At 40.6% G+C, this 791931-nt stretch carries 662 protein-coding genes, 7 tRNA genes, 1 other RNA gene, 2 pseudogenes and 3 riboswitches (1 of these 675 running past the window's edge); of the genes and pseudogenes, 301 read left to right on the forward strand and 371 right to left on the reverse strand.

Annotation, left to right across the window (positions count from 1 at the left end; genetic code table 11):
• On the forward strand, positions 1-296 hold the 3' portion of the coding sequence (locus L0657_RS10475; protein WP_235150566.1) for a Fur family transcriptional regulator. It extends 121 nt beyond the left edge of the window; the window shows 296 of its 417 coding nt (coding positions 122-417); the start codon falls outside the window, past its left edge; it ends in the stop codon at positions 294-296.
• A 63-nt stretch (positions 297-359) separates the two neighbouring features.
• Here the strand turns inward: L0657_RS10475 and L0657_RS10480 are convergent, their stop codons facing one another.
• Positions 360-908: a hypothetical protein gene (locus L0657_RS10480; protein WP_235150567.1), complete on the reverse strand. Its 549-nt coding sequence runs from the start codon at positions 906-908 to the stop codon at positions 360-362.
• A 46-nt stretch (positions 909-954) separates the two neighbouring features.
• Entirely contained in the window at positions 955-3276 is a 2322-nt protein-coding gene (locus L0657_RS10485) for a TonB-dependent receptor (RefSeq protein WP_235150568.1), read from the reverse strand.
• Between the two features lie 273 nt (positions 3277-3549).
• Here L0657_RS10485 and L0657_RS10490 point away from each other — a divergent pair, with 273 nt between their 5' ends.
• Entirely contained in the window at positions 3550-4275 is a 726-nt protein-coding gene (locus L0657_RS10490) for a hypothetical protein (protein WP_235150569.1), read from the forward strand.
• 12 nt (positions 4276-4287) lie between these two features.
• Here the strand turns inward: L0657_RS10490 and L0657_RS10495 are convergent, their stop codons facing one another.
• From L0657_RS10495 to L0657_RS10515, 5 genes are all read right to left on the reverse strand, one after another.
• Positions 4288-5346, reverse strand: coding sequence for a 6-bladed beta-propeller (locus L0657_RS10495; protein WP_235150570.1), 1059 nt, complete (start codon positions 5344-5346; stop codon positions 4288-4290).
• 134 nt (positions 5347-5480) lie between these two features.
• Positions 5481-6443, reverse strand: a complete 963-nt coding sequence (locus L0657_RS10500) for a 1-phosphofructokinase family hexose kinase (RefSeq protein ID WP_235150571.1) — start codon at positions 6441-6443, stop codon at positions 5481-5483.
• A 147-nt stretch (positions 6444-6590) separates the two neighbouring features.
• The gene (locus L0657_RS10505; RefSeq protein ID WP_235150572.1) at positions 6591-7358 is read right to left on the reverse strand and encodes an SDR family NAD(P)-dependent oxidoreductase; all 768 of its coding nucleotides are present in this window, start codon (positions 7356-7358) and stop codon (positions 6591-6593) included.
• A 114-nt stretch (positions 7359-7472) separates the two neighbouring features.
• Positions 7473-8717, reverse strand: coding sequence for an ATP-dependent Clp protease ATP-binding subunit ClpX (clpX, locus tag L0657_RS10510; RefSeq protein ID WP_235150573.1), 1245 nt, complete (start codon positions 8715-8717; stop codon positions 7473-7475).
• A 374-nt stretch (positions 8718-9091) separates the two neighbouring features.
• A complete protein-coding gene (locus L0657_RS10515) occupies positions 9092-9766 on the reverse strand; it encodes a ClpP family protease (protein ID WP_235150574.1) in 675 nt (224 codons plus the stop codon).
• A gap of 299 nt (positions 9767-10065) precedes the next feature.
• Here L0657_RS10515 and L0657_RS10520 point away from each other — a divergent pair, with 299 nt between their 5' ends.
• Complete coding sequence (locus L0657_RS10520; protein WP_235150575.1) at positions 10066-10443, forward strand: helix-turn-helix domain-containing protein; 378 nt, start codon at positions 10066-10068, stop codon at positions 10441-10443.
• Positions 10444-10811: 368 nt separating this feature from the next.
• On the opposite strand, the gene L0657_RS10525 is transcribed toward L0657_RS10520, so the two are convergent.
• The 3 genes from L0657_RS10525 to L0657_RS10535 form a co-directional block, all read right to left on the reverse strand.
• Entirely contained in the window at positions 10812-11078 is a 267-nt protein-coding gene (locus tag L0657_RS10525) for a hypothetical protein (protein WP_235150576.1), read from the reverse strand.
• Positions 11079-11447: 369 nt separating this feature from the next.
• Positions 11448-12791 (reverse strand): trigger factor, encoded by a 1344-nt coding sequence (tig, locus tag L0657_RS10530; RefSeq protein WP_235150577.1) that lies wholly within the window; start codon positions 12789-12791, stop codon positions 11448-11450.
• 158 nt (positions 12792-12949) lie between these two features.
• Positions 12950-13031: transfer RNA gene (locus tag L0657_RS10535), tRNA-Leu, on the reverse strand.
• A 170-nt stretch (positions 13032-13201) separates the two neighbouring features.
• On the opposite strand from L0657_RS10535, the gene L0657_RS10540 reads away from it, so the two are divergent.
• The 3 genes from L0657_RS10540 (at position 13202) to L0657_RS10550 (ending at position 17548) form a co-directional block, all read left to right on the forward strand.
• Positions 13202-15487 (forward strand): bifunctional (p)ppGpp synthetase/guanosine-3',5'-bis(diphosphate) 3'-pyrophosphohydrolase, encoded by a 2286-nt coding sequence (locus L0657_RS10540; protein ID WP_235150578.1) that lies wholly within the window; start codon positions 13202-13204, stop codon positions 15485-15487.
• 172 nt (positions 15488-15659) lie between these two features.
• Entirely contained in the window at positions 15660-16166 is a 507-nt protein-coding gene (locus tag L0657_RS10545; RefSeq protein WP_235150579.1) for a Fur family transcriptional regulator, read from the forward strand.
• 86 nt (positions 16167-16252) lie between these two features.
• On the forward strand, positions 16253-17548 hold the full coding sequence (locus L0657_RS10550; protein WP_235150580.1) for an adenylosuccinate synthase: 1296 nt from the start codon (positions 16253-16255) through the stop codon (positions 17546-17548).
• 78 nt (positions 17549-17626) lie between these two features.
• On the opposite strand, the gene L0657_RS10555 is transcribed toward L0657_RS10550, so the two are convergent.
• The 3 genes from L0657_RS10555 to L0657_RS10565 form a co-directional block, all read right to left on the reverse strand.
• A complete protein-coding gene (locus L0657_RS10555; protein WP_235150581.1) occupies positions 17627-20578 on the reverse strand; it encodes a DEAD/DEAH box helicase in 2952 nt (983 codons plus the stop codon).
• Positions 20579-20727: 149 nt separating this feature from the next.
• Positions 20728-20813: transfer RNA gene (locus L0657_RS10560), tRNA-Leu, on the reverse strand.
• 72 nt (positions 20814-20885) lie between these two features.
• Positions 20886-20958, reverse strand: a tRNA-Gly gene (locus tag L0657_RS10565).
• A 499-nt stretch (positions 20959-21457) separates the two neighbouring features.
• Between L0657_RS10565 and L0657_RS10570 the strand changes: the two genes are divergently transcribed.
• A complete protein-coding gene (locus tag L0657_RS10570; RefSeq protein WP_235150582.1) occupies positions 21458-22522 on the forward strand; it encodes a TerC/Alx family metal homeostasis membrane protein in 1065 nt (354 codons plus the stop codon).
• A gap of 24 nt (positions 22523-22546) precedes the next feature.
• The gene (locus tag L0657_RS10575; protein ID WP_235150583.1) at positions 22547-26530 is read left to right on the forward strand and encodes an AAA domain-containing protein; all 3984 of its coding nucleotides are present in this window, start codon (positions 22547-22549) and stop codon (positions 26528-26530) included.
• Here L0657_RS10575 and L0657_RS10580 read toward each other — a convergent pair.
• Positions 26527-27237: a DUF1080 domain-containing protein gene (locus L0657_RS10580; RefSeq protein ID WP_235150584.1), complete on the reverse strand. Its 711-nt coding sequence runs from the start codon at positions 27235-27237 to the stop codon at positions 26527-26529. The genes L0657_RS10575 and L0657_RS10580 overlap by 4 nt on opposite strands.
• Positions 27238-27364: 127 nt before the next feature.
• Between L0657_RS10580 and L0657_RS10585 the strand changes: the two genes are divergently transcribed.
• Positions 27365-27754 carry an HIT family protein gene (locus tag L0657_RS10585; RefSeq protein ID WP_235150585.1) on the forward strand — a complete coding sequence of 130 codons (390 nt, stop codon included), beginning with the start codon at positions 27365-27367 and terminating at the stop codon, positions 27752-27754.
• Between the two features lie 32 nt (positions 27755-27786).
• On the opposite strand, the gene L0657_RS10590 is transcribed toward L0657_RS10585, so the two are convergent.
• From L0657_RS10590 to aspS, 17 genes are all read right to left on the reverse strand, one after another.
• Positions 27787-29292 carry a capsule assembly Wzi family protein gene (locus L0657_RS10590; RefSeq protein WP_235150586.1) on the reverse strand — a complete coding sequence of 502 codons (1506 nt, stop codon included), beginning with the start codon at positions 29290-29292 and terminating at the stop codon, positions 27787-27789.
• Between the two features lie 119 nt (positions 29293-29411).
• A complete protein-coding gene (locus L0657_RS10595) occupies positions 29412-30854 on the reverse strand; it encodes a capsule assembly Wzi family protein (protein ID WP_235150587.1) in 1443 nt (480 codons plus the stop codon).
• A gap of 293 nt (positions 30855-31147) precedes the next feature.
• Positions 31148-32149: a sugar transferase gene (locus tag L0657_RS10600; protein ID WP_235150588.1), complete on the reverse strand. Its 1002-nt coding sequence runs from the start codon at positions 32147-32149 to the stop codon at positions 31148-31150.
• A gap of 227 nt (positions 32150-32376) precedes the next feature.
• Positions 32377-33087, reverse strand: coding sequence for a class I SAM-dependent methyltransferase (locus L0657_RS10605; protein ID WP_235150589.1), 711 nt, complete (start codon positions 33085-33087; stop codon positions 32377-32379).
• A 123-nt stretch (positions 33088-33210) separates the two neighbouring features.
• Entirely contained in the window at positions 33211-33888 is a 678-nt protein-coding gene (locus L0657_RS10610; protein ID WP_235150590.1) for a TylF/MycF/NovP-related O-methyltransferase, read from the reverse strand.
• A gap of 44 nt (positions 33889-33932) precedes the next feature.
• Positions 33933-34493 carry an SIS domain-containing protein gene (locus L0657_RS10615; RefSeq protein WP_235150591.1) on the reverse strand — a complete coding sequence of 187 codons (561 nt, stop codon included), beginning with the start codon at positions 34491-34493 and terminating at the stop codon, positions 33933-33935.
• A gap of 25 nt (positions 34494-34518) precedes the next feature.
• Entirely contained in the window at positions 34519-35502 is a 984-nt protein-coding gene (locus L0657_RS10620; RefSeq protein WP_235150592.1) for a hypothetical protein, read from the reverse strand.
• Positions 35499-36800: an HAD-IIIA family hydrolase gene (locus L0657_RS10625; RefSeq protein ID WP_255717810.1), complete on the reverse strand. Its 1302-nt coding sequence runs from the start codon at positions 36798-36800 to the stop codon at positions 35499-35501. Before L0657_RS10625 ends, L0657_RS10620 begins: the two co-directional genes overlap by 4 nt.
• Entirely contained in the window at positions 36797-37759 is a 963-nt protein-coding gene (locus tag L0657_RS10630; protein ID WP_235150594.1) for an NAD-dependent epimerase/dehydratase family protein, read from the reverse strand. The genes L0657_RS10625 and L0657_RS10630 overlap by 4 nt, the downstream gene beginning before the upstream one ends.
• 76 nt (positions 37760-37835) lie before the next feature.
• Positions 37836-38627 (reverse strand): glycosyltransferase, encoded by a 792-nt coding sequence (locus tag L0657_RS10635; protein ID WP_235150595.1) that lies wholly within the window; start codon positions 38625-38627, stop codon positions 37836-37838.
• Between the two features lie 153 nt (positions 38628-38780).
• Positions 38781-39731, reverse strand: a complete 951-nt coding sequence (locus L0657_RS10640; RefSeq protein WP_235150596.1) for a glycosyltransferase — start codon at positions 39729-39731, stop codon at positions 38781-38783.
• A 310-nt stretch (positions 39732-40041) separates the two neighbouring features.
• A complete protein-coding gene (locus L0657_RS10645) occupies positions 40042-41718 on the reverse strand; it encodes a hypothetical protein (RefSeq protein ID WP_235150597.1) in 1677 nt (558 codons plus the stop codon).
• A 1324-nt stretch (positions 41719-43042) separates the two neighbouring features.
• Positions 43043-43825 (reverse strand): DUF268 domain-containing protein, encoded by a 783-nt coding sequence (locus L0657_RS10650; RefSeq protein ID WP_235150598.1) that lies wholly within the window; start codon positions 43823-43825, stop codon positions 43043-43045.
• A complete protein-coding gene (locus L0657_RS10655; protein ID WP_235150599.1) occupies positions 43822-45114 on the reverse strand; it encodes a hypothetical protein in 1293 nt (430 codons plus the stop codon). Before L0657_RS10655 ends, L0657_RS10650 begins: the two co-directional genes overlap by 4 nt.
• Positions 45115-45118: 4 nt before the next feature.
• Positions 45119-46144, reverse strand: coding sequence for a hypothetical protein (locus L0657_RS10660; RefSeq protein ID WP_235150600.1), 1026 nt, complete (start codon positions 46142-46144; stop codon positions 45119-45121).
• Between the two features lie 52 nt (positions 46145-46196).
• Positions 46197-48374 (reverse strand): SLBB domain-containing protein, encoded by a 2178-nt coding sequence (locus L0657_RS10665; protein ID WP_235150601.1) that lies wholly within the window; start codon positions 48372-48374, stop codon positions 46197-46199.
• Between the two features lie 293 nt (positions 48375-48667).
• On the reverse strand, positions 48668-50440 hold the full coding sequence (gene aspS, locus L0657_RS10670) for an aspartate--tRNA ligase (protein WP_235150602.1): 1773 nt from the start codon (positions 50438-50440) through the stop codon (positions 48668-48670).
• 92 nt (positions 50441-50532) lie between these two features.
• Here aspS and L0657_RS10675 point away from each other — a divergent pair, with 92 nt between their 5' ends.
• Both L0657_RS10675 and L0657_RS10680 read left to right on the forward strand, forming a co-directional pair.
• Entirely contained in the window at positions 50533-51453 is a 921-nt protein-coding gene (locus tag L0657_RS10675; RefSeq protein WP_235150603.1) for a PE-PGRS family protein, read from the forward strand.
• Between the two features lie 11 nt (positions 51454-51464).
• Positions 51465-53354: a CocE/NonD family hydrolase gene (locus L0657_RS10680; protein ID WP_235150604.1), complete on the forward strand. Its 1890-nt coding sequence runs from the start codon at positions 51465-51467 to the stop codon at positions 53352-53354.
• Positions 53355-53388: 34 nt separating this feature from the next.
• Here L0657_RS10680 and L0657_RS10685 read toward each other — a convergent pair whose 3' ends face one another.
• Entirely contained in the window at positions 53389-55761 is a 2373-nt protein-coding gene (locus L0657_RS10685) for an ATP-binding protein (RefSeq protein WP_235150605.1), read from the reverse strand.
• A 242-nt stretch (positions 55762-56003) separates the two neighbouring features.
• On the opposite strand from L0657_RS10685, the gene L0657_RS10690 reads away from it, so the two are divergent.
• The 4 genes from L0657_RS10690 to L0657_RS10705 all read left to right on the forward strand — a co-directional run bounded on the left by L0657_RS10690 (position 56004) and on the right by L0657_RS10705 (position 63757).
• On the forward strand, positions 56004-58115 hold the full coding sequence (locus L0657_RS10690) for a prolyl oligopeptidase family protein (RefSeq protein ID WP_235150606.1): 2112 nt from the start codon (positions 56004-56006) through the stop codon (positions 58113-58115).
• A 239-nt stretch (positions 58116-58354) separates the two neighbouring features.
• On the forward strand, positions 58355-59980 hold the full coding sequence (locus L0657_RS10695) for a T9SS type A sorting domain-containing protein (RefSeq protein ID WP_235150607.1): 1626 nt from the start codon (positions 58355-58357) through the stop codon (positions 59978-59980).
• Between the two features lie 235 nt (positions 59981-60215).
• Positions 60216-62339 carry a bifunctional aldolase/short-chain dehydrogenase gene (locus L0657_RS10700; protein WP_235150608.1) on the forward strand — a complete coding sequence of 708 codons (2124 nt, stop codon included), beginning with the start codon at positions 60216-60218 and terminating at the stop codon, positions 62337-62339.
• 134 nt (positions 62340-62473) lie between these two features.
• Positions 62474-63757, forward strand: coding sequence for a TIM barrel protein (locus L0657_RS10705; protein WP_235150609.1), 1284 nt, complete (start codon positions 62474-62476; stop codon positions 63755-63757).
• A 40-nt stretch (positions 63758-63797) separates the two neighbouring features.
• Here the strand turns inward: L0657_RS10705 and L0657_RS10710 are convergent, their stop codons facing one another.
• Positions 63798-64820, reverse strand: a complete 1023-nt coding sequence (locus L0657_RS10710; protein WP_235150610.1) for a GntR family transcriptional regulator — start codon at positions 64818-64820, stop codon at positions 63798-63800.
• 172 nt (positions 64821-64992) lie between these two features.
• The gene (locus tag L0657_RS10715) at positions 64993-66279 is read right to left on the reverse strand and encodes a DUF6600 domain-containing protein (protein WP_235150611.1); all 1287 of its coding nucleotides are present in this window, start codon (positions 66277-66279) and stop codon (positions 64993-64995) included.
• A gap of 286 nt (positions 66280-66565) precedes the next feature.
• Here L0657_RS10715 and arfB point away from each other — a divergent pair, with 286 nt between their 5' ends.
• Complete coding sequence (gene arfB / locus L0657_RS10720; protein WP_310588279.1) at positions 66566-66988, forward strand: alternative ribosome rescue aminoacyl-tRNA hydrolase ArfB; 423 nt, start codon at positions 66566-66568, stop codon at positions 66986-66988.
• Positions 66989-67047: 59 nt separating this feature from the next.
• Positions 67048-68295 (forward strand): MFS transporter, encoded by a 1248-nt coding sequence (locus tag L0657_RS10725; RefSeq protein WP_235150614.1) that lies wholly within the window; start codon positions 67048-67050, stop codon positions 68293-68295.
• Position 68296: 1 nt separating this feature from the next.
• Here the strand turns inward: L0657_RS10725 and L0657_RS10730 are convergent, their stop codons facing one another.
• Positions 68297-71263, reverse strand: coding sequence for an FAD-binding and (Fe-S)-binding domain-containing protein (locus L0657_RS10730; protein ID WP_235150621.1), 2967 nt, complete (start codon positions 71261-71263; stop codon positions 68297-68299).
• A gap of 446 nt (positions 71264-71709) precedes the next feature.
• On the opposite strand from L0657_RS10730, the gene L0657_RS10735 reads away from it, so the two are divergent.
• The 5 genes from L0657_RS10735 to L0657_RS10755 all read left to right on the forward strand — a co-directional run bounded on the left by L0657_RS10735 (position 71710) and on the right by L0657_RS10755 (position 83625).
• Entirely contained in the window at positions 71710-74775 is a 3066-nt protein-coding gene (locus L0657_RS10735; protein ID WP_235150623.1) for a TonB-dependent receptor, read from the forward strand.
• Between the two features lie 18 nt (positions 74776-74793).
• Complete coding sequence (locus L0657_RS10740) at positions 74794-76284, forward strand: RagB/SusD family nutrient uptake outer membrane protein (protein ID WP_235150628.1); 1491 nt, start codon at positions 74794-74796, stop codon at positions 76282-76284.
• Between the two features lie 73 nt (positions 76285-76357).
• Entirely contained in the window at positions 76358-76939 is a 582-nt protein-coding gene (locus L0657_RS10745) for a hypothetical protein (RefSeq protein ID WP_235150630.1), read from the forward strand.
• A gap of 2 nt (positions 76940-76941) precedes the next feature.
• The gene (locus tag L0657_RS10750; RefSeq protein ID WP_235150632.1) at positions 76942-80280 is read left to right on the forward strand and encodes a VCBS repeat-containing protein; all 3339 of its coding nucleotides are present in this window, start codon (positions 76942-76944) and stop codon (positions 80278-80280) included.
• Between the two features lie 12 nt (positions 80281-80292).
• Positions 80293-83625: a VCBS repeat-containing protein gene (locus L0657_RS10755; protein ID WP_235150634.1), complete on the forward strand. Its 3333-nt coding sequence runs from the start codon at positions 80293-80295 to the stop codon at positions 83623-83625.
• A gap of 9 nt (positions 83626-83634) precedes the next feature.
• Here L0657_RS10755 and L0657_RS10760 read toward each other — a convergent pair whose 3' ends face one another.
• The 3 genes from L0657_RS10760 to L0657_RS10770 are packed head-to-tail and all read right to left on the reverse strand — an operon-like array spanning position 83635 to position 89996.
• Positions 83635-86025, reverse strand: a complete 2391-nt coding sequence (locus L0657_RS10760; protein ID WP_235150643.1) for a TonB-dependent receptor — start codon at positions 86023-86025, stop codon at positions 83635-83637.
• 10 nt (positions 86026-86035) lie between these two features.
• Positions 86036-87262, reverse strand: coding sequence for a DUF4249 domain-containing protein (locus L0657_RS10765; RefSeq protein WP_235150645.1), 1227 nt, complete (start codon positions 87260-87262; stop codon positions 86036-86038).
• Positions 87255-89996, reverse strand: coding sequence for a TIM-barrel domain-containing protein (locus tag L0657_RS10770; RefSeq protein ID WP_235150649.1), 2742 nt, complete (start codon positions 89994-89996; stop codon positions 87255-87257). The genes L0657_RS10765 and L0657_RS10770 overlap by 8 nt, the downstream gene beginning before the upstream one ends.
• 264 nt (positions 89997-90260) lie before the next feature.
• Between L0657_RS10770 and L0657_RS10775 the strand changes: the two genes are divergently transcribed.
• Positions 90261-90806, forward strand: a complete 546-nt coding sequence (locus L0657_RS10775) for a hypothetical protein (RefSeq protein ID WP_235150651.1) — start codon at positions 90261-90263, stop codon at positions 90804-90806.
• A gap of 43 nt (positions 90807-90849) precedes the next feature.
• Here the strand turns inward: L0657_RS10775 and L0657_RS10780 are convergent, their stop codons facing one another.
• A complete protein-coding gene (locus L0657_RS10780) occupies positions 90850-91938 on the reverse strand; it encodes a hypothetical protein (RefSeq protein ID WP_235150653.1) in 1089 nt (362 codons plus the stop codon).
• 152 nt (positions 91939-92090) lie between these two features.
• Here L0657_RS10780 and L0657_RS10785 point away from each other — a divergent pair, with 152 nt between their 5' ends.
• A complete protein-coding gene (locus tag L0657_RS10785; RefSeq protein ID WP_235150659.1) occupies positions 92091-92567 on the forward strand; it encodes a hypothetical protein in 477 nt (158 codons plus the stop codon).
• A gap of 59 nt (positions 92568-92626) precedes the next feature.
• Here the strand turns inward: L0657_RS10785 and L0657_RS10790 are convergent, their stop codons facing one another.
• Entirely contained in the window at positions 92627-93415 is a 789-nt protein-coding gene (locus L0657_RS10790; RefSeq protein WP_235150661.1) for an SDR family oxidoreductase, read from the reverse strand.
• Positions 93416-93747: 332 nt separating this feature from the next.
• Between L0657_RS10790 and purH the strand changes: the two genes are divergently transcribed.
• The 3 genes from purH to L0657_RS10805 all read left to right on the forward strand — a co-directional run bounded on the left by purH (position 93748) and on the right by L0657_RS10805 (position 98024).
• Positions 93748-95283, forward strand: coding sequence for a bifunctional phosphoribosylaminoimidazolecarboxamide formyltransferase/IMP cyclohydrolase (gene purH, locus L0657_RS10795; RefSeq protein WP_235150662.1), 1536 nt, complete (start codon positions 93748-93750; stop codon positions 95281-95283).
• A 76-nt stretch (positions 95284-95359) separates the two neighbouring features.
• Positions 95360-96235, forward strand: coding sequence for a hypothetical protein (locus L0657_RS10800; protein ID WP_235150663.1), 876 nt, complete (start codon positions 95360-95362; stop codon positions 96233-96235).
• Positions 96236-96404: 169 nt separating this feature from the next.
• Positions 96405-98024 (forward strand): sodium:solute symporter family transporter, encoded by a 1620-nt coding sequence (locus L0657_RS10805; RefSeq protein WP_235150664.1) that lies wholly within the window; start codon positions 96405-96407, stop codon positions 98022-98024.
• A 74-nt stretch (positions 98025-98098) separates the two neighbouring features.
• Here the strand turns inward: L0657_RS10805 and L0657_RS10810 are convergent, their stop codons facing one another.
• Together L0657_RS10810 and L0657_RS10815 are read right to left on the reverse strand one after the other, a co-directional pair.
• Positions 98099-98545, reverse strand: a complete 447-nt coding sequence (locus L0657_RS10810; protein ID WP_235150666.1) for a peptidylprolyl isomerase — start codon at positions 98543-98545, stop codon at positions 98099-98101.
• Positions 98546-98678: 133 nt separating this feature from the next.
• Positions 98679-99464 carry a lytic transglycosylase domain-containing protein gene (locus L0657_RS10815; protein ID WP_235150669.1) on the reverse strand — a complete coding sequence of 262 codons (786 nt, stop codon included), beginning with the start codon at positions 99462-99464 and terminating at the stop codon, positions 98679-98681.
• A gap of 468 nt (positions 99465-99932) precedes the next feature.
• On the opposite strand from L0657_RS10815, the gene glp reads away from it, so the two are divergent.
• The 5 genes from glp (at position 99933) to moaA (ending at position 103977) form a co-directional block, all read left to right on the forward strand.
• Complete coding sequence (gene glp / locus L0657_RS10820; protein WP_235150676.1) at positions 99933-101123, forward strand: gephyrin-like molybdotransferase Glp; 1191 nt, start codon at positions 99933-99935, stop codon at positions 101121-101123.
• 15 nt (positions 101124-101138) lie between these two features.
• Positions 101139-101378, forward strand: a complete 240-nt coding sequence (locus L0657_RS10825) for a MoaD/ThiS family protein (protein WP_235150678.1) — start codon at positions 101139-101141, stop codon at positions 101376-101378.
• Between the two features lie 176 nt (positions 101379-101554).
• Complete coding sequence (locus L0657_RS10830) at positions 101555-102004, forward strand: molybdenum cofactor biosynthesis protein MoaE (protein ID WP_235150680.1); 450 nt, start codon at positions 101555-101557, stop codon at positions 102002-102004.
• Between the two features lie 57 nt (positions 102005-102061).
• A complete protein-coding gene (moaCB, locus tag L0657_RS10835) occupies positions 102062-102970 on the forward strand; it encodes a bifunctional molybdenum cofactor biosynthesis protein MoaC/MoaB (protein ID WP_235151390.1) in 909 nt (302 codons plus the stop codon).
• Between the two features lie 14 nt (positions 102971-102984).
• A complete protein-coding gene (gene moaA / locus L0657_RS10840; RefSeq protein WP_235150689.1) occupies positions 102985-103977 on the forward strand; it encodes a GTP 3',8-cyclase MoaA in 993 nt (330 codons plus the stop codon).
• A 315-nt stretch (positions 103978-104292) separates the two neighbouring features.
• Here moaA and L0657_RS10845 read toward each other — a convergent pair whose 3' ends face one another.
• Positions 104293-104514: a hypothetical protein gene (locus tag L0657_RS10845; protein WP_235150691.1), complete on the reverse strand. Its 222-nt coding sequence runs from the start codon at positions 104512-104514 to the stop codon at positions 104293-104295.
• A gap of 207 nt (positions 104515-104721) precedes the next feature.
• On the opposite strand from L0657_RS10845, the gene L0657_RS10850 reads away from it, so the two are divergent.
• Positions 104722-105129 (forward strand): hypothetical protein, encoded by a 408-nt coding sequence (locus L0657_RS10850; RefSeq protein WP_235150693.1) that lies wholly within the window; start codon positions 104722-104724, stop codon positions 105127-105129.
• A gap of 46 nt (positions 105130-105175) precedes the next feature.
• Here L0657_RS10850 and L0657_RS10855 read toward each other — a convergent pair whose 3' ends face one another.
• Entirely contained in the window at positions 105176-106096 is a 921-nt protein-coding gene (locus tag L0657_RS10855) for an alpha/beta hydrolase (RefSeq protein ID WP_235150695.1), read from the reverse strand.
• A gap of 354 nt (positions 106097-106450) precedes the next feature.
• On the opposite strand from L0657_RS10855, the gene L0657_RS10860 reads away from it, so the two are divergent.
• Positions 106451-106741, forward strand: coding sequence for a putative quinol monooxygenase (locus L0657_RS10860; protein ID WP_255717813.1), 291 nt, complete (start codon positions 106451-106453; stop codon positions 106739-106741).
• A gap of 17 nt (positions 106742-106758) precedes the next feature.
• On the opposite strand, the gene L0657_RS10865 is transcribed toward L0657_RS10860, so the two are convergent.
• Entirely contained in the window at positions 106759-107349 is a 591-nt protein-coding gene (locus tag L0657_RS10865) for a hypothetical protein (protein WP_235151392.1), read from the reverse strand.
• Positions 107350-107482: 133 nt separating this feature from the next.
• Here L0657_RS10865 and L0657_RS10870 point away from each other — a divergent pair, with 133 nt between their 5' ends.
• The 3 genes from L0657_RS10870 (at position 107483) to L0657_RS10880 (ending at position 114551) form a co-directional block, all read left to right on the forward strand.
• Positions 107483-110563, forward strand: a complete 3081-nt coding sequence (locus tag L0657_RS10870) for a PVC-type heme-binding CxxCH protein (protein WP_235150700.1) — start codon at positions 107483-107485, stop codon at positions 110561-110563.
• Between the two features lie 188 nt (positions 110564-110751).
• Entirely contained in the window at positions 110752-113451 is a 2700-nt protein-coding gene (locus L0657_RS10875) for a PVC-type heme-binding CxxCH protein (RefSeq protein WP_235150702.1), read from the forward strand.
• Between the two features lie 173 nt (positions 113452-113624).
• The gene (locus L0657_RS10880) at positions 113625-114551 is read left to right on the forward strand and encodes a hydroxypyruvate isomerase family protein (RefSeq protein ID WP_235150709.1); all 927 of its coding nucleotides are present in this window, start codon (positions 113625-113627) and stop codon (positions 114549-114551) included.
• Between the two features lie 156 nt (positions 114552-114707).
• On the opposite strand, the gene L0657_RS10885 is transcribed toward L0657_RS10880, so the two are convergent.
• Complete coding sequence (locus tag L0657_RS10885) at positions 114708-115019, reverse strand: isoamylase early set domain-containing protein (RefSeq protein WP_235150711.1); 312 nt, start codon at positions 115017-115019, stop codon at positions 114708-114710.
• Between the two features lie 445 nt (positions 115020-115464).
• Here L0657_RS10885 and L0657_RS10890 point away from each other — a divergent pair, with 445 nt between their 5' ends.
• The gene (locus L0657_RS10890; RefSeq protein WP_235150712.1) at positions 115465-116337 is read left to right on the forward strand and encodes an alpha/beta fold hydrolase; all 873 of its coding nucleotides are present in this window, start codon (positions 115465-115467) and stop codon (positions 116335-116337) included.
• Positions 116338-116454: 117 nt separating this feature from the next.
• Here the strand turns inward: L0657_RS10890 and L0657_RS10895 are convergent, their stop codons facing one another.
• Positions 116455-117426, reverse strand: coding sequence for an aldo/keto reductase (locus L0657_RS10895; RefSeq protein WP_235150718.1), 972 nt, complete (start codon positions 117424-117426; stop codon positions 116455-116457).
• A 155-nt stretch (positions 117427-117581) separates the two neighbouring features.
• Here L0657_RS10895 and L0657_RS10900 point away from each other — a divergent pair, with 155 nt between their 5' ends.
• The 5 genes from L0657_RS10900 (at position 117582) to L0657_RS10920 (ending at position 123379) form a co-directional block, all read left to right on the forward strand.
• Positions 117582-118328, forward strand: a complete 747-nt coding sequence (locus tag L0657_RS10900; RefSeq protein WP_235150720.1) for a M23 family metallopeptidase — start codon at positions 117582-117584, stop codon at positions 118326-118328.
• Between the two features lie 108 nt (positions 118329-118436).
• A complete protein-coding gene (locus tag L0657_RS10905) occupies positions 118437-119723 on the forward strand; it encodes an aminotransferase class V-fold PLP-dependent enzyme (RefSeq protein ID WP_235150727.1) in 1287 nt (428 codons plus the stop codon).
• Positions 119724-119941: 218 nt separating this feature from the next.
• Complete coding sequence (locus L0657_RS10910; RefSeq protein ID WP_235150735.1) at positions 119942-120553, forward strand: hypothetical protein; 612 nt, start codon at positions 119942-119944, stop codon at positions 120551-120553.
• 48 nt (positions 120554-120601) lie between these two features.
• Positions 120602-121774 carry a glutathionylspermidine synthase family protein gene (locus L0657_RS10915; RefSeq protein ID WP_235150748.1) on the forward strand — a complete coding sequence of 391 codons (1173 nt, stop codon included), beginning with the start codon at positions 120602-120604 and terminating at the stop codon, positions 121772-121774.
• A 21-nt stretch (positions 121775-121795) separates the two neighbouring features.
• Entirely contained in the window at positions 121796-123379 is a 1584-nt protein-coding gene (locus L0657_RS10920; protein WP_235150750.1) for a glycoside hydrolase, read from the forward strand.
• Between the two features lie 2 nt (positions 123380-123381).
• On the opposite strand, the gene L0657_RS10925 is transcribed toward L0657_RS10920, so the two are convergent.
• Positions 123382-123561 carry a hypothetical protein gene (locus tag L0657_RS10925; RefSeq protein ID WP_235150752.1) on the reverse strand — a complete coding sequence of 60 codons (180 nt, stop codon included), beginning with the start codon at positions 123559-123561 and terminating at the stop codon, positions 123382-123384.
• A gap of 147 nt (positions 123562-123708) precedes the next feature.
• Between L0657_RS10925 and L0657_RS10930 the strand changes: the two genes are divergently transcribed.
• The 4 genes from L0657_RS10930 (at position 123709) to L0657_RS10945 (ending at position 130380) form a co-directional block, all read left to right on the forward strand.
• Entirely contained in the window at positions 123709-124029 is a 321-nt protein-coding gene (locus L0657_RS10930; protein WP_235150754.1) for a DUF6660 family protein, read from the forward strand.
• A 97-nt stretch (positions 124030-124126) separates the two neighbouring features.
• Positions 124127-128464: a CusA/CzcA family heavy metal efflux RND transporter gene (locus L0657_RS10935; RefSeq protein WP_235150756.1), complete on the forward strand. Its 4338-nt coding sequence runs from the start codon at positions 124127-124129 to the stop codon at positions 128462-128464.
• 9 nt (positions 128465-128473) lie between these two features.
• Complete coding sequence (locus L0657_RS10940) at positions 128474-129727, forward strand: efflux RND transporter periplasmic adaptor subunit (protein WP_235150759.1); 1254 nt, start codon at positions 128474-128476, stop codon at positions 129725-129727.
• 35 nt (positions 129728-129762) lie between these two features.
• Positions 129763-130380: a hypothetical protein gene (locus L0657_RS10945; RefSeq protein ID WP_235150760.1), complete on the forward strand. Its 618-nt coding sequence runs from the start codon at positions 129763-129765 to the stop codon at positions 130378-130380.
• Positions 130381-130482: 102 nt separating this feature from the next.
• Here L0657_RS10945 and L0657_RS10950 read toward each other — a convergent pair whose 3' ends face one another.
• From L0657_RS10950 to L0657_RS10965, 4 genes are all read right to left on the reverse strand, one after another.
• Positions 130483-131106, reverse strand: coding sequence for a response regulator transcription factor (locus L0657_RS10950; protein ID WP_235150764.1), 624 nt, complete (start codon positions 131104-131106; stop codon positions 130483-130485).
• 447 nt (positions 131107-131553) lie between these two features.
• The gene (locus tag L0657_RS10955) at positions 131554-132189 is read right to left on the reverse strand and encodes a response regulator transcription factor (RefSeq protein WP_235150767.1); all 636 of its coding nucleotides are present in this window, start codon (positions 132187-132189) and stop codon (positions 131554-131556) included.
• A gap of 179 nt (positions 132190-132368) precedes the next feature.
• Complete coding sequence (locus tag L0657_RS10960; protein ID WP_235150768.1) at positions 132369-133289, reverse strand: sugar phosphate isomerase/epimerase; 921 nt, start codon at positions 133287-133289, stop codon at positions 132369-132371.
• 7 nt (positions 133290-133296) lie between these two features.
• Positions 133297-134568 carry a Gfo/Idh/MocA family protein gene (locus L0657_RS10965; protein WP_409015053.1) on the reverse strand — a complete coding sequence of 424 codons (1272 nt, stop codon included), beginning with the start codon at positions 134566-134568 and terminating at the stop codon, positions 133297-133299.
• Positions 134569-134847: 279 nt separating this feature from the next.
• Here L0657_RS10965 and L0657_RS10970 point away from each other — a divergent pair, with 279 nt between their 5' ends.
• Positions 134848-136479: a Na+/H+ antiporter gene (locus L0657_RS10970; RefSeq protein WP_235150773.1), complete on the forward strand. Its 1632-nt coding sequence runs from the start codon at positions 134848-134850 to the stop codon at positions 136477-136479.
• A 101-nt stretch (positions 136480-136580) separates the two neighbouring features.
• Here the strand turns inward: L0657_RS10970 and L0657_RS10975 are convergent, their stop codons facing one another.
• Positions 136581-138107, reverse strand: a complete 1527-nt coding sequence (locus L0657_RS10975) for a S8 family serine peptidase (RefSeq protein ID WP_235150775.1) — start codon at positions 138105-138107, stop codon at positions 136581-136583.
• Positions 138108-138275: 168 nt separating this feature from the next.
• On the opposite strand from L0657_RS10975, the gene L0657_RS10980 reads away from it, so the two are divergent.
• The 13 genes from L0657_RS10980 (at position 138276) to L0657_RS11040 (ending at position 153370) form a co-directional block, all read left to right on the forward strand.
• Positions 138276-139565 carry an aminopeptidase P family protein gene (locus tag L0657_RS10980; protein WP_235150776.1) on the forward strand — a complete coding sequence of 430 codons (1290 nt, stop codon included), beginning with the start codon at positions 138276-138278 and terminating at the stop codon, positions 139563-139565.
• A gap of 85 nt (positions 139566-139650) precedes the next feature.
• Positions 139651-140280: an MgtC/SapB family protein gene (locus L0657_RS10985; RefSeq protein ID WP_235150778.1), complete on the forward strand. Its 630-nt coding sequence runs from the start codon at positions 139651-139653 to the stop codon at positions 140278-140280.
• Positions 140281-140474: 194 nt separating this feature from the next.
• On the forward strand, positions 140475-141359 hold the full coding sequence (locus tag L0657_RS10990; RefSeq protein WP_235150780.1) for an EboA domain-containing protein: 885 nt from the start codon (positions 140475-140477) through the stop codon (positions 141357-141359).
• On the forward strand, positions 141337-142368 hold the full coding sequence (locus L0657_RS10995; protein WP_235150783.1) for a TatD family hydrolase: 1032 nt from the start codon (positions 141337-141339) through the stop codon (positions 142366-142368). Before L0657_RS10990 ends, L0657_RS10995 begins: the two co-directional genes overlap by 23 nt.
• 2 nt (positions 142369-142370) lie before the next feature.
• Positions 142371-143240, forward strand: a complete 870-nt coding sequence (eboC, locus tag L0657_RS11000) for a UbiA-like protein EboC (RefSeq protein WP_235150785.1) — start codon at positions 142371-142373, stop codon at positions 143238-143240.
• Positions 143241-143312: 72 nt separating this feature from the next.
• A complete protein-coding gene (locus L0657_RS11005) occupies positions 143313-144488 on the forward strand; it encodes a 3-dehydroquinate synthase (RefSeq protein WP_235150786.1) in 1176 nt (391 codons plus the stop codon).
• A 56-nt stretch (positions 144489-144544) separates the two neighbouring features.
• Positions 144545-145750, forward strand: a complete 1206-nt coding sequence (gene eboE / locus L0657_RS11010; RefSeq protein WP_235150789.1) for a metabolite traffic protein EboE — start codon at positions 144545-144547, stop codon at positions 145748-145750.
• A gap of 329 nt (positions 145751-146079) precedes the next feature.
• Positions 146080-147441 carry an alkaline phosphatase family protein gene (locus tag L0657_RS11015; protein WP_235150791.1) on the forward strand — a complete coding sequence of 454 codons (1362 nt, stop codon included), beginning with the start codon at positions 146080-146082 and terminating at the stop codon, positions 147439-147441.
• Positions 147442-147717: 276 nt separating this feature from the next.
• The gene (locus L0657_RS11020) at positions 147718-148905 is read left to right on the forward strand and encodes a sorbosone dehydrogenase family protein (RefSeq protein ID WP_235150793.1); all 1188 of its coding nucleotides are present in this window, start codon (positions 147718-147720) and stop codon (positions 148903-148905) included.
• 96 nt (positions 148906-149001) lie between these two features.
• On the forward strand, positions 149002-150009 hold the full coding sequence (locus tag L0657_RS11025; RefSeq protein WP_235150794.1) for an NAD(P)H-dependent glycerol-3-phosphate dehydrogenase: 1008 nt from the start codon (positions 149002-149004) through the stop codon (positions 150007-150009).
• Between the two features lie 63 nt (positions 150010-150072).
• Positions 150073-151170 carry an exo-alpha-sialidase gene (locus L0657_RS11030; protein ID WP_235150795.1) on the forward strand — a complete coding sequence of 366 codons (1098 nt, stop codon included), beginning with the start codon at positions 150073-150075 and terminating at the stop codon, positions 151168-151170.
• Positions 151171-151264: 94 nt separating this feature from the next.
• The gene (locus L0657_RS11035; RefSeq protein ID WP_235150797.1) at positions 151265-152011 is read left to right on the forward strand and encodes a hypothetical protein; all 747 of its coding nucleotides are present in this window, start codon (positions 151265-151267) and stop codon (positions 152009-152011) included.
• Between the two features lie 267 nt (positions 152012-152278).
• Complete coding sequence (locus tag L0657_RS11040; protein WP_409015037.1) at positions 152279-153370, forward strand: GntR family transcriptional regulator; 1092 nt, start codon at positions 152279-152281, stop codon at positions 153368-153370.
• 20 nt (positions 153371-153390) lie between these two features.
• Here the strand turns inward: L0657_RS11040 and L0657_RS11045 are convergent, their stop codons facing one another.
• From L0657_RS11045 to L0657_RS11060, 4 genes are all read right to left on the reverse strand, one after another.
• Positions 153391-154527 carry a glycoside hydrolase family 88 protein gene (locus tag L0657_RS11045; protein ID WP_235150799.1) on the reverse strand — a complete coding sequence of 379 codons (1137 nt, stop codon included), beginning with the start codon at positions 154525-154527 and terminating at the stop codon, positions 153391-153393.
• Positions 154528-154559: 32 nt separating this feature from the next.
• Positions 154560-155339: a rhamnogalacturonan acetylesterase gene (locus tag L0657_RS11050; RefSeq protein WP_235150801.1), complete on the reverse strand. Its 780-nt coding sequence runs from the start codon at positions 155337-155339 to the stop codon at positions 154560-154562.
• A 149-nt stretch (positions 155340-155488) separates the two neighbouring features.
• Entirely contained in the window at positions 155489-157276 is a 1788-nt protein-coding gene (locus L0657_RS11055; protein WP_235150804.1) for a DUF1420 family protein, read from the reverse strand.
• A 10-nt stretch (positions 157277-157286) separates the two neighbouring features.
• Positions 157287-158429, reverse strand: coding sequence for a DEAD/DEAH box helicase (locus L0657_RS11060; RefSeq protein ID WP_235150807.1), 1143 nt, complete (start codon positions 158427-158429; stop codon positions 157287-157289).
• Positions 158430-158629: 200 nt separating this feature from the next.
• Here L0657_RS11060 and L0657_RS11065 point away from each other — a divergent pair, with 200 nt between their 5' ends.
• Both L0657_RS11065 and L0657_RS11070 read left to right on the forward strand, forming a co-directional pair.
• Positions 158630-160225, forward strand: coding sequence for a serine hydrolase (locus L0657_RS11065; RefSeq protein ID WP_235150809.1), 1596 nt, complete (start codon positions 158630-158632; stop codon positions 160223-160225).
• A gap of 98 nt (positions 160226-160323) precedes the next feature.
• Positions 160324-161592: a sorbosone dehydrogenase family protein gene (locus L0657_RS11070; protein ID WP_235150812.1), complete on the forward strand. Its 1269-nt coding sequence runs from the start codon at positions 160324-160326 to the stop codon at positions 161590-161592.
• Positions 161593-161662: 70 nt separating this feature from the next.
• On the opposite strand, the gene L0657_RS11075 is transcribed toward L0657_RS11070, so the two are convergent.
• From L0657_RS11075 to L0657_RS11090, 4 genes are all read right to left on the reverse strand, one after another.
• On the reverse strand, positions 161663-162475 hold the full coding sequence (locus L0657_RS11075; protein ID WP_235150816.1) for an HAD family hydrolase: 813 nt from the start codon (positions 162473-162475) through the stop codon (positions 161663-161665).
• Between the two features lie 159 nt (positions 162476-162634).
• Positions 162635-162829 carry a DUF2283 domain-containing protein gene (locus L0657_RS11080; protein WP_235150820.1) on the reverse strand — a complete coding sequence of 65 codons (195 nt, stop codon included), beginning with the start codon at positions 162827-162829 and terminating at the stop codon, positions 162635-162637.
• A complete protein-coding gene (locus tag L0657_RS11085; RefSeq protein WP_235150823.1) occupies positions 162826-163080 on the reverse strand; it encodes a DUF4258 domain-containing protein in 255 nt (84 codons plus the stop codon). The genes L0657_RS11080 and L0657_RS11085 overlap by 4 nt, the downstream gene beginning before the upstream one ends.
• A 144-nt stretch (positions 163081-163224) precedes the next feature.
• On the reverse strand, positions 163225-164196 hold the full coding sequence (locus L0657_RS11090; RefSeq protein WP_235150826.1) for a phytanoyl-CoA dioxygenase family protein: 972 nt from the start codon (positions 164194-164196) through the stop codon (positions 163225-163227).
• A gap of 227 nt (positions 164197-164423) precedes the next feature.
• Between L0657_RS11090 and L0657_RS11095 the strand changes: the two genes are divergently transcribed.
• The 3 genes from L0657_RS11095 (at position 164424) to L0657_RS11105 (ending at position 168142) form a co-directional block, all read left to right on the forward strand.
• Positions 164424-165269 carry an AraC family transcriptional regulator gene (locus tag L0657_RS11095; RefSeq protein WP_235150828.1) on the forward strand — a complete coding sequence of 282 codons (846 nt, stop codon included), beginning with the start codon at positions 164424-164426 and terminating at the stop codon, positions 165267-165269.
• A 200-nt stretch (positions 165270-165469) separates the two neighbouring features.
• Positions 165470-166462 carry a bestrophin family protein gene (locus tag L0657_RS11100; RefSeq protein WP_235150830.1) on the forward strand — a complete coding sequence of 331 codons (993 nt, stop codon included), beginning with the start codon at positions 165470-165472 and terminating at the stop codon, positions 166460-166462.
• A gap of 129 nt (positions 166463-166591) precedes the next feature.
• A complete protein-coding gene (locus L0657_RS11105; protein ID WP_235150832.1) occupies positions 166592-168142 on the forward strand; it encodes a M20/M25/M40 family metallo-hydrolase in 1551 nt (516 codons plus the stop codon).
• 141 nt (positions 168143-168283) lie between these two features.
• Here L0657_RS11105 and L0657_RS11110 read toward each other — a convergent pair whose 3' ends face one another.
• Positions 168284-169675 (reverse strand): glycoside hydrolase family 105 protein, encoded by a 1392-nt coding sequence (locus tag L0657_RS11110; protein ID WP_235150834.1) that lies wholly within the window; start codon positions 169673-169675, stop codon positions 168284-168286.
• 179 nt (positions 169676-169854) lie between these two features.
• Here L0657_RS11110 and L0657_RS11115 point away from each other — a divergent pair, with 179 nt between their 5' ends.
• From L0657_RS11115 to L0657_RS11125, 3 genes are all read left to right on the forward strand, one after another.
• Positions 169855-171246, forward strand: coding sequence for a M17 family metallopeptidase (locus tag L0657_RS11115; protein WP_235150836.1), 1392 nt, complete (start codon positions 169855-169857; stop codon positions 171244-171246).
• Between the two features lie 209 nt (positions 171247-171455).
• Positions 171456-172670, forward strand: a complete 1215-nt coding sequence (locus tag L0657_RS11120; RefSeq protein WP_235150838.1) for an acetyl-CoA carboxylase biotin carboxylase subunit family protein — start codon at positions 171456-171458, stop codon at positions 172668-172670.
• A 197-nt stretch (positions 172671-172867) separates the two neighbouring features.
• Entirely contained in the window at positions 172868-173425 is a 558-nt protein-coding gene (locus tag L0657_RS11125) for a hypothetical protein (RefSeq protein ID WP_235150840.1), read from the forward strand.
• 66 nt (positions 173426-173491) lie between these two features.
• On the opposite strand, the gene L0657_RS11130 is transcribed toward L0657_RS11125, so the two are convergent.
• The 9 genes from L0657_RS11130 to kduD all read right to left on the reverse strand — a co-directional run bounded on the left by L0657_RS11130 (position 173492) and on the right by kduD (position 184119).
• Positions 173492-173929, reverse strand: a complete 438-nt coding sequence (locus L0657_RS11130) for a nuclear transport factor 2 family protein (RefSeq protein WP_235150841.1) — start codon at positions 173927-173929, stop codon at positions 173492-173494.
• Between the two features lie 56 nt (positions 173930-173985).
• A complete protein-coding gene (locus tag L0657_RS11135; RefSeq protein WP_235150843.1) occupies positions 173986-175290 on the reverse strand; it encodes an MFS transporter in 1305 nt (434 codons plus the stop codon).
• Positions 175291-175323: 33 nt separating this feature from the next.
• Positions 175324-176853, reverse strand: coding sequence for a tagaturonate reductase (locus L0657_RS11140; protein WP_235150845.1), 1530 nt, complete (start codon positions 176851-176853; stop codon positions 175324-175326).
• A gap of 33 nt (positions 176854-176886) precedes the next feature.
• Positions 176887-178827, reverse strand: coding sequence for a glycoside hydrolase family 88 protein (locus tag L0657_RS11145; protein ID WP_409015038.1), 1941 nt, complete (start codon positions 178825-178827; stop codon positions 176887-176889).
• Between the two features lie 38 nt (positions 178828-178865).
• Positions 178866-179291, reverse strand: a complete 426-nt coding sequence (locus L0657_RS11150; RefSeq protein ID WP_235150847.1) for a cupin domain-containing protein — start codon at positions 179289-179291, stop codon at positions 178866-178868.
• Between the two features lie 45 nt (positions 179292-179336).
• On the reverse strand, positions 179337-179678 hold the full coding sequence (locus L0657_RS11155) for a cupin domain-containing protein (RefSeq protein ID WP_235150850.1): 342 nt from the start codon (positions 179676-179678) through the stop codon (positions 179337-179339).
• A 30-nt stretch (positions 179679-179708) separates the two neighbouring features.
• Entirely contained in the window at positions 179709-182042 is a 2334-nt protein-coding gene (locus tag L0657_RS11160; RefSeq protein ID WP_235150853.1) for a glycosyl hydrolase family 28 protein, read from the reverse strand.
• Between the two features lie 355 nt (positions 182043-182397).
• On the reverse strand, positions 182398-183228 hold the full coding sequence (gene kduI, locus L0657_RS11165) for a 5-dehydro-4-deoxy-D-glucuronate isomerase (protein ID WP_235150855.1): 831 nt from the start codon (positions 183226-183228) through the stop codon (positions 182398-182400).
• A gap of 120 nt (positions 183229-183348) precedes the next feature.
• Positions 183349-184119 carry a 2-dehydro-3-deoxy-D-gluconate 5-dehydrogenase KduD gene (gene kduD, locus L0657_RS11170; RefSeq protein ID WP_235150857.1) on the reverse strand — a complete coding sequence of 257 codons (771 nt, stop codon included), beginning with the start codon at positions 184117-184119 and terminating at the stop codon, positions 183349-183351.
• Positions 184120-184396: 277 nt separating this feature from the next.
• On the opposite strand from kduD, the gene L0657_RS11175 reads away from it, so the two are divergent.
• The 4 genes from L0657_RS11175 to L0657_RS11190 all read left to right on the forward strand — a co-directional run bounded on the left by L0657_RS11175 (position 184397) and on the right by L0657_RS11190 (position 188510).
• Positions 184397-185434, forward strand: coding sequence for a LacI family DNA-binding transcriptional regulator (locus L0657_RS11175; RefSeq protein WP_235150860.1), 1038 nt, complete (start codon positions 184397-184399; stop codon positions 185432-185434).
• A 19-nt stretch (positions 185435-185453) separates the two neighbouring features.
• Positions 185454-185975 carry an NUDIX hydrolase gene (locus tag L0657_RS11180; protein WP_235150862.1) on the forward strand — a complete coding sequence of 174 codons (522 nt, stop codon included), beginning with the start codon at positions 185454-185456 and terminating at the stop codon, positions 185973-185975.
• Positions 185976-186612: 637 nt separating this feature from the next.
• Positions 186613-187230 (forward strand): peroxiredoxin, encoded by a 618-nt coding sequence (locus L0657_RS11185; RefSeq protein ID WP_235150864.1) that lies wholly within the window; start codon positions 186613-186615, stop codon positions 187228-187230.
• 116 nt (positions 187231-187346) lie between these two features.
• Positions 187347-188510 (forward strand): methionine aminotransferase, encoded by a 1164-nt coding sequence (locus L0657_RS11190; protein WP_235150867.1) that lies wholly within the window; start codon positions 187347-187349, stop codon positions 188508-188510.
• Positions 188511-188613: 103 nt separating this feature from the next.
• Here the strand turns inward: L0657_RS11190 and L0657_RS11195 are convergent, their stop codons facing one another.
• A complete protein-coding gene (locus L0657_RS11195) occupies positions 188614-189849 on the reverse strand; it encodes an FtsX-like permease family protein (RefSeq protein WP_235150869.1) in 1236 nt (411 codons plus the stop codon).
• A gap of 219 nt (positions 189850-190068) precedes the next feature.
• Here L0657_RS11195 and nadE point away from each other — a divergent pair, with 219 nt between their 5' ends.
• A complete protein-coding gene (gene nadE / locus L0657_RS11200; RefSeq protein WP_235150872.1) occupies positions 190069-192102 on the forward strand; it encodes an NAD(+) synthase in 2034 nt (677 codons plus the stop codon).
• Positions 192103-192217: 115 nt separating this feature from the next.
• Here the strand turns inward: nadE and L0657_RS11205 are convergent, their stop codons facing one another.
• The 3 genes from L0657_RS11205 to L0657_RS11215 are packed head-to-tail and all read right to left on the reverse strand — an operon-like array spanning position 192218 to position 195777.
• On the reverse strand, positions 192218-194011 hold the full coding sequence (locus tag L0657_RS11205; RefSeq protein WP_235150874.1) for an STN and carboxypeptidase regulatory-like domain-containing protein: 1794 nt from the start codon (positions 194009-194011) through the stop codon (positions 192218-192220).
• A 42-nt stretch (positions 194012-194053) separates the two neighbouring features.
• Positions 194054-195097: a FecR family protein gene (locus L0657_RS11210; RefSeq protein ID WP_235150878.1), complete on the reverse strand. Its 1044-nt coding sequence runs from the start codon at positions 195095-195097 to the stop codon at positions 194054-194056.
• A gap of 2 nt (positions 195098-195099) precedes the next feature.
• Positions 195100-195777, reverse strand: coding sequence for an RNA polymerase sigma-70 factor (locus L0657_RS11215; protein WP_409015040.1), 678 nt, complete (start codon positions 195775-195777; stop codon positions 195100-195102).
• Between the two features lie 145 nt (positions 195778-195922).
• Here L0657_RS11215 and L0657_RS11220 point away from each other — a divergent pair, with 145 nt between their 5' ends.
• Positions 195923-196639: a head GIN domain-containing protein gene (locus L0657_RS11220; protein ID WP_235150880.1), complete on the forward strand. Its 717-nt coding sequence runs from the start codon at positions 195923-195925 to the stop codon at positions 196637-196639.
• On the opposite strand, the gene L0657_RS11225 is transcribed toward L0657_RS11220, so the two are convergent.
• The 11 genes from L0657_RS11225 to fumC all read right to left on the reverse strand — a co-directional run bounded on the left by L0657_RS11225 (position 196640) and on the right by fumC (position 209568).
• On the reverse strand, positions 196640-197341 hold the full coding sequence (locus L0657_RS11225; protein ID WP_235150883.1) for a M15 family metallopeptidase: 702 nt from the start codon (positions 197339-197341) through the stop codon (positions 196640-196642).
• 57 nt (positions 197342-197398) lie between these two features.
• Positions 197399-198430, reverse strand: a complete 1032-nt coding sequence (locus L0657_RS11230) for a LiaF transmembrane domain-containing protein (RefSeq protein WP_235150888.1) — start codon at positions 198428-198430, stop codon at positions 197399-197401.
• 5 nt (positions 198431-198435) lie between these two features.
• Positions 198436-198621 (reverse strand): LiaI-LiaF-like domain-containing protein, encoded by a 186-nt coding sequence (locus L0657_RS11235; protein WP_235150890.1) that lies wholly within the window; start codon positions 198619-198621, stop codon positions 198436-198438.
• Positions 198622-198632: 11 nt separating this feature from the next.
• The gene (locus tag L0657_RS11240; RefSeq protein ID WP_235150892.1) at positions 198633-199250 is read right to left on the reverse strand and encodes a PspC domain-containing protein; all 618 of its coding nucleotides are present in this window, start codon (positions 199248-199250) and stop codon (positions 198633-198635) included.
• A gap of 206 nt (positions 199251-199456) precedes the next feature.
• Entirely contained in the window at positions 199457-200080 is a 624-nt protein-coding gene (locus L0657_RS11245) for a hypothetical protein (RefSeq protein WP_235150894.1), read from the reverse strand.
• 333 nt (positions 200081-200413) lie between these two features.
• Positions 200414-201577 (reverse strand): aldose epimerase family protein, encoded by a 1164-nt coding sequence (locus L0657_RS11250; protein ID WP_235150896.1) that lies wholly within the window; start codon positions 201575-201577, stop codon positions 200414-200416.
• Positions 201578-201603: 26 nt separating this feature from the next.
• Positions 201604-202797 carry a galactokinase gene (locus L0657_RS11255; protein ID WP_235150898.1) on the reverse strand — a complete coding sequence of 398 codons (1194 nt, stop codon included), beginning with the start codon at positions 202795-202797 and terminating at the stop codon, positions 201604-201606.
• Positions 202798-202851: 54 nt separating this feature from the next.
• A complete protein-coding gene (locus tag L0657_RS11260) occupies positions 202852-203793 on the reverse strand; it encodes a D-2-hydroxyacid dehydrogenase (RefSeq protein ID WP_235150900.1) in 942 nt (313 codons plus the stop codon).
• A gap of 153 nt (positions 203794-203946) precedes the next feature.
• Positions 203947-204462: a hypothetical protein gene (locus L0657_RS11265; protein ID WP_235150902.1), complete on the reverse strand. Its 516-nt coding sequence runs from the start codon at positions 204460-204462 to the stop codon at positions 203947-203949.
• Between the two features lie 1239 nt (positions 204463-205701).
• Positions 205702-208077, reverse strand: a complete 2376-nt coding sequence (locus L0657_RS11270) for a glycosyl hydrolase family 95 catalytic domain-containing protein (protein WP_235150903.1) — start codon at positions 208075-208077, stop codon at positions 205702-205704.
• Positions 208078-208167: 90 nt separating this feature from the next.
• A complete protein-coding gene (fumC, locus tag L0657_RS11275) occupies positions 208168-209568 on the reverse strand; it encodes a class II fumarate hydratase (RefSeq protein ID WP_235150904.1) in 1401 nt (466 codons plus the stop codon).
• Positions 209569-209792: 224 nt separating this feature from the next.
• Here fumC and L0657_RS11280 point away from each other — a divergent pair, with 224 nt between their 5' ends.
• From L0657_RS11280 to L0657_RS11315, 8 genes are all read left to right on the forward strand, one after another.
• A complete protein-coding gene (locus L0657_RS11280; protein ID WP_235150905.1) occupies positions 209793-210029 on the forward strand; it encodes a hypothetical protein in 237 nt (78 codons plus the stop codon).
• Positions 210026-210439: a PIN domain-containing protein gene (locus tag L0657_RS11285; RefSeq protein ID WP_235150906.1), complete on the forward strand. Its 414-nt coding sequence runs from the start codon at positions 210026-210028 to the stop codon at positions 210437-210439. Before L0657_RS11280 ends, L0657_RS11285 begins: the two co-directional genes overlap by 4 nt.
• 196 nt (positions 210440-210635) lie before the next feature.
• Positions 210636-210844, forward strand: a riboswitch (cobalamin riboswitch).
• 357 nt (positions 210845-211201) lie between these two features.
• A complete protein-coding gene (metE, locus tag L0657_RS11290) occupies positions 211202-213523 on the forward strand; it encodes a 5-methyltetrahydropteroyltriglutamate--homocysteine S-methyltransferase (protein WP_235150907.1) in 2322 nt (773 codons plus the stop codon).
• 72 nt (positions 213524-213595) lie between these two features.
• Positions 213596-213994, forward strand: coding sequence for an acyl-CoA thioesterase (locus L0657_RS11295; protein ID WP_235150908.1), 399 nt, complete (start codon positions 213596-213598; stop codon positions 213992-213994).
• Between the two features lie 275 nt (positions 213995-214269).
• Positions 214270-216132, forward strand: coding sequence for a carbamoyltransferase (locus L0657_RS11300; protein WP_235150909.1), 1863 nt, complete (start codon positions 214270-214272; stop codon positions 216130-216132).
• A 42-nt stretch (positions 216133-216174) separates the two neighbouring features.
• Positions 216175-217296: an SGNH/GDSL hydrolase family protein gene (locus L0657_RS11305; protein WP_235150910.1), complete on the forward strand. Its 1122-nt coding sequence runs from the start codon at positions 216175-216177 to the stop codon at positions 217294-217296.
• Positions 217297-217324: 28 nt separating this feature from the next.
• Positions 217325-217474, forward strand: a complete 150-nt coding sequence (locus L0657_RS11310) for a DUF5989 family protein (RefSeq protein WP_015812275.1) — start codon at positions 217325-217327, stop codon at positions 217472-217474.
• Between the two features lie 112 nt (positions 217475-217586).
• Entirely contained in the window at positions 217587-217955 is a 369-nt protein-coding gene (locus tag L0657_RS11315; RefSeq protein ID WP_235150911.1) for a hypothetical protein, read from the forward strand.
• A 36-nt stretch (positions 217956-217991) separates the two neighbouring features.
• Here the strand turns inward: L0657_RS11315 and L0657_RS11320 are convergent, their stop codons facing one another.
• The 3 genes from L0657_RS11320 to L0657_RS11330 all read right to left on the reverse strand — a co-directional run bounded on the left by L0657_RS11320 (position 217992) and on the right by L0657_RS11330 (position 221239).
• Positions 217992-218876, reverse strand: coding sequence for a Ppx/GppA phosphatase family protein (locus L0657_RS11320; RefSeq protein ID WP_235150912.1), 885 nt, complete (start codon positions 218874-218876; stop codon positions 217992-217994).
• A gap of 94 nt (positions 218877-218970) precedes the next feature.
• The gene (locus L0657_RS11325) at positions 218971-220635 is read right to left on the reverse strand and encodes a hypothetical protein (protein ID WP_235150913.1); all 1665 of its coding nucleotides are present in this window, start codon (positions 220633-220635) and stop codon (positions 218971-218973) included.
• Positions 220625-221239, reverse strand: coding sequence for an RNA polymerase sigma factor (locus L0657_RS11330; RefSeq protein ID WP_235150914.1), 615 nt, complete (start codon positions 221237-221239; stop codon positions 220625-220627). Before L0657_RS11330 ends, L0657_RS11325 begins: the two co-directional genes overlap by 11 nt.
• Before the next feature lie 384 nt (positions 221240-221623).
• Here L0657_RS11330 and L0657_RS11335 point away from each other — a divergent pair, with 384 nt between their 5' ends.
• Positions 221624-222247 carry a hypothetical protein gene (locus L0657_RS11335; protein ID WP_235150915.1) on the forward strand — a complete coding sequence of 208 codons (624 nt, stop codon included), beginning with the start codon at positions 221624-221626 and terminating at the stop codon, positions 222245-222247.
• An 84-nt stretch (positions 222248-222331) separates the two neighbouring features.
• Here the strand turns inward: L0657_RS11335 and L0657_RS11340 are convergent, their stop codons facing one another.
• A complete protein-coding gene (locus tag L0657_RS11340; RefSeq protein WP_090333434.1) occupies positions 222332-222811 on the reverse strand; it encodes an Lrp/AsnC family transcriptional regulator in 480 nt (159 codons plus the stop codon).
• Positions 222812-223032: 221 nt separating this feature from the next.
• Here L0657_RS11340 and metH point away from each other — a divergent pair, with 221 nt between their 5' ends.
• The 4 genes from metH (at position 223033) to L0657_RS11360 (ending at position 230087) form a co-directional block, all read left to right on the forward strand.
• On the forward strand, positions 223033-226857 hold the full coding sequence (metH, locus tag L0657_RS11345; protein ID WP_235150916.1) for a methionine synthase: 3825 nt from the start codon (positions 223033-223035) through the stop codon (positions 226855-226857).
• Between the two features lie 226 nt (positions 226858-227083).
• Positions 227084-227620 carry a nuclear transport factor 2 family protein gene (locus tag L0657_RS11350; RefSeq protein WP_235150917.1) on the forward strand — a complete coding sequence of 179 codons (537 nt, stop codon included), beginning with the start codon at positions 227084-227086 and terminating at the stop codon, positions 227618-227620.
• A 177-nt stretch (positions 227621-227797) separates the two neighbouring features.
• Complete coding sequence (locus L0657_RS11355) at positions 227798-229036, forward strand: NupC/NupG family nucleoside CNT transporter (RefSeq protein WP_235150918.1); 1239 nt, start codon at positions 227798-227800, stop codon at positions 229034-229036.
• Positions 229037-229166: 130 nt separating this feature from the next.
• The gene (locus L0657_RS11360; RefSeq protein WP_235150919.1) at positions 229167-230087 is read left to right on the forward strand and encodes a YihY/virulence factor BrkB family protein; all 921 of its coding nucleotides are present in this window, start codon (positions 229167-229169) and stop codon (positions 230085-230087) included.
• 75 nt (positions 230088-230162) lie between these two features.
• Here the strand turns inward: L0657_RS11360 and sppA are convergent, their stop codons facing one another.
• Positions 230163-231929, reverse strand: a complete 1767-nt coding sequence (sppA, locus tag L0657_RS11365) for a signal peptide peptidase SppA (RefSeq protein WP_235150920.1) — start codon at positions 231927-231929, stop codon at positions 230163-230165.
• A gap of 208 nt (positions 231930-232137) precedes the next feature.
• Between sppA and L0657_RS11370 the strand changes: the two genes are divergently transcribed.
• Both L0657_RS11370 and L0657_RS11375 read left to right on the forward strand, forming a co-directional pair.
• On the forward strand, positions 232138-232644 hold the full coding sequence (locus tag L0657_RS11370) for a histidine phosphatase family protein (protein ID WP_235150921.1): 507 nt from the start codon (positions 232138-232140) through the stop codon (positions 232642-232644).
• 2 nt (positions 232645-232646) lie between these two features.
• Positions 232647-232853 (forward strand): hypothetical protein, encoded by a 207-nt coding sequence (locus L0657_RS11375; RefSeq protein WP_235150922.1) that lies wholly within the window; start codon positions 232647-232649, stop codon positions 232851-232853.
• Positions 232854-232864: 11 nt separating this feature from the next.
• On the opposite strand, the gene xerD is transcribed toward L0657_RS11375, so the two are convergent.
• On the reverse strand, positions 232865-233761 hold the full coding sequence (gene xerD, locus L0657_RS11380) for a site-specific tyrosine recombinase XerD (protein ID WP_235150923.1): 897 nt from the start codon (positions 233759-233761) through the stop codon (positions 232865-232867).
• A gap of 85 nt (positions 233762-233846) precedes the next feature.
• On the opposite strand from xerD, the gene aroQ reads away from it, so the two are divergent.
• Positions 233847-234263 (forward strand): type II 3-dehydroquinate dehydratase, encoded by a 417-nt coding sequence (aroQ, locus tag L0657_RS11385; protein WP_235150924.1) that lies wholly within the window; start codon positions 233847-233849, stop codon positions 234261-234263.
• A gap of 2 nt (positions 234264-234265) precedes the next feature.
• Here aroQ and L0657_RS11390 read toward each other — a convergent pair whose 3' ends face one another.
• Positions 234266-236755, reverse strand: a complete 2490-nt coding sequence (locus L0657_RS11390) for a M14 metallopeptidase family protein (protein ID WP_235150925.1) — start codon at positions 236753-236755, stop codon at positions 234266-234268.
• Positions 236756-237015: 260 nt separating this feature from the next.
• Here L0657_RS11390 and L0657_RS11395 point away from each other — a divergent pair.
• Together L0657_RS11395 and L0657_RS11400 are read left to right on the forward strand one after the other, a co-directional pair.
• Positions 237016-237087, forward strand: a tRNA-Glu gene (locus L0657_RS11395).
• Positions 237088-237446: 359 nt separating this feature from the next.
• Positions 237447-237833 (forward strand): hypothetical protein, encoded by a 387-nt coding sequence (locus L0657_RS11400; RefSeq protein WP_235150926.1) that lies wholly within the window; start codon positions 237447-237449, stop codon positions 237831-237833.
• A gap of 119 nt (positions 237834-237952) precedes the next feature.
• Here the strand turns inward: L0657_RS11400 and L0657_RS11405 are convergent, their stop codons facing one another.
• Positions 237953-239407, reverse strand: a complete 1455-nt coding sequence (locus tag L0657_RS11405) for a metallophosphoesterase (RefSeq protein WP_409015054.1) — start codon at positions 239405-239407, stop codon at positions 237953-237955.
• A gap of 128 nt (positions 239408-239535) precedes the next feature.
• Between L0657_RS11405 and L0657_RS11410 the strand changes: the two genes are divergently transcribed.
• Complete coding sequence (locus L0657_RS11410; RefSeq protein ID WP_235151396.1) at positions 239536-241734, forward strand: radical SAM protein; 2199 nt, start codon at positions 239536-239538, stop codon at positions 241732-241734.
• 65 nt (positions 241735-241799) lie between these two features.
• Here the strand turns inward: L0657_RS11410 and nagA are convergent, their stop codons facing one another.
• The 18 genes from nagA to L0657_RS11500 form a co-directional block, all read right to left on the reverse strand.
• A complete protein-coding gene (nagA, locus tag L0657_RS11415) occupies positions 241800-242906 on the reverse strand; it encodes an N-acetylglucosamine-6-phosphate deacetylase (protein ID WP_235150928.1) in 1107 nt (368 codons plus the stop codon).
• Between the two features lie 46 nt (positions 242907-242952).
• A complete protein-coding gene (locus tag L0657_RS11420) occupies positions 242953-243516 on the reverse strand; it encodes a pentapeptide repeat-containing protein (protein ID WP_235150929.1) in 564 nt (187 codons plus the stop codon).
• A gap of 21 nt (positions 243517-243537) precedes the next feature.
• Positions 243538-243834 carry a thioredoxin gene (trxA, locus tag L0657_RS11425; protein ID WP_235150930.1) on the reverse strand — a complete coding sequence of 99 codons (297 nt, stop codon included), beginning with the start codon at positions 243832-243834 and terminating at the stop codon, positions 243538-243540.
• Between the two features lie 100 nt (positions 243835-243934).
• The gene (locus L0657_RS11430) at positions 243935-244984 is read right to left on the reverse strand and encodes an acyltransferase (protein WP_235150931.1); all 1050 of its coding nucleotides are present in this window, start codon (positions 244982-244984) and stop codon (positions 243935-243937) included.
• Positions 244985-245055: 71 nt separating this feature from the next.
• A complete protein-coding gene (locus L0657_RS11435; protein ID WP_235150932.1) occupies positions 245056-246300 on the reverse strand; it encodes a hypothetical protein in 1245 nt (414 codons plus the stop codon).
• Positions 246301-246383: 83 nt separating this feature from the next.
• Positions 246384-247268 (reverse strand): glycosyltransferase family 2 protein, encoded by an 885-nt coding sequence (locus L0657_RS11440; RefSeq protein WP_235150933.1) that lies wholly within the window; start codon positions 247266-247268, stop codon positions 246384-246386.
• A 26-nt stretch (positions 247269-247294) separates the two neighbouring features.
• A complete protein-coding gene (locus L0657_RS11445; RefSeq protein ID WP_235150934.1) occupies positions 247295-248245 on the reverse strand; it encodes a hypothetical protein in 951 nt (316 codons plus the stop codon).
• A gap of 17 nt (positions 248246-248262) precedes the next feature.
• Entirely contained in the window at positions 248263-249018 is a 756-nt protein-coding gene (locus L0657_RS11450) for a DUF5672 family protein (protein ID WP_235150935.1), read from the reverse strand.
• The gene (locus tag L0657_RS11455) at positions 249018-250001 is read right to left on the reverse strand and encodes a glycosyl transferase (protein ID WP_235150936.1); all 984 of its coding nucleotides are present in this window, start codon (positions 249999-250001) and stop codon (positions 249018-249020) included. The genes L0657_RS11450 and L0657_RS11455 overlap by 1 nt, the downstream gene beginning before the upstream one ends.
• Positions 249998-251218 carry a glycosyltransferase family 4 protein gene (locus tag L0657_RS11460; RefSeq protein WP_235150937.1) on the reverse strand — a complete coding sequence of 407 codons (1221 nt, stop codon included), beginning with the start codon at positions 251216-251218 and terminating at the stop codon, positions 249998-250000. The genes L0657_RS11455 and L0657_RS11460 overlap by 4 nt, the downstream gene beginning before the upstream one ends.
• A gap of 52 nt (positions 251219-251270) precedes the next feature.
• Complete coding sequence (locus L0657_RS11465; RefSeq protein WP_235150938.1) at positions 251271-251930, reverse strand: acetyltransferase; 660 nt, start codon at positions 251928-251930, stop codon at positions 251271-251273.
• A 3-nt stretch (positions 251931-251933) separates the two neighbouring features.
• Positions 251934-252632 carry a WbqC family protein gene (locus L0657_RS11470; RefSeq protein ID WP_235150939.1) on the reverse strand — a complete coding sequence of 233 codons (699 nt, stop codon included), beginning with the start codon at positions 252630-252632 and terminating at the stop codon, positions 251934-251936.
• 49 nt (positions 252633-252681) lie between these two features.
• Positions 252682-254730, reverse strand: coding sequence for a glycosyltransferase family 39 protein (locus tag L0657_RS11475; protein ID WP_235150940.1), 2049 nt, complete (start codon positions 254728-254730; stop codon positions 252682-252684).
• A gap of 4 nt (positions 254731-254734) precedes the next feature.
• A complete protein-coding gene (locus tag L0657_RS11480; RefSeq protein ID WP_235150941.1) occupies positions 254735-255817 on the reverse strand; it encodes a DegT/DnrJ/EryC1/StrS aminotransferase family protein in 1083 nt (360 codons plus the stop codon).
• Positions 255810-257060: an ABC transporter ATP-binding protein gene (locus L0657_RS11485; RefSeq protein WP_235150942.1), complete on the reverse strand. Its 1251-nt coding sequence runs from the start codon at positions 257058-257060 to the stop codon at positions 255810-255812. The genes L0657_RS11480 and L0657_RS11485 overlap by 8 nt, the downstream gene beginning before the upstream one ends.
• 18 nt (positions 257061-257078) lie before the next feature.
• On the reverse strand, positions 257079-257906 hold the full coding sequence (locus tag L0657_RS11490) for an ABC transporter permease (protein ID WP_235150943.1): 828 nt from the start codon (positions 257904-257906) through the stop codon (positions 257079-257081).
• A 3-nt stretch (positions 257907-257909) separates the two neighbouring features.
• Positions 257910-258995 (reverse strand): hypothetical protein, encoded by a 1086-nt coding sequence (locus L0657_RS11495; protein ID WP_235150944.1) that lies wholly within the window; start codon positions 258993-258995, stop codon positions 257910-257912.
• Between the two features lie 13 nt (positions 258996-259008).
• Entirely contained in the window at positions 259009-261543 is a 2535-nt protein-coding gene (locus L0657_RS11500; RefSeq protein ID WP_235150945.1) for an SLBB domain-containing protein, read from the reverse strand.
• A gap of 270 nt (positions 261544-261813) precedes the next feature.
• On the opposite strand from L0657_RS11500, the gene L0657_RS11505 reads away from it, so the two are divergent.
• Both L0657_RS11505 and pheA read left to right on the forward strand, forming a co-directional pair.
• Complete coding sequence (locus tag L0657_RS11505; RefSeq protein WP_235150946.1) at positions 261814-263688, forward strand: DNA topoisomerase IV subunit B; 1875 nt, start codon at positions 261814-261816, stop codon at positions 263686-263688.
• Between the two features lie 56 nt (positions 263689-263744).
• Positions 263745-264821: a prephenate dehydratase gene (gene pheA, locus L0657_RS11510; RefSeq protein WP_235150947.1), complete on the forward strand. Its 1077-nt coding sequence runs from the start codon at positions 263745-263747 to the stop codon at positions 264819-264821.
• Between the two features lie 72 nt (positions 264822-264893).
• Here pheA and L0657_RS11515 read toward each other — a convergent pair whose 3' ends face one another.
• The 3 genes from L0657_RS11515 to L0657_RS11525 all read right to left on the reverse strand — a co-directional run bounded on the left by L0657_RS11515 (position 264894) and on the right by L0657_RS11525 (position 268426).
• On the reverse strand, positions 264894-267038 hold the full coding sequence (locus L0657_RS11515; protein ID WP_235150948.1) for a hypothetical protein: 2145 nt from the start codon (positions 267036-267038) through the stop codon (positions 264894-264896).
• A gap of 59 nt (positions 267039-267097) precedes the next feature.
• Entirely contained in the window at positions 267098-267760 is a 663-nt protein-coding gene (locus tag L0657_RS11520) for a hypothetical protein (RefSeq protein ID WP_235150949.1), read from the reverse strand.
• 66 nt (positions 267761-267826) lie between these two features.
• Positions 267827-268426 (reverse strand): DUF4136 domain-containing protein, encoded by a 600-nt coding sequence (locus L0657_RS11525; RefSeq protein ID WP_235150950.1) that lies wholly within the window; start codon positions 268424-268426, stop codon positions 267827-267829.
• Between the two features lie 317 nt (positions 268427-268743).
• Here L0657_RS11525 and L0657_RS11530 point away from each other — a divergent pair, with 317 nt between their 5' ends.
• The 4 genes from L0657_RS11530 to L0657_RS11545 all read left to right on the forward strand — a co-directional run bounded on the left by L0657_RS11530 (position 268744) and on the right by L0657_RS11545 (position 273368).
• The gene (locus tag L0657_RS11530; RefSeq protein WP_235150951.1) at positions 268744-269304 is read left to right on the forward strand and encodes a DinB family protein; all 561 of its coding nucleotides are present in this window, start codon (positions 268744-268746) and stop codon (positions 269302-269304) included.
• Between the two features lie 222 nt (positions 269305-269526).
• Positions 269527-270204: a response regulator transcription factor gene (locus L0657_RS11535; RefSeq protein WP_235150952.1), complete on the forward strand. Its 678-nt coding sequence runs from the start codon at positions 269527-269529 to the stop codon at positions 270202-270204.
• Positions 270201-271571 (forward strand): HAMP domain-containing sensor histidine kinase, encoded by a 1371-nt coding sequence (locus tag L0657_RS11540; protein ID WP_235150953.1) that lies wholly within the window; start codon positions 270201-270203, stop codon positions 271569-271571. Before L0657_RS11535 ends, L0657_RS11540 begins: the two co-directional genes overlap by 4 nt.
• Before the next feature lie 183 nt (positions 271572-271754).
• Positions 271755-273368: a SulP family inorganic anion transporter gene (locus L0657_RS11545; protein WP_235150954.1), complete on the forward strand. Its 1614-nt coding sequence runs from the start codon at positions 271755-271757 to the stop codon at positions 273366-273368.
• Between the two features lie 56 nt (positions 273369-273424).
• On the opposite strand, the gene L0657_RS11550 is transcribed toward L0657_RS11545, so the two are convergent.
• The 4 genes from L0657_RS11550 to L0657_RS11565 all read right to left on the reverse strand — a co-directional run bounded on the left by L0657_RS11550 (position 273425) and on the right by L0657_RS11565 (position 279583).
• Positions 273425-274513, reverse strand: coding sequence for a mechanosensitive ion channel family protein (locus L0657_RS11550; protein WP_235150955.1), 1089 nt, complete (start codon positions 274511-274513; stop codon positions 273425-273427).
• A 3-nt stretch (positions 274514-274516) separates the two neighbouring features.
• Positions 274517-275353, reverse strand: coding sequence for an N-acetylmuramoyl-L-alanine amidase-like domain-containing protein (locus tag L0657_RS11555; protein WP_235150956.1), 837 nt, complete (start codon positions 275351-275353; stop codon positions 274517-274519).
• A gap of 195 nt (positions 275354-275548) precedes the next feature.
• A complete protein-coding gene (locus L0657_RS11560; protein WP_235150957.1) occupies positions 275549-277537 on the reverse strand; it encodes a site-specific recombinase in 1989 nt (662 codons plus the stop codon).
• 309 nt (positions 277538-277846) lie between these two features.
• Positions 277847-279583: an alpha-amylase family protein gene (locus tag L0657_RS11565; RefSeq protein ID WP_235151397.1), complete on the reverse strand. Its 1737-nt coding sequence runs from the start codon at positions 279581-279583 to the stop codon at positions 277847-277849.
• A gap of 212 nt (positions 279584-279795) precedes the next feature.
• On the opposite strand from L0657_RS11565, the gene pgmB reads away from it, so the two are divergent.
• The 4 genes and pseudogenes from pgmB to L0657_RS11585 all read left to right on the forward strand — a co-directional run bounded on the left by pgmB (position 279796) and on the right by L0657_RS11585 (position 286028).
• On the forward strand, positions 279796-280452 hold the full coding sequence (gene pgmB / locus L0657_RS11570; RefSeq protein WP_235151398.1) for a beta-phosphoglucomutase: 657 nt from the start codon (positions 279796-279798) through the stop codon (positions 280450-280452).
• A 60-nt stretch (positions 280453-280512) separates the two neighbouring features.
• Complete coding sequence (locus L0657_RS11575) at positions 280513-282828, forward strand: glycoside hydrolase family 65 protein (protein WP_235150958.1); 2316 nt, start codon at positions 280513-280515, stop codon at positions 282826-282828.
• 78 nt (positions 282829-282906) lie between these two features.
• Positions 282907-283632 (forward strand): annotated as a pseudogene (locus tag L0657_RS11580) (DUF1080 domain-containing protein).
• 116 nt (positions 283633-283748) lie between these two features.
• The gene (locus L0657_RS11585; RefSeq protein ID WP_235150959.1) at positions 283749-286028 is read left to right on the forward strand and encodes a tetratricopeptide repeat protein; all 2280 of its coding nucleotides are present in this window, start codon (positions 283749-283751) and stop codon (positions 286026-286028) included.
• 111 nt (positions 286029-286139) lie between these two features.
• On the opposite strand, the gene L0657_RS11590 is transcribed toward L0657_RS11585, so the two are convergent.
• Positions 286140-286508, reverse strand: a complete 369-nt coding sequence (locus tag L0657_RS11590; RefSeq protein ID WP_235150960.1) for a response regulator — start codon at positions 286506-286508, stop codon at positions 286140-286142.
• A gap of 405 nt (positions 286509-286913) precedes the next feature.
• Between L0657_RS11590 and L0657_RS11595 the strand changes: the two genes are divergently transcribed.
• Together L0657_RS11595 and L0657_RS11600 are read left to right on the forward strand one after the other, a co-directional pair.
• Positions 286914-287201, forward strand: coding sequence for a YtxH domain-containing protein (locus L0657_RS11595; RefSeq protein WP_235150961.1), 288 nt, complete (start codon positions 286914-286916; stop codon positions 287199-287201).
• 57 nt (positions 287202-287258) lie between these two features.
• Entirely contained in the window at positions 287259-287585 is a 327-nt protein-coding gene (locus L0657_RS11600; protein WP_235150962.1) for a hypothetical protein, read from the forward strand.
• Between the two features lie 11 nt (positions 287586-287596).
• On the opposite strand, the gene L0657_RS11605 is transcribed toward L0657_RS11600, so the two are convergent.
• Both L0657_RS11605 and L0657_RS11610 read right to left on the reverse strand, forming a co-directional pair.
• Complete coding sequence (locus L0657_RS11605; protein WP_235150963.1) at positions 287597-287998, reverse strand: response regulator; 402 nt, start codon at positions 287996-287998, stop codon at positions 287597-287599.
• Positions 287999-288064: 66 nt separating this feature from the next.
• A complete protein-coding gene (locus tag L0657_RS11610) occupies positions 288065-289507 on the reverse strand; it encodes an ATP-binding protein (protein WP_235150964.1) in 1443 nt (480 codons plus the stop codon).
• A gap of 253 nt (positions 289508-289760) precedes the next feature.
• Here L0657_RS11610 and rpoN point away from each other — a divergent pair, with 253 nt between their 5' ends.
• The 4 genes from rpoN (at position 289761) to L0657_RS11630 (ending at position 295696) form a co-directional block, all read left to right on the forward strand.
• The gene (gene rpoN / locus L0657_RS11615; RefSeq protein WP_235150965.1) at positions 289761-291212 is read left to right on the forward strand and encodes an RNA polymerase factor sigma-54; all 1452 of its coding nucleotides are present in this window, start codon (positions 289761-289763) and stop codon (positions 291210-291212) included.
• A gap of 22 nt (positions 291213-291234) precedes the next feature.
• Positions 291235-292686: a sigma-54 dependent transcriptional regulator gene (locus L0657_RS11620; protein ID WP_235150966.1), complete on the forward strand. Its 1452-nt coding sequence runs from the start codon at positions 291235-291237 to the stop codon at positions 292684-292686.
• Between the two features lie 4 nt (positions 292687-292690).
• Positions 292691-294187 carry an ATP-binding protein gene (locus tag L0657_RS11625; RefSeq protein ID WP_235150967.1) on the forward strand — a complete coding sequence of 499 codons (1497 nt, stop codon included), beginning with the start codon at positions 292691-292693 and terminating at the stop codon, positions 294185-294187.
• Between the two features lie 72 nt (positions 294188-294259).
• On the forward strand, positions 294260-295696 hold the full coding sequence (locus L0657_RS11630; protein ID WP_235150968.1) for a hybrid sensor histidine kinase/response regulator: 1437 nt from the start codon (positions 294260-294262) through the stop codon (positions 295694-295696).
• Positions 295697-295771: 75 nt separating this feature from the next.
• Here the strand turns inward: L0657_RS11630 and L0657_RS11635 are convergent, their stop codons facing one another.
• From L0657_RS11635 to L0657_RS11670, 8 genes are all read right to left on the reverse strand, one after another.
• Positions 295772-296302 (reverse strand): hypothetical protein, encoded by a 531-nt coding sequence (locus L0657_RS11635; protein ID WP_235150969.1) that lies wholly within the window; start codon positions 296300-296302, stop codon positions 295772-295774.
• Between the two features lie 213 nt (positions 296303-296515).
• On the reverse strand, positions 296516-299617 hold the full coding sequence (locus L0657_RS11640; RefSeq protein WP_235150970.1) for an efflux RND transporter permease subunit: 3102 nt from the start codon (positions 299615-299617) through the stop codon (positions 296516-296518).
• 105 nt (positions 299618-299722) lie between these two features.
• Complete coding sequence (locus tag L0657_RS11645; protein WP_235151399.1) at positions 299723-300775, reverse strand: efflux RND transporter periplasmic adaptor subunit; 1053 nt, start codon at positions 300773-300775, stop codon at positions 299723-299725.
• A 122-nt stretch (positions 300776-300897) separates the two neighbouring features.
• Complete coding sequence (locus L0657_RS11650) at positions 300898-302145, reverse strand: TolC family protein (protein ID WP_235150971.1); 1248 nt, start codon at positions 302143-302145, stop codon at positions 300898-300900.
• An 81-nt stretch (positions 302146-302226) separates the two neighbouring features.
• Complete coding sequence (locus L0657_RS11655; RefSeq protein WP_235150972.1) at positions 302227-303594, reverse strand: cell wall metabolism sensor histidine kinase WalK; 1368 nt, start codon at positions 303592-303594, stop codon at positions 302227-302229.
• Positions 303595-303643: 49 nt separating this feature from the next.
• Positions 303644-304330, reverse strand: coding sequence for a response regulator transcription factor (locus L0657_RS11660; RefSeq protein ID WP_235150973.1), 687 nt, complete (start codon positions 304328-304330; stop codon positions 303644-303646).
• A 59-nt stretch (positions 304331-304389) separates the two neighbouring features.
• On the reverse strand, positions 304390-305550 hold the full coding sequence (locus tag L0657_RS11665) for a PLP-dependent aspartate aminotransferase family protein (protein WP_235150974.1): 1161 nt from the start codon (positions 305548-305550) through the stop codon (positions 304390-304392).
• Between the two features lie 4 nt (positions 305551-305554).
• The gene (locus L0657_RS11670; protein WP_235150975.1) at positions 305555-306568 is read right to left on the reverse strand and encodes an App1 family protein; all 1014 of its coding nucleotides are present in this window, start codon (positions 306566-306568) and stop codon (positions 305555-305557) included.
• Between the two features lie 46 nt (positions 306569-306614).
• Between L0657_RS11670 and L0657_RS11675 the strand changes: the two genes are divergently transcribed.
• From L0657_RS11675 to L0657_RS11685, 3 genes are all read left to right on the forward strand, one after another.
• On the forward strand, positions 306615-307490 hold the full coding sequence (locus L0657_RS11675; protein ID WP_235150976.1) for a diacylglycerol kinase family protein: 876 nt from the start codon (positions 306615-306617) through the stop codon (positions 307488-307490).
• A 132-nt stretch (positions 307491-307622) separates the two neighbouring features.
• Positions 307623-308777: a S9 family peptidase gene (locus L0657_RS11680; RefSeq protein ID WP_235150977.1), complete on the forward strand. Its 1155-nt coding sequence runs from the start codon at positions 307623-307625 to the stop codon at positions 308775-308777.
• 24 nt (positions 308778-308801) lie between these two features.
• Positions 308802-310133 (forward strand): GntP family permease, encoded by a 1332-nt coding sequence (locus tag L0657_RS11685; protein WP_235150978.1) that lies wholly within the window; start codon positions 308802-308804, stop codon positions 310131-310133.
• Between the two features lie 9 nt (positions 310134-310142).
• Here the strand turns inward: L0657_RS11685 and L0657_RS11690 are convergent, their stop codons facing one another.
• From L0657_RS11690 to sucC, 3 genes are read right to left on the reverse strand one after another with little or no spacing between them, the layout of a single operon-like run.
• Positions 310143-310463, reverse strand: a complete 321-nt coding sequence (locus L0657_RS11690; protein WP_235150979.1) for a nucleotidyltransferase domain-containing protein — start codon at positions 310461-310463, stop codon at positions 310143-310145.
• On the reverse strand, positions 310436-310921 hold the full coding sequence (locus L0657_RS11695; RefSeq protein ID WP_235150980.1) for a HEPN domain-containing protein: 486 nt from the start codon (positions 310919-310921) through the stop codon (positions 310436-310438). The genes L0657_RS11690 and L0657_RS11695 overlap by 28 nt, the downstream gene beginning before the upstream one ends.
• A 15-nt stretch (positions 310922-310936) precedes the next feature.
• A complete protein-coding gene (gene sucC / locus L0657_RS11700) occupies positions 310937-312160 on the reverse strand; it encodes an ADP-forming succinate--CoA ligase subunit beta (protein WP_235150981.1) in 1224 nt (407 codons plus the stop codon).
• Positions 312161-312248: 88 nt separating this feature from the next.
• Between sucC and L0657_RS11705 the strand changes: the two genes are divergently transcribed.
• A complete protein-coding gene (locus L0657_RS11705; RefSeq protein ID WP_235150982.1) occupies positions 312249-312911 on the forward strand; it encodes an ABC transporter ATP-binding protein in 663 nt (220 codons plus the stop codon).
• 329 nt (positions 312912-313240) lie between these two features.
• On the opposite strand, the gene groL is transcribed toward L0657_RS11705, so the two are convergent.
• Together groL and groES are read right to left on the reverse strand one after the other, a co-directional pair.
• Positions 313241-314872 carry a chaperonin GroEL gene (gene groL, locus L0657_RS11710; protein WP_235150983.1) on the reverse strand — a complete coding sequence of 544 codons (1632 nt, stop codon included), beginning with the start codon at positions 314870-314872 and terminating at the stop codon, positions 313241-313243.
• Positions 314873-314926: 54 nt separating this feature from the next.
• Positions 314927-315223 carry a co-chaperone GroES gene (groES, locus tag L0657_RS11715; RefSeq protein ID WP_137338835.1) on the reverse strand — a complete coding sequence of 99 codons (297 nt, stop codon included), beginning with the start codon at positions 315221-315223 and terminating at the stop codon, positions 314927-314929.
• Positions 315224-315454: 231 nt separating this feature from the next.
• Between groES and L0657_RS11720 the strand changes: the two genes are divergently transcribed.
• Positions 315455-316162 carry a hypothetical protein gene (locus L0657_RS11720; protein WP_235150984.1) on the forward strand — a complete coding sequence of 236 codons (708 nt, stop codon included), beginning with the start codon at positions 315455-315457 and terminating at the stop codon, positions 316160-316162.
• A 141-nt stretch (positions 316163-316303) separates the two neighbouring features.
• On the opposite strand, the gene secG is transcribed toward L0657_RS11720, so the two are convergent.
• From secG to L0657_RS11750, 6 genes are all read right to left on the reverse strand, one after another.
• The gene (gene secG, locus L0657_RS11725) at positions 316304-316699 is read right to left on the reverse strand and encodes a preprotein translocase subunit SecG (protein WP_235150985.1); all 396 of its coding nucleotides are present in this window, start codon (positions 316697-316699) and stop codon (positions 316304-316306) included.
• Between the two features lie 53 nt (positions 316700-316752).
• Positions 316753-317430, reverse strand: coding sequence for a hypothetical protein (locus L0657_RS11730; RefSeq protein WP_235150986.1), 678 nt, complete (start codon positions 317428-317430; stop codon positions 316753-316755).
• Between the two features lie 57 nt (positions 317431-317487).
• Complete coding sequence (locus L0657_RS11735; RefSeq protein ID WP_235150987.1) at positions 317488-318075, reverse strand: LptE family protein; 588 nt, start codon at positions 318073-318075, stop codon at positions 317488-317490.
• Positions 318065-319360 carry a sigma-54-dependent Fis family transcriptional regulator gene (locus tag L0657_RS11740; RefSeq protein WP_235150988.1) on the reverse strand — a complete coding sequence of 432 codons (1296 nt, stop codon included), beginning with the start codon at positions 319358-319360 and terminating at the stop codon, positions 318065-318067. The genes L0657_RS11735 and L0657_RS11740 overlap by 11 nt, the downstream gene beginning before the upstream one ends.
• A gap of 66 nt (positions 319361-319426) precedes the next feature.
• Positions 319427-320884, reverse strand: a complete 1458-nt coding sequence (gene miaB, locus L0657_RS11745; protein ID WP_235150989.1) for a tRNA (N6-isopentenyl adenosine(37)-C2)-methylthiotransferase MiaB — start codon at positions 320882-320884, stop codon at positions 319427-319429.
• Positions 320885-321114: 230 nt separating this feature from the next.
• Positions 321115-323580, reverse strand: coding sequence for a BamA/TamA family outer membrane protein (locus tag L0657_RS11750; RefSeq protein WP_235150990.1), 2466 nt, complete (start codon positions 323578-323580; stop codon positions 321115-321117).
• Between L0657_RS11750 and L0657_RS11755 the strand changes: the two genes are divergently transcribed.
• Complete coding sequence (locus tag L0657_RS11755; protein ID WP_235150991.1) at positions 323580-324335, forward strand: RNA methyltransferase; 756 nt, start codon at positions 323580-323582, stop codon at positions 324333-324335. The two genes, L0657_RS11750 and L0657_RS11755, sit on opposite strands and share 1 nt — an antisense overlap.
• Before the next feature lie 171 nt (positions 324336-324506).
• Complete coding sequence (locus tag L0657_RS11760; protein WP_235150992.1) at positions 324507-325424, forward strand: hypothetical protein; 918 nt, start codon at positions 324507-324509, stop codon at positions 325422-325424.
• A gap of 136 nt (positions 325425-325560) precedes the next feature.
• On the opposite strand, the gene L0657_RS11765 is transcribed toward L0657_RS11760, so the two are convergent.
• A complete protein-coding gene (locus L0657_RS11765; protein ID WP_235150993.1) occupies positions 325561-326355 on the reverse strand; it encodes a queuosine precursor transporter in 795 nt (264 codons plus the stop codon).
• Positions 326356-326515: 160 nt separating this feature from the next.
• Positions 326516-327760: a pyridoxal phosphate-dependent aminotransferase gene (locus L0657_RS11770; RefSeq protein ID WP_235150994.1), complete on the reverse strand. Its 1245-nt coding sequence runs from the start codon at positions 327758-327760 to the stop codon at positions 326516-326518.
• A 257-nt stretch (positions 327761-328017) separates the two neighbouring features.
• Here L0657_RS11770 and L0657_RS11775 point away from each other — a divergent pair, with 257 nt between their 5' ends.
• Positions 328018-328422: a putative quinol monooxygenase gene (locus L0657_RS11775; protein ID WP_235150995.1), complete on the forward strand. Its 405-nt coding sequence runs from the start codon at positions 328018-328020 to the stop codon at positions 328420-328422.
• 159 nt (positions 328423-328581) lie between these two features.
• Here L0657_RS11775 and L0657_RS11780 read toward each other — a convergent pair whose 3' ends face one another.
• Together L0657_RS11780 and L0657_RS11785 are read right to left on the reverse strand one after the other, a co-directional pair.
• Positions 328582-330021, reverse strand: coding sequence for a SusD/RagB family nutrient-binding outer membrane lipoprotein (locus L0657_RS11780; protein WP_235150996.1), 1440 nt, complete (start codon positions 330019-330021; stop codon positions 328582-328584).
• Positions 330022-330032: 11 nt separating this feature from the next.
• Positions 330033-333299, reverse strand: coding sequence for a SusC/RagA family TonB-linked outer membrane protein (locus L0657_RS11785; protein WP_235150997.1), 3267 nt, complete (start codon positions 333297-333299; stop codon positions 330033-330035).
• 552 nt (positions 333300-333851) lie between these two features.
• Here L0657_RS11785 and L0657_RS11790 point away from each other — a divergent pair.
• The 6 genes from L0657_RS11790 to L0657_RS11815 all read left to right on the forward strand — a co-directional run bounded on the left by L0657_RS11790 (position 333852) and on the right by L0657_RS11815 (position 341680).
• Positions 333852-337052 carry a SusC/RagA family TonB-linked outer membrane protein gene (locus tag L0657_RS11790; RefSeq protein WP_235150998.1) on the forward strand — a complete coding sequence of 1067 codons (3201 nt, stop codon included), beginning with the start codon at positions 333852-333854 and terminating at the stop codon, positions 337050-337052.
• Between the two features lie 12 nt (positions 337053-337064).
• The gene (locus tag L0657_RS11795; RefSeq protein ID WP_235150999.1) at positions 337065-338552 is read left to right on the forward strand and encodes a SusD/RagB family nutrient-binding outer membrane lipoprotein; all 1488 of its coding nucleotides are present in this window, start codon (positions 337065-337067) and stop codon (positions 338550-338552) included.
• A 22-nt stretch (positions 338553-338574) separates the two neighbouring features.
• Entirely contained in the window at positions 338575-339210 is a 636-nt protein-coding gene (locus L0657_RS11800; RefSeq protein ID WP_235151000.1) for an immunoglobulin-like domain-containing protein, read from the forward strand.
• 23 nt (positions 339211-339233) lie between these two features.
• Positions 339234-339716: a lipid-binding protein gene (locus L0657_RS11805; protein ID WP_235151001.1), complete on the forward strand. Its 483-nt coding sequence runs from the start codon at positions 339234-339236 to the stop codon at positions 339714-339716.
• Positions 339717-339896: 180 nt separating this feature from the next.
• Positions 339897-341195: an amidohydrolase gene (locus tag L0657_RS11810; protein ID WP_235151002.1), complete on the forward strand. Its 1299-nt coding sequence runs from the start codon at positions 339897-339899 to the stop codon at positions 341193-341195.
• A 131-nt stretch (positions 341196-341326) separates the two neighbouring features.
• Complete coding sequence (locus L0657_RS11815; protein ID WP_235151003.1) at positions 341327-341680, forward strand: four helix bundle protein; 354 nt, start codon at positions 341327-341329, stop codon at positions 341678-341680.
• Positions 341681-341794: 114 nt separating this feature from the next.
• On the opposite strand, the gene L0657_RS11820 is transcribed toward L0657_RS11815, so the two are convergent.
• From L0657_RS11820 to L0657_RS11830, 3 genes are read right to left on the reverse strand one after another with little or no spacing between them, the layout of a single operon-like run.
• The gene (locus L0657_RS11820; RefSeq protein WP_235151004.1) at positions 341795-342595 is read right to left on the reverse strand and encodes an SDR family oxidoreductase; all 801 of its coding nucleotides are present in this window, start codon (positions 342593-342595) and stop codon (positions 341795-341797) included.
• Positions 342596-342611: 16 nt separating this feature from the next.
• A complete protein-coding gene (locus tag L0657_RS11825; protein ID WP_235151005.1) occupies positions 342612-343547 on the reverse strand; it encodes an LD-carboxypeptidase in 936 nt (311 codons plus the stop codon).
• Positions 343548-343600: 53 nt separating this feature from the next.
• Positions 343601-343921 carry a DUF721 domain-containing protein gene (locus L0657_RS11830; RefSeq protein WP_235151400.1) on the reverse strand — a complete coding sequence of 107 codons (321 nt, stop codon included), beginning with the start codon at positions 343919-343921 and terminating at the stop codon, positions 343601-343603.
• 201 nt (positions 343922-344122) lie between these two features.
• Positions 344123-344232: riboswitch (SAM riboswitch) on the forward strand.
• Positions 344233-344421: 189 nt separating this feature from the next.
• Here L0657_RS11830 and L0657_RS11835 point away from each other — a divergent pair.
• The 6 genes from L0657_RS11835 (at position 344422) to L0657_RS11860 (ending at position 350251) form a co-directional block, all read left to right on the forward strand.
• On the forward strand, positions 344422-345726 hold the full coding sequence (locus L0657_RS11835) for an O-acetylhomoserine aminocarboxypropyltransferase/cysteine synthase family protein (protein WP_235151006.1): 1305 nt from the start codon (positions 344422-344424) through the stop codon (positions 345724-345726).
• 84 nt (positions 345727-345810) lie between these two features.
• Entirely contained in the window at positions 345811-346863 is a 1053-nt protein-coding gene (gene metX, locus L0657_RS11840) for a homoserine O-acetyltransferase (RefSeq protein ID WP_235151007.1), read from the forward strand.
• A 133-nt stretch (positions 346864-346996) separates the two neighbouring features.
• A complete protein-coding gene (locus tag L0657_RS11845; RefSeq protein WP_235151008.1) occupies positions 346997-347740 on the forward strand; it encodes a M48 family metalloprotease in 744 nt (247 codons plus the stop codon).
• Between the two features lie 47 nt (positions 347741-347787).
• Positions 347788-348696 carry an AraC family transcriptional regulator gene (locus L0657_RS11850; RefSeq protein WP_235151009.1) on the forward strand — a complete coding sequence of 303 codons (909 nt, stop codon included), beginning with the start codon at positions 347788-347790 and terminating at the stop codon, positions 348694-348696.
• A gap of 85 nt (positions 348697-348781) precedes the next feature.
• Positions 348782-349546 carry an SDR family NAD(P)-dependent oxidoreductase gene (locus tag L0657_RS11855; RefSeq protein ID WP_235151010.1) on the forward strand — a complete coding sequence of 255 codons (765 nt, stop codon included), beginning with the start codon at positions 348782-348784 and terminating at the stop codon, positions 349544-349546.
• 228 nt (positions 349547-349774) lie between these two features.
• Complete coding sequence (locus L0657_RS11860) at positions 349775-350251, forward strand: DUF1440 domain-containing protein (protein ID WP_235151011.1); 477 nt, start codon at positions 349775-349777, stop codon at positions 350249-350251.
• Here L0657_RS11860 and L0657_RS11865 read toward each other — a convergent pair whose 3' ends face one another.
• From L0657_RS11865 to L0657_RS11885, 5 genes are all read right to left on the reverse strand, one after another.
• Positions 350252-351022, reverse strand: a complete 771-nt coding sequence (locus L0657_RS11865; protein ID WP_235151012.1) for a glycerophosphodiester phosphodiesterase family protein — start codon at positions 351020-351022, stop codon at positions 350252-350254. It lies immediately after the preceding gene.
• Between the two features lie 398 nt (positions 351023-351420).
• The gene (locus L0657_RS11870) at positions 351421-353751 is read right to left on the reverse strand and encodes an FdhF/YdeP family oxidoreductase (protein WP_235151013.1); all 2331 of its coding nucleotides are present in this window, start codon (positions 353749-353751) and stop codon (positions 351421-351423) included.
• Positions 353752-353753: 2 nt separating this feature from the next.
• Complete coding sequence (locus L0657_RS11875) at positions 353754-354122, reverse strand: DUF7009 family protein (protein ID WP_235151014.1); 369 nt, start codon at positions 354120-354122, stop codon at positions 353754-353756.
• Positions 354123-354129: 7 nt separating this feature from the next.
• Positions 354130-354960 (reverse strand): formate dehydrogenase accessory sulfurtransferase FdhD, encoded by an 831-nt coding sequence (fdhD, locus tag L0657_RS11880; RefSeq protein ID WP_235151015.1) that lies wholly within the window; start codon positions 354958-354960, stop codon positions 354130-354132.
• Positions 354961-354973: 13 nt separating this feature from the next.
• Positions 354974-355576: a molybdenum cofactor guanylyltransferase gene (locus L0657_RS11885; protein WP_235151016.1), complete on the reverse strand. Its 603-nt coding sequence runs from the start codon at positions 355574-355576 to the stop codon at positions 354974-354976.
• 230 nt (positions 355577-355806) lie between these two features.
• Here L0657_RS11885 and L0657_RS11890 point away from each other — a divergent pair, with 230 nt between their 5' ends.
• The 4 genes from L0657_RS11890 to mnmA all read left to right on the forward strand — a co-directional run bounded on the left by L0657_RS11890 (position 355807) and on the right by mnmA (position 359970).
• Positions 355807-356208 (forward strand): heme-binding protein, encoded by a 402-nt coding sequence (locus tag L0657_RS11890; RefSeq protein ID WP_235151017.1) that lies wholly within the window; start codon positions 355807-355809, stop codon positions 356206-356208.
• A gap of 31 nt (positions 356209-356239) precedes the next feature.
• Positions 356240-357430 carry a formaldehyde dehydrogenase, glutathione-independent gene (fdhA, locus tag L0657_RS11895; protein ID WP_235151018.1) on the forward strand — a complete coding sequence of 397 codons (1191 nt, stop codon included), beginning with the start codon at positions 356240-356242 and terminating at the stop codon, positions 357428-357430.
• Between the two features lie 100 nt (positions 357431-357530).
• Positions 357531-358574: a hypothetical protein gene (locus L0657_RS11900; protein WP_235151019.1), complete on the forward strand. Its 1044-nt coding sequence runs from the start codon at positions 357531-357533 to the stop codon at positions 358572-358574.
• Between the two features lie 277 nt (positions 358575-358851).
• On the forward strand, positions 358852-359970 hold the full coding sequence (mnmA, locus tag L0657_RS11905; protein ID WP_235151020.1) for a tRNA 2-thiouridine(34) synthase MnmA: 1119 nt from the start codon (positions 358852-358854) through the stop codon (positions 359968-359970).
• A 108-nt stretch (positions 359971-360078) separates the two neighbouring features.
• Here the strand turns inward: mnmA and rlmB are convergent, their stop codons facing one another.
• The 4 genes from rlmB to L0657_RS11925 all read right to left on the reverse strand — a co-directional run bounded on the left by rlmB (position 360079) and on the right by L0657_RS11925 (position 364527).
• The gene (gene rlmB, locus L0657_RS11910) at positions 360079-360861 is read right to left on the reverse strand and encodes a 23S rRNA (guanosine(2251)-2'-O)-methyltransferase RlmB (protein WP_235151021.1); all 783 of its coding nucleotides are present in this window, start codon (positions 360859-360861) and stop codon (positions 360079-360081) included.
• The gene (locus L0657_RS11915) at positions 360837-362048 is read right to left on the reverse strand and encodes a GWxTD domain-containing protein (RefSeq protein ID WP_235151022.1); all 1212 of its coding nucleotides are present in this window, start codon (positions 362046-362048) and stop codon (positions 360837-360839) included. Before L0657_RS11915 ends, rlmB begins: the two co-directional genes overlap by 25 nt.
• Before the next feature lie 150 nt (positions 362049-362198).
• Positions 362199-363089, reverse strand: coding sequence for an SDR family oxidoreductase (locus tag L0657_RS11920; RefSeq protein ID WP_235151023.1), 891 nt, complete (start codon positions 363087-363089; stop codon positions 362199-362201).
• Between the two features lie 517 nt (positions 363090-363606).
• Positions 363607-364527, reverse strand: a complete 921-nt coding sequence (locus L0657_RS11925) for an aspartate carbamoyltransferase catalytic subunit (RefSeq protein ID WP_235151024.1) — start codon at positions 364525-364527, stop codon at positions 363607-363609.
• A gap of 533 nt (positions 364528-365060) precedes the next feature.
• Here L0657_RS11925 and L0657_RS11930 point away from each other — a divergent pair.
• Positions 365061-366785 carry a T9SS type A sorting domain-containing protein gene (locus L0657_RS11930; protein ID WP_235151025.1) on the forward strand — a complete coding sequence of 575 codons (1725 nt, stop codon included), beginning with the start codon at positions 365061-365063 and terminating at the stop codon, positions 366783-366785.
• Positions 366786-366933: 148 nt separating this feature from the next.
• Positions 366934-367380, forward strand: a complete 447-nt coding sequence (locus L0657_RS11935) for a transcription elongation factor (RefSeq protein ID WP_235151026.1) — start codon at positions 366934-366936, stop codon at positions 367378-367380.
• Positions 367381-367467: 87 nt separating this feature from the next.
• On the opposite strand, the gene L0657_RS11940 is transcribed toward L0657_RS11935, so the two are convergent.
• On the reverse strand, positions 367468-368184 hold the full coding sequence (locus tag L0657_RS11940; RefSeq protein ID WP_235151027.1) for a YebC/PmpR family DNA-binding transcriptional regulator: 717 nt from the start codon (positions 368182-368184) through the stop codon (positions 367468-367470).
• Positions 368185-368433: 249 nt separating this feature from the next.
• Here L0657_RS11940 and L0657_RS11945 point away from each other — a divergent pair, with 249 nt between their 5' ends.
• Both L0657_RS11945 and L0657_RS11950 read left to right on the forward strand, forming a co-directional pair.
• Complete coding sequence (locus L0657_RS11945) at positions 368434-368904, forward strand: GNAT family N-acetyltransferase (protein WP_235151028.1); 471 nt, start codon at positions 368434-368436, stop codon at positions 368902-368904.
• A gap of 408 nt (positions 368905-369312) precedes the next feature.
• Complete coding sequence (locus L0657_RS11950; protein ID WP_235151029.1) at positions 369313-370269, forward strand: methylenetetrahydrofolate reductase; 957 nt, start codon at positions 369313-369315, stop codon at positions 370267-370269.
• Here the strand turns inward: L0657_RS11950 and L0657_RS11955 are convergent, their stop codons facing one another.
• On the reverse strand, positions 370270-370590 hold the full coding sequence (locus tag L0657_RS11955) for a heavy metal-binding domain-containing protein (protein ID WP_235151030.1): 321 nt from the start codon (positions 370588-370590) through the stop codon (positions 370270-370272). It lies immediately after the preceding gene.
• Between the two features lie 162 nt (positions 370591-370752).
• On the opposite strand from L0657_RS11955, the gene L0657_RS11960 reads away from it, so the two are divergent.
• Both L0657_RS11960 and L0657_RS11965 read left to right on the forward strand, forming a co-directional pair.
• Positions 370753-371328 carry a nitroreductase gene (locus L0657_RS11960; RefSeq protein WP_235151031.1) on the forward strand — a complete coding sequence of 192 codons (576 nt, stop codon included), beginning with the start codon at positions 370753-370755 and terminating at the stop codon, positions 371326-371328.
• Positions 371329-371452: 124 nt separating this feature from the next.
• The gene (locus tag L0657_RS11965; protein WP_235151032.1) at positions 371453-372418 is read left to right on the forward strand and encodes an ABC transporter ATP-binding protein; all 966 of its coding nucleotides are present in this window, start codon (positions 371453-371455) and stop codon (positions 372416-372418) included.
• An 11-nt stretch (positions 372419-372429) separates the two neighbouring features.
• On the opposite strand, the gene L0657_RS11970 is transcribed toward L0657_RS11965, so the two are convergent.
• From L0657_RS11970 to L0657_RS11995, 6 genes are all read right to left on the reverse strand, one after another.
• Positions 372430-374943: a DUF5686 and carboxypeptidase-like regulatory domain-containing protein gene (locus tag L0657_RS11970; protein ID WP_235151033.1), complete on the reverse strand. Its 2514-nt coding sequence runs from the start codon at positions 374941-374943 to the stop codon at positions 372430-372432.
• Positions 374944-374972: 29 nt separating this feature from the next.
• Positions 374973-375587 carry a vancomycin high temperature exclusion protein gene (locus L0657_RS11975; RefSeq protein ID WP_409015055.1) on the reverse strand — a complete coding sequence of 205 codons (615 nt, stop codon included), beginning with the start codon at positions 375585-375587 and terminating at the stop codon, positions 374973-374975.
• Positions 375588-375782: 195 nt separating this feature from the next.
• Positions 375783-378548 (reverse strand): DNA gyrase/topoisomerase IV subunit A, encoded by a 2766-nt coding sequence (locus L0657_RS11980; RefSeq protein WP_235151035.1) that lies wholly within the window; start codon positions 378546-378548, stop codon positions 375783-375785.
• A gap of 176 nt (positions 378549-378724) precedes the next feature.
• Complete coding sequence (locus L0657_RS11985) at positions 378725-379369, reverse strand: CoA pyrophosphatase (protein ID WP_235151036.1); 645 nt, start codon at positions 379367-379369, stop codon at positions 378725-378727.
• Between the two features lie 195 nt (positions 379370-379564).
• On the reverse strand, positions 379565-381142 hold the full coding sequence (locus tag L0657_RS11990; protein ID WP_235151037.1) for an NAD(P)/FAD-dependent oxidoreductase: 1578 nt from the start codon (positions 381140-381142) through the stop codon (positions 379565-379567).
• Between the two features lie 71 nt (positions 381143-381213).
• Positions 381214-382611, reverse strand: a complete 1398-nt coding sequence (locus L0657_RS11995; RefSeq protein WP_235151038.1) for a hypothetical protein — start codon at positions 382609-382611, stop codon at positions 381214-381216.
• A 205-nt stretch (positions 382612-382816) separates the two neighbouring features.
• Between L0657_RS11995 and L0657_RS12000 the strand changes: the two genes are divergently transcribed.
• On the forward strand, positions 382817-384634 hold the full coding sequence (locus L0657_RS12000; protein ID WP_235151039.1) for a glycoside hydrolase family 9 protein: 1818 nt from the start codon (positions 382817-382819) through the stop codon (positions 384632-384634).
• An 18-nt stretch (positions 384635-384652) separates the two neighbouring features.
• Here L0657_RS12000 and L0657_RS12005 read toward each other — a convergent pair whose 3' ends face one another.
• Complete coding sequence (locus tag L0657_RS12005; RefSeq protein WP_235151040.1) at positions 384653-384994, reverse strand: hypothetical protein; 342 nt, start codon at positions 384992-384994, stop codon at positions 384653-384655.
• A gap of 259 nt (positions 384995-385253) precedes the next feature.
• Here L0657_RS12005 and L0657_RS12010 point away from each other — a divergent pair, with 259 nt between their 5' ends.
• Positions 385254-386417 carry an acyl-CoA dehydrogenase family protein gene (locus L0657_RS12010; RefSeq protein ID WP_235151041.1) on the forward strand — a complete coding sequence of 388 codons (1164 nt, stop codon included), beginning with the start codon at positions 385254-385256 and terminating at the stop codon, positions 386415-386417.
• A gap of 1 nt (position 386418) precedes the next feature.
• Here the strand turns inward: L0657_RS12010 and L0657_RS12015 are convergent, their stop codons facing one another.
• The 3 genes from L0657_RS12015 to L0657_RS12025 all read right to left on the reverse strand — a co-directional run bounded on the left by L0657_RS12015 (position 386419) and on the right by L0657_RS12025 (position 389874).
• Positions 386419-387315 carry a sterol desaturase family protein gene (locus L0657_RS12015; RefSeq protein WP_235151042.1) on the reverse strand — a complete coding sequence of 299 codons (897 nt, stop codon included), beginning with the start codon at positions 387313-387315 and terminating at the stop codon, positions 386419-386421.
• A 167-nt stretch (positions 387316-387482) separates the two neighbouring features.
• Complete coding sequence (locus L0657_RS12020; protein WP_235151043.1) at positions 387483-388973, reverse strand: helix-turn-helix domain-containing protein; 1491 nt, start codon at positions 388971-388973, stop codon at positions 387483-387485.
• Between the two features lie 238 nt (positions 388974-389211).
• The gene (locus tag L0657_RS12025) at positions 389212-389874 is read right to left on the reverse strand and encodes a porin family protein (protein ID WP_235151044.1); all 663 of its coding nucleotides are present in this window, start codon (positions 389872-389874) and stop codon (positions 389212-389214) included.
• A gap of 411 nt (positions 389875-390285) precedes the next feature.
• Between L0657_RS12025 and leuS the strand changes: the two genes are divergently transcribed.
• Positions 390286-393111 (forward strand): leucine--tRNA ligase, encoded by a 2826-nt coding sequence (leuS, locus tag L0657_RS12030; protein ID WP_235151045.1) that lies wholly within the window; start codon positions 390286-390288, stop codon positions 393109-393111.
• Between the two features lie 49 nt (positions 393112-393160).
• Here the strand turns inward: leuS and L0657_RS12035 are convergent, their stop codons facing one another.
• Both L0657_RS12035 and L0657_RS12040 read right to left on the reverse strand, forming a co-directional pair.
• Positions 393161-393541 (reverse strand): hypothetical protein, encoded by a 381-nt coding sequence (locus L0657_RS12035; protein ID WP_235151046.1) that lies wholly within the window; start codon positions 393539-393541, stop codon positions 393161-393163.
• 357 nt (positions 393542-393898) lie between these two features.
• The gene (locus tag L0657_RS12040; RefSeq protein WP_235151047.1) at positions 393899-394132 is read right to left on the reverse strand and encodes a helix-turn-helix domain-containing protein; all 234 of its coding nucleotides are present in this window, start codon (positions 394130-394132) and stop codon (positions 393899-393901) included.
• Positions 394133-394417: 285 nt separating this feature from the next.
• Between L0657_RS12040 and L0657_RS12045 the strand changes: the two genes are divergently transcribed.
• The 12 genes from L0657_RS12045 (at position 394418) to L0657_RS12090 (ending at position 406958) form a co-directional block, all read left to right on the forward strand.
• Positions 394418-395221: a glycoside hydrolase family 25 protein gene (locus L0657_RS12045; protein WP_235151048.1), complete on the forward strand. Its 804-nt coding sequence runs from the start codon at positions 394418-394420 to the stop codon at positions 395219-395221.
• Positions 395222-395371: 150 nt separating this feature from the next.
• Positions 395372-395599 (forward strand): helix-turn-helix domain-containing protein, encoded by a 228-nt coding sequence (locus L0657_RS12050; protein ID WP_235151049.1) that lies wholly within the window; start codon positions 395372-395374, stop codon positions 395597-395599.
• Between the two features lie 141 nt (positions 395600-395740).
• Positions 395741-396301: a CPBP family intramembrane glutamic endopeptidase gene (locus L0657_RS12055; protein ID WP_235151050.1), complete on the forward strand. Its 561-nt coding sequence runs from the start codon at positions 395741-395743 to the stop codon at positions 396299-396301.
• Positions 396302-396977: 676 nt separating this feature from the next.
• The gene (locus L0657_RS12060; protein WP_235151051.1) at positions 396978-397163 is read left to right on the forward strand and encodes a hypothetical protein; all 186 of its coding nucleotides are present in this window, start codon (positions 396978-396980) and stop codon (positions 397161-397163) included.
• Between the two features lie 33 nt (positions 397164-397196).
• On the forward strand, positions 397197-397394 hold the full coding sequence (locus L0657_RS12065) for a hypothetical protein (protein WP_235151052.1): 198 nt from the start codon (positions 397197-397199) through the stop codon (positions 397392-397394).
• 446 nt (positions 397395-397840) lie between these two features.
• Positions 397841-398479 (forward strand): type II CAAX prenyl endopeptidase Rce1 family protein, encoded by a 639-nt coding sequence (locus L0657_RS28160; protein WP_409015056.1) that lies wholly within the window; start codon positions 397841-397843, stop codon positions 398477-398479.
• A gap of 290 nt (positions 398480-398769) precedes the next feature.
• Entirely contained in the window at positions 398770-399240 is a 471-nt protein-coding gene (locus L0657_RS28165; protein ID WP_409015057.1) for a type II CAAX prenyl endopeptidase Rce1 family protein, read from the forward strand.
• Positions 399241-399267: 27 nt separating this feature from the next.
• Positions 399268-401346, forward strand: a complete 2079-nt coding sequence (locus L0657_RS12070) for a peptidase domain-containing ABC transporter (RefSeq protein WP_409015042.1) — start codon at positions 399268-399270, stop codon at positions 401344-401346.
• 150 nt (positions 401347-401496) lie between these two features.
• Complete coding sequence (locus L0657_RS12075; protein ID WP_235151053.1) at positions 401497-402660, forward strand: HlyD family secretion protein; 1164 nt, start codon at positions 401497-401499, stop codon at positions 402658-402660.
• 144 nt (positions 402661-402804) lie between these two features.
• Complete coding sequence (locus tag L0657_RS12080) at positions 402805-403566, forward strand: CPBP family intramembrane glutamic endopeptidase (protein ID WP_235151054.1); 762 nt, start codon at positions 402805-402807, stop codon at positions 403564-403566.
• A gap of 423 nt (positions 403567-403989) precedes the next feature.
• Positions 403990-405867: a carboxypeptidase-like regulatory domain-containing protein gene (locus L0657_RS12085; protein WP_235151055.1), complete on the forward strand. Its 1878-nt coding sequence runs from the start codon at positions 403990-403992 to the stop codon at positions 405865-405867.
• A 299-nt stretch (positions 405868-406166) separates the two neighbouring features.
• Positions 406167-406958 carry a class I SAM-dependent methyltransferase gene (locus L0657_RS12090; RefSeq protein WP_235151056.1) on the forward strand — a complete coding sequence of 264 codons (792 nt, stop codon included), beginning with the start codon at positions 406167-406169 and terminating at the stop codon, positions 406956-406958.
• A gap of 89 nt (positions 406959-407047) precedes the next feature.
• Here L0657_RS12090 and L0657_RS12095 read toward each other — a convergent pair whose 3' ends face one another.
• From L0657_RS12095 to L0657_RS12140, 10 genes are all read right to left on the reverse strand, one after another.
• Positions 407048-408106: an agmatine/peptidylarginine deiminase gene (locus L0657_RS12095; RefSeq protein WP_235151057.1), complete on the reverse strand. Its 1059-nt coding sequence runs from the start codon at positions 408104-408106 to the stop codon at positions 407048-407050.
• A 201-nt stretch (positions 408107-408307) separates the two neighbouring features.
• Positions 408308-408907, reverse strand: a complete 600-nt coding sequence (locus tag L0657_RS12100; RefSeq protein WP_235151058.1) for a Hint domain-containing protein — start codon at positions 408905-408907, stop codon at positions 408308-408310.
• 10 nt (positions 408908-408917) lie between these two features.
• Positions 408918-410012 (reverse strand): hypothetical protein, encoded by a 1095-nt coding sequence (locus tag L0657_RS12105; protein WP_090333835.1) that lies wholly within the window; start codon positions 410010-410012, stop codon positions 408918-408920.
• Between the two features lie 141 nt (positions 410013-410153).
• Positions 410154-411341, reverse strand: coding sequence for a histidinol-phosphate transaminase (locus L0657_RS12110; protein WP_235151059.1), 1188 nt, complete (start codon positions 411339-411341; stop codon positions 410154-410156).
• Positions 411342-411454: 113 nt separating this feature from the next.
• Entirely contained in the window at positions 411455-411937 is a 483-nt protein-coding gene (locus L0657_RS12115; protein ID WP_235151060.1) for a hypothetical protein, read from the reverse strand.
• 43 nt (positions 411938-411980) lie between these two features.
• Positions 411981-413453 carry a SusD/RagB family nutrient-binding outer membrane lipoprotein gene (locus L0657_RS12120; RefSeq protein WP_235151061.1) on the reverse strand — a complete coding sequence of 491 codons (1473 nt, stop codon included), beginning with the start codon at positions 413451-413453 and terminating at the stop codon, positions 411981-411983.
• 39 nt (positions 413454-413492) lie between these two features.
• Complete coding sequence (locus L0657_RS12125) at positions 413493-416651, reverse strand: SusC/RagA family TonB-linked outer membrane protein (RefSeq protein WP_235151062.1); 3159 nt, start codon at positions 416649-416651, stop codon at positions 413493-413495.
• Between the two features lie 798 nt (positions 416652-417449).
• On the reverse strand, positions 417450-418349 hold the full coding sequence (locus L0657_RS12130) for a carbon-nitrogen hydrolase (protein WP_235151063.1): 900 nt from the start codon (positions 418347-418349) through the stop codon (positions 417450-417452).
• 41 nt (positions 418350-418390) lie between these two features.
• On the reverse strand, positions 418391-419377 hold the full coding sequence (locus L0657_RS12135) for a glycosyltransferase family 9 protein (RefSeq protein ID WP_235151064.1): 987 nt from the start codon (positions 419375-419377) through the stop codon (positions 418391-418393).
• Positions 419378-419862: 485 nt separating this feature from the next.
• Positions 419863-420771, reverse strand: a complete 909-nt coding sequence (locus tag L0657_RS12140) for a lysophospholipid acyltransferase family protein (RefSeq protein WP_235151065.1) — start codon at positions 420769-420771, stop codon at positions 419863-419865.
• Positions 420772-420871: 100 nt separating this feature from the next.
• On the opposite strand from L0657_RS12140, the gene L0657_RS12145 reads away from it, so the two are divergent.
• Positions 420872-421165: a hypothetical protein gene (locus L0657_RS12145; protein ID WP_235151066.1), complete on the forward strand. Its 294-nt coding sequence runs from the start codon at positions 420872-420874 to the stop codon at positions 421163-421165.
• Positions 421166-421187: 22 nt separating this feature from the next.
• Here L0657_RS12145 and cobA read toward each other — a convergent pair whose 3' ends face one another.
• From cobA to L0657_RS12215, 14 genes are all read right to left on the reverse strand, one after another.
• Complete coding sequence (cobA, locus tag L0657_RS12150; RefSeq protein ID WP_235151067.1) at positions 421188-421943, reverse strand: uroporphyrinogen-III C-methyltransferase; 756 nt, start codon at positions 421941-421943, stop codon at positions 421188-421190.
• Positions 421944-422137: 194 nt separating this feature from the next.
• Positions 422138-424360, reverse strand: a complete 2223-nt coding sequence (locus L0657_RS12155; protein ID WP_235151068.1) for a HEPN domain-containing protein — start codon at positions 424358-424360, stop codon at positions 422138-422140.
• 78 nt (positions 424361-424438) lie between these two features.
• Positions 424439-425683, reverse strand: coding sequence for a sulfate adenylyltransferase subunit 1 (locus L0657_RS12160; protein WP_234644710.1), 1245 nt, complete (start codon positions 425681-425683; stop codon positions 424439-424441).
• Positions 425684-425764: 81 nt separating this feature from the next.
• Positions 425765-426721, reverse strand: coding sequence for a sulfate adenylyltransferase subunit CysD (gene cysD, locus L0657_RS12165; protein WP_159467113.1), 957 nt, complete (start codon positions 426719-426721; stop codon positions 425765-425767).
• A gap of 60 nt (positions 426722-426781) precedes the next feature.
• Positions 426782-427522 (reverse strand): phosphoadenylyl-sulfate reductase, encoded by a 741-nt coding sequence (locus L0657_RS12170; protein ID WP_255717850.1) that lies wholly within the window; start codon positions 427520-427522, stop codon positions 426782-426784.
• 96 nt (positions 427523-427618) lie between these two features.
• The gene (locus L0657_RS12175; protein ID WP_235151070.1) at positions 427619-428065 is read right to left on the reverse strand and encodes a type II toxin-antitoxin system VapC family toxin; all 447 of its coding nucleotides are present in this window, start codon (positions 428063-428065) and stop codon (positions 427619-427621) included.
• Positions 428062-428409 carry a UPF0175 family protein gene (locus L0657_RS12180; protein ID WP_235151071.1) on the reverse strand — a complete coding sequence of 116 codons (348 nt, stop codon included), beginning with the start codon at positions 428407-428409 and terminating at the stop codon, positions 428062-428064. Before L0657_RS12180 ends, L0657_RS12175 begins: the two co-directional genes overlap by 4 nt.
• Positions 428410-428436: 27 nt before the next feature.
• On the reverse strand, positions 428437-429624 hold the full coding sequence (locus L0657_RS12185) for a PLP-dependent aspartate aminotransferase family protein (RefSeq protein WP_235151072.1): 1188 nt from the start codon (positions 429622-429624) through the stop codon (positions 428437-428439).
• A 126-nt stretch (positions 429625-429750) separates the two neighbouring features.
• Positions 429751-430815, reverse strand: a complete 1065-nt coding sequence (locus tag L0657_RS12190) for a sulfite exporter TauE/SafE family protein (RefSeq protein ID WP_409015058.1) — start codon at positions 430813-430815, stop codon at positions 429751-429753.
• Between the two features lie 422 nt (positions 430816-431237).
• Positions 431238-432212 (reverse strand): sugar phosphate isomerase/epimerase, encoded by a 975-nt coding sequence (locus tag L0657_RS12195; RefSeq protein WP_235151074.1) that lies wholly within the window; start codon positions 432210-432212, stop codon positions 431238-431240.
• A gap of 105 nt (positions 432213-432317) precedes the next feature.
• Positions 432318-433982: a RagB/SusD family nutrient uptake outer membrane protein gene (locus L0657_RS12200; protein ID WP_235151075.1), complete on the reverse strand. Its 1665-nt coding sequence runs from the start codon at positions 433980-433982 to the stop codon at positions 432318-432320.
• Positions 433983-434021: 39 nt separating this feature from the next.
• The gene (locus tag L0657_RS12205; RefSeq protein WP_235151076.1) at positions 434022-437582 is read right to left on the reverse strand and encodes a TonB-dependent receptor; all 3561 of its coding nucleotides are present in this window, start codon (positions 437580-437582) and stop codon (positions 434022-434024) included.
• 220 nt (positions 437583-437802) lie between these two features.
• Positions 437803-438909 (reverse strand): FecR family protein, encoded by a 1107-nt coding sequence (locus tag L0657_RS12210; protein WP_235151077.1) that lies wholly within the window; start codon positions 438907-438909, stop codon positions 437803-437805.
• Between the two features lie 95 nt (positions 438910-439004).
• On the reverse strand, positions 439005-439610 hold the full coding sequence (locus L0657_RS12215) for an RNA polymerase sigma factor (protein WP_235151078.1): 606 nt from the start codon (positions 439608-439610) through the stop codon (positions 439005-439007).
• A 574-nt stretch (positions 439611-440184) separates the two neighbouring features.
• Between L0657_RS12215 and L0657_RS12220 the strand changes: the two genes are divergently transcribed.
• Together L0657_RS12220 and L0657_RS12225 are read left to right on the forward strand one after the other, a co-directional pair.
• A complete protein-coding gene (locus L0657_RS12220; protein ID WP_235151079.1) occupies positions 440185-443226 on the forward strand; it encodes a TonB-dependent receptor in 3042 nt (1013 codons plus the stop codon).
• A 57-nt stretch (positions 443227-443283) separates the two neighbouring features.
• The gene (locus L0657_RS12225) at positions 443284-444966 is read left to right on the forward strand and encodes a RagB/SusD family nutrient uptake outer membrane protein (RefSeq protein WP_235151080.1); all 1683 of its coding nucleotides are present in this window, start codon (positions 443284-443286) and stop codon (positions 444964-444966) included.
• Between the two features lie 64 nt (positions 444967-445030).
• Here the strand turns inward: L0657_RS12225 and L0657_RS12230 are convergent, their stop codons facing one another.
• The 6 genes from L0657_RS12230 to L0657_RS12255 all read right to left on the reverse strand — a co-directional run bounded on the left by L0657_RS12230 (position 445031) and on the right by L0657_RS12255 (position 450913).
• On the reverse strand, positions 445031-446494 hold the full coding sequence (locus L0657_RS12230) for an alpha-L-fucosidase (protein WP_235151081.1): 1464 nt from the start codon (positions 446492-446494) through the stop codon (positions 445031-445033).
• A gap of 42 nt (positions 446495-446536) precedes the next feature.
• Complete coding sequence (locus L0657_RS12235) at positions 446537-446710, reverse strand: hypothetical protein (protein WP_235151082.1); 174 nt, start codon at positions 446708-446710, stop codon at positions 446537-446539.
• The gene (locus L0657_RS12240; RefSeq protein ID WP_235151083.1) at positions 446707-447195 is read right to left on the reverse strand and encodes a hypothetical protein; all 489 of its coding nucleotides are present in this window, start codon (positions 447193-447195) and stop codon (positions 446707-446709) included. The genes L0657_RS12235 and L0657_RS12240 overlap by 4 nt, the downstream gene beginning before the upstream one ends.
• Before the next feature lie 142 nt (positions 447196-447337).
• The gene (locus L0657_RS12245; RefSeq protein WP_235151084.1) at positions 447338-448759 is read right to left on the reverse strand and encodes an alpha-L-fucosidase; all 1422 of its coding nucleotides are present in this window, start codon (positions 448757-448759) and stop codon (positions 447338-447340) included.
• A gap of 98 nt (positions 448760-448857) precedes the next feature.
• The gene (locus L0657_RS12250) at positions 448858-449889 is read right to left on the reverse strand and encodes an isoaspartyl peptidase/L-asparaginase family protein (protein WP_235151085.1); all 1032 of its coding nucleotides are present in this window, start codon (positions 449887-449889) and stop codon (positions 448858-448860) included.
• Positions 449890-450070: 181 nt separating this feature from the next.
• A complete protein-coding gene (locus L0657_RS12255) occupies positions 450071-450913 on the reverse strand; it encodes a sterol desaturase family protein (protein WP_235151086.1) in 843 nt (280 codons plus the stop codon).
• A 116-nt stretch (positions 450914-451029) separates the two neighbouring features.
• Between L0657_RS12255 and L0657_RS12260 the strand changes: the two genes are divergently transcribed.
• Positions 451030-451665, forward strand: a complete 636-nt coding sequence (locus tag L0657_RS12260) for an ATP-binding cassette domain-containing protein (protein WP_235151087.1) — start codon at positions 451030-451032, stop codon at positions 451663-451665.
• Positions 451665-452738: a hypothetical protein gene (locus L0657_RS12265; RefSeq protein ID WP_235151088.1), complete on the forward strand. Its 1074-nt coding sequence runs from the start codon at positions 451665-451667 to the stop codon at positions 452736-452738. The genes L0657_RS12260 and L0657_RS12265 overlap by 1 nt, the downstream gene beginning before the upstream one ends.
• 52 nt (positions 452739-452790) lie before the next feature.
• Here L0657_RS12265 and L0657_RS12270 read toward each other — a convergent pair whose 3' ends face one another.
• From L0657_RS12270 to L0657_RS12280, 3 genes are all read right to left on the reverse strand, one after another.
• The gene (locus L0657_RS12270) at positions 452791-453504 is read right to left on the reverse strand and encodes an SDR family oxidoreductase (RefSeq protein WP_235151089.1); all 714 of its coding nucleotides are present in this window, start codon (positions 453502-453504) and stop codon (positions 452791-452793) included.
• Positions 453505-453600: 96 nt separating this feature from the next.
• Positions 453601-453933, reverse strand: a complete 333-nt coding sequence (locus L0657_RS12275; RefSeq protein ID WP_310588281.1) for a putative toxin-antitoxin system toxin component, PIN family — start codon at positions 453931-453933, stop codon at positions 453601-453603.
• A 74-nt stretch (positions 453934-454007) separates the two neighbouring features.
• The gene (locus L0657_RS12280; protein WP_235151091.1) at positions 454008-454220 is read right to left on the reverse strand and encodes a hypothetical protein; all 213 of its coding nucleotides are present in this window, start codon (positions 454218-454220) and stop codon (positions 454008-454010) included.
• A 166-nt stretch (positions 454221-454386) separates the two neighbouring features.
• On the opposite strand from L0657_RS12280, the gene L0657_RS12285 reads away from it, so the two are divergent.
• The 11 genes from L0657_RS12285 to trmD all read left to right on the forward strand — a co-directional run bounded on the left by L0657_RS12285 (position 454387) and on the right by trmD (position 466699).
• Positions 454387-455691, forward strand: coding sequence for an esterase-like activity of phytase family protein (locus L0657_RS12285; RefSeq protein WP_235151092.1), 1305 nt, complete (start codon positions 454387-454389; stop codon positions 455689-455691).
• Positions 455692-455957: 266 nt separating this feature from the next.
• Complete coding sequence (fabG, locus tag L0657_RS12290; protein WP_235151093.1) at positions 455958-456704, forward strand: 3-oxoacyl-[acyl-carrier-protein] reductase; 747 nt, start codon at positions 455958-455960, stop codon at positions 456702-456704.
• Between the two features lie 193 nt (positions 456705-456897).
• Entirely contained in the window at positions 456898-458982 is a 2085-nt protein-coding gene (locus tag L0657_RS12295) for a VWA domain-containing protein (protein WP_235151094.1), read from the forward strand.
• Between the two features lie 157 nt (positions 458983-459139).
• Positions 459140-460066 carry a DUF2279 domain-containing protein gene (locus tag L0657_RS12300; RefSeq protein WP_235151095.1) on the forward strand — a complete coding sequence of 309 codons (927 nt, stop codon included), beginning with the start codon at positions 459140-459142 and terminating at the stop codon, positions 460064-460066.
• Positions 460067-460166: 100 nt separating this feature from the next.
• A complete protein-coding gene (locus tag L0657_RS12305; RefSeq protein WP_235151096.1) occupies positions 460167-461153 on the forward strand; it encodes a DUF2027 domain-containing protein in 987 nt (328 codons plus the stop codon).
• A gap of 94 nt (positions 461154-461247) precedes the next feature.
• On the forward strand, positions 461248-462594 hold the full coding sequence (locus L0657_RS12310; protein ID WP_235151097.1) for a DUF4403 family protein: 1347 nt from the start codon (positions 461248-461250) through the stop codon (positions 462592-462594).
• 99 nt (positions 462595-462693) lie between these two features.
• An RNA gene (gene rnpB, locus L0657_RS12315) (RNase P RNA component class A) lies at positions 462694-463090 on the forward strand.
• Between the two features lie 55 nt (positions 463091-463145).
• Positions 463146-464669 carry an OmpA family protein gene (locus tag L0657_RS12320; RefSeq protein ID WP_235151098.1) on the forward strand — a complete coding sequence of 508 codons (1524 nt, stop codon included), beginning with the start codon at positions 463146-463148 and terminating at the stop codon, positions 464667-464669.
• 140 nt (positions 464670-464809) lie between these two features.
• Positions 464810-465379, forward strand: coding sequence for a 30S ribosomal protein S16 (locus L0657_RS12325; protein ID WP_235151099.1), 570 nt, complete (start codon positions 464810-464812; stop codon positions 465377-465379).
• A 92-nt stretch (positions 465380-465471) separates the two neighbouring features.
• Complete coding sequence (gene rimM / locus L0657_RS12330) at positions 465472-466035, forward strand: ribosome maturation factor RimM (protein ID WP_235151100.1); 564 nt, start codon at positions 465472-465474, stop codon at positions 466033-466035.
• Entirely contained in the window at positions 466025-466699 is a 675-nt protein-coding gene (gene trmD, locus L0657_RS12335; protein WP_235151401.1) for a tRNA (guanosine(37)-N1)-methyltransferase TrmD, read from the forward strand. Before rimM ends, trmD begins: the two co-directional genes overlap by 11 nt.
• Before the next feature lie 40 nt (positions 466700-466739).
• Here the strand turns inward: trmD and L0657_RS12340 are convergent, their stop codons facing one another.
• Both L0657_RS12340 and L0657_RS12345 read right to left on the reverse strand, forming a co-directional pair.
• The gene (locus tag L0657_RS12340; protein ID WP_235151101.1) at positions 466740-467183 is read right to left on the reverse strand and encodes a GNAT family N-acetyltransferase; all 444 of its coding nucleotides are present in this window, start codon (positions 467181-467183) and stop codon (positions 466740-466742) included.
• A 53-nt stretch (positions 467184-467236) separates the two neighbouring features.
• Complete coding sequence (locus L0657_RS12345) at positions 467237-468271, reverse strand: RluA family pseudouridine synthase (protein WP_235151102.1); 1035 nt, start codon at positions 468269-468271, stop codon at positions 467237-467239.
• A 101-nt stretch (positions 468272-468372) separates the two neighbouring features.
• Here L0657_RS12345 and L0657_RS12350 point away from each other — a divergent pair, with 101 nt between their 5' ends.
• Positions 468373-469293 (forward strand): 1-aminocyclopropane-1-carboxylate deaminase/D-cysteine desulfhydrase, encoded by a 921-nt coding sequence (locus L0657_RS12350; RefSeq protein WP_235151103.1) that lies wholly within the window; start codon positions 468373-468375, stop codon positions 469291-469293.
• On the opposite strand, the gene L0657_RS12355 is transcribed toward L0657_RS12350, so the two are convergent.
• The 5 genes from L0657_RS12355 to rfaD all read right to left on the reverse strand — a co-directional run bounded on the left by L0657_RS12355 (position 469274) and on the right by rfaD (position 474894).
• Positions 469274-469663 (reverse strand): type II toxin-antitoxin system VapC family toxin, encoded by a 390-nt coding sequence (locus L0657_RS12355; RefSeq protein WP_235151104.1) that lies wholly within the window; start codon positions 469661-469663, stop codon positions 469274-469276. The two genes, L0657_RS12350 and L0657_RS12355, sit on opposite strands and share 20 nt — an antisense overlap.
• Entirely contained in the window at positions 469642-469857 is a 216-nt protein-coding gene (locus L0657_RS12360) for a hypothetical protein (RefSeq protein WP_235151105.1), read from the reverse strand. The genes L0657_RS12355 and L0657_RS12360 overlap by 22 nt, the downstream gene beginning before the upstream one ends.
• A 107-nt stretch (positions 469858-469964) precedes the next feature.
• Complete coding sequence (locus L0657_RS12365; protein WP_235151106.1) at positions 469965-472211, reverse strand: cation:proton antiporter; 2247 nt, start codon at positions 472209-472211, stop codon at positions 469965-469967.
• Between the two features lie 108 nt (positions 472212-472319).
• Positions 472320-473771 carry a Fe-S cluster assembly protein SufB gene (sufB, locus tag L0657_RS12370; RefSeq protein ID WP_235151107.1) on the reverse strand — a complete coding sequence of 484 codons (1452 nt, stop codon included), beginning with the start codon at positions 473769-473771 and terminating at the stop codon, positions 472320-472322.
• Between the two features lie 157 nt (positions 473772-473928).
• Positions 473929-474894, reverse strand: a complete 966-nt coding sequence (gene rfaD, locus L0657_RS12375) for an ADP-glyceromanno-heptose 6-epimerase (RefSeq protein WP_235151108.1) — start codon at positions 474892-474894, stop codon at positions 473929-473931.
• 190 nt (positions 474895-475084) lie between these two features.
• On the opposite strand from rfaD, the gene L0657_RS12380 reads away from it, so the two are divergent.
• From L0657_RS12380 to L0657_RS12390, 3 genes are all read left to right on the forward strand, one after another.
• Positions 475085-475504 carry a 6-carboxytetrahydropterin synthase gene (locus tag L0657_RS12380; RefSeq protein WP_235151109.1) on the forward strand — a complete coding sequence of 140 codons (420 nt, stop codon included), beginning with the start codon at positions 475085-475087 and terminating at the stop codon, positions 475502-475504.
• A gap of 80 nt (positions 475505-475584) precedes the next feature.
• Positions 475585-476703 carry a lipid-A-disaccharide synthase gene (gene lpxB, locus L0657_RS12385; RefSeq protein WP_235151110.1) on the forward strand — a complete coding sequence of 373 codons (1119 nt, stop codon included), beginning with the start codon at positions 475585-475587 and terminating at the stop codon, positions 476701-476703.
• Positions 476704-476868: 165 nt separating this feature from the next.
• Positions 476869-477501 (forward strand): response regulator, encoded by a 633-nt coding sequence (locus L0657_RS12390; RefSeq protein ID WP_235151111.1) that lies wholly within the window; start codon positions 476869-476871, stop codon positions 477499-477501.
• Here L0657_RS12390 and L0657_RS12395 read toward each other — a convergent pair whose 3' ends face one another.
• The 10 genes from L0657_RS12395 to L0657_RS12440 form a co-directional block, all read right to left on the reverse strand.
• A complete protein-coding gene (locus tag L0657_RS12395; RefSeq protein WP_235151112.1) occupies positions 477502-478566 on the reverse strand; it encodes a response regulator in 1065 nt (354 codons plus the stop codon).
• Positions 478567-478580: 14 nt separating this feature from the next.
• Positions 478581-479801, reverse strand: coding sequence for a PAS domain-containing sensor histidine kinase (locus tag L0657_RS12400; protein ID WP_235151113.1), 1221 nt, complete (start codon positions 479799-479801; stop codon positions 478581-478583).
• A 145-nt stretch (positions 479802-479946) separates the two neighbouring features.
• A complete protein-coding gene (hemN, locus tag L0657_RS12405; protein ID WP_235151114.1) occupies positions 479947-481311 on the reverse strand; it encodes an oxygen-independent coproporphyrinogen III oxidase in 1365 nt (454 codons plus the stop codon).
• A gap of 131 nt (positions 481312-481442) precedes the next feature.
• On the reverse strand, positions 481443-482150 hold the full coding sequence (locus L0657_RS12410) for a sulfite exporter TauE/SafE family protein (RefSeq protein ID WP_235151115.1): 708 nt from the start codon (positions 482148-482150) through the stop codon (positions 481443-481445).
• Positions 482150-482599 carry a FixH family protein gene (locus L0657_RS12415; RefSeq protein WP_235151116.1) on the reverse strand — a complete coding sequence of 150 codons (450 nt, stop codon included), beginning with the start codon at positions 482597-482599 and terminating at the stop codon, positions 482150-482152. The genes L0657_RS12410 and L0657_RS12415 overlap by 1 nt, the downstream gene beginning before the upstream one ends.
• 89 nt (positions 482600-482688) lie before the next feature.
• Positions 482689-484089 carry a cytochrome c oxidase accessory protein CcoG gene (gene ccoG / locus L0657_RS12420; protein ID WP_235151117.1) on the reverse strand — a complete coding sequence of 467 codons (1401 nt, stop codon included), beginning with the start codon at positions 484087-484089 and terminating at the stop codon, positions 482689-482691.
• A 134-nt stretch (positions 484090-484223) separates the two neighbouring features.
• Entirely contained in the window at positions 484224-485267 is a 1044-nt protein-coding gene (locus tag L0657_RS12425; RefSeq protein ID WP_235151118.1) for a c-type cytochrome, read from the reverse strand.
• 72 nt (positions 485268-485339) lie between these two features.
• Positions 485340-487490 (reverse strand): cytochrome-c oxidase, cbb3-type subunit I, encoded by a 2151-nt coding sequence (ccoN, locus tag L0657_RS12430; RefSeq protein ID WP_235151119.1) that lies wholly within the window; start codon positions 487488-487490, stop codon positions 485340-485342.
• Between the two features lie 74 nt (positions 487491-487564).
• Positions 487565-487717 (reverse strand): cbb3-type cytochrome oxidase assembly protein CcoS, encoded by a 153-nt coding sequence (ccoS, locus tag L0657_RS12435; RefSeq protein ID WP_235151120.1) that lies wholly within the window; start codon positions 487715-487717, stop codon positions 487565-487567.
• Between the two features lie 90 nt (positions 487718-487807).
• On the reverse strand, positions 487808-490261 hold the full coding sequence (locus tag L0657_RS12440; protein ID WP_235151121.1) for a heavy metal translocating P-type ATPase metal-binding domain-containing protein: 2454 nt from the start codon (positions 490259-490261) through the stop codon (positions 487808-487810).
• Positions 490262-490506: 245 nt separating this feature from the next.
• On the opposite strand from L0657_RS12440, the gene L0657_RS12445 reads away from it, so the two are divergent.
• On the forward strand, positions 490507-491997 hold the full coding sequence (locus L0657_RS12445) for a YfcC family protein (protein WP_235151122.1): 1491 nt from the start codon (positions 490507-490509) through the stop codon (positions 491995-491997).
• A gap of 4 nt (positions 491998-492001) precedes the next feature.
• Here L0657_RS12445 and L0657_RS12450 read toward each other — a convergent pair whose 3' ends face one another.
• From L0657_RS12450 to L0657_RS12460, 3 genes are all read right to left on the reverse strand, one after another.
• The gene (locus L0657_RS12450) at positions 492002-492634 is read right to left on the reverse strand and encodes a class I SAM-dependent methyltransferase (protein ID WP_235151123.1); all 633 of its coding nucleotides are present in this window, start codon (positions 492632-492634) and stop codon (positions 492002-492004) included.
• Positions 492635-492639: 5 nt separating this feature from the next.
• Positions 492640-493542 carry a UbiA family prenyltransferase gene (locus L0657_RS12455; protein WP_235151124.1) on the reverse strand — a complete coding sequence of 301 codons (903 nt, stop codon included), beginning with the start codon at positions 493540-493542 and terminating at the stop codon, positions 492640-492642.
• A 138-nt stretch (positions 493543-493680) separates the two neighbouring features.
• Complete coding sequence (locus L0657_RS12460; protein ID WP_235151125.1) at positions 493681-494931, reverse strand: asparagine synthetase B; 1251 nt, start codon at positions 494929-494931, stop codon at positions 493681-493683.
• 272 nt (positions 494932-495203) lie between these two features.
• Between L0657_RS12460 and L0657_RS12465 the strand changes: the two genes are divergently transcribed.
• Entirely contained in the window at positions 495204-496688 is a 1485-nt protein-coding gene (locus L0657_RS12465; protein WP_235151126.1) for a PLP-dependent aminotransferase family protein, read from the forward strand.
• A 15-nt stretch (positions 496689-496703) separates the two neighbouring features.
• Here the strand turns inward: L0657_RS12465 and L0657_RS12470 are convergent, their stop codons facing one another.
• Positions 496704-496862, reverse strand: a complete 159-nt coding sequence (locus L0657_RS12470) for a hypothetical protein (RefSeq protein ID WP_235151127.1) — start codon at positions 496860-496862, stop codon at positions 496704-496706.
• 359 nt (positions 496863-497221) lie between these two features.
• Between L0657_RS12470 and L0657_RS12475 the strand changes: the two genes are divergently transcribed.
• From L0657_RS12475 to L0657_RS12490, 5 genes are all read left to right on the forward strand, one after another.
• Positions 497222-497725, forward strand: coding sequence for a hypothetical protein (locus tag L0657_RS12475; RefSeq protein ID WP_235151128.1), 504 nt, complete (start codon positions 497222-497224; stop codon positions 497723-497725).
• Between the two features lie 347 nt (positions 497726-498072).
• Complete coding sequence (locus tag L0657_RS12480; protein WP_235151129.1) at positions 498073-500328, forward strand: histidine kinase dimerization/phosphoacceptor domain -containing protein; 2256 nt, start codon at positions 498073-498075, stop codon at positions 500326-500328.
• Between the two features lie 50 nt (positions 500329-500378).
• Positions 500379-500504, forward strand: a complete 126-nt coding sequence (locus L0657_RS27890) for a hypothetical protein (RefSeq protein ID WP_255717826.1) — start codon at positions 500379-500381, stop codon at positions 500502-500504.
• A gap of 215 nt (positions 500505-500719) precedes the next feature.
• Positions 500720-501157 carry a hypothetical protein gene (locus L0657_RS12485; RefSeq protein ID WP_235151130.1) on the forward strand — a complete coding sequence of 146 codons (438 nt, stop codon included), beginning with the start codon at positions 500720-500722 and terminating at the stop codon, positions 501155-501157.
• Complete coding sequence (locus tag L0657_RS12490; RefSeq protein WP_235151131.1) at positions 501142-502632, forward strand: IMP dehydrogenase; 1491 nt, start codon at positions 501142-501144, stop codon at positions 502630-502632. Before L0657_RS12485 ends, L0657_RS12490 begins: the two co-directional genes overlap by 16 nt.
• 253 nt (positions 502633-502885) lie before the next feature.
• On the opposite strand, the gene L0657_RS12495 is transcribed toward L0657_RS12490, so the two are convergent.
• Both L0657_RS12495 and L0657_RS12500 read right to left on the reverse strand, forming a co-directional pair.
• Positions 502886-503260: a hypothetical protein gene (locus L0657_RS12495; protein WP_235151132.1), complete on the reverse strand. Its 375-nt coding sequence runs from the start codon at positions 503258-503260 to the stop codon at positions 502886-502888.
• Between the two features lie 476 nt (positions 503261-503736).
• The gene (locus tag L0657_RS12500; protein WP_143072068.1) at positions 503737-503958 is read right to left on the reverse strand and encodes a hypothetical protein; all 222 of its coding nucleotides are present in this window, start codon (positions 503956-503958) and stop codon (positions 503737-503739) included.
• 599 nt (positions 503959-504557) lie between these two features.
• On the opposite strand from L0657_RS12500, the gene L0657_RS12505 reads away from it, so the two are divergent.
• From L0657_RS12505 to L0657_RS12525, 5 genes are all read left to right on the forward strand, one after another.
• The gene (locus L0657_RS12505; RefSeq protein ID WP_235151133.1) at positions 504558-505052 is read left to right on the forward strand and encodes a hypothetical protein; all 495 of its coding nucleotides are present in this window, start codon (positions 504558-504560) and stop codon (positions 505050-505052) included.
• Positions 505053-505388: 336 nt separating this feature from the next.
• The gene (locus tag L0657_RS12510; protein ID WP_235151134.1) at positions 505389-505760 is read left to right on the forward strand and encodes a DUF983 domain-containing protein; all 372 of its coding nucleotides are present in this window, start codon (positions 505389-505391) and stop codon (positions 505758-505760) included.
• A gap of 397 nt (positions 505761-506157) precedes the next feature.
• Positions 506158-507267 carry a Fic family protein gene (locus L0657_RS12515; protein ID WP_235151135.1) on the forward strand — a complete coding sequence of 370 codons (1110 nt, stop codon included), beginning with the start codon at positions 506158-506160 and terminating at the stop codon, positions 507265-507267.
• 14 nt (positions 507268-507281) lie between these two features.
• Entirely contained in the window at positions 507282-507458 is a 177-nt protein-coding gene (locus tag L0657_RS12520; protein WP_235151136.1) for a hypothetical protein, read from the forward strand.
• Positions 507459-507523: 65 nt separating this feature from the next.
• Positions 507524-508465, forward strand: coding sequence for a hypothetical protein (locus L0657_RS12525; RefSeq protein ID WP_235151137.1), 942 nt, complete (start codon positions 507524-507526; stop codon positions 508463-508465).
• A 155-nt stretch (positions 508466-508620) separates the two neighbouring features.
• On the opposite strand, the gene L0657_RS12530 is transcribed toward L0657_RS12525, so the two are convergent.
• Together L0657_RS12530 and L0657_RS12535 are read right to left on the reverse strand one after the other, a co-directional pair.
• The gene (locus tag L0657_RS12530; protein ID WP_235151138.1) at positions 508621-509136 is read right to left on the reverse strand and encodes a YcxB family protein; all 516 of its coding nucleotides are present in this window, start codon (positions 509134-509136) and stop codon (positions 508621-508623) included.
• Between the two features lie 55 nt (positions 509137-509191).
• Complete coding sequence (locus L0657_RS12535; protein WP_235151139.1) at positions 509192-509467, reverse strand: hypothetical protein; 276 nt, start codon at positions 509465-509467, stop codon at positions 509192-509194.
• A gap of 171 nt (positions 509468-509638) precedes the next feature.
• On the opposite strand from L0657_RS12535, the gene L0657_RS12540 reads away from it, so the two are divergent.
• Complete coding sequence (locus L0657_RS12540) at positions 509639-509932, forward strand: YciI family protein (RefSeq protein ID WP_235151140.1); 294 nt, start codon at positions 509639-509641, stop codon at positions 509930-509932.
• An 81-nt stretch (positions 509933-510013) separates the two neighbouring features.
• On the opposite strand, the gene L0657_RS12545 is transcribed toward L0657_RS12540, so the two are convergent.
• From L0657_RS12545 to L0657_RS12570, 6 genes are all read right to left on the reverse strand, one after another.
• Complete coding sequence (locus tag L0657_RS12545; protein ID WP_235151141.1) at positions 510014-510538, reverse strand: DinB family protein; 525 nt, start codon at positions 510536-510538, stop codon at positions 510014-510016.
• 207 nt (positions 510539-510745) lie between these two features.
• Entirely contained in the window at positions 510746-511138 is a 393-nt protein-coding gene (locus L0657_RS12550) for a LytTR family DNA-binding domain-containing protein (protein ID WP_235151142.1), read from the reverse strand.
• Between the two features lie 136 nt (positions 511139-511274).
• On the reverse strand, positions 511275-512084 hold the full coding sequence (locus L0657_RS12555; RefSeq protein WP_235151143.1) for a hypothetical protein: 810 nt from the start codon (positions 512082-512084) through the stop codon (positions 511275-511277).
• Positions 512085-512169: 85 nt separating this feature from the next.
• Entirely contained in the window at positions 512170-512667 is a 498-nt protein-coding gene (locus L0657_RS12560; RefSeq protein ID WP_235151144.1) for a hypothetical protein, read from the reverse strand.
• Positions 512668-513162: 495 nt separating this feature from the next.
• Positions 513163-513885, reverse strand: a complete 723-nt coding sequence (locus L0657_RS12565) for a LytTR family DNA-binding domain-containing protein (RefSeq protein WP_235151145.1) — start codon at positions 513883-513885, stop codon at positions 513163-513165.
• On the reverse strand, positions 513882-514991 hold the full coding sequence (locus L0657_RS12570; protein ID WP_235151146.1) for a sensor histidine kinase: 1110 nt from the start codon (positions 514989-514991) through the stop codon (positions 513882-513884). Before L0657_RS12570 ends, L0657_RS12565 begins: the two co-directional genes overlap by 4 nt.
• Positions 514992-515015: 24 nt before the next feature.
• Between L0657_RS12570 and L0657_RS12575 the strand changes: the two genes are divergently transcribed.
• The 7 genes from L0657_RS12575 (at position 515016) to L0657_RS12605 (ending at position 518432) form a co-directional block, all read left to right on the forward strand.
• On the forward strand, positions 515016-515225 hold the full coding sequence (locus L0657_RS12575; protein ID WP_235151147.1) for a hypothetical protein: 210 nt from the start codon (positions 515016-515018) through the stop codon (positions 515223-515225).
• 166 nt (positions 515226-515391) lie between these two features.
• A complete protein-coding gene (locus tag L0657_RS12580; protein WP_235151148.1) occupies positions 515392-515922 on the forward strand; it encodes an SRPBCC family protein in 531 nt (176 codons plus the stop codon).
• A 48-nt stretch (positions 515923-515970) separates the two neighbouring features.
• On the forward strand, positions 515971-516375 hold the full coding sequence (locus L0657_RS12585) for a VOC family protein (protein ID WP_235151149.1): 405 nt from the start codon (positions 515971-515973) through the stop codon (positions 516373-516375).
• A gap of 55 nt (positions 516376-516430) precedes the next feature.
• Positions 516431-516808, forward strand: a complete 378-nt coding sequence (locus L0657_RS12590; RefSeq protein WP_235151150.1) for a hypothetical protein — start codon at positions 516431-516433, stop codon at positions 516806-516808.
• Positions 516809-516931: 123 nt separating this feature from the next.
• Entirely contained in the window at positions 516932-517507 is a 576-nt protein-coding gene (locus L0657_RS12595; RefSeq protein WP_235151151.1) for a 2'-5' RNA ligase family protein, read from the forward strand.
• A gap of 34 nt (positions 517508-517541) precedes the next feature.
• A complete protein-coding gene (locus L0657_RS12600) occupies positions 517542-517844 on the forward strand; it encodes a hypothetical protein (protein ID WP_235151152.1) in 303 nt (100 codons plus the stop codon).
• 138 nt (positions 517845-517982) lie between these two features.
• Positions 517983-518432, forward strand: coding sequence for an SRPBCC domain-containing protein (locus tag L0657_RS12605; RefSeq protein ID WP_235151153.1), 450 nt, complete (start codon positions 517983-517985; stop codon positions 518430-518432).
• 24 nt (positions 518433-518456) lie between these two features.
• Here the strand turns inward: L0657_RS12605 and L0657_RS12610 are convergent, their stop codons facing one another.
• Positions 518457-519398, reverse strand: coding sequence for a hypothetical protein (locus L0657_RS12610; protein WP_235151154.1), 942 nt, complete (start codon positions 519396-519398; stop codon positions 518457-518459).
• A 155-nt stretch (positions 519399-519553) separates the two neighbouring features.
• Between L0657_RS12610 and L0657_RS12615 the strand changes: the two genes are divergently transcribed.
• The gene (locus L0657_RS12615) at positions 519554-519781 is read left to right on the forward strand and encodes a hypothetical protein (protein ID WP_235151155.1); all 228 of its coding nucleotides are present in this window, start codon (positions 519554-519556) and stop codon (positions 519779-519781) included.
• Between the two features lie 234 nt (positions 519782-520015).
• On the opposite strand, the gene L0657_RS12620 is transcribed toward L0657_RS12615, so the two are convergent.
• On the reverse strand, positions 520016-521881 hold the full coding sequence (locus tag L0657_RS12620; RefSeq protein WP_409015045.1) for a gamma-glutamyltransferase family protein: 1866 nt from the start codon (positions 521879-521881) through the stop codon (positions 520016-520018).
• Between the two features lie 525 nt (positions 521882-522406).
• On the opposite strand from L0657_RS12620, the gene L0657_RS12625 reads away from it, so the two are divergent.
• From L0657_RS12625 to L0657_RS12650, 6 genes are all read left to right on the forward strand, one after another.
• Positions 522407-522616 carry a hypothetical protein gene (locus L0657_RS12625; protein WP_235151156.1) on the forward strand — a complete coding sequence of 70 codons (210 nt, stop codon included), beginning with the start codon at positions 522407-522409 and terminating at the stop codon, positions 522614-522616.
• 104 nt (positions 522617-522720) lie between these two features.
• Positions 522721-522909 carry a hypothetical protein gene (locus L0657_RS12630; protein WP_235151157.1) on the forward strand — a complete coding sequence of 63 codons (189 nt, stop codon included), beginning with the start codon at positions 522721-522723 and terminating at the stop codon, positions 522907-522909.
• Positions 522910-523791: 882 nt separating this feature from the next.
• Entirely contained in the window at positions 523792-524163 is a 372-nt protein-coding gene (locus L0657_RS12635) for a LytTR family DNA-binding domain-containing protein (RefSeq protein ID WP_235151158.1), read from the forward strand.
• Between the two features lie 272 nt (positions 524164-524435).
• On the forward strand, positions 524436-524999 hold the full coding sequence (locus L0657_RS12640; protein WP_235151159.1) for a Crp/Fnr family transcriptional regulator: 564 nt from the start codon (positions 524436-524438) through the stop codon (positions 524997-524999).
• 119 nt (positions 525000-525118) lie between these two features.
• A complete protein-coding gene (locus L0657_RS12645) occupies positions 525119-525508 on the forward strand; it encodes a RidA family protein (protein ID WP_235151160.1) in 390 nt (129 codons plus the stop codon).
• A 141-nt stretch (positions 525509-525649) separates the two neighbouring features.
• Complete coding sequence (locus L0657_RS12650) at positions 525650-525904, forward strand: hypothetical protein (protein WP_235151161.1); 255 nt, start codon at positions 525650-525652, stop codon at positions 525902-525904.
• An 88-nt stretch (positions 525905-525992) separates the two neighbouring features.
• Here L0657_RS12650 and L0657_RS12655 read toward each other — a convergent pair whose 3' ends face one another.
• From L0657_RS12655 to L0657_RS12665, 3 genes are all read right to left on the reverse strand, one after another.
• Positions 525993-527231: a hypothetical protein gene (locus L0657_RS12655; protein ID WP_235151162.1), complete on the reverse strand. Its 1239-nt coding sequence runs from the start codon at positions 527229-527231 to the stop codon at positions 525993-525995.
• 307 nt (positions 527232-527538) lie between these two features.
• The gene (locus tag L0657_RS12660; protein ID WP_235151163.1) at positions 527539-528561 is read right to left on the reverse strand and encodes an acyltransferase; all 1023 of its coding nucleotides are present in this window, start codon (positions 528559-528561) and stop codon (positions 527539-527541) included.
• Positions 528562-528596: 35 nt separating this feature from the next.
• On the reverse strand, positions 528597-529556 hold the full coding sequence (locus tag L0657_RS12665; protein ID WP_235151164.1) for a phytanoyl-CoA dioxygenase family protein: 960 nt from the start codon (positions 529554-529556) through the stop codon (positions 528597-528599).
• Positions 529557-529771: 215 nt separating this feature from the next.
• On the opposite strand from L0657_RS12665, the gene L0657_RS12670 reads away from it, so the two are divergent.
• From L0657_RS12670 to L0657_RS12690, 5 genes are all read left to right on the forward strand, one after another.
• Positions 529772-530077, forward strand: coding sequence for a response regulator transcription factor (locus L0657_RS12670; protein WP_235151165.1), 306 nt, complete (start codon positions 529772-529774; stop codon positions 530075-530077).
• A 168-nt stretch (positions 530078-530245) separates the two neighbouring features.
• Entirely contained in the window at positions 530246-530611 is a 366-nt protein-coding gene (locus L0657_RS12675) for a Rid family hydrolase (RefSeq protein ID WP_235151166.1), read from the forward strand.
• A 271-nt stretch (positions 530612-530882) separates the two neighbouring features.
• The gene (locus tag L0657_RS12680; protein ID WP_235151167.1) at positions 530883-531356 is read left to right on the forward strand and encodes a hypothetical protein; all 474 of its coding nucleotides are present in this window, start codon (positions 530883-530885) and stop codon (positions 531354-531356) included.
• Between the two features lie 59 nt (positions 531357-531415).
• On the forward strand, positions 531416-531973 hold the full coding sequence (locus L0657_RS12685) for a DUF6932 family protein (RefSeq protein WP_235151168.1): 558 nt from the start codon (positions 531416-531418) through the stop codon (positions 531971-531973).
• Positions 531970-532878: a hypothetical protein gene (locus L0657_RS12690; RefSeq protein ID WP_235151169.1), complete on the forward strand. Its 909-nt coding sequence runs from the start codon at positions 531970-531972 to the stop codon at positions 532876-532878. The genes L0657_RS12685 and L0657_RS12690 overlap by 4 nt, the downstream gene beginning before the upstream one ends.
• 79 nt (positions 532879-532957) lie before the next feature.
• On the opposite strand, the gene L0657_RS12695 is transcribed toward L0657_RS12690, so the two are convergent.
• Positions 532958-533041, reverse strand: a tRNA-Leu gene (locus L0657_RS12695).
• A gap of 82 nt (positions 533042-533123) precedes the next feature.
• Positions 533124-534368 (reverse strand): ABC transporter permease, encoded by a 1245-nt coding sequence (locus L0657_RS12700; protein ID WP_235151170.1) that lies wholly within the window; start codon positions 534366-534368, stop codon positions 533124-533126.
• 242 nt (positions 534369-534610) lie between these two features.
• Between L0657_RS12700 and L0657_RS12705 the strand changes: the two genes are divergently transcribed.
• The 9 genes and pseudogenes from L0657_RS12705 to L0657_RS12745 all read left to right on the forward strand — a co-directional run bounded on the left by L0657_RS12705 (position 534611) and on the right by L0657_RS12745 (position 545415).
• Positions 534611-535873, forward strand: coding sequence for an asparagine synthetase B (locus tag L0657_RS12705; protein WP_235151403.1), 1263 nt, complete (start codon positions 534611-534613; stop codon positions 535871-535873).
• Between the two features lie 177 nt (positions 535874-536050).
• Positions 536051-537298 carry an efflux RND transporter periplasmic adaptor subunit gene (locus tag L0657_RS12710; protein ID WP_235151171.1) on the forward strand — a complete coding sequence of 416 codons (1248 nt, stop codon included), beginning with the start codon at positions 536051-536053 and terminating at the stop codon, positions 537296-537298.
• Positions 537299-537300: 2 nt separating this feature from the next.
• A complete protein-coding gene (locus L0657_RS12715) occupies positions 537301-538749 on the forward strand; it encodes a TolC family protein (protein WP_235151172.1) in 1449 nt (482 codons plus the stop codon).
• Positions 538750-538791: 42 nt separating this feature from the next.
• Positions 538792-539454: an ABC transporter ATP-binding protein gene (locus tag L0657_RS12720; protein ID WP_235151173.1), complete on the forward strand. Its 663-nt coding sequence runs from the start codon at positions 538792-538794 to the stop codon at positions 539452-539454.
• A gap of 188 nt (positions 539455-539642) precedes the next feature.
• Complete coding sequence (locus L0657_RS12725) at positions 539643-540890, forward strand: ABC transporter permease (protein ID WP_235151174.1); 1248 nt, start codon at positions 539643-539645, stop codon at positions 540888-540890.
• Between the two features lie 103 nt (positions 540891-540993).
• Complete coding sequence (locus L0657_RS12730; RefSeq protein ID WP_235151175.1) at positions 540994-542163, forward strand: ABC transporter permease; 1170 nt, start codon at positions 540994-540996, stop codon at positions 542161-542163.
• Positions 542164-542330: 167 nt separating this feature from the next.
• Positions 542331-542650 (forward strand): annotated as a pseudogene (locus tag L0657_RS12735) (GxxExxY protein).
• Between the two features lie 83 nt (positions 542651-542733).
• Complete coding sequence (locus tag L0657_RS12740; RefSeq protein WP_235151176.1) at positions 542734-544101, forward strand: sigma-54 dependent transcriptional regulator; 1368 nt, start codon at positions 542734-542736, stop codon at positions 544099-544101.
• Positions 544102-544116: 15 nt separating this feature from the next.
• On the forward strand, positions 544117-545415 hold the full coding sequence (locus L0657_RS12745; protein WP_235151177.1) for a PAS domain-containing sensor histidine kinase: 1299 nt from the start codon (positions 544117-544119) through the stop codon (positions 545413-545415).
• Here the strand turns inward: L0657_RS12745 and L0657_RS12750 are convergent.
• From L0657_RS12750 to L0657_RS12780, 7 genes are all read right to left on the reverse strand, one after another.
• Entirely contained in the window at positions 545393-546811 is a 1419-nt protein-coding gene (locus L0657_RS12750) for a hypothetical protein (RefSeq protein WP_235151178.1), read from the reverse strand. The two genes, L0657_RS12745 and L0657_RS12750, sit on opposite strands and share 23 nt — an antisense overlap.
• 49 nt (positions 546812-546860) lie before the next feature.
• Positions 546861-547868 carry a phosphotriesterase gene (locus L0657_RS12755; protein WP_235151179.1) on the reverse strand — a complete coding sequence of 336 codons (1008 nt, stop codon included), beginning with the start codon at positions 547866-547868 and terminating at the stop codon, positions 546861-546863.
• Positions 547869-547942: 74 nt separating this feature from the next.
• Positions 547943-548527, reverse strand: coding sequence for a 1-acyl-sn-glycerol-3-phosphate acyltransferase (locus L0657_RS12760; RefSeq protein ID WP_235151180.1), 585 nt, complete (start codon positions 548525-548527; stop codon positions 547943-547945).
• Positions 548528-548563: 36 nt separating this feature from the next.
• Complete coding sequence (locus tag L0657_RS12765; RefSeq protein WP_235151181.1) at positions 548564-549760, reverse strand: site-2 protease family protein; 1197 nt, start codon at positions 549758-549760, stop codon at positions 548564-548566.
• A complete protein-coding gene (locus L0657_RS12770; protein ID WP_235151182.1) occupies positions 549750-550385 on the reverse strand; it encodes an HAD family phosphatase in 636 nt (211 codons plus the stop codon). The genes L0657_RS12765 and L0657_RS12770 overlap by 11 nt, the downstream gene beginning before the upstream one ends.
• Before the next feature lie 18 nt (positions 550386-550403).
• Positions 550404-551357 carry an acetyl-CoA carboxylase carboxyltransferase subunit alpha gene (locus L0657_RS12775; protein ID WP_235151183.1) on the reverse strand — a complete coding sequence of 318 codons (954 nt, stop codon included), beginning with the start codon at positions 551355-551357 and terminating at the stop codon, positions 550404-550406.
• A 26-nt stretch (positions 551358-551383) separates the two neighbouring features.
• Positions 551384-552808, reverse strand: a complete 1425-nt coding sequence (locus L0657_RS12780; protein WP_235151184.1) for an MBL fold metallo-hydrolase RNA specificity domain-containing protein — start codon at positions 552806-552808, stop codon at positions 551384-551386.
• Between the two features lie 284 nt (positions 552809-553092).
• Between L0657_RS12780 and dacB the strand changes: the two genes are divergently transcribed.
• Together dacB and L0657_RS12790 are read left to right on the forward strand one after the other, a co-directional pair.
• Positions 553093-554565, forward strand: a complete 1473-nt coding sequence (gene dacB / locus L0657_RS12785) for a D-alanyl-D-alanine carboxypeptidase/D-alanyl-D-alanine-endopeptidase (protein WP_235151185.1) — start codon at positions 553093-553095, stop codon at positions 554563-554565.
• A 15-nt stretch (positions 554566-554580) separates the two neighbouring features.
• A complete protein-coding gene (locus L0657_RS12790; RefSeq protein WP_235151186.1) occupies positions 554581-554991 on the forward strand; it encodes a GNAT family N-acetyltransferase in 411 nt (136 codons plus the stop codon).
• Between the two features lie 42 nt (positions 554992-555033).
• On the opposite strand, the gene hslV is transcribed toward L0657_RS12790, so the two are convergent.
• The 5 genes from hslV to L0657_RS12815 all read right to left on the reverse strand — a co-directional run bounded on the left by hslV (position 555034) and on the right by L0657_RS12815 (position 561082).
• Positions 555034-555576, reverse strand: a complete 543-nt coding sequence (hslV, locus tag L0657_RS12795; protein WP_137343122.1) for an ATP-dependent protease subunit HslV — start codon at positions 555574-555576, stop codon at positions 555034-555036.
• Between the two features lie 136 nt (positions 555577-555712).
• Positions 555713-556168 (reverse strand): hypothetical protein, encoded by a 456-nt coding sequence (locus L0657_RS12800; protein ID WP_235151187.1) that lies wholly within the window; start codon positions 556166-556168, stop codon positions 555713-555715.
• A 29-nt stretch (positions 556169-556197) separates the two neighbouring features.
• Positions 556198-557892: a pyruvate dehydrogenase complex dihydrolipoamide acetyltransferase gene (locus tag L0657_RS12805; protein ID WP_235151188.1), complete on the reverse strand. Its 1695-nt coding sequence runs from the start codon at positions 557890-557892 to the stop codon at positions 556198-556200.
• 117 nt (positions 557893-558009) lie between these two features.
• The gene (gene lepA / locus L0657_RS12810; RefSeq protein WP_235151189.1) at positions 558010-559797 is read right to left on the reverse strand and encodes a translation elongation factor 4; all 1788 of its coding nucleotides are present in this window, start codon (positions 559795-559797) and stop codon (positions 558010-558012) included.
• Between the two features lie 49 nt (positions 559798-559846).
• The gene (locus L0657_RS12815) at positions 559847-561082 is read right to left on the reverse strand and encodes a DUF819 domain-containing protein (protein ID WP_235151190.1); all 1236 of its coding nucleotides are present in this window, start codon (positions 561080-561082) and stop codon (positions 559847-559849) included.
• A gap of 231 nt (positions 561083-561313) precedes the next feature.
• Between L0657_RS12815 and L0657_RS12820 the strand changes: the two genes are divergently transcribed.
• The 3 genes from L0657_RS12820 (at position 561314) to L0657_RS12830 (ending at position 567728) form a co-directional block, all read left to right on the forward strand.
• Complete coding sequence (locus tag L0657_RS12820) at positions 561314-563809, forward strand: TonB-dependent receptor domain-containing protein (RefSeq protein WP_235151191.1); 2496 nt, start codon at positions 561314-561316, stop codon at positions 563807-563809.
• A gap of 201 nt (positions 563810-564010) precedes the next feature.
• Positions 564011-564460, forward strand: coding sequence for a response regulator (locus L0657_RS12825; protein ID WP_235151192.1), 450 nt, complete (start codon positions 564011-564013; stop codon positions 564458-564460).
• Positions 564461-564527: 67 nt separating this feature from the next.
• Positions 564528-567728: a PAS domain S-box protein gene (locus L0657_RS12830; RefSeq protein WP_235151193.1), complete on the forward strand. Its 3201-nt coding sequence runs from the start codon at positions 564528-564530 to the stop codon at positions 567726-567728.
• Positions 567729-567743: 15 nt separating this feature from the next.
• Here L0657_RS12830 and L0657_RS12835 read toward each other — a convergent pair whose 3' ends face one another.
• The 3 genes from L0657_RS12835 to L0657_RS12845 all read right to left on the reverse strand — a co-directional run bounded on the left by L0657_RS12835 (position 567744) and on the right by L0657_RS12845 (position 571096).
• Positions 567744-569888 carry an alpha-amylase family protein gene (locus L0657_RS12835; protein WP_235151194.1) on the reverse strand — a complete coding sequence of 715 codons (2145 nt, stop codon included), beginning with the start codon at positions 569886-569888 and terminating at the stop codon, positions 567744-567746.
• Between the two features lie 138 nt (positions 569889-570026).
• A complete protein-coding gene (locus L0657_RS12840) occupies positions 570027-570887 on the reverse strand; it encodes a DMT family transporter (RefSeq protein WP_235151195.1) in 861 nt (286 codons plus the stop codon).
• A gap of 8 nt (positions 570888-570895) precedes the next feature.
• Positions 570896-571096 carry a YwbE family protein gene (locus tag L0657_RS12845; protein WP_235151196.1) on the reverse strand — a complete coding sequence of 67 codons (201 nt, stop codon included), beginning with the start codon at positions 571094-571096 and terminating at the stop codon, positions 570896-570898.
• A gap of 423 nt (positions 571097-571519) precedes the next feature.
• Here L0657_RS12845 and L0657_RS12850 point away from each other — a divergent pair, with 423 nt between their 5' ends.
• Entirely contained in the window at positions 571520-572698 is a 1179-nt protein-coding gene (locus tag L0657_RS12850) for an MFS transporter (RefSeq protein ID WP_235151197.1), read from the forward strand.
• A gap of 3 nt (positions 572699-572701) precedes the next feature.
• On the opposite strand, the gene L0657_RS12855 is transcribed toward L0657_RS12850, so the two are convergent.
• Positions 572702-574939, reverse strand: a complete 2238-nt coding sequence (locus tag L0657_RS12855) for an FUSC family membrane protein (protein WP_235151198.1) — start codon at positions 574937-574939, stop codon at positions 572702-572704.
• A gap of 199 nt (positions 574940-575138) precedes the next feature.
• Here L0657_RS12855 and L0657_RS12860 point away from each other — a divergent pair, with 199 nt between their 5' ends.
• From L0657_RS12860 to L0657_RS12875, 4 genes are read left to right on the forward strand one after another with little or no spacing between them, the layout of a single operon-like run.
• On the forward strand, positions 575139-575720 hold the full coding sequence (locus L0657_RS12860) for an HPP family protein (RefSeq protein WP_235151199.1): 582 nt from the start codon (positions 575139-575141) through the stop codon (positions 575718-575720).
• 46 nt (positions 575721-575766) lie between these two features.
• Positions 575767-577038: a chloride channel protein gene (locus L0657_RS12865; RefSeq protein ID WP_235151200.1), complete on the forward strand. Its 1272-nt coding sequence runs from the start codon at positions 575767-575769 to the stop codon at positions 577036-577038.
• Positions 577039-577091: 53 nt separating this feature from the next.
• Complete coding sequence (locus L0657_RS12870) at positions 577092-577574, forward strand: GNAT family N-acetyltransferase (protein ID WP_235151201.1); 483 nt, start codon at positions 577092-577094, stop codon at positions 577572-577574.
• 13 nt (positions 577575-577587) lie between these two features.
• A complete protein-coding gene (locus L0657_RS12875; RefSeq protein WP_235151202.1) occupies positions 577588-578139 on the forward strand; it encodes a GNAT family N-acetyltransferase in 552 nt (183 codons plus the stop codon).
• A gap of 72 nt (positions 578140-578211) precedes the next feature.
• Here L0657_RS12875 and L0657_RS12880 read toward each other — a convergent pair whose 3' ends face one another.
• From L0657_RS12880 to L0657_RS12900, 5 genes are all read right to left on the reverse strand, one after another.
• Entirely contained in the window at positions 578212-578649 is a 438-nt protein-coding gene (locus L0657_RS12880; RefSeq protein WP_235151203.1) for an organic hydroperoxide resistance protein, read from the reverse strand.
• 26 nt (positions 578650-578675) lie between these two features.
• Entirely contained in the window at positions 578676-579122 is a 447-nt protein-coding gene (locus tag L0657_RS12885; RefSeq protein WP_235151204.1) for a MarR family winged helix-turn-helix transcriptional regulator, read from the reverse strand.
• A 131-nt stretch (positions 579123-579253) separates the two neighbouring features.
• Positions 579254-579778, reverse strand: coding sequence for a ferritin (locus L0657_RS12890; protein WP_235151205.1), 525 nt, complete (start codon positions 579776-579778; stop codon positions 579254-579256).
• A 113-nt stretch (positions 579779-579891) separates the two neighbouring features.
• Positions 579892-580251 (reverse strand): hypothetical protein, encoded by a 360-nt coding sequence (locus L0657_RS12895; protein WP_235151206.1) that lies wholly within the window; start codon positions 580249-580251, stop codon positions 579892-579894.
• Positions 580252-580428: 177 nt separating this feature from the next.
• The gene (locus tag L0657_RS12900; protein WP_235151207.1) at positions 580429-582102 is read right to left on the reverse strand and encodes a glutamine--tRNA ligase/YqeY domain fusion protein; all 1674 of its coding nucleotides are present in this window, start codon (positions 582100-582102) and stop codon (positions 580429-580431) included.
• A gap of 212 nt (positions 582103-582314) precedes the next feature.
• On the opposite strand from L0657_RS12900, the gene truA reads away from it, so the two are divergent.
• The gene (gene truA, locus L0657_RS12905; protein WP_235151208.1) at positions 582315-583055 is read left to right on the forward strand and encodes a tRNA pseudouridine(38-40) synthase TruA; all 741 of its coding nucleotides are present in this window, start codon (positions 582315-582317) and stop codon (positions 583053-583055) included.
• 88 nt (positions 583056-583143) lie between these two features.
• Here truA and L0657_RS12910 read toward each other — a convergent pair whose 3' ends face one another.
• The 5 genes from L0657_RS12910 to L0657_RS12930 all read right to left on the reverse strand — a co-directional run bounded on the left by L0657_RS12910 (position 583144) and on the right by L0657_RS12930 (position 590525).
• Positions 583144-583905 carry a DUF1835 domain-containing protein gene (locus L0657_RS12910; RefSeq protein ID WP_235151209.1) on the reverse strand — a complete coding sequence of 254 codons (762 nt, stop codon included), beginning with the start codon at positions 583903-583905 and terminating at the stop codon, positions 583144-583146.
• A 53-nt stretch (positions 583906-583958) separates the two neighbouring features.
• Positions 583959-585548, reverse strand: coding sequence for an aldehyde dehydrogenase (NADP(+)) (locus L0657_RS12915; protein ID WP_235151210.1), 1590 nt, complete (start codon positions 585546-585548; stop codon positions 583959-583961).
• A 200-nt stretch (positions 585549-585748) separates the two neighbouring features.
• On the reverse strand, positions 585749-586711 hold the full coding sequence (locus L0657_RS12920) for a MoxR family ATPase (RefSeq protein ID WP_235151211.1): 963 nt from the start codon (positions 586709-586711) through the stop codon (positions 585749-585751).
• A gap of 55 nt (positions 586712-586766) precedes the next feature.
• The gene (locus tag L0657_RS12925; protein ID WP_235151212.1) at positions 586767-588137 is read right to left on the reverse strand and encodes a peptidylprolyl isomerase; all 1371 of its coding nucleotides are present in this window, start codon (positions 588135-588137) and stop codon (positions 586767-586769) included.
• A 96-nt stretch (positions 588138-588233) separates the two neighbouring features.
• A complete protein-coding gene (locus tag L0657_RS12930) occupies positions 588234-590525 on the reverse strand; it encodes a peptidylprolyl isomerase (RefSeq protein WP_235151213.1) in 2292 nt (763 codons plus the stop codon).
• A 364-nt stretch (positions 590526-590889) separates the two neighbouring features.
• On the opposite strand from L0657_RS12930, the gene L0657_RS12935 reads away from it, so the two are divergent.
• Positions 590890-591369 carry a hypothetical protein gene (locus L0657_RS12935; RefSeq protein WP_235151214.1) on the forward strand — a complete coding sequence of 160 codons (480 nt, stop codon included), beginning with the start codon at positions 590890-590892 and terminating at the stop codon, positions 591367-591369.
• Position 591370: 1 nt separating this feature from the next.
• Here the strand turns inward: L0657_RS12935 and aqpZ are convergent, their stop codons facing one another.
• The 6 genes from aqpZ to L0657_RS12965 all read right to left on the reverse strand — a co-directional run bounded on the left by aqpZ (position 591371) and on the right by L0657_RS12965 (position 597694).
• Positions 591371-592075, reverse strand: a complete 705-nt coding sequence (aqpZ, locus tag L0657_RS12940; protein ID WP_310588283.1) for an aquaporin Z — start codon at positions 592073-592075, stop codon at positions 591371-591373.
• 149 nt (positions 592076-592224) lie between these two features.
• The gene (locus L0657_RS12945) at positions 592225-592614 is read right to left on the reverse strand and encodes a VOC family protein (RefSeq protein ID WP_235151216.1); all 390 of its coding nucleotides are present in this window, start codon (positions 592612-592614) and stop codon (positions 592225-592227) included.
• A 21-nt stretch (positions 592615-592635) separates the two neighbouring features.
• Positions 592636-593829 carry a DUF5009 domain-containing protein gene (locus L0657_RS12950; RefSeq protein ID WP_255717831.1) on the reverse strand — a complete coding sequence of 398 codons (1194 nt, stop codon included), beginning with the start codon at positions 593827-593829 and terminating at the stop codon, positions 592636-592638.
• 176 nt (positions 593830-594005) lie between these two features.
• Positions 594006-595724, reverse strand: a complete 1719-nt coding sequence (locus tag L0657_RS12955) for a GMC oxidoreductase (protein ID WP_235151217.1) — start codon at positions 595722-595724, stop codon at positions 594006-594008.
• Between the two features lie 96 nt (positions 595725-595820).
• Positions 595821-596423, reverse strand: coding sequence for a gluconate 2-dehydrogenase subunit 3 family protein (locus L0657_RS12960; RefSeq protein WP_235151218.1), 603 nt, complete (start codon positions 596421-596423; stop codon positions 595821-595823).
• Between the two features lie 242 nt (positions 596424-596665).
• Positions 596666-597694 carry an acyl transferase gene (locus L0657_RS12965; RefSeq protein ID WP_235151219.1) on the reverse strand — a complete coding sequence of 343 codons (1029 nt, stop codon included), beginning with the start codon at positions 597692-597694 and terminating at the stop codon, positions 596666-596668.
• 189 nt (positions 597695-597883) lie between these two features.
• Between L0657_RS12965 and L0657_RS12970 the strand changes: the two genes are divergently transcribed.
• On the forward strand, positions 597884-598393 hold the full coding sequence (locus L0657_RS12970) for a hypothetical protein (protein ID WP_235151220.1): 510 nt from the start codon (positions 597884-597886) through the stop codon (positions 598391-598393).
• A 163-nt stretch (positions 598394-598556) separates the two neighbouring features.
• Complete coding sequence (locus tag L0657_RS12975; RefSeq protein ID WP_235151221.1) at positions 598557-601154, forward strand: BamA/TamA family outer membrane protein; 2598 nt, start codon at positions 598557-598559, stop codon at positions 601152-601154.
• A gap of 121 nt (positions 601155-601275) precedes the next feature.
• Here L0657_RS12975 and L0657_RS12980 read toward each other — a convergent pair whose 3' ends face one another.
• Positions 601276-602568: a PAS domain-containing sensor histidine kinase gene (locus L0657_RS12980; protein ID WP_235151222.1), complete on the reverse strand. Its 1293-nt coding sequence runs from the start codon at positions 602566-602568 to the stop codon at positions 601276-601278.
• Positions 602569-602845: 277 nt separating this feature from the next.
• Here L0657_RS12980 and hemA point away from each other — a divergent pair, with 277 nt between their 5' ends.
• The gene (gene hemA / locus L0657_RS12985) at positions 602846-604105 is read left to right on the forward strand and encodes a glutamyl-tRNA reductase (protein WP_235151223.1); all 1260 of its coding nucleotides are present in this window, start codon (positions 602846-602848) and stop codon (positions 604103-604105) included.
• 145 nt (positions 604106-604250) lie between these two features.
• Here hemA and L0657_RS12990 read toward each other — a convergent pair whose 3' ends face one another.
• A complete protein-coding gene (locus L0657_RS12990; protein ID WP_235151224.1) occupies positions 604251-605060 on the reverse strand; it encodes a ferritin-like domain-containing protein in 810 nt (269 codons plus the stop codon).
• A gap of 27 nt (positions 605061-605087) precedes the next feature.
• On the reverse strand, positions 605088-605792 hold the full coding sequence (locus L0657_RS12995; protein ID WP_235151225.1) for a ferritin-like domain-containing protein: 705 nt from the start codon (positions 605790-605792) through the stop codon (positions 605088-605090).
• Between the two features lie 463 nt (positions 605793-606255).
• Here L0657_RS12995 and L0657_RS13000 point away from each other — a divergent pair, with 463 nt between their 5' ends.
• Positions 606256-607821, forward strand: coding sequence for a capsule assembly Wzi family protein (locus L0657_RS13000; protein WP_235151226.1), 1566 nt, complete (start codon positions 606256-606258; stop codon positions 607819-607821).
• Positions 607822-607893: 72 nt separating this feature from the next.
• On the opposite strand, the gene L0657_RS13005 is transcribed toward L0657_RS13000, so the two are convergent.
• Both L0657_RS13005 and L0657_RS13010 read right to left on the reverse strand, forming a co-directional pair.
• A complete protein-coding gene (locus tag L0657_RS13005; protein ID WP_235151227.1) occupies positions 607894-609222 on the reverse strand; it encodes a DEAD/DEAH box helicase in 1329 nt (442 codons plus the stop codon).
• Positions 609223-609344: 122 nt separating this feature from the next.
• A complete protein-coding gene (locus L0657_RS13010; protein ID WP_235151228.1) occupies positions 609345-609701 on the reverse strand; it encodes a DoxX family protein in 357 nt (118 codons plus the stop codon).
• Positions 609702-609921: 220 nt separating this feature from the next.
• Between L0657_RS13010 and fabF the strand changes: the two genes are divergently transcribed.
• Positions 609922-611184, forward strand: coding sequence for a beta-ketoacyl-ACP synthase II (gene fabF / locus L0657_RS13015; protein WP_235151229.1), 1263 nt, complete (start codon positions 609922-609924; stop codon positions 611182-611184).
• 69 nt (positions 611185-611253) lie between these two features.
• Complete coding sequence (locus L0657_RS13020; RefSeq protein WP_235151230.1) at positions 611254-611691, forward strand: DUF6526 family protein; 438 nt, start codon at positions 611254-611256, stop codon at positions 611689-611691.
• A gap of 73 nt (positions 611692-611764) precedes the next feature.
• Here L0657_RS13020 and L0657_RS13025 read toward each other — a convergent pair whose 3' ends face one another.
• The 6 genes from L0657_RS13025 to L0657_RS13050 all read right to left on the reverse strand — a co-directional run bounded on the left by L0657_RS13025 (position 611765) and on the right by L0657_RS13050 (position 617329).
• Entirely contained in the window at positions 611765-612406 is a 642-nt protein-coding gene (locus L0657_RS13025; protein ID WP_235151231.1) for a porin family protein, read from the reverse strand.
• A 182-nt stretch (positions 612407-612588) separates the two neighbouring features.
• The gene (locus L0657_RS13030; RefSeq protein WP_235151232.1) at positions 612589-613668 is read right to left on the reverse strand and encodes a hypothetical protein; all 1080 of its coding nucleotides are present in this window, start codon (positions 613666-613668) and stop codon (positions 612589-612591) included.
• Positions 613669-614014: 346 nt separating this feature from the next.
• Entirely contained in the window at positions 614015-614938 is a 924-nt protein-coding gene (locus L0657_RS13035; RefSeq protein ID WP_235151233.1) for a hypothetical protein, read from the reverse strand.
• A 10-nt stretch (positions 614939-614948) separates the two neighbouring features.
• On the reverse strand, positions 614949-615521 hold the full coding sequence (purN, locus tag L0657_RS13040) for a phosphoribosylglycinamide formyltransferase (protein ID WP_235151234.1): 573 nt from the start codon (positions 615519-615521) through the stop codon (positions 614949-614951).
• Between the two features lie 139 nt (positions 615522-615660).
• Positions 615661-616356 carry a hypothetical protein gene (locus L0657_RS13045; protein ID WP_235151235.1) on the reverse strand — a complete coding sequence of 232 codons (696 nt, stop codon included), beginning with the start codon at positions 616354-616356 and terminating at the stop codon, positions 615661-615663.
• A gap of 91 nt (positions 616357-616447) precedes the next feature.
• Positions 616448-617329 carry a geranylgeranylglycerol-phosphate geranylgeranyltransferase gene (locus L0657_RS13050; protein WP_235151236.1) on the reverse strand — a complete coding sequence of 294 codons (882 nt, stop codon included), beginning with the start codon at positions 617327-617329 and terminating at the stop codon, positions 616448-616450.
• A gap of 202 nt (positions 617330-617531) precedes the next feature.
• Here L0657_RS13050 and bshA point away from each other — a divergent pair, with 202 nt between their 5' ends.
• From bshA to L0657_RS13075, 5 genes are all read left to right on the forward strand, one after another.
• Complete coding sequence (gene bshA, locus L0657_RS13055) at positions 617532-618668, forward strand: N-acetyl-alpha-D-glucosaminyl L-malate synthase BshA (protein ID WP_235151237.1); 1137 nt, start codon at positions 617532-617534, stop codon at positions 618666-618668.
• 58 nt (positions 618669-618726) lie between these two features.
• Complete coding sequence (locus L0657_RS13060) at positions 618727-620061, forward strand: NAD(P)/FAD-dependent oxidoreductase (protein ID WP_235151238.1); 1335 nt, start codon at positions 618727-618729, stop codon at positions 620059-620061.
• 136 nt (positions 620062-620197) lie between these two features.
• Positions 620198-620437 (forward strand): DUF4834 family protein, encoded by a 240-nt coding sequence (locus L0657_RS13065; protein WP_235151239.1) that lies wholly within the window; start codon positions 620198-620200, stop codon positions 620435-620437.
• Positions 620438-620726: 289 nt separating this feature from the next.
• Positions 620727-620960, forward strand: a complete 234-nt coding sequence (locus tag L0657_RS13070) for a DUF4160 domain-containing protein (RefSeq protein ID WP_235151240.1) — start codon at positions 620727-620729, stop codon at positions 620958-620960.
• 3 nt (positions 620961-620963) lie between these two features.
• Positions 620964-621191, forward strand: a complete 228-nt coding sequence (locus L0657_RS13075) for a DUF2442 domain-containing protein (protein ID WP_235151241.1) — start codon at positions 620964-620966, stop codon at positions 621189-621191.
• 103 nt (positions 621192-621294) lie between these two features.
• Here L0657_RS13075 and carB read toward each other — a convergent pair whose 3' ends face one another.
• Positions 621295-624138: a carbamoyl-phosphate synthase large subunit gene (gene carB / locus L0657_RS13080; protein WP_235151242.1), complete on the reverse strand. Its 2844-nt coding sequence runs from the start codon at positions 624136-624138 to the stop codon at positions 621295-621297.
• Positions 624139-624386: 248 nt separating this feature from the next.
• On the opposite strand from carB, the gene L0657_RS13085 reads away from it, so the two are divergent.
• Positions 624387-625094, forward strand: coding sequence for a hypothetical protein (locus tag L0657_RS13085; RefSeq protein ID WP_235151243.1), 708 nt, complete (start codon positions 624387-624389; stop codon positions 625092-625094).
• A 14-nt stretch (positions 625095-625108) separates the two neighbouring features.
• Here L0657_RS13085 and L0657_RS13090 read toward each other — a convergent pair whose 3' ends face one another.
• The 4 genes from L0657_RS13090 to nuoB form a co-directional block, all read right to left on the reverse strand.
• Complete coding sequence (locus L0657_RS13090; RefSeq protein ID WP_235151244.1) at positions 625109-626956, reverse strand: hypothetical protein; 1848 nt, start codon at positions 626954-626956, stop codon at positions 625109-625111.
• 123 nt (positions 626957-627079) lie between these two features.
• Positions 627080-628765 (reverse strand): hypothetical protein, encoded by a 1686-nt coding sequence (locus L0657_RS13095; RefSeq protein ID WP_235151245.1) that lies wholly within the window; start codon positions 628763-628765, stop codon positions 627080-627082.
• 109 nt (positions 628766-628874) lie between these two features.
• A complete protein-coding gene (locus tag L0657_RS13100; RefSeq protein ID WP_235151246.1) occupies positions 628875-629378 on the reverse strand; it encodes an NADH-quinone oxidoreductase subunit C in 504 nt (167 codons plus the stop codon).
• Between the two features lie 39 nt (positions 629379-629417).
• A complete protein-coding gene (nuoB, locus tag L0657_RS13105) occupies positions 629418-629936 on the reverse strand; it encodes an NADH-quinone oxidoreductase subunit NuoB (protein ID WP_255717832.1) in 519 nt (172 codons plus the stop codon).
• Between the two features lie 140 nt (positions 629937-630076).
• Between nuoB and L0657_RS13110 the strand changes: the two genes are divergently transcribed.
• Positions 630077-630838, forward strand: a complete 762-nt coding sequence (locus L0657_RS13110) for a hypothetical protein (RefSeq protein WP_235151247.1) — start codon at positions 630077-630079, stop codon at positions 630836-630838.
• Positions 630839-630930: 92 nt separating this feature from the next.
• Here L0657_RS13110 and L0657_RS13115 read toward each other — a convergent pair whose 3' ends face one another.
• From L0657_RS13115 to thiS, 11 genes are all read right to left on the reverse strand, one after another.
• Complete coding sequence (locus L0657_RS13115) at positions 630931-631401, reverse strand: NADH-quinone oxidoreductase subunit A (protein WP_235151248.1); 471 nt, start codon at positions 631399-631401, stop codon at positions 630931-630933.
• A gap of 113 nt (positions 631402-631514) precedes the next feature.
• The gene (locus L0657_RS13120; protein WP_235151249.1) at positions 631515-632399 is read right to left on the reverse strand and encodes a sulfite exporter TauE/SafE family protein; all 885 of its coding nucleotides are present in this window, start codon (positions 632397-632399) and stop codon (positions 631515-631517) included.
• A gap of 142 nt (positions 632400-632541) precedes the next feature.
• Entirely contained in the window at positions 632542-633504 is a 963-nt protein-coding gene (locus L0657_RS13125) for a nitrilase family protein (protein WP_235151250.1), read from the reverse strand.
• An 84-nt stretch (positions 633505-633588) separates the two neighbouring features.
• Positions 633589-634395 carry a helix-turn-helix domain-containing protein gene (locus tag L0657_RS13130; RefSeq protein WP_235151251.1) on the reverse strand — a complete coding sequence of 269 codons (807 nt, stop codon included), beginning with the start codon at positions 634393-634395 and terminating at the stop codon, positions 633589-633591.
• A gap of 16 nt (positions 634396-634411) precedes the next feature.
• Positions 634412-635461, reverse strand: coding sequence for a HesA/MoeB/ThiF family protein (gene moeB / locus L0657_RS13135; protein WP_235151252.1), 1050 nt, complete (start codon positions 635459-635461; stop codon positions 634412-634414).
• A 117-nt stretch (positions 635462-635578) separates the two neighbouring features.
• Entirely contained in the window at positions 635579-636691 is a 1113-nt protein-coding gene (thiH, locus tag L0657_RS13140; protein WP_235151253.1) for a 2-iminoacetate synthase ThiH, read from the reverse strand.
• The gene (locus L0657_RS13145) at positions 636684-637448 is read right to left on the reverse strand and encodes a thiazole synthase (protein ID WP_235151254.1); all 765 of its coding nucleotides are present in this window, start codon (positions 637446-637448) and stop codon (positions 636684-636686) included. The genes thiH and L0657_RS13145 overlap by 8 nt, the downstream gene beginning before the upstream one ends.
• Positions 637442-638065: a thiamine phosphate synthase gene (locus L0657_RS13150; RefSeq protein WP_235151255.1), complete on the reverse strand. Its 624-nt coding sequence runs from the start codon at positions 638063-638065 to the stop codon at positions 637442-637444. Before L0657_RS13150 ends, L0657_RS13145 begins: the two co-directional genes overlap by 7 nt.
• Positions 638066-638332: 267 nt before the next feature.
• Positions 638333-638953: a thiamine phosphate synthase gene (locus tag L0657_RS13155; protein ID WP_235151256.1), complete on the reverse strand. Its 621-nt coding sequence runs from the start codon at positions 638951-638953 to the stop codon at positions 638333-638335.
• Complete coding sequence (gene thiC / locus L0657_RS13160) at positions 638953-640836, reverse strand: phosphomethylpyrimidine synthase ThiC (protein WP_235151257.1); 1884 nt, start codon at positions 640834-640836, stop codon at positions 638953-638955. The genes L0657_RS13155 and thiC overlap by 1 nt, the downstream gene beginning before the upstream one ends.
• 86 nt (positions 640837-640922) lie before the next feature.
• Positions 640923-641126, reverse strand: a complete 204-nt coding sequence (gene thiS, locus L0657_RS13165; RefSeq protein WP_235151258.1) for a sulfur carrier protein ThiS — start codon at positions 641124-641126, stop codon at positions 640923-640925.
• Between the two features lie 67 nt (positions 641127-641193).
• A riboswitch (TPP riboswitch) is annotated at positions 641194-641289 on the reverse strand.
• Positions 641290-641431: 142 nt separating this feature from the next.
• On the opposite strand from thiS, the gene L0657_RS13170 reads away from it, so the two are divergent.
• Positions 641432-641935: a GNAT family N-acetyltransferase gene (locus L0657_RS13170; RefSeq protein WP_235151259.1), complete on the forward strand. Its 504-nt coding sequence runs from the start codon at positions 641432-641434 to the stop codon at positions 641933-641935.
• A gap of 252 nt (positions 641936-642187) precedes the next feature.
• Here the strand turns inward: L0657_RS13170 and L0657_RS13175 are convergent, their stop codons facing one another.
• The 15 genes from L0657_RS13175 to L0657_RS13245 form a co-directional block, all read right to left on the reverse strand.
• A complete protein-coding gene (locus tag L0657_RS13175; protein WP_235151260.1) occupies positions 642188-643294 on the reverse strand; it encodes a bile acid:sodium symporter family protein in 1107 nt (368 codons plus the stop codon).
• A gap of 88 nt (positions 643295-643382) precedes the next feature.
• Positions 643383-644312, reverse strand: a complete 930-nt coding sequence (locus L0657_RS13180; protein ID WP_235151261.1) for an RraA family protein — start codon at positions 644310-644312, stop codon at positions 643383-643385.
• Between the two features lie 124 nt (positions 644313-644436).
• Entirely contained in the window at positions 644437-645714 is a 1278-nt protein-coding gene (locus tag L0657_RS13185; protein ID WP_235151262.1) for an amidohydrolase/deacetylase family metallohydrolase, read from the reverse strand.
• Positions 645715-646001: 287 nt separating this feature from the next.
• Positions 646002-647567: a SusD/RagB family nutrient-binding outer membrane lipoprotein gene (locus tag L0657_RS13190; protein ID WP_235151263.1), complete on the reverse strand. Its 1566-nt coding sequence runs from the start codon at positions 647565-647567 to the stop codon at positions 646002-646004.
• A gap of 22 nt (positions 647568-647589) precedes the next feature.
• Positions 647590-651027: a SusC/RagA family TonB-linked outer membrane protein gene (locus L0657_RS13195; RefSeq protein WP_235151264.1), complete on the reverse strand. Its 3438-nt coding sequence runs from the start codon at positions 651025-651027 to the stop codon at positions 647590-647592.
• 279 nt (positions 651028-651306) lie between these two features.
• Positions 651307-652434, reverse strand: a complete 1128-nt coding sequence (locus L0657_RS13200; protein ID WP_235151265.1) for a FecR family protein — start codon at positions 652432-652434, stop codon at positions 651307-651309.
• Positions 652435-652579: 145 nt separating this feature from the next.
• Positions 652580-653185: an RNA polymerase sigma factor gene (locus tag L0657_RS13205; RefSeq protein ID WP_235151266.1), complete on the reverse strand. Its 606-nt coding sequence runs from the start codon at positions 653183-653185 to the stop codon at positions 652580-652582.
• A gap of 223 nt (positions 653186-653408) precedes the next feature.
• Complete coding sequence (locus L0657_RS13210; RefSeq protein ID WP_235151267.1) at positions 653409-653867, reverse strand: RidA family protein; 459 nt, start codon at positions 653865-653867, stop codon at positions 653409-653411.
• 41 nt (positions 653868-653908) lie between these two features.
• A complete protein-coding gene (locus tag L0657_RS13215; RefSeq protein ID WP_235151268.1) occupies positions 653909-655381 on the reverse strand; it encodes a sorbosone dehydrogenase family protein in 1473 nt (490 codons plus the stop codon).
• Between the two features lie 15 nt (positions 655382-655396).
• Positions 655397-655837 carry a cytochrome c gene (locus L0657_RS13220; protein ID WP_235151269.1) on the reverse strand — a complete coding sequence of 147 codons (441 nt, stop codon included), beginning with the start codon at positions 655835-655837 and terminating at the stop codon, positions 655397-655399.
• Between the two features lie 181 nt (positions 655838-656018).
• A complete protein-coding gene (locus L0657_RS13225) occupies positions 656019-656570 on the reverse strand; it encodes a RidA family protein (protein WP_235151270.1) in 552 nt (183 codons plus the stop codon).
• A 39-nt stretch (positions 656571-656609) separates the two neighbouring features.
• The gene (locus L0657_RS13230) at positions 656610-657860 is read right to left on the reverse strand and encodes an amidohydrolase/deacetylase family metallohydrolase (RefSeq protein ID WP_235151271.1); all 1251 of its coding nucleotides are present in this window, start codon (positions 657858-657860) and stop codon (positions 656610-656612) included.
• Positions 657861-657904: 44 nt separating this feature from the next.
• Positions 657905-659125 carry an aminotransferase class V-fold PLP-dependent enzyme gene (locus L0657_RS13235; protein WP_235151272.1) on the reverse strand — a complete coding sequence of 407 codons (1221 nt, stop codon included), beginning with the start codon at positions 659123-659125 and terminating at the stop codon, positions 657905-657907.
• A 248-nt stretch (positions 659126-659373) separates the two neighbouring features.
• Positions 659374-660480: a lactonase family protein gene (locus L0657_RS13240; protein WP_235151273.1), complete on the reverse strand. Its 1107-nt coding sequence runs from the start codon at positions 660478-660480 to the stop codon at positions 659374-659376.
• Between the two features lie 17 nt (positions 660481-660497).
• Positions 660498-661232: a carbohydrate-binding family 9-like protein gene (locus L0657_RS13245; RefSeq protein ID WP_235151274.1), complete on the reverse strand. Its 735-nt coding sequence runs from the start codon at positions 661230-661232 to the stop codon at positions 660498-660500.
• Between the two features lie 290 nt (positions 661233-661522).
• Here L0657_RS13245 and L0657_RS13250 point away from each other — a divergent pair, with 290 nt between their 5' ends.
• From L0657_RS13250 to L0657_RS13265, 4 genes are all read left to right on the forward strand, one after another.
• Positions 661523-661741: a hypothetical protein gene (locus L0657_RS13250; protein ID WP_235151275.1), complete on the forward strand. Its 219-nt coding sequence runs from the start codon at positions 661523-661525 to the stop codon at positions 661739-661741.
• 171 nt (positions 661742-661912) lie between these two features.
• Entirely contained in the window at positions 661913-663448 is a 1536-nt protein-coding gene (locus L0657_RS13255) for an MFS transporter (RefSeq protein WP_235151276.1), read from the forward strand.
• A 53-nt stretch (positions 663449-663501) separates the two neighbouring features.
• Positions 663502-663753 carry a DUF6814 family protein gene (locus tag L0657_RS13260; RefSeq protein ID WP_235151277.1) on the forward strand — a complete coding sequence of 84 codons (252 nt, stop codon included), beginning with the start codon at positions 663502-663504 and terminating at the stop codon, positions 663751-663753.
• Between the two features lie 175 nt (positions 663754-663928).
• Positions 663929-665113: an acetyl-CoA C-acyltransferase gene (locus L0657_RS13265; RefSeq protein ID WP_235151278.1), complete on the forward strand. Its 1185-nt coding sequence runs from the start codon at positions 663929-663931 to the stop codon at positions 665111-665113.
• A 95-nt stretch (positions 665114-665208) separates the two neighbouring features.
• Here L0657_RS13265 and L0657_RS13270 read toward each other — a convergent pair whose 3' ends face one another.
• Positions 665209-665706, reverse strand: coding sequence for a GtrA family protein (locus tag L0657_RS13270; RefSeq protein WP_235151279.1), 498 nt, complete (start codon positions 665704-665706; stop codon positions 665209-665211).
• A 274-nt stretch (positions 665707-665980) separates the two neighbouring features.
• On the opposite strand from L0657_RS13270, the gene L0657_RS13275 reads away from it, so the two are divergent.
• Complete coding sequence (locus L0657_RS13275) at positions 665981-666490, forward strand: hypothetical protein (RefSeq protein WP_235151280.1); 510 nt, start codon at positions 665981-665983, stop codon at positions 666488-666490.
• Positions 666491-666501: 11 nt separating this feature from the next.
• Positions 666502-667053 carry a hypothetical protein gene (locus L0657_RS13280; protein WP_235151281.1) on the forward strand — a complete coding sequence of 184 codons (552 nt, stop codon included), beginning with the start codon at positions 666502-666504 and terminating at the stop codon, positions 667051-667053.
• Between the two features lie 42 nt (positions 667054-667095).
• Here the strand turns inward: L0657_RS13280 and L0657_RS13285 are convergent, their stop codons facing one another.
• From L0657_RS13285 to L0657_RS13295, 3 genes are all read right to left on the reverse strand, one after another.
• Positions 667096-668109, reverse strand: a complete 1014-nt coding sequence (locus tag L0657_RS13285) for an SMP-30/gluconolactonase/LRE family protein (RefSeq protein WP_235151282.1) — start codon at positions 668107-668109, stop codon at positions 667096-667098.
• Between the two features lie 76 nt (positions 668110-668185).
• Positions 668186-669706, reverse strand: a complete 1521-nt coding sequence (locus L0657_RS13290) for an alpha-amylase family glycosyl hydrolase (protein WP_235151283.1) — start codon at positions 669704-669706, stop codon at positions 668186-668188.
• Positions 669707-669711: 5 nt separating this feature from the next.
• The gene (locus L0657_RS13295; protein WP_235151284.1) at positions 669712-670290 is read right to left on the reverse strand and encodes a nucleoside triphosphate pyrophosphatase; all 579 of its coding nucleotides are present in this window, start codon (positions 670288-670290) and stop codon (positions 669712-669714) included.
• Positions 670291-670468: 178 nt separating this feature from the next.
• On the opposite strand from L0657_RS13295, the gene L0657_RS13300 reads away from it, so the two are divergent.
• The gene (locus tag L0657_RS13300) at positions 670469-670921 is read left to right on the forward strand and encodes a MarR family winged helix-turn-helix transcriptional regulator (protein WP_235151285.1); all 453 of its coding nucleotides are present in this window, start codon (positions 670469-670471) and stop codon (positions 670919-670921) included.
• A 48-nt stretch (positions 670922-670969) separates the two neighbouring features.
• Positions 670970-671587: a YceI family protein gene (locus tag L0657_RS13305; RefSeq protein WP_235151286.1), complete on the forward strand. Its 618-nt coding sequence runs from the start codon at positions 670970-670972 to the stop codon at positions 671585-671587.
• A gap of 96 nt (positions 671588-671683) precedes the next feature.
• On the opposite strand, the gene L0657_RS13310 is transcribed toward L0657_RS13305, so the two are convergent.
• On the reverse strand, positions 671684-672130 hold the full coding sequence (locus L0657_RS13310) for a type I restriction enzyme HsdR N-terminal domain-containing protein (RefSeq protein WP_235151287.1): 447 nt from the start codon (positions 672128-672130) through the stop codon (positions 671684-671686).
• A 50-nt stretch (positions 672131-672180) separates the two neighbouring features.
• Between L0657_RS13310 and L0657_RS13315 the strand changes: the two genes are divergently transcribed.
• A complete protein-coding gene (locus L0657_RS13315; protein WP_235151406.1) occupies positions 672181-672951 on the forward strand; it encodes an AMP nucleosidase in 771 nt (256 codons plus the stop codon).
• A gap of 10 nt (positions 672952-672961) precedes the next feature.
• Here L0657_RS13315 and L0657_RS13320 read toward each other — a convergent pair whose 3' ends face one another.
• Positions 672962-674353 carry a glycoside hydrolase family 140 protein gene (locus tag L0657_RS13320; protein WP_235151288.1) on the reverse strand — a complete coding sequence of 464 codons (1392 nt, stop codon included), beginning with the start codon at positions 674351-674353 and terminating at the stop codon, positions 672962-672964.
• Between the two features lie 182 nt (positions 674354-674535).
• Between L0657_RS13320 and L0657_RS13325 the strand changes: the two genes are divergently transcribed.
• Both L0657_RS13325 and L0657_RS13330 read left to right on the forward strand, forming a co-directional pair.
• The gene (locus L0657_RS13325) at positions 674536-674907 is read left to right on the forward strand and encodes a globin (RefSeq protein ID WP_235151289.1); all 372 of its coding nucleotides are present in this window, start codon (positions 674536-674538) and stop codon (positions 674905-674907) included.
• Between the two features lie 278 nt (positions 674908-675185).
• The gene (locus L0657_RS13330) at positions 675186-675347 is read left to right on the forward strand and encodes a hypothetical protein (RefSeq protein ID WP_235151290.1); all 162 of its coding nucleotides are present in this window, start codon (positions 675186-675188) and stop codon (positions 675345-675347) included.
• A gap of 52 nt (positions 675348-675399) precedes the next feature.
• Here L0657_RS13330 and L0657_RS13335 read toward each other — a convergent pair whose 3' ends face one another.
• Positions 675400-676188, reverse strand: a complete 789-nt coding sequence (locus L0657_RS13335) for a glycerophosphodiester phosphodiesterase family protein (protein WP_235151291.1) — start codon at positions 676186-676188, stop codon at positions 675400-675402.
• Positions 676189-676390: 202 nt separating this feature from the next.
• On the opposite strand from L0657_RS13335, the gene L0657_RS13340 reads away from it, so the two are divergent.
• Both L0657_RS13340 and L0657_RS13345 read left to right on the forward strand, forming a co-directional pair.
• Positions 676391-677806, forward strand: coding sequence for a CCA tRNA nucleotidyltransferase (locus L0657_RS13340; RefSeq protein WP_235151292.1), 1416 nt, complete (start codon positions 676391-676393; stop codon positions 677804-677806).
• Between the two features lie 98 nt (positions 677807-677904).
• A complete protein-coding gene (locus L0657_RS13345; RefSeq protein ID WP_235151293.1) occupies positions 677905-678105 on the forward strand; it encodes a hypothetical protein in 201 nt (66 codons plus the stop codon).
• Here L0657_RS13345 and L0657_RS13350 read toward each other — a convergent pair.
• Positions 678102-679403, reverse strand: coding sequence for a DUF2851 family protein (locus L0657_RS13350; RefSeq protein WP_235151294.1), 1302 nt, complete (start codon positions 679401-679403; stop codon positions 678102-678104). The two genes, L0657_RS13345 and L0657_RS13350, sit on opposite strands and share 4 nt — an antisense overlap.
• A gap of 134 nt (positions 679404-679537) precedes the next feature.
• Between L0657_RS13350 and mtgA the strand changes: the two genes are divergently transcribed.
• The gene (gene mtgA, locus L0657_RS13355) at positions 679538-680224 is read left to right on the forward strand and encodes a monofunctional biosynthetic peptidoglycan transglycosylase (RefSeq protein ID WP_235151295.1); all 687 of its coding nucleotides are present in this window, start codon (positions 679538-679540) and stop codon (positions 680222-680224) included.
• Positions 680225-680709: 485 nt separating this feature from the next.
• Here the strand turns inward: mtgA and L0657_RS13360 are convergent, their stop codons facing one another.
• Positions 680710-681702, reverse strand: coding sequence for a 2-hydroxyacid dehydrogenase (locus tag L0657_RS13360; protein ID WP_235151296.1), 993 nt, complete (start codon positions 681700-681702; stop codon positions 680710-680712).
• Between the two features lie 14 nt (positions 681703-681716).
• A complete protein-coding gene (locus L0657_RS13365; RefSeq protein ID WP_235151297.1) occupies positions 681717-682649 on the reverse strand; it encodes a hydrogen peroxide-inducible genes activator in 933 nt (310 codons plus the stop codon).
• A 182-nt stretch (positions 682650-682831) separates the two neighbouring features.
• Between L0657_RS13365 and L0657_RS13370 the strand changes: the two genes are divergently transcribed.
• From L0657_RS13370 to L0657_RS13400, 7 genes are all read left to right on the forward strand, one after another.
• Positions 682832-684328, forward strand: a complete 1497-nt coding sequence (locus L0657_RS13370; protein ID WP_235151298.1) for a catalase — start codon at positions 682832-682834, stop codon at positions 684326-684328.
• A 172-nt stretch (positions 684329-684500) separates the two neighbouring features.
• Entirely contained in the window at positions 684501-684800 is a 300-nt protein-coding gene (locus L0657_RS13375; RefSeq protein WP_235151299.1) for a hypothetical protein, read from the forward strand.
• Between the two features lie 176 nt (positions 684801-684976).
• Positions 684977-685543, forward strand: a complete 567-nt coding sequence (locus L0657_RS13380) for an RNA polymerase sigma-70 factor (protein WP_235151300.1) — start codon at positions 684977-684979, stop codon at positions 685541-685543.
• A gap of 11 nt (positions 685544-685554) precedes the next feature.
• Positions 685555-686535, forward strand: a complete 981-nt coding sequence (locus tag L0657_RS13385) for a FecR family protein (RefSeq protein WP_235151301.1) — start codon at positions 685555-685557, stop codon at positions 686533-686535.
• Between the two features lie 15 nt (positions 686536-686550).
• A complete protein-coding gene (locus L0657_RS13390; RefSeq protein ID WP_235151302.1) occupies positions 686551-688377 on the forward strand; it encodes an STN and carboxypeptidase regulatory-like domain-containing protein in 1827 nt (608 codons plus the stop codon).
• Positions 688378-688569: 192 nt separating this feature from the next.
• On the forward strand, positions 688570-689622 hold the full coding sequence (locus L0657_RS13395; RefSeq protein WP_235151303.1) for a hypothetical protein: 1053 nt from the start codon (positions 688570-688572) through the stop codon (positions 689620-689622).
• 260 nt (positions 689623-689882) lie between these two features.
• Complete coding sequence (locus L0657_RS13400; RefSeq protein ID WP_235151304.1) at positions 689883-690398, forward strand: CHRD domain-containing protein; 516 nt, start codon at positions 689883-689885, stop codon at positions 690396-690398.
• A 64-nt stretch (positions 690399-690462) separates the two neighbouring features.
• Here the strand turns inward: L0657_RS13400 and alaS are convergent, their stop codons facing one another.
• Entirely contained in the window at positions 690463-693111 is a 2649-nt protein-coding gene (gene alaS, locus L0657_RS13405; protein WP_235151305.1) for an alanine--tRNA ligase, read from the reverse strand.
• A gap of 632 nt (positions 693112-693743) precedes the next feature.
• Between alaS and L0657_RS13410 the strand changes: the two genes are divergently transcribed.
• From L0657_RS13410 to L0657_RS13440, 7 genes are all read left to right on the forward strand, one after another.
• Positions 693744-694130 carry a hypothetical protein gene (locus L0657_RS13410; protein ID WP_235151306.1) on the forward strand — a complete coding sequence of 129 codons (387 nt, stop codon included), beginning with the start codon at positions 693744-693746 and terminating at the stop codon, positions 694128-694130.
• Between the two features lie 671 nt (positions 694131-694801).
• Positions 694802-697948, forward strand: coding sequence for a TonB-dependent receptor (locus L0657_RS13415; protein ID WP_235151307.1), 3147 nt, complete (start codon positions 694802-694804; stop codon positions 697946-697948).
• Positions 697949-697994: 46 nt separating this feature from the next.
• Entirely contained in the window at positions 697995-699686 is a 1692-nt protein-coding gene (locus L0657_RS13420) for a RagB/SusD family nutrient uptake outer membrane protein (protein WP_235151308.1), read from the forward strand.
• Positions 699687-699990: 304 nt separating this feature from the next.
• Positions 699991-700908: a sugar phosphate isomerase/epimerase gene (locus L0657_RS13425; protein WP_235151309.1), complete on the forward strand. Its 918-nt coding sequence runs from the start codon at positions 699991-699993 to the stop codon at positions 700906-700908.
• A 161-nt stretch (positions 700909-701069) separates the two neighbouring features.
• Complete coding sequence (locus L0657_RS13430) at positions 701070-702446, forward strand: DUF1080 domain-containing protein (protein ID WP_235151310.1); 1377 nt, start codon at positions 701070-701072, stop codon at positions 702444-702446.
• A 30-nt stretch (positions 702447-702476) separates the two neighbouring features.
• Entirely contained in the window at positions 702477-703817 is a 1341-nt protein-coding gene (locus L0657_RS13435; RefSeq protein ID WP_235151311.1) for a Gfo/Idh/MocA family protein, read from the forward strand.
• A 101-nt stretch (positions 703818-703918) separates the two neighbouring features.
• Positions 703919-704956: a PmoA family protein gene (locus L0657_RS13440; RefSeq protein WP_409015059.1), complete on the forward strand. Its 1038-nt coding sequence runs from the start codon at positions 703919-703921 to the stop codon at positions 704954-704956.
• A gap of 87 nt (positions 704957-705043) precedes the next feature.
• On the opposite strand, the gene L0657_RS13445 is transcribed toward L0657_RS13440, so the two are convergent.
• From L0657_RS13445 to L0657_RS13460, 4 genes are all read right to left on the reverse strand, one after another.
• Complete coding sequence (locus L0657_RS13445) at positions 705044-706777, reverse strand: M14 family metallopeptidase (protein WP_235151312.1); 1734 nt, start codon at positions 706775-706777, stop codon at positions 705044-705046.
• 80 nt (positions 706778-706857) lie between these two features.
• A complete protein-coding gene (locus L0657_RS13450; protein ID WP_235151313.1) occupies positions 706858-707565 on the reverse strand; it encodes a hypothetical protein in 708 nt (235 codons plus the stop codon).
• Between the two features lie 164 nt (positions 707566-707729).
• The gene (locus tag L0657_RS13455) at positions 707730-708242 is read right to left on the reverse strand and encodes a DUF1648 domain-containing protein (protein ID WP_235151314.1); all 513 of its coding nucleotides are present in this window, start codon (positions 708240-708242) and stop codon (positions 707730-707732) included.
• A 22-nt stretch (positions 708243-708264) separates the two neighbouring features.
• Complete coding sequence (locus L0657_RS13460; protein WP_235151315.1) at positions 708265-709398, reverse strand: lipase family protein; 1134 nt, start codon at positions 709396-709398, stop codon at positions 708265-708267.
• A 219-nt stretch (positions 709399-709617) separates the two neighbouring features.
• Between L0657_RS13460 and L0657_RS13465 the strand changes: the two genes are divergently transcribed.
• A complete protein-coding gene (locus tag L0657_RS13465) occupies positions 709618-710874 on the forward strand; it encodes a sodium:proton antiporter (RefSeq protein WP_235151316.1) in 1257 nt (418 codons plus the stop codon).
• 22 nt (positions 710875-710896) lie between these two features.
• On the opposite strand, the gene L0657_RS13470 is transcribed toward L0657_RS13465, so the two are convergent.
• From L0657_RS13470 to L0657_RS13530, 13 genes are all read right to left on the reverse strand, one after another.
• Positions 710897-711910, reverse strand: coding sequence for a hypothetical protein (locus L0657_RS13470; protein ID WP_235151317.1), 1014 nt, complete (start codon positions 711908-711910; stop codon positions 710897-710899).
• A gap of 12 nt (positions 711911-711922) precedes the next feature.
• Positions 711923-714610 carry a hypothetical protein gene (locus L0657_RS13475; protein WP_235151318.1) on the reverse strand — a complete coding sequence of 896 codons (2688 nt, stop codon included), beginning with the start codon at positions 714608-714610 and terminating at the stop codon, positions 711923-711925.
• 98 nt (positions 714611-714708) lie between these two features.
• Complete coding sequence (locus L0657_RS13480) at positions 714709-715452, reverse strand: glycosyltransferase family 2 protein (protein WP_235151319.1); 744 nt, start codon at positions 715450-715452, stop codon at positions 714709-714711.
• Positions 715453-715528: 76 nt separating this feature from the next.
• Positions 715529-716632 (reverse strand): acyltransferase, encoded by a 1104-nt coding sequence (locus L0657_RS13485; RefSeq protein WP_235151320.1) that lies wholly within the window; start codon positions 716630-716632, stop codon positions 715529-715531.
• A 2-nt stretch (positions 716633-716634) separates the two neighbouring features.
• Positions 716635-718329 (reverse strand): hypothetical protein, encoded by a 1695-nt coding sequence (locus tag L0657_RS13490; RefSeq protein ID WP_235151321.1) that lies wholly within the window; start codon positions 718327-718329, stop codon positions 716635-716637.
• The gene (locus L0657_RS13495; RefSeq protein ID WP_235151322.1) at positions 718326-719246 is read right to left on the reverse strand and encodes a transketolase family protein; all 921 of its coding nucleotides are present in this window, start codon (positions 719244-719246) and stop codon (positions 718326-718328) included. Before L0657_RS13495 ends, L0657_RS13490 begins: the two co-directional genes overlap by 4 nt.
• Complete coding sequence (locus tag L0657_RS13500; RefSeq protein WP_235151323.1) at positions 719243-721237, reverse strand: NAD-dependent epimerase/dehydratase family protein; 1995 nt, start codon at positions 721235-721237, stop codon at positions 719243-719245. Before L0657_RS13500 ends, L0657_RS13495 begins: the two co-directional genes overlap by 4 nt.
• Complete coding sequence (locus L0657_RS13505) at positions 721230-722057, reverse strand: transketolase (protein ID WP_235151324.1); 828 nt, start codon at positions 722055-722057, stop codon at positions 721230-721232. The genes L0657_RS13500 and L0657_RS13505 overlap by 8 nt, the downstream gene beginning before the upstream one ends.
• A gap of 121 nt (positions 722058-722178) precedes the next feature.
• Positions 722179-724047: a glycosyltransferase family 39 protein gene (locus L0657_RS13510; protein ID WP_235151325.1), complete on the reverse strand. Its 1869-nt coding sequence runs from the start codon at positions 724045-724047 to the stop codon at positions 722179-722181.
• 59 nt (positions 724048-724106) lie between these two features.
• Positions 724107-726140 (reverse strand): OmpA family protein, encoded by a 2034-nt coding sequence (locus L0657_RS13515; RefSeq protein ID WP_409015051.1) that lies wholly within the window; start codon positions 726138-726140, stop codon positions 724107-724109.
• A gap of 172 nt (positions 726141-726312) precedes the next feature.
• Positions 726313-727584 carry a DUF4038 domain-containing protein gene (locus tag L0657_RS13520; protein WP_235151327.1) on the reverse strand — a complete coding sequence of 424 codons (1272 nt, stop codon included), beginning with the start codon at positions 727582-727584 and terminating at the stop codon, positions 726313-726315.
• Positions 727585-727667: 83 nt separating this feature from the next.
• Positions 727668-728315, reverse strand: a complete 648-nt coding sequence (gene rpe / locus L0657_RS13525; RefSeq protein ID WP_235151328.1) for a ribulose-phosphate 3-epimerase — start codon at positions 728313-728315, stop codon at positions 727668-727670.
• A 235-nt stretch (positions 728316-728550) separates the two neighbouring features.
• On the reverse strand, positions 728551-729075 hold the full coding sequence (locus tag L0657_RS13530) for a Uma2 family endonuclease (RefSeq protein ID WP_235151329.1): 525 nt from the start codon (positions 729073-729075) through the stop codon (positions 728551-728553).
• Between the two features lie 148 nt (positions 729076-729223).
• Between L0657_RS13530 and ligA the strand changes: the two genes are divergently transcribed.
• The 12 genes from ligA to L0657_RS13590 all read left to right on the forward strand — a co-directional run bounded on the left by ligA (position 729224) and on the right by L0657_RS13590 (position 742368).
• Positions 729224-731311: an NAD-dependent DNA ligase LigA gene (gene ligA / locus L0657_RS13535; protein WP_235151330.1), complete on the forward strand. Its 2088-nt coding sequence runs from the start codon at positions 729224-729226 to the stop codon at positions 731309-731311.
• A gap of 63 nt (positions 731312-731374) precedes the next feature.
• Positions 731375-732265: a 4-hydroxy-tetrahydrodipicolinate synthase gene (dapA, locus tag L0657_RS13540; protein ID WP_235151331.1), complete on the forward strand. Its 891-nt coding sequence runs from the start codon at positions 731375-731377 to the stop codon at positions 732263-732265.
• 924 nt (positions 732266-733189) lie between these two features.
• Complete coding sequence (locus tag L0657_RS13545) at positions 733190-734254, forward strand: aminotransferase class V-fold PLP-dependent enzyme (RefSeq protein ID WP_235151332.1); 1065 nt, start codon at positions 733190-733192, stop codon at positions 734252-734254.
• A 78-nt stretch (positions 734255-734332) separates the two neighbouring features.
• Positions 734333-735034 carry an NrtR DNA-binding winged helix domain-containing protein gene (locus L0657_RS13550; RefSeq protein ID WP_235151333.1) on the forward strand — a complete coding sequence of 234 codons (702 nt, stop codon included), beginning with the start codon at positions 734333-734335 and terminating at the stop codon, positions 735032-735034.
• Positions 735035-735125: 91 nt separating this feature from the next.
• Positions 735126-735695: a MarC family protein gene (locus tag L0657_RS13555; protein WP_235151334.1), complete on the forward strand. Its 570-nt coding sequence runs from the start codon at positions 735126-735128 to the stop codon at positions 735693-735695.
• Between the two features lie 40 nt (positions 735696-735735).
• The gene (locus L0657_RS13560) at positions 735736-736203 is read left to right on the forward strand and encodes a nucleoside triphosphate pyrophosphohydrolase family protein (protein WP_235151335.1); all 468 of its coding nucleotides are present in this window, start codon (positions 735736-735738) and stop codon (positions 736201-736203) included.
• A gap of 30 nt (positions 736204-736233) precedes the next feature.
• The gene (pepT, locus tag L0657_RS13565) at positions 736234-737466 is read left to right on the forward strand and encodes a peptidase T (RefSeq protein ID WP_235151336.1); all 1233 of its coding nucleotides are present in this window, start codon (positions 736234-736236) and stop codon (positions 737464-737466) included.
• Between the two features lie 10 nt (positions 737467-737476).
• Positions 737477-738115, forward strand: coding sequence for a viroplasmin family protein (locus tag L0657_RS13570; protein WP_235151337.1), 639 nt, complete (start codon positions 737477-737479; stop codon positions 738113-738115).
• A 6-nt stretch (positions 738116-738121) separates the two neighbouring features.
• Positions 738122-738844 carry a tRNA1(Val) (adenine(37)-N6)-methyltransferase gene (locus L0657_RS13575; RefSeq protein ID WP_235151338.1) on the forward strand — a complete coding sequence of 241 codons (723 nt, stop codon included), beginning with the start codon at positions 738122-738124 and terminating at the stop codon, positions 738842-738844.
• 63 nt (positions 738845-738907) lie between these two features.
• Complete coding sequence (locus tag L0657_RS13580) at positions 738908-739882, forward strand: glycosyltransferase family 2 protein (RefSeq protein ID WP_235151339.1); 975 nt, start codon at positions 738908-738910, stop codon at positions 739880-739882.
• A gap of 48 nt (positions 739883-739930) precedes the next feature.
• Entirely contained in the window at positions 739931-740542 is a 612-nt protein-coding gene (locus L0657_RS13585) for an inorganic pyrophosphatase (protein ID WP_235151340.1), read from the forward strand.
• A gap of 230 nt (positions 740543-740772) precedes the next feature.
• Positions 740773-742368: a peptide chain release factor 3 gene (locus L0657_RS13590; RefSeq protein WP_235151341.1), complete on the forward strand. Its 1596-nt coding sequence runs from the start codon at positions 740773-740775 to the stop codon at positions 742366-742368.
• A 641-nt stretch (positions 742369-743009) separates the two neighbouring features.
• Here the strand turns inward: L0657_RS13590 and L0657_RS13595 are convergent.
• The 3 genes from L0657_RS13595 to L0657_RS13605 form a co-directional block, all read right to left on the reverse strand.
• Positions 743010-743372: a DUF4890 domain-containing protein gene (locus L0657_RS13595; RefSeq protein ID WP_235151342.1), complete on the reverse strand. Its 363-nt coding sequence runs from the start codon at positions 743370-743372 to the stop codon at positions 743010-743012.
• A gap of 190 nt (positions 743373-743562) precedes the next feature.
• Positions 743563-743636 (reverse strand) — tRNA-Asp (locus tag L0657_RS13600).
• Positions 743637-743661: 25 nt separating this feature from the next.
• Positions 743662-743738 (reverse strand) — tRNA-Asp (locus tag L0657_RS13605).
• A 161-nt stretch (positions 743739-743899) separates the two neighbouring features.
• Between L0657_RS13605 and L0657_RS13610 the strand changes: the two genes are divergently transcribed.
• From L0657_RS13610 to radC, 4 genes are all read left to right on the forward strand, one after another.
• A complete protein-coding gene (locus L0657_RS13610; RefSeq protein WP_235151343.1) occupies positions 743900-745000 on the forward strand; it encodes a Nif3-like dinuclear metal center hexameric protein in 1101 nt (366 codons plus the stop codon).
• Between the two features lie 104 nt (positions 745001-745104).
• Positions 745105-745851: a zinc ribbon domain-containing protein gene (locus tag L0657_RS13615; RefSeq protein ID WP_235151344.1), complete on the forward strand. Its 747-nt coding sequence runs from the start codon at positions 745105-745107 to the stop codon at positions 745849-745851.
• A 247-nt stretch (positions 745852-746098) separates the two neighbouring features.
• Positions 746099-747598, forward strand: coding sequence for a hypothetical protein (locus L0657_RS13620; protein WP_235151345.1), 1500 nt, complete (start codon positions 746099-746101; stop codon positions 747596-747598).
• Positions 747599-747648: 50 nt separating this feature from the next.
• On the forward strand, positions 747649-748353 hold the full coding sequence (radC, locus tag L0657_RS13625) for a RadC family protein (protein ID WP_235151346.1): 705 nt from the start codon (positions 747649-747651) through the stop codon (positions 748351-748353).
• 1 nt (position 748354) lies between these two features.
• Here radC and L0657_RS13630 read toward each other — a convergent pair whose 3' ends face one another.
• The 4 genes from L0657_RS13630 to L0657_RS13645 form a co-directional block, all read right to left on the reverse strand.
• On the reverse strand, positions 748355-749158 hold the full coding sequence (locus L0657_RS13630) for a DUF3298 and DUF4163 domain-containing protein (protein WP_235151347.1): 804 nt from the start codon (positions 749156-749158) through the stop codon (positions 748355-748357).
• Positions 749159-749244: 86 nt separating this feature from the next.
• The gene (locus L0657_RS13635; RefSeq protein ID WP_235151348.1) at positions 749245-749979 is read right to left on the reverse strand and encodes a LytTR family DNA-binding domain-containing protein; all 735 of its coding nucleotides are present in this window, start codon (positions 749977-749979) and stop codon (positions 749245-749247) included.
• A gap of 82 nt (positions 749980-750061) precedes the next feature.
• Positions 750062-751114: a sensor histidine kinase gene (locus L0657_RS13640; protein WP_235151349.1), complete on the reverse strand. Its 1053-nt coding sequence runs from the start codon at positions 751112-751114 to the stop codon at positions 750062-750064.
• Positions 751115-751223: 109 nt separating this feature from the next.
• Positions 751224-751868: a histidine phosphatase family protein gene (locus L0657_RS13645; protein WP_235151350.1), complete on the reverse strand. Its 645-nt coding sequence runs from the start codon at positions 751866-751868 to the stop codon at positions 751224-751226.
• Positions 751869-751953: 85 nt separating this feature from the next.
• On the opposite strand from L0657_RS13645, the gene L0657_RS13650 reads away from it, so the two are divergent.
• From L0657_RS13650 to L0657_RS13675, 6 genes are all read left to right on the forward strand, one after another.
• Positions 751954-752379 (forward strand): hotdog fold thioesterase, encoded by a 426-nt coding sequence (locus tag L0657_RS13650; protein WP_235151351.1) that lies wholly within the window; start codon positions 751954-751956, stop codon positions 752377-752379.
• A 49-nt stretch (positions 752380-752428) separates the two neighbouring features.
• On the forward strand, positions 752429-753679 hold the full coding sequence (locus tag L0657_RS13655) for a chorismate-binding protein (RefSeq protein WP_235151352.1): 1251 nt from the start codon (positions 752429-752431) through the stop codon (positions 753677-753679).
• 252 nt (positions 753680-753931) lie between these two features.
• Entirely contained in the window at positions 753932-754948 is a 1017-nt protein-coding gene (locus L0657_RS13660; protein WP_235151353.1) for an efflux RND transporter periplasmic adaptor subunit, read from the forward strand.
• A gap of 37 nt (positions 754949-754985) precedes the next feature.
• On the forward strand, positions 754986-758078 hold the full coding sequence (locus L0657_RS13665) for an efflux RND transporter permease subunit (RefSeq protein WP_235151354.1): 3093 nt from the start codon (positions 754986-754988) through the stop codon (positions 758076-758078).
• 88 nt (positions 758079-758166) lie between these two features.
• A complete protein-coding gene (locus L0657_RS13670; protein ID WP_235151355.1) occupies positions 758167-759450 on the forward strand; it encodes a TolC family protein in 1284 nt (427 codons plus the stop codon).
• A gap of 155 nt (positions 759451-759605) precedes the next feature.
• Positions 759606-760448: a S1 RNA-binding domain-containing protein gene (locus tag L0657_RS13675; RefSeq protein ID WP_235151356.1), complete on the forward strand. Its 843-nt coding sequence runs from the start codon at positions 759606-759608 to the stop codon at positions 760446-760448.
• Between the two features lie 116 nt (positions 760449-760564).
• Here the strand turns inward: L0657_RS13675 and L0657_RS13680 are convergent, their stop codons facing one another.
• Complete coding sequence (locus L0657_RS13680; RefSeq protein WP_235151357.1) at positions 760565-761893, reverse strand: amidohydrolase family protein; 1329 nt, start codon at positions 761891-761893, stop codon at positions 760565-760567.
• Positions 761894-761941: 48 nt separating this feature from the next.
• Positions 761942-764971 (reverse strand): amidohydrolase family protein, encoded by a 3030-nt coding sequence (locus L0657_RS13685; protein ID WP_235151358.1) that lies wholly within the window; start codon positions 764969-764971, stop codon positions 761942-761944.
• Between the two features lie 96 nt (positions 764972-765067).
• Between L0657_RS13685 and L0657_RS13690 the strand changes: the two genes are divergently transcribed.
• Positions 765068-765355, forward strand: coding sequence for a hypothetical protein (locus L0657_RS13690; protein WP_235151359.1), 288 nt, complete (start codon positions 765068-765070; stop codon positions 765353-765355).
• Between the two features lie 1682 nt (positions 765356-767037).
• Here the strand turns inward: L0657_RS13690 and L0657_RS13695 are convergent.
• From L0657_RS13695 to L0657_RS13735, 9 genes are all read right to left on the reverse strand, one after another.
• Positions 767038-768099, reverse strand: coding sequence for a tyrosine-protein phosphatase (locus L0657_RS13695; protein WP_235151360.1), 1062 nt, complete (start codon positions 768097-768099; stop codon positions 767038-767040).
• A gap of 262 nt (positions 768100-768361) precedes the next feature.
• On the reverse strand, positions 768362-768985 hold the full coding sequence (locus tag L0657_RS13700; RefSeq protein ID WP_235151361.1) for a response regulator transcription factor: 624 nt from the start codon (positions 768983-768985) through the stop codon (positions 768362-768364).
• Between the two features lie 456 nt (positions 768986-769441).
• Positions 769442-770491, reverse strand: a complete 1050-nt coding sequence (locus L0657_RS13705; RefSeq protein ID WP_235151362.1) for a T9SS type A sorting domain-containing protein — start codon at positions 770489-770491, stop codon at positions 769442-769444.
• A 21-nt stretch (positions 770492-770512) separates the two neighbouring features.
• Entirely contained in the window at positions 770513-771754 is a 1242-nt protein-coding gene (locus tag L0657_RS13710) for a hypothetical protein (RefSeq protein ID WP_235151363.1), read from the reverse strand.
• A 127-nt stretch (positions 771755-771881) separates the two neighbouring features.
• Positions 771882-772595, reverse strand: a complete 714-nt coding sequence (locus L0657_RS13715) for a hypothetical protein (RefSeq protein ID WP_235151364.1) — start codon at positions 772593-772595, stop codon at positions 771882-771884.
• 161 nt (positions 772596-772756) lie between these two features.
• A complete protein-coding gene (locus L0657_RS13720) occupies positions 772757-773497 on the reverse strand; it encodes a hypothetical protein (protein ID WP_235151365.1) in 741 nt (246 codons plus the stop codon).
• Between the two features lie 130 nt (positions 773498-773627).
• Positions 773628-774425 (reverse strand): hypothetical protein, encoded by a 798-nt coding sequence (locus tag L0657_RS13725; protein WP_235151366.1) that lies wholly within the window; start codon positions 774423-774425, stop codon positions 773628-773630.
• Positions 774426-774448: 23 nt separating this feature from the next.
• A complete protein-coding gene (locus L0657_RS13730) occupies positions 774449-775309 on the reverse strand; it encodes a hypothetical protein (protein ID WP_235151367.1) in 861 nt (286 codons plus the stop codon).
• 63 nt (positions 775310-775372) lie between these two features.
• Positions 775373-775510, reverse strand: coding sequence for a hypothetical protein (locus L0657_RS13735; protein WP_235151368.1), 138 nt, complete (start codon positions 775508-775510; stop codon positions 775373-775375).
• 1024 nt (positions 775511-776534) lie between these two features.
• On the opposite strand from L0657_RS13735, the gene L0657_RS13740 reads away from it, so the two are divergent.
• The gene (locus L0657_RS13740) at positions 776535-779726 is read left to right on the forward strand and encodes a HAMP domain-containing sensor histidine kinase (protein ID WP_235151369.1); all 3192 of its coding nucleotides are present in this window, start codon (positions 776535-776537) and stop codon (positions 779724-779726) included.
• 184 nt (positions 779727-779910) lie between these two features.
• Here L0657_RS13740 and L0657_RS13745 read toward each other — a convergent pair whose 3' ends face one another.
• Positions 779911-780540, reverse strand: coding sequence for a response regulator transcription factor (locus L0657_RS13745; RefSeq protein ID WP_235151370.1), 630 nt, complete (start codon positions 780538-780540; stop codon positions 779911-779913).
• A gap of 358 nt (positions 780541-780898) precedes the next feature.
• Here L0657_RS13745 and L0657_RS13750 point away from each other — a divergent pair, with 358 nt between their 5' ends.
• The gene (locus L0657_RS13750; protein WP_235151371.1) at positions 780899-781462 is read left to right on the forward strand and encodes a TetR/AcrR family transcriptional regulator; all 564 of its coding nucleotides are present in this window, start codon (positions 780899-780901) and stop codon (positions 781460-781462) included.
• 127 nt (positions 781463-781589) lie between these two features.
• Here the strand turns inward: L0657_RS13750 and L0657_RS13755 are convergent, their stop codons facing one another.
• From L0657_RS13755 to L0657_RS13775, 5 genes are all read right to left on the reverse strand, one after another.
• A complete protein-coding gene (locus L0657_RS13755; RefSeq protein WP_235151372.1) occupies positions 781590-781907 on the reverse strand; it encodes a hypothetical protein in 318 nt (105 codons plus the stop codon).
• Between the two features lie 287 nt (positions 781908-782194).
• Entirely contained in the window at positions 782195-782368 is a 174-nt protein-coding gene (locus L0657_RS13760) for a hypothetical protein (protein ID WP_235151373.1), read from the reverse strand.
• Positions 782352-782609: a S8 family serine peptidase gene (locus L0657_RS13765; protein WP_235151374.1), complete on the reverse strand. Its 258-nt coding sequence runs from the start codon at positions 782607-782609 to the stop codon at positions 782352-782354. Before L0657_RS13765 ends, L0657_RS13760 begins: the two co-directional genes overlap by 17 nt.
• Positions 782610-782760: 151 nt before the next feature.
• Positions 782761-783234: a collagen-like protein gene (locus L0657_RS13770; protein WP_235151375.1), complete on the reverse strand. Its 474-nt coding sequence runs from the start codon at positions 783232-783234 to the stop codon at positions 782761-782763.
• Positions 783235-783332: 98 nt separating this feature from the next.
• Positions 783333-785456, reverse strand: a complete 2124-nt coding sequence (locus tag L0657_RS13775; protein WP_235151376.1) for a type IA DNA topoisomerase — start codon at positions 785454-785456, stop codon at positions 783333-783335.
• Positions 785457-785644: 188 nt separating this feature from the next.
• Between L0657_RS13775 and L0657_RS13780 the strand changes: the two genes are divergently transcribed.
• Both L0657_RS13780 and L0657_RS13785 read left to right on the forward strand, forming a co-directional pair.
• Positions 785645-785824 carry a hypothetical protein gene (locus L0657_RS13780; protein WP_235151377.1) on the forward strand — a complete coding sequence of 60 codons (180 nt, stop codon included), beginning with the start codon at positions 785645-785647 and terminating at the stop codon, positions 785822-785824.
• Positions 785825-786023: 199 nt separating this feature from the next.
• Complete coding sequence (locus tag L0657_RS13785; RefSeq protein WP_235151378.1) at positions 786024-786950, forward strand: metallophosphoesterase; 927 nt, start codon at positions 786024-786026, stop codon at positions 786948-786950.
• 167 nt (positions 786951-787117) lie between these two features.
• Here L0657_RS13785 and L0657_RS13790 read toward each other — a convergent pair whose 3' ends face one another.
• Together L0657_RS13790 and L0657_RS13795 are read right to left on the reverse strand one after the other, a co-directional pair.
• Positions 787118-788218, reverse strand: a complete 1101-nt coding sequence (locus L0657_RS13790; RefSeq protein ID WP_235151379.1) for an NADH:flavin oxidoreductase — start codon at positions 788216-788218, stop codon at positions 787118-787120.
• 24 nt (positions 788219-788242) lie between these two features.
• On the reverse strand, positions 788243-788536 hold the full coding sequence (locus tag L0657_RS13795) for a helix-turn-helix transcriptional regulator (RefSeq protein WP_235151380.1): 294 nt from the start codon (positions 788534-788536) through the stop codon (positions 788243-788245).
• 629 nt (positions 788537-789165) lie between these two features.
• Here L0657_RS13795 and L0657_RS13800 point away from each other — a divergent pair.
• Positions 789166-789408, forward strand: a complete 243-nt coding sequence (locus tag L0657_RS13800; protein WP_235151381.1) for a hypothetical protein — start codon at positions 789166-789168, stop codon at positions 789406-789408.
• Positions 789409-789591: 183 nt separating this feature from the next.
• Positions 789592-790224 carry a DUF1080 domain-containing protein gene (locus L0657_RS13805; RefSeq protein ID WP_235151382.1) on the forward strand — a complete coding sequence of 211 codons (633 nt, stop codon included), beginning with the start codon at positions 789592-789594 and terminating at the stop codon, positions 790222-790224.
• A 7-nt stretch (positions 790225-790231) separates the two neighbouring features.
• Here the strand turns inward: L0657_RS13805 and L0657_RS13810 are convergent, their stop codons facing one another.
• On the reverse strand, positions 790232-790699 hold the full coding sequence (locus L0657_RS13810) for a hypothetical protein (RefSeq protein WP_235151383.1): 468 nt from the start codon (positions 790697-790699) through the stop codon (positions 790232-790234).
• A gap of 198 nt (positions 790700-790897) precedes the next feature.
• Between L0657_RS13810 and L0657_RS13815 the strand changes: the two genes are divergently transcribed.
• Positions 790898-791800 (forward strand): glycerophosphodiester phosphodiesterase family protein, encoded by a 903-nt coding sequence (locus L0657_RS13815; protein WP_235151384.1) that lies wholly within the window; start codon positions 790898-790900, stop codon positions 791798-791800.
• The last annotated feature ends 131 nt before the right edge of the window (positions 791801-791931 follow it).

Genomic DNA, 791931 nt, shown 5'->3' on the forward strand with positions numbered 1-791931 from the left:
CGCTGGGCGAGAATTATGACCGTGTGACGATATACCGTACGCTAAAAACATTTTTGGAAAAAGGTATTATTCATAAAGTTTTAGATGACGAAGGGTTGAGATATGCGCTTTGTTCGCACCAGTGTTCGGAAGAAAAACATCATCACGATCACATCCATTTCAAATGTAATGCCTGTGGCAAAACAAATTGCCTTGAAAATCTTCGCATTCCAAATGTCGCTCTGCCGAGTGGATATGTGCCGGAGAGTTTCAATTTGCTGATTCAGGGAACTTGCCCGGAATGTCTTGCAAACTAGATTTAAATATTCATAAAAAAGCGGGTTCAGAAATTTCTGAACCCGCTTTTTTATACAACCCAATTATTTTACAACAAGGTTAAAATCAAGATTTACGTCATCACTTCCCGGCGTAGCAGTTCCGTTTTTTGCATTAGGCTGGTGACGAAGCTGAACTTTTAGTTTTCCTGTTCCCGCCGCTCCTGCTTTTGCCGTTCCGGTCAAACCAACGGGGAAATTATTGGCATCCTTATCTCCATAGGTATAAGTCAGCAACGAAGCTGGGGTAGGCGTGTAGATCAGTAAATGTTCGAAATCTTTTTCTTTGATTTCTTCGGTGATGTTTTCAACAGGTGTTTTACTCTCATCCAGAAATTCCGGCGTCAGCGTATAACTTGCGTTTGCTTTCAAGGAAATCGTATCAAATTTAGTCGGGGTATTTCCACCATCACCGTCCGGATCCTTGTATTCAAATTTGGTAACAGTTCCTGTACCCACTTCGGTAAAAGTCAGCGTAACTGAGGTGATCAGTTCATTTTCGTCATCAGCTTCAACTTCGTCGCCTGAGTCTTTGCATTGAGTAAATAATGTGGCCACGCCAATCAGCAACATCCAGGTTAATTTACGGCTCATAATCATATGGTATTTATTTATTTTGTAAAAAGAAAAGATTCTAAAATCAGGCACCAAATTTCCATTTGATACGCAGCGAAGCATTCCGGCCGATATCGTCCGAGTAATACCGGAAACGGTTCATGTAGTCTCGATAAATTGTATTGAAAAGGTTTGTCACAGAAATTCCGATTTCCAGCTGCTGTTTTTCAGAAAGATGGATTGTTCCGCCAGCTTGGATATTCCAAAGAGAATAGGCTGCTGGTGGTGGCAAAAAGTCACTGTTAGGCGGAACACGTTTTTGCCGTGCTACCCACAAATTTCCGGCCGAAACAAACAAATTATGCCATTTTCCAAATTCCGGAATGGTACATTTCATCTGATTGTCCCAACGGTTTGACGGAATCATAACCAGATAATTGTCATTACGCGTGTCGTAAGCTCTCAGATAACTCAGCTTACTTGTCAGTGTAAGATTCTTAATAAATTCCCAGTCGGCCGAAACATCAACTCCTTTAAAATTTGCATCGGTTTGTGTATATTTAAAATATGGAAAAGCACCTCTGACGGTCAGAATCGGATCTGGCTGAGGTTTTAAATAAATGAAATCCCTGATATAATTAAAGTACCCGCCAATTTCAATAGTTAGTTTTTCGCTCTGATATTTGACACTTGCAATGGTGTTAATCGCTTTTTCAGGACGCAAAGTAGAATCTCCGCGCTCGAATGCCGCAGCGCCATGGTGTACGCCATCGCTGAACAATTCACTGACATTCGGTGCGCGCCACGCACTTCCGGCGTTTAGCCGCGCAGAAAGTTTTTGGGAAAAGTTTCTTGTCGCACCGACCGTTCCTGATGCATTTGAAAATGTAAAATCATTTGAAACTTTCTGACGGCTTACAATCCGGTGCGTGCTCAGTGTCCGGTAATCATATCTGGCACCTGCTTCAAATTCCCAATTGTTTTTTACATATCGCTCAATCCAGAAAATGCCGATATTAAATTGATTAAAGTTTGGTATCAAAGGACGCCCTGACATCAAATTATACTGATATAAACTGCTCACACCAACCTGTCCTGTGATTTTTCCTGCAATCGGTTTGTGGTCCCAGATCACATCGTTTGTCAGCGTATTAAGTTTAAAGGTCAGTTCAGGACGGTTCAGGGAAGCTATGGAATCGTTACGGGGAACATGCAAATCGTATTCATTTCGATTATTGATCTGCTGGGCTATTGTCCACTGCAAACGGTTACCATCGTTGAAATGATAATGCGCCTCTGCTTTTATCAGGTCATGGGTCACATTCTGGTTGGGCCTTCCGATATTATAGGTAAATCCTGATTTAACAAATGGCTCTCCGTTTTTGATAACGTTAAGTAAATCGGTGACACTTCCGATATGAGATCCGGAGAAAATTCCGATTTTAGTATCGAAACGGCTGTAAAAAAGATCGATACCAAAACCTTTGTTGCGATATCCGGCACCTAACGAAAAGTTTTTCTCGCTGATCCCCGTGTTGTCGAGAAAATAATTAGGTGTACGAATATTTCCACCGCGTTTGATTGTTCCCTGGGCACGCCATCCAAAACCTGAAACGCCTTTGATGCCGCCTTGCAAAGTGGAAGAAGCAACACCCTGGCGGCCGTTTGTAAAACCGACCAGATTGACTTCGCCGCTAATCGCTTTGTCAAACGGCAGTTCTTCCGGTTCAACCAAAATGACGCCACCAATTGCATCGGAACCATAACGGACACCCGCGGCACCCTTGATAACCGACATGCGTGTGGCTACAAAAGGGTCAATTTCCGGCGCATGTTCAGAGCCCCATTGCTGGCCTTCCTGCCGAACGCCGTTGTTCATAATCAAAACCCGGTTGCTATGCAGGCCATGAATAACAGGTTTGGAAATGGACGACCCGGTTTGCATGGTGGTAACACCCGTTATACCTTTTAAACTTTCTCCAAGACTTTGTCCACGCGTTTTTTCCAGTGCACTCCCCGTTAAAATTTCCAAAGGCTGAGAACTTGGCGCATCTGTCCGGTGTGCAGTGATTTCGACATCTTTTAAATGAACTTCCTGTTCTTCAAGATCAAAATTTTCTTCATGCCCGGCAGTAAGATCGAGCGACTCTTTGTGGGCAATATATCCGACGATTCGCACTTCCAGTTTATAGTTTCCAGGACACAAATTTCGAATTTCATACCGACCTTTCTCATCGGTAAATACGCCATTTGTCGTTCCTGAAAGCAATACCGTCGCCCCAATTATTGGTTGTCCGCTATGCTGATCGCGAACGATACCTTTAACAAAGCAGGCACAATCTGGATTTTGCGCAAAGCCGGCGGAAAAAATGACCAGCATAAGTATCAATAAAAAATAATTTCTCATCCGGTATATGGAGAACAGAATTATCTAAATCCTATTATCTCCGTCTTATGTTCTATAAAAGGAGTGAAAGCGGTTTACAGGACAAATCTGTAATGTTACAATGTTGCAAAAATACAATACATGCAACTGTGTTGCAATATTATTTTAGGTTTTATTTTTAACAATATATTTAATCCGATTAATTTTGCTTGCTGATTATGAATGAGAAAGCGCGTTTTAGCGTATTATAAATTTAAAAAAGTGTCTGATCTTTTATTAATAAAATTACTTTTAATGCCTCCTCTCATTGCAGGTGTCACACTCAGCGTGAGGAAATGGGGAGAAGGTTTTGGAGGGTGGATAGGAGGGTTTCCCTGGGTTGCAGGGCCGATCTCGTTTTTTATTGCCATGGAAAACGGGCCGATTTTCGCTGCGTCTACGATTCCATCTGCTTTGATGGGGTCTATCGGTACCACATTTTTTGCTTTGATATATTCTGTCGTCGCACCAAGACTATCTTGGCTTCCGACTGTCCTGATTAGTTATGTTGCATTCTTCGTTGTGGCGCTGGCTTCTCTGGGTAGAACTCCATCACTGCCTTTCGCAATAGGGCTGAATGTACTGGTTCTTTCAGGCGTTTTATTTATTTTTCCAAAGCCAAAAGGAAAAGCAGAGTATAGAAAACATCCGGTATATGACATTCCGTTACGAATGTTTGTAGCCACATTGTTTGTCGTTTTATTAACGCAGCTCTCTGATAAACTTGGCCCAACCTGGAGTGGAATTCTTACGCCATTTCCTATTATGACTTCCACACTTGCTGTTTTTACACATTCGCAGCAAGGTCCGCAAGCAGCGGCGAGGATATTATACGGGCTACTGCTTGCAGGATATGGCTTCGTGATATTTCTATTAGGTGTCTGGTGGATTGTTCCAAAAATGCCTTTGGGATTGGCTTACGGTATACTGGCAATTGTGACAATGACAGTAAATGCGTTGATGATCAGGTTGATAAAATGAAGAATTTGAAATTTAAATCCTTTCCAGTTTTACAGGATAAGTCTTCTTAGCATTCCATTGGCATACGTAAATATTTTCATCCTGGTCAATACAAACATCGTGGCAATGCATAAAAATCGGTTTTTCCTGAACCATCATTTGTAATTTTCCACCAATATATTCAGGTTTAGTACCGCCCGGGTTGGAAACAACTTTGTCTGATTTATCTAAAATGGTAACAAATCCTGAATTTGGTGTCTGATTGTAGTAGCGCAGTCGCGACCAGCAAACGCCGGCGTACAGATTATCGCCTTTGACAACTGGCCGGCACACAAAAGCGCCCGGTAGAAAAATCGTGGATAAATATTTCCCGTCCAGCGTAAAACGCTTGAAAGAATTATGAGCACGAGAAGTTACCAGCAAGGTTGGATTAGCCTTGTCGCGATAATCTACTGTAATACCATGTGCAGTAGAAAATTGGCTGTCCAGATCTCCCGAGCCGCCAAATTTGTCTATATACTCACCTTTCGGGGTGTATCGTAAAATCCATTGCGAACCATATCCGTCAGCAACATAGATCGTGCCGTCAGGACCGATGGCTGTTTCCGTTGGTTTGAAAGGGTCGGCTTCTTTGTATGCCCCGACTTTTGAAGGGTGCTCAATCGTCATTAAAACATTTCCCTTTAAATCTGTTTTAAAAACTTTCCCGTTCGTATCGCAGATAAATAAATACTCGGCTCCGTTCGCATTCCATAATGTCAGTCCATGTCCGCCTGGAAATTGATGGCCCCAACTATCCAGTAATTTTCCTGAACGGTCGTAAATTAGAATATTATTTTTAACCTCATCGCCAATCATGATCAGGCGTCCCTTGCTGTCCTGAACCATTTCGTGGCAGTTATCAATCGGAAACTTCAATGAATCAAGATTTCCCCAACCTTGTTGAACCCGATATTTGTGTGAACCATGCCCAATTGTCTCTCCATCCACTTTGGGTTTGGCATGAAGTATATAAAAAGGTTTAAAGGTCAATGCAGCTGTCGTTGCGGCAGCAAACTTGGCAAATTGTCGGCGGGTGTGTTTCTGATCCATGGATTTAGGTTTTCATGGAAAAGGCAAGGGGACAAATTTTCTCCCTATTTTTTACAAAAAAGAGCATACCGATTTTTAGTCGATATGCTCTTCTGATAAGTATAATTTTAAATATTTGAGCGTATTAAATGTTGTTATGAATTTCCGGAATATCGTTTTCCATAACGATTTAGCCAATCCATCAATTTATTTACATCCTGCACTTTGAACAATTCGCTTCCCGCACTCATGGTGGCCGCGGATCCGCAGGCAACGCCCATACGAACGGCTTCCCGCAAGGATTTTCCCTGTGAAAGTGTCCACACAATTCCTGCAACCATACTGTCACCGGCACCAACTGCACTCTTTTTCTTCACCGGTGGAGCCGGAATGTGCTCCACCTGGTCTTCCGTTACAAGCATCGCGCCCATTGCGCCCATAGAAACCACGACGACTTCACATTGATTACGGATTATTAATGAACGGGCAGCATCATCTACATCATCCATTTCCAATTTGTCAACACCAACAAGTTGGCTCAGCTCAGTAATATTTGGTTTTAACAAATAAACACCTGCTTCCATCGCGGATTTAAGTGCTTCACCTGATGCATCCGCAATAAATCGTGCGCCTTGTTTATGTGCAATTTTTGCAATCTGACCATAAAAATCATCTGGGGCACCGGGAGGCAAGCTGCCGCTCGCAATGATGTAAGAAGGTTTTGGATCAAATTCTTCTATCGTTTCCAAAATCGAACGAACTTCTGTCGGCATTAATTCAGACCCTGGCACACCGAAACGATACTGAAATCCGGTACTTGTTTCCAATACGTGAAAGTTTTCACGTGTCCATTGTTTTGTCTCAATAACCAGAGTTTCCACCCCCTCACCCTTCACAAGCTTGTGCAAACGTTGGCCGGTTGGGCCGCCAATCGTAAAAATGGCAATAGGATTTCCGCCCAGTCTGTGGATAGCTTTTGCAACATTGATCCCGCCACCGCCTGCTTCAAAATTTGGGGTATCGCAGCGAAGTTTATTTTCCGGTACGATGCGGTCTACATTTGCACTTTTATCCAGAGCAGGGTTAATAGTGAGCGTTACGATGGGTCCGGTAGCCATATTTTTTGAAATAATTTAATATAAAATTGAAACCAGTTACGAAGGATCATGTCTACTTGACGAAAGTACGTGAATATAAATATAAAAGTGACCGACGCCGTTTTCATTTTACATTATCTCCGATAAAATTGAAAGGTCTAACCCGTTTTACTCGGTAAGATTCCATCCGCCATCAACTGTCAAAATTTGTCCGGTTGTAAATTTTGACATATCGGACATGAAATAGACGGCAGCTCCGTCAAGATCGGACGGTAAACCAAATCTTCCTCCGTTCAGCGTTTGTTTTGCACTGATAAATTCCTCAATCTGCTGATCTTTATTTTCCGGACTTTCGATGATAGAAGGTGCTAAAACATTGATACGGATATTATTTGGTGCATAAGTTGCAGCAATCGATTTCGAAAATCCAAGTACTGCCGATTTTGCCGTGGCATAAGCGTGCGCAGAAAAATGTCCCGGAAAAGGAGTGAAGTCAAGCGCAGAACTCATATTCAGGATTGTTCCACCTTTGCCCATACCAAGAAAAGCCTGGACAGCTGCCTGGTTGGACAACATCAGGGATGTTAAATTAAGATCCAGCGTATTGTTCCAGCCACTTAAAGTAAGTTGGTGCAAAGGCCCGTCTCCATATTTTTTACCACTTCCGCCGGCCACGTGGTATAATCCATCGAAACTTCCGAATTCACGGATACATAATTGAATCGCTTCCAAAGCAGTGTTAGGCTGGGTTGCATCTCCTTGTTTTGCCCGTGACTGGCTCCCTAATTGTAGTTCTGCTACGAGGCAGTTTTCAGGATTTCTACCTACTACGACTACATTTCCACCATGTTTTACAAAAGCTTTGGCAGCCGAAAATCCCAACCCTGTTGTTCCTCCTATAATGACGATATTCTTATTTGACAGCCAATTTTCCATAATAGTTTTTAATTTTTTATGCAAAATAGAACTATTGATATAGAATATAAAATAAAAACGCCCTGCATCTCGCATAAAGCGTTGCAGGGCGTCTATTTATTCTGACAGAAATGTTTAAGCTACGGAACGAAGCAAAGACATCGATGATTTACTGAATTTTTCCTGAGCGTAATCCAAGGTCATTGTAAATTCTTTGATCTCTTTTTGAGATGGAAGATCAAACATAGCATCAGTCATGATGGATTCGCAAATGGCACGAAGACCACGAGCACCAAGTTTACAAAGCATGGCCTGATCAACAATGAAGTCAAGTACCTCTTCGGTGAAATGAAGCGTGATACCTTCCATTGCAAAAAGCTTGCTGTATTGTTTTACCAAAGCATTTTTTGGTTCAGTCAAAATACGGCGAAGCGTTTCGCGATCAAGTGGATTCAAATGCGTCAGGACAGGAAGACGGCCAATCAATTCGGGAATTAATCCGAAAGATTTCAAATCCTGAGCTGTTACGTAACGCATTAAATTGCCTTTGTCAAAAATTTCTATGATACGGTTGTCACCGGAAAATCCGATCGGGCGGGTATTGATACGTTTCGCAATATGGCGTTCGATACCATCAAATGCTCCTCCACAAATGAAAAGTATATTTTCGGTATTGATCGTAATCATCTTTTGATCAGGATGTTTACGTCCTCCCTGCGGCGGTACGTTGACGGATGAACCTTCAAGCAATTTCAAAAGAGCCTGCTGAACACCTTCACCGCTCACGTCACGTGTGATAGACGGATTGTCAGATTTTCTGGCAATTTTATCCATTTCATCAATGTAAACGATTCCGCGTTCGGCTGCTTCAACGTTATAATCCGCTGCCTGCAAAAGGCGGGTCAAAATTGTTTCAACATCTTCTCCAACGTAACCCGCTTCTGTTACTACGGTTGCATCTGCAATACAAAAAGGAACCTGAAGAATACGTGCGATCGATTTGGCAAGATAGGTTTTACCCGTTCCTGTTTCTCCAACCATGATAATGTTTGATTTTTCGATCACAACATCATCATCCGTTACGGTTTGATTAAGGCGTTTGTAGTGATTATAAACAGCCACAGCTAATGAACGCTTGGCCTCATCCTGACCTATCACATATTGTTCAAGAAAACGTTTGATCTCCGTTGGAGGGATCGATTTAAGTTTTGGTAACTTCGTTTTCTTATCCTTCTTATCGTCTTTTGCATTTAGCTCTTCGGTAATAACCTGATATCCCTGTGCAATACAATGGTTGCAGATATGGGCATCAATACCAGAGAGTAAAAGTTCAACTTCATTTTTTTTGCGTCCGCAAAACGAACAACTTACTTGTGCCATTGGTGAATATATACAGTTATTAAATTTACAACTATTAATCAGATACTTATCAAAACAACTGTACCGTGAAAAATTAATGGATACTTGATTACAACAAAAATAAAAAGGTCATTGTTTCAAAAGATTGAGATTCTAATGAATACATAATTTCCGAAAGTATATCGCATATCTTTTATCCTCAAAAAAGTTTCTGATCCACAAAGTTGTGGTTGAATCAAAAATGATGTAACCCAATTTTCCATCAAGATATAAGAAAACTTCTGCCAAAGTTCCGGCTTTTTGAGCGTGATACCAAATTCCTAAGTTACCGGAAAATAGAAATCGCCCGAAAGAGTGATCTCCGGGCGATTTTTTTAACAATCAGGTCGAAAAACTTATTTATCGCGAGTCAAAACTTCGTCGATAAGTCCGTATTCTTTTGCTTCATAAGCACGCAACCACTTATCACGGTCCGAATCAATACCGATTTGTTCAGCAGTCTGGCCAGTATGGTTTGCAAGAATTTCGTAAAGCTCGTGACGTAGTTTCACGATTTCACGTGTTGTAATTTCGATATCAACCGAAGTTCCCTGAGCTCCGCCAGATGGCTGGTGAATCATCACACGTGCATGAGGAAGGGCAGAACGTTTACCTGCCGCACCACCTGCAAGTAATACTGCGCCCATAGAAGCCGCAAGACTCGTGCAAACCGTTGCAACATCAGGACGAACGTATTGCATGGTATCATAAATCCCTAAACCTGCGTAAACCGATCCACCCGGGCTATTGATATACATCAGGATATCTTTCTTAGGATCAGCAGATTCCAGGAATAAAAGCTGTGCAACAACTATATTGGCAATGTTATCATCAACACCGGTTCCCATAAAAATGATACGATCCGCCATTAATCTTGAAAAAACATCCACTTCACGAAAGTTCATCGGACGCTCTTCAATAACCGAACGGGTCATGTTTTCAACAGAGTGGTTCATGTAACCGTCAACTGTAAGGCCACTCATTCCTAAATGATGAACGGCATATTTTCTAAATTCATTTCCGTGATTCATGAATAAACTTTAATTTAAAAATAATATGTAATGGATAGAGTACATCTTTCAAAGAACAAAAAGCCGCACCGCTTAGTTTCGAAATACGAATATGCTGATTTGTTTCTTTGTTCTTCACAAAATTGATTATTTCATTGTATAATCCTTGTCTGTTTCGGTTATAATTTGTCGAAAATTGCGAGAAGCAATTCTTTGAATGCTTTTTAACTTGCATTTGTTATTACGGAAAAGCCAATAATACGAGTAAAATTTAGTCTTTCAGAAAATCAGTGTTAAAATTTATTCTGCAATTACAGACTATGAACGATACAATAAGCCCATCAGAAAGAATTCGGCAGCTGCGTCTGCAAAAGGATTTGTCACAGGAAAATATGGCCGATATGCTTGGACTTTCAACTACGGCCTATGGTGATATGGAGAGAGGCCGGACAGAGCTTTCCTTTTCCCGCCTTGAAAATATTGCAAAACTGCTTGATATTTCATTACCTGCTCTTTTAGGTTTTGAAACAAAAACGCTTTCGGAAACCGAATGGCTGCGTCAGGAAAATGAAAGATTAATGACTGCAAACGCAAAGCTGCAAAATGAACTGGATCAGTGGAAGCAGCGGTTTGGTTCGTTGGTAACTTTGGAAATTGGTAGACAGGTGCAGCAGCATCGTGAGCCGATTGGGTTTTGATGTTTAAGCTTTTAAGAATAAAGTATATTTTCGATATAATTGACAACCAGTTTATTTACAGAATAAATTTGTGTATTTATGAAGCTAACCAGAACTTAAAATGGAAAGGTATATAAAATTTGAGAAGCCGATGCCGGAAGCAATTAAGAAGGCATTAAAGGATAAATGACAATGGCGGGAGAAAGTCCAGTCGGGAGAAATTAAATTGAGTCCATCTCAAAAAGTTTCATATAACCCGTGTTATGTTAAGTGACTGAACACAGAACAAGGGGGTCTGAGGGGTTTAGGCGAAGTTCTTGGTTTTGTACAAACACAGCGCGCTTCTCTCAGTTTGTCCCGGAGAAGGAGCTGCATCTTGAAATTACAAGCTAATTTTTAAAATATTTTTTTGAAATAATCTTGAATACGAAGGCTATTTTGGTAAAAATGCCTGCTCCTATTAATATTAGTAGCCACCAATATGGAAGCACCCATAAAAAGTAGTGTTGAAGTGCACCATAAGGCATTTCGTACCAAACTTTTGAAGTATAATTGGTGGTGTAAGCATCATCTCCGAGGCCCCAGCAGAAAGTAATTAAAATCATTACGAGCAAACCAGAAACGTAATATCTAGCTGCTGTATAAATGTTTTCCATCTAATTGTTTATTTGTGGTCAGCAGCATTTATTGTTAATAACTCAACATTATGGTCTCAGTAAACCTCCGTTTCCTAAGACCGGTGCCGGCCGTGATTTGACTGCCTAAAATGAATCAAAAAGTGTATTATTTTGTCATTTCACAAATCAAAATATCGTTTTAATAATTGCCCTAAGTTAGTGAGACTAAATTGCCTTTCACATTTGTTCCGTATCCTCTGGGCGCCGAGTGCAGCGATCGTTCTTTTCCTTTTAAGCGCTAACTTTCCACGGCAGTTTTACCAACGCAAATGATAGTCATATACCAAACGAGGTCAACTTCCGAAAAAGTTGACCTCGTTTATTTTATCAAATTCAAATACTTAAAAATTAAGCAACTTCACCTTTTGCAAGTTTTTCGAATTCTGCGACATCGATTGTTTTTTCATCCGTAGCAACCTGGCTGCGAACGATATCGATGATTTTGTTATCAAAAACCTGATTAAATATTTGCGAATAGTTGTCGCGTTCTTTGTCTGCAAGGTAACCAGCCGCAACACGGTCAATGGTATCAGCCATGCTGTCGTCGTCTCCGTACATACCGAACTGACCGCGAACCATTTGTTTTGTAAATTCAAGAATTTCCGGGTATTCAACTTTAACACCCTGAGAATCTGCGATCTTATTTTTGATAAGGCTCAGTTTCAAAGATTTCTGGAAATCTTCAAATTGTTCTTCAATTTGCTCACGAGTGAATTTTCCTTCATTTGTGCGCTCCAACCAATCTTTAAGGAATTCCCCTGGAAGCTCGATTTGGATTGAGTCAAGCAATGCAGTTTCAAGATCACGACGAAGCAAAGCTTCTGTTTCGCGCTCGTAGTTTCCTTTAATTACTTCCGTAACTTTTTCATTGAAAGACTCTTCGCTGTCTGCAACACCTGGCCCAAGTACTTTATCAAAAAATTCCTGATTAACCTCAGCTGGTGCCGAACGCGTGATATCTTCAACGATCAAAGTATAATCACCTGAAAGTTCGCCGATATCTTCTTTTTTCTTTCCTGTCACATGCGCAATCGCAGCCTGGTCAGCGAATGTATTCTGGATATCAAATGTTACAACGTCATCTTTTTTCAAACCAATAAATTTAGCCTGACTTTCTTCTGCAACCTGTTTTGTGGGTATCGCAGTGCGGGTTGTAAATTCAGTAGATTCTTGTTTCAGTTCACCAAAAATCATGTCACCCAATTCACTTACCTCAGGGTGGATGCTGTCAGCAAATCTTTCACGAAGGCTGTCAACAGTTTTTGTCAACTCGTTTTCGTCCGTTTCAATCGTATAACGTTTTACAGCAGGAATTTCTGAAAGATTAACTTCGAAATCAGTTGCAACACCAAGATCGTAGCTAAATTCAAAATCACCTGGCTTGTCCCAGTTAGCCTCTTCTGCTTTTTCGCGGTTAGGAATTGGATCTCCAACAACCTGTAATTTATTTTCGCGGATATAAGTGCTTACTGCATTGCTCAAAAGACTATTTACTTCGTCCACTAATATGCTTTTTCCATACATGCGCTGAATTACATGGGATGGTACTTTGCCTGGACGAAAGCCTTTTAAATTCACACGTTTCGAGTAATCCTTGATAGACTTATCAACTTTTGGCTGATAGTCATCTTTGGTTAGCGTAACTTTAAGAGAGGCCATTGTTGGCGAATTCTTCTCTAATAAAACTTCCATGCTTATTGCTATTAGTAAATGTGCTTTTTTAGATAAAACGCAAACAAAAATGCCCTCAAAACAGTGTCCTGAGGGCATTTGACGGGTTTACTACGGAGCAGTTCATCTTCTTTTTTTCAGATAGGAAACATGACGCCCCGTCAATCCCTTGTTAGTTGTACGGGCGGAGGGAATCGAACCCCCACGCCTTGCGGCACTAGATCCTAAGTCTAGCACGTCTACCAGTTCCGCCACGCCCGCTCTTATTTTTTTTCAATCTTCAACCCTTGTCGTTGGTTGGGAGTGCAAAGGTAGCAAAGTTTGTTTTAAACATGCAAACTTTTTAAAAAATATTTTTTGAAAAGTTTTTTTGTTGAATAATCTCGCTAAAATTTGTTATTTTGGTGAAGCGTACTAATTACTATTAAGCATTGGAGCAACTCGTTGAAACCCTGAGCATAGATCTGGAGCAGGAGCGTAAGGATATCCTAAAAAAATATCGCAGGTTGTTACGAACAGCCAAGCCGTTTTTGAAGGACAATGATGCAAAATTAATCAAGAAAGCATTTTATACATCTGTTGAAGCGCATAAGGACATGCGCCGCAGATCTGGCGAACCTTATATTTATCATCCTCTGGCCGTAGCGCAGATTGTTGTGGAGGAAATTGGATTAGGTACCACAGGTATCGTTTCTGCTTTATTACATGATGTGGTTGAAGATACGGACATGCGTATCGAGGATATTGACCGGTTGTTTGGAAAGAAAGTCGCCAAAATTATTGACGGACTGACAAAAATTTCCGGAAGATTTGAATACGGAACTTCTCAGCAGGCTGAAAATTTCCGGAAAATGTTGCTTACGCTCTCTGACGACGTAAGGGTTATTTTAGTAAAACTGGCCGATCGTCTGCATAACATGCGTACGCTCGACAGTATGCCGCGTGACAAGCAGCTGAAAATTGCTTCGGAAACGATATTTATTTATGCGCCGCTTGCACACAGACTTGGACTTTACAGTATCAAATCTGAACTGGAAGAATTGTATTTAAAATATACAGAGCCGCAGGAATATCGTGCGATTTCCAGAAAACTTAGGGAAACCAAAAGCTCTCGTGATCGTTTCATTTCGAAATTTACTGAGCCAATCGCTCAGGATCTGGAACAGGCAGGTCTGAATTATATCATCAAAGGCCGTCCAAAATCGATTTATTCGATCTGGAATAAAATGCGCAAGCAAAATAAACCTTTTGAAGAAATATACGATCTGTTTGCAATTCGTATCGTTTTGGAATCTCCGCAGGAAGGTGATCGTGAAAAGGCACTTTGCTGGCAGGCATATTCGATCGTCACGGATCATTATAAGCCAAACCCCGACCGCCTGAAAGACTTTTTAAGTACGCCGCGTGCGAACGGATATCAATCCCTGCACTCGACCGTTATGAGCAAAAGCGGGCAGTGGGTGGAAGTGCAGATCCGGACTTCCCGCATGGATGAAATTGCGGAAAAGGGATATGCTGCGCATTGGAAGTATAAAGGAAATGATACCAAAGTTCGTGGCAACATTGAGCAATGGATAAGCCAGGTTCGTGAAACGCTGGAAACAGGTTCTGGGGATAAAACTGCGGCAATCGAATTTTTGGATGAATTCAGAACAAATCTTTTCAATGAGGAAGTTTTTGTTTTCACGCCAAAAGGCGAGTTGAAAGTATTGCAGAGCGGCGCAACAGCGCTGGATTTTGCTTTTGACATTCACTCCGAAGTCGGTGTGCATTGTATGGCTGCAAAAGTAGGGGGCGTTTTGGTTCCGATCAGTTATGTGCTGAGCAATGGTGACCAGATCGAGATTATTACTTCTAATAAACAAAAGCCAAACGAAGACTGGCTTAGGATTGTCAGGACGTCGAAGGCCCGAGCCAGGATCAAGGATTTTCTAAAAGAAGATAATCGGCACTATGAGACGGATGGCCGTCAAATGGTGGAGAAAAAACTGAAAGTTCTTGGTATAGAGCTTACGGCGGAGGTTGTAAACCAATTACGAGCATTCTTTGAATGTAAAACGGCGACTGACTTTTTCTATAAAATCGGAAAAGGATATGTTCATCTTGATGAATTAAAAAGATTCAAGCGGGACAAGGAGGCGAAGGAAAGGAAGGCAGTTATCACAGCGGTTATCCCGCCGGCAGAGGGTGCGGATGGCAAAGCTTATACCAAACTTCTTAAAAACCTGCATGGCGACCGCGTCGACAGCGATACGTTGTTGATCGGTGACGACATGGATAAGATTGATTACAAATTGGCACCTTGCTGCAATCCAATCGCAGGTGATGGCGTTTTTGGTTTTGTGACGATCAATGAAGGCATTAAAATTCACAGAACGACTTGTCCGAATGCTGCTGAATTGATGTCAAAACATGGTAACCGTATTATCAAAGCCAAGTGGGAATCCAATAAAGATGAAGCTTTTCTTGCCGGACTTTATCTTTCCGGAACGGATCGGGTTGGACTGATTAATGACGTTACAAGGATCATTTCCAACGAATTACATATCAATATGAGAGGACTTACAATTGATACAAAGGATGGTGTGTTCAACGGCGACATTCGCTTATATGTGCAGGATACGCGCCATCTGGATGTATTGATCAGTAAGCTGGAACAAGTAGAGGGTGTTTATCAGGTCCAGAGATTTGATACGAATCTGACGGGAAACCGGTAAATAAGGAACCATTACGTGTGTGACTTGTTAATTAATTGGTTTATAGTCTCACTGACCGATAAGACCTGGACAGTACGAGTCACAACATGAAGCTTCAAATGACTACCGCAGCATAATTACCACTGTGATTTAAGAAAAAAAGCACGTAATTTGCGCAAGATTTTCAAAAGATATGCCACAAGCCAGCAAACCAAATTTTGAAGCCGCCAAGAAAATTCTGACGGCTTACCTCGAAAATAAAGGACTTCGCAAAACCCCTGAAAGGTTTGCGATATTGGAAGAAATCTATACTCGTGAAGATCACTTCGATGTGGATGAACTCTACATCAGCATGAAAAACAAACGTTATCGTGTAAGTCGTGCAACGGTGTATAATACCTTAGACGTACTTGTAGACTGTGATTTGGTGACTAAACATCAGTTTGGAAAAAATCTTGCACAGTTTGAAAAATCGTACGGGAACAAGCAGCATGATCATTTAATTTGTACGGATTGTCATAAAGTAATGGAGTTTTGCGATCCCCGGATCCAGTCTATCCAGAACATGGTTGGCGAAATGCTTAACTTCAGTGTGATGCATCATTCCCTGATATTTTACGGCAATTGCACAAAAGAAAATTGCCAGAACCGGAATGAAATCTCTGAGGAAGTATCAGAAGGGCATGAAATAAGAGAGTAAGTTTAGATGAGGCGTAACAGACATTTAATGGTTTGTTACGCCTTGTCATTTTTAGCAAATATTAGTTTTTAATAACCATTTATTGGATGAAAGTTGACGTATTGCTTGGTCTCCAGTGGGGAGATGAAGGTAAGGGTAAAATCGTGGACGTATTAGCGCCACGCTATCAGGTTGTAGCAAGATTCCAGGGCGGTCCTAATGCAGGACATACTTTGGAATTTGATGGTATTAAGCATGTTTTGCACCAGATTCCATCCGGTATTTTTCGCAGCGAAATCCAGAACATTATCGGAAACGGGGTGGTTTTAGACGCGATCGTTTTTAAAAGAGAGATCGAAAATCTTGCCAAGTACAATCTTGATCTCGCTGGAAATTTATTTATCTCTAAAAAAGCATCGTTGATTTTGCCAACCCATGCTTTACTTGATGCTGCTTACGAACGCTCAAAAGGTGACTCGAAAATTGGTTCTACGCTTCGTGGAATCGGACCAGCTTATCAGGATAAAGTAGCTCGTCTGGGTCTGCGTGTTGGGGATGTTTTATCGCCGAATTTTGCTGATAAGTATAAGAAACTTGTTGATGCGCATAAGGTTATTCTTGACTTTTATTCTTTCGACTACACTTCAGTTCTTCCTCAGTCAGAAGAAAATTTCTTTGGTGCTGTTGAATTTATGAAGCAGTTCAAAATGGTTGATAGTGAATACGTTATCAACGATGCGATTGCAGAAGGTAAAACAGTTTTGGCAGAAGGTGCGCAAGGTTCTTTGCTTGATATCGACTTCGGTTCTTATCCTTTTGTCACAAGTTCTACAACAATGGCTGCCGGTGCTTGTACTGGTCTTGGTATTTCTCCAAGTGCTGTTGGTGAAGTATTTGGTATATTCAAAGCTTATTGCACACGTGTAGGAAGCGGGCCTTTCCCAACAGAATTACTTGAAGAAACGGGTGATAAAATGAGACAGGAAGGTCGCGAATTCGGAGCTACAACAGGACGTCCGCGTCGTTGCGGATGGTTGGATTTGCCAGCTTTGAAGTATGCGATCATGATCAATGGTGTTACGCAGCTGATTATGATGAAAGTTGACGTACTTACCGTTTTTGATAACATTCGCGTTTGTACACATTATCGTCTGCCGGACGGAACATTAACAGACGAGCTTCCTTATGACCTTTGTGATAATACTGCTGAACCGGTTTATAAAGATTTTGCAGGGTGGCAGCAGTCTCTTGATGGTATCCGCGATTTCGATGCAATTCCTGAGGAATTAATGGCTTATGTGAAATTTCTTGAAGCAGAACTTCACTTGCCAATTACTTTTATTTCAACAGGACCAGATCGCGAGGCTTTGATCACGCGTGAAACGACTGCGCTTTTGAACTAGGAAATATAATTAAGGCAATAATCAAAAAGGGTCTGGAACAATTTGTTTCAGACCCTTTTTAATAATTTCGTTATCAAGTTATTCAAGAAGCGACATCACATCTTCTCTTGATAATGATTTAATGAAGCCGTCCTCATTTGAGATCAGGTCATCGGCCAATTGTTTCTTTGTTCTTTGTAAGGCCACTATTTTCTCTTCAACCGTATTTTTTGTAATAAATTTATAAGTAAATACCGTCCGGTCCTGTCCAATTCTGTGTGCTCTGTCTACTGCCTGAGCCTCTATGGCGGGGTTCCACCATGGATCCAAAATGAATACATAATCTGCCGCGGTCAGGTTAAGGCCAAGTCCGCCTGCTTTTAGAGAAATTAGGAATATTTTGATATGCTCGTTATTCTGAAAATTTTCAACTTCCGTCTGGCGATCTTTGGTTGATCCATCCAGATAAGCGTAATTAATGTTGCCCTTATCAAGATATGCACGGAATAAATCCAGGTGTTTGATGTATTGACTAAAAATCAGAATCTTGTGGTTTTCACTGATGGCAGTTTCCATTTTATGCAGTACATCCTCAAACTTTCCGGATCCGTCGGCATATTCCGGATCTACCATTTTAGGATGATTTGCTAATTGGCGCAGTTTGGTCAAGCCTTGCAGGACAACGAACTGAGATTTATTGATCCCATCAGAATCTATACTTTGTAAAATCAGATTACGATAATATGCTTTTGCTTCTTCATAAGCCTTTTCCTGTTCTTCCGACATTTCACAATATTGAATACTCTCCACTTTCTCCGGGAGGTCCGTTGCAACCTGTGATTTATGCCTGCGTAAAATGAATGGTTTTATCAGATTATATAACCGTTTTGATTTCTCCTCATCATTTTTCTTTTCAATGGGAATTTGAAATTCGTCCCGGAAAAATGTCTGGCTGCCTAAAAGTCCGGGATTTACAAAAGACATTTGTGACCACAAATCAAGCGTGCTGTTTTCAATCGGCGTTCCGGTGAGGATAAGTCTGTGTGCTGAATTTAATTTTCTTACCGCTTTTGTAATAATTGACCCGGGATTTTTTATAGCCTGCGATTCGTCCAGGATCACATAATTGAACCTGAAAGACTGTATGAAATCAATATCCAGCCTGACAATTCCATATGAAGTCAGAATTAGATCAAAACCTTCAAATTGCTCCGTATTTTTCTCGCGGTAAGTTCCGGTATGGAACATCACTTTCAATTTCGGAGTAAAACGTTTTGCTTCCAATGCCCAGTTATAAAGCAGAGAAGTTGGCATAATCAGCAAGGAAGGTTCTTTGATGCCAGCTTCTTTCTGTGATTGTAACAGCGCCAGCGTCTGCACCGTTTTACCAAGCCCCATATCATCGGCCAGACAGCCGCCAAAACGGTATTGATTTAAAAATTGCAGCCAATCATAACCTGCCTTCTGATAAGGACGAAGTGTTCCCTTAAAATGTTTAGGAGCCTCTGTCGGGTCAATTTGGTTAAAATCCCTAAGTCTTTCCAGCTTTCGGCTGATAACTGCCGTTGCCAAACTTTCTTCTTTCAATTCCTGAACAAGTGCCAGATGATGCATACGCAGACGGATTTCGTTACTGTCGCGGTCATGTTCTGAAAAGGCGAAAAGTTCGGAATATTTAGTAAACCACCACTCTGGAATTACCGCGATTTCTCCATTTGGCAGTGTGAACTCTTTTTTCTGATTGAGAATATAATTTCGTAATTGAATAAAAGGGATTTCATACTCCCCAAACTGAACACGTGCATTGATATCAAACCAGTCACGTCCTTCTTCGATCGAAACGTCCAAAGAAGAATAACCCAGAAAATATCTTTTGGTATCTGCGTTATTTTGGCGCAGCGAAAATCCATGTTCCGCGAGCGTTTTTGCATAACTTTGCAGCCATCCAAACGCTTCAGACTTCGGAAGTAAAAGCTGCCCGGTTTTGATAGCCAATCCCCAATCTTTCAGCTGATTTAAATTATGACGTTCGGTCACACTATCCCGTTTCACCTTATAAAAAGTGTAATCCTCGCCACGTTTATCCATAAATACGCTGGAAGGCGTAGCGAAACTGTCGAAGGGGAAAGTATAATTTCCATATTGAAAAGCCAGTCCAAACGACACTTCACCGTCTTCATACTCCGTTGTAGGAATTTCTTCGCCATCAGCTTCCGCGAACAGAAGGGCAGGGGTAGACTTACTTTTTACGGCAACATCCGTGATCGTCAAAATTGGTTTTGGAGGCGTTGAAATATTTCGGATATCGAACCCTCGTGATACTACGTCGTAAGATGCAATCAGCGGAGCAACAAAGCGCTCGTAATAAGTTTCCTCAACTTTACGCGGTATTGCGATAAACTTTTTAGCTAAAAAAGGCTTAATTTTTTTTCCGTCAACGGTGCCTTCAAAATGATATAAATGGCCGTCTACAACGAGCCAGGCAGGTTCTTCGCACAGTATTATTGCATTTTTATACTGAAAATCCAGCTTCTGTCCCTTATGTCTGATCGCTGGAAAATAATGCGTATTATCTTCATTCCGCATAAAATGAAAGCGAATCGTAGCCTTTTCGGCTTCCCAGGCAATCGGCTTCCATAGAGGATTTCCGTCACTTCCCATGATGAAAAGATCTTTGCCTGCAAGTTTGGCAAGAATTCTGGCCTTACTGTTTTCGAGATACGCATTTATCGCTTCCTGAACGACTTTATCACCTTTCTGCGCGTCATATATTTTCAGGAAAAAATCAACGGGAGAAAGCCTTTTAGGATTGAATTTTTTTAAAATTGTGTCTTGCTGAATGTCGTCGATCAGACTTACCAGCTCAAAATCTGTTTTGTCAAGCCCTGAACTGAACTCTTCTATATTCTTGGAAGAAATATTTTGTATCTGGAAAGAAAAATCCCCCTGGGCATTTAGCTGTACTACAAAGGACTCAAAGATGTAGCCCAGATATTCATGATCCAGAACAGAATATACTATTTTAAAAGGTTCAGAGGTAGATACTTTCATAACTTTCAGTTCACAAAACGATGACGTAGCGTACGAAAGCTATCCAATCGTGAGATAGTCCGCTTCGTTGGAATTTGAAAAATATCAAATATAGGATAAAGAGGGGCAAAAAAAAAGACTTCCAAACTGGAAGTCTTTTCTAAGTGATGTACCGGGGACGGGAATCGAACCCGTACGAGCCTTACAGCTCACAGGATTTTAAGTCCTGCGTGTCTACCAGTTCCACCACCCTGGCATTAACCCACCTTCAAACAAGTTTGTCGGTTTTTATGAGAAAAAGCACCGTTTCCGGTGCTTGATATCTCTGAGCAGAAGACGAGGTTCGAACTCGCGACCTCAACCTTGGCAAGGTTGCGCTCTACCAGCTGAGCTACTTCTGCGTTTTCTGGTGTCGTTATTTGATTAACGTGGTGCAAAGGTAGTCATCTGGGGTATTCGACGCAAGCGTTGAGAGAAAATATTTTTGAAAAAAAAATGATGCTTTTATTAACAAATTGTAAATCATGATAGTTACCTCAGAAAATAAATTTAAAATATTTTTAGTCAACACATTCATGAAGTGTGTACACGGGTTAAAAATTGCTTTTATCGCATTATCTAGTACTATTTTGAAAAGTAAGTACGTCAAATCCTGAAAATCATTTTCAGCGAAAATGAAAATTTAGGGGATGGAGAAGCTTTGATATATATATATCCGTCTTTCAGGTAAATCAAATACTTAAATTATACTGCGAACCGTTTGTCCAAATTCAATCCTCCACTTTAATTTTTGATTACCTTTGTATAGTCTGGAAAATAATGACCAACGTTTCCTGCCCTGGTAATTCGGATTTACGTTCGTATTCCTGCTATATTGAGTTTAATTAAAAATCAATTTTCATGTTTTCTAGCGAAGTTCTGTTTTTTGGAGGTTTTCTTGTTGTGATAAGCATTATGCTCCTTTTGGATCTGGGAGTCTTCAATCGAAAAGATCACATTGTTAAATTTGGTGAAGCAGCTGCCTGGACGGTAGCCTGGATCGCATTAGCGCTTGTCTTTTATCTTATTATCAATACGCACGGAGATCTTGTGCACGGCGTGGAGAATTTTGAGCAGCTTGAAACAATAAGATCAAAATATGCACCGCACCTCACGCTGATTCCCGGAGACTTTGAAGGTAGTCTGGAAATATACCGGAAAAACATGTCTCTTGAATTTATCACGGGGTACTTGCTTGAATACGCACTTTCTGTTGATAATATATTTGTCATTATTTTAATTTTTGCTTCTTTCGGCGTAAGAGCCAAGTACTACAAAAAGGTGCTTTTCTGGGGGGTATTAGGTGCGATCCTGATGCGCTTTGTATTCATATTCGTTGGTTCAGCGCTTATCCAGCGGTTTGAGTGGATCATTTATCTGTTCGGTATTCTGCTTGTGTATCAAGGCGGGAAGATATTTTTTCAAGGTAATGAAGATGAGAAAATTGATCCTGCAAAACATCCGGTTGTAAAGTTTGCGTCCAAGTATCTGCCTGTTTTTCCTCGTTATGTATACGAGCATTTTTTTGTGAAGAAAAATGGAAAATGGCTTGTAACACCGCTTTTCGTGGTTGTCCTGATTGTTGAATTTACAGATTTAATTTTCGCAGTTGACTCGGTTCCGGCTGTATTTTCTGTGACAAAAGATCCTTACGTTGTATTCTTTTCAAACATTTTTGCCATCATGGGACTTCGTTCCATGTTCTTCTTCCTGAGTAACATTATGGGATTATTCCGCTTCCTGAAATATGGACTGGGTGTTCTGCTGGTATTTATTGGAGGAAAGATGCTTGCTCATAAGCCTCTTGAAGAAATGGGTTTTGAAACCGTTTATTCACTCTATATTATTTTGGGAATTCTTGCTGTGAGTATCCTTGCTTCTGTCATATTTCCTGAAAAGAAGAAAGAAATTGTATCCAATAGTTAAACGGAAAGGTTCGTTTAGGACGTTATGAATCGAATCCTTAAAGCTTATTTAAAACGTCTTACCAACCTTAGCACACGCAATAAGTCGTTACTGTTAACAACATTGCCTGCTGAACAGTTTTTGGATATTAACGAAACGGATTTTCTTCTGGGGAAATCTTCATTCGAATTAATTCAGAACATCATACAAAAAAAGACTCGAATTGCTCTGTGCGATATACTGGATCCGCGTTTTGAAAAAGTAAATGAAGTCAGTAAAAGGCTAAGGAAAATAGCCCGAACTGAACATTTTATTGAAGAAGAACGCGGTTCCAGAGATTTGTATGTGGGTTATCCTTTCATCCGTGGAAAACTTTCTGATGGAACTCCTATTCACGCGCCGCTTTTATTTTTTCCGGTAACACTTCGTATCGACCGCGAACAATGGTGTTTATTTGAAAGAAACGATATTGGTATTACGCTGAACAGAAGTTTTGCGCTGGCGTATGCACATTTTAATGAGGTAGTGATTTCAGATGAAATTCTCGAAAAGTCTTTTGAAGATTTCTCGAAGGATATGCTCGAATTTCGGACGCAGCTATATGAGTGGCTCAAAGAAACGCCACTTAAAATAAACTTCAATCAACAACTTTTCGAAGAGAAACTCCAACCTTTTGATATTCAAAAAAGCTCAGATTTACAGCTACTAGAAAAAAATGGAGAACTGAAACTCTTTCCTGAAGCAGTGTTAGGAATTTTTCCTCAGGCTGGGTCTTATCTTGTTCCAGACTACAATGCTCTTTTGGAAATGTCTGAAGATGACAATTTTCAAATGTTGCTTTTAGAAAAGGAGGCTGATGAAAATTGGGATCAACAAGAGGCAGAAATGATTGTGAAGGATTCTCAACCCCAAATAAAAGAGGAACAGATTCTCACGCCTTTTGCAATTGATGAATCCCAGGAAGCCATTATCCGGTCAGTGAAGACAGGTCAATCCGTAGTAGTTCAGGGACCTCCGGGAAGTGGAAAATCTCAGTTGATCTGCAATTTGATGGCTGATTTTGCCTCACAAGGGAAACGGGTTTTATTGGTTTGTCAAAAAAGAGCTGCCTTAGATGTGGTCTACCAGCGCTTGAAAACGGTTGGTATGGATCCTTTTGTTGGATTAATTCATGATTTTAAAAACGACAGGGCTGATTTATACAGACAATTTGCAACGCAGATTGAGCAGGTAGAGTCTTATCGACAACAGAATTATAGTCTGGATGCTGTTTTTTTAGAGCGACAATTTACCCAGGAAAGCAGGCAGATCGACAGAACGGTCAATGAGCTCGATAATTTCCGGGAGGCACTTTTTGATGAAAAGGAATCTGGTATTTCTGTGAAAGAATTGTATCTGACCAGCGATCCTAAATCAGAATATGTTGATTTGAAAGATATTTATCGACATTTCAGGCTTGATCAGTGGGATGATTTTAAGCGGCGCTTCAAAATATATTCCAGTTATAGTTTGCGCTTCGACCAAAAGCATGATTGGTATAAACGCAGGAGTTTCGCAAGGTTTGGTTTGGGAGATTTGCGGAGTATGGAACGCATGCTTTCTGATTGGCCGGAAGCATATCTCCATCAAAGCCGGGAATTTGAAAGTGTTACAGGCAGTCCCTTTTCTATTGATTATATACAAAACAGAAATGAGATTTTGGAAAGGCTGGCCGATATAGCGGAGCTTGTTCAAAATGACACGATCTATTTCCTTTTCAAAACGTATTTATTTTCCGATAAAAACAGTACAGAACGTCTCGCTTTTATCCGGCAAACTTCGGACGCGTTGGAAGGTTTTGCCGAAGATGGAATTGAAACGACACTAGGGCAACATGAATTATCCATTTTTCGGGGACAATTAAGGAAAGCGATTGACGCAAAACAGTCTTCGGTATCGTCTGTTTGGTGGAGTTTGTTTGGGAATGAAAAAGCTATTGTTAGTGAAATCGCTCAGAAAAATAATCTGACTATATCTCCACAGGATTTGGAGACGCTGGATCTGCGGGTTAGGAACCGTATGGAACTGGAAATCTGGTTGACGAATCCATTGCTCAATTTTGATAAAAAATACCTGGAATTTAATGCATCTTTCCAGACACAGCATACGAAGTTTTTTCAACAAGCTGAAAGCGCCGCAGACGCAGTACAAAGGGCCTCAAAAAAGCCCTGGACTGAGGTTATAAAATATCTTGCTTCTAAGTCATCGACTATTTTCGATTTTCAGCGACATATCGAAAAACTGTTGACCTGGTTAAAATCCTGGGATACGATTGAAGCGATGATGCTTCCGTATCTTCTGCCCGAACAAATTGAAAAATTGGTTGAAGAGCCCGATAAGTATAGCGTACAGCTTCTATCAACATTAAGCAGAGATTTCGATTCATTGGCAGAAACGGATAAAATTTGGGCGGAAATGAATGACCCGGAACAAATCGTGTCAAGAAAGGTTCTTTCCAAAGGCGACAAATTAAATTATAACAACGCTAATGATATTCTCAATCTTTTTGAAAATAGTATCACGCTTGAATGGATTGAACATATTGAAAATAAATATCCCGAATTACGCGCTGTTACTTCGTTAAAAATGCAGCAATGGGAAGAGCAGTTGCAGGGTAGCATTAGCCAAAAAGAAGATTTGAGCCGTGATATTACAACAATGAAGTTGCGGGAAACGACGTATAAAAATGTTGAGAAAAACCGACTAGGGAACCGGGTTACTTATCGGGAACTGAATCATCAGGTTACAAAAAAACGTAAGATCTGGCCGATCAGGAAATTGCTTGAAAACTATTCGGATGACGTGTTCTCTTTGATCCCTTGCTGGATGGCCTCACCCGAAGCGGTATCTGCAATCTTTCCGATGGAAGCCGGTTTGTTTGATTTGGTGATATTTGATGAAGCTTCGCAGTGTTATGCGGAGTACGGAATACCGGCGGCTTATCGTGGAAAACAAGTCGTTGTCGCCGGTGATAGCAAGCAATTGTCTCCAAGCGATCTGTATAAGGTGCGGTATGAGGAGCGAGGAGAAGAAGATGAGATTACTGTCGCGCTCGAAGTCGCATCTTTGCTCGATTTGGCTGCACAAAGTCTCGACCAATATCAGCTTTCAGGTCATTACCGAAGTCTTTCCCTGGACTTGATTGACTTCTCAAACCATCATTTTTATAAAGATTCTTTACGTTTACTTCCTGATTTTAATCTGATTAATAGTCAGGAACCCGGCATAAGTTATATAAAAACAGAAGGAGTCTGGAAACAAAACACGAATTTGATTGAAGCTGAAAAAGTAGTTGAGCTGATTTCAGAACTTGGAAAAAGTGGTAAGACGGTCGGTGTCGTGACGTTTAATTTTTACCAACAACAACTTATTCAGGAAACTTTGGAGGCTGCTAATATTACTGCAGCAGGTCTTTTCGTGAAAAATATTGAAAATGTTCAGGGCGATGAGCGGGATATTATCATTTTTTCAATGGGTTATGCTCCTGATGAAAAAGGAAAAGTTTCAGCAAATTTTGGGAGCCTGAATGCGGCAGGAGGGGAGAACAGGCTTAATGTTGCTGTTACGCGGGCAAGGGAGAAAATATATTTTGTCACCAGTTTGTGGCCGTCGCAATTACAAACTGAAAATGCCGCAAATCAGGGCCCAAAACTTTTGAAAGCATATCTTCAATATGCCCAGGAAGTTTCGGAAGGGAGTTATATACCAAAACCATTAAAAACAGATAGATTCAGATCAAACTGGTTGCTAAAAGATCGGTTGGCAACAATGAAGCCAGAGCTCCAAAAGGAATTGCCTTTTTCAGATCTTACCATAAAGAAAGAAGGGGTATATAAAGGCCTGATCCTGACGGACGATGATTTGTATCATCGAAGTAAATCGTCAAAAGAACCACACGCTTATCTACCCCTTCTTTTACGACTGAAAAACTGGCCTGCCAGACGAATTTACAGCCGGGAATATTGGGCCGGATCGATGAACCTGGATTAAAGTTCTTTGATCCGGATATTTTTGAATGAAACTTTATTTCCGTGATCCTGCAAAGCAATTTTACCTTTTTGAGAAACACCAAAACCGTCCCAGGTTTTAAATTTGCTGTTGGCTACCAATTTATCCCATTCAGGACCCATTGAAGAGAATTCAACAAGTTTTTTGCCGTTCAACCAGCTTTCTCCACGACCGTTCTTGATAACAATTTTCGCCTTGTTCCATTCGCCAGCTGGTTTTGTAACCGAGAAATCGCTTGGAGGAAGCATGTCATATAACGAAGCAGATTTGTGATTGCCATCTTTTCCAGCTTTCGCGTCAGGATGTTTCACATCATCCAAAATCTGGATTTCAGGACCGGTAGAATACGGGCAGCAATATTTTTTATCTTCAATTACGTGATAAATAATCCCGCTGTTACCACCTTCACTGATCTTCCATTCAAGTTCCAATTCAAAATCTCCGTATTCTTTATCGGTAACCAAGTCTTTACCTCCTTTGTCAGCCAGAACGATAGCACCATCTTCTACCTTCCACTGAGGTAAAACCGAAGATTCCTGCCAGCTGTGCCATCCGTTAAGTGTCTTACCATCAAATAATTTTACCCATTTTCCTGTTGTCTGAGCTTGTGATTCGTTTCCTGTAAAGGCTAATGAGAATAAGGCGATCAAGGCTGTTTTGCCAAATCCTTGCCATTTTGTCAAATTCATATTCAATATTTTTAAAAGTTTTGGAACACAATATTAAGTACTTTTGGACTTGGAACTACTTAAAATCTTATTAAAGTTTAACGCGTTCTAAACGTTACCTGTTTACACGAATGAAAACAATTAAATTATGGCTTCCATATTTTCGAAGATAGTAAGTGGTGAAATACCGTCTCACAAAGTTGCGGAAAATGACGAGTTTCTGGCATTCCTGGACGCTTTCCCTATCGCTAAGGGACATACGTTAGTCATTCCGAAAAAGGAAGTTGATTATATTTTTGATCTGGAAGATGATGTATACTCGCGACTTTTCTTGTTTGCAAAGAGTATCGTGCCAGCTCTGGAAAAGACTGTACCATGTTTAAGAATAGGCGTTAGTGTGATTGGTCTCGAGGTGCCTCACGTCCATATTCACCTTCTTCCATTAAATTCAATGAAAGATGCAGATTTTAGTAAGAAAATTAAGATAACGCAGGATGAGCTCGCTGAGCTTGCAAAAGAAATACGTCTAAATATCTGATATCGAGGTAGATATTGAGTTTTGATCACTCATTATCTGCTTAGAAGACCTTCCTTGCGTAATCCCAGCGTAAATCCATAAGTATCCTGATAAAGTTCTCCAAGATCTGCCGCAACAGAACCTTTCAAAATTGTACCACCGAAAAGGTTTATCTTTCCTTGCATGGTTATCAGGCCAGAAAATTGGGTTGGCTTGCTTGCAAAGGGAGCGTCGTAGGTGCCTTCATTGCTTGAATACGATAATTTTGTTGACCATATGACTTTTTGCAAAAGCGTGCCCTTTAACCCGATATGAAATACTGAAACACGATTATTGCTGGTGAAACTATCTGCATATTTAGGATATTTCCACTGAGTATCAGAGGTAGGTGTGATAAACGGAGTACCAATCGTGCGGTCGTAGTAAGACCAACCATCCCGAACTTGAGTATTATTAAAATAATTGTCTCTTCCTAATATTCCTCTTGGGGCGTCCAAATCACCGTAATTAAATTCTGAGCCGCCTTGGCTCTTTGTATATAGAAATTCTATATTAGCTTCGTAAATAGAGAAGTTAGAACCATAAAAATTTTTACTACGGAACCTTATGCCATTTAATCCATCGGCAACATTTTTGAGTGCAAAAAGTGATCCATCCTCATAAATGTTTTGACGATAAAAAAACCAGGAATTAGAGTATGTTTCGATTTCCATCGCCATATCTACTGTGCCTAAATGATTGCCTACGCGGTTATGGTTGTCGAAATAGTTTTCTCGTCCAACATTTGCGTCCCCTGATCTACCTATTACAAGGTTAACATAGTTACCAAATCCGGTTGGCATTTTTCCATCAATAGTCTCGTATGGCGAGTTACCGCCCCATTGAACTTGGTGATTAAATCCACCATATAATTTAAATTTAGAGGATGTTTTTCCTATACGAAGATAGAAAGCTTTCTGGTGCAATTTTAGCTTGCTCGTAATGGGACGACTATTTTCAAACATACCTTCTGAATAGAATGTATTGAACGATATCCAGCCTTTCGTGAGTGGGACGGAGACAAATCCTATTGTTCCAATTTGAACTTTAGGTATTGGAATTGCATTGCCCGACCATACATAGGATCCAGTTCCTAACGTTGAATCTGCCAGCCCTATCCATTGTTTCCTACGTCCTACAAATAGTTCCCAATTTTTAAATCGAAGAGAACCATGTACTTGTGGAAGAAGAAACTTTGCATCTTTGCCCATGTTACCTACTGCCTGAATTCCTCCGCCTATTCTCCATTTATTTTTTTTTTCGCCGCCATTTAATGACCAAAATTGTTCCAATTGAATATTTATACTGCCTGCGGGTCCAGTTTTTGGAACAATGCCAAACTGATTAGTTTGTATCCAAAATGGTGTTCGTGAAGTGGAGCTTGCCATACCAAATACTTCTACAAATGAATTCGTGGAGTCTTTGTATTCTATCAACGATTGAATATTGTTTTGTGAGTGACTTTTGGTAATCAAGGTAGCCGAAAATAAAAATGCGAGGCTTAGGGAAATTAACTTCATAGGGCTACCTTTTTGTTTTTTATATTAGTGGTGTACATTATATTCAATCAATAGTATAAAAGTATGAAGAAGTTTTTGCTAGACAATAGTTGGTCATAATTACTTGTTAAAGAGATCGCCTAATTTATGAACCCACTTCTTCGGACACCAATGGTGAAACTTGTCGAGTTTGGATACAACTTGCCGAGATCAGAATAAACCCCGGCTGTTATCGTCGTATAATTTAATTGTTTGATTCTTTTTTCGGCATTTATCCCTAGAGAAACTTGATTGATACTAATTGGAAATGGATTTACAAATGTGCCCTTATTAATAGAGTAGGTTCCGCGAAAAATTATCAACGTGTTGAGCCAGGAAGCACTAATTCCCGAGTGAATTGCAGTAATTCTGTTGTTGTTTGTAAATTCAGTGTTTGATCTTGGCAAATCTTTGTTTGTCAAACTTTTACTTGAACTTAATGGAGTACCTAACCCTCTGCTCTTATACGACAAGCCGTTGCTGTAAATAAGTGAATTGAAATAATTTCCTTTCTCAAAAATGGATAAGCCAAACGGTGGATTTAGGTTAGTTTGATTTTGTGTGCTTAAAAATTCAATTAAAAAAGAATTTATGATAAAGTTACCTCCAGATTTAAATCTATGATTTTTTCGTTGAACTTTTATGCCATTCAATCCATCAGAGAAGTTATTGACTCTAAATAGAGAACCGGTTTCATAAATATTCTGTCGATATATATAATATGTCCAGTTGTTACCTTTGTAGGTAGCAGCCAGGTCAATTGTGCAAAAATGAGAGCCTATTTTTTTAAAATCCAATGTTTTTCCTGAAACAACATGCCAATAAGCCTTTGAGCGAGTTAGCTCGTATACAGGCATTATCTCATCCTCTCCTCCCCAAACTACCTGGTGATTAATACCAGTGAAAATATTAACTTTATTTCTATAATTTCCAATTCTTAAATAAAGTGACTTTTGATGCAGATACGTGGAATTTACATTATTTGTACTCCCAAATACGATGCGACTATCACCGAGAATTCCATCTGAATAGGACGCTTTAATTGCTAATAAGTCGTTCGTAAACGCGAGTGGTAAAAATTCAGGGATCGAAATTTGTATTCTTGGCATTGGCCTTGCATTGCCTGATAATGCAAGTGAGCCTGACGAGAGTAAGGTATCGACCAGTCCAGAAGTATTCTTTTTTTGCCCAATCAGCAACTCAACGGGCCCGGATTTACTAGCTAAATAAATATCTGTCAAGAAGATGTCTGCCCGTTTTTCATAACTAGTGATCAATTCGACTCCTGCGGACCACTGAAAAACTCTCGGATTATTTGGATTATAAATTTTGTTAAGTCCTAACCTGCCATTAGCAAATGTTCCATTTAAAGGGATTGTTCCACCCTTGTTAGCGTGTAGCCATAATGGAGATTGACCCGTAGAGGCGGCGACTAATAGCGCAGCGTTATATGTTAAAGTTGAGTCCTGCGCGCAAGCTTTTATGGTTAAAAATACAAAAACAAAAAAAAATAAAATACGTGCTGTACGGTCTGATATTGACATTTAAAATTTAGGATACATAATAGTTTCGCCACCCATAACCTGACTGAATTATCAATAATGTTGTCTAGCTTAGTTAACATTGTTCAACGAGATAATTGGCTATAATGGTTAAACTTATGATGAAAACATCTATGTTCCAAATTCAATTTAATTTTCCGCTTATAAAAAACGCAGGCTTATCCTGTATGTTAAAAAAATAATGCTGTCAGCATAGGCAAAAACTACATGATTCACGGATTTAGAATTATATACAGCTTTCCATTTATAAATGGAAAGCTGTATACTCATGTTTTTTATATGCCTTTTCTGCCTAAAATAACCCACACCGTTAGCAGGATAATTTTGAGTTCAAGTTTAATGCTCCAGTTTTTAATGTAATACAAATCGTACATTAGCTTATGCCTTGCATCAAATACTCCGCTTCCATAAGGATACATCACCTGAGCATAACCAGTGATACCTGGTTTGACCTGGTGTCTCACATTGTAGTACGGAATGGTCTCATTAAAAGTTTCAGTAAAAACTGGTCTTTCGGGACGTGGTCCAATTAGAGAAAGATCTCTACGAAAGATATTATAGATTTGCGGCAACTCATCAATTCTGCTTGTGCGCATAAAAGCTCCATAAGAGAACACACGAGAATCCTTCTTTGTAGCAAAAGTTGCTCCATTAGACTCTGCATCCAGGCGCATGGATCTAAACTTGACGCAGTAAAACGCTTTGTTATTCATTCCCACTCTTTCCTGGCGAAAAAAAACAGGTCCCGGAGACTGCATTTTGATGCGTATGTAACTAAGAATCCAAAGAGGGAGGCTTATGAAGAACAAGAAAGCTGAGGTAGCTATATCAATCACTTTCTTAGGATATCGTACTCTTCTTTTAAAGGTTAATAAAGAATTGAGCGATGGATTACTTTCCGTGACATTATCCGGAATGTAAACTTTGTAAAGATAGTCTTCGCAAAAGTCGAAAACAGTAGTAATCTTGATTGACTTGTTTTTTCGGACAACCAATTCATAAATTATACGGTTCCGCTGATCGTGCTGGGGATTAGTGACAAGATGTATCTTCTCAAACTTGTCGAGGAGAGGACTGACAGTTTGATTTAACAAATAATCATCATCGTCCGAATAGGGGATCAGAATTACTTCTTTGTACAATTTTAGAAGAATCCTAAGGTCGTGTTTTTGGAGGAAATAATCATAACTAGTTATGATTAGAACCTCGTTCGTTGTTGCAGTCTTACTGCGTAACGTGTGGGTGTATGTGCGGTTAGTTATAAATGTTTTTTCCATATAAATGGAGATAGTTGTGTGTTAGTGATACAATTATAAAAAAATAACCTCTAATTATGAAATCATTGTTATAATTATTTATTGCAATGTAAATCCTATACCCATACAAAAGTGCCTTATTATTTACACCAAATAAAATTTACGATTATTTTGTATCAGATTTAATGAAATATAAGTAAGTTATTTAGATATAACACATCAGTTTTATTGGAATAACCTTACAATTGTTACAATTTTTCCGCCAGAACATGATATCCTATCGTGAATCTTTTTTCGCTATCATACCTGTCGAATATCGGGGCCAAAATGGCAGTTAATAGAATTATGGGTGTTAGAATAAGCCAAATAGGTAAATATAGGAATGAGAAAATATTTTTGAATGGATGATTCATTCGAATAAATCTGATACCTTCCTGGGCAAAAAAACGATTGAAAAGACCATTTTCCTCAACAGATATATTTGTAAAATTGTTTTTTACAAGAAAGTGCTTGTACCAGAAAGGGGTGTAGCCACCATAAAAGTGATATGGCTCTTGGTGTATTCCGGATTGTAAGGGTGCGGTTAGTATTAGTTTGCCACCAGGTTTAAGAATTCGCGCAAACTCAGCTACAACAGGTATTGGTTCAGGAATATGTTCAAAAACTTCGGTGCAGATGATAACGTCAAATGATGCGTCTGGAACAGGAATTTCTTTTATATCGCTTACATAATCAATCTGACCGTAATCCTTACCTAACAGCTGATCAGCTCTCAGCTGAACAAAATCATGTGTTTTGTATTCGCAATGTTTAAATAAGCTACGATATGGGCAAGAGCCAGCTCCAACATCTAAAACACGAGAATTGTCAGGGATTTGTTTTACGATCTTTACAATCCATTGATCACGTTCGTATTGATTAAACCTAAATAATTTTCTGAACCAGCTTTTTTGTAACATTATAAAGATGTTTAATAGTGTATAGTAGAAAAACTAGCAATTCAAGATGGAGAGTCTAATAAATCGCTGATAACTAAAATAGTTGATATTAGGTAGAATCTATTTTTATGTCCTGTGCAGCCACTATTTTGCTATAACCACACTTCCCCAGCCGTCTGCTGTGGGCGTGTAAGGTATATTGTTCTCATTGCAAAAATCGAGAACTGCTTTATTTGCACCTGAGTATTCTTGGTTGTTAAAATCATGGACGAAAATGTATCCACCTGAGCTTAATTTTGGGTAAAAATATTTTAATCCTTCATAAATTGGTTGGTACAAATCAGCATCTATACTTACAAACGCAAAGGATAAATCGTTACTCAAACCAGCGGTTGTATTTGGAAAGAATCCTTTATGAACTAAACACTTATCTGGGGAATACATTTTGCTTAAAACGAGCTCCACACTTGTATCAGAAAAGTTTTGATCACCCGTGGAAAATTTATTTTTTTTCTCGTTTTCTATATCTCTGACATCAAATCCTTCAAAGGTGTCAAACAAATGTAAAGGACGGTCTGGAAATATCCTATTCAAATATTTAGCAAATTCGCCTTTAAAAACGCCAAGTTCTGCAATCTGTCCTTTTACATTATTTTTTATTATTTCATGAGCCAATAAATCTAAAGTTGCAGTACGTGTATAGTCCATCCTTTCTGAAAGACTGATATATCTCTCTCTTCCCAAATTGTTGTTTGGCCTAGTAAGTGCTAGGTTAAAATTATTTAATACTTGTTGGACTAATTTTAGAAGGCCTCTTTTCATGGGGAAGTTTAGTTTATGTGTATACGTGATTTAATATGGTCTTATCAATCAATTGCTTCCAGTATCTTCATCATTAAATGGACCAGTATCATGTGAACATCTTCTGAAATTTGCATGTCATTTCGATTGGCATTAACACTGTAACTTGCCAGTCGTCTTAATTTTCCTCCATCAAAACCTGTGATACCAACAGTGGTATTACCCCGTTCATTTGCAAATTCAATAGCTTTGATTATGTTTTTGGAATTGCCGCTTCCTGATATTCCCACGACGACGTCACCTGTTTCGATGAAATTTTTTAACTGCTCTACAAACACGTCATCGTATGACAAGTCATTGGAGTAAGCCAGCATAATCGGTATATTATCTGTAAGGGCGATAATTTTATGCCTTTTCTCTTTCCCCAAAGAAGCCCCCTTATTTATATCACATGCAAAATGCGTAGCAGTTGATCCACTTCCACCGTTTCCGAAAATGAAGACCTTATTACCATTTTGTCTGGCATTTTCAAGAATAGAAGCGAACTTGACGATTTCCTGTTTGTCCAGATTATCAAGTGTGTCTTTTAGCTGTTCTATGTAGTCTTTTACTAGATTATCTGTCATTTCCTTTTAGTTATAGTATATGTATTTATCTTTGATCTGCAAAAACTATGGTACTTCCACTGAAATCGAATCGGAAAGGAAGTTCGCTAAGTTCAGCTAACGCTGTTCTAACGGCTGCCTGTTTTTCCTTTTGGACATAAAATAAGAGAAAGCCTCCTCCCCCTGCGCCTAATAATTTGCCCCCTTCCGCCCCAGCAGCTCTTGCAGTTTCGTAATAATAGTCAATTTGAGGATTGGAAATTTGAGAAGCCATTTCCTTCTTATACAGCCAACCTGTATGCAGTATTTCTCCAAAAGTATCTATATTATTTGTTTGCAAGTCTTTTTGAAGATCGAATGCCAGCTTAACCATCTTATGCAAATTATTATTTTTTTTCTCATCAGTAATAATATTCTGACGTTGCTCGGATAAAATCGCACTAGCACTCCTGGTATTACCCAAATAAAACATAAGGAGATTCCCTTCTAATTCCTTCTGCTTACTAACATTGATATGAATCTTGTTTACTACAACCTGTTCATCCTGTTTAAACTCTATAAAATTAAGGCCACCTATTGCGCAAGCATATTGATCTTGTTTTCCAATTGGTTCACCGAGTTGTCCGATTTCTACGTCGCAAGCGGCTTTTGCAATAGCCTCACGACTAATAAATTTACCTAGATAAGTATGCGACAAGTTAATCAGCCCCGAAGTAAATGCTGATGACGAACCTAATCCAGTCCCGGAAGGGATATCGGCACTAGAATTAAAATCAACTCCTGAGATGTTTAAGTTAGTGAAAACCTGACGAATTATTCTATGTTCGATTTCTTCGACCTTGTCTACGAGTTCATTATGAGAGTATTTTAAAAATATTTTTTGATCATTAAAGTATGGGTGCATTGAAAGATAGACGTATTTGTCTATTGTTACACTTAATACAGCACCACCGTACTTGCTGTAATATTCCTTCAAATCGCTACCGCCACCTGCGAAGCTAATTCGGAACGGAGTTCTGGATATAATCATTGAGCTGTTTTATTTTTTGTGAGAATCCAATCGACTGCCTGACCGAGGTTGGAGGCTACAAAATCAGGTATTACTCTGTAGCGGTTATCGTTTCCGCCATATCCCGTCTCAACTAATATTGACGTCAAACCGGCATTTAAAGCAGTTTTTATATCGGTTGTAGTATCACCAATAAAAAAGGATCTGGATAAATCAATATTATATTCTTTTTCAGCCTGCAAGATCATCCCAATTGCAGGCTTTCTGCATTCACAGGACACTTTAAGCTCAGCTATCTCGCCGTCAAAACCTTTGTCAGCGTGATGTGGGCAAAAATATACTTGATTTAAAAAAGCTTTTTCCCTACCCAACGTTGTTTCTAAGAGGTTATGAACTTCTTTTAATTTTTCAAAACTCAGAAAACCTTTTGCAATACCGGGTTGATTGGTAATAACAATCGCCAGATATTCTGACTGGTTGATAAGCCTAATCGCTTCTGCGACACCTGGTAACATTTTAAAATCTTCTATTCTTCTCAGGTTGTCGACCTCTTCATTAAGTACACCGTCACGATCCAAAAAAATAGCCGGTCTTTTGTTGCTGCGATTCCAATTTTCAACTTTGCCACTGGTATAATCTTTCTCAACTTTGTGCAAGCGATCGGGAGTTCCCAAGTCTTTTATATACTCAGGAGTACTGTATGCGCGCAAACGCCCTCCTTGCTTTAAAATTAAAGGAAATATATCTTTTCCAAAGTCTGACGCAATACTGCTATCTATAAATTTGAAAATCTCCGGACTCAGAATATATACAGCCGCGTTTACCAAATTTTCGTAGATCAACCCATCTGGATGTGGTTTTGAGATAAATCGTGTGATTATATCTCCCTTGCGCTCAACCAAATCACTGTCATATGGATGATCATTTGGATGAACAATCAGTGATCCTAATGACGGAGCCGCTGCGTCAAAATCCTGAAATCGTTTTATGTCAAAATCCATAACCACATCTCCATAAAGAACAAGGAATCGCTCTTTCAAAATAGCCTCTAACTGTTTAAGAGCTCCTGATGTCCCAAGTGGAATGTCTTCACGGCAATAACGGACTTGCATACCCCATTGAGAGCCATTGCCAAAATAGTTCTCAATTTTCTCAGATAGATATCCGGTCAGCATGATGACATCGTTTATCCCATATCTTTTTAAAAGGAGGAGCTGATGTTCCAGCAAGGGTTTTCCAGCGACGGATACCATTGGCTTTGGTAAATCATTCAAGCCAAGTCGCGTTCCTTTCCCTCCCGCGAGAATGACGGCAATCATAAGGTAATGATTTGAGGAGTAAGTAGTAGAATCTGTTGAACCGCCTTTCTGACAGCCTCAGTAGAGGAATGTTTTGCTTTCCATCCAAGATTATGGATCTTTGTAAGATCATATTCAAACTCAGGAACATCGCCAACCCATCCTCTACTGCCACCAGTATATCTAATCTCACGATCCAGGCCGGATTCCTCTAGCACTATTTGCGCCATTTCTTTGACTTTTGTTCTCGAATCGACTCCTATATTAAATATATTAATCGGATCAGATGTATTACTCCATACAAATAGAATAGCTTCAACCAAATCTCTTACATATACGTATGGTTTATTTTGTTCCCCATTTCCAAGTACTTCTAAAAAAATTGGATTATTGTAGGCCTTTCTTATAAAATCAAAAATAGCTCCGTGCGTCGCTCGCTCTCCTACAACGTTTGGGAAACGAACAATCCATGCCTGGATTTTGTAATTTGCAACATAAGAAGATATTACAGCCTCAGAAGCAAGCTTTGAAGCTCCGTAGTGGGATACAGGAAGTAAGGGCCCAAAATTTTCTGTGAGCTTACTTCCTGCCGGATCGCCGTAAATTGCCGATGTTGACGCAAATACAATCTTAAAGACTCCATGTACCCTCATCATTTCGAGGATTTTATAGGTCGTTAAAAATGTATTATTAACATCTACTGCTGGCTTAGTATGACTAATCGCAATATCAGAATTAGCGGCCAGGTGAAATACAATATCAAAATTGGAGTTAGTGAATACGTCTGAAACGAAAACTTCATCTAAAATATCACCTTCAAAAAACTTAAATCTTGCATTCCCAAATAAGTGCTCAATGTTGGCAAGTCTGCCTAATGATAAATTGTCTAATACTGAAATATGATTTCCAGTATCTTGTATTAATGCGTCGCATAAATGGCTACCTATGAATCCAGCTCCACCTGTAATGAGTATTTTCATTGATGTTATAGTTTGTGTATAAATTTGGTATTTCACTATTGATAGTGAAATAAATAATAAGCCTATGAAATGGCGCTTATGCCAGTTTTTTATAAATGTAGTTTTGTAAGGAAATGGGAGTTAAAACATATAGATAAATAGATAGGATACCAATGGCGCTTTCAAATAGATACCGAGAAGAAAAATATTTCTTTTTAAGTTTAAGATTCATTTTCCAGTTAAGCTGGTCTCTTTTTTCCCCAGTGGCCATTCTGTAATCCATTAGAACCTGTTGAAGGTTATGCAGTTTAACATTATTAGCACTTGCTCTTAGCCATAATTCGTAATCTTCTGCCCTTTTGAATTCGGGGTTGTATTGACCAATTTCATCTAAAATTTTTCTTCTTATCATCACTACACTATGGCAAAGAGGGTTTCGAAGATGCAAGTATTTACGTATACTGTCGTCTGTTTCAGGATATTGGCGTACCTTAATATGATTTCCTCTTTCGTCGATATAGTTTATATTACAACCTAGAATGCCAATAGAATGATTTTTCTCTAGAAAATCAACCTGGGATTTTATGCGATTTGGAAACTGGATGTCATCAGCATCTGCACGAGCAATATACTTGCCACGGGCAATGGAAAGTCCATTATTTAACGCTTGCGGTAAGCCACCTTGATGCTTTATTCTTAAAATTTTTACTCTTTCATCTGATCTGAATAAATTCAGAGTTTCAATACTTGACGCGTCATTGCTATCATCAACGATAATTATCTCAAGATTTGGATAATCCTGATTAATGATACTGTACATACTTTCTTGAATATGCTCAGGAGAGTCGTTAAATACAGGATATAGTACGCTTACAAGAGGGTATTCCATTAATTAGGTGTGTATAAAGTAAATTGCGCAATTAAAAGCCTACAAATATATCTTTTTAAGCAACAATATAGTGAGAATGCTGTCTTAAAATTATCTCCGGTATTCTTTAGATAAATATCAAAGAATGTCGGACATATTACAGCAATCACCGTATTATTGATTACCAGCCCTTTCAATTAGTACCTTGTATAGATCAAAGTATTGCTTTCGCATACTCTCCCAGCTATATTTCTTTGCATAATCCGAGCAATTCGACACCAATATTTCATAACGCGAATTGTCCATGGTATTGGTGAACGTTTTTATTTCGTTTACAGACTTAAATACGAAGCCCAAGTTCTCCGTCTTAATCACTTCTTCAAAAATTGGGATTTCCGATGCAATGACCGGAAGACCGTAAGCAATGCTGTCTTTGAGAGTGCCGGCTCCGCCAGTATAAGTTTTAACGTAAGGAAGCAGCATAAACTTGTGAGAACTAACTAGGTTGGTCAGTTCATCGTCACTGATAAATTTGTCAATAATATTTAAATTTGGATAGTTGAAATTCAGTATTCTGGTGTCATGAATTTTACCGGCTATTGTTATCGGCAAATTTTTGGTTTCCGGATCAGACAAAAATTCAAAAATCCCTTTATCTTCTCTTATTTGGCCATAAATAAGTAGTTTGTTACTAGTGTTACTTTTCTTAAAATCAACAATTGATACTTCCGGGCATGGGTAATGTATAATATGAATCGCGTTTTCAAATTCACTTCCAATAAGTGAAAGTAACTGATTTTTGTGATGTTGATAATGTGTAACAAAGCTAGCATTCATAGATGCAGCCTTGCAAAGGGTATATTTATAAATTAGTCTTTGAATATACGAAACTGCGTCCTTTGCTTTATTTGCATATCTCATTCTTTCAATAGAGTGCACCGTAATAATGAGAAGCGGGATTTGATTCTTTTTGAATAACAATAGATAAAGGAAAGAAAATGGTTCAAATTCCAGTAAATGAGCTACGGAGGGTTTTTGCTCAATCAGCTTATTATAAGTTATAAAAGAATCCCAAAAGCGCCCTTTTATAAAGTCTATAAAGGTTCTGACATCTTTGTCTTCCAATTCGGCTTCTACATATACAGAATTCGGATACTTGTGCTGCTTCTTTGCGCAGTATAGGTAAAAAAAATCTTTACAAAGCAGATTTTCAAAATATTGTCTATAATGCCCCTTCCAGGAAAGATATTGCTCAACAACGAAAAGTTTACTCTTTTGCATAATTTTGTAGTAAAAAACTTGCTATAAAATCAAAACAAAATCATTATTCTAATTTTTATTATGATGTACAAGTGATATAGCTGATTTTTTAATTTACTGTTTACATATACTAATGGAACCTAATTAACCCGAAACCCCAAAAAACAAGAATACCTTATTTGGCATCGTTCAGTCCGATTACTTTTCCGTTTAATTGATTAGCATTTAACTCAATTTTACCTTTTATGTTTTTAACGGCAATATTATTGTTTGATTTTATAATGTTTCCAACTAAAATAGCAAAATCTCCATTTTTTAAAACACCTGTATTGGCTTCAATAATATTGTTGCTAACAATGTTATTATTAGTAGAGATATCTATTCCTACGGTTGGGTTTAAGCGTATTTGATTATTACTGATAATATTTGACTCTGAACTTCCACTAATCATAATGCCTTTACTTGAAGGATTAACGATCTTTCCTAATATGGCCATGCCCCCGGTCGAAGACTGAGTAATGCTTTCACCTTCTTGAAACCTACCATTAGTAATTTGGATCAGTGCTTTATTCAAACCAATATCATAACCAAGTAAAAATCCAGTTGCCTTGCTTGTATTTCCCGAAATAATAAGCGTAGGGTTCGCTCTAAGTGTATTATTAGCTCGTGATAGGCTCGTTTTTACAGGTAATGATATTGAATCCGGAACGATACATATGTTTCCATAAATAATATTTGCACTGCTTCCACCTTTGGATCCATCTATGTTGATACCAACAAGCTCACCATCAAATTTTGCGGATGATTCGTATTGGACATAGGGCATGAGCATATTATTACTGATTTTGTGTTCGCCACCTCCTGTTCCTGTTATTCGAATTGCTGCAATTTTACTACCTTCCAAATGGCAGTTTGTAATGAAACTTTTATCGGAGCCATCCATATAGATGCCATATTTGGATCCATCAGTTGTCAATCTTTCTATGTAGGCATATCGACAATTAACAAGTTCAACTCCAGCGTTATTGTGGGCATCATTAACAGATCTTCCCCCGCTATAGCACCTTATAATGTCAATCCCAAAATTCTCTGAGATTCCCTCGCCGATTTTGAGATTAGATTGCGTCGCCCCGGTAAGCTTACAGTCAATTATTTTAAAATTTGCGATATGATTAGCATTGATGCAGTGAGCTGCTTTTGCGTTTCCATCAAAGTCCAGGTCTTTAATCAATATATTACTCTCTCTTCCTGCAAAGGTTTTCTCTCCCTGAGTGATTCTGAGAATGTCATTATTGTGCATTGATTTAACTTTGGTTAAACCAGATCCTGATCCTTCCAAGGTTAGCCGATATGCATAGACGGGAGCGGGTACGACTATTTTGGGTATTAATGTTATAGATGTTAGATAAGTTCCTTCAGAAAACGTCACCTTCATCCCTCGTTCCGTTGCGGCATTCAAGGCTCTTTGAATTGCCGGTCCATCATCTAGATTATCCTTAGCATTGGCCCCAAAAAATTCAGGTTTAATGGATACATATTCTCTTTCATACCTTCGTTTTCCAACAAGAATTACCATTGCGCTATCATCTTTGGAGCTCAGATTTTTTCTGTTATATCTAAAAATGCCTGACTTTTGTTCGTCGTTAATATAAACTACGTTCGATGTATCTGCCTTTCCCGATCTTAATTCGTTCATATTCATAACCGGGGTCAGGTTGCCAACTTCATAACTGTTGTTTCGGATAATTGAATTTAATTCTTGCTTGCTAGTCGTTACTTTACCACCGGATGATGTTTTCTGCCCGAAAACATGTATCTGGATTAATACAAGGGGAATCAAGAATTTATTCATAACCTCTTATTTTTTGATGAATGTATAAGGACTAAAGTTATCTCAACCGAGCAGCTTCAAAAAATATTATTAGAACCAGGACATAAACTGAGGAACAATGGAGTTGTCCATTTCAAAGTCCCTTTTTAAAAATATTAATGTAACTGTGAAGGTCAGGATAATTAATCCGATTGATAGAATAATGACCCGGTTTCTAACCTTTAAGGAGTGTATATAGAAAAGGGAAACAATCATAGGAGAATACGGAAAGATATATCTAAACGTAATGTTAGAATTTATGACCGTAGTTAATACTCCTATTAAAGTATAAATGAAAATAATCTGAGTTTCTTTATTTACGGCATTTAATGAAAGGATTTTTTTGTTTATAAACGTAAGCAAGAGAGCGAAATTGCAAGGAAACAGAGCGTAAGCCATCAATGTGTAGCCAACATCCAGGATAGGAAATGGAATTGAAAAAAAAGAATTTGGTCTGACAATTGGTGTGAACAAAATTAAGCATGTCTTAATTGCGAAAGCTGGAAATTGCAATATCGGATTTTGATTCATTGCCTTCAAGAATAGTGCAATCTCATAAAGGTTTGATGTTTGAAATGAATACAATTCTTCACCTTGAAATTCTGTAATAAACACATTAATCGGTGGAATCGAATTAATTGCAAAGTATCCTAGTAAAATAACTAAAAAGACATTCACTGGATTTTTGATTACATAAGTCAATGGGGTAATTAAGATAGTAAGTATCAAGGTTAATCCAAAAACAGGCCGAACAAATAAGGCGGATATAGCAACTAAAAAAGCTAGAAATTTGAGAGTTGATAGTCTTTGAAAGTATAAGTAAAAGCACAACAGTGAAAGAAATAACAAAAACGTTTCTTTGTTAGGACCAACTGCACCAATGAGCAGATAAGGATTGAAAACAATGATGAATCTTGCAATAGAAACGGACTGCTCAGAAATCACTGCAAAAACTTTGCAGAGATAAACACAGCAAAGCAACATTGTTGTGTTTATCAAAATGAATGTAAACGGACCGATCTTGTAAAACAAGCCGTTTAGCGATGTAAATGCGTCGGCAAAAGGGTCAATATTTCTTTCGTATAGCACTCTTAACTCATATGTGTAAGAATCGTATACAAAATGGTTGGCTATTGGCAAATATTGATACTTGGCACAGAATTGAAGTATCAGTGTAGTTACAAGGAAAAATAGCAGTATTAGATACCATTTATATTGTCCTGCCATTTTATTTCTGAAATTGAAAATAGACTATTGTTGTTGCTGATAATTCTTGTAGTCGCTTCCTAAGGGGTATTTCTTAAAACTACACCTTTCTTAAAATAAATATTCCACATCCGTATGTGCATCCAAAGTTGGTCTGAACTTGATCTGCTGTAAGAGCCTGATGTCTGAAAATGTTTTTATTATCGTCAATGTAGGTGAAGGATTCTACAACGAATTTATCTTTAAAAACATCCAATAGATATCTGACATCAAAAACCCGATGTGCGTTAAATTCGATTCGTTGTGTACCAATTGGGACGGAGAAATAGAATATACCTTTATCAGTCAACAAACCATGAATATTTTCGATAGCTTTTATATGTCCATCAAGATCAATGGGATCACCATATCTTCCTAGACCAAAATGTTCGATCGCATGTAAGGAAGATATTGAATCGTATTTGCCATATAAAGACTGATCCGGCTTTTTCATCATATCTGACTGCTGGAATTGAATATTTGGAACGATACTATTGATTGCCCTGATATCTACAACATCGATCTCTCTGAATGTAGCAATGTGTGCTACAAATCCATCTGTCCGAGAACCAATATCAAGATGCCTGACCGGATTGTATTTGTAAACCTGCTGAGCGACAAACAGATCCTGTTGAAAATAAATGCTTTTCATATCGCCTCCCTGCTCGTAGCGATCGCCTAAAAAAGGAGAAATACTTATTTTGCCAAACTTTGGATACTGGCTTATTGCCTTAGAAATTTTTATGTAGTCGCTTATAAAAGATGGAATTCCCTTCAATGAGTTAAAAAACTGAATTGGGTTGAATCCAAGTCCCAGAACAGTTCTTGATATTACTTTTATCATACAATATGTTTATTAAGATTTGTGTGCTTTAACCTTTTTAAATTTAACAATAAATATAAGAGTATTGATAATGAAGAAGTATACAAAAGGACTTCAACCGCTGTTTTATAATTTGAAATCGCAAATCCAACCGACAGACTAATTGCGATTGAAATGAAAATTAATTGACCTATTTTTTTGATTACTCTATTGATGCGCGTATTGTCACCCGGACCTACTTTTAAAAATGGTTGTATCATTACCTGAGTAATTGAAAAAAAAGTGTACGGAATTAGGAAAATTTTTAGAAATTCAAAAACGCTACGTGTGTCTTGCTGAGTAAACTTGCCTCTTTCATAAAGGATGCTGATGATATAGTTCCCAAAAAAGTATAATACCAAATTTGCTGAAAGAGCAATCAAAAATGTCAAAAAAATTGTTTTTGTAAAGGATGAAGAATCAGAAACAGATGATTTGTAAAGTATTATTGAAGCAATATTTGATACAATCATTAGCATAAATGAGGAAATGATTATAAAGGAATACTGGTAATAATTAATCTGAAAATCATTCTCAAAACTAATTAAAAGTCTGCCCGTGAAACCTATGAAAATTGCATGATTCACCGTAATAAGCCTGTAAAAATTTATGTCCTTTAACTTGATTAAATTGTCTTTTGTCTGGGGCTCAACTTTACTGAAATTTTGGTTTAGACTTTTTTTCAGAAGGTAGTTGGAAAACAGAATTCCAAGGACCGATGCAACCAAAATTGATTTAAGCCCAATTTGTCCAATAAGAAGGAAGATTATAATTAGCGTGATAACTGCATTTATAAATGACTGCGTAGAATAGTTTTGAAAATTTCCTATCGTTTTTTGAAGTGAAAACAGAATGCTATTGGATAGATTTATGGCCAAATAAGAAGCAAAAAGTAGTACCCACACTGCCAGATCCCAATCATAAATGTCAGACTTAAAATAAGACACGAAGAAAAGAAGTACACAGGATATTAAGAAAAGGTATTTAGAATATTGTAATGTTTGATTCCAGATTGGTTGAAAGTTAATTGAAGTATTTCGAAGATATAATCCAGCATATTTAGGAACCAGAATGCTCTCAATTACGGGAACTCCAATCACAAATGCCAGAAAGAAATCCACTATCGACCTTAATGTATTAAAAGTTGCAAATTCTATTGTGTTTCCTATCATGTAAGCAATGATAGACTCTCTTAATATGCCAAGTCCTTTAATGGCTATTGAGCTTATAAATAGCCAGGCGAAGTTAATTACTGATTTGTTTAACTTCATGCAATTATCTATTTCTTATGGATAATACAACTAGTGCAGTCAAGGAAAACAAGAAGGCGCTGGCAATTGCGTAAATTATTCTGGTAGGGCTGCTTTTCTTTACAGGAACTATTGGTGGTTCAAGGATTTGGATGATTGGCCTTCCTTCTTTTTCGGCAAGTGTTGCTTTCTCTAATTGATTTAGTAAATCATTACGAAGATTTTGAGCATGTACATAATTAGATTGCAATTTTTGCTCCTCAATTTTCGCTACATTATTAAATACATTTCTATTGTTATCCCTGTAACGTTGAAGAGAATATTCTGCGTTTTTGAGCTGGTTATTAGCTTCTTGTACTCTGGATTTGATAAATTCAGATTCATCATGCTTCTTTTTGGAACGGTAGCCAGAGACATAATTTGACAAATATTGTATTGCCTGGGATAGGGTTGCAGCGGCAATGACTGGATCTGTCATTTCTACACCAATGTAAATTATTCCAGTCTTCTTATCGAAATTAGTAGTTAGAGAACCTCTTAAATTTTGAATGAGCCTTACCTCATCCTTCGAAAAATTCAACACGGAAGTATCTGCTTTGTCGGCAAGGATTGCTGCTATTTTTGACTTTTCCTGATCTTTGTTTGTGCTTTCGAGGTAGCTTAACAATGTCGGAAATTTCTTGTTGTCAATTGTCTTTACAGGCTGTTTTAAAAGATGAATTATTGCAGGTGTACTCTGCAAAATATTTGGATATAAATCGGGCCGGATAGCATCACTCTCGGATGAATTAGCTAAATCAATACCAGCAAGATTTGCCAAGGAACTAAATCCTGAAAAACGACTTTCCTTGTATTCAGGAAGTAGTTCTGCTTTTGCTGTGAATTGCTTAGGTAGTAAATAGGTAAAAGCTCCGCCTAGTATGCCACCAATAAAACCCGCCAAAACAATCTTCTTAAGGTTCTTCTTAAATAAGGAAATCAGAAACATCACTGAACGTTCCAATATGTCTGCTTCTGGTGGTGTTTTATTTCCAGCTATCTCTTCGTTCATGATCGATTTTTATCTGAGGTAATTATTAGTTGTTTCCTAGGTAAGACTTATCTTATCTGAATAAACTGATCAATGCCAGTGAAACCGTAGTCACAAGTGAAATAATAGCGATTCTCTCAGATGGACTTATCTGACGTTCTTTTTGAGGATCTTTTAGCGGAATTGTGACAACAGATCCCGATTCAATTTTTGGATATGATCTGATAAATAGAAATTTTTTGGTTCTGAACGTACGTCCATTAGGATAGGATACGTAAACACGACTTTTCCAGGCATATTCTGCAAAACCACCCGCTTGAGATATATAGTCTCTGAACGTAAAACCTGGGTCAAAATTAACTAATGACGGGTTTTGCACTCCACCTTTAATACGCACAGTTTCAGATTTCGTTGGAATAAGCAGGGTGTCTCCTGTTTGTAATAATAAGTTTGATGGGAGCGATGGGGATTGAATTATTGCTTTAAGGTCGACAGCAACTAATTCTTTGTTCCGGTAAAATCTGGCTCCGCTCAGATACGCTTCCGCTTTCATTCCTCCTGCTTTGGGAATAAGGTCGGTTATTCTTTCAAAATTGTTTAAAATGGTATAAGTTCCAGGATACATAATTTCCCCTAAAATTGTCACAGACTTCTGAGACTCATATCTTGGCGACTTGCGTACATAGACTACGTCGAAAGGTGAAAGTGTGAATTTCTGATCTCCTGCATTTAGCTGTAGATTTTCACTGACTTCCAATGAAAAAATACGGACATTTTGAGACTGAGGAATATTTGCGGTGTCTCCTTTTATCCTTCTTGATACTTCAATTCTGTAAGGAATACCCCCTTCTGTATATCCACCAGCTTTAAAAATGGCATCCGCCACGGTAATCCCTTCATGGTAATCAATCGTCCCCGGGTTAATTACCGAGCCTAGAATTGTCAGACCATAGTTTTCTTTGAGTTCATCAATGGTTTTAATATAGATATGGTCTTCACGCTTCAGAACTATATCATCAATTTCACCATTCATCAATTTTCCGAGGTCAAAAGAAATAATCTCAGGCCGAAGCGTTTCTGTTTTTCTTTCGATAATTGCCCGACTTAAAAACGCGTCTTCTCTTAAGCCTTCAGATTTTTTTATCAGTTTTTTTACTGTATTAGTTTGTTCGTCAATCGGATATTCGCCATCTCTAAAAACGCCGCCTTCAATAACAACCCGATTTTCGATTCTATTAAGAATTTTTCCGACTTTATAAACATCACCGTTTTGAGGAATGAAATTTGCAATTTCCGCATCCTGAACGGAGCCAACCAAAAGCTCTTTGCCAGTATTTCTTCTAAATTGAATAGAAGCAGAATATGCAGTTGGAGTATATCCGCCGGCGTATCGAATCATATCTTTCAGTGTTTCACCATCTTTTACTTCGAACAATGCGGGATGTTTTACTTCGCCAAATAATTCAATTCTCTTCGAATAAGGCCTAACCAGGATGATATCCTGATCCTGCATAGTGATATTATCTTTCAGATTCGCATCAACTAAAAAGCCGTACAAATCTATTGTGCGTATTGTTTTATTATTTCGGATAATCTCTATACTTCTATATGAACCATTATTATTTGGTCCGCCAGACTGATTAAGCGCATTAAATGCAGTGGCAAGCGATGAAATTGTGTAAGATCCCGGACGTGTTACTTCTCCGGTTATCATCACCTGAATACTCCTTACATTTCCTAGCGTAATAGTTGAATATGTCCCTCCACCAGGCCGATTAAGGGTTGAATATGCGGATCTTAATCTGTTTATAATTCTTTCAGAAGCTTGTTCAATAGTCAAACCATTCACCTGTACAGGTGCGAGATTCAACATTTTAACCGTTCCTTCCGGACTTATCTTTAATCGAAAATTATCAACTGAATTTCCGTAAATATCTACAACCAGTTCGTCGTCCGGACCTAAAATATAATTTTTTGGGGTAGCAATTCGTAGGTTGGGTTCGAAACTAATAGACGGGATAGAAAAAAAAGAAGCACCAAAAATTTGTTTCACGCTATCGGCACTTGGAAGAACGGATATCGGCTTCGCTTTTACCAACATAGAATCAGCAACCTGCCTTCTACTTTCATCTGTGTTACTTCGGTCAGGGCTAGTCGGAGAGGAGGTCTGCGCTTGCTGTAACCGATTTCTCATTGTACTGATTTGATCCAGTGTATATCCTTTTTCAAGAGCAGCCTGTTCGATAGCCATATCAGTTAGTCCGCTGGACTTAGCTCTCTTGTAAAATTCTAAAGCTTGTTCGTTAGATATTGAATTAGGGTCAATATTTTGAGCAAATGTCTCAGAATGTAACAATGCAGAAAATAAAAAAAGAATTCCCGAGAAAAGGGATTTTCGAAGCAAGGAGAAGTACATGTAATGTGCGTAAATGTTTGTTTAAATTCTAAGAAACATCTTTATATACTTTTGATAGAATCAAAGAATTCACTCAAAAGTACATAAAGATATTATAATTGAAAGTCGTTTGATAGAATTTCGTATTTCTAAGATGTTTTCAATGGAATTACATTAATTGACAATTCTTTTAATTGCTTATCTTCAATACTAGACGGCGAATCAATCATTACGTCACGTCCTGAATTATTTTTTGGGAACGCAATAAAATCTCTGATCGAATCTACGCCTCCAAAGATTGAGCACAGACGGTCAAATCCGAAGGCGATACCTGCATGAGGAGGTGCTCCGAATTCAAAAGCATTCATAAGGAAGCCAAATTGTTCCTGCGCTTCTTCCGGACTGAAGCCAAGTATTTCAAACATTTGCTGCTGCAAATCGCGTTCGAAAATCCTGACAGAACCACCACCAACTTCTACACCGTTGATAACCATGTCATAAGCGTTTGCGCGTACCTGCCCAAGGTCCGTCGCTAAAAGCGCAATATCTTCCGGTTTTGGACTTGTGAATGGATGGTGCATCGCGAACCAGCGGTTTTCTTCTTCGCCGTATTCTAACAACGGGAAGTCGAGCACCCACAATGCTCGGAACACATTTGGATCACGGAAACCAAGGCGGAAACCCATTTCCAGACGAACTTCATTCAGCTGTTTGCGGGCTTTATCAGCCTGTCCGGAAATTACCAGAATTAAGTCACCAGGTTTTGCATCAAATGCCGACCCCCATTTTCTAAGATCTTCTTCTGAGTAAAACTTATCGACGGAAGATTTTACGCTTCCATCCTCATTATAACGCACATAGATCAATCCTTTCGCGCCAATTTGCGGACGTTTAACCCAGTCTGTCAATTCATCCATTTGTTTACGGGTGTATACGGCACAACCCGGCGCACAAACACCAACAACAAGCTCAGCATCATCAAACACACCGAAACCTTTACCAGAGGTAAGATCCTGATCCTTTCCTTTCAATTCAACAAACTTCATGTCAAAACGGATATCCGGCTTGTCGGAACCGTATAAACGCATGGCATCTGCATAAGTCATACGTGGAACTTCCGGCAAATCCAGCCCTTTAACTTTACTGAAAAGATTACGGATCAAGCCTTCAAAAGTATTCAAAATGTCTTCTTGTGTTACAAACGACATTTCGCAATCAATCTGCGTAAACTCAGGCTGACGATCGGCACGTAAATCTTCATCACGGAAACACTTTACGATCTGGTAATAACGGTCAAATCCAGCTACCATCAAAAGTTGTTTGAAAGTTTGCGGTGATTGCGGCAAAGCGTAAAATTCACCTGGGTTCATGCGACTTGGCACAACAAAATCACGTGCTCCTTCCGGTGTTGATTTGATTAACACGGGAGTTTCCACTTCGATAAAACTTAAATCATCAAGATAGGCACGTGTATGACGAGCAACCTGGTGACGAAGTTCAAGATTTTTACGAACTGTATTTCTACGCAGATCCAGATACCGGTATTTCATACGAATATCATCTCCTCCGTCCGTTTCGTCTTCAATTAAAAAAGGAGGAAGTTTTGCAGGATTAAGAATCGATAATTCTGAAACACGAATTTCGATTGAACCCGTCGCAATTTTATCATTTTTAGAAAGGCGTTCAATTACCTCGCCTTTTGTGGAGATCACAAATTCACGTCCCAGCGAACGTGCAGTTTCCAATACCTCCGGTGGTGTTTTACCTTCTTCAAAAAGAAGCTGTGTTAAACCATACCGGTCACGTAAATCCAGCCATACCATTCCTCCTTTGTCACGGATTCGCTGAACCCAACCACACAACACAACATCTTGATTTACATGCTCTAAGCTTAACTCACCACAGGTATGTGTACGTAACATATAATTATTTTAATACTGATATAAAGAAACTGCCTGATAATAAATGCCGCAAAACTACGTATTTTTACTAAATCTAACATGAAACGTTATTTATGAAATTATATAAATTCAGGTTCTTACCGCAAAAGTTTTTATTATTCGCAACGATGGCGGTCTTTTGGACTGCATGCGGTGATCCCGAAGTAAATCCGGAAACGGGTGATTCGATTGACTTTGAAACTGTTCCTGCACAATTTGCCATACAACCGGAAATCATCAATGAAGCATCCGGGCTAGCCAATAGTTTCTCAATGAATGGCTATTTATGGACTTTGCAGGATTCGGGGAAACCGAACTCTCTGTACCTTGTCAGCACTGACGGAAAAACGATTAAAGAATTTAATATACCGGGCTCGTCAAACCATGACTGGGAAGATCTTGCAAGTGGTCCAGGGCCTGCGGATGGGGTTAAGTATATGTACATTGGTGAAATCGGCAACAACAATCTTCCGATGACTTCAACCAATATTATTTACAGAATCCCGGAAATCGGTGGTATTAACGAATCGTTTAATCAAAGTGGTTTAGAAAAAATAACATATAATTACCCCGATGGCCCCCGTGATGCGGAAAGCCTTCTACTGGATCCTTTAACGAAGGATATTTTTATAATTTCAAAAGAAATGGATAATGCTGGATTGTATCGTCTGCCATATCCTCAATCAACTTCGGCAACCATTACAGCGGAAAAAGTGGGAATTATTCCTTCGGTAGTTTTTGCAACAGGAGGTAATATTTCAGTGAGTGGCGGCGAAATATTGATCAGGAATTATACCTCAGCTTTTTATTGGATAAGAAGCACTGGCGAAACAGTTGGTCAGACACTTTTGAGAGCGCCGCGGAAGCAAATGTTTCTCGCTCCAGAGCCGCAGGGAGAGTCAATTTGTTTTGATCTTGAGGCGAAAGGTTTTTATACGCTTGGAGAAATCGGTCAGGCGGCAAGTGTGAATCTTAATTATTACAAAAGAAAATAAGTTTAAATCTTATGTTGAAAAATCTATTGCTTTTTACTTTTTTATTGATGTCTCTGAACGTGTTGTCGCAGCAGACTTCAACCCAGGATACCTTCGTCAAGGATAATTATTCAAAAAAGGAATTCGATATTCCGATGCGGGACGGTGTGAAATTACACACCATTGTATACGCTCCGAAGGACGCTGCAACATCAAAAAAGTATCCGTTTCTGATGCAAAGAACATGTTACAGCGTCGCGCCTTATGGCGAGGAAAAGTATCCTGCTCGCCTGGGGCCAAGCACGTTACTTATGCAGGAAAAATATATTTTTGTTTATCAGGATGTCAGAGGAAGGTATAAAAGTGAGGGTGTCTGGACCAACATGACGCCGCATATCGATTCCAAGAAAAATAAAACAGAAGTTGACGAAGCCTCAGATACTTATGATACCATTGAATGGCTTTTAAAAAATATTCCGAATAACAACGGAAGGGTAGGACAGTGGGGGATTTCTTATCCTGGTTTCTACACAACCGCCAGTGCGCTCAGCAATCACCCAGCTTTAAAAGCATCTTCTCCGCAGGCACCGATCGCAGACTTTTTTCATGACGATTTTCATCATAACGGCGTTTTTACGCAAGGTTATTATCTCACTTTCCCGGTTTTCGGAATCAAGCCGGATGCGCCAACTGATGCTTCATGGTTCTCTAACGATTTCATTAAACCTGCTCCGGATGGTTACACGTTCAATATGAATGTTGGCCCGCTGAAAAACTTTGATAAACATTATTCGAAAAACTTTTTCTGGCAGGAAACTGTAAATCATCCCAACAAAGATGAATTCTGGCAAAAGAGAGATATTTTACCTCATTTAAAAGGCTTGAAACACGCATTCATGACGGTTGGTGGCTGGTTTGATGCAGAAGATTTGTATGGTCCGCTGAATACCTATAAGACAATTGAAAAAAATAATCCCGGGATTTATAATACGCTGGTTGTCGGTCCATTTGGCCACGGGAGGTGGAGCAGAGAAACCGGGCATACCTTTCACAACGATATTTATTTTGGGGACAGTATCGCAACTTTCTACCAAAATACAATCGAAGGAAAGTTTTTTGATCATTTCTTAAAAGGTCCTGGTGATGGGAAAACAGGATTGCCGGAAGCATATCTTTTTGATACAGGAAAAAAGGAATGGAAAACCTACGACAAGTGGCCGGTTGCCAATGCTGAAAAGAAGAAACTCTATTTTCTGGCAGATGGAAAATTGAGTTTTAATGCTCCTGCCACTGCAAAGTCATTCTCGGAATATGTCAGCGATCCAATGAAACCGGTTCCTTATACTGAGAATTACAAGCAAATGTCCGGATTTACGCCATTCGAATACATGTCGGAAGATCAGCGTTTCGCCTCAACGCGTCCCGATGTTTTGGTGTTTAAAACAGATGTGCTGACAGAAGATATGACCCTGGGCGGCGAAATAATGGCACAACTAAAAATCAGCACGAGCGGAACCGACGCTGACTTTTTTGTCAAATTGATTGATGTATATCCTGATGATGAAAAGAATAGCCCGTTCCAACCCAACCCGAATGTTGTGATGGCAGGGTATCAGCAGATGGTAAGAAGTGAAATTGTTCGCGCCCGTTTCCGTAACAGTATGGAAAAACCTGAGCCGCTTGTTGCCGATAAACTGACTGATATTTCATTCCGGTTACAGGATGTGCTGCATACTTTTAAGAAGGGTCACCGCATCATGGTTCAGGTTCAAAGTACTGTTTTTCCATTATTTGACAGGAATCCGCAGAAATATGTAGACAACATTTATAAAGCGGAGGAAAAAGATTTTATTAAAGCGACTCAAAAAGTCTTTCATCAGCAAGGCGCAGAAAGTGGACTTGTGGTAGAGATTCTGAAATAAAAAAACAGGGTGAAGTATATTTCTTCACCCTGTTTTATAACCTGACAGTCTGGTCAAGGATTTTATTTAATAATTGATCCGGATTGAAGGGTTTTGAAACTATATCAGTCATCCCGATACTAAACATATCCCGTTTCACATCCGGAGCCAGGCTTGCCGTTAAGGCAATAATGGGTACCGTTTCTCCACGTTCACGCAACTGCTTCGTTGCCTGATATCCATCCAGCACTGGCATGTGAAGATCCATCAGCACGATATGGTGACGGGTTACATCAAAATGATCTAAGGCTTCCTGCCCGTTGACAGCGACCTCTGATTCGGCTCCCCATCTTTTCAGGAAGTTCTGAACAACGACTACGTTCATACGATTGTCTTCAACAATCAAAACACAAATTCCTTTTAAAGGTTTTTCTTCGATGTTTTCAGGTAAGACATCTTTCTGTTTTGCGGTCTCCTCCAATATTGGAAAAGTTTGTATAAAGTAGAAATTTGATCCTTTACCCTCTTCGCTTTCAAGGTGCAGTGCAGAACCTTGAAGCTCTAACAATCTTTTGCTGATGGCAAGGCCCAGGCCGGTTCCACCAAAACCCCGGGTCGAAGAAGATTCAATTTGCGTGAATTGATCAAATATGATTTTTTGCTTTTCTTCGGCAATACCAATGCCGGTATCCTGAACAGATATTTTGAGCGTAATATCTTTTTCTGTGCTTGAAATTATTTCGACTTCTAATTTTACCCATCCTTTGCTAGTAAATTTTATAGCATTCTGGACGAGGTTACCAACTACTTGTGATATACGTTTAGCGTCAGCCGAAATCTTGGCAGGGAGTTTATCGTCAAGTCGTATGATAAGGTCAATCCCGCTATCCTCAGCCGACATTTTATATCCTGAAACTATGCTTTTTAAAATTTCCGAAAGGTCGACTGGCGCGTTGGTAATTTGAATTTTGCCTTCTTCTATCGTGTTAAGATCCAGGATGTCGTTGACAATCGCAAGCAAATTGTTCGCTGAAAAAAGAAGTACGTCAAGGTGCTGTTTTTGATCCGGCCTCGGCGTTTCTTTCATCATCAGGTGTGTCATCCCGACAACCGCGTTGAGAGGCGTTTTGATCTCATGGCTCATTGTGCTTAAAAATTCACTTTTCACTTTTAATCCCATTTCTGCATCCGTCTTAGCCTTTTTCAAGGTGTATGCGAATCGAAACGAAAGTATTAATGACTGACAGAAGAAAAATCCGAGATATCCCACAAATAGGAAAATCTTTTCGGGGTATGTAATGTCGTAGTAATCCAGAATCAGAGCAATAATAATGATAAATATGACTCCTGTACTCAATAGGGCATATTTTGCTCCGATGCGCTTATTCTTATACGCTCTTATGTAAATTGAGGTGGCGAAACTTATGTAAAAGATTAGTAGCCCAATAAATGGATTAATTAAATTGGAAAATAAAAGCGGAGGTGAAATCATCGTGATCACAACAAGGGCGAAACAGATGCCTGTCATCACGAAAATAATTTTATGAGGGGTGTCTTCCCAATAGAGATTCCGTGTGTAAAGCGCAAACATAGCCACGGCCATAAATAGCGAAATATATTCGCAGTGAATGGCCAGATGCCAGCCTAATGTCGGAAAAATGGAATGGATCGCGTAATCTCCTGTGCCGATAATACGGTAACTGTAAAAGAAACAGAAGAGCGCAAAATAAAGCGTTGCTTTATCATGCCGTCCTAAAAGATAAAGACCAAGAAAATATAGCCCGCCCATGACCATGCAACCCGTCAGCAGGAAATCGAAAGCATAGTCCAGATTATTTTCTGCTTGTAATTTACTGAAAGAACCAATCTCAATTGACTTGGTATTTCCGCCTTTTGAATGATGGAAATTTGCGATTTGTAAGGTTAAAAAAAGCGTATCAGTCGGCTGAAATGGTTTTACCTGCGTTGACCAATAAGGAACCGTGCTGGCCTTGTCTGTGCCGGGAACTCCGTTAGCAGCTATAATCTTTCCATTGACATAAAAAGTGTAAGCACTATACATGTCCCGGATATTGAACGCAAGCTGGTCTCTTTCTTTCGGCAGTAGAACTTTTAATTCATAAGTTGCAAATCCCTGGGACGGTAAAAATTTGCCTTTCCAAAGTGTGTTGCGCCACAGCTGAGGGAATTTTGTAATTTCATGATATGTTTCTGTCGTTCCGGGTTTTTTCAAAACTTTCCAATAAAGCTTCCACTCACCATCGATTGGAACTGTAAAATTTTCAAGGTCGGTATTTCGCAGATCGAGAATTCCTGCTTTTGCAATGGGCGCAGATATTGGATTGGACGCAAAACATGGTTTGACCACAAGAGCCATGTTCAGGAACAGCAGCAAAAACGTTAAATAGGATACAAAGTTCCGCGTCATTTTTTCATGAATAAAAGTTGACCGGTGATGTGTTTGTATCAGGTATAATAAAATTTAAGGATCCGTACACTGGTTTTAAATGACAAAATTGGTGCAGAAAGTAACTTTCATGCTATTAAAATAATAAAATTGTGTTTTTTTACTTTAACGTCATATAAATCTCTAAACAAAACGGATAAAATCTTATCGATTGGTAAAATAGAGGCTAATTCGCATGTTTTGATTATAATAAAACTTAGTATATGAATTATAAAATTTTAGGAATGACTGCACTTACTGCCACACTGATCGGCACGGATGGATCCGCTCAGAAAATAACTTACCCCAAAACAAATAAGGTTGAACATGTTGATGAGTATCATGGAACAAAGGTTTCTGATCCGTATCACTGGCTGGAAGATGACCGTTCAGCAGAAACCGCAGCCTGGGTAAAAGCACAAAATGAAGTGACGTTTGGATATCTGGATAAAATCTCATTTAAGGGAAAGATTTTTTCCGATCTGGAAAAGGCCTATAACTATCCTAAATATTCGGCACCTTCAAAAAAGGGAGACTATTTTTATTTTTACAAAAACGACGGTTTGCAAAACCAGGCTGTCTTGTATCGTCAAAAGGGTTTGAACGGAACTCCCGAAACGGTTCTCGATCCTAACAAACTGTCGGCTGACGGAACAACCCGGTTGACTGTTTTCGAACTTTCAAAAGATGGAAATCATGCAGTTTTAGGTTTTTCAAAAGGCGGATCTGATTGGCAGGAATATCGGGTGATGGATATGAAAACCCTGAAAATGTTATCGGACAAAGTGGAATGGGTAAAAGTTTCGGGTGCGGCGTGGCAAGGAGACGGTTTTTATTACAGCAGTTATCCAAAACCTGAGGGCAGTGCTTTGGCTGCAAAAAATGAGAATCATCAGGTATTTTTTCATAAAATCGGGACAGCACAGTCTGAGGATAAGTTGATATTCGAAGATCCTGCCAATGGTCAAAGGTTTCATACGGTCAGCACGACGGAGGACGAACAATTTGCCACACTTTATGTGAGCGACCGTGGAAAAGGGAAAGACGGAAATGGCTTATGGGTGATGAAAAAAGGCGAAACGAAATTTACGCCGATCAAGGAAGAAATTACCGATTTTAGCTATAACATCATTGAAAATGCCGAAGGCGGTTTTTTAGTGGAAACTAACGAGAACGCTCCAAACGGAAAAGTGATGTTTTACGAAAGCAAGTCGAAAAACTGGAAAATATTTCTGCCGGAAAAACCTGAACCGTTGCAAGGCGCAGGAACGGCTGGCGGGAAAGTATTTGCTTCTTATTCAAAAGATGTAACATCGAGGGTATATGTGTATGATTTGAAAGGGAAACTGGAAAACGAAGTACAATTGCCGGGACTTGGAACTGTTGGCGGTTTTGGCGGAGAGAAGGAAGATACCTTTGTGTTTTATACCTACACCTCATTCAACTACCCGCCGACCATTTTCAGGTATGACATTGCTTCCCACAAAAGCACTGTATTTCGTGAACCGGAAGTTTCTTTTAAACCAGAAGACTACGAAACAAAACAAGTTTTTTATCCAAGCAAAGACGGGACAAAGATTCCTGCATTCATCACCTATAAAAAGGGGCTGAAACTGGATGGCACGAATCCTACGATTTTGTACGGATATGGTGGATTTAATATCAGTCTGACGCCATCGTTTAGCCCAACACGTATTCCGTTTCTAAATCAGGGTGGTGTATATGTTCAGGCAAATTTACGTGGCGGAAGTGAGTATGGCGAAAAATGGCACGAGCAAGGAATGAAGTTAAAAAAGCAAAATGTTTTTGATGATTTTATTGCGGCGGCAGAATTTCTGATCAAGGAAAAGTATACATCGCCTGAACGTTTAGCCATACAGGGTGGGTCGAACGGCGGTTTGCTTGTGGGTGCTGTGATGAACCAGCGGCCAGCATTGTTTAAAGTTGCTTTTCCGGCTGTTGGCGTGATGGATATGCTTCGTTTTCATAAATTTACGATTGGCTGGAACTGGATTGCCGATTATGGAAGCAGCGACAATGCGGAAGAATTTAAAATGCTTTACGGTTATTCTCCATTACATAATATCAAATCGGGTGTCAATTATCCGGCAACAATGATCACCACGGCCGATCACGACGACCGGGTTGTTCCGGCGCATTCATTTAAGTATGCGGCTGAGCTGCAAGCAAAAGCGGGCCAGTCTTCTACAAATCCGCTTTTAATTCGTATTGACACAAATTCCGGACACGGAGCCAGCAATACCAAAAAGGCATTAGAAACCCAGGCGGATATTTATGCTTTTTTGTTTTATAATATGGGGTTGACCTGGAAGTAATGTGGTTTAAACATCAACATAAGTAACCGAAAATTAAATTATTGATTTGGTAATTTGATTTGCTGATATTTTGTTTGAAATTTGACTTACTAAATCGGCAGTGGCACATGTCGCTGTCGATTTTTCTTTTCGACGTCTCTGAACAACTTCTTTATAATTAAGTGACAAGAATGATTCTCTTTCATTCTGACAGATTTTCGTCGCCTTTTATTTTTTAGTTCACGCTTACATTTAGCACTATGAAACACTATTACCTAATTTTTGTCCTTTTGTTTTCTGTTACGAGTAGTTTTGCACAGACTTTGGAAGATGATCGGCTGGCATTAAAGGCTATTTATGAGAACATGAGTTTTCATTTCCCAGGTGAACCAAATGTTCATTACGTGCCATGGAACTTTCCGGGTAATCCAGGAGATAGTCCTTGTGGGTGGGCAGGGATATCATGCGAAAACGACAGAGTTACAGGTTTATCACTATCTGAAAAGCAATTGGATGGACAAATTCCGAAAGAAATAGGCAATTTAACTGCTTTGATCACACTAAGTTTAGGAGGTGGAAATGGTTTTGGAACAAATAACTATTCGGCTGTGACTGGTCAAATACCGCCGGAAATTGGGAAGTTAGTTAACCTTCGGCATCTGGATCTCTCCTCTCTGAACTTTTCAGGATCTATTCCAGCTAGTTTTGGTAATCTCGTCCAATTAAGATACCTAAGCATAGCCTATAAGGATTACCCCGGTCAGACCTCTCTTGGTAGCCTTTCAGGGAGTATTCCAACTTCATTTTCAAAATTGGTGAATCTTGAAACTTTAATTTTAAGCAGGCAAAATTTGAGTGGAGCCATACCAGTTTTTCTGGGTAATCTGACAAAATTAAAGCACCTAGACTTATCGGACAATTTTTTCAACGGACCTATACCGGCATCATTTGCAAACCTACAAAATCTGACAGCATTAAATTTAAGCTACACCGCTAATCCGGTTAGAACTATCAAGTACGGTGCTTTGGGGGATTTTATCCCGGACTTATCTGGAATTCCAATTTCTGCAAACGTTGATATTTCTGGCAACTCTTTCACATTTGAGGGAATGGTGTCTAATATTAGCAGGCTTGATCATTATACCAATCAAGCAAAGATTCAGCTATATCAGGGAAATGGTGCAATATATGCGTCGCACGGTGGTAGCGGGTCAAGTGTATCTTATTTTTATAGGGATAACCAGATAATACAAACAATTAATGGAACAGATATGCCAATGTTTTCATGGAAAGGGCCAGGTAAATATAGAATAGAGGCGACGGATGCTAGTGTTCCAGGTCTTACACTTGTTAGTGACGAAGTAGATTTTGAAACTTTCTTTCCTGTTAAACTAACTTTTTTTAGTGTCAAGAATAATTTATCTGAAAACCTCCTCACTTGGAAAACCACCTCAGAAACCAATAACAAAGGCTTCCAGATCGAACGAAGTGTTGATGCGAAAACATTTGAAAATATTGGATTTGTGGATGGGCTTGGGGATAATCTGGGAGATAAAACCTATACCTTTCTGGATGCAAAACCCTATTTCAAAACCTATTACCGGCTGAAACAACTGGACTGGAACGGGAAATCGGAATACTCCCGTATTATTACTGTGAAACAGGATAAAACAAAACTGAGCGTCTATCCGAATCCTGCAAAAAATGAGTTTTTTGTTTCCGGATTGGATAGGGAGGAGGCCGTTGAAATCAGGGATTATGAGGGAAGGGTTGTGCTGGAACAAAAGGTAAATCCTGCGCAACCAGTTCGGACGGGCAAACTATCGAACGGACTTTATTTGATTAAAGTAGGGGAAGAAACGAGAAAAGTAGTCATTCAAAATTAGAAGGTAATAATACATTTTCGCTGAACGGCCTGGGTAGATTTCTCTGCTCAGGCCGTTTTAATTAAAAAATAACTTATTTATCTTATATTTTTTTAGTATGCAGGATACCACAGGACGGTACGCAAATCGAAGTTTTTTAATCTTGTATCGTAATAAAAAGTCAAATCATCTGAATTGCCCACCTGTTACTTTTAAGTGATTTTAACCAATAAGGGATTATAAAAAACAAAATAATATGAGCATTTTAAAAGCAGAGCAGTACAAGTATGTGAGTTATCTTTGGGATGAAGAAAAAGCAGCTTCCCTGGGTGATGATCAGGTGGAATTACTTTTATATCGTTCCAATTTGCTTGGAGCAGACCTTCGTCTTACCAACTATGCCGGTGGAAACACCAGCTGCAAAACCATTGAAAAAGATCCTTTAACAGGAAATTCTGTTGAGGTGATGTGGATCAAAGGTTCTGGCGGAGATATCGGGACTTTGAAGAGAAGCGGCCTGGCCGGTCTTTATCAGAACCGTCTGCATGCTCTGAAAAATATATATCGCGGTCTTGAATTTGAAGACGAAATGGTTGAGCTCTTCAATCATTGTATTTATGATCTAAAATCGAAAGCGCCGTCAATCGACACGCCTTTGCACGGTTTGCTTCCTTTCAAACATATTGACCATTTACACCCTGATGCTTTAATTGCTATTGCGGCTTCGAAAGAAGGTGAGGCGATTACGCAGGAATTATTTAATGGCGAACTGGCGTGGGTACCTTGGCAGCGTCCAGGTTTTGACCTTGGGTTAAAACTGGAAAAAACACTTGCTGATAATCCTGGCATTCGCGGAATCGTTTTGGGTGGTCATGGTTTGTTTACCTGGGGTGACACTGCCTACGAATCTTATATCAATACACTTGACGTTATTGAAAAAGCTTCGGAATATCTTGAAGCTAATTACGGCAAAAAACGTCCTGTTTTTGGCGGTGCAAAACAGGAAAGTCTGGACGCAGCTCGTCGTCTTGAATTAGCAGGTCAATTGGCACCTTACCTTCGCGGCCTCGCCTCTGACCGTCAGACGATGGTTGGTCATTTCACGGATGATGTACGTGTTCTGGAATTTATCAACAGCAATGATCTTGACAAACTGGCTCCTTTGGGAACAAGTTGTCCTGACCACTTCCTTCGTACAAAAATCCGTCCATTGGTACTCGATCTGTCGCTGGAAACGTTAACTGGCGATACCCAGGCGATTCTGGATGTTATTCGTCCGCAGTTTGAGGCATACCGTGTGGATTATCAGGCCTATTACGATCGCTGCAAACATGATAACAGCCCGGCCGTTCGTGACCCAAATCCGGTAATTATTTTATATCCGGGCGTTGGGATGTTCGCTTTTGCAAAAGATAAACAAACTGCCCGCGTTGCCGCAGAATTTTATACCAATGCAATCAACGTAATGAAGGGCGCGGAGGCGGTTTCATCCTACGTTTCGTTACCTGAACAAGAAGCTTTTGATATCGAATACTGGTTGTTGGAAGAAGCTAAATTACAGCGTATGCCGAAGGAAAAATCACTTTCACGAAAAGTGGCTTTTGTTACCGGAGGATCTGGTGGAATTGGTAAAGCAATTGCGCAGAAATTTCTCGAAGAAGGTGCTTGTGTTGTGATTTCAGATATTGATGACAAAGCATTGGCTGAAACGAAAAATGAATTTGACGCCAAGTTTGGTAAAGATTTTTCAGCAACCGCAAATGCGAACGTACTGGAAATTGATCAGATCCAGCAAGGATTGCATACTACAAAACTAAAATTCGGTGGTGTTGATATCGTTGTGAACTGCGCCGGACTTTCCATTTCTAAACCGCTTGCCGAAACGACTATCAAGGATTGGGATATTTTACAGGACGTTTTGGTAAAAGGCCAGTTCCTCGTATCTCAGGAATCCGTTGCGATTATGCGTCAGCAAGGTTTAGGAGGGGATATTATTAACATTGCAAGTAAAAACGGCCTGGTTTCTGGTCCAAATAATGTTGCCTATGGAACTGCGAAGGCAGCTCAGCAGCATATGACCCGCCTTCTGGCTGCAGAGTTAGGCCCTGATAAAATTCGTGTGAATGTAGTGAATCCTGATGCAGTAATTTCCGGAAGTAAAATCTGGGAAAGCGGTTGGGCAGCTGGCCGTGCAAAAGCTTATGGAATCAAAATCGAAGAATTGCCGGCATATTACGCAAAACGTACGGTCTTGAATGCTGAAATTCACACAGAAGACATTGCAAACGGCGTTTTTGTATTCGTTGGTGGATTGTTAGGGAAAAGTACCGGAAATGTCCTGAACATTGATGGTGGAGTACCGGCAGCATTTGTTCGCTAGTACTAGAAATGAAAGCTGTGCCGAAAGTAAAATTGCTTTTGGCACAGCTCTTTTTTTTAAAATAATGGCGGTTCAAATTAATCTGATAATTTACTTGAATACGGCCGGATACTTCAATCTTTAATGCTAAAAAGATGAAAATAGAACAATATCGCATTGATCAGCATAATGAACGTTTGCTAGGAAAACACAACAATCAATTCATATTTGCGAAGGAACAACTAGGGGAACAAGGCATTGATGCCAACGCGATCGTAAAAACATTGCAGGCATTTCAGGTTGCTATTCCAAGCTGGGCGCTTGGAACGGGCGGCACGCGTTTCGGCCGTTTTTCAGGTGCCGGCGAGCCAGGATCTTTGGTTGAAAAAATTGAAGATGTTGGGATTCTCCATGCTCTGAATCGTTCAAGCGGCTCAATTTCGCTGCACATTCCATGGGATATACCAAGCGACGCCAACGCAATGATTGATCTGGCGACTTCATTGGATTTGAAGTTTGACGCGGTGAATTCCAATACTTTTCAGGATCAGAAAAACCAGGAATTATCTTACAAATATGGTTCTCTGTCGCACATGGATCCAAAAGTTAGGAAACAGGCGGTTGAGCATAATATTGAAGTTATCAGGTACGGAAAAGAATTAGGTTCAAAGGCATTGTCGATCTGGTTGTCGGATGGATCCTGTTTTCCCGGACAATCTAATTTTGTAAAATCTTTCCAAAATACGCTGGAATCTTTGCAGGAAATATATGCGGCTCTTCCGGAAGACTGGAAAGTTTTCGTGGAGTATAAAGCCTACGAGCCTAATTTCTATTCGACCGTTATCCAGGATTGGGGAAGTTCTTTGCTTTTCTGTCAGAAATTGGGACCGAAAGCTGATGTTTTGGTTGATTTAGGACACCATTTACCCAATGCAAACATCGAACAAATAGTTGCTACGTTGATGATGGAAGGCCGTTTGGCAGGTTTCCATTTTAATGATTCCAAATATGGTGACGATGATTTGACGGTTGGAAGTATTAGACCTTATATGTTGTTCCTGATATTTGTTGAGCTGGTTGAGGGGATGAAACGCGCTGGAAAAGGCAGTGACGGATTTGCCTGGATGATTGACGCAAGTCACAATGTGAAAGATCCTTTGGAAGATTTGATGCAATCGGTAGAAGCAATTTTGCTTTCTTATGCGCAGGCGCTTATCCTGGATAGCAAAAAGCTTGAAATCGCACGTCAGAATAATGATGTAGTTTTAGCGCAACAATTATTGCAGAATGCGTTCAGAACAGATGTTCGCCCATTAGTTAGAGAAGCTATGCTGCACAGCGGCGGTTCTCTGGATCCGATCGGCCTTTTTCGTGATCTTAAAATCAGAGAAAATCTGATCAGCGAACGTGGAACTGTGACTGTTGCTACTGGTCTTTAACAAAGAAAGCCATTCGGAGAAATCTGAATGGCTTTCTTTGTTATAATGATTTTCTTCTGATTAGCGTGAATGGGTTTTTGATGCTTTCCGTTTTATTCATCATCACAAGGCGGGCAGCTGATTTTCCCATTTGTTCGTGATCCGTTGAGATCGTCGTGATACCATCCAGTAAAATTTCTTTCAGCGGGGTCTCATTATAGGAAATTATACCGACATCCTTTCCAATGACAAGTTTCTGTTCGTTACATTTCTTGATAAGATTGACCAGATCCGTTTCTTCAATAATCACATAAGCGGCATCTTTTAAAACAGTGATATTTTCATCTGTTTCATACATAATTTCATGCTCGAACTGATGCTGGATACAAAAAAGCCGGAATCCTTTGATAATTTCTTTCGGATATGGGATGAGTGTCGGGAAAATCAGGATCAGTTTTTTATAAACCTGCAACAGATCTATGGCATCGTTCAGCGCATGTAAAATATCTTTTTCGAAATTCTGATACACTGCCGAGTGTTTTGACAGACCATTTTCCAGAATATCCTTATCGAGTAAGATCAATTTTTCAGGCGGAATCAGGTTTAAAATTTTGATAGCTTCTTCTTCATTTTCATAAAAATGCGGCATTATCACATAATAATCATATTCGCCGAGACTGTTCTTAATTAAATTGCTGAAAATATTGATGTTCGAGTGATGGATATGAAGATCAACGATCACATTGCGACCAACATTTTCCACAAAGGAATTATAAATCTGTTTTTTGTAATTACTGATTTTATTAAAAACCAGAAGAATCCTGGAAGTAGTTTCTATATCAACACGATTGATGAAATATCCTTTTCCGCGCACAGATATCAACACACCGTCCTTGATCAGATGTTTGTAAGCTTTCTCTACGGTATCACGGGATAATAAATATTCTTCGCTTAACTGGTTGATTGACGGTATTTTATCTCCTCTTTTCAGCTTTCCCTTACCAATGGCCAATAACAGCGATTTGATAATTTGCATGTATTTTGGCGCACTCTCCTTAAAATCAATGTCAAACTGGATTTCCATTAAAGCGTCATGGGTTAAAAGTGTGCTAAAATTACCACATTTCCTTAGAATTGGAATGTTTATATAAAGACGCAATAGACCGGAAATGCGCTTATTATAAAAGTACGATAAATGAAAAAGCTCCTCAAAAAACTTTAAGTTTCGTTGAGGAGCTTTCATTTATTCTATACTGTTATCTTGGCGAACGGCCACCTCTGTCGCCTGAACTTTCGTAAGTTCGTCCGCCTCCGTTCCCGCCTCGCGATGACTCACCGGAATTTCTTTCAGGAGAGTTGGAGCGAGCAGCAGGAGTGTTTGTCGATCTTTCACTATTTCCATAATCTCTGGAACGACCGGAATTATTAGACGGCTCGCTTTGACGAGAACGGCTCTGCTCTACATTTGGCGCAGTACGAGGCTGCTCATAAGTGCGATTCGAGCGATTGTCATTATTATTGTAGACAGGTTGTTCCTGACCTCTTGAACGGTTCATATCCCGGGGCGCCTGGCTTGGAGACGAATAACCTCTGTCCGGGGCGGAACGTTCTGACGGGCGGTCCGGGATTGACGATCGGGTACCACGGTCGTTTCTGATTTCCGGGCCTCTGTTCACACTACCATTATCATAGGTTCTGTTGTTTGAACGATAGTCATTATCTCTGTTTCTATTACCCGGATTATTTCCTGAAATTGTTCCTCTGCGATTGTTATTATCGTAACCGTATCTGCTGTTATTGCCTGGTTCATTGTAAGTTCTCCCACGGTCGTTTCCATAATTGCCATTTCTCCCGTTCGAGCGATCAACGATTACGGTACCACGGCGGTTACGGTCAATGTCACGAATAACAACCGTGCGTCCTGTCACCCGTTCAATTTCATTACGTCGTGGACCGTAAACATACGTACGGTTATCGTTCCGATAATAATTATTGATGATCGTAGTCTGGCCATAGATCTGGTTATACCGTCCTCTCGGCGCACAGTAATTATACCATCCGCGTGTTCCAATATATTGCTGCGGAACGAAAACCCACCAGAAAGAAGGAATGTTAACGGAAATATTTACGTTCACGCCAGGCCCCAGCGGCGCCCATCCATAATATCCGCCACCTGAACGCCAGTTTACCCAGGCAGGTCCCCATTCATAACCGGGAATCCAGAACCAGCCATTATAATCGTCGAAAGACCAGCGGCCGTAGTGGAAAGGCGCCCAACCCCAGTCGTAATCGGAAACCCATGTATTACCATATTCTGTCACTTCCCAATAACCGTTGGTTGAATAAGGCTGAAAACCTGCATCAACATAAGGAGTCCACACGGAGCCATATTGCGGCGAGTTAATCCAGCGGCCATAAGGAGACAGCTCGCTGTAAAATGTTTGAAACGAGATAGAAACTCCCGGCTGAGCTTTTACCTTTTCCTGAATCGAAATACCTCCAAGAAGTAATAATGATAAGGCAAGAATCCGAAATTTATGCATGTGATACATGGCCGTATGAATTAATAGTTTTCTAAATTAAAATCGATTGTTTGACACGAAAATTTGAAATGGGTTTAATGCTGCTTTTTTGTGCTAAAAGTGATAATACAAGTTGATTTGAATCGAAAAGCGTATTTTTAACTTTTAGTTTGATATGTATTTCTATGTAAATTATTGATAGATAGTTTGTTATAAAAGTCAGATCTAATTCTATCATCTGATTTTTTACATCCAGAAAGCGTAAAATGTTATCAAGTTCGTATATACCTTAACAGACATTAACAATATTCATAACCAGGTCATGATTAATCCTGAAAAATTACACCCCGAACTCGTTTTCCAGACAGCCAGAAGTGGTGGAAGCGGCGGGCAAAATGTTAACAAAGTTGAAACGAAAGTAGAGCTTCGCTTTGATATTGCAAATTCGAATTTATTATCGGAAGAAGAGAAGCAGATCCTGATCAATAAGTTAAGTGCAAAGCTGACGAACGAAAATGTGATGGTAATTTATCATCAAACTGAACGTTCGCAACTTGCAAATAAGGATAAGGTTGTAGACAAGTTTAATAAACTGATCCGGCAGGCTTTTTTCGTACCAAAAAAACGAAAACCCACACGGCCAACCTTAGCTTCAAAACTTGACAGATTGGCTGGAAAACAGAAAAAATCACAGGTAAAATCGATGCGGAGAAAACCCATTGATGATTAAGTATTTTGTCCTTACTTTTAGTGAATCGCTCCTGTTTTCCCGTTATGCTTTATTAAACTATGAATTCAATTTCTACATCAAATAATACCTCTGCGCTTCGTTCTGTACTTTCACTCCCGGTTATTGTAGCGTCGCTGGGTTATTTTGTGGATGTTTATGATTTGCTTTTATTTAATATCGTCCGGGTTCCGAGCCTGAAAGATCTCGGACTTTCCGAAGCAGAAATCTCACTGATTGGGGCTAAAATTTATAACTGGCAACAGGCGGGGTTGTTGATCGGAGGATTTTTCTGGGGGATTTGGGGTGATAAAATGGGGAGGCGTTCTGTGCTTTTTGGCTCTATTCTTACTTATTCTCTTGCCAATATTATTTGCGGTTTCACAAACGACGTCGAGTTATATTCGATTTTAAGATTTATTGCAGGACTTGGTCTGGCCGGTGAGCTTGGCGCAGGCATTACCTTAATCGCTGAAATTTTACCGAAAGAATATCGTGGTTATGGTGCGTCCGTAGTAGCGAGCGTCGGTCTTGCAGGAGCAATTGCTGCATTTTTCGCTGTGAAACTCACAGACTGGCGCGTTGCTTATTTTATCGGGGGCGGCATGGGTTTACTACTTTTAGCACTTCGCGTCAACGTATTGGAATCTTTTCTTTTTGAAAAAGGCATCAAAAATAGTATTTCAAAATCAGTACAATGGTGGACGATTTTCACAAAACGAGAGCGGCTGATCCGTTATTTGCGGTGTATGGGAATTGCCTTGCCAACTTATCTGGTGATTGGAATTTACGCAACCTTCGGAAATGAATTTGCAAAGGCAATTGGAATTCCCGGAGATATTCCTGCCGGAACCTGCGTTTTATATACTTACATTGGAATCGTTACTGGAGATTTTTTTAGCGGGTTTTTAAGCCAGTGGCTTCAATCGCGAAAAAAAGCTATTTTGATTATGCTAATGATGACTTTGGCTGGCGCGGTTATTCTTCTTTATGGAGGAATAAAATCAGCAGAAACACTTTATTTCTGTTATGCATGGCTCGGTTTTTCAATCGGGTACATTGCCATGTTCCTGACAACCACAGCTGAACAATTTGGTACGAATCTTCGTGCAACCGTAACTACGTCGGTTGCGAATAATGTTCGCGCGACGGTTCTGATCACATTGCCAATATTCCAGTTCCTTAAACCGAACTGGGGAGTTCTTCAGGCAGGTGCTGCGGTAGGTGCCGTTTGCTTTTTGCTGGCCTTACTTTCCTTGTGGAAAATGGAAGAAACCTATGGTAAGGAACTGGATTATGTTGAACAATAATTTATACCAAAGCTTCAAATAATATTTCCGCCGGATGCAGTGCTTTGCGACCTGTTCCATCGTGTATCTGGTGCCGGCAACTTGTGCCCGGCGCAGCAATAATCACGTCATCAGCCTGTTTACGAACCGTCGGGAAAAGTACCAACTCACCGATTTGCATCGAGATATCATAATGTTCTTTCTCGTAACCAAAAGAACCGGCCATACCGCAGCATCCCGAAGGAATTAATTGAACGGTATAATTTTCTGGTAACGATAACATTCTTTTGGTGGGCACCATGCTGGAAATTGCTTTTTGCTGGCAGTGTCCGTGAAGTTTGATCAGCCGTTTTTCTTTGCTGAACGAATTCTTTGAAATGTGTTTTAATTCAATTTCGCGTGAAATGAATTCATCAAACTGCAACGCATTCATTGCCAGTTTTTTCGCATCCTCTATCAAATCTTCACCAACCAGATCCGGATATTCATCACGAAAAGTCAGGATTGCGGACGGTTCCAAACCGATTAATGGTGTATCATAAGAAATAACGTCCTTCAAAAGTCTGATATTTTCTTCCGCTATTTTCTTCGCGTCTTTCAATAATCCTTTTGATAACTGCGGACGTCCCGATGGGCCGTGTTTTGGAATAATTACTTCATATCCTAATTTTTCCAGAACCTGAATTGCTTTTTTACCAATCTCAACGTCATTGTAATTGGTAAATTCATCACAGAAAAGATATACTTTTTTCTCAGAAGTGAAGCCCGATTTCTTGCGTTTTTTATACCAGGAAATTAAAGTCGTATCATGTAAAAGTGGCATCGTCCGTTCCGGATGAAAGCCTACTATATTATTTGCGATTTTACGAAGCGGCGCATTTTTGAAGACCAGATTATATGCCCAGGGAACATAACTGGCCAATCTATTTAGTTTTGAAAAATTCCCAACCAGCCATGAACGCACCGGAACACCGTGCTCGTCGTGATAGTGCTGCAAAAACTCCATTTTAAGTTTGGCCACATCCACATTGGAAGGACATTCGCCCTTGCAACCTTTGCAAGCAAGACATAAGTCGTAAACTTCCTTTATTTCTTTATTGTCAAAACGATTTTCTTTTGGTGAAGTGGTCAACATTTCCCGCAGGATATTGGCGCGGGCACGCGTTGTATCCTTTTCATTTCTTGTTGCCATGAAACTCGGACACATCGTACCGCCGCTCATTTCCGTTTTACGACAATCGCCTGACCCGTTACATTGTTCCGCATGCTGCAAAACGGTTTGATCCTGATACCGGAAATAAGTCTTAAAGTCTGGTGTCTTATGATCTGCTTCATAACGAAGGAAAGTATCCATCGGAGGCGTATCCACAATTTTTCCAGGATTTAAGATATTGTTAGGATCCCAGGTATTTTTCAGTTCTTTGAACAATTCATAATTATGCTGTCCGACCATTTGCGGAATAAATTCTCCGCGCAAACGCCCGTCACCATGTTCTCCGGAAAGCGATCCCTGAAATTTCTTTACAAGCGTGGCAATTTCCTCTGCAATGGTTCTGAATTGTTCGTGACCTTCTTTCGTTTTTAAATTAATGATCGGGCGAAGGTGCAGTTCTCCCGAACCGGCGTGTGCATAATGCACGGCAGACATCCCGTGTTTTTTCAGGATATCATTAAATTCAATAATATATTGTGGCTGATCGTAAACGTCGACCGCAGTATCTTCAATTACTGCAACCGCTTTTTCATCACCAGGAAGATTACTTAATAATCCCAGTCCGGCTTTCCTCAGCGTCCATATTTTCTTAGTATCATCGCCAAAAAGCAACGGATAATGGTAACCCATTCCCGCCTGGATAAAGTCAGCTTCCAATGCCTGGGCCAATGCCTCGACTTCTTCCTTTGTTTCTCTCGAAAGATCTACGACCAGAATAGCCGGATATTCGCCCGAAGCCGTATTTTGAACAAAAAACGCGTTGGCTTTTTGTTCTTTATTCGTAGCGGCGCATTCCAGAACGTAGTTATCGATTAATTCGACAGCTTGCGGTTTGTATTTCAACGCTAAGATTGTCGCTCGTAAAGCTTCGTCAATGGATGTGAAATGTGCGCACAATAATCCCTGCGTGGTCGGAGGAAGCGGAATAATATTCAGCTTGATTTCTGTCAAAAAGCAAAGCGTCCCTTCTGAGCCGGCGATCAGCTTACACATATTAAAAGGTACAACTTCCTGATTTTCTTCCGTTGGTGTGAAAGGCTCCGTCTCCAAAAGCATATCCAGCGCATAACCAGTGTTACGTCTTTCTACGCTACGCTTCGGAAATTCTTTTCTAATCTCATTCTGGTTTGCAGGGTTCGAAAGAATTTCGAAAGTTTTAGCATAAATTTTATCAGCGAGTGAATTGGCGGAAGCCGGCACCTTACTTTTAAATGTTTCCAACGTTTCCGTTCCAAAAGTCACATCGCTTCCATCAGCTAAAATCGCTTTCACTTCAAGTAAATGCTCTCTCGTACTTCCATAAACAACCGAGTTTGAACCGCAGGAATTATTTCCTACCATTCCGCCGATCATGGCACGGTTGGCCGTAGATGTCTCCGGACCAAAATATAGCCCATAAGGTTTCAACGCCATATTCAGTTCGTCACGAATGACGCCCGGCTCCACTCTGACATAACGTTCCTCCGGATTAATTTCGAGAATTTTTGTAAAATGTTTCGAAGTATCAACGATGATCCCGCTGCCAACCACCTGTCCCGCAAGTGAAGTTCCGGCTGTGCGTGGTACCAGAGAGATCTTTTTACTGTTCGCAAAAGCAAGCAGCGTTTTTATATCTTCTAATGTTTTGGGTATCGCAACCGCCAGCGGCATTTCACGGTAAGCCGATGCATCAGTAGCGTATAAAGTACGCATGGTATTGTCATCGTAAAAATCACCTGTAAGCTGACGAGCCAGTTGTTGTAAATCTGTATTCGAAACGGAGGACTGCGGTGTCATAAACAAAAAAAGTACAGAAAGGAAACTGCTCCAAAGTTACGCACAACCGATGATCAAATCATGAAATTTTTATAGAAAGGTTCAATGAGATACTCCAATTATACCTATGATTCAAAAATGTAACTTATAGTTTACTATTAATAATCTTAGAAAAAATAACATAATTTTTTGCTAAAAATTTGATGTCGTGATTTAGCTAAAAAGTGCCTCTATTTGAATTAAAGTGACAAATTGAACAATAAGCAATAATAATTGAATAATTCTTTGTCACTTGCAGTTGTGATATTTCAACTTAATATATTAATTTCGATAACTATTTGTCTAATATTCCAATTTGATCTTTAAATTATTCCTAAAAGGTCTGAAAGCCTTGTTTTGAGTTGTTTTTGATAAGTTGATTACGCAGACAAAAAGTACAAGGATGACAAAAATTAATTAACCAATCTATGATGAAATTCTCCAATTCTAATCGACTTATGTCTGGTCAATTTAAGGCAGCGAGATCCCCTTGGGGCGGCACGTCCCTCAACAGCCAAAGACTGGGGTCAGTTTTATTAACACTTGCGTTTGCAATAATTACTCTGACGGGCTATGCCCAAAATGCCGTTTCGGGAAAGGTTTTAGATTCGAAAGGATCCGGTCTTCCAGGAGTTGCGATTACTATTAAAGGTAGCACGACGGGTACTAACACGGATGTTGACGGTAATTTTCAAATCAGTGTTGCTCCTAACGCAACGCTTACATTTAGTTCCATAGGTTTTGAGTCACAAGATGTTCCTGTTGGTAATAAATCAACACTTAGTGTTACACTTTCCGAGGATGTAAGAGCTTTGGAAGAAGTTGTCGTTGTTGGTTACGGAACTGTAAAGAAAAAGGATGCAACTGGTGCGGTATCAGCTTTGGGATCAAAAGATTTCCAGAAAGGTATTGTAACTTCTCCGGAGCAATTGATGCAAGGAAGAGTTGCAGGTGTTCAGATTACACAATCCAGCGGTGAGCCGGGTGGTGGTATTAACGTTCGTATTCGTGGTACATCCTCTGTTCTTGGTGGAAATAACCCATTATTTGTAATTGATGGTGTTCCCCTAAGTGGTGATAATACTTCAAGTGGTGGTGACAACCAGGGTGTTGGTCGTCAGCCTGCTAAAAACCCGCTTAACTTTCTTAACCCTGACGATATTGCAAGTATCGATATCCTGAAAGATGCATCGGCAACGGCAATTTACGGTTCTCGTGGTGCTAACGGGGTTGTTTTGATTACTACAAAAAGAGGTAAAGGTAAAGGATCTTTGGATTATGGATATTCTCTTGGTGTTAGTAACATTACAAAGAGATATGATCTTCTGAACGCTCAGGAATATATAGCGGCAGGTGGACAAGATCAGGGATCTGAAACAGACTGGCAAAAAGAGTTGTTCAGAACGGCGATGACGCATCAGCACAACCTTTCTTATGGTGGTGGAGACAATACTGGAAACTACCGTTTTTCTCTTGGTTATTTGAGTCAGGACGGTATCGTTCAAACTTCGAATGTGAAGAGATACAGTGTAGGTTTCAGTGGTACAAAAAAGTTTATCAATAATAAGCTTACAATTGGGAGTAACCTGAATTTTGCAAACACGCTTGACACAGGTGTTCCAATCTCTGAAAATATTGGTTTTGAAGGAGATTTGTTAGGTAGTATTCTAAAAGCAAACCCGACAAGATCTGTATATAATGCAGGAGGAGGTTTCAATCAGGTTACAACAACTGAGCCAAACCCGATGGCATTTGTAAAATTGTCAAGAGATAAAAACAGTACACTTCGTGCTCTTGGAAATATCAACGCTGAAATGGAGCTGCTTGAAGGTTTGAAGTTCAAAACAGTGCTTGGTTTTGACAAATCAATGTCTTCAAGAAAGCAAGCTTATGGTAGTGACTTGTTAGTTACCGGAATTACAGAGATCGGACGGGTTTACATCAGAGATGTTGAAGCAAATAACCAGCTTTGGGAAAATTACTTTACTTATGACAAAGAATTCGGTAAGGTAACACTTAACGCTTTGCTGGGTTACTCTTACCAAAGTTTTGAAAACGGCAGCAAAAATGTTTCAGCGGCTAATTTCAGAACAACAAACCTGGACTTGATGATTAACAACCTAGGGATTGCCGGAACGGTTGAAATTAAAGATGGGACTGCTTTGAGCAGCGTTGGTTCTGTAGTTCAGAATTCAAGTTATGTAAAAGATGAGCTTCAGTCATATTTTGGTCGTGTGAATCTTGGCTTTGGTAATAAATATCTTTTTACAGGAACTTTGCGTGTAGATGGTTCGTCTAAATTCGGGGGAAACAACAAGTACGGATATTTCCCATCAGGAGCGTTCAAATGGAAACTTGTCGAAGAAAAATTTATTCCTAAAACAGTATTTACGGATCTTTCCTTGAGAGTAGGTTATGGTGTAACTGGTAATCAGGCAATTCCTCACAACGTATACGATAGAAGAGATCGTTATAGTGACTACGTAATTAATCAGAATGGTGATGGTATCACTGGTGGAGGTTTGAACGCAGTTGCCTTTAACAACCCTGATTTGAAATGGGAATCTACCGCTGCATTGAACCTTGGGATTGACTTTTCTATATTGAAGGGAAGACTTTCAGGTAGCATCGATGCATACAATAAAAGTACAAAAGATCTGTTATTCAAAGTTGTAGCTGCACAGCCAGCTCCTAACCCATTTGTGTATACCAATCTTGACACTGATATCCAAAACAGAGGAATTGAACTGGCGTTAAATGGTATCGTTGTGGAAGGAACTAAATTTTCATGGGAAGTTTTGGTAAATGCATCTTACAACAAAAACCTTGTTAAAAATCTTGTTGGAACGTATGATACAGGTGAAATCAATGGTCAGGGACTTTCAGGTGCGTTTGCACAACGTCTTGCCGAAGGACAGCCTTTGTTCGCTTATTTCCTTCGTGAGTTTGGTGGTTTTGACGACAACGGGAACTCGATCTATCCAAATGGCGATTTTCAGCAATTCCTTGGAGGAAAAAGCCCACTTCCAAAGGTTAACGCCGGTTTGACGAACAACTTGAAATATGGTAATTTTGATATGAGTATCTTCTTCAACGGTGTTTTTGGAAATTATTTGTATTCGAATACAGCGAATGCATTCTTTACACAAGGTTCTTTTGCTAACGGTCGTAATGTTACGAAAGACGTAATCGGAAATGGTGAGGGTGGACTTAATGCTCCGGACGTATCAACCCGCTTCCTGGAAAAAGGTAATTTCATTAGAATGCAGAACTTTTCTCTTGGATACCGTATTCCATTGAAGAGCAGCAAAGTGTTATCTAATGCCAGGATATTTGTATCAGGACAGAACTTATTTACAATAACCAAATACAGCGGACAAGATCCGGAAGTTAGTACTAACAAATCATTGAATGATATTCCATCGTTTGGAATAGATTACACGGCGTATCCACGTTCAAGAACCTGGACTATTGGCGCAAATTTCTCATTCTAATATTAATAACCTACGATAATGAAAACAAGTCATATCTATAAATTACTGGTTCTGAGTGCCAGTCTTGCAACCCTAACTTCCTGTACCGACCTAATCAATGAGGAAAAGGATTCCGTAGTAAATGAGGTGGTTGAGGGGGGATTTGCACCCGTTAATGTTCCGGAGGCTTTGGCTTCTGCTTACAAAGATTTATCAACTTATTCAGATCAGGCGGGTATCTATGCCTTGGGAGAGCATACCACCGCAGAAATGATTCCTCCAACACGCGGAGTTGACTGGGGTGACAATGGAGTTTGGCGTACGCTTGACGCTCATACCTGGGATGCTTCACACTCGTATATTCTAAGTGCCTGGAATGCTTTGAACCAAAGAGCATACAAGGCGACAGAAATTATTGCTTCAAATCCGACACCGGTACAAAAAGCAGAGGCTCAGTTTTTAAGAGCTTATAACATGTATTGGGTAATGGATTATTGGGGTGTTGTACCGGTTCGTGAAGTAACGCAGGGTGTCAATGACCTGCCACGGGTGTTGTCGCGCTCGGAAGCTTTCGATTATATCGTAAAAGATCTTGAAGAAGCTTTACCTAATTTGGTTAAATCCGGACCTTCTGCAACCAATGGTACTGCAACGAAAGCCGCTGCTAATTTTCTTTTGGCTAAGCTGTATCTGAACAAATCAATCTATAAAGGTACAACTCCTGGTGGTCCTTATACCTTTGATAAAGCTGATATGGATAAGGTCGTTACTTATGTCGATGCTATAACGGCTGATGGATATGCGCTTGAAAAAGACTATTTCTCAACATTCTCTTCGGCTGCGAAAACAGAGCCTATATTACTTGTAATGGAAGGAACTGCTCAAAACCGTTGGATGATGACATTGCATTATGGTCAGAATCCTTCGGGATGGAACGGCTTCTCAACCTTGGCTGACTTCTACGATACTTTCGAAACTCAGGACAAAAGAATTGGTTCACCTGCTAAAAAAGATGGGACTGAGTATTCGGGTATTGGTTTAGGATTTTTGATCGGTCTGCAGTATGATGATAAAGGTGCCCCTGTGATTGATGTTCGTAATCAAAAGCCACTATCCTTTACAAGAGATGTGCCTTTGGCAGGTGCATCACCAGAAAAAGGTATTCGTGTGATCAAGTATCACCCTGCTAATTCCGGGAAATACATACTGATGCGTTATGCCGAAGCTTACCTGATGAAGGCGGAAGCACAATTCAGAGGCGGAAGTGCTGCTGACGCCCTTACTCAGATTAATACATTAAGAACTACGCGTGGTGCAACTGCACTCGGCTCGTTGACCGAACAAAATTTGTTTGACGAAATTGGTAGAGAATTATACTGGGAGGGTGGCAAAAGAACTACGGAAGTTCGTTTCGGTAAATTTACAACCGGTGAAGGTACTTCTGTAACTGATGCTTACACGACGCTATATCCTATTCCTTCTGCTGCTTTGGTTTCAAATGCAAATCTTGTCCAGAATCCGGGATATTAAAAAAACATTTTTTCTTTTTGCAAAAATGCTCGATGATTTCGAGCATTTTTGTTTTTAACTGACTTGAACATTTATGAATTATTTGAAGCCGACTTTTTATCTATTTTTTTTCATAACCATATTTATTAGTTCCTGCACTTCATCCGACGACGACAAGATGTATGGGCAACTGGGAGAAAACCAGGCAAAAGCAATCTATAAGATTGACGGAAAAGAATTCTATCCCCCGGAAAGTATATTCAAAGGTGAGGTTAGCGTCTCAGACAAACTTCTCAGCATTACGTTAATTGACCAATTTGACGGAAGAAGTATTGTTAGTTATGGAGGAGATGACTGGTATCTGTCAATTCCCTCAAAAAAGGATGTATTCTCAAATGATCAGGTAAATGCCGGCGTTAAAATGGGAAAACTTACCGACAGAGAAAAAATGGTAGGTGAGGGAATGATATTATCGGAAGGAACAGTCACATTACAGGAATTTTCGAAGGATAAAATCGTTATAAAAATTCAGGGAAAGGTCGGTAAATATAGTGATTTTGAGCAGCCAACTGAATTTAAAAACTTTGATGGCACAGTGGTCTACAAAAAACCGGCTTTTAATCTTTTGAACATAACCGAAGAAGAATTATTTAGTGCTATAAAGTCGCCGAATTAACTATGAACAACATTTCCAAACTTGTAAATTTTGGAGCTTTTCTGATTGCAGTATTTTTAGTTTTCTCTTGCAAAAAAAGTCAAAATAAAGATCATTTATTTGAACTTGTAGACGCTTCAGAGTCCGGTGTCGATTTCGAAAACAAAGTTATAAATCAAGAAGATTTTAACATTTTCACCTATCGCAATTTCTACAATGGAGGCGGAGTCGCTGTGGGTGATATCAATAATGACGGATTGCCGGATATTTATTTCACTGCTAACATGGGTGACAATAAATTGTACTTAAACAATGGCAATTTCAAGTTTGAAGATATTACAGCAAAAGCCGGTGTCGCTGAATCGATGAAGTGGAGCACCGGCGTTGTTATGGTTGATATTAACAGTGACGGACTGCTGGATATTTATGTATGTAATGCAGGATACCAAAAAGGTGTGAGCCAAGAAAATGCTTTATACATAAACAACGGAGATTTGACTTTTACAGAATCTGCCGCAAAATATGGCTTAAATGAAGACGGATATACAACCCATGCCGCATTTTTTGACTACGACCTGGATGGAGATCTGGACGCTTTTATTCTGAATAATAGTTTTATTCCGGTAAATACGCTCAATTACGCCAACAACCGTGAATTAAGAGCCAAAGACTGGCCGGTAAAGGATTTTCTAAAAAAAGGCGGTGGCGATAAGTTGTTGAGAAATGATAATGGAAAGTTTGTCGATGTAAGCGAAGAAGCGGGAATTTATGGAAGTTTGATTGGTTTTGGTTTAGGAGTTACCGTTGGTGACCTAAACGGAGATCAATACCCGGATCTTTACATCTGCAATGATTTTTATGAAAAGGATTATCTCTACATCAATAACAAAAACGGCACTTTTTCTGAGGAACTGGAAAAACGCGTAGAGCATACCAGCCTCGCTTCGATGGGTGCCGATATGGGTGATATTAATAATGACGGTTATCCGGAATTATTTGTAACAGATATGCTTCCCCGTGATGAATATCGCCTGAAAACAACCACATCTTTTGAGAATCACTATCTCTTTAATCTGAAAAAGGAGAAGGGGTTTTATAATCAGTACATGCAGAATAGCCTGCAATTCAATAACCAGGACGGGACATTCAGTGAAATTTCAAACTATGCCGGCGTAGCTGCGAGCGACTGGAGTTGGGGGGCGCTGATGTTCGATGCAGATAATGATTCGAAAACTGATATTTACGTTTGCAACGGAATTTACCACGATATTCTGGATCAGGACTTTATCGATTTTTTCGCCAATGAAGTGGTGCAAAAAATGGTAATGTCAGGCGAAAAGGAAAGTATGCAGAAGATTATTGACAAAATGCCGTCTTCACCAATCTCAAACAATTTTTTCCATAACGAAGGAGATTATAAATTTCCCGAAAAAGGACAAGAATTTGGTCTTGATCAGAAGTCTTTTTCAAATGGTGCGGCTTATGCCGATCTGGATAACGACGGCGATCTGGATCTTATTGTGAACAATGTCAATCAGCCTTGTTTCGTTTACAAAAACAAATCAGAAGCTCAAAAACAGAAAAATCACTTTGTCAGACTTAAACTGACTGGCGATGGGAAAAATACTTTTGCCATAGGTGCCAAAGCAGAGGTATTTGCAGGTAAAGAAATTATCAGTAAGCAGTTAAATCCTGCACGCGGATTTCAATCCAGTACTGAATATCCTATAACGATTGGTCTTGGTCAAAATAAAAAAATAGATTCGATCAGAATTGTTTGGCCAGACAGAAGGGTTACTGTGAAACTAAATCCTGAACCGGATACTATCCATCATTTTTCAATTAAAGATGCTGGTAACAGAATTTTTGCTCCAACCGCCAGCAAAGTTGATCCATTGGTTTCGGCAGCTCCGGTTGTTTTTGATGCACATGTTGAAGACCGGTATGACGATTTTTTTAATGAGCGGAATATTCCGATGATGCTTTCTCAGGAGGGCCCGAAGGCTGCGATCGGGGATGTGAACGGAGATGGGAAAGAGGATATTTATATTTGCGGTGCAAAAGGGCAGGGTGGCCAGCTCTATTTACAATCGGGTACTACCTTCAAAAAGTCAGATCAAAAAGTTTTCCATGACCTTGCGGGTTTTGAAGATACAGCCGTATCAGTTTTTGATTGTGATCAGGATGGAGATCTGGATTTAATTGTAGGAAGCGGAGGAAATGAATCGGCACCGCGCACACAGGAATTGCCAACGAGATTATATCTGAATGACGGAAAAGGTAACTTCTCAATTAACACGAGAGCGCTTCCGCCGAATGGAATGAATACGGCCGTAATTGTGACCTATGATTATGACAATGACGCCGATCTCGACATATTCGTTGGAAGCAGAAGTGTGCCCCGTGAATATGGAATCACGCCGACGAGTTATTTATATCAGAATGACGGAAAGGGAATTTTTAAAGAAGTAGGGAAATCAATCGCGCCGGATCTTGCTAAAATAGGTATGGTGCGTGACGCCTTCTGGTCTGACGTGAATGGTGATAAAAAGAAGGAATTGATCGTTGTTGGAGACTGGATGGCACCTTCTATTTTTGAATTTAAAAATGGAAAATTTCAGAAATTAAGCTCTGGACTGGAACAATACAGTGGTTTCTGGGGAAGTCTCAAAGTTGCTGATATAGACAATGACGGCGATATGGATCTTGTAATGGGGAATATAGGAGAGAATTTTAGCCTGAAAGCATCTGAAAAAGCTCCGATTAAAATCTGGATCAATGACTTTAATAAAAACGGAAATATTGATAAGGTAATGACCAAAACGGTCAACGACCGAGATATGCCGGTTTTACTTAAACGTGATTTGACAACACAATTTCCGTTTCTGAAAAAGCAAAATATTAAACATTCCGAGTACGCCAATAACTCGATTCAGGAATTATTCCCAGCTGATCTTATGCGTTCGACTTACGAAAGATCTGTCAATTATTTAAAATCTGCAATCGCCGTAAATGATGGCAGAGGGCATTTTACACTTACTCCTTTACCGGATATTATGCAGTTTTCCTGTCTGAATGCGATTGAAAGTCAGGATATAAATAAAGACGGTAAGCTCGATTTGATCGTTGGAGGTAATTTCTCACATTTTATTCCACAATTAGGTGCACTGGATGCATGCCGTGGAAATATTCTGATCAATAAAGGTAACATGAAATTTGATGTATTGCTTAGTAAGCAAAGCGGTTATGCTATCGACGGCGAGCTGAAACAAATCACATCGATCACGATTGGGGGAAAACCTTACTTAATTAACCTTGTTAATAATTCAAAACCTGTTTTGTTTCGGGTTAATAATGGATAGTCTCTGAGTTTTATGAAAAAAGTGCTTTTTAAGCTTTGGGTAGTGGGTCTTGTGGCGAGTGTATTTTCCTGTTCTGAAAAGAAAGGCGATCAGGATTTTTCTTTTGAATTATTAACCTCTGAAAAAACAGGAATCGATTTTTCTAATACGCTAAAATCTACAAAAGACTTCAATATCTTCAACTATATGTACTTCTATAATGGTGGAGGTGTAGGTGCAGGAGATCTGAATAATGACGGATTAATTGATTTATGCTTCACTGCAAATCAGGAATCTAATAAAATTTTCCTGAACCGGTCAGGGATGAAATTTGATGACATCACGGAAAAGGCAAATTTCAAAGGCGGTAAGGGGTGGTCCAATGGTGTTTCCATTGTTGATGTGAACCAGGATGGTATGCTGGATATTTATATCAGCCAGGTTGGGGATTTTGAAGGTGTTAAAGGACATAATCTGCTGTTCATTTGTAAGGAAATAACGAAGGAAGGAATTCCGGTTTACGAAGAAAAGTCAAAAGAATATGGCTTGGATCTTGTCGTTTTCGGTACGCAGGCTGCGTTTTTTGATTACGATCTGGACGGCGATCTGGATATGTTTCAATTGAGCCATTCGGTTCATCAAAATGGAACATTTGGCCGTCGCGCACTTTTTGACGGGACTTATCATCCACTTGCAGGAGACAAACTTTTCAAAAATGAAAACGGGAAATTTGTAGAAGTTTCAAAACAGGCTGGTATAAACAGTTCGGTTTTAGGCTACGGGCTTGGACTAGGCATTGGTGACATCAACTTTGATGGTTATCCGGATATGTATGTCGGTAACGATTTTCATGAAAATGATTATCTCTATATCAATCAGAAAGACGGAAGTTTTAAAGATGAAATGGAAACTTCTATCATGCACACGAGCCAGTTTTCGATGGGCGTTGATATTGGGGATTTAAATGGCGATGCCTTACCCGAAATCGTGTCGCTCGACATGCTTCCCTCGAATTATGAGATATTAAAGAAGTCGGAAGGCGAGGATATGTACAGCATTTTTAAGTACAAAATCCGGCAGGGTTATAATTACCAATTTGCCCGTAATAATTTACAGTTCAATAATGGAAATGGCACTTTCAGCGAAATCGGGCTCTATTCCGGAATTCATGCTACGGACTGGTCATGGTCACCGCTGTTTACTGATTTTGATAATGACGGATTGAAGGATCTTTTTATTTCCAACGGAATCCCTAAGCGGATGAATGATACGGATTATATCAAATTTGTATCTGATAATGTGGTTCAGGAAGGTATCAAGAATAAAAAGATTGATGATAATGATCCAAGGTTGGCGGATAAACTGCCTGAAATAAAACTGCTTAACAAGTTTTTTTCCAATCAGGATAATCTGGCTTTCAAGGATATTGAAGGCTTGGTGAAAAATGATAAAGTCTCGTATTCCAACGGTGCAGTTTATGCAGATCTTGACAATGACGGCGATCTGGATATTATCACGAATAATATCAATGAAAAGGTATTTGTTTACGAAAATCTGACAGATAAAAAACCTGTTAAGAACAAGTTTACCAGGTTATATTTAAAAGGTGCACAGGGAAATTTGAATGCGATCGGAGCAAAATGCCTTGTATTTAAAAAGGATAAAGTGGAGAGTTATGAAAAATTTCCGGTTCGCGGCTTTCAGTCCAGCATGGAAGTTCCTCTTAACATTGGCTTGGGGAAAAATAACGATGTTGACTCAATGCTGGTGATTTGGCCGGATAACAAGTATCAGGTTTTGGGGAAAATGGCTCTTAAAGATTCCTTGCAACTAACTTTTCGTAAGGATCTTCCGGTATTTGATTATGAAAAATTTAAGGTTGCCAGAGCTAGTAAGGATTATAGTTACGAAGATATTGCTGCGAAATTGGGATTAGACGTTCGACATGAGGAAAATAATTTTATCGAATTTGACCGTAATTCTCTAATACCATTTGAAGTATCCGCGGATGGTCCGGCTTTGGCAATAGCGGACATAAATCATGATGGACTGGATGATATTTTTGTAGGATCGTCCAAGAAATTTAAGAACCATTTATTTATTCAGTCGGCAAGTGGCTTGTTCAAGGAATCGATGCAGCCAGCTTTGCTTCGTGACAGTACCTATGAGGAGGTGGATGCGCAATGGGTGGATATCAATAAGGATGGACATTTGGATCTGGTCGTGGCTACTGGTGGAAATGAGTATTCAAATAATTCGGAATATCAATTGCCGAGAGTTTATTTAAACGATGGCAAAGGAAATCTGACTGTCAAAACGGATGCTTTTACTAATGTTTTTGTGACTGCATCCTGCATCGTTCCCTTTGATTTTACAGGCGATGGCCTCCCGGATTTATTTATCGGCGGAAGAGCTGTGCCGCTGAATTATGGCGAGATTCCGAAATCTTACTTATTGAAAAATGATGGGGCAGGTAAGTTTTCTGACGTTACAGATCAGTATGCAAAAGAATTGTCTTCCATAGGATATGTGAAAAATGCAAAGATTTCAGATGTCGACAAGGATGGCGATCAGGATTTGTTGCTTGCTCTGGAATGGGATGGGATTTGCATGTTGGAAAATAAAGGCAAAACCTTCGCAAAAAAAATGATCACCGAGCGGAAAGGCTGGTGGAATTTTGTGATGCCGTATGACTTTGACGGTGACGGAGATATGGATATTCTTGCGGGCAATCTTGGATTAAACAGTCGTTTGAAAGCCACTAAGGAGCAGCCGGTTAGAATGTATATCAACGATTTTGATAACAATGGGAGGAAGGAGCCGATACTGACTTATTACCTGAATGCGCAGGAAGCACTGTTTCCGACAAAGCTGGAAATAGAAAAACAAATGCCCTTTATTCGTAAGAAGTATATTTATGCAACCCAATTTGCCAAAGCATCAATGGACGATGTTCTTGGGAAGGAAAAGTTGAAAGAGGCCAACGTTTTAGAAGCTAATTATTTTGAAAATACGATTTTCGTCAATGATGGTAAAGGAAACTTCTCTGCAAAACCGTTAGGATTCAAAGCACAATGGGCGCCTTATTATGACGCACAGATCATCGATGCCAACGGAGATAAATTACCTGACATACTGATCATGGGTAATTTTTACAATATCAATATCCAGATGGGACGGTATGACGCAGATTTTGGTACTGTGCTAATCAACAAAGGGAATTGTGATTTTACGGCAAAATCATTGAATGGATTACAAGTAAAAGGTCAAGTGCGAAAACTAGGGGAAATCAAGCTGAAAAGCGGGAACGCCATTGTTGCTGCAAGAAATGACGATAAACTGGTTGTGATAAGCAGAAAGAAATAAAAGCAGGGCTCAAAAAACAAAATTATAGGCAACAGTTACGATTGGCGTGGCGAAAATGTTGAGCTGATAACTTTTGGTAACTGTGTTTTCCGTTTTAAAGAAAACAGAATAAGCATTTTTTCTGGCGTATAAATTGTAAACAGAAAAAGTCCAGTGTCCCTGCCATCTTCTGTTTTTCATGCTTGGGTTATAGATATTCCATGCAAAATCGAGCCTGTGATAGTCAGGGATGCGCTTATTATTCCGCTTGTCGTAGAACGGATAAACGTTGTTCTGATAATTAATGAAGCCGATTGGTTCACTATATGGCCGGCCCGTGCTGTAAGCGAACGTAAATCCAAAGAAATTATGACGATCAACCGTAATATCCATGGAAGCATTAAAGGTATGGGGCTTGTCATAATTAGCTGAATACCAGTCTCCCCGGTTAACAAGTTCAATTAGTGCGGCACCTTTATCAGTCTTGTTTAATGATCTGGCATAAGTATAATTCGCCCAACCTTTCAGATTGCCTTTTTTCTTAGACAACATCAATTCCACCCCGTAAGATTTATTTATTCCCTGGATTAGTTGTGTTTCGGGATATTTTTGAAGCAGAAAATCCGCGCCAGGTTTGTAATCGATAATGTTATTTGCCAGACGATAATATCCTTCCATTGTCACTTCGTAAATATTTTCGTCAAAGGCTTTGTAAATGCCCGCTGTAAACAGGTTACTTACTTGCGGTTTGATATGCGTGTCGCTCGTTTTCCATCTCGAAGTAGGAATTGGAGTGGCTGTATTTGAAACCACCTGAAGATATTGACGCATCAAATTATAGCCGAATTTTAAAGAAATCTGATCGTTTAGTGCATAACTGATGCCCAGCCGGGGTTCGAATCCACCGTAAGATTTTGAAATTTCACCTTTTCTAAAAACCGTTGAATCCATAACCGCAAAATCGTCTCTCGGCTGTCCCGGAATATAATTTCTGATCGTTGAACTGCCAATTGACATGAAAAAAGAATACCGCAGCCCAAATGAGACCGCGAGTTTTGGCGAAATTTTTATTTCATCATCCAGATACCAGGCCAGTTCATTCGCTCTTTCTGTTGGTGTTGAAATATAATTGACACTGGTACTCAACCCCGGCTCCAAAGTTCCAGGTTTAATTTCATAATTTGTCGCCACCAAACCCGTTTCAATTTTATGATTTGTCAGTTGATAATTCAGGTTGGATTTAATTTGTTTCTGGGCAACAGAAGAGGGTAATTTTACAACGATCCCGGTTGCTTGTTCCTTTGTCCCAATTTCAGGAGCGTAACGAGCATATACCGCCGTTGTTTGTAAGTTTAGTTTTGGTGAAATAACATGAAGCCAGCGAAGCATCCCGTTCGTTGTAATATGCTTATAGTAAGTATCAGTTCCGACGACATTTGGCAGATTAGTCAGTAAATCAGTTTTGAAAAAATCATTGCTGTAATATCCCATGAACGTGAGTGTATTTTTATCATTGATTCTGTAAAAAGATTTCGTAGATAATTCGCCGAATTTAGCGCGAATATTGTTTAGTCTTTTGTCAAGTTTAGGTAATATAAAATCGTTAAAGGCGCCTCTTCCAGCTACGTAAATACCAAGTTTTCCTTTGATAATGGGGACATCCAGCAACAACCGGTTTGAAACCAGACTAACTCCTCCCGACATTTTAAACTTGTCCAGATTCGGGTTTTTTGTAGAAATGTCAAGAACAGATGCAACGCGCCCGCCAAACCGTGCCGGGACATTCCCCTTGTATAAATCCAGACTGTTAACTGTATTTGGCGGTATGACAGAAAATAATCCGAACATATGCGTTGGGTTGAAAATAGGGGTGTCATCCAGCAAAATTAATGTTTGATCCGTTGTTCCGCCCCGGATATTGACACCATTTGACGCTTCACCAACACTGGAAACGCCGGGCAACATTTGTAAACTTCTCAGAATATCCAACTCTCCAAATGCAGATGGAAGTTTTTCGAGGGTTTTGATGTTAATTTGAAGTGATCCCAAAATCGGTTGGCGAATTGTGTTATCGTATCCTTTGCTGGTAACAATTACTTCTTCAAGCTGGCTGGAAGTCGTCGTCATCAACACATCCATATGAAATTTTTGGACTCCATCTTTGATGAAAGTCCTGACGGTTTCGTAGCCTACATGACGGATCGTTATCACGTGTTCTCCCGTTGGCAGGTCAATGAGGAAATTGCCTTTTTCATCAACTTTGTCTGTCGACAGGTTTTTACGGTAGTCAACAACAATTGTAGCACCCGGCAATGGAGCAAGCGTAGCAGAGTCTTTGACTGTCCCTGTAATTTTCAGACCTTGTGCTTTACAAAAAAATGCAGCTGTCAGTAAAAAAAATATTAGATAAAATCTCTTCATATACCAATGGTTACTGAGTCCACTTCCAGTCTTTTGGCAGGAATGGCGTGCGTGATCTGCTGTTTTTACATATCGCCAAAGGAACATAAGGCCTTTCCGCTGACCTCTCTTCCAGAATAGGGTCGCGATTGTTAATCGTTTTAAACAATTGGTTCAGCACGGCCAGGTTCAAAATATTTTTTCGCCAGAGCATGGTTTTATATTCCGCAACCGATGAAGCCGTAAAAAATCCAATGATCAATTCATTTTTATCCTTAACATTTAAAACATTTCCTTGAATTGGCGCAGGTGGGGTGTCTGCAAGTGTTCCGGAGTTTACCGCCTGATCCTGAATGAGTTTTAGGAACCGGTAAGCATTTGGAGTCAGGGAGTTTTGCTGTAAGCTAACGAGACAAGGATTCGCCTGGAGTAGTGGTATTTGTGCAACCAATTTGTCTTTTTGACTTTGTCCGTTGGTGTAAATATCTGAAAAAATGGTAATCTCAGAGCTGTAAAAGATATCCCAGCACAGATCTGCGCAGGTGTAATCATAAATATTATTGTATTTCAAAGTTAGGTCTTTGAAGCAGTCACCGTCAATACCATTTTCAGATTGGAACAGATAATACTTTCCCTGATTGCAGGTTGCACAGGTTTTCTGAGTTTCCCATAAAGTCCATTGCCAGCGATAAAAATTTTGCTCACCAGCCGGGTCATCAAAATTTACGTAGATGTCGTTACTTGGTGTAAAGTCGCGGTAATACGCTGAATAATTTGGCAAACCTTTTGGATTAAAAACATCGTAGGCCGTTTTCACTGGCGCAACAGGAAGCATTTTTTCTGAGGATGATTCATAACTGTTTCCCGTTTCAGTTTCAAACTGCAACTGATAGGAATCTCCGACTTTTCCTTTCAAAGCGGCTGGAAGTTGATATACTCCGGGATCTGTTTCCGCAAGATTGAAGGTTTGTGTGCTGTTTACGATGATTTTTACTTTTGCTTTGGTCAGCGGAAAAGTGGATTCACCTATTGTCCAGATCGTTTGCGAGAATTCAGAACTTTCATTGACAGCATCAGGATTCGTTTTTGCAAGTTTGATATACTGCGGACCATCCATATCAGTTACTACGCCATCCACCACAATGTATTCCTTAGGAGTGTCAAACCTGACACTGAACGGTTCCACGCATCCGTGTAAAAAAGTGAATAACATCATCAGGAAAATCGAAAACTTTGCAGATACGAAAGACCTATTCAATGACGATTGTTTTAGTTTGAATTTTGCCTTTCTCATTACTTAGCTTGAAAATATATGCTCCTTTCAGTTTTTTGACATCCAGCATAAAATTAACGACAGTTCCATTTTGCTGTTTTCCCAGCTGCTTGCCGGCAACAATTGTCCCGGTATTATTGAAAACTTCAAGACTGTAATCGCCGGATTCCACAAACTTGATTTTCACCGATAAAGGGTCGCGCGAAAGACCTGGGTTGGGGTAAACAGTAAATATGTTTGCTGGTTTGGGTGGTTCAGTTGCAGTGATAATACCAAGTCCGTCCCGGGTTATGGTTATGATTAGCGGATCTTTACATTCCCAGTCATACCGAATTTTTAGTTCTTTATTTGCAAGATTATAATAGGCTGAGGCACTGGTAAATTCGTTGGCATATTGCACAACGGGATAGTCTTTTCCATTGATTTTTAGAGCAACAGGAGGAGAAGTCAAATTTTTAATTTCAAAAACCAGGTTTCTTTTTGCAATCGATTTTTCAAAGCTTTTCTTCCTGACCGTTGTTATTTGAATACTATCAGCCGAAACTCGGCCGGTGAAATCAACTAACTCATATTTTCCGTTTGTCAGCGAGTTAGGGTCAATGCCATCATCATGAAACATACTGAATGTTGAAGAAGGAGTGGAAATATCCTGAAAGAATTTTACCGTTAAACTGTCTGAAGTATAGAAATCAGTGGATCTTTTTTTGGAAGACGAAAGCGGAATAAAACTTCCGGCCTTGGCATAAACTGGAATGTGTTCGACGGTAAGTGTAGGAAAGATATTTTTATTGCCTTCATACATTTCATCCGTCCAGAAGTTGAACCATTTTCCTCCCGGCAATACAACTTTACGCGAAGGCATCCCATGTAGAAGTACCGGAGCAACGATCATGTTTTCGCCAAAAAAATACTGGTCATTGATATCACCAAGATTTTTCCTGTTTTCAAAATAGTCCATCGGCATACAGATCGGTCTGCCTGAGATACTGTTTTTCCAGGCAAGAGAATAAGTATACGGCAGCAGTTGATAACGTATGTTGAGATAATTTTTTACAATGCTGTAAAACGGCTCGCTCAGATTGAACGGTTCAGGATTTGGACGTTGGCCATGATTTCGGGTAATGGGTGAAAAAGTGCCAAACTGGAACCAACGTAAATCCAGTTCTTCGTCCTTGTCCGTTTTATCAGACATTGTTGCAAACCCGCCAATATCCGAATGCATATAAGCGAGTCCGGACATTCCAGCCTGCACAATAATAGGAATCTGTAATTTCAAACCAGCCCAATAACGTGCGACATCACCACTCCAAGGCAGCACGCCGTATCGTTGCGAACCCGTCCATCCCGAGCGGGTAAGGTTGAAAAGCCGTTTTTCGGGAAAATCTTTTTTGTAATGCTCAAATAGATTTCCGGACCAGAAAAGCGAATAAAGATTATGTACCTGACGTGCGTTGCCGAGAATATGATAAGCGTCAAAAGGGTGATAGTCCGGTTCTATTTTGTCAGTCCACCAGCCGCCAACTCCTTGAAGGCTAAGTTTCTTGTATTTTTCCCAAAGCCAGGTTTGTGTTTCTGGCTTGAAAATATCAAGTAATCCCACGGTTCCGTTCCATATATCCTGCGTATAAGTCTGGCCTGAGTCATATCGTTTGGCAAAAAGTGATAAAGTTTCAGCGCTCTGGTATTGGTCAGATTTCGTACTTATATAAGGGTCGGTTATCAGAATTGTTTTGACTCCTTTCGCTTTTAACCTCGTCATCATATCCTCCGGCGATGGCCAGGTTGGCGCATACCAATCCATAGTTCCCATTTTTGTTTCGTCGCCATACCAGTATAAATCCAACCCAACCGCATCCAGAGGAAATCCCTGATTTTGTAATTTACTTACCGCATTCGTGGCTTCACTCTGATTTTTGTAACCGAATTTTGACTGAATATATCCCAGGGCCCAGCGTGGAGGAAGTGGTTGTCGTCCGGTAAGCAACGTGTAGTTTTCCAAAATTTTATCATTACTATCACCATGGATGAGATAATATGCCCAACGGCCCGCACTGAGGATCTCGATATTAAGCCTGGTGGAATCGAGCGAGCCTACGTACATCCGCATCATTCCTGGCTGATCGCTATCCAAAAGAAGGCCGTACTTATGAGAGGAAATGATGAAAGGAACATTAAAACTTTGGGACAAACCCGTTGCCTGATCATAATACGCGTGTTCCCAGGTGTTGTAAAATTCAAATGCTTTTTTATTTAAATCAGGGCCAAATGGCCGTCCGCCCGCACCGTGAAAAACTTCAGAAGGATTAATGCGGAAGGAAAGAAAAACGGAATCTTGCGAATATCTAATGCCTTGATCGTCCTCAATTTTCACTTCATTACCGGATTTCAAGGCGATGGAGAGCGGAATTTTATTTATTTCCAGGGAACAGTTTTGAAATAAAAGCTGAATGGAATTGTTGGATTCGGAAATTTTATCGAAGCCTATATTTGACTTCAAGTTGACAGTGTAAGAACTGTCGAAAGCTAGACTTGTTTTGGAATTCAAAAATTGAACTTTGAATATTTCAGATGTAATCGCCTGAATTTTTAAGACTCCGCTGGTTCCTTGAACGATAAGACTTTCCCCTGATTTCTCATAACCAACAAAGTTGCCCGCACTTTGTCCATAGGAAGAATCATAAAAAAATATCAAAAAAAGAAACCAGTAAAATTTATTCATGCACAATTGAAATGGCGAAGATGTGTTCAATCGGATTTAAAAAAAACAAAATAAAATGTTTATTATCCAAATTTAATATAATAATTGGTATTTATTTGGATAAAAGTTTTACTTAAAAATTCCCATAAGTCACTGCCAGACGATAGTTTTATTCGATCTCAATTCGAAAAATTTTATTGAATAAAATATGTAACTCATATTGAACATTTCAAAGACTATTGCGGCAGATTTCTCGTTGATGCTAAAACCCTTCAATCAAAAAGCATGTACAAATTAGCGACTCTATTGTGCCTAATCTGTGTCAATGGATTTTGTCAAAACCGTTATACTTCTGTCCGGGCAGGGGTAGGTGTCGAAGCCTTTGGGATTGCTCCGCAAGGCCAGGTATATGCAGAAGCATTTTTCGGCAATCTGCCACGGTCTTTTTGGAATGTGCAGGCTGGATTGGGGATTATTGATGGTAGTGATTTTCTTACGTATTCGTTTTCCGGTGCCTTGACCTATTCTTATTTGCTCAATCCTTACCGACGTACCCAATGCAACCCAGTCCCTGGCCACAATAATTTTGAAGCATATCTGGAAGCAGGTGTTGCTTCATTTTTTTGTGATACAAAATTCAACGAAAGTATGTTTTATGTTCCGAAAACAGGAAGGGAGCCTTTGTTTACACCGCTTGGACTGGCGGGTTTAAGATTTCACTTTGTATCAGAAAAGTTTATATATATCTTAAAAGCGCGGTATACTCCGGCATTGATTGAGAGCCGATATGCTTCTGTGGCGGGTCTGGCGGTTGGTTTTGGCTGGCGTTAAGTTTATTTAAAGGAACCTTGTGACAACAGTCTTTTCGCAATTCCTAATCGCAATCTGCATATTTATATGTCTTTTGAGAGGTGAAAATTGCATTCTCGGAATCGGAAATAGAAGTGGATGTTTCGGGATATCCCTTTGAATTTAACTTATAAGTGAAACTTTCTTCATAAGTCAGTTTATTCTGAAAATTAGTAAGCTTCTTGCTGATCAAATTATTAACTCCTTCGTTCGTCAGTAGTAGTTGGAAAGGCTCGACAATGCCCTTAAAAGAAGTTATTGTTGTTAATTCGGGATTTGGATTATTATCATACGCATTTTCGTAAAGAGAAGTTAAGCTGTTGTTATAGAAATATTCAAGCCTCAAAAGATTTCCACGTGTATCATATTTGTATATAATTTTTGTATCAGCGAAATTTGTAGAGAGAATTTTACCCTGTTCGTCATACAGGGAGGTGGTTCCAATAACGCCGCTATTGTTTCGAACAACTTTTGACGTTAGCTTGCCTTTGATATAATTAGATGTTTCGGTTGATCCATCCGGAGTTTTCTGTGTCATTTGAGCAATATTTCCGTCTGTGTCCTTCGTGTAAGCAAAGCTTTTCTGACTATGGACCGTGTTAGTTTTCAAAGTGGTTTTTTCACTACTAAATTTGATATCAATCTGTTTAAGTTCTAAGCTTAAAAAACCGTCCTGGTATTGGTATTTGGTCGTTTCTATTACTTCGACGCTTCCTTCTTTATATGCTGGATAATTTTCATGAATAAAAACAGCCCTGTCGCTGCCTTTATTCAAATTTGTTGTGGTATGAATAAATTCAGTTAAATAACCCTGAGTATCGTACTTGTACAAGTATTGATGTGTTTCAAATATTGTAGAAATTTCGGTATTGTCAGATGTGTCTATTACTACATTCTTTCTACTTGTGGTATATTGTTCAGGTAAATCTTCATCGTTTCTAGATAAATTTGATTCATAATCTTCGGTCGTACTGGTCTGGTAGTATTTTTGAGTCCACTTGGATTTTACACCTATAAATTGACAACGTTTTTCCTGAAGTAATTCATGGTCTTTGCAAGAAGAAATAAGAAGTAGGCAAAGGAAAATCAGCGATTTAGATTCATTCCAGATCATTGGCAAGATTGTCGGATTTAAAGAAATTCAAAGTGGGCAGGAGTAGGTTCTTACTCTTGTAACTGTTAATAATTATTGACTTAGTAAATTTCTTTGCACTAATACTTCCAAGTTAGTAATTTTAAGGTTACAAATAGCTATGAAAATTTACCATGAAAAAACTCGTTTTTCTATCGCTGATCCTTATTTCAATTATATCTCAATCTTGCAAAAACCGGGATCCATTTCCCGATTATGCTTCAAAACTTGTTGGGGAGTTTGATATTTCATATTTGATTATTGATCTGGATAAAAAAGAAGCGATATCAGCTGATTTGGGTGATTCCCGGTTTGCCAGAATCAATCTGAAACGGAAGAGTAATCAGTACCTGACGGCAACAGTAACCATTGACGATTCCACAACAAAATTTACAGATACTTTTGACCTGGTTGTTTCTGAAAGTGCTGATCAAGCCGATGCCTATGGGAAACCTGGTTTTTTAACCAGTTATAATGTCGGGGCAGTTACTTCAAACGCTATTTCTTATAACAGTTGGAGTTTGTACGAGGATGGAAGTTTGATCGGTTTTATTCAGTATGGTGATGACAAGTCAATCAAAAGATTTGCGATAGGGACCGTTATCGATTAAGAGTACTGGTTAAAAGGGCAGGAGATTAAATTCCAAACCCTTTTAACCAATAATATCTTCTACATACTTTCTGTTTTTCCACCGTCCACAGGCAAATTGACTCCGCTAATACTTCCAGCAGCGGGGCTGCATAAAAAAGCAACCGCCGCAGCGACTTCTTCTGCTTCGCTAAATCTTCTTATCGGAATAGTGGCCTGCATTTGTTCAGAAATTTCCTGAACTGATTTTTCCTGAGCCTGACTGCGCATTTCAAGAACAGCATTCAGACGAGCGGTTTTGGTAAAACCTGGTAAAACATTATTGGAAGTAATCCCAAACGGCCCTAATTCAAGCGACATGGTTTTTGACCAGCTCGCCACTGCGCCGCGAATCGTATTTGAAACTCCAAGTCCGACGATCGGCTGTTTGACAGAAGTGCTGGTTATGTTAACAATTCTACCAAAACCTGCCTTTTTCATGCTGGGAACAACTGCCTGCGTAAGAATCTGATAGTTGACAAGATGCATTTGGAAAGTTTTAATGAACTGTTCGGTTTCTGCTTCGATAATTGGACCGCCGGATGGGCCACCTGTATTATTGACAAGGATATGCACTTCCGGACATAACCTCAAATAATTATTAATCGCCTCTTTCACATTTTCATTATCTGAAAAATCTGCGACAATATAACGATGCAATTGATTTAGCGAAGTATCCAGTGATTCGACTGCTTGTCTTAAAGATTCCTCATTTCTGGCCATAAGAGTAACATTTGCCCCCATAAGTGCCAGTTCAATTGCAGATGCAAGGCCTATACCTTGTGTGCTCCCACAAACGATCGCGGTTTTTTCTGTCAGGTCAAGATTCATTTTTAATGGTTGATTATTAATGGTTAAGGATTAATGATTAAGGGTGAATTATTAAGGATTAAAGATTTATGGTAATAACTGCATACATGGTGAATAATCAAATAATATCTTTGGTTTTGTCAACTGCAAATGCCTTTATTAGTTCACTACCTATTAATTTAGTCATCGCCCATTAATAATTAACCCTTAACAATTAACCCTTAATAATTAACACCTATCTTTGCGGTTTATTTTAATACAAGGGATGCCAGGAAAAAGATGATGCGACTTCTTAGCTTTTACAATCCTGAAAATCTCCTAATTCTGTAATGTTTACTGTCAAATTCTGACCAATGTCAAAAAAAATACAATCTGCTCTGATCTCGGTATATTACAAGGACGGTCTTGAACCACTGGTTCGTCTTTTGCATGAAAATGGTGTGAAACTATATTCGACCGGAGGTACGCAAACTTTTATAGAAAACCTTGATATTCCGGTTACTGCTGCCGAGGAACTTACGGGGTATCCTTCAATTTTTGGTGGAAGAGTTAAAACCTTGCACCCTGCCATTATGGGAGGAATTCTTTATCGACGCGATGATGCTGGTGATGTTGCTCAGGCAGCTCAGTATAACATTCCGGCCTTGGACATGGTTGTGGTTGACTTATATCCTTTTGAGGAAACTGTTGCTTCCGGGGCAAGTGAGGAAGATATTATTGAAAAAATCGATATCGGAGGAATTTCTCTGATTCGTGCTACTGCGAAAAATTTTAAAGATACTTTGATCGTTTCATCCCGCGCACAGTATGAAGGCGTTGTAACATTGTTGACTGAAAAATCGGCGGCAACTGACCTTGAAGACCGTCGCTGGTATGCTGGGGAGGCATTTGGTGTTTCTTCTCATTACGATGGTGCGATCAATAACTATTTCCTGAGTAAAAATGACTCAGCAGACAGTGCGCTTTTTGAGTTTGCAAATCTTCCTGCACAAACACTTCGTTATGGTGAAAATCCGCATCAAAGTGCAACATTCCACGGCGATCTTGAACAAATGTTTGACAAACTTCACGGAAAAGATTTGTCATACAACAACCTGGTTGACGTAGATGCCTGCATCGGATTGATCGATGAATTTGAAGGATCGGAACCAACTTTTGCAATTATTAAACATACCAACGCGTGTGGTGTAGCCACTGCCAGCACTGCAAAAGAGGCTTATCTGAATGCCCTAGCCTGTGATCCGGATTCAGCTTTTGGAGGTGTAGTAATTACAAACGTTAAGGTGGATTTGGCTACTGCGGAAGAACTAAATAAGCTTTTCATGGAAATTCTCATCGCGCCGGATTTTGAAGAAGGTGCTTTGGAATTGTTGAAATCGAAGAAAAACAGAAATTTGTTGAAACGTAAGTCCGTGGAACTTCCGGGAATTATGTTCAAAACAATTTTGAATGGCGTGTTGGTACAAGATAAAGATCTTGCGACTGAAACAGCAGAACAAATGACAACGGTAACTGAGAAAGCGCCAACAGCTGATGCATTGAAAGCGTTGGAGTTTGCTTTAAAGGTTTGTAAACATACAAAATCCAACACGATCGTTCTAGCAAAAGAAAATCAGCTTTTTGCAAGTGGAACCGGTCAGACTTCGCGTATTGACGCATTACGCCAGGCGATTGAAAAAGCGAAACATTTCGGTTTTGATTTGCAGGGTGCGGTGATGGCGTCTGACGCTTTCTTCCCATTCCCCGACTGTGTTGAAATTGCGTCACAGGCCGGAATTACAGCTGTTGTTCAGCCGGGCGGCTCTATCCGTGACAAAGACTCAGTGGCTTTCTGCAATGCTAATGGCTTGTCGATGGTTACAACAGGTGTTCGTCATTTTAAACATTAATATGAATTTTAAACGCAGCGTTTCGTTATATTAGAGACGCTGTGTTTAAAAGTCACTTATATATAAGATTGCCCATTTGAAAACCAACTCATTACCTGACTCCCGTCTCGCCGCTCTTGGCAAATTCCTTCTGGTTGGGTTATTTCTGGTAATTCCGGGCTATTTTTTTCTTTACCCCCAAATCTTTCATTGTGAAATTATTGGTTTCTCTGACTTCGAAAAAATCAGAGAAAATACTTATGCAAGTCCCGATCTTGACATCGGGCAACGTTCGCATATCATAAAAGTGATCAAAAAAGCAGAAGCGCGGATTGGTTCATTTTGGCTTGGGAAACAAGCAACACCCAAATTGATTCTTTGCGGAAATCAGCGGGAATATGAAAAATATTGTCAAAGTACCGAAGGGGCTGGTTGCAGCTTAGGTACTCCATGGGGACAATCATATGTTGTGCTGAATATCCAGGGATTAAATGTTGATGTGATCAGTCATGAAATGAGTCATGTCGAGTTATTGAAACGTCTGGGTTGGTGGAAAACAACAATGGATATTCCGCAATGGTTTAATGAAGGAACTGCATTGATGCTTGATCGGCGTTTTGTAAATAATCCTGATTCGATCGGTCGCTACCTTGAATATATGGATGAATGGCTTTACCAGACAGGCGGCGGGCAAAATATTCTTGAACTGAAAGATATCGAATCTGTGAAAGGTTTTTTTGCAGGAAACTCAAAACATGTGATGCTTGCGTATATGACGTCCGGGTTAGAGGTGTCCTATTGGCTTTCGTTCGTAGGGAAAAATGGTATGCAGCAACTGCTTTCCAAAGTCAGGAACGGGGATGACTTTACAGAAAGTTATCTTCAAATTGAAAAAAAATCCAGATCAACAAGTAAAATTAAACTTCCTGAAAATCCACTCAGAATACAGGAATTAGATAAAAAAGATGAGTAAAGTCGCGCATTATTCTCCTTGTTGAGCTGTTTTAGCAGTTTTGTGAAAATAAAGGTTGAAAGTTCGGTAGCCATAGGGAGTTCTTACTTGCACTATTTTCTGAAAATAGTGTACCTTTCGGTCTGAACAGAAAATCGGTTATCCACTCATCTAATTTTTTCTATTTGAAATGCAACAGTTACAAACCCTGGATTACATAGTATTCTTCTTCTACTTTATCGTGGTTTCGGGCTACGGATACTGGATTTACCAGCGAAAAAAATCCCCAACGGAATCTACCCAAGACTTTTTCCTTGCGGAAGGATCACTTACCTGGTGGGCAATTGGTGCTTCTCTGATCGCGTCCAACATTTCGGCAGAGCAATTTATCGGGATGTCGGGGAATGGTTTTTCCATGGGTTTGGGAATTTCAACCTATGAATGGATGGCGGCCGCAACACTGATTATCGTTGCTGTTTTCTTCATGCCGATTTATCTTAAAAATAAAATTTACACGATGCCCCAATTTTTAAGTCAGCGTTACAATCCGACGGTGAGCTTAATTATGGCTATTTTCTGGCTCGCATTATATATTCTCGTTAACCTTACTTCAATTCTTTACCTTGGCGCACTGGCTGTTTCGGGTATCTCTGGACTGGATTTTACTTTCTGTATGATTGCGCTGGCTGTTTTCGCCATAATCATTACCATCGGAGGTATGAAAGTTATCGGTTTTACAGACGTTATCCAGGTATTCTTTCTTGTAATTGGTGGTCTGGCTACAACTTATCTTGCAATTAATCTTGTTTCAGAGCAAACCGGAATTGATGGTCTGATGAGCGGAATGAAAATGATGCGCGAAAACCACGACGATCACTTCCACATGATTTTTCCTAAAAGCAGTCCTTTTTACATGCAGCTTCCGGGACTTACTGTATTGCTAGGAGGTATGTGGATCGTGAATTTGAACTATTGGGGATGTAACCAATACATCACCCAACGTGCTTTGGGTGCTGATTTGAAAACTGCCCGTAATGGTATTTTATTTGCTGCTGGTCTTAAATTATTAATGCCCGTTATTGTGGTTTTACCGGGTATCGCGGCTTACGCTTTATACAGCAAAGGATTATTTCAGGCAGAAATGTTAGGAGAAGACGGGATGATCAATCCAGATAAAGCATATCCAGTTCTTTTAAATTTATTACCAACGGGCTTGAAAGGATTATCTTTTGCAGCCCTGACAGCGGCGGTGGTTGCTTCTCTGGCCGGAAAAGCAAACAGTATTTCTACAATTTTTACGCTTGACATTTTCAGGAATTATATTGGTAAAGATGCTGACGAGAAAAAGCTGGTTTGGATCGGTCGCTGGGTTGTAGTTGTTGCAATGGTTCTTGCCATCGTAGTATCGCCTTATATGGGAATTGATAAAAAAGGAGGATTTCAGTTTATTCAGGAAATGACAGGTTTGTTGTCGCCGGGGATTTTTGCTTCCTTTATCATGGGCTTTTTCTGGAAACGCACCAATTCGGCGGGCGCATTATTTGCGATTGTCGGTGGATTTGTGATCGCTCTTGGAATGCACAATAATTATCTTCCGTTTATGGATTGGACGCAGGTTCCGTTCCTTGATCGTATGGGATTGGTATTCCTTATTTGTGTCGTAGTTATGTTTATCCTTGGTTTGGTACTGCCTGATGAGAAAAAAGGTTTGCAAATCGATTCTTCGATGTTTATCCCTCACCGCAGTTTTATAATCTGGGCGTCTATCGTTATCGCCATTATCGCATTTTTATATTACCACTTTTGGTAAAAAATATAAGTTATTCAAAAGAAAGGCGGTCGGGAAATTTTCCGGACCGCCTTTCTTTTGAATAAGTTTTGCTGTTAAGCTACTTCTTCCTCAATAATATTGATCTTCTGGATCTTGTCGCCTTGACGAATCAAATCAACTGTATCAACGCCTTCGATAACTTTACCAAAACAAGTATGGTTTCCGTCAAGGTGAGCTGTATTGTTACGACTGTGACAAATGAAGAATTGAGATCCACCAGTATCACGTCCAGCATGTGCCATTGATAACACACCACGGTCGTGATATTGTTTTTCACTTTTCACTTCGCATTTGATTGTGTATCCAGGGCCGCCGCTTCCATTTCCCTTAGGGTCTCCACCCTGAATCATAAAATCATTAATTACGCGATGGAAAGTAAGTCCGTCATAAAATCCTTTTTTAGAAAGATCTACAAAGTTTTTCACAGCAATAGGTGTCTCTTTCTCATAGAATTCGATGAGCATAGTACCTTTATCGGTGATCATTTCTGCCTTTATCATATTATAATTCGGTATTTGGGTAAAAATTTATTGAATGATTTGCTGATTAAACAGCTTGTTTTACATAACAAATGCAAAGAAAAGCATATTGCGGCTGTTTCCTTGCATTGTAATGATACTATAACCAAAAGAATTATGAATCAGTTGCGGCTCTTGCTAATTGTTTTGAATCGCTGCTGAGTTCCGAAAGTTTTTTCTCTTCACGGATTTGTGCCATTTTCTCCAAAACATCACCACTTCCCCATTCACGGCTTCGTTCGGGGTTGGAAAACCATTCTTTGACGGCAATAATCTTATAAATATATTTAGTAGTTTCTGAGTTTAACCGAAGCTTAAAATAGTCGTCTTTATTTTGTGAGCTCATTCGGTTCTGGATGTGCTGTGGTCCCGCATTGTAGGCAGCCGCTACAAGTGTCCAGGAACCAAGCTGGCGGTGAAGATCTTTCAGATACTTACCTGCTGCATGCGTGGATTTAACCAGGTGTCTACGGTCGTCAACCGTTCCGTTTACAGTTAAGCCAAGTGATTTGGCTGTTGCGGGCATTAGTTGCCAGTATCCGCCTGCTCCTCTGTGAGAAGTGGCCTGGTTACTCATGGCACTCTCAATGATTGGAATGTATTTAAAGTCGGATGGCACTCCGTACTTTTTAAGGATTGGTTCTATAACTTTCATCCTTTTTTCTGCGCTTGTCATCAGTTTACGAAAAGCATAGGTATCGTAGTTTCTGATCATTTTCTGGTACCGCTCGGCTATGCGCATTTCCGAAAGGGGCACCTTTTCGCCACAAAAATTAATGGCAAGAAGGTTTGAATTGATTGTTAGTTCAGACTTCAATTCCTTCTTTTCTACCTTCAAGTTGCTAAGAGAAAACATCCCCATTGATGCAATTGAGAAGGCAATAAAGATAATTCTAATCATCCATTTTTTGTTTCGTACAACATAATTTAATCGGTTTCCCGGGGAGCAAAGATAACGCTATTGAATTAATAATGTTTCATTTTAAGGTAAAAACTTGATTTGCAGCTGTTTGTATAATTTTGATTTAGCACTAATTTAAGATGATAAAATTTCGTTGTATTTGCTGGTGACAATTCATTTTTATTTGTTAAACGCTGATTTTCTAAAATATTCGTTGGAAATCACTATCAGACACAAACAGAATTTTTTCTTCTAAAAATTGTAATTAACAAAGTGTAAATGACCATGTCACTTTTAAATTAAAATTATATTTCAGTTAATAATCTGAATTTACGCTTAACTTTTGATTCATTTTGAAGTTAAAACGGCAGGATTTGCCAATTATTTGATCTGATAAATCTATTCTAAAACAAACATTCTTGTATGTTTTAATAAGTAACTTGCATTGTTTGACATGAAACTTGCGATATGGTCACAGTTGAGGAAGCAAAAAGACGAATATTAAATTATACCGTTGCGCTAAATATTGAAATAAGAAGTGTTTCGGACGCCCTGGGATATGTTCTGGCCGAAGATATTTTGGCAGGATTTTCTTTGCCATCATTCAGACAGTCTTCTATGGACGGGTATGCGATTTTGCATACAGACATTACCGAAAGTAAAACCAAACTCACGATTGCCGGCGAGTCCAAAGCGGGAAAGGCAGAGAAACTATTTTTGAAACCGGGGACTGCAATCAGGATTTTTACAGGTGCGCCGGTTCCCGAGGGAGCAACGGCCGTAATTATGCAAGAACATACTTCGATCGAAAATGGAAGCGTTACTATAAATGAATATCCGGTTCATGAAAATAAAAATCTCAGAAATATAGGACAGCAGATCAGAGAAGGAGATGTTGCGCTTCCGGCAGGTAGTTTTGTCACGGCAGGTACCGTTGGTTTCCTCACGGGGCTGAATATTCAGGATATCTCCGTTTACCGTAAACCTAAAATCGGGATTTTGGTAACAGGTGATGAATTAGTAAAAACCGGAGAAACGTTATCTCACGGACAGGTTTTTGAATCCAATTCATCCATGTTGGTCGCGGCCCTGAAACTGGAAGGGATTAATGATGTTGAAGTATATTATTCGGAGGATGACTTGCAGGCAACAATTCAGAGTTTACAAGTATTATCGGAAAGAAATGATGTAGTAATCGCAACGGGAGGTGTATCGGTCGGGGATTATGATTACGTTGGTAAAGCGTTGGAAACAATTGGTGCTGAGACGATTTTTTATAAGATCAGACAGAAACCTGGTAAACCTTTACTTTTTGCTAGAAACGAAAATACAAACTTTTATGCGCTGCCAGGGAATCCTGCGTCCTCGTTGGTTTGTTATTATGAATATGTCTTACCGGCATTGAGATTAATGTCTGGCAGGAAGGAATGCTTTTTGCCTGCATACCAATTGCCAATTTCTCATGCATATTCTTTCAACGGCGAAAGGGACGAGTTTTTGAAGGCATTTGTTTCAGGAGGAAAAGTCACGTCGCTGGAAGGACAGGAGTCATTTGCATTAAGGTCGTTTGCAGTTGCAAATGCGCTAATTTATTTGCCGGTCTCCCAGCAAACAGTACAGGCGGGAGATTTGGTGGAGGTTCATTTACTGCCATTTTGATTATACAAAAATACAATGGGCATAAATATTTTATATTTCGGTATGCTGGCCGAAATCACCGGACAAGCAAACGAAATCTGGACAATCAAGGATGGTTTGACAGTCGGAGATTTGAAAAAGCTGATTTTGGAGAGATATCCGAAAATGCGTGATAAAAAATTCAAAGTCGCTGTTGACCAGCAAATAGGCGACGATCAAACCTTTGTTTCGATACAATCGGAGGTTGCTTTATTACCACCATTCGCAGGAGGGTGATTTTTCAACCATTTAAGAAACCTGAGGAAACCTGAGTTTTCATTTACATGTTTTACATACAGGTTTCATGTAGAAGTTATTATATAAGCTCTGCTAAAAAACATTTGTTACATATTAACTTAAATGTTCTTCGATTTCTTAGGTGGTAAATTAAAGCTAAAAGTTTAATAGATATAATGAAGAAGATTCATAAACCTAAAAAGGTATTCATGCAAGGGCCGATTAGTCCGCAGTTTGTTGCTGACGCGATTGCCAAGCATCAATCTAAGGTGAGTATAGGTGCTCATGCGATATTCTTGGGGCAAATTCGTGCTGATGAAAAAGAAGAAGGTATTGTGACTGGGATTGAATATTCGGCTTATGAAGAGATGGCGGAACAATCGTTTCATGAGATAAGAGAAGATGCCTTTTCAAAGTTCGATCTGACATGTTTGCATATTTATCATAGTCTCGGAATAGTACCTGCAGGAGAAATAAGCCTTTTTGTTTTCGTATCATCGGCCCATCGTCGTGCCGCTTTTGAAGCGTCAGAATATATTGTGGATGAAATAAAAAACAAGGTTCCAATTTTCGGTAAAGAGCTGGTTGGCCCTACCGGATCGTACGTTTGGAAGGAAAATAAGTGATGTTTTTATCTACCGCCTCACGAATTGAATTATCACTTTCTCGTTGCTTTTACAAGAATGGTTGACATTACACATAAGACAAATACGTTAAGAATTGCGACGGCTCAGGCCAGTGTGCAGGTAAGTAAGGCTGAGACTATACTTGCCATCCAAAATAAAACAGTTCCAAAAGGAGATGTTTTCGAGATGGCGAAGGCTGCCGGATTTTTGGCGGTGAAAAAAACGCCTGATCTTTTGCCTGATTGTCACCCGATACCAATCGAATATACTGCCGTAGCTTACCGAATTGAGGAATTAACAATAGTAATCGAGCTGACGGTTAAAACAATTTATAAAACCGGCGTGGAAGTGGAGGCAATGCACGGCGCGTCCGTGGTGGCACTCACACTTTATGATATGCTCAAACCAATTGATAAAGGTGTTCAGATAAGGAATATCCGTTTGTTGGAAAAGAAGGGCGGGAAAAGTGACAGAAAAGCAATTCCTGAAAATTTGAAGACTGCCGTTATCGTTTGTTCCGACAGTATTTCGATAGGAATAGGCGAAGATAAATCCGGTAGAAAGATTATCGAAAAATTTGAGGCGATGGCGATTAAAGTCAATGATTACAGCATCATTCCGGACGATAAACAGACGATTCAGGAAAAAATAAAAAGTCTTTGCGATTTGTCATATCAACTGATTGTGATAACAGGTGGAACCGGACTATCGCCGCGTGACGTTACCCCAGAAGCTGTCAGTGAATTAATTGACCGTGAAATTCCGGGAATCGCAGAAACAGCTAGGCAATATGGACAGGAAAGAATGCCAACCTCCATGCTGTCACGTTCGGTTGCGGGGTTGATTGGTGATACTTTGGTTTTGACGATGCCAGGCAGTACTGGTGGCGCTATAGAATATATCGATGCCCTTTTTCCGCACGTCCTGCATGTTTTCGGTGTTATGGAGGGAAAAAAGCACGAGTAATAATTTAACTAATAATGTCTCAACCCATTACGGATACATTTGGTCGTAAACACACTTATCTGCGCATCTCGCTGACAGACAAGTGTAACCTTCGTTGTACTTACTGTATGCCACAGGAAGATATGCAGTTTATGCCTTCCAAATGGCTGATGCAAGCAGATGAAATCCAGACGCTTGCCGGTATTTTCGTGGATATGGGTGTTGAAAAAATAAGATTGACAGGCGGGGAACCGTTGATCAGGAAAGATGCCAGTCAGATTATTCGGAATCTGGGTTTGTTATCTACTTCACTCACATTGACCACCAATGCGGTTTTTGTAGATCAATTCATTGATGATCTTAAAAATGCAGGAGTTCGTTCATTGAACGTAAGTCTGGATACTCTGAATGAGCAATCGTTTAAAAATATTACCAAACGCGATCATTTTGGCAGAACACTGGATAGTATCAGATTATTGATTTCTGAGGGTTTTGTCGTTAAGATCAATATGGTGGTGATGCGTGGAGTAAATGATGAAGAAGTAAATGACTTCGTCAGACTTACTATCGACGAACCCAACCTGCATGTTCGTTTTATAGAGTTTATGCCTTTTAACGGAAATAAATGGGATATGTCGAAAATAGTTTCTTATAAGGATCTGCTGACGGATATCAGTACCCAATTTACTTTTGAAAAACTGGAAGGCGAGTTGCACGATACTGCACATAATTTCCAGGTAAATGGTGGAAAGGGAACTTTTGGAATTATTGGTACAGTCACTCACCCCTTTTGTTCCGGCTGCAACCGCATCCGTCTGACCGCAGATGGAAAATTAAAAAATTGCCTTTTTGATACAACAGAAGCGGATCTGCTTACGCCGCTTAGACGTGGAGAGGATGTCAAATCGCTGATTTATTCCCATTTTCATAAAAAACATTTCGCGCACGGCGGGCACATCGATTTTGCTGAAAAGAATGCAAAAGAAGATTACGAACAAAATCGGCGAATGATTTCGATTGGCGGATAGGGAATTAGGATTTATCATTCCAAAATTCGTCAGGATCTCTATAATGACTCAGAACTGCATGAATCAGAATTATTTTTGCTTCTCCGTAAATTGAGAAGTGTATCGAGAATGGGAAAACTTCCGTTATGCCGAGTCTAACGCTGTTATATCTTATAGCATAAACAAACGGATTTTTCTTTATTAGAATGAGCTTCGCTTTAATCTCAGCTTTAAACTTTCTTCCCAAGCCCTTTTGACGATTCTCGTAGAAATTTGCGGATTCAATTATATCTCTTAAAGATTCGGGAGTAAATTTAAGAAGGTACACAGAGTTCATCATTCAGAATCCAGAATTTGGAAGGCTCGATTCTCGTCAACTAATAGTTCTGATTTGCCTTTATACTTTTCAATTCTTTGAGTTACCAGATTCTTTTGCCATTCTGGAACTTGATCTTCTTCATTATTTCTAATTATTTCAATGGCATCCATTTTCTGCAAATCTTCAATTACAGAAGCTGCATAGTCTTTTTTTACTTTTATATGATATGTTGTTTGCATAATATCGGAAGTACAAGGTTGCTGCTTATTTCAAAGATAACGAATTTGATGACAAATTTTATCTGTTCAGGAATATAACATTTTGTGTAATGGTAAAAGGTTTAAACCATTCAACCCGCTTTTTCAACCGCTCATAAATTCAATGCAACATGGCCTGAGGTGATGACATCATTGGTGAAAAATTAGCCAATATAAATCTTCAAAGCCATGAAAAACTTCCGGAAAATCTTTGCTGCTGCGCTCTGCGGCTTGTTATTGACGAATCTTGTCTCAGCCGAACAATTACAAAATTCAGAAAAAGGACACTATTACGAATCTTTTAGGGTCGGTATGTACCGTGTGAAAAACTCTTTGGTCATGAATCTTCTTCTGGAAAAAGATAAAGGTGTTTCGCTGAATATCAGATTAATAGATTCGAATGGGAAGATCTTACATCAGGAATATGTCGCCAAAGGATTGAGAAAAGTGGGGCAGAAATTTGATTTCTCAGACGTAAATGATGGAGATTATAGAATTGAAATTCTAAACGGAGATGAGCGTGTTGTGAAAAATATAAGTTTATCCACAACAGAAATAGCCGAAGTTAGCGGGAGAAGGCTTATAGCATTCAATTAAATTCTTGCCGGTACAGATCCTAGTAAAATCTGTACCGGCTTTTTTCTTATTTGATATAACTGTTTGCTTTCAACCATCCCTCCAGAGCGGCTGGCCAATTGACGAGAGAGCCTTTTCCTTCTGTACGCATTCCATATCCGTGGCCACCTTTCGGATATAAATGCATTTCCGCCGGCACTTTAACTTTTTTAAGTGCAAGATAATAAGCAATACTATTTTCAACAGGCACGGCGGAATCGTCCATCGCATGTACCAAAAATGCAGGTGGTGTTTTGTCGGTTACCTGCAATTCATTGGAATAATATTTAATAAGTTCTTCTGATTTGTCCGGACCTAAAAGATTATCTCGTGAACCTCCGTGTGCCAGTTCTGGCAACAAAGAAATAACCGGATACATCAATATTGAAAAATTAGGTTTCGATTCTTCGGAAGCCTTTTCTCCCATATTATAATGTGTAGCAAGCGTAGCAGCCAAATGTCCGCCAGCTGAAAATCCCATCACACCAATTTTTTCGACATTAATATTCCATTTTTTTGCACCTTGCCTGATCATTTTCATGCCTTGCATCGCATCCTGAAGTGGTGCTTCGTGTTGATGTTCCATAGCTTTCGCGTCAGGCAGCCGATATTTCAAAACGAAAGCAGAAATTCCCCGCTCATTAAACCATTTCGCCAGATCACTTCCTTCATGCGACGCGGCAAGTATGCCATATCCTCCACCGGGACAGATCATAACGGCAGCACCTGTTGCTTTTTCTTTTGGAGCTATATACGCTGCGATTGTTGGAATCGTAACCCCACTTATTCGTAAAATTCCGTCTGTGGTGACGGATTTTTCCTCGATTGTATTTGTCTTATTATTTGGTACTTTTCCTTCCGGCCATAACGATATTACTTCATTTTGAGCCATAGATAGTTGTGATAGAATAGTAAGGCCCACGGCCGTTATTAAGGTTGTTTTTTTCATAAATAATGGACATTTCACAGAAAAGACGAGCGCATCTCATCTTTACCCTCAACTTATTCATCTTATTGGCAGTTACCTCATATTTTTGTCAGCAACAAATTCAAAATCGTTTTATTTTTATAAAAACGGAATTCTGTTTTTACATAATATAAATATTTTTTATTTTGAAGAAACACGCTATACGAAAATGATAGAATATAAGTTATTATTTATTCTACTTTAAATAACTTTGAGTTTAATAAGTCTTTCAGAATCAGTTTCCAAGTAAAAAGGAATGGAAGAATTTTAAAGTTAGTTTGTAAACAGACTAATCATTCTATTTAGGTTAATCTAAGTCGAAACATTAATTACATTATGGTGATCATACGAATTGTAAGAATGACTTTTTTGCCAGAGAAGATAACTGAATTCGAAACCATTTTTGAAAAATGCCGAAATGATATCAAGCAAATGCCAGGCTGTCTGCATCTGGAACTCTGGCGTGATACAGACAATCCGGATATCTTTGTCACTTGCAGTCACTGGGAAAGCGAAGAATATTTGAACACCTATCGAAAAACAGCTTTTTTTGGGATAATATGGAAAAAGACAAAGGCACTTTTTGCGGACAAACCTTTGGCCTTTTCAGTTGAAAAACTTTCCTGATGATAATTTTTAATATCCTATTTTTTTGCGGGATTGATCATAATATGCGCTCTGTGCGTCCCTGGATCCATAATCCAAGGCATTCCGGGGACATCCGGTTTTAAGGGCAAGCCGGTAGTTTCAGCGGTGGCAAAGGGTATGTAAACTACATATCTCAAATAGCCATCTTTAACATCTCCCGTTTTGCTGTCATAATTTTCCGCTGACCCTGAAAGAGAAAATAAAGTAGAAGGCTGTTTTGGCATGGCGAGTTGTCCGCCTTTTACTTCTTTTTCACGAATATCAAATATCTCCTTCTGATTTTTCCCTTCCTTGGTCAATACACGTCCTCTTTCCATAAATGGTTCTAAATCTGCGTGGTAGCAGGATACATTTATTCCTTCTTTTTTCGGATCGTCGGCGATGCAGACAAAGTCGTTAGTTCCGTTCCGTAATGTTTTAAAAGTGCCGTCGGAAGTATATCCGTAAACTTTTGCACCGGCCTGTTTATCCATTGGAGCTGCAAGCGAAGCCGTTTTGATCTGGATATCGGCGGCGGGAATTACAGTCTGTGCATTTGCTTGAAGAGCTATGCAAAAAAGGGTTATAACAAAAAAAATCTGTTTCATCATAGTAAATGATATGTGGCTTGTTTCTTATTATCTAAATTTAGTAATCTTTACTAAAAGAATGTTACAAAATCCAGTTTCTGGCTGATTTACATTTAAATAAAGCAAACAACTGATTAAAATTATATCACCAATGAATTTTAAAAATCCGCTGATTCTTTCTGCAACTGGTATGCTGGCGCTCGGCGTTCTGGCTGCGTCGTATATGCGAACGAATCCGAGTACAATTCAAAGTGCCGGTCTCGACAGTCTTTATGAAAATCTAAGCACGGAGCAGAAACGTTCGCCGAAATATGCTGTTGCTGGTTTAAAAGTCGCGGATGGCATGGAAGCAACACTTTTTGCCGCAGAACCGACTCTGACAAACCCAACCAACATCGACGTCGATCACCTTGGAAGAGTATGGGTATGTGAAGCTTATAACTACCGGCCGGCAATTAATGGCAACCCAACGAAAAATGAAGGCGACAGGATTTTAATTCTGGAAGATACCAACGGTGATGGGAAATCTGATAAATCAACCGTTTTTTACCAGGGGGTTGAACTGAATTCTCCGCTTGGAATCTGGGTAATGGGAAATAAGGTTATTGTATCCCAAAGTCCGTATGTCTGGTTATTTACAGACGCTGACGGCGACGGAAAGGCTGATAAAAAAGAAGTAATTTTTGAAGGAGTAGGAGGCGATCAGCACGACCATGGTATGCACGCGTTTGTGTTTGGGCCAGATGGGAAATTGTATTTTAATTTTGGTAACGAAGGCGGGCACTTGCTGGATGGAAAAGGAAATCCGGTCGTTGGTCAGGATGGAAAGGCTATTGATTTTAAAACAAATAAACAGGGAATGGTTTTCCGATGTGACCTTGATTTTAAAAATATCGAAGTGTTGGGAAATAATTTCCGGAATAATTATGAAGTTGCGGTAGATAGCTACGGAACTATGTGGCAATCGGATAATGACGACGACGGCAATAAAGGTGTACGGATTAATTACGTTATGCCTTATGGAAATTACGGTTATACGGATGAAATGACAGGAGCAGGCTGGCGTGCAAACCGCACCAATATTGAGGACTCTATCCCATTCCGTCATTGGCATTTGAACGATCCCGGCGTAGTTCCTAATCTTTTACAAACAGGTGCAGGATCTCCAACAGGTATGGTCGTTTACGAAGGGCGGTTATTGCCAAAAGTTTACTGGGACCAGATGATCCATTGTGATGCAGGTCCTAATGTCGTTCGTTCTTATCCGGTTCAAAAATCTGGTGCTGGGTATTCTGCCAGGATCGTAAATGTACTGGAAGGAAAACGCGATCAGTGGTTTCGTCCTTCCGATGTTTGTGTAGCGCCGGATGGTTCTCTGATCGTTTCTGACTGGTATGATCCAGGCGTTGGCGGGCACCAGGCTGGTGACCAGAATAAAGGAAGACTATATCGTCTGGCTCCTGAAAATACGCCATACCGAATCCAGAAAGAAGATTATTCGACCGCGGCAGGTGTCGTGAAGGCTTTGCAAAACCCGAATCTTTCAGTTCGTTTTCAGGCTTGGGAAGCTTTGATGAAAATGGAATCCAAAGCGCTTGCGGAATTGAAAAAGTTATTTGAAAATAAAGAAAATCCAAGAATGCGTGCACGCGCGTTGTGGGCTATCGCAACAATTGATAAGAAAGGCACGGAAGATATTGAATCTGCGTTTCGTGACGCAAATCCTGACATTCGTATCACGGCATTGCGTGTGGTTCGTGAGAAAAGGGCGGCGGATCTCGTAAAATATGTAAAGTTGCTTGCAAGCGATTCAGATGTGCAGGTTCGTCGGGAATGCGCACTGGCACTTCATGGAATAATTTCGCCCGACGCTCCCGAAATCTGGGCACAGCTTGCTCAGCAGTATGACGGAAAGGATCGCTGGTATCTGGAAGCACTTGGAATCGGGGCGGCGGGTCAATGGGATTCGTTTTTTAAAGCTTGGGTAAATAAAGCCGGACCGAATCCAATCGCAACGGAAGCCGGAAAAGATATTGTCTGGCGTTCAAGAAGTAAAGAATCCGTCAATTTATTGGCTTCTCTGGCAAGTGATCCCGGCGTGGATCTAAAAAGCCGTCTTCGGTATTTTAGGGCTTTTGATTTCAATCCAGGAGCAAAAGAAAAGTCAACAGCGCTTCTGAAAATCATGAAGGGAACCGCAAAAAATCAGAATGAGATCAATGAACTTGCTTTGCGGCATCTTGATCCTGGTTTTGTGAAGCAGTCGCCCGAAGCGATGGCTGCGTTGAAAAAGCTGCTGGATGCAACTTACGGCACAGCCACTTATATGGATTTGGTTATGCGTTATGAGCTTCCATCGGAAAATAACCGTCTATTAAAACTGGCCACAAGCCAGGCGAAGACTAACCTGGGCAGAAGTGCCGGGCAGCAGCTTTTGAAACAAAATGGCTCGCCGCTACTCTGGACTGTTATCAAGGGAAAGGATACGGAAAAAGCATCGTCTGCATTGGCGTCGATCAGGAGTGTTGGCAGTAAACAATCGCTGGATATTTTGAAAACGGTTGCGCTGGACGCCAAACAACCACTAGATTTACGCACTGAAGCAACCCGTTCTTTGGGCGGTACAATGAGTGGTGAAGATCTTGTTCTGGTTTTATTAAAAGAAGGCAAAATAACCGGCGACCTGAAAACTACTGCGGTGCAAGGTCTGAGCGGTGCGTGGAGGAAATCCGTAAAAACAGAAGCGGCGAAATATCTTGACGGTCCTGGTGCGGAAGTAAAAAAACATCCTGATCTGAAAACACTGGTTGGTATGAATGGGAATACAGCGAAGGGAAAGGAAATTTTCGCAATGTATTGCACGGTATGCCACCAGGTGAACGGACAAGGAATTGATTTTGGTCCCAAACTTTCTGAGATCGGCACTAAACTTCCGAAAGAAGCTTTATATGCCGCTATCTTTGAACCAAGTGCCGGAATCGGATTTGGTTATGAAGGTTTTGAAGTGACGATGAAAGATGGTTCTTCTGTTTCCGGAATAATTTCCAGTAAGACAGAAACCGACCTGATTATGAAACTTCCTGGTGGTACTTCACAGGAATTTAAAATGACTCAGGTGAAATCTATAAAACAAATGACTGACTCCATGATGCCGGCAGGTCTTCAGGATGCCATGACCACAGACGAACTTGTCAATCTTGTTGAATATATGAGCAGCTTAAAGAAAAAATAATTTAATTTTTTTCCGGAGCCCGGCTCCCGGTCTTATATACGATTACAGCCTGTTAAAACACTTTTGTTTTGGCAGGCTGTTTTTTTATTGTCACCTGTAATCTAATTCTCAGTTTTTGTTTCGTTAATCTGAAAAAGAACTGGTAATTTTGAGGTTGTCCAGTAGTATTTGCTCCATTGAATTCTGTTTTGAAACGAATAAATTATTTTAAGTCCGCATTTCTGGTTGCCGCCAATCTTTGCTTTTCTGTTCTGAGTGGTACCTGCCAAGTAGTTGATTCCCTGATTGTATTACATCCCGACAGTGTGTATGCCAAGCTTTCTGAATCTGAGAAAAGATTTTCCAGAAATGCCGTGGCCGGGCTGCATACCAATGACGGTCTGGAAACTACACTTTTTGCTTCCGAGCCTTTAATTACTAATCCAATCAATATCGACGTTGATCACCGTGGCCGGGTCTGGGTCAATGAATCTTATAATTATCGGCCCGCTGTTAACGGAAAATCTGAGCTTAGTATCGGTGACCGAATCGTGATTTTGGAAGATACCACAGGCGATGGCAAAGCGGATGTCACCAAAGTTTTTTACCAGGGCTCTGAGCTGAATTCTCCGCTTGGAATCTGGGTTATGGGAAATAAGGCAATTGTTTCCCAAAGTCCTTACGTCTGGCTTTTCACGGATACTGATGGAGACGACAAAGCAGACAAAAAAGAAGTTCTTTTTAAAGGAATTGGCGGAACGCAGCAAGATGCGGGTGTTCACTCTTTCGTGTTTGGGCCCGATGGAAAGTTTTATTTTAATTATGGAAATGCTGGGAAACAACTGGTTGACGGCCAGGACAGGCCTCTGCTGGATAAATATGAAAGACCAATTGATTTTCGTCAATACCGTCAGGGCGTAGTTTTCAGAGTTGACCAGGAATTTAGAAACGTTGAAATTCTGGCAGAAAATTTCCATAATGGTTTTGAGGTTGCTGTCGATAGTTACGGCACGATGTGGCAGTCGGATCAGGAAGAGCCGGGCAATGGCGCTGACCGTGTGAGTTATGTTATGGAAAACGGGAATTTCGGTTATATCGATGAAATGAACGGAGCGAGCTGGCGGATTAACCATACAAATCTGGAAGATGAAATTCCGCGTCGCCACTGGCATCAGAACGACCCGGGTGTTGTCCCAAATCTGTTAGAAACCGGTTCCGGACTTCCTATGGGCATGGTGGTTTATGAAGGGGAATTGTTGCCAAGAAAGTTCTGGGATCAGGTTATAGTTGCCGATGCCGGACAGAATTCTGTGACTTCTTATCCTGTGGTGCCTGATGGTGCTGGTTATAAATCTGTTGGAATAAACCCTGTTGTTGAAGGAAAAAGAGACAAATGGTTTCGTCCTACAGACGTTTGTGTTGCCCCAGACGGATCGCTGATCGTTTCTGACTGGTATGATCCGGTTGCTGGTTCTCATAAAATGAAAGACCGCAGCCGCGGAAGAATTTTTCGTATTGCGCCTCCTGAAACGCCTTATAAGATTCCTGTTTATGATCTTAACAATCCGGTTGAGGCTGTAAAGGCCTTACAAAGTCCGAATTTATCCCAGCGTTATCTCGCCTGGAATGCCTGCGTAAAACTGGGCTGGGCAGCAGAGCCGGAGCTTGAAAATTTGTTTAGGTTATACAACGGAAATCCAAAATTAAGAGCTCGCGCGCTTTGGGTATTAAACCGGATTGAAGGGTTTAACCACAGAAGTCTGGATGTAGGTTTTCGGGAATTAAATCCAAACTTGCGTATCACAACTTTGCGAGCAGTTCGCCAGCGTAACAGCGATCCGACAGAGTATATCAAAAGATTAACATCAGATCCAAATCCTCAGGTTCGTCGCGAGTGCGCCCTGGCGATTAATCATAACCATACCTATGAGGCTTTGGATGTCTGGCTGCAATTGGCACAACAATATCCAGGTAATGACAGGTGGTCCGTTGAAGCTTTGAGCATTGGCGCGATAGGTCAGTGGGAGCGTATTTTCCCGGCCTGGCTTGCCAAAGCAGGGAAGAATCCTGGTGGTACTGATGCAGGAAAAGACATTATCTGGCTTGCCAGAACCAGACAGGCAATCCCATACCTGACTGATCTTGCCGCAGATACAAGCGTTTCTTTTAAAAGCAGGTTACGTTATTTCCGCGCTTTCGACTTTTTTCATGCAGGTTATGAAAAATCTCAGGCGTTGATGCATGTGATGGATGTCAAATCTTCTGACCGGATTGAGGTAAGCAAACTGGCTTTGCTGCATTTGGATAAATCCTTCGTAACCAATTCCCAGCAGGGACTTACCGCGCTCAATAAGCTGCTCGACGAAACTTACGGTACAGAAGATTATATCGAGTTAGTGACCCGTTATGCGCCGGAATCTGAGAATAACAGACTATTCCAGATGGCAATCAATAAATCAGGCGATGTACTTGGTCGAGATGCAGGTGCTTTATTACTGGATATAGCCGGCGTTTCGTTCATTACGGACAAACTGGCTGGTTTAAATGATACAAAGAAATCAGCATTGCTTGCATCATTACAAACAGCGGGAAGTTCTGAGTCTGTTTACATTTTGAGTAATACCGTTTTGGATGTAAATGAAAAAGAATCTGTTCGGGCTGACGCTGCACGTTATCTCGGCGGAAGCTGGCCCGGTGAAGATGCTGTGGTCAAGTTGTTAAAACAGAATCAGATTGACGGATCGATAAAAGAAGCGGCTTTGCAGGGCGTTAAAAATGCTTTCAGAGAGAATGTGAAGGAAGATTTAGCTCCTTATTTCCCTAAGCCGGTTGAAACAGTAACCGCAGTGGAAGAAGCTCAGCCAAAAGGGAAAAGTAAGAAAGAGAAAAAAAGACGGAAAAAAGATTAAAGTTTCACGCAGAGCAGATAAGAAAGGGCAGAGACCGCAAAGAGTTATACTTAGCGTTCTTTGCCCTTTTTCTTTGCTTCTCTGCGTGAAACCTCCAATAATTGAAATTTTGACCGGTATAAAACAGTAACACTATTCTTTATTCCCTGAAACCATAACACAAAAATTAAATCATGCTCCGCAGAAACTTTGTTAAATCGTCACTTGGATTAGCTGGCGCCGCACTTGTGGCAGGAGAGGCCTGCGCTTCTTCAACTTCATCCATGGCAAAGAATAAATTCAAACTTAAATATGCTTCCCATTTCGGAATGTTCCAGAACAGTGCCGGAAAAGATGTGATTGATCAGCTGAAATTTATGGCCGACCAGGGTTTTATAGCCTTGGAAGATAACGGAATGATGGGCCGTCCTGTGGAAGAGCAAGAGAAAATTGCCAAAGAAATGACCCGTCTGGGCATGGAAATGGGTGTTTTTGTTGTAGATAAAGGTGGTAACGGAGCTAATACGCTGGCAGCCGGAAAAAAAGAATATATCGACATTTTCCTGAATGGATGTAAAAAAGCAGTGGAAACTGCGAAGCGTGTTAATGCGAAATGGATGACCGTAGTTCCAGGTGATTTCGAGCGTAAATTACCAATCGGCGTACAAACTGGTCACGTGATCGATGCACTTCGCAGAGGTGCAGAAATATTGGAGCCTCACGGATTAGTGATGGTTTTAGAGCCTTTAAGTGACACGCCTAATTTATTTCTGCGCACTTCCGATCAGACTTATGAAATTTGTCGTGGCGTGAACAGCAAATCCTGCAAAATTCTGTACGACATTTACCATATGCAGAAAAATGAAGGACGCATAATCTATAACATTGACGCAACATGGAGTGAAATCGATTATTTCCAGATAGGAGACGAGCCGGGAAGAAATGAGCCGACTACTGGTGAAATCAATTATAAAAATATATTCAAATACATTCACGACCGTAGCAAAAAGGAAAACAAGAGTTTCATTATGGGCATGGAACACGGAAATTCCCAAAAAGGAAAAGAAGGGGAAGACGCTTTGATCAAAGCCTATGTTGAAAGCGATAATTTCGCAATTTAGGGAGCTGTTAAGCAGTTAGGAAAAAAGCTTTTAGCTTAAAAAATAAAAATGGCCAGTAGATAAAGCTCTACTGGCCATTTTTTCTAACAGCTAACAGCTAACAGCTAACAGCTAACAGCTAACAGCTAACAGCTAACAGCTAACAGCTAACAGCTATTAAAGAACTACTACTGAATTTTCTTCTGCATCTACACCAGCAGACACATACTTATCAGCTTCCCAATCATTTTCCCATTTCTCATTATCCAAAAGGTAACGGAATTGATATTCTTTACCAGGAATCAGGTCAAGACTTCCTTTAAATGAACCGTCTTTTTGTTTTTTCAAAGCAACTGCTTCTTCCGGGTTCCATCCGTTAAATTCACCGACAAGTGAAACTTTTTCTGTTTTTTCAACGGCTTCAGCAGGCAAGGTAAACGTCACTTTTACAACGGGCTTGCTTTTCAAATACTGTTTTGTGATTGCCATATTATGTAGTGTTTTTTTAGTTGATGAGACAAATATACAATCAATAATTGTACAAATTGATGAATATCAGCAGAATAAATTTCGTTTGTCTTTGAATAGTTATATGAAATTATTCAAAAAACGGCTTCTGGTGCAATTTATTGAAGCATTTTGTAAAAAATCAAAATATAAATTAGTATGATTTGCTTCCATTTGTATAGATGAGAATAGTACAATATTGGTTGTAAAAGGTTTGGGATATATTTGATTTTTTTTGCCTTTATGATAATGTTGTCGTACGACACATTGGAGTATATATACGGATGTTGAGTGCTTAAACTTCCATCATTGTGATAAAGCATATTCTTAGAATTTGCGATTTTGCAAAAATTGATATTAGTGCGATGGAGATGTATTTTTTAGTTTAAATGATTGAAAATCAAATGAAGGTGTCAATTTTCTTACTATGTTTTTTTTTTCAATTAAAACTTTCTCGCAAGAAAAGTTTGTGAAAGTAAACGGCATCGATTTTAATGTTTATACAAAAGGATTTGAGAATAGGAAAAACAATGTTCCGGTATTGATCTTTGAGAATGGGATGGGAGTGGGGCTTGGTACTTGGGATTCAATAATTGATGAATTATCAAAAAAAGCTCCTGTTTTCGCATATGACAGAGCCAATGTTGAAAAATCAGGTAAAGATTATAGGTTGCCGTCCATTAGGAGAGTTTCTGAGAGCTTAAAAACCATTCTTACCAAACTGAATATTAAACCTCCATATATACTTGTTGGTCATTCAATGGGTGGATTGTACATCAGAGCATATTCCGGACTTTATCCTGGTGATGTTGCAGGCCTTGTATTCATTGATCCTGCTGATTTCACAGAAACAAAAATAAACTGGAATCAGATCTTTCAAACGATCGGCGTTCCAGAAAAGAAGATTGAAGAAATGATTTATAATCGGCTTTATGTCACTTCAAAAATAGATTCTCTACATTATGGTAGTTGGAGTGAAAGTCAAATACTTGGTGAGCTGAGGCGTACTGATTTTTTAGAAATAAATACACTTCCTTTACCACAAGTGCCCATCTACTTTTTTATGGGCGGGAAGTTTGAAGTGCCCGCGGATAGAAGAAGCAAAGATTTTGATCAGGAAGCATTTTTTATGGAAAGAACCCGTGTGAATATCGAAAGATGGAGGAAGTTTATTTACTTAACAAATAAAGGAGGTTCTTTAATTTATCTTTCACAAAGTGGCCATTTTGTCCATCGTGATGATCCAAAAGCCGTGATCAGAAATATAAAATTCTTATTAGACACCATATCGTCAAAATGAGGAAATCATTTCAAAACTAACAATTGTCGAAAACGTCTGTTTTACATGAATAATAAAAATCCCTCACAACCACAAAGCTGCAAGGGATTTAAACAAATCATATAATTCAAAAAAAACCTACTGCGACCATTCCGTTGGTTCGCGGTCCCAGCGGTGTTGTTTTAGCGTTTCTTTTAGTGAATCAGCAAGTCTCACACCGTCGCTTGTAGCAATATTGGATTTCACGTGAGCAAGTTTGCGCATACCTGGAATGGTCGTATGGACATCCGGATTTTCCAGAATAAAACGCAAAGCCAGTTCTGGCATGGTCATGTTTTCCGGAACAAACGGGCGAAGCGCTTCTGCATGGTCAACACTTGCGTTGAGATTTGCAGGAACGAAATATGTCGAGCGCCAGTCGTCTGCCGGGAACGTTGTTTCTTTGGTAAGGTTTCCGGATAAGGTTCCTTCGTCCAAAGGTACGCGGGAAATTACGCCGATATCCATTTTCTGACACAGTGGAAATAACTGGTCTTCCGGAGCCTGATCGAAAATATTGTAGATCACCTGAACTGCGTCAATCAAGCCTGTTTCCAATGTTTTCAACGCATTGTTCGGCTCCCAGCGATTGATACTTAATCCCCAGCGTTCTACTTTTCCGTCTTTTGTAAGTTTCTGAATCGCTTCTTTCCACTCGTCTTCATGCGCCCAGGCATCTTCCCAAACGTGGAATTGAAGCAGATCAATCTGCTCTACACCCAGGTTTTTCAAACTTTTCTCTGCATATTCAATAATATAATCAGCAGGAAAAACTTCTTTCAATGACGACGTTGGTTTTGAAGGCCATTGACGATTTTTCGGAGGGATTTTCGTCGCGGCGTATAACTTCTTATCCGGATTCCGGCGAATCAGATCTCCCAGAATTGTTTCGCTCACACCATCGGCATAAGCCCATGCGGTGTCAAAAAAATTACATCCGGACGCTACGGCCAGGTCAAGTGAGTCTTCAATTTCTTTTCGGTCAGAACCTGTCCAGCCTGCCAGTCCCCACATGCCATAACCTATCTCGCTGATCTGCCAGCCACTACGTCCAAAACGGCGATATTGCATCTTGTTTATGTTTAGTTGTTTTACTTTAAAGGAATTTATAGCACATTTTTAATGCTATTGAAATACATTTGCCGCAATTTATTATATTTATGAAGATGCCAGGGCTTGTAAGTAATAAAATGTCGTTTAGCAGTAGAAAATTGTTTGAGAGTATAATGAAAAGAGTAATTGGCTTATTGCTGATTGTGGGGATGGCAGGATGGAATACGCAGACCATTCCTGAAAATAGTATGCTGAATTATTCCAGTACATTCCGGCAAATTCAGGAGGATATACGGGATTGTGTGATCACCCCTGATTCGGCGGCAAGAGCCTGGCAGCAGAATATGAGAAACATAAGGGCAACTTTTCACAGTGGAGATACGTGCCGGATGGGAGACTCAACTTATTTTGTTTTTCCGATAAAAGGTTACACGCCCAGGAACTCGATTGGAGGACGGGGAATGGGTTATAGAGCTGAGGGTTTTGACCTTTTTGACATGGACGTCAGAGGTAGCCACCCGGCACAGGATCTTTTTGTTTACGACAGAAATCAGGATGCCATTGACGACAGAACCTGGAAACCCATTGAGGTACTTGCTTTTACATCGGGCATTGTTGTGGCATCGGAAAAGGATTGGAAGTACGACAGTGATTTAAGAGGCGGGAACTGGATATGGATTTATGATCCTTGCCTTGATGGGTTGTTTTATTATGCCCATAATAATGTCGTTTTCGTTGAACCGGGACAATGGGTGAACGCGGGCGACAAAATTTCTGAGATGGGTCGCAGTGGATATAATGCTTTCAAAAAACGTTCTCCGACTCATCTTCATCTAATGTTTTTGAAATTAAACCAGGATGCTTTGCCAGAGCCAGGTGATACATACGACTGGTTGATGAATTCCATAGTAAAACAATAGCCGGGCGCAGAGATTGGGGAAAAGATGGCTGAACAAAGAATTAGCATTAATACGATTTAATAATATTCATTTTCACTCCATTTTTACTACTTCCTAATCTCTGAAATTATGAACAACCGCCGGTCTTTCATGAAAAAAAGTGCCGCCCTTGGTATGGGCGCATTTGGGATCAACAGTCTTTTTAACGAACTGCATGCAGCTGATTTTCAGAATGCTGAAAAATTCTGGGATCCTGCCAGTGAAACCAATGACGATTATTGGGCGACAATTCAGGAGGCATATACTGCCAGTAAAAGCGATGTCATTATTTTAAATAATGGCGGCGTTTCTCCTTCTCCTCTGGTTGTTCAGGAGGCACTTGAAAAATATAACCGTCAGGCAGCACAAGGACCGTCTTACTATATGTGGCGGATTATGGACAAAGGGCGCGAACCTTTGCGTAAACGTCTGGCAACGCTGGGCGGCTGCGATCCTGAGGAAATTGCCATCAACCGAAATGCTACCGAAGCTTTGAATACAGTCATTTTTGGTCTGCCATTGCAGAAGGGCGACGAGGTGATCGGAATGAAATTTGACTATCCGAATATGATGAACGCATGGCGTCAACGGCAGCTTCGGGATGGGATTGTTTATAAGCAGTTGTCTTTCGATTTTCCCATAGAAAATGACGACCAGATTGTTAAGGCTTATGCAGACGCGATAACGCCGCAAACGAAAATCATCCATGTGACGCATGTTGTCAACTGGGTTGGGCAGATTATGCCGGTTCAAAAAATCAGCCAGATGGCCCACAAGAAAGGCGTTGAAGTTATCGTGGACGGTGCGCATTCTTTTGGATTACTCGATTTTAAAATTTCCGATCTTGAATGTGATTATTTTGGCACAAGTCTCCACAAGTTTCTGAGCGCTCCGGTTGGAAGTGGTATGATGTGGATCAAGAAGGATAAAATTGCTAAAATCTGGCCACTGGTTTGCAATCATGAGCCTACCAGTGCTGACATTCGTAAGTTTGAAACCCTGGGAACGCGAAGTTTCTGTATTGAACAGGCGATCGGCGAAGCAATTAATTTTCAGGAAGGAATTGGTACAAAACGCAAGCAGGAACGGATTCACTATCTTAAAAAATACTGGGCAGAAAAAGCGCAGCAAATTCCGGGAGTGAAAATTCATACTTCGCTGAAACCCGAATATTCCTGTGCGATTGCAGGTGTCAGTGTTGACGGCTTAAAACCGGGAGAACTTGACAGTAAATTCTTTACCCAATTTAAAATCCATACTACGCCGATAAGTTATGAAGGTGTGAATTGTGTGCGGGTTACGCCCCACGTTTACACTAAAATCAGCGATTTAGATAAGTTAGTGGACGCTTTGGAGAAAATCTCGAAGAAGGCCTGAATTTTATATTGAAGTAAAGTGAAATACAGCATGGTACTTTGGTGCTTTTGCTGTATTTTTTTGTTATAAAGAATCAGGACAAACCACTTATCCATAATATTCAGCATTTAACGATTTAAAAATTAACCTTCATAACCGTTTGACAAAATTGGTTTTAGTACTGCAAGGCAAACTGTTACATTTGGTATATCCTTTAATCGGAACAATTTAAATACATTATGACACAACAACGAAAGGGTTCTTTTATAAAACGAGCCAAAGATATTACACTAAGCAGCGCATTGACTCTGGCGATATTGTCCGGAACTTCAATGATGACCGGATGTTCTTCGAATGAGGACGAGTCGGATTACAGCTATGAGGAAACGACTTATTCCAAAGGAATCCGGTCGCATATCAAAGAGGTTAAGCCAGGTGAGTTTAAAATTACAGACGAAGAAAGTGTTGCCGCAGATAAGTCTCTGGCAATTGTTACATACCTGGACGGGCACACGGATTCATTAAGCACAGCGGCCGCCAAAGCATTGATTGATAAGGATATTCAAAATAATCAGTCTTATGTCGGTCATCACAGCGGACTTTCCAGTATGCTTTTGTATGGGGGAATGGGTTATATGCTTGGACGCAATTCAGGTTTTGGGTATATCAATAATTACCGCGATCAAAACCCTAACCGAGGGAATGTTTACAGCAGTCCGAGCACTTTCAGCAAATCACAAAGTGCAGTTCAGGATGTAAATTCGTCCCGTACGACACGGACAGTATCATCCCGTCCGGCAGGAGGAAGAAGCGGGTTTTTCGGTCGGTCATCAGGTAGAAGCGGAGGTTGATTTAAGATAGCGCCTGGTTTTCTGATGAATTTCACTTTTCAAATACTTATGATAAAATTAAAATCCCTGCCGCAAACCCCGGAAAGCGGTCTGCAAAAACTTGGCTGGAACTGGATGTTAGGAACTGATACGACGCCTTATCTGGTCAAAGATATTGTTGTCGTGGATGACGAAACGGCTACGGCTTTTTATGAAGCGGCTGCGACACTTTATGATATGTTTGTTGAAGCGGGTCAGTATGCGATTGATAATCAGTTATTTTCAGAAATAGGGATTTCTGAAAACCTTATTGAGCTTGTAAAATTATCGTGGCAGGAGGACAAGAATGTTCATCTTTACGGACGCTTCGATCTGGCTGGCGGGTTTGATGGCCAACCTGTTAAATTGATTGAATTCAACGCGGATACTGCTACTTGTCTGCCCGAAACTGCGGTGGTGCAATGGGCACACTTAAAAACAAATAACGAAGATGATTCGCAGCAATTTAATACACTTTACGAAACACTTGTAAAACAATTCCAGTATATCAAGCTCGTCAATAACGATCTGACTGCGTCAATTCTGTTTTCGACGATGCGCGGGTTTCCGGAAGATGATACCAATGTGAACATACTTTCGGAAGCAGCAAAGGAAGCAGGTTTTGATGCAGATTTTGCCTATGTTGATGAAGTAGAATTTTCTCATGAAGGGGTTTTTAAACAGGATCCGTCCGGTAATGGCGAGTTTACGCGGTTTGATTTTTGGTTTAAACTTGTTCCATGGGAATATATTGGAGGCGAAGAACCAGAGCTTGCGACAACTTTGACAGATATCATAAAGAATCGCAAAGCTGTGGTTTTAAATCCGGCTTATACTTTACTTTTTCAATCAAAATATATCCTGAAAGTTTTGTGGGATTTGTACCCATACCATCCGCTTCTGCTTCAAACAGAACGACATCCGATTACGCATAAAAAATCGGTCAGTAAAGTGTTGTTTGGAAGAGAGGGCGCCAATGTTTCAATTTTGGAAAAAGGCGGCGAAGTGCTTGAAAAAGTGGATGGTGAGTATGAAGAACAGAAAAAGATATATCAGGAATATGTAGAATTCCCTACGGATGCGGAAGGATTTTCATATCAGGCTGGTGTTTTTTTTGCAGGAGAACCATGTGGTTTAGGTTTTCGCCGAGGCGGTAAAATTCTTGACAATACCGCTCAGTTCGTTGGGCATATTGTTGAATAATTTGATTTTGACTTAACGTTTATGCAGATTTCTATAAAAGCTATTGCGCTTATTTTTTGTTCTTTTGGGATTTTTCAAAAATCTGTTGCCCAGCCAAAGAAGGAAAAACCAGTTGTTTTCACCATCGATAGTCAAAATAAAGCACAGCTAATTGAAAATTTTGGAGCGGCTGGATGCTGGTTTTCAGAAGGTATCGGGAAGTATTGGCCGGAAGAGAAAAAAGAACAAATCGCAGAATGGCTTTTTAGTAAATCTTTTGACAAAAATGGAAATCCGAAAGGGATTGGTTTGTCGGCATGGCGCTTTAATATTGGTGGCGGAACTGCGGAACAAGGCGAGAGCAGTGGTATCAAAGATTTCAGAAAACGGGTTGAAAGTTTTCAAAATCCAGATGGAACATACGACTGGAACAAACAGGCCGGTTATGTCTGGTTTGTCAAAAAAGCGAAGTCGTATGGCGTTGAAAACCTGATTGCATTTTCAAATACTCCGCCTGTTCATTTCACACAGAACGGTTATGGTTTCAAAACGGAGAAAGATTATAAATCAAATCTGAAAGCAGATAAGTACAGTGCTTATGCCGGATTTCTTGCGGATGTAATTAAACATTTCGATGCTGAAAATCTGCATTTCAATTATATAAGTCCCGTGAATGAGCCGCAATGGGATTGGTCTAACAAGCCTGGTCAGGCAAGTCAGGAAGGAACGCCCTGGAAAAATGAGGAAATTTATAAAGTTACCACTGCGCTGGATAGTGCGTTGACTTCCAAGAGACTGACATCAAAGATTATGCTGGTGGAGGCTGGTATGCTCAATTATCTCTACGCCGGCTCAGGAATGGCAAACCGTCAGATTCAAAACTTCTTTGGAAAAGACAGTAAACTTGAAGTCAGGAACTTGAAAAATATGTCTGACTTCATCGGAGGACATAGTTATTTTACAGAAAATGGTGATAGCAGTCTGGTGCAGATTCGGAAAAGTGTTGCTGATACGGCACAGAAATATAATATCAAATTCTGGCAAACGGAGTATTCAATGCTGGCAGATGGTTTTCGGGAAGGTACGAAAGGGAAACGTTCGGCAATTGATTGTGCATTATTTTTAGCCAAAGTGATCCACAATGATCTGGTTGTAGGTAATGCTTCGGCGTGGCAATTATGGAATTCCTATGAACCTGGCAGTCCGGATTTTGACACACGTTATTTTCTGATTGCTTTAAAACCGAATGAAAAACATACCGATGGTGAATATTTTAAAACGAAAGGTTTGTGGTCTTTCGGGAATTTTAGCCGTTTTATCCGTCCCGGAATGCAACGTATCCATACCGAACGAAGCGATAAACTGACAGATTTACAAGCTGCTCAGCATGTGATGTTTTCTGCTTATACGGATGATAAAGGTAAAGTAGTTGTCGTCGCAATAAATTATACGGGCGTTGAAAAGCCCGTGAAGCTTGATTTGAAAAACTCAGGGAAAGCGAGTAAGATCAAAAAATATATTACCAGCGCCGCTGAAAACGACAATCTAAAACCTTATCCTGAACAAAAAATAACTGATACGATTGTGCTGCCGGCAAGGTCTGTAACGACTATGGTTATTGATTGAAATCAAAACAAGTTATTAGGCTTTTTCAATTTTCGTTCCAACCTGACCGTTTTGATCACTCTTCCCAAAACATCCATTCTCAGTTCATATTTATAGTTTTCTCTTTCTGCGGAACCAGGCTTTCCGACATATTTGTCCTTCAGGTCATCAAGTGTGAAGAACTTATTTGTTTCGTTGTTCATACTAATTTCATTTTTTCACATGAATTTAAACAAAACTGTAAGTTAATTTCAACGTTTGGGATTCTAGCGAACAGTTTTATTTTTGCTAACGATAATTTTTGCTATGCGAGAACCAATTTCTGCCTTCATTCTTTATCTTTGCCCTTCATGAAAATATTCAAGCTCATATTGTGTTTTTACATACTGACATTGTCATGCTTTCCGTGTGGCGACGTTCGGGAGTGTAATGATGGAACAGAGCCTGAAATTTCTGCAACTTCGGAGCATAAAGATCACACGCATACCACCGAAGCCTGCACTCCTTTTTGCACATGTAGCTGCTGCTCGGCATCGACTGTTTTTCAGTATACGGCCGCCGCTGTTGATACGCCTAAAATAATTTTTGCTTCTTTAAAGTTTCCGGGTTACAAAACTCTGGACCTTTCGGAAATCTCTTTCTCGATCTGGCAGCCGCCAAAAATTGCTTAATAACATCTTATTTTTTGGTTGAAGTTTTAAGGTATTAAGCCATTTATGGCTCATTATCAAAACTTTGCCCTATTCGTTATTCGGCAATTAAATTTCCATGTTAGATAAAATTATTCATTTCAGTATACATAACAAGTTCATTATTGGCTTGTGTATGTTGGCACTCATAGGCGTTGGCAGTTATTCGCTCAGCCAGCTGCCTATTGATGCGCTGCCTGATATCACCAATAATCAGGTACAGATTATTACCACATCGCCGACACTGGCTACGCAGGAAGTCGAACAATTTATTACTTATCCGATTGAACTGGCAGTAAAATCAATCCCAAAAATCGTTGAATTACGCTCGATAAGCCGGTTTGGTTTAAGTGTTGTTACGGTCGTTTTTGAGGAAAATGCAGATATTTATTGGGCACGCGCCCAAATTTCTGAGAGGCTGAAAGAAGCTGAAAATGCAATTCCAAAAGGTCTTGGAAACCCTGAACTGGCTCCCATCAGTACCGGACTTGGCGAAATTTACCAGTACGTTGTTTTCCCTGAAAAAGGTTACGAAAAAGAGTTTTCCGCCACGGATTTAAGAACAATTCAGGACTGGATTATTCGTCCGCAGCTGATCGGTACGCCGGGCATTGCAGAAGTAAATACGCTCGGTGGTAGTCTCAAACAGTATGAAATCGCGATCGAACCCGACAAGCTGAAAGCGATGAATACGACCATTGCCGAGATTCTGGATGCTTTGGAGCTTAACAATGAAAATACTGGCGGCGCTTATATTGACAAAAAACCCTATGCCTATTTCATTCGTGGAATTGGTATGGTCAACGGTATTGATGCGATTAACAAGATTGTTGTCAAAACAAAAAATGACATTCCCATCCTTATCCGCGACGTAGCGACTGTCCAAATTGGCAGTAGTATTCGATATGGTGCCGTAACCAAAGATGGAAAAGGGGAGGAGGTCAGCGGAATGGTAATGATGCTAAAAGGTGAAAATAGCGCCGAAGTTGTTTCAAGAGTGAAAGCCAAAATGGAGCAGATCAAGAAATCCTTGCCCAAGGGTGTATCCATAGAGGCTTTTGTAGATCGTACGAAATTGGTGAATCGGGCGATCGGAACTGTTGAACGCAACCTGCTGGAAGGAGCACTGATCGTGATTTTTGTGCTGATTTTGCTCATCGGAAATCTTCGTGCCGGATTGGTCGTCGCGTCCGTCATTCCTTTGTCCTTATTATTTGCTGTGAGTATGATGCATTTATTTGGCGTCTCTGGTAACCTGATGTCACTAGGAGCAATCGATTTTGGGTTAATCGTCGATGGAGCCGTGATCATTGTTGAGTCAATAATTCACCGTTTGCAGACAAGCACCCGGGGGAAACTCACCACCGCGCAGATGGACGAGGAAGTATACGAAGCGTCCGCAAAAATCCGGAGCAGTGCCGCTTTCGGAGAAATTATTATCCTGATTGTGTACCTGCCTATCTTGGCACTGGTCGGGATTGAAGGAAAAATGTTTGGTCCCATGGCACAAACGGTATCGTTTGCCATTCTGGGCGCCTTCATTTTATCACTTACCTATATTCCGATGATGAGCGCGCTGGTTCTCAAAAAACAGACCGGTCACAAAATCAATATCAGCGATAAAATCATGAATGCGCTGCAAAATATATATCAGCCGGTTTTGATACGTGCTCTGGAAATGAAAGGAATTGTGGTTTCAATCGCTGTCGTTTTATTGCTCGTCGCGGTATTGATTTTCAATTCCTTAGGCGACGAATTTATTCCAACCCTGGACGAAGGCGATATCGCAACGCATTTAATTATCGCTTCGGGAAGCTCACTTTCACAGGAAATTGAAGCGACTACAAAAGCGGAGCAAATTCTTAAAGCCAAGTTTCCGGAAGTTAAAATGATCGTTACAAAAATCGGCAGCGCGGAGATTCCGACAGATCCGATGCCAATGGAAGCGAGCGATATAATTATTATTCTAAAAGAAAAAAGTGAATGGACTTCCGCTAAAACCAAGGAAGAATTGATGGAGAAAATGGAGGAAGCGCTGGAAACTATCCCCGGAGCTACAACAGAATTTTCCCAGCCAATTCAGATGCGTTTTAATGAATTGATGACCGGCGTTCGGAGTGATGTAGCGATCAAGATTTTTGGTGAAGATATCGACAGGCTTGTCAGCTCGGGTGACGATGTCCTGCAATTAATCCGGGGAATAGATGGCGTTACGGCTGCCAAGGCCGAACGCGTTTCAGGATTACCGCAGATCACAGTCCGGTATAACAAAGACAAATTGGCGTTATATGGGTTGAATGTTGGCGACTTGAATAAAGTGATCAGAACAGGTTTTGCCGGTGAAAAGGCTGGTGTCGTTTACGAAGGCGAAAAACGTTTTGACATGGTTGTTCGCCTCGCGCTCGATCGTCGCCAGGATATTTCCAATCTAAAAACACTTTTTGTTTCGCTGCCATCCGGAAGTCAGATTCCGCTGGAACAGGTTGCGGATATCAACTACGAACCCGGTCCGATGCAGATCAGTCGGGAGGATGGCAAACGCCGGATTGTGGTTGGCTTTAATGTAAGGAACAGAGATGTAAAAACGGTCATTGATGAAATTGAGAAAAAGCTGGATGCAAAACTGAAACTCCCGCCTGGATACTATGTGACTTATGGAGGTCAGTTTGAAAATCTTGTCAAGGCAAATCAAAGATTGGCAGTTGCTGTACCGGTGGCTCTGCTGCTGATTTTTGTGCTGTTATATTTTACATTTCGGTCAGTCAAGCAATCGCTGCTCATTTTTTCAGCAATTCCGTTTTCCGCGATTGGCGGTGTTTTTGCGCTTTGGATACGGGATATGCCGTTCAGTATTTCGGCTGGCGTTGGCTTTATTGCCTTATTCGGTGTCGCCGTTCTGAATGGCATTGTTCTTATCGGTTATTTAAATCAATTAAAATCCGAGGGTAAAACGGATTTAATGGATCGAATCTTGCTGGGTACCCGTGTGCGTCTTCGTCCGGTAATTATGACTGCGGCAGTGGCATCTCTCGGTTTTTTACCCATGGCGTTAAGCACAAGTGCAGGGGCGGAAGTTCAAAAACCGCTCGCAACGGTTGTGATCGGTGGCCTTGTCAGTGCAACGCTTCTGACGCTTATCGTGCTGCCGATTTTATATTGGTATTTTGAGAAAAGCATAAAATTGATCAAGCCAGGTATCGCGACTGCCGTTCTTTTACTGATTACGTTTTTCGCTAACGCGCAACCTGTTACTAAATTGAACTTACAGGAAGCAATTGATATAGGAATTAAAAATAATCAGCAATTATCGGCTGGCGAGCTGGAAATAAAAATGCAGTCTCAGTTAACCGGAACTGCTTTCGATATTCCCAAAACGAATATTGAGGGAATGTTTGGACAATATAATACCAAAGCCTTTGATCAGAATTATGGTATTTCGCAAACGTTTAATCCGTTCGTATATGGAGCCAGGAAGGAAGTTTTACAGAATAATCTGAAAAGCAGCCAGCTGAAATTGGAACAGACCAGGCGCGAGATTATTTACATGATCCGTCAAAACTGGAATACGGTTATTTATCTCAATAAACTGAATCAATCACTTGAAAAGCAAGGTCAATTACTTACGCAATTTGTTAAAGCAGCTTCTTTGAGATTCCAGACAGGTGAGACAAATCTTTTGGAGAAAACAACAGCCATAACCAGAGAACAGGAAATTCAACAGCGGATCAAGCAAAATGCGAGTTTGATCAACGTGGAGAAATCTAAAATCCGGGTACTGCTAAATTTGAATTCAGACTTTTCCGTGAGTGATACCGGCTTCATCCCTAAGTCAATAAACCAGCTCCTGGATAGTACCTCAATGACGCAAAATCCTGCTTTTTTGTATGCGGCGCAACAAATTGAAATTGCGAAATCAAGCAAAAATCTGGAAAAAGCGATGTTGCTGCCTGATTTTACCGCCGGATATTTTATTCAGTCGCTGACGGGAAATCAGGATATCTATGGACAGAATATCAGCTACAACGGAATGCCACGTTTTCAGGGGGTCAAGGCTGGGATTTCGATTCCTGTTTTTGCTAAAAGTCATAAATCCAGAATTCAGGCTGCAGAAACCAATATTCAGTTGCAGCAGAAAAATGTTGACTATATACATACTCAGTTGCAAAGTCAATATCAGCAGCAGCTTACCCAGCTATATACCTACCAGTCTTTGATTGATTATTACAAAATATCAGCGCTGCCGAACGCACGAACAATTTCAGTCAATGCGGAAAAGGGATATGGGAGCGGAGAAATCTCCTATGTTGAATATCTTCAGGCAAACCAAACGGCACTGGATATTGAAATAAATTATCTGCGGGCTATTGCTGATTTCAATCAGGTTTACGTCGGGATACAGTACTTATTAAATCAATAATCGGAAGAAATGAAATTAAGATCAAACATATACGGATGGCTAATGCTGATATTTTTTATCAGTATTTATTCCTGCAAAAAAACTTCTGACGAGGTCAGGGAGCATGACGATCAACAGACGCATGTAGAAGAGCAGGCCGCACATCAAGAGCCTGAAAATAAGGAAGTTGAGCTAAACGAAGCGCAGTACAGTGCTTCAGATATTGTTCTCGGAAATTTTGAAAAGAAAAACCTGAGTGAAGTGATCAATGCGAATGGGTATACCAAACTTCCGCCGCAGAACCAGGCTGACGTTTCCGTATTCATGCCCGGAATAATCAAATCAATTAAAGTGATTGAAGGCCAGCGCGTAAAAGCTGGCGAAACGATTGCGACGCTGGAAAGTCCTGAATTTCCAAAACTTCAGGAGGCTTATTTGACGTCGGAAAGTAATCTTGAATATTTAGCAGCTGAGTTTGAGAGACAAAAAACACTGTCAGAAGAAAATGTGAATGCCAAAAAAGCCTTTCAAAAAACAAAATCGGATTTCGAAAATGAAAAAGTGAGATACAATTCTCTGAAAAAACAGTTGAATATGCTGCATCTGGCAAGTGATGGCGTTGGAAATATTTCGTCAACAGTGGCAGTTACCGCTCCAATTTCCGGCTATATCACAGAGGTAAATATCAAAATTGGCAGCAACGTTCAGCCCGGCAATCCGCTGTTCAGTATTGTGGATAATAGTAAAATGCACGTCGATCTGTTGGTTTATGAAAAGGATTTGCAAAAAGTGAAACCTAACCAGACTGTTCGTTTTGTATTAACCAATCAGGATAATTCCGAGATTCAGGGAAAAATTTTCAGCGTTGGAAAAGCCTTTGAAAATGAAACAAAATCAGTTGCTGTCCATGCAGACATTCTGAATGACAAACAGATCCTCATCCCGGGTATGTACGTAAACGCGTTGATCGACATCGGGAAAAATGAAGTAAACGCTTTACCTGTCGATGCTGTTGTAAAGGCAGACGGCAGGGAATTCATATTTATTTTGGAAGAAATTCATGACGTGAGTAATAAAACCGGTGAAAATGCTGAGTCGAAAGGCTCGAAAAAGTTGTATCATTTTCAACGCATCGAAGTGAAATCCGGGACCGCACAATTAGGATATATCCAGGTAACGCCGCTCCAAACATTAAATAAAGATGCAAAAATTGTTCTGGAAGGCTCATATTATATCCAAAGCCATTTGCTGAAAAGTGAAGGCGGAGGCGGGCATGAACATTAATAAAATTCCAAGATTGCTTATTTGAGATAGAAAAAATGTATAGTATAATCACTGCTACGATATTGTTAGGATTAGTGCATGCCCTGATTCCTAACCACTGGCTGCCACTGGTGGCTGTGGCGAAAGCTGAAAAATGGGAAAAAACTGAATTGTTAAGTGTTGGGTTTATTATTGCGTTGGCGCATGTCGCTGGTACAGTGGCTCTGGGCATAATTCTCGGTATTATAGGAACAAGAATTGCCAGCCAGTACAGCGGATTCGTTGATATTATCGCTCCGGTTCTGCTAATTATTTTTGGATTAATCTATTTTTCCGTGAACCTGCCACACCATCATCACGGAGCTCAGGAAGACGTAAACAATTACAAAAAATCAAAATCGAGGTGGATCTTTGTTTTTGTCATGATGATGTTTTTATCGCCCTGTCTGGAAGTAGAAAGTTTATTTCTTTCTGCCGGTGCATTTGGGGTGAAAAATGTATTACTCTTGGCCCTGGTTTACGCGGTGACTAGTATCGTCGGAATTGTCAGTTTGGTTATGTTGGCCTTCAAAGGAATTCATTTGGTTGATACAGATTTTATTGAACATAATGAAAAACGTATCACAGGCATTATTTTGATCCTGGTCGGCATTGTAACATTTTTCTTACACTAAGTTGCGGTCAGATTCAAGTTAAAAAAAACGAAGTTGCCCCTATTGACTGAGGCAACTTCGGAATAATTTGGGCATGAAGGGTATCTAGACAGATTTAGTCACTTATGCTCTTGATTGGTAAGATTCAACCTTATTGACCAGGTCTACTACATTTTTAACCTGCATTTTTCGGTAAATTTTGAATTTCATCGTGCTGATTGTTGAAGGAGCCAATTTGAGTTCTTTGGCTATTTCCGCTGTCCGCGATCCTTTCAAAAGAAATTGCAGAATTTCCGATTCTCTTGTAGAAAGCAAAGTCATCAGATTTTGATCCATTAATCCTTCCAGCAGAAAATCTGTTATGCCGTCAAAAATATATTTCTTCCCCTTGATAACTGTACTGAGTGCGGATTGAAACTCATATTTCGTCATCGTTTTTAGACAAATGCCGTCAACGCCTTTCTTCAGATATGGGATTGCCCATACCTTTTCGTTTTCTTCGCCCATCACCAGGATCTTTATATTTGGCTGTATACGTCTGATGCTGTCGAAGCTTTGTAGGTTTGATAAGTTAGATAAACGAATGTCCATAATCAGAATGTCGTAATAAGACTTTTTTAGCGCTGCCTGAGCGTTTTCCCAATTATCGGTTTCTTCAATTGATGCGTCGCTGACATTTTCCTGAATCGAAGCAGTTATGCCAAGACGGAAAAAGTCGTTTTTGATAAAAAGCAATATTCTTGTCATGATTTTCGATTTTAAGATGCTGATAAATGATTATTCAGAATGGATTTGAATCTTTCGAGACAAATCCAAACGGCATTAAAAAGTAACGACCTTTTTTAAGCGAAGTTTTTCGGTAATACCGGAAAGTTTCCCGTATTAATAAATCGATTGAGTAATCATGATAACCAGCCCAAAATCAAAGATTTTTGCTTGATTTAGGGCATAGCTGGGAAGGAGAAGTAGCGCTGAGAAATAAGTCAGATTGGTCCTAAAAATGTTAGAGTTGTTCATCCATAAGTGTGTCCGGTATGTGTTTGATATGTTAAATTTTCTATCAAATCTAACGGACATTTTTGGAAGCATTTGTCGAGATACAGGAACATTTATGTAGATATATCTCTATCATAATTGATTTCTGCTTGTAGAGAAACTTTAATTTTGACATTTAATATTTTTCTTTGCCGGTAGTTAAAAATTTTTCAGAAGAGAAACCTTTTTTGATAGCTCAATTTCATCAGCGACTTCGAGTTTATCAAAGATTCTACGTTTATAAGTACTTACCGTATTTTCCTTCACCTTCAATATCAGCGCGATTTCTTTGGTCCACTTTCCTTCTGTCAGAAGCTGCATAACCACCATTTCCCTTGGCGACAGGGTCATTATCGGATTTTGGAGTTTTTTTGAAGAAGCGTCGCCGAGGTTATTAAGCAGGGTTTGCTGTATATGGTAACTCACATATTTTCCGCGGTTAATCAGAGCTTTGTAAGCCAACTGAAATTCTTCATGCGAAGACGATTTAGATAGAAAGCCATCAGCACCTGCCTGCATATACGGCAGTGCATAAACATCTTCATCATATCCGGAATGAATGAGAATAAGTATTTCTGGCTGCCGTTTTCTGACAATTTCCATCATCCGGATATTTTCTCCACCCGGAACATCAATATCAAGAATGAGTAGATCAAATTTTTCGCTTTCCAGCAAGGATAATCCAGCGGGGAAATTATCCGCTTGTGAAATTGTTGCTTTTGGATCAGAGTCGGCAATCAGTTGTCGCAGTCCCAGCCTTATTAAGGGATGGTCCTCAATAATTAGTATGTTCATGAAGAGTGTGTGTATACTTAATATTCACAAATCTAATTATTTATGAACACCAATTTGACAGAAATGTATCTACAAAAACCATCCATTATGTGACAGATGTATATAAATTTTTTCTATAAATTATAAAAAGAAACCCCGGAATTAGCTCCCAGGGTTTCTTTTGCCATTGTTAAATAGAGTTATGCTGCGAAAATCTTATCCATGAAATCTTTGATAGTCTGTAATCTTTTGCGATCACCGCCGGAAACTTCCGCAGATGCCCAGCCTGAATAACCTATTTTTTGCAGTGCTTTATTTACTTCCGGCCAATTACAATCGCCTTCAAAAAATTCGACGTCAAATCCTTTCCAAAGTCCAAGATCATTCTGTTTTTTAAAACTGAATTCTTTAAGATCCAGTTTCAGGATCCGCTTATCCAGCACTTCAATCCAGGAGACCGGCCAGCCATAACGAAGGACATTACCGACATCAAAATACCAGCCAATCATCGGATTTTTGAAATCATCAACATACTTAGCCGCTTCGATAGGACTGATCAAAAACTGGTTCCAGACATTTTCCAGTGCGATTTTTACACCGGTCTTTTCAGCAATCGGCAACAGTTTCGCGAGTTCAGCCCTGGACCTTTCATAAGCCTCAGCATAAGTAACGGTCGCGTTGACGACACCCGGAACTACCAGAACCGTAGTTCCGCCATATTGTTTTGTATCCCAAAGTGCTTTCTCAATGGATTTTACACATTCTTCGCGTTTTTTTGGATCCGGATCTGATAATGGAAGTTTCCAGTGCATAGAGTTAACAGTTCCAGGAAGTTCCAGGCCTGTCTTGTCCCGTGCCGCGAGCACTTCCTTCATATCAAGATTATCCGGCGAGTCCAGTTCAACACCGTCGTAACCAATATCTTTCAACATTTTAAATTTGTCCATAACAGACAAATTTTCCTTCACCATTCCCCATTTCAAGCTTTTCTTGATCATGGGTCTGGCCAGGTTTGCGGCCGGTGCGGCAATGACATCGGTTAACGAGCCAATTCCCATAACCGCACCGGTGGTTGCAACTGTTGCAAATGCAGTATTTTTCAGAAATTCTCTTCTCTGCATAGTCAATTTACGAGAATGACGTGATACCAGGTCTGGCAACTTCAACAACAGGAGGCTTCATATCAAAGCTGAAATCAGCTGAGCTCTGAGGACCCAGTTTTTCCGTTGAATTCATAGCTTCTTCCCAGGTTACGCGCTTTCCGGTATATGCAGCCATTCTTCCCATGATAGCCAAAAGCGTACTTTGCGCCATAAATTCGCCATCATTCAAAGGAGTTCCTTTGCGGATTGAGGCAAACAATTCGTCATGTTCCGTTTGGTACATGTCATTTTGTTTTCCTTCATATTTCCATGGATTCTGACCGTAAATTTCGTGAACGTTGCGTGCGCAGTTTACCATTGCTCTTCCTTTTGTTCCGATCGTTTCTACAAGGTAACTGTTTTCACAATTTGCCTGCTGTCTTGAATGGTGGAAGCCTTTTACGCCGTTTTCATATTCATAAGTCACCGCGAAGTGGTCGAATATATTACCAAAAAGTTCTTCCGTTCTAACCTGGCGTCCACCAGTTCCGGTTGCTGAAATCGGTAATTTTCCACCCATCGCCCAAGACATCATGTCAATGCTGTGCACAGCCTGTTCCACGATATGGTCACCAGCAAGCCACGTATAATAAGTCCAGTTACGCAATACGTATTGTGCATCCGTCCAACCCTGTACGCGTGGGAAAGACCACAGTGTACCCGTATCATAAGTATTATAAATTGCCGAAATATCACCAACCGCACCGTCAAGGATTTTCCCAAAACTCGCCCGTTTTGGCTCATGATATCTCCAGCAGAAACCGGACATTAAGGAAAGATTTTTCTGTTTTGCCAATTTCGCTGCGTCTAAAACTTTACGAACGCCGGGCGCATCAACCGCAACTGGTTTTTCGCAGAAAACATGTTTTCCGGCGGTGATCGCAGCTGTTAAATGTTCAGGACGGAAATGTGGAGGTGTAGCAAGAATTACCACATCAACACCCGATTCAAGAACTTTTTTGTATGCGTCAAAACCCACAAATTTATGACCATCGTCTACCTTTACTTTTGCACCATGTACTTTCGTTAGGTTTTCAAGTGACGATTGTAATTTATCAGGGAATATGTCACCCATCGCATGTAAAACGACGTTTGGGTCTGCTTTTAAAGCTTGATTGGCAGCTCCTGATCCACGTCCGCCACAACCGATCAGGCCTATTTTTAGCGTATCAGCGTTGATATCGCCAGCGAAAGCTTTGTTGGGGTTGAGGATGGTAATCGTTGGCAAAGCACTGCCCGCTATTGCGACGCCAGCCATTTTTAAAACATCTCTACGGGAAGCATTCATATTCTATAAGGGATTAGGTTTGATAATATTGTTACATAAGATCTTGGAGCAGTCACACTGCTTTTAATATTCCATGCAAAGATTTAAAGTTAAATAAATCTATCAATTGTTTTGCTAATTAATTTTAAAAATCATCAGGTTTAATGGTTCAGCTCCAAATTTAGTACCATTGCAAATCGTTTTGAAACGCTTAAAATTCCGTAATATTACAGACTCCTTTCTTATTAATTCGTCACAACTTTGGTTAAAATGTCCATTTGGCTTATGGCTCAGGATTCTGTACAGGATAACTTATTACTTGTTATTTCTTTATTATTTGGTGTTTCGATGCTCACTATGTTGAGTGAAAAACTACGGATTTCCTACCCGATATTTCTTGTTATCGCCGGTTTGCTTATTAGTTTCATTCCCGGAATTCCTCATATATCACTGGAACCAGACTGGGTCTTTTTGTTATTTTTACCTCCGCTTCTTTATTCTGCCGCCTGGAATACTTCCTGGAAAGATTTTTGGTATTTTAAAAGACCGATCGGCCTTTTGGCAATTGGTCTGGTTGTATTTACAGCAACTACGGTAGCGTATCTGTCCAATGCCATGATCCCGGATTTTACGCTGGCGATGGGTTTTGTTTTAGGAGGAATAATTTCGCCTCCGGATGCTGTGGCCGCAACCTCTGTTCTTCAGGGATTAAAAATTCCAAGACGGGTAGTCACGATTCTGGAAGGGGAAAGTCTCGTAAATGACGCATCTTCCCTGATTGTTTTCCGTGTTGCGTTAGCAACGGTATTGACTGGTCAGTTTATTTTTTGGAAGGCTGGAATAGACTTTTTTGTCGTTGCCATTATGGGAATTGTCATTGGCGTTTCCATCGGGTATATGCTTTACCTGGTCCACAAATTATTTCCCACAACATCAAGCATTGACACAGCACTGACTTTAATTGCTCCATATCTGATGTATATTGGTGCTGAACATTTTCACTTTTCTGGCGTTCTTGCAACCGTAAGCGGCGGTTTATTTCTCAGTTACAGATCAAATGAAATATTTTCATATAATTCCCGGATGCAGTCGCAATACGTGTGGGAAACAGTTGTGTTTTTGTTGAATGGTATAGTGTTTATCATGATCGGGTTGCAGCTGCCTGACATTATTGAAGGTCTCGGTAACAACTCCATTGGAGAAGCTGTATTTTATGCCGTCGTTATTAGTATTGTCACCATCGTTATCCGAATCATATGGGTTTTTCCAAGTACTTATTTGCCTCGGATTTTAAGTAAAAAAATCAGGGAAACTGAGCCTAAGCCATCATGGCCAACCGTCTTTGTTGTTGCCTGGAGCGGTATGCGCGGCGTAGTATCTTTGGCTTCCGGATTGGCTGTTCCGTTGACGCTTGCAAATGGCACAGAGGCTTTTCCTCAGCGGAATTTGATGCTGTTCATCACTTTTATCGTAATTCTTTTTACGTTGGTTTTGCAGGGATTGAGTCTTCCTTATCTGATCAAATGGTTGAATATCAAAGATGATGGAGGTAACGAGGAAGAGCAGGAAATTGCGGTGCGTCTGCGCCTGGCGACAGCCAGTTTGAGTCATATGCAGTCATCTTACGGTGAAGATGTTCAGATGATAGAGGCATTTAGCCGGTTGAAAGATCGGTATGAGCGCATGATTGAAAATGCAAATAATCGATTGGTGGAAAAGGAGAACAAAAGCTCCACAGCTGATTTTTTACCAAAATACCGAACGATGCTGGTAGAAATTGTAGCGATAAAAAGAGATGAACTTCAAAAATTAAGAAGAGAAAGAATTTATTCCGATGAAATATTAAAAGCCAGAGAACGAGAGCTGGATTTCGAAGAAGCCCGACTGCGCGATTCACCCTGAAAAATAAGAAAACTCGTTCTAAACAATCGAACGAGTTTTCTTATTGTAGAAATGTCTCTCAGCGGACTAGTGGCTAAAAGCTAAAAATTGACAGCCAACAGCTAATTCCACTGAACTTCCACCGCGTAATCTTTCAAATCAATCGTTGTGAAATGCTCACCATTCTGGCGTTTTAGTGAAATTTTTCCATTTTGAACTTTCGCTGTTTGCTGGGACATTACGTCCTTATTATTTTTCTTGCGGTAAATAGCAACGAGGTTTTCGTCTGTCGTCACATCCACCTCACAAGTCCGTCCTTTTGCATTGATAAGTTTTGAATGATTAGGCAAATACGGCGCTTTTGCAAGCGCCAGTGCACGGGAAGCCAGCGGTACGCCGTAACCCACAAAGTTATTTCCATAAGGATATAGGTGTGCCGATTTTTCGATCAGATCAATCAATTCCTTGTTGGTTAATTTCGGATTTGCCTGAATCAGACATGCCGCAAAACCGGTGATTACAGGTGCAGAAAGCGAAGTTCCGTATAGAGAATAACAGGAAACATTTGGCTTTACATATTCCAAAAATTCGGGGCCTACGCTGCTGTATCCAATTCGGTTCCAAAGTTTTGCGTTGGTGGCGCCTATTGATAATACACCTTTCGCATCCGCAGGAGCCGAGATAATTTCCCAGCTTTTATCTTCGCCTTCGTTTCCGGCAGAGACCACGATCATCATTCCTTTTTTGTCAGAAGCGATCTGTGCGGCACGTGTGATCGCACTCGTTTTTCCATCCATCTGAGATGGTTTATAGTTTTCTTTCGGATCAGAAAATCCTTTGGCATAACCCAGCGAAGTATTGATCAGCCGAACACCAAGGCTGTCCATCCATTCGATAGCTGCGATCCAGTTATCTTCCTCACCACGCCATTCACGCAGGGAATAATCGGTACGTGCCAGATAGAATTTAGCATTTAGCGCAAGCCCGTATTGCATTTGTTCCTGATTGTCAATTCCTGAAATTGCAGCTAACACCTCCGTTCCGTGCATATCGGAAAATGACTCGGCAGTACTAAAAAGTAACTCACCGGATCTTCCCGGTTTCACGTAATCATGGATACCTAAAATTCTTTTATTTTTAAAAATATGCTGCAAGGCAAGCGAAGAATCGGCGCCATAAAAACCGGCATCAATCACGCCAATCGTAACATCTTTTCCATTAATTCCCGCCTTTTGAAAAGCGTCGGCCTGCACCTGCGACATCACCTGGGCCATTTGCGCTTTTTCAACCGGCTGCGTTTGTGCGATATAAAAACCTGAGGTCATCGGAATGACTTCTTTTACAAATCCCAATTGGCGAACTTTTTCTGCCTGATCGTAAGTCAAAACCGCAGAAACCGCATTTAGCCACTTCGAACGGTTGACAATATTGACAGCATTTTCCTTCAATATTTTTTGATATGCATCACGGATAGGAAGGTCGGTTTCATCAGATAAGGCATTGCCGAATTTCTGTCGGTTTTCAAGCGTCGCCTTTGAAACTGCGGGGGCGTCAGTTAAGTTTTTGTCTTTTAAGTAGATCCAGTATTTTGGCTGTGCAGAAAGCAGTCCGGGAATACATAATAACGCCAGTAAAAATAATCTCTTCATGTACTATTTAAGTTGTTAGGTTGTTGTCTTTCGCAATATATGTAACCGAATATTGAAGTCACATTCAGTAAAGATCTGAGCAGCGTCACTTTACTTTTCTTCTATTTAAATTAAGAAGTAAAACGTAATTTTACAAATTAAATTACCAGTTACAAAAATTTAGAGTTTATGCGTTATTCGTCCATAGATAAAAACCTTTTCATAGAAAATCGTCGAAGACTTTCCGGTTTGTTGAAACCAAAATCGTTGGCCATTTTGAATTCGAATGATATCATGCCAACAAATGCAGATGGTTCGATGGGTTTTCGTCAGAATACGGATCTTTTTTATCTTACGGGAGTTGATCAGGAAGAGACAATTCTGCTTGTTTTTCCGGAACATCCTGACGAAAAATTCAGGGAAGTTTTGTTTGTCCGCGAAACCAATGAACTGATTGCGGTTTGGGAAGGCGAAAAGTTAACCAAAGAGCAAGCACGTGAGGTATCCGGAATCAAAACTATTTTCTGGACACATCAATATGAAACCGTTTTCCGGAACATCGTTTACGAAGCTGAAAATGTATACCTGAACGCTAACGAGCATACCCGCAACGACTCGCCGGTATTAACCCGTGACGGGCGTTTTGTGTATGAGTTTAAAGAAAAATATCCCTTGCATCAGCTCGTTCGGCTGGCGCCTTTGATGCATCAGCTGCGCGCCATCAAACAGCCGCAGGAAATTGCATTGATGCAAAAAGCATGTGATATCACAAAATTGGGTTTTGAAAGATTGCTGAAATTTGTAAAACCTGGTGTTGAAGAATTTGAAATCGAGGCGGAATTGCTGCATGAATTTATAAGAAATCGCTCCAAAGGATTTGCCTATCAGCCGATTATTGCAGCCGGCGCAAATGCCTGTGTTTTGCATTATGTCCAAAATGACAAACCTTGCAAAGACGGCGATGTGATATTGTTGGATGTTGCTGCCGAATATGCCAATTATGGTTCCGATCTGTCGAGAAGTATTCCTGTGAATGGTCGGTTTACAAAACGTCAGCGTGATGTTTATGATGCTGTTTTACGAGTTTTCAAAGCGTCAAAAGCGATGCTCGTAACAGGTGGACTTTGGGATGAATACCATGTGGAAGTCGGGAAAATCATGGAAAGCGAGCTGCTTGGTTTAGGGTTGATCACAAAACACGATATTGAAACGCAGGATCCGGAATGGCCGGCTTATAAAAAATATTTCCCACACGGCAATTCCCACTTTCTGGGACTTGATATTCATGATGTAGGAAATAAATATCGTCGATTCGAACCGGGTATGGTATTTACTTGTGAGCCAGGTATTTATATCAAAGAAGAAGGTCTGGGTATACGATTGGAAAATAATATTCTTATCACCGCTGACGGCAATATTGATCTAATGGCTCATATCCCAATTGAGGCGGAGGAAATTGAAGAATTAATGAATTCATAAGAATAGTTATATTTGATACCCCGAAAGCCGGAAGATTTTAAAAGCTTCCGGCTTTCGATCATATAAATGGACGATACACAATCAAATGGATTTTTTTACCGAGGACCTTTACAAATTACTTTTTTCATTTTTGTTAGGCGCTATAATCGGTGCTGAAAGAGAATATAGAAGTAAGTCGGCCGGGCTGAGGACCATGATTTTAATTGCCGTCGGTTCCACCGTTTTTACACTAATATCCATTCAAATTAGCGGAGATGCCGGACGAATTGCTGCGAATATTGTAACGGGTATCGGTTTTATTGGCGCAGGAATAATTTTTCGGGAAAATAATCGCGTGGTGGGTATTACGACCGCGGCCATCGTTTGGGTAACTGCTGCTTTGGGTATGGCGATTGGTGCCGGTTATTATGTAATCGCGCTATATTCTTTTGTGATCTCAGGAATGTCTTTGGTAATTTTAACGCCTTTTCAAAAATGGATCAGGAATAAAAACCAGATCAAAAGTTATCGGTTAAAGTGTGTATACCAGAAAAAAACGCTGAAAGATTATGAAGCTGTTTTCAAACGTTTTGGAATGACAATACTCGGGGCGGAACAAAACCGGTCTGGCAATTATATAACCGGAAGCTGGCTTTTGCAGGGCTCGCTTCAAACACATGAAGAGCTGACAGAATATCTTTTAGATGACAATGAAATTACAGAATTCGATTTTTAGTAACTATTAGATACAATTGGAAATTATTTTTTCCTTAGATTTCTCGCGTCAGTGCCTAAACTGACACAAATCAGGAAATAAATAACGTTATCAGTAAACCAGTGTTCATAATTTAGTGTTTTAGTTAAGATTGAACCATAACCCATTTTCTTAAAAGTTTAGGACAGTGATGTCCTAAATGAAATTTATTTTATATGTCTGATATTATTAAGACAACGCTCTGGGAAGTTATTAGCCTGAATACTTCGGAAACCGAATCCGGTTGGTTGATAGAAAAGGGAAGTGCATCGGCCATCGAGCTAATGACTGCCTTTGTCGCTTCGCCCAGGTTTTTAACTAAAAAAATTGTAAGCGTTAGTCAGGAACAGGAAAAAAAGCTGATGGAGGCACTTTCTGGTTTCTCAATAACCGGTTGGAGCCTTGTTCGCACCGCTCGTGTCTGGCTTTTGACTCAACTTGATGATTCCGATAAAAATGTTTTTATCAAAAATATAGAAACGCTTTTTGACACGGCGGAAATGAATGAGCTGGTTGCGCTTTATTCTGCGTTGCCGGTTTTGTCTTATCCCGAACGATGGCTTTTCCGCGCCACCGATGCAGTTCGTTCCAATATGGGTTTTGTCTTTGATGCAATCGCTTTGCACAATCCTTATCCCTCTAACTATTTCAGCGAACTGGCTTGGAACCAGCTTGTGCTGAAAACTATTTTTAACGACAAACCTGTACATTTTATAACAGGACTGGAAGAACGAGAAAACGAAAATCTGGCATTGATTCTTTCTGATTTCGCGCATGAACGCTGGGCAGCTGGTCGTTCCGTGGCTCCGAATGTGTGGCGTCTGGTAAGTAAATTTATGAATGAGCCACTTTTATCTGACATGAAGTATTTATTTGCTTCGGGTCAGCCGGAAAATCAGGAAGCGGCGGCGTTGGCTTGTGCTGATTCCGAATATGCTCCCGCAAAAGCTTTATTATCGACGTATCCCGAATTTGAAAAATCAATTAATGAAGGGGTTCTAACCTGGTCCAATCTAGAATTTACAGACTTAAATACCTATGTGCCAACATTGCAAAGATAGTAGCGCGCCGAACCCGTCACATTTCGAGGAAGGCGATGGACTGGCAAATTCTCCTGCTCATGTGGAAATGGCGTTGAGCGAATATAATGAACTGATCCAGGGAATGCGTTTTTTTGACCCGCATATCCACATGGTTTCGCGTACGACCGACGATTATCAGGCGATGCGAAAAGCTGGTATTGTTGCTTTGATCGAGCCTTCATTTTGGGTAGGTCAGCCGCGTACAGGACTTTCGAGTTTTAAAGATTATTACAGCAGTCTGGTAGGGTGGGAGCGTTTCCGTTCTTCTCAGTTTGGTATAAAACATTACTGCACGATGGGACTGAATTCCCGTGAGGCAAATAATGAGCCGCTGGCTGAGCAGGTGATGGAAATCCTGCCTTTATATATTTACAAAGAAGGCGTTGTGGGTATCGGAGAAATCGGTTTCGACGATCAGACGGCGGCCGAAGAAAAATATTATCGCTTGCAGCTTGAATTGGCAAAAGAGGCAAAACTACCAGTCCAGGTCCATACGCCGCACCGCGACAAAAAGCGTGGAACTGAGCGAAGTATGGCAATTGCGCTGGAACATGGACTCGATCCTTCCTGGGTAACAATTGACCATAATAATGAAGAAACAGTAAAAAGTGTCTTGGATCAGGGCTTTTATGCTGCCTTCACGATTTATCCTTTTACAAAAATGGGTAATGAAAGGATGGTAAAAGTCGTTGAACAATATGGACCTGAGCGCATTATGGTAAATTCTGCCGCCGACTGGGGGATTTCTGATCCGCTGGCTCTACCCAAAACTGCTGCGCTTATGAAAATGAGAGGAATTTCAGACGAAGCCATTCGTTTGGTCACCTACCAGAATGCAATCGATGCATTTGGAAAAAGCGGCCAGATCGATGTTTCTGATTTTGAAAGCGGACTGTCGGTTGAGAAAACGGAAAAGTTTCATGGTAATTCAATTTTACGCGGAGGTCAGCAACCTGACGTTTCCAAAAATTCCCTGGTAATCCAATAAAAGTGGCTGATTTAAAACCTTATTTACAATTAACACGACCAGCCAATCTGGTGACCGCCGTAGCTGATATTCTGGCTGGAATGGCGATAGCACAATTTACTTTTTCAAGTTTCAATCCGGCATTACTGGTTATTTCAACGCTCGGTCTCTATGGCGGCGGTGTGGTAATGAACGATGTTTTTGACGCAAAACTTGATGCCATTGAAAGACCCGAGCGACCAATCCCGAGCGGGAAAGTACCGCTTCCGGCTGCAACGATGCTCGGAATGACGCTGCTTTTCGGAGGAGTTTTAGCTGCTGCTTTATTTAGTTTTCAAAGTGGAATGATTGCGGTAGTCGTTGCGGCTTTGACGGTTTTATATAATCGTTTTGCAAAACATCACGTCTTTTTTGGGCCTTTGACAATGGGCATGTGTCGCGGTGGAAATCTGCTCCTGGGTATGAGCGTATTGCCGGAATCGTTTCAGCAGTGGGGTTTTGTAGCAATTTTACCAATTGCATACATTGCGGCAATTACTTTAATCAGTCAGGATGAGGTGCATGGTGGCAAAAGGAGAACGCTTTATATTGCAGTCTTTCTATATCTTATCGTGTTGTTGGCACAATTATATATTGCTCAAACACAGGGGAATGTTCTTTTTGCACTTCCTTTCGTTCTTTTGCATGCCTGGCTTATCGGTCGTCCGTTATACAATGCGATCCAGAATCCTGTTGGACCTTTAATCGGGAAAGCGGTGAAGGCTGGTGTGCTTTCCCTGATCGTCATGAATGCATCCTGGTGTATGGCTTTTGGGCTTTGGCCTGTTGCATTGGCGGTTCTGGTTTTGTTGCCATTATCCATACTTTTAGCCCGCGTTTTTGCGGTAACATAAATTATAGAATACAGGGAAAAAGGCTTGAAAAAAGTCAACCCAACATTCGGTCATTCATTATTGTTTTTTAAAATGCAAACCATAAAACAGAGCTTCAAAGTAGAATACAATTATTCTATTTTTTTTACCAATAATCTTTTTGACACCGCTAATAATCAGTTAAGTGACTTTTTCAGCACTTATGAAGAACAGGGATTTCAGCGTAAAGTTTTGGTTGTGATCGATGGTGGGTTTCTTTCGCACCATCCTGAATTGTCGGATGCTATCAAAAATTATTTTGCAACAAAGGTAAAACATATCCAGCTTGCCAAAGATGTTATCGTGGTTCCTGGTGGTGAAGCATCAAAAAATGACCCGGATTTATTTGAAAAACTGGCGCAAGCTATTGATATATATGGTATTGACCGCCACTCTTTCGTTGTAGGTATCGGCGGCGGAGCTGTACTGGATCTGGTTGGGTATGCCGCTGCGGTTTCACACAGAGGAATTAAACTAATCCGGATTCCGACAACGGTTTTGTCCCAAAACGATTCAGGTGTTGGCGTGAAGAACGGTATCAATTTTCACGGCAAGAAAAATTTTCTGGGAACCTTTGCACCTCCCGTGGCTGTCTTCAACGATCTTACATATTTAAAAACGCTGGACGATCGTGACTGGCGTTCCGGAATTTCAGAAGCTATAAAAGTGGCTTTGATTAAAGACAAGTCGTTCTTCGAGTGGATTGAAGAAAACGTTCAGGCGCTTGCGCAACGTGATGAAGCAACAATGTCTTATCTTATCCATCGTTGTGCAGAAATGCATACCGAACATATTGGAAGCGGCGATCCGTTTGAATTTGGCTCTTCCCGTCCATTGGATTTTGGCCACTGGGCAGCTCACAAACTTGAATATCTGACCGATTTTGAAGTGCGTCATGGTGAAGCTGTGGCAATTGGTATTGCACTGGATTGTGTATATGCGAACAAGATCGGTATGCTTTCAGATGCTGATCTAGACAGGATTTACAATGTGCTGTTGAAGTTGGGTTTTGATCTGTATCATGTCAAACTTGCTGAAAACGATAAGATAAATCTGCGTAACGGCTTACATGAATTCCGTGAACACCTTGGAGGAAGACTTACGATCATGCTTCTGGAAAAAATAGGAAAGGGTGTGGAAGTGCATGAGATGGACGCCGATATCATTGCTGAGTCAGTTGATGTTCTGGAAAAATTTCATACTGATAAAAAGGTACTGGCAGAAGGATAGTCTGTCTGTAAAAAACTTTCGTTCGCGTTAAAATAATTTCCCCTAAACCGGCTATCATGATTACCCCATACGGACACCTAACCTATTGCAGCAATATTCATCCTGGCGAACAATGGAATGATCATTTTAAGGCATTACAAGAAAACATTCCATACATCAGGCAGCAGCTCGCTCCCGGCGAGCCGTTTGCGCTGGGACTGCGAATCGCAAATGAAGCGTCGATTGAACTGAGCAAACCAGAACGTCTTTCAGAATTTAAAGACTGGCTGACAGCGCAGAACGTTTATGTAACCGTAATCAATGGCTTTCCCTACGGCGGTTTTCATGCGACACCTGTCAAAGATGATGTACATACGCCCGATTGGACAACTTCTGACCGGGTGGAGTATACCAAACGTCTTTTTACAATTCTTTCACAAATCATTTTGGAAAATACTGAAGGTGGCGTTTCAACACCTCCTTTATCCTATCGCTTGTGGTGGAAAACGGAAGAAGAAAAAAGAAATACAATTGAGATTGCCACTAAAAACATCCTGACGGTTATTGATCACTTAATTACGATCGAACAAGAATCGGGAAAAATATTACACCTGCACATAGAGCCTGAACCTGACGGAATTTTAGATAACACGGTTGATTTTGTAAACTGGTATAAGCATGATCTTTTACCGATAGGCATTACTTACCTAAAAGAGAAATACAGTTTTTCGGATGAAAAAAGCAAGGAGACGATTCTACATTATATCCGTCTTTGTTACGATATCTGCCACGCCGCAGTAGCTTATGAAGAGCCGGAAGATATTTTGGCAAGGCTTGATGAAGTTGGAATAAAAGTCGGGCGAATACAGGTAAGTTCGGCTTTAAAAGTTGACTTCTCCATTGATGCTCAAACAAAATATGACGCTATCAAAGCGTTCGATGAGCCTGTTTATTTGCATCAGGTTGTAGCTCAAACTTATGAAAACGGGAAAAAATATTATCCTGATCTTCCCGAAGCATTAGCAGATTATAAAGAAGGTGAACAGAAAGAATGGCGGGTTCATTTTCACGTTCCCTTGTTCATAGAATCGTATGGTGCGCTTGATTCGACACAAAATGCCATTATCAAAACATTAGCAATTCATAAACAGAAACCATTTGCCCCCTGTTTGGAAGTAGAAACCTATACTTGGGGAGTTCTGCCGGAAGATATACAAAAACCGATTGGTGAATCAATTGTCCGGGAAATGGAATGGGTGAAAGAAGTGCTTTTTAATGGTTAATTGTTAAGGGTTAATTGTTAATGGTGGAGAGTAGAAATGTCTTTTATAGTTTCTAAACTTCTTATAGGAGGAATTATATTTTAAGCGATTTTTACTCTTTTTGGGTCTTTCATTTTTAGAGTGAATTGGTAGCCAAGAAATTTCATGAATTCTTTTTGCCTCATGTTTATGGAAAAGATTAGGTGTTAGAAATTTTTCGGCTCCTTTGGAGCCACCTGTTTATAGAAAAGTCCATCACCCAATAATCCAAGGCTCAGTAGGAGCCTCCTGTTATTGGATAATTATCTTGAATAATTCACTGCTGAATTAGCTTCAAAATTAAGACCAAAATGAATAAAACTGTTGTCATTGATATAGTAGGATTAAGTGCTAATTTGATTGGCGAGCATACGCCATTTCTAGAAAAATATATTGAAAAACGTCACTTAAGGTCAATAAAACCAGTTCTTCCCGCGGTTACCACGACTTCGCAAAGTACCTATATCACAGGAAAATGGCCGGTTGATCATGGAATTGTAGGCAATGGCTGGTATGACAAGGACGACTCGGAAATAAAATTCTGGAAGCAATCAAACAAGTTGGTTCAGGCGGATAAAATCTGGGATGCAGCTAAAAAAGCGGATCCAACCTTTACATGTTCAAAAATGTTCTGGTGGTATAACATGTACTCAACCGCTGATTTCTCAGTAACACCGCGTCCGCAATATCATGCCGACGGTGTGAAAGCGCCGGACTGTTACGCTTATCCGCCGGAACTCAGAGATGAATTGCAGGAAAAATTGGGTCAATTCCCGCTTTTTAGTTTTTGGGGTCCGAACGCTAATATCAAATCAACACGCTGGATTGCAGACGCTTCCATGTATGTCGACGAAAAACATAACCCGACATTAACACTTATCTATCTACCTCACCTGGATTATTGTCTTCAAAAATTCGGCCCGGATTTTTCTAAAATCAGTAAGGAACTTGGTGAGATTGACAAGGTTGTGGAAGACTTGGTTACTTTTTACGAAGCGAAAAACGCGAAGATTATTTTGCTTTCGGAATATGGTATCAATCCGGTTAATAACCATATTGATATAAACCGGATTTTACGAAAAGAAGGCCTTATTTCCGTAAGAACTGAACGTTGGTATGAACTGCTGGACGCTGGTGCATCAAAAGCCTTCGCCGCATCCGATCATCAGATCGCGCATGTATATCTGAACGATCCCACAGTTCAAGAGCAGGTTGTCAAGATTTTAAAGGCAACGCGCGGAATTGATCTGGTTTTGGATAAGGAGCAGCAAAAGGAATATCACTTAAATCACGACCGCTCAGGCGATCTGGTCCTCGTTGCAAAACCCGATAGCTGGTTTACTTATTACTATTGGCTGGACGATGCCAAAGCACCGGATTTTGCACATCTGGTTGAGATTTTCAAGAAACCTGGCTACGACCCTGTCGAAATGTTCATGGATCCCAAAAATCCATTTATCAAACTTCGTGCAGGTTATAAGCTCGGCAGAAAACTTTTAGGGTTTAGATACTTGATGGATGTTATTCCATTGGATGCAACTTTGGTAAAAGGTTCTCACGGAAGCGTAAATGTCCCGAAGGAATATTTTCCTATCCTGGTTACCGACCAGGCGATAAATAAGGAAATACAAGCGGTTGATGTATACGATATAATCTGGCAGCATTTGGTTTAATATTTAACGCACCGGTTTGAAATCGGTGCGTTTTTGATTCAGCGTTTGCAACGCGTGAAATAACCTGCCCGATAACCGTTTCGCCTTTGTTTGTGAAGGTTTAAATTTTCGGTCTTCTGCCTCTAACAAACAAATAAGCTTCCAGGCAAAAATTTACAACTAAGTCTTAGGCTTCTCCCTTTCTCGACAGATGTATCCAATTGGTATACTATTTTATACTTCGCAAAGAAAACAAATCAAATACCGCAACGTTCATTAATAAAATAAACCAACGATATGAAAAATATACACATACCATTTCTGTTTTCCCTCATCCTGATTGGATTAACATCGGCCTGTTCATCCTCAGACGACGATAACGATGAAGGTGAGGCAGGGACAGTTGAGACGATCCAGGCAGTTGAAGCCTTTCCTTCGCTTACTTTCACATCACCCGTAGATTTCAAACAATCCCCTGACGCGTCAAACAGATTTTTTGTAGCGGAACAACAGGGCGTTATTAAAGTTTTCGATAATGCCGCCGGAACATCCGCGAGTTCCAACTTTTTGGATATCAGAAGTAAGGTAACTTCCAGCGGCGAATTAGGTTTGCTAGGTTTTGCCTTCCATCCTGATTTCGCGACGAACGGATTTTTCTACGTTAACTATACCCGTGCGAATCCGTTGCAGACAGTTATTGCAAGATATAAGGCAACAACGCCTACGGCAAACACGACAGATATTTCCAGCGAAATGATCTTATTGACTTACAATCAGCCATTTTCAAACCACAACGGAGGTTCTATGGAATTTGGAAAAGATGGTTATTTATACATTGCTTCCGGTGATGGAGGAGGAAGTGGTGATCCGCAGAATAATTCTCAGAATATGAAATCTTATCTGGGAAAGATTTTAAGAATTGACGTTAATGCAACAACAAAAGGTAATTATGGCATTCCGGCCGACAACCCTTTTGCTGGAAATGCCAACGGGTCACTTGAAGAAATTTATGCATATGGATTAAGAAATCCCTGGAAAATGAGTTTCGATACCGGTTCCGACCGATTCTTCGTCGCTGATGTTGGTCAGAATGTAAAAGAAGAGATCAATCTGATTACCAAGGGTGGGAATTTCGGTTGGAAAATTAAAGAAGGAAAAGATTGTTACAGCCCTTCTTCCAACTGCGATGCAACAGGACTTATTGAGCCAGTTCTTGATTATGGCCGCTCGGATGGCGACGTATCGATCACGGGCGGATATGTTTACAGAGGTGAAACGATCAAAGGTTTGATTGGAAAATATATTTATGGAGATTACGTTAGTGGCCGGATCTGGGCGCTGGAGTTGGATGGAAATCAGGTAAAAAGCAATGCACTTCTGATGAAATTCGGAGGGTCGATATCAACTTTTGGACAAGATTCAAAAGGTGAAGTTTACTTTGCAAATTACCGAGCCGGGAAGATATTGAAGCTGGCAGTGCAGTAGAATGAGTTACGAGTGGGAAGAAAACCTTACTTTTGACGTTATTTTCTTTAACAGGAAATCAGGTTTTAATTCTGATTCATTGTATTCGGTGACAGCATGAGTTTTTTGAATAATACAAAAGTAGCAGTAATTGGCGGAGGCAGCTGGGCCACCGCGATCATCAAGATTTTATGTGAACACCAGCATATTCAGGTGCGGTGGTGGCTGAGGAACGGTAAGGATATTGAGCATATCCGAAAATTCCATCACAACCCGAGTTATCTCAGCGATGTTTATCTTTCTCCAAAAAAGGTTAAAGTTTTTGAAAAAACACGGGAAGCAGTGAAAGGAGCTGACTACGTAATTTTGGCTATTCCCGCAGCCTTTGTTCAGGAATCTTTGCAGGATTTGAATGAATCTCATTTGAAAGGGAAACGAATTGTTTCTGCTATTAAAGGAATGATTCCTGAGCAAAATATTCTTGTGACAGACTGGGTTTCTGAAAAGTTTAAAGTCCCGCTGAAAGATATAGCCGTCATTGCCGGTCCGTGCCATGCCGAAGAAGTTGCTCTGGAAAAACAGTCATACCTGACCATTGCTTCAACCGACGCCGTTTGTGCAGAGGATTTCTCTAAAATAATGACTTGTCGGTTTGTCACTGCGCATCCGCTCGCCGATTTATATGGTGTGGAATATGCAGCGGTTATGAAAAATATCATAGCTCTCGCCTGCGGTATTACCCATGGTTTGGGCAATGGGGATAACTTCCAGGCCGTGATGGTTGCCAATGCCATGCAGGAAATCCGACATTTCGTAACAGGTCTGGATCCTCGTGAACGCGAGTTAAGTACTTCCGCTTATCTTGGTGATCTACTGGTTACCGCCTATTCTCAGTTCAGTAGAAATCGTTTATTTGGCAATATGATCGGCCGTGGGTATAGTGTAAAAGCCGCGCAGTTGGAAATGAAAATGATTGCCGAGGGATATTATGCGACGAAAAGCATCTTCGAATTAAACAAAACATTGCACGTAAACTTACCGATAACAACCGCAGTATACCGGATTTTATATCAGGAAGAATCACCTTCCCTAGTGATAGAGGAATTGAAAAAGGTTCTAAAATAAATAGCCTTTTTCCTCTATCCGGAGTACTAGTTATATCCAGATCTTCCTTTTTGAAAAAATAATATGAATTTGTATAACCGCCTTGTTTTTGCGTCATTCTCCATTTTGTCGTTACTTATTGCGTGTAAGTCTAAACAATCGGAATCGTCCGGAACAGTGGATTCAACAAATGCTGCAATCTCGAAGGACTTTGTCTTTGGTGACAAACGGGCCTTTGCGCAATGTCACGCCTCGACGCTGGTTCGCCTGAAGAATGGCCAGTTTCTGGTTGCCTGGTTTGGAGGTACGGCTGAAAAAAATCCGGACGTAGGGATTTGGCTTTCAAAAGGCAGGCCCGGAAATTGGAGCGAGCCGAAAGAAGTGGCAAAAATCAGGGAAGACGCGCACTGGAATCCAGTATTGCAGATTGCGGAAGACGGTACGATTTACCTTTATTTTAAGGTTGGAAAAGAAATTCCATATTGGGAAACCTGGGTAAAAAAGTCGAACGATAACGGAGAAACCTGGTCAGATGCTTATGAGCTTGTCAAAGGCGACAAGGGCGGAAGGGGGCCTGTAAAAAATAAACTGATTGTACTTTCTGACGGTACCTGGCTTGCAGGTGCGTCTAACGAGATCAAACGCTGGGAGGTGTTTGTAGACCGTAGTGAGGATCAAGGCAAAACATGGAAAGCATCTTCATATTTTAAAATAGACACGAACGAGATCAAAGGCAAAGGGGCAATTCAACCTACTTTATGGGAAACCGAACCCGGAAAAGTGCATATGCTGGTAAGAACGACAAGCGGAATAATCGGAAGAAGCGACTCTGAGGATTTTGGGAAAACCTGGACGCGTATTTATGATACCAAACTTCCAAATCCAAACAGCGGGATAGATCTTACCAAATTCCCTGACGGAACACTCGCGCTCGCCTACAATCCTGATGCAAAAAACTGGGGCTCCCGGTCACCGTTGTCCATAGGTTTGTCTTTTGATAACGGAAAAACCTGGAAGGATAAAATTGATATTGAAACCGGGAAAAAGACGGACGAATTCTCTTATCCGGCTATAATAAGCTGGGGCGATTCCGTTGCGGTAACCTATACCTGGAATCGTCAGAAAATTGCCTTCTGGCTTGGTACAAAAGATGATATAAAACGTTTGATTAAGAAAGACTGATTAGGCAAAATCAGTTACATATTATAATTTTATTTTGAAATTTTGTTTATATTCGGTTACTATAAAGTGTTTTCCGGACCAAATATAGACAGCCATGAAACTAACTTCAACACTAATTTTTTGCGCGACGGCCTTACTTAGTGGCTGCTCACCCTATTACTATTCGCCTAACAAAGTAAATATCCCGAATCTCAGGGAACGAAATGATATGCGCCTTGATGCGGGTTTCGGTGGAGGATGGATTATGAAAGGTGCTGACTTACAGGCGGCTTATGCTATCACATCTCATGTTGGTATTATGGCAAATGGCGCCCTAACAGGCAGTCGTGAATCTTCAACCAATTTCAGCGAGCGGGAATATACAAAGAGCCGATATCTGGAAGCTGGGCTTGGATACTTCACCAAATTTGAAGAAAATCAGAATTGGGCACTGGAAATATTCGGCGGAGGTGGTATGGGAGATTATAAAGTTCGCTACGATCCGGAGAAACTTGCCCGGTTAAATATGAACAAATTTTTTATTCAACCTTCATTAAGTTATTCTCTCCCGAGGAAAAATATTGAGTTTGGTATCGGTTCCAAATTTTCAGGTGTAGATTATAATTTGAAAAGTGCAACAATCCTTGATACTTATGATTTTGAACGCGTAGCAAGAATTGTTAATCGCTCACTTGTGGTTTTTTGGGAGCCATCTTTCCGGTTTAGTGCAGGATCGGAAACAATAAAAGGTTTTTTAAGTTATACGCCTTCTATCAGCATTCTTGAAAGTAATATTCCCCGGGAAATTATTAATTTGAATTTGGGCATAAGGTTTACATTCAATACTTCCCGCCGTCAGTAATCCCCAGTTTATAACAATAATGTAAAATTATAATCTACCTGCATAGCACATGAATGTCTGTATTATCAGATATTATCAGTGTTTTATACAATATTATCTTCATTGTTATACATTTTGGCAACGTTCCCGATAACGATTGCATTAAAATAGTTTGGTCAATTACATTTTCCAGGTGATTTATTGGCTAATATACATTACTGATTCGCATTGGAAAACCAAAGCAAAAATCGGATTGTCTTAAAAATGTTCAAATAAATTGTTGGAACGATGACCGGATATTCCACTGCCCGAGCCAATCCTGGTACTAAAAATTTTGTTTTCAAAGATGTATATTTTCAGGAATCTGAAGCTGTTTTTCAAATGCAGTTTGATCCGGAAGACAAAATGCCAAAGTATAAGCAAATCGTGCAGTCTATCAGAACGGATATTGACAGAGGTGTTTTGAAAAAAGGAACACAATTACCATCAATAAGTGAGCTGAGTGTCGACTATCTGCTGGCTCGCGATACTGTTGAAAAGGCATACCGGGAGTTGCGTAACATGGGTTATATCACCTCGGTACAGGGAAAAGGTTATTATGTGCAGTCTGGCGGTGATAAAAAAGACAAGATTTTATTGGTTTTCAATAAGTTAAGTTCCTACAAAAAGATCATTTATTATTCTTTCATAAAAGCATTGGGCGATCAGGCTGTCGTGGATCTTGAAATCCATCATTACAGTGCGAAACGTTTTAAGGAAATCATAGAGAAAAACCTTGGCAATTATAATTATTATGTCATTATGCCCCACTTCAATCCGGCTGAAGAGGAAGATTATATGACAACAATTAAAAGTATACCCTCTTCACAACTGGTCTTGCTCGACAGAGATATTCCTGAACTAACTCAACCGACTTTGAGTATCCATCAGAGTTTTGATAAGGATATTTTTGGTTCTTTGGAAAGTGCGAATGACCTGCTTGATAACTACAAAAGGCTCGTTTTGATTTTTCCATTTGACGGGAATTACCCGAGAGAAATCATAAGAGGGTTCAAAAATTATTGCATCAATTACAATAAACAATTTGACGTAAAGGAAAGTATCAACGATGAAATTATTCGGCCAGGTACTGCGTACGTTGTTGTTGAAGAAAATGATCTTGCAGAACTTGTAAAAAAAACGCGTCAGTCGGCCTACACGATGGGCAGAGAAATTGGCGTAATTTCTTTCAACGAAACTACTTTAAAAGAGCTTTTGGATATCACGGTCATTACGACTGATTTTGAAACGATGGGCCGTTCCGCAGCATCTTTAATTTTAAATAAGCAGCAAATTAAGGTCAAAAATCCATTTTATATGATTCGCCGGGGATCTTTATAATCCTCCGGCAAATCTTTTTTTTACTTCATTTTATAAATTTCGGTTCCTGCCAGAAGAAAGCAGCCCAGGCCATAATCTTCAAAATCCGGTTTACTTGTATAGGTCACAGGCTGCCCGTCTTTTGGCTCTTTGCCCGTTCCCTGAACAAATCCTAAAAATCCGTCCTTATGCAGACATTCATTTTCCATTGCCTTCCAGGCTCTGAAAATCGAAGTATCGTAGGTTTTGCTTTTTACCAAACCAGTATTGATTGCCCAGGCCATACCATAAATAAAAAGTGCTGTCCCTGTCAGCTCTTTTCCGCCAAAATCAGTTTCGTCAGTAAGGCTGACATTCCAGAAACCGTCTGCACGTTGCAAGGGAAGCAGCGCAGATAACATATCCAGCAGCGTTTTTTCATACTCAGCCCGATGCGGCGCGTTTTTTGGCATAATATCCAAAACTCTGACCAGGGCGGCCACAATCCAACCATTTCCACGCGACCAATAGCAATTTTTTCCTGCTGGTGTTTTGTAGGGCGGAAGAAAATCTTTATCGCGCCACCAAAGTTTTTCTTCCGGATTATATAATCCCGAACCGCCTTCTTTTGTTTTTGTATGTGTGTATAGCGCATACATCTTCTCAAAATAGCGGTCGTCTTGATAGATAACACCCAGTTTTGCAAATACCGGCATCGCCATTTGTAAAGCATCAATCCAGGTCCAGTCGCTGACTTTGTCAGTCTCAACCATCAAGTCAATGGATGCCTTGATATCTTTAATACGCTCTTCTTTTTTATCAATCAAATACAGGTCAATGTATGTCTGGCCACAGCATTGATCATCCGCATTTCTCGTCTGAATTCCATTGCGTAAACCCCATTTGTGATTTTCGCCCCAGGATACAGCATAGTCGTAATAACTTTTCTGAGGATCAACTTTATGAAGCGCCATAAGTCCTTCATAGTATACTCCGCGCGTCCAGATATTGCTCGGCCGCTCCCGATTGGTGATGATTGCCTTTCCTGTATCCGGCCATTTTTTTACAAAATATTCGTTTGCAAGACGCAGGTCTTTAAGTAATTCTTTTTTGTCTGAATCGGTATTGTCTTCAAAAGCCCACGCTTTCGTCAGTGCGCTTCCGGCCAGGATAATGCCTAAAACTTCGCGTCTTTGCATAATTTCTATTGATAAAAAATGAGGAGGGTTTCTTAAAGCAGATAATTTTTGAGATCGGATTTTTTCAAAATGCGAATTCCATCGGTAACAGATTTCGCATTAACCTCTGCACCTGCCTTGGTAGTATGCGTATGATCTTTCTGAGTGAAAAACTCATTTTTTACTCTTTCCTCCCCAATAACATCATAGTTTCGTGCAACAATTTTGTACAGATCAATAAAATAGGTACTGGTAGAAAGTGCAACCTGCTCCGCCCAGACAGTATAGCCGCTTTCGGGGATTTCTATTTTTCCATCTTTAAAAATATTACGTGGCACTGGCGAACAAACGATCGGAATGGCACCTTTTGCTTTGGCTTCGTTGATGTATTTGCGCATATACCAGCCGTAAGTATAAACGACCTCGTGTTTTTTAGTGATAAGATTATCAATTTCTTCTGTCTCCGTTCCAACACCTTTTATACTGCCTCTGGCGCGTAAAGTGTCGTTAACTGCACTGCCGTCATTATGCCCAAATTGCATGATCACATAATCACCTTTTTTTAATTTCAACAAGACTTTTTCCCAACGGCCCTCTGTTATAAAAGTCCGGCTGCTTCTGCCTCCGATCGCATGATTTTCGATGTTTATTTTAGTAGTATCGAAAAACTGCGGTAATAATGTTCCCCAGCCCCAAAGGCTATCCGCGCCCTTTCCAGATCCGTTTTTTACTGTGGAATCTCCGATAAGAAATAATGTCGGTTTAGCGGCTGGATTGATGGCAGCAAGTGAGACTGCCAAAGCAATAATAATCAGGAATTTAAATTTTATCATGCGTCAGAAAATATAATAATCGGCCTTCGATGGTCAGGATAGTAACGGAAAAGCGGAACAGATTTTTATCATGAAAATTTATATTATTCACGATTGGAATGTAAAATTATAGTTAAACGTAGTATGACCTTCCTGTTGTCACCTGTATGCTATTTTTTCATCCTGTATATCACCATCTCGTAATCAGAGCTGTTGAAGGGATTTCTTGTTGCCAGATGAAATTTTTTTGGTCCGGCAATTATCTCACCGGCATATTTATTTCTCAATGCGTCAAAACCAGTTGATGGAAGAATAAGATATTCTGTTTTATATTGAATTTTTAACTTACGATCGAGTTCTTCGGCTTCTTTTTTATTTTCCATCGAGGTGAAATATAGATATTCCCAGGGAAAATAATTTCTGGCAATAAAGGCTCTTGATCTGCTCGTCATACAAATTCGCGCATCAGGTGGTAAAACTTCATCGATCCATTTATTTTCAGCATAGCCGTTGGATGCTTTTAGCATCACTTTTTCTCTTCCGGAATCAGAAAATATTGACGGCGCCAGATTATAAATTCCTATTAAAAGCAGCGGGAGTATACAGAATAATTGAAGCCTGGCTGCAAGAATAAAATATTTATAAATTTTGCTTTTATAAAAAGTTGAGATAGCCAGTGGAACTGACCATAATACAGGTTCAAGGAGAAAGCGCGACGATACTTGTCCGCCAATCAAAATTAAAAAAATCAATGCGCTTATGCTGATCACTTCAAATTTGTAATACCGAAATAGAAAAGGTAGCAGTCCAAGAGTTATAGCTGAAATCCCAACCAACGTCGAAAGTTTGCCAATAGAATTGGTGTAGACCAAACTGATCGGAAAAGGATAGGATGAGTCGCTGTATGCCTTGATATATTGATACAACTTGACGACAATCGGGTCAGCATTTGGCATGAAAAGCTCTAGTAATGGAGACAGCGGATCGCCCAGATAAAACCATTTGAAAACAAGCTGAGGTCCGAGAATAACAGCACCTAAAAAAAACAGCTTCACCAGCATTCCAAAAGGATTTACCCCGACTGGGTTTTTAAGAATTAACAGTAATACCAACGAAGCGAAACTTAGTAAAAATGAATACTTAATACCTGCTGCAAAAAATAATACGGACAAAAAGAGCGTAAGTTTTCCTGATGTAAAATTGTTTGTGCTGCATAGGTAAAGAAAGCAAAGCGATGTGCATAAAATCCCGGTAAGCTGATGTTTTTGATTTGGTATCAGAAAAAGGAGAACGGGAATTCCCAGAAAAATGGTGATCAGGTCTGACTTTTGACCGGAATCTATACAGCTAACAGAAGCATTTAAAAAGAAACCTAAACCAATGATCTGGATAAACGCACCGAATTGAGGACAGCCGTTTGCAACTCCGATAAGATTTAACATCTCACCAAATCCGCCCATTCGAAAATGTATATTATCAGGATTATAGTAAATGCTATGGTTTTTTAAAATTTCCACAGGCAAAGCCAGATGATAACTTAGCGAGTCAGCATCCGTGGGAACCGACAGAGATAAAAGCAGGTAACAAAAAAAAATGAAAATCAGGATGTACCTAAGATAACTGAACGCTGGTTTTGGGTAAGGAGCAGAACGTAAGTTGAGACTAACGTCTAGCGCAGAACGTTTTGTTATCAATAAAAATGCAGCTGCCAACATAATGGTCCATATCAATCCCTGAAAGACGAAGATTGTGGCGAGCGACAGCAGGCAAATGATCCAGGTCGTCCAGCTCAAAACCAAAAGCCCTGCAAAAAAATACATTGCCTGAAAAACGGGCGTGTGATCTTTTACAATTTTTTTTCCTGCAAAATCCGCTACAATGGCCACGCTTAGCCCCAGAATGATCGTTAGCAGCGTAGAAAGTGGGGCAGGAATTAGGTAGGAATTAAGTGTGTGCATTGCGAATTTGTCAATATCCCATCAAATCCAGATCAAAAGTTTCAGTCATTTCAACACGTTTTCCCATCTTTTTCTGGATAATTTTCCAGTGATGTGCTTCTTCCGGTGTGATCAGAGAAATGGCTTCACCTGTGGCTTCGGCGCGACCAGTACGACCGATACGGTGAATATAATCTTTGGGTGAGCGTGGCAATTCAAAATTGATTACGTGCGGTAAAAACTGGATATCAATACCTCTGGAAACGAGATCCGTCGCTACCATAACGGTCAGTTTTCCAGATTTGAATTTGTTCAAAACCTCTGTCCTCGCTCCCTGGCTTTTTTTGCTGTGCATAGCAGCTGCCTGAATTCCGTTCTTTTCAAGTTTTACAACAAGATTGTCGGCCGTTCTGGTCGAAGAAACAAAAACCAGCACCTGCTTCATTTCCCCATGTTTGATCAGGTATCGAAGTAATGGACCTTTTCTTTCCGGATCAACGAAATATCCACTCTGTTTGATCAGATCCAGGTTTTGCTCTTCCTCTGCAATCTCGATGGTCAGCGGATTTTTAAGAATGCTTTTATTTATTTTATCAACTTCATCTCCCAGGGTTGCGGAAAATAATATGCTTTGACGCTTTTTAGGAAGCAGGAAAAAAATATCTTTCATTTCCTCCGCAAAACCAAGGTTCAACATTTTATCAGCTTCATCCAAAACAAGAATTTCGGTTTCGGAAATATTGAGTGCTTTGTGCGACAATAGATCAATCAAACGCCCCGGCGTAGCGATCAGAATTTCGACGCCTTGCATTGATATCATCTGCGGATTGATAGAAACACCGCCATATACCGCCAGCGTTTTTACCTTTCTCGGAAGTTTTTCTCCAAAAGTTTGAAAAACAACGCCTATTTGAACGGCAAGTTCCCGGGTTGGTACCAAAACGAGCGCAGTGATGTATCTGTTTTTCGGAGCACTTTTCGTTTGAAACATTTCCAGAATAGGCAATACAAAACTGGCTGTTTTTCCCGAACCGGTTTTAGCAATTCCCAAAATATCTTTCCCTTCCAAAATTGCCGGAATTGCTTCCTGCTGAATCGGATATGGTTGAGTATAATTTTGTTCTGCTATGGTTTTTAATAAGGGTTCGGATAAGCCGAGTTTTTGGAAAGACATAAATTTCTGGACTGTTGTGGAAAATGATAAGTCGAACAATTTTTACTTGCTCGCTACAAATATACCAATAAGCCAGCTATCCTTTTTCAGTAACGGGAAAATCCAGCTTTCGAAACAAAATGCCGGTGAAGAATTTTTAACAAAATAACGATTTCAAATACAGTATTATCAAAGTCTGACAGCTATTATTACTTTCCAAAATGATACTAAACCGACGAGAATTTTTAGAAAAAGTAGGGTTTGGCGCCCTTCAGGTTGGATTGATCAGCCAACTAACTTCATCAACCTGGGCTTCGTCTGCTGTGAATACAGGTTTGCCAAGAAGTCTGCCGGAAGCACAGGGCGTAAGTTCGAAAGGCATTCTGGATTTTGTAAGCGCAGTGGAAACAAAAAATCTCAACCTGCATAGCCTGATGATTGTCCGTCATGGAAACATTGTGGCCGAAGGCTGGTGGGGACCTTATGCCCCTGATCTCAAACATACACTTTATTCGCTGAGCAAAAGTTTCACATCTACCGCAATAGGGATGGCTGTCGCGGAAGGGAAGTTGACTGTGGAAGATAAAGTCGTGTCGTTTTTCCCGAAAGATCTTCCTGCAACGGTGAGTCCTAACCTGGCTGCGATGCGGGTAAAGGATCTGCTAACGATGTCAACCGGGCATGATACGGACAGTACGCCTGCGCTGCGAAATTCTAATGAAACCAACTGGGTGAAAAGTTTTCTGGCGTTTCCGGTTGAGCATGAACCGGGGACTTTTTTTGTCTATAACAGCGGCGCAACTTATATGCTTTCCGCAATTATTCAAAAATTGACAGGAGAAAATGTGCTGACTTATCTCACGCCACGACTTTTTAAACCATTAAATATTGTAGGCGCAGATTGGGAAGTTGATCCAAACGGAATCAATACCGGCGGGTGGGGACTGCGTTTAAAAACCGAAGACATAGCAAAGTTTGGCCAGCTGCTGATCCAAAAGGGCATGTGGAACGGGAAAAGATTGCTGGCTGAGAACTGGATAAAAGATGCCACAAGTTTTCAGGTGCAGTCCAAAGGCGGCTCCCGGAAAAAAGAGGAAAATGATTGGCTACAAGGATATGGATATCAATTCTGGCGTTGTCGCCATGATGCTTTCCGGGGTGACGGCGCCTATGGTCAATATTGCATTGTACTGCCCAAAGAAGATCTGGTCGTCGCCATAACCAGTGAAACTGCCGATATGCAGGGTATTCTTGATCAGGTTTGGGACCATATTTTACCAGCACTAAGTACAAAGCCAATCGCTGCCGATAAACCTGGAAGGGTGGAGTTGAAAGAGAAACTATCCAAGCTTGCTCTTCCTGTGGTGCAGGGAAAACCTGTCTCAGAACTTGTTGGGGCCGTAAGTGGAAAAAATTATGCGATTGATGAAAATAAATTGTCAGTTAGCAGCATCTCGCTCACTTTCAAAGAAGGTGGATGTGATTTTAAAATGAGAGATGATAAGGGAGAGCATCTGGTGAGCTGTGGAATTGGCAAATGGAATCACGGCGTCACAGATATCAGCACTTTGCCATTAAAACTTACACAGACGATTATTCCTGGCGAGACGAAAACGAAGATCGCAGCAAGCGGCGCATGGACTGATGAGAATACTTTTGAAATGACGTGGCGGTTTATTGAAACGGCGCATTATGAAATTGTCAAGTGCAAGTTTGATAAAGGTAATCTTGAAACCGAGTTTTTGAGAAGTCTCGCTATTTTGGGAAATACAAAAGATGCCCGTCCGGTTTTGAAGGGGAAATTAGCAGTAAACTAAATAAAACATTACTCCGAAATTAATCTGGCATTATTATTTAAAGATGAGAGCGTCAGTCAATGTGACTGATGCTTTTTTTGATGCAAATAGACCTGATTATGAAAAGAATAAACCTGATTATTGCCTGTACACTTGCAGGCGCAACTTTATTTGGTTGTGGAAATAAGGAAGAAAAACAAACGGCGGAAAGTGGCGCGGACACGACGCTGACCGAAGAACAAACGGCTGTCGACAGCGTAACCCTGCCGGCTCCATTTGCTACAAAGTCAACAGAACAAAGACCGGAAGTTGAAGGTTGGAAAGGTAACCAAATGCCGAAAGCTCCGGAAGGTTTTGTCGTAACGAAATATGCGGACAAGCTTGACAATCCACGCTGGACTTACCAAGCGCCAAACGGAGATGTTTTCGTTGCAGAATCGGCAACGAAAAAAAGTGCGGACAGAATTACACTTCTTCGTGATGCAAATAAAGATGGAATCCCGGAAATGCGAGAAATTTTCATCGAGAAATTAAAGCAGCCATTTGGAATGCTGATACTAAAAAATTATTTTTATGTAGCTAATACAGATGGAGTTACGCGTTATCCATACAAAGAGGGCGATACAAAAATCACAGGAAAAGGGGAGAAGATTCTTGAACTTCCTGCCGGCGGGTATAACAACCACTGGACAAGAAATTTGCTTCCGAATGCCAACGGATCGAAAATTTATGTTTCTGTTGGGTCTGCAAGTAATGTTGCGGAACACGGTATGGACGAGGAGGTAAGACGTGCGAATATTTTGCAGATTAATCCTGATGGAACAGGAGAGAAGGTATATGCAAGCGGACTGAGAAATCCGGTTGGAATGGATTGGGCACCAGGGACGAATGTCTTGTATACTGCGGTAAATGAAAGAGATGAATTAGGAGATGAGCTGGTGCCGGATTATTTAACAAGCGTGAAAGAAGGTGGATTTTACGGCTGGCCATATTCCTATTTTGGTAATCATCCTGATCCACGTATGAAAGGTGAAGGGAAAGAGCTGGTTGCTAAGGCAATTGTTCCTGATGTTGCGCTTGGATCACATACGGCTTCTTTGGGCCTGGCTTTTTATGATAAAGACAAGTTTCCGGCAAAATATCAAAAAGGCGCTTTTGTTGGACAACACGGATCATGGAACCGCTCAAAAATATCTGGTTATAAAGTAGTTTTTGTTCCGTTTAAAAACGGAAAGCCGTCAGGAAAACCAGAAGATTTTTTAACTGGATTTGTTGAGAGCGAAGAAAAAGTTTTCGGTCGTCCTGTTGGTATTACTGTGTTGAACGATGGTTCAATGTTGGTGAATGACGATGAAGGAAAAACGATATGGCGTGTAAGTGCCAAATAAGAAATTAGTTTTGAGGAATAAAATAGATGGCCTGATCCGGATGGATCAGGCCTTTTTTGTCTTATTTATATTAATCGTTCGTCGTGATTGTCTGCTCTACCAAGGTCGATAAGATTTCAACGACGCCATTCTCATCATTACTTTTCGCAATAAATCTTGCCACACTTTTTACATCTTCATGCGCATTGGCCATTGCATAAGAATGATATGCCTTTTGGAGCATTTCAACATCGTTGAAATAATCACCGAAAACCATGGTTTCTTCAAAAGTAACCCCGAATTTTTCCTGCAATACCTCCATGGCTTTTCCTTTATTTGCCTGTTTGTGCGAAATGTCCAGCCAAATCGGGCCTGATACCTTCACCTGCAAAGTTTCCTGAAGGTGTTTGAAATGCGGATAACTATTAGCTTCTGAACCTGCCAAATCGCAAAGCGTGAACTTTAAAAACTGGTCGTCCTCTACTGCCAGTAAATCTTCAACGATCTCATATCGCTCAAAATATAATTTCAGATGGTCAAGAAATTCAGGTTCTGAACTTTCGACATACGCTCTTTTCTTTCCACAAATAACTGCATAAGTGCCGCCAATTTCTCTGGCTTTCACGATAAGGTCCCGCACAATTTGCTGATCCATATCCTGAACATGAATTTCTTCATTCTGGTAAACGACATAACTTCCGTTTTCCGCAGCAAAAATGACCTCATCCTTAACCTCATCCAGCGTTTTTAAAAGATTGTAATACTGCCTTCCGCTGGCTGCGACAAAAATAATTCCCTGCTCTTTCAACTTTCTGAAAACAGGCAAAAATGAATCATTTAACTCATGTTTTGAATTGAGAAGCGTCCCGTCCATGTCGGTTGCAACCAGCTTAATATCTGACATTTTAATGTATTTATTGATCTATATACAAAGAACGCTGAGTGTGGCGAAAAAATCGCAAAGGAGAAGAAAATTTGTGTTAATGAGACACTTAAAAATTAGTGTAAGGCAATTCTGTTTAGATTAAAGTTTTTTAAAATTACGGCTAAGAGAAATGACGGATCATACCGATTCATATTCCACTTTTGAGGGTTGAATGGAAGTTTTTGATGCTTCTAATATTTCAATTCCGACAAGTTGTCCGTCAGCTGTATAATCCAGGATGACGCCCTTTTTTTCTTCGTCAGATTCAGCAATTGCTAGATCGCTTAGTCTGATATAAAGAATATCAGTTTCTTTATCGTATTTAACTTTCATTCGTATTTTGAAAATTTAGTAGTTCGATAAACGGTTTTAATCAAGTTAGGTATTTTGTTTGAATTCACAAAAACACGTACCAAATAATCGAAACCATCTGGGAATACTACGGTTTTCTGATAAATGAATTGACCGTCCTCTAATTCTTCAACTTTCTGCGGATAAGAGACTACATCTTGAACAATGTTCTGTGAAATCCCTCTGATTTGGATTTGTTCAGCCGCATGTTTTGATAATATAAATTTTGGCATAGTCTATCGGATATACCAGTTAGACTACTTTTATATTGCTTTGTAACAAAATCTTATAAGTATCAAATTCATAAGACATTTAGAAATTACATAAAATGCCTTTGTATTTTATACAAAGGCATTCTGGGAAATAAATAACTTCTATTACCACTTATTCAACCCCAACAATTTCCTCCCCAAATCCGACAATTCAGCCGTTTTATATTTTGTTTTTTCCCAATTCCTTGGATCGCCCGGGAAAGCGTAACCTTCCGGTGCTTGTCTTTCTTTCCATGAATTTATTCTCCACTGGCGCAATTCTTCGTTATCTTCCTGAGCCGGCATCATTGCGATATATTGCGCTAAACGGAATTTGTTTTCACTTCTGTTTGGTCTGATTCCGTGTGGCTGAGAACTATTGAAGATCAACAGATCGCCTGCATTCATTTTTACCTTAACCAATTCAAAACCTGTAATATCCGGTTGAAAATGGTTACGATCTTCGGGCTGAGTCAATTTCCAGGTATCATATGTTCTGAATAATTCAGGGATACATTGGAACCCGCCCATATTTTCGTCGTCCTGATCAGCCAAAGCCAAAACACCCTGAACATTTTGTGGTTTTGTTTCAGGATCATAATCCCAATGGATAAAACCTTTATAATCAAAACCTGGTCGTAACGGCAAATTCAGATTGGCGCGGTCGATAGTGACCCATAATTTTTCCGTTCCCCATATATCAGTGAATGCATCATGAACTTTCGGGAACTGACGATTATCCCACATGTATTGATGATTATAAACTTCCACCATGCCGGTATTTGTAAGCTCCTTCATTTTCATTTCGGCGCGCGGCGACGTGTACCAGGTTTCAGGATCATTCGGGTCCTTTTCTTCAAATTCCCAGAGAAAATCTGCCAGCTTTTTTACCTGATCTTTCGGGACGGCATCCTTGACAACGATGTATCCGTTGGTAATCCAGAATTGCCAGTCGTCCTCGCTCAGCAGCCGCAAAGGTTTTCCGTTACTTCTATCATTCAATTTCACGCTGCTGGATTTGGCCGTGGAAGGATTGCCGGGAATATCTTTATGTGCGTTGGAAGGCGCCATCGTTGGAGTCATATTTTGGTGTTCCATTTGATATAATATTTTATGGTGATTTAATAGGATAAAGTTACCATATACTCGATTGTCATTTCCACCGCTCCAATATCCGGTATTTGCTCTGTATTGATATTTTTAATAGCTTAAATTCTGAAATAGGTAAAAGTGGTAAAGAACGCTGCCAAAATTGAATCAGTAAACTTAACCCAAGACACTTCAAGCCATACTAATTGCCAACAGCTAAAAGCTAACCGCTGATCATGAAAATAATCCGTGAGAATATCGCACCAGACGAGGGAAGTTCTTTCAAGGTCCTGCTTACGCCGGGATTGAATGATACCTTTCTCTGGCATTTTCACCCGGAATATGAAATTGTGTTTGTCGAGGGAACGAGTGGAACACGACATGTGGGAGACCACACCTCTGTTTATGAGGGCAGTGATCTGGTTTTTATTGGCCCAAATATTCCGCATCTGAACTTTGATTATGGCGTTCGCACGGAATGTGAGCAGGTGATTATTCAAATGAAGGAAAATTTTCTTGGGAAAGACTTCCTGGACATTCCTGAGTTAAAATCAATAAAATCACTTTTTCAAAATTCACATTACGGGCTTTCTTTTTCGGGATTAACAAAACAAATTGCAGGGGAAAAATTGAAAGAATTGCCAAAACTTGAACATTTCGATCAGCTTATGTCGCTGCTCCAAATTTTAAAATTACTGGCTTCGTCAGACGATATAACCGTTTTAAATAGTTTGCCCGCCGGTAACAAATCGCTTCAAAAGGAGCAAATGCGCATGGATTCAATTTATAAATATGTAGAAACGCATTTTGATCAGCGGCCGGATGTTAATTTTATAGCAGAACAAGTCAATCTAACAACTGCCGCTTTTTGCAGGTTTTTCAAGAAAAATACGAAGATGACCTTTACAGATTTTGTGAATCAGTATCGTATCAACCAGGCGAAAAATTATTTATTGCAGGATAAAACTATTTCTGAAACCTGCTTCGCTGTTGGTTTTGAAAGTTTGTCTTATTTTAACAAATTGTTCAGGAAAATAGAAGGCGAAAATCCGTCGGAATTTAAGAAGCGGTATTTGAAATAAAGAGTAGCTTCCAAGCATCGTATTTCAGAAATTTCCATAACGTTAGTAGCTCGATAGAGCTCCCTGTTTCTAGGATTTAGGAATTAAACTAATCTTGTCGGCTCCATAGGAGCCTCCTTTTCTTGTAAGCCGATTCACCTGAATAAGCCCGAACTTTGTGCTTGATTTAAAATAAAAACTTACTACTCAAACACCTTACTATGTACATCAATCGCTATCTACATCCCCTGGTTCTTTATTATTATTCCTGGCGGATGATTCTGCTTTCGCTTTTTACCGGATCTGCCGCCATTTTATCGTACGAATATCTGGGTTGGCAATGGGTTGCGATTCCCTGGCTGCCGGTATCGCTGATTGGTACGGCAACGGCTTTTTTTGTTGGTTTTAAAAACAACCAATCCTACGACAGAAGCTGGGAGGCAAGAACGGTCTGGGGCGCCATCACCAACAATAGTCGTTCGCTAAGTGCAGCACTGCGGGCTTTTGTTGGAAATGATAATGGCACGGCGGTTGATGAAGAAATCCGTATAATCATATACCGGCATATCGGTTGGTTATATGCACTGAAAAATGCCATGGCGCAACGAACAAGCTGGGAACACAAAGACAAAGCGAGTGAGCGCCAACGAAAAGCATTGGGGACGGAACTTGAAACTTTTGATAAAGAAATCGTTCGTTATCTGTCATCAGAGGAAGTTGCATGGATGAAAACAAAGAAGAATATGGCGACGCAATTGCTCGACAGGCAATCTCAACATATCAGCCATTTGAGAAAAAGAGAGCTGATTGACACTTACCAGCATATAGAGTTGCAAAGACTGATCGCTTCGTTGTATGATGAACAGGGAAAGAGTGAAAGAATTAAAAATACACCTTTTCCACGCCAGTATGCGACGACTTCAATTGTCTTCATTTTCATTTTTATGACGCTCTTGCCATTCGGCTTGCTGACAGAATTTTTGAAATTAGGCGATCAATATATGTGGCTTCTCATTCCATTTAATATGATCGTTTCCTGGGTTTTTATGTTTATGGAATACACCGGCGATGTCAGTGAAAATCCATTCGAAGGCTTGCTGAATGATGTTCCGGTAAGAACCATTGTTCGAAATATTGAGATCGATCTTAAAGATATGTTAAACGAAGATAATCTTCCCTCAAAGTGTCCTCCGTTTTTAGGCGCAATCTTCTAGCATTATACTTTAAAATAGTATAAATAAGGTAATTCAAGGACTAATCAGTAATATTTCATGATTAGGCAAATGGTTAAATCAATATTCCTAATTTAGGAAATCCGAAACCAAAATACAGTTAGACAACCTATGAAAAAACTATCCGGGCTCTCGCTTGGGTTGCTTCTGGCAACTTCAATTTTAACCCAGGCACAAACAAAAGATCCGATTATTGAAGGCATCGTAAAAGAAGCCAATGAAAATTCCCAGCTTGAAAAGCTTGGACATGAATTAATGGATGTGATTGGGCCGCGTCTTGTCGGCTCTCCTCAAATGCAACAGGCAAATGAATGGGCGGTTGCAAAATATAAGGATTGGAATATCACTGCGAAAAATGAAAAATGGGGCGAATGGCGCGGATGGGAACGAGGTGCGTCGCATATCGATATGGTCTCGCCGCGAGTAAAATCACTGGAAGGTATGCAGCTCGCATGGAGCCCCTCGACGGCTGGGAAGACGGTCACTGCTGATGTTATAATTATTCCGGACCTTGCGGATTCACTGGCTTTTGCAAAATGGCTTCCAACGGTTAAAGGCAAATTCGTAATGATCAGTATGTTGCAGCCAACAGGTCGCCCGGATTATAACTGGCAGGAATTTGCAACGAAAGAATCATTTGAAAAAATGAAAAAGGAGCGTGATATCCAGACCGAAGCCTGGGCTAAACGTATTTCAAAAACAGGATATTCGTTACGTACACTTCCCGTAGCACTGGAAAAAGCAGGTGCTGTTGGCGTTGTCGCTTCTTATTGGTCAAAAGGATTTGGCGCGAACAAAATTTTTGGCGCAACAACCAAAAAAGTACCAACAGTTGACATTGCTTTGGAAGATTATGGTCTGTTATATCGTTTAGCGGAATCGGGACATACACCCAAAATCAGCGTAAGAGCTGATTCAAAAGAAAATGGCGTGGTACCAACTTTTAATACGATTGCGGAAATTAAAGGAACAGAAAAGCCGGAAGAATATGTAATTCTTTCGGCGCATTTTGACTCGTGGGACGGTGGTACAGGAGCGACAGACAATGGAACGGGAACGCTGACGATGATGGAGGCGATGCGGATTTTAAAGAAAATTTATCCAAATCCAAAAAGAACAATTCTAGTTGGTCACTGGGGAAGTGAGGAGCAGGGTTTGAATGGTTCACGAGCCTTCGTTGAGGATCATCCTGAAATTGTAAAAAATATTCAGGCTGTTTTTAATCAGGATAATGGAACCGGCCGTGTTGTAAATCTTGCCGGTCAGGGCTTCCTGAATTCTTATGATTACCTGGGACGCTGGTTGTCAAAAGTTCCTTCAAATATCAAGGATCAGATCGAAACAAGATTTCCTGGTGCGCCGGGAGCAGGCGGTTCTGACTTTGCTTCATTTGTTGCGGCGAGTGCTCCTGCATTTTCTTTAAGCTCGCTTAACTGGTCTTATGGAACTTACACCTGGCATACCAACCGTGATACGTACGATAAAATCGTTTTCGATGATGTTCGTAACAATGCAATTTTAGCTGCGATCATGGCTTATCAGGCTAGTGAGGATCCTGTGAAAACATCACGCGAAAAAAGCGTTCTCCCTGCAAATGCCAAAGGAGAACCTGGTGCCTGGCCGGCTTTGAGAAGTCCTACACGTAAGGGTGGGATGGACTGATTTAATGGTTAATTGTTAATGATTAAGGGTTAATAAAATTGATTGGGTAAAATTTAGATTTTAGTTTTAATATCAAAAAAGGGCGTTTAGGGGTTTTCCTGACGCCCTTTTTTGGTGATTTTTATTAAAAATAAATAGTTTCTACTTTTTTTGAATAAGCTGAACGGAACTGTCATTGATTTCGAAAGACTTGTTTGCCAATAAATTAATAACCTCGGAACCAGCCATGATAACAGGCCCATAACCATGTGCAGCAAACGGACTGATTGGTCTGTGGTAATAAAATGCCGGATCAAAACCCATTCCGGTTCCGACGCAAGTCCCTTCAACTTGTCCTTCCTTATTGATTTTTGTGGAAACTGCGTTCCATGCAAGCAGCGTCATCGGCGCATAAGTTAATCCATCGACCCAGCCATTATTTATTGCTTTTGCAATGGAATAAGCATAAATAGCAGTGGCAGAAGTTTCCAGGTAAGAATCATTCCGATCCAAAAGCTGATGCCAGAATCCTGAGCCGGACTGATAAGAAGCCAGACCACGGACATGTGCTTTTAATAATTCCAAAATTTTAGGTCTTCCCGGATGATTGGCGGGCAATACATCCAGTAACTCAACTTTTGTTAAAATAGCCCAGCCGTTTGCACGCGCCCAGTGGAATTCCGGATGATCAGTCATGCCTTCCACCCAGCCATGCATATATACGCCCTTGTCCTTATTGAACATGCGCCCGGAAATCTGCAATACCTGTTTTACGGATTCGTCGTAGTATTTTTTTTCGCCGGTAAGTTTTCCCATTTGTGCCAAAGCGGGAACAGCCATAAATAAATCGTCGAGCCAGATCGTGTTTGGTTGAGGCCTGTTTCTGGCCAGTGATCCGTCTTTTAACTTATGTTCTTTGTTTAAAATATAATCGATATGGCTATCGATCAGCGGCCTGAAATTACCTGTGGTGCCAGCCCTGGTTGCTTTGATCATCGCCGCGCACATAGCTCCACAATCGTCCAGCGCGTGCGGATCCACGAGTCCGCGCAAGGGACCAGCTGTTCCCCAGTCGGCATGCTCGGCGTTAGTCTTTTTGAAATATGGAACCGATTCAGCGATAAATTGGAGCCGTTTATCTGCATATTCTTTAAACTTCGGATCGCCGGTAACCTGACTTGCCAGAAGCATGGATGAATAAGTAACGCCCCATTCATAACTCACAATACGGTAATCACCTTTTTGCAATGCTGTATTTTGATCAATTTTGGTTAGATCAGTTACTGGTTTCCCGGTTTTGCTGTCTACAAATGCAGTAGGCGTAACATTGTTCAGGTAAGCATAAATGCGGTTCAGATCTTTGACAATATTTTCCTTTTTTACCAGACCATACGGAACCGGATAATCAGGCTGTAACAAATGCAAAGGCGTATTGGAATCATTTGCTTTTGTTTCATTGCGCTGAGCTGCAACGTACTGCGACCGGCCCAAAAACAATCCGCCAAGTATAGCGCCCTGAAATATAAAATTTTTAGATATAGATTTTACGTACATGTGTAGCCTCAAATTGCTGGTTGTAAAATTGTATTAACATGGTATACAAATATGATAATTTAAAGTAGTTTGACATTCCCGTACTTACCTGCTTACTCAAAGAATATTGTTGCCAAAAATTTAAAAATAAGTGCCTACAATGCTTAGCTTTGAATGATATCAACTTGTCATTAGAGATTATGCATTTCATCCAGACCATAGAAGCACCGGAAAAGACACTTCTACTTCGTACGTTTGAGGCAGGTACGGAACCTGAAAATCAGGAATTATTTAAGGCGGACAAAGGCGAGATCTGGTGGCCTACAGAAAACGAAATTTGGCTGGGATTAGGAAAAACACCAAAACTCCCTGTTATACTAAAAACTTTCCGTTCGGCTTTTTTTAAACGCAAAGACCGCTGGCTTGAAAATATCATTCTGGACGCAATGGGTAAATCTTCGGAATGGATTGAAAACGCGGTGAATGGCATTATTTTAGGTGGTTATAATTTACAGCTATACAAGACCGAGCCGAAGTTGTTCAGTTCATTTTTTGGCGAAAACGGTAAGTTGTTTATTCTGACTGATAAAATTTCGGATGAAAACGAGGCAGCAATCAATACTGCTGCCAAAACTGCGGCGGTTCAGATGCGTGTTATGGATTTGATGAATGCGCCTTCCAATTATAAATCCCCTGAAAAGTTAGCGGAATGGGCAGTTGAATCCGGGCAAAAGAACAATTATAAAGTCACGATCCTGGATAAAAACAAGCTCAACGAGCTTCACATGTATGCTTTGCTGGCTGTCAGCAAAGGAAGTGATGCGCCGCCAGTGATGATCGTGACCGAATACGTTCCTGAAAAATATGAGAAAACGATTACGCTTGTTGGTAAAGGCGTAACGTTTGATACGGGTGGAATATCGATCAAACCTTCTGCCAGTATGCACTTGATGAAGAGTGATATGGGCGGCGCAGCGGCAGTGCTTGGAATTGTTGAACTGGCTGCACAGCTCAAACTGCCGGTCAGGATTATTGGTGTAGTACCTTCAACAGAAAATTCCATCGACGGATTGTCGATGAAACCGGGTGATGTTATCAAATCCTATGCAGGAAAAACCATCGAAGTCATTGATACAGACGCAGAGGGGAGACTGATTCTGGCTGATGGATTGAGTTATGCAGTCAGAGAATTCAAGCCTGATGTTGTAATTGATCTTGCGACGTTAACAGGAAGCGTTATTCAAACCCTTGGTTATGAGGCTGCGGGATTATTTTCTGTAAGTGATAATCTTGCAGCTGATCTGACAAAAGCAGGAGAAAAAACGGGTGAGCGTTTATGGCGTTTGCCGGTTTGGGATGAGTATAAAGAAGAGATTTCCTCAGATATCGCTGACTTGAAAAACTATCATGGAAAACCGCTGGCCGGTGCGATTGTTGCTGCCAAATTCCTGGAAGTGTTTACAGATGAACATCCTGAATGGGCGCATTTAGATATTGCCGGAATGGCGTTTGGAGATAATGAATTTGCCCCTGGCCGTGCGGGAACCGGATACGGAATTCGTTTGCTAAGAGATTATTTATCAGCATTGTAACTCACATTTATTTGTCGTTTGTTGCAATTTTGTGTTTTAGTTTAAATTAACAGATAAGTAAATTTTAAATTTTCGGATCACAGAAAATTAACTGCCGGCTTACTTGATAAATAGCTAGTTTTTGCTAGATTTGGAAAAGGAAGTTTTCTGAAATTTTCTTGTCGGATAATCAGGATCCGATCAGCATAGTATCACTCAAACTACATTTTATGGCGCGTCCTTTAACTTTTTTATGTATTTCAACCTATTTCAAGGGAAATGATTTCCTGAGAGCCTGCAAAAATGCCGGCAATATTGTCTATTTGCTAACAGCCAAAAAACTGGATCAGAAACCCTGGGCGAGAGAATCCGTAGACGAGTTTTTTTACATAGAAGAAGGAGAAGACAAAACATACAACATGGACGAGGTTGTTACCGGCCTTGCCTACATCATGCGCAGCCGGATGATCGATCGGGTTGTGGCGCTTGATGATTTCGATGTTGAAAAAGCAGCCTTGATCAGAGAATATTTCCGTATTCCCGGTATGGGGCAGACAACCGGAAAATATTTCCGTGACAAACTCGCGATGCGTACCAAAGCAGCTGAATCAGGAATTCTGGTTCCGGGTTTTTGCGGATTGTTCAATGATGAAGTGATTAATAAATTTATAGATGAAAATGCCGGTCCGTGGATGATCAAACCGCGTTCAGAAGCTTCGGCAACTGGTATAAAAAAGCTGCATACCCGGGAAGAATTATGGGAGACAATTCATGAGCTGGGCGATAAAAGACACGCCTACCTGGTTGAGCAGTTCAAACCGGGAGACGTCTATCACGTAGATTCATTGTCGATGAACGGCCGGGTAATTTTTACCTGGAACAGTAAATATCTTGCTCCTCCGTTTGATGTCGCGCACGGTGGAGGCATTTTCAGATCAGTAACTGTTCCGTTTGATTCTTCCGAAGCACATGCGTTAGAAACTCTATCGATTGATGTTTTGAAGGCCTTTGGTCTGCGTCACAGCGCTTCGCATACAGAAGTGATCCGCTCGAAAGACGATGGAAAATATTATTTTCTTGAAACATCATCGAGAGTTGGCGGTGCTCACCTTTCTGAATTGGTAGAGGCCTCTTCCGGTATCAATCTCTGGAAAGAATGGGCGAAAATGGAGACTGCGGAAGCCAAGGGTGAAATTTTTAAATTACCGCCGAGCCGTAAGGAATATGCGGGAATAATCATTTCGCTGACCAGGCAGCAATGGCCGGACACGTCAGTTTTTAATGATCCTGAAATTGTTTGGAGAATGAACGAGGAATATCATATCGGACTAGTCGTGCGGTCAAAATCAAGGGACAGAGTGATGGAGCTTTTGGATAAATATGCTGAGATTGTTCAGGAAGATTATCACGCTTCCGCACCGGCACCTGATCGTCCTACGCATTAATTTAATTCTCGTTTCATTTAGAAGCAAATATTTAATAGCATTCCGGTTGTCAGTAATTAGTGTACAACCGGAATGCTATTTTTACATCAGGCTGAGTATAGTGCATATCCCGGGAGGATTTAGAAGCTGATTATCCATTTTGAAAATTTATAGATTTTCCGTTTTGATTAACGATTTCACTTCTAAAAAACATGCTTATGCTCAACCTTTCCAAATCTCTGTTTTTCGCTTTATTCACACTTCTTATATTTTCAGGCTGTAAAAATGACGACGAAGAAATTGTTCCTAGAAGTGAAATTTCTTTCGACGGTGCCACTTATGAGCTGGCCAATGGCCTGCTAATTGATTATGGTCAATATTCCAAATCAGAGGGTAATCAGCAGGTGCTGTTTCTATATTCATCCGGTATCACCATTCATGGAGCTGAGGGTGAGATCGATTCAACTTCCGGGAAAGGGCACGCCGTTTATTTCGAAATTTATAGTCCCGTTTCAAATGTGTTGGGCGATGGTGCGTATGCTTTTGACAATTCCTCCACTTTTCTCTCTAAAACATTTGGCGGCTTTTCCTATATCGTTCTAAATGCTGACTACATTACTTCCGGCGGCGAAGTCCACGCCATCATTGCAGGAAAGGTTACAGTTAAAAAAGTAGGAGATATTTACGATATTTCTTTTGACTGTGTTGAAGGTTCTGACGGGAAGAAGATATCCGGTTTTTACCACGGGGCGTTGAAGTTCTATGATGCAAAATAAAAAGACAGTCAATCCGGATGTCCAGTTTGACTGCCTTTTATAATCTTTCAATAATTCGGTTCGAAATTACATCGGCATTTTAAACGCCTGACGACCTACTAATATCCAGTTTCCTTTCATTTTTTGCCAAACATAAAACACGCCTAATTTCACCGGGGCAGGATCTTTTCCTTTGTTATGTGTATCGCCCGACAAAGTATGACGAACCATAGCAACGTCACCAGAGACCGTAATTTTTTGATCCGCAATATCAATCCGCGTGAAATGTGACTCACCGCTTGTTAGAGCACGGATAAATTCTTTTTGATCTTCCAGCAAACCACTCGAATGTCCATAGGATAAAAGAGGGGATGTTAATTTCCCCAAAACCGCTGCATCAGCAGAAACGATTGCATTTTTCAATTTTTCAACCGCTTCACCGACTGCTTTCTCATCAGCCGTTTGAGCAAATGAAACAAGGCTGGCAAACATAAATAACGCGGCAACTAAAAATGTTTTTTTCATAACAATTAAGGATTTTTTTGAATTCGATAGCCGACAGCCGAATGCTGAAAGCCGCTTTAAATTTTAACTTGTTCCATTTTAGGTGCAAAGAAGTGCATAACTGCCCATGCAAGCAAATAAGCAAATCCGCAAATGATAAAAATAACATTATAGCCTCCGCCAATATTTCCGGCTGTTTTATAATTGTCCAGAATAATACCTACCATAAGAGGAAAAAGTATTCCTCCTACTGATCCGGCCATTCCACCGATACCTACAACAGAGCTGACAGCTTTTTTAGGGAACATATCAGATGCTGTTGTGAAAATATTCGCACTCCAAGCCTGGTGAGCTGCCGCCGCCAAACTGATCAAACAAACAGCCTGCCAGATGTTGGTGGTATACTGCGCCAGCATAATCGGCGTCACCAGTACTGCAAAAATGAACATGGAAGTTTTTCGTGCGCGGAAAATCGGCCAGCCTTTATTGATAAAATAACCTGAAAGATAACCGCCGCCGATACTACCAATTGTAGTCGCAGTATAAACAATAACCAGTTCAAGACTTGGCTTGGAAAGATCTAGTTTGAAAGCTTCTGCGAAGTAGGATGGGAGCCAGTATAGGAAAAACCACCAGATCGGATCGGTCAGCATTTTACCAAAAACGAAGGCCCAGGTTTGGCGCACTTTGAAAAGATCAAGCCATTTTACGGGTGCTTCTTTGCTGGTATCAGGCTCGTTGTCGCTGTGGATATAATCAAATTCAGCCTGGTTGATACGTTCCTGTTTTGCAGGTACTTCATAATATCGCCACCAGAAAAATAACCAAACGAAACCCAGTGCTCCCGTGATTAAAAATGCTTCCTGCCATCCGTAAGCACCTAATAGCCACGGTACCATTATTGGAGCAACTACTGCACCAATGTTGGCTCCGGAGTTAAAAATACCGGTTGCCAGCGCACGTTCTTTTTTAGGAAACCATTCTGCCGTAGCTTTAATTGCGACCGGAAAATTTCCAGCTTCACCAAGTCCTAGTAAAGCGCGCATTAATCCAAAACTTAAAGTTCCTGTGGCTGCGGCGTGTAAAATGGCTGCGATACTCCAAACGACAACTGAAATGATATACCCTAATTTTGTTCCGATTTTATCAATAATAGCACCAAAACCGATCAGGGAAATAGCATAAGCCGCCTGGAATGCCATAACAATATGACTAAAATCTTTTTCTGTCCAGGCAAAATCTGATTCCAAAGCAGGTTTCAATAGCCCCAGAACTTGTCTGTCGAGATAATTGATTGTGGTGGCAAAAAAGAGCAGAGCCACAACGCGCCAGCGGTATCTGGTCATGTGACTTTCCAACTTTGGGGCTTCGGTAGTTAGCATAATAACAACAGATTATTGTTCTGGAATAGGAAATTATATTTTGACGTATTCGACTTTTGCAAGAAAAATGTCCAGGGTTTGAGCTACACCTGAACTCGCAAATGATTCAAGATATTGGACGACATTATCTTCAGATACCCCCAGTTTTGTGAGATCAGATCCCCAAATAAATGAATCTTTCAGGATCAGATGGACCATTTCGTTGAGTTGATGATTTTGCCATTTTTGATAAAAATAGGCTGCTTTTTGATCCTGGATGAGGTAATAGGCATCATTCGAAAAACCATAATAATTTTCACCTTCTTTCCGGACCGACTTCATGAAATAGATATATACAGCGAACCCGAAAGTCATGTAGTCGGGCGGAGTATGGAACGCTTTATAAAATTGCAGGAAAACCGGGATGACCCTTGAATTTATTTTTGCTGAGTAATTATGGGTGATATTGATCCATTTATGCTCGATATAAGGATTTCTAAATCGATCCAAAACCATCTGACTAAATTTTATCGCACGCTCCTCACTCACTGGATATGGGATCGAAACGGCAATTTCATTTTGTATCAGATGAGATAAAAAAGCTTCGAAGGACGGATTTTGCATGGACTCTCTAACCGTTTGGAAGCCAGCTAAAAATGCTAATCCGCATCCCAAAGTATGTGCTCCGTTTAATAATCGAAGTTTCAATTCACGGTATAACTGAATGTCGGGTTCAATAATAACTCCGGAATCAACTTGGGCAAATGACAAAACTTCTTTCACTTTTTCGTCACCTTCAATGGCCCAGAGCCGGTAATACTCCGACATGATCATCAGGTCGTCAATGTATCCGAGCTCGTTCTCGATCTGTTTTTTTATTTCAACATCCGGACGGCCAGGAACAATGCGGTCAACGAGCGAATTACAAAACGAATTGCATTGTTCAAGCCAATCAATGAAGCCAGGTTCAAGCCCGTTCCTATGCGCCAGTTCCAGTACGATAGATTCCAGCTTTTTTCCATTATCTGCAATTAATTCCGTTGGAACGATCACCAGCCCAAAGCTTGGATCTCCTGCGAAAGCTCTGAACCGGGCATATAAAAACGCAAGCAGTTTTCCCGGAAACGAAACTGGCGGCCATTGATAAATGTCGTCCTGGACAAGCTGAATACCCAACTCCGTGGTATTTGAAAACACAACTTTAATGGCAGGATTTCTCGCACAATCCAAGACCAGCGACCACTGGGTTTTAGCGGATAATACCCGGCTGATAGATGAGGAAATAATTGTTTCTTCAACCAACTCGCCATTATGAACACCCTTCATGGCAAGCGTATACAAATTGTCCTGACGATCAAATGCCTTTAAATCACCTTCATCAGTAGATTTCACCACCACGATCCGGCCGTTAAAAATACCTTCTCGGTTTGCCTTGTCTACAAAATAATCTGCAAGCCCGCGCAGGAACGCTCCGGTACCAAACTGGATCACTTTTTCCGGCAATTCAAACACGGCATCATCCGGCACAGTAACGTTCGGATTATTCCGCAGACGGCGCAAATGCTCGCGATATAGGTGATTCATACGCTTTATGTCTAAAAATTTAAAAGTCAGAATCTATTTTTTTGCCGTCTGCTGCAATAACCAAATGGAAAGATCCTTGGCAGCTGCAAAGTTTTCGAAAGAATTATCAATTCTTCTGCCGTCCAGATACTCGTTATAAATCCAGGGATCGCCAAGGGCGTAAACTGTTCCCTTTCCATATTTCGAAACTGCCATAATAATGTCACCATGATCAGTCAATATCGACTTCGCAGGAGCGGTTACCGCAATAGGGGATAGTTCTTTGATATATAATTTGCCGGCGTTTTTGAAAATCGTCTTGTCGTTTGCAGGAACATCGATACGGCCTTGCTCAAATTGCAGGCCTTGTACCATATTTCTGTTTTTATTGGTAAACTGGATACCGAAAACTTTTGCCAGCTGGTTGAAATGAGGGATTTCGCAATTTGCTGTATCATTCGCCATCAGTACGAGCACACCGCCAGCCTTCACCCATTTTTCAATTTCTGCGATATCTTTTGATTGAACAAAGTTGGGATTAGGTGATTCCTTTTTGGTGTCAGGATCAACGATGATGTACACATCAATTCCTTTCAGATTTTCCGTCGTTGGTGCTGAGGGAATTGAAACGGTTTGTGCGCCAAGTTCGCGATACACATTACCCCATAACCAGAAACCAGAATGCTGGCGGTCTTCCCAGGTATAATGGAACGGCTCTTCCTGCCCAGCTGCGTTTTTACGAACTTCTTTGTTGAAATAATAATCCAGCGCCACTTTTTTTCCTTTTCCAACTGTATTTTCAGAAGCAATTTCCATTTCTACACTAGCCATTATGAATGGACCTACGCCTTTATAATCGTTTTTCCGGATTGGCTCGCTGAGGTAATATTCATAACTTCCGTCGCGGTATGGCGTGCCACCAAGTCCGCCAACACTGACCGTCTTATTGAGGCTGATCGTTCCATCCTTCTCTTTTTCGATGAAGGTTTTCAAAATCCCTTCATAACCTTTTTTAGCCGCTACCGCATAGGTCGCAGGAATGTAACCCAATCGTGATCCCTTTGCCAAAGCATACACAAACATGCATGACGCGGACGCTTCCAGATAATTTCCTTTACGTGTCCCCTGGTCCATGATCTGGTACCAAACCCCTGAATTTTTATCCTGATATTTCGCCAGAACTGGTGCAAGTCTTTGCAGATATTTGATCAGCTCAGGTCTCTTTGGATGATCTTTCGGGAAATAATCCAGCACGTCCACCAACGCCATCGCATACCAGCCAATCGCCCGTCCCCAAAAATGTGGAGATCTGCCTGTTTTTTTATCCGCCCATTTCTGTGCTTTTGCATCGTCATAGGCGTGGTAAATCAGGCCTGTCTTTTCATCGATCGCGTACTTTTCGATAAGCTCAAATTGTTTTGCGATTTCGTCAAAATGTTCAGGATGATTGAAAAGCATGCTGTATTCAGCAGAGAATGGCTCAGCCATGAAAACGCCGTCCAACCACATTTGTTCAGGATACCGTTTTTTATGCCAATATCCTCCTTCTTTAATACGTGGCTGCTCTGCAAGTTGTTTCCACAACAGATCTGCTGCCTTTTTATATTTGTCCTTATCAGGCAGAGATTGCTGATAAAGTGTCAGTAATGGTCGTCCGGACGGAATATTGTCCAGGTTGAAAGAACTGTAATCGTAGGTGAGAATGGTGCCATCTGCCTTTACAAAACGGTCTGCATCTTTTTTGATATACTCAAAATATTTCCCTTCACCCGTACGGTAAAATACTCTTTCCAATGCTTTGAGCATCAGTCCCTGCTCATAATTCCAGTTAGAACGTTTGGCTTCCCCAACGAGAATGGAGTCTTTATTCCAGGAGATAAAGGAATCAGCCATTTGTGTCGACCAGGGCTTTTGCTGGGCAAATACGGCTGTCGCAATCAGACTGAAAAGTGTTAGTAAAGTAAGTTTTAAAGTACGGTCAGATAAATATTTCATGCGTTTCAATAATCTTGGTGAGCATTATTTTTGGTAAATTATTTTACAAAATCCTCGCGCATGGGCGTGAACATATCGATCAGCACACCTGCCTCCAGGCAAACGGCACCGTGCATAATATTTGATGGGATATAATAACCGTCGCCTTTCTTCAATGTCTGTTTTTTATCTCCAATCGTTAACTCAAAGACACCGCTTTCAACATAGCTCATTTGCGTGTGAACATGTTTATGCGGCGCGCCGATCCCGCCTTTTTGAAAATCAATTTTTACCATCATCATGGTAGGGTCATAGGACATGATCTTTCTTTTCAGACCACCACCCAGATCCTGCCAGGGAATTTCTGAGTCTACAATAAACTGTTTTCCGTTTGCAGCCTTTGCCTGCTGGTTTTGCGCGAACAATGGCGTTGCTGCGAAAAGTAATACTATACAAAAAACTGGTTTGATCTTATTGAAATTCATACGGATAAATTCCTCTTAAAATGAGTTGTTTGGGTTTGTCTTATGTTAAATAAAATCTTCACGTAAAGGGGTGAAAATATCAATCAGCACACCTTCTTCTATACAAGTCGCGCCGTGGATCACATCTGGTGGAATATAGTAACCGTCGCCTTTTCTCAAAATCTGAGTCTGGTCGCCGATCACGATTTCAAAAACGCCACTGTCGATATAGCTCATTTGGGTATGGAAATGGCTATGTAATGCACCAATCCCGCCTTTTTCGAATGCTACTTTTACCATCATCAGGTTGTCGTCGTATGATAGCACTTTTCTCCTCAGTCCACCTCCGAGGTTTTCCCATTCAATTTCTGAATCAACAATAAATTCATTAGCTCTTATATCGCTCATGCTATTTTCTAAGATTTTGTTTCTGGATTTTTAGTTTCTGGTCAATGCTTTGGATGAAGCATTGCCGCTGAATTCAATATTCTTTTTTGCCTTTTTATCGTCGGTGTTTAGTAAACGTATTCCTTTTGAGCGGTCGCCTATTACTTTCAAAAGCAAGTCTCTGTCATCCGCGTAGGAAATTTTGTCCATCGTAACGTTCGTGCTGTTTTGAATTTGCATAACGGTTTTATCTTTCGTGAAAAAGGAAACATTTTTCAGATTAATGTTCTCGCCTTCGATACAAACAAAACCCTTATTACTTTGCAGAACAGCATTTTCGATTGTGATATTTTTGATGCTCATTTCCGGCAACCCTCGAACCATTATCGCTGTTTCCGCTCTCTTGCACACGATATTCCGGATATTGAAATTCTGAAATTGTGGCGTTCCTGCATTTACAGGTTCCGCTTTCATCACAGGCAATTCATTTTTCTCACCTGCTTTCGGGACCGGATCTTTCGCCATATAGTACATGTCAAAAAGAATTGCTTCGCCCGGAATGTTCGTCATGTTAATATTGGAAATAAAAATATTCTCTACAACGCCACCACGACCGCGTGCTGTTTTGAAACGAAGGCCCACATCTGTTCCGAGAAAATTGCAGTTGTTAATGAAAAGGTTTTTAACACCTCCCGACATCTCACTTCCGATCACAAAACCTCCGTGGCCATGAAAAACTGTTGAATTCTGGACAATTACATTTTCAGTTGGAACGCCACGTTTGCGGCCTTCTTCATCGCGACCGGATTTAATACAGATTCCATCGTCTCCGACGTCAAAAGTACAGTTGTCGATCAGGGCAAAACGGCAGGATTCAAGATCCACGCCATCACCGTTCTGTGCATACCAAGGATTTCGTACAGTCAGATTTTTTAAAGTAATATGGTCGCAAAGCATCGGATGCAGGTTCCAGGCAGGTGAGTTTTGAAAAGTAACGCCTTCCAGAAGAATCTTTTTGCAATTGGAAAAACGGATCATATTCGGACGAAGATATTCCTGAAATTTCGTAACGGTTTCCATGGTATAACCTGCCGCAATATTCCCGGCGCCAGGCGTGGTATTTCCTAACTTTGAACCTTCACTTGGATACCAGATTCTCTGTGCCTGATCCAAAACACCGCCCGACGCAACCAGTTTTTGCCATTGAGAATCTGTGAGTTTTTCTTTCTTGACAGAGCGCCATGCCTGGCCTGCTCCGTCGATAATTCCGCCGCCGGTGATTGCAATGTTTACGGCATCCGTCGCGCTCACCGGCGATTGACAACGGATCGCATCCAGTCCTTCCCAGTTTGTTTTCACAAGCGGATAATCTTTGTAATTGTCGCTGAACTGCAACAATGCACCTTTTGCCAGATGAAGATTAATATTACTTTTCAAAGTGATTGGCCCTGAAAGCCAGAAACCTTCAGGAATAAGTACCGTGCCGCCACCTTTTTCAGCACACGCTTCGATTGCTTTATTGATTGCAGCTGAATTTAACACAAGCCCATCATTTTTTGCCCCGTAAGAAATTACATTAAAAGTATCTTTCCGGAAAGACGGCTGCTGAACAACCGGCAAGTCATAGACAAACTTGTCTGTATCGCCAAAATGTTTAAGATGTTTTTTTAAATCCAGGTCCAGCTCATGAACCGATTTTGCAACAAGGCCTGCCATGATTTTCGCTCCATAAACTGTAAAATGCGTATCATCAACCAGTCCCTTCGGGAATTTGGGATAGTGTCCGGCTTCGACATGCATAAAAAGTGCTTTTGAACCCTCCAAACCATGTTGTACAATGACTTCCTGACTTAACGCGTGCAGATCAATCATCGGAACTTTTTGCTCTTTTGCAACAGCTTTTACTGCGGCTGGATAATTTCCGTGCGTATCGAAAAATGTGCCTTTTTCATCAAAACGACGGCGCATAACTGGCGTGATCAAAACCGGATTTCCACCTTTTGCGCGCGTTTCGTTGATGAAGCGGATCAAGTTTTTTTTGTAATCGGTATTTGCAGCAGCGTACCGGCTGGTATCCTTATCTTTTGAATCGTTGTGTCCAAACTGAATAAGTACCCAATCCCCGGATTTCAGGTTTTTGGTTACTTTTGCCCAGCGACCTTCGTTGATAAAACTTTTTGTGCTTCTCCCGTTCTGAGCGTGATTTTCCACCTTGATCTTATCGGTGAAAAACTCCTGAAAAACCATTCCCCAACCCGTTTCCGGTGCGTCGCCAGGAGCCTTATTTGCAAGTGTTGAATCGCCGATCAGAAAAACCTGAATTTTATCCTGATCAGGTTTAAAACCTGTGATGATCAGAAAAGAGAGGAATAAGAGTTTTTTCATTCTAATTTATTAACGCGCTTATTTTCAAAAAAACCAAATGCGAATTGACTTATTTCAATAACTGAAATGGTATATTATTAATAAGCCTATTGCAGGAATAAGACGAGTTTAGAGCTTATAATTATAATTATCAAATAAAAAATTGTCTTTTGTTGTGCAATCGTTATCGGGAACGTTGCCAGTGATAGAATTTTATTGCGACAATTATGAAACGGTATAAGAATGTTTGTTTTTAGTCAATTTCAGGATTCGATATATGAATCTGTACACAAAGTAAATTTGGTATTATATCAATAAAAAGGAGTTTGGTAAAGTATTAAGCTTTGCCAAACTCCCTGTAAAATTGAACGGATGATTATCTTAAATCACCGATCGCAATAGCGTCCATGTCCGTATAATCCTTATTTTCTCCTGCCATTCCCCAGATAAATGAGTAATTGGAAGTCCCGCAGCCGGAATGAATTGACCATGGCGGAGAAATAATTGCCTGGCGGTCGGCCACCCATAAGTGGCGCGTTTCTGATGGCTCACCCATCAAATGCAGAACACGCTGATTTTGCGGTACATCAAAATAGCAATATGCCTCCATCCGCCGATCATGCACGTGCGACGGCATCGTATTCCAAACACTGCCCGTTTTCAAAACCGTAAGGCCCATCACAAGCTGGCAGCTTTGAATGCCATCCATGTGGATATATTTGTAAATCGTCCGATGATTTGAGGTTTCCATACTTCCAATTGTCACCGGCGTAGCATCTTCCTTTGTAAACAAACGTGTCGGACAAGTTTGATGTGCCGGTGAAGAAAGCAAATAAAACGCAGCCGGATTTTCCGCGTCGTTGCTTGTAAAAATCACTTTTTGTGTTCCTTTACCAACATAAATACAGCCCAGTTTACTGATCGCAATTTCTTCTCCATCGGCATTTACTGTCCCGTCACCGCCGATATTGATGATACCAATCTCACGTCTTTCCAAGAAATAATTGGCTTTCAGAGAATCAAAAGTTTCTAAAACCAAAGGCGTGGAAACAGGAATGGCACCGCCGATCATGACGCGGTCATAATGCGAATAAACCCAGTTGATTTTACCGGATTCAAATATATTTTCAATTAAAAAATTCTCGCGCAAAGTCTCAGTATTCATCTGAGAAACCTCTTTACGACTGCCTGCAAATCTGATTTCCATAGTTTAGTAGCTTTTGGCTTTAAGCGATTAGTATTCGCCCAAACGGCACTTTTATAATTTTAATATCAGTATTAGATTGAGCAATCCCATTCTATCATTCACTCATTCCATCATTCAATACTATCTCCCCATCCAGCCTCCGTCAACTGTAAGCGTTGTTCCGTTTACATAATTAGAGGCGTCGGAAGCCAGGAATAATGTCGGCCCTTTAAAATCTTTCGGCAATCCCCAGCGACCGGCAGGAATGCGATCCAGAATTGATTTGCTGCGAACAGGATCATTACGCAACGCTTCCGTATTATCCGTGTTGATATAACCCGGCGCAATGGCGTTGACATTGACCCCTTTACCAGCCCATTCATTTGCCAAAGCTTTCACCAAACCGCCGATGGCGCTTTTCGATGCTGTATAACCCGGAACATTAATACCACCCTGAAAGGTCAAAAGTGAAGCGGTGAAAATAATTTTGCCATGTCCTCTTGTTACCATTTCTTTTCCGATTTCACGGGAAAGTATAAACGGCGCGTCCAGATTGATGTTCAAAACCTGATCCCAATATTCATCAGAATGCTCAGCCGCAGGCTGACGAAGAATTATCCCTGCATTATTCACCAGAATGTCAATGACTTTATGATCTTCTTTTACTTGTTTAATAAAGTCATAAAGACTTTCACGATTACCCAGATCCACCTGATATGGATAAAATTTCCGGCCGATTGTTGTGATTGATTTTTGGATCTCGCTTTCCGTTGTCGGAAGTGAAGAAGATATTCCGATAATATCAGCTCCCGCTTCTGCTAGTGCCTCGGCCATTGCCTTGCCGATACCGCGGTTACAACCAGTTACCAGCGCGGTTTTGCCGGTCAGGTTGAATAAATTTGTACTATTCATTTAAATGTTTCTGTTGATTTCTTTCACGGACGGTACCAATTTAGCCGAATTTTGCAAAAGATAGATAAGAATAAACGAGTTTAGATGTATTAATTAGAATTATCAAATATTGGATTGTCTTTTTTTGTGCAATCGTTATCGGGAACGTTACCAGAAATTGCGAAAGCGAACTTAGGTTATGAAAATTGTAGAATTAAAAGGTAATTTAGTATATTCACTGAGTGTTTAGATAAGTATTTTTTATCTAGGAATAAGTTGTAATAAACGAATATATTTTTTGGAAACAATTACAATAAAAGATATTGCCCGCACACTGAATTTGTCGACATCCACGGTTTCCCGTGCGTTGAGAAACAGCTACGAAATTAACAATGAAACGAAGAAGCTTGTATTGGAATATGCCGAGAAAATGAATTACCGGCCCAATCCGATTGCTCTGAGTTTACGAGATAGTAAAAGCAAATCGATTGGTGTAATTATTCCCGAAATTGCCAATAATTTTTTCTCCCAGCTCATCAACGGAATTGAATCGATCGCCTATAATATGGGCTATCATGTGGTTATTTTTCAAAGTCATGAGTCATATGAAAGGGAGGTCGCGAACACCAATTACCTTGTTTCCAGGAAGGTGGACGGGCTTTTGGTTTCTTTGTCAAGCCTTACGAGAGACCTGACGCATTTTGAAGAACTACTGGAAAAGGGCATGCCAATCGTTTTCATCGACCGGGTTCCAAAAAATATAGATATCCATAAAATTGTTGTTGATAACTTTTTTGGAAGCTATCAGGCGACGGAGCATCTGATCAAAACTGGTCGAAGAAGAATTGCACATGTAACGAGTCCGCTGTATCTGTCGATCACTACGGAAAGGCTTGCCGGATACCGCCAGGCGCTTGAAGATAATGGAATTTCGTTTGATGAATCGTATGTCAAATATTGCCATCACGGAGGTATGATGTTGGAGGAAAATGAAACTGCAGTTCAGGAATTACTGAATTTACCTGAGCCTCCGGATGCTATTTTTACGGCAAGCGATCGATTAACTACCAGTTGCATGTCTGTTTTGATCCAGAAAAATATAAAAATTCCGGAGGAAATGGCTTTGCTTGGTTTTACAAATACAAGCGTCGCTGAATTATTTAACCCGCCATTGACGACGGTTGTTCAGCCTGCTATTGATATGGGGCACCAGGCGACTGAGTTATTGATCCGCCTGATCGAACACCCTAAAAAACCTACGATTTTTGAAACAAGATCCTTACAAACATCTCTGATTATCCGGGATTCTACTGTTGAAAAAATTGTAAATGCCTGATGTTAGAATTGTTTAAATTATGAACGGTGTTTCTTCAATCTGTCTTCCTGTTGAAGACGCCTTATTCAATTTTCGCGTCGCAGGCGTTTCGGTCCGAAATGGAAAATTATTACTTCACCGGACACCCACGGATAATTTCTGGAGCTTGCCCGGCGGTCGGGTCGATATGTTCGAGTTTTCAAAAGAGACGCTTCTCAGGGAAATGCTGGAAGAAATTGGCCAGAAAGTGATTGTCGGAAAATTGCTTTGGGTTGTTGAAAATTTCTTCGAATACAACAAAATTAAACATCACGAGATCGGTTTTTACTATCAAATGGAAATTCCGGATATTAATGACCAGCGTGATTTTGTTGTGCAGGAAGATGATAGTGAATTATTATTCCATTGGGAAAATATTGAAAATATTGATCCAGGAAGTATTTATCCGGAATTTATTACCACGGATTTACTTCTGAATTCTTCTTCAATCAGGCATATTACGCTTGATTTTAAAAATCTGAATGATAGTCAGGAAAAGATGGCTAACAAAGGCGGCTCCTAAGGAGCCTCGGGTTTATTAGCTCATTCGATTTCTATAAACAGGGAGCTCTATCGAGCTTTATTTGGCATATCGATTTTTCTAGAAAACGGCCTCCTTTGAAATTCTTTTTTTCTAAATTGTTTGACTTGATCAACCAGCTCCATCGGAGCATCCTGTTTATAGAAGAAACGATTGGCTATTAATTTTAACTCCGTGGGAGTTTCCTGTTGTTGCTAATTCATTCGCGCAATACGTATCCAAGGCGGCTCCTAAGGAGCCTCGTGTTTATTGGCTCATTCGATTTCTATAAACAGGGAGCTATATCGAGCTTTATTTGGTATAGGAATTTTTCTAGAACGCGGCCTCCTTTGAAATTCTTATCTTATAAATTGTTTGACTTGATCAACCAGCTCCATCGGAGCATCCTGTTTATAGAAGAAACGATTGGCAATTAATTTTAACTCCGTAGGAGTTTCCGGTTGCCGTGTAAGAAATATGTCAAAGCAAAAAAACTTTGATAACATAATTCATAAAACCAAACTGAAGTTTCGCAACAATTTTTAACTATCAAATTATTACTCTATAAATTTTGTAGATTAAATAGATTAATAATACCTTTGTTATAGAAACTCGAATAAACAACACAACCCTGGCGATTATGTATTACGAATTCGAAGATGAATTAGGGAACATTTCAACCATTCAGCTAAAAGAGCGTGAACCCGATGAGCTTGTACAAGAACTTTCTGTCGGCGATTTGGCACCTTTGTTTTATTTGCGGTCGGAAGATGGCGTGCAGACAACTTCTGTATCAGGATTTTCTGTTGCCAACGATTCCAGGTCATTAGTTGACTTATTATCCTACAAAACGCTCGTTTTGAGTTTCTACTGTCCATGCTGGGGAAGTTATGCGCCTAAACATTTGGCTGCGTTGCAGGAACTGGCACCAAAAATCGAAGCTTTTGGTGGACAACTTTTGGTATTGACAAATGAATCTTCAAAGCAGATCGAGCGTATGACTAAGAAACTGGAACTAGATTTCACGATTATTCATGATAAGGATTTCAATGTCGCGCGTTCTTATGGTGTGTACTCAGAAACTTCACCGATCTGGGACCGTATCGCTGGAATCTCTGAGGAAGTTTTCACACCCTCACTTTTTGTTATCGGTAATGATCGGAAAATAGCTTACACTTTCGTTGATGAAAACTTCGATGGAACGCCGGATCGTAAAGAATTACTGAAATCTATTTTTGAATGGAAAGTTAAAAAGTGAAAGTAGACAAAATTTATAGCATGCCGCACCGGCAGTTTGGCTGTTTCAATTATATTTGATCCAGACCTGCTGCCGGTTCACTTTTTTATTTAATCATCACTCTTGTCAACTCTAATATGCCTTCCGCAACATCTGCGATTCAGTCGAAATTACCCAAAGTTGGGACCACCATTTTTACCCACATGTCTAAACTTGCCGAGGATTACAAGGCAATAAATCTGGCACAGGGATTTCCGGAATTTGACTGTTCGCCAGACTTGCAGATGTTGGTAGATAAATATATCAGACAAGGTAAAAATCAGTACGCGCCGATGGCTGGCGTGTTGACGTTAAGGGAGGCGATTTCCAAAAAAATCTTCGAGGCAACTTCCACAGAGTATCATCCGGTTACTGAAATTACCATCACCAGCGGGGCCACAGAAGCACTTTATGTAGCAATTTCAACGGTTGTAAATCTTGGCGACGAAGTTATCGTTTTTGAGCCGGCTTATGACAGTTATGTTCCTGCGATCGAAATGAATGGCGGAATTCCGGTTTTTGTGACGCTGGATCCGCAGTATGAATACATCGATTGGGAAGTTGTCAGTTCGAAAATTACCGAAAAAACGAAGGCAATTATCATCAATACGCCGCATAACCCCACCGGAAAAGTCTGGACTTCAACTGACCTGGAACAACTGGATCTCCTGGCGGAAAAACACGATCTTTTTGTGATCAGTGATGAAGTTTATGAACACATTATTTTCGACGGATTGCAGCATATTTCCGCCGTATCAATTCCGTCTTTGGCCGCGAGGACGTTTCTTTGCGGTTCTTTTGGAAAAACTTTTCACGCCACCGGCTGGAAAGTAGGTTATTGTCTGGCCCCAAAAGAATTCACAGCGGAGTTTCGTAAAATTCATCAGTATATGGTTTTTAGTGTGATCACGCCATTTCAGTTTGCCATCGCAGAATTCCTGAAAGACCCTGAGCATTATCTCAGTCTTTCTTCTTTTTACGAAACAAAAAGGAACATTTTTATTAACGCAATTAAGCATACCGGATTAAAACTAAAACCTTCGGAAGGAAGTTTTTTTCAGAATGTGTCATATGAAAATTTGTCTGATGAACATGATCTGGCATTGGCCGAAAGGCTTACGAAGGAAGCAGGTGTGGCGTCAATTCCAATATCTTCTTTCTACGATCAACCGACGGATTTCAGGGTTTTACGTTTTTGTTTTGCAAAAAATAATGAAACGCTTTTGAGGGCTGGGGAACTTTTGAATAAGGTTAACTGGTGATTTTGTAGGTTACACAGAGAAAAGGGGAGACTTGTACGGAGTTTATTTACGCTCTGTGTACCTCTTTTTTTACTCCAAATTCTCTGTGTAAATACTAGTGAAATTACTTTTTAAATAACAGCGCCTTGATCGGCTGGATTCTGGTAATGATCAGGGTTGGGATCATCAGGATTAGTGCAGAAACAATGACCGTGATGATATTTATCAGTAAAAATGTCGCCCAGTCGAATACTATTGGAACGGTATCCATATTGTAATTGACAGGATCCAAAGGAATCACTTTGAATTCGTGCTGTATCCAGCAGAAAGCCAGACCTGTGATATTTCCAATCAATAAGCCTTTGCGAACCATATGTAAGCCAACCCGGAAAAATACCATCCGGATCTGTTTATTTGGGCTTCCCAATGTCTTCAACAATCCGATCAGTGGCGTCCTTTCCATGATCATTACCAGTAAAATGGAGATCATATTGAAGCATGCGACAAAGAGAATGAGCGTTAGGAAAACAGCCGTATTTCTATCCAGAAGAATCAGCCAGTCGAATAATTGGCGGAATACATCCGTAACTTTTTGCAGGTAAACAGCGGGAGGTAATAATTTTTTTAAATGTAAAGAGACATTATCGAGCTGCTGAAAATCTTTCAGATAGACTTCATAAGTACCAATCGAATCCGGCCCCCAGCCATTGAGCCGCTGTACAAGTGCAAGATCTCCGATGATAAGACGGTCATCAAACTCCTCCATTTGGGTATCATAAATTCCGGAAATTGTGAGTTTTCTTGGCCTTGGCGGATCTTGCAGAGAATACATAATCACGTCATCACCTGGCTTTAATTTCAGTTGCGATGCAATTTTTCGGCTGATCAGAATTTCGGATGAGTAACCATATTTTAATGAAGACGAATCAGTCTTACCGATTAACCGGCCTTCGACGAGTGTATTTTTAAATAAATTCCAGTCGTAATCTTTTCCAACGCCTTTTAATAAAACACCTTTTATTTCATCTGGTGTTTTCAAAATTCCGGATTTATGCGCCACAGCTTGCCAGTGACTTATTTCAGGCATATTCCTTAATTCGTCGGCAACAGGATTTTTAACATTCATTGCGCCTTCTTCGTATGTATTTCCGAGCGCAAAAGCTGTTATGTTGATATGCGCGCCGAAGAGGAAAACTTTTTTCTGGATTGTTTCTTTAAATCCGATCAGTACTGCAAATGACACGATTCCAACCGCCACGCCGATCGCTATACTGGCTACGCCAATACGTGAAACCGTTGCTGAAAAGGAACCGGCTTCGTTGTTCCGGATACGTTTGGCGACAAATGAGGGAAAACGCAAAGAAAATGACTGGTTAGATTTTACTATTAATTTGACAAAAGTAGCGAAAAACTTATCCGGGACGAAAGCGACTTTCCAAGTCGGATGATTTTAAACCTTTATCATTGAAATCAAAAATTGTAAAATTCAATTCTTCTCCTCAATTTTTTGTTAAGTTGCCAGGTAGTTTGTGATTAAGAATTGACTATCTATGTCTACTAAAAACCGGATTATTAAATTATGTCATTTATAAAAGTAGCTTCTGGGGTAGTGAATCAAACGCCTATGGCGTGGGATTCTAATACCAAACATATTTTACTGGCGATTGAGGAGGCAAAAAAGCAGGATGTCAGCGTGCTTTGTCTGCCGGAACTTTGTATTTCGGGATATGGCTGTGAGGATTATTTTTTTGCGCATGATCTTGCCGATCAGGCTCAGAAATGTCTTCATGAAATTGTTCAGGCCACCGCGGGAATTGTTGTTGCTGTTGGTTTGCCGGTTCGTCATAATAACAGTTTGTACAACGCAGCCTGCCTGATCGCAAACAAACAGATTATCGGATTTTACTGTAAACAAAATCTTGCAAATAACGGAATTCACTATGAGGCAAGATGGTTTCGCCCATGGCCCGTCGGTTTGGTCGAAAGCATAGAAATTGATCAAATGTTATATCCGATCGGGGATATTATTTTTGATTTATCGGGTATAAAAATTGGGTTTGAAATCTGCGAAGATGCCTGGGTTTCAAACCGTCCGGGGCGCAGACATTACGAGCGAGGGGTGGATGTGATCCTTAATCCAAGTGCAAGTCACTTCGCTTTTCATAAATTCCTGACCAGGGAAAGGTTGGTTCTGGATGGTTCCAGATCTTTTGGGTGCAGTTATATTTATACCAACTTATTAGGCAATGAGGCTGGGCGAGCCATTTATGATGGTGATGCGATGATTGCTTCCAATGGCGAAATGCTGGTGACGAGTGATCGTTTCAGTTATGAAGATCATCTGATTATTACCGCCGTTATTGATACGGATAATACCCGTTTAAATCAATTACAAAATAAAATTTCTTCTGGTAATAAAGACAAAACCTGGCGGATCGCTGCTCGTTTTGACTTTCCGGATATTAGTCCCGTGCCGCAACAAATAGCAGAACTGGAAGCTTTTGAAAAGGGCGGAGCGCTGAAAGAGGAGGAATTTGCCAGGGCTGTTTCACTCGGACTTTTTGATTATTTGAGGAAAAGCCGTTCCAATGGATTTACAATTTCTTTGTCTGGCGGAGCAGATTCTTGTGCCTGCACTGCACTTTGCGGATTAATGATCCGGTTGGCTGATGAGAGTATAGGTATGGCGCGTTTTAAAGAAAAACTCTTTTTTATTAAAGGTATTCAATCGGCTGTAACGGAGGAAGATATTGCGTTGGCTCTAATCCACAATATTTATCAGGGAACCGATAACAGCTCTGAGGATACGCTGGAATCTGCTCGTTCGCTGGCGTTGTCAATTGGTTCTACATTTTATAATATCAATATAAACGGTCTCATTGAAACTTATAAAGGCCTGATTGAAGATCAGATTGGCAGAAAATTGTCCTGGGATTCAGACGATATCGCCTTGCAGAACATCCAGGCGAGGGTTCGTGCCCCGGGTGTCTGGCTTTTGACAAATCTTTCCAATCATCTGCTTTTGGCCACTTCTAACCGTTCAGAAGTTGCCGTTGGTTATGCGACCATGGATGGCGACACTTCCGGCAGTATCAGTCCGTTGGCAGGTATTGACAAACATTATCTGCGTCAATGGCTGCGCTGGCTCGAAACGGTTGGGTGCGAGGTTAAAGGAAAACATATCCGTATTGAAGGTTTGAAAAAAGTGAACTCGTTGCAGCCAACAGCTGAACTTCGTCCCCTGGCTTTAAACCAGACAGATGAGGCTGATCTGATGCCTTATGATTTCCTTGATGCATTGGAAAAGGTAGCCATCCGAGATAAGAAGTCGCCTGTTGAATGTTTCAAAAATATGATCGTGCGTTATAAAGACCTTTATTCAGACGAGCAGATTCTTGGCTGGACAGAAAGATTTTTCAAACTTTGGAGCCGTAATCAGTGGAAGAGGGAGCGTTACGCGCCATCTTTTCATCTGGATGATCTTAATCTTGATCCACGTTCGTGGTGCCGATTCCCGATACTTTCCGGTGGATTCGAAAAGGAGCTTGAAGAATTGAAAGACTTCGCCGGCGGACGAATAGGAAGAAATAGCAGGGGGAGAATTGGTTTTTAAAGGGGTTTTCACGCAGAGCAGGGAAGATAAGCAGAGATCGCGAAGTATAATCTTTGCGATCTCTGCTTATCTTACCCCGCGGCGTCCGCTTTTCTGCTCTTCGTGAAATCGAAATTTATAACTTATCTCGAAGTCTTATCGCTACCAGAAAACCTACCCAGGCATAATCTTTCTGAGCTTTATCCGGCTTCCCGCCGAGCCAGATTGTGGACAGGAAAGTTCTGTCGTCTTTCGCGGTACCTTCATTATTTCCTGCCAGAATATTTATCGAAGGGCCAAAAGCGATTGATAATCTGTTGCCAAGATTCCTTTCAATGGAAGTATTCAGCCTGAATAATCCGGCGGCGGAATTGCTGTTGAAATCCTTATTCATGGCAACCACGTTAATAGTGATATCTGCATTCCACATCCATCCACGGCCAAGTTTGGCTCCTGTTCCAAATCCGTAGCCGATGCTTCCAAGCGGTTTGTTATTTACCATTCCATTAAACCCGACCGTGAAAATGTTGTAAAATGCATTGACACCCGTTTTAAACGAGGTGTTAAAATAATTAAACTCATCTGTCGAAATTTCGTAGCGGCGATATCCGTTTTTCCTGACATAACTGAAAAACCCGATAGGCGCGGTGGCGGAGGAATCTGCGTAATTAAAGATACTTAACTGATGTCCTTTTTTTACAGTTTTTGCATAATTATACGCTCCGGAAATTTGCCAGCCATTCAGGTCTCCCAGTAAAACATTTCCCACACCGGCAAGCTGTACACCTTTAAAATTTCCGCCAGTGAAATTTAGTAAAGTAGAATACTGGAATCCTTTGACATTGCCCATAACAACATTAAGGGCCGTAGCATATTGAAAACCAGTAACATTATGCCCCACAACGTTAGCAATTCCAGCTAGTTGAACTCCTTTCACATGCCCCCGATCGGCATTAATGAATCCCCCAATTTCGAGTATGTTTGTTCCCAGAGAATAGCCTGCAAAGACATTAAAAGAATAATCGTTCACGACGTTACCGCTTAGTTCACGGTTTGTACTCATGAACGGCAGAATAGACGTTTGCACTGGTCGGTATAGAGTATCAGTGATATTGCGCGTATTGATCGCCTGTTTTGCAGAGGCAAAGGCAAGGCTAAAATCTTTTCTTACACGCTGATAAGTTCCGCGTAATTTACTCACAAACAGCAGAGTATCTTTTTCAATAATAGTATCTGGCAACACATACGTCGTGGTAGTGTACTCAATCTGAGGAATTTCTATTTTTGGATTGAAAGTCGATTCTGCCCGGCTGGGAATATTCGGTTTTCGTGCTGACAAAACTTTGAGTGTGTCTGGGTTCAGCGTTATCGGCAAATAGGTGTTTTTTCGATTAGAGATAATAATCGTTTTACCTACATATTGCTCTTTTCTGATTTCAAGTCGTACGGAAGTTGGCGCAGTTGGCAGTTGTATTTTATAATAACCAAACTGATTACTGATTGTTGAGGCCAGGGTAACGGGTTCATAAATACTGGCATTTGCTAATTTGTCTCCCGTGTTTTTATCAATAATATAACCATTCAGATTAAATTCCGAAGGTACTTCATTTTCGGCTTTCTGGTTTTTTTGAAGGATGATATACCGGTGCCGTTGTTTAAAAATTACTTTTCCCTTAAACAGCTCGTTTAATATTTCCCGTACACTTTTGTTGCTAACATTAACGGAAACACGGTTTTTGATGTCGATAACATCGGGACTGTAAGAGAAACTGAACCCTCCAAGATTTCCAATTTGCTGCAAAACTTCATCGACAGGCTGATTGGTAACGCGGATTGAAATCTTTCTTTCCAACAATTCCTGTGCGAAGGAAGGTGTAGCAAAGAAAAAATTAACTAAAAACAGAAGGGAGAGCGGATAAAGTTTTTTCAAGAGAATCGGGTTGATTAATTCCTGGGAAGGGCAAATTTTTGATTATTGACAACTGTTGCCGTCGAGCCAATATGTTTTGCCTTCTTTTCTCAGTTTCAAATCCAGCGTTTCTGCGATCACCGAAAGCGTTGTGTCCAGCGGTTCTTTCTGGAAACCTATGGTCAGGCGGCATTTCGAAAGATCGGCATTGGCCAGCCGGATATCCGCGTGGTAACCTTCGTTCAGGGAGTTAATAATTTCACCCAGTTTCGCTCCGTTGAAATCAAATACATGCGTGTGATACCCCATAACATTTAAGTCGGCGCGCAAACTTCTCAACGTGTCGTCCGAAACTTCTGCACTTTCTCCCCTTACCAGCTCAATTTTTTGATCGGCTTTGCTCACCCGTACTTTTCCGGTTTTTACATCAACCCGGACAAGTTCTTTTTTATATGCCTTCACGTTAAATGAAGTACCCAAAACCCGTACGTCAGTTCCATTTGCGTCAATCACAAAAGGATGTGTAGCGTCAGGTTTTACATCAAAAAATGCTTCACCATTTAAGGAAACAGTGCGAAGATCTCCATGGAAATTTTCAGGATAACTTATTTTTGAATTATAATTCAGAAAAACTTTCGTTCCGTCAGGCAGTATGGCTTCGGTCGTATTGTTCGTGGTGGCAACTTCCAGTAATTCAGCTTTATAAAATTGCGTCCTGAAAATGTAAAAACCAAATGCCATCAGGGTCAACGATATAGCCGCTGCAATCCATAAGGTATACGGTTTTCGTTTTTCAACCGGTAATTTCTTAATGATAACTTCATCTTCGACGTTGTCATTTTCGAATGACGGAGTTTTTTCGCTTGGTTTCTGAGCGCTCATTTTTAGCCTGACTTTTTCCCAGGCTGCATCCGTGTCTACTTCCGAGATTCTGTTTTTCAGAAGCGCGGATTTTTCCCAAAGCACTTCAAACGCCGCTAAGTCCTGCTCATTTTCGGGCGACAAATTAAGCCAGTTTTGCACTTCGGATATTTCTTCCGCCGTGGCAGTGTCGGCCAGATATCGCGCTAACAGCTCATCCGATATGTTTTCATGAGAATTGTTCATGGTTACGATTGGAAAAACTGTTGGTGTAAAAAATAAACAAGTATCAGCAGCGATGGCAGGTAATCTGCCAGTTCATTGCGTAAAATTTTCAGTGCCTTTCCGATTTGATTCTCAACTGTTTTTATTGAAATGTTAAGTCGATCGGCTATTTCCTGATATTTCAGTTCCTCAAAACGGCTCATCCGAAACGCTTTCTGACATTGTTCAGGCAAAAGCTGAACTGCCTTTTCTATTCTTTCGGCAAGCTCGTCCGCGTGAATACTTTCTGTAACAGACTCATAAGATTGCGGTATATAATTTACGGCATATTCACGGTAAGCTTCTTTCACCGAAGCGTGTTTGAAGCGGTTCAGACAATGGTTATGAACGGCCCTGTAAAGATAAGATTTCAACGAAAGTGTAATTTCCAGATCTTCTCTCTTTTCCCAAATTGTAATAAATACCGTCTGGACAATCTCTTCTGCATCCTCCTCATCCTTTAATAACGAACTGGCGTAATTGCACAGCCGCTGATAGTAAAAACGAAAAGTCCGCTCGTAAGCAGCTTCGTCTCCTCGTCTGATCGCTTGTACAATTTCCGGATCGGTGGCGTGCACGGATTTTCGTTTTTGGTTTTCCGCCAAAAGTATATAATCTCCGCCGATTATAAAATTCCGATTTCTAAGAGCGGTTGCTGCCACAGTTCAAGTTCATTTTTATTATGACAAGCGGAATTAACTTTCCCCCTACGCAAAAAAAAATTTTTGTTGATAGGGGGAAAATAAAATTGAATTGTCCTGAATGGGAAGACGGGACGTTCCCGATGTTAGCCAAAAATTATTAGCCATGAAAAAATTATTTCTTCCTTTATTTGTTTACGCATTCACATTATTCAGCCTGCAATCCTGCGATTCGATCGATGACGATTTGGAGCCAAGAGGAACCGGCACGCACGTTTTTGACATGGACAATTTCGATCACCTCGAAATGGGAAATGCTTTTGAGGTTAATGTTAAAGCTGGTAATTTTTACTTGATTTCTGCTACGGGCGAATTAAATGATCTGGATGATCTTGAAATTTTTGTAGAAGACAAGGAGTTGATTGTGCGGTATAAAGAGCCCTGGAGAGATCGTCGTCGCAAAATGACGATTGACATCACAATGCCCGCCTTATCAGGCGTTGACTTTTCGGGTGCCGTTCAGGCCAACATTTCCGGTTTTGAAAATGCAAGAGAAATTGACTTTGAGCTTTCCGGTGCGTCAAAATGTGATTTTACCGGTTCTGCAAAAACTATCGAGCTGGATTTGTCCGGTGCCTCTTACTTGCACCTTATCGGAAGCGGTCAATTTATTGATGGAGAATTGTCCGGAGCGTCGGAAATTAATGGATTTGATTTTGAGGCGGAAGAGTCAGATATTAAGTTATCCGGAGCAAGTCAAGGCAGAATTTCAGTAACGCGCTATCTAAAAGTTGACGTGAGCGGTGCAAGCAATTTGCGATACAAAGGTAACCCGGATGTAAATAAGAAAGTATCTGGCGGAAGTTCGGTAAATAAAGCGTAATTATTTGATCATACCATATTTTGCCCTTGCCTGCTTTTTTGACATGCCGTCAAAATGCCACCATTCGGTGGTATTTACGGTAAAACCAGCATGGACCATTGCCATGCGCAAAATATTCCGGTTGGCAATTTGTTTCGTAGTGAGTTTACCTTGTCGCAGCATTTCCTGCTCGGAACGGGGATAGGCGAGGGGACCGAAGAAGTCATATTTGGTCCCCATATCTAACGGATTGCCTTTTTCATCCACAACCGTCAAGTCGATCGCGCAGCCAAAATTATGATTTGAACCAATTTTAGGGTCAGCGACATACTGGGTTTTCTGACGAGCAGGGATTTTTAAATCATCAAGCGCATCCCACAATTTATATTGCGCTGTATTTGGACGGGCGGCGTCATAAACCAAAAGTTTGTAGCCAGGTTTTGCCTTTTTAAGCAGGCTGCTGGCTTTGGAAAGTCTTTTGGCAATTTCCGGCTGAAGATATGCGTGTGTCAGATCTCCGTAGACATTTTTCTTCATGAAATTATCTGGCGTTGCATACTTTAATTCTACCAGAATTTCCGGATTAACGCTTTGTATATCAACCAATCCCTGATCCAATATTTTTTTCTCGGTGGCTGAAATATTCTTGTTGCCTTGTGCGCTTATTTGTGGAGAAATAAATGAACAGGAGATCAGTAAACAAAACAATTTAATAAAACGCATACGTTAAAAATAAAAAAATCCTCCTTCCCGAGCGCCGAAAAGGAGGAAAATAATGTATTAGTATCTTCTGATCTTCACTTTTGACAAACCACCTTCGAAATTAATATTAATTTTCCTGGTAGCTTTTTCGAATCCTGGCGAACGATAAAGATTGTCATTAATTTTTTCAAGATCGTCAAATGAGGTTAGGTTGAGTGCTCCTTCGAGAACAATTTCGCACCCTGCTGACTTTGGTATTTCCATATCAATTGAAGCCACGCCGGCCTCAATTTTCACATCAGCGCGTTCGAGTTTATCACCCAGACGGATATTCATGTCTGCTACGCCTGTACTTACTTTTAAAGATTCAACCTTATAATTACTTAGATCAAAATCACCTTTTCCGGCTCCTAATCCAAGATCAATGTTCCAGATAGGTTTTTCGTTGAGCTCGATCTCTGCCTTATTACTCAGTTCACCCTTGTTCAGTTTTACGTTACCATCTTCCATTTTCAAATTGACAGTTGCTGTATTGGCCAATTTATTGATTGTCGTATTTGACAGAAAACCAAGAATAGATGAATGCGTATCTGCCTGAAAAAGTTTGTCTGTATTTCCTTTTAAAGTAAATGAACCTGCTCCGCCTTCCAGATTAAAGTTCGCTTTCTGGATAAAATCTTCCATCGCATATTCATAGGAATTATTTTTCAGCCTGGTATCGCCATCTTCTTGTCGCTTGCTGTGTTCGCGTTCGTAATCTTCGTCTTTATTCTCATCCTCCTCTTCGTCATCGTTATCTTCATCCTGATCGTCGTTATCACCATCATTCCAGTTAAAATTCCAGTCATCGTTGTGGCGATCGAAAGCGCGGTCAGTCCGGTGCGCTAATCCACCAAAAACGGCAAATGCGATAAGTATTCCAACAAATGCTCTCGCCGGCGCATGTCTGTCGGTAACCAGAATCAGTAATCCTGCGAGGATAAGCAGCACTGGCCAGAAAGGCAGAATCGAATCCCAGTTAAAATAAAATAAGTCCAGTTTGCGAAGCAGCGCAACAATCCCAATCACAATAAGAATTCCACCCCAGAAAACGCCTTTTGAATTTTTCATAACGATTAAATATTAGAGTGATTGGAAGAATCAGAGTTAATATAGTTTTTGAGCAGAAGCAACGCACCGGCGATGATCAGCATGACAGGCCAGAAAAAGCTTCTGAAATCAAAACCTGTAAATTCTTCGATAAGGAAGAGGGAGCCTGCGATGATGAGCAGGAGTCCCCAGAAAATACTTTTAAAATTCATGGCTGTTTTTGTTAATTCACTTTGATAATTTCGTCGTCATCATCGGCTTTTTTTCCATTCGGATCTTCCGGGAAAGTATTTGGCGGTGTGGATTCTGTCGTTCCGAAAGGTGTGTATGGCTGCGGATCCGGCGTTGGCGTATATGGTTCTACCGGGTCTGTTGGCGGAGGCGTTGTCGGATACACTGTTGTATTTCCTTCCTGCTCCTTATCTCTCTGACGAAGAATTAAAAATGCTCCAATCGTTATTAGTGCAATTGGCCAGAAATATGGTTTGATCTCATACCAAAGCGGAAAGTCATCAATCAGCATGAAAATACCGAACAATACTAACGCACCACCAAGGATTTTTATAGTCTGATCGTTACGTTTTTTCTCTGCTTCCGGATCGTGTGGTTTGGAAGCCACGGTATCAAAATTATGGACGTCTGCCGATCCAGTTGGCAGTACTGCCCATAAAATGATGTACAGAATTCCAGTCCAGCCAAAACTTGGCGGTATCGGAAGGAATAACATGACGACGAATAAAACACGAACGATTACGACATCTATTTGTAAATATTGGGCAATACCGGAAGCAACTCCTCCAAATACGGCCTGATCGGGTATGCGGTGCAATTTCTTTTCCATTTCGTTGTTTGCGTTTATGTTGTAATCAAAGGTAGTGGGTGATACAAGATACTGCAAGCTGGAAGTTTATTATCGGTTAGTTGACGTGTTAAAAGGTAATCTGGAATGATTTCCGATATTTAAACTTTTTTTAACTAACAAATAATAGCGACTATGATAGGAATTCGGACTGAAACGGGTTATTTCAAAGCGGTGAGTTGAAATAATTAATCTTCTTCCAACGCTTCCAAAATATCCATCATACTTCCAAAATCTTTGTAACCAGGGCGAATCTCTTCACTTCCCCGTAATGCTATGCCGATCTCCGGAAATGTGTCGGTCAATTTATTTACGGCAACTTCATCATCAAGTCCAAAACCGATCAGGATAGGATATTCTTTAGCAAGTTTTGTTAATACATCCAGCCAGTCTTCGGTTAGTTTCAAATTTGCATCACTTTCAAGAAGAAAATACGCGACTTCATCCCCATAACGGCTCAGAATGGAATAAATATCATTTGCGTCATAAGTGTCGACACTTACGCGCAGTATCAGCGGCAAACTTAATTCACTTTGCAGATAAGTTAGCAGGCCGGGAGTTTCTACCTGTACGTAGTGAACAGGATATTCGGCAAGTGATTTTAAAAGTTGTTCAGGGTCGCTCTGGCTGGACTCAGCAACAAGCTGAACGCCGGCAAGCCATGAGCAAATTTCTTCAAACTTTTTTGGAGATATATAATTCGGGGAATCTTGATCGATAGAAAATCCCAGCATTTCAACACCCATACCAGCGCAATAACGGGCGTCGGACAGGTTGGTAACATTGCTGATTTTTACGGTTCTGGTAAGCATGTTGATGATATTTATTCAAAAGAAACTTTCCTGCAAAGATAATTCTTCAGGACGATTATCTTGTTAATAAATTACTTTTTGGAGCTTGGGTGGAAATATAGATGGCTAAAGCCTGGCTCCCGCCATATCACTAACCCAAGGTTGAAACCTTGGGTTAGTGATATGGCGGGAACTATTTTCCCGTAGAGAAAAAATTAACCCAAGGCTTCAGCCTTGGGTCGGAGCGAGCCAAAATCATTCCGGCTTCAGCCATAGCCACATATCTCAAATATATAAAAAAAGAAAGCTGCCAGGAAATTCTATCTCCGGCAGCTCCTCAAATATTTTCAACAACTACTTCACCGAAAACTTATACTCCGTAGAAGTCTTGTAAGTTTCCCCCGGTTTCAGTTCAGTGGTAGGGAATTGTGGTTGATTCGGTGAATCCGGATAATGTTCAGTTTCCAGACAAAGTCCGAAACGCTTGCCATATGTTGCCCCTTTTCCAGTCAGTGTTCCATCAAGGAAATTTCCAGAATAAAACTGAACGGCAGGTTCTGTCGTATAAACTTCCATAAAACGACCACTTTCAGGATCTTTCACCGTTGCAAAAAGTGATAAGCTTTTATCCGCACCGCTTATTACCCAGCAGTGGTCATATCCACCGCCATTTTTGATTTGCTCATCAGCTACGTCATTAATTCTTTTTCCAACAAGTGCAGGCTCATTAAAATCAAACGGAGTTCCTTTTACCGCTCTCAATTTTCCGGTTGGAATCAAAGTTGCATTTACCGGAACCATACTATCTGATTTGATATAAACTTCATGATTTAAGATATCACGTTTCAATCCGGTCAGATTGAAATACGAATGATTTGTCAAATTAACAACAGTATTTTTATCGGTAGTCGCTTCATAATCAATACGAAGACCATTTTCGTTTGACAGCGTGTAAGTCACTTTTACATTTAACGTTCCAGGATAACCTTCTTCGCCATCCTTACTTACATAAGTCAGTTCAAGGCCGACAATTGAATCCTTTTTGATTTCAGTCGCATTCCATAGCTTTTTGTTAAAGCCATTGATTCCACCGTGCAGGGAATTTGGTCCGTTGTTAATTGGCAAGGAATACGTTTTTCCATCAAGCGTGAACTTTCCGTTGGCTATGCGGTTTCCAAAGCGGCCAACCAATGCTCCAAAAAATGGATTTTCTGCTATGTAAGGGGCCAGGGAATCAAATCCTAACACGACATCTTCCCATTTTCCGTTCTTGTCTTTGGCAGTTAATTCTGTGATGATACCACCATAATTGCTGATTTTCACCGTCATTCCGTTGGCATTTTTAAGCGTGTAAAGGTCCGCTTTTGTACCATCCGGAAGGTCTCCGAATACTTCTTTCGAAATCGTACTGGTCATTGTTTTACTTTCGTTTTCGTTTTCTTTCTCGTTTTTGGTTTTTGAGCAGCTCATCAGACCAAGTCCAATCAGCGCAGCGAATATTAATGATCGTTTTTTCATAAAGGTATTTCCGGAAATATTAAGGTTTAAGCATTTAGTACAATCTCCTCGGTTCCATCTGTTATCTGTACGCGATAGCAGGGCAATTCTATTTGAAATTTATCGTAATAAGCTTTTTTCATTTTTGTTTCAAAAGCTTCAACACCCTCTTTTTTTACAAGGTTGATCGTGCAACCACCAAATCCGCCACCCATCATTCGCGCGCCAATTACAGACGGATCGTCAAATGTCTGATCTACCAGGAAATCAAGTTCGTCGCAGCTTACTTCATATTCGTGTTGTAATCCCTGGTGTGTTTCATACATTTTTTTGCCAAAACTAATAAGATCACCAGCCGTCAGAAAATCACAGGCAACCTGCACACGCTCAATTTCTTCTGTCATATATTTACAACGACGGTAAACGACATCACCCATTTCATCTTTGTAGGTTTCAATCAGGGCGGGTGAAGCATCGCGTAAACTTTTGATTTCAGGATGATTTTTTTGAAGAATCGAAACGCCTTTTTCACATTCCAATCGTCGGGTATTGTATTCCGAACTTGCCAGCGAATGTTCAACAAGCGTGTTGCAAAGCACGAGAATATACTCGTCCATTGGAAATGGGAAATATTCATATTCGAGCGACCGGCAGTCAAGCCGGATCACAGCTTCTTTTTTTCCAAAGCCGGAAGCAAACTGATCCATAATGCCGCATTGCACGCCAACATATTCGTTTTCTGCTTTCTGAGACATTTTTACGATTGAAAATCGGTCCAGTCCCAGGTTGAAAACTTCATTTAAAGCGAACAGTAAGCAACATTCCAAAGCAGCCGAAGACGACATACCTGCACCCTGCGGGACATCTCCGCCAAATGCAGCCTGAAATCCACCAATGTTCAGTCCATTTTTGTAAATCTGCTCAATAATACCCAGCTGAAAGTAAGCCCATTTCTGATCCGGTTTGGAAATATCTTCAACCTGGAAAGTATAGGTTTCATTTAAATCCACCGCATACAATATTACCTGATTGTCTGTACGGGGAGAAATTGCAAAATAGACAGCCTTGTCTACGCTAGCCGGCAAGACAAATCCATTATTGTAGTCGGTATGTTCTCCAATCAGATTTATTCTTCCCGGCGAACGGAAAAGCCTGAAATCTTTTGCATCAGTATTATATCCAAAATGCGCTGTATATTTTTCACGAATCCGTTCTGCCGTGCTCAATTCTGTACTTGTCATTTATTCTAAGTTTGTTGATTATCGGTTAAATAGATAATCGTTTTAATGCTGATATCAATATCCTTTTGCAAGATTTATTTCATTAATCGGAGCACCTCCATTTTCAATCGTCATCATATTGTTGAGGAATAAATCCACTTTTCCAACATGTTCATCCGCATGTCCGCCTCCGGTATGCTGACTGAGAATAACATTTTCCATATTCCACAGCGGATTGTCATTTGGAATTGGTTCTACTTCTGTCACATCCAGAACTGCTCCATCCAGATGTTTCGAATTTAGTGCTTCAATAAGTGCTTTCTCGTCGGTTGTGCTTCCACGGCCTACACTTGCATAAACACTGCCTTTTTTCATGGCTTGAAACATGGCCTGGTCAGCAAAATTGGCAGCAGATCCTGGTAAAGTATTGATTACTAAGTCGGTATTTGGTAAAACATTTAACAAATCTTCTTTCGAATGAAGATCTGCATCCGGAGAAGTTCGGGCCATTAAATGTATTGTACACCCAAATCCCTGCAAAAGAAGCTTAACCGTGCTGCCAATTGTTCCTGCACCAAGAATCACAACTTCCTGACCGGAAAGCAAACGCAATTCAGCTCTTAACGGCGCGCCAACCCATTCTGTTTTTTCTTTCAATAAAGTCAGTTTATCAATGCCGCGATAAAGTGCCAGTATGCCGCCAACGATCGATTCAGCACACGGTCGGGCAAACCAGTCGCCCATGTTTGCTACTTTTGTTTGCCCGTTTAATTTTACTGAGGCATATTGATCAAAACCGGCAGAATCCAGTTGCCAGAATTTTAGATTATCCAAAGGTTCTGAGAACCAGTCTGGTGGCGGATTTCCGAGTACATAATCAGCTTCATAGAACAGATTTTGCGCTTCTGTTTTGGACTGCGTATCAGATTGAAAATGAATCGTATATTTTGGCGAAAGAACTTCGGTTAAGCGATTCCGAAGTGTCTCATCGAATTTTGCGTGACAGTATATATTCATTGCTTTTATTTTAAGAGCGAAAATTTCTGTTTTTTACCTGTGTTTTTCAAATAATCATTCCAATTATGTCGAATGATTTCCTGATTATTCTTTAAAACTACACTAAGTAAATTAAACCCTCAAACTGCTTACCGAGCCGCAGACCAGAAAATGTCATAACCGTGCGAGAATTTTCTTTCCTCTTGATCGATAAGCCGCCGTTTCGTATTCCATATTCTCCTTAATAATCATACGAAGCTCATTTTTAATATCAGGATAAATTTTTGAAAGATTAAAAAGTACAGTCAACGCAAATGCCTTGATCGCTATGGCCGTCTCACGATTTTGAAGAAACTGAAAACAGGCATCCATGACTTCTCCATGAAATTTTTCCGGTATGTCTAAATTTTCCAGAATACGCAAACTGTTTCGGATTACTGCATTGTGAACATCCTTCCGTTTTAATTGATCAACTAAAATGCCAACATATGGCTGAACCATTTCGGGGCATTTCTCAGCCGCCCAACTGACACTCCAAGCAGCCCGTTGAGCCACACGCATATCCATTGATAAAAAGCAGTCAATAAGTTCTTTGAAGTTTTTATCAGAAGAAACCGCAAATTTAGTGATTGCGATTGCGTGTTTTTTGAAGTGAATTTGTCGTTTTAAAAGTTCTTCCCGGATGTTCATGGGGTTTGGTTTTTGATATCCAAGATTTGATTAATCAGTTGATTACGATATAAAATATTGGTTCGATAAGATTATGCCACCCCGTCGGGGTTAGGGAACCAGAATTCCAATCTCATGCTATAAAAATGTCATCCCTTCGGGATTGTGGTCAGTCGAAATCCCGAAGGGACGTTATTTATGGTTCATGTTATGCCACCCCGTCGGGGTTAGGGAACCAGAATTCCAATCTCATGCTATAAAAATGTCATCCCTTCGGGATTGTGGTCAGTCGAAATCCCGAAGGGACGTTATTTATGGTTCATGTTATGTCACCCCCTTCGGGGTTGGGGAACTAGAATTCCAATCAGATGCTATAAAAATGTCATCCCTTCGGGATTGTGGTCGGTCGAAATCCCGAAGGGACGTAATTTATGGTTCGTGTTATGTTACCTCCTCAGGGTTGGAAAACGTATGTTCCAATCGTTTTCTACAATAATGTCATCCCTTCGGGATTGTGGTCAGTCGAAATCCCGAAGGGACGTAATTTATGGTTCGTGTTATGTTACCTCGTCAGGGTTGGGAAACTGGGTTCCAATCGTTTTCTACAATAATGTCATCCCTTCGGGATTGTGGTAGAATGAAAATCCCGAAGGGACGTTATTTATGGTTCGTGTTATGTTACCTCGTCAGGGTTGGGAAACTAGGTTCCAATCGTTTTCTACAATAATGTCATCCCTTCGGGATTGTGGTAGAATGAAAATCCCGAAGGGACGTTATTTATGGTTCGTGTTATGTTACCTCGTCAGGGTTGGGAAACTAGGTTCCAATCGTTTTCTACAATAATGTTATCCCTTCGGGATTGTGGTCGGTCGAAATCCCGAAGGGACGTTATTCATGGTTCGTGTTATGTCACCTCGTCAGGGTTGGAAAACGTATGTTCCAATCGTTTTCTACAATAATGTCAGCCCTTCGGAATTGTGGTCGGTCGAAATCCCGAAGGGACGGATATATTATTGCATGTGTTATGTCAACCCATCGTGTGGTATGGGAACCGATTTTCCAATTTTATTCTATAATAATTTGATCATCGGGATTACGGTTTTTCACAATCCCGAAGGGATGACATTATTATAGCAAAGCCGCTTGACGAATAGGTCGTAACCCTGAAAGGGTGACATAACCAACTCGAAAAATTAATTTTTTATCATGATCATGCCTATGAATTTAAACCGAAACAAACGTAACCTATGCCACAAACTCCTATTGAAACAAACCCGCCGAAACAACTTTCTTCTGATCTTTAATCAAATCAACTTCCAACGTTTTCGTACCTAACTTCACCTTTTGCTTTCCTGAATTCCCTGAAACCAAGGTTGCTGAAACCAATTTACCATCTTTCCATTGCGCATCAACTGTAACATTTCCACGTGCTTTCAAACCTCTTATTTCGCCGGTCGGCCATGAATCCGGCAAGGCAGGCAATAATTCAATCACACCAGCCTGCGATTGTAAAAGCATTTCTGCAATTCCGGCTGTTGAGCCCATGTTTCCATCCAGCTGAAATGGCGGATGTGCACAAAGCAAATTGGAATAAGATCCGCCGCCATTTACCATGTTTTCTGCTTTATCACCAACCGGACGAAGGATTCTTTTGAACAATGAATAAGCCCGGTTACCGTCCAGTAACCTCGCCCAGAAATTAACTTTCCAGGCTAACGACCATCCGGTTCCTTCATCGCCGCGTGCATCCAAAGTTACTCTTGCTGCCTTGGCGAATTCCGGTGTTGCGGTCGGGGAAATCTGATTACCCGGATGTAAGGCAAAAAGATGTGAAACGTGCCGATGTTTATTGGTAGAATCATCCACATCCTCATTCCATTCCTGCAATTGTCCCCATCGACCGATTTGCGGAGGTTGGATCTGATCTCTTACTTTTTGTGCTTCATTAGCAAAATTAGTATCGGTTTTTAAAACTTTACTGGCAAGAATCGTATTGGAAAGTACGTCCCAGGCAATCTGATGATCCATCGATGCGCCGGTGGAAATTCCACCATGTTCCGGAGAATAGGAAGGAGAGGAAACCAGAAATCCACTTTTTCCTTTGGTCAGATAATCAATCCAGAATAATGAAGCTTCCTTCATAATTGGATAAGCTGTGTTTTTTAAATAATTAATATCGTTTGTAAAAGCATAATGTTCCCACAAATGCTGACTTAACCAACCAGCACCACCCGGATAAAATCCCCAGGGAAAACTCCATCCGGGTGAAGTATAACCATAAGCATTCAGCATCGTATTCACCGTCCAGCCGCGGGTACCGAAAAATTCCTTCGCAGCCAGTTTCCCTGGTTCGACAATAGATTTGGTAAAATCAGACAGCGGCAGATAACATTCCGAAAGGTTGGTAACCTCGGCTGGCCAGTATAACATTTGTATGTTGATATTGGTATGATAATCATTGGCCCACGGTGGATTTGTGCTGTCATTCCATTTTCCCTGCAAGCTCATGGGCATCGTTCCCGGCCGTGTGGAAGAAATCATCAGGTAACGTCCATATTGGAAATACAAAACTTCAAAACCCGGATCAGGCGTGCCCTGGAAATAAGCGATCTGTCTTTTGTCTGTCGGGTCCGAACCGATATGATCAGTACCAAGTTTCAAAGAAACGCGATCGAAAAGATTTTTATAATCCTTTTGCTGCTCAGTTTGAAGAGACGTTTCATTTTTGTTAGATACGGCAGCCATTACCTGCTGATTTATTTTCTTGTAATTATTTCCTTTATACGTCGGAAATTGATAGGTGTAATCTGTTGATGCTGTGTGGATCAGTATAATTTTTCTGGCGTTTTTTATCGTGACAATACCGCTGTCATAACTTATTTTTCCATCCGTGTCAATCCGGTAAGTTGTTTCAAATTCCTGTTTGTTATCTTTCAAACTCCCACCGAAAGTGTATTGATTCTTTTCAAATTTCTCGTATTCCTTTTTATGTGGCGTAGAAAACCGGATGGAGTAAGTTTCCATCGAGGTGGATTTGAAATTGTAAACCATTACGCGGGAAGGATAATTACCAAAATAAGTTCTCTCAAATTTTTCTTTACCAACCTCGTAAGTAACCTTGCCTGTTGCAGTCGAAATATCCAGTTCCCGGCGGTAATTTTTTACAGCGCCGGTATGCGAAACGCTGACATACAAATCGCCCATGGTTTGCTGCGCGCCAAAATCACTGGAAGGAGTATTTCCTTTTTTCTCATGAACAATACCGGTCATTTCTGCACTGGCGAGTTTATCGGCTTCTGCCAGCTTTCCCTGAGCGAGCAGTTCTCTTACTTTTGGAAGTGTTTTATAAGCATCTTTTCTCAATCCAAAATTATACTCTTCGTTCGCGCCTTTTCCGCCTGCCCACAAACTTCCCTCTGAAAATTGTAAACGTTCTTCGGCCGGATCGCCGAAAAACATAACGCCTAGATATCCGTTTCCTATTGGCAGAGCCTGTGTCATCCAGTCGGTTGCAGGTTTATCATACCAAAGTTTTAGATCGGTTTTGTTATGATCAGCTTTTTGAGAATAAGTACTGAGCGAAATTTTGAATAGAAAAATACAGAGGATTAGAAATCTGGAATAGCGAAACAACATAAGAAAGGATTTTAGGAATTTGTTGCACAAAGTAAATAAAAAGCCCCACGCAAATGCGCAGGGCTGTGATATTATTCAGGATAATTCGGACTATTTGATCTCGCCAACCATTTCTTCCGGTTTAACCCAGGCATCAAATTCCTCCGGCGTAACGTAACCTAAAGCAACAGCCGTTTCTTTCAACGTTGTGCCGTTTTTATGAGCCGTCTGCGCAATTTCAGCTGCTTTGTAATAACCAATTTTTGTATTTAAAGACGTTACCAGCATCAACGAATTATTAACGTGTTTTTTGATATTTTCATGCAAAGGCTCGATACCAACCGCACAATTATCATTAAACGAAACGCAAACATCACCAATCAAACGTGCAGAATGAAGGAAGTTATACGCCATCAAAGGTTTGAATACGTTCAGTTCAAAATGTCCGTTTGAGCCTCCGATGCTAATAGCAACATCATTTCCCATTACCTGGGCTGCCACCATCGTCATGGCTTCACATTGCGTTGGATTTACTTTTCCAGGCATGATCGAACTTCCCGGTTCGTTATCCGGAATGTGAATTTCACCAATACCTGAACGTGGGCCTGAAGACAACATACGGATGTCATTTCCGATTTTCATCAGACTAACCGCTACTGTTTTCAAAGCGCCGTGCGCTTCTACGATCGCGTCGTGAGCAGCCAGAGCTTCAAACTTATTTTCAGCAGTAATAAAAGGTAAACCAGTTAAAAGTGCAATGTGTTTTGCGACATTTTCTGAATAACCTTCCGGGGTATTAATACCCGTTCCAACCGCAGTTCCGCCCAAAGCAAGTTCAGAAAGGTGAGCAAGTGTATGGTAAATCGCGCGAAGACCGTGATCCAGTTGAGAAGCATAACCACCGAATTCCTGTCCAAGCGTCAACGGCGTAGCATCCATAAAGTGGGTACGGCCGATTTTAACAACATGCTTGAAAGCTTCCGCTTTTGCTTTCAAAGTATCACGCAGTTTGGTAATACCCGGAATTGTAACGTCAACCAGAATTTTGTAGGCCGCAATGTGCATTGCAGTCGGGAAAGTATCGTTTGATGATTGTGATTTGTTCACATCATCATTTGGGTGCAAAAATTTAGTTTTGTCAGCCAGGTCGCCGCCTTGCAAAACGTGTCCGCGGTAAGCGATCACTTCATTGCAATTCATGTTGGATTGCGTGCCTGAACCTGTTTGCCAAACCACCAGTGGAAATTGATCTTCCAATCCGCCAGTCAGAATTTCGTCACAAACTTTTCCAATCAAATCGCTCTTTTCTTTTGGAAGAACACCAGCTTCTGAATTTGTAATCGCTGCGGCTTTTTTAAGGTATGCAAACGCCCGGATAATTTCCTTCGGCATTTTATTGATATCCTGCGCAATCGGGAAATTCTGGATAGAGCGTTGCGTTTGCGCGCCCCAATATACATGAGCAGGTACCTGCACTTCGCCCATGGTATCTTTTTCTATACGGTATTCCATTTTATGACGGTAATAATAATGTAAAATGAATGAATCAGATTTGAACGGTAAAGTTAGGGTTGGACGAGGAGTTTTTAGTATTTTTTTGTGGATAAATGTTTTGGTCAGGAATTAATGCTGACTCGATGATATAGAATTGATTAAGTTGCTTTATCAGTAAAAACAGTTTAAATTAGTACAAAATATTGTACTAATTAGAATCAAAACAGTACTGGAAAGTAACTATGACACATACAATCATTATAGAAACAAAAGATAAAAAGGATTTTGAGCTCATAAAGGGCTTGGCAGACAGACTTGGACTTCCCGTGAAGGAACGGCATGTAGAAGGACTATTGGAAAAGCAAGAAGCAGCATTTAAAAATCTGGTAGGAAGTTGGGTAGGGGATGAGACAGGGGATGAATTAGCTGCCAGAATTCATAATGCAAGGAATGATGCTCCTCGTGACGTAGAATTATGATAGAGTATTTACTAGATACAAACATCTGTATTCATTTGTTGAACGACCAGTTTGGTATTGCTCAAAAAATAGAAGAAATCGGTTTGTCTTCAATTTGTATTTCAGAAATTACCGTGGCCGAACTACTCTTTGGTGTTGAGAACGGCGCGGTTAAACAAAGAGAGACAAATTTTAAAAATATAAACCAGCTAATATTGGCCTTCTCGAATCGTACGCTCCTTATCGGAGATTGTTTTTTTGAATATGCCCGTCAGAAATCAAATTTGAGAAGAATTGGTCGGACCGTTGGAGAGTTCGATTTACTTATTGGGTCTACTGCGATTGTGAATGATTTAATACTGGTCACCAGAAATACCAAAGATTTCATTAATCTTAATGGAATTAAGCTAGAAAATTGGATTGATAGCTGAAACCGGTTCTATCAATGTGCACGAATCATAGTGAAAAAATCACTGCTCAGACTGGAATTCTCCCCGCCAAAAAGATATTTTATCTACCACACATTTTCAATAAGTAACCGCTTCACTTAAATCCTGAACCTAAATTTCTCCGACTTCTTTTTTCTTTAACTTTGCTAACGTTCTTTGTGAACGCCCGTCAATCGGGGTAATGGTTTTCGCTTTTGGTACCCTCAGCCAATCAAGCAGAAATTAAAAAGGAACCGTGTGAAATTCACGGGCAGTCGTGCTACTGTAAGTGCCGTCCTGAACAGATCAGGAAAGTTTTTACCCTCGCGACCCATTGTCATATTTATGATGAGAAGGGCGGTGAAAATGGTACAAGCCAGGAGACTTGCCTTTACCCTCAATGGCCACTCGCTCACGTCAGGGGTTTTGTCACGCATTGATTTTACAAATGTATTGCTGTCAGGTTATTATCTTCAAAATTTATTTTCGGAGATATGTTTGGTCAATTTTGTATCTGACAATTTGATCAAAATCTGATAACAAAACGTACTGATTTAGCAGCCGCCACAGCGGTAAGTAGTGAGTTAATGGTTTTCGATTAGCGAGGTTTACAAAATGGTCGGAATTTCTGAAAGTCAAGCTGTTGGGTGAAAGTCACTTTCAACCGCGCGGCGGCTGCTTTCAACTTTTAACTCTCAACTTTAAACTAAACCAGGACGGGTAGGGCATTCCAAAGGGTTTTTATTAACTCTTTAACTAATGTTTATGTTGTCACACAATTTGGGCTATCCACGCGTCGGAAGCCAAAGAGAACTCAAAAAAGCCAACGAACAATTCTGGGCTGGAAAAATCACAAAAGATGAATTGCAGAAAACGGGACGGGAAATTCGTCACCGCAGCTGGAAACTTCAAAAAGAGGCTGGTATTGATTTAATTCCTTCCAACGATTTTTCATTGTACGATCAGGTTTTGGATACTTCCCTGATGGTGGGAGCGATTCCGGAACGTTATCTGCAACTGATTGACGGGAAATCAAACCGCGAGCTGGACCTTTATTTTGCCATGGCCCGTGGTGTTCAGCGCGACGGATTGGATATAAAAGCCATGGAAATGACAAAGTGGTTCGATACCAACTATCATTACATCGTACCAGAATTTATTAAAAATCAGGAATTTAACCGCTATTCCGATAAGGTCATCCTTGAATTTGAAGATGCGAAGCAAAAGGGAATTTTAACAAAACCGGTACTGGTCGGTCCGGTTACCTTTTTATTGTTGGGAAAAGAAAAGGAAGAAGGTTTCGACAGAATTTCTTTGATAGAAAAACTACTTCCGGTTTATATAGAAATCTTGCAGGAACTGGCAACGCGAGGTGCCGAATGGGTACAGCTTGATGAGCCCTGCCTGGTTTTGGATTTAAGTAGTGAAGAACAAAATACGCTAAACTTTGCTTACCAGAAAATTCAGGCAGCTGTTCCGGATTTGAAAATTTTGCTGGCAACTTATTTTGGTGCGCTGGATACTAATCTTTCACTTGCCGCAAATTTGCCAGTCGCTGCTTTGCATATTGACGTGACGCGAGGTGCTGAAAGTTTGCCTGAAATATTGGAAAATCAGGTGTTTGTTACTTCTTCCAAACTGCTTTCTATTGGTGTCGTTGACGGAAGAAATATCTGGAAAAACGATTATCGGAAATCGCTAAATTTTATTCAGCAAGCCATCAATATTTTGGGAGCTAAACGTATTTTAGTCGCGCCGTCATCTTCCTTATTGCACAGCCCGCATGATCTGGATCTTGAACATAACGAAAAAGTTTTAACGCCTGAGATCAAAAACTGGATGGCTTTTGCAAAACAGAAATTGCATGAAGTTGTTGCGTTGTCAAAACTGGCTGGTACCAGCTATCATACTAACGAAGCGTTTATTATAAATCAGAAAGCAATCGAAAGTCGCCGTACCTCCACTTTGATCCATAAACAGGATGTGAAAGAACGCGTGGCTGCTATTAAAGAAGAAGATTTTGAGCGTGTCAGCCCATTTTCTTTGAGACAAAACGTTCAGCTGGAAAAACTGAAACTCCCGCTTTTCCCATCTACAACCATCGGTTCTTTTCCGCAGACAGATGAAGTCCGCCAATTACGTGCGCGTTTGAAGAAAGGAAGTTTGTCTTTTGAAAAATATGAAAGCCGAATTGAAGAGGAAGTAATCAGCTCGATCCGTTGGCAGGAAGCACTGGGTATCGATGTACTTGTGCATGGAGAATTTGAGCGGAATGATATGGTGGAATATTTTGGAGAAAGACTTTCCGGATTTGTGTTCACTGAAAATGGCTGGGTTCAGAGTTATGGCAGCCGCTGTGTGAAACCGCCGGTTATTTTTGGTGACGTAGAGCGCCCGGCACCGATGACCATCCGTTGGTCTGCTTTTGCACAAGCAAATTCTGAAAAACTGGTAAAAGGAATGTTGACAGGGCCGGTTACGATTTTGCAATGGTCGTTCGTACGCGACGATCAACCAAGAAAAGATACCACTTTTCAGATCGGTCTTGCGATTCGTGATGAAGTCATTGATCTTGAAAAAGCGGGAATTAAAGTGATACAAATTGATGAACCTGCTATTCGGGAAGGTCTGCCGCTACGGAAATCAGATTGGAAAACATATTTAGAATGGGCTGTCGATGCGTTTCGTTTGAGCGCAGCCGGTGTTGCCGATCAAACGCAAATCCATACGCACATGTGTTATTCAGAATTTAACGATATTATCGATTCCATTGCTGCGATGGATGCAGATGTAATCACGATTGAAACATCCCGCTCACAAATGGAATTACTGGATGCTTTTGCTGACTTCAATTATCCAAATGAAATCGGACCGGGCGTTTATGATATTCATTCGCCGCGGGTACCTACTGTTGAGGAAATTACGGTATTGCTGGAAAAGGCATTAAATGTAATTCCTGCACGTAATCTCTGGGTAAATCCGGACTGCGGTTTGAAGACCAGAAAATGGCCGGAAACCGAGGCTGCCTTGCGAAATATGATTACTGCGGCTAACTTGCTGCGCGAATCGGTAACAATAACGCAGTAATAAAACTATATCAATATTATATAGAATCTCCCGGTTATCACAGATGCCGGGAGATTTGTTTTTTCTAAGATTATGAATTTAGAAGAGAGAATTAAGCTATCGGAGACAAGAGTTTTTAAAACTGTTTTTCCAAATAATACAAACCATTACGACACGCTTTTTGGTGGTACTGCTTTGTCAATGATGGACGAGGTTGCCTTTATCGCAGCCACACGTTTCACACGTTTGCGGTGCGTTACGGTTTCATCCGACAGGATCGATTTTACCCACCCGATTCCGGCCGGGACTATCATTGAACTTGTTGGGACTGTCGCAGAAATCGGAAATACGAGTATGAAAGTACGGGTGGATATTTTTGTTGAACAGATGTATGAACAAGGAAGAGAAAAGGCGGTTTCCGGCTTATTCACGTTTGTCGCTTTGGACGAAAATAACAAACCGACCAAAGTTTTAAGCAAAGAAAGCGTTTAACAAAAATTTAATTTTTCCTTTAATCCAAAAAATATTGGGTTTCGTAGGTATAGTTCACAGGCTTATTTCATGCAGGAAACATGCCTGAATATGCCTGTTTCAGATTTAAACAGATTTAGGATTAAAAAAATATCGCCAGCTTCTTGTGACCGTTAGATAGCTGTCCTCGTACACAAAGGAATTAATTTATGTGCATAAGGCAGATTTACCTATATTTGGCATTTTATTGACAATCACGTTCACACTAAGGAATTTAGTTCATTAATTAATTCTAAATGAAAATTTTAGGAATTTCAGCTTTTTACCATGATTCAGCCGCAGCGCTTATCGATAATGGTGAAATAGTTGCAGCAGCTCAGGAAGAACGTTTTACGCGCAAAAAGCACGATCCAGGTTTCCCTTCAAATGCAGTAAGTTTTTGCATGGAATACGGAGGAGTTTCATTGAACGATCTGGACGCCATCGTGTTTTACGACAAGCCTCTTTTAAAATTCGAAAGATTATTAGAAACATATTACGCTTTTGCCCCAAAAGGTATTAAGTCATTCCTTACGGCTATGCCCGTTTGGATAAAAGAAAAAATGTTTCTTAAAAGGCTTATCAATGAGGAACTTGAAAAGCTGGGTTACGATAAAAAGAAGCCTGTGAAGATGCTCTTTCCTGAACATCACTTATCTCACGCGGCAAGTGCATATTATCCATCACCTTTTGAAAAATCCGCCATTCTGACGATCGATGGCGTGGGTGAGTGGGCAACTGCTTCCATTTGTCTTGGAGAAGGGAAAGATATTACCAATCTGAAAGAACTAAGATTCCCGCACTCATTGGGGTTGTTGTATTCTGCATTTACCTATTTCCTTGGTTTCAGAGTTAATTCCGGCGAATATAAGCTGATGGGATTGGCGCCTTACGGTGATCCTACTTCACCTGATATTGCAAAATATGAGAAAATCATTCTTGAAGAATTAATTGAATTAAAAGAAGACGGTTCGGTATGGCTTGATCAGGAATTCTTTGATTATGCGACCGGATTGAAAATGGTGAACGAGCATAAATGGGAAGCACTTTTTGGTTTTAAAACCAGAAAACCTGAGGATGCGCTCGAATCGGTTCATTGTAATTTAGGACTGGCCATTCAGAATATTACTGAGGAAGCCGTGATCCGTATGGCCAAAGAAGCCAAACGCCTTACCGGTGCAGATTATTTATGTATGGCAGGTGGTGTTGCTTTGAACTGTGTTTCCAACGGGAAATTGCAGAAGGCTAATATATTTAAAGAAATATTTATCCAGCCGGCTGCGGGTGATGCAGGCGGTGCTTTGGGTGCGGCACAAGCTGCCTATCACATTTTCTTCGGCCAGGAACGCAAGGTTACCTGGAAAGCAGATGCGATGCGCGGTTCTTATCTAGGTCCAACTTTCTCTGATCTTGAAGTTGAACTTGCTGCAAAAAAATATAAGGCGGTTTCTACCTATTATGAAAACTTTAAAGATCTGGCCGATGATGCCGCAAAATTACTTTCAGAAGGTAATGTTGTAGGCTGGGTTCAGGGACGTATGGAATTCGGTCCGCGTGCATTGGGCGGAAGAAGTATTCTTGGTGACCCAAGAAATGCCGAAATGCAGAAAAAGTTGAATTTGAAGATTAAATATCGCGAATCTTTCCGTCCTTTTGCGCCTTCTGTTCTGGCAGAGGATTGTGCGGATTATTTCGACTACGATGGCACTTCTCCCTACATGCTGCTGGTTCATCCGGTTGCGGAAAGCAGAAGAAAGCCTGTTCCTGCAAATTACAGTGCGATGGACCTTCGTGAAAAATTATATTTTGAGCGTTCGGATCTGCCTTCAATTACGCATATTGACTATTCGGCAAGGATCCAGACTGTTCATAAGGAAACAAATCCACGGTATTATGAACTTATCAATTCCTTTAAGGATCTGACTGGATATGCGGTGGTTGTAAATACGAGTTTCAACGTTCGCGGAGAACCTATCGTCAATACGCCGAACGACGCATATCGTTGTTTCATGAGAACTGAAATGGATTACCTTGTCGTAGGGAATTATATTTTTGACAAGAAAAAACAGCCGGAATGGATGGAGAAGGATAACTGGCAGGAAGAATTCGTTTTAGATTAGACCAATTATTTTTTCGTTTAAATTACCGCACGCTGCATTCACATGACGTCTAAAATTGTTACCAGTATAATCCGGATCCTCTTCTTAGGAGTGTTGTTTATCTTCCTTTTTTACCCGGATCGTTTTAATATCACTTTCGCATATCCAGGCGCGCCACAAAGCGATAACTGGTATATTCGTGTTACAAAATCGTTTTTCTGGCTTTTACTAGTCATCGAAATACTGCGGATTTTTTATTACGGTGTTGTAAAAAGTAAAGCAAAAGGGATTCTTGCAAATATTGTCACGATCGCGACGCCGTTGATTATCACACTGATATTCCTCGAAATTATTTTCATGTATATTCCGCAAAGTCACGAAGGTGTTTTATCAAAAGCTTCGCAGATATGGTGGGAAAAATACTGGAATCCTGTTAATCAATTAGGTTATCATGATAAAGAGGTAACGGCGCAGGCAGGCAAAAAACAGGTATTGGTAATAGGCGATTCATTTGCAGCGGGCCATGGTCTGAAAAGTGTAACCGAACGTTTTTCTGACCAGCTTGAAGATAAACTTGGTAAATCACAATATTCAGTTTATAACCTGGGTGTTTCAGGAGCAGATACAAGAGATGAAGCAAAACGTCTGGAAGAATTTCCCGTAAAACCTGACGTCATTGTTCTTCAATATTTTCCGAATGATATTGAAAAAGTTGGGAGAGAAAAAGGTCTCTCACTTTCAGGAGCGGCACCTTATGGAGATTTGAAAGGTCCGATGGCAACTTTGGTGAAACGTTTTTATCTGCCTAATTTTATCTATTGGCAGCTTCCTCACACAGGTTTCAGCACATTTGAAAAATTTGTACAGACTGCTTACACTGATACAACTATACTTAATGCTCACCTTCGCGACCTTTCCAAAATGGTTGCTTACAAGGATAGCACCGGGGCGAAAATGTATGCAGTTTTTATTCCATTTTTGTTTCAGTTAGATAAAAGCGCAGGTTATACCAAACCGGTTGAAGATTACCTACGCTCGCATGGCGTAACTGTCGTTACTTTAAATGACGGAATAGCTAAAATTCCTGAAAAAGACCGCGTTGTTGGAAAGAACGACGGGCATGGAAGTGCTGTGCTTAACGGACTTATCGCAGACCGACTCTTTGAGGCGATGAAAAAAAATTGATACCTTTGAATTTAAAACATATCAACAAATGGATTTTCTTACAGACTTATTCGCCTTTATGAAGGAACGCAAGAAATGGTGGCTTGCTCCTGTCATCATCGTATTGTTATTAATTGGTGTATTGATCGTGATTGGCGGTGGTTCAGCAGTAGCACCGTTCATTTATACCTTATTCTAAATAAAAACCGTCAGCAGATTGCCTGCTGACGGTTTTTTGTAACAATTGATAATCAGGCTTCCTATTGCTTTTACCTTGGAAGTCTGGGTTTTTATATCCTATACTAAAACAAATGAGTGAGTCAGAAAAAGCCAAAGCACAGCTGGTAATCGTAACCGGTCTGCTCGTATTATACTTTATTTTTAAATCCCGTTATCCTTATTTATTAATTGCAGCAGCTGCGGTTGGCGTGATTAGTATTGCCGTTCCGGTTGCAGGCGATCTTATCGTGAAAGGCTGGTATAAACTGGCAGAAATAATGGGTGCAATTAACGGAAGGATACTGCTTTCGATTGTATTTTTTATCGTTCTGGTACCGGTAGCGATAATGTCGAAAATGGGAAAGAAGAATCCATTATCGCTGAAACGTGAAAGCAAAAAAAGTGTATTTGTTGACCGAAATCACAAATACACTCCGAAGGACCTGGAACAAGTCTGGTAATTGTTATAAAAACATTTTTGAAAAAGAGAGCTTAATTTAAGCTCTCTTTTTTCTGCACGCTCTGTCATAAAGAAGTTGCAGCATACCGTCTTTCAAACCCACATCGGGAACGTGAATAACAGTAGCTCCGGCCCACTTCATAGCAGAAGTATAAATATCTCCCGCCGGTACGATTACGTCTGCACGGTCAGGGTTCAATTGAAGTTTATTAATTCTTTCAGCCAGCGTAAATTGTGAAATATAATCTCGCATCCGCAATATTTCATCCAGACTTGTTGAACTTTCCGTAAGTTTTGAAGAAAGATCAAACAATTTGTTGATGTTACCTCCCGTACCAACCGCTTCAATCGGCTGAGAATGATCCACATATTTTACAATCCATTCCTGCATCTTCTGAAATGCTGTCTTGGATTCTTTCCCTTCCAGCAATCTCACAGAACCAAGTTTGAAGGATTTTGCAACGATCTTCGTACGGTCTTGATATAGGTTCAATTCCGTGCTGCCGCCACCTACGTCGATATGCAAATATTGTCCGTCACTCAGTGATTTTACAACCACATTATTGACAAGTTCAGCCTCACGCTGACCATCGATAATTTGTATATGAATTCCGGTTCTCTGTTCTATATGAGCCCGAACTTCGTAACCGTTTTCAGCTTCACGCATTGCAGAAGTGGCGCAGGCCATGTAATCTTCAACTTCATGAAGTTCCATTAAAAGCTGATACGAAAGCATGAGTTTGATCATCCGGTCTTCACTCATCGGGGAAATTCTACCCTCTGTAAAAACGTCATGTCCAAGACGAAGTGGAAAACGCACATACTCAACTTTTTTAAGACGAGTTATCCCTTCGTCATGCAAAACCGAGGAGATTTGCATACGGGCACCGTTGGATCCAATATCTATTGCAGCAAATTTCAAAAGCGAAGTGTCATAATGATATAATAAAAACCAAAATTAGAGCTTTTCACGAACATCTTTCAATTATTATGCTCAGAATCGTACTAAATGGTGATTACATCTTTTTCCCGATCTGGTATAAAACTTTAATTTTCAGTCCCGGACCACTCTTTGACGCCTGAGGAGAAAGTGGTGAGAAATAGGTATATAGATAAGCCTCCGCCTGCAATACAACAGGATGCCAGCTTTTCTCAATCCCGGCGGAAAAGTTTAATGAGTTCACCAGGTTCAGGTTCATTTTTTCTGTGACTTTTTCGCTTCTTATAGCCCTGATAATTGTGGGTTTCGGGTTTGTCGGATTATAAAAATCTCTGTAACAATCGAATTCCACGTCCTGTTTCTGGCTAACTGTAAAGTTTGTTCCTGCACCAACGAAGAATGCAAAGTCATTTTTAAGATCGTTACGATAAGCAACAGTAAGCGGAATTTGCGTAACAGAAGGTTCGATGTTAATGTTTTCAATACCTTCAAACGGCATCAGATGCGGTTTGTAGTCGTCTCTGAAATCCTTTTTCGTTTTTTCACGGTAGGATTTTTCTGAGTAAAAATCTTTTGGTTTAATTTTTAGCCAGCTAAAACCGGTGGAAATGGAAAAATGTTTAGCAACGATTACTTCCGCGACAGCTGTTCTTACCTGATTTTTTCCTTCCCATTGTTGCGCAAAACCAAAGCGGTAAGGCACTTTAAGATTCAGCCTTGGAATTGTTCTTTCCGCCTTTTTCGTAGAAGCTGCACTTTTTCCAGAGACAGGCAGTTTCGCGCTGTTTACGTTTGAAGCGAGCAAGACACTTTTCAGACGACTTGGAGAAATTCGTCTGGCCAAAGAATAATTCATTCTGCGGGACAAGGCCTGAACATTATTTTCCTGAACTGGCGATTGAATGTCAAGAGCATCAAATTTTTCATCAAGCGTTTTAGAAAATGCAACGTTATTCTCAGTACCATTATATTTAAAACCGCTACCAGATCCCGAAGTTACATTTCCAGCTCCCGAGTTACCGATATCTCCATTGCCAAAATTATCGCTGTTAGTTCTACCAGTGTTCTCACTATTTACAGCCAAAGAACCACGTTCGCTATTCTTATCAGTAAAATCTTTTTTGATATCATCGCTGGATTTTATGTCGGATGATTTAATGGCTTCTACGGCAGACCGATCCGTTACCGGTTTGTCGTTGCCGGCAATAATTTCACGATTTCTTATCAGAGTCTGATCAGAACCATTTTCTACAACATTTGAATTATTATCAGTTTTTGGAGTCGATGTTATTACATTTTCGCCCGTACTGTTTTCACTCGATTCAATATTCGCAAGCGATTCCTGACCAGTTTTTTGACTAGTAACAAATCTCTGCGCATCGCGATAGGGCAGACCATTTTCTTGTTGATCGGCCGCTTGCTGCTGGACGAGATACACCGTATCTGTTTTCTGAATAACCGTCGGCGAATTTTTTATAACCTCGATCTGATTTTTCAAAGTTTTTACGTCAGTCAGCAAAACATTATTTTGCGAAAGCTGGTTGACATACAAAAAGGCCATGACGGAAGTCACAGCTGCCGCCGCGGCATAGCCGAGCCACGAACTATATTGCTGCCAGAACGTTGGAGGCGTATGGGCATGCATGTAGTTCTGCATTTTCGTCCAGTCATCTTCATGAAATTCGGGCGTAATGCTTTCTAGCTTTCGGCGTATAGTTTTTTCAAATTTGTCAGTTTTCATTGCTCTTGAATGACTTTATGCCCCAATCACTGGGAAAGAGATGTGGGTAATGCTGTTTTATCAAATGTTGCAGGCGGGCTCTTGCCCGCACATAATGCGAGCGCACAGTAGCCTCATTTATTTGCAATAGATCTGCTATTTCACGGTGATTGTAACCGTCCACTACGTATAAAAGGAATACGTTTTTGTAGATCGGCTTAATCCCCTGCACTAGCTGTAAAATTTCATCCGCTGTTATCTGGCTCACTACATCTTCATCAAAATGCGGACAAGGTGCATCTTCGAGCGAGATCATATCCTCGTGGTGTTTTTTATGTTTACGGTAATAACTGATCGCCGTATTCACCATGATCGTTCGAAGCCATGCCTTGAAAGGGTGCGCGGAATCGTATTTTTCCATGTTGTTAAACACTTTGAGGAAACCTTCATTCAATACTTCTTCAGCCTCTTCTGTGTTTGCGGTATAGCGCAGGCAAATGCTCTTCGAATATCCAAAAAAATGCTTATACAGATACCTTTGAGCCTGGTGGTTACCAGCTATGCATGCAGAAACGACTGTTCCGAAATCGTTTTCATTAAAGGAAGATTTCTTACCAAATAGCAAAGTTAGGGTGTCAAATTGTTAGGATATGAATCTTGTAATAGGAGTTACGCCTAAGTCTGATTGTTTGTTGCAAAAGAATTTATTCCCACGGAAATCTTTTTTTAAAGTTAAAACTTTTGTGGTTTAATTCATTGAAGGGAATTATATATTTTCTGTTTCATCAAACTGATAGTCAGGGAGAATCACCAGCGAGTGTTTGTATTTATAATCGTAATAAGAATAAAATAAATTGGAAGCTTATCAAGGCAACTATATAGAGAAATGTTTTTGTAAAAAATTTGAAAATAAAATTCAGCGATTTGCAACAACCTTCTTTTCGGGTACGTAATGGCGTTTAAAGCAACGGTGCTTTTTACCCGGTACACACTTTAAAAGAATTGGACTATGAAAAAGTTGATTTTGCTGCTGATCGCTTCGGTAGGTTTTTGGTTTGTTTCCTGTCAACAGGAAAACACAGATATGAGTCCTGTGACTGATACTGATGACGTAAGTTTGGAAACGGTTGCAACTACCGCAGCACGTTTTTCTTTGGAAGGAGATTCTGTTACTACGCGTACTTGTAAAGGAAAACTGACAGAAGTGGCGCTCGCTGATCTGTCGGCGGTGATCACAAGTTATATTTCGACAACCTATCCATCTTCAACTTTAAAATTTGCAGCCAAGGATGAAAGTGGTAAAACGGTGGTTTCCATCCTGCTTTCAGACGGGACGCCAAAAGGATTAATTTTTAACGCCGACGGAAGTTTCAGTGCAGAATTAAAAGGTCATGCAAAAAAAGCTAAACTGACCGAAGTGGCAATCGCCAGTCTTCCGGCAGCAATAATCAGTTATATAACAACCAATTATGCAGGTGCTGAGATTAAGAAAGCTGGCACCAATGCGGAAGGACAATATTTTGTGGGTATAGTGGTTGACAGCAAGATCAAAATACTCCTATTCAACGCCGACGGGACTTTCAATAAGGAATTGGAAAAACCTGCAAACGGAAAAGGCAGGAAAAGAAATTAAAGATTTTTGTTAGGGGTGAGTTGGAATACGGGGCAGGATTTTCCGGCTCCGTATTTATTTTTGACACTGCACCCAAAATATTGCTCACTTCGTTTTCGAATCCAGCATTTCTATCTCCGAAGTATTTTTAATTTCGCCCATGACAAACAGACTGTGAGAACTGCCGATATTTTCAAGCGCCCCAAGTTTTTGCATTAGAAAATGCTGGTACTGCGACATATCATTCACCACAATTTTTAGAAGGAAATCGTAGTCGCCGGAAATGTTAAAACACTCCATAACCTCCGGCATGGCCAGAACTGCCTTCACAAATTTTTCTCCCATTGTCAGGGAATGTTCTTTTAAGGCGATGTTACAGAAAACCATCAGTTTTTTTCCTACTTTTTCCCTGTCGACCAGCGCGACGTATTTTTTAATTATGCCTTCTTTTTCCAATCTCCGGATACGTTCATAGACAGGCGTATACGAAAGATTTAGTTTTTCTGATAATTCCCTTGTTTTCAACGTAGCATCCTGTTGCAGGTAGTGCAGTATTTTGCAGTCCGTGTCGTCCAGATTATACATAGATAGATTATCTTTACAATTAACTTATAATGTTCAAAAGTAGATAAATAATTTACTGATTGATCCAAAACCAGACTAACCGTCTATTTTTTTTCAAATTATTGAATAAAACATCTGGTAATGTAAATTTGTATTGTCAATAAGTGTGCGGTTTTGGTCTGCATAAGATTATTGTAAATTTATAATGGCGGGATTTATTTTCGTAACAGAAAAGACACATAATGATTACAGCACAAAAGTTTGACATTCGGGAAATATTAAAAGAACGTATTCTTGTTCTTGACGGAGCGATGGGTACGATGATTCAGCGCTATAAATTAGAAGATTATGATTACAGCGGAGAACGATTCAAGGATTGGCCTCACGATGTAAAAGGAAATAATGATTTGCTTTCGCTAACCCGTCCTGATGTAATTAAGGAAATCCACGCCGCCTACTTCGAAGCCGGTGCTGATATCGCTGAGACAAATACTTTTTCCGGAACCACAATTGCCATGGCAGATTATGGTATGGAGGAGCTGGTTTATGAATTAAATTTTGAATCTGCAAGACTGGCACGCGAAGTTGCCGATGAATTTACAGAACGCGAGCCTGAAAAGCCCCGTTTTGTCGCAGGTTCGATGGGCCCGACGAATCGTACTGCTTCATTGTCTCCGGACGTAAATAATCCCGGATACCGCGCAATTACTTTTGACCAGCTTGTTGAAGCTTATTATGAACAAATAAAAGGCTTGACCGACGGAGGTTGTGATCTGCTGTTGGTTGAAACTGTTTTTGATACATTGAATGCGAAAGCCGCGCTTTTCGCCATAGATAAATTTTTTACGGATGCGAAAAATGGTTTGGTAGAAGTTTTGCCAAGCTGGAAAACCGGAGCAGACGGATTCCTGCCGATTATGGTATCCGGAACGATCACTGACGCATCCGGCCGTACCCTTTCTGGGCAAACGACGGAAGCGTTTTTGACTTCTATTTCACATTTACCATTGTTGTCAGTTGGTTTGAATTGTGCTTTGGGAGCAGATCTGATGCGTCCTTACGTGCAGATTCTCGCAAACAATTCGCCTTTTTATACTTCTGCTCACCCGAACGCGGGTCTGCCGAACGAGATGGGGGAATATGATGAATCGCCGGAGCAAATGGGCGAGGTCATTGACGGATTTTTGAGGGACAGTCTGATCAATATCATCGGAGGCTGCTGCGGAACAACGCCGGGTCACATTCGCGTAATCGCTGATCTTGCCGGAAAGTATAAACCACGCGTCATTCCAGAATCTGAAAAGATATTAAAACTTTCAGGTCTGGAGCCGATGGATATTACCAAGCTTACCAATTTTGTTAATATCGGTGAGCGTTGTAATGTATCAGGCTCGAAAATGTTTGCGCGTCTGATACGGACAGGAAAATTTGATGAAGCATTATCTGTTGCCCGCGACCAAGTTGAAAATGGTGCACAGGTAATTGATATCAATATGGATGAAGGGATGATCGACGGGGCGGAAGCGATGAAAACTTTCGTAAACCTGATCGCCGCTGAGCCTGATATTTCGCGTGTACCTTTGATGATCGACTCCTCGAAATGGGAAGTGATCGAAGCCGGGTTGAAATGTGTACAAGGAAAAGCCATTGTAAACTCGATTTCTCTGAAAGAAGGGGAGGAGAAATTTAAAGAATCTGCGAGAGCGGTTTTGCGTTATGGAGCCGCTGCGGTCGTAATGGCATTTGACGAAACCGGTCAGGCTGACAATCTTGAAAGAAGAAAAGAAATTTGTAGCCGCGCCTATCGAATTCTGGTTGACGAAGTTGGTTTTCCGGCTCAGGATATCATTTTTGATCCAAACATCCTGACAGTCGCAACGGGTATGGAAGAGCATAATAACTATGCGGTCGACTTTATTGAATCGATCAAATGGATCAAAGCGAATTTGCCTCTGGCGAAAGTTTCAGGGGGAGTTTCAAACGTTTCGTTCAGTTTCCGCGGAAATGAGTTGGTACGCGAAGCAATCCATACTGCGTTTCTGTACCATGCGATCAAAGCCGGTATGGATATGGGAATTGTAAACGCCGGACAGATCGGTATTTATGACGAAATTCCAAAGGATCTTTTGATTATGGTGGAAGACGTACTTCTGAACCGTAATGAAGAGGCGACGGAAAAATTAGTAGCGTTCGCTGAAACTGTAAAAGATAAAGGAAAGGTAGCGAGTGGCCCGGACCTTACCTGGCGCACGCTGCCGGTTCGTGAAAGAATCAGTCATGCTTTGGTAAAAGGAAATGCAGATTTCATTGAAGAAGACGTTGAAGAATGTTTGCCAATGTTTGCCCGGCCGCTTGAAATTATCGAAGGACCGTTGATGGATGGGATGAGCATTGTCGGCGATTTGTTTGGTGAGGGGAAAATGTTTCTTCCTCAGGTAGTGAAATCTGCACGTGTAATGAAAAAAGCAGTGGCATTTTTACAACCTTATATAGAAGCAGAAAAACAGGAAGGTTCGTCTTTTGCCGGTAAGATTTTGCTTGCTACGGTGAAAGGTGACGTGCATGATATTGGAAAAAATATTGTTGGAGTGGTTTTGGGTTGTAATAACTACGAGATCATTGATCTTGGCGTGATGGTGCCGACGGATAAAATTCTTGCCGCTGCGATTGAGCATAATGTCGATATCATTGGTCTTTCAGGATTGATCACGCCTTCACTGGATGAAATGGTTGGTGTTGCGAAAGAAATGGAGCGCCGTCATTTTAAAATGCCATTGTTAATCGGCGGAGCTACCACGTCTCGCATCCATACCGCTGTTAAAATCGATCCGAATTATTCAGGTGCTGTAATTCACGTATTGGATGCATCCAGATCGGTTCCTGTTGCGGGGAAATTGATACAGAGTGATCTGAGCCAGGCCCAGGTTTTATTGGATATCAAAGGTGAGTACGCAAAATTGCGGGAAGATCATGCAAAGCGGAGCGGTGAAAAGGCGCACGTTGAAATAGATAAAGCGCGTGAGAATAAAGCGAAAATAGACTGGACGAACTTCAAGGCCAAGAAACCTCAGTTTTTAGGGACACGGGTTTACGACGACTATGATCTGGCGGATATAGCCAAATACATTGACTGGACGCCATTTTTCCAGACCTGGCAGTTGCACGGAAAATATCCTAAAATATTTGAAGATAAAGTGGTCGGCGCCGAGGCGATGCGGTTGTATGAAGACGCCGCCGTTCTTTTGGGTCAGATAATCCGTGATAAAAGTTTAAAAGCAAAGGCTGTTATCGGTTTCTGGCCGGCTAATTCGATTGAAGATGATATTGTTTTGCATCACTTTGAAGAAGTAGCAATGGAAGATTCGGGCGAGCGTCATGGTTCACATGAACATATTGAATACAAAATTAGCCAGCGTACAGCTGAGCAAATTAGTGGTGGCGAACTTGTAAATGATACCATGACTGTTTTGCATCACCTGCGTCAGCAAAGTGAAAAAGCGAAAGGTTTGGCCAATTATTGTTTGTCTGATTTTGTAGCGCCTCTGGAAAGCGGGCATCTGGATTATATCGGAGGTTTTGCCGTGACTGCCGGTATCGGAATTGAGCCTTTGATCGAGAAATTCGAAGCGGATCATGACGATTATAACAGCATCATGGTGAAGGCATTGGGCGACCGTCTGGTTGAAGCACTTACGGAATTGATGCATGAGCGGGTTCGTAAAGAAATTTGGGGACAAACTCCCGACGAAAATTTTACCAATGAAGAGTTAATCAAAGAATCATATAGTGGAATTCGTCCGGCACCGGGTTATCCTGCTTGTCCGGATCATACAGAAAAGCGTAAATTATTTGATCTGTTAAATGCTGAGCAACTGGGTATTACGCTGACGGAAAGTTACGCAATGTATCCTGCGAGCAGTGTGAGCGGCTGGTATTTTTCGCATCCGGAAAGCCGATATTTCCCAGTCGGGAAAATCTTCAAAGATCAGGTAGAGGATTATGCGAGAAGAAAGGATATGCCGCTTGAAGAAATCGAGAAATGGCTGGCGCCCGTTCTTGGGTATTAAATAAGTTTAAGGTTCATCATTGGGGAGAGTCGGGAAACTGGCTCTCCTTTTTTTATTTCATCAATCGTTACTTCGTAGATTTTCGTACGTATATATAAATCAGGTAATTATACTCTATTTTAGAAATAATTTTATTTAAATATTTGTAACCAAATCGGAGTGTCGGAATACTGGCATAAGATTTTCGCAAAAAACAAAGAACCAGCACCTTTAACATTACCCAGCCATGAAAAAGAATATAATTATTTTTATTTTCTTAATCTTAATTGCAACCTCATTCAAGTTAAGATCTAAAACGCCAGCAGGAATTCTAAATTCTGATTCGCGGGTTTTTATCGAACATGTATCCGATACCCAAACGGATAACAAAATTCCCGTACAAAATCTGGAAGAGCAGATCAGAACCATGGAAATGAAGGAAAATGAGGCTTTAAGGAATTTGGATACGACAACTTTATACGGAATGTGGTCGCCTGATCTGGTTGTAAATACTTCTGAAAACAAAATTCAGACCTTAGCCGATTTAAAAACTAAATTAAGTAATTCCCAGGTGAGGGAAATCCAGGGAGAACGGGTTATTGAAAAAATATCCATAACTGAAAATGTCGCTGTGGTAATGGGGCATGAGATCAGAAAAGTTTCACCAGAAACGAAGGTAACTTCCATCAGCAGATTTACCAATATGTGGCTGAAAGATGCAGATGGCTGGAAATTGACTGCACGCCAGACGACTGTTATTGATGCAGTTAAACCAAAACCATAATCATCAAGAATTTTACACTTAGTACCAACCGCTAAATAACTATTAGATATTAGGCGAAAAATTTATTGTTTAACAATGATCCGGCGGCGGATCAATATCTTATTTTGTGATACCTGTAACTTCCAATAGATTTGTTTGTTATTTTGCACCTTGGTTTGATGATAACAAATTATTTTCATGGAAAGATTTACTGGTCTGTTTGGTATTGTATTGATTTTGGGTATTGCCTACGCAATGTCAAACAATCGTAAAGCAATTAATTATCGTACGGTTGGAGTCGGGCTGGCTATTCAGTTTGGGCTGGCAGTATTCATCCTGCGGACAGACACAGGGCAGGCCATTTTTCAATGGCTGGGTGCAAAGGTTCAAAAATTACTTTCTTTTTCTGATAAGGGTGCTGATTTCGTATTCGGTACGCTGGTTCGTCCGGAACTGATGGCGAAAGCTTTCGGACCCGGAAATGATTTTGTTTTCTTTTTTAAGGTTATTCCAACCATAATTTTCGTAGCTGTTCTGGTTAACATGCTTTACCATTTGGGTATTATGCAACGCGTAGTTTCCATTATGGCAAGAGGCGTATACTGGTTGATGGGTGTCAGCGGAGCGGAAGCTGTTTCTAATGTTGCGAGTACGTTTGTGGGCCAGGTTGAGGCTCAAATTATGATTAAGCCTTATTTGAAAAATATGACCAATTCGGAACTTCTTGCGTCGATGACAGGAAGTTTTGCCTGTATTGCCGGAGGTGTTATGGCGGTATATATTTCACTTGGTGTTCCTGCGCCTTACTTAATCGCGGCAAGTTTAATGGCGGCTCCGGGTGCGCTTGTTATCTCAAAAATCGTTTTTCCGGAAACTGAAACTTCCAATACAAAAGGTGCTGTAAAACTTGAAATTCAAAAATCACACGCGAATTTGCTTGATGCAATCGCTGCCGGAGCAGGCGAAGGACTGAAAGTTGGGTTCAATGTTATCGCGATGTTGATCGGGTTCATTGCACTCGTTGCACTGCTGGATTATTTGTTGGGCCTGATCGGAGGTATCTTTGCCTTTCCTCAACTAAGTTTCAATTTTGTTTTGGGAAAAATATTTTCTGTTTTTGCATGGGCCATGGGTGTGCCCGGGAAAGATATTGAAGCTGCGGGCTCACTAATGGGTACCAAAATGGTAATCAATGAATTTGTTGCATACCTCGATTTGGTAAAAATGAAGGATACCTTGGATCAGAAAACCATCGTGATCACAAGTTTTGCACTTTGTGGTTTTGCCAATTTCAGTTCGATCGCGATTCAGGTGGGCGGAATAGGAGAATTGGCTCCATCGCGCCGTGCGGATTTGGCGCGTCTGGGTTTTAAGGCTTTGATTTGCGGAACTTTGGCGAGTTATATGTCTGCTACTTTGGCTGGACTGTTGCTTTGATAAAAAAATAGATTAAATTATATTAAAGAGAAGTCAGCTCCAAAAAGTTGACTTCTTTTGCTTTCGAGGTTGGCTGGCATGAATCTTTTTGGTTTCTTACAGCGAAATCAAATGCTCCTTTAACACACATATGATGAAACAAATCAAATTCGCCTTCCATCTATTGTCCGAAAGTTTTAGTGAATTTATGAATGACAACGGGCTTAAATTAAGTGCCGCTTTGTCTTATTATACAGTATTTTCACTGGCGCCGATGTTGCTGGTAATCATTTCAATTTTTAGTTTATTCTTTGGAAGGGACGCAATTCAGGGAGAATTGTTTGGGCAGATACGCGGATTAGTGGGCGATAATGCCGCCGCACAATTACAGGAAATCCTGAAAAATGCAGAAGTTTCTAACAAATCCGGCCTCGCGGCGGGCATAGGCATTGCAACATTACTTATCGGTGCCACCGGGGTTTTTGCTGAGATTCAGGATTCTATAAATTTTATATGGTCCATAAAAGCAAAGCCTAAAAAGGGCTGGCTGCAATACTTAAAAAACCGCCTGCTTTCATTTTCAATAATCCTTACGCTGGGTTTTCTTCTTCTGGTTTCTCTTGGCGTTAATGCGATGGTGGATTTACTGAGCGCACAGCTTTCACAATATTTTTCCGAAGCTTCCGTGATCCTGTTTTATATCATAAACTTGGCGATTGTTCTGGCGATCATAACAGCCCTTTTCACGGTGATTTTTAAAGTACTTCCGGACGGATACTTGCGCTGGAAAGAATGTCTGGTGGGCGCCGGTTTTACAGCAACTTTGTTTCTGATCGGTAAATTTGTGATTACCTTCTATATCGGAAAGGCGGACCTTGGTGCAACCTATGGCACGTCTGCGTCCATCGTGATATTGCTGACCTGGGTTTATTACTCCTCGATTATACTTTATTTCGGTGCCGAATTCACAAAGGTATATGCCAAATTGGATGGGGTAGAAATCGCTCCAAATCAACATGCCGTACTTATCGTGCGAAAAGAAATTGATCAGGAAACCGGAAAAGTTGTTTAAGTTTTGTTGAGCAAATGGCATATAAAAATCCCTGACCGCACCAGCGATCAGGGATTTTTATTGTTTACTGCTATACTATCTGATAACTAATTCAAAAGGCATTCTTGTTTGCGTACCGCCCATGTTCATTAGTTTTTTGTACATTTTAACGTAAGAAGAAAGATCTCCAAGATTTTTGTCCATCACTTTTTCCTCTGAATCATCCATCATTTTTGAAAGTAATTCTTCGAAAGGCTTTTTCTTTTCAGGATAATAACGAACGCGATAATCGCCGTCTTTTAATTTTGCAGCTTTTGCCGCTACTTTAATGGCATCATCAACGCCCCCAAGTTCGTCAACCAATCCGTTTGCTTTCGCTTCGACGCCAGACCAAACGCGGCCCTGCGCCAGACTTCTCAGTTTTTCCACAGGCATTTTTCTACCAGCTGCTGCTTTTGCAGTGAATTTCTCATAACCTTCATTAACACTTTTCTGAATCATCGATTTTTCAAATTCAGTCATATCACGTGTTGCTGTTGGCCAGTCTGCATGTTCGCTGGTTTTTACCGCGTCAAAAGTAACGCCCAGCTTATTATTCATGAAATCTTTCACATTGAAGATCAGTCCGAAAATTCCGATTGAACCTGTGATCGTATTTGGCTGTGCAATAATTTTATCACAACCCATCGCCATGTAATATCCGCCTGAAGCAGCAACATCAGACATGGAAGCAATGACAGGTTTTTTCTTTGCCGTAAGCTGAATTTCTCTCCACATCACATCCGAAGCAAGTGCGCTTCCGCCCGGAGAATTGATACGGATTACAATAGCTTTGATTTTATCATTATCACGGATTTTTTTCAGCTCTTTTACGAAATCATCAGAACCAATCGATTCGCTGCTTCCTTCACCTGAGTTGATTTCCCCTTCGGCAACCAAAACGGCCACACGGTTATTGAAATCGCCTTCCTCCGGCGTCGCATCAGATTTCATGTATTTATCAACGCCGACATAGGAGATGTTTTTATCCGCATCGATACTTATATCTTTCTTGATAACTGTTTCAAATTCATCCCAGTATCCAAGATTTGTAACCAGTTTGTTTTTCAGTGCAGCTTCCGGATTTTCTATTGTAAGTGAATCCGCAAAATTTTTCAGCCTGTCAACAGACACACCGCGGGACGCTGAAACGTTTTTCAAAAAATTACCATAAATCGCTCCGATCAGTTCGGCAGACTGCTTTTTGCTGGAATCGCTCATATTTTCACGCGAGAACATTTCGATAGCGCTTTTAAACGAACCTACACGGAAAACTTCCGGTTTGATTTCCAGTTTGTCAAATGTGCCCTTGTAAAAACTATATTCAGCTGACATACCGTTCCATTCCATAGCACCAGCCGGGTTCAGATAAATCTTATCCGCAACAGACGCCAGATAGTATCCTTTTTCAGAGTAAGATTCGCCGTAAGCAACGACAAACTTTTTAGATTTTTTGAATTCTAAAAGCTGGTTTCTGATCTCTTCCAGTGTAGCCCATCCAGCTGCCGGTCCTTCTGCTTTAAGATAAACACCTTTAATTTTGCTATCCTTCTGAGCGCTTTTCAATGCGTCAATGATATCTTTCAAACCGGTCACGTTCTCATTTCCGGAAAATGGGCCGCCGATTTCTGCCAGTGGATTTTCAACGCCGATTTCCTGTATTGGTTTATTGAGGTCAAGTTTAAGAACCGACTTATCTTCAACTACTACTTTCTCTTCCGAGGAAAGCTTCGAGCCAATGCCGACGACTATGAATATTGATAAAACGAAGAAGGCAAAAATGCCAACAAGTGTGGCGAGGACATATTTAAAAAACTGTAACATACCGATATATAGCAATGATTTTTGATTCACAGATATTGATTCAACAAAATTAACTATTTATTATGCCAGATATGGTATGAAATAATGTTCGAAGGTAATTTTAGTTAAATGAGTGGTAAAATTTCTATGTCAGCTATTTTTATATTTATTTACTGGCTATCCCTACATTCCCTTTATCAGATTTTTTAATTTTGGAGAAAATATTACAATGAAAAAAACATTGATACTTGTGCGCCATGCCGCAGCCGAAGACCAGAAATTAATGGTTCGGGATTTTGAGAGAGAGTTGTTGGGAAAAGGCAAAACGGATGCGTCTGCGATGGGCAGATGGTTGGCAGGAAAAGGTATCAGTCCTGATTATTTCGTGTCCAGCCCGGCTGCGCGAGCGTATCAAACGGCCGTGATCATGGGCGATCAGTTGCATTTTCAGGCAGCAGATATTGTTAAGGTTGACGTTTTATATGATGGCGGGCCGCGGGGATATCTTGGAGCCGTAAATGCCTTGCCGGAGACTAGTAATGTGGTTGCGCTTTTTGGTCATAATCCTGATATTACCTATTTCAGCGAATATCTGTCGGGAAAAGATCTAGATTCCATGTCAAAATGCAGCCTTGTGATTGTTGAATTTGAAAACCAGGAATGGGCTGAGGTTTCTGCCAAGACTGGCAAATTTATTTTATATCAAACACCGAAAGAATTGCGGGATTTAAATTAGTGATGGAAGAAAAACCAAACAGGAACCGCCGGATTTTTATCATTGTATTTATACTTTTTGTTTCAATCTTCGTCTATATCAGTTATGATATGGCGAGCAGGACGACGGCGCCATGGAATAAACCAAAACAATTGGAACGGGCTCTGCCGATCAATGCGCCCGAGACTGATACGCTTGGTCTGGATTCGATGTTGAGGGAAGTTAAGTAACCAGAAATTTATTATTTTCTCGGGTGAAATTCAGTGATTATTTGTCTCAGATAATCCCGGTCCAGGTGCGTATATATTTCAGTGGTAGTAATCGACTCATGGCCTAGCATTTCCTGAACAGCACGTAAACTTGCGCCTCCTTCAATAAGATGGGTCGCGAAAGAATGACGGAAGGTATGCGGACTGACGTTTTTAGCGATACCGGCTCTTTCTGCTGCGTCTTTTATAATCAGGAAAACCATTACCCTGGAAAGTTGTCCACCCCGACGGTTCAGAAATACGATGTCTTCACTTTCTTTTTTTACTACAACTTCGCTGCGGACATGTTCCATATAGAGCTGCGTATATTTAATCGCTTCTTTCCCTATCGGAACCAGCCTGACTTTGTCTCCTTTTCCTAAAATTTGAATGAAGCCGATGTCGAAATGACATAAGGTTAATTGCAGGCCAACGAGCTCAGAAACGCGCAAGCCGGAGCTATACAGAACCTCAATGATAGCCCGATTTCGAGTTCCTTCCGGTGTGGAATGGTCGATTGATTGCAAAATAAGCTCTATTTCTTCATACGAAAGCACGTCTGGGAGTTTACGCGGCAGACGTGGCGCTTCAATTAATTCTGTCGGATCTTCTGTGATTTCATTTTCCAGTATCAGATATTTATAAAACGCTTTGATACCCGAAAGCATCCTGGCCTGGGTATGTGCTGACAGCCCCAGTTCAGATAAATATTTCAGAAATGCAAGTAAATGTTCTTCTTTGATATCAACCGGCGATAGGTTTATTGCGGCTAATTCAAGATATTCAGCAAGTTTTTCTGTGTCGCGAATGTAAGCCTGCACAGAATTGTCGGAAAATGACCTTTCCAGCCGCAGGTAATTTTTAAAATGTTTGATGTAGCTTTGCCACATAGTTGTCGTGAATAATTCCCTGGTGAGTGAATGTTTTAATTCACAAATTGTTTAATCTGTAAATGTAAGGCCCGAATCCTGTTGTATGAAAAAAATATTAATTCTTAACGGTCCGAATCTTAATCTTTTGGGTACGCGGGAACCAACTGTTTATGGAAAACAGACTTTTGAAGACTATTTTAAGACGTTAAAAAACGAATTTCCCAAAGTACAGCTGCATTATTACCAGTCCAACCACGAAGGCGATTTAATTGACAAGATCCATGAAGTAGGTTTTTCTTTTGATGGAATTATTGTGAATGCGGGTGGCTACTCTCATACTTCGGTTGCCCTGGCAGATGCATTATCAGCTGTGACCACGCCGGCTGTGGAAGTGCATATTTCCAACATTCATGCCCGGGAAAAATTTCGTCACCACAGTTTTCTGACAGACCGATGCAAAGGAATGATCTGCGGTTTGGGGTTAAAAGGTTATGAAATGGCTGTTAGGTATTTCCTATAAATTTATCGGAAAACAGCATTGCTGAAAAGTATTTTGCCATTGTATAACATTCCGCGGAAAAGCGGGTCGTCCATCAGGTAGGTGACCTGCCCCTGGCCCATTTGCTGTACGCCAATTATCAGTGTATTTTTTAACTTTTCAGTCGCCTTGTTTCCTACAAAACCAGCCTTGTAACCAGTTTCTGAAAGATAACCGACGTTCCATCCTTCCGTCAGATAATCTATACCGTAAGCGTTTCTGACGATGCTGAAATATTCTTTTCCGCAACCAAAAGCGAGCGGGTGGGAGGTATCCATCGTAACCTGATACATGCTTCCCGGCGACGCATAACTGCTCTCATCACGTTCCTTATTCCCGAATTTTTTAAACAAATCTGTATTCTTTTTAGGACTTGAAATTTTTCTGGAAATATCAAAACCTGGTTTGTTCAGAAAAGCTTCGTTTGCATTTTCCATAACGATAAGTCTTCCGCCTTTTTTAATCCATTCCTGCAAAGTGGTAAGCAATTTGTCGTTCAGAACACCAGAATAATTTCCATCTGGTAAAATCAGCACATCAACCTGATCCCAGGGTAGTTGAGCGATCTTGCCAGGAGAAATCAAAGTCAGCGGATACTTAATCTGCTGTTCGAAAAAATGCCAGACAGCTCCCATAGAAGTTGTCGAAATTCCTTCGCCATAAAGCGTCACGATTTTTGGCGGTGTTATTGAAACCACTTCATCAGAGCCATAATCGACGCCCGAGGTTACTGAACCAGTCGATGTTGGAAATAATTTCACATGATTTTTAGTAGCAAGCGCAGTAACCAAACTGTCAAAATTGGACAGATTATTTCCTTTTTGCGTAATGATAAGAGTGCCAGCTTCGAAGGAATTTTTGTTTGCTTCAAACGCAACATTGGAAGTACGGACCAGGATTTTTCTTTTTAATAATTCAGAAAGAAAAACAGCGTCACCCACGCTGTTCCACCTTGCCAGATAGGCATAAGGTTTTATAGCAGAGATTTTATTTTCATTTTTTTCAGGCTGATAGGCAGCAGGTGTCAGTTTTTCCTTTAAACCATACGCTTTCAAACCGTACAAATAGGAGAGTCCCCAGCTGGTGATGTCATAAGTAATCGAGTCTTCAAGAACCGGTTGCGCTTCAAAAAGTATTTTAAGTAAATTCGATTTTGGCTGATAAGCACTGATCAGCAGATCGTTCGTTTCCGCTTTAAAATTTTGTTCCGACTGGTTTGTCAGGTCAGTGCCTTTTAGTGCCAGATTTTTTCCTGCAATCCCGTATTCAAAACCTTGTTTGGTCAGCCATTCACCAAACGCCCTCACGCGTTCCTCATTTCCCTGAGATTTTATCAGGTACGTTTTATAATTGCCAATTGGTTTTTGGACCGCATTGTCATAAAAGCTGATAAACTCGCTGACAATTTTTTCTTTCTGTGCAGAAATGGTTTCCAGCGTCGCAAGGCTCGTAATGTAATGATGTTCGATCCGGCTTTTCAGCGTCAAGGTATCGTTTTGGTCAGGACGTGAAAGTGCCAAACCCGCGCGACCGCCGCCGCCTTGCTCGTAAGTGATCCCGATTGCGCCGTTGTAAGTTGGCCAGGTATCGCCATAACTCGGATAAAAAAGGTCGTAGTCCTTTTTGGAGAAATATGTCCAGTTTCTCTGGTCAAAGTATTTTCTGCAATTGGCTCCCAGAATTTCATTGAATTCTCTTTGCCATTTGGTGATATCCTGATGGTATGGCTTTGCAGCCGGCGGGAAATAATAACTCCGTGCGGAGCCCATTTCGTGAAAATCTGCGTGTAAATGCGGCATCCATTGATTGTAAAAAGCGACACGTTCCTGTGTTTCTTTCTGCGTTTGCCATGCCCAGTCTCGGTTTAGATCAAATAGATAATGATTAAAACGTCCTCCCGGCCAGGGTTCGTCATGTTCCAATGCAAAAGGCGTCACATCGGGTATGGTATTCTGAACGCGGTTATACCAGGAAACATAGCGCTCACGGCCGTCAGGGTTGCTGCATGGATCGAGAATGACAATTGTATTTTTTAAAACCTCCTGTGTTGCGCTATTGTTTTTGTTTAATAATTCATAAATCACTTTCATGGCCGTCTCCGAAGAAACCGCCTCGTTGCCGTGAATATTATAACCAAGCCAGGCGATCGCGGGCGTTTTTCCATCAGCATTGCCGGTGGCCAACTTTATGCTCTTTAAATGATTGCTGCGTATGTCGTCCAGACGGGCAAGATTTTCAGGGGACGCCACAATCGCGAACATCAATGGCCTGCCTTCGTAGGTGCTTCCGTACTGAACGAGTTTTACGCGATCCGGATTTTGGGCGGCAATCGTTTTATAATAATCCAGGATCTGGTGGTGGAAAGTAAATTTATTGCCCAGCGGATAACCCAGAAATTGCTCAGGCGTTTTGTTCTGGGCATTGACGTTAAGAATGACAAATGTGAGTACCAGGCCGTAAATATATCGGATCATAAATGTGCTGAATGGGAGATTGGGATTTTGCCTGTCCAAATTTAAAAAGTTAAGTGAATTTAACACCAGGTAATAATAATGAAAAAAAAGTTTTCATTTTAAAACACTGATAATAAAGGAACTAAAAATTATTTTAAAATTATTTTTATGTGACATTTGGAATTAAAAAATCAACCGTGCATATTTGCACCACGATAACGGAAACGGAGTCGGAAAAAGAAAGAAAAGTGCTTTAATTTAAGCGAAGTAGGAGACCAGTCGGCCCATTCGTCTAGCGGTTAGGACACGACCCTTTCACGGTTGAAACAGGGGTTCGATTCCCCTATGGGTCACATGATTGGCCGTTTCGGCCTAGTGTGAAAAATTTAAGACGCTCTAAATGAAAATTTAGCGCGTCTTTTTTTTGTAGGCGAACTGTCTGTCCCAAAATCCAAAATCACCCCAAAACCCATTCATCCCCATTCCAAAGCCCTCCGTCTCCAAAACCAAACAGTATGTCAACAAGCGCATTCTGACTTGCTTATGATATTTCTCTGCCCTATACTTTTGTTAAAATAATTCAAAGAAATCAGTCCGGCTGTTTCCATACCTAATCGTTTTTCGACTAAGATTTGGGGAACGTATTGGCGCGAAGTCTTTGATCTGTGATCTTGAAAATTATAAGATATCCTATTTTAACGAATCAATAGCCATGAAAAATTTCAGAATCATTAAGAGCGGAATCTTGCTGATTGCGCTTTTCGTGGCAAATGTCAGTCAGGCGTTTGCATTTGACGAGCAATTAAAAATTACGTCGCCTCCAAAAGGTTACTGGACAGTTGAAACGAACACGAAAAAGCCGGGTGGGTCTATCATTCGTTTTTATACCGAAGATTCGAAACTGGTTTATGAAGAGCATCTGAGAAAGATCTCGCTTGATGTCGATCGCCCCAAAACGGTCGTGTTGCTAAACGCAGCGTTGGATGAGGCGATGATTAATTTTGGAATATCCGGGACTGCCATCAAAAACGGAAATCTTGTGGCAGAGCTGAAGAGGCGCGGCGTGGATGAACAGCTTTATACCGGCCGGAAAAACTAGATACATTTCATCAATAAACTAAACTTTCACGCAAAGCAAAAATGGTTTTGCGCAAAGGTCGCAAAGGTTATTCTTTGCGACCTTTGCTTTTTTATCTCTGCGATCTTTGCGTGAAACTTTTATTCATGCTTGTTGTTTCGTGCTTTATAATCCAAAAACCGCTGGTTATATTCTTTCATTTCCTTTTTGTTGAATCGCTTTTGCAGCCGCTCAGGGAGCTCCAATCTTTCCTGCACTTGCAGGGAATTTGAATATTCGATCAACGTATTTTCTCCGTTGACATCTTTTTGCAAATCAAAAGAATCATATAAATCGCCATTGACCGTGTAGGCTTTGAATGCAAGTAACGAATCGGTGATATTGATGTGTTGATAAAGCTGCGTGTTCGAAGCAGCGCGGTCCATCCAGCTTTGCAAACCGATATCATACATCTTCGGTCCGCTTACCGACACGACGTAAACCGGCCCATCCGGTTTCTTACGGATTTCACCTATTGGCATATTAATTCCCCGAGCATAAGAATGATCATGGCCCTGCAAAACCATATCAACTTTATATTTCTTATACAACGGCTCCATTTTTTTTCGCCATTTTTGATTGTCGCGGCCAAGGTTTGTGGAGTAAATCGGATGGTGATGAATGACGACAGTCCAGCGCAATCCATGATTTTGCGCGACTTTTTCAAACCAGGCAGTTTGACTCTGCATGACCAGCGAATCTGAAAATGCTGCTTCTGAATCCATTGTAATAAAACGTGTTCCCTGATAATCAATATAATAAGCCGTTTCTGACAGCCCTTCTGGCCCGTTTTCCGGTAAAACAAACTGCGGCCGCCAGTGCATTGAAAGCTGGGCTTTTTTATCCTTACCCCGAAAATATTCATGATTTCCCGGCGTCGACAAACTTGGTATCATGCCGTTCAGCCACCCGCCTGCCTCAAACCACTCACCCCATTGATAATCTTCGTTTGCGTTGTTGATAAGGTCGCCGGCATGAAGGATAAAATCGACTTTTGGAAATGCTGAATAGGCACCGCGAATCGCACGTGACCACAAGGACCGGACATCACTTTGCGCATCTCCAAAATAAAGAAACGACAAGGGTGCCTGCTGATCCGACGCGGTTGTAAAATGAAACCATTCGCTCCATCTTTTTCCGTCACCGACGCGATACATGTACTGCGTCGCGGGTTTTAAAGCTGTAAAGTTGACCTCGTGATACTGAACCTCTTTTTTGTCAAGCACAAGCGACTGGCTATTTGCATCTACACGTTTGGCGTTTTTCTCAAAATCCGGAGATGGATCAGCCTCGTGAATTTCCGCAACCGCTTTTTTAACAGATATGTCTGTCCGCCAATTAACAGCCCTGGAATGCGCAGGGTCACCTTTCAAACCCATTATGATCCGGTCTGGGAAGTTTGATGGCGGGTAGGATTTATTTGTCTGGGAAAAACCAGATTGAAATAAAAATAAAAAAACAGCGACCAGCAAAAATTTAAATTTTCTATACAAAGGAAGTGTGTAAATCAATATTGGTTGGTTAAAATTAGCAACACTGGTTTTGTTAACGAACAAATCAGTCTGATCGGATGTCAAGTTACCAGAAATATTGATTTACTGCTACCCATATCGCTGCGTTTAATGATAATCCGATCCAAAACTCTCCGTACCTTTGTGGCGTGAAAATAGAGATCCGAAGTGCTTTGAAAAAGAAAACCTTATTTGTTACCCCGCCTTTTACGCAACTGAATACGCCTTATCCCGCAACGGCTTACCTGAAAGGTTTTCTGAACACGCTGGGAAGAGAGTCACGTCAGGCAGATTTGGGTATTGAGGTTATTCTCGCACTTTTTTCTTCAAAAGGATTAAAGAAATTATTTGAAGATCTGGACAATTCGGACGCGGAACTGACAGATAACAGTTTCAGGATTTATTCCCTTCGGGATGAATATATCAGTACGATTGACCCAGTCATTCGTTTTCTGAAAAATAGAAATCCAACGCTTGCGCATAGTATCTGCGACCGGACTTATTTGCCGGAAGCATCACGTTTTCAGCAACTTGAAGATATGGACTGGGCTTTCGGGACAATGGGGATCCATGATAAGGCCAGGCATTTGGCAACCTTATACCTGGAAGATCTCGGAGATTTGATTCAGGAGGCTGTGGACCCGCATTTTGGGTTTAGCCGTTATGCAGAACGTTTGGGAAGATCTGCGACGCATTTTGATGAAATGTGTGAAGCACTGGAAATGCCCAATACTTTGTTAACCACTTTGCTGGTTAACATACTTGAAGAGAAAATCAAAACCTACCAGCCTGATATTCTTTGTATCACTGTGCCTTTCCCCGGCAACTTATATGGCGGTATGAAATGTGGACAATACGTCAAACAATTTCACCCGGAAATAAGCGTCGTAATGGGCGGTGGTTTTGCCAATACTGAATTACGATCACTAAAAGAGCCAAGGGTTTTCGATTATATAGATTTCGTTTGTCTGGACGACGGCGAGGCGCCTCTACTCTCTCTGCTTGAATTTCTGGACGGCGAGCGAGAAATTGACCAGCTTAAACGGGTTTATGCGCGCACAGATGGAAGGGTAATTTATTATAACGGAGCAAAAGAAAGAGACGTCCCGCAACGCGACACCGGAACGCCCGATTACAGCGATCTGCCGCTGCATGATTATTTGTCGGTCATTGAGATCGTCAATCCGATGCACAGGCTTTGGAGCGATGGCCGTTGGAACAAACTGACGCTTGCGCATGGCTGTTATTGGGGGAAATGCTCATTCTGCGATATTTCGCTAGATTATATCAAACGTTACGAACCGATGACGGCCGCCTTATTATGCGATCGCATCGAAGAAATAATAGCACAAACGCAGCAGAATGGATTCCATTTTGTTGATGAGGCTGCTCCTCCTGCGTTGCTACGTGACCTTGCGCTGGAAATTATCAGAAGAAAACTAACAGTTGTCTGGTGGACGAATATTCGTTTTGAGAAAAATTTCACGCATGACCTTTGTCTTCTTTTAAAAGCATCCGGCTGTATCGCCATTTCTGGTGGACTGGAAGTAGCTTCCGATCGATTGCTCGAACGCATGAAAAAGGGGGTAACTGTCGCACAAGTTGCGCGTGTTGCCGATGCTTTTACACAAGCCGGAATAATGGTTCATGCCTATCTAATGTATGGGTTTCCTACACAAACGATGCAGGAGACGGTTGATGCTTTGGAAATGGTTCGCCAGTTATTTCAGCAGGGAATAGTCCAATCAGGATTTTGGCACAGGTTTGCAATGACGGCCCACAGCCCCGTCGGGCTTCATCCCGAAGAATTTGACGTGATGCGGATAGGACCGGCCCTGGGAGAATTTGCCAATAATGATCTTGAACATAACGATCCGTTAGGCGCAAACCACGATCTTTTTGCAGAAGGACTCAGAAAGTCATTATTCAATTATATGCACGGCGTCTGTTTTGATTTTCCATTGTCAAAATGGTTTGATTTTAAAATCCCGGCAACCACAATTCCTCCAAGATACATCGAAAAAAGTATCAGCCACTTCCCCGATGCGATACCGCGCACCAATGCCATGGTAATCTGGATGGGAAGTTTGCCGACACTTTCAGTTTTTCAGGAAAAACAAGGAAAACGGATTGTAGAAATTGCCGAACTGGTTTTTTATAATAAAAAACAGGAATGGGCATTAGAAACATCACCCATAATAGGAGAGTGGCTGGAAGAAAAAATGCCGGAATTGCTGATCGGAAAACACGAACCATACCCATTTGAACAGCTAAAAAAAGATTACGAAAAGCTGGGCCTGGGAGACTTCGACTTTTTTATGAAATCGAAAGAATGGGAAGAACTAAAAAGCGGCGGCCTATTGATCGTATAAAACAAACGCAATGAATTATCGCGTCCATTGCGAAACCCATTGCGTCCATTGCGGTTAATAAAAACCTACCTGAAAACCTCAAAATTCATCAAATCATCATCAAAAACGGTAAAAATAGCCGGGTACCCGACCGCAATGCTGCCAACCTTATCCGATAAACCAACCGCCAGTGAAGGACGAATAGTTGCCATTTCAATCGCTTCCTGAACCGGAATACCCACTTCTTTCACCGCATTTCTAACAGCGTCACCCAAAGAAATTGTCGCACCAGCCAAATTTCCCTCTGAATTCACATACTGAGCGTTTTGTAAAAAAGCATCAAACTCTCCCCACTTAAACTCTGTCACTTTTTCTCCAACAAACAAAGCATCGGAAATCAGGAAAAGTTTATCTTTTTTAGCCTGATAGGCAATTCGCGCAGCGGCATAGTCACAATGGACACCATCGACAATAATTGGCGCGTAAACGGAATCCGTATCAAAAGTTGCCCCAACCAGCCCAGGCTGACGATGCCCGAATGGCGACATGGCATTATACAAATGCGTGACCAACTTAATTCCTTGTCCGAATGCGTCCGTAGCTTCCTGATAAGTGGCATTGGAATGTCCGGCTGAAACCGTAATTCCAGATGCTAAGAGCCTGTCGATCTGTTCAGGCGTAAACATTTCAGGGGCAATTGTAATTAATTTTATCACATCCCGACCATGGCTAATGATCGCTTCCAGTTCTGTATCCGTCGGTTTTCTAACATACTCGGCAAGGTGCGCGCCCCGTTTTACTGGATTCAAAAAAGGACCTTCCAGATGCATCCCCAAAACTCCGGAATCTGGATTTTTGCGTTGATAAGTTCTCATCGCAGTAATTCCTTTTAAAATATTTTCCAGTGAGGAAGTTATCAACGTCGGAAAAACATAGGCCGTGCCCTGTAAAAGACTTGACTGATAAATGTCGTCAATCGTCTCTTCGTCAGCCTTTTCCGTAAAATGGAATTGCTCACCGCCGTTGATGTGTATGTCGAAAAGACCGGCGCTGATATTTTGAAAATGCTTTAAGCCAGGATTGTTAGCAGAAGCTTCAATACCAGCAATGACTCCGTTTTCGATGGTAATTATCTGATTGTGCAGTACCTCCTGGCCGGTATACACCTTCTCTGCAAATATCTGATTGGACATAAGTTTAAATAATTGAAACGACGGTTTAGGAATTATAATTTAGTTGTTACTTGATGACAATGTCAAATTTAGTCAAAAGACCAGCCAAATCGGTAGACAAGAACTTTGCTTTTTTAACGTTATTACTCGCAGGATCAATAGAAAAATTTTGACTCGTCGTGAAGTCAACTCCACTCAGGTTGGTAGATAAAAAAACTGCTCCGAACAAATCACAATTTGTAAACTTCGACTTTGACAAATCGGCCTGCGTAAAATCGGCTCCGTTGATTTTGCAATCGATGAAGGCACTTTTGTTCAGCTTTTTATTGTCAAAATTCGTATAGTCTAACATACATTTCTCGAAGCGGACAGAGAAACCGAAGTCTTTGGTATCGGAAAAATTTACACCGATCATCTTGCAATCGACGAATTCGACGTCGTACATTTTGCAATTCGTGATGACCGCGTTACTCAAATTACAGCCAATAAAAGAGCAGTCGGTGAAATCAGTTCCGGAAATATCAGTAAACGTGCAGTTGGTAAATTCAACCTGTTCAAAACTTTGCTGAGCCAGATACTGATTTGTGAAATCGATATTACTGATTGACTCGACGTTTCTTTTATTGTACATTAAACTAGGACTTATGAATTTCTACAAATATTTACTAATGACGCTTTTCAGCTGATTGGCCTGCACCACGCCCGACTGACGCCACATAACTTTCCCATGTTTGAAGACGATCAAAGTAGGGACGCCCTGAATTTTATATGCCTGTGCGGCAGATGGATTTTTATCCACGTCAATTTTCACAATTGTTGCTTTATCGCCCAAACCAGCTTTCAATTCTTCCAGGATAGGTTTCATCAGTTTACATGGACCGCACCATTCTGCCGAAAAATCAACTAAAACGGGCTTGTTGCTATTTATTAAATCTGAAAATGCTGACATCTGTTCTAATTATTTAGTACGACATAATAACCAATCCCGGGAAGGAATGGTTTAACAAACCTGATATGATTTCAGCGTTCAAAAATCGTACGAGGATCCGTTAGCCAAGCTTTGTTTTCAGAAACTTTCCGAAACGCTTTTCTATAAATTCGTAAGTAAAATGCGAATACAGGATTGTTAAAGAAATTGAAATAATCAGCGAACAGAAGATATGTGTTTCTGTTGGCGTCCATTTGAGCACACGAAAAAGGCAGATATTTACAAAAATCAATACGATGGCATGATTCAGATAGAGGGAATAAGAAATTCGCCCCAGATACTGAAATGGTTTACTTGAAAGAAGCTGCGTGATGATTCCGGTTGAAGATGCAAAAATGATAATTCCGGCAGAAAATAGGATTGGGAAGATCAATTTGATTAAATTCCATTCAAAGTGATGGGTCATATACATCGCTGCTATCAAAACAATCAGAAAAGGAATTTCGAAAATATTCAGATGCAGCTTCCGGTCGCGCAGAAAGGCGAAAGTGAAAATTCCCATGCAAAAACACAGCAGACCACGGATGAAACCGTAATCATAAACAAGCATATATTCGCCCTTGTAAATGATAAAAGCGACGCACAAGACGCTCAGGAAAACAAACGCCCAATATTTTTTTGCCGGGACGATCAGCAGTACCAGACCAAAAACGATATAGGAAATCATTTCAGAGGATATCGACCATGCCGGATAATTGATTCCCATCCAGTCACCGAAGACAGGCGTTGAGCCCATGAAAGTAAGTGTATCAAATCCTGCTTGCAAATAATACGACAATTCCAGGTCACTCACATTTTTCAGCGCACTTTGATCGCCAATCAGATTGGCGATGATGAACAACACTTCCGTGTAAAAAAGCAGGGGATAAAGCCTGATGAATCGTTTTTTAATAAAAGTGCTGAAATCCTCTCCTGTCTGGATTTTTTCGATGTAGTTCATTGCGATAACAAAGCCGCTGAGAACGAAGAAAAAATCTACGAAAAGACTGGAATTGATGACAAAAAAGTTATTATAGAAAATTGAATCCCGAAATGCGTTATGATGGTGGGCGATCACAAGAATGGAAAAAATCCCCCGTAATCCATCCAATTGTTCAACTCTTTGTCTCATGTGCAGATTTAATGAGCCTCAAATATGAAAATAATCTAAGGCTGCTTTCTCAATATAGTGCTGTATTTTAACTAGGGATTGGCCGTTACTAATTGCTCCTGTACTGGTTTTGCGTTGAACTTATCAAAGTATTTTATGCCCAGGAAGCGGATCATAACAGCATAAGGGAACCAATATGCGATGTCATATGGCCGTCCGCCGGAAATTAGTAACACGATAAGCGACAAGAAGAAATAGGCCAGAAATGTCGATAATGGGCTTGTGTTTCTTTTAATTTCCTGCAAAGCATAGATAAAAAGGCATAGATTAAAGCCGTTGAAAAACAAGAAACCAAGTATCCCGTGATTAACCCAGGCTTCAAGAATAGGAATATCGAGAAAGCCAAATTTATAGCCTCTGCCCAGAAACACGTCCCATGAATAAATGGTATCCAGAAAGTCTGCAAAACCACTGACCCGTCCCATAGCAGAGGCATCAATATCAGCTGTTTCAGTAAGTTTTACACCAAGTGATGTAAAAATTACGTCCATGATCCTGTCTTCAAAAACACTCCAGTAATTCATGAGACTAAAATAAACATTACTGTAAGCTTGCAGGAAATAGTTGATTCCGAATATGACGACGATAAGGACAATCAGGTTCTTGAAAGTAAAAATGCTGCCAATCGCCGAGAAGATTCTTGTTACTTTAAAATTATAGAAAACATACAATGCCACCATAATCCCAACACCCAGATAACTGGATTTAGCCAAAGAAATTACAATTACTCCAAGACTGAAAAGAACCGAAAAGTATAAAAATAATCTTCCGAGAACGCTTCTGTATCGCGGTATAAGTACAAGTGCAGAGAGTAAACAAATTACGCCGTTCCGGGCAGTAATGTGAGGATTTCCTCCCGCCTGTGCTCCTTCATTTGAAAAACTTACCGCTGCACGCATACCGACGGACCAGCTTGGATCCGTCATCAGCGAATAAACGAGTGTAATGTTTGAGAACAGCGAAAGAATAAAGAAAACGGGAACAACTGTTTCCTGGACATCGCTGGGAATACTGAGCAATAATATCAGGAACGCGAAAATAAAAACGTAATTACCAATATCTGTGACAGCAGTACCAACCGGATTGAAAAACGCAAAGTAATACATTGAAATCGCCAAAAAACCCACACCCAGGTAAAAAAGGATGGCGTTTGGCTTGTAAAATCTCAGAAAAAGGTTCGTTGGCGTCATCAAGAGAAGCGCCAAAACAAAGAAACCGGCTGTAAACGTACTACTTGCGGGACCAATTCCCAGGGTATCACGAAAAAAGAATATCAAAGGAAACCCGTTAAACATCATTGCGATGCCTACCGAATACCTTAAAAAATTAAAGTTTCTTATTAAAGTTGTTAGATTCAAATTCATCTTGATAATCTGAAACGTATGTATTTGAAATCAAATCGCAATAAAAAATAGGATACTTTTCGAATCCTGCACCAAAGATACCGTATTTTGTTAAGAGCAGGGAATGATATCGCAGAATTGTACAATTTTTGTATTCTAAGATGCTCCTCTGATCCAACGGAGGCAATGGTTGATGATTTAGCATCAGCATGAACTCTAAGCGCACCTCCAAGACCGTCAATCTTTACGATTTTTGTCGAATCATGAAGGGTATATCTCGTGATAAACTCATAGTCAAATGCAAACCGGAACGACTCATCAAAATTGCCGTACTTTTCAACCAGCGATTTTTTGAAAAATAAAGATTGATTGTGGATCTGCATACCTTCCAGAATTTGACAAGTCAGGCTGTAAGACGTTGTTTTTAATATCTCCGTCACTTCGTCATCGGTGGTGATCATGAACAGGTCGCCATACAAAATATCTGCTTGCTGTTCCAAAGTCGCTTTTCCAAAACGCTGAAAAGTGCCGGGGAAATATACATCGTCCGAATTTTGAAAACTGATCCATTCACCGGTAGCTCGTTCAAGTCCTTTATTTATGGCATGAACCTGACCCTTGTCTTTTTCAGATACCCAATAAGCCAGATATTTTTCATACTTTTTTATTACCTCAACACTTCTGTCAGTAGATCCTCCATCGACAATAATATATTCCAGATTCGGGTAGTTCTGGTTCAAAACGCTTAAAATGGTGCGTTCCAAAAAATCTGCCTGATTGTAGGAAGGTGTTATGATCGTCAGCTTGGGGAATGCCTTGCCGGTATTATCAGCTAAATTATTGATCGTCAATTTTGATGTAAAATCACGAAGCTCTGCTGTACTTTCCTGAAGAGGTTTCATACTTGATTAATTCCTGTTTATTGACCTTAAAACTGATCAACGAATTTTGTTATAGCTTTTAGCTTGCCGGCAATATTCTTGCGTAAAGCTCTCTGGCTGCTGATATTAGAAGGTTTGCCAAATGCTGGCTCACCGTTTATTTTTAAACTTTCGTATTTTTTTAGACTATGCTGGTATTGATTAAACAACTTTTTAAAGGCACTGTTTTGATTAATCAAACCAGTATGTTCTGACCAAACCGGATGGTAATTTCCGAGTCCGGCGAAGTCTATCGAAATCAGTTTCTCTTCGTCTACAAAAAAACTTCCGTTCTCTTCTTTCAGATTTTTATTCAAAACGCTGTGTAAACCGTAATGCCAGCCTGCATGCTGCACCTGAATCGTGTTTTTCACCCAAACCGGCGCGTAATTAAGCCAAAGTTGATCCATACACATCCCGTTACAAAGATCAAACTTTGCCCTGTCAATGGTACGATGCGACCACCAGTCTAATAATTTCGACGTTGCTTCGCCTGGTTTTATAACCCAGCTTCCGGAATGAAACATCCCAATATTAAGAATTCGCTTGTCATCCAGCATATTGGACTTACTAAGCGGTTTTGCTATATGCGGTGTTAATAGCAATTCAGCCGGGTTATTGGTAATTTCCTGTATGGAGTTGAAAAGCAAAGTTGTCGGTGCAAGAAATGTTAGCTGTTTGCAATCCTTCTGTTTTTTTAAAATACCTTTTGCAAACCAGGGCCGGGAAGCAGCAACGATCTCGAAGTCAAAATAATTTGAACACATTTGTCCCCATTCCGGCACATCAATATCTTCAATTGGGATCACTTTAATTCCATTCTGAACTTTTGGCAGCGGAAAGGTATCAGCCCAGCCAATGTAAAAAAGAGAATCGGGATGAAACTGCAACACAGAAGCTCCCAAAGCCAAAGCATTCGGTAATTGTAATCTGTTACAGACGGTAAAAACTATAGTCATGCTGTGTGTTCTCTTTCCTATTTATAAAATGGAAGACTATTCAGGTTATTCATATCAATTCCGCAAATCCCGGTTGGCCAGGCATCCCGGTTATCGGTGTATCCGGAAATATTTTTGGCATTTTGAGAAAACCGGCTTTGTACAATTGGCGTTGGTTTTCTTAATTGCGGCCAGAAACGATTTGCTTCTATTTCCCAAAACAAAGAGTCTTTGTTTTCAAATTTATCATTTTGACGATATTCATGCGCCTCCTTTTTCCTGGCAGACAGCGTTTTTATCATCCGCTGCACGTTGCATAACTTCAATCCGTCACTTTCAAAACTTTTGCCTAATTCCTGTTTCTCGTTTTCATTCAAACCCCAGATTCTAGAAAAGTCATTTCCAATGCTGTTTTTCGAGCCGGTATTTTCTATTGGATTGGCGTGCAGATAATCATATCCCTGCTTGCACCAGTAGTGTATTTCATCTTTTACGATCCAGCTGTTCAGCTCATGAATCAGAACAAAATCGCTCCAAGTAAACCGCGTGTAAAAATCTTCCATTAATAACAGGTTTGATAAAGCCTGTCTTGATCCAAAATATTTTGACTTAAATGTCAGTACTTCTACCCGTTTGTCCTCAGACTCAAAAGCCGACAAATCGGCTCCTTCGTATGTGAACAGAATGATCGGATATTTTGACAACGCTTCGAGACTGTGCCTTAGAACCGTTTCTTCGTGGACAGTCAAATCTGCATTTAATATGGGAATCAGTATAGATACCAGCTCTTTCATTATAGGGTATCAATCTGATCGATTAGGTATTTAACAGGCATGTTCAGGTATTTTCTGACACGAACATATCTCTTCACTTTCGCAGGTTTTATATAGGAGCAGGGGAATTTTCGATAATATGCATTGCCATTATTGATCAGGCTGTTGCGATAAATATCGAAAAGTTCAGTCGCATCCTTTCGCTCAGCAAGCTGAAATCTGTCCTGGTATTTGGATAAAACTTCCGGCTTTTCCGGATCATATCCGCTGTAATGAAAAAATATCAGCGGGTTGTCTTCATTTACATAAAAAGCATTTTCTTTTTTTGAAAAAACGCGTTCATGCAAGTTCCAATAGGCGGCATTGTAACCAGGATTTCGTTCGATATGTGTATTCGGGACAAAAACCGGTAAAAAATTCATCCAGTTCTGATCCACAAAAAGCCCGTTACACAAATCAATTAAACACTCGTAGCGCAACTTTTCTTCCCACCATTTGATAAATTCGGTATTGGGCTCGCTTCTTCTGAAAGCTACAAAACCAAGATTATAAATTCCGGTGTTTAAATGATGTAACTCATTCGGGGTAAGTCTGTCTTCAATTGGCGTATTCACATGCGGCGTTAAAACCGCCTCATGTTTTTTCAATGAATCGAGCAGCCCTGTCAAAGGCTGATATATAATAATATCCGGGTCAAAATAAATGACATTTTTTGCCTCCGGATAATTTTTGAAAAAATAGGTAAAGTAAAATGGTTTTACGGCGGTATTAAGCTCTGTGATATTGTAGCGGCTGCACATATCCTCAAAACCTTCAATTCCGATCTTATCAATTTCGATCATCGGATACTTAGGTGTATAGGATTGTTCGAAACTGACACCTTCCTGATTATCCACCAGACCGATGACGAAAAGAATTTCGGGATTTGTAACAGCCAGCGAATCACCGAGTGTGCGCGCCTGAGCCAGGTAATTTATAGAACAAATGGTAAAGGCAATGGTCATTGATTGTGTTTTTCGGAAACCTGCAAAGGTAGATACTTTTGAATTATCGCTTCAATTTTTGCAACGCTGTTCACAGTATTGTGACGTTCCAAAACTTTGGTACGACCTTTTTGCCCCATGGTTTCCCGAAGGGATGGATCCAGGATAAGTTGAATCAACGCTTCTGAAGCCGCGGAAATATCCAGATAAGGAACCACAAATCCAGCGTCAGATTCAATCAGTTCAGGTGCTCCACCGGCTCCGTCAAAACATACAACAGGCGTTTCGTTCAATGCTGCTTCAAGCACAACCAGCGGATATGGATCTTCCCGTGAGCTCAATAACAAAACATCAAAACGACTGATATAATCGAGTGCTTGCGGTGTAGGAGGAATCAGAATAATTCTGTTTTCCAACCCCATCAAATGAATATCGCTTTTGATCAGTTCGAAAATTTCATGCTGCGGACCAGCACCAACCCAGACAAAATACACATCCAGCGGATTGGTTTTTTGAAGAACTCTTCTCGCGATCCAGTTGAAAATATCATTTCCCTTCCGCCATTCCGCATTGCCGCAACCTCCGATTACAACGGCATCTTTCGGAATGCCGTATGTTTTTTCAAGAAGTTCAGGCTGTGCGGCTTTTAATTTATTGTCAATATGATCATGGTCGATCAGTGTAAAAATACTTACATGATCTACCGGAAAATTATAATCGTTAATGTAATGGCTTGCAACTGCATTAGAAACTGCGATCAGGTGACTCGTCTTTTTTAGCAATAAAGAAAGATGTTCCTGATAGGTATATATTTTTACAGACATGCCCAGTTCATGAACGAAAAGGACAACAGGTAAATCATGTAAGAATTTAAGAAAGTCGTAGTAAACTTCGGCATTTGCCACTGAGTTCACGAAGACTAATCCAATATTCTGACTTTTTAATTCGGCTATGGCGCGTTCGTTCTCCTTTTCGATTGCATGTTTTTCATACAATTTGTGCAATCTTACTTTTTGTAAAAATTTGCCTGAAAAGTTTGAAACGGTATTTTTGGTGCTGTATAACCTTGTAATTGTCACTACCTCAGCAAATTCCTGCTCCAATACGCCGCCGTTACAAAGCAACAGGTGCATAGGAACGCCTTTTTCTTTCAGCAACCGAAGTAGCTGAAGCAAAAGAAGCTGACTTCCTGCCCGGTTTGCGTCGTGACTTATAAATAGTATTTTTTGCGGAGTCATTAAGGTAAGTTCGTTGATATCGAATTGAGATCTTAAATTAATTAAGACGCTCTTAATAAGCTTCGTAACTTAATTTGCCAGGAACTTTTTTAGCAGGGTTGCCTACATAAATTCCCCACTCTTCTGTATCCTTCGTAATGGCAGAAGCCATGCCAACCAATGTTCCCTGTGCAATCGTCATATAGTCACGGATTGTACTATTTACACCAAAAAACGAATAGGATTCAATAACACAGTGCCCGGACATCACGACATGGGACGTGAAAAACACATGATCTTTAATCTTCCCGTGATGACCTATATGGTTTCCGCTCCACATTACAACGTTGTTTCCAACGGTTGTAAAGGGTTGGATCGTATTGTCTTCCAGAATGAAACAATTTTCTCCGATAACTTTTCTGTCAAGAATTGTCGCGTACGAACTGATATAAGATATGAACTGGTAACCTTTTGCCTTCACCTGATTGTAGATCGCTTCCCGGTTTCTGTTCATATTCCTGCCCGTCATGGGAGCGAAAAAGGAATATTCCGATGGAGGAAATACCGTTTCAACATCTTCAAAAGCTACCAAAGGAAGCCCGCGAAATGATTGTTCAGTAATGTATTCCCGATTCACCGAAAAAGCTACTACTTCATGTTCTGAATCGTTTTCAAGATAATAATGGGCCAATTCTGCCGTATCCAAAACTCCAAAAATAATAACCTTTGCCATTCTCTATATAAGTTCGAATTCTTTAAGAAGTTTAGCGATGTTTTCTTCATCGTTAAACATTAGTATGTCAATAATTGATAGCCAAGGTACGAAAGCATTTTTAAATTGAGGATAAGGGCTGGCAACACTTTTGATGAAATCGAGCCTGATATGCTCCTTTTCAAATTTATTTTTTTCGTATAACTCCATGCCACCAATCGGATTGATGTAGTGGGAAGCGTTCTCCTGCCTGCAAATGTCCAAAATCCGTTCCTGAGCTTTTAAATCTGAATTATTGTAAACTCTCGAAGAGGTAACAATTTCAGTATGGATATTCATGTGCGCACAAACCTTTTTTAGAGCATACAGGGTAAGCTCAGCGATGTTTTCACACTGGAAATTTACGATTTCTTCAACTAGTAGAAAAACCTTTTGGTAAGTGGGTGCTTTCTGGTAGGATTGCTGAATGGTTTTCAAGAACTTCTTTTTCCATGGCTCATCGATACCAAGCTCTACTTCATGGATAAGTTTATTCTGGCTAGCGTCTTTCAAAGGTATGGTAAAAAGATGCGGTTTGCCGGAAACGAGAATCTGGTTTCTATTGATCCACCCTTTATTGATAAAATTTACATCGTCATAAATTACAAACTTATCCACAGCATTGATCAGCTGAAAATACCCGATATACGGGAAAATATAAGGTTGCATTATGGCAATAGTCATATAATATTGGTTAGTGTGACGAATTTAATTGATTGATTATCACTGTTTATTATTTCAACCTTCTGAGGTAATAATCCTCACCTTTTACGATCAGATGTTTCATGGTCGTATCTGTCCCTAATCTTAGATCCGTTGGCAATGCTTTGATTTTCGTCGTATCGTTTATTACGCTTCTTGCATAAAACAAATAATCAGCTTCCTCCGGAATCGGTTGTAAACCCTTTTCAAACGGATTAATTGATATCAGTTTTCTGGTCAGTTTTGCTCCGTATAAAGGATATTCGAAATCATCGTTGATCGTAGCAAGGGCGACTGTCGCGTCTTGCGGAACAATCGAATCGTACGCCAAATAAGGTTTGGTAATATCCGGTCTCGCGAAAGTCTGGAACTGGATACGATCCATTTTCAGTGCAGACTCATGTCCATAAACACCAAACGGCAGGCAACGAACATTCAGGAATACAGACATCAAAGCGGAAGTGCATCCCAGCAAAACAATCATTAACACATAACCCTTCCAAATTTTTCTACGCGGCTTAATGATCGATAGGCGATGATTTGAGAAAAGCAGCAGTAAAAATAGAACACCGAACAAACCAGGTTCTATGAAATATCTTCCTTTGAAAGGATCGTAAACAGCCGTGTAAGAAATGGCCATATAATCCAGTACAAAGGCCAGAGCCAGAAACCAGTGAACCCTGGACCAGAATACTCTGAAAAAAACAAGGAATATTAAAGGTAATATCAGCGCAAAACCAAAGACACCCCAGTAAGGATTGGCATTGTAAAAGTCGAATCTTCTCTGGAAGGTGAAAGGAACGATGGCATATACAGTCTCCTCGTCAAGCCGTAAATTCAGTTTATCTTCTAAAAAGATAATCGGTTTGCGAATCTGCGTATTCAAATCGTAACCCCACTGCGCATTACGTATCCCATCCAGGTTGAAAAAGTCATAAGCATAGCGGATCACATTTCGGGTTCCTTGTTTGGCAAGATTTGCGGGCGTTCCGAATCTTTCAACAGATTGATGTTTTAAAGCAGTAGGAGGGCCAATTGGATGGCCAAAAACCTGTATGTTTTTTATATAACCTGTCGGTAAAGTGTAAATCAAAACAGACAGAAATATTGCAATGGCAAGTCGGATTACACGATCAAAAAACACTTTAAAATTCGGCGAGATGAAGATGGCGTAAATCATGATCACAAAAACCGACGGGAGCAAAAATGCAAAAGTTATTTTATGACCAAAAACAATTCCGAAGACCATACCTATCAAATAGAGATACCGGTTTTCGCGTGTGTTGTAAAAGGTGAAAATAAAATAAAGCAGACAACTAAGATAGGCAGTAAGTACGATATCGGTTTCGGTCGTGACAGCCTGCATCAAAAAGTCCAGAAACATTCCGTAAGCCAATGCACAGAAAAAACTTGCCGAAAGATTTCTGCCGATACGTTGCGCGATCCCGAAAACAGAGATTAGCGTAATCCAATATGAAAGATGATGGATAATTTTGAAAGCATTCTCAACTTTTCCGGTAACCAGGTAAGAATAAATCTGGATGGTGGTAACACTTTTGGGATACGTATCCATGTTCCAGTTTGTGCCGCCAAAATGCTCCATTGTTCCCCGCTGGATGTAACGAACGGCGCGGTTGAGGTGCCCGGTCATACTATCCCATTCGTTTGGAACAGTGAAAATAACAAGAATCAGATTGGTAATGCCAACGATGGCTAATGTGCCAAACATCGCCAGGAAAATAAATTTGAGATAAGGAGATAACTCCCGCATCCATAATTTAAATGTTCCGATCCGGTTACCTATTATCTGGCGAACTGAAAATGCCTGCTGCTGTGGAAAGAGTCTTGTCCAGAGGGTGAAATGCAGCGCAATTACGATGAAGGTGCCAACGATCCAGGCGGGTGTGTTAGCGGTGAGGTCCAATGCTGAAAGCACAAACCCTGTTGGGATTATGCTTCCAGTGAAAAGAACAAATGATGTGATGAGCCATTCGGTAAGTGATGGTTGTGTTATTTTTTTTGCAGTATAACCAACACTATATAAAAACAGAAAAAAAGAAAGTAAATAGAGAATAGCCATGAGACTATGGTGATAAATGACCGTTGATGATTTTACTGATTCGCTCTACATCCGGAAGAGGCAGGCCAACATAAAGTGGCAAACTTAACACTCTTTCGGACATATCCTCCGAGACCGGGCAGGATATGTGTTTCGGCATGAAAGCCAATGTGTTGAGCGATGGATAAAAATATCTTCGAGGTATTATGTCTTCTGCTGCAAGCGCCTGCTGAACATTTCTCAATACTTTTTCAGACGGGAAAACAACAGGATAATAGGCATAATTGTATTCTATATCAGGGCTGATCTTCGGTTTTGAAAGTATATCCCAATTCAGGAAACTGTCATAACCGTCAAAAATTTCTTTCCGTGCCGCAATGATATCCGGGACGTTTGGCAAGTTACAAAGTCCCATCGCAGCATGGAATTCCGAGTTTTTACCATTTATTCCGGCAAAATAATATTCTTCATCACCTTTGTGGCCGAAGGCGCGCAAAAGATGAAGTTCTTTATCAAGTTCGGGATGATTGGATATCAACGCTCCTCCTTCAATGGTATGGAATACCTTGGTTGCGTGGAAACTGCACGTACTTAAATCACCATAAGAAAACAATGATCTTCCTTTGAACGTGACACCAAAAGCATGCGCACCGTCGTAAATCACTTTAAGATTATGCTTTTTAGCAACTTCTTCAATTTTTTCTACGTCGCATGGATTTCCATAAACGTGCGTAGCAAGAATTGCAGTTGTTTCCGGCGTGATCGCAGCTTCAATCAGATTTGCATTGATATTGAAAGTTTCAGGATCAATATCTACAAAAACGGGTGTGCAGTTTTCCCAGATAATTACATTGGTGGTTGCACAATACGAAAATGGAGTTGTGATCACATCGCCTTTAATCTCCAGAGCCTTCATGGCAATCTGAAGAACGATTGTTCCGTTACCACAAAAATAAAGATAATCTACGTTGAGATATTCCTTCAATTTGGCTTCCAGCTCCTGCACCAAAGGACCATTATTGGTCAGGTACCCACGATCCCAAATCTCACGAACGTATTTGATATATTGTTCCTGGTCGGGTAAATATGCTTTCGTGACGTTAATCATTCACCAGGTGTTCAGTTTGTCTAATAGAAAAATTAAGTTTAGGGCGGATATAACCAGGCCATTTTCCATACCAGGTCACGTTTTCACGATAGTCCTCGATATCAAAAATAAGTGCCTCTTCCATGTTGTAAACCACCGTACTGGTATCTTTTACAATCATCATGGAAACAACATAAGATCCATCATTCAGGAAATGTCCCGGAATTTCACAAACCCCTGTGACAAGTCCCTTCCCAAATTGCTGGGATTCTGTTCCCACGTTGAAGATACATTCACCCGTGAAGGTGTAAAGGTGCATACTTAAATTCAGATTAGCACCTTCTTCCATATTCCAGAATTCAAATTGGAAGTTCATCGGCGTTCTCACGTCAATGTGCATCAGGTTGTCCTGATATTCTGCAAGCAGTCTGAAACTCTTGATTCGAACCTGATCATTACCGGGAGCCTGATTTACATCGTCCCAATGACGCTCCATTCTCTTGTGAGAAACTTTGCTCAGATAATTGGTAACAATATGAGTGGTTTCACCCTGATCAATCAATTGTCCTTTTTCAAAATAGAAGGATTTATTACAAAGCGCCTGGATTGCTGTCAGGTTGTGGCTTACAAACAGAAGGGTTCTTCCACTTTCTGAAACATCCCGCATCTTTCCAAGACATTTCTTCTGGAATTCAGTATCACCAACGGCCAGTACCTCATCCACAATTAATATCTCCGGATTTAAATGCGCAGCAATAGCAAAGCCAAGACGCACATACATACCGGAAGAATAACGTTTAACAGGCGTATCAAGAAATTTTTCAACGCCTGCAAAATCAACAATTGCGTCGAAGGATTCCTTAATTTCTCTTTTCGCCATTCCAAGAATAGCGCCGTTAAGATAAATATTTTCTCTTCCTGTCAGCTCCGGATGAAAACCTGTACCAACTTCAAGTAAACTTGCAACGCGGCCATCAATTGTGATTTGTCCGGTGCTTGGTTCTGTGATACGGCTTAAAATTTTCAACAGTGTGGATTTACCAGCACCATTATGTCCAACGATCCCGATGCGGTCGCCTTGGTCAATTGTGAAATTTACATCTTTAAGCGCCCAGAATTCTTCTTTTTCGGTATAGTCAGAATGGGAAGTTTTGCGGGAAAACAAATCGCTGACAACGTCGCGAAAAGTTGTAGGACCACCAGCCTTATGCTTGTGGTCAATAATATATTTCTTGCTGATATTTTCAGCTGTGATTACAGACATGGCCAAAAGTAACAGTTTCTAAATATGATCTACGAAGGTATTTTCCTTTTTACGAAAGTAAATTAAGGATAATATCAGAATAACAACTGAAATTATTGCAGTGGAGTACACGCTGTTGGGATTAAAATAAGCCTTGTCGCCCAACAGACACCATTTAAAACCATCAATAATCCCAACCATTGGGTTCAAATTGTAATATTTTTCATACCACGTGCCTTGTGCAAGTCTGCTGCTGTAAGCGATTGGACAAACATAAAAACCCACCTGAACGATGAAAGGAATTAGTTGTCCGATATCTCTGAAACGCACATTTAAAACAGCAAAGAAGAGGCCGAAACCCATCGATGTAATAAAGGCGAGCAATAAAAATGCAGGCAGATAAATAATGTTCCAGCTAAGCGGGTGGTTGAAAAATACCGTTAGGATAAGGAAGATTCCAAGTGTTATTAAAAAATCGACAAAACCTACGGCTACCGAACTTAGCGGCATAAGTAACCTGGGGAAGTATACTTTAGATACCAGATTAGAGTTAATAAGGATACTGCTGCTGATCTGAGAAAAAGTATTGGCAAAAAACGTCCAGATTGTAATTCCGCATAAAACCATCAGTGGGTAGGGTATTCCTTCATCACCCTTTAATTTAGCGACATAACTAAAAACGAAGACCATAACGGTCATTGTCATGATAGGCCGCAACACACTCCAGGCAACTCCTAATAGTGTTTGTTTGTAACGAACTGATATATCTCTTTTGGAAAGGATTATCAACAATTGTTTATTCTTCCATAAATCCTTCCAGTAATCCTTTTCCGATCCTCCGGCCTTAATTGTAGTTGTGTGCTGCATTATTTACGCCTTTGCTGGCAGTTGAGTAGTGTCGTCCAAAATAGCTCTGTATATACTTTTAACATATACGTAGATCAGCGCAAGCATCAAACCAACAAGTGCTCCAATCTTTGCTCTTTTCTTGCTTTCGGATTTTAAATCCAGGGGTACTTTAACATCTTCAATCAAAGTGAAAAGTGGAGCTTCTTTTACAAGAGATACCCGCATTTTCTCCGCATTTCCGACAGCTTCATAATATAGTTGTTGCAGGAAACTGTTATTTCTTTCAAGTTTGTTAACAGAAATCTTTGCTTCCGGAACAATTAACTGCGTACTGTAATCCATTTCTCTCGCCAATCTGTGTTCACTTTTACCCAGAATATAAGCAAGGGAATCTGCGCGGCGTTCCAATAATCTCAACGTCGTCAGAGATTTTTTTGTTTGTTTTTCGGTATAAACTTCTTCAACCGTTTTAAGCAAAGTTTTAGCCCAAAGAGCTGCAAGCGTTTCGTTTTGAATGGTGGCAGTCAGGGATATAAAAGAAGACTTACGTTCCAGTACACCGATCTCTGTTGTACCTTTCATTTTAAGTACAAGTTCGTTTAAAACCGTACGTCCCTGTCCCTTCAAAGAATCCAGATTTTGCTGTGTAAAATGGAAGCCTTGTACATCGTTTCTTCCGTCCCATTCATCCTCTTTAATTCCACTTGAATCAATTACAAAGTTGGCGAGAATGACTTTTTTTCCATGCACGTCCACCATCTTCATCAATGTTCTTTCCATCACGGGACGGGATTTAACGAAATAAAAGAAGTTATCTCCCGTGAAAATATTCGCATCAGTTGCTCCACCGCCCATACCAAATAGCCCGGCAAGGTTCCCCATATCATTAGGAGATGTACCGCCGCCCATGTTGAAGACGATCGTCGCTTCATACGAGTTTGGTTTAATCAGGTATAGATCCATTGCATAACCAATGCCTACCCCTAGTATAATAAAAAGAAGAATGATTTTCCAGCTTTTTACAACCGCATTTTTTGCCTCAACTACTTTTAAAATTACTTCCCTGGGGGTAATTTGTTCCTCAGCTTGATTAGTCGTATTCGACATTATATTTAATTTTTTAATTTAAAGTACGGAAGGCCAGAATAGTTACAATAAGCGTCATTACCGAGCTCAACACACCAATCGTTGTCTGAATAGCCTGTTGCGGAGTCAGTGAAGGAGCGCCTCTAACTGGCACGAAAATCTCTGATCCTGGCTGCACTTTTGGATATACATTGAAGAACATGAATTTTCTGGTACGATCAACCGATCCGTTCGGGTATTTGATGTATGAGCTTTTACGGAGTGATCTCGTAGTAAATCCTCCCGAGTATGAGATATAATCAATGAATGATAATCCTTTGCCGTATTTAACAGTATTAGGATAAAGCACTTCACCTGTAACCTGAACCGTTTCAAGTCTTTTAGGAATCCGGATAATATCACCTTCCTGTACAACAAGGTCTTCGAAAGATCCCGGGTTCTTCATGATATTACTCAGCTTGATTCCGATCGACTCTTCCCTTACGTTTGACAGGTCACCGGTAATCTTTCCTTCTTTGATGCTTTCCTGCGTTGCTTCTTCTTCGGTAAAGTCGGTCGGCGCCGCAATATTTTTCACAAAAGTTCTTCTCAACAACGTTGCTCCTTCCGGGTACGCGAGTTCAGTCAATCCACCTGATCTTTTAATGATATCGCTGATCTTGTCACTCTTGTTGATAATGGTATAAGACCCCGGAACCAGAATTTCACCTTCAAGAAAAACAGACTGCTGTTCTACATAATTTGGCGATTTTCTAACTATAACCTGGTCAAATGGCAGAAGCACGAAATTACTTTCCTTGTTTCCGATTGAAAGGTCACGATTTACATTGAACTTGAAAGTTTCAGCAATCTGCGCATTTGCGGCACCAGGTATACTGTTTCTTTTTCTTCTGATTACTTCAACTTCTGTTGTAAAAGCTGACTCTTTAAAACCACCTGCTTTTACAAGGACATCTTCCAAAGTCATGTTAGCAACATAAGGATATTTGCCATCATTTTCTCCGAATCTAGGATTGTTCACTTCACCTTCAACGGTTACAATGGCAGACTGTGCCATATCAAATTTCGACGGAATCACAACCTGATCAAGGCGCGTAAGCACGAGGTCAGGAACGTTGTTGTTTAAAACATCAGCAAGGTTAAGCTGGATACTTTCAATAGTTAAATCAGGTTTTGTTCTTAAAACAGAGATCCTGCCAGTAAAAGCATCTTCACGAAGCCCCTGCGCACTTTCAATTAATTTTTTCAAAGTGCCGCTATTATCAAGCGAATATCTTCCCTGGCGCATTACGGCACCTTCAATGGTTACGATATTTTCAACACGGTCAAGGATAGTCTCAACGTTGATCAAGTCACCAGTTGAAACTTCTGCTGTTGCGTATTCTTCCTGAGGGACGTCTACAATTTTTCTTTCTTTTGCTGTAATCCTGTCAATTTTAACACGTGCTTTATATGCATTGTCATTGAAACCACCCGCATATTTAAGTACGTCAGCCAGCTTTTCTTCTTCTTTCAATTCATAAATCCCCTGTCTTTTTACCATCCCGGTAATTTCAACACGTTTTTTATAATAGCCGACAACGACGTTATCATTGTCCTGAACGCGGATATCGCCGTCAATTTTACCATTAACAAGATAATCGTATATGTCAAGGTGAGAAATCACTTTTCCTGCACGAACAACACGCACGTCACGGAATGAACCGATTTCGTTTGGCCCACCTGCCTGATAAAGCGCGTTGAAAGCAGAAGCAAGGGAGGTAATTTCGTACGTTCCAGGATTGATAACTTCTCCGGTAACAAAGACTTTTACATTCCTGATAGCGCCCAGCGTTACCATTAATTTTGTTCTGGCCGTTTCACCATTAGTTCCGATAAGCCCCGGGGTGAATTTTGAGAATTTATCGATAAGTATTTTTCTTACTTCTTCAATGGTTCTTCCGCTTACATTTATATTACCCAGACGTTCAATGGTTATAAACCCGTCGCGACTCACAATTGTTTTGTAAGTTGCTTCCGCATAGTTATATAGGTAAATATTCAATTCGTCACCAGGACCAACTACGTAGTTGGTTGGTGTAGCGATCTGCAAATCAGGGATTGGATCGAATTGTTTGTTTGCGAAAATTGAATATCCGTAGATTTTCTGGCGCAAAGCAAGTTTTTCCTGTTCCTCGGCACTAAGTGTTCCGGTTGTAGATGTATTAATCTTAGTCTGGTCTGCGCCTTCCTTAGGTGCATCAGGATCATTATTATCGGCAGCGGCAGCTTTTGCTTTTTCAGCGGCTTGCGCGTCGCTTGCTTTTTGTTGGTTAGACTGCTGATTTGAATTTGCAGGCTGGTTTCCTTGTTGTGTTCCTTGCTGAGCTCCCTGATTTCCCTGTGCGCCTGATTGCGAGCGGGGAGTACCAGATTGGGAGCCACTTTGACTTGTTCCGGTTGATGTAGGTGCGCTAGTGGGTGCAGATTGTGGAGCGACAACCTGCGAAAGGCCTGGTAAAGAAATAATCAAACTTAAAAAATAAGGTAAGATAAATTTGCAATTTTTAGCCAACTTGAATGTGTTCATATGAAGTTTATTGTACTATGAAATGCGACCGTTTCATTAAAAAAATGTAATTGAGCTCTTATTTTTGCACTAAAATCAAGCTCAAATGGAATTTTAGTTTTCCTAGTTTAGGACAAAGTAAATTAGATTTTTCTTATTTTTAAAGAATTTCTACTAATCGGCTCGAAACTTATTCAGGAGCAAAGGTACAATAGGGTAACGATATATGACCCAAAATATTAAAATACAACATTAATTTCATTAATATCCAAACTAGAGTATTCATAGATTATGGAAAATAGTGCCAGCATACAATACGACGAGGATAGCATAAAGTCACTGGATTGGAAAGAACACATTCGTTTGAGACCTGGAATGTACATTGGGAAGTTGGGTGACGGTTCCTCAATTGATGATGGTATCTATGTGCTTGTCAAGGAAATCGTCGACAATTCGATTGACGAGCACATGATGGGAAATGGGAAAAATATTGAAATAAAAATTTCTGAACATCGTGTCGAAGTGCGTGATTACGGACGGGGGATTCCGCTTGGTAAGGTGGTCGACTGCGTTTCAAAAATAAATACAGGCGGGAAATATGACTCCGGTGCTTTCCAAAAATCGGTAGGTTTGAACGGGGTAGGAACAAAGGCTGTAAACGCGCTTTCGCACTATTTCAAGGTCCAGTCTTTTCGTGAAGGAAAATCGAAAAATGCTGAATTTCATCAGGGAAATCTTGTCAACGAATCCGGTGAAATTGTTACTTCTCAGCGAAATGGAACCCATATCGCTTTTGAACCCGACGGGATAATTTTCAAAAATTTCAGGTATATTCCTCAATATCTGGATAATATGATCTGGAATTACTGTTATTTGAACGCAGGTTTGACGATCAATTTCAACGGACAGAAATACATTTCGCATAATGGTCTGATGGATCTTCTTGTCAGCAAATCTGACGCGGAATCTATCCGTTATCCTATAATTCACTTGAAAGGAGAAGATATTGAATTCGCCATGACCCACGGCAATCAATACGGTGAAGAGTATTATTCATTTGTAAATGGTCAGTATACCACGCAGGGCGGAACACATTTGGCTGCTTTTCGGGAGGCGGTTGTTAAGGCGGTCCGTGAGCATTTTGGGAAGGATTATGCGCCTGAGGACATTCGTTCGTCTATTATTGCCGCTGTCGCGATTCGTGTGCAGGAGCCTGTTTTTGAGTCACAGACAAAAACGAAACTCGGTTCAAATACCATTACGCCAGATCCAAACAGTACAACAATTCGGACTTTTGTAAATGATTTTGTGAAGGAAAGGCTTGACAATTATCTGCACATGAACCCCGAGGCGCGCGATGCAATGAAAAAGCGTATCGAGCAGTCGGAAAGAGAGCGTAAAGAATTGGCGGGTATTAAAAAGCTGGCGAATGACCGTGCGAAAAAAGCGAATCTGCACAACAAAAAACTTCGTGATTGCAGATTGCATTTCACTGACCTTAAAAATGAATTACGTCATGAGAGTACCTTGTTCATTACCGAAGGTGATTCAGCAAGTGGTTCAATTACTAAGTCAAGAAATATACAAACTCAGGCAGTATTCAGTTTACGAGGTAAGCCGCTGAATTGCTTTGGGTTAAATAAAAAAATAGTCTACGAAAATGAAGAGTTTAATCTCCTTCAACATGCGCTGGACATTGAAAACGGCGTAGAAAACTTACGTTTCAACCGGATCGTTATTGCCACAGATGCGGATGTGGATGGTATGCATATCCGATTATTGCTCATGACTTTTTTCCTTCAATTCTTTCCTGATCTGGTTCGAAATGGGCACCTTTACGTTCTGGAAACTCCGCTTTTCCGTGTTCGTAACAAAAAGGAAACTTTTTATTGCTACAATGATGACGAAAAACAGGCGGCAATAGCCAAGCTGGGAAGCAAGCCTGAGATCACAAGGTTTAAAGGACTTGGAGAAATATCACCGGAAGAATTCGGGAAATTTATTGGAGAAGATATGCATCTGGAACCGATAATCCTGCAAAAGGAAACTTCGATTCAGAAATTGCTTACCTATTATATGGGCAAGAACACGCCGGAACGTCAGCGTTTTATTATTGATAATTTGAAAATTGAAACGAATATTGAAGAGCTGGCAATTGCTATTTAAGAGGCAATTGATAGCCTGAAAAGACAAAATACCGATTACGAAAAATTAGATTATTTGTGGATTTACAACAATTAAGAGAACGTATCGACGCACTTGACGATCAGTTGCTGACTATTCTAAACGAAAGGATGGAATTGGTTAAAAGTGTGGGAGATTTGAAACGTTCTTCCAATTCAATTATTTATCGTCCGGAACGCGAAAAGCAAATTTTGGACCGTCTCGAAAAAAGGAACAACGGGTTGTTGACACGCACAGCAATTGATGCTATCTTTTTTGAAATTTTTGCCGTTTCACGTAATTTGGAATTACCGGAGAGAATTTCTTACCTGGGGCCGGAAGGAAGTTTTACACACCAAGCCGCGGAAAGCCGGTTCGGCGGTATGAGCGAATACCTCGTTTTGCCAACAATTCATTCCGTTTTTGAAAGTGTAGAAACAGGTCGTGCCAGGTTTGGGGTTGTTCCCATTGAAAATAATCAGGAAGGAATTGTTGTTGAAACTGCCGATTTTCTGCGTGAAAAAGAATTAACAATTGTTGCGGAGGTATTACTGCCGATCCACTTTACATTCGCTTCGCAGTCTGATTCGTTGAAAGATATCAAAAGGATTTATTCGAAAGATATTGCTTTCAGGCAATGCGGCAAGTTTATCGGGGAATATCTGGAAGGCTTGGGAGTTGAGCTTATCTCTGTGGATTCTACTTCGAAAGCGGCCAAGATGGCAGCAGAAGAAGCGGATGCTGCTGCGATTTGTTCATCCATTTCAGCGCGCTTATTCGGTGTTCCGATCCTTTTTGATAATATTGAAGATAATGATCAGAACCGAACACGTTTCCTGATCCTTTCAAAGGATGTAGTCAATCAGAAAAGTGATGATGATAAAACCACATTGATCGTAAACCTGCCGAACACCAATCGTCCGGGGGTACTATATGAATTTTTGAAAGAATTTAATGACAGAGGAATTAACCTTACTAAAATAGAAAGCCGGCCGCTTCGCGGTGAATCAGCATTCCGGTTTTGGTTTCTGGTAGAATTTATCGGTCATATTAACGATGCACCGGTTCAGGAGATTATGCAAAAATACGGAAGCAGCCATATCAAATGGCTTGGAAGTTATGTCCGGGTATCCTGATTGTAAACAAAATAAAAAAAGCGAACGGCAACTTCTAAAAGGTTTGCCGTTCGCTTTTTTAATATTGAAATATTATTTTAGAACCCCGCGATACAGCGACGGCCAGTTGCCATAAAGTGTTATTGCAGTTTTCGTTCCGTCAGGCAGGCGGATATTTAATTTCCTGGTCGCTACCGGTGATTGAAATGAATCAACTCCGATTACAACAATTTTGTTTCCTTTAATAATAGCGGAAATAAACGGTTCCTTGCGATCCGCAGCCAAGGCAGCCTGACCTGTTTCAGGTTCTTTCCAGGTACCGTTCAATTCGTACGCCAGGTCCTGATTTTTACCGCCAACAATGACATCTTCGACCTGTTTTGCCATCCAGTTGCCCAAAGCATAAAACTCTGTCGGGAAATCCCAATAACGTGGTGAATCGCCGTTTGGCTGTTCTTTATAAAAAACAGAAACATCCGTTTTTCCATCTGCCGGATACCATTCTTTCCCCCATCCATTATCGTTCGGGTCAAAACGGTGTGCATTCGCTCCCCGGCCCGAGGGCTGGCTATCGTGCCACAAATAGTATCCATCAAAAAGAACAAGCGAAAAAAGTGACATACTGAGCGCCTGACTCGCCGGCATCATTTCCAACTGGTTTATGATCAGATCTCCCTGCGGATTTGTCGTATGGAAAAACCACGGAACGATCGGATCGCTGGACGTAGGCATATGTCTGTTCCAGGCGTAAAAAATGGATTTATTATTTTTCTGAAATGGTATCAGCTTATTGATTCGCAAGGCGTGTATACCAGAAAGTAAGGTGAAATTATTCTGAGTATTTCCCTGCTCATCAGCGACAGACGTTGGCCTTGGATAAACATCTGTCGGCGAAATATTATAGAATTTCTGAAAGCTCTCTCCATTTTTTAATGGATCGAAATTTGAATGGTTTGGATGCGGATCTTTATAGTCTTTCAGGAAATTCGCTGGCTTTTTGTCACTCATCGTATTAAAATGCTGATTTGTGTACGCGCTTCCACCCCAATAATCAAACAAATTCATTTTCGGATGACTTTTTTTGATTTGCTCAGCAAACCATATCAGCCGCTGTTTTACTTCCGGCGGATAATTTTGATTCCAGAACTCAAAATCAAAGGCATACACGCCATATCCTGGAACCGTATTTGCTGCTTTTATAACTTCCTCCCGCGACAATTTTCCAAACCATGCCTGGTCTTTATCCTGGAAAAAACTTGGTGGAACTGTCCAGTGCAGCTTTTCGTAAGGAATATCTTTTTCAAAAGCAGACAAATGCGTTACCCCTCGCTTGAAATAATTCTGTGGAGACACCCAATTATTTAAACGGTAATGCATCACCAACTTTCCGGCAATGGGCTGAAATTCCGGGAACTGTGTGTCGAAATGAACATTTACCTCGCGTGAAGGAGAAAACCACGCAGGCATATCTATTTTTGTGAGCGCTGTATTTTCCTTTTTCAAACCTTGCGGAGAAATCCAGATGTTCTGCTGCCGAAGAGATCTGTTTTTAAGAGGATTCCACCAATCGTTATAGGGCGCATCGATCCACTTGGCCGTGACGGTATAAAGATAACCGGGCTGCACTTCAACACCATTTTCCAGACCAGCCACGACAATGTTGTCAATCATGATCACCCGTGTGCGGCCATCCTGATAATTGGCAAAATCTTTTAGGAAAACCTTATTTTCTTTCATAACCGGACGGATGTCAAGCCAGTTGTCTTTGCTGCCTTGCCGGATCCACTTTTCAGCAGCCAGAATTTCACTGTCCTGCCGTTTATTATAGTTAAATTCCGCGGTCGTCTCACAGCCCGGTTGTCCCAGACTGCTGACTTTTATCTTAGTTTTGCCTGCATTTAGGTTCAAATTTTCGAGCGTCAGCCACATTGAAGTCCGGTGCGGCACCCTTTCAAATAATTGTGTTTTGCCATTTTGTGAAATTTCAACGCGGTATGGAGCCAGTCCGCCGGCATTTGCGGCGAGCTCAAACTGCATTTCCCTGCCAATTTGTTTGTATCGACGCACCGTGAGGTCACAAGCATTGGATGCTGAATCAATCGTGATCGCAACCGGTAATGTTGAAATCTCAGTGTATGTTTTACCTTGTGAAGGTCCAAACCGGTTCCATGCCCAGAATCCTGTTCCCACAAAAACGGCAAGAGCAGTGCTGATCCAAATAATTGTTGTTTTCGACAAAATCTTTTTTTTATGCAAAACTGAAAATTAAAACAAAGTGTGTAATGGCTAAAAATTGCTTACCACCAACGGTAAAACAAACCCACCGAGGCATTTACTGAGGAAACTCCTTTGTCCACATAGTCGTAATCGTAGGAAGTTCCCTGGTATTTTACCCTGATATCCGCGCCGAAGTTACCATCTTTTTTGAACAGAAATTTAGAACCAACTCCAATTCCGTAGGTCGGACGAATTTTTTGTTGCTGGTCTGCAAGAATTCCATAGTACAATGTGTAGTCCAGAATACTGGCACCGGCGCTCAATTGAACATAAGGCTGCACCCTCGCATTCTTAGGCGCGAAACTGTAATTTGCGAACGCCTGAATCGGATATTGCATAAGTGTTCTGGTTTGGACAGCAGAAATTTCACTTCCGTCGCTTTGCTGATAAGTCGCTCTCGGAATCCTTTTTTTGAAAAAAGAATATCCCACTTCGCCACCGACAGAGAAAGAATTTTGGAAAACCCATTCCAATGCAATCGAATAATTTTCAAAAGAAGATTTGTCAATATAATTGCTTGAAAAAGAGCCAACCGGAATCGCTCCTGTATATCTGGCTGTTACCTGATAATGCGTGTAACGGTCATAAGGAGAGGGTAATGTATACAATTTTGGTGCTTGTTCCTGTGCATATGCCGGAAGTATTCCAGCTAAAAGGAGTGCTGCTATGATTATTTTTTTCATTTTAAAAATCAATTGAAAATACACGGCAAAACCGTGATAGTTAATTTATAAAGCGAATCCGCTGGGTTATTTAAGACTTAAATAAGTGGATTGTCCGAAAGCCGAATCCACCATTTGATCAATATAATCCTGATTGCCAAGACCGGCGCCGCGGATCTGGGCATCCCAGATGACGTTCAATCTTTCCGCCGTGCTATCGGCATTTTTCAGATCCAGCATTGAAATTGCCCAATAACTTTCACTGGTTTCGTAGGTATAGTACCCGGGATATCCGTAAAACCCTCCATAATATCCGCCCCAATATGAAGAATAGGGATTGGAGGCTACATTCAAATAAGTGTTGGTAATTCTGGCAGCTGTCAGGCCCACGTCAGGTTTTTTATCGACGGCCACATAAGTATATCCAAGATTCTGCATATTAGTTATAATGCGTGTCAAAAGATCACGATCGATACTAGTAAGTGCCGTCCCCGATCTGCTGTCCTGTACAACGGTTACAGAATCTGATATGCTGAATGTTTTAAAAGATTTGAAATTGGCACTTTTATCATGGTTGGTTATAAAAACCTGTGAGTCAAGGTCAGATAAGTCATTTACCGGATCGTTACTGCATGAGGTCAGCCAAAGGGTGGCAGAAATAATTAAATATGATGCTTTTCTTAACATAGCGTTACTTTGCGTTTTAGTTATCTGATTAACGAATTTTAAATTTGAATCATTTTATTTTTCTCGTTTTAGCGCGGTTATTTTTTATATTTCCGCACCTTCTCATTGTTAAGTGACTATCTGAAAAGTCATTTCGTTGTAAAGCGAAAAAATAATTTGAAATTCAAACGGCCTGGACGCAGTAGTAAAGAAATCTTTCAGGAATAGAATTTGCTGACCGCGAACTTTATTTGACAATGTCCTGTTCGTTGCTTTATTTTAGTAATATTAAAAAATCTTAAATACCTGGATAATTCGAGCTTAGATCAAAAAAATATATGGAAGCAAAAGAAGAAATTTTAAGGATCATAGATGTACTCAATGATACTTATGAAAGTGAGGAAGCCTGGTATGGCCCTTCTGTTGTAGAGGCTTTGCGTGATGTAACGCCTAAAATGGCCGAGTTGAGATTAAGCGCAAATACACACTCAATCGCGGAGATCGTTTATCACATGACGACATGGAGAATTTTTGCGGTGCGTAAAATTCAGGGTGATGAGGAATTTGATATCAAAACACTGGATAAGGACTGGAAGAAAATCCCGATTGTTGACGATTTCGAGTGGGAGGCCATTCAGATGGAGTTAAGTTTGTCGCAGGAAGAATTGGTTTCAGAACTGGAAAAGCTTGAAAATGACAGTTTTCTGGAAGAATTTGTGCCAGGAAGAGACTATTCGTATTATACCATGATTCATGGAGTGATTCAGCACGACGTTTATCATGCCGGGCAGATTGGTCTGATCAAGAAGGCGTTGAAAGGAATGCAGATCGAGGAAGAAGATGATTTTGGCGCGTTTGACGACCGTTCAGGCACTGGAAGCGATAGTGACTACTATTGATCTGAGTTATAGAAAATTTTGTATTTCTTGTCTTTAAAGTATTAAATAATAAGAAAAATTAATAGTTTGCATAATAATTAAAGGTAGTATCCGCTTGGATACAATTTCTTTAATGGTGTGGATATATGTCAAAAGGCCACTCGGTTTATCGAGTGGCTTTTTTTATGAAATGTCTAAAATCTGTGCCACATTTGATGAAAATATTCAGAAGAACGTTAAGATATGAAAATATTAATTGTTGAAGACGAGCCCAAACTGGCTGGTTTTTTAAAACGTGGACTTGAAGAACAATCCTGGGAAGTTGAGTTGGCATATGATGGTCAGGTTGGGAAAAAAATGGCGTCCAACTATCGGTTTGATGTCATCGTTCTAGATGTAAACCTCCCGATTGTCAACGGTTACGATCTGGCTAAGCAGCTACGCAACGACGGATTGACCACACCAATTTTGTTTTTAACTGCCTTAGGCACCATCGACGATAAGTTGGATGGATTTGAAGCCGGTGGTGATGACTATTTGGTAAAGCCTTTTGAATTCAGAGAATTAATTGCCCGCATAAAAGTTCTTTCGCAGCGAAACAGCAACCGGGAACAGTCCAGTCAAATACTCAAACTGGCAGATCTGGAATTGAATCTGGACGAAAAAGTAGCGAGAAGAAGAGGAAACCGTATCGATCTGACCGCCAAAGAATTTGCTTTGCTTGAATATTTAATGCGAAACCGTGGAAGAGTTGTTTCCCGGGTTGATATTGCAGAGCAGGTGTGGGATATTCGTTTTGACACAGGAACCAATGTTATTGATGTGTATATCAACTTTTTACGCAAAAAAGTGGATAAAGATTATGATACTAAATTGATCCATACGGTTGTTGGAATGGGTTATATTTTCAAAGAAGAATGAACATCAAAAGCCGCCTGACGCTACTTTTTACCATGTTGGTTGGCTCCATCATGGCGCTTTTTTGTTTGTCTATCTACTATTTCTATGATCAATATCGGGAAAAACAGTTTTATTCTTTTCTCAATGAGAGAGGTCAGACGATTGCGCAATTGGTGGAGGCAAGCAAAGGGATAAGTAAGGCGGATATTGCAAAAATTGAAAAGGAAAATAACACAGTGCTGCTCGATGAAGAGATAACAATCTATGATGGCGCAGACTCGGTGATTTTTAACAGCGGCACTTTTAACTTCGTTTTAACCCGGCAGATGCTTATTGATGCGCGTAATGGTAAGGAAATTCATACCAAACACGCAAAAAAAGAGGTCATCGTAATCAGGCATATTTTACAGGATCACAGAAGACCGTGGGTTGTTGTTGCGATTGCGAATGATCATCTGGGTACGGACCAGCTGAAAAGACTGAGGGAGATTCTATTAATCGGCTGGTTACTTTCGCTGGTTCTTGTAGGCGTTGCGGGTTGGCAATTTTCAACGGACGCGATCAAACCGGTTTCTGATATCATCGCGCAGGTGAATAATATTTCTGCCGGAAATTTACATGACAAGGTGACTGTTGGCCGTGAAAAAGATGAACTGGCTCTGCTTGCGCAAACATTTAACCTCATGCTTAACCGTCTGGAAATTGCGTTTGTAGCCCAAAAGAATTTTGTTTCACACGCCTCACATGAATTACGGACTCCCTTGGCGCTGATCATGAGTGAGGTGGAAGTAACACTGATGAAAGCACGAACAACGGGTTATTATGAAGACGCGCTGAAAGGTATACTGCAAGAGGCGAAGGAAATGAACGAACTTGTGAGCAGATTGCTGGAACTCGCGCGAACAGAAGAACATGCCTTTCGGGTAACTTTTTCAAAAATACGGATTGACGAAGTATTGTGGCAGGCGCAGGCTTCAATCCAGCAGAAAAATCCTGCATATCATGTGCATATCAACTATGGCCAGATTCCCGAAAATGAGGAAGAACTGCTTCGGTATGGCGATGAAAGTCTGCTGAAAACTGCCTTCATGAATTTGATGGACAATGCCTGTAAATATTCAGATAATAACACAGTTAACGTTTTTCTGGAAATTGATAGAGACCTGATCAAAATTTCTTTCAAGGACATAGGCACCGGGATTGCTGCTGCGGAACTACCTTACGTTTTTGACACTTTTTATCGTAGTTCAAAAACAATGAGCAAGGCCGGTTATGGTATTGGCCTGGCACTTACAAAACGCATCATAACGATGCAGGGAGCTAGTATTGAAGTCGAATCTACGATCGGGCAGGGAAGTACTTTTATTCTCAAATTTCCTCCATTTTAACTCCCAATTCATTTTAATTTGTTTTTAATTCTGCCTTAATCTGCCTTTAACAAGGTCAGTGGTTTTTTGTATCATAAAATTGCTAGCAAGGCATTTTGTGTTCTGTTGACCGTTGAATACTTAAATGTGGCGCTTCTGGTCGAACTATCTTAATGGATGGTTTTATTTTTCAATCGATTGGATATGAGATCAGCATCATGGAAACCTGCCGCGGGTTTCAAAGGATTCTTGGAAAACTGGAAGGATGACCTTCTGTCCGGTTTTCTGGTTTCGCTGATCGCTTTGCCACTAAGTTTGGGAATTGCAGGAGCCAGTAATTTTCCACCGCTGATGGGAGTTTTGACATCTATTGTCGGAGGTATATTGGTTTCGTTTTTCACGAATTCAGAATTGACAATCAAAGGCCCGGCCGCAGGGCTGATTGTTGTTTCGGCAGGCGCAGTGGATGAACTCGGTCGTGGGGATGCGGTAGCAGGATGGCATCTTGCGCTTACAGCTATCGTTGTGGCGGGAGTATTTCAAATAATTCTGGGGATATTTAAACTGCCCAGGTTTGTTGATTTTTTCCCGTTATCCGTAATCCACGGTGTACTGGCGGCGATCGGGATTATCATTATGTCAAAACAAATTCATCTGGCCGTGGGTGTTGCTCCGGTGGAATTGAGCGGTAAAGGACCATTGGAGCTTATTGAAATGGTACCGCACAGCCTGATGAATATGGAGTATCATATCGGCATAATTGGCCTGGTTGGTTTGATGATCATGTTTGGATGGCGCTATCTGTCCTTTTCAATTTTTAAGAGAATACCGCCGGCGATGGCTGTATTGATCGTTTCAATTTGTCTTGGTCGGTTATTTCATCTATTTGAACCAACGTTCAGGGAATTTAGGCCACTGATCAATCCTGGCGAGTTTTCATTAAAATACAACGCTGATTTTTCAGGAGTGACTGGAAACTTATTTCCGGTTTTTATCAAGTATGTAATAATGTTCGTGCTGTTTGGTAGCCTGGAATCATCGCTGACAATAAGGGCCATTGATCTTTTAGACCCATATAAGCGTAAATCTGATCCCAGTCGTGACGTTGTGGCAATAGGGGCGGGTAATATTGTTTCAGGTTTGTTGGGAGGGTTGCCGATGATTTCGGAAATACTTAGAAGCGCTGCCAATGTGAAGAACGGCGGGAAAACGCGCTGGGCGAATTTATTCCATGGTGTTTTCCTGCTGGTATTTGTAGTGCTGTTAGTTCCGGTTATAAAAATGGTACCGGTCGCTGCGTTGGCAACCATGCTGATATACATTGGGTTTCGTCTGGCATCACCATCAGAATTCCAGGATATCTACCACATCGGTAAAGAACAGCTGATCATTTTTCTGGTCACTATCATTGCTACCCTTGGTTCGGATTTACTTATTGGAATTTTATGCGGAACCTTGACAAACGTGATTATTCAATTTTGTTATGGAGTTAAATTTTCAAACATTTTTACGCCAAAAATTGAAATTGAGGCACTGGGAAATACTTTTTATATAAAAGTCCTGAGAGCCGCCGTTTTTACAAATTACCTTACCCTTAAAAGAACACTGGAAAGACTGCCAAAAGGGGAAAATATTATAGTTGACTTATCCGAAGCGACTTATGTTGACCACACGGTAATGGAAAATATAACCCGTTTTAAATGCAATTACGAACAGATAGGCGGGAAAATAGAATTGATAGGATTTGAAAATTATCAGGCGCTGTCAGATCATCCGCTGGCAGCCAGAAAGAATCAATGCTTAACTGTAATAGGTTAAATTGAGAGGTGAGTAGTAAGACAAAAAATGGCCTTCGATTTTCGAGGGCCATTTTTTTATGGGTTACTAAAATTATTTGATATTCCCGGCTGATCATGTTTCTTATCTTCGATCAACAAACCTGGTAGCGATTCCGGATATTCTTCCCGGATAAATTCTATTATTTTTTCTCTGACCAGACAACGAAGATCGAATGCCTGTGAAGAATTTCTCGCCGACATTAGCGCGCGGATAACCATAAATTGTGCTTGTGTATCCGTTACCTGCAACGCCCAGGATTTTCCATCCCACAATGGCGTATTCAGCAGGATATTGTGAAGTTTTTCCCGAAGTTTTTCTACCGGAGTCTGGTAGTTGAGATTAAAAAATGCAGTACCAATTAAGCTGCTGTCGTTGCGGGTCCAGTTTTGAAACGGTTTTTCAATAAAATAGGTAATCGGCAATATCAATCTTCGAAGATCCCAGATATTAACGACCACGTAGGTCAGATTAATTTCTTCGATCCTTCCCCATTCTCCTTCTACAATAACAACATCATCAATTTTGATAGGTTGTGTGAATGCAATCTGGATCCCGGCTAATAAATTTCCCAACGACTTCTGCGCCGCAAAACCAATAATAACACTAAAAATACCAGCAGACGTAAGAATCCCGACGCCGTACTGCCGAACACTATCGAAACTTAAAAGCAGGATAGAAACGCCGAAGACAATAATCAGGATAATGAACATTCTTTTTACAAATTTTATTTTTGTAAAAAGTTTCCGCGCATCGTTATTGTCAGGTTGATCAAAATCCAGTTTGCCTATTAGTATTTTTTCGATAATAATGACAACACGTGTCATCAGCCAGGTGCTGACGGCAATCAGTGCAATTTTACTAATAGCATGGGTAAATCCGTATCTCGGATGCGATAAAATATATGTTTTTGTGATCAGCGTAATGATCAGCAGCGGTATAAAAAAATAAAGAACACTTGTTTGATTCTCATGAATAGCCCTGATAATTGGCCAGTCTTTTTTTCTTGCTGTTATGGAAATTGCTTTTATTACAATTGCACTCAATACCAAGCCTGCCAAACCCGCAACCAGGATGATCAGCCATGGCGAGTTCTTGTAATCCAGTAGTTCCAGAAATTCATTCATTGTTTATTGTTCAGTCATGCGTGCCACGATCATCCCTGTGTGCTTGGGAACGGATGCAACATATTCAGCCAGCGGCAAGGATGATAAAATAACTTTTTTGCCTGCAAGCGAAGCGTGGAGTAGGTATGCCCGGCTGCCTATTTTTGTGATTATACCCATATGATTGCAGTCAAGCCCTTCCACAGATGAAGTGAAAGCCACTATATCACCATCTCTCAGAAGCGGTTCAGCTTTTTGTAAAGCTGCTTTCGGAATGTAAGAATGTTCCCTGCTGTTGATAATACTTTCCTGTTCTTTTATTTTCTCCCAAACCTCTGTCGCATCCAGCGCCGGATAAAAATTTGCATGCGTACTCATGAAATTAATTTCCTTTTTTAAAGGTACACCGCCGACCTTTTCAGTGATATCTTCCAGTAAGCCACGTTTTTCATTTTCATACATCCAATCGAAAACGTAGTGCAAACGGGACGGATATCCGTCGATAACACCGTTACGATAACGGATTTTGGTAAGTTCGGTTTTGTAACCTTCATAATTAAGGTTTTCGTTTTTAGAAATCGCCAGCGCCAGTGAATTTTCCACGAGTGTAGTACAATCCAGCCCGTCGAATCTGCAAACAAGTTTTTCAGTCGGATTACCTTCCAGCGTGCTTGCAACATAAGGAGTCCCTAGAAAAGATTCAGCCATTCTTAAAACCTGCGTGCCTAAATCGCCATTACCAGGAAGTTCCATTTTCTGCGCAAAAACCTTTTGCGGCGTTGACTGCGCCTGGGAATTTTGCGTTGAAAGAATAAAAAGGGAAAACGCCACTACGGATAAAATGGCGATATTTATTTTCATTGCAGGTAATGATTTACCGCTGTTCATAACGTGATAACCTTTATAATATAATGAATTGAGAACAAGATATTAAAATGTGTGCCATTTGACGCATTAGAACGCGAAAATGATCATTTTTATGACTGCCAGGACAAATTTATTCACATTTTAGAAATATCATTACTTATTTGATCGGAGGTGATCATTTTACAGTTTTCATTTTTGAACAAAAGCTTCGGGCAACTCGTCATTTTCTTTAACGGTTTCATGGACCGGGAAAAAGAAGGCAGACCCATGATGGAAAAATTGCCATGAAAGATTTCCTAACAAACTCTTCACCTCACTAAATTTCGCATTCCTGGATTTTAAAGCAAATGCAATGGACAACCCGAAGCTTACCACCACGTTCATGATTCCAATACATGTAATTCCAATTACGGAATTAATCCAAAGATCGGTAGAAATTTGACTATTTAAACCAGCAAAAGCAATACCAAAATTTCCCGAAGCAAAAGTAATATGACGGATGTCCAGAGGTAAGCCAAAAGTGAATCCGATCGCACTCGTGGAGCCGAGGAAAACCCCAAGTGCAAAATTGCCAGCAAGCGCGCCGAAATTATGTTCGAAATAAGTTGCCGCCCGGTTTAATCTTTTTTGCCCCAACAAGCGGATTAATCTCGGATGGTTGACAAGTCGCAGGGAGAATTTATTATAGATCCATTTATTCTCATAATACCCGGCAATCAGTCCTGATATCATCAGGTACACACCGGCTAGCGCAGCATGAGGAATTGCCAGACTTTCCCAGGCATTCAGTTCTCCGATTAATTTATGTGCTTTGGCAGGGTCTGCAATATGAAATCCGTTAAAATAAAAGTAAAGCCAATCCAGTCCGTAAGCGACCGGAAAAGCGATCGACGCGTTTCCTACAAGCGAAATAAACTGGCTTCGCACGAGCCTTATAAGAAGCTCCGTCGTCGTTTCCAGCCAATTTGGATTTTGTCCGTTATTGCTGAGATTCGCTGCAATTGTCGAAGCGGTCATCGCTGGCTGTTTGGTTGCAATGGTAAATCCAAGAATATGGATGATCATGAAACCAATCGAATAATTCAGACTGTAAAAAAACGCTTCCCAGAAAATCGGTAAATGCTGGAAATATAACCGCGTTTTATTACAGCAAAGCAAACCAACAATGACGCCGCCGCCAAGTGCTTTTCTGAATAATCTCCAATATCCCGACCTGTCCGAGGAAATATAATGCTCCCCTGTTTTCGACGTATTTTCAATTACCTTAAACGTCAGTAATTGCAGATTGATCGAAAAATGTTTCCGGAGACTATACTTTGTATTTTCTGCATAAACAAATTCTTTAAAAAGATCGGTAACAATCTCCCACTGCCGCTGTTTTCCATCTGTCTGAAGCAGTTCGAGCAATTGCGACAAACGTTTCAGATATTGTTCCAGCTGCCGCATCATATAGGTCAGCTGAAGACTGATGCCGAAAACGTCTTTATGTTTATATATGTAATTAACCTGCGTCTTACACTGACTGATCATGACTAAAATGTGCTTGTAGTCACTGTCGCGGCCTTCTTCGCTGTAATTATATTGATTTAATGTCTTTTCCACGTACAGCATCACTTCCCTGTTCAAACCCAGAAATGGGGAATCCAGATCGTCAATTCTTGGAATTTTTGATACTACTTCCGGTTCAATTCCTAAATTGGCAGCACGCTGTGCAAGTACAAGAATGGAGTTTAATAGCTCGCGTTCAATATATTCTGACAATGCAGGGCTAATTTCGCGGAAAATGTCAGCAAAGAAATTACTCCAGCTTTCGTCTGGAATTGCCTGTACCCAATGATAATCTTTTTTGTTATCGAAAAAATTATTGAACTGTGTCCGTAATTCAACAGGATCATCAACCGGGGGAAGAAATTTATAACTTAATCTTGTAGAGGCATCAGAAAAAAAACCTTTGTTAGAGCCTATTTCAGCTTCGGTCAGAAGCGATACGAATTTGGTGGATAAAAGAATAGAATAAATTTGTTCAGCCAAAAGATCTTTCTCCCTTCGATCCAATAGAATGCCTTCCAGAATTTCTTCAAAAGGCTTATTATTCGTATTCGCTTTGTATGAACTTCGGATAATCTCTATAAATTTTCCGAAATAATTTAGACGGCTTTGGATAGAAACGCTGGTCATATAATATTAAAAGTTAAGCGTTTACATTGAGTAAGATGCGTTTCTGCCAAAGCGGATTCCGGAAATAAGAACCGTATTGTTCTTTTATTGATTTCAATAATTTCTGTATTGGTGAATAATTGGCGTCACGATAATTAACATGCCCTTCAAGTAAATTTAGACATTCTTTCGGAACAGACTGGTAGTGCTACCTAATTGTGCAAAATTGTGTTGGTATAATTCAAATGTGTTTCTATAAAGTCGAATATAAGAAAAGGCAAAGTCGAGATACTTCCCAACGACTTTGCCTTTTTGAGAAAATATTCCCGACTACTTTTCTACAATCTCATAAACATAGACTGAATTCGGCGGCAGCGTTACTGGAATACCCGTCGACGTGATCTCGGAAGTTCTGATGTTCGGCGTTAATATGAGCATCGGAAAAACCTGTTTCATCGTGTATGAACTGGTAGCACCCAATTTTAAACTATCCGTCCAGGCATTTTCGGGAATGCGAATGTTCGTGTGAATTGTACGTTCCAGATCAAAATTGTAAAAGAAAAGCAGTTTTTGATTCTCCGTGTATCGCAGATAACTGTAAACCCTGGTCTTATCATAATCGGCACTTTGTCCGTCAATGTTGATATACTGCAAATCATAAAAACCACCAGCATAAACAGCTTCATTCTGCGTTACAAACTTATTAAGTCTTTCATAAAATGCCCGGAGTTTCTGCTGGTCTGTATTTAATTTTTCGAGATTATATTTACCTCCATTCACATATTGCTGAAATTCTGTTACGCCCCAATAATCAAAAATAGTGGTACGTCCGTCTTCACCCTGAAAACCTTCCGAAGTTACAGGATTTACGCCAAGTTCTTGTCCAAAATAGATCATGAGCGGACCGGTATGCAACGTCGCACTCAATGTCATCGCCGGGACAGCAACCCACGGATCTCCCGCAAAATATCTGGAAGCAATTCGTTGTTCGTCATGATTTTCAAGAAAACGCAGCATGTTTTCGGCGATATCACCGGATTCCTGCTGCCAGATCCTGGTGATATCTTCCACGCTTCCGTTGCCTTCCATCAAATGTCTGAGCGAATTATACAAACCCACCTTGTCATACAGATAAGCGAATTTTCCGTTTTTAATATAATTGTGATACTCAGCCGGATTGTAAATTTCAGCTATGAAAATAATATCCGGATTGACTTTCTGGATTTCCGGTATCACCCAGCCCCAGAATTCAACCGGTACCATTTCCGCCATATCGCAGCGGAAACCGTCAACACCTTTTTCAGTCCAGTAACGAAGTATATCATACATTTTCACCCAGGTAGATGGAATCGGATCAAAATACGTTTTCCGGCCGTTCAGATAATCGACACCATAATTGAGTTTAATCGTTTCATACCAGTCATATTGACTAGGTTGTGCCTTAAAAACATCATTTCCAGTTGCCTTAGCCGGACTTTCGTAATAGGGAGCCACTACATTTACCGGAGGCTTATGGCCTTCCGGAACAATAAAATCCTGATTAGGGATGTAATAAAAATTATTGTCAGGCTTAAAAGAAACATAAACGTCATCATCTTCGCCAAAATCCCTGATCCCAGCCGGTTTTACTTCTGAATGATACTGACGGGCAACATGATTTGGAATAAAATCGATAATGGCTTTCAAACCATTTTGGTGCGTTCTGGAAATTAATGCTTCGAATTCCTGCATCCGGTTTGGTATTTCAACGGCCAGGTCCGGATCTACGTCATAATAATCTTTCACCGCATAAGGCGACCCAGCCATACCTTTGACAATAAGCGGATGATCCTGTAAAATGCCGAAACTGCTATAATCGGTTAGGGTCGCATGTTCAATAATACCAGTATACCATACATGGGTTATCCCAAGATTTTTTATGGAATCCAGCGCTACGTCGGTGATGTCATTAAATTTCCCGGACCCATTTTCTTCAATAGTTCCGTATATTTTATTGGTCGTGTTCTGATTACCAAATAATCTCGTGAAAATCTGATAGACGACAAATTTATCGCGGTTGACAGGCATAATTCGTTTCTGTGTTATTTTAGACACATATTACAAATGGATTGATAATTTATAACATGCTAATGAAACCGGCAATGGTGTTTAAACAACTTGCCGGTTATAAAGTTTCGATATATTAATTATTATAGAATTACTTTTTCTAAATATTGTTTGACTTCATGAGTGAAAACGCTCTTTTTACTATTTTGCAAGATATTAAATTTAAAAATGATATGCCGACTGTTCAAGCTTGCCTTTTCGATCTGGATGGAGTGATCGTAGATACTGCCAAATACCATTACCTCGCGTGGCGGCAACTTGCCAATCGGCTCGGATTCGATTTGTCGCTGGAACAAAACGAGTTACTGAAAGGAATCAGCCGGATGGAATCGCTGGATATTATTCTGAAAATTGGTGGCGTTGAATTGGGCGAAGAGGAAAAATTAAAACTGGCGGCTGAAAAAAATGTTCGCTACCTGGAACTTTGTAAGCAAATTACACCAGATGACGCGTTGCCTGGCGTGCGGGATTTTCTGGATGAATTAAGAAGAGATCATATAAAAGTCGGACTGGGATCTGCCAGTAAAAATGCCAAAACCATTTTGACAAATCTGGATATGCTTTCCTATTTTGATACGCTGGTGGACGGAAACCGGGTAACAAAAGGGAAACCTGATCCACAGGTTTTTCTTATGGGAGCCGAAGATCTGGCTGTTTCGCCGGAGTACTGTATCGTTTTTGAAGATGCCGTCGCCGGGATTCAATCTGCAAAAGCAGCGGGAATGATTGGCGTAGGAATTGGAGAAGCCTCTGTTTTGACCGAAGCTGATCTGGTCATCAAAGGCTTTGAAGGCGTCACTGTCAGTGACCTTTTCGAAAAGTTGAAGTAATTATCTTAAATCTGATAAAACGCAACTACGCCAGACGGCAAAGTTGATAGCCCATATAAAATGAAAAACTACATAACGCACGATGAATGGAGTATCGTGGAAGAAGGTTTCCATGCTGCGCACAACGAAATTACGGAAAGTCTCATGAGTCTGGGAAATGGCCGGATGGGGCAAAGAGGTAATTTCGAGGAAGGTTATTCAGGAAAAACGCTGCTTGGGAATTATGTAGCCGGAGTTTATTTTCCTGATAAAACAAGGGTCGGCTGGTGGAAAAATGGCTACCCGGATTATTTTGCAAAAGTACTGAATGCTTGTAACTGGATCGGTATTGATGTAAAAGTCGGCGAGGAAGTTCTGGATTTGAATACTTGCCTCGTTGAGGAGTTTCGGCGAGAACTGAATATGAAGGAAGGCGTTCTTGAACGAAATGCCATAGTGAAACTTCCAAGCGGACGACGGCTGAAAATTTATTCGAAGCGTTTTTGTAACATGGTCGATGACGAATCGGGCGCGATCCAGTTTTCTCTCACACCACTTGATTTTACAGATGTTTTTACCATAACACCATATCTCGATGGAAACATCAGCAACCGGGATTCGAATTATGACGAAACTTTCTGGAATGAAATACATAAGGAAACGAGCTTTTCCGAAGGTTATTTAATTCTTGAAACCAAGGAAAATCCATACGGCGTTGAGCGGTTTCAGGTCGCTACCGGGATGGCGTTCGATATTAAGATGAACGGACTGAAAACGGATTATCAGTCGTTGCCGGCGCGTCGGGAAAAGTATGTTTCAGGCGTTGTTCATATCGAAGTAAAAGAAGGAAGTGAACTGACGGTTTATAAATATGCCGTCAATCTTAGCTCGACGAATTATGAAAAAGAAAATTTGTTGAGCGAGGCGAAGACCTATGTTGCCAGGATTTGTAAAAAAGGTTTTGCGCAGTTGTATGAAGAACATGTCCAGGCCTGGGCTGAGAAATGGGAGAAAAATGACATCACCATTGAAGGAGACATCGCGGCCCAGCAAGGAATCCGGTTTAATATTTTTCATCTCGGACAAACTTATACCGGCGAAGATGAGCGCTTGAATATCGGTCCGAAAGGATTTACAGGTGAAAAATACGGAGGAAGCACATACTGGGACACGGAAGCGTATTGCATTCCCTTTTATTTATCCACTTCCGAAGAAAAGGTTGCCAGAAATCTATTGATATATCGTCACAAACATTTACCGAAGGCCATAGAAAATGCTGAGAAATTAGGCTTTAAAAACGGTGCAGCATTATATCCAATGGTGACTATAAATGGTGAGGAATGCCATAATGAGTGGGAAATAACTTTTGAGGAAATTCACCGGAACGGAGCGATTGCTTTCGCAATCTATGATTACACAAGATACACGGGTGACGAAGATTATATATTGCAGTTTGGGCTCGAAGTGCTTATCGGTATTTCGCGATTCTGGAAACAGCGTATTACCTGGTCTGGTGAGAAAAACCAATATGTCATGTTGGGCGTGACTGGGCCGAACGAGTATGAAAATAACGTCAATAACAACTGGTATACCAACTACATCGCGTGCTGGACGCTTCGTTATACGCTGGAAATAATTAATAAAATGTGGGAAAAGGACACCCAGCGTTTGAATGAAATTATTTTACAGACGAATTTTGATCTGAATGGTGAAATGGCCGACTGGAAGCATATTGTCGAATTTATGCACTTTCCATACGATTCGGCACGTCGGGTTTATTTGCAGCAGCAGGGGTTTCTGGACAAAGAATTATTGAGCGTAAATGATATTGCAGATCAGCGGCCTATCAATCAAAACTGGTCGTGGGACAGAATTTTACGTTCATGTTTTATTAAGCAGGCTGATGTTTTGCAGGGTCTATATCTTTTCGAAGATGATTTTACGGTAGATGATATCAAGCGAAACTTCGAATTTTATGAGCCTATGACGGTTCATGAATCTTCACTTTCGCCATGTGTTCACGCGATTTTGGCTGCAAAAACAGGTTTGAAAGAAAAAGCTTACGAAATGTATGTAAGAACGGCACGGCTTGATCTGGATGATTACAACAACGATACCGAAGATGGTCTGCACATCACGTCCATGGCAGGTACCTGGATGAGCGTCGTTAAAGGTTTTGCTGGTCAGCGTGTTAAAGATGGGTTTTTACATCTAAACCCATACATTCCTGAGGAATGGAGTTCTTATTCTTTCCGGCTCGGATTCCGGGGTTCATGGCTGAAAATATCTGTGACACAGGAAGGTGTATCCGTACAAAATACTTCTGATCAGGAAGTCACTATTTTCGTTAACGAAGAACGATTGTTTGTACCTGCAAACGAAATCGTAACCAAATAATAATTTTTAAGTCAAGCAGTATTTTATTGATCCGGGATACTTTTTTCGTCTCGGATCAATAAATATAAAATCCTCTATATGCTTAGAATTTCTTTGCTTTCCGTGCTCTTTTGTTTCGTTTTAACAAATGGCAACGCTCAAATCCTTAATACTTTAACGGCAAAAGAAAAGAAGGATGGCTGGAAGCTGTTATTCGACGGGAAAGATTTTAAAGGATGGCATGCATATGGTGGCAGCAGCGTTGGATCCGCCTGGATCATTGAAGGTGGAGCGATCAAACTTAATGTTCCGGAGCGTTCTGGCAACAAAGCAAAAAACGGTGGTGATATTGTTATTGATGAGCCAGTTACCGGTGATTTTGAGTTTAAAGCAGAATGGAAAGTCAGCAAGTATGCGAACAGCGGCATTTTCTTCTTCGTGACTGAATCGCCGAAATACAAAAATATGCACGATACCGGCCTTGAATAGCAGGTGATCGATGACAAAATTTATGAAGGTGCAAAAGAGAATACACACCGTGCAGGTGACTTTTTTGGTATAGCCAATGCGCGTCTTCGCGAAGGAAATCCGGAAGGAGCATGGAATCAAATTCATTTTATTGTCCGCAAAAATAAACTTACGGTACTTCAAAATGGTTTTATCGTCCAGGAACACGACCTGGCAGGGAAAGACTGGAAAGATAGAATTGCCAAAAGCGGTTTGAAAGAAGCACCCATCTCAAAGGGTAACTACGCGGGGAAAATTGGACTGCAAGATTGGGGCAGTACAGTTTGGTATCGCAACATAAAACTACTTCGGTTATAATTTTTGATATTACAAGAAAAAACTAAATTAAAACGTTATTATTGAGCGGTAGGTAACTATTAATTGGTAATGTTCTTGATTTATAGTAGGTTAGTGACCTCGGTGTCTTATAAATCATGATAAGAAAAGTCGTCAGATCAGGTTGGAGCGTAGTGTTTTCGATGGTGTTTATGGTACTTTTTAACCATCCCGCATCATCGCAGGATTTTAGTGTTTGTCAACGAAACCTGAAAGATCTGCTCACGACCTTCAATCGCTCCTTCGAAGAAAATGATCCTGCTTTACTGAAATCCCCTGAATATCAGCGACAAATCCGTGAGCTACAAGCAGAATTTCTAAAATACCATAAGCTTTCTTATATGCCGATCGATTCGGTTCAGCGGCTAAATAATGAGGCGATAATTCTTGCGCTTTCCGGAAGTTACCATAAATCACTCCACATCATGGAAGCCCTGGACTTGTCCGGAAAGGACGCTCAGGCAAAATATAATCGCGGATTGTTCAATCTGCTCAACCGGAAATATGACGCGGCGAGAACTGATTTTATAGACACCCCAGGAAATTCCTTTGGTGTTTTGAACTCACTGGTATCATACGGAAAACAAAAAAAGTTTGCTGACGGGCTATCGTTTGCGCAGGGAAATCAACAAAAAAATTCTGCTGGTAAGTATAATTTCAACATCGGGCTGATGCAAAAACTGAGTGGATTTTATCCGGAAGCAGTGGATGAATTTACGTCAGCCATTCGTCAGAAAGATGAGCTTATGGCTTACAGATTGCAGCGTGGCGATCTTTACATGCGGACTGGAAATCAGAAAAAAGCGGTAAAGGATTTTGAAAAAGTGGCGCGAAAACATCCAAAAGCGCAAATACGCTACGCCAATGCTTTGCTTTCAATAAATCAGTTTTCAAATGCACTTTCCATTTTTCAGAAATACCTGGAAAGTGAGGACAAGACTTTCCGCGGAGACGCCTACCTGGGAATTGCCCATTCCTACTACGGTCTGAATCAGGTACGGGAAGCGCAAAAATATTATCGCATGGCTTCTACGCTTAAAAGGGAAACGCCTTCGTTGCTATCAGGAATTGGAAATACGCACCTTTCAAATCATGAGTATCAGCTGGCTTATAATTCTTTTGACCGCGCAATAAAAAAGGATACTTCTTATTTGCCTGCCTTTCTGGGAAGAGCTGTATCGCAGTACGGAATGAAAAAGTTTGATCTGTGCCTGGAAGATTTTAAGAAGGCGGAATCGCTTATGGATCCAGATAATAAGTTTTATGCAGACCTGTTTGTTACCCGTGGTTTTGCCCGGTATTACTTAAAAAATTCGAAAGGAGCCCAGGAAGATTTCGCGGCGGCTATCCGCCTGGATGGAACACGTTATGAGGCTTTGGCAGGAATGAGCAGTATTATGATCGACCAGAAAAGATTTTCTGAGGCAGGTCAATTTCTTGCAAAAGCGCTGAACTATGAACAAAAATATGATCGGATGTGGAGCAATTACGGAAACCTGCTTTTGCATTTTGATATGTTCAAAAAGGGCTATAACGTTTTCAAAAAAGCCATTTCCCTGAATCGTGAAAATATCAAAGCGCAGAATGGTTGGGGCGTTGTCTTATTGGAAAATGATCAGCTCGACAAATCTATGGCGCTTTTTGACAGTTTGGTCAAAGAAAATCCTGACTTATCCTATCTTCATAACAATCACGGGATCGTGCAAGCTTACCTGGGGAACCGCCACGAACAAAGGCGCCAGATCGAAGATGCAAACAATCGATACGATGGCGCTTTCAAAGATTTTCAGACGGCTATGCAAGTAGCGCCTTCCAGAAAATTTTATAATGTTAATCAAGGAAATGTTTACCGCTACTGGCAAAAGTATGAGGATGCTTCTTTAAGTTATCAAAGTTATCAGGATAAAAGCGCTCTAAACAACACGGCCGTGATGTATGCTGGTCAGCAACGGATGAAAGATGCTCAATATTACCTGGGAGTTGCAATTCAGATTGATTCTCTGCACCGGGTTTTTCAGTATAACCTTGCCATTTTATTGAAAGGTAAGCAGCAGGAAATGATGAAACTCGTTGCCTCAGCGGGAGATGACGGGCCATACTCTGATATCGCAATTAAATATAGTAGGGATGGGTTTGTGACACTTTATCTGTACGATTACGAATATGATACACTGGCATTTCAGGGCCGGCACTATATGCCATTACCTGTTGCAGCGTATAAGGAAGACTATTTTATACCGGAATACGATTTTAAGCTAATACCATATTCTAAAAAGAAGGCCGGGCCGAAAAAGAAGGAGCCGTCATATAAGTCGCAAAAGGTCAAAATGCCTGGGAGAAAGGGTAGAAGTGGAACCAAATGCCCAGTGCTTAGCTAAGAGTTTCCAAAGATGGCATTTCAATTTATTGTGAATAAAGCTCCACAATATTGAGAATTATGTACTCATAGTGGGAAAATGCTGCAAAAATTGTGTGGAATTGGGGTAAAATCAGTCATTGTTTGCAACGAAAAGACTTCTCACTTCCACAAAACTGATCGGTTTGTCTAGAAAGTAATCAGCTCCTTTTTTCAACGCTTCTTCGCGAAGATTTGTCATCGCGCTCATCATCACAACTTTCCTGTGATACTCATTTCCTGATTTTTTGATATCCTCAATTTCGTTAATCCCTTTTCCATCTGGCAAATTGTTGTCAATAAAGACCCATTCCGGATTTAATTGGTTGATATAAGCTTTTCCCTCGGCAAGTGTTGTAGCAATTTTAACGATATCAGGTGTCTTTACATTGAGTTGTTTGACCAAAAAATTGCGCATCAATATTCCTAAGTCTTTCTCATCCTCAATAATTACAATTTTCATGGCCAGAATTCTAAAAAGATTTAATAAACTGAAAAACGGAAGTGTTTAGTTTGTAAAAAAATTAAATAAATGTGCGTCTAGAAGTCTCACTTACACATTTCTAATTTGACATTCAACAATAATCTTGCCATTAATTAGAGCCAGAATGCTATATTCCTGTGTAAAATGATATGCTAAGTCGAAAGCTTACCCACATTGTAGAAACGGCTTCCAGAAATGTGTAGTAGTATTTTTTAATTTTCGTTCGCTATGGTTAATTTAATCTTTGAATAATTATATCTATAATCGTAAATATCTGGTTTTTAAATAGTTATAATTATTCAATAATTGAGTAATTTATCGGGAACAAGTTTTTAATATTTTTATTTGTTAAATTAAATTTGTCATCATTTTAAATCCATTGTCATGATAAACGGTAAAGTTTTTTGGGGAATCGTAACCGCAGCAGCGGCTGGTGCAGTAATAGGAATGCTTTTCGCTCCTGAGGAAGGAACGCAGACAAGAAAGAAAATCAAGAAAAGAACCAACAGCCTGGCAAGTGAGCTGATTGATGCCCTTGAAAAAAGCAAAGCCAAAGTTGTAAGTTCAGCCGAGGAACTGAAAGACAAAGGACAACAATATAAAAATGATCTTACAGACAAAGCAGAAGATCTTGCAGATGATGCTGCTGATGAAGTAAACAGATATAGCTAAAAAATTTAAATCCAGGTAACCTCAAAAGGTTATCTGGATTTTATAATCAATATACTTATGAAAAATACAACTATTGAAAAAGCGGAAAAGTCACTTTTCTCTGCCGCTTCTTTTGCAAAAGATTTATTTTCTACTTCGGCGCCCGGTGGTGTTGCAGGTAAGGGTGTGGAGCTTGGTATGGGAGCGATACTAGCCAAAACTGTACTGAAAAGGCTTCCAGTTCCCTTAAACTTTTTGGCGCCAATTATTGTAGAGAAAGTCATTCTCAAATATGGCGTAGAGGAAGGTAGAGAAGTTTTGTTGAAAGGTTTACGGTGGGTTAAAAACGCGACAGAAGAAACTGATGATAATATCAGAATCACGAAGGAAAATGTGGTCCTTTAACTAGGATCACATTATAATCTCCGCAGCCAAAATTTATGCACGCTTAGTATTAAATCTTTCAGCTCTTCGTAACTGGAAGGTTTCACAAGATAACAATTTGCGCCTAGTTGATATGAAGCTAAAATATCATCCGGGGCATTGGATGTACTGAAAATAATGATTGGGACATTGTCCCATTTGTCACTCTTTCTTATCACTTTCAAAACTTCTCTCCCATCTCTCTTTGGCATATTAAGGTCTAGGAAAATCAAGTGAGGTATATTTGGATTTTCTGTGATATAATATTCGAGTAACTGCTCGCCGTCTTCAAAAAACACAATCGTATTTACCAAGCGATTATCTTCAAATGCAGCTTGAACAAGGAAACGATCATCGGCATCATCGTCTGCCATTAAAATTGATCCGTTGTTCATAGGAGGAATTCTGGCACATTTAGGATTCTGAAATTCAGTTCAATCATTACGTTTTATCTGGGTTATTTAGGTCAGCATGGATTCTTTTGGCAAATATATGTAAAAATTTGAGCCTTCCCCCTCGGTACTTTCTGCAAAAATATATCCGTTATGATTCGATACGACTCTTCTGCAAATCGCAAGTCCGATTCCCGTTCCGGCAAACTCGGTAGTTGCGTGTAGTCTCTTAAAGATGATAAAGATCTTATCAGCAAACTCTTTTTTAAATCCTATTCCGTTGTCAGCAAATTTGATCTGGTGAAATTGAATGTTCTGATGCGACGGCTTTACTCCGGGAATAACCTGGCCCTCGACTAATCTATGCGAAATTCGAATAACAGGTCTTATATTTTCCTGATGATATTTTACGGAATTAGAAATAAGGTTTTGAAAAAGCTGAACCATTTGAGAGCCGAAACCATCTATTGAAGGCAATGGTTCATTATGGATAGAAGCTTTATTTTCCATAATCATCTCCGAAAGATTGGATTTGGCTTCTGCCAGTATCGTGTTCAGGTTAATCAGTTTTGAATCAGCACTTGTTCTAACAATTCTGGAAAACGACAATAAATCATAAATGAGATTTTGCATTCTCTGCGCTGCACTATCAATCTTAGCTAACATTTGGAATGCCTCATCTGATAGTTCCGATCGGTGGCGGTTCAAGAGCCTGTCGGAAAATGAACGGATTTTTCGCAGCGGTTCCTGCAAATCGTGAGAAGCGACATAAGCAAACTGTTCCAATTCACTATTGGACCGATTCAAATTTTCAATTTTATTTTCAAGATCAATACGGTAAAACCGATTCCGCCGTAATTCGCGGTCAAGGAGGATAAATGCAGAAGAAAGTAAAACAACGGCAACAAGCATGATAATCCAGTTATAGCGATACACCTGCTGCATGTAATTGTCCCGGCTTTGGACACGCGTATACATAAGCTGATTTTCGAGTTTGTTCATTTCTGATATTAGCTTAGTCATCGAATCAATCTCCTGATTTCTCTTTCTGTAGAGCGCATAAACAGCAGCAGGATTTACCAGCGTGGCTGGCCGAGCGATTCGCTCGGTGTAATCACGAAATTTTTCTATATGTATTTGAAGGGAATTTAGTCGTTTTTGCTGAGCACCGTCGTCGGTAATTAGAGAGTCAATTTTTTTTGCCAATTTCGGAACAGCATAAACGGCGGCAAGCGTTTTGTTAATATAGATAGTATCGTGTAGATATACGTAAGAATTTGTGTGATGCGTTGATTCATACATAGCGGATGAAAGCCGATTAAGGCCACTGATCACCTGCTGCGTCTGATTGACTTTTTCTGAATAGTTGACAAGTTCCTGATTGATTTCATTGTAACTATATGAAAGTGCAATAATTAGTATCAATGAAATGCCAAAAAGAATCCTTGTAATGCGTGATAGCTGTTTTTCAGAAAGACTTCGGTTTAAAAGACTGGACGTAGATAGTTTCATATTTCAGGCTTTGTGCGAAAAATCTACATTTCGTATTAATATACTCAGAATGTAGAAATATGTACGCAATATTTACATTTTGCCAACTAAGGTTAAGTAAGTTAGGATAAAGTGTAGTAAATTTAGATGATGTACGTAGTAAATCAACGAATGGGGCCCTTTTGATGTGCGTTTTCGGCTCGTCCGAAATATACAGGTTTCAGTTTCAAACGATATCATTAAAGAGAACTTTTAATATTAGAATAATTGCTCTATGCAAAGACAAACGCAGACGCAACGACAGACCCTTAAATATTCTCCCCTCCAGATCCAAATGCTCAATCTATTGCATTTGACAACAATGGAGCTTGAACAAAGAATTAAAGAAGAATTGGAGGAAAACCCTATACTTGAAGAGGGTAAGGAAGAAACTGCATCTGAGGATCCTGTGGAGGAATTCCAGGATACTGATGATTCTGTGGGATCAGGAGATGATGATTATCCGTCCGTACAGGACTATCAGGATTGGGACGAGTTCAGAGATGACGACATCCCGGATTACAAAACATATGCCAATAATCAATCTGCTGATAATGAATTGTATACGCGGCCGATGGTCGAGTCAATATCTTTCAGAGACGATTTAAAACAGCAGGTGCATTTTTTAAGACTGGATGAAAGACAGCAGCTTGTAGCAGATTTTATTCTGGATTCTCTTGATGAAGACGGGTTTTTGAGACGTGAGAGCGAAGTGATTGCGGATGATATCTCTTTTGCCAATAGCATGTTCATCGATACTGAGGAGGTTGAATTAATGCTTCGTGTAATCCAGCAGCTTGATCCTCCCGGAATTGCTGCAAAAGATCTGAGAGAATGTTTGTTAATTCAGCTGCAACGTATAGAAAACCAGGACGAATGCTGGGGCTGGGCTTACAAAATTGTTTCTGATACGTTTGATGAGCTAGGTTCGCGTAATTACGACAAAATTATGCGCGTTTTGGGAATAGACGAAGAATGTTTGAAAAAGGCCATTCAGCTGATTACTACACTAAATCCAAAACCTGCATCAGGACTTCGCAATGACAGCCTTGTAAATGAGAGCATTAAGCCGGATTTTATGCTTCGGTATATCGAAGACAGTGAAATCGAAGTGCAGCTTACCTGGGGAAATAGTCCTGCCTTGCGCCTGAACAAGCTTTTTACGCAAATGGCAGAACAGAAAATTGATAAGGCGACTAATCAGTTTTTAAAAAATAAAATGAACTCCGCCAAGTGGTTTATCGATGCGATCAAACAACGTGAAAATACCATGTTGAGCACTTTGAGAGCTATCGTCAAACTTCAATACGATTATTTTCAGACAGGAGATATCAAAAAATTAAGACCAATGATCCTGAAAGATGTGGCGGAAATTATTGATATGGACATCTCGACTGTGTCGCGGGTCACGACGAATAAATATGTTCAGACACCTTTTGGTATTGTTTTATTAAAGGATCTCTTTACCGAAGGAGTTACCAACGAGGACGGAACGGAAGTATCCAACCGTGAAATTCAGGAGGCTATTCGGGAAATTACGGCGGCAGAGGATAAGAGACATCCGTTTAACGATCAGCAAATTACCGATTTGCTATCAGAAAAAGGATATTCAGTCGCACGTCGTACAGTTGCCAAATACAGAGAGCAATTAAATATACCAACCGCCCGACTTCGGGTTACCATTTAATTAAGAAAGCATTTTATTCCACATGAAAAAAATAGTAGTGGTTGATGACGAAGCGGATATTTGCTTCCTTTTAAAGAGATTTTTATCTAAAAATGATTTCATTGTTGAAACAGCCCAAACTGGAAAAGACGGGCTGCTGTTAATTGAATCTTTTGAGCCAGACCTGGTTATGACCGATTTCCGTCTTGGGGATATCACGGGTACCGAGTTGCTAAATGCCATTAAATCAAAACGCCCTCACGTTCCTGTTTTGATCATTACCGGTTACTCTGATATCAAGGTGGCGGTAAATGTAATGAAACTTGGTGCTTACGATTACATCACAAAACCTCTTTTTCCAGACGAGATACTGGTAACTGTTAAAAAAGCTTTGGCAGATGCGGAATCTGAAAAATCAGGAGAAACGGAATATGTTGCTGGAAATACTGATACTGTCACGGCTGTAAAACCAGGCCGCAAAACGACCCACAAAATGAAGGCGGGTTACGTGATGGGTCAAAGTGAAATTGCTGATAATTTGTTTCGTCAGGTTGATCTTGTCGCACCTACTAATTTCAGCGTAATTATTTATGGTGAAAGTGGATCCGGAAAAGAGGCGATCGCGCATGAAATTCATAACCGGTCGCGCAGAAAGGATATGCCGTTTGTAGCGATGGACTGCGGTGCAATTTCAAAAGAACTTGCCGGAAGCGAACTTTTTGGTCATGAAAAAGGATCATTTACCGGCGCGCTACAAACCAAAATTGGTCATTTTGAAATGGCAAATGGCGGAACTTTATTTTTGGATGAGGTTTCCAACTTGTCTTATGAAATACAAGTGGCTCTGTTACGTGTAGTGCAAGAGCGTAAAATGCGCAGAATCGGTGCTTCCAAAGAAATTGATCTGGATGTGAGGATTATTGTGGCGAGTAATGAAAGACTTTTGGATGCAGCCAGAAATGGAAAATTCAGAGAAGATCTTTATTATCGTTTCAATGAATTCACAATTGAGGTGCCTGCTTTGAGAAACCGTAAAGATGATCTTTTGCTGTTCGCTACAACATTTTTGGATACAACGAATGCGGAATTAGGCAAGAATGTAAAAGGATTTTCGGATGAGGTGATGAAGGATTTTGTAAATTATTCATGGCCAGGAAACTTGCGCGAACTGAAAAATGTGATAAAACGCGCCACTTTACTTTCTGATGGGGAGTTTATTGAAGAAAAGTCTCTGCCATTTGAAATCGTCAATTACAGCAAACTGAAAGATCTTGATGAAGAAATTTCTGCACCCGTTATTACTGCACCAGTCACACAGGAGGCTGTGGAAAGCGAAGATTCTAAGCCAAGTTTGAAGACAGTCGCAAACGAGGCGGAATATGATATGATTATGCAAGTATTACGTGATGTAAATTTCAATAAAAGTAAAGCTGCGCGTTTATTGAACATCGATCGTAAAACCCTGTATAACAAAATGAAACAATTTGATATTTAAGAAATTGGAAAATCAATTATGCCTTTTTTCATTTGAGGAGATTATCAATGCATCAACAACGGGATTTATTGTTTGCAGTATACCTGCTGACAGAAGCGGTAGCAATGCCGGAGAATCAAGCTGCATTTTTATAAATCCAACTGCTCAAAAGTTGACAGGAATAACTGAATTAACAGGACTCACCGAAAAGTCAATTTTTGGTGAGCATACAAATTTTGATGGACTTAATATGTCCGGAAGCTTGGATTTCAGGTTTGAGAAATCGGGCATCTGGTGCAGAATTACAAGGTCTTCTCTTGATGACAATTTTTTATATACCCTGACTGATATTTCTGTTGAAAAACAGAATGAGATTAATACCTCACAATTTAGAAAGCTGTCTGCTGAAGCTGAGGAAACGATGGAATTCGGCAGCTGGATCTGGGACATTAAAACTTCGAAATTTGATTGGACAGAGGGAATGTACAGGCTGATGGGTTACAAGTCTGAAGATTTGATTTCATCGAAATCGGACATCAATATTTTCAGGAAGAATATTCATCCGGATGATGTCGACATGATCACCGAGAAATTGAGAAACATTCTTGCTTATACAGAAACTTATGTTCTGGAATTCAGGATTATTTCCGAGGATGGTCAGGAAAAACACTTGTATGCCAAAGGTCACAACACGATTGATGAAAATACAGGAAACCCGATTTCTATCGGAACCGCTTTCAACGTTTCCATGCTTCGTGATATTCAGCGTGAATTGGAACAAAAAGTAAGTGATCTTAATACTTCCAACTCAGATCTGGAACAATTTGCCTATGTCGCCTCTCACGATTTGCAGGAACCACTCCGCAAAATCGTGTCGTTTGGCGAGCGGCTTCAAACCAGATCAAAGGATAGTCTGGATGAGGAAAACCGTTTGTATCTGGATAGGATTCTCAGCTCGTCCCGTAGAATGCAGAATATGATCAACAATCTGCTTGAATTTTCAAAGGTCACAAGTTCGTCAAAAATCTTCGAACCGACTGATCTTAATGAAATACTAAAAACTACATTAAGTGATCTGGAAGTGACGATTCAGACAAGAAAAGCAACCGTTGATGTCGATGACCTGCCTGTTATTGATGCAAATCCAACGCAGATGTCACAGCTTTTTCTTAACCTGATCTCAAATTCTTTAAAGTTTGCCAAAGCAGATACGGATCCGATAATTTCTATCAAATTAGCTGATGTACATTTTGCAGAAGTTCTGCAGCGGAAGTTATCAGAAGATATAAGATATATCAAAATTAAAGTTGAGGACAATGGGATAGGGTTTTCAAATGAAAATGCATCCCGTATTTTTACGATCTTTCAGCGTTTAGGTGGTCGTTCCGAATATGAAGGGGCGGGCATCGGGTTATCTGTTTGCAAAAAGGTCGTGGAAGGACATCACGGAATTATTGATGCCTTTGGAGTTCCTGATCAGGGAGCGACCTTTGAAATCATTCTTCCTGTGAGCCAATATTAAACAATATGAGGCGTTTCATTGTCTTAACTATACCATTCCAATTAAAAGAATAAATATCAATTTCGGATTATAATGAATAGCAAAGTTATTAGCGTACTTCTGGTTGACGATGATGAAGATGACTACTTTCTAACCAGAGAATATTTTGGTGATCTGATTAATTGGAAATTCGATATTACCTGGTGCTCTACGTATAAGGAGGCTATTCATAATATTCAGAACAAGAAATTCGATCTGTATTTTTTTGATTATTTGCTTGGTGAACGCAACGGTATTGACCTGATCGAGGAGGCCTGCACACTGGAATGCGAAGAGCCCATTATTCTTTTGACAGGAAAAGGCGATACCAAAGTAGCAGTTGAGGCATTAAGGCTTGGCGCTGCGGATTATCTTATCAAAAATGAGCTTGATTCAGAGAAACTGGAACGTACCATCCGTTACGCGTTGGAACGTACTTCTGTGTTGAAAGCCCTGCGCCATAGTGAGCGTAGATACAGACGTGTTTTTGAAGAATCAAATGATTTTCTTTTTATCAGCGACCTTGAAGGTGTCATCACCGATTTTAATACTTCTGCATGCACTTTGACAGGTTATTTGCCCAAAGAACTGAAAAGTAAAAATATTCTGGAAATGGTGGATGATCCACTTTTCGGAAGTGTTTGGGAAGGAATTCAGGATAGATCAATTCAGGATTTTGAGGTGCGTTTAGTAACCAATGACGGAGAGAAAAAATATTGCGTTTTCTCTGCTTCTATGGAAATGGATGAGGACAATCCTTATGTCCAAGGCAGGTTACATGATATTACGGCAAGAAAGCAGTCGGAACGAGAGCGTTTATTTTCTGAGAAATTGGCGGTTACAAGCCGGCTTGTAAGGATGCTGGCACATGAAGTCCGGAATCCTCTCACCAACGTAAACCTTTCGGCTGAACAGTTGGAAATGGAGCTGGTAGATGAAGATCAGAAATTTTATACGCAAATTATAAAACGGAACTGTACGCGGATCAATGATTTGATCACCCAGTTATTACAGCCATCCAGTTCTACGGACGTAAATCTTGTGGATCAATCGATTCATCAGGTTTTGGATGAAGCGATTGCAACCGCTTATGATCGCGTTCAGCTGAAAAGAATTCAAATCGTTAAGGTTTTTGCAGAAGAGGATTTTGCTATTCCGCTGGATTCAGTTTCTCTGCAAATGGCATTTCTGAATTTGATCACGAATGCCATTGAAGCAATGGACGAAGATACCGGTGTTTTGAGAATTACGACGCGTTTGCAATCCGATTCCTTACAGGTGATTTTTGCTGACAACGGCTCCGGAATTAGTGAAGAGAATATGGATAAAATATTCGAACCTTATTTCACAGGCAAGAAACATGGAATGGGACTTGGTTTAGCTACAACTTTGAATATTCTGCATACGCATCACGGGCGAATCGATGTGCAATCTGAAGAAGGAGTGGGGACTACATTTACGATCAGCTTCTCGGGTAAAATTAACTCGTAATTTAACCTGATTTGATTTGAAATTATAAAGATAAACCCCGGACAAGCCACGTGCTTGTCCGGGGTTTATCTTTATTTAGTTTCTGCGATAACCTTTGTCATTACTTCTTCCATTATCATTTCTGTCATAACGGTCGTTTCTATCGTTATTATTTACGTATCCACGGTTACGGTCATCTTTTTTTACCTGGTATTTCGGATGTCCTGCGCTTTGGTAATAACGCTCGTCGCGGCTGTCACGAATGATCTGCTGGTTATGGTTTCCTTTATATCTTGCATATTGAGAAATATGAACATTGTTATGTAGGAAAGGTCTCTGTTCGTTCACAACCACCTTGTATGAATTGTAAATATCATAATTGCGATAACGAGACGGCAAAGATGATGTATAAACCCATTGCGGCCCGTTTTGATAAACATATTGCGATCTTGTCACATCATAATAAGCATTAATATCCGGCAGATAATAAAAATCAACATGATTGTAACCGGTTGGTCCCCATGCTGGCTGACTTCCGATGTTGATACTTAAACTGATCTGAGCATTGGATTCCTGAGCTGCTGAAAGACCTAATAACACGATTATTGAGAACATTATCTTTTTCATGGTTTCTGGTTTTTTAAGGTTAAAATTCGGCACTTTCTGTGCTTTCATGGTAGTAAGACAGCAGTTTTTAAACTGAGTTTAATCGCTTAGGAATGGTATCGACAGGGAGGCAGTTTTTGTCTGCGAGATGGCCTGTTTTGACTAGGAACCTATAAATAAAAAAATCCCCGCATCAGGTTCTGACGCGGGGATAAGATGAATTTCCAGATAATTTTATGCAGTAACTCTTTTCTTCCTGTTAAAGAAACCGTAGATGATCGGGAAGATCAATAAGGTCAGAATTGTCGCTGTAATTAATCCGCCGATTACGACGATGGCTAGTGGTTTTTGTGTTTCAGAACCAATACCGGTTGAAGTGGCGGCGGGAAGCAGGCCGATAGCAGCCATGAGTGCGGTCATGACCACTGGCCTGATCCTGGATTTGACACCCTCTCGGATGGCATCATCAAGTGGCATATGTTCTGCAAGATTTTTATTGAAGACTGAAATCAGAATTACGCCATTCTGGACACACAAGCCGAAGAGTGCAATAAATCCTACGCCGGCCGAGATACCGAAATTCATATGGGTCGCATGTAGCGCCAATATACCACCGATCAGGGCAAACGGGACGTTAACCAAAACAAGGCCGGCGTCTTTCGCATTACTGAACATAATAAACAGCAGAATAAAAATACCAACGAGACTAATGGGGACAACTTGTCCGAGACGGTCAGTAGCGCGAACCTGGTTTTCAAATTCTCCAACCCATTCAATTGAATAACCCTTTGGGAGGTCAGGGAATTTTTCTTTTACACGTTGCTGTGCTTCGGCAATGGTACCTCCTAAGTCACGGCCACGTACAGAAAATTTCACCCCGATGAAACGTTTATTATTGTCACGGTAAACGAATGCTGGGCCAGTCACTTTCTTGATACTCGAAATTTCCTTCAATGGAATTTTTCCACCGGCCATCGTCGGTACCATCAATTGCTGAATATCCTGTTCATCGCGCCGGTACTGCTGTTGATAACGAAGACGAATATCGAATTTGCGTTCACCTTCATAAAGCACTGAGGCTGTCTTGCCTCCAATGGCCATCTCGATTACCGCCTGAACATCAGCAGTACTGACTCCATACTGAGCCATCTTGTGGTCATGCAGAATCACACTTATTTCTGGCTGGCCAATATTACGGATAAGTCCAAGATCTTTAATTCCATTGACATCACGGATGGCATCCATTGAAAGGTTAGCATATTTCTCCAGTTCTTCGAGGTTTGGGCCAAAGATTTTGATACCATTACTGGCCTTATATCCAGCCACCGCTTCAGCAACGTTGTCAACAATAGGTTGAGAATAATTGTACAAAACACCGGGATAAACGCTCAGTAGCTTGTTCATCTCGTCCGTAAGTTGCTCGTTGCTGATCTTTCTTTTCCATTCTTTCTTTGGAACCAAATCTACCTGGAACTGGCAAAAGTAGAATCCATTTGGGTCAGTGCCATCGTTGGAACGGCCTACCTGCGAAAGTACCTGTTTAACTTCTGGAAAAGTAGCCAGGTCTTTTCGGATATCTCCCGCCATTTTTACACTTTCGGGAAGTGACATACTCATGGGCAACTCGGCCGTGACCCAAAGCGCGCCTTCGTTGAGTTGCGGCAAAAACTCAGTTCCAAGCCATGTGGATGAGAAAAGAGAAATACCCAAAAATAAAGATGCAAATATGAAACTGATCTTCTTATGTCCAAAGCACCAGTTAAAACCTCCCATGACGATCTTATCAAAAAAATTGACGATCGGATTATTTTTCTCCCGGACGTTTTTATTTAGTAAGAATGAACATAAAACCGGTACAAGTGTCAGCGTATAGAACAACGCACCGAGCAGCGCAAAACCAAGAGTAAATGCCAATGGGCTGAACATTTTCCCTTCCACTTTCTGAAAACTAAAAATCGGAAGCAGAGCAGTAATGATGATTAATTTTGAGAAGAAAATTGCTTTCCCCATTTCACCGCCCGTCTTTTTTATTAATCCAAGTTTGGACAGTTTGTTATACCGGTCCATTCCGTTTTTATGGGCAAGGTGGTCCAGGGCCACGAAAATTCCCTCGACCATGACCACGGCCCCGTCAATGATTATCCCGAAGTCAATCGCCCCCATCGATAGTAAGTTCGCCGACATACCTTTCAATTTCAGGCAGGTAAATGCAAAAAGCAGCGCGAGGGGAATAATAATGGAAACAATAACCGTTGTACGCCAGTCAGCCATGAAAAGGAATACAATAACTGTAACAAAAACGATACCTTCAACCAGGTTGTGTTTCACAGTATCTGCGCAAAACTCGATCAGATTATCACGGTCATAAAATGTGACCATTTTAACATCCGGTGGGAGAATTTTTGTATTCAGTTCATCAATCTTGTCTTTGATTCTTGCCAGTACTTCACTTGGATTTTCACCTTTTCGCTGTACGACAATACCTTCAACGACATCATCATTTTTCCCTAAACCGACCTGACCGACACGTGGAAGATCTGACTCTTTTACCTCGGCAACATCTTTTACCAGTACGGGATAATCCTTCACATACTGGACAATAATATTTTCTATATCCTGTGTTGATTCGAGCAGACCAATTCCCCTTACCACGTACGCCTGACTATTTTTTTCGATCACGTCTCCGCCCACGTTTACATTACTTTTGGTGACGGCTTCGTAGACTTCAAGGGGAGTGATGTTGTATTTTACCAGTTTGGTTGGGTTTACCTGAACTTCATAGATTTTCTCCCTTCCACCAAAAGCGACAACATCGGCCACGCCGGGAACACTGCGAAGCTGGCGGTCGATAACCCAATTTTGAAGTGTCAGTAATTCCCGGCTATCCCGGTCTTTGCTTTCAAGTGAATACCTGAAAATTTCTCCGGTAGGTCCATATGGTGGCTGAACTTCCGGATCCACGCCATCAGGCAAGGAAACGGTCCGTAGCTGATTGTTAACTTGCTGACGAGCAAAAAAATCTTCCACATCGTCATCGAAAATAATTTTGATGACTGAAAGTCCAAACATCGTAACACTTCTTACGTTTGCCTTCCGTTGCACGGAGTTCATCGCAATTTCAATAGGCTGGGTCACAAACCGCTCAATTTCTTCGGCACTACGGCCATGCCATTGTGATACGATAATGATTTGTGTATTTGTTATATCCGGAAATGCTTCCAGGGGAGTGCTCTTGTAACTGACCACTCCGGCCACGATCAGCAGGCCCGTCAGAAAGAAAATAAAAAATCTGTTTTTGAGAGAGAAACCTACGATTCCTCTAATGAATTTATTCATTAAAATAAATTTTGAATGATGGAATTTTAAATGACAGAATATTGATTGGGTCGCTGGTACGACGATAGAATGAGTCAACATTCACTCATTCTATCATTCACCCATTCAATCATTAATTGCATTGTAGATTAGCAATTGATTTTTTGAAATCACCTGCTCGCCATCTTTTAGTCCTTTGCTTATATAAGCGCGGTTGGTCAATGTCCGGTATACTTCCACAGGACGTGCTTCAATATTGCTGCGGCTATGGAAAATCATTACCCAGTTTTTGCTGCGGTCAAAAATGATTGACTGGGAAGGAATAGCCTGCATTTGATTACTCTCTTCAAAATTCAGGGTCACAGTTGCATGCATTTCCGGTTTTAATTTAAAACCGACATTATTCAGCTGAATGCGCACTTGCATGGCTTTGGTTTCCGGGTCTAAAACGTTATATATCTTGTCAATTTTTCCTTTGAAAGTTTCATCAGGGAAACTGATCGTATGCACATCTGCGGTCATTCCTATTTTGATTCTTGGAATATCGCTTTCGTTAACATTAGCCAAAACCCAGACATCGGCGATTTGTCCGACAGTAAACAATGCTTCAGAATTGTCAGAACGAAGCTGCATCCCCCGGTTCACATTTTTTGAAATAATGAAACCATCGATTGGAGACTTGACCGTATAGTTGGTGGATTTACTTAAACCATAAATCGAAAATATTTCCTTCATCCTGCTTACTTCGGCCTGCGCTTTATCCACCATCTGCCTGGCGGTAATCGCGTCTCTTTCAGGTACTAACTTACTCTCATAAAGGTCTTCCGTAGAGGATAGATTTTTCTGAGCGATCAGAAGATCAGATTGTGCCTGGATCATCTGGCGGTCGAAATCTGCTACTTCTCCGGAACGGATTGTCGCCAGTTTCTGACCTTTTTTCACGTTGTCGCCCAGCTCCGCATTTACATCTTCCACATTTCCCCCTACAAGAGGGAAAATTTTGATGATTTGATTTTCATCAGGCACTACTTTCCCGACCAATGTCAATTCATTTCTGACGATCTCTGTTTTTACAGTGTCGAGTCTGATGCGGTTCATCATGGTATCAGATAACATAAATGCCTTTGATTCTTCCTGTTTTTCCTCTGCTTTATGGCAGGATGGGAAACAGAGGCTCATCAAAGCAAGTGAACATACATAGACCAAACTTGTTCTCAGGCCAGTTTTTGCTTCGTAAAATGATCGATTTTGTTGCTTACTTTCAGCTTTCATCCGGATATTTATAAGAATTTCAGTCTTTATTAATTAAACAGTTCCTCGCCAACTACGAAATTGAGCTCCTCATATACCTTAATCCGGTCGGCTTGTAACCGGTTGAATTCTCTGGTACTTTCATTGTAGGTTTCAATAAAGTCTATAAATTCCAGCAGCGTGATATTGCGTTTCTGAAAGTTGTCGTAGAAGCCCTTGCTTAGTAATGTGAATTGATCTGTAAAATGATTTTCGACACTTTTGTAAGCCTTTTCAGCAACAAATACTTTTTGTAAAGCAGCATCTACTTCGTTTTTGATACTGCTTTGTTTCGCCGTTTCTCCTGTTTTGAAATAACTGATATTACTTTTGGCGGCTCTGATATTGCCTTGGTTCCTGTTGAAAAAGGGAAGATCAACGGTAACATTCAAACCGAAATAATTATTGGCATAATTACTCGCCTGGTCATATACTCCGCCAATCTGAATATCCGGTGCGGCCAGTGCTTTTTGCAGAGTATAATTTAATTCTGACTGTTTTGTTTCGGATTCGACAACTTTTAGATCAGGGCGACTTTGCAAAGCGCGATCCTTTAACAAAGCGAGATTGTAATTTTTAAGCTGATAACGACTGATATCTGAGCTATCGACAACAGGCTTGACAGGATTTTCAGAATTCAAAAGCGTTTTCAGATCTCGCTGATTTTCGGTTAGCTCAAAAAGGATATCGGCGCGATCATTGGTTAGTTGAAACAGCAATGCTTTAAGTCTGACTACTTCTTTTAAAGAAATATTCTTACGATCATATTCTTTGTCAAAAGCAGTAACGGTTGTGTTTAAAGTTGCGATCTGCGTGTCGTATAAAGCGATTGTCTGGTTCAGGAAATAAGATTCGAAGAAAATTTCTCGGAGTTCAAATTTCAACGTGCGGATCAGATCATAAAACTGGAATTCGCTTTTCCGGGTCGATTCAACATCCAGTGCCACACGTTTATTTCTCTTGCCCGCCCTGGTAATTAATTGCTGAATGGTGAAAGCTTTCTGACCCTGGCGGCCAACATCCAGAAACCCGCGGGATGGGTTATAAGCGCTTATTTCAGCAGTCAATGTTGGATTATTCCAGAGCTTATCCTGAATCTCCTGCGATTTGGCGATATCAATCTGATATTTCTCCGCCAAAAGCTGGAGGTTGTGTTGTAAAAAAATACTATCCGCTTGTTGGATTGTAAGCCGCAGCGTGTCCTGGGCTCGTAAACTTAATGAAAATAGTAGCAGCAGTCCGGTGATGTGAGTTCGCATAAACGCATTGTTAGAAAGATGCGATATTCGGAACCCGGTATTACAGGAGGCTTAGAATAACCTTAGAAAAAAATTAGAATGCTATACGTGCTTTAATGTCACCTTAAATTCACTCCCTTTTCCAGGCTCACTTTGCACGGCAATACTGCCGTGATGAAGATCGACAATACGTTGGCAAATTGACAAGCCAATACCAAAACCCGGAACTTCGCTCGTGTGTGATGAGCGGTAAAATGGATCAAAAAGATAGGGGATATCTTCTTTATTAATCCCAATTCCCTCGTCAGTAATTTTAATGATACAGTCGGTTTCGTTGGTTTCGAAAAGAATCCTGGCAGTGTTGTTCGAAGAATATTTGCAGGCATTATCGATTAGATTGAGCAATACTCTTTTTAGTAGTTCTTCATTACCTTCAATGATCGTATCGTTCTCATTATCAGGTATATTTACATAATCAATGAAAACTGCGTAATTCGGGAAAGAGGATAATATTTCCTCTTTCGCCATAAATGCCAGATCTTCGACCCGCACTGGTGTGAATTTCATATTACCCATATTCTCTATGGAACGGGCAAGGAAAAGCAGGTTGTTGGTAATACTAATTAACCTTTCAGTATCTGAAAAAAGATTGGCAAAAACTTCTTCAAGATTGGGGTCATTTTTAGCAAAACGCTGTCCTAACTGAATCTCGGATTTCAATGCAGCAAGGGGCGTTCGCAGTTCATGTGAAGCGTGGGAAACAAAACTTTTTTGCTGTTCAAAAGCTTTATTTAACCGACCTAAAACAGTATTGAAATTTATAGCGAGCTGCGCGATTTCATCTTTCCGGTTTCCTTCATCCAGTTTTTGAGCAAGATTATTGGCTGTGATTTTTGAAACCTGACTGTTAATAGCACTGATCGGTTTTAAGGAATTACTGGCAAAATAAATGCCTAATGCCACAGTTAATCCTATTCCGCCGATGAGGCCCCATGCCAATGTTTGCAGTAAATTTTCTAATTTATTGCGGCCGAATTTGTCATACGCAGAAGCAAGCACAACCAAAGGTTCATCTCCTTCCTCATAAAGCAGACCAATCGTTTCACTTTGATCCTGCAAAAATTCTATTTCTTTATTCTGGCGGACTTGCCCGAGCAACTCCTTATGATAGGTGATCAGCTTGTCATCCACACTGGAATAAACCAATTCATCTTTTGTATTAAATATCAGGACTTTTTCATCAAGCATCTCGGTAAGCGTGTTCATGTCAATAGTCCTGAGAAGATCCTTGTCAATACCCTTCACTTTGACAAGCAGCCGGCAGGTTGTTTGCGCCTTACTTTTAAGCCTGTCATAAAATTCTTCCTGACGATATCGTGCAGATACGCTGTAAACGGCTATTGAAAAAAGCAGTAAAATAACTGCCACCATCAAGGTAAATTGCAGCGCAATCCTGTCTTTTATTTTCACAAAAAAGTAATTTTTTGATGTAACGGTATTTGATATAAGCCTTGCCAGATTATTCTTCTTTCATGATATATCCCAGACCTGGCCGCGTGTGTATCAATTTGGTAGTGAAATCTTTATCAATTTTTTTACGTAGATAATTGATATAAACTTCAACGACATTCGTTCCCGGGTCAAAATTCAGGTGCCAAACATGCTCAGCAAGATCCATTTTGGAAACTACTCGTCCGCGGTGTAGTAAAAAATATTCTAACAAAGCGAATTCTTTCGCAGTTAATTCAATCGACTTTCCGGCGCGAATAACTTCCTTGGTTCCTACATTTAATTCCAGATCTGCAATGCGTAACGTCTGGTTTTCAGACTCAGGATTATTCAATTCAGAAACGCGTAGGGCAGCATTGATCCGTGCCATTAATTCTCTGAAGTCGAATGGCTTGACGATATAATCATTCGCTCCTTTGTTCAAACCTTCCACTTTATCTTCAATCTCACCATAAGCTGTTAGCATAATGATGGGCAGTAGAGGCTTATAAACCCGGATCTGCTGACAAACGTCATATCCTTTCAGGCCGGGAAGATTTACATCCAGCAAAACCAGGTCAAACTTTTTGCTTAGTGCCAGATTTTTACCTGTGATTCCGTCATAAGCAATTTCTGCTTCGAAGTTTTCAGCGTGTAGTCCCCGGAAAATGTTTTGCGCGATACGCCTGTCATCTTCGACAATGAGTATATTTTTCATATAATTGTTCAGGTCGTTTCTTTGAATTTAAATTTACGGGAAAACTAATTCAAAACTCTCTAAAGTACTTCCAATGCTTGTTCCATGTCTTTGATCAGATAATCAGGATCCTCAAAACCAATATAGATACGCGCCATCCGATGCAGCTCGATTGATGGATCAAAATCCTCCGGCGCAAGTCCGCCGGCCTGAGGCAGAATCAACGACTCATGGCCGCCCCAGGAAACTGCCACCAGAAAATGTTTTAAAGAATACGTAAAACGTTCGATCTGTTGATGTGAACTCGCTTTAATAACAATTGTAAAAAGTCCGCACGCTCCTTTCATTTGTTTTTTCGCCAGTTCTAACTGGGGGAAATTTTCATCAAATGGAAACAGTACCTTTTCAATTTTTGGATGTTTTTTGAGGTATTCAATAACCTTTATGGTCGATTTTGAGATATGCTCCAAACGCATAGGCAGAGTCCGTAATCCCCGTAAAATCAGCCAGGCATTAAATGGCGAAATTCCTGATCCGGTATTTAGCAGTTGTTCATTAAATATTTTTTTTAACATTTCCCGGGAACCTGTCAACACGCCTGCAAGAACATCACTATGTCCTCCAAGGTATTTTGTCCCGGATTGTAAACTCAGATCGATACCGAAATCGTGCGGTTTTTGATAAACAGGTGTGCAGTAACTGTTATCAACAATCGTTATAATATTCAGGCTTTTGGCAAGCTTTGAAACGGCTTCCAGATCCTGGATTTCGTAAGTTAATGTATTAGGTGTTTCAAGATAAATAATCCGCGTTTCTGGACGGACGGCATCTCTGAAATTTTCAATTCTTGTCCCGTCTACGTATGTTGTCTCTATCCCAAAACGGGTAAGCACATTATCAAAAAGCCGTATCGCCCAGCTATATGGTTTTTTGATTGAAATGATATGATCACCTGATTTTACATTGGCCATCACAGAGCAATAAATTGCCGAAGCACCACTATTGAAAACCAAAGCATCTTCCGCTTCATCCAATGCTGCCAGTTTTTTACTTAAAATATCTATTGTAGGATTTTTTCCTCTTGAATATAAAAAAGTAGATTCTTCGTTGGCAAAAGCATTCCTTAACTCTTCAAAACTATCAAATACGAAATTACTAGTCTGCACGATCGGAGGAGAAACCGCATTAAAATATTGACTGCGATCTTCTCCAAGCTCGTTCAGAATGTAGGAAATGTCCATTTAATTAGGTTAAATTATTTTCTGTTGGTTGTTTAAATACGATACCTGTTTCAAGCGAATGGATGATGGCTTTGTTGCTGTGAGAAAAGTAACAAGTGTCAATTCCCATGTCCTGAATTTTCTTTAAAAGTATCGTTGTGTCAGATTTACTCCTTTTCCGGGTTTGGCGAATGTAGACAGCTCTTATATTTCCTGCAAACATTTGACATATTTCTTCATAGATCACGGGATCTTGCTGTGAATCGTCGCCAAGTAATATGAATTGTAATTCCGGATAAAATTCAATTATATTCAGAATTTTTTGAAACTTGTGATCATGGGAACCAGCGCCGGTCATCATGAAATCGTCCAGCCCGGATTTTATTTTTTTGAGTTTGAGAACTGCTTTTGGCAGACCGTTCAATTCAGCAAAACGGATGATCATATCATATAAATTCCACTCACTGCTGGATACATAGAAAAATATATTCGCTGGATGGATCGGATTTGTCCTGCTCGCCAGTGAAAGCAATTGATAGTGTTTTACGACGTCGTCAAAGGGTTTTCTTGCCTGGACGTTTTTCGCGAGCAATACAAAAAGCTTCTTAAACGATCGTCGGCTATGCGAGATCAGAAAGGTATCGTCGATATCTGAAATAATACCATAAGAACTTTCATATGGTTTAAAAAACTCTTCCTGTCTGGTCGCCTGATACTTATGCTTATCAATCTGGTCATCGACAGTCACTTCGTAGGGATGCCATCCTCCTTCCATGGGTTCCGTAAAAGGAACTTGAAAGCGAAAGTAGCCATCTTCCAGGGTTTGTGTCTCCGCTACAACGGAACCAACTCTCAGAATAACCCTTAAATTTGGTATGGTTTTTATTGAGAAGAGTTGAAGGATTGTCCGTGCATACCTGAAACCTTTTCGGGTATATTTGTGATCACCTTCCGGGTACTTTTCTACTACGTGGCCAAAAACAACCAATTCGTTTTTATTTGCGTAGCCCCGGTATAATTTTAAGTCGCATCGTTTCATATCTTACCTTTACCCTTATGCACTTGAAGTGCCTAAATTAGACAATATGTTTTCAGAACGAAAGGTTTTGTTAGTTGTTAATCCTATATCCGGTGATAAGGATAAAGAAGAAATTTTATTAAAAGTGGCCGCCAAGGCGGAGGAGGATGATTATGTCCTGAGTATATTTTCCACAACGGGTGTCAATGATCTTGGTGAAATAAGAAACCTTGTAAAAAAGCTGTGCCCTGACCGAATTCTGGTTGCTGGCGGTGATGGTACGATATCGATGGTCGCTGAGGCAGTGACCGGTACTGACATTGTTTTTGGAATCATACCTGCCGGATCAGCCAACGGTTTGTCTGCCGATTTTGGACTTCCGTCCGGACTCGATGAAGCGATTGAGGTAGCGTTCGGAGATAATTCCAGCCACATCGATGCAGTGCGCATTAATGATGACATTAGTCTCCACCTGAGCGATATCGGATTGAATGCGCTTTTGGTGAAAAATTACGAAAATGGTGATATGCGGGGGAAGCTGGGATATGCTTTGGAAATGTTTAAAACCCTTAATGAACATGAAAATTTTCGTGTACGTATAACAACTGAAAGTGCAACGGTAGAAACGGAAGCACTGGTTGTCATTATAGCAAATGCGAAAAAGTATGGCACGGGAATCAGTATCAATCCATTTGGCGATATGTCAGACGGGCTTTTTGAAATTGTGATTGCTAAAAGAATAGATTTTATTGAAACGGCGAAGTTTCTAACCGGAAATGCATCTTTTGATCATGATGTAATGGAAGTGCTTTCTGTTGAAAATGCGAAAATCGAATGTCTTGACCGTGAAGTTTATTTTCAGGTCGATGGAGAATATAAAGGGGAAGTGAGAGAGTTAAATGCCTCAATTCTAAAAGGTTTTGTTAGGATAGCGGTTCCATAATTGAACAGTTTTCCCGATAATTATTTTTGGCTAGATTATATTAAATAAATGACGAATTACCTGACTGCATATCAGTAGTCAAATTGGTGAAACGTCTTTTCAGGATAGTTTATAATCTGACGATACCTGAAAATGAAAATATTAAGAACGATTTTACTAGGTTTTGCCGTGGTATTTGGGTTAAATACATTTGCCCAAATGCCTGAGCTTTGCCAGGGGCCATATTTTACCGAAGCTCAGGGAAAGGCCTTTCTAGACAGCCATAAACCCGCCACCAAAGCGGAATGGGAAGCCAGAGCACAGAAAATCAGAGCGCAGATACGTAAAGGAATGGAGTTGGAAAATATCCCTCCAAAACCTAAATCAGCACCAATTATCCATACCAAACGGGTAATGGATGGATACACGATCGAGAATGTTGCGTTCGAGAGTTTGCCGGGAATTTATGTGACCGGAAACCTATATCGTCCTGTTAAAAAACAAAAATCCTATGCTGGTATATTATGTCCGCACGGACATGGAGAAAATCCGCATGGCCGGTTCCGCGAACAAACCCAGAAGCGCTGCGCAACATTGGCAAGAATGGGCGCTGTCGTTTTTGTTCTGGACATGGCCGGACAAGGCGATTCCAAACAGACGCAGCATAAGTTTTCAAAGGCCTTAAAGCTTCAAACCATAAATGCCATGCGTGGGATAGATTTTTTACTATCACTACCAGGTGTTGATCCTCAACGTATTGCAGTTACCGGCGAGTCGGGTGGGGGAACTCAAACCTTTCTGCTGGCAGCGTTAGATGAGCGTGTTAAAGTGACCGCGCCAACCGTGATGGTTTCTGCACATTTTTTTGGCGGTTGTGTCTGCGAGAGTGGTATGCCTATCCACAAAAAAGGTGAATACCAGACTAATAATGTTGAAATCGCTGCACTTACTGCGCCGCGACCGATGCTGTTAACTTCTGATGGAGACGACTGGACGAAAAACACTCCAAATGTCGAATTCCCATTTACGCAAAAAATATATGCACTTTACGGAAAAAAGAATCTTGTCGAAAGTGTTCATTTGCCGGATGAAAAACACGATTACGGTCCGAATAAGCGGAAAGCGATGTATATTTTTATGGCGAAACATCTGAATCTGGATATCAAGGCAGTGTCGGATACACAGGGAAATATTGATGAAGTTCCGTCAAAAGTGTTGGAACAAAAAGACCTTGCAGTATTCGATGCTGAACATCCAAGACCGGCGAATGCTGTAATGGGAGATGAGGCAGTTTTAAAAATTTTATAATATAAACCGCCTTCTTGCTTCTTTATGATCGTTCTGATTGTTTTTGTTGCTATTGTTTTCATTGTTCTAAGCTCAACAGTTCTGAAAATGCACCCGCTAACCGGTCTGCTTCTGGCAGCTTTGGGTGTTGGAGTCTTTGCAGGATTACCCATTGATAAACTGGCAGAGACAATTGGAAAGGGTTTTGGCGAGTTAATGTCAAAAATCGGTCTGATGGTGATACTGGGTTGTGTCATCGGTTCAATTCTCGATCAATCCGGAGCGGCAATAAAAGTGGCGGATGTTATATTAAAATTGTTCGGAGAAAAACGTCCTGCGTTTGCCATGTCTGTGATCGGAGCAATTGTGGGTATTCCGGTATTTTGCGATTCGGGATATATTATTTTACATAAACTAAATCAGATTGTAGCAGCCAGAACCGGAAAGCCATTGGCTGTTGTGGCACTTTCACTTTCCGGCGGATTATTTGCAACGCATACACTTGTTCCGCCAACGCCCGGGCCGCTTTCGGCAGCTGGAAATCTTGGAATTGCTGATTCGGTAGGACTCGTAATTCTTATAGGCCTGATTGTTTCAATTCCCAGTTTATTTCTCTCTACCTGGTTTGCCGGCAAGTATGCAAAAAATGTCCCGATCATGGAAGATTTTGCAGCGAAGCCCATGTCCGGTTTAGAGAAAAAATTGCCTCCTGCATGGAAAGCGTTTATGCCCATTCTTCTTCCAATTTTACTGATCACACTCGCATCCTTCGCAAGGATTTTACATTTTCCGGAAAATCTGACGCGGTGGACCGGCTTCTTTGGTAGTCCGCTCGTTTCATTTTTACTCGCTATATTTTTCAGTTATTCGCTTTTTCCTGAAAAGGCAGCAGAGAAAATGATTTCATGTTTCAAAAGTGGAATTGAGCATTGTGGTACTACGCTCGTGTTGGTGGGAGCCGGCGGTGCCTTTGGTGCGGTATTGAAAGAAACTTCTCTGAAAGATATGGTCAGCGAATGGCTTACGAGAAATGAAATGTCAGGTGTTTTTTTATTAATCATAACATTTTTGATCGCTGCATTTTTTAAAACTGCACAGGGATCAACAACTTCTTCGATGGTTTTGACTACAAGTATCATAGCGCCATTGCTCACGACGCTGGGTTTTGTAACACCGATACAGATTACGTTATTGGTTATGGCGGCAGGGAGCGGCGCCATGATCGTATCCCATACAAATGATGCATGGTTTTGGGTCGTATCACAATTTACCGGCATTTCAGCAAAGGATACTTATAAGACGCACACCATTTTGACGGGTTTGCAGGGAATGGTGAGTTTTTTGATGACGGTGTTGTTGTATTTTATTTTGGCTTAAAAACGTCGATCAACTTAACTGAAATTCAATTCCTGTTTTACGGATTTCACTTCCAAAAGGGTCGTTCTCGGACATCAAATCCTGTAATGATATCGGATGAGGTTCAATACGGGTATCGATTTTAGAGGCAAGTAACATTAATTTGACCTGGACATTAAATTTTTCTATGTCGCTTAAATTATCGATCACCAAAGCTATGTCAATATCGCTTTCAGCCTCAAAATTGTTTTTGGCATATGATCCAAATAAAAATGCTTTCAAAAATCCTGGCTGGTTTTCAGAAACAGAAGAGATATATTTCTCTATGGTATTAATAAGTTTTTTATCCATTGTCTGTGTTCTTTCAATTGTTCAATCCAATCATTTGTAAACTCCGGCGTACAAGTCTTCTGAAAACTCATTTTATAATCGTCATACCTGCCATTAATATTGAAAGCTGTAACTGAAATTAAGAATAATTTTTGATTTTCGCTAAGTTCAATGTTGCACTTCTCAGATAACCTAAGCAAGTTATGGATCAATGGTGGAAATTCATTATTAACTTTAACAAAGTAAGCTTTTAATAATTTTTCGATCATAATATGACCCACAAATAAGCTCCAGCTGTATCGTTTACTTTCAAACATCGCCATCATAGTAAGAAAGTCTTCATCGGAACTTTCAATCCAATGGTCAATAATTTTTTTTTGATCAAAGCTTGTTTGCCCCATTACTAAAAGTAAAAAAGTGGCCGACAGATTTATACGTTTAACAAAAAAGAGAACGACCAATTGATCGTCCTCTTCCATATATTTTCTTAAAAATTAAACGCCCAATTGCGCAAGCGTTTCAGAAACTTTCGCGGCAGCTTCTTTAAATTCAATCGCAGACTGAACTTTCAAACCTGATTCGTTGATAATACGCGCTCCTTCTTCAGCATTTGTTCCTTGCAGACGAACGATGATTGGAACAGGAATTTCGCCGATTGCTTTGTAAGCCTCAACAACACCTGCCGCAACACGGTCGCAACGAACGATACCACCAAAGATATTGATCAGGATAGCCTTAACATTTGGATCTTTCAAAATGATACGGAAACCTGCCTCTACGGTACGTGCGTTCGCTCCACCTCCAACATCAAGGAAGTTGGCCGGCTCACCGCCTGAAAGCTTGATAAGGTCCATTGTAGCCATAGCCAGTCCTGCACCATTTACCATACAACCTACGTTTCCATCCAGTTTCACATAGTTCAGGTTGTTAGCGCCTGCTTCTACTTCCAAAGGATCTTCTTCGTTGGTATCACGCATTTCAGCAAGTTCAGGATGACGGTACAATGCGTTGTCATCCAGATCCACTTTTGCATCAACTGCAAGAATTTTATTATCAGATGTTTTTAAAACCGGGTTGATCTCAAACATCGCTGAATCACTCTCAATATAAGCTTTGTAAAGAGAGGTGATGAATTTAACCATTTCTTTGAAAGCGTCGCCTTCCAAACCAAGAGCAAATGCAACTTTGCGTGCCTGGAAAGGTTGTAATCCAACTTTTGGATCAATCCACTCTTTCATGATTTTTTCAGGAGTATGCTCAGCAACCTCCTCGATATCCATACCACCTTCTGTACTTGCCATGATGACATTACAGTTTCTGCCTCTGTCAAGCAGAATAGACAGATAGTACTCTTTCGGCTCACTAGGACCTGGGTAGTAAACATCTTCGGCAATAAGAACTTTGTTTACACGCTTTCCTTCCGGACCAGTTTGGTGTGTAACAAGTACTTTTCCCAGAATGTTATTTGCTATTGTACGCACATCCTCAACAGATTTTGCCAAAGCAACACCACGTTGTTCGCTGCCTACAATTCTGCCTTTACCACGCCCACCCGCGTGAATTTGTGATTTAACCACATACCATTTGGTACCTGTCTGCTGGCTAATCTCACGGGCGACTTCCACCGCCTTGTCGGGGGTGTCGGCAACAAGTCCTTCCTGAATACGTACGCCGTATTTTTTAAGGACACTTTTGCCTTGATATTCGTGAATATTCATGAGTATAAAAGTAAATTGGTATTTTCACGGCAAATTAAGGAATTAATCAAAACGGGGGTAGCTTTTTACCTAATTATCTTTTCATAACATGAATTTACTTCAAGCCAGAGGAATAAAGCGTACGTATGGTGCCCTACAAGTTTTGAAAGGAATAGATATCGAGGTGAATAGCGGCGAGGTTGTTGCTATTGTGGGTGCTTCGGGTGCTGGGAAAAGTACGCTTTTGCATATTTTAGGAACATTGGACAGGCCGGATGAGGGAGAAGTATTTATCGGAAATACCAAGGTTTCGGGTTTGGGCGACAAAGATCTGGCAAAATTTCGTAATGAGGAGATTGGGTTTATTTTTCAGTTTCATAATTTGCTGGCAGAATTCACCGCTTTGGAAAACGCCTGTATGCCAGGATATATAAATGCAGGACTTAGTGAAAAAGAAATAAAAAGAAGAGGGGAGGAGCTTTTGGGATTGTTGGGGCTTTCTGACAGAATGAATCACTTGCCGTCTCAGCTTTCCGGTGGAGAGCAGCAACGCGTGGCCGTGGCGCGAGCATTGTTGAATAAACCAGCAATAGTTTTAGCAGATGAACCAAGTGGTAATCTCGATTCACAAAATGCGCTGGACCTGCATCAATTGTTTTTCAAATTACGAGACGAGCTGGGGCATACTTTCATCATTGTAACACACAACGAAGATTTGGCCACAATGGCCGACAGGCGATTGGTTATGCAGGATGGAAGAATGTTATTTTAAGAATAAAATAAAATAAACAAATTATCAATTTTTTTTGTTTTACATGTGACTTCATTATTATGACAACGTCATAAGGGCGAAGTTTTTCATAACGTTGAGTAAAGTAAATAGCCGTCTGGAGATTCCGGACGGTTATTTTTTTGAAAAAATTTAGTAATGAAAAAATAATGTGATTTATTTTTAGAAGATATGTGACCTGCTTTAAAAACCTGAGTCTAAAAGTAAATTTCCTAAGGGTTGGAGATTTTCATAACGTTGAGTAAAGCAAATAGCCGTTCGGATTTTCCGAACGGCTATTTTTTGCCTTAATCTATATGACTTGGGGATGATTACATCATTCCACCCATTCCGCCGCCGTGTCCGCCACCCATTGGTGCAGCACTTTCTTCCGGATCGTCAGCAATTACACATTCTGTTGTTAGCAACAAACCTGCAATAGACGCTGCGTTTTCCAAAGCAAGACGTGAAACTTTCTTAGGATCGATGATACCAGCTTCTAACAAGTCTGTGTAAACATTGTCTTTAGCGTTGTAACCATAAGCACCAGTTCCTTCTTTCACTTTCGCAACGACAACAGATGGTTCCTGACCAGAGTTAGAAACGATTGTTCTCAATGGAGCTTCAAGCGCTACGCGGATGATGTTGATACCAGTGTTTTCGTCGTCGTTGTTTCCAACAAGTCCGTCAAGAGCAGAGGTCGCGCGGATATAAGCAACACCACCACCTGCAACGATACCTTCTTCAACAGCAGCACGCGTTGCATGCAATGCATCGTCAACACGGTCTTTTTTCTCTTTCATTTCAACTTCTGTCACTGCACCAATGTACAAGATGGCAACACCACCTGACAATTTAGCAAGACGTTCCTGAAGTTTTTCACGATCGTAATCAGATGTTGTGTTTTCGATCTGTGCTTTGATTTGATTAACACGTCCAAGGATATCTTCCGAGTTTCCAGAACCATTAACCAAAGTTGTATTGTCTTTGTCGATGATCGCTTTTTCGCAAGTACCAAGGTAATCCAAAGTAACGTTTTCCAATTTGAAACCGCGTTCTTCTGAAATTACAGTACCGCCAGTGATGATCGCGATGTCTTCAAGCATAGCTTTACGACGGTCACCAAAACCAGGAGCTTTAACAGCAGCAACTTTCAAGGCGCCACGGATTTTGTTCACTACCAAAGTAGCCAACGCTTCCCCGTCAACATCTTCTGCCAAAATAAGCAAAGGACGACCCGTTTGAGCAACTGCTTCCAAAACTGGAAGAAGTTCTTTCATTGAAGAAACTTTCTTCTCAGAGATAAGGATAAATGGACGCTCAAGATCAGCTTCCATTTTCTCAGTGTTTGTTACGAAATATGGAGAAAGGTATCCACGGTCAAACTGCATACCTTCAACAGTTTTAACTTCTGTTTCAGTACCACGCGCTTCTTCAACAGTGATAACACCTTCTTTACCTACTTTTTCCATCGCTTCGGCAATCATGTTACCGATTTCTTCGTCATGGTTAGCAGAAATAGTAGCAACCTGAGCGATTTCTTTTGAAGTAGAAATATCTTTTTTCTGTGTTTCAAGATTCTTAACAACAGCTGAAACTGCTTTCTCGATACCACGTTTCAAGTCCATTGGGTTAGCACCCGCTGCGACGTTTTTCACTCCGATAGAGTAAATAGCCTGAGCTAAAACCGTTGCAGTTGTAGTACCATCACCCGCTGAATCAGCAGTTTTAGAAGCTACTTCTTTAACCAATTGAGCACCCATGTTTTCGAAAGGATCTTTCAAATCGATTTCTTTCGCAACAGTTACACCATCTTTTGTAATGCTAGGTGAACCGAATTTTTTATCGATAACTACGTTACGACCACGAGGTCCTAATGTTACCTTAACGGCGTCAGCCAATGTGTCAACACCCTTTTTTATTTTATCGCGGGCTTCAATGTCAAAAAATATTTTCTTAGCCATTTTAATTTTTAATTTTAATTTTTTAAGATTTTAAATACCAACCGTGTCAGATGACTAGCCAATGATAGCGTAGATATCTGATTCACGCATGATAAGGCAATCTTTGCCTTCGTATGCCAATTCAGTACCTGAATATTTTCCGTATAATACGGTGTCTCCTACTTTAACAGTCATAGGCTCATCTTTTTTGCCTGGTCCAACTGCTACTACTGTACCGCGTTGTGGTTTTTCTTTTGCTGTATCAGGAATGATGATACCAAATGCTGTTTTTTCTTCGGCTGGGGCTGGTTCTACAAGAACACGATCAGCCAGAGGTTGTACGTTCACTTGTATTTCTGCTAAAGTTGACATAGATATTAAACGTTTATTTTTATGTTGTCAGTATTGATATGACTTGCAACCATAAAGCACAATCTATGCCAGCCTGATTCGTCTGACATTTTTTCAGGGTGTTATGACATTTTTGTATGTAAACTGGCTGCGATATGATTTTTAAAGTAAATTATGTGTCAGGTTATTGCAATCGTTTGAGATATCAACGGAATTCATTAAATTTTAGCAGGATCAAAACAACTGCATAAGATGGCAAAGCTTCATGATGATTGGTTGACAGAAGGTATTTTTGATTTTGAATATAAAAAATATGTAGTGCTGGATTATTTGCAGCATATCAACGGCGAGTTTACTTCCAATCGTCTTTATCCTTATCTTCAGGAAGTGAAATGGCATCTGGAAACCTGCCAGAATTTGCAGGCCAGCAAAAATGCGATCCGTAGTTCTTTCCCGAAAAAATTAAAAGGAGTTGATATGACTTCCGCCAGGTTGGTATATGAAGATACGCTTCATGACGATCTATATCTTTCCGAGCTGAATTATATCCTCGATTTTGCAATCCCGAGATTTTCTAAAACCATGGAAGAGGGCGTTGACCGGTTTTCTGAGGTGGGGGGAAATATAAAAATTTCACCTGTGGGCATTGTTCCGTTGAGGACGGAGGAAGGATATCTGTTTTTCCTGAACAGCTATGACAGAATGGTCACGATTTTCCGATATCAACTGGCGCTGTTCAATGAAATGCGTGAAAGATATATAAAGACGGTGCTTATAGATTCAGTACGGACTTCGATCGGAACTCCAATCGAGCAGATAAAAATTGACCTGACTCGAAAATTTCAGGCGTTGCCAAATCCTGCTACTTATGTTGTAGAATCCAGATATGACTATCCTTTGCAGGAAACTTTACTTCCTGTTGTTCAAAGACTTATGGTGAAACAGATTAATGTGGCTTGATGGCGGTCAGCAATCGGCTTGTGGCAGAATGAAATTTTTAAGCAATACATTTCTGGCAAACCAGAATTTTAAAATATAGCCGATAAAAATAGATTGATCCATCTTTATCGGCTATATCTAAAAACCTTTTTGAAGTTTTAACTATTTTGTAGTATCCGCAGGAGCTGCTGGTGCTGTTTCTGCAGGGGCTGTGGCTCCCGGAGCTACCGCGCCAGGCGCAGGTGCTGTTGGCAATTTTGCGCCAGGGATCACTGTGTTTTGTGCTTTTTCAATGTTAACGCTATTGATGCTTCCTGCATCAGATGCTCCACCGCTGGCAACAACATAAGATGCCAAAGAGATCAGGATGATACCGGCTGCCAGTCCCCAAGTGATTTGCTCCAGCAAATCAGTGGTTTTCTTAACACCGAACATTTGTGCAGTACCTGCTCCGCTGAATTCGCTGGAAAGACCTCCTCCTTTTGAATTTTGAACCAATACTACCAGAATCAATAATACTGCGATGATCGCAACCAGAATAATCAAACCCAAATACATGCCTTGTATATAATATAGAATGAATGAATACGCAATTAAATAAGTAAGCGAAATTAAGACTGATTATGGATTAATTCACTTAATTTTTTCGCAAAGTAATCCTTTTTTTCTGGTTTTTTCAAAATCAATTTTTGATAGATGTCAATTGCCTTGTCTCTTTTTCCTTGTAGAAGAAGGATTTTGGCAAATGCTTCTGTTTCAATTCCCCCTCCAAAAGCATCGGAAGAATTGGATTGCGCCACTCGTCCGGTAAGGTCAAGCGCTACCGGTTCAGCATTAAGATCCTGCCTGATTGGCCCCATTCTTGGATTATTTTTTATAAAACCCTGAATGATCTGTTGCTGTTTTTTTTGCAATTCGGAAATTTGAGAAGCCAGCGTTGGTTTAATTTCTTTAACTTCAATGATCTCAGGAATTTCTTCCGTTTGGATAACTGGCTCTTCTTCAAAAATATCGACTTCCACATCAGCGGAAGTTTCATAAGCCTTATATTTTCCTTCCACTAGTTGCTGAAGAGCAATGCGACTAAGCGCGTACGCGGCAGCCTTCGGCGTACTGTCAGTAAGCTGATCATTGTCAGTCAATTGCGCAGCTTTTGCCAATAATGAATAGGAGATCTGACAATACGGAAAAGCCTTGATCGTAGCTTCAAGTTTTGGGATTACCGTAATGTCAAGATCATTCGGGTCTTTTACCAAACGACTAAACGTTTCCTTATCAACGATTGTCATTAAATCGCTCAGTTTTAATTTTGAATAATTATTGAATTTAAGACAAATGGAATCGTCTTACCAGTCGGCTGCTGATTTATTAAAGATCTGCTGTACTAAATTCTCCTGTATAGTTGGCAACAAACGCGATTCATTTTGATTTAACGTTTGATCCTGAGGGAAATCGGCATAATACGTAAAAGACTGGTCAAAGTTTTTTGTTTCGTCCTGCGCATTTGTAAAACGTACCTGAACTGTTACATTCAGACGGTTAAGTCCTGCCTGGTCATTGGCCGTCGGTGCAGCTGCTAAAACATCATAGCCGGTAATCGTACCTTCGAGAAGCAAATCGCCGCCGTTCTGCTGCAAGGTAAGGCTGGTGTTTTTCTGGAAATATTCTTTCAGCTGTTCTGTCAGTCTCTGCGGAAGATCCGAAGGTCCTCCGGCTGTTGCCATATTAAAATTGACAATAGTAAAAGTCTTTATATCAGGCGACAAGCTTGTTCCGGTGAAAGAATAAACTCCACAGCCGGAAATCAAAAATGAGGAATTAAGAATAAAAACTACCATTAGAAATCTCTTCGTAGCAGGAGAGATGATAGTGGTATTTTTTATGTTAAAGCGCATCGCAGGCGTTTCGTTTGTCTTATTATATTTATTCTTCAATATCATATTGTTTGATCTTGCGATATAACGTTCGCTCCGAAATTCCTAATGCACTGGCGGCGTACTTTCGTTTATTATTATTTTTCCGAAGTGCCTTGATGATCATTTCCTTCTCTTTATCTTCCAGGGAAAGTGATTCTTCTTCCGCCGTCACATGCAAAACATCCTCGATTTCACCACGCTCATCAGAGTATCTGTCCAAATCAACGGTTCTGGATTGTGGCGGTGTCAACAACCGGGTCGGTTCGATCGTTGGTGCATTAACAACAGGTTCAGGACTATTGATAGAACTGAATAATTCCTGATGATCTTTTAATATGTCACCACCATATTTTTCATTTTCCAAAACATTACGGACAAGCTTTTTTAACTCTGTCATATCGCGCCGCATGTCAAACAAAACTTTGTAGAGAAGCTCTCTTTCGGAAAATGATGTCGCAGAATCTTCGCCCTGACGCAGCGGTACAAGTGCTTTTCTGCTTGATGGCTGGACAGGATTCAGGTAATTATTTAAAGTCGCTCCATTGATCGGCAAATCCTTATCTGTTTCGAGAATGGTGATCTGCTCTGCAATATTTTTAAGCTGACGAATATTGCCCGGAAATTCATACCGCATTAATAACTCACGCGCATCTACATCAAGACGAACTGCTTTTGTGCGGTATCTTTCAGAAAAATCATTCGTAAATTTTCTGAAAAGCAACAGTACATCTTCACCGCGTTCGCGCAAAGGCGGAACATAAATAGGTACTGTATTAAGTCGGTAATATAAATCTTCACGGAATCTTCCGTTGTTAACAGCATCCAGCAAATTCACGTTAGTAGCTGCAACAACGCGGACATTGGTCTTCAAAACTTTCGAAGAACCGACCTTAATATATTCCCCGTTTTCAAGAACGCGAAGTAAGCGTGCCTGCGTACCCAAAGGCATTTCCCCAACCTCATCCAGGAAAATTGTCCCGCCATTGGTGGTTTCAAAATAACCCTTTCTGGAATCCAGCGCACCTGTAAAAGCCCCTTTTTCATGACCGAAAAGTTCAGAGTCAATGGTGCCTTCGGGTATAGCGCCACAGTTGATCGCTATAAAAGGCCCATGTTTTCTGGAACTGATACTATGGATAATTTTAGAAAAAGATTCTTTTCCGCTTCCACTCTCTCCTGTTATCAAAACCGTCAGATCCGTCGCCGCCACCTGTACCGCTACGTTGATAGCGTGATTGAGTGCCGGAGATGTTCCGATAATCCCGAACCGGTTTTTTATTGCTTGTATCTCTGTTGGATTCATTAATAGCGATTGGCTGTTAGCTTTTGGCAATTAGCCTTTTGTTGGTTAATGCAACGGACTTTCTAATTAAGCTAACTGTATTATTTCTTCCTCGATTACGGCCTTTCCACGCAGTGTAGCTGAGGTAGTATCTGTAATTAACACATTAACATAATCACCTTTTTTGAAATTCTCTCTCGGGAAAATCACCACTTTATTCTGATCACTTCTTCCTGAAAAATCAGCTTCTGAACGTTTGGATGTGCCTTCAACCAAAACTCTCTGAATAGTACCGATCAGTTTTTTATTGCGTTCAGTTGAAATTCTCTGCTGAACTTCAATGATTTCTGCCAGACGTCTTTGCTTGATATCAGCTGGAATATCATCTGTAAATTTCTTTGCAGCTGGCGTTCCCGGGCGTTCCGAATAGGAGAACATGTAACCGAAGTCAAATCGCACATATTCCAGCAACGAAAGTGAATCCTGATGTTCTTCCTCAGTTTCTGTACAGAATCCCGCAATCATGTCGTGAGAAATTCCACATTCATCTCCCAGAATTCTTCTGATGCTGTCGATTCTTTCCAGATACCATTCGCGGGTGTAGGTACGGTTCATAATTTCCAGCACGCGGCTGTTTCCGCTTTGCGCAGGCAGGTGAATGTATTTGCAAATGTTATCGTATTTTTTGATCGTGTAAAGCACCTCGTCCGTAATATCTTTTGGGTGTGAAGTACTGAAACGAACGCGCAGTTCAGGACTGATCAGCGCTACTTGTTCTAATAATTTTGCAAAAGAAAAGATTTCGCTTTTGTTATTGGGATCAGCATATTTATAGCTGTCCACATTTTGTCCCAGAAGCGTAACTTCCTTATAACCATCATTAAATAGATCCTGTGCTTCCTTGATAATGGATTGCGGATCGCGGCTGCGCTCACGTCCCCTGGTATAAGGTACCACGCAAAAACTGCACATATTATCACAACCACGCATGATCGAAATCAAAGCTGTGATACCATTGGAATTAAGACGGACCGGTGAAATATCAGCATAAGTTTCCTCTCTTGAAAGAAATACATTTACGCCTTTTTGTCCCGTTTCAGCTTCTTCTACTAACCTGGGAAGGTCACGGTAGGCATCCGGACCAGTCACGATATCCACCATTTTCTCTTCTTCGAGAAGTTTGGCTTTTAACCGTTCTGCCATACAGCCCAAAACACCGATCAGCATTCCCGGTTTTTTTTTCTTGTAAACGTTTAATTGTTTCAGCCTTGTTCGCACACGCTGCTCTGCGTTATCACGAATTGCACAGGTATTCAAGAAAACCAGATCAGCGTTTTCAGCGTCGGATGTTGTGGCAAAACCTGCCTCACGCATCACAGAGGCCACAATTTCACTGTCTGCGAAATTCATCTGGCATCCGTAACTTTCTATAAATAAGCGTTTTTTATTTGTTATCGGTTCGTTTTCCGAAACATGCACAGTTTCACACGCCTCCTTATCAGTTTCGGTTAATATTTTTAGTGTCTCCGCTATTCTATTCTCCATTTATCCGTGAAATTGAACGGTTTGTATTTCTTTGTTCCGGTATGCCTCTAACAATCAAATATGATAAGCTTTTGTTCCGGGAACGAACCGCAAAGCTACAAATAAAACGTGAAAAACTGACAAACTGGCAGTGAAGTTGCCTGTTAAGAATAGTTAAAGGAAGAGGAATCCAAAATATTTGAAACACAAAAAGGAAGTCACCCCGATTAAAATAATGACAAGACGCCAACTTAAAACGGATAACCTACGCCAAGATTGATGTTCAGGAAGTTTTCCTGTCTCCTGTTAAAAAGTTTGCTGAATTGAAGTCGGTCCAAAACAAATTCCTGGAGGTTAGGATCGTAAACCTTGGTTCCAAAGTCAAAACGCAGAATAAAAAATGAAAGGTCATAGCGGATACCGAAGCCGGTTCCAACAGCGATTTCCTTTGGGAATGAACTTGCTTTCAACTTCTGTGCATTATTTTGAGCATTAAAGCTCCATACATTCCCCATGTCGATAAATAATGCATAATTGATATCACCAAAGAATTTGGCCAGATGTCCGCGCCATTCCAGATTTCCTTCCAGCAAAAATTCTCCGGGTGCTTCAATTGATAAATTGGTATCAGTGACACGCGGCGCCGCAGAGCCAGGTCCCAGACGACGGGGAAGCCACGCTCTCAAACTATTCGAACCACCAGCAAAAAAGTATTTTTCATAGGGAGGCACTTTATTATCTCCATAACTGTAAATCGCTCCGGTGTTGATACGTGCGATAAACGAAGAACGGCGACCGGTTGTCCAGTAACGACGAAAGTCAATATTTCCCCTTAAATATTTATAGAATTGTAGCGTATCCCCATCTCTTCCAAAAACGTTATTGATCCATTTTTCCTGTGCAGGAAGAAAATTCAGCGTTGTGCCACCGGATTCCAGAGACGCCCGAAAATAATGTGCATTTTTCTGAGGACCGATAATCGAATTCGTATTGTGAACAAATGTTAAATTGACGTCTGAAACAAATGATCTGTTAAAACTGTATTTAAGATTATTGCCCTGAAGGAGCAGTTGATCCAGCAAAGCCCGAAACGCGTCCTGTGTTTTAGTTGTGTTCAGAATATTCAGATCAATGAAGGATAATGTCCACAGTGTTTTAACCGTCGGCTGCCACGAATAACTCATCGCTACTTTAACATTCGTGCGGGTATATTCCGGCCTTTCCACATAGTTATAACCCAATCCTATCTGCGTACGGGGATTATATAATGCTGATTTATCTTGGAAACGACGGAAGGGAATCAACAGACGCGGGAAGGTGAGGGAGGTGTTCAAACCAATTTCCTGGCTGCGATAAATCCCGTTATTCTCCACAAAGCCCGGTACAAGTTCGATACCTCCGCGAAGATTGGCTTCGAAGTTTTCCAGTCCGTTAAAGACATTTCTTATCTTGTATGATAAATTCGCAAAGGGTCCCGGCGCGCCTTGCAATTGAATTACGTTCAATCCGACATCCGCTGAAACCTGGTATTTTTCCAGTGGAATTGCCTGATAATGCACTTTGATCTTATGCCCGGTTGAGTCAAAATTATAGTTAACAAAGCGGAACTGATCTGTAAGTGACAGTTGCCGCTGGGTATCTCTTTCGTTTTTCTGACTGTAAAGTTCACCCGGACGGACCCTTATTTTTGTATCCAGAATTCTGGGCGCAAATTTTTTATCTGCGAAGATATATTGAATTCCCTGAGAGTATACTGTGTCTTTTTTGAAAAGAGAATCGGGCAAACCGGCGGGGGGAAGTACTTCAAAACGAACAGATTCTATCGAATAAGGAACGGGGCTGACTTCTTTGCCAGGCAGATTAACACGGACGTTTACATCAATACTTTTAAATAAACTGTCGGTTTTTGGATTTGTTATGGTATCGTTGATCAAAAAGGAAACGTTCTGACGGGAAAAACCGAAATATCCCTGATCACGGAGCAATGTTTCAATTCTTATCCTTTCTTCTTCAAATGCGTCGCCATCATATCTTTTTTTACTGATCAGCGTGGCTTCTTTTGTTGAAGATTTTAATAAACTGTCGATCATCTGGTTTCTTACCTGATAATTGATGTCATCAAGAATGGCCGGGCGTTTTTCATCAATCAGGTATTTTACTCTGATGCGTTTGAAAGTGGTATCTGATTTGAAATTGACTGTGTTTTGAAAAAAGCCGTTGTTGTAAAGATATTTCTGCATCTTTTCAGCATTTTTCACTACCTCATTCCGGTCATAATATACAGGAGCTTCTCCCAAAACCCGCATCCAGAAATTGCCTTCATCTACCCGTTTTTGCGCACGTGCAAGCTTTTTCGCATACCGTCGCTGAATCTTTTCTAATTGTCTGACATTATTTTCGTGTAAACGCGATTCTTTCTGATAATTTTGCGTCACCTCGATAACCTTACGCTGTTTTTCATCTTTTTTGTAAAAAAGCTGTCCGAACTGATAGATACCAACTTTTGGAAATATCGGAAGACTGAGAAAACGGCTGTTTGGTCTTTGAGGGATCAAGGCGTCAAGGTCGTCATCGCTGACCACTTTGTTACCTTTAAAAGTAGAATTGCCCAGGAAATAATTGCCTGAGTCAGTACTGGTCTTGCGGGCGCAACCTGTCACTCCCAGAAAAAAAAGGAAGAAATATCCGAAATATGTAACCCTACACCTAATATTCAATGCTGTCTAAAAATCGTATAAAATATATTAATGCTCTGAAAATCAAGAAGTACAGGCAGCTTCATGAGGCTTTTATAGTCGAAGGTGCCAAAAGTGTTCTTGAATTGCTGGAATCAGAGTTTGAAACGGAATTTGTATTAGCCACCCCGGAATTTCAGCAAAAATACTCAACTATTTTGTCTGACCATAAAACTCTTATCGAAACTGTCACAGCCAAGGAACTCGAAGGTCTGGGATTGTTTCAAACAAATGATTCTTGTCTGGCCGTGGCAAAGACGAAAGATAACGTTTTTTTGAGCGCAGATATGCGTGAGTATGCATTGATTTTGGACGATATCCGTGATCCCGGAAATTTGGGAACCATTATCCGTATTGCCGACTGGTATGGTATCAAAAAAATAATCTGCTCGCCAGACACGACGGATGTATATAACCCAAAGGTAATCGCTGCGAGTAAAGGTTCTTTCACGCGGGTAAATTTATTCTATACTAATCTGTCTGAATTCTTGGCTCAGCACGCAAAAGATAGAAATCTTCTTGGCGCATTTCTGGATGGAGCTTCAATTTATGAACACGCTTTTTCAACTGATGGTGGTTATGTTGTAATGGGCAACGAATCAAATGGAATTGGCATTGAGGTGGAGTCATTTATCACACACCGGATAACCATTCCGCGGGTAGGAGAGGCTGAGTCATTGAATGTCGGAATTGCTACGGCTGTGATGCTGGATAATTTGCGGCGGGTGGTGGGGTGAAGATTTATTTGTTTTGAGATAGGTTTTCTTCGTCTTTCCGGAATGTTTTTTTACCGGTCGGATGGTAGAAAAAAGCCATCCGACCGGGGCGCCCCGTCCGACGGTTTTTTCACCGTCGGACGGGTAAGAAAGAGTAAGTAAATTCAATTAGCTGCTAAAACTGAAACTCTTTTGGGAAAGACAAAAAGTAAAAAGGAACAGAAGCCTCCTGGTAAATGCATCTTTTGCGGAAATTCAGGTAATTTAACAAAGCAACATGTGTTTTCAAATATGCTAAAACAGTATATACCGAGAACACAAAAAGGCAGTCGGCATTATTTCGGAAGTGACGGTTTCAAAAAGGCAAGCGAGTTGCAAAAGCAAATCCCACACAAGGTTGATAAAGGAGATATGGGAGTTCGACAAATTCGCAACGTTTGTTCGATATGCAATAGTGAATGGATTAATAGTATAGAACAAGAATTAAAAACATTATTAGGTGAATTAATTCTTGGAGAGGAAAAAGAAATACCGGATCAAAAAATAGCTTCTCTCGTTAATTGGATTGCGATTACCACTATTATGGGCGAAAATACTCACATTAGTGATCGAGCAATTCACAAAGATGAAAGGAAAAAAATTAGAGAAGAAGGAAAACCAAGCGAAAATTGGCTGATATGGATAGGAGAATATTCCGGAAAGGAAACTCAACTATATAGACATGCTACACATATACCGCTAGAACCGAAAGATTTAGAAATTCCAGGATTTTCTGCATGTGATCGCCTAAACAATTGTCAATGCACGGTAATGATACATGGAAAATTATTCATTGTTGCTGCAACCATTCCTGCTGCTTCAATTAGGGGAATTTTTTTAGAACAGATTAAAAACTTTTCTCAACAGTTAATACCAATTACACCTAAAGCTCTTAAGAACTTATCATTATTAAATAGATTTTTTGGAAATAGAGAAACTTTTGCTAAAATATGGCCAGCACAGTTAAAAGTCAACGATAACGATTTACTTGCAATATCCAACGCCATGCCAGAAATTGGAAAATTCATGGAGCGAAATGGGATAGCAACCAACGTTAGACGAATTAATTAGTTAAAAAGTAAATGACAGTTGTTTGTAGCTATCTTTATTACTTGTCGGATGGCGTAATATATTTCGAGCTCCCGTCCGAAGGTTTTTTCTACCGTTGGACGGGTAAGAAACCAGCCAATATTAGTAACAAAAAACCTCACAAAACCTCCCCATCATGCGCCGCGTGATGCGCCAGTTGCTCGGCATACTCTTTCCCTAAATAACGGTCAATAAAATAATGTGCGACATATAATACCGGCGTTAGTAAAATCGCCACGGAACCCTTATAGAGATAATTGATACTACCAACAGAGAATATTTGTTTCATATCCCAGTTTCCAAAAACGTAAAAGGCAATCGTCAAAACGACAAAGCTGTCAACAAGCTGGGAAAACATCGTGGAACCGGTCGCTCTGAGCCAGATATATTTGCCTCCTGTTCTTCTGCGGAGCCAGGAAAAAACGGAAACATCCAGAATTTGTCCTAAAAGAAAAGCGACAATCGAGCCTATCATGATTCCAAGCCCCTGATTAAAAATCCGGAAAAAGGCATCGTTGATATTAAATGGATTTCCGTGACTATCTGTATTGTTAACATCCAGCCAGAATTTTGCTGGCGGTAGTTGTGTGGAAAAATAAATGGTGATGAAGGTATAAACGATAAATCCGGCTGTCAGGTAAGAAATTCTTTTAACACCTTTCTTTCCAAAATATTCATTGATAATGTCGGAAGTGATAAATACGACCGGCCAGTTGAGTACGCCGGCGGTCATATTAAAATCCAGTTTTTCTCCGCCGATAGGCAGTTGTGCCGGTGGTAAGCCCAGCAATGCTTCAACTGAAAATATTTTCATCCCGATAATTTCCGCGATCAGTGCGTTGGTAAGAAAAATACCGCAAAGCAATAGAAAAAGCCGCTGACGTTTTTGTTCTGCTAATAAAGGTTGTTCCATAATAAAAGGAGTGGTTGAAGAAAACTGTTGGCGATTAGTTGTTAGCGAAATTGACTGAAAAATAGATTATTTGTTAATTGAAATTTTAAATAAAAGGCAAAAAATTAGCTATTAGCCTCAAAAAGCTAATAGCTAAAACCTAATTGCCAAGCGCTACCAATCAGGCAATAACATCTTCCACTGTGCGTGTAGAAAGTACTTTTCGCGTTTCGAGGAAGTATTCGATTTTATCCATCGCCTGATTTAATTCATCAATCGTTGGCAGGAAAACGATCCGGAAATGGTCGTCCGTGATGTAATTAAATCCGGTTCCGGCGACAACCAATACTTTTTGCTCACTTAACAAATCGTAAACAAAGGATTCATCATCTTTCAATCCGAATTTCTTCATATCGATTTTTGGAAAAACATATAAAGAACCTTTCGGTTTCACGCAAGTAATTCCGGGAATCGAAGTCAGACGGTCATAAACGAGATTCATCTGTTTGTGAAGCCGGCCTGTCGGTGCGACCAGCTCTTTTATACTTTGATACCCGCCCAGTGCAGTTTGGATTGCATATTGCGTCGGAACATTGGCACAAAGACGCATACTTGCCAAAAGCAATAAACCTTCAACATACGACTTCGCTTTTTGCTTTGCACCGCTCAAAATCATCCATCCACCTCTGAAACCTGCTGAACGGTAATTTTTTGAAAGCCCGCCATAAGAAACGCAAAGCGTTTCAGAAACCAACGTTCCCATCGGATGATGTAAGGCTCCATCGTATAATATTTTGTCATAGATCTCATCTGCGAAAATGATCAGACCATGTTCTTCTGCCATCTTAGCGATGCTTTTTAAAACATCTTTTTCATAGACTGCGCCTGTCGGATTATTCGGATTGATCAAAACAATTCCCTTGGTACGGGATGTGATTTTGCTTTCCATATCTTCCAGATCAGGATTCCAGTCTGATTCTTCATCACATACATAATGAACAGGCTTGCCACCACTCAGAGCGATCGCTGCTGTCCAGAGTGGATAATCCGGAGAAGGCACAAGGATTTCATCACCAGGATTCAGCAACGCCTGCATCGACAAAAGGATTAGCTCGCTTACTCCGTTTCCAATGAAAATGTCATTGATCTCTACATCCTGAATTCCAATTGTTTGCGTGTAGTGCATTACGGCCTTACGCGCTGAAAATAAACCCCGGGAGTCAGCATAACCCTGCGCATTGCGGATATTCATGATGATATCGTGAACAATTTCATCCGGTGAATCGAAGCCGAATGGGGCAGGATTACCAATGTTAAGGTTATGAATTTTGAAGCCCAGGCTTTCCAATTCCAACGCTTTTTGGTAAGTAGCCCCACGAATTTCGTATTTGAGATTGTTGAGGCGCTGACTTTTTAAAAATTCCATGCGTTTAATAAGGTCATATTGTAATCCAAAGTTAAGAAAAATCAGCTTTTATCATCTATTCTTCTCTTGTTGATCAAAGACAATTATTTTAATCTTGCAGTATCCTTGGTGTAAGAGAATTTTTCTGGTGTTTTTAAAGAAGCAGATAGCAATTAAAAAAAGTCAATTTCCACCAGTGTACCTGAGATATATGTATATTGTTTTATTAATACCTGGTAGATATTATAAAAACAAGATCAACAAAAAATACAATCAAAGTGAAAAATTCAAATAAAGGCTTTCGTCAGATAGGGATAGCAGCGAGTGGTATTTTGATGATGTTTTCAGCTGAACAGGCTTTCAGTCAAAATAATAACCAGATGGTAAGAATCGCCAAAATCATCGTTGATCCCGTTCAATTGGAAGCTTACAATGGATTTCTTAAAGAGGAGATCGAAGAGTCGGTCCGTCTTGAACCCGGGGTGTTGACTTTATATGCGGTCTCTGAAAGAACTAAGCCAAATCATATTACCATATTGGAAATTTATGCAGATTCAGCTGCCTATAAGTCGCACATCCAAACCAGACAATTTCTGAAATACAAGAATGGTACAAAAGACATGGTGAAATCCCTTGAACTAATTGAGTCTGTGCCGCTTTTACCCAGCATGAAAATAAAGTAATTTATATTAATTAAGAAAGGCAGTCTTCAAAGTTGGAAGACTGCCACTTCCAACCTTCAACCTTTGCCGGGATACCAGCTAAAATACTAGTTATTATAAACAAAAAAATCGGGCAAACAGATGTTTGCCCGATTTTACAATTCAGTAAGAATTTACTGTTTAGAATTTATCCCACCAAAGTTTAGTAGAAGCAAGGTCACCACCGATCGCGGTAGCGGCTGCCTCACGGCTTTCCGGATTCAATGTTTGCTCGTTGATTGGGTAGATAATTCTTACTGGAATTGCCAATCCGGCAGGAGCGTTTCCACCTGTTGGAGGAGACAATTTCGGTGCGTCCAATCTTCTCCATTCAACCCATGCTTCGTAACCACGGTTATAAAGTGCAAACCATTTCTGGGTTCCGATTTTTGTTTTGTAATCACCAGGAGCAGTTGCATAAGCAACGCCTGGCTGAGCGATATAGGCAGCTGCTTCTGCGGCTGTTCCACCCCAATATGTAATTGATGCAGTGATCGCTTTTTCATAGTGTTCAGCAGCCGTTCCTGTTGTGATAAACTGTCTTTCAACAGCTTCTGCCAAAAAGAATTCAACTTCTGAATAGTCCATAAACAGACCTTCCAATGTTGGTTCGATAATTTTCGTTCCTACTTTTGAAAAGTTGGCGTATGTGTTCAAGAATCCGTAATTGCCACCTACAAAGTTTCCATTAACAGTTGTGAAGAAAGAAGATCTTCTTGGATCGTTCAATTGATTCATTGGTGTAATGAAAGTAGCAGCTCCAACGTAATCCTGACGCGTTGAATACAGAATATTCAAGTTTTGCGCGATTGGATTGTAGTTAGGCGGCGAGGCAATATATGGAAATGCTGCCTTGTCTGCGTTCGAAGTGAAAACGTTAGGAGCTGCTGCTGCAACCAAAGTTTTAGCTTTGGCAGCGTCGCTGTCGGCAATTGTCATTGCCATTTTCAGTTTCAGGGAATTGCCAAACTTAACCCAGGCAGCCATGTTTCCTTTGTAAAGCAAGTCACCAGCTGTAAATCCGGTAGCAGCCGTAGAAATTGTTGGAAGCGCAGCGTCCAAACGAGCTAAAAGGTCATCGTAGATCGTTTTTGCATCGTCATATTTTGGAAGCGGGTTTGAAGCATCAAGTGCTTCCGAATATGGGACATCTCCAAAAGTATTAACAAGAATAGACCATGCATAAACTTCCATGATCTCGATCTGAGCCAACTGGTTGCTTTTTACAGCAGCAGCAAGATCCGTATTTTCGTTTACGATTCTTTTCGACTCTTCAAGATCCGCCAAAGCATCTCTGTAGATGAACTGCCACATAGATTGAGGAATCGTTCTTGCAGTCAGGTTATAACGAGGCTCATCCAGATATGTAGTTGTTGACCACTGCTGAACATACAAACGGAAGTTGTTTGTATTCACACTTGGCGTTGTCAGTACGTCGGCCAAACCTTTTAATGAGTTGGTGAACAACGTCACGGCCGGAACCGCAGATGCTCTTTTCTCGTCAACATTGTATTCTTCAAGGCTGTCAACACAGGCCGTCAGAAGCAAAATGGGCAAAAATAGAATAATTAACTTTTTCATATTTCGAATTTCTAGAAACGCAATTTAACATTGAACCCGTAACTCTTCACAGCAGGATAAGAACCTGTCTGATATCCACCAGCACCAGCGCCGATACTAGAACCTAAACTTTCTTCAGGGTCAGAAAACTCTGAATTTTTGTGGATGATCCACAAGTTTCTACCAATAAGCGATACATCAACTGATTTAAAAGCTTTAAGTCTTGAAACTACCGACTGAGGTAGACCAAATGTCAAAGCCAATTCTCTCAATTTAACATAACTCGCGTCATAAATATACATCGCACGAGGAGGGTTTGCTGGGTATCCGTAGGCAGTAGAACCACCACCATCAACGTTTGCAGCTCTTACAGTGTTTGGTGTTCCATCAGCCTGAACGCCTGGGAATAATACACCACCACTGGTAGCATCATTTGTAACCGGATCTCTTTTTGGATTTCCAAGGTCATTCAAACCAGCTGTGATAGGATACATACCAGTTCCTTCACCATACCACTGATCAAGTGACCAGAAATCTCCGCCATGACGTACGTCAATCAGGAAGTTAAGAGCAAGGCTTTTGTATCTAAGCGTATTAGCAAAACCACCAATCCAGTCTGGGTTAGGATCACCGATAACTTCTGCAGAACCCGGAGTTGCTGCATACATACCGTTTGCTTTCACGATTTTCTGACCGTTTTCGTGGTAAACGAAATTAGTACCACGAATTACACCAAATGGTAAGCCAGTAACTTTTCCGGTTTCAGGATCTTTCTGAAATCCTGCATTTAGAGAAACACCACCTTGCAACGTAGCAATCGCGTAGTTTTGAACATCACCATACAAGCTTAATACTTTGTTACGGTTACGAGAAAAGTTTACGTTTACCTTCCATGAAAAATCCTGTGTTCTGATAGGCTCAACAAAGGCAGAAATTTCAATTCCTTTATTTTCAACTTCACCGGCATTCACATATTGGAAAGAATATCCCGTTGAAAGACTTGTAGAAACAGGCAGGATCTGATCAATCGTGCTACTGCGGTAGTACGTAATATCAGCACCTAAACGATCATCAAGGAATGCAGTTTCAAGACCAAATTCAAGGTTTCTCGTTCTTTCAGATTTAAGATTAGCATTGTTCTTTGTATTTGGAAGAGAGAAATATGGAATTGATCCAAGACCTGTTGGTTTGTCATATACATTTCCAACACTTCCCCATGGCGCATCATTTCCAACTTCTGCGTAGTTAGCGCTAAGTTTACCTCTTGTCAACCAATTTGCTTTAAGAGCAGGTAATTCTGAAAATACAAAGTTCGCTCCAACAGATGGATAAAAATAAGTATTATTCTCCTTTGGCAAAGTTGTTGATTTGTCTTGTCTTGCACTCAATTCAACGTTGATAAACTCTTTGTAACCAAATGATGTCTGAGCGAAAATACCATCAACTCCGATTCTTCGCAAGACTTCAGTTGGTGCTTCGATTGGATTTATCGAATTGCTCAAAGAATACAAATCAGGAACAACCAAACCGCCATTTGTACTTGCGCGGATAGATGTTTCCTTAGATCTACGCATGTTGCTACCAAGCAAACCAACAAAAGTAATATCCTTCGTGATGTTTGTATGGAAGTTAAAGATTAGGTCGAGGTTTGTTTCATTGAACAACCTATTAAATCTGGTATATTGAGTAGTTGCCTGGCTACCAGTTGCTATTCTTTCCTCCTGAAAATCACTTGTTCCATTGTAAGCAAAACGTCCTGTGAAATCAACCCACGGGGCGATTTTGTATACCGCACTTGCATAACCGAAGAAGTTGTCTCTCGTATCAGAAGAAGGATTTTTGTATCTGCTCCAGTATGGGTTGTCAGAGTAAATCGGATAATTGGTATCAATTGTACCCGTATGGTTTGCCCAGTTCCAAGTCACGTTTTTCTCATCTCTGAAATACGCATCTTTTTGCTCAACCATATCCACGTTAGTCTGGAACCACTGTCTGAACTGCTGGTTAGGGTTTTTACCGCTATAACCAGTTCCATAACGACCTAGACCTTTAACCTGTGAAAAGTTAACATCACCAGTTATTGTCAGTTTTTTCGTTAAATCAAAAGAACCAGAGAAGTTGAAAAGGTTTTTATCCAATTTACTATTTGGTAAAACGCCTTTTTCGTCATTTCTTGTATAACCGATTTTGAAAGTGGAATTGTCACCACCACCAGTAATATTAATACTCTGGTTGGAAGTAACGCCAGTTTCGTAGAATTTGTCAGGGCCATTGGCAGCAGCTACCCATGGACGCATTTTTTGAAAATTAGGCGAAGTCGGATCAAAAGTATCCCACTGATAAACCATCAGGCTAGGATCGAATTTAGGACCGAAAGATGCATCCGCGTCAAAAGCGGCAATTGGACCTACACCAGATCCAAGGTCTCCCTGGTAGAAATCCTCTGCTCCACCGTATCCTGCACCATACTCTTTCTGATATTTAACAAAAGTGCTTTTGTCAATTTTACCCCAGGTAACACCTGAGTTAACTGTTACATCAAAGCTGTTTTTCTTTCCTTTTTTGGTTGTAATCACAATTACACCGTTAGCAGCGCGAGAACCATAAAGAGCAGTTGCCGCCGCACCTTTCAGTACGTTCACAGATGCTACGTTATCCGGGTTAATATCAGAAGCAGCATTACCATAATCCGCTCCTTGACCACCTGCCGCCTGCGTAGGTGTATTGTTATTAGCATTCGATACCGGAACACCGTCGATTACGTAAAGCGCCTGGTTGTTTCCAGTGATAGATTTGTAACCTCTGATTACTGTACTTGTCGAACCTCCCATGTTGTTGGTAGCAGTAATTGCCAAACCGGCAACTTTACCTGACAACGCGTTCATAAGGTTGGTGCTACGAGTCTGTGTGATCTGTTCTGCACTTACCTGCTGCGCAGCATATACCAGCTCGTTTCTTTTTCTTTCCTGGCCCAAGGCAGTTACAACAACTTCCTGTAACTGGCTCACGTCGTTTTTAAGAGAGACATTAACTGTCGATTGGGTTCCTAATACAACTTCCTGAGTTTGGAAACCGATGAAACTGTAAACCAGTGTTGCGCCTCCGTCTGCCGAGATCGTGTAGTCTCCCTGGCTGTTTGTGGTAGTACCACGAGTTGTACCTTTCACTGAAATGTTAACACCTGGCAGAATTGAGCCGTCATCTGCCGTAACGCGTCCTGTAACCGAGCGCTCCTGGGCGTACACCTGGCCGGTCAACAGCATCAGGCATCCCAGTAAGGATAATAAAGTCTTAATCATACGTTAAAATTAAGTTAGGTTGTATTAAGAAAATTTAATGTTGCAAAAGTAATTATTGTTTTAACCATTACAAGGTATTTTATGCATTTATCGAAATAAAGTTTGGTACTACGTTTCATATCGGTAAAGATTATTATAAAAATTACTTACAATCCCAAATTATTTATAGTTCAGCAGAATCGTATGTCTCCGTCATTTATTAATTTTTTCACCCTCTTCTTAACCTTATTTTAATACTGAAGCAGGCACGGTTTGCATTGTACGTGATCTAATGAATTTAGCGATTCATTAAAATTTTGTTCAGTCATAAAGCATAAACGTTGCAATTTTCATTTTCAAAGTAGTAAAATGATTAAACTTATATAATCTACGTTTATGGGATTATTTTGCCATGAATTTGATGATAGAGCCATAGATAAATATGTCAAAAATGCCATTTTCGCCAAATTATATTCTGATTTAAAAAATATTACTTTTAGAATAAAAAAAACTTGTATTATTTTTATAATTTTGATTCTAGTTGTCTTATTAAATCAAACTTTAAATCATTTTATGAGAAAGTTTTTACTATCATTTCTGGGGAGCTTGCTGCTTTTGAGTATGCAGGTATATGCCCAGGATCGTGAAGTAACCGGGACCGTTACGGCGGATGACGGTTCTACATTACCCGGTGTTAATATTTCCATCAAGGGAACAACCAGAGGAGTTACCTCTAGTCTGGATGGGAAATATTCAATCGCGGCTGCTCAGGGAGCAACGCTTGTTTATTCGTTTGTAGGTTATGTTACCCAAAATATTGTTCTGGGTTCACAGACAAATATTGACGTTAAGCTAATTTCCGATTCCCAGCAGCTTGGGGAAGTTGTTGTAACTGCGCTTGGTATTTCAAGAGAAAGAAAATCCATCGGTTATAGTACTGCCACAGTTTCCAACTTATCAATTACGGAAGGGAGAAACACAAGTGCGCTGGATGCGTTGAATGCCCGCGTTCCGGGACTTTCAGTATCTACGGCATCAGGTGCGCCGGGAGCTTCAACGGTTTTAAACATTCGTGGATTTAACTCGGTGACGGGAAATAATCAGCCTTTGTATGTTGTGGATGGTGTTCCTATGAACAACCGTGGAAATACTTCTTCATCCAATGCGGCCAACGGGAACGACGATTTCAACCGTTCTATGGACTTCGGGAATCAGATGAATGATATCAATCCTAATGAAATTGAAAGTATCACAGTACTGAAAGGTATTTCTGCTTCTGCGTTGTATGGTAGCCGTGCGGCGAATGGCGCAATCCTGATTACGACGAAAAAGGGAAAATCAGGCCAGACTACGGTTGATTTTTCAAGTTCATTTGCTCAATCTCAGGTTTTGCGCGTTCCACATTTGCAAAATACATACGGGCAAGGATGGAGCGGTTTGTTTGACCCAATTGAAAATGGTTCATGGGGACCTAAAATGGATGGCCAGACGCGCCTTTGGGGAAATGTTGTTGACAATTCTCAATTGCTAAAACCATTTTCTGTTCAAAAGGATAACCTGAAAGACTTTCTGGATTATGGCTACGAATGGAACAACAGTTTAGCCGTTGCAGGTGGTACCGACGCTGCGAATTATCGTATCTCGTATTCTTATGCAGATGCTGACGGTGTTATCCCAACCAACGCAGACTCATACCAAAGACATACCGTTGGTGTGAATGGTGGTCTGAAACTTAAAAAATTCTCTGCCAATGCGAACATGAACTATGTTCATAAGGACCAGAAAGCAGTGGCAACGGGTCAGGGAAATGATGCCGGAGCGGGAAAAGTACTTTGGCAGGAAATTATCCAGATCCCGAGAGATCATTCAATTGTGGATTCAAAAGGTTATAATGATCCGAATAATCCTTTTAACAAGTTTTATAGTCTGGATAATTATTTTACTCCTTACGCGCAAAATCCATACTGGACATTATACAACCAAGGTAATGACTATGCGGAGGACCGTATTTTCGGTAACCTGGAATTTAAATATGACCTTCTTAAAAACCTGAATGTGCTTTGGAGAGTGGGTGGTGACTATTCTGATGCGTTCCAGAAAGACTGGGGTAATGTTGGTATTATCACGCCAGGAAGTCCTAATAGCAGTGCAAACAATGTTTTTGGTAGTGTTTCCCAGATTGCCAGAGGAAACCGTCAGTTCAATAGCGATCTGCTTTTGAATTTCAACAGTAACCTTGGAAGTCGCATCGATGTTCAGGCATTTATCGGTCACAATATCAACCAGCGTACAGCATTTACACAATACGCCAGTGTGACAAATCTTGATTTGCCAGGATTTTATAACCTGAAAAACAGTTCTGTAACACCGACAACATTCACAACAGAAAGCACGCGCAGACTTGTAGGTGTTTATGGAACAGCTACTTTCGGTTTTGACAACTGGTTATACCTGACCGTTGGTGCAAGAAATGACTGGACCAGTACTTTGCCAAAAGGAAAGAATTCTTATTTCTATCCAAGCGCAAGTATCAGTGCAGTACTTTCGGATGTATTTAAAATGCCAGCTCAAATTCCATTTGTTAAAGTTCGTTTTGCTGCGGCTTCTGCTGGTAATGATGCGGATCCCTATCAGATTCTTCCGGTTTATGCCTCAGGTAGCGTGAGTACTGGTAGTTTTGGTACAATCGATTTTCCATTCGGGGGTATCAACGCCTACGAGGTTGCTAACAATCCGGGTAACCTTGATTTGAAGCCAGAGATATCTAATGAATATGAAGCAGGTGTAGAACTTGGTTTCTTCGGAAGACGTGTTGGAATCGAGGCGAGTTACTACGATAAGGTTACAAAAAACCAGATTATTAACTTAAACCTTGAACCAGCAACAGGTTACCAAAACCAGACGGTCAACTTAGGTCAGGTTAGAAACAAAGGTATCGAGGCGATGTTAACACTTGTGCCTGTTCGTACGGATAAAATAGAGTGGGGGGTAACATTCAACTACAATAAAATTAACAACAAAGTAGAAGCGCTGGGTCTTTCAGACAGTACGAACATTTTGTTGAATAATAGTTATGATGTGAAATTGAGAGCTGTCGTTGGAAAACCGCTTGGTGCCATTTATTCTCCAGATGTTTTGCGTGACGAGGCAACCGGTGCAACCATCGTGAATCCGGAAACTGGTTTGCCACTTGTTGATCCAAATGAACATTACAGAGGATCAATAAACCCTGACTTTACGATGGGTATCGGTACTTATGTGACTTACAAAGGTTTCAGATTAAGTGCGAACGCGGATTATCGGAAAGGTGGTGTGTTCTATTCTTACACAGCGCGTTTGAATTATTTCAATGGTAACGCGTATGAATCGCAGTATAATGACCGAGAGCCTTTCATTATTCCTGGATCTGTTGCTCAGTCTTCTGACGGAACGCTCGTGGAAAACACTACGCCGATTTCAAGATCAGACATGGCAACTTATTATGGCGTAAACAATGCTTATCAATACAATCACGTGTTGCCTAAAACTTTCTTCAAACTTAGAAACGTAGCGCTGAACTATACTGTACCTAAAAGCTTCCTTGCAAAAATGCCAATCCGCGTGGCTTCTCTTGGGGTATTCGGTCGTAACCTGGTTATGTGGACGCCAAAGAAAAACCATTACGTAGATCCTGAGGCAAACACATTCGGAACAGACCTTAAAAACCTTTATGGTGAATTTGCTGCCGGTCCGTCAACAGCGAGCTATGGTGTTCAGTTAAACTTATCATTCTAATTAGATCCGAAAATGAAAAGCATATTAAAAAATAGTTTATTACTTCTTGGTGCGCTTTCACTCGGTTCTTGCGAGAACTGGCTGGATGTGAATGAAGACCCGAATAACCCAACCAATGTTGCCCCTCAATACGTTCTGCCAGTTGCCCAGGCATCGGTCATGGCGGTTACTGGGGGAAGTTTCGCAATCATCGGCGGAATGTGGTCGCAGCACTGGACACAGGCAAACGTGAGTACGCAGTACAAAACGATCGATTCATACGATTTGCAGCCGGCAGATTATAACAACGCATGGACGGAAATGTATGCCGGCGGTTTGAATGACTTTGAAGACGTAAAACGTAAAGCAGCGGCAGCTGGAAACAATAACATGGTTCTTCAGGCTGTGGCAGGTCAAACCTATGGTTACCAAATTCTGGCTGACTGGTTTGATAAAATTCCTTTGAGCGAAGCGTTGCAGATCGAAGTAACCAAAACGCCAAAATATGATGATGGTCCTGCGGTTTATGCAGAACTTATTAAAAGACTTGATGCAGCGCTTGCACTTGACTTTAATAATGTAACTTCAACGCAGGTTTCTTCAGATCTTGTCTTTGGTAAATTGAGCGGAGCTGAGCAGATTGCTCAATGGAAACGTTTTGCCAATACACTTAAACTCAAAATGTACCTGCGTCAGACAAGCAGTCCGAATTCAGCTGCTGCTTTGGCTGCAATCAAAGCGATGTTAGCCGCCAATACAGAATTTTTGACAACGGCTGCTTCCGTAACATCATTTGTTGATGAACCAAGCCGTAGTAACCCACTGTATGAAAGTAACGTGCGTCAGCTGAACACAGGTACGAACCTTCGTTTAAGCAAAACTTTGCAATCGTTTCTTGAAGCGAACAATGATCAGGCTCGTTTGAATGCTTATTTTACTCCCGGAAGCTCCGGACAATTTGGACTTGCGCAGGGAAATTATGATGTAAGTACTACCGTTGTCGGACCTAATGTTCCAAGTGTTACGAAGTTATCAGCCACAGATCCTTTCTTCTTTTTCAGTCTTGATGAAGTTGATTTCATGCTTGCCGAAGCACATTTGCGTTCAGGTAATGACGCACAGGCAAAAGCGTTTTATGATAAAGGAGTTGCAGATGCTTACGCAAAGTTCAACGTAACTTTTGATGCTTCTAAAATCGCTGCGGGAGGCGTTTATGCTTTCCCCACCGCAGGTACAACTGAGGCAAAATTGAAAGCGATTATTGTTCAGAAGTGGGTTGCAATGTACAAACAAGGTTATGAATCTTTCTGGGACCAGGCGCGTACGGGTTATCCTGAGATTTCGCCAGTTGCTACAACTGATGCCTCCTATATTCCTGGTCAATGGACTTATGCGATCAACGGTGTGACAGGAAAAGTATTCCCGAAAAGAATTCTTTACACTTCCGCATCACGTGATGTGAATCCGGGAAATACGCCGGCACCTGCAAAAGTTACTGACAAAATCTGGTGGATGAAGTAACCATTTAATTCTAAAAACGATCATGATAAAAGGAATAAAATATATAGCAATAACAGTCCTTACCGGGTTGCTTTTTGCGTGCGAACCAGACAAGGTTACCGAAGGGATTTCAGATATTACCTTTTTTCCCATAATTACCCTGAAAGGTGATCAGTGGGCCGAAGTACCGGTTGGTACAAAATATACTGATCCCGGCGTGGAGTCGAAGGAGAACGGTGAGGTAATCACTACGAAAATTACAGGAACTGTTGACGAAACGAAAGCAGGTGTATATGTAATTCAGTATGATGCTGTAAACAAGGACGGCTTTGCATCAACAGAATACAGATATGTCGGCGTTATCGATCCGGCTGTTGCAGGCACTGACATTTCCGGGGCATACAGAAGAAATGCCGGAGAAAATGGTATTTCAAATGTCTCGAAAATTTCCGGTAATCTTTATTACACCGATAATATTGGTGGTGTAGCAACGACCAATTCAGGCTTAGGCGTTTATTTCTATCACTATGCCAAAGGAAAATTAGGCGTTCCTTTTCAATTAACGCCCGGCAATTCCTTCTCGGCAACGAATGGAACTATCGTTGAGGGCACTCAGTATAGCTGGGTAGTAATCAATCCAGGTTACGGTACTGCCGTTCGTACATTTATTAAACAGTAACATCAACTACATATCTTTTGAATATGAAATACTTTAAATATATATCGATTTTTCTGGTGTTTGGATTGCTCTCGTGCGATGCAGGTAGCGAACCTGATATCGAAGGAACAAAATTGCAGGCTATGGCCGGTGAATGGTGGATCAATGTGTTGGTGGACGGTGAAGATATTGGTGCAGGCTTTAATATGATCACAACTTCAAATACCGCTGCTAATAACGAAACGGATCTTCTATTGGATGATCATGAATTATGGCCGGCAAAAGTTGTGACAAAAGTAAACCTTGGCTCGATGACTTTCACAGCGGCACCGAATCTTGCTAACTCCTATGACCCGGATATTAAGGTGTCAGTTATTGAAGGTAAGATATTAAAAGGTGCAGCGACGACTACTGGCGGCAACAAGACGGATTCCATTTACGTAAAATTTGAATTCTCTGATGATGCCGGTACTCAATACGAATATGCTGGTTACCGTCGAACAGGTTTTCGTGAAGATGAGCATTGATTTTAATTGATAATGTCAAAGGCTCACTAAACATTTGAATAATTCTAAAAGAGGCACATCGCAAGATGTTGCCTCTTTTTTGTTGTGGTAAATTGTGCGAAGACTGTTTTTAAAACAGCTAACAAGCAGTTTATTTCACTATTTTGGTAAAGTTTTTTAAAACCTTACGTCAATCGCCTTATGAAGAAACGACTATTATTGATACTGTCGCTTGGATTTTCTCCTGCTTTTGTTTTTGCACAAACTGCTCTTTCTGCCAAAATAGATCAAAAATCGCAGTCACTTGAAACTAAAATTGTCGAATGGAGACGGGATTTTCACCAAAATCCTGAGCTTGGTAACCGGGAATTTAAGACGGCTGAAAAAATTGCGAATCATTTGAAAAGTCTGGGTATTGAAGTACAAACTGGCGTTGCCAAAACGGGTGTGGTGGGTTTGTTAAAGGGTGGAAAGCCCGGCCCGGTCGTGGCGCTTCGCGCAGACATGGATGGTTTGCCGGTAACCGAACGGGGAGATCTGCCATATAAATCAGCGGTAACAACAGATTATAACGGGCAAAAAGTGGGCGTTATGCACGCCTGCGGCCACGATACGCATATCGCAATTTTGATGGGTGTTGCAGAAGTTTTGTCTTCCATAAAAGGCGATCTGAAAGGAACTGTGAAATTTATTTTCCAGCCGGCAGAAGAAGGTGCTCCGGAAGGGGAAGAAGGTGGGGCTAAATTGATGGTTAAAGAAGGCGTATTGGAAAACCCGAAAGTAGATGCGATTTTTGGTTTGCATATTAATTCACAAACCGAAGTTGGGAAAATATCTTACAAACCGGGCGCTACCATGGCCGCGGTCGACTTTTTTACTATTGATGTAAAAGGAAAACAAACGCATGGTGCTTATCCATGGTCAGGCGTTGATCCGATTGTTACTTCTTCCCAAATTGTGATGGGGTTACAAACCATCGTAAGCAGGAATCTTGACATTACAAAAGCACCTGCTGTGGTAACGATTGGTGCAATTAATGGAGGAATCCGGCAGAATATAATTCCGGAACAAGTAAAAATGATCGGAACGATCCGGACATTTGATGAGGATATGCATGCGCAGGTGCACAAGCGCGTGACGGAAATTGCTACAAATATCGCAGAAAGTGCCGGTGCGAAAGCAGATGTCAATATCAACACACTTTATCCGGTAACTTTTAATGATGTTCCTTTAACCGAAAAAATGATCGGAACGCTGCAAAATGTAGCAGGAAAGGAAAATGTGAAACTGATACCAGCCGTAACAGGTGCCGAAGATTTTTCATACTACCAGCAAAAAGTACCAGGGTTTTTCTTCTTCCTCGGAGGAATGCCAAAAGGAAAAGATCCATTAACAGCTGCGGCTCACCATACACCTGATTTTTTTATTGATGACAGTGGAATGGTTCTGGGTGTTCGTTCGCTGAGCAGGCTTACGGTGGATTATATGGAGAAAAAGTAATTATTAATTGTTAAGGGTTAATTGTTAATGATGGATCGTTCGGAGGTCATGAATACATCCTGTTGGTGGAATGAGAGAGATTGTTGATCACTTCTTATTCTCGGAGAACACTAAACATTACACGCACTATAATGAGAGAAAACATTGTAAAAGACAAGAGCTTTGCTCTCGCCGTTCGAATTGTCAGGCTTTACCAATACTTGTCCTTTCATAAAAAGGAGTATGTTTTATCGAAACAGTTGTTAAGAAGCGGGACAAGCGTTGGTGCAATGGTTAGGGAGGCCGAACATGCTGAGACCAAACCCGATTTTCGCCATAAAATGGGAATTGCGCAAAAAGAAATTAACGAGACAATTTATTGGTTAGAATTACTACTCGAAACTGAATATCTGACAAAGGAGCAATTCGAAAGCATCAACGCTGACTCAATCGAAATAATAAAACTGCTAACATCAATCATCAAAAAAAGCAAAAATAATGGTTAATTGATGGGCCAAAATATTTTAAAAATATTGTTTCCTCATTTTCGCGAAGACGCAAACAAATGCGGAACGTGCCACATCATTAACCATTAATAATTAACCCTTAACCATTAACAATTATTCCGGCACATTTTTCCTCACCTGATCAAACAACAAATCCGGCAAAAATCTTTTTAAATATATTGCAGCAACCTCCTTAAAACCACCAATATAAATCTCCTTCTTATCTTTTTTTACAGCATTCAAAATCTGTCTGGCGCATTCTTCCGGGGCGATACCGTTTTCCTGGTTGCTGTCCATTTTTCCGAATTTTCCGCCCGTTTCGTCCAGCGCATTTACGGAAACATTTGTTTTAATATAACCCGGACAAACAGTCGTTACTTTAATATTGTCATTATAACTTTCCGCACGTAGAGAATCATAGAAACCATGCAAAGCATGTTTTGACGCGTTATAACCAGAGCGCATGATGGTTCCTATTTTTCCGGCCACACTGCTGATAATAATAAAATGGCCGCCTTGTTGCTTTATCATATCCGGCAAAACCGCCTTTGTTAAGGCAACGGTACTATAAAAATTGACATCCATCAGCTTCTTGTAAACTTCCAGATCCGTGTCCTTTATATACGAGCGCTGACTAACGCCGGCGTTGTGAACCATGATATCAATACGCTGAAATTTTGCAATAATTTGTTCAGCCGCTTCATTTGCCTTCTCAAATTCTGTCACATCCAGAGGAAGAATCATAACCGAAGAATCGGGCAAACCTGTCCTTACTTTAACGCGTTCGAGTTCTTCTCTTCTCCTTGCTGTCAAAACAAGTTTCGCTCCTTCCTTAGCAAAAGCCATGGCAATCGCTTCGCCGATTCCGGAAGATGCTCCGGTTATCCAAACTACTTTATTTTGGAAAGTATCCATTTTTTTTACTCGTGTTTTATATAATCGTAGGAGCGGAAGACAAAAAGTGCAGTTCCACGCCGTCTTTATTAACATCCAGATAAGCATTCAGTCCAACGCCAATCGCCCGGTTATCTGCCACATGGCCGACAGGAAAATCGAAGGAAACCGGATAATCGAATTCTGCAATATGCTCTTTGATGATCTCGTTGGCAGTTTTTCCAAATGAAGGATTTGAATTGTCCCGCATGTCAGTGAATTGTCCAACGATCAAACCGGCCAGATGACTTAGTTTACCTGCCCGTTTCATCTGGATCATCAGACGGTCCAGATTGTATAGATATTCGTTTACATCTTCAATAAAAAGAATCTTTCCTTCGGTATCGATTTCTATTTCTGAGCCGATCATATGTGCAAGCAAACAAAGGTTGCCGCCAATCATTTCGGCCACAGCGCTACCCGTTGTATTAAAGTCATGAGGAGCGACAGAATAACCCGGAAGTTCGCCGAATAGTATTTGTCGCAAAGATTCCGCGGCTTTTTCAGCACCCTCCAATGTCATGGATTTCACCATGGGCGCATGAATTCCTGCATAACCTAACTGATATAACTTAGAAAGTACGACAGTCAGATCACTAAAACCAACAATCCATTTTGGAGATTTCAGGTAATTGGTGAAGTCAATTTTATCAATAATCCGTGAACAGCCATAACCGCCACGCGCTGCAATAACTGCCTTGATAGATGGATCGTCAAGCATCATTTGCAGGTCTTCGATCCGGTCTGCGTCACTGGCTGAAAACTGATTGAAAGAAGATTTTAGCGTTTTTCCTTCAACAACTTTTAATTTCCATTGATCTTGCAGCAGGCTGATTCCAGGCAGTAAATCTTCATAATGGATGCAACTTGCGGGAGCAACAATCCCTATTTTATCACCTGGTTGTAAAAATGGCGGAATTTGGATGGTGGGCATAAAGTAATTAGGCAGTGACGATGGGCAGTTAGCAGTTTTTTGCTGGTTTGGTATTAGATAAACACAACATCTTCAACGAGGTCCGATTTCATTTCCCTGTTGATGAGTTCGATGATCTTGGATTTTGCACGAACAAGTTCGTTTCTTAAAGGTGCAGATTCGATCTGAAGAAATAGGATCCGGTCTTTAATATAAATATTCTTTGTTCTGGAAGCGATGGCCGATCCCATGATTTTATCCCAATGTGCCACAACATAGGACTGGTCAAACCTGCTTCTGAGCTTGTAGCGTTCGAGCATTTGATCAATCGCTTCTTTCAGCGGAGTAATCCCAGGTTTTCTGGAAGATTTTTCTTTGTCGAAACGATAATGTATGGCCATAAACAGATACTTTGGACAAAGATAGAATAAAGCGACGAACGCCGGAAGTTAAAATTTTTGAAACGCTTAAAACTTGGGTATAACGAAATTGTGAATTTCTGTTTACATCAAATTTTCCACGCGATATTTGTTTTTCCGCACTTCCGGGCTTATTATTGCAACATCAAGTCAATTCGCTTTCACTTTTCAGCGGTTGATTTATAAAGAAGAGGCGAGAGAATGGGCTCTACGAACCTCTGGCAACCTACTCCTGCGTCGGAGAAAGGTGCTAATTCCCACCTAAGCTGTTTTAGGAGATATAAAATCAAACGCGCATGAACTTATTACAAGAAAATTCCGCTAGCCGGAGGGCTTTATCCTCATATCTGATTTTGATAAGCAAAAGCTTTTCAATGCTATTTCCGTATGCCGTTTTACCACCAGAACGATGTCGGTTTCTACTGAATGTTGCCATTACTAAATATTTGCCGCACAAATAAACCTTACAAACAGTTATGTCAAACACAGCTTATCAGTTCGAAACACTACAACTTCATGCAGGTCAGGAACCTGATCCGGTAACCCATTCGCGTGCAGTTCCAATCTATCAAACGACTTCTTATACTTTCGATAGCTCTGAACATGGGGCAAATCTTTTTGCTTTGAAAGAATTTGGTAACATCTATACCCGGATCATGAATCCGACGACAGATGTTTTTGAAAAAAGACTTGCGGCGCTTGAAGGCGGTGTGGCAGCTTTGGGTGTTGCATCAGGCCATGCAGCGCAATTTCTTGCCATCAATAATATTACAACAGTCGGTGACAATTTTGTTACTACTTCGTTTTTATATGGAGGAAGTTACAATCAATTTAAAAACTCGTTTAAAGGCATTGGTGTTGAAGCGCGTTTTGCAGACGGCGATGATGTTTCGAGTTTTGAAAAACTGATTGATGAGAAAACAAAGGCGATTTATCTGGAAACGATTGGTAACCCAAGTTACAGCATTCCGGATTTTGAAGCTTTTTCAGCACTGGCAGCGAAATATGACCTGCCGATTATTGTTGACAACACTTTTGGTGCGGGCGGAGCAATTTGCCAGCCTATCAAATGGGGTGCTCATATCGTTGTTGAATCGGCCACGAAGTGGATTGGCGGACATGGTACCACGATGGGCGGCGTGATCGTCGATGCAGGAACCTTTGACTGGGGAAATGGAAAATATCCTCAATTTACAGAACCATCAGGAAGTTATCACGGATTGGTTTTTAACGATGTTTTTGGTAAAAATGGTCCGTTTGGAAATATCCAGTTTATCATTCGCGCACGAGTTGAAGGTTTGCGTGACTGGGGGCCGTCTCAAAGTCCGTTCAACTCTTTCCTTTTATTGCAGGGATTGGAAACATTGACTTTGCGTGTTGAGCGTCAGAGCGAAAACGCACTGGCCATCGCTAGCTGGCTGGAAGCGCATGATGATGTGGAATATGTAAATTATCCGGGGCTGGCGAGCAACAAATATAAGGCACTTGCTGACAAATATTTGACAAGAGGTGCCGGTTCTGTTCTTTCTTTTAAACTAAAAGCGGGAAAAGAAGCAGCGGATCGTTTTGTGAACTCAGTGAAACTGACGAGCCATTTGGCCAATGTTGGCGACTCTAAAACTTTGATAATCCATCCGGCAAGTACTACCCACTCACAGCTTTCTGAAGCGGCGCAGGTCAGTGCAGGCGTTGCTCCGGGATTACTCCGGTTGTCCGTTGGAATTGAACATATTGATGATATAAAAGCAGATCTTCAACAGGCTTTCGAGGCTGTGAAGTAGTGAATTTGTTCTGAAGTGAATGACTGAAATTCACTTCAGAACTTTTAAATAGTTGTAGAATTTAAACTTTGTGCTCTGGCACGTATGCAAGCGGAACAAAAGATTTTTAGATATCCCTACGCTTATCCATTAGAGTTGGGACGTGAACTGCCTGGTTTTGAATTATCGTATACCACCTACGGTACCCGAAATCCGGAAGATGATAATATTGTCTGGATATGTCATGCATTAACCGGAAACTCCAACGCCGCTGAATGGTGGGATGGCTTGGTTGGAGAAGGTAAATATTTCAATTCAGAGAAAGATTTTATTATCTGTGTGAATGTCCTTGGGTCGGCGTATGGTTCAACCGGGCCGCTTTCCATCAATCCAATAACACAAAAACCTTATTTTCGCGACTTCCCGACGATTACTGTAAAAGACGTTGTTGGAACATTGGAAATTCTTCGCCAGGAACTGAATATCAATAAGATAAAAATGTGCATCGGCGGATCTTTGGGTGGACAGCAAGCACTTGAATGGGCCGTTGAAGTACCGGATCTTTTCGAAGAACTTATTTTGATCGCATCCAATGCGCTGCATTCTCCATGGGGCGTAGCTTTCAATGAATCACAGCGGATGGCGATCGAAGCGGATCAGACCTGGAATGACAACACCGAAGATTCCGGGAAAATGGGTATGCGTGCGGCCCGTTCAATGGCTCTGCTTTCTTACCGAAATTACGATACCTATAATTTCACCCAGGCGCGCGACAATCCTGACCAGATCGATGATTTCCGTGCGTCGTCTTATCAGCAATATCAGGGCGATAAATTTGTGAAAAGATTTAACGCATATTCTTACTGGATTCTTTCAAAAATTATGGATTCGCATAATGTTGGAAGAAACCGTGGAGGAATTGTGCATGCGCTTGGTTTGGTTAAAGCAAAAACTTTGGTCTTAGGCATAAAGTCTGATTTGTTATTTCCGCTTACCGAGCAGCAATTTGTGGCAAGACATATTCCTGACGCCGTTTTCCAGGAAATCGATTCCTTATATGGTCACGATGGATTCCTGATCGAATACAAACAACTGACGCAGGTGATACGGGCCTGGCAGGAAACAAACGGACAATTGCAGATCGCTAAAATCGGCTAGCTCCATATATTTAAACTTTTGAAAAGTCCTGTGTTTGATTACGCAGGACTTTTTACTTTTATAGAAAAAAGTGAATTGCCGCAGATAAGTAATCTTTAAGGTGACAGAAAATTTTATGAGAAAATAATTTAAAATGCCTTTCAAACGCAGCCACAAATTTCTGATTATAAGTGCGGTATTTATTATTGTAGTGATGGTGTTTTTGCTTTTGTCAAGAAAAGCGCAGATCAATCCGGTTACTGGTGAAGAGCAGCAAATTACCTTAACACCAGATCAGGAAATTACATTAGGGATTGAATCGGCACCGCAACTGGCGATCCAGTTTGGTGGGATATATCAAAAAGACCACGCAGACGAGAAAATTAAATCTATTGGCAGAATACTTGTTTCATCATCTGATATTGCCAAATCTCCATACCAGTTTGATTTTCACGTTTTGGCTGATTCTCATACTGTTGATGCATTCGCACTTCCCGGCGGGCAAATATTCTTAACATTGGGTTTGTATAAAAAACTTAAAACCAATGACGAGATCGCCGTAATTTTAAGCCATCAGATAGGCCATATTATCGGACGACATGCTTCTGAGAAGTTGTTTAAAAGCAGTGTTTTTGAAGGAATATCAACGCAGGATACCATTCTGGTCAAAGATTTCTCGCCGAGGATGATTTCGAAATATTTGTCTGATCTCATTACGCTTAATTATGATGAGGAGGAAGAAAATGAGGCGGATCACCTTGGCATTGGTTACGCAACCCAAGCCGGATTTAACCCGGATTCTTTTTCAAAGGAATTTTTTAAAGAAAAAAATTCCAATAAGAAATCACAACTGTTTTTTGATAAACACTGCGGTTTTTTAAAGCGTAAGAGAAATTAGATACGGTTCAGCAGAAGTATAAAAATTGAATTTTGTAACTTTGCGCTATGTCAGAAATTATCACAGTTCAGGATTTTTATAAGGATGCTTCTTTGCTGATTCCGGAAAGAATTCAGAAAGAAATTGGCCATTTTAATATTTTCAGAACGGAGGAAATCGTTGCCACTTCCAAAGGAAAAATGCCTTACAACCGAAGATCTTACTATAAGATCAGTTTGATTATCGGTAAAAGCACGGCGGAATATGCTGATAAGGTTATTGAAATTGAAGAAAATGCGCTATTGTTCGCTACACCTCAGATCCCCTACAATTATCATCCGCTGACCGATAAACAGGCCGGAATCTTCTGCATTTTCTCTGAAGATTTTTTCAGAGAAAATTATGCTGGTTCGCCCATCTCAGATTTCCCCGTTTTCCAACCAGGAGGCAATCCGATCTTTTTTCTCAATCCCGAAAAAATCGAAGAAGTGAAAATGATATTTGGCAAAATGATGAAAGAGTTGGCGTCGGACTATGCATTTAAGTATGATCTGATTCGAAATTACATCATAGAGCTGATCCATACCGGTCAAAAATTACAGCCTGTTTCAGGACTTCACGTTGAGACAAACGCGACCCGCCGCGTTTCTTCTTTGTTTATGGAATTGCTGGAAAGGCAATTTCCTCTGGAACCTCCGCACCAGAAATTGAAATTACGGTCAGCAAAAGATTATGCGGATCAGCTATCGATCCATGTGAATTATCTCAATAAAGTGCTGAAAGAAATGACCGGCAAAACCACGACGGCACTTATTCTGGAAAGGATTGTGCAGGAAGCCAAAATACTTCTTAAACATACAGACTGGAATATTTCGGAAATTGCTTACTGCCTCGGATTTGAGGAACCCGCGCATTTTAATAACCTTTTCAAAAAACATACAAGCCTTACCCCAAAATCTTTCAGAGCCTTGATTTGAAATTTGCAATTCCTGATTTGAATTCCGCAAAGAGCTGATGACTGCTGATGATACCTTTGTTTTATCAAACAAAAAATAAAAACAAATGGAATCGACGAATAAAATAGCATTAGTGACAGGCGGAAGCAGAGGTCTTGGAAAAAACATGGCACTCAGCCTGGCGCAAAAAGGAAATGACGTTATTGTTGTATACCGCAGCAATGAAAGCGAAGCAAATGAAGTTGTTTCAGAAATTGAAAAATTAGGTCAGAAAGCCGCAGCGATACAGCTGGATGTTGCAAACACAAAAGCTTTCGATCAATTTTTTGAAACAATCTCTTCCTTATTAAAAGAAAAATGGAACCGCGATACATTCGATTTCCTTATTAATAATGCCGGAATTGACAGGAATTCGGCTTTCAAAGATACCACGGAAGAAGATTTTGACGAGCTGTTCAACACACATTTCAAAGGTGTCTATTTCCTTACACAAAAGGCGCTTCCATTTCTTGCAGATGGTGGTAGAATAGTAAATCTGTCCACAGGCCTTGCCCGTTTTTCAACACCTGGATACGCAGCCTACGCTTCCATGAAAGGTGCCATTGAAGTGTTTACAAAGTATCTGGCCAAAGAACTTGGTGGTCGCGGAATCACAGCAAATGTGGTTGCGCCTGGCATTATCCATACGGATTTCACAAAGAAAGCATTTGCTTCTCATGAAGGAATGGAAGGATATATAAATTCTATCACAGCCTTGGGCCGCGTTGGTTTGCCGGAAGATATTGGTGGAATTGTAGCATTTTTGTGCAGTAAAGAAGCTGGCTGGGTAACCGCTCAACGTATTGAAGCATCTGGTGGAATGAACCTATAAATTTATAATTACTATGTTAAGAGACCTGGATAGAATTCATTGTGAATTTATCCAGGTCTCTTCGTATTATATTATCTATCAGATACTTATAGTCGAGATTATTTTTTATGGTCAAACAGGCGGTATTTGATAGATATAACTTAATTAATATAAAATTGAAAATAAATATTTTATAAATTGAAAATTACTGTGTATCTTAATTGGAAATATCAGTAACATTCGAGCCTTATGTATGACCGTTCTCCATTTCCAACAATTGTTCTGGCGGCTTTTCTGGCGGGCCTCCTAGACCTGGTTTTAGCCATCATCGTGTATTCAGTTTTACTGGATAAAATTACGGCTGTTCAAATCCTGCAATCTGTTGCCAGTGGCGCTTTCGGAAAAGCTGCTTACGCCGGAGGGATTCAGATGGCTGCGCTCGGTATCGTGTTTCACTTTATGATTTCGCTGCTCTTCACCATCTTTTACTTCCTTGTATACGCGCGCTTAGAATTCTTGCGGCATCATGGCGTAATCAGTGGTATTGTTTACGGTATTTTTATCTGGATGGTCATGAACCTGATCGTGCTCCCTATTGTGTTTTCAGGTATGCTGCCTATGGATCCCAGTGCCGCCATTATTGGAATGAGCATCATTATTTTAGGCGTTGGACTTCCTGTTGCGCTGATCGCCCATTTTTATTACACTCGTTCAACACAGTATTAATTACTTTAAAAGCTCAAACAATTGTTCAGGTTCATTGGTCGTGATAAAATCAACTTTTTTATCAATGAACCATTGCATCGTGGCTTTATCATTAACCGTCCAGGCGTTGGTGGTCAGTTTTTCCTTGTGCATATCATCAATGTAAGTCTCATTCTTTTTGTATACTGAGTAATGATAATCGATACCTGACAAACCTGCTGCAAGGATTTCGGCTGGCGTTTTATCACCGTTCAGATATTCCACGTGTGCCTTTGGAGCAAGTTCTTTTACCTTTAAACAAACGTCAAAATCGAAAGCGATGTAGTCCGTAATTTTTTCAACTTTCAGCGCCTTAACCATCTCAACACATTTTGTTGTCAGAGCCAGTGAGCGTTCTTTGCTGATCCGTGACGTTTTGATTTCGAGAATCAGGCGTGTTTTTTTCTGGTTTTTACCAGCTTTCAGATATGCTTCAAGGGTAGGTAAGGTTTCTCCATTTGCCAGTTTAATCTGAGATAATTCCTGAGATGTCGATCTCTCAATATCTGTTGCTTTGATGGTATGATCGTGGTTTACGAAAAGCACTGAATCAGCAGACATGTGTACGTCAAACTCACTTCCATAACAACCCAACTTGATGGCGTGCTCCAATGCTGCGATTGAATTCTCCGTAGCACCAGTATTTTTCCAGGCACCTCTGTGGGCGATAACTTTTGATTTATTTTGAGACATACCTTCAATAGAGATCAGGCAAAACAAGGAAATGGCAAATGCCAGAATGTTTTTGTTCATTTTATTAGATTTAAATGTTACTACAAGGTCGCGAAAATACACAATAGAAAGTCGGGAGGTGTTAGGAATTTATTAAGAAATTCTGCGAAAAAGCCGGAGTAGGTATTGCAATGGCTAAAGCCTGAGAAGTTTCTGGATATGAAACAGCCCAAGGTTGAAACCTTGGGTTAGGGCGAGTCAATTCCGGAGGTCGATATCAAAAATTCTGTTAAAAGCCAAAGTGGGTCTTGCAATGGCTAAAGCCCGGGACTTTCCCTGGTTGTGAAACAACCCAAGGTTGAAACCTTGGGTTAGTTAGGCGAGTTAATTCAGACGTTGAAACTATCAGTGTCAGCACTGCATCGCATTAACCCAAGGTTTCAGCCTTGGGTAGCATAGACCAAACCAACCTTCCGGCTTTAGCCATTATTCACTGACATTTCTTCCACATGCTTTTTGACTTTCAGAATAACCTGCTTTGATGTTGGCGTATTGCTCTTGTCAGCGACACTGGTGACGGGTACAAGCACATTCGTTTCAGGGAAATATGTGGCGGAACAACCTTCCGGAATTGGATATTTTACAACAATGAATTTATTGGCAACACGTTCAATTCCGTCATGGTTATTTAATAGATCAACAATATCACCGTCCTGCAAACCACGGCTGGCGATATCTTTTTCATTCATTAAAATCACCCGTCGTTCATTGTAAATTCCCCTATACCGGTCATTCAAACCATATACCGTTGTATTAAACTGGTCATGGCTGCGAATCGTCATCATCATCAACTCGTCATTTTCCATAGGCATTGTCGTTATCTCGGCAACATTGAAGTGCGCTTTTTTAGATTCCGTATTGAAGACGCCGTCACGATTACAGTTAGGCAGATAAAAACCTCCGGGTATTCTTACCCTGTTATTATAGTCTTCAAAACCAGGTATCGTTTTTTCTATTGCATCACGAATAACATCGTAATGTTCGGTGAATTTGTTCCAGTCAACGATACTATTCTCACCGAAAAGTGATTTTGCCAATTTGCATATGATCAGCGGTTCGCTTAATAAATCATCAGAAATCGGCTCTAAAACGCCTTTTGAAGACTGGATAACACCCATTGAATTTTCGCAGGAAACGAACTGATTTTCACCATTGACGAGATCCTTATCACTTCTTCCCAAACAAGGCAGGATGATCGCCTCCTCACCATGCACCAAGTGGCTGCGGTTTAATTTTGTTGAAACATGCACAGTTAAGCTGCATTGTCTCAAAGCCGCGGCCGTAAAATTAGTATCAGGCGTAGCGGAAAGAAAATTACCTCCCATGGCAAAAAATACTTTTGCTTTGCCGGCGTGCATGGCTTTGATACTATTCACTACATCCAGCCCATGTTCTTTGGGTGGAGTAAATTTAAAATTCTTTTCTAATTTTTCAAGTAAAGCAACAGGAGGCTTTTCGAAAATTCCCATTGTTCTGTCACCCTGGACGTTACTATGCCCTCTGACCGGGCAAGTGCCGGCGCCGGGTTTTCCAATACTTCCCTTTAACAACAGCAGGTTAACAACCTCCTTAATCGTGTCAACCGAATTTTTATGTTGGGTCAGACCCATTGCCCAGCACACAATAATCTTGTTTTTATGTTTTAAAATCTCAACCGTTTTCTGAATTTGTTCCAGCGGGATACCGGAGATTTTTACCAGTTCATTGAGATTTTGAAGCTTTAAATGCTGTTTAAATTCAGCGACGCCGAGCGTGTTTTTTTCAATAAAGTTTAAATCGAGCACCGATCCCGGATTTTTTTCATCTTCCTGAATCAGTAAGATCTGGATCGCTTTCAATAAAGCCATATCCCCGTTGATCTTGATATGCAAAAAAAGATCAGTCAGATCGGTATCAATATCAAGAACTCCTTTTACCGTTTGTGGATTGCTAAAACCCATTAAGCCGGTTTCTGGTAATGGATTTGCTGAAATAATTTTTGCACCATTCTTTTTCGCTTTTTGCAGCGCGGTGAGCATTCTTGGATGATTCGTACCAGGATTTTGCCCTAGAATGATAATTGCTTCGGCTTCGTAGAAATCAGCAAGTTTTACAGAACCTTTACCAATTCCCAATGATTCGCCCAATGCAACGCCACTACTTTCGTGACACATATTGCTGCAATCAGGGAGGTTATTTGTACCATATTGCCTTACTAAAAGCTGATATAAAAATGCAGCTTCGTTACTGGTTCGGCCGGAGGTGTAGAAAATCGCTTCGTCAGGAGAGGATAGATTTTTCAGCGAAGATGCTATTTTTTCAAAAGCATGCTCCCAGGATATGGGCTGATAGTGTGTTGCTCCTTTCGCTAGAAACATCGGCTGAGCGACCCTTCCTTTACTACCGATCTCGTAATCCGACAGTTTAGCCAGATCCTGGACAGCATTTTGTGAGAAAAAAGCTGGGGTCAACTTTTTCGCTGTTGCTTCCTCTGCCACCGCTCTTGCACCGTTTTCGCAATATTCTGCCACGCCGGAACGCTCGTCGTCAGGATCCGGCCAGGCACAGCTCGGACAATCGAATCCCCCTTTTTTGTTCAGGCTCCATAGCGCTTTCATGCCTCTTGCAAACCCTGCTTCGCCAACAACTTTCTCCATGCTGGAAACAACCGCAGGGATTCCGGCTGCTATCGTTTTAATTTCTCCTCTTTTTAATCCGGTAAATTTTTCCGGATTTTCTGCTGCCGGCGTTGATGAATTTTCTTTGCTCATAACTAACAGTTTTTGTTCGGGTTCTCGAAATTGTCCGACTGGTCTTCGGAAGTATTGTCCAGGCATTTGAAATCTTTTTCCAGCAAAAGATATAAAAAATCCGTCTCACTGATTGGCATATTTGCTTCAAATCCGACGATGTTATTGGCTGGCCAGTTTTCCAGTAATGATTCAGGAACAAACATGATAATTTGATTGTCATCGTAGGATGCCGACAATTCCTTGATGCCAGCGATACTTCTCAGACAATAACCAAACGAGGAGTTTAGAAATGATGTTTTTTCTTCAACCATACCTTCGTTTGCCAATTGGTTGACCTCAGATTTAGAAAGTCTGATACGAATGGAATTTCCCTGAATGCGTATTTTCATAATTTTATTAAATCCTGATCCGGCTGCTTCCCGAATAAATATTAAATCTGTTTTTACCTAAAAAACCAATCAGGGTCATACCAAATTCTTCGGCCAGTTGTAATGCCAAACTGGATGGCGCACCAATTGCTGCCACTATTTTAATCCCGGCCATACTTGCTTTCTGGATCAGCTCGAAACTTGCTCTTCCGCTTAACAGCAAAATATTTTGGTCCAAAGGTAACTTGTCTTGCAAAAAAGAAGCACCTATAAGTTTGTCCAAAGCATTATGCCGGCCGACATCTTCCCTCAGCATAATCAGGTTGCCTTCGAGATCGAATAAGCCAGAAGCATGAAGGCCTCCTGTGTTCTGAAAAACTTCCTGTTGCTTTTTTAGGACATTTTGTAAGTTATAAAATAAATCGGCTGACACAGAAAGATCGTCGGATTGATCCGTAAATGAAGATACCGTTTTAATAGCGTCAATGCTGGATTTTCCGCAAACTCCGCAACTGGATGTCGTGTAAAAATTTCGCTCAGCAGTTTGCAATCGCGGAGTCTCTTGATCTGCGAACGTGATCAAAACTTTATTTTCGTCCCATATATCAGTCTCAACTTTGCTGACTTGGTTGGGGTTATGAAGAATACCCTCTGTAAATAAAAAACCTGTCGCCAGTTCTTCGTCGTTACCAGGCGTTCTCATCGTGACTGATATACTTTTCCTGACCAGTTGCCCTTCGGATTGGTATAAAACCTGAATTTCCAGCGGCTCTTCAACCGCGATCAGGTCATTTTCTTCTGTGAAACTTTCGTTATTAACTTTCTTTATTCTTATATCTCTTACTGCACTTTTTTGCATGAAACGAATTCTCTTATAAATTAATTTTTAGTGCTATTTTTTCTTTTGCTGCATGAAAATCCTCAGGTGTATCAATACTGATCATGCGTTTTGGTCTGACAGGATTATACTTTTCAGCGCCGTTTTCTTTTAAAAAATGTTGCAGCGAATATTGATTGCTTGTATACATACGCTGAATTTCATTTCCGGATCTTTCTGAATAATAGGCCAGCAATGGTTCGTAAATATCGTTTTCTTCATTATAAAAAGCAGAAGCGATTTGCTCGCGATCCAACACTTTCTCGAATTCTTTCAAATCCTTCGTCGTAATAAATGGATAATCGCAACCGACAACCAAAAAGTCTTTATCCGGATAGGTTGAAAAAGCTGTCAACAGCGCAGCCATCGGTCCGACATCTCCCAGATCGGGCAGATCTGCCATGATCTGATAAGGCGCAATGATACCCGTTGCTTGTTCGCGGTTGCAAGAGATAAAAACTTTGTCGCAAACCCATTCCAACATTTCATAAACATAATAACGCTGGGGCTTACCATGGTAATTGATCAGGCTTTTGTCAGTTCCCATGCGCTTGCTTTTACCACCGCATACGACAAGTCCATACAGTTCCTTCTTCATGTTTCATTCAATTGTTTACAGGAGTGAAAGTGCTACAAATTGAAAAGTTACCTCTTTTGCAGATTATTATATAGTTAACAGATAACCCCATACTAACGATATGCCACAGGTATGACTTTTTAAGACAATTTAGTTTTAATTATATTTTATAAACAGATAATTCAAAATTAATCTGAAAGTGATTCGTTGAGTTTAATAATTATTAGATAACTTTATAAATAATGGAGATTATGAACATTACACTCGAACAGGCAGAAATGGCCATCCAGGCTGCGAAAACAAAAGCGAAGGAAATTGATACGTTAATGAATATCGCTGTGGTAGATGCAGGAGCGAATCTGATTGCGTTTATGCATATGGATGACGCCTGGCTTGGATCCATTGACATAGCGCAGAAGAAAGCAAAAACAGCAAGATTTTTTAATATGGATTCGGGCGAGATCGGGAAATTATCTCAACCAGGTAGTCCTTTATATAACATTGAACATTCCAACAGCGGATTAATCACTTTTCCGGGCGGCGTTTGTATAAAAGACAGTAGTGGCAAAATCATTGGTGCGATCGGTGTTTCAGGTAGTACTGTTGAAAATGATCACACTGTTGCCCAAAGCGGTGCGGATGCGGTAAAATAAAATAAATTCTTAAACCCTTAAACCGATTCTTATGTGTCAAAATCATGGAGTGGCTTACGTGAAACCGGGCGAAGTGGAAGTTCAGGAAATTGAATATCCGAAACTTGCTATCGGCGACAGGAAATGTGAACATGGGGTAATTCTTAAAATTGTTTCAACCAATATTTGCGGCAGCGATCAACATATGGTCCGCGGACGAACGACCGCTCCGGCAGGTTTGGTACTGGGACACGAAATAACAGGTATTGTACTTGAAGCAGGTCGCGATGTTGAATTTATTAAAGTTGGCGATCTGGTTTCAGTGCCATTTAATATCGCTTGCGGCAGATGCCGAAATTGTAAGGTAGGTCAAACCGGTATTTGCCTTAACGTAAATCCCGCGCGTCCTGGCGCTGCTTATGGTTATGTGGATATGGGTGGCTGGGTCGGCGGACAAGCCGAATACGTGATGGTGCCTTATGCAGATTTTAATTTGTTGAAATTTCCGGATAAGGATCAGGGAATGGCTTATATAAAGGATTTGACGTTGCTGTCGGATATTTTTCCAACCGGATTTCACGGTGCTGTGACTGCGGGTGTTGGTCCGGGCTCGATCGTTTATGTCGCAGGCGCAGGTCCCGTTGGATTGGCTTGTGCGGCTTCTTGTCATTTGCTTGGCGCGGCCGTCGTTATTGTGGGTGATATGATTCAGGAAAGACTGGATCAGGCTAAAAGTTTTGGATGCGAGATTATTGATCTCTCAAAAGATACGCCACTGGAACAAGCGATTGAGGCAATCGTTGGTGTGCCCGAAGTGGATTGTTTCGTCGATTGTGTAGGTTTTGAAGCCAAAGGTCATGGATCTCATGCTTCCGAAGAACTGCCAGCAACCGTTTTGAACACTGCAATGGCTATTACAAGAGCGGGAGGCGCAATCGGCATTCCGGGTTTGTACGTGACGGGCGATCCAGGTGCAAAAGATAAGGCAGCGCAGGAAGGTAGTTTGAGTATCCGTATCGGTTTGGGCTGGGCAAAATCGCATTCATTTTATACAGGCCAATGTCCGGTTATGAAATATCACAGACAGCTCATGAATGCTATTTTGTTTGATAAAATAAAAATTGCAAAAGCGGTCAATGTGGAAGTGATCAGTTTACAGGACGCGCCGAGAGGTTATCGTGATTTTGATAAAGGCGCGGCGAAGAAATTTGTGATCGATCCGCATGGTATGATTATGAATTAATATTTGTTTAGACAACCAAACAAGAAAAGCTTCCCGAGAGGAAGCTTTTCTTGTTTAAGCTTTATTCCAAAATGCAGTCGATATTTTCTAAATTGCACTTATGGAAAAGAGTGATGTAAAGATTTCTAGGAAAAAGCCGATTTATCCGGTCAGTGTTGAGTTACGGAAATATTTGCGATCATATCAACGCGAAGCCCGGCTTCCTGTTGGTTATAACGACCTGATGAATTTTTACGAATCTTTCCCTGTGATAGATAAAAATGGAAAAGATACACTTTGGCAAAGTCCGCTTTATCCGCCGCATGATATCGAAAGATTGCATAATGGTTTGAAACGAGCTTATGCCATGTTAAAAGCTTCCGGGAATCTTAGGATTGTTGAGCATAAATATATTGATAAAATCGAATATTGTACGTTCGGAAATTCGAACCCTTTTCGTATCAAGATCGTCAACAGACTGAATGATATTTACGATTATTTTTATGTAAAACGGGCCGATGCTTCCAGAATTTACGGGCTCGAACTGGAAGAAATTTTTTCTCCAAACCAGGTCAATTACTTGGTCGACGGAAACTCGTTGATTGAAGAGCATATTGCAGGAATACCTGGTGATGTTTTTTTGAAAATGCGCCTGGATCACACCGATTATAATCCAAAACGTATTGCCAAAGAGTTCGTTAAATTTAATGAACGTTGTATGATTACGCTTTTGGGCGACATGAGGGCGTATAATTTCGTTATGCAGATTACGCCGGATTTCGACGATTTTCAATTTCGGCTGAGAGCAATTGATTTTGACCAGCAGTTTTATGAAGGAAATCTGAAAGTTTATATGCCTCAATATTTCAAGGAAAATCTTCCTTACGTAAAACTGGCAATGGAACATTTGACTGACAAAACCGTTCTTCAATATCAACAGGAAGAACAATCTTCCATCGTTCACCAGGTAAGAAGTGAGCGCCACCGGCTTGCTGCCTTACGCGATGTTTCAAAAAAAGATAATATTTCTACATCCGATAAAATCCTCGAATTACGTGCAGGACTTGCTCAATACCACAATAATTCAGATTATTATAAATGTTTGACAATGACTGATATTATTGAGCTGAATGTTAAAAATGTAATCAGGCAAGTACGGTTGTAATGATTAATTGTTAAGGGTTAAATTTTAATGGTTAATTGTTAAGGGTTAATTGTTAATAGTGGATAATTGAAGTTTGTGTCCCAAAATACATTTGTGGTTTTCATGATTGCATCCGTGATGTAGAATAAGTCTTAGCTTAGATCCATTCCAAATCAAACGCATTAACCCTTAACCATTAAAATCACTATCTTTGCGGAACCAATCAGATAATTTTTTCTGTTTGGATTTTTCAAACTAATCAAAATCGGAAGGCGTTCAACCTTCGCAGATTCCCGCAATGAGTAAACACGGACGAATTTTGGTCGCCATGAGTGGCGGTATCGACAGCTCGCTTGCAGCTGTTATGTTACATGAGCAAGGCTACGAGGTCATAGGTATGACCATGAAAACCTGGGATTATGCCAGTAGCGGTGGCTCAAAAAAAGAAACCGGCTGCTGTTCTCTTGACTCTATCAATGACGCGAGAAGTATAGCCGTCGAACTTGGTTTTCCCCATTATATATTGGATATCCGTGAGGAATTCGGCGATTATGTGATCGACCATTTTACGGGAGAATATCTGGAAGGGCGCACGCCAAATCCTTGCGTTTTATGCAATACCCACATAAAATGGGATGCACTTCTGAAACGTGCCGACCGACTGGATTGTGAGTTTATTGCAACTGGGCATTATGCAAATATGCAGTTTAACGATGGCCGTCATTATGTTTCAAAAGGAATTGACAGCTGGAAAGATCAGAGTTATGTGCTTTGGGGTGTGTCTCAGGAAAGTCTGAGCCGTACAAAATTGCCGTTGGGCTATCTTCATAAATCAGAAATTCGTGAAATGGCGCGTGAGCGTAACTTTATTGATTTGGTCAATAAAGCAGAAAGTTATGAGATTTGTTTCGTTCCAGATAATGATTATCGAGGGTTTTTAAAACGCAGAATTCCAGGTTTGGAAGCGGAAGTGGCAGGAGGAAATTTTGTCTACGAAGATGGAACAGTTGTAGGAAAACATGAGGGATACCCTTTTTATACTGTTGGTCAACGCAAAGGTTTAGGTATTGCGTTGGGCAGGCCTGTTTTTGTTACCGAAGTACGGAAGGATACGAATGAAGTTGTTCTTGGAGATTTGCCTGATCTGTTCCGTGATGGAATGTATGTTAGTAAATTGAACTGGCAAAAATATGATGGCCTTAATAAGCCGTTAGAGACTGTAACGAAAGTACGCTACAAACACGATGGAACGCCGGCATTGTTAATTCCCGATGAACCGGGAAAAATCAAAGTTCATTTCCACGATGGCGTCAATGGCATCGCGCCGGGACAAGCTGCCGTTTTTTACGAAGGTGATGACGTTGTAGGTGGTGGCTGGATTATGAAAAACTTCCGTCAGGATAAGGAAATATTTTAAAATAACTTTGGCTTGCAGTGAGCCGGAGAGTTATTAAAAAGCAAAATGAGTCAATTTTAAAAAGTTGACTCATTTTGCTTTTTTAATCCAAAAATCCTATAATCGGGATCAAGAAACTTTCGCTACAACACGTTGTCTCACAGCTTCATATAAAATAACTGAGCTCGCTACGGAAACATTTAACGATTCAACTTGTCCGTTCAAAGGAATTTTGGCACCACTATCCGCCAAAAGAAGAAATTCTTTCGAAATACCATCTTCTTCTGAACCCATAATGATCACCGTAGGGATAGAAAAATCAATATCGTAAAGTGATTTGTCTGTTTTTTCAGTACTTGCTATAATTTGTAATCCACTGTTGCGCAGATATAATAACGTTTCATACAAATTTGGTTCACGGCACACGGGAAGAAAGTTCAACGCACCTGATGAAGTTTTCATCGCATCTGCATTGATTTGTGCTCCACCTTTTGTCGGAACAATCAATGCCTGAACGCCTGCACATTCAGCCGTACGCGCAATAGCTCCGAAATTTCGAACATCCGTTACGCGGTCTAATAATAACAAAAGAGGCGTTTTTCCTTCTTCGTATACTTGCGTCAGCACATTATGCAAAGGCATATACTGAATTGGGGATACAAAGGCGATCACACCCTGGTGATTTTTTCTGGTAACTCTGTTTAGTTTTTCTACCGGCACACGCTGATAAGGAATTCCAAGCTCCTTAGCGGTCTTTTCAATTTCATTAAGACCTAATTCTCTTTGAATAAATAAACGTTCGATCTCTTTGCCTGAACGAAGTGTTTCCAGTACAGATTGTGTACCAAAAACCATGTCGGCTTGTGACGGACGAGGGGCGGGCTTTCTTAGCGTATAGTTCCGTTTCTCCATGCTTCTACAATAGGGTACCAAATTGGCTGATATTCGGCATAGCGAACGAGCTCATAATGGTCATCTACGAATTGATTTGTTCTGCGATTAAAAGTAAAATTAACATTCTGTGCATTAGCACGTTGATCATAAGTCCATACTTCCCGGTCTTTGCTTCTCTGCACTTTATCCGGTGGGCCAAGGACAATAAAGATCATTCCTTTATCAGTTTTCCAGCCTTCTTTGTAGCTGGTAAATAATTGATTTGCCTCTTCAACCCGATTATAGAATGACCGGATGGACTGCTGAGCCAGGGGCGCATTTCCGTTCATCAGCGTCAGCCAGTATTTGTCGAGGGATTTTTTAAATTCTTCTGTTTTTTTGATTTCGTTGATTTCAGTATTTGTGCTCATGTAAACCAACGGTTCGAGCAACAATTCCGGTTTTGTCAGCTTTGGAAATCTTTCATTCACAACTAACAATCCCAATCCCTCTGACTGCGTAGTATCTGCAAAAATATTGTATAAGCCTTCTTTTGTAAATTGAATCTTCTCATTCGTATTGATAGTAAAAGTGCTATCAATAGTCAATGATTTAGAAATTCCACTTTTAGGAGCCGTGTTCATCGGAGAACTTGCCGGTTCAAAACTGTGTCCATAATAAAATACGTGGAGCGTTCCTGGTTCTTGCGTTAGTCGCTTAACTGTAAAAGGCGTATTTGTGTTGATATAGTGTCTTTGTAAAGGCTCAGCACTTGCATCCGTATAAATTCCGTACAATTCACTGGCAGATTGTTTTTTAAACCGAATGGTCAGGTCATTCAAAACTTTTTTCAGCGTTCCTGTCTGACTGATTTCACTTAACAACACGCCCGTTTCTTTATTCGGACTTTTAATGTCAAAACCGATGACTATTTTGTCTCCTAGTTTTGTCACATTTGTTGAATCAAGTTTGATATTGCCATAACCCAGACGCTCTCTCGTTCCATAATCCGAATAAATAACATAATTCAGGTTATAAAGCCGGATGAAATCACTGGCAGCTATGGAACTCTTGCCTTTCAGGGCATCTACGTATAAGAAAACACGTGTTTGCGTTGTGTCCTTAATCAAATACTTACTTTGGATAGCTACAAGAGACAATTCTTCAGGTGCAGAAATTGTTTCCGGGTTCGACATACGAACTTCCGCCTCAGGGATTTTTTTCATTGTTTTATTGGAGGACGAACATCCCACAACGAACAATGCTGACAGCAGAGAAAGGTAAATTCTAAAAGTTGTTTTCATATACCAGATATCTTCATTTGTCAAATAACGAACGAAGCACCAAATTTACCCAATAAAAATGGAAGAAAATTATTATTCTGATTTCTTGGGAGTGTTATTGGCACTTTTTATTTGATTTTCAATCGCGTCCCACTGCTCCTCGCTCACTTCTTTGAGGAAATTGAATTGTCCGCCAGACAAAACTTCGCCTCCGTCAAGCGTGATTACTTCACCAGTGATATAGGATGAAAAATCAGAAACTAGGTAAGCTGCAAGATTGGCAAGTTCCTGATGATCACCAACCCTTTGCAAAGGAATTCTATTTTCAAAAGAAAATTTTTTCGATAATTCTTCAGGAAAAAGACGGTCCCAGGCTCCCTTGGTAGGAAAAGGGCCCGGAGCAATGGCGTTCAATCTGATTCCGTGATTTGCCCACTCAAAAGCCAGTGATTTTGTCATAGCCAAAACGCCAGCTTTCGCCATGGCGGAAGGGACGACCCAACCTGAACCTGTCCAGGCATACGTTGTAGATATATTTAAGACCGTTCCTTTTATATTATTATCAATCCAATATTTGCCCAAAGCCAGCGTGAAATAATAGGTTCCGCGTAAAACAATATCAACAACCGTGTCTACTGCTTTATATGAGAGCCTTTCGGTCGGGCTGATAAAATTCCCTGCGGAATTATTGACCAGTACATCAACTTGTCCGAAACGTTCAATGGATTTGGCGATAACGTTTTCAATTTCCTCAGTTTTGCGAACGTCACAAGCAACGGGCAGAATTTTACCACCGGTTGAATCTTCCAGTTCTTTGGATGTAGCTTCCAGAACTTCCAGGCGACGGCTGCAAATAACGACGTTGGCTCCCAATTTAAGGAAATATGTAGCCATCGATTTTCCCAAACCTGTCCCGCCACCGGTAACGATTATCGTTTTGTTATCAAGCGAACCTTCACGAAGCATTCCTTCTTTATATGACATTAGTGTGAGTTTAAGTTAGTTGATTATTAATCTGATGACCAGGGTGTTTGAAAGAAAATAAAAAATTATTTTTAATATGTTGATGAAGTGTAATGGTATGCATGCATACCATTACAAATATATTATTTACTTTTAGTATATAAACTATTTCATGAAAATTTTTATTAAAAATAGAATTTTATCGATGATTCTTTTGTGCGAAGTTTGAAGGTATTTTGACTAAGATTGCGAATTGAAGAAATGAGAAATTCAGGCGCAAAGTGAAATGTTTTCTAAAAACGATCAGAATATTATAATGTAATCCTGATGCAATACTCCTGGCCACGTTACTAATCCCCGGATTCAAGATAAAGAAATACTAGAATCCGTTGCGTGAGAAGAAACTTAAAATTATTGCGGTGCGCTGCACCTTGGATTGGAGGTGCAGCGCACCGCAATATTTTTAGCAAAAAAGTTCTGGTTTTGACTCTCGGGTCTGGTGCAGAGCACCCTGATAATTGTAGCACAATCATGCGCCCTACTGTTGAGCCAGCAAATACAAGGCAGCCATTCTCACCGCCACGCCATTTTCTACCTGATTTAAAATAATGGAATGAGATGAATCCGCAGCATCTGAGGAAAGTTCGACTCCGCGATTTATTGGTCCTGGATGCATTAGTATAATTTCTTTATCCAATTCGTCAAGCATTGCTTTTGTTATACCAAAATAAAGCGAATATTCTCTAAGCGAAGGGAAGTACTTTATTTGCTGTCTTTCAAGCTGGATTCGAAGGACATTGGCAACATCACACCATTGAAGTGCTTCTTTAACATCATGTCCGATTTTCACGCCAAGGTCTGCAAGATATTTTGGAATAAGGGTAGAAGGGCCGCAAACCATCACCTCTGCACCAAGTTTTTGAAGACAAAATATGTTAGATAATGCTACACGTGAGTGAAGGATGTCACCAATAATTGCTATTTTCTTGCCTGCCAGATCTCCCAGTTTTTCTTTCATTGAAAATGCATCCAACAAAGCTTGCGTCGGATGTTCGTGCGTTCCATCACCTGCGTTAATCACATTGGCGGGGATTCTGCTCGAAAGATAATGTGGCGCTCCCGGGCTGCTATGCCGCATAACGATCATATCCACTTTCATTGCCAGAATGTTATTTACTGTATCCAGCAAAGTTTCACCCTTTTTAACAGAACTGCCGGAAGCGGAAAAATTAACAACGTCTGCCGACAATCTTTTTTCTGCGAGCTCGAATGAGAGTCTTGTACGGGTTGAGTTTTCGAAAAAAACATTCGCTATTGTAATATCGCGAAGCGAAGGGACTTTCTTGATGGGTCGGTTTATTACTTCCTTAAATTGGGTTGCAGTATCTAAAATTGTATGAATGTCATTCTCGTTCAGGTTTTTAATTCCAAGTAAGTGCCGAACCGAAAGTTTTGTCATTGCGTCAGTATAAGAAAGTTTTGCAAAGATAATAAGGAAGAGCCCAACCGCAAATTTGAATTTGGAGAAAACTTTGATTCTGGCTTTTTCAGAAATATCGCTGACCTATTTAAAAACGTCGTAACAAGCCTTTTTTTTTAAATAATCTTATTTAATTGTAGAATAATTTTGATATTTGAAATAAAAGAATTAAATAGTTCTCTGGTAATTTGTTTAGAATAAATTCTATTGTTAGTTTTGATTCTGTAAATGGGTTACAACACATTTATTTCGCATACCTCCTCTTAATTATCATCAAGGAAATTTGTTAGGTCCATTTCCAGACGGGAAGGACATAAGTTTTAATTCGACTATCGCCGAATGGGTTTGATGATATTTTCCCTGTTTCTAGTTCCTGACGATACTTAATCCTATCGGGTACTTCATGTCAAATTTTTTAACTGATGATTTTCATTCAGTGGAATGTTCTTGTGCCCAACTCACCACAAAAAATTGTATCTGTCGATGGGTTTCCATCATAATAACCACTAATTATGAAATTAAAACTTTACACGCCGGCTTTCTTTCTGATGCTTTTCGCATCATCAGTTTTTGGCCAACCACTAAAAGTTGTTTTTCCGGTATCCCGGATTGTCTTGCAGAGAGACAATGTTAATAACGAGGCAAAAGTAAATATAACAGGTAACGTCACTCCTTCGGTTACACGTGTCGAGGCGCAATTGAAAACCCGGCCGGGAGAAGGTGGGTCAGCAGTTGGCTGGACTACGATCAGTAACAATCCTAGTGGAGGGTCTTTTCGGGGAAGCTTAACCGGAAAGGGTGGTCGATATGATTTAGAAGTTCGGGCAATGAATGGAAATTCTCAGGTTGGGAACACCGTTGTTGTTGAAAAAGTCGGCGTTGGCGAAGTATTTTTTATTGTTGGTCACTCTAATGCAGCTGGCGGTTCAAGTCCGAGCCTTGGAGCTTCCAGCGATATGGTTAGTTCAATTGACCCAATGCAAAACAATCCCGGACAATATGATCAGTATTTCAATACCGGTAATCCGGATTTGTTGCCACCTCTGAAATTCACTCAGCTATGCGGGAGTTGCGGTATGGCGCCAGGGATAAAAGATATTTCGTGGTTTTGGGGAAGAGTAGGAGATAACCTCGTAAGAAGTCTGAATGTTCCAGTGCTTTTTTATAGTGCGGCTTTCGGAGGAACAAATATGGAGCAAACTTACATGGCCGCTTATGATATTCCGTTCACCCATTCCTTTGTAAATTATAATATCCGGATGCCTTATGTTAATATCAGAAATGGCTTGCAAAAATATGTGCCGCAGACCGGCCTTCGTGCAGTTTTGTCAGGACATGGTGTAAACGACAGATTTGTGACTAATGCCGAATCTAGTTTCCGTAACAATACTATTAATGTGATTAAAAAAACCCGTGCAGAATCCGGATATAGTGATTTACCATGGATGGTTGCCATTTCAGGTTGGGCAGACGGTAGAATTGATTATCTCGAAAATGCACAGAGATCAATTATTTTAAGTACAGCGGAAGTATGGCAGGGCGCCAATTTGAATAATGTAGGAAACTGGGGAAGAAATGATGACAAAGTGCATTTTAACACAGTCGGACAAGGAGCTGCTGCAGAGGAGTGGTCAAATGCTATTTTGGCGAATAACTTTCTTTCGAATAGCAAACCGTTGCAGGCAAAAACTCCTGACCTTCCGACCCCGCTTCCTGTAACGCTTGTCAAGTTCCAGGGAAAATCAATAGAGGGCGGGAAAAACCTGCTGGAATGGGCTACTACTTCTGAAACGAACAATGACCACTTTGAGATCGAGCGGAGTCAGGATGCTGTCGATTTTGAAACAATAGGGATAAGGGCCGGTGAAGGCACAACAAAAAGTTTGATTGAGTATAGTTTTACTGATGAAAAACCGTTTGACGACATCGTATATTACCGCTTAAAACAAGTTGATATTGATGGCACAACGGCTTTTTCAAGAATAATTGCGATCATGAAAGCCGAGCAGAAAAATTCGGATTATATTTATCCAAACCCAACCGGAAGTACTGTTGAAGTTGCCGCGGAAGGTTCATCCGTTTCTGAGGTTACCATTTTTGATGGAACAGGACAAGTTGTTCTATCAGAAAAATCTCCTAAGCAAATTGACGTATCAGGATTAACGAAAGGCAATTATATCTTGCAGGCAAAAACGCAAAGTGGGCGTACGATCCGTAAAAAGATGGTGAAGTTATAATCTCAGGAAAATTTTAAAAGTCGTGTTACCGGATCAATTTATTGATTTAGTAACACGATTTTTGTTTTGAACGCAATACAAATAAAATCCTGATGTTCTGACTAAATTGTTTAATTATGCAAAAAGAGAGAATTAAGATTAAGAATAAATGAACAAACAGGAATTAGTCGAGTATATGAAGGGGCTTCTGGACGAGCGGATGCAGGTTGCATGGGAGGCTATGGAAGCTGCACAGGATTCGGCAAATGATCAGAGCAAAAGTTCGGCAGGAGATAAATATGAAACGGCAAGATCTATGGGGCAGCTCGACCGTAACATGCATGCGCGACAATATGAGCAGGTCAGGCAGGAAAGGGTAATATTGGAACGAATCAGCGACGCAGAACAATTGTCACGTGGAGCCGTGGGAGCACTAATGGAAACGACTGCCGGATGGTTTTTTATTTCCGTAAGCCTGGGTGCTGTGAAGTTTAATAATCAAACCGTATTGGCAATATCATCATCGTCTCCGGTTGGTTTGTCGTTTTTGGGAAAAGAGGCGGGAGACGTATTTCAGTTCTTGAACAAACCGCATAAGATCATCGCGATTTATTGATCAGCTGTTGGCTATCAGCTGTCAGTTTTCAGACATAAATAGTTTTTGTCGAATACTGAAAGCCGACAGCCGACTGCCGATAGCTCTTTAACCCATATTGTGATAAACACGCTGAACGTCGTCGTCGTCTTCGATTTTTTCAATTAACTTTTCAACTTCGGCAATCTCTTCCTCTGTCAATTTTTTTGTATCACTCGGAATACGTTCAAAATCAGCTTCAACTATTTCAAAGCCATTTTCTTCAAGGTAATGCTGCAAAGCCCCGAATGAGGTGAATTCCCCGTAGATATTGATCTGGTTTGTCTCTTCATCCAGGAAAACTTCTTCTCCACCAACATCGATCAATTCGAATTCCAGTTCTTCCATATCACGCGTGCCGTCATTTTTAACTTTGAAAATACATTTTCTATCAAAAATGAAATCAAGCATACCCATTGTTCCCAAACTTCCGCCAAGTTTATTAAAATAACTGCGGACGTTTGCAACTGTACGAACGGGATTGTCAGTGGTACTTTCAACAAGAATAGCGACGCCATATGGCCCGTATCCTTCGTAAACAATTTCTTTGTAATCTTCCTGATCTTTTGAAGTTGCACGCTTGATGGCACGTTCAACCGTTTCTTTCGGCATGTTTGCAGCTCTTGCATTTTGAAGCAAAACTCTGAGACGTGCGTTGGTAGCAGGATCAGCTGTTCCGCTTTTTACGGCCAGAACGATATCTTTTCCAATCCGGGTAAATGTTTTGGCCATTTTATCCCAACGCTTAAACATCCGCGCTTTTCTATATTCATAGGCTCTTCCCATGCGTATTCTTACTTAGGTTTTAATAGTTTTTAAATAAAAAAAAGCTGTCGCCTTTATATTGCCGGTCTGGTTACTGATAATGGTTTAAGTAGCTAAACAAAATCTGCTTTTTAAATCGCAGTTTGTCAGCTACTTAGATTCTTACATATCAATTAGGCAAAAAGTTGCAGCTGTAAATAATTTGTAAATTTACAAAAGACTGGTAAACTCAGGCAAAAATAAGAACCTTTCAATCTCTTTTACTTAAAAATGAATCTAAAATTGCAATGGAGCCTTAAAAGCTTTGATGAACTGACAAATTACGAACTATACGAATTACTGCGATTGAGAAATGAGGTTTTTGTAATTGAGCAGAAATGCGTTTTCCTGGATCAAGATAACAAGGATCAGAAATGTCACCATTTGTTGGGAATAGATAACGGAAGTTTGATGGCCTACACACGTATTGTTCCTCCCGGATTGTCCTATGAATATCCATCCATCGGAAGAGTTGTCGTGTCTCCGGCCGGACGTGGAAAATCTTATGGTAATGAGTTGATGCGTATGTCAATTCAATTTCTGGAAGATTTATATGGCCTATCTGCGATCAGAATAGGAGCTCAGCTTTATTTGAGAGCGTTTTACGAGTCATTTGGATTTGAGCAAAGCAGTGAGATATACGACGAAGACGGCATCGATCACATCGAAATGACACGCTTGCCGGCCTCTGGGGAATTATAGGGTATATTTACATTCAATATGTAGAATTATTCATCAAAGCAACCGCCATTGGTGCTATTTCAAATAAAAAGTTAAATCGCTTTTTTGGTCTTAAAGTCAAGATCTGCCTTACGGAATGCCCGAATTCAATTAGTTTCAGGATATTTCTGCAAAAAATATTCTTAACGGTTTTATGGACGCGCTATTGGCACGAATATTTAACAATTAGAAGTCAGTCAAGCAAACTACTGCCTGTAATTGACGCCTGTCAATATAACACGGTAGTTTTGACGAACACTGATAGAGGAGGGTTTACGTGGAATGGCCTACTGTTATGCGGTAGGCCATTTTTTTGTGCCCCATAGATTGCTTTGGTTGCAGAATTGGTGTTCTTTTGTAAACTTTTATGTAAATAAAGAAATACTATACATGACCAAAGTTACAGACTTCATTAGCCAGGCTCAGGGCAAAACACTATTCTCAATCGAAATTATTCCGCCAGTTAAAGGACAAAATATCAACGAATTATTAAATGGAATTGAGCCTTTGATGGAGTTCAAGCCACCTTTTGTCGATGTTACTTACCATCGTGAGGAACTTATTGACGTTAAAGGTCAAGGCGGACTTATAGAAAGAATTCCCATTAGAAAACGTCCGGGCACGGTTGGTATTTGTGCCAGATTGATGGAACGGTTCAAAGTTGATGCTGTTCCGCATGTCATTTGTGGTGGTTTTACCAAAGATGAAACGGAAGATGTTTTATTTGATCTTCATTATTTAGGTATTGACAATGTACTGGTTTTACGTGGCGATCCTGAAAAATCGGCAGGCGTATTTAAAGCAAAACTTGGTGGACACAGTTATGCTTCAGAACTGGTTACACAAGTTGTCAATATGAATAACGGTATTTTGATGCATGCAGAAACAGAAGCTGCGCATACCAATTTCTGTATCGGCATTGCAGGTTATCCTGAAAAACATCTAGACGCTGAAAGTCTTGACACAGACTTTGAACATTTAAAAAACAAAATTGCATTAGGCGCAAATTATATCGTGACGCAAATGTTTTTTGATAATCAGAAATATTTCAGGTTCGTGGACAGATGCCGCGCAGAAGGTATTACAGTTCCAATCATTCCAGGATTGAAGCCGCTTGCTACCAAAAGGCAGTTGACAATTTTACCCGAAATTTTCCATCTGGAATTTCCACAGGCTCTTATTAAGGAAGCTGAGAAATGTGCCAGTGATAAAGAAATTCGTCAGCTTGGTGTCGAATGGAGTGTTCAGCAATGTAAGGAATTGATTGCTTACGGAGCTCCGGTTTTACATTTTTATACAATGGGAAAATCGGATAACGTCGCGCAAATAGCCAGTAAAGTTTTCTGATTATTCCAGACAAACAGCAGTACCATTGGCGCTAACCATCAGCATTGATCCGTTTCCGCCAATGGTCTCAAAATCCAGGTCCACTCCGATTATTGCGTGTGCTCCCAAACGTTGCGCCTGTTCCATCATCTCCCGAAGCGCTATACTTTTAGCTTCCCGAAGCGCTTGTTCATATGATCCTGAACGACCGCCTACCACGTCCCGGATACTTCCCAGGAAGTCTTTAACCACATTGGCACCGATAATGGCTTCGCCATTAACCAATCCAATATATTTGATAATTTTTTTGCCTTCGATGTTCGGAGTAGTTGTAACCAGCATATAAATCTTGCGATATTTAAAAAGGTTAAGAAGTTTATTAACGTTATAGCACACAATTTACAGTATTTTCGTGTCTGGACACAATAATTACTATTTTAACGGTCAATCGCATATTTAGTCTGCTTTCTGACTTTTTGAGCGGAAAATTAAATTAACTATTTCATGAGCAGCACAATAAAATCTATAAACGAAGTTATCAAAACGCGTCGGAGTATCTTTCCACCCAGTTACATCGAAAAAGAAATTCCCCGCGATGTAATTAATTCCATTCTCGAAAATGCCAATTTTGCGCCAACGCATAAGCTGACAGAGCCATGGCGTTTTACTGTTTTTACCGGTGACGGACGTGTGAAACTGGCCGATTATATGGCGGAAGCTTACCGGGCAAATACAACTGCGGAGACTTTTTCGCCGGCAAAGTATGAAGGAACACGTTCAAAAGCACTGAAATCAGCAGCCGTTATCGCAATTATCTTGGAACTGCATCCAGAGAAAATTCCTGAGTGGGAGGAAGTGGCATCAGTAGCCTGCGCGGTACAAAATATGTGGCTGACAGCGACTGCCAACAATATCGGAGCATATTGGAGCAGCCCGTCTGTAACTGAATCACTCCGCCAATTTCTGGATTTGAAAGAAAATCAAAATTGTATTGGATTCTTTTATATGGGCTATCATAATCTGGGAGACATACCTGCACGTCGTACGCCAATTGAAGAAAAAGTAACCTGGATAGATTAGCTACTCATTGACTTTCGGCAGTCAGCGTTTGGATAATTGTATTAATTGTTTTTTTTAAAGACCGACCGCCGATTGCCGAAAGCCGATAGCAAAATTTCAATATTCTCCATTTCAATTAAACCCAATGACCGTTCTTCGTGCCGAATCCATTTCGAAAAATTTTGATAATAAAACGGTTTTACAAGATATTTCTCTCGAATTAAATCCTGGTGAGTGGCTTGGGATATTAGGAGAAAGCGGCTCCGGAAAAAGCACCTTGCTGCGCATTCTAGGTCGTTTTGTAGATCCGGATAGCGGAGATGTTTATTTCCAGGAATCGCTCGTTCCAGCCGTTCGTGGTGAACTTATTCCCGGGCACAACGCCATCAAATTAATTCATCAGGAGTTTGAGCTTTTTCCAAATCAGACAGTTGAAGAAAATATCTCATATTCTTTGCGTTTCTATGAACCGGCTTATCGAAAAAACAAAGTGGCAGAACTGCTGACGATTACGGGTTTATCAGCCATCCGGAATCAAAAAGCGAAGCTTTTGTCAGGAGGAGAAAAACAACGGACGGCCATTGCCAGGTCGCTTGCGGAACAGCCGGATGTATTATTACTGGATGAACCTTTTGCGCATCTTGACAATAGGAATCGCCGGATTCTAGCTGAGGCGATTGAAAAATTACGTTCTGAACAGCAAATGGCCTGCATATTTGTCACGCATGAATCTGAGGATGCTCTTGCCTGGTCAGACAGAATAGCAGTGTTACGAAATGGAGAGATTATCCAGATTGGAACGCCTCAGGAAGTTTACAATAAACCAGTAAGCAGCTATGTAGCAGAACTGACTGGCGATATTAATTGGCTGAATTCTGGCTCTGAAACTCAAAAATCTTTTATTCGCCCTGAAAAAATAAGACGAACAAAATATCAGGAAAAAAGCAAATGGACAGGCGAAGTTGAAGCCGTTCGTTTCCATGGAAACCATTGGGAAATTCGCTGTGTGAATGAAGAAAGTGAGCTGGTCTATTATCGCAATAGAAAAGATGTCGAGATTGGAAATCAGGTTTATCTCACTTATTCTCAAAAAGATGTGATGTCGTTATAGTATGTTGGGATTTACAAGCTGAACCAGAAGGATATCTTCACGGCAAACGGCGTAACGTTTGGGTTATTTTTATAGGTAAGACGGTGAATAGCGTCCACGCGTCCAAATTTGAAAATATTATCAACACCATAACCTACTTCTAAATAAGGCGTGTTTCCCAATTTATTAAAAGTCTGGATTGGATTTCCCTCAGCGTCGACTGTGGACGCAAGCTCCATATTTTTCTCACTAACCTGCCCGTAGAATAATTTTCCTGTCGCAAGCAATCGCCATTTTAATTTACGGATTGCCGGGATTCTGTTTAGAATAAACCCTTCATCATTATGTTCAACACGGAGCGTTACATAACGGTCTGCGATAAATTCAAAGTATTTCATCAAATTAAAAGCATTGTCAACATAGAATAACGATTCATTTCCTAACGGATTATAAAGCAGCGTGTAAGGAATTGTCGATGGTATATAACCTAGCGTCAAATTATAGTAAGTTCGTCCGAAAACACCGGCGCGAAAAGTTTGTTTGACATTTGCCGCAAATTTATGGTAGTGAAAATCACCTTGCAGGAAGTTCTTCATGCCAAGTGTATATCTGAAAGTAAACGCCGGCGAATTTCCCGTTCCCATACTGATTCGTTCATTGTCATTTTGCAGGAAGGTTTCATTTCCTGCCAGCCGCGTTTCAACATTTAATTCTGTAATTTCATACGTACTACGGAGTGGGGACTCAAAACCCATTTCTGGTTTGCTTCGGTATGCAAAATCAAATAGAGGGCGGAAATTCCGGTGGCGAAGCTGAACACTGGCTGTAAATCCTTTAACAATTTCTCTTTTGGCATAAGCCGAAATATCTTCCTGCCAATAAGGTCTTCTAAATTGTCCGAATCTTGAAAATGCACCAAAAATCGTGTTTGTGCCAATGTTTTCAGCAGAAACTCCTAGCCGTTCCAGATCTTTGGAATAAGAAATGCCCGCCATGGTCCAAGGTTTTCGGGAGAAAATATAGTCAACGCCTGCACCATATTTGAAAGCGTGATCGCTAAATCCGTAAGCGCCATAACCACTCAGGATGACCTTCCTGCTAAACCCTGGATCTGTCTTAAATCCAAGCCTCAACCGATGCCCTTCAACATTATTGTTGGCGTACAAAAATAGATAAGGGCCAATGTCAATATTCCATTTATCGATCCTTTTGTAACCATTAACAAAGATGTTTAATATTTCTGTGTAAGTTTTGACGGCAGGTAATACTTTGAGCGAATCAACAAGCTGAAAACTTAAAATCTCAGATTTAGTTAAAGATTCTGGTCGGCTTTTTTGCCAGAATGCAGAATCATGAACCATATAATCTTCTTTCAACTCGATTGAGGTATCGAAAAATTTCGGTCCGCGGGGAACGTTGATTTTATAATGGGTATTTGAAGAATAAAATTTAAGCAGCAAACCAGCCGTCTGTTTTGTCGGCTCATCAACATCGATCAACACACGCGTTTTAGTCGGGACCCATGTTTTATCATCTTCAAAAAGGTCATATGACGTCTGGATTTTAATTTTTTCGATAAAGTTCAGGTTCGCGCGTTTTCCGACATTCGCATCCATCTGGGTAAGTGCATAGTTGTCACCATCAATCCAGAAAGATCCGCTGAACGCCAGATCCTGCTCCTGGCGTGGTTCGAAATCGATTTTATAATCATAAGTCTCCCCATTTTTAATACTGTCTGCCAGATAATAATCATAATACAATTTCCAGCTGTCGGAAATAGGAGAGATGAAGTCCTTTTCCAGGACATTCAGCCAGTTGTTGTAAAAGTTATATTGTTGAAAAGAGGAGCCAACAATCTGTGAAACAAAACTTCCATCCGTCAGACCAACTCCAGAAACTTTTGTTTTATTGATAATCTCCTTTTTCTTCTTCGGATCTTTTCGGAAATAAACATTTGAAACAGACTCGGATATGAAGATAGGAATGATTGTCTCTCCGTCTTCGCCCTTGACTTCGTCATATTTATCAACAATATGCGTCATTTTTTTAACGGTCCGCCGATTCCTGAATTTCTCGGAAAGGTTGTCTATATCAATCTGGATCTTATTGTAACTTTCATATTCATAAGCTTCCAGATTTTCCGAATTGTTTGCCTTTCTATTTTCGACAATCTTGCGCATAATCCGCCAGGCAGGATTTTCTCCGGCAAAAATTCGAACTTCCCTCAATTGCAGTGCTCCTGGTGTCAGCTGGACGTCGATCGTTTGCTCTTGTAAATTTGGTGTTATGGCTTTGCTTTTTGTCCCATATCCAACATAAGTAATGAGCAGGGAATCGGCGGGAGGTGTAAAAGTAATTGAGTAAAAACCATCAAAATTGGTAGTTCCTCCGGATAATGAAGCTTTAATTGCGACGTTTGCAAAGGGGACAGGATCTCCGGTAGTGGCATCGGTAATGCGCCCTTTGATCGTGTAAGTCGTTTGTGCGAGGGATGGGATAGCTATTGATACCGCTAGAAAAACAAATAATAGTTTAATTATCTTCATATTAACATCCCAAGCTCCGTGAGTAAAATCTATTTCGCTAATTCGTTATCCTTTTTCTTTTTTATCTCCACGTTAGACGTAATATCAGCATTTGGTCTCAAAACATGTACGTCCAAAACTGCTTTTGGCCGTGCCAGATATTCCCGTACCAAAGTCCTGACAGAATAACCATCAGGCACATCCTGCGCCGCAAATGAAATTGCATTAATTCCTTCATTGTGCGCGATATATAGAGCCCGCGCATTGTGGAAGTTTTGTGAAATAACGGTAAAATTGTCCTGATTGAAAACCTCTTTACACCGTACAACAGAATCAAAAGTCCGGAACCCGGCATAATCCAGCGTCATCACATTCTCTGGAATTCCCAGATTCAGCAATGCCCGTTGCATATCCAGCGGCTCATTATAATATTCAGAATCATTATTTCCACTGAGTATAATGTACTTAATTTTTCCTTCTTTAAAAAGCCGGGCCGTTGCCTCCATCCGATATTTGAAAAAGAGATTTTCTTTTCCTCTTTCTGTATTTCTGCTCGTTCCTAAAACCAGCGCAACATCATTCGACGGAAGATTTTGAATTGAAAAATAGTTATATTGTTTGGTACAATAAACCACCCAGAAATTGCACAGCAGGATAAAAACCAGGCTGGCAAAGAGTAGGGCAATAACTATTTTGATCAATTTTTTCACGTGCCTCCTTAAAGTTAACCTCTAAGTTGATAGATATATTGAGTGTCATCACAAGCATAACAGTTAGTTTCTCTTTTTCAATACGCGCAAACAGGTATATTTTGTTGCTGTTATCGAAAAATTGGTTTGAATAGAAAGTGTCGTCACCTTCTATTCAAACAGACCGAGCTGTGACTTTTCCGAATCAGGATCTTTATCCTTTTTAGGAGCTCTTTTGGATTTCGCCTCTTTTTTACTCTCAGTTTCGTTAATCTCCGGGTTTTCCTCCTCGGTGCTGATATCCTCTGATTCAGTTATATCCTGCGTTTCAGGTTCTTCAGTTTCCATCGCAGAATCCTGGTTTTCATCTTCATTCTGATCTTCGATCTCTTCGGCTTCTACTTCCTCAGATGCAGGTTCCTCGATCGGTTCCGGATCAGCCAACGGTTCCAGCCAGCGAATTTCTTTAAATTTATCAATCGACAGCTTATAACCCATGGCCTTCCAACCGCGGATATCAATCAAATCTTCTACAACAAATTCTTCGTGCAGCTGATCTCTTTTTTCATTTTTGGCATGAACAATTTCAAAACGCGGGCGTTTGTCCGTCGACGCCAATATTAATTTACTATTTTTTGCATCACTGATAAATACAAATTTCTTATCCAGCGACGAAGTTTCAATTGTAAAACGTTTGATAAAATGCTGTTTTTGGCCTCCGTCATAGTATAACGCGGTTATCGGCAGCTTGCTGTCAAATTTCCTTACCAGTAAAACCTCATTTGAGACATAATGATTCGTCAGGTCAAAGTTGGTAAGCTCGTAAGAGCCATCTTTGTAAATGACCAAAATATTATCCGTCGATCCGAAATTGCCGAGATATTCACCACGCTCGTCTCGGTTCAAGCGTCCGATAATCGGATCAAACCACATATCCACACCACCAAGCGTTGAGCGGCCAGCCTGCTTCATCACAATTTTCCGAACCGTATATTTGGTAAGAATATTGCCCATGGCACTTCTGTTTTTGATAAGCAGATCGGCAAAATTGAAGTCAAACTGTTTTACTTTGGCCTTACTTTGAGCCGTCAGACTAACAGTAATGATTTCTGCTTCTCCATTTTCATTTGAAGTGAAATAGGTGATTTTAGATTTCGGCGTACCCTGCGTCAGGTCATATTCCCTGTCGCGGGTAACGGCAGTAACCTGGAATCTTTTGATGTAGGAAACCCCGGTTTTCCCTTCCAGATATACAACGTTATACACTTTACGCTCGTCATTTTTGACAAAGACGGCGCAGTGAATAATGTCTTTTCCAACAAAAACTTTATCCTGCACTTTCGTTACCAGGCATTTTCCGTCGCCTCTGAAAACGATAATATCATCAATATCCGAGCAGTCCATGACATACTCGTCTTTTTTCAATCCATAACCGATAAAACCTTCGGCACGATTGACATAAAGTTTCTGGTTGTTGGCAGCAACAATATTTGCGGAGATTTGGTTGAAGGCCATAATTTTCGTCCTTCTTTCTCTTCCTTTTCCGTACTTCTTCAAAAGGTCGCGGAAGTAATCAACAGCAAAACGGGTGATATTAGCAAGGTTGTCGTCCGTTTCGGTCAACTCCTCCTGCCACTTGCGCATCAGTTCGTCCGCTTTATATCCATCATATTTGGATATACGTTTGATTCTGATCTCGGTTAATTCTGTAATATCATCGTCTGTAATTTCCCTGTAAAATTGCGGTTTGTAAGGTTCAAGCCCCTTATCAATTGTTCGGATTACGGCTTCAAAAGTTTCACATTCTTCAATATCGCGATAGATCCTGTTTTCTATGAATATTTTTTCAAGAGAACCGTACAGAATTTTTTCAAGAAGTGCTAGTCTTCTGATTTCAAGCTCGCGTTTCAGTAAATGAACCGTCTGCTGGGTATTGTATCTCAGAATATCAGTTACACCAACAAAATGAGGCTTATTGTCGATAATGACGCAGGCATTCGGAGAAATGGAAACCTCACATTCCGTAAATGCGTAAAGTGCGTCAATGGTAATATCAGGAGAAACGCCGGGAGCAAGATGCACCTGGATTTCTACATCGGCAGCCGTATTATCAACTACTTTTTTAATTTTTATTTTACCCCCATCGTTCGCCTTGATTATGGAATCGATTAACGAAGATGTGGTAGTCCCGAATGGAATATCCCGGATCACCAGCATTTTCTTATCTTCTTCCTCAATCCTGGCTCGTACCCGCACTTTTCCGCTGCGGTGGCCGTCGCCGTAATTGGATACATCAACCTGGCCGCCGGTTAAAAAATCAGGATAGATGATTACTTCTTTTCCCTGTAAAATATTGATCGAAGCCTCGATCAGTTCGCAAAAATTGTGCGGTAATATTTTGGTTGAAAGGCCAACGGCAATACCTTCAACACCCAACGATAACAAAAGCGGAAATTTGACCGGCAAAGTAACCGGCTCCCGCTTCCGTCCGTCATAGGATAATTGCCATTCGGTTGTATCGTTGTTGAAAACGATTTCTTTTGAAAATCTTGAAAGTCGTACCTCAATATACCGGGCAGCAGCAGCACGGTCGCCCGTACGTAAGTCTCCCCAGTTTCCCTGAGTATCAAAAAGCAGTTCTTTTTGGCCAAGGTTAACAATTGCATCATTAATTGAAGCATCCCCGTGTGGGTGATACTGCATCGTTGATCCGATTACGTTCGCAACTTTATTGAAACGACCATCATCCATTTCATTCAGCGCGTGCAAAATCCGGCGCTGAACAGGTTTTAAGCCGTCTTCAATGGCTGGCACGGCACGTTCCAAAATTACATAAGAGGCATAATCAAGAAACCAACTTTCGTAAAGGCCCGATACGGGTAATTGACTGTGTAATTCGCTATCTTCTACGTTAGGCGTAGCTCCGTTTTCGTCCATAAATTGAGGCGGAAACTAAGGGTTTAAATGCTGTAAAATTTTTATAAAATCGTCTGCTTATCGGTTTTCCGTACATGGATAATCGATTTTTGAAGGATTAAAATGCACGAAGATTGCCGGCTGGCCAGGACTAAAATACTCGCTAATATACGAAAAAAAGACATTATTTCCCAGTTTCAGGCATCAGAATCAACCGCCTTTAACACGGTGAGGAGTTCACTGATCATCATGGCCGTGGCTCCCCAGATTTTATATCCGTTCACCTCATAATGCGGTGCAGTGATATTGACGCCGCGAACCTGCATCTCGCTGGATCCAATGATTGAAACATCGGAAATGTGACTTAATTTGATCTCAAAGATATCCTCAACTTCCCGCGGATCAGGAAAAAAATCGGGACGATACGGCATTGCGGCTACAACTGGTAAAACATAAAAGTTGCTGGGTGGAATGAACAGCTCCGTTAAAATACCCAGGACTTTTACATCGTTCAGCCGCAATCCAATTTCTTCCTGTGCTTCGCGTAATGCAGTCCTTATCAGGTTTTCATCTGTTCTTTCATAACGTCCTCCCGGGAAAGCAACCTGCCCGGAATGCACGCCATCGTAAGCCGGACGAAGTATCAATGGGAAATAAATCTCCCCTTTGTATGGATAAAAAAGAATAAGCACGGCACTCTTCCTAGTCCGTTCATTCGGCTTGACCGTAAGACGGAGCTTGGAACTTGACTGCATGAACTGGTGAGCGGATTCACCAGGAAGTGGATCTTTTAATTTTTTAAGCAATTCATTCGTAAAAAACGAGAAAGATCCCTGAGCCATAGAGGCGATTAAAATTAACTTTATTGAGTGTCAGTATACCAGTAACAGAACAAATCAGCTTAGAGTTTCACGGGAATTATTTGGGTTCCACGAAGTAAACCGGTTAATTGAATAACGGTTACTTATTAATTCCCCGGCTGATTTTGTGAGTTTAACAATGTTACTAAATATTTTTTTGTAAGCCAAATGATAAATTTAAACCGAAGCATACAGGCCAACAAGTTGCTCGGCGCAACGCTGTCCGTCCATGGCCGCAGACATAATTCCACCAGCATAACCTGCGCCTTCTCCGCACGGAAAAAGTCCTTTCACAACAGGATGTTCACAAGTGTCGCGCTCTCTCGGGATTCTTACCGGTGAGGAAGTGCGGCTTTCCACTCCGATCAGCTGCGCATCTCCGGACAAATAACCTTTCATTTTTCTTCCAAAATCAGTTAACGCATCCCGGAGGGGGAAAGCGATGTTTGACGGAAGTACTTCATATAGATCGACTGGCGTTATACCAGGTTGGTAAGAAGTTTCACGAAGCTGGCCAGACATTTTTTTGTTGACAAAATCCGTAGCCAGCTGTGCAGGTGCAGTTTGCGTGGCGCCTGCGAAACTGCATGCAGCCTGTTCAATTTCCTTTTGAAACTGTAATCCAGCCAGGGCACCAAACTCGCGGTAAGGTGCAATGTCAATATCTTCAACGGAAACTACGATGCCGGAGTTTGCAAACGGGGAATCACGACGGGAGGGAGACATTCCGTTCACGACAACCTCGCCCGAAGCTGTCGCCGCCGGTACAATAAAACCACCCGGGCACATACAAAACGAGAAAACGCCTCGCTGAACGCCCTGATATCTGGTTTGGGTTACCAGGCTATAAGAAGCAGCAGGAAGATAAGGTCCACGATCAGTTTCGCAGTGATATTGAATTTTGTCAATCACATTTTGCGGATGTTCGATCCGCACACCCATAGCGAAGGATTTACTTTCAATCAGAACTTTCCGGTTATCCAGTAATTCATAAATATCTCTTGCCGAATGGCCTGTTGCAAGGATTACCCCAATTCCGATATGTTCTGTATTGTCATCGGTAATAACTCCTTTCAGGATATTTCCCTCCAATATCAGGTCGGTAACCTTCGTATCGAAATGAATTTCTCCACCTGCTTCCAGAATACTTTTACGCATTTCAGCGACAACCATCGGCAATTTATTGGTGCCGATATGCGGATGTGTATCAATAAGAATTTGCTCATTAGCACCATGGCCAACAAATATTTCCAGCACCCGGCGTATATCTCCGCGTTTGTTTGAGCGGGTATATAGTTTTCCGTCAGAATAGGTCCCGGCACCACCTTCTCCGAAACAATAATTAGATTCTGCATTGACGATGTGCTCCTTATTAATGGCCGCCAGATCACGGCGTCTTGCCCGGACATCTTTACCACGTTCGAAGAGGATCGGTTTTATTCCTAATTCGATTAAACGTAAGGCTGCGAACATACCCGCAGGTCCGCATCCAACGATAAGCGCTTTTGGGCGGTTGGTTACATCCGGATAATGTAAAGGCGTCTGAATAAGTGAGGGCGGTAATTCATTTATATAAACTTCTGCCTGCACATTTATCTTTACCTGCCTACTCCGGGCATCAATGGACTGGCGGGTTTTTCTGATAAACGGGTTATCATCGGGCCGTAAACGAAGTTTTTTGTTAATAAACTGACGAAAGGCGTCATCGTCCAGAGCAACCTCTGGTGAAAGTGTAAGTTGAAATGTCTGCTGCATTGATCTGAAAGGGATTTATCCTTTAATAATGCAAAGTTAAGAAATTTTTGCTTGCGATGTTTTGAAGAATTTTACTTAACCTTTTCCATTTCGATGGCATACTTGCCAATATTAATCAATGGAATTTGTGCCCGATAGGTTGTATTTAAAACTTTGATTACTTCATTGGCCAGCACAGCCTGTCCAACTGCGGTTGGGTAAATGCCGTCAGCTGAGAAAAAGTTGCCATTTGGATACGAAGGATCAATTTTAAAACCGTCCTCAGAAATGTAATTACCAGCCATTATTTTTTTATAAACAACATAAAAATCAACAACGCCGTAATTGTATTCTTTGGACCATCTTACCAAAAGATCATTATAAAGATTCGGACGGGCTATTTCCGCTTTTCTTATTACATCAATATCTGTCAGATTTGAATTCTTGTTTGACCCATCGTAGAAGTTAACTACGGTTGCGGTTGGTAAAAAAAGTGATTCAGCGTTAACGGCCATGGGATGATCGGTATTTTCGGCTTGTACACCAATGACTTTTCCATTTTTTTTCATCAAAGTCTCGTAAGAAAACCAGTGGAAATATGGGAAATCAATCACATCAGGAACAGTTGCATAGACATACCTGGCTCCTTTTTCTTGCAGATAATTCCTGATGGTCTGTTCCCATGTAAATGTACTTCCGCCATACCCACCTCCCCCATTTATATTTGCTGAAATCAAAACATCAAGACCGCTTTCGACCAAAGCAAGATCAGGTTTTAATGTTTTAGCATATTCATTCAGAGATTCATATTCCTCACCTACAAACCTACCTATCAAAGAAGCATTCAGTCGCTTATGATCCCATAAATAATTGATATTTGAAAGGTTGGCTGGCATCGGATTGTTCTTATAAAAATCAACATAATGGTCCAGTTCCTGTTTGGGATTGAGGTAAAAAATATTGTTTCCGCTTCCAGGGATAGCAAAATTGTTTACCGGTTTTCCATTGTAAGTTTTCATATAAACAGAACCTTTCTCCATCCGTGCGGTATTATTTATTACTTCCTGAAAAAATGGCATCGAAGAAGATTTTTCTCTGACCAGATAACCCGTCCCGTTTCCATTCTCGGTTTCAAATAGCGCCTGGTTAAAATTTGTTAATCCCATTTGTCTGGCAACGAGATTAGGGTAGGAGGTAAGTTGCCCCTGGCGATATAATCCTCCGTCGCGGTAGCCGGCAGCATTGCCGTCGCCGATCGCGATCATAAAAGGTTCAAGGCCATTGGCAATTTTCAAATCGCCCAAATTCACGGAACCTGCCGCCGGCGCCCATGCAAAAGAAGGGTCTGCCTTGACAGGAATTGAAATTTCGCCAGCCTTTAACGGGTTATCAATGTTGGTATAAGGGGAAGGTGAATCTTTATCTTTATTACATGATAAAATACAAATCGAAACAAGCAGCAACGTAAGAAAAGCATAACTTTTTTTCATGGTTTTGTCAGGTTTACGTGAGTAGCAGATAAGTATAATAAAGGTGAATAAAAAGTTTAAAATTTACAAAAAAATCCCTTGTTAATTGAAATTTAAGTTGCTTACTACCAGTGAAGAGTGAATTTTAAATAAGGATTTTTTGGAACGTAAAATTTTGTCCCAATATTGCGGAACAAAAAATCCTGAACCTTAACATACGCCTCTTGTGAATCGAATCCTCTGGACACTCGTTTTCTTTCCTTTTTTTCTTAAAGCGCAGAACATTAAAGTGCTGACCAATCATATAGGTTATGAAAGTACTCAGGCTAAAAAAGCCATTATTATAAGTGAAAAAAAGATAAACATTCCTTCTTTCAAATTGGTCGAATCAGAGACCGGAAAAGTTGTTTTTTCCGGGAAGCCGGTTTTCAGCGGCCCGGTTGGGAAATGGAAAAACTGGCTTTTCTGGACAATCGATTTCAGCGCCTTCAATGGAAACGGTTCCTATATTATTCAGGCTCAGAGCGCTAATAAATTAGCCGCTTCTTATCCGTTTGTTATCGGTAAAAATGTGCTTGAACAGTCAACGCTTTCTAACGTAATTTACTATTTTAAAGGTCAGCGAAGTTCCGGATTGCTGGACGCGGCTGATCATCACCTGGTTCTTTCTGGTCAAACAAAAGATACGATCGATGCCCATGGTGGCTGGTATGATGCTTCCGGAGATTATGGCAAACATTTGTCGCATCTTACTTTTTCATCCTATTTCAATCCGCAGCAAATTTCATTAACGGCATGGAGCTTATTCAAAACCTATGCTTTATTAACCCAAAAAACAGGTACTGATTTTCGTCAGTATAATCAAAGGTTACTGGATGAAGCCATGTATGGTGCGGATTATTTAGTACGGATGCAAGTTGAAAATGGCTCGTTTTATCGCTCGGTTTCGGCACCCGGACCAGGGAAACTTGCAAAAGACCGGGTGATCAGAGCGGAAGACCAGAGTTACCGGATCAAACAAAATAAGGACCAATCATTTAATGACAGTGACAAATCAAATGACTGGAAAAGTTATCAGGTAAGCTATCGGTCGGGTGGCGGTGTGAGCATTGCGGCACTGGCGATGGCGTCAGCATATGATACTTCCGGTGAGTTTTCTAATAAAGAATATTTGATTGCTGCGGAACGGGCGTTCGATTTTCTCGAAAAAAATAATGTGCAAATGACCAATGATGGCAAGGAAAATATCGTGGACGACTATTGCGCATTGAGCGCCGCAACCGAATTATTGAAGGCAACAGGGAAAGATATATATGCAAAAGCCGCCGCCGAACGAGCTAATCAGCTTTTGGCCAGATTAGTTTCCGGAGATAACCAAACCGACTATTGGCGGGCCGATGATAAAGATCGTCCGTTTTTTCATCCTTCTGACGCAGGTTTCCCTGTGACAAGTCTGATTTATTATTTCCCATTCGCTGCTGAACAGAACCAGAAAAAAATCAAAGAAGCAATTAAAAGATCTCTGGCTCATGAGCTTAAAATTACCATTGAAGTCAAAAATCCGTTTGGATATAGCAGGCAGTTTGTGCAGGATACGCTGGGGCGCAGGAAGGCGACTTTTTTCTTTTCTCACGGCAGTGACGCATCGCCCTGGTGGCAGGGAGAAAATGCCCGGATTGCGTCGATGGCTGCCGCTGCCCGTTTAGCTGCGCCGCTTTTCGCTGATGACAAGGTATTCAAAGAAAATCTGGAAAAATTTGCGCTGAATCAGCTTAACTGGATTTTAGGACTGAATCCCTATGACGCGAGTATGCTGCAAGGGTCGGGACATAACAATCCTGCGTATGGTTTTTTCGGAACTTTTGAGTATACAAATGCGCCAGGTGGAATCGCCAATGGAATTACTTCCGGACTGGAAGATGAAGATGATATTGATTTCAATTTGTCTTACGCAAAAACAGGTAAAGACAATGACTGGCGCTGGGCAGAACAATGGCTTCCGCATGCGGCCTGGTATATGCTGGCGATTTCTGCGAGACAATGAATTTTACTAAATCCTATTTCAACCTGAGATAGGTCTTGGGATAAAAAGAGCTACGAGCACCATCGCCAGCGTAATCAGTGCAGCTAACACTTTATTAAACCGAAGAGATTTGTTTTTAGTCAGGTATCCAATAAAAACTGCTATACTGGAAGTTACCATCCAAATTAGGAAATGATAACTTAGAGGAAGACGGGAGTTGTTGAAATAATACTCTGCATACATCACACCAATTTGATATAGTGCACTTGAATTTAACATAAAAAATACAAATGACCATTTCTGTTTCTTAGTTATCTCGAACTTTTGATTTTCGGTATTTCTCAGTCTGTCAAGGCGTTCTTGTGGAAAAACAGGTCTCATGATTGATAGGCAGTAAAGTCGTTTGAATTCTAAAAACCAAGGATTTGGTCATTTACTCAGTTTAAATTCAGGGCATAATATCTTATTTTGATTGCTATAAATATAATACACCGTAACAAAATAACTCCGGTGATTTTACCCTATTTTAATCAAATTTTGAATATTAAAATGATGAGAAGAATGACTTTTGGCTCTTTTGGTAAGGTTTTTTGTGTTTTAAAGTCGTAACTTTTGAAATCCTCATCAAACGAACTACACCATGCTAACCACTGATTTTTTTAAAATAGAGGAGTTGCTAACGCCAGAGCAGCGCTTGATCACTCAGGTCGTAAAGGAATTTTGTGATATTGAAATAAAACCAGTCATTGAAGGATATGCGCAAAGGGCAGAATTTCCGCTGCAATTCGTGCGAAAATTTGGTGAGCTTGGCGTTTTTGGTCCCACAATTCCTAGGGAATATGGCGGCGGCGGACTGGATTATGTCAGTTATGGATTGATGTGCCAGGAAATTGAGCGTGGCGATTCTTCCATGCGTTCAACGGTTTCTGTTCAGAGTTCACTGGTCATGTGGCCGATTTATCAGTTTGGTTCTGAGGAGCAGAAGCAAAAATATCTGCCGGGACTGGGTAAAGGAGAGATTCTGGGCTGTTTCGGTCTGACGGAGCCGGATTATGGTTCGGATCCCGGAGGTTTAAAAACAACGATATCCAAAACTCAGGGAGGCTATTTGCTGAATGGTTCGAAAATGTGGATTTCAAACGCCCCGTTTGCTGATATTGCAGTTGTTTGGGCGCGGAATGAAGATGGCCGTGTGCAGGGTGTTATCGTAGACAGGGGAATGCCGGGTTTTACGACAGCAACTATTCACGGAAAATGGTCGCTTCGTGCGAGTGCTACCGGTGAATTGATTTTTGATAAGGTACTTATCCCAAAAGAAAATATTTTGCCGGATGCTGTTGGTCTTAAAGCGGCTTTACAATGTCTGGATCACGCGCGTTTTGGCGTTGCCTGGGGTGCCATCGGCGTTGCCCTGGATTGTTATGAAACGGCGCTTAAATATTCGGGAGAAAGATTTCAGTTTAATAAACCGATCAGCTCCTTCCAGTTGGTTCAGAAAAAACTGGCTGAAATGCTAACTGAAATTACTAAAGCGCAATTGTTATCCTGGCGTTTGGGGACGTTGATGAACGATTCACGTGCTACGACAAGTCAGATATCAATGGCAAAAAGGAATAATGTGGAAATGGCTTTGCAGGTGGCCAGAGAATCCCGCCAGATACTTGGTGCGATGGGGATCACGGATTCATTCCCAATTATGCGCCACATGATGAACCTAGAATCTGTCATGACTTATGAGGGAACACACGATATCCATTTACTGATTTTAGGCGCAGAAATAACGGGTAATCCGGCGTTTAAATAAATCAAATATTTTTGCTTAAAATCTCTTTTTGAAGCTCCTTGCTCGTTTGCCTTGATCCGTCAGGCGACCAGCCAGGAGCTTTTATCAGATATTTGAGTTTGGTTTTCATATCGATCGGCTGCTCAAAATCTTTTTTGATTTCTTTCCATTCATGGAAAATAGTTTCCGTCAAACCATTCGTTTCGGTCTGTTTTGTTAGTCCGTAACGAGCAGGTACGGCAGGTAATTCTTCCTGGAAAGTGCCAAACATTCTGTCCCATATAATCAGGCACATGCCCATATTTTTGTCCAGATATTCAATGTTGCTGGCGTGATGCACACGGTGGTGTGAGGGTGTAACCAAAATATATTCGAGCCAGCCAAGTTTTCCGACATATTCTGTATGTACAATAATGCCGTAAATCTGTGTCAGAGAGTACATAATCACAATGTCCGCCGGATTAAATCCGATCAATACCAAAGGGATGAAATATAAAAAACGATATAACGGCTGAAAAACAGACGAACGGAATCCTGTGGTAAGATTAAAATGTTCGGAAGAATGATGCGTTACATGAACTGCCCAGAATAAACGGCTATGGTGATCGACATAATGAAGTGTGTAAAAAGCCAGGTCTTCAAGCAGGAAAAGAGCTCCCCAGTAAATGTATGGATTTTCAATCGGCTCAATAATTCTGTAATTATAAAACCAGATTAAAACCCCGATATATGCAGCACGAAAAAGCAAATCAACGCTACCATTGAGCAACATCAGTACAGCGTTCGTAAAAGTATCTTTAACACTGTAAGAAACCCTATGCGACCGATAGGTTATAACTATTTCAAGACAAATCAGGGATACATAAAACGGTGTAGACAGTTTTAATAGAAAATCCTCAAATTCGTAAGTGCCGGGCATAGTGATGTCTGCAAAAATTTAACAAAGATAGAACGGTTGGTAAACCCAAATATACTAATTCTGCTTTTTAAGAATATTCTAATATGGATTTCCACTTCTCAAAATAATTGTTTCTTAATTCATAGTGCTTAGACAACCATCTTGATCGTTACCCTTATGCAATCGAATTAATTAATCAACCTCCTAAGCGCTTTTCTAAGTTCTTCGTTTTTGTGTTTTTTCTGTAAAATTACTGGCGCAGCAATCCGCTCCCTACAATCGAAAAGTGAACATCTTTCGCAGGTTTCATTGACATCACGTGAAGGGATTTCGGGATCATCCAGAAATTTTATTGTTTTGATAGTGTGTTCATCCAGGTAAACACCCATGGAAACGCTCACGTTCAGATTCGGTGTCGTGGCAGTCGGCTGGGCAAAGCTGACGATCAAATAGTTATCCTGCGTATCAATATATCTTGATTTTTGCGCCGCACAAATGGTGTTGGTATAGGTTTTATTTTTAATTGATTCAGCAAGATCGTTCAGTACGGTCAGTGCAATCCACCGCCTGCAATAATGTTCATCTTTAACCGTATGCGGATTGTGCTTTCTGGAAATGTGCATCTCCTTTGTCATCTCAAATAAATTCTGTCCGGCGAAATTATTGAAGCGCGAAAAGAAAATCTGTTTGATGCCAAAGTGTGTTGGTAAAACATTGCTCAGCCGATAACAGAAAGACTCAGGTGTAGTGTTGAATTCCTCCACCATAGCCACCAGTTTTTCAGGCTGCCAGGTTTTTAGTTCAAAAAATTCTCTTAATCTGGGGATAAGGATATTACGTTTGATGATAATCGCACTGGCAAAATAGGACGCCTTGAAGTTATTCAGCAATTGTTCGAACGATTCTGCTTCGACAAGCGCCGTGGTATGCAGCCTGTTTTTAAGTTTCAAATAAACATAACCGATTTCTCTTCCATATATAAACGCACGCTGAACAGAAGAAAGGTGCGTATTGATCAGGAGCCTGTTGCCTTGTGGCCGTGTGATGGTCAACGAGCGCACACTTGCAAATTCAGGATTGGCCTTTTCGTTGATATTTTCAATCTTGTAATTATATTCTGACCGGAGCACTTCGGCGAGATAATTTTCATCCAAAAGTTTTTCTGCCGGAATATCTCGTTCCAGCATGAAACGCTCAGCTTCTTCTTCGATATCCTCAAAACAATTGTCGTGCATTTCCTGATAAGTACGCAATGCTGAGAAATAGAATTTTTCAACAGACATATTGTAATTTCTCGCAATCTCGATCAGCGTCCCAACGAATGCGCTGATTTTAGTAGGAGCATCGGAAAGCAGTTCCAGCAAACTGGCAGGATCGATTCCGAAAAGCTCTAACGGAAGTTCAGTAAGGATATTTGAGCTTAAAAGTTCAGAAATTGGTTCAAGCCTTTTGCTAAGTTTTAGAGACACGAGCGTATCGTAATCCACTTCCATCGCCGCAGCAAGTGCAATTATTTTATCTGATTTCGGATACTTTTTCCCTTTTTCAATTTCATTGATATAGGAAATTGACAAGCCCGACTTTTGGGAAAGCTCACTCAGCGACAGACCTTTGTCGAGGCGGAGCTGTTTTAGTTTTAGTCCAAAAACCAGTCGTACGTTGTCAGTATTTAAAGCCACAATAAAGAAGGTAAAATGTTAGAAAGCCATGGTACCCTGAAACGTAAAATTTCAGAAAGTGATCCGCGGTATCTATATATCAATTGAAATGATCTGCAAAATTAGTCTATATACTTCAAATCCCTAACTTCCCAATTATTCCCGCTCGGGTTCATTAAGAAATGTTATACGCACAAAAGTAAAAGAGAACCATTCAGTGAATGATTCTCTTTTACTTTTATATCAGGTATTTGGTATCTTAGAAAATTGAGAAACCCAAAGTTGCCTGAAACAAATTGCTTTTCTTGCCAAATTGTGCTGCCGTAGTCGCGTTATCATAATTAACTTTCACGATATCGTTGAAGTTACCTTCATAACGAACATCAAGACTTAAACGTCCAAAGTCAAAACCTACACCCGCCTGGTATCCAAATGCAAGACGGTTGTTAAATTCCGCTCTTGAATCAGTATTCGTAGCTTGTTCGAATGAATCACCTAATTTGCCATTGCTAGACAGACGATATGATGCCATTGGACCAACGTTAATTCTGAAAAACTTGGCGATTCGTACACCGAAAAGTACAGGAACATCCAGGTTTGAAAACCTTACGTCTACTTTATCGTCGTTTATTGAGTTATCAAAGTTGAATTTAGCACCTTTTTGAGAAAGCAAAAATTCTGGCTGAACGTAGAAATTACGTCCAAAACGGAAGAATACACCACCTACAAAACCTAACGTACGATCTGAATTATCTTTGAAGTCGAATGCATTTCCTCCTGATCCCAGTGACAAATCGTTTCCTGCAATGTTGGATAAATTTGCACCTGCCTTAATACCAAAACGAACTGCTGGGTCATATTGTGCTGATGCAGAGAAGCTTATTCCTACCGCACAAAGAGCTATTAATAATAACTTTTTCATTTTCTCTTTTAATTTTAATGATTGTTTTAATTACTGTGGTTTTTTTGTCGATTGTAGTGATCGTCACAATGAACATATAAAATATATGCCGTTGCCCTAACAACATTGAATAGTGAAATTGTGAGCATTTGTTTCCACAACCTCTGACCATTTTTAAATTTTTTTAAAATTTGTGTATTTAAGTCACAGTTCGGAATTTATACGTCAATAACCCGCAAAAGTAACTGGTAAGATAGGCTTCACCGGATGCATTTCGAACGTAAGACCTTAATAATCATGAAAGTCTAAACAAGTTCACGAAGTAATTAATACCAGGATTTAGTGCGAAAAGAAGGCTTATTACGATCAAAAACGCTATTTTTGCGGGCTGTAAAAGCCAAAGCTAATTTTAGACTAAATTGTTGAGAAAGAATGAGTGAATATAGTCCCCGGGAAATAGAGAAAAAATGGCAGAGTTTTTGGGAACAAAATGAGACTTTTCAGGTTGAAAATAAGTCTGATCTTCCTAAATATTATGTTTTGGATATGTTTCCGTATCCTTCCGGAGCCGGCTTGCACGTAGGCCATCCACTTGGATATATTGCTTCTGATATTTATTCGAGATACAAACGCCTGAAAGGATTTAACGTTCTGCACCCGATGGGATTTGATAGTTTTGGTCTTCCCGCGGAGCAGTATGCGATTCAGACTGGCCAGCACCCGGCCATTACTACCGAACAAAATATTACCCGTTATATTGAGCAATTAAAAAATCTTGGTTTCAGCTATGATTGGAGCCGCGAAGTTCGTACTTCCGATCCTTCTTATTATAAATGGACGCAATGGATTTTTACGGAGCTTTTTGAAAGCTGGTATAACAATGAAGCAGATAAGGCTGAAAGAATTGAAACGCTTATCGCTCAATTTGAGGAAAATGGGAATCAGCTTGTAAATGCAGCTTGTGATGAAGATACACCTTCATTTACGGCTGAGGAATGGAATTCATATTCTGAGGAAGAAAAATATAAGATCACATTAAAGTACCGCATCACGTATGTTGCTGATGCGACCGTAAACTGGTGCCCCGGTCTAGGATCGGTTTTGTCTAACGACGAGGTGAAAGACGGCGTTTCTGAACGGGGCGGATTTCCGGTGATTCAGAAATTAATGCGCCAGTGGATGATGCGGATTACTGCCTATTCACAACGTCTTTTGGATGGTCTGGATCATGTAGACTGGACAGAATCTTTGAAGGAGCAACAGCGTAACTGGATCGGCCGCTCGGTGGGTGCATTGGTGAAATTTCCTGTGGCAACTTCCGCAACAGGTGAGGCGGGTTTGGAAACCATTACGGTATTTACAACGCGGGTTGATACAATTTACGGCGTATCGTTTATGGTGATCGCGCCGGAACATGAGCTTGTGGACGTAATTACTACGCCTGAGCAAAGAGCCGAAATTGACGCTTATATCGATCTGACCAAAAAACGTTCAGAGCGTGACCGGACAAGTGACGTGAAAACGGTTTCAGGAGCCTTTACGGGCGCTTACGCAATCAATCCTTTTAACGACGAAAAAATACCGGTTTACATTGCCGACTATGTTTTGGCTGGTTATGGAACTGGTGCGGTTATGGCCGTTCCCTCAGGTGATCAGCGCGACTGGAATTTTGCAAAACATTTTAATCTGCCGATTATTCCAATCCTGGATTCTCAGAAAGAAATGGATGTCCAGGCGGATAATACCAAAGAGGGTAAATATATCAACTCTGGAATGATCAATGGGTTGACATTTCATGAGGCAAATAAAGTATTAATTCAGTGGCTGGAAGAAAAAGGTGTTGGTAAGGGGAAAATCAATTATCGTTTGCGTGATGCCGTTTTCAGTCGCCAGCGTTATTGGGGTGAGCCAGTACCGGTTTATTACAAAAATGATAGCACGGGACAGCCTTTGCCATATTTATTGAAAGAGGAAGAATTGCCGTTAAATTTGCCGGCGATTGATAAATATTTGCCAACAGAACACGGCGAACCGCCATTGGGACGCGCAGAAGGCTGGGGGCATGGAAGCGGAAATGGATATGAATTAAGCACGATGCCGGGTTGGGCTGGAAGCAGCTGGTATTGGTATCGTTATATGGATGCCAAAAATGAAACAGCGTTTGCGTCGAAAGAATCGATCGATTACTGGCGGAATGTTGACTTGTATATCGGCGGGACCGAACATGCAACCGGGCATCTATTGTACAGTCGATTCTGGAATAAATTCTTGAAAGACAGAGGTTTTGTGCCGGAGGAAGAGCCTTTCAAAAAGCTAATTAATCAGGGAATGATTCAGGGAAGAAGCAGTTTTGTGTATCGTGTAAAAAGTGAAGAATACAGCAAACCTGTTTTTGTCAGTGAAGGGCTAAAATCTCAATATGAGGTTTCTGCTTTGCACGTAGACGTTAATATTGTAGAAAACGATATTCTGGATATTGAAAAATTCAAAGCGACGCGCCGTGATATCGCTGGCGAAAATGCTGAGTTTATTCTGGAAGATGGGAAATATCATTGTGGTGTGGAAGTCGAGAAAATGTCGAAATCCAAATTTAACGTTGTGAACCCGGATGATATCGTAACCAAATATGGTGCTGATACTTTGCGTTTGTATGAAATGTTCCTGGGACCTTTGGAGCAGGCAAAACCGTGGAACACCAATGGTATAGACGGAACTTATCGTTTTATCAGAAAATTCTGGCGTTTGTTTTACAACGACCAGGGACAATGGCTGGTAAAAGACGAAGCTGCGAAACCCGAGGAATTACGCGTTTTGCATAAGACGATCAAAAAGATTGAAGAGGATATTGAAAACTTTTCATTCAATACCGGCGTCAGCGCATTTATGATGTGTGTGAACGAACTCGGAAGTTTGAAATGTAACAAACGATCGGTTTTGCAGGAGCTTGTTGTTTTGATTTCTCCTTATGCCCCGCATTTAAGCGAAGAATTGTGGGATGCATTGGGCAATGAAAAAGGAAGCGTTTCGAAAGCTTCGTTCCCAAAATGGGAGCAGCAATATGTTGTGGATGCCATTTTTGAATATCCGATCCAGATCAACGGAAAAGTTCGGGTAACGCTTCCTTTTGCTTTGGATACCGCACCGGCGGAAATTGAAAAAGAAGTGCTGGCGAACGAGGTTGTAATTAAATGGCTGGAAGGTAATGCGCCTAAAAAAGTCATCGTTGTTCCTAAACGTATAGTGAACGTAGTTATATGAAAAAAAGGCCGGCATGAACTTCATCCCGGCCTTTATTTTCTCCTATTCGCTAATCAATTTTCACAGAACGTTCTGTTACTTTTTCCTCTAACTGGAATTCTCTAGTTTGTTTTTCTCCCTGACTGGATATTTCCAAAGTATATTTTCCAGCGGCCAGATCATTGGTATTAATTTCGCGTCTCAATTTTTTGTCGCCTCTTCCGGCTACTTCTTTGTAGATCACTTTCCCTTTCGCATCCTGAAAAAGGATTGATGTGCTCGCTCTATTATATTTATCGATATTTACTTTGATTTTTCCGTCTTTGGAGGCATAAATCCCCGAGTTAAATCCGGTAACTTTTTTAATTTCTTTATCGTTGGCAAAAGTTGAGAAAGAAATAACGGAAGCTAATACAAATACGCTGATGATTGTTTTGAATGGATTTTTCATGGCTAATAAATTTATAAAGTTCAAGTTCTGTTGCTGTTAAAGAACGTAACAAATGTATGTGTTATGGCAGGTACTATGCAATGCAAAGTACATGAATGGTGAATAACAATAATGAGTGGTAAAACGATGCGAATTGGTTACTTGCCCCGTAATAAAACAAAGCCCGTTCAGAACTTTATAGGTTCGAACAGGCTTTGAGTGTGTGTAAATTGGAGGAATAAGTAAGCTTAAAATAAGTTGTTGATGAAGTGTTAACAATTGTGTGTGTCGGTCTTAGTTAAAGCAAGTATAGCGTGTGTTAGATTAATTCTGGTATCTAGACTGGTGTTTGTGTTGTAGGTCACAATTTGTGCGAAATTATTTTAAAATATTTTCCTCCCATTCCAATAGAGCGGTTAAGGACATTCCGAATACTTTGGCAATCATTGCCGCCCTTCCGACAGACAGACTGGTATCTCCCGTTTCAATTTTGCTGTATGCAGTTTGGCTGAGCCCGATTTCCTGCGCCATCCGCTCCTGCTTAAATCCATGCAGGAGACGAAGCTTTTTAATTCTTTTGGCGAGATCATTTGGTTTTTTTTTGGTTTTCATAGCCAACAGCGGGTTTATCGTAAACGTGCAGATACAGGTTTGTCTGTAATCGTTAGACTATCAGTTGGAATAATCGTCACACCTTTATCGAATTTAAACGTATATTTTTTGTAGATGGAATTCTGAAAGTAAGATATATCGTGTAGTTTTTAATTGTTAGTCGCTGATATTCAATTGTTTATTATCATTACCTTTTTCGTAAAATCTTTACCAGTAACCCAACTAGTTTGAGTTAAAAACATACCATACCGTCCGATCCTGATCTTTTTGTACTTTTGCCAACCTATGGCAAAGAAGAAAACACAAAGCAGCATATTAGCGAAACCTGATTATTTGAAACCCTTACCTGCCAAAGGCTGGGCAATTATTGCGGGCGTTGTTTTGGTCATTGGGGCGTTGGTATGGTGGCGCGACAAGAAGGATGAAAACCAGTGGACCTACATCGCGAAAGCTGGTATAAAACTTCCGTTAAAATACGCCGTGCATGGGATCGACGTGTCGCACCATAATGCCCGTATCAATTGGGACAAACTGAAAGAATCCAGAACTGAGGAGATGGGGATCGATTTTGTTTACATCAAAGCCACCGAGGGGGCTACCCATTTAGACAGAGAATTTCAAAGAAACTGGAAGGAAGCCAGGCGGATCGGCATGAAACGCGGCGCATATCATTTCTACAATCCACGGGTAATGTCGGACCGCCAGGTTGCAAACTTTATCGGTCAGGTTGAATTATTGCCAGGCGATCTTCCACCTGTCCTCGACCTCGAAACAGATGCCCGAAAACCGAATGATATTATCGTGAAAGGCGTTAGGAACTGGCTCGTTCTGATTGAAAAACATTACGGCGTCCGCCCGATCATTTATGTCAATGAACATTTTTACAAAAAATATATAGCCGGCAATTTCGATGATTATCCGCTCTGGCTGGCTGGTTATTCCCGAAACCACATTGACGATCTGGCTTCTGATGCCCATGTGCTTTTCTGGCAGCACAGCGAAAAGGGCTGGGCAGTCGGTATTCGCGGTTTTGTTGATTATAATGTTTTTCTGCACGAGAGTGGGGATTGGGAAGCTTTGGGGGAATAATTGTTCTGAATCTAAGCGTGATCTATATGTTATTTTAAACTTATTCTTGGTTTATTCAAAATTTGATTAAAATAGTATAGAAGAACTTGGTTTATGTTTACCTATTGTTTCTACATTGTGCTCCGAATTACATCAGCACTATTTTTAAATATGAACCTGACAAAATATCTGGAACGTTTCGACCGGTTACATCACTTGATCGGTAAAAAGTCGACTGGCACCCCTGCCGAATTAGCTGAAAAACTGGATCTCTCCAAAAGGGCGGTGTATGAATACATACGTATCATGAGGGAAATGGGAGCCCCGATTGCCTTTTGCCATGTCAGGCAAACCTATTATTATGAACGTACTGTCGGGTTTATTATGGTTGCAACGTAATGAATTAGGCCATGTTTAGTCCAGCCGTTTTTATCTTTTATTAATAGGGTAAACCAACCAACAGGTGCGCAAGAAAAGACGAAGATGGTAGCAGTGCAATCGAAGCATAAGCCCTCGAACAATCAAACACACACACTTAACATGACTATTCATTTCAAATATTTGATGCTGCATTTTATTGGGTTTGTCAGAAATCCAAATGATCCTGATTATATAGTCCTAACGGAAAGACAAAAGCTTTTACATATTTGCTTTTACTTTCTGTTCATATCTATGGGCATTAGTTTGATTGTTTTTGGGCTGCCTTTGGAGATTGCAGAAAAATTAGGATTGTTTGACGAATTAGTGGAAAAAGATATAAATGTGGGCATAATTGTTAAAACAATTACAGCGATCATTCTGGCCCCATTTATCGAAGAAATCATGTTCCGGTTTTGGTTAGGATATTTTCGGCATTGGAACTATTTCAAATGGTTATATTATATCTCAGCACTGCTCTTTGGAGGGATTCATATTTTCAATTACCAAATCAATAGTTCTCACTATCTCTTCATTCCATTCATTACCATGAGCCAAACTTTCGGCGGGTTAATGCTGGGTTACATCCGGATTATTTATGGTTTTTGGTATGGCGTATTGTTGCATGCTTTGTTCAACAGCCTTGTGATTGGAGGCTATTTTATTTTTGAGAACCAATTTTAAACAGCACCCATGATGTTATCATTTTATTTCAAAAAGATCGGGTACGGGATTGTGATCCTGTCGTTGGTTATGTTTTTTTTCGTCATGTTAAATTTTGACTTCTTTTCACCATTGATGGAGACATGGGTTGGTGTCTTGAAATGGTTTGGCCTTAGTGGATTGATATTGGTTACTGTTTCCAGAGAGAAAAATGAGACTGCTGAAATCGAAAGGTTAAGGTACCGTTGTTTCTTTCAGACGTTTTTTGGAGCATTTATCAGTATCGTTGTGTTTTCCCTTTCTAACTTACTCGTCACGGACGATGTGGTCAGTATGGATAAAGCCCTGAGTTATCTTAAAGACAATGACCTTTTTAAATTTTCAGTTATTTTTTTGACTTTACATTGTAGTACCTTTAGTTCACAACTGAAAAAAATGACCCGTATCAACTAATTATAAAGTAATCTACTAAGTGGATATTTATTCAATTTGTTGATAATGAGTGTTTAATGAAATGTGATTTATTTTGTAACCAAAAAAAACGATATTTTTAAAAATATTTTACAAAAATATCACCGGTGCAATTATAGTGCACTGGCGTTGTTTAGCTTTACGACATCATCATTAAAATGCTGTTGGCCAACTGAATCAGGTGATGAGTTTTAAGAATCTTTTTTCACTTTAAATTTTTGAAATTATGGAGTCTTTCGAATTTGAAAACACGGATTTGGTCTCTATGTCTTGCATTGAGTTGGAAGAAACAATAGGCGGTGTTATTTGGCCAATTCTCTGGCCTATTCTCGCAGCAGGTTTGTTGGCCGGGGTTATTGCAGACTGGGATGATTTTAAGGCTGGTTTGTCTGGGGAATGTCCTAAAAAATAAAACCTTATTGTATTTACTTAAATTACAAATCTTATGAAAGATTCAGTGCAAAATTCGTCTGTTGACAATGCTATACTTGAAATGGACTTATCCGAATTGCTATTGATAGAAGGAGGAACCTTCGGATATGATGTTGGTATGTTGTTTAGATTCGCCCACTTGGTTGTTACACAAGGTGCTCAAAGCGCGTTGAGTGATTATGCCATGGCTAAGGCTAAATGCGGTTGTTAATGTAAATGGGTAGTGGAGTCTTTTAGCTCCACTACTTAAATATACACGACCGCTTGAATTATTTATAATGAATTTTTTTTATTTAATATTCTAATATGCATATTTTGGAAACTCGAAAAATCAATAAACAACTCGAAAATTTCTTATATATGTTACTAGGTATAGCACTTGGACCATTTGTATCCAAGGTTTATCCTATAATCAAAGGCTTTATAATTTCCTTGTTTCAATAGTGTTAATCTGGACAATAAAATATAAAAATTTCTCCGAATTCTAGCTTCAAATCTACTCGGACTAGCTTTGTAAGCTCGAATAGAATCTTAATATTGGAGTAATTATCTATGATTAAAAATATCATCACATTTTACCGGAATCCTTACTCTTACTTGAACAAAGGTCAGAGTGATTCTGTAAAAGAGAGAATCACTTTAATGAAAGACGCATTTATGGTCTGCATTGGCTCCACTTTGGCGCTTGTCATACTGATAACAATTATTGAAATCATTTTGAGATATTGTTTTAACACTTCAATAGCTAGAAATTTGAATCATAACAGAAATGAATTTAGATCAGCTAATTCTTCTGGTTGGGTTAGTTTCATGAAGATATGTTTATTGGGGCCATTTAACGAAGAGTTTCTTTTTAGATTATTACTAATTACCAAATCGCAGATTTGGAATATGATTATTTTTTTGATCCTTGTTGCGTACCTGATTTCGAATCTCTTTTATTTCCAAATTTCATTCGTGTGGTATCATGTTATTATTCTATTGATTTTTGTCGGAATTCTGATCAGTAATCGGGTTAATCATTCTGATAACCAACCGATTTTTGAGAAAAAAAACTACAACTATTTATGTTGGGTATTAATCCTGAGTTTCAGTATGATACATTTAGGCAATTTCGTTCCATTGAACTGGTCGGTTTTTTATCTATATCCTGTATACGTTCTGCCTCAGTTTATATATGGCATTGTCTTCAGCTATTTGGCCATAAGATATAACTCAATGATATGGCCTTTCCTCTTACATGCTGGCATTAATTCAGCGGCTGAAATTTATAAGTTTTTGAATGATGCTTCTTAATGCTAAGTACTTCACAAAATTAGACATCCATGATAAAAAACATATTTCAATTTTATCAAAATCCATACGCCTTCTTTAACACAGGCAACAAAGAATCTTTAAGAGAGAAAGTGATAGTCTTAAAAAGAAGCTATCTCTTCTGCCTTGGCGCAGGGGTTTTAATTATTTGTATGATCATGGGGGTAGATAATTTCTTGGAGTCAAAGTTCAGTATTTCTATTTATGAAAATCTATCCCGAAATAGAAATTCATTTTGGACTTCCCACTCCCGCATAAGCAGTTTTGTTCAAATGTGTCTGATTGCGCCTTTTATTGAAGAATGTATTTTTCGTCTGCCTCTTTTAACGAAGTCTCATCTTTTAAAATGGGTCATTAGTTTTATTTTTATACTGTATTTTTTTTCAGGAAGCTTTCAACTCGATGTATCTTTCTGGTGGTACTACGCCGTGTTAATTATCATTTTCGGAGGGATAATTATTTTTAAAAATGATGATCCTCAACCGATTTTCGGTCAAAAAAAATATAATTATTTATGCTGGATTTTGACTATTTCTTTCGCGATGCTTCATGTCACCAACTTTTTGCCTTTGCAAGGTGACGTTTTTTATTTGTATCCTCTTTATGTCCTTCCGCAATTTGTTCGTGGTGCAGTTCAGAGTTATTTGACAATCAAATACAAATCTATACTATGGCCTTTTTTTTTACATGCATGCATTAATGCAACGTCCGAGCTAAGCAGGTTGGTAACAGCTGCTTTTTAATCCATTAGATAATACGAAACAAATACTTTGACCACACGCACCCTCATAAAACAACACGACATCACCGACTGCGGCGCAGCCTGTCTGACTTCGGTTGCAGCTCATTATAAATTACACCTTCCAATCGCCAGGGTGAGGCAGTACGCCGGGACTGATCAGAAAGGCACCAACATGCTGGGGCTTATCGAGGCTGCCCAAAAGCTGGGTTTTCAGGCCAAAGGTGTAAAAGGAACGGTTGAAAATATCGCGAAAATTCCTTTGCCTGCAATTGCTCATGTTATTATCAAAAAGGAACACCAGGCCGTTGCAACGAATGCGGGCACCGGTCTTCACCATTATGTAGTGCTGTATCGTATAAAGGACAAGAAAGTCACCTACATGGATCCGGGTGATGGGAAATTGCATACAAAATCCTTTGATGAATTCAAGCTGTTGTGGACTGGTGTTTTGATGATCATGCTTCCGTCAGAAGAGTTTAAGGCAACTAATCAGCGGATTTCGGTCATGCACCGCTTCTGGACCCTTGTCAATCCGCACAAAAGTGTCATGGTGCAGGCGTTATTTGGTGCAGCTGTGGCAACCTTACTTGGCTTATCTACCTCCATATATATTCAGAAAATAACCGATCATGTCCTGCCCTCAGCTAACATGAACTTGCTACGTTTATTGAGTGTCGGTATGTTGCTCATCCTGGTATTACAAACCGTAGTGGGTACCATAAAAACGGTTTTTGTTTTCAAAACCGGTCAGCAGATTGATGCGCAGCTAATTTTGGGATACTACAAACATTTGCTTACGCTTCCACAGCAATTTTTTGATACCATGCGGGTGGGAGAGATCATTTCCAGGGTCAATGACGCAGTGAAAATCCGGTCTTTTATCAATGAGACCGTTCTGGATCTGGTCGTGAACGTGTTTATTGTGCTGTTTTCTTTTATGCTGATGTTTACGTATTACTGGAAACTGGCGCTGATTATGCTGGCTATCATTCCGTTTTACGTGTTTTTCTATTGGATATCCAACCGGATTAATAAACGTCTTCAGCGGAAACTTATGGAGGACGCCGCTGAGCTGGAGGCACAGCTGGTAGAATCGCTAAATGCAGCTTCGACCATCAAACGATTTGGTATGGAGGCTTATGCCAACTATAAAACGGAAACACGGTTTATTCAGCTACTCCGAACCATTTACAACTCCTTCATGTCGTCACTATCGGTCGGTACTGCCAGTGGGTTTATTTCACAGCTATTTACGATCATTTTGCTGTGGGTTGGTACTTCGTTTGTCATGACCAATGAACTGACGGCTGGTGAGCTTTTTTCTTTTTACGCATTGATCGGTTATTTTACCGGACCTGCCGGCAGACTTATTGGTGCGAACAAAACCATACAGGATGCGTTGATTGCCGCTGACAGGCTTTTTGAGATTATGGATTTGGAACGCGAAAAAACAGAACATAAAATCGAGCTCACGAGGGATATGGTCGGGGACATCAATCTGGAAGATGTTACTTTCAGATATGGAACGCGCGCCATTATTTTTGAACAATTGAACCTTACGATTAAGAAGGGTAAAATTACGGCGATCGTGGGAGAGAGCGGCTCGGGTAAGTCGACGCTCATTTCATTACTTCAAAATTTGTATCCATTAAAAAATGGACGGGTCAGTATCGGTGATTTTGATATTCAGCATCTTAGTAACGAAAGTTTAAGAAAGTTGGTTAGTGTCGTTCCGCAGCAGATTCATCTTTTCGCGGCAACTGTCCTGGAAAATATTGCCCTTGGAGAATTTGAGCCTGATATGAAGAAGATACTCTATTATGCCCGAAAATTGGGTATTCACGAATTTATCGAAGAGTTGCCCAACGGATATATTACCGAACTTACTGAGAACGGTAATAATTTGTCGGGAGGACAACGGCAGCGTCTGGCTATTCTACGCGCCCTATACCGCGAACCTGAGATTATTATTTTTGACGAAGCGACATCGTCTCTGGATACCATTTCAGAACGATATGTGCAGGACACGATCAAGTCACTTTGTGCGGTTGGAAAGACGGTCGTCCTCATTGCCCATCGCTTATCCACAGTTCCGGGAGGCGGATGAGATTATCGTAGTCCATAAGGGAAAAGTTATCGAAAAAGGGACTCATGATACACTGTTGGTCGAAAAAGGGCAGTACGCTTCACTGTGGAGCCAGCAAAGTGGTGTATCGGTATTTGAAACAAATCATGTAAATTAATCCGGAAGCCAGGTATGCAGCAACAACTTTTCCCCTCGAATGTCCTTGAAAACAGTATAGAAGGGTATTTGCCGCGTGTGGCAGTCAGGAGCCAGTGGATATATGGCGTAACCATTTTTGCTATTTTGCTCACCTTGTTTTCGCTCCCGTTTTTATACATTGATATTTCTGTCCAAAGCGTTGGTAGTCTCCGAACTGCAAACGAGAAAACAGAACTCCGTTCGCTGGTCAATGGTGTCATCCAAAATGTAACGGTCATTGAAAACCAGACGGTCAAAAAAGGAGAAATGCTTTACGAGATAAGTTCGCAGGAATTATCTTCACGGATACAGCTAAATAAGGATCAGCAAGAGCAGATAAACACGTTTATCCATGATCTGGAAAAACTGGTCAAACTTGATAAGGCTGGTTTATACACAGAACAGGTTTTCAAAACTTCGCTTTACGCGCAACAATTCTTTTCCTTCCAGTCGAAAATGCAGGAAAATTTATTTCACCAGCAAAAAATCAAAAAAGAGCTGGACGCCGATAGAAAACTTTTTAAGGAAAAGGTGATTGCGATGCGCGAATTTGACAGCAAAGAATTCGAACATACGCAGCTGGTTGCACAGTATGAATCTGTTTTTCGTCAGCAAATGGGGCAGTGGCAGTCCGATTTGAGTAATCAGCGAGCAAACTTGCAGCAATTACATGCAGAGGAAAAACAGCTTGCAGAACAAAAGAAAAACTATGCAGTCAGTGCGCCGGTTGCAGGAACAATGCAGCAAATCTCAGGAAAGTACGTGGGTAGTTTTGTACAGGCGGGTGAGTCTTTGGGCATCATTTCTCCCGACGATTCCCTGGTTATCGCCGAATGTTATGTTTCGCCGCAAGACATAGGACTTATCAAAAAGGGGCAGCATGTTTTATTTCGTATGGATGCTTTTAACTATAATGAATGGGGTATGGTAAAAGGTAGCGTGGTGGATATTGCCCGGGATTTTACAATTATGCAGGATCAGCCCGTGTTCAAAGTCAAATGCTCTTTGGATCAGAAAAGGCTGAAATTGAAAAACGGTTATCAAGTTTTGCTTACCAAGGGACTAAGTCTTCGCGCTGAATTTGTGATTGCCAAACGTAGCTTATATCAGTTGATTTATGACAAAGCGGATGATTGGTTAAATCCTTTGGATGGGTAGTTTGTAATACACATCCGAACCTAATTCTTTATTTTTTTTATTCTGCTGAAAAATAAGCGCTTACAAGATAAGTGACCTTTCTTGTTATGTACAGAAATCAGTATTACACCTGAAATAGCAAAATAGTATAATCCGGAATTCTTTATGCAAACCACACTATCCATGCTTAAAAATATCCTCACATTTTACCGGAATCCGTATGCCGGTTTTAATACTGGAAAAACCGAGTCAATCAGGGAACGGTTAATACTATTAAAAAAGGCGTTTGTTTTTTGCCTTTGTTCCTGTATTGTCATTGTTTTATGTATCATCATTGTCATCGAAGAAATCTTAAAATCGAAGTTTAATATTTCGATAATTGAAAATCTGCATAATACATGGAATGAATTTAGAGCATGGAATTCACCTCTGGACACTTTTCTAAAAGTTAGTATTATTGGCCCATTTAGTGAAGAAGTACTTTTTCGATTACCGCTGATAACCAAATCTACTTTTCTTCGCCTGGCTATTTTTTTTGGTTGGGTGGATTTCCTGTTTCCTGAGCTTTTTAATTTCAAATATTTGTCCTGGTCATATGGTATCGTATTACTTATCATTTTAGCAGGTATACTCGTTTCTGAGAAAATCTCTGATCAGAACTTCCAAACTATTTTTCAGAAGAAAAGTTACAATTATATGAGCTGGGTTTTAATGGTAGCTTTTGGACTGGTTCATATCTATAATTTCACTCCATTAAACTGGTCCTTCATTTACCTATACCCGTTTTATGTGCTTCCGCAGTTCGTATCTGGTATCGTATTTAGTTATTTGGCTATCCGATTCAATTCGCTATTATGGCCGTTTCTTTTGCACGCATCCATCAATTCAGCTAGCCAGATCCATAGATTAGTCACGGAATTGTTTTAAAGATTAAAATCAATAGTTCTAATTTTTTATTAAAAGTTTGCTTGCCAAAATAATGAAATGTTATGACCATGGACGGCCAGCCTTCCGTTGCTGCTCATAATTTGGAATTATCCGTTTATGCCAAATTTGATTAAAAAACTGCCTTTAAAATTAAGCGACTTTTTAACTTAGTTCTTAACTTGTTTTTTTAACATATTCGTAGCGAGAAAAGTATTATGGGTCTGATAATCAATAATATAATATTTTTGTATCGAAATTTTAAAGATAGTTTCCGTATTCTGATCGTCATTTTTGCAGGCCGGTTGCTGGCAAGATATTATCCGGATATTAAGATGTGGATATTTACTTTATTTCAGTGAAAACCAGAAAGCGTATATGGTCAGGAGTGAAAAATTATATTTTTTCTGTTTCACGTTTTTTGTAATGACGACACAGTGCTTTGCACAAATCAGGCATGTTACGGGAGAGGTAAAAGACTTAACGGGCGAGCCGGTTTCATTGGCTTCCGTAAAAATTGATCGCGGGACTAAGGGCACACTAACCGACGAAAAAGGGATTTTTGATTTAAAAATGAGAGAATCCGATGTGCAGATATTGATCATAACTGCCGTCGGATTTCAGACGCAGCGTGTGCGATTGAATGGCCGTATGAAAAATATTTCTATTGTTCTTGAACCGGATATAAAACAACTGGAAACGATTGTCATTTTTCCGGATGGTTCTTTAAAAGCTTTGCTTACGAAGGCTTACAGGAAAATTGTTGATAACTATCCTCAAAACCCATTGGAATTAGTGGGATTTTACAGATCCTACCATAAATCAGCTCAAAATAACCGGTATCTGAATTTTACCGAATCATCCTTACGTATACAACAGAGCGGATACGAGCACTCAAATCAGGATGCGCAAGTGGAGGTGCTCAAATTAAAAAATCTCGTATTGCCTCACAGAGATAGTGTGGATAATGTGCGATATTTTGGTGGTGCGTTTATGGCGAATTGGAATGACCCGGTTAAAATGAGAGCGACATTTTTGAATCCAGCGCATTTTGAGAAACGATTCAGCTATCATTTGGAATCTATTTCAACTTACAACCATGGGGAAGATTCTGTTTATGTCGTTCGCTTCAATTCCACTGACAGGGAGGAAACAAAGGAAGGTAGAATCTGGATTGATAAAAAGACTCTGGCCTACAAAATAATTGAATGGAAAGACAGCGATCCAAAAAATGTTAATCCGCTGATCCCGTTGAAGAGACTTACAAGAAACTACCTGACGCTTTATGGCTATCAGAATCAAAGATATGTCCTGAAATATACTGCGATAAAAGGAACGAACCACAACAAGAAAACCGGTCAGGATATTGATTATGCACTGGAATTTATTACTTCTGCAATTAATTTTGGCCGGGACATTACACCAATACCATTAGGAAAACGGCTTCAATTTGGTGAACTGTTTTCCGAAATAAAAAGCAGTAACCATGTAAGTTTTGAGGACGAGTATGCGACAACTGAACTTGATTCAATATTAAGATTAGAAAGGCTTGTGATTTCAAAAGAGAGAATTTCGGCAGACGATTATGGCAGTTTGGATTTATTTAAAATGAACACCAAAGCCAAAGTATACAAGGTAGCAAAGCGACTAATGGTCAGCTACGCGCTACATACGACGTTCTTTAAATCTCCGGGCAAAGGGCTTGTCTGGTTAGGTCATGTTGGTGATACAAATAAAAACGCCTTTGAAATTCCTGGATCCCGCATTATTCCGGCAGGCATGTTCAGCATTGGATATGAGCTGACACCCTACAAGTTATTAAAAATCGATTTTGTTGAAGAATTATTTGCATCCGATATTTACAAATCAACAGCAATCAAATTTTATCAATATTTCCTGATAAAGCCGAAAGGAAATCCGCTGTTTTTGTCGGCCTCGCTAGGGCTATCGGCAGGTAAAAATGCTTTGTATGTGGGCAGATTGACAGATGCCCAAGGCCTGGTTATTAGTGGAGAAGTTTTGAAAAATACCCCAAAAGTTTATCTGGGAGATCAATATGTAAGTGGTTTAGCAAGTGCGGGTCTGGAATACCGCAAAAAGCGACTTTCTTATTTTTCCGAGCTGAATTACACCCAGAATCTCCGCCGGAAAGAAATTCTGGTTCTCAGGGAGAATAGAAATTTTTGGGTTACTAAGAATATCGTTACAGATTATCCGTCCAATGATATTTTGATTACGCCTGCGAATATCCGTGTTGCAGTTTCTCCTATGTCGATCACATGTGGTGTCCGAATGAGACTTTGATTTTCAGTTAGTTGCAACGAAATTATTTAATTATGGATTTTAGGTAAACAGCTAAATAATGATCATGAACCGTACAAATCTTCAATCGCTCAAAATCGCAACCCGCGTTGTAATTATTATTTTCGGCGGTCGTTTTTTGATGAAATATTATCCGGGAATAAAGAGCTGGGTGTTGTCATTTTTTTTGTGAAATACCGAACCAGTGAATCGTCAATCCTAAATTATTTCCTCTTAGGTTTTAACAAGCTTTTAGTTATTATACATTTGTAACTGTTAGCCATTATTAAAATTAAAGCCGTATGCAATCAGCGCCTGACAGTATTCGTGATATATTTTATAACCACACAGGAAACCTTATCCATAAGTGGGACCACTATTTTGACATTTATGAAAAATATTTTTCGAAATATCGGGGTCAAAAGATCAACATTTTAGAGATCGGTATTTCTCACGGCGGTTCGCTGCAATTGTGGAAGAAATATTTTGGTGCGCATGTCCACATTTATGCAATCGACATCAATCCGGATTGTAAGAAGTTGCAGGAGGAAAATACCACGATTTTTATCGGTTCTCAAAGTGACAAAGATTTTTTAGGTCATGTGGCTAGCCAGTTGCCGGAACTTGATTTTGTTATTGACGATGGCGGGCACACAATGGATCAGCAGCTGGTATCCTTTGAAATGTTATATATGAAAGTAAAAGAGGGCGGGCTGTATATCGTTGAAGATACACACACATCTTACTGGGACGAATTTCATGGAGGTCTGAGAAATCCTGGTTCTTTTATTGAAAAATCGAAAGATCTGGTTGATTCAATTTATGACCATCATGTGGTTGACAAAAGTAAAATACGGATCGATGAAATCACGCGCCATATCAACTGCATATCGTTCTACGACTCCATTGTCGTTTTTGAAAAAGAATTACGAAAACAGCCTTTTCATAAGCAGATCGGCAGGAAAACAATTACACCTTATGAGCCTGTTGAGTTAAAAAAGAAAACACTTTTGGATTCGATAAAAGGGATTTTCAAAAAGGAGGAAGCACATCCGTTTTCTCTTAACGATGGTGGAATTGAGGAAATTAAATAAGTTTTTTAATTCTGGTCGCCGTTATCACAAAAAGCAGCCGGTTAAGATTTTATGCTTAACCGGCTGCTTTTTGTATACAGATCAAAACTTTAAACCAGTGGTTCCTGCTGGCTCAAACAGTGAAAACTGCCTTGTCCCCAGATAATTTCAGTGGCATCCAAAGGAATTATTTTCCGGTCAGGCATTGCTTTTTCCAGAATATCAATCGCAATCTGGTCGTTTGGATTATTGAAAACCGGAACGATCACGCCCGCATTACACATCAGAAAATTGACATAAGAACCCGGTGTCCGGAAGTCATCGATGATAACTGCTTTTGGCATAGGTATTTCGATGATATTCAGTTGTTTTCCATTCAACAAACGCATCTCCTTCATCATTTTAAGATTGGTCTGAAGAATATCAAAATTTTCATCATGCGGATCATTTTCTACTGCTGCAATCACCGTGTCCTCGCTGATGAAACGCGTCGTATCGTCAATATGTCCGTCAGTGTCGTCACCAGCAATGCCGGCTTCAACCCAGAGAACCTGTTCAGCTCCGTAATAATCATACAGATACTGCTCAATTTCCGTCTGATTTAAATGCGCGTTACGGTTTTGATTCAGCAGACATGATTTGCTGGTGAGAATAGTGCCAGCGCCATTGAATTCAACAGAACCGCCTTCCATAATGATTCCGGGCGTGACACTTGGCAAGTTCAGATATTTAGCAATCGCCTGCGGCGTGCGATTGTCATCGTCATAAGGAGGATATTTGCCACCCCAGGCGTTATGGCCCCAGTCAACGATCATCTTTTCTTTTGTACCCGGGTTGATCAAAAAAGCAGGTCCGTGGTCCCGGCACCAGGCGTCATTCGTAGGTTTGATAACAAATTCTATTTTAGACAAATCCACGCCGATGCCATCAAGCGAGTTTGTAATAAAATCTTTCAGGTTTTCATCGTTTGCCACGATACCGACATTTTCCCCCTGGCTTATGGCCTTGATGAAAGCAAGATATTGCGGATACATTTTTTTCAGCCTGTCACCCTGCCAGGAAGCTTCGTTATGTGGAAATGTCAGCCACGTGGCTCGGTGTGGGTGCCATTCGGCTGGAAATGTAAATCCTGATGCTTTGGGCGTCGATGAAAGATTGTTTTGTGACACGATGGTATTGGATATGAATTGCTGAAATTACTTCAAATTAAGGTGCAAAGGTCGCAAAGGTTTTTGAAATCGTTTTAAAAAATAGCGCGATGAAATGCCAAATTCGCTTATATCATCAAAAATCTTTCTCTTAAAACAAAAAATCCAAACACCTCGCGGGTTTGGATTTTTTTTCAAAACGTTGATTAAAGTAAATAGGCGTTAATTATTTGATACAAGAACGTTTTCCACTAAATAAGATCCGTCTTCTGTTGTCAGATTATAAGCAATCTCAACTTTGCGCGCATTGGCCTGTACAATTCCGACTTTCCAGGAAGATACCTTTCCAGTTGAAGGTTCGTAATGATACAACACATCATTTTTTGATAATTGTTTCATTGTTTTATTTCCCTTTTTCGTCTGCACCTGATGCTGAGGCGTTGCTTCCAGAAGCAGGGCAGGGACAAGCGGCCAGGATTCTTTGGAGACCGAAGATTCGTTGACGGGTCGCAGGTATACTGCCGTTAAAGCTGCATTTGGGTTATCATAAACTTCCACTGCTTTTACCTTCGTTTCTCTACTTTTACCCTTCCGGCAGGTTTTTACCTTTTCCCCAACTTTTACTTCTCGTATAGGCTTGACAGTTCCGTCGGCCATGGTTACTGTTGCATTTGCGCAAAAATATCTATCCTGCTTTTTTTCTTTTGCCGAAACCTTTTGGGCAACTTCCGTTTTTAACGTAGCAGTTTCGCCATTTTTAGTCTGAGCTATTGCAGCAAAAGACAGCAGAGAAAGAAATGGAATAATGATCGCTTTGCGCATAACAGTTTACTTAGGCTTTTGAAACTCGTACGAATACTTTACTGAAAAGGTTAGGTAATCCGCCAAGGACAATCAAGACGACTCCTGCAATAATCAAAGTTGACATGTGCGTGAAATAAGCGCCGGTTGTCAAAATACCGAGAATTAAAATCGTTGAGAACGGAAGCGAAAATGCAAGCAACAATACGGCAAGTTCCATATCAAACGTTCTCTTCTCTTTTGGTAATCCCATGGCATCTTCACGCAAATTGAAAGCGGAGATATGCGCCAAAGGCCAGAAACTTGCGGCACTCAAAGGAATGACAATGGCAAGCAGAATCATGGACTGATCGGTGATATTCAAAACATAAATCATTCCGGCGCTGATCAGCATTGTGCTGCCAGCTCTGAACAAAAGAATACTTGCGACGATACGTTTTTTTCCTTCTTTAAGTTGTACTGCAAGGCCGATGAAAACCAGAACAAGCGGGGTCATCATGGCACTCGTTTTGTCAAAAATTTCAGTGATTACAAAGGGTAGTGTAGAATAGTTAATCCCAACGCTTAATAGAACAATGGCAAGAATGATCAGTACGTTAATAGGCTCCTGAAGCATATTTCCGAACAAACTTTTAAGTTTTCCTCCCAATTTGGTTTCCTTGTCCTGGCTGTTTTTCAGGAACATGTTCATCGCCAGAATGTAAAGAGAAATAAGAACGAAAAACTTGTTTCCTACGTCGGCCAAGGCGGCAATTGCCAGACTCTTTTCACCTAGAAATTCGGCGATAAAAGGGAAACAGGAAAGGCCCGGAGCCAGCGATGGAATTAACATCATCAGCGTTCTGCCGGTTGGACTGTTTTTTTCAATACCGAAAAGCGCAAAAGCGAGTGGTGCAGAAAAAAACATAAGAAAGTTAAACACCAATGTCACAAGCGGAATGATGATCATCGATGAGTCCATTTCAATCTTCATCAGCGAGATAAAGATCGTGGATGGCAAAGCAACAGAAAGAATGATCTCTTTAATACCGTTGGTTTGCTCCTTACTTTTAAACTTCCCGCGGAGAAGTAATCCCAATGCAATCAGTAAAAGTAAAGTAATGGTTTTTTGTAAGGCATCACTCATGGTTAAAGCTTTTTATTGACTGGATGCCGGATGTTATCCAGCGTATTAAAAATGATTAGAAAAAGTATTGGCTGGTTTTCAGAAACAGATATCCGGTTGGATAAACGTCAGGAAAACCAGCCATTTTTCAGTAAGCAATAATTAGCTTATTGTACCAAGGGCGCTTACGAATGCTTTCATTTCGTCCATTGTACCCATACTAACACGTAACCAAGGCTTGTTTTGAATATCAAATGCACGGCATGAGATATTTTTTGCTGCCAGTTTGGACAGCATATCTTTACCAGGAATATTGATAGGGAAAATCACGAAGTTGGTGTAAGATGGGATGTATTTGTAACCCATTTTATCAAGATTTCCAAGAAGATAGGTTTTTGCTTCGTGGTTCAATTTACGCGTCATCACCTGGAATTCACTGTCATCCATAGCAGCAGAAGCAGCAGCGATTGAAGTATAAGAAATACCCATACCGCCACGAGTAATTTTCTCGATTTGTTTAATGAATGTCGGTTGTGCAGCGATGTAACCAACGCGGATACCAGCCATTCCCATGATTTTTGAGAACGTACGTGCAATGATTACATTTTTGTTTTTCTGAAGCAATCCAACCATACTTTCAGTATCCGCACCAACAGCTAGTTCGATGTATGCTTCGTCAACGAAAATAGGCACTTTCTCAGAAACGCGTGAACAGAAGTCTAACAAGTCCTTACCTGTTGTGATCGCACCCGTTGGGTTGTTAGGGTTACAGATGTAAACAAGTTTAGTGTCTTTGTCAACAGCAGCTTCCATCGCTTTCAAGTCATGGGAGTGGTTTTCTGTAACAGGAACTGCCTTCCATGTTGCGCCAACAGATTTCGCAACCTGAACAAGTGACATATAACAAGGGTCAGCAGATACGATATTTCCACCGTGCATGAAAAGTACCAAAGCTACTTTCTCCAATAGATCCGAAGATCCGGGACCCATCATGATATAATCTTTCGAAACGCCTTCTTTTTTAGCGATTTTATCAACCAGGTCATTCATTTCTTTCCAAGCATAGCGGTTTCCGCCAGCTACTGAATCACAAACAGCCTTTTGAGCGCTTTTTGGTGGTCCGTATGGGTTTTCGTTAGCGCCGATACGGATCATTTTAGAAAGATCTGGTTTTTTGTCCAGGAAGTGCTCGCGCACCATTGGGCTACGGTAAATGCGGTTTTCAGGATCAAGTGATAATGGCATGTCGTCGAATGCACCACCAAAGCTCATGTGAGGAGCCAGAGTCATACCACCAAGAGCCAATAAGCCTGATTTTAACAAATTGCGACGGTCGATTTTTTGAGTCATTGTAATAGTTTTTTAGTAATGGGATTGTAAAGATTAAGCAAATGGGTATTAGAAAAGCAATGAATAAAAACAGAAATAAGTCAGCCAGGAATTTACCTGACTGACTGGTAATTTTATTGTGCCTGAACCTGCGAGAACCTTGTGAAGGTTACTCCCTTGTAGGTTCCGGTCCATGATATTCTTGCAAGTGAACCTTTAACGGGAGCAGCGATTCCTAATTCTGCCCAGGTTTTGTCCAGTGAAACTTTACCGTCTGCGCCGGAAGTTACTTCTCCTAAAACTGCTCCTGTTCGCATGGTGATCGCCACTTTTAAACCTGAAACAGGTATCGAGTCAATACCGACTGCGTTATTCAGGATGCCGCTTTTATCTAATTCTAAAATTGTCGCAGAAAGTGTCAGTTTTGTGGAGGCGGCAGGGTATCCAACAGCTGGATCTTTTTCCTGAGGATATCCGAAAGGTGCTCCGATGATGTTTACAACAACCGGCGCAACTGTGGCGTCAACCCAGGGATCTTCTTCTTTACAAGCGGTAAAAGCAGCACCGGCAAGCAAACAGATAACCAGAATTTTGATATGTTTTGTATATGAATTCATTTTCAGTTTTGTTAAGTCGATCACTTAATTTTTCCGGTTTGGATTATTCAGCCCACCAAAGTTTTGTTTTCATATCATCTTTGCCACCAAGCAAGGCAACACCACCTTCAACACTTTCTTTGTTTAGCGAATACTCGTTGGTTGAATAGGTAAACCTTGTTGGCAAAACTCCATCGTTGTTCAGTACAGCACGTGCATCAGGGGCAGGGAATTTTGGTAAACCCGTGCGGCGCCATTCTGCCCAAGCTTCGATACCCTGACCAAACAATGCTACCCACTTTTGCTCCATGATTTTCTCTTTTGTGGCAGTTCCAAGTTTATCAAGGAACGCAGCTGACGGAGTCAAGGCGTATTGTGTGAAAGAAGCATTCACAGCAGTTTTGAAATAAGCGTCTGCGTCTCCTGTGATGTCGCCATCGATTGCAGCTTCTGCAAGTATGAAGTTCAATTCAGCAAAAGTCATGATAACCTCCGGTGCGGTTGCTCTCGTAAAATAGTTTCCGATCGTTGAACTTGATGAAAGGAAAGTAGTAGCAATCGCATCTGGCAAACCGTTCGGGTGACCTTGGTAAACGCCATCTTTGTTTGGGTTACCATAAACCGTAATTCTTGTGTCACCCATTGAATTCATCTGATCAACCAATGTTTTACTCAAATTCCAGTCCGTACGACCGCCTTGGATAATGATCTGGTTCCACTCGTTGTTACTTGGCAAAACTGCTGAACAGTTCAACTGAGCGTTGTCCGCGTTTGTAGTGAAAATCGGATATGTTGTCGCGTCTCCGAGAATTTCAGCAAAAACAGCTTTTGATTCTCCCGGTTTCTTTTTTGCCTGACGGTTTGCAAGTCTCAAACGAAGTGAATTTGCGAATTTTTTCCATTTCAGCACATCACCGTTATAAACAATATCTCCTGCCACGGCAGGACCGCCTACGGTTAGCAAGGAATTTGCTGTTTTAAGATCCGCAAGCATCGCCGCGTAAACAGCTTCCTGTGAATCATACTTAGGCGTGTAAATTGGCGTAGCAGCCGTTCCTTGAATTGCTTCTGAGTAAGGAATTGGTCCGTACATATCAGTAAGCAGAGAGAAGACCCAGGTTCTCATCACCATCGCAACGCCCACATAATTTGCGTTTGGAGTTGCGCCGTCAGGAGAGGAAATTGTGATGATGCGTTGGAAGTTAACCTGTGCATCGTTGTAAAAACCTTTCCAGTTATTATTAGTTACAGCAACCGAAACCGTGTAGTCATCACCCTCGTTGGAATAAATATTACGAGTCAGATGCTGCATGTAAAGTTCAGCCGCATCGATGTTGATACGTTCAAACCGGTCTCTATGTCCCCAGTAGCGATCAATTGAAGATTCAAGGCCTGAGGTAAGAAGATACTGTGCCTTAACAAGCGTCGGATCGTTTGGATTCGAGTTCAGTTCTTCAAAATCCTTTGTACAGCTGTTCATCGAGAACATCGCAGCCGTCAGGGCAAGTACTAGTGGTTTGTATGCTATTTTTCTCATAATGAAAGTCAATTAAAAGATCCCAGATCAACAGGAAGATTAGAATGAAAAGCTTAAATTAACACCCATACTTCTTGAACTTGGAAGCTGGCCATAACCAAATCCCTGTGCGTTTCCACCTTTTGCATCGAACTCAGGATCCACATGTGGTGTGTTTTTGAAGATCATCCAAACGTTACGTCCAACCAGTGAAAGTTTAGCAGTCTGGAAGAATGTTTTCTTCAAAAGGTAAGGAGGCAGGCTGTATCCAAGTGTCAACTCACGTAGTTTCACATAACTTGCGTCAAAAATTGCAGCTTCGTGGTAGTTACGAGGATTGTTATAAGCGTAAAACTCTTTCGCAGGAATGATGATGTCATTTTTAGCGAATGTTCCGTCAGCCATTTGTTTAACACCGTCTCCGATCACGCCTTCTTCACGTCCGATCGCGGTTTCTTCATACTGACCAGTCCAGCGACCAGTTCCTGTTCCTTCGTCAAAAATATCGCCGCCCATACGCACATCAACCAGTGCTGAAACGGTTACACCTTTATAAGTAAATGTGTTAGAAACACCACCTGTCCAGTCTGGCTGAATATTGCCAAGTTTGATTGTTCCAGGTGCAACTTGTGGTAAACCGTTTGCATAAATTACTTCGCCATCTGGTGAACGTAACCAGCCTTTTCCGTAGTAAGTACCATAAGCTTCGCCTATTCTGGCTTCGGAAGTCATACCGCGTTGTGTAGCAAGCGTGTAGGTTGTAAGACCTTCGGCAAGCGCAACAACTTTGTTTTTGTTTTTAGCGAAGTTAACTGCGATATCCCATGAGAAGCCATTTGACAATTTGACCGGGTTAGCAGTCAACATAATCTCAACTCCTTTATTAGTAATCTCTCCTGCATTTAAAACGCGGGTATCATAGCCGCTCGCTTTTGAAATCTCAACCGCTAGGATCTGGTCTCTCGTACTTTGGCTGTAATAAGTCATATCAAGACCGATTTTGCCTTTAAAGAATCTCAAATCAGCTCCGAATTCCTGACCTGTTGTGATCTCAGGTTTCAAAGTAGAGTTTGCGATTTTTACAGCCTCAGCGAATTTACTTAGGCTACCGTTCCAGGAACCGTTTGCTCTGAAAGTTTGCTGTAAGGCATATGGATCAGCATCGTTACCTACCTGAGCCAAACTTGCACGAAGTTTTGCGAAACTTAGCACGTTACTTTGAACATCAAAAATATCTGTCAGTACTGCACTAAGGGAAATAGAAGGGTAGAAGTAAGAGTTGTTGTTAGAAGGCAACGTACTTGACCAGTCATTTCTTGCAGTCAAATCCATGAACAATTGATTTCTCCAACCGATCTGAGCCGCACCAAAAACACTCTGGTTTTCCGACTTGGTGATTGTACTTTCAATCGTATTCAAACTTGGGATCGAGTTAGCAGCATTGTATACTCCATCGACAACAAGCTCGCCAACCGCGAAATAGTTTCTCTTGTAATTATTGGTTCTTTTTATCGCACCTGCCTGAAGATTTAGAGAAAAGTCTTTTGTTACATCTTTGTTGAAAGTGAAAATAACGTCTGAGTTTGTTTCCTGATTACGAAGAACTTCTTCATTATACCGGCCCGGAGTTTTAACACCGTTTCTTACTCTTTCAAAGTTTGTAACATTGATACGGGTATCACTCCAAACGTCTGTTCCTGTCCGAAGCATCACGCTAAGCGAAGGAAGGATTTTATAATTGAAGGAAATGTTTCCTAATAATCTGTCTTTATCATTTCCACTTGTCAATTTTTTCTGTGAAAAATATGGGTTAGTGAAAAAGGTATGTTGCCAGTTCGGTGGATCTGTGTCACCAGGAATCTGGTTATGCGTAGAAGTATATTGTTCGTAGTTGCGAAGCTGTTTCCAGGATACGTGTCTGTGAGCCCAGATAAATTCCTGGCCAGAAGTATATCCGCGGTTGTCAGCACCTGACTTGATGTATTCAGCAGATAGCGCTACACTGAAATTCTTGGTCATGTTGTAACCAGAGTTAATTTTCATGTTGTAACGGTGGAAATCATTGTAATAAGCGATCCCACTTTGTTTTGTATGTCCCAAGCCTAAACGGAAATAACCCTGGTCGTTTCCACCTGAAACAGCAACGCTGTTTGACACTGTGCTACCTGTGTTCCAGAATTCCTCCCAGTTGTTTGGCTGCGGAGTCAACGGAGCTACGTCATTTCCTGTCCACCATTGTCTGACCAACCGGCCGTCCATCGGTGCGCCCCAGCTTTCATCCGTTCCTTCTGTTCCTGAAAGAGGAGCTGTCGGTCCGTAAGCTGCGCGGTATTGCTGAATTTCAAGAGGGTCGGTGATCGCCCCGCTCCATCCATTGTTATACCACGTTCTGTATCCGTTTCCACCACCGTAAGTATTCTGGAATTTAGGTTTGATCCATGGGCGCTCAAAGGTTACGTTAGAATTCACTTCAACGCCAATTCCTTTTGTTCCTTTACCGTTTTTCGTTGTTATCAAAATAACACCGTTGGCTGCACGTGAACCGTATAAAGCGGCTGCGTTTGGACCTTTCAAAACAGAAATCTCTTTAATGTTGTCGGGGTTAACTTCTGACATACCCCCACCGTACTGGTTTGTCTGTGAGGTAGCTGATGCCTGTTGCATCGGTACACCATCAATAACAATAAGTGGCTGGTTGTTACCAGAAATAGAACCAGCGCCACGGATCTGGATGGTAGAACCACTACCAGGTCCGCCGTTTGACTGAATTCTCACACCGGCAATCTTACCGGAGAGTGCGTTAGCAACGTTCGTTGAACGCGATTCAGTAAGTGCTGAACCTTTCACCTCCTGAACCGTATATCCTAATGCCTTTCTTTCACGCTCGATACCAAAAGCTGTAACCACAACTTCTGCCAATTGACGCGTATCAGCATCTAATTTGATGTCAAAAACAGATTGATTCCCAACTGGAATCTCTTTAATTAAAAAACCAACATAAGAAACAACCAAAACGCCGTCACCAGGAATAGAAAATGAGAATTTTCCGTCAGCATCGGCATTTGTACCCGTATTTGTGCCTTTGTAAATAATAGAAGCGCCAGCCAGTCCCAGACCATCATCGGCCGCAGTTACCTTTCCGCTAATTTCACGCGTTTGTGCATTGACAAGCGGAGAAAGCAGACAGGCCCATAAGAACAATAGTAAAGTTTTACGCATGGGAATCCGGTTAAATTAATTAGGTGAGTACTATTAGTAGAGTCGGTAAAAAAAAGTTATGGCTGTGGTGTCCACGTTTCTGTGCGCCGCACACACTTTCGCATGGACAGAACAGCACAGCCATAAGCTTACAAAACTGCTTTTCCGGAAAGCAATACCCTCTTAATCGAGGACAAACAGTGGAATCTTTCTGAAATCTGGCAACCAGGTCCAGGTTTTGATAAAAATGTTTGTCCACGCTGACAGGCAATTCATTGTTAATATTTTCTGTAAAAAGGCAGAACTTCTTTGCTGCCGTCCACTCGGGATCAAACAGGTTTAGAGGGTCGTGTTCCCCTTCTTACATTTAGATATATTCAGTGCGGCTGGAACATATCTGACAGTTAAGAAGTTTAGTCATTCGTTTAATGACATTTCAAATATACTGACAAAGCGTACAAATGCAAGAGAAATTATTTAAAAATTGAATTTTATTGCAATAATAATTGGTTGATGTGGTCAATGAACGAATATTATTGCACTTTACTAATATTAAATTAAAATTATCTTACTTTGATCCAATCTATAAGCTTAATAGAGTTCGACTTAGAACAAGTAACCCTTATTTAACAAGTTTCAAATTTACCTATATACGCATATATTTATGTATAAACTCGAAAATCAAGTTCAAATTTCGTTAATTTATTTTGTATTTTTTGCAAAAATGAATAAAACAAGTTTTCAGCTAGCTGGAAACGACAAAAGGATTGCCTATGGCAATCCTTTTGTGATTATCGGAATAATTATATTTGAGGTAACTTATTTTCCGTCAATATAGCGACTTAGGATTGGTTTATAAGAATCCACGCGTCTATCGCGGAAGAATGGCCAGGTGGTTCTGTAATGATCCAGTTTTTGCAGATCGATTTCTTCAACATGAACAGTTTCTTCTATGTGCGGAGCCAGATATAACAAACGTCCATGCGGGTTAGCGATAAAGGAGCCGCCCCAAAATTGTTGATCAGCTTCCCGGCCAACGCGATTAACCGAAACAACATAAACGCCATTAGCAACTGCGTGGCTTCGCTGGATTGTTTGCCATGCGCCATATTGTTCGTCGTTGATAACCGGGTCCGTTTCATTTGTATCCCAGCCAATGGCTGTTGGGTAAAACAAAATTTCAGCTCCCATCAAACTCGTGATACGCGCTGCCTCCGGGTACCATTGATCCCAGCAAATCAAAACACCTATTTTAGCGAATTTTGTATCGAAAGTCCGGTATCCGTTAGTATCAGATTCTTCCTGCGACGCATCACCGGGAGTGAAATAAAACTTCTCATAGTATCCGGGATCATCCGGAATATGCATTTTACGGTATTTTCCTAAATATGAGCCGTCCGCGTCAAGAACTGCTGTGGTGTTATGATATAAACCGTGTGCACGTTTTTCAAATAACGAAGCAATGATGACGACACCCAATTCTTTGGCAAGACTGCTTAATGATTCCGTGGAAGGACCAGGTATCGCTTCTGCCAGTTCAAAGTTTTTATGGTCTTCAACGTCGCAAAAATATAATGATTTAAAAAGCTCCTGCAAACAAACAATTTGTGCTCCTTTGGCAGCCGCTTCTCTTATTTTAGACTTAGCTTTTTCGAAATTATCTTCTACATCCGCAGAACAGCTCATCTGAACGATTCCGATATTTACTTTTTTGTTCATTCCGGTTGTTTATATTGATTGAGTAATCGGATTTAAAAACATTATTTACTGAATGGAAGTTCTTTGATATCAAAATCGAAGGAAAGCTTGTTCATGCAGTTAAAATGTTTTTTAGGACATTCTTTATAACCGATCTTAGAGCAGGGACGGCATTCGAGATCATTATTTTCTATTACTTCAAAAGCCGTTTTATAAGGATACATGCCAAAAGCAGGAACCGTATTGCCCCAGATCGAATAAACTTTCTTTTTGAAAGCTGCGGCCACATGCATCAGTCCGGTATCGTGGGTAAAGACGATAAATGACTGTTCTATCAGCGATGCGGATTGATTGAAATTATATTTTCCACATCCGTTAAAAATCAATCTGTCGCCAATTGCCTTTCGGATTTCTTCTCCTGCTTCGAAATCTTCTTTTCCACCTAGTAAAATGATCGGGAAATTGATTTTCCTGCAAAGTTCGATCATTTTGTGAACGGGAAGTTTTTTAGTTGTATGCTGTCCTCCGATAGCATAAGCGACAAATTCTCTCTTATGCGTTTCAGGAATCCAGTCTCTTTCTACTTTGTCTTTATATGGAATAAAATAATCCAGACCAAGGTCATCATTTTTGACGTCCAAGGGTAAAACCGTATCCAGATACCTGTCCACGATATGGATATCCGGCAGGTAATTAATCTTGAACTGGGTTTGCAGCCACTTCTGCGCATTTAATTTTTTAAAAGAAAAGGATCGCTTGAAAAGTGCCAGCTTGATATGCAGTGTGCGTAAATTGGTATGCAGATCGATAATGTAATTATAGTTTTCAGCACGCAATTCTTTGATCATTTTATTCACACTCCCATCCAGCAGCCAGATTTTATCCACGTTAGGATTATTTTCCAGCAGAAAACCGAATTTACTTTTAGTAAAGTAATGTATTTCTGCATCCGGATATTGCTGTTTCAGACAACGTATAACGGGAGTAGTCAGGACGATATCGCCGATCGAGGAAAAGCGGAGGATTAAAAACTTGACAGGTTTATTCACGATTTATCTTTTACTTCCAATGTTTGATCCCGGTGCAATACTTGCGGCCGTTTGTGTTTCCAACGTTTGTGGCTCCATAACAATTATCGGGCTGCGGGATAATATAGTTTTTGCGTTTTGGTAATCAATTTAAAATAAAATTTATAAAATACCCGTTTAAAATTATTTCTTAATACACCCATATACAAGACTGACGCATTAAGTTTTCTGGGGATAAGCTTAACTCTGCCAAAACGCCAGTGTGCCGGTTTAGAAAAGTGGTCCGGTAAGCGCGTTGTTGCGCAGACGACTAGTCATTGATAAGGATGAAGAGAAATGGTTTTTTACGAGGATGTAATGGACGCTGGAAAACCTCTTCCATAGCCGTAATTTCTGTACCAAACTGAGTCCGGACATCTTTAACCAGTTGTCAAATGGCTCGTTGGCTAGCATGTAATAATAACAATTATCTGATAATGAAAACTTTACAGCGGCAAATAAAATTGTCAGGGTACCAAATTTAGTAATTGTTCAGGTTTCAGGCTTTCAGGTTTACAATGTTTCCATCGCCTATGGCTCCAAAGCCAGTTGTGCGGCTGGAGACGGATATCCTGCTCCAATATCTGAATCTGCTTTTCCAAAATTCCGTTGACCGGAACCTCCTTAGGCGTCTCAGTTATTGTTGTTATGTCAACATGATAATAACCCCGTTTGTTCTCCACTTTGCTGAATTCTGCATATAATACCGTAAGGTTCAGTTTTCGTGCTATGGCTTCCACGCCGCGAAAAACAGCGGTATCCTGATGAAGGAATTTTGTCCAGAAAGCTGTCTTTGGATTGGCGGACTGATCATTCGCCAAAACGACAAAAAACGGTTTGGTTCTTGGTGTCAGCAGCTCCTTAAATATTTTGTCCATCGGAACCAATTTTGCTCCAAAACGTGTCCGGTAATCCAGAAACCATTTATCAAATTCTTTATTTTGTAGCGGGCGATATACAACAATGCATTCGTGAGAAAATTCAAGAGAAGAAAATAAATTGGCAAGTTCCCAGTTTCCACGATGGCCCATAAGGAAAATGGCACTTTTGTTTTGCTCGTATAAATTATTGACGATAGTAAGATCGCCTTGCAGGCGCTCGCGGATGATCTCAGGAGAAGCGGTCCTGAATTTTAAGGTTTCTAAAATAAGGTCTGTGAAATGGATATAAAAGTTGCGTGAAATAACTCCAATTTCTTCCTCTGATTTTTCAGGGAAACTATTCCGTAAATTTTCAAAAATTACCTTTTTTCGATAACCAACTATATCAAATAGCATCCAGCTGAGGGCAGTAGATACTCGGAATATATTTTTCCAGGAAAGGCCGGCAGTGGAATTCAGAAAGAAAATTGAAATTTTTGCAACTAGTTTATTCATATATAATTTTTTGCAATATTACATATAACGTATGTGTATTAAAAATTAGCATTTGTTTTTAAAATTAGCTAGCTTCACTAGACCAATCAAAAGCGTATCTGTGTTAGAAAGCTTATTTGACATAAAAAATGATCGGCGCCTGAGCGTATACCTCTATCGAATGGGATTCGGTATGTGGCTGATGTATCTGGCACTTGGCGCGCCTGCACTGCATGCTTATAAACACTACCGCCTGGATTGTGGTGTTTTTTCAGTGGTTTTAATGGTGGTAGGATTCTCTGCTTCGATGGTATTTGATTATGTTCATCACCGCGAAGCTTACGAGTACAAGAAGAAATGGCTGTTTGTTAGTTATCTTGTATTGGCTGGAATTGTTTATTTCTTTATCCTTTAAAGGAATCCGGAGAGCAGATTAATTATGAAATCTGTTTGCTGATCACTTCTTCAATTTTCTGGAATGTCAACCCTGGGAGCGCGGCGACTTTTCCGATAACAATCACAGCAGGAGATTTTATTTCGGCTTCTTTGGCAAGTGATAAGATATTTCCAATCGTTCCTAAAACGATTTTTTGTTCCGGCAACGATCCGTTTTGAATAATGGCAATCGGCTCATCGAATTTATCCAGATCAGCATAAATCGTAATAATTTCTTCCAGTTTGTGCGTGCCCATCAGGATCACAACCGTTGCCGAAGAGCGTGCTGCCCAGGGAAGATCTGCGGATAATTCATGCGATTTTGTGGTTCCGGTAACAACCCAAAAACTTTCACTAACACCGCGGGAAGTCAACGGAATGCCTGCCAGAGCCGGAACTGCATAAGTACTGGAAATACCTGGAATAACTTCCGATTCAATACCGTGTTGGGCAGCATATTCAATTTCCTCATAACCACGACCGAAAATAAAAGAATCACCGCCTTTCAAACGGATAACTTCACCATATTCACTGGCAGAGGCAACAATCAGTTTGTTAATTTCATCCTGTCCGCAGCTTACTTTTCCAAAACGTTTTCCAACATGAATTTTCAAACAATCTTCCGGACAATAATCTAAAATTGAAGGATGCACAAGCGCATCAAAAAGCACAACCTTTGCGGTTTGTAATGCTTTAATTCCTTTCAAAGTGATCAAGTCAGGATCGCCGGGACCGGCACCGATTAATGTAAGTTTCATAGGGAATGGCTGTTGGCTTTCGGCGATCAGCTGTCGGTTGGTTACTTTATACGAATCCTTGAATCATAAGGAAGACGATGCTTGGGAGAAAATTAGATTAGTGAGAGAAGTCAATTTTAAATTTAACTACTCTCACTAATCCAAATGTTGGCTACCAATTGATAGCCGACTGCCGAAAGCCGACAGCCACAATATTATGAATCTTTTCCAAACGAAAGTTCCTGCAAAACAGGCTCGCCAGTTTCCATCAATTGAGCTCCACGTGTATTACGAACGAAGTTTAAAAAGTCTTCTGCCGTATTTACAAAATAGGTAGCAAACGCTTCAGTTGGTTCGAATTTGTTGATACTGAAAGCAAGAGAACGGAAAGGCGTTTCTTCTGAATCCGGAAGAACATATTCAGCCGGAATATTGTATTTAAATTCTTTTCCGAAGTTACTTTCGAAGTCATTGATGATACCGTACTGTGTGTTTGTACTCACATCTTTGGTCATCAACAATCCTTTCGCACCTGTGATCAAAACGTTATAAGCATGATAAATCGCATCAGCCCAGATTTTCGATTCAAAGTTTTCTTTGGCAAGGTTTAATTTTTCCTGTCCTTCTGTAATTGTTGTTGCTACTAAATCGACCAAAACACTGGCACATTCACCAACACCAATTTCAGTTTTGAACATTTCATCATGATCCCAGTCGCGGTAATCGTCTTCCTGAATCGTAGAAAGATCAGCGATTGGTTTCAATAACTGGAAGAAATAATTTTTAGTCTGACGTGTGTAATACTGGTTAAAGTATTCTCCGTCATATGCGTTTGATTCGTAATCGTTGAAGATCGTACGAAGTGCTTCCGGTCCGCGTTTCGCTGGAACTTTAATCACCTTATCGCCAATCAAACCAATGCCGTCTCCGGAAAATCCACCGCCTAACAAAACCTGCAAAGCTGGCAAAACCAGTTTTCCATTTTTTATTGAACTTCCGTGGAAACCAATATTAGAAGCGTTATGCTGACCGCAGCCATTCATACAGCCACTGATTTTGATCTTGATATCCTGGTTGTAAATCATTTCAGGAAATTCTTCCTTCATGACATCCTCCAAAACACGGGTAATTCCGTAACTGCTCGTGATAGCAAGATTACAAGTATCTGTGCCTGGGCAAGTTGTAATGTCCATAGTACTGTCAAAACCAGGATTAACTAATCCCAATTTCGAAAGTTCGTTGTATATCGCTACAAGGTCTTCACCTTTAATAAATCGAAGAATATATCCCTGGTTAACCGTTACACGAATATCATCAGCTGCGTATTGACGAACGATATCAGCCAATGAACGTGCTGTATCTGAGCTCATATCACCCAGCAAAACACGTAACTGAACGGCGTACCAACCTTTTTGTTTTTGTTCAAAAGTGTTGGTTTTTAACCATTTCGTGAATTCAGTAATATCTGAAATACTTTCAGAAGCAATTTTCAAAATTTCTTCTTCGCTCAAAGATGGGCGAGGAGCGTGGTTGATTGATTCCGCTTCGTTGGTACCGAACAAATCGTCCGGAATCTGGAAAATTTTGTTTTTAACGGCGGTGCGTTCTTCCTCCACTTTCGCCATCATTCCTTCCAGACCAAGATCGTTCAAAAGGAACTTCATGCGCGCTTTATGGCGACGAACACGTTCTCCGTAACGGTCAAAAACACGAAGCAAAGCTTCTATAAAAGGAATAACATCTTTTTCTTCAAGGAATTCAAAAGCAGTTTGCGCCGAGAAAGGTTGTGCCCCCAAACCGCCACCGATCAAAACTTTGAAACCTTTAACAGATTCACCCGCTGCGTTTGTTCCCATTTTGGCGATAAGGCCAACATCGTGAATAAACGCTAAGGCAGAATCTTTTTCAGACGAAGAAACCGCTATTTTGAATTTCCTTCCCATATCCTGATTGATAGGATTACGAAGGAAATAGGTAAAAATCGAATGTGTTATTGGTGTAACATCAAAAGGTTCTTCCGGGTCAATACCTGCCACCGACGAAGCCGTCACGTTACGGATTGTATTACCACACGCTTCTTTTAAAGTAATTCCGGCATCTTCCAGATCTGCCCATAATTGTGGAGAATCTGAAAGTTTTACAAAGTGCAGCTGAATATCCTGACGGGTAGTTGCATGCAAATTTCCAGTCGCAAATTTGTCGGAAGTATCTGCAATGCGAACAAGCTGATCTGCCGTGATACGTCCATAAGGCAGCTTGATACGGATCATCTGAACGCCTGGCTGGCGCTGACCGTACACACCGCGCGTCAGACGAAACTTACGAAAAGCTTCTTCCGGCGTTTCACCCGTGTTAAATGCGTTGATCTTGTTGTGTAAATCAACAATATCACGTTTTGCTACGGATGATACTTTGTCTGAAATTACTAAATTATTCATGGTGATGTATTCTTATAACCTATCGGAATAGTATATTAACTTTATATCGGGAAAAAAGGTGCGGCTGAACCACGCCTTTTATTCAACCATACAAGCGCCAACGGTCACGTTCGACGTTTCATCAATCAGAATAGCGGCGCCATTTGCTCTGTTTTGCTGATATGGGTCGTAAGCGATCGGTTGCGCTGTTCTTAAAATAATTCTTGCGACATCGTTTAATTTCAAACTTTCAACCTCATCCAGTTTTTCGTATGAATTGATATCGATCTGATATTCTATACTTCTAACAGAACATTTTGTTCTTGCAGTTCCGTGCTGAAGAAGATATTTGTCGCCGGCTTTCAATGTTTTGCGGTCGTCCATCCAGCAAACTAATGCTTCGATATCCTGACTTACGATTGGTGAATTATCAACAGACACGATCATATCGCCACGACTGATATCCACATCGTCTTCCAGAAGAATGGTAACCGATTCAAAAACGCCAGCTTCGATTATTTCCTGTCCACCGAATTCAATTCTTGCAATTTTCGATTCTGTGCCGGAAGGCAAAATTTTAACAGCTTCGCCTTTTCTCAACGAGCCGCTCTGTAAACGACCTGCATAACCACGGTAATCATGCAATTCCTCAGTCTGAGGGCGGATTACATACTGAACCGAGAAACGTCCGTCTGTTGTGTTTTTGTCTTTTAAAACATTAACGGTTTCAAGAACTGACAACAAAGTTTCGCCAGTATACCAGGGCATGTTTTTAGATCTGTCAACGATATTATCTCCGTTTAACGCGCTAACCGGGATGATTGTCAGATCTTTGATATTCAGTTTCTGGGCAAGATCCTGGTATGTTTTTGCAATTTCCAAAAACGCATCTTCTGAATTTCCAACCAAATCCATTTTGTTAATCGCCACAACCACGTGAGGAATTCCCAACATGGAAGCTATCAGCGAGTGACGACGAGTTTGTTCAGCAACACCATGACGCGCATCAACCAGGATAATCGCAAGATCTGCATTCGAAGCACCAGTAACCATATTACGGGTATACTGAATATGTCCCGGCGCATCGATCGAAATAAATTTACGGTTTGGCGTCTGGAAATATTTGTAAGCTACATCGATCGTAATCCCTTGTTCGCGTTCAGAACGAAGTCCGTCCGTTAAAAGAGCCAAATCAATTTCACCATCATTACGGCTTTTGCTGGCGCGTTCGATGGCTTCCATCTGATCTGCCAGAATATTTTTAGTATCAAAAAGCAAACGCCCGATCAACGTACTTTTACCATCGTCTACGGAACCTGCTGTTATAAATCTTAGTAAATCCATTTTTTTTAGTTAAGAGTTTTTGAGTTAATAGTTTATGAGTTGTTCGATTTTGAACTCATTGACTTTAAACTTAAAACTCAATCAAAAATATCCTCCTTTTTTACGGTCTTCCATCGCAGCTTCTGTTTGCTGATCGTCGATGCGGGTTTCGCCTCGTTCGCTGATTCTGGAAACTGTGATTTCTGCAATTACTTCTTCCAAGGTCGCAGCGCTTGATTCTACGGCAGCTGTACAAGTCATATCGCCAACGGTACGGAAACGAACTTGTCTGGTTACAATCTGATCTTCCGGATCTTTTTCGATTACCGGCGTATTGTATAACAAACGTCCGTCGCGCAGGATACACTCACGTTCGTGAGCGAAATAAATGCTTGGAAGCGTAATGCCTTCTCTTTGAAGATATGCCCAAACGTCCAATTCAGTCCAGTTAGAAATCGGGAAAACACGTACGTTTTCGCCTTTATGAATACGTCCGTTAAATAGATTCCAAAGTTCAGGTCTCTGACGTTTTGGATCCCACTGACCGAATTCGTCGCGGAAAGAGAAAATACGTTCTTTTGCACGCGCTTTTTCTTCATCACGACGTGCGCCACCGATGCAGGCGTCAAATCCGAATTCTTCAATCGTGTCTAGTAAAGTAAAAGTCTGCAACCAGTTACGGCTCGCGTTTTTACCAGTCGGTTCTTTCAGATTTTTCGCTTTGATGGTATCTTCCACATAACGAACAATCAGTTTAGAACCTGTTTTTTCAGCAAGCATATCACGGTAATCCGTAGCTTCCACGAAGTTATGGCCCGTATCAATATGAACTAGCGGAAATGGGATTTTACCCGGAGCAAAAGCTTTTTGAGCAAGACGAACCAGGGTGATAGAATCTTTTCCACCTGAAAATAGTAACGCCGGACGTTCAAACTGACCAGCCACTTCACGCATAATGTAAATCGCCTCTGCCTCTAGCTGATCCAGGTAGTCCGGTTTTCTACGGTCAATATTTCCCTGGTCGCTAAGATCCGACGCCTCTTTTACTGAAATTGACATACTTACTTCATTAGACATTTAATACTTCTTCTTTATTTACGTAGCATTGGGATGCTTTTATTACTTCGCGTGCAAACCACATTCTTTCTTCGACTCATCTTCCCACCACCAACGGCCGGCGCGGAAATCTTCGCCTTCCTGGATGGCGCGGGTACAAGGTGCACAACCGATACTTACAAAACCTTTGTCGTGCAAAGGATTGTATGGAATACCATTGGATTTTACATAGGTTTTTACTTCCTCAAAACTCCAGTCCAGAATCGGGTGGAATTTGATCAGATCATGAGCCTCATCAATTTCCAGCTTATGCATAGACTGACGATTTCCCGACTGCTCTGCCCGGATACCAGTAACCCAAATTTTTGCTCCTTTCAAAGCTCTGTTCAAAGGCTCAACTTTACGGATAAAGCAGCATTCTTTACGGTTTTCAACAGAATCGTAAAAACTCAAAGGGCCTTTTGTACTTAGCAAAGCTTCCGCAGAATCCGTTTGCGGATAGTATGCTTTTATTTTGGTGTCGTAACGGTTGTTTGTTTTTTGAAGCGTCATGTACGTTTCGGTAAACATTCTTCCGGTATCCAAAGTAAAAATGCTGATATCCAGATTGTTCTTTAAAATAAAATCTGTAATAACCTGATCTTCATAACCCAGGCTGGTAGAAAATACGACCTGACCCGGAAAAAGATCTGCCAGAATTGTCAGCGATTCGATTTCGCTTTTGCCTTCAAGGGCGGCGGTTAATGCGTCTATGTTTGTGTTCATGGTGTTTCGCCTTGTATTGCTTCTCGTATTGTTACACAGAGAAAATTGGAGTTAAAAGGAGGGGCACAGAGTTTTTTCATTATAATCTCTGCGAGTCTCTTTATTTCTTTGTGGAACTCTGTGTAACCTATTTTTTTATTTTATTTCAAAATATGCAACTTCCAAAAAGTGCGTGTGCAAATGTTGAAAATCTTTATCTGTTGTTATCAATGTTGCATTTAAAACACTGGCCGTCGCTGCAATCCATAAATCGTTTTTGCCCATATTTCTTGAAGAACCTGTAAGTGGTTTTTCTTCAAGTCTTCCCTGGCTGAAAGCGTCTATTTCTGCGTAAGAAGTTATGATTTCCTCTGATATGAAATCGATTATTGTAAATTCTTTTGCGAATATTTCCAGCTCTCGCCTTTTGTTAAATCCCCATTTATTTTGAACAGCAAGCGATCTTAATTCTCCTATTACGACTGCTGGAATATATACATCCGAATCTGTTTCAAATATTCCAAGCTGCAATTCAATTAGATCCCAGATTGAATGTTTTCTCAAATATGCCAGGATGACATTAGTGTCCAGGACATATCTCATTTTGTCAATTGCGAAAGAAGAACTTCAAGTGGCTCCTGAATATCAATTGCATCTCTCAGAGCTTCAAGCCTTTCTTTATTTAAACCTTTGTACCCCTGTTTATTTTTCAGTTTTTCAATTCGATCTTCAAATGACAAACTTTTATCCGCCGGATTACTGATCATAGATTTCAAAGGATCATCATCGGAAAGTGTACTATAAACAAATTCGTTCATCGTAACACCCGCCAAATCGCTCGCCTGTTTTGCGGAGAGCGCTCCTTGCTGATATAGTTGGCCTGCAATAGAAAGCAATACCTTCTCCTTCTCGAAATCTTCCGGCAAATTGATGGTTAGCGTTTTCATTGTACGACCAATTTAATCTATTGATTTTTACTCTAATATATCACTTTTGACCGATACTTCCACTGCATTTGTGAAATCCTCAATCAGGTCTTCGATATCTTCCAGGCCAACTGAAATACGAATTAGGCCTTCTGTGATGCCTAATGCCAGTTTTTCATCTGCTTTCAGTTTCGCATGTGTCGTGGTGAACGGATTGGTAACAATCGTTCTCGTATCTCCCAAATTTGAAGACAGAGAAGCAATTTCCAGTGCATCCATAAATGCAGAAACACGCTCAAAACCACCTTCTAATTCGATCGTAACAATGGCACCGCCCGCTTTCATCTGCGCTTTGGCAAGTTCATGCTGTGGGTGAGAAGCTAAAAACGGATATTTAACCAATTTCACGTCCGGATGTTTTTCCAGCGCCGTTGCCAAAGTCAAGGCGTTTGAGCAATGTTTTTCCATTCTCAATTCTAAGGTTTCAAGGCTCTTGCTTAATACCCATGCATTAAACGGAGCCATTGACGGTCCGGTGTGGCGGCAGAAAAAGCGTATATGTTTGATATATTCTTCTTTTCCAACAACAATTCCACCCAAAACGCGTCCTTGTCCATCCATGTATTTTGTCGCTGAATGTACAACCAGATCCGCTCCGAAATCTACCGGATTTTGCAGTGCAGGAGACGCAAAACAGTTATCGACGTTATAAATCAGATTATGTTTTTTACAAAGTCTGCCGATCATTTCAAGATCTACAAGATCCAGACCTGGATTTGAAGGCGTTTCAAGGTAAACCATGCGTGTGTTTGGTGTTACCGCCGCTTCCCAATCAGCCTCACTTGCGTCAGCGTCAAGGTAGGTATAGGTAATACCCCATTTGCTGATAATTTGTGTAATGATCTGATGCGCAGAGCCAAACAAAGCCCGGCTTGCCAGAATGTGGTCACCGCTTTTCAGCAATGCAGCCATACTTGCAAACACCGCAGCCATACCCGTAGCAGTAGCCACGCCATCTTCACAATCTTCAAGAACACAAACTTTGTCTATAAATTCCTGAACTGAAGGGTTAGAAAAGCGGCTATAAATATTGCCTTCTTCCGTTTCTTCAAACAATGCTTTCCCTTGTTCAGCACTTTCAAAAGTGAAACTGCTGGTCAAAAACAAAGGCGTTGAATGTTCACGATATTGTGTTTTTTTCGTCTGGGTACGTATTGCTCTGGTCTGCTTTTTCATAGGTTACTGGTGTAGCTGTTGGCTATTAGCTGTTAGCCCGTAATTAATATTTCTAACTTTGTGAGACGTATGTCTTTTTTTCTTTTTCGATTCTAATCTTTTGATTCCAAAGCTAATGGCTAAAAGCTAAAAAAGAACCATATATATTATTCTCAAACTCACGATAATGACGATTGTTCCAACCATGATCATCATCGTTTTTATTGGTAATTTCCGGGAAAGATTTGCTGCGATTGGCGCTGCAACCATTCCACCTAAAATCAATCCTAAAACGACCTGCCAGTGTGAAAATCCAATCAGCGTTATAAAGGTTACTGAACTCGCTAGTGACACGAAAAACTCAGCCAGATTCACAGATCCAATCGTATATTTTGGGTGACGGCCTCTTGCAATTAAAGTTGACGTAACAATAGGTCCCCAGCCTCCTCCGCCAATGGAATCAAGTGATCCTCCGGCAAAAGCCAGCCATCCGATTTGTCTGATTGGTCGCTTTTCAATCCGTTTCTTTAACGCTTTCTGGATGATAAGAATTCCCAGAACCAGGGTATATACTGCCACTAACGGCTTGATGATGTAAATATATTTTTCTAGTGATGTCAATAAATAAGCACCGGAAATCGCGCCAATCACACCCGGAATCAATATCTTTTTAAATAACTTACTGTTAACGTTTCCGAATTTTAGGTGCATATAACCGGACACGCCACTTGTGAAAATCTCCGATGCATGAACGCTGGCACTTACAGCAGAAGGCGGAACACCCAGTGTCAGTAGAAAAGTAGCAGACGTTACGCCATAGGCCATACCCAACGCGCCGTCAATCATTTGCGCGATGAAACCACCAAGAATATAATAGAAAAAGCTTTCGTTCAATTCCAGTTCATCCCAAAGAACAGAAAGTCGGTCGTAGGTGATGTAAGTAAAAATCAAATGTCCGACAATCATCAGAGCGATGGCTGCGAACAGATTCATACCAATTTCGGTCCGGCTTCTTTTGCGCAAAGTAGCAGCCCAGATCTTGTCTTGGATCCGGTCCCAGGAAAACGGTGGTTTTGTATTATTCTTAGCTGAGTCGGATGATGTGCTTTGCAATTCAACCTTCTGAGCTCCGGTATTGAAGCGGGAATCTGATTCTTCCGGCAGATCGGGTAAAAAAACTATTTTTCCCTGCTCTCTCGCAATAGAGGCCAACCGGCGATCTTCCTCAGGATCACCACTTGATATGTATGCGACCTGCAAGGATTCCCAATGATCCGGATCCTTAACTTCTGATGAGGGCAATGATTCTGACGAGTCCTTCAAAGTCTATCTAGTATAGTATTATGATAGAGTAAAGTATTAATAAAATAGCAAACTAATGTTTGCTGAATGAGGTGCAAATTTAGTATCAAATTGTTAGCTTTCAAAGAATAATAAGAATCGATATCGAAGATGGACCTCTTTTAAATAATTATACACCAGGCGCAGATTCTTCTAAGTATTCAAACATCTCAAGATCAACGCCATATTTTCTATTAAAAGTATCTTTCAAACGTTAAAAAAGTACGCTCTCAAAGAAAGCGCACTTTATTAACTACAGAAGAAAATTATGATATACTCTTTAAGATCGTCTGTCAGCTAAAAACTTTACGAAACAATTCCAGGCTTTTGGGAACGGCCGTTTCCGGATTTTCTTTTCCTTCCATTTCAAGGGAAATGTAGCCTTTGAAATTTGCTTTTCGCAGAATGTCGGCAACTTTCTGGTAATCCAGATCAAGGTCATAAAAATGACCACCGCCATAATAGGTTTTGGCCTGAACGATTGTAGCATAAGGAGCCAGTCTTTCAAATTGCGGATATGGGTTTCCAACAAAATTTCCCGTATCCACATTCATACCCATAGCGGGCGATGAAGAAAGCGGCTTATATATTTCCAGCAAATAATCGATATTGGATGACAAGCCCCAATGGTTTTCAATGGCAAGAACAACGCCGGCTTTTTCTGCCGCAACAAGACATTCACCATAAGAATCGATACACCATTTTATAGCATCCTTATCAGTATATCCCTGAATCGGCGGTTCTTGTCCGTCTTTGTAATACGCTGCATCGCGTTTAACTGTTCGCCAGCTTCCTGTGTTCATACGTATGCACGGAATTCCCATTTGCACAGCCAGATTAATACAGCGAATTGTATGTTCCACATCTTTCTTCCGGTCTTCTGCCTTTGGCTGAACAAAACTTTGGTGAATTGAAAGCATCGGAAGAGAAAGCCCACTGTCAAAAGCAAGCCGTTTGAGTTTGTTCATGTAGGGTACGCTTTCATCAGTCATCTGGCGGTGAAGAATCTCAACTCCGTCAAAACCGAGACGCGCGGCATCTTCGATCACTTTTTCAATCGGATACTTTTTTTCTTCAAAATGCCAATAAGAATAAGTCGATACTGCGAGTGGAATTCTGCGTTTTGCAGGAGCAGGTTCAACAATTGCATCAAATGCCCTGATTCCAGGTGAGGCTAGTACCGCCGCACCCGCCAGCGCAGTATTTTTTAACCAGTTTCTTCGGGATGAAGAAACTTCCTGAACGTGCGGATTTAAAGATTCTTGCATAGAATATTAAAGGTTAGGAATAGTGGTAAAAGATAATTAAAGGTAGGAATAGTTATTTTAAATTAAATCGCCGGACATTAATCTTTGCCCGGCGATCTGAAAATTTTATGGATTTTGCTTCAAAACACTTGCACCCATGATGTCAATCTGCGCTTGTGGAATCGGGAAGTATTCACTTTTGCCTTTTACGAAAACTGCGCCGTTAAGGTATGTTCTTTTTAGTTTTTCCTTCGCAATGTATGCGTTCAAAACTATGTCGGCATTTCCCCATCGAACCAAGTCAAAGTGGCGGTGACCTTCCATGGCCAACTCAACGCGGCGTTCAAAACGAACAGCTTTTCTGGCATATTCCTGATTTGCGAATGAGGCGTAAGGTTTTACCAGATAATTTGCTGCCGGCGTTCCGTCACTGTTTTTTACTAGTTCGGTTGCCGCGCGGGTCCTGATCTGATTAACGATTGTCAATGCAGTCGTCAAATCGTTTTCTTCAACCGCAACTTCCGCACGCATCAAAAGGATATCAGCGAAACGGATTGCACGATAATTATTTGCATTGGCACGTGGAGATTCTGCGCCTGCATTGTCACCGCTGTTCGCGAAAAACTTTTTGAACGTGTAAGGTCCTGCAAAGCTCTGGTCACGAATCCAGTTTTTTCCAGGATGAATTCCCCAGTTAAGGAAAGGCAAGCCGCGACGACCAACTGTCCAGTCTAATCTTGGATCAAGTGTGCCTGTATATGGAGTAAAAGGATCACTTGATGCCAGGCCTTCATCGTTTTTCACATCCGTATCGTTGAATGTATCCAAAAGAGGTAAGCCATCTGCATCTGTTTTAAAAGCATTTACCAGATTCTGAGATGGCTGATAAAACCCGCAGCATCCGCCAGGGCCTGATCCGTATGGAAAATTCAGGTTATCGCCCCAGCTTCCGTTTTCTCCGCTGCCGCCATCCGCAACGGACATTTGTACTTCAAAAACAGATTCGCTGTTATTTTCAGTAGCAATTCTGAAATTGTCGTGGTAGTTTGGAACAAGTGAAAACGGCCCGTTTGTTACAATATCAACAAGTAAAGGTTTTGCCGCAGTATAATCACTTTGATACATGTGCGTTTTTGCAAGCATCGCTTTCGCAGACCATTTGCTCGCTCTTCCTGCCTGTGATTTTGTGGCAGAAAGGTTGTCGACAGCAAACTGAAAATCGGCTTCAATCATCGGCCAGATGTCCTTATCGTTTGGCAGGTTGATATAATCTGTGACCGTTTCATCAACATAAGGGACCATATTCCACATCTTTTTGGCTTCGAAATGATACCAGCCGCGCAGAAACCTTGCCTCGGCAGTTGCCTGCGTTTTTTCTGCGTCGGTCATGTCTGTGGCTTTTGCAATCAGGCGAAGTACATCGTTTGATCGGGAAACACCATCATACAAAGCGACCCACTTTTCGTTAAATCCGCCAATATCCGCCTGTTGGATGTATTTTTCAATGGTAGTGATCTGGGCGAGGTCACCCACATCACTACCTTTATACCCATCGTCAGAAGCAACAGTTCCGTAGATCCAGTTACTAACTGCTGAGAAATATGTTCCTCCTGCCCCAACGCCGTCCAGCAAACTGTACGCACCTATAAGTACTGAGTTAACACCAGTTTTGTTAGAAAGCATTGCCTCGTTTCCAACACCAAGCGGCGTGGTTTCCAGAAATTTTTCTTTACAGGAAGTGATAACTCCCATGCAAACCAAAGCTGTGAATATTAAAATTTTCTTTTTCATAGTATTCTGATTTTAAAAATCCGTGTCGGTTTGTTTTTCTTAGAATCCAAAGTTCAGGCCAACCTGATACATTTTTGATCTTGGATAATTTCCCTGGTCAACACCTAAAACCGTAGATCCCGGCGCAGAACCAACAGAAGTAACTTCCGGGTCAATTCCTGAATATTTAGTAATTGTGAACAAATTCTGTCCCTGAACATATATCCGCGCACTGGTCAAACCGAGTTTAGATAATGCCTTCGTTGGTAACGTATAACCGATTGTCAGGTTTTTCATTCTGAAATAAGATCCGTCTTCAATGAAATAACTCGACGGCTGCTGGCTTCTGCTGTCGTTTGCGTCCAGTATTGGAAGCACTGCATCAGGATTTTCAGGCGTCCATGAATCGTTTAGCATACGAAGGCTTCTGTTTCCAGCCTGGTTGTTGAAATCGGTCCAGCGTTTTACCATGTTCAGAATTTCATTTCCTTTAACTCCCTGGAAAAAGGCAGAAAGGTCAAATCCTTTATAACCTACGTTCAGGTTGATACCGTAAGTGAAATCCGGGTGAGGATTGCCAAGGAATTTTCTGTCAGCATCGGTGATCACGCCGTTTCCGTCTGTATCATGGTATTTGTATTTACCAACAGCAGCATATCCCGGGTAAGTTGGTCCGGCATCTACTTCGGCTTGGTTTTGATAAATTCCGTCAATCTGCAAACCGTAGAAAGAGTATAACGGCATTCCTGCAACAGAACGAGTCCATGTATAACTGCGTATTGTTGGCCCAAGAAGAACAGCAGTAGCGCTATTATTCAGTTTTTCAACATTGTTTTTGTAAGCTGAAATATTTCCACCGATCGAGTAGGTAAGCTCGCCGTCCAACGCTTTGTTGTTAAAATCAATCGCCAGGTCAAATCCTTTGTTGTTCATTTCACCGACGTTGACAAAAGGAATTGTTGCAACACCTTGCGTAGCTGGCAAACTAACCTGGTACAACATATCCGAGGTTGTACGGCTGTAAACATCAAGATTAAGATTGAACATACCTTTCAGGAAAGTCGCATCCAAACCTAAGTTTGTCTGAGTCGTCGTTTCCCATTTCGCATCCTGGTTTCCAAAAGCTTGTGTATCAAAACCGGCCTGAACTGAACTGTTTGAACCATCAATTGCATAAGACGATTGATTAAGTGTGGAACGGTAGGTACTGAAACCATTATAATTTCCGATCTCCTGGTTACCCGTTTGTCCCCAACCTGCTCTTAATTTCAAATCGTCGAGCCAGCTCACTGGTTTCAGAAAAGCTTCTTCCGACAGCCTCCATCCTGCACTGAAAGCAGGGAAAGTTCCGTAACGGTTATTTTGTCCAAAACGGGAAGAACCATCACGTCTTACGGTTGCTTCCAGTAAATAACGATCTTTCAAAGCATAATTAATTTTTCCGAAAATCGAGAAAAGTGACCATTGATAACCAGCGCCTGTGTTATTGATACCAGCAGTTCCTGCGCTCAGGTACATATACTGAGGATCCTCAGAATAAAATGTAGTACGTACTGCTGAAAAATCTTTTCCTGAACCTTTAATCGCTTCTGTTCCTGCAAGTACATTTAACTTATGTGCTCCAAATGTTTTTGAATAATTCAAAGTATTTGACCATGTCCAGTTCACGTCATAAGCGTAGGCGTTTGTCAACGAGTTGTTCGATTCAATTTCCGCTTCTTCCAAATCCAGCAATACATAAGATGTACGGTTTGAATTTGTAAAATCGACACCGATGCTTGACTTTGCAATCAGGTCTTTCAAGATATCAACCTCTACGTAAGCGTTACCGAAAGTTCTGAAAGTGTTTACGCGGTTATCTTTGGTACGATGTAATTGCGCAACAGGGTTTGTTGCAGGTCCCAAACCAGCCGCACGGGTTGCAGCAAAATTACCCATGATATCATAAACCGGAATAATCGAAGGAATCCGGAAACCGTTTCCAATCGGATTTCCATCCTGGTTATTTGTCGAGCTCGCCGTTCCGTTATTGCTATAATAACCTTTGTTTTCAGTATAACTTACCTCCAGATTTTCACCAAAGCGGATTTTCTTTTTGAATAAAAATTCTGTGTTTGACCGAAGAGAATATCTGTTGAAAGAAGTATTTTTCAAGATACCATCCTGTTTGAAATAATTCAGGGAAAGGGCATAACGTCCTGTTTCGCTTCCGCCGGTTGCACCGATATTATATTCCTGAATGGCCGCATCGCGAAGAATTTCTTTCTCCCAGTCTGTTCCCTGCTTGCTTGCTTTCACAATCTGGTAAAATCCGGTACGGTTATAGTTGTAACGCGCAGGGTCAATAAGTGCCAGGGCCGGGTCAGTCGGGTTGTTTGGGTTTAAGGTAATGCCATACTGTGAACCCGCAAGAATATAATCCGGAACAACCGCATTTACACCGTTGCCATACTGCTGATGCGAAGGATTGCCATTTGTAAGTACTCCTGCATTTCTACGCTGCGTCCACAAAAGATCACCAAATTGCTGCGGATCAATAATCAGTCCTAAATCAACTTTGCCGGTCTGTACACCAAAGCGACTGTTGAAGCTGAATTGTGGTGCTCCTGATTTTCCTTTTTTTGTTGTGATAATGATTACCCCATTCGCCGCACGTGAACCGTAAATTGAAGCCGAGGAAGCATCTTTCAAAACCTGCATCGACTCGATATTGTTCGGGTTAATGCTGTTCAGACCGCCTTTTGTAGGTACGCCGTCGATGACATATAATGGATCATTGTTGTTGATCGTACCAAATCCGCGGATACGAACTGTTGCTTCACCACCAGGCGTATTGTTAGATGTAACCGTCACCCCGGCAACCCGGCCTTGTAACTGCTGTGCCACGTTGGGCGCCGAAACCTTCGTCAGTTCTTTCGTGTCAACCGTAGATACCGACCCTGTGATATCTCTTTTAGACTGCGAAGAATAACCGGTAACAACCACTTCGCTCAATGATTTTACATCCGATTGAAGCGTGATTTCAATCATCGATTTGTTGGCAATATTGATTTCCTGGGTTAAAAAACCGATGGAGGAGACTACCAGCGTTGTACTGCCTTCCGGCAATTCAAGCGAAAAATTTCCATCACCATCCGTCGTAGTTCCAACACTCGAACTTCCTTTCAAAACCACCGTTGCGCCCGGAATCGTAGCTCCTGCCGCGTCAATAACTTTTCCTTTAATTGGGAAAAGAATCGATTTTAAGGTCTGGATAGATGTGCCCATTCCCTCAGTCGCCGGAGCTGCATTTTTAGCTGATGGCATCCGTTTTAACAAAATCTGTTTACCGGAAACTTCGTAGGTAACCTTTAATGGCGTAAGGAAGTTATCCAGAATTGCTTCGAGTTTTTCTTCTTTGGCATTCAGGTTAACCTTGCGCTGGGACTGTATTAATTCAGGGCTGTACATGAAATTTACGCCGGAAAGTTTTCCAAGTTTTTCCAATGCCACACCAATCTTCTGCTCCCTGATATTAATTGTCAACCGGCGGTTGAGCACTTCCTGGGCGTTGCTGTCGATAGCAAACGACATCCCGGAAAATTGTATGATAATGAATAATTGTATGAGGCTGATTCTCATAATTTTAGAAAAGCTTGGGGGCCATTGTAAGGTTTTTTTCATACTTTTGGATGTTTTGATGGTTGTAAAAAAATCAGCAAAATAATTCCCGTGTCCCTTTTTTGGGGGACTTCATCTTAGTGCCAACATAGGTGGGGAGTTTTAGTCGGGGTGAATGATGTTGCCACATCGTTCACCTTTTTTGTTTGTTTTCAAATAGTCTGGGTTTTAGGTTTAGAAATTAGTTACACGAATTGCCTTTGATATTAACTTTATCACCATTGATCTGATAATCAGCTTCCAGAATTGCACAAATCCATTTCAGTTTGTTGTCCAACGGTTCATCGCCAAGAGTCGCCGTGATGCTGCAATCTGCCATCACCTTATCATTATATTCAATCCTGACTCCGTATGCTTTTTCCAGAGAAGAAAATACTTCTGAAACCGGCGTTTCCTTATAATTGAAACTTTGACTTTCAATTGGGATTTTCAGTAAGGCAGTTCTCTTAATATTTATTTTAGCAACGGTGAACTTATCCCGTTCAAATGTTGCCTGCTGGTTTGGCATCAATAACAACGCTGACAATTTCTTTCCGCTTTTGTAATCCGAAACGTGTTTGTCATTGTTGGAAAAAACAGAAACCTTTCCGGTTTTCACAGCGACAAAAACATTTTTACCATTTTCATTTGCGCTCACACTGAAACTGGTTCCAAGAACTTTTGTTACAAGTTCATTTGCGTATACAAAAAATGGTCGGTCGGCATCTTTGGTAACTTCGAAAAATGCCTCGCCTGAAAGCACTACTACACGCTTATTGGCGTCAAATTGTTTTGTAAAACTTATCCGGCTATTCTTTTGAAGAACAACCGAACTTCCGTCCGGCAACTGAATGTACTTGACAGTATTATTTGAATTTTCTATCTCAATAATATCGCTGCTGACTTGGAACTGTTTTTGGTTTTCAGTAAAAGTTGAATTGGAAATATAAGTTTTGTAAAATCCCAGAGCCGATGCCAGAATAAAAATAACCGACGCAGCTGTTAGCCAATATCGTTTTAATAAATTGAAGGAAGGCTTTTTTGTTTTGAATGACTTCTCCCGCCGTTTTGCAATTTCCAGCGACTGGCTTACTTTATATGCAATATGTTCATCTGTGATTCCTGCAATTTCATTTTTTGAGGTGAGCAGTTTGAAGCGTGCGTGGTTCAGTGCGGTCTTTTTAGAATAATCTCCGTTTGTCCAGTCATCCCAGTATTGATCGAGTTCAGGATTTTCTTCCAGAACCCAGGCTATGAAAGTTGGGTTTTTCAGTAAATCCTTTACTACTTTTTCCGTTGAGTGACTCATAAACAATAACCGTTTTACACGTGTTTATTGTTATTATCTATTATTTCTGTTTAGATACTCACTTGCCAAAGGATATTTCTAAACTTATTGGAATATTATAATATAATTTCGAAAAGTGAATAAAATATAAAAGAAAATGAAGGCGTAATAGGCCACATTTCTCTCAAATTTGAAAGTGCGCGTTGGAGGATATTACTTACAGATTGAGGTTTTATGGCAAGAAGAGATCCGATCTCATCGGATTTTAAGCCTTGAAAAAATCGGAGATAGACAACTTCCCTCTGACGTGCCGGAAGCTGTGTCATCAATTCTTTCACGTGATTTTTTAAATCAGTTTCACTTTCATTTTGGATAATAATTTCCTCAGAGGAAAATTCCATCAGATGGTCTTCAAGATTGCCGGTAAGTTCGAGCTCTCCGGAAAGCGGTTTCAGCGTTTTAATTATTCGGTGTCGGAAGGATTTTAAAAGATAAAATTTGACAGAAGGTGTTTCATTTAATTTCTCACGATGCAGCCACAAGTGAATGAGGAGGTCTTGTAAGGTATCTTCCGCAATCTGGACATTTGGCGTGAATCTCAGGCCATAGTGAAGTAAGGTGCGATAATACCGCGTGGCAAGTTCAGTATATGCCGCCTCGTTCCCATCCCGGAAACAGTCCCAAAGTATTGAATCATCAGTAAATTTCGTGATCTGAGTCAATATTAATTCTGTTAAAAATGGACATGGTAGAATCAAAAATAGGTAAACCTATGATTATATAAAATAGTGTTTTGCATATTATTTGAATATCAAAATTTAATTGCTTTATACTACAATTTGTGACAGTTCACATCAAAATATATAAGTCCTGGAAATTTGAAAAGGGCTGTATTTTGTTGTACCAAAATATTCTGTCGGATTGTAAATTTTATCCTATTTTAAATCAGTTTCTTACTTTGAGAAATGTTTACTGTTATTGAAAAAATTGTCAAATTATCCAATAAAAAAATAGATGAAGTCTATTTTGGGCACGTTCCCGACATCGTTTGCGTAAAAAAATATTCAAAAAGCCATTGGCGTCTCTTGCTAATGTCTAATCTTCCTTCTGTCAATCGGAGAATTATTAAAATTTAAAATCAATTATTTCTTCGATTATTCTAATTCTGGTCGGACAATGGGATTCGACATATTCAATAAAAACTCAGCTTCATGATTCACTTCGTAACCTAAGAATGTTCGATTTCGAATATGATTTTTGTATTAATAAATATAATAATATAAACTGTTGTGATGTATGTTTAGAAAACTACAAAGTGCGTCTGCCATGGGTTTGTTACTCATGTACGGAATTTTTCCGGCTGGAAGTCAGAAGGTTTATGCCGGAAACCATCTGAAATTCATCGAAAATCGGGTAGCATCGGCGGACGAAAAAAACAGGACAAATTCTGTTTTTGATATCACCGGAAAAGTGACGGGCGATAATGGGGAAGAACTGCCGGGCGTAAGTATTTTATTGAAAGGAACGACAACCGGAGCGACCACGGATGCCAATGGGACATACAAACTGACAATTCCTGCTGGAAACGCGACGCTCGTTTTTTCTTATGTCGGTTATGTGAGCCAGGAAATTCCGGTAAATAATCGTTCGATCATCGATGTCAAATTGCTGGCTGATACCAAAGCGCTTGAAGAAGTTGTAGTGGTGGGTTATGGAACGATGAAGAAAAGTGATGTCACCGGAGCCATTACTTCCGTGAAAGCAAAAGATATTACGGCTATTCCGACGACAAACGCTTTGCGGTCGCTGCAGGGAAAAGTTTCCGGAATTGATATCACCCAAAGTTCAGGACAACCAGGCGCGGATATTAATATCGTTTTACGTGGCAATAGATCGTTAAGGGCTGATAATAAGCCACTTGTCTTGGTTGACGGAATTCCATACGGATCGTTTATTGATATTAACCCCACCGATATCACGTCCATTGAAGTTTTAAAAGATGTTGCCTCGACAGCTATTTATGGAACGCGTGGGGCAAATGGGGTAATTATCATTACAACAAAAAAAGGAACATCAGGAAAATCTACGATATCGTTCAATTCCTATGTTTCGATGAATAAGAAAGCTTTGTATCCGCGCATGATGAATGGCGAAGAATATGCGCAGCAAAAACGTGAGGCTTACCGGACGACCAATGGCGATGTATATCGGAAGGATGAAGATATTTTTCAGGTAACAGAGTTGCAATATTTGAAAGACAAGCAGTTTGAAGACTGGCAGAGCTACATTTTTCACAACGGATTAATGCAGAATTATGAGATCAACCTGACGGGTGGTAGTGAAAAAACCACTTTTGCCACTTCCTTCGGTTACCAGAAAGATAAAGGATTGTTACTCAATGACATTTACCGCAGATTAAATGGAAAAGTGAGCATTGATCATAAAATCAGCAATCGTATCAGGGTAGGCGTCAGCGCAATTTATTCTTTTAAAAATCAGGATAAACGCGATAATCCATTAAACATGGCAAACAAAATTTTGCCGATTGCCAAGGCGTTTAACGATGACGGAACATTAATTTTGAATCCTGCACCCGGTTACAGTGCGCAATTCACTCCCTTGGCAGATGAACAACCAGGCGTTTTCGTGAATAACATTGTCGACAAACGTTTATTTTCCTCAGCATATCTGGACATGAAAATTACGAATGAATTATTCCTGAAATCCACAATCGGTTTAGATTTCAGAGATTATCGCCGTGGATATTATAAGGGATATAATACGATTGCCAACGTGGGACGTAATTCGAGTTCAGGTGTTGAGTTGCAAAACTTTTTTAATTATACCTGGGAAAATACGCTTAATTACAACAAAACAATTGGTCGTCACCAGATTCAGGGTCTGTTGGGTACAAGTTCGCTCGGGACAAAATATGAGGAATATACTTCGGCTGGAAATAACCAGGCTTCTCCGCTTACTTCTTTTCATGATTTGAATTCGAATACTATTTCAAAAGCGATTGGCAGCAAATTAAGAGAGACAACCATTGCTTCATTCTTTGGCAGGATCAACTATAAGCTAAGCAATAAATATATTTTCCAGGCATCTCTTCGTACTGATGGATCTTCTGTTTTGGCGGCAGGGCAAAAGTGGGGATATTTTCCTTCTGTGTCGGTAGCCTGGCGTTTGATCGAAGAACCTTTTTTACAGGATAGCAAAATTGTCAATGATCTGAAACTACGAGTGAGCTGGGGTAAGTCAGGTAATTCTGCTATCGATCCTTATGCCACCAAAGGCGGTTTGGGATTGTCTGCCTATGCTTTTGGGACAAGCGCGGCTTTCGGTTATGCACCCAGCGTGATTCCTAATCCAAATCTGACCTGGGAAACCACCGGAACCTGGAACGCCGGTCTTGATTTTGGTTTGGTAGGAAACAGGATTTCAGGTACAATTGATGTTTACCGGTCCAGAACCAAAGATTTGTTGTTACCAAGCTTGCTGCCAACACACACTGGTTATGCAGAAATTCTTGAAAATATCGGGCAGGTGGAAAACAAAGGTGTCGAGCTCGCAATCACTTCTCAAAACGTTAACGCGAAATCTTTTAATTGGTCGACAGACTGGACATTTACTTTGAACCGTGAAAAAATCATTGCACTCAATAACGGAGTTACCCGTAATGAAGCAAATAGCTGGTTTGTGGGAGAGCCAACCAAAGTATTTTATAACTACAAAAAAATTGGGATCTGGCAGCTAGGAGAGGAAGAGGCCGCTTTGAATTTTGGCAATAACAAACCGGGAGATGTTAAGGTCGCCGATACCAACGGAAATGGCGTCGTTGATCCGGGAGATCGTACAACTTTTTCTCAGGTACCAAAATTTACCTTCGGCGTTAACAACCATTTTGAATATAAAAATATTGACCTGAGTGTTTTTGTTTATGGCCGGATCGGACATTATATCAACTATGAGTATAACAACACGGCCTACAAACCGAGTGCGCTGGAAAATTCTTCCAATGTAGATTACTGGACGCCGGAAAATCCGACAAATGCTTTCCCGAGACCAAACAGTTCGTACTCCACGACTAATTATCTGTACCAATCGACGCTGGGGTATGTCAAAGGCTCTTTTGTGAAAATCAGAGATGTTTCTTTGGGTTACAATATTCCTTCTGCACTGGTTAAGAAAGTTGGTGTTGGCCGTGTGCGTGTTTACGGAACGCTTCAAAATTATTTCACTTTCAGCAAGATCAAAGATTATGACCCTGAGCGCGGTGGGGATTTGAGTTTCCCTTTGGTAAAACAAATGATTTTTGGTGTAAACATTGATTTTTAATCATTCGGGAAAATTATTCCTGAAATGTATTCCTAAAATTTTAAAAAAGACATTCCAATGAAAGTCAAAATATCAGCCTTACTTCTGGCTTTTTCTCTTGCCGGGCTTACTTCCTGTGAGGATTATCTTTCTGAAACAAATAAAAGCGGTTTGACGGAGAATCCCTTTTTTCAAACAGAATTGGGTATCACCGCGGCTGTGAACGCAACTTATTCCGGAACCAGGTTGTGGTATGGTAAAGAGTTTCCATCTGCATTTGCCGAAACCGGAACTGATCTTTTCTTGCGAGGCGGTGATAATAAAGCAAACCAAATTTCGGATTACACAGTAGATTTAAACGGAGCGCAAACAAATTTGAAAGACTATTGGGCGAACTTATACAAAGCGCTGAATACCTGTAACACGGCTTTGAAATTACTCCCGTCACCAATTTTGAGCGAAGCACTGAACAAACAATATGAAGGAGAAGTCAGATTTTTGCGTGCGCACTATTTGTGGCTGATCACTGAAACATGGGGTGATGTGGTACTTTCAACTGAACCTACGATTAGTGTTGTGACTACGGCGAAAAGGTCCAGCGTCGAAGATTTTTATAAAGTCATTTTTGCAGATCTGGATGTTGCGATTGCTAATCTTGCTCCGGCAAAATCCACAACCGGACGGATCACGCAGGATGTAGCCAAAGCTTTCAAGGCAAGAATGTCTCTGACTCGGGCGAGCGCTACAAACAACGCCGCGATGTATGCGCAGGCTGCGGCGTTGGCAAAAGAGGTAATCGCTTCCGGTCGTTATACTTTGTTTTCAGATTTCAAGTCTTTGTGGGATATGAAAAATTCGGAAGGCGGAGCCAATTCGGAGGTTGTTTATTACGTAAATTATACCAATGACGATACCATGAACGGCGACTACGATCCGGCCGCTGGAAAGGGAAACAATAGTCATTTGCATTACATAATGGTTTATGACAAACAGCCTGGAATGGAACGGTCTGTTGCTTATGGCCGTCCTTATCAGCGCTACGTCCCGACTTTACATTTGCTCGATTTGTTTAATGAAAACATCGATCAGCGTTACGCAGGAACATTTCAAACAGTTTGGAAGGCAAATATAGCAAACCTGAAAGCCGGAACTGTGAACGGATATCCTAAAATGGCGGCGGGTGATACATCCATGGTGTTTTTGAAAACAGTTGCAACCGCTGAGCAAACTGCCAACGCCGCAGGACGATATAAAATCTTTGACCGTAACACCATGTATAAATCGGATGGGACGCTTCAGCTTCGATCACAATTTATTCAGATGAGTAAATTTATGGATCCTACGCGTCTGACAGCGAACCAGGAGTGGAGCTCCCGTGATGGTTTCGTGATTCGTATCGCTGAAATGTACCTGATCGCGGCAGAAGCGTTGATGAATACAAATCCGGCAGAAGCACTGAAATATATGAATGACCTGCGTAGGAAACGAGCAATCGCCGGTAAGGAGGCAGATATGGAAATTGCTGCGAAAGACCTGACGATTGATTTTATTCTGGAAGAGCGCGCACGTGAACTTGCCGGTGAATTGTTCCGCTGGTACGATCTTAAACGGACGGGGAAACTGGTGAGTTATGTTCAGAAATATAACATGGATGCGAAAGCAAACATCAAGGAAATCCACAACCTGCGTCCGATACCGCAAGTGCAACTGGATGCGATTACAAATAAGGAAGAGTTTAAACAGAATCCGGGATACAACTGATCAGCCTACAAAAACAAAAATCCCTTCAAACATACCGTCGAAGGGATTTTTGTTTGAATAAATTCTACTGTGCGTCCTTATAAAAACCGAATTCGCTTATTGCAATGCTAACCGGCGATTTTGTGATTCTTAACCTGAACTTCTGTCCAGTTACCGGTGCAGAAAGTTTAACCAGACGTTTTGCTCCGACACTCGTTCCGGCATGAATTTCTTTCCAATCAGCGCCTTCCCAAACATCTACTGCAAAACCTTCAATACGCTGTCCAAACTTAATATATTCCTGTAAGCTGATAATATCAAAAGTAATCGGTGCACTCATTTCGACTGTCACTTCCGGAGTTTTAAAATCATCATCCGTCGCCCAATATGATTCAGGTTTTCCGTCCAGAATGTTTTTTGCACTGTAAATTGAATTATAACCACGAACATTGACTGCTTTTGAACTTGCGCGGGTAATCAGGTTTGTGGCAAATGTGTTTTTCACACGGTCGCCGAAAGTTTTTAATGCGGCTACGTCGTCTTCATGCAGCTGTCCTCTTGTATCGGGAGCAAGTCCTAAATCCAGGGCAGCACCGCGACCAACACTTTTAAAATACAGATCAAAAAGTTTTTCCGGCGTTTTTGGTTTTTGATCCGGGTGGTAGAACCAGCCTTTCCGAAGTGGTACGTCACACTCAGCAGGAATCCACATTTTCCCGTTTCGCGTTCCGCCCGGATTTTCATCAGCGTTCGCCTGTCCGGGAACTGCTACATTTGTTCCTGTTGACGGAACCGGAGTCAACGTAGCCCATGAAGTTTCGGCGGCTTCTCCATTTTCATTACCAACCCAGCGGACATCCCAGCCTACATCGCTGAAAATACTGGCTGTCGGTTGAAGCTTCCGTGTAATATTCGTCCATGTAGAATCCCATTGATAATAAGTCGTGTTGTCGATCGAACGTTTTTCCTTCGCTCCGCCATAATAGCCATCTCCGCCATTTGCTCCGTCATGCCACGACATGAATAATGGACCATAATTGGAATACAACTCCCGAAGCTGTTCCTGGTAAAGCGCCAAATATTCCGGCGTGCCGTATTTTGCATTATTCCTGTCCCAAGGCGAGCAGTAAACACCAAATTTCAATCCATGCTTACGTGCCGCATCAGCGACTTCTTTAACCATATCTCCTTTTCCATCACGGAAAGGGCTTTTTGAAATATTATATTCAGTCGTTTTTGTCGGCCAAAGTGCGAAGCCGTCATGATGTTTTGCCACAAAAACAATTCCTCTTAATCCGCCCGCTTTCGCCGCAAGAATAATCTGTTCAGCATTAAAATCTTTCGGATTGAAAGTCTTAGGATCTGCATCGCCAAAACCCCATTCTTTATTTTCAAAAGTTGTAGGCGTGAAGTGCATGATACCATAAACTTCCGTTTCGTGCCAGGCAATTTGCCTTGGAGATGGCAGGGCACCATACGGTTTTGGAGGAGTTTGTGCGAACGAGGTAAATGCCGTGAGGAAAAATAAAGCGGCTATTTGTTTTATCATGTCGGATTCAAGGGTTCGTTTTAGTTATTAATCAAGAGTCTTTTAATTTTTGACCTGCCCATCAACTTTTTGTTTGATTGCTTGCTTTATACTTTTAACAGGCGAAAATCTTCTTTTTCCCAGCTGTACACTTATTTCGTCCAAAGATTTTTTATCAAGACTGGCATTTACAAATTCCGGATCTTCTTGATCCAGTATTTTGATATTAGTTTTCATTTGAAATATCGTTTAACTAAGGCATTAGATTCATTAACATCAATAAACATCCTGTTTCCAGCGAGGATTTTGGCACCGATAGACAATTGATAATGCGCAATAAGTCTGGTCTTTGATTCAAAAACAACAATTCCGTCGAAACCAAGTTCAAATGAAAGTTTACAGGCGTGCGCAATAAGATTGCCTGCTACGCCAAGATACATTTTTTTTGCACCTTTATTAAAGATTGAATTTTCAATCAAATGCATAAAAACATGATCCTGATTAATACTCAAACTAATCAGTCCGTGAATCACGTTTGGATTCTGCGTCGTTACAAGTTTAAAAATCGACCTTTCCTGTCTCGTTTGTTCTATTTTCCAATCAAATAACCAGTCTTTTTTCTTTGGAGCTGTATTTAGTGGAACTACGACAGTTTCAAACTTTTCTCCTGTAACAGAATTTTCAATCGAATTGGTTAATTTATCTATTTCAAAATCCAGCATGTGTATGTCTTAATCCTGACAAATATAGGATTTCTTATCAAAATTTAACCGCGATGGGCGCGATAGAATTCGCAATGGACGCATGTGTTTACTATTGTGTCCATTGGGAAACCTATTGCGCCCATTGCGGTTAAGGTTGACCTCAATTAATTACAAACAAATAAGCAGGTTGCTGACCAAGTGCTGAAATCGTTTTGGCAGGAATTTCGATGATGCCGTCTTTTAGTTTTAACAGTTTTTTATCACCTGCAAGGCTGATTTTCGCTGATGCAGGAATATTAAGACCTTCCGGTTTCAAGCGCCCTGGAATTGCTTCACCTGTTTCGGCAAGGTAAAAAGCATACGTTGTGTTTCCTTTTTTAGTATAAGCCCATTTTCCCTGACGATATGGTGCCAAAGGTTTTGTTTCATAAATACCGACACCATTCACATTCATCCATTTTCCAATTTCATCCAAACGTTGATAAGCTTCTTCATGCCATTCTCCATCCGGGCCCGGTGCGATATTCAGTAAAAGATTTCCGCCTTTTGAGACGATATCAATTAAAGTATGAACCAGTTTTCTGGTCGATTTGAAATTCTCTTTTGGAATATAAGACCAAGAATCCCCCATTGTCATGCAAGACTCCCATGGAATATCCATGTAATGATCAGGAATTTGCTGTTCAGGTGTTACGTAATTTTCAAATTCACCCGTTACAGTACGATCTACAACCAGCAGGCCGGGCTGATGCGAGCGCGCCATTTTAGCGATTTTTGCCATATCAATATCCTGGTCATAAGGAATACTTTTCTGCCAGCTGATATTTGGATCAATAGTACTTTTCGGGCGAATCCAACCGCCATCCAGCCAAAGAATGTCAACCGAACCATAATCCGACATTAATTCTTCAATCTGGTTGTAGGTGAAATCCTTGAATTTGTTCCATTGTTCCGGATATTTCTTAGGATCGTAAGAGACGTTTCTGTCCTTCGGCGGGAAATATTTCCACCAGTAGGATGGTGTATTCCAGTCTGGTTTTGAAAAGTAAGTACCGGTCATAAATCCTTTATCGCGGAATGCCGACAAAACTTCTTTTGTTACATTGCTTTTGGGATTGGATTTAAACGGGGTATTGGTGATTTTATAATCGGTATATTTAGAGTCAAACATGGCGAATCCGTCGTGATGTTTTGTTGTAAAAACAACATACTTCATACCCGCATTTTTCGCAGCCGTTGCCCATCTTTCCGGATTGAATTTGACAGGATTAAACGTTTTGCCAATTTCCTCATAGGCCTTTTTATATTCAAACCAGTCATGTGAATGAGGCCCTTTACGCTCGCACCAGCCTTCGTCTTCCGGGCATAACGACCATGATTCAACAATTCCCCATTGGCTGTAAGTACCCCAATGCATCAGCAGACCAAATTTTACGTCCTGCCATTTACTTAGTTTTTGCTGGACCAACGGATCTGTTGGCGCAATATAATTAGCGTGATTTTGCTCAGAATGCTGCTGTGCCGATGTACTGGTTTTTGAGAAAATATAAAGGGCAAAAATTAAAATAAACTTGAATTTCATATCAGGGTTGACTTAAAAGATATAATGGATAAGCTTGTAGTATAATTTATTTTCACGCAAAAGGCAGACGTTACGCGTGGACAATCCCGTAAACCTTCTTATGCAAAATGGCTTTCTGCATTGATCACTTTTCCTTTTCCGCCTTGTTCAGTCACAGTATAGTTGAATCCTTTCTGAACAGAATAGGCACCCACTTCACCTTGTTTATTGATCGCGATAAACCCAACCTGAAAACTTTTGGCGCGTTCAGGATTTGGTTTTACGATTCTTTCCACGGCTTTTTTACAAGCCTCATAAGGAGAAAGTCCGTTTCTCATAAACTCTACAACCAGGTGTGTTCCGCAAACCCGGATCACTTCCTCGCCTTGGCCAGAAGAGGTTGCAGCACCAACTTCATTGTCAACAAACAAACCGGCGCCGATGATTGGCGTGTCGCCAACTCGTCCACGCATTTTGAAACCCATGCCGCTGGTAGTACACATGCCGGAAACGTCACCATTGGCATCCAAGGCGATTGTGCCCATTGTGTCATGATTAAATGAACCATCCTCAAAGCGATTTGGGGCAAACGGGCCGTGGCCTCCCTTTTTGGATTGTTGGTGCTCAACGTTAATAACGGGTTTATATTCCGCTTTCACCAACCATTCCTTGTATGCTTTTTCTGCGTCCGGAGATAATTTCCCCGATTCAAGAGGAAAACCATTGGCGATGGCAAATTGTTGTGCACCCACGCCAGCAAGAAATACATGCGGTGTTGTTTCCATCAATTTTCGCGCAACTGAAATCGGATGTTTTATTTTTTCCATAAAAGCAACAGAGCCGCAGTTTGCTTTTTCGTCCATGATACTGGCATCGAGGGTCACATATCCGTCGCGATCAGGGTTTCCACCCAGACCAACACAGCAGTTGATATCATTTTCAATCGCAATGGCAGCCTGCTCAACTGCGTCAATGGCTTTGCCTCCTTTTTCAAGAACCGGCCAGGCGGCGCCGTTGGCAATTTGTCCGCTATCCCAGGTGGAAACGACGATTGGCTTGTTAACTGCTTTGGAAGCAAAAGCTCTATTAAATTGCGTAAATGGCAGAGCAAGCGCAGATAGACGCAAAAATGACCGACGGGTAGGTTTCATGGTTATTATCAGATATATATAAATAGTTCTTTCGGATTCGTCATTTGATTGCCGCAGCCGGCAATTAAAATGTGAACGAGCACACAATTTATTAAAATTTTTTAAAAAGTAGAAGAGAAATGTGTCTGCCGGACGTTATCTTTCTTGTTTTGAAATAATTATGCATTAAAATTTCGGCAAATTATTTTTTGCCCAAATTTTCTGCAGACTGTGGTCGGTATTTTTGAAACGGAATTTGAAGGAGGTTTGATACTGTATTGTTTTCGGTTGGCTCCGGGTAAGTGTCAATCCCGTATATTATTTTTCGTTGATCGAATGTTTTGAAAGTTCCGAACAAGCGGTCCCAGATTGCAAAAATATTTCCATAGTTAGAATCTGTAAATGGTTGAATATAATGATGGTGAATGTGGTGCATATTCGGTGTCACAAAAACCAGGCTTACAATTTTATCTATCTGACGCGGCAATATAATATTTGCGTGATTAAATTGAGAGAGGATTACAGATAAGGATTGGTAAAGAAAAATTAACCACATCGGTGCGCCGGAGACGAGTATCGCCATAGTGGTAAATACAAACCGGATCAGACTTTCGCCGGGATGATGGCGGTTTGCTGTAGTAGTATCAACATGTTGATCGGCGTGGTGAATGATGTGAAATCGCCAGAGAAATTTTACCTGATGTTGGATCCAGTGCGCCATCCACGCACCGATCAGGTCCAGTATAAAAAGTCCAAAAACTACCTGAGTCCAATACGGGAGGTTTGGAATGATATTTAAAAGTCCGAAATTATTGTCAACAGCCCAGGTACTTGACCTGATTAAAATAAACGCAAGCGGGAAGTTTACCAGGATGGTAGTTAATGTGAAAAAGAAGTTAACCCCGGCATGCTTCCATTTGTGATATTTAAAATGAAAAAGCGGCCATGCACCTTCAATAAGCCAAAAGAAAAGTATTCCGCCCACGAGTATAATACTGCGATGCGAGGATGGGATATCACCGAAATAATCAACAAGCCACTGCATATCCGGAAGCATTTGTTGTTAAGTAAAAATAATATTTTTAAAACAAATAACACGATGTTTTTAAGTTCTCTGTTTGAATATTATCTTTGATATATTGATAACTTATATATGTGTTAATGGTTCTTGAAATCCAAAATTTAGAACAGTATTATGGTACTCTTCAAGTCCTCAATATTGATTCCTGGAAAATAGGTCATGGCATTTTCTGGATTCATGGAGAAAATGGGGCGGGGAAATCTACATTTTTCCGTTCACTAGCTGGTATGCTTCCTTGTTCAGGAAGTATAATTGTGGATGAAAAGTTTGATTTTAAAGCGCAGCCAGTTGAATATCGCCGGCGTATCAACCTCGGTGAAGCGGAGCCATTATATCCTTCCTTCTTAACACCCGCTGATTTGCTATCATTCGTTGCCGAAGCTAAAAAAAGTCCGTCCGGGCAAATGGATATGTTGATCGAAGCTTTGGGGATCAATTATCTTAAACATCCATTCGGCAGTTGTTCGTGCGGAATGGTCAAAAAGGTTTCGCTGGCTGTCGCATTTCTCGGAAATCCTTCTGTCATTATTCTGGACGAGCCACTTATTACCATCGATAAAGAGGCGCGACAAGCTTTATTCGGGTTAGTTCAAAACTATTATGACAGCGGTGTAACCTTCTTAATTTCTTCCCACCAGCTTTTTCAGCAGGAAGGGTTGGAGGTGACGGAAAGTTACGCGTTGGAAAACAAAACTTTGCTCAAATTGGAAAAGTAATGAAGATATTAATGCTTTCCACCGTGCAGGCTTTTTTCAGGAAACGTGCTGGAATGTTCTTTGTTTTGCTGGCGGTTCTGTTCGGATTTATGGGCGGAAGAGAACATTATGGTTTCGCAGTTTTTTTTCTGACCGATCCTTTCGGTATGTTTTATCTGGCTGTAATCTGGATTTTATATGCTTCTTTATGCGGCCATTTTATCAGTAACCTCTGGTCTCAACCGGAATACGCATTCATATACCAGACCAGACTTTGGCCAAATTATAAAAGAATCAGCCGTTTTTTTATTATGGCGCTGGGCTTTTTACAGCCCATTCTTTATTACGGGATATATCTTTTCTCGATTGCCCGTCAGGATAAACTTTTACAACATTTCTGGCCGGTTTTAATTATTTATTTCCTCCTAAGTACAAGTCTCATATTTGTTGCAGAATGGAGAATCCGTTATCCTCAATTATTCAATTTAAAGACAAAAAGCTCGTTTGCATGGCCATTCCCGCGTCCGGTTTCCTGGACTTACTGGTCGATCGAATGGTTAATCAGGGAAAGAGGTTTAACATTTCTGTGTTGTAAGGTTGGCGCATTTGGTGTCATCATTTGCACGCTCATTTATTACCAAACTGATACGTACGATATTCGTTTACCGGCAATTGGTTTTTCGCTCGGCTACCTTTTAAATATCGGGTTGTCGTTTGAATTGTTTTATTGGGAAAATGAAATCTGGCTTTGGAACAGTTCTTTACCTATTTCAACTGGAAGGAGATTTTTCAGAATAGCAATGATTCACGCTTTTTTACTCTTGCCTGAAACACTTATAGCAATACGTTACCAGGTAATTTCATTTTTGGAAGTTGCGCATTTATACAGTGTGGGTTTGTCCGCATTGTTATTATTTAACACATATTTATACAAAAGAAGCGGACTTTTAGAGGATATGATGAAGCCGGTTTTGACAGGCTTCATCATTTTAACTTTGATGATTTTGTATAAAATTCCAATACCAGGAATAGCCTTGATGGGACTGGTAACTTCCCGTTATTTCTTTGGAAATTGGTATAGAAAGAGCGTATGATTGTTATTACAGTTTGTCTGGAGTCAAATCCAGACAAACTGTATAATTTACCTTATTTACCAGGAACTGCTGGTCTCACTTCAATCTTGCTTGGAAGCGTTCTGGCAGGCATTTTGATCAAATCTGATACCATTTGGCCAATATCTTCCGGCTGAATTTTCCATGCATCTTTATCTGACGGTTGGTGATTGGCAAATTCCGTAGCTACCGAACCCGGCATAATCGTTGTAACCTTGATGCCGTCTTTTCTGACATCCATCATCATCGCCTGAGAGAAACCAACCAGACCAAATTTACTTGCATTGTAAGCCGTTCCATCCGGGAAAAAGTTTGTTCCGGCTAGGCTTGAAATGTTAATAAAATATCCTTTTGTTTCTTTCAATGCTTCAAGCGAGGCCTTGGCGCTGTAAAAAACACCCGTCAGGTTGATGTCAATTGTTTCCTGCCATTGTTCAGGAGTCAGTTCGTAGATGGAAGCAAAATGGCCAACGCCAGCATTTGCAACCACATAATTCAGCTGTCCCCATTTTTCCAAAACAACTTTTACAGCATTTTGCTGAGATTCAAGGCTGCGAACATCTGATTCGATACCAATCGCATAACCTTCCTTTATTTTATTCAACTCAGCCACAGCTTCATCTGCGCTTTTCTGAGAACGACTTGTAATTGCAACGCGAATTCCTTCTTTAACAAGAACTGCGGCTACGCCATATCCTATGCCTTTTGAGCCACCTGTAATCAGTGCTGTTTTTGTTGATTCTGCCATTTTGTATTTGAATTTAACCGGTAAGCGGCATTAGTGAATTATATGAATGGAGACAACAAAGACAATGCCAGGAAGGTTTGTGGAAAATTTTTATATTTAAATATCCAAATTTAAAAAATCGGTCAGGCTTAGAATGGTTGTAAGTTCAAATTCTTTTAAGTCAAGCAAGTCAATTTTGTTACCTGTTAACAAATAATCTGCTTTACCATCTCTGCAGAGAGCTAATAAAAAATCATTTTTTTCGTCTGGACTAACTTTTACAACCGAAGTTGTTGAAATAAATTCAGCACGTTCCAACAGCAATTTCATAAATGTATCAATTTGCTGTTGGGAAATATACTTCATAAATTTTGGACGAGAAATAACTTCGTGCAATTCCGCTAAAAGAGCACTGTCCAGTATAATAATAATTTTTTGATTTTCTAATATTTAATTCAGCCTACTTCTTGAGTTACTATTTATTAGTGCACTCACATACAAGTTTGTATCAATAACAATCCGCATTATGAAGATTTGCGTTTTTGACGAACATCATCTATTTCATCAAAAATATCCTCTTCGGATATTGAAATTACTTCTGGGAGTACACTGGTGAATTTTTTCCATCGGTCACTCCATGACGATGTCTCTTTCAAGGTAATTAAACCCAAATCAGCTAAATCTTCGATTAATTTTCTTGCCTTCGGATTTTGAATCTCAATAATTAAAGTTTCCATCCTGATAGTTTTAACAAGTTTATTCATTTACAGAGGGAAAACAAATTATAAATGGATTTGGATCATATCAACCTATAATAAATAGTAAACCGATTTAACCTTTTCATAACATCTCCATAATCTTCGCCTAATGCCATAAAAGTAGTTTTGCCAAAAAACTGATTTTATGAACCACACTTTACGTCTCGCCCTCCTGACGACTTTATCTGCGTCAACTATTTTTTCTTGTACCGACCATAATATCGAAAATCCCGGCGGCGGAAATTATCCCGCGAAAGCGACTTTCAAAACGGCTCCGGTTTTATCAACCACTTCAACTGGCGCCAAAGTTTACGGCAGCGGATATGGGTCTTCCATGGCTCAGGTTCCTGGCGAATGGGATTCATTTTATTTAATGACAGATCGCGGTCCAAATGTGGACGGAACGAATGAGGCTAAAATTTTCCCAATCCCGGAATTTAATCCGCATATTGCTAAATTCAGACTGGTTGGTGATGAGCTTGTTTACCAATCTTCTGTTGAGTTTAAAAACGCAGCAGGCATGAAACTTACAGGCCGTCCGAACCTACCTGGTGAAGGAAATGCTGGTGAAACTGCCCTTGACTTTACAGGAGCACCTATTGCAAACGATCCGGAAGGAATCGATTGTGAAGGTTTGGCGGTTGATCCGACTGATGGCACATTTTGGGTGAGCGATGAATATGGCCCGCATATTGTCCATTTTGATAAATCAGGAAAAACAATTGAACGTATCAACCCGTTCGGAACTGGAACTGGTGGCCGTAAGTTGCCGAAAGTTTTGGCGCGTCGCCGTCCAAACCGCGGTATGGAAGGATTGACAATTACTCCTGACGGGAAATTCCTTGTAGGGATGATGCAGTCGCCAATCTATAACCCGACAAAAGCAAAGGTTGCTAATTCGAGAGTATTACGATTGGTTGTTTTCAATATTGCTTCTGGCGAAACAAAACAGTACGCCTTTCTGACAGAATCGATAAAAACTTTGTCGAGCGAAATCGTTGCGATTACGGGTAATACATTTCTGGTTTTGGAACGTGACCAGGATTATGCTGGCGGCAATCCTGCATCTCTTGTAAAAAGAGTTTATAAAATTGACATCTCAGCGGCTACCGATATTTCAGACCCGGAAAATAAAGAAAGTGGTTTGCTTTTTGGCGGCAAAACAGTTGATGAATTGACAGATGCGGAAATTACTTCTAACAATATCAAACCGGTTACCAAAGAGCTGGTTGCTGATATTCTGGCCGTTCCTGGTGGTTATGCGCATGATAAAGCAGAAGGCCTTGCCATCATTAATAACAACATGATTGCTGTTGTTAATGATGACGATTTTGGAATTGTGAGCCCGGCAACACCGAACAATACGATTATCCAGAAGATACTTCCTTCAACAATGCTGACAGATCAAAATGTGATTTACTTCATTCCTTTGTCCAAAGGATTAAAATAGATTTTGCAATCAAATTAAGTGGATTCTCCTATTTTGTTTACAACCCTGCTGAGCTTTTCGGCGGGGTTGTTTTTTTTGCCGGCTGCGAACAATGTTGCCCTGCTATACCATTTACTAATATTATTTATCCGTAAAAGTGTTTTTTGGTTTTGATTCGATGATAATTAATAAAAGAACTTGACATCATAACCTCTTTTTTTGCCCGTCAGTATAAATACTCTATTTTTGCGGTTCGAAATTCATTCTATCCGATTTTAAACCTGTTTATGAGATTAGTAGAAAATAAAGTGGCTTTGGTTACCGGGGCTTCTCGTGGTATTGGGCGTTCAATTGCTTTGCGTTTGGCTCAGGAAGGAGCAAATGTAGCTTTCACTTATCTTTCCAGCGTAGAAAAAGGAGAGGCATTGGTGAAGGAATTGGAACAATTCGGTATCAAAGCAAAAGGATATCGGTCCGATGCGGCGGATTTTCAGCAGGCAGACCAGTTGGTTACAGACGTTGTTGCTGATTTTGGCAAACTTGATATCCTGATAAACAACGCCGGCGTAACACGCGACGGTTTGCTGATGCGTATGAGTGAAGAAAACTGGGATACTGTAATCAATATCAATTTGAAATCGGTATTTAATCTTACCAAAGCAGCTACAAAAACGATGATCCGTGCAAAATTCGGATCTATAATTAATATCACTTCCGTTGTCGGTATCAGCGGAAATGCAGGACAATCAAATTACGCGGCTTCAAAAGCGGGAATTATTGGCTTTACAAAATCGATCGCGCTGGAATTAGGATCTAGAAATATCCGTTCGAACGCTGTTGCGCCAGGATTTATTGAAACTGAAATGACCGATGCGGTAGATTCGAAAGCAGTGGAAGATTGGAAACAGTCTATTCCGATGAAACGTGGCGGACAGCCTGAGGAAGTTGCTGATGCATGCGTTTTCCTTGCGTCTGATATGTCTCGATACATTACCGGACAGGTTCTTCAGGTTGACGGCGGAATGCTGACTTAGTGACTATAAGATTAATCGTAGAAACTGAAAAATATAACACAAATCCCGATTCTTCGTTACGAAGGAGCGGGATTTGTGTTATATGCCGGAATTGGCAGAATTCAACTAAATATTGATAATAATTGTGCTTTCTGCAAAACTGTTTGCTATATTTCTGTGATACTGTTTTCGGCAAAACTGCTTACTCATCATTATGCGTTCAGAGCTTATATTTCAAACTCCATATTGGTTTATCATTTTTTGTCTTCTGGCGGGCGGTGCTTATGCATTTCTTTTATACCAACCGGAAGCTTCATGGAGTAAGAAACTTAATTATGCATTGGCTGCTCTTCGCGGAATCGTTGTAGCTTTTATCTGTTTTTTACTGCTCAGCCCTTTGGTTCGCAAGACTGAAAGTATTGTGGACAAGGCTAAAATTGTTTTTGCTATTGACAATTCGGAGTCGGTGAAAGGAGTGGGGTTGCCGGTTTTGAAACAAATCACCCAGGCCGCTCAGGAATTAAATGCAGCCGGATATGAAGTCAGCGTTCAGACTTTTGATAAAACGGCCGAAAATATAACGATTGACTCCATCCGTTTCGATCAGCGTAAAACTGATTTGTCGGGTTTGCTTCAAACCGTTAAAAGTAATTTTGAAGGAAGAAATCTAACAGATGTTATTTTGCTTTCGGATGGTATTGTCAATCAAGGTGTAGCCCCGACTTTTGGCCAATTTCCCTTTAAAATAAATTCCATTGCTGTTGGTGATACTGTTCCTGTTCTGGATATCCGGATCAAGGATGTCGTCAATAATCGCGTGGCCTACCTGGGCAACGATTTTCCAATTCGTGCGGATATTTCTGCTAACGGATTAGCCGGAAAAACGACAACCATTTCGCTAAAACAGGGCGAAAGAATTATTGCAACACAAAAAGTTGAAATTGATCGCGCTTCTTTTTTCAAATCATTCGATTTTACCGCGTCTTCGAAAGTAAAAGGCATTCAGCATTATACCATCGAATTAGGAACAGTTCAGGGCGAAGCATCCGACCGGAATAATAAGCGGGATGTTTACATTGATATTATCGACGGGCGGCAAAAAATTCTTTTGCTAGCGCTGACGCCACATCCGGATGTGAAAGCCATGAGAAGCCTGATTGAAAGCAATGACAATTATGAACTGGACGTCAACATTCTGACAGCTTCTCCAAATCCCAATACAGATGTAATTGGCAATAAGCCATACGATCTGGTTATTTTGCATCAGATCCCGAATATTCTTGGTCTGGGCAATCCGATGGTTCGAAAAATAATAGATACCAAAAAGCCGGTTTTGTATATTTTGGGAAATCAGTCGGCAGTTTCCTTGTTGAACACGCTTAATCGGTCGTTGACTATCAATGTAAATCAAGGGCAATTTGATAAGGTTGCGGCGCGGTATAATCCATTGTTTCAACAAATTAATTTTAACGAAGAAAGTCTGAAATTGCTCGAACGTCTGCCACCGCTTTCTGTTCCGTTTGGTGAGTATACTATTTCACCTGGTACTGAAACGATTTTATTTCAAAAAGTCGGGACATTAAATACCAGAAAACCGCTATTAGTTTTAAATACAACAACCGACCAAAAGACGGCAATTTTGACTGGCGAGGGAATCTGGCAATGGAGGCAGGAAGAATTTGCTCTTACGGGAAAACATCAACTGGTAGATAATCTTTTTCAGAAAATAATTCAGATACTTTCAGTTCGTGACGATAAGCGTAAATTCAGGATTTATCCTGTCCGACCGGAATTTGAGGAAGGCGAAGAGGTGATTTTTCAAACAGAAATTTACAATGATATTTATGAGCCGGTTTATGGACAGGAAGTGAAACTGGATATCACAGATGAAAAAGGAAAAACAAAACAATATTCCTACACTCATACTGCCGAAAATCCACGCTACAACATCAGCGGATTATTAGAAGGCGTGTATCGTTTCCAGGCAACAACGCTTATCAAGGGTGTTCAGGAAAAGATAAACGGGCAGTTTGTGGTACAAAAAGTAGATATTGAATTGGCAAACACAACAGCTGATTTTGGTATGTTGAGAGAATTATCGCAAAAATCCGGTGGTACTTTCGTTCAGCCTGCAACATTGGCGCAGCTTATCGAAAAATTAAAAACGGACCGGGCTCCGGATCAGTTAGACAGCAGCGAAGAAATGGTTGAGCTGATTCATCTAAAATGGCTGTTTTTCCTGATTTTATTATTGCTCGCGGCTGAGTGGGGATTGAGGAGATATCATGGCGGATATTAAAGCCCGGACGAGATTTCGATTTGGGTACCAATTATTTTTAGCATAACTGAATATAGTCTGTAATTATTTGTCAAAATTTGCGCAAATGATACATCAAAAGCAAACCCTGAAGATATCGAAAGCCATGTAAGTCACGATATATGGAAGGTAATTTTTAATGAAATATTTTTATAAAATAAAAGTCCTCTTCTTTTTATTGATCCTGGCTTTTTGCCGGATATCTGCAAACGGTCAGACAGATTCAATCGCTTTTATTCAAGAAGATTCTGTCAGGGAGATAAGACCGAACTACAAAATGCTTCGGGGAATTTTCGCGGCTCAGTCAACATTGTACTTAGGGACGATTTACGGGCTGAGCAAATCCTGGTATAAAAACCCGCTAACGAACTTCCGGGTAAAGGATGACACCTATGAGTGGCTGCAAATGGACAAAATGGGGCACGTTTACACATCTTATCAGATCGCACGCCACACTGCTGAAATTTATAAAAAAACAGGAATTTCAAAAAAGCAGATGATGATTTATGGGGCCATTTCAGGAGTCATTTTCCAGACGCCAATTGAAATCCTTGATGGTTTTTCTCCCGAATATGGTTTTTCGCCCGGCGACATGGTTGCAAACCTGACTGGTTCAGCGATTTACCTTGGACAAATTGCACTTTGGGACGAAGTGAGAATCCAGCCGAAATTTTCTTTTCACTTTACTTCACTTGCAAAAGAGCGCCCAAATCTGTTGGGCAGTAAACCAACTGAGCGGTGGCTGAAAGATTATAATGGCCAAACCTATTGGTATTCAGGTAGTCCAAAGTCTTTTTTTAAAGGAAGCAGCTGGCCGGCCTGGTTATGTTTCTCCATCGGATATGGTATCCAGGATATGGTGGCGTCCGAAAAATCGAAAAGCATCGAAATGGGTTTTCGACCGTACAGGCAATATTATTTGTCGATGGATATTGATCTGACAAAAATCAAAACACGCAGCAAATTTGTGAGAACTGTCGCCTTTTTAGCAAACTCGCTGAAAATTCCGGCTCCGGCTTTACAGTTTAGTAAAAACGGCATTGATTTTAAACCATTATATTTTTAACAAGAAATATTCTGCGAAAGATCATGCAAAGAATAAAGTAACTTAGCGATCGACAGATGCCTGATTTAGGTATACTGTGGATTATTTTAAATGTAAGATTATGAATATTGGAGATAAAGTAAGATTGGTTCATGGCCGCGAAGAAGGGATTGTTTATGCCTTTTTACCTGGCAATGTTATAGAAGTTGAAATTGAAGATGGTTTTCGTATTCCGGTATTGCGCAGTGAGTTAGTAACGATTTCACCAGTCGAATCTCAGAGATTAAACAGAACTCCTGAGGGACAGAGTATTGCGCCGCAACGGGAACGAATTGCGCCAAGGCAAGCTGCGTTTGCTGAAAAGGGAATTTATATCGCTTTTGTTTCCATTAATGACAAGGCAGTAATTTTATATATCATTAACAATTCCGATTGGATACTTCCATTTACTGCTACCACCCAGTACGAAAATGCGCATACCGGACTTGCAGCCGGACTGTTGCAGCCGCGTACTTCTCAAAAACTTACTGAACTTCAGATGAAAGATTTTGAGTCCTGGCCGGTTTTTGCTTTTAATATTTTGCATTACCGTGACGGGAATTACGAAGCAGTATTACCTTTCCAGAAAAAAATAAAATGCAGAGCGCAGTCTTTTTACAAAAGTAAGGGAACGGCTCCTGTATTGGGAAAGGATGCTTTTGTATTTCAGCTGGATGAGGAGAATGTTAAAAAAGAGGAGGTGATTGTTGATAAAACAAATATTCAGGAACAATTACGTACCAGTTTGATGGGCGGCGCGACAACGCCAAAGATTGAACTTCCAAAACCGGAAGGTATTGTAGATCTGCATATTGAAAAGCTCGTTGAAGATTTTACAAGGATATCAAAAGACGAAATTTTGAAAAAACAATTGAACGTTTTCGAGACTTCTCTTGAACAGGCAATTGGAAATGGAATGGAAGAAATTACATTTATTCACGGTGCAGGAAGTGGCGTGTTACGCGACGAACTGCACCGCAGACTGAGCAAAAACCAACATGTTCAGTATTTTAAAGATGCTCAAAAGGAAAAATTCGGATACGGTGCAACCCTGGTTAAAATTAAATAATTGCTTTAAGCAACTCACATGGGTTCTGCTGTTCGCTGCCATTGGATTGGCGCAGTTGAGCTGTCGTTCAAAAACCACTTCGCCCAAAAAGCCTATGGAAGAATATTTGTATTCAGACGCGGAAATTCAAAATGAAAAACATTTATCGGTACTTAATTTGCCGATAGAAATGCCTGTTTCTGAGTTGGAAACGCAAATCAATGCACAGTTGAAAGGCCTTATCTACGAAGACAACAGTTTTGCAGATAACGGCGGGGACAATTTAAAAGCAAAAGTCTGGAAGATAAATCCGATACGAGTTGTTGCAAAAGATTCAACTTTTCTGTTTGAAGTACCACTTAAAATCTGGGTTAACGCTGGTTACAACGTAAGTCCGCTGGGAATTAATTTATCGGGATATAAGGATACAGAATTTTCTATAAAAATCAGGTTAATCTCTAAAATCGGGGTATTGCCTAACTGGAAACTGCATACGGAAACGTATGTCGATAGTTACGACTGGATCAGTGAACCCAATGTGAAGGTTGCCGGTATCAAGATTCCGATTAAAAGCATGGTTAGCAGATTATTGAACAATAATTTTGAAAAAATAACGCAAGCTATTGACCAGCAGGTAGCCGGGGGAATTGAGATAAAAAAATATGTTGAAGCGGCATGGAACCTGGCAAGGCAACCCATTCTGTTGTCGAAAGAATATGACACATGGCTGGTAGTGACACCCACGGCAATTGTTATGACGCCATTACTGGTGACCAACAATGTTTTGCGATCGTCGATTGGTATCAAAGGCTTTACTCAAACCATTACTTCTACTGACAAACCCTTGGTGAAACCAGCGCCAAAGTTGCCGGATCTGACCTTGACGGATAAAGTTACCTCAGATTTTCGGATTGGTTTGATAAGCCTCATATCTTATGAGGACGCAGCGAGACTGGCCACAGCGAAATTATCAGGTCAGAAATATTCATTTCTGGGGGGACAGTATAATATAGAAGTTACATCAATAGAAATGTATGGTCAAAACGAGCGGCTTATTATCAAAGCTGGTCTTAAAGGCAGTGTGAGCGGAAGTATATATTTGAAGGGGATACCATATTATGATCCTGCCACGCAGCAATTATCTTTGAAAGATCTGGATTATGATCTTGATACAAAAAATACAATTGTAAAGACAGCTGGTTGGTTACTGCAAGGCAAATTCAGTAAAATGATGGAGAAGCAAATGGTTTTTCCGGTGGGTAGCCAGATGAACGACGCAAAAAAGAGTGTCCAGGAGATACTTTCTGATTATAAAGTTACTGACGGTGTACAAATCAAGGGAAGGCTTTTGGAGATCACGCCAGATAAGGTATATTTGACCCCAAAACACATTTATTCCGTTGTTTTCGCAGAGGGGAATATCAATTTGCGTGTAGAAGGATTGCGTGGTTTTGACCAATAAATTTGTCACTTGCGCAAACAAAAGGCATATTTTTTACTTTTTATGGTAAATTGACTGCTGATCAAAGGAAAGTATTTCTTAGCTTTGTGGTCAGTGAAAGGAATAAGCCGTCCTATCGCCGCGGTGAATGCCGAGGAGGAAAGTCCGGACAGCGCAGAGTGCCGTACTTCCTAACGGGAAGGCAGCGGGCTGGAAACGGCCAACTGACAGCAAGTGCCACAGAGAATATACCGCCTGGCACATTTTTTATGTCAGGTAAGGGTGAAAAGGTGGAGTAAGAGCCCACCGCTTCAAGGGTGACTTTGAAGGCAGGGTAAACCTTACGGGCTGAAAGATCAAATAGGTGTTAATTTGTGAGGCTTCTCGTCTCCGTTTCTTAGGGAACGTTAACACGGGTAGATCGTTAGAGGTTTCGAGTGATTGGAATCCTGGATAAATGATAGGAATTCTGATGCAAATCAGGATACAGAATCCGGCTTACAGGCTTCTTCCTTTTTCTGTTTTTAAGTAAATAATTAATGAATAATTGAATCACATAACTAGTGTTTCCCATGAAGAAAAAGAATCTTTACATTGCTTTAGTTTGTTTGTCACTCATGAGCCTGGATGCTTTGGCTCAAAAAAACCGAACGTATGATGGACCCAACAAAATGAATACATGGTCGATCACCGGATATGGTGGCATCACAAAATTCTTTGGTGATTTGAAAGAATACGATTTCAAAAGAGGTGATAATGAAGATTTGACCGGATCATGGGGACTTTCTATCAACAAACAATTATCGCCGATCTTCGGTGTTCAGTTAACAGGATACAACGGTTGGCTGCAAGGATCTAAAAAGGGTATCAGAATTACCAACCCAAGAGATGCAAGTATCACAAATACTTACGATGCTTACTTCAATAGCCCGTCTTTCGTTCAGGTTTCGGTAGATGGAACAATGAATCTTAACCGTTTGCTTTTTGGTTACAAAAAACTACGCAGATGGAAAGTTGATGCGCATTTGGGAGCTGGTATCATGTATTACCACACTGACCTAACTGCAACAAACACTGGTACAGGTGAGGTTTTTGAAGTATCCTCGAACACGGCTGGTAGCTCGAAAACTGCTGGTGACTGGGAACGCAACGGATCTACTTACACTCGTGAATGGGTTATGCCCGTAGGTTTGGCAGTTCATTATGAATTGTCTCCCCGTTTCGATTTAGGTCTTGATTATACTTATACCTATGTTAATACTGAAAAACTGGATTTGACAGTAGGTGACATGACTGATTACCAGACACAATCTAATCTTTGGACATTCGCAAAAGGTGATTCAAAAAATGACAGATGGGGTGTTTTGCAAGTTGCTCTAACTTACAAACTTGGTAAAAATGCAGTAAGAGCTAAGAAAGGAGTTTACGATGCAGGAAGCGGACGTTACCATTTACGTTGGGCTAATCCACAGTCATTGATTCCGGTTCCTTACAACCCAACAATGGACGATGCAGATTCTGTTGCGAAGGCTAACATGCCAAAACCAGTTGATCCACGTCTTTACACAGATACTGATGGTGACGGTGTTGCTGACTTGTTCGACAAAGAACCGAATACTCCTGCGGGAAGTGTAGTTTCGGGTGGTGGTGTTGCAATGGATCTTGATAAAATTATCAGAGACGCTATCAAAAACAACTTGCCGAAAGACGAATGCGAAGCGTTATTTAGTAACATCGAATTTGATACTGACAAAGCGATTATCCGTGACGGTTCGAAAGAAACGCTTAGTAAAGTTATTGAGTTGTTGAATCTTCGTACAAACTGCCGTATCGTTCTTGTAGGACATACTGATGCTCGTGCTTCTGATTCTTATAACATGGCTCTTGCCCGTCGTCGTGTGGATGCTGCGAAACGCTTCCTGGTTCGTCAGGGTCTAAAAGACACTAGCAGAATCCTAATTGAATACTTCGGTGAATATCGTCCGGTTGCTGAAAACACAACTGTTGAAGGTCTTCAATCTAACCGTCGTGTTGAAATCAAGATTTTGCCTAACAACACAATTCGCTCATCATATCCAGCTGGTTTCCAGAAATAATAGGATTTGCGATACAAAAAAAGGGAGGTGATTATTCACTTCCCTTTTTTTATGATATATAGTTACGGAACCGATAATTTTCCGTAAGTTTGCACCCTGTTTAATTCAGGGACGAGTTCCCTTTCATAACAAATTCAATAATGGCAGTTAAAATTAGATTAGCGCGTCGTGGACGCAAACAAAAAGCGATTTATGATATCGTAATCGCAGATGCCAGAGCACCACGTGATGGTCGCTTCATCGAAAAGATTGGTAGCTACAACCCAGGTACTAATCCTTCTTCCGTAGTTTTAGATACAGCAAAAGCTGTTGACTGGTTGCTTAAAGGCGCTCAGCCAACGGATACAGCCCGTTCAATCCTGCACCACGAAGGTGTTATGCTTCGCAAACACTTACAAGTTGGTGTTATCAAAGGTGCAATCGGTCAGGATGTTGCTGACGCACGTTTTGAAGAATGGAAATCATCTAAAACTGATCGTAATGTTTCTGCTGCAGATTCATTATCTCAAAAATTAGATAGCGCGAAACAAGCTAAATTGGACGCGGAACGTAAAGTGAATGAGTCACGTGCTGACGCAATTGCTAAGAAAAACGCTCCTGTAGTTGAAGAAGTTGTTGCTGAGGAAACAACTGAGGAAGCTCCGGCTGACGAAACTGCTGCTGATGAAGTATCGGCAGAAGATACTAATGAAGCACCAGCTGCTGAATAATTTAGTATAACATACTTTCTTTGTGGGTCTGCCGGTTTTACCGTGCAGACTCATATTTGTTTAAGGACAGGCATAATTTAATCAATAAGACTTTGACACAAGATAGCTGTTTTTTATTGGGCTATATCGTTCGTACGCATGGTACAACGGGAGATGTAGTTATTTTTCTGGACGTAGATTATCCGGAAGAATATGAAGATATGGATTCTGTTTATTTCGAAATGAGGGGCGATTTGGTTCCATATTTTGTTGAGAGTTTTAACTTACAGAAACAGAGCAAAGCCATTGTAAGATTCGAAGAGGTCAATACCATTGAGAAAGCACAGGCTCTGGTAGGAACTTCGCTTTATTTGCCACTCGATTCTCTTGCTGAACTTGACGAGGAAGAGTTCTATTATCATGAGATCAAAGGTTATACTGTGGTCGATGAAAAAATGGGTGAACTTGGAACGGTTCGGGAAGTTTACTCTTTGAATGGGCAAGACCTGATCGCCATGGATTACAAAGGCGTCGAGGTCTTGATTCCAACGGCGGAAGATATTGTTTTGAAAGCAGATAAGGAGAACAACAGATTGCTGGTAAATCTTCCTGAGGGTTTACTGGAAGTATATCTTGACGATTCTTCCAACAGTAACACGCCTGATGATGCGGATTGATATTATTTCCTGCGTTCCGAATCTTTTGGATAGCTTTTTTGCACACTCCATTCTGAAACGTGCTCAGGAAGGGAAATTCGTGGAAGTTGTTGTTCATGACCTGCGCGATTATTCAGTCAACAAGCATCGCTCGATAGATGATTATGCTTTTGGCGGTGGTGCTGGAATGGTACTTCAGATTGAGCCGATCGCTGGCTGCATCCGTGCCTTGCAGGCTGAAAGAGCCTACGACGAAATAATTTACCTGACGCCTGACGGAGAATTGATGGAACAGAAAATGGTTAATCAGCTTTCTCTGAAAGGGAATCTGATCATGCTTTGCGGACATTACAAAGGTGTCGATCAGCGCGTTCGTGATCTGTTTATCACCAAAGAGATCAGTATTGGAGATTACGTCTTATCAGGTGGAGAGTTGGCGGCGGCAGTTCTTGCAGATTCGATTATCCGGTTGTTGCCAGGTGTTCTGAATGATGAAACTTCCGCCCTGACAGATTCATTCCAGGATAATTTACTGGCTCCTCCGGTTTATTCGCGTCCATTTGATTTTGAAGGAAATGTTGTTCCGGAAATATTATTGTCCGGACATGAAGCCAAAGTGGAAGAATGGCGATATGAACAATCTATCAAACGCACAAAAGAAAGAAGACCGGATTTATTGAAGTAAATCCGGCTTCATATTGTATTTGATATCAACCTGAGGATTATTAAAAATCCAGGTTGCAGTTGATCCACTCGTCGTCAAAGTTGGTGCCGTATTTACGGTAGAAACCCACAGCAGAAGTATTCCAGTCCAGAACCTGCCACATCATTCCTGTTGAGCCTGTTTTTTTAGCTGCGGTCACAGTGGCATCAAATAAAACTTTTCCAATACCATTACCACGCATATCTTCGGTAACGATGATGTCTTCCATATACAACCTTTTTCCCTTCCAGGTGGAGTAACGGAAATAATACAAAGACAATCCGATAATCTTGCTGTCTACTTCTGCGACGAAAAATTCAAAAAGATTTTCCTTAAAATCTCTCGACATCTTGTCAACATTATTACTAACCTGATCAAGTGCTCTTTCGAAAATGGCTAGTTCTTTTACTAATTCAAAAACGGCAGGGATATCTTCAAGTGTACCTTGGCGGGTAGTAATTTTCATGAGCAAAATTTTCTAATTAAAACATTTTGGTGACTAATATCTACTGGATATAGCTATTGATACTTCACGAAATTTTCCCATTTATCTACGATCGCCTGGAAATTTCCCGGAAGTTCCGTATCAAATTGCATCCATTGTTTTGTGGTCGGATGAATAAATCCTAACGATTTCGCGTGCAGCGCCTGTCCAGGAAGTAATTTAAAATTATTTTCGACAAAAACCTTAAAACTGCCTGTCGTTCCCCCTCTTAAAATTTTATCACCACCGTAAACTGTATCGTTAAATATTGGATGCCCGATATGTTTCATGTGTGCACGAATCTGATGGGTCCGGCCGGTTTCCAGGTTACATTTGATCAGAGAAACATATCGCATCGGTTTGATCACTTCGTAATGTGTAATCGCGTGTTTTCCCTGTGATCCGTCTTCATAAATATCCATCACACGCCTGTCACGCACGCTGCGGCCAATGTGCCCTGTGATCGTTGCCTTCGCTTCCTTAGGCTCACCCCAAATCAACGCATTATAAGTCCTTTCGATCGTATGGTCGGAAAATTGCCTTGCCAGAAAAGTCATGGCAAATTCTGTTTTGGCAATCACAAGCAGCCCGGAAGTATCCTTGTCAATTCGATGAACAAGGCCCGGCCGACCTTCTCCATTTCTACCAGTCGGTAGGTTCTGAAAATGATAAACTAATGCATTGATCAATGTACCTGTCCAATTCCCAAAAGCCGGATGCACAACCATTCCGGTCGGCTTGTTGACCAAAAGCAATACATCGTCTTCATAAATAATATCAAGCGTGATATTTTCAGGAATGATTTCGGTATCACGCGGAGGTTCAGGAAGCAGTAACGTAATAACATCAAGCGGTTTGACTTTATAACTTGATTTAACTGCAAGCCCATTTACTTTTACCGCCTCTGCTTCGATACCATTTTGTATTTTTGTGCGGGAAGCATTCGGAACGTGGATATTTAGAAATTTATCCAAACGCATCAACGTCTGACCTTTGTCGGCTACGATGCGGTAATGTTCAAATAAATCGTCTTCTTCGTCGGCACTGTTATCAATTATTTCTAATGACATCTGGAATGGTGTAATATGGAAAATGTCAGATAAAGCCAGTAAAACTTGCCGGCGATTATCGTTACATCATAAGTTATTTTGTTACAAAACTACCAAAATTCGTGGACTTACTGGTTCCTTCTTTACCGACACCTATCCAGCAGATATCAGATGAAATTACCGACAAGGCAGGGATTCGTCTGTTTGTAAAACGCGATGACCTGATTCATCCATTTGTATCCGGAAATAAATGGAGGAAATTAAAATACAATTTGCAAGAAGCGAAGGATCGGGGTTTTACTACACTTTTAACTTTTGGCGGTGCTTTTTCTAATCATATTTACGCCACAGCGGCAGCAGGTGCTTATCTGGGTTTTAAAACTATTGGTATTGTGAGAGGTGAAGATCCTGAGAAAAGAAAATCCCCAACGCTGCAATTTTGTGAGCAGCAGGGTATGCGGCTTCATTATGTTTCCCGCGAAGAGTATAAGCTAAAGAATTCGCCGGAGTATGTAGATCAACTTTCCAGGCAATTTGAAAATTCATTTATTATTCCGGAAGGCGGGACTTCTAAATGGGCATTACAAGGGGTAAGAGAAATGACTATTGAAGTAGAAGGCCAATTAAATCAGAAACCAGATTATTATGCCGTTGCTGCCGGAACTGGTGGTACTGCTGCCGGAATTCTGTCGTCGGGATCTGATGTGCTGGCTTTTTCTTCATTAAAAGGTGGGTCGTTTTTAAAAAATGATATCCTGGATTTACTTAAAGGAAATAATGAATCGGGCCATCTGCAACTCTTGACCGAATATCATTTTAAAGGTTACGCGCGTCATACACCAGAACTTCTTGATTTTATTAAAAAATTTAAAAACAAACATTCCATTCAGTTGGAACAGGTTTATACCGGTAAGATGCTCTTTGGCTTATATGATTTGATAGCCCAGGGATTTTTTGAAAAAGGGAGCTGCGTAGTGGCCGTTCACACGGGTGGTCTGCAGGGCATGTTGGCGGAGTTGAAATTTACAACTCATGTGGATTAAGTAGCTCCAAGCCACTCACATTCTTAAAATCTGAAATATTTCTAGAAATCAAGGTGTAGTCATAAACAAGTGCAGTTGCGGCAATGATGGCGTCCGGTAGTTTGATTCTATTGATTTTTCGCAGGTTAATAGTCATGTCGATCACTTCTTCGGTCAATCCAATTACAAATGAATCGTCTATAAAGTCCAGAAGGGTTTGATAAGATTTTTCGGGGGTGTTATACCCGAGAACTTCCATTTTTGAAATTACGGATATGATTGGCACATCATCAACAACTTTCGAAAGAAATTGACTGCCTGAATCGGGCAAGTTATTATTAAGAAAATCGATTACGCTGTTCGTATCAATTAGATATCCCGATTTTCCCATTCTTCCCTGCTTTTTTTTACATGAATTTGCATTTCATCAGCCACGTTGGGAGACAACTTACCAAGATATTTTTCAGAAAGTTTTTGTTTTGAATGATCGCGAGTTTTTAAAAGTTTAATAAGATGCAAGTCTTCCAGATCTTCCAGAAGTTTATATGCCTTGCTATTTGTTACTTGGATAAGGACGGTTTCCATTTCTTAACCGGTTAATGTGGACAGATTAGTTCAAGTTACTATAATTTTGCATTGATGGCAAATTTATCCCGACAATGAGCCGTTGGGACTACCGAAACTCAAAAACCCTACCAAATACTATCCTTCTTTTGAATATATTCCTTTATCAGATCTTTTTCCCCGGCTACCCATAAGACGTCTTCTTTTTCAATGATCATGGAAGAATCCGGGTTAAGAATTCGTTCTCCGTTTCTTTCTAAACCAACCACCATCCCGTGCGTAGATTCGCGGATTTGGCTGTTACGGATTGATTTTCCGATAATGTTAAATTCACTTTTAACCTCAATGCGCTGCAACGTGATTTTATCTTCCTGGGCAAAATAAGCTTCTCCGTTTCTGCTGATTTCGACATGCCCTCGAAAACTATCCAGTTGATCATCCGTGCCGATTACCTCAATCCGGTCGTAAGGATATAAAACTTCTGTTGGCCGGGGAAGCTGAATCGTTTTCGTACCGCGTTCTATAAGGACAACATTGATGCCAAACTTTTCACGGATACCCAGCTCCTGCAAACTTTTACCGATAAGTGATGAATCCGGGCTTACTTCCAGAAATGCAAAGTGAGCGTCCCAGGGAAGCAGTATTTTCTTAGATTTTCCACTTCCTTCCAGCTGCCTTGCGTTGAGATTTTGTATAAAACGATCTTCAATTCGGCTGTAAAATAATTGCAGGCGTTGGTAAAACAGAACGACAGCCATAATCATTATTCCGCCTGCCACCATAAGAGCGGTTGGTGTTGCGAAAAACGAATCGAGCAAGACAGCCATCAGAATTATTCCGATTAAGACGCGTGATAGTTCCAGCAGCAACAAAGGCCCCCGACTGAATCTCCGGCTCAGCCAAAGAGCAGAATATGCTTTTGTGTTTGATCTTTTGAAAATAAGCGCCCAGACAAACGGTGAAATAAATAGAAACGTAACGCCAAATATTGAACATCTGGAAATATCACTTTCCGGTACACGCTGATAAATTAACGGAGAAATTTGTTTGGCGGAAATCAGGATTATTCCAACGATTACTACGGAATTTAAAACAACGGTCTGCGCATAGGATTGGAGAATAGTTTTCCAATGTGTATTTTTTGCAATAGTCTCTGTGCTGCTGCTGTATCGGTTAAGTTTATTTCTCCATTTTTCGGGAATATGTTTGTCGAGCCATTCGTAAAATGGTTCAGACGCTTTCATCATATAAGGCGTCGTAAATGTGGTAATTACAGAAACCCCAACTGCGATAGGATACAAGAATTCACTGGTAACTTTTAATGACAATCCGAGATTTGCAATAATGAAAGAAAATTCACCGATCTGGGATAAACTCATCCCAGCCTGAATTGATTTTTTTAATGGCTGGCCAGAAATAACTGCTCCAATTGTGACGTATGTTGTTTTACCCAAAATGACAACAAAAACTAAAATCGCGGTGGGAACGGCATATTCGATTAATAATTCCGGGTTGATCAACATACCAACGGAAATAAAGAAAATGGCTCCAAAAAGATCCTTGACAGGTTTTAACAAATGTTCAATCTTTTCCGCATGTGTTGTCTCGGCCAGAATTGATCCCATGATAAATGCGCCAAGCGCAGCCGAGAAACCAGCTTTGGTAACCAAAAAGACCATCCCGAAACAAAGTGCTATGGAAGTGATCAACACGCTTTCATCGTTCATTAGATTTCTGAACCGACGAAGCAGGGTAGGGAAAATGAAAATGCCGCCTAGAAACCATAAGATCAGAAAGAAAAATAATTTTGCGATCGATTCCAGCATTTCCATCCCGGCAAACTGCTGGCTTATGCTAAGGGTGGATAACAAAACCATTAACAAAACGGCCGTTAAATCTTCTATCACGAGAATACCGAAAACGACACTTGTGAATTTTTGTGTTTTTAAACCTAACTCCTCGAAAGCACGGAAAATAATGGTTGTTGAAGAAATTGCGATGATACCGCCGAGGAATAAACTGTCTATTTTATCCCATCCCAGAAGTTGGCCGGTAATAAATCCGGTTCCCAGCATAAGCGACACTTCCAGTAGTCCGGTAATTGCCGCCGTGCTGCCAACCTTCACTAATTTTTTAAAACTAAATTCTAATCCCAGATTGAACAGAAGAAAGATAACACCGATTTCCGCCCAGATCTCAATGGTTTTAATGTCTGTTATAGTTGGGAAAATCGTGAAGTTAGGACCTACAAGCAAACCAGCAAGTATATAACCCAGAACAATCGGCTGCTTTAATTTTTTGAAAATAATGGTGATAACACCAGCCATTGTCAGGATTAAAGAAAGATCTACAATCAGCTGTGGAACGTGGGTCATTGAGGATTGGTATTTTTACTGAAATATAATAATACCAATAAAATACAAAAAGCCTTTGATGAATCAAAGGCTTTTTGGCATAACTTGAAAAAATGAAAGGCAAACAACTTATCCTACACTTCCTTCCAGACTGATTTCCAGTAGCTTCTGAGCTTCCACTGCAAACTCCATAGGAAGTTGGTTTAAAACTTCTTTTGCGTATCCATTTACGATCAATGCAACCGCTTGTTCCGTAGGAATTCCGCGTTGGTTGCAGTAAAATAATATATCTTCTCCAATTTTAGAAGTCGTCGCTTCGTGCTCAACAGTTGCTGACGGATTGCTGACTTCTATATAAGGGAAAGTATGGGCTCCGCATTTATCTCCCAATAACAATGAATCACATTGTGAGAAATTGCGCGCTTTTTCGGCTTTTTTGAAAACCTGAACCAAACCTCTATACGAGTTCTGACTCTTTCCTGCAGAGATACCTTTTGAAACGATACGGCTTTTGGTATTTTTACCAATATGGATCATTTTTGTTCCGGTATCCGCCTGTTGCATGTTATTTGTTACTGCAACAGAATAAAATTCCCCAATCGAATTGTCACCTTTCAGGATAACCGAAGGATATTTCCACGTAATAGCAGAACCTGTTTCAACCTGCGTCCAGGATATTTTTGAGAAAGCGCCATCACACAAACCGCGTTTTGTAACAAAGTTATAGATACCGCCTTTTCCGTCTTTATCACCAGGATACCAGTTTTGCACTGTTGAATATTTGACATTCGAATTTTCATGCGCGAAAATCTCAACAACTGCCGCATGTAACTGATTTTCATCACGCATCGGTGCGGTACAACCTTCAAGATAACTTACATGACTATCAGCATCAGCGATGATCAATGTACGTTCGAACTGACCAGTACCTGCCGCGTTAATACGGAAATAAGTAGATAATTCCATAGGGCATTTAACGCCTTTCGGAATATACACAAATGATCCGTCGGAGAAAACAGCCGAATTTAAAGCGGCATAATAATTATCCTTTGGCGGCACAACTGATCCCAGGTATTTCTTTACAAGATCTGAATGTTCACGTATTGCTTCGCTGATCGAACAGAAAATAATTCCCTTCTCTCTCAGTGATTCTTTAAAAGTCGTAAAAACAGATTCTGAGTCCATCACTGCATCGACCGCAATGGATACTCCGGAAAGTCTTTTTTGTTCATTAAGAGAAATTCCCAAACGCTGGAAAGTGTCACGTAATTCAGGATCTATATCGTCCAGACTTTCAACAACTTTTTTCTTTTTTGGTGCTGAATAATATTTAATTGCCTGAAAGTCAATTTTTGGATAATGAACATTCGGCCATTTTGGTTCCGGCATTTTCAACCACATCGTATATGCTTTCAAACGCCACTCCAACATCCATTCTGGTTCATTCTTTTTTGCGGAAATAAACCGTATAGTGCTTTCATCCAAGCCCACGGGAGCTTCGTCTGCTTCAATATCAGTTACAAATCCGTATTTGTATTCCGAACTGGTGATTTCCTCCAACAATTCATCTTCTTTGCTCATAGTCTTAATTATATCACGCTACGGTTGTCATTAAATTAATAACACATAGAAATGACATTGAGTTTAAATATAGACTCAAAAATACATAAAAATATGCACAAGTTATGACTACTGTCATAACTTGTGATTCAAAATCGGTTATTTAGACCGTTAAAAATTAAAGGTAACTTGTCGAAGTCAGATACTCTTTCACGTATTCGCTGACGCCTTCTTCAAGTGTATAAAAAGGCCTTGTGAATCCAATTGAACGCAATTTACTCATATTTGCCTGAGTAAAATACTGATATTTGTCACGAATATCTTCCGGCGTATCAATAAAACTGATATCTGGCGTTTTGTCCATGGCCTGGAAAGTGCTCGTCACCAGATCTTTGAAGGTACGCGCCTTTCCGCTTCCAAGATTGTATATGCCCGAATCCTTACGATGGTGCATGAAAAACAGGCATACTTCGATCAGATCTTTCACATAAATGAAATCACGCATTTGCTCGCCATCCTTGAAATTAGGATTGTGAGAGCGGAATAACTTCATCTTTTCTGTTGCTTTAATCTGGTTAAATGCATGGAAAATAACCGAAGCCATACGACCCTTGTGGTATTCATTCGGTCCGTATACGTTAAAAAATTTCAGCCCAGCCCAGAAGAAAGGTTTTTTCTCTTGCTGCAATGCCCATATATCGAAATCATTTTTAGAATCTCCATAAGGGTTCAACGGTTTAAGCTGAGGAATCAGAGATTCATTGTCGTCATAGCCAAGTTCGCCTAATCCATAAGTGGCCGCAGATGAAGCATATACCAACGGGATTTGATAAGCAATGCATTTTTCCCAAATCCTTTTAGAATAATTCAGATTGAGCTCGTCAAATATATCTTTATCGAATTCTGTCGTATCAGTTCTTGCGCCGATATGGAAAATAAACTCCACGTCCTGATTGTTCTTGTCGAGCCATTCAAAAAATGAATCTCGTTCAACCCTTTCCTTGATCGTTTTGCCTACAAGATTTTCTGCTTTTTCAATTTTTGAAAAATCGTCAACTGCAATAATGCTACTGAAGCCTTCCTGGTTGAGTCTGCTGATCAGACCGCTACCGATAAATCCGGCTGCACCTGTTACTATAATCATATGGTGAGATTATTTGTTTAAAGAGCTTAAACTGTGAAAAGAATGCCTGATAAGAGTAATTCAATTCATCAATCTACTCACGAATTTCGCTATTAAATTGTATTTTTTTTAGTTTACTGCTTATAATTTTACAAAACTACCGATACAAGATGTAATTTTGTAACATTATTACATAGGGAAGGAAAAATTTATGATTTACGTAACGCGAAAAGAGCATTTCAATGCAGCCCACCGGCTTTTTAACCCGGCGTGGTCAGAAGAGAAAAATCAGGAGGTATTCGGGCCTTGCGCCAACAATAACTGGCATGGACATAACTTTGAATTAATTGTTACTGTAAAAGGAAAACCAGATCCGGATACAGGTTTTGTTATAGATCTTAAAGTTTTGGGCGATCTGGTGAAGAAAAAAGTGGTGGATAAGGTTGATCATAAAAACCTGAACCTTGACGTTGAATTTATGCAGGGAAAAATGGCTTCCTGTGAAATTTTTGTATTGGAAATCTGGAATATTCTTGCCCCGGCAATTCAGGAAGTATCTCCGGGCTCACAATTACATTACATAAAACTTATAGAAACTCCGAAGAATTTTGTTGAATATTACGGAGAATAATTCGCCTATGAAGATCTGAAAACATCAATTTTAAGATGCGTTTCAGATCTTTTTGTTTTCTTCTCAATTAAATTTCAAGCATGAAATATTACCTCATAGCCGGCGAACGTTCCGGAGATCTGCACGGCGCCAACCTGATGAAAGGAATTAAAGCCAACGATCCGGAAGCACAATTTCGTGGTTGGGGAGGAGATATGATGCAGAATGAAGGAATTGATCTCGTAACCCATTATAAGGATACTGCTTTCATGGGTTTTCTGGAAGTGGCGCTTAACATCCGCAAAATTGCAGGATTTCTGAAAAAGTGTAAAAAAGATATTTTTGCTTACAAACCGGATGTCATAATCCTGATCGATTATCCGGGATTCAACTTGCGAATTGCTAAATTTGGAAAAGAAAACGGGATAAAAACATTTTATTACATTTCTCCAAAAGTCTGGGCATGGAATCAGAAACGTGCCTGGAAGATCAAGAAAAACGTCGATCAGATGTTTGTCATATTTCCATTCGAAATAGATTTTTACAAAAAGTTTGATTTCGAAGTGGACTATGTCGGCAATCCGCTGATGGATGCGATAGACGCTTTCAAACCTGATCCTGACTTTAAAAAGAAGAACAATCTTGATGAGAATCGGGCAGTGATTGCTTTGTTGCCAGGAAGCCGTCGCCAGGAAATTATCAATATGCTGGATCTGATGTTGACTGTGCAGCCACATTTTCCTGATTATCAATTTGTAATTGCCGGTGTAAAAAATCTTCCTTCATCGCTTTATCAAAAATATGAAGCAGTTCAAAATGTTTCAGTTGTCTACGAAGCTACGTATGATTTACTGGCAATTTCGGAGGCGGCTTTGGTTACTTCAGGAACTGCCACACTTGAAACGGCTTTACTAAACATTCCGGAAGTTGTGTGTTACAAAACCAGCGGAATTTCTTACGCAGTTGCTAAAAAGCTGATCAAGGTTCCTTTTATTTCGCTTGTAAATCTGATTATGGAAAAAGAGGTTGTTCGTGAGCTGATTCAGGATGAATTGAATGAAAAGCAGTTGGTAACGGAATTGGGAGCCATATTGAAAAATGGATCAAAAAGAGAAACTCAGCTTGCCGACTATTCGACATTGCAGTCACTCGTGGGTGGAGCAGGTGCTTCTGAGAGAGCAGGCGCATTAATGGTAAAATATCTTGGTAAGACAGATTGATGCGGTTGAAGTTTTTGTTTCGTCGATATATTTCTACAACTGACCTGAATTGCAACTACTTATTGTTCCGGGAAAGAAAACTATATTTGCGCGGTGCCATAACTTGAATTATTTTGAGTCAGTTGGCACTAACTGGAAAACCCTCCCTGCTCAATTAAGAAAGTTATGCAACGAATACTTTTAATAGATGACGGTTTAGACATGCATTCTGGCTTGAAAAAGCTTTTTGAAGGTGATGGACACAAGAATTTATTAATTGAAAAGGTGGAAAGTGCTGCGGATGGATTGAAAAAAATCACCAATAATTCTTACAGCGTTGTCATCGTAAATCTGGCTATTCCAAATACCGATATGCTCGGTTTGATCAAGAGAATAAGAGCTTATAGTCAAACACTTCCCATACTGGCTTACTCTAAAATTTTAGAATATACTCTTATAAAAAGATATCTCACGAGCGGAGTAAATGGATATTGCTTTTACCGCGACGACGATGACGAAATCCTGAAAGCATGCCAGACAATCATTTCGGGGAGATGGTTTATCAGTCCGGAAATGATCTCGCTAATTGTTGAGGATGCTTTGTATAACAAAAAAACGGATCGTTTTGAAAGTCTCAGCGAAAGGGAATTCGAGATTTTCTCCCACCTTGTAAAAGATGAATCTCCCGCCGCAATCGCTGATATTTTATCCCTTCACATTTCAGCAATCGCATTGTATAAATCAAGAATTATGGATAAACTCATGATATCCAGTCTGGTTGAAATGAAAAATCTGATGAAAACTCCCGTGCTGGCTTAGCTAGTTTCTCATCCGGATAAGCTTATCGTATTCCAGAACCGTTATCAGGCTGCCTTTCATATCCACAAGTTTTTCTTCCTTGAAATCTGATAAAGTTCTGATCACCGTTTCTGTCGCTGTCCCGACCATCGATGCAATATCTTCACGGGTTATCGCCATCGAAAATGGTTTGGATTTATCTTCCTGATAACGCTGAACCAGCATAACCAACGCCTGTGCCACTCTTTTACGAACAGAATTATAGGCAAGCTGAAGTAATCTTTCCTCGCGGTCTTTTATTTCATTCGACAACATTTTAATAAACTTTGTTGCCACTTCTCTGTTCCCCTGGAGAAGATTGAAAAAGTCATCTTTTGGTATCATCGCCACTTCTGATTTTTCAAGCGAAATTGCCGTTTCCTGATAAGATTCTCCTTGGAGCAAATCCAGATAACCGAAGAAATCACCCTCTTTGTATAAATCAGTGATGTACTCTTTGCCGTTGTCATTGGACTTATAAGCCTTAACTTTCCCTTTTTGGAGAAAGAATACATTGGACGGAAAGCTGCCTTCTGTGTAGACCGTTTCTTTCTTTTTCAGTACTTTTATTTTTTTGTCATCCGCAAGTTTTGTGATCAGATCGAAAGATTTTGCTTCGTGAATAAATTCGTCCAAGCCTTCAGCTGTGCGAGTAAATTGTCCTTTTAATCTTTCGCTTTTTTTTAATCGGATTTCAACGGCGTTCAAAAGTTCCACATCATCATAAGGCTTCGTCAGATAATCATCTGCTCCCATGGTCATGCCTTTGCGATAATCGTTTTTTTCTGCCTTCGCCGTTAGAAAAACAAAGGGAATATTGGCAGTCTGGTCATCTTTTCCGAGCATATGCAACACACCATAACCGTCGAGCTCCGGCATCATGATATCACAGATAATCAAATCGGGTTTTTCATGATGTGCAACCTGCACGCCTTCTTTTCCATTCTGCGCTGTCAATACATGATAATTAGCCAATTCAAGAATTTCGGCTGTGTTCTCACGCATTTCCGGATTGTCTTCTATCAAAAGGATTCTCTTAGCTTCCATTTTTGTTGAGGTAATTAGTTTGTGGGTAAGTGATCAGGCAGTTTTAAGGTAAATGTGGTTCCCTTTCCCACCTCACTCAAAAATGAAACTTCGCCTCCCATCAGTTCTACGTAATTTTGGACAATATTCAGGCCCAGACCTGTCCCTTGTGCATTTCCGGCGTTTTGCGCACGAAAAAAACGGTCAAAAATATGTATTTGATCACTTTCAGGAATTCCAATGCCCTGGTCGATAATTTCTATAAATATGGTTTTTCCGTCAGCTTTAACATTTAACATAATTAACTTTCCAGGATCCGAATACTTAATTGCGTTGGAAAGAAGATTAAAAATGACATTCCGAAGCAACTGCTTATCTACCCAAACCTCTGAATTGCCATCGTGAGTAAACAAGATTTTTTGTGATTCTTTACATGAACCTTTAATTTCCTCTATCAGGCCCAAACAAAAATCGGGTAAGATTGTGAACACCGGAACACTTTGAATACGACCTTCTTCGAGTTTGCCAATCGACATAAAATCGTTAAGAATTTCTGTCAGGTTGGTAACAGCAGATTTAATTCTCTGTACATGCTTTTGTCGCTTATCTTCTTCTTCAGATTTTTGATATCTGCCAATTAATGCGGCCGATGAAAGTATTGTCGCAAGCGGAGTACGGAATTCATGGGAAGCAATTGTCACAAACTGGCTTTTCATATTATTCAGTTCGCGCTCCTTTTTCAAGGCACGCATCACTTCCTCCTGTGATTGTTCGATTTTATGTATCGCCTTTGCCAATTCCTCCGTTCGTTGATTTACGCGTTCTTCTAATTCGGCATTCAGTTTTTGAATTTCCTTATTAGCTTCCTGAATGATATTTTCCTGTTTTTTTCTTTCGGTTATATCAATGACAAAACTTACTACAAATTGTCCCTCACTGGTTTTGAATGGACTCAGGCTCACCTCAACCGGAAATTCACTTCCATCTTTGCGTCGGGCAAATAAATCCAGAGAATTACCCATACCCCGGGCATGAGGCGATTCCAGGTAAGTATCGCGATGATGCACATGTTTATTAGTTAATCTTCTGGGAATCAGTACTTCGATCTTTTGATTTACCAGTTCTCCATCTTCAAAACCAAAAAGTTCAAGTGCTTTGGGATTTAACATTACGATAACTCCCTCTTTATTAACTACTACAATTCCTTCGGTTGCATGTTTGAATAGGGCATCGAGCATTTCAATATGCCGTGTCATGGCTTCGGTTTGTTTTTCTATATACGAACTAAACATACCAAGTTACAGGACATAGTTGAATGGAACAAACGAAACGAAAATAATGATAGGATGAGAGAATGATTGAATAAGGCAAACTGGACGACTACCGCTTTCAACTATTCATCTAAACAGTTTTGCTAAACTGGATTGTTGCGGATGATTCAGACCATAATTTTGCATCAAAAGCCATACAGACATTTCTCACAAATGCCTTTCCTTTTTCAGTCACGCGCAGGTGATAAGGTTTAATCTCGACCAGTTCATCAAATTCCATATCTTCTAATCGATCGATGGCTTTATAGAAATCATCACAAACCTCCGTCTCATTTTCCCAGTTCGTTTCAAATTGAGTCATAATCCGAAGAATATGTTTCCGCAAAATCAGATCATCTTTTGTTAGTTCGTGGCCTTTGAAAATCGGCAGATGCCCGGCTTTAATTCTTTCATAATAAGCTTCAACAGTTTTCTCATTCTGGATATATCCTGTCCAGCTGTCACTGATCGATGAAGCGCCCAGCCCAATTAATAGCTGCGTGTGGGTATCAGTGTATCCCATGAAATTTCTGTGCAATCTCCCTTCCTGCTGTGCTTTAAATAATTCGTCTGTTTCAAGAGAAAAATGGTCCATGCCGATGTCATGGTATCCCGAAAGTTCCAGAGCATTCCGCCCGGTTTCATAAATGGCCATTTTTTTATCTGCATCGGGCAAATCCTTTTCTGAATATTTTCTTTGCCCGGGTTTGATCCACGGAATATGTGCATAACTGTAAAAAGCAATTCGGTCGGGACGAAGCTGCACAACGCGCATGATCGTTTCCATCATCGTACAAACTTTTTGGAAAGGCAAACCGTAAACAAGGTCGTAGTTGACGGAAGTATAACCGATTTCGCGCGACTTTTTTGTTAAATGAATGATCTGGTCGTAAGTCTGGTGACGGTTGATAACAGCCAAAACCAATGGATTAAAATCCTGAACTCCGATACTGATCCTGCGAAATCCAACATTATATAGTGCTTGTAAATGTTCGTCAGTCGTATTTCCCGGATGTGCTTCAAAACTAAATTGTGCTTTTGGGTGCACGTCAGCGTTTTGCAGTAATCCCTGAATAAGTTTCGTCAGATTTTCCGGACTAAAAAAAGTAGGAGTGCCTCCTCCCAAATGTATCTCGCGGATTACAGGTTTTGTTTCACCGAATATTGAAAAATACAATTCCCATTCTTTTAAAACGACACTGATGTATTTTTCTTCAACTTTATGGTTAATTGTAATCCGTGTGTTGCAGCCACAATAAGTACACAAACTTTCGCAAAAGGGCAGGTGTATGTATAGACTAATTCCTTCTTTCTGGTTGGAAACTATAAATGCTTCACTCGCAAGTTCCTTCCATGTCTGTTCTGTCGGTGGCGTTTTTTGCCAATAAGGAACTGTTGGGTAACTGGTATATCTGGGCCCGGGAGTATTGTATTTAAAAAGCAAATCCTTATCCATCGGAGTCGTGTTTTGAATTAATTTCTATTCATCAAAACTAGTCAGGTGCCGGAGGTAAAAACATGACTGTCGTCATCTTAAAAACTTACTTTGGCAAGGAATGGGAGTAATTAATTGTTCGTGAATCAGCTCTATTTACCATGGCAAATGGTAATGATTTTGGAATTGGTTTGGGCATTATCCGGATATTGAATCAATAAACCTCTGGCAACAAGCATTATGCCGGCCAGCGCAAGCATAACAGGCATAAGTTTTCTCATTTTTGTCCGCAAGGAAACGGTAAACCACTGTTTAAAGAATCCCACAGCCATCATGGCGGGTATTGTTCCAGCTCCAAACATGAGCATAAATAAACTTCCGGGAAGCGGACCTCCGGTTGCGACTGAACTGATCAATGCAAGGTAAACGAGACCGCAGGGAAGCAAACCGTTTAATATTCCCAGTGAAAACCAGCTCAGAAAAGTTTTCTTTTGCAGCAAACCAGCCATACCTGTTTTTAATTGTCTGATAAACTTTTGCCAGAAAGGAGGAGTATGAAAATAACGGTCCAGATGGGCTGGCCAGAAAACATAAGCCAGCATCAATACACCCGAAAAAATGGAAAGATAACGTAGGTAGCCGATCCAGACAAGAGACGATCCGACAGAACCCAACAGTAATCCAAGCAATGCATAGGTAAAAGAGCGGCCAAGATTATAAGTCAGGAGTCCTGCAAATTGAACAAACTTATTCCCTTTTTGGATAGGTAGCGCCAGAGCGATGGGTCCGCACATACCGACACAATGGAAGCTGCTCATCAGCCCCATTGAAAATGCCAGATATGGTAGCGCGCTTATCACTACAAATTTTTGTTAATGACGATCAAATCTTCATTCCAGTACGTCTCGTCACCATTTTTCCAGTCTATCTGCAAATGATACCGTCCTTCCGGAATTTTCGAAGAGGGCACAAATTGTATGTTATTTGTGGAATTTACTTCGAAAGAAAGATCTTTTGAATCATCGGATGGACAATACAGATTCACTTTTCCTGTCAGGTTTTTCTCAGAAAATGATTTTGGATAATGGATCAAAATCCCGGTTTCATTTACTTCCCATTTCAGTGGATCCTCCAATGCCTTGGCACGTTTGGTTTTATTTATTTTATCCTGGAAACGTAACTCTTCTGCGTAATAATTGTCTGTGACCAGATCAATCTTCTGGTTGGTACTCATCACGACGAGTACCAAAATCATGGCTACAAATCCTATGTATAAGATTGCAATACCAGTACCCCAGTTAAGTTTCATGTCGGAGTTGTTTAAATTAATTATTTCGGTGCTAAAAATATTTCACCGCTCTGCGGTTATCTTACCAAATCCGCTGACCTAAATTTTGACTATTCCGGTGCCATAAAGGTTGTCTCAAAAGTCTCCAACTTTTCCTTTCCTTGAAATACGGATAATTGAAGTTTTGTTTTGCGCGTTTTAAGTGCAGATTTAGGAATGATGATAAACACTGTACCTTCGGACATACCAGCACCGTCTAGCGTCAAATCAGGTTTTCCGGCAAATAACAAAGTGCCCTTTGGTGAGTCCAGTTGAATCGTTGGCTTGACGATCTTGTTTGTTTTATTGAAAATTTTAAAGGTATAAATGTTACTGATCGTGCCATCTTTATTTTCGATATACTGGCTGCCAGGAGCACGGAATAAGGTGGTTTGTGTATCATTTCTGGATACAACCAAATAACCAAGCACTGACCATAGTAAAATCAAAACAACGATATAAGCGCGCGTGCGGTTGGTAATCAATTTATTAACGCCACTGACAATTGCATTTTCAGAAGTATAACGGATCAGTCCTTTGTCAAAACCAACTTTGTCCATCATGGTATCGCAGGCGTCTATACAAGCTGTGCAGTTCACACATTCCATCTGCGTGCCATTTCTGATATCTATGCCAGTCGGACAAACTGCTACACATTGAAAACAGCTGATACAATCGCCCGCATTACGATCCTGTCCTTTGTGTAATTTTTCTCTGGGTTCTCCACGTTTGTAGTCATAAGCTACGACAATTGAGTTTCGGTCCATTAAAACACCTTGCAAGCGGCCATAAGGGCAAACCACCGTGCAGGCCTGATCGCGGAGCCAGGCAAAATTGAAATAAAATACTGCCGTAAATATGACAATTCCTGAAAAGAGCGGAACGTGCTGATCGATTGGTTCACTGACAATTTTGGATAATTCATCCACACCAATCACGTAAGACAAAAGCAGATTCGCAATCACAAACGAAACCAGTAGAAACGCGCTGTATTTGGCTGCTTTTTTCAGGATTTTATCACCGGTCCAAGGTGCGTTATTTAACAATTTTTGCTTACCACTGTCACCTTCAATAGCATACTCGATTTTACGAAAAACCATTTCCATAAATACAGTTTGCGGACAAGCCCAGCCACACCATAATCTACCAAAAATTATGGTGAAAAGAACGATGAAAACCATGAAGGACAGCATGGTAAGTCCAAAAAGCCAGTAATCCTGCGGTCCGATGAACAAGCCAAAAATGATAAACTTTCTTTCCAGAACGTTGAAAAGCAATAGCGGCTGATTATTGTACTTAATAAAAGGTGTAACAAACAAAATTATTAAGATAAACACCGTAAAAAGTACGCGGCGATGATGCCATAAACCTTTGGGCTTTTGGGGATAGAACCAGTTTCGCTTACCATCTTCACTCACGCCACTGAAATGGTCACGGAAGGAATCTTCGGAAGTGACGGTTGTTGGTTTCATATTTTGGCTTTCGGCTTTCGGCAATCGGCTTTCGAATTGCCATGAACTGAAATTGTTAATAAAAATATCTTTAAGCAGTAGAAAGAGTGAATAAGCGTATTTTTTGCCGACTGCCGACTGCCGACTGCCGACTGCTAATTCAGCGCTACTGCGCTGTCTCCCGCTGCATTTCCTTCTTCAAACAAATCTCCCTGTGGTTCTTTCGGATTTGCAGGTTTTGTTCCTTTCAATGACAAAACATAACTGGCAACTTTCTGGATATCCATAGGTGAAAGTTGTTTCTCCCACGATATCATACCTTTTTCAGGAACACCATACTTGATCACCTTAAAGATATTTTTTACTCCGCCGCTGTGCAGCCAATATTGATCCGTTAGATTTGGTCCAACACTACCACCTGCATCAGCACCGTGACATGCAGTACATTTTTCCTGAAAAAGTGCTTTTCCCTGATTGATTCCTTCCTCTTCGGTTAATATCGTAACAGTATTTTCGTCCATGCTCGAACCTACTTTTGCCAGGTATGCCTTTTTTTCTACTTCTGCCTGCGCAATTTCCTTGTCCAGTTCAGCCATCTGAAAATCACCAAATCCTCCGAAATAATACGCTGAATAAATAATAGCGATGATGACTGTTGATACAAAAAGAGATTGTAACCAGGGAGGCATACGGTTGTCAAGTTCCTGAATTCCATCGTAATCGTGGCCTTCAATCAGGATATGTTTTTCTTCATGAAGCGAAACCCCGACACCACCGAATTTTTTCCACCATCCGGCATCCAGAATAGATTTAGAAGCTTTTTCAGGAATATTGTTATTGATTTGTCTTAAAACAGAAAACGCGTTGACCAGCAGAATTATCACCAAAACGGCCACGAAAAATAACATGCCGAGCAGTAAAAGAAGCAACAGATCAGTACCAGAAAGTGCCCTTACTTCCTCTTGCTGGCCCTGTGCAAATGCAGATGATGATATGAATGTAAACAGGATTAGGGAAAGAATTCCCTTTTTTAAGCTTCCATCGTTTAAGGGAATATTCTTCATGCCGTTGACAGATTTTTTATCAAGACGAACAACATAGACAAGCAATCCTACAAAAAAGACAAAAAATATGAGCAGCGAAATGAGCGGGAAAATTTCAACGCCCGCAATGGTTTCCAGATAATTTCGAAATTTCATGATGTGAAAAAGTATTGGTGAAATGTAGGGAGGAATTGTTCTGAGCGGCTGATCAGCCGCTCAGAAGTCCGATCATTTATTCGTTTTTATATCAGTTCCAAGTCGTTGCAGGTAAGCGATCAAGGCAATGATTTCTTTATTTTCATTTGCTTTGATACCACTTTGTTTCAATCTGCCCTGAATTTCTTTTGCCTGTTTATGAAGCTCCGCATTGGCAATTTTGTCGTAATCGTTTTCATAAGGAACACCAAGTGTTTGCATTGCCCTGATCTTGGAAGCCGTTGTTGAAGTATCCAGATCGTCTTCCAGCAACCAGCCATAACGTGGCATAATTGATCCCGGTGACATCGAAGTTGGATCTTCCATGTGGTTGTAATGCCACGAGTCAGGATATTTTCCACCAACTCTGTGGATATCCGGTCCGGTGCGTTTTGAACCCCACTGATGCGGATAGTCATAAACAAATTCGCCTGATTTTGAATATTCTCCATATCGTTCAATTTCAGAACGGAATGGGCGGATCATTTGGGTATGACATACATAACAACCCTCTCTGACATAAATATCACGTCCCTGCAATTCCAGCGGAGTATATGGTTTTACACTTGCAATGGTTGGCACATTGGACTCGATCATAAACGTCGGGATCATTTCAATCATCCCGCCAATGGCTACGGCAATTAGGGCGAAAATGGTAATAGCCAATGGTTTACGTTCCAGTAATCTGCGGTGCCAATACTCATTTTTCGCAGGTTGCCAGATAGCGGACAAAGGCATAGCTCTTGCAGTTTCAGATTTTACTAGTGAGCCATTAAGCGCAGTCATCCACAAATTGTAGATCATCACAATAAATCCGATAATATACAGCGTGCCGCCGACACTTCTGAGAAAGTATAATGGAGCGAGCTGCGTTACAGTTTCAAGGAAATTAGGATATTTTAACAAACCTTCCTGTGTAAATTCTTTCCACATAGAGCTTTGCACCCAACCAGCCCAGTACATCGGAATAGTATAAAAAAGGATTCCGAGTGTTCCGATCCAGAAGTGGAAATTTGCCAGTTTTGAAGAAAAAAGCGGACGGTTATAAAGGCGTGGGAAAAGCCAGTAAAGCATACCAAAAGTTAAAAATCCATTCCATCCAAGCGCACCGACGTGAACGTGTGCAACGATCCAGTCGGTATAATGTGCAATGGCATTTACGTTTTTGAAAGACAACATCGGGCCTTCAAAAGTGGCCATACCATAAGCGGTGATCGCGACGACAAAGAATTTCAAAACTACATCCTCACGCACTTTGTCCCATGCGCCGCGGAGTGTCATCAGTCCGTTCATCATACCACCCCAGGAAGGCGCTATCAACATAACAGAAAATACGGTTCCCAAAGTCTGCGCCCATTCTGGTAGAGCGGTGTAAAGTAGATGGTGAGGGCCTGCCCAGATATAAAGAAAAATCAGCGACCAAAAGTGGACAATAGATAACCTATATGAATAAACGGGGCGGTTTGCAGCTTTCGGAAGAAAGTAATACATGAGGCCGAGGTATGGCGTTGTGAGGAAAAAGGCCACGGCATTGTGCCCATACCACCATTGCACAAGTGCATCCTGCACACCGGCATACATGGAATAACTTTTGAAGAATGAGATTGGAAGCGCCATGCTGTTCACGACATGAAGCATCGCCACCGTTACAAAAGAAGCAATGTAAAACCAGATCGCAGCATAAATATGTTCAACCCGACGGTTGATCGTGGTCATGATCAGGTTGATCAAAGCAGAAACCCAGACTACCGCGATGGCGATATCAAGCGGCCATTCCAGCTCAGCATATTCTTTCGAAGTGGTTAGTCCCATAGGAAGTGTGATCGCTGCGCAGACAATTATAAACTGCCAGGCCCAGAAATGGAAGCGGCTAAGCGCGGGGCTCCACATGGGTGTGCGTAAAACTCTAGGCGCGGAATAATACAAACCGGTGAAAAATCCGTTACCCACGAATGCGAAAATAACAGCGTTGGTATGAAGTGGTCTTATCCGGCTGAAAGTCAGGTAAGGTAAGTCCATGTTAAGGTCTGGGAATACCAGCTGAAATGCTGCCAGCAGGCCGACAAGCATACCGATAAGTCCGAACAAAATCGTGGCGATGGCAAAGTTTCGGACGATTTTATTGTCATATTGAAACTCGTCCAGCTCGACGGTTGCGATACCCGGATTAGGATGGTTTGACATAATTTTGAGCAAAGAATGGTGAATAAATTTGGGTGATATCTGAGAAGGTTATTGAAAATTATTGCTTTTGAAATTTAAGGTTTGGTGTCCGTATCGTCCAGCAGAATTCGGATGGAAGGCGTATAATCATCGTCAAAATGACCCTTGCGGACCGACCAGATAAATGCTCCCAGGAAGCCAATCGCCACAAACAGGCTGGCTATAATTAAAATATAAAGGGCGCTCATGACTTTCGGATTGTGTTATTTAATACCCCAAAACTACCGGATGGGGATACGCTGAACGATGACATTAGACCTCCATTTAACTGATCTTAATCAGCTTTTCAACCATTTCTTCGCTGCAAGATTGCTGGCGACGGTTGTGAACAGCACAATGGTGATAGAACTGACAGGCATCAGGATGGCTGCGATCACCGGCGACAGTTTTCCTGAAACGGCAAAGGTTAATCCAAGGATATTATAGAAGAGCGAAATCCCAAAACTTAGCTTAATAATGCTTTGCCCAGACTTGGCAAGACTGATAAAGGCAGGCAACCGAACAAGCTGATTCCCTTCAATAATGGCGTCGCAGGCAGGAGAAAAGTTGTTGATATCGTCCGAAACGGCAAGTCCCACATCACTTTGGCGAAGCGCTCCGGCATCGTTCAGTCCATCACCGATCATCAAAACATTTTTGTGGTCATGAAGTTGTAAATGTTTGATAAACCTTAACTTTTCCTCGGGTTTTTGTTCAAATAAAAGATTTGATTCGGCTCCGAAAACAGGCGTTAAAAGCTGCTTATCCGTCGGTTTATCTCCCGATAAAAGATAGGTATCAAATCCGGAATTTTGCAGACGCGAAACTGTATCATTTAACTCAGGGCGATATTTGCTTTTTAATGTAAAGTATCCCCGGATTGTAGCGTCAATAGAAACATAGACGTGAGAAGCATTGTCTGATTTTTCAAGAAGATTTGCGCTTTGAACCCATTTTGCCGAGCCCAGCTTTACTTCCACTTTTCCCCAGAGCGCTCTCATCCCGAGTCCTTCGGATTCTACAAACGCTGTGAGTATACGTTTACTGGTATTCACATGGTCAAGTTCCTTGACAAGCATTCTGCTAAGCGGATGTGAAGACTGGGATGCGAGCGTTTTGATCATGATCAACTCTTCAACAGTCAAAGTTTCTCCGATAAACTCCACTTCTGCGTCGTTAATCTGCGTGATGGTTCCGGTTTTGTCAAATACGACGGTATCAATTTTGGAAAGCCTTTCGATCGCATGCGCATTTTTAGGATAAAAGCGGTGTTTTCCAAAAAGGCTTAATAAATTTCCGTTGGTAAAAGTGGAGGACAAAAGCAAGGCACATGGACAGGCAACGAGCAGACAGGTTGTAAATGCGTTAAAAGCAGTTTCCGGATTTTTTAGAATAAAAAACCAGGTCAGGAATGTGATAACCGCAATGCCTAACACGATCATAGAAAAAAACTTGTTGATACGCGCAGCGAGCGTTTGATCCTGGTTTTCCTTTTCACGGGAAAATGTGTCGTTATTCCAGAGCTGTGTCAGGTAACTTTGGGAAACCCTACGAAGTACTTCCAGTTCGACAGACAAGCCTGTCTGTTTTCCCCCGGCATAAATCGTGTCGCCTTTTTTTCGCTCAACAGGTTCTGATTCTCCGGATACAAAACTGTAATCAATCAAGGCTCTCGGGCTCAATAAAACGGCATCGGCTGGAATCAATTCCTGATTCCTTACCAACATTTGTTCGCCGGGTTGAAGTTCTGTGATCGGGACACGATTTTCTATTCCGTTTTTAATTACAGTTACAGCAACTGGAAAATAAGATTTGTAATCGCGGTCGAAAGAAATTCCGGCATAGGTTTTATCCTGAAAATAACGGCCAATCAGCATGAAAAACACAGCACCGGCCAGAGAATCAAAATACCCGGGGCCGGTCTGGCTGATGATCTGATATAAACTGGTGAGAAAAACACAAAGCAAAGCCAAGGCAATCGGTGCGTCGATATTCAGATATTTCCCTTTTAAAGCCGACCATGCAGATTTAAAGAAATCAGCGGCGCAATAGAAAAATACGGGAAGGCTCAATACCAGATTCAATACGCTGAAAAGATATCCCAGATTTTCGTCGGATCTGCTTTCGCCTAGATGAAAATATTCGGGAAAGCTCAGCATCATAATGTTACCGAAAGCAAAACCGGATATACCGATTTTGTATAACCTCGTCCGGTTCCATTTTTTGATCTGTTTTCCCTCGACATCATTTAAACTGATGTAAGGTTCATAACCGATTCGCGTGATTAACGTGGCTAGTTCGCTCAGTTTTATTTGCTGCGAATCGTAGGTAATCCGTACTTTTTTCTCTGGAAAATTCACCACTGAACTGCGAATCGCAGGATTCAGTCTGTTCAATTGTTCGAGAAGCCATATACAGGAACTGCAATGCATTTTTGGGACAAGCCAGTTGATGCGGGAGAGTTTTCCATCAGTAAATTCTAATAACTTATCAGCCACTTCGGGCAAGTCCAGATAATCGTATTTGCCTGGGAAGTAAGATTCATCAGGAGAAAGTCCTTGCGCGCCATCAATTGTATAATACCGGCACAGGTTATTTTCTTTCAAAAGGTCATAAACAACAGAGCAGCCATCGCAGCAAAATTCGTGTTCATCAAACTGGATAACATCGTCCTTACATTCTTCCCCACAATGATAACAGGTGTGTTTTTCGTGAATTTCTTTTTCGAGGATATTATTTTCACCAGGTTTCATAATCGAATGGAGTTTTCATTTTGTTGAAAAACAGTATTTTAGCTGGCTGTGAAGTGTATTTCACACATATAAAAAACGATAGTCAAATTTGGTGGTTTAGGCTGGGGGAGAAGATGACCTGAGAGGGAAATACTAATGACTTTGATCAGCATTTTCTTTTCCTCGGCGACAATATTTTATCAAAATCTCTGCTGTGTTTGTTTAATCTTGTACATTTAAATGCTCAGTTAAAAGTGCTTTTTCAGATGCCATCAATCAAAAAACTTCCGACGCCGATTACGATATTAATGCTAGTAATTATTCTGGCTGCCGTTGCAACAATGTTTGTACCAGCCGGGAAATATGACACGCTTGGTTATAGTTCCGGAAGCAATTTTCAGCTGAGCAAATCGGATCAGGAAGTTTCTCTGCCATTTACACAGCATACGCTCGACAGCTTGCATGTGCTGATCAAGCTTGAAAAATTTGAAAATGGTGATATCAGAAAACCCGTTTCTGTCCCCGGCAGTTATCATCAATTGCCTCAAAAAACGCAGGGAATAATAGCCATTGTCCAGGCACCGTTAAAAGGGATTTATGATACGATTGATATCATACTTTTTGTGTTGATGATCGGCGGTTTTATTAATGTCTTTTACTCGACCGGCGCCATGGACAAAGGATTAATTGCTCTTTCTCACCGAATGAAAGGGCAGGAAGCATGGCTCATCATTGTCCTTACCTTTCTCTTTTCCCTCGGAGGATCTTCTTTTGGAATGGCGGAAGAAGCACTTGTTTTTTATCCGGTTCTAATCCCGCTTTTTCTTGCGGCCGGTTACGATCTGCTGGTCCCGGTCGCTGTAATTCATGGAGGAAATACACTGGGTTATTTGTCGTCATTCTCCAACCCGTTTTCAACCATTATTGCGTCAAATGCTGCCGGGATCAACTGGGCAGACGGACTATATGGAAGACTGGCCGTGATGATCATAACTACTTCCATCTTTGTAGTCTATGTTGTCAGATATGCCAAAAAAGTCAAAAAAGATCCTGCAACTTCCCTTGTATTCCGAACCGATGGTATTGTTAAATCACCATATCCATCAATAAATGAAGATGATAAATTTGCAGAGTCTCTTGATATTCGCTCAGGTGTTTTGCTTGTGATCTTCGCTGCGACGTTTTCTGTGTTGATTTTTGGCGTAGTCGTTCTGGATTGGTGGTTGCTGGAAATGTCTGCGTTATTTGTAGTTGCATCCATCGTTGTGGCGCTGGTGATGCGGATGGGTGAGAGAGAATTTATCGAAAAGTTTATTAAAGGGGCCGAAAGTCTGCTGGGCGTAGCCTTCATTATCGGAGTCGCGAGAGGCGTGACGACCATTTTAGATGCCGGAAATATCAGTGGATCTCTTTTATATTATGCTTCTATCGTGGTAAGTCAAATGCCTCCGTCGCTTTTTATCATCTCGCTGTTAGTCGTTTATATGCTCTTGACCCTAGTAATTCCGTCGTCATCTGGTATGGCCGTTGTTACTATGCCAATACTCGGTTCACTGGCAGTTGTAGCGGGAGTTCCGGGAAAAGATATTGTCAACAGCTATTTATTTGGAATGGGAATCATGGGTTTGATCACACCAACCGGCATGATTTTGCCGTCGTTAGCGCTGGCCAATGTTAGTCTGAAAGCCTGGTGGAAATTTATCTGGCCAATGCTTCTGGTCTTGTTTCTTTTCTGCGCAATCTGGCTGGTTATCTAATTATTTATCGTTTTTGATAAACATTACTCCTGATAAATTTTCCGAAAAACCATTTTTCGACAATTGTAGTATAATCTTTTTCAAAGTAGTCATCCATGTTAACCAGCGTACGGGCTTCGACGCTGCTTAGTATTCCAAAAAACAGATACATGGATTTTAGCAACATTTTTTGCCAGAATCTGGTCTGATATTTTTGTGGGACGAAATCAGTATATAGCCACAATCCGTTTGGTTTTAGCATTTTATGAATATGTAAAAACAACTTTGAGACATCACTTTTTGTAAATAAATCAAAGAAAAACGGCGTGATGATGATATCAAATAATTTCTCAGAACGATATGCTTCAATATCTTGATGAATAAAATGAACAATGTTTTGTCCAACATCTCGCTTCCTCGATAATGAGATCATTTTATTAGAAACTTCGACATAAACGATGTTCAGGCCAGCACTTTGGATTTTAGATATTTCTTCCAAAATCCAGCCTGTTCCACCTCCAACAATCAAAATATGACTGTTTTCCGGGATATGATTCAGCAAACTCACCTGGGATTCAACCAGTGCATTTCCAAAAACTAAGCGACTGATGAAGTCATAAGGACGTGCAACACGATTGAAATCAGGACTCTGTGACATCTTGATTAATGAATAAATTGTGATCCGGCGATACCGCAGATTGCTTTGACCAGTAATAATCCGTCGATGACAATGAGATAATACATAATATTTTTGTGACGCAGCATTGTCCAGGCAACCACTAACATGAGAACAAATGGTGTCAGGTTAAAAAGTAACACAATTGGTTTGAAATGCATAAAGCTTGCAAAAATCAAAAGAGAAGTTAAACCGATCAGGAGTAGTGGCGTGAGTACAAAAAAGATCGTTTTTTTTAAACCATATCTTACCACAAATGTTTTCAGCTGCTGGTTGGAGTCGTCTTCATAATCTTTCAAATCAAACATAATAGCATTTACAGTGCAGAACATCCAGTTTTTCATAAAAAGCCATGACATGAGAACCGGATCGACGTAATAAACTCCACGTTCTATTTGCAGGATAACCAGCGGCAATAAATTTACACAACAAGCCCAGACGAAACCGATAATGAAAGCTTTCAGCCAGCCGGTGTTCCTTAGATTTATTTTTAAAAATGACAAGCCATAATAAAAAATGGCAGCCAGAGAGACGACGGCTACAATCAGCCAGTATTTAAGCGGTAAATGTAGAATATTTTGATAATACCTGGTGAATAAAACGATTGACAAGGATATGCAAATCGCTAATAATAAGAGTTGGCTGTAACGAATAAAATGATAGTGTTTTGCGTACCAGATTGTGCGCGGATTGACTGATTCGGTGGTGCTTAATATTCCCGAATAGGCGTAGGTATAATACATCACGGTACCAAAAAACAACAGCAAATAATAGTAGACAGAATTAAAATGCAGCTGTAACTGAAAGGCGGATTCAATGGAGAGCGCCACCGCAAGTGTGCCGACAAAGTAATTTCCAAAAAATATAAATTCGACAACTTTTTTACCCACTTTAATTCCAGTTTCCGTAATTAATACTTCTGATCCGACGAATTATTTTGCTCAGATTCGAAAGTATAGATGTTTTGGGAAATATATAAATTTAAAGTTGGGCTGCCGGGATTATACCTGGATTGTTTCAAATGAATTTCAGGTCTTTCTTTTTTTCTTTTTAGCAGAAGGGAAAAGTACATTATTTAAAATGAGCCGATATCCGGGAGAATTGGGATATAAGTGAAGGTCAGTCGCCATTCTCCGGTTTCCGCCGCGGCGCCCTTCCGGGTCATGACCGCCATAAAATGTCCATTGACCGCGGCCAAGCTCACCATAAATGTACCGGTCCGAAGAATTGCTTGTTCCCATTACGAGCACATTTGGTTTAACCGTGTTTTTAGTGAAAGCGTTGGTCTGCCCGAAAAACTCGCGTATCAAATGTTCATGATTTTGCGTCAGCATGGCAGGAATAACATCCCATTTTGCAGAAAAGTCAAACAGAGAAAAGTAGTCTTCATTTTCGCTATACCACGATCTTCCTCCGGTTGCATTAATATCTGAGAAAGAGCTTCCCTGATCGTCATCAAGGTGAAGTTTGAAATTTTGAAAGGCGAAAGTTTTGGAAAAATCCAGCTTCGACTGTGCATCCGGATCGTGTCCGTCGCCGTCGATATCATCTACAATATCAATTCCCTCAGCGGAAAGCGCAATATCAAAAGTTTCCGCACCGGAACACATGGCAAACAAAAATCCTCCTCCGGCGCAAAATTCCTTGATCGCTTTGGCGACGGCCAGTTTCATTTGCGAAACTTTTCCATAACCGTATCGACTCGCAATAGCCTCCTGAGCCTTAACATCATTTTCAGACATTCGCCTCAAATTTCGTCCAAACTGGCCTGTAAAATCCTCATGATGTAAATGCACCCAGTCATATTTTGGCAAGTCGCCTTTCAGGATTTCCTCGTCGTAAATAATTTCAAAAGGTATCTCGGCATATTTTAAAACGAGCAAAACTGCATCCGTATTTTCAAATTCCGACGGGCTGATTTTTACGGGAGAATAGACCGCAATTTTTGCCGCGGTATGCAGTTTTATTACCTCCATATTCACATCCTGATCTGCGATCTTTGAAACGATCATTTGGCTGGAAGCATCTGAGATTATTTCAATTGAAATCGCACGAAGCTTGCATTCACTTTCAACGGCTTTGGAATATCTGACCATAAAACTTCCGCCACGGTAATTGAGAAGCCACTCTACGTCCATTTCGTCTTTCAACAGAAGATAAGCCAGTCCATATGCCTTTAAATGATTGGTTTGGGTCTGATCCATTGGAATCAGGATAGCGTTCGCCAGGCAAGCCGACGAAAGGAAAACCAGGAGAATGGATAAAAGTTTTTTTACCATAATCGAAACCGGTATATCACCCAATTTAAAACCTGAGCAGAATCAAATTTAACGAATTAAAAGTTATTTATCCACTTGAATTTCAGAGGAATAAATTATTATTTCAACCTTGATGCAAAATGATTGATACTGAATAACGGTATGTTATTTTAGAGATGGCAAAAATCTCTAACAGTCAAGGTTCAGTGATACTCAAAAGGCTTATCATCAAAACATGTATTTCGGATTTGATACCTTATTGCCGGATCCTTTAAGTTTCTTAATTTTGGGGTATGAGTAGTCCGGTTCAGATTCCCTTTAAAAGTTTGGTCGTCATTGACCGTCTTCTTGATACACCCATTTATCTTCAGATTGTACATCAGTTGATCAATGCCATTCAGCGCGGCGTTCTTATTCCAGGAATTCAACTGCCCGGTTCAAGAGCTTTGTCGCTGGAACTGGCGGTTCACAGGAAGACAATCGTCTCAGTTTACGACGAACTTAATGCGCAAGGCTGGACGGAAATTATCCCGAATAAAGGGACATTTGTCAGCAGTAAATCACCGGCGAAGCGATCGGATTCGTTAAAATACAATACCGAATTTCTGACAAGTTATCCTTCCCAAACTGGATTTCATATCAGGCAAAACATATTGCTTGACATACCAACCGTAAGTACAAATTCCAGGCTGGAATTCACAGATGGACTTCCCGATATCAGACTTGCTCCGTTGGACAGGCTTTCCAAAGTTTATGGCGGTATTCTGAAACGAAAAAGCAGCCACAAGCATTTCGGTTATTCTCATGTTGAAGGCAATGAATTTTACCGGGAAACGCTGGCGAGTTATTTGAATAATACAAGGGGGCTGCATATCACCAGGCGAAATATTTTGACGACCCGCGGGATTCACATGAGCATTTACCTCGCCGCTAATTTGCTTATTGATAAAGGCGATCTTGTTGTGGTTGGCGACCTGAGTTATTATGTTGCCAATATGATTTTTCAGGAAGCCGGGGCAGGAATTCTTTCGGTACCTGTAGATGAAGACGGGATTTCTGTGGACGCTATCAAAAAGCTCTGCGAAACCAGGAAGATTAGAATGCTTTATCTGACACCACATCATCATTATCCTACAACAGTAACGCTCACTGCTGAACGCCGGCTTGAATTGTTGAGTTTATCGGTCCAGTATGGTTTTATTATCCTGGAAGACGATTATGACTACGATTTTCACTATAACAGCAGTCCGGTTTTGCCGCTCACCAGTGCTGATCGTCACGGGATGGTTGTTTATATCGGATCTTTTTGCAACTCCCTGGCGCCTGGCTTTCGATCCGGATATCTGGTAGCGCCGGAAAACCTGATTCAGGAATTGGGGAAATTACGAAGAATAGTTGATCGTCAGGGTGATATGTTGATGGAACAGGCCCTGGGCGAATTATTGGAAGAACGTGAAATCCAACGCCATCTTAAAAAGGCCGTAAAAATTTATCAGGAAAGAAGAGATTCTCTTTGTAGGTTACTATCCTCAGAGCTAGACGAATATGTGTCTTTTTCATCGCCATCGGGTGGATTATCGATCTGGACAAAATGGGATCCGAAGTTAAATCTGATGCGGATCAGTAAAAATTGCGCAAGCCAAAATTTACATTTACCTCAAAAACTCTTATATCAAACAGAAAGTGTAACGGCAATGCGCCTGGGTTTTGGGAATTTGACAGAATCCGAAATGACGCAGGCAATAGACATTCTGAAACACGCTTTGAAAAAAAGTTGACGATCCCCAATTACATTAATCCTCACCGGATTTATCCTTTTCCTCTTTTGTAATAAACTGCGATAGCCATCCTGCCAGTAAAAAGGGAGAGAGAATTACCGAAGTTACAATTGTGGCAACAAGCCAGATCAGAGAAATTATGCCTCTGATAAAAAATTCCAGAATCTTATTCATTATTACAAGGAGGTAGCTTAGCAATTAAGCAATTGTATCGTAGTTATTTATGGCTAATCTTCGAAGTGATCAACCATTTAAGATTTTGCGTTGAGCAGGCAGGAAATATTGTTCAAATGTAATCAGAAATCTGCTCATTTTGAGGTTATCCTCTGTTATGATGAACTGCCATTAAAAAACAGTAAAATGCCCTGCGAATTTGTTCGACTTTTGTAAGTTTGATATTATAGTATAATTTTATACTTGAATAGTTTTATTAGAAATAATTAAGTTGATTTGTTGATATTTATAGTTATTATTTTTATAGAATAAATTCTATCGATATATTTGCCTGATTATAACCCTAAACTCTTTAAAAGGTGAATAGATATTTGTTCGCGATTGTTATTATTCTTAGTTCATTTAAACTAGTTCATGGTCAGGATATTATTGTCAAACACGATGGGTCAAAATTAAATGGTAAGGTAAATTATATTACAGAAAGTACTGTTGTCTACACAGAACCTGAGAATTCAAATACTTCAAAATTAGGGAAGGCAGAAGTCGAAAAAATCATTTACAAGTCTGGCAGAATTGAGCCAATAAGTCAAAAAGTAGAAATTCACGGGCAGGAAGACTGGCAGAAAATTATTCTAACCACAAACCCGCTTTTAGTAGTCGGCTTGATGAAAAAAGGAGAAATTAAGGTCAAATCAGGTCGCCAGGGACATGGAATGGCCAATTTCGAATCCCACGATATGGAAAAAATGAAGAAGCAGGCAGCGGGTATGGGAGCGCATGTTTTGGTAGTTGATGGTTATGACGGGCGTGCAGAATTCAGCAACCAAAAGACAGAAACAGTTGTTGCTTATGGCTATAAATAACTGAGAGATATTAATACGCAAAAAGGGTCGCTTTCCTGGAAAGCGACCCTTTTTGCGTATATGCATCATGGTTGTCCTTTTTTTTGATTTTTGTTATTTGTTGTACCAATTACTTTAAATGTTGTACATCTTATCGATTGCGATTTTGAAAGCTCGATTTTGTGTATTTTAGACTACTTAATTCGATAGTGTTTAGAATAATACACCTATTTACACGCTTTCTAATTTGCTGATTATAAGGCGGTCTCAGCCTATAAAATTAAAGGTGCTGTGTTTAATTTAGCCAATTAAGAGTTATGCTGAGGCATGTTAATATAATATGGACCCTTTTTTTGCTGATTGCAGCCATGCATCTCAATGGGGCTGCACAAGTGCGTAACAATGATTTAACAAAGTCACAAGGTGAAACAAACAACGATACAAATTACATAGTTAAACTTCTTCACACGGGTTCATATTTTCTCGATAAACCCGATGCCAGTCTCCCAGATATTAAAAAAGCTGAATCCTATTTCGGTAGAGCTTTTACTATGAGCGATTCGACGAAATTAAAATTTCATTGGCAAGAGTCGCTCTTTTTACTCGGTACCGCTGCTATCCGGCGGGGCGATTTAGTTAATGGTAGAAGGTTTTTCCGGCGCGTCATAAACAGTGTCGATAATTCAAATAATATTGATGAAATGTCTGAGGCATGGTTCAGGTTTGGCCAGGCCTTCATGCGTATTAAATCGCATTTTTCCCCACAACTGGTGGATGATAGAAATTATGATGAAATGATGACCTGTTTTCAGACAGCGTTAAAATTTGTGAAGAAAGGAAATAATAAGGAAAAACAAAGTGGGATACTTGTTCAGATGGCTGACTTTATTTACCTGCAAAAAGGAAACCTTACCGACGCAGAAGATCTTTATTATCAGGTACTGGCATTCAAAAAGGAGATTGGTACGTCTAAAATGCAAGAGGCGTACAGCGGGTTAATGGGTCTAAACTATTTCCGAGGTGATTTTAGCAAAGCACTCTGTTATGGAATGCAGGCGCTGACCAGTGCGGAAAATACGCAGGGTTATAATAATCTGGACATCGTTTTTTTCTATTTCGGTAATATTTACCGCGATATGGGGGACAATCAATCAAGTCTGGAACAATATCAAAAAGCACTGACGTTAATTGAGGAAAAGGGTGAGTTTGAATATTTATATGCAGCCACCCTTCGTAATACTGTCCGTGTGATGATCGCACAAGGTAAAGAACATCAGGCACTCGCGTTTTTGCAAAATCAGAAAAAAAAGCATCCGCCCGTATACCCGATCACGAAAACCATGTTTGCCGAAAGTTTTGGTCATTGTTACAATGCACTTAAAGAGTTTCCTCTTGCAGAAAAATACTTTGATGAAATGTCGGTTTGGAGTAAAAAAATTGGAGGGATCAGGGCGATCTATTTGTATTACGCTATTGGAAAATTCTATTTCGATGTCAAAAAATACGATAAATCAAAAAGATACCTTTCTCAGGTTTTGACTGCGCCACCAGGAATTGTGCCTGTATCAATCTTGCAAAGGGCGTATTTGATGTCATTTCAAATTGATTCTGCTTCGTCTGACTATGTTTCAGCCATCGAACATTTTCGGCAGCACAGTATGTTGAAAGACTCCGTTTTCAATGTAATTAATAGCCGTCAGATTGAAGAGCTGAAGATAAAATACGAAACTGAAAACAAAGAGAAGGATATTAAAATACTTCGCAACCAGACGCAATTACAGGAGGCTGCGCAAACCAGGAATATCATTATTACCGGCGGAATTTTCCTGTTTTTTTTGATGGGGATAGGGTTTTACAGATATTATATCAAACAGCAAAGCCATAAACAGCTGCAAGCAAAACAGGAAGTGATCAATCAGAAAAACGCTTCACTAGAAAGTTTGCTATGGGAGCAGGGAAAACTGCTCAATGAGAAAGAGTGGCTTTTAAAAGAAATTCACCACCGTGTAAAAAACAATCTTCAGATTGTGATGAGCCTTCTTAACACGCAATCAGCATTTATTGACAATGAGGCTGCCTTAAAAGCAATCCGGCATAGTCAGCATAGAATGTTTGCCATGTCATTAATTCATCAGAAATTATACGAATCTCAAAGCGTGGCGAAGGTGGAAATGCTCGTATACATAAAGGAGCTGATAGCGTATTTGCTGGATAGTTTCGATACAAAGAGTCATATTGATTTTAATACGAAAATCGATTTTATAGAACTAGACGTTTCTCAGGCGGTACCTGTCGGCCTGATTTTAAATGAGGCGATTACCAATTCCATAAAAAGTGCATTTCAAGGGCGGGAAAAAGGAATAATTACGATTATTATGGAATGGCTCAACGCAAACGAAGTATCTCTCGAAATTTCGGATAATGGAATAGGTTTAACTCAAGACATTGATATTGGAAAACGTAAGACGCTCGGAATGAGTCTTATGTCTGGTTTGAGCCTTCAGCTCGGTGGGACTTTTAATATTGAAAGTAAGGACGGCGTATCTATTAGTATCATTTTCAAAGTTGAAAAAGTGATCAATTACAATTCGAAATCAGCGGAAGGCCAAATTCCGAATACTTAATCGCGGCCTTCTCGACATTGGATGGACGGATAAGTAATTAGTTCTCAACTATGAAATTCGTAGTTAAATTTGGCACGAATAATTTCATGAACAAAGAAGTGTATCAGGCATACTGTACGGCTTCCATTGGCGCAGTCTACTATGCCGCAATTACATTTGATGAATTATTGCCCTGAGAACTTCGGGGATAATCTCATTTATAGTAATTTCTCATGATAATATCGTGAAAACTGTTTTAAATTGTACTACTTTTGTGCCTTTATATAAAGAACACCTAATACCGAATCAAAATTGTATTCTGTTCTGGCGGATTTAATGTTGTCCGTAGAAAAATTATATTCGGTTTGAAGTGAATTATTTCACCGAAATAGTGTTCTCTATAAATATATTTATGAAAAAAGGTTTCAAAATTGTTGAGTTGCCCGGGTTGAAAAGCCGGAAAGTTGCAGGAATAAAGCAACAAGGGCACAGAACGGCAAATTTGAAAAGATATGAAACTCCTGATAAGAATCTGACTGTCAGGTTTTTTTGTAATATAAGCTCTGCTTTTTTTACTCTTCGGAATAGTTTTCACTCCTCAGAATACATTTTAGAAAAATCTCCGGAAAATATGTTTGACGTTTCGTCTGATCCGGAAACAAGATCCTCTTTTAAATTAAAACTTCAAAATGCGGCGCTTAAAAACTTGGGTGGTTTGACATACTTATCGGTAAAATCTAATAATGATTATGCAGCGATGCATTTCATAGCTCAGATTTTAGCTGAAAATATGTTTGCGGCCAAGGGCGTCATAAAATCTAAAAAACAAATAAAATGGCTCAGTATTTAAACGAAACATCAAGGACTTTTAGCGAATACCTGTTGATTCCAGGTCTGACAACCAAGGAATGTGTTCCTAACAACGTTTCTTTGAAAACCCCGCTAACCAAATTCAGTAAAGGACAAACATCCGATATTGAACTGAATATTCCTTTTGTATCGGCCATCATGCAGTCTGTTTCTGACGATGGAATGGCGATTGCTCTGGCTAAAAACGGAGGGCTTTCTTTCATTTTTGGCTCACAAGGTATTGAAGAGCAGGCAGCAATGATCCGGAAAGTGAAAAATCATAAGTCTGGTTTTGTTATCAGTACTGCAAATCTTACGCAGGAGCATACTTTAAAAGATGTCATTCAGTTAAAAGGGAAAACGGGTCACTCTACCATCGCGATAACGGATGACGGAACTGCCGAAGGAAAACTTTTGGGAATTGTGACAAGCCGGGATTACCGCACAAGTACTGACGGGCTGGATAAAAAGGTCAAAGAGTTTATGACGCCTTTTGCAAATCTTGTTACCGCTCAACTGGGAATTTCTTTAAAGGAAGCCAATGACATTATCTGGGATCACAAGCTGAACAGCTTGCCGGTGATTGACGAAAATAACAATTTCAAATTTTTCGTATTCCGTAAGGATTATGACAACCATAAAGACAACCCGCTGGAACTTTCTGATTCTCAAAAGAAATTGATCGTTGGCGCAGGAATTAATACACGTGATTACAAAGAAAGAGTTCCGGCTTTGGTTAATGCTGGCGCTGACGTACTTTGTATCGATTCTTCCGACGGATTTTCAGAATGGCAGAAAGAAACGCTTCAATATATCAAAGCTGAGTTTGGTGATAAAGTGAAAGTGGGCGCTGGAAATGTTGTCGATAAAGAAGGATTTTTATATCTGGTTGAAGCAGGTGCTGATTTCATAAAAGTAGGTGTTGGCGGCGGTTCAATTTGTATTACCAGAGAAACAAAAGGCATAGGCCGCGGTCAGGCAACAGCGCTGATTGAAGTGGCTGAGGCTCGGGATGAATATTTCAGAGAAACCGGAGTTTACGTTCCATTGTGTTCTGATGGTGGAATTGCGCAGGATTATCACATGGTTCTGGCCTTGGCGATGGGTGCCGATTTTCTGATGATGGGAAGATATTTTGCCCGTTTCGATGAAAGTCCGACACGTAAATTAATTGTTCAGGGTAATTATGTGAAGGAATATTGGGGAGAAGGTTCTAACCGGGCGCGCAACTGGCAGCGTTACGACATGGGCGACACGGCCGACGGATTGAAGTTTGAAGAAGGTGTCGACAGCTATGTGCCGTACGCCGGAAGTTTGAAAGATAACCTGGCTATTACGGTTGGAAAAATAAAATCAACTATGTGTAGCTGCGGAACAACTTCAATTAGTCTGTTAAAAGAAAAAGCTAAAATCACCTTGGTGTCTTCTGTCAGTATTGTTGAAGGCGGCGCTCATGATGTGATCGTTAAGGAATAATTTACACGTTATTTCTGATTTTATATAGAAGAAAGCTGATTGGCCACTGCCAGTCAGCTTTCTCTGTTTTATCATCATGCTAATTTTAAAGATGATTGCGACGTAATTTCAAATTTACGTTTCCAGGTTTGACTTGAAAAATTGAGTTGACGTCCGATTTGTGATACGTATTCAGATAACCGTAACACCACGCCAAGACTAATCTGACAGGTAGATAAGGGTAATATTATTTATGAGTTTGATTCAGAATTCATCAAATATCTTTAAAATGCGGGTCAAAAAACCCTTCCCAGACCTCGATCGATTTTTCGATCGTTTCCGGTGGATTTGATAGGTAATCTTTGATTTTATTCAGGTTTGGCGACGCGGCGTGACTTGATGATGCTTTCACCAGATTTACCAATAATCGGTCAATCTCGGAAGTATCCGTTTGCCAGTTTTTGCTGTATTTTTTGTACCAGGTTTCGTTGAGGAATGCAAATCCATCGTAAGAGTAAGCATTTACAATTCCGTCTGGGTCGATGATGACAGCTTCAGTTGGGTTTTCTCTTTCAAGCTGAGCGTATTTTTCGTTAAAATTTGCGGTCCCTTCTCCTAATATTGCGATGTTTCTAAGCGATTTGATCATAATCTCGAAGCAAATTATTTACAGAATTCATTTGGGTGTTTTTCAATAGTAAGGTACAAGACAATTATCATTCCCGAAACGCAGATTGCATCTTTAATAATCAACTTAGCAAACGACGTATTATATTACATTAAAAAAGGGAACCACAACTAAATTGTGGCTCCCCGGTTGGTGTTAATAGAGCGAGGTTTACGAAAACCTTATGTATTTTTTACGATTTGCTAACCGTGTTTTTTCTCTTATAGAGACAATTAACAATACAAAATGCTCGTAATTAGTTTGCTGATGATATTTTATAAAAAAATCTTGCCTGAAATTTTATATCTGATAATGATAACACGAGCAGTTATCTAAAAATATCTACCGGTGAGTAGCAGTCAGTTACAAATATACTATTACAATCGTCTAAATACAAATACTACAAACTATTTCTAAGTATCGTTCGTACATCGGATTTGACTGAGGTTAGAGTTGAATTATTTATTGTGATTTAAAATGGATAACCGGTTTTTAAGATCGTGAGAGGCATTTCGTATCAACATCGCCTTATGTTCCAATTCCAGCGCCTCCCGGTCGCGGCCGCTGGACAATTTTCTGACCACAGTTTCCAATAATTCATTTTGTCTTTCAAGTGAATATTGAGATACTTCTGCCATTATTTTCTCCGCTAATTCCATTGCTTTGGCTTCTTCTTCCATGGATTGTACGATTTATGATGATGAAAGTGTTGAAATTTAAAACTAACATTTGGCTTGAAGTGTGTTTTAAATCAATGAATACGATCAGATACAATAACGTTGATTTTTCCCGGCAGCCAGACCAAAGATTGCGGCCAGGTAGAAGTCAGGTACTGTGTTTTTTATCAATGGAAAAAAGAATATTAGTTCCGGCTTTTTGAGTCGGTTTAACCAGCTTTTTTATTAAAAACAGCGCTTCTCTGCGGCTTCCAGCGCTGTGCAGATTGCTAAGTTTTCAGTCATTTTGAAATAAAATTGACTTAGTGTTTATCCCAGCTTCTCAATTAAAAATACTAATAAAATGCGATGTTAGTTCAATCTGGGCTGCAATTTTTATTAAGAGGTAAGTTATAATTTTTAATTGGTTAACCTATTGAATTACAGAACTATAAAAATACAATTATGTCATTTGATTTGTACTATTTGCAGTATATTTCCTGCCAAAACTCATTAAATATTTCCGTCGATGGATCGAATTCTATTGTGACTATTGTTTACTTTTGAATAGCGCTTGAATAAGGTTCTGATAAGTAAATTTTGTATTGATTTTTTTGATTAAAATGATAAAAATTTCTGAACTCCCACTGATTGTTTCGGCCGAGCAGTTTCATGCTGCCAAACAAATTCTACTCGTAGATGTATTGTATGTGGGTGACGCGCCGAGAGCTATGCGCGAGTATATCAAAAGTGCACACGGTGGATTTGTGTACGATAAAAAAACTTACATGCCGATCACGCTGACCGGAAATCCGGAAAGTCTGATCGTCAATGCCGAAAAGGGAATCCATTTTAAATTTGACAAAGGATTTTCAAATGTGTATCAGCTGGATGGAAATCTAGACGCTGCAATCTGGCATAAAAAATTATACGATTTGACTGCTTATGTTAATAATCCTTCCATAGGTTTTGCAAGTGAAGAAGATTTTGTGATCAACCGTTATCTTGTCAATTATAAGGAATATCCAAAAGCGCCGACCAAACTGTTAGAAGTGCCTCAAAAAATGCCTGCCATCGGTATGAAAGCAATGAAAGGTTTGAAACTTGTGGGGAAATAAGGTAAAAAGCGTCTCTTGTTTTTTAGTTTAAAGGTGATATTCAATATCTGTTGGTTGCTTGATCGTGTCATTTTCTTCTGTAATTGTCGAATATTTTTAACGGAAACAGCTCTTCAATCAGCACCTGGCTGGACATTATCTGGTCGTTAGTTTTTGTCTTTCAAAAGAGAATTGAATGGTGCAAAAAGCGATCTGACGCAACGAGCCACCGGTCCGACGTCTTTTTCCGCCGTCGGACCGGTAAAAAAACAGCGAGTAGAAAAACAGCGAGAAAAAAAAGCATCGAGAAAAAAAGCAGCGAATAATATCGCAAATCAGCAGTAGTTAAATATTAAAATGTCCAAAATAGTTAACGTCATCAGGATGAAATGTCCGCGTTGTCATCGGGGGATGCTGTTCACAAAACAGAATCCATACAGCCTGAACGACGGATTGAAAATGCCGGATAACTGTCCTGTTTGCGGACAGGATTTCAAAATTGAACCCGGTTTTTACATCGGTGCCTTATGGACAAGTTTTCCAATTGTCATTTTCCTGATGACGCTTTTGTCCGTTTTTTTTCTTGTTTTTGTAAAAATGCAGCTCGAATGGTTTTTTGTAACAATCACCGTCATTTTATTCTCCTTACAACCGATCATCATTCGCCTGGGAAGAGCAATCTGGATTAATATTTTTGTTGATTTTGATCAGGATGCGGAGAATAAGTAGATTAATCTCCGCAAAATTGCGGAGATTAAAATGTTTAACCTTAATTACTTAATCGTTATTGCGATAATTATTTATTATAAGTCATTGATTATAAAATAATTACAAGATAATAATCATTTTTGAAATCAAGTTTATAAAAGGGAAAATGCGGAGAATAAACTTGTTAAATGGTGGTGGGAGAAGTACAGCGTATGGGTTGGTCTGGCAAGGTCAGGTTACCGCGCGATCGAAGCACAACTGTTTTGACTTAGTTCTTATTAAAGCCAATACATTTAATTATAATTTGCTTGTTCATTATTTTTATAATATTGAACATGACTGATTTTTATGTTCAGAAAATGGACATATATTTGTAACGTGTTCAAGTATTAGAAAAAACTGGACATGTTATTTAACCATGTACGATCGCAACAAACCTTTTAATGACCTTCAACCATTGCCTCCATCCGAGGAAATTGTCAATGATCTTGAAATTCTAAAAAAATTGGTTCTTTCTTCAAGGGCCTTGGCTACCGTAAATAGCAACGTATTGAGATTGCCAAACCCATTGATGCTGGTGAATACCATTGCATTACAAGAGGCGCGAACTTCCACAGAAATCGAGAATATTTTCACCACTGAGGATGAACTTTATAAGGCGATTACCGACACTTTTAAAGAAGAGCAAACAGACACCGCCACCAAAGAAGTGCTGCGTTACCGGGAAGCGATGTGGGCAGGTTATCAGCAATTGGAACTGAAAAATGTGATTGATGTGGATCTGATCACTCATATTTTTCAACAAATTAAGAATACCACCTCTACCTGGCGTTCACCACAGGCGCAGGTGGTTATCAAACGTGGACAGAGTGAATTTCGGGCAGGAGAAATCATTTATACGCCGCCACGGGGAGAAGGGATTGTCGAAGTTTTAATGGATAACCTGATTGACTTCCTGAACGATGACGAAAAGTATGCAGTCGATGCCCTGGTAAAAATGTGCATTGCACATTACCAATTTGAAGCCATACACCCGTTTCATGATGGGAATGGCCGTACCGGACGGATTCTAAACCTACTTTATCTCGTTCAAAAGAAATTGCTGATCCAACCTGTTCTCTATCTTTCCAAATATATAATTATCAACAAGGAAGACTACTACTATCATTTAGGTGCTGTTACACAACGTGGAGCTTGGAAGAACTGGATACTTTTTATGTTGGATGCAGTTGAAAATACTGCACTTTTGACCAGCTCTCTTATTGACGAGATTATCAAACAAATGGCAGAAACACTTGCCTATGGAAAAGCGCATATCAAATGGTACAACAAGGAAATTAACGAAGTGATATTTTCTCAGCCTTATTGCAAACCGCAAAATCTTGCCCCCGTTTTGCAAAAAACATCCCGTACCACACTTACAAAGTACATGGACGAACTGGTCACTGCGAAAATATTGATCCCGCGAAAGCAGGGAAAAGAGGTATATTATTTGAATGAGGATTTGATACGGATTTTGCAGGGATAGAATCCTCGCGGCTCATGATACAAAAAATGCAGGAAGATTTCTTCGGTAAACTGACATCTTCCAAGTGGGCCAAAATGATCAAATGTTCGCAGGATACCGCCGGGCGTGACATTTCAGATTTAATCGCGAAAGGATTATTAACTAAAGATAGGGGCGGCGGCAGGAGCAGCGCGTATTTGCTGGTTTGGTAAGTAATCGAATGGAAATGCGAAAAGGGATCAGGATTTATTAACAAGATATTTTAGTATAAAACGATATGGAAATTACCTATTATTTAAACGAAACAGAAGAGGAAAATCTGTTTTGCAATATCAGCGAGGATGGGAAAACGGTTTCTTTTCCATTGGGTTATACTGTGGAAGATGGTGAGTGGGATGAGGAAAACGCGGAAGTATCCCCGGACGATCCTTATTTTTACTCGCTGATGAGTTTCAAAAATTACCTAGCCGAAAGATATGAAACATTGTCATTTGCCGGTGAAACGGATGTTTTAGATGTATTAAAAAGTGAAGTGGAGGCGATTACCGCCGAAAACGGAATCCAGAGCATTGCGCGTAATATGTTTGACAACGAAAATACGCCGGAAGGTATCCCGTCCTACAATGCGTTTATCCAGGCATTTGAAAAATTTTCCGGACTTGAAGATGGCGAATTTGAAGCTTTGGTGATCGATAATACCCTGGAATTTGGAACAGAAGATGGTGATGATTTTCAAATGGATACGGTAGCCGGGTTGAAAACCCGTTTAAGGTCTTTCATCGAAAAGAAATCATTTGCCGAAATGGGTGCAATGACTAGCAAATTTATCTGGAGTAAAATTTATAACGACGCCGGTGGAATTGAAAAGCATATTTTCCTTCCAGAAATGCTCCTGGAATGGGAAATATTCTGGGATAATGAATATGAAGAAATGAAAAATGCGGGTGGCGATACAAAAAACCTCGCCAAAGCCAAAGAGAAATCCTGGCGGCAATTTCAGGTTTTTATGGCTTGTTACAATGATTCTGTTGATATCATCCAACTCGCATTTGAAATTGATGACATGGAATTATACCCCTTGATCGTGACCGTTATGCTAAGAATTTTCGATGCAGAAGTTTGTTATGACGAATATTGTGAGGCTGAATTCAGTGGTGATGACTGGCAAATGATTGAAAGTGATGGTGAGAAGTTTTTTTTGAAAGAGGGGGATTTTTGATTGGACAATATTCTCTGGATATTTTGATTGGGAAAAGTTATTTAGGTTGAATCTGTCCACAGGATTATTTTAGTTAAAACCACATCATTCAGTTCTTTTTGTCCCTTAAAAAAGTTAACCGATATAAATTAATTCATTACCGGGTTTAAGCCATATCATTTTAGTTTCACTTGAAGTCCAGGTACAGTAGAAATGATGTTTTTGAATTGAATTACATCATTTATCGTCAAAGCTCGCTTAGGAATAATGTTTGCACTACCATCCGAAACTTTTAAAAGAAAAAACTTTTTGGTTTCTATTATGGAATGTAATTTTTCTAGTGACATATTGATATTAAAACTTTCCCCGGTAAGAGTAAAATAGTTTGAATCAACGCTGATCTGCATGTTTTCTATTACTGGATTTTTTTTCTTTAACAGTTTGGTTACTTGAAACTTAGCTGATATTTCTGAGATGAAAACCATATACACAGAGAAAATGATGGGAAAGATAAGTCTAAAATTTAGGAAGGAATTTCCAATAACATTATTAAAAACGATCAAGAGAACTGTTATAAAAAGAAGTGGAATTCCAATTACTCTAAATGCTTTAACCACAAACTTTGATTTTGATATGTCAACTAAACTTTCATAGAGTTCGGATTCTGAAAGCTTAAAACTTGTTGTTATCATTAAAATGTTATTTTCGTTTATAAAAAATGTACAAGTAAAAAGAAAATACGAACTTTTAACCGACCGCCATCTTCGCAGTCTCCTTCCGCATATAATGCAGAATCTGCTCTTCCAATTTCCAGTGAATATTCGTCGGTTTTGAGCCGTAATGATCCAGATAATTTGCGGCTCCAAGAAAGAGGTAAGCGAAGGTATTTCCAGATTCGTCGTCGTTTTTTTTTGCACAAAAAGTAAAATGGTTTTCTCTGTCTCTTCTTGTGTTATATACGATAACGCTTTGCCGTTTCAAGTCTTGCGCTATTTTGAGACTGCCAATGAAATAGCGTTTCACTAACTGCAGAGTTATTGTGTTTGTTAATACGTTGCTCGTAAAGACCTTGTTGCATAAATTGAGGATTATATTATTCGCCTAAAATAGCGTAATTAAAACAACTAAATTCTTCTGGCACAAATTTTACCCGGTTGAACATGAAAATCAGCAACGCTAAATTATTAAAACAAAATGTTCATCATCTCCCTAACCTACATCGTCCCTCTCGAAGAGCTCGACGAGCACATGGCTGCACACGTCAAATACCTCAAAAAGTATTATAAGAAAAATATATTCGTGGCGTCGGGGAGGAAAGTGCCTCGGGAGGGTGGCATTATTCTGGCACTTGCTGAATCGGAGGAGGAAGTCAGGAAAATCATAAGCGAAGATCCGTTTTTTAAACTCAAACTGGCGGCATTTGAAATTATTCATTTTTTAACTTCGCAATATCACTCGGATCTCAAAGCTTTGCTGAAAGTAAAGTAAATTCCTTGGTTGGCGTAATAGAAGAAAGTGCCGGACTTTTGCCATCCGGAACTTCATCTGTAAACTGGGAAATCCAGTAAGTCATACTCCTTCCAACGCCCATTTTATATGCCCGATATGGTGGTTTGCGTGCCAAACCGCAATTGCCAGCGCGTCTTTTTGTGAGAACCAAAGCTGTCTTGCCGGATGGAAATAACGGATATTCAATTGCTCCTCTGTGAGTGATTTTGCAAATAATACAAACCGTTGATTAATACCTTCAAGCGCAAGCAGCGAACTGGAAACCGGGGCGGAAAGCGAATCCGGCATGGCCGACCAGGCGTTCATGTCAATAAGCGTCAGTTCTTTGTAGTCGGGTTCTGAAATAGCTTTTTTCATTCGCAAATAATATAAGTAATGGATATCGGCGACGTGATGAACGATTTGCCGGATCGTCCAGCTGTCTTCACGATATTTTTTTTCCAATTCCCATTCAGACAGGTCTGCGACAAGCGCGCGAAATTGGGAAGGGATCGTGTCGATGATACTGATAAATGAATCCAGCTCTTCGGCGGAATAATTTTCCTGTTTTACAAACGGGCCGATTGGGAATTTACGATCTGTCATGCGGATTTGCGGAGTAGGTTTAATAATAAAAAAGGAAAAACGGTATCAGTTGGTGTGTTCTCAAAGGTAATGATCCTGCCTGTTTTTTTTGCTTTGACAGCTTGCAGGAAATTAATTTTGTATCGGTTTGGTAGACATAAAACAAAAAGGTTCCCAGTCAACTGGCCGGGAACCTTCCGCTTACCTAACTCTAATAAACCCTAAAATTTATCCTGCTCCCAAATATTCGGTCGTCAGATTTTTGTCTGTTTCGCGAATACGTCTTCTCGCGATTGGAATCTGCGCTCCACCGCTCATAAGTATTTTGTCGCACCGAAGGCGTGACAGAACATGGTCCGGATTGACCATAAATGATTTATGCACACGAAGAAAATCTGCGTTTAAAATCTTTTGTATCGTTTTCATCGTCTTGGAAACCAAGTGACGTTTTCCATCCGTGGTGTGCACGTAGGTATAGTTGCCTTCGCCCTGCATATACGTAATTTGGTGCGCTTCAAGATAGAAAACCCTGGTGCCCTGATGAACCGTCACAACGTTTCTGCGTTTCTTACGGGCCCGGCGAACGACACCAGGAAATGTATGGTTAACGGAAGTGTTCATAATTTTGAGAATTGAAAAGAATGCTGTCGATACTGAATTGCTAAATGAACCTATTCAGCCTGATTTTGACTTTTTAAAAGCTAAAAGCTAAAAGCTAAAAGCTAAAAGCTAAAAGCTAAAAGCTAAAAGCTAAAAGCTAATCCACTTTTATAAGCTCCGTTACAGAAGTCTGCGTTTCCAGCATATCACTTTCAACAGATTTTACAATGCCTACACCTGGCGCCGTCCATGCGCTCACCAATCGCATTTCATTGGATTGTTCCTGAAGCTCGCCGTTGAGAAACGTTTTTGTGATGAGCTCATAACTGTATTCCCATTTACTGCAATTGAAAGTTCCGGCTGGTGTGGTGATACTCTCAACTTTTTTCACAACACCGTCATCATGCGTTAGCACCGCGTCGATTTCAGTGGTAAATTCTTCTCCGTCTTCTTCAAAAGCTAAAACCAGATTCAGCTTGACCGGTTCTCCTTTGAACGTCATTTTACTGCCAACGACAGCATTATTTTCCAAAAGCTGGTATTGTGGAAACCCGGATATCTTGACACTTTTCACAAATTCGCTCCCTTTAAATTCCTCCAAAATGCTTGCATACGCAGCAGGCAGAGGGATTTCATTTGTAGTGACACCATTTTTACTGAATGATTTCATCATCACCACTGTTTCGTCATCATCTTCGGAAACCTTATTTTCAATATCATAAACGGTTATTCCGGAAGAATCCCTCACACTTTTGACACGCGTAATCTGCGTGGCGACAGAGCCGTCTTCTTCCTTAATCTGATAGGTATAAGTCTTTCCATTTGTCGGAATGATGGCTGTCGCGTCTGTTTTGGGTCCGCCGTCACCAACGACATCGTTGTCATTACAAGAAATCTGGGTAAAAGCAGTCGCTGTTGCGAGCAATACGAAGGCTAGCTTTTTAGCTGAGAAGAAAAGAGTTTTCATTTTTACTTTGTTAAACATGGCTAAAATTAAATTAAGAATTGAGTATTAAAGAATGGTAATTCGATTGAACGGAGTGGCTTATACGCTAATGGAATGTATAAGACCGGTCGGCCTGGATTAACAGATGGAGGGTGAGTGAAAAGTATCCAGTCACCGAAAGGCAACCTCTGATTAAAATAAATTTTAACCATTTCTGCTGCACCCATGCTGCTTCTCCACCATTATCAACTGTCATGTGCTGAATGATTTTATTCAACGGAATATTGACGTTCACCGCCAGCGTCAGATCCGTGGCGAGCAGAATAAATGAAGCCGCGAGAAAGCCATAGCCCAGGATCCCGGAAGACTTGTCGGCTAATACAAGCCATATCAGAATAAATGCCAGCCCGGAAGGATATAGAATTTTGAGCGGCATTGCGATGACATTGTCCGTTGCTTTCCGGATTTCGATAAAACTTTCAGTTGGCAGGTTCTGTAAAACCTTGTAAAACGAAAGAATGTAAAATCCGCCCTGTGAGGCCAACGTGAAATAAATCACGAAGCTAAGAACTTTGAACAGGAAGAATGGATCGACAATTTTCATTGACGTTGATACTTAGGCGTGCGTTTTTCCTGAAAACTGATACGGTGATTTTCCTTCAACGTTGTGGATAAATTTCTGTTTGACATGGCTAATGATGATTTTAATTAAAAGAGAGTTTCTACAAAAAAATGGTTGGAATGAAATTGAAAAGATTTTGATGATAGAGCAATGTAGATAAAAGGATGTTTCTTCATACGTGTTATAATTAAATGAGCGACTTGAATTCCTGTTTTTTCTGCAATTTTAGCGTAAAAAAATGAGTTGGAAACGGAAGGTAACGCCCTTGTCGACGGACAACGTTTTTCATCGACTAACGGATAATAATCGCTTTTGAATGGCTGTAAAAAAGCATCAATGATTTTGAGTGTTTGGAAATAAAATTTTATAAGTTATTGGTATGTGTGTACTTATCGTACCAGTAAATCAATTCGAAATATGCTCTGCGACACAAAAAAGTTATATGACGATGAGCGAAGCTTAGTTGCAGGAGAAGTATTAGTATGCTATTTTGAAGCGGCGCTGGCAGTCGGATTTATAATTACGCCCGATCGGAAGTTCTTTTCCGGCAATGTCCACAGCATGGGAATGATAACCTTCAATTTTGGGAATGGAAACGATGAAGGACCGATGAATTCTTATGAAATCGTCTTCGGGCAAAAGCTCTTCCAGCATACTGATTTTTTGTTTTGAAATTAACACTTTGTCTTTCAAAACAACTTTTATATAATCCCTCAAACTCTCAATCCAGTAAATATCATTAACGTTCACTTTGACCATCTTGCGGTCCACTTTCAGGTATAGAAAAACATCTTTATTACTAACCGGAGACTTTTCTGCGATACTAACCTGACGGCTACTTACTTCAAAAAGTGTAAAAACTTTGTCCATGGCGCGCAGAAACCTGTCAAATGGGATCGGTTTCAGCAGATAATCAACAGCGTCCAGGTCAAATCCTTCAACAGCATAATCCTGGTAGGCAGTTGTGAAAATAACTTTTGGGGGATTTTTTAAGCTCCGCATCAGATCGGTACCCGTCAGACCTGGCATTTTGATATCTAGAAATATCAGATCAATTTTCTGCTGCTGTAGGGTTTGAAAAGCCTGGATCGCATTTTCACACTTCGCTACGACTTCAATCTCACTAAAATTTTGAAGGTATTGTAACAGTACCTCAATGGCATGCGGTTCGTCGTCTACCAAAATCGTTTTCAGTTTCATATCGGTCCGATTTGCAGTCTTTTATCTAAATTTATTTCCAAAATTACAGCAAAAATATCCTCTTCTTCAAGGATCCTGAGCTGATGCGCCGAAGGGTAAAGGATCGCCAGCCGCTTCCTCACATTCGCCAGTCCTATGCTTGAATGACTTTTCTCATTGTTCTTTTTCGGTGGCTGTTCAGGTTTACTATTCGATATTTTAAATTTCAGTAAGTTGTCTTTTACCTGCAAATCCATGTTGATCCAGGCTTCTCCGACTTTTTCACTTGTTCCATGTTTAAATGCATTTTCCACTAATGGCAAAATCAAAAGAGGCACAATGCGTTGGCCTGGTTCCAAACCGTTTATAGTCAGATTTAAATCAAGTCGTTCTTCATATCTGATTTTTTCCAGCGCCACATAATTTTCTATTATTTCAACATCACGTCGCAAATCCACAACGTCCGCATTGGCTTCATACAACATGTAACGCAAAATTTCCGACAGGCCAATCACAACTGACGGCGACTGGGGCGACTGTGTCAGCGTCAGTGCATACAGGTTGTTGAGCGTGTTAAAAAGGAAATGCGGATGCAGCTGCCCCCTCAATAAAACCAGTTCCGCTTCGAGTGCGGCTTGTTGTTTTTCATACCACATTTTGAAAAATTTTATAGCGACGGCAACCCAGACAATCAGGTTTGCCTGTTCAAATGCATTTAATATGTAAGTATACCGGAAAAGCTGCTCTTTAAAAGTTCCATCCAGTTTATGCCAGACAAAAGTTTCATCCTGTTTTCTAATGGCTTCATACACAATGGGATCAGCTATGAGAATTTCGATTAATCTAAAAATCAGGGTAAAAAGGATAACGCAGAAAATCAGAAAGAGGGTGAGTTTAAGATACTGTTTCGTGTGAAGAAACCGCGGAATACCAACATTTGCAATCGTGTAAAAGTAAACGGTATGTAAGGGCATGAAAAAGGAAATCATGACAAACGGTAGCTCGAACCCCGGCAAACCTACGCCATACATGGCAGCCAGCAACAGCATAGCAATGAACCAAAAAACGCAGTGCTGAACAATTCTTTTGGATGCTAATTTCAGGATCAGACGGCGGTTCAACTTCATATATCAAAGATAAATAAATCGAAAATGTCCAGGGTTCATAAGAGTATATCCGTCGACAAAAACAGCATTGATGTCGACGAACTGCAACAATATCAAAAGATCGCGGACATATTTATTTACTTTTCAGGATTTTCAACCGGAACTTTGGAAACCAATTCGCCTTTTTGTCGTATCCATGTTGCGCTTTCAGACAGAAGTAGTCTGTTTCATTCCGAGTGGCAGTCGATTGTATAAAATAGTTTTACAGTAAAAGTTAACGATTAAATAATCAACTATAACACCGAAAAGCCGTTTCATAAAATGGCGCAATTAACCCCTAAACTTGCCGTGTTTGCCCCCTTTCGAAATTAATTTCTGAGATTACATTTGTATCATCCCACAAAGCCCAAACGACTAAATTATGAATGCTTTAAAAGTGATATTGTTCGTTATCGTTGCCCTGGTCGGCCTGGTACTAATCGTTGCATTATTTGTTAAAAAAGATTACACTATTGAACGAGAAGTCTCGATCAATAAACCCGCCGCCGAAGTTTTTGATTATATCAGATATTTGAAAAATCAGGATCATTATAATAAGTGGGTCATGACGGATCCGGATATGAAAAAGGAATTCAAAGGTTCGGATGGTTCGATCGGTTTTGTATATGCCTGGGATGGAAATGACAAAGCTGGAAAAGGCGAACAGGAAATTACCAGAATCGAAACGGGGAAAGAACTGGATCTGGAAATTCGTTTTATAAGACCCTTCGAAGGAACAGCACACACTAAAATGATAACAAAACCTGCCTCAGAAAACCATACCATTGTTTCGTGGTCGATGGCAGGTTATAGCAAATATCCAATGAATATCACCAATCTTTTTACGCGCGCCATGCTTGGAAAGGATCTGGAAAAGAGTCTTTTGAACCTGAAAAATATACTTGAAAAATAAATGGTTATATTAAATTTCGTTATCATCAATTTCTAAAAAAAAGAAATCATGACAAATCATATTTTCGTCAACTTACCAGTAAAAGATGTGGACAAAACTGTGGCTTTTTTTACAAAACTCGGTTATACTTTCAATGCGCAGTTCAGTAGTGAAAAAGGAGCTACGATGAACATCGCTGACAATATTTTCGTGATGTTTAGTGAGGCATCTTTTTTTAAAGAATTAAGCCAAAAGGAGATTCCTGATACGAATAAATATGCCCAGGTTGGCATCGTCCTGTCGGCCGAAAGCAGGGAAGAAGTTGATAAGGTTGTGAATCTGGCTGTGGAAGCTGGTGGAGTAGCTCGTGATGATATTCAGGATCAGGGATTTATGTATGGACATAGTTTCGCGGATCTGGACGGTCATTTGTGGGAAGTATCCTGGATGGATCCGGCAGCGTTGCAGGGTTAATAAAAGTTTAAATTAAAACAACACCATTTTATTCAATCGTTAAGCTATTTAAATTATGAGAATTGCAGCAATTATTGTTCGTGTTCTGATGGGTTTGATGTTCTTGTTTTCGGCAGCCGTTTTTTTCTTTAAAATAATACCGGTTCCGGAAATGACCGGACCTATAAAGACTTTTAATGAAGGACTTGCCGCTTCCGGTTATTTTATGCCATTTTTAAAAGGTGTCGAAACAATCGCCGGTCTTGCATTAATTGCCGGTCTGTTTGTTCCATTGGCAACAGTTGTGCTTCTACCGATCACGGTGAACATATTTTTGGTGCATCTTTTCCTTGCTCCGGAAGGTATACCAATCGCAATTTTTATGTTTGGCGGGAATTTATTTTTGGCCTATTATTATCGAAAACATTATTCATCGATGCTGGTTATGAAATAATTCTGCCCGAAACAGCGGAGTGGATCGATGTATTTCGTATCATGTACCTGGTTTTAGAAATCCGGCTGATAAAGCAGTTTCTTAAATCACACTTTCGAACCCCAACGTATAAAGATTGAAGTTATGAAAGATGGCAAAAATAAGAATCAGGTAAGTTTGTTTGACGCGATAACTTACGAGTATATATTTGTCATTTCTCCCAAAGAAGTGGAGGCAGATGTGCGTATCGTCAGACAAAAACTTCATGATCCTTTTGGATTGTCGAACCAGGTATTAAACTCGATTCCGCACATTTCCCTGTATCATTTTTACAGCGCAAGTGATATTGATTCGATTTTGAAGAAAAGTCTGCAAGCTCTTTCAGGGATCAAATCTTTTCAGGTGAAACTGGATGGTATAAAGTTTTTTGGCAATGAACAGTTTGACAGAACAATGTATATGGAGGTTGAAAAATGCGATGCGTTGCATAATCTTCACTCCACCTTGCAAACTACATTTTCAAAAACAGAAAATAAATTCGATCCGCATTTGACGATTGCGCGAGAAATTTATGCTGGAAAATACGTGCAGAACGGACCTGGTTTATCTGAGTTAGAATATTACGGAGAATTTGATTGTCAGCAAATTACATTGTTAAGGAAAAGGCTGGGAGAAGAAGCTCCTTACGAACGTGTGAGAATTATCAATCTGGAAGGTTGACAGAGAATACTATATCCACAAATCAAGAAATCCTATGGTAGAAGTTTTTAAAACTAACGTTAAATACCAGGAAGAAGCAGCTAAGATTGTCGACAGGATCCGCATGACATTCGATGGCTACGATGCTAATTTTGATCTTGAAGATTGCGACAAAATACTAAGAGTTTGTTCGCTGACAAAAAATATTGATCCGAATCTAATTATCAGACTCGTTATGGAAGCGGGTTTCTCTATTGAAATTTTGGATGAAGATATGAATACTATATCATCTGTCTTTTCTGATATCAATGGTGATCTGATCATTCTGACAGCATCGTTGTCGCTTTTGGTATTGTAAACATTTTCATTGCAAGCGAGTCGGACTCTTGCAAAAACGGATTAAAGTGCGGTGCGCCAGGCACTATTGTCCATTCAAAACGCAAACCTCGCCTCCGATAAATAAACAAGAATGTTTAATCTTTAAAATTCTAGTCGTATGAATACGGAAATGAAACGAATCAAAAAGTCAATCCTGATCAGTGCTCCCAAGGAGAAAGTTTGGGATGTGTTATTTACTGATCACTACACAAGAATCTGGTATACAGCGTTCGGTGAAGGCTCCCGCGCAAACACGGATTGGGAAGTCGGTAGTAAAGCAATATTTTCTGATGAAAGTAACAGTGGATTGATCGGAGAAATAATTACGAACGAGGCGAATGAAAAGCTTTCTGTTGAGTATAAGGGAATACTTTATAATGATACGGAGGACTATGACAGCGATCTGGCTAAGCAGGTAAAAGGCGGGCGGGAGACATACCATATTTCAGAGAGAGATGGGATGACCTACCTGGAAATCGAAAGTGATATGGGACCAGAATATTTTGATGAAATGTCGAAGGCCTGGGCAACTGCGTTGGAAAAAGTAAAAGCGTTATCTGAATCGTGAGCGACTTAGGGTAATTTAAACTTGTTATTGTTCAAGCTGATCTTTTACTTTTTGTACATATTCGTGCGTCAGGCCAGCCAGACTTGCAATTTTAGAGATGTCAAAATCTGTGTTTAATAGAAGATTGGTCACAAAAAGACGATTTCTTTTTTCTTCGCCTTTCTCAACCCCAAGCTCTAAACCTTTCTCAACCCCTTCTTCAAATGCTTCTTCTCTTTCAAGCATTTTTATGGTTTCAATAATTCCCATAGCGTGTTTATTTCCGGTTAATAGGTCAACTTCTCTTTCAAATTTACTATTTATTTTCTGATTATCAATGTGGATGAAAGTCTTCAAAAAGAAAATAAACCGCCTGATCTGCTCATTTTTGTATCGCTGACTTTTAATTAACGCCCGGGCAATTGTCAGTCGCTGTTCGGCAAGTTCTTCTTCCGGTATTTTGTCGATTAGCAATACTTTTTGGGCCGCCAAAACAATCAGAGCAAATGGATTTTCCATTTCCAGTAGCTGCTTCTCGGTATGATCCAGAATGTGGTAAGCATTGTATTTATAGTGAATTTCCGTTCCTAGAAAACTTTTGTGAAAAGAATCAGGACGTTTTTGGTTTTTACCACCCGTAAATACTGCAAGCGCAATAATATCGACACTGTAACGGTCGTAAATTCGATACCAGTATTGAAACATTCGCGCGGCGAAATCCTGAGTGCCCTCACCCTGAATTTCAAGATGAATCAAAATCCATTCTTCCTGACCGTTAAGAAGATATGTTTTGACAAGCATATCGGCAAACCGGCTGCCGCCTTTCTTTTCCAGTTCGGGAAATAATTCGTTCAATTCTTTATCCATGAACTCAAAACCTCGTCTTATGTCGAAAATGGATTCCGCATCTGTGAAGAAGAATGTGAGCAAATCTGGAAAGGCCTCTTCGAAAGCACTTTTTAAAAGGATATCATTTTTTCTACGCATCGTGATGGTATACTTTGGCGTGGCGAAATGGTGCCCTTATCTAATACGTATCAAAATAAAATGGTCACATTGCGTATTATTGGTAGAAGATAATCGCTTAATTACTTACCCAACAGGAAAAGATCAATTGTTTTATTTTCAAAATTATTCTAAAGATGAAAAGCTCAGACATACCATCACCCCATATTCCACTCTTGTTTACTGACTTGAATGGAACCCGGCATAAAGGATTTTACAATCAACTTTTAAATGTATATGTCGAAAAAATTGATCAGGAAACCTCGGAAGAAATTGGTATCAGTTATCCTATCGAATCTGTTCTGGAATGGGAATATGAAGACGATCAGGAAAGTTCGGATCCGGATATAATAGAAATATTGTAGGTAAAAGCTCGTTGCGTATAATTTCACAGCTTTTCAACTCAAATCGCTCTTTCATTCATGCCTTTTGATAAGTTTTATTTATTTATAACATGATTCCTTTTAACTTTATTTCTTAACGTTGAGTAGTGGTGCGTAAAGAACCCTGGATTTTCCGGGGTTCTTTATTTTTTATGACGGCAAAACAAGTCATAATGATACTATAAAATCAGATGTTGGCTCGTTGAATATTTTAGATTACCAGCCAATTCCATAGTCCTCTCCATGATTGCTGGAACCGCCCCAGAGGGTACCGTGGATCCAATCGAAATAAATGGCGTTAATTGGCCCACTGGTTCGTGGCTGATATGAATTTTTATAACCCATTCTTGACAACTCTTTCCTGGTCCAGTCTGGCATGGCTTCATTCAGAATTAATCCGCCCGGCTCTTTTTCGTGATCTCCAAAACTGGCATACATCTGTAATGTTTTAAAACTTGGTGCTTCGGTTGCCTCCTGAACGGTCATGTCAAATTCTACAATATTCAAAAAGAATTGAAGTAACAACTGATCTTGTTCGTCGCCCGCTTGTTTAGCAAATGATAAAAATGGCTTACCATCTTTCAGTGCCAAGCTAGGCGTTAGAGTTACTCTCGGACGTTTTCCTGGCTCGACAACATTAAACGGATTTTCCTTAGGATCCAGAACAAAGGACTGCATACGCTGGCTTAATCCCACGCCGGTATTTCCTGCAATACAAGCAGGAACCCATCCACCACTCGGCGTGATTGAAACAACCCATCCTTCTTCGTCGGCTGCTTCCACAGAGGTTGTGCCTGCCGTAAATTCTTCCATAAATTTTTCATCAAGTCCGTTCACATTCCTTTGTGAAACCTGTTTAACTCCCCAGTTTTTGATCTGATCCGTATAAGGATTCGTTTTTCCTTCGAAAGGATACGGATCACCCGGCATAGTTTTCGGATCGTTTTTCTCCCAATTAATTTGTTTGATTCTTTCCTTCGCGTACTCTTTGGAAAGCAATCCTTTCATCGGTTCCTCAGGAGCAAACGCAGGATCACCATAATAATAATCCCTGTCGGCAAAAGCGAGGTTCATTGTTTGGTATAACGTGTGGACATATCTTGAAGAGTTGTAGCCCATGCTTTTCAGGTCGAAATTTTCCAGCATATTCAAAGCCTGCAACATGACAGGGCCTTGCGTCCAGGCTTGCATCTTGTACACTTCAATACCTTTATAGGTGGTCATGAGTGGTTCTTCAATTTTAACTTTCCAGTTCGAAAGATCCTGTTCCGTAATCAACCCGCCCTGTTCCTGACAGCCACGAGCAATCTCTTTCGCAATATCACCTTTGTAAAAACGGTCGTAAGCCGCATAAATCGCTTCCTTCCTGGTTTTACCTTTTTTCAAAGCCTGAGTTTCTGTATCAACCAGTTTCTGCAAGGTCGCCAGAAGATCTTTTTGAACGAAAACTTCTCCGGCATCCGGCGCCTCTCTTTTTTCTCCCAAATGTGGCAAAAAGACTTTTTTTGAATACGGCCATTGCTTGATTTTATCTTTTCCCCGTTCGATGGAATTTGCAGTTTGTGCTTCAATCGGATATCCCTCGGCAAGTTGCATGGCTGGTGCCAGAACCTGTTTCAGGCTCATGGTGCCATATTCAGCAAGCATCGTCATCAAACCGCCGGCGGTTCCCGGTGTAGTTGCTGCAAGAGGACCAAGGTCAGGGGGATATTTCATTCCTTTGTTTTTGAAAAAATCCGCGGTAGCTCCGGTTGGTGCAACGCCCATCGCATTGAGCGCTATCACCTTTTTTGTTTTGGGGTTATAGATTAACGCCTGCGTTTCACCGCCCCAGCTTAATACGTCCCACATTGTACAAGTGGATGCCAGCATCGCGCAGGACGCGTCAATGGCATTCCCACCTTTTGAGAAAATCATCGCTCCCGCTATTGCAGCTAATGGTTTTCCGGTAATAGCCATCCAGTGTTTCCCATGCAGCGGCGGTTTCTGCGTTGTTACCGGAAAGTTGTTGAATGCCTGGCCTACCAATTTGTAATGAACACTGGCAAGCGCCAAGGTACATAGCAGAAGTTTTAATTTCATAATGCTGATAAAATTTAAGAAAATTTTTAGAAAACGGTTTAGGCAGGATAATTCAATTCATTAAGTTGAATTTTCAATACTAAATATATGAAAAGGAGCTGAATATAGAATAAAACAAACCGGGATGATAGAGCGAAAGATGTCAAGGTTGTCAGCGTAAAAAAGAACGTGCACCCGCGTAAAAACACCGGTTTTTAATAATCAGGTGTTTGTCGCCCGCTCCTGACTTAGTTAATTATGAACGTTGACATGATACAAGTTCCTCTTCTTTGCCGTAAATTTTAAATTTATGAATTTTAGTAGCACAAAAGGAGCAATATTAGACTGCTGTTACGTATATACCTTATCGGGTGGATTCAAGTTGTTAGAACGATTCCGGATTTTATAAATATTTTATATAAACAGGAGACAAATTGAAAGACTTTGTTTTGTTCAATAGGTATCATGTAAATAATTGAAATTCGGTATTAACCGGATGCAAGTTTAAATTGTCGTAACTTTCAGGAATACCAAATAAGGTAAATTATGAAAGTCAAGATCGTTACGAAAGAAGATTTGCCGAAGCCTGGTTCTACTGTCAAATTCAGGATTAAGAATACGCATCAATGGCGTCCAGGGTATCGCGATGCCGAAGGAAGCGATTTCATCGAAGCTCCACGCGGTATCATTTATCGATATTCCTGGAATCAAATTGATGAATATATGCTCGTCGAAGTAACAGAAAATAATGTTTGAGAAGAGGAAAGGGAGGCTGTTGTCTCCTTTTTTGTTGTCATTTTCCGTAGTTTATTTCTTGATTATTTCCTTACTTTGATCCCCATATATCAAAAAAGAAAGTTATGCCTGTTCAAAAATACAATGACCGTGTCCGTGTAAAAGTTAAAAACAATGCCGATACCTGGCTTATTTTGGAACACGAGAACATAAAAAAAGGAGCAACGGTCAAGTTTACGGGTAAGGTGAAATGTAGAAATGAGAAAACAGGTGAGGTGAAATTTTTTAGCGAAAATAGCTGCGAGCTGGTCTGAGCGATTCCGTTCCGTCCTGGTTTTTATCTGGTACTGTCGCCGGGTTTTATTTGTCCTCTTGAAATGTTAAATACTATGTAAAATTTGTCAGCTTTGGCTGGCTGCTTAAAGAGGGTTCATTAGCATTGCTGAAAGTTAGCATACTCTCTGCATTTATTCGAAATTATCTTGGCCAGAATCAAGGTCGATATTTCAAGGCAAAAAGTCAATTTTTAATATTTATTCTGAATTAATTTTTAGAAGATTTTAAATGTATCCTAATTAGCATAAATTGCAAAATTAGGTTTATCAATCAATACGTTACGAATATAGTTCTCGATAAAATTCGATTATCTCATTGGAGGTATGATCCAAAGTCTTTACCGCTAAATAAGTTTAGCTTTAATTATCTAACGGTATTTTTTAGACTTGCATTACAATTTAATCCTCCGCTATCAGTTTAAAGCAATGCATAAAAATACCGGCTCTCAAAATCCGGTATTTTTTTTGTAGAAAGTGTGCTGCAAAAAGAAATATTACAATCGAAATGAAGACGCAAATCATAGTATAATCCCGGATATTTGACCCAAACCGGAAATGTTTTCAGAGCGTTCAGGTTGTCGCAATCTCTTCAACTGCGTCTCTAAATACTCATTCTTTTCCCACTTCCCCATTTTATATCCTTCGATCTTAACTAAAAGGCATAGGATTGATTTTTTAATTGATTACCTGCTCGAATGAGCATTGAAGAGGTATCATTGAAACGGTCTCAGCCTTCTGAGGCTATTCTTATTGACGTTGAGTAAAATGTTTAAAGGGTTCGGAAATATCCGAATCCTTTTTTGTTTAATCGAAATTTACTTTTTCTGCGTATGTATTAGCTGAACAAACTTAAAGCTTAAAATGAAAGTGTTAAATGACCAAGAAGAAATCAGTAAAAAACCTACACTTAGGAAAACAGATGTTGTAGTACACCTTAAAGGCGAAAGTATTATCGTACCACCCAAAACGATCACTTTGCTTGAAGGTTTAGGAAACTATACCATCATTCACACCGAATCAGGTCAGCGTTTTGTGGTCAGTAAAACGCTGAAATTGGTATCGCAACATTTAAAAAAGAACTTTATACGTGTCCACAAGGCCTATATTATCAATTCTGATTTCATTGTTTCAAGAGTCGATGATGATCGTTTCCTGAAACTTGCGGGCGGGAAAGAGGTAGCAGTAAGCAGGAGAAAAATTAAAGAAACTACGTTATTGCTAAATTCGAAATAGGCTTTTAGCCAGGATATGACGCGCAGTCTTTATGCTAAATTCATGATCGTATGAATACGTTTTAATTTATTCTGAATATTTGAAGTAAGGCCTGATGCAGGCTTTGGACGGGAATAGGTGGTCAGCAATTAAATAAGCGACACTTATTCCCGTTTTTATGTGAAGATGTGGATCGGAAGTTGAAAATTGTTTGTTTCCTAGTAGTCATTTCACTGTAAGAAGTCCAAATAGTTTATTAGCCACAACTGTAAAATCCGGGCATACCAATTCTTATGCATCAAATATTAAGAGAACATATTGAAAAAATAGTACCACTCACGGACGATGAATTCGCATTTGTTGCCAGTCATTTTATCAGTAAAAAATACAAAAAACACCAATTTCTTATCCAGGAAGGCGAAGCTGTGAAATATCATTATTTTGTGGTATCCGGACTTCTGAAACTGGTTTACACCGATGATACTGTCAAACAGCACATCGTCTCTTTTGCGATGGAAGATTGGTGGGAAAGTGATTTTTACGCGTTTTACACCCAGACCGAAGCGACGATGTCACTAGTATGCCTGGAAGATACGGAGGTGTTATGTCTTACGCTTGGCGACTATAAAAAGTTATGTAACGATGTTCCAAAAATGAACCGTTTCTTTCTTGAAAAAGCGAATTTTGGTTTTCTCGGAGCGCAGCGGCGCATCATTTCCTCGCTGACATCAAATTCGCAGGAGCGCTATGAACAGCTTCTGGAACAATATCCTGCCCTTTTTCAACGCGTGCCAAAAAGTCTCCTCGCTGCTTATCTGGGAGTTTCCCGCGAAACGCTGAGCAGGCTTTCTTCGTAGTGTGATATACCTCACACAGTAATCGTGCGGATTGTCAATACCTAGTTTCAGCCCTTATCCGGAACTTTGCATAGTAAATTTAAATGTCTTCACAGACACGAACTCAAACGCAAATAGTAATGGAAAAGAAAATAACGAATCCGTGGAAATGGCAGGATCAGCGCAGTTATGTGCAAGCCGTGGAGGTCAAAAATGTAGAAAGTACATTGTATGTTTCCGGACAAACAGCGATTGACGATGATGGAATATCGAGTGACGAAGATATGAAATCTCAATTAATCAAGGCTTTGCAAAATCTGGAAAAGGTTATCAACGAAGCTGGATTTGCTTGTAACGGGATAGTCCGTTTGAATATTTATACCACATCAACCGCAGAACTCTGGCCACATTTCAACATTTTTCAGAGCTGGATCGCAAAGCACAATATCAAACAAGCGACTACAATGCTGGAAGTTACCAGTCTTTTTGAGACGCTGAAAGTTGAGCTGGAAGCTACTGTGGTGAAATAATGAGTCGGATTTAGGAAATGACGCTGTGTTTTCTCGTATGGAAAACACAGCGCCTTTCTAATAATGGGTAGGTGGAATAATTCTTGCCTGTTCCTGCAAAAGGCAATTCATACATTCCACTAACAAACAAGAAATAAAGTCATGGAAAAATTCGTATCAGTTTTGTTCGTAGAAGATACAGAGATCACATCAAACACAAAAAAGGAAGATATCAACCAATTCGAAGTGGAGTTTTATAAATGGAATCTGCCGAGGGTTGGAGATCATCTGATGGTTCCTGATGCGCTGGGAGATGTGCACTTCTTTGTAGTGTTAAGTAAAAGTTTCCTGATCAAAAATGGCGTGATGGACCAGTTTAGTTATGTGGTAAAAAGACATGGACATCCGAAGGAGTAGGAGGGCTTGAAGAAGTGGGTGAATTATTGGCGAGCTACTTGCTTCATTGGGTATAATGCGGCCTGGCACTTACATATTGAACTGTGAGCTACTCTCGCCTGTTCGCAAATAGCCAGTCCAGTAAACCAGGTGTGCTGTGAACATTTTTCCAGATGTCGTGACCAGCACCGGGGAACTCACTATATCGGGGTTTTCCGCCGGCTTTTTTTATACCAGCGATCATGTCTCTTGATCCGCTCACTGGTGCAAGGGCATCATTTTCGCCATGAAAAGCCCAGATTCCTACATTAACCAACTTACTGGCGAAGCCTGTATTTCCAGCTCCGCAAATGGGTACCGCAGCTGCGAACATTTCCGGATGTACGCTGGCAAAGTGCCATGAACCGTAACCTCCTCCTGATATACCCATAACATAACGCCGCTTGACATCGATGGAAAATTCGAGTTCCAGGGCAGCCATTGCTTCAAAGACAGTTGACGCGATTATGGGATCCAGCCAGCTTCGACCTTTTGGACACTGGGGAACAAAGAGAAATGCAGGATACTTTCGTTTGTTCTCATAATTTGCCAACCAAGGTGCCTCGGAACCTTCAACTTGCCTGATGTTTTCTGATCCATGAGCTCCACCATGATGAAGACAAACAACGATAGGATACTTTTTTTTAGGATCGTAATTAACCGGTTTCATAAATCGATACCGGATTTTATTTCCTCTTTTGTCTGTAAAAGTCCGCTCTTCAAATAACTGAGCGGTGGAATATTCCTGTTGATTCACTCCGGAAGATTCCTGGCTTAGCAAGCGTTCTTTTATAAGATTTTGTGCAAGAAAAATCGCCAGAAGTGATGTTGAAAATGTAATTAGACTCATTAAATAAGTAAACAGATTCTTCGAAATACTAATAACCTTTTGGTGCCTGACTTCGTTGACCAAATTCAAAATCATGAAAATTGGAAGAAGTATTGATAGCCAAGTCGTTACTTGCATTAATTTCTCCAAAAATATATTTACGTCAAAATCCAGCGACCGAGACGCCGTAATCATGCCAGCTCCTATAAGTATTACAAGCAGGATTGTGAGAGCTCCCGCTGCTTTGAGCCATGGACGTTCGGCAGCTTTGGAAAAAAGAAGGCATAAACCGTATAGTGCCGCAGTGAATAACACAAAGGAATAGACAGGAATGTAAAATTTTACCAATGCTCTGAACATTTGCATCCAGTATATAAGCGCATAGTCGAAAACAAAGACGATGCAGAGCGCCAGCCCGAAGAAAAAAGCAAACCGGTAATTTTTTGAATATAGATACTTGACAACCAAAATTGTTGACAAGGTATGGACTAAGCCTTTAAATCCGAACCAGTTAAAAAGGAAGGTAATTGATAAGTTTGTTTACCAAAACTCAGATGGAACAAATTCTCAAAAATACACATGAAAACGTATAGTGACAGAAAGAAAATCCCGAAGTAGTAGTGACTTTTATGCATGGCTTTTTAGAATAGGGTTTATGAAGACGGATAAAATCTGTAAAATGCAATCCGTCTTAATAAACTAAAAAAGAACAGTGCGATAACGGGTATACTTGTTAATAAAACCTAAATAATGTCACTCTGACTTTAAATCTTTTTTACTCGGAAATTTAAGAAACCGGCTGAGCAGCCAAAGTTGGTATCTCATTTTGCTCCACATCACTATATTTGATTTTCTGAGATAACTTTTTAAAGGGTTTTTCTATCATTTTATACAAAAAATAGGAAACGATTACCGAAAAAAGGAAGGCGACGATAATCATAGCATGTCGTAATGATTCGGAATCTGAAAATCTACGGGTAATATGCAGGAGCCTCGCACCAACTGGTGTATGAAATAGATATAGTGAGTATGAAATGTTTCCAAAAAAAGTACTGAACAGCGTCGGTTTTAGAGGAATCAATATTACGGTTATTGTAAACGCAACAACAATAATCTCCTCATAGGTATACCTGAAAAACAGAAATCCTAACACGGTAATTAGGGTCAGGGTTAGTTCCAACTTTCCTGAAATTCCTGAGAAATAGCGATATAATAATATTCCGGTTGTGAAGAATATGGAAAAATTAAAAACAAAATTCCTGTTCAGGTAAAATGATGCTGCGTTGAAAAGAATTAGCGTAGTTATCCAGACATAAGACTTTTTATGACTGACCAGCGGGAATATCAGCGCGATAAGCAAATAATATTGAAACTCAATTGCCAGCGTCCAGAATACATGGTTTAGCCAATCCTTACCCATGAAAATATTTAGGTATCCAAAATGATAGAAGACCTGAGCATAGTCGATTTCGAATGGCTTTCCTACATAAAAGGGAGTCAACGTTGTGATAAAATTTAATAGCAACGCCAGAAAAACGCAGAACAGATATGGAGGCTCTATTCTTATCAGTCGTTTCTTGAAAAATGTTGAAAATTTTTGAATTGTATAATTCCCCTTCGCCATCGAGTAGGGGATTACTAAACCTGATATAATAAAAAAGACTTGCACTCCGAAATGACCAAAACTGAAAAAATGTTTGATCGGATCATCATTTTCGAGGTAATCAAGATTTGTAGTAAAATGAAATAAACAAACAGCAATTGCTGCCAATCCTCTTAAATAATCCAGTGAAAATAAATATTTATTCATTAAAGGTTGCTGTAAATTGGTAGGAGAGTGGCGTCTTATTTATTGATCATTTTCTGAACCCATTGGCGGAAATTTGAAGGGATGATTTTCCTCATCAATGTGCCCGGTAAGTACATTTTATAAGAATAACCAACATATTTTATGGGTGTTCCCAGGTAAGTGCTCTGAACTTCTTTGCCTGTTGAAATGTCAGTTACCTTTTGAATTGAAATTCTTTCCAGTGCCATATCCGTTTTCATGGGCCGGTAATATGCACAGTTTTCAAAATAGAAATGATTCACCTGTGTATATCGGGTGGAGCCGGGAATTGTAATTTTTTCACCTCCGTGAAGCAAATTGGCCGACCATATCAGTGCTTGCCCCTTTTTAAGATTCAGAACTTTCTTTTCCAGGTGTTTCTGCGCAACCAGTTCTTCAATGAAATCCTCGTATCTGTTGTAATAATTTGCGAGCATATCTTCAATGGACGAGCTCGTCGAGCCTTTCATTCCCAAAATGGACAAATCATAAAATGGCAACCTGTGGCTGGCAGGATAATAATGCAGCGGGCCGTTTCCGTCATGCACATCTTCCAGCGCTATCCAGACGCCAGCCATATACCGCTCCGGCACAGAGTTGAAATGGATGGAATCGCTATGCGTTCTCTGCTGACTGCCCGTTGAAAAATTCAGTGTTTGAAAAGGAATTGGCCTTCTTTTATATAATATTTCGAGAATTTCGATCACACGAGGCGCAACAGCAATTTGCTTAACTGCTTCATGATCCTTCCAGGCATCCTGCAATCGGTTGGTATTATGCTTTTCAAATTCAGGCTTGATCTGAGACAATGCTTTTTCGATGAGCTCATCATCGATCTGCGGATCAATAATGACATACCCGTTTTCGGAATAAAATTTTACCATTGCGGCAGTTTCCGGATCAAGGTTGGCGTTTTTTAACTCTTTTTCAAAAAACGGGGATTCCACCCAGGGAGTTTGCATTTGCATAGAGGACATAGAGGGAGTTCGATCAGTAAAAAGTAAATTTTATTACCCCAGTAATATTTTCTGTAAAACTATTTATAGAAAAAATAATACTACCTAAATCAAACCCCTCATTATTTGGAGTATTTACCCCTCATTTTTAAATTATTCTACGATTTTCAGGCTAATATTCGTAGAATTTGTAACCTTACTGTACATTTGATTTACAACTCTCCTCAGCAAATAATATGACAATAATCTCTACAAATACCCTAACATCTTTTAACAACGACACGCCTATACCTCCGGCATTTCTGATGCGGCTTACTAAACGCGAATGGGAAGTAATTATCCATTTATCAAAAGGGCTGACTACGCCTGAAATTGCTGCCAAAATCTGTGTTGAACCCAAAAGTGTTGAAAATTACCGCGGACGCATTGCAGACAAACTCGAACTGAAAGGCAGAAATAAACTGGTCTGGTTTTCATGGAAAAACCAGGAGTTTTTAGAAAATTGGTACTCGGCTTCCAAAAAGAATTTTGATGTTTTGTGATTTCCACGCGGAAAGAATAGTGGTTTTAATTCTATTTTGGAGAATTAAGGACAAGTGAGGTGCACGGATCAGTTTGGTGTTGTTTAGAAGTAACTTTTGTAAAACCGCGACTTTAATGGTTCATTGCGTGTAGCAATTTCATTCAAGTAATAAGTAAGAATAATGCATATGAATTCAAAAGAGACAAAACCCCAGGTGCCTATATCAAAGGCATTGGTTGCGAATGGATTTTTATTTATTTCAGGCCAGCTAGGCACGTCCGGCGGTGTACTGGTGAATACCTCCTTTGCCGACGAAGTAAGACAAGTGTTAATTAACATCGAGAATATATTGGCTGAGCATCAGCTTACTTTTGGACATGTTGTCAGTATTACTATTTACCTGACGGATATGAGATGGTTTGATGAACTGAACCTCGTGTACGCGACATATTTCAAAGACCGCTTTCCGACCCGCACCTGCATTGCCGTCGCTGCTTTGCCTAAACTCGCTCGTGTTGAAATGACAACGGTTGCTAGTTTGGTGCTGGAATGAGGTGATGGAGAGGTGGATAGTTTATTTACCTTATTGGTCTTGTTTGAGCAAAGGTGAATATTGCGTTTAGGGAGTTCTGATTGGAACTCTCTATTTTTTTAGTTCGATGACGACGATATATGTTTCTATAATTTGAATTTTACCGTTAAATAGGTTTATCTTTTTTGGTCGTTTTAATAGTTGTAGAATTACTTCAAAGCTGCCGTCTGTTATGGCTAAGTAAATCGGAAGCCGAGACAGCTTTTACAGTTAATTACTACTCAACGCCAACATGAAAAAAATCCTCTACGCTCTGTTATTTATTCTTCTTTTCATTTCCTGTAATAAGCCTCCAGAACCTGATGGCGATATAGCGGACACTGTTACAGGGAAATATCTTTTCGTACATGTAGACAGATTTTTAGGGGTCGATTCAGAATACACGGTTGTATGGACAATTACGAAGAGCTCAGATAATGAAGTGATCTTAAAGCACGAAATCGTAGAAAAAATCATTGGTTCAAATCCTAATGGTTACAAACCTTCGGATCCGTTCTCGGGAACGATTACTGGTATTAAAATAATAAACTCGGGAAGGCTTAAAGTTGATCAGGTAGTGGATTTTACCTTCGATGGAGTAAAAGAAAAGACGCAGTTATACATAGCTGGCGTGGTTAGCGGTAACAATCTAAACGTTAATCTGAAACAAACCACGCATTCGGATAATGTGACGCTTTCTGAGACATTCGTATTTGAAAAGCAGTGAGTAGAAATAATACTCGATCATAACAAATAGACCCTTACGACTAACTAAAACTTTCCCGTGTGATTCCTGATTTTGATTACAATAACGTTCTACCGCCGCATAAGGGCGATCCAAGAATTGCATCTGACCTATCCCCATACGTTTGCACAACCCTTGATATGGTTCAAAAGTTTGCTACTTCGAAAGAGAGGATTGAGATATTGACAAAATTTATTAACTTTAGAAAAGCAATTCGGCAATTCGGAATGCAAGGCAGTGCATTTCAATGGATTGATGGTAGTTTTGTTGAAAATATAGAGATTCTCGAGCAAAGAGCTCCAAGAGATATTGATGTTATTACGTTCTTTTTTGGCTACACCCCAAATTTTCTTGATAATTTTGTGCAAAATATGCCTGAATTCCAGGATCCTATCATATCGAAACTTAATTATAAAGTAGATCATTATCCTGTGGAGATTGATGCTGATCCACTTTCTACATTGTATGCGGTGAAATATTGGACAATGCTATTTACACATAATAGGATTGGGATTTGGAAAGGAATTTTAGAGCTGGAAATAAATACACCAAATGAAGACGAAGACGCGTTAGTATATATGCAAAATTTACAATCATGATCACTAACAGCGAAAAGGATCGATTAAAATATGAAATTGCATCTACCGAAGATTTACTTTCAAAAGTCGGGAAAAGCCGAATAATGGCTTATTCAATGACGAAAAAGCTTGAAGATTTAAACAAACAGTTAGATGAATTGGACAATGAAGAACCCGAGGCAAAGGCTTTGCTATATTTTTATGGAGCACCAGTAATAGGGTCTGCTGGAATAGAAACAAACTTTTTAAGCTCGGCACTTTCGCCTTTCCAGCAACTTGTAACAGCAAGAGTTGCAAAAAAATGGCAAGGTAAAGTTCAGAAAAAAGGCAAGATGAAAGATTTGCATGATTCAAAACTATACTTAACTGCTTTGCCTCGAGGTTCATTTGGGGTGGAGTTAAAGAAGCTTACCAATCAACATATATATCACGAATCACATTTAGCAGATTCGTTGCAAGAGGTAGTTGAGTTAATTGCTTCAAGCAAAGACAAAAATGCATTCTTAAAGCAAATTAAAAACTCTGCACCCAGAGAATTATCTGCCTTAAAGAAATTCTTCAGAGTTTTAGATAAAAGTGATGCCGGAGTTAAGATCGAAACAGGGCATATCACATCTACCTTTTCACAAAAGGAAGTTAAATTAGCATTTGAAATAATATCGCAAATTGCGATTGATAGTGAAGATATACAAATTGTCGGAAAATTTAGAGGTATTTTATTAGATACATGGAGTTTTGATTTTTTAGATTCAACCGATAAATTAATACATGGTCCTATCCATCCATCTGTAAGCGAAGAGGAGGCTGCTGAATTTGATGATTTTCTGAACCTAAATTGTATCGCTACATTTGAAAAAACAGTAACAACCAAAATTGACGGCGAGAATAAACCTGTTTTTTCTTTAAAAAGTATTGATCACGTTTGAGAAGGCGTAACAAAACAATGCGTAACTCAATAACGCAAAAAGAGCGCAATTGACTTTCAATCATTGCGCTCTTTAAATGTACCCGGAGCCGGAGTCGAACCGGCACGAGTGTAACCTCATTGGTGTTTGAGACCAACGCGTCTACCAATTCCGCCATCCGGGCATTGTGTTGTGTTGGGAGTGCAAAAGTAGCGAGAAAATTAGTTTATCCAAATTTTGACAACTAAAAATTTGAATAAATTTTCCTATTCATAACGCAACGCTTCGATAGGGTCTAAGCGTGAGGCTTTTATGGCTGGATAAATTCCTGAAAGTACACCGACAATGATGCAGACTGCAATTCCCAAAGCCATCCAAAGCCAGGGAACCACGAAAGAGCTGCCTTCACTGATGGAATTTGAAATCACATTTCCGATGATTATTCCTAAAAATAATCCGGCGATTCCACCGATGATACAAACTACAATCGCTTCAATCAGGAATTGAAAGCGGATTACTTGCGGCGTGGCTCCGAGCGATTTTCTTATACCAATTTCGCGCGTGCGTTCCGTGACGGACACTAGCATAATGTTCATCAGGGCGATCGAGGCACCGAGCAGTGTAATGATACCAATTCCAAATCCTCCGATCCTCAGATATCCTGAAATATTCTCAAAATCCTTGGCCATAGCATCCGCCCGTTCCACGACGAATGAATCTTCATTGCCCAACTTATCGCCCCGCACACGGCGCATCAGTCCTCTGGCTTCTTCAAGGATCATTTCGCCGTCGGAAATACTGGGAGCCGAGGCCGTTATGTTATATGTCAGCGCACGGTTTGCTGCCAGTCCGCGCCCGCTGGCCAGAGGAATAATGATCACTCGATCCGAATCCGTTCCACCGCCCATAGAACCCTTCTTTTGCAGAACGCCGATGATCTTATATTTGGAACCCATGAACGTAATTTCTTTGTTCACCGGATCAAGCTGGTCAAAAAGATTTCTGGCAATTTCCTGTCCCAGAACTGCAACGTTCAAGGAATTTTCGAGGTCGTTTTTATTTAAATTTCTTCCAAAATCCATTTTATATCCGTTGATCGCCAGATATTGTTCATCTGCACCGATCACAGAACTGTTTGGATTTGTTTTTTTAGAACGATAATTTGCCTGAACGGCACCGCCAATATTGGCAGAAAGTGAAACCGTCGCTTTAAAATCGTCGCGAAACCGGTCGGCAAATTCACTTGCTTCGTGGTAGTCGATGACAGGATAACGTTTTTCTCTCCTGCCTCCTGACCGGAAATTATTTTGCTCCCGGTTCTGGACTGTAAACGTATTCGCCCCAAGATCGGCAAAGCTGCTGTTTACAGAATTTTGAATACCTTCAATGGCTGTCAAAATGCCGACGAGCGACGTAATACCGATCGCAATAATCAATGCAGTAAGTACAGTACGCAGTAAATTCGACTGAATGGAACGCAGGCCTTCGTCTACATTTTCTTTAATATTCATTGTATAATGATGCTTTACGTGCCATATTTAATAAAATTACATTTATTCAGGCAAAAAATGCGCTTCGATAAGTGTATCTTTCGTTATAGTCTGAGGAAAACTTTTCAGTTGTCGACTTCAAAATCGGTAATCCTGGAATTTTATAGGGTAGCAGAAGATCTTTAAAACCTGATTTCAGGATAAAGAAATTCTGTTTTTATTAATTTGTAAAGCTGCACATGATGCGTGAAAGAATCAAACCAATGGTACGGCTCTTTGCTCCGTTTATCATTTTTTTAGCGATTTCTGCCCAAAGTCTGGGTAACAGGCTACTGATTCCGATGGATGAATCTCAGAAAAACCATTTGAAGGCATACGGCATCGCTTACTGGATATTGAAAAGTTACGAAATGGAAATGGACTGGCTTTTAAATTATCGTGGGGGAAGTTTCATGGTGGCTTACAACCAGCAATTCGCTTCGGAAATGACCGTTCGCGGCGTAAGTTTTGAAGTGATTTCTGATGGTCAGGCGAGCCAGATATTAAGCCAGATCAGTGCCCAGGATGTGAATATGGATGCAGTAAAATTGCAAAAAGCACCAAAAGTTGCTGTGTATTCTCCCAAATCAAAATTGCCCTGGGATGACGCCGTAACGTTGGTTTTAACTTACGCTGAAATTCCTTATGACGTAGTTTACGACGACGAAGTACTGGGAGGAAAATTGCCGGAATACGACTGGCTCCACTTACATCATGAAGATTTTACCGGGCAGTTTGGCAAGTTTTTTCAATACAAAGATTATCCCTGGTATCGTGAGCAAAAGCGCGAGGCCGAAGGTATTGCCGAGAAATTTCAGTTTTCAAACGTGCCTCAGATGAAGCTGGCCGTCGCAAAAAAAATATCGGAATTTGTTTCGGGCGGCGGGTTTATGTTCGCAATGTGTAATGCAACAGATACATTCGATATCGCCCTGGCTGCTGAGGGTGTGGATATTGTGGAGACAATGTACGATGGCACGCCAGCCGATCCGACTGCAAACTCGAAGCTGAATTATGGAAATACTTTTGCCTTCCAGAATTTCAAAACGATTCCTTATCCGTATGAAATCGAGTTTTCAGATATAGACAATCAGCCGGAGGAGCGGGGGCTTTCGGAGCCGAATGATTTTTTCTCATTGTTCCAGTTTTCTGCAAAATGGGATCCGGTTCCGAGTATGCTGACGCAAAATCATCAGACCATCATCAAAGGTTTTTTAGGCCAGACGACTGCATTTAAAAATCGTTTTGTAAAACCGGAAGTTGTTGTGCTTGCAGAAAATAAGGCTGCCGGTGAAGCGAGGTATATTCACAGTACGCATGGAAAAGGCTTTTTTACTTTTTACGGCGGACACGATCCGGAGGATTATCAGCATCGGGTGGGTGAGGAGCCGACAGATTTGAATTTGCATCCTAATTCGGCAGGTTATCGTTTAATTTTAAACAATATACTTTTCCCTGCGGCTAAAAAGAAAAAGATGAAAACCTGAATTTCAGATTTTCAAAAGTTCGAAAACAAACAGACCGTGCATAATCGCACGGTTTTTTGTTTATAAAATAAATACAATGATCTGTAAATCAATAAATTGAATTTTGGCATAAAGTTGTAAGACAAAAGATATAGTTAGCCATGAAAGAAAATTGTCTATATCTTAAAGATTGCAAAAATGGATCGGGAAGTAGAACCGGAATATGTCAGGAAACAAAAAAGCCGCCGTTGGGTTATCGGAATTTTAAGCGTTGTCATTTTAATTTCAGGAGTCTTTTTTCTTAGACGATCGCTGCAAGGCACCATAGAGGCTTCAAGAATCAGAACGGGAATTGTACAGGTTGGCGATGTCGAAAATACATTGACAGCGACCGGCGAAATAATTCCTGCTTATGAACAGATTATTACAAGTCCTATTCGCGCCAGTATCCGAAGGATTTTGTTAACACCCGGAACACCCGTTTCACCCGGACAAGCCATTGTCGATCTTGATAAATCACTTACTGAAATTGAATCAGAGAAATTTAAAGATCAGTTGGCATTAAAACGTAACAGCATTGAACAGTTACGGATGAAGCTCAACAAGAATTTGTTTGATGCTGAGATTAATGATAAAATAAAATCACTTAATATCAACAAACTTCTTGCTGATTTTGAAGATGCCAAACGCTTGCAGAAAGTTGGCGGCGGTACCGGAGAAGACATCACGCGGGCAGAAAACGCATTGAAAATCGCAGAACTGGAAAAACGCCAGCTTGAAAATGATCTGCACTATAACCGTGAATCCATGGGTGCCAGTCTGAAAGAAACAGAACTTGGCGCGCAGATTGAAGGAAATAATTTGAAAGAGTTACAGCACAAATTAAAAATGGCTGATATCGTAGCGGACCGGAAGGGGGTTTTGACCTGGGTAAATGAGAATATCGGTTCGTCGGTCAGTGAAGGTGAAATGCTGGCGAAAGTGGCTGATCTGGGAAGTTTTCGGATCGATGGTTCGTGCTCAGACGTATATGCTGATCAGGTCAAAACGGGGCTGCCGGTTATTGTCAAATTAAACGAAACGCTGTTGCGCGGAGCCATCACACAGGTGAAGCCGTCGATCAAAAATGGGATTATAGAATTCAAAGTGCAGCTTGATAATGCAAAAAATGAATCGCTGCGACCGAATATGAAAGTGGAAGTTTTCATCATCACCAACCGCAGTTCGAATACGCTGCGTGTAGCGAACGGGCCAACTTTTAATGGAAAACGAAAACAGTTTGTCTATGTATTTAAAAACGGAATTGCTTACCGGCGGGAAGTTGAAGTAGGGCTCTCCAACTTCGATTTTGTTGAAATAAAAAGCGGCTTGGAAAAAGGTGAAACCGTAATAATAACGGATATGAGCCAGTTGGAAAATATGGAGGAAATCTCAATTAAGCAATAACCATGGACATGAGATATTTCTACGTTCTTTTATTCATTTTTCAAATGTCGCTCTGTCAGGCGCAGGTTCAAAAGTTGTCCTTGTCTGAGGTGGTGCAGAAAGCCAGGGAACAATCAGTCGCGTCCAAGCAGGCTGTGACATCGAAGAAAACCAATTTCTGGCAATACAGGTCGTTCCTGGCTGATTTTAAACCGCAACTGAGCCTGAACGGTACGGTGCCCGGATTTACGAACTCGTATATTCAGGTTGTCCAACCCGACGGCACGGTTTCGTTTCAATCTGTTTCTTATAACAATTCGGTTGTCAGCCTTTCTTTGGAACAGAAAATAGCACCGACGGGAGGAACCATTTATGTTCAGCAACAGATGCAGCGTTTTGATGATTTTGCCGGAGATGCCACGCGTTATAACGGAATTCCTTTCGAATTCGGAATCAGCCAGCCTTTGTTCCGTTTTAATAAAATGAAATGGGATAGAAAAATAGAGCCGTTAAGATTTCAGGAAGGAAACCAAAAATACATTGGAGATCTTGAACAGGTTGCGCTGGATGCCACAGGGCTGTATTTTGATCTACTTGTCGCGCAGGTGAATTTGCAGATTGCAGAGAAAAACAGAAGCAACAATGACACTTTGTACAAGATAGCCGGACATAAGCTTGAACTTGGAAAGATATCCCAAAATGATTTATTACAACTTCAAATGGGACTTCTGACTGCGCAAAAAGATCTGGCTTCAGCGCAGCAGTCTGCGGCAGTATCGACATTAAAGTTGAAGATGTTTTTGAGTTCACGGGATGAACGGGAGCTGGAATTGGAAGTGCCGGTGGAACTTGAAGCGTTTGAAATAAACCCTCAAATGGCCTTGGATGAAGCCTTTGCCAATCGGGCCGACGCCATTACCTTTCGCCGGAAATTGCTGGAAGCTGAGCGTGACCTGGTTTCTGCAAAAAAAGAAAATGGGCTGAATGCATCGTTGAATGCCACGTTTGGGTTGTCAAATCAGGGACCAAGGCCGGGTGATATTTATATAAAACCGCAAGATCGCGAGTTTGTAGAATTGCAGTTTACATTACCGATCATGACCTGGGGAAGAAATAAGGCTAGAACGGAGGTGGCCAGAGCGAATCAGGAATTCGCACAACAGTCGGTGGAACAAGATAAACTTACCTTTGAGCAGGAAATTTTCACACAGGTAACACTTTTGCAAATGTTGCAGAAACAGGTGAAACTAACAAAACTTGCCGATCAGATTGCGGCAAACCGGTATCAAATTGCGCAGGACCGGTTTATACTGAGCAATTTAAGTGTGACCGATCTGGGTATTGCTATGCAGGAGAAAGACAGGGCAAAAAGAGATTATATTCTGGCCTTACGGGATTACTGGCAAACGTATTATACGCTGCGTTTACTTACTTTATACGATTTTGAAAAGAAACAAAAGATTAACTATTAGCCATAAATCATATTATCAACCATTATCAATTTTAACACTGCCATGATAAAACTTCAAAATGTTGAGAAGGTTTACCGGACAAGTTCGATAGAAACACTAGCATTGAATAACATTAATTTAAATGTCAAAAAAGGTGAATTTGTATCGATCATGGGGCCTTCCGGTTGCGGAAAAAGTACTTTGCTTAATATCATCGGTTTGCTTGACGCGCCATCCAAAGGCATTATCGAGATAGACGGACAGAAGGTTGAAAGTTATCAGGATAAAGCCGTCGCGCCTTTAAGAAACAAGATGCTGGGTTTTATCTTCCAAAGTTTCCATTTAATTAATGATCTATCTGTTATCGATAACGTGGAAATTCCTTTGCTGTATCGGTCAACAACTGCAAAACAGAGAAGAGAGCTGGCGGAAGAAGCGCTTGAAAAAGTAGGTTTATCAAACCGGATGAAACATTTTCCCAAACAACTTTCCGGTGGACAAAAACAACGGGTAGCTATTGCGAGGGCGATTGTTGGAAAACCGGAAATAATCCTAGCCGATGAGCCAACGGGAAATCTGGACAGTGCGATGGGAAACGAGATTCTCAACATTTTACAATCCCTGAACGAAAGCGGAGCAACGATCGTCATGGTCACCCACGATGATGCCATGGCAAAAAGAACCCACCGACTAATCCGTTTATTCGACGGAACGCAGGTACTTTAATTTTGAATGATAGAATGAGTGAATGATAGAATGTGTGGATAGTTGAGACATTTTAATTAACACAACGACTTACCCATTCTGTTATCAAAACTCAATAATGTCCAAAAATCAGGATCCCGCCACATTCTCTCATTCACTCATTCAATCACTCTATCATTCACCCACTCACTCATTCAAAATTCCCCATCATGCTCTCGAACTATATAAAAATCGCCTGGAAGGTTTTGCTGCGGCATCCTTTCTATACATTTATTACCTTATTTGGGATAAGTCTCACGCTGACTGTGCTTATGCTTTTGACTTCGTTTCTTGATCATTTAATTGGAGCGCATTATCCCGAGACAAAAAGAGACAGGACACTTTATATTGAAAGAATCGTTATGCAGGATTCCGCCCGGCAATCGATGATGTCCAATTCTATGAGTTTTAGATTTCTGACAGATTATGCAAAAACTCTTAAAACAGCTGAGCGGGTCACGATTTTTTCATACTTCAACGGATCAAACGCTTATGTTGGTTCTCAGAAAATTAAGCTAAACATCACTTTTTCTGACGCAGATTTCTGGCGTGTTTCGGATTTTAAATTTATTGAGGGAAAGCCGTATAATGAGCAGAATATAGCAAACGGCGACTATGTAGCCGTAATCACCGACGACTTTAAAAAGCATTATTTTTCCAATTCTGATGAGCCGGTTGTTGGCAAAAGTATTGAAATTGAAAATATTAATTACAAAGTGATCGGTGTTGTTAAAGGTAGTCCAATAACGCGACCGTTTACTCATGCGGATGTTTATTTTCCTTACACCGCACCTAAAAGTAATTACCAGAATAGCGGTATGGTAGGTAACTTTATAGCAATGGTTTTGGCGAAAGATCCCTCAGATCTTAAAACAGTCCAAAGTGAATTTCAGAGTAATATCAGGAAAATTCCGTTGCCAGGTAAGCAGGGTGGATTTAAATATGGTTTGCTTGAAGTAAGAAGTGATCCATATCTGGAAAACTTTATAACCTCAATTTTAAACGGAGGTCCGGGATTGAAAAATATACTTTATGGAGTGATCGTATTTATTGTACTCATGCTCATGGGCCTTCCGGCAATTAATCTGGTGAATTTAAATGTCGGGCGAATTTTAGAAAGAGCTTCTGAAATTGGTGTCAGGAAAGCCTTTGGAGCTCCGGTAAAAACGTTGATGTGGCAATTTATTGTTGAAAATATTTTTATCACTTTCATTGGAGGCGTTATTGCACTGATCCTGACATTCACACTTATTCAGATCATCAATGCAAGCGGCTGGATTGCTTACGCTGACCTTACAATCAATCTTGCCGTGTTTTCAATCAGCGTTATAGTCTGTCTGATTTTTGGATTACTCTCAGGAGTTTTACCAGCGCTCAGAATGTCAAAATTAAGCATCATCGAAGCGCTGAAAGCGTAAATTTAATTTTGAATGAGTGAATGAGTGAATGAGAGAACAAGCGTCTCATTCGAAATATTCATTCATTCTCCCATTCAATCATTCACTCATTTAATTCTTCCCCATGATACGCCATCTTTTCAAATTAATATGGAATAAAAAGAAAACCCATTCACTGCTGATCATAGAGATTTGGGCTTCCTTTATGGTCCTTTTTGGACTGGCAACGCTGATTACTTACAATGTCAAAAATTACCTGGAACCACTCGGATTTGAGTATGAAAATGTTTGGGCGATTACCCTGAACAACAATCAGGATACTATGGCAGTAGCAGAAAAGGTGCAAACTATATTTCAAAGCGTTAAGGGGTTTCCAGAAGTAGAATCACTTTCAAGGATGAGCGATGCTTATCCTTTTTCACACAGCAATAACAGCCGAACCGTTAAGTATAAAAATTCAAATGTTCAAATAGGGGTTGTTATTGCAGATGAAAATCTTTCAAAAACTATCAATATTCCACTGATAGCTGGAAAATGGTATCGAAATACGGATAGTGTAGGTAAATACATTCCTGTTGTGATCAACAAAATGGCAGAAACTGCACTTTTTGATAATCAACCGGCTGTTGGAAAAGTACTTAATGACTATTATGGAAAAGCAACTTGGGTTGTGGCAGGTGTTGTAGATTATTATAAGGACAAAGCTGAATTTATGCTCAACAAACCAATCATGTTTGAGCTATTAAAGGCCGATCAGATTTATAACAAAACATTGGTAATTCGAGTCAAGCCTGGGACGGATGCTGTGTTTGAAGCCAAACTTGTGAAGGCAATTACCGGCATTGGAAAAGGTTGGAGCTCCGAAATTATATATCTGACAGACGCGCGTCAAACACAACATAATATTACACTTATCCCGGTCATTATTTTTCTGATTATTTGCAGTTTTCTGCTAGTCAATGTCGCTTTGGGTTTATTTGGGATTCTAAATTTAAGTATAGCCAGAAGGCGCGGAGAAATTGGCTTACGTCGTGCGATGGGTGCTACTGAAGGGAGCGTAACAGCACAGTTCCTGGGTGAAATATGGGTTCTGGCTAGTTTTAGCCTGGTGTTAGGTATATTATTTGCGATTCAGTTTCCATTGATGAATGTATTTGATGTAGCTGGTGGGGTATATGTTACAGCAATTATAATCGCCATCGTAGTCATATTTATCATCGTCACGTTATGTGCTTGGTATCCGAGTCGGCAGGCGTCAAGAATTCATCCGGCAATTGCTTTGCATGAGGATTAAGGGTTTAAAGGGGTTCACGCAAAGCAAAAAAGCGGACGCCGCGCGGATTAAACGCAAAGGACGCAAAGTTTTTTGACGTCATTTGTGTTAAACTTAATACATACTATTCATGAATGAGAACGAATTATCCTTTGCGATTATAGGGATTGCTTTGGAATTGCATAAAAATGTGGGTCCGGGTTTTATTGGAATCTACATACGAAAATGCCTTGGCTTATGATTTAAGAGAAGCTGGTTTTAAAGTTAGGCAACAAGTAGCAATGCCTTTTCATTATAAAGAAGTGCGATTAGATGTTGGGTATCGACTAGATTTAATTGTTGAAAATAAAATAGTTTAGAAATTAAATCGATCGAAATACTAGCGCCTGTGCATTATTCTCAACTTCTTACATACCTAAAATTATCGAACTTAAAATTAGGCTTGCTAATTAATTTTAATACCAAACTATTAAAAGAAGGAATTCACAGAATCGCCAATAACCTTTAGAAAAAACTTTGCGCCCTCTGCGTTTTTAACCTCGCGGCGTCCGCTTTTTTGCTTTGCGTGAAATACCCGAAACTCACCCACTTATGATCCTCATAGTAGACGACGACTTAGCCATTAGAACCTCACTAGCCCTTCTCCTGAAAAAAGAAGGGTTTAGCGTCAGAGGTGCGGCTTCTCCCGAGGATACCATTGAAATTTTGAATAAAGAAACCCCGGAATTAATTCTGCTTGATCTCAACTTTTCAATCGAAACCTCCGGCGATGAAGGAATGACATTACTCACCAAAATCAGAAAAATCAATGCAGCAATTCCAGTGATTCTGATAACAGGTTGGGGAACGATCGATCTGGCAGTGAAGGGAATGAAAGAAGGTGCACGGGATTTTATCACCAAACCCTGGCAGAATGATTATCTACTGCAATCGGTGAAAACAATTTTAAATCTCGCACAACAAACGCCGCAATCTGCAAATCGCAGAAAACTGGAACAAACTTATCATTTTGAAAATATAGTCGGTGACGACCGGAAATTGTTAGAAATTCTCGAAACCGTTGGCCGGATTTCAGCAACGGATGCGCCGGTTTTAGTTACCGGAGAAAGTGGAACGGGAAAAGAATTGATTGCCGAGGCTATTCATTCTAATAGTAAGCGCAAAACAAAGCCGTTTATCAAAGTAAATCTGGGCGGAATTTCTTCCTCTTTATTCGAAAGTGAATTGTTCGGTCATGTCAAAGGTGCGTTTACAGATGCAAAAGCCGACCGGATCGGACGTTTTGAAATGGCCCACCAGGGAACAATTTTCCTGGATGAAATAGGCGAACTGGATCTTTCCAGTCAGGTCAAATTATTGCGTGTTTTGCAGGAACGTACCTTTGAACCACTTGGAAGCAGCAAAAGCAGGAAAGCAGACGTGCGTATCATTTGTGCCACAAACCGTAATCTGGAAGAAATGGTCACTGACGGAAGTTTTCGTGAAGATCTGTTTTATCGTATCAACCTGATCACAGTGAAACTTCCGTCACTTCGCGAGCGCCCGGGCGATATTCCTGTTTTAGCCGAATTTTTTGTCAATAATCTTAAATTAATTTATCAGCGCCCTGAATTAAAATTAAGTCAGCCGGCATTGAAATGGCTTAAAACGCTGACGCTGCAAGGGAATATCCGGCAATTGAAAAATATCGTTGAAAGAACTGTTCTTTTGTCTGTCGGAGATATTCTTGATGTAGAAGATTTTAAGAAACATATTGACAATTCTCAATCTTCTGTGAAAAGTACGTTACCAGAAGTTGGAGCTCTGACGCTGGAAGAAATGGAATATCAAATGATCATTCGCGCAATGGAATTTCATCAGCAGAAAATTTCAAAAGTTGCAAGATCTTTGGGGATTACCAGGTTTGCACTTTACCGGCGACTGGAAAAATATGGAATTTCTTATGAATCAGAAAGTTAATCAAAAACCGCATTCATGAAAATTTCTCTGCGTTACAGATATATTATTTTTATAGTAATTCTTCATTTAGCATTAATATTTCTTGCCTTCAAATGGCTCAATGAGAACAAGTTATATTTCATCGCATCAGAGATTTTGATCGTTATTTCAGTCCTGTTCTCAATCCAGATTTACCGTGATTTTTTACGACCAATCGAATTTGTTCGTTCGGGTATTGAAGCGATCAAGGATAAGGATTTTACAATAAAATTTGTGTCCACCGGGAAAAGTGAAGTTGATATTTTGATTGAAGTTTACAACCTGATGATTGACCAGCTTCGTGAGGAAAGGACTAAATTAAATGAACAACATTTCTTTTTAGAAAAGCTTATAGAAGCCTCGCCAATAGCGATCCTGATTTTTGATTTTGACGAAAAAATAGCGCAGATCAACGACAAAGCCAGAAAGTTGTTTAATTGTGAGCCTGGTTTTTTTGTTGATAAAAAGCTAAGCGAGCTTGATTTTCCTTTGCTGAACCAACTTCAAAATTTAGAGGATGGAGATTCCAAAACTGTAAAAATAAATGGAATCGAAACCTACAAAGTTCAGCGTTCTCATTTTATGGATCAGGGCTTCCGAAGATCATTTTTGATGATTGAAGAACTGACTGATGACATTCTTCAATCTGAGAAAAAAGCGTATGGGAAGGTGATCAGAATGATGGCGCATGAGGTAAATAACACCTTGGGGGCGACGGATTCGATCTTGCAAACAACCAGAAACTATTTGTCAGAAGATTCGTTCCTGGATTTAAGGGAAGCGTTGGGGGTTGCGTCAGAACGAAATCAAAAGCTTGCAAACTTTATGCGGAATTTTGCTGATGTAGTCCGCTTACCAACTCCACGAAAGGAGCAGATTAACATGGCAGCATTAGTAAAAAACACTGGAATCTTCATGCGTGCGCTAGCGCAACAAAAGGAAATTGATGTTATTATCGGGATCGGAGATGACGAAAATTTATCAGTTCAGGCGGATCCTGCGCAAATGGAGCAGGTTTTTGTGAATGTTATAAAAAATGCAATTGACGTTTGTGAAAGCGGAAAGAATATTGTTATTGAAATCATTGATTCGCAGATATTAATAAAAAACAACGGTTTGCCTATTTCAGAGGAAATCGCAAGTCAGCTTTTTAATCCATTTTTCAGTACAAAAAAGGACGGTCAGGGAATCGGCCTGACACTTACGCGGGAAATTCTTTTAAATCATGGATTCTCATTTTCTCTGAGGTCCGATAACGACGGCTGGACAGCATTTACAATTGGGAAGATGCAATAGTCTTTTCATAGGACCGGTTTAATTTCTTTCTCCAAAACAGGGCAATTGCCAGAACTGGAATGTAAAAAGCAAGAAAAAAGGGAAGTTCTGTTTTAAACTTAAAAAAATCTCTGCCCCCGTATCCCCAATAAGTCGCGGTGACATAGTATATGCGCATGATACTTATTAGCGTCAAACAACCAATCACGATAAGACCGGGAAGTTTATACTTTTTCGAAAACCAGACTCTTTCAAGAACATAAGCAAAAGGGAAGAAAAAGAATGGGAGAATCGTGAAAATATGCCTGGTAAGCGTAGTCTTATGAAGCGCAGCAATGATCACAGAAATAGAAATCAATGTTATAAAAAGAAGCGCTTTGTATGACGCTTTTTTGAAAAAAAGTAAAAATCCCGCCATTGAAATCCATAATATCGGAGATGTAACCAAAAGACCTGGAATATCATTATTTTTCCCTTCATTCCAATTATAGTAAAGATCAGGGTTTGAAAAGTCGATCAGCAATTTTCCCAGGCCAGCTACAAAATCACCGCCAAGCGATTCTGAGAAGGTTTTTTCTTCCGGGAAGTTTGGGTTATAAGTATTACTTTTTAAGATCAACTCATTGAAAGTGAGAAAATTATAAAATAGAAGACAGCCAACAAAGAAGCCGGCAATTATCAGGGATTTTATAAAAACAGGTAACCAATCTTTATAATTAATTCGGTCTGCCGGGTTCATTGTTACAAAAAAGTAAATGAAAACTGGCCCGATAAATAGGATATTTTGAAGCTCAATGAGTGTAGAAAAGCCAATAAGTGCTGCCATTGTATAAACCAGATTCTGGTTTCTTACAAAATCCTTGACAGAAAATGTAACATAAATTGCGGCCACTACGAAGAGCAGAGACGGCATGTGCGAAAACGCATGCGTTGCTTCAAGCCAGTGCAGCGTTCCTAAGCCGTAAATTACGGTTGATATAAATGAAATCGAAAATCCAAAACCGGATTGCGTGAACAATAGAAACAAAATGACCAGGCTGAGCAGTGCACAAACATTCGGTAAGAGGGAAATTGCAACAATATCCGTTTCGAATTTTTGACCCAAATAGGGCAAGCCAATTAATTTGAGAAGATTGGAATATGCCAATAATGGTAACATCAACAGCGCATTTCCTGGCAGCCGGTCGGAATAGATCTTGCCATTTTTCTCTGCAAAATCACAGCACTTTACATACCCAAAAAATGGTTTTATTTCTGTCGTATGATTGTAATAAATGGATTTTGCCAATGCAAAATGACTTCCATCGTTAGAACAATTAATACCGGCGGAACTCACAAAAAATAAAAATGCAAAAGCAAAAAGTGTTAGTAATAAAAGTTTCCGCTGGTTAGTTGTAAATGTAGAAAGTGTTATCATCAAGTTATAGGAGTGATGGTTAAACTTTTGATAATCAGGGTCAAATATATTATAAGGTACGTCTTTTTATCATAAAAACCTCAGCCGGATTTTTAATTATTAATTGCTCAATTTCTTTTTCTGTGAAACCTTTCGTTTTAAGCAATGGAATGAATTGATCGGAAATTGTTGTGTATCCCCTGAACGTCCCGCCATTTTCTTCTCCTGGCTTGTACCAACCGGCATCATGCGAAATCAGCGCTTTGTTCAAGAGGCGGTTAGACTTTAACAACTGAAGAATAGCTGCGTTTTTGTCCATATTTCCTTCATCAATACCGTCCAGACTAATCCAGGTCCCCATTTTCGCAGCTTTGATGAAGTCGTTTTCATCGTTACTATTTGCATGCACCCAAACAAATGCACTGGCATGTACGCCCAATTCGTGGAGAATTTCAATTTCTTCGAAAGCGGGCAGGGATGGGCCGGTGTGAGAGTATATGGTCAGTCCGGTTTTTAAATGTGTCAGCCCTGCGGCTACAACCAGTTTCTGATGCAATGTTGACAGAGAACCCGGGTTCACACTTATTTTAATAAAGCCTGGTTTTATTCCGGTACCTTCTATTCCATTTTCAAACTCAGTAATCCATCGTTTTGCCAGCTGTTCAGCGGTTTCGGAGTATGCGTGTTTTGGTAAATATTTATTATCCACTGCGCCGTAATAACCGGTATTGGTAAGAATTTGAAGACCGCTGAGCTGCGAAAGTTTTTTCAAAAGCATTACGTCCCTTCCAAGATAAGCAGGTGTACACTCTGCAATACTTTGTATACCCTTTGTCTTGACTTCCTTCAAAAATGGTAATGCTTTTTGAATAACTTTCTCATGCTCCCAACGGTTGGAATTAACCTTATCCGCTCCAATAAAGTCAACCAGAACGTGCTCATGAATTAATGTTTTACCAAGTTCGGCTGGCTTAATCGGGCCCAGCACAGTATTGATTATTTGTGTTTGGGCATACAGATCTCCGTAAATAAGAGGAGAAGCCAGGCAATATTGAAGAAATTTTCTGCGGGAAACCATTTGCGTCAGGGTTGGATTTGACGCAATATACTGTTTGTCTGGTGTTTGACAATGAGAATCTTAACCGAGAAATTTTACGTTTTTTGTTGTGCCGGGATTGTGCCGGTTTCTTCAAAGTTTTTTAGCCAGGTTTTATGTTTTCCCTGAATTTTGGTGTAAAAACGATAAACAAGACTCAGGTCCGCTTCGAAATCGCCGGTCAGGAATACAGGTTCACTTATAACCAGGGCTTTTCTTGGATAATCAAAACCAATTAAAATAAGAGGAACATTTGCTTTAAGTGCTATATGGTAAAATCCAGTTTTTAGCCGCTCAACGTCTTTACGAGTACCTTCCGGCGTGATGGCAATATGCAGGGAATCATTTTGATCGTACATTTTGACAACAGCATCAACCAGATTTTGCGATTGGTTACGATAAACCGGATAACAGCCAAGTGCCCGGAACAGCCAGCCGGAATACCACTTAAATAGCTGGCTTTTTGCAAGAAACCCAATGTTTATTTTCAACACACCCCGGGCTCCCAGGCATAACATGAAATCCCAGTTAGAATTATGAGGTGCTCCAACCCATACGGCCTTTTTTATTTCGTGAGGTGCCCTTCCGATAATTTTCCAGCCGGCAGTGCGATAGACGAATGCTACAAAAGCATTTAACATGAAATGAACATTATTTTACTTTTGCCCGATAATGGGTCAGAGAATAATAAACGGTTTTGGGCTGAAAGAAATTATAAAAATGATCAGGGCGAAGACTCCCAGAATCATTCTTGCGGTTCCTATCGGTCTGTTGTCTTCGGTGTCAGGATGGCGGATGCCTAAAAAACGACCAAGAATAAAAATGAAAGGCAGAAAACCTGAATATCCATCCCAGTCCGGGCGAAGGTAAGTAGCGCCAAACTGTGCCACAACGATCATTAAACTCAGCATGATAGCATTTGAAGGATTTTCGCTGATTTTTCGAAGGCAGATGTACAGGAAATAGACGTAAATGAAAAGTGATAATAACTGCTCATAAAAGACCGAATCGCTGTTAATGGCAAAGTCTTCGGCTCTGAACATTCCTAGCCCGGCATAAAATACAAATACGACAAAAAAGGCAGGAGCAATGACGTCGAATCTTTTTTTACCCAACATGCCATATAAAATATGGCCGCCGTCAAGTTGTCCGATCGGGATAAGATTTAATGAAGTGAAAAACAAAGCCAGATATCCGGCGAAAATGTAGGGGTAGTGTATAATCTCATTGTTATGCGGCAGACTACTTGGATCTGCAACGAAATTCTTAAAAAACCAGAACAGAATGTTATCGCCAAGCGCCAGATTTCCCTCTGCATTTTCATAAACGAACTGAGGGTAACTCAATCCATAACGGGCATATTCCGGGTGGATTGTGAAAATATATTCCGCAGGCGGAAGATGTGTGAAGCCATACCACAATACTACCAGAGCAGCGGCAAAACCTGCCAATGGACCGGCAATTCCAATGTCAAAGAATTTTAAGCGGGATTTGACTACGGATGTTATTCTAATAAATGCGCCCATGGTTCCAATGCTTTGGGATATTCCAAACCACAACGGAATGTAATAGGGCAGCGTAACTTTAACCTGATGTGCTTTTGCTGTAAAATAATGACCGAACTCATGAACTGTTAGAATGGCCAAAAAAGGAATTGAAAACTGAAACCCGGCAAAAAACTGTGTCCATCCCATGAATGTTCCAGTCAAAGGAATGTCCTTTCCTGAACTTTTTTCTGCCAGAAAATGAATGGCTGAACCAACAAAAGTGAAAATATTACCATACATCCATTCAGCACCGGCCATGGTGGTGGTGATCACGGTTGCAATAAAAAGTAAAGCCTGAATCAGGTGTGTGCGGGTACTAGGCGACATAATCTTTTAGATAGTCCAGAATAGTGACAGGCTTTTGGACAAGAATTGTGTCAATGCCTAGTTTTGAAGCCGCTGCAATATTATCAGCGTTGTCGTCAAGAAATAATGTTTCCTCAGCAACAAGGCCAGATTCTTCCAAAACCCGCAGATAAATTGCAGGATCGGGTTTCATCAGGCCCATTTCATACGAAAGATATACTTTTTCAAACAGGTCGTCTAGTTTTTCAATGCCGGTAGCAGCATGTAAAATCTTGTTAACCTGTTTGATATGTATTGAACTGGTATTACTTAATAAAAATAATCGGTAATTTTTGCTGAGTTCTTTGATCAGTTCGATGCGCGCCGGAGGAATATCCAGCAATAAACTGTTCCAGGCCGTATCTATAATTTCCTCTGACCAGTCAGGGAATTCAAGTAATTCTCTGATCATATTCCTGAATGCATCTTCATCCACAAGTCCTGTTTCAAACAAGCGAAAAAGTTCATTTTCTTTGAAAAGCGTTAGAATTTCATGCTGCTCGCGGCCGCTTAATTTTCCGAAAGATCTCGAAGCAAGAGGGACGTCAATGTTTAGAATAACATCACCCAGGTCAAAAACTATATTTTTTATAAGGCTATTCTTCATGACAGCATCTTAAATATGTTATTCAACAACAACACCCATCGCACAGAATTTATCGATTCTTTTGTCGATTCTTTTCTGTGGCGACATAGAAGATAATTCTTCAAAATTACTCAAAATCGTCTTTTTTAGTTCAGCTGCCATCCACGCGTGGTCAAGATGCGCACCGCCCAGCGGTTCCGGCACAATACCGTCGATCAATCCGTTGGTCTTCATATCCTTCGCCGTGATTTTCATGGCTTCTGCTGCCTGCTCTTTAAAATCCCAGCTGCGCCACAGAATCGTCGAGCAGTTTTCAGGAGAAATCACGGAATACCAGGTATTTTCCAACATCAGAACGCGGTCGCCGATCGCAATACCAATTGCTCCGCCAGAAGCACCTTCTCCGATAATAATACAGATAACCGGAACTTTTAAAAGGAACATTTCTTTTATGTTTCTTGCAATCGCTTCACCTTGACCCCTTTCTTCCGCTTCCATTCCGGGAAAGGCACCAGGAGTATCTACCAAAGTAACAATCGGAACATTAAACTTTTCAGCGAGTTTCATCAAACGCAAGGCTTTGCGGTACCCTTCCGGATTAGGCATACCAAAATTCCGGTGCTGGCGCTGTTTAGTATTACGTCCTTTTTGCTGACCAATGATCATGAAAGTCTGGCCGTTGATATTGGCTAGTCCTCCGATCATCGCAGGATCATCGCGAACCTGACGGTCGCCATGAAGTTCGATAAACTCATCGCAGATCAACTGAATATAATCCAGTGTATAAGGGCGGTCCGGATGGCGCGAAAGCTGGACACGCTGCCAGCTTGTTAGCTTCCCAAAAATTTCCTTACGAAGTTCAGTAATATTATTTTCCAAGAGGGAAATAGCGGAAGAAACATCAACATTATTTTGCTGTGCTAATGTCTTCATCTCTTCGAGCTTACGTTCTAGCTCGGCCATTGGTTTTTCGAAATCAAGGTATGTTCTCATGTTATATTGCTTCTTTGTGGCCGGGTTTAAAGTTCATAGGAGTGTCCCCGCAACGGTATTTCAACCGTCTTATAGCCAAATTCATTAATTTTACCCTGGAAGTCAGTCATGCTCTGATGTTCGCCATGAACCAAAAAAACTGCCTTTAATTTTTCCGGATCCTGCATTTTCACAAACCTGATCAAGTCATTCTGATCTCCGTGGCCGCTAAATACGTCAATTTTTTCAATATTAGCCAAGACCGGCAGCTTGTTTCCCCGAATCGAAATACTGTCCTGCCCGTTTAAAAGCCTCCATCCCAGCGTACCTTCAGATGCATAGCCGATCATCAGAATCGTCGCGTAAGGATTTCCGATGTTAGCTTCTACGTGCTGCTCAACCCTTCCTCCCTGAACCATTCCGGAGGAAGAAATAATGATACAGGGTTCGTTATAATTAGAAACGGCGCGACTCGCATCCGAACTTTCAAGATAAATCAGATTCTCGAAATCGAAAAGTATATCGTTATCTGCATGGAAGTTTCTGGCTTCCTTGTTCAATAACCTTACATAACGCTGATAAACTTTGGTGCTGCTATGCGCCAGCGGACTATCCGAAAAGACTTTCAGATTGGGAAATGCGTGATCAGCGTATATTTTATTTAAAGTAAAAAGTAAGGCCTGGGTCCTTCCGACACTGAATGACGGAATAATCAGTCTGCCGGGAATATCAATGCAAGTCCGTTTGATCACGTCAGCAAGCGCTTCTGCGGGCGAGGTTAAATCCTCGTGCAAGCGGTTTCCATAGGTTGATTCACAAATCAGATAATCTACCTGCGGCACCTCCTGTGGATCGATCAGCAACGGATAATTGCTGCGTCCAATATCGCCTGAAAAGCAGATTTTCTTCTTTTCTCCATTTTCTGTTACTTCTACAACAATATGCGCTGCACCAAGCAAGTGTCCGGCCGCGTAAAATGTTATGGCCACATTATCTGAAATCCGGTAACGCTGTCCAAACGATACCGGAACAAAATTATCAAGGGCCTCAATGACGTTTTTTTCGACAAAATAATCTCGAGGAACATCCTTCCTTTTGCGGCCTCTTTTTTTGTTGGAAGAACCGTTTTGAGCATTCAATCTTTTTTGGTGTAAATGCGCTGCATCTTTCAATAACAGTGAAGTAAGCGCCAGGGTAGGCTCTGTACAAACAACTCTGCCCTCAAAACCTTCTTTAAATAAATTTGGAATGTTTCCGGAATGGTCAATGTGTGCATGCGTAAGCAGCACTGTATTTATCAAGCTTGCATCAAAAGGGAAAACACTTTTTTGTTCATCATAGCGTGTTCTTCTGTCTTTTTCATCTAAATCAAAGTCTGAGCCACAGTCAATCAAAATCCGGTAATCGTCTGATTCTAGCAGAAACATACTACCGGTAACTTGTTGGGCGGCTCCCCAAAATGTCAATTTCATGTTTTATGTAATACTGTGAATATCTATATTGTGATTTCTCCCCAAGAGCGAAAAATCAATATTATTTCGAATCGAAATCTTTATTAAAAAGATTAAGTTAAAGTAAAAATGCGAGTAGTAAAATTATGCCTGGTAATAACGGCAATTGTTACGGAATATAATCATCTCAACTTAAACATTTAACTGCAAAAGTATCAAAAAAGAGGCGTAGAATTGCCGAACTCTATATAGATTAGCGATAGAATATACAATTATTTTATCTGACCGAGACCAAAGAAAGATTTATGAAATTAAAATTAACCTTTTTCTGTGTGCTGATTGTGCATATGATCAAAGGACAATCAATTGATAGTTTGGCTCTAACGGTTTTAAGTGATGCTGTATTGGAACTGCAAGATAGTGAATTGATACGAAATGGAACACTATCGGTTAGTGTAAAAAATACTACCGATAAGAAAACAATTTTTGCAATTAATTCAGAAAAAACGCTGCCGTCAGCATCCATTCTCAAATTGGTCAGCACAGCGACAATATTAGGGGTATTGGGAGGAGACTTCCGATACCAGACTTTTCTGGAACATGACGGTTATTTTAGTAAAGATACTTTGTTCGGAAATATCTATATCCGGGGAACCGGCGACCCTTCTCTCGGAAGCGAAAGGTTCAAAGATTATTTATCAAGTACACAGTTGGTTGCTCGCTGGACCGCGGCCATACAAAAAGCTGGTATCAAAGTTATTAAAGGAGATATCATCCCGGATGCATCTTATTTTGATAAAAATACCTTGGCAGACACCTGGGTTTGGGGTGATCTTGGAAACTACTACGGTGCAGGTGTTTCAGGACTTAATTTTAATGATAACCAGTATCTTATTAAGTTTAAACCGGGAATAGGTGAAGGAGATCTTTCAACTTTTATGGGTATTGAGCCTGACATACCTTACTTGGTTTTCAACAATTTGGTGACCACAGGAGAAAGAGGTTCGGGTGACAAAACCATTGTTTACGGAAATCCGCTAAGCAAGAATGTGATACTGACAGGAACTGTTCCGAGAGGCGTGCCGACTTTTTCAGTAAAAGGGTCAATTCCTGATCCGGCAGTCTATGCAGCATACGCATTAAAACAAAATCTGTCTGCGACGGTGAGGGTCATTACAGAAATACCAACATTGAAAAGCTCCGGCATACTGACCCCATTGAGTCCGAAGAAAATTCTGGACGAATATAAGTCACCTCCGTTGCGTGAAATCTGTCAGCAGACAAATTTTTGGAGTGTCAATTTGTACGCGGATGCTTTTCTAAAAAAAGCGGGGAAAACTCTGGAAGGAAAGTCTGAATATGATGACGCAGCAAAAGCAATGACAAATTATTGGTGGAACAAAAAGGCTGACGTGACTGGTTTTTTTATCAAAGATGGAAGTGGGCTCTCGCCATCAGGTTCCGTGACGACAAACAATATGACCGACATTCTAAGTCTGGCGACCAAAGAATCTTCGTATGCTGATTTTTATAAAAGTATAGCGATTTTAGGTGTTAATGGAACAGTTCGGAATTTGGGTAAGGGAACCAGGGCTGCCGGGAACATAAGAGCAAAAAGCGGCTCCATAGGCGGTACAAGAGCTTATGCCGGTTACGTTACTGCAAAATCCGGAGCGGTGTTGAGTTTTGCAATCATTGCTAACAAATATCAACAGGAAAGCAGCAGGCTGGTTTCTGACGAGCTGGTCAGAATTATGACACTTCTTGCGCAACTATGATCAAACACGATATTAATGGGTATTGAAATCAAAAAAGTGTCAGTAATTGATATTCTGCCAATCCGGCATAAAGTACTTTGGCCTGACAAACCGTTCGAATTTGTTAAAGTGAATGGAGATGAAGAAGGGATTCATTTCGGACTTTATGAAGATAATATTCTGGTGACGATTATCTCCTTATTTGCGGAAGGTAGCAGTATGCGGTTCAGGAAGTTTGCTACGCTGCAAGAATATCAAAATCGCGGACTGGGCAAAATGATGATTTTGAAAGCAATTAAATATGCCAAAGAAAGTGGCTTCGAAAGATTGTGGTGCGACGCAAGAACGGACGCGTTGAATTTTTACGAAAGGGTAGGATTTAAAAAGATCTCTGAGCCTTTCTACAAAGAAGAAATTGAATATTATAAAATTGAAAAGTTACTTTAAGATTAGAAAGCGGCTGAAAAATCTACCGCTTTCTAATCGATATTATTGAACAACTTTTTCAATAACAAGATTGTGGTTTGTATAGATACAAAGATCTGCTGCAACTGTTAATCCTTCACGAACCATTTCTTCCGCTGTCAGATGCGTGGCATGTTTTTTCAAAGCCTGTGCTGCTGACAAAGCAAAGTTTCCGCCAGAGCCAATTGCTGCGATTCCATTTTCAGGTTCCAATACGTCACCTGTTCCGGAAATGACAAGAATCTCATCTTTATTGGCTGTGATCATCATAGCTTCCAACTTACGTAAATAACGATCCGTACGCCAATCCTTTGCAAGCTCGATAGCCGCACGTTTCATATTGCCTCCGTAAGCATTAAGCTTTTCTTCAAAGCGTTCCAGAAGTGTAAAAGCATCAGCCGTTGATCCCGCAAAACCAACGAGAATTTTACCGCCCATCAGTGTCCTGATCTTTTTTACGTTGCTTTTCGCGACTGTATTACCCATCGTCGCCTGTCCGTCAGCACCCAGTGAAACGGTGCCATTGTGTAGTACGCCAAGGACGGTGGTTGCATGTATTTTTTCCATAGTGTAATTGTGGATTCTAAATGATATCTGCTAAAAGCGCAGAAATTTAATCTGTCATTAAAACAAAAGTGCCAGGCTATAAAACCTGACACTTTTGACATTATTGTATTTTAAGAACTGAAATCATTTCGAAAAACTAGTTTTTGTTTTTCAGGAGTGTTAAAATGGATTCCTGGATAAGTTTGATTTCCTGCTGAGTATTTTCATTTTCAACGAATCTTCTCTTTATCTCATCAAAATTATTATCCATTTTGTCCAGCCTTCCATCGATTCCGTCAAATTTTTGATCAATCCGATCAAATTTTTGATCTATCTGATCAAACTTTCCATCAATTCGATCAAATCGTTTATCCATCTCATCAATTTTGTTGTTTAACAATAACTGATTTTCCAGAAGAAAGGAAATATTTTCACTATGCTTGACTAAAATATCAGTATGCTTGTCCAGTTTTTCAGAATTTCTTTTCATGGAAATTCTAAGTTCAGTAACATCCTCAGAAACCTTATCAACTTTCAATGCGGTTTCATCCAGCTTAATGAGCATTTCAGCAATAAGCGGTTCTATCTGATTTAAACGGTCTCCTGATTTCATATTTAGTGTGTGTGTTTGTAATTACAACATTATACCAACATGCTCATCGGCTCTTCCAATAGCTTTTTCACAGTGTTCAGGAACTGAGCAGCAAGTGCTCCGTCCACAACGCGGTGATCAGCAGAAAGTGTAACCTTCATAATGTTGGTTGGGTATACCGTTCCGTCTTCTTTGAAAGCCGCAACTTTTTTGATACCACCAATCGCCAAAATGCAGGAATCTGGTGGGTTAATGATGGCTGTAAATTCATCTACACCAAACATACCCAAGTTAGAAATCGAGAAAGTATTTCCTTCCCAATCCTTTGGCTGCAATTTTTTATCTTTTGCTTTACCGGCAAAATCCTTTACTTCCGCCGAAATAGTAGAAAGATTTTTCTTGTCGGCATCACGGATTACAGGAACCAAAAGTCCTTCGTCAACCGCAACGGCAACACCGATATTTACATAATTGTATTTTCTGATTTTGTCTCCCAACCATGCAGAGTTAACCGCAGGATGTTGTTTCAAGGCAATCGCACAAGCTTTGATCACGAAGTCATTAAACGAGATTTTAGCAGGGCTAACTTCATTCAATTGAGGACGTAATGCCATCGCTTTGTCCATCACGATTTCCATGGTTACATAGAAATGCGGTGCAGTGAACAAACTATCGCTCAAACGACGTGCAATCGTTTTACGCATTTGAGAAATTGGCGTATCAACGAAATCTCCGTTTGCAGGTGCAGCAACTGGTTGTGCTTCTGGTTTCGCAGCAGGTGCTGGTTCAGCAGCTTTTGCAGGCGTAGCTTCTGTTTTAGCAGCCGGTTTAAATTCATCAACATCACGTTTCACGATACGGCCATTATCGCCACTTCCTGAAACCTGATCGATGTTGATTCCTTTTTCTTCTGCCAAACGACGTGCTAGCGGAGAGGCCTTAATGCGTTCTCCTGAATCTGCAACTGATGTAGTTTTATCGGCTTCTGCAGGAGCACCAGCTTCTTCCGTTTTGGCAGCAGGAGCCGCCGCTTCAGAAGCATCCACTCCGGGTTCTGCTTCTCCGTTTTCACGGGCAAGCAAAGCTTCAACGTTAGATCCTTCTTCGCCAATTACAGCAATAATTCCGTCAACCGGAACTGCTTCGCCTTCTTTGATACCTACATAAAGCAAAGTACCATCTTCGTATGCTTCAAGTTCCATGGTGGCTTTGTCGGTTTCGACTTCCGCCAGAATGTCTCCTGATTTTACTTTATCTCCAACTTTTTTCTGCCATGAAACCAAAGTTCCTTCTTCCATCGTATCGCTCATTTTAGGCATACGAACCACGGCAGCATTGATTTTTTCATTAGATTTTGCGGCAGGTGCAGCCGGTGCTTTTTCAGCGGTCGGTGTTGCAGTTTCAACTGCTGCTTCTGGTTTAGCTTCTTCTTTCGGAGCTTCTGCTTTACCATTACTTGCAGCACCATTTCCACCACCTTCTTCCAGTAATGATTTATAATCTTCACCTTGCTCACCTACAATGGCCATTACGCCGTCAATAGGAACAGCATCGCCTTTTTTAACGCCTATATAAAGAAGAGTACCATCATAATACGATTCAAGATCCATAGTAGCTTTGTCGGTCTCGACTTCCGCTATAATTTCACCGGATTTGATTACATCACCAACTTGTTTGTGCCATTCTGCAATAACACCTTCTTCCATGGTGTCGCTCATCTTGGGCATACGGATTACTTCTGCCATATCGGTATTTGTCGTATTTTAGTTTCTTGGGTATTACAAATAGATTTGAGTCAAATTTACAACAAAAGGCTTACGAAGCACTTTCTTTTGTTATTAAATTATAACGCTGCTTTCGATTTAATTAATCTTCAATACAGCCATAAATGCTTCCTGTGGAATTTCTACATTACCAACCTGACGCATACGTTTCTTACCTTTTTTCTGTTTTTCAAGCAGTTTACGCTTACGGGAAATATCACCACCATAACATTTTGCCAATACGTCTTTACGCATCGCCTTCACTGTTTCACGGGCGATAATCTTCTGGCCAATAGCAGCCTGGATCGCGATCTCAAACATTTGACGGGGAATCAGTTCACGCAATTTCTCGCAGAGTTTTTTACCCCATTCGTATGCTTTTGTTCTGTGAACTATGGCCGACAAAGCATCAACCGGTTCGCCGTTAAGCATTACGTCGAGTTTCACCATGTCAGATTCTTCATAACCAGCCAGGTCATAATCCAGCGACGCATAACCTTTTGAAATCGTTTTCAGTTTGTCAAAAAAGTCAAACACAACTTCGGCAAGAGGTAATCTGAATTGTAGTTCAACGCGTTCGGCAGTCAGATAAACCTGATTTTTCAACATGCCACGCTTATCCATACAAAGTGTAAGGATCGGGCCGATGTAATCAGATTTTGTGATAATCTGCGCGTTGATATAAGGTTCTTCAATCCAGTTGATAAGGTTCGGTTCCGGCATTTCTGACGGAGCGCTGATATTGATCAACTGGTCTTTTGTATTGGTTATCCTAAACTGAACCGAAGGAACTGTTGTGATAACTGTCATATCAAATTCGCGTTCCAGACGTTCCTGAACGATTTCCATGTGCAGCATACCAAGGAATCCGCAGCGGAAACCAAAACCAAGTGCCGCAGATGTTTCAGGTTCCCAAACCAAAGCGGCATCGTTCAGCTGAAGTTTTTCCATCGCATCACGAAGTTCTTCAAATTCGGTGGTATCAACCGGATAAATACCTGCAAAAACCATTGGTTTTACTTCCGAGAAACCAACGATGGATTCAGATGCCTGGCGGTGCAAATGCGTGATCGTATCACCAACTTTTACTTCTTTGGCCACTTTGATACCCGAAATCAGATAACCTACGTCACCGCATTCAACAACTTGTTTTGGTATTTGAACAAGACCAAGTGTACCAATTTCATCGGCAAAATATTCTTTGCCGGTGTTCATGAATTTTACCTTATCGCCTTTTTTGATACTTCCGTTTTTTATACGGAAAATAACTTCAATACCACGGTAGGAGTTGAAAACGGAGTCAAAGATAAGTGCCTGCAAAGGAGCTTCCGGATCACCTACCGGCGCAGGAACCCTTTCAATGATAGCATCAAGAATTTCTTTGATACCAATTCCTTCTTTTCCGCTGGCCGGAATGATATCATCACGTTCGCAACCCAGCAGGTCAACCATTTCATCCTTGATTTCCTCAGGTCTTGCGCCTGGTAAATCCACTTTATTAAGTACCGGGATGATGGTAAGATTATGATTTATAGCAAGATATAAATTTGAAATTGTCTGCGCTTCTGTTCCTTGTGAGGCATCTACAAGCAATAATGCACCTTCACAGGCAGCAATCGAACGGGAAACTTCATAAGAAAAATCGACGTGTCCCGGCGTATCAATCAGGTTCAGTGTGTATTCTTCCCCTTGGTAAAGATAAGTCATCTGGATTGCGTGGCTCTTGATCGTGATGCCGCGTTCGCGTTCCAGATCCATATTGTCAAGGAGCTGCGCCTGCATGTCGCGGTTGGATACCGTTTTGGTAAATTCCAACAGACGATCTGCCAGCGTACTTTTTCCGTGGTCAATATGGGCAATAATGCAAAAATTACGAATGTTCTTCATGAAAATAATTATATAGGCCGACAAAATTACATGCCTAAACTTTCAAATCCTACATTTCACTTATCCACTGCATCATAAGTGCCGAAAGATAACCCCCGTAGGTACCTATGGCATAACCAAGAATTGCCAATAAAATCCCTACGGATGCCAGTGAAGGATGAAAAGCTGCCGCAACCACCGATGCGGACGCGGAACCGCCCACATTAGCCTGACTGGAAACAGCGAGAAAGAAGTATGGAATTTTTAATAATCGCGCTACTAAAATAATTAAACCTGCATGAATCATCATCCAGATTAAACCAATGGCAAAAAGTCCGGGATTATTAGCAACCGATCCCAAATCCATCTGCATACCGATGGTTGCCACTAAAATGTAAAGAAATACACTTCCCAATTTTGATGCACCAACATTTTCCAGTTTTCGTAAAGGCGTAAAGGATAGAATAATTCCGATTAGTGTCACCAATCCGGTTATCCAGAAAAAGCTGGACGTGAGACTGTATTTTTCCAAAGACGGATAATTCGTGCTTAAATAAGGTGTAATTATTTCTGCCAGAAAATGAGCAATTCCGGTAGCACCCAAACCGACAGCAGCCAGATATATAAAGTCTTTTGTTGCCGGAATTTTCTGGTTATTCTGTTGATAAGCTTCGAGATGATTTTTAATTTCATCAATCCCACTGCTATCAGCTTTCAGAAATCGATCTATTTTTGTCGCAAAACCTGCACCATATATTAAAACCGCCATCCATAATTCGGCTGTGATAACATCAACGGCAACAATTTGAGAGAATAATCTGTCACTTGGTTTAAAAACTTCACGTAAAGCAGTCTGATTGGCACCGCCGCCGATCCAGCTTCCGGCAATGGTTGCCAATCCTCGCCAAATGGCATCAGGGCCTTCTCCGGCAACTGTTTCAGGACTTATTTTTCCAACAATAAAAAGGGCGATAGGACCTCCAATGATTATTCCAAAAGATCCTACAAGCATCATAATAATTGCTGGCGGACCAAGTTTCGACAACGCTTTCCAATCCATTCCCAGCGTGAAAAGTACAAGACACGCTGGAAGCAGATATCTTGAAACAACCGGATATAGCTGAGATTCGGCTCCATTGATTATCCCAAACGAATTCAGTAAACCAGGAATGAAGTAGCAAAGAAGCAACGGCGGGAAAATGCTGTAAAATCGTTGCCATCCTTTTTGCGGTAATGAAGCCGTGTAAAATACCATGGCTAAAATCACCATTAACAGGCCTAAAACTGTTGCGTCATTTTGCAGCATGTAGTTAATTTTCAGGGTATGTAAGTAATTGAGTTTCCCAAATATATCAAAATTCAATTCCGACGAAGCAAAATAATACGAACTGATATGTAAAGATGTTCTATTCAGCAGAGATTGGTTGTAGCGAGGAATTTCACCTAATGATATATTGTCATTATCTACAAATATTCAGAGTAAATCGAGTGGTTTAATGGGTTTTATAACAAAATGTTCAAACCTGTTACCGATTCAATGACTAAACTATTACAGCTATTTGCGGACTCGGGAGCGAGTATTTTTCTTATTAAAACAAACTGGTTATCACGGCGGTTTTCTCACTATGTGGGTTTAGTATGTCTGCTTTTGATTTTTAGTAACTCTTCTTCAATCGCCCAGTCTGGGGGAAAACTTTTGGTAAAAGGCAAGATTACCGATAATCAGAATAATTCGGCGCTGGCTTATGCAAGCGTGCGGTTGTTTAAAGTTTCAGACAGTACATTCGTTACAGGTGCCATCACGGACGAATCCGGATCATTTATCATAGAAACCATCGCCGGAAAGTACTATGCCTTGTCAGAATTTATTGGTTACAATGCGCGTAAAACTTCCGGTGTTAATGTAGGCGCCGAAAATTCTCCATTGGATATTGGCGTAATCAAATTGTCTGCATCAGCAAAAACGCTGGATGAGGTTGTGGTGCAAGGTGAGAAAAGTACGATGGAGCTGACTTTGGACAGAAAGATCTTTAACGTTGGAAAAGATCTGGCAAATGCTGGCGGAACCGGGGTTGATATTTTGACAAATATACCTTCAGTGGCTGTCGATGTTGATGGAAATGTTAGTCTTCGGGGAAGTAACAATGTGCGGATACTTATTGATGGAAAACCCTCTGGTCTGGTCAGTTTGAAAGGTGGGAGCGGTTTGCAGCAATTGCAAGGCAGCATGATCGAGCGGGTTGAGATCATCACAAATCCATCTGCCAGATATGAGGCGGAAGGAATGGGCGGAGTTATCAATATTATTCTGAAAAAAGAAAGAAAAGAAGGTTTCAATGGTTCATTCGATATTATTGCGGGAAATCCGACGAATTTTGGCGCAGCGGCCAATGTAAATTATCGTAAAAAGAATCTTAATTTCTTCATTAACTATACGGCCGCATACCGAAACACGCCAGGCAGAAATTCTCAGAACCAGCAGCTTTTTCGAAATGATTCAACTTTCATCACTTTGAAAGATATGAAGAGCAATCTGAAAGGACAGAATAATAGCGCCCGGGCAGGTATCGATTATTACTTCAATGATAAAAATGTTCTGACAGGTTCCTATACTTATCGTTTGAGCAAAGGGAAACGTTTTTCTGAAATTAATTACCGTGATTTTCTTTCCAATTTAAACAATCCGACGAGTTCGACATACAGGACCCAGGATGAAACGGAAACTGAGCCAAATTCGGAATATGCGATAACTTATAAAAAAACATTTAACAAAAAGGGTCAGGAACTGACGGCAGATATTCGCTATCTGGATAATTGGGAAGATTCTGATCAGTATTACAGAGAGAAATCATTTAAACCTGATGGTAGTGCTTCTGATGTACCTCCAACTTTGCAGCGCGCGGTCAATTATGAAACTGAAAAGCAATTATTGTTCCAGGTTGACTACGTGCATCCTTTTGGGAAAAATGGAAAATTGGAAGCAGGAGCGCGAAGCAGCGCCCGCGATATGACAAATGATTATACCGTAACACAGGAAAACAATGACGGAAGTTTCAGTCCGATCCCGGGTCTGACCAACGACTTTTTATACGAAGAAGATATCAATGCGGTCTACGGTATCATAGGAAATAAGGTCAATAAATTTTCGTATCAGGTTGGTTTGAGAGCAGAATGGACCGGTGTGACCACGACTTTAAAGCAAACCAATGAAGTAAATGACAGAAAATATGCAAACTTATTTCCAAGCCTTCATGTGACGTATGATTTGCCGAAGCAAAATGCATTGCAGTTAAGTTTCAGTCGTAGGGTTCGGCGGCCTCAATACAATGATTTGAGCCCGTTTATGACATTCAGCGACAACCGGAATTTTTTCAGTGGGAATCCGGATTTGAATCCTGAATTTACGAATGCCTTTGAAATCGGGCATATCAAATATGTCGAAAAGGGCTCATTAAGTTCTTCCATTTATTACCGCCACACAAATGGGAAAATCATCAGTATCCGCCGGGTTGAAGAAAATGGAAACTCTTTCACCAGACCTGAAAATTTAGGAACGGAAAATTCTTACGGAGCAGAATTTACTAGCTCATATTCCTTTTTTCAGTGGTGGAAAATGGATGGAAGTATAAATTTTTTCAGGGCGATCACCAATGGTACCGGGCTTGACGAGTCTTTTCAAAGTGATACGTATAGCTGGTTCGTGCGGGCGACTTCCCGTTTCATTCTGTGGAAAAATACTGATCTGCAATTCCGGGGAAACTATGAAGCTCCCCAGCAAACGCCGCAGGGAAGAAGGAAATCACTTGCCACGCTGGATATAGCTGCAAGCCGCGATGTTTTAAAGAATAACGGTACGCTAACTTTAAGTATAACCGACGTTTTTAATTCCCGCAAGTACCGGTCAGTTGTGGAGGGGTCGAACTTTTACACAACTACAAGCGCTCAGGGCAGGTTAAGGCAAATTAATTTAACCTTAAATTATCGTCTGCATCAGGCTAAAAAGAAAAAAGAATTAGGCGAAGGGGAGATTTAAAGTATTGATTATCAAATAGTTTTGTATTTCGTCTTAAAATAGAGTTCTGGTAGAAATTGTTAAAATTTATTTTGCGGTAATTATTGTTCTTAAAAGATGCAAATTTGTATTCGGCCTTCTAATCTTTTTGGATGACCCTTGGTAAATTATGAGCCTTAAAAATGGGAGGCAACGTTAAGATCAACAACTGAAAAACCTGACATGAACGATAATACAAGAAAGTACATCCTCCTGGCTGACGACGATGAAGATGATTGCATGTTATTTGAAGACGCATTGAAAGAAGTGAATGCATCTACAAAACTTGCGACTGCGAATGATGGTGTGGAGTTGATGGAGCTGCTTGGTAAGACAGTACCGCCGCCACCGGATGTCATCTTTCTTGACCTGAATATGCCAAAGAAGAATGGCTTTGAATGTCTGGCAGAAATCAGAAATTCGCAGAAGTATAAAAATATTCCGGTTGTGATTCTTTCAACAACAGGAGAAGAGGAAGCGATTAATAGGTTGTATGAACAAGGCGCTAATTATTTTGTACGAAAGCCGGGTTCATTTCCCAGATTGAAAACCGCGATTCAGGGAATTTTGGCAATCGACTGGGGTAAGGGTGGCGTTAAAACCTTTAAGGAAAATTTTAATTTTCAATATTAGAATCACCTATTGTTCGCAATGTCGATGGGTTTTGAGCATCTTCAATACCCCGAAAATAGGATAAAGTATGGATTTACTCGAATTGGATTTTGAACGGGCCAGGGCAAAGCATCTTTTATTTAAAACCAATTTACGTTCATACTTGTATGGCATCCCGGTAGATGAAACTGCACTGGCCAATCATACCAAGTGCGAAGTCGGGAAGTGGATTTATGGCCATGCATTGGAAAAATACGGGCACATTCCTGAAATGCAGGAGCTTGAAAAAGTCCATCAAAAACTGCATGTTCATGCCTCAGACCTGGTTGAACTCTTCAAAAGCGGAAAAATAGAAAAAGCCCGCGAAGGCTTGGGCAGTATCGAGCTGATTGCTAACAGTCTTACTGCATTATTATCCATCACTGAATTAAAAGTGAAGTCAGGAAATGAACCTAACCCGGCTTGGGATCATTTGATTAACAGCTATAAAGAACTTCTTCAATTACACGAAAAACTTCTGGCAATTGATGGGAATGTGAAATCCGAAATTCATCAGGCAAATTTTGTCAAACAGGAATTCGACGAAGGCGAAAAGAAATTTCGGGACACTATGATGCAGGCGCCAGTCGGCATTGTCATTCTTCGCGGTCATGATCTGATTGTGGAAATGGCCAATGATACCTATCTGCAAATCGTCGATAAAATTGAGGAAGAGTTTGTTGGACGGCCATTGTTTGATTCCCTGCCAGAAGTAGAGGCGACTATCAGTCCGATTTTACACGGAATTTTGGAAACAGGTATTCCATTTTATGGGAACGAATTCGAAGTTACACTCGTACGAGCTGGACTGCATGAGCAGGGCTTTTTCAACTTCGTATATCAGCCTTTACTCGAATCGGATCATTCAATCAGCGGTATCGTCGTCGTGGCAACCGAAGTGACTGAGCAGGTAAAGGCCAAACATGCCCTGCAAAAAAGCGAAAATCAGTTTAAAAATCTTGTAATCCAGTCGCCATTTGCGAAGGCTGTTTTGAAGGGGGAGGATATGGTAATTGTCCTGGCCAACGAAACCATGCTTCGTGATTTATGGCAGCGGGAATTGGAAGAAGTGCAGGGGAAAAAGCTACTTGATGTATTTCCTGAGTTAACCGGCCAAAAGTTTCCGCAAATTCTTGCTGAAGTATATAAAAATGGTACGACTTACAAAGAAAATGAAGCGGTTGCCTATATAGAAACCCGTGAGGGTTTAAAAAAGTATTATCTGGATTTTCAATATGCACCGATGTTTGAGCTGGACGGCTCAGTAGCGGGAGTTCTTGTTTCTGCCAATGATGTCACTGAAAAAGTGGAAGCCAGGCAACTGGTGAGCGATTCAGTTGAACGGCTAAGTCTGGCAACAGAGGGGACGCAACTGGCGACCTGGGATTTGAATTTAAGAACCCGGTCAATCGTTTACACGCCAAGATTAAATCAGATTTTCGGACAGGATGAAGGAAAAATTTTAACACATTTTGAACTCCGCGACCAGGTTCATCCGGATGATCGTGTCAATATTGTTGAAAAGGCATTTGAAAAAGCTTTGGAAACGGGAATCTATTATTACGAGGCAAGGATCATACACCCTGACGAATCTGTCCACTGGATACGTACGCAAGGAAAAATCGTTTTTGACGAGGACCATGAGCCGATGCGTATGCTCGGAACGATGATGGATATCACATCGCAAAAACGTGCCGAGATAATCATTGAAGAAAGTGAAAAGCGTTATCGCGACCTGATCCAGACTTTGCCCGTGGCTGTTTACACTGTTGATGAAAACGGTTATGTGAATTTATATAACAAAGCTGCGGTCAAACTTTGGGGACGCGAACCAGAGCTTGGTAAGGAATTGTGGTGTGGCTCGCATGAAATGTATACGCTGGACGGTGAGTTTTTGCCGCATGCCGAATGCCCGATGGGAATTGCGTTGAAGGAAGACCGGGCATTCACGGTTGAAGCATACATCAAAAGGCCTAATGGAACTTTCCGAAATATCATTGCAAACCCACAGCCTATTCATGATAGTGCCGGAAATGTTACGGGAGCAATGAATGTGGTTATTGATATAACAGATCGAAAAGAAGCAGAATTTGCGCTGAAAACCAGCGAGTCGAAATTCCGAACATTGGCAGATTTTATGCCGCAATTTATCTGGACAAGCGATACTGCCGGAAATCTGAATTATTTCAGTAAATCTGTTTTCGACTACTCCGGTTTGACTTTCGAAGATATTCAAAGAGTTGGCTGGCTGGATATTGTTCATCCCGCAGACCGGGAAATAAATATTCGCCTTTGGAGGGATGCGATAACAAATGGAACAGATTTTACCTGCGAACATCGTTTCCGCCGGCACGATGGAGAATATCGCTGGCAACTCAGTCGGGCTATTCCGCAACGGGATGCTGCTGGCGTTATCCAGATGTGGGTTGGAACCAGTACCGATATTCATGACAGTAAATTATTTATCGATGAACTGGAATCCAAAGTACAGCAGCGGACCCGGGAGCTAACAGTCATCAATGACGAATTGATTAGAACTAATATTGAGTTGGGGCAGTTCGCCTATGTGGCCAGTCACGATTTGCAGGAACCGTTACGAAAAATCCAGACTTTCGCTACACGTATTATTGAGACAGAACATCATAATTTGTCGGATCGTGGAAAGGATTATTTCATCAGAATGCAGTCGTCTTCCACGCGGATGCAGCAGTTGATTTTGGACCTTCTCGCTTTTTCAAGGGCAAATGCGGTTGAGAAAAATTTCGAGGAAACGGATTTGAATATCGTGCTGCAAAATGTTAAAGAACAATTACAGGAAACCATACAGCAGAAAGGAGCAATCATACAGAATATGCCGCTGCCAACTCTCAATGTAATCGTTTATCAGTTTGAACAACTTTTTACAAACCTGATTGCCAACGCGCTGAAATTTGTAAAAAACGATACGCCACCGTCCCTGAACATCAGTACTGGCGTTATTTCGGGTAAAGACATTGGTCTTCCGGAAATCGATCCATTTAAAAACTACTGTTTCATATCATTTTCCGACAACGGAATTGGTTTTGATCCACAGTTTAAAGACCGTATTTTTCAGGTCTTTCAGCGGCTCCATAACAGAACCTCATTTGAAGGAACAGGTATAGGACTGGCGATTTGTAAAAAAATTGTTGATAACCATCACGGCGCCATAACAGCTATCGGTAAGCCGGGCGTGGGGGCTGAATTTATTGTCTATTTGCCAATGGTTTGAACTTCGACTTGTTAATTATTTGTCCATCACAATGCCGTCAAATGCTTCAAGTTTATCGACTTTAAATTCCAGAAATCCATTTTTCCATACGAACGGGATTGCCGTTCCGGTAGTCATCGAGAATAATTTTGCCGGTTTAAAATCAGATTTTACTTTAAATTTCATCTGATAAATTGGCAGAGGAGGAAAATAGGTATTGCCGCTGAATCCCGTAAGATTGATGAGGTGAAGTATCATACCGTTTTCACCAGCAACCGACTTAATTCCAGGTAAATTTTTTGTATATTTTTGAAGTATCACTTCAACCCGGGCCGGTGCACTGGTCTGAATAATACCGGTAGCCGCAGGATAAATATGGTCGATTACGTCCAGTAGAATGTTTTTATGTTCCTCATAACCATGCATATAATAAAGTCGTCCGATATTGATTGGCAACAAAACGGCTTTGCTTTTTAAATGATTTTTTAATCCCATAGCAAAACTTCCAACAGGATCATGTCCGCCGATAATTTCAGGTGGTCCGGGTCTGCCTTTGGCAAGAATGGGCAGGAAAGTCTGATCAGCTGCTTTGAAATCATAAATTCCAAGATTGAATTTCCAGAAAAGCATCTTCTGTTTGTCAAATCGTTTAAAGATCGATTTATTGTCCGGCTGTAAATAATTACCGCTGCCATCATTATCGTTGTTCACGATTTTAGCTCCGAAAAAATCCATCAGCGTTTGCGGAGAATCAAAGAAAGCCTTGTTCGTTGCAATCATATTCGTCCCGTTTTCCGAGGCTTCTTTCAGAACCTGCAAAGACGTTTTACTCAAATAAGTGATATCTGGCAGTATAAGCAATTTGTAATTTTTTATCTTCTCAGAGAGATTGCTGATTTGGGCGTCTTCAACAATATCAAAAGGAATATGCGCTTCTTTCAACATCAGCACAATTCCCCGATATTCCTGCATCGTTGGTCCGCTCGGCCAGGAACCCGGCGCAATAACTGCGATTTTTGAAACCGATTTATATTTTCCGAAATACGGCTCATGTTTTTTGTGAAAAGCATAAACACTTTTGAATACATCGTAATTTCGCTCATCCTCATAACCCTGCATATCACCCATCATGCTCATATCAAGTCCGGAACCGTTGGCTATATTTTCATATAAACGAATCCTGACTTCTTCAGGCTCTACGGCGTTAAACCGCGACTGAAAAGAAATCTGCTGGATACTGGCGTTGCTGATCACATGGTTCGGGTAGGAATTGACTGCGTTGCTGACATTATCTGACGCCGTATATGGCCAGTAAGGTAAAACCGTACTGCTTTGCGATTCATGGCGGATAATGTCTACATACTTATCCATATAAGTACAAATCGCAACTTTACTGCTCTTCGATTTGATAAGGGTATGAAGGCGATGCGACCAGTCTTCGATCGTAAATTTTTTAAATTCCAGGTATTTTTGAAACAACGGGTCCGCTTTGTTTTCCTCCGTCGGAAGGGTTAAACCTTTGGTATACTCGGCAAATCGCTTTTTATCGTAATCATTTTGATCAATTCCGTGATATTTTCCTTCGTATGGATTATTAACCTGATAGCCCGGCATATTCAGGAAGATTCCGTCGACAGGGAATTTATCAAGTACTTCTTCAATAATGTTGAAAGCTTTTTCCTGTACATAAGGCGCGTTGATTGAAACTACATACATATCCGTATTAATAATTCTTTCACCTTTTGGAGAGATATAACACCAATCCGGATGTGCCTTAAAAATACTTTCCTGAACGCGGCTGAAATCAAAACGAACGATAACCCGGATGCCTTTTTCGTGACATTTTTTGACGACATCACTTAGCATATTGTTATTTTTCAAAAAAGGATTTCTATAATGAAAGTCCAGTTCTGAGGGGTAAAAAGCCATAATTCCTCCTGCGTTGATGAGAAGTGTATTAGCTGAGAAGTCTTCAAGATCTTTAAGCAGTGAGTCCGGGTTCAGTGTTGCTGCTTCGTATGCCGGTAAATTGGTTTGGATAACGCGGAGATTATTCTGTTTCCACCAGGAAGTTGTGTCGCTTTGAAGAATTGGTTTCGACTGTTTTGTTGTTTTTTGTGCAAAACAATATCCGCCCGAAAGCAGAAAACAAATCAGATAACTTAACGAAAGAAATTTCATTTTGCGCTTTATAAATTTTTGTCAGGAACGTGACGATAATTTTAATAAAGACGCTTGTGGCGGAATATACTTGTGAATCTGTTGTTTAACCGCAATGGACGCAATAGGTTTTCGCAATGGACGCGATGGCCATTAAGATTAGGAATAGGCTTTTTTCTTTATAAAAGTGATACCGATTCCTGCCAGAATGATGATTCCGCCGATGATCATTTGGAAGGACACTTTTTCGCTGATAAAGATCCAGGCCAGCAGACCTGTGACAATGGATTGGCTGAGCAGACTTAATGATACGCGTTGTGCGTCCAGTTTTTGCACAGAATAACTTATTGTTAGCCAGCCGAGTAATTGGCAGATTAAACCCTGGATACTGAGAACACCCCATATAACCGGACTGAAATTCCATAAGGGCTCGCCTGTTGCCAGACAAATTATGAGTAGGTAAATACTGGAAACTGCCATGCTGTAAGTCATGAAACTTACAATGTTAAGCCGGTTTAAAACCCTTTTACTGACGATCATATAAGTGGCATATAACAATCCCGATGTGACTGCCATCAGAAAACCTTTGTCGAAGCGCATTTGTAGGAAAGTTTCCGGTCCCATCAGGATGATCATACCTGAAAGTGCCACGATGGTCCCAATCCAGAACTGCTTACCGGGACGCTCATTTAAAAATAAGGCAGAACCAATTCCAACCCATACGGGGGATAAATTGGTTAGTAATGTGGCTTGGGTTGCGTTGGAATAGTGGATGGATAAATTCCATATGGCGATATCACTACCAAATAAAATCCCGCAGATGAAAACAGGCAGCCAAAGTGACCGATCTGGTTTTTGGAGTTGTTTTCTGAAAAGAACATACGGCAGCAGAAAAACCACTGCGATGAACATTCTGTAAAAGGCCGACGAAATTCCTGAGACTGGCGCCCATTTTACCAAAACAGGAAAAATACTGATCGCGATAACACCAATGAGAAGACTGATCCGTGGGTTGAGCATAACCGAAATTATCCGATAATTTTTACCCGTCCAACTTCACCGGTGGCCAGTCTGACTTTTATGCCATGTGTATGTTTGGGTGCACTCGTCAGAATGTCTTTTACGATACCTTTTGTCAATTTTCCTGTACGCTGATCCTGTTTTAAAACGATGGAAACAGCAAGTCCCGGATGGATATTGCTCCTTTCCGTGCCCGATAGTTCATTCATGAAATCAAAATTTTACTGACAAAATCGAAATTTTTTCCAAAAGTAAGATAATTAGGGGCAGAAGCATAATTCAATCTTATGTTCATTATTTTGAGATTATAGATTTGTATTATTTTAATAATTCGAACTGAATTATTATGCCATTCAAATATTGTTTTGCTCCATATTGCTTTCCGTGAATTAATTTCAATGGAATAAATCTAATCTGATCTTCAAATGTTTAAATCAATTCTAATTTTAAAAAATCGTTCATTTGTTCAAATTGAACACATTTATAATACATGTCGTTACTTTGCTATGAAAATTAATTTTCTGTTTTCCATTGAGTGATTAAATCAACGAATTTTAAAATTAGTTTTTAATAGATTAGTGAAATTTGATTTATTCAAGATTGTTAAAGAAAACAGGGCATCGGACGAAATTATGAAAAAGAGCATACTTACACTTACGCTGGGTGGTTTTGGCATCGGAATGACAGAATTTGTTATCATGGGAATTCTGCCTGATATCGCCAAATCTTTACAGATTACCATACCGGAAGCCGGACATCTGGTGTCTGCTTATGCACTGGGTGTTGTCGTAGGTGCTCCGTTATTGATCGGGTTCACAGGAAGCAAACCGCCAAAAAATATTCTGTTGCTGCTGATGTGTTTATTCACCGTATTTAATACGTTATCTGCCTTTGCTCCCAGTTATGAGCTTTTACTTCTATCAAGATTTTTCTCAGGAATGCCGCACGGGGCATTTTTCGGAGTAGGCGCCGTAGTGGCTGGCCGTTTGGCGGATCAGGGAAAAGAAGCCAGATCAGTATCGTTAATGTTTGCCGGACTAACGATTGCCAATTTGATCGGTGTGCCGCTGGGTACTTTTATTGGCCATCACATCAGTTGGCGGATCACCTTTATGATTGTTGGAGTAATCGGTTTATTGACGACAACAAGTATCAAATTATGGATGCCAACATTGTCGGTAACCAATACAAAAGGGCTTATGAGTGAGCTGAAATTTTTTACGAGACTGGATGCCTGGCTGATTGTTTTGGTAATAGCCATTGGTACCGGCGGATTTTTTTCCTGGTATAGCTATATCGCACCGTTATTAACCGAAGTTGGAGGCTTTAACGAAGATTCGATCATGTATATTCTGGTTTTGGCAGGTTTAGGAATGGTTGTAGGAAATTTTATCGGAGGAAGACTAGCCGATCGGTTTTCGCCGCTTTATACTTCCGCGGCATTGTTGCTTGCGATGGCTTTTTCGTTAACAACTGTTTATTTCGTTTCCAGCAACCAGATTCTTACACTAATCTTCACATTTATCACCGGTGCGATTGCTTTTGCAATGCTTTCGCCTCTGCAAATGTTGATGATCAATACAGCAAAAGGAGCAGAAATGCTGGCTGCTTCGGTAAGTCAGGCGAGTTTTAATATTGGAAACGCGCTGGGTGCTTATCTTGGCGGATTACCAATCGCTGCCGGTCTGGGTTATAATTCTCCTGAATGGGTAGGAGCGAGCATGGCTTTTGGCGGTGTGCTGGTTTCTCTGGTGCTGATGTTTCATACAAGGCAAAACAAAGAGGAGGCTGTCGAATTGCAGCCAGCATAATTCCTAAACTTTGCCGATAGAAATTTTTTGAAGAATCTTAATTTCATCAATGGTGATCGTACTGATAAGTTCGAACAGGCCATTGATAGTTTTAAAATCCGATAATGCTTTCCTCGCCGGCGACTGAGCTGATTTTTCAATTCCCATTTCTTTTAATTCCTTTTTACGGGCAGCAAGCAGAGCCAGAAGTTTTTGATTTTGAGGAAGTGATTCCTTGATGATATCGACACTGGCATTTTCTTCCTTATCAATAATCTGAATGGCCGATTCAAACTGCCGGTCAATTTGCCGGATCATCGGTTTGAACTCATCAGAAAGATACGTATGTCCAACCGTCTGCGCATAGGTTGAGAGCGACGCAATGTATGAAGTCAGCATGTGGCTCGTAGCGACAAACTGGTGATGCTCTTCCATTTTTACCTGCTGCTTTTTCGGTTCGGAAAGCATCCGCTGAAAATTATCTGACAGGTTAGCCATTGCAATAATGGCATCCTTGCGGTGCAGTTTCAGTTCATTGATGTCCATGGAAACGCCGGTAAAAATCAATGATACGTTATCAAAATATTTTCTGTTTGCATCCAGAGCCGCTTTCATATACTGGTTGATCTGCGTATGTTCCCAAACCGGAAGCACGTATGAAGACACGAAAAAGGCGATAATGGAGCCAATTACGGTATCAATTACCCTATCCTGCAAAACTGCTGTGATATGTTCCGGGTTCAGAAAATTGAACCACAGCAAAACATATAGAGTGATACCAATAGATGCGATAAAATAATTTATTTTCAAAAAACTGTAAGCCGAAATCATTGCAAGCATCATGATCACGAAAATTACAGTATTATCCCGGATCAGATAAAGCGTTAAAAATCCTGCAAAAGCACCCACGATTGTCCCAGCAATCCTGTACAGATTACGCTGTTTGGTAATACTGAACGCGGGTTTCATGATTGTAACGATTGTCAGCAATATCCAGTAACCATGACCAAAACTGAAAAATAACGATACCAAAAATCCGATCATCAACGCCAGCGTTACCCTGAGCGCATGACGGAAATTACTGGATTTTAGGGAGAGATTGTCCAGTAAAATTCTGGGGCTATATTCCTGTTTCGTCGTAAAATCATCAATATCTACGTTGATATTGTACTCCTTACTGAGCTCAGAATCGTAACGTGTCGCGCGGTGAAGCTTTTTTACGCGTTCGGTAATGTCCTGCAAACTGTTCAGGATTTGCCGCAGCATAATAAAGTCTTCCACATTTTCATGCGTCATACTCCTTTCCCTGATGCTGTCAAATGTCCGCTGACATTTGTTGAAAGCTTCGTCTAGATCATGTCTCGGTTTTGAAGGAAAGCCACTTTGAACAGACAAACCTATTTGTTCCAGTTCAGCGGCAAGCCAGGTTATGTATGTACCAAACAAACGCAGGATTTTTGAATGATCAAACGCTCTGTGAAGGTTTGAATAATTTTGCTGGGAGTTAAGGATTCGCTCCATCAAGTCCACACTATCAAGAAACATCAGCATCAATATCCGGCTGGTATTCGTAGATTCTGATACGATCTGGCGTGTTTTAAATAATATTTCCCGAAGCGTTTCATGGTTCTCGCGAAGAATAACCTGCTGCTGAATCATCTGGTTGAATAATTCGTCGTAGTCGGGTTTGGCAAAATAGTAGCCAGCCTTGACTGAGAGCAGTTTTCCGAGCTCTACAAAATTCTCACCCAGAAGCTGTTGGATAAGTTTATAAGGTCTGATTTTTTGTAAAACGAGGAACAGAATCAAATACCAGACACCGCCAGCCGAAAAAATCAGCGCGTTTCTCAGCACCGCATCGCCGCTCATGTGGTTGTCAATATTGAAAACAAAAACCAGAAGCGCAATAAGTCCGACGCTGTTGGCACGGTTTCCGTATACCCCAACCAGCGAGAAGAACATTCCGAAGATTATAATTTCGACGAACGCGAGAAAAGGTATATCCCGGAGAAACCCGGTGATGCAAGCGACGACAAAACAGGTAACGATCGCGATCATCAGGGAATTTCTTCTACGATGCAGCGGACCGGGATTGTCTGTTGTTCCAATCAGCAGCGTGCCCAGAGGGAATGCGATCAGGTCACTTAAAATACCGTAATGATGGAAGATCAGGCAAGGAATTACGGCCCCTAATGTGAGCCTGACGCCCGTATAGAGGTAATGGCTGGAAATAAATTTTCTAAACTCATTAAGGTAATTCATGCAAAAACGGAACTGTGACTAATTCTATACTTCCAATATCAACTTTATGTTTGACAAAAACGATACCTGAGCAGAATTAATGTTTCCGGTTTGTACAGGCACTTGATCAATTATAAAAATTTGTAGAATTTAGCCGAACGATAAAGAATATATCATGGTTATAATTAGCTATACTTTTTAAAAATATACTAGATCAGTTTTGAGAAAACGTATAAGAAAACATGCCAGAATTGCACGTTATGTGATTTACAAAGAGACACTGATTGATTTTAAGGATCATTTCTGGACTTTCATCGGATCATTTGCAGGCATTGGTTTAATTGGACTTTTAAATCAAAATGCTTTTACCCAAAGCGATAATTTATTCCTGATTGGTTCTTTTGGGGCTTCTTCTGTTTTAATTTATGGTATCGTCAACAGCCCTTTGGCACAGCCCAGGAATTTGGTAGGAGGGCATGTCATTTGTGCTTTGGTGGGTGTTACCGTCCACTACATTATTCCAAACGAAATCTGGCTTTCCTCTGCATTTGCGGTCTCGCTTTCCATTGTTATGATGCAGATCACCAAGACACTCCACCCTCCCGGTGGTGCTACGGCGCTTATTGCCAACATCGGTTCAGCAAAAGTGACAAGCCTGGGATATTTTTATGTTCTTAGTCCTGTTTTATCAGGCGTTTTGATTTTGCTGCTTGTTGCGCTGATCGTTAACAATATGACCTCTCACCGTTCCTACCCAAAAAATAAAAATTGGTATAAAATCTGGCAGCGCAGGTACAGATAACTTACTACTCACTTCAATTATTGGTTTTACCAGAATCTGAATTTTTATGAATACGAGTTCAACATTATCCTATCGGCAGAAAAAAGTCAGAAGGACCCTAACTGTTCTAGCCGCTGCGGCAATGACCGGAATTTTTTCGGCTATTGTTGCCGATACATTAAAGGTTACCACAGAACATTATGAGCATGATTTTTTACATAGATTAGCTGAAAACCAGTACTTGATTTTTCTTCTTCCCTTCATCGGCTTCACGACGATACATATTCTGAGACATTTTTTGTTTAGAAATAAACCGAACAAAGGAATCAAGGAAGTGCTTGATTCCATCAATAAAGGTGGAAAAACATTGCCTGCCTATAAAATTCCTTCACATTATTTCAACGGATTTTTAACCGTAATTTTTGGAGGGTCAACGGGTATTGAAGTTTCGACGGTGGTAGCGACGGCTTCCATCGGTGCCTTATCCAGTCATAAAGTAGCACATTTGAATAAATATAGGACGGATCTCGTGTGCGCCGGTTTGGCGGCTGGTATCACGGCTTTATTCAACGCGCCGATTGCCGGATTTATGTTTGCTTTTGAGGTTTTTACGAGAAAGCGGAACAAGACCCATTTGGCTGCTTTGGCTACCGCAATCTTCACTTCTTACCTATTGACAAGATATTTCTTTTACGAAAAAGTTTTCAGTTTTAACGTCACGGGATGGCATAATGAGGCCTTGCCTTATTTCATTTTACTCGGCGTTTTGGCTGGATTTAACTCTGTATTTCTAACCAAATGCGTCCTTTTTTGTAAGAAATTTTTCGGGTCCCTTCAAAATGATTACATAAAAATCCTTGCTGGTTCTCTGATCATTTCTACGCTTGTATTTTTCTTTCCCAGTCTTTACGGAGAGGGATATGCAGGAATAAAAAATCTGACCTCTATCGCTCAGCCGTCCGACTTATATATCCTTTTGCCTTTTGTAATTGTCCTGTTTTTGAAACCTATTGCAACTTCTGTGACACTTGGGGCGGGCGGTGACGGAGGGGTTTTTGCTCCAAGTTTATTTATCGGAGCATTTTTAGGTTTGATCACTGCATTGACCTTAAATTACTTTTTTCATCTGAACCTGATTGCGCTGAATTTTATCATTATCGGTATGGCTGCGGTGTTGAGCGGAAGCATTCATGCGCCCTTAACGTCCATTTTTCTGGTATGCGCGATTGCCGATAATTATATTTTATTCGTACCAATCGTTATTGCATCACTCGTCTCATGGTTGGTGGCACAATTTATTTTTCCATATACGGTCTATACTTATAAAGCAACCGTGTAACTTACAAAGGCAGCGAGTGCGGGAAATTTTTATTAAATATTAAATTACAGATTATGCATATCAGAAAAGCAATAGATCAGGACCGTCATGAAATCTGGGAAATTTTTACTGCTGTAATTCAGACCGGTGATACCTACGTTTATGCGCCGGATACTCCCAAGGAAGACCTTGAAAAATATTGGTTCTCGACCAATATGGAAACGTATGTTTTGGAGGAAAATGATGAAATTCTTGGTACTTATGTGATCAAGCCAAATCAGGTAGACCTTGGGTCACACATTGCTAATGCCTCCTATATGGTTCATCCCAAAGCGCAAGGCAGGGGAATCGGAAATTTACTTTGCGAACATTCACTAGCCGAAGCGACGCGTTTTGGATTTAAAGGGATGCAATTTAACCTTGTCGTAAGTACCAATAAGGTTGCTGTGAAACTTTGGCAAAAAAATGGTTTTGAGATCATTGGCACAATTCCGGAAGGGTTTGAACACCAGGAACTAGGCTTCGTTGATGCCTACATTATGTTCAGAAAATTGTAAACAGAAATTTTCTATGCTCATTCTAAACTTTGAAAAATTTCCAGTTTTAGAAACGGAACGACTTGTTCTGCGAGCCATATCGATTGATGATGTTGATGAAATGTTTCAGCAGAGAAGTAACCCTGAGGTTATGAAATATATTGTCAGACCTATACTTCAATCGAGAAGAGAGGCAGAAGAGCTTGTCAGAAACTATGAATTTTTGTTTGAGCAGGGAATTAGTATCACGTGGGCAATGTCCTTGAAAGGAGAAAACAAAATGCTTGGAACCGTAGGTTATCCGAGAATCAACAAGGAGAATTACCGTGGCGAAATCGGGTATTCGCTTGATCCTGTACATTGGAACAAGGGATATATGAACGAAGCGATTAGAGAAGTTATTAAGTTCGGATTCGAAGAATTGCGTTTAAATAGCATTGAAGCAATTATTCAACCGGAAAACAAAGCCTCGTCTGAGCTGGTATTGAAACATGGGTTTATCAGGGAAGCGTATATCAGGGAACACAGTTATTTTAATGATAAATTTCAGGACGTAGAAATTTATTCCTTGTTGTCGCCCAGATAATTTTATTTTATTAAAACAAAAAAGAGCCGTTTGCGAGATGCAAACGGCTCTTTTTTGCAAAGAACAATTTATTTAGGCTGAAATTTCTTCTGTTGTGGTTTTTAAAGTAACCTCAACATTGCCACGGGTTGCGTTGGAATACGGGCAAACTTCATGCGCTTTTGCGATCAGATCATCAGCAACCGATTGTTCAACACCAGGAATATTGGCTTCAAGCGTAACCACCAATCCAAAACCATCGGCTTCATTCTTTCCGATACCGACATGTGCAGTTACAGACGTGGTTCCGGTTTTTATTTTACTCATCTGTATAACGCGATTCAGTGCGCTGTCGAAACAGGCCGCATATCCTGCTGCAAATAATTGCTCGGGATTTGTGTAATTGTTGTTAGCTCCGCCCATTTCCTTTGGAATGCGGACTTCCAGATCTAAAATGCCATCTTCGGAAACTACTTTTCCATTTCTTCCACCTGTTGCCGTTGCGGCGGTGGTATATATTGCCTTGATCATTTTGTTGAGGTTTAAGTTAGTTATGATTAATTATTATGAACAGCTTCAATTTTATTGATCTTGTCGAGCAGTCCGGTCGCCAGCGTTCTCATTTCCCGGAGTTCTTTATCGGTAAGTTCGAGACTGCATTTTATTTGCTCAGGAATTTCTGCTCCTTTTTCTTTAAGTTTCTCACCCATTTCTGTCAGTGAAATTATAACAACACGCTCGTCCTCTTTCAGCCTTTTACGCGTAATCAATTCTCTATCTTCCAGTTTTTTCAACAACGGAGAAAGGGTGCCCGAATCAAGCATTAACTTATAACCCAGCTCCTTAACAGAAACTCCGTTTTCTTCCCAAAGAACAAGCATCACCAAATACTGAGGGTAGGTGAGTCCTAATTTTTCGAGCAGCGGAAGGTAATGGCTTGTAATTTTCCTTGACAACGCATACAGCGGAAAGCAAAGTTGATTCGATAATTTTAACAGTTCCATCTCATATAATTTATTGTGTAAAATTAAATTGTATACAATTAAATAACAAGTAATTTGAGTTTTATTTTTGGAAAATGCACAAAAAAAGGCTGCATCTTGTGACACAGCCTTCTTCTCTAAAGATCTATAAATTAGTTGTCTGAACCAATTTTAACGATTGCCTTATCGATGTGGTAACGACCAGTTCCTTCTTCGCCGATTACATCGAAAAGTTCGATCGCACGACGCGCGTTATCTTCTTCTTCAATTTGTTCGTTCACAAACCACTGGATAAAGTTTTCTGTGGCATAATCTTCCTCGCGACGGCTCTGCGTAACAATTCGGTTGATTGATTGTGTCACGCTGATTTCACTTTGAAGTGCTGCTTCGAAGACGCTTCTGAACGAAGCGAATTCTTGTTTCACAGCAGGAACCTCAGGAGAAACAGCAGTTCCGCCAACGGTCATGATGTAGTTGAAAATTTTCAACATATGTCCGCGTTCCTCGTCGGATTGTTTAAGGAAATAAGCTGCGCTGTTTTTAAAACCATTGCGGTCACACCAAGAAGCCATAGCCAAATATTTAGCTGATGCTTCTGCTTCCATTTTAACCTGGTTATTCAATAATATTTCTATCTCTTCTTTTAAGGAAGTACGTGCTCTAAGTAGATCTCTCATGGTAATTTGTGTTTATCTTTTGAGGTAATAAGCACAAATATCATACGAAAGTTCATCAATGCAAAGAGAACAGGTAAATTTGGAATTGGTCTAATATGAAGGGAATCAGCTATTTAGACTAATTCTTGTTCTACGTAAAGAATGGTATGAAGCAGTGAATTTAACTCGATTGCGAAGTGTGTTCCGTTGACTAGATCACGTAATTGAATCAATTCACACAGCGTAAGTTTCTGATTGATATTAAGTTGCGGAGCTTCTACGAATTCAAAATCTGACTCGTCAGACAGATCGAACAAGCGGCTTTTAATATCAATATTATTTACAAAACGGCGGAAGTTCAAAAAATCGTGGATACGAAATGAAGCAATCATTTCCCCAAAATGAACCACAATTCGTGAAGTTTTATCACACTGGAAACTATAACCTTTGGAGGTACTGAACAATTCATTTGGATGCTTCACTGTAACTGGCATTTTATATAACACTGAATCTGTCACAAAGATAAAAGGTAAACATTAACGATGCAAGAGTTATTTAAAACCAATCTAATTATATGGAGTGTTTTTAAAAAGAAACGCCGTCTGCTTTTTCAGGCAAACGACGTTTCTTTTTGAATGTTATTATCGGATATGCTAAAAGCAAACTGCGTTTTATTTCTCCCCAGCTTTCGCCCAGTTATCACGTAACGTTACAGTGCGGTTGAAAACTGGTTTTTCAAATGTTCCGTCCGGATCTGCGGCGAAATATCCTTTGCGTAAAAATTGGAATGATTCACCTGGCTTCGCTTCCCGCAAATCAGGTTCAGCATATCCTGTTATGATATTCAGCGATTCAGGATTGATATAATCTTTGAAGTCGCCTTCCTCGGAAGAAACATTTTCAACCGAAAATAAACGATCATACAAACGCACTTCAACCGGAACACCATGTTTTGCTGAAACCCAGTGAAGCGTTCCTTTTACATTGATGCCGGTCGTATCCTGACCACTTTTGCTGTTTTCAATATAAGTGCAATGCACTTCGGTCACTTCTCCGTTTTCATCTTTCACAACAGAATCTGCCTGAATAATGTAAGCACCTTTCAGACGGACCATTTTTCCTGGCGCCAGACGGAAATATTTTTTTGAAGGAACTTCCATAAAATCTTCACGCTCGATGAAAATCTCCCGTGTAAAAAGTATTTCGCGCATACCGGCAGCAATATCTTCCGGATTGTTTTCACTCACACAAGTTTCTGAAAGTTCTTCAGGGAAATTGGTAATAACCACTTTCAAAGGATCCAGGACTACCATTCTGCGAAGAGAAGTTTTATTCAAATCTTCACGCACACAGAATTCAAGCAATCCCACATCAATCATATTTTCGCGTTTGGCCACACCGATGCGATCACAAAAATCGCGGATACTGAAAGGTGTATAACCACGTCTGCGCAACCCGCTGATGGTTGGCATCCGTGGATCGTCCCAACCGTTTACATGACCTTCCTGCACAAGCTGCAATAATTTTCTCTTGCTAGTCACAGTATAGTTCAGATTGCGGCGCGCAAATTCGTATTGATGCGAAGGATAAATGCCTAGCTGCTCAATGAGCCAGTCGTATAATTCGCGATGCGGAACAAATTCCAGCGTGCAGATCGAATGTGTTACATTTTCTATCGCGTCGCTCTGTCCGTGAGCAAAATCATACATCGGATAGATGCACCATTTATCTCCCGTGCGATGGTGATGTGCATGTTTTATACGGTACAAAATAGGATCACGCATCAACATATTTTGATGCGCCATATCTATTTTTGCCCGTAGGGTACGGCTTCCATCCGGAAACGTTCCATTTTTCATCTGCTCAAAAAGCAGTCGGTTTTCTTCGACAGACCGGTTTCTGTAAGGACTGTCTTTTCCTGGTTGGGTAGGCGTTCCTTTCAGCGTCGCGATTTCCTCTGACGTGGAATCATCAACATACGCAAGTCCTTTATGGATCAGCTGAATGGCATAACCGTACAAAGTATCGAAATAGTCAGAGGCATAAAGCTCATTTTCCCATTCGAAACCCATCCAGCTGATATCATTTTTAATGCTTTCAACGTATTCAGTATCTTCCGTCGTTGGGTTGGTATCGTCAAAACGCAGGTTGGTATAACCCGGAAATTTTTTAGTTAACCCAAAATTAAGACAGATGCTTGAAGCGTGACCAATGTGCAGATACCCGTTAGGTTCAGGCGGGAAACGTGTTACAATTTCCGCATACTTTCCTGCCTTCAGGTCTGCCTCAATAATCTCTTCAATAAAATTCAGGCTTTTTTCTTCTTTCTTTTCTTCCGTAATCATACAGTACTGGAAATAATTTCAATTTGTAAAGTTAACGTTCTTCACGCCAACCTCGAAATATTTTATAACAGAGGTGGTTTAAATCACAAAAAAAATCAAAATTTCTATACTGTTTCTGATAAATCGGCATCGTTAGAGGATAACATTGCTGTTAAATGCATAATTCGGGGAACTGTCAAATGCGATTCGGTACTTTCTTGTACTTTTGTGCCATGCGTTATTTTATAGAATTCAGTTATAAGGGTAAAAATTACAGCGGTTGGCAACGGCAGAATAATGCTATTTCTGTTCAGCAACTGCTGGATGAAGCTTTAACGCTTATTCTCAGAGAAACAATTGAAACAGTCGGCAGCAGCAGGACAGATACCGGCGTACATGCGGAACAGCAATATGCCCATTTTGATATCTCAAATGAGATCAAAGACAGTGATTTGCTTAGGTACAGGCTCAACAGCCGATTGCCTTTTGATATCGCAGTGCATCGCGTTTTTCATGTTGAGGATAGCGCGCATTCCCGTTTCGATGCCACGCACAGACGTTATGAATACAGAATCATTAAACGGAAAAATCCATTTCTCAGTGACGGATCACATATTTTTCATAAACCGCTGGATATTGAAAAAATGAATAAAGCGGCTGCTTTGCTTTTGGTTTATAAAAATTTTGAGAGTTTCAGTAAAATCCATACGCAGGTCAATAATTTCCTTTGTGATATTACCGTTGCAGAATGGTTTGAGAAGGATGGTGTGCTGATTTTTAACATTAAAGCAAACCGTTTTTTGCGGGGGATGGTCAGAGGATTGGTTGGTACTTTGCTGGAAGTCGGTGTCGGGAAAAGAAGTATTGAGGACTTTGAAAAAATAATTCTGGCGCAGGATAGGAACAAGGCCGGGGCGCAGGCGCCTGCACAAGGGCTTTTTTTGGTAGAAGTTGGATACCCAGCCCGAATATAATTGTTGTTATGATTTATTTGTAAAAAGAAAAGTCAACAGGAAATCCTGATTGACTTCTTTCAAATATCTTCTACTTTCGAATTATCTTTTAATTATTATCGCTTTTAATTTTTTCAAGCATTTTCTCTACCTGCCAGTCTCCAAAACCATATATACCTTCCCGTTTACTGAACTCCCTGAAAATGGTATTGAAGTCGGTGGTCTCTTTCTCTTTTATAATATCGTCCAAAACTTTTTCCGGCCGGTTATTACTTCGGTCCAACTGCGCCTGAATGACCAGATTTAGAAATGGAAAGTTATCGGAATTTATTTTACCTAAATTCTCCAAAGCTTCACTATCGTTATTTTTAAACGCCGTCCACAAATTGCTTAACAGTTTAAGATCGTCCATATTTAGCAAATGCTTATGCAAATAGGCGTCTGCCAGCATGTGATTATCCATTAACCCAAATCCACGCCAATCAGGTTGATTGTCACTAATGATTGGTTTTATAATATACACTTTCAAAGTATGCGCCACCTGCATCAGCAGCGAGACACAAAACCATAAATTTACCTGACAAAATAAGTCGTCTTCAAACCAGAAGTTAACTTCCGAATCCACGGGAATGGCCTGAATCTTATTGAATTCAGGCATAATTTCTTCAAAATAAGCCTGCTTGTCCTCACCATATTCCTGATGAATAAAATTGGCCCTTGTTTCCGCAAATTCCTGAAAGTTTTCGCCTGCAACAGGCCCGTCAACAAGGCATTCCCTTGCTACAATAATTTCGCCAGTTAATAGCTCAGCCGGAAAATTATCCAGCAAAGCGTCGCCATTCAGGATATGAAAAGTTTTGTCTGAGTTCATTGGGTTAAGAAAAAAGGCTTCTCCCAAAATCCGGAAGAAGCCAAAGCTACGTTTTATATTTCTCGTTTTGTTGTTTCGTTATTAACCAGTCTGAAAATGCCGAGTGGGTTGGCGTTTTTTAATTCGTCTGGTAAAAGAGAGTTGTCCCAATCCTGATAGGACTGCGGACGAACGAAACGTAAAATGGAATGACGGCCAACCGAAGTGAACCGCGCATCCGTTGCAGATGGAAAAGGCCCGCCATGATGCATGGATGGGCAAACCTCAACGCCCGTCGGAACACCATTCATAATGAAACGTCCGCATATTTGCGATAAGCTCTGTACCAAAGAAGGATATTTTAAAGTTTCCTGTACGTCGGCCATAAGCGATGCGGTAAGCTGTCCTTTTAAGAGTGATATGGCGGATAATAATTCCTCGTAATTTTCGCATACTACGAGCAATGAAAACGGCCCGAAAACTTCTTCGTGAATTTTTGGATTGGCAATAAAATCCTTTCCACTAACCCGGGCGACAGAAGCCTGTGACTGGTTTTCCTGACCCGACTCAATGGCAGAATATGCCAACTCAGCAACGCCTGGCTCAGCCACTAATTCATCCCGAAGTTTGTAAAAATTCTTTCTGATACCCTCATTAAGCATCGTTGCCGGAGCGACATTTAAAATCTCGTTTTTATATGATTCTTCAAACTCGTTCAGCGATTCGGATTCTATGACAAATACCAAACCGGGATTAGTGCAAAACTGGCCAGCACCCAGGGTGACTGATCCCGCCAAGGTTTTAGCTAAATCATTCGTATTTTTTTTAAGATAATCGGGCAAAATGACGATAGGATTAACACTGCCCATTTCAGCAAAAACAGAAATTGGTTCGTCCCGTTCCTGAGCCATTTTGTAAAGTGCCATTCCGCCTTTTATCGAGCCTGTAAATCCAACAGCCTTACTGGCGGGATGTTTAACCAGCGCCGCTCCAACTTCATAACCATCATCATACAACATGGAGAATACACCTTCCGGCATTCCGGTTCTTTGCGCCGCTTTAACGATTGCCTGAGCTGTCAGATCGCTTACGCCCAAGTGAGCAGCGTGTGCTTTCACGACCACGGGATTCCCAGCCGCGAGCGCCGGACCGGTATCTACCCCAGCCACAGAATAGGCAAAAGGGAAATTACTGGAGCCAAAAACGATGACTGGCCCGATAGGAATGAGCATCTTCCGGAGGTCAGATTTTGGAACCGGAGTACGTTCAGGAATGGCAGTATCAATACTTGCTTCCACCCAGGATCCTTCACGAATAAGTTCAGCAAACTGAGTGATTTGATTGATCGTACGCGCGCGCTCACTTTGCAAGCGGGCGATAGGTAACCCGGTTTCAAGATGTGCACGTTCCAGCAATTGATCTCCAACGGCCAAGATTTCTTCTGTAATCGCCATCAGGAAATCTGCTCTTTTAGGTGCTGAAATAAGCGAATATTCATTAAACGCTTTTCTCGCAAGTTCCATCGTTCGGGCAACTTCGTCCTGCGTGGCGGTGTGAAATGTTTCTGGTAATTCTATATTTTGAGCCGGAACATACGATTTGAAAGTATGTTCGTTTTCTGATGAGCGTGAATATCCTATAAAATTCTTTCCTGAAATGTCCATAATCGGAATTCTGGTGTTAAGGTGGAGATTTGGATTTTATAAATCCTTTTTGAAAATAAAGTCTACTAATACTATACCGGAAAGCCCGGATTGCGGATTCATCGATGCCGATCGAATAAAATCTGATAAGCCGTAAAAGCAAAAATTTGCGCTGATATCCCTTATGGATCAACGCAAATTTTTAGAATTATTTATAAAAGCTACAAAAGACGGGCGATAATATCGTCAACCGATATGCCTTCCGCTTCTGCTTTAAAATTTCTGATGATTCTGTGGCGCAGCACAGGAAGTGCCACAGCTTTTACATCTTCAATGTCCGGCGAATATTTTCCTGATAACAACGCATTGCATTTGGCTGCCAAAATCAGCGACTGCGATGCTCTCGGTCCTGCACCCCATTCAAGATAATCTGCTGTGTCTTTGTTTGCAAGTCCAGACGAAGGTCGGGTTTTATGAACCAATTTTACGGCATATTCTATCACGTGATCAGTTACAGGTACACGGCGAACGAGATGTTGGAAATCCATAATTTCTTCCGCGCTGATCACTTCTCTTACCTGGTGCCTTACGTCGTTGGTCGTATTTTTTACAATCGTTACCTCTTCCGCATACGACGGATAATCCAGCTGGATCATAAACATAAAACGGTCTAACTGAGCTTCTGGCAACGGGTAAGTACCTTCCTGTTCAATCGGATTTTGAGTTGCCAAAACAAAAAACGGTCTTGACAAAATATGTTTCTGTCCCGCGATCGTAACTGAATATTCCTGCATTGCTTCCAAAAGTGCTGATTGTGTTTTTGGCGGCGTACGGTTTATCTCATCAGCAAGAATGATATTGGCAAAAATTGGCCCCTGGATGAATTTGAAATTTCTGTTTTGATCCAATGTTTCAGAACCAAGAATATCCGAAGGCATCAAATCGGGCGTGAACTGAATTCTGTTGAATTTCAAATCCAGCGAAGAAGCGATTGTCTGGATTAATAAAGTTTTTGCAAGACCCGGCACACCAACCAATAAGCAGTGACCCTGACAAAAAATAGCTGTTAGTAATCTTTTGATAACCTCATCCTGTCCAATAATCACTTGTCCAATTTCACTGCGGATTTTTTCGTAGGCTACTTTCATAGCCTCGGCTGCTTCAACGTCTGATTTATAATTCACAGTGAGTCAATTTTGGAAATCTAAATTACGACAACTATTTCTTGCGGAAAACGTATCAACTATCGTTCCCGGATGCTAAACCTAATATTTTACAATTTTTATATTCTGGTTCTACACTAATAAATACGTCACCTTGCGCTTTCTTGAACCAGTCTTCCAGGGCGTGGTTACGCTTGTTACTTAATACAATTTGAGAAATTTTTTCGTAATCATCACGCAGGTTGGCGGTATGTGGTTCAGATTTACTCTTATACCAAAGGATCCGCATCGCGCTTCTGCCGTCCTCGGTACGGTATGAAACCGGAACACTAAGATCTCCAACTTTCATTGTATCTATGGCGAAGTATAATGCAGGATCCATCGACGCATCCAAAGTAAGGCGTCCCAATCCTGTATTTCTGTCCTGGATTATTCCACCTGTTTCAGCCGTTTCTTTATCTTCAGAGTTATCCAGAGCTGCCTTTGCAAATTTCAAGGTATCCGATTTAATCAGCACACGTAAGCTGTCCAGGACGCGTACCGCGCTGGCAACGTCTGTTCCCTTATTGTAATCCGGCCTTAACAATATATGACGTGCATGATACTCCGCACCACGTGTTTCAATTAGTTTTATTAAGTGAAAACCGAATTGAGATTCAATGATAGAAGACATTTCGCCAGGTTTCAAACCTAGCGCCGCTCCTTCAAATTCCGGAACCATCGCACCTCGTTTTGCAAAACCCAAATCACCACCGTTTTTTGCAGATCCAACATCTTCCGAGTAAATCGTCGCAAGCATGGCAAAGTCTTCACCTTTTTCAGCACGCTCTTTAAGCTCCTGAAGCTGGTTTCTCAGTTTATCTTTTTGCTCCCTGGTAACGGTTCCCAAGCGGACAATATGCCCGATTTCGACTTCTGATGGAATGTACGGAAGACTGTCTTTCGGAATAGCATTGAAAAATTTACGGACATCACTTGGTGTTATTTTAACATTTCCAGAGATTGTGCGCTGCATTTTTTCAACGATTTTTTGCTCCTTAACCTGCGTGCGAAGTTCTGTCTTCAGATTGTCAACACTTTTACCATAGGCTTCAACGAGGTTTTTTTCTGAACCAAACCGCTGGATCATATAACTCATCTTTCCGTCAAGCTCGTTGTCGACTTCTTTGTCTTCAACTGTTACCGAGTCAATTTCAGCTTTGGCTAAAAGCATTTTATTGATAATAAGCGATTCCAGAATCTGACATTTTTCCGGTGCCTTTTGACCATTGGCAGCATAACTGTTATACATTTCGTCCAGCTCGGAACTTAATATATAGTGATTGTCCACACGGGCAATAATTTTGTCGAGCATCACGCCCGATTGTCCTTGTCCAAAACTTGTCAGACTAAAACAAAACGTGCAGATTGCAAATAATTGAAGTACAATTAATTTATTTATTTTCATATATTTTGGTTGTTCCTAAGTTGTATTCGTAGGGTTTATTTGGCAGACAGTCATGTTAATTATAACACAAATGCGGTTGAAAATGCTAATTTACGTTTAACGCTTAATTTTTTCTAATTCTTGTTCATTCACTTTGACCGGAAATTTCTGCTGAAGCTTTTCCATCCATTGTTTTTCAAGCATTTTCTGGTATTCGTTAATGACCCCTCCACGTGCTTCTGAAAAAGTTTTTGGCCGCGCAGGCTCGATTTTCTGGATTTGCACCCAGTAGGAAATTCCATTTACAGTTATCGTCTGTTCTCCGGTTTCCCACTTTGCCTGGCTTAAAAGAGCGTTATCTTTCGGAAAATAACCTTCCTGAATAATAACGGCATCTGGTGTTTCAGAATTATAAGCTTTCTCAACATCTTTTTTTGAAGTGCTGTAAAACTGGAAACTGATGCGTCTGTCTCGTTCAGGTTCCACAGATTGCCGGAAAGAGCCATAGTCTTTTTCCAATATTCTAACAATAGAAATATTTTTAGAATTCAGATATTTTACAACATTTTTAATTCGGTCCGCAGATGTTGATTCGGATTCCGACGCTGAACGATACCCGGCAATTTCAACGACGTAATCCGGATTTTTTTGTAAAATGACATAGACATCAAATAGTTTTTCGGTCTGTTCTTTTGATATCTCGCTTATTCCCTCTTTAAAAATCAATTCGTTTGCTTTTCTTTCGAGGGGATAAGGGCTTTTTGCCAAGGTTCTTTTAATTGCATTTAATGTCGCAGTATCCGGTGCTGTCGCGATGGTTGCAAATGCCCGTTCAGGGAACCTAAAGTGAGAAATGTTCTTCTCGTAATAATTTCGCTGCCCTGTCGAATCTGTAAGCGATCGAGCAAGGACATTTTCTTCCAGGAGTTGAGACAATAAAACACCTTCACGAATTTCACTGATCTGCGCTTTAAATTCAGGATAACTTTCTTCCAAATGTTCCCTTTCATATTCCGAAAGACAGTTTGTCAGATAATCATTATAGAATCTCTTGAAAATAACTTCCGGCGAAGATCCTTTTGGACTTGGTTTTTGCTGTGATTTAACATAATTTAAAAACGTCAGTGCATCGTAATGTCTTTTTTCAATGTTGAATAATGTGTTCGAAGCCCAGTCCGTTGATACAGCTTTCATATAATCCCATTTTCCTGAAATTAAAGTGCTGTCTACCAAAGGTGATAACAAAGCGAATTGATCAGCAAATTCCTGAATTGCATATTTCTCCCGAAGCCTTTTGGCAGTAGACTGTTCAATGACTTTTCCACGCGAGTCTGTCACCACTTTCTGACGAAGCGAAGGAGCCATAACGCTGTAAGATTCCAGGTTCTTTTTATCCACCAGTTTTATAATATGCCACCCATACGAACTTAATACCGGAGCAGCGAAAGTATTTGTTTTAGTCAGAGAGTAGGCAGCTTCTTCGAAACGAGGATCCATTTGCCCGGTTCCAAACGGTGGCAGCAAACCATGATTTTTGCTTGACTGTTTATCATCTGAATATGCTTCGGCCAAATTATCCCATTCCTGTCCACTCTGTAACTTCTTGTAGGCTTCATCAATTTTATTTTTTGCAGCGGCTTTTTGAGATTCCGTGGCATTGGCATCAACCCGAATCATAATATGAGCTACACGTACGATACCCCGAGTCGGACGACGGTCTTGTACTTTGATGATATGGTAGCCAGTTTTGCTGCGCACTGGCTGTGATAATTTTCCAACAGGAATAGTATATGCAGCAGTTTCAAAAGGATAAACTGTTTGAAACGCAGTAAAATATCCAAGATCTCCTTTGTTTTTCGAGGCCGAAGGATCTTTTGAAAATTTGGCAGCCATGTCTCCAAAATCTGATCCTTCTTCAAGTCTGCCACGCATAGCAATAGCGGCCTGATATGCGTCAAGTGTATCCGCAGGAGAAGCATCTTCCGGCACGGCAATCAAGATATGTGAAGCTTTAACTTCTTGTTTTAATCTGGCATAAGCCTCTGTTGAGAGCTTTTCAACCAAAACTTTATCTACCAGGAAATTTTTTGCCAATTGATCATAGTATGAACTGATCTCTTGTTTATAGTCGTTTGTCGTGTCTCTACCTTCCGTTTTTGCCTCTAAAATTTTAATTTTCAAATCTTTATAAACTGGCAGGTATTCCTCAGGCGTTAACTCTTTTGTTGAGTCTGTGGAAAATTTGTTTTTCGCGTATGAATCAAGAAAATCGGTGGCAGAAAATTTTTCGCTTCCAATCTCGATCAGGGCAGATGCTTCAGAAACTGGATTTGTTTTAGGAGCTGAGGTTTTACAAGAACTAAATATAACTGCTGGAAGCAGTGAAAACATCAATGAATATTTAAACATAAATTACACAATTCGTAAATCCGGGATGGTCGTCCCATGTAGATTTTAATCTAACTTTATTAGGTCTCAAATATTGTATTAGTGACAAAGTTAGTTTCTTTCATCAAAGTATAAAATTTATGCTGTTTTGGAATACTTTTTAACGCTGTAAGGACGGCTGTTCTGCTGAAATTTTTTGTGCAAATTTCACTACATACATGGATACGCAGTAGAATTGAAAAGTGTGTCAACATTGAGGAATTATAAGAATTAGGTCAATCTGTATAGTTTATTAAATATTAGTAATACTTCTACAATGGTTGTCGTTAGCGGGGCATGAATTTTGTGCAGTTTTATTTTGATGAATTGTTGAAAGGAAATGGCTATGGAAGATTCAAAATTAAACGAGTTCGTTCTCAGGATTAGTGCTTTGTGGAACGAACAGAAACGAAGAGAGGTCTTGTATCTGGAGGCTTTAAAAAAGGATAGTATGGGCCCATTAAGAAAAATGCTGACCCAGGGACATTTCAGCGCTTTACTTTGTCAGAAAGAGATTCTTTGGATGTATGATTATTTCAAATGTTTCCTGACCGATAAGGATCTTATAAACTCGCCAGAAGTCAAATCAGATAATCTGGCTGTTTTGCATAATCTAGAAGAGAAAGAGGAAGTAGCGGGTGTTTTAAAGAATGCTGAGGAAAAGATACTCCAGAGTTATCGTTCTCTTTATAAATTTATGGAACTTGATTCTGAAACTAAAAGGGTAATAGACGAACATTTGGAAAGGATTTCAGAGTTTTATGAAATCCTTTCCAAAATGGAACTTGTAAAAAAGAATGGACTGGTTAAGTCACTCGCAGCGTGATTTAATCTTCGCTTGACAGAAATTTGTATGCTATACCTGCCAATATTGCACCTGCAATTGGCGCTACAATAAACAGCCACAGCTGCTCCATAGCCCAGCCGCCCACGAAAATCGCCTGGCTAATACTTCTTGCAGGATTCACTGATGTATTCGTAACTGGGATACTGATCAAATGAATAAGCGTAAGTGCTAACCCAATTGCTAAGCCCGCAAATCCGCCTGCTGCTTTCTTGTCCGTTGCACCTAATATTATGATCAAAAACATGAATGTCATAACCATTTCTGTAACTAAGGCAGCTTCCATGCTGTATTTTCCTGGCGAATGATCTCCATAACCATTTGCAGCAAAATCACCGATCGCACTGCCATTTCCCGTAACGATTACAGACAAGATGGTGGCAGCTGCTAAACCGCCTAAAACCTGGGCGATAATGTATGGTAATAAATCCTTTGCAGAAAACCTGCCTCCTATCCATAAACCAACGGAAACTGCCGGATTAAGGTGAGCACCGGAAATGTGGCCCAGCGAATAAGCAATTGTTAAAACAGTAAGACCGAAAGCAAACGAAACGCCTAATAACCCGATTCCAACCTCCGGAAATGCCGCTGATAATGCCGCGCTCCCGCAGCCGCCTAGAACCAACCAGAATGTGCCAATAAATTCTGCTGCATACTTTTTCATGTGTGTAAAATGTTTTGTGTGTATAAGTGTACTGAAAGGGGAGAATCACTTTCAACACATAGACGTTGGTTTTCAAATTAAGTCACCATCAGCAATGGTGAGAAATAAAAAAAGGCTCTGAACCGACGTTTAAATTTCGTTTCAGAGCCTTTCAGCTGTTAAAATATGGGTTACTAAACCTCGTACAATTCCAGCGGCAGATCGTCAGGATCAGCGAAAAATGTAAATTTTTTGCCGGTTAGCTCGTCTATACGGATCGGTTCGGACTGAACATTATGTTTTAACAATTCCTCAATCGCTATTTCAATATCATCTACTTTAAAAGCCAGATGGCGAAGTCCTGTGGATTCAGGGCGCGAGGGACGCCTTGGAGGATCCGGAAAAGAGAAAAGCTCAATAATATATTCTCCATTCAGCGAAAGATCCAGTTTGAACGATTTTCTTTCCGCTCTGTTCACTTCGCTGTCGATTTTAAAGCCGAGAATTTCGGTGTAAAAATGTTTCGATTTTTCATAATCGGATGCGATGATAGCAATGTGGTGTATACCTTTTAATGATAACATGTGAATATGGTTAATGTTAAATTATATCTTAATGAATATCTTTTTTCTATACATCCAATATAAAATCCACCACTCAATCAACAGGATAATGGCTCCGCTGACAAGCGAACGATAAGGTTGCCCGAAGATAAGATCATAATTTGGACTGATATGAATCCTGAACGACTGGTCAATAAAACTGTCGATGGTATGTGCCAAAAGGTATGCGGCTATGGAATTGGTTCCAACTACGACTAGTGGGAAAAACCACTTTTTATGATCCCGTACATCAACAATAAAGTAAAACGCTGCCAATAAAACAAAACACCAGCCGCCACTGAAGAGAGTCCAGGCAGGTGTCCAAATTCTTTTTACAATCGGGTTGATTCCCATCAGGTTTAAGGTGACAGCAATCACAAATAATATGGCAGCTGTAAAAACAAATTGTTTGATCAGGGCAGAAGAGGATTTTGAGTTTTTGAGCCATTTACCAGCTATCAATCCCAGAATCATTGTGCCCAGCGTTGGAATGAAACTTAAAGTGCTATATCCGCCTCCGTTATATAAAAAGGAAGTTTCGCGAGGAAAAAGATTCATAAACCATCGGTCAAAAGCCCAGGCCGCATTGGTGTTTTTATTCCAATGAGCTGCGAACCCATTCAGATTATGCTCCCAATTCTGTGTTGTGCCGGTTTCAGTCCAGTCGAAATAGGGGCCAGGCAATGGGTAGGCGGCGAAGAAAATTCCATACGCTAAAAGTATTGCGATTAATGCTGCCCATTGCGTTCGTTCCGATCTGAAACCTAAGGCAAATAAAATCGGATAGCCCAGCCCGATCTGTGTCAAGGTATCTTCGAATGTAAAATTGGTCTGCGTTGCGTGCATGGAACGTAAAAATATCCCAAGCAATATTAGAATCAGCGAGCGGCGAATGGTGTGAAACCACATCATGCCCGGATTTTGCTGCTTGCTTGCCCGGCTCGCCATGGAATAGGGCAGCGCCACGCCCACAAGAAACGAAAAGGAAGGTTGAATAAGGTCATGAAGCGAGCATCCTACCCAGGACACATGACTTTGGTGATAATCAAGAAACGCCCAAAAGGAGCTTGCGGGCAATGCTTCGGCTACCTGAGAAAATTTCAAAACTTCGCCCATCATGAGCAACATTACGAAACCGCGGTAAGCATCGACGGATGAGACACGTTGCGGAATCACGGGTAGAGGAAAATCTTTCAACGTTAAGAAGTGGGGTTAGGGTTATAAAATTGTCGCTCTTAACGACTGCGTTACAATAAATGCTACCAGATTTGTTTTAAATAGGGCTGGTTGTTGGTAAAAGAAAACGCCTCGCCGGATTTACCCGGCAAGGCGTTTTTAACAGTTTGATATTTTATTTATATTAAAATCTGATCTTAAAGATTCATCTTTTTAAGTTCCTTCACTGCGTGGTCAGCAGCACGAGCCGTCATAGCCATGTAGGTCAGCGAAGGATTAACGCAAGATGCCGAAGTCATGAAAGCTCCGTCAGTCATGTAGACGTTCGTTGCGCCCCAAACCTGGTTATTTTTATTCAAAACCGAAGTTTTAGGATCATTCCCCATACGTGCAGTACCCATTTCATGAATACCTATACCCGGATGTTTTGATTCATCGTTATATTTCGATACGTTTTTCAGACCGGCAGCTTCTAACATTTCTGCTGCATCGTTCATCATATCTACACGCATTTTCTTCTCATTTTCTCCGTAAGCCGCGTCGAAGATGACAACAGGAAGTCCCCATTTATCTTTCGTTTTAGTTGAAAGCGTAAAACGGTTTTTCTCGTCAGGAAGCATTTCGCCAAAACCTCCAAGGTTCATACTCCATCCACCTGGCTGAGATATTTCCTTTTTGAAATCTGCTCCAAAACCATCCATTCCGGCTCCGCGTCCCCAACTGTCGCGGCTAGCTCCGCCCTGATAACCGAATCCACGCAGGTAATCACGCTTGTCATCGCCCCAGTTACGGTAACGAGGCACGTAAACACCATTGGCACGACGTCCGAAATAATATTTATCTTCAAATCCGTCAAAGTCTCCACGGGCTCCAACAGCAAGATGGTGATCCATAATGTTACGGCCAACCTGATCGCTGTCGTTTCCGAAACCATTAGGGAATCTTTTCGATTTAGAGTTTAAAAGGATCGATGCAGAGGCAATGGCAGAAGCGTTAAGGAAAATAATTTTTGCAAAATATTCCTTCGTTTCCATAGTGTTCTGGTTGATCGTCCGAACACCCGTTGCTTTACCAAGTTTGTCGTCGTAAATCACTTCTGACACAATGGTATCAGGAATCAAGGTAAGATTTCCCGTTTTCATCGCGGCTGGAAGTGTAGCTGCCTGCGTGCTAAAATATGCTCCATAAGGGCATCCACGCATACACATATTTCTAAACTGACATGCTGCACGACCTAATTCGGTATGGAAATCTTTTGGTGCTGTTAAATGAGCAGCGCGTCCCATAATCATGTGGCGGCCTGCAAATTTCTTCTCGATTTCACCTTTCACCTTCGTTTCCACGCAGTTCATCTGCATAGGAGGTAAATAATTTCCGTCCGGCAAAACATCCAGCCCGTCTTTTGCTCCGCTGATCCCGGCGAATCTTTCTACGTAATCATACCAGGGGGCAACTTCGTTGTAACGAACCGGCCAGTCGATGGAAATGCCGTCTTTTGCATTTGCCTCAAAATCCATCGGGTTCAAACGGTAACTCTGGCGTCCCCACAATAACGAACGGCCACCTACGTGATACGCACGTATCCAGTCAAATTTTCTTGTTTCTTCGTAGGGATTTTCTGAATCGTTTTCGAACAAATATCTGTGTTCAGGATTTGCAGTATACCCTGTACGCATTCCCGCCCAATATTCTTCTTTCGCAACTGTTGTAACGCGACCGCGGTGTTCAATTTCCCAGGGCGCAAGTGTTGCTGTCTTGTAGTCGGTTATGTGTTTGATATCGCGTCCGCGTTCAAGCATTACTACTTTCAGCCCTTTTTCAGTTAATTCTTTTGCAGCCCATCCGCCGCTTATACCAGAACCAACGACGATTGCGTCATACGTTACTTCCTTCTGACCTTTTATGTTTAAATTCATGATGAATTATTCTTATGTCTTATATATTAATCAATTAAAGATTGAGCAAAATCAGAAATATCTTCTTTTATCTTACTCAGATTTACTCTTAAAAAATTACATTGCCCAGGCTTTCTGACCAGGTTTCATATCAATGCAGCCATCATAACGGCCAGGAACCGGAACATATTCCAACGCCAAGGTAGCACCCGCTTCAGATGTAAAATATCCTAATAGGGTTAGTTCTTTAACCAATCTGAAGAACGGAACACCCTGATCGTCGGTGTACTCCTTTCCCGCCTCAGTAAATTTCTTTTTCGCCTCCGAGCTCTTTTCCGATTCTGCTTTTGCAGATGCTTCCAGCTCTTTCAATATCTTCGTTTGGTCTGCAGGGGAAGCTTTTAGGAAATCTCTTTTTTCAAGGTCTTTCAATCCTGCTGCAAAGCTGTTTTGATCTTTTGCTTCGTAACAATCTTTCAACATCATTTCTATAAACTCGCCAACCTTTGCATCTTTCGCGCCCGGCGTATCCGTTTTAGGAATAATTATTTCAGCAACCTCTGAAACTAAATTTTTCTGATCAGCTGAAAATGGAAAAGTAAGACTTGTCGATGTTTCGGTCGACGATTTACAGCCCTCCAAAAAAGCCAGCATGGTCGGAGCAGAGAGAGTTCCACCCATCAATAGTGCCACACGGGCAAGCGCATCGCGTCTTTTCATTTTATATACTTTAATAGTTAACGGTCAAAAGTGTAATAATACATTAGATTAATGCAATTATAAACAATCCGGCTAATTTATGAAATATTCTCTATTTTAGATCGGTTAGAATAATTCTATATTAGGCTTGGAAGTGTATATTGCTATAAATCAGTTGCTCTATGATTTATTAGAAAATGCTTAAAGACTCCGGTCGGATAGGAACGATCAATTTTTACGATAAATTCGTCAGGTTAAACGATTTACAGTACGAGTAAATTGCATCCGCGAATGTCAGAATTATCGAAACGGCCCATCACGTAAAATGTCCCAGGTTCAGAACCTAAGCGGCCCAGATCCTGTGTTTCGATAAAAGAACAGGAGTCAAGGTTGGCAAGGTCGATGACATTAATTCCTCCGGTTTTTGAACCAGACAAGTTATGGTCAAAAATTGAAAATGGATCGTTGACGTCCCGAAGTAAAATTCGCATGGTGTTTCCGGGCGTAAACAGACCATTACCAAGTGAATAACTTTGGGAAAGCAATTCTGTCATACCATATTCCGAGTGGATTTCTGAAACTCCGAAACTTGCTTTCAGTATGTCATGGACTTCTTCACGCAAAAGTTCTTTGCGCCGTCCTTTCATCCCTCCGGTATCCATTATCTTTAGGTTCGGAATATTTTGAAAGAATGAAAAATCGATTTCGCTTTCTGCCAGATCAAGAAGTGCGAAGGTGACACCCATTAAAAGAACGCCCCGGCCGTCGGGATTTGATGAAAGATATTTCAATCTTTCCAACATTTCGTCTATGTTATGCAGGTAAAAATTAGAGTATGAAGAATTTGCTTCATCAATAAAATGTTGCATCATATACACGAGAGACGAGTTGTTTCGTTCAAGGTATGAAGGTAGCAGAACCAGCAAATGAAAATCTTTCAGATGCCCGTAATTTTGCTCAAAGATGCTTGTGGAGACTGATTTGTAGAGGGGAGCGTCATATAAGGCATGTCGGCTGGTGGAAATACCAGAAGTTCCGCTACTTTCAAAAATGACTGTGGGCTCAGGAGGTATTCCTGACTTGATTGTATGACTTTTAAAAAACTGAATTGGAAGAAAAGGTATTTCGGTAAGCTTATTTATCAGCTTGATGTCAATATTCAGATGGGAAATGAATTTATTGTAAACCGGATTATTTTCTGCCTGATAACGAAAAATACGTAAGGCGAGCGCCTCAAATTCAGACGGTTTTAGATTGATTAATTGCTGGCGAAGCTGTTGACGTATTTCCAAGGGTGATATGTTGCTTTGAAGTTTCAATCGTAGTACTTTCGTATTATTACAACAAAGTTAAAAGTTAGTTCGCAGAAGTGGTTAGCTTATCTCTGGAAATGTCAGAAGTGAAAAGTTAAGGAAAAGATCTATATCTGGTAAACCTGTAAGAATCTATTAGCAGACCAATTTGGTCAAAATCTCATAAATATGAAGTGGAAAATATACCTGTTCTTCTTTTCGGCTGTCGTGTTGGCTAGTTGCGTCGATATCCCCGATTTTGATGATACGCCAAAAATTTATTACAATAGTATTGACCAAAGTACTCTGACTGATTCATCCGGGAGAAAGATTCAGGAGAATGTCATTGTTAGTGTTGATTTTGAGGACGGCGATGGCGATCTTGGCGCTTCGGATGACGAACGCAGTGATTCTGTAAAATACAGAGATTGGGGAAATTATGAACTTGTTACATCCAGACTCGAAGGTGGACAATGGGTTGATAGAATTCTAGCGCTGGATAAATTTAAATTTTTTCCGATGTTGAAACCCGACGGAAAATCAGGTCCTATCAAAGGAAGACTTGATCTGAATACAACTTTTTTCTATTCAGGAAGTTCGTCGCTGGTTTGGGTTAAATTTAAAGTAAGAATACGCGACAGAGCATTACGCGTGAGCAATCAAGTTCCTACAGATAGTATTCAGGTGCCGGCGTTTTAAAAATTTTGTGGAACATACTAGTTAATAGCAAAGGCTGTTGTCAATCTTGACGGCGGCCTTTCTGTTTATTGGATGGTTAAATGGTGCAGTCGGCTAGGCAATTAATTTTACGTTCGATAATGATAAGACCCGTATATTTAGGGCTTTTCCGGATGTAACGTATATGCAGCAAACTTTTACAAAAAATAACCTCCTGTTCGTTGAGCTTTTAATGCTCATTGTATTTTTGTCTGCAAGTACCTCTTTTGCACAAAATTCTGTAAAAAGTGATAGTATCAATATCGCTATTGCTCCTGAATATAATGTTGTTGGAAAACTTCACCGTTTTTTTCTTGGAGAAAATTACCGGAAATTATGGGCGACACCAATTCCACTGCGGATCCTTGATTTGCAAACAGAACGCGGCGGCTTGGAGATTGTAAAACTGGGCGGTGGCATGCAAACGCGGTCGCTTCGCCTCAAAGATGCTTCTGGTAAGGAATGGGTTTTAAGAACAATTCAAAAATATCCTGAGCGCGGACTTCCAGAAAATCTTCGTCCAACAATTGCTAAGAAAATTGTTCAGGATCAGGTTTCGACCGGTCATCCTTTTGGCGCGCTGATTACCCCACCGTTGGCAGAAGCACTTGGGCTTTTACATTCCAATCCGGAGATTGTCTATGTTGGTGACGATCCCGGGTTAGGAGAATACAGGAAAATTTTTGCCAATGCAGCCTATTTGTTTGAAGAGAGAAATCCTTTTGAAACAGAAAAAACCGACGCAACGGACAAAGCGCAGCGCAAAGTGGAGCGCGACAATGATACCCGGTTTGATGAAAAGCTGACGTTGCGCGCGCGTTTGCTGGATATGGTTATTGGTGACTGGGACCGGCATGAAGATAATTGGCGGTGGTTTCCGGAAAAGTCGAAAGGGGAAACTTTGTATAAGCCGGTTCCGAGAGATCGCGATAAAGTTTTCTACAAAACTTCGGGTTTTCTGCCCTGGTTTCTATCTCATCAATGGTTGAAATCCAATCTTCAACCTTACAGCGAAAATATCAGAGATATCACAGGATGGAATTTCAACGCGCGTTATCTGGATCGTTATTTTTTAAGTCAGTTGGATGAAAAAGACTGGAAAGATGAAATTAAATATGTGCAGGAAAAACTAACAACTGAGTTGGTTGAGAGGGCTATGAAACAGTTGCCGGACAGTATTTATACTGATCATTCAACAGAAGAACTTCACAAATCGCTACTGGGAAGAATTGATAATCTGCCGGTTTATGCGATGGAATATTATAATTTTTTATCCCACACCGTAGAAATTCCGTTATCTGACAAAAGGGAATTTTTTGATATGCACCATACTGAAAATGGTAATATTAATCTGACCGTTTTTAATATTAAAAAGGATGGAACAAAAGGGAGGACGATCTATAAAAGAAATTTTGATCATCAAGTCACCTATGAAATAAGGTTATACGGCTTCGGTGGAGAAGATATTTTTTCAGTAAGCGGTCAAACAAAATCTCCAATTGTCGTTCGAATGGTTGGAGGTGAGGATATGGATAAATTCGAAGTGGATGAAAAACTTCGTAATAAGAGCAAATTGTATGTTTATGATCGTTCCGACGAACAAAATATCTTACCACCTTCTTCCAAAGCGAAACTTCGACTTTCGACTGATACGACTGTAAATCAGTACAATAAAAGAAGTTTCATGTTTAACAGATTAGGGCCCCTTTTTCGGGCAAACTATAATATTGATCAGGGAATTCAATTAGCCGCAGGTGCAATTTTTGAAAAACAGGGATTCAGGAAAGAACCTTATGCTTTCAAAAATGAATTCTGGGCGAATTACTCAACTGGCCGCAAATCGTTTATCCTGGATTATGTCGGTGATTTCAAAAAAATATTTGGGAAAACTGATCTGGAAATTGATGCGCATTTACTTGGCCCAAGGAATTTGAGCAACTTTTTTGGCATCGGAAATAATACCCGCTTCATTAATGAAGGAGATTTTAAAATGTCTTATTATCGAAACCGCTATGATTATTTGACTGTTGATTTTAAATTAAAAAGAAAACCTCAACCAAATCTGACTTTGTTCGGAGGCTTATCAACGGAATTCTACACGAGCAAATCCGAGTCAAACACAAACCGATTTTTTAGTGATTTCAATAAAGAAAAACCGGAGTATGCAGTTTTTCAGGATCGTTTTTACGCAGGTGTAATTGCAGGTTGGATTTTCGACACACGCGATAAAGTCACGATGCCGTCCAGGGGAATGTTTTGGAATACAACCCTTTCTTTCAAGAAAAAAATTGACGGTAACTACGAATCCTACGGAAAGCTCGCGACAGAATTCAAGCATTATCTGAGTACAAAAAATGCAAGATTTGTCGTAGCTAATCGAATTGGCGGAGGAACAACAGTGGGAGATCCTGCTTTCTTTCAGCGTATGCAACTGGGTGGAGTGAGAAGTTTAAGAGGTTTTCATACCAACCGTTTTACTGGAAAAACGATGGTATATCACAATCTTGATCTGCGTTTAGACGTCCTCCATTTTACTTCCTATATTGTTCCTGGCACACTAGGGCTAATCGCATTCAACGATGTCGGAAGAGTTTGGGAGCCTGGCCAATCATCAAAAAAGTGGCACGACGGCTATGGTGGTGGTATTTATATCGAACCAGCAGAATTAGTTCTTATCCAGGCCGCAATCGGTTTTTCAAAGGAAAGCGCCTTACCGTATATCTCAATCGGATTTAGTTTTTAAAGAAGAAAAATCAACAGGAGGTAAAAAATAACAGAGAGAGAAAAAATATAAGTCAACCTGGTAAAACCGACTGAAAAGCTTAGGTTACCTAAAATGTTTCAGGTGGTAAAAGGCTCAGACATCAATCTTCAGAAATAACTTCCTCTGCGATTTTAGCAGGAATTAATATTCTGAACGTGGTACCCTTACCGACCTCAGAGCTTTTTACAAATAACTTTCCACCGTGATAGTCTTCGATAATCCGTTTTGCCAGCGTCAGACCGAGACCCCAGCCACGTTTTTTAGTACTAAAACCAGGATTAAAAATCTTGTTAGCATTGGCCTTTGTCATGCCTTTGCCATTATCCTGTATATCGATCAGAATTTGTTTGCTATTTGGTGGAGCCTGTAAGGTTACATGGATTTCACCAATGCCGCCCATTGCATCAACTGCATTTTTACAAATATTTTCGACCACCCATTCAAAAAGATTTTTATTCAGAAGCGCAGTTTGCCCTTCGGCCAACTGATCATGAATAAAAAAATGAACTTTTGAAGAAACGCGTTTTTGAAGATAAGTGATGAAACTGGTGACGATCGTGGAAACTGATTCCTGTTTGAGCGTGGGAATTGACCCGATATTTGAAAAGCGTGTCGTAATCATTTCCAGACGTACCACGTCCTTTTCAATCTCATCTGCGATAGACGAATCAATGTTTGGATCACTACGAAAATATTCAACCCAAGCCATTAACGAAGAAAGAGGTGTTCCGAGCTGATGCGCTGTTTCCTTCGCCAAACCAACCCACACACGATTTTGCTCGGCCTTTCGGGCCGCACTAAAAGCCAGGTAAGCCAGATATCCAATCAGCAACATCACCGTTAGCTGAACAAACGGGTAGTACCGAAGCTGCGTTAACAGGAAAGAATTGCTGTAATAGATGTAGCCAATTTTTCCTTCCCCAATCTGGACAGGTACCGGAAGATGTTCACCCTTCATTTTCACTAATTGTGCTTCGATAATTCGTTCTTTCTCACGAAGCGAAGCATTTTTAGGGAAATTTATATTTCTATGAATCGGAAAATTATTCTCATCTACGTAAATAACCGGGATCTGGTAGAAACTCACCGCATCCTGAATAACATTCATGATCACGTTAAAATTCTCATCATCTGGACTATTAACGATATACCGCAGCCCTTCTCCGTAAAGTCGAACTTCACGTTCTTCCCTCTCTTCAAGCTTGTCAACCAGATCATTAGTGTAGAATAAGGAAACAATACTCAAAATGAGTAAAACCACACCAATAAAATATTTAAGGTTTCCCTTTCGCTCATAAGTTTCAACCAGGGAGCGGCGAAGCCTGTCGCTGTTCAAAAGAGCTACGGGATGTAATCGGAAACGGGGTTTATTTTTTGGAGTTTCAGCGATCATTTAAGATTGGGACACGTAATGAATTAATCATTTGGTGATTAGGCTTACAAATAACGTAAAATAATCGTGCTTAGTGGATTTTAAAACTATTTTCATTTGTTCTCTACATCATGCAAACAAATGACCTGCGTCATTTATTTACCATGATGTAAAGCGGAAATTTACATATCAATCGGCAGTTTTATTTATATGTCTTCTAAATAAAGGGAGGCTCTTTACTAACGGTTCCTATTGTAAATTTTGTGCTGTATTTTTGTGAATCGAATTAGACCTAGTGATGTATAATCATTTCAAATCAATAAGTTTATCACATCGGAATGCCCCACTTTCCATTAGAGAGCAATTAGCTCTTTCGGAGGACAGCGCGAAGGGTATAATGCTTCGTTTGAAGGATTTCTTTGAAGTTTCTGATGTTCTTGTCGTTTCTACCTGCAATCGTACAGAAATATATTATTCTTCGGCTGAGGATCTCAACGAAGATATTATCAAGCTTCTTCTCATTGAAAAAGGAATTACTGATACAGAACCTTTTCTTGATTATTTTGAGCGTTTCTGCGAAGGTGAAACTGCCGTTAGACATTTATTTGAAGTGGCAACCGGGCTTCATTCTCAGGTTGTTGGTGATATGCAAATCCCGAACCAGATTAAACATGCATATCAGTGGACCGCAGATTTAAACCTTGCAGGTCCGTTTCTTCACCGTTTGCTTCATACTATTTTCTTTGCCAACAAGCGCGTCGCTCAGGAAACTTTTTTCCGTGATGGTGCTGCTTCCGTTTCTTATGCGGCGGTGGAATTACTGGATGGCTTAATGCCAAATCCAAAAATATTGGTTGTTGGTTTAGGAGAAATTGGAACTGATGTTTGCCGTAACCTGGCTCAGAAGACTGATGCTGATGTTACTTTGGTCAATCGTACCAGAAGTAAGGCAAATGCTTTGGCGCAGGAACTTAATTTTAAGGTAGTAGACTTCGAAAATATCGAATATCAGATTTCCCAGGCAGATATAATTGTTTCATCGATAGCACGCGACGAACCTTTCTTCACAAAAGAGATGATGGTACGCTTACGCGGGATGTCTTTCAAATATTTTATCGATCTTTCTGTTCCACGCAGTGTTTCTCCCGAAGTTGAGGAAATTCCCGGTGTGATGTTATATGCGATAGATTCAATCAAATCGAGAGCCGATGAAGCACTTTCACGTCGACTTGAATCGGTTCCGCAGGTAAGAGAAATTATTGGCGAGGCCGTATTAGAATTTAATGACTGGTCAAAAGAAATGATCGTTTCTCCGACTATTCAAAAATTGAAAGGTGCTCTGGAACAAATCCGTAAGGAAGAATTAGGTCGTTTTACAAAAAATCTGAGCGATTCAGAACTTGAAAAAGTAGAACGAATCACGACCAGCATGATGCAGAAAATCCTTAAACTGCCTGTTTTGCAATTGAAAGCAGCCTGTAAGCGGGGAGAAGCTGAAACACTGATTGATGTTCTGAATGATTTATTTAATCTGGAAAAACAAAAAGAAAGTCACTGATAAATACTGGCCTTAATTATATAAAGTCCCCGAACAGCTGAAAAGTTTTTCGGGGCTATTTTTTTGTGCAAAATAAAAAAAAGATCGGGACGCTCTTATAGCAACCCGATCTATGCATTACCTTACCCTCCACAATTTTATATTATCACAACGACACGATAAACGGTCCTGCGATATCAAGAACTTCTTTCATTGTTAATGGCTCATCAAATGACTCAGTAATCGTAGCGAATGAGATGTTTTCAAGGCCGGCGATACCTGGAAGATTTAAACCTCCTTGTACTACTTGTCCTTCGCTCATTTCACCTTTGTAAACTGCTGGCGGGAAACCAGTATCATTTGTAATCCAGCTTTTAATTGATTTGTCACCAGAGATTTTTGCAAGAATTTTTCTGGCGATAGCAGCGTGACGAGCTTCTACCGAGTGTATTTGAAGCGCATATTGAAGAAGAAGCGGCTCAGAAATAAGATTGCCAGCCTGTCCTTTGTATGCACGAACTCCTGTGTCTTCAAATGCTTTTGAAAGTGTTACAAAGGTTGCAAAATCCGTGAAAGCAGGAAATGCTCCTTTTGCAGTAAAGTCAAATGTTGGTTTTTTTACAGCAGCTGCGCCCAATGCATTCACCAAAAATTTAACGTGATTTCTTTCATGGATACCAATCTGCATGAAAACCGCCTTATACTCAGCAGGAATCAGATTAGCAGTTCCATTACCGATTTCGTAGAATTCATTTTCAAGATATTCCAAAGTCAAGGCATAGTTCAAAACCTCAATAGCCGAAGGTGTAGCTCCATAAGCCTTGTTAACAACAGTTGCGAAAGCAGTTGGAACAGCAGCAGCAGCTAGTGTGCTTCCGATGCGGTTCATGAACGTGCGACGCGATGCGTGTTCTAAGCGACCAATTGCGTCGCCGTCAATTTTTTGTAAAGTATCAAATATATTGAAGATATTCATGTCTGTCGAATGTTAAAGAGTTGATTGTTAAACTGGCAATTGTGAATAACCGATTTTGTTCATCACAAATGGCTGAACAGAAGGAAGAATTACAACCGGAGGAAGAGCAACATCAAATCCGTCACTTGTTGTAACAATATCATCACCAGCGAAGAATGCCGTGTTTGGCATCAGCAAATCACGAATTGCTGCTGCATGGCGAGCTTCTACTGAAACGATTTTTCCTGCCAATAATAAATAACCAGCATCTTTAATAAACTTACCAGCTCCATTGTATGCTTGAACGCCAGTATCTTCAAATAACTTGGCAGCACCTAATACGCTCGCACGATTAGAAAAATCGATTGACGTAAAGTTTGGAGTTAAACCTTTGATTGCAGCAGATCCTAACGCAGCCTTGAAGAATTGTCTGTGGATAATTTCATGGTCACGGATGTCTGTCAAAATCATTTTTTCCTCTTCGGTGATACCGATGTAAGGAGAAGATAAAACCTGAGTGTAAAATGCGGCTTCTAGTTGTTCAAGAGCATACGCATAATTTAGGATACCAACGTCTCCTGAACCTAACTCTACTATTTGGTCACTCTCCAGATCATGATCTGTACATGCGCCAAGAATGTAAGCGCCAGTAGCTGCGGCCACGCCAGCTGATCTTAGGAAATAGCGTCTGTTCACTTTCACCAGCATTTCATTGTCGGTCGAAACTGAATTTTCTGATAAGGTTTTTTTCATAGTCGTGATAGTTTCTTAATCTAAGCGTTCGTTGAAATGATTGAATTTTAGGAGACTTACGCCTTCTAAAACAAAATAGATTTAACGCTAAAAAAAATATTTGGCTTAATGATTCGTTGGCCAAACTTCATTTTGCATTTAAGCCGGAACGACGTCTGGAAAAGACTCAATTTCATAGGATAATTATCAGATAAAAAAATCTTGTTTTATTTTAAAAAAAATAAAATTCGTAGAAATTATTTTATTGGAATTGAATCTGCTACTCCCAGGCGTTGTCCGTTAGATAAAAATTTGAAGGTTAAATGGCAGATTAACGAATCATCAACAATATTTACAAAGCGAAACTTTTCGATTGTTTTTAACTAATTTGCCCGCTTCTCAGAATCTGGTCGAAGTTATTTTTCGTAGGTATCTTAAACAGGCGCTTACATGTTTATTAGTACACATTTTACCTCCACCAAATATGGCGTGCATTGGCGCTTCGATAATACATTTTGAGCAGTCGTTCGAGCGAAAAGCACGTTATGCTTTTACGACGGTTTTCAAAATTTTGTTTGCCGGGCTTTTCATTTTTATAAGCCTGATAAAAACGGCAAGTGCGCAAACGAACCATTTCTCACCATCGGCAGAAGTTGGTACTTATATAGGAAGCAGCGAAACGACACCTTTTTGGTTGAGGGCAAATCAGTTTGGCGTTGTTCCCTTGGCTATGCCTGATTTCACCGGGAGAGTCGGTCTGGTTTATGAGTCTCAGATTTTGTCTGATTCTAGTAAAATGAAACGTTCTAAAATTAGATGGGGCGCCGGCGCTGAAACTGTTTTAAATACAGGAGGAGGTAATTCGAAGGTTTTTCTTCCCGAAGCGTATGTGAAGGTTCGTTGGAAAAGTCTTGAACTTTGGGGTGGCAGAAGGAAAGAAATACTTGGGATCGTCGACACGACACTTAGCACCGGTTCATTTACATGGTCAGGAAATGCGCTGCCAGTTCCTAAAATCCAACTCGGTTTTCCGGATTATGTTCCCTTGAAATTTCTTAAAAGTTTTGTAGCTATAAAAGGTTTCTACTCCCATGGCTGGTATAACACACCCTACATTCAAAACGCATATCTTCATCAGAAAACCTTGTACGGGCGATTCGGAAAACCGAATGGCAGATTTAATGTGCAATTGGGTGTCGTGCATAGTGTTACCTGGGCGGGGGAAGCCGATTATTTAAAAGATAGCCCGTTGGCAATTGACGGAAAGCTGACCGATAATTTTGGAGATTACCTCTGGGGAGTGGTGATAGGAAAAATCCCAAAGGTTTACAGAAACAATCGTTTTACAAATTTTGATGGAGAAAACCGTGTCGGAAATCATGTAGGTCAGTATGATCTTGCTTTCGAATACAAGCTTGATAAGTCAAAATTGCTGCTGTACCATAACCATCCTTTTGAAGACGGTTCAGGGTTGCAGCTGCAAAATATTCCTGACGGACTATATGGATTTAGCTGGAAAAGGGCATCAGCCGGGAATTCATTTGTCAAAGTAAGAGGAGTTCTTTTGGAGTATATGTTTTCAAAAGATCAGTCTGGTGCCGGTTTTAATGTTCCGGGAACACGTTTCAAAGGCAACGATAATTATTTCGATCACGCGCAATACCGGGAAGGATGGTCATATTTTGGAAAAGGAATGGGCACGCCGTTCATTCCGGCGACAAGTGAAATTAATCAGGAGAAGTATGGCGGAGGCGAATTTTTCTCGGATAACCGTGTCATCGTATATCATGCAGGTTTGGAAGGTACGGTGTCAAGAGCAATTCAATGGCGGACAAAAATTTCATACAGCGAAAACTTTGGTACAAACAATCGTCCTTTTGAACCAACAGCAAAACAATTTTCCTATTTATTAATAGTCGATGCGCCAATCCTGAAATGGGGAAATACGCGTTTAATTACAAAACTTGCCATCGATCAGGGTGATCTGTATCCTTCATCAGCTGGTGGTTATATCGGATTAAGAGCTACAAGTTTCGGACGAAGAAAATAATTACTAGAACATCAAAAAAACGTTATCAAAGTCCGACTTTGATAACGTTTTTTTTGAATGACGAAAATGTTTTTATTTTTTCGGCGCTCTTTTAATCGGACGGCCATATTTCTGCATCTTTTCCTCTGCATGATTTCTGCGCACATTGACTTTTTTATTTTTGTCAATTTTTTCATGAAAAGCTGCGCCAACCGTTCCTTTTTTAGGTAATTTGATGTCAACTGTTTTCATAAAAATATGGGGCTTTTCCAACTCGGTAAGCACGTCAGATATTTTCAGATTTTCAGGTAATGGCAACATTGGAATTTGGTAGTTCATTAAACCTTCAATGTTCTCCTGAAATTCCTTTTCCTTTTCTGTGACAAAAGTAATCGCAATACCTTTTTTGTCGGCCCGTCCTGTTCTCCCGATTCTGTGGATATAGTTTTCAGGAACTTCCGGTACGTCAAAGTTAAAAACGTGCGAAACTTCTGCGACATCTAAACCTCTGGCTATGATATCAGTTGCAATGATTAACCGATAATTTCCTTCGTGAAACTGTTTAACCGTATTAAAACGATGATTTTGTTCCTTGTTCGAGTGGATAACACCGATCTTATCAGGAAATTTTGTTTCAAGCTGAGCGAATAGCTGATCTGCCAAATGTTTGGTAGCACTGAATACAAGCACTTTTGACATCGTTTCATCTTCACTCAAAAGCAGTTCCAGAAGATTTACTTTCGTGTAAAAGTTTGGGACATCATATGCTATTTGCTCAATATTTTCCAACGGAGTTCCAACCGGAGCTGCTTCAATTCTGACTGGATTATTGAAATACGTTTCCATTAAAACCTCAACTTCCGGAATTAACGTTGCCGAAAACAAAAGGTTTTGTCTTTTCTGTGGAAGGAGATCCAGGATATTTTTCAACTGCGTTCGAAAGCCAAGATTCAGCATTTCATCCACTTCGTCGATAACAAGTTTTTTAATCGCTTTCGTTTTCAACGAACCGTTCAAAGCCAGATCGACCAGGCGGCCCGGCGTGGCAACAACAACATCGGCACCATTTTTCAGCTCAGCCATCTGAACCTTAATGTTGCCGCCGCCATAAACGCCCACAGCAGTCAGCGTCATGTAAGCTGCCAGTTTTTTTACTTCTTCTACCACCTGCACCACCAATTCACGGGTTGGCACGATGATGAGAAGCTGAGGCAATCTGTCTTTGGAATATTGTAATTGCCGAAGTGTTGGCAAAAGGTATGCAAAAGTTTTACCGGTTCCCGTCTGGGCAATACCGCACACGTCCTTTCCGGACATCATCACAGAAAATACCTTCTCCTGAATCGTCGTAGGCGTTGTATAACCCAGATCTTCAAGTGCGTTTAGTAAGGCTCTGTTAAGATTTAATTCTTCAAAAGTCATAACACTACTGCTAAATAATCCGCAAAGGTAATTCTATTCTTGCGTACATGGCGACTTCTGCTGAGAATAAGGTGAATTATTGCCTTTTTCAGGAAATTTTAGATGGGTTATTTGTGCAGATATTATATTTTGGTGTAAAGCCATGCCCACCAAATCAACGCAAATTGCAAAGGCAATCTCAGCAGTGCAACCCATAAATAGGGATTTTTTTCTTTGTAAAAAGTTAAGGCCATTTGGATATTAGCCGGGAAAACCGCGATCAGCAATAAAATTATCAGCCAGGCACCGATGTGGCGGGTTGAGGGAATGGCCAATAGAACGGCAAACAGAATTTCGCATGCCCCGCTGATATAAACGAGTTGTAACGGATATGGCAAAAATTTAGGCATGATCTCAAGAAATACGCCCGGTTTAAGAAAATGAACAATGCCCGCGAAGATAAAAAATGCTGACATCAGATAAACGAAGAAGAATTTCATATAGAAAAAGTTTGCCTTAGTTGTTAGATCTTCCTTTATACATGACCCAATATATCGTTTTCTAAGTCAAAAAAACCAGAAACTATCTGATAAGGTGAACTGGCGCGTAAATAGATTTAATATAGGAACGATTAAACCATTTAAAAGCTTTATTATCTTTGAAAAATAAAGCGAGACTGTAACCAAAGAGTAACAGCCGTCCAAAAATATAATTTAGTAAATGAAACTTGTCGGACAATTAAACAGGGTAGTAATTACAGGTCTTGGTGCTTTGACCCCTCTCGGTAACAATATAAATGATTTCTGGAATGGTTTGTTAAATGGTGTTAGCGGCGCAGGTCCCATAACAAAATTCGATACCACAAACTTCAAAACGAAATTTGCCTGCGAAATAAAAGGCTTCAATCCTCAGGATTTCTTCGACCGTAACGAGGCAAGAAAATATGATCCTTTCACGCAATATGCCCTAGTTTCTGTGGCGGAAGCAGTTGCAAATGCAGGAATAGATTTCGATAAATTGAATAAAAATCGTGTTGGCGTGATTTGGGGTAGTGGAAATGGAGGAATTTATTCATTTCAGGAAGCAGTTTCCGAATATGCTACCGGCAATGGAATCCCTCGCTTCAACCCGTATTTTTATCCCAAAATGATTGTTGATATTGCCTCAGGCGTTATCTCAATCAAATATGGTCTTCGTGGCGTTAACTTCACTTCGGTTTCAGCTTGTGCAAGTGCGAATACCGCAATTATTGAAGCTTTCAATTTTATTCAATGGGGGAAAGCGGATATGATCATTACCGGAGGATCGGAAGCACCGATCTATGAAGTTTCGATCGGAGGTTTTAATGCTACAAAAGCATTGTCAACGAATAATGCCAATGCAGAAACGGCGTGTAAACCTTTTGATCCTGCACGTGACGGATTTGTGATGGGAGAGGGCGCCGGCGCAATTATTCTTGAAAGTTACGAACATGCTGTGCAACGGGGAGCAAACATTATCGCGGAAATTGTCGGTGGCGGCATGACTGCTGACGCTTTTCATTTGACAAGTACGCACCCGGAGGGGGAAGGAACCGCGCTGGCGATGCAGCTTGCACTTGACGAGGCCGGAATTTCAGCTTCTGAAATTGATTATCTCAATGTTCACGGTACAGCGTCTCCCGTTGGCGATATCAGTGAATTGTATTCGATCGAGACTATATTTGGTCGAAATCCAGATCTGAGTATCAGTGCTACAAAATCCATGACCGGACATTTACTGGGTGCAGCCGGTGCGATTGAAGCAATCGCCTGTATTAAAGCGATCACTGATAATATTATCCCACCAACCATCAATACCCTGCAAATTGAACCTGAATTCGACGGTAAGTTTGATATGACTTTGGGATCTGCGAAGAAAAGAAAAGTTGAATTTGCGATGAACAATACGCTCGGTTTTGGCGGGCATATAGCTTCGAGTATTTTCAAGAAGTTTCAGGAATAACTTTCACAGACAGACCGGTTGATTACCAGGCATGATTGTTACAGATGGCCGCCTAAACTTTATAAACTCATGGAAAAACAAAATTATAAAAATCACGTCCGTTTCTATCCACCTCATCACTTTGTGTTTTATCCTATTTTATTGATTTTACTGGGATTCAGCATTTACTATATCTCAAAGTATGAGGAGCAGTCGTTGATCTGGACATTTGTTGCGCTGGCTTTTTTCATGATCGGCTATGTTGCATTTATGCTGCGACAGCATTACGCATTGAACAATCAAAACAGAATTATACGGCTGGAACTTCGTTTCCGGTATTATGTTCTGACTGGTCAGCGTCTTGAAACTTATGAGGATACGCTTTCCGAAGGACAATTATTTGCGCTCCGTTTTGCATCTGATGCTGAGTTGCCTGGATTGGTGCAACGCGCCGTACAGGAGAATATCACACCTGACGAAATTAAAAAGTCGATTAAAAATTGGCTTCCTGACCATATGAGGGTTTGAAATCTTGTTTTAAATAAGAAAAGGCATCCTTTGTGGATGCCTTTTCTGTTTATCGATGAAGTGTAAACAGAGATTATCTAGTTCTCAGGCGACCTGATTTTTTATCGTAAGTGCCTAATGGAAAGCTTAATCCAAGATTAATACCGAGGTTACGATTTTTAAGGTTTTCGTTATTTGCTCTTGAAACGTTAAACAAGCCTAAGCCGTAACGTACATCAAAGTTCAACCAAACTTTTGGAGTTAATTCATAGTTAAAACCAGCTCCCCCAGTAATGCCAAGGTCAAAAATATTGTAGTAACGCATGTTATTCGGTCTTTCAATGCTGTTTCCGTCTTTATCTTTTGCGCTAACCAGGAAGTTCAAACTCGGTCCTACAAACAATTTAGGACGGAAGCGATCTCCAAACTGTCCAAAGAAAAAGGTGAACAACAATGGAGCCTGAATGTAGTTCAAATTGATCTCATTAGTCTTGTTAAACGTTTGAGCGCCAAGTTGAGTAAAAAGCAATTGTCCGCTAAAACCAAAACCTGTTTTAGTACTATAATTATAAAATGCTCCAACCGTTAGGCCTGGCTTTGTACTTGTGTTTTCCATAGTGCCGTGGAGATTGGCAAAAGAAACACCGGCAATAGGTCCGATAGAAACATTCTCCTGAGCTGAGACAGATGATATCCCAATTGTAAGCGTCAATAAAAGAATAATACAATTTTTCATATAAGCACGATTAAGTTAATTTGAAGAGCACTCCTCAATTATTGTGCCTGTATGATCGCTTATTTCTGATTTATATAGTTGGTTTGTTATCAGACAAATATAAGATGATTGCAATTTTCTATTCGTGGAGATAGTTGGAAATCTGTGGTGCGATGTCTACATATTTTAAAAATCTTACATCATTAATCATCATCCTCATCATCAAAAATGGTCATGTTTGGTATCTCGTATGTTTTGAGAAATGCTTTCAACAAACTTGGTTCTTTCCACTTTTTCAATGTATACTTAATCTCCTTAATTTCCGCTTTGACCTCATTGATGTTGGTGTTAAATTTAACGACAACCGTAGTCATTGCATTAACATGTTCTGGTTTCAGTCCGCACAGATATGAAATCTGTTGTTGAATTTCCAGTTTCTCCTTTTCCAGTTCTTCGACTTGTTCCTTCAAAACCAAGTTGTAATAGGTCAATTGTTCTTTTCCCAGATTTTCTAAATGATCCTGATCAATTCTTTCAAATTCGATCTGCAATTTCAGAAGTTCAAGAAGATTATTTTCCTGGTATGTCTGGGTTACTTTTTGCATAATCTCGGTTTTACGCAACTTCTCATCCTCATCTGTTTCCCGGTCAGGATGAAACGCTTTAACAAGATCCATATAAACCTTTCTGACAGATTTTGTGGTTTTTTGTTTTTGCAAAATTTGTCTGGCCTGCTTTGCCTCTTCCTGATGCACTTTTACTTTCTCCGCGCGTAATTCTGCCTTGATCCGTTCCTGTTCTTCAGGTTCCAGTTCGTGAAAGATATCTTCCTCTGTGACTTCGTTCTCCTCCGCGAGAAATTTGGTTTCAATGAGTTGGGAATCGGCTTTTTTTAATTCCCTGAGTGCAGTTTCAAAGTCGACTTCGCTGTACTTATTAAATAACGGAAGCAGTTCTTCAAATTTATAATTAACAATCAGATCAAAAGAAATTTCTGAGATCAGGTATGCCAATTTAGTTAGATATGCCTTTCTATACAGATCTTTTTCATACATTCTATCCAGATGTTTGACCAGCTCAACCCGAAATTCCTGATATTCCATTACGATCGGGTTGTATTCTTTTTGTACTCTGTCAATGAGTAATTCATACGTATTTCGCAATTCAGGAATCACTTTGTCCAATTGCTCTATGCGTTCAGACAACTGATTAAATTCTTTTTGACGTTTATTTAAAACTGTCTTCGGCTGCCCAATACGCAGCACACTTGATCTTTGCATCATTTTTATTTTAATATGTCAAAATAACCGTTTGGGCTATTTGTAAGTTTTTGGTGAGTGGATATTTTGGTGTTATGGCGGCTGGTTTTTACCGGTCATATTGTTTGTTACAGGTCGGAATAGTGGTTACTTGTCTGATTGTTTTTTACTGGTCGTATTGTTTGTTACCGGTCGGACGGCAGAAAAAGCCGTCCGACCGGTTGCACAGTCCAAATTTATGAGCATTTTATACTTATATATTTTACAGAAATGAACGTCGAGCGAGCCACCCGTCCGACGGTTTTTTCACCGTCGGACGGGTAAAAAAACTTCCTGAATTCAATAACAGAAATCCCCAACCGGATAATTCCTAAAAGCCCAATTCCTGATAAGAAATCAGAACAATTGCAACAACAGCCAGGGCGAGCCCCAGACGATTCAGATTATTAAGTTTTTCCTTATATAAAATCCAGGCTGCGAATGAGGAAACGAGCATGCTGAGAATATTGTAAATCGGAAAAACAAATGCTGCACTATTTCCGAAAGAGCCCAATGCAAGCAGAAGAAAATATAAAGAAAGGAAATTAGGTACGCCCAGTATCAGCCCGCCAATTACACTTCTTAGCGTCAGTTTTTCCCCTCCAAAAATGATCTTATATAGCAGTAGCAAAGTTCCGATCAGAATAGCACCAGAACATGCAATGATCATAAATATTGTCGTTTGTTCAGGACGATAATATTGCATTGTCAGGTAATTGATGAGCGTATTATTCGTGCCGCTTGCCAGAAAAGTAAATACCGGCAAAAGCCAGGCATAAGATAAAACGGATACCTCTAACGGCTGTCCATGCTCAAATTCTGTACTCTTTTCCTTATTTTGAATTACACCCAAAGCAAGCGCAGCCAATGCTATAACCAGTCCCGTATAATTCAGAAAGGTAAATTCCTTATTTGAATTTTTAAAAATAAAAAGTCCGAACAAAACAGGGATTACCAGCGACATATTTCCAGCCAGCGACGCTGCCGTGACACTCACTTTCTGCGCAGTTAAACCTATTGACATAAATGCGATTACAAACAAAGTTCCAAGTGCCAGGGTGAGAATTGTTCCTTCGGAAGTCCATTGGATTTCTCCAAAAGCACTGATATCTGGCGTCAAAAATAAGCCTGTGATTACGCAGGAGTAGTAGTTAAACACGACTGCATGAAAGGAATTTACCTGATATTTCGGATACGACCGCATGATCAGGTAAAGTGCTACGGTAAAAAGGACGGAGAGTAAAAAGTATAACATATTGATTGACTTAATTCAAACCTGATAGAACTTCATCAATGATTTTCGGGAAATGTTTGTGCTCCAAAACATGTATTTTGTCTGCAACATCATCTGGTGAATCCGTTTCTAAAACTTCACAGCTGGTCTGGAAAATAATATTTCCTTCATCGTAATGCTGGTTCACAAAGTGGATTGTTATGCCTGACTCTTTCTCTTTATTGGCAACAACTGCTTCATGGACAAAACTTCCGTACATCCCTTTTCCACCATATTTTGGAAGTAATGCCGGGTGGATATTAACCATTCGGTCGGGGAACGCTTCAACCAGTTTTGCTGGGATCAGCATCATGAAGCCTGCCAAAACAATCAAATCGATCTTATTATTAATTAAAAGTTCGAGAATCTGTTCAGTATCGTAAAAAGTTTTTCTGTCAAAAATCACAACTGGAATATGAAGTTTTCTCGCGCGCTGGATGACTCCGGCCTGCGGATTATTGGTGAGTATTAAAGTCACCTGCACATCATTTCGGTCTGCAAAATATTCGCCGATTTTTTCAGCGTTTGATCCGGATCCTGATGCGAAAATGGCAATACGTTTCATTATAATTTAGATTGGGGATTGAAAGTTGAAATTTATCATTTCTATCTTTCATGAATGTTTGAAATAATTGGCAAAGCTATAAAAAAGAACGGCTTCCGGGATTAATTCGGAAGCCGTTGTTCTGATAAGTTATAAATGCCTAATAAATTTTAGTCAATTCACTTCTGCTGAAAAGTTTTCCTTTGCGGTATGATTCCGTTTTTAAGTCCCACAACACACCTGGCGCACGCCATGAGATTGTATTCATCTGCATTTTAATCCCAAGGCCCATTTTTGTTTCCATCAGCATATCAGAAGTGATTTTGTAAGTATCGAAAGTGCCGGCAGGAATTGTGATCTTTTCCTGACTTTCCACAGTTCGATTCAATATCTGCATGTTGAATGTCATAGCCATCGGTCCGGAACTGCCTTCACCTTTCAATGAAGCATCTTTGAGTTTTTGTCCAACAGTAAATTTATTTGGAAACTCGATGTTAGTCGACGTGTATTTCATCTGGAAATTTTCAAACGACTTCATTTGCTCCTGGTTCATTAATGAACTTGCGTCCAGAAATAACGTGTTGCCGTCGCATTTCATGTTGTAAGTGTTTTTCATTTCCGATTTGCCTTTGGGGTTGAAAACTTCCATTTCAACCGAAATTACTGACATACCGCCTTCGGACGCGACTTTCGTGATTTTGTAGTTTATCGTACCGGTCGATTTTCCTTTGCCGTCGAACGTGGCCATTTCAAAACCACTGCCGGCTTTCATGTTGGTGCCCATACATTCCTGAGCTTTTACACTTGCGATGCTACTGAAAATAACAACCAAAAAAAGTAGAATTCTAATTCTCATATTGGAAATTGTTTAGGTTACAGAATATTCGTTCAAGTGATTTAGTCGAAATAGTGTCAACAATTAGTAACAAAATTTCAAAGAATTGCAATTAGGCCCATATCATGGTCAAGAGCCCCAGCAGCATGATTATTTTACATAACGAACTCACCTTTTTAAAATCACGACGTGTGTCTGAATTTACCAAAGAATAAACAAGCCAGCCAATTGGGAATAATAACAGCAAAAATAATACGGCGAGCACTGGATTATTCAGCGTATGTGCCATGAAAAAGAGGGTCGTTACAAAAATAAAAATTACACAATAAAGGAAATGTTTAGTTCTTCGAATTCCCCAGATTATCGGTAATGTCCGACAGCCGTGTGCCTCATCTCCACGTATATCTTCCATATCTTTAACGATTTCTCTAATCAACGAGATGAAAAAAGAAAAAACGGCATAAATGAAAACAAGCTGACGATTTTCCGGGTACCGAAGAGTCAGTATTACTAAGGTAAATCCTGTCAAAAGGGATACGATAAAATTTCCAATAAAAGGCGCTCGCTTATAACGTTCAGAGTAAAACCAGAGCAGGGTAATGGAAAAAACATTAACCAGAAAAACCCATGGATTAACGAGCAATCCGAGGGCAGCTCCTAAAACATTAAAAACCTGGTGCGCACCCATGGCCCAGCGCCTTTTTAAGTAACGGCCAACAACCACGCGTTCAGGTTTGTTAACTATATCAATTTTAATGTCAAAATAATCATTGATAATATAACCTGCCGCTGCAATGCAAACGGTAGAAAGCGAGAGGATAAACAGATCCGGATCGCTGATAATATTTCTCCATTCATGCCTCGGGCCGATCAGTAGTATGCGCGTAAGGTACTGTGTTATAGCCACAATAACCAGATTGCTCATACGGACCAGACGTACGCTCCCGGTAACAAAATCCCAAAATCTTACTTTCGGTCTTACAGACACATTCATGGAGGTTATAAAAAAATATAAGCAGGTTCAGACATTAAAATTATTCATTTTATGTCAATTAAGGAATTAATAAAATCTTTCTCTTCGACTTCGGGATAAAAAAGCACTGATTTTGTGTTAGCTATGAGTTGACCGTCTGTTTATAAAAGTTCGTCGAGCTTAAACTTGAATTATTTCATTAAGAACATAGAAATTTAAAATTATGAAAATAGGCATTGTGTGCTACCCAACCTTTGGAGGTAGTGGCGTAGTTGCTACGGAACTAGGGAAAGCACTGGCAAAAGAGGGCCATCAGATACATTTTATCACGTATTCACAACCTCAGCGACTGGACTTTTTCAATGAAAATCTTTATTATCATGAAGTAAATATACCTGCCTATCCATTGTTCCAATATCCGCCGTATGAATCTGCTCTATCGAGCCATATGGTGCACGTTGTAAAAATGGAAAAACTGGATCTGCTTCATGTTCATTACGCTATCCCACACGCGTCTTCGGCGTATCTTGCCAAACAAATTCTCGCTCAGCAAGGAATACATATCCCGGTTATCACAACTTTACACGGTACGGACATAACGCTTGTTGGTAAAGATGAGTCTTATGAACCGGTCGTGACTTTCAGTATCAATCAGTCTGACGGAATTACAGCTGTTTCGGAGTCGCTTAAAAATGATACTTACAAACATTTTGCGGTTACAAAAGATATTGAGGTTATTCCAAACTTCATCGATTTGAGCCGTTTTAACAGACAAAAGAAAGATCACTTTAAACTTGCTATCTGTCCGAATAACGAAAAACTTATCGTTCACACATCAAATTTCCGTAAGGTAAAACGGATTGACGACGTGATCATGATCTTCCATCAGCTGCGTGATATCACTCCAAGCAAATTGTTACTTGTTGGTGATGGTCCCGACCGCGCGCGTATCGAACGTTTGTGCCGGGATCTGGATATGCTTTCTGACGTGCGTTTCCTTGGAAAACTGGATGCTATTGAAGAAGTGTTGTCCGTTGCTGATCTGTTCCTTATGCCATCTGAATCAGAAAGTTTCGGTCTGGCGGCGTTGGAAGCTTTGGCTTGTGAAGTGCCTTTAATCACTTCAAATGCAGGAGGTTTGCCTGAACTAAATATTCCGGGAGTGACTGGGTTTTTAAGTGATATTGGCGATGTGGACGACATGGTGAAACATGCTGCCTATATTCTGGCTGACGAAAATCTGCCAAGATTTAAGGAAAATGCACTTGCCCGTGCGAAAGAATTTGATGTGGCGAAAATCCTGCCGCATTATGAAGCATACTACGAAAGAGTTATTGAAAATAGCAGAGCGACTGTGTAAGTTGTTGTGGGTATGGTATTTGTAGTTGGCTGTTGATCAACTATAAATACCATTTTTCATGCTAGCGAATATACCATATACTCAATATAAAAGAATTGTGATCATAGGCGCCGGCTTCGGCGGATTGGCGCTTGCCCGCGAGCTTGCCAAACGTGATGACCTACAAGTTGTCCTGATCGACAAGAATAATTTTCATCAGTTTCAGCCTTTATTCTACCAGGTTGCCACAGCCGGACTTGAACCAAGTTCGATATCTTTTCCACTTCGAAAAGCTTTTCAATCCAAAAAAAATGTACATATCAGAGTTGCAGAAGTTCTCTCAGTTAATACTGATAGGAAATCGTTAGAAACTTCGTTGGGAGAAATTACCTATGATTTCCTGATTGTTGCGACCGGTGCGACTACAAATTATTTTGGTATGAAAGATATTGAAGACCGCGCCATCCCGATGAAATCTGTGTCGGAAGCACTGGCTTTGAGAAACCGCGTTTTGCAAAATCTGGAAGATGCGCTGGCCGTTGAAACCAACGATGAGCGTGAGGGATTGATGAGCATTGTTATTGTTGGCGGCGGACCAACGGGAGTAGAATTATCTGGTTCACTGGCCGAAATGAAAAAGTATATTCTTCCAAAAGATTATCCCGAACTGGATTTTTCTTGTATGAGAATTTATTTGCTGGAGGGTCTGGATAAATTGTTAGGCGTGATGTCGGAGGAATCTTCTAAAAAATCAAGAGAATATCTTGAAGAAATGGGCGTAGAAATTCTTACCGGACAAGCCGTTGCAGGATATGATGGTAAGTATGTTACCACAAAACAAGGTATGAAAATCCGTACAGATAATCTGATCTGGGCGGCGGGGGTGAAGGCGAATGCCTTGAAAGGAATAAATCCAGAAGTACTGGTTAGGGGAGGTCGTATTAAGGTGGACGAGTTTAATCGCGTGCAGGGTTATACTGATATCTTCGCTATTGGTGATGTGGCTTCCATGAGTGAAGGGAAATTTGAAAACGGTCATCCGCAACTTGCCCAGCCAGCTATGCAGCAGGGCAAAGCGTTGGCCAAAAATATTTGGCGGGCCCTGGATGATAAACCACCGGTTCCATTTAAGTATAATGATCTTGGATCAATGGCAACCGTAGGCAGAAATAAAGCTGTGGTTGATTTGCCATTTATCAAGTTTCAAGGGTTTCTGGCCTGGCTTACCTGGATGTTCATACATTTAATCTCGATTGTTGGTGTTAAAAACAAAGTATTAACTTTCATCAACTGGTTTTGGAGTTATGTCACTTTCGACCAGTCGCTACGTTTGATTTTAACCCCAAAAGTACTCGCGACCGGATTTGTAGAGGAGGAGGCGAATATGCATGCCAAGTCAGAGGGAAGTTTATAATATTGATAAGTTGCCGTCCGTCCATAAGCTGAACCATTCTTCCAGCTTATTGGATCATTTGTTACCTTTTCATTATATTCGTGTGTTATTTTTTAAAGATTACACGTTATATCTGAGATATATAAAAACTTGAAAGATGAAAATTTTATTTAATATTCTTGTCATATTCTTTTTGCTATTAGCTTTTGTGCCGGTTTTCCGCCGTTTTATGTTTCATTTATTAGTTGGAAGGCAGCTTGTTAAGGAGCAGAAAAGGCAGGCAAAAGCTTATGAACAAAAAACTAACTCAGGAATTCGTGTTGACACTACACCGCCTGATCCAAATCAATCCCGTTTCCGCGGAGGAGAATATGTCGATTATGAAGAGGTGAAATAGTAAGAAAAGATATTTTAATTAAAATTTAATTGAGCCTGAAATCGTCAGATTTTGGGCTTTTTTTGTGTTTGCGAGTATAACAAAAATGCATTGTATTTCGCATGATTCCTAAAATGTTATATTCCTACCCTATTTCTTCAACAAAAGTGTTTTAGCTGACTATATCAACGTTACTATTCACTGAAAGAGCGTCCTAAATGAGATGATTCCAAATCTAATCAAAGATGTCGCTGAATAACCCAACTATTATTTTGATAGCAAAAATCTTCTTACTTTAGTAAGCATAATTATGCCTGAATTATTACGCTTGTTTGGATTGCGTTTTTTCTTTTATAGTGATGATCATCGTCCAGCGCACGTTCACGTAAGAAGTAATGATGGTGAGGCAAGATTCTCAATTAATCCAGTAAATTGCCTGGAAAATAATGGGCTGAAAAAGCAAGATTTGAATTTGGCGGAAGCAATAGTTGAAATGAATAAAGATGAATTTCTCAGAAAGTGGGACGAGTTTTTTAAATCGTAGGATATGAAATTTTTTGATTACAGAGCTAGAAGAGTTGAAGTAGGGGAAGTAGAAATCCGAGTGACCCTTGTCGACGGGAGAGAAGCTGCCCTATCAATTTCGGATTTTCCCTTGTTGAGGGAAGCAACTTTTTCTCAAAGAAAAAATGTCGAACTTATAAATGGCTACGCACTTCACTGGCCTGAGTTAGATGAAGACTTGAGCGTTGCCGGATTCTTTGAGAAGGAATAGTCTCCAAATAATGCTATAATCTACCTGATTGCCGATCTGCAAAAACGCAAAAAAAATCCCAGCTCATCACCGGGATTTTTCTATTATTTATCATTCCTAAAACCTAGCGACTGAGATATAAATTTCTTTCGCTGTAAATCTTTTGGAAGAAATCATCCTGTAAATCGTCGATGAAGTAAATCGCTTCACCAGTTGATTTCATTTCAGGCCCCAATTCTTTATTCACGTTTGCAAACTTGTTGAATGAGAATACCGGGATTTTAATTGCCCAACCTTTTTTAACCGGGTTGAAAGTGAAATCGCTCAGTTTTTTATCTCCCAACATCAACTTCGTTGCGTAGTTAACGTATGGCTCCTGATATGCTTTGCAAATAAACGGCACCGTACGTGAAGCTCTTGGATTCGCTTCGATTACATAAGCAATTCCATTTTTGATGGCAAACTGTACGTTGATCAAACCTTTCACATTCATTGCCAGAGCAATTTTGCGGGTGTATTCGTTGATCTGGCGAATTACATCATCTGTTAAATCGAATGGAGGAAGCGCCGCGTGAGAGTCACCCGAGTGAATTCCGGCTGGCTCGATATGTTCCATCACACCGATGATGTAAGCATCTTCGCCGTCACAAATTGCATCCGCTTCTGCTTCAAGAGCACCTTCAAGGAAGTGATCCAGAAGGATGTTATTATCAGGAATATCGCGAAGAATTTTCACAACGTGTTGTTCCAATTCTTTTTCATTAATCACAATTTTCATGTTCTGGCCACCCAAAACATAACTTGGACGAACAAGTAACGGGAAACCTAACGAGCGGGAAAGTTCAACAGCTGCATCGGCAGTTCTCACCGTTCCGAACTTTGGATAAGGAATTCCCAGTTCTTCAAGCAATGGAGAGAAACGTCCGCGATCTTCGGCCCAGTCGAGTGAATTGTAGCTGGTTCCGATAATTTTGATACCGTATTTATCAAGTTTCTCAGCCATTTTAAGGGCAGTTTGTCCACCAAGCTGAACAATCACCCCTTCCGGTTTTTCATGTTCGATGATGTCAAAAACGTGCTCCCAGAAAACCGGCTCGAAATATAGTTTGTCTGCAATATCCGGATCCGTCGAAACCGTTTCAGGGTTACAGTTGATCATAATCGTTTCGTAACCAGCTTCTTTCGCTGCCAAAACCCCATGAACACAAGAATAATCAAACTCAATTCCTTGTCCGATACGGTTAGGCCCTGAGCCTAAAACGATCACTTTCTTTTTATTCGACACAACCGATTCATTGTCAGGTGTTTCCTGAGAAGAATTGAAAGTAGAGTAGTAATATGGTGTTTTTGCTTCAAATTCTGCCGCGCAGGTATCTACACATTTGTAAACCCGTTTGATACCCAATTCTTTGCGTCTGTCATACACTTTACTTTCTTTTGTTTGAAGCAAATGTGCAATCTGACGGTCAGCATAACCTTTTTGTTTAGCCGTCAGGAATAATTCTTTTGGCAGATCCGTCAGGTCAAATTTCTCGATCTCATGTTCCAGTTCGATCAGTTCTTCAATCTGGCGTAAGAACCATGCATCAATTTTTGTAAGCGACTGGATTGTTTTGAAAGACAAACCAATTTTGAAAGCATCATAAATATGGAATAGACGATCCCAGCTTGGATGTTGCAAACTGTATTTGATCGCTTCCTGATCACGTAATTCACGGCCGTCAGCACCAAGTCCGTTTCTGCGGATTTCCAATGACTGACAAGCTTTTTGCAAAGCTTCCTGGAAATTACGTCCGATACCCATCGCTTCACCAACCGACTTCATCTGTAACCCCAAAGCACGGTCGGCGCCCTGAAACTTATCAAAGTTCCAGCGGGGAACTTTAACGATCACATAGTCAATCGATGGTTCGAAGAATGCCGAAGTACTTCCTGTGATAGGGTTGATCAGCTCGTCAAGATTATAACCAATCGCCATTTTCGCAGCGATTTTTGCAATCGGATAACCCGTTGCTTTTGACGCAAGTGCAGAAGAGCGGGAAACACGTGGATTAATTTCTATGGCGATGATCATGTCATTCGCCGGATTTACCGAAAACTGAACGTTACATCCACCTGCAAATTTTCCAATTCCGTCCATCATTTTGATAGCCAGATCACGCATTTGCTGGTATAATGTATCCGGAAGTGTCATGGCCGGAGCGACGGTAATACTATCTCCCGTATGCACGCCCATCGGGTCAAAGTTTTCAATCGAGCAGATAATGATAAAATTTCCGGCACCGTCGCGTAACAATTCAAGCTCGTATTCCTTCCAGCCATATACGCTTTGTTCTACCAAAACTTCATGTGTTGGAGAGGCGTGCAAACCGTTATTTAACGCCTGGTCAAAATCTTTTTCGTTTTCAACAATACCGCCTCCGGTACCACCGAGTGTGAACGAAGGACGGATAACAAGCGGGAAACCAATTTCCTGGGCAATTTCTTTTCCTTCTAAAAATGATCTCGCTGTGCGGCCCTTGCAGACATTCACATCAAGTTCGAGCATTTTCAATCGGAATTTCTCTCTGTCCTCAGTGGTTTCGATCGCTTTAATATCGACTCCGATAATTTCTATATCATACTTTTTCCAGATACCTGCTTTGTCACAGTCGATTGCTAAATTCAGAGCCGTCTGACCACCCATGGTAGGTAAAACAGCGTCAATCGGCTTGCCAAGCGCTCTATGTTTTTCAAGAATCTCGATGATATACTTCTTCTCCAATGGAAGCAGATACACATAATCAGCGCTGATCGGATCCGTCATGATCGTTGCAGGGTTAGAGTTGATTAGAACAACTTCTATACCTTCTTCACGAAGTGAGCGGGCTGCTTGTGAACCTGCATAATCGAACTCACAGGCCTGACCAATGATGATGGGACCAGAACCGATAATTAGGATGGACTTGATATTCGGATTTTTGGGCACAGTAAATGGTAATTTGTAGAATTTTGGAAATAACTTTTAATAACTTCGGAGCGTACCTGATACTTTTTTTCTTTTGAATAAAAGGGGTTCGTTCAAAAATTCCACAAAGTTAATTCACATATTGGAAAAAGAATACTGAAAGATCAAAAAAAGTCTATACGCCGTTGCAACCAGCCCGGGATAGATTTAGTTTTGAAGGATCATTTTAGAAGGATGTTTGGTTAAGTATCGGGATTGTAATTTATTGTATGGAGGAAATTGATAATAAGCTACTTTATCGACTTATTCTGGGATTTTTTGTCGCGTCAATTTTTGCAACAATTGTGCATGAATATGGACATTTTTTCACAGCAAAATACCTTGGTTATGAGGCACGTGTAAGTTATGGTTCCACTTCATGGACAAATCCAGCATATCAGGATTTTTTTGACGGGCTGACACGAGACGAAAGGATCAAAATCCGGACAAATGAATATTTTTCCAGAAAGCAGGATTACCAGGCAATGATTAAGAATATTGGTGATGAGGCTTTTTTGATAACACTTGGAGGCCCTGTGCTGACCATTATCATTGGTACGCTCGGGATGTTGATTGCTTTTTTGAACAGGCGAAGATTTACCGGTGGAGCGTTATCGTTCAAAAAATGGCTAATTGTGTTCACTGCATTATTCTGGCTGAGGGAACCTGTGAATTATATTTTTGACCTGCTGGTAACCGTTCGTCAGGGAAGTTTCCCACGCAGAAACGACGAAGCAGTTCTAGCCCGCTATCTTGGACTTGACAGCTGGTCGATCTCGTTTGGCCTTGCGGTAGTTGGTTTGCTTTCAGTCTGGATCGTGTATCGGAGATTTATTCCGGACCAGGATAAAACTACATTTTTATTAGCAGGTTTGCTTGGAGGTCTGGGTGGTTACATTTCCTGGTTATTCCTGTTCGGACCCATTTTTATGCCATAATTATTTTGGATAACTTATTGATAGGGTACCATCGAAGGTGCAGCAATATCAAAATCGCGCAGACGCAGCGGCGTATTTCCTTCGATCGCATAACGCGTACTCGAAGAAGTGCCGGGAATATTTGGGTAATATCCGAAACGCAATTGCAGGGTATTTATCGACAGGTTCTCATTTCTCAAACGAAGTCCAAATCCATATCCCTGGTAAAGGGGCGTATCCCAAAGGTGCAGGCGGTCTTGCGCTACCAGGCCAAAATCTGCAAAAGCATAATAGGCAATACGAAATCCTAGTAAACTTTTTTCAGAGAAGTAGACGGTTTCCAGACCAAGGGTGAATTTTTTAGTACCAATTAACCGGTCGCTGTTGATACCACGAATTCCGTTTTCTCTGCTGATATTGATATAATCCACAGGGTCACGGTTAAGTCCGCGGGTGTAACGAACAGTCACAAATTGCCGGAAATAGCTGTATCGAAAAGGAATGAGTTTGCTGATATAATTGGTTTGTGCACTGATCACTCCGGGTTGGTTTGAGTGGTTTTTAAAATATGATCCGACATTCACCAATCCGTACAGATATCCGGCAGTACCAGGTAGATAGTTTCCTGACGCAAACTGAACCCCGGCATATCCCCGCTGGCCAAATTCTGTATTTTCCTGACCAACAGTTACCGCCAATAAATTACCGACAGGAACATCTTCCGTTCTACCAAAACCATAGATAAGAACGTCCCTTTTGTAACTCCGGTTTGAATAACCAAAACTCATCAAAGTTGCACTTCGGTCCCAATAGATAATGTTTGTATCTGCACGAACCTCCGGACGTTCCGTGTATTTATATTTATTATGCCGCAGTGCAAACACCAGACGGGATTTTTCACTCAGTGAAGAATTTGTGAATGGAAACTTAAAAGATCTTCCCAGCCAGGCATCGTAATAATAATATCCGGTCTGATAACGACTTTCTTTGTCAAGGTCATTAAGATCTCTTTTATATTGACGTAACACAGCATGACCACCTTCGAGAGAACCGGCATATTTTGTAGCAGTTGTCAGAAACGAACGCGAGAAAACCAGATTCTGGACTTCCAGGTCCCGCTCAAAGATTAGATTTGCCTGGCCGGTAATAAAGGTTTTCCCGATATATGGAATTGTGTAAATGGTACGGAACTGAAATTTCTGGATCGAGTCTCCGGCATCATACCGAATCTTTGTCAGCTGCTGATGCGTGGTTCCATTAACGTTGGTGTTATTAAGCCCCAGACTGAATTTATTAAGTTTACTTGGACTTGCCGAAATATTCCATGACCACGAATCCTGAATGATAACAAGAATATCTGCCATCCAGGTTACGTCAGTGCGGGGAATTACGATAATCCGGGCATCGGTGATTGTTCCGTTTCTCCTTAATAAACGTTCATTGTCTCTCAATACGCTGGCTTGTATTTCATCGCCTTCCGAAAATCGTAAAAATGACTTCCGGATAATTCTTTCACGGGTATTGGTATGGAAAGTTTTACTTAAAAACTTATCGAGTTGTTTTCCTTTTCGTGTAGTATCGTAAACAGACTCGCCCAGGACATCAAGCTGTTTGATTTCGATTTTCCGGATGACCATCCCTTCATACTGAGTAAAAGGATTTGTCTCGATTGCTTTGATCTCGCCTTTCTTCCCCTGATTATAAACATCACGGAAAAGAAGCCGATAAAGCGACCTCGAAAATTTTGTTTTCGACATACGGATTTTGAGGTTCGTATATCGGACACTATCCATATTTACACCATTATTACGCAAACTGTCTGCTCTTTGAGCCAGCGTGGTCGTGGTGATAAATAAAAGGAATAGTAACAAAAATCTAAACATGGGCACATAGAAATGAACAAATCATTGAACAGTATATAAACGTACGAATGTCAGATGTAGTCAGATTATTTTTGATTTTGTAAATTTAGATTTGTGGAAGTTGGTTAAGGTAACCATTTGTAATTAATTTCCCGCTTGCTGGATTGCTTTAATTACTTCTGCCGGTCTGCTGGGTGCAGGGGCTTTTTTCGTGGCAAATTTTCCGTTTGGCTTCATGATTGCGTAAGTGGCAGCGTCCAAGGGATTTAGTTTAATCAGTAGTTCCATGAGTTGGTTACTATTCAAAAACATGTGAACACCTTTGAGCTGATGCCTTACAATATATTGTTTAACAAGATCACTGGAAATTGCAGTCTCCTCGGTAGGTAAATGGAGGTAAATAAATTCAACATTTTCAGGCAACTGTGAACGTAAGGAAGCGGCAAATTCCAGGTCTTCACGGCTTTTCGGATCATCAATGTTCCATTTCAGTAAATAAAGCGTTTTTCCCTTGTATAAATCCGTAACCGTATTTAACCAGTCGTTTCCACGCCCTTCCGATTCCGACAACCAGTATTCAGGCAAAACCTCCGTCGGCGTCAATTTCAGATTCCTGGCTGCGAGCATCTTGCTGATATTCGCGCTGTCTTTTACTTCAAGGCGAACAAGCTCATCCAATGATTGACGAAAATGCGGAGATTTTATTCTTGTCTGAATATAATTATTTAGAATAACCTGGTTATTGTAAGAGATTTTATGGAAGTTTTTTGGTAGATATCGGGCGTTGAGGAAGTCAGCAGCGGTGCTGTCAAAATAGGTATTGTTTGTTCTGCCGTCTGACTCATATGCGAAAAAAAGGTCCAGTTTTGAACTTCCCCTTTTGTAAAGATTATTTAAAAAATCCAGTTCGATTTTTTCAGCTATACCTCTTTCAATAATGCCATTCAGTTTTTCTGATTCATACTCAGTTAGCGGGCCAGCATTGTCCCGGATCATCGTTGCCATTAATTTTACTTGCAGAGAGGATACTTTCTTTCCGGAATTCAGTTTATCCTCCTTCAAAATATCGGCATAATTGGCAAATCTACTTCCTAACGAAACCCGCTGAGCCGTGAGCGGACTTTTGTCGAGCCTGCTGATTTCTTTCAGAACGGAATTGTCAGCAGGAATTTCCATTAGATTGGTCAGGTAATACTCATAAATATTTTGAAGTTTTTCGTCCTGATTTATAGACTGCGCCCATTGCGAGAGTGTTGGATCGGGAACGGCCGAAGTCATTTTTGAGAGCGCCGCATCACGGATCTCAGCTCTGTTTGAAGAAGCTTTTTCTGCATCAGCGGGACTCTTCTCCCAGAAGTTCTGATAAAATTTTGCTCCTAAAACACTGTTCGCTGCAAGTTCCTTACTTAGGGCTTCAAGATATTGTGGATATTGATTATTAGCCGTCGCATTAACTCCTGCGAAGTAAAACAGCTTTTTTGCTTTTAATAGAGAATCACCATCAAACGTGATTTCAATTTCCCCCTTGGATCCAAGAAAAGTAGTACCTGCTTTACCGCTGTAATCGAGATAAATTTCCTCTTTTGGGAAAAGTATTGGCAGAGAAACTCTGAAACTTCCATCAACCTGAAGATCAGTTAATTTGGTGATTTCGGATTGTGGCTGAAGAATGTTATTTCTGGAAAATGAAATGACCGGCGCTTGTCGGTATAACCGTCCCGTCAAATTCAGAACGCGACCTTTGATAATTAAGGAATCAGTAGAAGCAAATCCGTTGAGAGAAATGCATAATAAGACAATAATTAACGTTAGGGGTATTTTTGTTTGCATGATGATCAGTAATTAATAACGAAAAATACTGAGGCTTTGTCAAGCAACCAAATTTGTAAGTTAAAATATGAAGCAGTTAATTTTATCTTGTATAAAAACTGAAAAGGATTTATACATTTTCAGAACGAACATGAATTCCGTGATACTCTTCCTGGGCCTGATAATCTTTACGCAACGGATTGCCCTCCCAATCTTCCGGCAGCAAAATACGTCGCATATCCGGATGATTTACAAAGTTAATTCCCATCAGATCAAATGCCTCACGTTCATGCCAATCGGCAGTTCTCCAGATATGGCTGACCGTAGGAATATTGGGAAGTGGCTCATCCGCAGCATTTCGGGGAAAAGCGATTTTAATCATCAAATTATGTCCATAAGGGATCGACGTCATGTTATAAACCAATTCCATAGTTGCAAGAACTGGTCCATTGTCAAGCGCTGACATAGATTGGAGAAAATCGAAATAAAGTCTTTCGTCTTCAAAAAGGAATTTACAAAGATCAGCGATCTTCTCCGCCGGAGCGGTCAGGATAGGCTGGGGTCCTTTTTCTTCTGACACTATATTTTCACCAAATTGTGTGATCAGAATTTGCTTTATCTCTTCAAAAGTCATCGGTCGCTGGTTCTAATATAATGATGTTGAATTTAATGATCACGCAGGTACGCCATCCTGCATTTCCAAAAATAATTCTGGTGCCAGCGGATGTTCGCCACGAATTTTTTCCTGCAATTTCATAAAACCTCCGATCAAAGCCTCTGGTCGGGGCGGGCAGCCGGGAACGTATACATCGACGGGAATAATCCTGTCAACTCCTTTCACAACGTGATACCCATGTTCCCAATATGGACCGCCGCAGTTTGAACAGCTTCCCATTGAAATTACATAACGGGGCTCCGGCATTTGTTCATATAACCGGCGAATTCTGTCCGCCATTTTGAAGGTAACCGTTCCGGCCACAATCATAACATCGGATTGGCGCGGGGAAGGGCGTGGCATAATCCCAAAACGTTCTAAATCGTAATGCGAAGCATAAGTTGCCATCATTTCAATGGCGCAGCAAGCTATTCCAAAGCCCATCGGCCACAGCGACGAAAGCCGTGCCCAGTTCATCAGATCTTCTGCATTCGTTAGTATGATCCCACCGTCTCCGGTCTTGATTCTTTCACTCATCCGCTATCGCTTTCGGTAGTTATTCGCTGGTACAATATTTGTTCAATCTTAGCAATGCTGTTTCTATGCAAAAGTAATTATAAATGGCAAGAAACAGGCTTCATTTACGTTCGATTAAAAACACATCAACTTATCACATTATGAAAAACAAATTACTCATTTGCATTCTTTCATCTGCTCTATTCTTTAACACAGCTTCTGCCCAGGATAGTTTCGACACGACATCAACCGCGAAAAAATATAAGACTGGTATGGCCATTTATGGCGAGGTGGGTCTTCTTGGTAATAATAGTTTTAAGGGTATCCGTAACGAAATGAGGGCGTTAGGAATTAAACCTTTTGAAAATGTTATGGCCTCAATTGTGCTTGCCAAAAGGATTGAAACAGAAAAGTTTTTCATGGAAAGCCGGCTAATCCTTATGAATAGTACCAAATATAGCCAGGACGAAAATGTAGCCAAAGGAATTTTCAGAGGAATTGGAATCGGGGTTGATGCCAGTCCTAAATTTGTAAACACCAAACGCTGGAATTTATTGGTTCCGATCGGATGGGATCTGATGCTGTATCAGGTAAAAGTAAAAAATGACCGGACTGCTAGTTTTTCTCAGGTTGTCCAAAACCCCAATGCCTATGACGCGGCCAAATTTCACAACGGAAGTTTCAATTTGCATGCGGGAATCGGTGCCGATTATAAAATGAATCTTTTTCCAAAGATTTATGACCAGGTTTATATCAGCGGAAAACTTACCTATCATTTGCCAATAGTGAGAATGGGTAGCTGGCGCGGAGATGACGTAAAAGTGACCGATTTACCATCGTTCAAGCCTAATCAATTATATGCCCAGCTTGGTTTGGTGTTCTTTCCAAAAAAATCTCACCGAATGTGGGGAAGAATGCATTGATTGCCGGAATATTGATATTAAAAAACCATCGAAAAGAAGTCGATGGTTTTTTAATGTTTAAATTTATTCGATGTTCAAATCACCTAAAATTATCACAAATTCTTGTAACGTTCGTTGACTTGTTTATACAGATCCGCCGGGACGGGAGATTTTACTTTCGGTATTAACGGTTGCGGACGAACCCAGTCGAGATAACCTTTCACCCAGGCGTAGGCAAGTCCAAGAATAAGAATAAGAACAAAAACGGTCATTTCCGCCATCGCAAACCAGCCCCATTGTCCATTGGTCTGTGCTATCAGATCTTCGTTTCCAAAAACAACCGCCCAGGGAAAAAGAAATAATAATTCTATTTCAAACAGGACAAATATTAACGCAACAACATAAAATCGTACGTTGAACTGGATGTTTGCATTTCCGTACGGATCTTCACCAGACTCATAAGTAGTAAGTTTTTCCTCGTTTGGCCTGTCAGGACGGAGGAATTTTGCTACTGTCAAAACTACTCCGATTAATACCAGGGCAGCAATGATAAACAATAAAATATAACCGAAATCAGAAAGCATAATGCAGTAAAGAGGTTTGTGCAAAGCTAGTGATTTTTGATACAGTGCATTGCAAAATCGGGGATAAAGTGCGTCAATCAGAACTCTCCAAAGTCTTTGATGTATCTTTTTGATTAAAGAATGCTAAGAATTATTGTTCGCAAACTCAGGCCGATAACCAGAATTCCGACGATTAGCATAAGCGGTTTGCGTTTAATTTTCCCTACAATCAAAGCGCCAAAAGGTGCAGCGATAACACCGCCAACGATAAGGCCAAGGACGACCTGCCAGCTATTGACACCATGAAAAATCAGAAAGGTTATACCGCTGGCAAAGGTCACAACAAATTCAGCAGCATTTACCGAACCAATCGTATAACGAGGGTCGCGGCCTTGTCCTAAAAGTGTTGAGGTGACAATTGGTCCCCAGCCGCCGCCGCCGATTGAATCCAGAAAACCGCCTGTCGCGGCAAGAACGCCGATTCTTTTCGTTTTGTTTTTTACAAAATTTTTCTGAACAGCTTTGCGGATGATGATCAACCCAAGAATCAGCATATAGAACGCTATATAAGGTTTTATCAAATCTCCATCGATGACATCGGAAAGAAGATAAGCGCCAGTGACAGCACCTAAAACACCCGGGATAAGCAGCCCTTTAAAAAGTTTTTTATTAATATTTTTAAACCTGAAATGAGAAATCGCTGAGGCACCTGTCGTAAACATTTCTGCGACATGGACACTTGCACTGCTCACCGCAGGTGTCACGCCAAGGCTCAACAGAAATGACGTCGAAGTGACGCCGTAGGCCATTCCCAATGCTCCGTCGACAAGCTGCGCTGCCAATCCTACTAAAAGATACAATGCAAAATCGCTTTCTAAAAAGGTTGAAACTCCTTCTTCTGTAATCGCTAACGTGCCGTTCAAGAACAAAACTCCAATGAACAGGACGATTATAACGATTGGTAAAATGTACCAAACCGGTCTTGTGGGGAGCCTCAACGAAAGTACTTTTTGTAACATTGCAAGTGGTTTTAATTTTCAGTCCATGTGTATTTGTCCTGTAAAGCTACTAAAACCATTAAATCTACCAAACTAATAGAGTAATTAAATTTTCACTATTTATATCAGAAAGCGTTTTGATAAATATGTTGCCGACTCATCGCTATTGTTCGATTTGCGTGTTTGTCAGCCAAATAACCTTTTGCTCGGGCGTATGTTCTTTTCCAATAATATCCCTGTACAAGTCCGGTCGGCGTGCTTTTAAATACCTGCTGCCACCTGCGCGCTCTAATTTTTCCGGCGTTAAAGTTGCGATGGCTATATCATTATCAAGTTCCCGACATTCGGCAATGATGTCGCCATAAGGATCAAGAATCATGGAGCAGCCATTTTTCAATTGATCATCATCCATACCGATCGGATTGGAAAAAACTGCGTAAATCGCGTTGTCATATGCACGCGCCGGTAACCATTTCATCAGCCAGCTGCGACCTTTGGCACCATCAAATTCCTGGCGAAGTGAAGTTGGATCGGCTTCTCTGTTTTCCCATAAAACCGGAGCAACAAAACCTGCACCAGGACGGGTTGAAGGCGTACACATGGTTACATGCGGCATAAAAATAATATCGGCACCGAGCAGTTTTGTCGCTCTGACGTTTTCAATAATATTGTTATCGTAACAGATCAGAATACCGCATTTCCAGCCAAACAGATCAAAAACGACGTATTCATTTCCTGGTGTAAGATGTGGATTGATAAATGGATGAAGTTTACGGAATTTGGCAACCAGGCCATTTTCGTTCACACAGACATATGCTTTGTACATTTTATCATCCGCATCTTTTTCAAAAAGTCCGGCTAAAATGGTGATGTTATTTGACTTTGAAATTTCGATCAGTTTCCGGATACTGGGACCGTCAGGAATGAATTCGGAGATTTCAAGCAATGCCTCTTTTGATAAATTCCGGGCGAAGGTATATCCGGTGACCGAACATTCGTGAAAGGCAATAACCTTTGCTCCCTTGGAGGATGCCTGCTGCGAGAGCTGGTTGATCATTTCAAGATTATAGGCTTTGTCGCCGCTCCGGTTTTCAAATTGTGCAGTCGCAACTTTAAGATTTTCCATGCTGATATCGTTTTTTGTTTAACGAATCAAAAATAGAAATTGATGAGATGGCATGATTGTACAAACCCGACAGCAGAAATATTTTCAGGGAATTTTTAAGAAGTTTGCAGCCAAAAGATTTGGTTGATCTAAATACTGACTTGGCGTGATACCTGAAATTTTACGCATTTCCCGAATCAAATGCGCCTGGTCGAAAAATCCGGCATCGTATGCCAGCCCTGTTTTTGAAATTCCTGAATTTTTACGTAACAATTTTAGAAAATGCTGCACCCGAATCACGCCGGAATAGCGTTTGGGAGAAAGTCCGATATGTTCCTCAAAAGTCCGTTGTAATTTTCTCTCGCTGACTTGCAAAGTATCGGTGAGCTGCGCGACAGAAAGATTTCCGTGATGCTGATGGATTAAACTTATAGCTTGAAATGGTAGCTGACTGTCACGATTATTTTTTGAAAGATTATTGATCAGGAAATTTTCAACCAATTGGATTTTGAAAAACATATTTAAAGGATTGAAAATTTGCTCAGCGAGATTTTTGGTTTCTGAAGAGTAAAATGTTTCAAGATCAAGAATCCTGTTTTTCAGCTCAACTGCTGGAATTTTCAGTAAAGTGGATATCCCAAACGGATGAAAAACTACGATCAATAACTTTATATTGCCAGTGGAAACGATATTTTGATAAGTATCCAGCTGGCCGTAAACAAAGGTCATTGGAAGAAGCTCCGTAATCCTATCATCGTTTTTCAAGTGCATTAGCGGATTTCCGAAATTAAAAACCATGCCTGTATTCCCATCTGAAAACAATCTCAAACCGACATTTAAAATCTGTTGATTTTCAATGATCAGAAAATGTTTTACGATTTGTGCCAAAGGAGGAGATGGAAGAAATTGCATGGAATCTACATTTTTGTTATGCTTTTTTTACCCAAAAACTTTGTCCTTCAAAACCGCTTTTTGCCAGTAAGGTTGCTGCCATTCGGCTACGTTTGCCCGAGGTGCAATAAAAGACAATTGTTTTATCGACAGGAAATAAGGTAACGTTTTCGGGGATTTCGGAAAGCGGGATATTTTGTCCACCGATGAAGTCTTCTTCAAACTCATAACTTTCCCGCACGTCAATCAAATATAAATCTTCTGCTCCGGATTCGAGCTTTCTTTCCAGCTCTTCAAAAAACATTTCTTCGATTTTGTTAGTAGCCGGTTGAGTGGCCGGTATCTCATTTATAGTAAGTTCTTTAACTGGAAATGCAGAAGATCTGCTGAAACTGAAAATGTTATTCGTGTTACCAAGCGCGTTCAAAACCAATAATTTTCCTGATAAAATCTCACCAACTTCACAAATTATTTTGATCGCTTCATTGGCCATGTAGGTACCGATAATACCCGGTAAAATTCCGATCACACCGGCCACTTCACAGTTATCACCTTCTTCGGCTTCCGGAAAAAGGCAGCGGTAGGTTGGTCCGCCTTTATAATTAAATACAGAAACCTGTCCTTCAAATCTCAAAATGGAGCCGAATACCAGTGGTTTATTGAGTTCCACGCAAATATCGTTTGCCAAATAACGTGTAGGGAAATTATCAGATCCGTCGATTACCAGATCATAATTTGAAATTATTTCAGCCGCATTCGATTCGTCCAAACGTACTGGAATAGCTTTCAGAATTACATAAGGATTCATCACAGATAATTTCCGGACAGCCGTTTCTGCTTTCCCTTTGCCGATATCATCCGGCGAATACAAAATCTGCCGATGCAGGTTTGTAACATCAACCGTATCATCATCAACAACGCCAATGGTTCCAACTCCTGCTGCAACCAGATATTGCAAAACCGGGCAACCCAAGCCGCCCGCGCCAATAACCAGCACTTTCGCAGCTTTCAATTTTTCCTGCCCGGCCATACCCATTTCCGGTAGAATTATCTGGCGGCTATATCTTTTTCTTTCTTCTGCTTCCATGGGTTTAATATTACACAGAGTTACACGGAGAAAAATGGAGGGCCACAGGGATATATTATAAAAAACTCTGTGTACCTCTTTTTAACCGCGCGTCCGTTCTGTGGTTCTCTGTGCCACCTAACAAATTACCTTGTCCCAATCCTTCCAGACAGGCTCATATCCCTTTGATCTGATCATCTCCGCAATGACTTCCGGACTTCGTTCGTCTGAAATCTCAAACTGTTCCAAAGATTCGGGTTCGACAGCATATCCTCCCGGGTTGGTTTTGGAACCTGCGCTGATGGAAGTTATCCCAAGCTGCACGCAATGATCTCTGAATTTTTCAGATTCTCGTGTTGACAAAGAAATCTCAACCTCTTCATTAAACAAACGATAGGCACAAATGAGTTGCACCAGTTCGCGGTCATTCATTTCTACTTTTGGTTCAAGTCCACCGGAAAAGGGGCGAAGTCTTGGAAATGACAGACTGTACCGCGTTTGCCAATATGTTTTTTCCAGATAATTCACATGTAAGGCTGTAAAAAAACTGTCCGTACGCCAATCTTCAAGTCCAATTAAAACGCCTAAACCCATTTTATGAATGCCGGCACGACCTAATCTGTCCGGCGTTTCCAAACGGTAATTAAAGTTAGATTTTTTTCCTTTGGGATGATGCTTTTTGTAATCTTCTTTGTGGTAAGTTTCCTGATAAATTAAAACGGAAGTCAGGCCCAATGGAATCAATGCTGTGTATTCTTCGGTATCCAGTGGCTGCACCTCCATCGAAACCTGGGAGAAAAACGGACGGATTAATTTCAGTACCCGTTGGAAATATTCGACATGGACGGTTTGGTTTGCCTCTCCGGTAACCAGCAAAACATGGTCGTAACCAAGGTTTTTAATCACAGCTACTTCGCGAAGTATCTCCTCATCCGAAAGCGTTTTTCGGCGCACTTTATTGTCCAGACTAAACCCGCAATAGGTGCAGATATTGGTGCATTCATTGGAAAGATACAATGGGATATATAATTGAATTGTTTTTCCAAAACGTTTTTGAGTTAACTTCTGGCTTATCTGCGCCATAGGTTCGAGGTAAGCTACGGCGGCAGGAGAAATAAGGGCTTTGAAATCTTCCAAAGTTCTCCGGGAAGTATGCAAGGCATTTTCCACATCATTTTTAGTTTTGGAATAAATACTTTCCTTAACGTCATCCCAGCTGTGTGATTCAAATAAATCTTTAAAACTATTCATCTAAAAAAGCGGTTAACGGACTGCTGGCAATGGCGTAATTTCCTTGTTTGGCTAAGCGTGCGTGATAAGCCATTCTTCCGGCTTCAACAGCCATTTTGAAAGCAATTGCCATCTGAACCGGATTTCCTGCAACTGCAATGGCAGTGTTTACCAGAACAGCATCTGCACCGATTTCCATGGCCTTTGCGGCATCAGAAGGTGAGCCAATACCGGCATCAACAATCACGGGAACATTACTTTGTTCAATAATGATTTCCAGAAAATCGATGGTTTTTAAACCTTTATTGCTCCCGATTGGCGAGCCTAGCGGCATCACTGCGGAAGCTCCTGCATTTTCCAGACGTTTGCATAAAACCGGATCTGCGTGAATGTAAGGAAGGATTACAAAACCAAGTTTTGCCAGTTCTTCGGTTGCCAGTAGGGTTTCAATCGGATCGGGGATCAGGTATTTAGGGTCCGGATGAATTTCCAGTTTGAGCCAGTTTGTTTCCAAAGCTTCTCTTGCTAATTGCGCCGCAAAAACTGCTTCTTTTGCCGTTCTAACACCGGAAGTGTTTGGGAGTAAATTAATTTTTGGATGGTTTAAATGTAAAAGAATATTATCATCCTGATCACCCATATTCACCCTTCGCAAAGCAACCGTTACAAGTTCGGAGCCGGATGCCACCAAAGCTTCTTCCATTAATTTTGACGAGTTGAATTTTCCGGTGCCGGTAAACAGGCGGGAGGAAAATTCTTTATCAGCTATTTTTAACATAATACTTTATTGATTTTGTAAACCAGATTTTTAGGATTTTCTGCGTTGAGAATAGACCCTGAAACCGCAACGCCATACATACCTGTTTCCAGAATTTGTGAAATATCTTCCTGTCCAATACCGCCGATTGCAATAACTGGAATGGAATGTTTCAATTTTTTAAGCGACTCTGATATGTTCCGATAGCCTCCCAAACCTAAAATGGGACTCAGATTTTGTTTGGTTGATGTAAACCGGAAAGGGCCCAGGCCAACGTAATCTGCGCTTTCTTTTATTCTATCCAAAATATTTTCGAGCGTATTGGCCGTTCCTCCAATGACCATTTCGTTGCCTACAATTTTTCTGGCTGAGGAAATCGGCATGTCATTTAAACCAAGATGCAAACCATAGGCACCAACTTCTCTGGCAATAAACGGGAAGTCGTTGATGATGAGTTTTGCCTGGTAATTATCACAAACGGTTTTGACTTTTTCTGCCAGTTTTAACACATCTTCAAAAGACTGATTTTTTACCCGGAGCTGTATCCAACGGCAACCTGCATCGAGCGCGATCTGGATGCTGTCGAGGTGTGATAAATCTTTCGTTTGGTTTGATATGAATTGTAGTTTGTCGATCATTTAATTTGTTTTTGTTTCATGGATTTATCTCGTCCGATCCCAATACCCCAGGGTATAAACCCCGGGCTAGGATATGCGACCCCGTTAGGGTCGTGGGCATGTCGAAAATTTGTGCCATATTTTAATAACGGTTGTCCAAATGTTCGGGGCACTCCAAAGCCCAACGGGCTTACATATTTTAGCACCGGGCATCGCCCGGTGGTGGCGTGATGTTGGTGTGATGCCGGTGTGTTTGTTTATATGGTTAATTATTATTCGTGGTAATTTTTATATTTCATGTTGATTAATAAAATCCACCACCTCCCATAATTCCCTAAAACTCGAAATTGCATTTTCCGGCTTCTCCCACAACGTTCCCAAAACAGCGGCACCGTCAAAATTCATCTTTCCTATTTTTTCAAGATTTTGAATGTTAACTCCGCCCAATCCAATAATTGGTATTTTCTTGACTTCCGGTTCAATAAAAAAATCATCACTCAGAACACCCTTATAACCTGATTTTGAAATACTGTCAAATACCGGCCCGAAAAATGTATAGCTGAAATGCTCCGACAGATTACTTATTTCAGATAAATCATGGATCGAAGTACTTAGTAGAAAATCATCTGACAGTAGTTTTTTCAGACTTTCCTTCGAACTCCGTTTTCTTTTCTTTTCAGGAAAATGAAGTCTTTTAATCCCGAATTCCCCCGCCAGCTTATGATACTGGTGAATTGAAATTCTATCACGAAATTCAGGATTAATTTTACTTAGCAAATCTCTGAAATCGTCTTCTTCGCTTTCCGGTTTTCTGATATGTAAACACACCAATCCTTCCCTGAAAAGACTGTTTATTTTTTCAGCCTCGTCAGGGAAAAATTTAGGATTGGATATGGCTAATAGTTTCATTATAAATAAATTTCACTGCCTTTGTTCGCGAATTCTCTCGCTTTTTCTTGCATACCTTGTTCCAGAACAACTTCCTCCATCAAGCCATTTTCTTCGGCATAATCACGAACATCCTGCGTAATTTTCATAGAGCAGAAATTTGGTCCGCACATGGAGCAGAAGTGAGCGATTTTTGCACCTTCAGCTGGTAATGTTTCATCGTGAAATTCTTTTGCAGTATCCGGATCGAGCGAAAGATTAAACTGATCTTCCCAGCGAAATTCAAAGCGCGCTTTGCTTAATGCATTGTCACGGTATTGTGCACCCGGATGTCCTTTTGCCAGATCGGCAGCGTGGGCAGCAATTTTGTAGGTGATCACACCATCTTTTACATCCTTTTTGTTCGGCAACCCCAAATGCTCTTTCGGTGTAACATAACAAAGCATCGCCGTTCCAAACCAGCCGATCATGGCCGCGCCGATGGCTGAGGTAATATGGTCATAACCAGGAGCGATATCAGTTGTTAATGGCCCTAATGTATAAAAAGGAGCTTCCTGACAATGCTCCAATTGTTTTTCCATATTCTCCTTAATCAAATGCATCGGCACGTGACCGGGACCTTCGATGATGGTTTGCACATCATGTTTCCAGGCAATTTTTGTCAGTTCGCCCAATGTTTCCAGTTCCGAAAATTGCGCTGCGTCATTGGCATCTGCAATACATCCCGGACGTAATCCGTCGCCCAACGAAAAGGCTACATCATAGGCTTTCATGATCTCGCAGATTTCTTCAAAATGCGTGTAAAGGAAATTTTCCTTGTGGTGCGCCAGACACCATTTTGCCATAATCGATCCGCCGCGGGAAACAATTCCAGTGAGGCGTTTGGCCGTTAATGGAATATATCTCAACAAAACTCCCGCATGGATTGTGAAATAATCCACACCTTGCTCGGCTTGTTCAATCAACGTATCCCTGAATAATTCCCAGGTCAGATCTTCGGCTTTTCCGTTTACTTTTTCCAATGCCTGATAAATGGGAACGGTACCAATCGGGACGGGAGAATTACGGATAATCCACTCACGTGTTTCATGAATATTCTTTCCGGTTGAAAGATCCATGATCGTATCGGCACCCCAGCGACAAGCCCAAACGGCCTTTTCCACTTCTTCTTCAATACTTGACGAAACAGCGGAATTACCAATATTGGCATTGATTTTGACGAGGAAATTCCGGCCAATGATCATCGGCTCACTTTCCGGATGGTTGATGTTGACCGGAATTACTGCCCGTCCGGCAGCAACTTCGGAACGCACAAATTCCGGCGTGATGAATTTTTTAGGCGTGTTTGCTCCAAAACTATGTCCGGCGTGTTGATGACAAAGTGTGTTGGATTTGCCGTTCATTTCGTTGATCTGTTCCTCAATCCGCTGGTTTTCCCGAATGGCGATATATTCCATTTCAGCAGTGATAATGCCTTTTTTAGCATAATGCAGTTGAGAAACGTTTTGCCCGGCCTTGGCACGGAGCGGTTTGCTGATATGCGCAAATCTCAGCGAATCCAGACTGCTGTCATTTTTTCTTTTTGTTCCATATTCAGAAGAAATAGAATCCAGCTGCTCTACATCACCGCGGTTCATAATCCAGGAAGTTCGCAGCGGTTCCAGTCCTTTTTTTACGTCAATTTCAATATTTGGGTCAGTGAATGGACCGCTGGTATCATACACGGTAACCGACGGATTTTTTTCAGTCAAACCCGCTTTCCCATGCACTTTGGTATCAGTCAGCGCAATTTCGCGCATCGCTACGGATATATCATGCAACTGTCCTTTGACATAGATCTTTGTCGATTTTGGAAAAGGAGTGCGGGTAATTACTTCTGTATTTGGTGTTTTTTCAATTTTCATAAGTAGTGGCTTTTGGCTATTAGCGGTTGGCTGTTAGCTGTATGGATTATAGAAATATTCTGGAAAGGGATAGTCCGGGGGATTCTTTATCCGCCTTGAGTGGCTTTGATCAGGGTGATTTTATCTTCGGGATTTAGGATATGGACTGGCCATTCCCTTTTTGGTATGATGGCCTGGTTGATCGCGATGGCAATTCCTTTTCTGGAATCTGCGAACAAAAAGGACAAAAGTTCTTCAACCGAAAAATGTTCGGGAATTTCTGTACGTTGTTGATTAATGCTGATTTCCATTCTGAATAACGTTTTATGAGAAAAACTTCAGGAATGGACCTTGCGAAAGATTCATTAAGATACAATAGCAGTATCTCTTACTTTTCCCTATCGGCAGTACTAACTGCATCAGGTTCAAAGGGTATTATCTCAGTCCGCATACGGGACACCCCTAAAGTTTCCGTAAAGCTATTGGAAAAATTGGAGTTTCAAAAAAATAATATTTAAATCCTGATTTTTGAAGATTGTGAAACTGTGAAAGTTTTGTTAATTATGAGGTAACTTTGAATTTGTCATATTAACACCTCAAAAAGAATCTGCTTTTAATGGATCTTATTATCAGAAATGCTGCTCCGAAGGACTTGCCGGCCATATTGGAAATTGTTAATCAAGCTATTTTAGAAACCACTGCCATTTATGATTATGAGATCAGAACTTTGGAAGAACAGACTGGCTGGTTTAATAAAATGATAGAGGATGGTATGCCGGTGATCGTGGCTGAATTTGAAAAGGAGGTGATCGGTTATGGTTCTTACAATATTTTCCGTCCAAAAATTGGTTACAAATTCAGCGTCGAACATTCGATTTATCTGAATGACAAATCGCGTGGAATAGGGGTAGGAGGCAGGTTATTGGGAAGTTTGATACAGCGCGCAAAAGAATCAGGTTTGCATACGATGATTGCAGGGATTGATGCAACAAATCGTGGCAGTATTAAATTTCACGAAAAATATGGATTTGTTGAAAAAGGGTATTTGAGAGAGGTAGGTTATAAATTTGATCAATGGCTAGATTTGGTTTTTATGCAATTGATCCTGAAAGAAGATTAATTGAATGAGCCCTGAAAGGGCGTAATATCTTAGAATCGGGCACCGCCCGATTGATCCGGGATGTGGGCATTCTACAATTGCGTATTTCGAATTCCAAATTCACAATTCAAAATCGCGAATTCCGACCTCAAATCCATTCGATCATTCCGCCAATCGCCCATTCCGCCATTCCGCCATTCCGCCATTCCAATAGGGCGTTGCCCTATCCTAAATTATGACGCCCTTTCAGGGCTAAAAAGGGCGTCGTATTAATCAATGAGCTCGTCCAGTTTCCACATAAGTTTCCTCATCACCCGTAGGTTTTCTATGCCAATATGAAGCCAGGATTGAACCGGTAATGTTCATCAACGGGCCAAAGACAGCCGGTGCCAGACCCACAGTCGCCATTTTACCCATTTCCTTTGCGATTCCTGATGCCAGACCACCATTTTGCATACCCACCTCGATTGCAATCGTACGGCAGTCGCGTTCATTCATTTTAAATAATTTGCCCGAAAAATAGCCGAGAGTATATCCCAAAAGATTGTGGATCAAAACCAAGCCGATCAATGCCGGTCCAATTGTTAAGAGACTATCCCTTCCCGCAGCGGTGATGATCACAATAATAAAGGCAATTCCCGACATAGAAACCAAGGGCATCGCGTCGTCCAGCCATTTTGCTTTTCCACTGAATAATTTATTGAAAATTAATCCCGCGCCGATCGGGATGATCACCATTTTTACAATATCCCACATCATGTGCAGCATATCAATCTGAATAAACGCCCCGGCATAAAGTTTCATCAACATCGGTGTCATTAACGGAGCGAGCATTGTTGAAACAGCTGTAATCGTGATCGAAAGTGCGAGATTTGCCTTTGCCAGATATGAAATAACATTGGAAGCCATACCATTTGGTGAACATCCGATCAGGATAATACCCGCGGCAATTTCAGCAGGAAAACCACTGACGCTTGCAAGTGTAAACCCAAGAAGCGGCATAATGATGAAGTGACTTACAACCCCGATAAAAACCCCTCTCGGCATTTTAACAACACCTACAAAATCATCGAAACTCATTGAAGTCCCCATACCAAACATGATGATCTGAATGAGTGGCGTGATTAGTATGGCAAACTTGAAACCATTAAATTCCTGAAAATATTGAGGATAATATAATGCAGTGCTTACCGCCGCGAAAATAATAGTAGTATAAGTAAATCCTTTAAGCGATTCCGAACCTCTGAAACTGATTGCCAGAGCCAGAAAAAATATGATGAAAAACGGACCGGCCTGGTCAAGACTTCCTGATACGGCAAAATAAAGTGCAACGACCAGACACAAAACAGCAACACCAGACAGAAGCTTATAAATGTTCATAAAAATATATTAATTATGCAATTTTAAAATCGGCGCATTTTAAGGAAGAAAACAGAAAATACTTACTTCATGATTTCTTCCTTTGGTATTACCAGGTTCTTTTTTTCATGTATTCGTCCAGATCAGAACGCTTCATCGGAATTTCATTCGGATTTTTGTCAAGCCATTTCAGGAAGTCTTCTTTCAGTTTATCCGACCATTGGCTATCGATCTGTCCGGGGGTATATTTTCCCTCTTTCAGCATCAAAATTCCGAACTTATCTCTTAAGGCAATAAATTCAGCTGTCATAACCACTTTTTCTGCTAAATGTGCAGGAATAAAAATAACTCCCTCTCTTTTAGCTAAAACCAGATCTCCTGGAAGCACGATCGCGCGACCGATACGTATGGGCGTATTCAACCCGGTTAATACCACATCTTTCAGATAAGAAGGATCCCAATCCCGCACAAAAGCGTTGAAACCCTCTATTTTTGACAGTCCTTCCAGGTCGCGGGATGATGCGTCGAAGATGACACCGTTACCGGTTTTTGCAAAAATGGAGTTGCCAAGATTGTCACCGATCAACGTTCCTTGTGCAATTTTTCCAAACCCGTCAGCCACATAAACATCGCCCTTCGAAAGTTGGTCGATTGGCCAGGAATTGGTATTTCCAATGCGGCCATTTTTAGCACCACGTTCCTTAATACTTTTCTCAATATCTGGCCGTGAGGGCATAAACTGGGCCGTAAGTGCACGGCCAGCAACAGGAACATCATCATGAATCATTTTCCAGTTTCCATCAAACTGACAATTGTATCCTTCATTTTGAAGTACAACCCAGGCTTCTTCAATGGCAATTTCTTTGGCACGACGTATAAGATCATCAGAAACCTTTGGCCGACCATCGGGGAATCTTTCACCTTTCCATTCCGATGTCAGGAAAATAAGTTCTTCTTTGGAAATTGTTTGTGCCTGAGACTGGCGGGAAAAACTAAGGCTAAATAAAAGCGCTGCGGCAACGATGTATTTAAATTTCATTGAATTTTTATTAAAATTTTACTGGGGGCTGACATGCCAGATTTAGATTATTTGCCTGTCGTTTTTAACGGTAAATTATCTAATTTTAAAAAGCCTGTCAACCTGCTGATTTACTAAAATCTGTCTAATTTCTCTTGGTGACTACCATCGGTGAAGTGATCCCGTTCAAGTCATATACAACCTTTCCGGCGCGTATGGTAAGCTCGCATTCCAGCTTTTCCTTTCCGGTTATTTTTGTTCCGGTATAATCAAAAAAGCCAAAAACGCCGGTGTCGTTCATACTGAAATTTCCTTTCAGTACCCGTAAAACTGCTATATCAGCAAGTCCACCAACAGTCAAACTTCCAAGTTTTTCTCTGTGAATCGCCTGCGCCGGAGCCCATGTACTTGCTTTGATCACGCTTTGCAGGTCCATACCCATAGCCAGGAATTTTGACATCACATTCAGCATATCTTTCATGGCGGCGTTCATGCTTCCAGTATGAATATCGGTACTGATCGTGTTTGGATAAAATCCACTTTTAACCGCAGGAATGGCCTGAGAAAAAGCGAAACTGATTCCGCCATAACCTACATCAAACAGAATTCCTTTTTTACGGGCGTCGTAAACGAATGGCTTAATCTTCCCGGTTTTTACATCCAAAATCGGCTCGCGACTTGATAACTGACCAAAACAATGCGTGAAAATATCGCCTGGACGAAGATGCTGCATGAACAATTCTTCGATGGAAAGTACAGGTGTACTTCCGCCAAAATCGATCATAACCGGAATATTGGCCAGTTTGCCGGCTTCCACAGCTTTGTCGGTTGGTGTCCAGTCGTGGCCGTTATAATGAGCCAATTTAACACCGACGATATAGTCTGGATTTTCTTTTGCAACTCTTGCTGTATTTACCGGATCCATATCAGCAATATTCTGCTCATAAGTCCCGCCGCGCATACCTTCTCCTACAATATTCAGAAAAGATAAAACACGGGTTTTAGAAATATCTATGGTTTGTTTTTTGAAGTCAGGAAATGATTTCCAGCCTGCGCATCCGGCATCCACAACGGTTGTCACACCGGTACGAAAAGTAAATCCGTCAGGTGCCAAAGCGTTAGGGCCGTTGCTGTAAGTCTGGTCCATTTTTGTTCCGTAAAAGTTATGCGAGTGCATATCGATCAGGCCCGGAGTTACATACATTCCTTTGGCATCTACAACCTGTAAGGCAAGTTTTGGATCAATGTTTTTGGCTACACTTTTTACCGTATCCCCATTCAATGCAACATCCATAATGCCATTGATGTTGTTTTTCGGGTCAATCACATGGCCGCCTTTTATGACGATCGTGTATTTTTGAGCATTTGCGTAAATGCTGCAACTGGCAGCATATAAGCAAATTGATAAAATGATTTTTTTCATTATTAAGGATTTAGGAATAGTTGATTATTACTGTAACTCGCTTAGTATTTAATTATTTGGATGGTATTGCTTTCAAAATTGAGAGACAAAATAGTCAAAAATAAAAAATATCACTGAGCGACCGGATACGTCAATCTCAGTGATATTTATTTTTGACTAAATACAAGCGATACAGTCGATTTCTACGAGTAAGTTTCCCGCTACTGAGGCAAATAATTTTTTGAGGATTGATCTGCGATCTGTTTTCATACGGCTGTTATCAATTGAAAAAATAAGTTTTGCTGAAATTATTTATCCCACCAGACAACGCTTGAAAGTGTGTTCGTACCGCCTTGTCTTGTTCTTGATTCCAGGAAATTATCTTTATTGTAACTTTCTTCTGAATCCGGAACTACAAACCGTGTGGGAATTTTTCCGCCGGTAAGGTTTCCAGGGTAATTGGTTGGTGTCAGTTTAGGATATCCTGTCCTTCTCCAGTTTGAAAAAATTTCATATTCATCTTCAAGAAACAGCGCAACCCATTTTTGGGTACCGATCTGCTCGAATTGCTCTTCAACGCTTCCCGAAGTTTTATAAGGATTTGCTGCAATGTATGCATTGATTCTAGCGTCGGAAATGATACCCGGACTTCCAAACAATGCCCAGTGTTTCATACCTGAGGTAACTGCACTTTTGTATTCAGCCTCCGCCGATGTTGCAGTATACCAACCTCTGACCGCTGCTTCTGCCAATAGCAAGTGTGTTTCAGCAGCTGTAAAAACCAATAGAGGCGCGTTATATTTCAAAATTGTATTTGGATTTGGTTCAGAATATGAATCAAAATCAGCAGGCAGAGAGTTGAACGCAGCATTCGGCATACCTTTTTGCAGTGCTGTCGCTGTATCTGCCACGTACGCAGATGTTGCAGTTGGTTTCACCCAAACAACTGAAATTACATTCAGACGTGGATCTTTGGTTGTTTTAAGATAGTCGATCAGCGTTTTTGCCAGTTTCCCGCCTTCAACGTTATCGCCGCCCGGCGTAACGTAATCCGTGCTCATCAAACCGCTTGAAATAAAGTTTCTGCTTGCCGTTACTGACCCATCTACATAAGCAATTGTTGCAATATCTTCATCGCTAATAATAACCCCACCTGCAATCGCTTTCTGAACCCAGGTTTTAGCCAATGCTGCATCAACCTGCGTCAGGCGCATTCCCAAGCGCAACATCAGCGAATAACCAAATTTTTTCCACTTGGTAATATCACCGCCATAAATCAAATCCGAAGTACCGAACGTTGCCTGAGCCGGATCGAAAGCTGCAATCGCCTGTTCCAGTTCCTTCAACATATCTGCATAAATCGCCGACTGCTCGTCGTACTTGGGCGTGTAGTTTTTCTCCGTAAGCGCCTTCCCAGCTTCGCTATAAGGAACGTCTCCGTACAAATCCGTCAGTCTGTGATACATATAGGCCTTCCATATACGGGCAACAGAAAGTTTGTTCACATCAGCAGGCAGGGTATTTACCGATGCAATTACTTGCTCAATGTCGATAACGGCACCTTGCGTTGTCATGTCTGTTCCGCCATACAATCCCCAGCTTGCGGTGGAGTAGGAATAGTTGAAATACTTATCCCCAGCGGCTGGAACTTCTTTGTAAGTTGCGAAATGTTGCATCGAACCTCCAATGGTTAGGTATGCCGCACCTGTAAAATTATTGCTTACGGTCGCTAATTGCGTTCTGGTAAAAAGGAAACCAGGAACAACTGCGGTGGATGCATTCGGATTTACGTTCATTTCTTCAAACCCGTTGTCACAGGCAGTGAAGAAAAGGGCCATCGGAGCCAGATATAATAATCTTAAGAACTTTTTCATATTCACTAAAATATTTTAATGATTAAAATTTCACTGTCAGGTTCACACCCAGGCTTCTTGTTCTCGGCACACCAAATGCTTCAAGTCCCTGTGCGTTTCCGTTTGAATAACTGGATTCGGGATCGAAGTAATTGTTTTTCTTATCTTTATATAGAAGCAGTACATTACGTCCAACCAGAGAAACTGATGCAGACTGTAATTTCAGGAATGACATTTTATTTACGGGGAGATTATAACTCAAAATGACCTGACGAAGTTTTATGAAATCGTTGTTGAATGTGAACATCGATGTATAATTCTTGTCATTATCATAGTAAGTATCGATGTCTTTTTTCTCCCAGGTTTTAGAGAATGGCGCTCCTTCAGGTGTTACGCCTGTTACTGTCAAACCAGTCTCGCGACCAGGAAGTGTTTCTTTTGGCAAACCAAATCGGTAGGCATACTGGTACATGTTGGAGTAAACGATACTTCCAAACTTACCATCTACAAGAATATTCAAAGAGAAATTTTTGTATCGGAATGTGTTTGTTATACCCATCGTAACCGGAGGGATACCTCTTCCAAGTTTTTCCAGATTTCCTCTGACAGCATACCCGCTGGCTGTGTTGTAAACAACATTTCCACTCGCGTCAGTAAGTTTTTTATAACCCCAGACTTCACCGTATGAGCCACCTACCACGTTATTGATACGACCTCCGCCAACACCGTCGCCGATAGCAAGACTAGGAAGTCCGTCGGCTAGTTTTACGATTTTGCTGTCGTTATAAGCAAAGTTATAGCTAACATCCCAGGTGAAATTTGCCTTTTTCAACGGCGTTCCGGTGATTAAAAGTTCTACCCCTTTATTGCTCAACTCACCCACGTTCAAAAGTGCGGAAGTATAGCCGGAAGAAGCTGCAATTGAGCTCTGAACGATGTCATTTGTTGTTTTGCGGTTATAAAGCGTTACGTCCAATCCCAAACGGTTGTTAAGAAAACGCGCTTCAATACCGGCTTCGTAAGTAGTCGAAGTCAAAGGTCTTAAATCAGGATTTGGTACCAGCGAAGATCCAAGCTGCTGAACTGCGCGGCCATTGTGTCCGCCTTGTGCCATCGCATAACTCTGGTAAATCTGGTAAGCAGAAACGTTCGCTCCACCCACCTGAGCCCAGGAACCTCGTAATTTTGCAAAACTTACTGCGGAAGGCAATTTGAATGCCTCGGATAGAATAAGAGTTCCGCCAATCGCAGGATAAAAAATGCTGTTGCTTGATTTGTTAAGTACAGAAAACCAGTCCTGACGACCAGACATGGTGATATAGGCAAGTTCTTTGTAACCTAAATCAACCGATCCAAACAACGAATTAATACCACTTTTTGAATAAGTTGGCGTAGTTACTGATGTGGCAAGGTTGGTGAAACTATAAAAATTTGGTATCGTAAATTCTGTTCCATTAAATGCAGTCTGGTCGTAGATGCTTCGCTGCATATTACCGCCTGCCAATGCTGAGAAACTTAAATTTTCAAAAAAGTCCTTATTGTAATTCAGCGTTACCATTCCGTTTGTCTCAGAAGAAGTAATTTTCTTCGCTTCGTAAACACCCAGCGGCTGGTAAGCATTGTTTGTCGGTACCACAAATTCATAATTGAAGTTGTAGTAATCCTGGCTTACGCTCGCCTTAACGAATAAGTTGTCAAGAATGTCATATTTGATATTCGCCTGACCAAGAAAGCGGTTTTTTCTATCCTCGTTTTTGAACTTATTGATAACCATATAAGGGTTTGGCGCAGCCGGAACCGGGTTCCATTCAACTTCCTTACCCGTTGTAGCATCGTATCCGGGAGCAAGATTTCTGATGTCTACCGTATTGGCGATCAAATAAGTTGCCCAGTGCGGGTTGTAATCTGCATAACCTACTTTTGGGCGGTTATGGCCATTTTCAATATTGTATTGAACCACCGTTTCGATGCTCAGTTTTTTTCCTAAAAACGCATTGACGTTCAGGTTAGCGATTCTTCTGTTGAAAGATGAATTGGGAACTATGCTGTTTGAGCTGGTATTGTTCAACCCGAAACGGAAATTCACTGTTTCGTTTCCTCCTGTGAAAGAAAGGGAATTGATATAGTTTGTTCCCGTTCTGTAAAAGTTTTTAAGGTTGTCTTTTTGTGGAGAATACGGACGCATCTGGCCATCAAACTGGATCACAGGAGTTCCATCCATTCTTGCACCATATGACAAACGGCCGGTACTTTTTGCGATTGTCTGCGTAGCAGGTTTTACACCATCAACACCCTGTCCGAACTCATATTGCCAGTCAGGAATGATTGAAAGACTTTCTGTTGAAACGTTGCTGTTGAATTCAACACCGATTCCCTTTTGTGCGCGACCTTTTTTTGTAGTGATCAAAATAACACCGTTTGAAGCACGTGCACCGTACAAAGCTGCTGCCGGCCCGCCTTTCAAAACGCTGATTGATTCAATGTCATCCGGGTTAATACCACCGATACCATCACCGCGGTCAGTGTTGTTACCATTCCCATCGGATGCATTTCCGCCACCGGGCACGCTGTTGTCCATCGGCATACCATTAATCACGTACAATGGCTGGTTATTTCCACTTAAAGAACCATTTCCACGAATAATAATACGGCTTGATCCACCCGGACCGGTTGACATACCAGTTGCATTAACACCGGCAATTTTACCTGTCAATGCATTTGCAACGTTGTTTTCACGTGCTTGGGTGAACTCGCTTCCTTTTACTTCCGTCACTGCATAAGCAAGCGCTTTTTTCTCTTTGGAAATACCAAGCGCCGTTACAACAACTTCGTTTAATGCTTTTGCTTCCGGAACAAGTTGTACTGAAACATCAGCTTTGTTGCCAACTGGAACATCCTGAGACGTATAACCTACGAAACTGAAAGTAAGAACCGCAGTAGCCAGTTCCTGATCAGATATTTCAATCGAATATTTCCCTTCTCCATTTGAAGAAGTTCCGCGTTGCGTTCCTTTTACCAAAACACTCACGCCAGGAAGTCCTGAGCCGGTTTCGTCCGTTACAGTTCCGGTGATATTCTTTTTGGGAGCGTCTTTTGTGGAAGGTTTTGTTTCAGTAGTACTGGACTCACGTTTTAAAATAATGCGGTCCTGAACTACTTCATAAGTTACGTTATATGGTGACAGAATTTTTCCGAGAACTTCTGATAGTGATTCGTCCTGGAATTTGAAAGTGCCTTTTTGATTGTTAAATATCTGAGGGTTGTACATGAACTTAACCTTCGTCACATTTTCAATTTTATCCAGCACTTTATCAATTTCGGCATTGGATAAACGTAGGGTTACTTTTTGGTCAAGCACGCGCTGTCCGTTCACGGTGTTCGCGTGAACCAGCGTTGTGAAGAGCACTGCTAATAAGGCTTGATACAGACTCATACGCATGATTTTCTGCAAAGCATGTTGATAATGTACTGATTTTGACATAATTTTGTTTTTGTCGGGTTGAAAAATTCGGCAAAATGATTCCCTGGTATCCGCAGCAATGCGGAAGGTGTAATGAGCTTACAAATGGGATGACTGGGGTCGGTGATGTTGGCGCATCATCGACTTGTTTTTTTAGAGATAATCAGGTGCAGATTGTACGCATAGGCTTGGCTTCATTTAGAGTTCATAATAGTATAGGTCGCTGGAAATTATCTTACTTCTGAAATCGGTATTGTTCGTGTTGCCTTGGTTTATTTTCTTTGAACCTATCAGGTTCATTTATTCAGATTTTTCATTTTGGTAAGTACAGCCTTTGCTGTAAATTATAATACTTGCGTCAAGTTGCTCATAACGAGCGTTGATCGTCCGGCAGATCAGGTCCACTTTTTCAAAAAGCGGCTCGTCGGATAAGGAGGCGGTTAGGTAACAATCTTTCATAGTTTCAGCGTCAAAAAGAATTTTTACACCGTAGGACTTTTCGAGCGCCTCAAAAACGTCTTTTATAGGTGTGGCCTTGAAGTCAAATGATTGTTTTTGGATTGGTAAATCCTGCAATTCAGGATCAGCGATAAGGCTTCTAGTCAGCCGAAGATTTCCGGTAGAAAAAACAATCTGCTGATTCGGCGTCAGTACCATAGCCCCCAATTTATTATCAGCCTGTTGTGTTTCCAGATTTTCATCTGTTAATGCGAAAACAGATACTTTTCCGGTTTTTACAGCCACTTTCACATCTTTATCATTCTCAAAGGCGCTGATGATAAAACTTGTACCTAAGACCTTCGTAACCAGATTATTTGCATAAACATAAAATGGCTGATCCGGATTTTTGGCAACTTCAAAAAATGCTTCTCCTGAAAGAAAAACCTCTCTTTTTTCTCCTTTGAAAGTCTGAGGATAACTGATACTGCTTTTTGGTTGCAGAAGAACAGTACTTCCGTCTTCCAAAGAAACCAGCTTTGGCCGGTCCGTGTCATTTGTCGCTTTCAAAAGCGGCTCTTTGATCTGGCTGATAATCTGGTTGTATAAAAGATTATTTTGTTTCGAAGCAGAATATTTGTTGCTCATCCACCATCCTAATCCAAGGATCATGATGATCGAAGCAGCAGCGCGATACCATTCCGGACGGAATATTAATCTTCTAGACGAGTATTTTTCTTCTGTTTTTTCCAAAACGGCAGACAAACGATCAATTTCATTGGTTACCTCTTCGTCAGATATTTCATCAAAAGTTTCAAATACTTTATCAAGTAAATGGCTGGCTTTGTCAATCAGATCTTGTTTGTCGGGATTTTGAGACAGCCAATTTATCCAGAAATTGCCGGCATCCGGGTCCTTAGAGAGCTTCCAAAGTCGGAAAGAATGGTCAACAGCTAGCTCCTCAGGTTGTAAATTTCTGTAATCTTGCATTGTAGGTCAGGCGGTATTTTGGCGTATTTAGATAAAGGATGCGTAAATCATCGGTCAATACTCTTTTTTGTAAAATTATTTTTTGATTTATTTTGAAAGCGGAGAATAAACTACGGACTCGTAAAAATGGTAAGGGGAGTGTATTTTAAAATATAAGCGTATAAATTATTAGAATCCAGTGACTTAGGAAGGGGATTTGGCTTTTTAAAGTAGTAATCGCCTTAAACAATAAATTTGCAACAGATTGTCTGTTAACCTGCATCAGATCAGCAATCTGCTCATTTTCCATTCCTTCATAAAATTTAAGGAATATCGCTTCCTTCTGCCGTTTTGGAAGTTCATTAATGGCAAGTCTTACCCTACGCTGACTTTCTGAGTAAGTTTCGTGTTCCTCAATCTCGGTTTCGATTGTATGGTTATCGGTGATCTCGTCAATTTCATCGAGATCGATAAAGGGATTTTTATTCCGGCGAAATTCCTGCAAAATCTGATTGCGAAGCGATTTTAGAAAATAAATGGTAACAAATTGAATATTGATTGTCTGGCGCTTTTCCCAGATATGAATCAACAATTCCTGAATTGCGTCTTTGATATACTCTTTATCAGCCGTAAAGCTGGTAGCATAATTGAAAAGCGTGCGATAAAGTTTGTCGGCGAGACGACAAAAAGCAACACTGTCTCCAGCTTTCGATTGCTGCCAGAGGTCCAGAAGAATTTCATTTTCCAGAATGATGCGTTGCTTTTTCTCCAAGTAGGTACGGGGTTATTGATGTAAATTAACAGTCAAATAATGGAAATAAGAAATATATGAGGTAAAAATTATTATTTAGCAGAATATAATACTGTTTGTTTATAAAAATTCAATATAACGTAATGTTTATATTGCAAGATTTAAAAATAAAATTCCTGCTGAATAGTCTTAATGACAGATATTCAGCAGGATCAGACTATTGATTAGGTTGTGTTTTGTACGATTAAATGTAGGCAATACAGTCAATTTCGACCAGGGAATTTCCAGGTACGCCACCATAAACCGCCACGGTTGTGCGAACCGGCGGCTTGTCACCAAATCTTCCTTTATATGCTTCATTCATAGCCTTGTAATCATTTAGGTCATGAAGAAACACGCTGCATTTCAAAACCTTACTCATCGAAGAGCCCGCAGCGATCAGTTCCTTTTCAAGTTCGTCCAAAACATGTTTTGTATGAGCAGTGATATCACCTTCAAAATGCGCGCCTTTACCGGCCACGAAAACCATATTATTGAATTTAGTATGGCCTGAAAATAAAGGCACATCCTGCAATGTGGTGATATTTCCTGCCTCTTTTTCAGGAGCGCTGTCTTCCTTTGCCTGAGCTACTGTTCCTATACCTGCAACGCCTGCAATTGATGCGAATAATTTTTTGAGGATTGATCTTCTTTCGGTTTTCATCTTTTTGGAATTAAGATTTGTGTTAAGGATTTGATATGAATTTATTTCTTTCTTACAATTTTGTTGTCATTTGGTAGCGTAATTTTCCAGAGACTGCCGCCTGATTTATTACCACCTTGTTTCCCGCCATATTCGATTACATATAGGGAATTTCCGATGATCACCGCGTCGGTAGGACTGGTAAAGTTATCGACTATACGAGTTGTCTGAACCTTATAATTATCTGTTTTTTTATCATAAATCATATGCAGATGCAGCAAATCTCGTCCTTGTCGCTTTAACGGATTGGGATTTGAAGCACCTGTTTTTCCCCCGCCAGCGTAGCGAATCACAAATCCATCGCCTTTAAATTCTTTCGAGAGACCTTTTTTTGTATCGAAAACCAACGCAAGCGGGGAGGAGTGTGCATTAAAAGTTCCGACGGTTACGCCAGTTGTATCGGCATCCATCACTACACCGGTTTTACGGTCACGATATTCATTTGCATCAGGTCCCAGGTTTTGGACTGCGGGTGTGAATGTTATTCCTGCCGGACGTTTTGGAAACGTTGGGTCATTGTGGAAATATTTCATTAACCATGCAAAAGCGAATTTACTTAAAAATGGATCAGTCTCCGGATTTGGCTGCCAGTCCGGGTTTTGCTGCGGATTGTCAATTCCACCCATTACCCAGGGGAAACCATAATGCCGACCCTTACGAACCCAAAACATATCTTCCGGATGATCGTAGTCGCCGGAATTGGAAACGGCAAAAAGATTTCCCTTTTGATCGTAAGCCATATCGTACGCATTACGAATTCCTTCGGCATAGATATAGCCCAGTTCTTTTAACTTTTCGGTATCATCAACCAGCAACAGATCTTTTGAGTCAATCGGGAAACTGTAAATTTTCGTTGTCAAGGCGTTGTCACGGGCATTTGGATAGATGCCTCCGTTGTCCTGGATTTCACCATGATCTGTGCGGGCTCCCGAATTGACCATGATGTATTTCCCATCCGGACTGATTTCCAAAGCATTCCACCCGTGGTCAAAAGTAGTTTTGTTGGCACCATATTCAACGGTATTAAAAATGACAGTCACTTCCGGCTTTGCATCATTTGGAAGGATTTCATAACGGACCATCCTTCCCTTATTGCCTTTGTTGTTATTCACATTAATATTCCCAGCCAGAAAAAGTGTGTTTTTGTGAAAAGCTGCTCCCTGCAAACGCGTAATGCCGTGATCAGCAGCTGTCAGGATTTTGACACTTGCAGGCTTGCCGTCTTTGTTAACGATATGATAAACATCACCTTCAAAGCTGGAATAATACATATCTCCGCTGACCGGATTTACGATCAGTCGAACCGCTTCCGGCTCAACTTTCATGAATTGCTCAACTTTTATGTCATCGCGTAAAGCGTGGGGCGTCAGTGTCGGCTGATCTCTGCCACCCTGTGACACTGACAGATACGGAATTGCCAGGAATCCAATTGCAAGAAGATTTTTCCCGTGAAAAGATATTAGTAAATTTTTCATGGTTGGTTAGGGGAGTTATTCGGTGGCAGAAAGTTTTCTGAGGTAAGCGACAAGCTGCCATCTTTGCTCGGCAGTGAACACATCCTGAAATGGAGGCATGTTTCCATTTCCATTGGAAAGTTTCCAGAATAATGCACCGTCACTTTGTTTCTTCACCAACGAATCGTGAAAATTGGCAGGTTTTTGCCCTAATGCGCCACCTGCTGCTCCGTCGCCATAACCACTTTCTCCATGGCAGGAAGCGCAGTATAACCCGAAAAGTTCCTCCCCATTTGCCAGCGTAAGTGGCTCGTCGTGATAAGGGCTTTTTAATGTGTCTGCCCAAGCTGGTGCGATCCAGCGGTCCTGGCCGTGCGTCTGAACCGGGTGATCATTTCCGGTAAAGGAGGACAAGCTAACGAGACCAATCCCCGCGGTAACTAAAAAGCTTGCGGCTATTTTTGAATTAAAAATCATTAAAGGAATTTTTTATGGGTTTAGGAATGTATTCACTTACATTGTAAAATCGCCGCATATTTTCAGTTCCTGTCTACCACAACAGCGGCATTATTTTCAAAGCTTTATGTTTTAAGGGTAATATCGAAATCGGATTAGGGTGGATTAATTCAAAAAGGTTAAGGATTTAGAATAGTAAATTTTATTTAAGCTCAACAATCATTTCGATCTCAACCGGGATATTGCCGGGAAGAGAACCCATACCAACTGCCGACCGTGCATGCTTCCCGTTTTCTCCAAAAATTTCAACCAAAAGATCTGAACAGCCGTTAATAACCATCGGATGTTTGTCGAATTCAGGTGTGGAATTAACCATTCCCAGAAGTTTGACAATTCTTTTTACTTTGTTCAAATCGCCTCCCAGAAAACCTTTCAACGTGGAAATCAGTGAAATTCCAGTCAAACGCGCCGCTTCTTTGCCTTGTTCGATCGTTAATTCAGCTCCCACTTTTCCGATCATTTGACCACCTTCCGGTTTGTCTGGTCCGTGGCCGGATAAATACACCAGATTACCAACCTGCACCGCCTTTACATAATTTGCGATAGGAGCAACCGGTTTGATCAGCTTAATATTTTTCTCTTTGATCCGCGCTTCATAATCCGTCACGGTTTGGGCCTGAGAAATGAAGGAGCCCAAAGCACAAAAAACTGTTAATGCCGGAACCAGAAAAAAGGATTTGTAGGTCTTTTTCATGCAGAAATGTTTAAATTATAATTGATTGAACTGGATTGTTTATTTCAGTGCAGTTTGCAGCGCGATACCATTTAAATCATAAACGATTTTCCCGCCTTTGATGGTCATCTCGCATTCTAACTTCTGCTTTCCTTCCATTTTATAGCCAGTTTTATCGTAAAAGCCAAAATTTCCTTCCCGCATGGAAAAGATAGCAAGATCTGCGATAGCATTTTCAGAAATGTGGCCAAGATTTTCGCGTTTGATTGCTTGTGCCGGTGCCCAGGTACTTTCTTTAATAACATTGGGAAGATCAACGCCCATCACCAGAAATTTTGACATGATACTCAGCATATCTTTCATCGATGCATTCATGCTGCCCGTATGCAGATCTGTGCTGATCGTATTGGGATAAAATCCACTTTTAATCGCCGGGATAGCCTGCGAATAATTGAAACTTGCTCCGCCATAACCAACATCAAAAATAATTCCTTTCTTTCGTGCATCCAGCGCAAATTGTTTCACTTTTTGCGTTTTTTCATCCACGATTGTCTCCCTTGTATTTCCGTCCAGCAGCGTGTAAGCATGTGTAAAAATATCTCCCGGACGCAGATATTGTGTGAACAAGGTTTCGAGCGAAAGTGGCGGGTTATTTCCTCCAAAGTCAATCATTACCGGCATATTGGCCAGCGTTCCTGCTTCGACAACACGTTTAATGGGCGTCCAGTCTGCTCCAATAAAATGTGCAACTTTAAAGCCGACAATATCATTTTTATTTTTGATCGCGACGGCTGCGGCCATTTGAGCATCCATATCGCTGGTATCCTGCTCATAATTTCCACCTCGCATTCCTTGTCCGACGATATTTAAGAAGGATAAAACCCGCGTTTTAGAACTTAAAATTACATTCTTTTTAAACTCAGGAAAAGATTCCCATCCCGCGCCGCCGGCATCAACGATGGTCGTGACGCCAACACGAAAAGTGAAACCGTCTGGAGGCAGAGCCACCAGACCATTGCTCAGATAATGGTCTGGCTGAGTACCGAAAAAAACATGTCCGTGGATATCAATGAGGCCCGGCGTTACGTACATACCTTTCGCGTTCACCACCTGTTTTGCTTCCTTGGCATCTATATTTTTTGCAACCTTTTTGACTTTTCCTTCAAAAATCGCGACATCCATGACCTCGTTCAGATTATTTTTAGGATCAATCACTGTTCCGCCCTTAATCAGTATGCTGTACGTCTGAGCATTTACAACAAAACTGTTTAGGCTAATCAGGAGCAAAAGAATGACGGATTTGAACTTCATTTTTATCTTATTGGGTTTAGTAATAATATCAATAACCGGGCAGCTTAAACGACTGCTTTGGAAAGTTCTTCTTTCAATCTGGCAGCAACGATTTTTTCTTCTCCCGCCTTCAACATCCAGGTTGTAATCGTCAGTGTATTGTTTTCCCCAGGCATAATTTCGATTGAAGGATTGCCATTTCGAAGGCTATCCTGCAACATTTTTACGGGCAGATTTACTTTCGTTGCCTCCCAGGAAATTCTTAATGTCGGGGTATGATTTCCAAGTTCCGGCGCAAACGTTTCGACGTTGACACCTTTCACGCTTTTCGCGGCATTGGCAATCAGCGCGGCGCGATCTTCCCACATTTTCCATTCATTTTTATGGTCCATTTTGACGAAATTGTCAAGTGCCACATACATCCCAAGAATTTCTTCCTTATTTACTTTCATACCTCTTCCGATCGTAGACCCGCGTGGAGGCATGCTTAATCTTGCCGCTTCAATCAAATGTTTTTTACCCATCAAAATTCCGGCACTCTGTGGTCCGCGCATTGCTTTTCCACCCGAAACGCAAACCAGGTCAAAGCCAAGATCATTGAATTTCCAGAGATTTTCTACTGGCGGAACGTCTGCTGCCATATCAATCATCGTTGGGATTCCATGTTTTTTGGCAACTTCTATCCATTTTTCATGCATAATCTTGCCTTTGTCCGACTGGATATGCAGGAACCACATCAAAGCAGTCTTCTCGCTAATCGCTTTTTCCAGTTCTTCCAAGGTTTCAATTTCCACCATTTTGCAACCTGTATTGGTCAGCGCATGAGAATATCCAATGCTATGACCTTTCTGAATAATCACCTCTGACTTCATACCGGTTCCTTCCAGATGCGGAAGTGCCTCCACTTTCTTTTGATCCATTCCAGTCAATACGCCTGCAAGTCCAAGCGTCAAGGCAGAAAAACAACCGGCAGTAACCACGGCAGCTTCTGCGTGCGTTAATGCGGCAATTTTTTCTCCAACCTTTGTCTGAACTTCATCCAGTATCATAAAATCTTTCGCTGCTCCCTGTATCACTTCAACCACTTCGTCCTGCATCAGCGATCCAGTCATAAACGTGTAGGTACCCGCCGCATTTATAAAAGTTCTAATGCCCAGCTCCTTTGCCAGATTGCGGGTTGGAAGCTTGGCCGTGAATCCAATATTTTCAATATTTCCTTCTCCCAAAAATCCGCCAAGTAGTGGAAATGTGGATAAATGTTTAATTAAATCTCTGCGGTTTATCATAATAAAACAGAACTGAATAAAAGTGATAAAGGTTAGTTAAAGGTCATTTAACAGATGAACAGAGATAGGATGCAGAAAATGTTTGTCAATACTCTTTTTGAGGTAACTAATTTATTTTAATTATTAGAAATACTAAAATAAACTTTGGTATTTACGGAGATTGTAGATTATAAATTTTGAACTCAAATCGAAAAAAAAGCCTCCCAAAAAGATATTTTGAAAGGCTGGACTAAAATACTTTTGGTGAACTATTTCAAAAATAACTGCTTCACGCAAACAGGCGTCGGAATGCTTATTTCCTTCTCAGTGTAAGTTAATAAGCCTGTCTCACTATTTCTTTTGAAGAACACGACATTATTATTGTCGCGGTTTGTGACGTACACCAGTTCACCTTTCTCATCCACAAGAAAATTCCGAGGATGTTTTCCCTGTGTTTCAGGATATCCAACGGGTGTTAATTTTCCGGTTTTGGCGTCGACCGAATAAACGACAATGCTCTCATGACCCCGGTTTGAAGCGTACAAAAATTTCCCGTCCGGAGAAAAATGGATATCAGCTGCAAAGGTTTTTCCTGAAAAATCCGCTGGTAACATACTAACGCGTTCCAATGGAATCAGCGCACCGGTATTTTTGACGATTTGAAAGGAATTGACAACAGAAGTTAATTCACATGCTGAGTAACCAAAATTTCCGTTCGGGTGTATGGCAAAATGGCGGGGTCCGTCGCCTGACTTAACCTCGGCATAAGGAACAGCTCCCGGAGTAAGTTTTCCGGTTTTCTGGTCAACCATGTAAACCATAATTTTATCGATGCCAAGGTCGGACGCATAAATAAATTTGCCATCCGCAGACGGGACTACAGAGTGCATATGTGGTTTTTGAGAACCTGTTCCTTTGTCTTGAATAGCGTCCGCAAGTTTCCCAATACTGCCGTCTTTATTCAAATGATAAACAGTAAGCTGCCCACTGCCATAATTAGAAACATAAATAAATCGCCCTTTCGGATCTATACTGACGTGACACGGACCTTTTCCGACTGACGATGTTTCATTGATCAGTGTTAGTTTCGCCGTTTTCTGATCGATCTTGTATGAAGAAATTGTGTTATTATCTTCATTCGCCGAATAGACAAATTGCTTGTTAGGATGGAATTCTAAAAAGGAAGGACTGTTTTTATTAACAAAAATCTGCAATTCCTTGTAAGAGAAATCACTTCGATCGAATTCATAAACATAAATTCCTTCGCCTTTCTGCGTGTATGTTCCGATGTAAAGTATTTCCCTGGTTTTCGGAGTTTGTGCCAATGTCATGATTGCCGAAAGTAAACAAATTAAAAAAAACGTTATTTTTTTCATGATTGCTCTGATGCTGTTTATTCAAATACTAGTGTCCCAAATTTGTTGAATTCGTGAAAACTTCCACCCGTTTTTTTCCAGGAATAATAGGCAGTTTCAGAATCATAATCTATTCTATAAAAATTTCCTCTCCATTTGGTGCCCGATTTTGGTGGAGACTGAACAATAGGATTCATAAGCGTGTATGGAATAAAAAACTCCGCTTTCCAACCTTCAACCGAAGCCATACTTTTTTTCTGTCCGCCTTGTGCGCTTGTTTCATGCTGAACACGGTTTGTTTCATTATAAAACCACGGCTTCCAACCCTGCATTTTTCCATTCAAATTCGGGACAAGAATTGCAAGTTCATAATTCAGCGGTGATATTTCATATTCAAGATAAATCGGTTCGGAGGTATCAGGCCATAGAAAAACCTCTACGACATCTTCTTTGAACAAAGTGCCAAAATCTTCCATAATCGTGGAAGTAAGTTTTTTATCGGTACAGTCAAAAAGGAAGTAAACACCTTTGTCGGAGTAAAGCATTTTTACTTTTGTCGGCAATGCTTTTCCGGGAACAGATTGTTTTGGGCCAGTTTGAACATGCAAATCAAACCAATTTGTCGCCGACCAGTTTTTGGCACTTCCTTCACCGTTGACTTTAAAGTCGCTGGTTTTTTTGATAATAAGTGTAGAATCCTGCGCTGCCGCGGAAATTGAATTTAGTAAAACAGTCCCGGCCAGCATAAACAGGGAAGCAAATTTTTTTAACATTTTGAGTGGTTTTAGGAATAAGGGAAATACAATCTTTCCTAACAGTTAAGGTATGGATCGATGGTAGAAATTTTATTTAGGAATAGCAATTTCATTACGATTTGAGAGATTACCAAATGATGGCTAAAATGTAAAAGTCGAAATCTGACATTCTCATTGCGTGCATGTTCTACAAGAACGGAAAAATCTCTACACAAAAAATGTCTGGATAGCAGGAATGTAATCGGGTACGATTATTTAAAAACTTGTTTCAAATAAGTTTAGTAATCAACATCTTAAACTGAAATATCATGATAAGCAAGAGAAAAGAGCCGGATGTGTTGACTAGAAGCAAACCAATTTTAGACGCGCCAATTTTTCCTGATTACCCAACAAATACTCCAGAGGGCCGGTCACCAAAAGACGATCCGGATTTGTTGAGAAAGTCGGATAAGAATGACGATGTCGACGTAACTAATGAACTTGAAGAAGAAGATACGGATAATCTGGATGATGAGAAAGTGAAATAATCCAAATCATCTATTTTTTAAATATCATATTTTAGTGAAAAGCCTTCCAGGAAATGGGAAGGCTTTTTTCTTTGTGTATGAGTATTGAAAGGGGTTTTATTGCTTATCCTCGTAATTGCTTCCAGCGGCAATCCATTTCAATTTTAAAATTTACTCATCATTTTCTGATCAATGTCTAAGCCTGACGACAATGTCACACAAAGCATCACCAAGGTGATTGCCGCCTCCTCTCTGGGAACATTAATAGAATGGTATGATTTCTATATTTTTGGCAGCCTGGCTGTTATTATAGGAAATCAATTATTTCCAAGTGACGCGGGTGCATCGGCGTTGATCAATACGCTTGCAATTTTTGCGGCAGGTTTCATTGTCCGACCTTTTGGTGCATTGGTTTTTGGCAGGCTTGGCGATTTGATCGGTAGAAAATATACCTTTCTTTTGACCCTCGTTTTGATGGGTGGTTCAACCTTTTTAATCGGACTTATTCCTTCTTATTCCAGCATTGGTTATGCTGCGCCTATCTTAGTTTTGATCCTCCGGCTTGTGCAGGGTTTGGCACTTGGCGGTGAGTATGGAGGAGCGGCAACTTATGTGGCAGAACATGCGCCTCCCGGCAAACGTGGATTTTTTACCAGCTGGATACAGACAACCGCAACTCTTGGATTATTCCTTTCTCTTGGCGTGATCGTTGGGACAAAAAATATTCTTGGAGCAGAGGTTTTTGCAGACTGGGGATGGCGGATTCCTTTTCTGCTTTCGATTTTATTGGTCGGTGTATCGATCTATATCCGGATGAAAATGCACGAGTCGCCCGTATTCACAAAATTGAAATCCGAAGGGAAAATTTCTGCCAATCCATTAAAAGAAAGCTTTCAGAAAAAAGCCAATTTTAAGATGGTGTTACTTGCACTTTTTGGCGCGACAATGGGGCAGGGTGTCATCTGGTATACAGGTCAATTCTACGCGCAATCCTTTTTAGAAAATACATGTAAACTGGACTTTAATGAATCCAGGTATATACTTTTATGGGCTATTCTGTTTGCAACGCCATTTTTTGTTGTGTTCGGTTCATGGAGTGATAAAGTGGGGCGGAAATGGATTATGCTTTCCGGGATGTTGCTTGGAATTATTTTTTATCGACCGATATATCAGTATTTTATCGACGCAACAAATGTCGGAGAATTTCAAAAGACTGAATTGTTATCGACTTCCGCACCCGTAGTTACCAGTAAATTTAATCCGGAAACGGCTGATTCTGTCATCACGACTACTGTTGTAAAAACACTTAAAAGCGGAGGTACTTTTAAGGAAGTCAAAGTTGAAACAATTCATACCGACAATGCCCAAGCTGCGGAAGAACCTAAAATATCCTACGCTGACGTTACGTTATCTTCAAGTACTTATTGGATTATTATCGGATTGGTATTTTTTCAGGTATTGCTAGTAACCATGGTTTACGGCCCGATTGCCGCATTTTTAGTAGAGTTATTTCCAACACAGATCAGGTATACTTCGATGTCTCTGCCATATCATATAGGCAATGGGGTTTTTGGAGGATTGGTACCTTTCATTGCGACATTGGTGGCATCTTTTCAAGGATCTACGCCGCTTTCAGGGCTGTGGTATCCAATCGGAATTGCTACGCTTTCCTTTATAATCGGCGCAGTTTATATCAATAACAATGGGGATCAGGAGGTGATGGATTAAGAAGTTGCTAATCTGCCTTAAAGTTTAAATCCGAAATTACAGACATAGAAAATATGAACGCATTAAAAAGAATTTTAGGTATCGTTTGGATCGTGCTTGGGCCAACGTTGATTTTGTTTCTGGTTATGCAGGCATTAGAAAAAATTAATGCAGCCGCAGACGGAATTGCTCGAACCAATACGACATTGCAGTGGTCGATTATTATTATTATCTTCATCCCTATCTGCGCAGGATTGGTGATTTTTGGGTACTATGGTGTAAAGGGTGAATACGACAGATTGCCGCGAAGTTCGGATGATCTTTAAACGTGAGGAAAATTAATAAAATAAAATACCGGTTAAATTACTTCTTACCGGCTAGCAAAATTCGCATCGGAAAGCAAAAACTTCTTCTTTTTAAGTCAGGTTTGTTATATTTATTGTTAAAGTAAATATTGTCGAAGAGACCTCCGGGTCCACGACTAATCAACAAAACTGAAACATGAAAGAGGAAGTTTTTATTCTTGCCGCGGCCCGCACTCCGATCGGTAGCTTTGGCGGCACACTATCCATAATCCACGCTGCTAAACTTGGTGCTGCCGCCATAATAGGCGCAGTTGAAAAATCTGAAATAAATCCTGAGTCAATACAGGAAGTGTATATGGGGAATGTAATTTCTGCAAATCTCGGGCAGGCTCCTGCTCGCCAAGCGGCGATTTTTGCTAATTTATCTCCTAACGTTATTTGTACTACGGTTAACAAAGTTTGTGCTTCCGGCATGAAGGCTATTGTTCTTGGCGCACAGGCGATTCAGCTCGGTGATGCAAATGTTGTGGTGGCTGGCGGAATGGAAAATATGTCACAAATCCCATATTATTTACCAAAAGCCAGGAACGGTTATGGGTATGGAAATGGCGAAATTGTTGATGGGTTAACCAAAGACGGATTGAGCGATGCTTACGACCAAAGTGCGATGGGGCTTTGTGGCGATAAAACAGCTTCGAAATATGAAATTTCACGTGAGGAGCAGGATGAATTTGCAATCCGATCATACAAGCGAAGTGCTGATTCGAGCGAAAAAGGCTATTTCAAAAACGAGATTGTACCCGTTGAAATAATTTCTCCCAAAGGTGGTGCGTCAACCTATATGGACCAAGATGAAGAATTCAAAAGAGTGAAATTTGATAAAATTCCATCCCTGAAACCGGTTTTTTCATCTGACGGGACAGTTACAGCGGCCAATGCTTCGACCATTAATGATGGAGCTGCGGCACTGGTTCTTGCGAGTGCGGAAGTTGTAGCAAAGCAAAATTTAAAGCCGATTGCAAGGATTGTTGCTTATGCCGACGCAGAACAAGATCCGGCCTGGTTTACAACGACGCCAGTCTTAGCAACGAATAAAGTGTTGAAGAAAGCAGGTTTGGAAATATCTGATATTGACTATTTTGAGGTCAACGAAGCCTTTGCTGTGGTTGCGCTTTACTATATCAAAGAACTTGGACTGGATCTGGAAAAAGTGAATGTTTTCGGCGGGGCTGTGTCATTAGGACATCCGCTTGGAGCTTCTGGTGCAAGAATTGTCACGACTTTGCTTTCCGTGTTAGAACAAAAAAATGGAAAATATGGCCTTGCTGCAATATGTAACGGCGGGGGAGGAGCTTCTGCGATTATCGTGGAAAGGATGTAATATATGTTTAGATTGATAGCGAAAATAAAAAACCTCAAAACGGCGATTTTTTAGAATCATCATTTTGAGGTTTAAATATTGTAAGCCAAAATTATTTATCTAATCAGCACTTTTAAACGATTGTAGAATCCAGTGCTTTTAAATGTGAATGTTTTATGCAGGATATAATTGCTGATGAAACTAAATCCCATCCCCACGATATAACAGGCCATTTCATTTACATTCACATACTTTTTTGACCATGGCAACAAGTAATTATGCTGGTCGAAATAATTGTCTGAAATGTAATAGGCACCGGTAGAAAATATATAGGTTACGAATCCTGAAAACACAGCAACCATCAGAAATTTCACCATTTCTCTCCTGGTCTGGTTGGTCTTTCTGGCATTAAACGCGAATAATTTTGTTAATGCAAAACCTACTACAAATGATGCAGCGTAAGCAGGTAAAATGGATTCCTGAAAAGTAAGGCCAAACCAATCTTTGAATAAACTACTGCAAAGCAATTGAACAACTGCCCCTGTCCCGGCTACAAGAAAATACGCTATTAAGTCTTTGGAATTAAAGATTTTACTCTTTGTCTTATCAACCACCGGGCAAAATTTTAGTTTGTAATAAAGGAAATTTAGGCCAATATTAGAAATAAATTGATCCTGAAACAAAGGCAAGGGCATAATTTGATTAAAAGGAAACATTTGATACCTTATCCTTGGCAGCAATTTATGTTACTAAAATTTAACTTAATCGTCTAAGGAAATAGGCAATTCGAAGAAGCTCTGGCGCGGTTTTAATTCAATATTGATATGCCCGCTTTTCGTCGAAATTGAATTGTGAGTAACCCATTTTTAATATAATTCAAACACGTTTATGAAAAGATCACTTTTACTTTTCGCATTTATTTTTACTTTTTCAATTGCTAATGCACAGCCTGAGAAATGGGCACTTGGCTTTAAATTAGGAGAGCCGGTCGGTGTGGTGCTTCGAAAATATGGTGACAGAAATGCGCTTGATATTACCGTTGGGACTTATACCGGATTGTTGAAAAGCACTAACGAATACAGAGAAGGTAAATATTCCGATATCGGCTTTATGGTCAATGGTACTTATTTGTGGCTGGTCCCCATGTTTAATGACAGAATGCAAGCTTATGGAGGAGTTGGTGTGCAAATCAATTCCCGAAGATATTTTCCAGATATTAATTCCAACGTTCATACAAATAATATTTCGACAGGCCCATCCTTTACCGGCGGTTTGGAATTTTTCTTTGCACAAAAGCCAACATCATTTTTTATTGAAGGCGGTGGGTATATCGAACTACTTCCAAAAGTATTTTACTTCAATCCAAACCTTAATATTGGGTTAAGACATAATTTTTAATTGATAATACTATGCCACGGATATATACCTTTATTGTCCTGATTTTTGCTGCCTCGCTGAATTTCTCCTGTGCAAATCTGAAAAGCAGTTTGAGTAAATCAGATTCTTCTGATTCACGGGATTATTCCAGTCGGACAACTTATGCCAGTTATCCCAGAGATTCAGCCGCTGTTTCTAAACCATCTTCGTCTTATGATACACGTAGGGATGATGAAAAGAACTTAAATACTGAGATCAAAACGGAGAGAAAGGCCACTGGAACACCAGTGACAGAGCAAAATTCGCTGGAACAGTATTCGGAAATGGATAAAGTCGCCGATCGGATTTTATATGAGCTTGAAATAAATGAAAAGCAAAAAGCTAGTTTACTAGAGCGTTTCAGGTCAGCGTCTTCCAATGACAGAGAAAATATAAGTCAGGAATTAAATAAGCTCGACGCAAACCAGTTAACGTTATACAAAGCTTATGTTCATGTTTATAAAGACGGAAAATCAAACTGGCCCGCTGTTCGAAAGAGCGTTGAGGACACGCTTTTAGGCCTTCGAGGAATTGGGAATAAATAAGAAAATGGCTGCTTCAAATTTTAATTGAGGCAGCCATTTGTTTTACCAGTTTGCTCCTTTGGTACTGGTTTTAATCCTGCACAAATACCCGTCCACAGTCATGTAGAGCGTTGAGCCGTCGTTTCCCCATGCACAGTTTGATGCAATTTCAAGCGTTTCTATTTTGCCTAATAGTTTCCCTTCCGGTGAAATAATTAGAATTCCACCAGGTCCGGAGGTCCAGATGTTACCTTCAATATCCAATTTTAATCCATCCGGTAATCCCGACAAACCGGTTTTACTCATCGGAGTGGCATCGTAGAAAAGTTTTCCTTTGCCAACCGATCCGTCTGCCAGCAGCGGATATGACATCAGAATTGCCTTTTCAGGATCTGATTGGCTGACATAAAGTGTTTTGCCGTCGGGTGAAAAAGCAAGTCCGTTAGGTCTGGACAAGTCGCTTATAACCATCTTCGTTTCGCCTTTCGGCGTGATCTGGTATACTCCGAAATAAGAAATTTCCCTGGTCGGGTCCTTCTCGTGTTTTGCCAAACCGTATGGAGGATCTGTGAAATAGTAACTTCCATTACTGATATGTTCAACAATATCGTTCGGACTGTTAAAGCGTTTTCCCTCGAAATTATCTGAAAGTGTCACTTTTCCGCCGTTCAATAAAGGCATGGCAGAAATTCTTCTGTCGCCGTGTTCGCAGGAAATCAGTCTCCCTTTTTTATCGATGATCAGTCCGTTACTTCCGGGTTCATTGCTGTATGCACCCAATCCTGTGTATCCGGATGGTTTTAAAAAAATAGAAAGTTCGTTTTTCTCGTCCCATTTGTAGACCGTGTTTTTTGGTACATCAGAAAATAGCAGATAACCACCGTCTTTTACCCAAACCGGTCCTTCGCACCAGTCGAATCCCATCGCCAAAACTTCCAGTTTGGAGTCTTTCGGCAGAAGTTTTTCAAGTTTTGGATCGTTGTATGTAACTTTCCCCAAAGTCGGATAGGCTTTCTGCGAAAAGACTGAAAGGGATATGGCAAGCAGCAGAATGGATAACAAGAAATAATTTTTCATGGACGGGAAAGATCTGTTGAAAGATACTAATCCAATATAAAGAAGCTGATGTGGGCATTACTACTGCAAACCGATTTTATTCAGCAATAGGAGCGGGGGATTTTGCCAAAATTATACTGCAAAACGGAGCCAGCTCCACGCTGTCACCAATTTCATGGACATCGTTGTAAGTTGAAAAAAGCACGTTCCTAAAATCTTTCTTGCTTTCCGGAAGTTCAATATTTTTCGGATGTTCATGGAGGTTATGAATAACCAGAACTGGATCAGTTTCATGTGTGCGGACAAAAGCAATAATCTCATTATCCAGCGATTCTACTTCTTCGAGATTTGGGTTGATAACCTGGGCCAGTGCCGGCGTTGCTTTTCGGACAGCGATTAATTTCTTGTAATGACTGAATATGGAATCAGAATCATCTTTTTGTTTGGATAACGGCGCGATGGTCTTCAAAGTAGAAAACTCAGCATGAAGCCAGTTTGTTTTATCAGGGTCATTTTCCTGCTCGGACCATAAAAACGGCTCGCGAATGTACGGATCGGGTTTCGTTCCTAACATGCCAATTTCTTCGCCATAATAAATATAAGGCTGTCCGGGCAAAGTCAGCAGGAGACAGGCAGCCAGTTTGATTTTTTCATGATGGTTTGCAACCACACTGCCAATTCTATCCTGATCGTGATTAGTTAGCATTATGGCATCAACAAAACTCGGATTATGCGGCCGGAATTGGTCATAGCTATTCAGTAGTTGCTGAACAATATTTTCATCTCTGCCCTGGATCGCAATCCGCTGCAATGCAAAACTGAGGTCAAAATGAAATGTGGCATTCAGGTTTTGGAGATATGGGGCAACCTCCCAGGTTTCTGCCCAAACTTCGGCAACGGTAAATGCGCCTGGTTTAACTTTCTGAACCACTTCATTGAAAAACTTCCAAAAATCATGGTTTTTCTCTTTTTCCCAAATCGGATAAATATGTCTGGCGGCATCCAATCTGAAACCATCAATTCCGACTTCCGTCAGCCAAAATGTTATTATCTTTTCCAACTCATTTTTTAAAGCATCGGAGCTATAATTAAGGTCGGGCATACCTTTCCAGAAAAGACCATAATATTTTTCAGGATCGCCTTCGACAATGTGCCAGGGGTAAACCTCATCTGAATCATCAGAGGTTTGCCTTTCCGCAAGTCCTAATTCCTCGATTTTCTGAGGCGATAGCCACCAGTAAAAATTCCGGTAGGGATTTGATGTTCCCTTGCTCGCCTCCAAAAACCACGGATGGAATGTGCTGCTGTGGTTTACGATCAGGTCAAGATAAACTACAATATTCCTTTTTCGGGCTTCGGATAATAATCTCTTGAAATCCTCCATCGTCCCAAATTCCGGCTCGATACCGAAATAATCAACGGGATCATATTTGTGGTAACTCGGTGACGGATGGATCGGCGTGAGCCAAATGCCTTCGATACCAAGGTCTGCCAGATAATCCAGTTTTGAGATTATTCCATTCAGATCACCTATGCCGTCGCCGTTCGAATCGCAAAAGGAGCGAACGAATATTTCGTAACAGACACGGGGGATGAATTTCGGAAGAGCTGGTTGCATCAGATTTACAAAATAATGAAAGGCTTCAAAAGCTGATAAACGTGATGGACAGGCAAACCCATGATAGTATAAAACGACCCTTCGATCCGTTCGATACCTACCATGCCGATCCATTCCTGGATACCATATCCACCAGCCTTGTCGAACGGCTTATAACGTTCAATGTATTGCTTTATTTCTCTTTTTTCCAGTAAACGGAAAGTGACTTTTGCAGTATCGGAAACGGTGTATATACTGTCGTCCGACAATAAACTCACTGCGGTGATGACTTCGTGCGTTTTTCCGGAGAGCATATTCAGCATGTAAAGTGCTTCATCGTAATCCTTTGGTTTGTTCAAAATGATATCATCAATGATCACAACGGTGTCTGCTGTCAAAACTAATTTATCCGGATGTAACGCACGGAACATCTCGGCTTTTTGTGTAGAAATATAACCAGCGACTTCACCGGTTGGCATATTTTCAGGAAAACTTTCGTCCGTCGGGATAACCTCGACTGAAAAATTAAATCCTGTTTCTTGTAATAACTGTTTTCTGCGGGGAGAATTTGAAGCTAGAATTAGTGGCCTCGATAATTGAAACATAAAATATTTAATAAAAGAAATCGAACTAACTAATTGATAATGAGAATTTTGTTTGAGGTATTGAAAAGTTTCTGAAAATTATTTTTATATATTTTTTGGAAACCGGAACTTAACTTGATTGAATAGATGTTTCGACATTATATGTATATACATGGTATTGCATGAAATTAAATAAGCTATGTCAATTGAAACCGATATAAAACAAAAAAAATTTCGAAGTCCCTATCAGCGACTGGGCCTGAATCTGGTTTACACCAGCAACTGGATCCAATATCAGCAGATGGATATCTTTCGGGAGTATGATATCACGTCGCAGCAATTTAACGTTTTGCGTATTTTACGCGGGCAGCATCCAAGCCCGATCAAAGTTAGTGATATTGCCGAGCGCATGCTTGACAAAAATTCAAATACTTCCCGTTTGATCGACAAATTGCTGGTTAAAAAACTGGTAGACCGCAAATCTTGTCCAAACGACCGTCGCGCTGTTGATGTGATTATTACTGAAACGGGGCTCGAACTTTTGAAGCATCTGGATCCTGAGATTGAAGCATGGGAAAAAAATCTGGCCAGAATAACACCGGAAGAGGCTGACCTGATCAGTTCATTACTGGATAAATTACGTAATTCTTAAAACAATAATAAATCAATAACAATCAATTTAATTTTAATCATGACTACAATGAATTCTTTGAAATCGTTTGCTGCTTCTGTTGCAGTTTCTTTGTTCGCATTTACAGCTGTTAATGCGGCTGACGGAAAAGCGAAAGCTACAAACCTTAAAGTTGATGCTTCTAAAAGTGAATTAGTATGGACAGGTAAAAAAGTAACTGGCGAGCATACTGGTAAAATCGCGTTGAAAGAAGGTACTGTTATGATGGACGGTGCAAAATTGACAGGTGGTAAATTTGTTGCTGACCTTACAAGCATCACAAATACTGACCTTACAGATAAAGAGTACAACGGAAAATTGATCGGTCATTTGAAATCTGAGGATTTCTTTGGAGTTGAAAAACACCCAACTGCTACTTTCGTAGTTACAAAAGCGGTTGCAAAATCTGCTGGTACTTATGACGTGACTGGTAACCTTACAATTAAAGGAATTACAAAACCTGTAACCTTCCCTGTAACTGTTAAACCAACTGCATCAGGTGCTGATGTAACTGGTAAATTGGTTGTTGACCGTTCGAAATACGACATCAAATACAACTCGAAATCTTTCTTTGACGCTGCTGCTCTTGGCGACAAAATGATCAATGACGATTTCACAATTGACGTTAAATTGGTTGCAGTTAAATAATTGCTCTCAACAAGAAATTAGAATAGCCCTCTTTTAGAAAAGCCTGCTGACAAATTTGTCTGGCAGGCTTTTCCATTTTAGATAATCAATTTTATATCAATTCCATTCTCTGTAAAATGGGAAATCGTCCAGAAATTTTATTGTTCCTTCCTGTGCTTTGAAACAGTAATGGCTCATGCCGTTTGTGACAGCCAGGTAGGTCGGCTGCAAAGTAAAGTTATAGCGGCTGATCTGGGCAAAAGTGGTTTCAGTAACCGGAATGAACGGCGCTTTACATTCCACTAAAAGAAAAGGCAAACTTTCTTTTGATAAGATCATAATATCTGTCCTTTTCGCCAGCGTGTGATAACGCATACCTGTTTCAATCGCAAAAAGTGACTTTGGATATCCGTAATGGTTTATTAACAAATGAATAAAATGTTGACGAACCCATTCTTCGGGCGTTAGGGATACAAATTTTCTTCGTATAATGTCAAAAATATGCGGTTTGCCATTCACTTCTTTAACTTTATATTCGAAGACTGGCAGATTTAATGATTCCATAAGCGAAGATACTCATCACATCCACCGATGCCAACAGACATAACAAAATGATGACTACAAAAGAACAAATCGTAGAAAACTGGCTTCCACGTTATACAGGTACAGCCGTTGAGGACTTTGGAAGTTATATATTGCTTACCAATTTTTTTAATTACGTAACCATGTTCGCCGAGAAGTTCGGGGTCGAAGTGAAGGGACATGGAAGGGCAATGCAAACGGCTACGGCCAACGATATTACCATCATTAATTTCGGTATGGGAAGTCCGATGGCTGCAACTGTGATGGATTTACTGTCAGCGATCAGTCCCAAAGCTGTACTTTTTCTCGGGAAATGCGGAGGATTGAAAAAAACGCAGGTCGGTGATTTAATCCTGCCAATTGCGGCAATTCGCGGAGAGGGCACCAGCGATGATTACATGCCAAGCGAGATTCCTGCGCTGCCATCATTCCGTCTCCAAAGTACAGTGTCGGCTAGTATTGCCAAACACAATATGGATTATTGGACCGGAACGGTTTATACCACGAACCGCAGAATCTGGGAGCATGACGATACTTTTAAAGAATATCTGAGAGAAATTCGTGCTATGGCTATCGACATGGAGACGGCTACTATTTTTATCGTCGGGTTTGCAAACTCTATTCCTCACGGCGCCTTACTTCTCGTTTCAGATAATCCTATGGTTCCGGAAGGAGTGAAAACGGAGGAAAGTGATAAAAAAGTAACTGCTGACTATGTCACGACCCATCTTGAAATTGGTATTGAGGCATTGACCGAGCTGGCAAGATCAGGTGAATCCGTCAAACATTTACGGTTTGAATAAGCGTGTTAGATTAGTTTTTGTGACCGGAAATTTTCGCGCGATCCAGAATTACTAAAACCCAATCGGTTCCAGGACCAGCCGCATATGGCTTAAAATCAAAAGTCTGATCAACTTTTACATCTCCGATTTTAATTCTTGTTGCGTCTCTTGGATTAAACCAATAGGCGTAAAAGGAACTTCCGGAAAGTTTGGTCATATCAATTTTAAGCGAACGGCCATAAAGAGTATAGGCGATCAAAAAATCCTTATTTTTAGAAACAGCAGCAATCTGAAAACCCGCATCTTCCGGGTTTTCGTTTTTTATTACCGACTGATCAGGTACAAGATTTTGCCAGGGAAATGATCTGAAAAAGTCCTTCATATATCCCATTTGATAAGCTCCTGGAAGATCCATCGCCGTTTTCCAGTTTGTCCGTGCAGTCGATACCGGAGGATTACGGTCATAATTAAAGAACTGCCAGATATCATGGCAACCGTATGTATGTCCGCAAGCACCGGAAAGCATTGCCCAGTAAGCTGCCTGTCTCGTATCAAAGTCATTGAAATAACCCAGTTCTGGTTTCCAGTTTACCGGATGATCTTCATACCTGGGCTCGCCGTCCAGTGTTGGTTTAATAGGAGATAAATTATAATCGTTGCGTATCATCTGGTAGTTTTTTATATCCTTGCCGCCATGCCCTGACTGGAACATGTTGAGATTCAGCCAACTTTCCTGATGGAAATATTTTGATGAATAATCCGCACCCATTGGATGGTAAGTGATAAGTTGGTCGTTGCCAATAACACTTTTTATACCTGCTGCCATTGCCTGGATAATCGCCGTATGTTTTTCATTTTCAGGACTTCTGTCGCCCCCTAAAATCCAGATTATTTTTTTGTTTTTAAACTTTCCTGCGAGATAAGCTCCGTAAATTCTGGCATTTTCAGGCGTGAAAATTTCCGGACCAATGCCCCATTTTTTATTAAACTTATCTCCCCAGGTCGGCAAAAGTCCAACATACATTTGCAGGCTGTTTGCCTTGTCTATCACGCTTTCGACATGTTTGAAGTACAGTTCGTTGGGCTTTGCAGGATCATTATTGATAAGCGGCAATTGTTTTTGCTGATCCGCTTGTGTCAATCCGTCAAATTCTGCTAAAACAACACTTTGGATAACATTGAAACCTTTGCCAGCCCGGTTTTTGAGATACATTTCTGCTTCTGCAAAATCCAGCCGTTGAAATAATTCCCAGGCGGTATCACCTAACCAGAAAAAGGGTGTCCCGTCTTCCTGTAAGATATGTCTGCTATCCTTCGGGATATGTAATTTTTGAAGCTTTGCAGCATTTTTCGGTGTCTTCTGTGCAAAATTTGGAAACCCGATTTGAAGGCAAAAAATGAAAAAAATAAATTTCTTCGTCATATTTGTATCGTTCAGGTTGTGTTAAAAGTCCGTAATTTGCTAAGAAAGAAATCTTAAACTGAATCATATAAACTATAAAGAAATCACGACTGTTCTGTTACTCTGAATGCGCTAATATTTGTTACGCTTCGTGAGTGCTAAGTTGAAGATATTTTGGTGATTGATTTAATTGAATTTATAAAATGGAGAATGCCTCACTATACGACCGGATTGGCGGCGAAGAAACGTTAAGAGCTTTGACGGATAGCTTTTATGATTTTGTCTTCGAACATGAACTGATCGCAAGGCTTTTCAAAAGTGACAAAGACGAAATAAAAGAAAAACAACGGCTCTTCTTGACGCAATTTTTGGGTGGCCCCGGCTTATATTCTGAGGTTTATGGTCACCCGAGACTACGTGCGCGCCACATTCCTCACCCGATCAGAGAAGAAGATGCAATTGCCTGGCTGACCTGCATGGACAAGGCCATTTCGACTTTGTCAATAAGCGATGATCTTAAAAAAGAACTGTTTGGCCGCTTTCCTCAGTCGGCAATGTTCATGGTAAACAGCTGATTTTTACGGTATTTAAGTGATTTTCGAAACCTTGATTTAGCAAATTAAGGTTTCATTATTTTATGTAAATTATTGACAATCAATTTATTGTATGATTTAGCGTTAAGTTTTGTGACAATTATTGTTATTAATATTTACTATTTCAATAATTTTTAGACTATTTTTGATTTAAAAATATCCTCCTTCAATCTATATAATTCTTGGAAACGTATATGTTTCATATACGTAGTCTACCCATCCTAGGAATACTTTCTCACAAGTAAATCTTCTCTATTAAGATGAATAGTGTTGTTGAATTTTTTTTACGCAGCTTAGTGGCAGTCGTCTGGTTAGCAGCATTGGTTGTTACCACAATCCTGCTTGCTCCTGTGCACCTTATCGTTATGATCGCCTCCTCGGTGTTTCAGAAAACGAATGTCCAGTCGCAATGGGTTTGGTGAAAGCCTGACCGACCTATCGTTAGAAATGAAGTGAATCAGTAAAGATCTTGGTCTAGAAAAACTGACCGAATTCAGAATCTATCTGGAAGTATTTTACACCATAAGTCTGCATTTTTTTGCAGTCTGATTTGGCATGTTGATACATATCTGTTTCGTTTCTGTAATGATATTTATTGATGGCCGCAACCACCATGATTTTTTCATTTTCTGCCCAGAGCACATCTTCCCGGGATAAATTGGCCGGGCGTTCAAAGAGGAAATAATGATCAGGACTGTAATCTTTACTCTTTTTATTTTCTTCCAGTTGTTTTCTCGTGCAGCTCAATTTCACTTTTCCGGTGAAAAACTCAGTCGATTCTTCGGTTCCGATCATTAATGCATTTTTACGCAGATCATATTTATCAAGCAACGCAATAAGCTGGTTAAAAAGCGTAATATCCAGACCTTCAATTTTGTTGTCAAGCATAACGTCCAATTTGTTGGATTGGCAAAAACTGAAAATATCTTCCAATTTTAACGGCACATTTTGATCAATCTTACTCGATAACTTTTGAATTTCTGACCAATTCGTTTCTGCAACCTTTCCCGGGGAATTATAGTATCTCGAAAAATTGGCGTCATGATTTGCAAGTAATATTCCGTCTTTGCTTTTCCGCATATCAATCTCAACCATTGCATATCCCGCTTCGGCAGCCTTTTTCAATGCCGGAAGCCCATTTTCGGTATAAGTGCTATCAACAATCCCACCACGATGAGCGATGAGTTTCAAATCGGATTGTCCCAGACAAACAGAGAACGGGGAAATGAAGCTGAGTAAAAATAGAATTGTTTTGAAAGACATTATCGGTAACAAGTATATTGATCAGGATGTGAAACGTTAATGAAGTTAATGATTCAAGGCTTATTTCTGCTAACGTTTTTTGTTAAAATAGTAACAATTATAGTGCAGAGCAGCGGCAGATTTGATAATAAACAGATAACAGATTGTTGTTTGGTTATGTCTAAACTAAATGTAAAGAACAAGAATTTCTTACCTTTGCGGCATGAATTTCAAAGAGCAGCTTATAAATTATCCGATACTTGAAATAGTAGCCCGGGCTTCGGCAGAGCTCGGTGTTGAAGCCTATATTATTGGCGGATTCGTCCGCGACCTGATACTGAAAAGACCAAGTAAAGATATTGATATCGTTTCAATTGGAAGCGGAATTGAGTTGGCAGAGCTTGTTGCTCAGCAACTTGGCCCGGATGTCCACGTAAATATATTTAAAACTTTTGGAACAGCGCAAATCCGTCAGGGCGATCTGGAAGTGGAGTTTGTAGGAGCCAGAAGAGAATCTTACAGCCCTGATTCCAGGAAACCAGCTGTTGAAGACGGCACACTTCAGGACGATCAGAACCGTCGGGATTTTACGATCAATGCGATGGGCATAAGCCTGAGCCGGAATAACTTTGGCGACCTGATTGATCCGTTTGAGGGAATGCGCGACCTGCGAAAAAAAATAATTCGTACGCCTCTCGAGCCTGGAATCACATTTTCAGACGATCCTTTGCGTATGATGCGCGCGATTCGTTTTGCATCACAACTTAACTTTGATATTGAGCCGGATACTTTCGATGCAATCATTGGTATGAAAGACCGGATCAGTATTGTTTCGATGGAGAGGATTTCCGACGAGCTTAATAAAATTATTCTTTCCCCGACGCCATCTTACGGTTTCAAGCTGCTTTTTCACGCCGGACTTCTTCACATCATTTTTCCTGAGATGATAGAATTGTTAGGGGTTGAAACTATTGACGGCAAAGGACATAAAGATAATTTTTACCATACGCTTCAGGTGCTTGATAACGTAAGTCAGAATACTGATGATTTGTGGCTTCGCTGGGCGGCGATTTTACATGATATCGCCAAACCTGCCACTAAACGTTTTGACAAAAAAGCAGGCTGGACTTTTCATAATCATGAAGAAATCGGCGCTCGGATGGTTCCTGTTATTTTTCGCAGGATGAAACTTCCGCAGAATGAAAAAATGCGGTTTGTGAAAAAATTGGTGCGTCTGCATTTACGCCCGATTGTCTTGTCAAAAGAGGAAATTACGGATTCGGCCATGCGTAGATTATTGGTTGAAGCCGGAGAAGATATTGAAGCGTTAATGAAACTTTGCCGGGCCGATATCACTTCCAAAAATCCTGATAAGGTCAAGCGTTTTCTTCACAATTTTGATATTGTTGAGCAAAAACTGAAAGACCTTGAAGAACGCGACAAACTCCGAAGTTTCCAGCCGGTGATTTCCGGCGAAATTATCATAGAAACTTTCGGTTTGAAACCTTCCCGGGAGGTCGGGATTATGAAGGAAATTATTCGCGAAGCGATTCTGGAAGGAATAATTCCGAATGAATACCAGCCAGCTTATCACTTTATGGTTGAAGAAGGTAAGAAAATGGGCCTTTCTGTCCAATAATCGGGTTTATTATGCTACCAATGGATTGAATAAATTTCCTGATTGTATATTTTTGCAAACCTTTGTAAACCGAACGAATCGCTTCATTACTATACCAAATGGAAAGTACACAGTTTAAACGTTTTTTTGGAGCCCTGCTAACGTTGTTGGGCATCGCAGTTTTATTATTCGCTTGTGTCGCTTTTCTTTCTGAAAAACCGGTGTTAGGTCTTACAGTTACGAAGTGGGAATCCGTTGTGCCGTTTTTGGTTGGTTCTGTTTTCCTGCTTACAGGCGTGAATCTGGTCAGCAGAGTTTAAGAAGAACGAACCAGCGTCGCGCCGACATTGCATTCCAGACATTTTTTAGCGGAACAATAATGATTGTACCACTCAATTAATGCCTGGGAATCTGCTGCCGTTTTTACTTTCATTTCCAAAGTTTCCCACTCACGCGTGATCCGGTTATTTTCTGACGGAAGCTGGTTAAGCCAACTTAATGCCTTTTCTAATAATTCAGGTTGTTGGCGTTGCTTTGAATAGGCGACGAGCAGCGGGACAGCTGCATTAATAATCAACAAATTAATGGCATCTTTTCCCATCACAGGGACGTTTGTTTTAGATAATTTGCCAAACTGGAAATGATGTATCCAGTAATCTGATTGTTTCAGATTAAATAATGTATTTAATTCTTTAACGGAATCTGCGGTAGTTAACGCAGAAAACAGCGCCCCGGTTTTTTGGATTAAACTGGCGAACTGTGAAAGACGGATCGTAGGGAATCCGGCTGGCCTGAGGCGGAGAAATTTGAATTCATGTGTGTTCATTTGCAAATCTCTTAACTGGTATTTGCCAGCCAGGAAATTGTATTCCCTTCGAAGTTCCTGAACATAAATTTCTTCCGTTTCGGAATCTTCCGGTAATAAACCTCCCGATCCAAAAAGTACTGCTTCGAGCTGGGTGAGCTGATTCCGATGTTTTTGTAAGATTTTTAATGGAACAATTTGCGTCAATCTCAAAAATGCCGGATCGTTCAGTTTAAATCCGAAATGCTGACCCAGCCACTGGTATGCTGTTTCTTCCCAATCCTGATGATTCGCATGCCATAATTCAATTACCTTCGAAGCTTTCTGGTCAAGCCTTTCCAGCAAAACCTTGTCGAGCATCGAAAGTTTTTGAAGTTCATTTACTGACGCAAATTGTTCCCCGCAAGCAATCCCGACAGAATCGTAAACTCCCTGCGCACTCATCAGCGAAGCATACCTTTCCAGAATTGAAAGTTTGACCAATCCCTTCAAAGACAAAACCGGAAGTAAGGTTTTGTCGGGCCGAAAAATGGGTATATCATTTTCCCAAACTACATGTAGGATTACACTTTCGTAAGCCGGATCGCCGGTATGGTCATGTGCCAGCCAGTCAGAAGATTTGGTATGGATTTCGATGGAACCAATCCAGTCGACACCATCTATTCGGATCCGCGCATTTGAAAAATCAGGTCCTGCGTTGCTGTTTCTGTTTCCGGTTCTTGTAATTTGAATACTTTCACCCGTTTCAACCCGGAGATCTGAGGCATCAAAATATTGGAATTGCCATATAAAACTGAGCAGATCTTCATTCATAGTAATCTCAGATAGCGTGTGTAGAAAAAATATACAATTCTGGCCGGCCGATCTTTGTCTAAACCTGAATTGTTTCTGTTCTTTGTACGTGTGTTTATTGGTTTGGTTTCTTATCCTGAGGAAATAATTATTGTATGCTCCGTCGTTTGCTGTCTTATGTTATTAAATTTTCAATCTACTTTTTTGTCATTTCCATTGTTTGGGTTGTGGTTTTAAAATTTGTTCCCGTGTGGGTAACGCCTTTTATGATCACAAGAAAAATTGAAGCTTTCGCCGAAGACGAGGATACAGAAATTCATAAGGACTGGGAATCTTACGATAATATTTCAAAAGAGGTAGCATTGGCGGTGGTGGCGTCAGAAGATCAGAATTTCCCAAACCACTGGGGTTTTGATTTTGATGAGATTTATGATGCGATGACCGAAAAGCGGAAAAGGGCACGCGGCGCAAGCACAATTTCACAACAAGTGGCGAAAAACGTGTTTTTGTGGCACGGAAGAAGTTATATCCGCAAAGGTTTGGAAGTTTACTTCACTGTATTAATTGAGTTAATATGGGATAAGCAGAGGATCCTGGAAGTATATCTGAATGTAGCAGAAATGGGGAAAATGACTTTTGGCGTGGAGGCTGCGTCCCAACGGTTTTATAAGAAATCTGCTAAAAATCTGACCCGGTATGAAGCTGCAAGAATCGCAGCCGTATTGCCCAATCCTGTTCGTTTTTCGATTAAAAATCCGTCTACCTATGTTAACAAAAGAACAAATCAGATCGTGAGACAAATGAAATATCTGGGTGGCAGAAATTATATCGCAGATTTATGATTTGGTTTGATCGGCAATTGTCATCTACAATTTATGGAGTAACGTATTTTCGCTTTCTTATGGCAAATATCCTCCTCGAGGTTTCCTGGTAAGTCGAGGAGGCTCCTAGCGGAGCCGGTAATTTTTCCAAACATTCATTTTCTATAAACAGGAAGCTCTGCAAGAGCTGTGGATAGTGATACTGAATGTCTCAAACGAGTATTTTGAATTTATCATTTTGCCGAAATAACCTCATCGAGGTTTCCTGTTTATAGCTTATCAGTTTATTTGAGATAATGTAACTCCGCTAGGAGTTTCCTGCTATTTCGAGGAGGCCCCTAGTGGAGCCGGTAATTTTTTCAAACAAATATTTTCTATAAACAGGAAGCTCTACGAGAGCTTTGAATGATAATACTTAACATCTGAAATTGAGTTTTTATGCAATTTCTTTCTTTTCCAAACCAACCATGTGGCAAGCCAGGAGAGGCGAAATGTTAATCAAAAATCTAACTTTTTACTTCATTTAACAATTCTCCGTCATTTTCAAATGCTGACAAATTATTCAATGTTATCGTCGCAATTTCTTCCAGCGCCTCTTTTGTAAAAAAACCTAAATGTCCGGTTATTAGTACGTTAGGAAAAGAAATTAATCGGGCAATTGTATCATCCTGAATAACACTTTCTGAAAGATCCTGAAAGAAAAGGTCCGCCTCCTGCTCATAAACATCTATTCCAAGATAACCGATTTTGCCATTTTTTAGGCCTTCGATGGCATCTTTCGCTTCAACCAGAGCGCCTCGGCTGGTATTGATGATCATTACACCATCTTTCATTTTCGAAATTGTAGTCGCGTCAATAAGATGAGCCGTTTCTGGTGTAAGCGGACAATGAAGGGAAATGATCTCACTTTCTTTCAATAAATCATCCAGCGTTTTGTAAACAACTCCTCTTTCAACGAGTTGGCTGGATTCCCTGACGTCATACGCCAAAACCTTACATCCAAAACCCAGCATGATTTTACAAAATGCCGTACCGATGAGTCCGGTTCCGATAACGCCAACCGTTTTTCCAAACAGATTAAAACCAGTCAAATTTTCAATAGAAAAGTTTCCCTCCCGAACCCTGTTATATGCTTTATGTGTTTTTCTGTTTAAAGTTAAGATCAATGCTGCCGCATGTTCCGCCACAGATTCCGGAGAATAAGCTGGGACCCGAACAACTTTTAATTGATGTTCCCTCGCGGCTTTTAAATCAACATTATTAAATCCGGCACATCGCAGCGCAATTAATTTGATGCCATTTTTACTGATTATTTCAATCGTTTCCTGGTTAATTATATCATTCACAAATACACAGATTGCATCAAAGCCAACGGTAAGTACGGCAGTTTGTGCGTTGAGCGGAACTTCAAAGAAATTCAGTTCGTGAATATTGTCCGTGTTGAATTTGGTAAAATACTCTTTGTCGTAAGACTTTGTACTGAAAAAGGCAACTTTCATAAGATTGTGTTTAATTAGAGAACTCTCATTTCGACCTTTTTATCTTGAATTTCTTTCGGCATATAATCTATAATTCCGGTTTTTAGCGCATCGATAAGTCTCGTTTTGACCTGCTCACGATTCACCACAAGACAAACTTCACGGGCAGGTTCAGGAAACTGAAAATGACGGATATGTCTTTTCCTTTCTTCTGATAATTCATTTACAGCAAGTTCGGGTAAAATTGTTATACCGCCATTTTTTTCTACCATACGAATCAACGTCTCAATACTGCCGGAACGATAATGAAAGCTGTTTCCAAATTGGCTGCTGCGGCTAAGTTCGCATAATCGCTGAATTTGCGTCCGAAAACAATGCCCTTCTTCTAAAAGCCAGAGGTCATTAGGTTCAATCTCTCCCGGAAGGATATATTGTTTGTTATAAAGATCGGTATTTTCGGACACATAGGCGTAAAATATTTCCTTATAAAGAGGGATTTCCTGCAAGCCGCTGTCGCCGGAAAGTGAGGCTACAATTCCAACATCCAGATTTCCAAGTTTGAGTTCGGTGATGATCCGTTCCGTGATCATTTCTGAAACATGAAGCCTGATGTTGGGATAATTTTCAATGAAAGGCTGAACCAGATGAGGAAGCAGATAAGGGGCCACCGTCGGGATAATTCCAATTCTTAACTCCCCGGACAGATCACCATTAAAATGTTTGGCAATTTCAGTCATTTGTCTGGCTTCAAATAGAATGGTTTTTGCCTGATCAATGATCAATCTTCCGATAGCTGTCGGGACGATCGGCTGTTTGGTTCGGTCAAAGATTTTAACGCTCAGCTCGTCTTCAAGTTTTCGGATCATCATAGATAACGTCGGCTGGGTCACATTACAATGTTCCGAAGCCTGGACGAAATGCCGGTGGTTATCAACGGCAACGATGTATTCCAGTTGTTGGATATTCATAAACGGTTATTAATAGTATAGGAATGTGAAGATTTGATTGATACCATCACGTTCAGATAATTATCTATATCAATTAAATCTATGCAAAGATAGAAACTATCAGTTTGATTTATGAAATTCATCGGGTTTAATTTGTGACGTACTTCATCTAAAAAGTAAGCAACAGTTTAAGAATTATCCTTATGTCCGAACAACAGAAAAGATTAACGACAGCCTCAGGCAAACCCTACACCGAACACGAAAACAGCCAGACTGTTGGTCCGCGCGGCCCGATCTTGTTACAGGATTTTATCTTACATGAAAAAATGGCGCATTTCAACCGCGAGCGTATACCTGAGCGTGTTGTGCATGCAAAAGGTTCAGGCGCTTACGGTACTTTTACAGTTACGCATGACATTACAAAATATACGAAAGCGAAGGTTTTCAGTGAAATTGGCAAGCAAACAAAAACTTTCCTGCGTTTCTCAACGGTTGGCGGCGAAAAAGGATCTGCCGATACGGAGCGTGATCCAAGAGGTTTCGCTTTGAAATTTTACACCGAGGATGGAAATTGGGATATTGTTGGAAATAACACGCCTGTTTTTTTTATAAAAGATCCAAAAAAATTCAGCGACTTTATACATACGCAAAAACGTGATCCGCGTACAAACACGAAAAGCGCCACGATGATGTGGGATTTCTGGTCATTAAATCCGGAAAGTTTACATCAGGTTATGATACTTTTTAGCGACCGTGGAACACCATATAGTTACCGGCATATGCACGGTTTTGGCAGTCATACTTTCTCGATGATCAATGCTGAAAATGAAAGGGTTTTTGTGAAATTTCACTTTAAAACGCAGCAAAAAATCAAAAACTTCACGGATGCCGAAGCGGGAAGAATGAAGGGAATGGATGCTGACTGGGCACAGCGCGATCTGGTTGATGCGATTGACAACGGAGATTTTCCAAAGTGGGAATTGAAAATCCAGGTTATGACAGAGGAGCAGACACAAACCTTCCGCTGGAACCCGTTTGATGTCACAAAAGTCTGGCCTCAGAGCGAATTTCCACTGATCGATGTGGGAGTTTTAGAACTGAATGAAGTACCCAACAATTTCTTTGCCCATGTTGAGCAGGCTGCGTTCGCCCCATCACATGTTGTGGATGGCATTGGATATTCTCCTGACAGAATGCTGCAGGGACGTTTGCTTTCTTATCCGGATGCTCAGCGTTACAGGTTAGGAGCCAATTACGAGCAGCTTCCTGTGAACCGTTGCCCATATGCGACCAACAATTATCAGCGTGACGGAGCGATGCGTTTCGATGGAAATGGCGAGGGAAATCCAAATTATTTTCCGAATAGTTTTGATGAAATCGAAGTTGATCAAAATTATAAGGAGCCTGCGGAAAACATGTATTCTCTTGTAGCAGACTGGTATGACCGCAACGGAGAAAATGAGAATGATCACTATACACAAGCCGGTGATCTTTTTCGGAATGTGTTCAGTGATGAAGAAAAAACAACGCAGATAAACAACTTTTTGGGGTCACTGAAAAATGTCAGCGGACCCAAACGCGAACTAATCCTGAATCGTCAGCTTTGCCATTTCTTTCGGGCCGATCCTGAATTAGGCGTTAGGATTGCTCAGGGTTTAGGTATTCAGATTGACGAGAATATGTTTGCTCACAAAGGTTAAGTTGATTAAAGGAATATAATGTAGGTTACAAAGCCATGTGGAACTTTTCGCATGGCTTTGTCGTGCAGTTAAAATATGATTAAATTTTATTGGTAAAGTACCGTATCTTATTCAAATTCGTAACTTACGTCAATAATTTAACAAAGCGTATCACACTTAACCAGTTTATAAAATGAAGCAATTAGCAGGAATAATGATGCTTATGTTTTTGGTAATGACGGGAACGGCGTTTGCCCAGACTGCCACACCAGCAACCACAGCCGCAACAACAAAAAAGAAGGCTGATCAAGAAGTGAAGGCTGCGAAAAGCGAGGTCAAATCAGGTGCGCAAGCTACGGGTGCAAAATTGAAAAAAGACGGAACACTGGACAAGCGTTATGCAGAAAACAAAAATCTTAAAAAAGACGGAACCCCAGACAAAAGATTTAAAGCAAACAAAAAAGATTCGCTGAAGGCGGGTAAAAAACCTTGATCCTACAAGTAAGGAATTGAAAAACGGGCTGCAATTTTTTTGCAGCCCGTTTTTTGTGCCTGATAATTGAAAGGAAATTTCTTTTTCTCTTGAAAATTTAGGGTAAGCCACTCAATGGTTGTCATGGATATGAACAATCGGAAGCAGCAATTTTGATTCTTATTTATTTCAATGCAATGAATGTAACCGAAGAAGGTACCTATCTGCTAAGCAAAGAAACGGAAGCGGAATTTGAGAAGGTATTTAAATCAAATTTCAAAAATCTGCATGCTTATGCTAACACGATCATACATGATGATGTGATGGCAGAAGAAATGGTGCAGAACGTTTTTTGCCGTTTATGGGAAAAACGTGAGCAGATCCAGATACGCGAATCGGTTGGTGCCTATTTATACCGGTCTGTTTATCACGAAAGTCTGAATTATTTAAAGCATTTGAAAGTTCGGGATGCGTATCAAAACTATGTAGTTAACTATATGGCAGATATGGATAACGGCTGTTATGAAATCGAGTTGGGAGAGCTGGAAGATAGGCTTGGAGCGGCTTTATTAGAATTGCCCGAAAAATGCAGGACTATTTTCCAGATGAGCCGTTTTGAGGAACTGAAGTATCAGGAAATTGCTGATAAACTGGAAATTCCTGTAAAAACGGTTGAAAATCAGATGGGAAAAGCTTTGAGATTACTGCGTTTGAAGCTGGTGGATTTTCTGCCAATTGTTTTAATAACATTGTTGATAGCATAACAAACAAGATCATGCGAAGAGAAATGAACAATATGGATGATCTGCTGGTAAAATATTTACTGGATGAATCAACCAGGCAGGAGCGGGGAGAAGTAGAAAAATGGGTAGCTGCAAAAACGGGAAACAGGATATATTTTGAAAATTTCAAACTGATCTGGAAACGGAGCAAAACCTTGGCTGCGCATAATGACGTGGATGAGGATATCGCCTGGATCCGCTTTAAGGATAAGATGCAGGAAACAGAAATTCCTGTAATTCCGTTAAAAACCAACCCCCTTTTCAAATATTTCCGCATTGCTGTGGCTATTGTTCTTGTGGCAGGAGGAAGCTGGTTGACTTATCTGATGGCAACAAAAGACAGTTTTTCGCAGGAAATTTCTGTGCATTCGGGAGCCAAAACGTTGGTTAAGACTTTACCGGATGGGTCTATTATTACTTTAAATAAAAATTCAAAAATTACCTATGGTAAGGATTTTACAGCAGGCGGAACTCGGAAAGTTAAATTAAAAGGAGAAGCATTTTTTCAGGTCACTCCGGATAAAACAAAGCCATTTCTGGTTGATGCAAACGAGGTGATCGTTCGTGTAGTCGGGACATCATTTAATGTAAAAAGCAGTATAAAACAAACAGAAGTAATTGTTGAAACAGGGCTAGTTGAGGTGACGAAAAAAGAAGAGAAAGTTAAAATTAAACCTACGGAAAAGGTGACTGTTTTTGAAGATCAATCTGTGTTGGCAGTTAAAAAAAATGAAGATCAATTTTATAAATATTATAGAACAGACAAACTTGTCTGTCATGATACTCCGCTCTGGAAACTCGCCAATGTTTTGAGTGACGTATACCAGAGACAGATCATTGTTAGTAACGAAAGAAAAAATCTTCCAATAACCACTACTTTCGACGGCAAATCGCTGGATGAGGTTTTAATGATTATTTCGGAAACGTTTAACATAACCGTTGTGCGGAATGATGGGCAGATAATTTTAAAATAGGCTGTATCTTTCGGCATGAATTGGACTTTTACTTTACGTAAAGCACTATATCTGGTAGCAATCTTTCTTTTGCTCTCCTCGTTTTGTCATGCCCAAAAGTTGCTCAACAGACATGTTTCAATCCATGTTAAACAGAAGCCTGTTTCCGAAGTTTTAAAGCTGGTCAGCGAACAAGGTAAATTTTATTTTTCCTATAATAGTGATCTTGTTCCGGGTGATAGTCTGGTTACTATAAAAGCCGATAATAAATCAGTTGAGCAGATTTTAGATGATTTATTAACTGGAATTTATCAATATAAAGAAACAGGTGATTATATAATTATTCAAAGACCTCAAAAAGAAAAATATTACTATCTGACGGGTCGGATATTTGATAATGAGACTGGAAAAGAGGTTGATTATGCCAGCATTTATTCCAAGCAGCAGCTCGCTTCTGCACTATCCGATGACAACGGGTTTTTCCGGCTGCGCTTGCGTGACCGGAATTTTCCTTTGTCTTTAACAATCAGTAAAGTGGGATATGCAGATACAACAATCGTCATCAATTCGGAGCAGGAACGTGACCTTTCAATCACTATTTATCAAAAAGCAGTTGATCTGGATCCGGTATTTGTGCGTTATTCAGAGGGTGGGGGAAGCTGGCTGGCGCGCATGTTTGTATCATCAAAATTGCGATTACAAAGCAGAAATATTAGCAGGTTTTTTGTTTCGCTGCCTTATCAGGCTTCCTTCACACCTGGTCTGAGCACGCATGGGAAAATGAGTTCGCAGGTTAGTAACAAGCTTTCGCTAAATATTCTCGGTGGTTATACTGCTGGCGTCGATGGCGTTGAAATTGCTGGTTGGTTCAATATTTCAAAAAAAGATGTTCGATATGTTCAAATCGCCGGGATGTTCAACATTGTCTCTGGCCACGTTCATGGCGTGCAGGTTGCGGGTTTACATAACCATGTATTAGATTCATTAAAAGGTGTTCAAATTTCCGGCCTTACCAATCAGATCAACAAAACGTTGACAGGCGTTCAGGTATCTGGCTGGCTGAGTAAGGTTTCCGGTAAAATGTATGGAGTCCAGATCGCTGGCGTTGGCAATTTAGCAAAAGATAAAGTGGACGGTGCGCAGGTCAGTGGAATATTTAATCTTTCGAAAGCAACAATGTCCGGCGCGCAAATTACTGCCGGAATTAATTTTGGAAAAGATTCAGTTTCAGGAGTGCAAATTGCCGGATTTGGTAATTCTGCAAAAGCAGAAATGCAGGGACTTCAGCTTGCCGGACTTTTTAATTATGCTAAAAACCTAAAAGGAGTGCAGGTGGGCGTAATCAATCTGGCAGATTCATCTTCCGGTTACAGCATCGGACTCATTAATTTGGTCAAAAACGGAAAAGGTGCTTTTTCGTTACATGCCAATGAAATCCTTCCCTTGAACTTTGCATGGAAATCGGGTAACCGAAAGCTCTATAATGTATTCACAATTGGAGCCAGTTTGGGAGAAAATAATAAGGCTTATACTTTTGGTTTTGGCGTGGGAAAAGAGTTTGTCTTAAATAAATATCTCACTTTAAATGCCGAGATTATAAATCAGAATTTTTATCTCGGTCAATGGAAAGATCTCCCTGTTTTATACCGTTTTCAGACAGGTTTAAATGTTAAAATCAGCAAGAGACTTTCAGTATTTGCAGGGCCATCTTTCAATGTTTTCAACTCCGAACAAAAGGAATTTAAAATAGGATATCAAACTTTGGCTGATGAAGGAACTTACCGCTTTAAAATAAACAGTACCACAAACGCCTGGGTTGGCTGGCAAGGCGGTTTGATATGGAACTACGGCAAGCAGCGTTAATGTGTGTTTTTAAGTTCTATGGCATATTCTTCATTACATTTTCTATAAATTTCTATTTTTTCCATTTAAAATTTAGGGTAAACCTCAATCCGGTTGTCAATTCTATACATACCGCAACAGGAAAGATTGAAGGCCTGCAATTTAAAGTTCCATGCAGTATGTGTTTAAACTTCCATTTTTTATTTAGACACAATGAACAAACACGCAAATATTTTCGTGAGATTTTTTCTGCTCAGTTTATTCACTTTTTCTTTTTCTACAACCACTTTTGCTCAGGAAGAACGCACGAGTATTGCACATGTTGGTCTGATTTATCCGCTTAGTACCAATGGGAAAAATGCCGGTCAGTATACCAATAAATTTTCCTTACACGCCATCGCCGGGCTGTCGAAAGCGGAGACCGGTGTCGCCATTTCAGGAATTGCTTTATTGGTGAAAGACAGTGTGAGAGGTGTACAAATTAGCGGGGTTTCAAATGTTATACTAAATTCCGCGGATGGCGTGCAAATTGCCGGCGTGGCCAATGTGGTCCGTCATGATGCAAAGGGTGTTCAAATCGCAGGGTTTATGAATTTCGGCGAAGAGGCCGGTGCTGTACAAGTGGCTGGTTTCAGTAACTTAACCAGTAAAAGTGTTAAAGGACTTCAATTATCGGGTTTTTTAAATAAAACAGAAAATGTAAACACCCAGATATCTGGCTTCATGAACATTGCCAAAAATGTGAAAGGCATTCAATTGGCAGGGTTGATCAACATAGCAGACAGCAGTGATTATCCGATTGGGATTTTAAATTTTGTTAAAAATGGAGAGAAATCGATAAGTCTGACAACTGACGAAACTGCTACTCTTATGGCATCTTTCCGCTCGGGAGGCCGTGTGCTGTATGGTATTCTTGGTTTGGGATATAACTTGAAAAGTGATAACAAATCTTTGTATGGAATTGAAGCCGGGTTAGGAGCTCACATTCCAGTTTCGAATAAATTTAGAATCAATACCGAGGTTGTGAGCCAAACTTTATCTGATTTTAAAAGCGGAATTTACTATAAAAACTCGCTACGTATACTACCAGCGTTTAAGCTGACTCCACAACTCGAAATCTTCGGTGGACCAAATTTGAATTACGTCGATTATTCAAAAGGGAAAGGCGATGGTTTGGTCAAACGTTATTTATGGAAAGATGCGGGAGGAGGAGATTTAGAAGGATTGTATATCGGTTTCAATGCGGGTGTGCACTTCATTCTTTGAGCGTAAAAGAGAATATTTTTGGTAATCTGATATGATAGAAAAATTCAGTTGTAGGAAATTCCAAAAATAGAATCAATTAGAGATTCAGGGAGTAAAATGTGGTTTATTTCTACAAAAAGTGTTATGTTTTCTACATTTGTTACAACAAGTGAAATGTTGCGATTTTGCGTTATGTGCCGTAAGGCTACTTTCTTCCTGTAAGGCATCATTTTGTTACAAGCGGTCCTCGTCGAAACAATTTTTCACTAAAATCAACGAGCATGAACAAATTGACGAGTATGAAGAAATTTGCGTTTATCGGTATATGTGTACTGGGAGTCGCATGGGGCTGTAAGGATGATGAGGAAGATGTGGTGGTAGTGCCTCCGGTTGAAGTTCTTCCCACTTTGAAAGTGACATCCACACTTGCGGGGGATAGCACGGGTTACGATACGACTGCAACAGGAGCTGTTGACGGAACTTTAGATCAGGAGACTAATATATTGAAATTGAATATCACGTACGGTGATAGTTCCGCGATGGATTCTACCGGTACCGACTCCACAATGGCATTTATGCCAACTGCATGGCATATCCACAAAACTGCCACTGGTGCTGACACAACAGCCGCAGTTGTTATTAATTTAGGAACAACTTTTACAAGTCCATTTGCCTTCACAGATACTTTGACTGCGGCACAGGTTACTGACTTAAAAGCGGGATCTTACTATATGGATATCCATACGGCAAAATATCCGAATGGTGCGATAAGAGGACAATTAACAGCAAGAGAATAATCAAAAGAAAATAGAAATAGCCCGTCGCCTCAAAGGTGACGGGCTATTTCTGTGTAGACATTTGTTAGAAAAGCTCCTTCGCTTTTTCCAACGCTCTGTCGAGTCCGCTGATATCAGATCCGCCAGCAGTAGCAAAGAACGGCTGTCCGCCGCCGCCGCCGCGAATTTCTTTTGCAAGTTCCTTTACAACATTACCTGCATTAAGACCAGAACTTTGAACAACATTCTCAGCAATGAAAACTGAGATTTGAGGCTTACCAGCAATTTCAGTTCCAAAAACTGCAATCAGATTCTCGACCTGATCACGAAGTTCGTAAGAGAGTTGTTTCAATGATTCAGCACTCGGAACATTTACTTTTTCTACTACCAGACTGAAACTTTGGTAACTTTTTACTTTATCGAGCAACTGAATTTTAAGTTGCTGAATCTTTTCATTTTCAAGCGCTTCAATTTTCTTCTGCAATTGAGTCCGTTCTTCAAGCAGGTTTTCAACCGCCTTCACCACATCTTTCGGACCTTTTAAAAGATCTTTAAGCTGGTTAAGCGTATCCTCTTGATGACGCATCATTTCAAGCGCTTTTTCACCGGTTACTGCTTCAACACGACGAACGCCTGCTGATACAGAACCTTCTGAAATAAATTTGAAAACGCCAATTTCTCCGGTCGACGGAATATGTGTTCCCCCGCAAAGTTCAAAAGAGAATTCAGGATCAAAAATAATTACACGAACAAAATCCCCATATTTCTCGCCAAAAGTTGCTGTTGCTCCCATTGCAATAGCCTCCTGAATCGGGACATTGGTCATTACCTTTAACGGAATATTCTCGCGGATTTTTTCATTAACGCGATCTTCAATCTTTTTCAATTCTTCGTCAGTAACTTTCGAAAAATGTGAAAAGTCGAAACGTAATAATTCGTCGTTCAGGAAAGATCCTTTTTGTCCGATATGTGTTCCCAAAACTTCACGCATGGATGACAACATTAGGTGTGTCGCGGAGTGGTTTGCTTTAATTTTATTACGGCGTGTTTCATCAATATGCGCCACCACAATCCCTGCATTCTGCAAAGCGTCATCAAGATTTTTATCTCTTGAAATATGGACAAACAGATCGTTCTCTTTTTTAGTATCTATAATATTGACAACCTTGGATTCGCCATTGACATTAAAATGCAACGTTCCGGTGTCTCCAACCTGACCACCCATTTCAGCGTAAAAAGGAGTGCGATCAAGGACTATGTGATATTCCTCGCCGGTTTTTGTCTTCACCTTTCGGTACTTAACGATGTGGCTATGCGTTTCTTCAAAATCGTATCCCAAAAATTCGACACCATCCGATTCGCGAAGTTCGATCCAGTCTGTTGCTTCTTTCGTTGCATCTTTGCGTGAACGTGCTTTTTGTTCGGCCAGGGCATCCTGGAATCCAGCTTCATCAATAATAAAGCTTTTTTCTCGGGCAATTAGTGCAGTTAAATCAACCGGAAACCCAAATGTATCACTCAATTCAAAAACTTCACTTCCTGCGATAACATTGGTCTCTTTTTCTTTCAGATTCGCCATGATAATATCCAGGCGTTTCAGACCGGATTCAAGCGTACGCAAGAAGCTTTTTTCTTCTTCGAGAATAACACGCGTAACGAATTCTTCCTGTGCAGTCAGTTCCGGGAAAACATCTCTAAATTGCTCAGAAAGAACCGGAATTAGCTTATGGAAAAACGGCTCGGCAAACCCTAAATATGAATATCCATAACGTACCGCACGACGCAAAATACGACGGATTACATAACCAGCTTTAACATTGGAAGGTAATTGTCCATCCGTGATCGCAAATGCAACAGCGCGGATATGATCAGATATAACACGCATTGCGATGTCCGTAAAAGGCTCTTCGCTGCCGTATGTTTTACCTGATAATTTCTCCAAAACATTAATTGTATTTTGGAAAACATCCGTATCATAATTAGACATTTTTGCCTGAACAGCCATACATAGACGCTCAAAACCCATCCCGGTGTCTACATGCGTAGAAGGAAGTGGAATCAAAGAACTATCTGCTTTACGCTCAAACTGCATAAATACCAGATTCCAAATTTCTACAACTTGCGGATGATCGTTATTGACAAGAGATTTTCCGGAAATTGAATTTACATCAGCTTGCGGACGTAAATCGATATGGATTTCTGAGCAAGGTCCGCATGGACCGGTATCGCCCATTTCCCAAAAATTGTCTTTTTTATTACCTAAAATGATACGGTCCTCACCAACAATCGGTACCCATAAATCCCATGCTTCCTGATCAAACGGAACGCCATCTTTTGCATCTCCTTCGAAAACTGAAACGTACAAGCGCTCTTTCGGCAATTTGTAAACTTCGGTTAACAGCTCCCAGGCCCAGCTTATGGCTTCCTTTTTGAAATAATCTCCAAACGACCAGTTTCCCAACATTTCAAACATTGTATGGTGGTACGTGTCGAATCCAACATCCTCTAAATCATTGTGTTTACCTGAAACGCGAAGGCATTTTTGCGTATCGGCAATACGACGTGAAGGAGGTGTGCCGTTGCCCAAAAAGAAATCTTTGAACTGTGCCATACCTGAGTTATTGAACATCAGGGTGGGGTCATTCTTTGCAACCAATGGGGCAGAAGGAACAATAAGGTGCCCTTTGCTGCGGAAAAAATCCAGAAAAGACTGGCGTATCTGATGCGAGGTCATTGTATATAAGTTGGTACTAAGTCTCTGTAAAAATGTTTGCAAAGTTAAAGAAATTTGCCATGTAGTCGTTACTGGCTTAGTATTTTACCACCTGAGACATTTGAGATAACCTGAGGAGAATAAGAGAAGATGGATTATTTCATTCAAGTTTATTAAAACTGATAAAATAAAACACGAAACTTTCTGGAAAATCAGAAGCGTTAAACATGTCCGACGCAAACTTAGGTTCTCTTAGGTTTCTAAAATGGTAGAAATTGTTTGGACTATCTTCGGTTTATTGAAAAAAGTTAAAATTTTTTTTAATAAATCAGCCAAAAGAGGGCAATTTAACCCTATGTGCTTCTGCAATTGTCGTTTGGAAGCTTTGCGAATCTTCTAAAAAATCATCATTCTGAAATCGTAAACGTTTACGATAAAATTGCTAAAAGGGTTTACCAATAATGTGGTGCTGCGATCACGATTTTGTTCTAATGACTTTTGGAATTCTTTGAGTATAAAAGTCTGTTACCTTTCTTTTTTTATATAATTAACATACTGAAATTGACACCAATCAGAATTTTAAATAATTGCCGGAGGTATCTCATTTTTTGTCAAAATGCAAATATTTCCTTTACACTCTTAATGCGCGACAGATGAAACCCTACTCGGAGTATTCGGCCGAAGAGTTAGCGATGGAAAGCCTTTTTATCAGGTGGGTTCGGTTTCCGAATGATGCTTCAATTCGCTCTTTTTGGGAAAACTGGATAACAAAATATCCTTACAAAAAGGAAACAGTAGATCAGGCAAGGGAACTTGTTATGATAACGTCGGATTTAAAGCCAGATACACTTTCAAACCAGGATGTGAATTCAATTTGGGAAAGAATACGTATTTCACTTGAAATCATCAAGGAACGGGAACCAGGAGAAACAATATCTGATAAGACATCTTCAATAACCAGGCCGAAAAGTATTATGCTCGGCGTGATCTCTATGGCCGTTCTTGGCTTACTTTTCCTTATATTGCTTTATATCAAATAATTTGAACTGAGTTTGGTCGCCCTTCGATTAGTCAATACCTTAGGCAACCATTTCCTAATGTACAATCAGATACATATACTATATTAATTTTAATTTTTATTGATATAGTTATATTTAATTTACATTTCTCCTTTTTATTTTCTCCCATTTTGGATTCAAAATGTATAACTTTTAGTAGTTTTAATTTATATATTTCAACTCTGGCAACGTTCCCGATAACGTTTGCGTAAATAAATCTCTCCGTTTTGTTTCAATTGTCTATGTGTTTTTCTAACCTCAATCAATAATAACAAATTGTACAATTTGTGCAAAAAATAGACTTATTGTTTTTATTCAATTTTATGCAATCGGTTGAAATCTGCCTGGTAGAAAAAGAATGTTTTTCGCAAGTCGTTTCAAGCTGAACAATATTGAAAGTTAGTACGCACATTTTTGGATTATGGCAATCCTAAAACTTAAACTTAATCATCAGCAACGTTTTTTGGATTAGTGTTATCAGTAGCCGTGAGTAAAATACTTTTTGCAGGCTATATGGTGATAAGTAACTGCTATTTTACAATATGAATATTTGCAGAAAAAATTTGATGTTTTAAATAAGGGATATTGACATAAATAGTCGTCAGCAACAGTAAGTTCTAAAATTTCTTAAAAACTTAATATAACCGGTAAATATGAAAAGACACTTTACTTGTATCAGGCAGTACTTAATGGGTTGTGCCGTGTTGAGCTTTGTGGGGCTGGGCACCTTTGCCTACGGAGCGCCGTTGCTTTCTTCGATCGACTTCAAAGGAACGAGGATTGATAAAAGCGTAACCGGACAAGTACTTTCCGTGGACGATAATACGCCAATTCCTGGTGTATCCGTCGTTTTGAAAGGTAGCAGAACAGGAACAAATACAGACGCTGACGGGAAATTCAAAATTGATGTACCCGATAATGCTGCTGTTTTGGTGTTTTCTTCGGTTGGTTTTGTAACCCAGGAAATTCCTATTGGCGCGAAGAGCGAAATCAGTATTACTTTGGTAAGCGATATGAAAAGTCTCAGCGAAGTTGTGGTTGTCGGTTATGGTACTCAGAAAAAAAGCCAGACTACCGGAGCTATTTCATCTGTTTCGGCAAAAGAAATTACCGAAATGCCGATTACAAACCTTGGACAGGCCTTACAGGGCCGTACTGCCGGGGTGGATGTGAGCCAGGCAGGTTCCAAGCCAGGTACAGCACCGAAAATTCTTATTCGTGGCCGTCGTTCATTCAATGCCGGTAATGATCCTCTGTATGTTGTTGATGGAATTCCTTTATCGGCGGGATACGATGATATCAACCCCAATGACATTCAGTCGATGGAGGTATTAAAAGATGCCACTGCCACAGCTATTTATGGTGCCCGTGGTGCGAATGGTGTTGTAATTGTAACTACGAAACGTGGTGGCGTTAAGGGAAAAACCACGGTGACTTACGACACATATTTCGGCCAGTCGGAAGCACTTAACAAGTTAAATCTTTTCAACGGTGCAGAATTTGCCGAGTATGTTCGAGAGGCATATCGATCTACAAAAAATAGTAAAGGAGAAATTATTTATACTGATGCCAATGGCGTATATGTGCCATCTGGTAAGTCAGACCCGGCTGCTGACGCAAAAATAGCTGTGTTGGGTGGCGATCCAAATGTAAAAGCAGGGATCGAACAAGGACGTAGCACTGATTATCAGGACCTGATTCTGAAAAAAGGATTTCAACAAAATCATACCCTGGGGGTGCAGGGAGGAAATGAAAAAACACAGTTTTATATTTCGGCAGGTGTTTTTCAGGATAAAGGTATAACGGAGGGATTGGACTATACCCGGACCTCTGTGAGAACCAATATTGACCATAGTATCAATAAGAAACTTCGGGTTGGTATATCTTCGTACCTAATGTACAGTAACCGGAATGGCGAAACGCTGAATCCTTACAGTTTTACGATTAATCAAAACCCACTGGGGGCTCCTTTCAAGGAAGATGGGAGTATCAATTTTGCGCCGACCAACGATGCTTTATTGACCAATCCATTGGCTGAAATTGTTAAAGGTGCACAGGTTGACAACACGAAAAGATACCGGATTTTTAATAGCATTTATGCGGAAGTGCAAATTCTCGAAGGTTTAAAATACCGGGTGAATTTTGGGCCGGATATTACCGTTTCTCGGATGGGAAGATTTGTTGGTGCGCAAACGAATGCTCGTAAAGGTGGAGATTCTCAGGCGAGTAACCTTAATCGTTTTGGTTTCAACTGGACACTTGAAAACATTGTTAGCTATAACAAAACATTTGCTAACAAGCATAACCTTGGCGTGACACTGGTGCAGTCCATTCAGCGTGACAGGTTTGAGAACTACGGAACTCAGGTACAAGGTGTGCCGGTCGAATCGCAGCAGTTTTACAACATGGGAAATGCAAGTACCATTTTACAAACAGTCAGTGGTTTATCTGAATGGACAATTAACTCCTTTCTGGGTCGTATCAATTATGATTTTAACGATAAATACTTAGTAACGCTGACCTTGCGTCGTGATGGTTCAAGCCGTTTTGGAGAAAATACGAAATGGGGTAATTTTCCCGGTGTTGCAGTTGGATGGAATATAAGCAACGAACCATTCCTGAAATCAACTTCATGGCTTGACTTGCTTAAATTGAGAGCAGGTTGGGGTAAAGTTGGAAACCAGGGTGTGGCTCCTTATCAAACTCAGGGTTTACTTACCAGAACTGTTTATGCCTGGGATAATACAGGGGCATTCGGTTACAGACCGGGAACAATCGGAAACAGCGATTTGCGTTGGGAAAGCTCGGCTTCTACAAATATTGGTGTTGATTTCAGTATCTTGGCAGGCCGTGTTCAGGGATCTTTGGAAGTATATCAGACTAATACGACTGACCTTCTTTTGTCTGACCAGCTGCCGGGCTCAATAGGATTTAGCGCTGTGACCCGAAACGTTGGAGAAACCAGAAACAGAGGTGTTGAATTAGGGCTTACCACAACAAACATCAATACGAAAGGGGGTTTTAAGTGGAATACGGATTTGCAATTCACGAAAAATACCGAAGCAATTCTTTCTCTTTATAACGGAAAAGTGGATGACGTAGGAAATAAATGGTTCATCGGACAGCCTCTTAATGCTTTCTTTGATTACAAAAAAATAGGTATCTGGCAAGTTAATGAAGCTGAGCAAGCCAAGAAATTCTATCCGGGTGATCAGAACAATGCCTTGGGTGCCGGTGTAGGTCAGGTAAAAATTCAGGATACCAACAATGATGGTGTGATCAATGCAGACGACCGTGTTCTGCTGGGGTCGGACGTTCCTGATTTCAGTATGGGTTTGACCAATCGTTTCTCTTACAAAGGATTTGATTTGTCATTGTTCTTCTTCGGACGATTTGGACAAAAAATTATAAGTGGTTTCCATCAAAATAACAATGCCCTGGCAGGTCGCTATCAGCAGATTAAAGTTGATTACTGGACACCAGACAATCCAAACGCTCAGTATCCACGTCCATTCAGCAGCCAGGAATTTCCGCAGTATAACACTACGCTTATTTACTTTGACGGATCCTTCATCAAGCTTCGTAACATCAACGCTGGGTATACCTTTACCAACAATGTAACCAAAAGATTAGGTTTAGAATCCCTTAGAATTTTTACTAGTATTCAGCAACCTAAAATCTGGTCCAGCTTTATTTCGAAGTATAATGGCGTGGATCCTGAAACTGATGGAACATCTGTTAACAACGGAATTACACCGGCTACCAGAATTTGGACTGTTGGTTTAAACGTTAAATTCTGAGAAAGGTTTTCTTAAAGTAGTTGTAAAAATATTAATTGACTAAGACATGAATTTTAGATATATAACAAAATCTGCAAAAGTTGTTGCCATCGCGGCCATGATGTTGTCCGGGCAGGCATGTAACAATTTACTGGACGAAGTAGTGGTTTCAGGAATCGACAATGCCTACCTGAATACACCCAAAGGATTTGAAGATGGTGTTAATTCAGCTTACTCGGCATTGCGGATATATTACGCGACCCAGCTCGGATTGACCATGACAGAATTTGGAACCGATATCTACGCCACAGGTGCTGATGGTGGATATAAAGGTTTCCATTTCTATGACACACAAATGAACCCAACTGTTGATTATCTGGCAATTTTATGGGATGAGTTTTATCGTGGTATCAACACCTGCAACGCCATTATTGACAGAGCACCTAACGTTACTGGTGTTAGTGATGACGTAAAAAAATTACGTATTGCTGAGGTGAAATTTCTTCGTGCACATTATTACTTCATTTTATTCCAGCAATATGGAGGCGTTGATTTACGCTTGACTGAAACTGTGGTGGCTACAAAGGAAACAAAAAGATATACGGATGCAGAAATGTATGCAGCAATTATCAAGGACATGACTGAGGCCATGGCTGATTTACCTGCTACTTCAGCACAATATGGTCGTATTATCAAGCCTGTTGCGGAGATGGGACTGGCAAAGGTTTATCTTGCGAAAGCATATTCTGCACAAAAAGCGGCGGACGATTTTACAAAGGCAGCTGATCTTTGCAAAAGTGTTACAACAAACTACGGCTTCAAATTACTGGACGATTTTGCAAGTGTTTTTGATGAAGGAAACCAGCGGAACACTGAGATCGTATGGGCGGCACAGTACACTTCTGATCCACTTACAAACCTTACTAATAATACCGGAGCTGTTAACGGAGGTAATAACCTGCATCTATTCTTCGGAATGCAATATGATGTTCAGGCTGGTATGCAGCGCGATATATTAAATGGACGTCCATTCAAACGCCTCAGACCAACAACATATCTTACCGACGTTGTCTTTGGTGACAGAATTAATGACTCTCGCTACAAAAAGACCTTTAAAGATACGTGGTTAACGAATAAGCCGGGTACTTACAATACTGCGTTTGATGACTCGAAAACCAGCGTAACTTTTGCTTCGGGCGATACAGCGATATTTATTCCGGGTTTTGAAATGTCAAAAGAAGACAGAGCGAAACGGAAATATCAGGTTCTGGTACCAAGTAAATATTCTGAGGCCTTATTTCCTACGCTGAAGAAGTTTTTTGATACCAAACGTCCTGACATGACCTATGAAGCAGGAAGCCGGGATTATTTTATCTTCCGTCTGGCCGAAACTTACCTGATGCTTGCCGAAGCTCAGCTGGGAGCAGGTAATGTAAAAGACGCAACCACTGCGATCAACATGGTACGGACAAGAGCCGGCTGGGCTGGCAAAAAAGAGGCGATGGCTATCAAGGAATCGGATATGACTTTTGAACTTCTGATGGAAGAAAGAGCAAGAGAGTTGGCAGGTGAACAGACACGCTGGATGGATCTTAAACGTTGGGGCAATTTGGTTGACCGTGTCAAAAAATACAATCCTCAAGCAGCAGCAAACGTGGCAGACAGACATTTACTGAGACCAATTCCTCAAACACAAATTGACCGCAGTGCCAAAAATGCAGAAAATGTATCAGTTTTCGCTCAGAATCCTGGGTATTGAGATAAGATAGTTTAAGTAGATTTTATTTAACAAAAATATCAAACAGGCAGAGATTTTTGGTTATCCTGAATCTCTGCCTGTTTATTGTTTTGATATGAATGTTCAAATGCACCAGTGATCTTTACAAGCATTTTATACAGCGCAACAATAAATACAAGGGGAATGTTTTTGTACATACTTTGATATTCAGAAAACAATATTCTGTTTATTCTTGATACTGAAATGCCCCTACATTCTTGGATTTTTTAATTTATCTCGTCATCAAAACAAGACAGCTATCTAAACCTATAATCAAAAAACATTCATGAAAACGATCGATACATCAAACCGCAGAATTTTCCTTCGAACTTTATCTCTTGGAGCAGGGGCACTTTTAACTTCTTCTTCATGGGCAGAGGCAATGTTGAAAAAGGTAGACATGAAAATTGGATACTCAGCCATAACCTGGGGAGGGAAGGATGAACAGGCTATGGCGGACCTTGCCGGTTTAGGTTTTAAAGGAATTCAGTTAAGAGCAAATACTTTCGGTCCGTATCGCAATAAAGTTTCTGAACTAAAAGATTCACTGATACAACATAATCTTACACTTTGCATGTTTTCAAGCGGGAACGTCGAGATTGATCCTGCAAAGTTTGAAAGTACAGTTGACACGCACGTTGCGCATGCCAGTTTTGTAAAAGCGTTGGGTGGAAACGCAATACAACTGACCAATAGTTTAAGACCAAAAGATAGAAAACCAACGACTGAGGAGTTGAAAAAACTTGCACAGGTAATGAATGAAATTGGCAAACAAACAGCTGATCTGGGCGTTCAGGCAGTCTACCACAACCACATGAATCAGCTTGGCGAAACGCCGGAAGAGGTTGATATTATAGTACAGGCGATGGATCCAAGATATGCAAAACTGCTGCTGGATATTGCGCATTACAAACAGGGTGGAGGAGAACCTGAGGAGGCGGTTGTCAAATATAAAAACATCATTCATTCGCTCCATTTAAAGGATACCAAACCGGCAGACACTAAAAACGGATACAAGTTCGTGGAGCTTGGACAGGGGCGCGTAAATGTACCGGCTGTATTTGATGCACTGAATAAAATCAAATTCAAGGGCTGGGCCGTGATCGAACTGGACGGTGTGCCTGATCCCGGTAAATCTCCTTTGGTATGTGCAGAGATAAATAAAAAATATATTACGGAAACGTTGAAGTATCCGTTGGGTTGATAGTTGTGATGATCTGTGAACAATTATTTATTATCTAAGTAACATTAAAGCCGTTTTGTAGGGGTAATTTGCAGAAAACATCGTTATATCAAGAGAAGACTAAATAATAGCGTTTTAGTCTTCTCACCTTTTTTAGTGATCATTATTTTTTTAAAATTCCAATGAATAAATTGAAAATTTGCTTGTCAGCAATGCTCTTGGCTAGTGTTTTTTTTAACGCAACCGCGCAAAAATCAAAAGATGGCTGGCAGGACCTGTTTAATGGAAAAGATCTTTCCGGTTGGAAGCAATTAAACGGAAAAGCAAAATACGAAGTTAAGGACGGAGCCATTGTTGGTACTTCCGTGATGGATACGCCCAATTCGTTTCTAACTACCGAGAAGAATTACGGTGATCTCATATTAGAGTTAGATGTAAAAGTAGATAACAAGCTGAATTCAGGAATTCAGATCAGAAGCCTTTCGACGCCGGATTATCAGGACGGACGTGTTCACGGCTATCAGGTTGAGATCGATCCTAGCGACAGAGCCTGGTCGGGTGGACTTTATGACGAAGCGCGCCGCGGTTGGCTGTATTCCCTTGACATCAATCCGGAAGGCAAAAAAGCATTCAAGAAAGATGAATGGAATAGGTACCGAATCGAAGCTATCGGAAATTCAATAAGGACTTTCGTCAATGGTGTGCCGATTGCGGATGTTGTTGATGACGTAACACCTAGCGGTTTTATCTGCTTACAGGTTCACTCGATTGGAAATAAGGACAAGAGCCTGGAAGGCACACAGGTAAGCTGGAAAAATGTACGTATTAAAACTACAAACCTCAAACCTAGTCCAAGAACAGATATTCGTATCGTGAATCTAATTCCGAATACACTGGCGGATGCCGAAAAAGCGCAGGGGTGGAAGTTGTTATACGATGGGAAATCAGTGGATCAGTGGCAGTCATATAGCGGGGCTTCATTTCCTGAAAAACGCTGGACTTATAACGACGGTACCATTACGATTGCCAAATCAGACGGATCTGAAACAGGAAACGATATTGTTACAAAAGAACTTTACGGGCCAGCTTTTGAATACCAGTTTCAATTTAAATTGACAGAGGGCGCAAACAGCGGTGTTAAATATTTCGTCGATAAAAAGTTTAATTCAGGCGGAAAATCTGGCGTTGGATTAGAATATCAGGTGCTTGACGATGCGAAACATCCTGACGCAAAAATGGGAAAAAATGGCAACCGGACTATCGGTTCCCTGTATGACCTGATCGCTTCTGAAAAACCCTATAATGCAATCAAAAAGATTGGTGAATGGAATTTAGGCCGCATTGTTGTGCATCCGGACGGTACTGTTCAGCATTTTTTGAATAATCACAAAGTTGTAGAGTATGTCCGCGGATCTCAGTCTTTTAAAGACTTGGTGGCAGAATCTAAGTTCAAAGGATTTGAAGGATTTGGTCTGTCGGATAAGGGATATTTGCTGTTGCAGGATCACGGAGATAACGTTTCTTTCCGTAGCCTGAAAGTTAAGGTATTAAGTAAATAGATTTTAGTCTTTCAAAATTTCCATATAATCATGACTAGTAGAAGAGATTTTATCAAAAAGGCAGCTTTGGCTTCTGCCGGAGTAGCGGTGAGTGTCAATTCAGTGAACGCGTCTAGCTACCGTCGTATTTTAGGGGCAAATGATCGCGTTCGTGTGGGAATTATCGGTTTTTCCGACCGTTTCCGCAGCTCATTGGCACCTAGTTTTGCTGAGCATTCGAAAGAATTGAATTTCGAATTTATGGGTGTTTCCGATTTATGGAACCGTCGCCGTGACGAAGCTGAAAAGTTCATAAAAGGAAAGGGCTGGTCTGCAAGTGAATTTGTTAAAGCACGTAATAACGAGGAATTGTTGGCTCGTAAAGATGTTGACGCGGTAATAATCAGTACTGCCGATTTCCAGCACGCGCTTCATTGCGTTGAGGCAGTGAAATCCGGTCGTGACGTATATGTTGAAAAGCCTTTTGCTGAATCTTTGGCTGATGGGAAACTTGCTTTGAAAACGGTAGAAAGCTCAAAACAAATTGTTCAGGTAGGTTCGCAGCGCCGCAGTGCACCGAACTATCATGCTGCAAATGACTTCATAAAATCAGGCAAATTTGGAGATATTTCTATGGTCGAAATGACATGGAATGTTAATCAGCCTGGTCGCTGGAGACGTAAAGAGCTTGTTGAACAAATTAGAAAAGAAGACACTGACTGGGATCGTTTCTTGTTAAACCGTCCAAAAGTAGAATGGAATCCTCGTTTCTATCTTGAATACCGTTTGTTTTATCCATATTCATCCGGGCTTCCAGGACAATGGATGTCGCACCAAATTGATACAGTTCACTGGTTTTCAGGATTGGAAGCGCCGCGCAGTGTTGTGGCAAATGGTGGTGTGTATGTTTGGAAAGATGGTCGTACCAATGCCGATACATTTTCGGCTACGTTCGATTATGGTCCGTTCGATAATCCTGATAAAGGTTTCCAGGTTATTTACTCGGCGCGTATGCACCAGGCAGCTGGCGATGTGAAAGAGTATTACTATTCAAATGGTGGTATGATCAATCTTGATACCAATAAAATTACTTCTGAGGGTGGACTTACAGCAAAAGCTGCTGAGGCGATGGGCATGAAAGCGAATTTATTACCAGAAACATCTTTGAAAGCAGGTGATAAAATTGCGACGGATGCAAATACAGGATCTGACCCGATGACCTCGCTTCACATGCGTAACTGGATGGAATGTGTTCGCAGCCGTAAAGAGCCAAATGCGCCGGCGCGTGCCGGTTTCAATCACTCGGTTGCCAATATCATGTCAACACAAGCTTTGCATACAGGTAAAAAAGTTACCTGGGATCCAAAGAAAAGCGACATCGTTCTAAGTTAAATTATTTGTTAAACGCAGAGTTGGTGAAAGTTTAGGAGGATCATTAGATTTCAAATAAACTCTGACTCTGCGTTTAAACCTTAAACCTCAGAATTGTGAAATTGAAACATACCAGCATAACAATTGCTGCTTTTTCCCTGGCGATGACCGGATTGGTTCAGGCTCAGAAAGTCGATTTGGTTGACAATAAAAAGGATAAAAAAGTTGAAGTGAGTATTGATGGAAAACCATTCACGTCTTATTTCTATCCGGGTGAAGATGTTTTAAAAAAGGCGGTCCTGTATCCGGTTATGACAGCCAAAGGAACTTTGGTTACGCGCGGCTGGCCACTCGATCCTCGTCCGGGTGAGCGCGTTGATCACCCGCACCATGTCGGCATCTGGTTGAATTATGAAGACGTAAACGGAAACGATTACTGGAATAATTCGGATGCAGTAGACCACGCCAAACGTGCTTATGGCACCATCAAACATACGGGTATCACCAGTATGAAAGGCGGAAAAGATAAAGGAGAACTTTCTGTAACTGCGGACTGGGTTGACAAAGACGGCAAATTAACTTTGCAAGAAAAAACAACTTATGTTTTCAGTGGCAAAGGAAATAACAGAACTGTGGACCGCATGACCACTTTGACTGCCGTAAACGGAGACGTTGCCATGCCGGATATCAAAGACGGTATGTTTGCAATCCGCGTTGCAAGGGAGCTGGAACTTCCTTCTACCAAACCGGAAATATTTACGGATGCTTCTGGTATTGCAACGAAAGTGCCGTCTTTGAATAACGAAGGAATTACTGGAAATTACCGTAACAGCAACGGCGTAACTGGCGAAGATGTTTGGGCAAAAAGAGCGAAATGGTGTAATCTGACTGGTAAGATCAAGGATGAAGAAATCAGCATCGCAATCATCGACCATCCAAAAAACGTAGGTTATCCTGCTTATTTTCATGCAAGAGGATATGGCCTTTTTGCGGTGAATCCGCTGGGTCAAAAGCCTTTTAGCAACGGAAAAGAAGTGCTTGATTTTAAGTTGAAAAACGGTGAGTCAACTACCTTTCGTTATCGTTTGGTAGTAGCTTCTGAGCATCTTTCAGACGATTCTTTAAATGCAATCGCAGCAGATTTCGCCAAAGTGAAATAACAATTTAGGAAGATATTATTTGTAAAATTAAAAGCCACCTGATTTGCGAATCGCGAAGCAGGTGGCTTTTTTTAGATATATTTTTAATTATTTTTCCACAACACGGAAAACCGGATAACGCATATATTCCTTCTCTCTGTGCGGTGAATTTTCATAAATAAATCTCAACTGCGCATCACCGCTTTTGGCGAACGCGTCATCTGATTTTCTTTTTTCTTCCAACTTTTGTTGTAGCTCAGGCGATTTGCTCAACAGCTCTGCTGCCAAATCTTCAAAAACATAACTGGAATATCCTTCCTTGGCCTGTAAAATAGAATCGAAAAAATTCCATTTAAAAAACGAATCCACAGCTTTCGGTTCAAGCGTTTCTACTATATAACGATTTGTCCATTGATTAACAGGGATATACCAATCACCTTTACGAAATTTTACTTTTTTCTTTTCGGTACGCAGTTCCGTGTTTGTGTGCCAATAATGTCCTTCGTAAGGCGTTTTCGGTGCATCGTAACTTTGAATATAATAAACCTCAACTTCCAGTTCTCCGTCTTTTTCAATCGGTGTCATTCGGACTTGGTTCAGTTTCAACAGCTCGATGACGTTGAACCAACCTTGCGGAATAATGTAAGCAGTTGGTTTGCTTACAATGTCCAAAGGCTCATAAGTATCATAAAACGGCACTTTTACATTTAAAGGCTTTGAGCGGTTGTAGTGAAGTCTGTCTTTTCCACTGATTTTGCTGGGGAAATATTCAGGCTGATAACCTTTGAAATCGATTTCAGTGAATTTCTCTTTGTTGTTCTGCCAGGTGACTGCAAATTTTTCCTGCGTTTTTACGGCTTCCTTCGTTTCATTGCGCATCTGTAAAATCTGTTTTCTGTACTTCGCCAGCACTTTCAGATTTCCGTGCAAATAGGCATATGTCGCCTTTACTCGTTGGTCATAAGGTTTCAACATGTGCGTTTCTGTCATCACACCGATTGTATGAAAAAGCGCTGCGTAACCAGTTGAATATCTTGGCCAATCAGGAAACTGAGTAAAACCTTTATCGGGTGTCTGCCCGAAAGTATTGACATAAGGCGTAGCCTCAAAACCTGCATCTTTCAGAAACTGATACATAAACGGAAGGAAAGTTTCCTTATGAAATTTTCCCAGCGAGCCGCCCAGTTTATCTTGCTGTGCATAATCCAGCGTCATGACATACTGATAATCAGCACCATTACTTACATGCGTATCTGCAAAAAGATCAGGATCAAGCTCGTGGAAAATAGCAGCAAAACTTTTTGCATTTCTTGTATCATTTTTAATGAAATCCCTGTTCAGATCATAGTGCCGTGCATTACCGCGAAAGCCATATTCGACGGGGCCGTCCTGGTTTGTACGTGTTGTGCTGTTTCGGTTCAAAGCACCGCCAATGTTATAAAAAGGAATTATGGCCAGGACAACACTATCAAGTTCAGGGAATTTTTCTGGATGCGTGGCAATGTCGCGAAGCAAAAGCATGGAGGCATCCACGCCGTCAGGTTCGCCGGGATGAATAGCATTGTTGATAAAAAGAATGGCCTTACCCTGAGTTTTGAGTTTCTTTATATCAAAAGATTTATTTTTTGAATAAAGCACAAGGCTTAACGGTTTCCCGCTGTCGGTAAGTCCTTTTTCTGTGATCTGGATTTCTGGGAAATTTTTAGCCAGCAGTTTGTAGTAGGCTATTCCTTCTTCGTAGGTAGGAGTTTCTTTTCCGCCACTTTTTTCAAAACGCGTTTGATACTGCGCAAGAGAAACAGTGGAAATTAGTAGTAATAGGGATAGTAGGAATTTTTGCATTGGTATAAAAAAATTGCATAAAGACAATTTTAATGATAAGACTGTCGATATGCAATTTCCCTGTCAAGAAATATGACGTTTTATTCTTTGTCTTCGGCAACAATATCAGCATGCGAAGTTGCTTCATAACTATTCGCATATTTAATATCGTCAAGCCAATATGTTGAGCTCACGATATCAAAAGTGATTTCGTTACCTTTTTTATCAACTGTTTCAAGCTGCCAAATAATATTTTCAGCTTCTTCGAACGTTGTCCCTTCCACCTGATCACCAAACAAACGGTTAACCAGATTGTGGTCCGACATTCCCTGTGAAAGAATTCTGACGATTGGTGCCTTCGGATTTTCCTCAAAAATGGATAAACTTTCAGGATTTTCTCCGGTAATTTTCAACTGGAATCTTACCGCCTCTGCTCTTGGGAATTTCCCATTGTAAGCTTCATATAACAATTGAGTTGCTTCGTAAAAGCTGATATGAAGGTCAAGTTTCGGATTTTCTTCCCAAAGCTTTTCAGTGAGCATTTGGTGCGACAAATTTTCGATCTGTCCGTCTGTCAGTTCATCTTCGATCAAATATTCCAAAACCACTTTCGCTGCTTCCGCCGGTTCGTAGTCAGTAATGGACATAAAACACATTTCTTTCAGCTCCGATGCTTGAATATCTTCCGGATTTTCGTAATCCATTTTTACCAACAATGCCTTATAATCCTCGTTAGTCCACGAACCAGGAAGTTCCTGAATGGTAGTAAATGACGAAACTTCAACTGCGAATTTATTCTTGTCTTCCATAAAATTTTATTAGAATAGCTTAAAAATCTGGTCTTCTTTAAAAAGTAAACTCCATTTTTATCTTGAAAAAATGGGAAAGTGCCTTATAGTAGATTAGACGTCATATTTTGGATTAGGTAATCCAACTATTCATACAAGGAAAACTGTGCCAGCAAACAGGCGGCCTATCTTTTCATTAACTTTTCCCGCATTGTTTTTTTGAAGAAATAAGCGACAGGAAAAAGCAAAGTGATCACAACGGCTGGCAAAAAGAATGATCCGAGCCCATCCGTGACGTGGTCAACGATTAGGTTGGTAATGACCATGATATAAATAAAACCGATCATGACCATCAATTTTAGAAATCTGACAATCCTGATTGCAAAGTCCAGATTTTTATTGGGAATTGCCGTTGCCTTTGGTGAGGCAAATACATACTTAATCGTCAATGTGATTGAGAAAAATATGAAACATGCGATACCCAAAACAGCGAAAAGGAAAAGTTTATTTCCAAAACCATTCGGTCTTCCCACAATATTAAAATGAACCGGTATTGTATCAGGAACTCGGAAATAGGTGAAAACCGTGATAATAACCAGCGTCGCCAGGCCAAACCAGCCGGCAGTATCCAGCATTTTGTCGACTTTGGAAAACCCGGATTTTGGACTTATTTTTTTTGAGGTTGAAGATTTTGCCATCAGATCATTTTTGACTGCAAATTTAGCGTTTATATTTATCTATCAGGAATAAATACGGGGCTAAAAGATGATGCACAAACACATCTTTATCAGAATCAGGGAATAATTTATAATACTCTTCGTCGCCAAGTAAAGTGATTGTAGGCCCGATGCGTACATAATCCGCAGTATGGGAATAAGTTGGCGGAACAAATTCCGGTAACGTTTTCTTCACCATTTTTGAAGCAAAACCGCCCAGATATTTTTCATAATTGCGCTGTGCTTTTTCGCTTGGTTTTTTAAGTTGCTTGTAAGCATGACGCAACGCGACGCGAGTGAAAAGTTTTTGCTTTTTCACAACGGCATCAATGTCTTTAAATGGATTAACATTATTGAAGTCAGCCAAAGTCTGAACTGAAAAAGGCGTCTGAGGCACCCAATCTGCGCCGTTGATGATATTTACCCCCCAACCTCCATCGACAAGATTCTCGTATTCGTAACCATAGTAAACATTTCCTGCTTTTGGTGCGGCACTGCTGTAAGTCTTAAAACGGATATCTTTCGGAATGGCGTTCTCTTTTTGAAGATTATATAAATACGACGTCATCAGGTAGCTCAGTGCGCCACCCTGGCTGTGGCCCATAATGACGAAATTTTTAATTCCTTTTTTATAACAGGAATCAATTTTAGGCAGAATGTCGGTTCCAAGGTAAGCAACACCGATCAGCCACCCCACGTGAACGGAGGCACGCGGATTATCGGCCAGATGATATTTGAAAGTAAAACTATTCGAAAGTTTCAGTTCTCCCTTCGCAGGAACCATGGCAGCATAAAAATTTTGCAGCCAGCTCACAGGATTTACTGTTGTGCCCCGCAAATTAATTACTGCCACATTGGATTTATCATTCACCCAAAGATCCCAGCGGTTATCCATACCCATTACCGGAGACCGGTAAGCATATCTGAAGTGAACCGGAAATGGCAATGTATTTTTTGTAGTATCATAAAGTCTTGCGTGCATGTGCATCAGCTCAACATATTCTGATTTGTCAAAACCAGGTTTTAGTATGGCGTTTTGAGCACTCACCTGAATTTTTGAAACCAGGAAAAGAGCTATCAATAAGAAGAAAGAAAAATATTTCTCCCGTTTTTTTGAATCTAGTTGAAGTGTGATCATAACCGCGATTTGATATCTGGTAAATATAAAAATTTATGTTGCGCGAAGGTTATATGAATCCAGTTACCGGTAAGTTTTCAAGCAATTTTTTGTACCTGAACCGTATCTGATTTCCGTCTTTTGAGTTATTAGAATACCCTTAAAGATTGCTTTGTCAGCCAATTTCATTTTTACGGCTGCTATTAATTTTTTATTTTAGCCAGTCTAAAAAATATTTTCATGGAGTTATACTATTCATTTTCTGTTTTAATTGTCATATCTGCCGTCTTTGCGTACATCAATGCACGTTTTTTAAAATTGCCCGCCTCAATTGGTGTCATGGTCATTGCGCTGCTCGTCTCTTTGGGATTATTGGCTACCGATAATATATTTCCACACACATTCGACCGAATCACTACGCTGCTTCACAGTATCGATCTTACAGAAATTTTGATGGGTGCAATGCTGAATTTTCTGCTTTTCGCCGGCGCCATCCATATTCACCTCGAAGATCTTAAAGAACAGCGAATTCCGGTCATGGTTTTTTCCACCATCAGTGTCGTGATTTCGACTTTTGTAATAGGGTTATTGATGTATGAAATTTTGCCATGGCTTGGGCTCGGAATTCCATTGATTCAGTGCCTAGTTTTCGGCGCGCTGATTTCTCCTACGGACCCGATTGCTGTTCTTGGGATTTTGAAACAAGCTGGCGTACCTAAATCACTTGAAACAAAAATTGCAGGAGAGTCGCTTTTTAATGATGGTATGGCCGTTGTGGTATTTATCGTTATGCTGGCTTTGGCAAGAGGCGAAGAAGTAAATACTTCCTTTGTTGGTATTTCGACTTTGCTCGCCAAAGAAGCGCTGGGAGGAATATTACTTGGCGTCGTGCTTGGATTTATAGGTTCACATGCGAATAACAAGGTTGATGGGTATAATGTCCACGTGCTTATCACGCTCGCCATCGTGATGGGCGGACATTTGATTGCAGAATCAATGCACATGTCCGGGCCGCTCGCCATGGTTGCTGCTGGTTTGATGGTTGGTAATTATGGGAAAAATCTTGGAAACATTACCGAGACCGAGCAGGACTATCTTGACAAATTCTGGGAGCTTATCGACGAAATCCTGAACGCACTATTATTCCTGATCATCGGCTTTGAATTATTACTTATTCCCGATCTGAGACAATATTTCTGGATTGGAATGATTTCTATCGTTGTTGTTCTTTTCGCTCGTTTTGTTTCAATCTACATTCCGGTTAAAATCATTCCGTTCCGTAAGAAATTTGGAAAAAAATCAATTATTATTTTGGTTTGGGGAGGTTTGCGAGGAGGTGTTTCTATTGCCTTGGCGTTGTCAATTGATAACGACCTCAATAAAAATTTACTACTAGCGATTACTTATTTCGTAGTTCTCTTCTCCATTATCGTACAAGGACTCACCGTTGGAAAACTGACAGGAAAGATCGAAAATGCCGAAGAGGCTATCATTTAAAATATCGTAGCACGGGAAATTATTAATTCTCCTGTGCTACTTTTTTTATAAGATCGTTCGTCTTGGTTAACCAAACTTCCTGCGCCTGGCATGTCCAGTGTGAGTCACCCTTCAAATAGGAATTTTCTTTCATTCTTCGGAAATCCGGCAAAACATCTACATAAGGCATATCTAGTTTAGGATGTGCATAAACACGGCTGATTAGTTGGTTATACTGTCCGTATTCCGGCATTATGACCGATACTTTATTGGGAATAATGGACAGAACCACATGATCAAAACCTAGTTTTTTAGCGATTGAATGGCTTTCTGCAAGATTTGTCATTATTGTATCGAGCTCGGTATCCGCAAGTTTTGAAAAGGACGATGTGCTTTTTGGTGTATCTGTATCCATGTAGTAAACAAGGCTGTTATCATTGTTCACCAACGTTACTTTTTTATCGGCGCGGTGAAAGAAGTGATAGGTGAAAGCAGCCTTCATTTCTTTTATTTTCAACATCCAGTCATTTTGGAAAAATGCTACATCAAGTCGAGTTTCTGCCGGATCAGCAGCGAAAGCGTGATCCAGTTTTTGCATAAAAGAAGGTTCCGGCCCGGTCATTACAAATGTCGCCGAATCAGGAATAATATTATGGATAGGGGAAGCCATTTTTTCTCTAAAATGCCTTTCCACGCATTCCATCAATAAAATATTAGTTTTCGTAGTATCCGGTTTCAGATGAAGGATATTGTCCCAATGCACATACTGATATTCGTCTACTGCGAAATCTTCTTTTCCAACTCTTTCTTTTTCCGTAAAACTATCGCCGATAATATACAGACAGACCTTTTTTGCACTGCTTACTTTCGTCACAGGAGCCTGTTTTGGGCAGGGTTTTACCGGATCTTTAAATTGAGGAAGATTTGATAATCTGTATAAATCCCCGAATTGGTAACCGTCATTTATCAGATTCCATTCGCCGAGTTTGGCATAAATAGAAGGGCTTAAACCGACCAGCCAGACCAGAGAAAATAGTACTAAACATATGTACTTCATGTACTTCATAAACTAGCGCAGCTTAATAGACCATACCTGAACTTTCTTTTCAGAACGGCTGAAAATAAGTAGTTTAGAATAAGATGGCAAATAGGTTAATTGAACTTTCAATTCGGAAGGAATAGGTTTGTCCCCCAGACGCTTTCCGGTCATATCAAAGATGGTGGTATAATTTCCTGACCGGATCGTGATGAAACGGTTATCTACACCAAAGAAATGATACTGAATAATCGAATTTGGCAAAAGATTTTTAATTTCAAAAAGCTCATTTCCGTCTTTTGTCAAAAATGCAGCCTTGTTTGCAGATGTTCTGACCAAAATCCAGTCCAGAGAGTTTCGGTCAAAGACTGTTTTAAACTGGCTCGCAGGTTCCGGCCTTAACAGCTGAGTCTGGGATTTAATTTTCCCATCCATACTAATGCGTATCAATTCTCCGTAAACACTCACACCAACCAGCTCTGACTGCCCCGTCGCAGGATTCTGGGTCCAGGTAAACGGACTTTCTGTTCTGGCCAGAATATCAACCGGAAAGCCTTCACGTACCACACCATTGGATTTTAGAAGAAATATTTTCCCATTTTTCTGTGTAACTATATAGTTTCTGTTCCCGATCTGGTTCAGCGAAATAACCGGGCTTTGGATGTTGTCAAAACGATTAGCTACGTTCAGTTTTCGAATGTTTTTCATCACACTTTCCCAGACATACAATTCCCCCATCTCATCACTGACTATGAACCGGTTACTGCCATCCTCGCCACCATCTATCATATACAATGCTGTGATTGCACTGGCCGATGGAATTCCTTTTGAGAAACTGGTGATTACGTGCGTGGAATCGTCTTCGTCAATGGCATAAACAGAACTGGACGTTGCAAAAATCCTTTGCTGACGGCCAATATTCAAGAAATCAACCTTGTAAGCCGATGTGACAATTGGCCCGTTTAGTTTTGTTATCGTTTCCGTTTTGCCTGTTTTCAGGTTATTGACCCGTAGAAGATTATTCTCCTGGTCGGTTAACAAAACTTCCGAAGTCCCGTCAATCGGATTTTGCAGCGCGGTTAGTTCAGTATCATACAAAACCGGCCATTCAATATCAATGTTCAGAAAAGTACGGTTAAGAACTTTATTGGCCGTCTGCCTTTTCTTTGGGTTCAGCGTAATTTCCGGATAAGCATCGCTGCCATCGTAACGACATTGCAAAATAACTGACTCAATTTTCGCTGATAAATCGGTATAAGATTTTGCACTCAACCCTTCACCGCGTGACTGGGCTTTTCTTAAATTGACAACCAGCGAAAGCTGCGCATCGGATTTTGTACTCGTCAACACACTGTCGTATTCCGGCGATTGTTTCCAGGTGAGCTGATTTTCATAATCCACGACATAATTTTGTAATACCTGTGAATTGTTGCTCATAACCAGATAAGGCGCAATGTAGGTTACGTAAGTCCTCGGGAAACCGGAAAACATAGGTCCGTAAATTCCGGAAGGAAGCTCTGGAATGGCAACCGAATAAATATCATAACCCTGAAACTGATCCGTGGAAACATTCGATTCAGGCGTTGAAAGTTGCGCAAGTTTTTTAAGAACAGGCCTTAATTTATCATAATTTGAAAACTCGGCGAGCAAAATTTTCCCGTCGCTGATGCTGTTATTTTCTTCGAGCTGGCAAAGGATTAATTCTGAACCCAGATTTTCCAGAAGCAAAGTGCTTTCTTTTCCGACGTGATATACCAGTTTTTGCCAGGCCTCAGATTTCTGTTTTTTATGCCATTTCAGAAATTGCTTCTGAAAGTCAGCCTTCTCTTTTACCGCAAAACGATAGAAATAAGAGGTTTGCTGAGATATGTGTTTGTGGCCTTTAAACGGCAGTCCCGAATTATCTTTCACCCAATTGGTGATATAATAACCTGGAGAATCGGTGCCGTTTGAAACTAATTGAAGCTTGTTGTCAGTATCTTTGGTTTCTGCATGATAATCCTGATATTTTGGAAACGCCTGAGCAAACTCAGAAAAATTACTACCATGATTCGTTGTTGGAATGACCGATTTCCAGGCTTCATTTTTCAAATATATACTTGTTCCATAATTAGAATCATCACTTTTCGCAAATTTTGATTGCAGATCAGCTCTGGAAATACTTAACGAGGATGCGCGTACCACATCTTCAATCAAATCACCGTAGTAACTTAAAATCAGGAAGTTGTCTTTTATTACATAAGAAAAAAGTGGCTGCGATTTCGTATCATTGATATCTGTGATCCGGTTATCCTGAAAAGTATGGTGCAAAACCCGGATTGCGCTGTGCTGTGGACTGTTTAACCACTTGACATCTTTCTCTTCATCTACCGGAATATACATTACCACAGCCCATTCTGTATTCGTTCTGGGATGATAGGAGTAGGATATATTCTTACCCTTTAAGAAGTTATTCAGCTTTTTGACATCAGGAGACAGCAAGTTCAACAACGATAAGTTATCACTCGCTATATCCAGAAAGGGAAGTCTTTTCAGATCGAGTTTTGCGTCGGTTGCCTGATAAACGGAATCCTGCAAATGTTCACTTGTGATTACAACGACTGCATTCGAAGGAATATATTTCCACGCAGCAGCGGACCCACGTGACCATTTGAATAGAAAATATCCTGCCGGAACCAGAATGGCGGCCAGCAGGATAGTAATAATTAGTTTTTTCGACACGGGCTTAATGAGTAGGCAGTTTCTTGTAGAACGAATTACAGGAAGCTGTATTTATTTATAAATATAAAAAATACTCAATTTGAGCTGTTTTCTCTTTATTAAGCACGGATCGCTTTCACGTGCTGGTTTAGTTCCAGACGGAAACGTAGCAATTCTTTAAAGCTGCGGATACAAACTTTCCAAAGATTCCACTTCACGATCGATACCTCTCCGGTTTCGCGGTCTTTATGGGTAATCGGTATATCGAATAATTCCTGACCCGATTTTTTCGCCATAACCGACAAGAAAATATTCGGAGCAAAAGGCTCGGGATTTGGAAGCTGATTCATCAATTTTTGAAGAAATGTTCCTTTAATCAAACGGAAAGGAATATTGCTGTCCATGATGAAAGTTCCATAAACAAACGAGATTGTCGCTCTTAAAAACTTGGTAATGAACAGACGGACACCAGCATCGTGACGTACTTCGCGATAGCCAAGGATAAAATCTGACTGACTGCGTTTGTTCCACAATTTGTCAAAATCATCTGAGACAAACTGGTCGTCGCTATCCGTTTGGAATACATACTGCGAGTTTAATTCCAAAGCTTTGCGATAGCCATTCACAACAGCATTACCGTGACCACCATTTTTTTGATTGACAACAGTAAGATTGGTTACTTCTTTTTCCAGCTTGTCCAAAAGAATTTTTGTATTATCCTTTGAACCATCGTTGATAACGATTAGTGTGGTATTGTCGTTTGGGAATTTATTTTTCAGGAAACTGGTCCAGTTATGTACTACTTTTTCGATACAATCTTGTTCATTGTACGCTGGCATTACTATACTAAGAAGGAACGTCATGCAGAGAATTATTTGGTATGTTGATGCAAAATTAAGGAAAAAAGCCTGTATACTAAAATTGGATATTTTTTATTTACTAAGCGTAACGATCTTTTAACGAATTAATTGGTTTTTCGAAGAAATGCCAGGAGAGTGATGCGACGAAAATTGTTATTAATGAAAACAGACAAGCCTCAAATGTCAGAGAACCTTCCAGCACTGGGAAATTACGATAGATCTTGTGCAATAGCCTGACGGTAGGGTGGTTTGGGCCGCTGTGATAATGGTTGTAAATGAAGTTATGATATAAGTAAATCCCATAACTTATCCTGCCCAGATAAACGCTGACTGGATTTTCCAGGAAATGTCGCATAGCGCCCCCATACCCTGTAACTGCCCGTCCGATTAGGAAAAAGCTAAAAATGGAAGATACCAGACGATCAAAAACTACATCCACAACGTTGTGAATATTATCATAGGATTTATTCCAGTACTGCATTAAAATCCACCCAATAAGCGTAAAGACTACTGGCCAGGTTTTATCGAAAAGTTTTAAAAAGGTTTCTTTTTTATAAAGTTGAAGCCAGGCCATTAATCCGCCCAGCGCAAAAGAATCGAGACAGGCCGGCATTGTTACGTAAGAGACACTCCAATCCTTTCCTGAAAAATAAAAATAGAAACGAAGCAAAACACTGCAAACGCCCATCACAGCAAGCCAGGGAATTAGATTTTTTCTGGAAACGAAAAATATCAGGAACGGAAAAAATAAATATACCTGCTCTTCAACGGCCAGTGACCAAAGGTGATCAGAGGAGCCTAGCCATGTTTGATATACTGCTATGTAAATGTTAGTTCCATACAAGGCCAGCCACGCAAATTTCTCACGAACGGGCGGAACATTCAGTATAAATAGGATAGCCAGCAGGAGATAGTAAATTGGAAAAATTCGTATAGTCCTTCTGATCAGGAATTTGCGAATGTATTTTTTAAACCCGTCAGGTTGCGGCTCATATGTTTCTTTACTTTTAAGAAGAATTCTGCTGATCAAAAAACCGCTCAGTACAAAGAAAATAGTAACTCCGAGCTTACCGTAAGGAATCACATTGACACCTGTATAAAAATGGTCGATAAGCACGAGCGCAACTGCAATGAAGCGGATTCCGTCGAGTTGTATGATATGACCTTTTGAAGTTGCGTGCATAGCTACCAATTTACTTTAACTTTATTCTGACTTACAGCGTCAACGGAAATTTTATCCTTTTGGAAGAGAATGCCGGTTTCGTCTCCTTGCTGACGAATAATGGCTACTTTATAATCTCCTTTTTCTAATTCCGAAAACGGTATTTCCGCGGAAAACCCGGATGCAAAATAGTATTGTTTCAAAAATAACTCTTTACGTTTCGTATTACGGCTTCGTGATGTTGGAAACACATAAAATCGCTTGTTTGAGCTAAGAAGAATATAAATCCCACTATCCTGTAAACGCTGACTTTTGAATGCTGCATTTTTGACAATCAGCTTATCTTTCGATTTTTCAAATTTCGTGGATGCATATAATTCCATCAGTGCCCGTGAATTTCCGGCATAACCTTGTCTGTCTGCAATTTCAATTAAGGGTAGCCATTTGGTATAGAAAACTGGTGTTTTTTCCACAATCCTGGCAGCAAATGACGTGTCTGCCGATACCTCCAAATCCTTATTCGTGTACATCCAGTTAAATTGGCTCGTCGTTAGGTATTTTCGCAGATTGTAGGCATCTACCAAATGATAATGATAACTGAACACATTAAAAGTAACGGCCAAAAATATGATTGCTGTGATATATGGCGACAAAAAGCTGCCACGTATCGGTATGACGACATATAAATAAGCAACCATTAAAAGCAATACCGAATATATTTTGAACCTGCTTGTGATCAAACCCTCCAATCCGAAACCTGCACGACCGTAAACAACGATCAAACCAGTTGCCAGAATAAACATAATAGCACCAAGGCAAAACAAATCCGTAATCCGCTCAAATTTTACACTATACTTTTTCCTGGAAATTCTAAAAAGAATCGTCGATGCGATTGAAATTGCAACCAGAAACAAAACAATTCCCATAACCACACAAGCTCCGAAGTGGTCTCTGACTGGAATGGATTCTGCAAATGATCCTAAAAAAGCCATGTAACCCTTTACCAGCTGGAAAAGTGAAGCTTTGGAATCCGGATTGGTGTCTGGTTGTTTGTATGTCCAGAAATAAGCAAAAATACCTGCTGCACCTGCAAGCGCCAGTAACGCCGAGCGTTTCCTATCACCTGAAAGGAATAGCAATACAGCACAAATCGGCAAGATTAAAATTCCGATTGCGCTTGTAGAAATAGTCAGCGCGCCCATCAAAATGGCCAGTGCAAGGTAAATCGGTTTCGGATTAACAGCTAAATAAATCGTCCAGAGTGCCAATGTGATGACCCCGAAATTCTGAATAGCAGCCATTCCCCAGTACATATTTTCCCAGAAGGCCAGCGTCAGCCAAATGAATGGGATTGGAACCAGGGCGAAGAGAGGCTTTTTATTATTTTTTAGAAGAATGTACCAAAGCGGGATGACGCCGATCAGCAACAAATTACCAATCATCATAAGGTGACGATAATTCAGTGTTCCGAAAATAGAATAGTCCAACCAGGTAAAAATTCTGTCGAGCGCAATTCTATGTTCATTATGTTGTTTGAAAACGGCTTTCAATTTTTCCTGCCACGATCCTGCCTGTGAATACTCAACAATAAATGCTTTTAACACATGGTCATCCCATTTTGGAATATTAAGGGCATAAAAATCCCACACCCCAAAGTAAACACCTACCGGGATCAAAATGATGAAAATAACCAGAAGCGTTAAAACTCCCTTGCTCATGCGGGAATGATTAACTGATGAATATGCGCGGCGATTGAAACCGGATCAAGTTCAGAAAGTTTTTGATGATATGCCTGGCTTCCATATTTTCTGTTTGGATATCCTTCGGCTTTCAGACTCTTAAATGAATGAATCTTCACACCTTTTTCCAATAATTGAACCGAAAGTTGCTGTGCCAATCCGCCTGTGCTGACATGTTCTTCTGCAACCAGAATGGCCGGTGCTTTTTCCACTAGCTGAATAATTTCATCGGTTAATTCAAGTGGAAAATGCAATGCGCTTATCACATTAACTTTTTCTCCAAGTTCTGCCGACTGATCCAGCGCTGTGATTACATTGTTGGCGATTGGACCTAACGCAAAAACAGTTATTTCGGGAGATCCAACTTCGTGAATTACCTTGAAAGAACCAGAAGCGTAGCTGTTTTCAGGCGCATTTTTACCAAAACCCAAACGCAGGTAAGCGGGTTTTCCATCTGCTACTATTTGCCGGATTACATGTTCGACTTCATCCGCAAAACCAGGTACCCAGACATTTGCATTTTGTAATCCACTTAAACAAGCTATGTCTTCGAGAGTATGATGGGAACTTCCCATAATTCCGTAACCATAACCACCACCGTTTCCAACGATAAAAACCGGAAGATCATGAAAGCAAACATCATTACGGAATTGTTCCAGACAGCGGTAAACGATGAAAGGAGCGATGCTGTAACAAAAAACTTTATACCCTTTATGTGCAAAACCAGCTGCTACACCGACCATATTCTGTTCGGCAACACCTGCATTTATAAATCTTTTGCCAAGCTTAGCCTGTAAACTTTCCAAAGCCGCATAACCCAAATCTCCGGTAATAAAGATGATGGATTCGTCCTCGGTAACAAGTTTTTCCAGAGCGGCTGAAAATTCTTTTCTCATTTTCTTAACTGTTTTACCAAAGTACGTATCTCGTCAGCCGTTTTGTAAGATTTTGATCCTCGTCTTATGCGGGTACGAATGTATTTTGGCCGTTTTTTCGTCTCTTCAAAAATCTTCGTGATGTATTCTCCCAGGAATGAAATCCCCAAAATGGTTAATCCTCCGAAGAAAACGATCAGTACAATAACTGTGCTGATCCCCTGCGGCGTATCCGGGAAGAAAAATAGTTTGGCCAAAATCTGCCAGATAATTCCCAGAATCGATAAACCCGTGAGCGTAAAACCTGCATAACTCATCAATTCCAAAGGAGCAAAACTGAACGAGAAAATCGCCTTTTTTGCCCACCAGATATTTTTCGTCCAGTTATTTGTTGAAACGCCAAACATACGCTCCGGTCTTACATAAGGAACTCCTGTTTGTTTAAAACCAACCCAGGCGCGCAATCCGCGAAGAAATTGCTCAGTTTCCGGCAAATCAACAAGTTCCTTAACCACTTTTCTATCGATCATAGAAAAATCACCAGCGTCACGCGGAATTGGGATATAACTAAGACCTTGAAATATCTTATAGAATGTTTTGTAGAAAAAATGAATATGCGGCTTCATTTCACGCTGCACGCGAACACCGTAAACCACGTCAAATCCTTCCATCCATTTTTCATAAAATGCAGGAATAATTTCGGGTGGATCTTGCAAATCGCCATCCATCAGTACAACGCAATCGCCCGTGGCTATTTCCATTCCGCTTAGAAATGCAGCTTGTGAGCCGAAATTTCTTGAATGGCTGATACCAACCACGTTCGGGTCTTTATCGCAAATTTTATTAATCACCTCCTCCTGGTTGTCAGGCGAATTGTCATTAACAAAAATGATTTCATAGCGCACTTTCAGCTCATTACAAGTTTTTACGATTCTTTCATACATGTAAGGAATCGCCTGTGCATCTTTGTAACACGCTATGATGGCTGTAATAACCGGATTTAATTTCGGATTCAGGAACGCAGGGAGAATAGTATCCTCATATTTGATTTGATCCTGCCATGATTTTGTCTTTGATAATCCATCTTCAAGTGAAGTTTTCGCTTTCCAGTCAAAGTCTGTTTCGAAAGCATCGGGATCACCATACCATTCTGCCAAGTCCCATTTCCGGTTCGACATACTTCCCCATTTCGGCTCTTGTTTTATACCAAAAGTCTGACGGGAAGTTTCAACCAGATCACCAATTGTAGTTTTACGACCAGTGGCGATATTATATGATTTACCAGAGGTAGTGCTGTTTATTTTCAGCGCAGCATCCAAAAATGCTTCGACACAATCTTCTATAAATACAAAATCTCTGCTGATATCGGAAGAAACCAGAGAAGGAAGCTGGCCTTGTCTCACACTTTCAACAAGTTTCGGGATCAACCTGTCAGGTTCTTCCCAATAACCGTAAATAGAATAAAGCCGGAGATTTAAAGTCTTTAATTCGAAGACGCGTGCGTAATATTCCAACAAATATGCAGCTGAAACTTTGGAAACAGCATAGTGGCTATTCGGTTCTACCCGGTCAGTTTCCTTTGGTGCTGTACAATTAAAACCATATTCAGAACTGCTTCCTGCATGAATGTAAACAGTTTCTTTATTGCAATTTTGCAGGATATTAGCTGTCCCGATAACGTTGGTTTCGTAAGTCAGGTTGACACTGCTTTGCTTGCTGTAAGCACCGTAGGCCGCAAGATTGAAAAGCGTCTGGGGTTTATATCGCTCAAAAACTTCACGAACTGAATTGTCCGATAGGATGTCGCAGTGAATTATATTTTCAAACGGAACATTCAATAATTTTAACCGCCAGGCTTTTGTCGCATCATGCGTGAGAGCATAACAATCCTTTCTGATTTTAAAAATATCGTTGAAAAGGTTTGCACCGATAAAACCACTGGCTCCAAATACGAAAATCGGTCCTTTTAATTGTTCTATTTTATCGCGGTAATGCGGTAAATGATCAAGCATTCGTAAGTTCATTAAGATATCGTTCCGTAACTTCCTGAGTGGCCTGCTGGTAAAGTTCAGCATTCATCGGCAGATAATGCCATTCAAGTTTATTTTCCATATAGGAAACTCCTTTGCCCTTCACAGTTTGTGCGATAATAGCCTTGGGAAGTCCGTTTTTATGGGTTTTTAATTCGGTAATTGTCTGGTGTATCGTAAGAATATCATGTCCGTCGATCTCAACGGTCTCAAACCCGATTGCCCGCCATTTTTCAGGAGACGCAGTTTCTCCCAATACCTTGTCCGTAGGACCGAAACCTTGTAATCCGTTTTTGTCAACAAACATAAAAAGATTATCCAGCTGGTTCTGGATCGCATAATGCGCTGCTTCCCAGGTAGTTCCTTCATTGGTCTCGCCATCAGAAAGTAAAGCGAAAGCATAACTATCTTCGTCACTTATTTTGGCGGCATGAGCGATACCAGTCGCGATTGGAAGGCCATGTCCCAAAGAACCAGTTGCAAAAGGAATCCCCTTGTACTGTCCCGGAGCCGGATGCGCAGGAAGTGTTGTCCCGTCCAGATAATATGTGGCGAGCTCTTCGTCAGTAATTTCACCAAGAACATTCAGGCAGGTGTAAAGTGCCGCCGCCGCGTGTCCTTTAGATAAAATAAAAGTATCTTCTTTTGATTTATTTAAAAATAGGATGGCGATCATCAGGTCGATACAACTCAGCGAGCAGCCGATATGTCCGGCATTTGCCTGATTATAAAGCCCCAGTAATTTCAGCCGCAATTCTCCGCTGATTTGTCTGGGTTCATTTAATATTTCATTTGCGGTCATGGCCAATTTTAGTGTTGATGTCTGCCGTTATCTGAGTACAAAGTAACGAGCAAAATTGTATTATTAAGTGTGCAATATACGAAATCTTATTAGATGGCTTTACTGGCAGACACCATCCACATCATTCAGACCCATACCTTTTACCCTTTAAGTTCATGATTTCCAGCGGTTCTTTCTGATTATTCCGTTTAATTAATATTCTGTCAACCTGTGTTGTGTCCATTACCTGAATATAATTTAAACTTTTCGGAAGGTACAAATTGGTGAGCTGAGCATCCTGGATAGAATAGGGCAGGTAAGTCCTGTCCATAACCGATAAAACCTGAAGTTTAAAAGCAGGATACAGAATGGTATCCCCCGGCTGATAAACAGATTTTATTTTCTGAGCCGCCTCGTAGTAAGGATTTGGAACGCGAGGTTTTGCAAAATATCCATATTTCACAGAGCGATCTTCGTAGAATTCCTGTAAGCGTTGCCCCACGAAGTAAAATTGCACAGCCAGGAAAAAGAAGATCAGTAATTTAAATTCAGTGGCCAGATTGGAATAATATTGCAGTAAAATACTGACAAGAATTATAACATAGGGAAAAGAAAATCCTGAATATCGTTGCGTTAAACTACTGGTATGTCCTCCTCTGAAAGCCATGAAAATCAGGAACAATGTGGGCACGAGCGCCATCATGTACAGCATCGTCAGCCTTTTTCTTTGAAGTTTGTCCGCATTTTTATGAATATCATATAAAAATGACAAAGCAAAAATAACAACGGACAATATGCAAAACTGGATTTTATTGCTTGTGTATACCAGTGCGCTCAAAAGTACGATTACATACGGCACTCTTGGCATAATAAACTCATGCAGTTTTATCCGATCTTTCAATCTGTACCAGACAATTAGGAAAATTCCGACCAGGATCGAAATAACTGCATTCCGCTTTCCGACAAGTGACTCCGCCATGCCGTTTGTAAAAATTAATAAGTCAGTGAACATGGGCAGTGCCTTATTGTAAACATTTACAAATGTTGCCGGGTATACACCAAAGGGATTATTCCCGGGGCTTGTTTCAGCAAACCGTTTATATTCAGCTGCCTGGTGATTCAGGGAATAAAGCGTGTATTTTCCTCCTCCATACAACATCCACCAGGTGACACCTGAAAGAGCACCAACGGCAGAAATTGCCATTTTGATCCAGCCGCTTAAAGACCTCAGGAAAAATACGGCGTAAATTCCATGTACTAAAAGAACAACAACAGACAAGAAATTAGACAAAATACTTAGCCCGGCTGCAAGAATGTAACCGATATATAGCCAGATATGTTTTCTGTCTGTTGACTTGATCTCAATAATTTGTAAAAAGAAATAAGTAGCGAGAAGTGTCAGGAAAAATGTCAGGGAATAATTTCTCGCTTGGTGGCTGTAAGCGATGAAAAATGGCTCGAGGGCAACAAGACAGGCTGCGATCAGCCCTGTGTTTACAGAGAAAAATCGTTTGCCAAAAAGATAAGTGAATCCGATGATCAATACGCTAAAAACGACGGAAAATAATCTGGCTGAAAAATCGGATAAACCGAAAATATCCATCCAGAAATGGAGCAGAAGATAATAAAATGAACCATTACCTATGTCGCTACGCGTCATTGCCTCATAATAATCAGCCAGCGTTTTTGGCGCCCAGAACTCTGCCGGGGTAAACGCACGAGGATAAAAAGTCTCTTGGTAAGTCAGGGAAGTTAAAAGATTTTCCTGTGGTTTCAGGCTGAATGGCGGAGTTTTCCAGAACTCGGGAACGGTAATTTTTCGTGTCGAAAAAGCTTCCTTTTGATTTGCCCCTTCCAATACAATTCCCTGGCTGACGACCATGGTGCTTTTTTCATCAAAAAAGATACTGTAAGAGTCCAGGTGATAAAGTCGAAGCGCAATACCGATAATAAGTATAACCGCAAGTGTCAACCAGGATTGTAAGTTTTCCTTCTTGTAAGTGTGCACCATGTTTTAATGTCGGAAGTTAAAGCCGCGAAATTAGTGAAATTTCCATTGATTAGGCACTTTTACATTTTAAGGATTGTAAACTCCACGCGGCGGTTTTTCTGGCGGGTCGCTTCTGAAGAATTACTTGCGATCGGTTTCGCTGGTCCCCAGGCTTTTGTCTGAATTCTGAAAGCACCGATACCTTTTGCTACGAGGTATTTTTTTACTTCTACCACCCGGTCTTCCGAAAGTTTAATATTCTTCTTGGTATCTCCCTGATTATCAGTATGTCCTTCAAGCAAAATTTCCATTTCAGGATGTTCATTCATTATACCAATAATCCGGTCAAGTTCCTGAAAAGAGGATTCTGTGATGTTAGCGCTGCTTTGGGAGAACATATTATTGGCAAGACGAATTTGCTGACCCGGCTTAATTGGCTGCAAATAAAAGTTTTTACGAATAGCTTTTAAGCTTTTTCCATCTTTCAGATCTATTTCCTCCGATGAAGAAAAATATCCTTCCTGACTCGCAGTAATCCGATACCGGTCTTTATCAGGAAGAATTAAATTAAAATCACCAGTCTCCGGATCAAAGGCAACTTTGGTAAACAATAACTTACTGTCTATCAGATCGACTGTGATGTTTGCTTTTACCGGCGTGGTTGTCTCAAACTCAAAAACGGAACCCGTAACAACTGCAATAGGATCTGGTTTAATTGATGGGGATAATTTAATCCTGAAAAGGTCTTCCGCTCCTAAACTATTGTCTGACGAACTAAAATAACCGTAATCTCCCGAAGCCGGAATATTAAAGTAGACATCCAGTTTTGAAGTATTAATAGATGGTCCAAGATTTTCAGGTTTTGACCAGTTCAGCCATGTATCGTCGAGCCTGTGCGTTAAGAAAACATCTCCGCCTCCATAACCGCTATGGCCGGAAGAAGTAAAATATAAGGTCTTATTATCCAAAGCAAGAAACGGAGAATTTTCATCACTGGCGCTATTCAATACCGGTCCCATATGTTTTGGCTCAGACCAAGTCTCATCATCTTGAATAAATGATACATACAAGTCTTTTCTGCCTTCTGAATCTTTTCTCTGAACGGACATGATCAGCACATTTCCATGTGGTGAAATAGCGAATTCAGAATCTGAATGTGAGTTATATAGGTTCTGTATTTTAATTTCTTTTGGAAAACTCCAGCCGTTTTTTGTATAAAATGATTTGGATATTCCATAAACCAATCCACCGCCAGGGAGATAGACATTGATCAAATAAATTGTCTTTCCGTCAGCAGAGAGGCCAATGATCGCGTTGTCCCCATTATTGTTAACAGGTGGGCCTAAATTGACCGCTTCCGTCCAGTTATTATTTTTGTCAAGTGTAGAAACCCAGGCATCCTGTTTTGAAGACGATCCTGTATTGCCCTCGTAATCACCCCTGGTATAGTATAATGTTTTGCCGTCGGCGGAGATGATTGGATTAATCTCCTGGCCTTTACTATTCACTGTTTTCCCCAGATTTTCCTTTTTAACATCTTTCAGAATGTCCGGTGCGAGATTAATTTTTGCCTCAATGGGCTCGGTACTTACCGAAATTCCGATGGCGTCGATCTGGTTGAATCCTCCAACGCGGGCCGGATCCAAAACGATTTTTATGGCGTTGGTGATAAGGTTTTCCTGTTTTGGGAATATTTGCAGCATCCTGCCTTTAACCTGAAGAGCTGTTGCTTTCTGATCGTAGATAAGTGATTCTTTGCCTGTTTCGTTGTAGGCATATACCCGGATAACAGAACCTGGATTGAAATTTTCAGCTATTGCTACTTGCTTCAAAGCAATGGATTTTTCGAAGCCTACTTTAATCCATTCTTCATTTCTTCCATCCGGCATCGCAGGTGACCAGGCGCATGGACTATTACCGAAGTCAGGTAGCTTGTTTGGCTCGCCCAAAATTTGTTTTGAGCGGAAACCTTGTCCCGCATTTTCATTTCTGTATTCTGAGGAATATCCAAGTATTTTATCAGCCCAAAGTACTGGCTGCTGGGCAAACAAATTTCCGCATACCAGTAAAACCAGGCTGCAACAAATAGATATTTTTCTTCTCACTAAGCTCATTCGGGGTGCACTTGCTATTTTTCATTCATTTTCACTACCAGGCATATCCGATCAAAAAATCAGACAGTTCGGCCGCTATGGGTCACTTAAAAATTTTAGTGTGGTGAATATTGTAATAATAAAAGGGAATGACAAGGAATTAATACTGATTTGAAATGTTTCTAAAATCTGCTTAATTTTTTGCTCCGACTAAAAGTATCCAGTCCCAATCAGGTTGTTTGTCGGGTGGAACGATGACGGCCGCATCTGTGCGGCTGAACTCTCCGCCAGTCCATCTCCGGCCAGTCCTCGGACTATACCAAACAGCTCTGAACTCATTTCCGGTTAGTTTAGTTAAATCCAGTTTAAACTCCCTGGCGGTGGGTATATACAAAATGGCCATACGGTGATTTGAAATTGTCGCGACCGTAATTTCACTGGTTTGTGTCGTATCCTGAACCAGTTTTATTTCTGTATCCGGTTGAATTAGAGCCCAGGGAATCCCTTGCAGAATTTTAGAAAAACGGACCATATATTCCCCGCCGTCCCGAAGGATATTGACTTTCCAGGTTGGATTAAAATTTTTAATCGTGCTCATATGGCAAAATCCGGCAGCTGAGCTTAGCAGCGATTCATAAGCTTGTTTACGAATCAAAGCAGATTGATCTTTAATTGGAAATTCTGAATTGGCAATCAAAAAAGGACTTTTGATCGAGCTTCCTATCGTTTTTTGCCAGATTGCCAAAGCGGCATATTCAGAGTCAGTGACGGTAGAATCCGGAACAAAAACTTTCAGGTCAGTATTGTTTTTATCCAGTGAATCCGGCGGAGCGCAGGTGGATAAAGAAGCAATTAACTGATTCTCTGAATTCGCTCTCAAACTTTCTGTCAATGTTCGTGCAAGAAAAGCCTTTTGATTTTCTTCTTCACTGACGATCCAGAAAACGTTCGTGAATTTTGAGAAACGTTTACCGATATATTCTCCATAACTCCGGCAAGCCTCTTCACCCTGGGTTTCAAAAAGTGTATTCCAGCTTTGTCTGGAAACCACCAAACCGATCACCAGTTCACGTTCTCTTGCAGCAATAATTATTTTTTCGAGATGATCGAAATAAGCCTTATTAGGTTTTGTTATCTCATTATTTACCTGAAATGGTGTGACTTTATGGAAGTTTTTCTGGGTTGGTAAAGCAGGTAAGATATGCACTAAAAAGGTGTTGAAAGCCTGTGATTTGCGAATATCAAGATAAGCAACCGCGCTTGTGTAATCCAGCTTTCTCAGCAATTGCCAGGCGACATCGGCGACTACCAGGAAAGGAGCATCGTTTTGGTCTGCCAGATGTTTGCCGTCTTCACTAACTTTCAATGGGAATTTATAATCAGCTTCATCCTGCCTATTTGAAGCCCGAGCCGTAATTTGAAGCGCAAAAAATAATGTCAGGATAGAAAATGAACGCGCGATCATAATGCCAAAAGGAAATTATGCCTTCGACGAAAATGAGAATTTTTGTTAAATTTATTCATGTAGCTGGGGTTAAGTTAGTTTTATCAGTTTTTTCTCAAATCGGCAATCGTTGTATGTGGATCGGAAGAGCTAAAAACAAAACTTCCGGCAACCAGAATGTCAGCACCGTTCTCAACGAGAGATTTGGCATTTGTATTGTTCACGCCGCCGTCGACTTCTATTTTGAAATCAACACCCAGTTCTTCTCGCATGCAGTTTAACTTGTAAATTTTGCGGTAGGAGTTTTCGATAAATTTCTGACCACCAAAACCTGGGTTTACCGACATAATCAACACAAGTGACAAATCAGGTAATATTTCTGAAAGCACCTCAACAGGTGTATGCGGATTTAAAGCTACGCCAGGTTTCATTCCTAATTCCTTGATTAACTGAACTGTACGGTGTAAATGCGTACAGGCTTCATAGTGGACGGTCAGAATATCAGCCCCAGCGTCACGGAAGTTTTCCAGGTACCGGTCTGGCTGTTCGATCATCAAATGAAAGTCCAGCGGTTTTTTGGAATATCGTTTAATGGCCTGCGCAACAGGAAATCCGAAGGAAATATTAGGGACAAACATACCATCCATGATGTCTACATGTATGTAATCTGCTTCACTCGCATTAAGCATTTCAATGTCGCGTTGCAGATTCGCGAAATCTGCGGCAAGAATGGAAGGGGCAACTTTAGCCATTTTGTAAAATAGTAATGTTAAATCCGTGGCGAATTTAAGGAATTTATAGGGAAGATGTAAAATCAGGGATTTTCATTACCCAATGCGTTAACTTTGGGCGGTAGCGGAATCAGATGGATTACAGCTTTTGAAGAAGATTTTTAAAAAATTTATTAGTCTACACCAAATTTTTATATGATTTGGCTAAGTAAATGCGAAGGTTACAGGCTATATATCTAAGAATTAGAATCCAAAATTACTCAAACAACAGACCTACTGAAAAAGTCAAGCCGGTTAACAGTTTAGATTTGATGATTTGATTGTCGGTGGCTGATGAAAATAGCTGATATTGATTTTCTTCCAGCGCATAAATTTCAACGGTAGCGTATTCCGGAAGAACGATCCAATACTCTTTAACACCATATTTTTCATAAAGCTCTTTTTTTTCAATTGTATCCAAATGAAAAGAACTTTTAGAAATAATTTCCACCAATAAATCAGGAACACCTCGTATCCAATCCTTAACGATTTCTGATTTTTCTTTGTTGATGAAAATTAAATCGGGTTGAACGCGATTAAAATTTTCTTCAAAAATAACATCCAATGGCGCGTTGAAAACCTCACCCAGGTTTTCGCCATTTACGAAATCTTCGATAATTCTTTGAAGCTTTCTGGATATTTTTTGATGGTAAATTTTCGGACTGGGAAACATAATTTCTTTGCCGTTAATGATTTGCATCAGGTCCCAGTCTTGAAGTGTCCGTTCTTCTTTATGGATCATTTTAATCAGCGTTTTTTATAAAAATACATAAATAATTACATATAGCGGCTAACTTTCGATCTTTCGTTAAATTTGTGCCGGAGCGATAATATTCAAATTCTCATTCCTAAATAAATACATTTCCCAGCCGCAACAGCAAACAATAACCATGAATCCGGAAGAACGCATCAACGAACTCATACAACAGATTGATCACTACAATTTTCAATATTATCAGGAAAGTATTTCTGAAATATCTGATTATGATTTTGATCAGTTATTGAAAGAACTGGCTAAGCTGGAAAATGAGTTTCCCGAATTCAAACGAAGTGATTCGCCCACGCAGCGGGTAGGCGGTACGATCACAAAGAATTTCAATGCCGTATATCACCGATATCCCATGTTGTCGCTTGACAATACCTACAACGAACAAGAGCTTCGGGATTTTGACGAACGTGTTCGAAAAGGGTTGGATGGCGAAGCTTATGAATATATCTGTGAACTGAAATTTGATGGAATTTCACTCAGTTTTACATACGACAATGGCGTCCTTGTCCGTGGCGTTACCCGAGGCGACGGTACGCGCGGAGATGAAATTACAAATAATGTCAAGACGATAAAGTCGCTTCCGTTACGTGTCAAGTCAAAAGAAATTCCACCAATTTTTGAAATCCGTGGAGAAGGTTTTATGCCTTTCCAGTCTTTTCAGAAATTGAATGAAGATATGGAAGCGTTAGGTGTTAACCTTTATGCAAACCCAAGAAATGCTGCGTCCGGTTCGTTTAAATTGCAGGATTCTGCTGAAACGGCCCGCAGGTCACTGGATTGTTATATTTATTCCTTTTTGAGCGACGAAACCGTTTTTGCCAGTCATGAAGAAAGTTTACTTGCATTAAAATCATGGGGATTTAATATTTCTCCGGGCTGGAAAAAGGTAACTAATATTGATGATGTCATTGCGTACATTCATGAATGGGAAGAAAAACGCGCGACACTTCCGCTCGCGACAGATGGGATTGTTATTAAGGTCAATTCATTCGAACAGCAGCGCGAATTAGGTTTCACAGCAAAAAGTCCTCGTTGGGCGATTTCATTTAAATACAAGGCGGAGAACAAACCGGCCATTCTCCGGTATGTAAACTTTCAGGTCGGAAGAACCGGAAATATTACTCCTGTTGCCAATCTGTGTGCAGAAAGTGAGCGGACAATTCCGTACAATAAAGTGAAGGGAGTCCACTTATCCGGCACTTATGTAAAACGGGCAACGCTGCATAATGCCAATGAGCTTGAACGGTTAAGCGTGCAGTTGGGCGATACTGTTTTTGTGGAGAAAAGCGGAGAGATTATTCCAAAAATAACAGGTGTCGATCTGACAAAACGTGAATTATTTCAAACGGAACCGATCGTTTTTCCTAAAAATTGTCCTGAGTGTGGCTCGCTTTTAGCAAGAAACGAGGGCGAAGTCGCTTATTATTGCCCGAACGACAGTGCTTGTCCACCACAGCTAAAAGGTCGGATCGAGCATTTTATTCACCGGAAAGCGATGAATATCGACAGCCTTGGTGAAGGTAAAATAGAAGTACTTTTTGATAACAATTTGGTAAGAACACCTGCTGACTTATATGACCTGACAAACGAAAAACTGCTGGGTCTGGAAAAAAATATTGTCAACGAGGAAACCGGGAAGATTAAGAAAATCAGTTTCAGGGAAAAGACGGTTGAGAATATTATGAAAGGTCTGGAAACTTCAAAAACGGCTCCTTTCAAAAATGTTTTGTTTGGTCTTGGCATTCGTTTTGTCGGCGCGACCGTTGCTGAAAAACTGGCGGCATATTTTAAGAATATTACCGCGCTTCGTTCGGCCACTTTTGAGGAACTTGTTGCTGTACCGGAAATTGGCGGCAGAATTGCACAAAGTGTAATCGCTTATTTTTCAGTACCGGAAAACCAGCTGGTAATGGAGCGACTTGAAAAAGCGGGTTTGCAAATGACAACCGACGACAAACCGGTTGAAATGGAAAGTACGATGCTGGAAGGTAAAACTTTTGTGATTTCCGGCGTATTTGCCAATTTTGACCGGGACGATCTGAAACATAAAATTGAAGCTAATGGCGGTCGTATTTTAAGTGGCGTTTCGGGGAAATTAAACTATCTGCTTGCCGGAGATAATATGGGTCCTTCCAAACTTGAAAAGGCCAGAAAATTGGGTGTAACGATCCTGTCAGAAGAAGAATTTTTAGGAATGATTCAAAAATGATGAAGGAAATTGAGTCAGGTAACTAACTTTGTGTTTTAAAATCAACAATTATATAAGAAAATAATGCCATTGGACGAACGTTTCAAAGGAGTCGGAGCAGCGCTGATTACACCCTTTGATGAACAGCAAGAAATTGACTACGCTGGTTTACAAAAGTTAATCGAATTCGTGTCTGAAGGAGGAGTGGATTATCTGGTTGTGCAGGGAACAACCGGGGAATCTCCAACAATTTCATCGACAGAAAAAGACGAAATTCTGGCATTTTCTAAAAAGCATAACACAAAGGGTTTGCCGATTGTGTATGGTTTGGGTGGAAATGATACCAGGTCAGTACTCGAAACGATCCGAAAGACTGACTTCGACGGCGTTGACGCGATTCTGTCTGTTTGTCCATATTACAACAAGCCTACTCAAGAAGGAATTATAGCACATTTCACCTCGATTGCGGATGCATCGCCTGTGCCGGTTTTGCTATATAATGTTCCGGGTCGTACGGTAATCAACATGAAAGCTGAAACGATCCTGAAACTTGCTGAACATCCAAATATCATCGGTATTAAAGATGCAGGCGGAAGTATAGAACAAAGCATGGAACTTGCTGCACACGCGCCAAAGGATTTTCTTTTGCTTTCAGGTGATGATAATCTTGTTACTACCATGTGCAGCGTTGGTTGGCATGGGGTTATTTCCGTGATCGCCAACGGTTTTCCACGTGAATTTACAGATTTAACATGGCACGCAATCGAAGGGAATTTCAAAGAGGCAGCGAAATTGCAACTGGCATTTCTAGAATTTGACACGTTGTTATATATCGAATCGAATCCGGTGGGGATAAAAAAATGTCTTGAAATTAAAGGTATTTGCAGCTCGGAAGTTCGTTTGCCGTTATTGAAAGCTTCGGCGCAGCTGAGTGAAAAGCTGGAAAAAGCGATGGTTCGGGAAGGGTTTATGTAATACTTAATAGCTGGATTTCTAGGCCGGAATTCTGTCACCCGTTCCGGGTTTGAAGGCTCAATATTCCCGTTTTGCTACAATACTGTCATCCCTTCGGGATTGCTACGGCAATAGCGAATTAGTAAATGAAATAATCTGCAAACCCGAAGGATTAGTGTTCTTTCGGGTTTGTTTAGTTTGTAACAATCCGTGAGTGATACTAGGTGAGAAACATCAAGTTTGTCATTAAATCCATAAATTATCAAGCTTCCACAAACCCGAAGGGTTGAAATTATTGTAGAATTGTAATTAACGCCAAGATCCTAATCACCGAGACGTGGGCTATTAGGTTTGGTATTTTATCATGGATATGTTTTACCTAATATATTTGCGGTAACAACAAAAGAAAATAATTAAAATACTAAAACTTGGTAATGCCATTTACCCTTAAAATGTAATAATCCTCAAACCCGAAGGGTTGAAATTATTGTAGTAACCGAATTGGATCCGGGAAATAAAACTCTGAAAGGGTGACATATCAAGATTTTCATTTTGCTACAATACTGTCATCCCTTCGGGATTGTTCGGTTTGTAGCGAATTTGTAACAAGATTAATCTGCAAGCCAGAAGTATTGGTATCCTTTCGGGTTTGTTTAGTTTTTAACAACCTGTGGTAGGCTATAAGGTATTAACATCAAATTTGCTATTCAATCCATAAATACGCAACCTTCCACAAATCCGAAGGGTGGAAAGTTTTGTTGTAATTTAAATAGGGTTGAAATTAAATCCATAAATTCGCAACCTTCCTCAAACCCGAAGGGTTGAAATTATTGTAGTAAATGTAAGAAGCCGGGAAGTCTAAACCCTGAAAGGGTGGCATACCAGAATACGCTGCAAACCGGTGATGTTTTTACATGCTTAGCCCAATACTAAAATATCTAACTCATGATCACCTTCTATCCTGGCCCGTCGAAAGTATATCCTCAGGTTGAACAATATTTGTCAGACGCATATCAAAGTGGTATTTTAAGCGTCAATCATCGTAGCGAGCCATTTATGGTCATGCTAAAAGAGACGATTGAAGTTATGAAATCGAAACTTGATATTCCAGAAGCGTATGAAATTTACTTCTGTTCTTCGGCAACCGAATGCTGGGAAATTATCGCTCAATCGCTTATTGCGACAAAAAGCCTTCATTTACACAACGGCGCATTCGGAGAAAAGTGGCTGGAATACACACAGAAAATAAAACCGAAATCCAAAGGTTTTTCTTTTGATAAAAATAGTTTACCTATTATTTCTGACATCATTTCTGATCAGGAAGATGAAGTGATCTGTCTCACACATAACGAAACTTCCAACGGAACAGCGCTGCCTTTTTCCTTTTTTACGGAACTGAGAGAACAGACAAGTCAGGTGATTGCTGTGGACGCGACATCTTCTATAGCGGGGGTTGAATTCCCTTGGGAAGCAGCTGATGTTTGGTATGCTTCCGTTCAGAAATGTTTCGGTCTTCCGGCAGGTTTGAGTGTTTTGATTGCTTCTCCGCGTGCGATAAAACTGGCAGAAAAGATTGGAGATCGTGATTTTTATAACAGCTTTCTTTTTGTCCGAGATAATTTTCTAAAATATCAAACGCCTTATACGCCAAACGCGCTGGGTATTTATCTGGCCGGACGTGTTATGAGGCAGGTTGAGCCAATTGCATCAATTTCAAAACAAACAAAAAAGAGAGCGGCAGAATGGTATGAATTTCTCGCGGAAAATGGGTATTCAATTTTGATTGATGAGCAAGAAGTAAGGTCTGACACTGTAATTGCCGTTTCGGGAAGTAAGGATCAGGTGGCCAATTTGAAAAAATCAGCGAAAGAAAACGGTATTTTGCTGGGCAATGGATATGGAGCATGGAAAGAAACAACATTCAGAATCGCTAACTTTCCGGCGATTACACAAAACGAAATTGATCAGTTGAAAAATTTCCTTAAAAGTGAAGCCAATCGACTGGCATGAGTAGTAATGTCAAAGGATTGTATTTATAATTAAAAAGTCGTTTACTCAATACAGGATAAGCCCATCGTGTTAATAGATATGTTGCATCAGTACCAGACACAAACAAAATGTCTGGTAGCCCTCGACTCCATTATTTTCGGTTTCGACGGTCAGGAGTTAAAATTATTATTGGTCAATCGTGGAATTGAAAACGAGCATCATACCTGGTCGCTGATGGGCGGTTGGGTGCAGCCCGACGAGAGTCTGGAAGAAGCCTCGACGAGAATTTTGTATGAGCTGACCAGCCTTACCGACATTTATCTGGAACAGCTTCACACCTTTGGAAACCCCAAACGTGACCCTGTCGAGCGGACGGTTTCAGTAGCCTATTTTGCGTTGATTAACGTGGAGGATTACGATAACAAGATATCCAAGAACTTCGAAGCGCAGTGGTTTTCCATGCAGGAATTGCCGCAGTTATTATTTGACCATAGTGCGATGGTTCAGATGGCAATCGAACATTTGCGTTACAAGGCCTCGCAGCATCCGATTGGTTTTGAGCTGCTTCCGGAAAAATTTACAATTCCGCAGCTGCAAAAATTATATGAGGCTATTTTCGGCACCGAGCTTGATAAGCGCAATTTTAGCCGGAAACTTTTGTCAACCCATTTACTGATCAAACTGGATGAAAAACAAAAGGGATTTTCTAAAAAAGGCGCTTATTATTACAAGATCCACGAGGAGAAATATAAAAAACAGTTTAATACCTTCCTGAACTTTTTGCCGAACGGAAACGGCTGAGATGTATTTTAATCGTTAGCTTAACAATAAAAGGTTGTGTAAGAAACGGGTTTTGTTCAACTTTGCGGCATAATCCTAGAATGGTGTCGTCATGTTTAACTTCAAAGAAATACTTTCCGTAACGCTGATTCTCTTTTCAGTGATCGATGTGTTGGGCTCAATCCCGATCATTGTGGATTTTCGCAAGAAACTTGGGAAAATAGAATCCGAAAAGGCGACACTGGTAGCCGGCGGAATCATGATCGCTTTTTTATTTTTGGGAGAAAGGCTTTTAAGCCTTTTTGGCGTAGATGTCGCCTCTTTCGCAGTTGCCGGTGCAATTATTCTGTTCCTGCTGGGACTGGAAATGATACTGGGAAGAAATATTTTCAAGCATGACAATATCAGCGTTAGCGCCGCATCAATCGTTCCAATCGCGTTTCCCATTATTGCAGGAGCAGGCACGATGACGACGCTCCTGGCACTGCGTACAACTTATGAGATCAAAAATATACTGGTAGGCGTTTTGCTCAATTTATTTTTTATTTACATCGTTCTCAAATCATCCAACTGGATTGAAAATAAACTCGGGCAGGGTGGAACGGACATTCTTCGGAAAGTTTTCGGGATAATTCTGCTTGCCATTTCAATCAAACTCTTCAAGACCAATCTGGTTTTGTAAGCTATTTTTCTGAATAACAAAATTCAAAATTCTTAATATAATGCAGCAATTAGACAGCCTTAATCAAGTCGCAGAATTCCATAAAACCTTCAAACATCCTATTCTTGAAACCCCGACAATTCCTTCCGAAGACCGCAGCCGTTTACGTGTTGCTCTTTTGGCCGAAGAATTGAAGGAACTGGAAGTTGCAATTTTGGAAAAAGACCTTGTAGAGATTGCAGACGCTCTATGCGACTTGCAGTACGTACTTTCCGGGGCAGTGCTCGAATTTGGTTTAGGGGATAAATTCCGTGCGTTGTTCGATGAAGTTCAACGTTCGAATATGTCAAAGGCTTGTGTGAGTGTGGAAGAAGCGGAGGCTACGGTGGCGCACTATAATGCAAAAGGAACGGAATGTTATTACAAAGAAGACAATGGTAAATACCTCGTTTATCGGACAGCGGATGATAAAACTTTGAAAAATATCAACTATTCTCCGGCGGATCTGTCGGGCATCATTGCTTCGTAATTATTCGTTTTCATTTAATCTTTGGTAAAAATGTCTTCCGTTTTAAACCGATTTTTGAGTTACGTTCAGATCGATACGCAATCAGATCCGCAATCGACGAGTTTTCCCAGTACGGAAAAACAGCGGGATCTTAGTAATCTGCTGGTAATCGAATTGCAGGAGCTCGGTATCGAGGACGCGCATCTGGATGAACATGGATATGTGTATGCTACCATACCGGCAAACTCTGAAAAATCTAATATTCCTGTGATTTGTTTTTGTTCGCATGTGGATACCTCTCCGGATGTCACAGGCGCAAATGTGGAGCCGATTGTGCATCAAAAATGGAATGGACAAGATATCGTTTTGCCGGATGATCCGACGCAGATACTGAAACTTTCTGAGCATCCGGATCTGAAAAATCAGATTGGGAATGATATCGTGACAGCAAGCGGAACAACACTTTTAGGTGCGGATAACAAGGCAGGCGTCGCTGAGATTATGGCTGCGGCGGAGGTTTTGATGACAGATAAAAGAATAAAACACGGAGTGATCAAAATTCTTTTTACACCTGACGAAGAGGTTGGTCACGGTACTGAAAAAGTAGATATAAATAAGCTTGGGGCTGATTACGGATATACTGTGGATGGTGAGGCTGTTGGCACGATGGAAGACGAAACTTTCTCGGCTGACGGCGTGAAAATCTCAATTCACGGGGTTAGTACGCACCCGGGGTATGCCATTGGAAAGCTGGAAAATGCATTGAAAATTGCAGGGGAAATTCTGGCGGCTTTACCAAAAAATCTTTCTCCGGAAACAACGGAAAACAAGGATGGATTTATACATCCTGTGCATATCGAAGGAATTCAGGAGCAGGCGGTTTTAGATTTTATTATCCGGGATTTTACTGAATCTGGTCTCCACGAAAAGGAAGCATTGCTCAAAGAAATCATGAAAAAAGTGTTGGTAAATTATCCGAATTCAAAAGCAGAATTCAAGGTAACGGAACAATACCGAAACATGAAAGAAATTCTGGATCAGCATCCACAAGTCATTGATAATGCAATGGAAGCGATGAAACGTTCAGGATTAAATCCAGTAACGAGAAGCATCCGCGGAGGTACTGACGGATCACGATTGTCTTTTATGGGTTTGCCGTGCCTGAATATTTTTGCCGGAGAACATGCTTTTCATTCACGCTTAGAATGGGTTTCTGTGCAGGATATGGAAAAAGCGGTGGAGGTTATTGTAAACCTGGCCCAGGTTTGGGAAGAAAGAAGTTAGTTTAAAATTAATGGCAAAAAAATCAAAATATTATGTAGTGTGGCAAGGTAGACAAACAGGCGTGTTTACCGATTGGAAGGAGTGTGAAGCACAAATTAAAGGCTTTGAGGATGCCCGTTATAAATCTTTCGACTCAATACAGGAAGCGGAAACTGCTATTCAGCGGAATTATTGGGAATATGTTCAGAAAAAAGAAAATGCAGCCAAAGCCATTGCAAAAATAGCCCCTGCTAATATTGGACAGCCTATAAAAAATGCAATTGCTGTTGATGCCGCGTGGAATACGGCTTCTGGCGATATGGAATATCAAGGTACTTATTTACAAACAGGCGAACGGATTTTTTTGCAAGGTCCGTTTAAAGACGCTACAAACAATATCGGCGAGTTTCTCGCGATCGTTCATGGATTGGCTTATCTACAAAAAAATAACAGTGACATCCCGATCTATTCAGATTCGAGAACGGCGATAAGCTGGATTAAGAAGAAACATGCTAATACAAAATTGCAGCTTACACCAAGAAATAAGCCTGTTTTTGAAATGCTTCAACGTGCGGAACGTTGGCTGGCCAGCAATACTTATCCTAATAAAATCCTGAAATGGGAAACAGAATATTGGGGTGAAAATCCTGCTGACTTTGGTAGAAAATAACAACCGATGGCCAGAAATTCATTTTTCAAATTCAAACAATTTACAGTTCAACAGGATAAATGTGCGATGAAAGTCTGTACGGATGCCTGTGTTTTTGGCGGCTGGGCAGATATTGAAAGTGCTGAGCATATTCTGGATATTGGAACAGGAACGGGGTTGTTGTCGCTGATGGCAGCTCAGAGAAACATAAATGCGAAGATCTGTGCGGTAGAACTTGATGCAGATGCTTTTTCTCAGGCAAAAGAAAATATAGAATATAGTCCTTTCGCTAACCGGATAGAAATTTTTCATACTGCAATTCAGGATTTTTTATCATCGGGAAAATTTGATTGTATCATTTCAAATCCTCCGTTTTTTCAATCAGATCTCCGGTCGCCGGACGCAAAAATTAATCAGGCGCATCATTCGGATTCACTTACTTTTCAGGATTTATTGAACGCAGTTAATAGATTACTGACGCAGACTGGAAGGTTTAATATACTTCTTCCGGTTGAAGAAGGTATATTTTTTCAGGAACTTGCTGAGAAATCTGGTCTGATTTTGATCCGAAAACTAACTTTGTTCCATCAAAATGGAAAGAAACCTTTTCGTTCTCTGATGGTCTTCGGACGAGGAGAATACGCTGATAATCGGTTGGTTAGCGACGATTTATTTATTTATGATGACGATGGAAAAACCTATCAGTCAAAGTTTGCCGAACTAATGAAAGATTTTTATTTGATATTTTGATCAGGAAAAACACGAACTTTACACGTTAATATGGGTGTACAGGTATCACCCAAGTACATATTCATGACCAATTCAGCAATTCAGATTTCCGTTGTCGTCCCGCTTTTCAATGAAGAGGAGTCTCTGCCAGAGCTCAGTGAGTGGATTGCGCGCGTTATGTCTGAAAATAATTTTACATACGAAGTTCTTTTTATCGATGACGGAAGCAAAGATCGCTCATGGGAAGTGATTTGTGAACTGTCATTAAAAAACCCGAATATTAAGGGAAGGCGTTTTGTGCGTAATTATGGAAAAACAGCTGCTTTGCAGACGGCTTTTCAGGCTGCGCGTGGAGATGTTGTAATAACCATGGATGCTGATTTACAAGACAGTCCTGATGAAATTCCGGAACTTTACCGGATGATCACTGAAGACCGCTATGATCTGGTGTCGGGCTGGAAAAAGAAAAGGTATGACCCGATTACTAAAACGATTCCGACTAAGATTTTCAACGCTGCAACAAGGGGTATTTCCGGAGTATCGCTCCACGATTTTAATTGTGGTCTGAAAGCATACCGGAAAGACGTGGTTAAAAATGTCACGATTTATGGTGAAATGCACCGGTATATTCCTGTAATTGCCAAATGGAATGGGTATGGGAAAATAGGAGAGAAGGTTGTTCAGCATCAGGCAAGAAAATACGGTTACACAAAATTCGGCCTTGAAAGGTTCGTTTTTGGTTTCCTTGATTTGCTTTCGATTGCGTTCGTGAATAAATTTGGTCGTCGTCCGATGCATTTATTTGGCAGCCTCGGAACGCTGATGTTTTTTCTTGGAACGGTCATTGCATTCTGGCTGCTGGGTACCAAAATTTATAAAATTTATATTTCGCACGAACAATACCGGAACGTAACAGAAAATCCGCTGTTTTTTCTGGCGCTCGTTGCCATCATGGTTGGTTCGCAATTGTTCCTGGCAGGCTTTTTGGGAGAATTATTTGTCAAGCAGTCCATATCAAAAACCGGAGACTATCTGATATCGGAAAAAGCGGGTGAATAAAAATAAATATCAAACAATTAAACAGATTCATATACCTATTACCATATAATGAACGCAAACGTACACAAAGCCCACCCATGGCATGGAATTCCGATGGGCGAAAATGCACCTGATCTTGTAACCGCATTTATTGAAATCGTTCCTACGGATACCGTTAAATACGAAATTGACAAACAGACGGGTTATTTGAAAATTGACCGTCCTCAGAAATATTCGAACATTGTTCCTGCACTTTACGGATTTATCCCTAAAACATATTGTGCAGACAAAATTGCTGCTTTGGCAAGAGACAGATCTGGCAGAGACGTTACCGAAGGTGACGGAGATGCGCTGGATATTATCGTTTTGTGCGAGAAAATTATTTCTCATGGAGATATCATGTGTCAGGCGAAACCAATTGGTGGTATCCGTTTGATCGACGGCGGAGAAGCTGATGATAAAATCATTGCAGTTTTGAAAGGCGACGAAGTTTATGGCGCTTATTCAGACATCAGCGAATTACCGCAAGGAATTGTTGAGCGTTTGAAGCACTATTTCCTTACGTATAAAAACCTTCCGGGCGAAAAAGCACACATTGAAATTACCAATGTATATGGCCGCGAGGAAGCGCACGAAGTGATCATGACTTCGGTTGAAGATTACAAAGATTCGTTCTACTGAATACCTGAGCTACCTCAGGTACGGAGTAAGAAAGAGGCTTAGGACCAGGTCCCGAGCAGACTGATAGTTAATAATATAGCCGCCCCGGATACGGGCGGCTTTGTTTATTTGTATCTTTGTGCAAAATTTTCAAAAAAGGTGAATCTTTCGTGCCTGGCGACAGCAATTTTTGTTAATTTCCAAACTGGGAAATTTGCAGATTAAGTGGTGGCAGGTTATAAAATAATGTAATGAGTAATATAGAGGAAATTAAAAAAAGACGCACATTCGCGATCATTAGTCACCCGGATGCAGGGAAAACAACGCTAACTGAGAAATTGCTGCTTTTTGGAGGAGCGATCCAGACGGCTGGTGCGGTAAAATCCAATAAAATAAAAAAAACTGCAACTTCCGATTTCATGGAAATTGAGAAGCAACGTGGTATCTCGGTGGCGACTTCGGTAATGACTTTCGAATACCGCGATTTGCTGATCAACATTCTGGATACGCCTGGTCACAAAGACTTTGCTGAAGATACTTATCGAACGCTTACGGCTGTCGATAGTGTAATTCTGGTGATTGACTGCGTGAAAGGGGTGGAAGAGCAAACCGAAAGGCTTATGGAGGTTTGCCGGATGCGAAATACACCCGTGATCGTTTTTGTGAATAAGCTTGATAGGGAAGGACAGAATCCGTTCGAACTGCTTGATGAGCTGGAAACGAAATTAGGTATCCGTGTTCGTCCATTAACCTGGCCGATCAACATGGGTGCAGATTTTAAAGGTGTTTACAGTTTATTTGAACAAAAACTATATTTCTTTAAGATCAATAAAACAAAAATCGAAAGTAACGTCGTTGAGATAAATCTTGAAGATGATAAACTGGAAGAACTTCTTGGCCTGAAAGACGCTGTTCAATTGGTTGAAGATGTAGAACTGGTTGATGGCGTTTATGATAAATTTTCGAATGAAGCTTACGCAAGTGGACAATTAGCTCCTGTTTTCTTTGGAAGTGCCATCAATAACTTTGGTATCAAAGAACTTCTGGATACGTTCTGTGAAATCTCCCCACTTCCTCAGCCTCGCCCGACGGATGTGAGAGAAGTTGAACCGACAGAATCAAAATTCAGTGGATTTATCTTTAAAATTCACGCAAACCTTGATCCTCGTCACCGCGACAGGATCGCGTTTTTAAGGATTTGTTCCGGTAAATTTGAGAGAAGGACTTTTTATCATCATGTAAGATTGAACAAAGACGTACGTTTTGCGAGTCCGTTCACGTTTATGGCTTCTGATAAAAGTGTGATGGATGAAGGTTTCCCGGGAGATGTTGTCGGCTTATATGATACAGGGAATTTCAAAATTGGCGATACGTTGACAGAAGGAGAAGATTTCAATTTTGCAGGTATACCAAGTTTCTCGCCTGAAATTTTCAAGGAGCTGATCAACCTTGATCCAATGAAATCCAAGCAATTGGAAAAAGGTATTCAACAGCTTACGGATGAAGGAGTTGCGCAGTTGTTCAACCTGGATCTCGGAAATAGGAAGGTGGTAGGAACCGTGGGAGAGCTTCAATTTGACGTAATCCAGTATCGTCTGGAGCATGAATATGGTGCAAAATGCCGCTGGGTTCCAATGAATATTACCCGTGCATGCTGGCTGACAGCTGATGAAAAATCAGCAATGGATGAATTTATCCGTTTGAAAGGAAATCAGATCGCATTTGACAAAGATAGAAACCCCGTTTTCTTCGCAGAATCCGATTGGATGATCCGTATGAACCGTGAAAATAACCCAAAAATACATTTTCATTTTACGTCTGAGTTTAAGACAGAGGTGGCTTTGTAGAAGGAAGGCTTTTTTTATCAGAAATACCCGGATGTCTTTCTGTCACCCCTTCGGGGTTGTGGCTTGATTTCATTCCTTATTTCTATAATACTAACATCCCTTCGGGATTATTCGCATAAGAAATTTCGTGAAAAAGGATGTCAAAGTGACTTTTGAAGTCTGCATATCTTTAATTATACGAAAAAGTAACCGCTGGATTAAAAACTCGAAATAGGTAGCGGGTTTAACCTGAACGCCATGTAAATACGAACATGTAATTGCTGGATTAAAAACCCGAAGGGTTGAGATTATTATAGAAAAAATCTGTACGCTCTAACAGAAATACCCGGAAGTTTTTCTTTCATCCGTTCCGGGTTTTGGCTTGATTTTATTTCTTAATTCTACAATACTAACATCCCTTTTGGATTATTCGCAGAAGAAGTTTCGTGAAAAAGGATGTCAAAGTGACTTTTGAAGACAACATATCTTTAATCATACAAACATGTAATTGCTGGATTAAAAACCCGAAGGGTTGATATTATTATAGAAAAAGTCTATACGCACTAAAATCTAAACCCGGAAAGGGTGACAGAATATTAAAGCACTCCCTGATTGAAAATATTGTCAATCGGGAAGTGCTTTTAATTCAATATTAGTTAACTCTAATTCCTCGGCCCTCTGCCCATTCCGCCATTTTTTCTACGTTCTTCCATTGCGGTTTTGTATTTTTCCTGTTGTTCAGGCGTTAATACTTTTTGCAGTTCAGTGTTGAACGCTTCCATTGATTCGCGCATTTTAGAACGGTCTGCATCCTGAGAATTTCTGACTTCGTCCATTTTCTGAGCACGGGATAGGTTTAAAGCGTAAACCTGCTTTTGTTGCTCCTCGGTAAGTTTCAAACTTTCGGTTAAAGTCTTAGTCTGATTTTCTGCTCTCGCTTCTGCCGTCATTTTAGCGTTGCCACGCTGTGCAAATGCGGAGATACTGACGAATGCCAGCATTATGGCAATTATTCCCTTCTTCATATGTTTTTAGTTTAAATACCCGTCTTAGAGATGGATTTTTAAAGAAGGTTTAATCTGCAACAAATTATTTGTGGAAGTGAAGGCTAGTGTAAAATGACCGGTGGGAAATATTTCGCGGGTATTGAGAGCGGCCTGGATACTGTTTAGATAATTTAAAACGAAAAAAGCCCAGATTTCTCTGAGCTTTCTGCGGTCTGGACGGGACTCGAACCCGCGACCCCATGCGTGACAGGCATGTATTCTAACCAACTGAACTACCAAACCAATAGCTTCAATCTCTCAATAAACTTGGCGGTCTGGACGGGACTCGAACCCGCGACCCCATGCGTGACAGGCATGTATTCTAACCAACTGAACTACCAAACCAAGTTACTTTCGCCCGTCGTTCCGGGTTATTGTGGTGCAAAACTAGTATTATTATTCTTGAATACAATACCTGATGCAAATAAAATGTTAGTTAATTTGCAAATAAAATTTCTAATAACCAAATCTATTCTGGTTATCAAATAGTTGTAATTTGAAAAAAAATGACAGAAATAAAGCAGATCACCCAACAGCTTGAAAAACTAGCCCCGATATCTTACCAGGAAAGTTATGATAATGCCGGACTGATCGTTGGTGATCCGGAAACGGAGGTTACAGGAATTCTTTTTTCACTTGACGTAACCGAAGACATAGTTGCGGAAGCAATTGAAAAAAACTGTAATCTCATTGTCGCGCATCACCCTATTGTGTTTAAAGGGTTGAAAAAACTTAACGGAAACAATTATGTTGAAAGAACTGTAATCAAAGCCATAAAAAATGAAATCGCGATTTATGCGATTCATACCAATCTTGATCATGTTGCCCAGGGTGTAAACTGGAAAATTGCAGAAAGGCTGAGACTAACGAATGTTAAGGTATTAGCACCGAAAAAAGAACTTCTATCTAAACTAACATTTTTTGTTCCGGTTAAAGATTCACAAAATGTACTGGATGCACTTTTCAAAGCCGGGGCAGGAGAAATCGGGCAGTATAAAAATTGTAGTTTCAGAACAGAAGGTATAGGTACATTTCAACCCGGTGTGGCCGCAAATCCTGTGATTGGTTCGCGTGGAGTAAATGAAGAAGTTGTTGAACACAGAATTGAGGTAATGTTTCCCTCATATCTTGAATCAACAATTTTGTCTGTACTAAAAAAGAATCATCCGTACGAAGAAGTCGCTTATTATCTTCAATTACTGGAAAACGAAAATCAGGAGGTAGGCGCAGGTGCTGTTGGCGATCTGACTGAACCTATGGATCCGGAGGATTTTTTACGTTTTGTAAAAGATCAAATGCAAACTTCGGTAATCCGGCATACCGTTCCTTTAAATAAAAAAATACAACGTGTTGCAGTCTGCGGTGGGGCAGGGAGTTTTTTGTTGTCGAACGCAATTCGCGCCAAAGCAGACGTTTTTATTACAGCAGATTATAAATATCATGAATTTTTTGATGCCGATAATCGCATAATGATCTGTGATATCGGACATTTCGAAAGCGAAGTATTTACGAAAGATTTATTATACAACTATTTATCAGGAATTTTTAGTAATTTCGCACTCTGTTTGTCAGAAGTCAATACGAATCCGGTGCGATATTTTGTTTAGAAAACAGTTTTTCAGCAAGTAAGTACCGAACAAGTAGGAAGAAGAGATTCAGTTTTAGTCCCACTCATATAATACGCATTGAAACAAGTCCATTAAAGACATACATGGAAAACACAATCGCACAAAAATTAGACGCTCTCCTGAAACTTCAGGAAATTGATTCAAGCCTGGATGAAATCAGAAAAACCCGTGGCGATCTTCCTGAGGAAGTTAGAGATCTGGAAGACGAAATCATCGGTTTTGAAACGAGAATAGGAAAATTCAAAAGCGAAATCGCTGCTTTAAATAGCGAAATTGACAACTTCAAAGGCGCTCAAAAGGATGGTGAAAAACTGATCAAAAAATACAAGGATCAGCAAATGAATGTTCGTAACAACCGCGAATATGATGCCATCACAAAGGAAATCGAATTGCAGGAACTTGACATGCAATTGGCTGACAAGAAAATCAACGAAGCCAAAGCGCGTATCAGATTGATCGAGGATGATGCAAATCGTGCGGAATCTACTTTGAACGAAAGAAACGAAGATCTTAAAGCTAAAAAAGGCGAGCTTTCTTTGATCACCAGCGAAAGCGAAGCAGAAGAGAAAACTCTTTTAGGCGATCGTGAAAAGCACACCAAAAAAATCGAAGAGCGTTTATTGAAATCTTATCAGAAAATTCGTGATAACTCAATGAATGGTCTTGCAGTGGTGCACGTATCTCGTGGTGCTTGCGGAGGCTGTTTCAGCATTGTTCCTCCACAAAGACAAGCAGATATCCGTGAACGTAAGAAACTGATCGTTTGCGAACATTGCGGAAGAATCCTGGCTGACGTAGAAAGCGTCGAACCAGTTCATCAGCGTCGCTAGTCGTTAGAAATATTTTGATAAAAGGGTTGTCTCTTAACAGGCAACCTTTTTATTTTTTCAGGTATAAGCTTTTTTCAGTTTGATACCTCGATCGGTTCAGCTTCAAAAGCCGGTCCTGATGAATTAAAATTTCCGGATGTTATCAGGAATTGAATTCCTAAATATTCTGTGCTTAAATTTGTCACCGCTGTTCAGGAATGCTCTTCTCTGTCAGTGATGTAATTGTTTCAACCATCGGCAACTTCCCTTGAAAATATCGCGCTTTTTTATAGTCTTCTTATTTCTGGTTACACTGCAATCAAAAGCAGATGACATTGTCAATGATGTAATTTTTAGTCCAAAACTGCAACGCGCTTATTTTGACATACAGAAATTAAAAATTGAATCTGCACGCGCGCTCATTGATGAAGAAAGAAAAGTTAATCCGGCCAACGGACTTATTCAATATCTGGATAATTATGCGGACCTGCATTATTTGCTGATTAGTGAAGATAAAAAATCTTTCAAGGCGTGGAGTGAGCGGGAAGATTTAAGATTGGCCGCGCTTGCCAAACTTCCGAATACTTCTCCTTACAAACGTTTTTTTCAGGCTGAGATCCGGTTGCATTGGGCTTTTATCAAAATGAAATTCGGTAACGAAGGAAGCGCTTCCTGGGATGTTATCAAAGCATACCGCATTGCCGAAGAAAATAGAAAACGTTTTCCAAATTTTCGTCCGACATTAAAAACACTAGGGTTGCTCCATGTGTTGATCGGTTCTGTACCTGAGAACTATACCTGGGTAACAAAAATTCTCGGGCTGAAAGGAAACATCAAACTGGGGATTGAAGAAATTCAGCTGGTTCAGCGTGAGGAGCCATTTTTTCAACAGGAAAGTCAGTTGATAAATCTTTTGCTTCATGCCTATACCTTGCAGCTGAGCGATGACCAACAAGTCTTATTAAAACAATTACCAAAAAACCAGCCTGATAATTTACTGTTGCATTTTTTTGCTACAACAATTCTCATGAAGGAAGGCAAAAGTGAAGAGGCACTTTATTATCTCAACCACGGCCCGACGGGTGAAGAATACATTGATTTTCCGTTCCTCGATTATTTAAGAGGAGAAATCGCTCTGCAAAAGGGTAAGTACGACATAGCCAATTTTTTCTATACAAAATTTCAGAAACGGTATAAGGGATTCAATTATATCAAAGACAGCAATATGAAGCTGTTCATGACGCGTTGGCTGGCTAATCGTGATGCGGACGCGGCACAGTATATGAAACTGGCTGCAACGACAGGAACTACGATCATTGAAGGTGATAAATTTGCGTTGAGGCTGGCTGATGAATTCGAGGAAGGGAAGCTTCTCCCAGAACAGAAAATACTATACAAAGCCCGTTACGCAACTGATGGAGGATACCTGACAGAAGCTTGGGATTTTATGAACAACTATACTGAAAAGTCTTTCAACACGGTCAGTGATAAGGCAGAGCTTAATTACCGCAAAGGCAGGATTCTTCAGAAGATGGATCAGATCGAAAAGTGTACGCCTTACTACGATCGCGCTATCTACCTGACAAAAAATACGCTGTTAACTTTTGGGCCTTCTGCTGCACTTCAAATGGGTTATATTATGCGTGACAAAAAGCAGAATTCCGTTGCGGTTAATTATTTCAAGACGGCGATGGCTTATAAAAAACACGAATATAAAAACAGCATTGACAACAAGGCAAAAGCTGCATTAACCGAGTTGGGTCAATAAAATTTTCTCATTACTTATTTAAAATTCGCCGTCATAGAAATAAATTTTCTATGTCAGAGGATAATTCTTACAATCCGCGAAAAATATTGAGTTGGGCGGAAGAAGACCGGCCGCGTGAAAAACTCATTTTAAAAGGCAGGGCAGCGTTGTCAGATGCCGAACTTATTGCAATCCTGATCGGATCGGGCACGGTCTCACTCTCCGCAGTTGATGTCGCCAAGGGAATCATGAACTCCGTCAATAACAATATCAGCGAACTCGCGCGTCAGGGTATCAAAGATCTGATGAAAAATAAGGGTATCGGCGAGGCAAAAGCCATCACCATTATGGCGGCCATGGAATTGGGGAGGCGAAGGAATGATATTCCGGAAAACCGGCGCCGACATATTAAATCATCAAACGACATTTATGATGAGATGAAACCACATTTGATGGACAAAGCCCATGAAGAATTCTGGATTATTCTTTTGAACCGGGCAAACGAAGTCATCAAATCAGTCGCTGTGAGCGTTGGCGGAATTTCCGGGACGGTTTGTGATCCTAAAATGATATTCAACCATGCTCTGGAAAATAAAGCGAGTGGGATAGTACTCGTGCATAATCATCCATCCGGCCAGTTAAAAGCCAGTGTCGCAGATATCAATTTGACTGAACAACTTAGAAAGGCAGGAAATCTTCTAGATCTTCCGATCCTCGACCACGTGATATTCACAGATAAAGGATTTTATAGCTTTGCCGATGAAGGGATTTTTTGAATTAAAAAATCAACTCCTTTCTTACAACTCCTTCGAGTTCACGGTAAGGAATTGTGAACGAAATAGCGCCACGGGCATAAGCTGCAATTTCGTAAGGGTTGTAATAAAAAAAGACACCTTCCTTTGTCAAAGCATAGTTCGCGGGTAGGAAAAATTTATGATTAGACAAGAAATATCCTGCTCCTTCCAGATTGGTAGTATCAGCCAGATTTTCAAGTTTTCTGAAAGCTTTTTCAACCTTGTTCAATAGAGCCGTAGTATCGGAAACAAACGATTTTATATTCTTTTCTTCACCGGTTCTTGCATCGAAAATATAATAGGAACGGAAGCTATTCGGATGCGCTCCTCCCAGAAAAGCATAGTGATCAAACTGATACTGAATAATTTTCGCAGAAGTCATTACCGTATCACCTTTCAATTCAATTTCCCAACATCCCGGTGCTTCCGGAAAATCAGCCTTGAATTTTTTATAATTACTGTCAAATATGGCAAATGCAGATTCAACCGTTTTATCTGATCCTGGTTTTGGAGGATTACCACTTAAATCTGCATTATCATTAATTCGGTCAATGATTTTTTTATTCAGAAATGCATGCATTTCTGAATAAAGTGTATCTGTAGCCACAGGTTCCCATACGTTAACTTTCAGACTTACTCCGCCGCTTATCGTGTCGCATTTCCCTAATTCAATTTTGTTGAATTTTCCAGCTCTTGGTACCGAACGGACCTCTTCTTTTTTTGAAGAAGGTGTGCAGGATATGTAAAAAATAACTGTTAGCAATATAAGTAGATGAGAAATGCGCATGAATACCAGGTTGATGAAGTGAATTTTAGACAAAAAAAGCATAAATTTTAAACTTGGTAAAAGCTTAAAATTTATGCCAATATTATTTACAGACTCATTAATTCCTTGAAACGGATTGCCTGGCGGCGGGAAATTTCAATTTTATCTCCACCTTGCAGCGTTACCAAAAGTCCACCGCTGAACCAAGGTTCAATTTTTTCGATCCAATGCAGGTTTATGATATGTTTACGGTTTGCCCTGAAATATGTTCCCGGATCTAGCCGCTCTTCCAGATTATTTAGTGATTTTAGCACAAGCGGTTTCTGATCGTCGAAATGCAGACGCACGTAATTACCCATAGATTCAAACAAACGGACTTTTCCAAGTTTTACGAACCAGCACTTTTCCCCGTCTTTTACAAAAACCTGATCGTTTTCTCCAAGAATTTTTTCTACACGTTCATTGTTCGCAGTGGATGTTTCGTGTGGTGCCTGATTTTCTTCAATTCTGTGAATTGTCTCCTTTAAACGTTCATTATCAATCGGTTTGAGAAGGTAATCTAAGGCGTTGTACTCAAAGGCTTTGATCGCATATTCATCGTAGGCGGTCGTGAAAATAACTTCCGGCGTTTTCCCTTCGATAGATGACAAAAGCTCGAAGCCATTTTTGCCGGGCATCTGGATGTCCAGAAACAATAATTCAGGCTGTAATTCATCGATCATTACCAGCGCCTCTTCGGCATTGGCAGCTTCGCCAATGATTTCGATTTTGGTGTACGGTTCAAGTAATCTTTTCAGTTCATTTCTTGCTAGGCGTTCATCATCAACAATAAGCGTTCTCATGGCGGATTTGGGGGATTGTTTATTTATTAAAATCTTGAATCGATTTCTGAGTTTTACAGGAATTGCTGTTAAATAACTTTTGTCAATCAACCTGTAAAAGCTGCATTTGATCGGAAAGTGTCGGAATGTGAACTTCTGAACAAACGACACCTTCTTTTTCCTGATATATTTTAAAGGAAGCACCCTTGCCATAAAGTATGGAAAGCCGCTCCGCAGTGTTTTTTAATCCAACCCCTCCCGAATCCGTACCTTCCAGATTCCCCGTATTTCTGATTTTGATAATTAAAACATCCTCTTCTATGTCTGATTTCACTTCCAGAAAACCGCCGTGCATTTCCTTGGAAACACCGTGTTTGATGCCATTTTCTACCAAAGTTTGTAACATCATCGGTGGAACCTGCCAATATACTGCCTGCGGGCTCGACTCGATCGTATATTTCAAACGCTCTTCATACCGCACTTTTTCGAGTTCAAGATAATCTTCAACTGTTTTTAACTCTTCCTGCAAATCAACAGTTTTCCGGCGGTCAGCCAGGAGCGAATTTCGTAAAATATTAGATAATTGTGTAATGCTGATCTGCGCCTTTGATGGGTCTTCATATACCAAAGCGCGAATGCTGTTCAAAGCGTTAAATGTAAAATGCGGATTAAGCTGTGATCTTAATACCTTCGCCTCAGCTTCACGCATGGAGGTCTTCAGCATTATTTTTTCAAAATCAGTCAGCCGGTTTTGTTCAACGTAATGATAAACCGTGTAGGAAAGTATCCATGCTGTCAGATTCTTACACCACCCGGCATAATAATTCCAGAATACGAACGGCTGGTTCATCAGGTTTTCTTCCAGAATCTTTTTGTCGAGCGGCAAATTGACGACTGTCATGATAAGTCCTAAAAACATAACGGAAAGACCTACCCGCAGCGCGAGTCTTGGAAGCGGTAAAGTTGACCAGTTCCAGCGCCGAATTACCAGTCTGTACAAATGTGTCAGGGTGATACCGAGAAGTATATTGGCAAGGCTACTGTATAAATTGCTGAGATCAAAGCCATATTCGAGCGTGTACAACACAAATTCGTACATGATCAGTGTTGTCCAGCCTACAATTTGTAAGGTCCAGTAAATTTTCCTTTTGGACATGCTTTAAAGTTTACAGCAAAATGTTCACAACGATTTACAAAAATATAGAACCGCTGTGAGCTTTCCGTCATAAATACATCAAAGGAATTGAACCCAGACAAACGGTCTTTTATAGGGTTTGAGGTATTTCCAATGAAAGCAAATGAGTCGTATCGTTTTTTACTTCCAGTTCAAAACGTTGGGTATCGTATGAATAATTGATGCGGTATAAACAGAGGTTGCTATGTTCATAGTCATCCATATGAATCAAGGGCTGATTAAAAAGTGTTGTGAGTAACACCCGCATAGCGCGTCCATGCATGGCAATCAGAATATTCCTTTCATGGGGGCGCGACAAAATGGTTTCGATCACAGGGATCTGGCGGTCGCGTACCTGGATCGGACTTTCGCCTCCATCCGCAGCACGGTTGAAATCACCTGCTTTCCAGGCCAGCACTAGCTCACGATAATAAGAAGAGTCGCCGGTGTTAGGTTCCTTGCCTTCACGCGTTCCCCAGGAAATTTCATTTAACCCTTCATATTTTTCAAAAGGAATTCCCTGATTAATAAATCCGCGGACAGATTGTTGCGTACGCTGCAAGTTAGAAGTATATATTTTGTCAAACGGAACGTGTTGGTAGGCATTGAAAAAAGCAGCCGATTGCGCTTCTCCCCATTCATTGAGCATAGAATCTACGCCGCTTCCCTGAACAACACCTTTACGATTAAGATCGGTTTCACCGTGGCGAATGAGATATATAGACTTTCTTTTCAAAATAATTGTATTATTTAAATATTATTTTTGCAAATACCTTGTTTTTGACTAATATAGCAGATACAAATTTATATAATTTTTAGATATGTTTACAACATCCATTTCACTGGAAGCAGTTCAATCTTTTAGCAAGAACACGATCGCCAGTCATTTAGGAATTGAATTCACAGAAATAGGAGCAGATTATATTGTGGCAAAAATGCCGGTGGACCATCGGACACATCAGCCTTTTGGCATATTGCATGGTGGCGCTTCTGTTGTACTTGCAGAAACTTTGGGGAGCATTGCTTCGTTCTTATGTCTAAAGGATCCTGATAACCAACATGCGGTGGGTTTGGAGATAAATGCGAATCATCTGCGGTCAGCCCGGGAGGGATTTGTTTATGGTAGGGTTACACCGATTCATGTCGGCAGAACTACGCATATCTGGGATATCAAGATTACGAATGAAGAAAATAAGCTGGTTTGTGTCAGCAGGCTCACCGTAGCCATCGTGAACGCGAACCGATAATTGATTTTGTTATTGCAAGCGGGTGGCAACCTGTAAAAGATAAATTTTAATGATTTCAACGAATATAACAACTGCTCATTCGGTCTTAGCAAAGTTTGAAGCAGAGGAACTCTGGTCGGCAGCGAAGGATTTGGGATTTCCCTGTGCGTTATGGAAACTTCCGCATACCAACGAAATTAGATTGCTTATCTCCATCAGAGAAAGCATACGCAGTTGTCAGCCGGATCTGGAAAAACTTTCTTCCGGATTTATCATCAGTCCTTTTCACTGGAAAGAGGAGCATGAGGTTCTTTACATGGAAGGTGATATTATCGCATTCTATTCTGAAACCGGCCAGTTAAATCATGTAGACAATTTATTAGGAGAAGAGCATCCCGAAATTGTCAAACTGATAAAAACAGCTTCTGATATCAGGAAAAGTGCTGTTTTGGCTTCGGTAATTAATGTCGGCGTCTTACTTTCTGCGCTTCCTGATCAGGAAACAAAAGCCCGTTTTGAAAGGACGGTGGAGCTGGCGGTGTCGGCGATTAAACAAAAACAATTTCACAAAGTTGTTTTGTCAAGAACAAAGAAACTTACTTATACCGATCAGTTTCAGCCAGCCAAAGCTTTTCAAAAACTCGCAAAAACCTACGGGCACGCCTTTGTATCCCTTGTAAATTTACCTGAGCAAAAAGAACTCTGGCTTGGCGCAAGCCCGGAATCACTGGTTCAGCAAAAAGCAGATGGGACCTTCAAAACAATGTCGTTGGCCGGAACACAGAAAGCGAGAGAAGAAGACGGAAGTCTTATTCCAAAATTTGATATCCGCTGGGGAGAAAAGGAAATCGAGGAACAGGCACTTGTAAGCCGTTACATCATTGAATGTTTTAAAAAGATAAGGTTACGGGAATATCTTGAAACCGGACCAAAAACGGTGTTGGCAGGAAACCTATATCATCTGCGCACTGATTTTGAAGTTGATACCAACGAGCTCAATTTTCCTGAATTACCTTCTGTCATGCTTCGCCTGCTACATCCAACTTCTGCTGTCTGCGGCGTGCCTAAAATTCCAAGTCTTCAGTTTCTTACCGATATTGAAGGATATGACCGATCATTTTACAGCGGATTTTTGGGGCCGGTCCAGGTCGAGGGAGAATCTAACTTATTTGTAAATCTTCGGACTGTCCGTTTGAAAGATCAAATTGCAACATTTTATGCCGGTGCAGGTATTACCGAAGATTCAATTCCCGAGAGAGAATGGGAAGAAACCGAGATGAAATGTGAGACACTTTTGAAAGTCATCGCAAAAGATTTTTGAAAAAAATTACAAACCTGCATTAAACTTTTATAGTAGAAAACCATCTAAGCCGTATTACCTTTACATAACATCCACAAAACAACCAGGTTTTGTGGGTGTTATCTATTCCTAACGAAACAAAAATTCAAAAATTCCCTGAAATAGTACAACTTTATGAATCTTAACCTTCACAGACCAAATATTTTATGTAGGTCTTTTTTAGTTAATCCAATCTTTTCTTCTCTGATTCTGTTTTTTTTCTGCACAATTATTTTGTCGTGTGGAGAAAAGAAAGATACTTTCAAACAAGAAAAAGGTAAGTCTGATGCGACGATCGTTGATGTTATTATTGCTTCGCGGGAAAGTGTCAGTGACAAAGTTGAGGTAAACGGAACGGTGGTTGCCAATGAATTTGCGGAATTAAGACCGGAAGTGAGTGGCCTGCTTACTTATCTGAATGTGCCGGAAGGAAAGACGATTCAAAAGGGAACTGTTATTGCGCGTATTAATAATGCAGACTTAACAGCTCAGCTTGAAAAATCAAAAGTCATGCTGGATATGGCCATAAAAACTGAGGAAAGACTTGCAAAGCTTATTGCGGTGAACGGTGTAAATCAGGCAGATTATGATTTGGCGATCAATACTTCCAATTCCTATCGGGCCGATATTGTATATCAACAGGCTCTAATCGATAAAACAATCATTCGTGCGCCTTTTACGGGTGTTGTTGGATTAAGAAAAGTTAGTGCCGGTACGTATGTGTCGCCGACAATGGTTATTGCCACGATGCAGCAGCTTAATAATCTGAGGATAGATTTTACTGTTCCAGAAGTTTATCAGGATTTTGTTAAAAAAGGAGGAAAGGTTGATGTAGTAATTGACCAGAATGGAAATGTCCAGAAAGCGACAGTTATTGCAACTGAACCGCAGATTGATCAGAGTACCAGAAATATAACCGTAAGAGCAACCCTGAGCGGTGCAGCATTCAATCCGGGTTCATTTGCCAAAGTGTACCTGAATGCCGGCGCTCAGAAAAGCAGTATTCTAATTCCGACAAACTGCATCATTCCTGAATCACGAAATAAAAAGGCAGTTGTGGTAAAAAATGGCAAAGCGACTTTCGTTACGATAGAAACGGGCGTTCGCAAGGCTGATTTTGTGGAAGTTACCCAAGGTATAAGTGTAGGCGATTCCGTAGTTGTTTCCGGGGTATTGTTCGCCCGTCCCGATGCGCCAGTGAAAGTGAGAACAGTGAAAAACCTGAAGACATCAACAGCACCAGCTGAATAAAAGGCGGAAAGTTGTCCATTCTTTTGATATCCAACCTATGAATATTTCGGAATTATCGCTGAACCGGCCAGTACTTGCCGTGGTTATGAACCTTCTCATCATTCTTTTTGGTGTAGTTGGTTATAACTTTTTGTCACTACGGGATTACCCCGCCATTGATCCCCCGATTGTCAATGTCCGCACCAGCTATACCGGTGCCAATGCCGACATCATCGAAAGCCAGATTACCGAGCCACTTGAAAAAAGTATCAACGGTATTCCCGGCATTAAAACGATCAGCTCCTCCAGCCAGATCGGAGCCAGTAATATTACGGTTGAATTTAACCTTGAAATAGACCTTGAAGCGGCTGCCAATGATGTGCGGGATAAAGTGAGTCAGGCTCAGCGGAATCTTCCACAGGATATTGATGCGCCGCCGGTAGTTAGTAAGGCCGATGCAAATAGTGATTTCATTTTGTTATTGGCCGTTCAAAGTCCATCGAAAGGCCTTTTAGAATTAAGTGAATATGCAGAAAATGTTTTGCAGCAAAGTCTCCAAACCATTGATGGGGTAAGTGCGATTAATATTTTCGGTCAAAAACGTTACGCGATGCGTATTTGGATTGACCCGGATAAAATGAGTGCTTACAATGTTTCCTTTAATGACATTAACACTACGCTGAACGCAGAAAATGTCGAATTGCCGGCAGGTAAAATATACGGAAATCAGACGGAATTGACGATCCGTACGATGGGCCGCCTGACTACTGAAAAGGAATTTTCCGACCTTATAATCAGAAATGACAGTACTGGAATTGTCCGTTTGAGCAATGTTGCCAAAGTTGAGTTAGGTCCTGAAAACGAGGAGCAAAGCTGGAAATATAATGGGGTTTATGCAGTAGGTTTAGCAGTAATTCCGCAACCGGGAGCGAACTATGTAAAAATATCGGATACTTTCAACGAGCGTTTAGCTGAAATTGCTAAAACGAATAAGTCAGATATCACTTTCAACGTCCTTATTGACAATACCCGTCTTGTTCGTCAGTCGGTGGAAGAAGTGGAAGAAACGCTGATCATTTCTTTTGGACTGGTTGTCATTGTAATTTTATTCTTCTTCCGGAATTTCCTGGTGGCCGTTCGCCCATTGATCGATATTCCAATTTCGCTGGTTGCGACGTTTTTTGTCATGTATATGTTCGGTTTTTCAATCAACATTCTGACACTTTTAGGAATTGTTCTGGCAACGGGACTTGTGGTTGATGATGGTATTGTAGTAACAGAAAATATTTTCCGAAAGCTCGAAGAAGGACTCCCCATTAGGGAAGCAGCATTAGAAGGTAGTAAGGAGATTTTCTTTGCGGTAATTTCTACTTCACTTACTCTGGCTGTGGTATTCCTTCCCGTAATTTTCCTTGAAGGTTTTGTAGGTAGTCTTTTCCGGGAGTTTGGAATTGTGGTAGCTTCTGCCGTATTGATTTCGGCATTTGTATCGCTTACGATCACGCCGGTTTTGAATGTTTATCTAAATAGAAAAGACTCAGGACATGGTTGGTTTTATAACAAAACTGAACCATTCTTCACCGGAATGGAAAATGGTTATAACAGGCTGTTGAAAGGTTTTATCAAAGTTCGCTGGATGGCTTGGGTTCTGGTACTTGCCTGTGTAGGGTTAATTTATTTTACTTACACACATTTACAAAGTGAGCTGGCACCCATGGAAGACCGGAATAGTATTCGTCTGAATATGTCGGCACCAGAAGGAACGAGCTTTGATCAGATGCAAAGTATTTCTGATGAGGTTGTCAATTACCTGAATGATTCCATACCGGAACGCCAGTTTGTATTTTCTTCGACGCCTGGTTTTGGTGGTGCAGGTATGAATGCATCTTCGGGACGTATTGGTTTAGTACCATCATCTGATCGGATCAGGAGTCAGAATGACATTGCAACTGCTATAAACAAGCAGCTTCCAAGATTCAACAACGCACGTATTTTTGCTGTTCAGGAACAAACGATTGCGGTGGGTATTGGGTCGCGTGGTGCGTTACCTGTACAATTTATCCTGCAAAATCTCGATTTCGCCAAGTTAACCGAGGTTATGCCTAAATTCCTGGAAGAAGCCAGAAAAGATCCTGTTTTCCAGAATGTGGACGTTAACCTGAAATTTAACAAACCGGAGGTTTCTCTAACAATCGACCGGTTGAAGGCGAAAGATCTTGGCCTTTCCACAACGGACGTAGCTGCCACAATTCAGGGGGCATTTAGCGGAAGACGATTGGCTTATTTTATCAGAAATGGTCAGCAATATCAGGTGATCGGCCAGGTACAACGTGCTGAACGCGACAAACCTGCTGATATTGAAAAACTCTATGTACGGAACAATCGCGGACAAAATATACCTTTAAGTGCAGTGGTTAAAATGGAAGAACAAAGCGGTCCGCCGACTTTGTATCATTATAACAGATACAAAAGCGCGACAATTTCCGCTTCGCTTGTTGAAGGGAAAACGGTTGGGGACGGTGTTCTTGCGATGAGAAATATTGCCAATAAACTTCTGGATGAAACTTTCCAAACTTCGCTGAGCGGACCTTCACGGGATTATGAAGAAAGTTCTTCGAACACAAGTTTTGCCTTTGGTCTAGCACTATTGTTGGTATACCTGGTTCTTGCCGGTCAGTTTGAAAGTTTTACTGATCCGTTTATAATCATGATTACGGTTCCGCTAGCCCTGGCAGGAGCACTTTTGAGCTTGTACATTTTCAGCCTGACGATTAATATATTCTCGCAAATCGGTATGATTATGCTTATCGGGCTTGTAACTAAAAACGGTATTTTAATCGTGGAATTTGCCAATCAAAAACGGGAGCTCGGGATGGAACGTCTTCCGGCGGTTATCGAATCAGCAACCCAGCGTCTGCGTCCGATTTTAATGACCAGCCTTGCGACTGCCTTTGGAGCGTTACCAATTGCTTTGAGCCTTGGTGCTGCTGCAACCAGTCGCGTCCCGCTCGGCGTCGTAATTGTAGGCGGTCTGACATTTTCTTTGATACTTACACTTTTCGTAATTCCGGCGATTTACACATTCATTTCGCCGAAAACCAATAAGCACAGAGAACAAACGGCGGCGGCAGAAGAAGCAGTTGTAGCCTAAATCCTAAATCATTTAATCATCATAAGTCAATTGGTTTTGCATGAACCCGTTATCAAACCTAAGTATTAGTATTAAAATTGCATTTTTTATGTTAATGACCGGTGCTCCGGCCATTTGTCAACAAAGCGCAGATTCGCTTAAAATCACTTTGGATGAGGCAATTTCCATCGCTTTGAAAAACAGTCTGGAAATTCAGATCGCCAAAAATGATGTAGAAGCGAATACTATACTGAATAATTATGGTGTCGCCGGTGGGTTACCTCTAATTGCTGCGACGGCTTCTAACACAGAGCAAATTCAAAATATAACCCAGGAACTTCAAACCGGCGGAGGAACCAGCCGGAGGGGAGCCGAAGGGAATAATACGCAGGCAGGTGTGACAGCCAGTATCCTTCTGTATAACGGAAAAAGGGTTGTGGCCACCAAAAAACGATTAGCTGAACTTCAATATCAAAGTAGCGAAATTTTGAATTCACAGATCCAAAACACGATCGCGGCAGTGATGACCAGTTATTACGACGTTGTTCGCCAGATTGGTTATATCAATACGGTACAATTTTCAATTGATGCATCTAAAAAACGACTGGAAATTATTCAGGTTCGTCAGGCTGCCGGGATGGCCAATAATGCCGACTTGTTTCAGGCTCAGATTGACCTTAATACATTAACCCAAACGCTGATAAATCAACAGCTCGCCGTAGATGTTGCCAAATCCGAATTTCTGAGACTGCTGGCACTTGATCCGAAATCGCCGCTTTCGATAAAAGATACAATTCTTGTAGATCAGGGTTTACAGATTGAAAATGTGCTGGATAAAATTTCTGTCAACGCTGATATCAAAGCGGCGGATAACCAGATCCGTATCGCAGAATTAATTGTGCGTGAAACAGCTGCACTGCGTTATCCGACTGTCAGATTCAACCTTGGCTATAACTTTGTAAGAAACCAGAGTACTGCGGGTTTTACGCTCTTGAACAGAGTAACGGCTCCAAGTGCCGGTATTACCCTGGCTGTACCGATTTATAACGGAAGTACTTTTAAACGTCAGCAACAGGTGGCTGAAATAAATACTTCAACTGCGAAAACGCAGAAGCAGGTTTTGATTCGCGACTATTCTGCGCAAGCGGTAAAAATGTTTCAGACTTATCGACGGTCCCTGGAACAGCTCGAAACTCAGAAAGCCAATTATAAACTTAGCCAGCAGCTTTTAGATCTCACGTTGCAACGTTTTCAGTTAATTCAAGCTACCATTATCGATGTCAGAGAAGCCCAACGCAGTTTTGAAGAAGCGGGTTACCGTCTGATCAACTTGAACTACGCCGCCAAATCATCCGAAATTGAACTGAAAAGACTGACCAACACATTAATGTAATTCTTCCATCATAAAAGAATTCATTTTAACCATCTGAGACATTTAAGAAAACCTTAGTCAATAACACTTAGGTTTTCTTAGGTTTCTTAGATGGTTTATCATTAGGTGGTAAATACCGGTTTATAGACTTATCTTTGCTGCAAACTTGATATAGAATGCTTTTTATAGGAAAATATAATAACCTGACTATCCTGCGCGACACGAGTGTAGGTTTCTTTTTGGGTGATGTAGAAGGGGAAGAAGTTTTGCTTCCCAATAAGTACAAGACGGATGACATGCAGATTGACGATGTCATCAGGGTTTTTGTATACAATGATTCGGAAGACCGTCCGGTATCTACTACCGAAACGCCAAAAATAGTGCGTAATGAATTTGCCAATCTTGAAGTTAAAGATGTTTCTGAACACGGAGCATTTTTGAACTGGGGTTTGGAAAAAGATCTTTTTGTTCCTTTCAGAGAACAGTCTATACCGATGGAAATTGGTGAATGGCATGTCGTTTTTCTTTACCTGGATCAAAAAACTTCCCGGCTTATCGCTACAACGAAGCTTGACAGGTATCTTGAAAATGAGCGTTTGCTTGTAAAAGAAGGTGATGAGGTAGATATTATTGTTTGGAAAAAAACCGATCTTGGATATAATGTTGTCGTCAATCAATTTCATAAGGGCTTGATTTATGCCAATGAAGTTTTCAAACCAATCGCTATTGGTGAGTCGCTTAAAGGATATGTCAAAAAGATCCGGGATGAAAACAGATTGGATATCAGTCTTGAAAAACAGGGATATGAAAATGTTGTAGAGCCATCTGCGCAACGTATTCTTGACAATTTGAAAAAGAATAACGGTTATCTGAATTTATCTGACAGCAGCGCGCCCGAAGATATTAACAGGCAGTTAGGTATCAGCAAAAAAGTTTTCAAAAAAGCAATCGGTGGATTATACAAACAAGGTTTGATTCGCATCGCTGACGATGGGATTTATTCTTTAGGTGAAGATTGATTTTAGGTTATACAGTTTAGTGAGCCACCGTCAGGTGCAAAAGAAAAAGGGCCACGGAGAAAATAAATCTCTGTGGCCCTCTTTATTTCCTCAGCGGTAATCTGTGTAACCTAATTTTACCTCTGGCCGTATTTCTCTTTATACTTTTCGTACAGACGTTTTTGTTTATCATCCAGATTGACTTTTCCGCCTTTGATGAAAGCCATCTGAACAGCGTTTCCGCGCATATCGAGCATATCACCACTGGTGACCACGAAAGAGGCATGTTTTCCCTTTTCCAAAGTTCCAACATACTGGTCAATTCCCATAATTTCAGCAGGGTTTTTGGTGATGAATTGTAATGCTTGTTCCGGCGTCACATCGCTGAATCCTGAGGAAGTTCCTGCCAGATAAGCGATGTTTCGCGTTCTCCACCATTCTTCTGCGTAAGTGATGGCAACTTTCACACCAGCCTTATGTAATATTCCAGGCATTTCATAAGGCAGATATACATTTTCGTCCGTTCCGTTTGGAAGACGGTGTGCAGCGTTAAGCACTACCGGAATGTTATGCTCTTTCAGGAATCCCGTTATTTTATTAGCCTGATCTCCGCCGACAATTACTATCTTTTTCAAACCGAATTCCTGCGCAAATTTTACTGATTCAATAATATCCTTCGCATATTCAGCACGGATATACAAATTTGCTTTGCCATTAAAAAGATCCTTCATTGCTTCCAAACGCATATTCACGGTGGCAGGTTTGCCCGTTTCATAATATCCTTTTGCGTCAGCGAACGTGGTGCGGAAAAGGTCTATCGTTTCCTGGCGTTTTTCATTTCTTTTTACGGAAGTTGAAAAATCTTCATAATTGAAACTCGTCGCCAAAAACGGAGGCCAGTTAATCCAGATTCCATCGTCTTTTTTCAAAACTGCATCCTCCCAGTTCCATCCATCAGAATAAAACACAGAGGATGAACCTGAAACAATTCCGCCTTGCGGCACGGCCTGTGATAACAAAATTCCCGCATTCCGTAAAGTTGGAATCACTTCCGAATCGGTATTATAAGCCACCAAAGAACGCACATGCGGATTGATATCACCAACTTCCGCATAATCAAGCGTTGCCCGAACGGATGCAATTTCCTGAATTCCAACCGTTGTATTCATCGAAATAATACCCGGAAAAACATGCTTTCCTTTGATATCAATAACTTCTGCGTTGGCATTTGAAGTGTTTGAACCGGCAGCACCAACGTGTGTGATCAACCCTTTGTCAAACGCGATAACACCATTTTCAATAACCTGGCCATTTCCCAGATGAATGGTTCCACCAGTCAACACTGTTGGTTTTGCCTGTGCTTTTGCCGGGGCCGGGTTTTGTGCCTGGACTGAAAAAGTTAGGCAAAACATAACTGCCAGACTGGATAGTGAGGCAAGCTGTTTTATATAATTATTTATTTTCATAAGTTGTTTTTGAATAAGTAAATGATGGAAGAATTAATGCCTGGTTGCTTATTTTCCTTCCTCATGTTCCGTATGAACGCCAATGATATCTTCACAATGCCACATTTTTGGCTGCGATCCCTGAGGTTTTTGCGTTGGTTTTCCTTCCGCTTTCTCATTCAGCATTTTCTGGATAAGACGTTCGCGTTCCAAAGTCATTTTTTCCTGTTTCGTCATATCTTCCTTCCGGTCAAAATATACAGTTCCCTCGATCATGGTAAACTCCGGACGGGCATAAACGGACAGCGGATGTGCATTCCAAAGTACCAGATCCGCATCTTTTCCTGCTTTGATACTTCCCATTCTATGATCGACATGCAAAAGTTTTGCAGGATTTAATGTCACCATTTTCCATGCTTCTTCCTCAGGTACACCACCAAAAGTTACCGTTTTGGCAGCTTCCTGATTTAGTCTTCTCGCCATTTCTGCATCATCAGAATTAATTGCCACCGTGATTCCTTCATGATACATCAAAGCCGCATTATATGGAATCGCTTCCTTTACCTCCATTTTGTAAGCCCACCAATCAGCAAATGTCGAACCGCCGATATTGCGGTCTTTCATTTTGTCTGCCATTTTATATCCTTCCAGAATATGAGTGAAAGTATTGATTTTGAAATTCAGAGAATCCGCCACGTGCATCAGCATATTGATTTCAGACTGCACGTAGGAATGGCAAGTAATAAACCGTTTGCTATCAAGAATTTCTGCCAGGGCTTCCAATTCCAGATCTCTACGCGGAACTTCCAGGCCTGTTTTCTTACCTGCGGCGTTATATTCTTTCCAGCCCTTCGCATATTCTTTGGCACGGATGAAATGATCGAAATATACCTGTTCAACACCCATTCTCGTCTGCGGAAAACGCACGCGCGCTACATCGCCCCAGTTGGACTGTTTCACATTTTCTCCCAACGCAAACTTGATCGTTTTGGCTTCCGGAATCAACATATCAGATTGCGTTGCTCCCCATTTCAATTTAATCAGCGCACTTTGTCCGCCAATCGCGTTCGCTGAACCGTGAAGCAAATGAGAAGTGGTAACTCCGCCGGCCAGCTGTCGGTAAATATTCACATCATCCGGATTGATCACATCACTCATTCTTACTTCCGCAGTACTTGACTGCGAGCCTTCGTTGATCGCGAATAATGCAATGTGTGAATGCTCATCAATAATGCCATTCGTCAAATGTTTTCCAGTCCCGTCAACGGTACGGGCACCAGACGGAGCGGATAACCCTTTTCCAACTTTTGCGATTTTACCATTCTGGATAATTACGTCAGCATTTTGTAAAATGCCGTCTTTTTCATTGGTCCAGACTGTCGCATTTTTCACGAAAACTGTTTCGGATTTTGGAAGTTGTTCGTTTCCAAAACCAACAAATGGATACACGATCGGACCTGTTTCTTTCAATTTGGCAGATGCCGTATCTTTTTTAGCAATTGCTTTATAATTCTCCGCCAAGGTTGCTGTCCATATAGCTGCTTTCCCATCCGGTAAAATGCCCTCACCGGACAAATTTTTCCCGGAGATCCATCCTGTCAAACGAACCGTCCCGGGACTTTTCTTTTCAGGCTGATAGGAAATTGTCAGCAAGTCATTGGCGAGAATCACTTTCGGTTTGACTTTCACCGTATCTTTCAAAATGATCTGGTACTCGGGTTTGTCCGCCGTTCCTGAAATTTCAAGTTTTCCGGTTGATTCCTTGTTGATTGAGAAAGTATAGTTCCCTCTGAAATCCGGCGCGTTTATGGGAGCAATGATAAATTTCTTCCCCTGTATCCAGTTTTCATAAATCACATTTTCTTTATTAAACAACTCGTCAGATGTGATCAGGAAATTGGCAAGCATACCAGCTTTCAGACTTCCTATCTGTCCTTCCGCTTTTATCAATTTAGCTGGCGTCGTCGTTAATGCTTCCAGCGCTTTTTCTTTTGGTAAGCCGAATTCAATCGCGGTACGGATTTTATCCCAGAAATCTGCCTTGTTTTTCAGATCGGCCGCTGTAAACGTAAAATTCACGCCGCCTTTTGCTAACATCGATGCGTTCGCAGGTGCCATTTCCCAGTGTTTCAACTGATTGATCGTGATCATTTCAGCATCCCAGGGATCGGTCACGTCATACGCTGACGGAAAATTTAACGGCAATATCAAAGTAGCTTTCGTTCCCTTTATTTCTTCAAGGCGTTGATATTCATCGCCGCCGCCTTTGATAATATATTGTGTGCCAAATTCGTCTCCGATCTTGTCGGCCCGAAGCAGGCTGTATTTATCATTTGTCTCAAAAAAAGAAGGTAACGTCTTGATCTGGTTGAAAGCTTCAAGAGAAATGTTTGTTTCCTGGTTTTTTCCACCTTTCGCATACCAGTCCGCGTCGTAATAATTCTGGCGGAGCAGTGCAACCGAGCCCATACCCGACGAAGGATACGTTTGCGACGAAGTACCTTTGCTGAAAGAAAAATGCGCAGAGGCTTTTTCGTTCAAAATCGCCTTGTTTGCTGATTCGTCTGTTAAGGTTACAACAGCCCCGTTTCCACGAACGATTCCGTCATGCGGATGTGTCAGTACAGTTCCAAACCCTATTTTACGTAAATCAGCACCTTTTTTATTATCAATAACGAATGTTTTGCTGGCGTCATTTTCGGGCTGTATCGCCTGGTTCCATCCGAAAGCGCCCTTTTTATTCGATTCCAGCTGCGGCGTCTGGCGGCCGGTGGCACGTGGTTCGCGTTTTACTTCCGGCATCCCATAGTCAGAATCCAGGTCTATCAGGGAAGGATAGATGTATTTTCCTTTTAAATCAACAACGACAGCGCCAGCCGGAATCTTCACCTGTTTGCTCACCTCGCGGATCGTGCCGTTTTCGATAAGCATGGTTCCGTTTGAAATAGTTGTTTTTGAATCGACCACGATTGTGGCGTTTGTAAATGCATATTGACCCTTCCTTTCGTCATATGCGCCGTTCCTCGGAAAAGTTTCCTGAGCATGGCATAGCGAAGTCAGGGTTAGTCCAAACACTAACGTTGATATTTGTTTCATCATAGAAATAGGAGATTTTTTGTTACCGGACTTAGGAATTTTTGATTAATAATTGTTTGTTGTGACAATATACAATGAAAAGAGTAAATAAATTTGATTATGACTTACGAAGAATTTGTTTCATCCCTGACCCAAACCGCTCCTCCGCAGGAAATTCCGGTGCTTTTGAAAGCGCTTTGGTACGACGCCAATCACGATTGGGAAGCTGCCCATAACATTGCTCAGGATCGTGAGGGGACGAAATTATACGACCGGTTACATGCCTATTTGCACCGCGTTGAAGGGGATACCTGGAATGCGGGTTACTGGTACAGGCGGGCAGGAGCGGATGTTTTTAAAGGATCTTTGAAAGAAGAATGGGAATTTCTGGTAAAATCTCTTTTATAGGGCAATCAGTGAGTGAGTGAGTGGATTTGTTACAGCCAGCTGAAATATTGTTAATGGCCCAATGTCAGAATTAATGACGGCAGAGCCGTCTCCTGTTTATAGCAACGGTTGTTCGTCAGGTTATTTTGGCTCTGTCGGAGCCTCCTGTGTTTGCAGGAAACTCCGACGGAGTTACATTCTGGTTCGGGACAGGTGTTTTCTATAAACAAGAAGCTCTCAAAAGAGCTACATAAAATACTTCCTGGATTTATTCATCAGAGAGAATTTGTTAATGACGGCAGAGCCGTCTCCTGTTTATAGCAACGGTTGTTCGTAAGGTTATTTTGGCTCTGTCGGAGCATCCTGTGGTTTGCAGGAAACTCCTACGGAGTTACATTCTGGTTCGGGACAGGTGTTTTCTATAAACAGGAAGCTCTTAAAAGAGCTACATAAAATACTTCCTGGATTTATTCATCAGAGAGAATTTGTTAATGACGGCAGAGACGTCTCCTGTTTATAGCAACGGTTGTTCGTAAGGTTATTTTGGCTCTGTCGGAGCATCCTGTGGTTTGCAGGAAACTCCTACGGAGTTACATTCTGGTTCGGGACAGGTGTTTTCTATAAACAGGAAGCTCTTAAAAGAGCTACATAAAATACTACCTGGATTTATTCATCAGAGAGAATTTGTTAATGACGGCAGAGCCGTCTCCTGTTTATAGCAACGGTTGTTCGTCAGGTTATTTTGGCTCTGTCGGAGCCTCCTGTGTTTGCAATAAACTCCGACGGAGTTACATTCTGGTTCGGGACAGGTGTTTTCTATAAACAAGAAGCTCTCAAAAGAGCTACATAAAATACTTCCTGGATTTATTCATCAGAGAGAATTTGTTAATGACGGCAGAGACGTCTCCTGTTTATAGCAACGGTTGTTCGTAAGGTTATTTTGGCTCTGTCGGAGCATCCTGTGGTTTGCAGGAAACTCCTACGGAGTTACATTCTGGTTCGGGACAGGTGTTTTCTATAAACAGGAAGCTCTTAAAAGAGCTACATAAAATACTACCTGGATTTATTCATCAGAGAGAATTTGTTAATGACGGCAGAGCCGTCTCCTGTTTATAGCAACGGTTGTTCGTCAGGTTATTTTGGCTCTGTCGGAGCCTCCTGTGTTTGCAGGAAACTCCGACGGAGTTACATTCTGGTTCGGGACAGGTGTTTCCTATAAACAGGAAGCTCTTAAAAGAGCTACACAAAATACTACCTGGATTTATTTATCAGAGAGATTTTGTTAATGACGGCAGAGCCGTCTCCTGTTTATAGCAACGGTTGTTCGTCAGGTTATTTTGGCTCTGTCGGAGCCTCCTGTGTTTGCAGGAAACTCCGACGGAGTTACATTCTGGTTCGGGACAGGTGTTTCCTATAAACAGGAAGCTCTTAAAAGAGCTACATAAAATACTAACTGGATTTATTCATCAGAGAGATTTTGTTAATGACGGCAGAGCCGTCTCCTGTTTATAGCAACGGTTGTTCGTAAGGTTATTTTGGCTCTGTCGGAGCCTCCTGTGTTTGCAGGAAACTCCGACGGAGTTACATTCTGGTTTGGGACAAGTGTTTTCTATAAACAGGAAGCTCTTAAAAGAGCTACACAAAATACTACCTGGATTTATTCATCAGAGAGAATTTTCTATCATTGAACGAGCATGACTTTTTTAATTTATATCTGTCAGTTTTTTGATGATGCGCTGCCTTTCCTGATCATTAATCCCCAACTGGTTTTTAATAAACAAATCGGTCCCGCCATACCGGGTGTCAATGACGGAAAATGTTGCGGCCAGATATCGTTCGTCCACCGACATAAAATTTTCAATAACTTTCAAATTGATCTTCGGTTTAATGATTTTACCAAGTTTTGCTCTTCCAAGGATTTTTTTGAGCTTATCACGTCTGTAATAATTCGACATCAGATATTCATCAAAAATCGTCTTTCTGTCGACATGTAATATTGAAAGAATCATGGCGGTTACCACACCAGTGCGGTCTTTTCCGGCAGAGCAATGATATAAAACCGGTTCGTCGGAGTTCAGTATATTTTGCAGAAGTTCCCGGAGCGACGACAGATCGCTGGTTACCATGTTCTGGTAAAGCTCGGTTGTCATTTGCAAAGACTGCGCTTCGGAAATTTCTCCACGAAGCAGCTTTCCCCTTAGCTGGGTTAACAGATCTCCGTTATCTTTCACGCAAGGTACGTGCCGGTAGCTAACATTTTCCGGTAAATGATCTTCTTTTCCTTTAATTTCACTGGCCGTCCGAAGATCAAAAATGGTCCGGATTTTCAGGTCGTTAAATTTTTCGAAAGCTGCCGGTTCCAGATCAGCCAGATTATCCGAACGGAATATTTTCCCCCACCTGACCGTATTCCCGTCCAGCGTTTTCAGCCCACCGATATCCCGAAAATTAATCACATTTTCAAAATCAATCCTGCGGTTTGACAGTATCAATGTATCTTTTCCGGAAATAGTTTTGAAATAAGGACGTTTCGCCTGATTGGTTAATGTCAACGGATTTTCCTTCGAATTCAGCAACGTTTGTTTTCCCTGCTCAATGAGAAAAACCTGCGAATCCGCGGTTTTTGTGTAGTGCAGGACATAATCGTTTTTATTGTTTTCAACATAGTATTCTTCCTTTAAAGTTTTCTCATCATAACGCGCTGGAAGTTTTACGCACGCGGGAAGCAACACCGGAAAAAGCAGAATTAGTAATCGGGTTTTCATCTCTTAAAGATACAGCCTGGAAGGTTAAAGGCAAAACGGCGGTCGGCTGGGGTTGTCCCGGCTGTCAGCTATTGGAGATTAATGCACTGAAGTAATTTCAGTCGCCGAAAGCCGGAAGAATGTCCCGGCTCTCAGCGACTGAATTTATGTCTGGAAGTAGTTTTAGCCGACTGCCGATAGCCGACCGCCGACTGAATTAATACCGGAAAGTAATTTCCGGCAACCGCCGAAAGCCGACTGCCGATAGCCGACCGCCGCCTGATTATGCTCTGCTTTGAGAAAGTTCTACTTTCCCGACGAGGTCAACGACGTTATTGACCTTCATCTTTTTATAAATATTGTTTTTGATCGTACTGATCGTCGAAACGGCCAGTTTTAACTCTTTCGCGATGTCTACCGTACGGCGGCCTTTGATCAGGTATTGCATAATTTCCGATTCACGCACCGTTAACGAACCTACCAGATTTGGTTTTGTAATATCACTCAGAAGATATTCCGTCAGCACATCATCCATGTATTTTTTGCCGCGCATGATGGAAGTATAAGCCATCAGAAATTCTTCCTGGCTGATCGATTTCATGCAAACACCATCAACACCTTTTTTGAGATAGGGCAGGGCCCAGGATTTTTCTGTTTCTTCTCCGATGACAACGATTTTAATGTCAGGCTGTTTGCGGCGGATTCTTTCCAGGGCAACCAGATTTGTGTAATTGGATAAGTGTGTGTCAATGATCAACAGGTCAAATTCTGAACTTGATAACGTCATCTGCATGTTTTCCCAACTGGTCTCTTTTGAAAATTGAACATCCCTTACATTTTCGCGGATACAGGAGGTGATTCCTAAGCTCAAAAGCTCATTTTTGATCAGTAGCAGTATTTTTGTCATTTTTATTTATGGTCTGGGTGGGTAAGATAGTTTTTCATAAAATTGAAATCTGTTTCGCTGAATGCTCAGACGAAACAGATTGGACTACTGGCCTTAAATGTTCATAGTGTGTGTACAATTTAGAGGAGGTATGTTTACAAAGTGCCAGGTAATGTGTGTGTATAGTGTTTTTATTTATTCAAATCTAGAATAAAGCTCCGAATAAATTTGTCGAGACTAGAAGTATTATTTGTAGAATTTTATCGGTGCGGTTATTAGCAATTCATCTGCATGCCATTGTCTCTTCCCGGATAATTCTGTAAAATGCATTCTAGCAATCAGATAGACAGGAAATTGACCTTGTAACCCTGATAAACCTTAGCCGGATATCAATACACGCAGAAGGCAGGTAGTAAAAAAACAAACCCGTTTCCCGGCTCGGGAAACGGGTTGTAAGAACCACCTGAATAAATAACGTTACTTATTTACTACAACCTTAGATGTAGAGACCAGGCCATTAGTACGGGTCACTTTTACGATGTACATTCCCTGTGGAAGATTTGTTACATCAATCAGGCCGCTGCCTGATGCAAAAGATGACGATGCTTTATAAACCGCGCTTCCGTTCAGATTGTTGATCACAACTTCTTTCACGGTACCATTGTCGCGGATGAACAATTTGTCTGTTGATGGATTCGGGTATACTGACAGGTCAGCAGCTGCAATTCCTTCAAACGATACGCTCTGGATACGGCTGAATGCAAAAGTCTGATCTCTGTCGATCATTTTCAGACGGTACAGGTTTTGTCCGTGTACAGGTTTAACATGGCTGAAAGAATAATTTTTCAACACTTTGCTGTCTCCGCTTGAAGCCACTTCTCCAACATTTACCCATTCTTTACCGCTTACGCTGTGCTGAATTTCAAAATGATCACTGTTTGTTTCTTCCGTAGTCGCCCAGTTAAGAAGCGCAACCGAACCTTCTTTCTTCGCAGTGAACGAAACAAGTGTTACAGGAAGCGGTGCAGAAGTATAAATACGTACAGCATCATCATTTGACTCACTTGTATATAAATCGCCGGGAGGAGTTAGGTTAGCAAGGAAACCCGTCGTGTTTGTCGTCACTGCCGCTATTACCGGCAGATTGGCAAAACTGATTGGCAGGATTGCATCTGCTGGCATAAGTGCATCTTTGGATTTACCGATGTAAACATTCTGAACCGCATTGTACTGCCAGGTAAAAAGATCAGCACCGGCACCTGTCGGCAGGATCGAAGCACTGCCTTGCAGGTTACTGAGTGAGATGGTAAGAGTTGCGTAGCTGATCCCCAGATCATCGCTGCTCAGTTGCTCATCCAGGATTTCAGCAACGATGGCAAGACTAATGGAAGCAGTTCCCGGATAGCTCGTCGGGGAAGGAGCCACAAACGGACTCAGCAGTGCCATATCCACAGCTTGCGCCTTTGCTTTAAATGTCGCTGAAAAGACCAGTAAAATTACTAGTAAAATGTTTGAAAAATTTCTCATAGTAAAAAAGATTAATGAATGTTAATTAGTGAAAAACTCTATTAAATCTGCGTCCTGGTTGTTGAGTACATTTACCTCTCCTCCCCCTTGTCCGGCCGGGATCGACGTGGTCATTGGGAAGCTGCCGTCTGTACTGTTCGGATTTAAGGTGACATAGAATACCAGCCTTCTCTGTGTACCCCTTGGGATGGAAGCGGTGGTAGTAAATATGTAATAAGCAGGATCAGTATCCGAAGCAGTAAAGATGCTGTTCTGTACCGTGGCATCGCCGTTGGCCGGAGCAGTCGCCTGTGATGGGGTCCAGGTAAAATTGGAAAGGACAGGATTTTTTGCAACCCTTATCGTAATTTGCCCGTTTGTAGCAATGGCATTGCCTACTTCCACCACCGACAGCATCACTTCCAGCTGCTGCGTACCATGTACAATACCCGGTACCACGCTGATACGCGGTGAAACATCAGGTCCCAGACTTCCCAGCGTATAGGCCGTATACGTATTTGGAACGACCGAAATGCTCGTGGTGATGGAACCGCCGGTAAGGCTGCTTGCACCGCCAAGGACTGAGGTGGCGTCTACGGTCGAAGGTATACGTACCCATTGTGTGCCGTTCCAGCCTACGATTGTCAGGGCAGTTAAAATTCCGGAAGTCATCGTAGATACGTTGCTGCCCGCATCCCAGGTAAGGGTAATGGGCGTGGCTGTTGCACCGTCAATATCCCAGTACTCAACACTGCTTACGGTTTTAACCCCGCCGCCTCTGTTCAGCAGCCCGGTTGGGAATGGTCCGCCAGTAGGTAGTGCAGGATAGTTAGTACCCGTAAACAGGTTGCTTGTTACAGCCGTTGCCGGATTGGCGTGATAATAAGCACCGCTCGTTCCATCAGCCGAAGCCGCAAACTGACCTGCGAAACCATTATCTCCCGTAGGGAAAATGAACTGTCCTGTGCCATACTTGCGTACATAACCATCCACATAACTGGCATCCGTTACTCCCGTAGCCGTAAGGCCAGCGCCGGAAAAGTTTAGATAACTGATGTTGGCTGTTGCGCGCTCGGTAAGGATAACGCCCGGCTGCGTGCCTGAGCCTCCGGTTAAGAAATTGTGATTACCGAAAAACGTCATTTGCGCGCCTCCGAAGATGGTTGTATTGCCCTGGCCGCCTTCCTGCGCCTGAGCGGCCGTACCCGCAGCCAGCATCGCTGCCGCGACCATTATTTTCATCCAGCCTTTTTTAGAACCGGGAAGTGTATTTGTTATGTTCATCTTTAAGATTTGTTAATTGTGTGTATTGTTACTGATTGTGTGCTGGGAGTGGTTACTTGTTCCGCTGCAACTTCTAATTATTTGAGCATCATCAGCTCGCACAGATTGCAAATCGGAGTATTTTGAGCTAATCCAGTTTAGTTACGATTAAACTTCCGTTACTAAATGTCATTGGGTCAGCTATTAAAGTTGGTGTTGGATCATATGAAGCAATCTGAATTTCTACTTTATCTCCTGCCGCAAATACACCAGTTAGAAATAAGGCTGGTCCCCATCCTCCGCTTCCACCGTTTACAATGAAACTCGCTACTTTTAAAACTGATCCTGATGAAATCAAATTCACCCATTCGTTCCAGTAAACTTTTCCGGCACTAAGGTTATTGAGTTGAGCGTTGAATTCCACTCGATACATTCCGGCACTAGGAATAGTGTATTGTCTGGTTGAGACATCGTAGTCAGAAGAGGGATTTGCAGTAGTAAAAGGAATGCGGGTAATATTACCAGGTAACGGGGTAGTAAGTGTAGAACTTCCTGTGAAGTATCCTGTGAATACAGTCCGTTGAATCTTTAAGTCAGAAGCAGCCTGCCATGTGGCAACCCCAGCTGCGTTCGATGTCAAAATCTTATCATTCCCCTGCGAACCATCCGCAATCGTTACTTTACCCGTTGTTTTATTAACACTGACTTTATTCCCCGCCGTAGAAGATTCCACTTCCAGGTTATTTGCAGGATCAATTGTCGTAGGATTCGTTCCGATTTTTACCTGGGCGAAAACTGCTGAGGAGCCTAAAAGCATACAGGCAGCGAAGAGTGCTTTATAGAGTTGTTGTTTTTTGATCATTGTGTGTAGTAGTTTAATTTAAAAAATATTGGTTAAAGTGCGGGAGGGGTACTCGTAGTTCGCGAAGACACATACCACTGTTTAGGTTTGGAAGAGTGGTAAACGCTCGACAACTCAATACTTATCTCACATAGGAATTAGCTTGGGTATCTAGTTTATAGTTAGCGAATTTTGGTAATATTCAAACGACCAATAATACACCTACCTGTGTTAAGTGATCCAAATTGGGTATATCCATTTAGAGAAATTGTTGATCCCGCGTTCCAGTCACCAGACCAGACTACTGACTGCCAATCTCCTCCTCCAATAGCAATAGGTTGTACTCCGGCAAGAAATGCTCCTCCACCATCTTGGGAGGACCAAATTCTGGTAACTAGTGTAGTACCCGGAACAACTGTACCAGTCCCTTGACATACCAAACCCGCTTCTACCTGATAAAAGCCATTTGCTGGAAGGGTAAATTGTTTAGTAGCGGCATTCCAGCCAGTAGAATATCCTGAACGGGGAGTAAGAGGGATTCTTTGACTCAATTGATCCTGACCGGCGAAAATTGGTATTATATAGTCAGAAGTTAGTGTAGCTGAAAAAACAGTTACAGGGATTTTCAATTGATCAAGCAAACGACTTTGTGACATTTGATGTAATTCTCCATCGACACTTCGCGTGACTAAACTATCGGTTATCAATGAGTTTGGTTTGTTTTCAACCTTTAATGTGCCAGTTGTTTTGTCGGTAATCACCTTTTTATTATTTGCAGCTTCAACCTCCAAATTGTTAGCCGCACCAATCACCGTAGGATTCGTTCCAATCTTCACCTGTGCGAAAACCGAAGAAGAGGCGAAAAGCATTACTGCGAAAAACGCAGGATATAGTGCTTTTGAAAAAATCTGTTTTGTCTTCATTATTTTAATTGTTTTAATGTGTGAAATCGTTTGTGTTTTGTTGTAATCAATACCAGCCTTAACGGCACGGGCTGCCCGGCCTGCGCGGCGCGGCATTAACAATTAACCCTTAACCATTAACCATTAACCATTAATCCTTAACCATTAAAGAAATCGTCATCGCCGCCTTTTTCATCGTCCAGGTTTGTGGGCCGGCTAAAAACTGGGTTGAGCTGATTAGCTTTATTTTATCCCCAGCTGCTGCTTTTACCACCAGCGCGCTGCCAACCGGCATATCCCTGTTTTCCAGCGAAGTCATCTCCGTTATCTGGATCGTTTCCCCGGATTGCTGCAAGGCGAAACCGCCTGTTGCTACCGGATTGGAATAACCATCATCAAAAATGTTGATACCGGAAAATGAGATGGAATAGTAACCAGCCTCAGAGATTGTATACTCCTTGGTAGCACTGTTCCATGCTGATTCAGGGTCAAAGTCGGGGATGATATTAATTATTGTTCCGGCATTGTCCTGTTCAACGCTTTGACTGGTGGCATATCCCGCAAACACGACACCTGCCTGCCAGCTTCCGGCACCGTTTCCATCGGATGTGAATACACGCCCAAATTTTTGCGTACCATCCGCAATCGTTACCTGCCCGGTTGTTTTATCAATACTGGTTTTTCTCCCAGCCGTAGAAGCTTCCACTTCCAGATTGTTAGCGGCATTGATCGTCGTAGGATTCGTCCCGATTTTTACCTGGGCGAAAACCGAAGATGAGGCGAAAAGCATGGCTGCGAATAATGCAGGACACAGTGCTTTTGTAAAGATTTGTCTGGTATTCAAAACTTCAAGATTAGTGTGTGTAATATTATTTTTGGTGTTGTGGGTAATGACTCTCGGTCTGTCTTTTCGCGTTTCAAACGCTGCACCACTCAAAACGGATTGCAAATCGGTTTTGAATAGTTAAAGAACTATTGACTTACGGAAACAACTACCTTTTGGTTAGCAAAGTCGTTATTACCACATGCTCCCGCGATTGATTCTTTTCCTACACCAACTCTTGCCGATACACCACCATTTACCCAGGGAAGAAGGTAAACTCTTACGTTGTAAGTTCTGGGAGAGTAATTCTGTAATGCGGTCTTGGCATTAATATAAGATGCTGAGCAACCTGTTCCTGAGTGAGTAAAGAAAAACGTGTCAACTGCTTCGAAAACACCAGGCGTCGTTTTGTCAATCGCTAGAACAAGAAAAAAATTGAACTGAGTAGTATTGTATGCTGCGGAATATGTACCTGTAATGTCTACGGTTACATCATTATTAGCATTGTTTACCGTAAAAGAAGCATTTCTATTTAAATTATAGGCACAAATCGGTATCGCTTGTCCAATACCAACGCCGCACGTTCCAACTGCCGAGGAGGGGATATCAGCTGTAACACCAGGTGTAGATTGTGAAAATGAAGCAATTGTTGTTGTTTTCAAAGCGGGAGCGAGTGCAACCCATCCGGTGCCATCCCAATAATACTCTCCAATCTTGGCGACTAATGTCGGATAAAGAATGTTACTCGATGCAATTGCAGCATTTGTGTTATATACATGCATACCAGCAACCGCAGTCCCAGCCAAACCCCAAGTAGTCGTATTTGTCAAAGATATACGAGGCATTAATAAACCTCTGTTTGTGCTTTCAATTTCCAATGCTGATCCGGCATTAATCGCAGTCGGGTTATCTCCAATCTTCACCTGCGCAAAGACCGTTGAACTTAGTAACATTGCTCCTGCAAAAAGTGCTGAGCAAAGTGTGTTAGATAATAGTTGTTTTCTTTTCATTGTGTGTACGTTTTTGTGTGATTGTTGTGGTTAAATAATGTGTGAACTGTTGGGTTGTTGTGGTTATGTTGGCTGAGATGAACCCGGGCCATAACCAGCCTGGGAGGTTTCGGCCGCTTCGGCGAAAACCAGGAGGGTTTTGATTTTAAGTTGTGTATAGTGAAAACCAGGTTGTATGCCTTTCTTATTTTTGAGACACATGCAAACGCATTTAGTCACAAAAGGAATAAAAATTAATTTCGGGCGATGGCAACGAGGATGAACAATAGGCCGAGCACCAGTAGTTTAAACCATACATGTGAGCCGGTAATAGGAGAGTAAAGTTTGTTCATAGATGTGTATCGTTTATAGATATGTGTGTTGTTGCTTTTGTAAACCTATTTTGTATCTCAAAACTGAGAATAAAATTACCGCCTTGCTGTACACGTAAACCGTCCGTTTTGTAGAAATTATTCTTGTAAGTTGTCGATTCAGTCCGGCTGTCTTTTTTTAATACAAAAACTGCATTTCTGTATCCGATATGTTTTCTGCCCGGATTGCCCATAAAACTACCGTTGAATAAGTTTTTGAAAAAAATATCGCCAGAAGCTTGTACGCGTATGATTATACGTTTTGTAAACATTTTCATCACGAAATAGCGTTATTTTATTGATCTGTATACTATTTGTATACAAGAGAGAACCATACTTTCTTCCAAAGTTCTACGCAAGGTGTCGGACATCTCGACATTCGTTTGTCGATTACATAAATGGGTTCAGTACAATTTTCGACCTGGAAAATCTGGAACTTCGATTTCGCAGTCGAATCAGGGTGATGAAATAATCTTGGGGCGGAGTTGTTTTTTTTCTAATTTGATAAGGTAAATGGTCCATAGCGTGTTTTGAAGTGTGATTTTGTGTACTATTTAAGGATTTAAACAGATTTATCCATCCTTAACCGCAAAGTACCGGAAAGCCATTTTAAAAAGTTGTAGAGTGATAGAAAAAAAATAATAGAATCATCTCTCGTCGTTATTTTCCGTTATGGCGGTGCCAGGACATAGAAATACTACGCTAATGTTAGAAGATATTACGAGTGTAATGTAGGCTGTAAACCCCGGATCTCTGTTCATCTGAGATCCATTCGTTAAGAATTCTATGCCTGTACGCGGACAGCTCAACTTTTTTTGCTTCGTTCGTAAACAGGTTTTTTATACCAATCATCCCTCACACTGAAGAATAGGAATATGAAGAAAGGTTTGTTACGCCGGGTTATCCTCCTGGTATTACTGATGCCGGGTTATGTTTTGGCACAGAAAAACTATGCAGTCACACACTACACCAGCAAAAATGGTTTACCACAAAACAGTATCAAACTAATATTTGCCGATCCGGAAGGTTTCATCTGGCTGGGCACGGAAGACGGCCTGGTCAGGTTTGACGGTCAGCATTTTTATAACTTCAACCGCCTCAATCTTAACGTTTCCAACAACCATGTAATTTTTGGCCGGGTAGTTTCAAAAGACAAAGGTTTAAAAAATATTTCCCCGGCAAACAGAAAATCAACGGATCTGTATTATGCCTCTTTTCTGGGATGGGAAACCGTCAAAATCCAGCATGGCCGGGCGGTGCGTGATACATTGTATAAATACAATTATCTGAAAAAGCTGGCTCCTTTCAAGGAAGGGTTTCCCAGCTTTCATCTGGCGGCGGGCCTTCCGAATTTCGTAACAGACAGCACGGTCTTGCAGCGTTACATGGTTACGACGGCATACGGCGACAAGAATTTTTTCGTATGCCATAAGGATCAGATCACGTATTATGTTGACTGGAAAAAAAGTTTCAGCAGAAAGTTTCAGGCCCATAATCTCTGGAACTATTTTTCGATAGGTGAGGAGCTATTTTATTATGAGAAGGACCGGAACGAGATCACAGGTTTTGCAGGCAAGGAGCCGGTGACGACGGTTGTGGCAGGTGATATTCAGTCAGATCCTGCTTACAAAACCAGAAAGAAAGACATCATTTTATACTGGAACAACGTAAGCGACCAGGCTTATCTGTGCCTGGGCAAAAACCTGTATTCCTTATATAAAAATCAAACCGGAAGCTTGTCGACACGGCTGCTTGTGGAGGATTTTGATTTTGTTGGGGAAGGGATTGAACTGATCCATTTTGATGAAAAGAGCAAAAAGATATTTTTAGGAAGTCCGACCGAAGGGCTTTTTGTGCTAAGCAGGCAACAGTTTCAGGTCATCAACATCAAGGGAGATGCGCGGGACAATGTTTTTTATGACCACATTCCTTATGACGAAAACACGGTTTTGACGGGCACGGGAAATGTTATCGGGAAAGATATGAAGAGCGGGCGGGTGACGGACAGGCTGGTGACGTTTCTGAATAAAATCAATCCTGCTGATAAAACATTTGTGATCAGGGACAAACACAATACCTACTGGATTCCGCTGGGAACGATCTTGTATCGTGTCGATGGTAAACTGGAAAAAATTATCGGCCGGTGGGATTTCAGGAATTCGGCCAATAGAATCCATGAGGGATTGTCGGGCAAAATCTGGGTCAGTACTTATGAAAATGGTCTGTTCAGTATTGATCCAGAAGATAAAGATGCAGTTCCCGTACCTTTTTTCAAAGATACTTTCCCGGAAATTACTGCGATCAAGTCTGAATCTGCGGAATCTTTGCTTTTGGGGACCGGCGCAGGATTGTATCGGGTCGGTATCAAATCAAAAAAGAAGACGCTGATACCCGGGACTGAAAAGTTTCATATCACGAGTATTTACGTGGACCAGGATAAACATTGCTGGTTCACGGCCGTTGACCATGGCATCATGCTTTTGGGTCAGGATGATAAACCTGTCGTTTTTCCACTGGATAAAAACAAATATCTGGCAAGTCCGCATTACATTATTGACGACAAACGCGGATATTTCTGGATACCTACCAACAAAGGACTTTTCCAGATTTTTCGGAAAGATCTATTGTATTATGCTGATCGGAAAATGACTTCTGACGAAAAATCCACCTGGACGGCGGGGAAAACCGGACAATCTGCGGAGCTTTTTTATCTGTATCATGCCAAAGAGGAGGGTTTTAATACCAATGAATTCAATGGCGGCTGCGATCCGTGTTCTGCAACGCTGGCGAACGGATATATATCAATACCTTCCCTAAACGGGCTGGTCTGGTTTAAGCCTGAGCAGATGGAAAACTACATGCCTGAGGGAGGAATTGTGCTTGATAAGGTTGAGGTTAACCAGGAATTGCTGCCTTATTCGGGTGATACGATCCGTTTTAATTTGAATCCCGGAAATGTGCGTTTCCATTTTTCGACGCCCTATTTTGGAAATCCTGACAACCTGAATATGTCGTATGCGTTGGTGAAGGCGCATACCGAGGAAAGCGCCGGAGACTGGATTCCGATTGCGGCCAACGAAACCGATATCAGGTTTTCAAGTTTAAGTTCTGGTGAATATACCTTGCTGATTCGGAAAATTGATGGTTTTGGTTTTGAAAAGTATAATATCAAAAGAATCCATCTGATTGTGCCGCCGCGCTGGTATGAGACCTGGTGGGCAATCCTGTTTTATGTGATTGCGCTGGCAGCTGCAATATATGGTTATAGCAGGCTGCGACTGCGCAAGATCGAGCGGGAAAAACAGAAACTGGAGGCACTTGTCGACGAGCGGACGGAAGAATTGAACAGGACAATGCTCCGGCTGGAAGAATCAAAAAATGAAATGAGTAAAAAAATGCATGTATTGTCCAGGCTGCTGGCCTCCATGACGCATGACATCCAGTCGCCGCTTAATTTTGTCGCCATCACTTCGTCCAATATTCCGCCTTTGCTGGAAGCACAGAAAATTCCGGAGGTTGGGAAAATAAGCGAGATTATCGCAGATTCTACCAGAAGAATGAGTGCTCTTTTAAAAGATCTGCTTAACTACATTCGTGTGAACGTTTATGGTAACCGGTTACAATTTGAGGAGATCGGGCTGAGAGCACTGGTGGAGGAAAAGTTTGCGATGTTCAGGAATATGATGGAGATGAACAACACGGTTTTTACGAACAATATTCCCGACGATATTGTGATCAATTCCGATCTGCAAATGGTTTCAATTCTTATCCATAACCTGATCGACAATGCTTCCAAGTTTACCACAAACGGGGAAGTTGCGATTTATACGAATCTACATGAAGACCATAAGGTGGAAATGGTGATTGCCAATACGGCAACCGGTATCCCGCAGCACGTCATGAATATGATCAATACGCCGATGGAAGACAAAGATGATCCATCCTCATCCACCAACAAGGCAGGTCTCGGTTTGCTGATCGTGAAGGAAGTTTCAGATCTGGTTGGCGTTTCTATCCGGGTAACTGATTCAGACCAAACGCGGTTTCATCTGGTATTTGAATATTGAGGTCGGCGGTCGGCGGTCGGCAATCGGCGGTCGGCTATCGGCAGGGAATTCGGGCTTTCAGCTATCGGATTATTGCCTGGAAGAAATTTCTGCCAATTCCGATTGCTGAAAGCCAAAACCCGGCCGCAGATTTTCGACAGCCGACAGCCGACAGCCGATTGCCGACCGCCGAAAGCCGCCCTATCTATCCTTTCAACAAAGATGCTTTTCTGGCCAGTTGGATTTCGTCAGAAACTTCGAGTTTGTCGTAGATCCTTCTTTTATAGGTGCTGACGGTATTTTCTTTCACCTCAAGTATAGCCGCGATTTCTTTCGTCCATTTTCCTTCCATGAGCAGGTGCATTACGACCATTTCTTTTTTGGAAAGTGTGCTAAGCGGGTTTTTCTGTTTTTGGCCGTGCTTAGCCAAGTTCGTCAGAATGGTTTGCTGAATAACCGGGCTGGTATATTTTCCATTGTTCATCACCGCTTGGTAGGCTACGATAAATTCTTCCGGAGAAGATGTTTTAGGCAGATAGCCGTCCGCACCTGCCTGCAGAAACGGGATGGCGTAAACGTTTTCATCATAACCAGAATGAACGAGAATTTTGATTTCAGGCTGCCTGGAACGAACGGATTCGATCATTCTGATATTTTGTCCGCCAGGTATGTCAATATCAAGGATAAGCAGGTCAAACCTTTCTCTTTCAAGCAGATAGGTTCCCTCGGGAAAAGTGCCGGCGTATTGTACTGCTACCTGACTGTTTGCCTGAGATAATAGTTGCTGAAGACCGGACCTGATGAGAGGGTGATCTTCGATAATCAGAACGTTCATATTTTGCGGAGGGATGTGTTTTTTATGGTTGCAAAAATAAGTATTTATTCAATAGTATTAGTGTCGAAAAATTTCGAAGGGCTGTTTTAAAATAGAAAATCTGGTAAAAGTCTTATAAAATAGGCGAGATGGCGGCTTTAATTTAAAATACTGACAAAGATCATATTTAGCTATGTGCATTGATCTGTCCTGGAAGTTTTTTGACAGAATAATTTTGAAAGGTCAGCAGAGTATCCGGACGTTATGTGGAAGATAGTTTGACAATCATACTGAAATATTATAGCGGATGGATTGAGCCTGGCATTTTGCAGGATGGTATTAAAGAGGTATTTTTATGGAGTGATCAGTCAATCTAAAAATGGATAAAGAACAGGAAATATTAGCTGCGGCGTTGAGACTTTTTGTGGAGTTTGGCTTTCACGGCACGCCTACGAGTAAGATAGCCAAAGAGGCTGGGGTGGCTAACGGCACTTTATTTCATTATTTCAAAACAAAAGAAGACCTGATTGTGGCGCTCTACAACCGGACGAAGGAAAGTTTGAATTCGTATCTTGCGGCACAACTGAATGAGCAAGATCCCTTGGAAGAGCGAATGAAAAGGGTATACTTCGCTTCGCTGGAATGGGGGCTTGAAAATAAGCCGCAATTTCATTTTATCCAGCAGTTTCACTTTTCTCCGCACCTGGCCAAAGTTTCTGATGAGGACAAGGAAAAACAAACGCGTTTACATGCAGGGCTTATGCGGCAGGCGAGCCTGGATGGTGTGTTGAAATCATTGCGGCCAGCCCTGATCGGCACAATTTTAGGCAGCCACGTGTATGGAACGCATCAGTATCTTGTTAATGCAGATTTGTCGGCGGAACAGAGGAAGGAAGTAATGGAAGAAACTTTTGTTATGCTTTGGGGCATGATCACGAAATGATCTGAAACAAGGAAATACTTTGTAGTTAAATCCACAAATACTCTTACTATCAACTTCCGCTGAAAGTCGAAAAAATATCATTACACACGAAAATGTGAAAGCCGACCGCAGAAAGCCGTTAGCCGCCTCAATTTACCTCGTTTGCAGAAAATAATTTATTCAGTAATGGTAGTTTACCAAGAAATGGAGTTGGTTCAAATGATTTTCCGGTTGAGTCAGAAACTGCAAGTTCGGATAATTGGAAGCTTTCAGGGGAAAATTCGAGGGTACCGTTGTCCAGTTCCGCATATGCAGGCTCAGCATTGCTCGAATCACTTGTTTTAGTACTGTCCGCAATGTATGTTTTGGCCCGTGACGCTTTCAAATCGCGTTCTTTTGATTCTTTTTCAACAAGACAAAGCACGAAAAGGGTAATGGCAATCGCGGTGGTAAAGAAAGATTTCATAGCTAAAATTTAATTTACATACGTAAACTTGTGCAAATCTAATACAAAGACTCTGAAACATGGCAAAAGGTTGTAACCATCTTTAATAAATTTTTACGAAAATGATTAAGTGGTCGATGAGGTTGTGACTGAGCTTGAAAAAATTGTAATATTTATGGATTTTAAATTTCTGACAAGTTAATTTAAGTCTGTTGAAGGTTAAGGAATAAATGTTTCATGGTAATCTTCCCGGAAGTTTCCTGTTCCGGGAAGATTAACTTTAAAGCAAAACGATACCTGAGTAGCTGCTAACTAACCAGCAGCCCAAAGAAGATATTAATCGGACTTGCCCAGCTGATTTCTACCCAGACAACGACGACGCCTTCACGTGGTGAAATGTTACAAACGGTATATCTCGCCGATCCTATGAATCTGCTGCCAGCCGGATTAGCCGCATTGCTAAATTCACTGATGCTTAGCATCACATTCGTTTCCGCGGAAATTATAATAATAGGTATTTGGTCCTGTCTTTATAGCAAGCGCGCTTCTGACTGATTTGAAAGCATTTACCCGTCCTGTTCCGATCGGTTTGTCGGGCGTGATGGCATCCACGTTATTTTTTATGATATCACGGACTTCTCCAAAAGTTGCATTTGGCTTTTTCGAGGCGACGAGGGCAGCCAGACCGGCTACATGCGGGCAGGGCATGGAAGTTCCGGACATACCAACTTATCCTCCTGTATTCATTTCTGCGGAGAATTTCATGATAGTATCTAGCATGAAATGAGGGATGATAATCGGGAAAGTCTTGAAAACACAAATACATCAGAGCCTGGTTTTTCGGTTCTGATGTGTTTGTGTTTAATTAAGAGGATCAGTCAGGAATGTTATAAAGCGATTTCACCTCCTCATAGGACATTTGGCTAAGTGAATTTTTTCTCGCCGTTTCACCGCCAGGTATGATGACATATCTGAAAGATTGCGTGCTTATTGAATAATTAGCGACGAAATCAATACGTCCTGGATAAAAGCGTTGGTGTACGGTATAGGAGGTGCCACTTAAAGTCTGAGCGTATGGTAGCGTAAGAACCCGGCCGCTTTCGGACCAGTAAACACGGATATCTGCCTTGTCCAGCATTTCCTGTGTCAATTTCGGAACGGCGAGAGAGGCGGTGTAAGTAGAGCCGCTTCCGGAAAATGGTGTGGATATCCAGCCGGAATAAATCACATTGGCTGTTCCGGTATCGCCTTTTGGCCCGACCTCTCCGTCGGAGCCGGAGCAGCCGTTGAGGATGACCATTAAAGCGATAAGCGTGCTTGTTAAGAGAAATTTGATAGACGTTTTCATAATGTCTGGATTTAATGATTAAGAAATAAAACAGATAAGAGAATCTGACTTCTTAGTCGTTAGCTCCAATGGCGAGGGAAACAGCCTTGGGAAAATATTTATTCTACCCCGATATTAAAATCACCGTTCATAACGAGTTTTGCATCGATAGGCGAATCACTTCCGGGGATGAGGAGTCCCTTGATTTTAGTCGTTTTTCCTTTACTTAATAAATCAAAAACATGCTTGTCTGTCAGGGTTTTGCCCATGAGTTCAAAAGGGATTTTGAAACCGCAAACCTGGAAATTACCGCATCCGTAAGCCGTTTTCCCCTTTTTTAATAAATGTTCCTTACACTTCGGGCATTTCAACGTCTCTATTGCAATTTCTTCTTTGGGTTCTTTTGGCTTTGGCTCTTTTTTGACTTTTTCTTCTTTTTCAACAACGACAGGCTCTTGGGCAATACTGATCATACCACCCCGATTTGAGAGCACTTCTTTGGTAAGATCAACGACCATCTGAATTAATTCCTGCTTAAAAGTATCCATCGAATACTCGCCTTTTTCGATCAGCCGGAGTTTACGTTCCCAGTTGCCGGTCAGCTCGGCACTTTTCAAAAGCTCATTTTGAATGGTATCGATCAGGTCAATTCCGGTCTGCGTGGCGTAGAGATTTTTCTTTTTCTTTTCAATATATTTTCGCTTGAAAAGTGTTTCAATGATGTTCGCACGTGTTGAAGGGCGACCTATTCCGTTGTCTTTCAATATCTCACGCATTTCTTCATCTTCCACCTGCCGGCCAGCCGTCTCCATGGCGCGGAGCAATGTCGCTTCGGTAAAAGCTTTTGGAGGTGAAGTTTTGCCATGATGTATTCTCGGCTCGTGCGGACCGCTCTCGCCGACGACAAAATCTGGCATAATGCGTTCTTCGTCAGCGGCTTCTTTTTTCGCACTCGCGTCATTGGCATATACCTCCCGCCAGCCCATTTCCAGGATTTGTTTACCGGTCGCTTTGAATTCAACCTGCCCGACTTTTCCAAGCACCGTCGTATTGGCCACTTTACATTCCGGATAAAAAGCGGCGATAAATCTTCGAACGATCAGATCATAAATCCGTTTTTCGTCGATACTAATGTTGTTAGGAAAAACGCCGGTAGGGATAATGGCATGGTGATCCGTTACCTTTTTGTCGTCGAAAACAGTTTTTGATTTCGGAATCGGCTGCTGTAAAAGTGGCGCAGTCAGATTTGCATACGGTTTCAGATCTGCCAAAATTCCTGCAATTTTTGGATGCAGATCTTCTGAAAGGTAAGTGGTATCAACACGCGGATAGGTTACGAATTTTTTCTCGTATAGATTCTGGATATGTTTCAAAGTATCCTCGGCTGAATATCCATATTTTTTATTGGCCTCAACTTGTAGTGAGGTCAAATCGAATAAACGCGGATTACCTTCTTTACCTTCTTTCCGTTCAAATGAAGTTATTTCAAAAAGGTGCTCTTTGAGGTATACAAGCCCTTTTTCTGCTTTTTCAACTTTCTTAATACGGTCAATTGTCGCAGTGAATTCTGTATCACGGTATGTCGTCTTTAACTCCCAATATTCTTCGGAAACAAAAGCATTGATCTCTTTCTGACGCTGAACAATGACGGCCAAAGTGGGTGTCTGCACCCTTCCGATGGACAAAACAACTTTCCCCTGACCGAATTTTTTCGTAAAAAGTCTGGTCGCATTCATGCCCAGAAGCCAGTCGCCAATGGCTCTTGCGCTTCCGGCAGCGTATAAATTATTGTATTGATCGCTTTCTTTTAATTTCTCAAATCCTTCGCGTATAGCCTGTTCGGTAAGTGAAGAAATCCACAGGCGTTTGACAGGAACGGCGCATTTTGCTTTAAGTAAAACCCAGCGCTGAATGAGCTCTCCTTCCTGGCCGGCATCGCCACAATTTATTACTTCTTCGCAGTTTTTGACCAGATTTTCGATAACACCAAATTGCTTCAACGCACCGGGATTATCGATCAATTTGATTCCAAAATTCGCCGGGATCATTGGCAAATCCTCCAACCGCCAGAATTTCCAGCGTTCATGATAGTCGTGCGGCTCTTTCAGGGTACAAAAATGGCCGAACGTCCAGGTTACCTGATATCCATTGCCTTCATAATATCCATCTTTACGCTGCTTCGCTCCGAGCACTTCGGCTATGTCTTTCGCTACACTCGGCTTTTCGGCTATGCAAACTTTCATATTTATTGGATCAGAGCACTTTGAGAGAACCAAGGCAGTCTGAGAAATTCAGTTTTTGTTTTGTTAATTTTGGAACTGCAAAGGTCGGGAAATTTTTGTGGAATATGGATTTTCTTTATCTTGGATGTGAAAGGGAAATATGCAGCATGATTTATAAAATTCGAAGGAGACAGTCGTAATCGTATGACATGGATAAAGAAATATTGGTAGAAAGACTCAAAAGTACATTCTCCGAAGTTCATTTAAACGGGCCGGACATTAACGCTTTTGTATTATGCCCGTCTTATGGAGGCGCTGTTAGAGATTCTTATATTCTAGGTGTCAGCGCACCATCACTTGCGTTTTTTTTGATTCCATACCAGCCTTAATGGATGGCGCAAAAAATAATTTCCTGGATGGTTCTGATTATATTCCCGAACCCAAAAAGGTCGATGCGGAGCTTTTTGAAGTTAACTAATATGCAAATCTCTTCAATAGTAAAATTAAATATTTAACAATAAGGTAACCATTTCTAAACATCTCCGACAATACCATTGACGAACTTTGTTAATACCAGTTCAAAAAACAATGGAGCGTCGAAGTTTATTGAAAAATATTGGTTTGATAGCGGGGAGTTTGTCACTGCCAACATGGTCGGTTGCAAATAACAAGATCGAAAATCCCAAGCGCGTTATGCGTATTGCCCACCTGACAGACATTCATATCCAGCCTAATCTCATTGCGGCGCACGGATTTAAAAAATGTCTTCACCATCTGCAAAATCTCGACGTGAAACCAGATTTCATCCTTAACGGCGGTGATGTCGTGATGGGTTCGAAAAATGCCACCTTCGAAAAATCGGAAAAGGAATGGGATATGTATCAAAAAGTCTTGCAGCGTGAGAATTCTTTGCGCGTGTTTACCTGCGTGGGAAATCATGATATTTTATTGAAAAAGGATCAAGCCACTGGTTTTCAGGATGGCAAAAAAAGAGCGGTTGATAAGCTCGAACTTGCAGAAGCCTATTACAGCTTCGATCAGAATGGCTGGCATTTTATCGTTTTGGACAGTGTCCATGAAAAATTTGATGGACATGGTTATACGGCAAAATTAGGAGAAGCTCAGATGGACTGGCTGGAAAAGGATCTGGAAAAAACATCAGACAAAACTCCGGTGATGGTCATTTCGCATATTCCGATTCTTTCAGCCTGTGTGTTTTTAGACGGGCAGAATGTTAAAAAAGATGACTGGCATGTGCCAGGAGGCTGGATGCATACCGACTGCGCAGAGTTGGTTGCTTTATTTCACAAACATAAAAACGTGAAGCTGGCGGTAAGCGGGCATATCCATTTGCACGATCAGGTTGTCTATAACGGCGTGACATATTGCTGCAATGGAGCCGTTTGCGGAGACTACTGGTTTGGGAAAACCCAGGAAACCAAAGCGGGTTATGCAATCATTGATTTATTTTCCGATGGCTCGTTCAATAATAACTACATCAGTTATCGAAGCTAGGACGGCCAAACAGCTAACACTGATTTACAATCAGTGTTGTTTGGTGTAGCGTTTGCAACGCGTTTTTTTTGTAATGTTTGCTATTCAAATAACTCGTTTGCTGAAAACTCATCAGAAAGGAAAAAAGAATCCCTGTCCATCATGCAATGAACAGGGAATAATAAATGTTACAACAAAACCCCTAGTGCCTCTTTCGAGAAACCAACAAGTTCTTCGGTTTTCTCGTCACGTATTTTTTCAACCCAGTGTGGATCCGCCAGGATTGGACGGCCAACAGCAACCAGATCAAAATCTCCTCTGTTGAAACGACGCATCAATTCGTCAAGCGAACTTGGTTGAGAACTTTCTCCCGCAAATGCAGCAAGGAATTCACCCGTTAATCCAACTGAACCTACTGTGATGGTTGGTTTACCAGTGATTTTTTTAGCCCAGCCGGCAAAGTTCAGGTCAGATCCTTCAAATTCTGGTTCCCAGAAACGGCGTTGCGAGCAATGGAAAATATCAACACCAGCTTCCGACAAAGGCAGCAGCCAGGATTCCATTTCTTCGGGCGTTTTGGCAAGTTTAAAATTATAGTCAGCAGGCTTGAATTGCGACAAGCGAAGTATGATTGTGAAATCTTCACCCACTTGTTTTCTCACCTCTTTAATTACGTCCACTGCAAAACGGGTGCGTTCCGCAAGGGTTTTTCCGCCATATTGATCCGTACGGTTATTGGTCGCTTCCCAGAAAAACTGGTCGATCAGGTAACCATGTGCGCCATGAAGTTCCAGACAGTCAAATCCTAGTTTTTTTGCGTCAGCCGCAGCGCGTCCGAAGGCCAGGATTGTTTCTGCAATATCGGCTTCCGTCATCGCTACACCATTTGCCAGATTCGGGCTATTATATTCCGAAGGACCTTCAAATGGAACAGATGGCGTCCATCCGCTGTGGTGATTGGCCATAATTCCCATGTGCCAGATTTGAGGACCCATGCTTCCGCCTTCCTCGTGAACGCCGTCAATTACTTTCTTCCAGCCATTCAAAGCTTCTTCGCCATAAAAGTGAGGAACGTTCGCATCGTTGGATGAAGACGGACGGTCAATTACGGTACCTTCCGATAAAATTAAACCAACATCGCCGGCAGCTCTTCTGCTATAATAGGATGCAACGTCTTCTGTTGGGATACCATTTGGTGAAAATGACCGCGTCATAGGTGCCATGACGATACGGTTTTTAATGTTGAGTGATTTCAAGCTAAAAGGCTTGAACAATGGTTCAGAACTCATAAAAAATTTTGGTTAATAATCATGTTAAATTTCCGATTCAATCAATTTGCTCAATGCAGCAAAAGCTTCATCATTTCTTTTATAATAGGTCCACTGACCAACCCGGGTTGCCTCGATCAGTCCCGCTTTTTTAAGCATTGTTAAATATTCAGAGACGGTCGATTGCGTAAGACCTGATTTCTCTTGGATCATTCCCACGCATACACCATCCGCGTTGCGATGCTCCGGTGCAAAGTGTAATTCAGGATTTTTCAGCCAGGTCAGAATCTCCAGCCGGGTTTTGTTTGACAGCGCCTTGAATATTTCTATTTGATCCATGTCTACTGCATATCGGAATTTCCCGATATTCCAATTAACATGTCATTCATTCTGAAAAGTTCCTCGTTATGTTTTTAAATTAAATCAGAGTTGTGAAATTTTTTTGTGTTTTAAATGTGATGATAAAACCGAGATTGGCGCTGAATATCGATTGAAATAACCATGATATTCTACCTTGTAATTTATCGTAGGGCTTATTTGAAGACTATTTTTGACCGTTCGATCATAAAAATCAGCTTTTCTGAAAATATTTTTAAAAAAAATTAAGAATATTTTTCTGAGTCAAAAATATAAAAATTGGTAACCATAGAATATTCTGTTTTTGGCATGGAAATGAGAATGTTAAATGGTTTAAAGCGCAATAGAGATTTAAGTTAGAGGATTGTTATTCGAACTCAAAATTTACTTACATAACAATTCCAAGATTTGACGGCTAAAAATAAGTCAATTTATTAGTATAGTGCAAATATGTATAGTTCTAGTACTTTTGGTTTTACTGGTAATTCAGGATAATTGACGGAATTTAATTTTGTTTTAATAGGCTCTGAACGTTTGTATTCGAAATAATGTATTATATTTGTACAAGAAATCAGAGTGAAACAAAAAGACAAACACAAACATAAGTAACAATGAAAAATACAATAAACATTTTGGCTGGTGCTATGATAGCAATGACCATATTTACTACTGCTAACGCTAATACTGAAGATAAAGCAATTGCTACAACTGCGAACAAATCCCTTCCGGTTTCGGTGACTGTTTTGGAAACTCCTGCTCCTCAAAAAGAAGCTGTTGCTAAAACTCAAAACTACACTGCTCCTCAAAAAGCAAATATTGTAGAGCTAAAATTGAAAAGCGATTCAAGTAAATAATTTGAATCAAAATCGGCCTCCGGAGAAGAAGGCTTGAAATTTATGGGATGAAAAAAGGGGGATTTATATCTTCCTTTTTTTATTTTCTGCCTGTCCTGTTTTTTGCCGCCCATTATTGTCAGATTTTTCAGGTAAAAAATTAGTGTATAATGGCTTTTCAGGTTAATACTAAACTTTACTGTTATGTCCAGAGTGATTACGCTTCTCAGTATCTTATTGCTGCTTTTTACTTGCGTGTCAATGTTGCTCAAAAAGGAAGTAGTACTTTTTAATGGAAAAAATTTTCATGGATGGGAAGGCGATACGGTGAAAACATGGCGTGTTGAAAATGGTGCGATTGTGGGCGGTTCCCTGACAGAAACTGTCGATCACAATTATTTTCTTTGTACCCAAAAAAGCTACGAAGATTTTGTCATCCGCGTGACATTCAAGTTATCCGGGACAGACGGGTTTATTAATACCGGTGTTCAGTTCAGGAGTAAGCGCACTGAAAAACCGGATTACGAAATGATCGGGTATCAGGCTGATCTTGGTGAGGGATATTGGGGAAGTCTTTACGACGAATCACGCAGAAATAAAACACTCATCAGTCCGGATTCCATGCTGATCAAAAAGATCCTGAAAACCGGGGACTGGAATAATTATGAAGTACGCTGTGAGGGCAGACGTATCCGTATTTCGCTCAACGGACAACAAACCGTGGATTATACGGAGCCTGATGAGTCCATACCACAAAAAGGCATTATCGGACTACAAATACATGGCGGCGGGAAAGCGCAGGTAACCTTTAAAGATCTTATTTTACAAGAACTATAACATTATTTCACTTCTCTTTCCTGAACTTTAATTCGATCCTGGTCATCTGTGGATAATTGTAGGCCGTGCTTTGCGTCTTCATACTAAATGCATTATCAGAAACATCGCTGGGGTCAATGGTCCATTCTCCACCTTTTGCGGCGACTGGATCAGCGGAGAAAATGGTGATATTTTTATCATTCGTTTTCCACTTTAAAGTCATAGGTTTTGTGTCGCCGACAAAATAGCCGGAAAAGGAGCCGTCGTTAATGAAACTTACAGTCTCCATATACCGCTCAAAACTCACGCTGCCGAATTGCTCAACGAGCTTTCCATTCTTAAAAACGGGAGCGTCGTTGGCGTAGATTTCATTTATGTACCATTTTGGATTACCTGTCAGTTTTTCAGCGGCTTCTCTTGGATTGCTGGCGGAATTATTACAGGCCGAAATCGTGGTTAATAAAAGAAGGAATAGAAAGGTTTTGATATGGTTCATAAGGTTTTAAGGGATAATATTTTTTTAACGCAAAGAAGGGAAGTTAAATTTAAAGGACGCAAAAAAACTTGGCGTACTTCGCGTTAACCTTTTTTGCTTTGCGTGACAAAACCTATTCCTAACAATTTCATAATATTTCAAAAATCAATAATGTCGATTTAAAGCTAAAAATTGCCGACTAAAATCAATTGCAAGCTTATGAAATATATTTTCTTATCACTAGTCGCTGCGGGCATTATTTCTTCCGGCGGCGCTTTTGCACAACAAAAACCAGAAGTTCAGGCGCATCGCGGTGGAATGGGTTTATATCCAGAAAACACGGTTACGTCCATGATTAATGCTGTCAAACTAGGTGCAAAAACACTCGAACTGGACTGTGTGATTTCCGCAGATGGGAAAGTGGTGGTATCACACGATCCGTATATGTCCTCTGACTTCATGCGTAAACCTGATGGTTCTGACATCAAAAAGGAGGAAGAAAAAAGTTTGGCGTTGTATAAAATGCCTTATGATAGTATCCGGAAATTTGACGGTGGCACAAAACCTCATCCGCGTTTCCCGGAGCAAAAGAAAATGAAAACATACAAACCCCTCTTGTCAGACCTGATCGACAGTGTTGAGGTTTATGTTAAAAAGAACAAGTTAAAACCAGTTTTTTATAACATGGAGACGAAAATATCACCTCAAGGCGACGGAGTTTATAATCCTGCACCTGATGTTTTTGTGTCGCTGGTAATGGATGTGATCAGGAAAAAGAAGATTGAAAACAGAACAACGATCCAGTCATTCGATGTTCGCACTTTGCAGGTTTTGCATAAGGAAAATGCAAAAGTGAAACTGGCTCTATTGATCATGAATAAAGATAGTTTTGAAGATAATATCAAGAAACTGGGCTTCACACCGGAAATTTATAGTCCCTATTATTCACTTGTGAATGAAGAACTTGTAAAGAAAGCCCATGCCGAAAAAGTTTTGGTTTTGCCCTGGACTGTGGATGACGAAAAGGATATGAAACAACTGGTTTTTTTTGGTGTGGACGGAATAATTACAAATCAGCCCGATCGGATGATTAAATTATTCGGTAGTTATCAAAATAAATAATTTAACCCGTTGGGTGAAATGAATTAGCGAAAATAGAAGGATGCATATTGGGTTAATATACTGAATTTCAGTATATTAAAGTCGCCAAACCAATCCCAATATGCATGTCAAAAATAGTAAAAAATTATACA

It is taken from the genome of Dyadobacter sp. CY345 (genome assembly GCF_021502725.1).
Lineage (GTDB): Bacteria > Bacteroidota > Bacteroidia > Cytophagales > Spirosomataceae > Dyadobacter.

Bases quoted from the DNA above. Each gene is read 5' to 3' on its own strand.
- L0657_RS13575 (WP_235151338.1), top strand. From the start codon at position 738,122: ATGGCCAGAAATTCATTTTTCAAATTCAAACAATTTACAGTTCAACAG.
- L0657_RS12715 (WP_235151172.1), top strand. From the start codon at position 537,301: ATGGACATGAGATATTTCTACGTTCTTTTATTCATTTTTCAAATGTCG.
- L0657_RS12225 (WP_235151080.1), top strand. From the start codon at position 443,284: ATGAAAGTCAAAATATCAGCCTTACTTCTGGCTTTTTCTCTTGCCGGG.
- L0657_RS13115 (WP_235151248.1), bottom strand. From the start codon at position 631,401: ATGCTTTCTGATTTCGGTTATATTTTATTGTTTATCATTGCTGCCCTG.
- L0657_RS11780 (WP_235150996.1), bottom strand. From the start codon at position 330,021: ATGAAAAAGTTAATTATTCTATTTTTGCCCATTTTGCTTCTGACGGCC.
- hemA (WP_235151223.1), top strand. From the start codon at position 602,846: ATGTATAATCATTTCAAATCAATAAGTTTATCACATCGGAATGCCCCA.
- L0657_RS12155 (WP_235151068.1), bottom strand. From the start codon at position 424,360: ATGAATAATTTAGTAATTTCAGACAAAGTATCATCCGTAGCAAAACGT.
- L0657_RS12460 (WP_235151125.1), bottom strand. From the start codon at position 494,931: ATGGTAAAAAAACTTTTATCCATTCTCCTGGTTTTCCTTTCGTCGGCT.
- L0657_RS13520 (WP_235151327.1), bottom strand. From the start codon at position 727,584: ATGATCGCGCGTTCATTTTCTATCCTGACATTATTTTTTGCGCTTCAA.
- L0657_RS10965 (WP_409015053.1), bottom strand. From the start codon at position 134,568: ATGGCTGGCGTCGCAATAGCGGGCAGTGCTTTGCCAACGATTACCATC.
- L0657_RS11075 (WP_235150816.1), bottom strand. From the start codon at position 162,475: ATGTCAGATATTAAGCTGGTTGCAACCGACATGGACGGGACGCTTCTC.
- L0657_RS10830 (WP_235150680.1), top strand. From the start codon at position 101,555: ATGAAGAAGATTCATAAACCTAAAAAGGTATTCATGCAAGGGCCGATT.
- L0657_RS11115 (WP_235150836.1), top strand. From the start codon at position 169,855: ATGCATTTCATCCAGACCATAGAAGCACCGGAAAAGACACTTCTACTT.
- L0657_RS12505 (WP_235151133.1), top strand. From the start codon at position 504,558: ATGATAAAAATTTCTGAACTCCCACTGATTGTTTCGGCCGAGCAGTTT.
- L0657_RS12085 (WP_235151055.1), top strand. From the start codon at position 403,990: ATGACGACACAGTGCTTTGCACAAATCAGGCATGTTACGGGAGAGGTA.
- L0657_RS12720 (WP_235151173.1), top strand. From the start codon at position 538,792: ATGATAAAACTTCAAAATGTTGAGAAGGTTTACCGGACAAGTTCGATA.
- L0657_RS11155 (WP_235150850.1), bottom strand. From the start codon at position 179,678: ATGAGCGATATAAGAGCTAATGAATTTATTGTTGATTCAGAAATTGAA.
- L0657_RS11325 (WP_235150913.1), bottom strand. From the start codon at position 220,635: ATGAAAACTGACAAATTTGAAAAAACTATACGCCGAAAGCTAGAAAGC.
- L0657_RS12545 (WP_235151141.1), bottom strand. From the start codon at position 510,538: ATGACAGATCGTAAATTCCCAATCGGCCCGTTTGTAAAACAGGAAAAT.
- moaCB (WP_235151390.1), top strand. From the start codon at position 102,062: ATGGTTGACATTACACATAAGACAAATACGTTAAGAATTGCGACGGCT.
- L0657_RS13555 (WP_235151334.1), top strand. From the start codon at position 735,126: ATGTTTAACTTCAAAGAAATACTTTCCGTAACGCTGATTCTCTTTTCA.
- L0657_RS13005 (WP_235151227.1), bottom strand. From the start codon at position 609,222: ATGACTTTTGAAGAATTAAATCTTAACAGAGCCTTACTAAACGCACTT.
- L0657_RS11130 (WP_235150841.1), bottom strand. From the start codon at position 173,929: ATGAAAAAAACATTTTTAGTTGCCGCGTTATTTATGTTTGCCAGCCTT.
- L0657_RS11855 (WP_235151010.1), top strand. From the start codon at position 348,782: ATGGAATCGACGAATAAAATAGCATTAGTGACAGGCGGAAGCAGAGGT.
- L0657_RS13740 (WP_235151369.1), top strand. From the start codon at position 776,535: ATGAAGAAAGGTTTGTTACGCCGGGTTATCCTCCTGGTATTACTGATG.
- L0657_RS13365 (WP_235151297.1), bottom strand. From the start codon at position 682,649: ATGAATATCCAACAACTGGAATACATCGTTGCCGTTGATAACCACCGG.
- L0657_RS11105 (WP_235150832.1), top strand. From the start codon at position 166,592: ATGAAAAAACTATCCGGGCTCTCGCTTGGGTTGCTTCTGGCAACTTCA.
- L0657_RS11805 (WP_235151001.1), top strand. From the start codon at position 339,234: ATGAAATACTTTAAATATATATCGATTTTTCTGGTGTTTGGATTGCTC.
- cysD (WP_159467113.1), bottom strand. From the start codon at position 426,721: ATGTCAATTTCAGTAAAAGAGGCGTCGGATCTTAGCGACCAGGGAAAT.
- L0657_RS13325 (WP_235151289.1), top strand. From the start codon at position 674,536: ATGGAGAATGCCTCACTATACGACCGGATTGGCGGCGAAGAAACGTTA.
- L0657_RS11390 (WP_235150925.1), bottom strand. From the start codon at position 236,755: ATGATCCGATATATTTACGGCCTGGTACTCACATTTGTCATTCTTAAC.
- L0657_RS12520 (WP_235151136.1), top strand. From the start codon at position 507,282: ATGATACAAAAAATGCAGGAAGATTTCTTCGGTAAACTGACATCTTCC.
- L0657_RS10980 (WP_235150776.1), top strand. From the start codon at position 138,276: ATGCGTTATTCGTCCATAGATAAAAACCTTTTCATAGAAAATCGTCGA.
- L0657_RS12750 (WP_235151178.1), bottom strand. From the start codon at position 546,811: ATGATAACACTTTCTACATTTACAACTAACCAGCGGAAACTTTTATTA.
- L0657_RS13445 (WP_235151312.1), bottom strand. From the start codon at position 706,777: ATGCAAAAATTCCTACTATCCCTATTACTACTAATTTCCACTGTTTCT.
- L0657_RS11730 (WP_235150986.1), bottom strand. From the start codon at position 317,430: ATGACAATCGTTGATAAGGAAACGTTTAGTCGTTTGGTAAAAGACCCG.
- L0657_RS13460 (WP_235151315.1), bottom strand. From the start codon at position 709,398: ATGATCACACTTCAACTAGATTCAAAAAAACGGGAGAAATATTTTTCT.
- L0657_RS13315 (WP_235151406.1), top strand. From the start codon at position 672,181: ATGACTACAAAAGAACAAATCGTAGAAAACTGGCTTCCACGTTATACA.
- L0657_RS11645 (WP_235151399.1), bottom strand. From the start codon at position 300,775: ATGAGCCTCTGTTTCCCATCCTGCCATAAAGCAGAGGAAAAACAGGAA.
- L0657_RS13295 (WP_235151284.1), bottom strand. From the start codon at position 670,290: ATGTTTCAATTATCGAGGCCACTAATTCTAGCTTCAAATTCTCCCCGC.
- L0657_RS13200 (WP_235151265.1), bottom strand. From the start codon at position 652,434: ATGCAAGATTACAGAAATTTACAACCTGAGGAGCTAGCTGTTGACCAT.
- L0657_RS11360 (WP_235150919.1), top strand. From the start codon at position 229,167: ATGATGAAACAAATCAAATTCGCCTTCCATCTATTGTCCGAAAGTTTT.
- L0657_RS12650 (WP_235151161.1), top strand. From the start codon at position 525,650: ATGGAAAAATTCGTATCAGTTTTGTTCGTAGAAGATACAGAGATCACA.
- L0657_RS12875 (WP_235151202.1), top strand. From the start codon at position 577,588: ATGCTCATTCTAAACTTTGAAAAATTTCCAGTTTTAGAAACGGAACGA.
- L0657_RS11370 (WP_235150921.1), top strand. From the start codon at position 232,138: ATGAAAAAAACATTGATACTTGTGCGCCATGCCGCAGCCGAAGACCAG.
- L0657_RS13190 (WP_235151263.1), bottom strand. From the start codon at position 647,567: ATGAAAAAGTTCTTAAGATTATTATATCTGGCTCCGATGGCCCTTTTC.
- L0657_RS12780 (WP_235151184.1), bottom strand. From the start codon at position 552,808: ATGAAATTGACATTTTGGGGAGCCGCCCAACAAGTTACCGGTAGTATG.
- L0657_RS13760 (WP_235151373.1), bottom strand. From the start codon at position 782,368: ATGCTAAGCATCAGTGAATTTAGCAATGCGGCTAATCCGGCTGGCAGC.
- L0657_RS12300 (WP_235151095.1), top strand. From the start codon at position 459,140: ATGAAATATTTTTATAAAATAAAAGTCCTCTTCTTTTTATTGATCCTG.
- L0657_RS12450 (WP_235151123.1), bottom strand. From the start codon at position 492,634: ATGTCACAGAGTCCTGATTTCAATCGTGTTGCACGTCCTTATGACTTC.
- L0657_RS10805 (WP_235150664.1), top strand. From the start codon at position 96,405: ATGCAACAGTTACAAACCCTGGATTACATAGTATTCTTCTTCTACTTT.
- L0657_RS13390 (WP_235151302.1), top strand. From the start codon at position 686,551: ATGAATTGGACTTTTACTTTACGTAAAGCACTATATCTGGTAGCAATC.
- L0657_RS10815 (WP_235150669.1), bottom strand. From the start codon at position 99,464: ATGATTAGAATTATCTTTATTGCCTTCTCAATTGCATCAATGGGGATG.
- cobA (WP_235151067.1), bottom strand. From the start codon at position 421,943: ATGAAACTTACATTAATCGGTGCCGGTCCCGGCGATCCTGACTTGATC.
- L0657_RS13305 (WP_235151286.1), top strand. From the start codon at position 670,970: ATGAATTCTTTGAAATCGTTTGCTGCTTCTGTTGCAGTTTCTTTGTTC.
- L0657_RS11490 (WP_235150943.1), bottom strand. From the start codon at position 257,906: ATGCAGCACACAACTACAATTAAGGCCGGAGGATCGGAAAAGGATTAC.
- L0657_RS11590 (WP_235150960.1), bottom strand. From the start codon at position 286,508: ATGAAAATTGTAATTATTGAGGATGAGAAAGACTTAGGAATATTGATG.
- L0657_RS11280 (WP_235150905.1), top strand. From the start codon at position 209,793: ATGACACATACAATCATTATAGAAACAAAAGATAAAAAGGATTTTGAG.
- L0657_RS11900 (WP_235151019.1), top strand. From the start codon at position 357,531: ATGGAAAAGAGTGATGTAAAGATTTCTAGGAAAAAGCCGATTTATCCG.
- L0657_RS12285 (WP_235151092.1), top strand. From the start codon at position 454,387: ATGAACCACACTTTACGTCTCGCCCTCCTGACGACTTTATCTGCGTCA.
- mtgA (WP_235151295.1), top strand. From the start codon at position 679,538: ATGCTCCGTCGTTTGCTGTCTTATGTTATTAAATTTTCAATCTACTTT.
- L0657_RS13235 (WP_235151272.1), bottom strand. From the start codon at position 659,125: ATGATAAACCGCAGAGATTTAATTAAACATTTATCCACATTTCCACTA.
- L0657_RS12060 (WP_235151051.1), top strand. From the start codon at position 396,978: ATGGAGTCTTTCGAATTTGAAAACACGGATTTGGTCTCTATGTCTTGC.
- L0657_RS12790 (WP_235151186.1), top strand. From the start codon at position 554,581: ATGGGTATTGAAATCAAAAAAGTGTCAGTAATTGATATTCTGCCAATC.
- L0657_RS11125 (WP_235150840.1), top strand. From the start codon at position 172,868: ATGCTCAACCTTTCCAAATCTCTGTTTTTCGCTTTATTCACACTTCTT.
- L0657_RS12040 (WP_235151047.1), bottom strand. From the start codon at position 394,132: ATGAAAACCAAAAAAAAACCAAATGATCTCGCCAAAAGAATTAAAAAG.
- L0657_RS10940 (WP_235150759.1), top strand. From the start codon at position 128,474: ATGAAATTAAGATCAAACATATACGGATGGCTAATGCTGATATTTTTT.
- L0657_RS12885 (WP_235151204.1), bottom strand. From the start codon at position 579,122: ATGGAACTGTTAAAATTATCGAATCAACTTTGCTTTCCGCTGTATGCG.
- rlmB (WP_235151021.1), bottom strand. From the start codon at position 360,861: ATGGAGAAACGGAACTATACGCTAAGAAAGCCCGCCCCTCGTCCGTCA.
- L0657_RS12890 (WP_235151205.1), bottom strand. From the start codon at position 579,778: ATGAGAGATCTACTTAGAGCACGTACTTCCTTAAAAGAAGAGATAGAA.
- alaS (WP_235151305.1), bottom strand. From the start codon at position 693,111: ATGACCTCGCATCAGATACGCCAGTCTTTTCTGGATTTTTTCCGCAGC.
- L0657_RS13590 (WP_235151341.1), top strand. From the start codon at position 740,773: ATGAGTAATATAGAGGAAATTAAAAAAAGACGCACATTCGCGATCATT.
- L0657_RS12260 (WP_235151087.1), top strand. From the start codon at position 451,030: ATGGTTCTTGAAATCCAAAATTTAGAACAGTATTATGGTACTCTTCAA.
- L0657_RS12725 (WP_235151174.1), top strand. From the start codon at position 539,643: ATGCTCTCGAACTATATAAAAATCGCCTGGAAGGTTTTGCTGCGGCAT.
- L0657_RS11430 (WP_235150931.1), bottom strand. From the start codon at position 244,984: ATGAGACAAAGAGTTGAACAATTGGATGGATTACGGGGGATTTTTTCC.
- L0657_RS11650 (WP_235150971.1), bottom strand. From the start codon at position 302,145: ATGCGAACTCACATCACCGGACTGCTGCTACTATTTTCATTAAGTTTA.
- L0657_RS11835 (WP_235151006.1), top strand. From the start codon at position 344,422: ATGTCAAACACAGCTTATCAGTTCGAAACACTACAACTTCATGCAGGT.
- L0657_RS10975 (WP_235150775.1), bottom strand. From the start codon at position 138,107: ATGAAGAGATTATTTTTACTGGCGTTATTATGTATTCCCGGACTGCTT.
- L0657_RS12880 (WP_235151203.1), bottom strand. From the start codon at position 578,649: ATGATCAAGGCAATATATACCACCGCCGCAACGGCAACAGGTGGAAGA.
- L0657_RS12910 (WP_235151209.1), bottom strand. From the start codon at position 583,905: ATGAACTCAGACAAAACTTTTCATATCCTGAATGGCGACGCTTTGCTG.
- L0657_RS13810 (WP_235151383.1), bottom strand. From the start codon at position 790,699: ATGAACCATATCAAAACCTTTCTATTCCTTCTTTTATTAACCACGATT.
- L0657_RS11455 (WP_235150936.1), bottom strand. From the start codon at position 250,001: ATGACCATTGCCTTTACCATTTGTTCTATAAATTACCTGGCTCAGGCG.
- L0657_RS11575 (WP_235150958.1), top strand. From the start codon at position 280,513: ATGAAAAACTACATAACGCACGATGAATGGAGTATCGTGGAAGAAGGT.
- L0657_RS13240 (WP_235151273.1), bottom strand. From the start codon at position 660,480: ATGAAAAAAATAACGTTTTTTTTAATTTGTTTACTTTCGGCAATCATG.
- L0657_RS12005 (WP_235151040.1), bottom strand. From the start codon at position 384,994: ATGAGACCTGTTTTTCCACAAGAACGCCTTGACAGACTGAGAAATACC.
- L0657_RS11230 (WP_235150888.1), bottom strand. From the start codon at position 198,430: ATGAAAAATTCAAAAGGCGTTTTCTGGGGTGGAATTCTTATTGTGATT.
- L0657_RS11915 (WP_235151022.1), bottom strand. From the start codon at position 362,048: ATGAAAAAAATCCCTGAGGCGGAAGTTCGTATGTCGAACCCGGAAACA.
- L0657_RS12305 (WP_235151096.1), top strand. From the start codon at position 460,167: ATGAATATTGGAGATAAAGTAAGATTGGTTCATGGCCGCGAAGAAGGG.
- L0657_RS10545 (WP_235150579.1), top strand. From the start codon at position 15,660: ATGCCACAAGCCAGCAAACCAAATTTTGAAGCCGCCAAGAAAATTCTG.
- L0657_RS11605 (WP_235150963.1), bottom strand. From the start codon at position 287,998: ATGAACAACGGATCAATTTTAATGGCAGACGATGATGCCGATGATCGT.
- L0657_RS11185 (WP_235150864.1), top strand. From the start codon at position 186,613: ATGTATTACGAATTCGAAGATGAATTAGGGAACATTTCAACCATTCAG.
- L0657_RS13195 (WP_235151264.1), bottom strand. From the start codon at position 651,027: ATGTCAAAATCAGTACATTATCAACATGCTTTGCAGAAAATCATGCGT.
- L0657_RS10515 (WP_235150574.1), bottom strand. From the start codon at position 9,766: ATGAATCACGGAAATGAATTTAGAAAATATGCCGTTCATCATTTAGGA.
- L0657_RS11445 (WP_235150934.1), bottom strand. From the start codon at position 248,245: ATGACTATAGTTTTTACCGTCTGTAACAGATTACAATTACCGAATGCT.
- L0657_RS13395 (WP_235151303.1), top strand. From the start codon at position 688,570: ATGAACAAACACGCAAATATTTTCGTGAGATTTTTTCTGCTCAGTTTA.
- L0657_RS10890 (WP_235150712.1), top strand. From the start codon at position 115,465: ATGTTTTTTTTTTCAATTAAAACTTTCTCGCAAGAAAAGTTTGTGAAA.
- L0657_RS12365 (WP_235151106.1), bottom strand. From the start codon at position 472,211: ATGACCCACGTTCCACAGCTGATTGTAGATCTTTCTTTAATCCTGACA.
- L0657_RS12395 (WP_235151112.1), bottom strand. From the start codon at position 478,566: ATGGAAGCTAAGAGAATCCTTTTGATAGAAGACAATCCGGAAATGCGT.
- L0657_RS11920 (WP_235151023.1), bottom strand. From the start codon at position 363,089: ATGTCATATAAAGAAGGAATGCTTCGTGAAGGTTCGCTTGATAACAAA.
- L0657_RS11955 (WP_235151030.1), bottom strand. From the start codon at position 370,590: ATGCTGGTTACAACTACTCCGAACATCGAAGGCAAAAAAATTATCAAA.
- L0657_RS13775 (WP_235151376.1), bottom strand. From the start codon at position 785,456: ATGAAAGTTTGCATAGCCGAAAAGCCGAGTGTAGCGAAAGACATAGCC.
- L0657_RS13425 (WP_235151309.1), top strand. From the start codon at position 699,991: ATGAAAACGATCGATACATCAAACCGCAGAATTTTCCTTCGAACTTTA.
- metX (WP_235151007.1), top strand. From the start codon at position 345,811: ATGCAAGCGGAACAAAAGATTTTTAGATATCCCTACGCTTATCCATTA.
- L0657_RS12990 (WP_235151224.1), bottom strand. From the start codon at position 605,060: ATGAATATCTTCAATATATTTGATACTTTACAAAAAATTGACGGCGAC.
- L0657_RS12870 (WP_235151201.1), top strand. From the start codon at position 577,092: ATGCATATCAGAAAAGCAATAGATCAGGACCGTCATGAAATCTGGGAA.
- L0657_RS12590 (WP_235151150.1), top strand. From the start codon at position 516,431: ATGAGAATTGCAGCAATTATTGTTCGTGTTCTGATGGGTTTGATGTTC.
- L0657_RS13780 (WP_235151377.1), top strand. From the start codon at position 785,645: ATGGATAAAGAAATATTGGTAGAAAGACTCAAAAGTACATTCTCCGAA.
- L0657_RS12830 (WP_235151193.1), top strand. From the start codon at position 564,528: ATGGATTTACTCGAATTGGATTTTGAACGGGCCAGGGCAAAGCATCTT.
- L0657_RS13345 (WP_235151293.1), top strand. From the start codon at position 677,905: ATGGAAAGTACACAGTTTAAACGTTTTTTTGGAGCCCTGCTAACGTTG.
- L0657_RS12230 (WP_235151081.1), bottom strand. From the start codon at position 446,494: ATGATAAAACAAATAGCCGCTTTATTTTTCCTCACGGCATTTACCTCG.
- L0657_RS13690 (WP_235151359.1), top strand. From the start codon at position 765,068: ATGACTTACGAAGAATTTGTTTCATCCCTGACCCAAACCGCTCCTCCG.
- L0657_RS11785 (WP_235150997.1), bottom strand. From the start codon at position 333,299: ATGATTAAGACTTTATTATCCTTACTGGGATGCCTGATGCTGTTGACC.
- L0657_RS13615 (WP_235151344.1), top strand. From the start codon at position 745,105: ATGGAAAACACAATCGCACAAAAATTAGACGCTCTCCTGAAACTTCAG.
- secG (WP_235150985.1), bottom strand. From the start codon at position 316,699: ATGTATTTGGGTTTGATTATTCTGGTTGCGATCATCGCAGTATTATTG.
- L0657_RS10725 (WP_235150614.1), top strand. From the start codon at position 67,048: ATGAATTCAATTTCTACATCAAATAATACCTCTGCGCTTCGTTCTGTA.
- L0657_RS12125 (WP_235151062.1), bottom strand. From the start codon at position 416,651: ATGCGTAAAACTTTACTATTGTTCTTATGGGCCTGTCTGCTTTCTCCG.
- L0657_RS12270 (WP_235151089.1), bottom strand. From the start codon at position 453,504: ATGGCAGAATCAACAAAAACAGCACTGATTACAGGTGGCTCAAAAGGC.
- L0657_RS12935 (WP_235151214.1), top strand. From the start codon at position 590,890: ATGGAAGATTCAAAATTAAACGAGTTCGTTCTCAGGATTAGTGCTTTG.
- L0657_RS12240 (WP_235151083.1), bottom strand. From the start codon at position 447,195: ATGCTGGATTTTGAAATAGATAAATTAACCAATTCGATTGAAAATTCT.
- glp (WP_235150676.1), top strand. From the start codon at position 99,933: ATGGTCACAGTTGAGGAAGCAAAAAGACGAATATTAAATTATACCGTT.
- L0657_RS12210 (WP_235151077.1), bottom strand. From the start codon at position 438,909: ATGAGTCACTCAACGGAAAAAGTAGTAAAGGATTTACTGAAAAACCCA.
- L0657_RS12615 (WP_235151155.1), top strand. From the start codon at position 519,554: ATGAAAAGCTCAGACATACCATCACCCCATATTCCACTCTTGTTTACT.
- L0657_RS13185 (WP_235151262.1), bottom strand. From the start codon at position 645,714: ATGAAAAAAATCATTTTATCAATTTGCTTATATGCTGCCAGTTGCAGC.
- xerD (WP_235150923.1), bottom strand. From the start codon at position 233,761: ATGTGGCAAAGCTACATCAAACATTTTAAAAATTACCTGCGGCTGGAA.
- L0657_RS13745 (WP_235151370.1), bottom strand. From the start codon at position 780,540: ATGAACGTTCTGATTATCGAAGATCACCCTCTCATCAGGTCCGGTCTT.
- L0657_RS13035 (WP_235151233.1), bottom strand. From the start codon at position 614,938: ATGTTATACTTTTTACTCTCCGTCCTTTTTACCGTAGCACTTTACCTG.
- L0657_RS11110 (WP_235150834.1), bottom strand. From the start codon at position 169,675: ATGTACGTAAAATCTATATCTAAAAATTTTATATTTCAGGGCGCTATA.
- fdhD (WP_235151015.1), bottom strand. From the start codon at position 354,960: ATGCAAAAAAGTGCAGTAAGAGATATAAGAATAAAGAAAGTTAATAAC.
- L0657_RS13815 (WP_235151384.1), top strand. From the start codon at position 790,898: ATGAAATATATTTTCTTATCACTAGTCGCTGCGGGCATTATTTCTTCC.
- L0657_RS12740 (WP_235151176.1), top strand. From the start codon at position 542,734: ATGATCCTCATAGTAGACGACGACTTAGCCATTAGAACCTCACTAGCC.
- L0657_RS11420 (WP_235150929.1), bottom strand. From the start codon at position 243,516: ATGTACAATAAAAGAAACGTCGAGTCAATCAGTAATATCGATTTCACA.
- L0657_RS10490 (WP_235150569.1), top strand. From the start codon at position 3,550: ATGCCTCCTCTCATTGCAGGTGTCACACTCAGCGTGAGGAAATGGGGA.
- L0657_RS13215 (WP_235151268.1), bottom strand. From the start codon at position 655,381: ATGAAAAATTTACTAATATCTTTTCACGGGAAAAATCTTCTTGCAATT.
- L0657_RS11310 (WP_015812275.1), top strand. From the start codon at position 217,325: ATGGATTTTCTTACAGACTTATTCGCCTTTATGAAGGAACGCAAGAAA.
- L0657_RS13700 (WP_235151361.1), bottom strand. From the start codon at position 768,985: ATGACAAAAATACTGCTACTGATCAAAAATGAGCTTTTGAGCTTAGGA.
- dacB (WP_235151185.1), top strand. From the start codon at position 553,093: ATGAAATTAAAATTAACCTTTTTCTGTGTGCTGATTGTGCATATGATC.
- L0657_RS13670 (WP_235151355.1), top strand. From the start codon at position 758,167: ATGTTAATGACCGGTGCTCCGGCCATTTGTCAACAAAGCGCAGATTCG.
- L0657_RS10620 (WP_235150592.1), bottom strand. From the start codon at position 35,502: ATGATTATATCCAGAACTCCGTTCCGAATTAGCTTCGCAGGTGGCGGT.
- L0657_RS13495 (WP_235151322.1), bottom strand. From the start codon at position 719,246: ATGAGAAAAGAATTTTCAGCCGCTCTGGAAAAACTTGTTACCGAGGAC.
- L0657_RS13380 (WP_235151300.1), top strand. From the start codon at position 684,977: ATGAATGTAACCGAAGAAGGTACCTATCTGCTAAGCAAAGAAACGGAA.
- L0657_RS10700 (WP_235150608.1), top strand. From the start codon at position 60,216: ATGAGCATTTTAAAAGCAGAGCAGTACAAGTATGTGAGTTATCTTTGG.
- L0657_RS12080 (WP_235151054.1), top strand. From the start codon at position 402,805: ATGCAAACCACACTATCCATGCTTAAAAATATCCTCACATTTTACCGG.
- L0657_RS11295 (WP_235150908.1), top strand. From the start codon at position 213,596: ATGAATTTAGAAGAGAGAATTAAGCTATCGGAGACAAGAGTTTTTAAA.
- L0657_RS28160 (WP_409015056.1), top strand. From the start codon at position 397,841: ATGGTCTGCATTGGCTCCACTTTGGCGCTTGTCATACTGATAACAATT.
- L0657_RS11925 (WP_235151024.1), bottom strand. From the start codon at position 364,527: ATGACAAAACTTTCGGTTCGGCACTTACTTGGAATTAAAAACCTGAAC.
- L0657_RS10635 (WP_235150595.1), bottom strand. From the start codon at position 38,627: ATGGAATACCCTCTTGTAAGCGTACTATATCCTGTATTTAACGACTCT.
- L0657_RS10580 (WP_235150584.1), bottom strand. From the start codon at position 27,237: ATGAATTTGACAAAATGGCAAGGATTTGGCAAAACAGCCTTGATCGCC.
- L0657_RS12775 (WP_235151183.1), bottom strand. From the start codon at position 551,357: ATGAGAACATACCTTGATTTCGAAAAACCAATGGCCGAGCTAGAACGT.
- L0657_RS11090 (WP_235150826.1), bottom strand. From the start codon at position 164,196: ATGGAACACCAAAATATGACTCCAACGATGGCGCCTTCCAACGCACAT.
- L0657_RS10955 (WP_235150767.1), bottom strand. From the start codon at position 132,189: ATGAACATACTAATTATTGAGGACCATCCCTTAATAAGGCTGGGACTG.
- L0657_RS11535 (WP_235150952.1), top strand. From the start codon at position 269,527: ATGAAAATATTAATTGTTGAAGACGAGCCCAAACTGGCTGGTTTTTTA.
- L0657_RS10525 (WP_235150576.1), bottom strand. From the start codon at position 11,078: ATGGAAAACATTTATACAGCAGCTAGATATTACGTTTCTGGTTTGCTC.
- L0657_RS11635 (WP_235150969.1), bottom strand. From the start codon at position 296,302: ATGAAAAAGATAATGTTCTCAATAATCGTGTTATTAGGTCTTTCAGCA.
- fabG (WP_235151093.1), top strand. From the start codon at position 455,958: ATGAGATTAGTAGAAAATAAAGTGGCTTTGGTTACCGGGGCTTCTCGT.
- L0657_RS13805 (WP_235151382.1), top strand. From the start codon at position 789,592: ATGTCCAGAGTGATTACGCTTCTCAGTATCTTATTGCTGCTTTTTACT.
- L0657_RS12635 (WP_235151158.1), top strand. From the start codon at position 523,792: ATGAAAGTGTTAAATGACCAAGAAGAAATCAGTAAAAAACCTACACTT.
- L0657_RS12595 (WP_235151151.1), top strand. From the start codon at position 516,932: ATGAAAGATGGCAAAAATAAGAATCAGGTAAGTTTGTTTGACGCGATA.
- L0657_RS12490 (WP_235151131.1), top strand. From the start codon at position 501,142: ATGGCTCAGTATTTAAACGAAACATCAAGGACTTTTAGCGAATACCTG.
- lepA (WP_235151189.1), bottom strand. From the start codon at position 559,797: ATGAAGAACATTCGTAATTTTTGCATTATTGCCCATATTGACCACGGA.
- L0657_RS10900 (WP_235150720.1), top strand. From the start codon at position 117,582: ATGAAAAGAGTAATTGGCTTATTGCTGATTGTGGGGATGGCAGGATGG.
- nadE (WP_235150872.1), top strand. From the start codon at position 190,069: ATGTCATTTATAAAAGTAGCTTCTGGGGTAGTGAATCAAACGCCTATG.
- L0657_RS10945 (WP_235150760.1), top strand. From the start codon at position 129,763: ATGTATAGTATAATCACTGCTACGATATTGTTAGGATTAGTGCATGCC.
- L0657_RS12850 (WP_235151197.1), top strand. From the start codon at position 571,520: ATGAAAAAGAGCATACTTACACTTACGCTGGGTGGTTTTGGCATCGGA.
- L0657_RS10855 (WP_235150695.1), bottom strand. From the start codon at position 106,096: ATGAAAAAAACAACCTTAATAACGGCCGTGGGCCTTACTATTCTATCA.
- leuS (WP_235151045.1), top strand. From the start codon at position 390,286: ATGAGTGAATATAGTCCCCGGGAAATAGAGAAAAAATGGCAGAGTTTT.
- L0657_RS12975 (WP_235151221.1), top strand. From the start codon at position 598,557: ATGCAGCAAACTTTTACAAAAAATAACCTCCTGTTCGTTGAGCTTTTA.
- L0657_RS10675 (WP_235150603.1), top strand. From the start codon at position 50,533: ATGAAATTATATAAATTCAGGTTCTTACCGCAAAAGTTTTTATTATTC.
- L0657_RS10600 (WP_235150588.1), bottom strand. From the start codon at position 32,149: ATGGAAAAAACATTTATAACTAACCGCACATACACCCACACGTTACGC.
- L0657_RS11585 (WP_235150959.1), top strand. From the start codon at position 283,749: ATGATAAGAAAAGTCGTCAGATCAGGTTGGAGCGTAGTGTTTTCGATG.
- L0657_RS13255 (WP_235151276.1), top strand. From the start codon at position 661,913: ATGTCTAAGCCTGACGACAATGTCACACAAAGCATCACCAAGGTGATT.
- L0657_RS11030 (WP_235150795.1), top strand. From the start codon at position 150,073: ATGAATTTGTATAACCGCCTTGTTTTTGCGTCATTCTCCATTTTGTCG.
- L0657_RS10650 (WP_235150598.1), bottom strand. From the start codon at position 43,825: ATGATAAAAGTAATATCAAGAACTGTTCTGGGACTTGGATTCAACCCA.
- L0657_RS13580 (WP_235151339.1), top strand. From the start codon at position 738,908: ATGACCAATTCAGCAATTCAGATTTCCGTTGTCGTCCCGCTTTTCAAT.
- L0657_RS11180 (WP_235150862.1), top strand. From the start codon at position 185,454: ATGAACGGTGTTTCTTCAATCTGTCTTCCTGTTGAAGACGCCTTATTC.
- L0657_RS13630 (WP_235151347.1), bottom strand. From the start codon at position 749,158: ATGCGCATTTCTCATCTACTTATATTGCTAACAGTTATTTTTTACATA.
- L0657_RS10615 (WP_235150591.1), bottom strand. From the start codon at position 34,493: ATGACAGATAATCTAGTAAAAGACTACATAGAACAGCTAAAAGACACA.
- L0657_RS10605 (WP_235150589.1), bottom strand. From the start codon at position 33,087: ATGTTACAAAAAAGCTGGTTCAGAAAATTATTTAGGTTTAATCAATAC.
- rfaD (WP_235151108.1), bottom strand. From the start codon at position 474,894: ATGATTATAGTAACAGGTGCAGCCGGATTTATCGGTAGCGGTCTGATC.
- L0657_RS10870 (WP_235150700.1), top strand. From the start codon at position 107,483: ATGAATTTTAAAAATCCGCTGATTCTTTCTGCAACTGGTATGCTGGCG.
- thiH (WP_235151253.1), bottom strand. From the start codon at position 636,691: ATGAATAGTTTTAAAGATTTATTTGAATCACACAGCTGGGATGACGTT.
- L0657_RS13410 (WP_235151306.1), top strand. From the start codon at position 693,744: ATGAAACCCTACTCGGAGTATTCGGCCGAAGAGTTAGCGATGGAAAGC.
- L0657_RS12280 (WP_235151091.1), bottom strand. From the start codon at position 454,220: ATGGAAACTTTAATTATTGAGATTCAAAATCCGAAGGCAAGAAAATTA.
- L0657_RS13385 (WP_235151301.1), top strand. From the start codon at position 685,555: ATGCGAAGAGAAATGAACAATATGGATGATCTGCTGGTAAAATATTTA.
- L0657_RS13210 (WP_235151267.1), bottom strand. From the start codon at position 653,867: ATGAAAACCGAAAGAAGATCAATCCTCAAAAAATTATTCGCATCAATT.
- L0657_RS11950 (WP_235151029.1), top strand. From the start codon at position 369,313: ATGACCAAAGTTACAGACTTCATTAGCCAGGCTCAGGGCAAAACACTA.
- L0657_RS12250 (WP_235151085.1), bottom strand. From the start codon at position 449,889: ATGAAACCTACCCGTCGGTCATTTTTGCGTCTATCTGCGCTTGCTCTG.
- L0657_RS13285 (WP_235151282.1), bottom strand. From the start codon at position 668,109: ATGAAAAATTATTTCTTGTTATCCATTCTGCTGCTTGCCATATCCCTT.
- L0657_RS12855 (WP_235151198.1), bottom strand. From the start codon at position 574,939: ATGAATTACCTTAATGAGTTTAGAAAATTTATTTCCAGCCATTACCTC.
- eboE (WP_235150789.1), top strand. From the start codon at position 144,545: ATGATTACCCCATACGGACACCTAACCTATTGCAGCAATATTCATCCT.
- ccoG (WP_235151117.1), bottom strand. From the start codon at position 484,089: ATGAAACCAACAACCGTCACTTCCGAAGATTCCTTCCGTGACCATTTC.
- L0657_RS10735 (WP_235150623.1), top strand. From the start codon at position 71,710: ATGATGAAATTCTCCAATTCTAATCGACTTATGTCTGGTCAATTTAAG.
- L0657_RS11210 (WP_235150878.1), bottom strand. From the start codon at position 195,097: ATGAACAATTCTCATGAAAACATATCGGATGAGCTGTTAGCGCGATAT.
- L0657_RS11530 (WP_235150951.1), top strand. From the start codon at position 268,744: ATGGAAGCAAAAGAAGAAATTTTAAGGATCATAGATGTACTCAATGAT.
- L0657_RS12680 (WP_235151167.1), top strand. From the start codon at position 530,883: ATGAAAAAAATCCTCTACGCTCTGTTATTTATTCTTCTTTTCATTTCC.
- L0657_RS11065 (WP_235150809.1), top strand. From the start codon at position 158,630: ATGATACTAAACCGACGAGAATTTTTAGAAAAAGTAGGGTTTGGCGCC.
- ccoN (WP_235151119.1), bottom strand. From the start codon at position 487,490: ATGTCAAACCATCCTAATCCGGGTATCGCAACCGTCGAGCTGGACGAG.
- L0657_RS10590 (WP_235150586.1), bottom strand. From the start codon at position 29,292: ATGAAGTTAATTTCCCTAAGCCTCGCATTTTTATTTTCGGCTACCTTG.
- kduI (WP_235150855.1), bottom strand. From the start codon at position 183,228: ATGGAAATCAGATTTGCAGGCAGTCGTAAAGAGGTTTCTCAGATGAAT.
- L0657_RS11220 (WP_235150880.1), top strand. From the start codon at position 195,923: ATGAAAAAATTATTTCTTCCTTTATTTGTTTACGCATTCACATTATTC.
- kduD (WP_235150857.1), bottom strand. From the start codon at position 184,119: ATGAATAGTACAAATTTATTCAACCTGACCGGCAAAACCGCGCTGGTA.
- L0657_RS11885 (WP_235151016.1), bottom strand. From the start codon at position 355,576: ATGAAGAAGGAACTGTATGGACTTGTCGTATGCGGTGGTAAAAGCAAG.
- L0657_RS13360 (WP_235151296.1), bottom strand. From the start codon at position 681,702: ATGAAAGTTGCCTTTTTCAGTACAAAGTCTTACGACAAAGAGTATTTT.
- L0657_RS12050 (WP_235151049.1), top strand. From the start codon at position 395,372: ATGAACCTGACAAAATATCTGGAACGTTTCGACCGGTTACATCACTTG.
- L0657_RS10905 (WP_235150727.1), top strand. From the start codon at position 118,437: ATGAACAACCGCCGGTCTTTCATGAAAAAAAGTGCCGCCCTTGGTATG.
- L0657_RS13335 (WP_235151291.1), bottom strand. From the start codon at position 676,188: ATGTCTTTCAAAACAATTCTATTTTTACTCAGCTTCATTTCCCCGTTC.
- L0657_RS13280 (WP_235151281.1), top strand. From the start codon at position 666,502: ATGCCACGGATATATACCTTTATTGTCCTGATTTTTGCTGCCTCGCTG.
- L0657_RS13170 (WP_235151259.1), top strand. From the start codon at position 641,432: ATGGATCTTATTATCAGAAATGCTGCTCCGAAGGACTTGCCGGCCATA.
- L0657_RS11035 (WP_235150797.1), top strand. From the start codon at position 151,265: ATGAAACTAACTTCAACACTAATTTTTTGCGCGACGGCCTTACTTAGT.
- L0657_RS10930 (WP_235150754.1), top strand. From the start codon at position 123,709: ATGAAAATATTCAAGCTCATATTGTGTTTTTACATACTGACATTGTCA.
- L0657_RS10645 (WP_235150597.1), bottom strand. From the start codon at position 41,718: ATGAATAAATTCTTGATTCCCCTTGTATTAATCCAGATACATGTTTTC.
- L0657_RS11985 (WP_235151036.1), bottom strand. From the start codon at position 379,369: ATGGCTCAGGGATCTTTCTCGTTTTTTACGAATGAATTGCTTAAAAAA.
- truA (WP_235151208.1), top strand. From the start codon at position 582,315: ATGCGTTATTTTATAGAATTCAGTTATAAGGGTAAAAATTACAGCGGT.
- L0657_RS10625 (WP_255717810.1), bottom strand. From the start codon at position 36,800: ATGATTGCCGTCATTCTCGCGGGAGGGAAAGGAACGCGACTTGGCTTG.
- L0657_RS11350 (WP_235150917.1), top strand. From the start codon at position 227,084: ATGAAAAAGAATATAATTATTTTTATTTTCTTAATCTTAATTGCAACC.
- L0657_RS12400 (WP_235151113.1), bottom strand. From the start codon at position 479,801: ATGACACGGCATATTGAAATGCTCGATGCCCTATTCAAACATGCAACC.
- L0657_RS11270 (WP_235150903.1), bottom strand. From the start codon at position 208,077: ATGTTGTTTCGCTATTCCAGATTTCTAATCCTCTGTATTTTTCTATTC.
- L0657_RS12825 (WP_235151192.1), top strand. From the start codon at position 564,011: ATGAACGATAATACAAGAAAGTACATCCTCCTGGCTGACGACGATGAA.
- L0657_RS12925 (WP_235151212.1), bottom strand. From the start codon at position 588,137: ATGAAAATAAATAAATTAATTGTACTTCAATTATTTGCAATCTGCACG.
- L0657_RS10985 (WP_235150778.1), top strand. From the start codon at position 139,651: ATGGATTTTTTTACCGAGGACCTTTACAAATTACTTTTTTCATTTTTG.
- L0657_RS13020 (WP_235151230.1), top strand. From the start codon at position 611,254: ATGGAAAAACAAAATTATAAAAATCACGTCCGTTTCTATCCACCTCAT.
- L0657_RS12600 (WP_235151152.1), top strand. From the start codon at position 517,542: ATGGTAGAAGTTTTTAAAACTAACGTTAAATACCAGGAAGAAGCAGCT.
- L0657_RS11850 (WP_235151009.1), top strand. From the start codon at position 347,788: ATGTCAGAAATTATCACAGTTCAGGATTTTTATAAGGATGCTTCTTTG.
- L0657_RS12140 (WP_235151065.1), bottom strand. From the start codon at position 420,771: ATGAATAAACTAGTTGCAAAAATTTCAATTTTCTTTCTGAATTCCACT.
- L0657_RS11610 (WP_235150964.1), bottom strand. From the start codon at position 289,507: ATGAAACTATCTACGTCCAGTCTTTTAAACCGAAGTCTTTCTGAAAAA.
- L0657_RS13500 (WP_235151323.1), bottom strand. From the start codon at position 721,237: ATGCTTGATCATTTACCGCATTACCGCGATAAAATAGAACAATTAAAA.
- L0657_RS12105 (WP_090333835.1), bottom strand. From the start codon at position 410,012: ATGAGTGATGCCTTACAAAAAACCATTACTTTACTTTTACTGATTGCA.
- L0657_RS12530 (WP_235151138.1), bottom strand. From the start codon at position 509,136: ATGATAACAACAAGTTTTAAGCTTTCAGAATCCGAACTCTATGAAAGT.
- L0657_RS10750 (WP_235150632.1), top strand. From the start codon at position 76,942: ATGAACAACATTTCCAAACTTGTAAATTTTGGAGCTTTTCTGATTGCA.
- L0657_RS12645 (WP_235151160.1), top strand. From the start codon at position 525,119: ATGGAAAAGAAAATAACGAATCCGTGGAAATGGCAGGATCAGCGCAGT.
- L0657_RS13465 (WP_235151316.1), top strand. From the start codon at position 709,618: ATGGAGTTATACTATTCATTTTCTGTTTTAATTGTCATATCTGCCGTC.
- L0657_RS13130 (WP_235151251.1), bottom strand. From the start codon at position 634,395: ATGCAATTTCTTCCATCTCCTCCTTTGGCACAAATCGTAAAACATTTT.
- nuoB (WP_255717832.1), bottom strand. From the start codon at position 629,936: ATGAGTGAAAGAATCAAGACCGGAGACGGTGGGATCATACTAACGAAT.
- L0657_RS11740 (WP_235150988.1), bottom strand. From the start codon at position 319,360: ATGAATCCAACAGAGATACAAGCAATAAAAAACCGGTTCGGGATTATC.
- L0657_RS10915 (WP_235150748.1), top strand. From the start codon at position 120,602: ATGATAAAATTAAAATCCCTGCCGCAAACCCCGGAAAGCGGTCTGCAA.
- L0657_RS12090 (WP_235151056.1), top strand. From the start codon at position 406,167: ATGCAATCAGCGCCTGACAGTATTCGTGATATATTTTATAACCACACA.
- L0657_RS12550 (WP_235151142.1), bottom strand. From the start codon at position 511,138: ATGAACACTTCCGTTAACCATACATTTCCTGGTGTCGTTCGCCGGGCC.
- L0657_RS12605 (WP_235151153.1), top strand. From the start codon at position 517,983: ATGAATACGGAAATGAAACGAATCAAAAAGTCAATCCTGATCAGTGCT.
- L0657_RS12820 (WP_235151191.1), top strand. From the start codon at position 561,314: ATGACTAAACTATTACAGCTATTTGCGGACTCGGGAGCGAGTATTTTT.
- L0657_RS13375 (WP_235151299.1), top strand. From the start codon at position 684,501: ATGAAGCAATTAGCAGGAATAATGATGCTTATGTTTTTGGTAATGACG.
- L0657_RS12075 (WP_235151053.1), top strand. From the start codon at position 401,497: ATGCAGCAACAACTTTTCCCCTCGAATGTCCTTGAAAACAGTATAGAA.
- L0657_RS10695 (WP_235150607.1), top strand. From the start codon at position 58,355: ATGAAACACTATTACCTAATTTTTGTCCTTTTGTTTTCTGTTACGAGT.
- L0657_RS11945 (WP_235151028.1), top strand. From the start codon at position 368,434: ATGAATCTAAAATTGCAATGGAGCCTTAAAAGCTTTGATGAACTGACA.
- L0657_RS11520 (WP_235150949.1), bottom strand. From the start codon at position 267,760: ATGAAAAAAATAATCATAGCAGCACTCCTTTTAGCTGGAATACTTCCG.
- L0657_RS13705 (WP_235151362.1), bottom strand. From the start codon at position 770,491: ATGAGAAATTTTTCAAACATTTTACTAGTAATTTTACTGGTCTTTTCA.
- L0657_RS12465 (WP_235151126.1), top strand. From the start codon at position 495,204: ATGAGTAGTCCGGTTCAGATTCCCTTTAAAAGTTTGGTCGTCATTGAC.
- L0657_RS11505 (WP_235150946.1), top strand. From the start codon at position 261,814: ATGGAAAATAGTGCCAGCATACAATACGACGAGGATAGCATAAAGTCA.
- L0657_RS10775 (WP_235150651.1), top strand. From the start codon at position 90,261: ATGTACAAATTAGCGACTCTATTGTGCCTAATCTGTGTCAATGGATTT.
- L0657_RS10860 (WP_255717813.1), top strand. From the start codon at position 106,451: ATGGTGATCATACGAATTGTAAGAATGACTTTTTTGCCAGAGAAGATA.
- L0657_RS13025 (WP_235151231.1), bottom strand. From the start codon at position 612,406: ATGAAAAATTGTATTATTCTTTTATTGACGCTTACAATTGGGATATCA.
- L0657_RS13735 (WP_235151368.1), bottom strand. From the start codon at position 775,510: ATGTGTCTCAAAAATAAGAAAGGCATACAACCTGGTTTTCACTATACA.
- L0657_RS12115 (WP_235151060.1), bottom strand. From the start codon at position 411,937: ATGAATTCATATACAAAACATATCAAAATTCTGGTTATCTGTTTGCTT.
- L0657_RS10520 (WP_235150575.1), top strand. From the start codon at position 10,066: ATGAACGATACAATAAGCCCATCAGAAAGAATTCGGCAGCTGCGTCTG.
- sucC (WP_235150981.1), bottom strand. From the start codon at position 312,160: ATGAATATTCACGAATATCAAGGCAAAAGTGTCCTTAAAAAATACGGC.
- L0657_RS13340 (WP_235151292.1), top strand. From the start codon at position 676,391: ATGAATTTCAAAGAGCAGCTTATAAATTATCCGATACTTGAAATAGTA.
- L0657_RS13070 (WP_235151240.1), top strand. From the start codon at position 620,727: ATGCCTGAATTATTACGCTTGTTTGGATTGCGTTTTTTCTTTTATAGT.
- moaA (WP_235150689.1), top strand. From the start codon at position 102,985: ATGTCTCAACCCATTACGGATACATTTGGTCGTAAACACACTTATCTG.
- L0657_RS11525 (WP_235150950.1), bottom strand. From the start codon at position 268,426: ATGTTAAGAAAAGCATCATATTTAATTATTTCTGCCACCCTTTGGCTG.
- L0657_RS12015 (WP_235151042.1), bottom strand. From the start codon at position 387,315: ATGCCCGGCACTTACGAATTTGAGGATTTTCTATTAAAACTGTCTACA.
- bshA (WP_235151237.1), top strand. From the start codon at position 617,532: ATGAAAATAGGCATTGTGTGCTACCCAACCTTTGGAGGTAGTGGCGTA.
- L0657_RS10740 (WP_235150628.1), top strand. From the start codon at position 74,794: ATGAAAACAAGTCATATCTATAAATTACTGGTTCTGAGTGCCAGTCTT.
- L0657_RS12110 (WP_235151059.1), bottom strand. From the start codon at position 411,341: ATGACTCAAAAAATCGACCGTCGCAATTTGTTAAAATCAGGCTTATTG.
- L0657_RS11005 (WP_235150786.1), top strand. From the start codon at position 143,313: ATGCAAACCATAAAACAGAGCTTCAAAGTAGAATACAATTATTCTATT.
- L0657_RS11995 (WP_235151038.1), bottom strand. From the start codon at position 382,611: ATGAAAAAAAGTTATGCTTTTCTTACGTTGCTGCTTGTTTCGATTTGT.
- L0657_RS12625 (WP_235151156.1), top strand. From the start codon at position 522,407: ATGAAAGTCAAGATCGTTACGAAAGAAGATTTGCCGAAGCCTGGTTCT.
- L0657_RS11485 (WP_235150942.1), bottom strand. From the start codon at position 257,060: ATGTCTGTAATCACAGCTGAAAATATCAGCAAGAAATATATTATTGAC.
- L0657_RS11815 (WP_235151003.1), top strand. From the start codon at position 341,327: ATGAGAGAAAACATTGTAAAAGACAAGAGCTTTGCTCTCGCCGTTCGA.
- L0657_RS12555 (WP_235151143.1), bottom strand. From the start codon at position 512,084: ATGAAAACTCTTTTCTTCTCAGCTAAAAAGCTAGCCTTCGTATTGCTC.
- L0657_RS13290 (WP_235151283.1), bottom strand. From the start codon at position 669,706: ATGCAACCAGCTCTTCCGAAATTCATCCCCCGTGTCTGTTACGAAATA.
- pepT (WP_235151336.1), top strand. From the start codon at position 736,234: ATGTCTTCCGTTTTAAACCGATTTTTGAGTTACGTTCAGATCGATACG.
- L0657_RS13220 (WP_235151269.1), bottom strand. From the start codon at position 655,837: ATGATTTTTAATTCAAAAATAGCCGCAAGCTTTTTAGTTACCGCGGGG.
- L0657_RS13350 (WP_235151294.1), bottom strand. From the start codon at position 679,403: ATGAATGAAGATCTGCTCAGTTTTATATGGCAATTCCAATATTTTGAT.
- purH (WP_235150662.1), top strand. From the start codon at position 93,748: ATGTCAAAAAAAATACAATCTGCTCTGATCTCGGTATATTACAAGGAC.
- L0657_RS11375 (WP_235150922.1), top strand. From the start codon at position 232,647: ATGGAAGAAAAACCAAACAGGAACCGCCGGATTTTTATCATTGTATTT.
- fumC (WP_235150904.1), bottom strand. From the start codon at position 209,568: ATGGAATACCGTATAGAAAAAGATACCATGGGCGAAGTGCAGGTACCT.
- dapA (WP_235151331.1), top strand. From the start codon at position 731,375: ATGCCATTGGACGAACGTTTCAAAGGAGTCGGAGCAGCGCTGATTACA.
- L0657_RS13320 (WP_235151288.1), bottom strand. From the start codon at position 674,353: ATGACGAAGAAATTTATTTTTTTCATTTTTTGCCTTCAAATCGGGTTT.
- L0657_RS12320 (WP_235151098.1), top strand. From the start codon at position 463,146: ATGAAGAAAAAGAATCTTTACATTGCTTTAGTTTGTTTGTCACTCATG.
- L0657_RS13075 (WP_235151241.1), top strand. From the start codon at position 620,964: ATGAAATTTTTTGATTACAGAGCTAGAAGAGTTGAAGTAGGGGAAGTA.
- L0657_RS11025 (WP_235150794.1), top strand. From the start codon at position 149,002: ATGAGTTTTTTGAATAATACAAAAGTAGCAGTAATTGGCGGAGGCAGC.
- L0657_RS11670 (WP_235150975.1), bottom strand. From the start codon at position 306,568: ATGAAACGATGCGACTTAAAATTATACCGGGGCTACGCAAATAAAAAC.
- L0657_RS12515 (WP_235151135.1), top strand. From the start codon at position 506,158: ATGTACGATCGCAACAAACCTTTTAATGACCTTCAACCATTGCCTCCA.
- L0657_RS12585 (WP_235151149.1), top strand. From the start codon at position 515,971: ATGACAAATCATATTTTCGTCAACTTACCAGTAAAAGATGTGGACAAA.
- L0657_RS11265 (WP_235150902.1), bottom strand. From the start codon at position 204,462: ATGAACATCCGGGAAGAACTTTTAAAACGACAAATTCACTTCAAAAAA.
- L0657_RS13225 (WP_235151270.1), bottom strand. From the start codon at position 656,570: ATGAAAAAGACCTACAAATCCTTTTTTCTGGTTCCGGCATTAACAGTT.
- L0657_RS12710 (WP_235151171.1), top strand. From the start codon at position 536,051: ATGGATCGGGAAGTAGAACCGGAATATGTCAGGAAACAAAAAAGCCGC.
- L0657_RS10810 (WP_235150666.1), bottom strand. From the start codon at position 98,545: ATGATAAAGGCAGAAATGATCACCGATAAAGGTACTATGCTCATCGAA.
- L0657_RS12065 (WP_235151052.1), top strand. From the start codon at position 397,197: ATGAAAGATTCAGTGCAAAATTCGTCTGTTGACAATGCTATACTTGAA.
- L0657_RS13145 (WP_235151254.1), bottom strand. From the start codon at position 637,448: ATGTTAAAAATAGCTGATAAAGAATTTTCCTCCCGCCTGTTTACCGGC.
- L0657_RS10655 (WP_235150599.1), bottom strand. From the start codon at position 45,114: ATGAAGTTAAACAAATCAGTAATTAACTTCGCCTGGCTATTTATAAGC.
- L0657_RS10990 (WP_235150780.1), top strand. From the start codon at position 140,475: ATGTCTGATATTATTAAGACAACGCTCTGGGAAGTTATTAGCCTGAAT.
- L0657_RS10970 (WP_235150773.1), top strand. From the start codon at position 134,848: ATGTCCATTTGGCTTATGGCTCAGGATTCTGTACAGGATAACTTATTA.
- L0657_RS11305 (WP_235150910.1), top strand. From the start codon at position 216,175: ATGACGTCTAAAATTGTTACCAGTATAATCCGGATCCTCTTCTTAGGA.
- L0657_RS12640 (WP_235151159.1), top strand. From the start codon at position 524,436: ATGCATCAAATATTAAGAGAACATATTGAAAAAATAGTACCACTCACG.
- L0657_RS12700 (WP_235151170.1), bottom strand. From the start codon at position 534,368: ATGAATATTAAAGAAAATGTAGACGAAGGCCTGCGTTCCATTCAGTCG.
- groES (WP_137338835.1), bottom strand. From the start codon at position 315,223: ATGTCAACTTTAGCAGAAATACAAGTGAACGTACAACCTCTGGCTGAT.
- L0657_RS10705 (WP_235150609.1), top strand. From the start codon at position 62,474: ATGAAAATAGAACAATATCGCATTGATCAGCATAATGAACGTTTGCTA.
- L0657_RS11970 (WP_235151033.1), bottom strand. From the start codon at position 374,943: ATGAAGATAATTAAACTATTATTTGTTTTTCTAGCGGTATCAATAGCT.
- L0657_RS10755 (WP_235150634.1), top strand. From the start codon at position 80,293: ATGAAAAAAGTGCTTTTTAAGCTTTGGGTAGTGGGTCTTGTGGCGAGT.
- L0657_RS11470 (WP_235150939.1), bottom strand. From the start codon at position 252,632: ATGACTATTGCCATAATGCAACCTTATATTTTCCCGTATATCGGGTAT.
- fdhA (WP_235151018.1), top strand. From the start codon at position 356,240: ATGTGTCAAAATCATGGAGTGGCTTACGTGAAACCGGGCGAAGTGGAA.
- L0657_RS10680 (WP_235150604.1), top strand. From the start codon at position 51,465: ATGTTGAAAAATCTATTGCTTTTTACTTTTTTATTGATGTCTCTGAAC.
- groL (WP_235150983.1), bottom strand. From the start codon at position 314,872: ATGGCTAAGAAAATATTTTTTGACATTGAAGCCCGCGATAAAATAAAA.
- L0657_RS13730 (WP_235151367.1), bottom strand. From the start codon at position 775,309: ATGAAAAGAAAACAACTATTATCTAACACACTTTGCTCAGCACTTTTT.
- L0657_RS11315 (WP_235150911.1), top strand. From the start codon at position 217,587: ATGAGTGAGTCAGAAAAAGCCAAAGCACAGCTGGTAATCGTAACCGGT.
- L0657_RS12565 (WP_235151145.1), bottom strand. From the start codon at position 513,885: ATGAAACTGAAAACGATTTTGGTAGACGACGAACCGCATGCCATTGAG.
- L0657_RS13120 (WP_235151249.1), bottom strand. From the start codon at position 632,399: ATGTTACAAAAAGTACTTTCGTTGAGGCTCCCCACAAGACCGGTTTGG.
- L0657_RS13715 (WP_235151364.1), bottom strand. From the start codon at position 772,595: ATGATCAAAAAACAACAACTCTATAAAGCACTCTTCGCTGCCTGTATG.
- L0657_RS11190 (WP_235150867.1), top strand. From the start codon at position 187,347: ATGCCTTCCGCAACATCTGCGATTCAGTCGAAATTACCCAAAGTTGGG.
- mnmA (WP_235151020.1), top strand. From the start codon at position 358,852: ATGAGTAAACACGGACGAATTTTGGTCGCCATGAGTGGCGGTATCGAC.
- clpX (WP_235150573.1), bottom strand. From the start codon at position 8,717: ATGGCACAAGTAAGTTGTTCGTTTTGCGGACGCAAAAAAAATGAAGTT.
- L0657_RS13065 (WP_235151239.1), top strand. From the start codon at position 620,198: ATGAAAATTTTATTTAATATTCTTGTCATATTCTTTTTGCTATTAGCT.
- L0657_RS13610 (WP_235151343.1), top strand. From the start codon at position 743,900: ATGACAGAAATAAAGCAGATCACCCAACAGCTTGAAAAACTAGCCCCG.
- L0657_RS13685 (WP_235151358.1), bottom strand. From the start codon at position 764,971: ATGATGAAACAAATATCAACGTTAGTGTTTGGACTAACCCTGACTTCG.
- L0657_RS13680 (WP_235151357.1), bottom strand. From the start codon at position 761,893: ATGAAAATAAATAATTATATAAAACAGCTTGCCTCACTATCCAGTCTG.
- L0657_RS11070 (WP_235150812.1), top strand. From the start codon at position 160,324: ATGAAAAGAATAAACCTGATTATTGCCTGTACACTTGCAGGCGCAACT.
- L0657_RS13550 (WP_235151333.1), top strand. From the start codon at position 734,333: ATGTTGCATCAGTACCAGACACAAACAAAATGTCTGGTAGCCCTCGAC.
- L0657_RS13510 (WP_235151325.1), bottom strand. From the start codon at position 724,047: ATGGTGCACACTTACAAGAAGGAAAACTTACAATCCTGGTTGACACTT.
- trmD (WP_235151401.1), top strand. From the start codon at position 466,025: ATGCGGATTGATATTATTTCCTGCGTTCCGAATCTTTTGGATAGCTTT.
- L0657_RS11100 (WP_235150830.1), top strand. From the start codon at position 165,470: ATGTACATCAATCGCTATCTACATCCCCTGGTTCTTTATTATTATTCC.
- L0657_RS12665 (WP_235151164.1), bottom strand. From the start codon at position 529,556: ATGTCCTCTATGCAAATGCAAACTCCCTGGGTGGAATCCCCGTTTTTT.
- L0657_RS11930 (WP_235151025.1), top strand. From the start codon at position 365,061: ATGAAATTAAAACTTTACACGCCGGCTTTCTTTCTGATGCTTTTCGCA.
- L0657_RS13650 (WP_235151351.1), top strand. From the start codon at position 751,954: ATGTTTACAACATCCATTTCACTGGAAGCAGTTCAATCTTTTAGCAAG.
- L0657_RS13545 (WP_235151332.1), top strand. From the start codon at position 733,190: ATGATCACCTTCTATCCTGGCCCGTCGAAAGTATATCCTCAGGTTGAA.
- L0657_RS13330 (WP_235151290.1), top strand. From the start codon at position 675,186: ATGAATAGTGTTGTTGAATTTTTTTTACGCAGCTTAGTGGCAGTCGTC.
- L0657_RS12180 (WP_235151071.1), bottom strand. From the start codon at position 428,409: ATGAAAACGCTAACCATCAATTTGCCGGAAGATTTCGAGAAGGAGAAG.
- L0657_RS12100 (WP_235151058.1), bottom strand. From the start codon at position 408,907: ATGCGCAAAGCGATCATTATTCCATTTCTTTCTCTGCTGTCTTTTGCT.
- L0657_RS12440 (WP_235151121.1), bottom strand. From the start codon at position 490,261: ATGAAACCTGGTGAAAATAATATCCTCGAAAAAGAAATTCACGAAAAA.
- L0657_RS13695 (WP_235151360.1), bottom strand. From the start codon at position 768,099: ATGAAAACCCGATTACTAATTCTGCTTTTTCCGGTGTTGCTTCCCGCG.
- L0657_RS12845 (WP_235151196.1), bottom strand. From the start codon at position 571,096: ATGAATGAACTATCGGGCACGGAAAGGAGCAATATCCATCCGGGACTT.
- L0657_RS11960 (WP_235151031.1), top strand. From the start codon at position 370,753: ATGAGCAGCACAATAAAATCTATAAACGAAGTTATCAAAACGCGTCGG.
- L0657_RS13045 (WP_235151235.1), bottom strand. From the start codon at position 616,356: ATGAGAATTAGAATTCTACTTTTTTTGGTTGTTATTTTCAGTAGCATC.
- L0657_RS10995 (WP_235150783.1), top strand. From the start codon at position 141,337: ATGTGCCAACATTGCAAAGATAGTAGCGCGCCGAACCCGTCACATTTC.
- L0657_RS10895 (WP_235150718.1), bottom strand. From the start codon at position 117,426: ATGCAATATCGCCGTTTTGGACGTAGTGGCTGGCAGATCAGCGAGATA.
- L0657_RS13370 (WP_235151298.1), top strand. From the start codon at position 682,832: ATGTCCGAACAACAGAAAAGATTAACGACAGCCTCAGGCAAACCCTAC.
- L0657_RS12035 (WP_235151046.1), bottom strand. From the start codon at position 393,541: ATGAAAAATCCATTCAAAACAATCATCAGCGTATTTGTATTAGCTTCC.
- L0657_RS13060 (WP_235151238.1), top strand. From the start codon at position 618,727: ATGCTAGCGAATATACCATATACTCAATATAAAAGAATTGTGATCATA.
- L0657_RS13665 (WP_235151354.1), top strand. From the start codon at position 754,986: ATGAATATTTCGGAATTATCGCTGAACCGGCCAGTACTTGCCGTGGTT.
- L0657_RS12980 (WP_235151222.1), bottom strand. From the start codon at position 602,568: ATGATCGCTGAAACTCCAAAAAATAAACCCCGTTTCCGATTACATCCC.
- L0657_RS12865 (WP_235151200.1), top strand. From the start codon at position 575,767: ATGAATACGAGTTCAACATTATCCTATCGGCAGAAAAAAGTCAGAAGG.
- L0657_RS11240 (WP_235150892.1), bottom strand. From the start codon at position 199,250: ATGGAAAAGAAATTGCACCGCATACCCGATCAGGCCGTATTTGGAGGA.
- L0657_RS11540 (WP_235150953.1), top strand. From the start codon at position 270,201: ATGAACATCAAAAGCCGCCTGACGCTACTTTTTACCATGTTGGTTGGC.
- L0657_RS12745 (WP_235151177.1), top strand. From the start codon at position 544,117: ATGAAAATTTCTCTGCGTTACAGATATATTATTTTTATAGTAATTCTT.
- L0657_RS12205 (WP_235151076.1), bottom strand. From the start codon at position 437,582: ATGAGAATCAGCCTCATACAATTATTCATTATCATACAATTTTCCGGG.
- rpe (WP_235151328.1), bottom strand. From the start codon at position 728,315: ATGGCTAAAGTTGCCCCTTCCATTCTTGCCGCAGATTTCGCGAATCTG.
- L0657_RS10595 (WP_235150587.1), bottom strand. From the start codon at position 30,854: ATGTCAATATCAGACCGTACAGCACGTATTTTATTTTTTTTTGTTTTT.
- L0657_RS11495 (WP_235150944.1), bottom strand. From the start codon at position 258,995: ATGTCGAATACGACTAATCAAGCTGAGGAACAAATTACCCCCAGGGAA.
- L0657_RS10630 (WP_235150594.1), bottom strand. From the start codon at position 37,759: ATGAAAATACTCATTACAGGTGGAGCTGGATTCATAGGTAGCCATTTA.
- L0657_RS11660 (WP_235150973.1), bottom strand. From the start codon at position 304,330: ATGAAAAATATACTCATTGTCGAAGATGACAGGCGTATCGCGCAAAAC.
- L0657_RS10570 (WP_235150582.1), top strand. From the start codon at position 21,458: ATGTTTTCTAGCGAAGTTCTGTTTTTTGGAGGTTTTCTTGTTGTGATA.
- L0657_RS10485 (WP_235150568.1), bottom strand. From the start codon at position 3,276: ATGAGAAATTATTTTTTATTGATACTTATGCTGGTCATTTTTTCCGCC.
- L0657_RS12175 (WP_235151070.1), bottom strand. From the start codon at position 428,065: ATGAGATATGTCCTGGACACTAATGTCATCCTGGCATATTTGAGAAAA.
- L0657_RS11790 (WP_235150998.1), top strand. From the start codon at position 333,852: ATGAGAAAGTTTTTACTATCATTTCTGGGGAGCTTGCTGCTTTTGAGT.
- L0657_RS10550 (WP_235150580.1), top strand. From the start codon at position 16,253: ATGAAAGTTGACGTATTGCTTGGTCTCCAGTGGGGAGATGAAGGTAAG.
- L0657_RS27890 (WP_255717826.1), top strand. From the start codon at position 500,379: ATGAAATTCGTAGTTAAATTTGGCACGAATAATTTCATGAACAAAGAA.
- L0657_RS11755 (WP_235150991.1), top strand. From the start codon at position 323,580: ATGCTGTCTAAAAATCGTATAAAATATATTAATGCTCTGAAAATCAAG.
- L0657_RS10880 (WP_235150709.1), top strand. From the start codon at position 113,625: ATGCTCCGCAGAAACTTTGTTAAATCGTCACTTGGATTAGCTGGCGCC.
- L0657_RS12220 (WP_235151079.1), top strand. From the start codon at position 440,185: ATGTTTAGAAAACTACAAAGTGCGTCTGCCATGGGTTTGTTACTCATG.
- L0657_RS13100 (WP_235151246.1), bottom strand. From the start codon at position 629,378: ATGACTTTTGAAGAGATAAAGCAAATTCTGATCACACAATTTGGTGAA.
- L0657_RS10960 (WP_235150768.1), bottom strand. From the start codon at position 133,289: ATGCAGAGAAGAGAATTTCTGAAAAATACTGCATTTGCAACAGTTGCA.
- thiC (WP_235151257.1), bottom strand. From the start codon at position 640,836: ATGAAAATTGAAAAAACACCAAATACAGAAGTAATTACCCGCACTCCT.
- L0657_RS11860 (WP_235151011.1), top strand. From the start codon at position 349,775: ATGTATGACCGTTCTCCATTTCCAACAATTGTTCTGGCGGCTTTTCTG.
- L0657_RS12255 (WP_235151086.1), bottom strand. From the start codon at position 450,913: ATGCAGTGGCTTGTTGATTATTTCGGTGATATCCCATCCTCGCATCGC.
- L0657_RS11705 (WP_235150982.1), top strand. From the start codon at position 312,249: ATGAATTTACTTCAAGCCAGAGGAATAAAGCGTACGTATGGTGCCCTA.
- L0657_RS11250 (WP_235150896.1), bottom strand. From the start codon at position 201,577: ATGAAAAAACGATCATTAATATTCGCTGCGCTGATTGGACTTGGTCTG.
- L0657_RS10690 (WP_235150606.1), top strand. From the start codon at position 56,004: ATGAATTATAAAATTTTAGGAATGACTGCACTTACTGCCACACTGATC.
- L0657_RS10935 (WP_235150756.1), top strand. From the start codon at position 124,127: ATGTTAGATAAAATTATTCATTTCAGTATACATAACAAGTTCATTATT.
- L0657_RS11990 (WP_235151037.1), bottom strand. From the start codon at position 381,142: ATGCAGCAGACATTTCAACTTACACTTTCACCAGAGGTTGCTCTGGAC.
- L0657_RS11400 (WP_235150926.1), top strand. From the start codon at position 237,447: ATGAAAAATTTCAGAATCATTAAGAGCGGAATCTTGCTGATTGCGCTT.
- L0657_RS11810 (WP_235151002.1), top strand. From the start codon at position 339,897: ATGAAGAAACGACTATTATTGATACTGTCGCTTGGATTTTCTCCTGCT.
- L0657_RS10825 (WP_235150678.1), top strand. From the start codon at position 101,139: ATGGGCATAAATATTTTATATTTCGGTATGCTGGCCGAAATCACCGGA.
- L0657_RS13800 (WP_235151381.1), top strand. From the start codon at position 789,166: ATGAAAAATACAATAAACATTTTGGCTGGTGCTATGATAGCAATGACC.
- L0657_RS13485 (WP_235151320.1), bottom strand. From the start codon at position 716,632: ATGCACGCAACTTCAAAAGGTCATATCATACAACTCGACGGAATCCGC.
- L0657_RS11475 (WP_235150940.1), bottom strand. From the start codon at position 254,730: ATGGCTATTCTCTATTTACTTTCTTTTTTTCTGTTTTTATATAGTGTT.
- L0657_RS13300 (WP_235151285.1), top strand. From the start codon at position 670,469: ATGTCAATTGAAACCGATATAAAACAAAAAAAATTTCGAAGTCCCTAT.
- L0657_RS12805 (WP_235151188.1), bottom strand. From the start codon at position 557,892: ATGGCAGAAGTAATCCGTATGCCCAAGATGAGCGACACCATGGAAGAA.
- L0657_RS13675 (WP_235151356.1), top strand. From the start codon at position 759,606: ATGCTTTTTATAGGAAAATATAATAACCTGACTATCCTGCGCGACACG.
- L0657_RS10555 (WP_235150581.1), bottom strand. From the start codon at position 20,578: ATGAAAGTATCTACCTCTGAACCTTTTAAAATAGTATATTCTGTTCTG.
- L0657_RS11045 (WP_235150799.1), bottom strand. From the start codon at position 154,527: ATGCAAAGACGCGAAGTTTTAGGCATTATCCTGGCCGGAAGCGCACTG.
- miaB (WP_235150989.1), bottom strand. From the start codon at position 320,884: ATGGAGAATAGAATAGCGGAGACACTAAAAATATTAACCGAAACTGAT.
- L0657_RS12185 (WP_235151072.1), bottom strand. From the start codon at position 429,624: ATGAAAAAGCAGACCAGAGCAATACGTACCCAGACGAAAAAAACACAA.
- L0657_RS12525 (WP_235151137.1), top strand. From the start codon at position 507,524: ATGGAAATTACCTATTATTTAAACGAAACAGAAGAGGAAAATCTGTTT.
- L0657_RS12765 (WP_235151181.1), bottom strand. From the start codon at position 549,760: ATGTCGCCTAGTACCCGCACACACCTGATTCAGGCTTTACTTTTTATT.
- L0657_RS10925 (WP_235150752.1), bottom strand. From the start codon at position 123,561: ATGAACAACGAAACAAATAAGTTCTTCACACTTGATGACCTGAAGGAC.
- L0657_RS13750 (WP_235151371.1), top strand. From the start codon at position 780,899: ATGGATAAAGAACAGGAAATATTAGCTGCGGCGTTGAGACTTTTTGTG.
- L0657_RS11085 (WP_235150823.1), bottom strand. From the start codon at position 163,080: ATGCCAAAATTTATATTATCAAAACATGCGGCTGAACAAATCCAAATC.
- nagA (WP_235150928.1), bottom strand. From the start codon at position 242,906: ATGTCCAATCAGATATTTGCAGAGAAGGTGTATACCGGCCAGGAGGTA.
- L0657_RS12970 (WP_235151220.1), top strand. From the start codon at position 597,884: ATGAAGTGGAAAATATACCTGTTCTTCTTTTCGGCTGTCGTGTTGGCT.
- L0657_RS10745 (WP_235150630.1), top strand. From the start codon at position 76,358: ATGAATTATTTGAAGCCGACTTTTTATCTATTTTTTTTCATAACCATA.
- sufB (WP_235151107.1), bottom strand. From the start codon at position 473,771: ATGAGCAAAGAAGATGAATTGTTGGAGGAAATCACCAGTTCGGAATAC.
- L0657_RS28165 (WP_409015057.1), top strand. From the start codon at position 398,770: ATGTGTCTGATTGCGCCTTTTATTGAAGAATGTATTTTTCGTCTGCCT.
- L0657_RS10790 (WP_235150661.1), bottom strand. From the start codon at position 93,415: ATGAATCTTGACCTGACAGAAAAAACCGCGATCGTTTGTGGGAGCACA.
- L0657_RS12325 (WP_235151099.1), top strand. From the start codon at position 464,810: ATGGCAGTTAAAATTAGATTAGCGCGTCGTGGACGCAAACAAAAAGCG.
- L0657_RS12755 (WP_235151179.1), bottom strand. From the start codon at position 547,868: ATGGTTTCCCGCAGAAAATTTCTTCAATATTGCCTGGCTTCTCCTCTT.
- L0657_RS10715 (WP_235150611.1), bottom strand. From the start codon at position 66,279: ATGCATAAATTTCGGATTCTTGCCTTATCATTATTACTTCTTGGAGGT.
- L0657_RS11260 (WP_235150900.1), bottom strand. From the start codon at position 203,793: ATGAATATATACTGTCACGCAAAATTCGATGAGACACTTCGGAATCGC.
- L0657_RS12045 (WP_235151048.1), top strand. From the start codon at position 394,418: ATGGCAAAGAAGAAAACACAAAGCAGCATATTAGCGAAACCTGATTAT.
- L0657_RS10610 (WP_235150590.1), bottom strand. From the start codon at position 33,888: ATGAAAAGAGGCCTTCTAAAATTAGTCCAACAAGTATTAAATAATTTT.
- L0657_RS13085 (WP_235151243.1), top strand. From the start codon at position 624,387: ATGGAGGAAATTGATAATAAGCTACTTTATCGACTTATTCTGGGATTT.
- L0657_RS13720 (WP_235151365.1), bottom strand. From the start codon at position 773,497: ATGAAGACAAAACAGATTTTTTCAAAAGCACTATATCCTGCGTTTTTC.
- L0657_RS13785 (WP_235151378.1), top strand. From the start codon at position 786,024: ATGGAGCGTCGAAGTTTATTGAAAAATATTGGTTTGATAGCGGGGAGT.
- L0657_RS13515 (WP_409015051.1), bottom strand. From the start codon at position 726,140: ATGAGCTTAGTGAGAAGAAAAATATCTATTTGTTGCAGCCTGGTTTTA.
- L0657_RS11245 (WP_235150894.1), bottom strand. From the start codon at position 200,080: ATGCTTACCAGAACCGTAAAAATCAGCAATGTTACCAACCTGTCCGAC.
- L0657_RS11235 (WP_235150890.1), bottom strand. From the start codon at position 198,621: ATGAATTTTAAAAGTATTTTCTGGGGACTCCTGCTCATCATCGCAGGC.
- L0657_RS12955 (WP_235151217.1), bottom strand. From the start codon at position 595,724: ATGAATTTAAACATAAAAGGTCAGAAGGAAGTAACGTATGACGCAATC.
- L0657_RS12345 (WP_235151102.1), bottom strand. From the start codon at position 468,271: ATGTCATTAGAAATAATTGATAACAGTGCCGACGAAGAAGACGATTTA.
- L0657_RS13260 (WP_235151277.1), top strand. From the start codon at position 663,502: ATGAACGCATTAAAAAGAATTTTAGGTATCGTTTGGATCGTGCTTGGG.
- L0657_RS13480 (WP_235151319.1), bottom strand. From the start codon at position 715,452: ATGACGTTCCTTCTTAGTATAGTAATGCCAGCGTACAATGAACAAGAT.
- L0657_RS10710 (WP_235150610.1), bottom strand. From the start codon at position 64,820: ATGGAAATCCAGTTTGACATTGATTTTAAGGAGAGTGCGCCAAAATAC.
- L0657_RS13530 (WP_235151329.1), bottom strand. From the start codon at position 729,075: ATGATCCATAAAGAAGAACGGACACTTCAAGACTGGGACCTGATGCAA.
- L0657_RS12835 (WP_235151194.1), bottom strand. From the start codon at position 569,888: ATGAAATTTCTTTCGTTAAGTTATCTGATTTGTTTTCTGCTTTCGGGC.
- L0657_RS12730 (WP_235151175.1), top strand. From the start codon at position 540,994: ATGATACGCCATCTTTTCAAATTAATATGGAATAAAAAGAAAACCCAT.
- L0657_RS10845 (WP_235150691.1), bottom strand. From the start codon at position 104,514: ATGCAAACAACATATCATATAAAAGTAAAAAAAGACTATGCAGCTTCT.
- L0657_RS12580 (WP_235151148.1), top strand. From the start codon at position 515,392: ATGAATGCTTTAAAAGTGATATTGTTCGTTATCGTTGCCCTGGTCGGC.
- L0657_RS11135 (WP_235150843.1), bottom strand. From the start codon at position 175,290: ATGCTAACTACCGAAGCCCCAAAGTTGGAAAGTCACATGACCAGATAC.
- L0657_RS12130 (WP_235151063.1), bottom strand. From the start codon at position 418,349: ATGAACAAAAAAGTAAATATCGGAATCGTTCAGATGAGCTGTTCTGCG.
- L0657_RS12470 (WP_235151127.1), bottom strand. From the start codon at position 496,862: ATGAATAAGATTCTGGAATTTTTTATCAGAGGCATAATTTCTCTGATC.
- L0657_RS12120 (WP_235151061.1), bottom strand. From the start codon at position 413,453: ATGAGAAAAATAGCATACAAACCACTAGTACTTGCCCTGACGGCTGCG.
- L0657_RS10495 (WP_235150570.1), bottom strand. From the start codon at position 5,346: ATGGATCAGAAACACACCCGCCGACAATTTGCCAAGTTTGCTGCCGCA.
- L0657_RS13110 (WP_235151247.1), top strand. From the start codon at position 630,077: ATGAAAAACAAATTACTCATTTGCATTCTTTCATCTGCTCTATTCTTT.
- L0657_RS12340 (WP_235151101.1), bottom strand. From the start codon at position 467,183: ATGAAAATTACTACCCGCCAAGGTACACTTGAAGATATCCCTGCCGTT.
- L0657_RS12840 (WP_235151195.1), bottom strand. From the start codon at position 570,887: ATGCTCAACCCACGGATCAGTCTTCTCATTGGTGTTATCGCGATCAGT.
- L0657_RS13470 (WP_235151317.1), bottom strand. From the start codon at position 711,910: ATGAAGTACATATGTTTAGTACTATTTTCTCTGGTCTGGCTGGTCGGT.
- L0657_RS13030 (WP_235151232.1), bottom strand. From the start codon at position 613,668: ATGATGCAAAGATCAAGTGTGCTGCGTATTGGGCAGCCGAAGACAGTT.
- L0657_RS10500 (WP_235150571.1), bottom strand. From the start codon at position 6,443: ATGGCTACCGGACCCATCGTAACGCTCACTATTAACCCTGCTCTGGAT.
- L0657_RS13000 (WP_235151226.1), top strand. From the start codon at position 606,256: ATGGCGTGCATTGGCGCTTCGATAATACATTTTGAGCAGTCGTTCGAG.
- L0657_RS13490 (WP_235151321.1), bottom strand. From the start codon at position 718,329: ATGAGCAAGGGAGTTTTAACGCTTCTGGTTATTTTCATCATTTTGATC.
- L0657_RS11015 (WP_235150791.1), top strand. From the start codon at position 146,080: ATGAATAAAACTGTTGTCATTGATATAGTAGGATTAAGTGCTAATTTG.
- L0657_RS12235 (WP_235151082.1), bottom strand. From the start codon at position 446,710: ATGAAAACTAATATCAAAATACTGGATCAAGAAGATCCGGAATTTGTA.
- rpoN (WP_235150965.1), top strand. From the start codon at position 289,761: ATGCAAAGACAAACGCAGACGCAACGACAGACCCTTAAATATTCTCCC.
- L0657_RS12630 (WP_235151157.1), top strand. From the start codon at position 522,721: ATGCCTGTTCAAAAATACAATGACCGTGTCCGTGTAAAAGTTAAAAAC.
- L0657_RS11340 (WP_090333434.1), bottom strand. From the start codon at position 222,811: ATGTATAATCTGGACGACACGGACTGCAAAATACTGCACTACCTGCAA.
- moeB (WP_235151252.1), bottom strand. From the start codon at position 635,461: ATGGAAGCAGAAGAAAGAAAAAGATATAGCCGCCAGATAATTCTACCG.
- L0657_RS10585 (WP_235150585.1), top strand. From the start codon at position 27,365: ATGGCTTCCATATTTTCGAAGATAGTAAGTGGTGAAATACCGTCTCAC.
- L0657_RS13010 (WP_235151228.1), bottom strand. From the start codon at position 609,701: ATGAAATTCTTCTTCGTTTATCTGATGTCAGCATTTTTTATCTTCGCG.
- L0657_RS11720 (WP_235150984.1), top strand. From the start codon at position 315,455: ATGGCAAAGCTTCATGATGATTGGTTGACAGAAGGTATTTTTGATTTT.
- L0657_RS11685 (WP_235150978.1), top strand. From the start codon at position 308,802: ATGATCGTTCTGATTGTTTTTGTTGCTATTGTTTTCATTGTTCTAAGC.
- L0657_RS11980 (WP_235151035.1), bottom strand. From the start codon at position 378,548: ATGGACGAAAACGGAGCTACGCCTAACGTAGAAGATAGCGAATTACAC.
- L0657_RS10730 (WP_235150621.1), bottom strand. From the start codon at position 71,263: ATGACACCGCAGTCCTCCGTTTCGAATACAGATTTACAACAACTGGCT.
- L0657_RS11450 (WP_235150935.1), bottom strand. From the start codon at position 249,018: ATGAAAGAGCTGGTATCTATACTGATTCCCATATTAAATGCAGATTTG.
- L0657_RS13640 (WP_235151349.1), bottom strand. From the start codon at position 751,114: ATGTCCAAAAGGAAAATTTACTGGACCTTACAAATTGTAGGCTGGACA.
- L0657_RS11480 (WP_235150941.1), bottom strand. From the start codon at position 255,817: ATGATTAACGTCACGAAAGCATATTTACCCGACCAGGAACAATATATC.
- L0657_RS10885 (WP_235150711.1), bottom strand. From the start codon at position 115,019: ATGGCAATCACAAAACAGTATTTGAAAAGCAAGCCCGTTGTAAAAGTG.
- L0657_RS11145 (WP_409015038.1), bottom strand. From the start codon at position 178,827: ATGAAATATTTATCTGACCGTACTTTAAAACTTACTTTACTAACACTT.
- L0657_RS13155 (WP_235151256.1), bottom strand. From the start codon at position 638,953: ATGAAACTATTAGCCATATCCAATCCTAAATTTTTCCCTGACGAGGCT.
- L0657_RS11845 (WP_235151008.1), top strand. From the start codon at position 346,997: ATGCCTTTCAAACGCAGCCACAAATTTCTGATTATAAGTGCGGTATTT.
- L0657_RS11875 (WP_235151014.1), bottom strand. From the start codon at position 354,122: ATGAAAATACGCATTCAGGGAAATTCCATTCGTATCAGACTTTCTAAA.
- L0657_RS13175 (WP_235151260.1), bottom strand. From the start codon at position 643,294: ATGAACATTTATAAGCTTCTGTCTGGTGTTGCTGTTTTGTGTCTGGTC.
- L0657_RS13570 (WP_235151337.1), top strand. From the start codon at position 737,477: ATGGCAAAAAAATCAAAATATTATGTAGTGTGGCAAGGTAGACAAACA.
- L0657_RS11820 (WP_235151004.1), bottom strand. From the start codon at position 342,595: ATGGATACTTTCCAAAATAAAGTAGTTTGGATAACCGGAGCATCTTCC.
- L0657_RS11865 (WP_235151012.1), bottom strand. From the start codon at position 351,022: ATGAACAAAAACATTCTGGCATTTGCCATTTCCTTGTTTTGCCTGATC.
- L0657_RS11800 (WP_235151000.1), top strand. From the start codon at position 338,575: ATGATAAAAGGAATAAAATATATAGCAATAACAGTCCTTACCGGGTTG.
- L0657_RS11150 (WP_235150847.1), bottom strand. From the start codon at position 179,291: ATGAATTTCAATAAGATCAAACCAGTTTTTTGTATAGTATTACTTTTC.
- L0657_RS10480 (WP_235150567.1), bottom strand. From the start codon at position 908: ATGAGCCGTAAATTAACCTGGATGTTGCTGATTGGCGTGGCCACATTA.
- aroQ (WP_235150924.1), top strand. From the start codon at position 233,847: ATGAAAAAAATATTAATTCTTAACGGTCCGAATCTTAATCTTTTGGGT.
- L0657_RS11680 (WP_235150977.1), top strand. From the start codon at position 307,623: ATGAAAATATTAAGAACGATTTTACTAGGTTTTGCCGTGGTATTTGGG.
- L0657_RS13560 (WP_235151335.1), top strand. From the start codon at position 735,736: ATGCAGCAATTAGACAGCCTTAATCAAGTCGCAGAATTCCATAAAACC.
- ligA (WP_235151330.1), top strand. From the start codon at position 729,224: ATGAATCCGGAAGAACGCATCAACGAACTCATACAACAGATTGATCAC.
- L0657_RS12900 (WP_235151207.1), bottom strand. From the start codon at position 582,102: ATGATTACGGAAGAAAAGAAAGAAGAAAAAAGCCTGAATTTTATTGAA.
- L0657_RS11640 (WP_235150970.1), bottom strand. From the start codon at position 299,617: ATGAATAAATTCATTAGAGGAATCGTAGGTTTCTCTCTCAAAAACAGA.
- L0657_RS10865 (WP_235151392.1), bottom strand. From the start codon at position 107,349: ATGAAACAGATTTTTTTTGTTATAACCCTTTTTTGCATAGCTCTTCAA.
- L0657_RS12010 (WP_235151041.1), top strand. From the start codon at position 385,254: ATGCTAACCACTGATTTTTTTAAAATAGAGGAGTTGCTAACGCCAGAG.
- L0657_RS11935 (WP_235151026.1), top strand. From the start codon at position 366,934: ATGAACAAACAGGAATTAGTCGAGTATATGAAGGGGCTTCTGGACGAG.
- L0657_RS11665 (WP_235150974.1), bottom strand. From the start codon at position 305,550: ATGGACATTTCCTACATTCTGAACGAGCTTGGAGAAGATCGCAGTCAA.
- L0657_RS13430 (WP_235151310.1), top strand. From the start codon at position 701,070: ATGAATAAATTGAAAATTTGCTTGTCAGCAATGCTCTTGGCTAGTGTT.
- L0657_RS12265 (WP_235151088.1), top strand. From the start codon at position 451,665: ATGAAGATATTAATGCTTTCCACCGTGCAGGCTTTTTTCAGGAAACGT.
- L0657_RS11550 (WP_235150955.1), bottom strand. From the start codon at position 274,513: ATGAATGAATTTCTGGAACTACTGGATTACAAGAACTCGCCATGGCTG.
- L0657_RS13095 (WP_235151245.1), bottom strand. From the start codon at position 628,765: ATGCAAACAAAAATACCCCTAACGTTAATTATTGTCTTATTATGCATT.
- L0657_RS12705 (WP_235151403.1), top strand. From the start codon at position 534,611: ATGGTACGGCTCTTTGCTCCGTTTATCATTTTTTTAGCGATTTCTGCC.
- L0657_RS13265 (WP_235151278.1), top strand. From the start codon at position 663,929: ATGAAAGAGGAAGTTTTTATTCTTGCCGCGGCCCGCACTCCGATCGGT.
- L0657_RS12575 (WP_235151147.1), top strand. From the start codon at position 515,016: ATGTCCAGGGTTCATAAGAGTATATCCGTCGACAAAAACAGCATTGAT.
- L0657_RS13795 (WP_235151380.1), bottom strand. From the start codon at position 788,536: ATGGATCAAATAGAAATATTCAAGGCGCTGTCAAACAAAACCCGGCTG.
- L0657_RS12560 (WP_235151144.1), bottom strand. From the start codon at position 512,667: ATGAAAATTGTCGATCCATTCTTCCTGTTCAAAGTTCTTAGCTTCGTG.
- L0657_RS11825 (WP_235151005.1), bottom strand. From the start codon at position 343,547: ATGCCCACCATCCAAATTCCGCCATTTTTACAACCAGGTGATAAAATA.
- L0657_RS12800 (WP_235151187.1), bottom strand. From the start codon at position 556,168: ATGAAATCAGGAGACCGTTTAAATCAGATAGAACCGCTTATTGCTGAA.
- L0657_RS13400 (WP_235151304.1), top strand. From the start codon at position 689,883: ATGAACAAATTGACGAGTATGAAGAAATTTGCGTTTATCGGTATATGT.
- L0657_RS11940 (WP_235151027.1), bottom strand. From the start codon at position 368,184: ATGGGAAGAGCCTATGAATATAGAAAAGCGCGGATGTTTAAGCGTTGG.
- L0657_RS13635 (WP_235151348.1), bottom strand. From the start codon at position 749,979: ATGAGAACGCTTATTGTTGATGATGAACGCCTAGCAAGAAATGAACTG.
- L0657_RS11095 (WP_235150828.1), top strand. From the start codon at position 164,424: ATGAAAATAATCCGTGAGAATATCGCACCAGACGAGGGAAGTTCTTTC.
- L0657_RS11620 (WP_235150966.1), top strand. From the start codon at position 291,235: ATGAAAAAAATAGTAGTGGTTGATGACGAAGCGGATATTTGCTTCCTT.
- L0657_RS11335 (WP_235150915.1), top strand. From the start codon at position 221,624: ATGAAAAAGTTGATTTTGCTGCTGATCGCTTCGGTAGGTTTTTGGTTT.
- purN (WP_235151234.1), bottom strand. From the start codon at position 615,521: ATGAAACGTATTGCCATTTTCGCATCAGGATCCGGATCAAACGCTGAA.
- L0657_RS13790 (WP_235151379.1), bottom strand. From the start codon at position 788,218: ATGAGTTCTGAACCATTGTTCAAGCCTTTTAGCTTGAAATCACTCAAC.
- L0657_RS11355 (WP_235150918.1), top strand. From the start codon at position 227,798: ATGGAAAGATTTACTGGTCTGTTTGGTATTGTATTGATTTTGGGTATT.
- L0657_RS11465 (WP_235150938.1), bottom strand. From the start codon at position 251,930: ATGGCAAAGGTTATTATTTTTGGAGTTTTGGATACGGCAGAATTGGCC.
- L0657_RS11555 (WP_235150956.1), bottom strand. From the start codon at position 275,353: ATGAAAATAAATATCGCCATTTTATCCGTAGTGGCGTTTTCCCTTTTT.
- L0657_RS12200 (WP_235151075.1), bottom strand. From the start codon at position 433,982: ATGAAAAAGAAAATTTTAATATTCACAGCTTTGGTTTGCATGGGAGTT.
- L0657_RS12380 (WP_235151109.1), top strand. From the start codon at position 475,085: ATGATTTACGTAACGCGAAAAGAGCATTTCAATGCAGCCCACCGGCTT.
- L0657_RS11545 (WP_235150954.1), top strand. From the start codon at position 271,755: ATGAGATCAGCATCATGGAAACCTGCCGCGGGTTTCAAAGGATTCTTG.
- L0657_RS10760 (WP_235150643.1), bottom strand. From the start codon at position 86,025: ATGAAGAGATTTTATCTAATATTTTTTTTACTGACAGCTGCATTTTTT.
- L0657_RS12815 (WP_235151190.1), bottom strand. From the start codon at position 561,082: ATGCTGCAAAATGACGCAACAGTTTTAGGCCTGTTAATGGTGATTTTA.
- L0657_RS12540 (WP_235151140.1), top strand. From the start codon at position 509,639: ATGTTCATCATCTCCCTAACCTACATCGTCCCTCTCGAAGAGCTCGAC.
- L0657_RS13420 (WP_235151308.1), top strand. From the start codon at position 697,995: ATGAATTTTAGATATATAACAAAATCTGCAAAAGTTGTTGCCATCGCG.
- L0657_RS10920 (WP_235150750.1), top strand. From the start codon at position 121,796: ATGCAGATTTCTATAAAAGCTATTGCGCTTATTTTTTGTTCTTTTGGG.
- L0657_RS13250 (WP_235151275.1), top strand. From the start codon at position 661,523: ATGATAAGCAAGAGAAAAGAGCCGGATGTGTTGACTAGAAGCAAACCA.
- L0657_RS12360 (WP_235151105.1), bottom strand. From the start codon at position 469,857: ATGGAAACCGTCCTTATCCAAGTAACAAATAGCAAGGCATATAAACTT.
- L0657_RS10505 (WP_235150572.1), bottom strand. From the start codon at position 7,358: ATGGAAAATTGGCTGTCAAATAAGAATATCGTCATTATAGGAGGAACA.
- L0657_RS12025 (WP_235151044.1), bottom strand. From the start codon at position 389,874: ATGAAAAAGTTATTATTAATAGCTCTTTGTGCGGTAGGAATAAGCTTC.
- tig (WP_235150577.1), bottom strand. From the start codon at position 12,791: ATGGAAGTTTTATTAGAGAAGAATTCGCCAACAATGGCCTCTCTTAAA.
- L0657_RS13585 (WP_235151340.1), top strand. From the start codon at position 739,931: ATGAACGCAAACGTACACAAAGCCCACCCATGGCATGGAATTCCGATG.
- L0657_RS11630 (WP_235150968.1), top strand. From the start codon at position 294,260: ATGAATAGCAAAGTTATTAGCGTACTTCTGGTTGACGATGATGAAGAT.
- L0657_RS11765 (WP_235150993.1), bottom strand. From the start codon at position 326,355: ATGGAACAACCTTTATTAGCAGAACAAAAACGTCAGCGGCTTTTTCTA.
- L0657_RS13655 (WP_235151352.1), top strand. From the start codon at position 752,429: ATGATTTCAACGAATATAACAACTGCTCATTCGGTCTTAGCAAAGTTT.
- L0657_RS11225 (WP_235150883.1), bottom strand. From the start codon at position 197,341: ATGCGTTTTATTAAATTGTTTTGTTTACTGATCTCCTGTTCATTTATT.
- L0657_RS12055 (WP_235151050.1), top strand. From the start codon at position 395,741: ATGACTATTCATTTCAAATATTTGATGCTGCATTTTATTGGGTTTGTC.
- L0657_RS10910 (WP_235150735.1), top strand. From the start codon at position 119,942: ATGACACAACAACGAAAGGGTTCTTTTATAAAACGAGCCAAAGATATT.
- L0657_RS12245 (WP_235151084.1), bottom strand. From the start codon at position 448,759: ATGAAATTCAAGTTTATTTTAATTTTTGCCCTTTATATTTTCTCAAAA.
- L0657_RS13595 (WP_235151342.1), bottom strand. From the start codon at position 743,372: ATGAAGAAGGGAATAATTGCCATAATGCTGGCATTCGTCAGTATCTCC.
- L0657_RS11770 (WP_235150994.1), bottom strand. From the start codon at position 327,760: ATGGAATTTTTAAAAAGTCAGCGCCTCAACAATCTCAAATACGAAATT.
- L0657_RS11120 (WP_235150838.1), top strand. From the start codon at position 171,456: ATGGCGCGTCCTTTAACTTTTTTATGTATTTCAACCTATTTCAAGGGA.
- L0657_RS12355 (WP_235151104.1), bottom strand. From the start codon at position 469,663: ATGGGAAAATCGGGATATCTAATTGATACGAACAGCGTAATCGATTTT.
- L0657_RS10665 (WP_235150601.1), bottom strand. From the start codon at position 48,374: ATGGCTATCGAACAGGCTGCTCTTGAAAAAGGATATACACTGGATCAA.
- L0657_RS12660 (WP_235151163.1), bottom strand. From the start codon at position 528,561: ATGAATAAATATTTATTTTCACTGGATTATTTAAGAGGATTGGCAGCA.
- L0657_RS11020 (WP_235150793.1), top strand. From the start codon at position 147,718: ATGAAAAATATACACATACCATTTCTGTTTTCCCTCATCCTGATTGGA.
- L0657_RS13505 (WP_235151324.1), bottom strand. From the start codon at position 722,057: ATGACCGCAAATGAAATATTAAATGAACCCAGACAAATCAGCGGAGAA.
- L0657_RS12425 (WP_235151118.1), bottom strand. From the start codon at position 485,267: ATGAAATTTCGAAATTATCTGGAAACCATTGCGGGCGTTGAAATTTTC.
- L0657_RS12480 (WP_235151129.1), top strand. From the start codon at position 498,073: ATGCATCTCAATGGGGCTGCACAAGTGCGTAACAATGATTTAACAAAG.
- L0657_RS11600 (WP_235150962.1), top strand. From the start codon at position 287,259: ATGAAAAATACAACTATTGAAAAAGCGGAAAAGTCACTTTTCTCTGCC.
- L0657_RS11890 (WP_235151017.1), top strand. From the start codon at position 355,807: ATGAACATTACACTCGAACAGGCAGAAATGGCCATCCAGGCTGCGAAA.
- radC (WP_235151346.1), top strand. From the start codon at position 747,649: ATGTCAGAGGATAATTCTTACAATCCGCGAAAAATATTGAGTTGGGCG.
- L0657_RS10785 (WP_235150659.1), top strand. From the start codon at position 92,091: ATGAAAAAACTCGTTTTTCTATCGCTGATCCTTATTTCAATTATATCT.
- L0657_RS11595 (WP_235150961.1), top strand. From the start codon at position 286,914: ATGATAAACGGTAAAGTTTTTTGGGGAATCGTAACCGCAGCAGCGGCT.
- L0657_RS12945 (WP_235151216.1), bottom strand. From the start codon at position 592,614: ATGTTATCATTAAAAGGTATACACCACATTGCTATCATCGCATCCGAT.
- L0657_RS10780 (WP_235150653.1), bottom strand. From the start codon at position 91,938: ATGATCTGGAATGAATCTAAATCGCTGATTTTCCTTTGCCTACTTCTT.
- L0657_RS12960 (WP_235151218.1), bottom strand. From the start codon at position 596,423: ATGAAAAGACGCGATGCGCTTGCCCGTGTGGCACTATTGATGGGTGGA.
- metH (WP_235150916.1), top strand. From the start codon at position 223,033: ATGATTACAGCACAAAAGTTTGACATTCGGGAAATATTAAAAGAACGT.
- L0657_RS11675 (WP_235150976.1), top strand. From the start codon at position 306,615: ATGTTTTCAGAACGAAAGGTTTTGTTAGTTGTTAATCCTATATCCGGT.
- L0657_RS13765 (WP_235151374.1), bottom strand. From the start codon at position 782,609: ATGTCCGGAACTTCCATGCCCTGCCCGCATGTAGCCGGTCTGGCTGCC.
- L0657_RS11565 (WP_235151397.1), bottom strand. From the start codon at position 279,583: ATGCCTGTCAACCGCGATAAATTTGTCGTCTATCAGATTTTCACGAGA.
- L0657_RS13450 (WP_235151313.1), bottom strand. From the start codon at position 707,565: ATGGAAGACAAGAATAAATTCGCAGTTGAAGTTTCGTCATTTACTACC.
- pgmB (WP_235151398.1), top strand. From the start codon at position 279,796: ATGCCGACTGTTCAAGCTTGCCTTTTCGATCTGGATGGAGTGATCGTA.
- L0657_RS12495 (WP_235151132.1), bottom strand. From the start codon at position 503,260: ATGATCAAATCGCTTAGAAACATCGCAATATTAGGAGAAGGGACCGCA.
- L0657_RS12760 (WP_235151180.1), bottom strand. From the start codon at position 548,527: ATGTTAAATGCTTTTGTAGCATTCGTCTATCGCACTGCCGGCTGGAAA.
- L0657_RS12610 (WP_235151154.1), bottom strand. From the start codon at position 519,398: ATGCGTAGAAAAAATGATATCCTTTTAAAAAGTGCTTTCGAAGAGGCC.
- L0657_RS11060 (WP_235150807.1), bottom strand. From the start codon at position 158,429: ATGTCTTTCCAAAAACTCGGCTTATCCGAACCCTTATTAAAAACCATA.
- L0657_RS11870 (WP_235151013.1), bottom strand. From the start codon at position 353,751: ATGAGCAAAGAAAATTCATCAACGCCGGCAGCAGAAAATCCGGAAAAA.
- L0657_RS13755 (WP_235151372.1), bottom strand. From the start codon at position 781,907: ATGAAATCTTTCTTTACCACCGCGATTGCCATTACCCTTTTCGTGCTT.
- trxA (WP_235150930.1), bottom strand. From the start codon at position 243,834: ATGTCAGCATTTTCAGATTTAATAAATAGCAACAAGCCCGTTTTAGTT.
- L0657_RS12930 (WP_235151213.1), bottom strand. From the start codon at position 590,525: ATGTTTAAATATTCATTGATGTTTTCACTGCTTCCAGCAGTTATATTT.
- L0657_RS13125 (WP_235151250.1), bottom strand. From the start codon at position 633,504: ATGGAAAATCTTAAAGTTGCGACTGCACAATTTGAAAACCGGAGCGGC.
- L0657_RS11965 (WP_235151032.1), top strand. From the start codon at position 371,453: ATGACCGTTCTTCGTGCCGAATCCATTTCGAAAAATTTTGATAATAAA.
- L0657_RS13050 (WP_235151236.1), bottom strand. From the start codon at position 617,329: ATGAATGTGTCTGTAAGACCGAAAGTAAGATTTTGGGATTTTGTTACC.
- L0657_RS13275 (WP_235151280.1), top strand. From the start codon at position 665,981: ATGAAAAGATCACTTTTACTTTTCGCATTTATTTTTACTTTTTCAATT.
- L0657_RS12995 (WP_235151225.1), bottom strand. From the start codon at position 605,792: ATGAAAAAAACCTTATCAGAAAATTCAGTTTCGACCGACAATGAAATG.
- L0657_RS10685 (WP_235150605.1), bottom strand. From the start codon at position 55,761: ATGACGCGGAACTTTGTATCCTATTTAACGTTTTTGCTGCTGTTCCTG.
- L0657_RS11500 (WP_235150945.1), bottom strand. From the start codon at position 261,543: ATGAACACATTCAAGTTGGCTAAAAATTGCAAATTTATCTTACCTTAT.
- L0657_RS11795 (WP_235150999.1), top strand. From the start codon at position 337,065: ATGAAAAGCATATTAAAAAATAGTTTATTACTTCTTGGTGCGCTTTCA.
- L0657_RS12770 (WP_235151182.1), bottom strand. From the start codon at position 550,385: ATGAAGAATAGCCTTATAAAAAATATAGTTTTTGACCTGGGTGATGTT.
- L0657_RS13415 (WP_235151307.1), top strand. From the start codon at position 694,802: ATGAAAAGACACTTTACTTGTATCAGGCAGTACTTAATGGGTTGTGCC.
- L0657_RS12915 (WP_235151210.1), bottom strand. From the start codon at position 585,548: ATGGACATTTCAGGAAAGAATTTTATAGGATATTCACGCTCATCAGAA.
- L0657_RS12620 (WP_409015045.1), bottom strand. From the start codon at position 521,881: ATGAAATTAAAACTTCTGCTATGTACCTTGGCGCTTGCCAGTGTTCAT.
- hslV (WP_137343122.1), bottom strand. From the start codon at position 555,576: ATGGAAAAAATACATGCAACCACCGTCCTTGGCGTACTACACAATGGC.
- L0657_RS13180 (WP_235151261.1), bottom strand. From the start codon at position 644,312: ATGAAATTTAAATACATCGTTGCCGCAGCGCTTTTATTTAGCCTTAGT.
- L0657_RS12510 (WP_235151134.1), top strand. From the start codon at position 505,389: ATGTCCAAAATAGTTAACGTCATCAGGATGAAATGTCCGCGTTGTCAT.
- L0657_RS11055 (WP_235150804.1), bottom strand. From the start codon at position 157,276: ATGCACACACTTAATTCCTACCTAATTCCTGCCCCACTTTCTACGCTG.
- L0657_RS13090 (WP_235151244.1), bottom strand. From the start codon at position 626,956: ATGTTTAGATTTTTGTTACTATTCCTTTTATTTATCACCACGACCACG.
- L0657_RS13455 (WP_235151314.1), bottom strand. From the start codon at position 708,242: ATGGCAAAATCTTCAACCTCAAAAAAAATAAGTCCAAAATCCGGGTTT.
- L0657_RS12390 (WP_235151111.1), top strand. From the start codon at position 476,869: ATGCAACGAATACTTTTAATAGATGACGGTTTAGACATGCATTCTGGC.
- L0657_RS11040 (WP_409015037.1), top strand. From the start codon at position 152,279: ATGACCGGATATTCCACTGCCCGAGCCAATCCTGGTACTAAAAATTTT.
- sppA (WP_235150920.1), bottom strand. From the start codon at position 231,929: ATGTTACAGTTTTTTAAATATGTCCTCGCCACACTTGTTGGCATTTTT.
- L0657_RS12895 (WP_235151206.1), bottom strand. From the start codon at position 580,251: ATGCCAGTTACAGTGAAGCATCCAAATGAATTGTTCAGTACCTCCAAA.
- L0657_RS12690 (WP_235151169.1), top strand. From the start codon at position 531,970: ATGATCACTAACAGCGAAAAGGATCGATTAAAATATGAAATTGCATCT.
- L0657_RS12195 (WP_235151074.1), bottom strand. From the start codon at position 432,212: ATGCAAGAATCTTTAAATCCGCACGTTCAGGAAGTTTCTTCATCCCGA.
- L0657_RS11255 (WP_235150898.1), bottom strand. From the start codon at position 202,797: ATGACAAGTACAGAATTGAGCACGGCAGAACGGATTCGTGAAAAATAT.
- L0657_RS11695 (WP_235150980.1), bottom strand. From the start codon at position 310,921: ATGGAAGAGGACGATCAATTGGTCGTTCTCTTTTTTGTTAAACGTATA.
- L0657_RS11050 (WP_235150801.1), bottom strand. From the start codon at position 155,339: ATGATAAAATTTAAATTCCTGATTATTATTGCTTTGGCAGTCTCACTT.
- metE (WP_235150907.1), top strand. From the start codon at position 211,202: ATGTTGTCACACAATTTGGGCTATCCACGCGTCGGAAGCCAAAGAGAA.
- ccoS (WP_235151120.1), bottom strand. From the start codon at position 487,717: ATGAGCGCCCTTTATATTTTAATTATAGCCAGCCTGTTTGTGGCGATT.
- lpxB (WP_235151110.1), top strand. From the start codon at position 475,585: ATGAAATATTACCTCATAGCCGGCGAACGTTCCGGAGATCTGCACGGC.
- L0657_RS11080 (WP_235150820.1), bottom strand. From the start codon at position 162,829: ATGAAAGTTAAATACGATAAAGAAACTGATATTCTTTATATCAGACTA.
- L0657_RS12670 (WP_235151165.1), top strand. From the start codon at position 529,772: ATGACAATAATCTCTACAAATACCCTAACATCTTTTAACAACGACACG.
- L0657_RS11690 (WP_235150979.1), bottom strand. From the start codon at position 310,463: ATGGATAAAAAACTTATTAATACCATAGAGAAATATATCTCTTCTGTT.
- aspS (WP_235150602.1), bottom strand. From the start codon at position 50,440: ATGTTACGTACACATACCTGTGGTGAGTTAAGCTTAGAGCATGTAAAT.
- L0657_RS11460 (WP_235150937.1), bottom strand. From the start codon at position 251,218: ATGACTCCGCAAAAAATACTATTTATAAGTCACGACGCAAACCGGGCA.
- L0657_RS11300 (WP_235150909.1), top strand. From the start codon at position 214,270: ATGAAAATTTTAGGAATTTCAGCTTTTTACCATGATTCAGCCGCAGCG.
- L0657_RS12415 (WP_235151116.1), bottom strand. From the start codon at position 482,599: ATGAAACTTAACTGGGGTACTGGTATTGCAATCTTATACATAGGATTT.
- L0657_RS12675 (WP_235151166.1), top strand. From the start codon at position 530,246: ATGAATTCAAAAGAGACAAAACCCCAGGTGCCTATATCAAAGGCATTG.
- L0657_RS13710 (WP_235151363.1), bottom strand. From the start codon at position 771,754: ATGAACATAACAAATACACTTCCCGGTTCTAAAAAAGGCTGGATGAAA.
- L0657_RS12500 (WP_143072068.1), bottom strand. From the start codon at position 503,958: ATGGAAGAAGAAGCCAAAGCAATGGAATTAGCGGAGAAAATAATGGCA.
- L0657_RS13310 (WP_235151287.1), bottom strand. From the start codon at position 672,130: ATGGAATCATTAAATCTGCCAGTCTTCGAATATAAAGTTAAAGAAGTG.
- L0657_RS11285 (WP_235150906.1), top strand. From the start codon at position 210,026: ATGATAGAGTATTTACTAGATACAAACATCTGTATTCATTTGTTGAAC.
- L0657_RS10660 (WP_235150600.1), bottom strand. From the start codon at position 46,144: ATGAACGAAGAGATAGCTGGAAATAAAACACCACCAGAAGCAGACATA.
- hemN (WP_235151114.1), bottom strand. From the start codon at position 481,311: ATGGATAAGGATTTGCTTTTTAAATACAATACTCCCGGGCCCAGATAT.
- L0657_RS13150 (WP_235151255.1), bottom strand. From the start codon at position 638,065: ATGATCGACAAACTACAATTCATATCAAACCAAACGAAAGATTTATCA.
- L0657_RS13770 (WP_235151375.1), bottom strand. From the start codon at position 783,234: ATGAAAACGTCTATCAAATTTCTCTTAACAAGCACGCTTATCGCTTTA.
- L0657_RS12445 (WP_235151122.1), top strand. From the start codon at position 490,507: ATGCCATCAATCAAAAAACTTCCGACGCCGATTACGATATTAATGCTA.
- L0657_RS12295 (WP_235151094.1), top strand. From the start codon at position 456,898: ATGCGTTCAGAGCTTATATTTCAAACTCCATATTGGTTTATCATTTTT.
- L0657_RS12570 (WP_235151146.1), bottom strand. From the start codon at position 514,991: ATGAAGTTGAACCGCCGTCTGATCCTGAAATTAGCATCCAAAAGAATT.
- L0657_RS12485 (WP_235151130.1), top strand. From the start codon at position 500,720: ATGAAAAAAGGTTTCAAAATTGTTGAGTTGCCCGGGTTGAAAAGCCGG.
- L0657_RS11140 (WP_235150845.1), bottom strand. From the start codon at position 176,853: ATGAATCACCTATATCGCGAGCATTTGCGCCGTCTGCGGAATAATCCG.
- L0657_RS11440 (WP_235150933.1), bottom strand. From the start codon at position 247,268: ATGAAACCTCTTCAGGAAAGTACAGCAGAGCTTCGTGATTTTACATCA.
- L0657_RS10770 (WP_235150649.1), bottom strand. From the start codon at position 89,996: ATGAATAAATTTTACTGGTTTCTTTTTTTGATATTTTTTTATGATTCT.
- L0657_RS13230 (WP_235151271.1), bottom strand. From the start codon at position 657,860: ATGAAGTTCAAATCCGTCATTCTTTTGCTCCTGATTAGCCTAAACAGT.
- L0657_RS12160 (WP_234644710.1), bottom strand. From the start codon at position 425,683: ATGGATTTACTAAGATTTATAACAGCAGGTTCCGTAGACGATGGTAAA.
- L0657_RS10575 (WP_235150583.1), top strand. From the start codon at position 22,547: ATGAATCGAATCCTTAAAGCTTATTTAAAACGTCTTACCAACCTTAGC.
- L0657_RS13245 (WP_235151274.1), bottom strand. From the start codon at position 661,232: ATGTTAAAAAAATTTGCTTCCCTGTTTATGCTGGCCGGGACTGTTTTA.
- L0657_RS11160 (WP_235150853.1), bottom strand. From the start codon at position 182,042: ATGAAAAAACTCTTATTCCTCTCTTTTCTGATCATCACAGGTTTTAAA.
- L0657_RS11560 (WP_235150957.1), bottom strand. From the start codon at position 277,537: ATGACCAGCGTTTCTATCCAAAGCCGTCTAAATTATTTCGGAAAATTT.
- L0657_RS10950 (WP_235150764.1), bottom strand. From the start codon at position 131,106: ATGACAAGAATATTGCTTTTTATCAAAAACGACTTTTTCCGTCTTGGC.
- L0657_RS12310 (WP_235151097.1), top strand. From the start codon at position 461,248: ATGGAAGAATATTTGTATTCAGACGCGGAAATTCAAAATGAAAAACAT.
- fabF (WP_235151229.1), top strand. From the start codon at position 609,922: ATGAAACTTGTCGGACAATTAAACAGGGTAGTAATTACAGGTCTTGGT.
- thiS (WP_235151258.1), bottom strand. From the start codon at position 641,126: ATGGAAATCAGCATTAATCAACAACGTACAGAAATTCCCGAACATTTT.
- L0657_RS10850 (WP_235150693.1), top strand. From the start codon at position 104,722: ATGAAAAACTTCCGGAAAATCTTTGCTGCTGCGCTCTGCGGCTTGTTA.
- L0657_RS13435 (WP_235151311.1), top strand. From the start codon at position 702,477: ATGACTAGTAGAAGAGATTTTATCAAAAAGGCAGCTTTGGCTTCTGCC.